Origin of the sequence: Pseudomonas sp. MWU349 (genome assembly GCF_017947325.1) — a bacterium.
GTDB classification, from domain to species: Bacteria; Pseudomonadota; Gammaproteobacteria; order Pseudomonadales; family Pseudomonadaceae; genus Aquipseudomonas; species Aquipseudomonas protegens.
On the sequence record NZ_JAFEVP010000001.1, the window covers coordinates 854,717 to 1,671,988 of the forward strand.

Annotated in this window: 680 protein-coding genes, 1 tRNA gene, 11 pseudogenes and 1 riboswitch (1 of these 693 running past the window's edge); of the genes and pseudogenes, 314 read left to right on the plus strand and 378 right to left on the minus strand. The window is 64.1% G+C overall.

All coding sequences use genetic code 11. The features are described 5' to 3' along the window. Positions 1–372 carry the 5' portion of a hypothetical protein gene (locus tag KCG88_RS03765; RefSeq protein ID WP_210711780.1) on the minus strand. It extends 2,073 nt beyond the left edge of the window, so the window shows 372 of its 2,445 coding nt (coding positions 1–372); its start codon is at positions 370–372; its stop codon lies beyond the left edge, outside the window. A 334-nt stretch (positions 373–706) separates the two neighbouring features. Between KCG88_RS03765 and KCG88_RS03770 the strand changes: the two genes are divergently transcribed. From KCG88_RS03770 to KCG88_RS03780, 3 genes are all read left to right on the plus strand, one after another. Then, the gene (locus KCG88_RS03770) at positions 707–964 is read left to right on the plus strand and encodes a transmembrane sensor/regulator PpyR (RefSeq protein ID WP_210711781.1); all 258 of its coding nucleotides are present in this window, start codon (positions 707–709) and stop codon (positions 962–964) included. Beyond that, positions 951–2,123, plus strand: coding sequence for an NnrS family protein (locus KCG88_RS03775; RefSeq protein ID WP_210711782.1), 1,173 nt, complete (start codon positions 951–953; stop codon positions 2,121–2,123). Before KCG88_RS03770 ends, KCG88_RS03775 begins: the two co-directional genes overlap by 14 nt. Positions 2,124–2,221: 98 nt before the next feature. After that, positions 2,222–3,190, plus strand: coding sequence for a sensor domain-containing diguanylate cyclase (locus KCG88_RS03780; RefSeq protein ID WP_047336975.1), 969 nt, complete (start codon positions 2,222–2,224; stop codon positions 3,188–3,190). A gap of 63 nt (positions 3,191–3,253) precedes the next feature. Here the strand turns inward: KCG88_RS03780 and KCG88_RS03785 are convergent, their stop codons facing one another. From KCG88_RS03785 to gloB, 9 genes are all read right to left on the minus strand, one after another. Beyond that, positions 3,254–4,129, minus strand: coding sequence for a hypothetical protein (locus KCG88_RS03785; protein WP_210711783.1), 876 nt, complete (start codon positions 4,127–4,129; stop codon positions 3,254–3,256). A 70-nt stretch (positions 4,130–4,199) separates the two neighbouring features. Continuing rightward, positions 4,200–4,994 carry an enoyl-ACP reductase FabI gene (gene fabI, locus KCG88_RS03790; RefSeq protein ID WP_015635823.1) on the minus strand — a complete coding sequence of 265 codons (795 nt, stop codon included), beginning with the start codon at positions 4,992–4,994 and terminating at the stop codon, positions 4,200–4,202. 22 nt (positions 4,995–5,016) lie between these two features. Then, positions 5,017–6,627 (minus strand): ABC transporter ATP-binding protein, encoded by a 1,611-nt coding sequence (locus KCG88_RS03795; RefSeq protein WP_210711784.1) that lies wholly within the window; start codon positions 6,625–6,627, stop codon positions 5,017–5,019. Between the two features lies 1 nt (position 6,628). Further along, a complete protein-coding gene (locus tag KCG88_RS03800) occupies positions 6,629–7,648 on the minus strand; it encodes an ABC transporter permease (RefSeq protein ID WP_210711785.1) in 1,020 nt (339 codons plus the stop codon). A 1-nt stretch (position 7,649) separates the two neighbouring features. Then, complete coding sequence (locus tag KCG88_RS03805; RefSeq protein WP_011061585.1) at positions 7,650–8,723, minus strand: microcin C ABC transporter permease YejB; 1,074 nt, start codon at positions 8,721–8,723, stop codon at positions 7,650–7,652. Positions 8,724–8,725: 2 nt separating this feature from the next. After that, positions 8,726–10,579 (minus strand): extracellular solute-binding protein, encoded by a 1,854-nt coding sequence (locus tag KCG88_RS03810; RefSeq protein ID WP_047287004.1) that lies wholly within the window; start codon positions 10,577–10,579, stop codon positions 8,726–8,728. Then, entirely contained in the window at positions 10,576–12,405 is a 1,830-nt protein-coding gene (locus KCG88_RS03815) for an extracellular solute-binding protein (RefSeq protein WP_047287001.1), read from the minus strand. The genes KCG88_RS03810 and KCG88_RS03815 overlap by 4 nt, the downstream gene beginning before the upstream one ends. 171 nt (positions 12,406–12,576) lie before the next feature. Then, positions 12,577–14,004, minus strand: a complete 1,428-nt coding sequence (locus KCG88_RS03820) for a LysM peptidoglycan-binding domain-containing protein (protein WP_047286999.1) — start codon at positions 14,002–14,004, stop codon at positions 12,577–12,579. Positions 14,005–14,103: 99 nt separating this feature from the next. Further along, positions 14,104–14,871 (minus strand): hydroxyacylglutathione hydrolase, encoded by a 768-nt coding sequence (gene gloB, locus KCG88_RS03825; RefSeq protein ID WP_210711786.1) that lies wholly within the window; start codon positions 14,869–14,871, stop codon positions 14,104–14,106. Between the two features lie 65 nt (positions 14,872–14,936). Here gloB and KCG88_RS03830 point away from each other — a divergent pair, with 65 nt between their 5' ends. Both KCG88_RS03830 and rnhA read left to right on the plus strand, forming a co-directional pair. Next, entirely contained in the window at positions 14,937–15,695 is a 759-nt protein-coding gene (locus KCG88_RS03830) for a methyltransferase domain-containing protein (protein ID WP_047286997.1), read from the plus strand. 109 nt (positions 15,696–15,804) lie between these two features. Then, positions 15,805–16,257, plus strand: a complete 453-nt coding sequence (gene rnhA / locus KCG88_RS03835) for a ribonuclease HI (RefSeq protein ID WP_011061579.1) — start codon at positions 15,805–15,807, stop codon at positions 16,255–16,257. 16 nt (positions 16,258–16,273) lie between these two features. Here the strand turns inward: rnhA and KCG88_RS03840 are convergent, their stop codons facing one another. Together KCG88_RS03840 and KCG88_RS03845 are read right to left on the minus strand one after the other, a co-directional pair. After that, positions 16,274–17,224 carry a glycerophosphodiester phosphodiesterase family protein gene (locus tag KCG88_RS03840; RefSeq protein ID WP_210711787.1) on the minus strand — a complete coding sequence of 317 codons (951 nt, stop codon included), beginning with the start codon at positions 17,222–17,224 and terminating at the stop codon, positions 16,274–16,276. A 148-nt stretch (positions 17,225–17,372) separates the two neighbouring features. After that, positions 17,373–17,696, minus strand: a complete 324-nt coding sequence (locus tag KCG88_RS03845; protein WP_210711788.1) for a DUF2388 domain-containing protein — start codon at positions 17,694–17,696, stop codon at positions 17,373–17,375. Between the two features lie 198 nt (positions 17,697–17,894). Here KCG88_RS03845 and dnaQ point away from each other — a divergent pair, with 198 nt between their 5' ends. From dnaQ to KCG88_RS03860, 3 genes are all read left to right on the plus strand, one after another. After that, positions 17,895–18,644: a DNA polymerase III subunit epsilon gene (dnaQ, locus tag KCG88_RS03850; protein ID WP_047286990.1), complete on the plus strand. Its 750-nt coding sequence runs from the start codon at positions 17,895–17,897 to the stop codon at positions 18,642–18,644. Between the two features lie 299 nt (positions 18,645–18,943). Next, complete coding sequence (locus KCG88_RS03855; protein ID WP_210711789.1) at positions 18,944–21,199, plus strand: arginine/lysine/ornithine decarboxylase; 2,256 nt, start codon at positions 18,944–18,946, stop codon at positions 21,197–21,199. Positions 21,200–21,213: 14 nt separating this feature from the next. Then, the gene (locus KCG88_RS03860; protein ID WP_015635812.1) at positions 21,214–21,801 is read left to right on the plus strand and encodes a GNAT family N-acetyltransferase; all 588 of its coding nucleotides are present in this window, start codon (positions 21,214–21,216) and stop codon (positions 21,799–21,801) included. On the opposite strand, the gene KCG88_RS03865 is transcribed toward KCG88_RS03860, so the two are convergent. Next, positions 21,798–22,691 carry a LysR family transcriptional regulator gene (locus KCG88_RS03865; protein ID WP_047286986.1) on the minus strand — a complete coding sequence of 298 codons (894 nt, stop codon included), beginning with the start codon at positions 22,689–22,691 and terminating at the stop codon, positions 21,798–21,800. The two genes, KCG88_RS03860 and KCG88_RS03865, sit on opposite strands and share 4 nt — an antisense overlap. Before the next feature lie 93 nt (positions 22,692–22,784). Further along, a complete protein-coding gene (locus KCG88_RS03870; RefSeq protein WP_047286984.1) occupies positions 22,785–23,021 on the minus strand; it encodes a hypothetical protein in 237 nt (78 codons plus the stop codon). Positions 23,022–23,249: 228 nt separating this feature from the next. Here KCG88_RS03870 and KCG88_RS03875 point away from each other — a divergent pair, with 228 nt between their 5' ends. Together KCG88_RS03875 and KCG88_RS03880 are read left to right on the plus strand one after the other, a co-directional pair. Beyond that, entirely contained in the window at positions 23,250–23,807 is a 558-nt protein-coding gene (locus KCG88_RS03875) for an NAD(P)H-dependent oxidoreductase (RefSeq protein WP_041118477.1), read from the plus strand. Between the two features lie 113 nt (positions 23,808–23,920). Further along, entirely contained in the window at positions 23,921–25,207 is a 1,287-nt protein-coding gene (locus tag KCG88_RS03880; protein ID WP_047336969.1) for an arsenic transporter, read from the plus strand. Between the two features lie 71 nt (positions 25,208–25,278). On the opposite strand, the gene KCG88_RS03885 is transcribed toward KCG88_RS03880, so the two are convergent. Continuing rightward, positions 25,279–26,232, minus strand: coding sequence for a DUF1853 family protein (locus KCG88_RS03885; protein ID WP_210711790.1), 954 nt, complete (start codon positions 26,230–26,232; stop codon positions 25,279–25,281). A gap of 162 nt (positions 26,233–26,394) precedes the next feature. Between KCG88_RS03885 and KCG88_RS03890 the strand changes: the two genes are divergently transcribed. Genes KCG88_RS03890 through pepN form a run of 6 tightly spaced genes read left to right on the plus strand, consistent with a single transcriptional unit; the run spans position 26,395 to position 32,892 of the window. After that, positions 26,395–27,285 (plus strand): NAD(+) kinase, encoded by an 891-nt coding sequence (locus KCG88_RS03890; protein ID WP_007920913.1) that lies wholly within the window; start codon positions 26,395–26,397, stop codon positions 27,283–27,285. After that, entirely contained in the window at positions 27,282–28,256 is a 975-nt protein-coding gene (locus KCG88_RS03895; RefSeq protein WP_169891843.1) for a metallophosphoesterase, read from the plus strand. The genes KCG88_RS03890 and KCG88_RS03895 overlap by 4 nt, the downstream gene beginning before the upstream one ends. Next, complete coding sequence (locus KCG88_RS03900) at positions 28,253–29,119, plus strand: rhomboid family intramembrane serine protease (protein WP_210711791.1); 867 nt, start codon at positions 28,253–28,255, stop codon at positions 29,117–29,119. The genes KCG88_RS03895 and KCG88_RS03900 overlap by 4 nt, the downstream gene beginning before the upstream one ends. 15 nt (positions 29,120–29,134) lie before the next feature. Further along, positions 29,135–29,395 (plus strand): DUF1315 family protein, encoded by a 261-nt coding sequence (locus KCG88_RS03905; protein ID WP_011061566.1) that lies wholly within the window; start codon positions 29,135–29,137, stop codon positions 29,393–29,395. Then, positions 29,392–30,222 carry a DUF2797 domain-containing protein gene (locus KCG88_RS03910; RefSeq protein ID WP_210711792.1) on the plus strand — a complete coding sequence of 277 codons (831 nt, stop codon included), beginning with the start codon at positions 29,392–29,394 and terminating at the stop codon, positions 30,220–30,222. Before KCG88_RS03905 ends, KCG88_RS03910 begins: the two co-directional genes overlap by 4 nt. 12 nt (positions 30,223–30,234) lie before the next feature. Next, entirely contained in the window at positions 30,235–32,892 is a 2,658-nt protein-coding gene (gene pepN, locus KCG88_RS03915) for an aminopeptidase N (protein WP_047336967.1), read from the plus strand. Between the two features lie 151 nt (positions 32,893–33,043). Here the strand turns inward: pepN and KCG88_RS03920 are convergent, their stop codons facing one another. Next, positions 33,044–34,705 carry a SulP family inorganic anion transporter gene (locus KCG88_RS03920; protein WP_210711793.1) on the minus strand — a complete coding sequence of 554 codons (1,662 nt, stop codon included), beginning with the start codon at positions 34,703–34,705 and terminating at the stop codon, positions 33,044–33,046. 345 nt (positions 34,706–35,050) lie between these two features. On the opposite strand from KCG88_RS03920, the gene KCG88_RS03925 reads away from it, so the two are divergent. The 8 genes from KCG88_RS03925 to KCG88_RS03955 all read left to right on the plus strand — a co-directional run bounded on the left by KCG88_RS03925 (position 35,051) and on the right by KCG88_RS03955 (position 41,439). Further along, positions 35,051–36,100, plus strand: a complete 1,050-nt coding sequence (locus KCG88_RS03925) for a YCF48-related protein (protein WP_210711794.1) — start codon at positions 35,051–35,053, stop codon at positions 36,098–36,100. 32 nt (positions 36,101–36,132) lie between these two features. Further along, complete coding sequence (locus tag KCG88_RS03930; protein WP_047286966.1) at positions 36,133–38,508, plus strand: RND family transporter; 2,376 nt, start codon at positions 36,133–36,135, stop codon at positions 38,506–38,508. A gap of 199 nt (positions 38,509–38,707) precedes the next feature. Next, positions 38,708–39,001, plus strand: a complete 294-nt coding sequence (locus KCG88_RS03935) for a DUF5629 family protein (protein WP_047336965.1) — start codon at positions 38,708–38,710, stop codon at positions 38,999–39,001. Beyond that, positions 38,988–40,166, plus strand: a complete 1,179-nt coding sequence (locus KCG88_RS03940; protein WP_210711795.1) for a lactonase family protein — start codon at positions 38,988–38,990, stop codon at positions 40,164–40,166. Before KCG88_RS03935 ends, KCG88_RS03940 begins: the two co-directional genes overlap by 14 nt. 155 nt (positions 40,167–40,321) lie before the next feature. Continuing rightward, positions 40,322–40,501: a hypothetical protein gene (locus tag KCG88_RS03945; protein WP_047286962.1), complete on the plus strand. Its 180-nt coding sequence runs from the start codon at positions 40,322–40,324 to the stop codon at positions 40,499–40,501. Between the two features lie 263 nt (positions 40,502–40,764). Then, positions 40,765–40,890: a hypothetical protein gene (locus KCG88_RS31085; protein WP_282598187.1), complete on the plus strand. Its 126-nt coding sequence runs from the start codon at positions 40,765–40,767 to the stop codon at positions 40,888–40,890. A gap of 112 nt (positions 40,891–41,002) precedes the next feature. Next, positions 41,003–41,182 (plus strand): hypothetical protein, encoded by a 180-nt coding sequence (locus KCG88_RS03950; protein WP_210711796.1) that lies wholly within the window; start codon positions 41,003–41,005, stop codon positions 41,180–41,182. After that, a complete protein-coding gene (locus KCG88_RS03955; protein WP_047286958.1) occupies positions 41,179–41,439 on the plus strand; it encodes a hypothetical protein in 261 nt (86 codons plus the stop codon). The genes KCG88_RS03950 and KCG88_RS03955 overlap by 4 nt, the downstream gene beginning before the upstream one ends. A 60-nt stretch (positions 41,440–41,499) precedes the next feature. Here KCG88_RS03955 and KCG88_RS03960 read toward each other — a convergent pair whose 3' ends face one another. Both KCG88_RS03960 and KCG88_RS03965 read right to left on the minus strand, forming a co-directional pair. Next, complete coding sequence (locus KCG88_RS03960) at positions 41,500–44,598, minus strand: efflux RND transporter permease subunit (RefSeq protein WP_210711797.1); 3,099 nt, start codon at positions 44,596–44,598, stop codon at positions 41,500–41,502. A gap of 9 nt (positions 44,599–44,607) precedes the next feature. Then, on the minus strand, positions 44,608–45,762 hold the full coding sequence (locus tag KCG88_RS03965; RefSeq protein ID WP_047286953.1) for an efflux RND transporter periplasmic adaptor subunit: 1,155 nt from the start codon (positions 45,760–45,762) through the stop codon (positions 44,608–44,610). Positions 45,763–45,964: 202 nt separating this feature from the next. Between KCG88_RS03965 and KCG88_RS03970 the strand changes: the two genes are divergently transcribed. The 5 genes from KCG88_RS03970 to nudC all read left to right on the plus strand — a co-directional run bounded on the left by KCG88_RS03970 (position 45,965) and on the right by nudC (position 50,779). Beyond that, on the plus strand, positions 45,965–46,666 hold the full coding sequence (locus KCG88_RS03970; RefSeq protein ID WP_011061552.1) for a response regulator transcription factor: 702 nt from the start codon (positions 45,965–45,967) through the stop codon (positions 46,664–46,666). Between the two features lie 4 nt (positions 46,667–46,670). Further along, positions 46,671–47,975 (plus strand): ATP-binding protein, encoded by a 1,305-nt coding sequence (locus KCG88_RS03975; RefSeq protein WP_210711798.1) that lies wholly within the window; start codon positions 46,671–46,673, stop codon positions 47,973–47,975. A 190-nt stretch (positions 47,976–48,165) separates the two neighbouring features. After that, positions 48,166–48,942 (plus strand): class I SAM-dependent methyltransferase, encoded by a 777-nt coding sequence (locus KCG88_RS03980; RefSeq protein WP_210711799.1) that lies wholly within the window; start codon positions 48,166–48,168, stop codon positions 48,940–48,942. Positions 48,943–49,129: 187 nt separating this feature from the next. Continuing rightward, positions 49,130–49,942, plus strand: a complete 813-nt coding sequence (locus tag KCG88_RS03985) for a crotonase/enoyl-CoA hydratase family protein (protein WP_015635797.1) — start codon at positions 49,130–49,132, stop codon at positions 49,940–49,942. Between the two features lie 6 nt (positions 49,943–49,948). Further along, positions 49,949–50,779 (plus strand): NAD(+) diphosphatase, encoded by an 831-nt coding sequence (nudC, locus tag KCG88_RS03990; protein ID WP_047336963.1) that lies wholly within the window; start codon positions 49,949–49,951, stop codon positions 50,777–50,779. Here the strand turns inward: nudC and KCG88_RS03995 are convergent. After that, positions 50,747–51,526 carry a TSUP family transporter gene (locus KCG88_RS03995; protein WP_210711800.1) on the minus strand — a complete coding sequence of 260 codons (780 nt, stop codon included), beginning with the start codon at positions 51,524–51,526 and terminating at the stop codon, positions 50,747–50,749. The genes nudC and KCG88_RS03995 overlap by 33 nt on opposite strands. A 500-nt stretch (positions 51,527–52,026) precedes the next feature. Beyond that, positions 52,027–53,262 (minus strand): acyl-CoA dehydrogenase family protein, encoded by a 1,236-nt coding sequence (locus KCG88_RS04000; RefSeq protein WP_210711801.1) that lies wholly within the window; start codon positions 53,260–53,262, stop codon positions 52,027–52,029. A 334-nt stretch (positions 53,263–53,596) separates the two neighbouring features. Between KCG88_RS04000 and sfnG the strand changes: the two genes are divergently transcribed. After that, positions 53,597–54,691 (plus strand): dimethylsulfone monooxygenase SfnG, encoded by a 1,095-nt coding sequence (gene sfnG / locus KCG88_RS04005; protein WP_210711802.1) that lies wholly within the window; start codon positions 53,597–53,599, stop codon positions 54,689–54,691. Between the two features lie 312 nt (positions 54,692–55,003). Here the strand turns inward: sfnG and KCG88_RS04010 are convergent, their stop codons facing one another. Together KCG88_RS04010 and KCG88_RS04015 are read right to left on the minus strand one after the other, a co-directional pair. Then, entirely contained in the window at positions 55,004–55,483 is a 480-nt protein-coding gene (locus tag KCG88_RS04010) for a nuclear transport factor 2 family protein (protein WP_011061545.1), read from the minus strand. A gap of 58 nt (positions 55,484–55,541) precedes the next feature. Then, on the minus strand, positions 55,542–56,105 hold the full coding sequence (locus KCG88_RS04015) for a TetR/AcrR family transcriptional regulator (protein ID WP_047336961.1): 564 nt from the start codon (positions 56,103–56,105) through the stop codon (positions 55,542–55,544). Between the two features lie 273 nt (positions 56,106–56,378). On the opposite strand from KCG88_RS04015, the gene pssA reads away from it, so the two are divergent. Next, a complete protein-coding gene (gene pssA, locus KCG88_RS04020; protein ID WP_047286931.1) occupies positions 56,379–57,722 on the plus strand; it encodes a CDP-diacylglycerol--serine O-phosphatidyltransferase in 1,344 nt (447 codons plus the stop codon). A gap of 106 nt (positions 57,723–57,828) precedes the next feature. Here the strand turns inward: pssA and KCG88_RS04025 are convergent, their stop codons facing one another. The 8 genes from KCG88_RS04025 to KCG88_RS04060 form a co-directional block, all read right to left on the minus strand. Continuing rightward, positions 57,829–59,034, minus strand: coding sequence for an MFS transporter (locus tag KCG88_RS04025; RefSeq protein WP_047286930.1), 1,206 nt, complete (start codon positions 59,032–59,034; stop codon positions 57,829–57,831). 511 nt (positions 59,035–59,545) lie between these two features. Continuing rightward, the gene (efeO, locus tag KCG88_RS04030) at positions 59,546–60,370 is read right to left on the minus strand and encodes an iron uptake system protein EfeO (RefSeq protein ID WP_210711803.1); all 825 of its coding nucleotides are present in this window, start codon (positions 60,368–60,370) and stop codon (positions 59,546–59,548) included. A 35-nt stretch (positions 60,371–60,405) separates the two neighbouring features. Further along, entirely contained in the window at positions 60,406–61,716 is a 1,311-nt protein-coding gene (gene efeB, locus KCG88_RS04035) for an iron uptake transporter deferrochelatase/peroxidase subunit (RefSeq protein WP_047286927.1), read from the minus strand. Positions 61,717–61,731: 15 nt separating this feature from the next. Beyond that, complete coding sequence (efeO, locus tag KCG88_RS04040; protein WP_047336959.1) at positions 61,732–62,931, minus strand: iron uptake system protein EfeO; 1,200 nt, start codon at positions 62,929–62,931, stop codon at positions 61,732–61,734. Between the two features lie 8 nt (positions 62,932–62,939). Further along, on the minus strand, positions 62,940–63,788 hold the full coding sequence (gene efeU, locus KCG88_RS04045; protein ID WP_047336958.1) for an iron uptake transporter permease EfeU: 849 nt from the start codon (positions 63,786–63,788) through the stop codon (positions 62,940–62,942). Positions 63,789–64,127: 339 nt separating this feature from the next. Then, positions 64,128–65,033: an AraC family transcriptional regulator gene (locus tag KCG88_RS04050; protein WP_047286921.1), complete on the minus strand. Its 906-nt coding sequence runs from the start codon at positions 65,031–65,033 to the stop codon at positions 64,128–64,130. A 349-nt stretch (positions 65,034–65,382) separates the two neighbouring features. After that, a complete protein-coding gene (locus KCG88_RS04055) occupies positions 65,383–66,681 on the minus strand; it encodes a glycosyltransferase (RefSeq protein WP_210711804.1) in 1,299 nt (432 codons plus the stop codon). An 83-nt stretch (positions 66,682–66,764) separates the two neighbouring features. Then, the gene (locus KCG88_RS04060) at positions 66,765–67,124 is read right to left on the minus strand and encodes a response regulator (RefSeq protein ID WP_011061535.1); all 360 of its coding nucleotides are present in this window, start codon (positions 67,122–67,124) and stop codon (positions 66,765–66,767) included. 255 nt (positions 67,125–67,379) lie between these two features. Here KCG88_RS04060 and KCG88_RS04065 point away from each other — a divergent pair, with 255 nt between their 5' ends. From KCG88_RS04065 to KCG88_RS04085, 5 genes are all read left to right on the plus strand, one after another. After that, positions 67,380–70,871: a response regulator gene (locus tag KCG88_RS04065; protein ID WP_210711805.1), complete on the plus strand. Its 3,492-nt coding sequence runs from the start codon at positions 67,380–67,382 to the stop codon at positions 70,869–70,871. Then, on the plus strand, positions 70,871–71,686 hold the full coding sequence (locus tag KCG88_RS04070; protein ID WP_047286914.1) for a protein-glutamate O-methyltransferase CheR: 816 nt from the start codon (positions 70,871–70,873) through the stop codon (positions 71,684–71,686). The genes KCG88_RS04065 and KCG88_RS04070 overlap by 1 nt, the downstream gene beginning before the upstream one ends. Beyond that, positions 71,683–72,291, plus strand: coding sequence for a chemotaxis protein CheB (locus tag KCG88_RS04075; protein WP_047286911.1), 609 nt, complete (start codon positions 71,683–71,685; stop codon positions 72,289–72,291). Before KCG88_RS04070 ends, KCG88_RS04075 begins: the two co-directional genes overlap by 4 nt. Further along, the gene (locus tag KCG88_RS04080) at positions 72,281–73,465 is read left to right on the plus strand and encodes a hybrid sensor histidine kinase/response regulator (protein ID WP_047286910.1); all 1,185 of its coding nucleotides are present in this window, start codon (positions 72,281–72,283) and stop codon (positions 73,463–73,465) included. Before KCG88_RS04075 ends, KCG88_RS04080 begins: the two co-directional genes overlap by 11 nt. A 127-nt stretch (positions 73,466–73,592) precedes the next feature. Next, on the plus strand, positions 73,593–73,970 hold the full coding sequence (locus KCG88_RS04085; protein WP_016964140.1) for a response regulator: 378 nt from the start codon (positions 73,593–73,595) through the stop codon (positions 73,968–73,970). 10 nt (positions 73,971–73,980) lie between these two features. Here the strand turns inward: KCG88_RS04085 and KCG88_RS04090 are convergent, their stop codons facing one another. From KCG88_RS04090 to KCG88_RS04125, 8 genes are all read right to left on the minus strand, one after another. Then, positions 73,981–75,651 (minus strand): response regulator, encoded by a 1,671-nt coding sequence (locus KCG88_RS04090; protein WP_047336956.1) that lies wholly within the window; start codon positions 75,649–75,651, stop codon positions 73,981–73,983. Next, complete coding sequence (locus KCG88_RS04095; RefSeq protein WP_047286908.1) at positions 75,648–77,150, minus strand: ATPase domain-containing protein; 1,503 nt, start codon at positions 77,148–77,150, stop codon at positions 75,648–75,650. Before KCG88_RS04095 ends, KCG88_RS04090 begins: the two co-directional genes overlap by 4 nt. Positions 77,151–77,349: 199 nt before the next feature. After that, positions 77,350–78,405, minus strand: a complete 1,056-nt coding sequence (locus KCG88_RS04100) for a tetratricopeptide repeat protein (protein WP_047286907.1) — start codon at positions 78,403–78,405, stop codon at positions 77,350–77,352. 74 nt (positions 78,406–78,479) lie between these two features. Next, positions 78,480–79,379, minus strand: a complete 900-nt coding sequence (locus tag KCG88_RS04105; protein ID WP_210711806.1) for a bestrophin family protein — start codon at positions 79,377–79,379, stop codon at positions 78,480–78,482. Between the two features lie 309 nt (positions 79,380–79,688). Then, complete coding sequence (locus KCG88_RS04110; RefSeq protein WP_041118422.1) at positions 79,689–81,110, minus strand: TolC family protein; 1,422 nt, start codon at positions 81,108–81,110, stop codon at positions 79,689–79,691. Next, positions 81,107–84,286, minus strand: a complete 3,180-nt coding sequence (locus KCG88_RS04115) for an efflux RND transporter permease subunit (protein WP_210711807.1) — start codon at positions 84,284–84,286, stop codon at positions 81,107–81,109. The genes KCG88_RS04110 and KCG88_RS04115 overlap by 4 nt, the downstream gene beginning before the upstream one ends. A 15-nt stretch (positions 84,287–84,301) precedes the next feature. After that, positions 84,302–85,549 (minus strand): multidrug efflux RND transporter periplasmic adaptor subunit MexE, encoded by a 1,248-nt coding sequence (gene mexE, locus KCG88_RS04120; RefSeq protein WP_047286901.1) that lies wholly within the window; start codon positions 85,547–85,549, stop codon positions 84,302–84,304. Between the two features lie 314 nt (positions 85,550–85,863). Continuing rightward, a complete protein-coding gene (locus KCG88_RS04125; protein WP_210711808.1) occupies positions 85,864–87,477 on the minus strand; it encodes a carbohydrate porin in 1,614 nt (537 codons plus the stop codon). Positions 87,478–87,684: 207 nt separating this feature from the next. On the opposite strand from KCG88_RS04125, the gene KCG88_RS04130 reads away from it, so the two are divergent. The 4 genes from KCG88_RS04130 (at position 87,685) to KCG88_RS04145 (ending at position 92,171) form a co-directional block, all read left to right on the plus strand. Next, on the plus strand, positions 87,685–88,974 hold the full coding sequence (locus tag KCG88_RS04130; protein ID WP_210711809.1) for an MFS transporter: 1,290 nt from the start codon (positions 87,685–87,687) through the stop codon (positions 88,972–88,974). A gap of 13 nt (positions 88,975–88,987) precedes the next feature. Beyond that, a complete protein-coding gene (locus KCG88_RS04135) occupies positions 88,988–90,463 on the plus strand; it encodes a glycoside hydrolase family 32 protein (protein WP_210711810.1) in 1,476 nt (491 codons plus the stop codon). Between the two features lie 102 nt (positions 90,464–90,565). Next, on the plus strand, positions 90,566–91,564 hold the full coding sequence (locus tag KCG88_RS04140) for a LacI family DNA-binding transcriptional regulator (protein WP_011061519.1): 999 nt from the start codon (positions 90,566–90,568) through the stop codon (positions 91,562–91,564). Between the two features lie 235 nt (positions 91,565–91,799). After that, on the plus strand, positions 91,800–92,171 hold the full coding sequence (locus KCG88_RS04145) for a DUF4156 domain-containing protein (protein ID WP_047336953.1): 372 nt from the start codon (positions 91,800–91,802) through the stop codon (positions 92,169–92,171). A 25-nt stretch (positions 92,172–92,196) separates the two neighbouring features. Here KCG88_RS04145 and KCG88_RS04150 read toward each other — a convergent pair. Next, positions 92,197–92,488 (minus strand): annotated as a pseudogene (locus KCG88_RS04150) (MerR family DNA-binding protein). Positions 92,489–92,512: 24 nt separating this feature from the next. On the opposite strand from KCG88_RS04150, the pseudogene KCG88_RS04155 reads away from it, so the two are divergent. Beyond that, positions 92,513–92,740 (plus strand): annotated as a pseudogene (locus tag KCG88_RS04155) (NAD-dependent dehydratase); the annotation flags it as partial. A 160-nt stretch (positions 92,741–92,900) separates the two neighbouring features. Here KCG88_RS04155 and KCG88_RS04160 read toward each other — a convergent pair. Further along, positions 92,901–93,815: a LysR family transcriptional regulator gene (locus KCG88_RS04160; RefSeq protein WP_011061517.1), complete on the minus strand. Its 915-nt coding sequence runs from the start codon at positions 93,813–93,815 to the stop codon at positions 92,901–92,903. A 269-nt stretch (positions 93,816–94,084) separates the two neighbouring features. Here KCG88_RS04160 and KCG88_RS04165 point away from each other — a divergent pair, with 269 nt between their 5' ends. Together KCG88_RS04165 and pgm are read left to right on the plus strand one after the other, a co-directional pair. After that, positions 94,085–95,107: a zinc-dependent alcohol dehydrogenase family protein gene (locus KCG88_RS04165; protein ID WP_047286890.1), complete on the plus strand. Its 1,023-nt coding sequence runs from the start codon at positions 94,085–94,087 to the stop codon at positions 95,105–95,107. Between the two features lie 211 nt (positions 95,108–95,318). Then, positions 95,319–96,965 carry a phosphoglucomutase (alpha-D-glucose-1,6-bisphosphate-dependent) gene (pgm, locus tag KCG88_RS04170; protein ID WP_047286888.1) on the plus strand — a complete coding sequence of 549 codons (1,647 nt, stop codon included), beginning with the start codon at positions 95,319–95,321 and terminating at the stop codon, positions 96,963–96,965. 74 nt (positions 96,966–97,039) lie between these two features. On the opposite strand, the gene KCG88_RS04175 is transcribed toward pgm, so the two are convergent. After that, positions 97,040–97,735 (minus strand): pirin family protein, encoded by a 696-nt coding sequence (locus tag KCG88_RS04175; protein WP_210711811.1) that lies wholly within the window; start codon positions 97,733–97,735, stop codon positions 97,040–97,042. 275 nt (positions 97,736–98,010) lie between these two features. Between KCG88_RS04175 and KCG88_RS04180 the strand changes: the two genes are divergently transcribed. Continuing rightward, positions 98,011–100,476 carry a UvrD-helicase domain-containing protein gene (locus tag KCG88_RS04180; RefSeq protein WP_210711812.1) on the plus strand — a complete coding sequence of 822 codons (2,466 nt, stop codon included), beginning with the start codon at positions 98,011–98,013 and terminating at the stop codon, positions 100,474–100,476. A 45-nt stretch (positions 100,477–100,521) separates the two neighbouring features. On the opposite strand, the gene KCG88_RS04185 is transcribed toward KCG88_RS04180, so the two are convergent. Continuing rightward, positions 100,522–100,791 (minus strand): DUF1652 domain-containing protein, encoded by a 270-nt coding sequence (locus tag KCG88_RS04185; RefSeq protein WP_011061512.1) that lies wholly within the window; start codon positions 100,789–100,791, stop codon positions 100,522–100,524. A gap of 277 nt (positions 100,792–101,068) precedes the next feature. Between KCG88_RS04185 and KCG88_RS04190 the strand changes: the two genes are divergently transcribed. Genes KCG88_RS04190 through KCG88_RS04205 form a run of 4 tightly spaced genes read left to right on the plus strand, consistent with a single transcriptional unit; the run spans position 101,069 to position 104,880 of the window. Continuing rightward, on the plus strand, positions 101,069–101,884 hold the full coding sequence (locus tag KCG88_RS04190; protein WP_047287480.1) for a helix-turn-helix domain-containing protein: 816 nt from the start codon (positions 101,069–101,071) through the stop codon (positions 101,882–101,884). Between the two features lie 51 nt (positions 101,885–101,935). Then, on the plus strand, positions 101,936–103,342 hold the full coding sequence (locus tag KCG88_RS04195; RefSeq protein ID WP_210711813.1) for an FAD-dependent oxidoreductase: 1,407 nt from the start codon (positions 101,936–101,938) through the stop codon (positions 103,340–103,342). A 57-nt stretch (positions 103,343–103,399) separates the two neighbouring features. After that, a complete protein-coding gene (locus KCG88_RS04200) occupies positions 103,400–103,741 on the plus strand; it encodes a cupin domain-containing protein (RefSeq protein WP_019095326.1) in 342 nt (113 codons plus the stop codon). Positions 103,742–103,788: 47 nt separating this feature from the next. Further along, entirely contained in the window at positions 103,789–104,880 is a 1,092-nt protein-coding gene (locus tag KCG88_RS04205; protein ID WP_047286881.1) for a polyamine ABC transporter substrate-binding protein, read from the plus strand. Positions 104,881–105,042: 162 nt separating this feature from the next. On the opposite strand, the gene KCG88_RS04210 is transcribed toward KCG88_RS04205, so the two are convergent. The 5 genes from KCG88_RS04210 to KCG88_RS04230 form a co-directional block, all read right to left on the minus strand. Next, complete coding sequence (locus KCG88_RS04210) at positions 105,043–105,804, minus strand: SDR family oxidoreductase (RefSeq protein ID WP_210711814.1); 762 nt, start codon at positions 105,802–105,804, stop codon at positions 105,043–105,045. Beyond that, the gene (locus KCG88_RS04215) at positions 105,801–107,183 is read right to left on the minus strand and encodes an aspartate aminotransferase family protein (RefSeq protein WP_047286876.1); all 1,383 of its coding nucleotides are present in this window, start codon (positions 107,181–107,183) and stop codon (positions 105,801–105,803) included. Before KCG88_RS04215 ends, KCG88_RS04210 begins: the two co-directional genes overlap by 4 nt. Before the next feature lie 47 nt (positions 107,184–107,230). Next, positions 107,231–108,046 carry a molybdenum cofactor biosynthesis F family protein gene (locus KCG88_RS04220; RefSeq protein WP_210711815.1) on the minus strand — a complete coding sequence of 272 codons (816 nt, stop codon included), beginning with the start codon at positions 108,044–108,046 and terminating at the stop codon, positions 107,231–107,233. A gap of 87 nt (positions 108,047–108,133) precedes the next feature. Next, positions 108,134–108,808, minus strand: a complete 675-nt coding sequence (locus KCG88_RS04225) for a helix-turn-helix transcriptional regulator (protein WP_210711816.1) — start codon at positions 108,806–108,808, stop codon at positions 108,134–108,136. A gap of 179 nt (positions 108,809–108,987) precedes the next feature. Beyond that, the gene (locus KCG88_RS04230) at positions 108,988–110,322 is read right to left on the minus strand and encodes an aspartate aminotransferase family protein (RefSeq protein ID WP_019095320.1); all 1,335 of its coding nucleotides are present in this window, start codon (positions 110,320–110,322) and stop codon (positions 108,988–108,990) included. A 282-nt stretch (positions 110,323–110,604) separates the two neighbouring features. Here KCG88_RS04230 and KCG88_RS04235 point away from each other — a divergent pair, with 282 nt between their 5' ends. The 4 genes from KCG88_RS04235 to feaR all read left to right on the plus strand — a co-directional run bounded on the left by KCG88_RS04235 (position 110,605) and on the right by feaR (position 115,499). Then, on the plus strand, positions 110,605–112,092 hold the full coding sequence (locus tag KCG88_RS04235) for an aldehyde dehydrogenase family protein (protein WP_210711817.1): 1,488 nt from the start codon (positions 110,605–110,607) through the stop codon (positions 112,090–112,092). Positions 112,093–112,331: 239 nt separating this feature from the next. Beyond that, positions 112,332–113,852 (plus strand): APC family permease, encoded by a 1,521-nt coding sequence (locus KCG88_RS04240; protein WP_047286870.1) that lies wholly within the window; start codon positions 112,332–112,334, stop codon positions 113,850–113,852. Then, positions 113,818–114,411, plus strand: a complete 594-nt coding sequence (locus KCG88_RS04245) for a DUF3156 family protein (RefSeq protein WP_210711818.1) — start codon at positions 113,818–113,820, stop codon at positions 114,409–114,411. The genes KCG88_RS04240 and KCG88_RS04245 overlap by 35 nt, the downstream gene beginning before the upstream one ends. Before the next feature lie 149 nt (positions 114,412–114,560). Beyond that, positions 114,561–115,499 carry a transcriptional regulator FeaR gene (gene feaR, locus KCG88_RS04250; RefSeq protein ID WP_047336944.1) on the plus strand — a complete coding sequence of 313 codons (939 nt, stop codon included), beginning with the start codon at positions 114,561–114,563 and terminating at the stop codon, positions 115,497–115,499. A 300-nt stretch (positions 115,500–115,799) separates the two neighbouring features. On the opposite strand, the gene KCG88_RS04255 is transcribed toward feaR, so the two are convergent. Then, positions 115,800–116,603: a LuxR family transcriptional regulator gene (locus KCG88_RS04255; protein ID WP_047286865.1), complete on the minus strand. Its 804-nt coding sequence runs from the start codon at positions 116,601–116,603 to the stop codon at positions 115,800–115,802. A gap of 204 nt (positions 116,604–116,807) precedes the next feature. Here KCG88_RS04255 and KCG88_RS04260 point away from each other — a divergent pair, with 204 nt between their 5' ends. The 12 genes from KCG88_RS04260 to KCG88_RS04315 all read left to right on the plus strand — a co-directional run bounded on the left by KCG88_RS04260 (position 116,808) and on the right by KCG88_RS04315 (position 136,797). After that, positions 116,808–118,172: an APC family permease gene (locus KCG88_RS04260; protein WP_011061496.1), complete on the plus strand. Its 1,365-nt coding sequence runs from the start codon at positions 116,808–116,810 to the stop codon at positions 118,170–118,172. A 9-nt stretch (positions 118,173–118,181) separates the two neighbouring features. After that, positions 118,182–119,282, plus strand: coding sequence for a P1 family peptidase (locus KCG88_RS04265; protein WP_210711819.1), 1,101 nt, complete (start codon positions 118,182–118,184; stop codon positions 119,280–119,282). A gap of 299 nt (positions 119,283–119,581) precedes the next feature. Then, a complete protein-coding gene (locus tag KCG88_RS04270; protein WP_047286861.1) occupies positions 119,582–121,030 on the plus strand; it encodes a serralysin family metalloprotease in 1,449 nt (482 codons plus the stop codon). A 93-nt stretch (positions 121,031–121,123) separates the two neighbouring features. After that, the gene (locus tag KCG88_RS04275) at positions 121,124–121,510 is read left to right on the plus strand and encodes an AprI/Inh family metalloprotease inhibitor (RefSeq protein ID WP_011061493.1); all 387 of its coding nucleotides are present in this window, start codon (positions 121,124–121,126) and stop codon (positions 121,508–121,510) included. 209 nt (positions 121,511–121,719) lie between these two features. Next, entirely contained in the window at positions 121,720–123,501 is a 1,782-nt protein-coding gene (locus KCG88_RS04280; RefSeq protein ID WP_047286856.1) for a type I secretion system permease/ATPase, read from the plus strand. Next, positions 123,498–124,832 carry an HlyD family type I secretion periplasmic adaptor subunit gene (locus tag KCG88_RS04285; RefSeq protein WP_015635758.1) on the plus strand — a complete coding sequence of 445 codons (1,335 nt, stop codon included), beginning with the start codon at positions 123,498–123,500 and terminating at the stop codon, positions 124,830–124,832. Before KCG88_RS04280 ends, KCG88_RS04285 begins: the two co-directional genes overlap by 4 nt. Positions 124,833–124,834: 2 nt before the next feature. Beyond that, positions 124,835–126,196 (plus strand): TolC family outer membrane protein, encoded by a 1,362-nt coding sequence (locus KCG88_RS04290; RefSeq protein WP_210711820.1) that lies wholly within the window; start codon positions 124,835–124,837, stop codon positions 126,194–126,196. 49 nt (positions 126,197–126,245) lie between these two features. Next, positions 126,246–127,931, plus strand: coding sequence for a polyurethanase (locus tag KCG88_RS04295; protein ID WP_210711821.1), 1,686 nt, complete (start codon positions 126,246–126,248; stop codon positions 127,929–127,931). A gap of 193 nt (positions 127,932–128,124) precedes the next feature. Next, positions 128,125–131,103, plus strand: coding sequence for an autotransporter serine protease (locus KCG88_RS04300; RefSeq protein ID WP_210711822.1), 2,979 nt, complete (start codon positions 128,125–128,127; stop codon positions 131,101–131,103). Between the two features lie 65 nt (positions 131,104–131,168). Beyond that, complete coding sequence (locus KCG88_RS04305) at positions 131,169–134,285, plus strand: autotransporter serine protease (protein WP_210711823.1); 3,117 nt, start codon at positions 131,169–131,171, stop codon at positions 134,283–134,285. A gap of 113 nt (positions 134,286–134,398) precedes the next feature. After that, a complete protein-coding gene (locus KCG88_RS04310; RefSeq protein WP_210711824.1) occupies positions 134,399–136,252 on the plus strand; it encodes a polyurethanase in 1,854 nt (617 codons plus the stop codon). A gap of 164 nt (positions 136,253–136,416) precedes the next feature. Next, positions 136,417–136,797: a hypothetical protein gene (locus KCG88_RS04315; RefSeq protein ID WP_210711825.1), complete on the plus strand. Its 381-nt coding sequence runs from the start codon at positions 136,417–136,419 to the stop codon at positions 136,795–136,797. Positions 136,798–136,813: 16 nt separating this feature from the next. Here the strand turns inward: KCG88_RS04315 and KCG88_RS04320 are convergent, their stop codons facing one another. Beyond that, positions 136,814–137,038, minus strand: coding sequence for a YgdI/YgdR family lipoprotein (locus KCG88_RS04320; RefSeq protein WP_011061484.1), 225 nt, complete (start codon positions 137,036–137,038; stop codon positions 136,814–136,816). 206 nt (positions 137,039–137,244) lie between these two features. Here KCG88_RS04320 and KCG88_RS04325 point away from each other — a divergent pair, with 206 nt between their 5' ends. Together KCG88_RS04325 and KCG88_RS04330 are read left to right on the plus strand one after the other, a co-directional pair. Beyond that, the gene (locus KCG88_RS04325) at positions 137,245–138,891 is read left to right on the plus strand and encodes a VRR-NUC domain-containing protein (RefSeq protein WP_210711826.1); all 1,647 of its coding nucleotides are present in this window, start codon (positions 137,245–137,247) and stop codon (positions 138,889–138,891) included. Continuing rightward, positions 138,888–141,164 carry an ATP-dependent DNA helicase gene (locus KCG88_RS04330; protein WP_210711827.1) on the plus strand — a complete coding sequence of 759 codons (2,277 nt, stop codon included), beginning with the start codon at positions 138,888–138,890 and terminating at the stop codon, positions 141,162–141,164. Before KCG88_RS04325 ends, KCG88_RS04330 begins: the two co-directional genes overlap by 4 nt. Before the next feature lie 22 nt (positions 141,165–141,186). Here KCG88_RS04330 and KCG88_RS04335 read toward each other — a convergent pair whose 3' ends face one another. From KCG88_RS04335 to KCG88_RS04360, 6 genes are all read right to left on the minus strand, one after another. Beyond that, complete coding sequence (locus KCG88_RS04335) at positions 141,187–141,594, minus strand: TIGR03067 domain-containing protein (protein ID WP_047286838.1); 408 nt, start codon at positions 141,592–141,594, stop codon at positions 141,187–141,189. A gap of 26 nt (positions 141,595–141,620) precedes the next feature. Continuing rightward, positions 141,621–142,268 (minus strand): response regulator, encoded by a 648-nt coding sequence (locus KCG88_RS04340; RefSeq protein ID WP_047286836.1) that lies wholly within the window; start codon positions 142,266–142,268, stop codon positions 141,621–141,623. A 76-nt stretch (positions 142,269–142,344) separates the two neighbouring features. Further along, positions 142,345–145,521, minus strand: coding sequence for a hybrid sensor histidine kinase/response regulator (locus KCG88_RS04345; RefSeq protein ID WP_210711828.1), 3,177 nt, complete (start codon positions 145,519–145,521; stop codon positions 142,345–142,347). 106 nt (positions 145,522–145,627) lie between these two features. Then, positions 145,628–146,818, minus strand: a complete 1,191-nt coding sequence (locus KCG88_RS04350) for an EAL domain-containing response regulator (protein ID WP_047286832.1) — start codon at positions 146,816–146,818, stop codon at positions 145,628–145,630. After that, complete coding sequence (locus tag KCG88_RS04355) at positions 146,805–149,642, minus strand: ATP-binding protein (protein WP_047336931.1); 2,838 nt, start codon at positions 149,640–149,642, stop codon at positions 146,805–146,807. Before KCG88_RS04355 ends, KCG88_RS04350 begins: the two co-directional genes overlap by 14 nt. 202 nt (positions 149,643–149,844) lie before the next feature. Then, positions 149,845–150,666, minus strand: a complete 822-nt coding sequence (locus tag KCG88_RS04360; protein ID WP_210711829.1) for an aldo/keto reductase — start codon at positions 150,664–150,666, stop codon at positions 149,845–149,847. Between the two features lie 221 nt (positions 150,667–150,887). Here KCG88_RS04360 and KCG88_RS04365 point away from each other — a divergent pair, with 221 nt between their 5' ends. From KCG88_RS04365 to KCG88_RS04385, 5 genes are read left to right on the plus strand one after another with little or no spacing between them, the layout of a single operon-like run. Continuing rightward, on the plus strand, positions 150,888–151,103 hold the full coding sequence (locus KCG88_RS04365) for a TOBE domain-containing protein (RefSeq protein WP_011061476.1): 216 nt from the start codon (positions 150,888–150,890) through the stop codon (positions 151,101–151,103). 41 nt (positions 151,104–151,144) lie between these two features. Continuing rightward, complete coding sequence (locus KCG88_RS04370) at positions 151,145–152,182, plus strand: isopenicillin N synthase family oxygenase (RefSeq protein WP_210711830.1); 1,038 nt, start codon at positions 151,145–151,147, stop codon at positions 152,180–152,182. 28 nt (positions 152,183–152,210) lie between these two features. Continuing rightward, positions 152,211–153,020, plus strand: coding sequence for a MetQ/NlpA family ABC transporter substrate-binding protein (locus KCG88_RS04375; RefSeq protein WP_210711831.1), 810 nt, complete (start codon positions 152,211–152,213; stop codon positions 153,018–153,020). Beyond that, positions 153,017–153,994, plus strand: a complete 978-nt coding sequence (locus tag KCG88_RS04380; RefSeq protein ID WP_210711832.1) for a methionine ABC transporter ATP-binding protein — start codon at positions 153,017–153,019, stop codon at positions 153,992–153,994. Before KCG88_RS04375 ends, KCG88_RS04380 begins: the two co-directional genes overlap by 4 nt. After that, positions 153,991–154,662, plus strand: a complete 672-nt coding sequence (locus KCG88_RS04385; RefSeq protein WP_015635740.1) for a methionine ABC transporter permease — start codon at positions 153,991–153,993, stop codon at positions 154,660–154,662. The genes KCG88_RS04380 and KCG88_RS04385 overlap by 4 nt, the downstream gene beginning before the upstream one ends. 18 nt (positions 154,663–154,680) lie before the next feature. Here KCG88_RS04385 and KCG88_RS04390 read toward each other — a convergent pair whose 3' ends face one another. Beyond that, entirely contained in the window at positions 154,681–155,592 is a 912-nt protein-coding gene (locus tag KCG88_RS04390) for an AraC family transcriptional regulator (RefSeq protein WP_210711833.1), read from the minus strand. 104 nt (positions 155,593–155,696) lie between these two features. Between KCG88_RS04390 and KCG88_RS04395 the strand changes: the two genes are divergently transcribed. Genes KCG88_RS04395 through KCG88_RS04415 form a run of 5 tightly spaced genes read left to right on the plus strand, consistent with a single transcriptional unit; the run spans position 155,697 to position 160,142 of the window. Next, positions 155,697–156,257 carry a carboxymuconolactone decarboxylase family protein gene (locus tag KCG88_RS04395; RefSeq protein WP_015635738.1) on the plus strand — a complete coding sequence of 187 codons (561 nt, stop codon included), beginning with the start codon at positions 155,697–155,699 and terminating at the stop codon, positions 156,255–156,257. A gap of 49 nt (positions 156,258–156,306) precedes the next feature. Beyond that, on the plus strand, positions 156,307–157,377 hold the full coding sequence (locus tag KCG88_RS04400; RefSeq protein ID WP_210711834.1) for an acyl-CoA dehydrogenase family protein: 1,071 nt from the start codon (positions 156,307–156,309) through the stop codon (positions 157,375–157,377). Then, the gene (locus KCG88_RS04405; protein WP_210711835.1) at positions 157,374–158,213 is read left to right on the plus strand and encodes an ABC transporter ATP-binding protein; all 840 of its coding nucleotides are present in this window, start codon (positions 157,374–157,376) and stop codon (positions 158,211–158,213) included. The genes KCG88_RS04400 and KCG88_RS04405 overlap by 4 nt, the downstream gene beginning before the upstream one ends. Continuing rightward, positions 158,179–159,378 (plus strand): ABC transporter substrate-binding protein, encoded by a 1,200-nt coding sequence (locus tag KCG88_RS04410; RefSeq protein WP_210711836.1) that lies wholly within the window; start codon positions 158,179–158,181, stop codon positions 159,376–159,378. The genes KCG88_RS04405 and KCG88_RS04410 overlap by 35 nt, the downstream gene beginning before the upstream one ends. Continuing rightward, positions 159,378–160,142: an ABC transporter permease gene (locus tag KCG88_RS04415; RefSeq protein WP_047286811.1), complete on the plus strand. Its 765-nt coding sequence runs from the start codon at positions 159,378–159,380 to the stop codon at positions 160,140–160,142. Before KCG88_RS04410 ends, KCG88_RS04415 begins: the two co-directional genes overlap by 1 nt. Positions 160,143–160,406: 264 nt before the next feature. Here the strand turns inward: KCG88_RS04415 and KCG88_RS04420 are convergent, their stop codons facing one another. The 11 genes from KCG88_RS04420 to KCG88_RS04470 all read right to left on the minus strand — a co-directional run bounded on the left by KCG88_RS04420 (position 160,407) and on the right by KCG88_RS04470 (position 177,595). Next, on the minus strand, positions 160,407–161,204 hold the full coding sequence (locus tag KCG88_RS04420; protein ID WP_047286809.1) for an ABC transporter ATP-binding protein: 798 nt from the start codon (positions 161,202–161,204) through the stop codon (positions 160,407–160,409). Between the two features lie 9 nt (positions 161,205–161,213). Beyond that, positions 161,214–161,975: an ABC transporter permease gene (locus KCG88_RS04425; RefSeq protein ID WP_015635737.1), complete on the minus strand. Its 762-nt coding sequence runs from the start codon at positions 161,973–161,975 to the stop codon at positions 161,214–161,216. Between the two features lie 10 nt (positions 161,976–161,985). Beyond that, positions 161,986–162,753: an ABC transporter permease gene (locus tag KCG88_RS04430; RefSeq protein WP_210711837.1), complete on the minus strand. Its 768-nt coding sequence runs from the start codon at positions 162,751–162,753 to the stop codon at positions 161,986–161,988. Between the two features lie 243 nt (positions 162,754–162,996). Next, positions 162,997–165,468, minus strand: coding sequence for a TonB-dependent receptor (locus KCG88_RS04435; RefSeq protein WP_210711838.1), 2,472 nt, complete (start codon positions 165,466–165,468; stop codon positions 162,997–162,999). A gap of 190 nt (positions 165,469–165,658) precedes the next feature. Continuing rightward, a complete protein-coding gene (locus tag KCG88_RS04440) occupies positions 165,659–167,929 on the minus strand; it encodes a TonB-dependent receptor (RefSeq protein ID WP_047337075.1) in 2,271 nt (756 codons plus the stop codon). 502 nt (positions 167,930–168,431) lie between these two features. After that, a complete protein-coding gene (locus KCG88_RS04445; RefSeq protein WP_011061460.1) occupies positions 168,432–169,490 on the minus strand; it encodes an ABC transporter substrate-binding protein in 1,059 nt (352 codons plus the stop codon). Between the two features lie 37 nt (positions 169,491–169,527). Further along, complete coding sequence (locus tag KCG88_RS04450) at positions 169,528–170,580, minus strand: ABC transporter substrate-binding protein (RefSeq protein WP_047336921.1); 1,053 nt, start codon at positions 170,578–170,580, stop codon at positions 169,528–169,530. Between the two features lie 19 nt (positions 170,581–170,599). Next, entirely contained in the window at positions 170,600–171,757 is a 1,158-nt protein-coding gene (locus tag KCG88_RS04455) for an LLM class flavin-dependent oxidoreductase (RefSeq protein ID WP_047336920.1), read from the minus strand. A gap of 416 nt (positions 171,758–172,173) precedes the next feature. Further along, positions 172,174–174,081, minus strand: a complete 1,908-nt coding sequence (locus KCG88_RS04460) for an ABC transporter ATP-binding protein (protein ID WP_210711839.1) — start codon at positions 174,079–174,081, stop codon at positions 172,174–172,176. Further along, positions 174,074–175,855, minus strand: coding sequence for an ABC transporter ATP-binding protein (locus KCG88_RS04465; RefSeq protein ID WP_210711840.1), 1,782 nt, complete (start codon positions 175,853–175,855; stop codon positions 174,074–174,076). Before KCG88_RS04465 ends, KCG88_RS04460 begins: the two co-directional genes overlap by 8 nt. A gap of 492 nt (positions 175,856–176,347) precedes the next feature. Then, complete coding sequence (locus KCG88_RS04470; RefSeq protein WP_210711841.1) at positions 176,348–177,595, minus strand: acyl-CoA dehydrogenase family protein; 1,248 nt, start codon at positions 177,593–177,595, stop codon at positions 176,348–176,350. A gap of 572 nt (positions 177,596–178,167) precedes the next feature. Here KCG88_RS04470 and KCG88_RS04475 point away from each other — a divergent pair. From KCG88_RS04475 to glsB, 9 genes are all read left to right on the plus strand, one after another. Beyond that, positions 178,168–179,223, plus strand: coding sequence for an ABC transporter substrate-binding protein (locus tag KCG88_RS04475; protein WP_019094953.1), 1,056 nt, complete (start codon positions 178,168–178,170; stop codon positions 179,221–179,223). Positions 179,224–179,238: 15 nt separating this feature from the next. Then, positions 179,239–179,967, plus strand: coding sequence for a class II aldolase/adducin family protein (locus KCG88_RS04480; protein WP_047286787.1), 729 nt, complete (start codon positions 179,239–179,241; stop codon positions 179,965–179,967). A 209-nt stretch (positions 179,968–180,176) separates the two neighbouring features. After that, the gene (locus KCG88_RS04485; protein ID WP_210711842.1) at positions 180,177–181,376 is read left to right on the plus strand and encodes an LLM class flavin-dependent oxidoreductase; all 1,200 of its coding nucleotides are present in this window, start codon (positions 180,177–180,179) and stop codon (positions 181,374–181,376) included. A 10-nt stretch (positions 181,377–181,386) separates the two neighbouring features. After that, positions 181,387–182,958 (plus strand): ABC transporter substrate-binding protein, encoded by a 1,572-nt coding sequence (locus KCG88_RS04490; RefSeq protein ID WP_210711843.1) that lies wholly within the window; start codon positions 181,387–181,389, stop codon positions 182,956–182,958. Continuing rightward, a complete protein-coding gene (locus tag KCG88_RS04495) occupies positions 182,951–184,012 on the plus strand; it encodes an ABC transporter permease (RefSeq protein WP_047336912.1) in 1,062 nt (353 codons plus the stop codon). The genes KCG88_RS04490 and KCG88_RS04495 overlap by 8 nt, the downstream gene beginning before the upstream one ends. A gap of 23 nt (positions 184,013–184,035) precedes the next feature. Further along, positions 184,036–184,881: an ABC transporter permease gene (locus KCG88_RS04500; RefSeq protein ID WP_210711844.1), complete on the plus strand. Its 846-nt coding sequence runs from the start codon at positions 184,036–184,038 to the stop codon at positions 184,879–184,881. Beyond that, a complete protein-coding gene (locus KCG88_RS04505; RefSeq protein WP_210711845.1) occupies positions 184,878–186,668 on the plus strand; it encodes an ABC transporter ATP-binding protein in 1,791 nt (596 codons plus the stop codon). Before KCG88_RS04500 ends, KCG88_RS04505 begins: the two co-directional genes overlap by 4 nt. 186 nt (positions 186,669–186,854) lie before the next feature. Next, on the plus strand, positions 186,855–187,313 hold the full coding sequence (locus KCG88_RS04510) for a transposase (RefSeq protein ID WP_210711846.1): 459 nt from the start codon (positions 186,855–186,857) through the stop codon (positions 187,311–187,313). 477 nt (positions 187,314–187,790) lie between these two features. Beyond that, positions 187,791–188,699 carry a glutaminase B gene (gene glsB / locus KCG88_RS04515; protein ID WP_047286771.1) on the plus strand — a complete coding sequence of 303 codons (909 nt, stop codon included), beginning with the start codon at positions 187,791–187,793 and terminating at the stop codon, positions 188,697–188,699. Here the strand turns inward: glsB and KCG88_RS04520 are convergent, their stop codons facing one another. Next, the gene (locus KCG88_RS04520) at positions 188,700–189,161 is read right to left on the minus strand and encodes an LEA type 2 family protein (RefSeq protein ID WP_011061445.1); all 462 of its coding nucleotides are present in this window, start codon (positions 189,159–189,161) and stop codon (positions 188,700–188,702) included. A gap of 122 nt (positions 189,162–189,283) precedes the next feature. After that, positions 189,284–190,723: a nucleobase:cation symporter-2 family protein gene (locus tag KCG88_RS04525; RefSeq protein WP_011061444.1), complete on the minus strand. Its 1,440-nt coding sequence runs from the start codon at positions 190,721–190,723 to the stop codon at positions 189,284–189,286. Between the two features lie 258 nt (positions 190,724–190,981). On the opposite strand from KCG88_RS04525, the pseudogene KCG88_RS04530 reads away from it, so the two are divergent. The 8 genes and pseudogenes from KCG88_RS04530 to chrA form a co-directional block, all read left to right on the plus strand. Then, positions 190,982–191,479 (plus strand): annotated as a pseudogene (locus KCG88_RS04530) (RNA polymerase sigma factor); the annotation flags it as partial. A gap of 7 nt (positions 191,480–191,486) precedes the next feature. Beyond that, positions 191,487–192,446, plus strand: coding sequence for a FecR domain-containing protein (locus tag KCG88_RS04535; protein WP_210711847.1), 960 nt, complete (start codon positions 191,487–191,489; stop codon positions 192,444–192,446). A 122-nt stretch (positions 192,447–192,568) separates the two neighbouring features. Then, the gene (locus KCG88_RS04540) at positions 192,569–195,046 is read left to right on the plus strand and encodes a TonB-dependent receptor (RefSeq protein WP_210712132.1); all 2,478 of its coding nucleotides are present in this window, start codon (positions 192,569–192,571) and stop codon (positions 195,044–195,046) included. A 249-nt stretch (positions 195,047–195,295) separates the two neighbouring features. Next, complete coding sequence (locus KCG88_RS04545; RefSeq protein ID WP_047287473.1) at positions 195,296–196,012, plus strand: YafY family protein; 717 nt, start codon at positions 195,296–195,298, stop codon at positions 196,010–196,012. A gap of 52 nt (positions 196,013–196,064) precedes the next feature. Beyond that, entirely contained in the window at positions 196,065–196,394 is a 330-nt protein-coding gene (locus KCG88_RS04550; RefSeq protein ID WP_047286763.1) for a ketosteroid isomerase, read from the plus strand. Between the two features lie 174 nt (positions 196,395–196,568). Next, positions 196,569–197,696: a cell division protein ZapE gene (gene zapE, locus KCG88_RS04555; RefSeq protein ID WP_047336889.1), complete on the plus strand. Its 1,128-nt coding sequence runs from the start codon at positions 196,569–196,571 to the stop codon at positions 197,694–197,696. Between the two features lie 158 nt (positions 197,697–197,854). After that, positions 197,855–198,346: a GNAT family N-acetyltransferase gene (locus tag KCG88_RS04560; protein WP_047286759.1), complete on the plus strand. Its 492-nt coding sequence runs from the start codon at positions 197,855–197,857 to the stop codon at positions 198,344–198,346. Further along, positions 198,346–199,533 carry a chromate efflux transporter gene (gene chrA, locus KCG88_RS04565; protein WP_210711848.1) on the plus strand — a complete coding sequence of 396 codons (1,188 nt, stop codon included), beginning with the start codon at positions 198,346–198,348 and terminating at the stop codon, positions 199,531–199,533. Before KCG88_RS04560 ends, chrA begins: the two co-directional genes overlap by 1 nt. Here the strand turns inward: chrA and KCG88_RS04570 are convergent. The 5 genes from KCG88_RS04570 to KCG88_RS30860 form a co-directional block, all read right to left on the minus strand. Continuing rightward, positions 199,530–200,954, minus strand: coding sequence for a heavy metal sensor histidine kinase (locus tag KCG88_RS04570; RefSeq protein WP_047336887.1), 1,425 nt, complete (start codon positions 200,952–200,954; stop codon positions 199,530–199,532). The genes chrA and KCG88_RS04570 overlap by 4 nt on opposite strands. Next, positions 200,951–201,625 carry a heavy metal response regulator transcription factor gene (locus tag KCG88_RS04575; RefSeq protein WP_047286753.1) on the minus strand — a complete coding sequence of 225 codons (675 nt, stop codon included), beginning with the start codon at positions 201,623–201,625 and terminating at the stop codon, positions 200,951–200,953. Before KCG88_RS04575 ends, KCG88_RS04570 begins: the two co-directional genes overlap by 4 nt. Before the next feature lie 319 nt (positions 201,626–201,944). After that, entirely contained in the window at positions 201,945–202,169 is a 225-nt protein-coding gene (locus KCG88_RS04580) for a hypothetical protein (RefSeq protein ID WP_047336886.1), read from the minus strand. Between the two features lie 290 nt (positions 202,170–202,459). Then, complete coding sequence (locus KCG88_RS04585) at positions 202,460–204,202, minus strand: phosphoethanolamine transferase CptA (RefSeq protein ID WP_210711849.1); 1,743 nt, start codon at positions 204,200–204,202, stop codon at positions 202,460–202,462. Between the two features lie 248 nt (positions 204,203–204,450). Beyond that, complete coding sequence (locus tag KCG88_RS30860) at positions 204,451–204,627, minus strand: DUF6026 family protein (RefSeq protein ID WP_199521971.1); 177 nt, start codon at positions 204,625–204,627, stop codon at positions 204,451–204,453. Between the two features lie 407 nt (positions 204,628–205,034). Between KCG88_RS30860 and gnd the strand changes: the two genes are divergently transcribed. From gnd to KCG88_RS04605, 3 genes are read left to right on the plus strand one after another with little or no spacing between them, the layout of a single operon-like run. Then, a complete protein-coding gene (gene gnd, locus KCG88_RS04595; protein WP_011061431.1) occupies positions 205,035–206,015 on the plus strand; it encodes a phosphogluconate dehydrogenase (NAD(+)-dependent, decarboxylating) in 981 nt (326 codons plus the stop codon). Next, complete coding sequence (gene zwf / locus KCG88_RS04600; RefSeq protein WP_047286745.1) at positions 206,012–207,529, plus strand: glucose-6-phosphate dehydrogenase; 1,518 nt, start codon at positions 206,012–206,014, stop codon at positions 207,527–207,529. Before gnd ends, zwf begins: the two co-directional genes overlap by 4 nt. After that, positions 207,511–208,347, plus strand: a complete 837-nt coding sequence (locus tag KCG88_RS04605) for a Cof-type HAD-IIB family hydrolase (protein ID WP_080966956.1) — start codon at positions 207,511–207,513, stop codon at positions 208,345–208,347. The genes zwf and KCG88_RS04605 overlap by 19 nt, the downstream gene beginning before the upstream one ends. Positions 208,348–208,437: 90 nt before the next feature. Here KCG88_RS04605 and nhaB read toward each other — a convergent pair whose 3' ends face one another. From nhaB to paaG, 12 genes and pseudogenes are all read right to left on the minus strand, one after another. After that, positions 208,438–209,940: a sodium/proton antiporter NhaB gene (nhaB, locus tag KCG88_RS04610; RefSeq protein ID WP_047286742.1), complete on the minus strand. Its 1,503-nt coding sequence runs from the start codon at positions 209,938–209,940 to the stop codon at positions 208,438–208,440. A gap of 397 nt (positions 209,941–210,337) precedes the next feature. Then, a complete protein-coding gene (gene paaZ, locus KCG88_RS04615; RefSeq protein ID WP_210711850.1) occupies positions 210,338–212,392 on the minus strand; it encodes a phenylacetic acid degradation bifunctional protein PaaZ in 2,055 nt (684 codons plus the stop codon). Positions 212,393–212,452: 60 nt separating this feature from the next. After that, positions 212,453–214,099: a cation acetate symporter gene (locus KCG88_RS04620; protein WP_210711851.1), complete on the minus strand. Its 1,647-nt coding sequence runs from the start codon at positions 214,097–214,099 to the stop codon at positions 212,453–212,455. Continuing rightward, positions 214,096–214,403: pseudogene (locus KCG88_RS04625) on the minus strand (DUF485 domain-containing protein). The gene KCG88_RS04620 and the pseudogene KCG88_RS04625 overlap by 4 nt, the downstream one beginning before the upstream one ends. Before the next feature lie 110 nt (positions 214,404–214,513). Continuing rightward, a complete protein-coding gene (paaE, locus tag KCG88_RS04630) occupies positions 214,514–215,590 on the minus strand; it encodes a 1,2-phenylacetyl-CoA epoxidase subunit PaaE (protein WP_210711852.1) in 1,077 nt (358 codons plus the stop codon). A gap of 29 nt (positions 215,591–215,619) precedes the next feature. Next, on the minus strand, positions 215,620–216,150 hold the full coding sequence (gene paaD / locus KCG88_RS04635) for a 1,2-phenylacetyl-CoA epoxidase subunit PaaD (RefSeq protein ID WP_210711853.1): 531 nt from the start codon (positions 216,148–216,150) through the stop codon (positions 215,620–215,622). After that, complete coding sequence (gene paaC, locus KCG88_RS04640) at positions 216,137–216,898, minus strand: 1,2-phenylacetyl-CoA epoxidase subunit PaaC (protein ID WP_210711854.1); 762 nt, start codon at positions 216,896–216,898, stop codon at positions 216,137–216,139. Before paaC ends, paaD begins: the two co-directional genes overlap by 14 nt. A gap of 8 nt (positions 216,899–216,906) precedes the next feature. Next, on the minus strand, positions 216,907–217,188 hold the full coding sequence (paaB, locus tag KCG88_RS04645; protein WP_011061421.1) for a 1,2-phenylacetyl-CoA epoxidase subunit PaaB: 282 nt from the start codon (positions 217,186–217,188) through the stop codon (positions 216,907–216,909). Positions 217,189–217,257: 69 nt separating this feature from the next. Continuing rightward, the gene (paaA, locus tag KCG88_RS04650) at positions 217,258–218,247 is read right to left on the minus strand and encodes a 1,2-phenylacetyl-CoA epoxidase subunit PaaA (RefSeq protein ID WP_210711855.1); all 990 of its coding nucleotides are present in this window, start codon (positions 218,245–218,247) and stop codon (positions 217,258–217,260) included. A 177-nt stretch (positions 218,248–218,424) separates the two neighbouring features. After that, positions 218,425–219,747 (minus strand): phenylacetate--CoA ligase PaaK, encoded by a 1,323-nt coding sequence (gene paaK, locus KCG88_RS04655; protein WP_210711856.1) that lies wholly within the window; start codon positions 219,745–219,747, stop codon positions 218,425–218,427. Between the two features lie 238 nt (positions 219,748–219,985). Then, a pseudogene (locus KCG88_RS04660) lies at positions 219,986–220,150 on the minus strand (phenylacetic acid degradation protein PaaD); the annotation flags it as partial. Between the two features lie 27 nt (positions 220,151–220,177). After that, positions 220,178–220,969, minus strand: a complete 792-nt coding sequence (gene paaG / locus KCG88_RS04665) for a 2-(1,2-epoxy-1,2-dihydrophenyl)acetyl-CoA isomerase PaaG (protein WP_210711857.1) — start codon at positions 220,967–220,969, stop codon at positions 220,178–220,180. A gap of 428 nt (positions 220,970–221,397) precedes the next feature. On the opposite strand from paaG, the gene paaY reads away from it, so the two are divergent. The 4 genes from paaY (at position 221,398) to KCG88_RS04685 (ending at position 226,755) form a co-directional block, all read left to right on the plus strand. Further along, entirely contained in the window at positions 221,398–221,991 is a 594-nt protein-coding gene (paaY, locus tag KCG88_RS04670) for a phenylacetic acid degradation protein PaaY (protein ID WP_210711858.1), read from the plus strand. A gap of 64 nt (positions 221,992–222,055) precedes the next feature. Then, complete coding sequence (paaX, locus tag KCG88_RS04675) at positions 222,056–222,979, plus strand: phenylacetic acid degradation operon negative regulatory protein PaaX (RefSeq protein ID WP_210711859.1); 924 nt, start codon at positions 222,056–222,058, stop codon at positions 222,977–222,979. A 286-nt stretch (positions 222,980–223,265) separates the two neighbouring features. After that, positions 223,266–224,276, plus strand: a complete 1,011-nt coding sequence (locus KCG88_RS04680; RefSeq protein WP_210711860.1) for an adenylate cyclase — start codon at positions 223,266–223,268, stop codon at positions 224,274–224,276. Between the two features lie 331 nt (positions 224,277–224,607). After that, entirely contained in the window at positions 224,608–226,755 is a 2,148-nt protein-coding gene (locus tag KCG88_RS04685) for a phospholipase C, phosphocholine-specific (RefSeq protein WP_210711861.1), read from the plus strand. 177 nt (positions 226,756–226,932) lie between these two features. Here KCG88_RS04685 and KCG88_RS04690 read toward each other — a convergent pair whose 3' ends face one another. Continuing rightward, positions 226,933–227,199 (minus strand): hypothetical protein, encoded by a 267-nt coding sequence (locus KCG88_RS04690; protein WP_015635695.1) that lies wholly within the window; start codon positions 227,197–227,199, stop codon positions 226,933–226,935. 353 nt (positions 227,200–227,552) lie between these two features. Between KCG88_RS04690 and KCG88_RS04695 the strand changes: the two genes are divergently transcribed. Further along, complete coding sequence (locus KCG88_RS04695) at positions 227,553–228,878, plus strand: sigma-54 dependent transcriptional regulator (RefSeq protein WP_047336882.1); 1,326 nt, start codon at positions 227,553–227,555, stop codon at positions 228,876–228,878. 69 nt (positions 228,879–228,947) lie between these two features. On the opposite strand, the gene KCG88_RS04700 is transcribed toward KCG88_RS04695, so the two are convergent. From KCG88_RS04700 to KCG88_RS04740, 9 genes are all read right to left on the minus strand, one after another. Further along, a complete protein-coding gene (locus KCG88_RS04700) occupies positions 228,948–230,243 on the minus strand; it encodes a hypothetical protein (protein WP_047286706.1) in 1,296 nt (431 codons plus the stop codon). A 47-nt stretch (positions 230,244–230,290) separates the two neighbouring features. Next, positions 230,291–231,031 carry a hypothetical protein gene (locus KCG88_RS04705; RefSeq protein WP_210711862.1) on the minus strand — a complete coding sequence of 247 codons (741 nt, stop codon included), beginning with the start codon at positions 231,029–231,031 and terminating at the stop codon, positions 230,291–230,293. Positions 231,032–231,077: 46 nt separating this feature from the next. Then, positions 231,078–231,758: a C39 family peptidase gene (locus KCG88_RS04710; RefSeq protein ID WP_047286702.1), complete on the minus strand. Its 681-nt coding sequence runs from the start codon at positions 231,756–231,758 to the stop codon at positions 231,078–231,080. 63 nt (positions 231,759–231,821) lie between these two features. Further along, the gene (locus KCG88_RS04715) at positions 231,822–232,805 is read right to left on the minus strand and encodes a hypothetical protein (RefSeq protein ID WP_047286699.1); all 984 of its coding nucleotides are present in this window, start codon (positions 232,803–232,805) and stop codon (positions 231,822–231,824) included. 63 nt (positions 232,806–232,868) lie between these two features. Next, on the minus strand, positions 232,869–233,447 hold the full coding sequence (locus KCG88_RS04720; RefSeq protein ID WP_047286697.1) for a hypothetical protein: 579 nt from the start codon (positions 233,445–233,447) through the stop codon (positions 232,869–232,871). 1 nt (position 233,448) lies between these two features. Beyond that, on the minus strand, positions 233,449–233,892 hold the full coding sequence (locus KCG88_RS04725) for a hypothetical protein (RefSeq protein ID WP_047286694.1): 444 nt from the start codon (positions 233,890–233,892) through the stop codon (positions 233,449–233,451). 328 nt (positions 233,893–234,220) lie between these two features. Continuing rightward, entirely contained in the window at positions 234,221–234,745 is a 525-nt protein-coding gene (locus KCG88_RS04730) for an AAA family ATPase (RefSeq protein WP_047336880.1), read from the minus strand. Next, positions 234,742–235,305, minus strand: a complete 564-nt coding sequence (gene pnuC, locus KCG88_RS04735) for a nicotinamide riboside transporter PnuC (RefSeq protein ID WP_047286689.1) — start codon at positions 235,303–235,305, stop codon at positions 234,742–234,744. The genes KCG88_RS04730 and pnuC overlap by 4 nt, the downstream gene beginning before the upstream one ends. Positions 235,306–235,394: 89 nt before the next feature. Then, entirely contained in the window at positions 235,395–237,029 is a 1,635-nt protein-coding gene (locus tag KCG88_RS04740) for a methyl-accepting chemotaxis protein (RefSeq protein WP_047286737.1), read from the minus strand. Positions 237,030–237,323: 294 nt separating this feature from the next. Here KCG88_RS04740 and KCG88_RS04745 point away from each other — a divergent pair, with 294 nt between their 5' ends. After that, positions 237,324–238,154, plus strand: a complete 831-nt coding sequence (locus KCG88_RS04745) for an undecaprenyl-diphosphate phosphatase (protein ID WP_047286735.1) — start codon at positions 237,324–237,326, stop codon at positions 238,152–238,154. Next, on the plus strand, positions 238,151–238,573 hold the full coding sequence (locus tag KCG88_RS04750; RefSeq protein WP_047286687.1) for a DUF1294 domain-containing protein: 423 nt from the start codon (positions 238,151–238,153) through the stop codon (positions 238,571–238,573). Before KCG88_RS04745 ends, KCG88_RS04750 begins: the two co-directional genes overlap by 4 nt. Here KCG88_RS04750 and KCG88_RS04755 read toward each other — a convergent pair. Beyond that, positions 238,570–238,914 carry an MmcQ/YjbR family DNA-binding protein gene (locus KCG88_RS04755; protein WP_199522610.1) on the minus strand — a complete coding sequence of 115 codons (345 nt, stop codon included), beginning with the start codon at positions 238,912–238,914 and terminating at the stop codon, positions 238,570–238,572. The genes KCG88_RS04750 and KCG88_RS04755 overlap by 4 nt on opposite strands. Before the next feature lie 11 nt (positions 238,915–238,925). Then, positions 238,926–239,834, minus strand: coding sequence for a LysR substrate-binding domain-containing protein (locus KCG88_RS04760; RefSeq protein ID WP_210711863.1), 909 nt, complete (start codon positions 239,832–239,834; stop codon positions 238,926–238,928). A gap of 134 nt (positions 239,835–239,968) precedes the next feature. On the opposite strand from KCG88_RS04760, the gene KCG88_RS04765 reads away from it, so the two are divergent. Both KCG88_RS04765 and KCG88_RS04770 read left to right on the plus strand, forming a co-directional pair. Continuing rightward, positions 239,969–240,580, plus strand: coding sequence for an FMN-dependent NADH-azoreductase (locus KCG88_RS04765; RefSeq protein WP_047286680.1), 612 nt, complete (start codon positions 239,969–239,971; stop codon positions 240,578–240,580). A 254-nt stretch (positions 240,581–240,834) separates the two neighbouring features. Next, entirely contained in the window at positions 240,835–241,872 is a 1,038-nt protein-coding gene (locus tag KCG88_RS04770) for a dienelactone hydrolase (RefSeq protein WP_047286678.1), read from the plus strand. A 1-nt stretch (position 241,873) separates the two neighbouring features. On the opposite strand, the gene KCG88_RS04775 is transcribed toward KCG88_RS04770, so the two are convergent. From KCG88_RS04775 to KCG88_RS04785, 3 genes are all read right to left on the minus strand, one after another. Continuing rightward, a complete protein-coding gene (locus KCG88_RS04775) occupies positions 241,874–243,061 on the minus strand; it encodes an MFS transporter (protein ID WP_047286676.1) in 1,188 nt (395 codons plus the stop codon). Between the two features lie 298 nt (positions 243,062–243,359). Then, positions 243,360–244,946 (minus strand): ABC-F family ATPase, encoded by a 1,587-nt coding sequence (locus tag KCG88_RS04780; protein WP_016965368.1) that lies wholly within the window; start codon positions 244,944–244,946, stop codon positions 243,360–243,362. 249 nt (positions 244,947–245,195) lie between these two features. Beyond that, entirely contained in the window at positions 245,196–245,930 is a 735-nt protein-coding gene (locus tag KCG88_RS04785) for an alpha/beta hydrolase (protein ID WP_210711864.1), read from the minus strand. 359 nt (positions 245,931–246,289) lie between these two features. Here KCG88_RS04785 and lpxO point away from each other — a divergent pair, with 359 nt between their 5' ends. From lpxO to KCG88_RS04800, 3 genes are all read left to right on the plus strand, one after another. Beyond that, positions 246,290–247,189, plus strand: a complete 900-nt coding sequence (gene lpxO, locus KCG88_RS04790; protein ID WP_047286670.1) for a lipid A hydroxylase LpxO — start codon at positions 246,290–246,292, stop codon at positions 247,187–247,189. 222 nt (positions 247,190–247,411) lie between these two features. Continuing rightward, positions 247,412–247,780: a hypothetical protein gene (locus tag KCG88_RS04795; protein WP_210711865.1), complete on the plus strand. Its 369-nt coding sequence runs from the start codon at positions 247,412–247,414 to the stop codon at positions 247,778–247,780. A gap of 77 nt (positions 247,781–247,857) precedes the next feature. Continuing rightward, positions 247,858–249,009: a PQQ-dependent sugar dehydrogenase gene (locus KCG88_RS04800; protein WP_047286666.1), complete on the plus strand. Its 1,152-nt coding sequence runs from the start codon at positions 247,858–247,860 to the stop codon at positions 249,007–249,009. Positions 249,010–249,194: 185 nt separating this feature from the next. On the opposite strand, the gene KCG88_RS04805 is transcribed toward KCG88_RS04800, so the two are convergent. Then, positions 249,195–250,301: a GNAT family N-acetyltransferase/peptidase C39 family protein gene (locus KCG88_RS04805; protein ID WP_210711866.1), complete on the minus strand. Its 1,107-nt coding sequence runs from the start codon at positions 250,299–250,301 to the stop codon at positions 249,195–249,197. Positions 250,302–250,394: 93 nt separating this feature from the next. Here KCG88_RS04805 and KCG88_RS04810 point away from each other — a divergent pair, with 93 nt between their 5' ends. Continuing rightward, positions 250,395–251,981 carry a RimK family protein gene (locus KCG88_RS04810; protein ID WP_047286661.1) on the plus strand — a complete coding sequence of 529 codons (1,587 nt, stop codon included), beginning with the start codon at positions 250,395–250,397 and terminating at the stop codon, positions 251,979–251,981. Between the two features lie 6 nt (positions 251,982–251,987). On the opposite strand, the gene map is transcribed toward KCG88_RS04810, so the two are convergent. Both map and KCG88_RS04820 read right to left on the minus strand, forming a co-directional pair. Next, positions 251,988–252,752 (minus strand): type I methionyl aminopeptidase, encoded by a 765-nt coding sequence (map, locus tag KCG88_RS04815; RefSeq protein WP_011061387.1) that lies wholly within the window; start codon positions 252,750–252,752, stop codon positions 251,988–251,990. Then, positions 252,749–252,949: a ParD-like family protein gene (locus tag KCG88_RS04820; protein WP_011061386.1), complete on the minus strand. Its 201-nt coding sequence runs from the start codon at positions 252,947–252,949 to the stop codon at positions 252,749–252,751. The genes map and KCG88_RS04820 overlap by 4 nt, the downstream gene beginning before the upstream one ends. A 294-nt stretch (positions 252,950–253,243) precedes the next feature. On the opposite strand from KCG88_RS04820, the gene ilvA reads away from it, so the two are divergent. Further along, positions 253,244–254,281: a threonine ammonia-lyase, biosynthetic gene (ilvA, locus tag KCG88_RS04825; RefSeq protein WP_080965438.1), complete on the plus strand. Its 1,038-nt coding sequence runs from the start codon at positions 253,244–253,246 to the stop codon at positions 254,279–254,281. Positions 254,282–254,575: 294 nt separating this feature from the next. Here ilvA and KCG88_RS04830 read toward each other — a convergent pair whose 3' ends face one another. Continuing rightward, positions 254,576–254,881, minus strand: coding sequence for an NIPSNAP family protein (locus tag KCG88_RS04830; protein WP_047286659.1), 306 nt, complete (start codon positions 254,879–254,881; stop codon positions 254,576–254,578). A 27-nt stretch (positions 254,882–254,908) separates the two neighbouring features. Beyond that, entirely contained in the window at positions 254,909–255,385 is a 477-nt protein-coding gene (gene eco / locus KCG88_RS04835) for a serine protease inhibitor ecotin (RefSeq protein ID WP_210711867.1), read from the minus strand. Positions 255,386–255,902: 517 nt separating this feature from the next. On the opposite strand from eco, the gene KCG88_RS04840 reads away from it, so the two are divergent. Continuing rightward, a complete protein-coding gene (locus KCG88_RS04840) occupies positions 255,903–256,166 on the plus strand; it encodes a DUF1652 domain-containing protein (RefSeq protein ID WP_011061382.1) in 264 nt (87 codons plus the stop codon). A gap of 124 nt (positions 256,167–256,290) precedes the next feature. Here the strand turns inward: KCG88_RS04840 and KCG88_RS04845 are convergent, their stop codons facing one another. The 17 genes from KCG88_RS04845 to KCG88_RS04925 form a co-directional block, all read right to left on the minus strand. Next, on the minus strand, positions 256,291–256,548 hold the full coding sequence (locus tag KCG88_RS04845) for a DUF2790 domain-containing protein (RefSeq protein ID WP_210711868.1): 258 nt from the start codon (positions 256,546–256,548) through the stop codon (positions 256,291–256,293). Positions 256,549–256,703: 155 nt separating this feature from the next. Next, on the minus strand, positions 256,704–257,483 hold the full coding sequence (locus KCG88_RS04850; RefSeq protein WP_041118275.1) for a ChbG/HpnK family deacetylase: 780 nt from the start codon (positions 257,481–257,483) through the stop codon (positions 256,704–256,706). Next, positions 257,480–258,604 (minus strand): GNAT family N-acetyltransferase, encoded by a 1,125-nt coding sequence (locus KCG88_RS31090; RefSeq protein WP_047286651.1) that lies wholly within the window; start codon positions 258,602–258,604, stop codon positions 257,480–257,482. The genes KCG88_RS04850 and KCG88_RS31090 overlap by 4 nt, the downstream gene beginning before the upstream one ends. After that, positions 258,601–259,305, minus strand: a complete 705-nt coding sequence (locus tag KCG88_RS04860; protein ID WP_210711869.1) for an N-acetyltransferase — start codon at positions 259,303–259,305, stop codon at positions 258,601–258,603. The genes KCG88_RS31090 and KCG88_RS04860 overlap by 4 nt, the downstream gene beginning before the upstream one ends. After that, positions 259,302–261,230 carry a hypothetical protein gene (locus KCG88_RS04865; RefSeq protein ID WP_210711870.1) on the minus strand — a complete coding sequence of 643 codons (1,929 nt, stop codon included), beginning with the start codon at positions 261,228–261,230 and terminating at the stop codon, positions 259,302–259,304. The genes KCG88_RS04860 and KCG88_RS04865 overlap by 4 nt, the downstream gene beginning before the upstream one ends. After that, the gene (locus KCG88_RS04870; RefSeq protein ID WP_210711871.1) at positions 261,227–262,537 is read right to left on the minus strand and encodes an oligosaccharide flippase family protein; all 1,311 of its coding nucleotides are present in this window, start codon (positions 262,535–262,537) and stop codon (positions 261,227–261,229) included. Before KCG88_RS04870 ends, KCG88_RS04865 begins: the two co-directional genes overlap by 4 nt. After that, complete coding sequence (locus KCG88_RS04875) at positions 262,534–263,532, minus strand: polysaccharide deacetylase family protein (RefSeq protein WP_210711872.1); 999 nt, start codon at positions 263,530–263,532, stop codon at positions 262,534–262,536. Before KCG88_RS04875 ends, KCG88_RS04870 begins: the two co-directional genes overlap by 4 nt. A gap of 1 nt (position 263,533) precedes the next feature. Then, a complete protein-coding gene (locus tag KCG88_RS04880) occupies positions 263,534–264,670 on the minus strand; it encodes a glycosyltransferase (RefSeq protein WP_047286639.1) in 1,137 nt (378 codons plus the stop codon). After that, on the minus strand, positions 264,663–265,628 hold the full coding sequence (locus KCG88_RS04885; protein ID WP_047286638.1) for a glycosyltransferase family A protein: 966 nt from the start codon (positions 265,626–265,628) through the stop codon (positions 264,663–264,665). Before KCG88_RS04885 ends, KCG88_RS04880 begins: the two co-directional genes overlap by 8 nt. A gap of 143 nt (positions 265,629–265,771) precedes the next feature. Further along, positions 265,772–267,142 carry an O-antigen ligase family protein gene (locus tag KCG88_RS04890; RefSeq protein ID WP_210711873.1) on the minus strand — a complete coding sequence of 457 codons (1,371 nt, stop codon included), beginning with the start codon at positions 267,140–267,142 and terminating at the stop codon, positions 265,772–265,774. Continuing rightward, on the minus strand, positions 267,139–268,239 hold the full coding sequence (locus KCG88_RS04895; protein WP_047336906.1) for a glycosyltransferase family 4 protein: 1,101 nt from the start codon (positions 268,237–268,239) through the stop codon (positions 267,139–267,141). Before KCG88_RS04895 ends, KCG88_RS04890 begins: the two co-directional genes overlap by 4 nt. Positions 268,240–268,250: 11 nt before the next feature. Next, positions 268,251–269,843, minus strand: coding sequence for a lipopolysaccharide biosynthesis protein (locus tag KCG88_RS04900; protein ID WP_210711874.1), 1,593 nt, complete (start codon positions 269,841–269,843; stop codon positions 268,251–268,253). A gap of 11 nt (positions 269,844–269,854) precedes the next feature. Beyond that, on the minus strand, positions 269,855–270,874 hold the full coding sequence (locus KCG88_RS04905; RefSeq protein ID WP_047336867.1) for a polysaccharide biosynthesis/export family protein: 1,020 nt from the start codon (positions 270,872–270,874) through the stop codon (positions 269,855–269,857). 22 nt (positions 270,875–270,896) lie between these two features. After that, a complete protein-coding gene (locus tag KCG88_RS04910) occupies positions 270,897–271,541 on the minus strand; it encodes a CpsD/CapB family tyrosine-protein kinase (protein WP_047286629.1) in 645 nt (214 codons plus the stop codon). Position 271,542: 1 nt separating this feature from the next. Next, positions 271,543–272,295, minus strand: coding sequence for a sugar transferase (locus KCG88_RS04915; protein WP_047286628.1), 753 nt, complete (start codon positions 272,293–272,295; stop codon positions 271,543–271,545). 57 nt (positions 272,296–272,352) lie between these two features. After that, positions 272,353–273,372, minus strand: a complete 1,020-nt coding sequence (locus KCG88_RS04920) for an NAD-dependent epimerase (protein WP_047286625.1) — start codon at positions 273,370–273,372, stop codon at positions 272,353–272,355. Next, on the minus strand, positions 273,369–274,721 hold the full coding sequence (locus tag KCG88_RS04925; RefSeq protein WP_047286728.1) for a UDP-glucose/GDP-mannose dehydrogenase family protein: 1,353 nt from the start codon (positions 274,719–274,721) through the stop codon (positions 273,369–273,371). Before KCG88_RS04925 ends, KCG88_RS04920 begins: the two co-directional genes overlap by 4 nt. 643 nt (positions 274,722–275,364) lie before the next feature. Between KCG88_RS04925 and KCG88_RS04930 the strand changes: the two genes are divergently transcribed. Continuing rightward, entirely contained in the window at positions 275,365–276,666 is a 1,302-nt protein-coding gene (locus KCG88_RS04930; protein WP_047286623.1) for an OprD family porin, read from the plus strand. A gap of 86 nt (positions 276,667–276,752) precedes the next feature. Here KCG88_RS04930 and KCG88_RS04935 read toward each other — a convergent pair whose 3' ends face one another. From KCG88_RS04935 to KCG88_RS04965, 7 genes are all read right to left on the minus strand, one after another. Next, a complete protein-coding gene (locus KCG88_RS04935) occupies positions 276,753–277,691 on the minus strand; it encodes a carbohydrate kinase (protein WP_047286621.1) in 939 nt (312 codons plus the stop codon). Between the two features lie 13 nt (positions 277,692–277,704). Beyond that, a complete protein-coding gene (gene xylB / locus KCG88_RS04940) occupies positions 277,705–279,201 on the minus strand; it encodes a xylulokinase (RefSeq protein ID WP_210711875.1) in 1,497 nt (498 codons plus the stop codon). Positions 279,202–279,364: 163 nt separating this feature from the next. Beyond that, positions 279,365–280,846, minus strand: a complete 1,482-nt coding sequence (locus KCG88_RS04945; RefSeq protein WP_210711876.1) for a mannitol dehydrogenase family protein — start codon at positions 280,844–280,846, stop codon at positions 279,365–279,367. Positions 280,847–280,862: 16 nt separating this feature from the next. Continuing rightward, positions 280,863–281,966, minus strand: a complete 1,104-nt coding sequence (ugpC, locus tag KCG88_RS04950; RefSeq protein ID WP_210711877.1) for a sn-glycerol-3-phosphate ABC transporter ATP-binding protein UgpC — start codon at positions 281,964–281,966, stop codon at positions 280,863–280,865. A gap of 23 nt (positions 281,967–281,989) precedes the next feature. Further along, entirely contained in the window at positions 281,990–282,820 is an 831-nt protein-coding gene (locus KCG88_RS04955) for a carbohydrate ABC transporter permease (RefSeq protein WP_011061359.1), read from the minus strand. A 10-nt stretch (positions 282,821–282,830) separates the two neighbouring features. Beyond that, positions 282,831–283,757, minus strand: coding sequence for a sugar ABC transporter permease (locus KCG88_RS04960; protein WP_210711878.1), 927 nt, complete (start codon positions 283,755–283,757; stop codon positions 282,831–282,833). A 156-nt stretch (positions 283,758–283,913) separates the two neighbouring features. After that, a complete protein-coding gene (locus KCG88_RS04965) occupies positions 283,914–285,185 on the minus strand; it encodes a sugar ABC transporter substrate-binding protein (RefSeq protein WP_241774739.1) in 1,272 nt (423 codons plus the stop codon). A 385-nt stretch (positions 285,186–285,570) separates the two neighbouring features. On the opposite strand from KCG88_RS04965, the gene KCG88_RS04970 reads away from it, so the two are divergent. The 6 genes from KCG88_RS04970 (at position 285,571) to KCG88_RS04995 (ending at position 292,623) form a co-directional block, all read left to right on the plus strand. Continuing rightward, a complete protein-coding gene (locus KCG88_RS04970; protein ID WP_047336905.1) occupies positions 285,571–286,593 on the plus strand; it encodes an AraC family transcriptional regulator in 1,023 nt (340 codons plus the stop codon). Between the two features lie 452 nt (positions 286,594–287,045). Continuing rightward, the gene (locus tag KCG88_RS04975; protein WP_047286608.1) at positions 287,046–288,710 is read left to right on the plus strand and encodes an AMP-binding protein; all 1,665 of its coding nucleotides are present in this window, start codon (positions 287,046–287,048) and stop codon (positions 288,708–288,710) included. A gap of 14 nt (positions 288,711–288,724) precedes the next feature. Further along, on the plus strand, positions 288,725–289,486 hold the full coding sequence (locus KCG88_RS04980) for an SDR family NAD(P)-dependent oxidoreductase (RefSeq protein ID WP_011061354.1): 762 nt from the start codon (positions 288,725–288,727) through the stop codon (positions 289,484–289,486). 12 nt (positions 289,487–289,498) lie between these two features. Then, positions 289,499–290,689 (plus strand): acetyl-CoA C-acyltransferase, encoded by a 1,191-nt coding sequence (locus KCG88_RS04985; RefSeq protein WP_210711879.1) that lies wholly within the window; start codon positions 289,499–289,501, stop codon positions 290,687–290,689. A 12-nt stretch (positions 290,690–290,701) separates the two neighbouring features. After that, complete coding sequence (locus KCG88_RS04990) at positions 290,702–291,829, plus strand: acyl-CoA dehydrogenase (RefSeq protein ID WP_011061352.1); 1,128 nt, start codon at positions 290,702–290,704, stop codon at positions 291,827–291,829. A 20-nt stretch (positions 291,830–291,849) separates the two neighbouring features. Next, positions 291,850–292,623, plus strand: a complete 774-nt coding sequence (locus KCG88_RS04995) for an enoyl-CoA hydratase (RefSeq protein WP_011061351.1) — start codon at positions 291,850–291,852, stop codon at positions 292,621–292,623. Positions 292,624–292,685: 62 nt separating this feature from the next. Here KCG88_RS04995 and KCG88_RS05000 read toward each other — a convergent pair whose 3' ends face one another. The 3 genes from KCG88_RS05000 to KCG88_RS05010 all read right to left on the minus strand — a co-directional run bounded on the left by KCG88_RS05000 (position 292,686) and on the right by KCG88_RS05010 (position 295,961). Continuing rightward, a complete protein-coding gene (locus KCG88_RS05000; RefSeq protein ID WP_210711880.1) occupies positions 292,686–293,450 on the minus strand; it encodes an SDR family oxidoreductase in 765 nt (254 codons plus the stop codon). Between the two features lie 248 nt (positions 293,451–293,698). Next, positions 293,699–294,850 carry an acyl-CoA dehydrogenase family protein gene (locus KCG88_RS05005; RefSeq protein WP_011061350.1) on the minus strand — a complete coding sequence of 384 codons (1,152 nt, stop codon included), beginning with the start codon at positions 294,848–294,850 and terminating at the stop codon, positions 293,699–293,701. A gap of 4 nt (positions 294,851–294,854) precedes the next feature. Then, a complete protein-coding gene (locus KCG88_RS05010; protein ID WP_210711881.1) occupies positions 294,855–295,961 on the minus strand; it encodes an enoyl-CoA hydratase/isomerase family protein in 1,107 nt (368 codons plus the stop codon). 460 nt (positions 295,962–296,421) lie between these two features. Here KCG88_RS05010 and KCG88_RS05015 point away from each other — a divergent pair, with 460 nt between their 5' ends. The 8 genes from KCG88_RS05015 (at position 296,422) to KCG88_RS05050 (ending at position 303,173) form a co-directional block, all read left to right on the plus strand. Next, the gene (locus KCG88_RS05015; RefSeq protein WP_210711882.1) at positions 296,422–297,201 is read left to right on the plus strand and encodes a transporter substrate-binding domain-containing protein; all 780 of its coding nucleotides are present in this window, start codon (positions 296,422–296,424) and stop codon (positions 297,199–297,201) included. Between the two features lie 72 nt (positions 297,202–297,273). After that, positions 297,274–297,999: an ABC transporter permease subunit gene (locus KCG88_RS05020; protein ID WP_011061347.1), complete on the plus strand. Its 726-nt coding sequence runs from the start codon at positions 297,274–297,276 to the stop codon at positions 297,997–297,999. Continuing rightward, positions 297,996–298,706: an ABC transporter permease gene (locus tag KCG88_RS05025; protein WP_210711883.1), complete on the plus strand. Its 711-nt coding sequence runs from the start codon at positions 297,996–297,998 to the stop codon at positions 298,704–298,706. The genes KCG88_RS05020 and KCG88_RS05025 overlap by 4 nt, the downstream gene beginning before the upstream one ends. Positions 298,707–298,770: 64 nt before the next feature. Next, positions 298,771–299,532 carry an ATP-binding cassette domain-containing protein gene (locus tag KCG88_RS05030; protein WP_047286597.1) on the plus strand — a complete coding sequence of 254 codons (762 nt, stop codon included), beginning with the start codon at positions 298,771–298,773 and terminating at the stop codon, positions 299,530–299,532. 12 nt (positions 299,533–299,544) lie between these two features. After that, entirely contained in the window at positions 299,545–300,024 is a 480-nt protein-coding gene (locus KCG88_RS05035) for an Lrp/AsnC family transcriptional regulator (protein WP_011061344.1), read from the plus strand. A gap of 256 nt (positions 300,025–300,280) precedes the next feature. Further along, entirely contained in the window at positions 300,281–301,219 is a 939-nt protein-coding gene (locus tag KCG88_RS05040) for an arginine deiminase-related protein (protein ID WP_210711884.1), read from the plus strand. Continuing rightward, the gene (gene astA, locus KCG88_RS05045) at positions 301,216–302,250 is read left to right on the plus strand and encodes an arginine N-succinyltransferase (RefSeq protein WP_047286593.1); all 1,035 of its coding nucleotides are present in this window, start codon (positions 301,216–301,218) and stop codon (positions 302,248–302,250) included. The genes KCG88_RS05040 and astA overlap by 4 nt, the downstream gene beginning before the upstream one ends. A 59-nt stretch (positions 302,251–302,309) precedes the next feature. After that, entirely contained in the window at positions 302,310–303,173 is an 864-nt protein-coding gene (locus KCG88_RS05050) for a LysR family transcriptional regulator (RefSeq protein ID WP_015635648.1), read from the plus strand. A gap of 57 nt (positions 303,174–303,230) precedes the next feature. Here the strand turns inward: KCG88_RS05050 and KCG88_RS05055 are convergent, their stop codons facing one another. From KCG88_RS05055 to arnB, 11 genes are all read right to left on the minus strand, one after another. Further along, on the minus strand, positions 303,231–303,935 hold the full coding sequence (locus tag KCG88_RS05055; RefSeq protein WP_047286591.1) for an HPP family protein: 705 nt from the start codon (positions 303,933–303,935) through the stop codon (positions 303,231–303,233). Positions 303,936–304,223: 288 nt separating this feature from the next. Beyond that, a complete protein-coding gene (locus KCG88_RS05060) occupies positions 304,224–304,739 on the minus strand; it encodes a GNAT family N-acetyltransferase (RefSeq protein WP_047286588.1) in 516 nt (171 codons plus the stop codon). Between the two features lie 41 nt (positions 304,740–304,780). After that, positions 304,781–306,406 carry a phospholipid carrier-dependent glycosyltransferase gene (locus KCG88_RS05065; protein ID WP_210711885.1) on the minus strand — a complete coding sequence of 542 codons (1,626 nt, stop codon included), beginning with the start codon at positions 306,404–306,406 and terminating at the stop codon, positions 304,781–304,783. Then, complete coding sequence (locus tag KCG88_RS05070; protein WP_210711886.1) at positions 306,407–307,771, minus strand: UDP-glucose/GDP-mannose dehydrogenase family protein; 1,365 nt, start codon at positions 307,769–307,771, stop codon at positions 306,407–306,409. Next, positions 307,768–308,181 carry a 4-amino-4-deoxy-L-arabinose-phosphoundecaprenol flippase subunit ArnF gene (gene arnF, locus KCG88_RS05075; RefSeq protein WP_047286582.1) on the minus strand — a complete coding sequence of 138 codons (414 nt, stop codon included), beginning with the start codon at positions 308,179–308,181 and terminating at the stop codon, positions 307,768–307,770. Before arnF ends, KCG88_RS05070 begins: the two co-directional genes overlap by 4 nt. Further along, complete coding sequence (arnE, locus tag KCG88_RS05080; protein WP_047286579.1) at positions 308,178–308,522, minus strand: 4-amino-4-deoxy-L-arabinose-phosphoundecaprenol flippase subunit ArnE; 345 nt, start codon at positions 308,520–308,522, stop codon at positions 308,178–308,180. Before arnE ends, arnF begins: the two co-directional genes overlap by 4 nt. Continuing rightward, the gene (gene arnT, locus KCG88_RS05085; protein WP_047286577.1) at positions 308,519–310,168 is read right to left on the minus strand and encodes a lipid IV(A) 4-amino-4-deoxy-L-arabinosyltransferase; all 1,650 of its coding nucleotides are present in this window, start codon (positions 310,166–310,168) and stop codon (positions 308,519–308,521) included. The genes arnE and arnT overlap by 4 nt, the downstream gene beginning before the upstream one ends. Next, positions 310,165–311,049, minus strand: coding sequence for a 4-deoxy-4-formamido-L-arabinose-phosphoundecaprenol deformylase (gene arnD / locus KCG88_RS05090; RefSeq protein WP_047286575.1), 885 nt, complete (start codon positions 311,047–311,049; stop codon positions 310,165–310,167). Before arnD ends, arnT begins: the two co-directional genes overlap by 4 nt. Further along, positions 311,049–313,055 carry a bifunctional UDP-4-amino-4-deoxy-L-arabinose formyltransferase/UDP-glucuronic acid oxidase ArnA gene (gene arnA / locus KCG88_RS05095; RefSeq protein WP_047286573.1) on the minus strand — a complete coding sequence of 669 codons (2,007 nt, stop codon included), beginning with the start codon at positions 313,053–313,055 and terminating at the stop codon, positions 311,049–311,051. The genes arnD and arnA overlap by 1 nt, the downstream gene beginning before the upstream one ends. Continuing rightward, positions 313,052–314,071 (minus strand): undecaprenyl-phosphate 4-deoxy-4-formamido-L-arabinose transferase, encoded by a 1,020-nt coding sequence (gene arnC, locus KCG88_RS05100; RefSeq protein WP_047286572.1) that lies wholly within the window; start codon positions 314,069–314,071, stop codon positions 313,052–313,054. The genes arnA and arnC overlap by 4 nt, the downstream gene beginning before the upstream one ends. 5 nt (positions 314,072–314,076) lie before the next feature. After that, positions 314,077–315,216, minus strand: coding sequence for a UDP-4-amino-4-deoxy-L-arabinose aminotransferase (gene arnB, locus KCG88_RS05105; RefSeq protein WP_047286570.1), 1,140 nt, complete (start codon positions 315,214–315,216; stop codon positions 314,077–314,079). A gap of 462 nt (positions 315,217–315,678) precedes the next feature. Between arnB and KCG88_RS05110 the strand changes: the two genes are divergently transcribed. Further along, on the plus strand, positions 315,679–316,620 hold the full coding sequence (locus KCG88_RS05110; protein ID WP_047286568.1) for a tyrosine-type recombinase/integrase: 942 nt from the start codon (positions 315,679–315,681) through the stop codon (positions 316,618–316,620). Positions 316,621–316,632: 12 nt separating this feature from the next. On the opposite strand, the gene KCG88_RS05115 is transcribed toward KCG88_RS05110, so the two are convergent. The 4 genes from KCG88_RS05115 to KCG88_RS05130 all read right to left on the minus strand — a co-directional run bounded on the left by KCG88_RS05115 (position 316,633) and on the right by KCG88_RS05130 (position 320,643). After that, positions 316,633–316,845 (minus strand): DUF4880 domain-containing protein, encoded by a 213-nt coding sequence (locus tag KCG88_RS05115; RefSeq protein ID WP_210711887.1) that lies wholly within the window; start codon positions 316,843–316,845, stop codon positions 316,633–316,635. A 108-nt stretch (positions 316,846–316,953) separates the two neighbouring features. Continuing rightward, positions 316,954–318,018, minus strand: coding sequence for an ABC transporter ATP-binding protein (locus KCG88_RS05120; RefSeq protein ID WP_047286562.1), 1,065 nt, complete (start codon positions 318,016–318,018; stop codon positions 316,954–316,956). Next, positions 318,015–319,625: an iron ABC transporter permease gene (locus KCG88_RS05125; protein WP_210711888.1), complete on the minus strand. Its 1,611-nt coding sequence runs from the start codon at positions 319,623–319,625 to the stop codon at positions 318,015–318,017. The genes KCG88_RS05120 and KCG88_RS05125 overlap by 4 nt, the downstream gene beginning before the upstream one ends. Positions 319,626–319,629: 4 nt before the next feature. Beyond that, positions 319,630–320,643 (minus strand): iron ABC transporter substrate-binding protein, encoded by a 1,014-nt coding sequence (locus KCG88_RS05130; protein WP_210711889.1) that lies wholly within the window; start codon positions 320,641–320,643, stop codon positions 319,630–319,632. Between the two features lie 302 nt (positions 320,644–320,945). On the opposite strand from KCG88_RS05130, the gene KCG88_RS05135 reads away from it, so the two are divergent. Together KCG88_RS05135 and KCG88_RS05140 are read left to right on the plus strand one after the other, a co-directional pair. Beyond that, positions 320,946–321,401, plus strand: coding sequence for a glucosaminidase domain-containing protein (locus tag KCG88_RS05135; protein WP_015635634.1), 456 nt, complete (start codon positions 320,946–320,948; stop codon positions 321,399–321,401). After that, positions 321,395–321,865: a hypothetical protein gene (locus KCG88_RS05140; protein ID WP_047286554.1), complete on the plus strand. Its 471-nt coding sequence runs from the start codon at positions 321,395–321,397 to the stop codon at positions 321,863–321,865. Before KCG88_RS05135 ends, KCG88_RS05140 begins: the two co-directional genes overlap by 7 nt. Before the next feature lie 19 nt (positions 321,866–321,884). Here KCG88_RS05140 and KCG88_RS05145 read toward each other — a convergent pair whose 3' ends face one another. The 6 genes from KCG88_RS05145 to KCG88_RS05165 form a co-directional block, all read right to left on the minus strand. After that, entirely contained in the window at positions 321,885–323,375 is a 1,491-nt protein-coding gene (locus KCG88_RS05145) for an aldehyde dehydrogenase family protein (protein ID WP_210711890.1), read from the minus strand. Positions 323,376–323,512: 137 nt separating this feature from the next. Further along, positions 323,513–324,019 carry a sn-glycerol-3-phosphate transporter gene (locus KCG88_RS05150; protein WP_210712133.1) on the minus strand — a complete coding sequence of 169 codons (507 nt, stop codon included), beginning with the start codon at positions 324,017–324,019 and terminating at the stop codon, positions 323,513–323,515. Positions 324,020–324,121: 102 nt separating this feature from the next. Continuing rightward, entirely contained in the window at positions 324,122–325,594 is a 1,473-nt protein-coding gene (locus KCG88_RS05155; protein ID WP_246882550.1) for an alpha/beta hydrolase, read from the minus strand. Further along, positions 325,594–325,716 carry a hypothetical protein gene (locus tag KCG88_RS31095; protein WP_277814376.1) on the minus strand — a complete coding sequence of 41 codons (123 nt, stop codon included), beginning with the start codon at positions 325,714–325,716 and terminating at the stop codon, positions 325,594–325,596. The genes KCG88_RS05155 and KCG88_RS31095 overlap by 1 nt, the downstream gene beginning before the upstream one ends. A gap of 118 nt (positions 325,717–325,834) precedes the next feature. Next, positions 325,835–329,107 (minus strand): carboxyl transferase domain-containing protein, encoded by a 3,273-nt coding sequence (locus KCG88_RS05160; RefSeq protein WP_210711892.1) that lies wholly within the window; start codon positions 329,105–329,107, stop codon positions 325,835–325,837. A gap of 31 nt (positions 329,108–329,138) precedes the next feature. After that, a complete protein-coding gene (locus KCG88_RS05165) occupies positions 329,139–330,830 on the minus strand; it encodes an AMP-binding protein (RefSeq protein ID WP_210711893.1) in 1,692 nt (563 codons plus the stop codon). A gap of 162 nt (positions 330,831–330,992) precedes the next feature. Here KCG88_RS05165 and KCG88_RS05170 point away from each other — a divergent pair, with 162 nt between their 5' ends. Together KCG88_RS05170 and KCG88_RS05175 are read left to right on the plus strand one after the other, a co-directional pair. Then, on the plus strand, positions 330,993–331,910 hold the full coding sequence (locus tag KCG88_RS05170; protein ID WP_011061315.1) for a LysR family transcriptional regulator: 918 nt from the start codon (positions 330,993–330,995) through the stop codon (positions 331,908–331,910). A 71-nt stretch (positions 331,911–331,981) separates the two neighbouring features. Beyond that, a complete protein-coding gene (locus KCG88_RS05175) occupies positions 331,982–332,605 on the plus strand; it encodes a class I SAM-dependent methyltransferase (protein ID WP_047336850.1) in 624 nt (207 codons plus the stop codon). Positions 332,606–332,646: 41 nt separating this feature from the next. On the opposite strand, the gene KCG88_RS05180 is transcribed toward KCG88_RS05175, so the two are convergent. The 5 genes from KCG88_RS05180 to KCG88_RS05200 all read right to left on the minus strand — a co-directional run bounded on the left by KCG88_RS05180 (position 332,647) and on the right by KCG88_RS05200 (position 335,971). Continuing rightward, positions 332,647–333,126 (minus strand): copper chaperone PCu(A)C, encoded by a 480-nt coding sequence (locus tag KCG88_RS05180; RefSeq protein WP_047286543.1) that lies wholly within the window; start codon positions 333,124–333,126, stop codon positions 332,647–332,649. Next, on the minus strand, positions 333,126–333,731 hold the full coding sequence (locus KCG88_RS05185) for an SCO family protein (RefSeq protein WP_011061312.1): 606 nt from the start codon (positions 333,729–333,731) through the stop codon (positions 333,126–333,128). Before KCG88_RS05185 ends, KCG88_RS05180 begins: the two co-directional genes overlap by 1 nt. A 135-nt stretch (positions 333,732–333,866) precedes the next feature. Beyond that, positions 333,867–334,283 (minus strand): NUDIX domain-containing protein, encoded by a 417-nt coding sequence (locus KCG88_RS05190; RefSeq protein WP_210711894.1) that lies wholly within the window; start codon positions 334,281–334,283, stop codon positions 333,867–333,869. Positions 334,284–334,441: 158 nt separating this feature from the next. After that, positions 334,442–335,077: a LysE family translocator gene (locus KCG88_RS05195; protein ID WP_210712134.1), complete on the minus strand. Its 636-nt coding sequence runs from the start codon at positions 335,075–335,077 to the stop codon at positions 334,442–334,444. A gap of 84 nt (positions 335,078–335,161) precedes the next feature. Continuing rightward, entirely contained in the window at positions 335,162–335,971 is an 810-nt protein-coding gene (locus KCG88_RS05200) for an AraC family transcriptional regulator (protein ID WP_210711895.1), read from the minus strand. 231 nt (positions 335,972–336,202) lie between these two features. On the opposite strand from KCG88_RS05200, the gene KCG88_RS05205 reads away from it, so the two are divergent. Then, positions 336,203–337,036 carry an enoyl-CoA hydratase-related protein gene (locus tag KCG88_RS05205; protein ID WP_047286538.1) on the plus strand — a complete coding sequence of 278 codons (834 nt, stop codon included), beginning with the start codon at positions 336,203–336,205 and terminating at the stop codon, positions 337,034–337,036. 48 nt (positions 337,037–337,084) lie between these two features. Here KCG88_RS05205 and KCG88_RS05210 read toward each other — a convergent pair whose 3' ends face one another. After that, complete coding sequence (locus KCG88_RS05210) at positions 337,085–337,684, minus strand: MliC family protein (RefSeq protein ID WP_210711896.1); 600 nt, start codon at positions 337,682–337,684, stop codon at positions 337,085–337,087. Between the two features lie 178 nt (positions 337,685–337,862). Between KCG88_RS05210 and KCG88_RS05215 the strand changes: the two genes are divergently transcribed. Next, positions 337,863–338,339, plus strand: coding sequence for a hypothetical protein (locus tag KCG88_RS05215; protein WP_210711897.1), 477 nt, complete (start codon positions 337,863–337,865; stop codon positions 338,337–338,339). A gap of 314 nt (positions 338,340–338,653) precedes the next feature. Here the strand turns inward: KCG88_RS05215 and KCG88_RS30875 are convergent. From KCG88_RS30875 to KCG88_RS05290, 16 genes and pseudogenes are all read right to left on the minus strand, one after another. After that, positions 338,654–338,790 (minus strand): annotated as a pseudogene (locus KCG88_RS30875) (DNA-binding protein); the annotation flags it as partial. 57 nt (positions 338,791–338,847) lie between these two features. Further along, positions 338,848–339,705 (minus strand): cache domain-containing protein, encoded by an 858-nt coding sequence (locus KCG88_RS05220; RefSeq protein WP_052959511.1) that lies wholly within the window; start codon positions 339,703–339,705, stop codon positions 338,848–338,850. Between the two features lie 60 nt (positions 339,706–339,765). Next, on the minus strand, positions 339,766–340,626 hold the full coding sequence (gene panC, locus KCG88_RS05225; protein WP_047336845.1) for a pantoate--beta-alanine ligase: 861 nt from the start codon (positions 340,624–340,626) through the stop codon (positions 339,766–339,768). 4 nt (positions 340,627–340,630) lie between these two features. Next, complete coding sequence (locus KCG88_RS05230; protein ID WP_047336844.1) at positions 340,631–341,182, minus strand: glutathione peroxidase; 552 nt, start codon at positions 341,180–341,182, stop codon at positions 340,631–340,633. Positions 341,183–341,206: 24 nt separating this feature from the next. Next, on the minus strand, positions 341,207–342,331 hold the full coding sequence (locus tag KCG88_RS05235) for an acyl-CoA dehydrogenase family protein (protein WP_047336843.1): 1,125 nt from the start codon (positions 342,329–342,331) through the stop codon (positions 341,207–341,209). A gap of 42 nt (positions 342,332–342,373) precedes the next feature. After that, positions 342,374–343,174: a crotonase/enoyl-CoA hydratase family protein gene (locus KCG88_RS05240; protein WP_047336842.1), complete on the minus strand. Its 801-nt coding sequence runs from the start codon at positions 343,172–343,174 to the stop codon at positions 342,374–342,376. Beyond that, entirely contained in the window at positions 343,171–344,244 is a 1,074-nt protein-coding gene (locus KCG88_RS05245) for an acyl-CoA dehydrogenase family protein (RefSeq protein ID WP_210711898.1), read from the minus strand. Before KCG88_RS05245 ends, KCG88_RS05240 begins: the two co-directional genes overlap by 4 nt. Beyond that, the gene (locus tag KCG88_RS05250; protein WP_047336840.1) at positions 344,244–345,392 is read right to left on the minus strand and encodes an acyl-CoA dehydrogenase family protein; all 1,149 of its coding nucleotides are present in this window, start codon (positions 345,390–345,392) and stop codon (positions 344,244–344,246) included. Before KCG88_RS05250 ends, KCG88_RS05245 begins: the two co-directional genes overlap by 1 nt. 111 nt (positions 345,393–345,503) lie before the next feature. Then, on the minus strand, positions 345,504–346,811 hold the full coding sequence (locus KCG88_RS05255) for an amidohydrolase family protein (protein ID WP_047336839.1): 1,308 nt from the start codon (positions 346,809–346,811) through the stop codon (positions 345,504–345,506). A gap of 113 nt (positions 346,812–346,924) precedes the next feature. After that, the gene (locus KCG88_RS05260; RefSeq protein WP_210711899.1) at positions 346,925–348,202 is read right to left on the minus strand and encodes a cytochrome P450; all 1,278 of its coding nucleotides are present in this window, start codon (positions 348,200–348,202) and stop codon (positions 346,925–346,927) included. Between the two features lie 139 nt (positions 348,203–348,341). Then, positions 348,342–348,845, minus strand: a complete 504-nt coding sequence (locus KCG88_RS05265) for a carboxymuconolactone decarboxylase family protein (protein WP_199522607.1) — start codon at positions 348,843–348,845, stop codon at positions 348,342–348,344. 1 nt (position 348,846) lies between these two features. Continuing rightward, the gene (locus KCG88_RS05270; protein WP_047336837.1) at positions 348,847–350,022 is read right to left on the minus strand and encodes a thiolase family protein; all 1,176 of its coding nucleotides are present in this window, start codon (positions 350,020–350,022) and stop codon (positions 348,847–348,849) included. Next, positions 350,019–350,921, minus strand: a complete 903-nt coding sequence (locus tag KCG88_RS05275) for a 3-hydroxyacyl-CoA dehydrogenase (protein ID WP_047336836.1) — start codon at positions 350,919–350,921, stop codon at positions 350,019–350,021. Before KCG88_RS05275 ends, KCG88_RS05270 begins: the two co-directional genes overlap by 4 nt. A 13-nt stretch (positions 350,922–350,934) precedes the next feature. Next, complete coding sequence (locus tag KCG88_RS05280) at positions 350,935–351,786, minus strand: fumarylacetoacetate hydrolase family protein (RefSeq protein WP_047336835.1); 852 nt, start codon at positions 351,784–351,786, stop codon at positions 350,935–350,937. Then, positions 351,786–352,850 carry an amidohydrolase family protein gene (locus tag KCG88_RS05285; protein WP_210711900.1) on the minus strand — a complete coding sequence of 355 codons (1,065 nt, stop codon included), beginning with the start codon at positions 352,848–352,850 and terminating at the stop codon, positions 351,786–351,788. The genes KCG88_RS05280 and KCG88_RS05285 overlap by 1 nt, the downstream gene beginning before the upstream one ends. 353 nt (positions 352,851–353,203) lie before the next feature. Next, a complete protein-coding gene (locus KCG88_RS05290) occupies positions 353,204–353,935 on the minus strand; it encodes a TetR/AcrR family transcriptional regulator (RefSeq protein ID WP_047336833.1) in 732 nt (243 codons plus the stop codon). 183 nt (positions 353,936–354,118) lie between these two features. On the opposite strand from KCG88_RS05290, the gene KCG88_RS05295 reads away from it, so the two are divergent. Beyond that, positions 354,119–355,750 (plus strand): ATP-dependent acyl-CoA ligase, encoded by a 1,632-nt coding sequence (locus tag KCG88_RS05295; RefSeq protein WP_047336832.1) that lies wholly within the window; start codon positions 354,119–354,121, stop codon positions 355,748–355,750. Positions 355,751–355,979: 229 nt separating this feature from the next. Here KCG88_RS05295 and KCG88_RS05300 read toward each other — a convergent pair whose 3' ends face one another. Beyond that, positions 355,980–356,780 carry an SDR family oxidoreductase gene (locus KCG88_RS05300; RefSeq protein ID WP_047336831.1) on the minus strand — a complete coding sequence of 267 codons (801 nt, stop codon included), beginning with the start codon at positions 356,778–356,780 and terminating at the stop codon, positions 355,980–355,982. A gap of 101 nt (positions 356,781–356,881) precedes the next feature. Between KCG88_RS05300 and KCG88_RS05305 the strand changes: the two genes are divergently transcribed. Further along, positions 356,882–357,622, plus strand: coding sequence for a DUF2889 domain-containing protein (locus KCG88_RS05305; protein ID WP_210711901.1), 741 nt, complete (start codon positions 356,882–356,884; stop codon positions 357,620–357,622). An 85-nt stretch (positions 357,623–357,707) separates the two neighbouring features. Here the strand turns inward: KCG88_RS05305 and KCG88_RS05310 are convergent, their stop codons facing one another. The 4 genes from KCG88_RS05310 to KCG88_RS05325 form a co-directional block, all read right to left on the minus strand. Then, positions 357,708–358,283, minus strand: coding sequence for an aromatic-ring-hydroxylating dioxygenase subunit beta (locus tag KCG88_RS05310; RefSeq protein ID WP_210711902.1), 576 nt, complete (start codon positions 358,281–358,283; stop codon positions 357,708–357,710). 87 nt (positions 358,284–358,370) lie between these two features. Further along, positions 358,371–359,774: a Rieske 2Fe-2S domain-containing protein gene (locus KCG88_RS05315; protein WP_047336828.1), complete on the minus strand. Its 1,404-nt coding sequence runs from the start codon at positions 359,772–359,774 to the stop codon at positions 358,371–358,373. 123 nt (positions 359,775–359,897) lie between these two features. Beyond that, positions 359,898–360,896 (minus strand): fumarylacetoacetate hydrolase family protein, encoded by a 999-nt coding sequence (locus KCG88_RS05320; RefSeq protein WP_210711903.1) that lies wholly within the window; start codon positions 360,894–360,896, stop codon positions 359,898–359,900. Next, complete coding sequence (locus KCG88_RS05325; RefSeq protein ID WP_210711904.1) at positions 360,893–361,594, minus strand: SDR family NAD(P)-dependent oxidoreductase; 702 nt, start codon at positions 361,592–361,594, stop codon at positions 360,893–360,895. Before KCG88_RS05325 ends, KCG88_RS05320 begins: the two co-directional genes overlap by 4 nt. Positions 361,595–361,733: 139 nt before the next feature. On the opposite strand from KCG88_RS05325, the gene KCG88_RS05330 reads away from it, so the two are divergent. Continuing rightward, a complete protein-coding gene (locus tag KCG88_RS05330; protein WP_047336825.1) occupies positions 361,734–362,132 on the plus strand; it encodes an OB-fold domain-containing protein in 399 nt (132 codons plus the stop codon). Next, positions 362,132–363,322 (plus strand): thiolase family protein, encoded by a 1,191-nt coding sequence (locus tag KCG88_RS05335; RefSeq protein ID WP_047336824.1) that lies wholly within the window; start codon positions 362,132–362,134, stop codon positions 363,320–363,322. Before KCG88_RS05330 ends, KCG88_RS05335 begins: the two co-directional genes overlap by 1 nt. A gap of 9 nt (positions 363,323–363,331) precedes the next feature. Here the strand turns inward: KCG88_RS05335 and KCG88_RS05340 are convergent, their stop codons facing one another. The 6 genes from KCG88_RS05340 to KCG88_RS05365 form a co-directional block, all read right to left on the minus strand. After that, positions 363,332–364,117 carry an IclR family transcriptional regulator gene (locus tag KCG88_RS05340; RefSeq protein ID WP_047336823.1) on the minus strand — a complete coding sequence of 262 codons (786 nt, stop codon included), beginning with the start codon at positions 364,115–364,117 and terminating at the stop codon, positions 363,332–363,334. 87 nt (positions 364,118–364,204) lie between these two features. Beyond that, positions 364,205–365,791: an MFS transporter gene (locus KCG88_RS05345; RefSeq protein ID WP_047336822.1), complete on the minus strand. Its 1,587-nt coding sequence runs from the start codon at positions 365,789–365,791 to the stop codon at positions 364,205–364,207. 27 nt (positions 365,792–365,818) lie between these two features. Further along, positions 365,819–366,703 (minus strand): fumarylacetoacetate hydrolase family protein, encoded by an 885-nt coding sequence (locus KCG88_RS05350; protein ID WP_047336821.1) that lies wholly within the window; start codon positions 366,701–366,703, stop codon positions 365,819–365,821. A gap of 1 nt (position 366,704) precedes the next feature. Further along, positions 366,705–367,655, minus strand: a complete 951-nt coding sequence (locus KCG88_RS05355; protein WP_210711905.1) for a VOC family protein — start codon at positions 367,653–367,655, stop codon at positions 366,705–366,707. Between the two features lie 76 nt (positions 367,656–367,731). After that, a complete protein-coding gene (locus KCG88_RS05360; protein ID WP_047336819.1) occupies positions 367,732–368,490 on the minus strand; it encodes an SDR family NAD(P)-dependent oxidoreductase in 759 nt (252 codons plus the stop codon). A gap of 51 nt (positions 368,491–368,541) precedes the next feature. Beyond that, entirely contained in the window at positions 368,542–368,778 is a 237-nt protein-coding gene (locus KCG88_RS05365; RefSeq protein WP_047336818.1) for a ferredoxin, read from the minus strand. 428 nt (positions 368,779–369,206) lie between these two features. Between KCG88_RS05365 and KCG88_RS05370 the strand changes: the two genes are divergently transcribed. The 4 genes from KCG88_RS05370 to KCG88_RS05385 all read left to right on the plus strand — a co-directional run bounded on the left by KCG88_RS05370 (position 369,207) and on the right by KCG88_RS05385 (position 372,992). Further along, entirely contained in the window at positions 369,207–370,469 is a 1,263-nt protein-coding gene (locus KCG88_RS05370) for an MFS transporter (protein ID WP_047336817.1), read from the plus strand. A gap of 28 nt (positions 370,470–370,497) precedes the next feature. Then, positions 370,498–370,818 (plus strand): 2Fe-2S iron-sulfur cluster-binding protein, encoded by a 321-nt coding sequence (locus KCG88_RS05375; RefSeq protein ID WP_047336816.1) that lies wholly within the window; start codon positions 370,498–370,500, stop codon positions 370,816–370,818. 20 nt (positions 370,819–370,838) lie between these two features. Further along, positions 370,839–372,074 (plus strand): FAD-dependent oxidoreductase, encoded by a 1,236-nt coding sequence (locus KCG88_RS05380; RefSeq protein ID WP_047336815.1) that lies wholly within the window; start codon positions 370,839–370,841, stop codon positions 372,072–372,074. Between the two features lie 84 nt (positions 372,075–372,158). Continuing rightward, positions 372,159–372,992 (plus strand): oxidoreductase, encoded by an 834-nt coding sequence (locus tag KCG88_RS05385; RefSeq protein ID WP_047336814.1) that lies wholly within the window; start codon positions 372,159–372,161, stop codon positions 372,990–372,992. Between the two features lie 47 nt (positions 372,993–373,039). Here KCG88_RS05385 and KCG88_RS05390 read toward each other — a convergent pair whose 3' ends face one another. The 5 genes from KCG88_RS05390 to KCG88_RS05410 form a co-directional block, all read right to left on the minus strand. Then, on the minus strand, positions 373,040–373,390 hold the full coding sequence (locus KCG88_RS05390) for a nuclear transport factor 2 family protein (RefSeq protein WP_210711906.1): 351 nt from the start codon (positions 373,388–373,390) through the stop codon (positions 373,040–373,042). A gap of 21 nt (positions 373,391–373,411) precedes the next feature. Next, positions 373,412–374,701, minus strand: a complete 1,290-nt coding sequence (locus KCG88_RS05395; RefSeq protein ID WP_047336812.1) for an MFS transporter — start codon at positions 374,699–374,701, stop codon at positions 373,412–373,414. Positions 374,702–374,746: 45 nt separating this feature from the next. After that, positions 374,747–375,535: an SDR family oxidoreductase gene (locus KCG88_RS05400; protein ID WP_210711907.1), complete on the minus strand. Its 789-nt coding sequence runs from the start codon at positions 375,533–375,535 to the stop codon at positions 374,747–374,749. A gap of 150 nt (positions 375,536–375,685) precedes the next feature. Next, on the minus strand, positions 375,686–376,717 hold the full coding sequence (locus KCG88_RS05405; protein ID WP_047336810.1) for a hypothetical protein: 1,032 nt from the start codon (positions 376,715–376,717) through the stop codon (positions 375,686–375,688). A gap of 51 nt (positions 376,718–376,768) precedes the next feature. Next, on the minus strand, positions 376,769–378,046 hold the full coding sequence (locus tag KCG88_RS05410; protein ID WP_199522606.1) for a cytochrome P450: 1,278 nt from the start codon (positions 378,044–378,046) through the stop codon (positions 376,769–376,771). Positions 378,047–378,220: 174 nt separating this feature from the next. Between KCG88_RS05410 and KCG88_RS05415 the strand changes: the two genes are divergently transcribed. Next, positions 378,221–378,886, plus strand: a complete 666-nt coding sequence (locus tag KCG88_RS05415; RefSeq protein ID WP_210711908.1) for a TetR/AcrR family transcriptional regulator — start codon at positions 378,221–378,223, stop codon at positions 378,884–378,886. Between the two features lie 124 nt (positions 378,887–379,010). Here KCG88_RS05415 and KCG88_RS05420 read toward each other — a convergent pair whose 3' ends face one another. The 8 genes from KCG88_RS05420 to KCG88_RS05455 all read right to left on the minus strand — a co-directional run bounded on the left by KCG88_RS05420 (position 379,011) and on the right by KCG88_RS05455 (position 390,233). After that, on the minus strand, positions 379,011–380,615 hold the full coding sequence (locus KCG88_RS05420) for an NAD(P)/FAD-dependent oxidoreductase (protein WP_047336808.1): 1,605 nt from the start codon (positions 380,613–380,615) through the stop codon (positions 379,011–379,013). 91 nt (positions 380,616–380,706) lie between these two features. Next, positions 380,707–381,528: an SDR family oxidoreductase gene (locus KCG88_RS05425; RefSeq protein WP_047336807.1), complete on the minus strand. Its 822-nt coding sequence runs from the start codon at positions 381,526–381,528 to the stop codon at positions 380,707–380,709. A gap of 30 nt (positions 381,529–381,558) precedes the next feature. Beyond that, positions 381,559–382,377: an enoyl-CoA hydratase/isomerase family protein gene (locus KCG88_RS05430; RefSeq protein WP_047336806.1), complete on the minus strand. Its 819-nt coding sequence runs from the start codon at positions 382,375–382,377 to the stop codon at positions 381,559–381,561. Then, positions 382,374–383,345: a lactoylglutathione lyase gene (locus KCG88_RS05435; RefSeq protein WP_210711909.1), complete on the minus strand. Its 972-nt coding sequence runs from the start codon at positions 383,343–383,345 to the stop codon at positions 382,374–382,376. Before KCG88_RS05435 ends, KCG88_RS05430 begins: the two co-directional genes overlap by 4 nt. 47 nt (positions 383,346–383,392) lie before the next feature. Further along, positions 383,393–385,924, minus strand: coding sequence for an MMPL family transporter (locus KCG88_RS05440; protein ID WP_210711910.1), 2,532 nt, complete (start codon positions 385,922–385,924; stop codon positions 383,393–383,395). Positions 385,925–385,959: 35 nt separating this feature from the next. Then, positions 385,960–387,090: a YCF48-related protein gene (locus KCG88_RS05445; protein ID WP_210711911.1), complete on the minus strand. Its 1,131-nt coding sequence runs from the start codon at positions 387,088–387,090 to the stop codon at positions 385,960–385,962. A gap of 95 nt (positions 387,091–387,185) precedes the next feature. Further along, positions 387,186–388,541 (minus strand): DUF1329 domain-containing protein, encoded by a 1,356-nt coding sequence (locus KCG88_RS05450; RefSeq protein ID WP_047336802.1) that lies wholly within the window; start codon positions 388,539–388,541, stop codon positions 387,186–387,188. 30 nt (positions 388,542–388,571) lie between these two features. Next, positions 388,572–390,233: a DUF1302 family protein gene (locus tag KCG88_RS05455; RefSeq protein ID WP_047336801.1), complete on the minus strand. Its 1,662-nt coding sequence runs from the start codon at positions 390,231–390,233 to the stop codon at positions 388,572–388,574. A 419-nt stretch (positions 390,234–390,652) separates the two neighbouring features. Between KCG88_RS05455 and KCG88_RS05460 the strand changes: the two genes are divergently transcribed. Together KCG88_RS05460 and KCG88_RS05465 are read left to right on the plus strand one after the other, a co-directional pair. Further along, positions 390,653–391,498 carry an SDR family oxidoreductase gene (locus KCG88_RS05460; RefSeq protein WP_047336800.1) on the plus strand — a complete coding sequence of 282 codons (846 nt, stop codon included), beginning with the start codon at positions 390,653–390,655 and terminating at the stop codon, positions 391,496–391,498. A gap of 83 nt (positions 391,499–391,581) precedes the next feature. Next, positions 391,582–392,466 carry a DMT family transporter gene (locus KCG88_RS05465; RefSeq protein ID WP_210711912.1) on the plus strand — a complete coding sequence of 295 codons (885 nt, stop codon included), beginning with the start codon at positions 391,582–391,584 and terminating at the stop codon, positions 392,464–392,466. Positions 392,467–392,873: 407 nt separating this feature from the next. On the opposite strand, the gene KCG88_RS05470 is transcribed toward KCG88_RS05465, so the two are convergent. Beyond that, positions 392,874–393,911, minus strand: coding sequence for an amidohydrolase family protein (locus KCG88_RS05470; protein WP_047336798.1), 1,038 nt, complete (start codon positions 393,909–393,911; stop codon positions 392,874–392,876). Between the two features lie 308 nt (positions 393,912–394,219). After that, entirely contained in the window at positions 394,220–395,131 is a 912-nt protein-coding gene (locus KCG88_RS05475) for a LysR family transcriptional regulator (protein WP_047336797.1), read from the minus strand. 154 nt (positions 395,132–395,285) lie between these two features. Here KCG88_RS05475 and KCG88_RS05480 point away from each other — a divergent pair, with 154 nt between their 5' ends. Continuing rightward, positions 395,286–396,191, plus strand: a complete 906-nt coding sequence (locus tag KCG88_RS05480) for an AraC family transcriptional regulator (protein ID WP_047336796.1) — start codon at positions 395,286–395,288, stop codon at positions 396,189–396,191. 38 nt (positions 396,192–396,229) lie between these two features. Here KCG88_RS05480 and KCG88_RS05485 read toward each other — a convergent pair whose 3' ends face one another. The 8 genes from KCG88_RS05485 to KCG88_RS05520 form a co-directional block, all read right to left on the minus strand. Beyond that, entirely contained in the window at positions 396,230–397,156 is a 927-nt protein-coding gene (locus KCG88_RS05485; RefSeq protein ID WP_047336795.1) for a zinc-binding dehydrogenase, read from the minus strand. A 95-nt stretch (positions 397,157–397,251) separates the two neighbouring features. Beyond that, a complete protein-coding gene (locus KCG88_RS05490) occupies positions 397,252–398,499 on the minus strand; it encodes an MFS transporter (RefSeq protein ID WP_210711913.1) in 1,248 nt (415 codons plus the stop codon). 10 nt (positions 398,500–398,509) lie between these two features. Beyond that, complete coding sequence (locus KCG88_RS05495; protein WP_047336793.1) at positions 398,510–399,328, minus strand: SDR family NAD(P)-dependent oxidoreductase; 819 nt, start codon at positions 399,326–399,328, stop codon at positions 398,510–398,512. A 56-nt stretch (positions 399,329–399,384) separates the two neighbouring features. Then, positions 399,385–400,749, minus strand: coding sequence for a phosphotransferase family protein (locus tag KCG88_RS05500; protein ID WP_210711914.1), 1,365 nt, complete (start codon positions 400,747–400,749; stop codon positions 399,385–399,387). Positions 400,750–400,786: 37 nt separating this feature from the next. After that, positions 400,787–401,236 carry a nuclear transport factor 2 family protein gene (locus KCG88_RS05505; RefSeq protein ID WP_210711915.1) on the minus strand — a complete coding sequence of 150 codons (450 nt, stop codon included), beginning with the start codon at positions 401,234–401,236 and terminating at the stop codon, positions 400,787–400,789. A 32-nt stretch (positions 401,237–401,268) separates the two neighbouring features. Next, complete coding sequence (locus KCG88_RS05510; protein WP_210711916.1) at positions 401,269–402,087, minus strand: SDR family NAD(P)-dependent oxidoreductase; 819 nt, start codon at positions 402,085–402,087, stop codon at positions 401,269–401,271. 64 nt (positions 402,088–402,151) lie between these two features. Beyond that, positions 402,152–403,504 carry a DUF1329 domain-containing protein gene (locus KCG88_RS05515; protein WP_210711917.1) on the minus strand — a complete coding sequence of 451 codons (1,353 nt, stop codon included), beginning with the start codon at positions 403,502–403,504 and terminating at the stop codon, positions 402,152–402,154. Between the two features lie 66 nt (positions 403,505–403,570). Then, on the minus strand, positions 403,571–405,241 hold the full coding sequence (locus tag KCG88_RS05520) for a DUF1302 family protein (RefSeq protein ID WP_210711918.1): 1,671 nt from the start codon (positions 405,239–405,241) through the stop codon (positions 403,571–403,573). 348 nt (positions 405,242–405,589) lie between these two features. On the opposite strand from KCG88_RS05520, the gene KCG88_RS05525 reads away from it, so the two are divergent. Then, entirely contained in the window at positions 405,590–409,153 is a 3,564-nt protein-coding gene (locus tag KCG88_RS05525) for an indolepyruvate ferredoxin oxidoreductase family protein (protein WP_210711919.1), read from the plus strand. Positions 409,154–409,217: 64 nt separating this feature from the next. Further along, positions 409,218–409,772 (plus strand): GTP cyclohydrolase I FolE, encoded by a 555-nt coding sequence (gene folE / locus KCG88_RS05530; RefSeq protein ID WP_047336787.1) that lies wholly within the window; start codon positions 409,218–409,220, stop codon positions 409,770–409,772. A 91-nt stretch (positions 409,773–409,863) separates the two neighbouring features. Here folE and KCG88_RS05535 read toward each other — a convergent pair whose 3' ends face one another. The 5 genes from KCG88_RS05535 to KCG88_RS05555 are packed head-to-tail and all read right to left on the minus strand — an operon-like array spanning position 409,864 to position 416,032. After that, positions 409,864–410,619: an SDR family NAD(P)-dependent oxidoreductase gene (locus KCG88_RS05535; protein ID WP_047336786.1), complete on the minus strand. Its 756-nt coding sequence runs from the start codon at positions 410,617–410,619 to the stop codon at positions 409,864–409,866. 15 nt (positions 410,620–410,634) lie between these two features. Further along, a complete protein-coding gene (locus KCG88_RS05540) occupies positions 410,635–411,690 on the minus strand; it encodes a phosphotransferase family protein (protein ID WP_047336785.1) in 1,056 nt (351 codons plus the stop codon). Beyond that, the gene (locus KCG88_RS05545) at positions 411,687–412,982 is read right to left on the minus strand and encodes an acyl-CoA dehydrogenase family protein (protein ID WP_047336784.1); all 1,296 of its coding nucleotides are present in this window, start codon (positions 412,980–412,982) and stop codon (positions 411,687–411,689) included. Before KCG88_RS05545 ends, KCG88_RS05540 begins: the two co-directional genes overlap by 4 nt. 24 nt (positions 412,983–413,006) lie before the next feature. Further along, positions 413,007–413,744, minus strand: coding sequence for an SDR family oxidoreductase (locus tag KCG88_RS05550; RefSeq protein ID WP_210711920.1), 738 nt, complete (start codon positions 413,742–413,744; stop codon positions 413,007–413,009). A 50-nt stretch (positions 413,745–413,794) separates the two neighbouring features. Next, positions 413,795–416,032 carry a CoA transferase gene (locus KCG88_RS05555; RefSeq protein ID WP_210711921.1) on the minus strand — a complete coding sequence of 746 codons (2,238 nt, stop codon included), beginning with the start codon at positions 416,030–416,032 and terminating at the stop codon, positions 413,795–413,797. Positions 416,033–416,227: 195 nt separating this feature from the next. Here KCG88_RS05555 and KCG88_RS05560 point away from each other — a divergent pair, with 195 nt between their 5' ends. After that, positions 416,228–416,623: a VOC family protein gene (locus tag KCG88_RS05560; protein WP_246882552.1), complete on the plus strand. Its 396-nt coding sequence runs from the start codon at positions 416,228–416,230 to the stop codon at positions 416,621–416,623. On the opposite strand, the gene KCG88_RS05565 is transcribed toward KCG88_RS05560, so the two are convergent. Genes KCG88_RS05565 through KCG88_RS05575 form a run of 3 tightly spaced genes read right to left on the minus strand, consistent with a single transcriptional unit; the run spans position 416,620 to position 419,401 of the window. Next, on the minus strand, positions 416,620–417,399 hold the full coding sequence (locus KCG88_RS05565; protein ID WP_047336780.1) for an SDR family oxidoreductase: 780 nt from the start codon (positions 417,397–417,399) through the stop codon (positions 416,620–416,622). The two genes, KCG88_RS05560 and KCG88_RS05565, sit on opposite strands and share 4 nt — an antisense overlap. 11 nt (positions 417,400–417,410) lie before the next feature. After that, positions 417,411–418,442: an aromatic ring-hydroxylating dioxygenase subunit alpha gene (locus KCG88_RS05570; protein ID WP_210711922.1), complete on the minus strand. Its 1,032-nt coding sequence runs from the start codon at positions 418,440–418,442 to the stop codon at positions 417,411–417,413. A gap of 17 nt (positions 418,443–418,459) precedes the next feature. Further along, positions 418,460–419,401: a Rieske 2Fe-2S domain-containing protein gene (locus KCG88_RS05575; RefSeq protein ID WP_210711923.1), complete on the minus strand. Its 942-nt coding sequence runs from the start codon at positions 419,399–419,401 to the stop codon at positions 418,460–418,462. A gap of 320 nt (positions 419,402–419,721) precedes the next feature. On the opposite strand from KCG88_RS05575, the gene KCG88_RS05580 reads away from it, so the two are divergent. The 3 genes from KCG88_RS05580 to KCG88_RS05590 are packed head-to-tail and all read left to right on the plus strand — an operon-like array spanning position 419,722 to position 422,894. Then, positions 419,722–420,201, plus strand: a complete 480-nt coding sequence (locus KCG88_RS05580; protein ID WP_047336777.1) for a MarR family transcriptional regulator — start codon at positions 419,722–419,724, stop codon at positions 420,199–420,201. Further along, positions 420,194–421,375, plus strand: a complete 1,182-nt coding sequence (locus KCG88_RS05585; protein WP_047336776.1) for an HlyD family secretion protein — start codon at positions 420,194–420,196, stop codon at positions 421,373–421,375. Before KCG88_RS05580 ends, KCG88_RS05585 begins: the two co-directional genes overlap by 8 nt. Continuing rightward, positions 421,368–422,894, plus strand: coding sequence for a DHA2 family efflux MFS transporter permease subunit (locus KCG88_RS05590; protein WP_210711924.1), 1,527 nt, complete (start codon positions 421,368–421,370; stop codon positions 422,892–422,894). Before KCG88_RS05585 ends, KCG88_RS05590 begins: the two co-directional genes overlap by 8 nt. Positions 422,895–422,897: 3 nt before the next feature. Here the strand turns inward: KCG88_RS05590 and KCG88_RS05595 are convergent, their stop codons facing one another. From KCG88_RS05595 to KCG88_RS05605, 3 genes are all read right to left on the minus strand, one after another. Next, positions 422,898–424,550 (minus strand): methyl-accepting chemotaxis protein, encoded by a 1,653-nt coding sequence (locus KCG88_RS05595; RefSeq protein WP_047336774.1) that lies wholly within the window; start codon positions 424,548–424,550, stop codon positions 422,898–422,900. An 813-nt stretch (positions 424,551–425,363) separates the two neighbouring features. Continuing rightward, on the minus strand, positions 425,364–426,509 hold the full coding sequence (locus KCG88_RS05600) for an AAA family ATPase (RefSeq protein ID WP_210711925.1): 1,146 nt from the start codon (positions 426,507–426,509) through the stop codon (positions 425,364–425,366). 14 nt (positions 426,510–426,523) lie between these two features. Continuing rightward, positions 426,524–427,384 carry an RNA ligase family protein gene (locus tag KCG88_RS05605; RefSeq protein ID WP_047286473.1) on the minus strand — a complete coding sequence of 287 codons (861 nt, stop codon included), beginning with the start codon at positions 427,382–427,384 and terminating at the stop codon, positions 426,524–426,526. 338 nt (positions 427,385–427,722) lie between these two features. Here KCG88_RS05605 and KCG88_RS05610 point away from each other — a divergent pair, with 338 nt between their 5' ends. Beyond that, the gene (locus KCG88_RS05610) at positions 427,723–428,382 is read left to right on the plus strand and encodes a hypothetical protein (protein WP_047336772.1); all 660 of its coding nucleotides are present in this window, start codon (positions 427,723–427,725) and stop codon (positions 428,380–428,382) included. Positions 428,383–428,454: 72 nt separating this feature from the next. On the opposite strand, the gene KCG88_RS05615 is transcribed toward KCG88_RS05610, so the two are convergent. Next, positions 428,455–430,146: a SulP family inorganic anion transporter gene (locus tag KCG88_RS05615; RefSeq protein WP_210711926.1), complete on the minus strand. Its 1,692-nt coding sequence runs from the start codon at positions 430,144–430,146 to the stop codon at positions 428,455–428,457. A gap of 450 nt (positions 430,147–430,596) precedes the next feature. On the opposite strand from KCG88_RS05615, the gene KCG88_RS30880 reads away from it, so the two are divergent. The 3 genes from KCG88_RS30880 to KCG88_RS30890 all read left to right on the plus strand — a co-directional run bounded on the left by KCG88_RS30880 (position 430,597) and on the right by KCG88_RS30890 (position 431,823). Beyond that, on the plus strand, positions 430,597–430,743 hold the full coding sequence (locus KCG88_RS30880) for a hypothetical protein (RefSeq protein WP_246882553.1): 147 nt from the start codon (positions 430,597–430,599) through the stop codon (positions 430,741–430,743). A 180-nt stretch (positions 430,744–430,923) separates the two neighbouring features. After that, complete coding sequence (locus tag KCG88_RS30885; protein WP_246882554.1) at positions 430,924–431,115, plus strand: hypothetical protein; 192 nt, start codon at positions 430,924–430,926, stop codon at positions 431,113–431,115. A 180-nt stretch (positions 431,116–431,295) separates the two neighbouring features. Continuing rightward, on the plus strand, positions 431,296–431,823 hold the full coding sequence (locus KCG88_RS30890) for a hypothetical protein (protein WP_348984523.1): 528 nt from the start codon (positions 431,296–431,298) through the stop codon (positions 431,821–431,823). Positions 431,824–431,854: 31 nt separating this feature from the next. Here KCG88_RS30890 and KCG88_RS05625 read toward each other — a convergent pair whose 3' ends face one another. From KCG88_RS05625 to KCG88_RS05695, 15 genes and pseudogenes are all read right to left on the minus strand, one after another. Further along, complete coding sequence (locus KCG88_RS05625) at positions 431,855–433,030, minus strand: hypothetical protein (protein WP_210711927.1); 1,176 nt, start codon at positions 433,028–433,030, stop codon at positions 431,855–431,857. Between the two features lie 132 nt (positions 433,031–433,162). Then, the gene (locus KCG88_RS05630) at positions 433,163–435,172 is read right to left on the minus strand and encodes a nucleoside-diphosphate sugar epimerase/dehydratase (protein ID WP_246882555.1); all 2,010 of its coding nucleotides are present in this window, start codon (positions 435,170–435,172) and stop codon (positions 433,163–433,165) included. 260 nt (positions 435,173–435,432) lie between these two features. After that, complete coding sequence (locus KCG88_RS05635; RefSeq protein WP_210711928.1) at positions 435,433–436,377, minus strand: NAD-dependent epimerase/dehydratase family protein; 945 nt, start codon at positions 436,375–436,377, stop codon at positions 435,433–435,435. Further along, the gene (locus tag KCG88_RS05640; protein ID WP_210711929.1) at positions 436,374–437,366 is read right to left on the minus strand and encodes a hypothetical protein; all 993 of its coding nucleotides are present in this window, start codon (positions 437,364–437,366) and stop codon (positions 436,374–436,376) included. The genes KCG88_RS05635 and KCG88_RS05640 overlap by 4 nt, the downstream gene beginning before the upstream one ends. Next, positions 437,363–437,929, minus strand: a complete 567-nt coding sequence (locus KCG88_RS05645) for a DapH/DapD/GlmU-related protein (protein ID WP_210711930.1) — start codon at positions 437,927–437,929, stop codon at positions 437,363–437,365. Before KCG88_RS05645 ends, KCG88_RS05640 begins: the two co-directional genes overlap by 4 nt. A gap of 10 nt (positions 437,930–437,939) precedes the next feature. Then, on the minus strand, positions 437,940–439,076 hold the full coding sequence (locus KCG88_RS05650) for an NAD-dependent epimerase/dehydratase family protein (RefSeq protein ID WP_210711931.1): 1,137 nt from the start codon (positions 439,074–439,076) through the stop codon (positions 437,940–437,942). A gap of 426 nt (positions 439,077–439,502) precedes the next feature. Next, complete coding sequence (locus tag KCG88_RS05655; RefSeq protein ID WP_210711932.1) at positions 439,503–440,462, minus strand: glycosyltransferase; 960 nt, start codon at positions 440,460–440,462, stop codon at positions 439,503–439,505. A gap of 47 nt (positions 440,463–440,509) precedes the next feature. Continuing rightward, the gene (locus KCG88_RS05660; protein ID WP_210711933.1) at positions 440,510–441,760 is read right to left on the minus strand and encodes an O-antigen translocase; all 1,251 of its coding nucleotides are present in this window, start codon (positions 441,758–441,760) and stop codon (positions 440,510–440,512) included. A 61-nt stretch (positions 441,761–441,821) separates the two neighbouring features. Further along, positions 441,822–442,922: a DegT/DnrJ/EryC1/StrS family aminotransferase gene (locus tag KCG88_RS05665; protein WP_210711934.1), complete on the minus strand. Its 1,101-nt coding sequence runs from the start codon at positions 442,920–442,922 to the stop codon at positions 441,822–441,824. Continuing rightward, entirely contained in the window at positions 442,919–443,854 is a 936-nt protein-coding gene (locus tag KCG88_RS05670; protein ID WP_210711935.1) for a GNAT family N-acetyltransferase, read from the minus strand. Before KCG88_RS05670 ends, KCG88_RS05665 begins: the two co-directional genes overlap by 4 nt. Continuing rightward, on the minus strand, positions 443,851–444,768 hold the full coding sequence (locus KCG88_RS05675) for a hypothetical protein (protein WP_210711936.1): 918 nt from the start codon (positions 444,766–444,768) through the stop codon (positions 443,851–443,853). Before KCG88_RS05675 ends, KCG88_RS05670 begins: the two co-directional genes overlap by 4 nt. An 8-nt stretch (positions 444,769–444,776) precedes the next feature. Continuing rightward, positions 444,777–445,451, minus strand: a complete 675-nt coding sequence (locus KCG88_RS05680) for an acetyltransferase (RefSeq protein ID WP_210711937.1) — start codon at positions 445,449–445,451, stop codon at positions 444,777–444,779. After that, a complete protein-coding gene (rfbC, locus tag KCG88_RS31185) occupies positions 445,438–446,421 on the minus strand; it encodes a dTDP-4-dehydrorhamnose 3,5-epimerase (RefSeq protein WP_210711938.1) in 984 nt (327 codons plus the stop codon). The genes KCG88_RS05680 and rfbC overlap by 14 nt, the downstream gene beginning before the upstream one ends. 241 nt (positions 446,422–446,662) lie before the next feature. Beyond that, positions 446,663–448,012: a Wzz/FepE/Etk N-terminal domain-containing protein gene (locus tag KCG88_RS05690; RefSeq protein ID WP_248766242.1), complete on the minus strand. Its 1,350-nt coding sequence runs from the start codon at positions 448,010–448,012 to the stop codon at positions 446,663–446,665. A gap of 807 nt (positions 448,013–448,819) precedes the next feature. Next, positions 448,820–449,635 (minus strand): annotated as a pseudogene (locus KCG88_RS05695) (ABC transporter transmembrane domain-containing protein); the annotation flags it as partial. Positions 449,636–449,943: 308 nt separating this feature from the next. Here KCG88_RS05695 and KCG88_RS05700 point away from each other — a divergent pair. After that, positions 449,944–450,711 (plus strand): transporter substrate-binding domain-containing protein, encoded by a 768-nt coding sequence (locus KCG88_RS05700; RefSeq protein ID WP_210711939.1) that lies wholly within the window; start codon positions 449,944–449,946, stop codon positions 450,709–450,711. A 112-nt stretch (positions 450,712–450,823) separates the two neighbouring features. Here KCG88_RS05700 and pelG read toward each other — a convergent pair whose 3' ends face one another. From pelG to KCG88_RS05740, 8 genes are all read right to left on the minus strand, one after another. Then, positions 450,824–452,194: an exopolysaccharide Pel transporter PelG gene (gene pelG / locus KCG88_RS05705; RefSeq protein WP_047286469.1), complete on the minus strand. Its 1,371-nt coding sequence runs from the start codon at positions 452,192–452,194 to the stop codon at positions 450,824–450,826. After that, positions 452,195–453,727, minus strand: coding sequence for a GT4 family glycosyltransferase PelF (gene pelF / locus KCG88_RS05710; RefSeq protein ID WP_210711940.1), 1,533 nt, complete (start codon positions 453,725–453,727; stop codon positions 452,195–452,197). It abuts the gene before it with no gap. After that, positions 453,724–454,713 carry a HEAT repeat domain-containing protein gene (locus KCG88_RS05715; RefSeq protein ID WP_047286467.1) on the minus strand — a complete coding sequence of 330 codons (990 nt, stop codon included), beginning with the start codon at positions 454,711–454,713 and terminating at the stop codon, positions 453,724–453,726. The genes pelF and KCG88_RS05715 overlap by 4 nt, the downstream gene beginning before the upstream one ends. Beyond that, on the minus strand, positions 454,691–456,061 hold the full coding sequence (locus KCG88_RS05720) for a PelD GGDEF domain-containing protein (protein ID WP_047286466.1): 1,371 nt from the start codon (positions 456,059–456,061) through the stop codon (positions 454,691–454,693). The genes KCG88_RS05715 and KCG88_RS05720 overlap by 23 nt, the downstream gene beginning before the upstream one ends. Positions 456,062–456,066: 5 nt before the next feature. Continuing rightward, a complete protein-coding gene (locus tag KCG88_RS05725; protein ID WP_011061262.1) occupies positions 456,067–456,588 on the minus strand; it encodes a transporter in 522 nt (173 codons plus the stop codon). 28 nt (positions 456,589–456,616) lie between these two features. Then, positions 456,617–460,213 (minus strand): tetratricopeptide repeat protein, encoded by a 3,597-nt coding sequence (locus tag KCG88_RS05730; protein WP_210711941.1) that lies wholly within the window; start codon positions 460,211–460,213, stop codon positions 456,617–456,619. Further along, positions 460,191–463,001 carry a bifunctional glycoside hydrolase 114/ polysaccharide deacetylase family protein gene (locus tag KCG88_RS05735; RefSeq protein ID WP_210711942.1) on the minus strand — a complete coding sequence of 937 codons (2,811 nt, stop codon included), beginning with the start codon at positions 462,999–463,001 and terminating at the stop codon, positions 460,191–460,193. Before KCG88_RS05735 ends, KCG88_RS05730 begins: the two co-directional genes overlap by 23 nt. An 80-nt stretch (positions 463,002–463,081) precedes the next feature. Beyond that, entirely contained in the window at positions 463,082–464,014 is a 933-nt protein-coding gene (locus KCG88_RS05740; protein ID WP_047286463.1) for an NAD-dependent epimerase/dehydratase family protein, read from the minus strand. Positions 464,015–464,376: 362 nt separating this feature from the next. Next, positions 464,377–464,582, plus strand: a riboswitch (cobalamin riboswitch). A 109-nt stretch (positions 464,583–464,691) separates the two neighbouring features. On the opposite strand from KCG88_RS05740, the gene KCG88_RS05745 reads away from it, so the two are divergent. Both KCG88_RS05745 and KCG88_RS05750 read left to right on the plus strand, forming a co-directional pair. Continuing rightward, entirely contained in the window at positions 464,692–466,842 is a 2,151-nt protein-coding gene (locus KCG88_RS05745) for a TonB-dependent siderophore receptor (protein WP_210711943.1), read from the plus strand. Between the two features lie 97 nt (positions 466,843–466,939). Beyond that, positions 466,940–467,239 carry a hypothetical protein gene (locus KCG88_RS05750; RefSeq protein WP_047286461.1) on the plus strand — a complete coding sequence of 100 codons (300 nt, stop codon included), beginning with the start codon at positions 466,940–466,942 and terminating at the stop codon, positions 467,237–467,239. Between the two features lie 9 nt (positions 467,240–467,248). Here the strand turns inward: KCG88_RS05750 and KCG88_RS05755 are convergent, their stop codons facing one another. Then, a complete protein-coding gene (locus tag KCG88_RS05755; protein ID WP_047286460.1) occupies positions 467,249–467,590 on the minus strand; it encodes a lipoprotein in 342 nt (113 codons plus the stop codon). Between the two features lie 218 nt (positions 467,591–467,808). On the opposite strand from KCG88_RS05755, the gene KCG88_RS05760 reads away from it, so the two are divergent. Together KCG88_RS05760 and KCG88_RS05765 are read left to right on the plus strand one after the other, a co-directional pair. Further along, positions 467,809–468,072 (plus strand): hypothetical protein, encoded by a 264-nt coding sequence (locus KCG88_RS05760; protein ID WP_019095540.1) that lies wholly within the window; start codon positions 467,809–467,811, stop codon positions 468,070–468,072. A gap of 128 nt (positions 468,073–468,200) precedes the next feature. Next, entirely contained in the window at positions 468,201–468,761 is a 561-nt protein-coding gene (locus KCG88_RS05765; protein WP_047336765.1) for a helix-turn-helix domain-containing protein, read from the plus strand. A 108-nt stretch (positions 468,762–468,869) separates the two neighbouring features. On the opposite strand, the gene KCG88_RS05770 is transcribed toward KCG88_RS05765, so the two are convergent. The 3 genes from KCG88_RS05770 to KCG88_RS05780 are packed head-to-tail and all read right to left on the minus strand — an operon-like array spanning position 468,870 to position 474,586. Continuing rightward, a complete protein-coding gene (locus KCG88_RS05770) occupies positions 468,870–470,276 on the minus strand; it encodes an efflux transporter outer membrane subunit (RefSeq protein WP_246882557.1) in 1,407 nt (468 codons plus the stop codon). A gap of 5 nt (positions 470,277–470,281) precedes the next feature. Further along, positions 470,282–473,413: an efflux RND transporter permease subunit gene (locus KCG88_RS05775; protein ID WP_210711945.1), complete on the minus strand. Its 3,132-nt coding sequence runs from the start codon at positions 473,411–473,413 to the stop codon at positions 470,282–470,284. A gap of 27 nt (positions 473,414–473,440) precedes the next feature. Continuing rightward, a complete protein-coding gene (locus KCG88_RS05780; protein WP_210711946.1) occupies positions 473,441–474,586 on the minus strand; it encodes a MexC family multidrug efflux RND transporter periplasmic adaptor subunit in 1,146 nt (381 codons plus the stop codon). 249 nt (positions 474,587–474,835) lie between these two features. Here KCG88_RS05780 and KCG88_RS05785 point away from each other — a divergent pair, with 249 nt between their 5' ends. Both KCG88_RS05785 and KCG88_RS05790 read left to right on the plus strand, forming a co-directional pair. Next, positions 474,836–475,216, plus strand: coding sequence for a RidA family protein (locus tag KCG88_RS05785; protein ID WP_015635583.1), 381 nt, complete (start codon positions 474,836–474,838; stop codon positions 475,214–475,216). Between the two features lie 123 nt (positions 475,217–475,339). Then, positions 475,340–477,340 carry a U32 family peptidase gene (locus tag KCG88_RS05790; protein WP_210711947.1) on the plus strand — a complete coding sequence of 667 codons (2,001 nt, stop codon included), beginning with the start codon at positions 475,340–475,342 and terminating at the stop codon, positions 477,338–477,340. Positions 477,341–477,455: 115 nt separating this feature from the next. Here KCG88_RS05790 and KCG88_RS05795 read toward each other — a convergent pair whose 3' ends face one another. Together KCG88_RS05795 and KCG88_RS05800 are read right to left on the minus strand one after the other, a co-directional pair. Next, on the minus strand, positions 477,456–477,992 hold the full coding sequence (locus KCG88_RS05795) for a hypothetical protein (protein WP_047286458.1): 537 nt from the start codon (positions 477,990–477,992) through the stop codon (positions 477,456–477,458). Between the two features lie 38 nt (positions 477,993–478,030). Further along, entirely contained in the window at positions 478,031–478,249 is a 219-nt protein-coding gene (locus KCG88_RS05800; RefSeq protein WP_047286457.1) for a PLDc N-terminal domain-containing protein, read from the minus strand. 246 nt (positions 478,250–478,495) lie between these two features. Here KCG88_RS05800 and KCG88_RS05805 point away from each other — a divergent pair, with 246 nt between their 5' ends. Next, a complete protein-coding gene (locus KCG88_RS05805) occupies positions 478,496–479,191 on the plus strand; it encodes a peptidoglycan DD-metalloendopeptidase family protein (RefSeq protein ID WP_199522603.1) in 696 nt (231 codons plus the stop codon). A 194-nt stretch (positions 479,192–479,385) separates the two neighbouring features. Here KCG88_RS05805 and KCG88_RS05810 read toward each other — a convergent pair whose 3' ends face one another. Together KCG88_RS05810 and KCG88_RS05815 are read right to left on the minus strand one after the other, a co-directional pair. Continuing rightward, positions 479,386–480,141: a response regulator transcription factor gene (locus tag KCG88_RS05810; protein WP_047286455.1), complete on the minus strand. Its 756-nt coding sequence runs from the start codon at positions 480,139–480,141 to the stop codon at positions 479,386–479,388. A gap of 222 nt (positions 480,142–480,363) precedes the next feature. Then, positions 480,364–480,747 (minus strand): DNA-binding response regulator, encoded by a 384-nt coding sequence (locus KCG88_RS05815; protein ID WP_348984524.1) that lies wholly within the window; start codon positions 480,745–480,747, stop codon positions 480,364–480,366. 477 nt (positions 480,748–481,224) lie between these two features. Between KCG88_RS05815 and KCG88_RS05820 the strand changes: the two genes are divergently transcribed. Continuing rightward, positions 481,225–481,851 (plus strand): response regulator transcription factor, encoded by a 627-nt coding sequence (locus tag KCG88_RS05820; protein WP_047286453.1) that lies wholly within the window; start codon positions 481,225–481,227, stop codon positions 481,849–481,851. A gap of 85 nt (positions 481,852–481,936) precedes the next feature. Further along, on the plus strand, positions 481,937–485,068 hold the full coding sequence (locus KCG88_RS05825) for a transporter substrate-binding domain-containing protein (RefSeq protein WP_348984525.1): 3,132 nt from the start codon (positions 481,937–481,939) through the stop codon (positions 485,066–485,068). Between the two features lie 18 nt (positions 485,069–485,086). Here KCG88_RS05825 and KCG88_RS05830 read toward each other — a convergent pair whose 3' ends face one another. Continuing rightward, positions 485,087–486,001, minus strand: coding sequence for a helix-turn-helix domain-containing protein (locus KCG88_RS05830; RefSeq protein WP_047286452.1), 915 nt, complete (start codon positions 485,999–486,001; stop codon positions 485,087–485,089). A gap of 163 nt (positions 486,002–486,164) precedes the next feature. Here KCG88_RS05830 and KCG88_RS05835 point away from each other — a divergent pair, with 163 nt between their 5' ends. From KCG88_RS05835 to KCG88_RS05845, 3 genes are read left to right on the plus strand one after another with little or no spacing between them, the layout of a single operon-like run. After that, positions 486,165–487,523 (plus strand): glutamine synthetase family protein, encoded by a 1,359-nt coding sequence (locus KCG88_RS05835; protein ID WP_011061241.1) that lies wholly within the window; start codon positions 486,165–486,167, stop codon positions 487,521–487,523. Positions 487,524–487,570: 47 nt separating this feature from the next. Continuing rightward, positions 487,571–488,659, plus strand: a complete 1,089-nt coding sequence (locus KCG88_RS05840) for a polyamine ABC transporter substrate-binding protein (protein WP_047286451.1) — start codon at positions 487,571–487,573, stop codon at positions 488,657–488,659. Further along, entirely contained in the window at positions 488,656–489,969 is a 1,314-nt protein-coding gene (locus KCG88_RS05845; RefSeq protein WP_210711950.1) for an FAD-binding oxidoreductase, read from the plus strand. Before KCG88_RS05840 ends, KCG88_RS05845 begins: the two co-directional genes overlap by 4 nt. Before the next feature lie 98 nt (positions 489,970–490,067). Here KCG88_RS05845 and KCG88_RS05850 read toward each other — a convergent pair whose 3' ends face one another. Then, entirely contained in the window at positions 490,068–491,015 is a 948-nt protein-coding gene (locus tag KCG88_RS05850; RefSeq protein ID WP_210711951.1) for an alpha/beta hydrolase, read from the minus strand. Between the two features lie 122 nt (positions 491,016–491,137). Then, positions 491,138–491,881: a TetR/AcrR family transcriptional regulator gene (locus tag KCG88_RS05855; protein ID WP_047336756.1), complete on the minus strand. Its 744-nt coding sequence runs from the start codon at positions 491,879–491,881 to the stop codon at positions 491,138–491,140. 355 nt (positions 491,882–492,236) lie between these two features. On the opposite strand from KCG88_RS05855, the gene KCG88_RS05860 reads away from it, so the two are divergent. Genes KCG88_RS05860 through KCG88_RS05875 form a run of 4 tightly spaced genes read left to right on the plus strand, consistent with a single transcriptional unit; the run spans position 492,237 to position 496,905 of the window. Beyond that, entirely contained in the window at positions 492,237–492,941 is a 705-nt protein-coding gene (locus KCG88_RS05860; RefSeq protein ID WP_210711952.1) for an ABC transporter ATP-binding protein, read from the plus strand. After that, on the plus strand, positions 492,938–494,137 hold the full coding sequence (locus tag KCG88_RS05865) for an ABC transporter permease (protein ID WP_047286447.1): 1,200 nt from the start codon (positions 492,938–492,940) through the stop codon (positions 494,135–494,137). Before KCG88_RS05860 ends, KCG88_RS05865 begins: the two co-directional genes overlap by 4 nt. Then, positions 494,130–495,620 carry a TolC family protein gene (locus tag KCG88_RS05870; RefSeq protein ID WP_047286446.1) on the plus strand — a complete coding sequence of 497 codons (1,491 nt, stop codon included), beginning with the start codon at positions 494,130–494,132 and terminating at the stop codon, positions 495,618–495,620. Before KCG88_RS05865 ends, KCG88_RS05870 begins: the two co-directional genes overlap by 8 nt. Further along, entirely contained in the window at positions 495,610–496,905 is a 1,296-nt protein-coding gene (locus tag KCG88_RS05875; RefSeq protein WP_210711953.1) for an HlyD family efflux transporter periplasmic adaptor subunit, read from the plus strand. The genes KCG88_RS05870 and KCG88_RS05875 overlap by 11 nt, the downstream gene beginning before the upstream one ends. A 74-nt stretch (positions 496,906–496,979) precedes the next feature. On the opposite strand, the gene KCG88_RS05880 is transcribed toward KCG88_RS05875, so the two are convergent. The 10 genes from KCG88_RS05880 to KCG88_RS05925 form a co-directional block, all read right to left on the minus strand. Next, on the minus strand, positions 496,980–498,683 hold the full coding sequence (locus tag KCG88_RS05880) for a long-chain-fatty-acid--CoA ligase (protein WP_015635569.1): 1,704 nt from the start codon (positions 498,681–498,683) through the stop codon (positions 496,980–496,982). 19 nt (positions 498,684–498,702) lie between these two features. Further along, a complete protein-coding gene (locus tag KCG88_RS05885) occupies positions 498,703–500,001 on the minus strand; it encodes an acetyl-CoA C-acetyltransferase (RefSeq protein ID WP_011061231.1) in 1,299 nt (432 codons plus the stop codon). Continuing rightward, a complete protein-coding gene (locus KCG88_RS05890; protein ID WP_210711954.1) occupies positions 500,001–500,891 on the minus strand; it encodes a MaoC/PaaZ C-terminal domain-containing protein in 891 nt (296 codons plus the stop codon). The genes KCG88_RS05885 and KCG88_RS05890 overlap by 1 nt, the downstream gene beginning before the upstream one ends. Positions 500,892–500,894: 3 nt before the next feature. Then, positions 500,895–502,247 carry a 3-oxoacyl-ACP reductase gene (locus KCG88_RS05895; protein WP_210711955.1) on the minus strand — a complete coding sequence of 451 codons (1,353 nt, stop codon included), beginning with the start codon at positions 502,245–502,247 and terminating at the stop codon, positions 500,895–500,897. A gap of 30 nt (positions 502,248–502,277) precedes the next feature. Further along, the gene (locus tag KCG88_RS05900; RefSeq protein WP_210711956.1) at positions 502,278–504,827 is read right to left on the minus strand and encodes an acyl-CoA dehydrogenase; all 2,550 of its coding nucleotides are present in this window, start codon (positions 504,825–504,827) and stop codon (positions 502,278–502,280) included. A 278-nt stretch (positions 504,828–505,105) separates the two neighbouring features. Continuing rightward, positions 505,106–506,554: an outer membrane protein transport protein gene (locus KCG88_RS05905; RefSeq protein WP_047286440.1), complete on the minus strand. Its 1,449-nt coding sequence runs from the start codon at positions 506,552–506,554 to the stop codon at positions 505,106–505,108. Between the two features lie 122 nt (positions 506,555–506,676). Beyond that, positions 506,677–507,183 (minus strand): alkane oxidation protein activator PraB, encoded by a 507-nt coding sequence (gene praB / locus KCG88_RS05910; RefSeq protein ID WP_047286439.1) that lies wholly within the window; start codon positions 507,181–507,183, stop codon positions 506,677–506,679. Positions 507,184–507,315: 132 nt separating this feature from the next. Then, positions 507,316–507,807, minus strand: coding sequence for an alkane oxidation protein activator PraA (gene praA, locus KCG88_RS05915; protein WP_210711957.1), 492 nt, complete (start codon positions 507,805–507,807; stop codon positions 507,316–507,318). Between the two features lie 141 nt (positions 507,808–507,948). Then, entirely contained in the window at positions 507,949–509,241 is a 1,293-nt protein-coding gene (locus KCG88_RS05920) for an alkane 1-monooxygenase (RefSeq protein ID WP_047286437.1), read from the minus strand. Positions 509,242–509,538: 297 nt separating this feature from the next. Beyond that, positions 509,539–510,534 carry an alpha/beta hydrolase gene (locus KCG88_RS05925; RefSeq protein ID WP_210711958.1) on the minus strand — a complete coding sequence of 332 codons (996 nt, stop codon included), beginning with the start codon at positions 510,532–510,534 and terminating at the stop codon, positions 509,539–509,541. Positions 510,535–510,802: 268 nt separating this feature from the next. On the opposite strand from KCG88_RS05925, the gene KCG88_RS05930 reads away from it, so the two are divergent. From KCG88_RS05930 to KCG88_RS05945, 4 genes are all read left to right on the plus strand, one after another. Then, a complete protein-coding gene (locus tag KCG88_RS05930; RefSeq protein ID WP_210711959.1) occupies positions 510,803–512,371 on the plus strand; it encodes an NAD(P)/FAD-dependent oxidoreductase in 1,569 nt (522 codons plus the stop codon). Next, entirely contained in the window at positions 512,358–513,257 is a 900-nt protein-coding gene (locus KCG88_RS05935) for an SDR family NAD(P)-dependent oxidoreductase (RefSeq protein WP_047336750.1), read from the plus strand. The genes KCG88_RS05930 and KCG88_RS05935 overlap by 14 nt, the downstream gene beginning before the upstream one ends. A 39-nt stretch (positions 513,258–513,296) precedes the next feature. Continuing rightward, complete coding sequence (locus KCG88_RS05940) at positions 513,297–514,136, plus strand: metal-dependent hydrolase (RefSeq protein ID WP_210711960.1); 840 nt, start codon at positions 513,297–513,299, stop codon at positions 514,134–514,136. A gap of 92 nt (positions 514,137–514,228) precedes the next feature. After that, positions 514,229–515,014 carry a type 1 glutamine amidotransferase domain-containing protein gene (locus tag KCG88_RS05945; protein WP_210711961.1) on the plus strand — a complete coding sequence of 262 codons (786 nt, stop codon included), beginning with the start codon at positions 514,229–514,231 and terminating at the stop codon, positions 515,012–515,014. Here KCG88_RS05945 and KCG88_RS05950 read toward each other — a convergent pair. The 4 genes from KCG88_RS05950 to KCG88_RS05965 form a co-directional block, all read right to left on the minus strand. Continuing rightward, entirely contained in the window at positions 514,990–516,192 is a 1,203-nt protein-coding gene (locus KCG88_RS05950) for an MFS transporter (protein WP_210711962.1), read from the minus strand. The genes KCG88_RS05945 and KCG88_RS05950 overlap by 25 nt on opposite strands. Before the next feature lie 249 nt (positions 516,193–516,441). Then, positions 516,442–517,302, minus strand: a complete 861-nt coding sequence (locus KCG88_RS05955) for an NAD(P)-dependent oxidoreductase (RefSeq protein ID WP_047286431.1) — start codon at positions 517,300–517,302, stop codon at positions 516,442–516,444. A gap of 149 nt (positions 517,303–517,451) precedes the next feature. Further along, positions 517,452–518,033 carry a TetR/AcrR family transcriptional regulator gene (locus KCG88_RS05960; protein ID WP_210711963.1) on the minus strand — a complete coding sequence of 194 codons (582 nt, stop codon included), beginning with the start codon at positions 518,031–518,033 and terminating at the stop codon, positions 517,452–517,454. Positions 518,034–518,145: 112 nt separating this feature from the next. Continuing rightward, complete coding sequence (locus KCG88_RS05965) at positions 518,146–519,222, minus strand: sigma-54 dependent transcriptional regulator (RefSeq protein ID WP_011061215.1); 1,077 nt, start codon at positions 519,220–519,222, stop codon at positions 518,146–518,148. Positions 519,223–519,776: 554 nt separating this feature from the next. Between KCG88_RS05965 and KCG88_RS05970 the strand changes: the two genes are divergently transcribed. From KCG88_RS05970 to KCG88_RS06000, 7 genes are all read left to right on the plus strand, one after another. Beyond that, complete coding sequence (locus KCG88_RS05970; RefSeq protein ID WP_210711964.1) at positions 519,777–520,850, plus strand: PhnD/SsuA/transferrin family substrate-binding protein; 1,074 nt, start codon at positions 519,777–519,779, stop codon at positions 520,848–520,850. Positions 520,851–520,872: 22 nt separating this feature from the next. Then, entirely contained in the window at positions 520,873–522,096 is a 1,224-nt protein-coding gene (locus KCG88_RS05975; RefSeq protein ID WP_210711965.1) for a lipase family protein, read from the plus strand. Positions 522,097–522,111: 15 nt separating this feature from the next. Beyond that, on the plus strand, positions 522,112–523,320 hold the full coding sequence (locus KCG88_RS05980; protein ID WP_011061211.1) for an LLM class flavin-dependent oxidoreductase: 1,209 nt from the start codon (positions 522,112–522,114) through the stop codon (positions 523,318–523,320). Positions 523,321–523,324: 4 nt separating this feature from the next. Then, positions 523,325–524,908, plus strand: coding sequence for an ABC transporter substrate-binding protein (locus KCG88_RS05985; protein ID WP_210711966.1), 1,584 nt, complete (start codon positions 523,325–523,327; stop codon positions 524,906–524,908). A 244-nt stretch (positions 524,909–525,152) separates the two neighbouring features. Next, positions 525,153–527,732 carry a TonB-dependent receptor plug domain-containing protein gene (locus KCG88_RS05990; protein ID WP_210711967.1) on the plus strand — a complete coding sequence of 860 codons (2,580 nt, stop codon included), beginning with the start codon at positions 525,153–525,155 and terminating at the stop codon, positions 527,730–527,732. Between the two features lie 36 nt (positions 527,733–527,768). Next, the gene (locus KCG88_RS05995; RefSeq protein WP_210711968.1) at positions 527,769–528,851 is read left to right on the plus strand and encodes an LLM class flavin-dependent oxidoreductase; all 1,083 of its coding nucleotides are present in this window, start codon (positions 527,769–527,771) and stop codon (positions 528,849–528,851) included. 613 nt (positions 528,852–529,464) lie between these two features. Continuing rightward, the gene (locus KCG88_RS06000) at positions 529,465–530,718 is read left to right on the plus strand and encodes a ferredoxin reductase family protein (RefSeq protein ID WP_210711969.1); all 1,254 of its coding nucleotides are present in this window, start codon (positions 529,465–529,467) and stop codon (positions 530,716–530,718) included. On the opposite strand, the gene KCG88_RS06005 is transcribed toward KCG88_RS06000, so the two are convergent. Then, entirely contained in the window at positions 530,719–532,257 is a 1,539-nt protein-coding gene (locus tag KCG88_RS06005; RefSeq protein WP_210711970.1) for an MFS transporter, read from the minus strand. Positions 532,258–532,385: 128 nt separating this feature from the next. Between KCG88_RS06005 and KCG88_RS06010 the strand changes: the two genes are divergently transcribed. The 4 genes from KCG88_RS06010 (at position 532,386) to KCG88_RS06025 (ending at position 537,791) form a co-directional block, all read left to right on the plus strand. Continuing rightward, positions 532,386–533,294, plus strand: coding sequence for a LysR substrate-binding domain-containing protein (locus tag KCG88_RS06010; protein WP_047286420.1), 909 nt, complete (start codon positions 532,386–532,388; stop codon positions 533,292–533,294). 292 nt (positions 533,295–533,586) lie between these two features. After that, entirely contained in the window at positions 533,587–535,068 is a 1,482-nt protein-coding gene (locus KCG88_RS06015; protein ID WP_210711971.1) for an APC family permease, read from the plus strand. 99 nt (positions 535,069–535,167) lie between these two features. Then, positions 535,168–536,364, plus strand: coding sequence for an iron-containing alcohol dehydrogenase (locus KCG88_RS06020; protein WP_047286418.1), 1,197 nt, complete (start codon positions 535,168–535,170; stop codon positions 536,362–536,364). After that, positions 536,361–537,791, plus strand: a complete 1,431-nt coding sequence (locus tag KCG88_RS06025; RefSeq protein ID WP_210711972.1) for an aldehyde dehydrogenase family protein — start codon at positions 536,361–536,363, stop codon at positions 537,789–537,791. The genes KCG88_RS06020 and KCG88_RS06025 overlap by 4 nt, the downstream gene beginning before the upstream one ends. A gap of 9 nt (positions 537,792–537,800) precedes the next feature. On the opposite strand, the gene KCG88_RS06030 is transcribed toward KCG88_RS06025, so the two are convergent. Then, a complete protein-coding gene (locus KCG88_RS06030; RefSeq protein ID WP_210711973.1) occupies positions 537,801–538,697 on the minus strand; it encodes a LysR family transcriptional regulator in 897 nt (298 codons plus the stop codon). 143 nt (positions 538,698–538,840) lie between these two features. On the opposite strand from KCG88_RS06030, the gene KCG88_RS06035 reads away from it, so the two are divergent. Continuing rightward, positions 538,841–539,392, plus strand: a complete 552-nt coding sequence (locus KCG88_RS06035) for a GNAT family N-acetyltransferase (RefSeq protein ID WP_047286415.1) — start codon at positions 538,841–538,843, stop codon at positions 539,390–539,392. On the opposite strand, the gene KCG88_RS06040 is transcribed toward KCG88_RS06035, so the two are convergent. Continuing rightward, entirely contained in the window at positions 539,385–540,305 is a 921-nt protein-coding gene (locus KCG88_RS06040; RefSeq protein WP_047286414.1) for a carbon-nitrogen hydrolase family protein, read from the minus strand. The genes KCG88_RS06035 and KCG88_RS06040 overlap by 8 nt on opposite strands. A gap of 84 nt (positions 540,306–540,389) precedes the next feature. Here KCG88_RS06040 and KCG88_RS06045 point away from each other — a divergent pair, with 84 nt between their 5' ends. After that, positions 540,390–541,325, plus strand: coding sequence for a LysR family transcriptional regulator (locus KCG88_RS06045; protein ID WP_047286413.1), 936 nt, complete (start codon positions 540,390–540,392; stop codon positions 541,323–541,325). Here KCG88_RS06045 and KCG88_RS06050 read toward each other — a convergent pair. Further along, positions 541,297–541,551 carry a hypothetical protein gene (locus tag KCG88_RS06050; RefSeq protein WP_011061196.1) on the minus strand — a complete coding sequence of 85 codons (255 nt, stop codon included), beginning with the start codon at positions 541,549–541,551 and terminating at the stop codon, positions 541,297–541,299. The genes KCG88_RS06045 and KCG88_RS06050 overlap by 29 nt on opposite strands. 197 nt (positions 541,552–541,748) lie before the next feature. On the opposite strand from KCG88_RS06050, the gene KCG88_RS06055 reads away from it, so the two are divergent. Further along, positions 541,749–542,069, plus strand: a complete 321-nt coding sequence (locus tag KCG88_RS06055; RefSeq protein WP_011061195.1) for a DUF883 family protein — start codon at positions 541,749–541,751, stop codon at positions 542,067–542,069. A 57-nt stretch (positions 542,070–542,126) separates the two neighbouring features. On the opposite strand, the gene KCG88_RS06060 is transcribed toward KCG88_RS06055, so the two are convergent. Further along, on the minus strand, positions 542,127–543,164 hold the full coding sequence (locus KCG88_RS06060) for an Ldh family oxidoreductase (RefSeq protein WP_047336733.1): 1,038 nt from the start codon (positions 543,162–543,164) through the stop codon (positions 542,127–542,129). A 201-nt stretch (positions 543,165–543,365) separates the two neighbouring features. Beyond that, positions 543,366–543,635 carry a PepSY domain-containing protein gene (locus KCG88_RS06065; RefSeq protein ID WP_011061193.1) on the minus strand — a complete coding sequence of 90 codons (270 nt, stop codon included), beginning with the start codon at positions 543,633–543,635 and terminating at the stop codon, positions 543,366–543,368. 151 nt (positions 543,636–543,786) lie between these two features. On the opposite strand from KCG88_RS06065, the gene KCG88_RS06070 reads away from it, so the two are divergent. Next, the gene (locus tag KCG88_RS06070; protein ID WP_047336732.1) at positions 543,787–544,800 is read left to right on the plus strand and encodes a FecR family protein; all 1,014 of its coding nucleotides are present in this window, start codon (positions 543,787–543,789) and stop codon (positions 544,798–544,800) included. A 52-nt stretch (positions 544,801–544,852) separates the two neighbouring features. On the opposite strand, the gene KCG88_RS06075 is transcribed toward KCG88_RS06070, so the two are convergent. Beyond that, complete coding sequence (locus KCG88_RS06075; protein ID WP_210711974.1) at positions 544,853–547,186, minus strand: acylase; 2,334 nt, start codon at positions 547,184–547,186, stop codon at positions 544,853–544,855. Positions 547,187–547,482: 296 nt separating this feature from the next. On the opposite strand from KCG88_RS06075, the gene KCG88_RS06080 reads away from it, so the two are divergent. After that, positions 547,483–547,863, plus strand: a complete 381-nt coding sequence (locus tag KCG88_RS06080) for a hypothetical protein (protein WP_011061190.1) — start codon at positions 547,483–547,485, stop codon at positions 547,861–547,863. A gap of 17 nt (positions 547,864–547,880) precedes the next feature. Here the strand turns inward: KCG88_RS06080 and KCG88_RS06085 are convergent, their stop codons facing one another. After that, complete coding sequence (locus KCG88_RS06085; protein ID WP_015635538.1) at positions 547,881–548,069, minus strand: hypothetical protein; 189 nt, start codon at positions 548,067–548,069, stop codon at positions 547,881–547,883. 171 nt (positions 548,070–548,240) lie between these two features. On the opposite strand from KCG88_RS06085, the gene KCG88_RS31100 reads away from it, so the two are divergent. Continuing rightward, the gene (locus KCG88_RS31100; RefSeq protein WP_263860833.1) at positions 548,241–548,369 is read left to right on the plus strand and encodes a hypothetical protein; all 129 of its coding nucleotides are present in this window, start codon (positions 548,241–548,243) and stop codon (positions 548,367–548,369) included. A gap of 93 nt (positions 548,370–548,462) precedes the next feature. Here the strand turns inward: KCG88_RS31100 and KCG88_RS06090 are convergent, their stop codons facing one another. After that, positions 548,463–549,377 carry a LysR family transcriptional regulator gene (locus KCG88_RS06090; RefSeq protein WP_047286408.1) on the minus strand — a complete coding sequence of 305 codons (915 nt, stop codon included), beginning with the start codon at positions 549,375–549,377 and terminating at the stop codon, positions 548,463–548,465. Between the two features lie 118 nt (positions 549,378–549,495). On the opposite strand from KCG88_RS06090, the gene KCG88_RS06095 reads away from it, so the two are divergent. Beyond that, complete coding sequence (locus tag KCG88_RS06095) at positions 549,496–550,491, plus strand: aldo/keto reductase (RefSeq protein ID WP_047336729.1); 996 nt, start codon at positions 549,496–549,498, stop codon at positions 550,489–550,491. 46 nt (positions 550,492–550,537) lie between these two features. Here KCG88_RS06095 and KCG88_RS06100 read toward each other — a convergent pair whose 3' ends face one another. Further along, a complete protein-coding gene (locus tag KCG88_RS06100; RefSeq protein ID WP_047286406.1) occupies positions 550,538–551,071 on the minus strand; it encodes a hypothetical protein in 534 nt (177 codons plus the stop codon). Between the two features lie 439 nt (positions 551,072–551,510). On the opposite strand from KCG88_RS06100, the gene KCG88_RS06105 reads away from it, so the two are divergent. The 21 genes from KCG88_RS06105 (at position 551,511) to KCG88_RS06205 (ending at position 577,182) form a co-directional block, all read left to right on the plus strand. Beyond that, positions 551,511–553,505 (plus strand): methyl-accepting chemotaxis protein, encoded by a 1,995-nt coding sequence (locus KCG88_RS06105; protein ID WP_019095246.1) that lies wholly within the window; start codon positions 551,511–551,513, stop codon positions 553,503–553,505. 79 nt (positions 553,506–553,584) lie between these two features. Then, a complete protein-coding gene (locus KCG88_RS06110) occupies positions 553,585–554,040 on the plus strand; it encodes an SRPBCC family protein (protein ID WP_047286404.1) in 456 nt (151 codons plus the stop codon). An 85-nt stretch (positions 554,041–554,125) separates the two neighbouring features. Then, positions 554,126–555,874 (plus strand): copper resistance system multicopper oxidase, encoded by a 1,749-nt coding sequence (locus KCG88_RS06115; protein ID WP_210711975.1) that lies wholly within the window; start codon positions 554,126–554,128, stop codon positions 555,872–555,874. Next, a complete protein-coding gene (locus tag KCG88_RS06120; RefSeq protein WP_210711976.1) occupies positions 555,864–556,862 on the plus strand; it encodes a copper resistance protein B in 999 nt (332 codons plus the stop codon). The genes KCG88_RS06115 and KCG88_RS06120 overlap by 11 nt, the downstream gene beginning before the upstream one ends. Positions 556,863–557,016: 154 nt before the next feature. Further along, positions 557,017–557,466, plus strand: a complete 450-nt coding sequence (locus KCG88_RS06125; protein WP_210711977.1) for a DUF411 domain-containing protein — start codon at positions 557,017–557,019, stop codon at positions 557,464–557,466. Beyond that, complete coding sequence (locus tag KCG88_RS06130; protein ID WP_047286400.1) at positions 557,463–557,900, plus strand: YqaA family protein; 438 nt, start codon at positions 557,463–557,465, stop codon at positions 557,898–557,900. Before KCG88_RS06125 ends, KCG88_RS06130 begins: the two co-directional genes overlap by 4 nt. 186 nt (positions 557,901–558,086) lie before the next feature. Beyond that, positions 558,087–559,097 carry an alpha/beta hydrolase gene (locus KCG88_RS06135; protein ID WP_047286399.1) on the plus strand — a complete coding sequence of 337 codons (1,011 nt, stop codon included), beginning with the start codon at positions 558,087–558,089 and terminating at the stop codon, positions 559,095–559,097. 15 nt (positions 559,098–559,112) lie between these two features. Continuing rightward, the gene (locus tag KCG88_RS06140) at positions 559,113–560,066 is read left to right on the plus strand and encodes a D-2-hydroxyacid dehydrogenase family protein (protein WP_047286398.1); all 954 of its coding nucleotides are present in this window, start codon (positions 559,113–559,115) and stop codon (positions 560,064–560,066) included. 533 nt (positions 560,067–560,599) lie between these two features. After that, on the plus strand, positions 560,600–562,168 hold the full coding sequence (gene glgA, locus KCG88_RS06145) for a glycogen synthase GlgA (RefSeq protein ID WP_047286397.1): 1,569 nt from the start codon (positions 560,600–560,602) through the stop codon (positions 562,166–562,168). 13 nt (positions 562,169–562,181) lie between these two features. Continuing rightward, on the plus strand, positions 562,182–563,978 hold the full coding sequence (gene treZ, locus KCG88_RS06150) for a malto-oligosyltrehalose trehalohydrolase (RefSeq protein WP_047336725.1): 1,797 nt from the start codon (positions 562,182–562,184) through the stop codon (positions 563,976–563,978). After that, a complete protein-coding gene (gene malQ, locus KCG88_RS06155; protein ID WP_210711978.1) occupies positions 563,975–566,056 on the plus strand; it encodes a 4-alpha-glucanotransferase in 2,082 nt (693 codons plus the stop codon). The genes treZ and malQ overlap by 4 nt, the downstream gene beginning before the upstream one ends. Then, entirely contained in the window at positions 566,053–568,833 is a 2,781-nt protein-coding gene (locus tag KCG88_RS06160) for a malto-oligosyltrehalose synthase (RefSeq protein WP_210711979.1), read from the plus strand. The genes malQ and KCG88_RS06160 overlap by 4 nt, the downstream gene beginning before the upstream one ends. A 21-nt stretch (positions 568,834–568,854) precedes the next feature. Next, positions 568,855–569,151 (plus strand): DUF2934 domain-containing protein, encoded by a 297-nt coding sequence (locus KCG88_RS06165; RefSeq protein WP_047286385.1) that lies wholly within the window; start codon positions 568,855–568,857, stop codon positions 569,149–569,151. A 114-nt stretch (positions 569,152–569,265) separates the two neighbouring features. Then, complete coding sequence (gene glgX / locus KCG88_RS06170) at positions 569,266–571,425, plus strand: glycogen debranching protein GlgX (protein WP_047286384.1); 2,160 nt, start codon at positions 569,266–569,268, stop codon at positions 571,423–571,425. A gap of 2 nt (positions 571,426–571,427) precedes the next feature. Further along, positions 571,428–572,444 carry an acyl-CoA dehydrogenase gene (locus KCG88_RS06175; RefSeq protein ID WP_047336722.1) on the plus strand — a complete coding sequence of 339 codons (1,017 nt, stop codon included), beginning with the start codon at positions 571,428–571,430 and terminating at the stop codon, positions 572,442–572,444. Continuing rightward, positions 572,441–573,199: a PIG-L family deacetylase gene (locus KCG88_RS06180; RefSeq protein ID WP_210711980.1), complete on the plus strand. Its 759-nt coding sequence runs from the start codon at positions 572,441–572,443 to the stop codon at positions 573,197–573,199. The genes KCG88_RS06175 and KCG88_RS06180 overlap by 4 nt, the downstream gene beginning before the upstream one ends. Continuing rightward, positions 573,196–573,795, plus strand: coding sequence for an SAM-dependent methyltransferase (locus tag KCG88_RS06185; protein WP_047286381.1), 600 nt, complete (start codon positions 573,196–573,198; stop codon positions 573,793–573,795). Before KCG88_RS06180 ends, KCG88_RS06185 begins: the two co-directional genes overlap by 4 nt. Then, a complete protein-coding gene (locus tag KCG88_RS06190; RefSeq protein ID WP_210711981.1) occupies positions 573,792–574,457 on the plus strand; it encodes a glycosyltransferase in 666 nt (221 codons plus the stop codon). The genes KCG88_RS06185 and KCG88_RS06190 overlap by 4 nt, the downstream gene beginning before the upstream one ends. Positions 574,458–574,738: 281 nt before the next feature. Beyond that, positions 574,739–575,497 carry a PIG-L family deacetylase gene (locus tag KCG88_RS06195; protein WP_047286379.1) on the plus strand — a complete coding sequence of 253 codons (759 nt, stop codon included), beginning with the start codon at positions 574,739–574,741 and terminating at the stop codon, positions 575,495–575,497. 83 nt (positions 575,498–575,580) lie between these two features. Then, a complete protein-coding gene (locus KCG88_RS06200; RefSeq protein WP_047336720.1) occupies positions 575,581–576,387 on the plus strand; it encodes an endonuclease/exonuclease/phosphatase family protein in 807 nt (268 codons plus the stop codon). A gap of 105 nt (positions 576,388–576,492) precedes the next feature. Continuing rightward, positions 576,493–577,182 carry an alpha/beta hydrolase gene (locus tag KCG88_RS06205; protein WP_015635519.1) on the plus strand — a complete coding sequence of 230 codons (690 nt, stop codon included), beginning with the start codon at positions 576,493–576,495 and terminating at the stop codon, positions 577,180–577,182. Between the two features lie 118 nt (positions 577,183–577,300). Here the strand turns inward: KCG88_RS06205 and glgB are convergent, their stop codons facing one another. From glgB to KCG88_RS06220, 3 genes are all read right to left on the minus strand, one after another. Next, positions 577,301–579,532 (minus strand): 1,4-alpha-glucan branching protein GlgB, encoded by a 2,232-nt coding sequence (gene glgB, locus KCG88_RS06210; RefSeq protein WP_047286376.1) that lies wholly within the window; start codon positions 579,530–579,532, stop codon positions 577,301–577,303. Continuing rightward, on the minus strand, positions 579,529–582,876 hold the full coding sequence (treS, locus tag KCG88_RS06215) for a maltose alpha-D-glucosyltransferase (RefSeq protein ID WP_210711982.1): 3,348 nt from the start codon (positions 582,874–582,876) through the stop codon (positions 579,529–579,531). Before treS ends, glgB begins: the two co-directional genes overlap by 4 nt. Before the next feature lie 120 nt (positions 582,877–582,996). Further along, positions 582,997–584,985, minus strand: coding sequence for an alpha-1,4-glucan--maltose-1-phosphate maltosyltransferase (locus KCG88_RS06220; RefSeq protein WP_047286374.1), 1,989 nt, complete (start codon positions 584,983–584,985; stop codon positions 582,997–582,999). A 201-nt stretch (positions 584,986–585,186) separates the two neighbouring features. Here KCG88_RS06220 and KCG88_RS06225 point away from each other — a divergent pair, with 201 nt between their 5' ends. Continuing rightward, entirely contained in the window at positions 585,187–585,351 is a 165-nt protein-coding gene (locus tag KCG88_RS06225; protein ID WP_199521964.1) for a hypothetical protein, read from the plus strand. Positions 585,352–585,408: 57 nt separating this feature from the next. Here KCG88_RS06225 and KCG88_RS06230 read toward each other — a convergent pair whose 3' ends face one another. Then, positions 585,409–585,912: an MgtC/SapB family protein gene (locus tag KCG88_RS06230; RefSeq protein WP_210711983.1), complete on the minus strand. Its 504-nt coding sequence runs from the start codon at positions 585,910–585,912 to the stop codon at positions 585,409–585,411. A 261-nt stretch (positions 585,913–586,173) separates the two neighbouring features. Between KCG88_RS06230 and KCG88_RS06235 the strand changes: the two genes are divergently transcribed. From KCG88_RS06235 to KCG88_RS06260, 6 genes are all read left to right on the plus strand, one after another. Continuing rightward, the gene (locus KCG88_RS06235) at positions 586,174–586,407 is read left to right on the plus strand and encodes a DUF3203 family protein (RefSeq protein WP_047286372.1); all 234 of its coding nucleotides are present in this window, start codon (positions 586,174–586,176) and stop codon (positions 586,405–586,407) included. Positions 586,408–586,615: 208 nt separating this feature from the next. Beyond that, a complete protein-coding gene (gene ccoG / locus KCG88_RS06240; RefSeq protein ID WP_210711984.1) occupies positions 586,616–588,031 on the plus strand; it encodes a cytochrome c oxidase accessory protein CcoG in 1,416 nt (471 codons plus the stop codon). A gap of 157 nt (positions 588,032–588,188) precedes the next feature. Beyond that, positions 588,189–589,598, plus strand: a complete 1,410-nt coding sequence (gene mapR / locus KCG88_RS06245) for a GntR family transcriptional regulator MpaR (RefSeq protein WP_011061157.1) — start codon at positions 588,189–588,191, stop codon at positions 589,596–589,598. Between the two features lie 465 nt (positions 589,599–590,063). Further along, positions 590,064–591,119, plus strand: a complete 1,056-nt coding sequence (locus KCG88_RS06250; RefSeq protein ID WP_210711985.1) for a hypothetical protein — start codon at positions 590,064–590,066, stop codon at positions 591,117–591,119. A gap of 14 nt (positions 591,120–591,133) precedes the next feature. Further along, positions 591,134–591,916 (plus strand): PoNe immunity protein domain-containing protein, encoded by a 783-nt coding sequence (locus KCG88_RS06255; protein WP_047286369.1) that lies wholly within the window; start codon positions 591,134–591,136, stop codon positions 591,914–591,916. A gap of 58 nt (positions 591,917–591,974) precedes the next feature. After that, positions 591,975–592,529 carry a hypothetical protein gene (locus tag KCG88_RS06260; RefSeq protein ID WP_210711986.1) on the plus strand — a complete coding sequence of 185 codons (555 nt, stop codon included), beginning with the start codon at positions 591,975–591,977 and terminating at the stop codon, positions 592,527–592,529. 226 nt (positions 592,530–592,755) lie between these two features. Here KCG88_RS06260 and KCG88_RS06265 read toward each other — a convergent pair whose 3' ends face one another. The 9 genes from KCG88_RS06265 to KCG88_RS06305 all read right to left on the minus strand — a co-directional run bounded on the left by KCG88_RS06265 (position 592,756) and on the right by KCG88_RS06305 (position 607,500). Next, positions 592,756–593,502, minus strand: coding sequence for an SDR family oxidoreductase (locus KCG88_RS06265; RefSeq protein WP_047286367.1), 747 nt, complete (start codon positions 593,500–593,502; stop codon positions 592,756–592,758). Between the two features lie 208 nt (positions 593,503–593,710). After that, the gene (locus tag KCG88_RS06270) at positions 593,711–595,786 is read right to left on the minus strand and encodes an EAL domain-containing protein (protein ID WP_047286366.1); all 2,076 of its coding nucleotides are present in this window, start codon (positions 595,784–595,786) and stop codon (positions 593,711–593,713) included. Positions 595,787–596,053: 267 nt separating this feature from the next. After that, complete coding sequence (locus KCG88_RS06275) at positions 596,054–597,547, minus strand: efflux transporter outer membrane subunit (protein ID WP_282598190.1); 1,494 nt, start codon at positions 597,545–597,547, stop codon at positions 596,054–596,056. Then, entirely contained in the window at positions 597,544–600,651 is a 3,108-nt protein-coding gene (locus KCG88_RS06280) for an efflux RND transporter permease subunit (protein ID WP_047336709.1), read from the minus strand. The genes KCG88_RS06275 and KCG88_RS06280 overlap by 4 nt, the downstream gene beginning before the upstream one ends. Before the next feature lie 37 nt (positions 600,652–600,688). Next, complete coding sequence (locus KCG88_RS06285; protein WP_210711987.1) at positions 600,689–603,787, minus strand: MdtB/MuxB family multidrug efflux RND transporter permease subunit; 3,099 nt, start codon at positions 603,785–603,787, stop codon at positions 600,689–600,691. Continuing rightward, a complete protein-coding gene (locus tag KCG88_RS06290) occupies positions 603,784–605,106 on the minus strand; it encodes an MdtA/MuxA family multidrug efflux RND transporter periplasmic adaptor subunit (RefSeq protein ID WP_047336707.1) in 1,323 nt (440 codons plus the stop codon). The genes KCG88_RS06285 and KCG88_RS06290 overlap by 4 nt, the downstream gene beginning before the upstream one ends. A gap of 177 nt (positions 605,107–605,283) precedes the next feature. Continuing rightward, complete coding sequence (tpx, locus tag KCG88_RS06295; RefSeq protein ID WP_016963124.1) at positions 605,284–605,784, minus strand: thiol peroxidase; 501 nt, start codon at positions 605,782–605,784, stop codon at positions 605,284–605,286. 545 nt (positions 605,785–606,329) lie between these two features. Then, the gene (locus KCG88_RS06300; RefSeq protein WP_210711988.1) at positions 606,330–607,013 is read right to left on the minus strand and encodes a type 1 glutamine amidotransferase domain-containing protein; all 684 of its coding nucleotides are present in this window, start codon (positions 607,011–607,013) and stop codon (positions 606,330–606,332) included. Between the two features lie 43 nt (positions 607,014–607,056). Further along, positions 607,057–607,500 carry a polyketide cyclase gene (locus tag KCG88_RS06305; protein ID WP_011061146.1) on the minus strand — a complete coding sequence of 148 codons (444 nt, stop codon included), beginning with the start codon at positions 607,498–607,500 and terminating at the stop codon, positions 607,057–607,059. 399 nt (positions 607,501–607,899) lie between these two features. On the opposite strand from KCG88_RS06305, the pseudogene KCG88_RS06310 reads away from it, so the two are divergent. From KCG88_RS06310 to KCG88_RS06395, 18 genes and pseudogenes are all read left to right on the plus strand, one after another. Continuing rightward, positions 607,900–608,690 (plus strand): annotated as a pseudogene (locus KCG88_RS06310) (hypothetical protein). Positions 608,691–608,699: 9 nt separating this feature from the next. Further along, positions 608,700–610,157 (plus strand): DUF1254 domain-containing protein, encoded by a 1,458-nt coding sequence (locus tag KCG88_RS06315; protein WP_210711989.1) that lies wholly within the window; start codon positions 608,700–608,702, stop codon positions 610,155–610,157. A 55-nt stretch (positions 610,158–610,212) separates the two neighbouring features. Then, complete coding sequence (locus tag KCG88_RS06320) at positions 610,213–610,647, plus strand: DUF1254 domain-containing protein (protein WP_282598194.1); 435 nt, start codon at positions 610,213–610,215, stop codon at positions 610,645–610,647. A 12-nt stretch (positions 610,648–610,659) separates the two neighbouring features. Next, entirely contained in the window at positions 610,660–611,613 is a 954-nt protein-coding gene (locus KCG88_RS06325; protein ID WP_210711990.1) for a transporter, read from the plus strand. 10 nt (positions 611,614–611,623) lie between these two features. Next, entirely contained in the window at positions 611,624–612,664 is a 1,041-nt protein-coding gene (locus KCG88_RS06330) for a hypothetical protein (RefSeq protein ID WP_210711991.1), read from the plus strand. A 12-nt stretch (positions 612,665–612,676) separates the two neighbouring features. Then, a complete protein-coding gene (locus KCG88_RS06335; protein WP_210711992.1) occupies positions 612,677–613,450 on the plus strand; it encodes a DUF2092 domain-containing protein in 774 nt (257 codons plus the stop codon). After that, positions 613,447–614,058: a hypothetical protein gene (locus KCG88_RS06340; protein ID WP_047286354.1), complete on the plus strand. Its 612-nt coding sequence runs from the start codon at positions 613,447–613,449 to the stop codon at positions 614,056–614,058. The genes KCG88_RS06335 and KCG88_RS06340 overlap by 4 nt, the downstream gene beginning before the upstream one ends. Positions 614,059–614,081: 23 nt before the next feature. Then, on the plus strand, positions 614,082–615,062 hold the full coding sequence (locus KCG88_RS06345; protein WP_210711993.1) for an AAA family ATPase: 981 nt from the start codon (positions 614,082–614,084) through the stop codon (positions 615,060–615,062). An 11-nt stretch (positions 615,063–615,073) separates the two neighbouring features. Then, positions 615,074–616,024, plus strand: coding sequence for a DUF58 domain-containing protein (locus KCG88_RS06350; protein WP_047336698.1), 951 nt, complete (start codon positions 615,074–615,076; stop codon positions 616,022–616,024). Continuing rightward, positions 616,021–616,599: a DUF4381 domain-containing protein gene (locus KCG88_RS06355; protein WP_210711994.1), complete on the plus strand. Its 579-nt coding sequence runs from the start codon at positions 616,021–616,023 to the stop codon at positions 616,597–616,599. The genes KCG88_RS06350 and KCG88_RS06355 overlap by 4 nt, the downstream gene beginning before the upstream one ends. Further along, complete coding sequence (locus tag KCG88_RS06360; RefSeq protein ID WP_210711995.1) at positions 616,586–617,584, plus strand: VWA domain-containing protein; 999 nt, start codon at positions 616,586–616,588, stop codon at positions 617,582–617,584. Before KCG88_RS06355 ends, KCG88_RS06360 begins: the two co-directional genes overlap by 14 nt. Before the next feature lies 1 nt (position 617,585). After that, positions 617,586–619,178, plus strand: coding sequence for a VWA domain-containing protein (locus KCG88_RS06365; protein ID WP_210711996.1), 1,593 nt, complete (start codon positions 617,586–617,588; stop codon positions 619,176–619,178). Further along, positions 619,175–620,503: a BatD family protein gene (locus KCG88_RS06370; RefSeq protein WP_210711997.1), complete on the plus strand. Its 1,329-nt coding sequence runs from the start codon at positions 619,175–619,177 to the stop codon at positions 620,501–620,503. The genes KCG88_RS06365 and KCG88_RS06370 overlap by 4 nt, the downstream gene beginning before the upstream one ends. Then, positions 620,500–621,516, plus strand: coding sequence for an HAD family hydrolase (locus KCG88_RS06375; RefSeq protein WP_047336693.1), 1,017 nt, complete (start codon positions 620,500–620,502; stop codon positions 621,514–621,516). The genes KCG88_RS06370 and KCG88_RS06375 overlap by 4 nt, the downstream gene beginning before the upstream one ends. Before the next feature lie 89 nt (positions 621,517–621,605). Beyond that, positions 621,606–623,192 carry an arylsulfatase gene (locus tag KCG88_RS06380; RefSeq protein ID WP_011061132.1) on the plus strand — a complete coding sequence of 529 codons (1,587 nt, stop codon included), beginning with the start codon at positions 621,606–621,608 and terminating at the stop codon, positions 623,190–623,192. A gap of 270 nt (positions 623,193–623,462) precedes the next feature. Continuing rightward, positions 623,463–625,970 (plus strand): fused MFS/spermidine synthase, encoded by a 2,508-nt coding sequence (locus KCG88_RS06385; protein ID WP_210711998.1) that lies wholly within the window; start codon positions 623,463–623,465, stop codon positions 625,968–625,970. 125 nt (positions 625,971–626,095) lie between these two features. Next, a complete protein-coding gene (locus KCG88_RS06390; RefSeq protein ID WP_210711999.1) occupies positions 626,096–627,733 on the plus strand; it encodes a J domain-containing protein in 1,638 nt (545 codons plus the stop codon). After that, positions 627,730–628,707, plus strand: a complete 978-nt coding sequence (locus KCG88_RS06395) for a DUF3829 domain-containing protein (RefSeq protein ID WP_047286351.1) — start codon at positions 627,730–627,732, stop codon at positions 628,705–628,707. Before KCG88_RS06390 ends, KCG88_RS06395 begins: the two co-directional genes overlap by 4 nt. Positions 628,708–628,758: 51 nt before the next feature. On the opposite strand, the gene KCG88_RS06400 is transcribed toward KCG88_RS06395, so the two are convergent. Beyond that, positions 628,759–629,430 carry a DUF3313 domain-containing protein gene (locus KCG88_RS06400; protein WP_047286350.1) on the minus strand — a complete coding sequence of 224 codons (672 nt, stop codon included), beginning with the start codon at positions 629,428–629,430 and terminating at the stop codon, positions 628,759–628,761. Positions 629,431–629,643: 213 nt separating this feature from the next. Here KCG88_RS06400 and KCG88_RS06405 point away from each other — a divergent pair, with 213 nt between their 5' ends. Beyond that, a complete protein-coding gene (locus KCG88_RS06405; RefSeq protein WP_210712000.1) occupies positions 629,644–632,001 on the plus strand; it encodes a tetratricopeptide repeat protein in 2,358 nt (785 codons plus the stop codon). A 140-nt stretch (positions 632,002–632,141) separates the two neighbouring features. On the opposite strand, the gene KCG88_RS06410 is transcribed toward KCG88_RS06405, so the two are convergent. Both KCG88_RS06410 and KCG88_RS06415 read right to left on the minus strand, forming a co-directional pair. Further along, positions 632,142–632,636, minus strand: coding sequence for a DUF934 domain-containing protein (locus tag KCG88_RS06410; protein WP_065363961.1), 495 nt, complete (start codon positions 632,634–632,636; stop codon positions 632,142–632,144). Next, on the minus strand, positions 632,633–634,306 hold the full coding sequence (locus tag KCG88_RS06415; RefSeq protein WP_047286347.1) for a nitrite/sulfite reductase: 1,674 nt from the start codon (positions 634,304–634,306) through the stop codon (positions 632,633–632,635). The genes KCG88_RS06410 and KCG88_RS06415 overlap by 4 nt, the downstream gene beginning before the upstream one ends. Before the next feature lie 267 nt (positions 634,307–634,573). Between KCG88_RS06415 and ccoN the strand changes: the two genes are divergently transcribed. Together ccoN and KCG88_RS06425 are read left to right on the plus strand one after the other, a co-directional pair. Next, positions 634,574–636,001 (plus strand): cytochrome-c oxidase, cbb3-type subunit I, encoded by a 1,428-nt coding sequence (ccoN, locus tag KCG88_RS06420; protein WP_011061125.1) that lies wholly within the window; start codon positions 634,574–634,576, stop codon positions 635,999–636,001. A gap of 62 nt (positions 636,002–636,063) precedes the next feature. Then, positions 636,064–636,282, plus strand: a complete 219-nt coding sequence (locus KCG88_RS06425; protein ID WP_210712002.1) for a cbb3-type cytochrome c oxidase subunit 3 — start codon at positions 636,064–636,066, stop codon at positions 636,280–636,282. A gap of 124 nt (positions 636,283–636,406) precedes the next feature. Here KCG88_RS06425 and KCG88_RS06430 read toward each other — a convergent pair whose 3' ends face one another. Together KCG88_RS06430 and KCG88_RS06435 are read right to left on the minus strand one after the other, a co-directional pair. Next, on the minus strand, positions 636,407–636,898 hold the full coding sequence (locus KCG88_RS06430) for a hypothetical protein (RefSeq protein WP_210712003.1): 492 nt from the start codon (positions 636,896–636,898) through the stop codon (positions 636,407–636,409). 183 nt (positions 636,899–637,081) lie between these two features. Beyond that, complete coding sequence (locus KCG88_RS06435) at positions 637,082–637,870, minus strand: helix-turn-helix transcriptional regulator (RefSeq protein WP_210712004.1); 789 nt, start codon at positions 637,868–637,870, stop codon at positions 637,082–637,084. 78 nt (positions 637,871–637,948) lie between these two features. Here KCG88_RS06435 and KCG88_RS06440 point away from each other — a divergent pair, with 78 nt between their 5' ends. Further along, positions 637,949–638,641, plus strand: coding sequence for an aspartate/glutamate racemase family protein (locus KCG88_RS06440; protein WP_210712005.1), 693 nt, complete (start codon positions 637,949–637,951; stop codon positions 638,639–638,641). 133 nt (positions 638,642–638,774) lie between these two features. Here the strand turns inward: KCG88_RS06440 and KCG88_RS06445 are convergent, their stop codons facing one another. The 15 genes from KCG88_RS06445 to KCG88_RS06515 all read right to left on the minus strand — a co-directional run bounded on the left by KCG88_RS06445 (position 638,775) and on the right by KCG88_RS06515 (position 655,730). Beyond that, positions 638,775–639,287 carry a GNAT family N-acetyltransferase gene (locus KCG88_RS06445; RefSeq protein WP_047286341.1) on the minus strand — a complete coding sequence of 171 codons (513 nt, stop codon included), beginning with the start codon at positions 639,285–639,287 and terminating at the stop codon, positions 638,775–638,777. 474 nt (positions 639,288–639,761) lie between these two features. After that, the gene (locus KCG88_RS06450) at positions 639,762–640,739 is read right to left on the minus strand and encodes a LysR family transcriptional regulator (RefSeq protein ID WP_210712006.1); all 978 of its coding nucleotides are present in this window, start codon (positions 640,737–640,739) and stop codon (positions 639,762–639,764) included. 181 nt (positions 640,740–640,920) lie between these two features. Then, a complete protein-coding gene (locus tag KCG88_RS06455) occupies positions 640,921–641,877 on the minus strand; it encodes a peptidylprolyl isomerase (protein ID WP_047286339.1) in 957 nt (318 codons plus the stop codon). Continuing rightward, positions 641,874–642,359, minus strand: coding sequence for a YbjN domain-containing protein (locus KCG88_RS06460; protein ID WP_210712008.1), 486 nt, complete (start codon positions 642,357–642,359; stop codon positions 641,874–641,876). The genes KCG88_RS06455 and KCG88_RS06460 overlap by 4 nt, the downstream gene beginning before the upstream one ends. Before the next feature lie 20 nt (positions 642,360–642,379). Then, a complete protein-coding gene (locus KCG88_RS06465; RefSeq protein ID WP_210712009.1) occupies positions 642,380–643,027 on the minus strand; it encodes a DNA repair protein in 648 nt (215 codons plus the stop codon). A gap of 17 nt (positions 643,028–643,044) precedes the next feature. Next, complete coding sequence (locus KCG88_RS06470; RefSeq protein ID WP_210712010.1) at positions 643,045–644,748, minus strand: putative porin; 1,704 nt, start codon at positions 644,746–644,748, stop codon at positions 643,045–643,047. A gap of 40 nt (positions 644,749–644,788) precedes the next feature. Then, positions 644,789–645,505: an energy transducer TonB gene (locus KCG88_RS06475; protein WP_047286335.1), complete on the minus strand. Its 717-nt coding sequence runs from the start codon at positions 645,503–645,505 to the stop codon at positions 644,789–644,791. A 3-nt stretch (positions 645,506–645,508) separates the two neighbouring features. Next, the gene (locus KCG88_RS06480) at positions 645,509–645,934 is read right to left on the minus strand and encodes a biopolymer transporter ExbD (RefSeq protein WP_047336681.1); all 426 of its coding nucleotides are present in this window, start codon (positions 645,932–645,934) and stop codon (positions 645,509–645,511) included. A gap of 11 nt (positions 645,935–645,945) precedes the next feature. Beyond that, positions 645,946–647,763 carry a MotA/TolQ/ExbB proton channel family protein gene (locus tag KCG88_RS06485; protein ID WP_210712012.1) on the minus strand — a complete coding sequence of 606 codons (1,818 nt, stop codon included), beginning with the start codon at positions 647,761–647,763 and terminating at the stop codon, positions 645,946–645,948. A 20-nt stretch (positions 647,764–647,783) separates the two neighbouring features. Beyond that, the gene (locus KCG88_RS06490) at positions 647,784–649,460 is read right to left on the minus strand and encodes a ShlB/FhaC/HecB family hemolysin secretion/activation protein (protein WP_182999901.1); all 1,677 of its coding nucleotides are present in this window, start codon (positions 649,458–649,460) and stop codon (positions 647,784–647,786) included. A 32-nt stretch (positions 649,461–649,492) separates the two neighbouring features. Continuing rightward, positions 649,493–650,095, minus strand: a complete 603-nt coding sequence (locus KCG88_RS06495; RefSeq protein ID WP_047286332.1) for a transposase — start codon at positions 650,093–650,095, stop codon at positions 649,493–649,495. Between the two features lie 528 nt (positions 650,096–650,623). Next, positions 650,624–651,736 carry a class II histone deacetylase gene (locus KCG88_RS06500; RefSeq protein ID WP_210712013.1) on the minus strand — a complete coding sequence of 371 codons (1,113 nt, stop codon included), beginning with the start codon at positions 651,734–651,736 and terminating at the stop codon, positions 650,624–650,626. Between the two features lie 66 nt (positions 651,737–651,802). Beyond that, positions 651,803–653,266, minus strand: a complete 1,464-nt coding sequence (locus KCG88_RS06505; protein ID WP_210712014.1) for a cytosine permease — start codon at positions 653,264–653,266, stop codon at positions 651,803–651,805. A gap of 153 nt (positions 653,267–653,419) precedes the next feature. Further along, entirely contained in the window at positions 653,420–655,207 is a 1,788-nt protein-coding gene (locus KCG88_RS06510) for a choline dehydrogenase (protein ID WP_210712016.1), read from the minus strand. A 163-nt stretch (positions 655,208–655,370) separates the two neighbouring features. Beyond that, complete coding sequence (locus KCG88_RS06515) at positions 655,371–655,730, minus strand: cupin domain-containing protein (protein WP_207239149.1); 360 nt, start codon at positions 655,728–655,730, stop codon at positions 655,371–655,373. A gap of 113 nt (positions 655,731–655,843) precedes the next feature. On the opposite strand from KCG88_RS06515, the gene KCG88_RS06520 reads away from it, so the two are divergent. After that, positions 655,844–656,830 carry a LysR family transcriptional regulator gene (locus KCG88_RS06520; RefSeq protein WP_210712017.1) on the plus strand — a complete coding sequence of 329 codons (987 nt, stop codon included), beginning with the start codon at positions 655,844–655,846 and terminating at the stop codon, positions 656,828–656,830. Positions 656,831–656,999: 169 nt separating this feature from the next. Here the strand turns inward: KCG88_RS06520 and KCG88_RS06525 are convergent, their stop codons facing one another. Beyond that, positions 657,000–657,596 (minus strand): hypothetical protein, encoded by a 597-nt coding sequence (locus KCG88_RS06525; RefSeq protein ID WP_210712019.1) that lies wholly within the window; start codon positions 657,594–657,596, stop codon positions 657,000–657,002. A 174-nt stretch (positions 657,597–657,770) separates the two neighbouring features. Continuing rightward, a complete protein-coding gene (locus tag KCG88_RS30905) occupies positions 657,771–657,938 on the minus strand; it encodes a hypothetical protein (protein ID WP_246882559.1) in 168 nt (55 codons plus the stop codon). Here KCG88_RS30905 and KCG88_RS06535 point away from each other — a divergent pair. Beyond that, positions 657,937–658,407: a hypothetical protein gene (locus KCG88_RS06535; protein ID WP_210712020.1), complete on the plus strand. Its 471-nt coding sequence runs from the start codon at positions 657,937–657,939 to the stop codon at positions 658,405–658,407. The genes KCG88_RS30905 and KCG88_RS06535 overlap by 2 nt on opposite strands. Continuing rightward, a complete protein-coding gene (locus tag KCG88_RS06540) occupies positions 658,404–658,835 on the plus strand; it encodes a hypothetical protein (RefSeq protein ID WP_047336675.1) in 432 nt (143 codons plus the stop codon). Before KCG88_RS06535 ends, KCG88_RS06540 begins: the two co-directional genes overlap by 4 nt. Positions 658,836–658,945: 110 nt before the next feature. Here KCG88_RS06540 and KCG88_RS06545 read toward each other — a convergent pair whose 3' ends face one another. Both KCG88_RS06545 and KCG88_RS06550 read right to left on the minus strand, forming a co-directional pair. Next, positions 658,946–660,130, minus strand: coding sequence for a contractile injection system protein, VgrG/Pvc8 family (locus KCG88_RS06545; RefSeq protein WP_210712021.1), 1,185 nt, complete (start codon positions 660,128–660,130; stop codon positions 658,946–658,948). Between the two features lie 164 nt (positions 660,131–660,294). Further along, complete coding sequence (locus tag KCG88_RS06550) at positions 660,295–661,398, minus strand: polyamine ABC transporter substrate-binding protein (RefSeq protein WP_047286325.1); 1,104 nt, start codon at positions 661,396–661,398, stop codon at positions 660,295–660,297. Between the two features lie 139 nt (positions 661,399–661,537). Here KCG88_RS06550 and KCG88_RS06555 point away from each other — a divergent pair, with 139 nt between their 5' ends. Together KCG88_RS06555 and KCG88_RS06560 are read left to right on the plus strand one after the other, a co-directional pair. Further along, positions 661,538–662,329, plus strand: coding sequence for a LuxR C-terminal-related transcriptional regulator (locus KCG88_RS06555; protein ID WP_210712023.1), 792 nt, complete (start codon positions 661,538–661,540; stop codon positions 662,327–662,329). Positions 662,330–662,452: 123 nt separating this feature from the next. Next, positions 662,453–663,235: a DUF4253 domain-containing protein gene (locus KCG88_RS06560; protein ID WP_246882560.1), complete on the plus strand. Its 783-nt coding sequence runs from the start codon at positions 662,453–662,455 to the stop codon at positions 663,233–663,235. A gap of 301 nt (positions 663,236–663,536) precedes the next feature. On the opposite strand, the gene KCG88_RS06565 is transcribed toward KCG88_RS06560, so the two are convergent. Then, positions 663,537–664,124 carry a TetR family transcriptional regulator gene (locus KCG88_RS06565; RefSeq protein WP_047336670.1) on the minus strand — a complete coding sequence of 196 codons (588 nt, stop codon included), beginning with the start codon at positions 664,122–664,124 and terminating at the stop codon, positions 663,537–663,539. Between the two features lie 149 nt (positions 664,125–664,273). Here KCG88_RS06565 and KCG88_RS06570 point away from each other — a divergent pair, with 149 nt between their 5' ends. The 5 genes from KCG88_RS06570 to KCG88_RS06590 all read left to right on the plus strand — a co-directional run bounded on the left by KCG88_RS06570 (position 664,274) and on the right by KCG88_RS06590 (position 670,745). Then, on the plus strand, positions 664,274–665,374 hold the full coding sequence (locus tag KCG88_RS06570; protein ID WP_210712025.1) for an alkene reductase: 1,101 nt from the start codon (positions 664,274–664,276) through the stop codon (positions 665,372–665,374). Between the two features lie 54 nt (positions 665,375–665,428). Then, entirely contained in the window at positions 665,429–666,217 is a 789-nt protein-coding gene (locus KCG88_RS06575) for an SDR family oxidoreductase (RefSeq protein WP_210712026.1), read from the plus strand. A 75-nt stretch (positions 666,218–666,292) separates the two neighbouring features. Continuing rightward, positions 666,293–667,162: an alpha/beta hydrolase gene (locus KCG88_RS06580; protein WP_210712027.1), complete on the plus strand. Its 870-nt coding sequence runs from the start codon at positions 666,293–666,295 to the stop codon at positions 667,160–667,162. A 69-nt stretch (positions 667,163–667,231) separates the two neighbouring features. Beyond that, positions 667,232–668,230 (plus strand): NADP-dependent oxidoreductase, encoded by a 999-nt coding sequence (locus KCG88_RS06585; protein WP_210712029.1) that lies wholly within the window; start codon positions 667,232–667,234, stop codon positions 668,228–668,230. 295 nt (positions 668,231–668,525) lie between these two features. Continuing rightward, a complete protein-coding gene (locus KCG88_RS06590; protein ID WP_210712031.1) occupies positions 668,526–670,745 on the plus strand; it encodes an OsmC domain/YcaO domain-containing protein in 2,220 nt (739 codons plus the stop codon). A 135-nt stretch (positions 670,746–670,880) separates the two neighbouring features. Here KCG88_RS06590 and KCG88_RS06595 read toward each other — a convergent pair whose 3' ends face one another. After that, positions 670,881–671,246, minus strand: a complete 366-nt coding sequence (locus tag KCG88_RS06595; RefSeq protein ID WP_047286318.1) for a hypothetical protein — start codon at positions 671,244–671,246, stop codon at positions 670,881–670,883. A gap of 184 nt (positions 671,247–671,430) precedes the next feature. Here KCG88_RS06595 and KCG88_RS06600 point away from each other — a divergent pair, with 184 nt between their 5' ends. The 3 genes from KCG88_RS06600 (at position 671,431) to KCG88_RS06610 (ending at position 674,658) form a co-directional block, all read left to right on the plus strand. Next, positions 671,431–672,279 carry a suppressor of fused domain protein gene (locus tag KCG88_RS06600; protein ID WP_210712033.1) on the plus strand — a complete coding sequence of 283 codons (849 nt, stop codon included), beginning with the start codon at positions 671,431–671,433 and terminating at the stop codon, positions 672,277–672,279. 20 nt (positions 672,280–672,299) lie between these two features. Continuing rightward, entirely contained in the window at positions 672,300–672,767 is a 468-nt protein-coding gene (locus KCG88_RS06605; protein WP_210712034.1) for a hypothetical protein, read from the plus strand. 178 nt (positions 672,768–672,945) lie between these two features. Further along, positions 672,946–674,658 carry an amidase gene (locus tag KCG88_RS06610; protein WP_210712035.1) on the plus strand — a complete coding sequence of 571 codons (1,713 nt, stop codon included), beginning with the start codon at positions 672,946–672,948 and terminating at the stop codon, positions 674,656–674,658. Between the two features lie 239 nt (positions 674,659–674,897). Here the strand turns inward: KCG88_RS06610 and KCG88_RS06615 are convergent, their stop codons facing one another. Further along, a complete protein-coding gene (locus KCG88_RS06615; RefSeq protein ID WP_047336651.1) occupies positions 674,898–675,428 on the minus strand; it encodes a hypothetical protein in 531 nt (176 codons plus the stop codon). Positions 675,429–675,721: 293 nt separating this feature from the next. Here KCG88_RS06615 and KCG88_RS06620 point away from each other — a divergent pair, with 293 nt between their 5' ends. Continuing rightward, positions 675,722–676,219 (plus strand): hypothetical protein, encoded by a 498-nt coding sequence (locus tag KCG88_RS06620; protein WP_015635449.1) that lies wholly within the window; start codon positions 675,722–675,724, stop codon positions 676,217–676,219. Between the two features lie 42 nt (positions 676,220–676,261). Here KCG88_RS06620 and KCG88_RS06625 read toward each other — a convergent pair whose 3' ends face one another. The 6 genes from KCG88_RS06625 to KCG88_RS06650 all read right to left on the minus strand — a co-directional run bounded on the left by KCG88_RS06625 (position 676,262) and on the right by KCG88_RS06650 (position 684,163). Continuing rightward, positions 676,262–678,388 carry a TonB-dependent receptor gene (locus tag KCG88_RS06625; protein WP_210712037.1) on the minus strand — a complete coding sequence of 709 codons (2,127 nt, stop codon included), beginning with the start codon at positions 678,386–678,388 and terminating at the stop codon, positions 676,262–676,264. Between the two features lie 147 nt (positions 678,389–678,535). Then, positions 678,536–678,748, minus strand: a complete 213-nt coding sequence (locus KCG88_RS06630; protein ID WP_210712038.1) for a DUF4287 domain-containing protein — start codon at positions 678,746–678,748, stop codon at positions 678,536–678,538. Beyond that, a complete protein-coding gene (locus tag KCG88_RS06635) occupies positions 678,745–679,248 on the minus strand; it encodes a hypothetical protein (protein WP_047286311.1) in 504 nt (167 codons plus the stop codon). Before KCG88_RS06635 ends, KCG88_RS06630 begins: the two co-directional genes overlap by 4 nt. A gap of 128 nt (positions 679,249–679,376) precedes the next feature. Further along, a complete protein-coding gene (locus KCG88_RS06640; protein ID WP_210712039.1) occupies positions 679,377–680,951 on the minus strand; it encodes an FGGY-family carbohydrate kinase in 1,575 nt (524 codons plus the stop codon). Positions 680,952–680,974: 23 nt separating this feature from the next. Next, positions 680,975–682,564 (minus strand): glycerol-3-phosphate dehydrogenase/oxidase, encoded by a 1,590-nt coding sequence (locus tag KCG88_RS06645; RefSeq protein ID WP_210712041.1) that lies wholly within the window; start codon positions 682,562–682,564, stop codon positions 680,975–680,977. Between the two features lie 3 nt (positions 682,565–682,567). Further along, a complete protein-coding gene (locus KCG88_RS06650) occupies positions 682,568–684,163 on the minus strand; it encodes an FAD-binding oxidoreductase (protein WP_210712042.1) in 1,596 nt (531 codons plus the stop codon). Between the two features lie 179 nt (positions 684,164–684,342). On the opposite strand from KCG88_RS06650, the gene KCG88_RS06655 reads away from it, so the two are divergent. Continuing rightward, the gene (locus KCG88_RS06655) at positions 684,343–685,047 is read left to right on the plus strand and encodes a hypothetical protein (RefSeq protein ID WP_210712044.1); all 705 of its coding nucleotides are present in this window, start codon (positions 684,343–684,345) and stop codon (positions 685,045–685,047) included. A 169-nt stretch (positions 685,048–685,216) separates the two neighbouring features. Further along, positions 685,217–685,291: transfer RNA gene (locus KCG88_RS06660), tRNA-Gln, on the plus strand. Between the two features lie 12 nt (positions 685,292–685,303). Here the strand turns inward: KCG88_RS06660 and KCG88_RS06665 are convergent. Further along, complete coding sequence (locus KCG88_RS06665) at positions 685,304–686,212, minus strand: LysR family transcriptional regulator (RefSeq protein WP_047336642.1); 909 nt, start codon at positions 686,210–686,212, stop codon at positions 685,304–685,306. Between the two features lie 124 nt (positions 686,213–686,336). Here KCG88_RS06665 and KCG88_RS06670 point away from each other — a divergent pair, with 124 nt between their 5' ends. Next, a complete protein-coding gene (locus KCG88_RS06670; RefSeq protein ID WP_210712045.1) occupies positions 686,337–687,542 on the plus strand; it encodes an MFS transporter in 1,206 nt (401 codons plus the stop codon). Further along, a complete protein-coding gene (locus KCG88_RS31105) occupies positions 687,539–687,667 on the plus strand; it encodes a hypothetical protein (protein WP_282598191.1) in 129 nt (42 codons plus the stop codon). The genes KCG88_RS06670 and KCG88_RS31105 overlap by 4 nt, the downstream gene beginning before the upstream one ends. Before the next feature lie 95 nt (positions 687,668–687,762). Here KCG88_RS31105 and KCG88_RS06675 read toward each other — a convergent pair whose 3' ends face one another. The 10 genes from KCG88_RS06675 to gspG form a co-directional block, all read right to left on the minus strand. Next, on the minus strand, positions 687,763–688,479 hold the full coding sequence (locus tag KCG88_RS06675; protein WP_210712046.1) for a class I SAM-dependent methyltransferase: 717 nt from the start codon (positions 688,477–688,479) through the stop codon (positions 687,763–687,765). A 167-nt stretch (positions 688,480–688,646) separates the two neighbouring features. Beyond that, a complete protein-coding gene (locus KCG88_RS06680; protein ID WP_210712047.1) occupies positions 688,647–701,204 on the minus strand; it encodes a filamentous haemagglutinin family protein in 12,558 nt (4,185 codons plus the stop codon). A 350-nt stretch (positions 701,205–701,554) separates the two neighbouring features. Next, positions 701,555–702,739 carry a substrate-binding domain-containing protein gene (locus KCG88_RS06685; protein WP_047286302.1) on the minus strand — a complete coding sequence of 395 codons (1,185 nt, stop codon included), beginning with the start codon at positions 702,737–702,739 and terminating at the stop codon, positions 701,555–701,557. Positions 702,740–703,286: 547 nt separating this feature from the next. After that, on the minus strand, positions 703,287–704,498 hold the full coding sequence (gene gspF / locus KCG88_RS06690) for a type II secretion system inner membrane protein GspF (protein WP_210712048.1): 1,212 nt from the start codon (positions 704,496–704,498) through the stop codon (positions 703,287–703,289). Next, positions 704,498–705,919 carry a type II secretion system ATPase GspE gene (gspE, locus tag KCG88_RS06695; protein ID WP_047286300.1) on the minus strand — a complete coding sequence of 474 codons (1,422 nt, stop codon included), beginning with the start codon at positions 705,917–705,919 and terminating at the stop codon, positions 704,498–704,500. Before gspE ends, gspF begins: the two co-directional genes overlap by 1 nt. Before the next feature lie 220 nt (positions 705,920–706,139). Further along, on the minus strand, positions 706,140–708,521 hold the full coding sequence (gspD, locus tag KCG88_RS06700; protein ID WP_210712049.1) for a type II secretion system secretin GspD: 2,382 nt from the start codon (positions 708,519–708,521) through the stop codon (positions 706,140–706,142). Continuing rightward, complete coding sequence (gspM, locus tag KCG88_RS06705) at positions 708,518–709,084, minus strand: type II secretion system protein GspM (protein WP_210712051.1); 567 nt, start codon at positions 709,082–709,084, stop codon at positions 708,518–708,520. The genes gspD and gspM overlap by 4 nt, the downstream gene beginning before the upstream one ends. Beyond that, positions 709,077–710,291: a type II secretion system protein GspL gene (gene gspL / locus KCG88_RS06710; RefSeq protein ID WP_210712052.1), complete on the minus strand. Its 1,215-nt coding sequence runs from the start codon at positions 710,289–710,291 to the stop codon at positions 709,077–709,079. The genes gspM and gspL overlap by 8 nt, the downstream gene beginning before the upstream one ends. Continuing rightward, positions 710,288–711,268 (minus strand): type II secretion system minor pseudopilin GspK, encoded by a 981-nt coding sequence (gene gspK / locus KCG88_RS06715; RefSeq protein WP_047336635.1) that lies wholly within the window; start codon positions 711,266–711,268, stop codon positions 710,288–710,290. Before gspK ends, gspL begins: the two co-directional genes overlap by 4 nt. Before the next feature lie 8 nt (positions 711,269–711,276). After that, positions 711,277–711,726 carry a type II secretion system major pseudopilin GspG gene (gspG, locus tag KCG88_RS06720; RefSeq protein WP_047286295.1) on the minus strand — a complete coding sequence of 150 codons (450 nt, stop codon included), beginning with the start codon at positions 711,724–711,726 and terminating at the stop codon, positions 711,277–711,279. A gap of 148 nt (positions 711,727–711,874) precedes the next feature. Between gspG and gspI the strand changes: the two genes are divergently transcribed. Next, positions 711,875–712,261 carry a type II secretion system minor pseudopilin GspI gene (gene gspI, locus KCG88_RS06725; RefSeq protein ID WP_047286294.1) on the plus strand — a complete coding sequence of 129 codons (387 nt, stop codon included), beginning with the start codon at positions 711,875–711,877 and terminating at the stop codon, positions 712,259–712,261. A 3-nt stretch (positions 712,262–712,264) separates the two neighbouring features. On the opposite strand, the gene KCG88_RS06730 is transcribed toward gspI, so the two are convergent. Further along, on the minus strand, positions 712,265–712,705 hold the full coding sequence (locus KCG88_RS06730) for a type II secretion system protein N (protein WP_246882562.1): 441 nt from the start codon (positions 712,703–712,705) through the stop codon (positions 712,265–712,267). A gap of 118 nt (positions 712,706–712,823) precedes the next feature. Between KCG88_RS06730 and gspH the strand changes: the two genes are divergently transcribed. Then, positions 712,824–713,285: a type II secretion system minor pseudopilin GspH gene (gspH, locus tag KCG88_RS06735; RefSeq protein WP_210712054.1), complete on the plus strand. Its 462-nt coding sequence runs from the start codon at positions 712,824–712,826 to the stop codon at positions 713,283–713,285. Then, entirely contained in the window at positions 713,282–713,893 is a 612-nt protein-coding gene (gene gspJ, locus KCG88_RS06740; RefSeq protein WP_210712056.1) for a type II secretion system minor pseudopilin GspJ, read from the plus strand. The genes gspH and gspJ overlap by 4 nt, the downstream gene beginning before the upstream one ends. Before the next feature lie 126 nt (positions 713,894–714,019). Here gspJ and KCG88_RS06745 read toward each other — a convergent pair whose 3' ends face one another. The 3 genes from KCG88_RS06745 to KCG88_RS06755 are packed head-to-tail and all read right to left on the minus strand — an operon-like array spanning position 714,020 to position 716,206. Then, positions 714,020–714,970, minus strand: a complete 951-nt coding sequence (locus KCG88_RS06745; protein WP_047286290.1) for a DUF4880 domain-containing protein — start codon at positions 714,968–714,970, stop codon at positions 714,020–714,022. A gap of 37 nt (positions 714,971–715,007) precedes the next feature. Next, positions 715,008–715,553, minus strand: coding sequence for an RNA polymerase sigma factor (locus KCG88_RS06750; protein WP_047286289.1), 546 nt, complete (start codon positions 715,551–715,553; stop codon positions 715,008–715,010). Next, on the minus strand, positions 715,550–716,206 hold the full coding sequence (locus KCG88_RS06755) for an STN domain-containing protein (RefSeq protein WP_047336893.1): 657 nt from the start codon (positions 716,204–716,206) through the stop codon (positions 715,550–715,552). The genes KCG88_RS06750 and KCG88_RS06755 overlap by 4 nt, the downstream gene beginning before the upstream one ends. Positions 716,207–716,450: 244 nt before the next feature. Between KCG88_RS06755 and KCG88_RS06760 the strand changes: the two genes are divergently transcribed. The 3 genes from KCG88_RS06760 (at position 716,451) to KCG88_RS06770 (ending at position 719,506) form a co-directional block, all read left to right on the plus strand. Beyond that, positions 716,451–716,765 carry a hypothetical protein gene (locus KCG88_RS06760; RefSeq protein ID WP_210712057.1) on the plus strand — a complete coding sequence of 105 codons (315 nt, stop codon included), beginning with the start codon at positions 716,451–716,453 and terminating at the stop codon, positions 716,763–716,765. A gap of 288 nt (positions 716,766–717,053) precedes the next feature. After that, on the plus strand, positions 717,054–718,418 hold the full coding sequence (locus KCG88_RS06765) for a hypothetical protein (protein ID WP_210712058.1): 1,365 nt from the start codon (positions 717,054–717,056) through the stop codon (positions 718,416–718,418). A 365-nt stretch (positions 718,419–718,783) separates the two neighbouring features. After that, positions 718,784–719,506 carry an META and DUF4377 domain-containing protein gene (locus tag KCG88_RS06770; RefSeq protein WP_246882563.1) on the plus strand — a complete coding sequence of 241 codons (723 nt, stop codon included), beginning with the start codon at positions 718,784–718,786 and terminating at the stop codon, positions 719,504–719,506. A 97-nt stretch (positions 719,507–719,603) separates the two neighbouring features. Here KCG88_RS06770 and KCG88_RS06775 read toward each other — a convergent pair whose 3' ends face one another. Then, positions 719,604–724,463 (minus strand): NAD-glutamate dehydrogenase, encoded by a 4,860-nt coding sequence (locus tag KCG88_RS06775; protein WP_047286287.1) that lies wholly within the window; start codon positions 724,461–724,463, stop codon positions 719,604–719,606. 547 nt (positions 724,464–725,010) lie between these two features. On the opposite strand from KCG88_RS06775, the gene KCG88_RS06780 reads away from it, so the two are divergent. The 15 genes and pseudogenes from KCG88_RS06780 to KCG88_RS30910 form a co-directional block, all read left to right on the plus strand. Beyond that, positions 725,011–725,367 carry a hypothetical protein gene (locus KCG88_RS06780; protein ID WP_019094865.1) on the plus strand — a complete coding sequence of 119 codons (357 nt, stop codon included), beginning with the start codon at positions 725,011–725,013 and terminating at the stop codon, positions 725,365–725,367. Positions 725,368–727,022: 1,655 nt separating this feature from the next. Beyond that, positions 727,023–727,982, plus strand: a complete 960-nt coding sequence (locus KCG88_RS06785; protein WP_003218556.1) for a MoxR family ATPase — start codon at positions 727,023–727,025, stop codon at positions 727,980–727,982. A 5-nt stretch (positions 727,983–727,987) separates the two neighbouring features. Continuing rightward, on the plus strand, positions 727,988–728,929 hold the full coding sequence (locus tag KCG88_RS06790; protein ID WP_011061032.1) for a DUF58 domain-containing protein: 942 nt from the start codon (positions 727,988–727,990) through the stop codon (positions 728,927–728,929). Further along, on the plus strand, positions 728,926–729,420 hold the full coding sequence (locus tag KCG88_RS06795; protein WP_047286286.1) for a DUF4381 domain-containing protein: 495 nt from the start codon (positions 728,926–728,928) through the stop codon (positions 729,418–729,420). Before KCG88_RS06790 ends, KCG88_RS06795 begins: the two co-directional genes overlap by 4 nt. Next, positions 729,413–730,489 carry a VWA domain-containing protein gene (locus KCG88_RS06800; protein ID WP_210712061.1) on the plus strand — a complete coding sequence of 359 codons (1,077 nt, stop codon included), beginning with the start codon at positions 729,413–729,415 and terminating at the stop codon, positions 730,487–730,489. Before KCG88_RS06795 ends, KCG88_RS06800 begins: the two co-directional genes overlap by 8 nt. Beyond that, positions 730,486–732,231 (plus strand): tetratricopeptide repeat protein, encoded by a 1,746-nt coding sequence (locus KCG88_RS06805; RefSeq protein ID WP_210712063.1) that lies wholly within the window; start codon positions 730,486–730,488, stop codon positions 732,229–732,231. The genes KCG88_RS06800 and KCG88_RS06805 overlap by 4 nt, the downstream gene beginning before the upstream one ends. Then, complete coding sequence (locus KCG88_RS06810; protein WP_210712065.1) at positions 732,228–733,862, plus strand: BatD family protein; 1,635 nt, start codon at positions 732,228–732,230, stop codon at positions 733,860–733,862. The genes KCG88_RS06805 and KCG88_RS06810 overlap by 4 nt, the downstream gene beginning before the upstream one ends. 261 nt (positions 733,863–734,123) lie before the next feature. After that, positions 734,124–735,869 carry a hydantoinase B/oxoprolinase family protein gene (locus tag KCG88_RS06815; protein WP_210712067.1) on the plus strand — a complete coding sequence of 582 codons (1,746 nt, stop codon included), beginning with the start codon at positions 734,124–734,126 and terminating at the stop codon, positions 735,867–735,869. 18 nt (positions 735,870–735,887) lie between these two features. Beyond that, positions 735,888–737,975, plus strand: coding sequence for a hydantoinase/oxoprolinase family protein (locus KCG88_RS06820; protein ID WP_210712068.1), 2,088 nt, complete (start codon positions 735,888–735,890; stop codon positions 737,973–737,975). A 91-nt stretch (positions 737,976–738,066) separates the two neighbouring features. Continuing rightward, positions 738,067–739,038 (plus strand): helix-turn-helix domain-containing protein, encoded by a 972-nt coding sequence (locus KCG88_RS06825; protein WP_047286280.1) that lies wholly within the window; start codon positions 738,067–738,069, stop codon positions 739,036–739,038. A 135-nt stretch (positions 739,039–739,173) separates the two neighbouring features. Then, positions 739,174–740,418: an exonuclease SbcCD subunit D C-terminal domain-containing protein gene (locus KCG88_RS06830; RefSeq protein WP_065363907.1), complete on the plus strand. Its 1,245-nt coding sequence runs from the start codon at positions 739,174–739,176 to the stop codon at positions 740,416–740,418. Further along, positions 740,415–744,059, plus strand: coding sequence for an AAA family ATPase (locus KCG88_RS06835; protein ID WP_210712070.1), 3,645 nt, complete (start codon positions 740,415–740,417; stop codon positions 744,057–744,059). The genes KCG88_RS06830 and KCG88_RS06835 overlap by 4 nt, the downstream gene beginning before the upstream one ends. After that, on the plus strand, positions 744,056–744,676 hold the full coding sequence (locus KCG88_RS06840) for a glutathione S-transferase (protein WP_210712071.1): 621 nt from the start codon (positions 744,056–744,058) through the stop codon (positions 744,674–744,676). The genes KCG88_RS06835 and KCG88_RS06840 overlap by 4 nt, the downstream gene beginning before the upstream one ends. A gap of 354 nt (positions 744,677–745,030) precedes the next feature. Next, complete coding sequence (locus tag KCG88_RS06845) at positions 745,031–746,989, plus strand: HAF repeat-containing protein (protein ID WP_246882564.1); 1,959 nt, start codon at positions 745,031–745,033, stop codon at positions 746,987–746,989. 80 nt (positions 746,990–747,069) lie between these two features. Next, a pseudogene (locus KCG88_RS30910) lies at positions 747,070–747,231 on the plus strand (glutathione S-transferase); the annotation flags it as partial. Between the two features lie 10 nt (positions 747,232–747,241). On the opposite strand, the gene KCG88_RS06850 reads toward KCG88_RS30910, so the two are convergent. Then, the gene (locus tag KCG88_RS06850) at positions 747,242–748,834 is read right to left on the minus strand and encodes a DUF2875 family protein (RefSeq protein WP_210712072.1); all 1,593 of its coding nucleotides are present in this window, start codon (positions 748,832–748,834) and stop codon (positions 747,242–747,244) included. Next, positions 748,834–751,002 carry a DUF3274 domain-containing protein gene (locus KCG88_RS06855; protein WP_210712073.1) on the minus strand — a complete coding sequence of 723 codons (2,169 nt, stop codon included), beginning with the start codon at positions 751,000–751,002 and terminating at the stop codon, positions 748,834–748,836. Before KCG88_RS06855 ends, KCG88_RS06850 begins: the two co-directional genes overlap by 1 nt. 577 nt (positions 751,003–751,579) lie before the next feature. Here KCG88_RS06855 and KCG88_RS06860 point away from each other — a divergent pair. The 10 genes from KCG88_RS06860 (at position 751,580) to KCG88_RS06905 (ending at position 761,294) form a co-directional block, all read left to right on the plus strand. Further along, positions 751,580–752,221: a DUF1345 domain-containing protein gene (locus KCG88_RS06860; protein WP_210712075.1), complete on the plus strand. Its 642-nt coding sequence runs from the start codon at positions 751,580–751,582 to the stop codon at positions 752,219–752,221. 80 nt (positions 752,222–752,301) lie between these two features. Next, on the plus strand, positions 752,302–753,141 hold the full coding sequence (locus tag KCG88_RS06865) for an AraC family transcriptional regulator (protein WP_015635414.1): 840 nt from the start codon (positions 752,302–752,304) through the stop codon (positions 753,139–753,141). A gap of 50 nt (positions 753,142–753,191) precedes the next feature. Beyond that, positions 753,192–753,803: a LysE family translocator gene (locus KCG88_RS06870; protein ID WP_047286267.1), complete on the plus strand. Its 612-nt coding sequence runs from the start codon at positions 753,192–753,194 to the stop codon at positions 753,801–753,803. A gap of 127 nt (positions 753,804–753,930) precedes the next feature. After that, a complete protein-coding gene (locus KCG88_RS06875; protein WP_210712076.1) occupies positions 753,931–754,872 on the plus strand; it encodes a choline ABC transporter substrate-binding protein in 942 nt (313 codons plus the stop codon). 88 nt (positions 754,873–754,960) lie between these two features. Further along, a complete protein-coding gene (locus KCG88_RS06880; RefSeq protein ID WP_210712078.1) occupies positions 754,961–755,893 on the plus strand; it encodes an alpha/beta hydrolase in 933 nt (310 codons plus the stop codon). A 142-nt stretch (positions 755,894–756,035) separates the two neighbouring features. Further along, positions 756,036–757,052 carry a LacI family DNA-binding transcriptional regulator gene (locus KCG88_RS06885; RefSeq protein ID WP_348984526.1) on the plus strand — a complete coding sequence of 339 codons (1,017 nt, stop codon included), beginning with the start codon at positions 756,036–756,038 and terminating at the stop codon, positions 757,050–757,052. 66 nt (positions 757,053–757,118) lie between these two features. Continuing rightward, positions 757,119–757,901, plus strand: a complete 783-nt coding sequence (locus tag KCG88_RS06890) for a TIM barrel protein (protein ID WP_210712080.1) — start codon at positions 757,119–757,121, stop codon at positions 757,899–757,901. Then, entirely contained in the window at positions 757,894–758,856 is a 963-nt protein-coding gene (locus KCG88_RS06895; protein WP_210712081.1) for a sugar kinase, read from the plus strand. Before KCG88_RS06890 ends, KCG88_RS06895 begins: the two co-directional genes overlap by 8 nt. Positions 758,857–758,993: 137 nt before the next feature. After that, positions 758,994–760,289 carry an MFS transporter gene (locus KCG88_RS06900; protein WP_047336605.1) on the plus strand — a complete coding sequence of 432 codons (1,296 nt, stop codon included), beginning with the start codon at positions 758,994–758,996 and terminating at the stop codon, positions 760,287–760,289. 18 nt (positions 760,290–760,307) lie between these two features. Further along, positions 760,308–761,294 carry a D-glycerate dehydrogenase gene (locus KCG88_RS06905; RefSeq protein ID WP_210712082.1) on the plus strand — a complete coding sequence of 329 codons (987 nt, stop codon included), beginning with the start codon at positions 760,308–760,310 and terminating at the stop codon, positions 761,292–761,294. Between the two features lie 598 nt (positions 761,295–761,892). On the opposite strand, the gene KCG88_RS06910 is transcribed toward KCG88_RS06905, so the two are convergent. The 13 genes from KCG88_RS06910 to KCG88_RS06970 all read right to left on the minus strand — a co-directional run bounded on the left by KCG88_RS06910 (position 761,893) and on the right by KCG88_RS06970 (position 778,820). After that, entirely contained in the window at positions 761,893–762,597 is a 705-nt protein-coding gene (locus KCG88_RS06910) for an NAD(P)H-dependent oxidoreductase (protein WP_047336603.1), read from the minus strand. A gap of 9 nt (positions 762,598–762,606) precedes the next feature. After that, positions 762,607–763,815 (minus strand): pyridoxal phosphate-dependent aminotransferase, encoded by a 1,209-nt coding sequence (locus KCG88_RS06915; RefSeq protein WP_210712084.1) that lies wholly within the window; start codon positions 763,813–763,815, stop codon positions 762,607–762,609. Between the two features lie 27 nt (positions 763,816–763,842). Beyond that, a complete protein-coding gene (locus KCG88_RS06920; protein ID WP_210712085.1) occupies positions 763,843–765,450 on the minus strand; it encodes a 5-guanidino-2-oxopentanoate decarboxylase in 1,608 nt (535 codons plus the stop codon). A 10-nt stretch (positions 765,451–765,460) separates the two neighbouring features. Next, positions 765,461–767,560 carry an acetate--CoA ligase family protein gene (locus KCG88_RS06925; RefSeq protein ID WP_210712086.1) on the minus strand — a complete coding sequence of 700 codons (2,100 nt, stop codon included), beginning with the start codon at positions 767,558–767,560 and terminating at the stop codon, positions 765,461–765,463. A 21-nt stretch (positions 767,561–767,581) separates the two neighbouring features. Further along, positions 767,582–768,742, minus strand: a complete 1,161-nt coding sequence (locus tag KCG88_RS06930; protein WP_011061007.1) for an acyl-CoA dehydrogenase family protein — start codon at positions 768,740–768,742, stop codon at positions 767,582–767,584. Positions 768,743–768,960: 218 nt separating this feature from the next. Then, complete coding sequence (locus KCG88_RS06935) at positions 768,961–769,752, minus strand: enoyl-CoA hydratase-related protein (protein ID WP_210712087.1); 792 nt, start codon at positions 769,750–769,752, stop codon at positions 768,961–768,963. A 785-nt stretch (positions 769,753–770,537) separates the two neighbouring features. Continuing rightward, the gene (locus KCG88_RS06940) at positions 770,538–771,941 is read right to left on the minus strand and encodes an amino acid permease (protein ID WP_047286255.1); all 1,404 of its coding nucleotides are present in this window, start codon (positions 771,939–771,941) and stop codon (positions 770,538–770,540) included. Positions 771,942–772,149: 208 nt separating this feature from the next. After that, positions 772,150–774,399 carry an ATP-binding protein gene (locus KCG88_RS06945; protein WP_210712088.1) on the minus strand — a complete coding sequence of 750 codons (2,250 nt, stop codon included), beginning with the start codon at positions 774,397–774,399 and terminating at the stop codon, positions 772,150–772,152. Next, positions 774,396–775,166: a transporter substrate-binding domain-containing protein gene (locus KCG88_RS06950; RefSeq protein ID WP_246882621.1), complete on the minus strand. Its 771-nt coding sequence runs from the start codon at positions 775,164–775,166 to the stop codon at positions 774,396–774,398. The genes KCG88_RS06945 and KCG88_RS06950 overlap by 4 nt, the downstream gene beginning before the upstream one ends. Positions 775,167–775,194: 28 nt before the next feature. After that, on the minus strand, positions 775,195–775,911 hold the full coding sequence (locus KCG88_RS06955; RefSeq protein ID WP_047286252.1) for a response regulator: 717 nt from the start codon (positions 775,909–775,911) through the stop codon (positions 775,195–775,197). Positions 775,912–775,988: 77 nt separating this feature from the next. After that, on the minus strand, positions 775,989–776,627 hold the full coding sequence (locus KCG88_RS06960) for a TetR family transcriptional regulator C-terminal domain-containing protein (RefSeq protein WP_210712090.1): 639 nt from the start codon (positions 776,625–776,627) through the stop codon (positions 775,989–775,991). 263 nt (positions 776,628–776,890) lie between these two features. Further along, entirely contained in the window at positions 776,891–777,685 is a 795-nt protein-coding gene (locus tag KCG88_RS06965; RefSeq protein WP_210712091.1) for a class II aldolase/adducin family protein, read from the minus strand. 73 nt (positions 777,686–777,758) lie between these two features. Next, on the minus strand, positions 777,759–778,820 hold the full coding sequence (locus KCG88_RS06970) for an ABC transporter substrate-binding protein (RefSeq protein ID WP_210712092.1): 1,062 nt from the start codon (positions 778,818–778,820) through the stop codon (positions 777,759–777,761). 214 nt (positions 778,821–779,034) lie between these two features. Between KCG88_RS06970 and KCG88_RS06975 the strand changes: the two genes are divergently transcribed. From KCG88_RS06975 to KCG88_RS06985, 3 genes and pseudogenes are all read left to right on the plus strand, one after another. Further along, positions 779,035–780,987, plus strand: coding sequence for an FAD-dependent oxidoreductase (locus KCG88_RS06975; RefSeq protein WP_210712093.1), 1,953 nt, complete (start codon positions 779,035–779,037; stop codon positions 780,985–780,987). 73 nt (positions 780,988–781,060) lie between these two features. After that, positions 781,061–781,687 carry a cupin domain-containing protein gene (locus KCG88_RS06980; protein ID WP_246882565.1) on the plus strand — a complete coding sequence of 209 codons (627 nt, stop codon included), beginning with the start codon at positions 781,061–781,063 and terminating at the stop codon, positions 781,685–781,687. 499 nt (positions 781,688–782,186) lie between these two features. After that, positions 782,187–782,438, plus strand: a pseudogene (locus tag KCG88_RS06985) (cupin domain-containing protein); the annotation flags it as partial. 50 nt (positions 782,439–782,488) lie between these two features. On the opposite strand, the gene KCG88_RS06990 reads toward KCG88_RS06985, so the two are convergent. After that, a complete protein-coding gene (locus tag KCG88_RS06990) occupies positions 782,489–782,770 on the minus strand; it encodes a hypothetical protein (protein WP_210712143.1) in 282 nt (93 codons plus the stop codon). 431 nt (positions 782,771–783,201) lie between these two features. On the opposite strand from KCG88_RS06990, the gene KCG88_RS06995 reads away from it, so the two are divergent. Both KCG88_RS06995 and KCG88_RS07000 read left to right on the plus strand, forming a co-directional pair. Then, complete coding sequence (locus KCG88_RS06995) at positions 783,202–784,914, plus strand: AAA family ATPase (RefSeq protein WP_210712094.1); 1,713 nt, start codon at positions 783,202–783,204, stop codon at positions 784,912–784,914. Next, positions 784,911–786,536, plus strand: a complete 1,626-nt coding sequence (locus KCG88_RS07000; RefSeq protein WP_210712095.1) for an ATP-dependent helicase — start codon at positions 784,911–784,913, stop codon at positions 786,534–786,536. Before KCG88_RS06995 ends, KCG88_RS07000 begins: the two co-directional genes overlap by 4 nt. 186 nt (positions 786,537–786,722) lie before the next feature. Here KCG88_RS07000 and KCG88_RS07005 read toward each other — a convergent pair whose 3' ends face one another. Next, positions 786,723–788,840 carry an ATP-binding protein gene (locus KCG88_RS07005; protein ID WP_348984527.1) on the minus strand — a complete coding sequence of 706 codons (2,118 nt, stop codon included), beginning with the start codon at positions 788,838–788,840 and terminating at the stop codon, positions 786,723–786,725. 332 nt (positions 788,841–789,172) lie between these two features. Continuing rightward, positions 789,173–789,466, minus strand: coding sequence for a DUF3077 domain-containing protein (locus KCG88_RS07010; RefSeq protein WP_210712096.1), 294 nt, complete (start codon positions 789,464–789,466; stop codon positions 789,173–789,175). A 291-nt stretch (positions 789,467–789,757) separates the two neighbouring features. Here KCG88_RS07010 and KCG88_RS07015 point away from each other — a divergent pair, with 291 nt between their 5' ends. Continuing rightward, positions 789,758–790,426, plus strand: coding sequence for a phytanoyl-CoA dioxygenase family protein (locus KCG88_RS07015; RefSeq protein WP_210712097.1), 669 nt, complete (start codon positions 789,758–789,760; stop codon positions 790,424–790,426). A 46-nt stretch (positions 790,427–790,472) separates the two neighbouring features. Here the strand turns inward: KCG88_RS07015 and KCG88_RS07020 are convergent, their stop codons facing one another. Together KCG88_RS07020 and KCG88_RS07025 are read right to left on the minus strand one after the other, a co-directional pair. Continuing rightward, positions 790,473–790,661, minus strand: coding sequence for a DUF6360 family protein (locus tag KCG88_RS07020; protein ID WP_246882566.1), 189 nt, complete (start codon positions 790,659–790,661; stop codon positions 790,473–790,475). Between the two features lie 2 nt (positions 790,662–790,663). After that, positions 790,664–790,927: a hypothetical protein gene (locus tag KCG88_RS07025; protein WP_210712099.1), complete on the minus strand. Its 264-nt coding sequence runs from the start codon at positions 790,925–790,927 to the stop codon at positions 790,664–790,666. A 437-nt stretch (positions 790,928–791,364) separates the two neighbouring features. Between KCG88_RS07025 and KCG88_RS30915 the strand changes: the two genes are divergently transcribed. Continuing rightward, positions 791,365–792,030 (plus strand): hypothetical protein, encoded by a 666-nt coding sequence (locus tag KCG88_RS30915; RefSeq protein WP_246882624.1) that lies wholly within the window; start codon positions 791,365–791,367, stop codon positions 792,028–792,030. 41 nt (positions 792,031–792,071) lie between these two features. On the opposite strand, the pseudogene tnpB reads toward KCG88_RS30915, so the two are convergent. Continuing rightward, positions 792,072–792,326 (minus strand): annotated as a pseudogene (gene tnpB, locus KCG88_RS30920) (IS66 family insertion sequence element accessory protein TnpB); the annotation flags it as partial. Positions 792,327–792,375: 49 nt separating this feature from the next. After that, positions 792,376–793,290, minus strand: coding sequence for an SGNH/GDSL hydrolase family protein (locus KCG88_RS07040; RefSeq protein ID WP_210712102.1), 915 nt, complete (start codon positions 793,288–793,290; stop codon positions 792,376–792,378). 234 nt (positions 793,291–793,524) lie between these two features. Between KCG88_RS07040 and KCG88_RS07045 the strand changes: the two genes are divergently transcribed. Then, positions 793,525–793,953, plus strand: a complete 429-nt coding sequence (locus tag KCG88_RS07045) for a hypothetical protein (protein WP_011060992.1) — start codon at positions 793,525–793,527, stop codon at positions 793,951–793,953. Between the two features lie 186 nt (positions 793,954–794,139). Here the strand turns inward: KCG88_RS07045 and KCG88_RS07050 are convergent, their stop codons facing one another. Beyond that, a complete protein-coding gene (locus KCG88_RS07050) occupies positions 794,140–794,523 on the minus strand; it encodes a hypothetical protein (RefSeq protein ID WP_210712103.1) in 384 nt (127 codons plus the stop codon). After that, entirely contained in the window at positions 794,495–795,439 is a 945-nt protein-coding gene (locus KCG88_RS07055; protein ID WP_047336585.1) for an AraC family transcriptional regulator, read from the minus strand. Before KCG88_RS07055 ends, KCG88_RS07050 begins: the two co-directional genes overlap by 29 nt. Positions 795,440–795,617: 178 nt before the next feature. Here KCG88_RS07055 and KCG88_RS07060 point away from each other — a divergent pair, with 178 nt between their 5' ends. From KCG88_RS07060 to KCG88_RS07070, 3 genes are all read left to right on the plus strand, one after another. After that, positions 795,618–796,046: a hypothetical protein gene (locus KCG88_RS07060; RefSeq protein ID WP_210712104.1), complete on the plus strand. Its 429-nt coding sequence runs from the start codon at positions 795,618–795,620 to the stop codon at positions 796,044–796,046. Positions 796,047–796,112: 66 nt separating this feature from the next. Further along, positions 796,113–796,733, plus strand: a complete 621-nt coding sequence (locus tag KCG88_RS07065) for a hypothetical protein (RefSeq protein ID WP_047286240.1) — start codon at positions 796,113–796,115, stop codon at positions 796,731–796,733. After that, the gene (locus KCG88_RS07070) at positions 796,711–797,379 is read left to right on the plus strand and encodes a hypothetical protein (protein ID WP_225368755.1); all 669 of its coding nucleotides are present in this window, start codon (positions 796,711–796,713) and stop codon (positions 797,377–797,379) included. Before KCG88_RS07065 ends, KCG88_RS07070 begins: the two co-directional genes overlap by 23 nt. A gap of 61 nt (positions 797,380–797,440) precedes the next feature. Here KCG88_RS07070 and katG read toward each other — a convergent pair whose 3' ends face one another. Next, entirely contained in the window at positions 797,441–799,621 is a 2,181-nt protein-coding gene (katG, locus tag KCG88_RS07075) for a catalase/peroxidase HPI (protein ID WP_210712105.1), read from the minus strand. A 250-nt stretch (positions 799,622–799,871) separates the two neighbouring features. On the opposite strand from katG, the gene KCG88_RS07080 reads away from it, so the two are divergent. Then, the gene (locus KCG88_RS07080; RefSeq protein WP_210712106.1) at positions 799,872–800,213 is read left to right on the plus strand and encodes a low molecular weight protein tyrosine phosphatase family protein; all 342 of its coding nucleotides are present in this window, start codon (positions 799,872–799,874) and stop codon (positions 800,211–800,213) included. A 226-nt stretch (positions 800,214–800,439) separates the two neighbouring features. Here KCG88_RS07080 and KCG88_RS07085 read toward each other — a convergent pair whose 3' ends face one another. After that, positions 800,440–801,627, minus strand: a complete 1,188-nt coding sequence (locus KCG88_RS07085) for a PrpF domain-containing protein (protein ID WP_210712107.1) — start codon at positions 801,625–801,627, stop codon at positions 800,440–800,442. A gap of 358 nt (positions 801,628–801,985) precedes the next feature. Here KCG88_RS07085 and KCG88_RS07090 point away from each other — a divergent pair, with 358 nt between their 5' ends. Then, the gene (locus KCG88_RS07090) at positions 801,986–802,573 is read left to right on the plus strand and encodes an AidA/PixA family protein (protein WP_210712108.1); all 588 of its coding nucleotides are present in this window, start codon (positions 801,986–801,988) and stop codon (positions 802,571–802,573) included. 238 nt (positions 802,574–802,811) lie between these two features. Then, complete coding sequence (locus KCG88_RS07095; RefSeq protein WP_047286235.1) at positions 802,812–803,432, plus strand: LysE family translocator; 621 nt, start codon at positions 802,812–802,814, stop codon at positions 803,430–803,432. Between the two features lie 87 nt (positions 803,433–803,519). Here the strand turns inward: KCG88_RS07095 and KCG88_RS07100 are convergent, their stop codons facing one another. After that, positions 803,520–804,143 carry a DUF2239 family protein gene (locus KCG88_RS07100; RefSeq protein ID WP_047286234.1) on the minus strand — a complete coding sequence of 208 codons (624 nt, stop codon included), beginning with the start codon at positions 804,141–804,143 and terminating at the stop codon, positions 803,520–803,522. 77 nt (positions 804,144–804,220) lie between these two features. After that, complete coding sequence (locus KCG88_RS07105) at positions 804,221–804,913, minus strand: RNA polymerase sigma factor (protein WP_246882622.1); 693 nt, start codon at positions 804,911–804,913, stop codon at positions 804,221–804,223. Between the two features lie 121 nt (positions 804,914–805,034). Here KCG88_RS07105 and KCG88_RS07110 point away from each other — a divergent pair, with 121 nt between their 5' ends. Beyond that, positions 805,035–805,436 carry a hypothetical protein gene (locus tag KCG88_RS07110; protein WP_047286233.1) on the plus strand — a complete coding sequence of 134 codons (402 nt, stop codon included), beginning with the start codon at positions 805,035–805,037 and terminating at the stop codon, positions 805,434–805,436. 95 nt (positions 805,437–805,531) lie between these two features. Continuing rightward, a complete protein-coding gene (locus KCG88_RS07115; protein WP_047286232.1) occupies positions 805,532–806,086 on the plus strand; it encodes a UPF0149 family protein in 555 nt (184 codons plus the stop codon). Between the two features lie 84 nt (positions 806,087–806,170). On the opposite strand, the gene KCG88_RS07120 is transcribed toward KCG88_RS07115, so the two are convergent. From KCG88_RS07120 to KCG88_RS07155, 8 genes are all read right to left on the minus strand, one after another. Continuing rightward, positions 806,171–806,758, minus strand: a complete 588-nt coding sequence (locus KCG88_RS07120) for a hypothetical protein (protein WP_210712109.1) — start codon at positions 806,756–806,758, stop codon at positions 806,171–806,173. A 16-nt stretch (positions 806,759–806,774) separates the two neighbouring features. Then, positions 806,775–807,383 carry a hypothetical protein gene (locus KCG88_RS07125; RefSeq protein WP_047336578.1) on the minus strand — a complete coding sequence of 203 codons (609 nt, stop codon included), beginning with the start codon at positions 807,381–807,383 and terminating at the stop codon, positions 806,775–806,777. 107 nt (positions 807,384–807,490) lie between these two features. Beyond that, positions 807,491–807,841 (minus strand): hypothetical protein, encoded by a 351-nt coding sequence (locus tag KCG88_RS07130; RefSeq protein ID WP_210712110.1) that lies wholly within the window; start codon positions 807,839–807,841, stop codon positions 807,491–807,493. A gap of 40 nt (positions 807,842–807,881) precedes the next feature. Further along, positions 807,882–808,175 (minus strand): hypothetical protein, encoded by a 294-nt coding sequence (locus KCG88_RS07135; RefSeq protein WP_047286228.1) that lies wholly within the window; start codon positions 808,173–808,175, stop codon positions 807,882–807,884. Between the two features lie 118 nt (positions 808,176–808,293). Further along, positions 808,294–808,770: a surface-adhesin E family protein gene (locus KCG88_RS07140; RefSeq protein WP_210712111.1), complete on the minus strand. Its 477-nt coding sequence runs from the start codon at positions 808,768–808,770 to the stop codon at positions 808,294–808,296. Beyond that, a complete protein-coding gene (locus KCG88_RS07145; RefSeq protein WP_047286226.1) occupies positions 808,767–809,414 on the minus strand; it encodes a hypothetical protein in 648 nt (215 codons plus the stop codon). The genes KCG88_RS07140 and KCG88_RS07145 overlap by 4 nt, the downstream gene beginning before the upstream one ends. Before the next feature lie 115 nt (positions 809,415–809,529). Next, entirely contained in the window at positions 809,530–810,315 is a 786-nt protein-coding gene (locus KCG88_RS07150; RefSeq protein ID WP_047286274.1) for a PhzF family phenazine biosynthesis protein, read from the minus strand. 5 nt (positions 810,316–810,320) lie between these two features. Further along, positions 810,321–811,016: a PAS domain-containing protein gene (locus KCG88_RS07155; RefSeq protein WP_210712112.1), complete on the minus strand. Its 696-nt coding sequence runs from the start codon at positions 811,014–811,016 to the stop codon at positions 810,321–810,323. Positions 811,017–811,199: 183 nt separating this feature from the next. On the opposite strand from KCG88_RS07155, the gene KCG88_RS07160 reads away from it, so the two are divergent. The 5 genes from KCG88_RS07160 to KCG88_RS07180 all read left to right on the plus strand — a co-directional run bounded on the left by KCG88_RS07160 (position 811,200) and on the right by KCG88_RS07180 (position 817,245). Further along, positions 811,200–811,892, plus strand: a complete 693-nt coding sequence (locus tag KCG88_RS07160; protein WP_210712113.1) for a response regulator transcription factor — start codon at positions 811,200–811,202, stop codon at positions 811,890–811,892. Then, on the plus strand, positions 811,892–813,229 hold the full coding sequence (locus KCG88_RS07165; protein WP_210712114.1) for a sensor histidine kinase: 1,338 nt from the start codon (positions 811,892–811,894) through the stop codon (positions 813,227–813,229). Before KCG88_RS07160 ends, KCG88_RS07165 begins: the two co-directional genes overlap by 1 nt. 104 nt (positions 813,230–813,333) lie before the next feature. After that, a complete protein-coding gene (locus tag KCG88_RS07170) occupies positions 813,334–815,574 on the plus strand; it encodes a TonB-dependent siderophore receptor (protein WP_210712115.1) in 2,241 nt (746 codons plus the stop codon). A 44-nt stretch (positions 815,575–815,618) separates the two neighbouring features. After that, the gene (locus KCG88_RS07175; protein WP_210712116.1) at positions 815,619–816,521 is read left to right on the plus strand and encodes an alpha/beta hydrolase; all 903 of its coding nucleotides are present in this window, start codon (positions 815,619–815,621) and stop codon (positions 816,519–816,521) included. 112 nt (positions 816,522–816,633) lie between these two features. Then, the gene (locus tag KCG88_RS07180; protein WP_047286220.1) at positions 816,634–817,245 is read left to right on the plus strand and encodes a DNA-3-methyladenine glycosylase; all 612 of its coding nucleotides are present in this window, start codon (positions 816,634–816,636) and stop codon (positions 817,243–817,245) included. Positions 817,246–817,272 lie beyond the last annotated feature (27 nt).

The following is an 817,272-nucleotide window of genomic DNA, read 5'->3' on the forward strand; positions in this document are numbered from 1 at the left end:
GATCGGTGTGGGGTTCGGCTGCACCAGCCCCAGGCGGCGCTCCAAGTGGCTGACCGCTGCCAGCCCGGCAAAGATGCTGGTGACGGCGGCGGCGATATCCCAGTAGGCCGGCAGGGCCCGGCCCAGGCTGAAGCCCAGGCCGAACGCGGCGCTGATCATCAGCCGCGCCAGGCCGCGGGCGGTTTTAGGCCAGCCCAGGCGCGCCGCCAGGGTCATCGCCGCTGCGCAGCCGAGCAACACCCCCAGGGCCGCCGGGGGCGGCAGCAGGGTGACGAAGAAGATCGGGATGAGCAGGGCGGCCAACTGCCAGAGCAACTCCAGCAACAGGCGTGACAGGCTCTTCTCGGATGCGGGGGAGGAAGCTTCGGGCATCGGCGACATCCTTGTATGGGAGCGAGCGGGCTGGTGGTGGGCGTCAACGATAACGCGGGTCCACAGCGAGTGCGCGGCGTTTTCCGATGCATCGCGAGCAAGCTCGCTCCTGCAGAGGGGGGATTGGCTCAAGAGGGGGCAATCTACCCTCGCCGGCGAAAAAAGCCAGTAGGAAAAATGCAGTCATATTGACTGCGTTTGAGGTCTTTATGACTTCTTCTTTATCTGGTCATAAAGACTCTTTAGGTGGCAGGGGCCGGTTTTACGGGCTCTGCGCGCTGGCATGAAACGTGAAGGGCCAGTCATGCCATTGTGTGCTAGAGGAGTTGTCGAAATGCGCCGTTACTTCGATTCGCCACTGCAGGTACTGCACCTGTCCAATGCGCTGCTGTGGTCGGGCAGCCTGCTGCTGGGCCTGGGGGTGTACGCCGCCTACGTCCATTCCGGCCATTTGCCTATCGCCACCCTGGTGCTGATGCACAGCCTGGTGATGATCGGGCCGACCCTGTTGAAGATCGGTTACGTCCTGCGCCTGCTGGCCCAGCGGCGCATGGCCCAGTGCCAGGGGAGGGCTGCCTGTGTCTTTGCCTGAAGCCTGGCACCGCTGGACCGGCCAGCCTCTCTGGAGCCTGGGGTTCCGTCCGTTCTTCCTCGCCGGCGCCGGCTTCGCCTGCCTTGCCCTGGTGCTGTGGGGGCTGTGGCTGCATGGTGCGCTGGCGGGCCTGCAACCGGTGGCCGGGATGCTGGCCTGGCACCGTCACGAAATGCTCTTCGGCTTTGCCGTGGCGATCGTTGCCGGCTTCCTGCTGACGGCGGTGGCCAACTGGACCGGCCGCCCGGGCCTGAGCCGTACGCCGTTGCTGTTGCTGTGGCTGCTGTGGCTGGCGGGGCGCCTGGCCTGGTGGCTGCCGCTGCCGGGCCCGCTGTTCGTTGTGGTGCAACTGGCGTTCATGCCGTTGCTGGCGGCGGTGATCGGGCGCGAGCTGGGGTGCGCCGGCAAGCGTGAGAACTACCCCATGGTCCTGGTACTGGGGCTGCTGGCGCTGTTTCAGGGGCTGACCCTGTGGGGCCTGTTGGAACACCAGGACAGCTGGCAGCGGCGCGGCGAACTGGGCGCCTTGTGGCTGGTGGCGACCCTGATGACGGTGATCGGCGGCCGGGTGATTCCCTTCTTCATCCAGCGCGGGCTGCAACTGGGCCCCCAGGCGCCGACATCGCCCTGGCCGACCCGGGTGTTGCTGGTGGGCAGCCTGCTGGCCGCGTTGTCCATGGCCCTGGGCGGCGGTGACGCTCCCCGCGGGTGGCTGGCGCCGCTGTTCGCCCTGCTGGCGGGGCTGCAAGGCTGGCGCTTGTGGCGCTGGCACCGGCCGGGGCTGTGGCGGGTGCCGCTGCTCTGGTCGCTGTACCTGGCCTACGGGTGGCTGGCCCTGGCAACCCTGGGCATGGCCCTCTGGCACCTGGGCTGGTCGATACCCCAGAGCCTGGTGACCCATGCCCTGGCGGTGGGTGGCCTGGGCGGGCTGGTGCTGGGCATGGTGGCGCGGGTCAGCCTCGGCCACAGTGGCCGGCCCCTGCAGGCTTCGCGAGCCATGGCCGGTGGCTTTGCGCTGCTGTTCCTGGCGGCCCTGTGCCGGGTCCTGCTGGTGCCGTTCAGCAGCCTGGGGCTGGGCCTTTCAGCGCTGCTGGCGGGCCTGGCGTTTGCCGTGTTCGTGGCTGGCTACGGGAGGATTCTGTTGACCCCCCGGTTGTGAGGGCCGCCTGCCCACTGGCTCCTGCCGCGCCGCTTTAGATGATAAGCCGTCGTTATTCTGGACTACGCTTGGAATCTTAGCCGCGAATGGAGTCAGCGATGTTGTATCCCAGCAAACCCAACAATGAGGCCTTGAGAATCCAGACCCTGCGGGAGCTGAATGTGCTCGATACCTCACCGGAGGAGCGTTTCGACCGCCTTACCCGGCTGGCCAAGCGTCTGTTCAACGTGCCCATTGCCCTGGTCAGCCTGGTGGATGCCGACCGGCAATGGTTCAAGTCCTGCGTAGGGCTCGACGTCAGCGAAACCTCGCGGGACATTTCCTTCTGCGGCCACGCGATCCTCGGCGACCAGATCCTCACCGTGCCCGACGCCGGCCTGGACGAACGCTTCCACGACAACCCGCTGGTGGTAGGGGCCCCGGGCATCCGCTTCTATGCCGGTTGCCCGCTGACGGTGACCAATGGCAGCAAGCTCGGCACTCTGTGCCTGATCGACATCAAGCCCCGCGACCTGGACGACGAGGACCGGGCATTGCTACGGGACCTGGCGCGCATGGCCGAGCAGGAACTGGCGGCGGTGCAGATGGCCAGCATGGACGAGCTGACCCTGCTGTCCAATCGCCGCGGCTTCGAGGCCCTGGCCCGGCATGCCCTGGGGGTATGCAAGCGCCTGGAAAAACCGGCGACCCTGCTGTTCTTCGACCTCAACGACTTCAAGCAGATCAATGACACCTACGGCCATGCCGAAGGCGACGGTGCCCTGAAGACCTTCGCCGACGTGCTGCGCATCGCCTTTCGCGAGAGCGACGTGATCGGCCGCCTGGGGGGCGATGAATTCGTGGCCCTGCTGACCGCTGCCGACCATGTCGAGACTTCGGCGATCATGGTGCGTCTGCGGGAGATTCTCGATGAGCGCAATGCCACCTTGAAGCGGGGTTATGACATCCGCTTCAGCGTCGGCCAGATCGAATACGACGCCGAACGCCATCCCGACATCGAGGCGTTGCTGGCGGACGCCGACAAGGCCATGTACCTGCACAAGCAGGCGAGCAAGCGGGCTCGCTGAGGGTTACTGCCGCCAAGCCCTGCCCGGTGACGCGGGGCAGGGAAGGGCGTCAGTGGCAGGGCGCTATTGGCCGCGCTCCATCAGCGGTGGGCTATAGCTTTCCTCGATGTCGACCCCGGCCGCCCTGGCCCGGCTTTCAACTTCTGAGCGACGTTGCAGCCGTTCTTTCAAATGCGCAGGGAACAGGGTTCTCCATTGGGCTCTTTGTGGCTCTGCAAAGTCGCGGGTCCAGAACGTGTCCAGGGACATCAGGTTCAGGCTAATCAAGTAGACAGCGTTTTGCAGGGGGGCGCTTTTCGAGTCGTAGCGCAGGGCTCGGACATGCGCAATGTAGTTGCCGTGATAGAGATACCAGTCATAGAACATGTTGTTGCCCAGCCACTGCTCAAGGCTCATCTCATGGTTGGCATCGAACAGCGGGTGGCTGAGTGGCTGGGTACCCAGGAGGCTTTCCTTCCAGTCCAGCTTGTGCAACTCGCCAGCGGCTATTCGGGGGTCGGAAGGGAAGTAGTATTTTTGCCATCCAGCGTTCTTCAACGTCCTGAGAAGGTTATAGACAAGCGCCTTGTTGGCCTTGTGAGTGCTGTTGTCCGGCAGCCCGCGAAGGTCGATGTTCAATTCCTGGATGGTGTTTGAGGTCTTGCCATCAACGGCAATCAGCAGCCCGGCCACCTGATCCAGTTCAAGCGTGCCCTCGGGCTGGGCCAGGCTCAGGTGAAGGAGTGCTCCCTGACGATCCGCCTCATACCAACATAGGTTGACCGCATCCAGGCAGTCGGCGGTAAAGCTCACCGGGCTCTTTTCCAGGAACTCGGCAACCGGTGTGCCCAAGGGGATGTGCAGGCGTGCGACGCTGCTCCGGGTTTTATTCGAGGCGGTATCTTGGGTGTTGTCGCAGCCGGCTAGAAAAAGCACGAGCAACAGATAGCACAGCTTCATGTTCGGCCTTTCCAATGAGCAGGAAGGGGCGGTGTGGCGAGGGCGCAAGCCCCCTCGCCACCGACGCAGATCACTCGTCGAGGTTGCCCATGGCGGTGGTGTTGAAACCGCCGTCCACGTACATGATCTCGCCGCTGATGCCCGAGGCCAGGTCCGAGCAGAGGAAGGCGCCGGCGTTGCCGACTTCTTCGATGGTGACGTTGCGCCGCAGCGGGGTTTGCGCCTCGTTGGCCGCCAGCATCTTGCGGAAGTTCTTGATCCCTGAGGCCGCCAGGGTGCGGATCGGCCCGGCGGAAACGGCGTTGACCCGAGTGCCTTCCGGGCCCAGGGAGCCGGCCAGGTAGCGCACGCCGGCTTCCAGGGAGGCCTTGGCCATGCCCATCACGTTGTAGTTGGGCATGGTGCGTTCGGCGCCCAGGTAGGACAGGGTCAGCAGGCTGCCGTTGCGGCCCTTCATCATTTCCCGACCGGCCTTGGCCAGGGCCACAAAGCTGTAGGCGCTGATGTCGTGGGCGATGCGAAAGCCCTCGCGGGTGGTGGCATCGGTGAAGTCGCCTTCGAGCTGGTCGCCAGGGGCGAAGCCCACGGAGTGGACGATGCAGTCCAGGCCGTCCCATTTCTTGCCCAGTGCGGTGAAGACCTGGGCGATCTGCTCGTCACTGGCCACATCGCAAGGGAAGCACAGCTCGGCGCTGGAGCCCCAGCCGGCGGCGAACTCCTCGACCCGACCCTTGAGTTTTTCATTCTGATAGGTGAAGGCCAGCTCGGCACCTTCACGGTGCATGGCGGCGGCAATGCCGGAGGCGATCGACAGCTTGCTGGCGACACCGACGATCAGGACACGCTTCCCAGCGAGAAAACCCATAGATTGCTACTCCTGTTGCAGGTTATTCGGCGCTTGCCGGAGCCAGGAAGGCGGCTTCCAGCAATTGCCGTGTGTAGGGATGTTGTGGGACGGCGAAGATACTGTGTGCGTCACCCTGTTCCACCACCTGGCCGTGCTTGATCACCATCAACTGGTGGCTCAGGGCCTTGACCACCGCCAGGTCATGGCTGATGAACAGGTAGGTCAGGTTGTACTTGCGTTGCAGGTTGCGCAGCAGCTCCACCACCTGGCGCTGCACCGTGCGGTCCAGGGCCGAGGTCGGCTCGTCCAGCAGGATCAGCCGCGGCTTGAGCACCAGGGCCCGGGCGATGGCGATGCGCTGGCGCTGCCCGCCGGAAAACTCATGGGGGTAGCGGTGCCGCGTGTCCGGGTCCAGGCCGACCTCCTTGAGGGCTGCGATGATGGCCTGTTCCTGCTCCTGTTCACTGCCTATCTTGTGGATGCGCAGGCCCTCGCCGACGATCTGGCTCACGCTCATGCGCGGGCTGAGGCTGCCGAAAGGGTCCTGGAACACCACCTGCATTTCCCGCCGCAGCGGCCGAACCTGCTGCTGGGTCAGGCTGTCCAGTTGCTGGCCCTCGAAGCGAATGCCGCCCTGGCTGGCAATCAGGCGCAGGATCGCCAGGCCCAGGGTCGACTTGCCCGAGCCGCTTTCACCAACGATGCCCAGGGTCTGGCCCTGGGGCAGGCTGAAGTGGATGCCGTCCACTGCCTTGACGTGATCCACGGTGCTGCGCAGCAGGCCTTTCTTGATCGGGAACCAGACCTTGAGGTTGTTAACCTCCAGCAGCGGCGGGCCAATCTCGTTGGCCGCCGGCAGGCCGCTGGGCTCTGCTGCCAGCAGTTCCCGGGTGTAGGGATGCTGCGGCGCGCGGAACAGATCTTCGCAGGATGACTGTTCGACGATGCAGCCCTTCTGCATGACACAGACCCGGTGGGCAATGCGCCGCACCAGGTTCAGGTCGTGGCTGATCAGCAGCAGGGCCATGCCCAGGCGCGCCTGCAGCTCCTTGAGCAGTTCGAGGATTTTCAACTGCACGGTGACGTCCAGGGCCGTGGTGGGCTCGTCGGCGATCAGCAGCTCCGGCTCGTTGGCCAGGGCCATGGCGATCATCACCCGTTGCCGCTGGCCGCCGGACAGTTCGTGGGGCAGGGCCTTGAGGCGCTTGTGCGGTTCGGGGATGCCCACCAGCTCCAGCAGCTCCAGGGTGCGCCGGGTGGCGACCTTGCCGGTCAGGCCCTTGTGGATGCCCAGCACTTCGTTGATCTGCTTTCCGATGGAGTGCAGCGGGTTCAGCGAGGTCATGGGCTCCTGGAAGATCATCGCGATGCGGTTGCCGCGGATATGGCGGATGGTCTTCTCTTTCAGGGTCAGCAGGTCGTGCCCGGCATACTGGATGGTGCCGCTGGGGTGGTGCGCCAGAGGGTAGGGCAGCAGCCGCAGGATGGAGTGGGCGGTGACCGATTTGCCCGAGCCGCTTTCGCCCACCAGGGCCAGGGTCTCGCCGCGCTTGATGTCGAAGCTGACGCCTTGCACCACCCGCTGGCGGTGCTCGCCGGTGACGAACTCCACCGCCAGGTCGCGGACTTCGATCAGGTTGTCCTGGGTCATGTCATTTCCTCGGGTCGAAGGCATCGCGGGCGGATTCGCCGATGAACACCAGCAGGCTGAGCATGATCGCCAGCACGGCGAAGGCGCTGATGCCCAGCCAGGGTGCCTGCAGGTTGGACTTGCCCTGGGCCACCAGCTCGCCGAGGGATGGCGCCCCCGGCGGCAGGCCGAAACCGAGGAAGTCCAGGGCGGTGAGGGTGCCGATGGCGCCGGTGAGGATAAAGGGCATGAAGGTCATGGTGGAGACCATGGCGTTGGGCAGGATATGGCGGAACATGATGGCGCCGTTCTGCATGCCCAGGGCCCGGGCCGCGCGCACGTATTCCAGGTTGCGCCCGCGCAGGAACTCGGCCCGCACCACGTCCACCAGGCTCATCCAGGAGAACAGCAGCATGATCCCCAGCAGCCACCAGAAGTTGGGCTGCACGAAGCTGGCGAGGATGATCAGCAGGTAGAGCACCGGCAGCCCGGACCAGATCTCCAGGAAGCGCTGGCCCACCAGGTCCACCCAGCCGCCGTAGAAGCCCTGCAGGGCGCCGGCGATGACGCCGATGATGGAACTGAGAATGGTCAGGGTCAGGGCGAACAGCACCGACACCCGGAACCCGTAGATGACCCGGGCCAGCACGTCGCGGCCCTGGTCGTCGGTGCCCAGCAGGTTGTCCGCCGAGGGCGGCGCCGGGGCCGGCACCCGCAGGTCGTAGTTGATGCTCTGGTAGCTGAAGGGGATCGGCGCCCAGAGTATCCAGGCATCCTTCTGCGCCAGCAGTTCGCGGATGTAGGGGCTCTTGTAGTTGGCTTCCAGGGGGAATTCGCCGCCGAAGGTGGTTTCCGGGTAGCGCTTGAGGGCCGGGAAGTACCAGCCACCCTCGTAGTGCACCACCAGCGGCTTGTCGTTGGCGATCAGCTCGGCGCCCAGGCTGAGGACGAACAGCACCAGGAACAGCCACAGCGACCACCAGCCGCGCTTGTTGGCCTTGAAGCGCTCGAAGCGCCGGCGATTGAGGGGGGACAGGTTCATCTCAATGCTCCCGGCTGTCGAAGTCGATACGAGGGTCGACCAGGGTGTAGGTCAGGTCGCCGATCAGTTTCACCACCAGCCCCAGCAGGGTGAAGATGAACAGGGTGCCGAACACCACCGGATAGTCGCGGTTGATCGCTGCCTCGAAGCTCATCAGGCCCAGGCCGTCGAGGGAGAAGATCACTTCCACCAGCAGGGAGCCGGTGAAGAAGATGCCGATGAAGGCCGAGGGGAAGCCGGCGATCACCAGCAGCATGGCGTTGCGGAACACATGGCCGTAGAGCACCCGACGCTGGGTCAGGCCCTTGGCCTTGGCGGTGACCACGTACTGCTTGTTGATCTCGTCGAGGAAGCTGTTCTTGGTCAGCAGGGTCATGGTGGCGAAGTGGCCGATCACCAGGGCGGTGACCGGCAGCGCCAGGTGCCAGAAGTAGTCGAGGATCTTGCCGCCCCAGCTCAACTGGTCGAAGTCGTTGGAGGTCAGGCCGCGCAGGGGGAACCAGTTGAAATAGCTGCCGCCTGCGAACACCACGATCAGCAGGATGGCGAACAGGAAGGCCGGGATCGCGTAGCCGACGATGATCGCCGAGCTGGTCCAGACATCGAAGTGGCTGCCGTGGCGGGTGGCCTTGGCGATCCCCAGGGGGATCGACACCAGGTACATGATCAGGGTGCTCCACAACCCGAGGGAGATGGACACCGGCATCTTTTCCTTGATCAGGTCCACCACCTTGGCGTCACGGAAGAAGCTGTTGCCGAAATCCAGGGTGGCGTAGTTCTTGATCATGATCCACAAGCGTTCCGGCGCCGACTTGTCGAAGCCGTACATGTGCTCGATTTCCTTGATCAGCGCCGGGTCCAGGCCCTGGGCGCCGCGGTAGCTGGAACCTGCCACCGAGACTTCGGCGCCGCCGCCGGCGATGCGGCTGGTGGCGCCGTCGAAGCCTTCGAGCTTGGCGATCATCTGCTCCACCGGGCCGCCGGGTGCGGCCTGGATGATCACGAAGTTGATCAGCAGGATGCCCAGCAGCGTGGGGATGATCAGCAGCAGGCGGCGAAAGATATAGGCCAGCATGGTCAGTACACCGCTTCGGCCGGGGCCGCCTGGTTGTCCGGGGTCGGTTCTACGGCCGGCTTGGCGCCGGGCTTGATCCACCAGGTGTTGACGCCGATGTCGTACTTGGGCGCGACCTCGGGGTGGCCGATGTGGTCCCAGTAGGCCACGCGCCAGGTCTTGATGTGCCAGTTGGGAATCACGTAGTAGCCCCATTGCAGGACCCGGTCCAGGGCCTTGGCGTGGGCCACCAGGCTGGCGCGGGAATCGGCGTTGATCAGGCTTTCCACCAGGCTGTCGATGGCCGGGTCCTTGAGGCCGATGTAGTTGCGGCTGCCGGGCTTGTCGGCGCTGGAGGACATCCAGAATTCGCGTTGCTCGTTACCCGGGGAGTTGGACTGGGGAAAGCTGCCGACGATCATGTCGAAGTCCCGCGAGCGCACCCGGGTGATGTACTGGGACACGTCGACCCGGCGGATCACCAGGTCGATGCCCAGGTCGGCCAGGTTGCGCTTGAACGGCAGCAGTACGCGCTCGAACTCGGTTTGGGCCAGCAGGAACTCGATCACCACCGGCTTGCCCTGGGCGTCGACCATCTTGTCGTCGACGATGCGCCAGCCGGCTTCCTGCAACAGCTGGTAGGCCTGGCGCTGCTGGGCGCGGATCATCCCGCTGCCGTCGCACACCGAAGGGGAGAAGGCCTGGTCGAATACCTGCGGGGGGATCTTGCCCCGCAGCGGTTCGAGAATCGCCAGCTCCTCGGGCCCCGGCAGGCCGGTGGCGGCCATTTCCGAGTTCTCGAAGTAGCTGCGGGTGCGGGTGTAGGCACCGTTGAACAGCTGTTTGTTGCTCCATTCGAAATCCAGCAGCAGGCTCAGCGCGTGACGCACTCGCACGTCCTGGAACATCGGCCGGCGGGTGTTGAAGACAAAACCCTGCATGCCGGTGGGGTTGCCGTTGGCGATCTGCTCCTTGATCAGGCGGCCCTGGGCCACGGCCGGAATGTTGTAGGCGTTGGCCCAGTTCTTCGCGCTCATTTCCAGCCAGTAGTCGAACTGGCCGGCCTTGAGCGCTTCCAGGGCCACGGTGTTGTCACGGTAGTAGTCGCTGGTGATCACGTCGAAATTGTAGAAGCCGCGGTTGACCGGCAGGTCCTTGGCCCAATAGTCCTTGACCCGCTCGTAGCGGATCGAGCGCCCGGCCTTGACCTCGGTGACCTTGTAAGGGCCACTGCCCAGGGGAATCTCCAGGTTGCTCTTGGCAAAGTCGCGGCTTTGCCACCAGTGCTTGGGCAGGATCGTCAGCTGGCCGAGGATCAGCGGCAGCTCGCGGTTGTTGGTGTGCTTGAACTTGAACAGCACCCGCTGCGGGTCTTCGGCGATCACCTGATCGACATCGGCGTAGTAGCCGCGGTAGAGCGGCGAGCCGGCGCTCACCAGGGTCTGGAAGCTGAACACCACGTCTTCGGCGTGGATCGGTTGGCCGTCGTTGAAACGCGCTTCGGGGCGCAGATAAAAGCGCACCCAGCTGTTGTCCGGGGCCTTCTCGATCTTGCTGGCCACCAGGCCGTACTCGGTGAACGGCTCATCCAGGCTCTGGGTCATCAGGGTGTCGTAGACCAGGCCGATGTTCAGCTCCGGCACGCCCTTGCTGATGAACGGGTTGAGGCTGTCGAAGCTGCCGAAGCCGGCCATGCGGAAGGTGCCGCCCTTGGGCGCGTCGGGGTTGACGAAGTCGAAGTGCTGGAAGTTCGCCGGGTATTTCGGCGCTTCGTTGTACAGGGTCACGGCGTGTTGCGGCGCAGCCTGGGCACAGCAGGCGATGGCGCTGAACAACAGGCCGCTGGTGCTCAGGAGCAGGGCACGCAGGGGCATCATTGGGCGTTCTCCATGGACTTCAGCCACCAGGCGCCAAGGCCCAGGGTATAGGGCGGCGTGGTGACGAAGGCGAACCGGTTACGGTAGGCCAGGCGGTGATAGTTGAGGTACCAGTTGGGAATCATGTAGTGCTGCCACAGCAGCACCCGGTCCAGGGCCCGGCCCGCGGCCAGTTGGTCGTCGCGGGTCTGGGCGGCCAGCAGCTGTTCCAGCAGGTGGTCGACCACCGGGTTGTTGATGCCTGCGTAGTTCTTGCTGCCCTTGACCGAGACCTGGCTGGAGTGGAAGTACTGCCATTGCTCCAGGCCCGGGCTCAGGGTCTGGTTGAGGGTCATGAGGATCATGTCGTAGTCGAACTGGTCCAGGCGCTGCTTGTATTGCGCCCGGTCCACGGTGCGCAGGCGGGCGTCGATGCCGATGCTCGCCAGGTTTTCCACGTAGGGCTGGAGAATCCGTTCCAGGTTGGGGTTGACCAGCATCAGTTCGAAGCGCAGCGGCTGCCCGGCACTGTTCTGCAGGCGCTGGCCATTGAGCTTCCAGCCCGCCTCGCCGAGCAGCCCCAGGGCCTTGCGCAGGGTATCCCGCGGGATGCCGCGGCCGTCGGTGCGCGGCAGGCTGAAGGCCTGGCTGAACAGGCTGGCGGGCAATTGCTCGCGGTAGGGCGAGAGCAGCAGCCATTCATGGCCCTGTGGCACGCCGGTGGCGGAGAACTCGCTGTTGGGGTAGTAGCTCAGGGCGCGCTGGTAGGCGCCGCTGAACAGGGTGCGGTTGGTCCACTCGAAGTCGAACATCATGCCCAGCGCCTCGCGCACCCGCACGTCGGCGAAAGTGGCGCGGCGGGTGTTCATGAACAGGCCCTGGGTCTGGGTCGGGATCTGATGCGCCACCTGGGCCTTGATCACCTCACCGCGGTTGACCGCCGGGAAGTCGTAGCCGTTGGCCCAGTTCTTGGCCTGGTGCTCGATATAGATGTCGAACTCGCCGGCCTTGAAGGCTTCGAAGGCTACGTCGCTGTCCCGGTAGAACTCCACTTCGACCCGGTCGAAGTTGTTGAAGCCGCGGTTGACTGGCAGGTCCTTGCCCCAGTAGTCCTTGACCCGTTCGAACACCAGCTGGCGCCCGGGCTGTACCTGGGTGATGCGATACGGCCCGCTGCCCAGGGGCGGGGTGAAGGTGGTGGCCTTGAAGTCGCGATCCTTCCAGTAATGCTGGGGCAGCACCGGCAGCTCGCCCAGGCGCAGGATCAGCAAGGGGTTGCCGGCACGCTTGAACACGAAGCGGATGCGCTGCGGGCCGAGGATATCCACCCGCTGCACTTCTTGCAGGTTGGTGCGGTATTGCGGGTGGCCTTCCTTGAGCAACAGGCGATAGGAGAACGCTACATCGTAGGCGGTGATCGGCTTGCCATCGTGAAAGCGCGCTTCGGGGCGCAGGTTGAACACCACCCAGCTGCGGTCCTCGGCGTATTCCACCGAGCGGGCGATCAGGCCGTAGCTGGACGTCGGCTCATCACCGGACGGCGCATACAGGCCGGTGCCCACCATCAAGGGTTCGTTGAGCTCGTTGACCCCGTATTGCAGGAAGTTCGGCGTGGCGACCGGGCTGGTGCCCTTGAAGGTGTAGGGGTTGAGGGTGTCGAAGGTGCCAAAGGCCATGACCCGCAAGGTGCCGCCTTTGGGCGCAGCAGGGTTGACCCAATCGAAGTGGGTGAACTTTGCCGGGTATTTGAGCGTGCCAAACTGCGCGTAACCGTGACTTTCGGTGATCGTCGCGCTTGCGGGAAAGCTCAAGGCCAGGCTGATGAAGAGCAGGAGCAGGGGACGCATCGAGACAGAGATCCGATCCAGGCGGCTTGGGCTTTGTGCTCCGTACAGTAACAGCTTGTATCAGCAGGAAAAAGCTCGCTGGCGCGCGCTTCGTGCAATTGAAATTTCCTGTAGGAGCCGGCTTGCCGGCAAAGGCTGTTCGCCGGCAAGCCGGCTCCTACAGGGGAGATTTCAGTGCGGCAGGTACACCGTCAGCATCTGGCCGGGCTTGAGGGCCTGGGCCGCGCGCGGGTTCCAGCGCTTGAGGTGCTGCATCTCGACATTGAAGCGCTTGGCCACCATGTACAGCGAGTCGCCCTGCTTGACCTTGTACTGAGTCGACTTCTTCTTGTTGCTGGCCAGGCTGGTTTTCTTGCTGGCCACCTTGCGGGTGTCCTGCATCACCAGAGTCTGGCCGACCTTGAGGTTCTTGCCGCTGAGCTTGTTCCAGCGCTGCAGGTCCTGGACGTCAACCTTGTTGGCCTTGGCAATGAGGGTCAGGTTGTCGCCATTCTTGACCCGGTAGATGCGCTTGGCCCGCAGCGAATCACGCCCTTCGTCGCGGTCGAAGACCGGTTTGAGGGAGCGCTTGCTGATCAGTTCTTCGGGTTTCATGGTGGACAGGCTGGTGGTCAGCAACTGTGCCTTGGAAGTCGGCACCAGCAGGTGCTGGGGCCCGTCGATGGTGGTGCGCTGTTTGAACGCCGGATTGAGCTGGAACAGCTCGTCCTCGTCGATGTTGGCCACCGCCGCGACCTTGGAGAGGTCCATGCGCTGGTTGATCTCCACCACCTGGAAGTAGGGTTCGTTGGCGATCGGGTTGAGGTTCACGCCGTAGGCCTGCGGGGCCAGTACCACCTGGGACAGGGCCAGCAGCTTGGGCACATAGGCCTGGGTCTCGGCCGGCAGTGGCAGGTTCCAGTAGTCGGTGGGCAGGCCGAGCTTGTCGTTGCGCTCGATGGCCCGGCTCACCGTGCCTTCACCGGCGTTGTAGGCGGCCAGTGCCAGCAGCCAGTCACCGTTGAACATGTCGTGCAGGCGAGTCAGGTAGTCCAGGGCCGCAGTGGTGGAGGCGGTGATGTCGCGGCGGCCATCGTAGAAGCGGGTCTGGCGCAGGTTGAAGTAGCGCCCGGTGGCCGGGACGAACTGCCACAACCCCACCGCATCGGCCCGGGAATAGGCCAGGGGGTTGTAGGCGCTTTCGATGACCGGCAGCAGGGCCAGTTCCAGCGGCATGTTGCGTTCTTCGAGACGCTCGACGATGTAGTGGATATAAAGGCTGCCGCGCTCGCCGGCATTTTCCAGGAAGGAAGGGTTGCTGGCGAACCACAGGCGCTGCTGTTCAATACGCGGGTTGACGCCCAGGCCTTCTTGCAACTGGAACCCTTGGCGCATGCGTTCCCAGACGTCCTGGGGGACTTGCGGGCTGGGCTGGTTGCTCAGCCAGATGGGTTTCTGCTTGATGCGGGCGTTGAAATTCTGTGTGTGTGTCGCGTCGCTCTGCGGGGCATGGCCGGTGCTTTGGCAGCCCGCAAGAGTCGCTGACACAGCTACCGCGATGGCCTGGGCCAAGCGCGTCAATGCGTCTGAACTGATGGAATAACGAATAGATGACGACATTGGCTGGAAGTAAGTTCCGGGCAAAAATGTCGGGCGATTCTAGAAAGCACCCGGGGTGCGGTCAACCATTCAGAATTTTTGTACCAATCGATAGCCTGCTTAGAACTTATCTTTCCAAGCCCTCAGAGCCGCAAAGACCGCACTCTGCGACTGGTTATCCTGGCCATCCCGTTCGTCCGCTTTTTGTTTAACGGATGTTTCACCGGTACGCAGGAACGGGTTGGTCAATTTCTCCAGGGCCAGGGTCGAGGGCAGGGTCATGCGCCCTTGCTCGCGCATCTGCGTGACCTTGGCCAGGCGTTCGGCGATGTCCGGGTTGGCCGGTTCCACCGCCTGGGCGAAGCGCAGGTTGCTCAGGGTGTATTCGTGGGTGCAGTAGATCAGGGTGTCGTCCGGCAGCGCGGCGAGGCGGCCGAGGGAGTGGTGCATCTGCTCCGGGGTGCCCTCGAACAGCCGGCCGCAACCGGCCGCGAACAGGGTATCGCCACAGAACAGCAGGCCATGGTGGTAGTAGGCGATATGCCCCAGGGTATGGCCGGGCACGGCGAACACCTCGAACTCCCAGCCGAGGATGCTGACCCGCTGGTTGTCTTCGAGGCCGACGTCGCGGGCCGGGATCTTTTCCCGGGCCGGGCCATAGACCGTGGCCGCGCTGTGCTGCTTGAGGCGTTCGACGCCACCGACGTGATCGTGGTGATGGTGGGTGATCAGGATGTCGCTGAGCACCCAGCCCGGGTGCTGCTCCAGCCAGGCCAGAACCGGCGCCGCATCCCCCGGATCGACGACTGCGCAGCGCTGGCTGCGATGATCTTGTAACAACCAGATGTAGTTGTCGGTGAAGGCGGGCAGGGCACTGATCTGTATCATCTTCGGATTCGCCAAGCGGAAAACAATGGCGCATCTTAGAGCTTCTTGGCGTGTTGGAGAATGCAATGACCGATAAAGCCTTCGCTCAGGCAGATCCCGACTGGCTGGCCCTGATCAGTGCGGCCCGGGAGTGGCTGTCCGGCCCCCTGGGGCAATTTCTGCTGGATGAAGAGCGGCGCATGCTCGAAGAGGAACTGGGGCGTTTCTTCGGCGGTTACCTGGTGCACTACGGGCCCTCGGCGCAAACCCCGCCGGCGGCGCCCCAGGTGCAGCGCAATGTGCGTCTGGGCGCCCCCTTGCCCGGGGTGGAGATCGTCTGCGAGGAGCAGGCCTGGCCCCTGAGCGAGCACGCCGCCGATGTGGTGGTGCTGCAGCACGGCCTGGATTTCTGCCTGTCGCCCCATGGCCTGCTGCGCGAGGCGGCCAGCAGCGTGCGCCCTGGGGGGCATCTGCTGATTGTCGGCATCAACCCCTGGAGTACCTGGGGCCTGCGCCATGTGTTCGCCCATGATGCGCTGCGCCTGGCCCGCTGCATCTCCCCGTCGCGGGTCGGCGACTGGCTCAACCTGCTGGGCTTCGCGCTGGAGAAACGCCGCTTCGGGTGCTATCGTCCGCCGCTTGCTTCAACGGCATGGCAGGCGCGGTTGGCCGGCTGGGAGCGCAGGGCCGGGCACTGGCAACTGTCCGGCGGCGGCTTCTATCTGTTGGTTGCACGCAAGATCGCCGTGGGCCTGCGCCCGGTGCGCCAGGTGCGGCGCGAGCCGATAGGCAAGCTGGTACCGCTGCCCATGGCCAAGGTCAACCGCCGCAACAGCGAGCCTTGATGAGCTGCTGAAACCCTCTTTTTATATACTCCCGGCCGGCGTTGCCCGGCCCTGGGCCCGGTCGATCGCGGTCGGCGAGCCAATGGCAATTTTCTGATGGAAGGCGTGGATGAGCGATAGCGTAGAAATCTTTACCGACGGTGCCTGCAAGGGCAATCCCGGCCCCGGTGGCTGGGGCGCGCTGCTGGTGTGCAAGGGCGTCGAAAAGGAGCTCTGGGGCGGCGAAGCCAACACCACCAACAATCGCATGGAGCTGATGGCGGCGATCCGCGGCCTGGAAGAGCTCAAGCGCCAGTGCGATGTGCAACTGGTCACCGACTCGCAGTATGTGATGAAGGGCATCAACGAGTGGATGGCCAACTGGAAGAAGCGCGGCTGGAAGACCGCCGCCAAGGAGCCGGTGAAGAATGCCGACCTGTGGCAGCAGCTCGATGAACAGGTCAACCGCCACAACGTCACCTGGAAATGGGTGCGCGGCCACACCGGCCATCACGGTAACGAGCGGGCCGACCAACTGGCCAACCGCGGCGTCGACGAGGTCCGCGGCTACAAGCAGCCCTGATGCCCTGAGCGGGCAATCAGCGACAAGGCAGCGGCCGTTCGAGCCGCTGCTTCATTTCCCCCATCGCACGGGGCGAATCCACCAGCACCGCATCCATCTTCAGGCAGGCGGCCGCCTGGTAGTCCTCGGCCGTGTTGATGCCGATCGCCAGCATCCGCACCTTGCCCCGTGACTGAAAGCAATCCACCGCAGCGGGCGTCCACAGCCGGGCATCGACCTGGGAGCGCGCCTCGCCCAGGGTAAAGGTCTCGACCAGTTGCACCGGGCGCCGGTACTCGAAAGCCACCCAACTGCCGGGTGCAGGTGGTGCTTTGCAGTGGTGGGCGAGGGCGACGCCGGCCAGCCGGTCCCGGGTACTGTCCCGGGATTCGAACAGCCGGGCCTGGGGGTAGGGCGCGAAAGCCTGCTGGTAGCCGGCATCGGTGGAGTAGATCAGCACCCGGTTCCAGGCGTGCAGCTGTTCCAGCAAACGGGCGACGGCCTGGGCCTGGGGGGCGGCCGGCAGGGCCTTCATGTCGAGAATCACCGGCACCGACTCGGGGATCGCCAGCAGCGCCTGACGCAACGACGGCAGGCTTACCGGCTGGGCACGATAGGGAAAGCTCACCTGGCCATCGGCTGCTGTCTGCTTGAAATTCCACCCGGCATTGAGTGCCTGCAACTGCGCCAGGGTGTGCTGGCTGACTGCGCCTGTGGCCTGGGTATTGGCGCTCAGGTCGGCCGGTCGGTACAGCACCGGTACGCCATCGCGGCTTAGTTGCACTGTCAGCCACAGCATGTCGACGTTATTGCGCAGGGCGTTGTCGATGGCCAGCAGGGTGTTCTCGGGAAAGTCCGCGGCGCCGCCGCGATGGGCAACCACCAGCGGCCGCTGCCGGCTGTCGCTGTCGGTGTGCGTAAGGGAAGAACAGCCACTGATGCAGGCCAAGGCCAACAGCAGTGGGAGCATCTGTCGAGTCTTGAGCATGGGAGGGCGGTTCCTGTGGGGTGAGTGCAACGCCGGGTACCAGCGCCCGGGCGCCTGGGTGAGGCCGCACGGTAACGCAATACCCGTGTTCATATAAAGAAACGGCCGGGGCGCGCGATGAATCAGCATGCGGATGCGCCTCGGGGGCTCAGAGCGCAAGCATGGCGCTGGCCAGCTGCAGGTCGGTACAGGGCGGGGCACCGAGCACCTGGCGAATGTGCGTCAGGGCGGCTTCCAATCGGGCGCCACGGATCTCGCCGGCGCTGGCCACGAAGGCCGCGGCATCGCTCTGGGCGGCGAGCACAAGTTTGTCGTCCTTGAATGAGCTGCTGGCTTTGGAGCTGCCTTCGGTTGAACTCAGGGTCAGGCTCATGCTGATGTCGGTGCTGATCACCAGGGCGCTGGCCTGGACGATGTCGGTGAACAGGCAGGCGCAGAGCGCGCAGGCCAGTCGGGTTTTGCTGGAGGTCATGGCAGGGCTCTGGGTCCGGCGGAAAATATCGTCGGGCACCCTAGCGCTTTGCGTTGCAACGAACTGCAGCAGCTTTGCTAAGGATTGTTAAAAACTGCGCAGGCTGCGGGCTGATGAATCCGCCATGGGTGTCCTGCCGCCAGAGCGTGCTAAAATCCCGCGCTTTGAAACACTTTCACCGTTGAGAACTGACCCCTGATGGCCAACAGATCTGTTGTACTCGATACCGAAACCACCGGCATGCCGGTGACCGACGGCCACCGGATCATTGAAATCGGTTGCGTCGAGTTGATCGGTCGGCGCCTGACCGGCCGGCACTTCCACGTTTACCTGCAACCGGATCGCGAGAGCGATGAGGGCGCCATCGGCGTCCACGGCATCACCAACGAGTTCCTGGTGGGCAAGCCGCGTTTCGCCGAAGTCGCCGACGAGTTCTTCGACTTCATCCAGGGCGCGCAGCTGATCATCCACAACGCGGCGTTCGACGTTGGCTTCATCAACAACGAATTCGCCTTGATGGGCCAGCACGAACGGGCCGACATCACCCAGCACTGCACCATCCTCGACACCCTGATGATGGCCCGCGAGCGGCACCCGGGGCAGCGCAACAGCCTCGACGCCCTGTGCAAACGCTACGGCGTCGACAACTCCGGCCGTGAACTGCACGGCGCCTTGCTCGACTCGGAGATCCTGGCCGACGTCTACCTGACCATGACCGGTGGCCAGACCAGCCTGTCCCTGGCGGGCAATGCCTCGGACGGCAACGGCTCTGGCGAGGGGGCCGGCCAGGCGTCGGAAATCCGCCGCTTGCCGGCCGATCGCCCGCGCGGGCGGATCATCCAGGCCAGCGAGGCCGAATTGGCCGAGCATCAGGCGCGCCTGGAAATCATCGCCAAGTCCGCCGGCGCCCCGGCCCTCTGGACCCAGTTGCTCGAAGCCCAGCAGTAAGCCTTTGTTGTGACCGCTGCCGCAGGCGGCGAACGGCGCCGTAGGAGGCGCCGCGATATTCAGGGCCGCAGGGGGCTGGCGGGAGATCGCCAGGCAAGGCCCTTCGGTCCTTTTCGCAGCGTCGCGGGCTCAGCAGCGGCTACAGGCGTGGTTGGGGCGTGGCCGGGAGGGGACCGGCAATTGTTCCAGAGCGACGTTTTGTTACACCCAGCCCATGCCTGGGGTGACACGAAGCGTGCGCAGCTTCTACCCTGAGTTGATTGGCGGGGCCTGCCCGCCGTTTCAGGACACTGAGCCCCATGTATAAAGACCTGCAGTTTCCGATCCTGATCGTGCATCGCGACATCAAGGCCGATACGGTCGCGGGGGACCGGGTCAGGGGGATCGCCCGGGAACTGGAAAAGGACGGGTTCAGCATCTTTTCCGCGGTGGACTATGCCGAAGGGCGGATGGTGGCTTCGACCCATCACGGCCTGGCCTGCATGTTGATCGCCGCCGAAGGGGCCGGGGAAAACAAGCACCTGTTGCAGAACATGGTGGAACTGATCCGCCTGGCGCGAGTACGTGCACCGCTGCTGCCGATCTTTGCCCTGGGCGAGCAGGTGACCCTGGAAAACGCCCCCGCCGACGCCATGAGCGAACTCAACCAGCTGCGGGGCATTCTCTACCTGTTCGAGGACACGGTGCCCTTCCTGGCCCGGCAAGTGGCCCGGGCTGCGCGGGGCTACCTGGATGGCTTGCTGCCACCGTTCTTCAAGGCCCTGGTACAGCACACCGCCGACTCCAACTATTCCTGGCACACCCCGGGGCACGGCGGTGGCGTGGCCTATCGCAAGAGCCCGGTGGGGCAGGCGTTTCACCAGTTCTTTGGCGAGAACACCTTGCGTTCGGACCTGTCGGTGTCGGTCCCGGAGCTGGGCTCGCTGCTGGATCACACCGGCCCGCTGGCGGAAGCCGAAGCCCGTGCCGCGCGCAACTTTGGCGCCGATCACACCTTTTTCGTGATTAATGGCACCTCCACCGCCAACAAGATCGTCTGGCATTCCATGGTCGGTCGCGATGACCTGGTGCTGGTGGACCGCAACTGCCACAAGTCAGTGCTGCACTCGATCATCATGACCGGGGCCATTCCCCTGTACCTGTGCCCGGAGCGCAACGAACTGGGGATCATCGGGCCGATTCCCCTGAGCGAGTTCAGCGCCGAGTCGATCCAGGCCAAGATCGATGCCAGCCCGCTGACCCGCGGTCGGCCGCCCAGGGTCAAGCTGGCGGTGGTCACCAACTCCACCTATGACGGCCTGTGCTACAACGCCGAGCTGATCAAGCAAAGCCTGGGCAACAGTGTCGAGGTGCTGCACTTCGACGAAGCCTGGTACGCCTATGCGGCCTTTCATGAGTTTTTCGCCGGGCGCTACGGCATGGGCACGTCCCGCAGCGCCGACAGCCCGCTGGTATTCACCACCCATTCCACCCACAAGCTGCTGGCGGCCTTCAGCCAGGCCTCGATGATTCACGTGCAGGATGGCGGCGCCCGGCAACTGGACCGCGACCGCTTCAACGAAGCCTTCATGATGCATATCTCCACCTCGCCGCAGTACAGCATCATCGCCTCGCTGGACGTGGCTTCGGCGATGATGGAAGGGCCGGCGGGGCGCTCGCTGCTGCAGGAAATGTTCGACGAGGCCCTGAGCTTTCGCCGGGCCCTGGCCAACCTGCGGCAGAACATCGCCGCCGATGACTGGTGGTTCTCGGTGTGGCAACCGGAGCGGGTCGAGGGCATCGACCAGGTGCGCACCGAAGACTGGCTGCTGGAACCTGAAGGCGAGTGGCACGGCTTTGCCGGGGTCACCGATGACTATGTGCTGCTGGACCCGATCAAGGTGACCCTGGTCATGCCCGGCCTGACCGCGGGCGGCGCCCTGAGCGAGCACGGGATCCCGGCGGCGGTGGTCAGCAAGTTTCTCTGGGAGCGCGGGCTGGTGGTGGAGAAGACCGGGCTCTATTCGTTCCTGGTGCTGTTCTCCATGGGCATCACCAAGGGCAAGTGGAGCACGCTGCTCACCGAGCTGCTGGAGTTCAAGCGCAACTACGACGCCAATGTCAGCCTGGCCAGTTGCCTGCCCAGCGTGGCCGGGCAGGACCCGCAGCGCTACCAGGGCATGGGCCTGCAGGACCTCTGCGACCAGTTGCACGCCTGCTACCGCAGCAACGCCACGGCCAAGCACCTCAAGCGCATGTACACGGTGCTGCCGGAGGTGGCCATCAAGCCTGCCGATGCCTATGACCATCTGGTGCGGGGCGAGGTCGAGGCGGTTTCCATCGATCAGTTGCAGGGGCGTATCGCTGCGGTGATGCTGGTGCCCTATCCGCCGGGCATTCCGCTGATCATGCCGGGCGAGCGTTTCACCGAGTCCACCCGTTCGATCATCGATTACCTGGCCTTCGCCCGGGCCTTTGACAGCAGCTTTCCGGGGTTTGTCGCCGATGTGCACGGGCTGCAGCATGACGATCTGGGCGACGGGCGCCAGTACACCGTCGATTGCATCAAGGCATGAGGAGTTTCCCGGCCATGCAGCCTGTTGTGAATCCCCGTTATCCGGGCCTGGCGGTGCGAGTCGCCGATGAGGGCTTTGCCGCTTATATCTGGGGCAGCGACTTCAGCTTCGAGGTCAGCGCCTATGCCGTGGCCGAACGCGAAGTGCCAGTGGCGGACTGGGCCCTGCGACGGATCGTGCCCTATCGCAAATGCTATGGCATCGACCCGGAAGAGTTCAGCAGCTACCGCAATGCCGCAGACAGCGAGATCTTCATGGCCTATCTGGACGACCAGCCGGTGGGCCATGTGGTGGTCAGCACCAACTGGAACGGTTACGCCCATATCGATGAGCTGGCGGTGCATGCGCCGGCGCGGCGCCACGGGGTAGCCAGGGCGCTGCTGGATGTGGCGCAGTTCTGGAGCCGCAGGAAAAAACTGCCGGGGATGATGCTGGAAACCCAGAACAACAACCTGGGGGCCTGCCGCCTCTACGAGCAATGCGGCTATGTGGTAGGGGGCGTGGACCACCTGCGTTACCGCGGTATCGACCCGCAGACCGCCGAAGTGGCGATCTTCTGGTACCGGCTGTTTGCCAATGAGCTGGAGGGGCCGGCGCTTTAACCTGCCAGCAGGGCCTCGGCCTGTTCCGTGAGCAGCTCCAGCAGGGCAGTGGTCAGGGGCGAGCTGTCGCTGCCTTGGCGCCGCAAGGCGTACAGCGTGACGCTGATGGGGGGCGACAGCGGGCATACATCGAGCCCGGCGCTGCGGGCGCCGACGGCAGTGAAGGGGTCGACGATGGCCAGCCCTTCGCCAGCTTCCACCAGGCTGCGCATCATCTGATAGGTTTGCACCCGGGTCTGGATCACCGGGCTGGGGCGCAGGTTCTGCAATTTGCTGGCGAGTATCACGCTTAGTGGGTCCTGGCCCTCCAGGCCGACCATGGCCTGGCCGGCCAGGTCCTGCAGGGCGACGTATTTCTGCTTGGGTTGCAGCCAGCCGTGGGGCGCCAGGAGGAACAGCTTGCCCTGGGCCAGGGCCTGGCTGTGGATGTCCGGGTGCTGCGGATCGTGCAGGCTCAGGCCCAGATCGCAGTCACGCAGCAGCAGGCTGTGGACCATGTCCCGGGTGCTCTGGCCGAGCAGGCTGCAAGGGGTGTCGGCGAAGCGCCGGCGCAGGGCGGCGATGCATTGGGGAAGCAGTTGCTGAACCAGCGGCGGGGTGCCGACGAGGCGCAGCGGCGGCGCCTGGTGGAACCTCAGGCTGTCGGCCAGACGCTGGACGGGCTCGAAAGCGTCATACACCCGGGTGATGGCGCCCTGCAGTTCCCGGGCTTCACGGGTGGCCTGCAAACGGCCGCGAACACTGGCAAACAGCATGAAGCCCAATTGGCTCTCGGCGTCGCGTAGCAGGGCCTCGACCTCGGCCACCGAAAGTTGCAGCAGTTCGGCGGCAGTGCCCAGGTGAGCGGTTTGCAGGAGCGCCTGAATCACTTCGATATGACGTAAACGCATGCTTGAAGTCCATCTCCAGCCGTCGAGGGGTCAAGCAACGAATCCTAACCCAAGTGTGGCGACACAACAGCTGGCGATGATGCTCGCGCAGAATCACTGAGCTACATAGGTCTCGGGCTCGCGCACGATGGTCACGTCCGATTGCACCAGCAGGAACTGGTTGTCATCGAGTTTCTTGACCCGGTCGCCGATCGCCAGGCGGTAAGTGGTCACGGGCTCCGATCCGGCCGCGCCGTCCTGCGGGGGCATGGATTCCTGGAATTCGTGCACTGAGTACACCCGTCCCTCGGCATCTCTTGCATGGAATTGTCCGACAAGTACTGCAGCCATTCTTTAGAGCCTCTGGAGATAAAACACGCAAATTCGGTGGTGTAGACCCGGTGTCCCCAGGGGAAGTTTTACCCCGGGGAAAAAATAATCCGCTACCGGCGCCAGCCTCGTTGCCACGGGCTGTCTGGCAACAGGCCATGGTTTGGGAATTATCGGGGTGGGGTAGCAGATATCACCTCGGGTCATCTATAACTAACACCTTCTTTACGCCAACGGTTGGAAACTCCCATGAGCAATGTCTACAAGGTCGCAGTACTGGTCGGTAGCCTGAGAAAGCAGTCCCTGAACCGCAAGGTCGCCCTGGCCCTGGCCGAGCTGGCGCCTGCCAGCCTCCAGCTGAACATCGTCGAGATCGGCGACCTGCCGCTCTACAACGAAGACATCGATGCCACGCCACCGGCGGCCTATACCCGTTTTCGCGAGCAGATCAGCGGCGCCGACGCGGTGCTGTTCGTTACCCCGGAATACAACCGCTCGGTACCGGCGGCGCTGAAAAACGCCATCGACGTTGGCTCGCGTCCCTACGGTAAAAGCGCCTGGAGCGGCAAGCCGGGGGCGGTGATCAGCGTATCCCCGGGGGCCATCGGCGGTTTTGGCGCCAACCACCACCTGCGCCAGTCCCTGGTGTTCCTCAACGTGCCCTGCATGCAGCAGCCGGAAGCCTACCTGGGCGGCGCCGGTTCGGCCTTCGACGAGGCCGGCAAACTGTCTGAAGCAACCCGGCCGTTCCTGCAGGGCTTCATCAACGCCTACGGACAGTGGGTCGAGCAGCAACGCAAGGCCTGATTCCCCACCATTGCCCGCTGTCGCAGGAGCCGGATTGCCGGCGAAGAGGCCCCGGAGTCCCGTGGGGTGCCTTCGCCGGCAAGCCGGCTCCTGCATACTCAAGACCCACTCTCATGTTGATTGCCGTATCGATTTTCCTGCTGACCATTACCTTGGTGATCTGGCAGCCCAGGGGCCTGGGCGTTGGCTGGAGCGCCGTGTTCGGCGCAACCCTGGCGTTGTTGTTCGGGGTGGTGCAATGGGCGGATATCCCGGTGGTCTGGCAGATCATCTGGAATGCCACCGGTACCTTTGTCGCGCTGATCATCATCAGCCTGCTGCTGGACGAGGCCGGGTTCTTTGCCTGGGCCGCGCTGCATGTGGCGCGCTGGGGGCGAGGGCGGGGCAGGCGGCTGTTTGCCTTCATGGTATTGCTGGGGGCGCTGGTCTCGGCGCTGTTCGCCAATGACGGCGCCGCGCTGATCCTGACCCCCATCGTCATTTCCATGCTCCTGGCCTTGCGCTTTTCACCGGCCACGACCCTGGCCTTCGTCATGGGCGCGGGGTTCATTGCCGACACCGCGAGCCTGCCGCTGGTGGTTTCGAACCTGGTGAACATCGTTTCCGCGGACTTTTTCAAGATTGGCTTCAACCGTTATGCGCTGGTGATGCTGCCGGTCAACCTGGTGAGCGTGGCCGCCACCTTGGCGGTGCTGCTGTGGTTCTTCCGCCGCGATATCCCGCTGGATTACGACCCCCGGCAACTGGCCGAGCCCGCCAGCGCCATCCATGACCGGGCGACCTTCATGGCCGGCTGGTGGGTGCTGCTGATCCTGCTGCTGGGCTGCTTTGCCCTGGAACCGCTGGGCATTCCCATCAGCGCGATTTCCGCGGTGTGCGCGGCGCTGCTGCTGGCGATTGCCGCCCGTGGGCACCGGATCTCCACGCGCAAGGTGCTCAGGGAAGCGCCCTGGCAGATCGTGATTTTTTCCCTGGGCATGTACCTGGTGGTGTACGGCCTGCGCAATGCCGGGCTCACGGCGTACCTGGCCGGCTGGCTGGATGCCTTTGCCGGCGGCGGGATCTGGGGCGCGGCCCTGGGCACCGGGTTGCTCACGGCGGGCTTGTCATCGCTGATGAACAATCTGCCGACGGTGCTGATCGGCGCCTTGTCCATCGATGCCAGCCAGGCCACGGGGGTGGTCAAGGAAGCGATGATCTACGCCAACGTCATCGGCAGTGACCTGGGGCCGAAGATCACCCCCATCGGCAGCCTGGCGACCCTGCTCTGGCTGCATGTACTGGAGCGCAAGGGCATTCACATTGGCTGGGGTTACTACTTCCGTGTCGGCATCGTGCTGACGCTGCCGGTGTTGCTGGCGACCTTGGCGGCGTTGGCGCTGCGCCTGTCTCTGATGTAGGCGCCGGCTTGCCGGCGAACGGGCCCTTGAGTCCTGTGATGCCCATAGGGGGGGGCTTCGCCGGCAAATTGTCAGGAGGGCTGGGGAGGAGCATGGGGCCAGAGATCGGCCACCAGGAACAGGCGTTCGGCTTCTTCCCAACCGCCTTCTGGGGTTTGCTCCAGGCGCACCAGCAACTGCGCCGGGGCCTGGGGGGCAAGTTCCGCCAGCCATTGCTGCAGTTGCGTGGCGGTCCAGGCCTGCTCGGCCGGGTAGTGGGCCGGCGCCAGCCAGGCGTGGCGGGGCAGGGGCTGCCAGCGCCCCGGGGCGCTCTGGGCGAAAAATGCCGGCCAGTCGCGCTGATGCAGCCAGCGCCCGCACAGGTGCTGCGGGTGGGCGCCCTGGGGCGGTTCGGCGCGACCCGGCCAGGGGTACAGCAGGTAGCCCCCCAGCCACAGGTGCGCGCTGAACTGGTGGATATCCAGTGCCGCCAGGGCTTCGCGGCTTTCATCCCGGGCGGAAATCGGCAGTTGGTGCCCATCCAGGTGCGCCAGCTTGCGGTCCAGGCGGTCATGGCAGCCAGGGCCCAGCCATTGGGCGCTGTCCTGGCCATTGCCGGCCTGGGGGCCCAGGTACAGCTTGATCGCCAGTTCCAGGTGATGCACGCCGTCACGGTCGCGCAGCAGCATGTCCAGTTCGCCCAGGGTGTGGCCGCCGCGGCGGATCGGCAGGTTGGCCGCCAGCAGCTCGACCCCGGGGGCGTGGCGGACGGCAAATTGCCAGAGGCGCTCGTAATACAGGCCCAGGCGCCGGGTCGGGCCCTCGGCCAGCCATTGGCGCAGGGCGCGGCTGTCCAGATCCTGGCAGCGCAGCCAGTGGGCCAGCAGTTGCGGCGCCTGGACCCAGTCGCTGCCGGCGAGCGGGTGGCGTTGTGGCCAGGGCGTGTGGCTGAGCATCGGCGGCGCGAGGATGACCCAGGCGAGGTCGCGGACTTCAGGTTGACGCAACTGGCGGGGAAGGCCGAGCAGATCAGGGAACAGGAGCATCTTGCGAGCATAGACGCAAACCCGGGCCGATCGCGATAAATGCGTGCCACTCGCAGTTGCCGCAGGGCTGGCTAAGCCCGTGTGGCTGAAAGGATTTTGTCTAACGCCGGGTTTCGCCCATAATCCTCCGTTTCGCCCGTACCCGAACCCCGCAGGAGCCCCATGGAGCAATTTCGCAATATCGGCATTATCGGTCGCCTGGGCAGTTCCCAGGTGCTGGACACAGTTCGCCGACTGAAAAAGTTTCTGCTGGCGCGGCACCTGCACGTGATCCTTGAGGACACTATCGCCGAAGTGCTGCCCGGCCACGGCCTGCAGACTTCCTCGCGCAAGTTGCTGGGCGAGGTCTGCGACATGGTCATCGTGGTCGGTGGCGACGGCAGCCTGCTGGGCGCCGCCCGGGCCCTGGCGCGGCACAACATCCCGGTGCTGGGGATCAACCGCGGCAGCCTGGGCTTTCTCACCGACATCCGCCCCGACGAGCTGGAGGTCAAGGTCGCCGAGGTGCTGGACGGCCACTACCTGGTCGAGAACCGCTTCCTGCTGCAGGCCGAGGTGCGCCGCCATGCCGAGGCCATCGGCCAGGGCGATGCGCTGAACGACGTGGTGCTGCACCCGGGCAAGTCGACGCGGATGATCGAGTTCGAGATCTACATCGACGGCCAGTTCGTCTGCAGCCAGAAGGCCGACGGCCTGATCGTCGCCACGCCCACCGGTTCCACGGCCTACGCCCTGTCCGCCGGCGGGCCGATCATGCATCCCAAGCTCGATGCCATTGTGATTGTGCCGATGTACCCCCATACCTTGTCGGGAAGACCGATCGTGGTCGATGGCAACAGCGAGCTGAAAATCGTCGTGTCCAAAGATATGCAGATCTATCCGCAAGTGTCCTGTGACGGGCAGAACCACTTCACCTGTGCCCCGGGCGACACCATCACGGTCAGCAAGAAGGCGCAGAAACTGCGCCTGATCCACCCGCTGGACCACAACTACTACGAGGTCTGCCGGACCAAACTCGGCTGGGGCAGCCGGCTGGGCGGTGGAGGCGACTGATGCTCGATCCCGCGCGTAGCTACGACCTGATCGGTGACGTGCACGGTTGCGCCCTGACCCTGGAGCACTTGCTGGATCGGCTCGGTTATCACAAGCAGGCCGGCGTCTGGCGGCATCCGTCGCGCATGGCGGTGTTCCTCGGCGATATCATCGACCGCGGCCCGCGTATCCGTGAGTCCCTGCACATCGTCCACGACATGGTCGAGGCCGGTCAGGCCCTGTGCATCATGGGCAACCACGAGTTCAATGCCCTGGGCTGGAGCACTCCGGCGGCCGAAGGCAGCGGCAAGCAGTTCGTGCGCGAGCACACCCCGCGCCATGCCCGGCTGATCCACGAGACCCTGACCCAGTTCGAACAGCACCCGGGTGACTGGCACGATTTTCTGCAGTGGTTCTATGAGTTGCCGCTGTTCGTCGACGCCGGGCGTTTTCGCGTGGTGCACGCCTGCTGGGATGCCGGCCTGATCGCGCCGCTGCGCCAGCAGTACCCCAACGGCTGCATCGACCGCGAGTTCCTGCAGTCCGCGGCCGTTCCCGACAGCTTTGCCTGTACCGCCTTCGACCGCCTGCTGCGGGGCACCGACATGCGCCTGCCCCATGGCTTGACGATGACCAGCGGCGACGGCCTGACCCGCGCCTTCTTCCGTACCAAGTTCTGGGAAGACGACCCGCAGACCTACGGCGACATCGTGTTCCAGCCCGATGCCTTGCCTGAGCCTGTGGCCCGCACGCCGTTGTCCCCGGCCGAGAAGAACAGCCTGCTGCGTTATGGCGCCGAGGAACCGATGCTGTTCGTCGGGCACTACTGGCGCAGCGGCAAGCCGGCGCCGATCCGTCCCAACCTGGCGTGCCTGGACTACAGCGCGGTGCTCTACGGCAAGCTCGCCGCGTATCGGCTGGACCAGGAAACCCGCCTGGATCCGAATAAATTTGTCTGGGTCGACGTTGAGCGGCCCGAGGTAGTGCGATGAGTGCGGTAGCGGTATTGCGCCTGCCCCTGGCGACAGACCTGAGCGGCTTCGTCAAGCTGCTGCAACGCATGCAGGTGCCTCACCGGGTCAGCGAGGAGGCGGGGGAACAGGTGCTCTGGGTGCCGGAATCCATCAGCGAGGACGTGCGTGGCCTGTACCAGCGCTTTCCCCAGGGCGACCCCGAGCAGCAACTGGACATTCCCCAGGCCATTGCCCCGGCGCGCCCCGGCTTCGTCCAGCAACTGCGCAGCAGCCCGGTCACTGCGTTGATCCTGCTCCTGAGCCTGGCGGTATGCGGTATTACCTTGCTCGGCGACAACCTGCAGACCCTGAGTTGGTTCACCTTCCTCGAGTTCCGCGTGGTTGGCGACTACATCCAGTTCAGCTCCCTGGCCGACAGCCTGGCGGCGGGGCAGTGGTGGCGCCTGGTGACGCCGATGCTGATCCACTTCGGCTTCCTGCATATCGCCATGAACGGCATGTGGTACTGGGAGCTGGGGCGGCGCATCGAAATGCGCCAGGGCGGCATCAACCTGCTGGGCCTGACCCTGCTGTTCAGCCTGGTGTCGAATTATGCGCAGTACTACTTCAGCGGGCCGACCCTGTTCGGTGGCCTGTCCGGGGTACTCTACGGCCTGCTCGGGCATTGCTGGATCTATCAATTGCTGGCCCCCAACCCCATCTACCGCCTGCCTCGGGGCGTGCTGGTGATGATGCTGGTGTGGCTGCTGCTGTGCCTGTCCGGGCTGGTCTCGATGATCGGTTTCGGTGAAATCGCCAACGCCGCCCACGTTGGCGGGTTGCTTACCGGATGCCTCACCGGTCTGTTGGGCGGCTTGTACAGCCGCCGACGGGCCCTTTAAACGCTGGAGTCTTGTATGTCGTCCTTTGTTGAAATGATCGAAAACATCACCCCCGAGATCTACCAGAGCCTGAAACTGGCGGTAGAGATCGGCAAATGGTCCGATGGCCGCAAGCTCACCGCCGAACAGCGTGAACTGTCCCTGCAGGCGATGATCGCCTGGGAAATGCAAAATCTGCCCGAGGATCAACGTACCGGCTACATGGGCCCGCAGGAATGCGCCTCGAAGTCGGCGCCGGTGCCGAACATCCTGTTCAAGTCGGATGCCATCCATTGATCGAGATTGGCCGCGGTTCCATCAGCAAAATGTCGGCGCGCCTTGACGGGCCGAACGTTGAATACGCTTTTCGCCTGGGCGACAGCGAGGTGCCGGTCAACCCCTTGATCGGCACCACGGTGCGCCTGGAATACCTGGGTGCGATCCATTGCAGCCATTGCGGGCGCAAGACCAAGACCAGCTTCAACCAGGGCTACTGCTACCCGTGCATGACCAAGCTGGCCCAGTGCGATATCTGCATCATGAGCCCGGAACGCTGCCACTACGACGCCGGTACTTGCCGCGATCCGTCATGGGGCGAGCAGTTCTGCATGACCGACCACGTGGTCTACCTGGCCAACTCGTCGGGGATCAAGGTCGGCATCACCCGCGCCACCCAACTGCCGACCCGCTGGCTTGACCAGGGCGCCAGCCAGGCGCTGCCGATCATGCGCGTGGCGACCCGCCAGCAATCGGGTTTCGTCGAAGACCTGTTCCGTTCCCAGGTGGCCGACAAGACCAACTGGCGCGCCTTGCTCAAGGGTGATGCCCAGGCGGTGGACCTGGTGGCGGTGCGCGAGCAGTTGTTCGAATCCTGCGCCGAGGGCCTGCTGGCCCTGCAACAGCGTTTCGGTTTGCAGGCGATCCAGCCGGTGACCGACATCGAACCCCTGGAAATCCGCTATCCGGTCGTGGAGTACCCGACCAAGATCGTCAGCTTCAACCTGGACAAGAATCCGATCGCCGAAGGCACGTTGCTGGGCATCAAGGGCCAGTACCTGATCTTCGACACCGGCGTGATCAACATTCGCAAATACACGGCGTACCAGCTCGCCGTGCATCAGTAGAAGGAATTCGCCATGCGCACCGACCAACCGAAGATGATCTACCTGAAGGACTATCAGGCCCCCGAGTACCTGATCGACGAGACCCACCTGACCTTCGAGTTGTTCGAGGACCACAGCCTGGTCCATGCGCAGCTGGTGATGCGTCGCAACCCGGCCCGGGGCGCCGGCCTGCCGCCCCTGGTGCTGGACGGCCAGCAGCTTGAGCTGCTGTCGGTGAGCCTGTCCGATCAGGCCCTGAGTGCCAGCGACTACCAGCTGGACGACAGCCACCTGACCCTGCACCCGACCAGCGCCAGTTTCACCCTGGACACCAGCGTGCGCATCCACCCGGAAAGCAACACCGCCCTGGAAGGCCTGTACAAGTCCAGCGGCATGTTCTGCACCCAGTGCGAGGCCGAGGGCTTTCGCAAGATCACCTATTACCTCGACCGCCCGGACGTGATGAGCAAGTTCACCACCACCGTGGTGGCCGAGCAGCACAGCTACCCGGTGCTGCTGTCCAACGGCAACCCGATCGCCAGCGGCCCGGGAGAAGACGGCCGGCACTGGGCGACCTGGGAAGACCCCTTCATGAAGCCCGCCTACCTGTTCGCCCTGGTGGCCGGTGACCTGTGGTGCGTGGAAGACAGTTTCCGCACCCAGAGCGGTCGCGACGTGGCGCTGCGCATCTATGTCGAGCCGGAAAACATCGACAAGTGCCAGCACGCGATGAACAGCCTCAAGAAGTCCATGCGCTGGGACGAAGAGACCTATGGCCGCGAGTACGACCTGGACATCTTCATGATCGTCGCGGTCAACGACTTCAACATGGGCGCCATGGAAAACAAGGGCCTGAACATCTTCAACTCCAGCGCCGTGCTGGCTCGTGCCGAAACCGCCACCGACGCCGCGCACCAGCGGGTCGAGGCCATCGTTGCCCACGAATACTTCCACAACTGGTCGGGCAACCGCGTGACCTGCCGCGACTGGTTCCAGCTGTCGCTCAAGGAAGGCTTCACGGTGTTCCGCGACGCCGGTTTTTCCGCGGACATGAACTCGGCCACGGTCAAGCGCATCCAGGACGTGGCGTACCTGCGCACCCACCAGTTCGCCGAAGACGCCGGCCCCATGGCCCACGCCGTGCGCCCGGAAAGCTTTATCGAGATCTCCAACTTCTACACCCTGACCGTGTACGAAAAGGGTTCGGAAGTTGTCGGCATGATCCACACCTTGCTCGGCGCCGAAGGCTTCCGTAAGGGCAGCGACCTGTACTTCGAGCGCCATGACGGCCAGGCCGTGACCTGCGACGACTTCGTCAAGGCCATGGAAGACGCCAACGGCGTCGACCTGACCCAGTTCAAGCGCTGGTACAGCCAGGCCGGTACGCCACGGCTGGCGGTCAGCGAGTCCTACGACGCTGCGGCGAAAACCTACAGCCTGACCTTCCGCCAGAGCTGCCCGCAAACCCCGGACAAGGTCGAAAAACTGCCGTTCGTGATTCCGGTGGCCCTGGGCCTGCTCGATAGCACCGGTGCCGACATGGCCTTGCGCCTGGCCGGTGAAGCCGCCGCCCAGGGCACGTCCCGCGTGTTGTCGGTGACCGAGGCCGAGCAGACCTTTACCTTCGTCGACATCGCCGAACATCCGCTGCCCTCGCTGCTGCGGGGTTTCTCGGCTCCGGTGAAGCTGGGCTTCCCCTACAACCGTGACCAGCTGATGTTCCTCATGCAGCACGACAGCGACGGTTTCAACCGTTGGGACGCCGGCCAGCAATTGTCGGTGCAGGTGTTGCAGGAACTGATCGCCCAGCACCAACAGGGCCGGGCGCTGGCGATGGACGAACGTCTGGTGGCAGCCCTGGGCACCGTGCTCGCCGACGACAGCCTGGATCAGGCCATGGTCGCCGAAATGCTGTCCCTGCCGGGCGAGGCCTACCTCACCGAGATCAGCGAAGTGGCGGATGTCGAGGCGATCCACGCGGCTCGCGAGTTTGCCCGTCAGCAACTGGCTGACCGCTTGTTCGACGCGCTGTGGAAGCGCTATCAGGCCAATCGGCAGGTGTCCAAGGCCACCGCCTATGTGGCCGAGTCCGAGCACTTCGCCCGTCGCGCCCTGCAGAACATCGCCCTGTCGTACCTGATGCTGACCCACAAGCCCGAGGTGTTGGCGGCGGCCATCGAACAGTTCGACAGCGCCGACAACATGACCGAGCGCCTGACCGCCCTGGCAGTGCTGGTCAACTCGCCGTTCGAGGCCGAGAAGGCCAAGGCCCTGGCCGTGTTTGCCGAGAACTTCAAGGACAACGCCCTGGTCATGGACCAGTGGTTCAGCGTGCAGGCCGGTAGCCCGTTGCCGGGCGGCCTGGAGCGGGTCAAGGCGCTCATGCAGCACCCGGCGTTCAACATCAAGAACCCGAACAAGGTGCGGGCGCTGGTGGGGGCGTTTGCCGGGCAGAACCTGATCAACTTCCACGCCGCCGATGGTTCCGGCTATCGCTTCCTGGCGGACCTGGTGATCCAGCTCAACGGCTTCAACCCGCAGATTGCCTCGCGGCAACTGGCGCCGCTGACCCGCTGGCGCAAATACGACAGTGCCCGCCAGGCACTGATGAAAGGCGAACTGGAGCGCATCCGCGCCTCCGGCGAGCTGTCCAGCGATGTGTTCGAGGTGGTGAGCAAAAGCCTCGCCTGAGGCATGTACCGCCCCCCGGCATCGCCTTCGCTGGCAAGCCAGCTCCTACGGACCCAAGCCACCGCATACCCCCCGTAGGAGCCGGCTTGCCGGCGAAGAGGCCCCCAAGCCTTGTACCGCCCTCGGCATCCCTTCGCTGGCAAGCCAGCTCCTACGCGAGCGGTGGTGGGGAGGCAGGGGGGATTGGGCTCTGTAGCGCCTCGCTCAAATCGCGGTGATAGTTCTGCGGGCCGATGGCGTGCAGGATGCCGACCCGCTCCAGCTTGCCGTGCACCTTGAGGTTGGCTTCGCACAACTTCACCACAATCGCGCGTTTGTGCAGTTGGCCTATCACCTCTTCCAGGGTCTGCAGCCCGGTAATGTCCATGAACGGCACATGCTTGAGGCGGATGATCAGCACCTGCGGGTCGCTGTGGGTCTGGGCCAGGGCCCGTTCGAAGGTCTCCGCGGCGCCAAAGAACAACGGCCCTTCGATGGTGTAGATCAGCACGCCCGGTGGCAGGTGCAGTTGGCCACTGCGGTGCAGTTCCTGCTGCAGATCCTGTTCCACCACTTGTTGCACTTCCACCGAGGAGGCCATGCGTCGCAGAAAATGCAGCATGGCCAGGACCACGCCGATGTTCACCGCGATCACCAGGTCGCTGAACACGGTCAGCACAAAGGTGCACAGCAGGATCGCCACATCGGCCCGGGGGGCTCGTTGCAGCATGCGCTTGAAGTGGTGCAGCTCGCTCATGTTGTAGGCCACCACGAACAGGATCGCCGCCAGGGCGCACAGCGGAATGTTCGCTGCCAGCGGCGCCAGGAACAGGATGATCAGCAGCAGCACCAGGGCATGGACGATACCCGCCAGCGGGCTGCTGCCGCCGTTGCGGATATTGGTGGCGGTACGGGCAATGGCGCCGGTGGCGGCGAAACCGCCGAACAGCGGGGTGACCAGGTTGGCGATGCCCTGGCCCATCAGTTCCTGGTTGGAGTCATGGCGGGTGCCAGCCATGCCATCGGCCACCATCGCCGACAGCAGCGATTCGATGGCCCCGAGCATGGCGATGGCGAAAGCCGGGCCGATCAGGTCCAGGATCCGCGGCAGGCTGACCTCTGGAAACTGCAACGCCGGCAAGCCCTGGGGAATGCCACCGAAGGCACTGCCAATGGTGGCTACGCCCTGGAACTGGAACAGCGACTGCAAGGCCGTGGCCAGGGTCATGGCCAGCAGGGGGGCCGGCAGGCGCTTGAGCTGGGGGATGCACGGCACCCATAGCAGCAGCGCCAGGCTCAGCAGGGCCAGCAGGGTGGTGCTCAGGTGCAGTTGGGGCAGGGCTTGCAGCAGGTGCCAGAGTTTCTGATGAAAGTGCTCGCCGCTGACCGCGGGCAGGCCGAAGAAATCCTTCCACTGGCTGACCCAGATGATTACCCCGATACCGGCGGTGAAGCCCAGGATCACCGGGTCCGGGATGAACTTGATCAGGGCGCCCAGGCGGCTGATGCCCAGCAGGAACAGGATCAGCCCGGCCATCAGGGTCGCCAGTTGCAGGCCATCCACTCCGTATTGGGCGGTGACCCCGGCAAGGATCACGATAAAGGCCCCGGTGGGCCCGGCGATCTGCACCCGGCTGCCGCCGAACAGCGACACCAGCAGGCCGCCGACGATGGCGGTGTAGATGCCCTGTTCGGGCTTGACCCCGGAGGCGATGGCGAAGGCCATGGCCAGGGGCAACGCCACCACTGCGACAATCACCCCGGACACCAGGTTGCGGCCCCAGTGCGCACGTCCCAGCAATCCGACTTTCCACGCCTCGCGTATGGCAATCATGGCTCTGTCCTGAAGTCTGCCCGGCTCATCATAGCCCCGGCCGGGGAGGGGTGGCCCCTGTCCTGGATCAGGCTTTGTCCCACTGTCGCGCAGACGCGGTTCAGGCCCATCCATCAGTCCTGCGAATGGGCGGCCATTTAGGGTTTCGGCAGGGGCTGATGGTTAACAAAAGATAACGTGGCGTCGATTGTCAGACCTTTCCAAAGCCCGATAGGATAGCCCGCAGCCGAAGGGGCTCTAGATTGCAGGTTTCAGGTCGATCGTCATGATCGCCCAGGCCTGCGCAGCCCCTCAAGGCGCCCTGAGAGGTTGAATGACCTGACAATAATAATGGGGGAATGGTCTATGAGTGAGCCTGTCATGGGTGTGGTTGTTGGCCGCCCGCCGGCGCTGCGCACGTTCGCACTGTTGGCTACAGCGCTCTCGCTGTTGGGTGTCGTGACGCTGTCGACACCGGTCCTGGCCGCTGCCACTGCAGCGGATTCTGTCTATTCCATCGAATCGCCCAAGGCGGCGAAAAGCCTGATGCTCGATGTGGTCCACGCCGGCAGGCGCCTGGTGGCGGTGGGCGATCGCGGGCACATTCTCTATTCCGACGACCAGGGCCAGACCTGGGTCCAGGCCAAGGTGCCGACCCGGCAATTGCTGACGGCGGTGTACTTCGTCGATGACAAGCACGGCTGGGCGGTGGGGCACGATGCCCAGGTCCTGGCCAGCAGCGACGGCGGTGCCACCTGGACCCGGCAGTTCCAGGACCTCAAGCGCGAGGCCCCCTTGCTCGATGTGTGGTTCAAGGACACCCAGACCGGCTACGCGGTGGGCGCCTACGGGGCCCTGCTGGAGACCACCGATGGTGGCCAGCATTGGGAGGACGTCAGTGACCGCCTCGACAACGAGGACCAGTTCCACCTCAACGCCATTGCCCAGGTCAAGGATGCCGGGCTGTTCATTGTCGGTGAACAGGGCAGCATGTTCCGCTCCGCCGATGACGGGCAGACCTGGGAACGTCTCGAAGGCCCCTATGAAGGCTCCTTGTTCGGCGTGATCGGCACCGGCCAGCCGGCCACTCTGCTGGTCTATGGCCTGCGCGGCAATCTCTACCGCTCCACGGATTTCGGCAACACCTGGGAACAGGTGCAGTTGAACGCCGCCCGTGGCGCCCTGGAGTTCGGCCTGTCGGGGGCGACCCTGCTGGACGATGGCTCGCTGGTGATCGTCGGCAACGGCGGCAGCGTGATCCGCAGCACCGACCACGGCCAGACCTTCAGCGTATTCAACCGTGCGGACCGCATCTCGCTGTCGGCGGTCACCGCTGCCGGCAACGGCGACCTGATCCTGGCCGGGCAGGGCGGTGTACGGGTTTCTGCAGCAACGGGCGCTGAACTCGGCCAATAAGCCGGGCACATAATAAGAAGGTGGGGAATTCCATGAGCAGTCATCACCAGGACAAGGCGAACTTTCTTGAGCGCCTGATTTTCAATAACCGCCCGGCAGTGATCTTCATCTGCTTGCTGGTCAGCGCTTTCCTGTTCTGGCAGGCGACCCTGATCCGGCCGTCCACCAGCTTCGAGAAGATGATCCCGCTCAAGCACCCGTTCATCGAGCGGATGATGGAGCACCGCAACGACCTGGCCAACCTGGGCAACACCGTGCGCATCTCGGTGGAGGCCCGCGACGGCGACATCTTCACCAAGGACTACATGGAAACCCTGCGGCAGATCAACGACGAGGTGTTCTACATCTCCGGCGTCGATCGCTCCGGGCTCAAGTCGCTGTGGAGCCCCAGCGTGCGCTGGACCGAAGTGACCGAAGAGGGCTTCGCCGGCGGCGAGGTGATTCCCCAGAGCTACAACGGTTCGGCCGACAGCCTCGAACAGCTGCGCAACAACGTGCTCAAGTCCGGCCAGGTCGGGCGCCTGGTGGCCAACGACTTCAAGTCCAGCATCGTCGATATCCCGCTGCTGGAGTCCTACCCGGACCCGCAGGACCAGGGCAAGCTGCTGGCCCTGGACTACCAGAAATTCTCCCACCAGCTGGAAGAGAAGATCCGCGACAAGTTCGAGGCGCAGAACCCCAATGTGAAGATCCACATCGTCGGCTTCGCCAAGAAGGTCGGCGACCTGATCGACGGCCTGATCATGGTGGTGATGTTCTTCGGCGTGGCCTTCATCATCACCCTGGTGCTGCTGTACTGGTTCACCTGGTGCATCCGCAGCACCATCGCGGTGTTGATCACCACCCTGGTGGCGGTGGTCTGGCAACTGGGCCTGATGCACGCCTTCGGCTTCGGCCTGGACCCGTATTCGATGCTGGTGCCGTTCCTGATCTTCGCCATCGGCATTTCCCACGGGGTGCAGAAAATCAACGGCATCGCCTTGCAGTCCAGTGATGCGGACAACGCCCTGACCGCGGCGCGGCGCACCTTCCGCCAACTGTTCCTGCCGGGGATGATTGCGATCCTCGCCGACGCCGTGGGCTTCATCACCTTGCTGATCATCGACATCGGGGTGATCCGCGAGCTGGCCATCGGTGCCTCCATCGGTGTGGCGGTGATCGTGTTCACCAACCTGATCCTGCTGCCGGTGGCGATTTCCTACGTCGGCATCAGCAAGCGCGCGGTGGAACGCAGCAAGAAGGACGCTTCCCGCGAGCATCCGTTCTGGCGCCTGCTGTCGAATTTTGCCAGCCCGAAGGTTGCGCCGATCTCGGTTGCCCTGGCCCTGGTGGCCTTTGCCGGCGGCCTCTGGTACAGCCAGAACCTGAAGATCGGCGACCTCGATCAGGGCGCCCCGGAGCTGCGTCCCGATTCGCGCTACAACAAGGACAACAACTTCATCATCAGCAACTACTCCACCAGTTCCGACGTGCTGGTGGTGATGGTCAAGACCGCAGCCGAAGGCTGCTCGCGCTATGAGGCCATGGCGCCGATCGACGAGTTGATGTGGAAGATGCAGAACACCGAGGGCGTGCAGTCGGCGATTTCCCTGGTGACCGTCTCCAAGCAGATGATCAAGGGCATGAACGAGGGCAACCTGAAGTGGGAAACCCTGTCGCGCAACCCTGACGTACTGAACAACTCCATTGCCCGGGCCGACGGCCTGTACAACAACAACTGCTCTCTGGCGCCGGTGCTGGTGTTCCTCAACGACCACAAGGCCGCGACCCTGGATCGCGCGGTGCATGCGGTGCAGGAGTTCGCCACGCAGCACAACAAGGACGGCCTGGAGTTCATTCTCGCGGCCGGCAACGCCGGGATCGAGGCCGCCACCAACGAGGTGATCAAGGAATCCGAGCTGACCATCCTGATCCTGGTCTACATCTGCGTGGCCGGCATGTGCATGATCACCTTCCGCTCCTGGGCGGCGACCCTGTGCATTGTCCTGCCACTGGTGCTGACGTCGGTGCTGGGCAACGCGCTGATGGCCTTCATGGGCATCGGGGTCAAGGTGGCGACCCTGCCGGTGGTGGCGCTGGGGGTGGGCATCGGCGTGGACTACGGCATCTATATCTACAGCCGCCTGGAGAGCTTCCTGCGGGCCGGCCTGCCGCTGCAGGAGGCCTACTACCAGACCCTGCGCTCCACCGGCAAGGCGGTGCTGTTCACCGGCCTGTGCCTGGCCATCGGCGTGTGCACCTGGATCTTCTCGGCCATCAAGTTCCAGGCCGACATGGGCCTGATGCTGACCTTCATGCTGCTGTGGAACATGTTCGGCGCCCTATGGCTGCTGCCGGCCCTGGCGCGGTTCCTGATCAAGCCGGAGAAGCTGGCGGGGCAGAAGGGCAATTCGCTGTTCGCCCACTGACCCTGGCGCCTTGCACACCAAGCCGCACCCCCGGGTGCGGCTTTTTCATGCCTGTTCTCCACGGGCATGGGGGGGCGCCTGAAGCACCTCGCATCTCCGGGTAGACTGCAGGGGCAATGGCCTGCGCGGCGCAATGCTGGCCCAACCCGCCAGCGCCAATCAGCTATCATTGCGCCTTTCCATCTGATGATTGATCGCTATGACCGCTGCTACCGACACCTTGCTCACCGCCCTTGAAGCCTGCGACATGCTGGAAATCGACGGCCTGCACGCTTTCGATTTCACCCTCGACGAGCAACGCCTGCTGATCGAGTGCATGGATGGCCGTGCGGCCAAGCGCTGGAGCTTCACCCTGGCCCAGGTCCAGGCCGCGACTTTCGACCAGGACCTGCAGAGCTGGACCCTGGCAGGCGACTCCGGTGAGCACCGCCTGGTGTGCATGAGCGCGTTCAGTGCCCGCGACGAAGAGGAAGGTGAACATGAAGATGCGTAATTTCTGGCCCCTGCTGATGGCCGGCAGTGTCGGTGCCATGGCGGTCCAGGCCGCGCCGGCCACCGAAACCCACGAACTGCTGGTGGGCTCCTATACCCAGGGCCAGAGCCAGGGTCTGTACCGCCTGCAATTCAATGAGCGCACCGGGCAGATCGACCCCAAGCCGCTGCAGGTGGTGAAGAGCTCCAACCCGTCCTGGCTGACCTTGTCCAAGGACCTCAAGTTCGTCTTCGCGGTGAACGAGAACAGCCCGGGGCAGGCCGACCCCATCGGTCGTGTCAGCAGCTACAGCCTGGCGCCGAAAACCCATCAACTGAGCCTGATCAACCAGGTGCAGAGCCAGGGTAACGAGCCCACCCATTCCAGCCTGAGTGCCGACGGCAACTACCTGTTCGTCAGCAACTATTCGGTGGATGTGGATCCGGGCGGCAGCCTGGCGGTGGTGCCGGTCAGCGATGACGGTCATCTGTCGCCGGTGGTGCAGCTCACCAGTCATCCGGCCAGCCGGGTCGACCCCGAGCGCCAGCAGTCGGCCCACGTGCATTCGTCGGTGCCGTCCCCGGACGGCAAGTACCTGTTCGCCAACGACCTGGGCGCGGACAAGATCTTCGTCTATCGCTATGACCCCAAGGCCAATGCGGAACACCCGCTGAGCCCGGCCGACCCGGCCTTCGTCCAATTGCCGCCGGGCAGCGGCCCGCGGCACCTGCTGTTCAGCGCCGATGGCAAGCATGCCTACCTGACCATGGAGATGAGCGCTCAACTGGCGGTGTTCGACTACCAGGACGGCAAGCTGACCCAGCGTCAGATGCTTGACCTGGCGGCCAACGGTTCCAAGGAGAAAAAGGCCGCCGCGGCCTTGCACGCCTCCAAGGACGGCCAGTACCTGTATGTCAGCAACCGGGGCACCGCCAACCAGTTGCTGGTGTTTGCCATCGACCCGGCCAATGGTCAGCTCAAGGAAATCCAGCGGCGTTCGGTGGAGGGGGATCACCCACGGGAGTTCAGCCTCGACCCGAGCAACCGCTATGTGCTGATCGGCAACCAGAAAAGCAACGAGATCGTGGTGATCGAGCGCGACGCCAAGACCGGTTTCCTGGGCAAGACCGTGCAGAAACTGCCGTTCGATTCCCCCAGCGATATCAAATTCCTGGTGCGTCAATAGGCCGCAGGCCCCGGCATCCGGGGCCTGACTCCTTCTATTAACGACGCTGATAATGGCTACTGCCGCAAAGAATTTTTTCCCGCCAACCCTCGGGAGTAAGTTTGCTTCACGGCCCACACGGGCAAGCAAGCCAACTGAATACGAGGGTTACCGCCATGAACTTCAATCTCTTCTCCGTGATCGCAGCCTCCGCCATTTCCGCCACCGTGGCACTGCCTGCCAGCGCCAGCGTGGAAATCAGCCAGAAGAAATCCAGCACCAACACCTACACCCAGAAGTACCTGCAACAAAGCGCCAACTTCTACGCCGCCCTGGATCACAAGGCCCAGCACTGAGCGTTGGCCGACTTCGATCTATTGCAGGAGCTGTCTTGCCAGCGAACAGGGCCCCGAGCCGTGCATCGTTCTCTGGACCGTCTTCGCTGGCAAGCCAGCTCCTACAGAATGGGGTCCCGGCAGTATCTACAGATGTCGTTTCTGAATGACTTGTTTGCGACCCATTCCAAACGCCAGGCAAATTTTGCTTGGTAGTGTCATATAGCCATGTGTTTAAATTTGACGCTGAATTATTGACTCTTTCCCGAGCAAGGATCGATAGCATGGTGATGCGTCTGACCGTGGTTCTGCTGTTGCTCTACTCCACCCCCATCCTGTCCTCTGCCCAGCCTGTCGAAGGCGAGCCGCAGACTTCCCGCGAGCGTCTGACCAGCCTGTTGCAGGACTGAGACGCGCGTTTCAAGCATCAAGAAAATTGATGATGGCTATGGATATAAACGTCTTTTTACTGGCGTTTGATTGATAGATCCTCTGGGCACGAAAACGCCTCAGGAGATCACCATGGCCCGTTCGATCCTCAGTTCCGCCAAGCACGGCGCCTACCTGGCGCTGGGGCTTTATCTGCTTCTGATGCTCTGGGCCAGCCTGGCTGCAGGCCTGCCGAGCGCTGCGGTGATTGATTCCGGCGCGGCAAGCGGCCAGGGCCCGGTACTCCATGCCGAAGCGGGGAGACGGTCATGAAAGGGCGCCGTCTGATGATCACCGCCTTCCTCGCATTCTTCACCAATGGCACCAGCCTGCTGGGGCTGGGCCAGGGGTCGGCCGGAGCATTGGCTCGGGCCATCGAATGCAATCACCAGATCGCCCATCACAGCCAGGCAGCCAAGGCTCCGGCGCTGCTGGCGGGCAATCCACCGGGTAAATCCGCTGCGGCCTTTCCCGGGCCTTTCGCCCTGGATTGCCCACAGGCACGGGCATGCCCGGCCATGGCGGCCTGAGACGGGAAGAGAGGGGCAAGAGAAGAAGGGGCCCCGGAACCGAGGCCCCATGCAGCGATGTCAGTCCTTGGACGAACCGCGTTTCACCAGTTTCATCACCACCACGAAGAACACCGGCACGAAGATCACTGCCAGGGTTGCGGTGATCATGCCGCCGATCACCCCGGTACCGATGGCCTGCTGGCTGGCGGAGCTGGCGCCGGTGGCGATGGCCAGGGGCACCACGCCAAGGATGAACGCCAGCGAGGTCATGACGATGGGGCGCAGGCGCAGGCGTGCAGCCTGCACCGTGGCATCGATCAGGTCATGGCCTTCGTCGTACAGGCTCTTGGCGAACTCGATGATCAGGATCGCGTTCTTCGCCGACAGGCCGATGATGGTGATCAGCCCGACCTTGAAGAATACGTCGTTGGGCATGCCGCGCAGGCTCACCGCCAGCACTGCGCCCAGTACTCCCAGGGGCACCACCAGCAGCACCGAGGTGGGAATCGACCAGCTCTCGTAGAGCGCCGCCAGGCACAGGAACACGATCAGCAGCGACAGGCCCAGCAGCATCGGCGCCTGGCTGCCGGACAGCCGTTCCTGGAGTGACAGGCCGGTCCATTCCAGGCCCAGCCCGGTGGGCAACTGCGCCACCAGCCGTTCGATTTCCTGCATGGCTTCACCGGTACTGTGGCCAGGGGCCGGCTCGCCGGAGACGGCAATGGCCGGGTAGCCGTTGTAGCGGGTCAGTTGCGCCGGGCCCAGGCTCCAACTGGCGCGGACGAAGGCCGACAGCGGCACCATCTTGCCGGCGCTGTTGCGCACGTTCAGGCGCAGCAGGTCTTCGACCTGGCTGCGCTGGTCGCCTTCGGCCTGGATCACCACCCGCTGCATCCGCCCCTGGTTGGGGAAGTCGTTGATGTAGGACGACCCCAGGGCGGTGGATAGCAGGCTGCCGATATCGGCAAAGGACACGCCCAGGGCGTTGGCCTGCTTGCGGTCGACCTCCAGTTGCACCTGCGGCGCTTCGGCCAGGGCACTTTCCCGGACGTTGGCCAGGATCGGGCTCTTTTCCGTGGCCTTGAGCAGCTCGTCCCGGGCCTGCATCAGGGCCGCGTGGCCGACGCCGCCACGGTCCTGCAGGCGGAACTCGAAGCCGCTGGAGGTGCCCAGGCCATCGATCGGCGGCGGCAGCACGGCGTACACCACGGCATCCTTGATCGCGCCGAGGGCGGCGTTGGCACGCTCTGCGATGGACATCGCCGAATCCTCGCTGCCCCGTTGCGACCAGTCCTTGAGCGTGGTGAAGGCCAGCGCGGCGTTCTGCCCGTTACCCGAGAAGCTGAAGCCGAGAATGATGGTGCTGTCGCCGACTCCCGGCTCGCTGGCGTTATGCGCTTCGATCTGCTCCACCACCTTGATCGTGCGGTTCTGGCTGGCGCCCGGCGGCAGCTGGATGTCGGTGATGGTGTAGCCCTGGTCCTCCACTGGCAGGAAGGAGGAGGGCAGGCGGCTGAACAGCAGCGCCATGATCGCCAGCAGCGCCAGGTAGATCAGCAGGTAGCGGCCGGTACGCTTGAGGGCATAGGTCACGCCGCCCTGATAGCTGTCGCTCAGGCGTTCGAAGCGCCGGTTGAACCAGCCGAAGAACCCCGTGCGTTCATGGTGTTCCCCCGCCGCGATGGGCTTGAGCAGGGTGGCGCACAGGGCCGGGGTCAGGGTCAGGGCGAGAAACGCCGAGAACAGGATCGAGGTGGCCATGGACAGCGAGAACTGCTGGTAGATCACCCCCACCGAGCCGGGCATGAAGGCCATGGGGATGAACACCGCCACCAGCACCAGGGTGATGCCGATGATGGCCCCGGTGATCTGCTGCATCGCCTTGCGCGTGGCTTCCTTGGGCGACAGGCCCTCGGTGGCCATGATCCGCTCGACGTTCTCCACCACCACGATGGCATCGTCCACCAGGATGCCGATGGCCAGCACCATGCCGAACATGGTCAGCACGTTGATGGAGAACCCCAGGGCCAGCATGGTGGCGAAGGTGCCCATCAGGGCCACGGGCACCACCAGGGTGGGGATCAGGGTGTAGCGGATGTTCTGCAGGAACAGGAACATCACCAGGAACACCAGCACCATGGCTTCGGCCAGGGTGTAGAGCACCTTGGTGATCGAGACCTTGACGAAGGGCGAGGTGTCGTAGGGAATCTTGTACTCCACGCCGGCCGGGAAATAGCGCGACAGCTCGTCCATCTTGGCGCGGATCAGGGTCGCGGTATTCAGCGCGTTGGCCCCGGGGGACAACTGCACGCCCACCGCGGTGGAGGGCTTGCCGTTCAGGCGGGTGCCGTACTGGTATTCCTGGCTGCCGACTTCCACCCGCGCCACATCGCCGATGCGTACCGTGGAGCCGTCGGGGTTGGCCCGCAGGACGATATCGGCAAACTCTTCAGGGCTGGAAAGCTGGCCCTTGACCAGGATGGTCGCGGTGATTTCCTGGCTGGCGGGGTTGGGCAGGTCGCCGATGCTGCCGGCCGGAACCTGGGCGTTCTGCGCCGCCACCGCGGCGTTGACGTCGTCCGGTGTCAGGTTGAAACCGATCAGCTTCTGCGGGTCGAGCCAGATCCGCATGGCTCGCTCGGCACCGTACAACTGGGCCTTGCCGACGCCATCGAGGCGGCGGATCTCGTTCATCACGTTGCGCGCCAGGTAGTCGGCGAGGGCGACATCGTTCAGGCGGCCGTCACTGGAGGTCAGGGTGATCAGCAAGAGGAAGCCGGCGGAGACTTTCTCCACCTGCAGGCCCTGCTGGGTCACCGCCTGGGGCAGGCGCGGTTCCACCGCCTTGAGGCGGTTCTGCACGTCCACCTGGGCCAGTTCCGGGTTGGTACCCGGCTGGAAGGTGGCGGTGATGGTGGCGCTGCCGAGGCTGCTCTGGGACGAGAAGTACAGCAGGTGGTCGGCACCGTTGAGCTCCTGCTCGATCAGGCTGACCACCGATTCGTCCAGGGTCTGCGCCGAGGCGCCCGGGTAGGCGGCGTAGATCTCGATCTGCGGCGGGGCCACGGTAGGGTATTGCGCCACCGGCAGTTGGGGGATCGCCAGGGCGCCAGCCAACAGGATGAAGAAGGCGACCACCCAGGCGAACACCGGGCGGTCAATAAAGAATTGCGGCATGTGTACTACCTACTGGCCTGGGGTCTGGACGTGCGCAAGGGGGTTGGCGTCGATGTCCACCGGCTCGCCGGGGCGGGCGTGTTGCAGGCCTTCGACAATCACCCGGTCACCGGGCTTGAGGCCTTCGGTGACGATCCAGCGATCGTTCTGCACTCCACCCAGTTGCACCGGGTGCTGCACCACGTGGTTTTGCGCATCCACCAGCAGCACCTGGGCGATGCCGGCGCTGTCGCGCTGGATGGCCCGCTGCGGCACGCTGATGCCTTGGCGGTTGACTGCCTGTTCCAGGCGCACGCGCACGAAACTGCCGGGCAGCAGGTCGAGGTCCGGGTTGGGGAACTCGCTGCGCAGGATGATCTGCCCGGTACTCGGGTCAACGCTGATATCGGCGAACAACAGCTTGCCCGGCAGCGGGTAGAGGCTGCCGTCGTCCTGGATCAGGGTTGCCTTGGCCTGGTCCTTGCCGACCTGCTGCAACTGGCCGGCGCGGAAGGCCCGGCGCAGGTCGTTGAGTTCACGGGTGGACTGGGTCAGGTCGGCGTGGATCGGGTCCAGTTGCTGGATCAGCGCCAGCGGCGTGGTCTCGTTCTGGCCCACCAGCGCGCCTTCGGTGACCAGGGCGCGGCCGACCCGGCCGGAAATCGGCGCGGTGACGGTGGCATAGCCGAGGTTGAGCTTGGCCCGCTGCACCGCGGCCTGGTTGGCGGCGACGTCGGCGCTGGCCTGGCGTGCCGCGGCCCGGGCATTGTCGTATTCCTGGCCGCTGATGGCCTGGTCGGCGACCAGCTTGGAATAGCGCTGCTCCTGCAACTGCGCCTGGAAGGCGTTGGCCTCGGCCTTGCGCAGGCTGGCCTGGGCGCTGTCCAGGTCAGCCTTGAACGGGGCCGGGTCGATGCGGAACAAGACCTCGCCCTGCTTGACGTCGGAGCCTTCGCGGAAGGTCTGTTGCAGTACCACCCCGGCCACCCGGGCGCGGACTTCGGCGATCCGTGGCGCGGCGATGCGCCCGCTCAGTTCGCTGGTAATGGACAGGGCCTGGCTCTGTACGGTTTCGATCCGTACCTTGGCCGGTGGCGGCGTCTGCTCGCCTTCGGTCTTGCCACACGCGCTCAGCGCCGCTGCCAGAACGACCAGGCAGAACGGCGCAACGAGTTTATTCGACATGCTGATACCCCAATAATGACCTCGGCATGCTAAGGGCATGGGTCAAGGCCCGCTGTGAAGCTGTGTAGGTGCTGTGTGAAAAAGTGTGAAGCCTGCGCACCGGCGCGCCCAGGGTTGTATATCCTTGGCCCCTTGCTGGTTTTGCCCGGTGCCTTATAAAGAACGCCGGTATTCTGTATTTCTTCAATAAAGATCGCTCTCCATGCCCAATATTCTTCTTGTCGAAGACGACACCGCGCTGTCCGAACTGATCGCCAGCTACCTGGAACGCAATGGCTATCAGGTCAGCGTGATCAGCCGGGGTGACCAGGTGCGGGAGCGGGCCAAGGCCAGCCCGCCGGACCTGGTGATCCTCGACCTGATGCTGCCGGGCCTGGATGGCCTGCAAGTCTGCCGCCTGTTGCGTGCCGACTCGGCGACCCTGCCGATCCTGATGCTGACCGCGCGGGATGATAGCCATGATCAGGTGCTGGGTCTGGAAATGGGCGCCGACGACTATGTGACAAAACCTTGCGAACCGCGAGTGCTACTGGCTAGGGTCCGTACCCTGTTGCGCCGCAGCAGCCTCAGCGAGCCGCAGAGCGCCAGCGACCAGATCCTCATGGGCAACCTGTGCATCGACCTGTCGGAGCGCACCGTGACCTGGCGCGAGCAGTTGGTGGAGCTGTCCAGCGGCGAGTACAACCTGCTGGTGGTGCTGGCCCGGCACGCCGGTGAAGTGCTGAGCCGCGACCAGATCCTGCAGCGTCTGCGGGGCATCGAGTTCAACGGCACCGATCGTTCGGTGGACGTGGCGATCTCCAAGCTGCGGCGCAAGTTCGACGACCACGCCGGTGAGGCGCGCAAGATCAAGACCGTGTGGGGCAAGGGTTACCTGTTCAGTCGTTCCGAGTGGGAATGCTGATTCCATGCTGCGCATCCTGGTCCGCCTGTACCTGATCACCATCATTGCCTTCAGCGCCGCGATCTACCTGATCCCGGACCTGGTGATCAAGGTTTTCCACGAGCGCTTCCTGGACTACAACCTGGACCAGTCCCGGGGCCTGCAGAGCCTGATCGTCAAGCAGTTCCGTGCCTTGCCGGCGCAGCAGTGGCCGACCCTGGTCAAGGAGATGGACGAGGAATTCCACCCGTTGCAGGTGGCCCTGGTGCGCATCGACGACCCGGATTTCAGCGATTACGAGCGTGAGCGCCTGCAACGCGGCGAGAAAGTGGTGCGCCTGGGCGATTGGGGCTGGCGCACCCTGGCGGTGTCGCCGCTGGATGAGCAACTGGCGGTGAAGCTGGTGGTACCGCCGGACCCGCTGGACGTCAACCTGCTGTACTGGAGCATCAATGTCCTGATCGTCGCCGTGCTGCTGGCCTGCCTGCTGCTCTGGGTGCGCCCGCACTGGCGTGACCTGGAGCGCCTCAAGCGCACCGCCGAACGCTTCGGCAAGGGGCACCTGGGCGAGCGCACCCAACTGCCCGCCAGTTCTAACATCGGCAGCCTGGCCAATGTCTTCGACACCATGGCCGGGGACATCGAAAAACTCCTGAACCAGCAGCGTGACCTGCTCAACGCGGTGTCCCACGAACTGCGCACGCCCCTGACCCGGCTGGATTTCGGCCTGGCCCTGGCGCTCTCCGACGATTTGCCGGCGGCCAGCCGCGAGCGCCTGCAAGGGCTGGTGGCGCACATTCGCGAACTGGATGAACTGGTACTGGAGCTGCTGTCCTACAGCCGCCTGCAGAACCCGGCGTGCCTGCCGGAGCAGATCGAGGTGTCCCTGGACGAGTTCATCGACAGCATCCTGGGCAGTGTCGACGATGAGCTGGAGTCGGACATCGTCATTGACGTCCTGCTGCACGGTGCCCTGGAACGTTTCGCTCTGGACCCGCGGCTGACCGCCCGGGCCTTGCAGAACCTGCTGCGCAATGCCACCCGCTATTGCGAGAAGCGCATCCAGGTGGGAGTGCTGGTCAGCGACGACGGCTGCGAGATCTGGGTCGACGACGACGGTATCGGCATTCCCGACGACGAACGCGAGCGGGTGTTCGAGCCGTTCTACCGCCTGGACCGCAGCCGCGACCGCGCTACCGGCGGCTTCGGCCTGGGCCTGGCCATCAGCCGCCGGGCCCTGGAAGCCCAGGACGGCACCCTGACCGTGGAAGCCTCGCCCCTGGGCGGCGCGCGTTTTCGCCTGAGCCTGCCGCCCCCGCCCAGGGCCTGAATCCGTAGGAGCCGGCTTGCCGGCGAAAGGGCCCCTGAGCCGAGCGCCCCTTCGGATAACGCCTTCGCTGGCAATCCCGCTCCTACAGCCTGCTCCTGCAACGGGGGTGCAACTGACAGGAGTTTCATGCTGTCTGTTGTCGGGCACGGTTTATCCTGTTCGTACTCACCCGCAATGAGGAGGTTCATCCATGAACGATCAGGCGATTCATCATGCTGCGGCCGACGGCTACCAACAGGCCGCCGATACCTATGTGCGGGGCCGGCCGGACTATCCGCCAGCTCTTGAGCCCTGGCTGCGCGAGACGCTGGGCCTGGGGCCGGGCAGGGTGGTGGTGGACCTGGGCGCGGGCACCGGCAAGTTCACCGGCCGCTTGCTGGCCACCGGGGCCCAGGTGATCGCGGTGGAGCCGGTCGAACCAATGCGCGCCAGGCTGGCGGCGGCCCAGCCCGAGGCCCAGGTACTGGAGGGCAGCGCCGAGGCACTGCCGCTCAAGGATGCCTCGGTGGATGTGCTGGTCTGTGCCCAGGCCTTTCACTGGTTTGCCCACCGCGCGGCACTTGAGGAAATCCATCGCGTGCTCAAGCCCGGCGGCAAGCTGGCCCTGGTGTGGAACCTGCGGGATGCCCGGGTGCCCTGGGTGGCGCGCCTGGACGCCATCGTCAATGCCTTGCAGGCCGATACCCCGCGCTATTACACCGGTGCCTGGCGCCAGGCCTTTCCCCACCCGGGTTTCGGGCCCCTGCAGGAACAGCATTTCACCCAGGGCCACAGTGGCACGCCGGAGGACGTGATCTTCAACCGCGTGCGCTCCACCAGCTTCATCGCCGCCTTGCCCCAGGCCGAGCGCGAGGCCGTGGACCGGCAGATCGCCGCCCTGATCGACAGCGAGCCGCAGCTGCGGGGCAAGGCCCAGGTCACCGTGCCTTACACGACCGCCGCCTTTTATTGCACCAGGCAAGACTGAGCTCATCGCCCCCATGTAGGCGCTGGCTTGCCAGCGAAGGCGTTATAAAGGGGCCTCTTCGCCGGCAAGCCGGCGCCTGCAGGGGCGGTGGCCAGTCCCGCTTTTGGCCGATGCGCTGCCTTACGGCCCGCCGCCGGCCCTTGCTATAGTTCGGCCCTCATTTTCTGCCCAGTAAAGGATCACTGCCATGTCCGAATACCAAGCCTTTCGCGTCGAACTCGCTGACAACATCGCCCATGTGCAGATCAACCGCCCGGAAAAGATCAACGCCATGAACGCCGCGTTCTGGAGCGAGATCGTCGAGATCTTCCGCTGGATCGACGACACCGACGCAGTGCGCGTGGTGGTGCTCAGCGGTGCCGGCAAGCATTTCTCTTCGGGCATCGACCTGATGATGCTGGCCGGGGTGGCCAACGAACTGGGCAAGGATGTGGGCCGCAACGCGCGCCTGCTGCGGCGCAAGATCTTCCAGCTGCAAGCCTCGTTCAACGCCGTGGACAACTGCCGCAAGCCGGTGCTGGCGGCGATCCAGGGCTATTGCCTGGGGGGCGCCATCGACCTGATCAGCGCCTGCGACATGCGTTACGCCGCGGACGATGCGCAATTCTCGATCAAGGAAATCGATATCGGCATGGCTGCGGATGTCGGCACACTGCAACGTTTGCCGCGTATCATCGGCGACGGCATTCTGCGCGAGCTGGCCTACACTGGGCGCACCTTCGGTGCCGAGGAAGCACGCAGCATTGGCCTGGTCAACCGCACCTACAGCGATGCCGCCAGCCTGCTGGACGGGGTCATGGGAATTGCCCGGGAGATCGCGGCCAAGTCGCCGATCGCGGTCAGCGGCACCAAGGAAATGCTCAGCTACATGCGTGACCACCGTATTGATGACGGCCTGGAATATGTCGCCACCTGGAACGCTGCCATGTTGCAATCCAACGACTTGCGCGTGGCCATCGCCGCCCACATGAGCAAACAGAAACCCGAATTTCTGGATTGATTGACGATGATTGAACGCTGGACCACCGCAGTACTCGACACCGACCTTCCCGGCGGCTGGGCCGTGGCCCGCGGCCCGGACGGCTTTCTCTACGACGACAACGGCGCGCTGTTCCCGCGGCACTGGCTCAAGGGCCAGGACCTGCCGCTGCTGGCCGAGCACGGCATCGGCCATCTCGATGGCGAGCCGGTGTACCTACTGGAACTGAGCGCCCGCGCCGAAGTGCCGGGCTGCGGCTGGAAAGGCCTGCGGGCCTTCATGCTGGAGGGCGATCACACCCTGTACAAGGTCCTGGGCTATGCCGCGCAGATCGGCACCTGGGCCCGGGAGCATCGCTACTGCGGCAGCTGCGGGCGGCCCATGGCCCAGGTGCCGGGGGAGCGGGCGATGTATTGCCAGCCTTGCGACCTGCGCAGCTACCCGCGCATTTCACCGAGCATGATCGTGCTGATCACCCGCGGTGACGAAATCCTCCTGGCTCGTTCGCCGCGCTTCGTCACCGGGGTCTACAGCACCCTGGCGGGCTTTGCCGAGCCGGGCGAGTCGGCGGAGGACTGCCTGATTCGCGAGGTGCGCGAAGAGGTGAGCATCGAAGTCAGGAACATCCAGTACGTGGGCAGCCAATGCTGGCCGTTCCCCCATTCGATGATGCTGGGCTTTCACGCTGAATACGCCGGCGGCGAGATCATCCCCCAGGAAGACGAGATCGAGGACGCCCAGTGGTTCAACGTCCATGCGCTGCCGCCGTTGCCGGCCTCGCGCTCGATTGCCCGCTACCTGATCGACCTCTATGTGGCGCGCCGCCTAGGCCACGCTGAACCAGTGCTGCCAGGCTAGGCGCACGGTCAGCCCGAGGACCACGGTGATGAACACCGGGCGAATGAACTTGGCACCACCGCTGATGGCGGTGCGTGCCCCGAAGAAGGCCCCGACCATCACCGACAGGCCCATGCACAGGCCGATGATCCAGTCCACCTGCCCGGAAAACACGAACACCGACAGCGCCGCAATGTTGCTGACGAAGTTCATGCTGCGGGCCACGCCGCTGGCCTTGACCAGGTCGATGGGGTAGAGCAGCAGGCTGCTCACGGTCCAGAACGCCCCGGTACCGGGCCCGGCCACGCCGTCATAGAAGCCCAGGCTGAAGCCCTGGCTCGATTGCCACTTCTTCTTGATCGGCGCGTCGCTGTCCAGTGGCGCCTTGGGCGTGCCGCCGAACAGCAGGTACAGGCCGCAGGCGAAGACGATCACCGGCAGCATCTTGTTCAACCATTCCGCTGGCAGGTAGTGAGCGACGATGGCCCCGGTCAGGGCGCCCACCAGGGTGCCGACAATGGCGTGGGTCCACTGCCTGGGGTGGAACAGCTTGCGCCGATAGAAGGTGAAGCTGGCGGTGGCCGAGCCGAAGGTCGAACTGAGTTTGTTGGTGCCCAGCACCAGGTGCGGCGGCAGGCCGGCGGTGAGCAAGGCCGGGGTGGTGAGCAGGCCGCCGCCGCCGGCAATGGCGTCGATGAAACCAGCGATGAAGGCCACGAGGGCGAGAATGGCGAGGGTGGTCAGGTCAACGCTGAGATCGAAGGGCATGGGGTCGGCTTATTTCGGCGAGAAGCGCAAAGGGGGCTGCGCGAAAGTCCGCCATATTACCTGCAACCCAGCCCGCCGCGCGACCGCCTCGACCTTGGTCGGATGCCTCTCCCTGAACCGAGCGCCCGCCTGGATAACGCCTTCGCTGGCAAGCCAGCTCCTACGGGGCGTTGCGCCGAGATCTCGCTGTAGGAGCCGGCTTGCCGGCGAAGAGGCCGCTGAGCCGAGCGCTCGCCTGGATAACGCCTTCGCTGGCAAGCCAGCTCCTACGGGGCGGTGCGCCGAGATATCGCTGTAGGAGCCGGCTTGCCGGCGAAGAGGCCCTTGAGCCGAGCGCCCGCCTGGATGCCGCCTTCGCTGGCAAGCCAGCTCCTACGGGGCGTTGTGCCGAGATATCGCTGCAGGAGCCGGCTTGCCGGCGAAGAGGCCGCTGAGCCGATCGCTCGCCTGGATGCCGCCTTCGCTGGCAAGCCAGCTCCTACGGGGGGCGGTGCCTGAAGTCAGCGCTGGGGGCCGTTGCCAATCTGCCAGACAAAGGGTGGCTCGCTACCGTTGATCTTCCAGTCGCCGACGATCCGCGCCTTGTAGATCACCGGGTTGTGCGAAGACACGGTGCGCGCATTGCGCCAGTGGCGGTCCAGGGCCTTGCCCTGGCGAATGTCCGAAGCCCCCAGGGCATTGAACAGCTCGCTGGTGGCGCGCTGGACCAGTTCGGTGACCACCACCTGGGCCGTGGCCGATTCGATTTCCGCCGCCACATTGGCTGCACGCTCCTGGGCCGGGTCCCCGGCAAAACGCGCCAGGTAGGCCTGTTGCGCCGGGGCTGCCGCACGCAGGGCGGCGGCTTCGGCGGCATACACCAGGGCCGCGATCTCGCCCACCACCTGCTGCACCTGGGCATCGGCGCTGGCCTGGGGCGCGTTGCCGTGGCTGTAGATGCGTTTGCGCACCCGCACTTCGTGGGCCACATCGCGCAGCGCCGCGCGGCCGATGCCGGCCAGGGTCGCCAGCAGCACCAGCTGGTAGAACGCGGTCTGGTATTTGAAGCGGGTTGCGAAGTCGATGATGTTCTCGGCGTCCACTTCAGCGTCCTGGAAACGCGAGGTGCCGCTGCCGGTGGTGCGCTGGCCGAAGCCGTCCCAATCGTCGCTCTGCTCGATGCCCGGCTGGCGGGTGCGCACCGCGGCAATCACGTCGCCGCCGGTGTCCGTGCGTTGGGCATAGACATCGATCCAGTCGGAGAAAATGCTCCCGGTGCTGTAGAACTTTTCGCCGTTGAGGCGCCATTTTTCCCCATCCGGAGAGACTTTGGTGATGACCTGGCCGATGTCCACGGCGCCGATTTCGGTCCAGGCGCAGCCCACGATATCGCCTGCGACAAAGCGTTTGAACCACAGGTCCCGGCCCGGCCCAAGCGTGGCATTGAGCCGATCCTCAACAAAGGCAAAGTGCCCGCGCAGGGCCTGGGGCACGTTGGCGTCGGCCTCGGCCAGCTCGATCAGCAGTTGGAACAACTGGGGCAGGGAAGCACCGCCACCGCCATATTCCAGCGGCACCCGTACCGCGCCGAATCCGGATTCCTTGAGCCACTGGATGGGCTCGTAAGGCAGTTTGCGTTGCTGTTCCCGTTCCACCGCGCCACTGGCGATGCGCTGGAAGATCGGGCGAAAGCCCGCGGCCAGGGTCTCGTAGTCGACCCCCACGGACAGCGGATTGATTACCTGGTGTTCAGTCATGGTGTAGCTCCTGGGTTCGGCAGAAAAAAGCGCTGCAGGGTCCAGACCGATTGCACACACCATGCCGAAGCCGCAAACGCCGGTTTGCCGGGGCAAGGGCTCCCGCAGAACGCCGGCAACTGTTGCTCCGCCAACAGTTCATCAACAAAACAGCCCGTTTCCAGGGTTGGCGGGCCCCGCGCCGCCGCAGGCAGCGAGCCTCAGCCATTGCCCGGAAGAGGGCGGGCTTGAGGCTCCACACGGCAGCTGGCGGCCTACGCGCCGAGGGCTTCCAGGCCCTGGCACGCTTGCTGCTCTGCTCAGAGGTACTTTCCCAAGTCCCGAGGACCGAACCATGAGTCAGCAAGCCGTGAAATTTGCCTACTGGGTACCCAACGTCAGCGGTGGGCTGGTGGTCAGCAAGATCGAGCAACGCACCCATTGGGGCATCGACTACAACCGCAAGCTGGCGCAGATCGCCGAGCAGGCCGGCTTCGAATACGCCCTGACCCAGATCCGCTTCACTGCCGGCTATGGCGCCGAGTACCAGCACGAGTCGGTGGCCTTCAGCCACGCACTGCTGGCGGCCACCGACAAACTCAAGGTGATTGCGGCGATCCTGCCCGGGCCCTGGCAGCCGGCCCTGGCGGCCAAGCAACTGGCGACCATCGACCAACTGACCAATGGCCGTATTGCGGTGAACATCGTCAGCGGCTGGTTCAAGGGCGAGTTCCAGGCCATTGGCGAGCATTGGCTGGAGCACGACGAGCGCTATCGCCGCTCCGAGGAATTCATCCGCTGCCTGCGCGGGGTCTGGAGTCAGGATGCCTTCACCTTCAGGGGCGATTTCTATCGCTTCGACCACTACAGCCTCAAGCCCAAGCCCCTGGGCCAGCCGGAGATCTTCCAGGGCGGTAGCTCGCGGGCTGCCCGGGACATGGCGGCCCGGGTTTCGGATTGGTACTTCACCAACGGCAACAGTGTCGAGGGGATCAAGGCCCAGGTTGACGATATCCACGCCAAGGCCGCGGCCAACCAGCACTCGGTGAAGATCGGGGTGAATGCCTTCGTGATCGCCCGGGACACCGAAGAAGAGGCGCAGGCGGTGTTGCAGCAAATCATCGATCAGGCCGACCCGGAGGCGGTGAATGCCTTCAGTGATGCCGCCCGGCAGGCCGGCAAGGCGTCCCCAGAAGGCGAGGGCAACTGGGCCAAGTCGAGTTTCGAGGACCTGGTGCAGTACAACGATGGCTTCAAGACCAACCTGATCGGCACGCCACAGCAGATTGCCCAGCGCATCGTGGAGTTGAAGGCGGTGGGTGTTGACCTGGTGCTGGCGGGTTTCCTGCATTTTCAGGAAGAGGTGGAGTATTTCGGCCAGCGCGTGCTGCCCCTGGTACGCGAGCTGGAGGCCCGGGCGCGGTCCAAGGAACAGGAAGCCGCCGCTTGAACTGCCTCTTGCCGGCGAATGGGCCTCGGAGCCTTGTGCCGGGCTAGAGGGCGCTTTCGCTGGCAAGCCAGCTCCTACAGGGGCGGAGGTGGTGTGTTTTTTCGTAGGAGCCGGCTTGCCGGCGAATGGGCCTCGGAGCCTTGTGCCGGGCTAGAGGACGCTTTCGCTGGCAAGCCAGCTCCTACAGGGGCGGAGGCGGTGTGTTTGTTCGTAGGAGCCGGCTTGCCGGCGAACGGGCCTCGGAGCCTTGTGCCGGGCTAGAGTACGCTTTCGCTGGCAAGCCAGCGCCTACAAGGGCGGAGGCGGTGGCGATTACAGGCCCAGCTCGCTCAGGCCCGGGTGATCGTCGGGCCGGCGGCCCAGGGGCCAGTGGAACTTGCGCTCCTGGGCCTTGATCGGCATGTCGTTGATGCAGGCAAAGCGCCGGGCCATCAAACCCTGTTCGTCAAACTCCCAGTTTTCGTTGCCGTAGGAACGGAACCAGTTGCCCGAGTCGTCGTGCCATTCGTAGGCGTAGCGCACGGCAATACGGTTGTCGGTAAAGGCCCACAGCTCCTTGATCAGGCGGTAATCCAGTTCCTTGGCCCATTTGCGGGTCAGGAACGCCTTGGCCTCTTCGCGGTTGTGGGCGAACTCGGCGCGGTTGCGCCATTGGGTATCCAGGGTATAGGCCAGGGATACCCGCTCCGGGTCCCGGGAATTCCAGCCATCTTCGGCCAGGCGGATCTTTTCAATCGCCGACTCGCGAGTGAAAGGGGGAAGGGGCGGGCGCACTTGAGCGTTAGACGACATGATCTGTCTCCAATGAAAGTTGCTGTTCAAACAAAGAAGTTGCTCTTGTTTAAAACAATCAGAGGTCCAATAACTTTCGCGCCATGCATTGCGCATTATCAGCAGCACTGTGATTGCCCATGACAAGGGCAACGGTAATGGCGCCATCGATCAGGATCAGCAGTTGCGCTGCCAGTTCCTCAGGATGTTGCACGCCATGTTCCTGGCAAAGCTCGGTCACGTAGTCCAGCAGGTTCTGCTTGTGCCGTTTTGCTACTTGGCGCACCGGGTCTTGCGGGTCACCGGTTTCGCCACTGGTGTTGATAAAGGCGCAGCCGCGAAAACCGGGGGTTGCGAACCAGTCCTTGAGCACGTCGAACAGCGCCAGCAGGCGCAGGGCCGGTGTCGCGGCCTGGTTCACCGCGCTGCAGAACCAGTGCATCCAGCGCTGATCACGACGCTCCAGGGCGGCCACCACCAACTCGTCCTTGTTGGTGAAATAGCGGTAGACGCTCTTGCGCGAGACGCCGGCGGTCTTCACCAGAAGATCCATGCCGGTGGCGGCAATGCCGTTCTGGTAGATCAGTTTCTCGGTGACATCGAGGATGATGTCTCGGGTTTCAGAGTGAGTGATTTCGTTCATGTGGCAAACAGTAGAACGATCGTTCTCCTTGGTCAATGACATTCTTGTTTTTTCTTCGAAACTGGCCATTGCCCTTGTAGGAGCTGGCTTGCCAGCGAAGGCGTCATCGCGCCTTGCGCAGGGCTTGGAGCCCCATTCGCCGCAAGCTGGCTCTTACGCCCGGGGTGCGGATGCTTTGCTGAGGGAGGGCGTTCTACATGCCAGGCAGGGGACTCCGGCCGGTCCATGGTGTAAGCTCTTGCGCTCTTTGGATTTGAGCCACTGCGAGCCCTAATGCCGTCGCTTTTCAAACGTTCCCTGCTGCCCAAGCTGCGCAGCTTCCCACTGGCCGCCGAGGCTTTCACCACGCTGACCGGCGCTGCGCAGTTTCGCCACACGCTGCTGGAGCAGATTGCCCAGGCCCGCCGACGCATCTATATCGTCGCGCTGTACCTGCAACAGGATGAAGCCGGCCAGGAAATCCTCGATGCCCTGCACGCCGCCAAGGCCGCCCGCCCGGAGCTGGAAGTGGTGGTCGTGGTGGACTGGCTGCGGGCCCAGCGCGGCCTGATCGGTGCCGGCAAGCAGCCCGGCAACTCGGCCTGGTACCAGCAGATGACCCGCACTCACGCCAGCGAAGTGCCGATCTACGGCGTGCCCGTACAGACCCGCGAGCTGTTCGGGGTGCTGCACCTCAAGGGGTTCGTCATCGACGACTGCGTGCTCTACAGCGGCGCCAGCCTGAACAACGTGTACCTGCACAAGTTCGACAAGTACCGCTTCGACCGTTATCACCTGCTGCACAACCAGGCCCTGGCCGACTCCATGCACCACCTGGTGCAGCATGGCCTGGTGGAGTCGCGGGCAGTGCACCGCCTGGACCTGCCGAACCTGCCGACCACCCGCAGCCTGCGCAACGACATCGGCGATCTGCGCAGCCGCCTCAAGCACGCCACCTACGACACCACTGCCGGCAGCCTGGACAAGAGCGGGCTGTCGGTCAGCCCGTTGCTCGGGGTGGGCAAGGGCAACCCGTTGAACCGGGTGATCTGCGAGCTGATTGCCGGTGCTCAGCGCCAGCTGACTATCTGCACCCCGTATTTCAACCTGCCGCTGCCGGTGACCCGGGAGATCAACCGGGCCCTGGAGCGCGGGGTGAAGATCGACATCATCGTCGGCGACAAGACCGCCAACGATTTCTATATCCCGCCCAGCGAGCCGTTCAAGGTGATCGCGGCGCTGCCTTATCTGTATGAGATCAGCCTGCGGCGTTTTGCCAAGCGGCATCAGAACGTGATCGACAACGGCCAGTTGAACCTGCACCTGTGGCGTGACGGCGACAACACCTATCACCTCAAGGGCATGTGGGTCGATGAGCGCTATACCTTGCTCACCGGCAACAACCTCAACCCACGGGCCTTCCGCCTGGACCTGGAAAACGCCCTGTTGCTGGACGACCCCAAGGGCGAGCTGCTGCAGGCGCGCAACGCCGAACAGGCCGAGATCTATCGCCACACCCGGCGCATCGAGCACTTTCAGTACCTGGACAGCCTGGTGGACTACCCCGAGGCCGTGGGCAAGTTCCTGCGCCGGGTCAGCCGCGTGCGCATCGAGCGCTTGCTCTACCGCATGCTTTAACCCGTAGCCGCTGCCGAGCCCGCGAGGCTGCGCAAAGGTCCACAGGACCTTCAGCAACCTCAAGAGCGGCGTCTAATTTGCAGCCTTTCGCAGCCTGCGGCCTTGGCTACAGGTCTTTGGGTTGCGGGGCGGGCCAGATGCCGATCAGCACCAACAGCACCGCCGCCAGCAGGTAGGGCAGGCGCGGTTCGATGGCGTAGATCAGGCTGCCGGCCATGGGCCCGATGACCACGCCCAGGCCCTGGGCGGCGCCGATGCTGCCGGCGGTCGCGCCCTGTTCCGAGGCCTCTACGGCATTCGCCGCCAGGGCCGAGAACGACGGAAACACCCCACCCATGCCTGCCGCCGATACAAAGAACGCCAGCCACAGGCCCCAGGCGCTGTCCACCAGCATGCTGCCGGCATAACCCAGCGCCGACAGCAGGGCGCCGTAGCGGATCATCCGCAGCGGCGGCCATTCCAGCTTGCGCACCACCAACTGCGCACAGATCAGCGCTACGCCGACCATGGCCAGAGCGACCCCCGCCGTCTGGGCGGCATCGCCGGGACTCATGTGCAGCCGGTCCAGGGCATAGAAGCTGACGGTGATCTGGGCCACCGACACACAGAGCATGGCGACAAAGGCCACCACCATGGGCCGGCGCAGTCGCGGGTCGCCCAGGCGTACCCGGGTCGGGGCCTGGGCCAGGTGCAGTTCCTGGCGAGGCAGTTGGTAGCGCAGCACCAGGAACGCCAGCAACGGCAGCACCGCCATGGCGTAGAACGGCAGGCTCAGGCTGTAGCGCGCCAGCAGCGCGGCCACCGCCGGGCCCAGCACCAGGCCCACGGCGTTGGCGGCGCCCAGGGTGGCCATGGCACGGGCGCGGTGCTGAGGTTCGACGTTATCGGCGATCAGGGCGAAGCCGCCCACCGGGATCGCCGCGTAGAAGGCGCCGATCAGGCCGCGGCCGAGCATCAGGCCGAGAAAGGCCATGGCGACGCTGGGCAGCGACTGCAGCGACAGGTCGATGAACAGGCACAGGGCCCAGTAGGCGAGGGTGAAGCCGGCGGTGCCCAGCAGCAGCACCCGGCGCCGGCCGAAGCGGTCGCTGGCCTGGCCCCAGGGGCGCGCCAGGAGCATCCAGATCACCCCGGAAACGGTCACCGCGGCCCCCGCATGCCAGGTTTCCAGGTGCAGGGCCCGAGAGATCGGGCCGATCAGCGAGACGAAGGCCATCATCGACATGGTGCAGGCCATGTAGGCGGCCATCAGAGGCACCAGTGAGAAGGGTCTGACAATCAGCGGCGCGCTGGCGGCTGTGGAGCGAGGCATGAAGGGTCTTCCATGAAGGTGGATGGGCCGTAAACGTTAACGGGATAACGTGTCACAGCCCAGGCTTATCTGCATTGGTGATGACGTTGCCGGCGAAGAGGGCCTTGAGACGGGCGTTGTACCCAGGGCCGCTTTCGCTGGCAAGCCAGCTCCTACGGGGGAGCGGGGTGCTGTTCTGCCTGTGTAGGAGCCGGCTTGCCGGCGAAGAGGGCCTTGAGACGGGTGTTGTGCTCAGGGCCGCTTTCGCTGGCAAGCCCGCTCCTACGGGGGAGCGGGGTGCTGTTCGACCTGTGTAGGAGCCGGCTTGCCGGCGAAGAGGGCCTTGAGGCGGGTGTTGTGCTCAGGGCCGCTTTCGCTGGCAAGCCAGCTCCTACGGGGGAGCGGGGTGCTGTTCGACCTGTGTAGGAGCCGGCTTGCCGGCGAAGAGGGCCTTGAGGCGGGTGTTGTACCCAGGGCCGCTTTCGCTGGCAAGCCCGCTCCTACGGGGAGGATGGCGTGTTGGGTTCCGGGCTCAGTTCAGGCCCAGTTTGCCACGCAGGGTGGAGAGGTCTTCGGCCAGGGTATTGACCGGGCCTACCAAAGCCTTGCGGTCGTTTTCCTTGACCTTGTCGTAGGTCATGAAGCCGCCGTCAGGGGTTTTATACTTGGCCAGGATCTTGTTCACCGTGGCGAAGTTCTTGTCCACCTTGGCGACAAAGGCTTTGTCCTGCTTTTCGATCTGCGGACGGAACAGGTCGACGATTTTCTTCGCCCCGTCGATGTTGCCCTGGAAGTCGTAGAGGTCGGTGTGGCTGTAGCGGTCTTCTTCACCGGAGATCTTGGTTGCGGCCACTTCTTCCAGCAGCGCGGCGGCGCCACCCACGACTTTTTCCGGCGGGAAGGTCAGGCCGGCGACGCGGGTCTGCAGGTCCTTGACGTCCTTGTTCAGGCCGTCGGCCAGCTCGCCCAGGCCTTCGGTGCTGTTTTGCGAGAACAGCGAGTATTCCAGGCGGTGGAAGCCGGTGAAGTCTTCGGCCTTGACGCCTTTCTCGTGGTCGTCGACCCGAGAGTCGATGGACGCGTCCAGGTCACTGAAGAGCTCGGCGATCGGCTCGATCGACTCGTAGTAGACCCGGGTCGGCGCGTAGAGCTTCTTGGCGGTATCCAGGTCGCCTTTTTTCACCGCATCGGTGAACTGCTGGGTGTGGCTGGCCAGTTCGTCTAGCTGCTCGGTGACGTAGATCTTGTAGTCGGAGATCGGCCCCACCAATTCCAGGGGCGCTGTTGCGGCAAACGCCGAAAGCGGCGCGTGGAGCAAGCCAAGGGTCAGCAACACAGCGAGAGGCGACTTTTTCATGGGACTTTTCCGTGGGGGTTGTTGTGTCATGGGTGTCAGGCACTGACTTTCGGTCGGGTGGCATCGAGCAGCGAACGCCCGATGAAATCCTCGTCGCCGGTGACTCCCGGCAAGGTGAAGAAGTAACCGCCACCGGTGGGCTTGAGGTACTCCTCCAGGGGTTCGCCGTTCAGACGGGTCTGTACGGCGATGAAGCCTTTCTCCAGGTCGGCCTGGTAGCAGATGAACAGCAGGCCCATGTCCAGCTGGCCGTTCTTGTTGACCCCGTTGGAGTAGTTGAACGGCCGGCGCAGGATCAGGTTCTGCTGGCTCTGGGCAGTGCGCGGGTTGGCCAGGCGGATGTGGGCGTCGAGCTTGGTGAGCTTGCCATGGGGGTCCCGGGCGTAGTCGGGCACCTGGCTTTCCTTCTGGCCGTCCATGGGCGCGCCACTGGCCTTGACCCGGCCGATGATGCTTTCTTGCTCCTGGAGCGGGGTGCGGTCCCAGCGTTCGACGAAGTTGCGGATGATCCGCACTGCCTGGTAGCTGCCATGGGCCGCCCAGGCAGGTTCGTCACTGCCGGGCTGGACCCAGACGATCTGCTGCATGGCCTTCTGGTCATTGGAGTCGGGGTTGGCCGAGCCATCGCGAAAGCCCAGGAAATTGCGCGCACTCTGCGCCGGCTCGCCGGGCTTGGCCGGGGCCTGGGGCGGTACGCTGCCTTCCTGTTTCCAGCGCACCATCAGCAGGTCGGGCAGGTTCTTCACGATGTCGCGCAGGGCGTGGATGTTGGTGTCGGCCGTGTTGGAGCAGAACTGCAGGCTCAGGTCGCCGTGACAGCAGGCCGGCTCCAGGGCATCGTTGGGGAAGCCCACCATGCGGATCAGGCGCTTGGGCTTGGCCGCCGCCAGGCCGAAGCGCTCGTCGAACAGCGATTCGCCCACCGAGACGGTGATGGTCAGGTTATCCGGGGTTACCACCGGGCCGAGGATGCCGGAATCCAGGGGCGGTAGCTTCGGGTCCACCTGGGCCACTGGGCCACCGCGCATCAGAAAGGCAATGCGTTGGTCGAGGGTGCGGAACAGCCGTTCCAGGTCGTCGCGATCGCTGGCCAGCACATCGAAGGACACCAGCATGCCCGCGGCCGGGCGCGGGGTGACGATGCCGCTCTGGTGCTGGCCGTGAAACTCGTGGCGGTCCTGGGTCTTGTCGCTGCTGGGGGCTTCGGTGACCTGGGCGGGCGCGGCGGCCATGGCCGGGCAACTCAGGCTGCTACCGGCCAGGGCCACGCCGGCGGCGCCCATGCCCAGCAGCACGCGCCGACGCTGGGCGGAGAAAGACGGATTGGATTGATCTGAATCGTTCATTGAAAACTCGTCTTGTTACAGGCCGGAAAGGCCAAGTGCGGGATCAATAGCGTCGAGGGCGTCGGCCAGGGCCTTGGCTTTGTCGGCGATGTCTTTGCGCTGCCGGGCGTCGACCTGGTCGTAGGCCACATAGCCGAAGCCGTCGCGCAGGTTGGCCAGGCGAGTGGCCAGGGCATCGGCGGCGCTGTCCACCTGGGGCAGCAATTGGGCCGCGGACTTGGCCAGCAGCGGCCGCAGCAGGTCGATGACCTTGCGCGTGGTTTCCAGGTTGGCGGCAAAGCCGTTGAGGTCGCTGTGGCTGTAGCGTTCCTCCTCACCGCTGCTGGCCCGCAGTTCGGCCAGGCTGCGCATGCTGCGCGCGACGATGTTCACCAGTTGCTCCGGGGGCAGGGTCTGGGCCAGCAACTGTTGCTTGAGGCTGGCCACGTCACTGGACAGGCGCTGAGCCACGGGAGCCAGGCCCGCCAGGTCATTTTTCTGGAACAGGCCGTATTCCAGGCGGTGGAAACCGCTGAAGCCCGGGTCCTGTTCGCGCTGTTCGAAGTAATCGGCGCGGGCGTTGATGGCGTTGTCCAGTTCGGCCAGGCGCTGGGCCGCCGGGGCCACACGCTGATAAGCAGCGCGGGCCGGCAGGTACAGGGCCTGGGCCTGTTTCAGGTCGCCGGCATCTATGGCCTGCTGCAAGGCGTTCGCCGCCTTGACCAGGGCGCTGCCCTGGGTGCTGAGGTAGACCCGGAACTCCGACAGGGGGCCGATAAAGGCCACCATCGACGGCCGCGCCTTGGCCTGGGCATCGGACTCTGCAGTCGGGGTCACGTGCAGGGTGCCGCGGGGGTTGCTCAACAGCCCGCAGGTGATGGCGTAGTCCCCTGGCTGCAGGTTGGCGTTGATCACCTGGCTCAGGCCCGGTGCGATGTTTTCCCGTTCCTCCACCACCAGCACCCCGTCGAGAATTTCCCATTCCACGGCGCGCTCCGAACGGTTGACGATACGGAAGCTGGCGCGCCCGGCCGGGACTGTCAGCACATTGGGCTCACAGCTCTTGGGGTGGATGGTGACGGTGATCTCGCCCAGGTGGGCCTGGCGCTTGCTGGCGGCCAGTTGCGAGGCGTAGTAGAACAGCCCGCCGGCGGCGATCATGACGATCACCGAGCCGGCAACCGCCCAGCGCAATGCGCGAGGAGGCGAAGCTTGGGGAGAGGCTTGCTGGGTCATGGGGAGCCTTACTGACTGGAAACGGAAGACGTTGAGCCGGGCGCCTTGGCTGGGGCACCGCCGGGCAGGAAGAACAGCATCAGGGTCACGGCCAGGTACAGCACATAGGCGCCGAGGGTGCTGATGGTGGGGGCGTCCTGGTAGCCGAACATGCCGGCCAGTACCGAACCCACCGGGCCATCCATGGGCAGGCTGGCGCTGAAGTCGAAGAGTACGGTCTGCAGGTGGTTCCAGACCCCGGCTTCATGCAGGGCCTGCACCGAATTGGCGAGGATGCCGGCGGCCACCACCAGGATGAACAGCCCGGTCCAGCGAAAGAACGCGCCAAGGTTCAGGCGCATGCTGCCGGTGTAGATCAGGAAGCCGACAATGATCGCCGCGATCAGGCCCAGCAGGGCGCCGATGGGCGCGCCCGGGCCTTCGCTCTGCTGGAACACCGCCAGCAGAAAGAACACGGTTTCCAGGCCTTCGCGGGCCACGGCAAAGAACACCATGGCGATCAGCGCCGTGACCTGATGCTTGGAGCCGGCCAGGGCGTGGTCCAGGGAGACATGCAGGGAATGCTTGATCGAACGCGCCACCTTGCGCATCCAGAACACCATGGAGCTGAGGATGCCCACGGCCACCAGCCCGACGATGCCTTCGAAGAGTTCCTGCTGCTTCTGCGGAAATTCGGCGCTCATCAGCTCCAGGCCGCCGCCCACCAGCAGGGCCAGGGCCGCGGCGAGGAATACCCCGATCCACACGGCGGGCATCCACTGGCCACGGCCAGTCTGTTTCAGGTAGCTGGCGATGATGCCAACGATAAGCGCGGCTTCAATCCCTTCGCGCAACATGATCAGAAATGGAACGAGCATTCAGCACCGGTGGGCAAATAGGCTAGGGGAGTAATTTGTAACATAATGATACTCATTGCCAAATGAAGATTATTAACAACGGCTGAACGGAAGCTGAACGGGTCTCGTTTACCTGCCTGGACCGGTTCGCTGGCAAGCCAGCTCCTACAGCTGGCGTGATGTTGGGGGGCTCTTGTAGGAGCCGGCTTGCCGGCGAAGAGGCCTTTGGGCCCTGCGCCGAGCGTGGGGGCGCCTTCGCTGGCAAGCCAGCTCCTACAGCTGGCGTGATATAGGCGGTGTTCTTGTAGGAGCCGGCTTGCCGGCGAAGAGGCCCTCGAGCCCTGCGCCGGGCGTGGGGGTTCAGCCGAGGTTCTGTTCGGTCAGGCGTTGCACCGCCAGGCGGCGGTAGTGGGAGGGGGTCATGCCCTTGAGCTGCTGGAAGCGTCGGTTGAAGTTGGAAATGTTGTTGAAGCCCGACTCGAAGCACACGTCGGTTACCGGTTTGTCGCCGTCGGCCAGCAGTTCACAGGACTTGCTGATGCGCAGCCGGTTGACGAACTCGACGAAGCAGCGCCCGGTGGCCTGCTTGAACACCCGGGAAAAGTAGCTGGGCTTCATGCCCAGGTAGTCGGCCACTTCCTCCAGGGGCAATTCCCGGGCGTAGTGGGCAAAGATGTAGTCCACCGCGCGGTTGGTGCGGTCGACGCTGTGTTCGTCCGCCAGTTGCACGCTGGTGGCGCCGGACAGCAACTGGTAGTCGTCGCAGGCCGCCAGCAGCTCCATGAGGATGAGGAAGTGGCCAAGGCGGGTGATGCCGTTGGAGTCGGCGATGCGCTGCATCAGCGGCAGGGCCTGGGCGATGGTGTGCGGGCAGCGGAACTCGATGCCGTACTGCGCCCGCTCCAGCAGCGGGCTGAGGTTCTTCAGCTCGGCGAACACCTGGCTGCCACTGTCGAACAGCTCATCGGTGAAGTTCACCAGCATGTCGCGCTTGGCCACCACTTCGTCCTCGGCCACTTGGCTGATCCAGTTGTGGGGCAGGTTGGGGCCGGTGAGAAACAGCGTCTGCGGGTAGAAATTGCCGATGTAGTCGCCGATGAACACCTTGCCGGAGCTGGCGACGATCAGGTGCAGCTCGTATTCCTTGTGGAAATGCCAGCGCACCAGAGGGCAGGGGAAACCGTGCTGGCGATAGATGATGGACAGGCCGTTGTGGTCATCCATCAACTCATAGGAAGGGTCGGTGATCTTGCCGGGTCGGCTCATGGCGCGGGCCTGTTCTTGTTGTAGGCCGGCTGATAATGCCTTGTGGCCGGCTCGCACACCAGCCAAGGCGTTCGCAGGGTTGGCGCCCTGTTCGCCGGCAAGCCGGCTCCTACAAGAACACCGCCTATATCACGCCAACTGTAGGAGCTGGCTTGCCAGCGAAGGGGCCTAACGTTCGGCGCAAATCCCAGGGCCTGTTCGCCGGCAAGCCGGCTCCTACAAGAGCACCGCCGATATCACGCCAACTGTAGGAGCTGGCTTGCCAGCGAAGGCGGCCTCAGGTTCGGTGCAAATCCCAGGGCCTGTTCCCCGGCCAGCGCAGCGCCGGTAGTGCGCCATGGAAGAAGGGTCAGGAGGCCAGGCGGTTTTTCGCTTCGATCCACTGCGCCATGTACTGGGTGCTCTTGTGGTGGTGGTGACGCAGCATGGCGCCGGTGAAGTTATCCCGGCGCAGTTGCTGCAGGTGCTGGCGGCAGTGTTGCAGACGCTGGATCAGCGCCGGGCCGTGGACTTGCTGGCGGTAACGCGCTTCGAGCAACTGCCGGCCATCCGCCTGGGCCTGCTCCCACAGCTGCCGGTCCTGATAGAGGCGCACCGCGGCCGCCGCCAGGGCACTGGCGGATTCAGCCACCGCCCCCGGCCATGGCAGGCCGTCCTGGGACATGGATTCGCTGCCCACCGGGGTGGTGACACTGGGCGTGCCGCAAAGCATGGCATCGAGCAGCTTGCCCTTGATCCCGGCGCCGAAACGCAGGGGCGCCAGGCAGATCCGCGCGGCACTCATCACCTGCAGGGCATCTTCGGCCCAGTTCATGATGTGAAAGCCCTGGGCCGGGTTGTGCAGCGCCGCGGCCTTGGGCGGGGTATAGGCGCCATACAGGTGCAATTGCGCGCCGGGCAATTGCTGGCGGATCAGCGGCCATACGCGGTTCTTCATCCAGAGCACCGCATCCCAGTTCGGCGCATGGCGAAAGTTGCCGATGCTCAGCAAGTGCGCCCGCTGCTCGAAGGGGACAAAGCCCTGCGGCAGTTGCTCGAGCATCAGCGGGCACCAATGCAGCAAGGCCGGCGGCAAGTGGAACTGCTGCACCAAAAGTTCGATTTCCACCTCGGAGATCATCAGGCTCAGGTCGCAGCGATAGATGGCGGCGATCTCGCGCTTGGCCAGGTCGGTGTCGGCCATGTGCTGGAATTCCTGCTCCGGCGCCTGGGCGAACAGCGGGCTGAAGTCGTCTTCCTCGGCGCCCTCCTTGAGAACATCCTTGAGGCGCTGGTGCCGGGCATGACGCAGGCATTGCAGGTCGGAGGTCTCCAGCACCCGCAGGGCATTCGGGCAATGCTGCTCCACCCTCCAGCCGAACTGTTCCTCCATCATGAACTGGTCGAACAGCACGATATCCGGTGCCAGCTCGGCGACGAAACGGTCAAAGCTGGCGTTGTTGAGTTCGATCGGGCATTCACGAATGCCCAGGGCCGTCAGGTCTTCCTTGTGCTCGCCCTCGTTGGCCGGGCTGCTGAAGGTCAGCTCCCAGCCCTGGTCGAGGAAGCTCTGGAGGATCTGCATCATGTGCCCGCCGGCGGCAGAGGAGCGGGGTTCGGGCCAGACGTAACCAATGATCAGGACTTTGGTCGCGGCGGTGGGACTCATGAGCGGGCATTCCTGGCAGGCGGGGGGCAAAAAAGGCTGCCATTAAACCACAGAGGGCCAGCGCCCGAGCAGGCTGCCTGGCCTCAGCCGAGAATGCTGCGCACCTTGTCGCGCAGCTGGTCGATGGAAAACGGCTTGCCGATGACCGACATGCCGGCCGGCACCTCGATGGATTCGGCGTAGCCACTGGCGAACAGCACGGGCAACTGCGGCCGCAGGGTGCGGGCGCGCTCCGCCAGCTCGCGGCCGTTCATCCCGGGCAGGCCGACATCGGTCATCAGCAGGTCGATGTGCTGCCCGGCGTCTTCCAGCAGGCTCAGGGCCGCTTCGCTACCATCGGCCTCCAGGACGCTGAACTCCAGTTCTTCAAGGACATCGACAATCAGCATGCGCACGATGGCATCGTCTTCGACGACTAGGATGGTGGAGGCGCTGGCGGGCATAGGGACACTCTCAAGAAATGAATTCGGCGGGGCAGTGCGGCAGGCAGCCCTGTGCATCAGTAAGTGCCGGCTTGCCACAAGTTCCCGAAGCTGTACAAAAAAATCCCCTTGTACAAGCGCGGCAAGAATAACCGCTTCCTTTGTCCCGCGGCAGGACAAATCGCAAGCGAGCGCTACCTTGGTTATAAAAAATAGCTGTCATGGCTGAATGTGGGGCAAACTTCGTTTTTTTTCACCAGCGCCAAGGTCCATCAAATGATTCGTCCGTCCTCGGTTGATGAACAGAGTTTCCGCAAGCTGCTGACCCGTAACATCAGCCTGCCGCTGGGTGTCGGTGTACTCAGCGCGGTTTTTTTCGTATCCCTGATCACCTACCTGCTCTCGGTTATCCAGTGGGTGCAGCACACTGATCGGGTGATCAACAACCTCAACGAGTCGGCGCGCCTGACCATTGATCTGGAAACCGGCATGCGCGGCTTCCTGATCACTGGCGACGAGCACTTTCTAGACCCTTACGAAGTGGCCAAGCCGCGCATCGTCAGCGAGCTGCGCAGCTTGCAGGAGCTGGTGGCGGACAACCCGCAGCAGGTGGACCGGCTCAAGCGCCTGGAAGCCCTGCAGGTGGAGTGGAACAACTTTGCCCAGGGCATGATCGACCTGCGCCGCCAGAGCGGTGATTACCGAGGGGCGGTGCAGGCCGGGCGTGGCAAGCGCCTGACCGACGAGATCCGCAAGGAATACGACGACGCGGTGGCCATGGAGCAGCAGTTGCGCCTTGAGCGCAACGAGAACGTCACCCGCACCACCATTTTCAGCGTGGTGCTGTACCTGCTGTTCGTGGTGGGCATCAGCGCGCTGCTGGCCTACATCGGCCGTCGTGACCTGCTGGCGTTGTCCAAAAGCTACAGCGACAACCTCGAAGCCCAGGAAAAAAGCGCCCGGCGCCTGGAACAGCAGGCCTGGCTGCGCAACGGCCAGACCGAACTGGCCGAGCAGATGCTCGGCCAACTGAGCCTGAACCTGCTGGGGCGCAACATCCTGCAATTCTGCGCCCAGTACCTGGGCACGCCGGTGGCGGCGCTCTATGTACGCGAGGAGCACGGTGGCCTCAGGCGCGTGGCGTCCTATGGCTTCTCCCGGGAACAGGAAGCCCAGGAACAGGCGCTGTACAGTGACGAAGGGCTGGTGGGGCAGGCCGCGCAGCACAAGCGCCTGATTCGCCTGGACGAGGTGCCTGCCGATTACTTCAAGGTCAGCTCCGGCCTGGGCGACGGCTCGCCGCGCAGCGTGCTGGTGGTGCCGACCCGTGACGACGACCGGATCAATGGGGTGATCGAGCTGGGCTTCCTGCGGGCCTTGAGCGAGCGCGATGTCGAGCTGCTGGAACTGATTGCCGGCAATATCGGCACCTCCATCGAGGCCGCGCGTTATCGCCAGCGCCTGCAGGAAGTGCTGGCCGAGACCCAACAGCTCAACGAAGAGCTGCAAGTGCAGCAAGAAGAGCTCAAGACCGCCAACGAGGAACTGGAAGAGCAGTCGCGGATCCTCAAGGAATCCCAGGTGCACCTGGAAACCCAGCAGGTGGAGCTGGAGCAGACCAACGAGCAACTGGCGGAGCAGGCCCAGATCCTGGCCGAGCAGCGCGACGCCATGGATCGCAAGAACAACGAGCTCAACGAGGCCCAGACCCAGCTGGAGGAGCGCGCCGAAGAGTTGCAGCGCTCCAGCAAGTACAAGTCCGAGTTCCTTGCCAACATGTCCCACGAGCTGCGCACGCCGCTCAACAGCTCGCTGATCCTGGCCAAGCTGCTGGCGGAAAACCCCCAGGAAAACCTCACCCCCGAGCAGGTCAAGTTCGCCGAGTCGATCTATTCCGCGGGCAATGACTTGCTGAACCTGATCAACGACATCCTCGACATTTCCAAGGTCGAAGCCGGCAAGCTCGAAGTGCGCCCCGAGAACGCCAGCGTGCCGCGCCTGGTGGACGGCCTGCGCAGCCTGTTCCAGCCGCTGACCCAGGACAAGGGCCTGGAGTTCAAGGTGGAGCTGCAGCCGGGGGCGCCGCAGATGCTGTTCACCGACCGCCAGCGGGTCGAACAGATTCTCAAGAACCTGTTGTCCAATGCGGTCAAGTTCACCGAGAAGGGCCAGGTCAGCCTCACGGTGTCTGCGCAGCCGGGGGCCGGTATCGCCTTTGCCGTGCAGGATTCGGGGATCGGCATTGCCCGGGACCAGCAGGAAAGCATCTTCGAGGCCTTCCGCCAGGCCGACGGCACCACCAACCGGCGTTACGGCGGCACCGGCCTGGGCCTGTCGATCTCCCGGGATCTGGCGACCCTGCTCGGCGGCTCCATCAGCGTCAGCAGCGAACCCGGCCGCGGCAGTATCTTCACCCTGGTGCTGCCAGAGCAGTATCAGGAGGCCGCCGAGCCGCTGGTGGCGCCGCCGGCCCCGGTGATGCCCGTGGCCATGCCTGAGCCCGACTTGCCGCAGCCGGTGGCCGAGGCCCAGGTGGCGGACATTGCGCGCTTCGCCGATGACCGCGACAAGGCGCCATTCAGCAGCCGTTGCATCCTGGTGGTGGAGGATGAGGCGAACTTTGCGCACATCCTCTTCGATCTGGCCCATGAGCTGGGGTACCACTGCCTGGTGGCCCACGGCGCCGACGAAGGTTACAGCCTGGCCGCCCAGTTCATCCCGGACGCCATCCTGCTGGACATGCGCCTGCCGGACCACTCCGGCCTGACCGTCTTGCAGCGCCTCAAGGAGAACCCCCAGACCCGGCACATCCCGGTGCACGTGATCTCGGTGGAAGACCGGGTGGAAGCGGCCATGCACATGGGTGCCGTGGGCTACGCGGTCAAGCCCACCACTCGCGAGGAGCTCAAGGATGTCTTTGCCCGCCTGGAAGCCAAGCTGACGCAGAAGGTCAAGCGCGTGCTGCTGGTGGAGGACGACGACCTGCAACGCGACAGCATTGCCCGACTGATCGGCGACGACGACATCGAGATCACCGCCGTGGGCCTGGCCCAGGATGCCCTGGACCTGCTGCGCGACAACGTCTACGACTGCATGGTCATCGACCTCAAGCTGCCGGACATGCTCGGCAATGACCTGCTCAAGCGCATGTCTACCGAAGACATCTGCTCCTTCCCGCCGGTGATCGTCTACACCGGGCGCAACCTGACCCGGGATGAAGAGGCCGAGCTGCGCAAGTATTCGCGCTCGATCATCATCAAGGGCGCGCGCTCGCCGGAGCGCCTGCTGGATGAAGTGACGCTTTTTCTGCACAAAGTCGAATCCCAGCTGTCCCATGAACGGCAGAAGATGCTCAAGACCGCCCGCAGCCGCGACAAGGTCTTCGAGGGGCGCAAGATCCTCCTGGTGGATGACGACGTGCGCAACATCTTTGCCCTGACCAGCGCCCTGGAACACAAGGGCGCGGTGGTGGTGATCGGCCGTAACGGCCATGAAGCCATTGCCAGGCTCAATGAGGTGGAGGATATCGACCTGGTGCTGATGGACGTGATGATGCCGGAGATGGACGGTTTTGAAGCCACGGTGCAGATCCGCAAGGACCCGCGCTGGCGCAAGCTGCCGATCATCGCGGTCACCGCCAAGGCCATGAAGGATGACCAGGAGCGCTGCCTGCAGGCAGGCTCCAACGACTACCTGGCCAAGCCCATTGACCTGGACCGGCTGTTTTCCCTTATCCGCGTGTGGCTACCCAAGATGGAAAGAATTTAGTGGAGCGTAATACCGAGATCGAACTGCGTTTGCTGATCGAAGCTATTTACCTCAAGTACAGCTACGACTTTCGCGACTACTCCGGCGCCTCGATCAAGCGCCGGGTCAACCACGCCTTGCGCCAATTCGAATGCAAGACCATTTCCGCGTTGCAGGAACGGGTACTGCACGACCCGGCCGCGTTCATGCAGTTGCTGCAGTTCCTGACCATTCCGGTGAGCGAGATGTTTCGCGACCCGTCGCACTTTCTGGCAATTCGCCAGGAAGTGGTGCCGCTGCTCAAGACCTATCCTTCGATCAAGATCTGGATCGCCGGCTGCAGCACCGGGGAGGAGGTCTATTCCATGGCCATCCTGCTGCGCGAAGAGGGGTTGCTGGAGCGCACCATCATCTATGCCACCGACATCAACCCCAGCTCCCTGGAGAAGGCCAAGCAAGGCATCTTCTCCCTGGAGAACGTGCGGGCCTACACCCACAACTACCAGCAGGCCGGGGGGCAGCGCTCCTTTGCCGACTACTACACCGCCGCCTACGACTACGCGATCTTCGACAAGAGCCTGCGCGAGAACGTGACTTTCGCCGATCACAGCCTGGCGACCGACAGCGTTTTCTCAGAAACTCAATTAATATCGTGCCGTAATGTATTGATTTACTTTAATAAAAAGTTGCAGGATCGTGCCTTCGGACTCTTTCATGAGTCCCTCTGCCATCGTGGTTTCCTGGTGCTGGGCAGCAAGGAAACCCTGGATTTCTCCGCCTATGGCAAACACTTCGAGCCCTTGGTCAAACAAGAACGGATCTATCGCAAGTCATGAGCCAGGAGATTGTCAGCCAGGGTTCCTGGCCGCAGATCGAGGCGATCGTGGTGGGGGCCTCCGCGGGTGGCGTCGAAGCCTTGCTGACGCTGTTTGGCGGTTTCGCCCAGGCGTTCCGCCTGCCGGTGATCGTGGTCCTGCACCTGCCCGATGAGCGTCGCAGCCAACTGGCCGAAGTCTTCGACCGGCGCCTGGCACTCAAGGTGAAGGAAGCCGACGACAAGGAGCAGATCGTGCCCGGCACCTTGTACTTCGCCGCGCCCGGCTATCACCTGTCGGTGGAGCAGGATCGCAGCCTGTCCCTGAGCCAGGAAGAACGCTTGCATCACTCGCGCCCGGCCATCGACTACCTGTTCGAGTCCGCCGCCGACGCCTATGGCCAGAACCTGGCCGCGGTGCTCCTGACCGGGGCCAACCAGGATGGCGCCCGCGGCCTGGCCGAGGTCAAGCGCCAGGGTGGCCTGACCATCGTCCAGGACCCCAGTGAGGCCCATGTCTCGACCATGCCGGCCGCTGCCCTGGCCCTGCACCAACCGGATTACATTCTCCCTTTGCGCGGCATCAGCCGTCTGCTTGCCGAGCTGGAAGGAACCCATGTTAAGTAATATTCAAGCCAAGCTGCTGATCGTCGACGATCTGCCGGAGAACCTGCTGGCCCTGGAGGCGCTGATCAAGCGCGAGGACCGCATGGTGTACAAGGCGCTGTCGGCCGACGAAGCCTTGTCGCTGCTGCTCCAGCATGAGTTCGCCATGGCTATCCTCGATGTGCAGATGCCGGGCATGAACGGCTTCGAGCTGGCCGAGCTGATGCGCGGCACCGAGAAGACCAAGAACATTCCCATCGTCTTTGTCAGCGCCGCCGGGCGCGAGCTCAACTACGCCTTCAAGGGCTACGAGAGTGGGGCGGTGGACTTTCTGCACAAGCCCCTGGACATCCACGCGGTGAAGAGCAAGGTCAACGTATTCGTCGACCTCTACCGCCAGAGCAAGGCCATGAAGCAGCAGGTCGAGGCCCTGGAGCAGAGCCGGCGCGAGCAGGAAGCGCTGCTCAAGAAGCTCCAGGCCACCCAGAACGAGCTGGAGCAGGCGGTGCGCATGCGCGATGACTTCATGTCTATCGTCGCCCACGAAGTGCGCACGCCGCTCAATGGCCTGATCCTGGAGACCCAGTTGCGCAAGATGCACCTGGCCCGGGAGAACGCCGCGGCCTTCAGCCTGGACAAGATGCACGCCATGGTCGACCGCGACGAGCGCCAGATCAAAAGCCTGATCCGCCTGATCGAGGACATGCTGGACATCTCGCGCATCCGTACCGGCAAGCTGTCGATCCGCCCATCGCGGTTCGATCTGGTGCAACTGGTGCGCGGGCTGGTGGAAAACTTCGCGCCTCAGGTGGAAGCAGCGCAGTCAACCCTGAGCCTGCAGGCCGAGCAGCCTCTGGAGGGCAACTGGGACGAATTCCGCATCGAGCAGGTGGTTTCCAACCTTTTGACCAATGCCTTGCGCTACGGCGCCAAGAGCCCGATCGAAGTGCGGGTCTATGCCCAGGACGGCGAGGCCCGGATCGAGGTGCGTGACCACGGCATCGGTATCAGCGAAGACAACCAGAAGCGCATTTTTCAGCAGTTCGAGCGGGTCAGCGCCAACCATGTGGCGGCGGGGCTGGGGCTTGGGCTGTTCATCTCCGAGCAGATCGTCACCGCCCACGGTGGCACCATCAGTGTCGAAAGCCGCATTGGCGAAGGCGCACTGTTTCGCGTGAGCCTGCCTCTGGCCTGACAGTAGGAGCCGGCTTGCCGGCGAATCGCGAAAAGCAAACCGGGAATCGCGAAAAGCGTAACGCGCACGCAACCTCTGCGTGACCCAATGGTCGTAACAGCAGCAATTGACCGAGCAAAGGTTTTCCATGAGTGAAGATGCACAAGACGTCGTACTGATTGTCGAAGATGAACCAGTGATCCTGATGCTTCTGGCCGACTACCTGTCGGGCCTGGGCTACCGGGTGTTGCAGGCCGAGAACGGCGAGCAGGCGTTCGAGATTCTCGCCAGCAAGCCGCACCTGGATGTGATGATCACCGATTACCGGCTGCCGGGCGGGATCACCGGGGTGATGATCGCCGAGCCCGCCGTGAAGCTGCGTCCGGATCTGAAGGTGATTTTCATCAGCGGCTACCCCAACGAAATCCTTGAGTGCGCCAGCCCCATCACCCGCAAGGCGCCGATCCTGGCCAAGCCCTTCGACCTCAGCAGCCTGCAGGAACAGATCCAGCAATTGCTGGCCTGAAGCCAGGCGATCAGTCGCTGATCATTTCCCGCACCTTGGCGGTCAGCAGATCGAAGGTGAACGGCTTGGTGATCAGTTGCATGCCGGGTTCGAGGAAGCCGCCGCGGGCCGCCGCATGCTCGGCGTAGCCGGTGATGAACAGGACTTTGAGTTCCGGGCGGATCTGCCGCCCGATTTCCGCCAACTGCCGGCCATTCATGCCCGGCAGCCCGACATCGCTGATCAGCAGGTCGATGCGCTGCGCCGAGTCGAGGATCGGCATGGCGCTGCGGGCATCGCCGGCTTCGACAAAGGCATAGCCCAGTTCGCTGAGTACCGCGCTGACCAGTACCCGCACCGCCGGGTCATCCTCGACGATCAGCACAGTTTCACCGTTCTGCGCATTGGGTGGTTGTTGCACCAGAGGGTGTTCGGCCTGCTCCAGATCGCCGACAAAGCGCGGCAGGTACAGGCTGACTTCGGTGCCCCGGCCCAGAGTGCTATTGAGGGTCACATGGCCGCGGGACTGCTTGCTGAAGCCGTAGATCATCGACAGCCCCAGCCCAGTGCCCTGGCCGATAGGCTTGGTGGTGAAGAACGGATCGAACACTCGGTTGATGATCGACTCGGGCATGCCGCAGCCGTTGTCGCTGACCCGCAGCAGCACGTAGTCCCCCGGATTGAGGTTGTCGTGGGCCTGGACGAAGTCCGGGGCCAGGCGCTGGTTGAGGGTTTCCACCAGCAGTCGGCCGCCGTTGGGCATGGCGTCCCGGGCATTGAGCGCCAGGTTGAGCAGGGCGCTTTCCAGCTGGTTGGGGTCGGCTTCGGCCACCCAGAGCTGCGGGTCCAGGCGCATATCCAGCTCGATGCTTTCGCTGAGGCTGCGTTGCAGCAGCTCGCCCATGGAGGTCACCAGGGCGTTCATCTCCACCGGCTTGGAGTCCAGCGACTGGCGCCGGGAAAAGGCCAGCAGGCGGTGGGTCAGGCCGGCGGCGCGGTTGGCCGAGGTCACCCCCAGGTCGATCAGGCTGTCCAGGTCCTCGGTACGGCCTCGGGCCAGGCGCCGACGCAGCAGCTCCAGGCTGCCGATGATGCCGGTGAGCATGTTGTTGAAGTCGTGGGCGATGCCGCCGGTGAGTTGGCCCACGGCTTCCATCTTTTGCGACTGGCGCAGGGCTTCCTCGTTATGCCGCAGTTGTGCGGTGCGTTCTTCCACCTGCTGTTCCAGGGTTTCCAGGGTGCGTTGCAGGCGCAGTTCGCTCTGGCTCAGGTCGATCAGCCGGTCGCGGGCATCGTACTGCCGGCGCCTGCCCCGCAGGGCGGCGCTGACCAGGCTGATCAGGGTCGCCGGGTGGAAGGGCCGTTCCAGAAAGCTGACGTTGCCCAGGGGCTCGCTGAGGCGCGATGCCGGGTTCTGTTCGGGGCCGCCGTGCTGGGTCAGCAGCACGATGGGCAGGTCCGACCATGCCGGTTGCTGCTCCAGATGGCGCAGCAGGGGTTCAAGGTCGACGCCGCGCAGGGCTTCGGCGGCAATGATCGCCAGCCCGGCGCCGTGTTCCAGCTGCTCGCACAGGGCGGGCAGGTGCGGGGTGATCAGGCAACTGAAGCCGGCCTCCTTGAGCATCATCTGCGCCAGTTGGCTGTCACGCCCGTGGGGCGTGAGCACCAGAGCCCGTTCGGAAAAGTCCAGGTCGGGGCTCATTGGCCCTCATCCCTGAGCAGCGGCTTGCTCTCGCCCAGGTAGGTGGGCACGCCCCGCAGCACGCCCTGGAAGGCTTCCAGGGGCTCGCCGATGGTCAGGCCGCGAGCGCTGATGCGGTATTCGCGAATGGTCGACTCATGGCTGCCGGTGCGCTTCTTGATGATGGAGATGGCACGGCGCACCTTGCCCAGGGCCTCGAAGTAACGCAGCAGGACCACAGTGTCGGCCAGGTAGGTGATGTCCACCGGGGCCTGCATGTCACCCACCAGCCCATGCTGGGCCACGGTCATGAAGGTGGCGGCGCCCTGGCGGTTGAGGTACAGCAGCAACTCGTGCATGTGCAGCACCAGGGCATTTTCCTCGGGCATCGCTGCCTGGTAGCCGTTGATGCTGTCGATCACCACGGTCTTGATCTGCTCCTGGTCGACGCAGCGTCGCACTCGGTGGGACAGCTCCCCCGGCGAGAGCTCGGCGGCGTCCACCTGTTCGATGATCAGGTTGCCGCTGGCCTGCAGCGCCTTGAGGTCGATGCCCATGTTGCGCATGCGCTCGAACAGCAGCCCCAGTTCCTCGTCGAAGATAAACAGCGCGGCTTTCTCTCCCCGGGCCACTGCGGCCGCGGCGAAGATCATCGAGATCAGCGACTTGCCGGTGCCGGCGGGGCCGAGGATCAGGGTGCTGGAGCCGGTCTCGATGCCGCCCCCCAGCAGCGCGTCCATCTCGGTGATGCCGCTGGTCAGGGTCAGGCGCTGGTAGTGATTGCGGTGTTCGGCGGCCACCAGGCGCGGAAACACCTGGACCCCATTGCCCATGATGGTGAAGTCATGGAAGCCGCCGCGGTACTTCTGGCCCCGGTATTTCACCACTCGGATGCGCCGGCGCTCGGCGCCGTAGTTGGGGGTCAGCTCTTCCAGGCGGATCACCCCGTGGGCCACGCTGTGCACGGTCTTGTCCAGGGATTCGGTGGTCAGGTCGTCCAGCAGCAGGACTGTGGCGTCATAGCGCACGAAGTAGTGCTTGATCGCCAGGATCTGCCGCCGGTAGCGCAGGGAGCTTTGCGCCAGCAGGCGGATTTCCGAAAGGCTGTCGAGCACCACCCGGGTCGGCTTGACCCGTTCCACCACTTCGAAGATCTGCCGCGTGGCTTCCCCCAGCTCCAGGTCCGAAGAATAGAGCAGGCTCTGCTGGTGCTCGGCGTTGAGCAGGCTTTCTGGCGGGATCAGCTCGAAGATGTGGATGTTCTCATCCAGTTGCCAGCCGTGGGATTGCGCGCCTTGGCGCAATTCGCGTTCGGTTTCCGAGAGGGTGATGTACAGGCAGCGCTCGCCGGCAGCGGCGCCGTCCCGCAGAAAATGCAAGGCCACGGTGGTCTTGCCGGTACCGGGTTGGCCTTCCAGCAGGAACACATGGCCACGTGACAACCCCCCGGAGAGGATATCGTCCAGGCCTTCGATGCCGGTGGCGGCTTTTTCGCTGAGCAACGCAGATGAGGTCGACAAACAATGCCCTCGCAAATAGGTCCAAGTGATCGGCGACGGCGTCGAGCACCTTGATATCGCTGATAAATCACTTGACCGCCTACCGCTGGCACGGTTCAACCTTTTGTCGCCGCGTCACCGCTGCTGAGCGCAGCAGGCACGGGGGTTCAAGGGGGCCAAAGGTTCGGGCAGGGGATTGCCAGGCAAGGCCCGGGGGCGGCTACAGGCCCTGCTGCAGGGCAGGGTCGTCGGGGTTCTGCTGTTCCAGCTGGGCCAGCAGGACCTGGACGTTCTGCAACTGGCCGCTTTCCTTCCAGTAGCTGATCAGCAGCACCCGCGCCTTGCGGTTGTAGGGCTGGCGCTGGACGATTTCCTCCAGTTGCTTCTGCGCCGCTTCCAGCTCCTGTTCGCTGTGCAGGGTGGTGGCCAGGTCGTAGCGGTAGGCGGCGTTGTTAGGCTCCAGTTCCACCGCCCGGGACAGGCCGAGCAGGGCGAACTCACCCTGGCCATGGTTCAGCAGCCAGAGCCCCAGGGCATGTTGCAGGTAGGCCGAATCCTGCTGTGCCTGCAACTGCTTGGCCAGCAACTGGCGGGCGGCATCGCTCTGGCCCTGCTTGTCCAGCACTTCGATCTGCAGCACCACTGCCTGCAGGTTGTCCGGGGCCAGGCGCAAGGCCTGTTCCAGGGTCTGCTGGGCCTTGATCAGGTCGGCATTGTGCAGGTACAGGCGAGCCAGCTGGTACTGGGCCTCGACGTTGTCGCCGCGGGTCTTGAGCACTTGGGTGTATTCGTCGATCACCTGCTGCAACGGGCCGAAGTACAGGCCCTGGTCGTCGGGGCTCAGGCCCAGCAGGGCGTCCACCGCGGCGAAGCGCACGCTCTGTTCGTGATCGTCCAGCAACGGCCCCAGCAGCAGGCTGCGCTGGCCGCTGGGCACCAGGCCGAGCACGCTCTTGATCGCCGCTTTGCGCACCTGGGCAGAAGGGTGATAGAGGTCGGCATCCGCCAGTTTCAGTGCCTGGGGGCTGGGGTAGTTGGCCAGCACGGCCAGCAGGCGGATGCGCTGCTGGTCGTCGAGGTCGGGCCGGCCCAACTGCTGGTAGAGCACCCGCGCCGCGCCAGGCTGGCCATTGCGGGCTTTTTCCAGTGCCGCGCTGTAGCCATGCTTGATGGCCTCGGGAACCTGCGGCGGGCTGCTGCGCAGAAAGCTCCAGGCCAGGGCCAGGACGACGACGGTAAGCAGGCTGATCAGCAGGTAGCGGCGGGGCTGGGACATGCAGGAATCCGGAAGCTGGCGACTTTTGGAAGGCGCAAGCTTCGGTCAGGAACCGGCTTGAGTCAAACCCGGGTTCAGGTCAGCACGTACTCCTGCGGCTCCAGCAGCGGCGGCAGCTCGGTTTGCCCCAGCGCCGCCAGGACTTCGCGCTCCAGGCCGCGCAATAGAGCGCTGCACGGCAGGTCGTTGTCGTCATAGCCGAAAGGGTCTTCGAGGTCGTCGCCGATCTCGTCCAGCCCCAGGAAGGTGTAGCTGACAATGGCGGTGAAGATCGGCGTCAGCCAGCCCAGGGGCTCGGCCATGGCGAACGGCAGGAGGATGCAGAACAGGTAGATGGTGCGGTGCAGCAGCAGGGTGTAGGGGAAGGGCAGCGGGGTGTTCTGGATCCGCTCGCAAGCGGCCTGCACCAGGCTCAGGCTGACCAGCCGGGTTTCCAGCTGGGTGTAGCGCCATTCGCTGATCAGCCCCTGCTGGGCCCACTGCGAGCAGCGCAGGCCGATGCGTTGCAACTGCGCGTCGGTGAGGTTCGGGTGGCCGGGGTCGAGGCTGGCCTGGGCCCAGGGGCACAGGGCGGCGGCCTCGTCTTCATGGCGCAGGCGGGCGATCAGGCTGTGGGCAAAGCCGCACAGGTCGCGCAGCATGCCCTCGCGCTCGGGGTGGCCGTCGATGATCAGGCTTTCACGGATCAGCGAACGCACCTCGATGATCAACTGCCCCAATTGCTTGCGGCCTTCCCACCAGCGGTCGTAGCAGGCGTTGTTGCGAAAGCTCATGAAAATCGACAGCGACAGCCCCAGCAGGGTGAAGGGCGTGGCGTTGACCTTGGAGAAATAGCTCGGTTGCAGGGTTTCCACCAGCACGATCACCGAGGCCAGCAGCGTGACCAGTACGCAGCGCAGGGCAATGCGCTTGGCAATCGAGCCCTTGAGGGCGAAGAGGATGCCGATCAGGTTCGGCTTGGGGCGGACAATCATGTGGGCAAGGGCCAGGGCGACTACGTGGCGAGGAAAGATTAGGAGCGCGCCGATAGGCTGTCCAATCGCAATGGCCGACTGCCTGATCGACGGCCTCTATCAATGGGCTTGGGGTGGGCGGTGTTCCGGCGGGCGACTTCGCTGGCAAGCCAGCTCCTACAGGGGCTATGGGGTGCACCTGCTTTTGTAGGAGCCGGCTTGCCGGCGAAGAGGCCCTTGAGCCAGGCAAAAAAAAGCCCCGCGACCGAATGATCCACGGGGCCAAACATTGGTTGGTTGCGGCCAACCAAAGGAGCTCGTTGCAAATCCTTACTTGCTGGCTACCGTCTCCGGTTGCCAGCCACCACCCAGGGCCTTGTAGATGGCGACGATGCCGCGGTACAGGTCGACTTCGGCCTGGGCCTGGGAGTCTTCGGCGGCCAGGCGTTCACGCTGGGCATCGAGCAGCACCAGGAAGTCCACGGTGCCTTCGCGGTAGCGGATCTCGGCCAGGTCCGCGGCGGCGCGGCTGGATTCGCTCTGGCGAATCAGGGAGATCAGCCGTTGCTGGCGCTTGCCGTAGTCGCTGAAGGCGTTTTCCGATTCCTCCAGGGCCAGCAGCACCTGCTGCTCGTAGCTGGCCAGGGCGCCGTCGGCATTGGCGTCGGCGCCGCGCAGGCGGGCCCGCACACTGCCCAGGTCGAAGGCCGCCCAGGTGATGCTCGGGCCCAGGGCCCAGGCATTGGCCGCCGAGGAGCCGATCTGCGAACCGCGCCCGGCAGTGAAGCCGAGGAAGCCGCTGAGGCTGACCCGTGGGAACAGGTCGGCCTTGGCCACGCCGATGCGCGCGGTGGCCGCTGCCAGCTTGCGTTCGGCGCTGAGAATGTCCGGCCGGCGTTGCAGCAGCTCGCCCGGGTCGCCAATCGGCAGGGCCTTGGCAATGGCCGGCAGCTGCGCCGGCGACAGGTCGACGCTGAGCTTGTCCGGGCGTTCGCCCAGCAGGGTGGCGATGCGGTTGCGCTGGCGGGTCTGCTCGGCCTGCAACTGCGGCACGCTGGCTTCCACCGAAGCCAGGCGGGCGTCGGCGCGGACCACATCGAGCTGGTCGCCGACCCCGGCGTCGCGCAGGCTTTCGGTGATCTTGCGCGAGGCCTGCTGGTTGTCCAGGTTGGCCAGGGCGATCTTTTCCCGCAGCTGTGCGCCGCGCAACTGGCCGTAGGCGTCCACCAGCTCGGCGATCATGGTCACCTGCAGTTGGTAGAGGTCGGCCTCGGCGGCCTGCTGGTCGGCGTCGGTGGCTTCCAGGTTGCGCTGGATGCGGCCGAACAGGTCCAGTTCCCAGGCCATGTCCAGGCCCAGGTCGTAGCGCTCGCTGTTGACTCGCTTGGTGGTCTGGCCGGGGATCTGCCCCTTGGCCAGGTCGCTGCTGGCGCGGCTGGTGATGGTGGGCATGGCGTCATTGCTGGCGTCATCGCGAATCGCCCGGGCGGCCCGCAGGCGGGCGAAGGCCACCCGCAGTTCACGGTTGCCCTGCAACGATTTGCTCACCAGTTGGTTGAGGGTCGGGTCATCGAACTGCTGCCACCAGATGCCTTCGAAGCGTGCGCGGTCGAAGTTCTTCTGGCCCGCGGCGCCATCGGTGGCGGCGCTGATGTGCGCCGCCTCGGTGGTGGGCGTCTGGTAGTCCGGACCGACGGCGCAGGCACTCAGGGCCAGCACCAGCAGGCTCGGCAGGAAGACTTTGGAACTCATTGTTGCGCCTCCAGTTGCAGAGCGCGGGCGGCTTTGCGCGCCTCGCTGCGCTCCACGTAGTTGCGGATCAGTACATAGAACACCGGAGTCAGCAGCAGGCCGAAGAAGGTCACCCCGAGCATCCCGGAGAACACCGCGACACCCATGGCATGACGCATTTCCGCACCGGCGCCGCTGGAGATCACCAGGGGCACCACGCCCATGATGAAGGCGAAGGAGGTCATCAGGATCGGCCGCAGACGCAGGCGGCAGGCTTCCAGCACCGCGGCCAGCGGGTCGAGGCCTTCCTCTTGCTTGTCCTTGGCGAACTCGACGATCAGGATCGCGTTCTTGCAGGCCAGGCCCACCAGAACGATCAGGCCGATCTGGGTGAAGATGTTGTTGTCGCCCCCGGAGACGATCACCCCGGTAATGGCCGACAGCAGGGTCATGGGCACGATCAGGATCACCGCCAGTGGCAGGCTCCAGCTCTCGTATTGCGCGGCCAGCACCAGGAAGGCCAGCAGTACGCAGAGCGGGAAGACGAACAGCGCGGTGTTACCGGCCAGGATCTGCTGGTAGGTCAGCTCGGTCCATTCGTAGGTCATGCCGTTGGGCAGTTCTTCCTTGAGCAGTTTCTCGATCGCCGCTTCCGCTTGCCCGGAGCTGTAGCCCGGGGCCGCTGCGCCGTTGATTTCCGCAGTGACGAAGCCGTTGTAGTGCATCACGCGGTCGGGGCCTGCGGTGTCGCTGACCTTGATGAAGGTGGCCAGGGGGATCATCTCGCCCTTGTTGTTGCGCACTTTCAGCTGGCCGATCTGCTCGGGCTCGAGACGGAACTGCTGCTCGGCCTGGACGTTGACCTGGTAGGTGCGGCCAAAGCGGTTGAAGTCGTTGGCATACAGCGAACCCAGGTAGATCTGCAGGGTGTCGAAGATGTCGGAGATCGCCACGCCGTGGGTCTTGGCCTTTTCCCGGTCGATGGCAGCATCCACCTGGGGCACGTTGACCTGGTAGCTGGTGAACAGCCCGGCCAGTTCCGGCACGCTGCGGCTCTTGGTGATGACGTTCTGCACTTCCTTGTACAGCTCGTCGTAGCCCAGGCCGCTGCGGTCCTCCACCTGCAGGCGGAAGCCACCGATGGTTCCCAGGCCCTGTACCGGCGGCGGTGGGAAGATCGCCATGTAGGCGTCCTGGATATCCGCGTACTTGCCGTTCAGGGCGCCGGCGATGGCACCGGCGGACATGCTCGGGTCCTTGCGTTCGCCGAACGGTTTGAGGGTGACGAAGACGATGCCGTTGTTCGGGCTGTTGGTGAAGCCGTTGATCGACAGGCCAGGGAAGGCCACCGCGCTTTCCACGCCGGGCTGCTTGAGGGCGATGTCGGACATGCGCTTGATCACGTCTTCGGTGCGGTCCAGGCTGGCGGCGTCCGGCAGTTGGGCGAAGGCCACCAGGTACTGCTTGTCCTGGGCCGGGACGAAACCGGTCGGGGTGTGGGCGAAGCCGAACCAGGTCAGCACCATCAGGCCTGCATAGAGGAACAGGGCGATGCCGCTGCCGCGGATGACCCGGCGCACGGTGCCGACGTAGCCATGGCTGGCGCGATCGAAGAAGCGGTTGAAGGGTTTGAACAGCCAGCCCCCCAGCAGCTTGTCGAGGATCTTCGAGAAACGGTCCTTGGGCGCATGGTGTTCCTTGAGCAATACCGCGGCCAGGGCCGGCGACAGGGTCAGGGAGTTGAAGGCCGAGATCACCGTGGAGATGGCAATGGTCAGGGCGAACTGCTTGTAGAACTGCCCGGTCAGGCCGCTGATGAAGGCTGCCGGTACGAACACCGCGCACAGCACCAGGGCGGTGGCGATGATCGGGCCGGTCACTTCACGCATGGCGCGCTTGGTGGCTTCCACCGGGTTCAGGCCCAGGCCGATGTTACGTTCGACGTTCTCCACCACCACGATGGCGTCGTCCACCACGATACCGATGGCCAGCACCAGGCCGAACAGCGACAGGGCGTTGAGGGAGAAACCGAACAGGTGCATGACCGCGAAGGTACCGATCAGCGACACCGGTACGGCCACCAGCGGGATGATCGAGGCGCGCCAGGTCTGCAGGAACAGGATCACCACCAGCACCACCAGCACCAGGGCTTCGAACAGGGTGTGCACCACTGCCTCGATGGAGCCGCGGACGAAGATGGTCGGGTCGTAGACGATGCTGAAGTCCATGCCTTGCGGGAAGCTCTGCTTGAGCTCGGCCATCTTGGCCCGCACTTCATTGGAGATCTCGATGGCGTTGGAACCCGGGCGCTGGAAGATCGGGATCGCCACCGCCGGCTGGTTGTTGAGCAGGGAACGCAGGGCGTACTGGCTCGACCCCAGCTCGATGCGGGCGATGTCCTTCAGGCGGGTGATCTCACCGTCCTCGCCGGAACGGATGATGATGTTCTCGAACTCTTCTTCGGTGACCAGGCGACCCTGGGTGTTGACCGACAGCTGGAAGCTGGTGGCGGTGGGCGCAGGTGGCGCGCCCAGGGCACCGGCGGCAACCTGGCGGTTCTGTTCACGGATGGCGGTGACGACGTCGGTGGCGGTCAGGTTGCGCGAGGCGGTCTTGTTCGGATCCAGCCACACCCGCAGCGAGTAGTCGCCCATGCCGAACAGCTGCACATCCCCCACGCCGCCCAGGCGAGCCAGCTCATCCTTGATGTTGAGCAGGGCGTAGTTGGACAGGTAGAGCATGTCGTAGCGTTTGTCCGGCGAGGTCAGGTGGACCACCATGGTCAGGTCCGGAGAGGCCTTGTCCACGGTGATGCCGATGCGCGTCACTTCTTCGGGCAGCTTGGGCTGGGTGCGGGTCACACGGTTCTGCACCTGCACCTGGGCGTTGTCCAGGTCGGTGCCCAGGGCGAAGGTGATGGTCAGGGTGATCTTGCCGTCAGCGGTGGATTGCGAGGACATGTAGAGCATGTTCTCGACCCCGGTGATCGCCTGTTCCAGGGGCGCGGCCACGGTTTCACCGATGACTTTCGGGTTGGCCCCCGGGAAGTTGGCGCGCACCACCACGGTGGGCGGCACCACTTCCGGGTATTCGCTGATGGGCAGCTGGAACAGCGAGATGGCGCCGGCGATCAGGATCAGCAGCGACAGCACCGCGGCGAAGATCGGCCTTGAAATGAAGAACTGGGAAAAATTCATCTTGAGAGTCGTCCCTTAACCGCGCGGTGTCGCAGCGGCGAGTTTCACAGCCGGAGCCGCCTTGGCAGGGGTGACCTGCTGCAGGTTGCTGGCTTCCAGTGCTTGGCGTTGTTGGGCCAGGGCGGCGAGGGTTTCCTTGCTGGCCATGGGGATCACTTCAGGCGTGACCGGTGCGCCGGGACGTGCCCGCTGCAAGCCCTTGACGATGATGGTGTCGTCCTTGCTCAGGCCGTTGCGCACGATGCGCAGGCCTTCGATCTTCGGCCCCAGTTCCACGGCGCGGTAGGCTGGCTTGTTGTCGGCGTCCATCACCAGCACGAACTTCTTGCCCAGGTCGGTGCCTACGGCTTCGTCGTTGATCAGCATCGCCGAGTAGGTGCCACTGCCCACCAGTTTCAGGCGCGCATAGAGGCCCGGGGTGTAGCTGCCGTCGCTGTTGTCGAACACTGCGCGGCCCCGGATGGTGCCGGTCTTGGGGTTGACCTGGTTGTCGACGAAGTTCATCTGCCCCAGGTGCGGGTGGCCTTCTTCATTGGACAGCCCCAGGTACACCGGGGTGGTCTGGCCGCGCTGGCCCTGGCGGGCGAGCTGGGTGTACTTGAGGTACACACGCTCGTCGGCGTCGAAGTAGGCGTAGACCTTGTCGGTGGACACCAGGCTGGTGAGCGGGGTGACATCGGCGGTCACCAGGTTGCCGGCGGTGATCTGCGCGCGGCTGACCCGGCCGCTGATGGGCGCCACCACCCGGGTGAAGCTCAGGTTGAGCTTGGCCACGTCCAGCTGGGCCTGGATCGCATCGACCCCGGCCCGGGCTTCCTGGGCGGCGCTGGTGCGGGTGTCGGCCAGCTCGGCGGAAATCGCGTTGCTGGTCAGCAGGCGCTGGCCGCGCTGGGCTTCGTTGGCACTGCGGGTCGCGGTGGCCCGAGCTTGTTGCAGCTGGGCTTCGAGGCGGCGCACTTCAGCCTGGAAAGGCCGTGGGTCGATCTGGAACAACAGGTCGCCTTTCTTTACCAGGGCGCCTTCGGTGAAGGCCACCTGATCGATCTGGCCCGAGACCCGAGGCCGGATCTCCACGGTTTCCGGGGCTTCCAGGCGCCCGGTGAATTCATCCCATTCGTTGACCGGCTGTTCCAGCACCTTGGCCACGCTGACTTTGGCAGCGGGCGGGGCGGAGGCGGTCTCAGGGGCTTTGCCGCACGCGCTCATCACCAGCACGGCGAGAACGGCGAGTGGAAAACGTAGGAGTTTGACTGACTGGTCCATGGTGCATCCGCCACTGTATTTGAGATGGGCGGATGATGCTCGGCAGGGTTGTATCTCACGAATCGAATGAAGCGAAGGTAACTATCATTCGGAATGATATAAGCCCCACGCAAGCCCTCTAGCATGCGCCTTTCGTTAGGCTGCTATCAATTCCCTGGCGTGCAATTAGTTATTGCGGCTGACGCAACATTGGCTGTGGCCGCAGGAGCCGGCTTGCCGGCGAAAGTGGCGTCAATGGGCGGCGGTTGTCCCAAGCAGCTCCTGGTAGCCAGGGCCAGATCACAGCGCCATCGGGTTGCCCGGCTGCTGGGCGTCTAGAACCAGGTTTCCATCTGTACCCCCAGTTGCCAGTCGCCGCCGGACTTGAAGCCTTTCTGGCCAAAGTCGTCCGTTGCACTGAAGTCATCCAGGTCTTTGGACCAGTTCATGTAGGTGGCGAACAGACGCAGCTCCGGGCGAATGAAGAAGTCACCGGTCTGGGCCTTGAAGGTCGGCGCCAGGGTGAGTTTCCAATAGTCGCCCTTGGCGGCCTGGCGGCCATCGTAGCCTCGTGCGTCGAGATCCATGGTCTGCCAGCTCAGTTCGTATTGCATTTCGAAATTGCTACTCAGTTCGTTGGCCAAGCGCACGTTGAGTGTCATGTAGCGATAGTCATCGCCGGCAACATAACGATCCTTGCTCTGTTCGGCGATCAGGGCCGGGGCGATGCGCCAGTCCTGATTGAGGCGCGTATGGCCATAGAACGCCAGGCGCAAGGTCCTGGCCTGGTCCAGCAAGTCGCCATCGGCGCCGATGTTGTTGACCTCCGCTCCCAGGCCTTGGCCATAAAGCAGCACCGCCTTGGCGTAGCCCTCATGGCCGAAGAAATCGGGCCGATGGTAGGCGAGCAGGCCATGGGTGCCCCCCGTGGCGGGGCTGAAGCCGGACTTGTTCAGTCGGCGCTTGCGGTCGGGTTCTGCACCGTTGCCGGGTTCCAGGTCGGCATCGTTCTGGCCTGATGAGATGCCATTGAGCATGACCTGCCAGCGGCCCTGGTCGAAGAATTGATTCAGGGTCGCGACATAGCTGCGGATATCCTTTTTTTCCTCGGTGCCGAAGTCTCCGTAGGAGCGGCTCATCAGCGAGGCATTGAGGCGCCAGTCCTGGGTCAGTTGCAGGTCGTAGATGCCACCGCCTGTGCCGGCCAGGAACACAATCCCTCTGTCTAGCCAATGCAGATCGTAATTATCCCGATCAAAGCGCTTGCCTGCCCATAGCGTGGCATTGCGCAGCAGGGGGCTGTCCTGGAAGGACGCCAGGTGACTCAGTTCGGTGTAGGCCTGGCGCACATTGAGCTGGCTTTGCGCCGCGGTCCAGTCATTGGGCGTCTCCAGGCCGTCGGCGAGCATCAGCAGGTACTTGGCGTGTGTGCCGTTGTCAGCCTGGCTTTCCTTGGCGAGCTTGGCCTCCATGTAGGTATCGACTTCATTGCCCAAACGGCCCACCGCGCCCCCCACCGAGCCGGCAGGGGTCACATAGGGGCCACCACGACCGGCGCCGGATCCGTTGCTCATGATCCCGGAGCGGGCATAGCCACCGAAGGTGAAGCCATCGCTCAGGCGTTCGCTCGCCCCGGCCGAAGAGGCGGTCGCCGGGGCAGCGCTTGCCAGGACCTGCTGATGGGCCTCTATCCGGGCTATGCGTTGGTCGAGGGTATTTTCTGTTGGAGAGGGCAGGCGGCCGACGATTTTCTGGTTGAGCAACTGGACTTCCCGGCGCAACCGAGCCGCATCGGCTTCGGCCGCTGAAGCACGAGCTTCGGCGGAGGAGGTCCGGGCTTCGAGCCTGGCCAGACGCTCCTCGATGCTTTGAGCTGGCGCGGCGAACAGTTGAGTGGAGAGCACGAACAGAGAAAAGCCAGCCCAAGGCCAGCACACCGCAGAACGCATAGATAACCCTCTTGTTTTTGTATTCGGGCACTGCAGACATCTTTCCAACGGTTCGCGGTCTCCCGTCGGACAGGGACCTTCTGCGGGTCATGCAGGGCGAGTTGAGTGCCTTTTTGCAGCGCACGCCACTTGACAGCGAAGCGTTTGGAGACGCGTAATGGGATGCGATGTTAACGTTAACCTAAATAAAAACAAGAGGGTCGTCACATGCAGTTTGCCGCCAAACGCGAGTACTGGCTTATCAGTGGTTTGTTGTTTTTCTTCTTCTTTTCGTGGTCATCCAGCTATTCATTGTTTTCTATCTGGCTGCATCGAGTCATTGGCTTGAATGGCACGGAAACCGGCTTCATTTTCGCCGCCAACGCCATTGCGGCGCTGCTGGTTCAGCCCTTCTACGGCGCCCTCCAAGACCGCCTCGGGCTGTCCAAAAAGCTCCTGGTGTGGATTGGCATCCTGCTGTGTGCCGCGGCCCCGTTTGCAACTTATGTCTACGCCGGCCTGTTGGCGCAGAACGTGGTGCTCGGCGCGTTGGTCGGTGCGGCGTTCCTGGCGCTGGCGATGCTGGCAGGCGTTGGGGTGATCGAGTCGTACACCGAGCGCTTGTCGCGGCATGCAGGATTCGAGTTTGGAACCACCCGAATGTGGGGGTCGTTGGGCTGGGCCAGCGCGACGGGCGTGGTCGGCGTGGTGTTCAACATCGATCCTGACATTGCGTTTTACATGAGCAGCCTCGCCGGCATCGTGTTTTTGCTGATCCTGTTCCGTCTGGACCTCGACCGGTTGGCCCAGCCGGCAGTGCAGGCGGGCACGGTTGTCCACCCCGTGCGCCTGAACGATCTCTGGAAGTTGCTGGCACTCCCGCGGTTCTGGGCTTTCAGCCTTTACCTGACGGGGGTATGCGGGATCTACATGATCTACGAGCAACAGTTTCCGGTGTATTTCTCCTCGTTTTTCCCGACCCCGGAGGAGGGGACCCGTGCCTATGGCTACCTGAACTCGTCTCAGGTACTGGTCGAGGCGGTCCTGATGCTGCTTGCACCCTGGGTGGTCAGCCGCACAGGCGCCAAATACGGGCTGATTCTGGCCGGCAGCATCATGTTCGTGCGCATCCTTGGGTCGGGGCTGGCAACGCAGGCCTGGGCCATCGCCGCCTGCAAGATGTTGCACGCCTTGGAAGTGCCCATCTTGCTGGTCTCGATATTCAAATACATTTCGCTCAACTTCGACTCTCGGCTGTCCGCCTCGATCTACTTGGTGGGGTTCCAGTTCGCCCAGCAACTGACCGCCATGTTGCTGTCACCGCTGGTGGGCTACGGCTACGACCATTTCGGTTTCTCCAGCGTCTACGTACTGATGGCAGGCCTGGTCGGCGCTTGCCTGCTGCTTTCATGGACCTTGTTGCGCAAGGACCCGGTGCGTGACGCCTCTCAAGTCGGGGCTGGCGATTCACGACAGCTTCCCGCCATCGCGCCATCCGCCCCTCGTTATGAACCCTAGACAGGAACCAGCCATGCACGCTGCACTGTTAGAGCAAGCGCATCGCGCTATTGAAAAAAAACTGCCTGGGCGGGGTGATGACTATCGCCTGGCCTATCATCTTGCGCCGCCGGTGGGGTGGATGAATGACCCGAACGGTCTGGTTTATTTTCGCGGCGAGTACCATGTGTTCTACCAACATCATCCCTATTCGGCTCAGTGGGGGCCGATGCACTGGGGCCATGCCAAGAGCCGTGACCTGGTGCACTGGGAGCACCTGCCCATCGCGCTGGCGCCGGGCGAGGCCTATGACCGCGACGGTTGCTTTTCAGGGTCTGCGGTGGTCATGGACGACGTGTTGTACCTGATTTACACCGGGCATACCTGGCTGGGTGCGCCCGGCGACGAGCGGAGCATTCGCCAGGTTCAGTGCCTGGCCAGCAGCACCGACGGGGTTGTGTTCAGCAAGCACGGGCCGGTGATCGATAGGGCGCCTGAACCGGGCATCATGCATTTTCGCGACCCCAAGGTATGGCGGCGAGGAGAGCAATGGTGGATGGCCCTGGGTGCGCGCCAAGGCGACGCCCCTCAGCTCCTGCTCTATCGCTCAGGCGACCTGCATCACTGGACGTACCTCAGGTGCGCACTGCAAGGGCAACGAGAGTCGGACGGCTATATGTGGGAGTGTCCTGACCTGTTCGAACTCGATGGCTGTGATGTGTTTCTCTATTCGCCTCAAGGCTTGAACCCCAGCGGTTATGACAACTGGAACAAGTTCCAGAACAGCTATCGGATGGGCCTGCTGGACGATCGCGGATACTTCAGCGAGTGCGGTGAGCTGCGTGAACTGGATCATGGTCACGATTTCTATGCGGCGCAGACCGTGCTGGCGCCAGACGGGCGACGCCTGTTGTGGGCTTGGATGGACATGTGGGACAGCCCGATGCCGAGTCAGGCGCAACACTGGTGCGGTGCGCTGTCGCTACCTCGTGAACTGAGCCGCAATGGCGAACGGCTACGCATGCGGCCGGCCCGCGAGTTGGCAGCGCTACGCCAGTCGCAACGGACACTGGCGATCGGCGTGGTCGAATCCGGCAATTGCATACTCGCTGAGCGAGGGGCGCTGCTGGAATTCGAACTGACCCTGGACCTGGCTGGTAGCACGGCTGAGCGTTTCGGGTTGGCGCTGCGTTGTAGTGAGGATCGGCAAGAGCGGACCCTGGTGTACTTCGATGCGATGGCGCGGCGTCTGGTGCTGGACAGGCAACACTCGGGAGCGGGGGTAAGCGGTGCGCGCAGCGTGCCGATAGCCAAGGGCCAAATGCAGATAGCCCTGCGGATTTTCCTTGATCGATCCTCCATTGAGGTGTTTGTCGATGACGGAGCCTATAGCTTGAGCAGTCGGATCTACCCTAGCCCCGACAGCCTGGCGGTCATGGCGTTTGCGGTCAATGGCAGCGGTGGTTTTGGCCAAGCGTCGGTCTGGCACTTGGCCGATCTGCACCTGTGACCCTGGTGATTGGCCGCGGTTGGCGCGGCGTCAGGCGGCGTGTTGTCATGCTTTTGCCAAGCATGACATGATGCCCGGCCATACAAGCATTGGCTCCTGCGAATGGCCTCAGTTAAAGATGTCGCGCGCCTGGCAGGGGTTTCCTTCATGACCGTGTCCAGGGCGCTTAACACTCCGGAAAAGGTCAATCAGGAAACCCTGGCGAAAGTTCTGCAAGCGGTTGAGACCCTGGGTTATGTTCCCAGCCTTTCTGCCCGAAAGATCCGCGGCGGTGCTTCCCGTGGCAAGACCATTGGCGTCTTCGCGCTGGATACCGCCACCACGCCCTTCGCTGTGGAAATGCTCCTGTCCATGGAGCGCACTGCCCGGGAGCACGGCTGGAATATCTTCATCCTCAACGTGTTCGAAGTGCCGCCGAGCCAGCAGACCATCGACCTGATGCTGTCCCACCAGCCTGACGGAATCATTTTTAGCGCCATGCAGTTGCGGACTGTCGAAATCCCCGCAGGGCTGCGCAGCCTGCCGTTGGTACTGAGCAATTGCGTGAGCCTGGAGCCCGGGGTGGCCTGCTATGTGCCTGACGATGCCGATGGCCAGTATCAGGCGGTGCGACATGCGCTCAAGCGTGGTTATCGGCGTCCGTTGTGCATCAACCTGCCACAAGCCAGCCTGGCTTGGCAGCCGCGCCAGCTTGGATTGTGTCGCGCACTCGCCGAGGCCGGAATATCCGTGGCCGATGTTCCTCAATACAGCCTGTCGCAGGATGACGCCTATCAGGAAACGCTCAGCGTGCTGGAGACGCAGTTGCGCGAGTCGCAAGAAGGTCCAGCGTTCGATCTCCTTATCTGTGGTAACGACCGTATTGCTTTGGTGGCCTACCAGTACTTGCTAAGCCGTGGGCTGCGTATTCCGAACCAGGTGGCGGTTTTGGGTTACGACAACATGATCGGTGTTGCAGAGCTGTTCTACCCGCCGCTCAGTACTGTGCAGTTGCCGTATTACGAAATGGGACGACGCTCTGTCCAATACATCATTGAGTGCAGGAACGAACCCGGGATTCAACGGGTTGAATGCCCCGTAGTTGAACGTGAGTCGTGTTAGCCAACCATGCAGGTAGATTGGCAAGTCGCTGGAAAGGCTTGACCAAGCTACAGGTCGGGGCGTCATGGCCAGGGCCTTGGTACGATGTCTGTGGTCCGGTTTTTACATTTTTAGACTGTAAATTTACTGATTAATACACCTGCAGTTTTACTAAAGCTTGATACTGCGCGCCCTATCGCCCTGAAAGCTCATCCCTTGAGGGCACCGCTCTAACCGTAAGAAAGGAATCAAGTAGATGTATCTCCCCCATACTCTCGCGGGCATTGGTCTGTGTGTGGCGTTGTCTGGCCTGATGGGTTGCGCGCCCACTTCCGTTGCCGGACCGGGCGCCAACAATGTGCGCATCACCCACAATGAGCCGGGGCGAGAGTGCCAGTTCCTGGGTGATGTCACGGGTAGTCAGGGCAACTTTTTATTGGGCAGTATCACGGGTAATGCCGAACTGGAGACCGGGGCGCGCAATGACCTTAAAAACAAAGCAGCGGCAATAGGGGGCAACAGGGTTTATCTCCTCACTCAGCGTGCAGGGCAAACCGGCTCGGATGGTCGACTGGAGCAAACCAACGTGACTCTTTCAGGCAATGTCTATCACTGTCCAGAGCGTTGAGTCGCCGCGGATTCTCTCTGACAGCTCAGTTGGAAGAGCTGTTCAGCTGCTGAAGCTCAAGTTGCCTGGCAGCACTGGCTTCGAGGGTTGCACGCTCTTGATCCAGATACCGATAAATACGCTGGAAGTTGGCGATTTTCTGTTTGATTTCTGCCATCTTCCTTTCAATGAGCTTGGCGCCGTCCGCACAATCGATCAGCTGGTTGCGCTGCGCATTCAGAATCTCGCCTATTTCCCCCAGTGAAAACCCCATGCTTTGCGCGCGCGGTGTAAACGCGGTAGTTGTTCGTTCGCCGCTGCAGTGTGATCAGGCCGATTTGCTCGTAGTAACGCAGCGTAGCATCTCGCTCCGATTGCTGAAGTGGCTGCTGAGCATTCCCCTCATGGCGCGGTTCATGAATACAAAAACCGAAGCCTTGGACTTTATCCAGACCACTGGATTTGATACCGCGGCCGTCGAGCAATTTGCCAAGAGGTATGGGCTAGCCAAACCGGATATCCGTCAGCCCCTGCGGCACACGGCAACGTTCGTCAACTCATATTGCATGGCCAAGGGCGAGGGCCGCTGACTTCTCCCTTGGGGGCATCCCTTTCAACCCGCCAGGGTTTGCCCCCCACTTATGCCCCCGAATACTTCGCAAGCCAGCGGCACCTGAGGGAAAGCCACGGACCGAATTAGTCGCTAAAGGACTCTTTTCGGAAGAATCTATGGATGCCTGTGGCACTTGATCAAAGACTGTCTGGGTCGCCGAAGAACATCTGAATTCTTGAACGCAACCAGCGCTCGCCCGGGTCGTTGTCCTGCGAACCGCGCCAGGCCATGTGCAGTTCGAAGCTGCGTACTGGCAGCGGCGGGTCTTCGGCGCGTACGCCGCCGGCGGCGGTGAGGGCGTCGGCGGTGTAGTCGGGCACGGTGGCAAGGATGTCGGTACCGGCCAGCAGGGTGCTCAGGCCGTTGAATTGCGGTACGGCGAGCACGACGTGGCGCTTGCGTCCGAGCTTCTCCAGCTCCTCATCGATGAACCCGCTCAGGTCCCCGGCGAACGACACCAGGGCGTGGGGGCGGGCGCAGAAGTCGTCCAGGGTCAGGGGGCCGGGCACGGTGTCGGCCCGCAGCAGTTTGGGCAGGCTGCGGCGCAGGACCTTGCGCTTGGCGTTGGCCGGCAGGTCGGCGGTGTAGCTGACGCCGATGGAGATTTCGCCGGAGGCCAGCAGCGCGGGCATCAGCAGGTAGTTGGCGCGGCGTACCACCAGCACGATGCCTGGGGCTTCGGCGCGCAGGCGTTTGAGCAGCATCGGCAGCAGGGCGAATTCCACATCGTCGGAAAGACCGATACGGAACACGGCGGTACTGGTGGCCGGGTCGAATTCGGCGGCGCGGCTGACGGCGGTGGAGATCGAATCCAGGGCCGGCGAGAGCAGGGCGAAGATTTCCACTGCCCGGGCCGAGGGCTCCATGCTGCGCCCGGTACGCACGAACAGCGGATCGTCGAACAGGTTGCGCAGGCGCGACAGGGCTGCACTGATGGCCGGCTGGCCGAGGAACAGCTTCTCGGCGGCGCGGGTCACACTGCGTTCGTGCATCAGTGTTTCGAATACGATCAACAGATTCAGGTCGACACGACGCAGGTCATTACGATTCATCTGGAGTCCTGGCAGAGTCAGCGAGCTTGACGGGAGCGGCCATATCGGAACAATGGCCGGCGTGAATCTTACGGGGAAAGGCTGGTACTCTGCATCGGCTAAATGTTGTTTGTTTGTAGTCGGGCAAGGTTCGAGCAGGCTGTACGCCCCGATATTCAAGGGCACGAAATCAATGCCAAGCATGTCGACTATTAATAGGCACTGATAGTCTTGCTTGCAAAGCCCGGATAAAGTTCGCGGCATTAGAGGTTAATTTGACGAGGTTTGCGATGTCCCGCACGATTCGTTTTCACAAGTTTGGACCGGCCGAGGTGCTCAAATGCGAAGAGCATGCGGCCTCGTTGCCTGCGCCAGGCGAAGTGCAGGTACGAGTCGAAGCCATCGGTATCAGCTGGTATGACGTGCTCTGGCGGCAGAACCTGGCGTCGTCCCATGCGCGCTTGCCTTCTGGCCTGGGGCACGAAATGGCCGGTGTGGTCACGGCCGTGGGCGAGGGCGTCGACGACCTGGCGGTAGGTGACAAGGTGGCGAGTTTTCCCGCCGAAAGCCCCAACGATTACCCGGTGTATGGCGAGCTGATCGTCCTGCCGCGTTCGGCCTTGACCCGTTATCCCGATGTTCTCAGCCCGATCGAGGCCGCTGTTCATTACACGCCGCTGCTGATCGCCTATTTCGCCTACGCCGACCTGGCGCGGGTCAAACCGGGGCAGTTTGCCCTGGTGACCGACGCTAGCCATTGCGCCGGGCCGTCCTTTGTCCAGCTGGGCAAGGCCCTGGGTGTGCGGGTGATTGCCGCCACCAAGACCGCTGAAGAACGTGAATACCTGCTGTCCCTGGGTGCCGAGAAGGTGATTGTCACCGAGGAACAGGACCTGCTGATGCAGATCAACAAGCTCACCGACAACCGCGGCGTCGACGTGGTGTTCGACGGTTTGGGCGGTCCGCAGATGTCCATGCTCGGCGACGTCCTGGCGCCCCGCGGCAGCCTGGTGCTCTATGGCCTGCAGGGCGGCAACCAGACGCCGTTCCCGGCCTGCGCGGCGTTCCAGAAGAACATCCAGTTCTTCGTCCATTGCATCGGCAACTTCACTGGCAAGCCGGAGTTGGGAATTGTCCAGGATCAGGTCGCGCTGCAGCGTGCGTTGCGCGACATCAACCAGCTCACGGCGGACCGGGTGCTGCTGCCCCTGAAGACCCGGGTATTCGCGTTCAACGAGTTTGTCGAGGCGCACCGCTACATGGATGAATGTCCGTGCCGCGAACGGGTCGCGCTTCAGGTCGAACCGGCCTGATTCCAACGCCAGGCAAAGCCTGGCGTTTTTTATTGCCTCGATTAGCCGGCCCTTGCGCCGGCTTTTTAGTTTTCCCCCTGGACGTCCTTTTACCGGCAAGCCGGTCGCTGCATAAAAGCGCCGGGGCGTTGGGATAGATTCCATCGCGTTGCGGTCAAACTGCCAGTAAACTGCGGCCCATTTCCGAACCATCCTTTTCCAGAGGTTTTGCATGACTCTCAGTCCTTTTGCGGGCAAACCGGCACCGGCTGAATTGTTGGTCGACATCCCGCGACTGGTTACGGCCTATTACACCGGTCAGCCTGATGCATCGGTGCCTACCCAGCGTGTGGCCTTCGGCACCTCCGGGCACCGTGGCAGCTCGTTCGATCTGAGTTTCAACGAATGGCATGTGCTGGCCATCAGCCAGGCCATTTGCCTGTACCGCGAATCCCAGGGCATCGACGGCCCGCTGTTTGTCGGCATCGACACCCATGCCCTGTCGACCCCGGCCGGGGCCAGCGCCCTGGAAGTGCTGGCGGCCAATGGCGTGACCGTGATGATTGCTGCCGGCGACGAGTACACCCCGACCCCAGCGGTGTCCCACGCCATCCTCTGCTACAACCGTGGGCGCACCTCGGGCCTGGCGGACGGCATTGTCATCACCCCGTCCCATAACCCGCCACAAAGCGGCGGCTACAAGTACAACCCCACCAACGGCGGCCCGGCCGACACCCACATCACCAAGTGGATCGAAGCCAAGGCCAATGAACTGCTGGCGGCCAAGCTGGCCGGGGTCAAGCGCATCAGTTACGAACAGGCGCTGAAGGCCGACACCACCCATCGCCACGATTACCTCAACACCTACGTCGCCGACCTGATCAACGTCATCGACCTGGACGCCATCCGCAACGCCAAGCTGCGCCTGGGCGTGGATCCGCTGGGCGGAGCAGGGGTGCGCTACTGGTCGGCGATCGCCGAGCACTACCGCCTGGACCTGGAGGTGGTGAACAAACAAGTGGACGCCACTTTCCGCTTCATGTCGGTGGATTGGGACGGGCAGATCCGCATGGACCCGTCCTCCAGCTACGCCATGCAGGGCCTGATCGGCCTCAAGGAACGCTTCGACGTGGCCTTCGCCTGCGACCCCGATCACGATCGCCACGGTATCGTCACCCCGAGCGGCGGCCTGCTGGCGCCGAACAACTACCTGGCGGTGTCCATCGACTACCTGTTCCAGAATCGCCCGCAATGGCGCGCTGATGCCGCGGTGGGCAAGACTGTGGTCAGCAGCGGCCTGATCGACCGGGTCGCTGCACGCCTGGGCCGCCGTCTGTATGAAGTGCCGGTGGGCTTCAAGTGGTTTGCCGATGGCCTGTTCGACGGCTCACTGGGCTTTGGCGGCGAAGAAAGCGCCGGTGCCTCTTTCCTGCGCCGCGACGGTGGCGTCTGGAGCACCGACAAGGACGGCCTGATCCCGTCCCTGTTGGCGGCGGAAATGACCGCGCGTACCGGCCGCGACCCGAGCCAGGCCTACCGCGCCCTGTGCGACGAGCTGGGTGAGCCGTTCTCGATCCGTGTCGATGCCAAGGCCAACCCGCAGCAGAAGGCCCTGCTCAGCAAGCTGTCGCCCCAGCAGGTAACTTCGACCCAACTGGCCGGCGAGCCGATCCAGCAGATCCTCAGCCATGCACCGGGCAACGACCAGGCCATTGGCGGCCTGAAAGTCATGACGGAGAACGGCTGGTTCGCCGCACGCCCGTCGGGTACTGAAGACATCTACAAGATCTACGCCGAAAGCTTTATCGGCGACGATCACCTCAAGCAACTGGTGCAGGAAGCGCAAACCCTGGTGGACGCCGCCATCAGCGGCAACTGACCGGCGCTCCGGGCCCGTCAGGCAAAAAAAAGGGGCGACCATCACGGTCGCCCCTTTTTATTGGCCGCTGTATTTCACGCCAGATCCACCAGCACGATCTCGCTGTCCTGCAACGCCGTCACCCGCAGCAGCGGCTCATTCTCAACCGCAACGCCGTCTCGAGCTTCGGCGCGCAAGCCGTTGATCTCGATCACCCCGGTCGCGGGCACCAGATAGGCTCGACGTCCGGCGTCAAGGTGATACTCGGCCGTTTCCCCGGCCTTCAGGTTGGCCGCCACCAGCCGCGCATCGGCGCGAATTCGCAGGCTTTCCTCATCGCCAGCCTTGCCACTGGCCAGGGTCACGAAACCTTCGCGCTGGCCCTTGGGAAAAGGCTTGGCCCCCCAGGAAGGTGCAGAGCCCGCCTGGTTGGGGATGATCCAGATCTGGAAGATCTTGGTTGGCGTGGCTTCCAGGTTGTACTCGCTGTGGGCGATCCCGGTGCCGGCGCTCATTACCTGCACATCACCGGCTTCGGTGCGGCCCTTGTTGCCCAGGTTGTCCTGGTGGCTGATGGCCCCTTCGCGAACGTAGGTGATGATTTCCATGTCCCGGTGCGGGTGCTGGGGGAAGCCGGTGCCAGGGGCGATCACGTCATCGTTCCAGACCCGCAGGTTGCCCCAGTGCATGCGCTTGGGGTCATGGTACTCGGCGAAGGAAAAATGGTGGTGGGCATCCAGCCAGCCGTGGTGCGCGCCGCCCAGGGAGCTGAAAGGTCTGAGTTCAAGCATGATCTTCTCCTCATTAAGGGCTCGTCATGGCACGTTGTACCCGGGCCAGAAAACGATAACCGTTGGTTGATGGCGAGCATCTTCCATCAGCTATAGATCGATAAAAAGCGCAAAAAATGCCGTAATCCAATCGTAAAATTAGATGATTATTTTGTCGCAAAGCTGGTGTTAAACCTTCGGTTCATCGCTTAAGTTAATGACCTGCAAGCAATTGGCTGGATACCGTGGAACAATCCGCCGAAGATTACTGCTCAGCCTCACACCCTGGAGTCCGCGTGTCGCAACACACCCCCGATCTGCCCCCCGAGCTTTTGCCCCTGGCCCAGATGCCCCTGTTCAAACGCCTCGCGGCGCGCTTCTTCGGCCATGGCCTGAACCGCCTGCGGGCCCAGCATCGGGCTTCCTGGCTGCATGGTCAGGCCGATGGCTTTCGCAGTGGCCACACTGCCGGCGTGGAGTACGGCTACCAGGAAGGCCGGCTTGAGGGTCTGGAGGAAGGCCGCCAGGTGCTGTTGATCCGCGACAGCCGCAACACCGAGCACCGTCCGCCCGGTGTGGATGACCGGCTGTTCGATGACTGGCGCCTGCCGTTGAGCGCCGAGCTGAAAAAGCGCTTCAAGGCCGATGTCGCCCGCCTGCTGCCCGCCGGGGCGCAACCCAGCGCCGCGCAGTGGAAGATGATTTTCAGCGACACACCCGCCACCGCGGTGATCGCCGGGGCCGGGGCCGGCAAGTCGACCTCGCTGGTGCTGCGCCTGCTGCTGTTGCATCACTATCTGGGCTTCGAGCTGGACGCCATGACCGTGGTGACCTTCACCCGGGAGTCGCGCAAGGACTTCATCACCAAGCTCACGCAAGTCTTTGCCCTGTGGGGGCGGCAACTGGGCGCCAGGGAAGCCCGGGAGCTGGTGCGGACCTTCCACTCGCGGATTCTGCCCATGGTCCGCAGCCTGCCGGGCTTCGAGCGCCTGCAGGCCTTCGAGAACCTCAGCGATCGCCTCCAGGGCGGCGAAGACGAGGTGGACAGCAACCCTTTCGACTTGCGCATCAATGATGCCCAGCGCAAGCACCTCAATGCCTGCTACCAGGCGTTGTATCGCAGTGACGAGCGCTTCCGCCTGGCCTTGCAGCCTTTGCTGCGCCACGCTCTGCAACTCAAGGAACTGGAGCGCGACCACCCGGATGTGCAAAAGCGCATGGCAGTGACGGAGCTGGCGGCCAAGCGCGATGAAGAACTGTGCGACACCGTGGAAGACCTGTGGTTGCGCGCCGGTGCCTGGCCGATCAAGGGGGTCGAGCCGCAGCGCCAGCGCTTCGAAATCAACGGATCGACCTTCTACAGCCACGGCTACTGCGCGGAACTGGAGGCGTGGGTGGTGCTGGGCTTCGATCCGCGCGAGAGCCCGCAGCTCAGCCGGCCAGGGGCCAAGTTGTCGGTACGCGCAGAGTGGGCTGTAAAGCGCACCCTGTTTCAAGCTTTCTGTCGTAAGCCATTGATATGGCTAGATAGTTACGAGTCATCGAAGCGTTCTGCCGGTGCCTTTTCAGCCCAGGTCAGTGCTGGCCCGGGCTTCGATTACAAGGTCAAGGGCGAGCTGGCATCGGCGCCGTTGCTCGATTGCTTTGTCGCTGCCGCCGGCTTTATCGAGAACCTGGGGCTGGAGGTGGGCGATGCCGTCGCGGGCATGAGTTTTGCCCAGGACGATCCGGACCGGTTTTTCTTCGAAGCCCTGAGCCTGTTCTGGCGAGCCCTGGAGGACCATCTGCTGGATCAGTCGCCGCCCATCATGAGCTACAACCGCATGTTCGCCCTGTTCAGCGAGCGCTCGCCGGAGAACTTCAAGCTGCTCAGCGATGCCTGCCTGCGCCCGATGTCGCACCTGATGATCGACGAGTTCCAGGATGTTTCGCCGCAGATCGTTTCCTGGATCAGGGCCAGCCTTGCGGCGATCCGCAGCCGAGGCGCCGCCTTGCACATCGGGCGCGCCGCCCAGCATTCCTCGCTGCTCTGTGTCGGTGACGACTGGCAGTCGATCTACGGCTGGCGGGGCAGCTCGCCCAAGTACTTCATCGAGTTCAACAAGGAGTTCCCGTCCCCGGGCACCACTCGGGTCATGCTCAGCGAGAACTACCGCAGCCATCAGCATGTAATCGATGCCGCGGAGCATATTGTCCGCGCGGCGCCGGCCATTGCCGGAAAGAAGGCCAAGGCCAGCGGTGATGCTACTGAGCTGTGGCCGGTGCAGGTGCTCGATCGTGATGACCAGGGCCTGGCCCAGCGTCTGGCTGAGCACTATGAGCAGGGTGATTCAATCTTGATGTTGTTTAGAAGAAGTAGCGATAAGTTACTGATTGAAAACACTATTTCTCAAATAGTTAATGTTGATTCTAGTTTGCCTCCAGGGTCGAGGCGCCTGAAACAACTGACCTATCACAGCGCCAAGGGCCTGCAGGCGGATGCGGTATTCCTGTTGGGCGACTGTCAGCACCTGAGCAGTTCGCCGTACAAGAACCAGGTCTATCGCCTGGCCGGGTTGGGCAAGGACGGCGATGCAGAGCCCTACGACAGCGCACAGAAGGACGAGATCCTGCGGCTAGCCTATGTGGGTATCACCCGGGCGGCCAAGCATTGCTACTGGTATGTGGACCGCCAGGAAGGCCCCTCGGGCAATGCGCCCAAGGCTTCGGACCGGGTGCCCCGGGACAAGCCGTACTTCCAGGACCTGCGCCAGGCAACATGAAAAAAGCCCGCTGGCGAGGCGGGCTTCGGGTGAGGCAGCGGGGCTTCAGGCCTTGAGTGCCAGGGACGGGGAAAAGGCCTCCAGCTCATCTTCCACCGCCTCGATTATTCGTTCGACATCCGCAGCGCTCATCACCGTGGCACAGGGAATGCCGGCGATGGCGATCATGGTTTCGCCGCTGGCGCGATCGAAGAGCCGGGCGATCATGCTGCCGGGCGCATCCATGCTGGCTTCGAAACCCATGGGATGGAAATGCCAGCGCATCAGCTGGCAGGCGTTTGGAAAGGTGACTTTACTGGCCCAGACTCTGTTCATCGGTGGCCCACCTTGATTCATTGAGCGCTTCCTTGTGCTCGCGGTAGGAACGACCGGATCGTCAATGACCCGATCGGTTGAGGTTTTAAAAATAGCATTGGCTTGTGACGGTTCGCAGTTTTTTTGCCCACCGTCCGGCGGTTCACTCATGGATTATTGATGCAAGTCATGTCATCTCCCTGGTCCCCCCCGGTGGCTGCCGTATCTGGCCGGCGGCCGGTCGTTGAAGCCCTTGGCGAAGTTCGGCAAGCTGCGCCTTTTCCTGTTCGAGAAACCTATGTCTGCCCCCGATGACGGGCCGCTGCACACCCAGGCCACCGGTGAAACCGTGATGCGCTACCACCTGTGCTGGAAGCACCGGGACCTGGATGGAGTAATGGCGCTGTACCACCCGGACATCCAGTACAACGACTTTTTCCAGAACCGCACCCTGGGCCTGGAGGAACTGCGCGAATACGTGCGGGCCAGCATGCCCCGGGCTCCCGACGAGGCCCTGGAACACAGCGACCGCATCCGCCTGGATGGCAACACCGCGTTTATCCAGTACCAGGTGACCCTGCGCGGCGGCCAGGGCCTGGTGTCATTTCGCTCCAGTGAAGCGATCACCGTGCGCGACGGGCTGATCTGGCGGGTCAACGAGTACGCCTCACTGGTCCGGGAGCCGGCTCCGAGCAAGTCCTCCGCCAGCCTGCGCCCGGCGGCCAGCCGGCTGGGGCTGTCGCCGCGCCAGTTGAGTTTCATGGCCGAGGACCTGCAGCAGTATTTCCAGCGCCAGCAGCCGTACCTGGACCCCGAGCTGGACCTGCAGCGGGTGTCCCGGGAATGCGGTTACAGCCGCAACCAGATTTCCTACCTGCTCAATCAGGTGCTGGGGCAGAGCTTCTACCGCTACGTCAACCAGGCGCGCCTGCAGCATCTGCTGGCAGCGCTGGACCAGGCCACGCCGCCACTGCGCATCGACGAGCTGGCGTTTGCCGCAGGGTTCAACTCGCTGTCGGCCTTCTACAGCTGTTTTCGCCAGCACACCGGCCAGTCGCCCAAGGCCTACGCCAAGCAAATTTCTTTGCGTGCACGCGCGCAAGACAGCCCTTAAGGCCAGGCACTAGGATCGCCGCATTCGAAATTCGGGTTGCGGAGTGCTTGCATGCCAGCGTGGCGCAGTATCAGTTTGTGGATGGACCAGCTCGACGAGCCGCTATTGCCGCGGCCGCAGCTCGCGCAGGACCTGGACCTGGACGTGGCGATCATCGGCGCCGGCTATACCGGGTTGTGGACCGCCTATTACCTCAAGCGCCAGGCGCCGCAGTTGAATATTGCGGTGATCGAAGCGCAAACCGCCGGTTTTGGTGCCTCGGGCCGCAATGGCGGCTGGCTGATGGGCAACCTGCTGGGAGAAGACCGGCTGCTGGCCGCTCTGTCGCCGCAGCAGCGTCGGGCCTCCTTCGACCTGTTGCACGGCATCCCTGATGAAGTGGCCAATGTCATCGAACGTGAGGGTATCGACTGCGATTACCGCAAGGGCGGGGTACTGTATTGCGCCGCCCGCTACCCGGAGCAGGAAACCAGCCTGCGCCACTATCTGGACAAGCTCTATGCCCAGGGCCTGAACCAGGACGACTACCGCTGGCTCAACCCCGAGCAGCTGGCCCAGCAGATGCGCCTGGCCAAGCCCTACGGCGGCATCTATGCGCCGCATTGCGCCACCATCCAGCCGGCCAAGCTGGTGCGCGGCCTGGCCCGGGCGGTTGAGCGCCTGGGGGTGACCCTCTATGAAAACAGCCCGGTGACCCATTGGCAGTCCGGCAGCCTGCAGACGGCCCAGGCTTCGGTGCGCAGCCGCTGGATAGTGCCGGCAGTGGAAGGCTATTCGGTCACCTTGCCGCCCCTGGGCCGCTACCAGTTGCCGGTGCAAAGCCTGCTGGTGGCCACTGAGCCGCTGGCGGAGTCCGTCTGGGAAGAAATCGGCCTGAGCCAGGGCCAGGCCTTCAGCGAAAGCAGCCGACAGGTGACTTATGGCCAGCGCTCCATGGACAACCGGCTGGTGTTCGGTGCCCGGGGCGGCTATCAGTTCGCCAGTAAGCTGCGCCATGACTTCGACCTGACCCGTGACGAAGTGGAACTGCGCCGCTACCTGTTCGGCGAGCTGTTCCCGCAACTCAAGAACGTGCGCATCAGCCATTCCTGGGGCGGCAACCTGGGCATGTCCCGGCACTTCAAGCCGCACATGCTCTGCGACAGGCGCAAGGGGATCGCCCTGTCCGGCGGCTACGGCGGCGAGGGTGTTGGCGCCAGTAACCTCGGTGGCCGGACCCTGGCGGACCTGATCCTGGAGCGCGACAGCCCTCTGGTACAGCAACCCTGGGTCATGCCCGAGCGCGGCCTTGAGGCCCTGCGGGCCTGGGAGCCGGAGCCGTGCCGCTGGCTGGGCTACAACGCGATCATTCGCAGCTTCGTCCACGAGGACCAGACCCTGGCCAACCCGGCCTCGGCTCCATGGCGGCGCAGGATGGCCAGCCGCATCGCCGGCTTCATGGAAGGTTTCATGCACTGAGCCGGTCTCTCTGTACCGAACGCTGTCCGTTCGGATTTTCCGTCGAAAGGTAGAACCATGAGCATCACCCAATTCAAGCAAACCGCCACCGCCACCCTGGCCGAATCGGCACCAGTGGCGGTGCCCCTGGGCACTCCGGTGGCCGTGACCTCGGTGACCGCCGTCGAACGCAACGACGGGGTCGAGACCGGCATCTGGGAATGCACCCCGGGGCGCTGGCGGCGGCAGATCGTCGCCCAGGAGTTCTGCCACTTCATCCAGGGCCGTTGCACCTTCACCCCGGACAATGGCGAAACCCTGCACATAGAAGCTGGCGATGCACTGATGTTGCCGGCCAACAGCACCGGGATCTGGGATATCCAGGAAACGGTGCGCAAGACCTACGTCTTGATTTTCTGATCCCTTGATTGCCTGCCAACAACAAAACCAGCCACAGGTATCGACTCATGATTCGCAAGACTTGCGCGTTGCTATTGCTCAGCCCGTTGTTCCTGGCCGCGTCCCTGGCCCAGGCCGATACGGTGAAGATCTACAACTGGTCGGACTACATCGCCCCGGACACCACCAAGGCCTTCCAGAAGGAAACCGGGATTGGTTTCACCTACGACGTCTATGACAGCAACGAGACCCTGGACGGCAAGTTGATGACCGGAAAATCCGGGTATGACGTGGTGTTTCCTTCCAACCACTTCATGGCCCGGCAGATTCAGGGCGGGGCACTGAAGAAGCTCGACAAGAGCCAGCTGCCCAACTGGAAGAACCTCAACCCGGTGCTGCTCAAGGCCCTGGAGGTCAATGACCCGGGTAACCAGCACGGCTTCCCCTACCTCTGGGGCAGCACTGGCATTGGCTACAACGTGGCCAAGATCAAGGAAGTGCTGGGCAACGATGCTCCACTGGATTCCTGGGACCTGATCTTCAAGCCCGAGTACATGCAGAAGCTGCAGAAGTGCGGGGTGGCGATCCTCGACAACGGCCCGGAACTGATCCCTACGGCCCTCAACTACCTGGGGCTGGCGCACCACAGCAAGAACCCGGCTGACTACAAGCAGGCCGAGGCGTTGCTGATGAAGGTCCGGCCTTATGTCAGCTACTTCCACTCGTCGAAGTACACCAGTGACCTGGCCAACGGCAATATCTGCGTGGCGGTGGGATTCTCCGGCGACATCCTGCAAGCGGAAAGCCGTGCCCGGGAGGCGAAGAACGGGGTGGAGATCGGCTACTCGATTCCCAAGGAAGGCTCGCCGATCTGGTTCGACATGGTGGCCATGCCAGTGGATGCCCCGGATGAGCAAGCCGGCTATGCCTTCATGAACTACCTGCTGCGCCCCGAAGTGATGGCCGGCGTGAGCAACTACGTTCACTACGCCAACGGTAACCTGCAGGCCGACAGCCTGATCGACCCGGCCATCAAGAACGACACCAAGGTCTATCCGAGCCCGGACATGATGAACAAGCTGTTTGCCCTGGAGGCCATGCCGCTGGACATCGACCGCATCCGCACCCGCCTGTGGAACAAGATCCGCAGCGGCAGCTGACCTGACCCCTTCGTAGGAGCCGGCTTGCCGACGAAGAGAGCCCCAAGCCTTGTGTTGCGCTCGGGGCCGCCTTCGCTGGCAGGCCAGATCCTACGCCCGTCGTTCTCCATGGAGGGCGCCAGCCGGTCCGCCTCTTAGGTGCCGGTGTGGGGGCGGCCATTTCTATAGCTGGGTGTTTTCCGGGAGCAGGGCGCCGCCATCCACCACCAGGGTCTGGCCGGTGATATAGCCCGCTTGCCGTGACGCCAGGAACAGCATGGCCCAGGCAATATCCTCGGCGCTGCCCAGGCGCTTCAGGGGAATGCTCGAAGCCAGGGTCGAAGCATCGCCGAGATTGTCCATGGCCTGGGTGGCAATCAGCCCGGGCTCCACGCCGTTGACCGTGATTGCATATTCCGCCAGCTCCAGCGCGGCAGCGCGGATAAAACCATTGACCCCGGCCTTGGAGGCCGCGTAGTGGGCGAGCCCGGGAATCGCCGTGCGCGGGCCGGTGACCGAGGAGGTGATGACGATCCTCGGCTGCTGGGACCGGCGCAACGCCGGCAAGGCGGCCCGGGTCAGCCAGAAGCAGCTTTTCAGGTTCACCGCCAGGGTGCTGTCCAGGGTTTCATCCTCCAGTTCGACCAGCTTCTGCATCGGAAAGATCGCGGCATTGTGCAGCAGCAGGTCGAGGCCGCCGAAGGCCTCCAGGGTTGCCGCCACTGCCTGTTCGGCGGCATTGCGGGTGCCCAGGTCCACAGGCAGCAGTTCGGCGGTGCCGCCGGCTTGGCGAATCAGCCGCAGGGTTTCATCGCCTGATGCTGCGCTGCGGGTCGCCAGCATGACCCTGGCCCCCTGGGCGGCGAACAGTTGGGCGATGGCCCGGCCGATGCCCTGGCCGGAACCGGTGACCAGGGCGATACGCCCGCGCAGATCCTGGTTCATGAGCCGGCTCCTGGCAGAACCTGGGCCAGGCACTGGTCCAGCAGGCGGTTGTGCAGGTCCACTTGCGCCTCGCTGGCGGTCGGGCACAGCAGCGCCATGTTGTGGAACGGCGTCAGCAACACCCCGCGATTGAGCAGGTACAGGTGCAGATAGGCTTCGATCAGCCCATGGCGGGCATGATGGGCCTCGCCGCCGTTGCGCGGAGGCTGCTGCATGAACAGGTATTCGACCCGGGCGCCGATGCGGGTCACGTGCCAGGGCAGGCGGTGCTTGTGGATGATGGCTTCGACCCCGGCCCGCAGGCGCTCGGCGAGATGGAACATATGGGCGTAGCTGGCCTCGTTCATCACTTCGCTGAAGGTGGCGCGCATGGCCGCCATCTGCAGAGCGTTGCCGGCCAGAGTGCCGCCGAAGCCGAAATGGTTGATCGCCTGGCCCGGCTGGAAATGCGGCAGCACCTGCCAGATCCGTTCGGCCATGGCCTGGCTGGCGCCCCAGACCGCCGTGGGAATGCCACCGGCGATGGATTTGCCGAGAACGAAGAAATCCGGCTGCAACCCGTGCTCGCCGCAATAGCCGCCGGGGCCGCAGGACAGGGTATGGGTCTCGTCGATGATCAGCGGCACCTCGTAGCGCCGGGTCAGCTCCCGCAGGCCATCATGAAAGCCCGGGGCTGGCGGCACCATGCCGACGTTGGTCATGAAGGGTTCGGTGAGGACCGCGGCCACGTCGCCATGGGCCAGGGCCGCTTCCAGGGCCGGCAGGTCGTTGAACTCCACCAGCCGCGTGGTGGCCTGGTGCTGCAGGCCGTTGGCGTGCACGCCGTCCCGGGGGATCATCTGGCCCTGGGCGTCGAACTCCACCTGGGACTCGTCGACGCTGCCGTGGTAGTTGCAGTTGAACACCAGGACCTTCTGCCGCCCGGTGATCATCCGGCACAGGCGCAGGACAAAACGGTTGGCGTCGGTGGCCGAGGTGGTGACCTGCCAGTAGGGCAGGCCAAAACGCCGGGTCAGTTCCTTGCCGACCCACAGGCTGTCGGCCGTGGGCAGCATCAGGGTCGAACCATGCAGCGCCTGTTCGGCGATGGCTGCGGCGACCGCCGGTTGGGCGTGGCCGAACATCGCTCCGGTGTCACCCAGGGCAAAGTCCACGTAGTGATGACCGTCGCAATCGGTGAGGGTCGCGCCCTGGGCGTCGGCCACCATGATCGGGTAGGAACCGGGCCATTGCTGCATCCAATGCAAGGGCGCGCCGTACAGCCAATGCTGGAGGTTTTCCTGGTAGAAAGCGCCGGAGCGCGGGTGTTTCTCGGCAAACAGTTGCAGTTCGGTCTGGTAGCAACGGGCGACACGTTGCAGATCGAGGCCCAGAGTCATGGCAGTGTCCTGTGAAGAAGAGGGGGGCTGGAACCAGGGGGCGGGTATCAGCGGTGCCGGGTACGGTTGAGCACCTCTGCCAGGGCTCCCACCGGAAAGTTGGCGGCGCTGCTGAAGTCGGCACCCTGGTAGCCGAAGATCTTGCCGTCGCTGCGACCGGCCTTGAGGTCGATCAGCACCAGGCCCAGGGTCGGGACGATCTTTTCTCGCCAGACGAACAGGTACAGCTGCTCGGCGATCTTGTAGTAGTGGCAGCGGTCGGTATCCGCCAGCCCCTGTTCGACGCCCCGCAGGCATTGCCAGCTGTAGAAGTTGGCATTCAGGTAGATGTGCTCGTAGGCCTCGCTGGCGCTGTAGATGTACTGGTTGCGCAGGCCCACCAGTTCATCGGTGGGTTCATGGCGTGGCGTGCTGGTGGTGACCGGCGTGTCGATGGCGCCGTGGAGAAACTGGGCCTTGACCGAGGTCAGCTCGCCACCGGCCAGGGCCCGGCTGAACAGGTCGACGCTGGATTCGGCCTGGCTGGGCATCTGCCCGATGACGGCGCTGAAGCATTGCTGCTCAAGGTCCAGGACCAGGCTCACCGAGTGGATCCGGCCCTGTTCGTGCTTGAGGAAGTCCACCAGGTAGATGCCGGGGCGCAGGCAGGTGGCGCGATAGGGCAACTCGGCGCTGGCCGTTTCCCCGACGTTGTTCCAGCGCAGGGTGTGGGCGGCGAAATGGTGTTCGATCTGCCAGTGGTTGTCGAAGTGCAGGGTCAGGTGGCGACCGGCCAGGTCGTCCACCGCCGGGAGGATGTGATTGTCTTCGGCAAAGCCATCGGCGAGGGCTCCGACGGTGATCCATTCAGGTTGCGGGTTCATGGCAAGGCTCTTGTCAGCAAGGAGAGCTGCATGTTCGGCCGCCAGCCCCGGGTTGCCCATCAACCTTATGGTTGAAGTGCCCGGGCTTTACAGGAACAGCGCCCTGACCAGCTCCGTACGGTTACTGGCGCCGACCTTGCGGAACAGGTTGATCAAGTGGGTCTTGACCGTGGGCAGGCCCAGGTCCAGGCGCCGGGCGATGGTCTTGTTGTCTGCGCCGTCGCGCAGCAGCCAGGCGATTTCCCGCTCCCGGGGTGTCAGGCCCGACAGGCGCTCATCGACCTGGGACCAGGGTGCCAGGGCGGCAATCTCCAGCAGGCCCTGCAAGGCATGCAGGGTGCCCAGTTCCTCCCCGCTGAAGTGCCCCAGCCCGGCGTCGCGCAGCAGCGACAGGCCGGCGACCGGCCGATCGCCATCGTGGGCCAGGATTTCCACCACATCCAGAACCCCGTGGCGTTGCAGGAACCCCTGGTAAACCTCGCGCTCGTGAGGGCCCTGGTGGGCCATGCCCATGTGCAGCGACAGCACCGGGCGCCCCGCCGCGACGCAGTGGCGAGGTTGCAGGGGGTCGTAGTGGCGAAAGTGCTGCAGGTAGGCCTGGTGCATCTGCTCCGGCATGCGGTACAGCGAAAAGTCCCGGGCCTGCAGTTGGGCATCGATGCGGTAGAAGGCGCAGAGGCTGGCGGGTACTACCCGGGTGAAAGCGGCGATGCAGCGGTGGCCCAGCTCATGAGGGCCGGGCAGGGAGGCGGGTGCGTTCATCGGATGGCTCCTGGCTGCACCTTGGGGCAGTGGCTCGGTGAAAGGGGCGCAAGGACGTGGATTGATCCTGTCCAGAACCCGGACTGCCACAGTCAATCCCTGCTGGCCGTGCCTGGCAAGCCTCCAGCGCCGCAGGCTGCGATCGTGATTGCCTCGATCGCAGCTTGCTGCCGGGAGGGTTAGCGGCGGGCCTTGCTCAAGCCTTCGGCCAGGGCGTCGACTATGGCATCGGCCTGTGCCTGCTGGATTACCAGGGGCGGCGAGAGAATGATCTTGGTGCCCACCGGGCGCACCATGACCCCGTTGTCCCGGGCGATCTGTGCCACCTGGTTGGCGTAGCCGCTCATGGGGTCGATGGGTTCGCGGGTGGTCTTGTCCGCCACCAGGTCCAGGGCCAGCATCAGGCCCTTGCCGCGCACTTCGCCGACGGTGTCGAAGCGCTCGACGAAGGGCTGCAGCTTGTCGAGCATGTAGTCGCCCATTTTCGCGGCGTTGGCCGGCAGGTCCTCCTTGACCACGATGTCCAGGCACGCCAGGGCGGCGGCGCAGGCTACCGGGTGCCCGGAGTAGGTGTAGCCATGCATGATGGCCCCGGTGAAGTTGGCGTTCTTCTCGAAGGCTTCCTCAATGCGCCGGTTGACCACCGTGGCGCCCAGGGGGATGTAGCCCGAGGTGATGCCCTTGGCCAGGCACATGATGTCGGGCTTGACGCCCCACAGGCGGCTGCCGAACATCGAGCCGCTGCGACCGAAACCGGTGACCACTTCGTCGGCGATCAGCAATACGCCGTACTTGTCGCAGACTTCGCGGATCAGCGGCCAGTAGTTGGCCGGTGGCACTATCACGCCGCCAGCGCCCTGGATCGGCTCGGCAATGAAGGCGGCGACGGTGTCCGGGCTCTGGAACTGGATTTCCCGCTCCAGCAGGTCGGCGCAGATCTTGCCCAGCTCTTCCGGGTCCTGGCTGTAGGGGTTGCGGTACAGCCAGGGGGTATCGATGTGGTAGCAGCCAGGGAGCAGCGGCTCGTAGTTGCGGCGGAACACCGTGTTGCCGTTGACCGAGGCGCCGCCGAAGTGGGTGCCGTGGTAGCCCTGTCGCAGGGAAATGAACTTGGTGCGGTCGGCCTGGCCTTCGAGCTTCCAGTACTGGCGGGCCAGCTTCAAAGCGCTTTCGATGGCGTCCGAGCCGCCGGAGCTGAAGGCCACCCGGCGCATGTCCTCGGGTTCCAGCAGGTTCATCACCACCCGCGACAGTTCTTCGGCCCGGGGATGGCTGACCCCGTCGAACAGCTGGAAGTATTCCAGTTCATCAAGTTGCGCGGTGATCGCCGCCTTCACTTCCTTGCGGTTGTGGCCGACGTTGACGTTCCACAACCCGGCAACGCCATCCACCAGCTGGTGGCCCTTGTCGTCATACACATAGCAGCCGTCGCCACGGACGATGCGGATCGGCTCGCGTTGCTTCATTTCGTTGGGGTGCAGCATGGGGTGCCAGAAACGGCTTGGTTCGCTCACGTTGAGTCTCCTGATAACGCACGGACAGCGTGGAGATATTAGTGCGTCATTTATGCGCCCCTGGCTTGCCTCTGTGTGCCAGGGCACTTGACCCAGGCTGCCAGTGGCGGGTTTGCGGGCCTGTTCGCTGGTAAATGGCGCGCACCTGCAGGGGCTGGCTTGCCAGTGAAGGCCTTCGGGGCTGGCAGCCAGGGCCAAGTTTCGCGGCAGCCAGGGTCAAGACGGCGTGCGCCTTTGCGCTCAAAGTCCATCTCGAACTAGGTCTACCTGCGAGGATTCAAGATGAGCGTTGCCATCGACCCACGTGTCGCTGCATTCATAGACAGTCAGCATGGCCTGCTGATCGACGGTCACAGCCAGCCGGCCCTCAGCGGAGCGCGGATGGCGGTGTACAACCCCGCCAGTGGCGAACAATTGGCCGAGGTCGCGGCAGCTGCCCAGGCCGATATCGACCTGGCGGTGAACGCCGCACGTCGGGCCTTCGAGGGGAGCTGGAAGGCGCAACGCCCCGCCGACCGCGAGCGCCTGCTGCTGAAGCTGGCGGATCTGCTGGAGGCCAATGGCGAGGAACTGGCGCAGCTGGAAACCCTCAACAACGGCCAGTCGATCCACCTGGCCCGGGCCCTGGAGGTGGGAGCGGCCGCGGAGTTCACCCGCTACATGGCCGGCTGGGCCACCAAGATCGAGGGCAAGAGCCTGGATGTCTCCATCGCCGCAGTGCCCGGGGCGCAGTACCGGGCCTACACCGTGCCGGAGCCGGTGGGCGTGGTGGGGGCCATAGTGCCGTGGAACTTCCCGCTGCTGATGGCCATCTGGAAAATCGTTCCGGCCCTGGCCTGTGGCTGCACCGTGGTGCTCAAGCCGGCGGACGAAACCCCGCTGACCGCGTTGCGCCTGGGCCAGTTGTGCCTGGAGGCGGGGATCGCCCCCGGGGTGGTCAACGTGGTCACCGGCAGTGGCGCCCAGGCCGGCGCGGCCCTGGCCGCCCATTCGGGAATCGACAAGCTGGCGTTCACCGGCTCGACCCAGGTGGGCAAGCTGATCGGCCATGCCGCGGTGGACAACATGACCCGTTTTTCCCTGGAGCTGGGCGGCAAATCGCCGGTGATCGTGCTCGATGACTGCGACCCGCAGGCCGCCGCCGCTGGCGCCGCGGGGGCGATCTTCTTCAACCAGGGGCAGGTGTGCACGGCGGGTTCGCGGCTGTACATCCAGCGCCGGATCTATAACGAGGTGCTGGAGCGCCTGGTCGCCATTGCCGGGTCCCTGAGCATCGGGCCGGGGCTGGACGAGCAGGCACAGATCAATCCGCTGATTTCCGCCAAGCAGCAGAAGCGCGTGCTGCAGATGGTCCAGCGCGGAGTCGAAGAGGGCGCCCGGCTGCTCTGTGGCGGTGTCGCCCATGGCGAGCGGGGCTTCTATGTGCGCCCGACGGTGGTGGCCGATGTGCACGCCGACCAGCAACTGGTGCGCGAGGAGATCTTCGGCCCGGTGGTGGTGGCCACGCCGTTCGACACCCTGGACGAAGTGGTGGGCCTGGCCAATGACAACCAGTACGGGCTGGGGGCGAGCATCTGGTCCAACGACCTGGGGCGGGTCATGCAGCTTATTCCGCAGATCAAGGCCGGCACTGTCTGGGTCAACACCCACAACATGCTGGACCCGTCGATGCCCTTCGGTGGCTACAAGCAGTCGGGTATCGGTCGCGAGATGGGCCATGCGGCCATCGAGGCCTACACCGAGAACAAGTCGGTGTGCATCGCTTATTGAGCCGAACGCCTTGGCCCCTGCGGGGGCAGGGCCGGCCGGTTTGCTGTAGAAGCCGGCTGGCCGATGAAGGGCCCCCTGGATTGGGCGGTGATCTTGCCGACGCCTTCGCTGGTGAGCCAGCGCCTACAGGGGGGAACATGAAGACAGCTGCGTCAGACAGCCAAGCACTCCGCCATCAGGCGTGCCCTTGAAATGCCTAGAACAACAATCATCAACCCATGCTTTCGAGGTTTATCACCATGTCGCTCAACGACAGACTCAGCCGCCACCTGGATCAAGGTGTAGTCGGCTTTCCCACGGCCCTGGCCAGTGCCGTGGGCTTGATCATGGCCAGCCCGGTAATCCTTACGGCCACCACGGGCTTTGGTATCGGCGGTGGCGCCTTTGCCATGGCGATGGTGATCGCCCTGGTGATGATGCTGGCGCAATCGACCACCTTCGCCGAAGCGGCCTGCCTGTTGCCCACCAACGGTTCGGTCTATGACTACCTGGCCTGTGGCCTGGGGCGTTTTTTCGCCATCACCGGGACCTTGTCCGCCTACCTGATCGTGCACGTGTTCGCCGGCACCGCGGAGACCATTCTCAGTGGCGTCATGGCCCTGGTTAACTTCGAGTCCCTCAACACCCTGCTGGAGCAGAGCGGCAGCGCCTGGCTGGTGGGGGTGGGGCTGGTGCTGTTCTTCGGCGCGCTGAACGCCGTGGGCATCACCGCCTTCAGCCGTGCCGAGGTGATTCTGACCTTCGGCATGTGGACCACCCTGATCATCTTTGGCGTGCTCGGGGTGCTCAAGGCACCAGCGGTGCAGCTCGATGGCTGGTTCGGCGCCTCGATGGTGGGTACCGACCTGCCGACCATCCTGTCCCTGGTGGGCATGGCCATGTTCATGTTCGTTGGCTGTGAGTTCGTCACGCCCCTGACGCCGGATGTGCGCAAGGCCGCCAGGACCATTCCCCGGGCCATGGCCCTGGGGCTGGTGGGGGTGGCGGTGTGCATGTTCATCTACGGCGCGGCGATGAAGCGCCAGGTGGAAAACATCGCCCTGAGCGAGGATGGCAGCGTGCACCTGCTGGATACGCCCATGGCCATTCCGCATTTTGCCGAGCAGATCATGGGGCCCTTTGGCCGTATCTGGCTGGGCATCGGCCTGCTGTTCGCTGGCGCCGCCACCATCAACACGCTGATGGCCGGCTTGCCGCGGATTCTTTACGGCATGGCCCTGGATGGGGCGTTGCCGAAGGTCTTCACGTACCTGCACCCGCGCTTCAAGACGCCGTTGCTGTGCATTGCCGTAGCCGTGCTGATTCCCTGCCTGCATGCCTGGTGGCTGGGGGGAAGCACCGACAGCATCATGCACCTGGTGCTGGCGGCGGTCTGTGCCTGGAGCACTGCCTATCTGCTGGTGACCCTGTCAGTGGTGATGCTGCGCATTCGCCGGCCGGACCTGCCCCGGGCCTACAAGTCGCCGTGGTTTCCGCTGCCGCAGATCCTGTCTTCGGTGGGCATCCTGCTGGGCATGTGGTTCATCACGCCGCCGGGCATGAATCCGCGGGACATCTATGTGCCTTTCGGCAGCATGCTGGGCCTGACCGCGATCTATGCGCTGGTCTGGACCCTGCTGGTGCAGAAGGTCAATCCGTTTCGCCCGGTGCCGGTGGAGGAGGTGCTGGAACAGGCGCTGTGCCTGAACCCGGATACCGCCCATAACCTACGGGAGAGCGCGCCTGATGAATCTTTCAAGCTGGCGGCAAAGCCTCTTTGATCTGTGGAACCGCGCGCCATCGGGTTATCGCCCGGGGCTGACCCTGGGGCAGTTGCGTCGGGATCTGGCGGGGCTCGATTTCACTCCACGGAGCCAGGTGCAGGGCGGTTTTCATTGCCCGCAAAACGGTTTGAGGTTCGAGGTGCAAGAGCGCGCCCAGGCGCAGTTCCTGATGCACATCGTGGTCTGTGAGTGGCGCCTGCCCGTGCCTTGCGACACGGCCCGGCAGGCGCGTATCCGTTTGCGTCACACTGGCGCGATCCGCCGCCAGGGTGTCGCCGCTCGGCTGCTCACGGGGGAGGAGGCTGAATGGGCGCCGCTGCTGCAGCGCCTGTGCAGTGACCAGCGCTTGCTGGAGCACCTGTTGCCCCTGGATTTCAAACACCTGGAGTTGCGACGCGATGCCCAGGGCTGGCAGGTGCACCTGGAGCATTTCGGCGCCAGCGAAGTAGTCAACCGCCTGCCCGGGTTCCGCCGCTATATCCGCTTGAGCGCTCAGCAGCGGGTGGCGCTACTGGGTAGCTTCACTGAGTTGTACAAGCTACTGCGAGATTTCTGAGGGACATAACCGTAAGCGCTGGCATACAGCCTGCTTAAGCCATAACAGACTATCCATGCTGTCAGGCGCCTTGCCTGGCAAATAGATAACATGTTAATGATATCGCCATAACAATAAAGGCGGTTGGAACCGGCTTCTGGAGGTGCACAGTGCTTGCTTCGCATAGTTTCAGTTCCTGGGTGGGCGCCCTGCAGGGCGTCTGCGGTCGATTCGATGCCCGTCCGGCGCGCAATCCCGCCTTGTTCATTGGTGAAGTGGGCCTGCAGGATTACGCCGGGCTGGAGGTGGCGCAGATCCGCACCAACGCCGGGCTGATCTCCCGCCAGAGCACCAAGGTCGATCATGAGGATGATCGCTATTGTTTTCTCATCATCCAGCGCAGCGGCCATGCGCGCTTGAGCCAGGGCGGCGAGAGTGTCGAGCTGGCCCCGGGGGACATGGCGCTGCTGGACTCCGCCGGAGCCTGCGAGATCGTGCCCCATGGCCTGATCGAGCATGCTTCGTTCCATCTGTGCCGGGAGGAGGTCTACCGCCACCTGCCGGCCCAGCAGCGCAAGTTCGGCAAGCTGTCGCAAAATTGCGCCAGCGGGCGCCTGATGCGTTTGCTGGTGGAGCAGATCTGCGCCGGCGAGTTGCAAGGTTGTGCGGCCCAGCAGGAAGGGCAGGCCTTGCAGGAAGCCCTGATTGCCTTGCTCGGTCCGACCTTGCGCCAGACCGTCAACAGCCTGGATGGCTTTGACGAGGGCCTGCATGGCGGATGCCTGCGTGATCAGGCGCGGCAGTTGATCAGCCAGTCCCTCAATGAACCGGGCCTGACTCCGGTATCACTGGCCGGCCAGCTGAATATCTCGGTGCGCCAGCTGTACCGGTTGTTCGAGGAGCAGGGGGATAGCGTTTGCCGCTTTATCCAGCGCTCGCGGCTCAAGCGCAGCGCCGCAGACCTGAGCAATCCGCACCTGCGCAACGAATCCATCACCGACATTGCCTTCAAATGGGGCTTCACCGATTCGGCGCATTTCAGCCGTACCTTCAAGAAGCATTTCGACCAATCGCCCCGGGACTTCCGCGCCCGGTCCCTGAACGCCTGACGGCATGGCCCTTGCAGCCGCCGTCGTTGCCGGCGGCCGCACCGCAAGGCATGCGTCGCTCTTGAGTGCGCCTTCGCCTGTAGGAGCCGGCTTGCCGGCGAAGGGGACCGCAAGGTATGCGTCGGCCCTGAATGCGCCTTCGCCTGTAGGAGCCGGCTTGCCGGCGAAGGGGACCGTAAGGCATGTGTCGCTCTTGAATGCGCCTTCGCTGGCAAGCCAGCTCCTACCGATAGCCGATAGCCGATAGCCGATAGCCGATAGCGGGTGACGGGCGGCAGATGGCCGCTGGCAAACCGGCAATCACGGATTTTCCAGATCGTGCCCCAGGGATTGGATAAACAGCGAGAACAGCTCCGGCTGGCTGGAGATATCCAGCTTGGCGTAGAGGTGGCGGCGGTGGACCTTGATGGTGTCCGGCGAGATCTTCAGCCGTTCGGCCATGGCCTTTGAGGAAAACCCCCGGAGGATCAGGCGGGCTATCTCCAGCTCCCGCTCCGAAAGTACGGCGCTGCCGAAATGGCTCAGGGCGTCGCGGATCTGGCTGGCCATTTCCTGGGGCGCAGGGCCTTGGGGGCGGGCCTGGCTGTGTTGCCAGTGCTGCTGCATCAGCGGCAGTACCCAGGCTGAAAAAGTGGTGAGCAGGCCGATCTCGTCGTGGCTGAACACGCGCTGGCTGCCCAGGGAAAGCGACAGGGTGCCAGCCTCGGGCAGTTGCAGAATCAACTGCACTTCGTCTTCCAGGACGTTGTCGTGGAAGTAGCTGAGAAAGTACTCGCTCTGGCGGAAATGGTCCGGGGCCACTTCTTCCAGGCGGTACAGGCCGCTGGCGTAGCCTTCGCGACAGGCCTGGAAGAACGGGTCCAACAGGTACAGGCCGTTGAGGTAGGTGAGCATGGACGCCGGCTTGCTGCTGGGCTCGGCGTCATATTCCTCCAGGGCCCGGGGCGGGCCGTCCAGCGGGTAGAAGATCGCCAGCGCGTTGTCGAACGGCGTAGCCTGGTGCAGCAGTAGGATCAGCTGTTTCCAGAAGCGTGGATTGCCGATCAATGTGAGGGTGCGGCCCAGGCCGGCATGCAGGCCCACTTCCCTGAACAGGTTACTCAAAGGCGTTGCTCCGTTGATCCGCTGAAATGTCGTGGCCCGGTTTCGTCGATTTAACCGCCGTCGTCAAGGGGAGTACTCCAATAGGGGAATTGGGTGATGGGCTGCATCTGCCTAGAGTAGCTCCCAGCAAGTGCGCCCCAGAACGCACCCGCCCGATGAATTTCGTTTCTGCCTCAGACCAACAATAAACACGAGGATAACGATATGAGCTCTCCCTCTGCGCCCGACGGTGCGCTGAAACCTACCTTGAGTGTGTTCGATGTGGTGGCTATTACCGTGTCCGGTGTGACCCCCGCCAGTTCAGTGTTCGTGATCGCCCCCTTCGCCATCCATCAGGCCGGTAGCGGGGTGTTCCTGGCCTTCGTCATGGCCGGGTTGCTGGCCCTGATGTTCGCCTTTTGCTACGCCGAGCTGGGCCGCGCCCACAACAGCGCCGGCGGCGAGTATGTATACGCCAAGCGAGTGTTCGGCGGCATGGCCGGCTATGCCACCTTCCTCACGGTGCTGGTGATGCTGCTGTTCATTCCGCCGGTGCTGGCCACTGGTGCCGCCACCTACCTGAACAATGCCCTGGGTACGAACTTCGATTCCCAGACCGTGGCCCTGGTGATCGTGGTCTGCAGTTACCTGCTGGGCATCCTCAATATCAAGCTCAATGCCTGGATCACCGGCACGTGCCTGCTGCTGGAAGTGGCGGCCTTGCTGGTGATCGTCTGGCTCGGCTTCGGCAATGCCTCGCAGCCGGTGAGCATTCTGCTGCAACCGCAGATCGTCGATCACGGCGCCTTGCAACTGGCGCCCTGGGCGCTGGTGATCGGCGCGGTGGGCATCGGCCTGTTTTCCTACAACGGCTACGGCCCGGCGGTGCTGCTGGCCGAAGACATGAAATGCAAGGGCCGCGGGGTGCACAAGGCGGTGCTGTGGTCCCTGGTGCTGGTGGTGATCATCGAACTGGTGCCGCTCACCGCGCTGTTGATCGGCGCGCCGTCCTTGAGCGCGATGCTCGCCAGCCCCGACCCCATCGGTTACCTGCTCACCAGCCATGGCAACGAGACCCTGGCCCGGGTGGTCAGCGGCGGGATTTTCCTTTCGGTGTTCAATGCCATTGTCGCCATCGTCATCCAGATCGGCCGGGTGGTGTTCAGCAGTGGCCGCGATGCGCTGTGGACGCCCACCATCAACCGCCTGTTCACCCGCATTCACCCGCGCTGGGATTCACCCTGGCTGGCAACCCTGTTCCTGGCCATTCCCTCGGCGGTGCTGAGCTTCAGCTCGAACCTGGCGGACCTGACGTCCTTCAGCGTGCTGCTGATCATGCTGGTGTACCTGATCGTCGCCCTCAGCGCGCTGATGAGCCGGGTACTGCTGCGCGACCGCGAGCATCCCTACCGCATGCCGCTGTGGCCGCTGCCGGCCTTGCTGGCGGTGCTCGGCGCAGGTTATCTGCTGGTCAATCTGTTCCTCGAAGCGTCCCTGCGGGACATCATGGTCATCATCGGGCTGCTGGCGCTGTCGGTGATCCTCTATGGCACCAACGGCCGGTACAGCCCGGCGTTTCAGAAACTGTAAGGAGTGGTTATGCGAGCACGTCAATTGGGCATCCGCCTGGGCCTGGGGACGCCAGGCCCGTTCAATGCGATCACCGATGTCCCCGGGGTGCGGGTCGGCCACAGCACCCTGAATACCAGCGTGGACGGCAAGCTGGTGCGCACTGGGGTTACCCTGGTCCAGCCCCGGGCCGGGCACGCCCGCCAGCAGCCGTGCTTTGCCGGTTGCCATGTGCTCAACGGCAATGGCGATGCCACGGGCCTGGAGTGGATTCGCGAGGCCGGCACCCTGACCACGCCGCTGGCGATCACCAACACCCACAGTGTGGGCGCGGTGCGCGATGCCTTGATCGCCCTGGAGCGCGAGGCGCTGCAAGACCCGGCGGTGTACTGGTGCATGCCGGTGGTGATGGAAACCTACGACGGCCTGTTGAATGACATCTGGGGCCAGCATGTGGGTGTGCAGCAGGTGCGCGAAGCCATGGCCTGCGCCGAGTCCGGGCCGGTGGCCGAGGGCGCGGTCGGCGGCGGCACCGGGATGATCTGCCATGAGTTCAAGGGCGGCATCGGTACGGCGTCGCGGCGGCTGACGGCCGAGCAGGGCGGCTACACCGTCGGGGCCCTGGTCCAGGCCAACCACGGCAAGCGCGAGGAACTGCGGGTCGATGGCTACCCAGTGGGGCGCCGGTTGGGGCATATCCCTTCGCCGTTTGCCGAGCGCGGGACCCCGGGCATGGGCTCGATCGTGGTGATACTGGCCACCGACGCGCCGCTGTTGCCGCACCAGTGCCAGCGCCTGGCCCAGCGCGCATCCATCGGTATCGCCCGCACCGGCGGCGGCACCGAGGATTCCAGCGGCGATATCTTCCTGGCCTTTGCCACGGGAAACCGGGACTTGCCGACGGCGGACTACGGGCGCAAGGGCCTGGGTTTCAGCACGCCGCTGGCGATGCTCAACAACGATCACATCTCGCCCTTGTTCAGCGCAGCCGCCGAAGCGGTGGAAGAAGCCATCATCAACGCTCTGCTGGCGGGGGTGCCCATGACCAGCGCCGACGGCGTGCAAGTGCCGGCCCTGACTGCGCAAGTGTTGCTGGAAACATTGGAACTAACTGGTTGGAACAGAAGTTAACGGACTAAGAAGTGCGACGCGGTCGACATAACTGTTTATATGGATATTTAATAATTAAATTGTAGATTGTCGGACAATGACTGCCGTTAATCAGTTGGAAAAGAATCTTTCGACTGTACAGTCATTGTTTGCTGGAGTTCGTTGGAACAGTGAGATTTGACGTCAAAAAAGTAGTGGACGCCTGATTTCAAATTGTGTCAGTTTTCTTGCGCCTGCTTAGGGCGAGTGATAGGACGATCTCGCCAGGGATTGTCGCTATCTGACAAAAACTGTTCCATTGATTACAAGGAAGTGTGTTTATGTCGAAAGTAACAGAGAACGCTATTGCATCTGCCGAACAACAACTGGTGCCTTTGGCCGCAGCAAGTTCGGCGTATAACCAGATCAATAGCTTCAGCCACCAATACGACCGTGGCGGCAATCTCACGGTCAATGGCAAACCCTCGTTCTCGGTCGATCAGGCCGCCACGCAACTGCTGCGCGACGGCGCTGCCTACAAGGACCTGAACGGTAATGGCAAGATCGATCTGACCTATACCTTCCTGACCTCGGCTTCCTCGAGCACCATGTACAAGCATGGCATCTCCGGGTTCAGCCAGTTCAGCGCCCAGCAGAAGGCCCAGGCAGTCCTGGCCATGCAGTCCTGGGCGGACGTGGCCAACGTCGTGTTTACCGAGAAAGCCTCGGGTGGCGACGCCCACATGACCTTCGGCAACTACAGCGGTGGCCAGGATGGCGCGGCGGCCTTTGCCTACCTGCCAGGTACCGGCGCCGGCTACGACGGCACCTCCTGGTACCTGATCAACAGCAGCTATACCCAGAACAAGAACCCCGACCTGAACAACTATGGCCGTCAGACCCTGACCCATGAGATCGGTCACACCCTGGGCCTGGCTCACCCTGGCGACTACAACGCCGGCGAAGGCAATCCCAGCTACAAGGACGCCAGCTACGGCCAGGACACCCGTGGCTACAGCGTCATGAGCTACTGGAGTGAAAGCAATACCAACCAGAACTTCAGTAAGGGCGGGGTCGAAGCCTATTCGTCCGGCCCGCTGATGGACGATATCGCGGCTATCCAGAAACTCTACGGTGCCAACTACAGCACCCGTGCCGGCGACACCACCTACGGCTTCAACTCCAACACCGGGCGTGATTTCTACAGCGCCAGCTCGTCTTCCGACAAGCTGGTGTTCTCGGTGTGGGACGGTGGCGGCAACGATACCCTGGACTTCTCCGGTTTCACCCAGAACCAGAAGATCAACCTCAATGAAGCCTCGTTCTCCGACGTTGGCGGCATGGTGGGTAACGTTTCCATCGCTCAGGGCGTGACCGTGGAGAACGCCATCGGCGGTTCGGGCAACGACCTGTTGATCGGCAACAACGCCGCCAACGTGCTCAAGGGTGGGGCCGGCAACGACATCATCTACGGCGCCGGCGGTGCAGATCAGCTGTGGGGCGGCTCGGGCTCGGACACCTTCGTGTTCGCCGCCAGCACCGACTCCAAGCCGGGTGCGGCCGACCAGATCATGGATTTTGTCAGCGGCCTGGACAAGATCGATCTGACCGGGATCACCAAGGGCGCCGGCCTGCACTTCGTCAACGCCTTCACCGGCGCGGCGGGTGACGCGATCCTCACCACCTCCGGGGGCGTGAGCACCTTGTCCGTGGACTTCTCCGGGCATGGCGTGGCGGACTTCCTGGTCAGCACCGTGGGCCAGGCAGCGGTCAGCGACATCGTCGCCTGAGTGAAATGAGCGCGGGGCCGCGCAGTCGAGCGGCTCTGCGTTCTTGCTTTGGGCCCTGGCCTGAGCGAGTCTACCGGGCGAACGGAGCACCCTATGACCCTGCATATTTCCTGTTGCCGGGCGGCCCGATGGCTGCTGGCGACACTGATGATCTTTTATGGAGCAATCACCATGGCAAGCAGCCTGCGCTTGGCGGACCCCTCGGAACTGGTTGGACACTGGCAGCTGCAACAGGCAGCCGCACCCGCTGAAGGTTGCACCCTGGACCTGCTGCACAACGCCGCCCTGGGCGACGGCGCCGACTGCCTGTCGAAATGGCTCGGGGAAGCCGCGGTGGGCTGGTTCCCGGAGCCCGATGGCATTGCCATTACCGGCCGCGAAGGTTCGAAAATCATTTTCTTCAGTCGCCAGAAAGAGGGCCTCTACGAAGCCCGCCTGAAGGCCGACGGTCTGATTGTGTTACAACGCGCCGCTAATTAAACGATGAGTGTGTTCGTCTAATAAACGACGGCCATTATATCGCCACTCTCTTGGCCGACAGGAACATGTTCGGGCTGCTGTTGGATACAGCTGTCCGAATTATTCGTGTCCGCAGGATTCAGCAACTAAGTAGTGCGGGTTGTTAGTTGTAGGCTACATTGGTTCCACGCTAGCGGGCGCGGATTAACAGCTCAGGGAAAATGTTAGAAATGGTGAAGAACAATCATCCTGCACCACTGTTCAAGGCACTGGGCGAATATAAGGGCATCCTCATCAGCGTCGGTTGTTTCACCGCGTTGATTAACGTGCTGATGCTGGTGCCTTCCATCTATATGTTGCAGGTCTACGACCGGGTACTGTCGTCGCAGAATGAAACCACCCTGGTGATGCTGTCGTTGATGGTGGTGGGCTTCTTCGTCTTTATCGGTCTTCTGGAAGTGCTGCGCAGCTTTATCGTGATCCGCATCGGCAGCCAGTTGGAGCGCCGCTTCAACCTGCGGGTCTACCAGGCTGCGTTCGAGCGCAACCTGTCCCGGGGCGAGGGCCATGCGGGGCAGTCCCTGGGGGATCTGACCCATATTCGCCAGTTTCTCACCGGGCCGGCGCTGTTCGCCTTCTTCGATGCACCCTGGTTCCCCATCTACCTGCTGGTGATCTATGCCTTCAACGTCTGGCTCGGAGTGTTCGCCACTGTGGGCGCGTTGTTGCTGATTGCCCTGGCGTGCCTCAACGAAGCGATGACCAGGAAGGATCTGGCCGAGGCCAGCGGTTTTTCGCAGCGTTCCACCCAGCTGGCCACCAGCCACCTGCACAACGCCGAAACCATCCAGGCCATGGGCATGCTCGGCGCCTTGCGCAAACGCTGGTTCGCCGTGCACTCGCGCTTTCTCGGCCTGCAGAACCAGGCCAGCGATACCGGCTCGGTGATCAGCTCCCTGAGCAAGACCTTGCGTCTGTGCCTGCAATCTCTGGTGCTGGGCCTGGGTGCCTTGCTGGTGATCAAGGGCGACATGACCGCGGGGATGATGATTGCCGGTTCGATCCTCATGGGCCGAGTGCTGAGCCCCATCGACCAGTTGATCGCGGTGTGGAAGCAATGGAGTTCGGCCAAGCTGGCCTACGGCCGCCTGGATGCGCTGCTGCGCGAGTTTCCGCCCAGCGATACGGCGATGTCCTTGCCGGCGCCCAAGGGCCAGGTGAGCTTCGAGCAGGTCAGCGCCGGCCCACCCGGACGGCGGATGGCGACCCTGCAACAGGTGAGCTTCAGCATCAATGCCGGCGAAGTGCTTGGCGTGCTGGGGGCCTCCGGTTCCGGCAAGTCGACCCTGGCCCGGGTACTGGTGGGCGTATGGCCGACCCTGGGCGGCACCGTGCGCCTGGACGGGGCCGATATCCATCGCTGGAACCGCGACGAGCTGGGGCCCTACATCGGCTATCTGCCCCAGGATATCGAACTGTTTACCGGCAGCATCGCCGAGAACATCGCACGCTTTCGCCAGGCCGACCCGGAGCAGGTGGTCCAGGCCGCGCAGATGGCCGGGGTGCATGAGCTGATCCTGCGCCTGCCCCAGGGCTACGACACCGTGCTCGGCGATGACGGCAGCGGCCTGTCCGGTGGCCAGAAGCAGCGGGTGGCCCTGGCCCGGGCGCTGTATGGCAGCCCGAGCCTGGTGGTGCTGGACGAACCCAATTCCAACCTCGATACCGTGGGCGAAAGTGCCCTGGCGGCGGCCATTGCCCAGCTCAAGGCCCGGGGCACCAGCGTGGTGCTGGTGACCCACCGTTCCTCGGTGCTGGCCCTGGCCGACAAGCTGCTGGTACTCAACGAAGGCCGCTTGCAGGCCTTCGGCCCGAGCCAGGAAGTGCTCAAGGCCCTGGCCGGCGGCCAGCAAGCCCAGGCCCAGGAGGCGCCCAAGCCCGTTGCAGCGGCACCCGGCGGCCTCAGCATGAGCCGGCAATACCAGGCTCCGACACGGAATTCAGGCGCATGAGCAAGGACAGCAACATGATGATCGAAGAGGGTTACGCGCCGGAACGGGTCGAGCGTGACGCGGGCTTTTTCGCCCGCATGGGCTGGATCCTGGCCCTGGTGGGGGCGGGCAGTTTCTTCGTCTGGGCGGCGCTGGCGCCCCTGGACCAGGGCATTCCGGTGCAAGGCACGGTGGTGGTGTCCGGCAAGCGCAAGGCGGTGCAGTCCATGAGCAGCGGGGTGGTCAGCCGGATCCTGGTGCGCGAGGGCGAAAGCGTGAAGCAGGGCCAGCCGCTGTTCCGCCTGGACCAGACCCAGGTGGCGGCGGACGTGCAATCGCTGCAAGCCCAGTACCGCATGGCCATGGCCAGCCTGGCGCGCTGGCGCAGCGAGCGCGACAACCTCAAGCAGGTGGATTTCCCCGCGCCCCTGAGCGACAGCGACGATCCGCGCCTGGCCCTGGTGCTGGAGGGCCAGCGCCAGTTGTTCAGCAGCCGGCGCGAGGCATTCTCCCGGGAGCAGGCGGGCATCCGTGCCAATATCGAAGGCGCCACCGCGCAACTGGCCGGCATGCGCCGGGCCCGCACCGACCTCGGTAGCCAGGCCGAATCCCTGCGCCAGCAACTGAGCAACCTGCAACCTTTGGCGGACAACGGCTACATCCCGCGCAACCGCCTGCTGGAATATCAGCGCCAACTGTCCCAGGTGCAGCAGGAACTGGCGCAGAACACCGGGGAAAGCGGGCGAGTGGAGCAGGGCATCCTCGAATCTCGGCTCAAGCTGCAACAGCACAGCGAGGAGTACCAGAAAGAGGTGCGCAGCCAGTTGGCCGAAGCCCAGCTCAAGACCCAGACCCTGGAGCAGCAACTGACCTCTGCCGGTTTCGACCTGCAGCACAGCGAGATCATCGCCACCGCCGACGGCATCGCGGTCAACCTCGGGGTGCACACCGAGGGCGCGGTAGTGCGCCAGGGCGAGACCCTGCTGGAAATCGTGCCCCAGGGCACTCACCTGGAGGTGGAAGGGCGGCTGCCGGTGAACCTGGTGGACAAGGTCGGCACCCACTTGCCGGTGGACATCCTGTTCACCGCCTTCAACCAGAGCCGCACGCCACGGGTGCCGGGCGAAGTCAGCCTGATTTCCGCCGACCAGATGCTCGACGAGAAAACCGGCATGCCCTACTACGTGCTGCGCAGCAGTGTCAGCGACCAGGCCATGGAGAAGCTCAACGGCCTGGTGATCAAGCCCGGCATGCCGGCGGAAATGTTCGTGCGCACTGGCGAGCGTTCCCTGCTCAATTACCTGTTCAAGCCACTGCTCGACCGGGCAGGTTCCGCACTGACTGAAGAATAAGGATGTCGCGTCGTATGAGTAAGCTTTCCATTCTCGCGGCGGCTCTGGCGCTGTTGGCCTGCCAGACGGCCCAGGCGGTGGGCCCGTTCCAGATCTACGAACAGGCCCTGCGCAACGACCCGGTGTTCCTCGGCGCCATCAAGGAACGCGACGCCGGCCTTGAAAACCGCGCCATCGGCCGCGCCGGGCTGCTGCCCAAGGTCGGCTACAGCTACAACAAGGGCCATAACAACTCCAAGGTCAGCTATCTGGATACGGTGCGCGGCACCCTTACCGAAAAACGCAACTACGACAGCTACGGTTCGTCCCTGACCCTGCAGCAGCCGCTGATCGACTACGAGGCCTACGCCAATTACCGCAAGGGCGTGGCCCAGGCGCTGTTTGCCGACGAGAACTTTCGCGGCAAGAGCCAGGAGTTGCTGGTGCGGGTGCTGAGCTACTACACCAAGGCGCTGTTCGCCCAGGACCAGATCGACATCGCCCTGGCCAAGAAAAAGGCCTTCGAGCAACAGTTCCAGCAGAACCGGCACATGTTCCAGCAGGGCGAGGGCACCCGCACCGACATCCTCGAAGCCGAGTCGCGCTACGAATTGGCCACCGCCGAAGAGATCGAAGCCCGGGACGAGCAGGACGCGGCCTTGCGCGAGCTGGCGGCCCTGACCGGCGAGCCGAACCTCGATGTGCGGGATCTGGACCCCTTGCAGGAGGACTTCCAGTCCTTCTCCCTGACCCCGGCCAACTACGACACCTGGCACGAGATGGCCCTGAGCAACAACCCGGTGCTGGCTTCCCAGCGCCAGCGGGTCGAGGTCGCGCGCTACGAGGTGGAACGCAACCGCGCCGGGCACCTGCCCAAGCTCAGCGCCTACGCCACCATGCGCCAGAACGAATCGGAAAGCGGCAACACCTACAACCAGCGCTACGACACCAACACCATCGGTATCGAAGTCAGCGTGCCGTTGTATGCCGGGGGCGGGGTCTCGGCCTCGACCCGCCAGGCCAGCCGCTCCATGGAACAGGCCGAGTACGAACTGGACGGCAAGACCCGGGAAACCCTGATTGAACTCCGCCGCCAATTCAGTGCCTGTCTATCGGGGGTGAGCAAGTTGCGGGCCTACCAGAAAGCCCTGACTTCGGCCGAGGCCCTGGTGGTCTCGACCAAGCAGAGCATCCTGGGGGGCGAACGGGTCAACCTCGATGCACTGAACGCCGAACAGCAGCTCTACACCACCCGCCGCGACCTGGCCCAGGCGCGCTATGACTACTTGATGGCCTGGACCAAGCTGCACTACTACGCAGGCGCTCTGCGGGAAGAGGATCTGGCCAGGGTCGACGAGGCTTTCGGCCAGCGCGCGCAGCCTTAGGAGGCCTTGCCGACCGCAGGCTCAGGGACAATAAAAAAGAGGAATGAGCATGAGTATCTTCGATTACAAGACCGCCCTTGGCGGTGACGGCAAGGCCCTCTACAGCGAGGCCATTACTCTGGCGCTGTACGCCTCCACACCCACCGGCGAGGCGCTGCCGGGCACCGCCTGGCGCCCCATCAGCGCCAGCCAGCTGGGCTACCAGGGCAACGTCAGCGCCCAGGGCACGATTTCCGGCGAGCAGGCGATTGTCAGCGACGCCCAGGTCGAGGTGCTGGGCAAATACGACGCGGCCGGGCAGTTGCTGTCCATCGGCATCAGCTTTCGCGGCACCGACAGCCTCAAGGACGGTATCAACGACTTGCAGGCGGCCTTCGTGTCGGGCTTTGCCGACAACTACAGCCGCCTGGCCTTTGACAACCTGCTGGGCAAGGTGGCGGCCTTTGCTGCGGCCCAGGGCTTGAGCGGCAGCGATGTGCTGGTCACCGGCCACAGCCTGGGCGGCCTTGGGGTCAACAGCCTGGCGGCCATGAGCAGCGATCACTGGGGCGGCTTCTACCAGGACGCCAGCTACGTGGCCTTCGCCTCGCCGACCCAGAGCGCCAACAGCTCGCAGGTGCTGAACATCGGCTATGAAAACGACCCGGTGTTCCGCGCCCTGGACGGCACTCATTTCAACGCCTCGTCCCTGGGCACCCACGACAAGCCCCAGGAATCGGCGACCAACAACATCGTCAGCTTCACCGATCACTATTCATCGTTCCTCGGCAAGCTGATTCCCCAGAGCATCCTCAATCCGCAGTCCTGGTCGGCCCACAGCGCGGTGGACTACGCCGGCGGCCTCAACCGCCTGATCAACTCGGATTTCTATGACCTGACCAGCCGCGACTCCACCGTGGTTATTTCCAACCTGTCCGAGGGCAAGCGCGATCAGGTCTGGGTCAAGGACCTCAACCTGTACGCGGAAAAACACACCGGCAGCACCTTCATCATCGGCACCCAGAGCAACGACCTGCTGCACGGCGGCAAGGGCAACGACTACCTGGATGGCGGGGCCGGCGATGATCGCTTCCGCGATGACGGCGGCTACAACATCATCCATGGCGGGCAGGGCCATAACGTGCTGGAACTGCAGCAGCCGCTGAAGAACTTTTCCATCGCCAATGACGGCGACGGCACCCTGTATATCCGTGATGCCTACGGCGGCATCAGCATGACCCGGGACGTCGGCGCCCTGGTCAGCCACGAGACCGGAAGCTGGTGGCAACTGTTCGGCAAGGACTTGAGCCACAGCGTCACCGCCGACGGCTTGCAGAATGGCAGCCAGTGGACCGCCTACAACCATTCCCTCAACGGCGATGCCTACGGCAATGCGCTGGTAGCCAGCGTCGATGGCGACTGGCTGTTCGGCCATGGCGGCGATGACCTGCTGAGCAGCGACAAGGCCAACGTGACCTTCGTCGGTGGCACTGGCAACGACGTCATGCACTCCAGCGGTGGCGGGGGCAATACCTTCCTGTTCAGCGGCAACTTCGGCTTCGACCTGATCCACGGCTACCAGAACACCGACAAGCTGGTGTTCATGGGCGTGCCCGGGGTAGACGCCCATTACGACTACAGCCAGCATTTGTCGCAGAACGGCAACGACACCCTGCTCAGTGTCGGCGAGTTCTCGGTGACCCTGGTGGGGGTCGGCATGGACAGCCTTTCGGGCTCGGGCCTGGTCTTCGCCTGACCCTCACCGATATCCAGCGCTAGAGGCCCCGCAGCACCCTGAAAAGGGCTGCGGCGGCGACAGCTTTGCCCGCAGCAGGCGCCCCTGGGCGTAGGGCGCGAACCCTCAAGGAGCCAGTCCCATGAAGTAAGCCGTGGTTGCTGATCGGTTACGGAAAGTCGATCCCAGAACAACAACAAGAGAAGTCATCAACATGGATGTGAATGTTCATCAGCTCAATGTGCTGGCGGCCGGGGTGTTCCTGGCGTTTGCCGCGAACCTGCCGGGTGGGGCCCAGGCGGCCTACCAGGAAACCGGTCGCCCCGGTGATGCCGCCAGCTGGCGCTCCGCCGAATACCTGCAGGACTGGGGCCTGGACCGGATGCAGGCGAACCAGGCCTACGCCGCCGGCCTTACCGGTAGCGGGGTCAGGATCGGTGCCCTGGATTCGGGCTTCGATGCGGCCCATGCCGAAGCCTCGTCCCTGCGCTTTCACCCGGTGATCGCCAGCGGCAGCTACCGGGACGGCAGCGGGTTCCAGGTGTCCGGGGTGCTCAACGCCAACAACGACACCCACGGCACTCACGTCACCGGCACCATGGGCGCCGCCCGCGACGGCAACGGCATGCACGGGGTGGCCTTCAATGCCCAGGTCTACGTCGGCAACACCAACGGCAACGACAGCATGCTCTTCGGCCCGGGCCCCGACCCGCGCTATTTCCAGGCGGTGTACGGTGCCCTGGCCGACGCTGGGGTGCGAGTCATCAACAACAGTTGGGGCAGCCAGCCCAAGGACGTCAGCTACCAGACCCTCCAGGGCCTGCACGCCGCCTATGCCCAGCACTTCGGCCAGGACACCTGGCTCGACGCGGCGGCGCAGGTCTCGCGCCAGGGGGTGATCAACGTCTTCAGCGCCGGCAACAGCGGCTATGCCAATGCCAGCGTGCGATCGGCACTGCCGTATTTTCAGCCGGAGCTGGAAGGGCACTGGCTGGCGGTCTCGGGCCTGGACAAGAACAACCAGCAGAAATACAACCAGTGCGGGATCGCCAAGTACTGGTGCCTGGCCACGCCCGGCGCGGCCATCACCAGCACTGTGCCCGGGGGCGGCTACGCCACTTACAACGGCACTTCGATGGCCGCGCCCCATGCCACCGGGGCCCTGGCCCTGGTGATGGAGCGCTACCCCTATCTGGACAACCAGCAGGCCCTGCAGGTGCTGCTGACCACCGCCCGCCAGCTCGATGGTTCGCTGACCCAGGCCCCTGGCAGCCTGGTGGGCTGGGGCGTGCCGGACCTGGGCCGGGCATTGCACGGGCCCGGGCAGTTGCTGGGGGAATTCAAGGTCAACCTGGAAACCGGGCAGGGCGATGTGTGGAGCAACGGCATCTCCGACCAGGCCCTGGCCCAGCGCCAGGTGGAGGATGCCGCCGAGCACCAGGCCTGGCAACAGACCCTCAAGGATCGTGGCTGGGAGCAGGGCCCGGGGGCCCAGGCCAGCCAGCAGGAACTGACCGACTACGCGGTCGGCATGGCCCGGGATGCGGCGGCTGCGCAGCGCCTGTACCAGGGCAGCCTGGTCAAGTCCGGGGCCGGCTGGCTGTTGCTTAGCGGTGACAGCAGCTATCGCGGGCCGACCACGGTCGATGGCGGGCTGCTGGTGGTCAACGGCAGCCTGGCATCCGCGGTCACGGTCAACAGTGGCGCGAGCCTGGGTGGCAGCGGGCAGGTCGCGGCGCTGACCGCGACCCGCGGCGCGCGCGTGGCCCCGGGCAACTCCATCGGCACCCTGAATGTGGCCGGCGATGTGAGTTTCCAGCCGGGTTCGACCTACGCCGTGGAGCTGTCGCCGACCGCCAGCGACCGGATCGTCGCCGGTGGCCGGGCGCATCTGGAGGGCGCCCAGCTCAGCCTGAGCCTGGAACACAACGCCAACCTGCTCAGCGCCGGGCAGGTCAGGGGGCTGGTCGGGCGCCAGTTCGACATCTTGCAGGCCGCGGGCGGTATCGATGGGCAGTTCGCCCTGGTGCAACCCAACTACCTGTTTCTCGGCGCCGTGGTCGATTACTCCGCCAGCGGCGTGCAACTGGGCCTGGTGCGCAGCGCCGCGACCTTTGCCAGCGTGGCCGCCAGCCCCAACCAGCGCGCAGTGGCCACGGCGGTGGAGCAGTTGGGTTCGGCCGACCCGGTCTACGAAAGCCTGCTGCTGTCGGCCTCGCCGGCTTCGGCTCAAGGGGCGTTGCAACAGTTGTCCGGGGAGATCTACCCGGCCCTGGAGCAGACCTTGCTCAATCAGGGCCGCGACCTGCGCCAGGCCTTTGGCCAGCGCTTGCAGCGCCCGGGGCCAAATGCCGGGGAGGGCGAGGCGAGTTTCTGGATCAAGGGCCTGGGTGGGCAGGCGCGCACTGACGGCGACTCGGGCCACAGCTCCTACCAGAGCAACGGCGGTGGGGTGTTGCTGGGGCTGGACCGCGACCCGGACGCGGACACGCGGGTCGGCCTGGCCGCCGGCTACAGCGACACCACGCTGCGCATGGGCGGCGCCAGCCACTCCAGCGCGCAGATCGACAGCTACCACCTGGGCGCCTATGCCGGGCGCGGCCTGGGCGACCTGCGCCTGAGCCTGGGGGCCAGCCACAGCTGGCATAGCGCCCAGGTGCGCCGCGACCTGCAATACGCCGAAGCCAGCGCCAAGCAGAAGGCCCGGATCGACGGCCGCAGCAGCCAGCTGTTCAGCGAGGCGGCGTATCGGCTGCAGTTCCCAGCCCTGACGTTGGAGCCCTTCGCCAACCTGGCCTACCTGCACCTGCAGCGTGACGCCTTCCACGAGAAGGGCGACGCCGCGGCCCTGCGCGCCGGGGAGGACAGCGCCGAGGCCCTGCTGGGCACTCTGGGGGCCCGGGGCCTGAAGCGGCTCAGCCTGAGCCGCGGCCAGCCCCTGGAGCTGTCCAGCAGCCTGGCCTGGCAGCACCGCCTGGGGCATGACACTTCCAGCCAGCACCTGGCGTTCGCCAGCGGCGGCCCGGGCTTTGCCGTGGACAGCGCAAGCGCGTCCCGGGATGCGGCGCTGCTGGGGCTTCAGGCGCGCCTTGGAGTCACCGCCCAGCTGGACCTGAGCCTGGATTACCAGGGCCAGCTGGGCAATGCCGAACAGTTCCACAGCGTGGGGCTGAACCTTGACTGGCGCTTCTGAAGCGCCGGTCGCCATACCCCGGCGCAGAGCGTCGTCGCGCCGGTCGATTGCCCATACAACTAAGGATGGTCGTAGTGAAGCAGTTTCAACCTGGACACCCGCAACTTCGCAATACCCGCTCTGGATGGCCTCGCTGCCGGCCGCTAACCTGGGCCTACAGCCCGCTGGCCAGCGCCCTGGCCGGTTGCCTGGCCCTGGCCACTGGTGCCCAGGCGGCGCCCTATGTGGAAGCCGGCAAGCTCGGTGACGCGGCCAGTTGGCGCAGTGCCGAATTCAAGGCCGACTGGGGCCTGGGGGCGATACATGCCGACAGTGCCTATGCCGCCGGCTACACCGGCCAGGGCATCAAGCTGGGGATCTTCGACCAGCCGGTGTATGCCCAGCACCCCGAATTCGCCGGCAGCGACAAGGTCATCACCCTGGTGACCAGCGGCATCCGCCAGTACACCGATCCCTACATTCCGGTGAAGGCTGGAGACGCCTTTCGTTATGACGGCACGCCCTCGGTAGGCTCGGACGGCAAGCTGGGCTCCCACGGCACTCACGTGGGCGGTATCGCCGCCGGCAGCCGCGATGGCGGCCCCATGCACGGAGTGGCCTTCGACGCCCAGATCATCAGCGCCGAGAACGGCGACCCCGGCCCCGAGGACGGCATCATCCTGGGCAACGATGGGGCGGTGTACAAGGCCGGCTGGGACGGCCTGGTGGCCAGTGGCGCGCGGATCATCAACAACAGCTGGGGCATCGGCATTACCGACGCATTTGCCAAGGGCGGGCGCGATCCGGCGTTCCCGCACTTCGGCCTGAGTGACGCCCAGGCCCAGTTCAGCCAGATCCGGCCCTTGCTCGGCACCTTGCAAGGCGGTGCCTATGACGGCGCCATCAATGCGGCCCGCAGTGGCGTGCTGACCATCTTCGCCGCGGGCAACGACTACAACCTGAACAACCCCGACGCCATCGCCGGGCTGGGCTATTTCGTCCCGGAAATCGCCCCGCAGTGGCTGACCGTGGCGGCCTTGCAGCAGAACCCGGATACCAGCAGCACCGAGCCTTACACCATCAGTACCTTTTCCTCACGCTGCGGCTACACCGCGAGCTTCTGTGTCTCGGCCCCGGGTACGCGGATCTACAGCGCGGTGATCGGCGGCACCAGCCTGGAAGACATGACGGTCGGTTACGCCAACAAGAATGGCACCTCGATGGCCGCGCCCCATGCCGCCGGTGCGGCGGCGCTGCTGATGGAGCGCTTTCCCTATATGGATGCGGCGCAGATCGCCGGGGTGCTGCGCACCACCGCCCGGGACATGGGTGCGCCGGGCATCGACGAGCTGTATGGCTGGGGCATGATCGACCTGCAAAAGGGCATTCGCGGCCCGGGCATGCTGGTCACCGAGCAGGACATCCCCCAGGAGCTGCGGATCGACGGCGCCTATGGCTCATCCCAATGGGTGGCCAACCTGCCGGGGGTCGGTGCGCTGCTGGACGCCGGCAAGCCCACGCAACGGCGCTGCACCCAGTTCAACTGCGGCTTCGACATCTGGAGCAACGACATCAGCGGCCATGGCGGCCTGACCAAGGAGGGCATCGGCACCCTGGTGCTCAGCGGCAACAACAGCTACGCCGGCCCGACCCTGGTCAACCAGGGCCGCTTGGCGGTCAACGGCAGCCTGACGTCGACGGTGACGGTGAACCAGGGTGCAACCCTGGGCGGCAATGGCCGGATCGGCGGGCTGACGGCCAACGCTGGGGCCACGGTGGCCCCGGGCAATTCCATCGGCACCCTGAACGTGGCCGGCGACGTGACCTTCCAGCCGGGCTCGACCTACGCCGTGGAGGTGTCGCCGACCGCCAGCGACCGGATCGTCAGCAGCGGCCAGGTGACCATTGCCGGGGCCAACCTGGCCATGGTCCTGGAGCCTTCAAGCAATGGTTTTGGCAGTGTGCTGGGGCGCCAGTTCGACATCCTCGACGCGGCGGGCGGAATTCAGGGCAGCTTCGGTGCGGTGCTGCCTAACTACCTGTTCCTTGCCGGCAGCCTGGACTACTCGGCCACCGGTGTGCAGTTGGCGGTGCAGCGCAGTGCGCGCTCGTTCGCCAGTGTCGGCCTGACCGACAACCAGGTGTCGGTGGCTGCTGCCGCCGAGCAACTGGGGGCCGGCAGCCCGCTGTTCGAAAGCCTGCTGCTGGCGCCGACCGCCGCCAGTGCCCAGCAGGCCTTCCAGCAATTGTCCGGGGAGATCCACCCGGCGGTGGCCAGTGTCCTGATCAACCAGAGCCGTCACCTGCGCGACACCATGGGCGAGCGCCTGCGCCAGGACGCCGGGGCTGTCGGCAACGGCACCCAGAGCCTTGATGACGGCGCCTGGTTCAAGGTCCTGGGCGCCTGGGGCAAGGCCGATGGCGGGCATTCCCAGGCCGGCTACAACACCTCTATCGGCGGCTTGCTGGCCGGGGTGGATGGTGAAGTGGGCGAGGGCCGGCGCCTGGGGCTGTTCGGTGGCTACAGCGACAGTTCCCTGAACATGGGCGACGGCACCCATTCCTCGGCCAAGGTCGACAGTTACCACCTGGGGGCCTATGTCGGCCAGCAGCTGGATGCCGTGCGCTTAAGTGCCGGCGGTTCCTATAGCTGGCACCGCATTGACGTCAAGCGCGAGTTGCAGTTTGCGGGGGAATCCGAGCGGCTCAAGACCAAGCGTGACGCCCAGAGCGCCCAGCTGTTCACCGAAGCCGCCTGGAGCCTGGACCTGCAACCCCTGGCGCTTGAACCCTTCGCTAACCTGGCCTACGTCAATGTGGCCAGCGACCGCTTCAAGGAAAAGGGCGGCGACGCGGCCTTGAGGGGCGCGGACGATCACCGCGAGGCCTGGCTCACGACCCTGGGCCTGCGCGCTGGCCAGCGCCTGCAACTGGGCTCGACCCGAAGCCTGGAGCTGTCGGCTACCCTGGGTTGGCAGCACCAGCTGAGCCCCACCGACGCCACGATGAACCTGGGGTTCGTCGAGGGCGGGCAGGGCTTCAAGGTGCAGAGCCTGTCCCTGGATCGCGACGCCGCGGTCATTGGCGCCCGGGCCGGCATGGCCGTGGGCCGTGGTACTCGGGTCAACCTGGATTACAACGGGTTGCTGGGTGCCCGGGACAAGAGTCACGGGGTCGGCTTGACCCTGGACTGGCAGTTCTGAAGGCCGGGTAGCCCGCAGTCCCCCGGCCCTTCACCGAGTTGCCCGAGTCCCGCCACGGGGCTTGGGCGGCATGCGTTTGCTTTGACAATTCCAACAACAGAAGAGGCAATACCATGGGTGTGTTTGACTACAAGAACTTCACTGCAAGTGACTCCAAGGCGCTGTTTTCCGATGCGCTGGCGATCACCCTGTACTCCTACCACAACATCGACAACGGCTTTGCCGAGGGCTACCAGCACAACGGCTTCGGCCTGGGCTTGCCGGCGACCCTGGTCACGGCGCTGATCGGCAGCGGCGATTCCCAGGGGGTAATCCCCGGTATTCCCTGGAACCCCGACTCCGAGAAGGCCGCGCTGGATGCCCTGCACCAGGCCGGCTGGTCCACCCTCAGCGCCCAGCAACTGGGCTACGACGGCAAGGTCGATGGCCGGGGAACCTTCTTTGGCGAGAAGGCCGGCTACGGCACGGCCCAGGTGGAAATCCTCGGCAAGTACGATGCCCAGGGCCACCTGGAGTCCATCGGCATTGCCTTTCGCGGCACCAGCGGACCACGGGAATCGGTGATCAGTGACACCATCGGTGATGTGATCAACGACCTGCTGGCGGCCCTGGGGCCCAAGGACTATGCGAAGAACTATGCCGGCGAGGCGTTCGGCAAGCTGCTGGGAGATGTGGCCGCTTTCGCCCAGGCCAATGGCCTGTCGGGCAAGGATGTGCTGGTCAGCGGCCACAGCCTGGGCGGGCTGGGGGTCAACAGCCTGGCGGACCTGAGCAGCGAACGCTGGTCGGGGTTCTACAAGGACTCCAACTACATCGCCTATGCCTCGCCGACCCAGAGCGCCAGCGACAAGGTGCTGAACATCGGCTACGAGAACGACCCGGTGTTCCGCGCCCTGGACGGCTCAACCTTCAACCTGTCGTCCCTCGGGGTGCATGACGCCCACCAGGGCTCGGCGACCAACAACATCGTCAACTTCAACGACCATTACGCCTCGACCCTGTGGAATGTGCTGCCGTTCTCGATCCTCAACATTCCCACCTGGCTCTCCCACCTGCCCACCGGCTACGGCGACGGCCTGACCCGGGTGCTGGAGTCGAAGTTCTACGACTTCACCAGCAAGGACTCCACCATCGTGGTAGCCAATCTGTCGGACCCGGCCCGGGCCAGCACCTGGGTCCAGGACCTCAACCGCAATGCCGAGACCCACAAGGGCAGCACCTTCATCATCGGCAGCGACGGCAACGACCTGATCCAGGGCGGCAGCGGCAACGACTACCTGGAAGGCCGCGCCGGCAACGATACGTTCCGCGACAGCGGCGGCTACAACATCATCCTCGGCGGCCAGGGCAGCAACACCCTGGACCTGCAGCAGTCGGTCAAGAACTACAGCTTTGCCAACGACGGCGCCGGGACCCTGTACCTGCGCGACGCCAATGGCGGTATCAGCATGACCCGCGACATTGGCGCGATCCAGAGCAAGGAGCCGGGCTTTCTCTGGGGCCTGTTCAAGGACGATGTGATCCACCAGGTCACCGACCAGGGCCTCAAGGCCGGCGGGCAGCTTAGCCAGTACGCCTCTTCGGTCAGGGGGGATGCGGGCGACAACGTGCTCAAGGCCCATGCCGGCGGCGACTGGCTGTTCGGTCTGGACGGCAACGACCACCTGATCGGCGGCCAGGGCAACGATGTGTTCGTTGGCGGTGCCGGCAACGACCTGATGGAGGGCGGAGGCGGCAACAATACCTTTCTGTTCACCGGGCATTTCGGCCAGGACCGCATCCTCGGCTATCAGGGGGGCGACAAGCTGGTGTTCATGGGGGTGAGCGGGGTGCTGCCGGACCAGGACTATCGGGCTCATGCCAGCAGTAGTGGGAACGACACGGTGCTGACCTTCGGCCAGGACTCGGTGACCCTGGTGGGGGTCAGCCTGGAGCACCTCAACGGTTCCGGCATCGTTCTCGCCTGATGCGGGCGCGGCGCGGGGCCTGCAATGGGCCTTGCGCCGTTCATTGGCGGGGTAAAGTGACCTGTCAGTCGATTTGCGACTCCAATTGCGGTAAAGCTGAAACGTGTCAGCTCGTTACTACAGGCAGGCATTCACGCTACGGCAATGACAGGAGAGTTTTGACGGTGAGTAACAGCAAGAGGTATGCGAGCGGCATGGTGCTGGCCCTGTGGGTGGCCATGGCATCTGCCGAGGAGTTGCCTCACAGCTCGATTTTGAAGCGTTATGGGGTGACCCCGGATCAGTTGCCGGTCGGCCAGCCGGCGCCTGAAGTGAAGGAGGCGCCGGCCCCGAGCCGCTTCCATGTGCAACCCGAACAACCCTGGGCCCAGGTGCGTCTGGGGGACGACAAGAGGCCGGATACCACCGGCAACATCAGCATCGACAACGCCGAGGCCCGGGAGCGCGAGCGTTGCCAGCAGGTGCGTAACGAATTGTCCAGGCGCGGCAAGCCCCTGGGAGTTTTCTGCGAGCCAGGGCAGGGGCCCTTTCCCTGGTCGCACTGACTTCAACCGCGGTGGATCATTTTTCCTGGCGGACGGTGGCCACATCGTCCGCCTTGACCCGGATGGTCTTGCCGGAAATGTCCTGGAATTCATAGAAACCGTCGGCGGTCTTGGTCTTGGGCTGGTCCCGGGTCAGGTATTGGGTGCCGTTCTGCAGGGTCACCACAGTGGGCGAGGCGCAACCGGCCAAGGCCATGGCGCCGCAAGCGGCCAGAAACAATCCCAGGTTCTTCACTTTCATACAGACCTCTCATCAATGATGCGCATGCGCATTGGCGCCGGACACTATAGCCATGGGCCCTTGGTGTAGTGAAGACGACGAAAGTTCGCCAGGGAATTGTAAAAAACTTCGCTGCGCCATTTATCCAATAGTGTTTGCCAGACCCGGTCGTCGGCTGTTATCTGTATGCATAACCAGTATCCGATCAGCCGTGGCGCTTGCGTTCAGTGAATTCCAATCCCCTTGAAAACCCCCTCTATTACCTGCACAACTTCCGCCAGGTATTGAACTGGCTGCAGCTGCGCTATGCCGATGTACTGAGCGTCGACGAGCAGCGCTTCATCCTTGATTTCGCGCAACTGGCCGAGCCTTCCCAGGCGTTGCTGGTGCGCATGGTGATGCGCAAGGGCCGGCACTTTCGCCTGAGCAAGCTCAGCTACCCGGAGATCGGCGACAGCGCCGTGGCCCTGGAGCCGTTGCTGGCGCTGGGCTGGGTCGATGAGCAGGCGCCGCTCTGCCTGGAGGAGCTGTTCGGCCTGCTGCAAAAGGCCGAGATCCTGCAGTGCTTCAACGGGCTTGCGGCCAAGGCCAGGAAAGACCAGTGGCTGGAAGAGCTAACCCAGCAGGGCCTGGCGCCCCAGGCATTCGCCCAGTGGTGCCCAGCGTTGCCCGACCGGCTCCTGAGCCTGACGCTGATGCCGCTGTGCGATCGCCTGCGCCTGATGTTCTTTGGCAACCTCTATCAGGACTGGTCGGAGTTCGTCCTCGCGGACCTGGGCATCTACAGCTACGAGAAGGTCGAGATCAGTGCCGATGCCCGTGGCCTGCGTAGCCGCGAAGACGTGGACGGCTTCCTCTATCTGCATGAGTGCCAGGAAGCGTTCGAGGCCGGCGCCGAATTGCCCGAGGTGCTGGCGCACATTGCCCGCTTCCAGACCCTCAACCCCTGGCTGGAAAAACGCCGGGCCAAGCTGCTGTTTCAGCTCGGCCAGCAGTGCGAGCGCCTGGCGCAGTGGGCGCTGGCCCGACAGATCTACCAGGAGTGCGCCTACCCGGGGGCACGCTCGCGATTGATCCGGGTGCTGGAGCGCAGCGCCGAATACCAGGCCGCCCTGGCACTGGCCGAACAGGCCGCCGCCGCGCCCGAGAGCGCCGCCGAGGCCCAGCATCTGCTACGGATCATGCCCCGGCTGCGGCGCAAGCTGGGCGGGCCGCCGGCGCCCCGGGCGGCCAGCCGCGAGGTGCAGCGCCTGGACCTGTGCCTGGCGCGTGACGCCGACGGCCTGGCGGTGGAACTGCATGTCCAGGCCCATCTGCACCAGCCCCAGGCGCCGGTGCACTACGTGGAGAACAGCCTGATCAATTCGCTGTTCGGCCTGCTGTGCTGGCCGGCGATCTTTGCCCCCTTGCCCGGTGCGTTTTTCCACCCGTTCCAGCGTGGGCCGGTGGACCTGTTCAGCGAAGACTTCCATCAGCGGCGCAGCGAACTGTTCCAGGCCTGCCTGGCAGAACTCGACGATGGCCGTTACCGGCAGAGCATCCGCCAGCGCTTCGTGGCCAAGTGGGGGTTGCAGTCGCCCTTCGTGTTCTGGGGCGCGCTGAGCGAGGAGTTGCTCGACCAGGCCCTTGACTGCCTGCCCGCCGAGCACCTGAAGCACTGGTTCCAGCGCCTGCTGCTGGACATCAAGGCCAACCGCGCCGGTATGCCGGATCTGATCCAGTTCTGGCCCGAGCAGAAGCGCTACCGAATGATCGAGGTCAAGGGCCCGGGGGACCGCCTGCAGGACAACCAGCTGCGCTGGCTGGATTTCTGCCAGGAACACCAGATGCCAGTGGCGGTGTGCTACGTGCAGTGGCAGGACCCCAGCGCGTGAGTTATCGCATCGCGGTGCGTGCCCTGTGCGAATTCAGCGCCAAGGCCGGCGACCTGGACCTGCGCTTCACCCCATCGCCCACGGCGCTGGAGGGCATTGCCGGGCACCGTACCGTGGCGTCGCGACGCAACCCCGGCTACCAGAGTGAAGTGGCCCTGGAGGGGCAATACGCCGAGCTGCTGGTCAAGGGCAGGGCGGACGGCTACGACCCGGCGCAGAACCTGCTGGAGGAGATCAAAACCTACCGTGGCGACCTTGAGCGCATGCCCGACAACCATCGGCAATTGCACTGGGCCCAGGCCAAGGTCTATGGCTGGCTGCTGTGCCAGAGCCTGCAACTGCCGAGCATCCGTGTCTCGCTGGTGTATTTCGATGTGCTCAGCGAAGGCGAAACCGCCCTGGTGCAAGAGCACAGCGCCGAGGAACTGGAAGAGTTCTTCAATCGCCAGTGCGCGCTGTTCCTGCACTGGGCGCAACAGCAAATGCACCATCGCGCGACCCGGGACCAGGCCACCCGGGACCTGCGCTTTCCCCACGCCGAGTTTCGTCGCGGCCAGCGCCCGCTTGCCGAGTCGGTGTACAAGGCGGTGAGCACCGGGCGCTGCCTGCTGGCCCAGGCCCCCACCGGCATCGGCAAGACCCTGGGCACGATCTTTCCCATGCTCAAGGCCATGGCCCCGCAACAGCTGGACACACTGCTGTTTCTGACCGCCAAGACCCCGGGCCGGCAACTGGCCCTGGATGCCGCCCGGGTGCTGTTCTCCGGGGTGCCGGGGTTGCCGTTGCGAGTGCTGGAGCTGGTGGCCCGGGACAAGGCCTGCGAACACCTGGACAAGGCCTGCCACGGTGAATCCTGCCCGCTGGCCAAGGGCTTTTACGACCGCCTGCCGGCGGCACGCCAAGCCGCCAGCCAAGTGCCATTGCTGGATCGTCAGGCGCTGCGCGAGGTGGCCCTGGAGCATCAGGTCTGCCCCTATTACCTGAGCCAGGAAATGGCTCGCTGGAGTGACCTGGTGGTGGCCGACTACAACTACTACTTTGACTTCAGCGCCTTGCTCTTCGGCCTGGCCCAGGCCAATCAATGGCAGGTGGCGGTGCTGGTGGACGAGGCTCACAACCTGGTGGAGCGCGGGCGCGGCATGTACAGCGCGAGCCTGGACCAGCAGCAATTGGCGAGCGTGCGCAGCAGCGCGCCCCAGGCCTTGAAGAGCCCGTTGCAGCGGCTCAATCGCGAGTGGAATGCCTTGCACAAGGAGCAGGTGGCCGAGTATCAGGCCTATGCCCAGCTGCCGGCCGCGCTGCTCAAGGCCCTGGCCCTGTGCGTGGCGGCCCTGGGGGACTATTTCAACGAACAGCCCGGGGGCCTGGACAGCGGTTTGCAGGGCCTGTATTTCGAACTGCTGCAGTTTGCCCGGGTGGCGGAGCTGTTCGATGAGCAGCAGTTCATCTTCGACATCAGCAAGCGCGCCCTGGGCGCCAAGCGCAGCCTGTCGCGCCTGAGCCTGCGCAATGTGGTGCCGGCGGCGTTGCTGGGGCCGCGGCTGGCGGCGGCCCGCAGCACGGTGCTGTTCTCTGCCACCCTCAATCCCCGAGGTTACTACGCTGACCTGCTGGGGCTGCCGGACAACACCGTGTGGCTGGAGGTGGAATCGCCGTTCGACGCCGGGCAGCTGGAGGTGCAGATTGTCAGCCGCATCTCCACCCGCTACGCCCACCGGCAGGCCTCCCTGGTGCCTATTGTCGAGTTGATGGCCCGGCAGTTTGCGGCGCGCCCGGGCAACTACCTGGCGTTCTTCAGCAGCTTCGACTACCTGCAACAGGTGGCCGGGTTACTGGCGCGCGAGCACCCGGACATTGCGCTCTGGTGCCAGTCCCGTGGCATGGACGAGGCTTCGCGCCAGGACTTTCTCCAGCAGTTTCGTCCAGAGGGGCAGGGTATCGGTTTCGCCGTACTCGGCGGGGCTTTCGGCGAGGGCATCGACCTGCCGGGGTCGAAACTCATCGGGGCCTTTGTCGCCACCCTCGGCCTGCCCCAGCTCAACCCGCTGAACGAGCAGATGAAGCAGCGCATGGCGGCGCTGTTCGGCTCCGGCTATGACTACACCTACCTGTACCCGGGCCTGCAGAAAGTGGTGCAGGCGGCAGGGCGGGTGATCCGTGGTCAGTCCGACCGTGGGGTGCTGATGCTGATCGATGATCGCTTTGCCGAACCCAGGGTCCGCCAGCTGCTGCCGAGCTGGTGGGCCCTGGACGCGCCGCCGGCCGGCGGCTAGGCCGGGCGCGGGTTGCGCCGGTTCAGGCCGGGCGGGCGCGGACAAAGCGGCGCAGGGTCTGGCCCGGGCCCGTGCGGAAATGGCTTGGCCGGGGTTGGCCGGCATCGGCGGCGATGAATACGAACTCATCGTCGCTCAGCTGGTAGCTGGCCGGCAGCGCCTGGCCGGCGTCCGCGCCCATGGAGTCGGTCCAGGTGATCGACTTGGGATGGGTGCTGCTGTCGAGGGTGAAGGTCCCGGCCAGCAGCAGTTCACCGGCCGGGGTCACCACGCGAAAACCCTGGCCTTCGATAAAGGTCAAGGCGCCGGGGGCGCTGTGTTCGTCCGGTGGGTTGAGCACGCCGCTGTCTTCCATTGCGATCTGTTCCCAGGCCCCTTGCAAGCGTTGCAGCTCCAGCAGGTTGGCGGCTTCGGGTGAGGGTAAATCCATTTTCATGCAGTTCCTTGGGTTGGAAATCAGTTGAATATATTGCGGCCAATGCAGTAGGTCAGGAGGTCCTGGTCGCTCTGCACCTCCAGTTTACGCATGGCGGAGACCTTCTGCGCGCTGATGGTCTTGGCGCTGCGGTTCTGGCTGCGGGCGATGTCGCTGACACTTTTGCCGGAAACGAACAGGCGCAGAATCTCGAACTCCTTGGGCGACAGGGTGGAAATTCGCTCGTCGATGGCGATATTGGATTCCAGCACCGAATTGGGGACCGGCTCCAGGCTGCGATACACGGCCTTCTGGGCGATGGCCTTGAGGGCGATCTGGATCTCTTCGTGCAACTGGCTCTTCTGGATCACGCCGACCACACCCAACTCCCGCAGGCGGGTGAGGATCAACTGATTGGAAATCATGGTCAGGATCAGGATCTGTACGTGCGGGAAGTTGCGCTTGAGGTATTCCACCAGCTTCAGGCCATCACCGTAGGGCGAGTCCCCGGGCATGTTGTAGTCGGTGATGACCACATCCACCTGGCAACTTTCCAGCTTCTGGATCAGGCCTTGGGAAGACAGGGTTTCGCCGACGATCTCGAATCGATGATCACGTTCCATCAGCTCACGCACACCGAGCAACACGATAGGGTGATCGTCAGCGATGACTACTTTCAGTTTTTCCATGGCAAATACACCCCTGTAATAGGCAATTTAGTAAAGGAGCTGGGGGGATCGTCGGTACATTAAGCGCAGCAGGCCATTATTCAAGGGGTAACAGGAGCCTGGACAAACGCTGCATCAGTTGCCTGACCTGGTCTTGCAAATCAGCGGTCAGAGCACCTTCCAGCAATCGGCACTCCAGTTCGGCGCACGCCTTGGCCAGTGGGGCTGCCTGCACCGCCCCCATGGCGCCGGCGATGCTGTGCAGGCGCGCGGCGGCGGTCTTGCTGGCGCCGCTTTCCAGCGCCTCGGCCAACTGCTGCATATCGTCGTGCATGGTACTGAGAAACAGCGGGCGCATTTTCTCGGTGACTTGAATGCGGTCGCCTTGCGCTGCGTCGGGGGGAGGCCGGGACAGTGCGGGCGGCGCAATGCCGGGTGGTGCGGTCGCGGTGCTGGTCGGGCACAGCTTCGACAGATGCCCCCGCAGGGTCTGCAGGTTCATGGGCTTGACTATCCAGGTGTTCATGCCGGCGGCGAGGCAACGGATGCCTTCCTCGCGCAATGCATTGGCGGTGACACCGATGATCGGCAGTTGCGGGTCGCGGCGACGCAGCTCTCGTGCCAGCTCGTAGCCGTTCAGGATTGGCATATTGACGTCGGTGATCACGATGTCGAAGCGCTGTGGCTGCCAGTGTTCCAGGGCCTGCTTGCCGTTGGATGACAGGGTCACCTGGCAGCCCAGGGCCTGCAGTTGCTCCTTGATGATCGCCTGGTTGATCGGGCTATGTTTGGCCACCAGTATGCGCAGGTCCAGTTGGCCCGCGTGGCCGGCTCTCCGCTGTATCTGTGCCTGACACAGGGGCAAGCCCTGGTGGGCCAGTACCGCGGCCTGGGCGATGGCGCGAATATCGTGGGCGTCGACCTGCCAGGAGGTGGCCTGTGGCAGGCGACCACTACGGCCCCCGGAGACCGCGCTGACGCACGGGCCAGGCCAGGACGCCAGGCCATCCCGGGGCAGCATGTCGATGAGCACGCCATTGTGCGGCTCGTCGTTCCAGCCAGTGGGGGCCGGATGGGCCGGGACTCCCAGGCGGCAGAGCCAGTCACAGGTGTTTTTCAGCAACTCCGGTACCGGAGCCCGGACATACACTGGTGCACCTTCGGGCCATGGCGGCAATGGCGGCAGCCCTCCTGGCAGGCATCCCAGCGTCAGCCGCAGCGAGAAGCTGCTGCCCAGCCCCGGCTCGCTGGTTACCTGCATCTGCCCACCCATCATCTGGCTCAGACGCTCGCAGATCGCCAGTCCGAGGCCGGCCCCGGCCTCGTTGGAAGCGTCGCGTACCTGGAAGAAGGGGACGAACAGTTGGGGTTGCTGCTGGGACGAAATGCCGATCCCGGTGTCGGTGACCTGCCATTCGATGCGGGCTTGCTGGTCGAGCAACTCCAGCACCCGGACCCGCAACACCACCCGGCCGCTGTCGGTGAACTTGATCGCATTGCTCAGCAGGTTGTTGAGAATCTGGCTGATTCGCGCGGCGTCCCCCAGCAGCAGGTCCGGCAGGTTGGGGTCGATGCAGGCATAGAACAGCAGACCGCGCCGCTGGGCAGAGGCGGCGTGAGCGTGCAAGACATCCTCCAGCATGTCCAGCGGGCAGAACTCCACCGGATCGATGCTCATCTGCCCGGCCTCGATCCTGGAGACGTCGAGCACGTCGCTGATCAGCTGGAACAGGGTGCTGGAGGAGCGCTGGATGGTCTGCAGGTAGTCGCTCTGGCGGCTATCCAGGCGGGTCAGGCCAAGCAGTTCCAGGGTGCCGAGCACGCCGTACAGCGGGGTGCGGATTTCATGGCTCATGGTGGCCAGGAACAGGGTCTTGGCGGCATTGGCGGCGTCCGCCGAACGCCTGGCCCGGTCTAGCGCCCGGGCATCTTCCACATGCCGGGTGACATCGTTGAAGACACACACCAGCACATCCCGGCCTTGGTAGCGGGTCGAGACGACCTCCGCCTGCAGGTAGCGCCCGTCGATGTCGAGGCTGGTTTCGCCGCCGTCGATCAAGCTGCGCTCCTGGGCCAGCCGAGACAGCAGTTGTGCCGTGCCGTGCCATTGCTCGGCCTGATGGTTCTGCAGGATCACCTGGAGGTTGTCGCGGCGTACCACGCACAACCCCGCGGGAACGGTGTCGATGACCACGCGGTTGAAGGCTTCGCTTTCATTGAGGTAGTGCTGTGCCCGTTGTGCCGGGCCCACGACCTTGTTGTGGTACCAGCGGCTGGCAGCCCAGCCGCAGGCAATGCTGCCCACTCCCAGGACGAGCAGGCCCAGCAGGGCCCACAGCGCGTAGTCGAGGTAGTTCCTGTAGCTGATGGCATAGAGCCCGGTCCACAACTGCGGAGTCTGGCTGGTCACCTTGACGATCATCCCCTGTAGGCTGAAGTTGAGGCCTTCATGCAGCACGTCGGCAGGCGCCGGGTAGCCGGTGAGTGTGGCGCCGGAAGGCTCTATGAGGGTGAAGTCGTCGTGGATCGACCAGTGCAGGGTGCGCTCGATGTGGTTGAGATCTTCCAGGCTCAGCAGCGACGCGACCACGCTCCAGTCGTTGCCTCCCTGGACATGCAGCGGTAACGCCGGCTCATGCAGGTTGATGTACGCCAGCAGGCTGGGTGGGGCCTCTTCCGAAGCAGGCGGCCTGTACTGTTGCCAATGGACTTGGTTATCGGCAAAGCCGTCGTTGCTCATTACCTGCCGGCGTAGCGCCCCAGTGTCGGGAGCGGCGGCTTGCCTGGGAGGGCTGATGTCGAGATGGCCGAAAGTGTTGAACACAAAGGTTCGCGGAGCGGCATGGTGCGAGCCTTGCCAGAAAGCGCTGTAGAAGCTCGACAGCTGTAGCCCCAACGCGAACACCCTGGGCAGTTCGTCAGCCGACTGCTGTTGGGGGTAGAAGCTCAGGCTGAAGGGCATCGTGAAGAACGATTGCTGGCCCGTGGCGGGTACGAAGGCCTGCAGGTTCCGGTGAGGAGGGGCGTCTACCCTCAGGGCCTCGATCGAATGGCGCGTGGCCAGGCGTTGGAGAAACAGTTCCTGCTCCTGGATGTTCTCCATCAGTTGGGCGAAGTGCAAGCGCACGTTGCTGTGCTGTTCGTCGAACAGGTGTTCGAGGGTCCAGTACAGGGTGGCGAACAGCAGCAGCGCCAGGCCCAGCAGCATCACACCCATGTTCAATCGGGGCGAGCGGTGAGCCAGGTTCTCCAGCAGGGTGCTGCTTTCTTTCATTACTGATTTCTCAAACACGTATAAGGGCCCTGCCGAGATTCCTATCTCCGGGGCAGGACGGTCAGCAATGAGTGACTGTTGCGCGGGCAGGTAATGGGTTCATCGGCTAATACACCGTGGCCGGCCCGTCTTGGGCCAGCAGCTGCTGAAACTGTTGCGAGGAGACCGCATGGGAAATCAGGAAGCCCTGCACCTGGGTACAGTCGATCTTGCGCAACAAGGCCAGTTCGTGGGCGCTTTCCACGCCTTCGGCGACGACCGTCAGGCCCAGTTGCCGGCCCAGGGCGATGATGCAGGTCAGGGCCTGGGCTATTTCTTCATTGTTGTGACAGCCCTGGACCAGCCCCCGGTCGATCTTCAATTCGGTGAAGGGGGTCGACACCAGGTTCATGTAGGAGCTGTAGCCCTTGCCGAAGTCATCCTGGGACAGGCCGAAGCCCTTGATGCGCAGGCGGCAGGCACCGGCGTAGAAGTTGCTGATGTGCTCAGGGGTCGAACATTCCATGAGCTCGAAGCAGATCCTGGCCGGCACACCGTTGTGCTGGATCACGAAGTCGTGCAGGCGGTCGGCCAGGTCGGGGCTGTTGAGCAGGTGGGTCGGCAGGTTGATGGACACCGGGATGTCATAGCCGTCTTCGCGCCACTTCACCTGGGCCTCCAGGGCCTGTTCCAGGATCAGCCATAGCAGTTCTTCTTCGAGGCGGGCCTCGGTGAGTGCGGGCAGAAAGTCGCAAGGCAGGAGCATGCCGTGTTGTGGGTGGAGCCAGCGCGCCAGGGCTTCGGCGGCGACGATGCGACCGTTGTTCAAGGCTTTCTTGGGCTGGAACCAGGCCTGGATCTGCCCGTTGCGCAGGGCTTCGCGCAAGGTCTCTGGGCTGCATTCGACCCCAATCTGTGGGGGGCTGCTGTCGTTGGCGAGCCCCGGCAGTTGAGCGGTGAGTGCACGCAATGCAGCCAGGTTCACGGGTTTGGAAATCAAGCCGATGACCTTCAGCCCCAGGTTGCGGGCCACCAGGCTGGCGCCCATCAGCATGCGCCGGGAGGACGCACTCATGATGGCCAGCGCCGGGCGCACACGATGGGTGGCCAGGCTCTGGATGAACTGCACACCATCCATGCCGGGCATCAGCAGATCTGTCAGTACCAGGTCGAAGTGCCGCTGCTTGAGGCGTTCCAGCGCTTCTCTGCCGCTGCTCGCTACCTCCAGCTGGTAGGGCCCCAGCTCGTTGAACAAGTGTTGCAGGTACATGTACTGAAACGGCTGATCTTCGACGATCAAAATGCTACAGGACTTCATGGGGGGCTCTTTCATAGGGCGCCAGATAGTTGAACAACGCTCTTAATGCAAAGGGCTTCACCAGGCAGTGGTTCATCCCGGCTGCAAGACAGAGCTCTTCTTCTCCGCGCATTGCATTGGCCGTTGCCCCGATGATGGGGATCGCACAGCCTTGACGCCGAAGCTCCTTGGCCAGTTCATAGCCGTTGAGTTTCGGCATGTTTACATCGGTCAGTACAACGTTGAAGCGACCGGCCTTCCAGATGCTGAGGGCTTCTTCACCGTTTGAGGCCAGCTCCACGCTGCACCCCAGTTCTTCCAGTTGGTCCTTGAGGATCAACTGGTTGATCACGTTGTCTTCGGCCACCAGGACATGCAGGCTGAGTTTTTTCAACTCGCGGTGGTCGCAGTGTTCCTCGCTCTGTGCCACCCAGACCCCCTGGGCCTGGCTGACGGCCTGGTGGATCGCCCGCAGGTTGTTGGTGTTGATCTGCCAACTGCCGCCGTGGATCCGCGGTTCGTTATGGCCATCGCCGCTGGCGAGCACCAGGGGGCCTTGCCAGTCGGGCTCCAGGCGCTGCTCCACGCTGCCGGGGTGCAGTTCGACCAGCACGTTGCCCCGGGCCCGGTCGGACGGGCTCGGCAGGCTGAACTGGGCCCGGGCCCCCCAGCGGCGTAGCCAGCCGGCCACCGATTCGGCCAGTTCACGCACCGGGGACACCACGTAGACCATCTCCGGCAGCAACGGGCTGATCAGCGGGGTATCGCCTTGCGCGGCCGAGGCCTCCAGCGGCAGAGTCAGGGTGAAGCTGCTGCCCAGGCCGAGCTCGCTGACCATGCGGATATTGCCGTTCATCAATTGGGTCAGGCGCTGGCAGATCGGCAGGCCCAGGCCGGTGCCGGCGATCACGTTGGTGTTGCCTTCGGTCTGGTAGAAGGGTTCGAAGATCAGTGTCTGGTCGTCCTGGGCAATGCCGCGGCCGGTATCGGAAACCTGCCAGAGGATGTTGCTGCGCTCGCCGTCGCGGCTTTCGGTCCGGACCCGCAGGACGATGCGCCCCGAATCGGTGAACTTGACCGCGTTGTTCAGCAGGTTGCTGAGAATCTGGCGGATCCGGGTGACATCGCCGAGCAGGATCTCCGGCAATTGCGGGTCGACACAGGCATAGAACTGCAGGCCCTTGGCCTGGGCGGCCGCGGCGTAGCCCTGGATGATCTCGTGCACCAGGTCCAGGGAGGAAAACTCGCTGAGCTCCAGGGCCAGTTGCCCGGCTTCGATCTTGGACACATCGAGCACGTCGCAGATCAACTGCAGCAGCGTGCCGGAAGAGCCTTCTATGGCTTTCAGGTAATCCTTCTGCTGGTTGTCCAGCTGGGTCCGCGACAGCAACTCCAGGGTGCCGAGCACGCCGTATAGCGGCGTACGGATTTCATGGCTCATGGTGGCCAGGAACAGGGTCTTGGCTTCATTGGCGGTATCGGCCAGGCGCTTGGCTTCTTCCAGTGCCGCCTCGATCTGCTTGCGTGCACTGATATCGCTGAAGGCGCAGAACAGCACGTCCTCACCGTTGTAGCGAGTGGGCGCGGAGCTGAGGTACAGATGGCGCCCGTCGGCGGTTTCAAAGTAGTCCGAGCTGTTGGGGCGGGCCGGGTCGAAGGCCTGCTCGATCCACCCGGAACACAGCTGGTCGCGTTCGCTGCCGTTGCCCAGCCATTGCTGGGACAGGGTGTTTTCCAGCACCACCCGGCCATCGCTGCGGCGCAGTACACAGAGTGCCACCGGGGCGATCTGGATCACGTCGCGGCTGAAGGCCTCGCTTTCGACCAGGGCCTGGATCCGGTGCAGGGCGGGGGCGATCAGGCGTACTTCGACCCAATGGGTCAGCAGGCCGATCAGTGTCATGCCGGTCAGGCAGATGAGCAGCGCCGCCAGCAACTGCGGCCAGAGGCTCTTGAGCAGGTTCTGCAGGTCGAAGGAGTACACCAGTTGCCAGTCGGTGTCCGCCAGCTGCTTGCGGATGACCAGATGGTCGGGCCACCAGCGGCCACCCAGAAAGCCGAAGAAACTGTCGCCCTGGACTTGCTGCACTTCGGCGCTCAACTGGGCGCTGGGCACGCTGCTGAAGATCAGCCCACCCTGGGAATTGAACATCATGAAGTCCCCGGCGCTCTGGTCGCTCAGGGCGGCGGAGACGTCTTTGCCATCCATCTCCAGGCCCAGCCAGCCGGAGTGGGCGAAGCGTTCGTCGAGGCGAGTGAAGATATACAGGTGGGCGCCCGCCGCGGAGTTGTCCATCAGCCACAGTTCTTCACCGGCAGGGATCTGGTCGGGCTTGAGCGTGGTCAGCTTGTCCAGCAGCCCGCTGGGCAAGTCGTTGGTGTGTGGCCGGGTGTTGAACAGGCGTTGCACCTGCAGATCGCCGGTGCCGGGAATGTAGAGCAGGTTCAGTTGCTTGATTTGCAGGTAATTGCGCATGCGCAGGGTCAGCCAGATCCCCCACTGGTTGCCTTGCGGCTCACCCAGCTGCAGGTACATCTGCTCTTCGGAAATGCCGCCGGCTCCTGGCGGGCCGATATGTTCCCCAGGGTTGTAGACCGCCGCCAGACTCAGGCTTTCCAACAGGGCCGAGCGGCTGGTGAAGAATGCCTGGGCCTCGGCAATGGCGCTGCCCATGTAGCTTTGCCGTTGTGAGAGTTCGTTGTGCAGGCTGGAGCGAAGAAAGTTGTAGACCGCGCCGAACAGGCCGACCAGAAAAATCAGCGCCACGACACGAAGCAGCCGACGGGCTGCTTCAGGACTGGAAAATAGGGGATTGATCTGATGCAGGTAGCTTTTTAATCTCATGCGCCAACTGTAATTGGGGGCATGCCAAGCAGGGATCAGACAATTCTTAAATCGCCCGGTACACAGCAGGTTTGTGGCACTTACCGTGTTCAGGCACTTCCTTATCCGTCGAACCTCGCCACTTTCCTCGCCTGTTCATTTTTTCAAAGGCCATCTTGCGGCGTTCGCGGTTTGAAAAACGCTCGTTGCGCCGGTGTTGTGCCTAGACCATCTCCAGGCGCTGCTTGCGCCGTGGCGGAGCAAACACCTGATCCAGGGCCTGCAGGTCCTCGGGGGGCAATTGCAATTGGCCGGCCTGGGCATTCTGACGGATGTGTGCCGGGCGCACGGCCTTGGGAATCACCAGCACGCCGTCCTGGCGCAGCAGCCAGGCCAGGGCCACCTGGGCCGCGGTGACCCCATGGCGCTGGGCGACCTGCAGCAGCACCGGCTCGGCCAGCAAGGCGCCACCCTGGCCGATCGGGCAGTAGGCCATGAGCGGCATCCGCCGTTGCTGGCAGGCGGGCAGCAGATCGAATTCGATGCCCCGGGACTCCAGGTTGTACAGCACCTGGTTGGTCGCGCAGGCCGTGGAGTCGAGTTCGTCCAGGTCGGCTACATCGAAGTTGGAGACTCCCCAGCGGCGGATCTTGCCGGCTTCGCGCAGGCGCTCCAGGGCCTCCACGGTTTCCGCCAACGGATACTGGCCGCGCCAGTGCAGCAGGTACAGGTCGATGAAGTCGCTGCCCAGGCGTTTCAGGCTGCGCTCGCAGGCCAGGGGCAAGCCTTTGCGACTGGCGTTGTGGGGGTAGACCTTGCTCACCAGGAACACCTGGTCGCGACGCCCGGCAATGGCTTGGCCGACCACTTCCTCGGCGCCGCCTTCACCGTACATTTCCGCGGTGTCGATCAGGGTCAGGCCCAGGTCGATGCCGGTGCGCAGGGCAGCGATCTCCTGGTCCCGCAGGTGGCGGTCCTCGCCCATCCGCCAGGTGCCCTGGCCAATCACCGGAACCTGCGTGTCCGCCAGCATCAACGTGCGCATGCTTACCTCCTGGTATCTGTCGAGAGTGTTCAGTGCAGGGCACAGGGAAGCAAAGCCCGCGGGCAGGGTCAAGGCTGCACAAGGGTAGCAGGCTGGATCTTTTATATTTCCAAAAGAAATAACTATCTAATTATTTATTCCTTTTAAGGCTTTTGCCAAAGGCGCATGTTTAGCCCAGCCGCTCAACTCCTGAGCCCGGCGCCAGCAAAGGACTTTTCAGCATGACCATTCAAGCGATCAACGTACGCAACCAGTTCAAGGGCGTGATCAAGGAGATCCACGAAGGCCAGGTGGTTTCGGAAATCGACGTGCAGACCGCCTCGGGCATTGTCACTTCGGTGATTACCACCCGCTCGGTGCGCGACCTGGAACTCAAGGTCGGCAGTGAAGTGATCGCCTTCGTCAAGTCCACCGAAGTCTCCATCGCCAAGCTCTGAGCCGCACCTGCGGACATTGTCCATTCACAGGGGAGTGAAGCATGCCGCACTCGCTGGATATCACCGCGCTGCCGGTCCTGGACCTGAGCCAATTGCAGGGCCACCCGCAGCAGCGTCGGAACTTTCTCGACGGCTTGCGCCAGGCGGCGCGGGACGTGGGTTTCTTCTACCTGACCGGGCACGGAGTCGACAGCGGCCTGTTGCGCCGGGTGCAGGACCAGGCACGGGCGTTCTTCGCCTTGCCCGAGGCCGACAAGGCGGCCGTGGGGATGATCCACTCGCCGCATTTTCGCGGCTATAACCAGGCGGCTTCGGAGATCACCCGAGGCCAGCCGGACCTGCGGGAGCAGTTCGACCTGGGGGCCGAGCGCCAGGCCTTGCCCCTGGATCCCCTCAGCCCGCCCTGGACCCGCTTGCAGGGCCCCAACCAATGGCCGGCGCAACTGCCGGCGTTCAAGCCCGTGCTGCTGGAGTGGCAGCAGGCAATGACTGGCATGTCCCTGCGCCTGTTGCGCGGCTTTGCCCAGGCATTGTCACTGCCGGAACAGGCTTTCGATGGGCTGTACGGCGAACGGCCCAACGAGCACATCAAGCTGATCCGCTACCCTGGCCGCGCGCCGGGGCAGAGCAACCAGGGCGTGGGGGCCCACAAGGATTCCGGGTTCCTCAGCTTTCTGCTGCAGGACCAGCAGGCCGGCCTGCAGGTGGAAGTGGAGGAGGGCCGCTGGATCGACGCGCCGCCCCGGGACAACACCCTGGTGGTGAACATCGGCGAGCTGCTGGAACTGGCCACCCACGGCTATCTGCGCGCCACCGTGCACCGGGTGCAGTCGCCGCCCGCGGATCGCCAGCGGCTGTCCATCGCGTTTTTCCTCGGTGCCCAACTCGATGCCCGGGTGCCGCTGTATCCCTTGCCCGAAGCCCTGCTGCGCGAAGCCCGGGGCCCGGCCAGCGATCCCGACAACCCGCTGTTTCGCGAAGTGGGCTGGAACTACCTCAAGGGCCGCCTGCGTTCGCACCCGGACGTGGCCCGGCGTTTCTACCCCGATGCCCTGGTGCCCAAGGCACCCAGTGCCTGACCTTCATCCGCTGCTCAAGGACACTGCCATGCTGAAGAACACCGTCTTGACCCTGGCGTTGCTGGCCAGCCTGGGGGCGGCCCTGCCGACCACTGCGGCGCAGCCGTTGCGGGTGGCCGCCGACCCGGTGCCCCATGCCGAGATCCTCGCCTATGTACAAAAACTCGACCCGCAATTGCAGCTCAAGATCATCGAGATTCCCAATGGCGTGAACTCCAACGAACTGCTGGCCCACGGCGATGTGGACGCCAACTACTTCCAGCACCTGCCGTACCTCAAGTCTCAGGAACAGGCCCTGGGCCAGCCCTTCGCCGTGGCTGCCAGCGTGCACATCGAGCCTTTGGGGATCTATTCCAAGCGTCACCAGCGCTTCGAGCAGTTACCCCTGGGCGCCAGCGTTGCGGTGCCCAACAATGTCACCAACCTCAGCCGCGCCCTGTACCTGCTGCAGAGCTACCAGCTGATCCGCCTCAAGCCCGGTTTCACCGACCCGGCTCGGGACCAGGCGACCCCCAGGGACATTGCCGATAACCCGAAACAGCTGAAGATCCTGGAGATCGAATCGCCGCAGATTCCCCGGGCCCTGGACGACGTGGACCTGGCGGTGATCAACGGCAACTACGCCCTGGAAGCCGGGCTGGTGCCGGCCAAGGATGCCCTGGGCCTGGAAAAGGCCGAGCACAATCCCTACGCCAACATCCTGGTGACCACCCCCAAGCTGCAGGATGACCCGCGCATCCGTCAGTTGGCCAAGGACCTCAACTCGCCGGAAGTAGCGGCGTTCATTACCCGCACCTACTCGGGTTCGGTGATTCCCGTCACGGACTGCCAGCCATGATCGAGGTCCAGCAGCTTTGCAAGGTCTACGGGGAAGGCCAGCCCGCAGCACTGGATCGGGTGTCGCTGACGGTTCCCGACAGGGCGGTGTACGGCATTCTCGGGCACAGCGGGGCCGGCAAGTCGACCCTGTTGCGCTGCCTGAACCTGCTGGAGCGGCCCAGCAGCGGGCGCATCCTGATGGACGGCCAGAACCTTGGCGCCTTGTCCGCCGCCCAGTTGCGCCGGCAGCGCCAGGGCATCGGCATGATCTTCCAGGGCTTCAACCTGCTGCATTCACGCACGGTTGAGGACAACGTCGCGGTGCCTCTGGAAATCGCCGGCCTGGCCAAGGGGCAGCGACGTGCCCGGGTCCTGGAACTGCTTGACCTGGTGGGCCTTGGCGACAAGGCCCAGGCCTTTCCTTCGCAACTGTCCGGTGGGCAGAAGCAGCGGGTGGGCATCGCCCGGGCCCTGGCCGCCGGGCCGCGCTACCTGCTGTCAGATGAGGCCACCAGCGCCCTGGACCCGGAAACCACGGCGTCGATCCTGCAATTGCTGGCACAGATCAACCGCGAGCTGGGGCTGACCATTGTGCTGATCACCCACGAGCTGCAAGTGGTCAAGGCCATTTGCAGCCACGCCGCGTCCCTGGCGGGTGGCCGGCTGATGGAGAGCGGGGCGGTGACCGATCTGCTGGGCAACCCGCAGTCGGCCCTGGGCCGGGCGCTGTTGCCGGGCTACAACCTGCCGTTCAACGGCAGCCAGCCCCAGGCCGAACTGACCTTTTTCGACAACCAGCGCGCGGCGCCGCTGCTGGAGCAACTGAGCCGCCAGCAGGCGCTGGAGCTCAAGGTCCTGGCCGGTGGTGTCGAAGCGGTAGGCGGCCGGCGGGTAGGGCGCCTGCGCATCGCCGCGGCCCCCGCCGACGCCGGCAAATTCCAACACCTGCTGACGGCCCTGGCCCAGCGAGGAATTCGGAGTGAACGCCTGTGAACCGCAGCCTCGATTGGCAGGAACTGGCGCAGCTGCTGCTGACCGCCACGGGTGAAACCCTGTACATGGTGCTGCTGGCCTCGCTGTTCACCCTGTTGATCGGCCTGCCCCTGGGGGTGCTGCTGTTCATCAGCCGCAAGGGCGGCCTGTACCCCATGCCCAGGCTCAACCGGCTGTTGGGCGGGCTGGTCAATCTGGGGCGCTCGCTGCCCTTCGTGGTGCTGCTGATTGCCCTGATCCCCCTGACCCGGCTGGTGGTGGGCACCACCTTGGGCAGCACTGCCGCCGTGGTGCCCATCACCATCGGCGCCTTTCCGTTTTTTGCGCGGATCGTCGAGAACGCCCTGGATGAGGTGGACCGCGGTCGGGTCGAGGCGATCCTGGCCATGGGCGGGCACATCGGCCACGTGATCTTCAAGGCCTTGCTGCCGGAAGCCTTGCCGGCCCTGCTGGCGGGGCTGACCCTGACCCTGGTGATGCTGATCGGTTTTTCCTCCATGGCCGGTGTCATCGGCGGTGGCGGCCTGGGGGATCTGGCGATCCGCTACGGCTATCAGCGGTTCAACAACCAGATCATGGTGGCCACGGTGCTGGTCCTGGTGCTGCTGGTACAGGGGGTACAGAGCTGCGGCGACCGCCTGGTGCGGGCCCTGGCCCATCGCCGCTGAGGACATTCGGGGCGCGTTTCAGCGCCCTTCGTGCTGCTTGCGATAGGCCCCGGGCTGCAGGCCCACGGCCTTGGTGAAGGCCCGGGTGAAGGCGGCGATCGACTGATAGCCCACGGCGGCGCCCACTTGCTCCACTGTCTGGTTGGCCTTGAGCAACTGGCAGGCGTGGCGCATGCGCAGGGCCAGCAGTACCTGCCCCGGGGATTGCCCGGCCAGTTCATTGAACCGCTTGAAGAACGCCGAGCGCGAAAGCCCGGTCAGGGCCGCCATGCTTTCCAGGGGCCAGGCTTCGCCGGGGCGCTGGATCAACTGCTCCAGCAGCGGCGCAAACCCCGGGTGGCGGGCCAGGGCCACCAGGCCGCCGAGGTCCTGGTTGGCGTTGACCTGTTGGCGCAGCACATACAAAAACAGCAGATGGCTCAGGCGTTCCAGCAGCGCCGAGGAGGGCGCCGGGGGGCGCTGGCATTCTTCGAGAATCAGCTGGAACAGCACCCGGGCGGCGCTCAGGGACGGATCGCCGGCCCGCAGGATGAGCCAGCCCGGCAGGCTGTCGATGATCAGCGAGGACAGCCCGGGCTTGAAGTGGAAAAAGCCGCAGACCAGCCCCACACCGTCCTGGGCCCCCGGCTCCAGGGGCACCATGGGCGTGCGCGGCAGTTCTTGCGCCGCTTCAGCCTGCTGGGCACTGGACAGCCGGTAGCCCAGGTCCTGCAGCAGGAATACCGCGTCCCCGGCATCCAGGCGCAGGGCCTGGGGCGCGCCGTCGATATGCAGCCAGCAATGGCCCTGGACGATCAGGTGGAAGCTGGCCCGGGCCAGGCCCTGGGTGCTGGCGTGCCAGCCTCCGCAGTAGCGTCCGACGTGAAACAGGCTGGCGTCGAGTTCCAGGCCTTCTAATAACCAATCAACCAGTGGGCTTGACGAAATCATCTAAGGGAAACACTCAGAAGCAAGTAATCGCTACTTTAGAATATGGATCGAAATTCTTATAACCAACAGACTTGACGCACACCTACACAGCAGGAGTCCACTCCATGTCCCGCGTCACTCTACACACCTTGCACACCGCTCCAGAAGCCGCTCGGCCCTTTCTTGAGAACGCGCTGAAGAACTCGGGCTTTATCCCCAATCTGCTGGGCATCCTGGCCAACGCCCCGGCGGCCCTGGAAACCTACGTCACGGTGTCCGCCCTCAACGGCAAGGCCGAGTTGAGCCTGGCGGAGCGTGAAGTGGTGCAATTGGTGGCCGCCACCACCCATGGCTGCGATTTCTGTGTCGCAGGTCATACCTCGGTGGCCCTGAACAAGGCCAAACTTGCGGACCCGGTGGTCAGCGCCCTGCGCGAGCAGAGCACCTTGCCCGAAGCCCGACTGGAAGCCCTGGCGGCATTTGCGCGGGAAGTGATCGCCACCCGGGGCAAGGTCAGCGACGCCGGCTATGCCCAGTTCAAGGCGGCAGGATACAGCGAAGGCAATGCCCTGGAAGTGATCCTGGGCATCAGCCTGGCCACCCTGTGCAACTTCGCCAACGTGTTCGCCGGCACTGAACTGAACCCCGAGCTGGCCAAGTATCGCTGGTCAGTGCAAGGTCAATGAGCCAGGGCGCCGGCGGTTGCGCGGCGCCCCCTTTCAAGGAGAAAACCACATGCTCGATGCGCAATTGAGTGAATGGCTGGATGCCCAGGCCCAGGCGCTCGACCAGGGCCAGTGCGACCCGCAGCAGGTCCTCGCCCGGCTGGCGGGCGCCGAGGTGCTGCGGGTCGGTATCGACGAGGCCCAAGGCGGCAGCGGCGGCGACCTGACCGATGCTCTGGAAGTCATGGCCGGCGTGGCCAGCCATTCCCTGGCGGCGGCCTTTGTCTGCTGGGGCCAGCGAGCCTTTATCGAATACCTGCTGCACAGCCCCAATGCCGGTTTGCGCCAGCGCCTGCTGCCCTCGTTGCTCAGCGGCGAGCTGGCCGGTGCCACCGGGCTGTCCAACGCCATGAAGTTTCTCTCGGGGATCGAGGCCTTGCAGGTCCGGGCCCGGGAACAGGAGCAGGGCTGGAGCCTCAACGGTCGTTTGCACTGGGTCACCAACCTGCGCAAGAGCGGGTTCGTGGTGGCGGCGGCCATCGAGCGCGAGGAGGGCGGCGCGCCGTTCATCCTGGCGATCCCGGATGCCTTGCCCGGGTTGCAGCGCTCCGATGACCTGCAACTGATGGCCCTGCAATCGAGCAACACCGCTGCCCTGGAACTGAACCAGGTGGCGGTGGCCCGTGACTGGCTGCTGCACGAGGATGCCCGGGTGTTCCTGCCGGCGGTGCGCCCGGCCTTTCTCGGCCTGCAATGCGCCCTGGCCATCGGCCTGGCGCGCCGGGCCCTGAGCGAGGTGGAAAAACACGTCGAGGGCGCCCGTTCGATCCTCCATGAGCCCTTGCTGGAACAACGCCAGCACCTGGAGCAGATCGTTGGCGAACTCAAGAGCGGCCTGCTCGACGGGCGCTTCCTTAGCCAGCCCGGGGCGCTGTTCCGGGTGCGCATCGCCCTGGCGGAAGCCACCGCCAACGCCGTGCAGCTGGAGCTGCAGGCCAGCGGCGGCAAGGCCTACCTCAGCGAGTTCGGCAGCGGCTTTGCCCGGCGTTGGCGCGAGTCGGCCTTCGTGCCCATCGTCACCCCGAGCCTGGTGCAACTGCGCGCCGAACTGCAGCGCCAGGCGCGGAATGCGGCAGCATGAGCGGCCTGTTGAACGCACAGGCGATCAGCCTCGGCTACCCCGCGGCGCAAGGCTGGCACACGGTGCTGGAGGATTTCGACCTGCACCTGCAGGCCGGCGAGGTGGTGTCCATTCTCGGCCCCAGCGGGGTCGGCAAGTCCAGCCTGCTGCGGGTTCTGGCCGGGCTGCAAAAGCCCCATGCCGGGCAGGTCAGCCTGTTGGGCGAGCCCCTTGACGGCCCCCATCCGCGGGTCGCGGTGGCCTTCCAGGACCCCAGCCTGCTGCCCTGGCTGAACCTGGAGCACAACGTCGCCTTCGGCCTGGATTTTGCCCGCCAGCCGCACCTGAGCCCGCAGCAGCGCAAGGAGCGCATCGACCAGGCGATTGCCGCAGTGGGCCTGGAACACGCTCGCCAGCGCTATCCGGCCCAACTGTCCGGCGGCATGGCCCAGCGCACCGCACTGGCCCGCTGCCTGGCGCGCCAGCCCCAGGTGCTGCTGCTCGATGAACCCTTCGGCGCGCTGGACGAGGTGACCCGCACCGACATGCAGCAACTGCTGCTCAAGGTGATCGGCCAGCACCGCACCGCGGCGCTGCTGATCACCCATGACATCGACGAAGCCCTGCTGCTGTCCGATCGGGTGCTGCTACTGGGTAACAGCCCGGCGCGCACCCTTGGCCAGTGGCACATCGACCTGCCGGCGCCGCGCGCCGAGCGGATCGAGGAACTGGGCGCACTGCGCATCGAGATTCTCAAGACCCTTCGGCGGGCGAGCCGCAACCCCCACACTTCCCCTTTGCCTGCACCGTCGGAGATTGACCATGTGCCTGGACGACTTCACTCATACCCGTCGTGACTTTCTCAAGCTCAGCGCGCTGCTGACGGCCGGTGGCGCCTTGCCGCTGCTCAACAGCTTGCAGGCCCGCGCCGCCCAGGAACCGGACGCGCCGGTGCGCATCGGCTACCTGCCGATCACCGACGCCACGCCCCTGCTGGTGGCCCACAACAACGGCCTGTTCGAGGCCGAGGGCATCCAGGCCGAGCGCCCGGTGCTGCTGCGCAGTTGGGCCCAGGTGATCGAGGCGTTCATTTCCGGGCAGGTCAACGTGATTCACCTGCTGTCGCCGATGACCGTCTGGGCCCGCTACGGCAGCCGGGTGCCGGCCAAGGTGGTGGCCTGGAACCACGTCGGCGGTTCCGGCCTGACCGTGGCCCCGGGCATTACCGAGGTCAAGCAACTGGCGGGGCAGTCGGTGGCGATCCCGTTCTGGTATTCGATCCATAACGTGGTGGTGCAGCAACTGTTTCGCGACAACGGCCTGGTGCCGGTGAGCGAGGCTGCCGGCAGTGCCCTGGGGGCCAACGAGGTCAACCTGGTGGTGCTGCCGCCTTCGGACATGCCGCCAGCCCTGGCCAGCAAGCGGATTGCCGGCTACATCGTCGCCGAGCCGTTCAATGCCCTGGCCGAGGAACTCAAGGTGGGCCGGGTGCAGCGCTTTACCGGGGATGTGTGGCGCAACCACGCCTGCTGCGTGGTGTTCATGCACGAGCATGACCTGAACAACCGTCCCGAATGGTCGCAGAAGGTGGTCAACGCCATCGTCAAGGCCCAGCTGTGGACCCGCGACCACCGCGCCGAGGCCGCGCAACTGCTGTCCAAGGACGGCGCCAACCGCTACACGCCCCATGCGCCCCAGGTGCTCAACCGGGTGCTGGCGCCGGCGGCGGCCGACCGCGAGGCCTACCTGGCCAGCGGCGCGATCCAGCACAGCCACTGGGACGAGCAGCGCATCGACTTCCAGCCGTATCCGTTCCCCAGCTACACCCAAGAGTTGGTCAAGCGCCTCAAGGACACCCTGATCGAGGGCGACAAGGGCTTTCTGGCCGGCCTCGACCCGGCACACACCGCCCAGGACCTGGTGGACGATCGCTTCGTGCGCAACGCCATCGCCTCGGTGGGCGGGCTTAAGGCCTTCGGCCTGGCGGACAGCTTCGAGCGCAGCGAGGAGTTCGGTCTTTGATGGGCAAGCAACCTTCTTCCCTGAGCCATTGGCTCCTGGGGCTGGCTGGGCTGCTGAGCCTGCTGCTGGCCTGGTGGCTGGGGGTGCACCTGCTGGGCAGCGGCGACGGCCTGGCGGCGCGTTTCTCCCCCGAGGCCACCTTCGCCAGCCTGCTGGAACTGCTGGGGCGTGGCGAGCTGTACGAGCATGTGCTGGTGAGCCTCAAGCGGATCCTGGTGGGTTTGCTCCTGGCCTTGCTGATCGGCGTGCCCCTGGGCCTGCTGGTGGGCAGCTACCGGCACCTGGAGGCAGCCACCACCCCGGCATTCCAGTTTCTGCGGATGATCTCGCCGCTGTCCTGGATGCCGGTGGTGGTGATGCTGATGGGGGTAGGGGACCAGCCGATCTACTTCCTCCTGGCGTTCGCCGCGCTGTGGCCGATCCTGCTCAACACCGCGGCCGGCGTGCGCCAACTGGACCCGCGCTGGCTGCAACTGAGCCGCAGCCTCAGCGCCACCCGCTGGGAGACCCTGCGCAAGGTGATCCTGCCCGGGGTGCTGGGGCATGTGCTGACCGGGGTACGGCTGTCCATCGGCATCTTGTGGATCGTCCTGGTGCCCTGCGAAATGCTCGGGGTCAGCGCCGGCCTGGGCTACTTCATCCTCGACACCCGGGACCGCCTGGCCTATTCGGAACTGATGGCCATGGTGCTGTTGATCGGCGTGTTGGGTTTTGCCCTCGACGCCCTGGCCCGTGGCCTGCATCGTCGCTGGTCCCACGCCTGAGCCCCGCCAGCGGGCCCGGCGCGACACCGGTGGCGCCCCCGTAGGAGCCGGCTTGCCGGCGAATGGGGCCTCAAGCCTTGCACCGCTCCAGCGGACGCCTTCGCTGGCAAGCCAGCTCCTACAGCCCAACGTAATTGCGACGCTACCTGCGTAGGAGCCGGCTTGCCGGCGAATGGGCCCTCAAGCCTTGCATCGCTCCAGCGGACGCCTTCGCTGGCAAGCCAGCTCCTACGGCCCCGGTGCAGCGCCGGGGTGCCTGGACGATCAATGCCCCACCAGTTCCTCCAGCAACTGCTCTTTGTAGCCTTGCAACACGGGTGAAGAGCGGTCCCGGGGATGGGGCAGGTCGACGCGGATCTCATGCTTGATCCGCCCCGGATGGGCCTCCATGACGATTACCCGGTCCCCCAGGTACAGCGCTTCTTCAATGTCATGGGTGACCATGATCACCGTGCAGCGCTGCTGCACCCAGATACGTTGCAGTTCGTGCTGCAGGCGCACCCGGGTCAGGGCATCCAGCGCCCCCAGGGGTTCGTCCAGCAACAGCACCTTGGGCTGGTTGATCAGCGCCCGGGCAATGGCGCCGCGCTGGGCCATGCCGCCGGAGAGCTGATGGGGGTAGGCCTGCTCGAAGCCTTGCAGGTTGACCAGGGCGATGTGCTCGGCCACCCGGCGCTGTTTCTCGGCTTCGGACAAGGGGTGGTTCTTCAGTGCCAGGGCGATGTTCTGGGCCAGGGTCATCCAGGGAAACAGCCGATGGTCCTGGAACACGATGCCCCGTTCCAGACTGGTGCCGGTCACCGGCTTGCCGTCCAGCAGCATCTGCCCCTGATAGTCACCCTCCAGGCCGACGATCAGCCGCAGCAGGGTGGATTTGCCGCAGCCGCTGGCACCGACAATGCTGACGAACTCTCCGGGCCGGACGTCCAGGTCGATGCCTTGCAGCACCGGCAGGGCCTGGCCCTGGATCCGGTAGCTCTTGTTCAGGCCGCGCAGCTGCAGGGCCCCGGTCTGGGCGTGGAGATGGGTGGGGAGCGGAGCGTGTTGGGCGATCGCATTCATGGGGAGGCCTTAACGGGTAGGGCGCCAGCGCAGCAGGCGGCGGCTCAGAAGGGTCAGCAGCAATGTCATCAGGTAGCCGCACAGGCCGATGCACAGCACGCAGAGCACTATGACCTCCATGCGTGAGCCGGCTTCGGCGTTCATCATCAGGTTGCCCAGGCCGGCCCCGGAGGACAGGAACAGCTCGCTGCCCACCGCCGTCACCCAGGCAAAGGCCAGGGCCTGCAGCAGGCCGGTGGCGATACTCGGCAGGGCCGCCGGCAGCAGGATGTGCCGCAGCCGCTGCGCCGGGTTTAGCACCAGCACCTGGCCGACCTCGCGGTAGCGCCGTTCCACCTGGCAAAAGCCCTGGTAGGTGTTGAGCACCATGGGGTAGAAGGCCGCCAGGCTGACGATCAGCATCTTGGAAAACTCACCGTTGCCGAACCACATGGCAATCAGCGGAATCCAGCCGAGCATCGGCACCTGGCGGATCGAATGAAACAGCGGGCCGATCAGGCGGTTGGCCAGGGTCGAGAGGGCCATCAGGGCTCCCAGCATGACCCCGGCCAGGGTGCCCAGCAGCAGGCCGCCGCTGGCCCGGCCCAGGCTGGCCAGCAGGTTGACCGGCAACTCGCCGTTGCCCAGCAGTTCCAGCAAGGCGCTGGCGATGGTGGAGAGCGGCACGAAGGCGTAGGCCCCGGCGGCGTCCTGGCGGGACAGGTATTCCCAGCCGCCGATCAGCAGCAGGGGCAGCAACAGACCGCGAAACTTGGCCAGTAAAGTGGTCATGCAAGGGCTCCTAGCGGGTTTGCCAGCGCAGCACGCGCTGTTCCAGGCGGCGGAAGGAGAAGTCCAGGGCAAAGCCGATCACGCCGGTGACCACTATCCCCACCATCACCACATCGATGCGCAGCATCTGCCGGGCCATCTCGATCATCTGCCCCAGGCCGCTGTCGGCGGCCAGCAGCTCGGTGGCCACCAGCACCACCCAGCAGCGGGTCAGGCCGATGCGCAGGCCGGTGATGATCGGTGGCGCCGCGGCGGGCAGGGCGATCTGGCGCACCAGGGTCGGCCAGCGCAGGCGGTAGACGTCGGCCACCTCGAAGTAACTGCGGGGAATGGCCTTGACCCCCTCGCTGGCGGCCAGGGCCACGGGGAAGAACGCAGTCTTGGCGACGATGACGATCTTGAAGGTTTCATCGATGCCCAACAGCAGCACGAACATCGGGATCAGGGCGATGCTGGGGATCTGCCGCAGGGTATGGAACAGCGGCGCGCAGTACGCCTCGACGGTCCTGGACAGGGCCATCAGCACCCCGAACACCAGGCCGCCAAGGGCCCCCAGGGCAAAGCCCAGGCCCAGGCGCGACAGGCTGTTGTGCAAATGTTCCTGCAACTCGCCGCTGGCCAGCAGGGTTTCGAAGGTGTGCAGCACCTGGGCCGGCGGTACCAGCAGGTTGCGCGGAAAGATTCCGGCCTGGGCCACCAGGGTCCAGAGCAGCAACAGGGCCAGGGGCGAGACCAGCCAGGTCAGGGAGGTGAGCGTGCAGCGCAAGGAATGAGCCATGGCGGTTCTTATATCGGCGAAGTACCCGATGCCTATCGCAAGACCTGTGCCATCGCGCCCTCGTAGGAGCTGGCTTGCCAGCGAAAGCGTCGGCCGGGGCGGTGCAAGGCTTGCGGGCCTGTTCGCCGGCAAGCCGGCTCCTGCGGGAGGAGCGGCGTATGGGTGGGTGCTGGCCTGCCAGCGAAACTGATGCCTGGGCAGCAGCCACTGCTGCCAGGGCAACACCCCGGCAGCAGTCCGACCTCAGAAGTCGTAGCTGAGGCTGGTGTAGTAGAACGCGCCCTGGGCCCCCTCGGGGCTGGTGATGGAGTATTTCGGCACGCCATACAACTGTGCCCCGGATGCCTTGTCCGGGTGGGTGTCGAACAGGTTGATGGCACCCACCGACAACTTCAGCGCCTTGTCGAAGTGGTAGCTGATGTCCAGGTCGGTCACCCATTGCGCGCTGAAGGTCTGGTCCAGGGTCGGGTTGCTGGCGTTGAGGCTCTTCCATTGCCCGTACCTGCGTTGTGCCAGGGTCAGGCCCCAGCTGTCGTACAGCCAGTTGGCGCTCAGGGTCAGCTTGTTCTTCGGGGTGCCGTCCTCGATCAGGCCCTGGGTGGTGCGGCCGACGATCTGCGAGCCGGCGATGTTGCCCACGTCCCGCAGGGCGGTGATCCTGGTGTTGTTCTGGCTGTAACCGCTGGACAGGTTCAGGCGCCCCCATTGCTGCAGGTCCAGCTGGTAGTTGCCGGTCAGTTCCACGCCATCGGTGCGGGTATCGGCGACGTTGGTGTAGAACGCCGCGCTCTGGATGTTGGCGTACGGGGTGCCGGCGAAGATCGGCGTGACCACCGAGGCCGGCAACTGGTCGGACAGGGTGATGCGGTTGTTGATGTTGATCCGGTACGCATCCAAGGTCACCGAGGCGTTGGCCAGCGGCCGCCAGACCAGGCCCAGGGAATAGTTGGTGGATTCTTCGGGTTTCAGCGCCTTGCCCCCCAGCAGCTTGGCTTCCGGGCTGTCGGCGCGCAGGGTGCGTTGCTGCACCTCGACGTAGTTGCCGCTGCCCGGCGGTTGCTCCACCACCTGCACGCTGAACGAGGACAGCCCGCTCTGCACCAGGGACGGCGCCCGGTAGCCGGTGCTGGCGGTGGCCCGCGCGGCGAGCTGCGGGGTGAAGTCGTAACGCAGCGACAGCTTGCCGTTGGTGGTGTCGCCAAAATCCGAGTAGTGCTCGGTGCGCACCGCCACCCCGGCCTGGAATTTCTCGGTGACCTGGCCTTCGACGTCGATGTAGGCGCCCCAGACCTTGCGCTCCAGCGAGGCGGCGTCGACCTGGGTGATGCCCGAGTAGTAGCCGGGAATGCGCCGCCCGGTAACCGGGTCCACGGTATTGAACAGCGGCCCGTTCTGCCAGCCCGCCGCTTCGCCGGCGCTCAGTTCGTAGTTTTCCTGGCGCCAGGCCAGGCCCGCCGACAGCGTCAGGGGCTTGAACAGCAGGTCGGTGGGGAAGTCCCGCACCCAGTCCAGGGTCAGGTTGGTCTGGTCGGCCTCGCGCTTGCCGGTGTAGATCTTCGCCGGGCTGGCCTGGCCCCAGCTGGGGTTGATGGCGTTGCGGTCGGCGGATTCGAGGCTGTTGTCGCCATGGTTCAGCGCCAGGTCGAACTTGCCCAGGCGTTCGTCCTCGTAGCGCAGGCCACCGGTCAGGGCATAGTCCTCCAGCGAGTAGCGGGTGATCGGCAGGCGGCCGTCGGGGTAGCGTTGCAGGGCGTCGCTGCCGTAGTTGTTGCGCAAGGTGGTGGGCGGGTCGAAGAAGCCTTCGGCGTCGGTGTTCTTGTGGGAGTAGGTGGCAAAACCGTAGGCAGTCAGCCCCTCGCCCAGGCCGAACTCGCTGTTGGCGGCGAAGTTGTACTGGTCCGAGACGTTGCCCGAGCCCCAGCGCCAGGTGCGGTAGCGGTTGTTCTGTTCCCGGGGGGTGTTGGTGCTGGTGGAGCCGGGGTAGAAGATCCGGTTGTCGGGGTTGGTGTCACTGGCCGGGTCCTGGCTGCCGGCGTCGAAGCTCAGGGTCAAAAAGCCGTCGTTGGGCAGGCTCAAGCCCTTCCAGCCACTGAGCTTGCGCTGCAGGCCGTCGCCCTTGTCGTAGCCGCCGAAACGGTAGCCGAGGTTGCCGCCGTCGTCCTTTTCCTTGAGCACGATATTGATCACCCCGGCGATGGCGTCGGAGCCGTACTGGGCGGCGGCGCCGTCGCGCAGGATCTCCACTCGCTCGATGGCGCTCAGGGGGATCAGGCTCAGGTCCACCGCGGCGGCGCCGCGGCCGTTGACCAGGCTCTGGCGGGTGACGTTGGCGCTGGTGTGGCGGCGCTTGCCATTGACCAGCACCAGCACCTGGTCCGACGCCAGGCCGCGCAAGGACGCACCCTGGGCGATGGAGCCGGCGAAGGCGCCCTGGGGCGACTGCGGGTAACTGAACGAAGGCGAGAGGGCGGTGAGGGCGCCGGACAGGTCGCTGGCCCCGGTCTGCTGCAACTGCTGGGCGGACAGCACGTCCACCGGCGCGGCGCTTTCCAGGGCCGTTACATCACTGCGTCGGGTGCCCAGCACCACCACCGTGTCCAGGTGATCGGCGCTCGCGCCGGGGGCATTGCTTGAGGTCTGGGCAGCGAACGCGGGCACGGCAAGGCTGCCGACGACCAGCGCCACGGCGCCGGCCAACGGATTGCGATGGAACATCTTTGGATTCCTTGTGAAATGAATGACCCCAACCGCCCCTGTAGGCGCTGGCTTGCCAGCGAAGGCGTCGACATGGACGGCGCAAGGCTTGCGGGCCTCCTCGCCGGCACGCCGGCTCCTACAGGGTGGGTGTGGTGTTGGGCGATACCGGCGGCCCGGAAATCAGGGTTCGGGTGGCCTGCCGCGGGCGTCAGAAGCGGCTGGTGACGCTCAGGCCCACGGTGCGCGGGTCGCCGTAGGTGATGACGTACTGCCCCAGGGTGCCGTTGGGCCGGCCATGGACCTGGTAGCGGCGGTCGGTGAGGTTGTTGACGAAGCCGGTGACGCTGAGCTTTTCATCCGGGCTGAACCAGGTCAGGCGGGTGTTGGCCAGGGTGTAGTGGGGCTGGCTCAGGGTCTTGTCGGCGCTGCTCTGGCGGTCGGCGAGGAAGTACTCCTTATCGCGGAAACTCACGTCGCCACCGGCCACCAGCTTGCCGCCGATCTCCAGGGGAATGGTGTAGTCGCCCCCCAGGGACACCACGTTGCGCGGCGAGCGCACGAAGCTGTTGCCGCTGTAGTCGCCGGTGATCGCACCGGTGTTGGGGTTGGTGTTCTTGAAGTCGGTGTATTGGGTATCCAGGAACGAGATCGCCGCCCGCAGGTGCAAGTAGTCGGTGGGCTGGCCTTCCAGCTCCAGCTCGGCGCCCTTGACCTTGCCCTTGGCGCCGTTGGTCAGGGCGGTGGTGAGCACGCCGTTGTTGACCGTCAGCAGGTTCACCTGGATGTCCGAGTAGTCGTAGTAGAAGACGTTGGCGTTGGCCGTCAGGCGGTGGTTGAACCATTCCGACTTGAGGCCGATCTCGTAGGCGTCCAGCTGTTCCGGGTCCACGGTGGTCAACTGCGCCAGGCTGGTGGACAGCCCGGTATTGAAGCCACCGGAGCGGAAACCGTGGGCATAGCGCAAGAACACCCGCACGTTGTCGTTGATCCGGTATTCCGGGGTCAGGTCGTAGGTCCAGGCTTCCCAGGTCTTGCTCTCATCGCGGCTGCCATTGCTGCCGGCGGCGCCCAGGGGGATCAGCGGGCCGTTGGCGGTGGCGCGGGTGAGCTGGGTCAGGTCCAGGTCGATGTCTTTCTTTTCCTGGGTCCAGCGCAGGCCTCCGGTCACGGTGAAGTTGTCGGTGAAGTCGTAGGTCAGGTTGCCGAACAGCGCGTAGCTGTCGGTGGTGTGCTGGTAGTTGAGGTCGCGAAAGTCGGTGGCGCCGCCGGTCTGGTTGGAGCCGGTGCCGTTGGGCGTGGGGCCCGGGGTGATGAGGCGCTTGGCCGAGCTGTCCAGGTCCTCGTGGAAGTAGTGCACCCCCGCCAGCCAGCGCAGGGTTTCCTGCTGCGGCGAGGCCAGGCGCAGTTCCTGGGAGTACTGGTTGTAGCGGTTGTCGCTGATGGCCGCGCCGTTGACCTCATAGGGGGTGTAGTCGGCGTCGCTGGTGGACTGCCCGCGAATGTAGTCGTAGGCGCTGATGGAAGTCAGGGTGTAGTCCCCCAGGTGCCAGTTCAGGGTCAGGGACGTACCGTCGTGATCGAGCTTGGCATCCTCGTTGACGTTGAGGGCGATGTTGCGTCCGTTGGGCCGCTGGTAGCCGACGTTGTAGTAGCGGCCCACCGGCAGCGAGCCGTTGCTGCCGTCGCCCTTGTATTCCCGGGCGTGGATCTTCAGCAGGGCGTCCAGGTCCGGGTTGAGCTTGGCCAGGAACTGCAGGCGCACGGCCTTCTTGTCGACGTCGCCGTAGGTATGGTCGTCGGTGAGGTTCTTCTGGAAGCCGTCGCGTTCTTCCGAATACAGCGACAGCCGCGCCGCCAGCCTGTCATCCACCAGGGCACCGCCGATGGCGCCATTGAGGATGCGTTCGCTCTTGCTGCCGATGCCCAGGGTGCCGTAGCCGTCGGTGTCGAAGGTCGGCTTCTTGGAAATCACGTTGACCGCACCGGCGGTGGTGTTCTTGCCGTACAGGGTGCCCTGGGGGCCGCGCAGGATCTCGATGCGTTCCAGGTCGAAGAGCGGCCCGCCGCCAGCGATGGGCGCATTGAGGTAGACGTCATCGGCATAGATGCCCACCGGATACACCGTGGCCGCCCCGGTGTCGCCCGTGCCCAGGCCGCGGATGTACCAGCGCGGGCGGCCGTCGCCGTCGGGGTTCTTGGCCGAGGCGTTGGGGATGAAGGTGGTGATGTCGCCCATGTTGCGCACCCCGTCGGTCACCAGGCTGGTGCCCTGTACGGCGGACACCGCCACCGGAACCTCTTGCAGGGTTTCCTCCCGGTGCTGGGCGGTGACGGTGACGGTCTTCAGGGCGGGTTCGCTGCTGTTCCTGGTGGTGTCGGTGTCTGTGGTTTCAGCGGCCAGCAGGTCCTGGCTGAATGTGCCCCCGGTGAGCGCCAGTGCCAGCCATAGACTCTTGGTGATCGGATTAAGCTTATGCATGTTGAACTCCCCCATTTAAAGTTTCGCTAAGAGGGCTAGAGCAGAGAACGTGCCAAGAGGCTTAGTGGGTTTATGGTTAAGCGTTAGTTTGATCAAAGCATTGAAAAACAAGGCTTAATTTAAATTCGTTTGAGTGTTTTAGAGAGGGGTTTGGCAGGCGTGAAAAGTTGCGGGCCAAAGGTTTAAAACATCCTGCGCAGGATTCAGCAGAAGTTGCTTGGCTGGTGCTGCTGGAGCAGCACCGATTGCCCGCTTGACTGTTGCTGCACCAGCACCGGCCCCCCAGCCCGTAGGAGCCGGCTTGCCGGCGAAGAGGCCCGTGAGGCATGCATCGCCTGGGCGGACGCCTTCGCTGGCAAGCCAGCTCCTACGCAGGGATGCGGTGTACCTGCTTATGTAGGAGCCGGCTTGCCGGCGAAGAGGCCCGTGAGGCATGCATCGCCTGGGCAGGCGCCTTCGCTGGCAAGCCAGCTCCTACGGGGTTCACCGTCAGTTCGTGGGGTTATACCGCCACGCGGGAGGTGGAGCCGATGACCGTCTCCAGCACACTGAAGTCGATCCACTCGCGCACGTCGAAACGCCGGGGAATGAACTGCCAGCGATGCAGGAAATCGGTGAAGTCCTGCAAGGCCTCGATGGATCGCGCATCCAGGGTGGTGCGCAGGCGTCGGTGGGCATCCTCGCCGTAGGCGGCCGCCACCCAGTACTCGCTGGTGTTCAGTTCCCGGGCCAGGAAGCGCCGGGTTTCCTCGGGGTTGGCCCAGGCCCACTGTTCGGTGCGCAATACGGTGTCGACGATCTTCACGCTGGCGTCGAAGTGCTCGCGCAGCAGGTGGGTGTCCACGGTCAGGGTGCGCGGGGTGCCGTTGTTGGAGCGGATCAGCGGGTCGGGGTGGGAACCGGTGTCCACCACCACCTGCAGGCCGAACTCGTTGGCCAGGTGCACGGCGTGGGCGCCCTTGAGGAAGATCGCGTCGATATCGCCCCGCAGCAGGCCGATCAGTTCGTTGTTGCGCCGGCTGAAGCGGGTCACCCCAAGGCTCACTTCGGAACCATACAGGTGCTGCTTCTGCTCGTCGCTGTAGGTGCCGCCATAGGGGTAGTCCACCAGTTCCACGTCGGCCACTTCCAGGCCTTCGAGCCGGAGGGCGTTCTCCAGGCCGCGCAGGGCCTGGGCCCGGGTGAAGTCGATCTGCACGTTGGCCCACTTGGGCAGGCCGAAGCGCCGGTTCTTCAGGTCGCGGATGCTCTTCACGCCGCTTTCGGCGGTGGTCAGGATCAACTGCACCTCGTCGCTCCAGGACAAGCCCAGGACCCGGGTCTGCACGCCGCTGGAGTAGGCCCAGATGGCCGGGATGTTGCCGCCGTGGCGCACCGAGTTCTGCAGGTGGTGGTCGTAGTGGGCCTCGCGCACTTCGCGTTCGCTGGATTCGCGCAGGGACTGGATATTGGTGCCGAACGGCAGGAAGGCCTCTGCCAGGCGTCCGGACTGTACCGCGATGCCGAGCCCGGTGGGCACCGGGCTGTGGGTGTACCAGAGGGTATCGAGTGATTTGCTCATAAGGGTCTTCAGTTCGAATCCATGAAACCTGGCGCGGTCAGCCGGCCAGAGCGGTAGGGGTGGCCAGCAGCGCATCCAGCGGCCGGCGGTCGATCCATTGGCGCACATCCACCTGCTGCGGGATGAAGCGCCAGCGCCGCAGGAAGGCGCTGAAATGCTGCAGCGCGTCGATAGCCTGTTCTTCCAGGCCGGTGCGCAGGCGCAGGTGCGCATCCTCGCCATAGGCGGCGCTGATCCAGTACTCGCTGCTGTTGGTTTCCCGGGCCAGGTAGCGGCGGGTGTCTTCCGGGTGGTGGTGGGCCCAGTCTTCGGCCCGCAGCACCGCGCCGAGAATCCCGGTGGCGACGTCCAAGTGCTGCTCCAGCAGATGACTGTCCACCGTCAGGGTGCGCGGGGTGCCGTTGTTGCAGCGGATCAGCGGGTCGGGGTGGGCACCGGTGTCGATCAGGGTACGCAGGCCGAACTCATGGGCATGGCGGGCGGCGCTGGCGCCCTTGAGGAAGATCGCGTCGACTTCGCCTCGCAGCAGGCCCTGCAGTTCCAGGTTGCGTCCGCTGCCGGGCTGGGCGCTGACCGGGGTGTCGGCCAGGGTCTGCACCTGGGGGTCACTGAAGGTGCCGCCGTAGCGGTAGTTCACCAGTTGCAGGTCGCCCACTTGCAGGCCGTCCAGGCCCAGGGCGTTTTCCAGGCCGCGCAGGGCCTGGGCGCGGGTGAAGTCGATCTGTGCGCCGGCCCAGTCCGGCAGGCCGAAGCGTCGGCCCTTGAGGTCCTTGATGCGCTGGATGCCGCTGTCGGCACGGGTCAGGATCAGTTGCACCTCATCGGCCCAGGACAGGCCGATCAGCCGGGTTTCCCGGCCCTGGGCCCGGGCCCAGAGGGCTGGGATGCTGCCGCCGTGGCGCACCGAGTTGCGCAGGCTGTGGTCGAAGTGCGACTCGCGCACGGCCTGGTCGCTGGACTCGCGCAGCGACTGCACCTGGGTGCCCAGGGCGCCGAGGCTGTCTTGCAGCCAGCCTTTCTGCACGGCAATGCCCAGGCCCGTGGGGACCGGGCAGCGGGTGTACCAGAGGGTATCCAGAGGATGGGACATGAGCGGGCTCCTTATAGGCTCAGGCGCTGGCCTGTAGCGGCGTCGCCTGGGCGACGGGGCGTTGCTGCACCAGGGGCAGGACTTCCTGGCCGATGCGCAGCGCTTCTTCCAGGTGCGGGTTGCCCGCCAGGATGAAGGTGGAGAAACCGGCATCGCGGTACTCCGCCAGGCGCTCGGCAACGTTCTGGTGGCTGCCCACCAGGCCCACGGTGGGCCCCGGCTTGGCCTTGGCGAAGCCGGCCCAGAGGTTGGGGCCCAGGATCAGGTCGTCGAAGCGGTCGACGTTCTGGTGATAGGCGGTCTGCCGTGCAGCGCCCACCGAATCCGAGCCGCTGGTGAAGTTCTTGGCGATCAGGCTGCCCTTGCCTTCGAGCTTGTCGAACTGGCGGCGCAGGTCGGCCCAGGCCTGCTCTTCGGTTTCCCGGGCGAACAGATCGACCCGCAGGCCGAAGCGCACCGTGCGCCCCTGTTTGTCCGCCAGCTCGCGAACTCGCTCGATGTGGGGCTTGAGCTGGTCGATGGGCTCGGCCCAGTTGAGGTAGACGTCGGCGTGCCGCGCCGCCACGTCCAGGGCCGCATCGGAGAAACCGGAAAAATACACCCCCGGCTTGCGCTCCTGCTGCAGGCCCGGGGGCAGGGCGCCGTTCTCCAGTTGGTAGATATCGCCGTCATAGGAGAAGCGTTCGTTCTGCCACAGGCCCTGGATGATGTCGAGGAACTCGCCGGTGCGCTGGTAACGCCGGTCGTGGTCCAGGTAATCGCCATTGGCTCGCTGGCTGGCCGGGTTGCCGCCGGTGATGATGTTCCAGTCCAGGCGGCCGTGGCTGAGGTTCTGCAGGATCGCCGCCTGTTGGGCGGCGTAGGCCGGCAGGGTCCAGGTGGCCTGGAAGGCGATCAGAAAGCGGATACGCCGGGTTTCCCGGGCCAGGGCCGCGGCCACCACCCAGGGCTCGGGGCCGGTAGGCAGCAGGGCGCCTTCGAAGCCCGCCAGCTCGGCGGCCTTGGCCACCTGGGCGATGTAGTCGATGTAGGTGAAACCGTCGGGCTGGCCGTTGGCCAGGCGCCCGGGGGCGATATGCCCGGCACGGGGGTGGGGGTTGCCGCGATTGTGCTTGTCGGTGCTCAACTGCGGGCCGTCGGTGCCCAGCGGCAGGCGCCAGAAAAATTCAGTGCTCATGGGTGCTCCTGATTCAGTAACCCGTTGCGCCGCGCGGGTGCGAAGACGCCTGTCAGGGGGTAATTGCAACGGCCATGCCATGGCCGTCGCAGCCCACCATGGCGGGGGTTCGGGGGCTTCAGCCGGCCTAGCACAGAGGCCTGGTGCTGCTGTAGCAGCACCCCGGCAGCAACCGCTGCTGAGGGCGCAACAGAGGTACCGCCACCCACTATCCTCGTACGCGGTGTTTGTGTAGGAGCCGGCTTGCCGGCGAACAGGCCCTTGAGCCTGGTGCTGTCCTTGCGGACGCCTTCGCTGGCAAGCCAGCTCCTACAGCTGGCGATATCGGCGGTGTTTGTGTAGGAGCCGGCTTGCCGGCGAAGAGGCCCTTGAGCCTGGTGCTGTCCTTGCGGACGCCTTCGCTGGCAAGCCAGCGCCTACAGCGGGCGCGATACCGGCGGTGTTGTTGCAGGAGCCGGCTTGCCGGCGAAAGGGGCGGCGGGGTCTGCGCCGCCGGGTTGGTCGGCGCTACGCAGATAGGCCTGGTACAACGCCGCATAGGCGCCGTTGTGCCGGATCAACTGCTGATGCGGTCCCTGTTCCACCAGTTGGCCGTGGCGGATCACCGCGATCCGGTCGGCGTCGCGGATGGTAGCCAGGCGGTGGGCGATGATGATCGCCGTGCGCCCCTGGCACAGCCGGCGCAGGGCGCGCTGGATGCGCCGCTCGGTGTGGATGTCCACCGCCGAGGTGGCCTCGTCCAGCACCAGCACCGCCGGGTTGGCCAGGTAGGCCCGTACCAGGCACACCAGTTGCCGCTGGCCATGGCTCAGGTGCCCACCCAGGGGGCCGACTTCGCTGTGGTACTGGTGGGGCAGGCGTTCCAGCACCTCGTCGGCCCCCAGCTCCCGGGCCGCGGCAATCAGCGTTGCATCATCGGCGCCGGGGGCTGCCAGGCGCAGGTTGTCGAGGATAGTGCCGCTGAACAGCACATTGTCCTGCAGCACCACGCCCACGGCCCGGCGCAGGTCGTGCTGGGCCAGGTGCCGGATGTCCACGCCGTCGAGCGTCACGGCACCGCCCTGAACGTCGTAGAAACGGGTCAGCAACTGCACCAGGGTACTTTTGCCATGGCCCGAGGGGCCGACAATCGCCAGCACTTCGCCGGCCTTGATCTGCAGGTCCAGGTTCTGGATCACCGCGTTTTTGCTCTTGGGGTCGTAGGCGAACCGCACCTGTTCGAAACCGACCTCGCCCCGGGCCCGCTGCATGCGCTGGGGCTGGGCCGGGTCGAGGACCTGGGGCCGGGTGTCCAGCAGCAGAAAGATCCGCTGCGCCGAGGCCGAGCCAGTGGCGTAGCGTTCGAACAGGTCAGAGAGCTCCTGCAACGGGCCCAGAAACAGAAACACGTAGAACAGGCTTTCCGCCATTTGGCCAACGCTGATCTGGTTATCGGCCAGCCCATAGCCGCCCACCAGCAGCAGCGCGGCCATGCCGGCGGTGCTGAGCAGCGCGGTGAATGGGGCGAACCAGCTAGAGCGCAGGCTGCCGCGGATCAGCGCCTGGTTGAAGTCATCCAGCAGGCCGCGATAGCGCTGCAGGTTGGGCTCCTGCTGCCCGCATTGCTGGAGCATGCGCGCGCCGCTGACGCTTTCCACCAGGTGCGCGGTGAAGCGGCTGCGGTTCTCCGCGACTCTGGCCCAGTTGCGCTGGGAGATGCGCTTGAAGCCCCAGGTCGCCAGCGCCAGCAGCGGCACCGTAGCCGCCAGGCTGAGGAAGAAGCGCGGGTCGATGCGCCATAGCATCAGCGCTGCCAGGCCGCAGCGCAGCAGGGCCCCCAGCAGCTCCGGCGGGCCCTGGATCAGCAGCGGTTCCAGGCTGTCGACGTCGCGGTCGGCGCGGGAAATGATGCGCCCGGCGCGGGTCTGGTCGAAGTAGCTGACGCTCAGGGCCTGGATATGGGCAAAGACCTTGACCCGCAGGTCGTTGAGCACCCGGATCGCCGCGCTGCCGGCGACGAACTGCGACAGCCCGGCCAGGACGAAGCGCCCCAGCCAGCTGGCCGCCAGCCCCAGGCCCAGCCACAGCACCAGGGACTCGTCCAGCAGCCAGTGACCCTGGTCCGGGACCAGCCCGCGGTCCAGCAGTTCGCGCACGAACCAGGGCCGCAGGAACACCGTGAACACCAGCAGCAACTCGATGCCGATCACCGTCAGGATCGGGCCGCGGATCGGCCGCAGCAGGGGCAGCAGGCGCGACAGCATGCTGCGGTCCAGGGCCTGGCGGGCAAGCATTTCCTCGATTTCGATATCGCTCAGGGCCTTGCCGGCGATTGGATTAGCCATGGTCGACTCCCAGCAGGTCGCGGTAGTGGGCGTTGGTCTTGAGCAGCTCGGCGTGGCGGCCACTGGCGCGGATTCGCCCGTCCTGCAGCAGCAACACCCGGTCCGCCAGGAGAATGGTCGAGAGCTTGCTGGAGATCACCAGCAAGGTGGTGGCCCGGCCCTGGTCCCGGCGCAACTGGCGGATGTTGTCCAGCACCTGGCGCTCGCTGATGGCGTCCAGGGCGCTGGTGGCGTCGTCGAGGCAGAGAATGTCCGGCTCCCCCAGCAGCGCCCGGGCCAGGCTCAGGCGCTGGCGCTGGCCACCGGAGAGGGTGACCCCGCGATCGCCGAGGCGGCTGTCCAGCCCTTGGGGCAAGCGTTCCAGTACGTCTTCGGCGGCTGCCAGGGCCAGGCCCTGGCGCAGTTGCCGGTGGCTGGCGTCGGGGGCCGTGAGGCGCAGGTTGGCCGCCAGGGTGTCGGAAAACAGGAAGCTTTCCTGGGGCACCACATGCACCCGGCGCCGCAACTGGTGCAGGTCCAGGTCGCGCACGTCCTGCCAGCCGCTGAGTTCCGAGCCCAGCAGCACCCGGCCGGCACCGGCCTCGGTAAGGCGCGGCAGGAGGCTGGCCAACAGGCTCTTGCCGGTGCCGGTGGCGCCCACCAGGGCCACCACTTCGCCGGGCTCAAGGCTCAGGGAGCAGTCATCGAGAATCTTCCGGCCACCGCCGGGGGCGCTGACGCTGACCCCCTCCAGGCGCAACCCCAGGGGCGCCTGGGGCAGCCGGGCGTTGCCACTGCGGATGTGCAGCGGCTCGTCCAGCAACTGCCAGATGCGCTCGGCACTGGAGCGGGCGTCGGCAAAGGTCTGCATCACCCGGCCGATGCCTTCGATGCGAAACACCAGGGTGGTGACGATCAGCAGGGCGCTGACCAGCTCGCCGATCCCCAACTGCCCGGCCGCCACCTGATGAGCGCCGTAGACCAGGATCCACACGTGGCTGAGGGCGACCACGGCCTGGGGCAGGGGGATACGCGAACTGGAATAGGCCAGGGCCCGGCGCGCGTGCTCGGCGAACAGTCCGACCTGAGCGGCAAAACCCTGGATGCGGCTGTGCTCCAGGGCGAAGGACTTGATTACCCGCACCCCGCCGATGCCCTCGCTGAGGTCCTGGTTGACCCGGTCGTAGGCGGCGCCCACAGCGCGGTCGAGGCTCACCAGGTGCTCGGTCTGGCGCACGAAGATCCACAGTCCGCAGGCGGTGAGCAGCAGTGGCACCACCGCCAGCCAGGGGCTGTACCAGGCCAGCAGGCCCACCGTGGCCAGCACCACCAGGGGTGTTTCCACCACCTGGCGCCAGAAGCTGATCAGGGCATCGCGGACCTTGTCCGCATCGCGGGTGGTGCGGGTGATCATTTCACCCATGCCGTGCTGCCAGTGGTAGCCCAGGTGCAGGCCCTGGACCTGCTGCAGGATGCGCTCGCGCAGGCGGGTCAGCAGTTCCTGGCTGAGCACCAGGGACAACACCGTGGCGGCGTACTGCAACAGGCCGCGGCCCAGGGCCACTGCCAGCAGCAGCCACAGCCAGTACCAGCCCAGGCTGGCATCCAGGCTGCCGTCGGCCAGGTGCTTTACCGCCTGCCCGCTGCTGACATCGTTGACCGCATGGCCGATCAGCCACTGCTGCCAGACCAGCCCGAGGTTGACGGCGACATAGAGTAGCGCCACCAGGGTGAAGCGCCAGGGCACTTCCCGGTAGATCGCCAGCGCGCGCAAAAGAGGGTGTTTTTCGATCATGCAGGGCTCGTTCAAAAAATCGGCCACCCCCGTAGGAGCAGGCTTGCCAGCGCCTAGGGTGTGCGTGATGCCGTGGTTGTGGGTAGGCGCCGGCTTGCCGGCGAAGAGGCCTGCCAGCCTTGTGCCGGTCTTTAGGGCGCCTTCGCTGGCAAGCCAGCTCCTACAGGGTTACGTGGTGCACCCGCTTGAGTAGGAGCCGGCTTGCCGGCGAAGAGGCCCGTAAGCCTTGTGCCGGTCTTTAGGGCGCCTTCGCTGGCAAGCCAGCTCCTACAGGGTTACGTGGTGCACCCGCTTGGGTAGGTGCCGGCTTGCCGGCGAAGAGGCCCGCCAGCCTTGTGTCGGTCTTTAGGGCGCCTTCGCTGGCAAGCCAGCTCCTACAGGGTTACGTGGTGCACCCGCTTGGGTAGGAGCCGGCTTGCCGGCGAAGAGGCCCGTAAGCCTTGTGCCGGGCTTGAAGGCGCTTTCGCTGGCAAGCCAGCGCCTACGGCGGCGTCAGGGCGCGGGGCGGGTCGCGCCCTGTTGCTCCTTGGCGTTGAGGATCGCGGTGTATTCGCCCGGGTCGACGCCGTTGAGGTAGTAGTTGCCCACGTGGTGCAGGCGCCAGCGGATCGGGTCGTGGGTGGTGTGTACCCGGGCATTGCGCCAGAAGCGGTCGAGGTTCCATTTGCTCAGGGAGGAACTGGCCCCCAACAGCGAGAAGATGTCGCTGGAGATCTTCAGCGAGGCGCTGTCGGAATGGGCCCGGGCGGTGGCCACGGACAGGATCAGCTGGTCCTGCAGTTCCTTGTTGTCCGGGTCCTGCTCGTGTTCGTCGAACACCCGTGCGGCATCGCGCAGCAAGGATTCGGCAGCACGCAGGGCCACGGCGTATTCACCGATCTGCTTGATGATGTGCGGCTCTTCGCTGGCGTGGTCGACGCCGCTTTCCACCCAGGGCCGGGCGTGCTGCTTGAGGTAGTCCACCGCGGCTCCCAGGGCTCCGGCGGCGATCCCGGTGTCGATGGCCGCATGGAGGATCTGCGGGAAGGTCAGGCCGGTGCGTTTCATCGGGCCCTTGCGCGGCGAGACAAAGTCTTCGTCCAGTTCGATGTTGTCGAACAGCACCGTGCCGCTGACCGAATTCTGCTGGCCGAAGGCATGCCAGTCGTCCACCAGGGTCAGGCCCGGGGCGTTGCGGTTGAGCAGCACCCCGGCGCCGCCTTCTTCGCTGGCGGCGGTCAGGGAAATCCATTCGGCCAGGTAGGAACCGGTGGAGTAGAACTTGCTGCCGTTAAGGATCAGCTTGCCGTCGGCGCGGCGCTCGATACGGGTCTCGAGGGCGAACTTGTTCTTGCCGCCGATCTCCGCCAGGGCATTGCCCAGGCGCTTGCCGGCCAGCACGTCGCTGACCACGCGGTCGCGCACGGCATCCGGGTAACCGTTGAAGATGCCCCGCAGCATCACGTTGTGGATCTGCAGCAACTGGCCGACACCGCCATCGGCCACCGAGATCAGGCGCACCGTTTCGACGAGGGTGGCCACCGAGGCCCCCAGGCCACCGAAGGCCTTGGGCACACCGATGGCGGTCAGGCCGCTGTCGGACAGCAACTGCGCCTGGCGCCGCGGCAACTGGCCGTTGGCCTGGCTGTCGGCGGCGATGGCGGCGATTTCCGTGGCGATTTCCCGGGCCACGGCGATGGCTTCGGCCTCGCTGCCCAGGACACGGACCGGAGTGACAGGAAGGGCTTGAACGCTACTCATGCTGGTACCTCTATCTGAAGAAATCTGCCCCCAGGGGCGTGTGTATCGACCTGATCCGTAGGAGCCGGCTTGCCGGCGAAAGGGCCCTTGAGCCTGGCGCCAGTCTTGGGAACGCCTTCGCTGGCAAGCCAGCTCCTACAGAGGCGTGTGTATCGACCTGATCCGTAGGAGCCGGCTTGCCGGCGAAGGGGCCCTTGAACCTTGCGCCGGTCTTGGCGACGCCTTCGCTGGCAAGCCAGCTCCTACGGAAAAGGGGTGGGTTTGAGGAGGCTTGAGCAAGTTCTGCGCCAGGGCCTTTTCAGTGTGCTGAAAATCCGTTGCAGGCCTTGTGCGACAAGGCTGGCGGGCGGGTGCGCAATGGGTGCTAAAACGCCTGCTGCTGCTCCAGCAGCAATGCTCGTCGGCCCGTTGCTCCGACAGCAGCAGTCGCTGCGCAATGCTGCTGGTCGGGCAGCAGTCGGCGAGGTGCCGGTTTCGCGGGCAGCGGCCCAGGCCCCGTAATCCGGGGCTTTGCCCGGTTGGCACGGGCGCTGCAATAGCCCTGGCAACAGCCATTGCACAGGAACTCGTTCATGACGCTTGCCGCCACATTGCCCACGTCCGCTGCCCAGCCTGAACTGGAGCAGATCTGGTTCACCCGCTGCCCGGTGCCCACGGCTTCCGGGATCGCCTACAAGCTGGGCTGGCTCAGCGAGGAGTTTGCCGCCGACGGCCTGCCGGTCGCGACCCTGCAGGAAGCCCGGCAACTGGGCCATCACCATTACGATCACCAGTTGCCCGGGCTGTTTCGCGAGGGCGGCAACGTGCCGGCCCTGGCCGCCCGCGCCGCCGGTTCCCCCAGCCGGCTGATCGGCCTGACCTGGATCGAGGAATGGCAAACCTTGCTGGTACGCCCGGATTCCGGCATCAGCCGCCCCGAACACCTCAAGGGCAAGCGCCTGGCGCTGCCGGCCTGGGGCGAGAACCGCCCGGGCAGCATCGCCCGGGCCATGAGCCTGCACGGCTACAAAGGCGCCCTGAGCCTGGCGGGCCTGGGTTTCGACGACGTGCAACTGGTGGAAGTGGCACTGCAGGACCAGGAGCGCGCCGCCTCGCCCCAGGAAGGGTTGCAGCGCCTGTGGTCGGGCCTGGACTACCTGGTGCGCGGCGAGGTGGATGCGGTCTATGTCAAGGGGGCTGCCGCCGCCGATGCCGCGCGGCGCCTGGGACTGGTGGTGGGCATCGACCTGGACCTGATCGCCGAGCCGCGCTACCGCATCAACAACGGCACGCCACGGCCGATCACCGTGCACCAGAGCCTCTTGGACAATCACTTCGACCTGGTGGTGCGCTTTCTCGCCCAGACCCTGCGCGCCGCCGACTGGGCGGCCCACAACCGGCCGGCCCTGAACGCCATCCTGGAAGAGGAAACCCGGGCCGGCAGTGCCGGGGTGAATGAGGCCTACCGCGGCGACTTCCACACCACCCTGGCGCCGGACCTGTCGCCGCAGCGCCTGGAGTTTCTCGATATCCAGAAAAACTTCCTCTATCGCCATGGCTTCCTGGAACGGGATTTCGCCATTGCCGACTGGGTCGACCCACGTCCCTTGCACGCCGCCCATGAACTGCTGGCCCAGCGCCGCGCCTGAACCCGGAGAATCGCCATGACCGTATTGATCAACGAACAACCCATTACCCAGGAACTGCAGGCCTTCATCGATCAGGTGCTGCTGGAGGCCGAACAGGCATTCACCGTGTTCCGCGAAACCCGGACCATTACCGCCAACGGCACCGTGGGCTTCATCGAGCGGGTACCGGGCCAGGAACTGCTGGTGTCGGTGAACTACGGCGGCCCGTGGAACTACCACAAGCCGTTGCAGGCCACGGTCACCGACTTTGCCGGCAAGGTGATCCTCGGCCAGGGCAAGGGCGGCCTGGGACGCTATACCAAGCTGTTCCAGCAGCATGCCGACATCACCACCGTGTCCCACGTGCACTCGCCGTACCTGGGCGCCTGGGCCCAGACCCACCGCACGCTGCCGTTCCACTACGTGCCGGTGCAGCGCTACCAGCTGGCCCGGGAGCTGCCGGTGTACATCGACCGGCGCCAGCCGGAGGTGGACTTCATCCTCGACAGCATTGCCCAGAACCCCTTCAACCTGGCGATTCTCGAAGCCAACGGCGGCTCCACGGTATGGGGCAAGCAGGGCCTGCGGGCCACGGCGCAATTCATCCTGTTGCTGGAGGAGGGCGCGCAACTGCAACTGCTGGCCGACGCCCTGGGTGGCTCCCGCCCTTATGGCCCAGGCGTACTGACCCAGCAATGGAAGATGAGCGGCCTGTACGAGCGCGCCACGGAACTGGGCCTGGTGCCCGCCATCGACCGCCGATGACCCCGCGCAATGGCGTGGCCCGCCCCCCTGCAGGCGCTGCGGGGTATGCCTGCCTGCTGTAGGAGCTGGCTTGCCAGCGAAGACGCCCGCAAGAGCGATGCAGGGCTTGAGGGCCTCTTCGCTGGCAAGCCGGCTCCTACGCGGTGGGGGTGGGCGGTGGGCGGGGCAGCGATGGCTGTACAGGCTTCAATCATTCAAGGAACAGCTACATGGCAGTCAAGATTCTCTGGTACCTCACCACCCCCGACGGCCCCTATCCCTGGGAGCCGGAAGGGCGCTGGAACACCGATTTCCAGCACCTCAAGCAACTGGCGGTGGCCAGTGATCGCCTGGGCTACTACGGTTCGCTGCTGGGTTCGAGCCCCAATGAAAGCCTGGCGGTCTCGGCGGCGCTGATCGATGCCACCCAGCGCTTGCGCTTTTTGGTGGCACAGCACCCGGGGGAGTTGTCGCCGGCGGTGCTGGCCAAATGGGCACTGACCTTCGATCAGTTCTCCAACGGCCGCCTGCTGTTCAACGTGGTCAACGGCAATGACGCCGGTCTGGCCACCCTGGGGGTGCACTATCCCCACGATGAGCGCTATGACTTCAGCCTGGAGTACTGGCGGGCGTTCCAGGGCTTCTATGCCGGGGACACCGACGGCTACGACGGCCGCTACGTCAAGCTGGCGCCGCGCTCGCCGGCCGCGGCCGGCCATCCCCTGGGCGGCTGGCACGCGCCAAGGCAACGCCCCGGCATCCCGCTGTGGGGCGCCGGTACCTCCGGCCCGGGAGTGGCCCATTCGGTGCAGTTGCTGGATGTGTACCTGAGCTTTGCCGACACGCCGCCGAAACTCGGCGAGAAATTCCGCAAGGTGGCCGCCGAGGCGGCGAAGATCGGCCGTGAGCTGAGCTTCGGTACGCGCCTGCAGATCATCGTCCGGGAAACCGAGGAGGAGGCCTGGGCCCACGCCGAGAAACTGCTGCAGCGCACCTCGCTGCAGACCGCCCGGGCCTCCATCGAACGCCAGTTGCCGCCGGGGGAAACCCTGGACAGCTTCCACAGCGACGACCCGCAGATCCAGCGCAATGTCGAGGCGATCCGCGCCGGGCACCTGCCCAAGGCCCGGGACCTGGAGATCTACCCCAATGTCTGGCTCGGCCCGAGCCTGTTCGGCTTCAACATTCTCGGGCCCGCCGCTGGCACTTACCTGGTGGGCAGCGCGCGGCAAGTGGCCGAGCGCATTCGTGAATACGAAGAGCAGGGCACCTCGGCCTTCATCCTTTCGGGCTTTCCGTTGATCGACGAAGCCCACCGGGTGGCCGACCTGCTGTTCCCGCTGCTGGACCTGGACCACGGTTTCGAAGTGCCGCGCCTGGGCGCCACGCTGGCGGCCCGGCAACCGGCCAAGGCCACCGAGCAGGCCTGAGGAGCGAGCCATGAGCGAGGCATTTTCCCGCCGGGTATTCCTCGGCCATTCCCTGGCCGCCGGTGGCGGCCTGTTGCTGGGCAGCAGCCTGCTCAGCGGCTGTGACAAGGGTGCGGCGCCCGGTGCCGCGCCGCTGCTGCCCGGCACCCCGGTGCGCGGCGGGCGCCTGCGGGTGGGGATCATCGATGGCGACCAGTCCGGCAATCTCGACGCCCACAAGCCGGTGGGCGGCGGGATCATTCGCGGCTGGGCGCTGTACAGCAAGTTCTGGGAATGGAACCCGGACGTCAGCACCCGGCTGGCCCTGGCGGAGTTCGCCGAGCCCAACGCCGACGCCAGCGTCTGGACCATCCGCATCAAGCCGGGGCTGGAGTTCCACCACGGCAAGAGCATCGGCGCCGACGACATGCTGTTTTCCATCCTGCGCCTGACCGACCCGCAACTGGCTTCGCCCTTTGCCGGGCTGGTGGGGGCCATCGATCGCCAGGCCCTGCGCAAGCTCGATCAGCGCACCATCGAAATCCGCTTCAAACAGGGCCAGAGCTTCTTTCCCCTGGACGAAACCCTGATCAGCTTCGGTGCCATAGTGCCCACCGATTACCACCCGCAGACCAACCCGGTGGGCGCCGGCCCCTACCGGCTCAAGCGCTTCATTCCCGGCCAGCGTTCGCTGTACAGCCGTTTCGAGAACTACTACAAACCCGGCCAGCCCTACGCCGACGAGCTGGAGATCATCGAGTTCAAGGACCAGGTGTCGCGGGCGGCGGCGCTGCGGGCCGGGCAGATCGACGTGGCCAGCGGCGTACAGGCCGAGCACAGCGCGCTGCTCAAGGCCGATCCGCGGCTGCGCTTCTACGCCTCGCCGAGTACTTCCTTCACCGGCTTCAACCTCAATCTGGCCAAGGCGCCGTTCCAGGATGTGCGGGTGCGCCAGGCGTTCCGCCTGCTGGCCGACCGCCAGGAGCTGGTGGACCGTGGGCTCAATGGTTTCGGCCGAGTCGCCAATGACCTGTATTCGCCCCATGACCCCACCTACAACCACGGCATTGCCCAGCGGCCCCATGACCTGGAACAGGCCCGTGCGCTGTTGCGTCAGGCCGGGCAGAGCGACCTGCGGGTCGAGCTGACCACCACCCCGGGCCCGGGGGTGAACGCGGCGCTGGTGTTCGCCCAGCAGGCGAAGAGGGCCGGGGTCGAGGTCAAGGTGACCCAGGTTGACGCTTCGGTGTTCAACGGCCCCCAGCGCGAACAGTGGCTGCTGTCGCCCGGGGCCACGCCGGCCCGGGGCTTTCTTGCCTCGGCGCTGCACAACGACGCCCCCCAGGCCATCTACAACCGCAGCAACTTTCACGACCCGCGATTCACCCAGCTGTACCAGCAGGCCCTGGCCCAGCCCGATCTGCAACTGCGCCGGCAATGGGTGCACGAAGCCCAGGCCATCCAGCACCAGCGCGGCGGGCTGCTGATCTGGGGCTTCAACGATGTGCTGGACGCCGCCTCGGTGCGGGTTGGCGGGCTGGTGCCGGAACAGACGACCTTCGCCTCCTGGCGCTTTGACGAAATGTGGTTGAACCATGCCTGACACCTGCCGCAACACGCCCCGCACCCCGGCCTGGCTGTCCTGGTTCGTCGGCCGCCTGGGCTACGGCCTGCTCACGGCCTGGGTCATCAGCCTGGTGGTGTTCATCGCCACCCAGGCGCTGCCCTCGGACCCGGCGCGGGTGATCCTTGGCCCCGACGCGCCCCTGGAAAGCATCCTCACCCTGCAACGGCAGCTGGGGCTGGACCGGCCCTTGCTGGAGCAGTACCTGCACTGGCTGGGCCAGACCCTGGAAGGCGATCTGGGGCGGTCCCTGGATTCCAGCGCGCCTGTGGCCGACGTCCTCTTCGCGCGGCTGGGCTACACCCTGGCGTTGCTGGCCGGGGTCGTCGCGCTGGTGGTGCCCGCGGCGCTGCTGCTGGGGGTGACCCTGGCCCTGCGTCGTGACAGCCGCCTGGACCGCTGGAGCCTTTCGTTGCTGATCTTCCTCAAGGCCACCCCGGGCTTTCTCCTGGCCATTGGCCTGGTGCTGCTGTTTTCCATGCCCCACATGGACCTGCTGCCGGCGGTGTCGATCCTCGACCCCCAGCTGGCACTGTGGCGCCAGCTGCAATTTCTGGTACTGCCGGTGCTGGCCTTGAGCCTGTCGGCCTTGCCCTACCTGACGCGCATGGTGCGCGCGGCAATGATCGAGGCCCTGGAATCGGACTACGTGATCGCCGCGCGGCTGCGGGGCATCCCTGAGTGGCGCATCGTCTGGCGCCATACCCTGGCCAATGCCCTGGTGCCGGCGGTGCAGGGGCTGGCCCTGACCCTGCGCACGCTGATCGGCGGGGCCCTGCTGGCGGAGGTGGTGTTCAGCTATCCGGGGATCGGCACCGCCCTCAACTCGGCGATCCAGATGCGCGATCTGCCGATGATCCAGGCCATCGTGCTGGTGATCACCCTGGGGGTGGTGCTGATCAACCTGTTGGCAGACCTGGCCACGGTGCTGCTGACCCCCAAGTTGCGTACGGCGCGGCGGGCCGGCCTGATCCGCCGCAACCGACGAGGCCTCCAGCCCTGGTGGCGCCGCTCGGCGCCCAAGGCTCCCTGAACCTGCGGCATGAGAACCTATCCATGAACGACTTACGCATTTCCCGCTGGCGCCTGTGGCTGGGCGAACCGCAAACCCGCAAGGGCGCATTCATCACCGTGCTGGTGGTACTGCTGGCGCTGTTCGGGCCCTGGCTGGCGCCCCATGGCAGCACCGACATGCTGGGCCCGGTGTACGGCGCGCCCGCTGCCGGCGCCTGGCTCGGCCATGACTTTCTTGGCCACGACGTGCTTTCGCGGTTGCTCAGCGGGGGCCTGTCGGTGTTGTGGATGTCCCTGGCGGCGGCCTCCATCGCCCTGCTGGTGGGCAGCGCCCTGGGGTTGCTGGCCGGCCTTTCGCGGCGCCGGCTGGACACGTTGATCAGTTGGCTGGCGGATGTGTCCCTGGCCTTTCCCGACCTGATCCTGGTGCTGCTGATCGTTTCGATGCTGGGCCGCGCGCCTTGGTTGATCGTTTTCACCGTGGCCATCGCCTTCACCCCCGGGGTGGTGCGCCTGGCCCGGGGCAGCGCGGTGGCGGTGGCGGGGCAGGAGTTCGTCGAGGCGGCGCAGATGATGGGCTATTCGCGCTGGCGGATCCTCTCTGGGGAAATCCTACCAAATATCCTCACGCCGCTGCTGGTGCACTTCGGCAACATGCTGACCTGGGGCGTGGGCATGCTGTCGGGGCTGAGCTTCCTCGGCTATGGGGTGGCGCCGCCGGCCGCTGACTGGGGGCTGATGATCAACGAGAACCAGGCCGGGCTGCTGGTCCAGCCCTGGGCCGTGCTGGCCCCGGCGCTGCTGATCGGGGTGTTCGCCTACGGCACCAACATCCTCGCCGAGGGCATCGGCCGCAGTCAGGCGCAGATCGGGGAGAAAGGCCCATGAACGCCGTGGTGGAAGTGACCCGACAGGCCCAGGTGCTGCAGGTTGAGGAGTTGCGGGTGGAGCTGGCGAGTGGCGTGGATGTGTTGTCCGGGGTCGGCTTCAGCCTGGCCGCGGGGGAAATCCTCGGCCTGGTGGGGGAGTCGGGCTCGGGCAAGACCACCCTGGCCACGGCCCTGCTGGCCCATGCCCGGCGGGGCGCGCGGATTGTCGAAGGGCGGGTCGAGGTGGCCGGGCAGTCGTTGCTGGAGCTCTCGGCGCAGGACCTGCGCCGGGCCCGGGGCGGTCTGATCGGCTATGTGGCCCAGGACCCGGCCACTGCCCTGAACCCGGCGCTGCGTATTGCCGACCTGCTGGAGGAAACCCTGGCGGTGCATCCATCGCACCTGGACCGCCACGGGCGGCAGCAGCGGATTCGCGACACCCTCAAGGATGTGGGCTTGCCAGCGGACCGCGAGTTCCTGCGGCGCTTTCCCCATCAGCTGTCCGGTGGCCAGCAGCAGCGGGTGATGCTGGCCCTGGCCTTTGTCCTGCGGCCCCGGCTGATCGTGCTCGATGAGCCCACCACGGCCCTGGATGTGACCACCCAGGCGCACATCCTCGGCACCTTGCGCCACCTGTGCAAAAGCCTGGGTGTGGCGGCGATCTATGTGTCCCACGACCTGGCGGTGATCAAGGACCTGGTGGACCGGGTGCTGGTCATGTACGCCGGGCGGATCGTCGAAAGCGCCTCCCGCGAGGCGCTGTTTCGCCAGCCGGCCCACCCCTATACCCGGGGCCTGCTGGCGGCGATTCCCGATGTCGGCCAGCGCCGGCCCCTGCTGGCGATACCTGGGCAGGCGCCGGCGCCAGGGCAGCGGCCGGCGGGGTGTGCCTTCGCGCCCCGATGCCCGCGCCAGCGTGCGCAATGCACAGCGGGCGAGCCGTTGCTGCAAGGGCTTGCAGATGATGTCCAGGTGGCCTGTATCGACCCTTATCGGCAGGCGTTGCCCACGCCGGCGCCCGTGGTGGCGGTGCAAGCGGCTGCGTGCGGCAACGAACGACGGCCGCTGCTGGAGGTCCAGGGCCTGAACCTGGCCTATGACCGCCAGGTGTTGTTCGACGTCAGCCTGCAAGTGGTGGCGGGGGAGTGCCTGGCGCTGGTGGGCGAGTCCGGCTCCGGCAAGACCAGCCTGGCCCGGGCCCTGGCCGGGCTTGGCGAGCACGCCGAAGGCCGGGTGCGGTATGCCGGCCAGCCTCTGAGCCTGTCGGCCCGACAGCGGAGCAAGGGCCTGCGGCACCAGATCCAGTACATTTTCCAGAACCCCTACCGGGCGCTGAACCCGCGGCACACCCTGTACCAGACCCTGAGCGCCCCCCTGGAGCACTTTTTCGGCATCCGGGGTGCCGAGGCCAGGGCGCGGGTCCATGCGGTGCTGCAACGGGTGTCGCTGTCGCCGGCCCTGGCGGACCACTATCCCCACAGCCTGTCCGGGGGCGAACGACAGCGGGTGGCGATTGCCCGGGCCCTGGTGTGCGAACCCAAGCTGCTGATCTGCGATGAAGTCACCTCGGCCCTGGACGTCTCGGTACAGGCCTCGATCCTCGCGCTCCTGCGCCAGTTGCAAGGCGAAGGCCTGACCCTGCTGTTCGTCACCCATGACCTGGGCGTGGTACGGGCCATTGCCGACCGGGTGCTGGTGCTCAAGCAGGGACGGGTGGTGGAGCAGGGCGCAGTGGACACCGTGCTGGACCGACCCGAGCACATCTACACCCGGACCTTGCTGGAGAATTCGCCACGGCTTGGGTGACATCTTCAGAAACCCTTGCACCGCCTTCGCTGGCAAGCCAGCTCCCACAAGGCCAGCGCTCACCCGTAGGAGCCGGCTTGCCGGCGAAAGGGCCCTCCCTGAAATACCCGGATCCACAATGCCCCGGCGCCCCCGTACCCACCGGTTAGCCTTGACTTGTGTATCCGTCACACGGAGGGCATCGCAATGCCCCAGCGCTTCCATGGCAACCGGCTGCGTACCGGGCGTTATTCTCAAACCGGCCAGGTCTACCTGCTCACTGCCGTGACCCACCGCCGCGCACCATTCTTTGGTGATTGGCGTATCGGCCGCCTGTTGGTGCGACAACTGCACCAGGCTCAGCTTGAAGGTCGTGCCAGTTCCCTGGCCTGGGTGGTGATGCCTGATCATTTTCACTGGCTGCTGGCGCTGGGGACGGGCTCGTTATCGGGCCTGATGCGCGGCATCAAATCCCGCAGCGCACGGGATATCAATGCCTGCCTGCAGCGAACCGGTCGCGTCTGGCAAAAGGGTTACCACGACCGCGCACTGCGCCGGGAAGAGAACCTGCGGGGAGTCTCCCGTTACATCGTCGCCAATCCGATTCGCGCCGGCCTGGTCACCCGCGTGCACGATTACCCCCTCTGGGACGCCATCTGGCTTTAGGCGCCGGCTTGCCGATGAAAGAGCCCGCAAGGCAAGTGGTGAATCTGCCGACGCCTTCGCTGGCAAGCCAGCTCCCACAAGGCCATCGCTCACTCGTAGGAGCCGGCTTGCCGGCGAAAGGGCCCGAAAGGCATGTGGCAAATCTGCCGACGCCTTCGCTGGCAAGCCAGCTCCTACAAGGCCAGCGCTCACCCGTAGGAGCCGGCTTGCCGGCGAAAGGGCCCGCAAGGCATGTAGCAAATCTGCCGACGCCTTCGCTGGCAAGCCAGCTCCTACAAGGCCAGCGCTCACCCGTAGGAGCCGGCTTGCCGGCGAAGGGGCCCGCAAGGCATGTGGTGAATCTGCCGACGCCTTCGCTGGCAAGCCAGTTCTTCTAGGGGGCTGGCTGTGGGGCATTTGCCGGTGGACTGTGCTGCGCCGGCCCTGGCGTGCGTCTAGCTGCCATAGCCCGCAGTCGTATTGGTAATGAGCCAGAACATGCAAGACCTGTTGAACCAGATTCTCGATGAAGTCCGCCCCCTGATCGGCCAAGGCCGGGTGGCCAATTACATTCCGGCCCTGGCGGATGTGCCGGCCAATCAGTTGGGCATTGCCGTGTATGGCAATGACGGCCAGGTGTTCAGCGCCGGTGACGCCGATACGCCGTTTTCGGTGCAGAGCATTTCCAAGGTCTTCAGCCTGGTGCAGGCCATTGGTCATTCCGGCGAGGCGATCTGGGAGCGCCTGGGCCACGAGCCCTCGGGGCAGCCGTTCAATTCCCTGGTGCAGCTGGAATTCGAGCGTGGCCGGCCGCGCAACCCCTTCATCAATGCCGGGGCGCTGGTGATCTGCGACATCAACCAGTCTCGCTTTGCCGCGCCGGCCTTGTCCATGCGCGACTTTGTCCGGCGCCTGTCGGGCAACCTGCAGGTGATGGTGGACGGTCGGGTGGCCGAGTCGGAGTACCAGCACCGTGCCCGCAACGCGGCCATGGCCTACCTGATGCAGTCCTTCGGCAACTTTCACAACGATGTGGAAGCGGTGCTGCGCAGTTACTTCAGCCACTGCGCCTTGCGCATGAGTTGCGTGGATCTGGCCCGGGCCTTCTGTTTCCTGGCCAACGACGGCTTCTGCAAGCACAGCGGGGAGCAGATTCTCACCCGGCGCCAGACCCAGCAGGTCAACTCGATCATGGCCACCAGCGGCCTGTACGACGAGGCTGGCAACTTCGCCTATCGGGTCGGCCTGCCGGGCAAGAGCGGGGTGGGCGGGGGAATTGTGGCGGTGGTGCCGGGGCAGTTCACGGTCTGCGTCTGGTCGCCGGAGCTCAACAGCGCCGGCAACTCGCTGGTGGGCATGGCGGCCCTGGAACTGCTCAGCCAGCGTATCGGCTGGTCGGTGTTCTAGTTACCAGGCGCCGGGGTTGCTCAGGCTGAGCTGCCCGCGATCGATGAAGCGCTGGGTGCCGAACAGCCCGCCGGCGAGCTTGCCGCGCAGCACGTAGGGCAGGTTGTCCAGGCTCTGGGTCTGGCTCAGGCCCAGGGTCTGGCGCAGCACCGAGAAGGCCGAGACGCTGACCGGGATCACCAGGATGTCTTCCGAGTAGCGGCCGATATGCCCTTGCTGGTCGCTGACCCCGGAGGCCAGGGGGCGGCCGTTGACTTCCAGGTCCAGGGCCACGCCGTTGTAGTCGATGGGGCTTTCGTTGGGGTTCTGCAGGCGCAGTTTCACCGCGAAACGCATTTCCAGATCCTGGCTCGGCAGTGGCTCGATGCCCACCACATTGATCGCCAGTGGATCGCGATTGGGCAACAGCGCACAGGCGCTCAGGCTGAGCAGTACCAGGGTCAAGGCGATCAATCTACGCATGGAATACCTGTCGGCAATGGAAATGAATGGCTGGCCGGCACCTTGTGCCTGGCAAACCCCCGGCCAGCCTTCCACGGCCGAGGGCCCATCACCAGCGCTCGCAGCATAGACGCCCGCGAGCCTCAGGAGTTCGCTTTGCCGCTCATGTCCGGATCCTGCATGACCTTGAGGGTCGCCGCTTCCGGATCGAACTCGTCTTCTTCCAGCTCAAGGAATTCCTCCGGCAGGAAGATGTTCAGGAAGATCGCGCAGAAGGCGCCCACGGTGATCGGCGACTCGAAAATGTTATGCAGCGCCTTGGGCAGCTCGCGCAGCACTTCCGGCACCGCCGCCACGCCCAGGCCCATGCCCAGGGAGATGGCCACGATCAGCACGTTGCGCCGGTGCAGCCCGGCCTCGGCGAGGATCTTGATCCCGGCCACGGCCACGGTGCCGAACATGATCAGGGTGGCGCCGCCCAGTACCGGCTTGGGCATCAGCTGCAGCACCGCGCCGATCACCGGGAACAGGCCCAGCAGCACCAGCAGTCCGGCAATGAAGTAGGCCACGTAGCGGCTGGCCACGCCGGTCAGCTGGATCACCCCGTTGTTCTGGGCAAAGGTGACCATCGGCAGGCTGTTGAACACCGCAGCCACCGCCGAGTTGAAACCGTCCGCCAGCAGCCCGGACTTGATGCGCTTGATGTACAGCGGGCCCTTGACCGGCTGCTGGGAAATCATCGAGTTGGCCGTCAGGTCGCCGGCTGCTTCCAGGGGGGAAATCAGGAAGATCACCGCCAGGGGAATGAAGGCGATCAGGTCGAAGGAGAAGCCGTACTTGAACGGCACCGGCACGCTCACCAGGGGCACCTCGGGCATGGCGGCCATGTCCACCCGGCCGAGCATCCAGGCCACCACGAAGCCCAGGGTCAGGCCGATGACGATCGAGCCCAGGCGCAGCATCGGGTGGTTGAAGCGGTTGAGCACCACGATGGTCAGCAGTACCAGCGCCGCCAGCCCCAGGTTGCTCGCCGCGCCCAGGTCACTGGCACCGTAGCCGCCGGCCATGTCGGTGACCGCCACCTTGATCAGCGACAGGCCCATCAGGGTGATGATGGTGCCGGTCACCACCGGGGTGATCAGCTTGCGCAACTTGCCGATGAACTGGCTGAGGAACATCTCGATAAAGGCTGCGACAAAGCAGATGCCGAAGATGGTGGAGAGGATTTCGTTGGTGTCGCCGCCCCGGCCCTTGACCATGAAGCCGGCACTGAGCAGCACGCTGATAAAGGAAAAGCTGGTGCCTTGCACGCACAGCAGGCCGGAACCGATGGGCCCCAGGCGCCGGGCCTGGACGAAGGTGCCCAGGCCGGAGACGAACAGCGCCATGCTGATCAGGTACGGCAGCTCGCTTTCCAGCCCCAGGACCCCGCCGAAGATCAGGGTCGGGCTGATGATGCCGACGAAACTGGCCAGCACATGCTGCAGGGCGGCGAAGATTGCCGCGCTGAAATGCGGACGGTCGTTGAGGCCGTAGATCAGGTCTGACTTGTAGCGGGGAGGGGAGCGGTCGGGTGCGGTCATGGGAAAAGGCCTGCCAGTGACGTGTGAAAACTACGGAGGCACACGTCGGAAAGTGGACGGGACTTGGGCCGCAACGCCATGTCATGGACAAGACGTGCGCACCCGGTCAGAAAAAAGGAGGCGCAGGATGCCAGAAAGGCGCCGCAGCCAGAAGGGCAAACAGGCGGAAAAAGCCAAGTTGGAAAGGATACGAAAGATACTGTTTCTCATTTGCCTTTATGGAATAATCCGCCTCCCCGATCTGCGGACCGCCCCCCGATGCTGCCGACCCCCAGCCTGCTGCGCAGCTTTCAAGAGCATTACGACGACCTGCTGAAGTTTCTCACCCGGCGCATGAGCGATCGCCAACGGGCGGCGGACGTGGCCCAGGAGACCTACCTCAAGTTGCTCAAGGTCGATCCGCAGACGGTAGAGGTGCACAACGATCGTGGTTTCATTTTCCGTGTGGCCGGCAACCTGGCCATCGACACCCTGCGCCGCGAGCAGCGCCTGGCGGCCAACCTCAGCGACGCCCAGGAGCACACTGAAGCGGTGGACCCGGCCCCGGCTCCGGAAGCCGTGCTGCTGGCCAAGGAGCGCCTGGCGGTGCTCGACGAGGCCCTGGCGCAACTCTCGGACAACGCCCGCCAGGCCTTGCTGCTCAATCGCCTGGAAGGCCTGACCCAGGCACAGATCGCATTGCGCCTGGGCGTTTCCGAAAGCATGGTGGCAAAATACATCGGCCAGGCCCTGCGCCATTGCCGCGACTGGCTGAAAGTCCACCATGAATGATTCCCTCTCGCCTGCCGCCGATGCCATGACCGACCCCCTCGAAAGCCTCGAAGACGCCGCCATCGACTGGCTGGTGCTGCTGCATTCCGGCAACGCCACGCCGGCCCAGCGCATGGCCTTCCAGCAATGGCGCCAGCGCAGCCCGGCCCATGCCGCAGCGGCCGCCGAGGCCCAGCAACTGTGGGGTGACCTGGGGCAGACCGAGAGCGCCCGGCAACACCAGGCGCCGCCCGCCGTGGTGCGCCGGCCACGGCGCTTCTGGCCGGCGCTGGCCGCTTCGCTGCTGCTGGCGCTGGGGGCTGGCCTGGGCTGGCAGCAGTGGCCGGCCTTGACCTCGGACTACCACACCGGGGTCGGCCAGCAACAGCGCATCACCCTGGCGGACGGCTCGCGGGTCACCCTAAACAGCGCCAGTGCGCTGTCGGTGGCCTACTCGGCGGATGAGCGCCGGGTGATCCTGCGCAGCGGCGAAGCGCTGTTCGAACCGCTGGCCGACTCGCGGCGGCCCTTCGTGGTCCAGGCCCAGGCCCAGCAACTGCAAAGCGCGGCCAGTGCCTTCAGCGTGCGCCGCGAAGGCCACCAACTGACGGTGGTGGTGCGCGAAGGGCAGGTGCAGTTCAGCGGTGACCACGCGCCAGTGCTGCTCCAGGCCGACCAGCGCCTGCAATACCAGCCCGGCCAGCCGCTGCTGGCCCAGCAGACCGTGGACGCCGCCAGCCTGACCGCCTGGCAGCGCGGCAAGCTGATCTTCAACGGCCGCCCACTGGGTGAGGTGATAGGTGAACTGGAACGCTACCAGCACGGGCGCATCCTGATTTCCGACGGTCAGTTGGCGGCCCTGGCCATCAGCGGTGTGTTCGACCTGCATGATCCGCAAGGCTCGCTCAAGGCCCTGCAACAGCGCTACCCGCTGCACGTCACCTACCTGCCATGGCTGGCGGTCCTGCACTGAGTCGAATTTTTTTTGCCTGGGCACTGCAAGTTCCCCTGGGGGAAATCGTCGTAGTGAGACTGAGAAGACAATCATTCTCATTGACGTCATTTCAACCGGCTGGGAAGGAACACGTGAAAGCAATGTTCAAGCTGTCGATACTGGGGCGCGTTCACCCCATCATGCGCCATACATTACTGGCCCAGGCCCTGTTCGCCGGGGCCTTGAGCCCGGTCCTGGCCCAGGCCCAGGAGGCTGCCACGGTCGGCCAGGCCGGCAGCGCCCAGGAACGCCGGGTTTCGTTGAACCTGCCGGCCCAGCCCCTGGACCAGGCGCTGACCCGCTTCGCCGATCAGGCCGACCTGCGCCTGCTGTACACCACCAGCGATGTCGAGGGCCTGCAATCCACCGCCCTCAACGGCGAGGTCACGGTGGCCCAGGCCCTGCAAAGCCTGCTGGCCGGCAGCGGCATGAGCTGGTCGTTCAGCGACGGGCACACGGTGATCCTGCGTCGGGCTGGCGTGCCGGCTGCCAGCCTCAACCTCAAGCCGACCCAGGTCACCGTGGCGTCACGCACCAGCGCCGCCATCAGCGAGATTCCCGGCACCGTGTGGGTGGTGGAGCAGAGCCAGCTGCGCGAGCAGTTGAGCACCGGGGTCAGCCTCAAGGAAGCCATCGGCAAACTGGTACCGGGCCTCGACCTGGCCCCGGAAGGGCGCACCAACTACGGCCAGAACATGCGCGGGCGCAACGTGCTGGTGATGATCGACGGGGTCAGCCAGAACAGCTCCCGAGGCCTGTCCCGGCAGTTCGACAGCATCTCGCCGTTCAACGTCGAGCGGGTCGAAGTGCTGTCGGGGGCCAGCGCCATCTACGGCGGCGGCGCCACCGGCGGCATCATCAATATCGTCACCAAGAAAGGCGAACCGGGCCCGGCGCGCTTCGAGACCCAGTTGGGGGCCAGCAGCGGCTTCAACAACAGTGACGACCTGACGACCCGCATCGCCCAGTCGGTGAGTGGCGGCAACGAGGCCATCAGCGGCCGGCTGGCGGTAGCGGGGGAGCAGAACCAGGCGTTCTATGACGGTGCCGGCAAGCAGATCTTCATCGACAACACCCAGACCGACCTGCAGTACAACCGTACCCTGGACCTGATGGGCAGCCTGGCCCTGCAGTTCAACGAAGAGCAGAGCCTGGACCTGCTGGCCCAGTACTACGACTCCGGCAACCATGGCAGCACCGGGATCTACTTCCCCAACCTCAGGTACAAGGCGCCGTCCAACCTGGAAGACGCCGAGCTGCGCGGCGGTTATTCCACCGACCTGGAACCGCGTACCAAGCGCCTGCTGCTCAACGCCAACTACCACCACAGCGACGTGCTGGGCCAGGATTTCTACCTGCAGGCCTCGTACCGCAAGGAAGACGACAACTTCTTCCCGTTCCCCTACTACAACAGCGGCAGCCCCGCAGGCTCCAAGGGTGTGTACTTCGCCGCGTCCCAGCAGAATTTCGAAGTCACCAGCCTCAAGGCGCTGTTCGCCAAGGAGTTCGAGGCGTTCAAGCTGACCTACGGCGTGGACCTGGACCGCGAGCGTTTCAATGCCCAGCAGAGCACCTTCGACCAGGGCATTTCCTCGGGCAGCGGCGGCCTCGACCTGGTGACCCAGAGCAAGGCGCCGCGCTATCCCAGCTACCGGGTCGACGGCTTGTCCGGCTATGCCCAGCTGGACTGGCACGCCACCGACAACCTGACGGTATCCGGCGGCTACCGGCGCCAGCAGATGGACGTGGACGTGGGCCAGTTCAAGAACGTGCCCGGCGGCAGCAACGACTATGCGGTCAACCTCTACAACCTGGGCACCATCTACGACTTCAAGAACGGCCACCAGCTGTGGGTCAACTATGGCGAGGGCTTCGATCTGCCGGACCCGGCCAAGTTCTACGGCAAGCCGGGCCTGAGCGTGGACGACAACCCCCTGGCCGGGATCAAGAGCCGCCAGGTGGAGACCGGCTGGCGCTTCTCCGATAGCGACTGGGATGCCCAGGCGGCGCTGTACTACATCTGGTCGGACAAGGTGATCACTACCGACCAGGCCACCCTGACCATCGACGTCAAGGACCAGAAAAGCCGCGACTACGGTTTTGAGAGCGCCCTGACCCGGCATTGGCAGAACGGCTGGGAGCTGGGCGGCACCCTGCACGCGGTGCGTTCCGAGGAGGAGGGCAAGAACGGCGGCTGGCAAAAGCGTGATGCGCGGTATGCCTCCCTGTCCAAGCTCACCGCCTTCGTCGGCTGGAAGGACGACAGCAGCAGCGTGCGCCTGCAGGGCAACCACGCCTTCACCCTCAAGGACGACGCGGTCAAGCAGATCGACGCCACCCACAGCGTGGATGCGCCCAACACCATCGACGGCTACACCACCTTCGACCTGCTGGGCAGCCACGATACCGAGTTCGGCACCTTCAGCGGCGGCATCCAGAACCTGCTGGACAAGCAGTACAGCACCGTCTGGGGCCAGCGCGCCAAGCTGTTCTACTCGCCGACCTACGGCCCGGACTACCTCTACGACTACCAGGGCCGGGGCCGCACCTACACCCTGACCTGGACCATGGCCTACTGACGCCCCAGGGGCTCTTGCGGCCCCTGTAGCCGCTGCCGAGCCCCAGCAAGGCTGCGCAAAGGCCCGCAGGGCCTTGCTTGGCACCCCCAGCCGAACCCTGCGACGCAGTGCCTTCGCCGCCTGCGCCAGCGGCTACAAGACCCCGGCAGAACCATGCCTGGCAATGTCCCGCCAACCCCCATCCTCCTGACAGAAACTGTCAGGAGGCTCTGGTAATCTGCGCCGGTGTTTTTTCCGGAGTGCACCTGCGTGTCGCGAGCCAGTCGTTTACTCACCCTGCTGCAGATGCTGCGGGGCAAAAGCCGTCCGGTGACCGCCGCGACCCTGGCCTCGGAGCTGGAGGTTTCCGAGCGCACCCTGTACCGCGATATCGCCGAGCTGACCGCCCTGGGCGCGCCGATCTACGGTGAGGCCGGGATAGGTTACGTGCTGCGCAGCGGGCTGTTCCTGCCGCCGTTGATGCTCAATGCCGACGAGACCGAGGCCGTGGTGCTGGGCCTGCGCTACGTCGATCAGCGCGGCGACGAGGAACTGAGCAAGGCCGCCGCCGATGCCATGGCCAAGATCGCTGCGGTGCTGGCCCCCGCGGCCCAGGACGCACTGCGCAATCCGACCCTGTTGCCCGGCCCGGCGGGCTACGGCTTCCCCGACAACCCGGTGTCGCTCAATGTGTTCCGCCAGGCGATCCGCCTCCAGGCCAAGCTGCTGATCGACTATGCCGACGCCAACCAGAACCCCAGCCAGCGCCGGGTCTGGCCCCTGGCCCTGGGCTTTCTCAACGAGGCCCGGGTGATCGTGGCCTGGTGTGAATTGCGCGAGGATTACCGCACCTTCCGCACCGACCGCATTGCCGCCGCCCAGGAGCAGGGCGAGCGGTATCCGGGGCGGCGCAGCGACTGGCTGCGAGCCTGGCGCAAACGCATGCATAGCGATGAGCAGGGCCGTTTCACTGCTGACAGGAAATGACACGCGAGGGCTTTAGCATGGGCCACTCATTCAACAGCAAGGAGCTTTTGTCATGTCGGCCACAGACCCTTCCCTGGCCCCGGCCATCGCCGCTTATGTCACGGCCATCAACAGCGGCGACCGCGCAGTGGTGGCGTCGATCTTCGCCGACCGCGCCCAGGTCTTCGATGAACGCGAGCACTGCGTGGGGCCCCAGCAGATCGCCCGCTGGATGGGCAAAGGCGCGTGCCGCCTGGAAATCCTCGGGGTCCAGCAGCGCACCGGCAAAGTGCTGCTCGACAGCCGGGTGTGCGGTGACTTCCCCGGCAGCCCCCTGGCCCTGCGCCATACCTTCCGCCTGGACGCCCAGGGGCGGATCGAGCGCCTGGATATTTCCCGCTGATGTAGCCGTTGGCGCAGGCTGCAAAAACCTGAGCGCGCTCAAGGATTGGCCGGAGGCCACCAGGCAAGGCTTGGCGTCCTTCTCCCAGCTTCGCGGGCTCGGCAGGGGCTACAGGTCGGCCTGGGGCGGCTCATGCTGGCATACTGCGGCTCTTTGCCAGGAGGTCCGAGCCCCATGCCATTCGATTCCCCCATGAGCGCCTACCAGCACGCCCTGGAGCAGCAGGGCTTTGTCGCCGACGCGGCGCAGGCGCGTGCGGTGCAGGCCTTGCAGCAATGCCATGAAGCCCTGCATCAAGGGCGCACGGCGGTGCCCGGGGTCTATCTGTGGGGGGCGGTTGGGCGGGGCAAGACCTGGCTGATGGACCAGTTCTACCAGAGCCTGCGGGTCCCGGCGCGGCGCCAGCACTTTCATCACTTCATGGGCTGGGTGCACCAGCGTTCGTTCCAACTGACCGGTATTGCCGACCCCTTGCAGGCCCTGGCTCGGGAACTGGCCGAGGAGGTGCGGGTGCTGTGTTTCGATGAGCTGTTCGTCAATGACATCGGTGACGCGATCATCCTCGGGCGCCTGTTCCAGGTGATGTTCGACCAGGGTGTGGTGCTGGTTTGCACCTCCAACCAGCCCCCGGAGCAGTTGTATGCCGATGGCTTCAACCGCGAGCGCTTCGTTCCGGCGATCAGCGCCATTCGCCAGCACATGCAGGTGGTGGCGGTGGACGGCGAGCAGGATCACCGCCTGCACCCGGGCGCTGCCGAGCAACGCTACTGGCTTGGCGCCGAGGGGCGGCCGAGCGCCCTGGGCCCGGTGTTCGAGCGCTTGAGTGCCGGGCAGCCGGCGAGCAGCGAGCCGCTGTTGCTCGGCTATCGCCCGTTGCAGGTGGTCAAGGCGTGCGAGACGGTGGTCTGGTGCAGCTTCGTCGAACTGTGCGAACAGCCGTTTTCCGCCATGGACTTCATGGCCCTGTGCGACCGCTTCCAGGCCATTCTCCTGAGCGATGTACCCAACCTCAGCGCTTGCCAGCGCCCCGCACGCATTGCCCGGGGCACCGAGGATGGCGCCGAGCGGGTGGTGGCCGGGGATCGTGAGTTGCCGCAACTGTCGGTCCATGACGACGCGGTGCGGCGTTTCATCGCCCTGGTGGACGAGTGCTACGACCGCAAGGTGCCGCTGTACCTGGAAGCCCGGGTGCCCATGGAGCAGCTGTACACCGAGGGCTACCTGGAGTTCGCTTTCCGCCGCACCCTCAGCCGCCTGCAGGAAATGCAGTTGCAGCGTTTTGCCGGTGGGCCCGCAGCCTGAAGGGAAACCCTTCCGGCTGCCGTGGATCCTGGCCGCTGCTTAGGATTTTTTCTGTAGTGCGCGGGCTAAAAATCTTCGTTTGGTCAAATCCCCCAGCCTACAATCGAGGCTGCCCGAGCCCTGAGCGCTCACTTTCAATACGTTGATCGAGGATGAACATGGACGTTGCCGATGTCGTGGTGTTGCAAGCCAGTTACAGCAACCCGGTGCATGCCGAAGCCATAGGCGTGTTGCTCAACCACTATGCCGAGGACCCCATGGGCGGCGGCCAGCCCCTGGACGCGGACCGGCTCCAGCAGTTGCCGGCGGAACTGGCCAAGCGGCCCCAGGCGTTCAGCGTGCTGGCCTTTGCCGGCGGGCAGCCGGTGGGCCTGGTGAACTGCTTCGAAGGCTTCTCCACCTTCGCCTGCCGGCCCCTGGTGAATGTCCATGACGTGGTGGTGCTGGACAGCTACCGCGGCCAGGGCCTGAGCAAGCGCCTGCTGCAGAAGGTCGAGGACATCGCCCGGCAACGGGGCTGCTGCAAGGTCACCCTGGAAGTGCTGGAGGGCAATGCCCAGGCCCAGGCCGCCTATCGCGCCTGCGGTTTCGCCAATGCCATGCTCGACCCGGCTCACGGGCGCATGCTGTTCTGGAGCAAAACCTTGTAATGCACGCCCCCCATTCCCCCGCGCCGGCCCCGGTAGAAACACCCTGGCGGATCTTCCTGGTGTTTTTGCGCCTGGGCTTGAGTTCGTTTGGCGGACCGCTGGCGCACCTGGGTTACTTTCGCCAGGAATTCGTCCAGCGCCGGCGCTGGCTGGGGGAGGCGGCCTATGCCGAGCTGGTTGCGCTGTGCCAGTTTCTCCCTGGACCTGCCAGCAGCCAGGTCGGCATCGCCCTGGGGTTGTCTCGCCGTGGCCTGCCCGGGGCCTTGTGTGCCTGGGCCGGCTTTACCTTGCCTTCGGCCCTGGCCCTGGCGCTGTTGGCCCTGGGGTTGGGCGGCGGGGTCCCGGCCGGGGCGCTCAAGGGCTTGCAATTGGTGGCGGTGGCGGTGGTGGCCCAGGCCCTGTGGGGCATGGCCCGCAGCCTGTGCCGGGGCGCGTTGCAAATCGTCATCGCAGTGCTGGCCGCGGTGCTGGTGCTGCGCTGGCCGGGCCTGGGCGGGCAGTTGCTGGTGATGCTGCTGGCGGCGTTGCTGGGCCGTTGGCTGATCAGGCCGGTGTTCCAGGTGCAGGTCCAGAGCCCGCCCTCTGGGTCGAGTCGCCGCCTGGGGGCGTGTTGCCTGGGGCTGGCGCTGTTGTTGCTGGTGCTGTTGCCAGGGTTGGCGCTGCTCTGGCCGGGGCGCCTGCTGAGCCTGTTCGATGGCTTCTACCGGGTCGGCGCTCTGGTATTCGGCGGTGGCCATGTGGTGCTGCCGCTGTTGCAGGCGCAGGTAGTGGAGCCCGGCTGGGTCAGCAGCTCGCTGTTCCTGGCCGGGTACGCCAGCGCCCAGGCGATGCCTGGCCCGCTGTTCAGCGTCGCGGCCTTTCTCGGCGCCGCCATCGATGGCTGGAGTGGGGCGGTGGTGTGCCTGCTGGCGATCTTTCTGCCGGGGATGTTGCTGGTGATCGGCGTGGTGCCCTTCTGGCAGCGGCTGCGCCACCGCCAGGGCATCCAGGCGGCCCTGGCCGGGGTCAATGCCGCGGTGGTGGGCCTGCTGGCGGCAGCGTTGTATCAACCCCTGTGGACCAGCAGCGTGACCGGCGCACCGGAACTGGTGGCGGTGTTGCTGGCGCTGCTGCTGTTGCGCAGCGGCCGGGTGCCGCCCTGGGCCCTGGTGCTGCTGGGGGCCGGGGCAGGGGGCTGGCTGCTCTAGAGGTCGTGCTGCGCCGGGTCGAGCCGGGGGAATACCAGGCGGAACTCGGTCAGGAGTTCCGGGATGCTGCTGACCTCGGTGCGCCCCTGGTGCAGGTTCATGATCGAGCGGACGATGGCCAGGCCCAGCCCGGTGCCGCCTTCGGCCCGGGTGCGGCTGCTGTCGACCCGATAGAAGCGCTCGAACAGATGGGGCAGGTGGCTGGCGGCGATGCCCGGGCCGGGGTTGCCCACGCTCAGGCTCACGGCCTCCATGGTCTGCTCCACCCGCAGGCTGATCTGCCCCCGCGGCGGGCTGTGGCGAATGGCGTTGGACAGCAGGTTGGAAATGGCCCGCTGGATCATCAGCCGGTCCCCCAGCACCCAGGCATCACCACTGGGCTGCAGTTGCAGCTGCTTCTCTTCGGCGCTCAGGGCGAACAGGTCGATGACCCGGCGCGCCTCTTCCCCCAGCGAGACCCGGGCGAACCGGGCCCGGGATGCCGGCTGGCTGACCTGGGCCAGGAACAGCATGTCGGCGACGATCCGCGTGACCCGCTCCAGCTCTTCGATACTGGCCTCCAGCACCGCCTTGTACTCCTCTGGCGGGCGTTCCCGGGACAGGGTCACCTGGGCCTTGCCCATCAGGTTGCTGATGGGCGAGCGCAACTCGTGGGCCAGGTCGTCGGAGAACTGCGACAGGCGCTGCACGCCGCCGTCCAGGCGTTGCAGCATGACATTGATGCCCTGGCCCAGCTCCGCCAGCTCCCGGGGCAGGCCCTGCAGCTTCAGGCGGTGGGTCAGGTCCTGGGTGGTCACCCGCGCCGCGACCCGGCTGAACTGCTGCAAAGGCAGCAGGCCCCGTTGCACCAGCCACCAGGCGCCGAAACCGATCAGTAGCAGCAACAGGGGCAGGGCGATCACCGTGGAGCGCAGGTAGGCGCTGAGCAGCGCCTGATCGTTGCTGCGGTCCAGGGTCAGTACCACCTGGACCTGTTCGCCATTGCGCAGGCTCATCTGCCGCAGGGCGCTGAGCAAGGGGTTGCCGCGGCTGTCGCGCCAGTCGAGGTAGCCATCGCCCCCGATATTGCTCAGGGTCTCGGGCAGGGATTCCTGGGCCATGCCGCCGACAATCAGCAGAGGGGCCGCCAGCGGATCGCTGCCGAGGATGGTCAATTGCAGGTTGTCGTGGCCCATCACCAGGTCCAGCAGGGAATGGGGGCGGGCCGCCAGGTCACTGCTCTGGAGGTCGCTGGTGAGGCTGTGCCGGATCTGCTCCAGCTTGCTGTCCAGGCCCTTGCGCGCCAGGTTGTCCAGCTCATGGTTCAAGGCCAGGTAGGCCAGGGTTGCCAGCAGCACCACCAGTGCCGCGCCCATCAGGGCGACGGTCAGCCCCAGGCGCATGGACAGGCTGCTGGCCGCGGCTGCGGCGCGCGCTGTCATGGGCGGACTTCCAGGACATAGCCGACACCGCGCAGGGTATGGATCAGCTTGACGTCACTGGCGTCGTCGATCTTGCCCCGCAAGCGGCTGATGGAGACTTCCACCACATTGGTGTCGCAGTCGAAATTCATGTCCCAGACCAGGGAAATGATCTGGGTGCGGGTCAGTACTTCTCCGCTGTGGCGCATCAATACATGCAGCAGGGTGAATTCCTTGGTCGTCAGGTCGATACGCCGACTGCCGCGATAAGCCCGATGACGGCGCGGGTCAAGTTGCAGGTCGGCAACTTGCAGAACTTCCGGCTGGACAATCACTTCACTACGACGCATCAGGGTACGAACCCGGGCCAGCAACTCGGGAAACTGAAAAGGTTTGACCAGATAATCATCGGCGCCCATATCCAGGCCCTTGACCTTGTCTTCCAGGCGCCCGCGGGCAGTCAACATCATGACCCGTGCCGGATAGTTTCCCTGCAGTTGTTCAAGAACTTGCCAACCATCTTTGCCGGGCAGGTTGATATCCAGGATTACCAACTCATAGGGTTGTTGTTGAATCAGGTGCAGGCCGTCCACACCATTGTTCGCCCGGTCCACCACATAGCCACTTTCACTCAGGCCCTGATGCAGGTAGTCGGCGGTCTTGGGTTCGTCCTCAATCACCAGAATGCGCATTGCAATATCCTCTTCAAAGCTATCGGGGGCTGTCGAGCGGGCGCAGGTTAAAGTCTGTAGTAGCTACAGGGTCAATAAAATAACCCAACCAATTCAACGGATTAACCAGGCTGCCCGACCAGTGGCCAGTGGCATGGCGCGGCGATACTAAATGAACCGGGGCACCGCGGGCGGCAGATGACCGGGTTGTCATCTGCCCGTCATCCGGGTGCAAGAGAAGAGGGGCAGCTCCTATGAAAAAGGCGCCCACAAGGGCGCCAAACATCCACTTCTGGCAAAGGAGCAGATTGCCAGGAATGGGTCTTGCTGGAACGGGGGATCAGGCGCCAGGCTGTTGTTGCTTGGCATCCGAGGCGGAATAGTTGGGCTCGGGTTTCTGCTTTTCGGCTTTTGCGGTGTTTTCGGTCTTATCGCCATGAAGTTGCTGCTGGCTAACGCGGAAGTTGTCATAGAAGCGCTGCATATTTTCCGAGCCACCTTCGGCAAAGGCCGCGCTGGAACCTACCAGAATCAGGCCGCTTAATACCAAAGTTGAAAGTTTCATGCTGTTTTTCCTGCTTAAGAATGTTCGGTACTCGTTACGTCCCTGCACAAGAAGTGATGAGGGAAAGTTTTACCGAAGTGTATTAAGCGAGGGTTAACGTCAGCCTCAAGTGCGGATTACAATTTTGACATCATGTGTCGTTGCCGGCGCTGGGCCGCGTTGGCCGGGAAGGGCACCGTCTTGAGCGCCACTTGCGGACGCTGCCTGGTGCAAAAAAAAGCCCCGGGAACCGGCCAGGGTTCTCGGGGCTGTTTGCCGGCAAGCCGGCTCCTGCGGGTGTGGCAGGGGGCTTACTTCTGTACCACCGCGGCGTCGACCGGGGCCTTGGGTTTCATCAGGCTGAAATCGATCAGGGGCTTGCTCTGGCGCGAGTAGGGGTCGCCGATCAGCAGCGGGCGTGGCTTGAAGCTGTCGCTCACCAGGCTGCGGCTGTGGTCCAGCTCATTGAAACTCAGGCCCGCCAGGTCCGCCCAGGTGTGAATCAGCTGGGAGCTCATGTAGGGGCGGCTGAGGTCCGAGGCAAAGTTCCAGTCATGGGTTTCCCGCCATTTCGGCGAGGCCCAGGCCATGAACGGAATGGTGTACATCGGCGCCGTCGGCCGGGCTTCGTTGCGCCCCAGGGTGTCATGGCCGGCGGAGTCGAAGACGTCCTCGCCGTGGTCCGAGAGGTACAGCAGGAAACCGTTGGGGTCGGTCTTGGCGTAGTTCTTGATCAGGTTCGAGACCACGAAGTCGTTGTACAGCACGGCGTTGTCGTAGCTGTTGTAGGTCGGCAGCTGGTCGTCGCGCACGCCGGCCGGTACGCCCTGGCGATCGTTGAACTTGTCGAAGCTGGGCGGGTAGCGGTACTGGTAGCTCATGTGGGTGCCCAGCAGGTGGACCACGATGAACTTGCGTGGTGCGCTGTCGGCCAGGGCCTTGGAAAACGGCTCCAGTACATCGCCGTCGTACTGGCGGGCGTTCTGGTTGCGGTTGTTGTTCAGGTACACCTGCTCGTCCGCCTGTTCGGAGAAGGTGGTGAGCATGGTGTTGCGCTTGGTCATGGTCTGCTGGTTGGTGATCCAGTAGGTCTTGTAGCCGGCCTGCTTCATTACGCTGACCAGGGACGGGGTCTTGAGGTACAGGTCGGGGTTTTCTTCGTCGGCGAAGGTCAGCACCTGTTGCAGCGCCTCGATGGTGTAGGGGCGCGGGGTGATGACGTTGTTGAAGATCGCCAGCTGGTCCTTGAGCTTGTCCAGCTCCGGGGTGGTCTGGCGCGGATAGCCGTACAGGCTCATGCGCTGGCGGTTGGTGGATTCGCCGATGACCAGCACCAACGTGGCCGGCTGGTTGGCCATGCTGTCCTTGAGGTTGGTCAGGGGCGGGATCTTGCTGACGCTGTCGAGCATGCCTTGCATGCCGTCCAACTGTTCGCGGTAACGGCGATAGGCAATCACCATCTGCCAAGGCACCGCAGGCTCGATGCGGGTTTCGAATTTTTCCAGGCCGGCGGCCAGGGTGTCAGCGCGGGAGATCTGCTTGACCAGCGGGTAGCCGACAATCGCCACGAGGATCGCTGCGGCGGCCACCAGGGCCTGGCCGCGAGGCAGGTAGACCGGGCGCAGGCGGGTCCAGAGGAAGAAGGCGAATGCGCTGTGGGCCAGGAACGCCAGGAGCATCCACCAGGCAAAGTACTGGGTCAGGTATTCAACGGCTTCCGAGGGGTTGGACTCGAACATGATGAAGATGACGCTTTGCGAGAACTCCTGCTGGTAGACGAAGAAGTAGCCCAGGCTGGCCATGGAGCAGGCCCAGAGCACTACGCCGATCACCGCGGCCATGACTTTGGTGCGCGCCGGGAACAGCAGCATCGGTGCCAGCCAGATGGCGCTCATGAAGAACGCCTGGCGGAAACCAGTGAAGCCGGAGGTGTCGGTCAGCTGGATCAGCAGCTGGGTGATGCCGGAGAAATACCAGAAGAACAGGAACAGCCAGAGCAGCCCCATCCAGTCAAAACCTTTCGCAGATGTACTACTGCGTTTGAACAATGCCATTGAGCGCTCCCCAGGGATCCAGATTCATTGCGCGCCAAGGGCGTCGCGAATGAGCGCCGTCTTGTAACAAGACGGCCACAATGGCCGGGAGTATCGACAGGCAAGTGTGAAAAGTTTGTCAGCTGAACGTCGCTATTTTGTGGTTTGCAACGGGGGCTGTAGCGGTGTGGCGAGGGGCGACGGAGGGGCGGCTTGGCCCGGGACTCAAGGGGCTGAACGCAGGTCGGGCCTGCGTTCAGTGGCGAGGCTCAGCTCGCGGAGGAGAGGTGTAGCGGCGCCGGTTGACCCTGGTTTTGCAACTGCAGGCGCAATTGTGCGAGTTCCTGTTGCAGTTGATCGCGTTCGTCTTTGAGTTGACGCAATTCGTCACGACGAATGCTGACGTACAGGGTTTGTGCTGGTCGTGCCGGTAGTACTGTGCCCATTGCTTCACCTCGCAAATGGCGTGTCTCAACTATGCTTCGCTGGCTGCATCCCTTGCGCAAAGCACTATCGGCGGCAATTTTATTTCTTTTTCGGGCGAAGGGAACTTTTTTATTTTTCGCGGTCACTGTGCCTTCGCGCAGACTTGCAGCGTTATCCACCCAGGGCCAGGGAAACTTCAGGGGCTGGCACGGGACTAATCTTCATCGTTCTGCTGCCCGTCAGGGGAATTGGCTGGGGCCGGTCGATGGGCAATAAGCGCCGTCAGGGGTAAAAACTCGGAATCTGCCTGAAGATTGCGCTGTCTTGGGGCTTCTTGCCTTGTATAGTTGCGCCCCTCGGGATTTTGACCCGGCCCACTGGGCTATAACTTTTTTGATCAGAATTTTTGCAGTAGGAGCATCAGCACATGCAACTGGGGATTATTGGACTGGGCCGCATGGGCGGCAACATTGCACGGCGCCTGATGCTCAATGGGCACGAGACCGTAGTCTTTGACCGCAACACCGACTTCGTCAGCACCCTGGCCGCTGAAGGCGCCAAGGGCGTCGCCGACCTGCCGGCCCTGGTGGCGGGCCTGGAAAAACCCCGTGCAGTCTGGGTCATGCTGCCTGCCGGCGCACCCACCGAAGACACCATCGACACCCTCAGCCAGTTGCTGGAGCCGGGCGATGTGATCATCGACGGTGGCAACACCTACTATAAAGACGACATCCGCCGCGCCCGCGACCTGGCGCAAAAGGGCCTGAAGTACATCGATGTCGGCACCTCCGGCGGCGTCTGGGGCCTGGAGCGTGGCTACTGCATGATGATCGGCGGCGACGCGGCCGAAGTGCTGCGCCTGGACCCTCTGTTCGCTGCCCTGGCGCCCGGCATGGGCACCATCCCACGGACCAAGGACCGGGTCGCCGATGACGACCGCGCCGAGCGCGGCTACATCCACGCTGGCCCGGCCGGTTCCGGGCACTTCGTCAAGATGATCCACAACGGCATCGAGTACGGCATGATGCAGGCCTTCGCCGAGGGCTTCGACATCCTCAAGACCAAGGCCTCGGAAAGCCTGCCGGAAGACCAGCGCTTTGACCTCAATGTCGCCGATATCGCCGAAGTCTGGCGCCGTGGCAGCGTGGTGTCCTCCTGGCTGCTGGACCTGACCGCCGATGCCCTGGCGGGCGATCCGAAGCTCGACGGCTTCTCCGGCTCGGTGGCCGACAGTGGCGAAGGGCGCTGGACCATCGAAGCGGCCATGGAGCAATCGGTGCCGGTGCCGGTACTGTCCAACTCGCTGTTCTCCCGCTACCGCTCCCGCGGCCAGGGCACCTACGGTGACAAGCTGCTGTCGGCCATGCGCTTCGGCTTTGGCGGCCATGTGGAGACCGGGAAAAAATGACCACCACGCGAAAGAAGTCCAAGGCCTTGCCGGCGCCGCCGACCACGCTGTTCCTGTTCGGCGCCCGCGGTGATCTGGTCAAGCGCCTGCTGATGCCGGCGCTTTACAACCTCAGCCGCGACGGTTTGCTGGATGAGGGGCTGCGGATTGTCGGCGTTGACCACAACGCGGTGAGCGACGCCGAGTTCGCCACCCTGCTGGAAGACTTCCTTCGCGATGAAGTGCTCAACAAGCAAGGCCAGGGGGCGGCGGTGGATGCCGCCGTCTGGGCCCGCCTGACCCGGGGCATCAGCTATGTCCAGGGGGATTTTCTCGACGATTCCACCTATGCCGAATTGGCGGCGCGGATTGCCGCCAGCGGCACCGGCAACGCGGTGTTCTACCTGGCCACCGCACCACGCTTCTTCAGTGAAGTGGTGCGCCGCCTGGGCAGCGCCGGGTTGCTGGAGGAGGGGCCCCAGGCTTTTCGCCGGGTGGTGATCGAAAAGCCCTTCGGCTCCGACCTGCAGACCGCCGAAGCCCTCAACGGCTGCCTGCTCAAGGTCATGAGCGAAAAACAGATCTATCGCATCGACCATTACCTGGGCAAGGAAACGGTCCAGAACATCCTGGTCAGCCGTTTTTCCAACAGCCTGTTCGAGGCATTCTGGAACAACCACTACATCGACCACGTGCAGATCACCGCGGCGGAAACCGTCGGCGTGGAAACCCGTGGCAGCTTTTATGAACACACCGGCGCCCTGCGGGACATGGTGCCCAACCACCTGTTCCAGTTGCTGGCGATGGTGGCCATGGAGCCGCCCGCGGCCTTTGGCGCCGATGCGGTACGTGGCGAAAAGGCCAAGGTGGTGGGGGCTATCCGCCCCTGGTCCGTGGAAGAGGCCCGGGCCAACTCGGTGCGCGGCCAGTACAGCGCCGGTGAAGTGGCCGGCAAGGCGCTGGCGGGCTACCGCGAGGAAGCCAACGTGGCGCCCGACAGCAGCACCGAAACCTACGTTGCGCTGAAGGTGATGATCGACAACTGGCGCTGGGTCGGGGTGCCGTTCTACCTGCGTACCGGCAAGCGCATGAGCGTGCGCGACACCGAGATCGTCATCTGCTTCAAGCCGGCGCCCTATGCACAGTTCCGCGATACCGAGGTCGAGCGCCTGTTGCCGACCTACCTGCGGATCCAGATCCAGCCCAACGAAGGCATGTGGTTCGACCTGCTGGCGAAAAAGCCCGGGCCGAGCCTGGACATGGCCAACATCGAACTGGGTTTTGCCTACCGCGACTTCTTCGAGATGCAGCCCTCCACTGGCTACGAGACCTTGATCTACGACTGCCTGATCGGCGACCAGACCCTGTTCCAGCGCGCCGACAACATCGAGAACGGCTGGCGCGCGGTGCAACCCTTCCTCGATGCCTGGCAGCAGGACGCCAGCTTGCAGAGCTACCCGGCGGGCGTGGATGGCCCGGCAGCCGGGGATGAACTACTGGCCCGGGATGGCCGCGTATGGCGCCCTCTGGGATGAGCGGCATGCCGGCGCGGCCTATCGAGTTCCTCCTCAGCGATATGGATGGCACCCTGTTGCGCCCCGACCACAGCCTCAGCCCCCGCACCCTGGAGGCGGTCCGTGCGCTGCGCGAGGCCGGGGTGGCCTTCAGCCTGGCCACTGGGCGGCCGCCGCGGGCCATGCGGCAGCAGATCGAGGCCCTGGGGGTCGACCTGCCCACTGCCGGCTTCAACGGCGGCAGCATCGTCAAGCCCGATGGCAGTTTTCTGGTTCGCCACCATGTTCCGGTGGAAGCGGCGGTCACCGCGTTGCTGCTGTTCGAACCCTGCCCACAGGTCGAGACCTGGGTGTTTGCCGACAACGAATGGCTGCTGCGCAACCTGGACGGTGCCCTGATGCCCCTGGAACGCCAGGCGCTGGGGTACGCCCCCAAGGTGGTGGATAGCTTCGAGGAATACCTGCCGCGCATCGACAAGATCGTCGCCGCCAGCAGCGATCACCGCTTGCTGGTGCAACTGGAGGCCCGCTTGCAGGCCGCCACTGCCGGGCAGGCCCAGGCGTCCCGTTCCCAACCCAGGTTCCTCGACCTCACTGCTTTGCAGGCGGACAAGGGGCAGGCCCTGGCGACCCTGGCCGAATACCTGGGGGTGCCGCTGGAGCGCACCGCGGCCCTGGGTGATGGCGGCAACGACCCGGCGATGTTCCAGCGTGCCGGCCTGTCGATTGCCATGGGCCAGGCGGAAGAACAGGTCAAGCGCCAGGCTGATGTGATCACCGGCAGCAACCTGGAAGACGGCGCCGCCGAAGCCATCGAGCGCTATATCCTCATGCGTTGAGGGCCGTGGCCCGGCAACGTGCCGGGCCACGGCCCCCAGTCCTGCATCCATTGCGCCCCAGCTGCAGTCCCGGGGCGCCCCAAACAGCGGTTACAACCAGTAGCTCACCGCATACCAGCCCAGCAGCCCCATCACCACGGTGTAGGGCAGGGCCATCCACACCATCCGTCCGTAGGACAGGCGCACCAGCGGCGCAATCGCCGAGGTCAGTAGGAACAGGAAGGCCGCCTGGCCATTGGGCGTGGCCACGCTTGGCAGGTTGGTGCCGGTATTGATGGCGATCGCCAGGGTTTCGAAGTGCTCGCGGCTCATTTGCCCGGAGATGAAGGCCTGTTTCACTTCGGTGATGTAGATGGTGGCCACGAACACGTTGTCGCTGATGGCCGAGAGCACGCCATTGGCAATGAACAGCATGCCCGGCTGCTGGTCCGCCGGCAGCGCCAGCACCCACTGGATCAGCGGGGTGAACAGTTGCTGCTGGTGAATCACCGCCACCACGGCAAAGAACACCACCAGCAGGGCGGTAAAGGGCATGGCGTCCTTGAACGCGTTGCCCAGGCGGTGTTCGTCGGTGATCCCGGTAAAGGCGGTGATCAGAACGATCACCAGCAGGCCGATCAGCCCGACCTCGGCCACATGCAGGGCCAGGGCGACGATCAGGATCAAGGCCGCCAGCCCCTGCACCAGCAGGGCCGCGCGCTGGCGCGAGGTACGCTGGGCATCGTCCTCGGCGGCGTAGTGGGCCAGCACTCGGCGCACGTTGTCCGGCAGCAGGGTGCCATAGCCGAACCAGCGCAACTTCTCCAGCAGCACGCAGGTCACCAGGCCTGCGGCCAGGACCGGCATCGAAACCGGTGCCACCTTGCTGAAGAAGTCGGCGAAGTGCCAGCCCATTTCATGGCCGATCAGCAGGTTCTGCGGTTCCCCCACCAGGGTGCATACGCCGCCCAGGGCGGTGCCCACGGCGCCATGCATCAGCAGGCTGCGCAGGAAGGCGCGGAACTGCTCCAGATCGTCATGATGCAGGGCAGGCAACTGTTGGTCGTCGGCGAAGGCGCTGTCCTGGCGCGGGTCATTGCCGGACGCCACCCGGTGATACACCGAATAGAAGCCTACCGCGGCGCTGATGATCACTGCGGTGACGGTCAGGGCGTCGAGAAAGGCCGAGAGGAACGCCGAGAGAAAGCAGAACAGCAGCCCCAGCAGCGCCTTGGAGCGCACCCCCAGCAGCAGCCGGGAGAACAGGTAGAGCAGCAACTCCTTCATGAAGTAGATGCCGGCCACCATAAACATCAGCAGCAGGATCACCGGGAAGTTGTGCACCAGCTCGTCATACAGCGCCTGGGGCGTGGTCATGCCCAGCACCAGCGCTTGCACCAGCAGCAAACCGCCGGGCATCAAGGGGTAGCACTTGAGGGCCATGGCCAGGGTGAAGATGAATTCGATCACCAGGCACCAGCCGGCGGCGGCCGGGCTGACAGCGAAGAACAGCAGAGGGTTGAGCACCAGGAACGCGACAATGCTTGCCTTGTACCAGCGGGGTGATTGGCCGAGAAAATTGTGGGCGAACGCCTGGGCCATTGAAGCGGACATTGGCGGCTCCTTGTAGTGAGAAGCGCGCAACTTGCCCCATGGCGGATTGAGAATCAAGAATTGATGAAATCTTTTGCGACAAACTTCGCCACAACCCCAGCGGCCGCCATTGCACAACCTCCCGTAGGAGCCGGCTTGCCGGCGAAGAGGCCCATGAGCCTTGCGCAGCCCTCAAGCACGCCTTCGCTGGCAAGCCAGCTCCTACGGGGGCTGGCGGCGCAAAGCTGTTGTAGGAGCCGGCTTGCCGGCGAAGAGGCCCATGAGCCTTGCGCAGCCCTCAAGCACGCCTTCGCTGGCAAGCCAGCTCCTACGGGGGGGGGGCTGGCGGCGCAAAGCTGTTGTAGGAGCCGGCTTGCCGGCGAAGGGGGCCTTGAGCCTTGCGCAGCCTTCAAGGGTTTCACTCAGTACGCTTGGCCACCAGGGTCAGGATGTCGTAACTGGCCACCACCTCGCCCAGCTGGTTGCTGACTTCCACATCCCAGGCCACCACTCCTTGCGGCGTGCCCTGGGGGCTTAGCTTGCCCTGGTCGATCTTGCGTTTGCAGGTCAGGCGCGCCTGCAGGGTGTCGCCAATGCCCACCGGGGTGATGAAGCGCAGGGTGTCCAGGCCGTAGTTGGCCAGCACCGGGCCGGGGCCCGGGGAAACGAACAGCCCGGCCGCCGCCGAGAGCACGAAATAGCCGTGGGCGATGCGCTTGCCGAACTGCGACTCCCTGGCGGCAATCTCGTCGAAGTGCATATAGAAATGGTCCCCCGACAGGCAACCGAAGTTCACCAGGTCGGCCTCGGTCACGGTACGCCGGTGGGTCAGCAGGGATTCGCCGATCCGCAGGTCCTGGAAGTGCCGGCGGAAGGGGTGGACCTCGGTTTCGACTACCTGGGCACCGCGCACGTACTCGCCGGTTACCGCCGCCAGCATGCTTGGCGAGCCCTGGATCGCCGCCCGTTGCAGGTAATGCTTGACCGCCCGCAGGCCCCCCAGCTCTTCGCCACCCCCGGCGCGGCCCGGGCCGCCATGCTTGAGCTGTGGCAGGGGCGAGCCGTGGCCGGTGGATTCGCCAGCACAGTGGCGGTCCAGCACCAGCAAGCGACCGTGCCAGGCCGCAGCCCGGGGAATGACCTGGGCGGCAATGGCCGGGCTCTTGGTGACCAGGCTGGCCACCAGGCTGCCCTTGCCGCGAGAGGCCAGCTCCAGTGCCTGGTCCAGGTCGTCATAAGCCATCAGGGTGCTGACCGGGCCAAAGGCTTCGATGTCGTGGGCGCCGCCCTCGGCCATGGGATCGCGCGCCAGTAACAGGGTCGGGGCGAAGAACGCGCCCTGGCTGACGTTTGCGCCTCGGGGCTCGAAGCCGTCCCGGGCACCGAACAGCAGGTCGCTGCTGTGCAGCAGGCTTTGCAGGCGCTCGGCCACATCGCGCTGCTGTTCATGGGAGGCCAGGGCGCCCATGCGCACACCTTCCACCGCCGGGTCGCCCGCCACCACCTTCGACAGGCGTTCGCGCAACCTGGTGGCCACCGCATCCAGTTGGTTGGCGGGGACGATGGCGCGGCGGATGGCGGTGCATTTCTGCCCGGCCTTGACCGTCATTTCCCGTGCCACTTCCTTGATGAACAGCTCGAATTCCTCGTCGTCCGGGCTTACGTCCGGGGCCAGGATCGCGCAGTTCAGCGAGTCGGCCTCGGCATTGAAGGGTACCGAATGACGGATCAGGTGCGGGTTGGCCCGCAGTCGTCCGGCGGTGCTGGCGGAGCCGGTGAAAGTCACCAGGTCCTGGCCTTGCAGGCGGTCCAGCAGGTCGCCGGTAGCGCCTATCACCAATTGCAGGCTGCCTTCGGGCAGCAGCCCTGATTCGTGCATCAGCCGCACTGCGGCCTCGGTCAGGTAGCTGGTGGCGCTGGCTGGCTTGACGATGCAGGGCATGCCGGCCAGGAAGCAGGGGGCGAATTTTTCCAGCATGCCCCAGATCGGAAAGTTGAAGGCGTTGATGTGCACCGCCACCCCACCCCGGGGCACCAGGATGTGGCTGCCGGCAAAGCTGCCGAGCTTGCTCAGAGATTGCGCCGGGCCTTCGTGCAACACGTTGCCCGACGGCAGTTCCCGGGCGCCGAGGCCGGCGTAGCTGAACAGGGTGCTGTTGCCGCCCTCGATATCGATCCAGCTGTCGGCCCGCGTCGCGCCGCTGTGATGGGACAGGGCATAGAGCTGCTCCTTGCGCTCGCTCAGATACAGCGCCAGGGCCTTGAGGCGCTGGGCCCGCTGCTGGAAATCCAGGGCCAGCAAGGTCTTGCCGCCCTGATGGCGACTAAAGGCCAGGGCCTCGGCGAAGTCCGGGGCCTCCTCGTGGGTGCGCGCCACTTCATGCCCATCGATGGCGCTGCGCAGTGACTGGGCCGGGTGCTGGCCAAACCAGCGGCCGGCTATGAAGCTTTGCAGGGTAGGAGCCTGTGGCATGGGGATTCCTCCAGAGGGTGAACCGGGTTCGAGCGCGGCTGCCCGCGCTCATGGATGGGGTCAGTGATGAGTGGCGCCGGATGCGCCAATGCCGGTCATGGAGCGGATGAACTGCGCCAGGTAGCGCCCGCGCTCCAGTTCGGCCCGGGGCGAGCGGTCGCTGACGGAGAAGGCCCAGGCACAGAAGAACGCCAGGCTCATGGAAAACAGCGCCGGGTTGGCATAGGGAAACAGCGCCTGGGGGTGATGCAGCACATTGACCCAGACCGCCGGGCTGAGCATCAGCAGCACAATCGCCGAGACCAGGCCAGCCAGGCTGCCGCCCACCGCGCCGCGAGTGGTGAGGCCTTTCCAGAACATGGAAAGAAACAGCACCGGGAAATTCACCGAAGCGGCGATGGCCAGCACCAGCCCCGAGAGAAAGGCAATGTTCTGCGATTCGAACAACAGCCCCAGCAGCACCGCCAGCACCCCGATGCACAGGGTGGCGATCCGCGAGACGCGCATTTCCTGCCGGGTGCTGGCCTGGCCCTTGCGCAGCACGCAGGCGTACAGGTCGTGGGAGACCGCCGAGGCGCCGGACAGCGCCAGCCCGGCCACCACCGCCAGGATGGTGGCGAAGGCCACGGCCGAGATGAAGCCCAGGAACAGGTTGCCGCCCACCGCCTGGGCCAGGTGCACGGCAATCATGTTGGCGCCGCCGATGATCGTGCCGCCGGCATCGCGGTACTGGGGCTCGGTACCGACCATGACGATGGCACCGAAGCCGACAATGATCAGCAGCAGGTAGAAGTAGCCGATGAAACCGGTGGCGTAGAACACGCTCTTGCGTGCTTCCCGGGCATCGCTGACGGTGAAGAAACGCATGAGGATGTGCGGCAGGCCGGCGGTGCCGAACATCATGCCCAGCCCCAGGGAAATGGCATCGATGGGGTTGGACAGCAACCCGCCCGGGGCCATGATCGCGCTGCCCTTGGCGTGCACCGCGCTGGCCTGGGCGAACAGCGCCTCGCTGCTGAAGCCGAAGTGCTTGAGCACCATGAAGGCCATGAAGCTGGTGCCCGAGAGCAGCATCAGCGCCTTGATGATCTGTACCCAGGTGGTGGCCAGCATGCCGCCGAAGGTCACGTAGCAGACCATCAGCAGGCCCACCAGCATCACCGCATAGAGGTAGCTGATGCCAAACAGCAGCTCGATCAGCTTGCCGGCGCCGACCATCTGCGCCACCAGGTACATCAGCGCCACGCTCAGGGTGCCGAAGGCCGAGGTCAGGCGTACCGGCGTCTGGGCCAGGCGATAGGACACCACGTCGGCGAAGGTGTACTTGCCCAGGTTGCGCAGGCGTTCAGCGATCAGGAACAGGATGATCGGCCAGCCGGCCAGCACCCCCAGGGCGTACAACAGACCGTCGTAGCCATTGAGGAACATCATTGCCGAGATGCCGAGGAAAGACGCCGCGGAAATCATGTCGCCGGCGATCGCCAGGCCATTCTGCAAGCCGCTCATGCCGCCACCGGCGGTATAGAAATCGCTGGCAGAGCGGGTGCGCCGGGCGGCCCAGCGGGTGATGCCGAGGGTCATCAGGACAAACACCAGGAACATGCCGATGGCGTTCCAGTTCAATGGCCGCACGGGCGTGTCGGCCGCCAGGGCCAGGTCGGTGGCCAGCAGGCCGGGCAGCAGCAATAGAGCGAGCAGGCGCTTCATGGTTGGCACTCGCGCTTGAGCTTGTCGTTCAGCGGGTCCAGCAGGCGGTTGCTGCGGTAGACGTAGAAGCCGGTGAGGGCAAAGGCCAGGCCGATCATTGCCACACCTACCGCATGCCGACGCTGGTGGCTCCGCCGGCCAACGAGCGCCCCAGCAGCCCGGGGTGGAAAGCCACCAGCAGTACGAAGCCGTAGTAGGCCAGGAGCATGATCAGGGTCAGCGACCAGTAGAGGCGCTGCTTGCGCCGCACCAGCTGGATGAAGTCCGGATGGCGGGTGATGTGGGCGATCTGTCGTGGGGTCATGGCGCGTTCTCTTGTTTTTGTTGTTGGTGGCACGTGAAGGCGCTGCGCGGCCTTTCGCAGCTTCGCTGGGGTGCGGCAGCGGCTACGGGCGGCTGCGGGGAGCGCCGGAGTCAGAGCTGGTCGAAGTCCAGTACCACCTTGTCGCTGAGCGGGAACGATTGGCAGGAGAGGACGTAGCCGGCCGCCACTTCGTAGTCTTCCAGGGCGTGGTTGCTGTCCATTTCCACTTCGCCTTCGATGACCTTGCATTTGCAGGTGGAGCAGACTCCGGCCTTGCATGAGTAGGGCAGTTCGGCGCCCTGGGCGTTGCCGGCATCGAGAATGCTCTGGCTGTTGCGCGGCAGGTCGAAGGCCAGGGCGCGGCCGTCGCTGATGACGGTGATCCGGCTGTGCCGGGCATCCAGGGCGTGGGCGGTTTCCCGGGCCTGGCGCTTGTGCCCGTCGCTGCCGGCGTGGAACAGCTCGAGGTGGATGCGCCCGGCCGGCATGCCGGCAGCCTTGAGGCTGTCGCGCACGGTTTCGGTCATGGCCTGGGGGCCGCAGATGAACGCGGCCTCCAGTTGCTGGACCTCGAGCCAGCGGGAAAACAGCTGCTGGCACTTGTACTGGTCGATGCGCCCGTTGTACAGGTCGATGTCCTGCCGTTCGCGGCTGAACACGAACATCAGGTTCAGCCGCTGCAGGTAGCGGTTCTTCAGGTCCTCAAGCTGTTCGCGAAACAGCGCCGAGTTGCTGGAGCGGTTGCCGTAGAGCAGGGTGACCCGGCTGTGGGGCTCGGTTTGCAGGGTGGTCTTGATGATCGACAGGATCGGCGTGATGCCGCTGCCGGCCGCCACCGCCAGGTAATGGCCGCGCCGCGCCGGGTCAAGCTCCACATGGAAACGCCCGGCCGGGGGCATCACGTCCAGGCTGTGGCCGGGATGCAATCGTTCATGGGCGAAGGCCGAGAAACGCCCGCCGGCCACGCGCTTGACCGCGATGCGCAGTTCACCATCGTTGACCCCGGTGCAGATCGAATAGGAGCGGCGCACTTCCTCGCCTTCAAGCTCGGCGCGCAGCACCAGGTGCTGGCCCTGGGTGAAGTGGAACTGCTGCTGCAGGTGCGGGGGTACCTCGAAGGCGATGGACACCGCGTCGCGGGTTTCATTGCGCAGGTCCTTGATGGTCAGGCGGTGGAACTGGCTCATGGTGGTTCTCCACTGCGGCGCCGGGCCGCTCAGATGCACTTGAAGTAGTCGAAGGGTTCCAGGCAATCACGGCAGCGATACAGGGCCTTGCAGGCGGTGGAGCCGAACTCGCTGAGGCGCTCGCTGTGGGCGCTGCCGCATTGCGGGCAGAGCACCTGGGGCGTTTCTCCCAGCAGGCTGCGCTTGCTGCTGCCCGAGGGCGGTGCAATGCCGTAGGCCTGCAGGCGCTGGCGCCCGCGCTCGGTGATCCAGTCGGTGGTCCAGGCCGGGGTCAGCTGGCGCAGCAGCCTGGGGGCCTTGAAGCCGGCGCGCTCCAGGGCCTGGCGGATGTCGCTTTCGATCACCTCGGTGGCCGGGCAGCCGGAGTAGGTCGGGGTGACCGCCACCTGCAGGTGCCCCTGGTGCCAGTCGAGGTGGCGCACGATGCCCAGGTCGAGCACGCTGACCACCGGCACTTCCGGGTCCATGACCCGGTCGAGAATGGCCCAGGCGGTGTCCAGGTCCCCGGGCAACGGGTCGCGAGCCCCCAGGTCGCTGCCGATCAGCTCACCAGACCGCATCGGGATAGGCTCGCGGCAGTGATTGCATCTGGGCCAGCAGCAGGCCCAGGTGTTCGGTATGCAGGCCTTTGCGCGCATCCAGGTAGAAGTGGCTGGGTGCTTCGGGCACAGGCAGCGTGGCCCGGGCGAACACCGCGGCGACCCTGTCCCGCCAGGCGGTGGCGACCTGAGCCGGGTCCGCCAGCAGCCCGGCCTGGTGCAACGCGAGCTCCGCAGGATCGGTGGCGATCAGTTCCTCGGTAAAGCGCCACAGCCGCGCCAGGGCCTGGAGCATGCGCCGGTGGCTTTCCTCGGTGCCGTCCCCCAGGCGCTCGACCCACTCGCTGGAGCGACGCAGGTGGTAGGTGACTTCCTTGAACGCCTTGGCGGCGACCCCGACGATGCGTGGATCGCTGGACAGGCACAGGCCACGGAGGGTTTCCAGGTGCCAGGCGTCGTAGAAGAACTGCTTGAGCATGGTCACCGCGAAGTCGCCATTGGGTTGTTCCACCAGCAGCAGGTTGCGGTAGGCGCGTTCGTCGCGGCGAAAGGCCAGATGGTCGGCATCCCGCCCGTCCGCCAGCAGTTCGGCGGCATAGTCCAGCCAGTTGCGGGCCTGGCCCACCAGGTCGAGACCGACGTTCATCAGGGCCAGTTCTTCTTCCAGGGCCGGAGCCCGGCCGCACCATTCGCACAGGCGCTGGCCCTGGACCAGGGCACTGTCGCCCAGGCGCAGCAGGTGGTTGAGCAGATCGTTTGCAGGGTTCATGGCCGGCCTCACATGTGTCCGACTTCGGGGGGCAACTGGTAGAAGCTGGCGTGGCGGTAGACCTTGTCGTCCGCCGGGTCGAACAGCGGCTCCTTTTCGTCCGGCGAGGAGGCGACGATCTGCGCCGACGGCACCACCCACAGGCTCACGCCTTCGCTGCGCCGGGTGTAGAGGTCGCGGGCGTTGGCCATGGCCATCGGGGCATCGGCGGCGTGCACGCTGCCGACATGCTTGTGGTTGAGGCCGTGCTTGCTGCGCACGAAAACCTCGTAAAGGGTCCATTCAGACATTGCAGTGACTCCACATCAGGGCTGGAGGGCCGTTACCCCTGGGGGCAATGGCCGGGGGTGAGCGGGCTCTCAGGCGGCGTCGCGGGCGGCCTTCCGGGCGGCGTGGGCCACGGCGGCAGCCCGCACCCAGGCGCCGTCCTCCATGGCCTGGCGGCGGGTGTCCAGGCGTTCCTGGTTGCACGGGCCGTTGCCCTTTAGCACTTCGTAGAACTCCTCCCACTGGATTTCGCCAAAGTCGTAGTGGCCGCGCTCGGCGTTCCACTTCAGCTCCGGGTCGGGGCAGGTGCAGCCCAGCAGCTCCAGTTGCGGGATGGTCTGGTCGATGAAGCGCTGGCGCAGTTCGTCGTTGCTCTGGCGCTTGATCTTCCAGGCCATGGACTGGGCACTGTTGGGGGAGTGTTCGTCGCTGGGGCCGAACATCATCAGGGCCGGCCACCAGAGACGGTTGATGGCGTCCTGGACCATGTCCCGCTGTGCCTGGTTGCCCTCACGCATCATGGTCAGGAGGATTTCGTAGCCCTGGCGCTGGTGGAAGCTCTCTTCCTTGCAGATGCGCACCATGGCCCGGGAGTAGGGGCCGTAGGAGGTGCGTTGCAGCACCACCTGATTGACGATGGCCGCGCCATCCACCAGCCAGCCCACGGCGCCCATGTCGGCCCAGTTCAGGGTCGGGTAATTGAAGATGCTCGAATACTTGGCCTTGCCGCTGTGCAGCCGGGCCACTTCTTCGTCGCGGTCGGCCCCCAGGGTTTCCATGGCGCTGTACAGGTACAGGCCGTGGCCGGCTTCGTCCTGGATCTTGGCCATCAGTTGCAGCTTGCGCTTGAAGGTCGGGGCACGGGTGACCCAGTTGCCTTCGGGCAGCATGCCGACGATTTCCGAATGGGCGTGCTGGGAGATCTGCCGGATCAGGGTCTGACGGTAGGCCTCGGGCATCCAGTTCTTGGCTTCGATCTTGATCTCGCCGTCGATCCTTTCCTGGAAGCTGCGTTCCTGTTCGGACATCTCGGCCAGTGGCGTGACGCGCTTGACCCCTGTTTCTACCAGCTGTGCGTACATGTGGCGTCTCCCGGTGTGAAGGTGTGGCTGGGCATGGGAATGTTTATATGTGATACGTAAATTAATATCAAACATAAAATAACGTGTCATGTTTGATTTTGGTATCGCATTGCGCCCCTGGGCCTTTGTCAAGGCAAAAAAAAGCCCCGCATCAGCGGGGCTTCCAGGAAGGATGGATTAGCGGTTGCGTTTGTCGATTACCCGGCAGGCCTTGCCTTCGGAGCGCTTGATGCTGAATGCCGGCTGCAAAACGATACGTGAGCTGATACCGATATGGGTCTTTATGTGGCGGCTGAGATCGCCGCAGAGGGCTCGCTGCTGCTCGTCCCCCAGTTGCTGGTGCTCAGGCTTGAGCTCGACGTGGATGTCAACGCTGTCGAGGTTGCCGTGGCGGTACAGGTGGATCTCGTAGCAGGGGGCCAGTTGCCCGACCTTCAGCACCTGCTCTTCGACCTGGGTGGGGAACACGTTGACCCCGCGGATGATCAGCATGTCGTCGCTGCGCCCGGTGATCTTGTCGATGCGCCGCATCGGCCGCGCCGTGCCCGGCAACAGCCGGGTCAGGTCGCGGGTGCGATAGCGGATCATCGGCAGCGCTTCCTTGGTCAAGGAGGTGAGCACCAGCTCGCCCAGTTCGCCATCGGCCAGTACCTGGCCGGTGATCGGGTCGATGATTTCCGGGTAGAAGTGATCCTCCCACAGGGTCGGGCCGTCGCGGGTCTGCGCGCATTCCATGGCCACCCCGGGGCCGATGATTTCCGACAGCCCGTAGATGTCCAGGGCAGTGATGCCCAGGCGCCGCTCGATGGCACTGCGCAGTTCGTCGGTCCAGGGTTCGGCACCGAAGATTCCCAGGCGCAGCGCCAGCTGGTGCGGGTCCAGGCCCTGGCGCTCGATCTCGTCGGCGATGTTGAGCATGTAGGAGGGGGTGACCATGATGATGTCCGGCTGGAAATCCTTGATCAGTTGCACCTGCTTCTCGGTCTGGCCGCCGGACATGGGGATCACCGTGCAGCCCAGGCGTTCGGCGCCGTAGTGCGCCCCCAGGCCGCCGGTGAACAGGCCGTAGCCATAGGAAATATGCACCTTGTCCCCGGGCCGCCCGCCAGCGGCGCGGATCGAGCGCGCCACCACCTGCGCCCAGGTGTCGATGTCGTTGCGGGTGTAGCCGACCACCGTGGGCTTGCCGGTGGTGCCGCTGGAGGCGTGCAGGCGTACCACCTGGTCCATGGGCACGGCGAACATGCCATAGGGGTAGTGGTCGCGCAGATCGGCCTTGGTCGTGAAGGGCAGGTGCGCCAGGTCTTCCAGGCGCTTGATGTCCTGGGGGTGCACCCCGAGCTGGTCGAAGCGCTGACGGTACAGCGGGACCCTGTCGTAGGCGTGGTTCAGGCTCCAGCGCAGGCGTTCCAGCTGGTGCTGGCGCAGGTGGTCGATGCTGGCGGTTTCCATCGGGTCCAGCAGCGCGTCGGGCACGGTTCCGGCAATCGGCATGTTCATGGTGTCACTCGAATTGTTGTTGTCTTGTAGCCCGCCGGCGGGCGGGTTCTGAGTGCATGCCCCGAGGCGCAGGCGAGCCCCGGGCGAATCTTTCTAATGTGCTTGCAGCCGCTCGCTGATCAGTGCGATGCCCGGGGCGACACGGCTGCACATGGTGCACAGCGCGTAGCGGCCTAGGCGCTGCCAACGAGGATACGGACGGCATCGATGATCAGTGGGTCATTCATGGGAGGGCTCCTGTGCCCGTACCGGGCCGCATGTCGGCCCGCACGCTCATGCCCAGGCGCGCCGTACCGGGCGCCACCGCCAACAGGCGCATGCCCAGGGCGTTGCTTGCCGGGTCACGTTCGAGCAGGGGCCGGGCGCAGCGCCGGGCCAGTTCCATGGCGTCATTTTCGGTCATGCAGGGGCCTCCTCGGAGTGACCGTGGTCAGCAGCCCTTGAACACGGGGCTGCGCTTTTCCATGAAGGCGCTGACGCCTTCGCGGTAGTCCTCGCTGCAACCGGCCAGGCGTTGCAGGTCGCGCTCCAGGTCCAGTTGCTCATCGAAGCTGTTGTGCAGGCTGGCATTGAGGCTGCGCTTGATCAGGCCCAGGCCGTAGGTGGGTTGGGTGGCCAGGTGCCGGGCCAGGCTCAGGGCCTGGTCCCGCAGTTGGGCATCATCCACGCACTGGTAGATCAGGCCCCACTGCTCGGCCTGTTCGGCACTCAGGCGGTTGCCGAGCATGGCCAGGGCCTTGGCCCGGGCCATGCCCACCAGGCGCGGCAGCAGCCAGGTACCGCCGGAATCGGGAACCAGCCCGAGCTTGCAGAAGGCCTGGATAAAGCTTGCCGAGCGTGCGGCCAGTACCAGATCGCAGGCCAGGGGCAGGTTGGCCCCGGCACCGGCGGCCACCCCGTTGACCGCGCAGACCACCGGTAGCGGCAGGTCCCGCAGGGCCCGCACCAAGGGGTTGTAGAAGGTTTCGATGGAGTCCCCCAGGTCCGGCGCGGCGCCGCCGGGCGCCACGGTGCGCTCGCCCAGATCCTGCCCGGCGCAGAAGCCCCGGCCTTCCCCCGTCAGCAGCAGGACCCGTACCTGCGGATCATTGCGCACCAGGTCCAGGGCTGCCTGTACCTCGCGGTGCATCGTCGGGTTGAAGCTGTTGAGCTGTTCAGGGCGGTTGAGGCTGAGAAGGGCCACGCCCTCGCTGATGGAGAACAGGATGGTGGTGAAGTTCATGGGCGGGGCGCTCTGTGCTGGGGGATCAGGCGAAAACCATCGACAGGCATGGAGGCTGCAAGGCGTTGAGGCATGGTGAATGTCCTCGGGGTGGCCGGTGGTCGGCTCGATTGTTGGGGCGGCTGGCTAGCCGGTTTTCGTCGAGTATATCGCCAATGTGATACATAAAAACAATAGCAACATGAATTTAATGTGTCTTGATTTTAGCTGCCGGTCCAGTTTTTTTGTTGCTCCGGGGGGACGATGAAAACCTCCAGGCTGCCTAAATCATTGATAAGTACGGGGATGGCAAGTCTTTATGGAGCGTCTGGGCTGGTTGGTTGCAGTAGCGCCTGTCTTGTGTCTGGCCAATAATCTGATACAAACTGCCATCCGCAGTTCATCGTATTTCCTGCTTTCAGATGACGTGTTCTTCAAGGAACCTCTCCATGACCTGTTACAGCCTCGATGGATTAACCCCAGTGGTCGACCCCAGCGCTTATGTGCACCCTTCAGCGGTACTGATTGGTGACGTGATGGTCGGCGCCCATTGTTACATCGGCCCCTTGGCCAGCTTGCGGGGCGACTTTGGGCGGATCGTCCTGGAGGAGGGGGCAAACCTGCAGGATACGTGTGTGATGCATGGTTTTCCCGACAGCGATACCGTGGTCGAGCGCAACGGCCATATAGGTCATGGCGCTGTCCTGCATGGCTGTCGAATTGGCGCCGACGCCCTGGTGGGCATGAATGCGGTGGTGATGGACAACGCGCATATCGCGCCCCGTTGCATCGTTTCCGCGGCAGCCTTCGTCAAGGCCGGCTTCGAGTGTGCACCACAGTCGCTGATCATGGGCACGCCGGCGCGAGTCAGCCGCCTGCTCAGTGACGCGGAGCTGGCCTGGAAGCAGGCAGGAACCCGCGAATACCAACAGCTGGCCAGGCGTTGCCTGGAGCAGATGCGGCCTTGCGAGCCGCTGCGGGAGGCAGAACCCGGGCGCCCGCGAATCGGCAACAGCGCGCTGCGCCCCAAGGCTCGTCCATGAACCTGGCCGGGCGCTATGGCTGCCTGAAACCCGCTATATTCCTTCCTTTTTTACCGGTACATCCATGTCGTCCCTAGCGCCACTGAACCACCTGATCAAACGTTTCCAGGAGCAGACCCCGATCCGCGCCAGTTCGCTGATCATCACCCTGTACGGCGATGCCATCGAGCCCCACGGCGGTACGGTGTGGCTGGGCAGCCTGATTCAGTTGCTGGAACCCATGGGGATCAACGAGCGCTTGATCCGCACCTCGATCTTCCGCCTGAGCAAAGAGGGTTGGCTGAGCGCCGAAAAGGTCGGCCGGCGCAGCTACTACAGCCTGACCCTGACCGGGCGCCGGCGCTTCGACAAGGCCTTCAAGCGCGTATACAGCGCCGGAGTGCCGGCCTGGGACGGCGCCTGGTGCCTGGTGATGCTCTCGCAATTGCCTGTCGAGCTGCGCAAGCAGGTGCGCGAAGAGCTGGAATGGCAGGGGTTCGGCGCCATGTCGCCGGTACTGCTGGCCTGCCCGCGCAGTGATCGGGCCGATATCAACGCCACCCTGGTGGAGCTTGGGGCCCAGGACGACACCATCGTCTTCGAGACCACGCCCCAGGATGTCCTGGGGTCCAGGGCCCTGCGCCTGCAAGTGCGGGAAAGCTGGAACATCGATGAACTGGCAGCCCACTACAGCGAATTCATCCAGCTGTTCCGCCCGCTCTGGCAGGCCCTGCGCGAGCAGGAGCAATTGCAGCCCCAGGAATGCTTCCTGGCCCGGCTGCTGCTGATTCATGAGTACCGCAAGCTGCTGCTGCGCGATCCGCAATTGCCCGATGAGCTGCTGCCCGGGGATTGGGAAGGCCGCGCGGCGCGCCAGCTGTGTCGCAACATCTATCGCCTGATCCAGGCCCGGGCCGAAGAATGGCTGGCCACTGCCCTGGAGAACGCCGATGGCCCGTTGCCGGATGTCGGCGAAAGCTACTATCGGCGTTTTGGCGGGCTGGTCTAGCCCGCTCATCCAAGAGGGGCCAGCTGTGATGCCCTGGGCCAGGGGATTGGCCCAGGGCGTTGCAGCCCGGGTTTATCGCGGCCCGGATGTTAAATAATCATTGACCTGCGAATTTGTCCTGATCTAGGGTCGCGAAGGTATTCATGTAACTAAGCGGAGAATGTTTCTGCGCTGTTGCAGTTGAATGACGTGCACTGCAAGTTTGAAGATATTTGCAATATAGGGAGCATGGCCAGGTACAGGTATTCGGTCCTGCAGGGAAAGCAGACAGATAAAGGAATTATCGATGAAGTGCATTCGCAACCTGGCTACAAAGTTTGGCCTGGCCATGATGTTGGTTATTTGGGGGCAGTTGGCTATTGCTTCGCAACTGGTTCCGGCATTTGGGCTGGCCAATGATCAATATGCCAAGTCGCCGGGGCCCTATACAGTCAGCACCAATGCTGTTCTGGGTGATTGCCGTGGGTTGTTGGGGGTGTTGGCGCGGATCATGCTGTTGGATAACAGTCTGCAATGCAATCAGTCCTTTCCTTACGGATTCTCCAATCCAATCTCCACCAGTGTCTATTACCCGTCCAATATCAAGCAATTGGACAAGTTGCCAGTGGTCAACTTCGTTGGCGGCATTCTCTCCAACCAGGGCCAGTACACAGATTTGCTGCGGCTGTGGGCGAGCTACGGTTTCATCGTGATTATCTCCTCGGACTTCATCAACACCGCACCCACCATGCATGTGCTCGGCGCCCTGGAACTGAGCAAGCTCAACCAGGACCCGACCTCGCCATTGTTCGGCAAGGTCGACCTAGCGCGCACCATTGTGGCGGGGCATTCGGCAGGAGGAGGCGCATCGATTCTATCGGCAAGCCTCTTGCCAGAGACCTTGAAGGGCATCGACCCGCAGTTGCGCTATATCGGCTCGCTGCCGATCGAACCCGGGCCGATCGGCCTTGGCTCCACGGTGAAGACGCCGACCCTGGTACTCACCGGCGCAGCGGACGTAGTGGTCCCGGCCTGGGCCTGGCCAAGGCTGTGGCAGGGCGGGCTGATCAAGACCGTGCCGGGCTGGAGCGCAACCGCCCATAACGCCACCCATTTCAGCCCGGTCAGAAGTGTCAGGGAAGACGAGTTTGCCGGTATTACCACGGCCTGGATCTTATATGTCGGCAAGAATGACCCAGCCGCCAAAGAATACTTCGTCGGTGAAAATTACAAACTGGCCCGAGATCCGCAGTTTATTCGCCTGCTATTCAATCCGCTGCGGGTCCAGCGCAATGAAGTAGCCGATAGCCTTCAATAGCACTGTGCTTTTTCCGATAAGGCGGATACAGGCCCGGGAGTATCCGAAGCCTGTTTTCGGGCTCACTCAATAGTGCATTTTTCCAGCGCGAAGTTAAGGTGTTGGCGAAATGTACCGGGCATTTCTTGAACTCGGGTGTTTTATTCATGAAATATTCTTCCGGCGTTAACTGGCAATGAGTTATTGCCGAACTGGAAAGTCAGGACGGCGCCGGGTCGTTGCACGCTTGATGAACTAAATGCAATGGCAATGTCACTGCATTGTTATTTGCGCGCCCTACCTTGGGGGCAGCGTTATATATCGCGCTGCAACCATAAGGACTCAATAACCCATGCCCAGTCTTACACGCAGGAAGCTCTTGCAAGCGGCCGCCATCGGTACTTTCTTCTCCTCATTGCCGGCATCCATCCGCCAGGCCCTGGCGATACCGGCGAACAACCGGACCGGAACCATCAAGGATGTCGAGCATGTGGTGATCCTGATGCAGGAAAACCGTTCGTTCGACCACTACTTCGGCACCTTTCGCGGGGTACGCGGCTTCAGTGACCGTTTCACCATCCCACAGACCGGTCAACGGGAGGTGTGGGAGCAACAGGGCAAGGGCCGGCTGGTGATGCCTTATCACCTGGACAGCAGCAAGGGCAACGCCCAGCGCGTCAGCGGCACCCCGCATTCCTGGGCGGACGCCCACTCGGCCTGGGGCGAGGGGCGTATCAGCGCCTGGCCGACCTACAAGACCAACACCTCCATGGGCTACTACAGCGAGCAGGAACTGCCTTTCCAGTTCGCCCTGGCCAACACCTTCACCCTGTGTGACGCCTACCACTGTTCGGTGCACGCCGGCACCAACCCCAACCGGCTGTTCCTCTGGACAGGCAGCAATGGCGCGAGCGCAGCCAAGGTAGCGGCGGTGGTCAACGAATGGGACGGCCCGGGGCCGGCGAATGTCGGCTACAACTGGAAGACCTACCCTGAGCGCCTGGAAGAGCAGGGCGTGAGCTGGAAGGTGTACCAGCACCTGCCGGACAACTTCGGCGACAACCCGCTGGCGGGGTTCCGGCAGTACCGGGCCGCCAGCGTGCAGGTGGGCAACCCGGCCCAGCCGCCGAAGGATTTCAATGCCTTCGTGCCCTACAGCGACGGGCTCAACGCCGTGGCACCGCTGTACAAGGGCAATGGCAACACCCTGCCGGCCAGCAGCGGCAGCAACCTGGAGACCATCATTGGCGGGTTTCGCAACGACGTGCAGGCCGGCAAGCTGCCCCAGGTCAGTTGGATTGTGGCGCCGGCAGCCTATTCCGAGCATCCCGGGCCTTCGAGCCCGGTGCAGGGCGGCTGGTTCACCCAGGAAATTCTCCTGGCCTTGACCAGCAACCCCGAGGTCTGGAGCAAGACGGTACTGCTGGTGACCTACGATGAAAACGACGGCTTCTTCGACCATATGCCGTCGCCCTCGGCGCCTTCGCGGCGCAAGGACGGCAGCTTTGCCGGCAAGTCCACCCTGGGTTTCGACAGCGAACTGTTCACCCACCCGGCCCCGGCCGGCTCGACCCAGCAACCCTTGCCCGATGGCGGCGTATATGGGCCGGGGCCGCGGGTGCCGATGCTGGTGCTGTCGCCCTGGAGCCGTGGTGGCTGGGTCAACTCGCAAGTGTTCGACCATACCTCGGTGCTGCAATTTCTCGAGAAACGCTTTGGCGTGCGAGAGCCGAACATCAGCGCCTGGCGGCGTGCAGTCTGCGGTGACCTGACCTCGGCGTTCAACTTCGCCGACCCCAACCATGAAACCCTTCCCGCGCTGCAGACCACTACCCGCCAGGCCGCCGACAGCCTGCGTCAGCGCCAGGAAAAACTGCTGCCGGTGCCGCTGCCCTCGGCCGGCCAGCAACTGGCGCCGCAGCAGCAGCGCCTGGCCCGGCCTTCCCGGGCCTTGCCCTATCGGCTGCATGTGGACAGCCAGGCCGACCCCAAGGCTCGCACCTTGTCCCTGAGCCTGCAGAACACCGGAGAGCAGGGTGCGGTTCTGCATGTCTACGATGGCCTGCACCTGAGCGAGATTCCCCGCCGCTATACCGTGGAAGCCGGCAAGGCCCTGCAGGACAGCTGGCCGGTGGTGGAGCGCTATCAGCTCTGGGTCCTGGGCCCCAACGGGTTTCACCGCAGTTTCCACGGCGATCTGAAAACCCTGCAGCCCGAACTGCTGGTAACCACTAGCAACAGCCAGTTGCAACTGACCCTGAGCAATCCGGGGGAGCATGGGGTGGTCATCAGCGTCGATCGTTGCCCCTATACCCAGCAGGGGCCATGGACCTTGGCGGTACCGGCCCGGGGCGAGGTGCGCCAGGTGTTCGCCTGCGAGGGCAGTGGCGGCTGGTATGACCTGACGCTGCGCAGCGACGGCGGCTGGCTGCGCCGGATCGCCGGGCGCCTGGAAACCGGAGCGCACAGCATCAGCGACCCCTTGATGGGGCGGGCATGAAGTCACTGGCAAAAACGAGGCGCTTTCGAAATGGAACCCAAAGCCGGGCTGGATAACGATAAGTGCAACTAATACCCGAGCGGTAGAAGTTGTGGGGGAGAGCAGAATAGATAGGGTGCTTAGTTGTTTGCTTTAAATAACGGATCACCCCTTCGGGTGATCCGTTAACAGCAACGCTTACTTGGGCATGGCCCAAGACTGCAAGGTATAACCGTCCTGGCTCAGTTCGGCGCGGGCCTGTTTGAGCAGGTCTTCCAGCTGGGCTGGATCGGAGTAGGCACTGCTGGGAATCTGGGTGTGGCCAATACGGGTACTGGTACGGTCGATGACGGTCAGGCTGAGTTCGCCATTACCGTCCTGTGGAGCCCAGGCCACGCATTGAAAAGGCTGGAATGCGCGGTCGGCGATCAAAAGTGCTTCGTTGATACGGAGCGGGGCGTTCATGGGGTCTTCTCTCTGTGTGCCCAATCAAATGATGTGCCGTCGGTTGGGCTTACCGTTCGGCTGGTCATTTGTACTGATGCACCGAGGTAGCACTCGGGTCACACTGAAAAACAAGTTTTTACAACTTTCGTGCACAGGTCATGTGGCCAGGCCCTTAGTTGCGGGGGACGGATAAAAAAACTGCGACAATCAGTCGCTCGTGAACAGCCTGGAATCCCACGTTAGTTCCTTTGGCAATCAGCCCTATAAGCAATTGATACATTCCACCGTCAAGTTCTTGCTAATGTTACAGCCAGGTTTTCCAAACCACTGTTTCTAATAACTTTTCCATTCCCTGGCGCCAAGGAACAGTCATGCTCGAAGCCCCTGTGCAGCGCCGTTTGCTGGTGGTCGATCCCTGTGACGATTGCCATCGCCTGTTACCTGGCTTGCGCAGCATTGGCTGGGATGTCGACAGCTGTGACCTGGAGTCCGCCCGCGAACGCTCCTGCGATGTCGGACTGCTGCGCCTGCAGCCTTTTCACCTGGAGCGCCCGGAGGCGGTCAAGGACCTGATCAGCCGCAGCGGCACCGAGTGGATCGCGGTATTGAGCCAGGAAGTACTGCGCCTGCAAAAGGTCGGGGATTTTGTCTGCGAATGGTTTTTCGACTTCCACACCCTGCCGTTCGACGTGTCACGGGTCCAGGTGACCCTCGGCCGAGCGTTCGGCATGGCGCGCCTGCGGGGCCAGGGCTCGATCCATGTGGACCAGCCCGAACATGAGTTGCTGGGCGATAGCCGGCCGATCCGCGACCTGCGCAAGCTGCTGGGTAAACTGGCGCCCACCGAGTCGCCCGTGCTGATCCGAGGCGAAAGCGGCACCGGCAAGGAGCTGGTGGCGCGTACCCTGCATCGTCAGTCCCAGCGCCACGACAAACCCTTTGTCGCCATCAACTGCGGGGCGATTCCCGAACACCTGATCCAGTCCGAACTGTTCGGGCACGAGAAGGGCGCCTTTACCGGCGCCCATCAACGCAAGGTTGGGCGCATCGAGGCGGCCCATGGCGGCACCTTGTTTCTTGACGAGATTGGCGACCTGCCGCTGGAGCTGCAGGCCAATCTGCTGCGCTTCCTGCAGGAAAAGCACATCGAACGGGTAGGGGGCAGCCAGCCGATTCCGGTGGATGTGCGGGTTCTGGCGGCCACCCACGTCGACCTGGAAGCGGCGATTACCAGCGGGCGCTTTCGAGAAGACCTCTATTACCGCCTGAATGTGTTGCAAGTGATCACCGCGCCGTTACGCGAGCGCCATGGTGACCTGGGCATGCTGGCCAGCCATTTTGCCCACTTCTATAGCCAGGAAACCGGGCGTCGGCCCCGCAGTTTCAGCGAGGATGCCCTGGTGGCCATGGGCAAGCATGATTGGCCGGGCAATGTCCGCGAACTGGCCAACCGGGTGCGGCGCGGCCTGGTGCTGGCCGAGGGGCGCCAGATCCAGGCCAGCGACTTGGGCCTGCTCAGCCAGCCGGCCCAGGACCTGCCCATGGGCACCCTTGAAGACTACAAGCACCGCGCCGAGCGCCAGGCCCTGCGCGACGTGTTGAACCGGCACAGCGACAACCTCAGCGTGGCGGCACGGGTCCTGGGGATCTCGCGCCCGACCTTCTACCGTTTGCTGCACAAGCACCAGATCCGCTAGGGCGGGTAAAAATGCCAAGGCCCGCTGCGATTGGGGAATCGCAGCGGGCCTTGGCGTTTTGCCGGGGGGTCAGAAGTAGTAGGGGAATTTCAGGCTGAAGGTGAAATCCGGTGCGTCCTGGGTCATGCCCAGGGACAGGTTGGGCACGATGGTCAGGTGGTCGGTGGCGGCGATGGTCATGCCGACGTTGAAATAGGCTGCGTTGGCATCGCTGGATGTCACCGATTGCCAGTCCTGACCGCTGTACTTGAGCTTGCTCTTGCGCTGAATCTGATCAGACACCGAGAAGGCCATACTCATCTTTTCGTTCAGGGCAAAGGCTACACCGGCGCCGACCTGGAAGCTGTCACCCAGTTGCACCTTGCCGGGGGTTTTCTCGCCGGCATTGGAGCTGATATCCCCGAACGATTCTTCCAGGTTGTGGGTGTAGGACAGGCTGCCGAACAACACTGCCGGGTCGAAAGTCTTGACCAGGGAGATGCCGGGGGTGATCGACCAGACGCCATTACCGGTTGGCAGGCTTTCAGGCACCACCAGGCTGCTGCTCTTGGGGGACTGGACGAACTTGATACCGAACGGGTCCTTGCCCGTGGGAGCCTTGACGCGCAGGCTGACCACCGCGTCAGGCAGGCTGTCCGATTCGTCCAGGAACTTGTAGGCGACTCCGAAGTTCACGTCACCCAGCGTAGGGTCACGAGTGACTGATTCTTCGACGGTTGCCTGGGCGCTGCCGCCATTGCCGCCCCCTGACTGATAAGTTGACTCGCGGTAGATCACTGGCGCGTTTATATCGAACTGCCAGCGGTTATTGAGGTTGTAGCGGGCCGTCAGGTCCAGGGTCCAGGTATCGGACTTGATCCGATCCAGGTTGATATTGCCCAGCAGGATCGAATCCAGGGCCAGGAACCCGTTGAGGGTCAGTTGGCGGGTGTCGTAGCGGGCGTAAGTGATGCCTGTTTCCACGCTGAACTTGCCGCCGCCAAAGAAGCCGCTGGCTTCGTCATAGAGGTTGGTCACACTTTGTGCCGGCGTCGAATCATCCTTGAGTGACTGGCCATAGCTCGCACCACCTGCAGCGCCCCCGGACGCTGCGCCGGCCCCTCTGCCGGCGACCTGCTGGTTGCCTTTCAAGTCGGCTGGCGACTTCGCCAGGCGCTTGGGCGGTGGTGCCACGGGCTGGTCCTCGACCTGGCGAACCCGTTGTTCCAGAACCGCGAGGGCCTTCTGCTGCACTTCGTAACGTTGCTTCAGTTCCAGAAGTTCCCGTTTCAAGGTCTCTACGTCCGCGTCGGGCGCCGCTTGCAGTGCCATCGGAAATAGAGTGCTCAAACAAACCACAGCGCGCAGTGAAACCGATCGATACATGAAATAAACCGTCCCTTGTGAACCCCAATGGTCGAAAGGAGCGTAGTTCAGAATTTCAAACTGCGTAGTCCATTAAGCGTCGTCAGGTTGCAGTCCAGCGCACCGCTGCTGGGACCGTTGTTCTTCAGTACTACGTTGAGCTGGGTCAGGTTGTTGACCAGGTTGCTGTTGCCCAGCAGTCGGGTGTTTTGCATGACATTGCCCTGGGCCACTTGCTGCAAGGTGTTGCCCTGATTGCCACTGGCCAGAATGGCCATCTGGATTCCACCGTTGACCGCCGATACCGCCACACTGCCTGCAGCATTGCTTCCGGTGATGGTCTGGCCACTGAGCAGGGCCTGGCCGGGGCTGTTGCTCAGGCTGGGTGCCTGGTTGGCTTCGCTGACATTGATACTGACGTTGTTATAGGCGCTGTTGCCGTCGCCGGCGGCCCGCACGACCTGGGTCACGCCCTGGCCGGTACCGAGCCCGGCACCGCCGATCACGTTGCCCGTACCTTGTGAAGGGGTACTGCCGTTGCCGGTCTGGCTGATGGTGGTGACATAGAACTGTGGCGTGACCGTGGACTGCTGAATCTGCAGGCTACTGGTGGCGCCAATCAGATCACCACTGGCATTACGCCAGGTACTGCTCATGACGATGCCGAAGCTGATGATCCGTCCTGGCATCACATAACGGCCCCGCATCTGTGATAATTCCTGGTCTTGAACTTCTATGGGTTTGAAACCAGCATGGGCTGGAAGCGCTGCTGCCAGGCAGGCGACAGCCAGCCAATATGGAGTCTTCATCTGCTGCTCCCGGAGCGTCCTGCTCCCCTTTATCGTGTGGAGGCTTCTAGAAGAAGTCGCTTTGGATGAAACCGAAATCCATCAGTTCCGCGTCTTTGACCGGGTAGAAGGTGTCGAGCTTGTTTTTCGCGGTCAGTGGGGCGGGTGGGTCAAGCAAGGCATTGGCCTTATCGTAGCCGGGGCCGATGATGGCGAAGACGATGCCATTCCACCCCTTGACGAAGTCCTCATGGGTGTAGCGCTTGTGGCCTAGCACCGGATCACCGATGTAGACCCAGTCTTTCTGGGCCCGCTGCATTACCACGAAGTGCTTGTAGCCGCGAATTTCCATCAGTACGACCACCGGAATGGTCACTGCCTCGAGCTTTTCCGGAGGAATCCGGTAGCCCCTGGCGCGCATGCCGATGCTTTCCGCGTAGCGTTTCATGTCGAGCATCGAGAAACCCTGGGTCTGGACCAGCTTCTGGTCCGAGTTCATCAACATGCCCTTGATGACCTGTTCCTCATCGACGTCCAGCCAGTAGGCCTGGCGCAGAATGGTCGCCAGGGCGGCGGCGCCGCAGCTGAAGTCGGTCTTTTGTTCGACGATGTCGCTGAATCTGCGCTCACGCACACTCTGCACTTTCTTGAAGATCAGGCCGCCACCGGGAAGCCCGGCGACTGCCATCTGTGCTGCGTGCACGGGGCCGCAAAGGCTCAGCAGTAGAAGGATGATCGCAGTACGCATGATCGTTACGCCTGGCAGGACTGTGGAAAAGCCCCGTTTCCGGGGCTTTCGTTACGATCGCGACTACATGCAGGCTTTGCAGCCGGCGGCGATGGACAGCGAGTTGCTTTGTTGGTTGCCCACGCCAGCCGAGACGTTGGCGCCGCCGTTGCCGGAGAAGCCGTTCATCGAGTTGGTCATGCTGGCGTTGTTGACCACTGGGTTTTTCCAGCCGTCTTTGGTCAGCACTTGCTGGGTCCAGTAGCCAGCCAGTTCGATAGTGCCTTGTTCCTTGATGGAGATTTTCTGATCGTCGTTGCCATTGCCATGGTTGTCGCCATAGCCATGGCCACCATGATCGTCGCCACCTTCGATTTTCCCGGTGCCGGTACCTTTGTAGGTGCCAGAGGCTACGAAGCCGCCCGAAAGGGTGGTGGTTTTGTAGGCTTGAACACCTTTGTTTTCGACCACCAGGTTGGTCGAAGTCTGGTTGGCCGAAGCCGCGGCAGTGGCTACGCGACCGCCGGATACGGCGATGGCCAGGTTGTTTTTCTGTTGGTTGAAGTCGCCGGAAGTGACGTTCATGCCGATGTTGCCGGAACCGTTGTTGCCGGAGTTGTTGAGCACGGCATTGTTTTGGGTCGAAGAGTTTTTCACGTAGTTGTTGTTGTTGACCTGAGTCGCGCTGGAGGCGGCTACTGCACTACCGAAGATGAAGTTTTCATCGGCGGTGGCCAGGGCGGCGGCGTTGTCTTGTTGGTTGCCGTCGCCGGCGGCGGCGTTGGCACCCATGTTGCCGTTGGAGCTGTTGAGGGAACCGTCAATCTTGGCGTTGTTGTTGGTGCCCTGGTTTTTCACCACGTTGGTGTTGCTGTTCTGTACATCCAGGACGGCAGCGCCTGCGCCGGCGGTGATTTGCAGCAGAGTGCTTAGGTCCGGGCCCTGATCGCCATGATCGTTGCCATGACCGCCGTTGTTACCATGATCGTTACCACCTGCCTGGGCAGCCATTGCCATGACGGCGGCCAGTGCGAAAACCAGTGGTTTGAGAGCCATTGTGGGTTTCATGGTGTTTCTCCGGTGCTTATTAGTTGGTTAAGTGTTGGTACTTTCTAATCGCACTACGACGGGTCAATCAGCGACCCGGATGCTCAGGGTGTTAGCCATTCGGTTCCCCACCCCGGCACTCTGGTTCACCTGAATCACTCCACGGCTGCCGGTGAAGGCCTGGTCGCTGGTAACGACCTGGCGGCTGCCTTGTTGAGCGTCGGATGCTCCCGAGCTTGGTAACAGCGCCACGTTCTGCTGCGACAGGGCGCTGTCGTCGATGCTTTGCGGGTTGGCACTGATGCTGATCCGCAGGGCATTGACCATCTGGTTGTTGGCCCCGGACGACTGGTTCACGCCCAGTGCGCCGCTGCCATTGCTGAACGAGTTGCCGCCGATGGTGCTGCTGGCGTTGACCGAGCGGTCGGCGGGCGTGGTGAGTTTCTGGGTCACGCTGGTACTGGCCTTGGCGTTGGTGCCGATGGCGATGGCCCGTACGTTGGTTTGCTGCTGTTGATCGCCTGCGGCCTGGTTGATGTTGAGGTTGCCGTTATAGCTGGAACCGGAATTGACCAAGGTCGCGGTGTCCTGGACCTGGCTGGCGTTATCAGCCATGGCCGACGTGCATGCGAGCAGGCCAAGAAAGAGCAATGAATGCTTCATCTCAATGGCCTCCGATGTTGTTCAAGGGCGCCATGCCGGAGCTGATGGAGCGGTTGATGGAGTTGGAGATCGACGCGCCCGAGCCGCCACCGTGACCGGTGGTCATGCCTGGCAGGCCATCGGGATTGGTCACGACGTTGAGGCCGGCGACGCCAGTGCCATTGGGCATCACTGCACCGCGGACCAGCGAACCGCTGTTGACCCCGGCGAAGTCGCTGTCGCTCATTTCGTTATCGAGCGTCCCGGTGACTAGAGCGGACGGATTGGCGTTGACCGTGGTGGGGTTAGGGTCGCGATTCAGGGCACGACCAATGGGCGTGGGGTGCACTTGGCGTTCAAGAACGATTTCGCCATTCCCCGCAGCCATCACCGGAAGGCTGCACACCGCGCTGACGGCACAGCCGATCAGCAGTAGGCGGGTGAAACTTTTATTCAGCGTCCCCACGGCGGTATTCCTTCTTCTCAGTGCTGGCCCTAGCCGGCGTTGCGAGGAAGAGAGCAGAAGCCGTGCCGCTTTTTGTTTCTTGAGAGAATTCAAAGGCTTGCGAGCGCTGTAGGGCGTCGGCTGTCGGGGCTGTTTCAGGGATGAGACACCTACCCCCGACGGCCATTGGCCATAACCGGGGCAACGCTCTGGAACAGGGGTTGCTGCGGGGGTGTATCAGGGGCTTAACAGTTTGCCCGGCCATGGGCGCCACCGCGGAAAATGGCGGCCTGATGGCCAGGCAGGTGTTTCAGGGATGGACACTTGTGGCCCTGCGGCGCTGCACCGATCAGGCTTGCAGCAGTTGCCGGACCTGCTCGAAGGCCTGTTGCCGGCGGGCTTGCCAGTCGCCGCCAATGATGCGGTACGGCTGGCGGTGTTGCTCCAGCCAGTGGCGGGTAGCCTCGAAGAACGCCAGCCGTTCTGCCAGTTGTGGCTGGCAGCGCTGGCCGTCGTCGCTCCAGGCCACATCTTCCGGCGACAGCAGCAGGTGCAGGTCGTAGTGGCGGGCCAGCAACTGCGGTTCCAGCCACGGCGGGCAGTCGCCGAACAGGGTCTGGCTCCAGAGTTGGTTGCTTAACAGGTGGGTATCGAGAATCAGCAGTCCAGGTTGCCGGGCGCGGGCCTGATCTTCCCAGGCGAGCTGGCCCCGGGCGATCTCGGGAATGTCCGCCAGGCAGGTGTCGCGTCCTTGCTGCTCGATGAAGTGGCGCACGTATTCGCCCACCTGGATGCCACCGAAGTGGGCTTGCAGCTCGCTCGCCAGCCAACTCTTGCCGCTGGACTCGGGGCCAGTCAGTACCAGGACCTTCACGACTGCAGGGCCGGGTCGGCGCGCCAGGCTCGCCAGCCCTGGACGGCCAGCAGGGTGAACAGGGCATACAGCGCCGCCGTCAGGTAGAGCTGCTTGTAGACGAACAGCCCGACGAAAATCACGTCCACGGCAATCCACAGCGGCCAGCACTGCACGCGCTTCTGCGCCATCCACCACTGCGCCACCAGGCTGAAGGCGGTCAAGGCGGCGTCCAGCCAGGGCTGCGCGGCGTCGGTCCAGTGGGCCATGGCAGCCCCCAGCAACAGGCTGCCCAGTGCGCCCAGGGCCAGCCCCTGTAGCAGGCCGCTGGACTGCAACTGACTGACCGGCCGCCCCTGATGCTGTTCGCCGCCCCGGGTCCACTGCCACCAGCCATAGAGCTGCAGTACCGCGTAGACCACCTGCAGGAGCATGTCCGAATAGAGCTTGACCTCGTAGAAGATCCAGCTGTACAGCAGCACCATGACCAGGCCGATGGGCCAGCACCAGGGGTTCTGTTTGACCGTCAGCCAGACGGCGATCACGCCGAGGGCGGCGGCAAACAGTTCAAGCCCGGACATGGCGGTTCCTTGGGGAAATGGAGGAGGGGGGCGATTGTACCCAGAGTCGGCCCCGGGCGTCAGTCCGGGGCCTTGGGTTCAGCGAGGGGTCAGACGCGGAACTGGCGCAACAGGCCGTTGAGCTGCTCCGACAGCTCCTTGAGGTGGCGGCTGGCGGCGCTGGAGTGCTGGGCCGCCAGGGCCGTGCCCTGAGACAGGCCGGCTGCCTGGCCGACATTGTGGTTGATGTCTTCCACCACGTGGGCCTGTTCCAGGGTGGCGCTGGCAATCGTGGCGTTCAGGCCGTTGAGGTTGCGCAGTGCCTGGCCGATGGCGTTGAGGCTGGCGCCAGCCAGCCCGGCCTGCTCGATGGTCAGTTGCGAGGCCCGGCTGCTATCGCCGATGACCTTGACCGCCGCTTCGGAATGGTTCTGCAGGCGCTCGATCATGCCCTGGATTTCCGCGGTGGACTGCTGGGTACGCTGGGCCAGCAGGCGCACCTCGTCGGCCACCACGGCAAAGCCGCGCCCTTGCTCCCCAGCCCGGGCCGCCTCGATGGCAGCGTTCAGGGCCAGCAGGTTGGTCTGTTCGGCAATCGAGCGGATCACCTCCAGCACCGTGCCGATCTGGGTGCTTTCCGCCGCCAGGGTGCGGATCACTTCCACCGCCTGGTCGATGGTCATAGAAAGCTGGTCGATCTGCTGCAAGCTGCCGTCGATGTTGACCTGGCCCTGCTGGGCCTGGGCCTCGGCCTCGCGCACCTCGGTGGCGGCATGCTCGGCGTTGCGGGCCACATCCTGGACTGCGCTGGTGACCTGGCTGATGGCAGCCGCCACCTGTTCCATCTGCTGGGACTGCTGCTGGCTGCGTTCCTGGGCGTCGTTGGCGTTGCTGCCCAGTTCGCTGGAGGACTGTTCCAGGGCTGCGGCGCTGGATTGCAACTGCATCACCACACCGCGCAACTTGGCGGTAAAGCCGTTGAAGTGCCGGGCCAGTTCGGTGACCTCGTCCTGGCCATGGGTGTCGAGGCTGCGGGTCAGGTCGCTTTCGCCGCTGGCGATATTGGCCATGGCGTGGACCGTCTCGCGCAGCGGGCTGACAATGCTGCGCACGATCAGCACCACCAGGGCGGCCATCAGCAGGGCAATCACCAGGCCGATGGAGGAGGCGCGCAGTACCTGGGCGTAGAACTCGTCCTGCAGGTCGTCGATGTAGACTCCGGAGCCGATGATCCAGCCCCAGGGCTGGAACAGCTGGATGTAGGAGGTCTTCTGTACCGGCTGCTCGGCGCCGGGCTTGGGCCAGCGGTAGTCCACCATGCCGCCGCCCTTGGCCTTGGCCAGGGTCACCATCTCGTTGAACACCTCGAAACCGTCCGGGTCCTTGACCGCGGCCAGGTTCTGCCCGTCGAGCTTGGGGTTGGCCGGGTGCATGATCATCACCGGCGTCAGGTCGTTGATCCAGAAGTAGTCATTCTGGTTGTAGCGCAGCCCGCGAATCACCTGCAGCGCCTGCTTCTGCGCCTGGTCGCGGGTCAGGCTGCCGGCGGCTTCCAGGCCCTGGTAGTAATTCAGCACGCCGGCGGCGGTCTGTACCACGTGCTGGGTCTTCTGCGCCTTGGCCAGGTACAGGTCCCCATGAATCTGCTTGAGCATCATCACGCCCAGGGTCACCAGGGTCAGCACCGCCACGATAAGGATCAGCCACAGACGCTGACTGATGGACATCTTGCGTAAGCTATTCATCATCCGGTCACTCCAGATTCTTGTTCTTGTCATAAAAGGCCCCGAGCATCCAAGCATGCTGGCCTTCCAACGCCAACCCTACGGAAGTCCAATAACATCGCGGCGTGTTTTGCGCCTGTCTGCTAGGATTTCGGCGCCTTGGCCGAAAACCTGAACCTTTCTGAACTTTTCACATAATTTTCATGGGCTTGTGTTGATCTTACGAGCGCCGATTTATCGGCTACGCTCGACGCAGCAAATGCTTTGACCAATTAAAAAGAGGCATGCCACGAGCATCGCTTCATGGGGGAATTGATGGATCTTTGGACCGCCGCACAGGCATTGATACTCGGGATTGTCGAAGGCCTGACCGAGTTTTTACCCATCAGCAGCACCGGGCACCAGATCATTGTGGCCGACTTGCTCGACTTTGGCGGCGAGCGGGCGATGGCCTTCAACATCATTATTCAGTTGGGAGCAATCCTTGCGGTTGTCTGGGAGTTTCGCCGCAAGATCCTCGATGTGGTGATCGGCCTGCCGACCCAGCCCAAGGCCCAGCGCTTCACGATCAACCTGTTGATCGCCTTCCTGCCGGCGGTGGTGCTGGGGGTGATCTTCGCCGACCTGATCCATGCCTACCTGTTCAACCCCATTACCGTGGCCACGGCCCTGGTGGTCGGCGGCCTCATCATGCTGTGGGCCGAGCGCCGGCAGCACCAGGTGCATGCCGAGACCGTGGATGACATCACCTGGAAGGACGCGCTCAAGGTCGGCTGCGCCCAGTGCCTGGCGATGATCCCGGGCACCTCGCGTTCGGGCTCCACCATCATCGGCGGCCTGCTGTTCGGCCTGTCACGCAAGACCGCCACCGAGTTTTCGTTCTTCCTGGCCATGCCCACCATGGTCGGCGCCGCGGTGTATTCCGGCTACAAATACCGCCATCTGTTCCAGCCCGATGACTTCCCGGTGTTCGCCATCGGCTTCGTCACCGCCTTTGTCTTCGCCATGATCGCGGTCAAGGGCCTGCTGAAGTTCATCGCCAGCCACAGCTACGCGGCCTTCGCCTGGTATCGCATTGCCTTCGGCCTGTTGATCCTGGCGACCTGGCAGTTCGGCTGGGTCGACTGGTCGGCGGCCAAGCCATGAGCACGGCCCGTCGCCCGGCGCCCTCGGCCAGTGCCGCGCGGCTCCAGCATCCCCGGGCCAAGCTGCTGGCGTTCCTAGTGCTGTGCGGGTTGCCGCTGTTCGGTTCGCTGTCGCTGTGGTGGAAGGGGATTTCGCTCATTCCCCTGATCGCCTATGGGGCGGTCAGCCTGCTGGCCTTCCTGGCCTACTGGCACGACAAGCGCCGGGCCCAGGGTCAGGGCCAGCGCACCCCGGAGAACGTCCTGCATGCCCTGGAACTGGCCGGTGGCTGGCCCGGGGCCTTGCTGGCCCAGCAGCTGTTGCGCCACAAGACCCGCAAGGTCTCCTACCAAATGGTGTTCTGGCTGATCGTGGCCTTGCACCAGGTGTTCTGGATCGACCGGCTGTTCCTGGAAAACAGCCTGCTGAGCCTGTTCTAGAGCAGCAAACCCACCTGAACCCGTTTGGGCAGCTTGCTCACCACCAACTGGTGAGAGCGCTGCAGCAGCGTCTCTAGCTCCGAGGCGCCAAGGGGATAGGGGGTGTTCATGATGATCCAGTGCGCCCGGGCCAGGTAGGGTGCCGGGGCAATGCCAGGGCGGTCGACATGACCGAGAAACAGCTCCTGGTCGACCTTGAAGGCCAGCGAGTCGCCACGCAAGTGCTGCACGGCGAACATCTTGTTGCCGGCAATCGAGAACACCCGCACACCGCCCCACTTGTAGTCTTCCCGCGCACCTGGCAGGCCCAGGCAGAACTGCGCCACTTGCTCTTGATTCAAGGTTCGGGCTTTCACAGCAGTCGTTCTCCGCAGCGTTCGAAGGATTCACTCAGGTGCTCGATCCAGGCGCGCACGGCCGGCATCACACCCCGGCGGTGAGGATACACGGCCTGCAGCCAGCCGCCGGGCAATGACCATTGCGGCAGCATCTGCACCAGTTGGCCGCTGGCCAGTTCCTGTTCGCAATACAGCATGGGCAGCACGGTGCAGCCCTGGCCAGCGAGGGCACAGGCACGGCGCACGATGAAGTCGTCGATGCCCAGGCGTGCCTCCAGGGCCAGGTCGCAGGCCTGGCCTTGCTGGTCCAGCAGGCGCAGGTGCACCAGGCGGTCGGCCTCCAGGGCGCCGAGAATCGGCACGCGCCGCAGGTCTTCCGGATGCTCCACCGGGTACTGCCGGAGGAAGTCTGGGGTCGCCACGATCGCCGTCTGGGCCCGGCGCAGGCGCCGGGTCACCAGCAGCGGGTCTTCGTCGCCCAGCTCACGCACCCGCAGGGCGACGTCCACACCCTCGTTGATCAGGTCGACACGGCGGTTGAGCAGGAGCATTTCCAGCTGCACCTGGGGGTACTTCTCCAGAAAGCTGCTGACCAGCGGGGTCAGCAGTTCGTGGGCCAGGCCCACCGGGCTCGACACCCGCAGGCGCCCCCGAGGTTCGCTGGCCATGCTGGCCACGGCTTCGTCAGCCATCTCCGCTTCCAGCAGCATGGCCTGGCAGTGCCGCAGGTAACGCTCGCCCACGGCGGTCAGGTTCAGTTGACGGGTGGTGCGTTGCAGCAGCCGGGCGTTGAGGCGTTCTTCAAGCTCGGCGATACGCCGCGAGAGCCGCGATTTGGGAATGCCCAGCAGGCGTCCGGCGGCGGCGAAGCCACCGGCTTCCACCACCTTGGCGAAGTAATAGAGGTCGTTGAGGTCTTGCATGATGGATTTTTCGCTCGATTGTTCTGCTAGTGGGACGAACTATCGCATTTATACCGGCTAATCAGCTATTGGTTTCATCTGTAGGATTGCCCACATCCGATCGCCCAGTGGCGGTCCTCACTTGGAGATCCCAGATGAAACTCTTGCATATCGATTCCAGCATTCTTGGTGACAACTCGGCCTCCCGTCAGCTCAGCCACAGTGTGGTCGAGGCCTGGAAAGCCGCTCATCCGGCCACCGAGGTGACCTACCGCGATCTGGCCAATGACGCCATCAGCCACTTCTCCGCCGCCACCCTGGTGGCTGCCGGCACCGCCGCCGAGTTGCGTGACGCCGCGCAGAAGCATGAGGCCCAGCTCAGCGCTCAGGCCCTGGCCGAATTCAAGGCCGCCGACACCGTGGTGGTTGCCGCGCCAATGTACAACTTCACCATCCCCACCCAGCTCAAGGCCTGGATCGACCGCATCGCGGTGGCTGGCGAGACCTTTCGCTACACCGAAGCCGGCCCGCAAGGCCTGTGCGGCGGCAAGAAAGTGATCGTGGTCTCCACTTCCGGCGGCCTGCACGTGGGCCAGGCCACTGGCGTGGCTCACGAGGACTATCTGAAAGTGCTGTTCGGCTTCTTCGGCATCACCGATATCGAATTTGTTCGCGCCCATGGCCTGGCCTATGGCGAGGAAGTGCGCAGCAAAGCCATGAGTGACGCCCAGGTGCAGATCAGCCAGCAACTCTTCGCTGCCGCGTAAGGCTTGTGTAAAGAGCCTTTGCAGCACGGCAAGGGCCACTAAACTCTGTATTCTGCTCACCGCATGAAGTGGGCAGGGTGCGGAGTTTTTTTATTGTGGTGTTCAGGGTTTCTGGCCCGGGTTATGCAGCACAGGGAGCAATGCTCCCGGCTTGTGCATCCCTGGTTACGGCGTGGTACAGCTGCAAGGCCTTGGCGGCAAGGGATGGCAGGGGAGAACGGCTTTCTCGATCCGGCGGCAAAGGTGGGCGTGCGATGAAACGTCTTTGTGCAATGTTACTGATCTGCCTGCTCAGCAGCCTGCTTTCGGTGCAGGCCGCCCCTGGGCCGCATCCGCACTGGAGCGTGGGCTTCCACGAGATGAGTTTTCTCGACCCCCTGGATCGGCAACCGATGCGCGCCATCGCCTTCTATCCGTCCACCGGTATCGAGCACGGCAGCCAGCTTGAGGGCTATCAGATCGCTGCTTCGCGGGATGCCAAGATCGCCATCGGCCGCTTCCCGATGCTGATGCTGTCCCACGGTAACACCGGCACCCCTCTGGCCCTGCATGACCTGGCCACCTCTCTGGCACGCAAGGGCTTTGTCGTGGTGGCGGTGATTCACCCCGGCGACAACTCCAAGGACCACAGCCGCCTGGGTACCCTGAGCAACCTGTACGGGCGGCCGATCCAGATTTCCGAAGCCATCACCGCAACCCTCGGCGACCCCATGCTGTCGCCCTTCGTCAATGCCGACCAGGTGGGAGTGATCGGCTATTCCGCCGGTGGCGAGACCGCGTTGATTCTCTCCGGCGCCACGCCGGACCTGGACCGCTTGCGGCGCTACTGCCAGGAGCGCCCCAATGACCGGGATGCCTGCAACACCCAGGGCGAACTGATCGTCGACCGCGACGACCTGCAACCGGTGGCCGACCCCCGGGTGCATGCCTTGATGCTGCTGGCCCCCCTGAGCCTCAAGTTCGGCCGCCAGACCCTGGCCGGGGTGCATGTGCCGGTGCTGCTCTACAGTGGTGATGGCGACCAGTTGGTGGCCCTGGACAAGAACGCCGCGGCCCTGGCGCGCAAACTGCCGGTTGCCCCGGACTTCAAGCTGCTGGCCGGCGCCGGGCATTTCGTGTTCATGGCGCCTTGCACCGCGCAGCAGATGGCCGCGATGCCGGCGCTGTGCACCGATGCCGATGGCGTCGACCGTGAAGACATCCACCGCAACCTGATTCTCGAAGCCGGCAACTTCTTCGCCCATACCCTGGGCCGGCCAAGCCGGGCCGGGATGCAGACCGCCGATCAATGACTCAGGCGCCGGCCCGGCGCTTGAGCATCAGCGTCAGGCCCAGGCCGGTCAGCGAGAGCAGGGCGGCGCAGAAGAAAATCCACGAATACCCCAGGTTCAACGCCACCGCGCCCATCAACGGCCCGGCGATGGCCAGTGCCAGGTCGAAAAACACCGCATAGGCACTCAAGCCTGCGCCACGGCTGCTGTTGGGCACTTGCTTGATGGCCTCCACTCCCAGGGCCGGGTACACCAGCGACAGGCCGAAGCCGGTCAACCCGGCCCCCACCAGGGCCCAGCCGGTGGAGGGCGCCAGCCACAACAGGGCCAGCCCCAGGGTCTCGACGCACATGCAGGCGATGGCCGAACGAAAGCCGCCGAAACGGCTGATGCAGGAGATGAACAGCAGGCGCGAGCAGATAAAGCACACGCCGAACACCGTCAGGCAATAGGCCGCGCCGGTCCAGCCGCGGCTGAGGTAGAACAAGGTGATGAAGGTGGTCAGGGTGCCGTAGCCGATGGAGGCCAGGCTCAGGCTGGCGCCAAAGGGTGCAATGCGCCCGAACACGGCCCAGAACGGCAGGCGCTCGCCGCGAATCACTGGCACCGAGGGTTTGTTGCGGATCAGCAGCAGCGCCAGGATCGCCAGGCTCGACAAGGCGATGCCCAGGCTGGCGAAACCGTATTGCTGGACCATCACCACCCCCAGCGGAGCACCAATGGCAATCGCGCCGTAGGAGGCAATGCCATTCCAGGAGATAGACCGCGCGGTGTGTTCCGCGCCGACCTGGCCCATGCACCAACTGATGGTGCCCACCCCGATCAGGCCCTGAGCCACCCCCAGCAGCAGGCGCCCGCCCAGCAGCACGGCAAGGCTCAGCAGCGGTATCTGTTCCAGCAGTACCGAGACCAGGGTCAGCAGCCCGCTGAGCAGAATCCCCAGCAAGCCATAGATGATCGAGCGCTTGGTGCCCACGGTGTCCGACATGCGCCCGGCCATGGGCCGGCTGAGCAGGGTGGCCAGGTATTGCGCACCAATGGTCAGCCCGGCGACCACCGCGCTGAAGCCCAGCTGTTCGTGGACATAACCTGGCAACACCGCGATCGGCAGGCCGATGCAAAGGAAGGCAATAAAGGTATAGAAGACGATGGAGACGATCTGCAGGGTGATCGCCATGGAGCTTTGAGCGGGCGTTTGTGGCTCGGGCATGAAGGCTCGTTCGCGGGCGGCGGTTAGAGACCTGCATCATCGCGTGCCGTGACCATAAAAGAAAGCAGGCTAACTATCTATTCCCCGCACCCGTTAGGCACAGGCAGGAGTGGCGCAAGTCTTGCTGGCCTCTTCGGCGGCGAGCCGGCTCCTACAAAGGCCTGCACCCGCGGTGAGATGCAAGGCTGACGGGCCTTTTCGTCGGCAAACCGGCACCTGCCAGTGGAGGGGGCATACGAAAAAGCCCCGTCACGCTGGACGGGGCTTTTCTATTGTCGCTTACCGCTGGCCGCTGTCTTTAGAACATCACGCCCTGGCTGCGCAGGTAGTCGTCGTAGGTGCCGCTGAAGTCGGTCACGCCGCTTGGGCTCAACTCGATGATGCGGGTGGCCAGGGACGATACGAACTCACGGTCGTGGCTGACGAAGATCAGGGTGCCCGGGTAGTTTTCCAGGGCCAGGTTCAGCGCCTCGATGGATTCCATGTCCAGGTGGTTGGTCGGTTCGTCCATTACCAGCACGTTGGGCTTTTGCAGGATCAGCTTGCCGAACAGCATGCGGCCTTGCTCCCCACCGGAAATCACCTTCACCGACTTGAGGATCTCGTCGTTGGAGAACAGCATGCGGCCCAGGGTGCCACGGATCATCTGCTCGCCCTGGGTCCACTGGCCCATCCAGTCGAACAGGCTGACGTCGTCTTCGAAGTCGTGGGCGTGGTCCTGGGCGTAGTAGCCGATTTCCGCGCTTTCAGTCCATTTCACCGAACCGGCGTCCGGGGTCAGCTCGCCCACCAGGGTGCGCAGCAGGGTGGTCTTGCCGATACCGTTGGGACCGATGATCGCTACGCGCTCGCCGGCTTCGACGGTGAAGCTGAAGTTCTGGAACAGGGTCTTGCCGTCGAAACCCTTGGACATGCGCTCCAGGGTCACCGCCTGGCGGTGCAGCTTCTTGGTCTGTTCGAAGCGGATGAACGGGCTGACGCGGCTCGACGGCTTGACTTCGGCCAGTTGGATCTTGTCGATCTGCTTGGCCCGGGAGGTGGCCTGCTTGGCTTTCGAGGCGTTGGCCGAGAAGCGGCTGACGAAGGTCTGCAGCTCGGCGATCTGGGCTTTCTTCTTGGCGTTGTCCGACAGCAGCTGCTCGCGGGACTGGGTCGCGGCGATCATGTACTCGTCGTAGTTGCCCGGGAACAGGCGCAGCTCGCCGTAGTCCAGGTCGGCCATGTGGGTGCAGACACTATTGAGGAAGTGCCGGTCGTGGGAAATGATGATCATGGTGCTGTTACGCGCCGTGAGGATGTTTTCCAGCCAGCGGATGGTGTTGATGTCCAGGTGGTTGGTCGGTTCGTCCAGCAGCAGCACTTCCGGGTCGGAGAACAGCGCCTGGGCCAGCAGAACTCGCAGTTTCCAGCCTGGCGCGACTTCGGTCATCGGGCCGAAATGCTGTTCCAGGGGAATGCCCAGGCCCAGCAGCAGCTCACCGGCGCGGGACTCGGCGGTGTAGCCGTCCATCTCGGCGAATTCGGTTTCCAGCTCGGCCACGGCCATGCCGTCTTCTTCGGTCATTTCCGGCAGCGAGTAGATGCGATCGCGCTCGGCCTTGACCTTCCACAGCTCCTCGTGGCCCATGATCACGGTGTCGATCACGGTGAATTCTTCGTAGGCGAACTGGTCCTGGCGCAGCTTGCCCAGGCGCACGTTCGGTTCCAGCATGACCTGGCCGCCGGACGGCTCGAGGTCGCCACCGAGGATTTTCATGAAGGTCGACTTGCCGCAACCGTTGGCGCCGATCAGGCCGTAGCGGTTGCCGCCGTTGAACTTGACCGAAACGTTCTCGAACAGCGGCTTGGCGCCGAACTGCATGGTGATGTTAGCTGTGGAGATCAATTACTTACCTACCAATGTTTTAGCGCCGACCTTAAATCCACAGGGCGCGATCTGGAGCCTTCCAGGTCGGACCGGTATGGGTGTGGAACTGAGCCAGCGGGCGTACGTCGAGCGCAACATTCCGGCCGAGGGGCCAGGTTGCTGAGCGAAGAGTGCGGGGTGCATGTTGAAATTTGCGCGCATTGTCGCATATGTAAACGAGCAGTTGTATGACACAGGGGCAGGGATTTTAGCGCGGGCGGCCGATGCTCAACCCCTGCCGGGCATGGCAGCCGGTTCCAGCAGGTCGTTCAGGAAGTGCTGCAATTGCGCCGCTGCCGCAGCCGGCGCGGCCTGGAGCAGGCAGTGGGGCGCCTCGATCTCCACCAGCCGGGCGTCGCTGCGCAGCTGCCGGACCAGGGCCGACGCCGATGGGGGCACCAAGCGATCCTGGCGGGCCCGCAGGTACAGCAGCGGTACTCGGGTGGCAGCCAGGGCTTGGCGCACATCCACGGCGATCACCGCCTGCAACCGGGCCTGCAGTACCTGCGGCGCCACCTGGGCGATCGCCGCCGCCAGTGCCTGACGCAGCGCCGGGGTGGAAAAGCCGCCCAGCAGCAGGGCATCCATGGGCCAGAACGGCAGGCGCTGCACCGGCAGAACCTTGAGCAGGGGCTGCAAAGGCGCAAGGCGCGGGCGCGGATTGCGTAAAAAGCTGCTGCACAGCACCAGGCCCATCAGCCCTTCGGGATTGCGGGCGGCCACGCTCACCGCCACCGGGCCGGAAAAGGACTCGCCCAACAGGATGAATCGCCGGTTCGTCGGCAGTTGCGCCATCACCCGCTCCACCAGGGCCGGATAGCCCAGGGGCTGATCGCCGGGATAATGCAAGACCTGTACCGGCCAATGCTGGCCCAGGGCCAGGAGCAGCGGCTCGAACAGGGTGCCGGTGCCATCCATGCCCGGCAGCAGTACCAGGGTTGGCGGGTCAGTGGGGTCGATCAAGTCGGGAATCCTTGCTGAAGAGGATAGGGCAGCGGCGCGCAGGATACATCGGCAAGGCCCGACAACACAGTCGCTTGCGGGTCGCTACCGGCACCGAGCGGCTTTTGTTGAGCTGAATCAACAGCCAGCGCAATACCCGCATCTTTCAACGAAAGGAGCGCAGCTTTTAACAAATATGAGTTAACCATTGGTTACAAACTGTGGCTAAAATGCCAGCCGACGGCCAGATGCCGAGGGTCGAACCGGCGACGAAAAACGTCGCCGGTTACGCTTTTTTCAACTCAGACGCTGCAATTTGTCTTTGGCCTTCCGGGCTTTCAGAGGCGCAGCATGTTCTCTTCTGACGTGTGACGATTTCCGTGAAACTCATCATTGCCGCTGTATACGTTTTATCCATTGCGTACGTACACCTGCGGGGGCGCGTGCGCCATAAACTGGGCCGCCAGCTCAGCGATCACTCGACCTTCCTGGCGCCCATCAACTGCTTCCTCTATCTGTTCTCCAAGTACCCCAACCGGCCGTACCTGGACCCGGCCGACTTCCCGGAAATGAACAAGCTGCAGGAACACTGGGAAGAGATCCGTGCCGAGGGCCAGAGCCTGCTGCAGGCCGGGGAGATCAAGCGCTCGGACCAGTACAACGATGTGGGTTTCAACTCCTTCTTCAAGACCGGCTGGAAGCGCTTCTACCTGAAGTGGTACGGCGACAGCCACCCTTCGGCGATGAAGCTGTGCCCACGTACCACCGAGCTGGTGCAGAGCATCGGCTCGATCAAGGCTGCGATGTTCGCCGAGCTGCCGCCAGGTTCGCGCCTGGTTCGTCACCGCGACCCTTATGCCGGTTCCTATCGCTACCACCTGGGTCTTTCCACACCGAACAATGAAGGCTGCTTTATCGAGGTCGACGGTGAGCGTTATCACTGGCGCGACGGCGAAGCGGTGATGTTCGACGAGACCTACATTCACTACGCGGAAAACACCACCGAGCAGAACCGCATCATTCTGTTCTGCGATGTCGAGCGCCCGATGAAGTATCGCTGGGCGGCGGCGTTCAACCGCTGGTTCAGCCGCACCGTGATGTCCGCCGCGGGCTCGCCCAATGACGCCGGGGACAAGACCGGTGGCCTGAACCGTGCCTTCAATAAGCTGTACAAGATCCGCCTGCGGGGCAAAGAACTGAAAAAGCGCAACCGCACGCGCTACTACCTGGAAAAGTGGGCGATCTTCGCGGCGCTGCTGTTGCTGTTCATCTACATCTGAGGTTGCACCCACGCGGTGTTGGAGCGGGCTGGCCTGCGAACACATCCTTGAGCCCGAGGCATGGCCAAAGGGCCCGTTCGCAGGCCAGCCAGCGCTTGCAGATGAAGGCGCCGTGGATACCGGGTGTTACATGTTCTGAAGGATTATTTAGTTAACAAAGCCGAACCCTGGGCGTAGCGTGGAATCGAATTCGATACCTTGTCGCTCCTCAGGAGGCTTGTCATGAACGGTCTGGCTCGCGGGTTTGCCGCACTCATCGCGCTGGTCTGGACCAGCGCCGCCGCCTGGGCTGGCGCCCCTGAAGCCCCTCCTTTCCATCAACCCCTCCTGCAACTGGCGCAGAACCTGCCCAACAGCGGCAACAACGACCCCTACAGCAACCCCATCCGTCGCGCCAACCCCAATAGCATGCAGGGCACCCAGCCCAGCAGCCCGCCCGTGCGCGGCCCCAGCACCGCTCCGACCGGACGCCCGCCAACCCTTGAGAACGGCGGCATCGGCAATGGCTACCCACGTGGCGGGGTGCAGCGACCCAACCCCGATCCCCGGGTGCAAAGCCCCCGCGACAGCGACCCCGGCAACCGGCGCTGAAGCACTGTCCTGCCACCCCGGCGGCAGGTGCGAAACCTGCCACCGAGGATTTTCTCGATCGACAAAAGGAAGCGAGCATGTTGCGTAAAACCCTTATCGCCACCTTGTGCTCCAGCGTCTTGCTGGGCAGTGCCGTGCCCGCCATGGCCGCCACACCCCAGGCTTTTCCCAGTGAGCAGGGCACGCTGAACCTGACTCCGGTGGCTGCCGGCCTGGACCATCCCTGGGCCCTGGCATTCCTGCCGGACCGCCAGGGCATTCTGGTGACCGAGCGCCCAGGCAACCTGCGGTTGGTCGGCGCGGACGGCAAGCTTTCGGCGCCCCTGAGCGGGGTACCCAAGGTCTGGGCCAAGGGGCAGGGCGGCTTGCTGGATGTGGCGCTGTCGCCGGACTTCAAGCAGGACCGCATGGTGTATCTGTCCTATGCCGAAGGTGGCGGCGAGGGCGGGACCGCCGGCACCGCCGTGGGCCGTGGCCGTTTGAGCGATGACCTGAGCGGGCTCAAGGATTTCCAGGTGATCTTCCGGCAGGAACCCAAGCTGTCCACGGGCAATCACTTCGGTTCGCGGCTGGTATTCGACCGCGACGGCTACCTGTTCGTGACCCTGGGGGAAAACAACGACCGGCCCACCGCCCAGGACCTGGACAAGCTCCAGGGCAAGATCGTGCGCCTGTACCCGGATGGCCGGGTGCCGGACGACAACCCTTTCGTCGGCCAGGCCGGAGTGCGCCCGGAGATCTGGAGCTACGGCCACCGCAACCCCCAGGGGGCGGCGCTCAATCCCTGGAGCGGCACCCTCTGGGAGAACGAACACGGGCCCAAGGGGGGCGACGAGATCAATATCATCGAGCGCGGCAAGAACTACGGCTGGCCTCTGGCGACCCACGGCATCAACTATTCCGGCCAGCCGATCCCTGAGGCCGTGGGCCAGGCAGCGCCTGGCACCGTGGCGCCGCACCATGTCTGGGAGAAGTCCCCCGGCATCAGCGGCATGGCCTTCTATGACAGCGACCGCTTCAAGCCCTGGCAGCACAACGTGTTCATTGGCGCCCTGGCCAGCCAGGAGCTGATCCGGCTGCAGTTCAACGGTGATCGGATCGAACACGAGGAACGCCTGCTAGGCGGGCTCAAGGCGCGTATTCGTGATGTGCGCCAGGGCCCGGACGGCTACCTCTACATCCTCACCGACGAGGACCAGGGCACGCTGTACAAAGTCGGCCTGCAATAGGCCTGGGCTCCCTTGCAGGTGCTGGCAGAGGCCGTACAAGGCTTGCGGGCCTTTTCGCCGGCAAGCCGGCTCCTACGGGGGGAGGCGGCGAGGCGTATCTGGCCGCTGTAGGAGCTGGCTTGCCAGCGAATGCGCTGGCAGGGGCCGCGCAAGGCTTGCGGGCCTTTTCGCCGGCAAGCCGGCTCCTACATGTGGGCGCGCGGGGGGAAGAGGATCACCGCGGCGCGCAGTTTGCTGCTGCCGAAACTGCACATCTTGGCGAACTCGCCGTGACTCACCGGCAGGTGCTGGCAGTCCATGGGCTGGCGGTGCTGGCTATGATCGACATCCGGGTCGTGGAGGTAGACGAAATCCTGGTCGCAGTCGGTGACTATCACCCAGTGCGGCGCCTTGGAGCGGGTCAGGCGATAGCTGCTGATCAGCACCAGGGGCTGGCCGCCTTCACGCAACAGGCCGGGCAGGTCCAGCGGCCCGCCGAGCACCTGCTGCACTTCGCTGGCATCCAGTTCCTTGCAGAACTCATCGTGGACCAGGCGCATGACGTCCTTTTTATGTTCGTCGCGCACGCCGTTGAGAAACAGCGGCCCGGCGCTGTTGACCTGCAAGCGCACGGCAAAACCGCGGCGCCAGGCCGCCAGTGCCAGGCCCTGGGGGCTGCAGCCACCATGGCCCGAGGTCATGAAAACGGTGGTGGCTTCACGCCAGATCTGCAGTTCCTCCCGACGCTCCAGGGGCCGTGAAGGTTGCAGAGCGCCCATGGCCATCAGCAGGCAGGCGGGACCGCAGGTGAAGTCGGTGGTCTGTTGGTAGTAGGGCACGCGGATGCTGCGGGTCTCGCGGTGCTGGAGGATGCGTTTTTCCAGGCGCAGGGCGTCGGCGTGGTCCTGGTAATAGTCGTGGATCAGGGCGAAACGCCGGTAGCCGTTGCGCTCGTACAAGGCGATGGCGGCAGGATTGTCGATGCGTACCTCCAGGCGCAGGTAGGCGCAGTCATGGGCCAGGGCACAGTCCTCCATGCGTTGCAGCAGGCGCTTGCCCAGGCCCAGGCCCCGGGCGCTTTCGGCGATGGCCAGGGAATACAGGCGCGCCAGGGAGGTGCCGCGATGAAACAGCACCAGGGCATACCCCAGCACCTGCGCCTGCTGTTCGGCCACCAGCAGTTGCCCATGGGCGCGGCTGATCATCCACTGGAAGCTGCGCGGGGTCAGCCGGTCGCTGGTGAAACATTGCTCTTCCAGCGCCACCAGCGCCGGCAAGTCCTCGAGGGTTGCAGTGCGAAAGACAAGATCCATATGACCGCCGTAAAAGTTGCGTAATGAAACGAGACTTCAAAAAAAGTTCGTGCTTAATAGAAAGGGTCAGGTTCTTCAGCGAGAGCGAACTTTATGTCAGCGGTACAAGGTCATTGGCGAGAAGTATCCGGGCAAAGTTTGCCGGCGACAATCACTTCTTCAACTAATATTGCCCGGCTGGATAAAACCTCAAGCCAGGTAATCATTATTGTCGAACGCAAGGAAGACTGGGCCTCGTACTTTCCCAGCGACGACATCCTCACGGCCCAGGAGTACCTCGAACACAGCCGCGAAAACGCGCCCGGCAAGCGCGTCCAGGTGATCAACCTGTGCCGCAGCTACAAGTACCTGGGGCATGGCTACTATTGCTCGCTACTGGCTGAAGCCCGTGGCCACCGGGTGATTCCCTCGGTACGCACCATCAGCGAACTGACCCGCAAGGCGCTTTACGGGTTGGCCCTGGACGATCTCGACAAGAGCCTGGAAAAGGCCCTGAGCAATCATCTTTACCGCGATACCGAAGGCTTTACCCTGACCCTCTACTTCGGTCGGACTCATATAGAGCCCTTGCAGGAATTGGCTCGGCAATTGTTTGAACTTTTCCCTTGTCCGATCCTGTTAGTTGATTTCAAGCGAACTAACAGTTGGCATATCGAAGGTGTCAAGTCTGGGGCGTTGCATAAGTTGCGCGAAGATCAGGAAGATCAGTTCGCCAACTCCCTGGACAGTTTCAGTCGCAAGGTCTGGCGGGTCCCGCGCTCCCGGCAAGTGGCCCGTTATGACTTGGCCATTCTCCATGATCCCCAGGAGCTGCTGCCGCCTTCCAACCCTCGGGCGCTGGAAAGTTTCATTCGCGTGGGCAAGGGCCTGGGCATCGATGTGGAACTGATCGAGAAGAAGGACTACTCGCGCCTGGCCGAATATGACGCGCTGCTGATCCGCGAGACCACCAGCGTCGACAACCACACCTACCGTTTTGCCAAGAAGGCCGAGAGCGAAGGGCTGGTGGTGATGGACGACCCGGCGTCGATCCTGCGCTGCACCAACAAGGTCTACCTCAGCGACCTGCTCAAGGGCCATCAACTGGGCATGCCCGCCACCGAGATCCTCTACAAGGAGCGACCGCAGGATTTCGAACGGGTCGGCGAGCGCCTGGGTTTTCCCCTGGTGTTGAAGATCCCCGACGGCTGTTTTTCCCGCGGAGTGATCAAGGTCGAGAGCCAGCAGGCCTTGATGGAAGCCACCGCCGAGCTGTTCGAGCACTCGGTACTGCTGCTGGCCCAGGAGTTCTTCTACACCGAGTACGACTGGCGTATCGGCGTGCTCAACCGCAAGCCGATCTTTGCCTGCCAGTACTTCATGTCCAAGGGCCATTGGCAGATCTACAACCACAAGGCCAAGGGCCAGGACATCAACGGCGAGTGCCGCACCCTGGCGATCCACGAAGCGCCCCGGGCGGTGGTGGACCTGGCGGTGAAGACCGCCAACCTGATCGGCGACGGCCTCTACGGCGTCGATCTCAAGCAGTCCGGCGACAAAGTGGTGGTGATCGAGGTCAACGACAACCCCAACCTCGACGCCGGCATCGAGGATGCCTACCTGCAGGACGATCTCTATGCCCTGGTGCTGGAGGAGTTTGTCCGCCGCCTGGAGCTCAAGCGGCGCGGCCAGGCCTGGTAGGGGCCTTCATTGCGGTTGCAGGGTCAGCACCTCGAAGCCGTCCCGGGTCACCGCTACCGTATGTTCCCACTGGGCCGAGAGGCCGTTGTCGCGGGTGACCACGGTCCAGCCATCCTTGAGCCCGCGAACCCGCGCGCTGCCCTGGTTGAGCATCGGCTCGATGGTGAAGACCATGCCCTCGCGCAACTCCAGGCCGGTACCGGGACGACCGAAATGGAGAATTTGCGGCTCTTCGTGCATCTGCCGGCCGATGCCATGGCCGCAGTATTCACGGACCACGCTGTAGCCCTTGGCTTCGGCATGGGCCTGGATGGCATGGCCGATATCGCCCAGCCGGGCGCCGGGGCGCACCACCTTGATCGCCGCCCACATGGCCTCGAAGGTGGTGTCCACCAGGCGCCGGGCCTTGGGCCCGACAGTGCCGATCAGGTACATCTTGCTGGAGTCGGCGATGTAGCCGTTCTTCTCCAGGGTGATGTCGATGTTGATGATGTCACCGTCCTTGAGCACGGCCTTGGGGTGGGGCATGCCGTGGCACACCACCTCGTTGATCGAGGTGTTGATGCAGTAGGGGTAGTTGTACTGGCCCTTGCTGGCCGGGCGCGCCTTGAGTTCATGGCGGATCAGGTGTTCCACCGCGGCGTCCAGCTCCAGGGTGGACAGGCCGGGGGCGACAAAACCGTCGAGATAGGTGAACACCTGGGCCAGCAGCCGGCCGGCTTCGCGCATCAGCGCCAGTTGTTCCGGGGTCTTGATCAGGGCCTGGGTCATGCGCGGCCTCTGAGCAGGTCGGGTTTGTTCAACAGCAGCTTGTTGATCAGGTCGTTGTAGGCCAGGTGAGGGTTGAGTTCGGCCAGCAGGCCGATCTTCATCCAGAACTCGGCCTGGGCGTTGATCGAGCGGTCCATGGCGGCGCTGGCCACGCGGATCTGCTCGTGCAGTTCATCGGAGATCTTGACGATGCCCATGGGGCCCTCCCTTGAGGAAATATATGAATCATATATGTTTCGTATATTTTGCTTCAAGCCACGGGGCTCAATGGCAGACGTCGCCGTTCAAGGGGGCCGGGAGAAAAGCGTTGACCGGACCCTGCCGGCGCGGGTAATTTCCAGCCCATGACTTTCCCTGCATATCGTTCCCAGCCAAGCATTATTACCGCCATTCCTTATTGGCGGGCTTGCTGACGACTGCACCCAACCCGCCCTGGAGGCGGGTTTTTTCTCTCTGTCTCCCGGGCTTCGTACACAGCCAGGAGATCCATCATGAGTCGCCCCAGCCGCAGCGCCACCCTCCAGCCCAGTGCCGACATGGCGTTGCTGGAACGCTATGTGAAGATGATTCTTGCGGCGCCGGTCTACGATCTGGCGATCCGTACACCGTTGCAGGCGGCGCCGGCGCTGTCCGAGCGGCTGGGCAATCAGATCCTGCTCAAGCGCGAAGACCTGCAACCGACCTTTTCCTTCAAGATCCGTGGCGCCTACAACCGCCTGGCGCACCTCACCCCGGAGCAGAAGCTGCGCGGGGTGGTCACCGCATCCGCCGGCAATCATGCCCAGGGCGTGGCGCTGGCGGCGCGGGAACTGGGGATCAAGGCAAGCATCGTGATGCCCGCCAGCACCCCGGAACTCAAGGTGCTGGGGGTGCGCAGCCGCGGCGCCGAGGCGATCCTGCACGGCCAGAGCTTTCCCTTCGCCCTGGAGCACGCCCTGGACCTGGCCCAACGCACCGGCAGCACCTTTGTTTCACCCTTTGATGATCCCCATGTGATTGCCGGGCAAGGCACCGTGGCCATGGAGATCCTGCGCCAGCAGCAGGGCGAACTGGACGCGATCTTCGTTCCGGTCGGCGGTGGCGGGCTGATCGCCGGGATCGCCGCCTATGTCAAATACCTGCGGCCGCAGATCCGCATCGTTGGTGTCGAGTCCGAACATTCCAACTGTCTGCAACAGGCCCTGGCGGCAGGGCAGCGGGTGGTGCTGCCTGAAGTGGGAACCTTTGCCGACGGCGTTGCGGTGGCGCAGATCGGTGAGCATGGTTTCCAGATCTGCCGGCATCACGTGGACCAAGTGATCAGCGTCAGCAACGACCAACTGTGTGCGGCGATCAAGGACATCTACGACGATACCCGCTCCATCACCGAGCCCTCGGGCGCCCTGGCGGTGGCGGGCATCAAGCAATACGTGGCGCAAAGCGGCGTCCGCGGCCAGACCCTGGTGGCGATCGACTCGGGGGCCAACATCAACTTTGACAGCCTGCGCCACGTCGCCGAACGCGCCGCCCTGAGCAACGCCGCCTTGTAGGAACAGACCTGCCAACGAAGGCGTCCTGCACAGCGATGCAAACCTTTCGGGCCTCTTCGCCGGCAAGCCGGCTCCTACGGGGGCGTGCACGGTGTACCTGCCTACTGTAGGAGCTGGCTTGCCGGCGAAGGCGCCCTGCGCGGCGATGCAAACCTTTCGGCCTCTTCGCCGGCAAGCCGGCTCCTACGGGGGGCCTGCGCGGTGTACCTGCCAGCTGTAGGAGCTGGCTTGCCAGCGAAGGCGCCCTGCGCGGCGATGCAAATCTTTCGGGCCTCTTCGCCGGCAAGCCGGTTCCTACGACAGCAGCGGGCGCATGAAGCTGCGTTCGTAGCTGAGGATGAAGCGCTTTTGCACCACCGACGCCACCAGGGCCACGCTTTCCGGGTCACTGAGGGCGCTCTGGCGGTAGGCTTCGTAGTCCGCCAGGGAAGGAAAGCTGAAGAGGCAGTAGGCGATGTTGCTGGCACCTTCGCAGGGCAGGAAATAGCCGTGGTGGGTGCCGCCCAGCCGCCTCACCACCGCGATCCAGGCCTTGGAGTAGGCTTCGAACTCGGCCAGTTGGTAGGGGTCGATCACGTATTTGACATGGCAGGTAATCAAGGGCGGTACTCCGGCTGGGGGGATGGCTTATTCCTGGCGGGCGTTTTCGATCTTGTCCGCAGCGCTCCACAGGCGGTAGCGCACTTCCACGTCCTTGGGCGCGTAGATCACGATCGGCAGCTTGCTGTTGTAGCGCAAGACGAAGCCGTCACCGATCACCGGGACGAAATCCTCGCGGGTCTTGCCGTCGGGGCAGGCCATGCGGGTGCTTATCGGGCCGCTGACCTGCTCCAGGCGGTAGTAGGGATAACCCCAGCCTTCGAGGTTCTTTTCTAGCAGCTTGCCGCCCAGGCGCTGCAGGTTGCAGTCCACGGTGAGGGTCTTGCCGGCGAGGATCTCGACCTTGTAGCGGTCTTCGTGCTGTTGCTTGGGCAGGTGGATGACCTGGCGGGTGAAGCCTTCTTCGGCCTTGGGGTAGGGCGCGGTGTCTTCGAGCTTGGCGGCAAAGGCTTGGGCGCAAAGAACCGAAATCAGGGTGACGCTGGCAAGGGGGAGCAGACGCATGAAGCCTCCTGGCTGATTGAAGGCGCGATACACCCGTTTGAGTGGGCGCCTTGGGGAAAGTCCGGCCCGGGCATTCTGACCGGCGCCCGAGTCGCAATGCAAACGCCCTGGGTGGCAGGGCATTTTGCAAGGCCAACGGTCTGCTTTCTTGCACTTTGCACGGCTGCCCGTGCGCCGCGTCGCCGTTTCGCGGGGCCCCGTGGCGCTGCCGGCCAGGCACGTTTCCTGCTGCCTTATCCGTCAGGCCCGCGATTGAGCAAAACCTTGAAACAATACCCGTTACACGCAAATGGAGGGATAGGCCGGCAACCGGTATGGGCTGCCAGCCAATCAAGCGTAAAACCCCGGTGCTCAGAGCGAAATCGAATTTAGCAGCCCCGGGAAAGCGGCATAGTCTGTAGCTTGGCTCCGTCTGCAAGGATCAGGACCGGGCCCGGATCATTACCGAACACGGACGTCACTGTTGTCAGGTTGTTTGCCTATTGATTGGCCGTCTCGAATAAAGGAGAGAGTCGCCATGTTTCTATCTGCCCTTGAACTGCGAAATATCATTGAAAGCAGCTTTCTGCCCAAGCGCTGTCAATGCACCCTAAGCCCCGACCTGTCGATGACCGTGAAGGTCTTCGGCGACCATCAAACCGACCGGGTCGACCTGGTGGTTACTGGCATCGATGCCTCGCAGCTCAACGGCTGCCGGGAAATCAACGAGCTGATTGCCGAATTGCGCTACGACCTGGCGCACAACCCTCGCCAGGTGGCCCCTCTGCGGCGTGCATTCTAGGCGCCTTCGGGAGTAGGGAATTCAACAGGGGGGCCGCCAGGCCGCCGCGAAACCCGGCTTGCCGATCGGCACCGGGCGTGATGAGGGGCCGCAGCGGGGCCCCGTGTGAGCGTGTTGCACAGCCTCAATTATCGGTGGTGCACGCATCCGACATTTTTCTGTAGGTGATTTCCTCGGGCTTGCCCTGGTTGTCGATGAACTTCATGTCGGCGGTGATCACTTTGCACTCCTGGGTCGCAGGTTCGGTCATGGAGATCACTTTGCTCACATGCAGTGGCATTCCATAGTGGTAGGGCACGGCGGTGGTGCTGTCTGCCTGGGCCAGGCCGCTGAGGGCACTCAACAGCAGGGCGGTGGCAGTCAAACCGATACGCAGGTTCATGGCAATTCTCCGATGCAGGCTACGTCAGTTCCGCGCCAATCAGGCGTTAGAACTTGCCGCGCAGCGCTTCAGATTGTTCCGAGCTTGCGCGGTCAGTGACACTTTTAGCCTGGCGGATTAATTGCCGATTAAATTGCATAGGGAGCTAATGTTTTTTACAGCTCGCTGTAGGCAATGCGTTGATACCCGGGCAATGCCTGTTGCAGCAGTTGCTCCAGAGACTGCTGGGCCGGCAGGTAATCGTCACCGAAATCACCCTCGGCCAGCTGGGTCGGGTGGGCCACCACTTCAATCACGCCGGGCGGGCGAAAACCTTCCAGCAGGTCCCTGGGGGTGCACACGCTCTGGGCCCCGGCCCCGCACAACCAGCGGATACGCAGGTTGAGCGCGCTCTTGAACAACCGCTTGAGGGGCCCGATGTTGCCCCCCACATTGCGCGCCAGGCGCACCGGCACCCCTTGCTGCGCGGCGAAGCGAGCGACGATGGCTGCCACCGGCCACAGGTTGTGCACGTGCTGGTGGGAGTCGATATGGCTGGGCCGCACGCCCTGATCGACACAGCGCTGCCACTGGGCCTGCAACTCCTCGCGCACCGCCTCGGCCGCCGCCGCCGGCAGGCGCAGGGCCGAGCGCCGCAGGTTCAGGTCGAACTGCCCCTGAGGGTCACAGAACAACGGCTGGTGGCGCATCGCCGGGCTCAGTGGCGCGCCGTAGGTGAGGTTGAAATGCAGGCCGATGCGCCCCAGCAAACCGTGCTGCTGGGTCAGTTCACAGGCGTCGTTGAACGCCGGCATGTTGGCCATGAGGGTCGCCGAGCTGATCACCCCGCGCTTGAAGGCGCGCAGGGTCAGTTGGTTGTAGTCCAGGTCGAGACCGAAGTCGTCGGCATTGACGATGACCCGATGGGCCCGGGCGGCAGTCAGGGGGCGATTCATGGGCGGGATCCTTGTACGGTGTTGGCCTGGCGCCGTTCGCGCCAGGCTTTCAGGCGCGGCTTAAGCCACTGCCAGATGCGTTCGGCGGTACCGGCCAGCAGCGCTCGTGGGCGCCAGGAATAGAAGCTCCAGCGCTGGTGTTCCACCAGGCCGCTCATGCGTTCATGCAACTGATGGCTGGAGCGGCTGAGGCTCACCCGCGAGGCGTCGACCCAGTGCCAGCCTTCGTCCAGCCCCCAGCGGATCCACTCATCCAGCAGCAGCCGGCCGCTGCCCAGGTTCTTGTATTGCGCCAGGAAGGCGATGTTGTAGTCGTACAGGCGGCCGCGCTCCAGCAGGCCGAGGCGATAGCTGATGCAACGGCCCTGGTGTTCGAGCATCACCACCCGCACACAACCTTCGGCGGCCAGGCCGCGCAGGGCGCTGGCCATCCATTGCCAGCGCAGCTCCCCGGAGAAGATGCCCAGCCCGTCGGCGCCTTTCCAGCTGGCCTGTTCCACCTCGCGGAGCATTTCCAGCACCCCGTCCATGCCGTCGGCCTGGGGCGCCATGCGGATCACCCGAGCGTCGATTTCCGCGCAGCGTTTCTTCGCCCGGCGCAGCTCGTAGCGCAAGGTGCCGGTGGCTTCCTCGCGGTCGCTGTCGACAATCAGGTGTTCCGGCGCCCGGCAGCTCAGGCCCTGTTCGCTGTACCAGCTGGCCCGGCGCCAGGGGGCCAGCAGGCCCTCGGCATCCACCAGTTCATGAAGTTGCAGCAGGTCATGGGGCAGTTGCCGGCGGATCTGCTCCAGCACCTCGGGCATGGCGCCTTGGGCCGGGTCCGCGACCAGCAGCGCCAGGCGATCGCTCAGCGGATGCCCCAGGTGGCGTACCACTTGCAGGCGCAGGCCGGCTCGGGTTTCGCGGCCCAGGGTCAGCGGCAGGCAGAGCACCAGGCGCTGGCCGTGCCAACCCAGGAGGATCTGCAAGCGCCGCTGATCCAGGGCCCGTTCCGCCCCCTGCAGCCAGCTCAAGCGATTGAACGGCGTGGCCTGCGGTACTTGCTGGCGCAGTTGCTCATAGGCCGCCACGGGAAAGTCCTGGGTGCAGAGGCTGGCGCACCATTGCCAACGCAGGCTCACGAACGTTCCTTGTCGATAGGGCCGGAACCGCTGGGCTGCTGTGCCAGGCGCCCGCGGCGCAGGTGGTGCAGGCGTGTCTGGTGGTAGGGCCGGCGGCGGTGGAAGTGCAGGCAGCGCAACAGGCAGTAGACATGCAGGGATTCGCCCACTTCCTGGAACCCCAGGCGCATGTGCATCTTCAGCGCCGGCTCGTTGCGCACGTTGACCAGGGCCCGGGTGGCCTTGAAGCCGCGCTCGCGGTATTCGTCCCAAAGCAGCTTCTGCGCCAGGATCACCACCCCCGAGCCGCGATACGGTACCGCGCACTCTCCGGCGAACTGATACAGGCAGCCCGGGGGGATGCGCATCCAGCAGCGGTACAACTGGTCGTCGTAGTAATCGCGCTCGCTGATCCACACCATCATCATCACGTTGCCGTCTTCATCCAGGTGCGCGCTGCCGCGGCTGCCTTTGTCCAGCAGGCCGCGAATGGCCGGCAGTTGCGCCTTGAAGTACTTGTCGAAGGCCGGCAGCAGCTCGCGGGTGATGGGCACCTGGGGCCAGCGGCCGGGGTTGATGGGGCAGGGCACCGGTAAGGCCAGGGAGCGTTCCAGGGTCAGCAGTTCCCAGTGGTAATAGAAGAAGCGTTCACGCAGCACCCGCAGGCTGCCACGCAGGCCCTTGCGGCGGATTCTGGCCAACAGGCCGGTCAAGCGACTCATAGGGTTTTCCAGGTCAAGGCAAACAGGGTTTCACCGGGCACCTGCAACTGGGCCCGGCCATTGCTGCACTGCACGGCGGCGGAGCGGCTGCGCCCGTCGGCGCCGAGCAGTTCCAGGCTCGGGCCGGCCTGGCAGATCTGCTCGGCGCCATCCAGGTCGATGGTTTGTGCGCGTGGGGTCTTGGTTACGCCCAGCAGGCTGTGGCGGGGGCCATCGCGCAGTGCCAGGGCATCCACCTCGAAGCCCGGGTTGTCCAGCGCCTGGACCTGCCCCAGCCAGTGCCGCTGGATGAATTGCTGGGCCACGGCCACCGGCTTCAGGCTGAAGCGCTGGGCGTCGTGCTGGGCCAGCATGCCCTTGGGGTACTCGGGCTCATCAGCGGCCTGGAACCAGTTGAGCATGTCCAGCAGGCCGTCCTGGGAGGCATTGGCCACCACCGACATCCACCACAGGGCGGCGTAGTGAGTGTCCTGCTGATAGGGGCTCAGGTCCGGGCCGCTGGAGATATTGGTCTGGCTCAGCAACAGCGCCTTGCGCGGCCGGCCCAGGTCATCCAGGCCCACCAGGTCGGCGGCGGCGCGCACGCTGTCGCGGTAGCGGCGGGTGGCCAGCAGGTCGCGGACCATCCACTCGTGCCAGGCCAGGGCGTCGATATCGGCGCCGTGGGCCTGCAGCAACTGGCGCGCCCAGTCGATGCCGCGGCGCTGCCCGGCACCGATGCGGAACGGCCCGTCCAACAGCCGCGAACTGACCGGCATGGCAATGCGCACGCCTGCGGCCCGGGCCTCGGGGTTGGCCTTGGCGCGCTCCAGCATGCGCTCGAAGTAGCTGGCGAACACGGCGTAGCTGGGGTAGTTGAGGTTGGGTTCGTCGGCAAACGCCAGGTAGTGCAGGCCCTGGTTGCCCAGGCGCACGCTGTCCGCCAGCCAGGCGTCGAGGCCGGCGAAGCTCTGGCTGTCGGCTGCCAGCACCGCGCGGCGCCCGGTGCCCGCCAGCAGGGTAATGTCGCGGTCGATCTTGAACGTTTCGCGGTACAGCCGGCGAAAGCCCAGCTCGCGCAGGGGTTCCTGCTGGATCACATCGACGAAGCTGTAGAAGTTGGCCGCCCGCGGCCCCAGGGCCCGCAGCAATTCAAAAGTCGACTGCGGCGGCTGGGCATAGGGCAGGGCGATCCCCAGGTGCGGGCTGGGGCCGCGCATCTGCGGCTTGAGGCTCAGCTCGACCCGGCCCGGTGTCCATTGCAGCGGGTGCAACTGGCGCAGGTCCTGGGCGAACAGGTTGGCGGTGCCGTCGAGCCAGAACGCCACCTTGCCCGAGCCGCCCAGGGACAGGCGCCAGACCTCGTCCTGCTGGGCCACCGGCAGTTGGATCTGGTCGAACTGACCGTACTGCGGGTGCTCCACCAGCTTCAGGCGCAGCAACTGGTGGTCACTCAGGCGCGTGGCCTGGAGCACGCTGACCCCACCGTAATACTTGCCCGAAAGTACCGCCTGCTCTCCGGCGGCCACGCGAAAATACAGCTCCACGCCACTGGGCACGTCGGCGCTGAAATGCACCTTGGCCGGTTCGAACTGGGCCAGGGTGGCGCTGTCGTGGCTGATCTTGAAGTTGCGAAAGCTGTAGCCCGGCACCTGCAGTCGGTAGTCGCCCTGGGCCGCGGGCAGTTGGACTTCCCGCTGGCCGTAGGGTTGGTCGGCGCGGATCTCCAGCTGTTGCAGCAACTGGCCGTCCGGGCGCAGCAGGTATAGCTGCTCCTGGTTGGCGTCGCTCTGCCAGGCCGGGCTCCAGCGCAGGTGCAGGGTGTCGCCGGCCTCGGCTTGCAGGTACAGGCTGCCGTCGCGGATATCGCCCCATTGCAGGGGCGCGGCGTTCAAGGCAGTGGCCGCCGAGATCAGCATCAGGGCGAGCAGGGAACAGGGTTTCATTGAAGCCTTTCCTTAGGGCGCAATAACTGGCGCACGTAGACGATGTCTGCAGGTAACAGGATCAGGGTGCGGTACCAGGCCACACCGCTGAGGTGGCAATACAGACCGAGCATGGCCAGGCTCACCGCGAGGTAGGCGATGGACGAGGCCAGGCCGGCGCCGACGATGCCCAGCGACGGGATCAGCAGCGCATTGAGCGCCAGGTTCAGCAGGGCGCCACCGGCCAGCAGCAGCGACAGCGTACCGGGGCGCTGCTTGCCCAAGAGGTCCAGGCGCAGAATGCTCGCGTAGCACAGGCCGAATAGCCCGGGCAGCAAGGCCAGCAGGGCACTGTAGGCCGGGGCGTAGGCGGCGCCGAACAGGGTGACAATCAGCCACTGGCCGATCAGCGCCATGCACAGGCAGGCACCGAGCATCACCGTGGCGGTCAGGCGCAGGGCCAGGGCGGTGAGTTGCTCGATGCCCGAACCCTGTTGCAGCAGGCGCTTCATCAGTGGCGTGGTCACTGCCTCGGGAATGATCAGCAGCAGCTCGGCGGCGGCGCTGGCCATGGCGTACCAGCCCAGGGCCGCGGGGTCTAGCAGGGCACCGATGAACAGGTAGTCCGAACGCAGCATCAATTGTTGCGACAGCACCCCGGGGTGGCTCTGGGCGCTGTAGCGCAACAGCTTGCCCTGTTCCCCGGCCTGCCAGCGCAGGCCCAGGTCGTGGAAGCGCCGTAGCCAGCACCAGCCAACCACCACCACCAGCAAGGTGCCCCCCAGCCAGCTGACCAGGGCCGCCGACAGCGGCTGGTCGCGCCAGATCCACCACAGGCCAACGAACAGCAACAGCGGCACCAGGGATTCCAGCAGGCGCAGGGCATTGAAGGCTTCGACCCGGCCATCGGCGTTGTGCAGGGTCAGCAGGCCGCTCTTGAGCACGGTGATGGGCACCGCCAGCAACAACAGCCAGGCCAGGTCCCCCAGTTGCAGGCTCAGTTCCCACTGGCTGCCCAGGGTGTTCATCAGTGCCAGCCCGGCCAGGGTCAGCAGGCTGGCCAGCAGGCAGCCGTACACCAGCACCTGGGTCAGTAGCAGGCCCATGGGCCGCTGGCGCGCGGCTTCATAGCCGACTGCGGTGTTCAGCCCGCCGCTGGTCAGGGCGGCAATCAGGTCAGGCAGGGTGCTGAGCAGGGCGAACAGGCCGCGGTCCGCCGGGCCCAGCAAGCGGGCCAGTAGCACGTTGCGCAGCAGCCGCAGGCCGATCATCGCCAGCCGCGTGCCCATGCTCAGGGCCAGGTGCCAGAGGTAGCCGCCGCGCTTCAAGCCCGGGCTCCCTGCAGCAGGCGCCAGGCCAGCAAGCCGGGGCGGGCGGCGCTGGCATGGCTGACGTCGATGCGTGGCAAGGCCAGGAGCGGGTTGCCACTGACTTCGATCAGCCCGGGGCGGGTGCCCAGGGCGTAGCGATAACCCAGCCCGGCGACGGCGGCGCGCACCTGGGCATTGTGGTCGCCATTGGGGTAGCAATAGACCCCCAGCGGCGCCTGGCAATGGTTCTGCAACGCCTGATGGGAGCGTTGCAGATCCGCTTTCAGCGCGGCCTCGTCAAGGCCGGTGAGAATGGCATGGCTGGCGCCGTGGGGCCCAAAGCGCACCAGCGCCGAACGCTCCAGGCGCCGCACCTGGGACCAGTCCAGGCTGTGGGGGCCGTGTTCGTTGGGGCAACTGTCGGCCAGGGCCTGGAGGGTGGGCCCGGGCAGGGTCTTCAAGCGTTGCAGGTAGCGCCCCAGGAGCCGGCTGCGGGCGTCGCTGTCACCCGGCTGCAGCAGCTCGGCCGCAGGTGCCAGTTGCAGCGCCTGCAACTGTTCCAGCAGCGGCCGGGCCGCGGCGCTGGTGGGCCGCAGCCAGAGGGTTTCGCCGATGCACTCCCACCAGAAGCCCTGGGCGCTGCCGATGAAGTCGGTGGAGAGGAAGATGCTCGCCGGCACCTCGTAGCGCTCCAGCAGCGGGTAGGCCACCTCGGCGTTGTCGCGCCAGCCGTCATCGAAGGTCAGGGCCAGGCGCGGCCGGTCACCGCCAGGGTATTGCAACAGGTGATTGAGCGGCACGCAGTCGAAATGCCGCCGCAGCCAGCGCAGCAGGTGTTCGAACTGGCGCTGGCCGACGCACAGTGGCGCCCGGTGTGGCCGGCGGGCGGCATGCTCGTCGGCCAGCACTCGGTGCAGCATCAGCACCACCCCGGCTTCGCTGAGGCGGGCGCGGCCGACGCTGTGCAAGTAGGCGCTGCCCAGCAGGCGCTTGAGGTTGTGTTTGAGGTTCATGTCAGCGGTTCTGTTGTGGGTTCCACAGGGCATAGCGCTGCCCGCGGAGAAATTGCCAGAGGCCCATGCTCATGCCGGCCATTGTCACCAGCACGAAACCGGCCAGGCGAAACACCTTGGGCAGGCGCCCGCGGCGGTCCAGCAGGCCCATGATCCCGGCGCCATAACCCAGCACCTGGGCCAGCAGGGCCAGGCTGTAGAAGGCGCCGGCATTCCATAGCAGCAGGCTGCTGACCAGCAGTGGCAGCAACAGCACCGGGGCCAGGCGGCGGATCAGCTTGTGGCTGATCAGGGCGATGGCGTAGGCGCCGTGGCGCAGTGGGTTCATCAGCTCGCGGCGCTGGGCCAGGCTCTGCAGGCCGCCGACGGTGACCCGCAGGCGCCGCCGGTACTGCTTGCCGGCTTCGTCCACGCCCTGGTCCAGCACCTGGGCCTCCTCGACATAGACGATCCGCTTGCCGGCCACCGGGGCGCAGGTGCTGATGAAGAAGTCATCGTTGACCTCGGCCGGAATCCGCTGGAACAGCTCGCGGCGCAGGGCCAGCAGCGCGCCGTCGGCGGAGACCATGCAGCCGGTGCGGTTTTCCGCCTGGCGCAACCAGGCCTCGTAGTGCCGGTACAGGCTGTCTCCCAGGCTCAGGTTGTGCCCGGGGTCGGGGATGATCATGTGCCCGCCGCAGGCCCCCACCTGCGGGTCGGACAAGGGCGCCAGCAGCTTGCCCAGGGTGTCGTGGGACCACTGGTTGTCGGCGTCGGTGAACACCAGGATATCGTTGCGCGCCAGTTCCACCGCGGCGTTCAGCGCCCCGGCCTTGCCCACCCGAGGCAGGTCCAGGACCACGACCCGTGAGTCGCGCACGCCCAGGGCCGTGGCCACGGTGTCGTCGCTGGAACCGTCGCTGGCGAGGATGACCTGCAGGTCGGTGGCCGGGTAGTCCTGCTGCAACAGGGTGCGCAGCTTGTGCTCGATGTGCGGGCCTTCGTTGTGCGCGGCGATGATCACGCTGACCGACAGCGGCGCGCCTTCCTGCACCGGCCGTGGCCTGACGAACAGGCTGAGCAGGGCCAGCAGCAGGGGGTAGCCGACCCAGGCATAGAAAGGCAGTAGCAGGCACAGCCAGAAAAGTGTTTTAGCCACGGTCAGGTCTCTCGGCAGAACGGTTGAACAGGGCCTGCACCAGGGCCAGGGCGCCCAGGTGCAGGCGCACCCAGTGCAGCAGCCAGAGTTGCAGGACGAACAGCGGGTCGCGTTGGCGCAGGCCCTGGCGCACGGCCAGGGCCAGGGGCGCCAGCGCCCCCAGCAGCAGGCACAGGCCCGCGGCGCCGGGCACGCCCGCGATCAGGCACAGCAGCGCCACGAGGCTGAGCAGGGCGCAGGCCAGGCACAACAGGGGAAAACGCAACAGGCGCAGGCTGAGGCCGCCGCCCTTGAGCAATTGCACGTGGCTGCCCTGGCGCCAGCGTTCCTTGCCGGCCCATTCGGCCCAGCTGGCCTCGTAGCCCCAATGCAGCACCTGGGGCTGGGGCAGGCTCAACTGGCGGGCGCCGGCAGCGTGCAGGCGCAGGCCGAAATCCTTGTCCTCGCCGGTGCGCAACTGCTCGTTGAAGCCGTCGACCCGCTCGAACCAGGCTCGCTGCAGGCACAGGTTGGGGGTGGGCATCCACCGCAGTAGCCGGGGTTGCGGGTCGCCGGCCAGGCTGCGGCGCTGCCAGGCCCGGGCGAACCAGGGGGCACTGGCGGGCGCCGCGCAGTCCAGGGCGAAGACCTCGGCACGCTGCTCGGCCTGGGCCTGCTGCCAGAGCTGCAGCCAATTGCCGGGCACTTCGATGTCGGCGTCGAGGAACGCCAGGCTATCGCCGGTGGCCACCGCCGCACCGCGGTTGCGCAGGGCGCCGATGCCGATGCCCGGGCATAGCAGCACCCGCGCGCCCAGCTCCCGAGCCCGTTGCGGCCCCTGATCGGTGGAGCCGTTGTCCACCACTATCAGTTCGCAGTCCAGGTTCGCCGCCCGGGCGGCGCGCAGCACGCTGTCCAGGGTGCGGGTGATGTGACGCGCCTCGTTGTACATGGGCACGATCACGCTGATCCTTTGCATCTTTGCCTCCCTTGGCCAGATTGCGTTGTTGTCGTGGGCGCCGGGTGAGGGCGCGGTGTTGCTGTTCTGTCGGCGCTGCTCCTGGGGCCGGAAGGCCCTTCGGGCCTCGTCGCAGCCTGCGGCAGCGGCTAAACGCGGTGTTGTCAGGCCGGGGCCGGGCGCGGCACGGGAGCGTCTTCGGCCTGCCGGCGCAGGACACTGGACAGGGCCAGGAAGATCCACAGGTACTTGTGGTTCGGCGCGCTGAGAAACAGCAGGAACACCGCCATGGCCAACAGGCTCAGGCCCAGGTGGGTGGCGATGTCGGCCTGTTCGCGCTGGCCCCGGGCAAGAAAGCCCTGGCGCGCCCGTTCGAAGTTGCGCAGGCCCATCAGCATCAGCGCTACGAAGCTCAGGCCGCCGGGAATGCCCAGTTCACTGAACAGCTCCAGGTAGGTGTTGTGGGCCCGGCGGAACAGGTCCGGCTCGTTCATGTTTTCCGAGAAGCTGCTGGCAAAGCCGGTCTGTGCGTAGTGGATCGGGAAGGTCCCCAGGCCCGAGCCCAGCAACGGGTTCTGGCGGATCATCTGGCCGCCCACCACCAGGTAGGAGGTGCGCCGGCCCAGGGAGGTGTCCGCCGAGTGCGCGCCGGACTTGAGCAGGCTCAGGGACTGGATCCGCGCCACGTATTCCGCCGGCAGCACGGCAATGCCCAGGGGAATGACGATGGCCACGGCGAACATGGCAAATCCCAGGTGCTTGGGCCGCACGCCCTTGAGCCGGTCGCGGTAGTGCCAGACGCCGATGGCAATGGTGAACAGCACCACCAGCAGGCCCGAGCGCGAGTCGGTCTTGGTCATCCCGGCCATCAGGGTCAGGCTTATGCCGACCCAGAACAGCCGCACCGGCCAATGGGGCGAACGCAGGGCGAGGAAGATCGCCGGCGGCACCGCCATGGCGATCAGCAGGGCGAAGTAGTTGGCGTCCTGCAACAGGCCGATGGCCCGGCCGCCCACCTGGTACTTGGCCGATACCAGGGCGATCACGCAGGTGATGGCCACGCTCACCGCCAGCAGGCGGCAGAGCATCAGCAGGTTGACTTCCCGGGCAATCAGCAGGGTGACGAAGAACAGCACCAGGCCCACTGCCAGCTCCCGCAGGCTGTCCAGGGACACCAGCAGGTTCTCGCTGTACAGCATGCTCAGCAGCAGGCACAGCAGGAAGGGGCCCAGGGCCCGCCACAGGTTGCTGCGCAGGCGAGTGTCGGGGATCTGCCGCAGCAACAGCTTGAACAGCATGATCAGGATCAGCGAGGCGCCCAGCAGCTTGGCCCCGGAGAACGCGCTGTCCTTGAACAGGCCTTCGAAGGGCACCAGGGCGCAGATCCCCAGCAGGCCCCAGCCCGGGCGCCGGTACAGCAGCGCCAGGCCGAACAGCCCGACCACCACCAGCGGCGCAAGAAATGGCCAGGGGCTGGCCAGCAGCAACAGCGCGGCCAGGCCCAGCAGCAAACCCAGGAACGGAGCGGCGATCATACTCGGGAGCTCTCTCTGGCAACGCGGTACAGCTCATCCCAGCGGCGAGCCAGGGTGGGCAGGTGATAGTGCTTGCGCTGGGTGACCTGGGCGGCCTTGGCCAGCTCCCCGGCCAGTACCGGGTCGTCCAGCAACTGGCCGATGCAACGGCCCAGCCCGGCGCTGTCCAGGGGCTTGGCCAGCAGGCCGTTGTGCCGGTGCTGCAGCACATCGGGAATCCCGCCCACGGCAAAGGCCACCACCGGGGTGCCGGCCTGCATGGCTTCGAGCAGGATCATCGGCGTGCCTTCGGTGCGTGAACTCAGTACCAGCACATTCAAGCGCTTGAGCCAGGGCTGCATGTCGTTCTGATAGCCCGGCAGCAGGATGCGCGTAGTCAGACCGGCTTCGTTGATGCGCTGGCGCAAGGCCTGGTTCTGCTCACCGTCGCCCAGCAGCACGGCCTTGAGCGCAGGGCGCTGCTGGCACAGGCCGATCAGCGCATCGAGGAACAGGTCCGGGCCTTTTTCCGCGCTCAGGCGCCCGACGAAGCCCACCAAGGGTTCCATCTCGTTGCGGTGTACTTCGGGCTCGCGCAGCGGCGGCCCGTCCAGGCTCGCCGGCAGCTCCAGGGCCGGTTCCGGCAGGCCGTTGGGGATCACCCGCAGCTTGCTTTCATCGACCCCCGCCTCCAGGTGCAACAGGGCAATGCTCTGGGCCACGCAGGCCACCCGGCGCACCCGGCGGCTGCGACACAGGCGCAGGCTGAGCCAGGTATAGAACTTCTGTTTCAGGCTGCGCGGAGTAAAGCCGTGCTGGGTCATGACCAGGGGCAGGCGCAGGCGCCGCGCACAGACCCAGGCAAACACCTGGGCCTTGAAGTTGTGGGCGTTGAGCAGCCCCGGTTGTTGGCGCAGGTGCGCCAGCAGTTCCTGCAGGCAATGGCAGTTGTGGCTCGCCACGCCGGCCTCGGCGAAACGCTGCAGCAGCGCGTCGGGGGCATTGATGAATACCACCCGATGCTGCCCCGGCGTGCCCAGGCAATGATCCAGCAACATGCGCTCGGCACCGTAGAAACCGCCGCTGTGGATCAGGTGCACGATAGGCTGCGCGGCCATGCTCAGGTCGCTCACTGTTTGGCCCAATGCCAGGCCCAGCGCCAGGTCCAGCGCGGGTACGGGTTGACCTGGGGCTGCTCGACCGCATTGAGCACCAGCAGCACCGGCAGGCCGAGGTGATCACTGACCTGGGCCGGGTGCTTGAAGCGATGGTCGAAGAACTCGTAGACATAGCCCAGGGCAATGGCCAGCAGCAGGCCGGTGAGCAGGCCCAGGGGAATGATCAGCATCGGCTTGGGGAACGCCGCTTCGCTGGGTTCGTAAGGCTGGCTCAGGACCCGCGCATTGGACAGCTCGCCACTGATCAGGCGCTCGCCACGGCTCTCTTCGTAGCGCTGGGTGTAGGTGAAGAAGGCTTTGTGCAAGGCATCGATTTCAGTGTCCAGCTGGCGCAGTTTGCTCAGGACCTCTTGCAGGTCGCGCACCCGCGCCTTGTAGTCGTTGATCCGCGCGGTCTTCTGGGCGATTACCGACTGGGTGATCTGCAAGTCGCTGCTGCGCTCGCGCACACGGTTTTCCACCACCTTGAGGAACTGCGCCCGGGCCCGCACGATCTGCTCTCGCTGCTGCTGCATGGGCACGCTGTCGGCGCGGTAGGTGTCGGCGGTGGTGCCGTACTGGCTCACCAGGTTGGTCAGCTGTTCGCCCAGTTGCTTGATCTCGCGGTCTTCGTAGGCAACGTTGTCCACGGTGTTGGCGAAGGCGAAGGGGAAGGTGTAGTCGGTGAGGCCGGCCTTGCGCGCGGCAGCCAGGTTCTTCTGCAGATAATCCAGGCGGCGCTGGTTCTCCAGGGCCTGGTCGCGGTAGCCGTTGAGCGATTGCTCTTCGGTGTTGATGGCGTTCAGGCGGAAGGTGATCTCTTCCTTGGGGTCGGAGGCATGGGCCGCTTCCAGCAGGGCCTGGCGCTTGCCTTCCAGGTCATCCAGGCGCGACTGGTACTGGGCCTTCTTCTGTTCGTAGAAGGCTTCGGGCAGTTCGTTGGATTGCAGGTCCTGGCGGTTCTTCAGGTAGTTGGCCAGCAGGCGCTCGACAAAGCGCGTGCCTTCGGCGGCGTTGGGGCTGGCGTAGACGATGGAGATCACGTTGGAGCCGGGCAGGGTGCCGATCTTCAGGTCCTTGACCGCCTGGTCGGTGAAGGCATCCAGGCTGGTGTCGCGCACCGGGTCCACGGCCAGGCCGAAGAAATCGCGCAGCGGGTTGATCACATGGTTGCGCAGGGGGTCGATCAGGCCATTGCGGATCGGCTTGATGATCAGCCGGGTCAACAGGCCCTCGTTGCCGCCAAACTGGCCTTCGCGGCGCAACTGGTCGATGGTGTCGCGGATCAGCGTGGGTGAACGCAGGATATTGCTCTCGGTCTCCATGTCCGCCAGCGACGGCGGGATGAACTTGTCGGAGTCCGGGGCGAGCACGGTGTTGGCGTCGGTCTGCGAGAGTTTCTTGGACTGCACGATGACTTCGGCAGTGATCTCGAAGCTCTGCTTGAGCACCAGGGGCAGCAGCAGGGCGATCACCGCGAAACCCAGGAACACCCGTTTGATCAGGCGCCGATTGACAAAGAACACGAGCAGGAACTCGTGCAGGTAGTTTTCGATCTTGGTCATCAAGAGGGAACTCAGTTGTTGTTCGTTTCTTTGTTGTCGACGCGGTAGCCGAAGCTGAACCCGACACCCTGGAACATGATCACGTCCGCCAGCTGCTTGCTCAGGGCGCCGGCCTTGGCCAGGCGGGTCTTGGGCACGTAGAGCATGTCGTCGGGCTGCAGGTAGGCGAATTGCAGGGCCTTGCCGTCCAGCGCCGCGTCGGCGTCGTAGACCCGGGCTTCGACCTGGTTGCCCTTGCGCCGCATGATCACCACCGAATCCAGGCGTGCAGTGGGGCCGGCGCCCTTGGCCAGGGTCAGGGCCTCAAGCACCGAAATCGGCCGGCGGATCGGGTAGGCCCCGGGCTGGCCGACTTCGCCCATGACGAACACTTCGTTGGCGGCGGTGGTCTTGAGCAGCACATCGACGCTCACCGAGCCCACTTCCTTGGCATAGCGCTGGTTGATCAGGGTCTGCAGCTCGCTGAGGCTCTTGCCCTGCAACGACAGGCTGCCCAGCAGCGGGAAGCTGGCGCGGCCGTCGGAGCCCACGACGATCTCGCGGCTAAGCCCGGTGGCCGGGTTGGTCAGGCTGGTACGCAGGTTGTCCAGCTGGGCCATGGCGTGGGAGATCGAAAAGTTGATCTGCGGCTTCTTCAGCACCTTGGCGTACTGGGTTTCCAGGGCCTGGCGCGCTTGTTCGGCGGTGAGCCCGGCAACCTGGATGTTGCCCACGTAGGGCATGTCGATACTGCCGTCGGGCAGCACCAGCTTGCTGCCGCCCAGTTCCGGAGCGGTGAGGAAGGTCACATCCACCTGGTCGCCAGGCTGCACGAGGTAGCGCTGCTGGCTGGTGGTGCCGATATGGAAGATCACATCCAGCACGTCCTGGGGCCGCAGTACCTGCTCGATGGGCACCACCTCGGTGAGCTGGGCCTGGTCGGCCGGGGCGCTGAGGATCTGCACCGGCATCTGCTGCGGCTCGCGATTGACGCAGCCGCCCAGGGCCAGCAGCAGTGACAGGCTCAGCAGGGAAAGTCTTGGCTTGTTCATGGTTACACGGTCCTTGTGCCGGTCAGAGACGGTCATAAACCCACTTGGGCATGTAGTACTTGCGGGCGTTGAACACGCTGCCGATCAACTTGGCCTCGGCCTGGATCAAGCGCTGCGCCGCGGCCTGGGCCACTTCCCAGCGGGTTTCCTCGCTGCGCACCACCAGCACCACGCCGTCCACCTGGGTGGCCAGGGTGAGGATGTCGCCGCTGCTGTAGACCGGGTCGCCGTCGATGATCACGAAGCGATAGTCCGCGGCCAGGACCTGCAACAGTTCCTGCAGCAGTTCCGGGGTCAGGCGCTCGGCGTATTGCTGGCGGCGACCCAGGGGCAGGAAGTCGAAGCCCAGTTCTTCGCTGCTTTGGATGCACTGCGCCAGCAGCGGCGGGGTATCGGCCAGGGCCAGATCGAGAAAGCCCTGGCGTTCGCCCAGGTCCAGGCGCCGGGTCAGGCTGTTGTCCGAAAGGCTGGTGTCCACCAGCAGTACCCGGCCACGGCTGGTACGCGCCAGCTCGCTGGCCATGCTCAGGCTGCTGCTGGTGATACCGCTGTTGCGGTTGGCCGCGGTCAGCAGGATGACCCGCAGCTCCTGGTCGAGTACGGTCACCGCCAGGTTGCTTTCGCTGGGGTTCTGGATCTTCAGACTGGCAAAGGTTGCTGCCGCCATTTCAACTTGCTCCATGGCCATTGAGGACCTTGAAAGGGGTTTTGATCAGGATCTTCAGGTCGAGCCAGGGGCTCTGCTGGAAGATGTAGGTCATGTCGAGGGTCACGCGGCCGTCGAAATCCACGTCGCTGCGCCCGGACACCTGCCACAGGCCGGTGATCCCCGGGTAGATGCTCAGGCGGCCAAGGTGGTGTTCCTTGTAGGTCTGGGCATGGAACGAGGTGGGGCGCGGGCCGACGATGCGCATCTGGCCGAGCACCACGTTGATCAGGTTGGGCAGTTCGTCGAGGCTGGTACGGCGCAGGAAGCCGCCGATTCCGGTGATCCGCGGGTCGCGGTCGATCTTGAAATCCACCGAGTCGGCGCCGTGCTTGTTCAGGTGGCGCACCGAATCCTTCAGGGCCTCGGCGTTGACCACCATGGTGCGGAATTTGTACATGCCGAAGCGCCGGCCGCGAAAACCGGTGCGCAACTGCACGAAGAACACCGGGCCGGGGCTGGTGAGCTTGATCAGCAGGGCCACGGCCAGCAGCACCGGCGACAGCAGCACCAGCAGCACCGCGGCCAAAAGCGCCGAGGTCAGGCGCTTGCTGCGCGACAGGGTCCAGGGCCGCCCGCCGTCGCGGCCGGTGATCCAGCCGTGCTGTTGCAGGTCGATGGCGGCCTGGACCTTGCGTCGGAACGGATCGTTGCGCCGGTCGATGTGCAGCGGGGCGGGCACCTCGGTTGCGGGCGATGAGAGAGATCTATCCATATCCACCGGGAATACTTCCATTGCAGGGGTTGGGTAAAAACGTTCGGCTGTCGCGGCTCAGGACGCCGCGCCCGGGTAGTAGCTCAGGTACCACTGGACGAACTCGCGCAGACCTTCCTCCAGGGGCACCTGGGGGCCGAAACCGGTGAGGTTTTCCAGGGCGCTGACATCCGCGCAGGTGTTGAGCACATCGCCGGGCTGCAGCGGCAGGTATTGCACCTGGGCCTTGTGGCCGAGGAGCTTTTCCAGGGTCGCCACGTAGTCCTTGAGCTCCACCGGGCGCTGGCCGCCGATGTTGAACAGGCGCCAGGGCGCCATGCTGGTGGACGGGTCCGGCTGTTCCCGGTCCCACAGCGGATCGCGCACCGGCGGCTTGCCCAGCAGGCGCACCAGGGATTCGACAATGTCGTCGATATAGGTGAAGTCGCGCTGGTGCATGCCGTAGTTGAACAGCTTCAGCGGCCGGCCCTGGCTGATGGCGTCGGCGAACAGGATCGGCGACATGTCGGGCCGGCCCCAGGGGCCGTACACCGTGAAGAAGCGCAGGCCGGTGGCGGGCACGCCGAACAGGTGGCTGTAGCTGTGGGCCATCAGTTCGTTGGCTTTCTTGCTGGCCGCATACAGCGACAGCGGGTGGTCGACGTTGTCACTGACCTTGTACGGGGTCTGCTGGTTGGCCCCGTACACCGAACTGGACGAGGCGTAGATCAGGTGCTGCACCGGGTAGCGCCGGCACATCTCCAGCAGGTTGAGGAAACCGCTGAGGTTGCTGTCCAGGTAGGCCTTGGGGTTTTCCAGGGAATAGCGCACCCCGGCCTGGGCGGCGAGGTTGATCACCACCTGGGGCCGCACTTCGGCGAACAGACGCTCCAGGCCCTCGCTGTCGGCCAGGTCCAGGCGCTGCAGGGGAAAGTGCCCTACCTGGCGTTCCACCCAGCGCACTCGGTCGCGCTTGAGCTGGGGGTCGTAGTAGTCGTTGAAATTATCCAGCCCGGTGACCTGGTGCCCATCCTTGAGCAAACGCAGTGCGGTATGGGCGCCGATGAATCCGGCGGCCCCGGTGATCAGGATATTCATGCGCGCAGCGCCTCCGGTACACGGTAGGGCAGGCCGATGCTCAGGTAATGCAAGCCGGCATCCGCTGCCTGTTGCGGGTTGTAGAGGTTACGGCCGTCGACCACCAGGCGTTCCCTGAGGGTCTCGCGCAGCAGTGTGAAGTCCACCACGCGAAAGGCCTTCCATTCGGTGCAGATCACCAGCGCGTCGGCGCCTTGCAGGGTGTCGTCGCGGGTGGCGCACAGCTGCAGGTCATCGCGGTAGCCGTACAGGCGCCGGCATTCGGTCATGGCTTCCGGGTCGTAGGCCTGGACCTTGGCCCCGGCCTCCCACAGTGCCTGCATCAGGTAGCGGCTGGTGGCTTCGCGCATGTCGTCGGTGTTGGGCTTGAAGGCCAGGCCCCAGAGCGCGATGACCTTGCCCTGCAGGTTGTCCCCCAGGTGCGCCTTGAGCTTGCGAAACAGCACATGGCGCTGCTGCTCATTGACGTCGCGCACGGTCTTGAGCATGTGCGGCTCCAGCCCGTGGCTTTCTGCGGTGTGGATCAGCGCCCGCAGGTCCTTGGGAAAGCACGAGCCGCCGAAGCCGGCGCCGGGGTAGATGAAGTGGTAGCCGATGCGCGGGTCGGCACCGATGCCCTTGCGCACCGCATTGATGTCCACCCCCAGGCGTTCCGCCAGGTTGGCCATCTCGTTCATGAAGCTGATGCGGGTGGCGAGCATCGCGTTGGCCGCGTACTTGACCAGCTCGGCGCTGCGGTTGTCCATGAACATCAGGCGGTCATGGTTGTGGTTGAAGGGCGCGTAGAGCTCGCTCAACTGCTGGCGGGGCAGGTCGTCGGCGCAACCGACGATGATCCGGTCCGGGCGCATGCAGTCGGCTACGGCCGAGCCCTCCTTGAGGAACTCCGGGTTGGAGACCACGTGCACCCGCAGTTCGGATTTGCCCAGGTCCGCCAATTGTTCGGCAACCGTCTCGATCACCAGATCGGCGGTGCCCACCGGCACCGTGGATTTGATCACCAGGGTCTTGTCGCTGAACATCAGGCAGGCAATGTTGCGCGCCACCGCCAGGACATGGTCGAGGTCGGCGGAGCCGTCTTCGTTGGAGGGGGTGCCGACCGCGATGAAAATCACCTTGCCGTGGCCCACTGCATCGCTGGCCTGGGTGGTGAAGTGCAGTCGGCCGGCCTTTTGATTCTCTTCGATCAGGGTCGCCAGACCCGGCTCGTGAATCGGCGGAATAGAACGTTGCAGCTGGGCGATCTTGTGGCTGTCGATATCGACACAGACCACGTTATGCCCGACATCGGCCAGGGCAACGGCTTGCACCAGGCCAACATAGCCAGTACCAAAAACGCTGACTTCCAAGGGAACGACCTCGTCCATGATGAGTGTAGGGGTGAGGGTGGTCCTCACCTTCTGAAAAAGCGTATGGCACATTGCCGCTATCACGCTCTTTTTTTGACACTACCATAACGACAAGACGTTTAATTGACGTTTTCCCGTGTTACATAAATGACAGTCGCGTTTTATTTATTTTCCGATACATTAAATATCGTTTTAAAACAGATACTTAATGCTGTTGATGATGGTCATCATGGAAAGCGTCAAATAGTTGTTTTTTGTTAATAAATGACTGAAAAAACCGACGAACGGTAGTGTGGTGAGACGAAAAGCTAATGCCTTTTTGCCATTACCTGCTACGGCCACGAGGGTTCCGAAGGCGAAACTGAGCAGTCGGACGGTTTTTTTGACGCTTTGCTGCAGCTTGAAAACTGTTGAAATTGATCGGTTTTTTCAAAATTATGGCTGGCGAGGCGGGATGGGTAGCGCCGGTTACGACCAGGCGGGCGTCAGACTAAAGTCGGGTTGGGAGGGTAGGGGCTATCTGCCATCATTGCCGGTCTTCATTGATTCAATCAATTCAGCTGGCGATCACAGATTCGCTGGATGAATTTCACCTGGGTCTTTTCTTTACCTCGCGTCACTGATTTGCTGCTGGAGCCTGTTCATGCGTCCCCCTTTCCCTTTACTCAATCCGTGCCCGTTGCTGGGCCTCGGCGCTGCCGTGCTGTGCGTGGGTTTTGCCCCCCTGGCCAATGCGGCGGGTTTTTTCGAAGACAGCAGCGCCAAGCTGGAATCGCGCACGATCTACTTCAACCGGGACTTTCGCGACGGCCACACCAGCACTGACCAGGGCGCGTCCAAGCGTGAAGAATCGGCCCAGGGCTTTATTCTCAACCTGCAATCGGGCTACACCGAGGGCACCGTGGGGTTCGGCCTGGACGCCCTGGGCATGCTGGGGATCAAGCTCGATTCCAGCCCCGACCGCAGCAACAGCGGCCTGCTGCCCTCCAGCGGTCACGACCCGCGGGGCTCGGCGGACCAGTACGCCAAGCTGGGGTTGACCGCCAAGGTCCGGGTCTCGCAGACAGTATTCAAGTACGGCGCCCAGTTGCCGGACCTGCCACTGCTCAAGTACAACGACGGGCGCCTGCTGCCCACCATGTTCAACGGCGCGGTGCTGACTTCCCGGGAGGTCAAGGACCTGACCCTGACCGCGGCCCGCTTGAACCGCTACACCGCGCGGGACTCCAGCGATGCCCAGGACATCCGCGTGCACTGCAAGAACAAGCGCTACGCCTGCAACACCACGGCGGATCACTTCGACACCTATGGGGTGGACTACAAGTTCAACGACCGCCTGACCGGCCAGTACCACTACGCCGAGCTGGAAGACATCTACCGTCAGCATTTTGTCGGCCTGCTGGCCAACCAGCCCCTGGGGCCCGGCGTGCTCAAAGGCGACCTGCGCTTGCTCAAGAGTGCCGACACCGGCGCCGAGCGCGCCGGCGGTATCGACAACCGCGCCCTGAGCACCATGCTCGGCTACAGCGTGGCTGGGCACGTGTTCAGTGCCGGCTGGCAGCGCATGTACGGCGACAACTCCATGCCTTACCTGGATGGCAGCAACCCGTACCTGGTGAACTACGTGCAGGTCAACGACTTCGCCGCGATCCAGGAGCGTTCCTGGCAACTGCGCTATGACTACGACTTCAAGGCCATTGGCCTCAATGGCTTGAGCTTCCTGACCCGCTACGTCAGCGGCGACCACATCAAGGTCCCGGGCAGCCTGCGCGAAGGCCGCGAATGGGAGCGCGACAGCGAGCTCAAGTACGTGGTGCAGAGCGGCACCTTCAAGGACGTGAGCCTGCGCCTGCGCAACGCCACCTACCGCAGCAACTACCAGAAGATCGCCCGCGACATGGACGAAACCCGCCTGATCGTCAGCTACAACTTCTCGCTGCTCTGACCGACGACCCTCGTAGAAGCTGGCCAGCGAAGGCGGTACCCGCAATTGCGCAAGGCTTGCGGGGCTCTTCGCCGGCAAGCCGGCGGCTACGGGAGTTGATGGCGGTACGGCAGGTCCGGGCCGGTGCGGGTGCAGGTCTGGGCCGCGGCGTTGACGGCGAAACGCAGCAGGGCGTCGGTCTGTTCGCGATCGAGCTGTTCAAGGCCCTGGGGGGAATCCAGGCCCTGTTCGGTCAGCCAGGTGATCAGCGCGGCCTGGAAGGTATCTCCGGCACCTACGGTGTCGGCAACCTCCACCCGGGGTGCGTCCACCGACCAGCTGCCATGCCCACGGCTGAACACCGTCGCGCCCTGGCTGCCACGGGTCAGGAACACCAGCCGGGCATTGCCTTGCAGCCAACCCTGGATCAGCGTTTCGGGCGCCTGCCCGGGGTACAGCTGGGCCAGGTCTTCGTCGCTGACCTTGATCAGGTCGGCATGGCCGGCCAGTTCGGCGATGCGCTGGCGCCACAGCTGGATATCCGGCTGCGGGTTGAGCCGTACGTTGGGGTCCAGGCTGATCAGCCGCTGCCCGCGCTCACGGCGCACCAGGGCCAGCAAGGTATCGGCAATCGGCTGCACCACCAAGGCAAACGAGCCGATATGCAGCCCGCGCACCTGTGCGTCGAGCTGCGGCAGGTGCTCTTCTTGCAACTGGCGATCGGCACAGCCCTCGCCGCGGAAGCTGTAGTGGGGCGAGCCATCGGCGCCCACGGCCACCATGGCCAGAGTGGTCGGGGCGTCGAATTCCCGCAGGTAGCGGGTGTCCACGCCTTCGTTTTCCAGCACCCGCCGCAGGCGCTGGCCCAGGTAGTCCCGGGACAGCCCGGCCAGCAGGGCGACATCGACGCCCAGGCGGCGCAGGCCCACTGCCACGTTGAACGGCGAGCCCCCGGCGATCGCCTGGAACGTCACTTTACTGGCCGGGGCCCCGGCCTCATCTGCGCTGAAAAAGTCGAACAGCGCTTCGCCACACACCAGATACATAGTCATTCGCTCTTCAAAGGCTTGCCAGCTGCTGTCGATAGCGCTGGTACACCGGTTCGTAGGCCGCCACGTGTTCGGCCCGGGGCTGGGTTTCGCTGCCCGGGTCGAGGCGCACGCAGCGCTCGCAGAGTTGTTGCAGGTCCAGGTCCGGATCGTCCTGCCGGCCATGGCACCAGGCTGCCTGGATCGCCGCGCCCAAGGCGGCGGCTTCGGCCTCCCGGGGGCAGATCACCGGGGCGTGCATGATATCGGCGACCATCTGCCGCCACAGCAGACTTTTCGCACCGCCGCCGATCAGCCGGATGCTCTGGCTGTGCAGGCCGGCTGCGCGCAACAGGTCCAGGCCGTAACGCAAACCGAAGGTGGTGCCTTCCACCACCGCGCGGCACAGGTTGGCCGGGGTCAGGTTGTCCAGGGTCATGCCGTGCAGGCTGCCCTGGGCCTGGGGCAGGACGGGCACTCGCTCGCCGTTGAAGAACGGCAGCAGGCACAGCCCCTCGGCCCCGATGGGGGCCTGCTCCAGCCGCTGGTTGAAAGCGGCCAGGTCCAGGCCCAGCAGTTCGCGCACCAGGGTGGTGGCGTTGGTCAGGTTCATGGTGCAGATCAGCGGCAGCCAGCCACCGCTGGACGAACAGAAGGTGGCCACTGAAGGCTCGGGGCTGATCAGCGGGCGCTCGGCGTAGGCATACACGGTGCCGGAAGAGCCCAGGCTCATGGTGATGATTCCGGGCTGGATATTGCCGGTGCCGATGGCCCCCAGCATGTTGTCGCCACCGCCGCTGGCCACCCAGGCATCCGCGCTGATCCCCAGTTGCCGGGCGACCGGCCCAAGGATCCGGCCCACAGGCTGGTGCGCTTCGAGCAACGGCGGCAAGGCCCGCTCCAGGCGCCCGCTGGGGTCGATATGAGCCAGCAGGGCGCGGTCCCAGTCGCGCCTGCGCACATCGAAATAGCCACTGCCCGAGGCATCGCCGTACTCGCTGCAGCAGCGCCCGGTCAGCCAGAAATTGAGGTAGTCGTGGGGCAGCAGGATATGCGCAATGCGCTGGAACAGTTCCGGGTGCTGCTCCCGGGTCCAGAGCAGCTTCGACACCGTGTAGCCCGGGGCAATGGCCAGCCCCAGGCGCTCCAGGGAGCCCTGGGTGCCCCCCAGCCAGTCCAGCAGGCGCTGGTTTTCAGCGCTGCTTTGGGTATCGCACCACAGCTTGGCCGGGCGCAGCACCTGACCCTGGTCATCCAGCAGCACCAGACCGTGCTGCTGAGCGCCAACCCCGACACCGAGCACCTGTCGGCCATCCACCCCGGCCGCCTGCAAGGCCTGCCGGGTGGCGCTGGTGCAGGCTTGCAGCCACTGCGCGGGGTCCTGTTCGCGGCAGCCATTGGCGCCGCTGATCAGGCTGTGGGGCGCAGCGCCCCGGCCCAGGACGGTGCCGCTCAGGCTGTCGAGGATCAGCGCCTTGGTGCCCTGGGTGCCGCAATCGAGGCCGAGAAAAAGCGCGGTTTGAGTCATCGTCGCTCCTGGTGTGGTTGATTACTGTCGAGCTGTAGCCGCTGCCGAGCCTGAGGCGAGGCTGCGCGAAGGCCAGCAGGGCCTTGCCTGGTGATCTCCAGCCGAACCGCCGCATCTCCTTCGACGCAGCGCCGCCCAGGCCGTTCGCGGCCTGCGGCAGCGGCTACACAGGCCTGGCCAACAACCGCTCCAGCGTCTTGCTCACGCCATGTTCGCGCAAGCTGTTGAAGCAGCGCTCGAAGGCCTCGACAAATGCACTGGAGTGGGGAATCGCCGAGCCGAAGATTTCTTCCACCGCCAGCAAACGCTGGGTCAGCAAGGTATCGTCGGCCACCAGGGCCTGGCAGAACTCGGCCCGTGGGTCGGGAACCCGGTAGCTCAGGCCATTCTCGTCCACGCCCTTGAGGTACAGGGCCCAGGCCGCCACCACCAGGGCGGCACGCTCGGTATCACGGCCATCGGCGATCAACCGGTTGATGGTAGGCACGGTGAACTTGGGAAACTTCGACGAACCGTCGCTGCACACCCGCTCCAGCTGGTCGGCGATCGCCTGGTTGGAGAAGCGCTGGACCAGGGTGTCCTTGTAGGCCGTCAGGTCAATGCCCGGTACCGGCGCCAGTTGCGGGGTGACGTCCAGGTCCATGTAGGCGCGCATGTAGGCGACGAACAGCGGGTCGTTCATGGTTTCGTGGACGAAGCGGTAGCCCTTGAGAAAGCCCAGGTAGGTCAGGGCCAGGTGGCTGCCGTTGAGCAGCTTGATCTTCATCTCCTCATAGGGCGTGACGTCGTCGGTGAACTGCACGCCGACCTGTTCCCAGGCCGGCCGGCCGTTGCAGAACTTGTCTTCCAGGACCCATTGCACAAAGGGCTCGCAGACGACCGGCCAGGCATCGTCGATGCCGTGCTCATCGTGCAGTTGCAGGCGGTGGGCGGTGCTGGTCATGGGGGTGATGCGGTCGACCATGGCGTTGGGAAAGCTCACGTGGCGCTCGATCCAGTCATGCAGGTCGGCGTCGCGGCGGGCGGCGAAGGCCAGCAGCGCCTTGCGGGTCACCGCGCCGTTGTGGGGCAGGTTGTCACAAGACATCAGGGTAAAGGCCGGGACCCCCGCCGCCCGGCGCCGGGCCAGGGCCGCGCAGAGAAAGCCGAATACCGTGCGCGGCTGTTGCGGATGGGCCAGGTCGTGCTGGATCTGCGGCAGGTGCAGCATGAACTCGCCCGTGCTGTCGTCGATGCAGTAGCCGCCCTCGGTGATGGTCAGGGAGACGATGCGGATCTCCGGGCTGGCCAGCTTGTCGATCAGTGCCTGGGCGTTGTCCTCGGCCAGCAGCATCTGGCTGATGGCGCCGATCACCCGCACCTCGTGGCCGTCGCCATCGCCCAGCTCGTACAGGGTGTAGAGGTAGTCCTGGCCGGCCAGATCGTCCCGCGCGCGGCGGTCTTCGGAGCGCAGGCCGACCCCGCAGATGCTCCAGTCCAGGCCCTGGCCCAGGTTCATCAGGGCATCGGTGTAATAGGCCTGGTGGGCCCGGTGAAAGCCTCCGACGCCAATGTGCGCGATGCCCTGGCGGGTGGCAGTGACGGTGTAGGCGGGTACCCGCACCTGGGGCGGCAGTTGGCTGAGGTTCAAGCGTTTGAGTTTCATGCAGGGTTCTCTGGGGTCAGGCGGCGGCGCGCAGGGGGCGGGACACGGCGACCCCCTGGGCATCGAATAGATGGCAGTGCTGGGGGGCCAGGTGCAGGTGCAGCTGTTCGCCGTAGCGGCTCGCCAGGTCACCGCGGATACGCAAGGTCAGGGCTTCACCGCAACGGCTGCGAACATGGCAGAAGGTGTCGCTGCCCAGGCGCTCGGCCACGTCGCTGGTGACTGCCAGGCTGCCCGGGCCGGGCTCGCCCAGCTCCAGATGCTCGGGGCGGATGCCCAGGGTCACCTCGCTGCCCGGGCTCAGTTGCGCACCGCTCTGCTCCAGGCGCAGGCGTGCCCCGGCATCCAGCTGGACCTCGCAGCCCTGGCCGTCGACGTGGCTGATGCGGCCCTTGAGAAAGCCCATCTTCGGCGTGCCGAGAAAGCCTGCGACAAACAGGTTGGCCGGACGATGGTAGAGCTCCAGGGGCGAGCCCACCTGTTCCACCCGGCCACCATTGAGCACCACCACCTTGTCTGCCAGGGTCATGGCTTCTACCTGGTCGTGGGTCACGTAGATCATGGTGGCCTGCAGTTCCTTGTGCAGGCGCGCCAGCTCCAGGCGCATCTGCACCCTCAGGGCGGCATCGAGGTTGGACAGCGGTTCGTCGAACAGGAAGATTTTCGGGTTGCGCACAATGGCCCGGCCAATGGCCACGCGCTGGCGCTGGCCGCCGGACAGCTGCTTGGGCTTGCGTTCGAGCATCGGCCCCAGTTCCAGGATGCGCGCCGCCTCGTCGACCTTCTGCTGCACCAGGGCCTTGTCGACCCCCGCCAGGTCCAGGGCGAAGGACATGTTCTTGCGCACGCTCATGTGCGGGTACAAGGCGTAGGTCTGGAACACCATGGCCAGGTCGCGCTTGGCCGGGCTGACTTCGGTGATGTCGCGACCGTCCAGCTCGATGCTGCCGCCGCTGACTTCCTCCAGCCCGGCGATCAGCCGCAGCAGGGTGGACTTGCCGCAGCCCGAGGGGCCGACGAAGACCACGAACTCCTTGTCGTTCACCTCAAGGTCGATGCCCTTGATGATGTCGAAGCCTTCGAAGCCTTTTTGCAGGTTGTTGATTTTCAGGTGAGCCATGGGATGTCTCCGCAATTTCAGAGTTACTTCACCGCGCCAAAGGACAGGCCGCGCACCAATTGCTTCTGGCTGATCCAGCCGAAGATCAGGATCGGCGCGCAGGCCAGGGTCGAGACCGCCGAGAGCTTGGCCCAGAACAGCCCTTCGGGGCTGGAGTAGGAGGCGATCAGCGCGGTCAGCGGGGCGGCGTTGGAAGAGGTCAGGTTCAGTGACCAGAAGGCCTCGTTCCAGCACAGGATCAGCGACAGCAGTGCAGTGGAGGCCAGGCCACCCTTGGCGATGGGCATCAGCACCCGCAGCATTTCCTGGGCCAGTGTGGCGCCGTCCAGGCGGGCGGCTTCGAGGATGTCCCGGGGGATGTCCTTGAAGTAGGTGTAAACCATCCACACCACGATCGGCAGGTTGATCAGGGTGTAGATCACGATCAGCGCGATGCGCGTATCCAGCAGGCCGAAACTCTTGGCCAGCAGGTAGATGGGCATCAGCACGCCCACCGGCGGCAGCATCTTGGTGGAGAGCATCCACAGCAGGGTGCGCTTGGTGTTGCGGGTTTCAAAGAAGGCCATGGAGTAGGCCGCCGGCACCGCGATCAGCAGGCACAGGGCGGTCGCGCTGAAGGAAATCACTACCGAGTTCCAGGCGAAGGCCAGGTAGTTGCTGCGCTCGTTGATGTGCAGGTAGTTCTCGAGCGTTGGCGTGAAGATGAATTGCGGCGGCGTGGCAAAGGCGTCGATCTCGCTCTTGAAGCTGGTCAGCACCATCCAGAAGATCGGGAAGAAGATCAGGATCGCGATGGCCCAGGCCAGGGTGCCCAGTAGCAGGCTTTGCAGGCGTCGGGATTGTTGCAGGGTCATGGCGGCCACCTCAGCTCTGGTCAGTCAGGTTCTTGCCGATCATCCGCACCAGGATGATCGCGGCGATGTTGGCGATGACCACGGCGATCAGCCCACCGGCCGACGCCATGCCGACGTCGAACTGCACCAGGGCCTGGTTGTAGATCAGGTACGCCAGGTTGGTGGAGGCATAGCCCGGGCCGCCGTTGGTGGTGGTGAAGATCTCGGCGAACACCGACAGCAGGAAGATGGTCTCGATCATCACCACCACGGCAATCGGCCGAGCCAGGTGCGGCAGGGTCAGGTGCCAGAAGATGGCGACGGGCCCGGCACCGTCGAGGCGCGCGGCTTCTTTCTGTTCCTGGTCCAGGGACTGCATGGCGGTCATCAGGATCAGGATGGCGAACGGCAGCCACTGCCAGGAGACGATGATGATGATCGACAGCAGCGGGTAGTGCGCCAGCCAGTCCACCGGCTGGGCGCCGAACAGTTTCCACAGCGCGGCGAGGAGCCCCGACACCGGGTGGAAGATCAGGTTTTTCCAGATCAGCGCACCCACCGTGGGCATGATGAAGAACGGCGAGATCAGCAGCACCCGGACGATGCCCCGGCCGAGGAACTCGCTGGCCTCCAGCAGGGCGCTGATCAGTACCCCGAACACCACGCTGATCAGCAATACGCTGCCCACCAGCAACAGGGTGTTGGTGGCCCCGGGCACGAAGCCCGAATCACTGAGGAAGTAGCTGAAGTTCTCCAGGCCGACGAACTGGTTCTCGCCGGGGTACAGCAGGTTGTAGCGGATCAGTGAAAAGTACAGGGTCATGCCCAGGGGCACGATCATCCACAGCAGCAACAGCGCCACCGAGGGGCTGACCAGGAACCAGCCGGGGTTGGCCAGGCGGCTTTCGCGAGGCGCCGCCTGCGGTTGCACATGCAGCTTGGCAGTCGAGGTATTCATAAGGTTCACAACCAGTTGGGTACAGGGGGCGCGACACGGCGCTGGCACGGCCGGGCTGCCTGTAGGAGCTGGCTTGCCAGCGAAGGCGTCCTTGGATACTGCGCAAGACGCAAGGGCCTCTTCGCCGGCACGCCGGCTCCTACAGGGAGTGCCGGGTTATTTCGGGTAGCCGGCGCGCTTCATTTCCCGTTCGGTGCTCTGCTGCGCGGCCGCCAGGGCCTGGTCCACCGTGGTCTGGCCGATCAGGGCGGCGGAAAACAGCTTGCCGACCTGGGTGCCAATGGCCTGGAACTCGGGGATGGTGACCAGTTGGATGCCGACGTAGGGCACGGGCTTTAGGGTGGGTTTGCTCGGGTCGGCGGCCTTCAGCGATTCCAGGGTGACCCTGGCGAACGGCGCGGCCTGCATGTAGGCGTCGCTGTAGGTGGAGGCGCGGGTGCCCGGCGGCACATTGGCGATGCCATCCTTCTCGGCCACCAACGCGGCGTACTGCTTGGAAGTGGCCCAGGTGGCGAAGGTCCTGGCGGCGTCCTTGGCCTTGGAACTGGCGGGGATCGCCAGGGACCATGAGTACAGCCAGGCGCTGCCCTTGTCGGTGACCTGGTGCGGCGCGTAGGTGAAGCCCACATGGTCGGCGACCTTGCTCTGGCTCTTGTCGGTGACGAAAGAGCCGGCCACGCTGGCGTCGACCCAGATCGCGCACTTGCCGCTGTTGAACAGCGCCAGGTTCTCGTTGAAACCGTTGCTCGAAGCCCCGGGCGGGCCGGACTTCTTCATGTTGTCGACATAGAAGGTCAGGGCGTTCTTCCACTGCGGCCCGGTGAACTCCGGCTGCCACTTCTCATCGAACCAGCGCGCCCCGTAGCTGTTGGCCAGGGTGCCGATCAGCGCCATGTTTTCGCCCCAGCCGGCCTTGCCCCGCAGGCACAGGCCGTATTGCTCCTGGTCGGGCTTGTTGAGCTTGGCGGCGAATTCGCCGATCTGCTCCCAGGTCGGCCGCTCGGGCATGCTCAGGCCGGCCTCCTTGAACAGGTCGGTGCGGTAGTAGGTCATGGAGCTTTCGGCGTAGAACGGCAGGGCATAGAGAGTGCCCTTGACCGACAGGCCTTCGCGCACCGAAGGGAAGACATCGTCCAGCTCATAGCTGGCCGGCAGGTCCTGCATCGGTTGCAGCCAGCCCTTGGCGCCCCAGAGTGCGGCTTCGTACATGCCGATGGTGAGCACGTCGAATTGGCCGCCCTGGGTGGCGATGTCGGTGGTCAGGCGCTGGCGCAGCACGTTCTCTTCCAGCACCACCCAGTTCAGCTTGATGTCCGGGTGCTCGGCCTCGAAGGTCTGGGACAGGCGCTGCATGCGGATCATGTCGCTGTTGTTGACGGTGGCGATGGTCAGGGTCTGGGCGCCAAGGGTGACGCTGCTGAGGGTCATGCAGGTGGTGAGGAGCAGGGCTTTGCTGCAGGGTTTCATCGTTCACTCCTGTCCTGCGCCGGCGAGGGCTGCAGAAGGGCGGTTATTGTTGTTATGTCTTCCTCTGCCGAGGAAGAAGGTGGGCTGATTACAGCCCTCAAACGCAGTGCTGACAAATCATCCCTGACACTTGAATTGATACTTTTTTGCACTGGCCCGCCAAAGGGGCCTTGGCTTGGGCAGACGCTCTGCGGGACTCGCTGGCGCTTGGGCCTGTTCGCGGCCTTGCAGATGCGTATTGGTTTTGCCCGGCAGGAGGGGTTGCCACTTAGCCCAAAGCCCACTGGCTTTTTCCCGGTCACTGCCTAAGATGGCCGTCCCAGGACTGAGTAAACCGTTGGCCGCGATGTCGGAAAAAGACACCATCTCCATGCAACTGGTGCGCGAGGCGCTGCTGCAAAGCTGCGCTCCGGGCGCCGCCACCGATGAAGTGCTGCACAAGGTCGGGATCGACCCGGCGGGCCTGCAGCAGGGCACGGCGCGGGTGCCGGCCAGTGCCTATGCACGGCTCTGGCGTCTGCTGGCGCGGCGCCTGGACGATGAGTTCTTCGGCATGGACCCGCGCCGCCTGAAGTCCGGCAGCCTGGCCTTCCTCTGCCGCTCGGCCATGGCCCAGCCGACCCTGGCCAGTGGGCTGAACTCGGTGCTGGGCTTTCTGACGTTGATGTTCGAGCGCATGCCGGCGCAACTGGTGCACCAGCAGAGCCTGGCGGAAATCGTCCTGCTGGAGGATGAACACGAGCCGCGGCGGGCCTTTACCTACTTCACCTACTGGATGATTGTCCACGGCGTGGCCTGCTGGCTGGCGGGCCGGCGCATTCCGATCCTGGCCATCGAGCTGCGCTGCCCGCAGCCGGATTTCTGTGACGACTACCGGGTGATGTTCTCCGACAACCTGCGTTTCGAGCGGCCGCGCACCCGGATGATCATCGCCGCCGACTGCCTGGACCTGCCGATCAAGCGCAGCGAGGAAGAACTCAAGCGCTTCCTGGCCCATGCCCCCGCCAACATCCTGGTCAAGTACCGCGACCCCGAGAGCCTGGCCAGCCGCATCAAGCAGCAGTTGCGGCAACTGCCCGGGGAGCAGTGGCCCGAGAGCGAAAGCCTGGCCCAGAGCCTGTGCATGTCCGCCTCGACCTTGCGCCGGCGCCTGGCCGAAGAGGGCCAGAGCTACCAGGCGCTCAAGGACAGCGTGCGCAAGGAGCTGGCGATTGTCTGGCTGGCCGAGCCGCAGATCAGCTTTGCCGAGATTGCCGGGCGCCTGGGGTTTGCCGACACCAGCTCGTTCTACAAGGCCTTTCGCAAATGGTCCGGTTCCAACCCCGGGCATTACCGCAGCCTGATCCTCAACGACCCGCACCTCTCGTAGGAGCCGGCTTGCCGGCGAAAGGGCCCGCAAGGCTTGCACCGTCCGGGCCGACGCCTTCGCTGGCAAGCCAGCTCCTACACAGGCGGTAACCCCATCCCCCCGTAGGAGCCGGCTTGCCGGCGAAGAGGCCCGCAAGCCTTGTACCGCCCGGGCCGACGCCTTCGCTGGCAAGCCAGCTCCTACACAGACGGTAACCCCCATCCCCCGTAGGAGCCGGCTTGCCGGCGAAGAGGCCCGCAAGTCTTGCACCGCCCGGGCCGACGCCTTCGCTGGCAAGCCAGCGCCTACGGCAATTTCAGGTGCCGCCGCCAACCGGGGCGGGGCGTGCTCTTGGCCAAACCGGTCACGCAACTTGATAGCTTTGACCATTGTTCCGCGAGGGCTCTGGCGCCAGTATTTCCCTGATTTTCATGAGGTTCCCATCCTAATAAGAACAGTGAGGGATTCTGGCAATGCGCAACTACCTGTCTGCTATCAAGGAATTCGATTATCAGCACACCATGGCGTCGGCCCTGGCGGGCTCGCTCTCAGCCCTCAATGCCTGCGTCGAGTGCTGTGACCGGCATGCCTTGCCCGGGCGCATCGCGCTGTTCTGGGAAGGCCGGGACGGCAGCAGCGCCAGCTACACCTTCACTGAACTGCAGGACAAGGCCGGGCGCCTGGCCAACTTCTTCCTGGCCCAGGGGGTCGGCAAGGGCGACAAGGTCGCCGGGCTGCTGCCACGCAATGTTGAACTCTTGATCACGGTGCTGGCCACCTGGCGCATTGGTGCGGTGTACCAGCCGCTGTTCACCGCCTTCGGCCCCAAGGCCATCGAGCACCGCCTCAACAGCTCCAAGGCCAAGCTGGTGGTCAGCGACGCGGTGAACCGGCCCAAGCTGGCGGAAGTCGCCGAGTGCCCGACCATCGTCACGGTCGCAGGCGCCAAGGGCCAGGGCATCGTGCGTGGCGATTTCAGCTTCTGGGCCGAACTGGAGCAGTACCCGGCCCAGTGCGAGCCCGTGCTGCTGACCGGCGAAGACCCATTCCTGCTGATGTTCACCTCGGGCACCACCGGCCCCTCGAAAGCCCTGGAAGTACCGCTCAAAGCGATTGTGGCGTTCCAGGCCTACACCCGCGACGCCGTGGACCTGCGCCCGGAAGACGCCTTCTGGAACGTCGCCGACCCGGGCTGGGCCTACGGCATCTACTTCGGCGTCACCGGCCCCTTGGGCCTGGGCCACCCGATCACCTTCTACGATGGCCCCTTCACCCTGGAAAGCACCTGCCGGGTGATCAACAAGTACGGCATCACCAACCTCACCGGTTCGCCCACTGCCTATCGCCTGCTGATCGCTGGCGGCGACCAGTTCGCCCGTTCGGTCAAGGGGCGCCTGCGTATCGTCAGCAGCGCCGGCGAGCCGCTCAACCCCGAAGTCATCCGCTGGTTCGCCGAACAACTGGGCGTGGTGATCCACGACCACTACGGCCAGACCGAGCTGGGCATGGTGCTGTGCAACCATCACGGCCTGGAGCACCCGGTGCATGTCGGCGCCGCCGGTTTCGCCTCACCGGGCCACCGTATCGTGGTGCTGGATGAGCACTACCAGGAACTGGGCGTCGGCCAGCCGGGGATTCTGGCCATCGACCGCAGCCAGTCGCCCATGTGCTGGTTCGCCGGGTACGCCGGGGTGCCGACCAAGGCCTTTGTCGGCAACTACTACTTAAGCGGCGACACCGTGGAGCTGAACCAGGACGGCAGCATCAGCTTCGTGGGCCGCAGCGACGATGTGATCACCACCTCCGGCTACCGGGTCGGCCCGTTCGACGTGGAAAGCGCACTGATCGAACACCCGGCCGTGGTGGAAGCGGCGGTGGTCGGCAAACCCGATCCGGAGCGCACCGAGCTGGTCAAGGCCTTCGTGGTGCTCAGCGAGCAGTACCGCGCCACCGATGAGCTGGCAGAAGAGTTGCGCCAGCACGTGCGCAAGCGCCTGGCGGCCCATTCCTACCCCCGTGAAATTGAATTTGTCAGCGAATTGCCGAAGACCCCAAGCGGCAAATTGCAGCGCTTTATCTTGCGCAACCAGGAAATCGCCAAGGCTCAAGAGGCCGCGGCGTCAACAGCTACCGCATGAACAGGATTTGAATGATGGACATTGCAAACCAGGTGTTTCTCGTCAGTGGCGGCGCTTCCGGCCTGGGAGCCGCCAGCGCCGAAATGCTGGTCGCCGCCGGCGCCAGGGTGATGCTGGTGGACCTCAATGCCGAGGCCGTGGCGGCCAAGGCCCAGCAGCTGGGCTGCCAGAGCGTGGTGGCCGACATCAGCCAGGAAGCCGCGGCCGAAGCGGCGGTGCAGGCCACGGTCAAGGCCTTTGGCGGGCTCAACGGCCTGGTCAACTGCGCCGGCATCGTGCGTGGCGAGAAAATCCTCGGCAAGAACGGCCCCCACGCCCTGGCCAGCTTCAGCCAGGTGATCAACGTCAACCTGATCGGCAGCTTCAACCTGCTACGCCTGGCAGCAGCAGCCATTGCCGAAAGCCCGGCCAATGCCGATGGCGAACGCGGGGTGATCATCAACACGGCGTCCATCGCCGCCTTCGACGGGCAGATCGGCCAGGCGGCCTACGCCGCCTCCAAGGGCGCCATCGCCAGCCTGACCCTACCGGTGGCCCGGGAGCTGGCACGCTTCGGCATCCGGGTGATGACCATCGCCCCGGGTATTTTCGAAACCCCGATGATGGCCGGCATGAGCGACGAAGTGCGGGCTGGCCTGGCCGCCGGCGTGCCATTCCCGCCACGCCTGGGCAAGCCCGCCGAGTACGCCGCGCTGGTGCGGCATATCATTGAAAACAGCATGCTCAACGGCGAGGTGATCCGTCTCGACGGCGCCTTGCGCATGGCCGCCAAGTAAGGAGGATTCATCATGTCCATTGCCCAAGATCCGATTGTCATCGTCAGCGCCGTCCGTACCCCCATGGGCGGTTTCCAGGGGGACCTCAAAGGCCTCAGCGCGCCGCAACTGGGGAGCGAAGCCATTCGCGCCGCAGTCCAGCGCGCCGGCATTGCACCGCAGGCGGTCGAAGAAGTGCTGTTCGGCTGCGTGCTGTCCGCCGGCCTCGGCCAGGCCCCGGCCCGTCAGGCCGCCCTGGGCGCCGGCCTGGACAAGGGCACCCGCTGCACCACCCTGAACAAGATGTGCGGTTCCGGCATGGAGGCCACCATCCTGGCCCACGACATGCTGCTGGCCGGCAGTGCCGAGGTGGTGATCGCCGGTGGCATGGAAAGCATGTCCAACGCCCCGTACCTGCTGGACCGCGCTCGCAGCGGCTACCGCATGGGCCACGGCAAGGTGCTGGACCACATGTTCCTCGACGGCCTGGAAGACGCCTACGACAAGGGCCGCCTGATGGGCACCTTCGCCGAGGATTGCGCCGAGGCCAACGGCTTTACCCGCCAGGCCCAGGACGATTTCGCCGTGGCTTCCCTGACACGTGCCCAGCAGGCGATCAAGGACGGCCTGTTCAAGGACGAGATCGTTCCCCTGCAGGTGATGGTGGGCAAGGAGTCGAAGCTGATCAGCGACGACGAGCAGCCGCCCAAGGCCAAGCTGGACAAGATCCCCACCTTGAAACCGGCGTTCCGCGACGGTGGCACCGTGACTGCGGCCAACTCCAGCTCGATCTCCGACGGCGCCGCGGCCCTGGTGCTGATGCGCCGCTCCGAAGCTGACAAGCGCGGCCTCAAGCCCTTGGCAGTGATCCACGGTCACGCGGCCTTCGCCGATACCCCCGGGCTGTTCCCGGTGGCCCCGGTGGGTGCCATCGAGCGGCTGATGAAGAAGACCGGCTGGTCGTTGAACGAGGTCGACCTGTTCGAGATCAACGAAGCCTTCGCCGTGGTCAGCCTGGTGACCATGAGCAAGCTGGAAATCCCCCACGCCAAGGTCAACGTGAACGGTGGCGCTTGCGCCCTGGGCCACCCGATCGGCGCTTCGGGTGCGCGGATCCTGGTGACCCTGCTGTCGGCCCTGCGCCAGAAAGGCCTCAAGCGTGGCGTGGCCGCGATCTGCATCGGCGGTGGTGAAGCCACGGCCATGGCTGTTGAATGCCTGTAACGAGGAATCCCGATGTTGCCCAATGACGAACAACTGCAGATCAGCGACGCGGCCCGGCAATTCGCCCAGGAGCGCCTCAAGCCTTTCGCCGCCGACTGGGACCGCGAGCACCGCTTTCCCAAGGAAGCCATTGCCGAGATGGCCGAGCTGGGCTTCTTCGGCATGCTGGTGCCCGAGCAGTGGGGCGGGTGCGACACCGGCTACCTGGCCTATGTCATGGCCCTGGAGGAAGTCGCCGCCGGTGATGGCGCCTGTTCCACCATCATGAGCGTGCACAACTCGGTGGGCTGCGTGCCGATCCTCAAATTCGGCAACGATGACCAGAAGGAGCGCTTCCTCAAGCCCCTGGCCAGTGGCGCCATGCTCGGCGCCTTCGCCCTGACCGAACCCCAGGCCGGCTCCGATGCCAGCAGCCTGAAGACCCGGGCCCGCCGCGACGGCGACCACTATGTGCTCAACGGCTGCAAGCAGTTCATCACCTCCGGGCAGAACGCCGGGGTGGTGATCGTGTTCGCGGTCACCGACCCGGCGGCCGGCAAGCGCGGCATCAGCGCCTTTATCGTGCCCACCGACTCGCCGGGCTATAAGGTCGCGCGCATCGAGGACAAGCTCGGCCAGCACGCCTCCGACACCTGCCAGATCCTCTTCGAGGATGTGAAGGTGCCGCTGGCCAACCGCCTGGGCGAGGAGGGCGAGGGCTACAAGATCGCCCTGGCCAACCTGGAGGGCGGGCGCGTGGGCATTGCCTCGCAATCGGTGGGCATGGCCCGTGCCGCGTTCGAAGCGGCGCGCGATTACGCCCGTGAGCGCGAAACCTTCGGCAAGCCGATCATCGAGCACCAGGCCGTGGCCTTCCGCCTGGCGGACATGGCCACCCAGATCGCCGTGGCGCGGCAGATGGTGCACTACGCCGCGGCCCTGCGTGACAGCGGCAAGCCGGCGCTGGTGGAGGCCTCGATGGCCAAGCTGTTCGCCTCGGAAATGGCCGAGAAGGTCTGTTCCGCGGCCTTGCAAACCCTGGGTGGCTATGGCTATTTGAGCGACTTCCCGGTGGAGCGGATCTACCGCGATGTGCGCATCTGCCAGATCTACGAAGGCACCAGCGACATTCAGCGCATGGTCATTTCGCGCAACCTCTGACTTTTAGCAGGAGCTGATTCATGAGCTACGAAACCATTTTGTTGGACATCAAGGGCCGGGTCGGCCTGATCACCCTCAACCGTCCCCAGGCGCTGAACGCCCTCAATGCACAGATCGTCGGCGAGGTGAACCAGGCCCTGGATCGCCTGGAAGCCGACCCGCAGATCGGCTGCATCGTCATCACCGGTTCCAAGAAGGCCTTCGCCGCCGGCGCCGACATCAAGGAAATGGCCGAGCTGAGCTACCCGCAGATCTACCTCGACGACCTGTTCAGCGACAGCGACCGCGTGGCCAACCGGCGCAAGCCGATCATCGCCGCGGTCAACGGCTTCGCCCTGGGCGGCGGTTGCGAACTGGCGCTGATGTGCGACTTCATCCTGGCTGGCGACAACGCCAAGTTCGGCCAGCCGGAAATCAACCTCGGCGTGCTGCCGGGCATGGGCGGCACCCAGCGCCTGACCCGCGCGGTAGGCAAGGCCAAGGCCATGGAAATGTGCCTGACCGGGCGTTTTATCGACGCCGTTGAAGCCGAGCGTTGCGGCATTGTCGCGCGCATCGTGCCGGCCGATGAACTGGTGGAAGAAGCGCTGAAGGTGGCCGCTGTGATCGCCGGCAAATCGATCCCGGTGAGCATGATGATCAAGGAAAGCGTGAACCGCGCCTTCGAAGTCAGCCTGTCCGAGGGCGTGCGCTTCGAGCGCCGGGTATTCCACGCCGCCTTCGCCACCCAGGACCAGAAAGAAGGCATGGCCGCCTTCATCGCCAAGCGTGATCCGCAGTTCAAGGATCAGTAACCACACCGCTCCTGGCAGGACGCGGTGTTCAGCCAGCGTCCCTGCACCTTCAACCGCGGCGCTTAGCTGCGGTTGATGGACACTCCCCCCTCAACCAGCATCGCCGTCCCGCTGACGAAACTGGCGGCGTCCGACGCGAGGAACAGCGCCGCGCGGGCAATTTCCTCGGGACGGGCGAGGCGCTTGAGGGCATGCAGGTTTTCGACAAAGGCGCGTTTCTCGGGGGTGTCGGTGGCTGCGCGGCCCATTGGCGTGTCGGTGCCTCCAGGCAGTAGCGCGTTGGCGCGAATGCCATGGGGGCCTTCTTCAGCCGCGATCACCTGGGTCAAGCCGATCAGCGCGGCCTTGCTCGCGGCATATGCCGCCATACCGGGAAAACCGACGTGGTGCCCGACAAAGCTGGAAGTGAAAATGATCGACCCTGCGCCTCGACTGCGCAGAGCAGGCAACTGGTACTTGGCCCCGAGAAAGGCACTGGTCAAGTTGCAGTCGAGCACGGCCTGCCACTGGTCCAGGGTCAGCTCGGAGACTGACCGGGTTTCACCGGTCATTCCGGCGTTGTTGAAGGCGATATCCAAGCCACCGAAACGCTCCAACGCCAGCGCCACAAGACGCTCGGCCAGTGCCTCGCTGCGAATGTCACCGGCAACCCCGAGGGCCTCGCCACCGGTTTGCTGGATCTGTGCGACCAACGCATCCAGTGCGTCGCCCTGGCGGCCGGTCACTATCAGGCGCGCGCCCTCTTGGGCGAACAGCCGGGCGGCAGCCTGGCCGATTCCCGAGGTGGCTCCCGTCACAATCGCGACTTTGTCTTGCAGTTGTTTCATGATTGACCTCCTTTGCATGAGCGTTGAGCCAACCATAGGCCGCTCGGGACGGCGCGGAACTCCGGATCTTGCGTTGAATATGTTTTCGAACGCACCGTGGCCAACGGCCGCCTACCCACCTGCTTGACAGCACACAACCGAGTTTGTGGGGCCTCTTGCACCACAGATCGCGCTTAGTGAGGAGGGCGGCAATGCGAGCAAAAAAAATCGCAGCCGGGGCTGCGATTTTTGGTTTGCGGCGCTGTTGCCTACAGCTGGTAATGCTTGAGTTCGCGAGCAATCAGCAGGCGCTGGATCTCGCTGGAGCCTTCGTAGATCTGGGTAATTCGCGCATCGCGGTAGTAGCGTTCCACCGGGTAGTCTTCCAGGTAGCCGTAGCCGCCATGGATCTGCATGGCCGAGGAGCAGACCTTCTCGGCCATTTCCGAGGCGAACAGCTTGGCCTGGGAAGCCTCCGACAGGCACGGCTGGCCGGCGCTGCGCAGGCGCGCGGCGTGGAGGATCAGCAGGCGGGCGGCGTTCAGGCGGGTGTGCATGTCGGCCAGCAGGTTGGCGATGCTCTGGTGTTCGATGATCGGCTTGTCGAACTGCACCCGTTCCCGGGCGTAGGCCAGGGCTGCTTCAAAGGCGGCGCGGGCAATGCCCAGGGCCTGGGCGGCGATGCCGATGCGCCCACCTTCGAGGTTGGACAGCGCGATGGCCAGGCCCTTGCCCCGTTCACCCAGCAGGTTGGCCTCGGGGATGGTGCATTGGTTGAGGGTCACGGCGCAGGTGTCGGAGGCGCGGATGCCCATCTTGTGTTCGGTGCGGTCGACGATGAAGCCCGGGGTGTCGGTGGGCACCAGGAACGCCGACAGGCCTTTCTTGCCCAGTTCCGGGTCGGTCACTGCAAATACGATGGCCAGTTGCGCGCGCTTGCCGTTGCTGACGAACTGCTTGGCGCCGTTGATTACCCACTGGCCGTCGCGCAGTTCGGCGCGGGTGCGCAGGTTGTGCGCCTCGGAGCCGGCCTGGGGTTCGGTCAGGCAGAAGCAGCCGATGGCTTCGCCGGCGGCCAGGCGTGGTAGCCATTGCTGCTTTTGTTCCTGGCTGCCGTAATTGAGGATCGGCCCGCAGCCCACCGAGTTGTGGATGCTCATCAGGGCCCCGGTGGCGCCGTCGCCGGCAGCGATTTCTTCCACTGCCAGGGCATAGGCCACATAGTCCAGGTAGCTGCCGCCCCATTCCTCGGGAACCACCATGCCCAGCAGGCCCAGTTCGCCCATCTTGCGCACCAGGCCATCGTCGATCCAGCCGGCCTTTTCCCAGGCCTGGGCATGGGGGGCGATCTCGCCTCGGGCGAAGTCCCGGGCCATGTCGCGGATCATCACTTGCTCTTCGGTCAGTTCAATGTCGTGCATGAGTTCAGCTCCCGCTGCCGTCAAAACCGCTGAAGAAGCTCGCCACCCGATCGGCGTCGAGGGCCGCCAGGGTGGGCGGATTCCAGTGCGGAGTCTTGTCTTTGTCGATGATCAGGGCGCGTACGCCTTCCATCAGGTCGCCCCGCTCGAACCACTGTCGGTCCAGGTGCAGTTCCAGGGCGAAGCATTGTTCCAGTTTCAACTGGCGGCCGCGGCGCAGCATGTCCAGGGTCACGGCCATGGCCAGGGGAGAGCGGGTTTCCAGCAGGTCGGCGGTGGCCTTGGCCCATTCGTGGCTGTCGGCCACCGTGACGCTGCGCAGTTGCTCGACGATGCTGGGTACGTCCGCCAGGGCGAAGAAGTGATCGATGGCCGGGCGCAGGACTTCCAGCGGCGCATCGGGCAGGCTCTGCACCGCCAGCTTGGCCAGCAGGCCTTGCAGGTCCTTGAGGGGCGAGTCGCTCCAGTGCAGGCGGTCCAGGCGCTGGTTCAGCAGGTCCAGCTTGCTGCTGTCCAGGTGCCAGTCGGCCAGGCCGCAGTACAGGGCATCGGCGGCGCGGATCTGCACGCCGCTGACTCCGAGATAGATCCCCAGCTCGCCGGGTATGCGCGAGAGGAAATAACTGCCGCCAACATCCGGGAAGTAACCGATGGCCACCTCCGGCATCGCCAGGCGGCTGCGCTCGGTGACTACCCGCAGGTCGGCGCCTTGCACCAGGCCCATGCCGCCACCCAGGACAAAACCGTCCATCAGCGCCAGCACCGGCTTGCGGTAGTGGTGGATGGTCAAGTCAAGGGCATATTCCTCGACGAAGAAGTCTTGGTGCAGGCTGTCGCCGCTGTGGTAGCTGTCGTACAGCGAGCGGATATCGCCGCCGGCGCAGAAAGCCTTGTCGCCCGCGCCACGCAGGACGACGGCGTGGATCAACGGATCCTGGGCCCAGTGGTCCAGGTGCTGCTGCAAGGTGCGGACCATCGACAGGGTGATGGCGTTGAGGCCGGCGGGGCGGTTTAGGGTCAGGTAGCCGATGTGGTTGCGCACCTCGACCAACACTTCGTCCGGGGTGGCGTCGCAGGCCTGGCTCGCCTGGGATGAAACCTGAGCAGTCATCACTAACTCCCTGCTTTTATTGTTTTTTATATGAGGCTCGCGCGCGAGCATCGGCGGATCGTAGCAGTGCAAATTTGCCAATTACAACCCGGAAAGCTGCAGGTCGACTGTGCATTTTTGCATGACAAAAAAACGCGCGCCGGCCTTGCGCAACCGCTCTGGACCAAGGCGTAGAGCCTTGGCGACAGAATCGGCTGTGAAATAGCCGTGATCAGCCGATCCCGGCTGTTTCAGGCGCCCCTTACGACACCTGGGCCACTTCGGCAGTTGGCATTCTGGCGCTCCGTTGCAGCGTAGACCGCGGCAACCAGGAACGGGTTCGGCTCTGCGCGCCAAACCCGGCCAATAACAACAAGAACCCGACTGCGGCGACCCCGCATCCACTCTCTGCCCCTGTCACAAGTGGGGCCTGGCATTGCCGCCGGGCCCCTATAAATCCAAATAATCCGGGACTCTGACGATGACTAAACACTGGCTGGCTGTGCCGTTACTGGCAATTGCGTGCGTTTCCATGGGCGCCAGCGCCAAGGAATGGAAAGAACTGCGCTTTGGCGTCAACCCGAGCTATCCACCCTTTGAATCCACCACGGCAGACGGCGGTGTGCAGGGCTTCGGTGTCGACCTGGGCAACGCCATCTGCGCCGAGCTCAAGCTCAAGTGCGTGTGGGTCAGCAACGACTTCGACGGCCTGATTCCGGCACTCAAGGCCGGCAAGTTCGACGCCATCGAGTCCTCCATGACCGTTACCGATGCGCGGCGCAAGCAGATCGACTTCAGCGACCGGCTGTACGCCGGCCCCACGGCCATCGTCACGCGCAAGGGCTCGGGCCTCGAACCCACCGGCGAATCGCTAAAGGGCAAGACCCTGGGCTACATGCAGGGCACCGTCCAGGAAACCTACGCCAGGGCCAAGCTGGGCCCGGCGGGGGTCAAGCTGCGGGCCTACCAGAACCAGGACCAGGTCTATGCCGACCTGGTCTATGGCCGGCTGGACGCCTCGATCCAGGACAAGCTGCAAGCGCAGATGAGTTTCCTCGCATCGCCCCAGGGCGCCGACTTCGAGAACAGCGTCGGCATCAGCGACCCTCTGGTGCCGTCGGAGATCGCCATTGGCCTGCGCAAGGACCAGGACGAGCTCAAGGCCATGCTCAACGGCGCCATCCAGGCCCTGCATGAGAAGGGCATCTACGCCCAGATCCAGCGCAAGTACTTCGGCGACCTCGACCTCTACAACAACTGATCGCCCACGGCGGGCCCCGGGACTGTTACCCAGTGTCCCGGGCCCGGCCGTGGCCCGAGCAAGGTGATTGGCGTGAATACCTTTCTGACTCTGTTGGGCCTGGACCTCGAGGTCCTGCAAGGCTATGGGCCGCTGTTGCTGCACGGCGCCTGGATGACCCTGAAACTCTCCGCCCTGGCGCTGCTGGTGAGCATGCTCCTGGGGTTGCTGGGGGCGGCGGCCAAGCTTTCGCCGCTGCGCCTGCTGCAGATCCCGGCGACCTGCTACACCACCTTGATCCGCGGCGTACCGGACCTGGTGCTGATGCTGCTGATTTTCTACAGCCTGCAGGGCTGGCTCACGGCCCTGACCGAACTGCTGGACTGGCCCTATATGGAGATCGACCCCTTCGTGGCCGGGATCGTGACCCTGGGCTTCATCTACGGCGCCTATTTCACCGAGACCTTTCGCGGGGCAATCCTCAGCGTGCCCCGGGGCCAGCAGGAAGCCGCGGCGGCCTTCGGCCTGAGCCGCATGCAGCGCTTTCGCCACGTGGTGTTCCCGCAGATGATGCGCTTCGCCTTGCCGAGCCTGGGCAATAACTGGCTGGTGCTGCTCAAGGCTACGGCGCTGGTGTCGATCATCGGTCTCACCGACCTGGTCAAGGTGGCCCAGGAAGCCGGCAAGAGCACCTTCAACATGCTGGATTTCCTGCTCCTGGCGGCGGCCCTGTACCTGCTGATCACCAGCGCCTCGAACCAGTTGCTGCGACGCCTGGAACGGCACTACAACCAGGGCGTGCGAGGGCTGTCGCGATGATCGAACTGATCCAGCAATACTGGCGGCCGTTTCTGTTCACCGACGGCGAGACCCTTACCGGGCTGGCCATGACCCTGTGGCTGCTGGTGGCCAGCCTGGCCATGGGTTTTGTCCTGTCGCTGCCCCTGGCCATTCTGCGCACCTCGCACTGGGCGCTGCTGCGCTGGCCGGTGCAGCTGTTCACCTATGTGTTTCGCGGCACGCCTTTGTACATCCAGTTGCTGATCTGCTACAGCGGCCTGTACGGCATCGCCGCGATACGCCAGCAGCCGTTGCTCGAAGTCTTTTTCCGCGATGCCATGAACTGCACCTTGCTGGCTTTCACCCTGAACACCTGCGCCTATACCGTGGAGATCTTCGCCGGGGCCATCCGCAGCATTCCCTATGGCGAGATCGAGGCAGCCCACGCCTATGGCCTGAGCGGCTGGCGCCTGTACTGGCGGCTGATCCTGCCTTCGGCCCTGCGCCGGGCGCTGCCGTACTACAGCAACGAGGTGATCCTCATGCTGCACGCCACCTCGGTAGCCTTCACCGCCACCATCCCGGACATCCTCAAGGTGGCCCGGGACGCCAATGCCGCCACCTTCATGACCTTCCAGGCCTTCGGCATCGCCGGCCTGTTGTACCTGGGGCTGTCCTTCGGCCTGGTGGCGGCCTTCCGCCTGGCGGAGCGGCGCTGGCTGAGCTTCCTCGGCCCGGCTCACTGACGCTCCTTTCCTCTTTTTTCTATCCAGAACCTTGCTGCCAGCGGCGGGGTTCCAGGAGTCTGCGATGTACAAATTGACGGTTGAAAATCTCTACAAGCGTTTTGGTGACAACGAGGTGCTCAAGGGCGTCTCGTTGAAGGCCCGGGCCGGAGACGTGGTGAGCATGATCGGCGCCAGTGGCTCGGGCAAGAGCACCATGCTGCGCTGCATCAACTTCCTGGAGCGGGCCGATGCCGGGGCCATTGCCCTGGATGGCGAGGCGATTGTCACCCGCGAGGCCCCAGGCGGCATGCAGGTGGCCAGCCCGGCCCAGTTGCAACGCCTGCGCACGCGCCTGGCCATGGTGTTCCAGCACTTCAACCTGTGGAGCCACCTCAGCGTGCTGGAGAACATCATGCTGGCGCCGTGCCGGGTGCTCGGCATTGGCCGCAAGGAGGCCGAAGCCAGTGCCCGGGCCTACCTGGACAAGGTGGGCTTGGCGCAACGGGTGGCCGAGCAGTACCCGGCGTTCCTGTCCGGTGGCCAGCAACAGCGGGTGGCGATCGCCCGGGCCCTGGCGGTGGAGCCGCAGATCCTGCTGTTCGACGAGCCGACCTCGGCGCTGGACCCGGAACTGGTGGGGGAGGTGCTGAAGGTGATCCAGGCCCTGGCCGAAGAAGGGCGGACCATGCTCATGGTCACCCATGAAATGGGCTTTGCCCGACAAGTGTCGAGCCAGGTGTTGTTCTTGCATCAAGGGCGGGTCGAGGAGCAGGGTAGCCCGGCGATTCTCGACCAGCCGCAGAGTGAACGTTTGCAGCAGTTTCTATCCGGCCGTTTGAAGTGAGGGAAGACATCCATGGCGGACATCCGCGACCTGTCGATCGTGCTTGACCGAATCGACCAGGCGATCATCGAGGTTCTGCGCCACGAAGGGCGCATCACCTACCAGAAACTCTCCGAGCGCGTGCACCTGACCCCCAGGCCGTGCCTGGAACGGGTGCGCAAGCTGGAGCAGCTCGGGGTCATCCGTGGCTACGGGGCCATCCTCGATGAAAAGAAACTCACCCCGGGGCTGTCGCTGCTGGTGCTGGTGGCCTTGTCCAACCAGAGCGGGCGGGCGGCGCAGAAGGCCTTCGAGGCCAAGGTCCGCGCCTGCCCCCAGGTGCTGGAATGCCGGCTGATCAGCGGCGCCTTCGACTACAGCCTGCGCATGCGCTGCCGGGACATGGAGCACTACCGGGTGCTGACCGAAGTCTGGTTCGACGACCCGGATCTGCACATCGACAAACTGGTCAGCCACCCTGAACTGGCGATGGTCAAGACCGGCATGGAATAACCCCCGTTGCGCCCCCACCCTAGGAGCCGGCTTGCCGGCGAACAGGCCCGCAAGCCTTGCACCGCTCGCAAGATCGCCTTCGCTGGCAAGCCAGCTCCTGCTGGCCGCATGTCGATGTTTTCAGGGGGCGCGAAATCGGCTGGGGCAACCCGTGCTTTCAGCCATTTCCTGCCGTGCAGGCCCGCCGTTCAGCCGGGTTTTGTCCCGACAAAAAAACACAATGGGCCCCTCTGAAACCTCATTGATTGCGTGCCCCATGCAGACTACCCATAGCGTTTTGATGATTCGCCCCACGTGTTTTTCGTTCAACCAGGACACTGCCGGCAACAACCATTTCCAGCGCCCGCCCGGTGCTGCCGAAGATGTACAGGCCAAGGCCCTGCAGGAGTTCGATAGCTACGTCGCGACGCTGCGCGAGCATGGGGTCCGGGTGCTGGTCCACGAAGACAGTGCGGCGCCCCACACCCCGGATTCGATCTTTCCCAACAACTGCTGGAGCAGTCACCCCGACGGCACCCTGGTGCTGTACCCGATGCAGGGCCGCAACCGCCGCCTGGAGCGCTACAAGGGGGTACTGGCGCACCTGCACGAGCAGTACCAGGTGAGCCGCACCCTGGATCTCACGTCCCTGGAGCAGGAGGAACTGTTCCTCGAAGGCACCGGCAGCATGGTCCTGGATCGCCAGCAACGCATCTGCTACGCCGGCTACTCGACCCGCACCCACGCCCGGGCCCTGGATCAACTGGTGGCGCACCTGGGTTATGAGCTGTGCGCCTTCCATGCCCGGGACCGCCAGGGTGAGCCGATCTATCACACCAACGTGATGATGAGTGTCGGCAGCCAACTGGCGGTGGCCTGCCTGCTGGCCCTGGACGATGCACAGGAGCGCGCGACGCTGCGCCAGCGCCTGGAAAGCAGCGGCAAACAGTTGCTGCCCTTGACCTGGGCCCAGCTGGAATCCTTCGCCGGCAATATGCTGGAAGTGCACAACAGTGCCGGTGAGCCGCTGCTGGTGATGTCCCGCAGTGCCTGGCGCTCCCTGGATGCCGAACAGCGCCGGCTGATCGAGCGCCATGTGCAGCCGGTGCCGGTGAACATCGACACCATTGAGCGCATCGGCGGCGGCAGCGCCCGCTGCATGCTGGCGGAAATCTACCTGCCCGAACGTCAACCTCAACTGGAGCTCTCGCGATGATCGTCCGTCCCGCCACCCTGGCCGATTTGCCGGCGCTGCTGGCCCTGGCCCACAGTGCCGGTGCCGGCCTGACCACCTTGCCCGCCGACGCCGGGCGCCTGCGTTCACGCCTGCAATGGGCTGAGCAGACCTTCGCCGGCCAGGCCTCGCGGGCCGACGCCGACTACCTGTTCGTGCTGCAAAGCGCGCAGGGCGAGGTGGTCGGCATCTGTGCCCTGGCCGGCGCCGTGGGCCTGCGCGAGCCCTGGTACAACTACCGGGTCGGGCTGTTTGTCGCGGCCTCGAAAAACCTGGGGATCAACCAGCAACTGCCGACCCTGTTCCTGGGCAACGACATGACCGGCCATTCGGAACTGTGCTCGCTGTTCCTGCATGCCGACCACCGCCAGGGGCTCAACGGGCGCCTACTGTCCAAGGCGCGCTTCCTGTTCCTGGCCGAATTCCGCGAGCTTTTCGGCGACAAGGTGATCGCCGAGATGCGTGGCTATTCCGACGAGCAGGGCGTGTCGCCGTTCTGGGAAGGCCTGGGCCGGCACTTTTTCAAGATGGATTTCGCCGACGCCGACTACCTCACCGGCCTTGGCAACAAGACCTTCATCGCCGAGCTGATGCCCAAGTTTCCCTTGCCCACCTGCCTGTTGCCGGAGGCGGCACGGGCAGTGATCGGCCGGGTGCACCCCAATACCGAACCGGCCCTGGGCATGCTCAAGGCCGAGGGTTTTGCCTTCAAGGACTACATCGACATCTTCGACGGCGGGCCCCTGATCGAATGCGCCACCGGCGACATCCGCGCGGTGCGCGACAGCCAGGTGCTGCAACTGAGCATCGGCACCCCGGGGGAACAGGCCCAGCCCTACCTGGTTCACAACCGTCAGTTCGCCGACTGCCGGATCAGCGTGGCGGCGGCGCGGGTCGCCGCCGGCACCCTGATTGTCAGCCATGACAGCGCCCGGGCCCTGGGGTTGCCGGCCGGGGCCTCGGTGCGGGCGGTGAGCCTGGCGGTGCCGGCGCGGCAAATGTCCGCAGCCTAGAAGCGTCATGGCACGAGCGCCGCTACAATGGCGCTCGAATTTTCTGCCGGCGAGGCATCATGGACATCGATCTGGCCCGCACCTTCCTGGAAATCGTTCGCAGCGGCAGCCTGATCGCTGCTGCCGAGCGCCTGCACCTGACCCAGACCGCCATCAGCGCCAGGGTGCAGAACCTGGAAGGCCAGCTCAACTGCAAGCTGCTGGTGCGCAACCGCGCCGGCGCCCGGCCCACCGCCGACGGCGAGGCCTTCATCAGCTATGCCAACCAGCTGGTGCAGACCTGGGAGGCAGCCCAGCGCGACCTGCCGTTGCTGGCCGGCTACCGCAATGTGCTGCACATCGGCGGCGAGCTGAGCCTGTGCAACCCGCTGATGCTCAACTGGGTGCGGCGCCTGCGCCAGGCGTTGCCCAACCATGCCGTGCGCACCCAGATCGGCGAAGGCGCCAGCTTGCAGCGGCAACTGGAGCTGGGCGTGCTGGACGCCGCGCTGGTGTTCCAGCCGCTGTACTCGCCGGGCTTGCAGGTGGAGCAGTTGTTGGAGGAAAAGCTGATCCAGGTGCGCTTGGCGGGGCGCCCCGAGCCCTATGTGTACATCGATTGGGGCGAGGACTTTCGCCGCCAGCACGACGCCGCGCTACCTGCGCAGGCCAAGGCGGCAGTGGGCTTCAACCTCGGCCCGCTGGCCCTGCAGTTCATCCTCGATGCCGGCGGCAGCGGCTATTTCCGCACACGGGTGGTGCAGAGCTACCTGGACAGCGGTGTGCTGGAGCGGGTGGAAAAGGCCCCGGAGTTCAACTTCCCCACCTACCTGCTGTATGCCCGCGAGCGCGATACCCCAGAGCTGCAACAGGCGTTCGCGGTACTGCGGGAGGTGATCGAAAGCGACACCGACTGGTCCCAGCGCTGGTCGCCGATGGTCTGAACCCTGGGAACCTGGTAGGCGCCGGCTGGCCGGCAAACCGGCGCCTATCAGTGGCTGTCAGCGGCGCGAGGCGAGCACCTGGCCGATGCTGCGGCGCCGGGCGTGGGCTTCGCTGGCATGAATCAGCTGTTCGAGGTCTTCGGGGGTGACGTCGAAGAACTCCTCCATCTCCGCCAGGGCCAGTTTCAGGTCCTGGGCCGTGATCGCCAGGCTGTCGCTGGCAGCGGTGGCCGGCAGGAGTGCTGGAGCTTCGCTGGGGCCCTTGGGGTAACGGGTGCGCGTCAGGTTGTTGTAGGCCAGGGCGCTGAGCAGCAGGCTGGCGGCGGCCAGCATCACCGGCCCCAGTTCGCGCCAGTCCAGGGCTACGCTGGCCGGGTCCGCCAGTACCAGGGTCAGGGCCAGGGCGCCGGCCGGCGGGTGCAGGCAGCGCAACCAGCACATCAGTACCAGGGCCATGCCCGCCGCCAGGCAGGCGCTACCCAAGGTACGGCCCAGTACATGGGCCACCGCCAAGGCCATGACGGCGGCACAGAGGTACCCGCCCAGAATCGACCAGGGCTGGGCCAGGGCGCCTGAAGACACGGCGAACAACAGCACAGCCGAAGCGCCCAGCGGGCCGATCAGGTGCAGGGCCACCGGCATGCCGAAGACCTGGGCGCAGAGCCAGACACTGAACAGGGTGCCCAGGGCCATGCCGAGGGCGGCGCGGCTCCATTCCAGGGGGCGGGTATTGATGGCGGCGGGTTTCCAGCGGGCGAACATCGGTAAACGCTTTCCAATCCAGAACGACAGGCAAAAAGAAGGGCTTGCCTGGATGACCAGAAAGCCCTTGAACGTTCCAACATTTGGGGGAGGAACCGGCACAGTGTGCCGAGGAATCTTGCGCCTGACAAATTCATAATACTGCTGCTTCAGTGCATTTATTTTGCATTGAAGTACGACGGCCCTGTAGGCGCCGGCTTGCCGGCGAAGAGGCCCTTGAGTGCGGTGCAGCCCTGGCGGACGCCTTCGCTGGCAAGCCAGCGAAGACAGCCCATTGCTCACCGGTTTCTACAGCGCCAGGCGCATGGCGCAGCGACGCGACGCGGGCAGGCCGTACCGGGCTTCATCGGCCAGCACCTGGCACAGCCGTGGGCCCAGTTGCGCCTGTTCGAGGGTGACAAAGCCCTGGCGCTGGTAGAAGGGTTCGTTCCAGGGCAGTTCGCGGAAGGTGCTCAGGGTCAGGGCTTCAAGCTGCTGTTCCTGGGCGTATTGCCGCGCCGCCTGCAGCAGGCGCTTGCCGATGCCCTGGCCCTGGTGGCCGCGGGCGACGGAAATCTCCCACACATGCAGTTCCCGGTCGCAGGCTTCGGCGTTGAGAAAGGCGCAGGGGGTGTCATCCGCCGTCACCGCCACCCAGACCGGGTGGTGCTGGATATTGGCGCGGTGGCTCGGTGCGTCGGCCACTGCGGCGTCTGCCAGCCAGGCCAGTTGCGCATCAGAGCGAAACAGCGCGGCAGCGGAGGTTTCAATGGCGGGAAGAAAGTCGGCGTCGCTCACCCGCGCCCGACGGATCTCAATAGTCATGGGCGCGAGTGTAGGCAGCGGGCTGTGGCCGTGCAACGCTTTCAGGGTTGCGCGGCAGGTGTCTGGGGCAGGTGCAGGAGAACAAAGTCGTTCTTGTCAAAGCGCCCGCTCAACACCGGCTTCAGGCCGGCCAGCGGCGTATTCTGCAAGCTGGCCAGGTCACTCTGATCGAGGATGACCCAGGCCGGGCCGGGTACCTGAGCCAGGGCGTCTGGGCTTTCGGTGAACTGCGGTTGCAGATCCCGGTCCAGGTTGACCATGAACTTGATCGCCTTGGCATCCTTGCCCATGCGGTGCAGGACCACCGGTGCCGGATCGGCCTCGATCAGTTGCATGGCGCTGTGGCTGAAGGTGCGCGTGTCATAGAGACGGTGCTCCACCGGTTCGAAGACTCCGATGTAGCAGGCCCAGACTGCCAGCACTGCGCTGTAGGCCAGGCCCACGGCGCGCCACTGGCGCTTGAACAGCAGCCCGAGGGACAACAGCTGCAACAGGCCGAGCACCAGCAGCATCGGCGTCAACGAGTCGAGTTGCTCGGGGAATTTGCGCCGCAGCACCAGCAAGCCGATGATCAGCAACCCCGGCAGCAGCAGCCACAGGCCCTGGATCGCCCCGCGCAGCCAGGCCAGCAACCGTCCGCGACCGGCCTGGAACGGATAGGCGGCAATGATCGCCGCCATGGGCAGCATCGGCAGCAGATAGCGGGCCTTTTTAGCCTGGGGAATCGACAGGCCGATCATTACGATCAGCCCGGCCGCGGTGCACAGGCGCAACAGTTTCAGGCCCGGGCCCTGTTCCGTGGCGCGGGTCAGCAGCACGGCCAGCCACGCCAGGATCGCCAGGGGGTAGGCCAGGGCGTAGTTGCCCAGGGAACTGGTGAAGTAATAGAAGACATCGCTGGAGCCTTCGCTGCCGTCCATGCGCCCCATGAACTGCATGCGGATCACATCGTCGACGAAGGCCTGGCCACCGCTGAGCTTGGCCAGCCACAGCAGCAGGCCGACGCAGGCCACCAGCAGCGCCAGGGCGCTGAAACCGACGCTGAACAGCCGCCGCCACTGGCCATTGAGCAGGTAGTAGCTGCACAGCATGCCAGTGGGGATCACCAGGCCGATGGGCCCGCGAATGGCAAAGCCCAGCACCAGCAGGAGGAAGATCCAGCCCAGGCGCCGGCGGGCACCGAAATGGTCATGGGCGTAGCCCAGGTAGAACACGGCCAGGGACACCGCAGCCAGCATCTGGTCCAGGGACACGGCGCGGGTTTCACTGATAAAGGTGTTGCTGAGTAACAGCAGGGCAACGCTGAGCAGGGCCCAGGTGCGCGAATAGGGCGCCAACAGGCGATAGATCAGGCTCACGATCAACGCCGAGGCGATGGCCGTGGGCAGCCAGGCGCTAAGGCTGGTGACTTGCCCCCCGGGCAGGGAGAACAGCCAGACCAGCAGGGTAGAGGCGCTGGAGTAGTCGGCGTAGGGCTGGCCGTAGGTGGTGGGGAAGAATCCCGGCCCGTGGCGCAGCATTTCCTTGGCAAACAGCACGAAACGCGAATCGAAGCCGATCGCCGACTGATGGTCGGCGCCGGCGCAGAACAGCAGCAGGGCCAGCAACCCCAGCCCCAACGATTGCCAAAGAAGTGTGTTCGAAGGGGAGCTGGAGTGCGGGTTCATTCAGGCCTCGTCGGACCACTGCTGGTGAGGGATCGGCAGGCTGCGCGATTCACCGCGGCCAATCGGGAAGTAGGTGAAGCCGTTGCGCGCCAGGCGCTCGGCGTCATACAGGTTGCGGCCGTCGAAGATCACCGGAGCCTGCAGGCGTTGCTGGATCAGGTCGAAATCCGGCGCCTTGAACTGCTGCCACTCGGTGCAGATGATCAGGGCGTCGGCCCCCACCAGTACCGATTCCGGGGTGCCCATGAGCATCAGGCGCGGCTCGTCCGGGTACAGGCGCTGGGTTTCCTGCATGGCTTCGGGGTCGAAGGCCCGCACCTGGGCACCAGCGGCGAACAGCGCATCGAGCAGTACCCGGCTCGGGGCGTCGCGCATGTCGTCGGTGTTGGGCTTGAACGCCAGGCCCCACAAGGCAAAGGTCTTGCCTTTGAGGTCGCCCTTGTAGAACGCCTTGATGCGTTCGAACAGCTTGTGCTTCTGCCGCTCGTTGATGGCTTCCACCGCTTGCAAAAGGTCGCTGGAGCAATGGGCTTCCTGGGCGCTGTGAATCAGCGCGCGCATGTCCTTGGGGAAGCACGAACCGCCGTAGCCGCAACCCGGATAGATGAAGTGGTAGCCGATGCGGGTGTCGGCGCCGATCCCCAGGCGCACCGATTCGATGTCGGCGCCCAGGTGCTCGGCCAGCTCGGCGATCTGGTTGATGAAGCTGATCTTGGTCGCCAGCATGCAGTTGGCGGCGTACTTGGTCAGCTCGGCGCTGCGCAGATCCATGAACATGATGCGGTCATGGTTGCGGTTGAACGGTGCATACAGGTCGCGCATCACGTCGCGCACTTCTTCGCGCTCGCAACCGATGATGATCCGGTCCGGCCGGCGGCAGTCGGTGACCGCCGAGCCTTCCTTGAGGAATTCCGGGTTGGAGACGATATCGAATTGCAGCGGGCGGCCATCCAGGACCTTCTCGATGTGGGCTTTCAAGGTGTCGCCTGTACCCACCGGCACGGTGGATTTTTCCACCAGGATCACCGGCTGTTCACGGTGGCGGGCCACCGCGTCGCCCACTGACAGCACGTAGCGCAGGTCCGCCGAGCCGTCTTCGCTGGACGGCGTGCCCACGGCGATGAACAGCACCTGGCCGTGTTGCACCGCGAGTTTTTCATCGTGGGTGAAGTGCAGGCGCTTGGCTTCGAGGTTTTCCTTGACCAGGCTGGCCAGCCCCGGCTCGAAGATGCTCACGTGTCCTTGTTGCAGCTGCTTGACCTTTTGCTCGTCGATGTCCATGCAGATGACATCGTGGCCGACTTCAGCCAACACGGCAGCCTGTACGAGGCCGACGTAACCACTTCCAAATACACTGATTTTCATGGGGTATTCCTGGGACTTGTCGCGGGTGCAGATCGAGAGTTGATGGTGATGACCCCGAGGATGACCAAGGCCACCCCGAGGGTTTTGGAAAGCGTGAACGGTTCGTTGAACAGCGGCAGGCTGGCGGCCAGCAGGTAGACCAGGGCGTAGCTGATGCTGAGCAGCGAATAGGCCCGGCCCAGGGGCAGGTCGCGCAGCGCCAGGAGCCAGCAGAGCATCGACAGCGCGTAGGCGCCAATGGCCGCGATCACCAGTGCCAGGGCGGCCAGATCGATGGCGCCGGCGCTCAGGGCCGACAGCCACTGATCCGGGGCGGGCAGGCGGGTCATGCTCCAGCGCATGCCCAGCTGGGCGCCGCTGACCAGGGCCACGCTGCCCAGGGCGAAGGCAAAACCCTTGGCCCGGCTCATGCGTGGCGACTCAACAGCAGCACGCCGCCGATCACCAGGGCCACGCCGAACCAGTGGCGCCGGTCGATGTGCTCACGGAACACGAAGTGGGCAATCAGGGTAATGAACACGAAATTCAGGCTGAGCATGGGGTAGGCCACGCCCACCTCCATGCGTTGCAGCACCAAGAGCCACACCAGCAGGCCCAGGCCCAGGCTGAACAGGGCCAGCCACAGCCAGCCCGAACGCAGTTTCTGCAGGGCACTGGAAGGCTGGTCGCGCCAGCTTTCCACGGCGAACTTCTGCGCCACCTGGCCCAGGCAGGTCAGCCCGCAGGCCAGCAACAAAAGCAGCAGGCTCATGGCTGGCTCTGGGGAATGATGAAGATCACGATGTTGCCTTGCTCGTAGCGCTTGGCATCCTTGGGCAGCAGCTCGACTTCATGCTCCTCGTCGCTGCTCTTGACCCGCATCACCACGCCGATCGAGCCCTGCTTGCGAGCCTGCTCGATCCACGGCTGGACCTGATTGAGGTCGACCTTGCGCGCGGCAGTGTCTTCGTAGCCCAGGCCGTATTTCACTTCGCCTTCGGTGTTGTACAGGGTCACGTCGGGGCGACCCAGGCGCCAGGCCAGGGCGGAAGCAGCCCCCAGGTCGTTGCTCAGCAGGGCCTTGGCCTGGCCCAGCTCGGCCACGTGATCGATGATGAACTGGTCGGGGATCTTGTTGTAGACCACCGAGTTGGGCAGCGCCGCCGGGGCCAGGGCCACCAGCAGGAAGCTGCCCAGGGCCGGCGCCGCCCACAGGGTCAGGGGGCGCATGGCTTGCAGCAGGTTGCTGAGGATCCAGCCCAGTAGCAACACATACACCAGCACCAGGTGCTGCGGCTCGTCCACATACACCGGTTTTTTCATCTGGAAGTACACCAGGGCCAGCAGCCCCAGCAGGCCGGCCAACAGGTTGAGCACACCGTTGAACGCCAGCAGTCGGGTCTTGCCGGCGGCCAGGCGGTCCACCAGGGTGTGGCCCATCAACAGCGCCAGGGGCAACAGGCACGGCAGGATATAGGCCGGCAGCTTGCCCTTGCTCAGGCTGAAGAAGGCCAGGGGCAGCACCAGCCACAGCAGCAGGAAGCCGCTGCTGTTCTGGCGCCGCTGTTGCCAGGCCTGCTTCAGGCCCGCCGGCAGCAGCAGCACCCAGGGCACGCTGAACCCCACCAGCAACGGCAGGTAGTACCACCAGGGCGAGGCGTGCTGGGCATCATCACCGGCAAAGCGGCGGATGTGCTCGTGCCAGAAGAAAAAGCGCCAGTAGTCCGGTTCCTGGGCATGCACCATCAGGGCCCAGGGCAGGCTGATGAGAATGGCCACCAGCACACCGATGCCGCCATAGATCAGCAGCGAGCGCAGGCGCTTCTGCCAGATGGCGTAGGGCAGGGCCACCAGCACCGGCAGCAGCCAGGCCAGAAAGCCCTTGGTCATGAAGCCCATGCCGCAGGCCAGGCCCAGCACCACCCAGGCCAGCACCTGGCCGCGGGTTGTCCGGCAGTCGAAGGTGAACCACAGCGCCACCAGGCTCAGGTTGACCCAGAAGGTGAATTGCGGATCGAGGTTGGCGTAGCCGGCCTGCAGCGCGACCACGGTAAAGCTCATGTAGAGCAGGGCGCTGGCCAGGCTCTTGCGTGGATCGTTCCACAGGCGCCGGGCCAGCAGGTAGGCCAGGACCACGCTCAGGCCGGTGCTCAGGGCCGAGGCCACGCGCACGCCGAACAGGTTGTCGCCAAACAGCGCCTGGCCGATGGCGATCATCCAGTAGCCCGCCACCGGTTTTTCGAAATAGCGAATGCCCATGAAGTGCGGCGACGCCCATTTGCCGCTCAGGAGCATTTCCTGGCTGATCTGCGCGTAGCGGGTTTCATCGGGGATCCACAGGCCGTGGGTGGCCAGGGGCAGCAGGTAGAACAGGCCGAACGCGATCAGCAGCAGCGGCAGAGCCCAACGTCTGGTCATGCGCCTTGCACTCCCAGCCAGCCTTCACGGCCTTCCAGCGCACCGCGCACCACCTTGCCCGCGGGCAGGCTGGCCAGATCCGCCGGGAGCATGTCGCCCAGGGGTTGGAAGTGGATGTCGCGCTGCCTGGCGCTGGCCAGCAACTGGCGGAAATCGTTGGCCATGAGAATCCCTTCTACTTCTGCATGCACGGTATAGACGTTGAGTTTGTCCGGGCTGAACCGGTCGAGGATGTAACTGTTGAAATCCTTGGCGGCCACCACCGGCCCGACCACTTCGTCGAAGGTCGGCAGGTCCACCGGAATCTGTGGAGCGCCCAGGCTGCCGTCCGCCAGTCGTGGCTGGAACAGGCTCTGGCCGCGGCAGTCGCTGTTGTAGCGAAAGCCGAATTGCTGTTTGGCTTCGATGACCCGCTCATCGGCGCGCCAACCGGCGGACGCCGAGCAGCTCACCGCTTGCCCGAGAATATCGTTGAGGCTGTCGACGCCACGGCGGATCTGCTCGATCAGCTGTGCCTGGCTCCAGCGCCCGGTGTTGGCCTGCCAGCCGTGGTGATCCCAGGCGTGCAGGCCGACTTCATGACCGGCGGCCAGGGTCTGGCGCATCAAGTGCCCCAGGTCCCGGCCAATGGGTTTACCCGGCCAGGCAGTGCCGGCCAGGAGGATGTCCCAGCCATACAGGCCCGCGGCATTGGACCGCAGCATTTTCCAGAGGAACTGCGGACGGATCAGGCGCCACAGGTGGCGCCCCATGTTGTCCGGCCCGACACTGAAGAAAAACGTGGCCTTGACCCCGGCTTCCTCCAGCGATTCGAGCAGCCGTGGCACCCCCTCCCGGGTGCCGCGGTAGGTATCGACATCAATGCGCAGACCTGCCTGCATCAGCGTGCTTCTTGCTTGGCGCGGTCAGCGATTTCCAGCATCGCTTCACGCAGGAAGAAGTCCAGGGTATTGCCGATGGTTTCGCTCATCTCCACGGTCGGCTCCCAGTTCAGCAGGCGCTTGGCGTTTTCGATGCTTGGCTTGCGGTGTTCCACGTCCTGGTAGCCAGCACCGTAGAACGCCTTGCTCTCCACATCACGGAAACCGGCGAACGGCGGGAAGTTGCCGCGCAGCGGGTGAGCTTCGAACTGACGCAGCAGCTCTTCGCCCAGCTGACGGATGCTGGCTTCGTTGTCCGGGTTGCCGATGTTGATGATCTGGCCGTTGCAGCAGTCGTTTTCGTTGTCGACGATGCGTGCCAGGGCTTCGATGCCGTCGGCGATGTCAGTGAAGCAGCGCTTCTGCTCGCCACCGTCGAACAGGCGGATCGGGGTGCCTTCCACCAGGTTGAGGATCAGCTGGGTGATGGCCCGGGAGCTGCCGATGCGTGCCGAGTCCAGGCGGTCCAGGCGCGGGCCCATCCAGTTGAACGGACGGAACAGGGTGAAGTTCAGGCCCTTGGCGCCGTAGGCCCAGATCACCCGGTCCAGCAGCTGCTTGGAGACCGAGTAGATCCAGCGCTGCTTGTTGATCGGGCCGACGATCAGGTTGGAGGTGTCTTCGTCGAAGTTCTTGTCCTGGCACATGCCATAGACTTCCGAAGTCGACGGGAAGATCACGCGCTTGTTGTACTTGACGCAGTAGCGAACCAGCTTGAGGTTCTCTTCGAAGTCCAGCTCGAACACGCGCAGCGGGTTGCGGGTGTATTCGATCGGGGTGGCGATGGCCACCAGAGGCAGGACCACGTCGCACTTCTTGATGTGATATTCGATCCACTCGGAGTGGATGCTGATATCGCCTTCGACGAAGTGGAAGTTCGGGTGGCTGCGCAGGCGCTCGATGGCGTCGGAGCCGATGTCCAGGCCGTAGACGTCGTACTTGTCGTCACGCAGCAGGCGCTCGGACAGGTGGTTACCGATAAAGCCGTTGACGCCCAGGATCAGTACGCGGGTGCGACGTGGCTTGCGCCCCGACTCTGCGCCGCGCAGCAGGGAACCGTCCACCAGGCCCAGTTCGTTGGCCAGTTGCGGGCCACCCAGGAACAGGCCGTTGGCATTGCGCTGGCCGGAGGTAATCACCAGGGAGTCCTGGCCACAGGCGATGCGCAGTGGGTCGACGCTGATGACCCGGCCCGGGGCCTGGCCTTCGTTGCCCTTGGCGACTTCGGCGCTCCAGACGATCAGCTTGTGCTCGCCCACGGCGCAGAAGGCGCCCGGGTAGGGTTGAGTCACGGCGCGAACCAGGTTGAACAGCTCTTCGGCCGGGCGCTGCCAGTCGATCTTGCCGTCCGCCGCGGTGCGACGACCGAAGTAGCTGGCCTTGGACTCGTCCTGGGCGGTTTCGGTGATCTTGCCCTGGGCCAGTGCCGGCAGGGTGTCGCGCAGCAGGCTGGCGGCGGCGTCACGCAGTTTGTGGTGCAGGGTCAGGGCGGTGTCGCTGCGCTCGATGGCCACGCGTTCCTGGGCAATGATGGCGCCGGCATCGGCACGCTTGACCATGCGGTGCAGGGTCACGCCGGTTTCGGTTTCGCCCTTGACCAGCACCCAGTTGGCCGGTGCGCGGCCACGGTAGTGCGGCAGCAGCGAGCCGTGCAGGTTGAACGCACCCTTGCTGGCAGTGGCCAGCAGCGGCTCGCTCAGCAGGTTGCGGTAATAGAAGGAAAACAGGTAGTCGGGGTTGAGCTTGGCGATGCGCTCGATCCACAGCGGGTGGTTGGCATCTTCCGGGGCGTGCACGGCAATGCCTTTGCGGGCGCAAAGCTGGGCCACGGAGCCGTAGAAGGTGTTTTCCTTGGGATCGTCGGCGTGGGTGAACACGGCGGCGATCTCGTAACCTGCGTTGAGCAGGGCTTCGATGCCAGCACAGCCAATATCGTGGTAGGCGAAGACAACAGCTTTATTGCTCATGGCGAAACCTGATCTGTATGAGTGGAAGTTAAACCGTCGACAGTCACAACCGGGGCCGGGGCCGCGGGCTGGCTGCGCAAGACTTTTTCGATGAAGAAGCGCGGGCGGGCCCGCACGTCGCTGTACATGCGTCCCAGGTATTCACCCAGAAGCCCCATGCCGATGAACTGGCCGCCGGTGAACACGAACAGCACCGCGAACAGCACGAAGGTGCCGTCGCCGGCCCAGGTGGCGCCGAAGATCAGCCGCAGCACGATCAGCATCAGGGCAAACAGCGCGCCGAGGCCGGCCATGCCGAACCCGATGATGCTCAACAGCCGCAGGGGCGTGGTGGTCATGCAGGTGATCAAGTCGAACATCAGGTTGATCAAGCGCATCGGACTGTACTTGGAGTCACCGTGCTCGCGCTCGGCGTGCTCCACCAGCACCTCGGTGGTGTGCCGGGCAAAGCTGTTGGCCAGGATCGGGATAAAGGTGCTGCGCTCGGTGCAGGCCAGCATCGCGTCGATGATGGTCCGGCGGTAGGCCCGCAGCATGCAGCCGTAGTCGCTCATGGCGACCCCGGTGGAACGCTGCACGGCCAGGTTGATCAGCTTCGACGGCCAGCGGCGGAACGCCGAGTCCTGGCGGTTGTTGCGCACGGTGCCGACCACGTCGTAGCCCAGCTCGGCCTGGGCCACCAGGCGCGGGATTTCCTCCGGCGGGTTCTGCAGGTCGGCGTCGAGGGTGATCACCACGTCGCCACGGCACTGCTCGAAGCCGGCCATGATTGCTGCGTGCTGGCCGTAGTTGCGGTTGAGGATCACCGCCACCACCGGGCTGCCTTCGCGCTCGGCGGCAGCCTGCAGGATGTTCGCCGACTCGTCGCGGCTGCCGTCGTCCACGAGGACGATTTCAAACTCGTGCTTGAGCTGGCGGCAGGCCGCTTCGGTGCGCCGCAACAGCTCGGGGAGGCTCTGTTCTTCGTTGTAGACCGGAATCACGATCGACACGAACTGAATCGGATAAGGTTTCAAAGGCTTCAGTCCAAAAGGTTTGCGATGGCACCGGTCACCCGCTCGACATCGTCAAGGGTCATGTCCGGAAACAGTGGGATCGAGCATAGCCGCGCCGAATTCCATTCGGTATGGGGCAGGTGCACTTCAGGGAAGCGCTGTCGGTAATAGGTATGCAGGTGGGTCGCAATGAAGTGGATACCGGTACCGATGTTCTGTTCCTGCAGGCCTTTCATGAAGGCTTCGCGGTCCAGGCCGCAACGCTCGGCATCGATGCGCAGGATGAACAGGTGCCAGGCATGCTGCTGCGGGTACTGGGGCAGGAGCAGGGGCTGTACCGGCAAGCCTTCAAGGCGCTGCAGGTAGGCCTTGGCCAGCACTTCGCGCTTGGCGTTGATTTCGTCCAGGCGTTGCAGTTGCACCAGGGCAATGGCCGCGTTCATGTCCGCCAGGTTGTACTTGAAGCCGGGCTCGATGACCTGGGCCTGTGGCTTGCGGCCATGGGTCAGGCGATCGTAGGCGTCCACTCCCAGGCCGTGGAACTTGAGCATGCGCACGCGGTTGGCCAGGGCTTCGTCATCGCTGACGAACATCGCGCCTTCGGCGCAGGTCATGTTCTTGATCGCGTGGAAGGAAAAGATCGCCGTGCCCCGGGCACCGATGGCGCGGCCGCGGTAGGTGGTACCGGCGGCGTGGGCGGCGTCTTCGATCACTGCAATACCGTGCTTGTCGGCCAGGGCGTAGAGCGGGTCGAGGTCGAAGGCTGCGCCGGCGTAGTGGACCGGGATGATTGCCTTGGTGCGCGGGGTGATGGCGGCTTCGATGGTGGCGGCGTCGCTCATCAGGGTGTCGGGGTCGACATCGACGAACACCGGGGTGGCGCCCAGCAGGCAGATCATGTTGGCGGTGGAGACCCAGGTCTGCGACGGGGTGATCACTTCATCCCCGGGGCCGATGCCCAGGGCCAGCAGGGTGATGTGCATGGCGCCGGTGGCGGAGGACAGTGCCACGGCGTGGCGGGCGCCGACACGTTCGGCGAACTGCTGTTCCAGTTCCTGGTTTTTCGGGCCGGTGGTGATCCAGCCGGAGCGCAGAACCTGCTCCACTGCAGCAATCTCTTCTTCGCCAATACTCGGGCGCGAGAAAGGAAGGAAAGCCTGGTTCATGGTTACCTCGGGTTTACACAATGCGAGTTGCTGGAATACGGGTTGCTGCGGGTGAACGGACCGTTCATGGAAAGCGGGGAGGTCTTGCAGTCATCAAGGCGCATCCAATTATTGAGCCAACAGGGCATTCCATGCAGCGGATCAGTAAAGACCAGGTTTGTGAAAAGTAAAGGTGGATCAAGGTGTTATCTTTGCAACCTGAGAAAAAACTGCACTCGGACGGTTGGCTGTCGGGGGCTGAGATTAAGCGGAAAAATGTGAAACGAATATGAAAAATAAGGAAAAAGTCCGTTTTTCTGCAAGCCAGACAGCTAGTGTTCAGTTTATTTCCAAAGTTTTCGTAGTACGCCGCCGTGGCGACTTTTGTAACCAGTTTCCAAGGCGACTTGAAGGGGCCACCGGAAATATTTTTTTCGCCTCGCTGCGGTGCTACCCGGTGCAACCTTGCTCAGAGGAGAACCTATGAACCTGCCTGGTCCCGGCTGCTCCGTTAGCCCGGGCGCACCAAACCCGCTGAATCTATACCTCAAGCGCCTGGCCCCCTCCAGCCAGTCGACCCTGCGCTATGTGCTGCAGGATGCCGCCGACCGCCTGGGCTACGCCGAACGAAACCTCGAAGAAATCCCCTGGCACCTGCTGCAACCCGAGCATGTCACGGCCCTGGTGGCCACCTTGCGCGAAGACGGGTATGCGCCCAACACTTCATCGCTGTACGTCAACGCCCTGCGCGGAGTGATGAACGAGGCGTGGCGCGCCAGCCTGATCAGCCAGGACCACCTGCTTAAGATGCGTTCGGTCAAGGCCATCAGCGGCACGCGCCTGGCTCGCGGGCGCAACCTCAAGCGTGGCCTGATCCACGAACTGATGGCCGTGTGCGCTGGCGACCCGCGCCCCCAGGGCGTGCGCGATGCGGCGCTGATTGCGCTGCTCTATGGCTCGGGCATGCGCAAGTCCGAGTCGGTCAACCTGGACCTGGCCCAGGTGGATTTCAGCGAGCGCAGCCTGCAGGTGCTGGCCAAGGGCAATCGTCAGTTGATCAAGTACGCCCCCACCTGGGCTTTCGACAAGCTGCAGGCCTGGCTGGAGCTTCGCCGCCGGCATCTGCCCGCGGGCCTGGTAGACGACCCGTTCCTGTTCAACCGCATCCGCCGGGGCGGGCACATCACTCGCGAGCGCATCACCAAGCACGCCATCTACTACATTGCCCGGCAACGCGGGGCCGAGGTTGGCGTGCGGATCATGCCCCACGACTTCCGGCGCTCGTTCATCACCCGGGTGATCGAGGAGCACGACCTGTCGCTGGCACAGAAACTGGCTCACCACAGCAACATCCAGACCACCGCCAGCTATGACCTGCGTGATGACAACGAACGGCGCCGGGCCATCGACCGCTTCGATCTGTAGGCCGCGGCAGGCTCAGAGCAAGGGCAGGGTGGGCGACAACTGCCCGGTAAGGTCCCAGACTTCCAGCATCTTCGCGTACTCGAAGGCATGGCTCGGGTCGCTCTGCAGCCAGTCCTCGAAAGCCCGGCGCTCGGCCAGGCTGCAATCGGCCTCGCGCAGGCGCATGCACCAGTGCGCGGCCTGCATCATCAGGTAATCCTCTGCTTGGCTGGCAGAATCAGTCATGGTTCATTCCTTGTTCAAGGTGGAGCCGATAGCCACCGCGTACAGCGGCGTGGCTAAAGTATCGGAGCGATTGCCGCGCATGACCATGACCAAGGGCAGCACCTTCGCTCAAACGCCGGGGTCCGCCCCCAGCACATGGGCGTGCCCCAGGGTGCGGATGCGCACCCGGCTGCCGGCCGGTAGCGCATGCAGGCCGGAACTGCGAACCGGCACCAGCTGTTCATGCCCCCCGGCACCGGCCACACCGATGCTCAGGGTGCAGGTATTGCCGGCAAAGTCGCAGTCCCTGACCACTCCCGGGCAACTGCCTGTGCCATCGCCGTCGTCCGCCAGCACCTGCAGTTGCTCGGGGCGCAGCATGATCCGCGCCGGGCCCTTGAGCGAACGATCGCGGATCGGCACCTGCCCCAGGTCACATTGGGCCAGCCCCTGGTCCAGCTGCGCCGGCAGCAGCACGGCTTCGCCGAGAAACAGCGCAGTCTGGGCGTCCCGCGGGTGCTGGTACAGCTCCAGCGGCGCACCGGCCTGCACCAGCCGGCCCTGGCGCATCACCGCCAACTGGTCGGCAAAGGACAAGGCCTCGGCCTGGTCATGGGTGACCAGAATGGTGGTCACCCCGGCCTCAGCCAGAAGCCGCGCCACGGCCTTGCGCATCGAGGCCCGCAGACCGGTATCGAGGGCGGAAAAGGGCTCGTCCAGAAGCATCAGCCGCGGGCGCTGCGCCAGGGCCCGGGCCAGGGCAACCCGTTGTTGCTGGCCGCCGGAAAGCTCGTGGGGCCAACGGCTGGCCAGGCTGCTGTCCAGAGCCACCATGTCCAGCAACTCGGCAATGCGCTGCTGCCTCTGCGGGCTCTTGCCCGTCAGGCCGAAGCCGATATTGGCCGCCACGTTGAGGTGCGGAAACAGCGCGCCATCCTGGGGTACATAGCCGATCAGCCGCTGATGGGCCGGTACCGCGCCCTGAGCGTCCACCAGCACCTGGCCATTGAGGCTGATGCGCCCGCGATCGGGAAACTCGAAGCCGGCGATCATCCGCAGCAAGGTGGTCTTGCCCGAGCCGGAAGGGCCGACAATGGCCGTGCGGCTGCCAGTGGGCACGCTGAGGCTGATGTCCTGCACCGCCGGTGCGCCGCCGAAGGATTTGTGCACTGCGTGGAGTTCGAGAGCGTTCATCGGCCCGCCGTACGTCTGGATTGGTGATAGAGAAGGCCGGTCAACGGCAGGGACAACAGGATCATGATCAGGGCATAGGGCGCCGCGGCGGCGTAGTCGATCTCGCTGGTCCTGGCCCAGAAGCCGGTGGCCAGGGTGCGAGTGCCGTTGGGCGCCAGCAGCAGGGTCGCGGTCAGTTCATTGCTGATGGCCAGGAACACCAGAGCCGCGCCGGCTGCCGCTCCCGGTGCCGCCAAGCGCAGGGTGACGTGCCACAGTGCCTGGAGCGGCGAGCGGCCCAGGCTGCGGGCGATGTTTTCCAGCTCCACCGGCGCCTGGGCAATACCCGCCCGCAGGCTGACCAGGGCCCGGGGCAGGAACATCAGTAAGTAGGCCAGGAGCACGGTGAAACTGGTCTGGTAGATGGGGCGGGCGTACCTCACGGTGACCGTCACCAGGGCCAGGGCCACCACGATGCCGGGCAGGGAACTGGTGATGTAGTTGCAGCTTTCCAGTAGCCGCAGCAGGCGCCCCGGGGCACGGATCGACAGCCAGGCCACGGGGATCGCCGCGCAGGTGGTCAACAGCGCCCCCAGGCTGGCCAGCATCAGGGTCTGGCGCAGGCTGGGCAGCAGCTCCGGCACCTGCCACACCTCAAGCCCGCCGGCCAGCAGCCAGTTGCCCAGGGTCAGCAGGGGCACGCCCAGGGCCAGAGCACTGGTCAGCGCCGCCAGCAACAGCCCGGCGGCCCGTGCCACACCGCGCAAGGCCTGGATGCGTTGGGCCCGAGGGCTGCCCGAGCCGACTCGGGCATAGCGCGCCTGGCCGCGGCTGGCGGACTCCACCCCCAGCAGCACCAGGCAGCACAGCACCAGGATGCCCGCCAGCATGTTCGCCGCCGGGCCGTTGTAGGTGGATTGGAACTGGTCGTAGATGGCGGTTGTGAAGGTGTCGAAGCGGATCATTGCATATAGGCCGTACTCGGCCAGCAAATGCAGGCCCACCAGCAAGGCACCGCCGCCCACGGCCAGGCGCAACTGTGGCAGCACTACCCGCAGGAACAGGGCCCAGGGCTTGAGCCCCAGGGCTTCGGCCACATCTTCCAGGGCCGGATCCAGCCGGCGCAGGGTGGCCGCCGCCGGCAGGTAGACGAAGGGGAAATAGGCAATCACTGACACCAGCACCGCCGCCGGCAAACCGTGCAGCGCGGGCGCCAGGCTGACCCAGGCATAGCTGTGGACGAACGCCGGCACGGCCAGGGGCGCCACGGCCAGCAGCGACCAGATACGCCGCCCGGGCAGGTCGCTGCGCTCGGTCAACCAGGCCAGCGCAACCCCCAGCAGCACGCACAGAGGCAGGGTCAGCACCAGCAGCAACAGGGTATTGCCCAGCAGCTCCGCGACCCGCGGGCGCAGCACCAGCTCGGCGATGGTCGCCCAGCCGGTCTGGATCGAGATGCCGACGACAAACCCCAGGGGCAGCAGCGCCCACAGCGATACCAGCAGCGCCGCGCCCAATAACCAGGGAGCGGCCCGCCGTCCCGGGCCATGGCGGCGATAGCCAGAGTGGGTTGCCGCAGCGACCCGGGTCGTGTCCCCGGCGGGCAAGCGTGACAGGTCGTCGGCCATGGGATTACAGGAGACCGGCCTGGGTCATCAGGTCCACGGCTTTCTTGCTGTTGAGCCTGGCGGCGTCGACTTTGGGCGCATCGAGCTCGGCCAGGGGCACCAGCTTGGGATTGGACTGCGCGCCCAGGCCGACCGCGTATTCGAACGACTTGCCGGTGCCGAGTACTGCCTGGCCCTTGGCGCTGGTGATCCACTTGAGGAACGCCTGGGCCTGCTCCTGGTGCTTGCTGGAAGCCAGCACCGCACCGCCGGAAAGGCTGACAAACGCCCCTGGATCCTGATGCTTGAAGTAGTGCAGGGCGGTGTTCTTGCTGTTTTCCCCCGTTTTGGCCTGGTCGACGAAGCTGTAGTAGTGGTAGATCACGCCACTGTCCACCTGGCCGGCGTTGACCGCCTTGAGCACCGCGCTGTTGCCCCGGTAGAGGCTGGCATTGCTCTTGATCCCTTTGAGCCATTCCAGGGTGGTGGCTTCGCCCTTGAGTTCCAGTACCGCGCTGACAATGGCCTGGAAATCGGCACCGGCAGGGGATGCGGCCCAGCGGCCTTTCCAGGCTGGGTTCGCCAGGTCCAGCAGGGACTTGGGCAGGTCGGCCTGCTGCAGCTTGGCCGGGTTGTAGACGAACACCGTGGAGCGCGCGGCGATGCCCACCCAGTTGCCGTGGGTTGGACGATAGGCATCGGCCACTTGCTCCAGGGTGGTCGGAGCCACTTTGGCGAACAGCCCGGCGTTGTCCACCAGGGCCATGGCCGGCGAGTTCTCGGTGAGGAACACGTCCGCTGGCGAAGCCTGGCCTTCCTGCACGAGCTGGTTGCCCATTTCGCTGTCATCACCGTTACGCAGAGTGACCTTGATCCCGGTGTCGCGGGTGAAGCCCTCGACCCAGGCCTTGGTCAGGCCTTCATGCTGGGCGTTGTACACCAGCAGGCCGTCGGCATCGGCCGCATCGGCATGGCCGGCGGTCAGCAAGGCACCGACCAGCAGGCCGGCTTTCAAACGTGAGGGGAAACGTGGGGTCATGGAGAAGGCAGCTCCTGCGGTGGTTTTGGGTTGCATCAGGCCGAAAGGGTCGGGCTGCCGGGCAGTCCGAACAATAGGAATCATTTGCAAATGAAAACTGCGCGCAATGTAGAGTGGCAAACAAGAAAAAATCGTCAAATTTATGGTGAATTCCCGTGATGCCCGAAGGTTCTCGCGCTAGCCGGTCAAAGCACCGGCCTTAAGGCTGTGACGGACTCGACAGCCTGGGCTCCGCGTTGCTTTATAATCACGCGGCGAAAACCGCATTCAATGGAATTGACCGGCCAACCGAGGGAACAAACGTGAGCGCCAGACTCTGCAACAACATCAGTGCCGTGACCTTTGTCAGCAAGTACAAGGCGGTGTGCCAGCCGATTGCCGACCAGCTGGACCTGCCCGTGGAAAACCTGCTGGGCCTGGCCGCCCAGGAAAGCCAGTACGGCACCGGGCGCATTGCCCGGGAACTGAACAACTACTTTTCCATGCACGCACCGGCCCCCCTGCAGATCGGCGCCGAGGCGCCCCTGGGCAACGCCAGCATCAAGGTGGCCAAGTTCGACTCCTTCCAGAAGTCCGCCCAGTCCTTTGCTTCGAGCTTTGGCACGGCGGTACGTGGCCAGCGTGACCCCATGGCATTCGCCCAGGCGCTGGTGCGCAGCGGCTACAACACCGGAAACGCCAAGACCGGCGGCCGGGATGGTTTCGCCCGCTACCTGGCGGACATCATCATTGCGGTCAGAGGGCGCATGGCGTGCTGAAATTCAAGAACCCTTCCTGGGTGCTTGGCCTGTCCCTGGCCTGCACCACACTGGTGGCCTGCGCCACCGATAACCTGCAGCCGGCCCAGATCAAGGCCAGCGGCCTGACCCGCGAACAGGCGGAGCAGGTCTTGCGGGTGGCCCTCAAGCACCAGGACTATCAGTTGCAGCGCCCCGGGGTGTTCATCGACGGCGACCTGCAGGACGAAAACGGCAAGCCACCCCATCCCGGGTACTACGACTTCAGCCTCGGCTACAACGACCCCAAGGCCGGGGCCACCGAGTACTGGGGCTTGTTCTCGGTCAGCCTGAACACGGGCGACACCTGGGAAATCAACAGCTGCAAGCGCCTTGATGGCGCCGAGCTGCGAGCCTTGCAGCGGCGGGTGATGGCCCGCACCGGCAAGAGCCTGGCGGATGAGAAAAGCCAGCGCGAGGGCCTGGGCTGCGAAGACCCGCAATAAGCCCCCAACCTCTGGCTCATCACTCGGGCAGCCCTGCGGCGAAGGTTTGCACCGGCGCCTGCTGCGTGGCCGGACCCGCTGCTGCACCGAGCAACAGGCGCTTGGGCCGCCGGAAGGCGTCCAGGGCGCTGGGAGACAGGTCGCCGGCCAATTGCGACAGGGTCCATTGGTGCTCGCTGTCGGGGTGGTTCGGCACGGGCGGAGGGTTGATCCGTACCCGGGCGCTCAGCAAGCGTTGGGCCAGCTGGACCGCGAGCACCGGATCTTTGCTGAACAGGGTCACTTCAAAGCTTGCCGGGCAATCGTTGGCCAGTTGCGCGGCTGCGCCAAGGTCACTCACCCGACGGATGACCGCCACCGGGCCCAGGCACTCTTCCTGGGTGATGACCATGTCGTCGTCGATCTCGGCGAGGATCAGCGGCGGTTGCAGGCTGCCGGGCTGGGGGTTTTCGAGTGCCTGTTCTCCGACCAGCAGTGCGGCGCCCTTGGCCAGGGCGTCACGCACCAGCCGCCGGACTTTGTGCCGTGCGGCCTGGCTGATCAGCGGCCGCACAGCGCTGCTGGAGTCGTGGCCTGGGTGGCGGGTGTGCTCGATGAAGTGCCGGACGAACTGGTCATGGACCTGCGTCTCGACGAAAAAATGCTGGATCGACAGGCAACTCTGGCCACCGCGGCTGAAGGCGGCGCGAGCTCCGTAGGCGGCGGCAAGCGCGACATCGGCATCCTGGGCAATGATCATCGCGCCGCGGCCAGTGCTCTCGATCGCACAGGGCTTGAGCAGTTCGGCGCAGGTCACCGCCACCGCGCTGGCAGCGCCCACACTGCCGGTGAAGGCCACCGCATGGGTGCCGCTGGACTGCAGCAGCCATTGTGCGGTGGCGGCGTCCCCGGGAATGCACGAAACCAGCCCCGCCGGCAGGCCAGCGAAGTGCTGCATGAAGGCCAGGGTGGACAGGCTGGCGTTCTGCGCCGGCTTGACCAGGCAACTGTTGCCCGCCGCCAGGGCCGCGGCCAACGTCCGCCCCAGCAGGGCAATGCCCAGGGTGAACGGCAGGATATGCACGCTGACGCCATAGGGCTCGTACCGTAACCGGCACTGCGCTGCACCGCTCGGGCCGGGGGCCGGTGCAGCGCTGTCGGCCAATGCCCCGTAATAGCGGAACACGGCTGCGCAGTGATCCAGCTCGGCCCGGGCCTCGGCCACGCAAAGCGCCAGTTCCCGAGTCATCTGCCGGATGATCTGCCGGTTCAGTTCGCTGTCGGCGGCCATGCTGTCCGCCAGTTGCAATAACAGCGCCTGACGCTGATCCGTATCCAGCAGGCGCCACAGGGTGTGGGCGACGTTGGCCGCCGCCACTGCGGTGTGCACATCGTCCTTGGTACAACTGGGGTTGAGCCCGATGGGCTCGCGGGTGTCCGGGTTGAACACCTGGTGCGGGGCATCGCCGGAAGCCGGCAGGTACAGCGGATTGATATAGAACTGCGGGTTCCAGGGTTGAAAACCGTGCATTGGAAGATCCCTTCCCAAGTGTGCCGGGACTGGCAACGATGGCAACGCCGGGCCACCGCGGCGCGGTGGTCATTCAGCGGGGAGTCTAGGAAGGGGAGTACAGAGGCGTCTTGTACGATTGTGCGCAGGCCGGGTACTCAGAGACGGTAGCCGACGTTGACCATCACCGCCGCGGCACCCAGCACCACCAGCTCTGCGCCCACCGGGCCGTAATGGGTGCCGATGGCCGGGATCAGCACCGGCGCCACGCCGAAGTGGTTCAGCGGAATCTTGTCCTTGTAGTCGCCCTTGTAGCCCTGGATCAGGCCGCCACTGAGCTTGGCGTAAACCGGCCAGTCGGCATTTTCCCAGGCCTTGCCCACATAGGCGTAGTAGGAACGCTGGGAGAAGGAGTTGCGAAAGGTGCTCACGCCCCACAGTTCACCGTCGGCGTAGTTGCGCTCCAGGCCGATCAGGTTCTGGTGGTTGTTGTGGTCGGGGTCGTTGCTCCAGTGGTTGGTGTACACGCTGGTCTGTACGTACCAGAAGTCCTGTTGCGGGTCGGCCTGGGCACTGGTGGCACCCAGCAACAGCAGGGCAGCAGCGATGGTGTTCAGTGTGCGGTGCCTGGGTGTTGGCAAGCGCAGGGCCGGAGAATGAAGCATGGAGATCATGGTCTTTCCCTGCCATGGCGGCAGTTGCGCCCCCTCGGAAATCAAGGAGGGTAGAGGGCGGCGAAACTACCACTCAGGCATTCACAGGATCAATCAAGGAACTGTTGCTTTATCTATCAGCGCCTCGATGCGTTGGATCAGGTAGGGGTAGAACGGGTTCGCGCTCAGGCGCATCAGCTCGTCCATGGGCACCACCAGCACACCCCGTTCGCCACGGGCGGCAATGGTGCCCAGGTGCACGCCAAAATCCTCATCGGGGCTGGGGTGGGTGCCGTACAGGCCGTCATCGACGGGGAAGGGCAATGCCACATGGGACAGGGAAAACACCCCCGGCGGGTAGGCCAGGCCAAGGGGCCGCCGGCTGCTGTCCGGGCTCAGGGCCGGGGTGCTCACTTCTTCCAGTGTCGCGCTGCCCGTGCCTTCGTTGCTGAGGATGCGGGTGGTGTAGTTGCGTGGCGCGGGCGGTAGCAGGCTGGCCAGGGAGGTGACGCTGGCCGGGTCCAGCAGCCCTTCGAAATCACGCTCGCGGTTGAGGTCGAAGATCACCAGTTCACTGCCGTTGGCCGGCAGTTGCCGGTACAGCCCACTGACCAGGGCCGGGGTGCTGACGGTGGCGTCGGTCAACGACTGGAAGCTGAGGATAGGTGGCAACCGGGCCAGGCGTGGATCGCCCACCAGGGCCAGCAGCTGCTTTTGCAGGGTGTCGGTCAGCAGCCAGGACTGGCGCGCGGCATTGGCTGGAAACGAGTTGTACTTGAACGGGTTGTATTCGGGCCGCAGGTTGAGCCACGCCGCCTTGCTGAAGGCCGGGAACACCGCGGGCAAGGCGGCCAGCCCGGCAAAACGGGCGGACGAGGCGACGCCGATCATCGGGGAAATCAGTACCAGGCGCTGGGCCTGGGGCAACTGCGGGTCGCTCAAGGCATCCAGGGTGTACTTGACCGCCAGTGCGGCGCCGTTGGAGTAGCCGACCAGGTGCAGCGGAGCCGGCGCCGGCACTTCGGCCCGGGCAGTACGCAGGGCCAGGCGCGTGGCGGCCAGCCAGTCCTGCCACTGGGCGTCGGTCAGCCCCGCCGGCACCGTGCCATGGCCGGGCAGGCGCAAGCCGATGGCCAGGTAACCGTGCTCGACGTAGCGCTGGGCGACATGCCGCAGGCTGTAGGGCGAATCGGTCAGGCCGTGCAGCAGTACCACCACGCCCCGGGGCGTCCCCGCCGGGCGCAGCAGGTAGGAACGGTTCCAGTTCGTGGCAAAGCGTGGCGGGTAGGCGCGGCTGTCCTGGCGGTAGCGGTTGAAGGGCGGTACCTGCCCGGGGTCCAGGCGCTCGCTGACCTGCTGCCGGACCTCGGTGAATACCCGGTCCTCGGCCTGCAGCCAGGCGCCCCAGTCGGCGTGGTCCAACTGCTCCACGCTCAGTTCATGGGGCACCTGCAGGTGCCAGGGCTGCAGCGCCGGGCCGCGCTCGCTGTCGTAAGCCCGCCAGGCCAACAGGGTCAGGGTGGCGACGCCGAGGATCAGCGCGCCCTGTTTGAGCAGGCGGGACAGGACTGGCAGGGGCACGGGCATCAACTCACTGGAGTGGCAGGGATGCGATAGACGCAGCGTCGATCGCCGGTAATCAGGTGTTCCACGCGCTGCACCTGGCCCAGCTCGCTGTCCGCCAGCCTCTGCAGACGCCTCTGGGCCATTAACCCATGCACAGATGGGGGGCGCTGGTAACCGCGCAAGCATAACAGGCTCGGGCGCAAGGGCTGACGGTGGACCGGGCGCAGCTGATCGAGGAACACCTGCGATGGAGGGGCAGGGCTACCAGGTATCGACAAAACCCTGGGCGCGCTCGGCCCAGGGCACCGGGCGCGGTGCGGCCTGCAGGCCACGCAGCAGCCACGCTCGGCTTTCCAGGGGGTCGATCACCGCGTCGATCTCCAGGTAGCTGGCCATGTTCAGCGCCTTGCCCCGGGCGTAGGCCTTGGCCACCAGTTTGTCGAACAGCGCCTGTTGCGACTGTGGGTCGGGCTGGGCCGCCAGTTCCTTGGAGAAGCCCAGGCGCACCGCACCTTCCAGGCTCATGGCGCCGAATTCGGCGCTGGGCCAGGCGACGGTGAACAACGGGCTGTGAAAACTGCCCGCCGCCATGGCCTGCGCGCCCAGGCCGTAGCCCTTGCGCAGCACCAGGGTGAAGAACGGCACCGTGAGGCTGGCGGCACTGACAAACATCCGTGACACATGGCGCACCGTAGCCTGCTGCTCCGACTCCGGCCCCACCATGAACCCCGGGGTGTCGCACAGGGACACCAGCGGCAGGCCGAAGGCTTCGCACAGGCGCATGAAACGTGCGGCCTTGTCCCCGGCCGCGGCGTCGATGGCCCCACCCAGCACTGCCGGGTTGTTGGCCAGCAGGCCGAAGGCCCGGCCTTCGATGCGGATCAGTGCGGTGATCAGCCCCGGGGCGAATTGCCGGCGCAACTCCAGCACGCTGTCGCGGTCGGCCAGGGTCTCGATGACCCGGCGGATGTCGTAGGCCCGCAGGCGGTTTTCCGGAATCAAATGTCGCAGCTCACGCTGGTCGGCGCAGTGCCAGTCCTTGAGCGGCCCCTGGAAATAGCTCAGGTACTGCTTGGCCACCTGTACGGCCTCGGCTTCGTCGGCCACCAGCACGTCGATCACTCCGTTGGGGCCTTGTACCGACACCGGGCCTACCTGTTCCGGGGTGAAGCTGCCCAGGCCGCCGCCTTCGATCATCGCCGGGCCGGCCATGCCGATGCTGGCGTTGTGGGTGGCGATGATCAGATTGCAGCAGCCGAGCAGGGCGGCATTGCCGGCAAAGCAGCGCCCCGAGGCGATGCCCACCGTGGGCACCCAGCCGGACAGCCGGGCCATGGCGGCGAAGGTATGGCAATCCAGGCCGGCGACCCCGACAAAGTCGCTGTCGCCGGGTCGGCCACCGCCGCCTTCGGCAAACAGCACCACCGGCAGCCGCCACTCCTGGGCCAGGCTCAGCAGGCGGTCGGTCTTCTTGTGGTTCATCACCCCCTGGGTGCCGGCGAACACCGTGTAGTCGTAGGCCAGGGCCAGGCAACGGGCGTCCTGGCCGTCGAACAGCCCGGCATTCACCGTACCTATACCTCCCACCAGCCCATCCGCCGGGCTCAGGGCCTGCAATTCCTCGGCGCTGCGCCGACGCCTTTGGGCGGCCAGGGCCATGGCGCCGTATTCCATGAAACTGCCCGGGTCCAGCAGGTGTTCGAGGTTCTCCCGGGCGGTGCGCTGGCCGTTGCGGCGACGCTTGGCCACCGCCTCCGGGCGCTGGGCATCTTCGAGCAAGGCATGGCGTTCGCGGACCTCGGCCAGGTCGGCGCGAATCCGCTCCAGGTCCAGTTGCTCTTCGCTGTGCTGGCCCTGGTCGGCAAACTCCGCCGGCTCCAGAAACAGCAGGGGCTGGCCTTCGCCCAGTGCCCCGCCAACCTGGACGGCCAGGGCCCGGACGATACCGCTGCACTGCGCCTTGACCTCGAACTCCATCTTCATCGCTTCCAGCACCGCAACCCGCTGGCCAATCCGCAACTCATCCCCCACGGCCACTTCCAGGCTGACCAGCACCCCGGTGCTCGGGGCGTTCAGCGCCGCCGTGTCCGGGGGCGCCTGGACATCGCTGCGAGTGCTCTGCGCAGGGGCAGCCTGCCGGGCAAAGAACATCGGCCGATGTTGCCCGGCGCAATCTTGCAGCAACTGGGCCCAATGGGCTTCGACGAACCTGGTGTCCACCTGATAGTCCACCACCGCCGGATGGCGCAACAGGTTCAACAGCAGCCCCAGGTTGCTCGGCACGCCCTCCAGGCGAAACTCGCAAAGCCCACGATAGGCCCGGCCCAGGGCCGCGGAAAAATCCGCACCCTGGGCGATCAGCTTGGCCAGCAGTGAGTCATAGCCGGGGTTCACTGGGTAACCGGCATAGCCGTAGCCGTCGACCCGCAGCCCGGGCCCGCTGGGGGCTTCATAGGCGCTGAGGGTGCCGGCCACCGGCCCCGTGCCGCCATCGGCCAGGGGTTGTTCCAGGTTGATCCGCGCCTGCACGGCAAAGCCTTGGGGCTCTGGTGGCCGGCTCAGGCCCAGGCTGGCCAGGGAGGCGCCCGTGGCAAGGCGCAGTTGGGTGTGCAGCAGATCGACGCCGGTGATGGCCTCGGTCACCGTGTGCTCCACCTGGATCCTTGGGTTGGCCTCCATGAAATAGAAGCGCCCCGGGTGTTCCTGGTCGAGAAGGAATTCGAAGGTACCGATGCCCTGGTAACGCACTCGCGCGGCCAGGGCCAGGGCGGCGTCGATCAACTGCTGGCGCAACTGCGGGGCAAGGTCCGGGCTGGGGGCGATTTCCACCAGCTTCTGGTGCCGGCGCTGCAGGCTGCAATCGCGCTCCCACAGGTGGCTGACCGCGCCGCTGCCGTCTCCCAACACCTGGATCTCGATGTGCCGCGCCCGCTGCAGCAGTTGTTCGACATACAGCGCGCCATTGCCGAAGGCCGCCTGGGCTTCGGACTGGCAACGAATGAACGCTTGCTGCAGTTGCCCGGCCTCGGTGACCGCGCGCATGCCCCGGCCACCGCCGCCGGCCAGGGCCTTGAGCATCACTGCGCCATGGCGTTCGAGGAAGGCTGCGGCCTGTTCCAGGCTGGCTGCTCGGTTGATGCCCTCCAGCAAGGGCACCCCGCAATCTTCGGCCAGGGCACGGGCCGCGGCCTTGTCGCCAAACAGCTGCAGCACCTCGGGGCCGGGGCCGATCAGGTTCAGCCCGGCTTCCAGGCAGCCCCGGGCAAAGTCGGGGTCCTCCGCGAGAAAGCCGTAGCCCGGGTGAATAGCCTGGCAGCCCTGTTCCAGGGCCAGGGCGATCAGTTGCTGGCGGTCGAGGTAGGCCGCCACCCCGCGGCCCTTGAGGGGCAGGGCCAGATCGGCCTTGCGCGTGTGCAGGCTGGCGGCGTCGTCCTCGGCGAATACCGCGACGCTGCGAATTCCCAGGTCGGCGCAGGCCCGGGCAATACGGATGGCGATCTCGCCGCGATTGGCAATCAACAGACTCTGGAACATGGCAATTCTCGCAATGCTGAAAAGGAGGGGGTCAGAGCTGTTGTTCCAGCTCGTTTTTCTTGACCTTGCCGGTGGCGGTCATGGGCAGGCTGGCCACCAGGCGGATCTGCGGCACCTTGTAGGCGGCCATCACCTCCTGGCACCAGGCCGCCAGGGCCTGCGGGTCCTGGGGCGCATCGGGCTTGAGCACAACGAAGGCCACCGGCTGCTGGCCCCGATGTTCATCGGCGCGGCCGATCACTGCGCTGGCCAGCACCTGCGGGTGCTGGCCGAACAGCGCCTCCAGCTCGCTGGGAAACACGCTCATGCCATTGACCTTGAGCATTTCCTTGCGCCGGCCCAGGTAGCGGATAAACCCCTGTTCGGTGATCTGCCCCAGGTCGCCGGTGTGCAGCCAGCCGTCGCGCAGGGCCGCCGCGGATTCCTCCGGGCGCTGCCAGTAACCCTGCAGCAGGGAAGGGCTGCGCACGCACAACTCGCCCTCGGAGCCCAGGGGCAACAGGGCGCCGCTGTCGAAGTCGCAGACCTTGAACTCGGTGCCTGGCACCGGCAGGCCGACGAAGGTTGGCGCGCTTTTGAGGTCGAAGTCGTCGGTCTGCAGCCCGGCGGTGAAGGTGTCGCAGGTGTGGGTTTCGGTCATGCCGTAGCTGAACTCGAACAGGGTGCAGCCGGTTTGCGCGAGCCAGCGCTGGCGATAGTCCGGGGTGAGCTTCTTGACGAAGGAGATGCAGCCGGTGGCCTTCAGGGAGCTCAGGTCGTAGTCGGCGACGCTTGGGTGCTCCAGCACTTCGGCGGCGCTGTCCACCAGCATCCCGCAATGGCTGACCCGGTAGTGCGCCACCGCGGCCATGAAACCCAGGACGTCCCAGCGCGCCAGCAGCACCAGGCGGCAGCCGGCGTAGATGGGAAACAGCAGGCCGGCGTTTTCCCCGGCGATCCAGAACTCGGGAAGGAAATTGAGCAGCACGCTGTCCTGCCTGAGGCCCAAGGCCACCGGCACGAAGCTGGCGCAGGTGTAGAGCATGTCGCCGTGGCTATGGATGCAGCCCTTGGGCATGCCGGTGGTGCCACCGGTGTAGTTCAGCGCGGCCATATCGCCCAGGGCAGGACGGTGGGCCGGGGTAGCGGCGCGACAGGCCTCCAGGGCGGGGAAAAAGTCGATCACCCCCGGGGCCAGGCGCTTGGGCGAGCGCAGCAGGTCCGGCAGGGGAATGCTCGGGGTGGCCGGGCACAACTCGCTGAGGCTGGTGGCCAGGATCGCGCTCAACTCGCAGGCGTCGCTGACCGCCTGCACCACATCCAGCAGTTGGTCGAAGCACAGGATCACCCGGGCGCCGCTGTCCTTGAGCTGATACTCCAGCTCCAGGGTGCGCGCCAGGGGGCTGACCGGCGCGTACACGGCGCCGCACTTGAGAATGCCCCAGAAGCCGATATGCAATTGCGGGCAGTTGGGCAGGTACACCGCCACCCGGTCCCCGGGGCCGATTCCCAGCTCGCCGAGCAAGGCGGCGCACCGGTCGGACAGCCGGTCCAGTTCGGCAAAGCTCAACGGATAGCCATAGAAGTCCAGGGCCACGGCACTGGCTTGCGACTGCGCCCAGGCCCGCAGGTATTCGGTGAGGGGCTGCTGGCCCAGGGGGTACTGCGGGGTACGCGGCGCGCCTTCGGGCCAGGCGGCCTGCTGCAGGGCGTGAAGGTGCTGCTGATAGGCCGCAAGGTCCATGGTGCCTCCTGAATTGTTGTTATCGGCGTGGCCATCTTAGGCAGCGCCTGGGGCACCACAGAACCGACGGTTATTCATCGAGATTCATGAATGCGCTACATGGTTCTGCCGGCGCCGGCCCGCTGCTAGCCTGCTGCGGGTAGAGACTGCGAGGGCACAACCATGAACTCACCGCATGAATGGTCGGGGCTGAGCCGCCTGGACCTGAACCTGTTCCGGGTCTTCGAGGTGGTGTACCAGGAGCGCAACCTGACCCGCGCCGCCTCGGTGCTGCACCTGAGCCAGTCGGCCATCAGTCACGCCCTGGCGCGCCTGCGCGCCCAGCTGGACGACCCGCTGTTCGTCCGCGAAGGCTATGGCGTGGCCCCCACGCCGCTGGCCAAGCAACTGGCCCCGGGGATCCAGGATGCCCTCAGCGGTCTGCGCCGCAGCCTCAACCCGGCCCAGGCCTTCGACCCGTTGCGGGACCGCCGTCGTTTCACCCTGAACATGCCGGAGCAACTGGAGCCGGTGATCCTGCCCTTGATCCTGGCGCACCTGAACCGTGTTGCCCCGCACCTGGAAGTGCGCAGCACCAGCGTGCACTGGGCCGACCTGAAGCTGGAGATGATTGCCGGGCGCATTGACCTGGCCATCGAACTGTCGCGGCTCACCGACCCGCAACTGCAACAGCAACTGCTGCTGCAGGATTCCTTCTGCGTGATGGCCGGCCCCGGCTTCAGCGGCGAACTGACGGTGGAACGCTACCTGGCGGCCGAGCATGTGGCGGTAACCTCCAGGCGCCGGGGCATCTGCGTCGAAGACCTGGCCCTGGGGCACCTGGGGGTGGTACGGCGCATCCGCCAGCACTGCCAGCACTTTCTCACCGCCGCGCAACTGGTGGCCCAGGGCGATGGCCTGCTGACCCTGACCCGCAACAATGCGCAGTTGATCAACGCCGGGCTGGGCAACCGGATTCTCGACATGCCCCTGACCCTGCCCGAGGTCTGCCTCAACCTGTACTGGAGCAAGCAAGTGCAGAACGAGTCGGCCAACCGCTGGCTGCGCGGGCAGTTGCTGGAGCTGGCAGGGCGCAGTTGAACGGTTTGACGCCCGGCCCAAGCGCCGTTGTGCTGTAATTTGCGGCCACACACGCACAAGGAAACCTGTGGATGCACGAGTCCGCCCGGCATATCGTCGATCTGTACCAGCGTCATGCTCGCGCCTGGGACCAGCGTCGCAGGGCCAACCCCGAGGCCTTCGAGGGAGAGCAGGTATGGCTGGAGCGCTTTCGCCGGGTCATGGGGCAGGGTGGCCAGGTGCTGGACCTGGGGTGCGGAGGTGGCGAGCCGATGGCGCGCTACCTGATCGAACACCAATGCGCAGTCACCGGCGTCGACAGCTCTGCCACCTTGCTGGACCAGTGCCGCCAGCGCTTTGCCGGGCAGCAATGGATCCACGCTGACATGCGCAGCCTGGCCCTGGACCAGGATTTTGCCGGCATCCTCGCCTGGAACAGCCTGTTCCACCTCTGCCCGGACGATCAGCGCGCCATGTTCGCCGTTTTCGAACGCCACGCCGGCCCGGGCTGCGCCCTGATGTTCACCAGCGGCCCTGAGGCAGGAGAAGCCATCGGCGAATTCGAGGGCCAAGACCTGTACCACGCCAGCCTCTCCCCGGGGGAATACTGCACCTTGCTCGACACCCATGGTTTTGAGGTGGTGCAGCACATCAGCGAAGACCCGGACTGCTGCGGGTTCACCGTTTGGCTGGCGCGGGCGATTGACTGGGGATGAAAAAAAACCGGCCCAAGGGCCGGTTTTTCTTCAGGGTGCTGTCAGTGCTTCATCATGCTGTGGTCCGGCGCATTCAGCGCTCGGGCTTGGGCTTGGACCTCGATGATTTCCTTCTCGCCCTTGGCGTTTTCCACGGTCAGGGTCAGGGGCACTTTGTCGCCGGCCTTGATCTGGCCGGTGAGCTCCATGAGCATCACGTGATAGCCGTGGGTGTCCAGGCTGACCTTCTGCCCGGCCGGCAGGGCCACGGCGTCCACTTGCTGCATGCTCATCACGTCGTTGTGCATGCTCGACTGGTGGATCTGCACGTTCTTGGCCACTGGCGATTGCACCTCAACCAGCTTGCTGTCGCTGCTGGCGGTGAGGTCCATGAAGGCGCCGCTGGCGTGCTGGCCGGCTACGGTGGCGCGAACCCAGGCGTTCTCCACTTGGGTCGCGGCGCTGGCGGTGCCACCCAGGCCCAGCAGGGAAACCAGCAGCAGGGCAGCTTTGAGACGGGATGGGCGCTGTAGGGAATGCATTAACAAACCTCCATGACGGTGAGCAGGTCTTCCGCGCACTCTTGGGCGGTAAGGGACTGGGAAAGCCCCAGGCGCAAGGTGCCCCGGGAGTCGAAAACAAAACTGGTGGCGGTGTGGGACAGGGTGTAGGTCGAGCCGCTGGGGATCTTTTCGTAGAACACGCCGAATTCCTTGGCGGTGGCAGCGGTCTGCTCCAGGGTGCCGTACAGCGCCTCGAAGCTGGGGTCGAAGGACTTGACGTAGGCGTCCAGCACTTCTGGGGTGTCGCGCTCCGGGTCCAGGGTGATGAACACCACTTGCAGGCGATCGCCATCGCGGCCCATCAGCTTCTTGGCCTGGGCCGCGCGGGCCAGGGTGGTGGGGCACACGGCCGGGCATTGGGTGAAGCCGAAGAAAATCATCGGCATCAGACCGCGGTAGCTGGACAGCGACTTGGTTTCGCCCTGGGAATCGGTGAGTTTGAAGGTGCGGCCAAGAATCTGATTACTCAGGTCCTTGCCGTATTTGAAGGACAGTCGGGGACTGTTGTCGCAACCGGCAAGCAGGCCCAGGCCGAGCACTCCGGCGCTGGTGAGCAGGGTGCGGCGAGTCAGCAGAACACTCATGAAATAACGCCCTTTGAACAGCCAGACAGGCAAAAACCCGCGCATGGTAACAAACAGACGAAAGCGGCGGCGGGCTAATTAGACCAATGCCTGCGGCCATCGGTCGCAGGTCGGGAAGGGCCGGGGCGTGGCTGCTCAGCTTTCCAGGGCGGCCATCTGCACCAGGGCGCGCACCGCGCTGCGGGTGGCCTGGGTCAGGGGTTGGGGCAGGCGGTCGAGCTCGAACCAGGCCACATCGCTGTGCTTGTGAGGCTCGCAATTGCGCGCCGGCATCGTCGGGGCCGAGGCCAGGTACACCGGTGATACCCAGTGCTCCTGGCGCTGCGGGTCGATCTGGTCGACCACGCACAACAGGCTTACGCCTTGCAGGGTCAGCCCCAGTTCTTCGTGGATTTCCCGGCGCATGGCCTGTTCCACCGGTTCCAGCCAGTCGACCTTGCCTCCGGGCAGGCCCCAGCAACCGGCTTCCGGGTCGCGCAGACGTTTGACCAGCAGCAGCTGGCCGTCCCGGACAATCGCGACACCGCACCCCAGGCGTGGCTGTTGTTGCATGGCAGGTCCTCCTTGCAGTGTTTCGGCGGGGCAGATACCGGGCAATGCCCGGCAGGCCCGTTCACCGTTGCGACAATATCGGCAGCGGCGCTTTCGGCAGATTATTGCTTTGTTGTTTATTTGTAATGACAGTTGGAAGTCACTGCCCGGGGCGTGGCTCAGTGACGCCACACCGTGGCGCCGATCACCAGCAGCGCCAGCAGGATCAGCACCACCCCGGTGCCCCGTTCCAGCCAGGGCAGGGCCCGGGCAAAGCGCTCGCGCACCCGGCGGTTGCCGATGGCCAGGGCCACCAGCACGTCCCACAACAGCACGGCGCTGAACATCCACAAGCCATAGACCAGCTTCCAGCCGGCACTGGTCTGGGCCCCCACCAGGGACGCCAGGCTGACATAGAACAGGGCGTTCTTGGGGTTGAGGATGCCGGAGAGAAAGCCCATGCCCAGGCCACGCCACCAGGTAGCCCGGCCCAGCGGCCGGGCTTCGCCGTTGCCGTCCACCGCGGCCAGTGAACTGGCGCCGGCGTGGCGGATAAACAGCCAGCCCATATAAAGCAGGTAGCCGCACCCGGCCAACTGGATCGCTAGGAACAGCGGGCTACCTGCCCGAAACACCGAGACCCCGGCAAACGCCAGGACGATAAAGGCACCATTGGACAGGGCGATGCCCAGGCAGGCACCAGTGGCTGATCGCCACCCCGCGGCCATGGACATGCGTGCCACCAGGAAGAAATCCGGGCCGGGGGAGAGCAGGGCTAGAAAGTGCGCGGCGGCGACCAGCAGGAACTGTTGAATCATGGGTTGAGCCTTCCAGTGACTTGAAAGCCTGGAAGTCTGCAGCGTCGAGAAAGCCGGGGTATTGAAGAAAATTGCGCGGTCTCAGGCCTTGTACAGGCCCGGGGTTACGCCGACATGAGCCTTGAACACTCGCTGAAAATGCGCCTGATCGGCAAAGCCCAGGCGCTGGGCCAGGGCAGCCGACGCTTCCCCGGCCTGCAGCGAAGCGCGGGCCTGGATGATCCGCTGGTTCAGCTGGTAGGCATGGGGCGTCATCCCGGTGGCCGCGCGAAAGGCACGGATCAACTGGTAGCGGCTGATTCCCGCCAGTTCCGCCAAGTACTCCAGAGGCCCGGTCTGCTGCGGATCACGTTGGAGCAAATCCATGACCCGGCGCACGCCTGCGCTGGCCCGGGCCGGATCGGCCGCCAGGGCAATCACCGGTTGCTCCCGGGTGGCCAAGGCGCCGATGAACTCGATCAGCGCGGCCTCCTTGTCCTGCCAGCCGGCGCAGGAAAACAACAACTGGTTGAGCCGGCAAAAAGCCTGATAGAGGCCACTGTCGTGGCTCAGCACGACCTGGGGCAGGAGCGCCGGCCCATGCTGCTGCGCTTCTTCGCGCACAGCGTCCACCCAGCGCGGGTCCAAGTGCAGCATCTGGTAACTCCAGGCGCTGTCGGGCAGGGGATTGCAGGCATGGGCGCAATCGGCCGGGACAAACACCACGCTGCCAGCCTGGATCCGGGTCGGGCCCTGGGCGCCACCGCTGAACACACTGACGCCCCGGTCCACGGCACCGATGGACACCGTCGGATGGCTGTGGGCCTTGTAGTTGGCGCGGCTGTCACAGGCCCTGCGGCTTTCGACGTAGGGCAGGTTCGGGTCGCGCCAGAATTGGGCGGTGGAGGACATGCTGTGATTCCGAAGCAGGAGAACACCGCTGGGGCGGCAGGGGGGAACAGCCTAACAGGCCTCCTGTCAGTCAAGCCACAGCGGTGAAGGCCGCCCCGTAAGAGGCTCGGCTGAGGAGAGGAAAGGTTGGATGGTTGTGAACACGCCAATCGGTATGGCTCCACTTTCGGTACTTCCTATACTGGACTTCGAAAGGGCTTCATCGAAGGACATCCATAAACAGGAGCGTTTATGACATTCAGCGAAATAGCCTACGAGCAGTCCGGGCCCGTGGTGATCATCCGTTTCAATCGTCCCGAGCAGCGCAACTGCATCGGCCCCGTCACCCACCGCGAGCTGATCGAGGCCTGGACGCGCTTTCGCGAGGATGACAACGCCCTGGTGGCAATCATCACCGGTACCGGCGACCGAGCCTTCTGCGCCGGCGGCGATCTCAAGGCGGCCGCGCAACTGGTGCCCAGCAGCGCCGAGGAAATGGCAGCCCACGACCGTGGCGAACGCCCGGGCATCATCGGCCCCAGTCGCTGGACCGAGATCTACAAGCCGATCATTGCCGCGGTCAACGGCGTGGCCTATGCCGGTGGCCTGGAGTGGGCCTGTTTTGCCGATATCCGCATCGCTGAAGAACACGCCTCGTTCGGCGTTACCTGCCGGCGCTGGAACATCGGCCTGGCGGATGGCGGCACCCAGCGCCTGCCACGGATCATCGGCATGGGCCGGGCCATGGAACTGATTCTCACGGGCAAGGTGATCGACGCCCAGGAGGCCTACCGCATCGGCCTGGTCAACGAAATAGTACCCAGTGGGCGCTCCCTGAAACGGGCACTGGAGCTGGCCCATGTCCTGGCCGGCCTGCCGCAACCGGCAATGCGTTCGGACAAGGAAGCGGCCGTGCGCGGCTATGGCTTGCCATTGGCGGAGGGCTTGAAGATCGAAGCGCAATGCTTCAATCGCTCGATCCATCAACCGGAAACCCAGGAAGGGTTGCGCCGGTTCATCGAACGCGATCATCCGGATAGAACCAGCCAGCAGTCGCCCGGGACGCCGGGTATTGTCAGGAACTAACCCCCAGGACTTGGCGGCCTGCACCCAATGCGGCGCAGACGCCAGGGCTCAACCTGCTTTCTTGCAGATCATCTCTTTAGCCCCATGGCCCCAAGTGACAGCGGCCTTACCCTGGTGCTCCCAAAAGCTCTCGTTCTGCCCTAGGTAACGTGAGCCGCTGGCAGAGCTGGCCTCCAGCATCAGCGATTGCCGGCCTTTATATAAGGCAGTGAGGGAGGGCGGTTCGGTCTGGAAGAAGGTGACACTGATACGGCCATTGCTCGCGCAATCGAACATGACCGCAGCGGAGGAGGTGACCAGCCCATAACCCGTCTGCAGTTCGACGATGCGCCGACGATAGCTATCAGCCACGCAGGCTTGCTGATCATCGGTCTTCCAGCACTCGTCGCGGCCCTTGATCCAGCCACGCTGTTCGGCCTTGAGCACATTGCCGCGCTTGCCGGCATTCTTCAGGGCGTCGCGATAAATAGTGGCCAACTTGCGGTCCAGTGCCGCGAGACCAGGGTTCTGGCAGATCAGTGCGGTTATCGACCCGGTCATCTTCTCACTGCAGTTGAATGAAGGACCTTGTTCGGCCGTTGCCAGAGAAGTGGCCAGCAGGGCCGATAAAGCGACACTGCTCACCATTGTTCGAAGGGGAAAGATCATGAGTAACTCCTGACTATCCAATATAACTAAACTAAATATTCATTTAGTTTAGTTATACCTCATTGTTATTAAAATCAAGGTAAAGAGGGTGGTTTCACAGCTAATTTGAGCCCCGATCTAGGCGGTCTGCGTGCCGAAACCGGCTATGATCGACAGGCAAATCTCAAGGAAGCTGTTTATGCAAAACCGCCACTACCCGAAACACCCTCCATCTGTTGGGTCGATCATACTGACGTCGTATGGTGCCTTTGCTCATGAAAATGAGATCCCTAAATCTCGTGCTGCTGATGCTGTACGTATGGGCAAGGAGATTGCCGGTGGGTTTGATACCGATAGCGACCATTTGAAAGCTTTGATGCTGATTCTTTCTGACATCCCGGTCGATCCTTTACTCAAAGCCTCCGCTGCACAAAAGGGTTCAGTGTTGGGTCTTGCTGCGCTGGGTTACCTGTTGTCGCGTCATTCCCTAGGCGAAAAGGTTCGTCAGGCACTGAATCTTGGTGGTGGAGTTTTTTTGGCCAAGCTAACTGGAGAGCCAGAGGCTCCGTCTGTCGAGGTTGAGGTATTCAGCACATGGCAGGAATACCAGGATTATCTAGAACCCATTTTGAAGAGCGGTAATTTTGAAGCTCAAAAGGGTTCTTCATTTTCGTGACTGTTCTTAAGCCCAATCTAACCACCCTCGGCTCCCGCATCTACATACGAAGATTCGCATAATGTATATTATGTTAAATAGCATAAAGCCGGACAACGAGCCCCTCATGGGCTTCCTGCACACCGTTTACTTGGAAACCGTAACGCCGCCCACTGTGATTTTCTGCCAGTTCCCGCCTTAGCCCTCCATCTGTAGCTTGCAGATTGTACTTGCACCACCCAATGGTTTCTCATGATCGTCAAGGGCGTACATCAGCTATCAGGCCGCGTAAACCTACCGAATAAGCGCTGTCGCTCGGTTAGGCGCGTCCCACGTTGATCGAGCAGCCGCAAACCCGCGCCGGATTCCCGCGACCTAAATCCAGACGTACGCGTGCCACTGTAGGCCGCTCACCACGCGGCAGCACCGCATCCGCCGGCAAACACGTCGTTTCCGGTACGGCTACCACCATGCCCTGCCCTCCGCCATATAAGCCAAGATCGTTCCTTAGTGTGAGCGCCGGCTCGATTTACTTGATGGCATAGCAGCCCACGGCCACCACGTAACCGTTCACCCGCTGCAGGAAGGTGCGTTTGTATTCGTTCTGCCCGGTGATTGGGTTGCGCCACAGGTACGCAATCTCGGCTGTCTCATGGGTGCTCATCTGCTTGAGGATGTCTTCACCAATCGGCTTGCCGTCGGTTGAGCGCAATGATTTGAAATCGGTGCCGACCAGTCGGGGTGAAAACCCGTGAGCGACGAACCGCCGGGTTTTCAGGTCCACGACAAACGCGTACAGGTCATCCTGGGTGAGTCGTTTATCGTGTTGATTAATGAGGCCGAGGGTGGTTTTCGCATCGCTGGCAAGCTGTTCCGAAATCTGCCGTAGCAGCGCCTGCGCCTGTTCAGGGCTGGACCGCGGCATGTAGTAACCCACGGCAATCACCCTGTCTTTCACGCGCTGGTAGAACACGCGCTTGCGCTCGACCTTGGCGTGTTGCCAATTCCACCAGCGGTATTCGGCGCTATGCACGACGCCATCCTCTGGCTGCGAAATGGCTTGCTGGAATACCGCTTTGAGGTCGTCATCGAGGACGCTGACCACCGGCTTGCCGACCAGCGAAACCGAAGGTCCGCCGCTGGCGAGCATCACCCCGGTGGTATCGACCACGTAGATGTACAGCTCGCCATCGACATAGGCGCCCTGCCGACTGAACTCGGCCAGGGCGGCGTCGCCCTTGGCGTTGTACTCGGCGACCGCCTTCGTCAGTAACCCATTGGCGCGCTGGGTGTCAGTACTGTACGCATCCGCGGGCGTTGGCTGGGCCACGGTGACAAAGGAAACAAGGCACAGGCACAGAACGGCGAAAGCTCGATGAAGGCTCATTATTGTTATTCCTCTGGTGATCTTTCCAATGCTGCGATGGCAACGCGGATGGTCCGTGTCTCAGTCACTCGGGCGTAAGTCCACCGTCAGGTTGTCAATGAGCCGCGTGTTACCGATGCGCGCCGCCACCAGGATCACAAAATGGGCATCGGCATTGGTCACAGGATGCAGATCCTCGGCATTGCGGACCTCAAAATATTCCAGCTGAAAACCGGCGTTGCTTATATGGTGATGACACTCAATCAACTGACGCTCGACCACCCGTTTCTCGAGCCGGATAGACGCGGCCATCTTCTTCAGACAGGCGTAAAGGATCGGCGCAGCCGTACGCTCCCGGTCCCCCAGATAGCCATTGCGTGACGACAACGCCAACCCATCGGCGGCCCGGACCGTGGGGGCCGCGACGATATCGATCGCCATATTGAGATCCCTGACCATCGAGCGAATGACGGCCAGTTGCTGGTAGTCCTTCTCCCCGAAGACTGCCATGTCCGGCTGCACCATGTTCAGCAGCTTGAGGACGACCGTGGCCATGCCATCGAAGTGACCAGGGCGTACCGCACCGCAAAGCCCTTCGGATACGCCTGGCACGCTGACCAGAGTCTGGCTATGCAAACCGTTCGGATAGACCTGCTCGACCGTCGGTGCGAACAGCACATCACAGCCGGCGTCGACTAGCTTCTCGCGATCGGCATCCGGCGTTCGCGGATAGCTGGCCAGGTCTTCATTCACGCCGAACTGCAGCGGATTGACGAAGAGGCTCGCAACGACAAAATCAGCGTGCTGCCGTGCGCAATGAATCAAGGTGATGTGGCCGTCATGCAAGTTGCCCATGGTCGGCACCAGCGCGATTTTCTTTCCTTCACCCCGGGCACGGGCCACGAGCGCACGCAGCGCGCCAACCGTATCGACTGTCAGCACCGCATCACGCCTTTTTGGCCAATAGCGCGTCGATGGCCTCGATCAGCCGCGGGTCATCCGCCGCTATGTCAGGCGCGAAACGGGCGACGACCTTGCCGTGGCGATCGATCAGGAACTTTTCGAAATTCCACAACACATCTTTTTTGTTGTCCGACGCAATGCCATAACCCTTGAGACGCTCGCGGAACGGGCCTTCACCGGTGGTCTCGGGCTGCGCGGCGGTCAGCTCGGCGTAGAGCGGATGCTGATCTGCACCGACCACCGAGATTTTCGAGAACAGCGGAAAGTGCACGTCATAGTTCGTGGAGCAGAATTCGACGATCTCGGCATCGCTGCCCGGCTCCTGCTCCTTGAAATTGTTAGCGGGGAAACCCAGCACTTCCAGGCCTTGGGATTTTCTGCTCTGGTAAAGATTTTCCAGCCCTTCGTATTGCGGGGTCAGGCCGCATTTTGACGCGACGTTGACCACCAGTAGGACTTTGCCGCGATAGTCGCCAAGGCTGCTGATGTTGCCATCGATCTGCTTAAGCGAAATGTCGTAAAGGGAGTGACTCATCTGTTTGCCTCATGCAGGTGTGCTTCAAAGGGTACGGCCGATGATTTCTTTCATGATTTCCGAGGTGCCGCCGTAGATGCGAGCCACGCGGGCATCGACCCAAGCGCGGCTGATCTTGTATTCGCTCATGAAGCCGTAGCCGCCATGCAGTTGCAAGAATTCGTCGAGCAGCTTGCCTTGCATCTCCGAGCCCAGCAGTTTAGCCATCGCCGCGATTTCTGGCGTCAACTCGCCGCGCATCACTTTGGCCAGGCAGTCGTCGACAAAGACCCGCAGCATGGTGGCCTGTGCCTTGGCTTCCGCCAGTTTGAAACGGGTGTTCTGGAAGTCGAGCACCGGTTTGCCGAAGACTTTGCGCTCACGGGTGTAGCCGATGGTTTCTTCCAGCAGCGTGTCGATCGATTGGGCGGCACGAATCGCGATGATCAGGCGCTCCCAGGCCAGTTGATGAGTCAGGTACTTGAAGCCCATGCCCTCCTCGCCCAACCGGTTACCGACCGGCACCCGCACCTCATCAAAAAACAGTTCGGCGGTGTCCTGGCCTTTCAGGCCGATCTTCTCCAGCAGGCGCCCCTTGGCGAAGCCGGCGCGATCCTCTTCGACGCAGATCAGGGTCAGCTCCTTGGCCGCCGGGTCGATCTTGGTGGCGGTCACCACCAGGCCGGCATTTCCGCCGTTGGTGATGAAGGTCTTTTGACCATTGACGATGTAGTCATCGCCGTCACGCCGCGCCGATGTCCGCATGGAACGCAGGTCGCTGCCGATTCCCGGCTCGCTCATTGCGATCACACCAATCAATTCGCCACTGACCATGCGCGGCAGCCATTGCTGCTTCTGCGCTTGGCTGCCGTAGGCGACGATGTAAGGGGTAACGATTTCCGAGTGGGTGGTGAACCCTACGGCGGTGGCATTGGCCCGCGCCAGTTCTTCGATCATGACCGCAGAATGGCCGAAATCACCGCCTGGACCGCCATATTCCTCCGGCACCGTGGAGCACAACAAACCGTTCTCACCGGCCTTGAGCCAGACCTCCTTGGGCACGATGCCGTTTTTTTCCCACTCATGCAGATAGGGCACGATTTCGCGGTCAACGAAACGGCGGGCCTGATCACGGAACATGTTGTGGTCTTCTCGAAATACGCCACGCATTGGGGTTACTCCAGATCGATTCTTGTTATAGGCGATGAGTCATCAGCGATCCTGGTAATCGGGATCGCGCTTGTCGACAAACGCCGCCACCGCTTCTTGATGGTCTTCGGTGTGATGCGCCAGCGCCTGATAAGCCGCCGACAGTTCCAGCAGCGAATCGAGGCGCATATGTTGGCCTTCGCGCAGCAGGCGTTTGCACAGGCGCAAGGCGTGACCCGGATTGCTGGCGATCCGCCGTGCCAATGCCTGCGCTTGCGACTGCAAGGTTTCGTGGGTGCACACTTGCTCCACCAGCCCCCATTCCAGCGCTTTGGTCGCATCGATCGCGTCACCGGTAAACGCCATCAGGCTGGCTTTCGGGATGCCGATGATTCGCGGCAACAGCCAGGCACCGCCGTCACCCGGAACAATGCCCAGGCGCACGAAACTCTCGGCGAAGATGGCCTTGGGCGCTGCCAGCCGGATATCGCACATGCACGCCAGATCGAGCCCCGCGCCAATCGCCGGGCCGTTGACCGCGGCGATCACCGGGATGTCCAGCTCGTAAATCGCCAGGGGAATACGCTGGATGCCGTCACGGTAGGTGTTGCGCAGCTCGTAGGGCGAGCCGGCGAAGATGCCGCCGCGCTCGTGCATGTCCTTGACGTTGCCGCCGGCACAGAACGCGCTGCCATTGCCGGTGAGCACCATGACCCGCGCCGACTTGTCGCGGCGTAGTTCGGCACACAGATCGACGAATTCCTGAATCTGCTCTGGCGTGGTCAGGGCATTGCGAGTATCGGGGTGGTTCATTCGCACGGTGACGATGCCGCCCTCGCGCTCAATCTGAAGAAACGGGCTCATACCGGATTGCTCACAGGACGGGTCAAGGGTTGTTGGCCATGCTGGGTCAGCAACGGCCAGTAGCCTTCGCTGCCGCCCTGGCAGATCTGCGCACCGAGGCGCTGGCTCCAGAGGCTGGCGGAACCGAATTCGCTGCGCCACGCCCACAAGCGGCGGCTGAGCAGATGCAGCGGGTATTCCTCGGTGAAGCCGATGGCGCCATGCACCGAGTGGGCAATGCCGGCACCCACGCTGGCGGCTTCGCCGGTGCTGATTTTTGCCGCGGCGATGGTCAGCGCAGCGAGGCCGGAACCGGATTCGGCGAAGGCGGCCTCGGCAGCTATGCCGGCCGCGGCGGCCTGTTCAGCGAACACCGCCAGTTGCTGTTGAATGGCCTGGAACGAGCCGATGGCCTTGCCGAACTGTTTGCGTTCACCGGCATAGCTGGCCGTCATGTCCAGCAGCGCATGCAGCGCTCCGGCGGTTTGCGCCGAACGCAGCATCGCCCCGCCCAGTTCCAGGGCATGGACGTCGAGCCCGCTGGGCAGCGGCGCGTGCGCCAGTACCTGGGCACTGGTGAAACCCAGGTCATCGCGGGGTTCGCCCGCCACACTCAGGCTCAGGGTGAGTTCGCTGGCGGCGTTGCGCTGCAGTAACACCACACTCGCACCACCGCTGGCGTCGCGCGCGATGGCAACCACCGCCTCGACATTACGCCCCCAGGGCACGGCAAAAGCGGTGCCATACACGTGCTCTTCTTCGAGCACCAGGTCGGAATGGGCAGCGATGCTCAGACTCCCCGCGCGCCCCTCCAGGCCGGCCTGGCTGAGCAACCAGTTGCCCAGCAGCGCCTCACCCAGGGGGGCCGGGACGGAAAAGCGCCCGGCGGCACGCACCAGCACATACATATCGGCCCAGCTCGCTTCAGCACCGCCCAGCGCTTCGGAAACGCCCGCCAGGGTGAAGCCGGATTCGTCGATCGCCGCCCATAACTCGGCCGGCCACTCGCCGCCTTCGCAGCCCATCACATAGGCCGGCGTCGCCAGATCGGTAAACAGGCGTTCAATCGTTGTTTCGAATATCTCGCGCATTATCGCAACCCCAGGCCGCGGGCAATGATGCCGCGCAGAATTTCGCGGGTGCCCCCGCGCAGTGAGAACGAAGGCGCCATTTGCGTCAGGTAGGCCAGCACGCGAGCATGTTCGCTGCCGCCCTCCTGCCGTGGCTCGGTTTCCAGCAACAGTTGGGCAACTTCGGGAAGTTCCTGCTCGAAGGCATTGCCGAGGTCTTTCACGCAGGACGCCGCCCAGGCCGGGTGCTCACCCGCCGCCAACTGTGCGGTGACCGACAACGACATATTGCGCAACGTCAGCAGCTTGGCCGACAGCCGCCCGATCTCCCGGGCCTGCAACGCATTGGGTGCCTCGCCCACCGCGTCGATCAGGGTTTTCAGCAACGCCATGCAGCTGAGGAACCGTTCAGGGCCGCTGCGTTCAAACGCCAGCTCGGCGGTCACCTGATCCCAGCCCTTGCCTTCCGTGCCGATCAAGGCGTCGGCGGGCAACCGCACATTGTCAAAAAACACCTCGTTGAAATGCTCGCCACCCGCCAGGTCGCGAATAGGTCGTATGGTGATACCGGGCAGGCTCAGGTCGACGATGAACTGCGACATTCCCTCATGCCGCGCCGCCTGTTTTTCACCGGTCCGCACCAGCGCAATCATGTACTGCGAATAGTGCGCGTTGGTGGTCCAGACCTTCTGGCCGTTCACCACCCAGCTGTCGCCCTCACGTACCGCCGTGCTTTTGATCGACGCCAGGTCCGAGCCGGAATTCGGTTCGCTCATGCCGATGCAAAAGTAACTTTCACCGCGACAGATGGCCGGCAGGTAATGCTGCTTTTGTTGTTCGGTGCCAAAGCGATTGATCAGCGGACCGCTTTGCCGGTCGGCGATCCAATGGGCCGACACCGGTGCACCGGCCGCCAGCAATTCTTCGATGATCACGTAGCGAGCAAAAGGTCCCGCCTCCGCGCCGCCATAGGCTTTGGGCAAGGCCATGCCGACCCAGCCCCGGGCACCCAGTTTTTTGCTGAATTTGGCGTCGAACCCCATCCAGGACTGGGCACACAACGTGGGCGGATAGTCGGCCAACGTCTCGCTTATGAATGCCCGCACGTCCGCGCGAAGCGCCTCCGCCTCGGGGGGGATATTGCTGTAGGTAAACTGACTGATGGCCATATGCGCTCTCTAACGCTGAACACAGGCGCAATCGCTTCGAACGAAGCGACCACAGAAACGGCAACCGTTCCACAGTCGCCGTTGGCCGGCGACTGCAGGAACAACGGCAACTTACAACGCGGTTTGCGCGTCAGCCTGGGCGAACATCGCATTGATGTCGCCGGAGGTCACCGGCTTGTTGTCGTGGCGACCATGGTCGGCACCGCCCAAGCCCAGGGCAGGCTCGATGCTGACGTGCTTGGCCTGGGCCCGCAGCGCACCGACCGTACAGTTCTCCCGGCCGTGGATAGAGAACGGATCGAAGGAGAACTCACGCATTGCGTTCAAGTGAGTGACCTTGTCGATCATCTCTTTAGGCAAATGCTGCAACCCTTCCCAAGCGGTTTCTGGCGAGTGCGGCCAGGTGCAGTCGGAGTGCGGGTAATCGCTTTCCCAGGTAACCATCTCGGCGTTCAGGGAGTCGAGGTTCTTCAGGCCGAAGTTGTCTTCGATGAAGCAGGTGATGAAGTGTTTGTTGAAGATGTCGCTCGGCATCTTTCCGTCGAAGTTGGAGTTGGTCCATGCGTTGTGGTGCCGGTGGGTGAAGTCAGCGCGCTCCAGCAGGTATGGAATCCAGCCGATACCGCCCTCGGAAAGGGCCATACGCAAATCCGGGAATTTCTTCCACATTGGCGCCCAGATCCAGTCGGCGGCGGAGTTGGCGATGGAGATCGGCATGGAGGTAATCCAGGCGTCAATCGGCGACATGTCCGACGCGTGGTTGGCTTTGACGCCGGTACCGATGTGGCAGCAAATCACCACCTTATTATCGCTGCAGGCCTTCCACAGTGGATCCCAGTAATCGCTATGGATCGACGGGTAGCCGTGAATGGCCGGGTTATCCGACAGCGACAGCGCGTGCACGCCCTGTTTGGCCAGGCGCTCGACCTCGGCAGCAGCGGCTTTCATGTCCCACCACGGCACGATCATCAACGGAATGAAGCGGCCCGGTGCCGCGTTGCACCAGTCGTGCAAATGCCAGTCGTTGTAGGCCTGGATGGCCGCCATCGACACGTCGCGATCAGCATGGACCTGGAAACGTTGCCCGGCAAAGCCCGGGAAGGTTGGGAAGCACAATGAACCGAGCACGCCATTGGCGTTCATGTCGTCGACGCGGTCCTTGATGTTCCAGGTGCCACGGCGCATTTGCTCGTAGCCCAGCGGCTCCATGCCGTATTCCTCTTTTGGCCGACCGACCACCGAGTTCAGGCCCATGTAACCCGTGGCCTGTTCCTCGAATACCCACACATCGCGGTCGCCTTTCTTCACCACATGAGGCTCACGTCCCTTGAAACGCGCAGGCATGTGACGTGCGAAAGCATTCGGCGGCTCGATCGCGTGGTCATCGACACTGACGAGAATCAGATCTTCAACTTTCATTGTTTTCCCCTTCGCATTCGGGCTTGTTGTTGTGCCTGAATCATAGTGCACATCTTTATTTAATTAAACACATTTTTTGAATGTGTTCATATTTATTCTAGTGCAGATGTGCTTCAGTCCCACAGCACATGGAGATAGTGCGGCCCGCGCAACTGCGCACCGACGATCTGCGGACCCGGCTTGGCCGGATCGAGGCGGATGTTGGGCATCAGGTCGAGGATCGCATTCAAGGCGCAGCTGATCTCGGTTTTGGCCACGAACTGGCCGATACACATGTGCGGGCCGAAGCCGAAGCCAAAGGAAGGTTTCGGCTTGCGGTCAATGTCGAAGGTGTCGGCGTTCTCGAAGGCATCTTCATCACGGTTGGCGGAAGTCACGATGCACTGCACCATCGCTCCTTTAGGGATGGGCACCCCGCGGATCTCCAGGTCCTTGGCAGCCTGACGCACCTTGAAGGTGGCCACCGGTTCAAAGCGCACGGCTTCGTCGATAGCCTTGTTCACCAGGCTGCGATCGTTGCGCACCCTCTCCAATACATCCGGATTCTGCAGCAGCAGCGACATCAAGGTGCCGAAAGTGCGGGTTGTGGTTTCGCTGGCCGCCGGCAGCAACGAACGAACGAACGTAGCGATCTCATGATCGTCCAGGGACCGGCCCTGGTATTCGGCATTGATCAGCCGGCTGATCAGGTCATCACCTGTCGCACCCTCGGAGCGACGCTCAGCCACTACCACTTTCACCGCATCGTACAAAGCCTGTGCAGCCTGCATGGCAGCGCCACGGGCAGCCGCAGCTTTTTCTGGATCGACTTGTGGGCCGGCCAGAATTGCCAGCGCCCAGGCCGCGTATTGCTCGATCTGCTCGGGACGGTCCTCGGGAAAGCCGATCAACGAGTAGATCACCCGAATCGGGAAATACAGGGCGAAGTCCATCAGGTCGGCGCCTTTGGCCGGCACCATCGGCTTGAGGTATTCCTCGCGAATCACCCGGTCGATCTTGGTCTCTTTCCAGCGATTCACCGTGTCCGGCATGAACACCGGCTGCAGCAGGTTACGGATGTTCTTGTGGGCATCGCCGTCCATTGCGGTGAGGATCAAGCCATCGAAGAAAGCCCCCAGCCCCTCGGCGATAAAGCCGCTGGTAAAGGTGCCGGCGTCACGCATAACGGCCATGACATCGTCGTATTTGAACAAGGTGAAGGTCGGTCGACTGGCATCCAGCCCGGCGATCGTCGGTACACCCAGGCGGGCCATGAAGTTTTCTTGCAGCACGGGGGAATTGGCGCGCATATCGCGGTAAGTCGCGTGCAAATCGATATCGCTGTTACCGCGATAATTGCTGGCGACGTCGCTAAAAGCTTTCGTCAGGTCGTTCTGCGCCGATGTGGACATGATCGTCTCCGCTATTTTTGTCATTGTTTTTGTCGGTCTGGCTGCTCAGAGCCGTGTCTTCAAGCTGATAATAGGCCTGAGCAGAACGGTATTGGACACTTATTAATAATTCGATCAACTATTTGTACTGCGAGACGTGTCAGTAGGCCTGTTGCACCAGGGTCATACGGCCACCCGCCAGCATCAGCGCGCAATACAACCCGAGCTCCGCCACCTGGGCGGCAGAAAAGAAATCCGCGAGTCGCGAAAAATGACCGTCGTCGATCGCCAGGTAATCGCTGGCGAACAACTCGGCATAGCGCAGCGCGACACGCTCGGCCGGGGTGAAGTGGTCGCTGTCCGTGGCCATGCAGGCAATATCCTGCTCAGTCACGCTGTCTGACTTGCGCGCCAATTGGCAGGCCTGGCAGGTGGTGATGCTGGCAATCTTCAGCCGCACCAGCTCGCGCAAACGTTCATCAAGCAGACTGTTGCTATGCAGGCTCTCCATCAGACCCAACCAGGCCAGCGCCACGTCGGGCCGATGCGCCCAGACCTGCACCGGCGTGGTGGAACTGAGCATGCGGCTGCGCCGGCCACGCTCCACCGCGTCTTGCAACGCGGCCGGCATGGCCTCAAGGGGGATCAGCGGCAGGCGCGCCATCTCAATCGAGCCGCTCGATGATGGTTGCCGTGCCCATGCCACCGGCGCAGCAAATGGCTTGCAGACCAAAACGCCCACCGCGGCGCTCGAGCTCGTTCAACAGCGTCGTCATCAATCGAGCACCGCTGGCGCCCAAGGGGTGACCGAGGGCAATGGCACCGCCGTTGACGTTCAACTTGTCATGCGCTACGCCCGTTTCGTGCATCCAGGCCAGCGGCACGGAGGCGAACGCTTCGTTGACTTCGAACAGGTCGATGTCATTGAGGCTCAGCCCAGCCTTGTCCAATACCTTTTGGGTAGAGGCAATGGGGCCGGTTAGCATCAAGGTCGGGTCGGAGCCGACAGTGGTGAACGCCACCACCCGAGCGCGCGCCCTCAAGCCCAGTTTTTTTGCGGTGTCGGCACTCATCAACAGCAATGCCGCTGCGCCGTCGGAAATCTGCGACGAGTTACCTGCAGTGATGCGCCCGGTGTCCGGGCGAAAGCTGGTTTTAAGCGTCGACAGTTTTTCCCGTGACGTATCCCGGCGAATGGTTTCATCCCGGCGCAACACCGCCACGGGCTCCGTCAGCCCCGGCTCACGCAGCTCTTGCACCGCCACTGGCACTGTTTCATTATCGAAATAGCCGGCATCGGACGCCGCGGCGGCGCGCTGATGGCTGGCGAACGCGAAATCATCCAGTTGATCGCGACTCAACGCCCACTTGTCGGCAATACGCTCGGCCGCCTCACCCTGACTGGTCAGTTCATAACGTTGCGCGGCCATCCATCCAAACGCCTCGCCGTGGAGGTCGCGGTTGCTGCCCATGGGCACGCGGCTCATGTTTTCCGCGCCACCCGCGACCACGATATCGGCGGCTCCCGCGGCAATCGCGCCGACAGCCAAATGCACCGCCACTTCGCCCGAACCGCATTTACGGTCAATGGTCAGCCCCGGCACGACTACCGGCCAGCCCGCACCGAGCAAGGCGGTGCGGGCGATGTTGGCAGACTGCTCGCCAATCTGCGTGACGTTGCCGAAGATCACGTCATCAACCAATGCGGGTGGGATATCGACCCGCTCCAGTAAGCGGCTGATCACCAGCGAGCCGAGGTGATCGGCACGCACGCCAGCCAGACTGCCGCGGAACTTGCCAACAGGTGTACGCACCGCATCCACAATGACGATGTCTTTCATAGCGCACTCGCCTTGAGCCCGGAACCCGGCACCTGTTTACCCTCTTCATAGCGATAAACCCCGTGCCCTGACTTGCGCCCGAGCCGACCGGCAGCGACCATTTTGATGATCAGCGGGCAAGGCCGGAATTTTTCACCGAGGGTCTGGTGCAGATAACGCAGCACCGACAACCGCGTGTCCCAGCCGGTCAGGTCACCCAGCTCCAGCGGGCCCATTGGATGGTTGAAACCCAGGCGCAAAGCGGTGTCGATGTCCTCGGCGCTCGCGGTGCCTTCCTGAAGCATCCACATTGCCTCATTGCCCAACAGTGCCGACATGCGACTGGTGGTTAACCCTGGCGACTCGTTGACGACGATCGAAGTCTTGCCGATCTTCTCGCACAGGTTGCGCGTACGGACGACCACCTCATCGCTGGTGGCCAAACCGCGTACCAGTTCCACCAGCTTCATTTTGTGCACGGGGTTGAAGAAGTGCATGCCGATCACACGATCCGCACATTCCACCGACGCGGCAATCTCGGTCACACTGAGCGCCGAAGTATTGGTGGCGATAATGGCATTCGCCGCCAGCAGCGGGGCCGCCTGGCCGATCACCGCCTTCTTTACCGCCAGTTGCTCGGAGACCGTTTCCACCAGCCAGTTGGCACCATTGGCCGCTTCACTCAAATCACTGCAGGTTTGCAGATTGGCCAAGGATTGCTGTGCTTTTTCTTCGCTGACTTTGCCCAGGCGCACACCATCGGTAAGGATCTTTTCGATGCTTGCCCTGGCGTTCGTCAACGACACGACATTGGTATCGACCAACAACGTATTGAAACCGGAGCTGGCGAACGCATGCGCAATACCTGTGCCCATCAGCCCCGCACCGACGACGACTACTTTTTCTTGATTGGCGTTCATGTTTGGCTCTCGATTAGGCGCGGTTCTTTTTACTGACCACATTGCGCAACGTGCCAATGCCTTCGACGCTGGCTTCGACCACATCACCCTCCTTGAGGAACAGACCGGTCCCCATTCCCACTCCTGCCGGCGAACCGGTGAACAGCACGTCGCCCGCGGCAAAGCTCGAACGCTGTTGCACGAAGTGGATCAGTTGCCCTACGTCCCAAGTCATTTCGCCGGTCGAGCCGTCCTGGCGCACTTCGCCGTTCACTTTCAAGGTCAGGCGCAGCTGCGGCGAACCTTCCGGGAACTCGTCCTTGGTGACGATCCAGGGGCCGAGGCCGGTGGTCCGGTCCTGGCTTTTGGCCGCGAACAAGTCCATGCCGATTCCGGCCGGGCCACTGCGTTGCAGGTCGCGCGCACTGACGTCATTGCCGACGGTGTAACCGAGCACGCAGGCCAACGGGTTTTCCAGGTCGATCTCGGCAGTGCCAATGACCGCCACCAGTTCCACTTCGTGATCGAGTTCTTCGGTCAACGGCGGAAACCGGATTGGGTCATTGGCGCCGATCAGGGCGCCGTATGCCTTGAGAAAAGCCACCGGCTGGGCCGGCGCTTTCAAGCCGAATTCCACCAGGTGCTTGGCGTAATTGGCCCCCGCCACGACCACTCGGCTCACCGGTTCAATCGGCGGCAGCAGGCGCACTTTGGACAGTGGCAGCGATGGTCCGGCGAAACGCACCGAGCTGATACCGCGTCCGGCTGCCACTGCGGGCGCCCAGTCGTTGAAATCACCAAAAATGGGCGTCACTTGGTCCTGAGCTTCATCGACCACAGCCCAGAAAATGCCCGTAGCAAAATACTCACAACGCGCCAGTTTCATCAGCCACCTACCTTGCCCAACTTGGCCGGATCGATGTGCAGCAAACGGCAGGCGTTTTCATAGCGAATCTTGCGCAGGTCGGCATCGGACAACTTGAGGCCATGAGTCAGGTCGTGGCGTACGGCGTCGCTGCCACCGAAGTTGCTGCCGTAAAGCACGTGATCGGCGCCGATAATGTCGACCAGGGCCTGGCGCATTGGCACTTCATGCAGCTCGACGTCGAAGTAGAAGTTCTTCATGTACTCGAGCAGCGGCTTCTTGTTGTATTTGACGTCGAGGTTTTCGTTGGTCTTGGCCAGACGACCCAGTTGGTACGGCACATAGCCGCCACCGTGGGTGATGTACACCTTCAGGTCAGGGAAACGGTCGAGCACACCACCGCAGATCAGGTTCCAGAAGCAACGGCTTTCGTCGTACTGCATGCCCACGATCGCCGTGGTTTCGTAACGATCGTCGTTGGCGTTCTTGCCCCAGGTCACCGACTGGTTGTAGCCGTGAATGAACATCGGCAGATCGAGGTCGCAAAGGGTTTTCCACACCACGTCGAGTTCCGGCGAATCGAATTCCAGACCGCCGAAGTTGGCGCCACCGGCCACCAGGCCCTTTGCGCCCAGCTCGGTGCAGGCATGACGTAGTTCAGCCGCCGCCGCTTCTGGCGCATTCAAAGGAGCGTGAGCCCAGAACATCAGACGATCCGGAGCCGCGGAGCAGTACTCGGCCAGCGTGTTGTTGACGGTGCGGGCGAACGGAACGGCGAACTCGGCTTCAGTCCAGTACATGTAGCAGTGGGAGGGAACGGACACCACCTGCAGGTTCTGCCCTGCTGCATCCATACCGGCCAGGCGCACTGTTGGGTCAGCCCAGCGAGCAAAATACTCCTCAAGCTTGGGGCCGTTGCCGGAGCGCACGGCGGCCTTACGCTCTGGCGACCCGAGGCCCAGAATCCAGTCACCTACGCGCAGCTTGATATCGCCGTCGGCGTGTTGCTCGAAAAACGGCCCCCAGTGAGGGTGCTGGTTGTAATAGCCCGGATGGGGGGCATGGGCGTGGAGATCGATCAGCATGTCCAGGTACCTCGAAGTTGACACTTTTTTGTTGGTTTTTTTTGCGCGGTGCCTTCACGTGGCCAGAATCTGGGTTGCCGCGAAAAGGAGAAGCCGTAGGGCTCACTGCTAGGACCAAAGCTTAAATTTAAATTGAGCATAAATCAAAATACTGTTCAATTTATTTTAAATCGAGGTGAAGAGGCCCACAGCAGAGCCTTCGCCGCTGTTCGAAAAATGTTGATCAAGCGCTGGAAAGGAGATTTTTAGCTAAGAAATTGCACACGAAAGCCGAGAGAAATCCGGCACTCGGAAACGCAAAGCCCCCAATAAACGGGGGCTCTGGCTCTTGCGAAGGGGGTAACGCTCGGGGATTAACGGCGGGTGCGGGAGGTGGGCCCCATGATCAATGCGCCCAGCAGTTTTTTTACGCGCACCGGGAACAGGCGACGCCCGGCCGCTTCAGGCACCAAGATTTCACTCAACACGTAACGAATGATCATTTCGCAGATCAGTTCACGGTCGAGACGTACACCTAGGCGCTCCTCCCAATCGTCGAAGACAATGCCCAGGCCGTCCTGAAATCGCACAATCGAATCGTGGAAAATCCGCCGAAAGAAACCCAGCGCATAGTCAGGGGCGACCACCAGCAAACGCCGCGCCCTACTCTGTTCAAGGTAGTTATCGAGGTAGGCGAACAATGCATTGAGGCGCGCTTCCGGATCGGTGATATGCCCCAGTTCCTGAGACAGCGAGCTGTGGAAACTTTCGCGCTTATGCCGGGAAAACGTGTCCAGCAGGTCTTCTTGTGACGCGAAATAGCGATAAAAGGTGCCACGCGAAACACCGGCTACCTGGCATACGTCGAGGATCGATATACGGTCTGCGCCGGACATCAGCACCACTTCTTCCGTAGCCTTGAGGATATTGGCGATGGTTTCTTCCGAACGCCGGTTCGGCTTGACCTTGGTCCCTGCCGCGGCATTGGCGGCGGTACGTCGCTCCAGCGGTTTTACCGGGGCCATCCCCGCTTCAGACGGTACTTTTTTTGGGGTTTTAGAGGCCGGCGTAGGCACTTCTGCTTTCTGGGATACGGCTTTGGGCATGGATTGAAGGGCTCATAAGGAATAACGATGAGGCGACATTAGCACAGGATCTGTGCATAAATAACACTATATGTTCAACTTATAGCTAAAGACATTTGATCGGTTTGTATTTAGAATCCAATTCTCTCTTCAAAATAAAATCAGGCAACCTTCCAGCGGCGGGCGCCTAAAAGGAGAAAATTGATGGGCAGTAGCGGAAATCCAGAAACCTGGGCAGTAGGGGAACGAGACACTGTCATCGAAGCGCTAGATCGTGCGGTAACAAGGCATCCAGACAAAATATTGCTGGATTTCAGCGGTGAGTTATACACATATGCTCAGGTTGACTCACTCTCGACCAAGATGGCCAACGCACTTGCTACCCTGGGGGTAAAAGCCGGCGATACCGTGCTGACGATGCTCGATAACAACATCGATGCGGTCACCACCTGGCTGGCCATCAACAAGCTCTGCGCCGTCAGTGTGCCGATCAACACCGCGCTCAAGGGCGAGTTCCTGCGCCATCAGATCGCCGATACCGGCACCTCGGTGGTGATTTGCGAAGCGGCCTATCTGCCACGAATCACGCCGCTCGCTGAACAGCTCTACGACGTTCACCACATCCTTTACCGTGGCGCGGTCGAGGCGACACCTGACTGCCGCATTCGCATCGCGCCGCTGGATGAGTGGCGTGGACACGACACAACGCCACGCGCTCAAAAACCGCAGCCTTCGGACCTTGCTTGTCTCATTTACACCTCCGGCACCACAGGCCCTTCCAAGGGTTGCATGATCAGCTACAACTTCATGTGCAACCTGGCGCGCCTGCAACTGCGCGCCGGTCCGGCCAATTCCGACGATGTGACGATCACACCGCTGCCGCTGTTCCACATGAACGCGCTGTGTGTGTCGATCATCGCCAGCATTCTGGTAGGCGCGCGCGCGGCCATTCTCCCGCGTTTCTCGGTCTCGAATTTCTGGCAGGAAGTCGAGCGTTCGGGCGCGACCATCGCCTCGATCCTCGGCGGCATGGGGGGGCTGCTCGCCCAGGCGCCGGATAACGAGGCGATGCTGCGCTGCGTCGGGCAGATCCATACCGCTCGCGGCAACCCCTATACCGAAGAAACCAAAAAAATCTGGCGCGAACGTTTCGGTACGAAGTTGGTAGGGGGCAATGGCTATGGCTTGACCGAAGCCTGCGTGATCACTTCGCTGGCGGCCGGTGAGTACGCGGCACCTGGCTCTTCCGGGAAACGCATTGCGGACTTTGACGTACGCATTGTCGATGACCTCGATCAGGAAGTTCCGCCCAACAGCGCCGGCGAAATCGTCGTACGCCCGTTACGCCCGGACATCATGTTCCAGGGCTACTGGCGCCGCCCGGAAGACACTCAGAAGCTGATGCGCAACATGTGGTTTCATACCGGCGACATCGGCAAGTTCGATGACGATGGCTTCTTCTACTTCGTCGATCGCAAGAAGGACTACCTGCGCCGCCGGGGCGAAAATATCTCCAGTTTTGAGATGGAAGCCGCGTTTGCAGTGCACCCGGCATTGGCCGAGGTGGCGGTGCATGCCGTGCCGTCGGACAAAGGCGAGGATGATGTAAAAGTGACCGCGGTGTTGCATGAAGGCGTAACGCTGGAACCGGAGGCGTTGTTCCATTGGGCTACCGATTCGGTGCCTTACTACGCCCTGCCGCGCTACATCGAATTTCGCAGTAGCCTGCCAAAAAATCCGCAGGGTCGGGTGTTGAAGTATCTGCTGCGTGATGAAGGGAAAACCCCTACCACCTGGGATCTGGAAACCACATCGATCGTGGTATCCAAGAAGTAGTTGTTTCAATGACCTCGGCCATCTAGCGCTGAAAGCCCGCGTAATGCGGGCTTTCCCGTTTCAGGCTTTGGTGAATGTTTTCAGGAGCGGCGGCGTGGCCGCCATCGCATCGCCAGCAAGCTGGCTTCTACAGGTTCGAGGTGCTCACGAAATCCCTCGATACTCTGTAGGCGTTGGCTTGCCAGGGATGCTCCGCCAGCAAGCGTACACCTGCGTTCAACCGACGAAATCAATATTCGCGAACAGAGATGCCTTTGGGACGGGAGTTGTACCCAGGCAAATGCAGGCCGCCGTCAACATGGATGGTTTCGCCGGTGATGAAGCGTGACATTTCGGACGCGAGAAAGACCACCACCGGGCCTATGTCGGCCTCCGGCTCGCCACACCGGCCCAACGGGCGCATGGACGCGGACATTTCGGCAAAGCCGGGGTTCTCGGCGGCGAGTTTGTGGAACGTTGCGCCCATCGCCGTGGGCGCAATGGCATTGGTACGGATGTTGAACCGCCCCCATTCGGAAGCCGCACTGCGGGTCAGCCCGACAATCGCGGACTTCGCCGTGTTGTAGTCGCCATGCAGCCAGGCACCGATCTCGATATCGATCGAGTAGAAGTTGATGATCTTGCCGCCGCCCCGCGCTTTCATATGCGGCAGCGCGGCTTTCATCGCCCACCAGGCAGCCCATACGGTAGAGCCGAGGGTTTGCTCCAGCATGGCGTCGGTTTTTTCCTCCAGAAGCACGTTGGGGGTTGGAGCAAAGGCGTTGTTGACCAAAATGTCCAAGCCACCAAACTGATCGACCGCCAACTGCACGGCCGCTTCGATGTCGGTCTTGCTGCACACGTCGGTCTTGATGAATACCGCGTTGGCGCCCAGCGCTTTCAGCTCGGCAACGACGGCCTCACCACTGGCGACATCTAGTTCGGCGACCACCACGGCTGCTCCTTCTTTGGCGAAGTTCAACGCAATACCACGGCCGATGCCGCCACCTGCCCCGGTAATCAACGCAACCTGTTCGTTTAGCAGTGCCATAGCCACTCCGCTTATTGTTTTTTAGTGAACATTATTTATTATAGTGTTCAAATATATATGATTTCGTGAGTCTGAACAGCACTGGGACAAGGATATTAAGAATGACTGTGTTTCGTCGTCGCGTAGACATCGTGGCTCATCACGCCAATGGCTCTGATGAAGTGCGCGGCGCTCTGGAAGACGATTTTCACCACTTCCGGGTATGGGTCCGCCACCACGCGGGTGAAGTCATCGCGGTTGGTGGCGAAGCGCTGCGCTTCCCCTATTCCTTGTGCCCACAGGCCTGTGATCGATTACAGCAGCTGCTGGGCATGAAGCTGGACCGGATCGCCCATTCCGTCACCCGGCAGACCGACGCCAGTCATCAGTGCACGCACCTGCTCGACCTAGCGGGTCTCGCCATTGCCGCGGCAGCACGTGGCACGCGCCAACGCCGCTATGAAGTCAACATAGGTCAGCGCATCAACAACCGCACGCGGGCCATTCTGATTCGTGATGGCAATCAAGACCTGACCTGGGAGGTCAACGGCACCCTGATCGAAGGTCCATCGCCCTATTCCGGCATTAACCTTCGCGAAGGCATGGCACGCTGGGCGCTGAATGCGCTCAGCGAAGAAGCCGCCGAAGCCGCTCTGCTACTGCGCCGCTGTACGCTGATTTCGCTGGGACGGGCCTACAATCTTGACGAGCAAATTCACGCCGTGAGCAGCGCGCTTTGCTACAGCCAACAACCGGAACGCGCCGAAGAGGCACTGCGAATGAAGGGCTCTACCTTGGACTTCAGCCACGAACCGTTCAAGTTATGCGCTCAGGACCAGCAGTGGCTCAGGCACGAGCTATAGCCACACCGCTCGTGCATCAGGAGCGGCGTGGCCACACCTCTTGAAACGCGGCGGTCCGTCGCGAAGACCCGACCGCCGAACCCGACTAGAGGAAAACCGCCAGGTTGGGCGTTCCGAGCACCGCCTGATCGAGAATGACCTCACGCCGTGCCAGCTTGAACCCGGCCTCGCCGAGCCGCAGCACATCACGGCGTTCGCCACTGATGATGTCAACGTGGTGGTCTTTGAATCGGCTGCGAGTCAGCAGCAAATAGCTGGTCACTACAAACTCGTCGCTCTTGTCGGTTTCTTCGACAAACACGTTGGTCACCAGGCGCCTGGTACGCGAGGGCGGATCTTCGGCCCAGGCGCTTTTGCCGGACAGGCGCAAAATACGGCCCATGATCGAGCGGTAATCATCGTGGTAATGCTGCACGCTGCGCACGATGGTGGTTTTCAGCTCCGCTGCCAGGCGAGTCTGGCGCAGCGGCACGGCGTACACCAGGTCGGTGTCCAGGCGTTCAGCCCACTCCTGCAGACGAATTTGATCAAGCAGCGTGGCTTCCTCATACAGGAAAGTCACCACATCGTTATAGATTGTCGAGCCCACCGGCACCCGCTTGGTACCGACTGGGGAACCCGGCTGGATGTCCTCCACGCCGCGTTGTTGAACCTGAGCCATGAGTCACTCCTCAACTATTATTCTTGTAGTGCTGTTGCCAGCGATAGCGGCCCGCGAGGCCGCTATCGAATCAGGGTCAAAGGACGCTTACTGTTCTTCGTCCGACGCCGTCATCAGCTCGTGCCAGTACAACCACCAGTGCCACTGGGTATCGTCTTTGGTAAAGCCTTCATTGACGATGCCCGGGCCAGGCCAGCCCTCGGGGGCGCCGGTTTCAAAGACCGCTTGGTATTTCATCGTGCTCTTGCGCCCCATCGCGCCCTTGGCGGCCAGGGTCATGTGCGGCCAGGTGTCGGAGTCGTCCTGTTCGACCATGCCCGACGTGCCGAACAGTTGGATAGTCTGTTTGAGCATTTTGTCGCGCAGTTCCGGGGAGGCGTCTTTCTCGGCAAATACCCAGTTGACGAACTCAAGCTTGTCCGGCCCCAGTGGCACGTAGGCGTGCAACGTCATAGAGCCGACCACGGTGCCATCAGGCTGCGGAATGTAGACAAAACCGAAGAGAATGTTCGGGAACATACCACCCACTTGCGGCGGCATGCTGGTCAGGACCTGCAATTGATCGTCGCTCAGGTTGCGTGCCAGTTGCTCGACCATATCGGCGGTCATGCCGGCAGGTGGCAATGCCTGGAGCTTTTGCTCCACAGACAACTCCGCCGGGTCGAGGCCGGTCAGGCGCTTGATCTTGCGCGCCAGATCGATGCAGCGCAGCGCGTGGCCGTGGGGCGAGCTGATTTCAACACCGATCATTTCCGGGCTGAGGTCGGCGGTTTCGCCCTCGCCTTTCTTGGCGTAGTTGCCGACTTCGCCCAGCCAGCGGTGCAAGGTCAGGGTGTGGAAGCCGTCTGCGGCGGATTGCTCGCCAGCGGTTTTCCAGTTGGCGTTGACAATAAAGCGCTGCGGCGGACCGAGCACTTCCATGCCTTTGTCGGAGCGGCAGAACAGCATGTCGTAATACCACTTGGCATCGCCGAGGAACTCGTCGAACGACGGTCCATCAATGTTCCAGGTGGCAAAAATCAGGCCGCCATACAGCGTGACTCGGGCTTTTTTCAACCCGAGTTCTTCTTTGGGCAGCATTTTGCCGTGCATGCACTCGCGCTCGACCGGCGAGCCAATGAAATCGCCATTCGGCCGGAAGGCCCAGCCGTGATAGATGCATTTGTGAATTTGCGTGTTACCGCAATCAGCGGTGCTGATGCGCATCCCACGGTGCGGGCACACGTTGAGGGTCACGAACACCTCGCCCTGCTTGCCCCGCGCAACGATGACCGAGTCGGATCCCAGGTCACGGACCATGAAGTCTCCGGAGTTGGGGATCTCCGACTCGTGCCCGAGGAGTACCCAGATCTTTCCGAAGATTTTTTCCATCTCCAGTTCGTAGATTTCGCGGTCAGACAACACGCGCATCTGTACTTCACGGCTAGAGGGGTAAATGAGGTCAGAGACCTTGGTTCCATCAGACAATACGGGGCTTGTTCTTGTTAGCATGATTGCCTCCTGATCAGAGCGTCACGACAGTGGTCGCAACGAAATATAAGACACTTTCTCTATTTGTGTATATAGAATTCACTTCCCACATGTAAGTGAATTCTTCCGCCCTTCACGTAAACGTCAGACCTGGTCTGGCGCCTTGCCCACTTGAGTCCGCAGCACGCCGATGCCGTCGATCTCCAGTTCAACCACGTCGCCAGGCTTCAGGTAACGCAGTTGCTCAAGGCCACAACCGTTGCCGACCGTACCGGAACCAAGAAACTCACCGGGGTACAGGGTTTCCGAGCGGGACACGTGGGCGATCACATCTTCGAAGCTCCAACGCATATCGCGGGTATTGCCGCGGCCCCACTCTTCGCCATTGACCCGGGCAACCATATTCAGGTCGTAGGGATCACCCAGTTCATCAGCGGTCACCAGGCACGGGCCCATGATGTTGGCGGTATCGAAATCCTTGCTCTTGGCTGGGCCGAGCATGCCGGGCATCTCCAGCGCCTGGGCGTCGCGGGCACTCATGTCGTTGAAGATGGTGTAACCGACAATATGCCCACGCGCATTTTCACGGCTGATGTCCTTGCCGCGCTTGCCGATGTAGCAGCCGAACTCCAGCTCGAAATCCATCGCCCTGCTGAAGCTCGGCCACTGGAATTCATCGTCGATACCAATCACCGCGAAACGGTTGCCTTTGTAGTAGATAGGCTGCTTGTTGAAGGTTTCGATAACCCGGTCGTCAGCCCGCGTGTTCATGGCTTTGAGCGTGGCTTCCGGGTCTTCGGTCCGCATCGCACGGGCACGACGGGCCGCCGCGAACGCCTGGCGCAGATGCAATTCGAAGCAGGAACAGTCACGCATCTGCGGCGGGGGTTGCATCGGTGCGCGCAGCTTCACGCTGGCACGCTCCAGTACCGCGGCCGCGGGCGCCCTGGCCACCAGCGACCGGGCCAGTTCCAGTGCCGGCTCTCCCGCCTCCACCAGCGCAAGAATGCTGCCCAGGGCGACGCTTTCACGGCTTTCCAGCAAGCGGTAGGCACGTTGCAGATCGAGCACCTGCTGATCCTGGTTAAGCAGTGCGCCCGCGCGATCAACCCCCTCGGCGTCGGTATAGGTCACCAGTCTCATACGCGGGCACTCACTGGCAGCAACGCCCCGGTGACCGCTGCAGCTTCATCGGACAACAGAAACGCCACCACCGCCGCCAGTGCTTGCGGTGTCACCCAGCGGCTACTGTCGGCATCCGGCATATCGGCACGATTGGCGGGGGTGTCGATGATGCTTGGCAGCACGGCGTTAACGGTCACGCTACGGTCTTTCAGCTCCTCGGCCAGGGCTTCGGTCAGCCGCGCGACGCCCGCCTTGGAAGCGGCGTAAGCGCCCATGCCCGTCGCCGCCTTGACCGAGGCCAGCGCGCCGATATTGACGATGCGCCCCGCGCTGGAGGCCAGCAGGTACGTCAGCGCCGATTGGGAACTGACCACCGCAGTACGCACGTTCATCTGATAGAGCCGATCCCAGGTTTCCAGGCGACCGCCCTCGACCGTCTCCCAGGCGAAACCGCCCGCCACGTTGACCAGGCCGTCAATACCGCCCCATTGGGCTGCGATCTGTTCGAACGCCCTACTGGCCGACTCGGTCGAGGTCAGGTCCACACCGCCCAGGCACAGCAGATTCTCCGTATCCAGCAAGGCGACAGGCGCCTCGCTACGATCCAGCAAGGCAACCCGGACGCCACGCGCCAAAAGGTATTTGCCAAGTGTGCTGCCGAGGGCACCAAACCCGCCGGTGACGACTACCCTCTTGTCCAATAATGACTGGGACATCGTGAAATCCTCTTGTTGTTGTTTTGCAGCGCGAACAGTCAATTCGTGCCTTCGCCGGTACGAATATATGACACTTTTAGAAAATATGTACAAATGATACTGTATGACTTCAAGTCAAATACTCACCTGCGGACCGCTGATGCCTAGAAAACTGCCTGCACTCAACGCCGACAACCGCGCCTTCTGGCAAGGCGGTCAACAGGGCGAACTGCTCATTCATCGCTGTGCGGCCTGCAGCCGCTATTTCCACCCGCCTGCCCCGCTTTGCCCGCATTGCGCAAGCTTCGAGGTGGCGCCGCAAGCGGTGTCCGGCAAAGGCAATGTGCTCAGTTACACCATCAACTACCAGGCATGGGCGCCCGACCTGGAAGTGCCCTATGTGGTGGCGATCATCGAGCTAGTGGAACAGGCCGGCCTGCAGTTCGTGAGCAACGTGGTGGGCATGCCGGTCACTGACGTACACATCGATATGCCGGTTCGGGTCAGCTTCCTCAATGTCGAGGATGTCTGGTTGCCTCTGTTCGAGAAGGATCAATGATGTTCGATCATCGTTATGAAAAAGACGTGGCCATCACCGGCATCGGCCAATCGGAAGTTGGACGGCCGTCGAACAAGTCGGCCATGCGCCTGACCCTGGATGCCTGCCTGGAAGCCATCGCCGACGCAGGCCTGCAACGCAGCGACATCGACGGCGTGGCTTGCTGGCCGGGCGATAACAACAATGGCGACCCGTTTTCACCGGTCGGGCCCAGCGCGCTGAAGAGTGCCCTTGGGCTCAACGTCAATTGGTTCGGTGGCGGTTACGAAGGCCCCGGCCCGCTCACCGGGTTGATCAACGGTGCGATGGCGATTGCGGCGGGCCTGTGCAAACACGTGCTGGTGTTTCGCACCATCACCGAAGCGTCGGCACGTATGGTCAACAAGCAGGCCGGCGCGCTGACCAATAAAACCCAGGGGCGCGACAGCAGCTACGCCTGGCAGTGGTTCACCCCGTTCAACGTGCAATCAGGCATTAACCTGATGGCCTTGTATGCCCAGCGCCATTTTCATGAATACGGCACCCGACCGGAGCAGCTGGCGCAAATAGCCCTGACCTGCCGCCAGAACGCCATACGCAACCCCAAGGCGCTGTATCGCACACCGATGAGCATGGACGATTACATGGCGTCGCGGATGATTTCCTCACCGCTGCGCATGTTCGACTGCGACGTGCATTGTGATGCCTGCACCGCGATCATCCTGTCGCGCCGTGATATTGCCCAAGACCAGCCGAACCAACCGATCCGTATCGAGGCCATGGGCGCGGCGCTGAACCAGCCGTGGTCGTGGGACCAGATCTCCTTGACGAAAATGGCCGCTTTCGACGTTGGCGAAATGATGTGGGCACGCACTGACTACACGCCGCAGGATGTCGAGTCCGCGCAGTTGTATGACGGTTTTTCGATATTGACCATGATCTGGCTGGAAGCCCTGGGCCTGTGCCCTATCGGTGGAAGTGGTGCCTTTGTCGAGGGCGGCACGCGCATCGCACTGGACGGCAGCTTGCCCATCAACACCAACGGCGGGCAACTGTCCGGCGGGCGAACCCATGGCCTCGGTTATGTCCATGAAGCCTGCCTGCAACTATGGGGGCGCGCCGAAGGTCGGCAGACCCGCGAGCACCGGGTCAGTACGGTGGCAGCCGGTGGCGGCCCGCTGGGGGGCAGCCTACTGCTGGTGCGCGAGTAACGGCGTGCCTCAGTAAAGTACGCCGGCCACTTCGTTACAGAACTCGATCAGCGCCTTGCCCAGCTCGGCAAGGCCTTCTTCATCGCGCTGACCGCGGAACATCACGGCCGAGACGGTGAAATCGATGCTGTTGGTGGGCGAGTAGACCGGTGCCGCAATGGCCAGAATTCCCCCCGAGAAATGCCCGTCGTCCATGGCCCAGCCACGCTTGGCGGCTTGTCTGACCTCTTCACGATAGACCTCCAGCGAGAGTGGCTGGGCCCAGCGAATGGTCGCGAAACTGCTCTGTATTTCCGGGTCGTCGAGGTCGATCTGGGTGGCGAACAACCGACCGCTGGCGCCCATCAGAATGGGCAGGCGCTGACCTTCGGCCATGTCGATCCGCACGTCGGTCGGGCTGGCAGCCGAGCTGACGATGACAATGCGGTCAGGGCTCATTTTGCGCCACAGGGTGATGGTCACTCGCTGCCGCGCCGCTAGGTTCTGCAACAGCGGTTTGGCCATCTGTACGCGGTGACCCTGGGTCACCAACTGTTCAACCAGACGCGCCAGGCCCAGGCCCACGGAGTAACGCTTGGACATGGCGCTGAAGTCGACCACTTCCTCTTGCACCAGCGTGCGCAGGATGTTGAAGCAGGTGCTGGGGTTGATTTTCAATTGCCGGGCGATGTCCACCGAACGCTCCGGTGTGCCAACCTGACTGAGGTAACGCAGGATCCGTATGGCGTTGGAAACAGGCTTGACGATGGTTGCGCCGGCCGCTTTGGTGCTGTCGTTGACGTCAGTGATATCCATACCCGATCCAGTAACCTTAAAGTGCGGCCATTCTAGCCTGAGAATGATTGGCGACATAAAAGTTTTATCTGGGAATTAATCGAACCTTCACTCGGGTTGTTTGACCAATGGCTGGTAGATCAGGCGACGGGTTTGCAGGTCTTCGCGGCGAAAACGCTCGATAAGACGCTCCTGAGCATGGTCTGCCTGGGTCACGCGCATCTGCTGACGTAAATAATCGAGCCAGGACTCGACGATAAAACGCTCGCTGTAGAGCTGCGGGTCCGCCATATCGCGGTACAGGCGCCAATTCTGCGCACCATTGCGCCGGCGTGCCTTGCCTACTGCGTACACGGCGGTCAGAAATTCATCCCGTTCCGGCGCCGCTACCTGATAGACGATTTCCACCGACACCGGTCCATCGGAGTGAGACACCGAACTGGTCAGTTGCAGTTTGTCGGTCAGCTGGACTTCAGCGAAATCGCCCTCTTGACCCAGTTCCACACGGCCATTGCGTGTCAGCGCGATGCCGGCCAGCAACAAAAACGCCGACAGTAAGAGGCTTTGACTCAACCCCAGATACTGCGCCAGTGCCCCCCAAATCGCACCCCCAACCGCCATCGAGCCCATCAGGATCAAGACATAGACCGAAGCGACCCGTGCCCGCACCCAGTTCGCCGCATAGGTTTGCACCACCGTGGAGATGGTCGCGTTGACCGCCATCCAGCCAAAACCGGCGAGCAGCATCATGGCGCAGACCGCATAGCGATTGTGCGACAGCGCGGCGGTAAACGTCGCCAGCGCAAAAGCGACGGCGCCTCTGATCAGCAGATAACGCAAGCTCAGTAGGCGATACAGACGCGGCAAATTGAGCGCTGCGAGCACCGCGCCGGCGCCAAGAAATGCCATGAGCAAGCCGTAGCCTCCGGCGTCCATGCCCAGTTCCTGCTTGGCCACCAGTGGCATCAATGCCCACAAGGCGCTGGCGCTGCTGGTGAAAATCAGCACTTGCTTCATCGCACTGAACAGCACCGCCGAATGGCGGATGTAGCGCAGGCCACTGCGCATGCCGCCCGTCAGCGTCTCCGGTGGCAGACCCACCGCTGGCGGGTTGGGCTTGATACGGAAGAGGAAGAGCAACACCGCGAACATGCACAGCGCGATGACCAGAAACACCGAGGGGGTGTTCCAGTAGGCAATCAAGGCACCGGCCAGCGCCGGGCCCAACGCACGGGTGGCGTTGACCGCAATCCCGTTCAACGACACCGCCGCCGGCACCTGGTCACGGGACAGCACACCGACCATGGTCACCATCCAAGCCGACATCCCCAGCGCGCTGCCGGTGCCCAGCACAAAGGTAAACGTCAGCAGTCCCCACATGTCCAGGTGCGCGCTGTACGCCAACAGGCAAAGGACCAGAGCGGCGAACAGCATCATGCACTGCGTCACGATCAGCCAGCTGCGGCGGTCTACCCGATCGGCAATCGCCCCACCCGGAAAGGCGAACAGGAAGACCGGCAAGGTCACGGCGGTTTGCACCAGCGAGACCATCGCGGCAGAGGTCGTCAGTGTGGTCATGATCCAGGCTGCCGCAACCGTCTGCATCCAGATCGCCATATTGACCAACGCGCCGGCGAGCCATAGGCCGCGGAACGCTTTGTTGCGAAACGGCGCCCACGCCGAACCCTCGCTCATCATCACTCCTCAGCGTTAATTCAGCGGTTATTTGAGCAGCGGCTGGCCGAGTCGCCCCAGCGCACGCGCAGGGCTGAGCCGGCGTGGGGGAGCAATGGTGTTGCGCAGCCGGCCGATGCCTTCGATTTCTGCTTCGACCCGATCGCCCGGTCGCAAAAAGCGGCCACTTTCCAGCCCCACGCCGTGGGTTGAGCCGGTGAACACCAGGTCACCCGGGCGCAGGCTGATGCGTGCATCCAGGTAATTGAGCAACTCGTCCAGACTGAAAATCATCTGCCGGGTGTTGTCCTGCTGGCGCAATTCATAGTTGACGCTCAGGCGCATATTCAGGGCCGGCTGCCCGGTGATGCCGAGTTCGTGCGCCGTCACAATGCATGGGCCCACGGGGGTCGTGCGGTCCATGGCTTTCTGAGTCAACAGGTCCAGGCGCCCAATCTGCTTGCCGGCATCCCGTGCGCTGATGTCATTGCCCACGGTGTAGCCCAGTAGGCAGGCGCTGGCGTATGGTTCATCCAGCAAGGGCCGGCCTACCACGGCGACCAGTTCAACCTCGTAGTCGAGCTGGGTGGTCAGTGGCGAATACTCGATGTCGTCATCGGCCCCGACCAACGCGGATTCAGGTTTCATATAGGCCAACGGGTGCGCCGGCGCCTCGCTACCCAAACGCTTGAGGTGACTGAGGTAATTGAGGCCCACCCCAAACACCCGGGCACCCGGTTCCAGTGGCGCGAGCAAGCGCGCTGCCGACAACGGCAACCATTCGCCCGCAAGGTCCAGGGCATCCGGCGCCAGCTTCGCACCTGAGCCGGCCCACGTCGCGAACGGCGCATTGATCCGTCGCAGGCGTTCGGTCTGCGCATCCAGCAACGCCCAGAACGCTCGCCCGGCCACCTCGACCCGCGCCAGGCGCATGTCAGCGCTTGGCCAGGTAGATCGGCAGGTACTCGGCGTCGAGCACTTCTTCCGGCGTCTTGACGCTCGCACCGAGAATCGGGCCGACCATCTCGTGGCCCCACAGGCTGAGTTTTTCTGGATTCAGCTCGTAGGGGTCGCCTTGCCATGGCTCGATTTCAGCAATGGTCTCGAAGGCAAACCCGGACGGATTGAAATGGTAGAACGACAGGTGCGGGTCCTGGGCGTGCTGGCCAAGGGTCATCATCATCGGCAATTCACGCTGGCGCACGATGTCGTAGGTTTCGCCCACGTCGCGCACATTGCGCACGAACAGCCCGACGTGCTGCACGCCCATGCGTCCCGGACCGTGTCCATAGGCAATGTCGTGGCTGGTGTGGTGGTTTAACTTGGAGCGGAAGAAACCGGTGCGTCCTTTGCCTGCACCGGCGCCATACCAGCTGAAGCCCATGACGTTGAGCAGGAAGTCTTCCAGCTCAAGCGTGTAGTCCGGGGTGATCAGTACCACGTGGCCCGCTCCCCGTTCGTCCGCGAGGAAACCGCTGTGCGGACGCCCCGGCTGGAACGAGCGTGGCAGCCATTTTTGTCCGTAAAAAAGCTCGTGTTGATAACCCACAGGGTCGCGGAAGCGTACCAGTTCGCGCACACCACGCTTTTCACACAGCTCGGCGTCGCCACGGGTGTACTCGACGTTGGCCGCCGCCAGCTTCCTGATACCGTCCTCGAACGCCATGCGCCCCACCGCTTCCCAGCCGATGTAGACAATCCGGTCAACCTTGCCCGGGTGGAATGCGAAGCGATGGCGGCGATCGTCGATCTTGAAGTACAGCGAATCCGGGTCGCTCTCAGGGTTCTTTACGATGCCAAACCCCATCACCTGCGGACCATATTCACGCCATGCTTCGAGATGGGGGGTTTCGAAGCCCATGTAACCGATACCGATGATGTCCACGTTATTCACCTTGTTATTGTTCGAGATGAAACGGTGCCATAGCACCTGACTTGCCGGCCGCCCAGGCGCCGCTGTGCTAGATCGCCAGTAACCCGCCGTCGATGACGAAGTCTGAACCGGTGATAAAGGTGGCCTCGTCCGAGGCGACAAATACCGCCATCGCCACCACTTCCTCCGGTTCGCCGGGCCGGTCCATCAAAACGCCGTCGAGCAGCATGGCGCGCATTTTCGGGTCTTCCAGAAATGGTCGGGTGCCCGGCGTCGCCACAAATCCAGGGCTCAGGCTGACCGCACGAATGCCGAACGGCGCGCCTTCCACCGCCAACTGGCGAGTGAAGGAAACCACTGCGCCTTTGGCCGCCGAATGCGCGGAAATACCGGCGACTTTCGAACCGCCCCAGGCCGCGGTGGATGAGACGTTGATGATCACCCCGCGCTGCTCGGCCAAATGATTCCAGGCGTACTTGGTGGTATAGAACAACAGGTCGATTTCGTTGCGCATGGTGTACTGCCAATCTTCGATCGACATCTCGCTGACCAGCCCGAAGCGCGCGGCGGACGCATTATTGTAGAGAATGTCGATGCGCCCCAGCTCGGTGACGGCGGCTTCGATCCAGGCCTTGGCCTGTTCATGGTCACCGAGGTCCACAGGGGCTGAGCCGTACAGGGTAAACCCCTCGGCTCGCATCAGGGCGGACGTCTCTTCATGGCCTTCGGCATTGAAATCACAGCCGACCACAATCGCCCCTTCGCGGGCAAAACGCAGTGCTGCCGCCCTGCCCTGGCCACCGCCGGTGCCGGTAATCAGCGCGACCTTGTCTTGTAAACGTCCCATTGGCACATCCTCACCTCAGTGATTATCACGTTGCGGCTGATGCTCGCGCTGTCAAACGGCTTCGTCTTCCGGGGTAAGGGGCTCGAGCCAGATGGCCTCGGCCGGACAGGCGGTCGCCCCTTCACGGGCCTCCTCTTCCAGTTCCGGCGGGATGCGGGCGTCGTCGATGTACACCAGGCCATCGGCATCGAGCTTGTACACGCTGGGGCAGATCGCGGCACACAAGCCGTAGCCACAGCAGCGACTACGGTCTGCCACCGCTTTGAATTGCGCTTTTTCTGAACTCATTTTTTTCTCCTTATCAGGTTCAGCTTCGGCAAATTATGAACAGTTATTTATTTTATGTGCAATTAATTTTTAGCGCGGATATGCTGGGAGTCAGTACCGAACGTCGCGTCAGGTAAAGAACCCTCGTGGGAGCGCGCCTGCTCGCTAAGAGATCAGCACGTACAACCTCAACGTCGCCAGCCAGGCCGCTTTCGCGGACAGGTCGGCTCCCACGATGTTGGTCAGCGTCTGTTTCAGATTGATTCAAAGGTGCGCTGGACGCAGGAAATTCGTTTGTCTATGAGTCAGATAGCGGCGCTGGACAAAGCGAAAATGCTAATTTTATTCTGAATAAAAGATCGGATTCTGTTCAAAGAATCTGTCGGCGGTGGTCTCCCTCCACCTGTAGCAGTGCTTGGCTCAACAAAACCTATAAGGAAGCCAACCCCATGCAACCGTCTAAAAATAAAGCGGCAATCGATCTGAGTGAATTCCGGCAGAGCTGGAAAATCCTCATCCTGTCTGTGGCCGGTGTCGCCATCAGCATCAACGCCGCCCTGCTCTATGGCTTCGGCACTTTGGTCATACCGCTCAGCGATGCCTTTGGCTGGAGCAAAAGCGAACTGCAGGCCTGCATCACCTTCCTGTTTGGTGGCGCCGTGGTGTCACTGCAGCTGGTGGGCTGGTTCAACCTGCGCTACGGCATGAAACGTGTCACGGTGATTTCCCTGCTGTTGCTGTCGCTCGGCTATCTGGCGACCACCCAGTTGACCCATTCGATCTGGTCGATGTACCTCGCCTTTGCGTTGTTGCCCATCGTTGGCATGGGCGCGCTGGCGGTGACCTGGACGCAACTGATCAGCCTCTGGTTCGATCGCAATCGTGGCTTGGCGCTAGCCATCGGCCTGTCCGGAACCGGCGTCACCGCCGCCACTATCCCGCGGCTGATGGCGTGGGGCATCGAAACCTGGGACTGGCGCGCGGCCTTCGTGATTCTTGCGCTGCTCAATCTTCTGGTGCTGCTGCCGCTGATTTTGTTGTGGTTCAAGCTGCCCGTCGCGGCAGGTGCGCGTGACGACGGCAGTGCCCTGGAGCAATTGCCCGGCATGGGCTTTCGAGAGGGCATGGGCTCGCTGAAGTTCTGGACCTGCAACCTGGCGCTCAGCCTGGTGATTTCGTCGATTGTCGGCATGGTCACGAGCACCGTACCGATGCTGCAAGCACGGGGCCTGTCCGCGGCAGAGGCTGCCACCATTTTCAGTGGTTTCGGTATCTCGCTGATCTTCGGGCGCATGTTGATCGGTTACCTGCTCGATCGCCTGTGGCCACCGGCCGTTTCCGCACTGAGCCTGGTATTGCCGGCCGTCGGCTGTTTCATCTACCTGAGCCCTACCACCGAATTTGCGCCGCTGATGCTGGCGGCGGTGTTGGTCGGTTTTGGCGCCGGGGCTGAATTCGATATTGCTGCATTCCTGATCGCCCGCTACTTCGGCTTGCGTGAGTACGGTCGCCTGTTCGGTGTCCATCAAGGCTTGAATACCGTGGCTTCGGCGCTGGCGCCGCTGCTTTTCGCCTACATGCTGGCCCGCACCGGTTCGTACATTGCAATGCTGGTGTACAGCGCCGCCTCCTGCCTGATCGGCCCTCTGTTGTTACTGACCCTGGGGCGCGTGCCGCGATTCAATGCGCAAACCCTTCCCAGCCAATCCTGAGCCCCCCTGACAAGAAACGGAGCAGAACATGCCCACATTGACGTTTATTGAACACAACGGCACGGCCCATCAGGTCAAAGGCGATATCGGCCAATCGGTGATGCAGGCCGCGACCTTCGCCTCGGTGCCTGGTATTCCGGCCGATTGCGGCGGCGCGTGCAGCTGCGCGACCTGCCACGCCTATGTCGATGAAGCCTGGCTGAGCAAGGTGCAGGCGCCGGAGGGCATGGAAAACGACATGCTCGAGTACGCCTTCGAACGCCGTGACAACAGCCGCTTGAGCTGTCAGTTAATCATCAGCCCGGAAATGGACGGCATGGTCCTGCACCTGCCGTCGTCGCAATTCTGAATGCGCTTGAAGGAGTTCCCATGACCCTCGCCTCAGTCGTTATCGTCGGTGCTGGCCAGGCCGGTTTTCAGGTCGCTGCCTCCCTGCGTCAGGAAGGTTATGACGGCAGCATCACCCTGATCGGCGATGAACCAGGCCTGCCCTACCAGCGCCCTCCGTTGTCCAAGGCTTATCTGCTCGGCAAGATCCAGGAAACCAATCTGCTTTTCCGCCCTGCTGAGTTCTATGTCACCCAGCGCATTGAACTGCTGCATGACCAGGTGACGGCCATCGACCGCTTGAACCGTCGCGTGGTCCTGGCCTCGGGCGGTGACATCAGTTACGACCACCTCGTGCTAGCCACCGGTGCGCATAACCGACCGCTGCCGGTGCCCGGTGCCGACTTGCCACAAGTGTTCGGCATCAAGACCAAGGCGGATGCCGATGCATTGGCTCCATTGGCTAAAGAAGCGCGCAACGTCGTGGTGATCGGTGCCGGGTTCATTGGCCTGGAATTCGCGGCAGTGGCCGCGGCACTGGGCGCCAACGTACACGTCCTGGAACTGGGCGAGCGCCCCATGGCCCGGGCCGTGTCGCGGGAAATGTCCGAGTTGTTCCGTCAGGCCCATGAAGCCTGGGGCGTGCATTTTGATTTCCGCCAGGGTTTGAGCCGCATAGATGGCGACAATGGCAAGGTGTGCGCGGTGCAGACCGCTGATGGACGGGTGTTGCCCGCCGACCTGGTGGTGTTTGGTATCGGAGTGATCGCCAATGCGCAATTGGCGACCGAAGCCGGCCTGGACATCGAGAACGGCATCAAGGTCGACGCCAGCCTGCTTACCTGCGACCCAAGGATTTCCGCCCTGGGTGACGTCGCCAGTTTCCCCTGCCTGCAAAACGACGAACAACACACTCGTCTCGAGTCGGTGCAGAACGCCGTCGACCAGGCCCGAGCAGTGGCCGCGCGGTTGATGGGCAAACCGGCGCCTTACAGCGCTCTGCCCTGGTTCTGGACCGATCAAGGGGATTTGAAGTTGCAGATTGCCGGGCTCTCCCATGGCTATGACAGCACCGTCGTCCTCGGCTCTGTCACAGACAAACAAGCCTCGGTGCTGTGTTTCCGCAATGACCGGCTGGTGGCCGTGGAGTCGTGCAATCGCATGGGCGACCACATGGCCGCACGTAAGATTCTCTCCCGCGCGCCGAAGCTAACGGCCATTGAAGCTGCTGCTGACGGTTTTGACCTGAAAGCCTGGGAAGCGGCCAATCGCGACTGAGCGTCGGACGGGCCTGTAAGCCTGCAGCCGCGCCCGCCTCACGGCTGACGCGGCATTTTTTTGCACCATCACTGGAGCGATGCAATGAACAAAGTCTGGTTTATTACCGGCGCAGCCCGTGGCCTCGGCGCCGCGATTGCCAAAGCTGCGTTGGCCGACGGCGATCGCGTGGTAGTCAGCGGTCGGCAACTCGAACCGCTGGAAAAAGTCTTCGCCAACTACGCCGATCGGGTGTTGCCAGTGGTGCTGGATGTCACTCAAGAAGCCCAGGCGCTCGCCGCCGTAGAAACCGCCGTCGCACGCTTTGGCCAGATCGACGTGCTGGTCAATAACGCCGGTTACGGGCAACTGGCTCCCTTCGAAGACAATGTCAGCAGCGACGCCGACAAACAGTTCGCCACCAACGTCTTCGGTGTATTCAACGTCTGCCGCGCCGTATTGCCGGTGATGCGCCAGCAACGCAGCGGTCAGGTGTTCAACGTATCATCGATGGGCGGCGTGGTCGGGATGGGCGGTGCAGCGCTTTACTGCGCGTCGAAATTTGCCGTGGAAGGTTTTTCCGAATCCCTGGCCCTGGAAGTGGCGCAGTTCGGCATCAAGGTCACGCTGGTGGAGCCTGGGGTTTTCCGTACCGACTTTCTCGACCCCAGCTCTGCGGTCTTCGGTACACGCGGGCTGGAGGATTACGCTGCGTTCACCGCCAAGGTCAAAGGTGCCTCGGCCGCCTACAACCACCAGCAAACCGGCAACCCGGCGAAACTCGGCGAAGCGCTGGTGCACCTGGCCAACAGCGAACATCCGCCGTTGCGCTACCTGGCCGGCTCCGATGCCTACCAACAGGTCAGTGACAAGCTCAACAAAATGCTCGCCGAAATGGAGTTGTGGCGAGCGCTGTCCTATTCCACCGATGGCCTCTAACCGCCGATGCGCACAGAGCGTGCTGTGCGCATCGGGGTACTCGACGGTTACTGATTGATGAAGTAACGCACGAACAATTTCCCTTCTTCGAAGCGATACAACTCGATCGTTTCGATCCCCCCTTCCTGTTCACGAAAGGCATTCAGGTGATGGCATGCCGCTTCATTGCCATTAACGATGCACTGCCGCACCTCCACGCGGATTTTCGGCTGCTGTTGCGCCCACATGCCTTCCAGCACTTGCCAGGCGTCATGCTGGGGCTTGCCAACGTATTCGATACTCAAGCCGTTGGCCGAGACGCTGCGGTATTGGGCGAAAAAGCCTGCCTTGTCGCCCCGGTTCCAGCAGTCGACCTGGCCGTGGAGGAAATGCTCGATCGCTTGTTTGTCCATGCTCATATCAGGTGGGTCCTCAGAAAGTCAGGCAGGTTGCTGCAGGTTTCGCTGACGTGCGAGAAAAGCCGGCTCCATCTTCAACCACAACAGAATGGTCGGGCCGATGATGGCGCAGCAGAAACAGCACACCAGCACTGCGCAATAGCTGCCGTAGACCTCGTAGAGATGACCGAACAGCATCGGCACCAGCCCGGAAACGATGGTGATCAGGCACAGGTGCAGACCGAAGATCCGCGCGTAGTCTTTCAGGCCGAAGTAGCGTGCCATCAGGAACGCCGCCAGATCGAATTCCGCCCCGGCACTGGCGCCGATGCACAGGGTTGCCAGCACCAGCAAAGGCGTGTTTTGCGCCCCGCCAAAGAAGAAAATCACGCAGCCCAATGCAGGTAAAGCCAGACTCGCGGCCGCCACCACCGACGGTGAATAACGGTCCAGCAGATACCCCACCAGCAACCGCCCGCCGATGATGGAAATCCCGAAGGTACTGAAAATCTGGCTGGCCTGCAGGGCGCTCAAGCCCTTGCTTTGCAGCATTGGCACCATGTTGGTGACCATGCCGACGGTCAACGACACCGATAGAATCAGCGCGATGTTGAAGCCCCAATACATGCCCGAGCGCAACGCTTGCTTGAAGGACATGCCGGTCAGTGGTGGCAGCGCCTTCTGTACCGTTGCATCAGGGCTGACGGGCTGCGTCGGCATACGCAACCACATCAACGACAACGGCAGCGTGAACAGCAAAGGCATCGCTCCCAACGCGATGAACCCGGCCTGCCAGCCATAGGCGGCAATCAGCCGTGACAACAGCGGCGGCAGAATCATCGCCATCAGCCCGGTGCCGCACAGAATCACGGCCAGCGCAAAACCACGATTGCGCTCGAACCAGAGGTTAACCAGTTGCGTCCAGGTGATCGCAATGGTGCCGGCACAGACAATCGGCATCGTGAAAAACGCCAGGTACAACCAACCAATCGACCCCTGGATGCGGGTAATCGCGAAGTAGCCGATGATCTGCAACACGATCGAAACAATCGCCACTCGCCGTAAGCCGTAGCGACGGTAGAGCGGGCCGACCAGTTGCGTGGAGATCGCCACACCCGCGAACAGGAAGGTGATCGATGCCTGCAAGTCGCCACGGGTCCAGCCGAAGGCCTGTTCCAGGGGAATGACCAGGGTGCCAAAGGCATACAACAGCGCGGCGGTAATGCTGGTGCAAATGCCGAATAGGCCTAGCAGGACCACGCGCCAGCCGCGCTTGAACTCAGAGAATTCGCTGCCAGCGTGGGCCGTGTTGTTGCGTGTCTCGATTGTCATGAACTCACTCCCGGCACGGACCGCTCTCGCGGACGCGTGACATGATTAATGGCCCTTGAGGATTTCTTCGACTTTGGGCAGCGCGATCATGGTGGCGCCGCCGTCCACCAGCAGCGAGGTGCCAGTGATGTACGACGCCTCGTTGGAGGTCAGGAACAGAACCGCGTTGGCGATGTCGGCAGACTCGCCCAAACGCCCGACCGGGAAGTGAGCGGCGAGTTTATGCGGCAGTTCGTTGCCAAGGGTTTCGAGCATATGGTCGGTGCCAATGAGTCCGGGCTCAACGACGTTGACCAGAATGTTCATGGCGCCAAACTCCACCGCCAGACCGCGAGCGAACGCGTTCATGAAGGCTTTGCTGGAACCGTAGGCAATCAGGCGCGAGGTGTATTTGCGGTTGGCTTCGCCGGAGGAGATAAAAATCAGCCGGCCTTTATCGATCGCTTTGGACAGGTAAGGCGCACTGTCCTTGGCCAGCCAGAACAACGACTGAATATTGCTGCGAACGATGTGATCGAAGGTGTCATCGGCCATTTCGGCAATCAGCCCGCGGCTGGTGTCGGCGGCGCAATGCACCACGATATCGAGGCCGCCGAAATGCTCTACGCCACCTTGTACCATTGACTTGATCGCCTCGCGATCGGCGATGTCGCCACCGACCAGGAAGGCTTCACCGCCGAGTGCCTTGATCTGCCCGATGGTTTCTTCGCCGTAGCGGGCAGTGCGCGCAGACACCACAACCTTGGCGCCCTCGCGGGCATAGGCCAGGGCAATGGCGCGGCCCATGCCTCGGCCGGCGCCGGTGACCATCACGACTTTGTCGCGGAATTTCATCGCAATTCCTCATTGTTATTATTCGCTGGGACTTTGCAGGAGCGAGCTTGCTCGCGATAAAGCTCCGAGCACCGAGGGGTGTCAGGCCTGGAGCGTTATCGTTCACGTCCATGGCGTGCGAACTCGCTCCTACAGTTGGAATGGTTGGGTTTACAGATCCTTGCCCAGCACGTTACGGGCCGAGCCGTTACGCCGGTCCGACTCGCCCCAGCCCAGCCAGTGCGACGGCTCGCGGGTATCACCCACCCGACGCCAGCGCCCTTCCTGCTGTGCGGTGATCGGGAAACCACCGACGAAGTCGATCATCTCGCCTTTCTCGTCGGGCAGGAATTCCCACTCTTCCTTGCCTTCCAGCACGATTTTCGCGGATTTCAGGAAATAGCTGCCGTCCTTGTGCTCGGTCTGCCCTTCGATATCGGTGGTGACCCGCACCTCACCTTTCTCATTGTTGAAAATGGCGTAGCCCAGATGGTCGTGCCCGACCATGAAGGAACCGGTGTCCCAGGTGCCGTCTTTGTACACCGTGACGAACGACCACCAGATCACATGCTTGTTGTTGTTCACCACTAGGTCTTTCTGGAAGTGGATGGCGCCGCCTTCAGCCATGTAGAACTGATCCAGGGCCATGGCGCCTTTGACCGGACGCCCCTCGCAGACACCGGCGATGTCCCACAACTGCGACACGTAGAAGGTGCCCCATTCCACCCCCGGCAAGTACCACTGCAGCCCAGGACCGAGCAGGCGGCCTTCGAGGTGGAACAGGCCTTCTTCCTTCCAAGTCAGGCGTTCGCTGCTGGCGGTGATCTCCCAGCCGTTGCCGGGTTCACCCGGTTGGCTGGCCCAGCGTGCTACATCGCCTTCCAGGCTGTGTACCGGCAGCGGCGTCAGTGCCTGCCGGGCCATTTTTTCGTGGTCCATGCGCAGGTGCACGTTGTCGACGTGGTTGTTCAGGTAGAAGAACTTGGTCGGATTCGGCGTGCCGTTGGGTGCCATCAACGAGCGCACGAAGGAATAGATGTTGCCCTGCTCATCACGCACCGAGCCAAACGGTGAACTCTTGCTCAGGTGCAGACCGAAGAAGCCGCGCTCGGCGGACATCGACGCGCCCGTGACCTTGTGCGGCCCGACCAGTTGTTGAAAACCGAAATCACCGCGTTCTGGAATAGTTTTGAACGTTTTCATAATGCCCTCTGTTGTTTTTGTAAGGCCTGGAAACGGGGGGGAAAGCCTGGCTCAGTCCCAAATCACCGGCAGCGTGGAGACACCACGCAATTGCGCGCCGGCAATCTGCGGTGCAGTTTGAGTGGGGTCGAGACGCAAGTTGGGGAGCAGATCAAGGATCGCGTTGACCGCACAGCTGATCTCGACCTTGGCCACGAACTGGCCGATGCACATGTGCGGACCGAAGCCGAAACCAAAGGACGGTTTTGGCTTGCGATCAATGTCGAATACGTCTGGGTTTTCGAAAGCTTCTTCGTCGCGATTGGCCGATACCACCATGCATTGCACGAACGACCCCTTGGGGATGTTGACACCGTGGAACTCCACATCCCTGGCGGTTTCGCGCACCTTGAAGGTGGCCACCGGTTCAAAGCGCGTGGTTTCGTCCATCAGCTTGCCGATCAGGGAGCGGTCGGCCTTGACCCGTTCGAGCAATCCCGGCGTGGTGAGCAACAAGGTCATCACCGAGCCGAACATGCGCGTAGTGGTTTCGCCAGCGGCGGGCAGCAGTGAGCGGGTGAAGGTGATCACCTCGTGGTCATCCAGCGTGCGTCCCTCGTATTCCGCCCGAAGCAACCGCCCTACCACATCATCGCCCTGGCTGCCTTCGGCGCGACGTTGCACCACCACTTCGGCCAGTGCGTCGTACAGGCCTTTGACGGCGATGCCGGCCTGGCGTCGTGCCTCGACCATCTTGCTGGGATCGATCTGGTTGCCACCGACAATCGCCAGGGCCCAGGCTGCATATTGCTTGTACTTGGAAGGTTCATCCGAGGGGAACCCCATCAAGGCGTACATGATGCGAATCGGCAATTCGAGACCGAACTTCATCAGGTCGGCTTTCTTCGCTGGCAGCATCGGCTGGATGTATTCCTCGCGGATCACCTGATCAATCTGCGGGCGCCACTTGTTCACGGTTTCCGGCATGAACGCCGGTTGCAGCAAGGCACGCACCTTGCGGTGCTCGTCACCGTCCATGGCCAGAATGATCAGCCCGTCGAAAAACGCGCCCAGGCCCTCGGCAATGAAGCCGCTGGTGTACGTCGCGCCGTCGCGCAGTACCGTCATCACGTCCTGGTATTTGAACAGGGCGAAAGTCGGGCGAGTGCCCTGCTGGGTGCCGGCGTTGGTCGGCACACCGAACTGGGTGATGAAGTCGCCTTCATAGATGGGCGACTTCAACCGTTGCTCGCGGCACACCGCGTGAATATCCAGATCGGTGCCGCGGTACATTTGCGACACGGCGGAATAAGCGGTGGCCAGGTCCAGTGCCGCGCTATCGTTACTCATCAGGATCTCCTGTCTTGTTTTTATTGTTCTCGCACACCAAGATTGCCCGGCTGCCAATCCATGGTATGCGCTTGTGTCTGCACCGGTAGTCCGCTTCGTTTGACTCAGGGTCAAACGATGGCGCTCAGGTATAGACTGCAAGGTGTGACCCCTCTCAGGCAGAAGGAGTACGAGGTGGCGGTAAAGGCAGGGGAAGGTGGCGAACAGAGCAAGCGCAATACGATGAACCGCCTGCTCGCTGCCGCGCGCGTAGAGTTCGCCAAAAAAGGCCTGGCCGGTGCGCGTGTGGAAGAAATCGCCCGGGATGCCGGGGTGACCAAACAGCTGGTCTATCACTACTACAGTTCCAAGGAAGGCCTGTTTGTCGCGGTATTGGATGAGTCTTCGGACAACATCATGTCCGAGCTGGTCAACCTCAATGTCGAGTCGCTACCGCCGCCGGTAGCGATGCGTGCCGTGCTCAATCATTTCTTTGACCAATACCGTCTTGACCCTTTCCTCGGCAGCCTGGCACTGGAAGGCATTCGCTACCACGACACCCATGAAACACCGCGTAATCATTTTCTGGAAATGGCGCCGAAGCTGATCGCCAAGCTCGACGCGATTCTTCTGCGTGGGGCTGCCAGTGGTGATTTCCGTGCGGGCATCAATCCGCGTTTGTTGCTGGCGAGTGCATCGCTGGTGACCACGGGTTGGTTCACCAATCGTTATTCGATGTCCGCGCTGGCGGGGCTGGACACGGACTCCACGGAAGGTATGGCCACCTGGCGCCAGTATTCGGCTGATTTTGTGCTGGCGAGTATTTCGTTGGGTGCAGAAAAAAACGCCGACAGCGTGTGATCGCTGTCGGCGTTTCTATAAAGCTCATGCGCTGATGCCTGTAGGAGCCAGCTTGCTGGCGATGCGGTCGCGCGCCCGTGCGCTGTCCGTTCGGACGTCATTGCCAGCCAGCCGGCTCCTATAATCAGTTACCTTTTTTTCGCAGGTACTTACTGACTCGCCTGGCCGCCAACCGCCCTGCCATGCCGTTGACCCCGCCCCCCGGATGAATGCCGGCACTGCCCAGATACAATCCCGCCACGGGCAATGTATCCCCTCCCAAACCGTAAGCAGGTCGCAGGGTGCTCGAACGCATCGACGTGGTGTCGATGTGCACCACGCAACCATTCACCGTGTTCAAGCGCGCGGTAAAGTCGGGCGCCGCCTCGATGTGCCGGCCAATCACCTGGCCCTCGATCCCTTCAATATAGTCATGTAACTGCCGTTGCACCTGGTCAGCCACCTGCTCGCGCAATGCATCCCAGCCTTCGTTGGGATTGACCGGCATCACCGGTGGGTAGATGTACAAAATGTCCTGCCCGGCGGGCGCTTGCGAAGGATCGGCGGCGCTCGGTACGGCCACGGTGATGTACGGCAATTTCGGCACCTCGCCACGGGCGCAGGCGGAGAAGTTTTCCAGCACGGCCTCTTCGGTGCCGATCAGCATCACAGTTTTGCGCAGATCCACAGCATCCCCGCGAATAGCCGCAAAACGCGGAACGGAAATCTGTCCGCACAACGCAACGTCGATCTTCAGGGGCCCCGAACCCTTGCCATTGGCCGGAGCCATGGCAATTCGGGTGAGCAGGTGCTTGGGGATCTGCCCCGGTGTGACCATGTCCAGCGCCGGCTTGGGGTGGCAACCGGCGATAACCGCGCGGGCGGTGAACTGGCGGCCATCAGCCAGTTTCACGCCTTTGATCTGACCGTCCCTGGCCACGATTTCACAGACGCTGGCGGACACCAGCACCTGGCCGCCCAACTCTTCCAATCGAGCTTGCAGGGCATTGCTCAACTGCTGCATGCCGCCCAACACCCGCCCCACACCAAAGCGGTGGAGGAAACCGAGCAACGCGTAATAGATACCGCCGCCATCGGCGCTGATATCCCCTGCCAGTCCGGTGAGCGCGCACATCGCGGAAATGGTTACCGGGTGCTCGAAACGCTCGCGCGCCGCCTGCAGCGCGGAGCCTGTCATCAGCGCCATCAGTTCCGGTTTCAAAGCTTTGTGTTTGACCGCGGTCACCAGCATCTTCAGTTTTACGCCCAGGTTCGCTTTCGCCGGGTCGACACGCATCATTGGCAATGCGATGTCGAGGAACATGTCGATGACCTTCATGAACTCAAGGAATGCCTCGGCGTCCTTGCTGCTGAAGCGGCGGATCTCGGCAGCGGTTTTCTCGCGATCACGCCAGAAAACCAGAGATTGGCCATCGGGGTGCAGGTACACGTACCCCGGCGCCAGCTCGATCGATTTGAAACCGTGACGATCAAGCCCCAACTCGGCAGGCACATGGGAGTGCACGCGCATCGACATCATGTCCAGGGCGCAAGGGTGGACCAGGTGCTCCGGCGCCTCGGGAATCAGATAGCCCGACGAGGCCATGCCGCCGACCTTGTCCAGCGCTTCCAGCACCAGCACTTTCTTGCCTTCCAGGCCCAGGTAACAGCCGGCCGACAGGCCGTTGGTGCCACCGCCGACAATGATCACGTCGAAATCGGTCCTACTCGAATTCTGGTTCGGGTTCATGAAATGCTTCCAAGTCGAAGTTCAACCACGGCGACAAGCGGCGGCTGTGGTGGCGAAGATCAGCGGCGCAGCGCGAACGGTGCGCCAGACGTTACATGCCGGTGCGACCCATCTGTGCGAACAACGCGCGCATCGCGACCAGGGAGGGTGTGTGGCTGCTGAAGCCACCGTCGGCCACCAGGGTGGTGCCGGTGACAAAGGAGGATTCGTCGCTGGCCAGGAACGCCACCACATCGGCGATCTGCCGCGGCGTGCCCAGTTCGGCGGTGCAGTGGTTGTCGCGCAGAATGTCGAGCAACGGTATAGGCATGGCGTGCTCCGAAGGCGCGAGTCCTATCTGCACGGCGTTGCCGCGAATGCCTTGTTTGCCGTACTGCGAGGCCACCATGCGCGGCAGCATCATCAGCCCGGCTTTGGAGGTGGCGTAACCGGTCAGGGACATATCACCCTGCATGCCCAGGCCCGAGGTGGCGAAGATAATCGAACCCTTGCCGTTTTCCAGCATGGCCGGAATCACATGCTTGGTGCACAGCACCGCACCACGCAGGTTGACGGCAATCGCGCGATCCCAGGCCTGCATGTCGAGGTTGACGAAATCACGGTCCAGCTGACGTTGCTCGGCATTCAGAATCGCGGCGTTGTTGTGCAGGATGTCGATGCGGCCAAAATGCTCTTTTACTTGCACGACCATCGCCCGCACAGCGTCTTCGGAGGAGACGTCGGTGGCGATCGCCAGGGCCTGGTGCCCGTCGGCCAGCAGCGATTGGGTGACAGCGGTGGCGCCCTCGAAATTGATGTCGACCACCGCAATACTCGCCCCGTGCGACGCCAGTACCCGTGCGCACTCAGCGCCCAGGCCGCCACCGGAGCCGGTAATAATAGCCACGCGCCCTGCCAGTTTTCCTGTGCTCATGTCCTGTTCCTTATTGTTTTGTTTGGCGCTTCACTCGCCGGTAAACCGCGGTTCGCGGCGCTCGCTGAAGGCCTGGGCCGCTTCGCGGGCGTCCTTGGTCGGCGCCAGCAAGGCAAACAGGTCGAGCTCCAGGTCCAGACCGCGTTTGAGGTCCATCTCCAGTGCCGCCCGGGCAGCTTGTTTGACGTAGGCCGACGCGGTGGGCGGCTTGCTGGCGATGCGCTGGGCAAAAGCCCGGACTTCGTCGAGCAGGCTGGCGTTGTCACTGGCCAAGCGGCTGACCAGGCCAATGCGCTGCGCGTGCTCGGCGCCGACGCGGTCGCCGGTAAGCAACATGTCCAGCGCCTGCCCCGGTGCCACCACCCGGCAAAGTCGTTGCGTACCGCCGCCACCGGGAATCAGCCCCAGGCCGGTTTCCGGCAGGGCGAATACGGCGTCGGGCGCGGCGAAACGAATATCGCAGGCCAGCACCAGCTCCAGTCCACCGCCCATGCAGTAGCCATGAATGGCGGCGATCACCGGTTTGGAGACGCTATCCAGCGCTTCGATCCAGCGCACTTTTTCCATGCGCTGACGCACTTGCAGGCTCGACTCCGGTCCGCGACGTTCCTTGATATCGGCACCGGCACAGAACCCCCGTTCGCCTTCCCCGCGAATCACGATCACACGGATCTCAGGGTCTTGCTGCAACAGCGCCAGCGCCTGGGGTACGCCCTGACGAATGTCGTCGTTGATGGCATTGATCTGTCGGGGCCGGGTCAATACCACCCAGCCCACCGCGGCATCGCGCTCCAGGCGCACCGCCTCATTGATCAGCTCCGATGGTTGCAGGTTTGGCGCGGTGCTCATGCAGGGCACTCCTCGAACTCGAAGACCTGGCCATTGAGTTCCTGAGGGTCGATCTTGATCAGGGCATGGCCGCCCACGGCTTCCGAGGATTCGATCCACTGGAATCGGATGCCACGGGCACGCAGGTCTTCCGCCTTCGCGGCCAGGTCGTTGACGCCGATGCGGATGTAGTACGGGCCCGGGCCCCAGTTATTGATGTAGTGACCGGCCTCGGTGTTCCAGTAGGTGGCCTCGAGTACGTCGAGGGTGGCGCTGTTGGGCACGGTAAAGCCCATGCGCGCCCGGCGGTAGCCTTCGCTACGGATGGCCTCCACCGGACCGCTTGGTTCCCAGTCGAGGTTGGTCGAGACCTTACGCAGGGTCTCGTCGAGATCGCGGACCAGGAAGCCACGGGCGGTGACGCGCACCATGTCGCCGGGCTTGAGATCTCGCGGTTGCACCGGCGGCAACTGGTAGGTTTCCGGTGGCATCTGCAACGGCTCGGTCGGCATGATTTCAATGCACAAACCGCCATCCACGGTCGGCTGGTAATACGGTTGCTCCGGCGTCGCCCCGAGCCACAGACGGTCGAACGGCATTTCCGGGGTGCGCTGCGCCATGCGAAACGGCAAGCGACGGCGCATCAGTTTGTCCACCAGCGCATCGAACTTGTCGCCGTGCAGCGCCAGCACGATGGAGTGGGTCAGCATCGGCCGATGATGGCCCTGGAAATCTTTCAGGCTTTCCAGGAAGTCATGGAACAACGGGTCGCCAGGGTTCGGCCGATCCAGGTGCCACTGCGGTTCGATACGCGTCGGCGACACCGCCAGGGATTTGTGTACCCGCAGAAAATGCGCAATGTACGGGTGATTATCGAACGCCTGGCGCCAGCGTTCGTGCTTGTAGATCCCCAGTTTGTCCACCAGCATTTCCGTCATGCCGTCCGGGTCCGGAACCATCATGTCGGCACTCATCAATAATTCGAACATCTTTATCTCCTTGCAATTGCCGGCCGGGGCTTGTGCCCGGCCATTAGTCAGCGGGCACGCCGGGGTAAGGCGAGCTCATTCAATGAGTGTGTCGGTGCGCTGACCGCCGGTTTGCGCGGCTCCTGCTGCGCGCGGGCATCCTCGAGGTCGAGGGTCACGCCGCCCTTGGAGTTGCCCTTGGGGTTGAGCAGGTAATGCGACAGGGCCGGGATCAGCACCAGCGCACCGAGCATGTTCCACAGGAACATGAAGGTCAGCAGGATGCCCATGTCCGCCTGGAACTTGATCGGCGACCAGGCCCAGGTAATCACCCCAGCAGCCATGGTCAGGCCAACAAGGGCGACCACCCGGCCGGTGAAGTCCAGCGAGCGGCGATACGCAACCGCGAGGCTGCCACCGCGCTCCTGCACCGCCAATTGCACACTGAGCAGGTACAACGCGTAGTCCACGCCGACCCCGACACCGACGGCGATGACCGGCAGCGTTGCGACCTTGAGACCGATCCCGAGCCAGACCATCAGTGCCTTGCAGATGATTGTGGTCATCAGCAGCGGGATCAGCGCCACCAGGGTGGCGCGCCAGCTGCGGAAGGTCAGCAGGCAGAGCAAAGCCGTGGCGCCATACACCGCCAGGTACATGGTGATGATGCCCTTCTCCACCTCAATGTTGGTGGCGGCCTCGATGCCGGCGTTGCCCGCCGCGAGCAGGAATTCCACGGGTTGCTCAGCGCCGGCAGCGGTACTGTTTTCCTTGGCGAAGTCTTCCGAGACTTTCAAGACCCGGCCCAAGGTGTCGGCCTTGTGATCGGCCAGATAGGCGATCATCGGCGTCACCGAGCATTGCTGGTTGGTGATCCCAGGAGCGGAAATCATCGCCGCATCCACGGCCGAGTTGGTGATCGCCTGGTCGCGGCTGATGCTCAGCCATTTCGGGCTACCCTCGGCCATGCCGGAGCTGACCATCCGCACGGTTTCGGCCAGCGACTGGGTGGTCTGTACACCCGGCGTCTGGCGCAGGCGCCAGGCCAGTTTGTCCATGCTTTGCAGTGACTGGTACAAGCGGCAGCTGTCTTCGTTGGTCTTCATGATGACCACGAACTGGTCACTGGACAGGCCGTAGTGACTGGTGATGAAGGCGTTGTCGCGGTTATAGCGCGAATCCGCCCGCAGCTCTGGCGCGCCGGGGTCCAGATCACCGACTTTAAGGTGCATCATCACCAGGCTGCCGAGCAGTGTCACCAACAGCGATACGCCAATCACCGCCGTGGCCATCGGCCGTTCGGTGAAGCGGTCCAGGCCGCTCCAGAGACGCCCGAGAACACCGCGATTTTCCGCCCCGGCCTGATCCTTGGCGATGGCGATACGCGCAGCTTTTTCGCTGACACCGAGGTACGACAAGGCCACCGGAATCAGCAGCAGCTTGGTGAAAATCAACACGGCGACACCAATGCTGGTGGTCAGGGCCAGGTCGCGGATCACCGGGATATCAATGATCACCAGCACGGCGAAACCGACGATGTTGGTCAGCAGCGCGGTCAGGCCGGTGAGGAACAAGCGGCGGAAGGTATAGCGCGCAGCGATGTATTTATGGGTGCCACGGCCGATGTCCTGGAGGATGCCGTTCATCTTCTGCGTGCCGTGGGAAATCCCGATGGCAAAAATCAGGAACGGCACCAGGATGGAGTACGGATCGAGTTCGTAGCCGAGGATCTGCATCAACCCCAGCAGCCACACCACCCCCGCCACCGCCACGCTCACCAGCAACAAGGTACTGCGCAGGCAGCGGGTATAGAAATAGACGAACAGCCCGGCGATCAGCACCGAGGCACCGAAGAACAGCATCACCGAATACAGGCCGTCGATCAGGTCGCCGACCAGTTTGCTGAAACCGACAATGTGAATGCCGACCTTGTCACTTTCGAGCGAACGGATCTGCGCTTCCAGCTGCTTGGAAAAGTCGCCGTAGTCCAGGGGCTTGCCGGTCTGCGGGTTGGTGTCGAGCAGCGGCGCGACAATCATGCTCGACTGGCCGTCGTTGGCCACCAGGTTGCCGATGATGCCGGCGCGCATGATATTACGGCGCAACGCCGTGATCGATTTTTCGCTGCCGTCGTAATTCGCTGGCATCACCGCACCGCCGTCGATGCCCTCCTCCGTCACCTCCTTCCAGCGAACGATGGGCATCCACAGCGACTTCATCCAAGAACGGTCGATACCGGGTATCAGATAGAGGGTGTCATTGACCTTCTGCAACGCCAGCAGGTAGTCGGCGTCGTAGATGTCACCGGTCTTGTTCTCCACCACCACGCGAATGCTGTTGCCCAGTCCCGGCAACTGGTTCTTATAGGCCAGGTAGTTCTTGATGTACGGGCTGGAGCTGGGAATCATTTTTTCGAAGCTGGCGTTGACCTGTAACTGCGTAGCAAAGAAGCCCAGCACCACGGTGGCGAGCAAGCAGGCAACGACGACCACCATGCGATGACGGAAAATTACCCGTTCAAACCAGCCACCGGAGTTCTTGTCAAAGTCCTCCAGGTTGGCAATCACTGGCATCCCGCTGTTGAATTTTTGCTCGACCATTTTTTCTTTCTCGTAGGGGAATCGTGCCGTCGGCGTCAGTTGGCCTGGGCGATATCGATGACCTTGGCGCCGCTGAATCGCGTCACAACCAGGCTGCCTGCCTGTTGCGTGGCGGTGGCTGAATACACCTCGCCCACGCGGGCATCCGCCAGCGCTTTGACTTGCAGGCTTTGCCGGTCAACGCTGACCAGTTGCCCGCCTTGGCTGACGACGATCAGGGTATTGCCCTGCTCGACGATGCCGACCAGGCTGCTGTTGAGGTGGGTGTCCACCGGTTGCCATTGCTGGCCGCCATCACGGCTGGCAAACAGATTGCCGCGCAAGCCGTAGGCCAGCAGCAGATCATCGAAGGCGCGGACGCCGAAGTAGGTGCCGGTGTAGGGCGTATCGATTTTCACGAAGCGTTGTTGCTCGCTGTCTAGGCGCAACAACAGGCCCTGCTCACCGCTGATATAGAAAGTGCCTGCGTGCTCGGCCAGGCCATATAGGTGCATGCGTCGCTCGTTGTCACTGCGCTCGACCCATGGCTCCCAGTTCTGGCCGTTGTCGGTACTGTGCAACAACAGGCCAAAGGCGCCCACGGCAAAACCGTTGCCGAGTTCATCGAACATCACATCCAGCAAGGGCGCGGCCAATACGCCCGGTGTCGCCGAACTGCTGGCCGCCATCGCGACTTCCTTGAGCATCAGGGCGGCGGACTCGTCCCCCTTGTCGGCACGCGGAGCGTAATAAGTATTGAGCAACGTCAGCAGGCGACGCCCATCGAGTTGCAGCTGCCAGCTGTTACCGCCATCGCTGGTGTGCAAGACCACGGCATCGTGGCCGACGGCCCAGCCATTGAGTTCATCGCGAAAACGCACTTGCACCAGATCGCTGGACACTGGGCAATCAACCTGTTGCCAGGTGCGTCCCGCGTCGGTGGAGCGCTGGATCAGTCCATGCAGTCCGACACTGACCAGCGCACCACCGGTCCTGGCGACTGACAGCAACGGTGCCGGCAAGCGTTCGTCCACCCGTTGCGCCGGAACGTCCAGCGAATCGGTGGAGGCCGCGGCGGCGGACCAGGCAGGCGCCGTCAGCATCGAACTCATGCCAACGGTTACCGCGACAGCCAACAGCAGCCGCAACGTGGAGAAAAGAAAAGAAGCTGGGCAAGGGCTAGTCATTATTTTTATTCCTTAACCGTCCCGCAGAACAAAACCCACCTGTTCCGCCCGTCTGGCTTGATGCGCAAACCGGCGGGCAGGACAGGCGGCACACCTCAGCGCTGGGTGACTCGAGCCACGATGGCTTCCGGGTTCATGTCCCGTTCGGTCAGCGGTTTGTCGACGAACTTGTAACCACCCTTCAGCGCATCGTTGAGCAACGCGTACATGCCTTTGTTGAAGTCATACACGACGTTTTTCACGTTGTACGGAATGTTCTTGTCGTAGAGCTGTACGCCGCTGAGGAAGATCGAGCGATACAGCGCGCCGCTCTTGTCCCAGGCGTCATACAGGCCCACGCCAAAGGTGTCTTCATCCAGGTAGTAAGTGCGCTTGCTGTAGACGTGACGCATGCCCGGCTTGAGCGTGGCTTCCACGACCCACACCCGATGCAGCTCCCAACGCTCGTTCGCCGGGTTGGCGTGGTGCGGCATGAACTGGTCTTCCTGCTTCGTACCGAAGTAGAACTTGTAGGCGTTGTAAGGGATGTACATCTCTTTACGGCCGACCAGCTTGTAGTCGAAACGGTCCTGGCTGCCGGAGAACATTTGCAGTTCGTCGAACAGCGTCACACCGCCCTGGCTAGCCACCGGGGTATCGAAGGCGAACTCCGGTGCCAGTTTTACCCGACGCTGGCCTGGGGAATAGCTGAACGAACGACGGGCCTTGGCCAGGGGATCGAGGAAGTCAGTGAGCACCACCACTTCACCGGAACGACGCGCCGGATAATCGTTGCGCGAGAACACCCGGGCGTACATCAGCGGGTCACGATCCTGCTGCGTTACCTGGTAGTACGGGGTTTCCTCGAAAGTCGCCTGTTCGGCGGTCTTGGTGATCGAGCCGTTGGCATCGACAACCCAACTGTTGGAAGACGACGTGGTCGAGTAGCCGGTGCCAATCTTGTAGCGCACCTGCTGGTTCCACATCACTTCGTTGCCATTCTTCGGGATCGGGAACGGCAGGCCGCCACGGCAGGCCGGATCGACCGCGAGTCCGTCTTTCTGGATCTGGCAGCTGGTGGCATTGCGCACGGTCGCGTCAAGTACGGCCTGCGGGTAGGCGGTCGTGCGGTGGCTCGGATAAATGTCGATGTAATAGGTCGGGTACTTCTTGATCAGGGTCTTCTGCCCTTCACTCAGTTTGTCCGCGTACTGGTCGACGTTTTTGGCATCGATGCGAAACAGTGGCTTTTCATCCTTGAACGGATCGACCCAGAACCCGCTGTCCGGTACGAAGCCGGCCGGCGCCTTGGTCAGGCCGCCGTCATAAGGCGGAATAGTGCCCTCAGCGTTACCCGCCTTGATCGCGCCGAACGGAGTAAGCGTTTTACCCAGTTCTGAAGCGTCACCGGCTGCCAAGGTGTAGGTGGCCATGCTCATCAAGGCAATGGATAGGGCAAGTTGTCGTTTCATGAACACATTCTCCGATTCTTGTTGTATTTGTCAGAAGGAGGTCTTGAAGGTAAAGGCCAGCCATCCGCGGTCGGTACCACCCACTGGACCGTTACCGGCCACGGTGCCATTCGCCAGATTCTTGGGTTGTGCCTTGGTGTCGGCGTATCGCAGCCCGAACTCATAGAGTTGAGCGTAGGTAGCTTTCAGCCCGATCGAGTAGGACAGCGCGCCTTCGTTCCCGCCACCCGCGGTGGGTGCGTTGCCATGCAGGCCGTAGTTAACGGTCAGCGGAACATCCAGGTCCCAGGACGGAAAGATCGAAATGTACTGTGGTGTGTAGTTGACGGCAACGGCGTAATAGTTCTTCGACGAGCAGCCATCGGACTCGCTGCCGGAATTAGGAATGCCCGGTGTTCTGCCATTGGTGCAGGCCGCGTTGCCGACGCCTTTGTACAGTTCTTCATGTTCCGTCACACGTTGCAAATGGCTGTAGGCGAATTCACCGACCAGCGTGGCGTTATCCGAAATGAAGTTACGCGGTACGCCGTACACGGCATTGGCGATGAAGTGGATCGTGTCACCACGAGGACCTTCATCGTCCACGGCGCTGACACCGGTAGCGTTCAACGCGCCGCCCATGCGATACGACAACTCGGTACCCACCGCCACGGTATTGAAAACCCGGGCGAAACTGACGCCCGCGAGCTTCACGCCCCGAGGGTAGACCACCCGGTAGGAACCCAACGCCGCTTTTACCTGCGGTGCCAGCCAAGGTTGGTAGTCATCGAACTGGCGGTAGTAGGCGCCGAAGGTCGACTCGATCTCTTCAACGTTGAGCTTGCCCATCACGCCCCAGTTCTTTCCGTCACGGCCGAAACGCGAATCCTGGCGCTGCAGGGTGGCGCCGTTGGCGGCCAGCGGCAACTGGTCGGGACCTTCGAACAATGGGTCGGCGCCGCCGAAATAGGTGCCACCAAACGGGATGCGGGTTGGCTCCCACTCATAGAAGTACTGCGCAGCAAGCGAGAGTTGGTCGGTCACTTGCGCCTTGGCCGACACTTGCCCGACCGGCAGGAACACTTCCTTGGTTTCGATACCCGGGCTGGTCGAGGCTTTTACGCCATCGCTTGGCGCCTGGGAGTAAGACACGGCGTGCGCGCCGAAGAGCAGGCCTTCACCCCAGTAGTTGGTGTGGCGACCGACTTTCACATTGACCGGCGTGTCACCGATGTTGAAGTTGCGCCAGACGAACGCATCGAGAATCTCGCCCGAGGGCCCGTTCATGTACCGATCGACTTCGTTGCTGTACTTGTTGTTGTGATAGCTGGTGGCGTAACCCGGGATGTTACTGCTCACCGTGTCGTCGTGATACGCCTGGTCAAACCAGGCAGCAGCACTGAGCCGTGCCCCCCAGTCATTCAGGTAGGAAAAATCGAATTCACTGAACAGATCAAGACGATTTGTAACAATGTCGCCTTTATCGAACTTGCCGTCCGACTCGTCGTAGTTCGGCGTGTTCATGATGCGGTGGTCTTGGCTGTCGGTCCGTATACCCAGGTTGTAACGGACCGTATTGTCCCAACGCACGCGGTAGTCTGGGTTCGACATGTCGAACGAGGCCGCCATCAAACCCTGTGCACTGCCAACCATCAAAAGCGTCAGAGCACCTTGAGTCAGCACCCGCCGACCCTGCTTGGTCTTCTGTTTCATACACACTACCTTTTATTTTTATTGTTCAGTCGTTATGTGCGTTCAAGCCGTCATTGCAACGATCTGCAAACCCTACAGGATCGTTGCAAGTCTCGCCTGGACAGTCCGCTCAAGAGGCCTGGCACGCTCCAGGACCACTTTTTCCTCCTCAGCTGAAAGCCACCGTAACGGATCAGAATCGAAAATTCCACATTAAGATTTTAATTCTCCATACAGAATTATCAATTCATTTCCCTGGAAGGCAGTTTCGCGCGGGGCGATGCCAGGCTCAATACTGCACACAAAATACATAAACGTTTAAATAATCTTTGACGGTTTGCACCTTTGGGCTTTCAATAACCCCGACACTCCCAGCGAATACGGGGTGTCCGGCAGAAAAAACGGCAGTTGAACCGAAAGAAAAAACGACAGGAGCCAGCATGAACATTGATTTGGGTGGCAAGCGCGTGATCATCACGGGCGCGTCCCGAGGCATCGGCCTGGCCATTGCCCGGGCTTTCGCGGCGGAAGGAGCACGGGTGGCGATTTGCGCCCGTAGCGAGTCAGCGGTCCGCGAAGCCGGTGAACAGCTCTCGCAGCACGCCCAGGCCGTCATTGCCCGGGCGGTCGACGTCACCGACAGTGACGGCGTCAAGGCGTTCGTCGCCGAAGTTGCACACGCCTGGGGCGGTGTCGATGTGCTGGTGAATAATGCCGGTCAGGGCCGTGGCGGCAATCTCGACACCCTGACACCCGAGGTCATCCTCGAACACGCCAATATCCTGCAGATGGGGCATTTTCGTTTCGTCCAGGCCGTGGTGCCGTTCATGCGTGAACAACGCTGGGGACGGATCATCGAAATCAACGCCCTGGCGGGAGCGATTCCAACGCCCGACGGCATTCCTTCGGTGATCAACCGCGCATCGTGCATCGCCCTTTCCCGCTCGTTGGGCATGTCGTTGCCCAAGGACAACATCCTGGTCAACAGCCTCAACATGGGCTGGATCGATACCGGGCAGTGGGACCGGCACTACAAGGAAATGGGCCCAGGCGTCACACGTGAGGAGTTCGATGCCATGGTGATGAAAGTCGTTCCGCTCGGGCGTTATGGCAAGCCGGAAGACGTGGCGGGCATGGCGTTGTTCCTGGCCAGCGAATACGCCAGTTTCATCAGCGCGGCGTCGATCGACATTGCTGGCGGGATGGGCGGACAGATTGCTTATTTCCCGACCCTCAAGCGGGATTTTGCCACAGCCATCGCGGCACGAAATACAGCCGGCGAGTAACGCGAGCGAGCCCCTCACTGACAGTCGCGAAAGCGGAGTCAGTTCCGGTGCGTACTGCATATCCTCTAGGCTGGCGGATTCTGATGAATGTGCTCTTACCCGTCCTCGCGACACTGATCTGGGCAGCCAGTACGGTGGTCAATCGCCTGTCCGTGGGGGTGATCGACCCCGCAGCGATTTCGTTTTATCGGTGGTTGACCGCATTGCTGGTGTTGTCCCCGGTGCTGTTGCCCAGGGTTTGGCGATTGCGTCGGCAAATTCGGCCTGACCTGCCCAAGCTCGGATTACTCGGTCTACTTGGCATGTCGTTGTACCAGTCGCTGGCCTACTTCGCGGCGCACACCGTCAGCGCCACTTCCATGGGCCTGATTCTGGCTACCATGCCCCTACTGACCGTAATTCTGGCCTTTCCGCTGCTCAATACACGCCCGACCGTGCCCTTGCTGTTCGGTGCACTGCTTTCGTTTGCCGGGCTGATCTGGTTGCTGGCCGCTGGCGACCTGCCTTCACTGTGGCAACATGGCGTGGGTCGCGGTGAGCTGATGATGTTGCTGGCCTCTCTGTCGTATGCGCTGTATTGCGTGCTGGTGAAGCGGTGGCAGATTCCGCTGCCTACCTGGGAAAGCCTTTATGTCCAGATTATCTGCGGCACCCTGTTGCTGGTACCACCCTTTGTGCTGGCGCCATCGATCGCCCTGACCGCCAGGAATATCCCGCTGGTGCTGTTCGCGGGTCTCTTCGCCTCGGCGTTGGCCCCCGGTTTATGGATGCGCGGCCTGCAAACGCTGGGCCCGGAGAAAACCGCAGTGCTGATGAATCTGGTGCCGTTGTTCACCGCGGTTCTGGCAATTGTGTTACTCGGGGAGACCTTGCACCTGTACCACGTGGTTGGCGGCGGACTGATCTTGCTGGGAATTGGATTGGCGCAGTGGAAGTCCGTGCGGGTAATGGCTCGGGTCGCAACCTGAACGACACGTGAGGATCCGATTCAATCCACCATCAGGTGCTGATAGGCGGACGTCAACGACCGGGTGCCCTGCCCCAGGATCGGCGTACGGCGTGGTTTACGCCTGTGAGTGAGCAAGCGCAGGGAGTCGAAATCTTCGGCGTATGACCGAGCCGGCCGGCGGCTAGGCCGCGATCTTCCATCACCACCACGCCCCGACCACCGCCCTCTCCATCCCAATCGGTGAAATAGAGGCGCGGCAGCGCCGCGCCAAATCATAAAATCGCGCTTCCAGCTCGCAGAACCAGCACCTCGACGCCCAAATAACGCGGCTGCAATAGCTGAGTTAGCCAGGCTGCTGTGTCTCGCTCGGGGGCCGTGGCAACCTGCGGCTGCGCTGCGGGTAGGGACGCCCCAGCGGACTGTCCGTCAAGGCGTCGGCACCCGACCAGCGTTGGCAGGTATCTTCAGCTTGAGCAGTTCGATCGCGTTGCCGCTGCGAATCCGCTCACGGTCTTCAGCGGACAAGCCGATCCCTTCGGTCAGATCGCCATGGTCGTAGGCACCACCAAAATTGGTGCCATACAACAGCCGTTCCGCGCCGACCACCTCGGCAACACCGCGACGCAAGCCAGGCGCATGAACGTCAAGGTCGAAATAAAAGTTCTGCAGGTAGTCCATTAGCGGTCGCTGGTTGCGCGAGTCCGGCGCCATGGCCCGGTTCAGTTCGCTCAGGCGTCCCAACTGGAATACCGCCATGCCACCGGCGTGGGTGATATAGGTTTTCAACGTCGGGAAAACATCCAGTGCGCCACCGCAGATCAGGTACCAGAAGAATAGCGTTTCATCGACGCAGTCACCGACGATGGAGGTGGTTTCGAACTTGTCGTCTGTGTGTTTTTCGCCCCAGTAAATTGACTGGTTGAAGCCATGCACCATGATCGGCACATCCAGCTGGGTGAGTTTTTCCCAGACGGGAAACAAGCGTTCGTCGTGAGCCTCCAGACCATTGAAGTTGGCCCCGCCGACGCACACACCTTTGGCGCCCAACTGAGACACCGCGCGTTCAATTTCCTTCGCAGCGTTTTGCGGGTCCGCAAGGTTGGCGTGGCACCAGAAATCGAAGTGGTCGGGATCAGCCCGGCAAAACGCCGACAACTCGTCGTTGCAAATGCGCGCGTATTCGTTGGCGAAATCACCTGCCCAATACATAAAACAATGGGACGGAGTGGACATCACCAATTTGTCGACACCCCGTTCGGCCATCAACCTGCGACGGCTGGCGTGGGTCATGCGCGCGAGGATATTGGCCTGCGCTTCAGCATCCGTCGCAGCTTTCGCCGGTTGTTTGGTACCGAGGGAAAAATGCCCCACGGTCAGCCCCTGCACTTTCATGAACGGCCCCCAAAACTCGTGGCGATTTAGCATGCCCTCAGTCAACAAATGAGCGTGGACATCAATCAGCATGGCGTTCTCCTTGTTTTAATCAGCCAGCAAATCAAACGCCCCATTGAGAAGACGCTCGATAAATTAGGAAAAATGTACCGCCTCAAATATAAACACATATCAACTATATGTTCATATTATTATTGACGAATATTGGCTTTCAAGGCTGAAGTGCCTGATAGATCGCCATCGCAAGCTCGCCGGTTGCCAAAAAGTTCTGGGTTGCAAGAGGAATAGCGAGGATGTCGAACGCTGTAGAGCGGGCTGGCGAGTGCGACAATGAAACAACGGCACCTGCTGCCGGAGAACACCTCGCGCCGGTGATCGGATCAGGAGGCACAGGCCATGATCAGAAACTGGCGAAAGGCCTGGCTGGGTGCTGACAAGCGGTTATCCGGCAGCCACATCAGGCCCAGTTCCATTGGCGGAATCACGTCGACCAGAGGGCGGACCTCGATCTTCTTGCCTTCCAGTGACCAGGCGCGATAGAGCATGTCCGAGAGAATGGTCACGCCGAAGCCATGCCCCACCAACCCGCGCAACGCCTCCATGGAGGAGGTGCGAAAAGCGACTTTCGGCGCCAGCCCGCGGGATTCCCAGTAGCGTCGGGTCGAGGTTTCGCCCTCATCGACCGTGGCGAGGATATAGGCATGCTCGGCGACGTCTTCAAGATTGATCGAAGTGGCCGACATCAAAGGGTGCTGGCTGGCCAGCCAGAGCTGGCGGCGCGAGCGTATCAGCACCTGGTGAGCGAACCCGCCAAGGTCCGGCGTGTTGGAGACAATCGCCAGGCCCAGGTCGAGGTCACCATTGCTGAGGGCGGCTTCAATGCTCTGGCGGTCCATGTCGATCAGGTCGATCTCGACCTGCGGGTAACTGCGTTTGAAGCGCGCCAGCAATGCCGGCAAAAAATAGCCCAGCACCGTGTAAGAGGCGCCGACACGCACGTGGCCTTGCATGGCGTGGCCGAGAAACAGCGGCTCACTAAGAGCATCTTGCAAGGTGTCGAGTATGTGTCGCGCGTGCTGGGCGAACTTGTTGCCTTCCGCGGTCAGCGTCACGCCATGGGGCAAGCGGTCGAACAGGCTGACCCCCATGGACTGCTCCAGATGCAATACCGCGGCCGTGATTGCCGACTGCGAAACATGCGCCTTGAGTGCCGCCTGGGAAAACTGGCCGGCGTCGGCGGCAGCCACGAAATAGCGCAGTTGGCGCATGGAAATGTCTTTGCCTTTTGTCATCTGTTTTTCTGATACCTGCCGCCTGAATATATGAAACAGCTCGGTCCACGCGCTGGTTACACTCGGGTCCGGGTAGCTGCCCTGACGCATCGTCCTTCGAATTTCAGCTCCAACAATAAAAATGGCTGAAGTTATATCGGTTGAAGGTTGAACAATGAACGCGATCCACTACAGCGAATACGACTGCGAAGCCTCGGGTAACTTTCTGACGGAAGCTTCACTGGCCAAACAAGGCTTCGAGATCCGGGTTGAACATGCGCAATGGTCCAATACGGGCACTGCGCTGATCGAAACCGGCGACAGTTGCCTGCTTCGCCTGATGCTCCCTGCCAGTGCTCAGATCAAGCCGAACTGCGGCAGTTTTTCCAGCCACGGCGTGCAGCAGTTCCGGCCTCTGGGCAAGCTGCTGTTCATTCCCCATGGCACCGAATTCCACCTGCGCCACGATGCCGGCGAGCAAAAGGCCTTGGTGTGTCTGTTCGACCCCACTTCCCTCGGCGTCTTGGGCAGCTACCGCTGGAACTGGCAGGACAACGTTAGTGAAGCGATGCTCAACCTGCAAAGCGGTTATCTGCACGCCTCGTTGCAACGTTTGGCCGAAGAAGTGGCCAATCCCGGCTTTGCCAGTGAATTGCAGACTGAATGCCTGCTCACCAGCATTGCCCTGGACCTGCGCCGTGAATTTATCGACGCTCCCGCTGACACGAGCGAATCCCCTCACTGCGCGGAAAAACTCAGCCCTCGGCAACTCAACCTGCTGCGCGAATTGCTCGACGGCGCCAGCGACGAAGGCCGCTCGTTGCGCCACCTCGCCCAGGCCTGCGAGCTGCCGTTGCGAACACTGTCCACGCGCTGCAAAAACACCACCGGAATGACCCTGCGCCAGTACGCTGCGCAAAGTCGCCTGCAAAAAGCCGTGGCACTGCTGGCTGACTCACGGTTGCTGATCAAGCAGGTGGCCTATCAGGCCGGCTTCAACAACGCCGCGGCGTTCAGTGCCGCATTCCGTAAAGAAACCGGGGTCACCCCCGAAGAGTTTCGACAGCAACGCCAGCGCTGACAGGTGCTCGGTCCAGGGCACCCAATGCGCTACAGGTTTCAGCGACGAATCGTGGCGGTGATTTTCGCGTGTGGCCCGTCGACCTGCGCAGCCCAGGCTTCAGCCGCCTGGTCGAGGGTGAAATCCAGGTAATCCACCTGAATCTGCTGCTCTTTGGCGATCTTCAGCAGACGCAGCCAGATCTGTTCACGGTCGGCCGGTGGACGCTGGCCAGTGCCGATGCACGACAGGTTGCGGAACAGCAGATCGGCGATATCCAGGTTGAGCTGGCGGCCGGCACCGGTGCCAATGGTCATGATCCGCGCGCCCCAGTTGGTGGCTTTCAGCGAGGTCAACATGGGCTGACCGCACACTAGGTCGAGCACCACATCAAATCCACCATCAGCCGCATCTTTCAGCGCCGCGACATCATCGCTGCCGCCCAGGGTCACCACCTCATCAGCGAGGCCTCGCGACTTCAGACGGCCCAGTGCCTCACCGGATCGCGCCGCACCCACCACCTTACCGGCGCCCAAGCCGCGCGCCAGTTGCAGGGCGATCTGGCCGAGGGTGCCGGTGGCGCCCAAAATCAGCACCTTTTCACCTTTCTGAATCCCTGCTTTCTCCAGCGGCACGATGGCGCCCGTTGCAGCGATACCCATGCTGATAGCGGTTTTATCGTCGATGTCGTCCGGCACGTTCCACACTTCGGCTTGTGGCACAAGGGTGCGCTCGGCCCAGGCACCGAACGGCAACACCGAGCGCTCGCCGAAATACACCCGACGGCCATCTGGTGCACGACCTACGCCTTCGCCGCGAATGACACACGGGTATTCAACGCCGAGACGGTAGGCACCAAGTACATCCCAGCCCCCCAGGCCAGCGGTATCGACATCGATCAGCACCGCGCCGTCTTGCGGTTGAGGGTCACGAAACTCGCCGACGACCGGTGGCGCATTGCGCTCGGAAATAATGGCTGCACGCATGGCATTCTCCTTGTCTATTTTATTGTCAGGCTGCACTTGCGGTAATAATTGAACATTATTTAGTTATCTGTCTATGTTTACTTAAGGCGATCTGCCTAACCCACCGCCAAAGGCTCCGTCCGAAATCGCGGATATCCGCCCAGCGTCAGTAGGAGCAAGGGTCCGACGACAAAGCAGATAAAACTGAACAGCAGCATCGCCGAGTAACCACCGGTGAGTTTGAACAACCCCGCGAACAGCAACGGTGAGGTCGCGGCGCCGGCCGTGATCAAGCCCAGGTGCGCGCCAAACAAACGGCCGTAATCGCGCATGCCGAAGTAGCGGGCGATCAAAAAGGCCGCAATATCAAACTCGGCGCCCGCTCCCACACCCACCAGCAAAGTGGCGAGGGTATAAAGGACAATGCTGGAGTCGCCGTAGGCAAAAATGCCGCAGGCAAACGCTGGCATCAGTAGCGCCAGCGAGGCGACACCGGGCGCCCACAACCGGTCGATCAGGTAACCCACCAGCAACCGCCCAAGGATCAGCGACACCCCGAAGCTGGCGAAAACCTGGCTGGCCTGCAGGGCACTCAGACCACGGTCCTGCAGCAAGGGCACGATGTTGGTGACCATGCCCACCACGCACGACACCACCAGCGTCATCGACAGATTGCATACCCAGAAGCGCCACGAACGCAGCGCCTCGCGCAGCAGCAGTCCGCCGGTTCGTACGCTGGCGGCCGGGAGTGTCGCCGTGTGATGACTGGCATCGGCACTCGGCAATAACCAGCGCAATGCCAAGGGCAACGCCAGCAGCACCGGCAACACCCCCAACGCCAGAAAGCCTGCCTGCCAGTTCCAGCGGCTGATCGCCCAGGCGGTGATCAGCGGCAGCATGATCGCCGCCAGCCCGGAGCCGCTGAGGATGATCGCCAGCGCCAGGCCGCGGTTTTCCTCGAACCACAAGTTGACCAGGTGCGACCAGGTCACCTGTAACGTCCCCAACCCGGCCAGCGGCACCAGGAAAAATCCCAGGTAAAGGGTCCAGATCGAGCCATTGATGCAGCTCAGAGTGAAGACGCTCAGGGACAGCGCCAACAGCGACAGCAACGTGACCCGGCGCAAGCCATAGCGCAAGTTGAGCCAACCAGCCAGTTGCGACGCGACGATGGTGCCCAGCGACAGCGCGGTGATTGCCGCCTGCAACTCCGCCCTGCCCCAGCCCATGGCCTGTTCCAGGGGTATCACCATGGAGCTGAAGCTGTACAGCAACAGTGAACTGGAACTGGTAGCGACGCCAACCAGCGCCAGAATCAGCACCCGCCAACCGTGTTTGAACTCTGCGTTATCAAAGCCTTTCATGGTAGTGACCTCAGTCATTGCCGATAAACACAGCCGCTTCCGCGCTCTTGCCCAGAACAAGGGTGCGCCGTGCCGAACCGGGTGAATGGCCCGAAGTTAGGGTGTCTTCGGGGTGAATCAGCGTCGGGCCATTGCCCAGCTCCTCAAGGGCCAGCAGCGCCAGGTCCTCGGCCTTGGGCAAGGTCATGCTCAGTGCGTCGGGAATGTTCAGCTTGACCATGGCCTCGCGCATGGTCGGTGTGTCGACAGTGCCGATGAGCAGGTTGAGCACATCCACGCCGCGGTCCTTCCACTCAGCCCATAACGATTCGCCTAGGTTCAGCGCAAAGCCTTTGGTTGCGGTGTACATCGCCAGTTTGCGAATACCCCCCAATGCGGCCTGGGACCCCACCAGCAGCAATCCGCCCTGGCCGCGCTCGAGCATCGCGGCACCAAAGGCGTGGCTGCATTGCATGACAGTCAGGCAATTGAGGCGCATCAAAGCGCCCCAATCCTTGGCTGAGGTATCGAGAAAGCGCGTGATATAAGGATCACCACCGGCGTTGTAGATAAACAGGCCGACTTGCCGCTCACCCACCGCTGCCTGCAACCGCTCGCAGGCAGCGGCATGAGAAAGGTCCTGGATCACCACCAGCACCTCAACGGCATAACGATCCTCCAGCTCGTTTTTCAACTGCGCCAGGGCATCGCCACGCCGCGCCACCAGTACGCAGTTGAGCCCGCGCTCGGCCAATGAACGGGCAAACGCCGAGCCCACGCCATGGGAAGCGCCGGCGATCACGGCCCAAGGGCCATATCGATGCAAGAAGGCATTATCAGGAACAGACATAAACACTCCGAGAACAGGGGCCCGGCCAGGCGCCGGGCGCAGAAGGCTTCACCGGGTCAGACGACTGGCGGCAGGTCGATGTGGCTGGCGGAGGCGCCGATGGCAGTATCGCCATAGACCAGAACGCGACGCTCGATGTGCGCCATGAACAGGCGCAGCAAAGGTTCGTCGTACTCGGGACCAGCGCTTTTGACGAACGCTTCCAACGCAACATCGATTTCGTCGTAGTCGCTAAACGTGCGCTCCAGCAGGACCTGCACCTCCTGTTGCTCCAACTCGCGCAAGTACCGCTCCATGGCATCACCACGGCCTAGATACTCGATCAGTTTGCTCACGGCGCGCAGTTTGGTTTGCTGAAAATCGCTGCCCACTTCCACTTGCGCCAAGGCATCGGCGAGCATGCTCAGCAACTGCGCATTCGGGCCGCTGCTGACAATGTCCAGTGATGGCGTTTGCAGAGGCACACCCATGGCTTCAGCCAGCGCATGCACCACCACTCGGCGCAAGGCGATATCAAACTCGGTGTAAGTGTCATGTGGGTCACCCGGTTGTGGCGTGGCCACCGATGCCGAAAATTGCATCGTACTGACGGTGGCAAACAGTGCGGTGTGGTAACGCACGACATCGGGGTCCGCCGGTTCGCCGGTCACTTGCTGATAGTAGCGATACAGGTCCGCAAAACGGTCTCCGAGCGGCTCGTAGTTGTCGCGCATGCGCGCCGACGCCAGGTCGGCCAGCGGATCGCCAATCATGGCGAACTCGAAATCGTAGAGGCCATGTACCTGGCCGTTCTCGAACAGGAACTGGCCCGAGTCGTACTGCACGAAAGCAGGTCGGGTACGGTGCCGGGGCACATTGCGGCGCAACCAGCCGAGGGCGAATTCGGCCAGTGGCTGAGGTCTGGTTTTATTGCGTGCATACAGCGGGTAGTAAGCTTCCAGCCCTGCGAGGGTAATGTCTTCGGCACTGGTCGGCAGTTGAATGCCCTGGTCAATGAACGGTTGCAACGGCAGTTGGTGCATGCGCGCCATGGCGTCGACCCACTGGCGTGCGACGGCATGGCGCTCACTATCAGAGCTCGCCGTGCTGACGTCACGAGTCCCCGGCACCCGCTCCATCACGATGGCTTGCGGGTCTTCACAGAAACCGTAGATACGCGGCACCGGCACGCCTTGCTGACCGAGCAAGGTGAGAATATCCGCCTCCCGGCGCAGGTCCGGGAAGGGGCTGACATCCCCGCCGCGCTCGCCGCGGATATGCAGCTGCAGGGTTTCGTCCTCGCGTTGCAGTTCAACATCCCAGGCCGGGCGCCAGCGCAGCAGGCGTTGCATCGCGGTGATTTTCCCGCCCAGCAGCCCTTCGACAAAGGTACGCAGCTTTTCTTCGACCGGATCACGGGTCGCATTCAGGGTGGTTGGCATTCGGGTCTTCCTCAGGCGCTGGTGTCCAGCGCCGCTATCAATGGGCGCTGGTCACACCAGCGTTGGGCCCGCCGACCTGCTCCAGCGGCACGCCCTTTTTCTTCGCCAGGTCGGCGGTGTCCAGGTACTCGCGCCAGGCACAGATGAGCCCGTCGTCGTCCAGCTCATACACCGCCACCATCGAGTGCGGCATGGGCACGCCGTTGCTGACGCAGTAATCGTCACGTTCGGTCATCACCACGCGGTCGGAGGAAACGATGTGCCGCGTGGTGCACAGGTTGTGCGTGACATAACTCATCTGCCGCTCGATCTCGCGGCGTAGCGCGTCGCGTCCGCGGATCACCGGCCCACCCGGCACCCACAATTGCCAGACGGCGTCTTCGGCGAAAGTCGCCATGATGCGTTCGATATCCGGGCGGCTGCCGTCGCTGCCATCGCCCCAGGCGGCGAGCATGTCGAGGATGAAGCGTTCCTGTTCGAGTGCCATAAAGAGGCTCCAGTGCAGTGAAGGAATCGGGATCAGGCCGATGCGTTGGGCAACAGGAAATTGCGCACCACCGGCACCATCGGCGTGCCGCAACTCATGCCGCCGTCCACACGCATCAGCGTGCCGTTGACGTAGGCGGCATCGTCGCTGGCGAGGAAGGCCGCCATGGCGGCGATGTCTTGCGGCTCACCCAGTTGCGGTACGTTTTGCAGGTCGAGAAAGGCCGCCTTCATGGCTTCGTTGGCCCAGCTTTCCATGGCCGGCGTGCGGATCACGCCCGGCAAGATGCCGTTGCAACGAATGCCGCGCTTGCCAAACGTGGCGGCGATGCTTTGCACATACCAGTTGAGCGCGGCCTTGGAGGCGCCATAGCTGAACTGGGAGATCTCGCCGGCAATCGAGCTGGTGGACGAGGTGAACAGGATCGAGCCGCTGCCTTGGGCGAGCATGTGCGGCAAGGCGTATTTGCATGCCAGCACACCGCCGAGCACGTTGACCCGCATGCAGTTGTGGAACAGCTCGGTGTTGAAGTGGATGAAGTCGATATCGCGGGTGGTGGCCGGGTTTCGGTACACCGCATTGTTGAACAGCACGTCGATACGGCCGAAGACCTGGAGGGTCTGCTCGATCATCAGGCGCAAGGCGTCTTCATCGCCGACGTCCACTTGCAAGGCCAGCGCGTTACCGCCAATTTCAGCCGCCACGGCCTGCGCCGATTCGCCGAACAGATCGGTGACCACCACCCTGGCGCCCTCAGCGGCAAACCGCAGGGCCGAGGCACGGCCGATGCCGCTGCCCGCGCCGGTGATCACACAGACTTTGCCGTCTAAACGTTTCAGGATTTCGCTCATAAAGGGGTCTCGGGACAGATAAAAAAATCGGCGCCCCTGGCGAGCGCCGAAAAGGAGCGTGAGGTCAGCGGGTCTGGCCACCGGCGATGGTCTGCGGGTTGGCTTCGCGCTCGGCGACCGGTTCCTGGCGGTAACGCGTCGGGCCGTTGCCAAACATGCCGTACTGGTCACGCGTGAAGTCGTACAGCGAGTAGGAGTCCTGCTGCGGATTGTTCGGAATGCCGTAGGCCTCGATGTTGTATTGCGAGCCGGTGCGGAACAGCGCGCCGCTGTCGTCCCAGGCGTCGTACACCGCGGCGCCGAAGGTGTCTTCGTCGATGTAGTAACGGCGTTTTTTCTGCGCATGACGAACGCCGTCCTTGCGAGTCGCTTCGACCACCCACACGCGGTGCAGCTCCCAGCGCTCACAGGCGGGGTTGATGTGTTTGGGCATGAGTTTCTTGTCCATGTCGCAACCCCATTTCAGCGTGTAGTTGCTGTAGGGGATGAACATTTCCTTCTTGCCCACCAGCTTCCAGTCGAAGCGATCCATCTTCCCGGAGAACAGGAAGATTTCGTCGTAGAACGCCACCCCGCCGAACGCCGAGTTGGGGGTGTCGTAGTTGAATTCCGGAGCCTTGCGCACGCGCCGTTGGCCGGTGCTGTAGCTCCAGGCGTAGCGCGAGTCGGCGACCGGATCGAGGTAATCCCAATAGCCGGAGGCCTGCCCCGCCGTACGGGCCGGCGCGACGATGCGCGACCAGATCCGCTGGGCAATTTTCGGATCACGCCCGGGTACATCCAGTTGATAGAAGGGTTTTTCGCCGGTGGACCGGTTGGTGTTGGTCAGCGTCGCGTGACCTTCGTTGACCACATAGGCACTGTGATTCCAGTCCCAACCATTCACGCCCTGATAGTTGAGGATGTAGTTCCACATCACTTCCCTACCATCGCGTGGCAGCGCAAATGGCAGGCCGCCACGGCAGCCTTCGCTGATCGACAGGCCGTCGTTCTCGGTTTTGCAGTCCTTGCGGCTGGCGTTGCGCTGCGTGGCAGCGAGAAAATTCGCCGGAAAAGTCGCCGTCCGGTGGGTCGGGTAGACCTCGAGGTAATAGGTGTCGGGGTTCTGCTTGAGCAGTTGCAGTTGTCCGGCCGCCAGTTGGTCAGCGTACTGGTCGGCGTTGGCCGCGGTAATGCGCAAGCGTGGTTTTTCATCGGCAAACGGATTGGGCCAATAGCCGTCGCCGGGGACCAGACCGGCCGGGACTTTCAAGCCACCGTCGTACGGCGGGATGGTGCCCGCCGCGTTGCCCGCCACGATCGCGCCAAACGCCGTGAGTTTGCCGCCGAGGTCGGCCGTGGTGAAGCTTTCATCGGCCGCAGCCGATCCCGCCATAGCGAGGGCCAGCAGGCCCATCGCGTATGAATTAACTGTCATGACGTTCTCCAATCAGAGGATGAGTGCCGAGTCCGGCGCTCACTGCAGTGCAATTCAGGGGGGTGTTCAGAACGCGGTGCTGAGGGTCAGGGAGACCCAGTTGCGGTCGGTCAGGCCGACGTCACCGGTACCGCCGACGACGGTTTTGCCGACACCTGCGACATCCGCGTATTTGCGCTCGCTGCCGTAGCCGATGTAGGACAGGGTCACGTCATAGCGCTCGTCGTAGGTGCCCTTGATCCCGGCCTTCCAGGTGTATTTGCCTTCGCTGCCGCCGCCCGTTGCAGCGTTGCCGCTGACGCCGTAATCCACGCTCATGGGCGCGGAAATGTTCCAGCCGGGGAACACGCCCAGCCATTGCGGTGCAAAGCTGACGGCGAGGCCGACGTAGTTTTTTGTGGCGCAGCCGTAGTGTTTGTCCTGCCCGGCCGGGCAGCCGCTGTAGCCCTCGCCCTTGTACAGCTCCTCATGCTTGGTCACTCGTTCGACATGACTGAAGGCCATTTCGGTGATCAGGCTGCCGGTGTCGAAATAATCAGTACGCGGCAACAGCCACAGACCGTTGACCACCATGTGCCAGGTGTCACCGCGGGCGCCCTGGTTGTCGCTGGTGCTGATGTTGCTGGAGACCAGCGAGGTGTTCTGCCGATACGACAGGTCGACGCCGAGGGAGCCGCCGCCCAGCACCGGGCCGGCGGAATAGCCCAGGCCGTAGAGCTTGACGTTCTCGGCGTACACATAACGGGCAAAGGTCGGCGCCACTTGCAGGCCCCACGGGTTGTAATCATCGAACTCGCGATAGAACGCGCTGACCTCCGAGTGCAGGAAGTCAAAGCTGTAGGTGCCCATCACGCCCCAATTGCCCCGGTCCTTGGGTTTGACCGGGTCGATCAACGGCCGCGAGACACCGCTGAACAACGGCAGGCGATCCGGCCCTTCCAGCGCGACGTCGGCTGAGGCCAGATAGGTGCCGCCTTCAGGTGCGCGTGTGGTGTCCCATTCGAAGAAGTATTGCGCTGCCAGCGATAACTTGTCGGTGACCTGCGCCTGGGTGGAAATCTGTGTCAACGGCAGGAAGATTTCACGGGTCTCGGTTCCCGGATTGCTCACCGCCTTGCGCCCATCCAGCGGCGCTTGCGAGTAAGACACCGCGTGCCCGGCAATCAGCAGACCGTTGCCCCAATACACCGTATGCCGACCGGCCCGCACGCTGACTGGAACGTCACCGAGGTCGAAGCGCGTAAACGCGAAGGCGTCCAGTAATTCGCCGCTGGGCCCGCGGTGGTAACGCTTGGTGAAACTGGAGTATTTGCCATTGGTGTAGCTCGGCGTGCTGCTACCGGGAAACGCGCCGGGGTAATAGACATTGCCAGGACTGGTTTCAACATCGGTGTCTGCATAGGCCTGGTCGTACCAGCCCGCGCCGCTGATACGGAAGCCGTTGTACTGCTTGTAGGCCACCTCCATCTCGCTCATCAGGTCAACCCGGTTGGTGACCACATCACCTTTATCGAACTTGGCGTCGGACTCGTCGTAACTGGCGTTATTGGCCAAGGCGGAATCGCGCCCTTCAGCCCGTATGCCGAGGTTGTAGCGCACGGTGTTGTCCCATCGTGCGGTCAGGTCCGGATTGCCGGTATCAAACTCGACGGCCTGACTCTGGCCGACGATGAAGGCACAGCCGGTCACGCTGAACCAGGCAGCCAGGCTTAACGGCTTTCGTTTTGCGTCGATCATCAACACTCCCCTTACATTCTTGTTGTTATTGGCAGCCGAGGCGTTGGGCCGTCTGGAACGGCGCCGATGAGCGCACCTCTCAGGGCCTTCGGTGTGATTTGAAGTAGACGGGAGGGGGTGGTTGGCGCACAACGATTCGGCGCATTGCTGAAATGCATTTTGCTATTGGTCAAATGCGCGAGCAGCGCAGACAGGGATCGACAGACGATCGAAGCGTATTTGAATAACCAATACCGACCCGTCGTTTTTGTGATTTTACGATGGCTGACCCGCTCCCTAGACTCCGGCCAATAACCAGCAACGCCGTGCTCCTGGCGTCGCCATGACAATAAAGCCTGGAGGATGAACATGAGTGCGCCCCCGTCCCTGGAAGACAAGTACGTGCAGCACAGCGGAAAAGTTTTGCTCACCGGGATTCAGGCGCTGGTGCGCCTGCCGTTGATGCAACGCCAACGCGACCTGGCCAACGGTTTGAATACCGCCGGCTTTATTTCCGGCTACCGCGGCTCGCCGCTGGGCGGTTTCGACCAGGCGTTGTGGAAGGCCCGCGACTACCTCAAGGAGCACCACACGGTGTTCCATCCAGGCATGAACGAAGACCTCGCCGCGACCTCGATCTGGGGCACGCAACAGGTCAATATCTTCGAAGGCGCGACCTACGATGGCGTGTTCGGCATGTGGTACGGCAAGGGCCCGGGCGTCGACCGCTGTGGCGATGTGTTCCGCCACGCCAACGCCGCCGGCACCTCGCAATTCGGCGGTGTGCTGGCGATTGCCGGCGATGACCATGGCGCGCGCTCGTCCTCGCTGCCACACCAGACCGAGCACATTTTCAAAGCGGTCATGATGCCGGTGCTGGCGCCGTCGGGTGTGCAGGAGTACCTCGACTACGGCATGCACGGCTGGGCCATGTCGCGCTATTCGGGTTGCTGGGTCGCCCTCAAGGCGGTCGCCGATACCGTGGAAAGCGCCGCCGTTGTCGACATTGATATTCATCGCGTGCAGCCAATCATTCCCGACATCCCGCTGCCCCCGGGCGGCCTGAACATCCGCTGGCCCGATCCACCGCTGGCTCAGGAACAGCGCCTGCTCGAACACAAGCTGTATGCCGCCCTCGCTTACGCCCGCGCCAACCGTCTCGACCGTGTAGTGATGGATTCGCCGAAAGCGCGCATCGGTATCATCACCTCCGGCAAATCCTATCTCGACGTTTGCCAGGCGCTGAAAATCCTCGGCATCGACGACACCCTCGCCCGGCAGATTGGCCTGCGGGTGTACAAGGTTGGCATGGTCTGGCCGCTGGAAGCGGAAGGCGTGCGCCAGTTCGCCGAGGGCCTGGAAGAAATCGTGGTGGTCGAAGAAAAACGCCACATGATCGAATACCAGTTGAAGGAAGAACTCTACAACTGGCGCGAAGACGTACGCCCACGCATTGTCGGCAAGTTTGACGACAAGGGTGAATGGAGCCTGCCGCACACCGGTTGGTTGCTGCCAGCCATCAACGACCTGACCCCGGCGATGATCGCCCGTGCGCTGGCCAAACGCATTTTGCGCTTGCATCAGAACGGCCCGCTGCAAGTGCGCCTGGCCGTGCTGGACGCGCAACTGGCCAGCAAAGGCCAGTTCACCAACCTGATGGAGCGCGTGCCCCACTACTGTTCCGGATGCCCGCACAACACCTCGACAAAAGTCCCCCAGGGCAGCCGTGCGCTGGCCGGCATCGGCTGCCATTACATGGCCGCGTGGATCTACCCCCAGACGCAGACCTTCAGCCAGATGGGCGGCGAAGGAGTGGCCTGGATTGGTCAGGCACCGTTTACCACCACCCAGCATGTGTTCGCCAACCTCGGCGACGGGACTTATTTCCACTCCGGCATTCTGGCGATTCGGGCGGCCATCGCGGCCAAGGTGCAAATCACTTACAAGATTCTTTACAACGACGCGGTGGCCATGACCGGCGGCCAACCCGTCGACGGCAGCCTCAGCGTTGCGCAGATCAGCCGCCAGCTCACTGCCGAAGGCGTGCAGCGGGTGGTGGTAGTCAGCGACGATGTCGAGAAATACCAGCACATCCATGACCTGGCCGATGGCGTGCCGGTGCTGCGACGCGACAAGATGGACGATGTGCAGGAACAGTTACGCGAATTCAAGGGTGTCTCGGCCATCATCTATGACCAGACCTGCGCCGCTGAAAAACGTCGCCGTCGCAAACGTGGCGCATTCCCCGATCCGGCGCGGCGGGTGGTAATCAACGAAGCGGTGTGCGAAGGCTGTGGCGATTGCAGCAGCAAATCCAATTGCATGTCGGTGGTGGCGGTAGACACCGAGTACGGCCGCAAGCGCCAGATCGACCAATCTTCCTGCAACAAGGACTTCACCTGCCTCAACGGTTTCTGCCCGAGTTTTGTCACGGTCGAAGGCGGTTCGTTGCGCAAACCGAAAGCACTGGCGGCGAAAGCGGATGAAGTTTGGGAGTTGCCCACACCTGCGACCGTAGCGCTCGATGAGCCCTATAGCATTCTGGTGACCGGCGTCGGTGGCACCGGCGTGGTGACCATCGGCGCCTTGTTGGGGATGGCGGCGTTTATCGAGGGCAAAGGCACGCTCAACCTCGACATGGCCGGCATGGCGCAAAAAGGTGGCGCTGTGTGGTCGCACATCCGCATTGCCGCGCACCAGCATCAACTGTTCGCACCGCGTATCGCCGAAGGTGAAGCGGCCCTGCTGCTGGGCTGTGACCTGGTGGTCAGTGCCAACACCGAAACCCTGTCCAAGCTGCGCCAGGGCGTGACCCATGCGCTGGTCAACAGCGAGGAAAGTATCACCAGCGCCTTTGTGCGCACCTTCGCCCAACAGGCGCAGAGCGGTGATTTGCGTAAGCACCCGGACCCGACCTTCCAGACCCAAAGCATGTCCGCCCAAATCGCTGAAGCGGTCGGCCATGCCCAGGCTGACTTTGTCGACGCGAGCAGAATTGCCACGGCGTTGATGGGCGATTCGATTGCCACCAACACCTTCATGCTCGGCTATGCCTACCAGAAAGGCTGGTTGCCGGTGGGCGAAGCGGCATTGCTGCAGGCCATCGAATTAAATGGCACGGCGGTGCCGTTCAACCTCTCGGCGTTTGCCTGGGGCCGGCGCAGTGCCAATGACCTGTCACGCGTCTTGCGCAAGCTGGAAGCCGGCAACGTGCAGAACGCTGACCGGGTGTTGTCGCAGGATCTGGAAGAAACCTTGGAGCGGCGCATGGCGTTCCTCACCGCCTACCAGAACAAGGTGTTTGCCCAAGGTTACCGGCGACGGGTCGAGCAGTTCATGAAGGCGGAAACCGCGTTGGTCGGTCGTCCCGGAAAATTGTCCGAGAGCGTTGCCCGCTATTACTTCAAGGTGCTGGCGATCAAGGATGAATACGAAGTGGCACGTCTGTTCACCGACGGCCAGTTCCTCGAAAAAATCCAGGCCAGCTTCGAGGGCGACTACCGCCTGCGCTTCCACCTGGCGCCGCCCTTGTTGAACGATAACGGCAGCGGTCGTGAGCCGAAAAAACGCAGCTTCGGCCCGTGGATGCTGCAAGGCTTCAAGCTGCTGGCACGGTTCAAAGTCCTGCGCAACACCTGGCTCGATCCGTTCGGCCGCACCCACGAGCGCAAGATTGAACGCAACTGGCTGGCCAGCTACGAACGGGTGCTCGACGAAGTGCTGACCGGTTTGACCGCCGACAAGCTGAGTCTGGCTCAGCAACTGGTGGAATTGCCGGACAGCGTCCGCGGTTATGGCCCGGTCAAGGAGCGCTTCCTCGTACACGCCGAACAGCGCCAGGCACAATTGCTGGAGCAATGGCGCAACGGCTCGGGCGGGCAGTTTCACGATGCCAGCCGGGGCAGCGGAAAAATCGCTGTCACGCAACTGTAAATCCCAACGCCCGGGCCGCACGCGATGCGGCCTGGGATGCTGGCTAAAACAATAAGGTCAACCGATGAATGAAGCACTGAGCAGAAACTACGAGGAGATTCTCCGCGGCGTGGGTGAAGATCCGCGCCGTGAAGGCTTGCTGGACACTCCAAAGCGCGCGGCGAAAGCCATGCAGTATTTGTGTCATGGCTATCAGCAAAGCCTTGAACAGGTCGTCAACGGCGCGCTGTTCGAGTCGGACAACGATGAGATGGTGATCGTCCGTGACATCGAACTGTATTCCCTGTGCGAACATCATCTGTTGCCATTCATTGGCAAGGCCCATGTCGCCTACATCCCCACCGGCAAAGTACTGGGGCTGTCGAAGGTGGCGCGCATTGTCGATATGTACGCCCGTCGCTTGCAGATTCAGGAAAACCTGACCCGGCAGATTGCCGACGCGATTGCCCGGGTAACCGATGCCGCCGGCGTGGCGGTGGTGATCGAGGCCAAACACATGTGCATGATGATGCGCGGCGTGGAAAAGCAGAACTCGGTGATGAGCACATCGGTGATGCTCGGTGCATTCCGCGAGTCGTACAACACGCGCCAGGAATTCCTGCGGTTGATCCGAGGGTGAACGTCGAACATCCAGGTTGACGGTCGGACCGCCTTCGCGAGCAGGCTCGCTCCCATAGGGGGTTGCTTCGCGGCTAAGGCCGCCCTGCGACTCAACTGAGCATCAGCATTCCGCCATCAATCATCAGCGTCTGCCCGGTGACGAACCGCGAACCATCGCCAGCCAGGAATACCAGCATTGGCGCCAGGTCGCGGGCCGGGTCGCCCAGTCGTCCGCCAATCGGCACCTGCCCGGCCATGAACCCATCATGCTGCTGCAATTGTTCGGCGCTCATGCTCGCGCGGGTGGCCTCGTACATCGGCGTCCACATTGCCGGGGCAATGGCGTTGACTGTGATACCCAGCGGGCCCCACTCGCGCGCAACGGTGCGGGTCCACGCCAGCACCGCGCCCTTGCTGGCAGCGTAATGGGCTTTGCCGGGCTGGCCGATCACTCCCGCCGCAGAGGCGAAGTTGATGATTCGCCCGCCGCTGCTCTTCAGCCGTTCGTAGGCCGCCCGGTTGGTCAGGAATGTGCCACGGGTGTTCACCGCAAAGACCTGTTCCCACTCGTCCAGTGTGATGCAATCGGCGCGGGCATTCGGCGCGATGCCTGCCGCGTGGACCAACACATCCAGACCGTCGAGCTGCTCGTCGGCACAGGCGAAGGCAGCGTCTACCGAGTGGCGGTCAGCGATGTCGCAGATTCGCGTGTGCGCCCAACCACCGCCCTCGCCCGTTATCGAGGGTGCATCCGCCAGGTCGAGACTGACGACATGCGCGCCCTCCTCCACAAAGGCCTTGACCACTGCGGCGCCGATACCCCGGGCGCCTCCCGTGACGATGATTCGTTTACCGACCAGTTGCATGGCGTGTTCCTCTGTTTATCCGGTTGCTGGATCGATGCGCTGCAATGCCGTAGCGAACAGGCGCAAGGCTGAGGCATGGTGTTTTTTACCCGTGATCATCGAGGCCTTGCCCGCACAGGCACGGGCATAACTGACTTCGAGAAAGATGCCGAGCTTGAAGCCGGCCAGCACCAGGTACCAGGTGAAATCGGCCAGCGAGCGTGAGCTGCCGGCGCGGTAATGGGCGACCAGTTCATCGCTGCTGCAAAAGCCTTCCCACGGGTGCACTTCGATGGTGCCGGCGCCATGACCGTCGGCATCGGGCCAGGTGACCACCAGCCAGGCCAGGTCGAGCAACGGATCACCAATGGTCGCCAGTTCCCAATCCACCACGGCGGCCAACTCCCCGCTGTCGTGCCGGAACATTACGTTGGACAGGTGAAAATCGCCATGCTGAATACCCGCACGGAACTGCTGCGGGCAATGTTCGCTCAGCCACCGGGACAACCGCGCAAGCCCCGGCAAGCCACTGGCGCCAGGCCAACCGGGGTAGCCTTTGACAGAGTCCAGCTGCGCCAGCCAGCGTGAGACCTGACGCTGATGGAAACCGTCCGGACGACCAAAATCTGCCAGCCCTGCGACCTGATAATCGATGTCGCCGAGGTGCAGCAAGGCATCCACCATCGCCAGGCCCATGCGCCGGCGCAGCGCCGGCCGATCGGCGTGGGGAGGTGGCAATCCCGCAGCGTTATTGGGATTGAAGCCGTATACCGGCTCCATCAAATAGAAACTGACGCCCAGGACGGACGGGTCAGTGCAGTCGGCGATCAAACCGGCATGGGGCACCGGCGATCCGGCCAGCGCCTTGAGCAGGCGCGCTTCGCGGGCGATGGTTTTACTGCCGACTTCGCGCAGTTCCCTGGAGGGTCGGCGCAGCACGAACTCGCGCGCGCCGCGCCGGAAGCGCAGCAACAGATTTTGCGTGCCTCCGGTCAAGGGTTGAGCTGCCTCGATAGGGCTGTGTTCCAGGCCCTGCTCGTCCATCCACTCCGCCAAGCGCTCGAGATCGACCAGATCCTGCCAGCCGTTCATGCGTCGTGCACGCCCAGGCTGGCCAGCGCGTCGGCGTATTTTTCCCGGGCACGGGCCGCGGCGGTGGGCCGGTGATAATCCGGAAACAACCGGTCGCAGGGCTGATAGTCGCGCAACAGCTGTTTGGCGACAGTGACTTTGTGCACCTCGGTTGGCCCGTCGGCCAGTCCCATCTGGAAGGAACGGACGATGTAGCCGGTAAACGGCATTTCTTCGCTGACCCCCAGTGAACCATGCACATGCAGGGCGCGCGCGGCGATGTCATGCAGCACCTTGGGCATTGCCGCCTTTACCGCGGCAATGTCCTTGCGTACCCGTTTGTAGTCCTGGTACTGATCGATGCGCCATGCCGTGCGCATGACCAGCAAACGAAACTGTTCGAGCTCGATCCATGAGTCGGCAATTTTTTCCTGGACCATCTGTTTGTCTGCCAGGCGACCGCCTTGGGTGCTGCGCGACAGCGACCGCTCACATAGTGCATCAAGGGCTTTCTGCGCCTGGCCGATCACACGCATCGCGTGGTGCACGCGGCCGCCACCCAGCCGTACCTGGGCCACGACAAAGGCCTGGCCGGGCGCGCCGAGCATGTCACTTGCTGGCACTCGCACCTTGTCGAACGACAGGTAAGCGTGGGTGGCGGCCGGGTCATCGGCGATGCCAACGTTGCGGATAATGCTCACCCCTGGTGCATCGGCGGCGACGATGAACATCGACATGCCCTCGTACACTGACACGCTTTTATCGGTGACCGCCATCACGATATAGAACGCGGCGTAGCGGGCATTGGAGGCGAACCATTTTTCACCGCTCAGCAGCCAGTCATCGCCGTCGCGTACCGCTTCAGCGGTGAACACCGCAGGATCGGCGCCGCCCTGCGGTTCGGTCATGGCGAAACAGGACACGATATCGCCATCGAGCAACGGTTGCAGGTACCGCTGCTTCTGCGCCGAAGTGCCGTAATGCGCGAGGATCTCCCCGTTGCCGGAGTCCGGTGCCTGGCAGCCGAACACAATCGGGCCAAACAGCGAGCGGCCGAGAATTTCATTGATCAAGGCCAGGCGCACCTGGCCATAGCCGGCCCCGCCCAGCTCAGGGCCCAAATGGCAGGCCCACAACTTGCGCGCCTTGACCTGGGCTTGCAGCGGTTTGACCAACTGCTCGAACAGCGGATCGTGGATATTCCACGGACTGCCCAACACATGGTCGAGAGGTTCGACTTCTTCACGCACGAACTGATCGATCCAGTCCAGTTCCACTTGAATCTCGGGGTCGGTCTGAAAGTCCCAGGCCATGATGTTTCTCCTAGCAGATGTCGATCAGGCCAGCAGCATGCCGCCGTCGACCAACAGGGTTTGGCCGAGCACATAACTGGCCAACGGCGAAGCAAGAAACACGGCCACGTTGGCCATGTCCTGAGGCGTGCCCAGGCGCCCTTGCGGAATGGCGCGCAGCGCACCTTCGAGGCGTTTTGGGTTGCTGGTCGTGACGCGTGTCAGTTTGGTTTCCACCAATCCAGGGGCAATCCCGTTGACCCGTATACCGTCACGGGCCCAGGCTTCCGCCAGGGTGCGAGTCAACCCGAACGCGCCGGTTTTCGAAGCGTTGTAGGCTGGGTTGCCGCGGGTCGAATGGAACGCGGCGGCCGAGCTGACGGTGATCATCGCCCCTTTTGCCTGCCGCAGCAGCGGATGAAATTTCTGCGCACACACCATCAGGCTGGTGAGGTTGACGTCGAGCACGTGCTTGAACCCCTCAGTGAAAAATTCCTGGCGGTCGTAGAGCACCGTACCTTGCGCCTGCACCAGCACATCCAGATGAGTGAAAGGCACAATGACGGCCTCGATCATTGCCGGGTCGGCGACATCGACCTGGGCGTAATGCAGCCCCTCAAGGTTGGAATCGGCTGAGTCGTGATAGGCCGCCGCCGAAGCGCGCGTGCCCCAGACATGCACCTCGGCGCCGCGCAGGCGAAAGCTCTGCGCGATGCCGTTGCCGATGCCGCTTGAACCGCCGATCACCAGCACGGTTTTGCCGCTGAAATCCAACTCGTACATGGGTATTCCTTGTGCTTGTCAATAAAGGATGCCGAGCAATGAGTACGTGCTTACAGCGCCACCAGCCCCGCCGAGGCCAGGCGCTGAAGCTCGTCGTCGGAAACGCCGAGGGTCTCCAACATCTGCCGCGTATGTTGGCCAAGGGCGGGTGGCGGACGCTGCAGCGACAGCGGCAAGTTGCCGAAGTCCCAGAACGCACCTATCTGTTGCAGATCGCCGTACACCGCATGGGCATAGTGGGCGTGCAGGCCGGCGGCAGCGTGTTCCGGGCTGTCGAGAAAAGTATCCATTTGCGCTTCCAGCACCGCCTGCGCAGGCACTTGCGCGGCAGCCAATGCATCGAGCGCCGCTTGCCGGGTACGATCTGTAAACCACGCTTGCGCCTGATCACCCGTCAGCATCTCGAAACGCCGTACCTCATCAGGCTGCAAGGCCGCCACCACCAGCCAGGCATCGCGGCAGCGGTACAGGCGATGCGCATCGCTCAGGCCGGTCTGTTGCGCATCCATGTGCTCGATGGGCGTCAGGCTGCCGTCTTCCAGCACCACCGCTTCACTCATCGACAGCAACGTGGCGCCCAACAGTGACGAGTTGACCATTTGCCCCATGCCGCTGCGATTACGTTCATACAACCCCAACAGCAAGGCGTAGAGCGACGACAGGCCAGCAAAAAAATCGCCGACGCCAAAGCGCAGCCACATTGGCGCTTGCCCTTCACCGCCCTGCTCGACTTCCCAGCCGCAGGACGCCTGCATCAGCTGGTCGAAGCCGGGCCAATCGGCACGCGGACCGCTCGGCCCATAGGCGCTGACGTGGCAATACACCAGCTGCGGGTTAAGCGTCTTGAGGTGTTCGTAGTCGACCTTGAGCTTGCGCGCCGCCGGGAGTCGCATGTTGTGGTGCACCACATCGGCCCACCGGGCCAACGCCTCGACGACGGGCTCGGTTTGCGAATCGCCCAGTTGCAGCGCGACGCCCAGCTTGCCACGCTGTGTACCGCTGAAGATCCGCTCCAGACGGCGCATCGCATCGCCCTTCGGCGCTTCGACCTTGACGACTTCAGCCCCCAGATCTGCCAACAACATGCAGGCAAACGGTCCGGCCAGATAAGCGCCCAGGTCCAGTACCTTCAGGCCGTGCAGCGGCGGCAGGGCCCCCAAGGTTGAACGGATCATCTGTGCATGAATCGGTGCATCCGCGCCCGACAACCCAACGTTCGCTTCGCCGGCCCGTGGTGCACCGGCGCCTACTCGCGCAGGTGGCTGCACCTGCCAGGCCGGGCCCGGTTGCAGGGTCTTGCCCAAGGTCACGTCGTCGACTTCAACCACATAGCCGTTCAGGCGCGCCTGCTCGTCAAAGTAGATATCGCCAAAGGCGCCGGCAATTTGTGCGGCGACATCGTGCTGCCAGAAATGCTCGACCCAGTCCTGCGCCGGTCGCGTGGCGATAATTGCCTTGTTGGCACCGAAATTAGGTGCCACATGGCTGGGTGGCCACAACGCGTTCAAGCGCGCTACTTCGGCTTCACCCAACTCACCGAGGGCCGCCGCCATCCACGGCGAGGCGTCCGGAGAGTAATGCACATGCAGCCAGCGGCCATCGGCGCATTGGTGCAACGGAATCGGGATATGTTTATCTAGGCCTTTGGCAAAGGCCGGTGTCGGCGTTTGCGCGCGGTTCCAATGCATGGTCATGGGCACCAGGGCTGCCTGGGCCAGGCTGGTGTGAGCAATGCCGCCGCAGCCATCACGGTCGCGCGCCAGCAACCGCGCCATCACCCCGACCACACATAACCAGCAGGCCAGCCAACTGGCGTAAGGCATACGCACGAATACCGGGCCGGGGCGATGTGCCGGTTGTTCGTCCAGCAAGCCCAGGCGCGCCAGGATCAGTGTTTCCCGAGAGAGGGCATTGGCCAGCGCATGCCGTTGCGGCCAGCCGCTGATGCCCGTGATCACCAGTCGAGGGAAGTCTGCACAGAGCTGTGCGTCGGCCAGCCCAAAAGCCTGTGCCATCGCAGGCGTAAAGTCGTGCAGCAGCACATCGGCATTGGCCAGCAGTAACTGCAACTGCTGACGGTCGTTCGCCTTTTCCAGGTCCAGGGTGACACTGCGCTTGCCACGATTAAGCACGGCAAACAGCGCCTGTTTATCTCGCGAGGGGTTATCGACTGGTTCCACCATCAGCACGTCCGCGCCGGCTTCACACAGTTGCAGACCGGCGGCGGAACCGGCGATACCGGAACACAAGCTGATGACGTGAATGCCTTCGAGGATTGCCTGGCTCATGCAGCACCTTTGGGTGTCTTGTTCTGCGTTTAGCGTTCTGCAGCGAAGCTGCACAACGCATCCATGGCGTTACCCTAAGTCATTACCAAACAATTCCATAGGGAGATTATCATTCCGAATATAGAATTATATAAAACATGAACACTAACCAAAAATTAGTTCATATAAGCCAAGGGTGACGCGATGATTCTGCGCATGGACCACTTCACCATCGTCTCCGACCAGCTGCAGGCGACCCGGGATTTCTATGTGGACGTCCTGGGTCTGGTCGAGGGGCCGCGCCCGCCCTTTTCGGTTCCCGGATTCTGGCTTTACGCTCAGGATCGACCCGTTCTGCATGTGGTGGGCGTGACACGGATGCCGCAACCCTGCCGTGGTGTCCTCGACCATATGGCCTTTCGTGCCCAGGGTTTGCAGAGAATGTGGGCGCACCTCGAGAAGCATCGCGTCGGCTTCAAGGTGATCCGCGCGCCCGGAGCCGAACGCACCTGGCAGCTGTTCATGCAGGACCCCAACGGGGTGGACGTGGAACTGGATTTCGACGCCAGCGAGGAGCCGCCCGCCAACTGGAAAGAGCGTCGGGGCAGCTAAATCAGCCCGGCGTAACTGCCGCCGTCGATCTGTAGATTTTGCCCGGTGATGTATCCGGCATGGGCCGAACAGAGAAACGCGCACGCGGCCGCCAGTTCGCTCGGCTGGCCAAAGCGTCGCGCCGCTATCGGCTTGAGCATTTCCAGCTGGGCCTGTTCGGCGCTGAGTTGGCGATGCCGGGCCAACTGCTCGGTCATGAAGCGCAAGCGATCAGTTTCAATTCGCTCCGGTAGCAGGTTGTTGATGGTCACGTTGTCCCGCGCCACCTCGATCGACAGGGCTTTGCAAAAAGCCGTCAGCCCTGCCCGCGCCGCCGTGGACAGTCCCAGGGGCAAGCGTGGCGACTTGACCATCGCCGAGGTGATATTGACGATGCGCCCGAAACCCCGTTCGCGCATACCGCCGACCACCGCCTGGATCAGCAGAATGGCGGAGAGCATGTTGGCTTCAATGGCCGCCAGCCAGGCCGCGTGATCCCAGTCTTCAAGCCGACCCGGCGCGGGGCCGCCGTTGTTGGTCACCAGAATGTCCACCATCGGGCACGCCGCCAGCAACGTCGCCCGCCCGGCCGGGTTGGACAGATCGGCCACCACCGTACGCGGCAACCGACCTGTGCTGTCGAGAATCTCCTGGGCGGTCTGCGCCAGGGTCTCGGCATCCCGGCCATTGATCAGCACCTCACAACCCTCCTGCGCCAACGCCAGCGCACAGGCTTTGCCCATCCCCCGAGAGGAGGCGCAGACCACCGCGGTGCGTCCGCCAATGCCCAGATCCATTGCAGCACTCCTCAGTCGTTCATGCCCAACAACGCACTAATGTCGCGACCGGGCTCAGCATCGCTGCCGTAGGCGAACTGGCCGTTGCGCTGGCGCTCAACCAGTTGCTCCATCTGGTAGCGGTAACGCGTGCCCGGCGTATCGAAACGCGAATGCAGGTCGCGACGTTCATCGGCCTCGAAATAGCGCTGGTTCTGCGGGCGCACCACCGAGTTGTCCTGGGGCTGGATGATGTAGTTGATGCGCGGCATCACATAACGAAACGGCGACGGCGCCGCGGTGGTATTGAACGTGACGTCACAGCGCGATCGGTGCTTGCCCACCGGCAGGAACGGTTGCAGGTTCGGCACGTCATAGCCGGGACGAAAGCGTGGATAGGAAATGCACACATTGCTGCGCAAATGAATGTGCAACACCGCACGAAAATCCTGGTACCGGGCACGCACGCCGCCCACCCATCGCATGATCGGCGCCACTGACTTCTGCGCCACGGTACGGGTGCGGGTGACCGTCTCCGAGGTCCATTCCACTTCCACCACATCCGACTCGGAAATGCCGTCGCCGATGGTGTTGGCATGAAGGAAATCGGCATGAGTCAGGTCAATCAAATTTTCCACCGAGAGCGCCGAGGTTGCATCGAACCGAACGGTGCGCTGGGTGTAGCCAGGAAGGCTGCCGTCTTGCGGCAGGAATGGGATATGCGGCAGCAACAACGGGTCGGCGGCCTCCGGGTTACCGTACCAGACCCAGATGTAACCGTAACGCTCGACCAGCGGATAGAACCCGCTGCCGCCGGTAAATGCGCTCAGCGCCAGTGCCGGGTCACGGGGGCGATCACGATGAAATTCAGCGGCAATCGCCTGCCCGTTTTCCAGCCACAGGTAGTAGGGCTGTGAATGGATGATGCGGCGGATTGGCCGCGTGCTCAGGTCACGGCTGTGGGACACCGGAAACCAGGTGTCACGCAGGTCATAGTTGATCGGTGTCCAGTCCGCCCGCGGTTTGCGCGCAAGGCTGTCACTTGAGGAAGGCACGGCATGCATGGTGGATTCTCCTGGACTCAGACGACGGGGCTGGCGGGTATCAAGTACGGTTGACGCAGGGCGCGCAGGTCGCGGGACGGCGCGTGCAAAAGCGCCGCGATAGCGACGCCATCGATCAGGCTCTTCACATGGAACGGCGCTTGTTTGCAGGCACGGGCGAAGCGCCAGCGCACCGGTGCTTTGGCCGGCACGTGCGCATGCACATAACCACGCCAGCACAGGCTGGTGGTGCCGCGGCGATTGGCACCGGTGGCGATCATCAGGGTAATGAGCGGCGTCTCCTCCTCGCTGAGCAGATCTACCCTGACACTGCCGCCATTCAGGGGGACGGCGGTGCGCACGATCAAGGGGTAATCCACGACGAACTGCGAAGGCAGAAACTGCGTACTCCATACCGCGCCGCGCTCGAGCACCAGGCGCCCGCGCTCGTTACGCAGATCGCCCAGGAAGAAATCGGTGAGGCGCACATGGCTGAAGCCGAGCAGGCACTCAGGGCCGTCAAGCATGGCTGCGAGGTACTGGTCGTGACTCATGTTAACGATGGTGGACCCGGTGAATTCGCGCCCGCACGGCAGGTAATCGTCGCTGGGCAGCTCCTTGGACGGTGCACCCTCGCCCAACCATACGTGAACGAATCCATTGGCTTCGCGCACCGCAAAGGCCCGTGCGGCGTAGCGCGACGGTACGCGTTCGTCAGCGTGCAGGTTGGGGATTTTTGTGCAACCACCGCTGGCGCCGTCGAAGGTCCAGCCGTGGTAACCGCATTGCAAGCCGGATTCCACGACGCGCCCCAGCGCCAACGGCACACGTCGATGGGGGCAACGGTCTTCGAGCGCGAACGCTTGGCCAGCCGCATTGCGGAACAGCACCAGTTCTTCGCCATCGTAGGCCACGGCCAACGGTGATTGGTCATTCACGGCTTCGGAAAGCGCCATGCCCCACCAGCCAGGAGTCGTCATCGGCTCGCCTCATTTTTGTTGTTTTTCGGGCAGCTGCAGGTATCGCGATTAGCGCAACGTTAGACGGTCAACGCCAAGAGGGCAACATTTAAATGAACATATATCAATTTAATGATCATATTTTAAACAAAAAAGGCCTCATGAAAGAGCCTTTAGTTGAGATATGAATGAGCATCGTCCGTTCTTATTATGATTTTTCGCGAAAAAACATTAGTGAACATTTTTCTGATTAATGATCAGTAAATTGCAAAAATGGCTAGCGAAAAATTCATAAGCCTCATTACTATGAGCTTGCTCAGTTCATTTCAGGCGCTCTGACGATGACTCGATCCACCCTCGCCTTTGTCCTTCATGACGTAGCCCGCTTGATGCGTAAACGCCTCGAACAGCGGGCTCGCGCAGTCGGCCTCACGCGCTCGCAATGGCAAGTGCTTGCCAAGCTGTCCGTGCATGAGGGCATTCATCAGAAAGGCCTAGCCGACCTGCTGGAAATAGAGTCGGTCACGTTGGTGCGCCTGCTGGACAAATTGCAGGAGCGCGGTTTGATCGAGCGGCGCAACCATCCCACCGACCGCCGTTTTACATTGCTGTTCCTCACCCCCACTGCCCACCCGCTACTGCAATTCATGCGCACCATAGGTGAACAGATCCGGGTGGAAACCATGACGGACTTCTCCGCTCAGCAGCACGATCAGCTGCTGAAGTACCTCGAACGGATGCGTGAACATTTATTGACGGCCTGCAGCCAGCCGGTGGATCAACCCATCGGTTGCGCGGCGCCTGAGGTGAAACATGGCTGAGTCCACCTTGCAGCGTCCGGCGGTGCATGCCGAAGCCCGGCCGATCGATCCACCGGAAAAACCTCAAACGCAGATGCCCGAGGCGCCAGTTCCTGACAGTTCCGTGCAGGGACCGCCTGACGCGGCACGGCAACGCTGGCGCAGCGGATTGTTTTTTCTGGCGCCGCTCGCCGTCGTGGCGAGTGCCGTCTGGTACGTATTGGGTGGCCAGGTGGTCAGCACCGACAACGCTTACATTCAGGCTGAACGGGTCGGTGTCTCCACTGATGTGGCTGGGATCGTGGCGGCCATCGAGGTGACTGACAACCAGGTCGTTCGCAAGGGCCAGGTGTTGTTTCGCCTGAAAGCCGAACCCTTCGAGATCGCCTTGGCCAGCGCCACCGCGCAACTGGAAAACGCACGCAACCAGATCCTCTACCTCAAGGCCAGCTACAACCAGTCGCTGGCCGAGATTGCCCAGGCGGAGGCCCGGTTGCCGTACTTCCAGATCCATCTCCAACGCCTGCAAAAGCTAGTCAGCGTGGCTGCCGTATCAAAAACCCTTTACGACGACGCCCGCCAGGACCTCGACAACACCCGCCAACAGGTGTCAGTCGCGAAAGCCCAGGCCGCCGCGGCATTGGCCCAACTGGGTGGGCGGCTGGACAGGCCTCTGGAGCAGCACCCGTCCTACCTGCTTGCGAAAGCGGCGCTCAATGAAGCCGAACGCAACCTGCGTAACACCGTGGTGACCGCGCCGTTCGATGGCGTGGTGACCAATGTTGACGCACTGCAAGTGGGCGCTTACCTGCAACCGCCGCAGCCGGGCTTCAGCCTGGTGTCCAGCGAACGCCTGTGGGTGGCCGCCTCACCGAAAGAAACCGAGCTGACCCACGCTCATTCTGGCCAGGGCGTCTCCATCGAGGTCGATACCTATCCCGGGGTCATCTGGCACGGCACCGTGGAAAGCATCAGCCCGGCCTCCAGCTCGAGCTTTTCGCTGCTGCCGGCGCAGAACACCACGGGCAACTGGGTCAAGGTCGTGCAACGTATTCCGTTGCGGATCCGTATCGACGATGCGGCCGGCAAACCGGCGCTGCGCCATGGCATGAGCGCCGTGGTAGAGATCGATACCGGAACCGCCCGCGGCCTGCCGAAACCGTTGAGCAACCTGTTCGCCCGCCATCATGAGTGAAGCATCCGGGCCGCTGCCACCCTCTCCGTTGCGTACGCTGATTACGCTTTGCGTGGTGCTGGCCGTGGTCATGCAAGCGCTGGATACCACCATCGCCAACGTCGCTCTGCCCTATATGCAAGGCAGCGTATCGGCCAGCGCCGATCAGATTAACTGGGTGCTGACCTCGTACATCGTCGCCACGGCGATCATGACGCCGCCCTCGGCATTCCTGGCCCGACGCTTCGGTCGCAAGCGCGTGTTGCTGTGGTCGATCTTTGGTTTTGTACTGGCGTCGGTGCTCTGCGGTATTGCCCGCTCCCTGGAAGAAATCATTCTGTTCCGCCTGCTGCAAGGGCTGGCAGGCGCAGCCCTGGTCCCGTTGTCGCAAGGCATTCTGCTGGATATCTACCCGCTGAAAGACCGTGGCTCAGCCGTGGCCCTGTTCGGCGTCTCGGTGATGGTCGGTCCGGTGCTGGGGCCGATGCTCGGCGGCTGGCTGACGGACCACCTCAGCTGGCGCTGGGTATTCTTCATCAACTTGCCGATCGGGTTGCTCGCCTTTATCGGCATGACCCGCTTCATTCGCGAAACTCCGGCCGATCGCAACGTGCGCCTTGATTGGCTGGGCTTTGGCTCGCTCAGCGTCGCCATCATGGCGATTCAATTGTTCCTCGACCGCGGGGAGCAACTGGGCTGGTTCGACTCCGGGGAAATCATCATCGAGGCCCTGGTCGCCGCTGTCGCTTCGTACATTTTCCTCGTCCACACCTTCACCCACGACAAGCCCTTTATCAGCCTTAAACTGTTCAAGGACCGCAACTACTCGGTAGCGGTCGTATTCATCTTCATCATTGGCATTACCTATCTGGCGTCGCTGGCGCTGATGACGCCTTACTTGCAAACCCTGATGGGCTACCCGGTGCTCACCGCGGGCCTGGTCATGGGCCCGCGCGGCCTGGGAACGATGCTGAGCATGTTCCTCGCCGGCAAGATCATGGGCAAAGTCGACATTCGCTGGATTTTGTTTTGTGGCCTGGCGCTGTCCGCGTGGTCGATGTACATGATGACCGGCTGGACGCCGGCGGTATCGATCGACACCATCATCTACGTGGGCTTCATCCAGGGCGCTAGCCTCGGCCTGCTGTTCGTCCCGCTGACCACCATCGCCTTCACCACCCTGCCCCCGCATCTACGCGGCGACGCCACGGGCCTGTACAACCTGTCACGCAACGTCGGCTCCAGCGTCGGCATCTCGATCGTGACGGTACTGCTGGCACAAAACACCCAGATCAACCATGCGGAAATCGGTGCCTATGTGACACCGTTCAACCGCCTATTCGATGCCTGGCCGGTGAGCGCCCAGCTCAACCCATCAAGCGCCAGCGGTCGTGCGGCGCTGGATGGCATGATCACCCTGCAGGCCAGCTGGATTGCCTACCTGGATGACTTCAAGCTGCTGATGCTGCTGTCCATCGGGATCATGCCGCTATTGCTGATATTCCGCACGCCGAAGAGCCAGGCAAGCCTCCCCGCTTAACGATCAGGTCTCGAAGCGAAACCGTCCCACTGCCAGACTCAGCTCGTCGGACAGTTCACGCAGCGAGACCACGGCTCTTGATACCTGATGGGTGATCGCATCACCTTCGCCCGCCATGCGTGAGATGTGTTCGACGTTTTCCACGATGCCGCGCCCGCCTTCGCTCTGCACGCTTACCGCGTCGGCGATCCGGTCCACCCCGCGCGTGGAGTCGCCGACCAGTTCCGTCGCCTGCTGCAGAGTGCTTTCCAGTTCACTGAGCAGTCGGCCGCTGTCGTCCAGAGCGACCGTGCCGGCGCGCAATGCTTCGTCGACCACCTCGGACTGGCTCTCCAGCTTCATCGTCAACTGATTGATCGAATTGGCGGCCAGCGCCGAGCGCTGCGCCAGGTTGCGCACCTCGTCAGCCACCACGCTGAAACCGCGTCCGCTCTCGCCGGCACGGGCCGCCTCGATCGCCGCGTTGAGCGCCAGCATGCTGGTCTGCGAGGAGAGGTCCTTGACCTGACCGATGCTGGCAGTGATTGCCGTGGTGCTTTCGACGAAGTCGCCCACCGAACCGCGGATGGCCGAGAAGGCAAGGCGCACGCTGTCGATTTTCTCGAGCAGCCGCGACAACGCCAGGTGCCCGTCTTCGGCCCCCCGCAAACTGGCCTCGGCACAGCTGCGCAGGCTTTCCGCATGGCTGGAGATCGTGGCAATCCCGTCGCTCATCTGCTCGATGGTCATCGACACCGCACCCACCGCTCCGGCTTGCGCCGTGGAACTTTCGGCCACCCGTGCAGAGGTGCCGACCAGTTCCTCTGCCGAGGCGCCGACCGATGCCGCAACGGCGGCGACCCGGCGCATGGCCTGCTGGAAGCTGTCAATGAGTTGGTTGAACGCCTGCGCCGTGTGCGCCACCTCGTCTCGCCCCATCACCCGCACCCGTCGGGTCAGGTCACCATCGCGCATCGCGATCGACGCCTGCTCAATTTCACGGATGGGCCGAATGATCTGCGCGCGCAACAACAGACTGGCGAGGACGGCCAGTGCACTGGCAATCAGCAACACCGTGACCAGCATCCGTGACACCTGCCGTTGCATGGCGCCCGCCTCGGCGAACGCAGCGGACGTCAGTTCCGCCTGAAGGCCCAGCAGGCGATTGAATTGCCCTTGCAACCCGTTGTTGTCGGCGCGCACCCGCCCGAGCAGAGAGGCGGCCTGGACTTGGTCGCTCAAGGCCGTGCGCTTGAATTCTTCCAGGCCTTCACCCACCACCGCGGCCTGATCCTGCACCGCGCGATAGAGCTCCTTTTCTTCCTCACCCAGACGTGTTTCGCGGGCCACCTTGTCGAGCCCGGCCCGCATGTCGTCGACGCTGGCCTGCATGTCCTCAAGGTACGACTCCAGTTCTTCGGCGGACGCCTGTCCGCTAGATTCAAGAATGCGTGAGCCGGTGGCATAGGCACCGACCATCGCGGCCTGGGAAGCAGACGACGTCTCCAGTACCTGGCGATATTGCTGGAAACGCAACTGGTCGATTTCTTCGATGACCGCCTGCTGCCTGGCCAGCCCGAAATAGGCCATACCTGAGACAACCAGCAGAGCGAGCACAAATAACGCCGGCAGCATCAGGAGCTTGGCGCCAATTGAGAAGCATTTGAGCAGTGACATGTAGGTTTCCATTCTTGTTTTTATAGGACGTGTCTGAGCGAGCAAGGAACCTGCTGCATTCTTTATACAGTATTTGATTCTTATATTAGAATATCAAGGTTTCTCCGGTCAGTCAGCACAGGCCACCTGGCCTTTGCTGAAATAGCCCTGCGTCCATTTGCCCTCTACAAGCCGCTCCCATCCCATCCCATCCCATCCCATCCCATCCCATCCCATGAGTCAGATGAGCTTTCCGATTTCGAGTGCGCCGGTAAGCGCAAGCAAAGACCAGCCATTCCAATGCCTGCTCCAGCGGTGTGAAGCCAACCTTTTGCTTGTTGGGTCAGGTAGATACGTAGAACCTGAACCAGCATGATGTGGCCCAGATGCTAAGCAACAATCGAATGGCCCAGAGACGGATTTGTGAGTTCATGTGCGATCCGTTGCAGGGCCCAGTTCAATACGCACGCCTGATCCGAGCCGCTCTGATGACCGCGACAGGTGGCAATCCGTTAAAAAGAAGCTGGGCCTCATCACCAAAGTCAAAACGCCCCCCATTCAGGAAAAATGTGCCAGCGGTGGCGCAACGTGCGATGCCGTGGCTGGCCTGCTGGTAAACCGTATCCGAATGGATCGCGGGCAACGGTCAGCTTGCCGATCCGACATTCAAGCCCGCGCAGCAAGCTGCCGACCCTGATCAAGCAGAACGCCTGTGGGCTCTATCAGCGCAACTGGCAGGGGGCGATGCCGTTTAACGCAAGTCAGGTCAAGCCTGCGCCACAGAGGGCCGGTGGCTGCACGTCCCTCCTCGCCTGGCGACTCGATAAAAGCCACTCACCCCGTCACCGCCTGATAAACAACCCGATGCGCCTCGGTGGGCAGTGGCACTTCCCACTTGAACAGCATGCGGCGGATATCATCGTTGCGCAGCGAGGTGTCGCGTTGCTGGTTGCGCCGCATGATCTCGCCCTCGGGGCGTTCCAGGTAGAGAATCTCCACTTGCGCGCCGTAGCCGTAGAGCAAGTCCAGGGTGCGGTTGCGCATCTGCGCCGACAGGTGCGTCGAGTTCCACACAAAGGGTTTGTGCTCTCGCAGCAAGGCCTTGGCCCGGTCGATGGCGTAATGCGCAGCGGCGCCTTCATTCTGTCCATGGCGCAGGCCCAGGGCCTGGCGGGCGTCGTCGAACGACACCACCGGCAGCTCCGGGTGATGCTGTGCGGTCCAGGTGTCCTTGCCGCTGGCCGGCAGGCCCGAGAGCATCACCACCGACGAACCCTGCGGCGCGTGCAACGGGTAGTCGGGATGTACCCGGGCGCCACGCAGGTACTGAATGCGTGTGTAGTCGTCGGCAAAGGCCCGCGGCCCGTACAGGCAGCCCTCCTCCTGCGCCAGTTCGCGCCACAGTTCGATGGCGTCCAGTACATCGGCCTTGCCGGCGTAGTTGCGGCCCTGCATATCGGCCTCGGCGACGGCGCAGAGCATCCACAGAGGCAGTTCCCAGGACAGTTTGTGCAACAGGAACTCGGGGCTGCGGCCGCTGCGATCACCCTGCAGGGCGAAAAACGGCACTTGGTGCACGGCGATGATGCGGCAGATCTGCTCGCGCAGCTCGAACGGCACACCGGCGCGCCACAACAGCAGCCGCGCATCCACCGCCCCCCGGCGTGAATGACCGGGCTGGCCGATACGCCCGGTATCCTTGTCGATCACCGTGGTGTCGGGCTTGGCGATGTCGTGCAACAGGGCCGCGAAGAACAGCACGAAGCGCTGCTCGGCGCTGGCCTGCTGGTAGGCGGGTTGGGCCAGTAATGCCTCGACCACCAGGCAGGTATGAATCCATACATCGCCCTCGGCGTGGTAGATCGGGTCCTGCGGTGTGTCGGCCAGGCGCGCCAGGGCCGGAATGGCCGACAGGCAGGCGGCGGTGTCCAGATCGCGCCCCGGCTCGGGGACCAGTTGGCGCAGTTGTTGAATATCCATTTCGGGATGCTCCTTCAGTAGCCGTGGCGTGGGCCCTGCCAGTCCATGGACAGGCGCGGGGCATAGAGGTCGACGCCGGCGGCCAGTTGATTGGGGATGAAGGGTTGGCTGGCATGGTGCTGGTCGGCATCGAGGATGGCCTGGACGAAGTCCTGGCGTACCCACTTGAGCCGGCCGAGGGTCTGCTGCTCGTCCTCGAGCTTCAGGTACAGGCCCTCCATGCGGCTGGAGCGGTCGCACTGGCGCCAGGCACGGGCCAGGTCGAGGCCTTCGCGGTGCACCACCTGCTCGAACACCTCGCGCCAGTGCGCGGTCTTGGCCAGCGAATCGCTCACCAGCGCCAGCAGATCGGCATGCCGGCGCGGTGCCGGGCCTTCGTACAGCACAGGCACCGACAGCACCGGCCCACCTTCTAGCAGGCGCCGGCGCGCCGCGGTGGAGAGGAACAGCCCTGTGGCGCGGTCCCACACATCGAACTCGCAGAAGTAATGTGGCAAGTGGTCGTAGAACACCGAGTGCTTCTTGTGCAGCCACTCGCCATACAGCACGAAGCGATCTTCCAGGCGCTCCAGCAACCAGTGCTCGTGAGCCACGGCCCACTGCTTGAACAGATTGAACTGGCGCTCGCGCCCACCGCCGGTGAGGTAGTGACCGCGAGATTGCAGGAGCAACTCGCCGCCTGCGCCAAAGCTGATGCCCGCGTTGGCACCATCGAGTTTTTCTTCCACCACCAGCCACTGTCCGGCCAGATCGCCATAGCGCACCTGGCCAGTGTCAGTGTCGCCATCTTGCAGGCGCGAGCCTTGCAGGTGCGGCGTACGGGGGTATTTGAGCAGTTCCAGGTTGTGCGCGGTGGCACGAATATCCGTGTGCATGGGTTTGTCCTCGAAAACAGAGAAAAACCAACGACAGGATCAGGCAGGCATGGCAGTGAAGCGCCGCCGCGCATAGGCACGGGCAGCCATCAGGCAGGATGGACCGTCGTCGGTATCAGGCGTGTTGGCTGGCGTAGGGCACTGGCTTCACCACTTGGAGAAAAGGTTGCAGAGGCTTTAGGGCGCGCATTCAACAGCAGATAGCGGCATCAGGTCAAGCCCCGAAAGGACAAAACCCCAGCGCCCCTGCTTGCGCGAAACACCCGAGCTTTTGTCATGAAAAAAATCGCCTGGGGCTCATAGGGTGCAGCCAGTCATAACCCGATAAGGAATCGATCATGAAACGTTCAAGCGTGCTGATGGCTGCAGTCATTGGCCTGGCACTAGCCCCTTTGGCCCAGGCCTCGTCCATGGCTGACAGCGAAGAAAAAGCCCAGTTGCGCAAACTCTTCTGCGAGTCGAAGGGCGGCGCCGATATCACTGCGCTGGGTGAGTTGAAGAAGTCCGACGACGTCGGCGCCGTGGTGGTGTGCAAGCTCCCGCCCTCGCCCACCACCGTGGTGCAAAACCAGGCGGCATCGAGCCTGGCCGCGCTGCCATTGACGCCTGTCACGGCAACGCTTGCGCCACCGTCGGGGGTCTACAAGCTCGCCCCGGGAGCCAGCAGCGTCAACACTTCATGCTCGGCCAACCTGGCCATCGCCAAATGGGCGGGCTTTCCCAACACCAGCAACGGCAACGCCACCTTGAACTGTCGCGGATACAATGCCGGCGCAGCAGGCGGTACGCTGGGTTGCAAGATCGAATGGACCGGGCCGACCCAGGTCGCCATCGGGGTCACCCCTTACGGCGGCCAGGTCGCGGTGAACTTCAATTGCCAGGCCCTGTACTTCGGTTCCGTCGGCACGGTGATGGATTTCAGCTACGCCGACCCGACGTATCCGCGCATCCGCTATGGCTCGGTCCAGGCCACCAGCAGCATGACCATCACCCAGTGATGCCGTGCCAGCCTGGCTGAGCCTAGATCAAGCGCCGGCAGGGTCGCTCCCTGCCGGCCACCCTCCTCTGCATCATTGCTTGCCGCGCATGCTGTTGCGCCATATGCGGTAGGTCCTGATCCCCGAACGCACTGAACTGAACAGCAGCTGGCCGTCCATTTCCCGGGTCATACCCGAGCGTTTCAGCATCGCCAGGAAAGTACCGCGGGCACGGGCGATAGCGAAGTAGATGCCCTGGGCGGCCAGGGTCTCGCGGATTTCCCGCAGCACCGCGATGCCGCTGACATCGATATCGGTCACCGCCTCGGCATCGAACAGCACCACCTCGGGTTCACTCTCGCGCTGCACGGTGTCCAGCAGGCGCATCTTGAAGTAGTCGGCGTTGAAGAACAGGATCGCGTCGTCGAAGCGATACACCACCAGGCCGGGCACAGTGCGGGCTTGCGGGTACTGGCGGATGTCCACCTGGCCCTCGATGCCCGGCATCCAGCCCAGCACCGCGTCGGTGGGTTGGTAGATGCTGTACAGCAGACGCAGGATGGCCAGGGTCACGGCGAAGATGATGCCCGGCAGCACGCCCAGCCCCAGCACACTGACGGTGGTCAGCAGGCACAGCCAGAACTCGAAGCGGCTGAGTCGGTAGATTTGCTTCAGGGACTTGACGTCGAGCAAGCCCCAGCCCGCCATCAACAGCACCGCGCCCAGGGCCGGCTGCGGAATCCACGCCATGGGCGCGGTGAAAAACAGCAGAATCAGCGCAATCGCCAGGGCGGCGATGATGCCCACCAACTGGCTCTTGCCTCCGGCCATGTCATTGACCGCGGTGCGCGAATCTGCGCCGCTGATGGCAAAGCCCTGGGAGGCACCGGCCGCCAGGTTGCTCAGGCCCAGGGCGATGAATTCATGGTTGGCGTTGATCGCGTAGCCATGGCGTGCGGCGAAACTGCGGGCCGTGAGCATGGCGCTGCAGAAACTCACAGTGGCGATGCCCAGCGCGTCGCGCAGCAGGCTCTTGCTTTCCTCCAGGGTGGTCTTGGGCCAGGACAACTCCGGCATCCCGGCCGGCACATGGCCGAGGATCGCCACCCCGAGGCGGTCGAAGCCCAATAGCCCGGCCAGCAAGGTAAACAGCGCCACCGTCAGCAGCGCCGCAGGTACGCGCGGGTAGCGTCGTGGCAGCCAGATCAAAAGCCCCAGGCTGGCCAGGCCGACGGCCAGGGTCAGGCCATGGATCTCCCCCAGGCGCTGGAGAAAGTCCGCCAGCCCCAGAATGAAACCGTCGCCTTCGATCTTGAAACCCACCACCTTGCCCATTTGCCCGGCGATCAGGCTCAGACCGATCCCGTTGAGGTAACCGATGAGGATCGGCCGCGAGAAGAAGCTGGCGATAAAACCTGCCCGGGCGATCCCGGCGGCAATCAGCATCAGGCCCACCAGCACGGTGACGATCATCGACAACTCGACGGTACGTTGCAGGTCGCCCATGGCCAAAGGCGCCACAGCCCCGCCGAGCATGGCGCAAGTGGCGGCATCGGGGCCGACCATCAGTTGCCGCGAGCTGCCGATCAAGGCATAGACGATCATCGGCAGTACACAGGCGTAAAGCCCGTACTGCGGTGGCAGGCCGACAATCTGCGCATAGGCGATGGCGATCGGGATCTGGATAGCCGCCACGGACAAGCCGGCCCGCAGGTCGGCGCGCAACCATTCGCGGCGGTAGTGCAGCAAGTTGGACAGGCCAGATAGACAGCGAGATAACGACATGCCGGGTCCTTTCGAAATAATCCGTTTTATTCTTTGCCTACGCCCGGGCAGCCTTCTTTCCTGGCCAGGCGATACGGGGCGCAATTCAAGCGGATCGGCCAACTGAGCGCCATGAGCTGGGGCAGCTTATACGTCGATCGAAGGGGTTATGTACTTTCGCAAGTAATTTCCCCCCTGAGTAGGCTCCGCTTTTATTGCCGATCACTGATACCGGGATGCTAGCCCAAGCCTCCGCTGTGCAGGCGCAGAGTGAACTGACCGGGCGACTGTATCAGGCCTTCTATGAGCGCTTTGACCTCGACAGTTTTGGCCACCCGGCCGCAACCCTGATTACCCAAGAACATGCCTATGGCCAACTCAAGGCATCCCTGAATGAAGCCAGCGTACTGATGGATAGCGCGAGCAGTTACTCAAGTCCTCCTGCTGGAGTCGGCGTAGGCTGGGGCCCAGGTGCAGCACGCCGAACAGGCGGCGTTACAGACGCTGACCGTGCAACAGCACAACGCTCGTGAAACCATCCACCATTGGCGTGACAAACTCGCTCCCCTAGCCGCCCAGGACCTGGCGCAGCGGCTGGAAACCGCGCCGCTGCGCTGACAAACGTCCTGGTGGCGGCTGCGTGACGAAATGCAACAGCGCTACGACTTCAGCCAGCACACCAACCGCCCCAACTACCGCGGCGCGCTCGAAAACCTAGCCGACGAACACCGTGCGACCGCTGGACTGCAAGCTGAGCAGCAACGCCTGCTACGGCGCTACGGCGACTAGGACGATGCCATGGAAGACTGCGAACAGATTGCAATCAACCTAGATGCCTACAGCCTGCGGAGCCAAGCCCCGCGCAATCTGACGGCGACCCTTCTGGCCTGGCACTACCGTAGCCGCCATGAAGCGTTGATCAGTTTCTCCAACGCTGCGTTCTACGAAGGACGGCTGATTACCATCCCCGACTCGTATCGAGCGCCCTGACCCGGCCCATGCGGCACTACATCGCCAACCTGGCACATGATTTGCCGCAACGCGAAACCGGGCTGAGCCTGGGCATCGTAGCCTTCTCCGAAGCCCAGCAAGGTGTCATCGAGCAGACCCTGGAAGACTTGGCCGTCGGCGACGCGACGTTTGCAACGCGCCTTGACCACGAGTACGTGCGTGAAGACGCCGGGCAGTTCAATGGCCTGTTCGTCAAAAGCCTGGAGAACCTCCTGGGTAACGACGGCGCCGCGCTTTCAGGGAATTCTTGCCAACCTCAACCCGAGCGCCAAGCAATCCTTTGTCGTCAGCCTGCGCGTGGCCCTCGCCGCCGCGCTGCGCAAGCGCGGACATACGGTGCAAAAATACGTCGGACGCTCGCAGTTCCGCTGCGACCTAGCAATCAGTGATGCTAACGGCGAACAGTTCAGCCTCGGCGTGCTGCTGGACGGTGACGCGGCTGCCACTGCCAGCATGCGTGAGCTTTACATCTTCCGCCTAACCATGCTGCGCAGTTTCGACTGGAAAGTCATCGACGTACTCGACCATGACTGCCTGCTGGCCCCGGAAGACGTGCTGAACTGCATCGAAGAACTGCCACGGGGTGAAGATGCGCCGGTGTTGCCAGGACCTGAGCAGCCAGAACCAGTTAAAGCGCAAACCGTTGAGGTCGAAGCGCCGCCAAGCAGCGAGGCCCTGCCGCTGTAGCCTGCAGACGGAATGTCAGCCCAAGCATATTTCAGAATGCTTCGTGGGAGCCGGACACCGAGTATTCATGTCGTGGCTTGAGACTCAGCATGAGCACACTCAGGGACACGATGGAAACTACAAAATAAGGATTCGTCAAACCATTAGCCGTCACCAAAAGGATTGTCGCCAGCGGCACGCAGGTCACGCCGATGGCCAATAGCATCAGTAGCAGAGGAATCAGTACGAGAATCCCGTAGACTACTACAGAGTAGGTAAAAGAGTTGAACCAGATCCCCGCGGCGATGCTTGGGTCGGCTAAATCCTTCAATGCCTCGTAGCTTGGTAGGAAGAGGTTTTCACTTTCTATGAACACCCGAGTGAACGGTTCCACCACGCGAATGGACAAACTGCCGCCGCCCTCCAGGGTCTCCATGACCCGGTCGGGTAGGATCGGAACCGTCCCAGACAGAATCAATATGGCGAAAACTAGTCCGATCGGCAGAAAAACTACCAAGCTGCGCGGGCTGAGAAAACGTATCAGCGACAGCGCGATAAAAATGAAACCCAGGGAGGACGTTGATAGCACGATCGCTGCACTGAACAGACTCCAGAGCCAGTAGCGCTTGCAGGCCGCCGCATAGATGACTGCAGGCGCAACGAAAGTCGCAAAGTAACTTGGCTCCTTGAACAAACCGCCGCTGCGGAAGCCCTGGGTAGCGATATCCAATCCCAGTACCGAGTTGGGCTGGATATCCAGCGGCGTATGGATATAGGTGAAAACCACTCCGAATAAGTGATAAGCCAAAACTTGAACGATCAGCAGGACCGAGAAAATTATCGAGAGCCTCAAATATCCGCTGATCAGGGGGGCGGAGAAGTCAGGCTGTCGGCAGAGCGCCAAGAAAATGAAAAAAGACGACATGTACAATGCCATCCTGGCCAAGATGAAAATGCCATCCGGATAGTGATTCATATAGAAGAATATAGAGACGCAGGACTGGACAATTATCGAAAACAGACCGAGCAAGCAGAAAATATCGATCTTGCGCAGTGACAAGACACCAATGAGCAAGCAGAAGAAAACCATCAGGTCGCCGATGGAGAATTTTCCAATCCCGTTCAGGTTGGCTAGAATTGGAGCCAGCAGGAAACAGAGGCAGAATAGCTTGCCTAAAAAACCGCTTCTGACGACGGGGCGTTGCAGTCCTGAATCAGCCACACGCATTAAAACTCCTTGGTGCCTCTCGTTTTGAGGATATGTAAAAAACGCACTGACTGAGCCTCGCAGGTGCTAGCCGTCTGCTGCGTCAACGAGGCATCCAGCACCGACGGTGGATTATCCTAGCGCTCCGCCTGATCAGGGATTGAGTCGGCGTTGTTGATAGATCCAGTCGACAATTTCACAATCCGGCGAATAGCCGCTCACGGTCTCTCGCAATAGCTGCCGTACCCGTGGATAGTCGTCGTTCTCAACTGCCGTGAGCAACTCATTGATCCGCCCTTTCAACTCGCCCCAATCGAGATAGTCTTCGTTGGCGCTCATGATCATCGGGTGTGGCGTAGCGACGACATTTTTACCGATCAGCAATTCTTCATAGAGCTTCTCTCCGGGACGCAGCCCCGTGAACTCGACGGAAATATCGCCCCGGGGATTTTTATCAGAACGTACACTCAAACCGGACAGGTGGATCATCTTTTCCGCCAGTTCGACAATACGTACTGGCTCGCCCATGTCCAGCACGAACACATCACCGCCCTGCCCCATGGATCCTGCCTGGATCACCAACTGGGCGGCTTCCGGGATGGTCATGAAATAACGGGTGATCTTGGGATGGGTTACGGTCAGCGGACCTCCCGCCTTGATCTGCTTGTGGAACAGGGGGATTACCGAACCGGAAGAACCCAGCACGTTGCCAAAACGAACCATAGTGAAACGGGTCTTGTTTACCTGAGAGACGTTGCCGTTTTCTCCAAATAGCGACGGCGCTACTTCCTTGCTCAGCGCCTGCAAGACCATCTCCGCCAGACGCTTGGTACTACCCATTACATTGGTTGGGCGTACTGCCTTGTCGGTGGAGATCAGCACGAAGTTCGCCACCCCAGCACGCAATGCGGTCTGGGCAGTGTTCAGAGTACCGATGACGTTATTGAGTACGCCTTCGGCGATGTTGTGCTCGACCATCGGCACATGCTTGTAAGCAGCAGCGTGGTATACCGTATCGACCCGCCAAGCTTGCATGATGTCCTGCAGTAGTGCTGCGTTGCGGACCGATCCAAGAATTGGTAAAACCCTCACTGCCAGCGACTCGCGAGTCTCCCGTTGCTCAAGCTCGCTGAGAATGCTGTAGAGGTTGAACTCGCTGTGCTCGAACAGCAGTAACGTGGTGGGCTGCAGGCCAAGGATCTGCCGGCACAGTTCCGAACCGATAGAACCACCTGCGCCGGTCACCAGCACCGACTTACCCTTAATGCAGTGCTCCAGCAAGTTCTCCTGGACAGGCACTGAATCGCGTCCGAGCAGGTCAGCGATATCTACTTCCTGGATGTCATCGACTCTTACCAGGCCGCTGGCTAGGTCCATGAAGCTCGGCACACTGCGCACGTGCAGGGGATAACTTTCGAGGTGACCAAGAATTTCGCGACGCCGCACGCGGCTTGCTGAAGGCACGGCGAGAAGGATCTCCTGAATTCCTGAAACTTCGATCAACTTCTGGATATCTTCAGGACAGTAGACTGGCAAACCGGAGATCACGTGATTTGCGATGCTAGGATCATCGTCTATAAATGCCACCGGGCGCATCACCCGCCCCATACGTAGCGCAGCGACCAGTTGGTTGCCAGCGGCACCCGCGCCGTAGATAGCAACCTTGGTCAGACCATCGTCTCGGTTGGAAAAGGGCACATGTTGCACGGCTGCAAACCAGTCCCCTAGGAAGTACTGACGCATAACCAAGCGCAAACCACCTATCATGATCAGGCTGAGCCACCAGTAGTTGAAGATGATCGAGCGTGGCACCACAACCTGATGGTTGCTATACCAGTAGACAGCCAGCGTCAGGATCAGTGACGACATGCTGACAGCCTTGATGATGGCAACTAAGGCATCGTTGCCAAAGTAACGCATTACAGCACGGTACATGCCAAACCGAATGAACAGGGGAATCGCGATGACCGGACCGGCGAAGAACAGCCAGCCGTGCATAACCATGGGGTTGATCATCTCGTCGATACCCAGACGCACGACGAATGCCAACCACAGCGCCAACCAGACCAGAACGATATCAGCGGCCACTTGGATCAATCGCTTGTACCTGCGAGGCAAACCAAGCAATTTGGTCCTGAATTTATCCATAAATCCTTCAGACATCGTAAATATTTCCAATCTCATACTATTTTGCTGGAGTTTGCACCGTCACGACGAATGACAACACCAACCAGCCTTGCGTCCGGCATTTTTCCTGCTTGCCGGCATTAGTTCGAACGGTGAGGGCGATCGACGGAAGATTAGGCAGCAATCAGACTGATCCCCCATCTACTTCAGAACAAGCGACCATCCATTCCTGTGGCAACAGCCACATTGGGTTGATTGCCGTCACTGCCAGATTAACCGCTAATACGGAAGATCAATTAGCGTTGCATCGCAAGATAGTTGCGACCGGCAGCGATCAAAGCATCCCGCGCCGTTATCCTTGGCACCCATCCAAGATCGCGGGCTTTGTCAGTGGAGATGACCAGGGAACAGCACAGTTGGGTATGCAGGGAGGCCTTGCCCAAGGCGGTCAACCCCATACGCAGGACGAACGCTGGGACCGGCAAATTGATGCAGCGGCGCGACATGCCTTGGGCAAGGTACTCGACTATTTCCCGGGTCGACAAGGACTGCGCATCAGCGACTAAATATAGCTGGTTGGCGGCGTGAGGATGGGTGGTGCTGAGGAGGATGAAATCGAGAAGGTTTTCCAAGGCGAGCATGGTGCGCCGGTTGTGCACTAGGGAAAATGGCAATGGTGCACCGCTGGAAACCAGTTTCAGCAAGCGGCGGAAATTCCCGGGCGCATGAGCCGTGTAGACCAACGGAGGACGAATGATCACCAGCTCGGTCGGTCCTCCAGCCATCAGCGTGCGTAGCCCCTGCTCGGCTTCCAGCTTGGATTGCGCGTAGTCGGCATGCGGAGCAGCCGGACTGGATTCGGAAAAAGCTTGAGTCCCGCTATGGGAGCCGTTCACCCCGATGGAACTCATGAACACGAAGCGGCGTACTCCCGCTTCCTGGGCCAGAGACGCGAGACGAAGTGTCGCGTCACGGTTGACCGCGCGAAACTCGGCCAACGGGTCCGCCGCAGTATCAACGATCAGATGGGCCCGCCCTGCCAGATGGACAACGCATTCGACGCCTTCGAGCGCCTTCTGCAGAGCCACCTCATTATCCAGAGCAGTCGGGATCACCGTCACCCCTGCAACATCGGACTTGCCCGAGCGGACCAGCCCGAGTACTTCATCTCCGCGGGCCACTAGGACTTGGCACAAGGCCCGTCCGATAAATCCATTTGCTCCCGTTACCAGAATCCTCATCCCAGTTCTTTCTCCAATAATTCATCCAGCCAGCCTTCGAGCCGATAGCGCTGATAGATGGAAGGGTCTACGTCAATGTAGGGTTTTTGAAGAAACTCCTCCGGGATCAACGGGTTATCCCGATCAATCACACAGATATTACTCGCCAAAAAAAAGTCGTAGGACTCCACGCTAGCATTGGTAGTGATCAGTTTCTTGCGCGCTCCGAGGGTTTCCAACGTCCGCATGGTCAAACCGGTTTGGCGTGGGTGCTCGATATCGAGCACTGCGGCCGAACCGAAAAAGACCCTCTGCACATCAGCTTTGGTCAGTGGGTCGAACCTGAAATCGCTCTGCTTTGCCGGACGGAATCCTGGATTGATGACCTTGTACAGCCAGTAAACCCACTTGGCTTGGAGAAATAGATACCAATGTGCCCGCACGCTGCTACCCAGTTGTCGGGCAACCTTGGAGGCCACGGCATAACGGTCGGTATGGGCCGTGCCAATAAAACTGACATCCCACTGCACCTGGGTATTGGCGCCGATTTCAAAACCCTTGGAGAAAAACAACGGACGAAAATGGATTTGGTGATTGGTCGCATCGTCGCGGTCAAAGGTAAAGGCATGATCGAAATAGCGCAAGTTGGCCACTACATCCTTGCGATTGCCGAAGGAATCCCACATGTAGAGGAAGAACTTCGCCCGCTTGAAGTGGCTGCGCCACTGCTCCAGTGTCTGTGCAGACAGCGTCTGGCCGTTGATTACGAAGACATAGTCGTAGTCGGCACTGGTATCGGTATTTTTCTGGTAATAGCGCTCTGCGGCAGCCATTACCCAACGACGCCGCCAGAGTGTAACCGCCTTGAGAAACGCCGAAGTAAATGGACGATCGAGTAGAAAGTCCACCTTTGCACCGTGCCGCTCTATTTCGCCGCGTATTTCCTGCTCGTACCCAAAAAACTGGGGAGCAACCAGTAGCACTTTCTTATTCGCCAGTGAATACTTCAAACTGCATCATTCCGCGTCTTAACAATCTTCGCCGGAATACCACCGACCACCGAATGGTCAGGTATCGACATCAATAGTACTGCGTTGGCCGCTACGGTGACGTCGTCGCCCAGCTGAATTCCGCCCAGTACCTTGGCCCCGGCGCCTAACATCACCCCATCACCCAGCACCGGACGGTGGTGCTCGTCGTAGGTAAAATCCAGATCACGGGCACCGACCGTTACCCCCTGGTAGATGATGGCGTTGCTACCGATGCGGTAGGCGCCGATCACGGTACCTTGGGTATGCGGGAAAAACAGACCCGGACCAATGGGACACGCCGAGGCGATTTCAATCCCGAAGAACATGAAGTTCAGCAGCGAAAAAATCTTCGCCAAGGGCGACAGGCGCATTCTTTGACAGGTGTAGGCTAACCGGCACAAGAGTACCGGCACAAAGCGTGGCGACAACATGCCCAAGCATAGTCTCGGTAGCGATACGTCTACACGTCCACCGAGCAATTCCCGATGACGCCTGGCATCCATGGTCAGTAAACGAAACAGCCCAATTTCATCCGTCTTCATGAGGAAGCCTTCAGTTCATCAGTTTCCGGTCCCGCAATTCCTGGTTAGCCCTTTCCAACTGGTCCTCCGGCAAGGGTTGGCTGCTGACCCACTGCGCAAATCGCCGCAAACCCTGGGCCAGAGAAACCTTCGGTTTGACGCCCAGAAGCTCCTCCAGGCGCGAAATATCGGCAAAGTTGTGCCGGATATCCCCAATGCGGAACTGACCGGTAACCGTTAAGTTTGGTGTCTTGCCGAAAGCGCGTGATAGTTCTTCGGCAACGTTGCGAACTGATGTAGCAATGCCACTGCCCACGTTGATGGAGGTATTAGGCGCATTTTCTACAGCCACCGCCGCCAGCAGAGCGTCGGTGACGTCTTCGACATGGATGAAGTCGCGGCTTTCTTCACCATCTTCAAAAAGTGGCAGTTCGCTATTACGGCGAATTTTAGTGGAGAAGATCGAGAGAATGCCGGTGTAAGGGTTGTTCAGCGACTGACGCTCGCCATAAACGTTCTGCAGTCGCAACATGGCATAGCCAATACCCATCGACTGGCAGCCAATACGTACCAGGTCTTCCTGAGCATACTTTGTCGCGGCATAGATGGAGGCTGGAGATACCAAGTCGGTCTCATGGGTGGCAACCATTTGCAGCGCTGCACCGGTGTCCGGGCAGACCGGCTCCCATTGCTGCTTTTGCAGTTGTTCGCCAGTACGCGCCGATGGATAGATACGGACTCCTGTCTGCGGATGCACATAGGCACCTTCGCCGTAGATGGAGCGACTGGACGACAGCACTACGCGCTTGACCTGATGGGCCTCCATCTTGCCGAGCACATCGAACATCAGAGCAGTCCCCTGACTGTTCACTTCATTGTAGCGAGCGACTTGGTACATTGATTGCCCAGTACCTGTTTCCGCGGCCAGGTGAACAACCGCGTCGACAACTTGCAAAGCCTCTTCCCAGTCGCTGCGGCGGGTGACATCACCTCGCAGGAATTCGATTCCTTCACCGCTGAGCCAGTCCAGATCACGGGGAATCACTCCGTGAATCTGTGGAGACAGGGAGTCCAGCACACGCACTTGATAGCCAGACGCTATTAACTTTGGAATCAGATGGGAACCAATGAAGCCAGCGCCGCCGGTCACAAGTACTTTTTTTGACATTTTCCTCTCCTAGAAGTCGGCGTGCATGCGTTGTCGGTGCTTCAACCGGAGCAACGCGCTTAAAGTTATGGGCCGTGGTTAAAATCGGCATAACCAAATGGGCGAAATCTACCACAAACAGTATTAAAAGTTAAGAATCATATGATTCGCCCCCCACTCCTCAAGAGGGCTAGATAGCAATATGAACAGCAATGATCATATTAACCAACTGATTCGGTGAAGCTTAAGCATCCAGTAGTCGAAGATCTTTGAATACTGACCGCAATAAGATACGCCCCCCTACAATGAGCTATAGTCGAAAAACATGAACACTTGAATCATTGAAGGCTTCTTGACTTCACGTCAAAGTTGATAGAGATGAAAGCGATGACGTATCATTTCGCCAGCAATATGCCAAAATTTTACAGAGCGAACAGAATACCATTCTTAGCCCGCAACACGCTTTAAGAAATACTTCAGTCGCGTCGAAACCCAACCCAGCAACAAACGCCCGCCCGGCACATGGCAATTCACACATGCCGCCATATACAGTGCATAGTACTTCACACTTCTTTGATAGCCCAACACCTCGCCGGCCAGTTTCAATGCAAGGGCCGGATCTTCATTCAGTTGCCGGAAGGCTTCGCCTGCAACATAACGCGCTTTGGCCTGAGCAATTAGTGGCGATAACTCGCGGCGCTCGGGGAATTTCTGCTGGAATAGATCGAGGGCCTTCAGGGACTCGGTGAGCAACTGATAGGTCAGGCGGCTCGCACCACCGGCATGCTTGCGATAACGAGCCAATACCTTGTCAAGTTTGCGCAGACGCCCCTGCATGGAAATTTCCAGAAAGAACAGCCAGTCGCTAACTGTCTTCAAGCGTTCGTCATAGCCACCTTGGGGCAACGCTGTACGCCGTAGCATGATCGAGCACCCCCCTGGAATGCCGCCCTTCAACAGCAGATCCTGACAGCTGTAAACATCTTCTCGCGGGTGCTGATTGGTTACGAAAAAAGTCTTTCCTGTATCAGAATCGAAGATTTCAACCGGGTGATAGCACAGAACGCACTCAGGATCGCTCTCCATCAGCGCTACCTGGCTGGACAGCTTACCGGGCAGCATCAGGTCGTCGCCAGCGAATAGCGAAACATAGTCGCCGGTACATTGATTAAGGGCTATATTACAGTTTCGAGTCACCCCAACGTTCTGTTCGTTGAATATGGCCCTGATCTTTTGCGGAAAGCGCTCGGCATATTCGCGAATGATGGCTTGAGTTTTGTCCTTCGAGGCATCATCAGACACAACGATCTGGATATCGGCATGATCCTGCTGAAGAATCGAGTCCAGCGCGGCGGCAATGTACAGCTCCGCGTTGTATGTTGGCATCATTACGCTAACCACAGCCATACTAGAACTTCTCCCTTTGGCAGCCGCATCACTACGGCGACGCCTTATTACATTTTAGTTATGTAGCGCGAAGCAACTATTACGGAAAAAACAAAATAGATCAGATAATTGACGATGAATGCATACATAGAACCAATAAGTCCGAACTGCTGGGTAAGCAACACCACCAAGATAAAATAGGTGAGACCAAAAACCACTTCCGAAATAAAGAATATTCGTGTCATAGCTTTCGCCAGCATGACATAGGACAACAAAAAGGCCGCCACTTTGACAACGTCACCAATCAATTGCGGCGCATAGAGGTATAACGCCCCGTGGAAATCGTTAGAAAACAGGATATTGGTCACTAGTTCACGACACCAATAAATTATCAACGCAGAGAGCGCGACCAGTGGCATAAGGACAAGGAAACCCTTGCGGATTTCATCCTTGAACTCCTGGCGTTCAGTCAGCGCCGATAGCTTCGGCAGATAATAGACACTGATTGCCATAGTGATGAACAGCAAATAGGCTTCGGACACCTTGGACACCGCCTGCCAGTACCCCACCTCCTCCCATGAAAACTCCCCCGCGAGGTAGTTACGTACCGCGATCTGGACGATTGGCGCCATCAGCGCTGAGGTCAGCGTCATCAGGGAAAAACGGGCAAGGCGGGAAAAGCTCTGGCGATCAGAGTTCCAGACAATGTTCGACCAACTGAAGTAACCGGCGCATTTGTAGGCTGAAAAACTGATAAGCAGCAGCGCGGCCTGACCTATAACAAATGCTAGTAGTACGCCATCAAGCTTGTAGTAGTAGCCCAGCACTGACGGCAGCACCACCCCCAAAGCGGAGCCGGAGACGTGAATCAGCGCTAGGCGCTTGACATCCATCATGCCGTTGACGGTAGCAATGACCAGGTTGTGCATGGCGACGAACATCTGCGCTATCGCCAGAACCACAATCAGCCACTGAAACTCCTGGCTTTCCAACAGCAAGTCGGCGATGGTGCGGCTGAACAGCAACACCAAAACACACATACTCAGGGATGCGATGAGGGTGAAGCTGAACGCCGAGCTGAGTAGAATCCGGACCTTTTCGTTATCCCCCTTGTATTCCGCAAGATATTTGACGACGCCAGGTCCAACTCCGCCGCCGGCGAATACCACGAGCAACGCGGTTAGGCTCATAAACTGCCCGAGCTGGGCAACACCCTGTGGCCCTGAAAGCACGGCCACCAGCTTCATTACGATAAAGCCCGACAGCAGCCGGGCCGCCGTGGCGATCGCCGTGAGAATACTTGTCTTGAATATATTCAATGGACTGTGGACCAAAACCAAAAAAGGTCGGGCGTTCCCCCTCCCGACCAGTGACGTGATGTCAGGAGAATGCGTTGATCGCACGCACCACTGTGGCGATTTCGTCGTCGCTCATTATAGGACTGATCGGCAGACTCAGCACTTCACGATGGATGGTCTCGGTAGTCGGCAGGGAAAGCGAGCCATAAGCAGCATAGGCTTGCTGCTTGTGCGGAGGGATCGGATAGTGGATCAGGGTCTGCACACCTTGCTCGGTAAGAAACGTCTGCAACTCGTCACGGCGCTCGCAACGAACCACAAACAGATGCCAGACATGTGCGTACTCATCCACCACAGCCGGCAACTGTATCAAGGCGTTGTTGATGCCAGCGCGATAAGCATCGGCCACTTGGCGCCGAGCGGCGATTTCACTATCCAAGTGTGCCAGTTTGACTTTTAGCATGGCGGCCTGGATTTCATCCAGGCGGCTATTCACGCCCTGATATTGATTTTCGTACTTCTTGTAGCTGCCATAGTTGCCCAGACCGCGGACCACCTTCGCCAGTTCAGCGTCGTTGGTCACTAAGGCGCCTGCGTCACCCAGCGCGCCGAGGTTTTTCCCCGGGTAGAAGCTGAAACCAGTAGCGTGCCCCCATGACCCCGCCTTGCGGCCATCGATGCTGGCACCGTGGGATTGTGCAGCGTCTTCCAGGACTAGCAGATCGCGCTCGTGCGCCAGATCCATTATGCCCGGCATATCCGCCAATTGGCCATACAGGTGCACCGCTATAATGGCTTTCGTCTTCTCGGTCAGCGCGGCGTGCACACCGGTGGCTGACAGGTTGAAGGTAGCCGGATCCGGCTCGACGAACACCGGTACCAGGCGGTTCTCGGTAATGGCCAGCACACTGGCTATGTAGGTATTGGCGGGTACTATGACCTCATCTCCCTCACGCAGGCGGCCCATTTCCTTCCAGGCGCGCAGGGTTAGGGTCAAGGCGTCTAGTCCATTGGCTACGCCAACACAATTACTGGCACCACAGTAATCGGCAAACTCACGCTCGAACGAGGCGAGCTCCTGGCCTCCGATATACCAGCCGGAATCAATGACCCGGGCACAGGCTTCTTGCAGTTCGCTAGCGTAGGCCGCGTTGAGTTTTTTCAGATCGAGGAAGCTAATCACTTTATGCTGATCTCGTAAAAGTCCAGAACCATTCCACGCGCGCCAAAGCTCTCCTTCTGGTTGATCAAACCGGAGTTCAATGTCTTGCCTGCATCTTCTGTGGAAATACCAAAACTGAAGTACTTGGCACCGCTGCCTTCGCTTTCGCGAATGCAAGTCTCGATCAGGGCGTCCAGGGCCCCCATGTCCTTGCCCTCATCGTTAGTTGCAAGATACTGGGTATGGGTCACCTGCCCGAAGTGGAATAGCGCCGCCCCTGCCACCAGCCGACCTTCGTGCCAGGTGGTCTTGAGCTCAATATTCTTCGGGAATCGCGACTGTAACAAACGCAATTCATCCGCTGTGTGCACTGGTTTTGCGCCGTGGCGCTCCAGGGCTTCACCTAGCAGAGTGATGAATGCATCCCAATCGTTTGACACCGTCGCGTCAAGGCCCAGCTTGGCAGCTCTTGCAATCAGCCATTTGCGCCCCTTGGACAGTTTGGGTCGGCTATCAAGGTGGATCACGCTAGACAAATCACGACGCACCAAGCGGGCACCGAAGTGAGTCAGGGCGTACAGATCTTCCTGCGCGCCCTGATTGGCGAAGGCATAAGGAATGGTTTTGTAAAGAATGCGTTTGCAACCGGAATTACGAGCATGAGTGACCAGTGCTTCGAATACTTGAAGCACGGTGTTAGCCCGCACCTTGGCGTTGAATACAAGGCCGCCGAACGTCAAGCCGCCATGACTGACCAATTCGCCACCGCGCTGCGACGCCGGGAGAACGGCAACCAGCTTGTCCTCCTCGTAGAACATCAGCGACGCATCTTTGAATCGGTCGGCGTGGTACTCCATGAAGTTTCGTTTGAAGAAGAACAGAGGGGTGCGAGCAGCTTCAACCCACTCATCCCATTCCTGCCGAGCTTCAGGTTGATAGACAACGCATTTCATTCTGCCAGCAACTCCGCCACACCAAAGCCTTCACTACCCATGTTGTTTCCGTTGTAGAAACAGAAGGTGCGCGAACCTGCGGTTACCAGGCGCGGATAGCACAGGTGGCGATTATCGAAGCCAGACTCGGAAAGTGCCAGACCAAAAGTCTCATCCTTTCGCTCCCAATGTACGCCGTCAACCGAGTAGGCAACGCCCGGGAAGTAGTCGTCACCACTGGTTCCTCCCTTAGTGTAGAACATCATGTAACCAGTAGCAGTCTTATATACTGAAGGCCGGCCTATGCGGTACTCGTCGCCCTGGACATCCACGCATCGCGTGCCTCGCGGAGCAAAAGCACGACCATCGGGAGATTCGGAATACCAGATGTTGTACTTCGGATAGGGTGTGCCATTGATCATCTGCCAATCATCACCAACGGCATACCAGATCTTCCACACACCGTTCTCATATAAAGCAGTGTGCACTGCACGAATGGTATTGCCTTCGATGGAGCGATCCAGGACCGGAGCCTCGCTGACGCGCTGGAACGTTTCCCCTCCATCGCGGCTTTCAGCCAACCCCGTAAACGCCAGGAACTTGGCACGTTTAACCAGTTGGAAACCCACGTAATACATACGCAGGAGCTCGCCATCACGAACCACATCACCCATGATCACGCCATTATCATCGAAACAGCCGTCCCGACCGCGATCCAGCACCGGCTTGTCGGATACTTTGATGACCCGCGTGGGGTCCTGGCTGTCTACGTCGACATAACCGATTCGGCTGATGCCATCATCATCGCGGAAACCCGCATAGATGCGAATGATCCGTTCGTTCAGCAGAAAGGGGGTCGGAGTCAAGGCTGAGTTTCTGCGCCAAGCTACACTCCCATCCTGAGAGAACACCAACCCTAGCTTTTTCCAGTTCATGAGGCTTCCTAAAACTTGACCTTGAGTGCACTTTTCTTGGGTAGCTCCTGAGCCGGGGCGCCATAGTAAATGCGCTCCGGCTCCTGCAAGTGCTTGTTTACGAGCGAACCAGAAGCCACCACGCAATCACGTGCGATATTGATCCGGTCGTTAATTGTCGCGTTGACGCCAATGAACGAAGAGCTACCGATCCGGCAATAACCGGAAACGACTACGTGGGAAGACAAAAAACAGTTGTCTTCGATCACCGAACGATGACCGATGTGGTTGCCACTCCACAGAATCACGTTGTTACCAATCTCGACGAAAGGCTGGACGGTGTTGTGCTCAAAGATAAAGCAGTTATCGCCAATTTTTGCATTGCGCCAGACGAAGGCGCGAGAGCTGATATAGGTTGCGCAGGTATACCCAAGCTCCTTCACTGCCAGATACAGACGGGTACGCAGTCGGTTCAGGCCAGAAGCGGGAATTGCCACGAAGGCTTCATGTGTTTCGGCAGGAAAGTGCTGCTGCAAGTCCTCGAATGCTACGATCGGCAGATCATACAGGGATTCCTCCTGCAGATAGTCACGCTCGACAGCAAAGCCAACAACTTCGTAGGAGGAGTCGTAGGTGAAGTACTCGTACGCGATCATTGCGAGCTCGCCAGCTCCAACAATAACTAGTTTATTATTTTTTTCCATTGGCAACCTCCTTCACAAAATCCTCGTAATTACGGATGTAGTCCGATTCATCGTAGTGCCCACTAGCGAGTACCATCAGCACGCAGTCTTCACTAAAGTCGTGCATTTCTCGCCAGATAAGATTGCGAATAAGGACACCCTTGTTCGGCTCGTCTAGCCAGACATCCTGGCGACTGTGGCCGTCGTCCAAGGTCATCCGACATTTGCCGGAGACACAAATGGCCAGTTGCTGCAGATCGCGATGGGCATGAAAACCGCGACTGACGTCAGCCCGAGTACCGAAAATGTAATACACGCGCCTGATAATAAAAGGCACGTTATCAGCGCATTCAAGCGAAATCAGGCTACCGCGCTCATCACCGATCACCCGGAATTGCTGAAGCAAAACATCAGAGTGTGAAGCTGGCACATCCACACCGTCGAAATCCTTGAATGCAGGAGCCTGACGGTCCTTCTCACTAACATTCAGCTCATCAATACCAGGCCATTGGATGGCCAGGTCAGGGTCATCCCATGCGAGGCTACCCTCACTCTGCTTGCTGTAAATGTCAGTGGTCTTGTAAAGGAAGTGGGTATCGTCTTCGAGGGCAATGAAACCATGAGCAAAACCTTCGGGAATCCACATCATCTTGCGATTTTTTGCAGTCAGTTTCTCTCCGACCCACAGTCCATAGGTGGGCGAATCTTTGCGGATATCCACGGCAACGTCCCAGGCAGCCCCATTTATTACACGAACAAGCTTGCCTTGCGCACGTGGTGCGAACTGGAAGTGTAAACCTCGTAGTACACCTTTCTTCGAGCTGGAATGATTGTCCTGAATGAACGGGCGAGGATGCGGAAGCCCCAAGGCTCTCAGGTGTGCATGAAATGCAGGTTCGTTGAAGGTCTCCATAAACCAGCCGCGATCATCGTCAAATACATCAGGCTCGATAACAACGACATCAGGAATCCTTGTCTGGGTAAGTTTCAAAAACAATAGCTCCATTCAATATGCGAAGCATATTTTACCGGCCCGTAGCCTAGCCCCATGAAAGCATTCAGGAGGATCGTGCGAGACCACGAGACGACACCATCGTAGGTCGGCGGCGCCCCCTCATCGACCGTTAAAAGGCCCGACTACGGCGCAAAATGCAGAATTATAGAATGAGCCGCCACTCCACTGATACCATTAAAACGTGGTGAGACGACAAGACAAGCGCTCTGGTACCTATTCAGTCATGCACCAGCGTCTTGGTAGGAGTCACATGCAGCGCCGAGACAGGGTTGTCCAACGTAGCAGGACTGACGACGACCGTTTTTCTACTGCAAATGAGATATCGCAACAAGGCAATAGAAATACCAAGAATCAGTCCTAACACTCCGCCCAGCACAATCAGGAGGGATTTATTAGGTTTGATTGGCGATACCGGCTTTACGGCATAGCGGTCGATATCCACTAGCTGTAACGCTTGACTATCGAAAGTCAATGTTGAGAGACGCAAACGCTCGCTACGCTGCCCTTCGACATTGGCTAGGAACAGATCCTCATTGGAGCGCTTCTTGAGCATTTCAACTTCACGGTTATCTTGCAGCATTTGTAACTCGTGGAAAATTTGCGCCACACGCCCCTCTGTAAACTCGTCCGATTTACGCTGAAGCAGCGCCCTACGCTCAGCTTCCAACGCTTCGACCCCCATAAAGTAAAGCGGAATCTGCTGATAATTTACCTCGGTACGAATCACGTTCGTCGGATTCTTGTATGCAGTATCCCCCAAGGCGGAAGGTGCTGTGGGCTTGATAATGCCAAGCGAGCGAGCAATGTTGATCGATTCAGTGAGTTGAGTAATTCGGTAATTGCGGGCAGTTTTCAATTGCTGACGTAAAGCACTAAGCTCGTCCTGAAGTTGCGCACGGCGGATGGCGTCAGTTTCCTGAAGACGAGCAATTCGAGCGCGCTTATCAATGTCATAGGCCGCACGCGCAGCGTCCAGAGCCTTGTCGATTTCACCAATGCGGTTCTTAAGAACCACATCAAAGTCGCCCGCGATACGCTGCCGCTCGGCACGCACGACAAAATCCACGAAGCTGTTGAGCACTTGAGCTCCATCCAAATCACGAGAATAATTAAGCTCCAGTGATATCGATGGAGGTAAGCTAACAGCCTTCGTTCCATCATCAACTTTCACTCGCAGGAAATCACGATTGAAGTCTTCGAAGTTTTGCTCAAAGCTGTTTCCTGTTCTTTCCAAGCCTTTGAAAAGGTCAATATTTTCGCGATAGAACGCCAGCCTAACCTCATATGACTCCATTGCTCCGGCAATTTTGAAAAGTGCCGACTCAGGCGAAATGGAATAAATCCCTGAGTGGTTGAGCGAATCGAGGTGTTTGATGGAAACAGGCCGCAATACACTGGTTACCCGGTACTCCGGGGTCGCAAGAAATGCATAAATGCCGGCACACAGAGCCATGCTACCGGCCAGCTGAAGAATCAGAAGCTTTTGCTTCCAGACTGAACCTATCAAGGCATAGAGGTCGATTTCAGCTGGTGCTGAAGAGGACGGAAAATGATTGATGCTGCTCACTATCAGGCCTACCTTGGAATTTTATACGTATCCGTGTCGACCTCTTCCGCTTTCTAAGGTCTAGCGAAGCCAACAGCTTTTTACTTTAATAAAAACAGCTCGCATTCTGCCAGCATCACGAACCTTTGCAAGAAAAAAGCCACTTTCTCGTCACCTTTTCCGATCAAAAAAATAAGTCACCTAACAAGGCCCGTCAAGGCTAACGGCAAACGTTTGCGATCTGAATCGCCATGGTTTTTTTAGACGCCTCGTAAGCTCGTTGCGTAAAGTTTTCGAACTCAAGACTGTCCCCGACACCGTAAGCGTTGTCATGATAATTGCCTCGGCGACTCGAACCTCTGAGAGAGAAAACCTTCAAGACACGCCAGCCTCACCATCCGTAGACCACAACTCTCCGCCCTCTCGCAGGTCGTCATGGACTTTGCCATAGCTATAAACACCAGCACTCTAATCTCCTGATGCGCTCTTGATCAAATCGGGCGATCGCTCTTAGAAGTTAGGTGCCCCCCCTAATCAAATACGCTAGACCGCCGGCCTCTTTTTCCCAAGCCCCTCGTCACGCCGGCAGAGCATGTTCCCAAGCCATATATCCTCCTAGCGATCGACGACGATCCGTAATTCTTGATCGTGCTGTCCAAGACCCTGACCAGAGAATATTAGGTGCTACTGGCCAAGAACAGCGATCGTGGCCTGACGCAGGCTCGTAATGCCAGGCCGGACCTGATCATCCTCGATATCCTAATGCCCGAGATGGAATGCTTCCAGGTGCTCATCGAGCTCAAGAGTCAACGGGCAACCGAATCCGGAGTCGATGACCCGGTTAGCGCCCCAACAAGTCACCGCCACTGCCTTGACTTTCTGCAACAGCATCACGTTCTGACTGATGGCGCTGCCCAGGGTCTGGCGACAAACTCGGCCTCGACCATATGTGCCGCCTTCGACTCCCAGAGACGCTGTATGCGCGGTTCCACCGCCAGGCTGGCGCAAGAGCTTGACCCCAAGGCCGATGTCGATGCGATTGGCGGTGTGCGCCGCCAGGTATTCGTGCAAGCCCTTGAACAGCACCTCGAACAGGCCCACCACCACCAGGGTCATCACCAGCACGTCGAGGGTCGACAGCGCCCGGTGCACCATGACCTTGTCCATCACCGCCTGGAAGAACAACGGCGTCGCCAGGGCCAGCGCCTGCAGCAACAGCGAGCACAGCAGCACTTCGCCGAGTATCCGCCGATGGCGCAGCAGCTCCGGTACAAACCAGGACAGATCGAAGCGCAAACCGCGCTTGCACAGGCGAATCACCTCCCCGCTCCACTGCTCGGCCAACTGCAGGCGATCGAGCATGTCCGGGGTCGGCATTGAAGGTCGCTGCACCAGCGCCTGGGTGTCCGAGAGCCGCGCCAGCAACATGAATTCGCCGCTCTGATTGCGCCAGGCAAGGGGCAGCATCTTCGGGGTCAGTCGGGTCAGCGCCAGGCGTTCAAGGTGCAGATCGACACCGGCGTTGCGTGCGTAGTCCCTGACCGCCTGGCGCAGGTCCCGCGAAGGATTAGGGTCCAGGGATTGCGGGCCGCGGCTTGCGGTAAAGGCTGTCCCGCAAATGCCCCGCATGTTCATACGGCGCATGCAGAGAACCCTGGCCCCAGGCTGGAGAGGGAGGCGAGAGTGGCGAGGCTACTGATATTGCGCTGCCCAAGGCTGTTCAACGTGAGTATCAGCGCGTACCAGTAGCTGCCCTCACCGGTTGCACCAGCCGTGAACCGCGAGAGCAATCTCAGCGGTCAAAATAATCCATCAAACCCAACCGTCTCTGCACATAACCCTCTAATCTTGGCGGCATGTTTTGCAGGTCGTTACGGGTCGGTCTCTGCACGTGTCGAATACGCAGCGTTAATCCGAGAGCATGAAATGCCACTGTCTGTTGAGTTACTGCCATGACTCAAGTGAGTCAATCGTTGCGCCAGTGGGGGGTGCTGATCCTGACGCCGCTGCTCACTCTGATGGCCTGGGTGCCTTCGGTGTCTGGCGCAGAGTCCCTTCGCTTCGACCTGTACATTGCCGAGGCGCCGCCTTTATCGATGCTGGAGCAGACCGGCCTGCATGGCATCGTCGGTGATGCGACGTCGGCAGCGGCGACCCGGGCCGGTTATACGCTGCATTTTATCGAAGTGCCCTGGGCACGAGCCCAGCAAAGCGTGCGCAAAGGCGTCGACAAGCTGATCATTCCGCTGTCGCGCACGCCGGAAAGAGAAGCCGATTACACCTGGATCGCGCCCATCATGACCATGGACAGAGCCTTCTTCAGCCTGCACACGCGCGTCGAAACCCTACAGCAGGCACGGGAAACCTTCGCTCGGATCGCCGTTGGCCGAGGCAGTGCCCAAGAGCAGAAGCTTCGGGCTGAAGGCTTTGGCGACAACCAGATCTATCCGTTTGAAATTGGCGAGAACCCGGCGCAACTGCTGCTGATGGGACGGGTCGACGCCTGGTTCAACGGCATTCCCGAAACCCATAGCATCTGGCGCAAGGTGTCGACTCAGCCGTTGCAGGTCAGTCCGGTCTTTATGAGCACCGATCTGTACCTGGCCTGCTCCAGAAACTGCAATGCGACACTGGTGCGCAAGCTGCGCGCGGCGGTCGAGGGGCTGCGCAAGGACGGCACGCTGGAGAGAATGCGAAAATCCTACCTCGACGCTCCCTGACCGGCCCCTGTGCTGCGCAGAGCCCGGGGCGCGTTGGCATAGCCGGCGTCCCGATCCGGCAAGCCTCTGCAAAGCACCGCCGCGGGTCCGAGCACGCGCTTGCCGATGCTCCTCAACGCGACAGCATGAAGGTTTCGTACTCCAAGTCATCCAGCGCCGTGGACAGCCGCGTCAGCCCCAGCAGCACGCAGATCAGCAGCGACAGGGTAAAGCCATAGCCGAAGAAGCTCGGCCCCAGGTGCAGGCTGAGCAAGGTCAGGGCGGCATTGAGGGCCACGAACAGCAGGCACAGCTCCAGCACGATGGCGCGTTTGTCGAGGTAGAAGAACACGTTGAGAATCGCCATGAACACCACCTGGATGCTCACCCCGATCAGGTCGATGTAGAACAGCGGCAGGTAGTAGCTGGACATCCCCAGCCACTCCAGCAGGCGCGGGCCGAAGAGGAACAGCAGGACCACCGTCAGCCCCTGGACCTTGCAGATTTCCAGCAGGCCCTGGCGGATCGAGAAAGTCATCTCGGCCTTCAGCGAACCGATGTGCTGCAAGGTCTCGCCATCGCGTACGGCACGGAACAGGCGGTCGTACCATTCGGCGAAATCGGTTTCGATGCGCACCAGGAACACCGCCATCCCGGGAATGATCGCCAGGTAAGCGAGGAAGATCGGCAAGTCGTAGAGAATCGACGCGCGCATCGGCCCAATCACCTGGCTCGAAGTTTCCGGGTTGAACCAGAAGATGAACTTGTCGATCCAGATCCCCAGGTTGTAGCAAAGCCCGGTCAGCAGCAGGCTGACAAACACCTGGCGGCGGTCAAGAAAGTCGAAGGCCACCAGCTTCTCGGCCCGGTACTCGCGCAGGATGTCGTACAGGAACAGGAACAGCAGCGTGCTGTGCCCCAGCAGCAGCGCCAGCAACAGCCCTTCCATGCCCATGTAGCGCAGGTAGAAGGCGCTGCCGACCATCAAGCCATACCCCACCAGCATCACCAGGAGGATGCGGTTATAGGCCTTCATCCCCGAGAGAAAGATGATCACCAGCCACAGGTTGCACAGCACCACGAAGTTGGCCAGGGTCAGCAGGCGGTAGATCAGCGGCTGGTCGAACAGGGTCACCAGCAGCAGGATGCCCAGCGCCCCGGAGCCCAGGGTCACCAGCAAGAGGACGCCCACCAGGTTCGGCAGGATCTGCTCGTACTTGCGCTCGAACAGGCGGTCGGACACGAAGCGGGTGAAAAACAGCTGCAGGCCGCCGGTCAGGATCAGCGACGTGGCCATCAGGTAGGTGACGGTGATCAGGAACTGGCGGATCAGGACCTCCGGCACCACCAGCCCGAGGCTGATCACCCCCACCAGCATCACGCTGAGGATCGACAGCACCCAGGGCCCGGAACTGATCAGGCCGGCATAGACATAGGCGTGCAGGGTCGCCGTGTAGGAGTCGCGGGAGAGAATCTTGCGCAGTTCGAAACCGATGCCGGCCATTTACACAGCCTCCTTGTGTAGGGTGCCGATGGCCGTGTGATAGAGCGTGCGATAGCGGTCGAGCATCAGGCGCTCGCTGTAGTAGCGATGCACCCGCAACAGGCCCGCCGCCTGGGCCGATTGCCAGCGTTCGGGGCTGCGCAGCAGGTCGATGATCGCCTGGGAGGTGGCCTGCGGGTCGGCGATCGCCACCACTTCCCCGGCCCGCCCCAGGTCCCGATCAGCCGCCTCGCCGCCCTCGATCAGCTCGCGGCAGGAGCCCACGTCACTGCTGACCACCGGCGTGCCGGCGGCCCAGGCTTCGAGAATCACCAGGGGCTGGGCCTCGCTGATGGAGGTCAGCACCATCAGCCCCAGTTGCGGCAGGATGTCCTGGATTTTCTGGAAGCCCAGGAACAGCACCTTCTGCTCCAGCCCCAGGCTCGCCACCAGGCTGCGGCACTCGGCGACGTACTCCGGGTCCTCCTCTTCCGGCCCGACGATCCAGCCTTCGACCTCGGGCATCACGCTGACCACCCCGCGCATGGCCCGCAGGAAGGTCTTGACGTCCTTGATCGGCACCACCCGGCCGATCAGCCCGACCACCGGCGCAATGCCTTCGGCCCGGGCCTCCAGGGCCTGGGTCCAGAGCTGCAGGTCGATGCCGTTGGGAATCACCTGGGTGCGCTCGGGGGGCGCGCCGTCCTTGATCTGGCGTTGGCGGTTGCCGTCGTACAGGGCAATGATCTGGTCGGCGCTTTCATAGACCAGATGCCCGATTCGTTCGAAAAAGCGCACCCAGAGCATGCGGATATAGCCGGAGCCCGAATCCATGCTGTCGTTGAGCGCCTGGTTGCTGCTTTCGGCGATCCAGCTGGCCTGGGCCAGGTCGATCTTGCGCTCCTTGGTGTAGATCCCGTGCTCGCTGAGCAGGAACTGGCAGCCCCACAACTGCTTGAGAATGCAGCCCACCAGCCCGGCGTAGCCGGTGGAAATCGAGTGCAGCACCCGGGCCCGCGGCATGTGCCGGGCGGCATTGGCCAGCATCAGCAAGGGCGACTGCATGGTGCGCAGGGTCCAGAAGTAGTTGACGAAGGACGGATCGGCGCAATGCTGCTCGTAGCCTTCGGTCAGTGCTTCCCAGCTGGGCCGGCTGTAGAGCACGTCGTCCAGGGTGATGCGCCCCTGGGCCAGGGACGCCAGCACTTCGATGCCCAGCTCGGCGGCGGGCTTCTGCGGGTTGTGCAGGTAGCGGTACAGGTTGCTCAGTTCCTCCAGGGACGCGCGATGGGCCTCGCGCTTGTGCCTGGGGTTGCGCCAGGCCTCTTCCAGGTACACCTCTTCGATATGCACGACGTTGGCCGGAATCTCATAGCGGCGCTGCCCATAAGCCTCGCGCTGGCCGCCAATGAACAGCACCGAAAACTTCAGCTGCGGCAGGCCGAGGATCATCTGGTGGATCCAGCCGGACACGCCACCACGCACATAGGGCCAGGTGCCCTCGAGCAGCAGGCAGACATCGGCGATGGGGGTTGAGTCGGGGGTTTTCTTCATGTCCAGGTCCTTACCAGCCCGGCAAAGGGCGGACGTTGCTGCATTTGTTCCGGCAGGCTTCGCAGCAGCCCGGGAATCTCGGCATAGCGGCCGGTTTCAAAGGCGATTTCGGCGCGAAATGGCAGGACCTTGGCCGGGTCCATGCCCGCCTCCTCGGCCTGGTGCATGTGCAGGCGCGCCTTGCCGACGTCACCGCGTTCAAGGGCGATGCGTCCGGCCAGCAACAGCAGCTCGCCGCCCTCCCCCAGCTTCAGCGCCTGTTCGGCATGCTCGCCGGCCTGGCCCAGCACGTGCTGCTGCACACTGCCCTGGGCCAGGCCCAGGTAGGCCAGTTCCCAGTACCAGCGGGCCAGCGTCGCGTGCAAGGCTCCGGCCTTCTGCGGCGCCGCGCCGGGCAGTTGTTCCAGGGAGGACTGGATCCGCTGGTTGATGTCGGTTTCCTGCTTGTCGAGCATCGAATACGCCAACAGCCGCACATCGTCGCTCGGGTCGCCCAGGGCCAGCTTGAGGATCGGCACCGCTTCCTTGCCCGGCATCCGCCGGGTGGCGAGCAAGGCCGCCAGGCGCTGGTCGGGGTCCGGCGCATGACGCAAGACATCCTGCAGCCCGCTGTCGCCGAAGGTAGGCGAATGCAGTTGCGTCTGAGCGCGAAACGGCAGGTCGGGAATACCCACCGCCTGCCACGTCTGCGCCTCGCGCTTGCGCGGCAGGTACAGCGCCGGAAAGATCGCGGCAATCACCCCGACGGCCCCGATCAGCGGCACAAAGAACGCCAGGCTGAAGATGAACAGCGGGCTCCATGGCAACGGCCGGCGATAACGCGCCGGCAGCAGCAGCCAGACCGCCGCGGTCAGCAGGCCACAGGCGATGCCATGGGTCGTTGCATACAGCAGCGCGATCTGCAGGTCGGGCATCTGCGCCGTCAGGCTGGCCCAACTGCCGATCTCGAAAAACAGCGCTCCGCTAAACAGCCACTTGCTGATCATTCAGGCCACACTCGTTGTACAGGAAGTTACGCAGCCCATCGCGTTGCCGGGCCGACTCCAGGTCGTAGGGCAGCACCTTGACCCCCAGGCCGGCCAGTTCCACGCTCATGCCGAAGTGCTCGTGGACCAGCTTGCCCAGGCGTGCCAGGTAGCCCTGGGCGCCCTCGGCGCTGGTCAGCGGCAACAGCACCAGCAACAGTTCGTGCCCGCGTGCATTGGCCAGGCTCAGATGCAGGTCCAGGCCTCGCTGGCTGCGTTCGAACAGCCGCGCCAGTTCATCATTGGGCTGGGTCAGCTCGAAGGCATAGAGGCAACCGGACAGGCCGTGGCGCTCGACATCCACCAGTGAACGCTTGAGTTGGCGGGTGAAGTGCTGGGCATCGGCGCTCTGCAGTTGCAGTACCTGCGGGTCCGGGTGCAACAGGTCGGCGATATGCCCGGCCAGCAGGGCCATCAGGCTGAGGGTGCGCTCCTGGAAGGCAAAGAACGGCATCTGCCGCACTGCCAGAATCGCCAGCACCTGGCCCTGGGTGTCCACCAGCGGAACACAGGCCTGCAAGGACGACACCGAGGCCTGGGCGCCGCTATCCAGCAGTTCCTCACGCACACTCACCAGTTCCTGGCGCTCCAGGCACATACGCACCAGCAGGTCCTGGCTGTCCAGGGGCCCCATGGTGCCGATCGAGGCCAAGAGGCTCAGCTGTGGCGCCGCACTGGCGCCCTGCTCCACCCGGTACAGCCCGGCCACCCGCAGCGAGCCATATTGGCCGAGCAGGGTCAGTACCGGCTCGGCCAGCAGGCTCAGCGAATCGCCGCCATTGGGCGCCGCGCGCAGCCGATCACGCAGGCCCAGCAGGGAACTGCGCAAGCTCTGGTCGCTGCCCGCCAGGCGCTGCTCCAGGCGGTCGTGGGAGACCCGCAGAATCTGGTGCGCCCGGGTGAAATCATCAAGCCGGTACTGGCGGTACTCGTTGGCCATCTGCAAACGCAGCAAACGCCGCTCCCAGAGGTCGCGCACCTCGCCCACCAGCATGCCGCAGACCAGTACGCCGACGATGTAGGACGGCGCGACCTGGGCGTAGCTCGCCAGCCCCGAATGACGCAGGGCAAAGAACGCCGCTACCAGCAGGCTGGCACTGATCAGGCCGCGGACAAACCCGTAGCGTACCCCCAGCAGCAGCGGCGCCAGCACCGACCAGGGAAACTCACCCTGCACCTGCAAGGGGTCCTCGGGGGTCAGCCACAGGCCGACGCCGATGACCAAGGCGGTCACCAGAAAGGTTTCCAGCCAGGACGCCGGACCGCTGGCGCGGGGCGCCAGCGCATAGTCCATGTGTGGAGAGTTCATGGCAGTCACTCGATCCGAAGGCCACCGACAAGCTTGTCGAGCACCTTCTGGGCGGCCCCGGCCAGGCTTTCCCGGGACCAGCCGGCGCGGGCCCCGCTATTGCTCCACAGCACCTTGCCGGTACCGGCCTCGACCACCCGCAGGCTGATGCCCACCGCCGGTTCGCCATCCAGGCCGTTCTTGTACTGCCACTCCTCGACGCTGCCGGACACCACATAGTCGAGCTTCTGCTCCCGGGCCCAGTCCATGGCCCCGGCCAGGCGCTCGTTGTCGTCGAGCAGGGCCTGTTCGCCCTGCCCCGCCGTACCGGTGTAGACCTGGGGTTGCAGGCCGCGGCTGCTCAGCACGCTGAGCAGAATCTGCTCACTGCGCTCGCCGGCCTGGGGTGTCTGGGAATAGTTGACCAGCGGCAGCACGCCCCAGCGCGCACTCTTGGACAACTCGGGGCTGCTTTGCCCGGTGAAGCTGCTGCACCCGGCCATCAGCAAGGCGACCATTGCCAGACTCACGCAACGAATGGATTGCATAAGGTTTACTCCTCTTTGAATTCCATGATCAGCGTCCGAAACGCACGCTGTAGCTGACACCTGCAGTGCCCCCGGACTTGCCTGCCCCGCCTTGTGGCGCGGACTGGTAGCCAAGGGTCACTGCCAATTCGTCATCCCCTATCACCTCGGTGCCGACACCGGTACTGATGGCGTAGTTGATGGTGTTGTCGGTCCACTGCCAGCCGGTGCTGACATCCACCAGCCAGGTGTACTGCCCCCGCGTGCGGTTCAGCGCCCCCGGGAAACCGCGCCGCCAGGCACTGCCGAAGAACAGCTGGCCGTAGCGCTTCTGCAGCAGGGTCTGGCTGGTGATCTGCTCGGGGTTGTCGAGATCGGCCCCGGCCAGATCGATGCCTCCGCCCAGGGTATTGGCCAGGTCGGGCAGCGAACGGTTGTTCAGGCTGTTCTGCTGGTAGTCGATACCGCTGCGCAATTCCCAGTTCGGCCCTTCGAACTGCAAGGTGTGGTCGAACTCGATCTTCAACGCCTGGCCGCTGCCCAGGTCATCGCCGCCGCGGGTCGAGAACCAGCGCTGGGCCAGGTTCCAGGACAACTGGTCACGGGCCGAATAGCGATGCCGGCCGCCCACCCAGACATCATCCTGCTGGCCGAAGGTGCGCATGTATCCGCTGTCCTCGTTCTTGCGGTGCCAGTCGGCACCGACGTCCAGCTCGTTGCCGCTGTCCAGTTGCCAGGTGCGGCTGGCACCCAGGCCGTTGCGGTCATCGTCCTTGCGCAGGCTACTGTCGAAGATCAGCTTGTAGTTGCCGTTCTCCAACTGGCGCTGCAAGGTCAGTTCAGTGTTGGTCTCATTGCCCAGGCGCGACTCATCCAGCACATCGCCGCTGTAGCGGCCCTGCTCCAGGACCAGCTTGGCGTACCAGTTGTCGTCCAGATAGCGCGCGGCGGTCAGGCGCGGGCCGTTGAACACCAGGCCGCCGTAGTCCTGGCGCTCCCAGGCGATTTGCATACCCTGGGGCGTGCGCTCGGTCATCTCGATGGCCTGGCGGCGCAGTTGCTCGCGCAGCGCCGCCGGTTGCTCGTCACCCAGTGCCGAAAGGCCCACCGCCAGCGCTTCGCCGCTGTGGCCCAGGCTGTTCAGGGCCTCGACCTGCTGCGCCGGATCCAGGTCGCCGCTGGCCACCAGGCGCTCCAGGGCCTGGCGGTTGCTGCCGCGCAGGGCTTCCTGGATCTGCTCGTAGCGGCTGACCTTCAGGCCGCGGCTGCGGGCCCAGGCCAACCACTCATCCTTTTGCGCCGACTGATTGAGGTCATCCAGGCGCGCGAGGAACTGATCGAACCACAGCTGCAGCATCGGCTTGGAGCCGTCCTGCCACTGCATGGCCTTGTTCTGCGCCTTGCGTGACGAATAGCTGCTGGCCAGCAGGCGCAGCCAGGTGGCATAGCCCTGGGGCGTGGCGCGGATCTGCTCCGGGCTGACCTGGCGATCGAGCCGCAGGCGCAAGCGCTGGGCCGAATCGACATAACCGGCGCCCTCCAGGGCATCGGCATAGGCGGCCTGGACCATCCAGTCCCGGGGGTTGGCCTGCAAGTACAGGCGATACCAGGCCAGGGCCTCGGTATTGCGCCCGAGCAACTGGCTGGCGGCGGCGAACGGCAGCCACAGGCTGCTGTCACTGCGGGCCAGGGAGCGCCATTGCTGCAACAGCGGCTTGATCTCGCCCGTGCGGCCCAGGTCGACATACAGCCACAGCAGCCGCTCACGGAAGGTGTTGTCGTCCGGGAAGCGGCTCAAGCCCTGTTGATACAGGCGCAGCGCCAGATCGGTCTGGCCCTGCTGCACCGCCAACGCGGCGCGGGCGGCCAGCACCTGGGACTGGTCGCTGGCACCCGGGTACTGCTCGGCTTCCTTGAGCAAATCGACCACCAGAGGCCAGTCCTGGAGTTCCTGGGCCAGTTGCAGGGCGGCCACCAGGCGCTGCGGGCTGTGGCCCTGGCGCCAGCTGTCGACGGTCAACTGCAGGGCCTTGTGCGGATCGCGGGTGCGATACAGGGCAATCAGCTCGCTTTCGTCGCCCGTATTGAGCGAGCCCTTGATCGCCAGCATCTTCTCCAGCGCCAGCTGCAGCTCGTCGTCCAGTTCCAGGTCCCAGGCCAGGGCGGCGCGGGACTGCCAGTAGTTGAAGTCCTTGATCTTGTTGCCATCCACCGCGGTGATGACTTTCCAGGCCCCCTGGCTATCGAACAGCTTGAGGTGGTTGTTGGCCCAGTCCACACGCTCGGTGCTGGTCAGCGGATAGCGCTTGGCGAACTGGCTCCAGACCACCAGCCGCTGCGGGTACTGCTCGGTGTTTTCCAGGTTCTGCAACAGGCGCACCCAGGCCAGACGCTGTTTCGGGTATTTGGCGACATAGCGGCGCAGCCACTTTTCGGCCTCCTCGGGCGTCCCCCTGGACTCTTGCGCGTAGACCAGGGCATCGAGCTCGACGTTGGTCAGCGCGCGGCTGTCCATGATCCCCGCCAGCAGCGGGATGCCCCGGTCGAAGTCGTAGGTCTGCATCGCCAGGCGCCAGGTGTGCTCGAACTGCGCCGGGTCCTTGCTTAACGTGCTCAGGCTGATCCAGTAGCCCAGGGCGGCGGCCGAGTCGCCCTGCCATTCGGCGAGATGGGCCATCTGCTCCAGCAATTGCGGGTCATCCGGCCGCTGTTCGAGCAGTTGCAGGCCCACCGCATGGGCGCCGGCCAAGTCACCGAAGGCCAGGCGCTGCTTGAATTCCTTGGCGAGGATTTCCGGGCTGTCGGGCTGCACCTTGCGCCAGGCACTGAAGAACTGTTCCGCCAGGTCCACGCGGTTGTGCGCCACGGCTACATCCACGCCGCGGTCCAGCAGCGCCGGTTCGAATGCCACGTCCGGCTGTGCGGCCAGCTCTCGGGCCAGCAGCTCCACCGCCTGATCGCCGCGATCGGCCGCCACCAAGGTGGTGAAGGCCTGTTGCAGGAACTGCCGACGCGCCTCGGGGGCCTGGCTGGCATCGAGCAACTGCATATAGAGATCGGCCGCGCGCCCCGGCTGTTCGCTAGCCTGATACCACTTGGCGGCTTCAGGCAGCCACTGCTCGCGCCGAGTCGGGTCGCGCCGCGCCAGCTCGGCATAGGCGTCCGCCGCCAGCCCCGGGGCCTGGGCACTCAGGGCCAAAGTGGCTAGGCGCTCCAGTTGCGGCGACGGCAGCGGCTTGTAGTCAAAGGCCTTGAAACGTTCGGCCAGGGCCTGCAGGGCCGCGCTGTCGGTGCTGGTGTTCAGCGCCAGGGCATCGAGCTGCAAACGGTAGTAGGCCTTGAGTGCCGGATCGGGCCGCTGCCACTGGGCCAGGTGTTTTTCCGCCTTGGGGTAATCCCCCAGTTGAATCAGCAGGTCGAGCAGCTGGGTGCGCAGCTCATTGTTTTCCGGGTGTGCGGCCAGCAGCACCTCGGCGTAGCTGGCTGACACTTCGTCCGGCTGCCCGCCCTTGGGGCGGAACGCCTCTTCATTGCGAAAGGTCGCCCACAGCAATACGCCGACGGCGATCACCACCAGTAGCAGGGCCCAGGGATTGAGCAGCCGCGCGCCGGGCGCCTTGGCCTTAATTGCAGAGGAGTTGGGCATCACTCACCTGCTTGGCGGGAAGTTGGAAATGCCACAGGCCCTGTTCGGACTTGCCGGCGTAGCGTTGGCCCTGGAATTCGACCCGACAGGCGCTGGCCGAACGCACCGAGAATTCCAGGTTGAACTGGCCGGCAAAGGAGAAGCTCACCTGCCGGTCATTGACATAGCGCCAGTCGCGCAGGGGAATATTGGCCAGCTCCAGTGCCGGGCGCGGATCGCGCTCGGGGCGCAGGGCCAACAGCGCATGATCGCTGCTCAAGGCGACATAGCGCCCCTGGGGCAAGTCGCGCACCCCGGCCACCCCCACCGAGCGGCCGAGGTCCGGCCAACCCAGCGCCGGGTCCAGGCGCAAGGTGCGCAGGCCGTCCATGCCCCGTACCTGCCAGTCGCCATTGGCGGTCCGCGCCAGGCTTGCCTGGTACAGGCCGTGGACCCGGTCCAGGTAGTCGCTCATCCACAACGACAGCGGCTGCTGTCCACGCATGAACTGGTAGATGTCGGTCATGGCCTTGATCGACGCCTGCTTGGTGCCCGAATAGAAGTGGTAGTACAGGTGGATGCCGCGAAGGCGCCGAGGGCTGTCGGTCAGCTCGAAGGTATCGATCACATCGCGAAAGCCGTAGTACGGGCCTTTCCAGAGGTTGGTGTACATGTTCTCGTTGATCACCGGGGCGTAGTACTGCAAGCCGCCCGAGGTCGGCCGCAACAACGGGTACAGGCCGGTGAGCGACGAGTTGGCCTTGGTCAGGATGGTCTGCCCGCCATTGACGTTTTTCAGGCCGGCGTCGTAGGCCATCTTGATGGTCTCGGCGCTGGGCAGCGCATCCCCCGGCCAGAAGATCAGCTTCACCGGTTTCTGCGCGGTGGTCAGGCGGCTGTTGATGTAGTCCCGCGAGCCGAAGATCTCGCGCTTGTAGTCCAGGGTCTTGTAGCCCGGAATATTCAGGCGCAGGCCGTATTCGGCGTGGAAATCCTCGTCCTTCTTGGCCTTCTCCGGCTGCATGTAGAACGGATGGCTGTAGGTGTGGGTGGCCACTTCGACCTTGGGATCGGCAAAGATCTCCCGGGCGATGGGCTCCAGCTCCGGAGCCAGGAACGGCGACATGCCCTTGGGCCCGACTTCGCCTTCGATAATCGAGACCGAGGTCAGGAACGGGTTGGGACGAATGTAGTCGTCCAGCACCTGGCGCCCGGAATACGGGGTGCCGCGTACTTCGGCATGGGACGGGAAACCGTCACCGTCGATATGCACCGTGGCGATCCGCCGACCGTTCTCGGTGGTGGTGTCCGGGCGTGGCTGGGACGCCAGGCGCAGGGCCTTCTGGATAAAGGCGAACGGGTCGAGAATCCAGCGGCTGCGCTCCACATTGGCCTCCACCACATAGGGGGCCAGGGCCATGCCGCCCCAGGCGGCGGTGGCCACCGGAACGTACTTGGCGCCCTTGTCATCGCCCAGCACCAGTGCCGGTTTAGGCCCGTCGGGCAGCAGGCCCACGCGGGTCAGTTCGCGACTGCGCGCCACCACCGGTGCCTCGAAGGCACCGATCAGGCTCTTGTCCTGGCTCAGCACATGCAGGGCATCGCGGGCCCCCGGCGCCGCCAGGTTCAGCCCCAGGCGCTTGAGCAGCGCCCGGTCCTCGATCGGCAGGCCGGCCATGATCGCCAGGGGCACCTGTTCATCCAGGCGCTGGCCGACCCAGCTATAGAAGGCACGGCTGTCCTCGGGCGGGCCACTGGTCATCCACAGCACCACCCCGGCGTAAAGGCCAGCGAAGCTGTAGGCAGGCAGGCTGTCGTCCACCGGGAAGTAGTCCACCCGGTAACCCAGGTATTCCAGCAGGCCACCGAGCATGCGGTGCCCGGCGTGATCGTAGAGTTCCCCTTCGCGCGGGTCATAGAGCATGGCGATGCGCCGCGGCTGGACTTCCACGGTGCTCATGCTCAGGGCGTTGAGGTCCGGGGTGGTGACCACCGGGATAAAGCCTTCCTGGCTCAATTGCCGGACCAGCTTGCGCGCCTCTTCCCGACGGTTGGCCGGCAAGTAATCGATGGCCACCAGCGGGATGTTGCGTGCACGCAGCGGCTTGAGTTCGCCTTCAAGCCAGGTGCGGTCGGCTTCGGAAACCGGGCGGTAACGCTTGGCCGAGGCATCCCAGCCGGCATGGATGGATTCCACCGCCACGGCCGAGGCGACGCCATCGAGCTCGCCCAATACCTCGAACCCCCGGTTGAAGAACAGCTTGAGGTTGGGCAGGCGGCTGTGCAGTTCCCGCAGGAACGAGGCCAGGGCCTTGCGTTGCGGTTCGCGATCGGCCTCGGGGAGCAACTGGAAACTGTCCAGGGTGTCCAGGAACAGGCCGGCGTAGCCCTGGTCCTGCAGCGCCTTGGCACGCTTGAACAGGTGTTCGCGCCAGGCCGGGGTGGCGATGTCCATCACCTGGCTGTCCCAGGCCTTGTTGCGCACGGGGCTGGCGCCCTGGGCCAGGGCCTGCTTGTCCAGGGCAGCGCGGTTGCCGTCGAACTCCCCTACCGACAGGTAGGCGAACGGCTGGCTGCCGAGCTTGCGCAAGGTGGCGACATCGGCGCTGGCCATATGGCCGGGCTCGACCACTGCCCATTCGAACTGCGCCAGCTCTTGCAAGGGTGGCTGCTCGGCGTACCAGAACCCGACGCTGGCGGGCGCCGCGGGCGCGGCCTGCACCAGGGTGTTGGTGGCACACAAGGCCAATGCGGTAAACAGGCGTCGAACCACTTTGCAGACATGCCCCCTGCGAAACTCGATATCCATAACTCACTCTTCAGTAGATCAATCTGCACAACATCAGGCTCTAGGGCAGCCACCATGGCGGGCGCCCCGAAGGCAACGAACTAAAGGCTGCGGTACAGCTGTTCCAGGCCCTCGGCCAGGCTGCTGGGCGTGCCCAGGTCGAAGCGCTCGCGCAAGCGGCGGTTGTCGGCCTTGGAATGGCGGATATCCCCGGAACGGGTCGCGCCGTGGGTCACCTGCAGCGGCTTGCCGCTGATCTGCTGCAGGGCGCCAATCAGGTCGTTGAGGGTGGTCACCCCGCCAAGCCCGACATTGGTGGCTTCGGCTGCCGGCGCGGGGCATTCCAGGCCCTGCACCAGGATCTTCACCAGGTCCGCGACATAGACGAAGTCGCGGGTCTGCCCGCCATCGCCGAACAGGGTGATGGGCCGCCCGGCCTTGGCCCGCTCGCTGAAAATGCTGATCACCCCGGAGTACGGCGACGAAGGGTCCTGGCGCGGGCCGTAGATATTGAAAAAGCGCAGGATCACCGGTTCCAGCCCATGCTGGCGACGGTAGAAGTCCAGGTAGTACTCGCTGGCGAGCTTGTCCGCCGCGTAGGGCGTGAGGGGCGATTTGGGGGTGTCTTCGGCAATCGGCGTGCCCTCGCCGTTGTTGCCATAGACCGCCGCACTGGAGGCGAACACCACGCGGCGGATACCGGCCGCGTTCATCGCCTCGCACAGGCGCAGGGTGGCGATGAAGTTGCTCTGGTGGGTGGCCACCGGGTCTTCGACCGAGGCCTGGACCGATGCCACTGCGGCCAGATGCACCACGGCATCGCAGCCCTGGACGGCATCCGCCAGCAGTGCCGCGTCGGCGGCATCCCCCTGCAGCAGTTCCAGGCCAGCATCGCCCATGGGCAGATTGCTGCGCTTGCCCGTGGAAAGGTCGTCCAGAACCCGCACCGCATACCCCTTGGCCAGCAGTGCATCCACGAGGTGAGAACCGATAAAACCAGCGCCCCCAGTAACCAGTATCCGTTCGGCAGACATAGATCATTCCAAAGAGAAATATCGCAGCTACGCCGTCTGAAGCTAGCACAGCCAACGGGCCAGCCATGGCTACTTGCCACCCTGACCGTCATGTTTTTGATGGCAGCTCTGCTCCATAGGCTGTTTCGCCTTTTTTCGGAGCAGAGTTCAGCACTTTGGCGTCAAAAAAACTCAAGATAATCAATCGCTCAGCGCCGACATACTGGGTCACAAAATCGGTATCGTCAATAATGTGTCGATATTTGTTGATTATTTAAGCTCCAGGAAAAACAGGTCAATATATTGACTTGCCTGGCATAAAAGCGCCGAAAGCGCCGCCGTAGCTGGCCACATGCCATTGACGCAAGGCCCCGGCAGTGCTCATATGCGCGCCAGTTTCAGGTGTCCCATGCCGCCGTGCATGGGGTTAAACGGGAAGCCGGTGCGTCATTTCGATGATCAGTCCGGCGCTGCCCCCGCAACGGTAAGCGAGCGAAGCATTCGACAGACCACTGTGCCAAGGCATGGGAAGGTGAATGCCTCATGACCCTCGCAAGCCCGGAGACCGGCCTGCAACTTCGTTTGACAACCCCGCGGTGGGCGGGCGCAGTCCGGTTTGCGTGGGCGCGGCTGCCCGCGATTCCCTATGCGTTGTTCCCTCCGGGATTCATTCATTCCTTACAAGTAGTAGGAATCGCATGTCCCGCACCTCCTTGCTGCAACACCTGGCGAACCCCTCGCTGTGCTTCACCCTCCTGCCTTGCATGGCCTACCCGACCCTGGCCCTGGCTGAACAGAAAACCTCACTGGTCTTGCCCGAGGCCCAAGTGAGCGGAGTCTCCAGCGCCTCGCAAACCTCTCTGGACACGCCCCTGCCCGCCGGCTCGCGGCTGAACCTCACGGCCCTGGAGACTCCGGCCAGCACCAGCAGCCTGGGCAGCGACGCCATCAGCACCCGCAACAACCTCACGGTGCAGGATGCCGTCACCCGCTCCCCCGGCATCACCAGTATCGCCACCCCGGGCAACGGCAATACCGCACTGTCGGCCCGCGGTTTTACCGGGCACTCCTCGGTGATGACCCTGTTCGACGGCGCGCGCCTGTACACCGGCGCCGGCAGCCAGACCTTCCCGGTGGACCCGTGGATGGTCGAGCGCATCGACGTGATCCGCGGCCCGGCCTCGGTGCTGTACGGGGAAGGCGCCACTGGCGCGGTGGTCAACGTGATTGCCAAGAAACCCTTCGAGGGCGAGGTCCACAACCACCTGCGCCTGGGCTATGGCTCCCAGGATCGCCAGCAACTGGGCCTGGACAGCGGAGGTTCACTGACCGACACCCTGAGTTACCGCCTGACCCTGAACCAGCAGCAGAGCAATGGCTGGGTCGACCAGGGCCAGTCACGCAGCCTGGCACTCAGCGCGGCGCTACGCTGGCAAGCCACCGAGGACCTCGGCTTCACCCTGGCCCATGAACGCGGTGAAAGCGAACCCGCCAGCTATTTCGGCACGCCGCTGATTGCCGGCCAATACCGTGACAGCCTGCGGGACAAGAACTACAACCTGCGCAACGCCGTGCAGCGCTACAACGACGAATGGACCCGGTTCAACACCGACTGGACCCTGAGCGACAACCTCAGCGCCAGCAACCAGCTCTACTACATCAAGAGCCGTCGCCACTGGCGCAACGCCGAAGCCTACAACTGGGTCAGCTCCCGGGATCAGTTGCTGCGCGGCGACTACCTGGAGATCAAGCACGATCAGGAGCAGATCGGCGATCGCCAGAGCTTCACTTTCAACCACTCGCTGTTCGGCCTGGACAGCAGGACCGTGGTCGGCCTGGAGTACAACAAGATCCGCTTCGGCGTGGCCAACAACTCGCCCTACAAGGATATCGGTGGTGACTATGTCGACCCGTGGAACCCGGCACCGGGCTACTTCCAGAGCCGCTCGCCCTTCTCGCCCCAGACCGACAGCAGCACCCGCACCTTCGCCCTGTTTGCAGAAAACCGCCTGCAACTGTCGGAGCGCTGGTCGCTGGTAACCGGCATCCGCCGCGACCAGAACCATATCGATCGCAGCGATCTGCGCGCCGGCACCCGCACCGATCGCAGCCTCACAGGCGGCAACTGGCGCGCCGGCCTGGTGTTCGCGGTCACCGATCAACTGTCGCTGTACGGCCAGTACTCCACCAGTGAAGACGGGGTCAGCAACCTGATCAGCCTCAACCCGAGCCAGTTGCAGATGGACCTGACCGAAGCCAAGCAGACCGAGTTCGGGCTCAAGCAGCAGTTCTGGAACGGCCGTGGCGAATGGACCCTGGCGGCCTACCACATCGTCAAGAAAAAGCTCTTGACCACCGACCCGGTGACCCGCCTGGCGCAGCAGGTCGGCCAGCAATCCGCCGACGGCCTGGAAACTTCGCTGGAGCTGACCCTGGATCACGGTTGGCAAGTCTCGGCCAATGCCTCGGTGGTGCGCGCCGAGTACGATGACTTCGATGAGGTGGTCTCTGGCAAAGCGGTGTCCCGGGCCGGCAATCGCCCCACCAACGTGCCGCGACGCACCGCCAACCTGTGGCTGAACAAGGCCCTGGCCCCGAGCCTGGAAGCCGGCATGGGCCTGCGCTACGTCGATGCGCGTTATGCCAACACCGCCAATAGCGTCGATGTACCCGGCTACACGGTGCTGGATGCCAACCTCGGCTGGCAGGCCCTGCCCGATGTGCGCCTGGGCCTGCAGGTGAACAACCTGCTGGACCGGCGTTATGCCGCGGCGCAACAGAACAGCGGCCAGCAATGGCTGATGGGTGAACCGCGCGCGTTGTTCGTCACCGCCGACTACAGCTTCTGATTGAAGGGGCAAGGCCCTGGGCTTTATCGGCACTTGCACCCGCGCAGCCGATGGATATCCTGAGCGCCTTTGTCCCTGCACTGCCCGCGAGCGCCCCATGCCCTGCCTGAATGCCCGAGATGTCTGCCAGCGCCTGCGCGATGCCGCCCTTGGCGTTTACCCTCTACGGCCGGGCGCCGACCAACCCGGCGCTGGCCTGGTGCAGGTGGATATCGAGGGCTGGCAGTTGCTGCTGGATTTCGATGGCCAGCATCTGCATCACTGCCAGCGCTGTCGTAGCGCCGAAGGCGACGCCTGGCAGCTCGATACGCGGCAACGCTTCGGCACCGATCCGGTGAGCCTGCTCAGTACCTGGGAGCTGGCGCAGATCGAGAAGTTACTCAAAGAAGTGGATTAACGCGGCTGGCTACAGGCATTCCTGGGCTGCGCGCTCGAAGCTCGACGGGGTGAAGCTGGAGGCCAGCAAGTGCCGCTCGTAGAGGAACACCTTGCCGCCATTGGGCGCCTTGTAGGCTTCCAGTACGTTGTCTGCCGCCACCTTGCTGGCAACGACGATGCGAAAACCGCGCTGGGTCTGGGAAACCGTCGGGCTCTGAGCGTTGCCTTGCAGCTTGGGCACCACGCACTCGGCATATTCGGCCGGAGTTTTCCGGGTCTGCATGACCAGGGTCGGGTCGTTGGGCGCGGTGGCGCAACCGGCCAGCAGCAAGGTGGCCAGGGTCATGGCGGGAGCAAATAGAGGGCGCATCGGTCAGTCCTGAAAATGTACAGCCTGGTTCGGTGCGCAACGGTTCAGCGTCACGGGCGCTGCCGTTGCGGTCATGGTTTTGGGTCGGGGGCGATTGTCCATGGTTGGCGCCCAAAGCAGAACTTGCGTTGCTTGATTGTCACTATTACTTGAACCGATAGTTGCCCCCCGGGCAGACTGCCCGGCAGCCCGACTACAACTAAAAAAAGGAATTCCCCATGCGCACCTTTGACTTGATACGCGACGCCGTCCTCCCGGAATTCCGTGAGCGGGTGGCGGACTACCTGGTGGAGTACGAACAGGTGCTGGGTGATAGCAGCGCCGACCCGCAAAGCCTGCGCATCGCCGCCTATCAATTGCGTGGCTACCTGCGTGGCCTGAACACCACCCGGGTTCTGGGCATGGCCGACTGGGAAGAGCTGGACCGGCGGGTACTGGCGACATGGCTAGGGGATCCGGCCCAAGTCCTTGGGGAGGATTGAAACTTTTTAGCCTCAGATGAGCTAGAATCGCACCATTTGAAACCTTTTTTTGTAAAACCGGTCATGCTCATTGAAGCCTTCGGCTGCTTCGACACCATGCCCGGCCCACACTGATCCGAGGCCCACTGATGTCCCTGACTGCCCAAGAGGAACGACTTATCAAGGCGCTGGCCCTGGCCATCGTCGACCGCCCGCGGGCAACACTCAAGGAACTGGCCGAGGCCGCTGGCGTCAGCAAGGCCACGCTGCATCGCTTCTGCGGCACACGGGACAAGCTGCTGCAGATGATGGAAGACCATGCCGAAACGGTGCTCAATCGCATCGTCGAGGCCATCGAGCCGGAGCAGGACGAACCTGTCGCGACCCTGCGCGGCCTGATCAGCGAGCACCTGGCACACCGCGAAATGCTGGTGTTCCTGCTATTCCAGTACCGCCCCGACATGCTCGGCTGCGAAGACGAACGCTGGGAGCCCTACACCCGGGCACTGGACACCTTCTTTCTGCGGGGCCAGCAACTGGGGACCTTCCGTATCGACATCACTGCCGCGGTGTTCACCGAGCTGTTCCTGACCATGATCTTCGGCATCGTCGATGCCGAACGCCGGGGCCGCGCCGCCAGCGCCAACTCGGCCAAGGTGCTGGAGCAGATGTTCCTCCACGGCGCCGCCGCCCCGGCCCTGGCGCTATAGCGCCCCGTTCCCCGGCCCTCTGGCCGGATAAAAAAAGCCCCGTGACCCAGAGGACCACGGAGCCAAGTACCGGCCGGATGCGCCAGCCGGTAGTGCCCTGCCCCCGGGTTACCGCTGCGCCGCAGCCGGCCAGCCGCCACCCAGGGAGCGGAACAGGTCCACCAGGGCAATCTGCCGCTGGGTACTGACCTCGATAAGCGCCGACTGATCGACAAAGTTGCTGCGCTGGGCATCGAGGTAGCGCAGGTGGCTGTCGACACCCCCTTCGTAACGTGCCCTGGCCAGTTTCAGCGACTCACGGCTGGTGGCCGCCAGGGCGCGGCGCGCAGTCTCTTCCCGGCGCAGGGTGTCGGTCGCGGCCAGGGCATCGGCCACCTCGCGAAAGGCGGTCTGGATGCGCCCTTCGTACTCCGCCACCGCGGCGTCCTTGCGTGCCTCGGCCAGGCTCAGGCCGGCGCTGTTGCGCCCGCCATCGAACAAGGGCACGGACAGGGTCGGCACGAAGCTCCAGGAGCGCGAGCCGCCGTCGAACAGGCCCGACATCTGCGCGCTGGAAGTGCCCAGGCTGCCAGTCAGGCTGATGCGCGGGAAAAACGCCGCCCGTGCCGCGCCGATATCGGCGTTGCGCGCACGCAGCCGGTGTTCGGCGGCGAGAATGTCCGGACGGCGCTCGATCAGGGTCGAAGGGCTGCCGGCGGCGATGTCCTGGACCAGCAGCGGGCGCTCGGGTGCCGGCGGCCCTATGGTCTTCACCGCCTCCGGGGTGCCGAGCAACAGCACCAGGGCGTTGAACGCCTGCTGCTGATTGCGCAGGGTGTTTTCCTGATCCGCGCGGGACTGCTCCACCAGCCCCAGGGCTTCCTGATAGTCCAGGGCCGTGGCGCTGCCTACCTGGCGGCGCTGGCTGATCAGCGCCAGGGACTGCTCGCGGCTGGCCAGGGTTTGCCGGGTGAGGGCCAGGCGTCGCTGGGCGCCGTCATGCAGCAGATAGGCCTGGCTGACTTCGGCAATCAGAGCGATGCGCGCCGCCCGCGCCGCCTCCTCGGTCGCCAGATATTGCTGCAGCGCAGCGTCGCTCAGGCTCTTGACCCGGCCAAACAGGTCCAGCTCGTACTCTGGCAGCGCCAGGCCCACCTGGTAGCTGCTGGCAACCTGCGAACGGCCACTGTTGGACTGGTCCGCCGGCAGCCGCTGGCGATTGCCCGAGGCGGCGGCGTTCAAGCCCAGCACGCGGTCAGCGCGCTGGATACGGTACAGCGCCCGGGCCTGCTCGATGTCCAGCAGGGTCTGGCGCAACGAGCGGTTGTTGTCCAGGGCACTGGTGATCAGGCGCCGCAGCTGCGGGTCAAGCACAAAACCCTGCCAGTCCAGCTCACTCGCTTGCGGGCCGGGCTGGGCCGAAAGGCCGCCGAAGCTGTTGGCCACCGGCGCCGCGGGACGCTCATAGGTAGGTGCCAGGGAGCAGCCCCCCAGCGCCAGGACCAGCAGCGCCAGTGAAAGTCTACGAATAGGCATGGGCATCACTCCTGGGCCTGGGCAAGGTGTCGGGCGGTGGCCAGCCGCTTGCGCAGCAACGACAGCACCCAGATAAAGCAGATAGGTACGAACACCACGCCGAGCAAGGTGGCGCTGAGCATGCCGCCGATCACCCCGGTGCCGATCGCACGCTGGCTGGCGGCGCCGGCGCCGGTGGCCAGGGCCAGGGGCACCACGCCGAGAATGAAGGCCATGGACGTCATGACGATCGGGCGAAAGCGCAGGCGCGCGGCCTCAAGCGCGGCGTCCTTCAGGCTGTGGCCCCTCTCCAGCAGCTCCTTGGCGAATTCGACGATAAGGATCGCGTTCTTCGCGGCCAAGCCGATGATGGTGATCAGCCCGACCTTGAAATACACATCGTTGGGCATGCCGACAGACATCACTGCCAGCACCGCGCCAAGGGCACCGATCGGCACGATCAGCATCACCGTCAGTGGGATCGACCAGCTCTCGTACAGCGCTACCAGCAGCAGGAACACCACCAGAATGGCCAGGGCAAACAGCTGCGACGCCTGGCCGCTGGAGACCTTCTCCTGATAGGACAGGCCGGTCCATGCGTAACCGATGCCCGCGGGCAGCTCGGCCGCCAGGCGCTCCATCTCCGCCATGGCCTGGCCGGTACTGAACCCCGGTGCGGCGTCGCCGGAGATCCGTATCGACGGATAGCCGTTGTAGCGCACGATCTGTACCGGGCCTTCCTCCCAGCGCAGGCTGACGAACGCACTGAGCGGCACCTGCTCGCCGCGGCTGTTGGCGACAAACAGCTTGAGCACGCTCTCGGGCGTCATCCGCTGGCCCTGCTCGGCCTGCACGACCACGCGCTGCTGGCGCCCGGCGTTGGAGAAGTCATTGATCACCGCCGACCCGAAGGCCGTGGACAAGGCGTTGTTGATCGACTCGAAGGCTACCCCCAGGGCACGGGCCTGTTCCCGATCGATGTCGACCCGCAACTGCGGCGCTTCGGCCAGGCCTTCCATCATCGCGTAGAGGATCTTCGGGTTGCTGTTGGCCTGTTGCAGCAGGTGATCACGGGCCTCGAGCAATGCCTGGCGCCCCAGCCCGCCACGGTCCTGCAGGCGCAGGGCGAAACCACCGGAGTTGCCCAGGCCGTCGATGGGCGGAGGCATCACCGCGGTGACGGTACCATCGCCATAACCGGCAAACGCCTGGTTCACCGCCGCGGCCTCGGCGGCCGCCGATTGGTCCTTGCCCCGCAGCGACCAGTCCTTGAAGGTAGGAAAGGCCAGAGCGGCGTTCTCGCCCATGCCGGAAAAGCTGAAGCCGGTGACCATGAAGGTCGCGGCGCCCGCCTCCCGGGAGATCAGGAAGCGTTCCAGGTCCTGGGCGGTGCTGGCGGTGCGCGTGCGGCTGGCCCCGGGCGGCAGTTGCACATCCACCATGGTGTAACCCTGGTCTTCCACCGGCACGAAAGACTCCGGAAGCCGCAGGTAGAAGAAGCCCAGCAGGACGATCATGCCCAGGTACACCAGCATATAGCGGCCCGCCTCGCTCACCAGCCGCGAGTTCATCTGCGAGTAGCCCTGGGTCAGGCGGGCGAAGCCTCTGTTGAAGGCACCGAAGAAACCGCGCTTCTCATGATGGCCCTGGGCAACTGGCTTGAGCAGGGTTGCGCACAGGGCCGGGGTGAAGGTCAGGGCCAGGAAGCCCGAGAACAGAATCGACACCGCCAGGGACAGGGAGAACTGCTGGTAGATCACGCCCACCGAACCGGACATGAAGGCCAGTGGCATGAACACCGCCGACAGCACCAGGGTGATGCCGACAATGGCCCCGGATACCTGGCCCATGGCCTTGACCGTGGCCGCCGCCGGCGACAGGCCTTCTTCAGCCATGATCCGCTCGACGTTCTCCACCACCACGATGGCATCGTCCACCAGGATGCCGATGGCCAGCACCATGCCGAACATGGTCATCATGTTCACCGAGAAGCCCAGCAGGTACATCACCGCCAGGGTTCCGGCCAGGCACACCGGCACCACGATCGTGGGGATCAGGGTGTAGCGCACGTTCTGCAGGAACAGGAACATCACCAGGAACACCAGCACCATGGCTTCCACCAGGGTGTAGATCACTTTCTCGATGGCCACTTCGACAAAGCGCGAGGTGTCATAGGGCACCGAGTACTCCACGCCCTCGGGGAAGTAGGCGGATAGCTCCGCCAGCCGCTGCTTAACCGCCGCGGCGGTCTGGATGGCGTTGGCCCCTGGCGACAACTGGATGGCACCGGCCACCGCCGGCTTGCCGTCCAGGCGCGAGGAGAAGTTGTAGCTTTCGCTGCCGACTTCCAGGCGCGCCACATCCGCCAGCTTGACCATGGAGCCGTCCTGATTGGCCCGCAAGACAATCCGCCCGAACTCCTGCGGATCGTCCAGGGTGCCCTTGACCGCCAGGGTCGCGGTCAGCTCCTGCTCGGAACTGCCGGGAGAGGCGCCGAAACTGCCGGCCGGCACCTGCACGTTCTGCCCGCGGATGGCGTTGCTCACGTCATCGATGGACAGGCCGTAGCCCACCAGCTTCTGCGGGTCGATCCAGACCCGCATCGCCGCTTCCGAGGAGAAGAACTGCAGCTTGCCTACACCGGGCACCCGGCGCAGTTCGTTGTTGATGTTGCGCGCGGCGTAGTCCCCCAGGAGCGTGGTGTCCGGGTTCTGCGCACCGTCCTTGTAGCTCAGGGCATAGATCAGCAGGAAGCCGGCGCTGGTCTGCTCCACCTCGATCCCCTGGGTGGTCACGGCCTGGGGCATGCGCGCCTCGGCTTTCTTCAGGCGGTTCTGCACATCCACCTGGGCCAGTTGCGGATCGGTGCCCGGCTCGAACGTGACCAGCACTTCGGCGATGCCGTTGGAGTTGTTGGTCGACTCGAAGTACAACAGGTTCTTGGCGCCGTTGAGCGACTCCTCGATCACGCTGGTGACCGAGTCCACCAGAACCTTCGCCGAAGCGCCGGGATAGGTGGCGGTCACCGTGATCTGCGGTGGCGCCACGTTGGGGTACTGGGCCACTGGCAGGGCTGGAATCACCAGCAGGCCGGCCAGGGTAATGAACAGCGCCATCACCCAGGAGAAGTTCGGGCGCTTGATAAAAAACAGAGACATTGCTAATCCTCGCGGCGCATTCAGGCCTTAATGACCCTTGGCCTGTTGCTCTTGCGCCGGCTGTGGCGCGACCTTGGTACCGGGCTGCAAACCCGCCAGGCCACCGACTATGACCTGCTCGCCAGCCTGCAGCCCCTCGCTGACCTGCCAGCGCGAACCCTGCATGGTCCCGGTGCGCACGCTGCGCGATTGCGCCCGCCCGTCCGCACCGACCACCAATACCCTGGCGTTGCCATCACTGGTGCGCTGCACGGCCCGCTGCGGTACCAGGATGGCCCGCTGGTCCGTACCCTGCGGGGCCCGGACACGCACATACATGCCCGGCAACAGCATGCCGTCGGCGTTATCGAACTTGCCGCGCAAGGCCACCTGGCCGGTGCCGCGATCCACGGCCACATCGGTGAACATCAGCGTTCCCTGGCGTTCGTAGGACGTGCCTTCGACACGAATCGACAGTGCCTGGTCATCCGTCGTCGCCAGGCTGCCGTCCTTGAGCGACTCGCGCAGGCGCAGGGCGTCGGCCGCCGACTGGTTGAAGTCGACATAGATGGGATCAAGCTGCTGGATCCGCGCCATCAGGGTGGCGTCGCCCTGCCCTACCAGCGCCCCTTCGGTGACCAGCGCCCGGCCGACCCGGCCGGATATCGGTGCGGTGACGGTGGCATAACCCAGGTTCAGGCGGGCCGTTTCCACGTCGGCCTGGGCTGTGCGCGTCGCTGCCTGCGCGCTGCGCAGATCGGCGTTGGCACTGTCGTAGTCCTGCTGGCTGACCGCTTCGATCTTCACCAGCGGCCCATAGCGATCGACCCGCGCCTGAGCCTCGAACACCACCGAGCGAGCCCGGGCCAGCTCGCCCTCGGCCCGCGCCAGCGCAGCCTTGAGCGGCGCCGGATCGATCTGGAACAGCAGGTCGCCGGCCTTCACATCGGCGCCTTCTTCGAAGCGCTGGTGCAGGACGATCCCTGCTACCCGGGCACGCACCTCTGCCACCCGCATGGGTTCGACCCGGCCCGGCAACTCCGATGCCAGGGCCAGGGGTTCGGCAACCACGGCCATGACCTGGACCGGATGCGGCGCCTCGGCCACCTGTTGCTCGTCCGCGGGGCCACACCCGGCCAGCAGCATGGCTGCCGCCAATGAACCGGCCATTTTTACTGCACGCAAATTGCCCATGAATCACCCGAGCCTGATGGAAAACGCTGCGGACGATACTTTTAAAGAGCAAATGAGTCAATTTAGTCTCATATGAAATTGTTTCGACCTATTGAAATCGTCCGCCGCGAGAGCCTGCCGAGCTTTCCCCGGCCTGGTGATAGGCAGGCTTGCGCAGGATTGTTAACCTCGGCGCACCGCGGCGGCGGCACCTACGGGGCAAGAGCCCAATGACCGCCGCCTGTTCCACTCCTCCTGCAAGAGAGCCCCATGGCCAACCAAGACCTGAGCTTCACCCCCGACCCGGACGCCGATTCCATTTCCTCCGACGTGGTCGGTTTCAACGGCATCCTGGTCTCCACCCAGATCCCCACCCGCGCCGATGGCAGCCTGGAACTGGGGGACATCACCCTGCAGAGCGAATGCACGCTGCAGGCGTTGAAAGTGGCCCTGGAGCGCGCCGGCAGTTCCATGGACCGGGTCATGCACCTGACCATCTACCTCACCGACATGGCCGATCGTGCGGCCTTCAATGCCGTCTACCAGCGTTTCTTCGCCAAGCCCTGGCCGGTACGTGCCGCGGTTGGCGTGGCCGCCCTGGCGGTGGAAGGCATGCGCGTGGAAGTCACGGCAATGGCCGCAAAAGCCTGAGGCAGCGCTTGAATCGGCGGCCACGCGCACGGCGTGGCCGCCACCTGGCAGCACACGGGTGCCGGGCAAGCGTTTCGCCGCTACAATGCGCGCCTTGACCCTGATAAGCCTGACTAAAAAAACATGTCCTTGCCCAAACATCACCTGGAACTGCTCAGCCCTGCCCGCGATGTGGCCATCGCCCGCGAAGCCATCCTGCATGGCGCCGATGCGGTGTACATCGGCGGCCCGAGCTTCGGCGCCCGCCACAACGCCAGCAACGAGGTGGGCGAGATCGCCCAGTTGGTGGAGTTCGCCCGCCGCTATCACGCCCGGGTGTTCACCACCCTCAACACCATCCTCCACGACAACGAGCTGGAGCCGGCGCGCAAGCTGATCCACCAGCTGTATGACGCCGGGGTCGATGCGCTGATCGTCCAGGACCTGGGGGTGATGGAGCTGGATATCCCGCCCATCGAGCTGCACGCCAGCACCCAGACCGACATCCGCACCCTGGAGCGAGCGAAGTTCCTCGACCAGGCCGGTTTCTCCCAGCTGGTCCTGGCCCGCGAGCTGAACCTCAAGGAAATCAGTGCCATCGCCGCCGAAACTGATGCCGCCATCGAGTTCTTCATTCACGGCGCGTTGTGCGTGGCCTTCTCCGGCCAATGCAACATTTCCCACGCCCAGACCGGCCGCAGCGCCAACCGTGGCGACTGCTCCCAGGCCTGCCGCCTGCCCTACACCCTCAAGGACGAGCACGGCGGCGTGATCGCCTATGAAAAGCACCTGCTGTCGATGAAGGACAACAACCAGAGCGCCAACATCCGCGCCCTGGTGGAAGCCGGCGTGCGCTCGTTCAAGATCGAGGGGCGCTACAAGGACATGGCCTATGTGAAGAACATCACGGCCTACTACCGCCAGCGCCTGGACGCGGTTCTGGAAGATCGCCCCGACCTGGCCCGCGCCTCCAGCGGCCGTACCGCGCATTTCTTCGTGCCCGACCCGGACAAGACGTTCCACCGCGGCAGCACCGACTACTTTGTCAGCGAGCGCAAGATCGACATCGGCGCCTTCGACTCGCCGACCTTCACCGGGCTGCCGGTAGGCACCGTGGAAAAGGTCGGCAAGCGCGACCTGCAGGTGGTGACCTTCGAGCCGTTGTCCAATGGCGATGGCCTGAACCTGTTGGTCAAGCGTGAGGTGGTGGGTTTCCGCGCCAACATCGCCGAGGCCCGTGGCGAGTTCGAAGAAGATGGCGAGAAACGCTATCGCTATCGGGTCGAGCCCAACGAGATGCCTGAAGCCCTGAGCCGTCTGCGGCCCAACCATCCGCTGAGCCGCAACCTCGACCACAACTGGCAGCAAGCCTTGACCCGCACCTCAGCCGAGCGACGCATCGGCCTGTCCTGGCTGGCCCGCCTGAGCGAAGCACGCCTGGAACTGACCGCCACCAGCGAGGAAGGCATCAGCGCCAGCGTCGCCCTGGATGGCCCGTTCGGTGTGGCCAACAAGCCGGAACAGGCCCTGGGGCAACTGCAGGATCTGCTGGGCCAGTTGGGCACCACCCATTACCACGCCACCAGCATCAAGCTGGACGCGCCCCAGGCCTACTTCGTCCCCAACTCCCAGCTCAAGGCCCTGCGCCGGGAAGTCATCGAAGCCCTGGACGCCGCGCGCATCGCTGCCCACCCACGGGGCTCGCGCAAGGCCGAAAGCAGCCCGCCGCCGGTCTACCCGGAGTCGCACCTGTCCTTCCTGGCCAACGTCTACAACCAGAAGGCCCGGGATTTCTACCACCGTCACGGCGTGCAACTGATCGACGCGGCCTTCGAGGCCCATGAAGAGCACGGCGACGTGCCGGTGATGATCACCAAGCACTGCCTGCGTTTCTCCTTCAACCTGTGCCCCAAGCAGGCCAAGGGCGTGACCGGCGTGCGCACCAAGGTGGCACCGATGCAACTGGTACACGGCGACGAAGTGCTGACCCTGAAATTCGACTGCAAGCCGTGCGAAATGCATGTAGTGGGCAAGATCAAGGGGCATATCCTCGACCTGCCACTGCCGGGCAGCGCCGCCGAGGCCGTGGTCGGTCATATCAGCCCCGAAGACCTGCTCAAGACCATTCCCCGCGCTGCGCACTGAGTGACCGGCGAGCGTGGCACCCAGGTGCCGCGTTCGCGTGCGCGGCACACCGGCCAGCTGGCGCCCATAGGCCGGTAGCGTTGTGTCCCGCAGCGCAGGCAGCGAGCCTGCGCCCTCAGGAGCCCGGATTGGTCACCTGGATATACACCGCCCAAATCCCCAGCAGCAGCCAGAACGCCGCGAACAACCAGGGCGAACGCATGGAAAACAGCAACGACTTGCGATAGCCCTTGTGGCTCGACTCGCTTTCGCAGAACAGCGGCGACTCGTCATAGGCCAGGCCCATCACCGGTTCGCTGTGCAGCAGGTGACTCTGCTTGAAATGCCAGTGATCGATGATCTCGTAGGCGGCCCTGATGCCGGGCCAGGCATTCAGAGAGCTGAGGATCCCCAGTAGCGCCAGAAAAGGCGGCACCGACAGGGTAAACAGCTTGCCCCATTCCGGATTGAGGTTGGCCATGCACGAGGCGAAGGCAATCACCAGGAATGCCTGGGCCGTCAGGTAGGCATCGGTGCGGTTGGCCAGGATGCTGGTTTCGTATTGGATCTCCCGGCGGTAGAAGTCCAGCCGTTCCTTGGGCGAGCCGAACATCTTGGCGTTGTGCTCGGTGATCTCGGCTTCGTCCACATGGGATGTAAGAATTCTTGGCATGTCGTGATCAGCCCGTCAGCGGGTTTGCTCCCCCGTTTTCAGCTTCTGTTGCGCTCGGCCGGCGCGTCCCGGTTCAGGGCCTTGGGGCCGATCACCAGCCATAGCAACAGCCCCAGCAGTGGCACGAAGATGATCACCACGATCCACAGCCCCTTGTTTTCTGCCCGCGCGCCGCTGCGCAGCAGGCTTGTGATGGCCCAGATCTCGGCCAGCAGCACGATCACGGCCAGTACCATCAACAGGTATTGCACTTGCATAAGATTCCTCCCGGTCTGTACTGCCTTAGTGCGGTGCAGGCGACGAGGGTTCACAAAGATTGCCGTGGGTGTGCATGGCGCCAGAAAGATCGGCGTCCTGTGACATCTGGATTGAATTTAACCGCTGTGGCAGCGGTCTATAGCGCGCCTCTTCATCGGCAAACAGGTATAGTTGCCGGCTTTATCGGCCTGGCTAACGCCGAAGTTTCGGGCCCCTTGGCCCCGTCAAGACATAGTGGATGTCGCGTGTTCGCAAGATTGCTTTTCATCGCATTGCTCCTGACCCTGTCAGCCTGCAGCTCCAACCCTTCCAACTCCGGCCCCCTCAAGGCCGGCGAGTACCGGGTCCAGCGCGGCGACACGCTGTATTCCATTGCCAGCCGCAACGGCACCAACTGGAAGGAAGTGGCGCGGCTCAACGGCCTCAAGGCGCCCTATACCGTGGAGGTCGGCCAGGTGCTGCGGGTGGGTGGCGCGGCCAGGACTACCCGGGTGGTTAGCAGCAAGTCGCGAACCACCGCCAGCAAGGGCCGAACAGCGCCCCCTGCCCCGGCCCCCATGCCCAAGGTCACCCTCAAGGGCTGGAGCTGGCCGTTGCGCGGGGTGCTGATCGGGCGTTTCTCCCCCACTGGCAAGCTCAACCAGGGCATCCGCATCGCCACCACCCAGGGCCAGCCGATCCACGCCACCCTGGGCGGCAAGGTGGCGTTCGCCGGCTACATGCGCGGTTACGGCAACCTGATGATTCTCCAGCACGGCCCCTCCTACACCAGCACCTACGCCTACAACAGCCGGCTGCTGGTCAAGGAAGGGCAGATGGTGATCAAGGGCCAGAAGATCGCCGAAGCCGGTTCCCAGGACACCGACCGCGCCCAGCTTTACTTCGAAATCCGCGCCAATGGCGTGCCGGTGGATCCGCTGCGCTTGCTGCCGCCGGGCTGAGTCGGTGCCGGGCTCCACGGCGCTCCTGCCCTCGATGTTCTCGAAAACCGCGGCCGTGCTCAATGCTAGGGTTTGGAGCAGGATGGTGAGCGCAACCTTGATCTCAAGGTCGTTGCCGGCTTGGGCCTGGCCAGCAGCCTAATGGCTCAAGGCAGGGAAACGAGCGTCAAGCTTCGCACCTGTCGCAGCCACACTCAGACGGTGCTGCGGGTGGGCGGCAGCGGCGAGTCGCTAGGCTCATCATGACGGGCGTCTTCCGACGGCTCGCGCGAAGCAATATGCAGGTCCAGCTTGCGCTGCACCTTGAACAATTCGGCGTCGGTGCGGATCCCCAGTTTTCTGAACGCGGCCTGCTTCTGCCCGCTGATGGTCTTGATGCTGCGGGAAAACTTGCTGGCGATCTGGGAGATCCGCAGGCCATCGAGAAAGCAGCGCAAGACTTCGTTTTCCTTGGGGGACAGGGTCTCAAGGCTGGTCAATGGCGGGCTGCCCGGCTCGGCGGCGGGGCCGATTGGCGGGTGCTGCAGGGCGAAAGCCAGCAACGGCGACAGATAGAGCCGCTTGCTGGCAACCGTGCGAATGGCCGGAATCAGGTCGTCCAGGGACTGTGATTTGCCGAGAAAGCCATTGGCCCCGATATCGATGATCTGCTTGACGAAGAACGGCGTCTCGGTGGCCGAGGACACCAGGATCAGCAAATGCGGGTATTTGTTACGCAACAGGCGGATCAGGCGCAGGCCATCCAGGTCGCACTCCTGCAACTGGTAATCGAGCACCAGCAAGTCCAATTCGGTATCACGCAGAGCCGATATCAGCTCACCACTGCTGGCGTACAGCCCCACCAGCTGGAAATCCCCCACACTCTGCAGCTGTAGCTGCATGGCCATGCGAATCAATGCATGATCGTCCAGCACTGCAATGCGCAAGGGCTTGTTGACAGCAAGTGACATAGCGCCTCCAGAACGTTCGATGGTGGTCTTCAGAACTGGATATTCCATCCTCTCAAGCCTCTAGTCCGAGTGGTCCTTGTCCACCGACTGTCACGGCCTTGCGACAGTCTTTCAGGTCACCAGTGCCGGGTACTCTAGAGCGCCGGCCGCCTCGCCATAACAAGAAACGTCTTGAAGTTTGCCAAAGAAAATCTTGAATCGAGGGCTGCGCGATCTATTCGGCTAGGGGTCGTAGCGTGGCTTTTCCATGTTCACCAGGCCATTGCTGGCCATGGCATAGTGCTCACCGCGCGCCAGGCTACGCAGCGCATCGACGTAGTCCGGCAAAGGCTGCGTCTTGGACATCACCCCATGCGCGCCCATGGCCTGTAGCTGCGCGGCGATTGCGGGATCGGGACTGTTCAGGAGCACGAGTACTTTCAGATCGGGGTAGCGGGTGCTCAAGCTCCGCACCAGGTGACACGGCTCGCGATCCATCAGATGGCCGATCATCAACACGTCCAGCTGCTCTTGCTCCAGTGCCTCCAGCATGTCGGCGAAATTGAAGAACTCGATCAGGCACAGAACCGACTGCCTGGACAGATGCGTATACAGGCCGTGACGCACAATATTATGTTGCTCCAGTACCCCTACCCTTAACTTCAACATCGCTTGGTTCGACCTCAGGAAAATAGTGGGCCGTCACACCGCTGGCGCAGTGCACTAGAATGCTGCCCGCCACTCAGGCTCGCCCTGTGCCAGCCTGAATGACAGCGCAAGATAGGCCCTGCGTTGTGGATGGGCTTTAGGAATAGTCTTGAATTGCATTGACCTGATCGAGATCGCTGCCAAGCGTCCGTCAACTCGAAGGAATGGATTCGAAAACAGGAATTTTCTTGGCAGTACTCGGGTTGCTTCCTGCTAGCCTGCCAGTGACATTCTGATGACCCTGAGGGGCTTATTCGGCATCATTTTCTTATTTGAGCTCTCCGCAAATCCGCCCTAGGTCAGAGAAAAATCTCAACCAGCCTCAGATTCCACCAAGGCGCTGACCGTTGTTGGCTCATTTAATTACCTAGATATTTTGATTCTGGATAACCTGGCATGAGTAAAAGTGTACTGATCGTCGATGATCACCCGGTAGTCTGTGAGGCGATTCGCAAAACCCTGGAGACTCAGGGCTACACCATTGTTGGCGAAACTGCCGACGGTATCAGCGCTCTGAACATGATCCTGTCGCTGAAGCCGGACATCGTGATCCTGGACGTCAGCCTGGAAAAAATGGACGGCCTCACGGTGCTCAAGCGCATCGCCCAGGCGAACCTGGATGTGCGGGTGCTGGTGTTCACCGCCCAGTCCGTCGACACCTATGCCATGCGCTGCCTGCAGGCCGGAGCCAGTGGATTCGTGAGCAAGAACGAGCCCTTGACCAAACTGCTCAAGGCAGTGGACACCATCGTCGAGGGCTATGTGTTCTTCCCAAAGAAGTCGATGCCGTTCAGCGATGGCGGCCGCGGCAAACACAGCAGCGACGTCCTGGCGGCGCTGACCAATCGCGAACTGGAAGTCCTCAAGCTGCTCGCTGAGGGCCTTACCAATCTTGAGATCGCCGAGAAACTGCACCTGAGCAACAAGACCGTCAGCGGCCACAAGATCAATATCTTGAGCAAGCTTGGGGTCACTTCGGTGGTGGATCTGGTGAACATCGCCAGGCAAAACGAACTGGTCTGAGTAACCTGATGTGAGGTTACTGCCGCGTCCGCTGTTTTTCGTATTGCTATTGTGGTTGGCCCTGCCGGTATTCGCGCAGGACAGGGTGAAGATCCGTGCCCGCCAGCCGCTGGACTTTCTCGACATTCGCCCCAGCATCAATGAGCAGACCTGGCTGCGTAACAAAGAGGCGCTGTTGGTCGGCATCGTCAGTGGCGACCTGCCCCCCTACCGGGAAATCAATCAGCGCCATGAACTCGAAGGCATAGGGGCCGACTACCTGGGCGCCTTGCAGCGCGAGCTGGCCATCCCCGTGGAAGTGCGCACCTACCCCAATACCGATGCCGCCTACCAGGCCTTGCGCAGTGGTGAGGTCGACCTGGTGGACAACGCCACCCAGGTGGAAGCCGAGGATTACCAGGTCCGGCTGAGCCCGAGCTATGCGGTCACCGAACTGGCCCTGTACGCCGAGAGCGGTGACCTGCGGGACTACCGCGCGAACATCTCCAGGACACGGATCGCCGCCACTAAAGGCATGGCCCTGGAGCTCTACCTGCGAACCGGTGGACGGGGCTTGATCCAGCTGTACGATTCCCCCCGCGCTGCAATGGGTTCGGTACTCGATGGCGATGCAGACATCTACCTGGGGGACTCGCTGTCTACCGGCTATCTGTCCAGCCAATTGTTCAGTGACCAGTTGGTGATCAGCCACAGCGCGCGCCTGCCGGAAATCCAGGTCGGGTTTGCCGTGGCCCGTGACAACACCCACCTGCAACAGCTGCTCGAGCGAGCCTTGGGCGGCATCAAGCGCTGCCAGGTAATATCGGCGCTGCAGATGTGGGGCGGTACCGGCAACTGCAATTCCAACAGCTTTCGCGAACGCCTGGACGCCGATCAGCGCCTCTGGCTGGAGCATGCACCGCCAGTGCGACTGGTGATCAGCGACGACCTGGCGCCCTATGCGTTTTTCAACAGCCGTGGGCTGTTCAACGGCATCGCCTCGGACCTTCTGGACCTCATCCGGCGCAAGAGCGGGCTGCGCTTCGAGGTCTCCCGGGTCGGCTCGCTCAAGCAGGTCGACACGCGCCTGCGCGAAGGCCGGGCGGACCTCAGCGTACTGGCCCGCGCCAACCCCAGGCGTTCGTCCTACCTGTACACCCGGCCCATCGTCACTACGCCCTATGTGATTGTGCGCAAGACCGACGCCCCGCCCCTGGCGCCGCTCAATCGCGACTCCATCGGCTCCGTGGCGCTTGCCTCCGGCTACCTGCAGAGCGAGGACCTGCGCGAGCGCTATCCCCGGCTATGGGTCCAGCAGACGTCCACCGTCGCCGAGGCCCTCAACCGGGTGCGCCAAGGCAAGGCGGACTTCACCCTGGCACCGGCCAACCTGGCCAACTACTACCTGTCCTTCAGGCTCCAGAACAGCCTGAAGATTCACGGCATGATGCAAGGCCAGGAAGCCCGGATCGCCTTCGCCGCACCGCAAAGCCAGCAACAGCTGATCGCCATCATCGACCAGGCCATGGCCGAGATCAGCCCTCAGGAGTACCTGCAGATCCTGGGTCGCTGGCGCGCCAGCGGCAGCACCGACGACAGCTACTGGAAAGGTGTGACGGCCTTCACCTGGAAAATCCTGGGCAGCCTGGGCCTGATGCTGGTGCTGGCAGCCTGGTGGATTCTGAGCCAGCGACGACGGATCATTCGCAAGCGTCTGGACCTGCTGCAGCGCCAGTTGATCCTCGACCAGTTGCGCGATGCCAAAGAAGCCGCCGAGCATGCCAGCCGCAGCAAGACGGTGTTTCTGACCACCATGAGCCATGAGATCCGCACCCCCCTGAGCGCCATCGTCGGCATGCTGGAGCTGGTGCTGACCCGTGACGACGACCGCGAGCTCAATACCCGCTCCGTGCATATCGCCTACGAGTCGGCGCAGAACCTGCTGGCGCTGATCGGCCATATCCTGGATATCTCGCGGATCGAATCCGGGCGCCTGACCCTGCGCCCGGAAGCCGCCAGCCTCAAGGACCTGATCGAATCGGTGGCCAATGTCTTCGATGGCCTGGCCCGCCAGAAACACCTGGACATCCACCTGCAGTTCGATGCCTGGGCCACCGCGCAAGTGTGGATCGATGGCCTGAAGTTCAAGCAGATCATCTCCAACCTGCTGAGTAACGCGATCAAGTTCACCGAACAGGGCCAGATCCATATCCGTTGCCTGGGCCAGGTGAAAGATGAACACTTTCTCAACTTCCATGTCGAAGTGCTCGACACCGGCCCCGGCATTCCGGCTTTGCAGATCCAGAAGATCTTCACCCCGTTCTTCGAGGTCGACAGCGTGGTCAGCAACCCCAACGCCGGGTCGGGGCTGGGCCTGTCCATCAGTCATTCCCTGACCCAGTTGATGAATGGCAGCCTGCAGGCCCAGAGCGAACTTGGCGTAGGTACCCGCATGACCTTCAATGCCTGTTTTCAGCGCGTTGCCGACGAGCGCAGCAGCGCCACCGACAACGCGGAACAAACGGTGCTCAACAGCACCGACCAGCCCCTGTGCGTGTTGATCGTCGAGGACCACCTGCCCAGCCAGTACCTGCTCAACCAGCAGATCAACTATCTGGGACACGAGGCCCTGATCGCCTACAACGGCCTGGAAGGCCTGGCCATGTGGCAGGAGCATGACGTGGATATCATCATCACCGACTGCAACATGCCGCAGATGAGCGGCCATGAGATGAGCCAGGCGATCCGGCGCATGGAGGGCCAGATGGGGGTGCGCCCCTGCACCATCATCGGCCTGACCGCCAGCGCCCAGCTGGAGGAACTGGAACGCTGCCTGGCTTCGGGCATGGACAATGCCCTGGCCAAGCCGATCAGCCTTGCCGGGCTGAACCGCCTGATCCCCAAGCTGAGCCTGACACCTCCCCAGGCGCAGAACACGGTGCCATCGTTGAACGGCGACATCCACGCCGCTCTGGCCGAGCACGTGATCAACAGCAACAACGAGGAGCTGCAAGCCTTGGGCAAGGCCCTGGCCAGTGGCAATCGCCAGGCCCTGAAAGCCATCGCCCACAAGCTCAAGGGCACGGCCTACCTGCTCAATGCCCAAGGTCTGCTGGAGCTGTGCGTCAGCCTGGAAGAACTGGTGGCCGAGGCGGCTCAGGAGCAGCAATTGTCCACCGCGGTGGCCCGCCTGGATCAGGCCCTGCGCGACCTCAACCAGTCATTGCAAGGGTACTGAGGGCTTGCTCGCAAGGCCCTAGCGACGCGCCACGGCACTGCGCTTCAAGGTCTGGCTCGGCAGCTCCTTGAACAGCGCCCGGTAACTGCTGGAAAACCGCCCCAGGTGCCAGAACGACCAGTGCATCGCCACCTCGGCCACCGTGGTCTCAGTTGGCCCGCGGCTGAGCAGTTCGCGATGCGCACTGTTGAGCCGGCGCAGGCGCAGCCAGTGGCTGGGGGCCATCCCGGTAAAAGCCTTGAACGCACTCTGCAACTGGCGCAGGGACACCCCGGCGACCTGGGACAGCTCCAGCAGGTTGAGGGTTTCCTCGGGTACGTCGGCGGCCCACTGCGCTACCCGTTGCATGATCCCCCGCTCCTCGCTGCGCCGTTGCAGGCCGCCGCGGTCCAGGCGCACGCAGGCGTTGTCGAGGATATACAGGCAGTCCTCCAGGAGCTGCTGGGTCAGGGCTTCGCGGCTGGGCGGGTCGAGGGTCTGGGACAGGCGGGTCAGGGTCGAACTCAGCCAGCGGCAGAACAAGGCGTTCTGCTGGCTGTTGAGGGGGGCCATGAACAGTCCGTCCAGACGCTCCACACCCAGGCCATGGCCGCGGACGAACTCCGGGCCGAACACCACCGCCACTTCCTGGTAGTTCTCCGGGGTGATCCAGATATTGCGGCTCTCGCCATTGAGCACGTACAGCGCGTTGTCGCTGCGGTCGAAACAGAATGCCAGGGCACCTTGGGGGGCACTGAAATTCTGCTCGACCCGGGTATTCATGCATTCCTCGTAGATCTCCACGCCCTGCAGGTCCAGGTAGCGCACCAGGCCGTTGAAATGGCCAGGGGACATCTGCTGGTAATGCTGGACCCAACCCGGAGTGGCACGGATCTGATCGGCGACATCGAAGGTGTTGAACGCTTGGACCTGAAGCGGATTGGACGCTGTCATTGGGGGACCTTGCGCACTCTTTTGGTGCGCTTTGGTGCTGCTTAAAGTGGATAGATGGAACAACAAGGCTCGCCCAAGATAGTCGCCAATGCGCCGCAGGGGAAGCCTTGCCGGGATACTCCCGCTCACCTCGGAGCAGATAAAACCAATCATCGAGGTCTTTATGAACGCCCCTTTCGATCAGCTTTCCTCCTGGCTGAAAGATCACAAGATTACCGAAGTAGAGTGCGTGGTCAGCGACCTGACCGGCATTGCCCGCGGCAAGATCGCACCCACCAACAAGTTCCTGCATGAGCGAGGCATGCGCCTGCCGGAAAGTGTCCTGCTGCAAACGGTAACCGGGGATTTTGTCGACGACGACCTGTACTACGAACTGCTGGACCCGGCCGATATCGACATGGTCTGCCGCCCCGACTCGTCATCGATCTACCTGGTGCCCTGGGCCATCGAACCCACCGCCATCGTCATCCACGACACCTTCGACAAATTCGGCAACCCCATCGAACTGTCGCCGCGCAACGTGTTGAAGAAAGTGCTGCAGCTGTACACCGACAAGGGCTGGAAGCCGATCGTCGCCCCGGAAATGGAGTTCTACCTGACCCAGCGCTGCGAAGACCCGGACCTGCCGCTCAAGGCTCCCCTGGGCCGCTCCGGCCGAGCGGAAAGCGGTCGCCAGTCGTTCTCCATCGATGCCGCCAACGAATTCGACCCGCTGTTCGAAGATGTCTACGACTGGTGCGAAGCCCAGGGCCTGGACCTGGACACGCTGATCCACGAAGACGGCCCGGCGCAGATGGAAATCAACTTCCGCCACGGCGACGCCCTGGACCTGGCGGACCAGATCACCGTGTTCAAGCGCACCCTGCGCGAGGCGGCGCTCAAGCACAACGTCACCGCCACCTTCATGGCCAAGCCGGTGGCCGACGAGCCCGGCAGCGCCATGCACCTGCACCAGAGCGTGGTGGACATCGACACCGGCAAGCCGATCTTCGTCGATGCCAACGGTGAGAAAAGCAAGCTGTTCCTGCACCACATCGGCGGCCTGCAGAAGTACATCCCCAAATTGCTGCCGATGTTCGCCCCCAACGTCAACTCGTTCCGCCGCTTCCTGCCGGACACCTCGGCCCCGGTGAACGTCGAATGGGGCGAGGAAAACCGCACCGTGGGCCTGCGGGTTCCGACCGCAAGCCCCGACGCCATGCGCGTGGAAAACCGCCTGCCCGGCGCCGACGCCAACCCCTACCTGGCCATTGCCGCCAGCCTGCTTTGCGGCTACCTGGGCATGGTCGAGGGCATCGAGCCCAGCGCTGCGGTGGAAGGCCGGGCCTACGAACGGCGCAACCTGCGCCTGCCGATCACCATCGAGGACGCCCTGGCGCACATGGAGGACTGCCCGACCATCGAGCAGTACCTGGGGCGCAAGTTCGTGCGCGGCTACGTGGCGGTCAAGCGTGCCGAACACGAGAACTTCAAGCGCGTGATCAGTTCCTGGGAGCGTGAGTTCCTGCTGCTCAGCGTCTGACAACCCGCATTCTGCAATCAACAAAAACAACCCGAAGAGGTGTCGATATGCGTCTTTTGAAAGCAGTGGTCCCGGTAGCATTGGCGGTCTTGTGCAGCACCGCCGTCCAGGCACAACCCAGTGTCAGCGTGTACAACTGGACCGACTACATCGGCCAGACCACCCTCGCCGATTTCCAGGGCAAGACCGGGGTCAAGGTGATCTACGACGTCTTCGACTCCAACGAAACCCTGGAGGGCAAACTGCTGGCCGGGCGTACCGGCTACGACGTGGTGGTGCCCTCCAACCACTTCCTGGCGCGCCAGGTCAAAGCCGGCGCGTTCCTCAAGCTCGACCGCTCGCAGTTGCCCAACTGGAAGAACCTGGACCCCAAGCTGCTGGCCCTGCTGGAGCAGAACGACCCCGGCAACCAGTACTCGGTGCCCTACCTGTGGGGCACCAACGGCATCGGCTACAACGTCGACAAGGTCAAGCAGGTACTGGGCATCGACCACATCGACTCCTGGGCGGTGCTGCTGGAGCCTGAGAACCTCAAGAAGCTGCAACAGTGCGGGGTGTCGATGATGGACTCGCCGGATGAAGTGTTCCCGGCGGTGCTCAACTACCTGGGCCTGGACCCGCGCAGCGAGAACCCCGAGGACTACAAGAAGGCCGAGGCCAAGCTGCTGACCCTGCGCCCCTACATCACCTACTTCCACTCCTCCAAGTACGTTTCGGACCTGGCCAATGGTGATATCTGCATCGCCTTCGGCTACTCCGGCGACGTGTTCCAGGCCGCCAACCGGGCCAAGGAAGCCAAGAACGGGGTGAACATCGCCTATTCGATTCCCAAGGAAGGCAGCAACCTGTGGTTCGACCTGCTGGCGATTCCCGCCGATGCCGGCAACGTCAAGGAAGCCCACGCCTTCATCAACTACCTGCTGGACCCGCAAGTGATCGCCAAGGTCAGCGCCTATGTCGGCTACGCCAACCCCAACCCGGCTTCCCAGCAGTACATGGAGGCCGACCTGGTGAACAACCCCGAGGTCTATCCACCTCAGGCCGTGCTCGACAAGCTGTACATCTCCACCACCCAGTCGCCGGCCATCATGCGCTTGATGACCCGCTCCTGGAGCAAAGTGAAGTCCAACAAATGATTCAGCCAAACCTTTCGGGCAGCGCCAACGGGCATGCCCGCTCCTACTACGCCGCCTCGGCTGGCAGCCTGCCCGGCTACCCGTCGCTGGAGGGCCAACCGAGCGCCGACGTCTGCGTGATCGGCGGCGGTTTCACCGGGGTCAACACCGCCATCGAGCTGGCCCGGCGTGGGCTCTCGGTGATCCTCCTGGAAGCCCGGCGCATCGGCTGGGGCGCCAGCGGGCGCAACGGCGGCCAACTGATCCGCGGCATTGGCCACGAGGTCACAGGCTTTGCCCGCTACGTCGGCCAGGAAGGGGTGAAATACCTTGAGCAGGCCGGCATCGACTCGGTAGAGGTAGTACGCCAGCGCATCAGCGAACATGGCATCGACTGCGACCTGCGCTGGGGCTTTTGTGAGCTGGCCAACACCCCGGCCCAGTTCGCCGCCTTCCAGGCCGAGCAGGACAGCCTGGCCAGGCTGGGCTACCGCCACCCTACGCGGCTGGTGGCGCCCCAGGACATGCAGCAGGTGGTGGCCTCCTCGGTGTATGCCGGGGGGCTGGTGGACATGGGCTCGGGGCACTTGCATCCGCTCAAGCTGGTGCTGGGCGAAGCGCGGCTGGCAGCGTCCCTGGGGGTAAGGATCTTCGAGCAGAGCCCGGTGCTGGAACTGACCCACGGCGAGAGTGTGAAGGTGCGCTGCGCGACCGGCACTGTCACCGCCGGGCACCTGGTGCTGGCCTGCAATGCCCACCTGGAAGACCTGGAGCCGCGGCTCAGTGGCAAGGTACTGCCGGCGGGCAGCTACATCATCACCACCGAGCCGCTGGCCGAGGCCCGAGCCGGGCAACTGATCCCGGACAACCTGGCGCTGTGCGACCAGAAAGTCGGCCTGGACTACTACCGCCTGACCGCGGACCGGCGCTTGCTGTTCGGCGGTGCCTGCCACTATTCGGGGCGTGATCCGGCGGATATTGCCGGCTACATGCGACCCAAGATGCTCAAGGTCTTCCCGCAGTTGCAGGATGTGGCGATCGACTTCCAGTGGGGCGGCAAGATCGGCATCACCGCCAATCGCTTCCCCCAGGTCGGGCGCCTGTCGCAGTACCCCAATGTGTACTACGCCCAGGGCTATTCCGGGCATGGCCTGAACGTCACTCACTGGACTGCCCGGCTACTGGCCGAGGCCATCCATGCCGGCCACAGTCGCGGCCTGGACGTGTTCAGCGGCGTGCCGCACATGACCTTCCCCGGCGGCCCGGCCCTGCGGGCGCCACTACTGGCCCTGGGCATGCTCTGGCACCGGATGCGGGAAATGCTCGGTTGATCGGCCCCCTTCGCTGGCAGCACCCGGCCTCGTAGCCGCCGGCTTGCCGGCGAACACCTTGTCGCTGGCACGCCAGCTCCTGCGGGGCGGCGGGCTCCCTAGGTGAACCGGCGCTGCAGGAAATCCAGCAACAGGGCATTGACCTGCTGAGGCCGTTCGTTCTGGATCCAGTGCCCGCAGTCCGCCAGCAGGTGCTGCTCAAGGTCCGCCACCTTGCCCGGCATGCGCTTGAGGGTATGGGCTTCCAGTACACCAACCGGGTCCTGGTCACCCAGCAGGAACAAGGTCGGTTGCAGGATCCGGGCATCGGCCAGGAACTCGGTGCGCTTCCAGGTCCGCTCGAAATTGCGGTACCAGTTCAGGGCACCACGAAAGCCGCGCCCGGCAAAGGTCTGGCGATAGGCCTGGAAATCCTCCTCGCTGCACCACTGCGGCAACCCTGCGGGCACCGTCACCCCGTCGAACAACCGGGCATCGGCCGGCTTGGGTTGCAGCAATGCACCGACATTGCCCATGAACAGGCGCAGGCTGGCGTCTATATCGGCGTCCAGTTCCGCCTCGGCCACTCCCGGCTGCTGGAAGTAGAGGATGTAGTTGAAATGCTCGCCGTGCACCTGGCGCATGATCTCGCTGGCCGGGCGTTTCGGCCGCCCGGCAAAGGGCACCGACAGGGTCACCAGGGCCGCCACCCGCTGCGGTTCCAGCAGCGCCAGGTGCCAGGCCACGGGGGCGCCCCAGTCGTGGCCGACGATGCACACCCGCTGCTGGCCGAAGGCGTGCATGGCCTGCTGGATATCGGCGCACAGGGTCAGCAGGTCGTAGGCCTGCACCGCCTCGGGAGCCGAGCTGCGGCCATAGCCACGCATTTCCGGGACGAACACCCGGAACCCCGCTGCCACCAGGGCCGGCACTTGATGGCGCCAGGAATGCCAGCACTCGGGAAAACCGTGCAGCAGCCATACCGGCTGCCCCTGTTCCGGGCCGCTGACCCGCACACTGAGCTCGATGCCGTTGACGGCCAGAACATGCTGTTGGGAGGAACTCATGGCCAATGCTCCAAGGCAGATGCAAGGAGCAGAACCTAGCAGATGTGGGCACCTGCCCCGAGAATCATTGACGCTCCGAATGATCCTGCTGCGCTGTCGGGGCCGGGCGGCTCAGCCGGGAATCAGCCGGCCAGGGAATGGGATTGCTGACGGATCAGGCGCTGGGTATCGAGGACTTTCTCCAGGGCCTGCTCGGAATCGGGGTCCTGCATGGGGGCGCGAATCGCTGCCGACACCAGGCTGATGAGCTTGGCCATGACTTCAGCATCGGTGGCCGGGCGTCCCAGGCTCATGGCCTGCATCAGCAGGCGCAGCTCGGTGCCGGCCATGACGCCGGAAATTGCCTTGAGGGCAAATTGCAGGCGCACCCCCAGCTCGTTGCGCGGCAGGTCCGGCAAAGCCAGGGCAAAGGCCTTGAAGAAGCGCTCGAACACCGGCTGGTAATGCTCCTTGAGGTATTCCTGGATAAAGGGCGAAGTGTCGCTGTAGACCCGGCCAAGGAAGCGGATGAACGAGCGCCCTTCCAAGCCGCCACTCTCATCGCTGCGCTCAAGGCCCATGGCCGGGGCGAACAGCACCCCCAGCAGGGTTTCGCAGTCCAGCGGGCCCTCGGCCTGTTCCTCGCACTTGGCCAGCAGTTCCAGGCGCTGATCATTGAGTGGCCCCAGGCGCTGCATCAACAGGGCCTTCATCAGCGAATCCTTGTCGCCGAAGTGGTAGTTCACCGCCGCCAGGTTGACCTTGGCCCGCTCGGTGATCTGGCGCAGCAGCACCGCGTCGTAGCCGTACTTGATAAATAACGCCTCGGTCGCTTCCAGCAGTCGGGTCTTGGTGACATTGGGGGCACTGAGTTTCTTGGCGACCATGGAGGACTAACCTTTGCTGGGATGAAAAACTGACCGTTCGAACAGTGTTTTAAAAAAAAATTTGATTTTTTATACCTGCGAGAAGCCCTAAAAGCAAGCGCCCGGGGGACCGTCACGGCGAACACCGGCCTTTTTGTGACCCACGGGTTTCTGCCTGAAAGAACCTGGAAAAAGCCCTCAATTACCCGGTTCAGACGGCTGGCGTGGCAGGATGAACGCAGTTACTATTCAAACAATGTTTTTAAAATAATAAATAAAACCAGAGCTTGGCCCTGCCCCTGGACACCCCTGTTGCGTGATCCCTGCGCCCGGTGTTTGTCCAAGCAGCCAGTCGAGCCAGCCGGCGCGGTAAGCGATGACAGAGACGATAATCGAGCAAGGTTTTATCTCCCTGCAGGGCATAGGCAAGAGCTATCGGCTGGCGGAGCAACCGCTCCATATTCTCAAGAACGTCTCCCTTTGCATCGACGCCGGTGAAAGCTGCGCCATCCTGGGTGCCTCCGGTTCCGGCAAAAGCACCCTGCTGAACATTCTCGGCCTGCTGGATCTGCCCGACAGCGGCGACTACCACTTTGCCGGCCACGATATCTTCCGCGCCAGCCCCGACCAGTTGGCGGCGATCCGCAACCAGCAGATCGGCTTCGTGTTCCAGAGCTTCAACCTGCTGCCGCGTCTCAGCGCCCTGGACAACGTCGCCCTGCCCCTGAGCTACCGCGGCGTTGCCCGGCGAGACTCCCTGGAGCGAGCCATGCACATGCTCGACCAGGTAGGCCTCGGGCAACGCGCCGACCACCGCCCGGCGGACCTTTCCGGCGGCCAGCGCCAACGGGTGGCGATCGCCCGGGCACTGGTGGGCGAACCCTCGGTGATCCTTGCCGACGAACCCACCGGCAACCTCGACAGCCACACCGCCCAGGACATCATGGACCTGCTGCTGGCGCTGAACCGCGAGCGCGGGGTGACCCTGATCATCGTCACCCACGACCCCAATATCGCCCAGCGCCTGGAACGCCAGATCCGTGTCACCAATGGCGTGGTGCAGGAGGTCTGCCCGGCATGAGCCTCAAGGTCGAGCAAAGCGCCAGCCAGTTGCTGCACGAAGCCTTCGTCAGCCTGCGCACCCTGGGCAAGCGTTCGATCCTGGCCCTGCTGGGCATCGTCATCGGCAGCTCCTCGGTGGTGGCGCTGATCAACATTGGCCACAACGCCGCCGAGGACGCCGCGGCGATCTTCCAGAACATGGGCACCGACACCCTGGTGGCCCGCTTTCCCGCCAGCGCCGACAGCCGCACGCCGCTGCCCGCGGCCCTGGACACCCGGGCGCTGAGCCAGGCGGTGCCTAGCCTGATCAACATTGCCCCGACGGTGCTGCTCAGCGCCACGCTGATCCGCAATGGCCGCTCCGCCAACGCCAGCGTGGTGGGCGCGACCGCCGAGCTGGCGCCGGCCATGCGCCTGCAGTTGCGTGAGGGGCGCTTTGTCTCGGACTTCGATCAGAACGAAATCTATGCGGTGGTCGGCCATCAGGTGGCTCAGACCCTGGGCACCGCCGGGGCCCCGCTGCAACTGGGGGACCGGGTGCGGATCAACGACTACCTGTTCCTGGTCATCGGTATTCTGCAGAACCAGCCCAGCGCGGTGCTGGTGCCGATCCAGGCCAATGACTCGGTGTTCCTGCCCCAGGGCAGCATGCGACGGATTTTCCCTTCGCCACAGATCGACAACGTGGTGACCCGGGTCGCCGGTGGCCAGAACATGGAGCAGGTCGCCGCGGCCATGACCCAGGCCTTGAAAAAGATCCTGCGCGGACGTGAGGTGGAAGTGCAGGTGCCGCAGCAGATCATCGATGGCATGACCCGGCAAAGCCGCACCTTTGGCTACCTGCTGATGGCCCTGGGCGGCATTTCCCTCGTGGGGGGTGGCGTGGGGGTGATGAACGTAATGCTGATGAATGTCTCGGAGCGCCGCCGCGAGATCGGCATCCGCATGGCCCTGGGCGCCCGGCAAAAGGACATCCGCAACCTGTTCCTGCTGGAGGCGGTCAGCCTGACTGCAGTCGGCGCCCTGTCGGGGGCGATACTGGGGGTCGCCTCGGCCTTTATCTACGCCCGGATGTCCGGCTGGCACTTCTCCCTCGCGGGAGCGGCACTGCCGCTGGGGATCGGGAGCACCCTGCTGGTGGGCCTGTTTTTCGGCCTGTACCCGGCCATTTCGGCATCCAGACTGCAACCGGTGGAGGCGTTGCGCGATGAATGACTGGCGCCTGCGAACACTCGCCTGCCTGTGCCTTTTGTACTTGCCGGCGCTCAGCGCCGATGAGCGGGTGGATCGCCCTTCCGCTCCCACCATGCGCAGCGACTACTCGCGCAGCGCCCTGCTCAGCCAGCAGGTCACCGACCTGACCCTGGGGGACGCGGTCTACCTGGGCTTGCGCAACAACCGCAGCATCCGCAGTTCGTACCTGCAGCGGGTGGCGCAGAAGTTCGACCTGCGGGTGGCCGAGGATGTGTTCAACCCCAAGCTGCTGATCACCGGCAACTACCGCACCACCCGGGGCAGCAACGACACCACGCAGAACCTCAACATGGCCCCGGCCACCAGCCTGTTGAGCGAGTACGGCACACGCCTGAGCATGGCCTGGATCCAGGACCTGAACAAAGCCGATCGGGCCGGCCGCCAGCGCAGCGACGGCCTGGACCTGGCGATCATCCAGCCATTGCTGCGCGGCGCCGGCTGGGACGTGACCACCGCGCCGTTGCGCCTGGCGCGCATCACCGAACAAAGCAACCGCCTCAACCTCAAGGCCGGGGTCGCCCAGACCATCACCGCGATCATTACCACCTACCGCGAACTGCTGCGTTCCCAGGAACAGCTGACCATCGCCCAGGAAGCCCTCAAGCGCGCCAATGCCCTGCTGGAAGTCAACCGCGCGCTGATCAGCGCCGGGCGCATGGCCGAGTTCGAGATCGTGCAGACCGAAGCCGACATCGCCAGCCAGGAGCTGGGGGTGGAGGAAGCGCGCAACCAGGTGGACGTCAACCGCCTGTCGCTGCTGCGTCTGCTGGCCCTGGACATGTCCAGCCGGATCCACGCCAGCGAGGCCCTGCAGGCGGCCAAGATCAGCATCGACCAGCGCGAGGCCCTGCGCCTTGCGCAGATCCAGCAGCCCGAATACCTGGCTACCCTGCTGGGCAGCCAGCAGGCCGACCTGAACCTGGTGATCGCCAAGGACCAGTCGCGCTGGGACGTATCCCTGGTGGCCGGGGCCAACCAGACCCGCAGCCGCTATGACAATGACACCAGCAACGGTTCGGACCGGCGCTGGGACAGCTACGCCGGGGTCCAGGTGCAGATTCCCATCGGCGACCTGAGTACCCGCCAGGCCGAGGTCCACGCCCGGGTCAATGTGGAGAACCAGGAAATCCTCCTGGCCGATGCCCGCCAGGTGCTGGAGCGTGACGTCAACAACGTGGTGCGCGACCTGGGCACCCGCTGGCGCCAGTACGAGATTGCCCAGCGCGCCAGCGAACTGTCCAAGCGCAAGCTGGACATCGAACGGGAAAAGCTCAGTGCCGGCCGTTCCAGCAACTTCCAGGTGCTGAGTTTCGAGGGTGACCTGCGCAACGCCGAGAATGCCCGGCTCAATGCGTTGATCGCCTACCTGAACGCCCAGACGCAACTGGACCTGACCCTGGGCATGACTTTGGAGAGCTGGGACATTGCGCTCAATGACTTCTGACAAGCCGCAGGCGGGCAAGCGCCGTCGCCATACCCTGCAAGCGCTGGCCCTGGCCGTCGCCCTCGCCGTAGGCGCCGCTGCCCTGGTCACCCTCCAGTCCCCCGCCAGCACTGCGGCCACCGAGGCCCGCTGGGTCAGCGTGCAATGCACGGTGCTGACTCACCAGATCGGCCTGGTGGGCAAGATCGAACCGCAAAAGACCGTGATCCTCACCGCCCCGTTCGAAGGCAATGTGCAGGCCAGCCTGGTGGAACAGGGCCAGCGCGTAGAGGCCGGCCAGGTCCTTTTGCAGATGGACCCGGGGCTGGTGGAGATCCAGTCGCGCGAAGCCCTTTCCACCTTGCTCAAGGCCCGCCGCACCGTCCAGGAGCTGCAGGACTGGAACAACGGCGCCGTGGTCACCCGGGCCCGCCGTACCCTGCGCAACTCGCAGATGTCCCTGGCCAATACCGAACGCAAGCTGCGGGAAAGCCAGAACCTGTTCCAGCGCGGAATCATCCCGCGCAACGAACTCAACGACCAGGAGCAACAGGCCCAGATGCAACGCCTGGACCTGGCCGCCGCCGAGAGTGAGTTGCAGCAGGCGTTGAACCAGGGCACGGGGGAATACCGGCAGATTGCCGAAATGGAGTTGACCAACGCCACGGTCAAGTACGACGCCCTGCGCAAGCTGCTGGAGCACAAGAACGTGGTCGCCCCCTTTGCCGGTATCGTGGTGCCGCCACCCAATGGCGGGGCCGGCCCGAGCACCGCCGGTGCCGCCAACGGTCCGGTGCAGACCGGCTCACGCCTGAGCCCGGGGCAAGTGCTGTTCGGCCTGGCCAACATCGAACAACTGAAGATCGTCAGCAAGGTGTCGGAGCTGGACATCAACCAACTGCACCAGGGGCAGCGCGTGGAAATTCTCGGTGACGGTTTTGATGGCGAACGCCTGGAAGGCGTGGTGGATATCGTCAGCAGCCTGGCCCTGCCCAACGAAACCGCCGGTGCCGGAGCGCAGTTCCCGGTGACCCTGTCGGTGCCCAAGCTGAGCCGCGAACAACTGCAACGGGTGCGCCTGGGCATGAGCGCGCGGCTGACCATCGTCACCTACCGCAACGACCAGGCCATCGTGCTGCCGCCCGCGGCGATCCAGCGCGACGCCGACGGCATGAGCGTGGAATACCGGGCAACGGCCGATCAACCAGGCCAGCGGGTGCCGGTGACCGTGGGCCAATCGACCCCGGAGGGCGTGGAAGTGTTCGGCCTGCAACCGGGCCAGGTGCGCCTGCCCAACGCCTTGTAGGGGCTGGCTGGCCAGCGAAGGCACCCTCGGGAACGGCGCAAGGGTCTCTTCGCCGGCAAGCCGGCTTCTGCGAGTCAGCGCAGGGCGCGGCGCAGGACTTTGCCCACGGTGGTCTTGGGCAGCTCTTGGGTACGGAACTCTACATAGCGCGGCACTTTGTAGCCGGTGAGGTATTCCCGGCAGTGGGCCAGCAACTGGTCCTGGGTCAGCGCCGGGTCCTTGCGCACGACGAAGATCTTCACTTTCTCGCCGGTCACATCATCCTCGACGCCAATCGCCGCCACTTCCGCCACCCCGGGGTGCAGGGCCACCACATCCTCGATTTCGTTGGGGTACACGTTGAAACCGGAGACCAGGATCATGTCCTTCTTGCGGTCCACCAGGCGGATGAAGCCCTGCTCGTTCATCACCCCGACATCCCCGGTGGACAGCCAGCCATGGCGGTCCAGAACCTTGGCGGTTTCCTCCGGGCGCTGCCAGTAGCCCTTCATCACCTGCGGCCCGCGTACTTGCAGCTCGCCCTCCTCCCCCAGCTCGGCCAGTTGGCCGTCCTCGCGCACGAAGCGCACCCAGGTCGACGGCAGCGGTACGCCGATGGTCCCGGTGAAATCGCCTTCGCGCATGCGCGCAATGTCGATCGGGCTGATGCTCACCACCGGCGAGCACTCGGTCAGGCCGTAGCCTTCGATGATCGGCACCCCGGTGACTTCCTTCCAGCGCCGGGCCACCGAGGTGTGGGTGGCCATGCCGCCCGCAATCGCCAGCTTCAGATCGGAGAAATCCCGGCCGCGAAACTCTTCGTTTTCCAGCAGGCCGTTGAACAGGGTGTTGACCCCGACGATGCCGCTGAACTTTTCCTTGCGCAGGATCATCTGCACCCGCTTCACATCACGCGGGTTGGCGATCAGGATGTTGCGCCCGCCCAGGCACATGAACATCAGGCAGTTCACCGTCAGCGACAGCACGTGGTACAGCGGCAACAGGGTGACGTTGGTTTCCTGCTGGTTCTCGTCCAGCTGGTCACCGACCCAGGCCTTGGCCTGCATCAGGTTGGCGAGGATGTTGCGGTGCGTGAGCATGGCGCCCTTGGCATCGCCGGTGGTGCCGCCGGTGTATTGCAGGAAGGCGATGTCGTCCTGCTTGAGTTCCACCGGGCGGTGCTCCAGCACGCTGGCCAGCTTCATCATCGCCGGAAAGCGGATGGCCCCGGGCAGGTTGAATTTCGGCACCTGCTTTTGCACATGGCGCAAGGCGAAGTTCAGGGCTGCGCCCTTGAAGGTGCCCAGCAGGTCACCGATGGCGGCCACCACGATGTTCTTCAATTGGCTGCCCGGCATCGCCTGTTCCAGGGTGTGGGCGAAGTTCTCGAAGATCACCACGGTCTCGGCGCCGCTGTCCTTGAGCAGGTGCCGCAGTTCGTGAGCCGTGTACAGCGGGTTGACGTTGACCACCACGGCCCCCACCAGCAGGGTGCCGAACAGGCAGATCGGGTACTGCAGGCAGTTGGGCATCATCAACGCCACCCGGTCGCCCTTCTTCACCCCCTTGGACTGCAACCAGGCGGCGAAAGCGAACACCCGCTTCTCCCACAGGTCGTAGCCCATCTCGGTGCCGATGCTCACATAGGCCACCCGCTGGCGGTACTTGTCCACGTGTTCGAGAAACACTTCCCGCAGCGACGGGTAACGGTCGATCTCGGCTTCGATATCGCTGGGCACCCCCGGCAGGTAAGCGTTCAGCCAGATACGCTCGACGGGTTGCAGGCTCACGACACTCATTGGCAGTCTCCTTGTTATTTTATTTTTCGACGATGGCGGTTACGCCCAGCCCGCCTGCTGCACAGATGGAAATCAGCCCGCGGCCGCCGCCGCGCTCATGGATCGCCTTGGCCAGGGTCGCCAGTTGCCGCCCACCGGTGGCGGCGAACGGATGCCCGCAGCCCAGGGAGCCGCCGTTGACGTTGAGCTTGCTGCGCTCGATGCTGCCCAGCGGTCCGTCTAGGCCGAGCTTGTCCCGGCAGTAATCAGCGTCCTCCCAGGCCTTGAGGGTGCACAGCACCTGGGCGGCAAAGGCTTCGTGGATCTCGTAGAAGTCGAAATCCTCCAGGCTCAGGCCCTCCCGGGCGAGCATGCGCGGCACGGCATAGGCCGGGGCCATCAACAGCCCCTCACTGCCGTCGACAAAGTTCACCGCGGCGGTTTCCCCGGTACGCAGGTAGGCCAGCACCGGCAGGTTGTTGGCCGCCGCCCAGTCTTCGCTGGCCAGCAGCACCACCGAGGCGCCATCGGTGAGCGGGGTCGAATTGCCGGCGGTCAGGGTGCCGTTGTGGCGGTCGTAGGCCGGGCCCAGGCCAGCGAGTTTCTCCAGGCTGGCATCGGCCCGCAGGTTGTTATCGCGTTTCAGGCCGCGGTACGGGGTGATCAGGTCATCGAAGAAGCCGCGCTGGTAGGCCGCATTCAACTGGTGGTGGCTGGTGAGGGCCAGTTCATCCTGGGCCAGGCGCTTGATCTGCCAGCGCTTGGCCATTTCTTCGCAGTGCTCGCCCATGGACAGCCCGGTGCGCGGCTCGCCGTTGCGTGGCAGCAACGGCTTGAAGAACATCCCCGGGCGCACCTTGAGCAGGCTGCGCAGCTTGTTGCCGGTGCCCTTGGCGCGGTTGGCCTGGAGCAAGGTGCGGCGCAGGCCTTCGTTAATGCCGATGGGCGCGTCGGAGGTGGTGTCGGCGCCCCCGGCAATGCCCACTTCGATCTGCCCCAGGGCGATCTTGTTGGCCACCAGCAGCGCCGCCTCAAGCCCCGTGCCGCAGGCCTGCTGCAGGTCATAGGCCGGGGTCTGCGGCGACAGGGTGGTGGACAAGAGACTTTCCCGGGCCAGGTTGAAATCCCGCGAATGCTTGATCACCGCCCCCGCGGCGAACTCCCCCAGGCGCTGGCCGGACAGGCCGTAGCGATCCACCAGGCCCTGCAACGCCGCCACCAGCAGGTCCTGGTTGCTGTCATTGGCATATACCGTGTTGGAACGGGCGAACGGAATCCGGTTACCGCCCAGGATCGCCACCCGGCGTACCGGCGCCGGATTGAAACTGTACTCAGCCATCAACGAGCTCCCCAGATAAATAGACCGCGCATATGGGGCTTGTCCCCCGCGTTGTTGCGCACTTCGAACTCATGGCGCGGGCCGTCCGGCAGGCGATTCCACAGGGTCACCGCCGCCGGCAGGAAGATCGGCAGCTTGAACTCGCAATCCAGCTGGGCTGCCGCCAGTGGATGGGGCGGTTGCTGGGCCGCCAGGGCCCGGCCCAGGGTCCACATGCCGTGGGCAATGGGCCGGCGGAAGCCGAACAGCCGGGCGCCCAGCCAAGAGGTATGGATCGGGTTGAAGTCGCCGCTGACCTGGGCGAAACGCCGCCCCAGGTCGCCCCCCAGGCTCCAGCGCTGAGTGCGCACCAAGGCCTGCTCATCCCATTGCAACAATCCCTCCCAGGGCTCGCCGATGGGCCCGGCTACACCGCGGCGCAGGTACAGGCTGTCGCTTTCCCAGACCAGGCTGCCGCCACTGTGGGCCCGGCTGGCAATCGACAGCGCCTGGCCCTTGGGATGGGCCAGCCAGCGCTCGGCGAACACCTCCAGGCGCAAGGCCTGGCCCTCCTCCAGCCGTTGGTACTGGCGGATGCCGTTGGCCAGGTGGACCATGCCGCTGGCCGGATAGGGAAACGTCGGGCGGGTCAGCAGCAACAGGTGCAGCGGGAACGCCAGGGTGTGGGGAAACGCCAGCGGGACGCCGTGTTCCCGGCGAAAGCCGCAGGCCTGGGCGTAACGGGCTATTTCATCGGCCTTGAGCTCTACCGCCGGGCGCACCAGGCGCTCCGTCGGCAGTTGGGGCGCGGCATCCGGCTTGGGCTTGCGCAAGCTGCGGATGCCGTCGTAAAGCAGCTGCCCCCGGGAGGGCGGCGGTTCGATGATGCGAATCGCGGTATCAGCATTCATGGCTCAGGCCCCCAGCAGGCTTTGCCCGCAGACACGGACCACCTGTCCATTGATGCCGCCGGACGCCGGGTGCGCCAGCCAGGCGATGGTTTGCGCCACGTCCTCGGCCTGCCCGCCCTGGTTCATGGAGTTCATGCGCCGCCCGGCCTCGCGGATCAGCAGCGGGATCTTCGCGGTCATCTGGGTTTCGATAAAGCCCGGGGCCACGCCATTGACGGTGATCTGCTGGCGCGCCGCCAAAGGCGCGAGGTTCTGCACCAGGCCGATGACCCCGGCCTTGGACGTGGCGTAGTTGCTCTGCCCGAGGTTGCCGGCGATCCCGGAGATCGACGAGACGCAGACGATGCGCCCGCCCGGATTCAGGCCCTGGCCTTCCAGCAGTGCCTGGCTGAGCAGCAGCGGCGCTTCCAGGTTGACCGCCATGACCTTGCGCCACGCCGCCTCGGTCATCTTCGCCAGGGTCTTGTCCTGGGTGATGCCGGCGTTGTGCACCACGATATCGAAGGCGCCGTGCTCGCCGACGAACTCCAGCAAGCGTTGCCCGGCGTTGGCCGCGGTGATGTCCAGGGCCAGGGCGCTGCCCTTGATCCCGGCAGCCGCCTGCTGCAGCTCGGCCTCGCTCTGGGGGATGTCCAGGCACACCACCTGGGCGCCCTCCCGGGCCAGGACCTTGGCAATGGCCAGGCCGATGCCGCGGCAGGCCCCGGTGACCAGTGCCCGGCGCCCGCCCAGGGGCTGTTGCCAATCGATGTGCCGGGGCACTTCCACCGGCTCGCCGATGCGCACCACCTGCCCCGATACATAGGCCGAGCGGCGCGACAGGAAGAACCGCAGGCTGCTGTCCAGCTCAGCTTCGGCGCCGGGCTCGACGTACAGCAACTGCACCGTGATGGCCCGGCGCAGCTCCTTGCCCAGGGAACGCACGAAGCCTTCCAGGGCCCGTTGCGCCACCGCCTGGGCCAGTTCCTTGCAGTGCTCCGGCGGCGTACCCAGCACCAGCACCCGGCCGTGGGCAGTCAAGCGCCGCACATTGGCGTGGAAGAAGCGGTACAGCTCGTCCAGCTGGGCGATGTTGGCCACCCCACTGGCATCGAACACCAGGCCCTGGACCTTCACCGTGGAAGGTGCGGTGATGCTTGCGGCCTGGGCCGCCACGGTATCGGTGGCGGCGAAGATCCGTTGCAGCTCGCCCAGCAGGCGCCCCTCGGGCGCTGCGGCGAGAACCACCGGGTTGAGCAGGTTGCCACCCTGCCCCTCGCGGTGCCGTTGCAGCGGCACCGGTTGCGGCAGGCCGGTGCGCTGGGCCAGCCAGCGGCCCCAGCCGGAATTGACAAACGAAAGATAACCGTCAGACATAAAGAGATCCCGATCCAATCCTGTAGAGGGTCAATAGGCCGAATCGCTGGCGGCCACCGCGTCTTCGCTGCTGGCCGCGCGTTTGCGCGAGGCCGGCTTGGCGCTTTGCTCGAAGTGCGCCTGACGCTGTTGCAGGGCTTCGAGCAGACCGAAGTCCTGGGGGAAGTCGTCGACCTGGATCGCGTGGTCGCCGTATTCCACATAGCGCCCCAGCAGCTCGTCCTCGTCCGGGCTGATCAGTTGCAGCTCCAGGGCCTTGACCCGCCAGATCACGAAGGCCTCGCGGGAGATCGGCAACGGCGCCAGGGTGCCTTGCTTGATCGCCGGCTTGAGCCGCGCTTCGATCAGGTCCACCTGTGGCTGCAGGCGGAACGCCAGTTCGCCATAGGCCAGCTTGTCGATGTCCGGCTGCGGGATGTAGGAATCGGCCAGCAGGCGGTCGCGGGTCGGGCCCGGGGTCTGCACCAGTTCGGCAACTTGCGCCAGCAGGCGATCCGATGGCTTGCGCTGGGGAATGCCCAGGGGAAAGCTCAGGCCGCGGATGATCCGCGCGGCAGCCTTGGACGGATAGTTGTCCAGCACTTCGGCCAGGGCTTCATGGGCCCGCAGCAGGCAGTCCTGGGCGGCCCAGTGCACCAGCGGCAGGTCGGCCTGCGGCCGGCCATCGTCCTCGAAGCGCTTCAGTACGCAGGACAGGATGTACAGCTGGGACAGAATGTCCCCCAGGCGCCCGGTGATGCTTTCCTTGCGCTTGAGGGCACCGCCCAGCACGCCCATGGAAATGTCCGAGGCCAGGGCCAGCACCACCGACAGGCGCTGGATCTGCCGGTAATAGGCGGCCAAGGCTTTGTCGGTGTTGCCCGGGGCCTTGATCAGGCGCCCGCCGGTAACCGCGTGCACGGCAGCGCGCACGGTGTTGGCGAAGACGAAGCTGATGTGGCCGAACATCGCGCTGTCGAACGCTTCCAGGCCCTTGCGTCCGGTATCGCGGGCCGCTTCCATCTCGCGAAAGACATAGGGATGGCAACGGATTAGCCCCTGGCCGTAGATGATCAGGCAGCGGGTCATGATGTTCGCGCCTTCCACGGTGATGGCAATCGGGCTTTGCTGGTAGGCCCGGGCCAGGAAGTTGTTGGGCCCCATGCAGATGCCCTTGCCGGCAACAATGTCCATGCCGTCATTGACCATGGCCCGGGCGCGCTCGGTGACGTGGTACTTGGCGATGGCCGAGATCACCGAGGGCTTCTCGCCGGCATCCAGGGACGCCACCGAGACCTTGCGCACCGCGTCGCAGGCATACAGGTGCCCGGCCATGCGGGCCAGGGGCGCCTGCACCCCTTCGAACTTGCCGATGGGCAGGCCGAACTGCTTGCGCATCGCCGCGTAGGCCGTGGTGCCGCGCACCGCCACCTTGCCCAGGCCGACGTTGGCCGAGGGCAGGGAAATGGCGCGCCCGGCGGCCAGGCATTCCATCAGCATGCGCCAGCCGTTGCCCACCTGGTCACGGCCGCCGATCACCCATTCCAGAGGGATGAACACATCCTTGCCGGTGGTCGGGCCATTCTGGAATACCGCGTTCAGCGGCCAGTGGCGACGCCCGGTATTGACCCCGGGATGAGTGGTGGGAATCAGCGCGCAGGTGATCCCCAGGCTGCCCTTGGTACCCAGCAGGCCGTCCGGGTCCTCGGCGCGAAACGCCAGGCCCAGCACCGTGGCGATCGGGCCCAGGGTGATGTAGCGCTTGTCCCAGGTAACCCGGAAGCCCAGCACTTCCTCGCCCTCGAACTGGCCTTTGCAGACCACGCCGGTATCGGGAATGGCCCCGGCGTCGGAACCGGCATAGGGGCTGGTCAGGGCGAAGCAGGGAATGTCTTCGCCCCGGGCTAGGCGCGGCAGGTAGTGCTGGCGCTGGGCCTCGGTACCGTAGTGCAGCAGCAGTTCGGCCGGGCCCAGGGAGTTGGGCACCATCACCGAGATTGCCGCCGCCGAGCAGCGGGTGGAGAGCTTCATCACCACTTGGGAATGGGCATAGTGGGAGAAGCCTTTGCCGCCGTACTGCTTGGGAATGATCATCCCCAGGAAGCCGGCGTCCTTGGTGTATTGCCAGGCCTTGGGCGACAGGTCCTGCCAGACCTGGGTGGTTTCCCAGTCGTTGGCCATGTCGCACAGGGTTTCCACTTCGTTGTCCATGAACGCCTGCTCTTCGGCGCTCAGGCTGGCCGGCGCGGCGCCTGTCAGGCGCGACCAGTCGGGCTTGCCGCTGAACAGCTCGGCGTCCCACCAGACCGTGCCGGATTCGATGGCCGCGCGCTCGGTGTCGGACATGGCCGGCATGATCTTGCGGAACATGACCAGGGCACGACGGGTGAGCAAGGCCCGACGCAGCGGCTTGACGCTCAGCAGCGCAGCCGGCAGCACCACCAGCAGCGCCGCGAGGGTGATGCCCAGCGAGCCCACCAGGCTCAACCAGTGCCCTGCCCCCAGCCAGACCAGAGCCGAGCCCAGCCACCAGGAGGCCGGGGCCTGCCGATAGGCCAGTGCGAACGCAGCGGCGAGTCCCACCAATAACCAGACAATCATGGAATACCTCTCTTGTTCTCTGCAGACGACCACTTGGAGCCTGGGCGTTGTGCCGGCCCCTCGAAGATCACCCTACAAAGGAAACAGGCGCGTTTCAAATTTTATTTTTAAATATTGTTTTGAGTGATTTCAGCAACGCACAACGGCCGAACGATGTCAGCCAGGGCTTGGGGAAATGGCAGGCCAAGACGGGTCCTGAGGTGACCCGTCCCGCCGACGGCAGTCGCACAATCCCTTTGCACTGCCGTTATCTCGAGGCGTGGGTAAAGCCTTTACCCTCAGAAGTGATAGGTTGCGGAGAGACTCACCACCTCGCCCTTGGCGTCGACCTTGCCATCCAGGCGCGAGGCACCGAGACGATCCACGTTCTGGGTCTTGATCTTGGCTTCCTTGACGAATTGCCGGGAATAGGCGCCGTCGATGGTCAGGCCGGGGATCGCCCTGATGTCATAGCCAAAGCCCAGGGAAGTGAACCAGCGATCGTTGTCGGGAATCCGCGGGTCACGTGTGCTGTTGCGGGTTGGTGTCTGGTCGTACGCCACACCGGCCCGCAGGGTCAGCTGGTCGGTGAAACGGTAGTCGCCCCCCAGGGAATACATCATGGTGTCTTTGTACTTGTACGGGATGGAGACCAGGGTATTGCCATCGGACTTCAGGGTCAGGTCCTTGAACGACGACCATTGGGTCCACAGCATGCTGGCGCCCAGGGTGAAGCGGTCATCGAACACATGCACCCAGTCCAGCCCGGCGGAGGCTGGAATGTCCAGCTGAGCACTGGCGTTGGCGCCGTCCGGGTACAGCTTCAGGCCGGGATACGCCAGCTCTACCAGGCTTTCACCATTGGGCCCGGCCGGTTGGGTCATGTACTGGCGGCCTACCGCGTCGGCACGGATGTTGTACTTGCCATCCATCTTGTTCTTGATCTTGGCGTGATAATTCAGGCCCAGGGTGTCGCGGTCGGTGGGTTTCCAGACCACGCCGGTGAACCAGCCTACCGAGGTATTGTCCACCTTGACCCGCATCAGGTTGGAGCCGACGCCGGATGGCAACGGGATCCCGCCCAGGCCGGGAGATACCGCCGCGGCACCGGTCAGGTTGAGGTTCTGGCTGACGAAGCCCTTGCTGTGCTGGACGATGACCCCGGCCCCCAGGGAGAAGTCATCATTGACCTTGAACGACAGCGAGCCGGTCAGGCCCACGGTCTCGATCTTGGTATCCACCGAAAAGTCGCGGATCTTGGAATTGTCGTTGTCCCAGGTGCTGCGCATGCCCATGGGCACGACCTGGCTCAGGCCGAAGGCAAACTGATCGTTGATCGGTATCACCATGAAGCCGGTCGGCAGCCAGGCAGTGAAGCCGCCCTGCCCGCCATTGCCCTCCAGGGGCACCGGACCGCTGGTGGGGACGCCGGACGCATCCACCGGCAAGGTGGTGGCCGGATTCCCTTGATAATCGTAGGCATCGCCTTTGTATTTCATCTTGATGCGGGCGTAGTCGACCGTCATCTGTGCCACGTTCTGATCGATAAACGCCATGGCCGCCGGGTTGTTGTAAGCCGCGCTGGGGTCATTCTTGAACAACGAACCACCACCGAAGGCCCGGCCCCATCCGGGAGCGCCGTAGGTAGGCGTGGTGAAGCCGCCTGCCTGAACAGTGCCGATCGCACCAAAGCCCCCCAACAGGGCGAGTGCCACCGCGATCTGCAACTGTTGTTTCTTATTATTCATGCCCCACTCCTTATTATTATCGATAGCAACCGACACTACAGGGCCCTGCCGATCTGCAGATCACCGCCTCTTGCGAGGCGGTGTCCTTCAGCGGGTGATCAGCCCTTGGTTCCAGATAACGCTTAAATCACGCTGACCTGTGGCGACGGCTTGGCGTTCAGCACATCCACGGAGCAGCCACCGCTCAGGGTCTGAGGCGTGCTCAGGCTTAGCGAGTGAGTCACGTTGCTCCAGGCCACATTGATGGTGGTCGGACCGCAGTTGGTGGCAGGGATGAAGGAAATGGTGTAACCCACGTTGGTCACGGTACCGGCGGTGGTGCTGGAGGCACTCAGGGTCCATGGCAAGCCAGTGATCTTCGGCAGGTTGCACAGCGCGTTGCTGCCGCTGACGGTGGCGCCGGTGATGCTGGCCACGCCGCCGGCGATGTTGCCGCTGAAGTTGATGTTGCAGGTCACGGGCTGGTTGAACGAGGACGGCGAGCGCACGGTGATGGTGCCGCCTGGGGTAGTGAACGGACCATCCGGGTTCGCACCATCAATGACGATGGATGCAGCGCTGGCCATGGAAGCAGCTCCCAAGCAGGCAACGATGGCGGTGGCGGACACGAGAGTTTTGATGCCTTTCATTGTTGTTTTTCCTCACATGTATGGCGATTCATTTCGCCGGGGTAATGGCCTTGAGCGAGACGACACGGAGAACAGCGACCGAGCTTCCCTTTCCAGCCAAATCTTCAATTCGATAAAGGTGTGACGTGCGCGTCAGGGTGCAACCCGGAACGTGGGTGGCATCTGGATCGATACGGTCTTGATGGTGCAGCCACCGTCGAGGCTGACCTGGGCCGCTTCGAGTTTTCCGGTGCTGTTGTTCCAACTGCCTTCGGCGGTGGACGGCCCGCAGTCGCCGCCCACCAGGGGCGCGTGCACGGTGACCTGGATACCCGACATGGCGCCGCTGGTTTCATTCTTGGCGATCAGCTTCCAGGGCAGGTGCGTGGCTTCCACCTGGCCACACTTGAGGCCGCCGCTGAAGTCGACTTTCTCGACGCTGGCGAAGCTGCCGTCGGGGCTGACCTTGCCGCTGACCTGGATGGTGCAGTCGGCATTGATGATGCTCTTGGCAAAGCTGATGGGGCCCTTGGCGGTGAACTCGGTATTGGCCGGTTCAATGCGCGCGGCTTCGGCGGCGTCCATCAGGGAGATCCCCACCAGGACCACGAACAACTGGGCAGTGAATAGCGGTGAAATAGACATCCGTGACTTCCTTACAGTTGCTTATTGTTGTTGTCGGTCAACTTGTTTAAGGACTGCCTACTGCGTTGCTCACCCCTCAAGCGGGCACATCACAGGCGAACACGACCGGTTCACCAGCACTTGAAGGGGTGAGCGGTACAACTAAAGAGCGGTGTCTGAATCGGTGTGGCTGAAGCCGTAGCGCTTGAGCAACTCGTCGCGCTTGGCCGGGTGCATGTTGGCCAGGCGAACATCACCCGAGTAGTGCGCCAGCACCCGGTGATCCATCAGGCGCCGCCAGAGAGCCGGCACATAGGCCCAGACGATCATGGTGGCGTAGCCATAGGGCAGCTGTGGCGACTCGTCGAAGTGGCGCAAGGCCTGATACGCACGGGTCGGGTTGGCGTGGTGGTCGGAGTGGCGCTGCAACTGGAACAGGAAGATGTTGGTGACGATCCGGTTGCTGTTCCAGGAGTGGCGCGGCGAGCAGCGTTCGTAGCGGCCGTTGGGCTGTTTCTGACGCAGTAGACCGTAGTGCTCGACGTAGTTGACCACCTCCAGCAGAGAGAAGCCGTAGATCCCCTGGATCACCAGGAAGGGAATCACCGCCGCCCCCAACCAGGCGATCAGCACGCCCCACAGCACCACGCTGTACAGCCAGGCGCTGAGCACGCCGTTCTTCCAGTGCAGGGTCGGCAGGCCGAGTTTTTCCAGGCGCTGGCTTTCCAGATGCCAGGCCGAACTCAGGCTGAACCACACGGTGCGCGGCAGGAAACTCCAGAAGGATTCGCCCAGGCGCGAACTGGCCGGGTCCTCCGGGGTGGCCACCCGCACATGGTGGCCGCGGTTGTGCTCGACGAAGAAGTGCCCGTAGAAGGTTGAAGCCAGGGCCAGTTTGGCCAGGAACTTGGCCATCCCGCGGTTCTTGTGCCCCAGCTCATGAGCGATGTTGATGGCAATGCCGGTGGCCGCGCCGGTGGACATCGCCATGCCCAGGTAAGTGAACCAGCCGATACTGCCGTGCAGTTGCGCACGCTCGGTGAGGAAGGCGGCGAAGCTCGCCAGGCTGCCTTGCAGGTGCAGTTGTTCACTCAGTTGCAGCAGGCCGCCGGCGATGAGCCAGTCCACCCCACTGACGGCCATCCAGGCGGTTACCACCAAAGACAGCACCGAGAGCACGGCACAGCTGTAGACGATAAAGCGGTAGTAGGGTTGTTTTTCCAGATCGGGAACGGCGGATTCAGGCGGGTTGCTGGCATCTTCCCCCATCAGGCCGTCAATCAGCGGGATCAGGCCGAAGATCACCAGCACCCCGCTCCACCAGAACACTTGCACCCCGGTGGTAAGGGCAAAGATCCCCGACAGCAGAGGGGTGATCATGGGCAAGGTGCCCAGCCACCACAGGTGACGCTTGCTATCGGTCCAGACGCCGGGTGCCGCCACGGAAACAGTCATGGCAGCCTCCGCAGGATGGCAGTCGAAACAGGTGCTATAAAGGACAGCGCGGCTGCGCTGTACAGAGCGTGAAGGGATGAAAAAACAAAAGCGTGAAATGGCGTTATTTTCATTATTTTTAATCGCTCAATTGCACTTTCAAAAAAAACATTCAAAACATTTTTTTAAAAAAAATAGCTCGGGTTCGTTAGCTCGTCAACTATTTTTTCGGCTTGTTTCGAATGTCGCCCGTGAAGCATTTACAGCTGCTGTCGACGCCGCGGCAGGGGCGCTCGAAACCGCCCCCCCACCACGCCCTCAACTTGCTCTTGAAGCCGCGAACGGCGGGTGCAGGATGGTTGCGCTGCGCTGTGGCGCAGCCTGGGAAGCGACGTGCTGGACCATGGCCACCACCCGCTCGACTGCGCTGATGGGCAACATGTGGCCCCGGCCCTGGACGATCTCCAGGGACAGCCCCGGCACCTTGCCGACCATTGACTCACCGTGCCGGCGGTAACTGAGCACCGAGTCCGCCGAGCCATAGATCAGCCCTACCGGCAGCTTCAGGCTGGGGTAATGCTTGACCATGCCCGGTAGCGAACGGTTGACCACGGCGATTTCGCTGGAGGCGTTGTAGAAGCTGTCCGAACGCATCCCCAGCAACCCGCCGCCACGCTCGGCGAAATCCTCGGGCACCGGGTCCGGGGCGAACACCGACTTGACCAGGCCACGGCGCCCGAGCATGGCCATGGGCGCCGCCAGGGTCAGGGACATCCAGCGCCGCAGGAAGGCCGGGCGCACTGCCAGGGACAGGAACACCAGCGGCAACATGCGCTGCGGATGGGTCAAGGGGGCCACCAGGATCAGCCCGGACACCGATTGCCGATGGTCCAGGGCCAGGGACAGCGCCACCGCACCGCCCAGGGAATGCCCCAGCACCAGAGGCTGGCCCAGGTCCAGGGTACGAATGAACCTGGCCACCAGGCTGGCCTGGGCCGGCAGGTCTGCCGCGGCGCCCCGGGTCCGGGTGGAATAGCCCGAACCGGGACGATCGATGGTGATCACCCGGAAGCGTTCGCGCAGTTGCGGGGCCAGGGAGTGGGTCAGGTTGCGCCCGCAGCCGGTCAGGCCATGGATCATCAATAGCACCGGCCCCCTGCCCTCATCGGTGTAGTGAATGCGCTCGCCACCGACCTCCAGAAAGCGTCCGTTGATCGGCACCTGGCTTTCAATCCGGCGGTTGATACGAAAACTCACCACCCAAAGCACCGCACTGACTGCCAGGAATACCGCCGCCGCTACCAGCCACTCCATAACCCGTCCCCTCAGCTTCCCTGCGCCGTTCGCCCGTGATCGGAATGACCTGGCGGTGTGGCGTGTCGCCCTGGCCTGGTGCCGCCTGTGACGCCTCATCCATGGCCTGGATGAGCCCCGCAAAATCCACAGGCGACCAGCGCAGGTGACATTTTCAGGTGATTTATTTAAATTAATTTTTAAAACATTATTTTAAATTGTGCAATCCTGAGTTTTCACCCACTGACGAAAGTCACCCAGCAGCGTCATTACAATCGAGGTACACACCATGAATGCGTACTCGCCACCCAACGACCCCGAGGTCGTTGACATCGCCATCATCGGCGCCGGCTTCGCCGGGCTGTGCATGGCGATCAAGCTCAAGCAAGCGGGGATGGAGGATTTCTTCGTCGCCGAACAGGCCGCGTCCCTGGGGGGCACCTGGCGCGACAATCACTACCCCGGCTGCGCCTGCGACGTGCAATCCCACGTTTATTCCTTCTCTTTTGCGCCCAACCCGAACTGGACCCGGCAGTTCGCGCCCCAGCCGGAAATCCGCGAATACCTGGAAAACTGCGCCCGGGATTTCGCCCTGGCGCCCTACCTGCACTTCAACATGGGCCTGCAACAGGCGCTCTTCGATGAAACCCGGGAGCGCTGGCACCTGCGTTTCAGCAATGGCCGGGAAGTCAGTGCACGGGTACTGATCTCCGGCATGGGTGGCCTGTCGCGCCCGGCGATCCCGAACATCCCCGGGCTCGACACCTTCACTGGCAAGCGGTTTCACTCCCAGCAGTGGGATCACCGCTACGCCCTGCAAGGCAAGCGGGTGGCGGTGATCGGCACCGGCGCCAGCGCCATTCAGTTCGTGCCGAAAATCACCCCGCGGGTGGCTCAGCTCAAGCTGTTCCAGCGCACCCCGCCGTGGATCATGCCCAAGCCCGACCGCGAGCTCAGCGCGGTGGAACGCTGGGCCTTCAAGCACCTGCCCTTCACCCAGCGGCTGGTGCGCTCGGCGCTGTACTGGGCCCTGGAAAGCCGGGTGATCGCCTTCGCCCGCCGACCAAGACTGATGAAAGTGGTGCAGCGCGTGGCCCTGCGCCATCTGCGCAAACAGGTGCCCGACCCAGTGCTGCGCCAGCGCCTGACCCCGGACTACACCATCGGCTGCAAGCGCATCCTGATCTCCAACGACTACTACCCGGCCCTGACCCGGGGCAACGTGCGGCTGATCACTGATGACATCCAGCGCATCGACGGCGACGCCGTGATCACCGCCGACGGCAGCCGCCACCCCGTGGACTGCATCATCTTCGGCACCGGTTTCCAGGCCACCGACCCGATCCCCCGGGGCCTGCTGTTCGGCCGCCACGGCCAGGACCTGATGGACAGCTGGGCCCAGGGCGCCCACGCCTACCTGGGCACCTGCCTGCCGGGCTTTCCGAACTTCTTCATGATCGTCGGCCCCAACACCGGCCTGGGGCACAACTCGATGATCCTGATGATCGAGGCCCAGGTGGACTACATCCTCAAGGCCCTGGGCCAGATGCAGCGCGAACGTATCGCCAGCATCGAAGTCCGGCCCCAGGTCGAAAGCCAGTACAACCAGCGCCTGCAGCAACGCCTGGCCGGGGCCATCTGGTCCACCGGCGGCTGCCGCAGTTGGTACCTGGACCCGCGCAGCGGGCAGAACACCACCCTCTGGCCGGGCTCCACCTGGAGCTTCAAGAAGACCCTGCAGCACTTCGAACTGCAGGACTACCAGGCCAGCCACCTGCCCCACGCCCAGCCCGCCGCCGCACCGGCCGCCGCGCGCCCCCTGCACCTTGAAGAGGCCGCTCTCAATGAAAAACTTTAACGGTAAAGTCGCCGCCATCACCGGCGCCGCCTCCGGCATGGGCCGCGCCCTGGCCGTCGCCCTGGCCCGTGAGGGCTGTCACCTGGCCCTGGCCGACAAGAACCCCCAGGGCCTGGCACAGACCGTGACCCAGGCCCGGGCCGCGACCCTGTTGCCGCTGCGCATCAGCAGCCAGGAACTGGACGTCGGCGACCGCGAAGCGATGTTCGCCTGGGCCGCCGCCAGCGCCGCCGAACACGGCCAGATCAACCTGATCTTCAACAACGCCGGGGTGGCACTGTCGAGCACCGTGGAAGGTTCGAGCCTGGCGGACCTGGAGTGGATAGTGGACGTCAACTTCTGGGGCGTGGTCCACGGCACCCAGGCCTTCCTGCCCTACCTCAGGCAATCCGGCGACGGTCACATCATCAACACCTCCAGCGTCTTCGGGCTGTTCTCCCAGCCCGGCATGAGCGGTTACAACGCCACCAAGTTCGCCGTGCGCGGCTTTACCGAATCCCTGCGCCAGGAGCTCGACCTGCAAGGCCACGGGGTTTCCGCCACCTGCGTGCATCCGGGGGGCATCCGCACGGATATCGCCCGTACCAGCCGCATCAGCGACAACGTCAAGGGTTTCCTGATCGACAACGAACAGCAGGCCCGGGACGACTTCGAAAAACTCTTCATCACCTCCGCCGAAACCGCCGCCAAGGTGATCCTGCTGGGGGTGCGCAAGAACAAGCGCCGGGTGCTGATCGGCCGCGACGCGCACTTGCTCGACCTGTTCATCCGCTTGCTGCCCAGCGCCTACCAGGCCCTGGTGGTATGGGCCAGCCGGCGCATGGCGCCCAAGCCGGGCAAGACGCGGCCGGCGGTCTACGAGCCCCAGGACGAACGCGGCCTATAGCGCCGCCCACCCTTTTTCATGTCTAGAGGAGCGACAGCCATGCTGCCCATCCGCCGCGACATCAAGGTCGAACTGCCTGCCGAACGCGCCTGCGACTGGCACGAGCAAGGCAGCCACGTGACCCACTTCTTCAATGCGTTGTCCTTGCTGTTTCCTTCCGGCGAGCTGTTCTTCATGGACAGCGTGCGCCACTACCGCGAACAGATTCACGACCCCGAACTCAAGCGCCAGATCCAGGGTTTCATCGGCCAGGAAGCCATGCACAGCCGCGAGCACCTGCGCTACAACGACCTGCTGCAGGACGCCGGGCTGCCGGCCCATCTGCTGGACCGGCGGTTGCGCTTCTTCCTCGATTTCCAGAAGAAACACTTCCCGCCGGCCTTCAACCTGGCGATCACCGTAGCCCTGGAACACTACACGGCAATCCTCGCCGACCTGCTGCTGCGCGACCCCAGCCGCTTCGGCAATTCGGTGGCGGGCTACCGGCAGATGTGGCTGTGGCACGCCCTCGAGGAAACCGAGCACAAGGCCGTGTCCTACGACGTCTGGAACAGCGTGATCAAGCCCGGGCCCAAGCGTTACCTGATCCGCACCGCGAGCATGCTGTTCACCACCCTGAGCTTCTGGCTGGTGGTGTTCGACTTCCATGTGCGCATGTTGATCGCCGACCGCCGTCGCGGCGGCCACTGGCGCGGGCTGTGGCAGGTGGTCAAGTACCTCTACGGCCCCAAGGGGGTGTTCCCGCGGATCGCCCTGCCCTGGCTGCAGTTCTTCAAGCCGGGCTTTCACCCCTGGGACCACGACAACCGCGAACAACTGCAACGCATCGACGGCCTGGTGCAGGACATCGAACGCACCCGCGCCGCCGCGGCCAAGTGACAAATGCCGGCACGGCGCAACAGCGGCGTGCCGGCATCCCCTGGCGGGGCTGCTAACCTGCAACGCACCCTTAGGTGCTGCGAGCCCGCGCGATGATCCTGATTCTGCTGCCCCACGCCGACTACGACCCCAGCGAAAGCAGCCTGCCCTGGCAGGCTGCCCGGGACGCCGGTTTTGCCGCGCAGTTCGCCACCCCCCTGGGGATGCCGGCCTACGCCGATTCGCGCCTGGTGAGCCTGGGGTTCGGCCCGCTCAACCCGTTGTTGATGACCCCGGCGGCCGACCTGGCGCGCTACCACGCCATGACCCGCGACCCTGCGTTTTGCAGCCCTCTGCCTTATGCCGGGGTCGACCCGGCAGCCTACGAGGGCTTGCTGATTCCCGGCGGCCACGCCCGGGGCATGCGCAGCCTGTTGGAATCCGAGGAGGTTCGGCGAATCATCCTGGCCTTCTTCCAGGCCGACAAACCCGTAGCCGCGGTGTGCCACGGCCCCCTGGCCCTGGCACGCTGCATCGATCCGGCCAGCGGGCGCTCGGTGCTCCATGGGCGCAAGGTCACCGCCCTGCTGGCCGGGCCCATGGAACTGGCGGCCTGGCTGGTCACCGCGCCCTGGCTGGGGCGCTATTACCGCACCTACGACCACAGCGTCGAGCAAGAGATCAAGGCGGCCCTGGCCAGCCCGGCGGATTTTCTGCCCGGGCCCTGGCTGCCCCGCCGGGATTCGGCACAGCACCCCGAGCGCGGCTTTGTGGTCCGCGACCGCAATCTGCTGACCGCGCGCTGGCCCGGGGACTGCCACCGCTTCGCCAATGAATGGGTGACCTTGCTGCAACAGGCTCGCCACGCCCAACCTCAGGCGCAGCAGGCAGAGCGCTGACCCGGCTTGAAGGCATGGCTGCGCGCGCCCCAGACCAGCATCAGGCCCACCAGCGCCAGGGCGGCCATGGCCCAGGGAAAAGACGCCGCGCCATAGCGTTGCAAGAGCAGGCCGCCGACCATACCCCCGCAGGCAATGCCCAGGTTGAAGATGGTCACCAGCATCGATTGCGCGACATCCGCACCTTCCCCGGCCACATCCGCGACGGCGGTCTGGAGCAAGGTCGGGGCGCCGCCGAAGGTCAGGCCCCAGGCGCCAATGCCGAGCCAGGCCAGCCAGGGCTGGCTGGCAGCGATCCCCAGCAGCAGGCACGCCAGGGCGAAACCGGCGAGGCTGCACAGGGTCAGCCCCCGCAGCCAGCGGTCGACCCCGAGCCCGGTGAGCCAGATCCCCACCAGGGAGGCCAGGCCGAACACCAGCAGCGCCCGGTCGAGAGAGGCCGCCAGGCCCAGGGACGCTAGGAACGGCGCGATATAGGTGTAGAGAATGTTGTGGGCCAGGATCCACACGAAGATCACCAGCAGCGCCTGGGGCAGGCCCCGGGTGAGAAAGATCCGCGCGATCGGCTGGCGCTGGTGGGCCGGCTGGCCGGGGTAGTCCGGCACTGCCAGGCGCACCCAGAACCACAGCAGCAGAGCCAGTAGCGACAGCCCCCAGAAGATCTGCGGCCAATCCATGCGGGTGCCCAGCCAGGCCCCAAGGGGTACGCCCAGGCACAGGGCAATCGGCTGGCCAACGCCCACCACCGCCAGGGCCCGGCCCTGCAACTCGGGCACCACCAGACGCCGGGCATAGCCGGCCAGCAGGCCCCAGACCAGCCCCGCCGCCATGCCCGCGGCAAAGCGCGCGACCAGGGTCAGCAGATAGTGGGTCGACAACGCGGTCAGGCTGTTGAACAGCAACAGGCCACCGATGGCCAGCAACAGCAAGGGCCTACGGCGCCAACTGCGAGTGGCGGCGATCAGCGGAATCGCCGCCACCACCGAGCCCAGGGCATACAGGCTGATCAACTGCCCGGCCATGGCCTCGCTGATGCCCAGGCCCTGGCTGATCTGCGGCAACAGCCCGGCGGGCAGTGTCTCAGTGACGATGGCGATGAAACCGGCCAGGGTAAAGGCCAGCAGGCGCCAGACCGGCAGCCTGCTGGCGGCGGTCGGCAAAGGTACGCAAATGCTCATGAAAGAATGCTCACACAAGAAAACCAGAGATCACCGCAGGAACCGGCTTGCCGGCGAATGGGCCCTCGGACCCTGCGCCCGACTCACGGGCGCCTTCGCTGGCAAGCCAGCTCCTACAGCAGGCAGATACACCGCGCAGGCTCCCGTAGGAGCCGGCTTGCCGGCGAAGAGGCCCTCGGAACCCCGCGCCCGACTCACGAACGCCTTCGCTGGCGAGCCAGCGCCTGCATCAGCGCGAGAAGAAACCGCTCAGCCGAGGTAGGAGGCCGCCATGTCCTTGTCGCCATGGCCCTGCTCCAGGGCGCGCTGGAAACGCTGGATTCCGGCCTCGGCCAGATCCAGCCGGACCCCGGCTCTGGCGGCCGCCGCCACCATCAATTCGGCGTCTTTCAGGGCGTTGGCCAGGGTAAAGCTCGGGCTGTAGTCGCCACTGAGCATGGCCCGGGTCTTGGCCTGGAAATAGCCGCTGTCCAGGGGCCCGCCGCTGACCAGTTCCACCACCAGCGCCGGGTCCAGCCCCAGACCCTTGGCCAGGGCCAGGCTTTCCGCGGCGCCGTGGGTCAGGGCCAGCACCCAGCTGTTGAGGGCCAGCTTCAGGCGGCTGCCGGCTCCCGGCTGTTCGGCAACCCAGAGCACACGCTTGGCGATGGCCTCCAGCAGCGGCTGCAACGCCGGCCGATGAGCCTCGGGGCCCGCGCCCAATACCACCAACTGGCCCTGCTCCGCCGGCTGGCGCGTGCCCAGCACCGGGGCATCGTAGAAGACCAGCCCATCATCCCGGGCAACCCCTTGCAGTTCGTCGTTGGCCTCGATCCCCACGGTGGCCATCTGCAACCAGAGCGCCCCAGGCTCGAAACCCTCACGCGCCTGCTGCATCGCTTGCAGCACCGCGGCCCCGTCCTTGCCCAGGGTGATGATCACCTGCGCCCCGCGTACCGCCTCGGCGGGCTCGGCAAACACCTGGATGTCGTCCGCGATCAGCGCCTGGGCCCGTTGCAACGTGCGGTTCCAGGCCCGTACCGCAAAGCCCTTGCGCCGCAGATTGCGCGCCACCGCGGCGCCCATGATGCCGATGCCTAATACCGCGATGGATCCTGGTTGCTTGGCCATCTGTGTTTCTCCCGTGTTGAATCAATTATGGAATGATCATTCCAATAAAAGGCAAAAAAAAGCCCAGCCCTGTAGGAGCTGGCATGCCAGCGAAGACGCCCTAGAACCTGATACAGATTGTGAGGGTCCCTTCGCCGGCACGCCGGCTGCTACAGGCTGGCCAGGACCACCTCGACCACATCCAGCAGGCGCTGGCGCCGATGCTCCGCCAGGCTGCCCTTGGCCAGCACCCGCAAGCCCTGCACGGTGCACACCACAAAGCTGGCCAGGGCCCGGGGATTTTTCTGCGGGTCGATCTCCCCCTGCGCCTGGCCGCGACGCAGCACCTGCTCCAGGGCCGCCTCGATACGCTGGAAATTCTGCGCCACGAGCTGAGCCACCGCCGCGTCCTGCCCGGCCATTTCCAGGGAGGCATTGGCCGCCAGGCAGCCCAGGCGCCGGGTATCTTCCAACTCGTTGTCGACGATGCGCATCAGCAATCGCCGGACCAGTTCCCTGACGGGCGCATCGGCACCCAGCAGCTCGATATTGGCGCTGGTCATCTGCTGGTAGCGCTTGAGGGCGCAGGTGTACAGGCCGTGCTTGCTGTCGAAGGCGTTGTACAGGCTGCTGCGGCTCAGGCCGGTACCTTCCACCAGGTCCTGAATGGACGTGGCGGCGTAACCGCGCTGCCAGAACACCTGCATGGCCGCATCGGCAATCTGCTCGGGGTCGAACTCCTTGGGACGCACGGCTATTACCTTTCTGGAATGATCGTTCCAAAGACTAAAGATCAAGCCGGCAAGCGTCAACCGCCCCGGGCAAAAAAAGCCCCGGGCTGGTTCTCGGGTCCAGGAAGCGGACCTAGGAAGCGGAAGTCGCCAGGGGCTTGTTCAACTCACCGATCTTTTCCAGGCGGGCGCGCACGATGTTGCGGCTGATGTTGAGCAAGCGCCCGGTCTGCAACTGGTTGCCATGGCAGTAGCGATAGGCCTCGCGAAAAATCGTTTCCTCGATGTGCTCGTACAGGTCGGGAATGTTCTGCTCGAACAGCGCCTGCAAGGCCCGGCCCAGGTCTGCCGGCGCCTGAGGCCCCGGGACGGCCAGGGGCGCCTGTTCCTGGCGGATGCCGGAGGAGCGCATGTCCACCAGGTGCAGATCCCCCGGTGCCACCCGCTGCTGGCGGCACACCAGCAAGGCGTGGTGGATGGCATTTTCCAGTTCGCGAATGTTGCCCGGCCAGCTGTGCTCCAGCAGCTTGCGCTCGGCCTCTTCGGTCAGCGAGGCACGGTTGTAGCCCAGGCGCTGGCAGTGTTCCTCAAGGAAGAACTCGGCCAGGGGCAGGATGTCCCCCGGGCGCTCGCGCAGCGGCGGCAGGCGGATGGTGGCCACGTGCAGGCGGTAGAACAGGTCCTCACGAAAATGCCCGGCCACCACCGCATCGGCGAGGTTGACGTTGGTGGCCGCCACCAGCCGCACATTGATCGGGATCGGCGTGCGCGAGCCCAGGCGCACCACCTCTCGCTCCTGCAGCACCCGCAGCAGCTTGACCTGCATGTTCAGCGGCAAGTCGCCGATTTCGTCGAGAAACAGCGTGCCGCCGTTGGCTGCTTCGAACCAGCCGGCCTTGTGGGTGGTGGCGCCGGTAAAGGCGCCTTTTTCATGGCCGAAGAGTTCGCTTTCCACCAGGGTTTCGGCAAAGGCTCCGCAGTTCACCGCGACAAAGGGCTCGCGCCCGCGGCGGCTCAGGTGATGGATGTGGCGCGCCACCAGTTCCTTGCCGGTGCCGGTCTCGCCAATGATCAGGGTATTGGCCTCACTGGGGGCCAGGCGCTCGATGCGACTGAGCAATTCCTGGGAGCGCGGGTCCTTGAACACCAGAACGGTGGCCCGTACCGACTTGGTCAATTCACGGGCGTTTGGATGAGTGATCAGCGACATGGTGCATTCCTGGCAGTAAAAGCGCGGGCTCAATAGTGCACGAAGATATTTAGACTAAATAATTATTAATTAATATTTAGATATTCCATTTACGAATATATCTGAGCGGTGCTCCCCGCCTGCTGCTGGAGCAGCAATCGGCCAGCACCTGCCTGTTCGCAGATCAGCAGCGGCGGCTTTGGCCGGGGTCCTTCGACCGGCCTGAAACCCTTGCCGGGCAAGGCCTGCAGCGTTTTGTAGCGGCCCTGGCATGCAATCTGCTCTATCCCCTCCGACACCGATACCCACCACCGCCCCTCGTAGGAGCTGGCTTGCCAGCGAAGGCGTCCGCAAGGGCGAGGCAAGGCTCAAGGGCCTCTTCGCCGGCAAGCCGGCTCCTACAGGAGAACACCGCGATATCTGTTGTAGGAGCTGGCCTGCCAGCGAAGGCGTCCGCAAGGGCGAGGCAAGGCTCAAGGGCCTCTTCGCCGGCAAGCCGGCTCCTACAGGAGAACACCGCGATATCCGGCGCAGGGCTGGCGGGGCTGAGGGCTTATTTTTTGAGGGAGAGTGCAATGCAAGGTTTATGGCGCAATACCCTGGCCGTTATGGCCGGGCTGCTGATCAGTGTCACGGCCCTGGCCAACCCGGCCCCCGAGTCGGTGAAGATTGCCATCGTCGCCTTCACCCAGGGCGGCAAGCCGGTGTTCGGCGGCATCGCCGGGCGGGTGATCGAGGATGGCTGGCTGGAACAGCAACTGAGCCAGCGCGGCATCAAGCTGCAGTGGATCGCCCTGCCCCACGCCGGCGCCGGGCCGCAAATCAACGAAGGCTTCAGCAACAACAGCATCGACTTCGCCGTGCGTGGCGACCTGCCGTCGGTGATCGCCGGCGCCGGCGGCGTGCCCGGCAAGCTGATCGTGCCCGGCGGCAGCGGCAACAATATCTACCTGGTGGTGCCCACCCAGTCCACGGCCAAAAGCATCGAGGACCTCAAGGGCCAGCGCCTGGCCCTGCATCGCGGCCGGCCCTGGGAGTTCGCCTTCAGCAACTTCCTGGCCAGCAAGGGCCTGAAGCTCGACGACTTCAAGATCGCCAACCTCAACCCCCAGGTCGGTGCGGCGGCGGTGTCCGCCGGCAAGGTCGACGCCGCGGTGCTGCTCAGCGAGGCCTATGCCCTGGAAGACAAGAGCGTGGGCCGGATCATCTGGTCCACCAAGCAAGGGGCCAATGACTGGCGCCTGGTCTCCGACCTCTGGGGCACCGACAGTTTCATCGAGCAATACCCGGAAGTTACCCAACTGCTGGCCACCGCCTGGGTCAAGGCCGCCTGGTGGATTTCCCAGGAACAGAACCAGGACGCCTACTACCAGCTGTCCTCCCGCGCCGGCACCGCCGAGAGCGTGCTGCGCCGCGACGACCAGGGCGACCCGGTGGCCTGGAAGGAGCGCTGGGCGCCCAAGAGCGACCAGCAGCTCAAGGCCCACTATCAGGCACTGAGCGACTACGCCCTGGCCAACCAGCTGATCCGCACGCCCTACGACATCACCCCGGCCCTGGCCACCGGCTTCACCAACCAGGCGCTGATCGATCTGCACCTGAGTGATTACTGGCCCGCCCTGCGCGGCCAGGTCGCCACCCAACCCTGAACCCCGAGCACGAGTCTTCTTGATGAAACTGTCCGCAAAATTCACCTTTGGCCTGAGCCTCCTGGCGCTCTCCCTGTCGGCCCTGGCCGGCCCGACCTACGCGCCCAAGCCCGACCCGTTGCAGGGCGACGGCCGGGTCTCGGCCTTCTATACCTGGCAGGACGCGATCCCCCCGACCCCGGGCAAGCTGCTGCGCAGCGAACCCCTGGAAGCCACCCTGAGCCTGCCCAACGCCGCCAGCGCGCAACGGATTCTCTACAGCTCCACCGACGGCATCGACGGCAAGACCCCGGTGGTGGTCTCCGGCACCTTGTTCCTGCCCAAGGGCAAGGCCCCGGCCGGCGGCTGGCCGGTCGCCTCCTGGGGCCATGGCACGGTGGGCGTGGCGGATGTCTGCGCGCCGTCCTGGCAGGGCCGCTCCTACCGTGACGTGCAGTACCTGAGCCGCTGGCTGGACGAAGGCTTTGCCATTGTCGCCACCGACTATCAGGGCCTGGGCGTGCCCGGCGGCCATCCGCTGCTGAACAACCGCATGGCCGCCTACGGCATTCTCGACGCTGCCAGAGCCGTGGTCGCCGGGGTGCCCGGGCTGGCCAACAAGGTACTGATCGTCGGCCAGTCCCAGGGCGGCGCCGGCGCCTTCGCCTCGGCCGCCTACGCCTCCACCTACGCACCGGACCTGGGGGTCAAGGGCAGCATCGGCACCGGGGTGATCTACACCATCGGCGCGAAGAATGTCGGCGAGCAGGACCCGAACAAGGTCGATGCCTCCCTGGCCTACGGTTTCTACACCTTGCTGGCCGCCCAGCAGTACGACCCCAGCATCAACCCCAGGGACTTCTATACCGACAAGGCCCTGCCGCTGTTCGAGCAGGCCCGTACCAGTTGCCTGGCGTCCCTGGTCAGCGACGTGGTGGGGGTCGGCCTGACCCCGGCCAACGCCAAGAAGGACTATCAGGGCAGCCAACTGGCGGCCTGGCAGAAACAGGTGTCCTACCCGACCCTGAAAACCGCCCAGCCGGTGTTCATCGGCACCGGCGCCGAGGACAAGACCCCGGCCGCCACCACCCAGGTGGCCCTGATGCAGGACGCCTGCAAGGCCGGCTCGGTGATCGAGGGCCACTTGTACAAGGGCCTGGGCCACAGTGAAACGGTCAATGCCTCCCTCAAGGACTCGGTGCCGTTCGCCCACAAGGTGATCAACGGCCAAGCCATTACCCCCGTCTGCAACCCCAGCGTGCAATAGCCAGGAAGCCCAGCCATGAGCATCGAATTCTTCACCCGCCTGCCCCTGCACGGCGAAACCCAGTTCCTCCCCGGCGACCCGCGCAACCGCGGCGACTGGCACCGGGGCGGGCCCAGCACCGGCGCCGTCTCAGGCTTCAGCGTCGGCGACCACTTCACCTACATCGACTACCTGGGGCAGATCGCCCGGGCCGCGGAAATCAACGGCTTCGGCGGCGCGCTGATGGTCAACGCGCCCTCCGGCGAAGAGCCCTGGACCGTGTGCTCGCTGCTGGCCCGGGAAACCCGCACCCTGAAGTTCGTCACCGCCTTCCAGCCCTATCACTACACGCCCTGGGTGGCGGTGCAGCAGGCCGCCACCTACCAGCGCGCCACCGGCAACCGCCTGGTGTGGAACATCATCAACGGCGGCTCGGATGCCATTCAACGCCAGGTCGGCGACTTCAGCGACCACGATGAGCGCTATGCCCGCGCCACCGAGTTCATGGACGTGGTCAAGGGCTACTGGCACAACGAGAACTTTCACTACCAGGGCCAGTTCTACCGCGCCGAAGGCGGCGGCCTGCGCGGCCCCTTGAAGAAGGCCGAGCTGCCGCTGATCTGCACCGCGGGATCGTCCATCGCCGCCCGGGAATTCGCCGCCAAACATGCCGACTTCTACCTGATGCGCGCCGAGCACCCGGACGAGATTGCCGCGTTGATCGCCGATATTCGTGAGCGCGCCTTGCAGTACGGCCGCAGCGATATCCGCTTCGGCCTGTCGATCGACGTCATCACCCGGGAAACCGAGGAACTGGCGCGCACCGAGGCCAAGCGCTTCTTCGACGAGGGCATCGCCAAGGGCGCGGTCAAGGCCGTGGCCGCCCATGCCGGGCTGCGCACCGCGCGCAAGCTCAGCTACGAGAACGGCTTTGCGCAGAAGAACGAGACCCAGGGCTTCGAGGATTTCTTCATTCACCCCAATGTCTGGACCGGCTTCGGCTACATCGGCATACCGCCGGGCTGCGCCCTGGTGGGCAGCTACGAAAACGTGGTGGCGCGGATCCGCGAGTACCACGCCATCGGTATCGACCTGTTCTTCCTCGCCGGCTACCCGCACCTGGAGGAAGCCTACCGCCTGGGCGAGCACATCCTGCCGCACTTTCGTGGCGAGCGCGCAGCCCTGAGCCGTCAACCGCAAGCGCCGCTGGAGCTGCGCAGCGCCAACGGCCCGGCAGGAGCCTGACGCCATGAGCCAGGACTACTCGGGCTTGAGCCGCCGTCGTTTTCTCGGCCACAGCGCGCTGTTCGGCGGCGGCCTGCTGCTGGGCAGCAGCCTGCTGGCCGGCTGCGACGCAGACAATTCCAACACCCCGGGCACGGTCGCCAGCGACCAGCCGCGCTACGGCGGGCGCCTGCGCCTGGGGATTCTCGACGGCAACCAGAGCGGCAACCTGGACGCCCACAAACCCATTGGCAGCGGTATCGTCCGAGGCTTCGCGCTGTACAGCAAACTCTGGGAATGGGACGAGCAGATGCAACCTCGCCTGGCCCTGGCGGAGTTCGCCGAACCCAACGCCGATGCCAGCAGCTGGACCCTGCGCCTGCGCCAGGGCCTTGAGTTCCACCATGGCAAGAGCATCGATGCCGATGACCTGATCTTCTCCATCCGCCGCCTCACCGACCCGCAACTGGCCTCGCCCTACGCGGCGCTGCTGCACTGGGTCGATCGCGACAACCTGCAAAAGCTCGATGAGCGCACTGTGCGCCTGAGCTTTCGCGAGGGCCGCAGCTACATGCCCCTGGCGGAAACCTGGGTCAACTTCGGAGGCATCGTCCCGGTGGACTATCACCCGGTGACCAACCCGGTGGGTGCCGGCCCCTACAAGCTGAAAAGCTTCACCCCCGGCCAGCGCTCGCTGTTCACCCGCTTCGACAACTACTACAAGGATGGCCAGCCCTACGCCGACGAGCTGGAGATCATTGATTTCAAGGACCAGGTGGCGCGCCTGGCGGCCCTGCGGTCCGGGCAGATCGACATGGCCAACGTGATGCCCACCGAACAGTTGCAAGTCCTGCAGCGCGACCCGCGGGTGCGGCTGCTGAAATCGGTGACCGGCAACTGGCTGTCCTTCGACATGAACCTGGACAAGCCGCCGTTCAACGACCCAAGGGTGCGCCAGGCCTTCCGTCTGCTGGCGGATCGCGAGGAGCTGGTGCGCCGCGCCCTGAACGGCCAGGGCCGGGTGGCCAACGACCTCTATGCCCCCAGCGACCCGACCTTCAACCACAGCCTGGGGCCCCGCCCCCACGACCCGCAGCGTGCGGCGCAACTGCTCAAGGAGGCCGGCCAGGAAAATCTCGAACTGGAACTGGTGACCACCCCGGGGCCGGCCCTGACCTCGGCCCTGGTGCTGGCCGAACAGGCCAAGCGCATCGGCGTAACCCTCAAGGTCCGCCAGGTGGACCTGGCGACCTTCCAGGGCCCGCAACGCAACGACTGGACCCTGAGCACCGGCGGCAGCATCGGCGCGCCGTTCCTGGCCAGCGCGATCCACACCGACGCGCCCTTTGCCGTGTCCAACAAGACCCACTTCAACGACCCGCAGTTCAGCGAGGTGTTTCTCGCCGCCATGGCCCAACCCGACCTGCAACGACGCACGGCCCTGGTGCACCAGGCCCAGCAGATCCAGTACGAACGGGGCGGCATGCTGATCTGGGGCTACGCCGATCTGCTGGACAGTGTCTCCACCCGCGTGGGCGGCGCCCGGGAAGAACAGTCGCTGTTCAGCACCTGGCGTTTCGAACGGTTGTGGCTCAACAACAGCGCCTGACCCACCGTCCGCCCGTAGGAGCTGGCTTGCCAGCGAAAGCGCCCACAAGAGCACCGCCAACCTCCAGGCCCTCTTCGCCGGCAAGCCGGCGCCTACCAGGAACCACCGCAACCGCGACACAACCCGTAGGAGCTGGCTTGCCAGCGAAGGCGCCCGCAAGAGCACCGCGAGCCTCCAGGCCCTCTTCGCCGGCAAGCCGGCTCCTACAGAACATTCATGCGATTCAATATGAGGCTCATGTGCCATGCCCTCCAACGCCTTCGCTCGCCCCGCATTCGGCCCGGCCCTGGCCGTAGTGATGTGTTCTTCCCTGGCGCCGCCGCTCTTCGCCGCCGATACCCAGTTGCAAACCGTCACCGTCCAGGCCAGCAGCCAGGCCGATGACGATGCCCTGCCCACCCGGCCACCGACCTCGGTGTATGGCGGCACCGAAACCAAGGTCCTGGACACCCCGCGCTCGGTCACCCAGATCAACGCCGAACAACTGGCCAACGACCCGATCCGCAGCGCCGACGACCTGGTCAAGTACGCCCCGGGGATCACCCGCGGTGGCGGGCAGAACGCCGGTATCGCCCCGCAGTTCCGCGCCCAGGGCTCGGAAGTGTTCCAGGACGGCCAACGCGCCTATGGCGTGCGCCATCCGGCCAACTTCAACGCCTACGAGGGCGCGGACATCGTCGCCGGGCCCTCTTCGGTGACCTACGGTTCGGTGTCCGGCAGCGGCGGCTACGTCAACTACCTGAGCAAGAAACCCGATTTCAGCGGGTTCAAGACCCGTCTGAGCGGCGAGCTCGGTACCTGGGTGCCGGACGGCCAGTCCCGCGACTCGCGCAAATTCAGCCTCGACAACACCGGCCCCCTGAGCGACCAGCTGGCCTACCGGGTTAGCATCACCCAGCAGCGCCAGCAGGACTACTACGACAACGTCGACAACAATTTCGATGCCTTCTACGGGGCCCTGGCCTGGCGCAACGACAACCTGCGGGTGGACTGGAACGCCAGCTACGACAACTACTACGACTACAACATCACCCACGGCTGGAACCGCGCCACCCAGCAACTGGTGGACAGCGGCAAGTACTACGCTGGCCGGGCCACGCCGATCATCCAGAACGGCAATACCCTGTGGTCGCCGGTGCTGGCCTCCGGTGCCGCCAATGCCCCGACCCTGGGCTGGGTGCAGCGCCAGCGCAACGCCCAGGGCCAGTACAGCGTGGTGGATGGCAGCTTCCAGGCGGCCTCGCCCAACACCCAGGCCAGCCCCGGCACCCTGCGCGGCTGGGTCTACGACCCGAGCCTGGCAGGCAACGGCTTGACCTCCCTGTCGCCCCAGGCCGGCCAGCGCGGCGAAGACCAGAGCAGTTCACGGCGTTTCACCACCCAACTGCGCATCGAGGGCGACCTGTCACCCAGTGTGACCCTGGCCAACAGCACCTTCTACCAGCGCTCCCGGGACCTCACCGACGCGGTCGGGGCGTTCCAGGTGCAATCCCGGGACAACCTGCTGGACAACCGCTTCGAACTGCGCTCGGGCAATGAAACCCGGATCGGCGGCCTGACCCTGCGGGACGACAGCAACAGCGGGCTGATCTACCGCCGCGAGTTCAACCAGTCGATCGCCGCCAACAATAGTTTCGGCTCCACCATCAACGCCTACGACCTGACCCTGGACCCGTCGGGCAAGAACCCCGGCGACCTGCTGGGGCTCACCGGCAGCAACCCGGCCGGCGGCAACGGCGCCTGGATCGGCCAACCCGGGGTGCCGCAATACTCCAACTACTACGGCTGGCTCAACCTGGCGGCCATGTTCCCGGCCGGCCACGGGCTGTACGCCGAATCCCTGGCGCCCTACACCGCCGAAAGCACCTGGACCACCAAGACCCTGTTCAGCCAGCACAACCTGCGCCTGGGCGAGCGGGTGGGCCTGAACATCGGCGCCAGCCGCAGCTGGATCGACGCCCGGATCGACAACCCCTTCGTCCTCGCAGGCGACAGCGACCGGCGCGACAGCCACAACTACCGGCTGTTCGCGTTCCAGGTCAGCCCCTACGTCAAACCCACCGAGAACAGCACCCTGTACTACACCTTCGACCGCTCCCTGGCGGTCAACACCGGGTTCTTCTCCAACGGCCTGGGCTGGGGCAGCGGCAGTGGCGCCAACCAACTCAATCCCCTGGCGTTCCAGAGCCTGAGCGTGCTGCATGAACTGGGGCTGAAGGTCGAAGCCATCCCCGACCAGCTGTTCATGACCCTGGCCACCTTCAAGCAGGCCCGGGACCAGTCCCCGGACAGCAACAACAACATCGCCCGGCTGATCATCAAGGGCACCGAGGCGACCCTGCGCTACCAGCCAGACCCGCACCTGCGCAGCGGCCTCAACCTGTCCCGGCTCAGCGCCTACAACGAATTCACCTCCCAGGCCGGCTTCGCCTCCGCCGGGTTCATCCCCGACAACGGCACCGTGTTCGGCGACAACAACAGCCTCAACCAGCGGCCCTCCGGGCGCTTCGACGCGGTACAGATCCCCGAGTACACCGCCAGCGGCTACCTCGACTACCGCTTCGACTCGGGCTTTGGCGCCGAGCTCTCCGGCTGGTGGACCAGCAGTTGGTACCTGAACCTGAGCAAGACGGTGAAGATCCCCGACGAATACAACCTCGACCTGGCCCTGTACTACCGCCAGCCCCAGTGGAGCACCACCCTGCGGGTGCTCAACCTGACCAACGAACTGAACTTCGTCAGCGGCCTGGCCGGCTCCACCAACACCTTCCTGCAACCCATGCCCGGACGCACCGTGCTGGCCCAGGTGGACTACCGCTTCTAGGCACTTTCCTTCTTCTGCGACCTCAGGACACTCCCCATGAGCATTGAATTCGTCGGCATGATCTTTCCCCGCCAATGGTCCGAAACCCGCGGCGTGCGCAGCCCGGACTTCGACCTGGCATTCATCCGCGAGCACGCGCGCGCCCACGAACAGGCGGGCTTTGACCGGGTGCTGATCGCCAGCGGCCCGGGCAGCGCCGACAGCCTGCAGATTGCCGCCTACGCCGCGGCCCACACCGAGCGCCTGGGCTTCATGATTGCCCACCGCCCGGCCCTCAGCGCCCCCACCGTGGCGGCCCGCGCCTTCGCCACCCTGGACCACACCACTGGCGGTGGGCGCATCCGCCTGCATGCCATTACCGGCATCACCGCCGAGCCCCAGGAAGGCGACACCCTGCTGGACAAGACCGAGCGCTATCGACGCACCGACGAGTACCTGGAGATCGTGCGCCGCACCTGGACCGCCGAAGAACCCTTCGACTTCGAAGGCCGCTACTTCAACCTCAAGGGCGCGTTTTCCCCGGTCAAGCCGCTTGAGCAGCCGCACATCCCCATCTCTTTTGGCGGCTCCTCGGACATCGCCTACCAGATCGCGGTCAAGCACGCCGACCTCTACGCCCTGTGGGGCGAGCCCCTGGAGGGGGTGGCCGAACAGATCGGCAAACTCAAGGCCGCGGCCAGCGCCGCGGGGGTGGCCGCGCCCCGGGTCAGCCTCTCGGTGCGGCTGATCCTGGGGGCCACCGAGGAATTGGCCTGGCAGCGGGCCGAACAGATCCTGGCGCAGATCCGCGCCAACCCACAGTTCGCCGCCGGCAGCCCCTGGCAGAAGCGTCTCAAGGGCACCGGCTCCGAACGCCTGCTGGCGGCCGCAGCCCGCGGCGACCGCCATGACCGCGCCCTGTGGATGCCCACCGCCAGCGCCGTGGGCGCCTATGGCGACACCACGGCCCTGGTGGGCACGCCGGACACCGTGGCCCAGGCCCTGCTGGACTACGTCGACCTGGGCGTGACCACCTTCCTCAACCGTGGCTACGACCCTTATTACGACACCATCGACTATGGGCGCTGGATCATCCCCACCGTCCGCGAAGCCGCCGCCCGCCGCACGCAACACCTGTAGGAGCTGGCTTGCCAGCGAAGGCGTTTGCAAGGCTGGCGCCCGGCTCAGGGGCCCTTTCGCCGGCAAGCCGGCTCCTACAAGTGCGTTGACCTTTCCCACAGCCCTGTAGGAGCTGGCTTGCCAGCGAAGGTGTTTGCGAGGCTGGCGCCCGGCTCCGGGGCCCTTTCGCCGGCAAGCCGGCTCCTACAAGTGCGTTGACCTTTCCCACAGCCCTGTAGGAGCTGGCTTGCCAGCGAAGGCGGTTAAGAGGCTGACGCCCGGCTCAGGGACCCTTTCGCCGGCAAGCCGGCTCCTACAAGTGTGTTGACCTTTCCCGCAGCCCTGTAGGAGCTGGCTTGCCAGCGAAGGCGCCCGCAAGAGCACTGCCCAGTTCTGGGGTTCTTCGCTGCCTGCCAGCGCCTTCGGGAGCAGTGGCCGGGGGAATCGGAATGCGAGTGATAGTCGATCATTTTCAACACTTTATCGGCGCCAGGCCGATGACCCAGATCACCACGAATGCTTGCCAAAGCGTTAACATTCCAACCAGCCTTTGGCTTTAAACCTGTCATATCCACTTTATGCATCGCGCCCTTTGCTGCGCCATGACGGCATTTCCTTATCGGAGTCATGCACTTTGAAAACCTGGCACACACTTGTCGGCATCCTGCTGATCACCACGGCCACCCTGCTGCTGGAGATCCCTTCCGCCACCTGGCTGACCTCGGCCACCCTGAGCATGATCCTGGGCACCACAGCCCTGGCCTACATGGCAATGTCCTGCCTGCTGGCCAGCCGCTGGGGCTGGGTCGAACGGCTGTTCGGCGGCCTGGACCGGGTCTACGAGGCGCACAAGTGGCTGGGCATCTGGGCCCTGGCATTCGCCAGCTACCACCTGGTGTTCAAGGCCAACCTGGATGAATGGAACAGCGTACCGATCCTCGAACTGTCCAAATACTGGACGCGCCTGGTCCGCCAGCTGAGCTACGTGGCCCTGGGCCTGATCGTGCTGCTGGCACTGAACCGCAACATTCCCTACAGCCAGTGGCGCTGGTGGCACAAGCTCTCCGGCCCGCTGTTCCTGATCGTCATCCTGCACTGGCTGAGCTTCAAATCGCCCATCACCCTGGATTCGCCCTCGGGTATCTGGCTGGCTCTGCTCTGCGTCCTCGGCGTGCTTGGGGCCCTGTACAAGCTGCTGCTCTACCCCCTGGTGGCCAAGGCCGGCGAATACCAGGTGACGGCGGTCCGGGTGGAGAAGAACTCCCTGCACCTGGAGCTGATTCCCCAGGGCCGGGGCTTTCCTTTCAAGGCCGGGCAGTTCGCCTTCCTCTCGATGCAGGAAAAAGGCCTGCGCGAACCCCATCCGTTCACCATCGCCAGCGCCCAGGCCCATGACGGGCGCATCGAATTCGTGATCCGCGCCCTGGGGGACTACACCCAACGCCTGCGCCGCCAGGTCAAGGTCGGCATGCGTGCGGACATCTATGCGCCCTATGGGCGTTTCAAGCGGCCGCAGGCGGCTGCCCGGGAAATCTGGATCGGCGGTGGCGTGGGCATCTCGCCATTTATTTCCTGGCTGCAGGATGAAGCTGCCGGGCAATTCGACAAGGCCACCCTGGTGTACTGCTACAACCCGTCCCGGGCCTTCCCCAGTGTCGACACCCTGCAGGGCATGGCCCAGGCCCGTGGAGTGAACTTCGTGGCCAACTGCGGCGGCACCGAGCCCCTGGCCCAGACCCTCAAGCGCACCGCGGCCGAAACCGATCCGCAGCAGATCCAGGTCAGCTTCTGCGGGCCCAAGGGCTTGCTGGGCCAGGTCCGGGAACTGATGAACGAGTGTCGGATTCCCCAAGGCAACCTGCACTACGAATTCTTCGAGTTCCGTTGATCAAACCGCTGGCGACCCTGGCTGGCGCGGCTCGCGCAGCGTCACCCAGACCACCAACGCCGCCAGCAGGGTTATCAGCGTCAGCCCCTGCAACAGCTGGCTGAAGGCCTGCCCGTACAGGGCCAGCACCCCCTCCCGGCCCAGCGCCGGCAACGCCGCCAGAGTACCGGTCAGGTCACCCCCGGCCAGTTGCCGGGCCGCCCCCATCAACGCCTCGGCGGGCAGCGCCTGATCCGCCAGGGCGTGCTGCAACAGCCCCGCCAGCAGCGCCACCACCAGGGCCAGGGCAATGCCCTCGCCGGCCACCCGGGTGGTGCTGAAGATGCCGCTGGCCATGCCCGCGCGCTCCTTGGGCACCACGCTCACCGACAAACCGTCCATCAGCCCCCAGGGCAGCCCGCTGCCGAGGCCGATCAGCAGCAACGGCCAGATCCGATCGGCCGGCGCCTGGCCCGCAGCGATCCGGCTCAACCACAACAGCCCGGCGGCAGCCAGCAACAGGCCCAGGCTCGACAGGTTGCCGGCGCTGCACCAGCGGCTGAGCCAGCCCGCGGTGAACGGCACCACCAGCATCGGCGCCGACAGCGCAAGCATCAGCAGCCCGGCATCGATGGCGCTGTAGCCTTCGACGCCGATAAAGCGGATGGGCAACAGGATCAGCAGCACCACGTAGCAGTAGCAGGTGGCGATGGGCAGCACCTGCACCCCGACAAAACGCGGATAGCGAAACAGCGACAGATCCAGCATCGGCCGCGCTGCACGCCGCTCGACGACGATGAACAGCCACAGCGCCAACAGCGCTCCCGCCAGCAACAGCAGAACCCAAGGGCTGCTCCAGCCGTTTTGCGGGGCCTGCAGGATGCCCCAGGTCAGCAGCACCAGGGCCAGGGTGAAACTCAGGGTGCCGGGCCAGTCCACGCCCTGGGCGTCGGGGTCGCGGGACTCTTGCATGCGCGGCACGCCAAAAGCCAGGGACAAGCCGCCGATCAGCGCCCCGGAGACAAAGATCCCACGCCAGCCGGCCTGTTCCACCAGGACCCCGGCGAGGATCGGGCCAAACGCCAGGCCGACACCAAAGGTGGTGCCCAGCAGGCTGAAGGCGCGGGTTCGCGCCGGGCCGTCGAAGGCCTGGGCCAGGGCCGCCGAACCACCGGCCAGGGCCGCGGCGCCGGCCAGCCCCTGGACCCCGCGCAAGAGGTTCAGCCACAACAGCGAAGGCACGAACACCAGGGCCAGGGAGCTCAGGCCGAACAGCGCCACGCCGAGGCTGAACAGGCGCTTGCGACCAAATTCGTCGGCCAGGGTGCCGGCGGCCATCAGCACGCTGCCAAAAGTCAGCATGAAGGCATTGGTGGTCCAGCTCAGGGCCAGCGGGCTGCCCCCCAGTTCATGGCCGATGGCCGGGGTCGCCACCGCTACCCCGACAAAGGTCAGGGGCAGCATCAGAGCCGCCAGGCACACCGCGGCCAGCACGCCATGGGCGGACTGCCGGCGACTCTGGGCGGCCTGCTCCAGGGGTAATTCAAGTTCGGGATTCACACGGACCTCTCATGCCCTGGCAACCAGGGGTGGGCTAAGAAAAATCCATGGTAGGTATGCCGCAATCGCTGAAAAACAGGGCATTCTTCCGCTCTTTACGGATAAAAACGCTGCAATCGAGGTGAACGATGGACAACCTAAACGGCTTGCAGGTGTTTGTCAGCGTGGTCCAGAGCGGCAGCCTGGTGGGCGCCGGCGAGCGCCTGGGGCTGTCTGCCTCGGCGGTGGGCAAGGCCCTGGCGCGCCTGGAGCAGCGCCTTGGCGTGCGCCTGCTGAACCGCAGCACCCGGCGCATCAGCCTGACCGATGAAGGCACGCTGTTCTATGAGCGCGGTCAGCGCATCGTCGCCGAAGTCCAGGAGGCCGAGGCCGAACTGGCGCGGATCAGCGACAAGCCCCGGGGCCGGCTGCGGGTCAGCCTGCCGGCCATCGGCTATCGAATGCTGCTGCCTATCCTCCCGGAGTTTTCTGCGCGCTACCCGGATATCGAGCTGGACCTGGACTTCAACGACCGGCTGATCGACGTGATTGCCGAAGGCGTGGACGCGGTGATCCGCAGTGGCGAACTGCCGGACTCGCAACTCAAGTCCAGGAACCTGGGGCCCTTCGGCTTCGTGCTGGTCGGCGCCCCCGGCTACTTCGCCCGGCGCGGCACCCCGCGCGTACCCCGGGACCTGGAGCAGCATGCCTGCCTGCGCTACAAGTTCCCCGGCGGCAGCTTGCTGCAGCAATGGAACCTGCGCCTGCCCGACGGAGCCCCGCCGCTGGTGCTGGGCAGTGCCCTGACCAGCAACAACCTGGAATCGCTGATCCACGCCGCCACCCAGGGCCTGGGCATCGCCTACGTGCCCGAGTTCGTGGTCTGCGGCGCCCTGGCCGATGGCAGCCTGGTCGCGGTGCTGGACGACTACCAGCAAGAGCGCGGCAAGTTCTCCATCCTCTGGCCCAGCAGCCGTCACCTGCTGCCCAAGCTGCGAGTGTTCGTCGACTTTCTCGGTGAACGGCTGGTGCTGGGCAAGCATCACGCGTCCCGCTGATCTCCCCTCGATGCCTGGCGCTGGCCAGGCCATCACCGGCCCCTGCAAAACATCAGTAAATCCTGATGCCAGCTTACCAATCCATGTATTCATCTTGATGTTTGCCCGCCGTAAGCTCGTCCTGGCCTGCTGCTGCAGGCCAGGCAATGTCGGTACGCCAAAAACAACAGCTAAAGGCCATCCCAATAACAATCTGATCTGCCGACTCCAGGAACCGCTATGTCAACTACCCCATCACGCCGCCCTTGCGTCGGCCTGCATCGTGGCGCCCGCCCCTTGAACGAGGTGCGCCATGACTGACTTCCAGCGCGATCCGGGCACCGATGAACACTTGCTGCACCACCAGGGCTATCGCCAGGAGCTGCACCGCGGCCTGTCCCTGTGGTCGTCGTTCTCCGTGGGCTTTGCCACGGTCTCGCCAGTGGTGGGGATCTATTCGGTGATGGCCCTGGGCGCCATGAGCACCGGGCCGTCCTGGGTCTGGATCGTGCCCCTGTGCCTGGCCCTGCAGATGCTGGTGGCGCTGGTCTATGCCGAACTCGCCTCGCAGTACCCCCTGGCCGGCGGTTGCTATCAATGGGTCAAGCGCCTGGCTGGAGACCGCTGGGCCTGGTTCACCGGCTTCATGTACCTGGCCTCGGCCCTGGCTTCCCTGACCACCGTGGCTTACCTGGGCGGGTTCTGGCTGTGGCTGTTCATCACCGGCACCCCGCCCTCGGCCAATGCCCAGGTGGTCAGCGGCGCCGTGCTGCTAGTGTTGGGGCTGGGGGTCAATCTGCTGGGGATCAACCCGCTGAAGTACTTCGTCAACGCCGGGATCATCGCCGAAGCCATCGCCTCCATCGGCATCGGCGTGCTGTTGCTGCTGTTCTTTCGCAACCACTCCTGGTCGCTGCTGCTGGAAGGTCTGGGCAACAGCGTCAGCGGCGATGGCTCCTACCTGAGTGGCTTTGTCACCGCCATGGCAGTGGGCGGCTGGGCCTTCCTGGGCTTCGACGCCTGCTCCCAGGTGTCCGAGGAAACCGCCGATGCCCGTACCTCCACGCCCCGGGCCATCCTGCGCTCGATGCTGCTGGTGGGGCTGACGGTGATGCTCACCGCCTTTGCCGTGACCCTGTCGTTTACCGACACCGCGGGCCTGGTGGCCGGCCAGGTGGTGGACCCGGTCACCCCGGCGGTGGTGGATGCCTTTGGCGCCTGGGCCGAACGGCCTTTCGTCGGCGTGGTGCTGGTGGCTTTCATTGCCTGCGTGGTCTCGGTGCAGACCTATATCGGCCGCGCGGTATTCGGCATGGCCCGGGACTCGATCCTGCCCGCTTCGGCGTTCCTGCGCCGGGTGGATGGGCGCAAGGTGCCCTTCGCCGCCATGCTCCTTTGCACCCTGTTCGCCAGCTTCGGCCTGGCCCTGGGCCTGAATGCCACGGCCGTGGGCACCCTGATCGCCTTCGGCAGCGGGGGCTTTTTCATGGTGTTCCTGATCGTGATCGGTTGTGCCCTGGTCCACCGCCTGCGTGGCCGCTGGCGGCCCGACGCCGGGGTGTTCAACCTCGGCCGCTGGGGCCTGCCGGTGAACCTCGCGGCCTTTGTCTGGCTGCTGTTCGAGAGCGTCAACGTGGCCTGGCCGCGGGAATCCCTGGCGCCGCCCGGAGCACCCTGGTTCCAGGTCTGGGCGGTGGTGCTGGTGTTCTCGACCCTGGCCGTGCTGGGCCTGATCTACATGGTCCTGGCCAAGCCCTATCTGCGCCGCGACAACAGCGCGTCCGACCGCGGCTGAATCCTCATGCGCTGTCGGCGACAGCGCATTCCCTCCCCGCTACTGGCCTGGCGCCTGCTGCGCCGGCCGCTTCACGCCTGATGTTTCTGGAGACCATCGATGCCCCCGTCCATCCACTACTGGAATTACCCCACCGAGATCTTCTGCGGCGCCCAGGCCCTGCACGGCCTGGCCCAGCGCTGCGCACTGCTGGGCATGGCCAGGCCCTTGCTGGTCACCGACCCGGGCATGCTCGAACTGGAACCCTTTGGCCTGTTGACCGCACACCTGGAGCAGAGCCGCCAGGGCTTTGCGGTATTTGCCGAACTGGCCAGCAACCCGAGCCTGGACGACGTGCAGCGCGGCGTCCAAGCCTTCAGGGCCGGCGGCCACGACTCGCTGATCGCCCTGGGCGGCGGCAGCGCCATGGACGCCGCCAAGGGCATCGCCCTGGCCGCCGTGGACCCGCAAGGGCTGCAGCGTTTCGAGTGGTCCCGGGTGATCGAGCACTACCCGAGCCTCAGTGACTTTCCGCGCCTGGGCCTGCCACCCCTGATCGCCCTGCCCACCACTGCCGGCACCGGTTCCGAACTGGGCCGCGAAGCGGTACTGACCGACAGCCAGCAGCAGGTCAAGCGGGTCATCAGCCATCCCGAGCTGCTGCCCGCCTGCGTGATCCTCGACCCGCTGCTGACCCGCGGCCTGCCGCCCGCGCTGACCGCCGCCACCGGCATGGATGCCCTGACCCACCATATCGAGGCGTTCTGCTCGCCGTTGTACCACCCGATGTCCAGTGCGATTGCCGTGGAAGGCATGCGCCTGGTGCAGCAGCACCTGCGCCGGGCAGTGAGCCACGGCCAGGACCTGGACGCCCGGGAAGGCATGCTGGTGGCCTCGGCAATGGCCGCGGTGGCCTTTCAGAAGGGCCTGGGTGGCGTCCACGCCCTGGCCCACCCGCTGGGCGCCCGCTATCACCGTCACCATGGCCTGCTCAATGCCATCCTCCTGCCCTATGTGCTGGTGGCCAACCAGCCGGTGATTGCCGAGGAGATCGGGCGCCTGGCCCGTTACCTGGACTTGCCCCGAGGTGATTTCCAGGGGTTCCTGGACTGGATCCTGGCCCTGCGCGCCGAGCTGGGCATCCCCCACTGCCTGTCGGATATCGGCCTGGACAGCCATGAAGCCGAATGGGTCGGGGCCCAGGCCCTGGCGGATATCTCGTCCTCCGACACCAATGCCCGACCGCTGAGCGCCGCCGACTACAGCCAGATCTTCCGCAACGCCGTGCACGGCGTCCTGCCAGGAGCCCGCCCATGAAACCGGCCCTGTTTATCGATGGCCACTGGGTCAATGGCGACGGCGCGCTGATGCCGGTGTACGACCCGTCCCTGGGCCAAATCATGGCCCAGGTGCCGGGCGCCAGTGCCCACCAGGTGAACCTGGCGGTGCAGGCCGCGCGCCGGGCCCTGCCCGAGTGGCGCAGCCTCAGCGGCGCCCGGCGTGCCGAGTACCTGCATGGCTTCGCCCGGCACCTGCAGCAACGCCGTGAAGGGCTGATCGCCCTGCAGATGCGCAATAACGGCAAGCCGCGGCACGAAGCCGAACTGGACCTGGACGATGCCATCGCCACCTTCGACTACTACGCCGGCCTCGCTGCCCAGCTGGACGCCCGCCAGGACCAACCGGTGCCCTTGCAGGCTCCGGGCTTCAGTGCCCACTGCAGGTTCGAGGCCCTGGGCGTGGTGGGGCTGATCGTGCCCTGGAACTTTCCCTTGGTCACCAGCGCCTGGAAGCTGGCCCCAGCCCTGGCCGCGGGCTGCACGTTGGTGCTCAAGCCTTCGGAAGTGACGCCCCTGATCGAGCAGGTCTACGGCGAAATCGCCGACGCCCTGGGCTTGCCGGCGGGCGTGTTGAACCTGGTGGCCGGCGCCGGAGAAACCGGCGCAGCCCTGAGCCAGCATCCGGGGCTGGACAAGCTGTCGTTCACCGGCAGCAATGCCACCGGTCAGCGAGTGATGGCCAGCTCCGCCGCCTTCTGCCGGCCACTGACCCTGGAGCTGGGGGGCAAGTCGCCGATTCTGGTGTTCGCCGACGCCAACCTGGACCAGGCGGTGCACTGGATCATCGGCGGCTTTTGCTGGAACGCCGGGCAGATGTGCTCGGCCACCTCACGCCTGCTGGTCCACGAGTCGATTGCCGATGCTTTGCTGCAGCGGTTGCGCAGTGCCCTGCTGGCCCTGCGGGTCGGCAACCCCCTGGAGCAGGAAGTGGACATGGGCCCCCTGAGTTGCCAGGCCCAGTGGCGCACGGTGTGCACCTACCTGGAACAGGCCAGGAACGAGGGCCTGGAATGCCTGGTGGGCGGCCATGCCCTGCCCGGGCCGGGCTGGTTCGTGGCGCCCACGGTGTACAGCGACGTGCCCACCAGCAGCAGGTTGTGGCAAGAGGAGATTTTCGGCCCGGTGCTGTGCATGCGCCGTTTCAGTGACGAACCACAGGCCCTGGCCCTGGCCAACGACAGCGCATTCGGCCTGGTGGCCACTGTGATCAGCGCCGATCTGCAGCGCGCCGAACGGGTCGCCGCCGCCCTGGACGTGGGCCACGTGTGGATCAATTCACTGCAGGCGGTGTTCGTTGAAACCTCCTGGGGCGGCACCAAGGGCAGCGGCATCGGGCGGGAACTGGGCCCCTGGGGGCTGGCTGCCTATCAGTCGATCAAGCACCTGACGCGCTGCCTGGGCTGAAGCACGGGATCAGCCGCCGTGCTCTGCCAGCAGATCGGCGATAAAGGCCTTCAGCGCTTCGCCACGGGCATGCCCGGCGTGGGTGATCATGCTGTGCTGCACCTCGTAGCGCAGCGTTTCGGGGTGCAGCACGCGCATCTGCCCGCCCGCGACCCAGGGCTGGGCATAGTGGCTGGGCAGGTAGCCCAGGTGGGTGCCCGCCAGTACCCCATGGACCACCGCCTCCATGTGGTAGGCGGTGGCCGAGGCGCGCAGGGGCGTTACCGGCAGCACCTGGTTGGCAGGCAGGAAACCGTGCTTGATCCAGTCACAGGCCTTGATCTGCGCAAGCTCGGGCTCCAGGACAGGGAACAGCGGGTGCGAGGCGCCGCAGAACAGGGCGACTTCCTCGGCGTACAGCGGCTGATAGTCGAGGGTCGGCAGGCTGCGGCTGAAATAGGAAATGGCCAGGTCCAACTGGCCGTCGATCACCGCCCGTTCAAGCTCGGTGGGCGAGTTGATGAACACATGCAGGTGCAGGTCGTGCTCGCGGCGATAGAAGCGCGCAATGGCCGCGTCGATGCGGGCCGCGGGCAAGGTGGCGATGTTGTCCGCCAGCCCCAGGTACAAATCCCCCACCAGGCGCCCGGACAATTCCTGGGCCTCGCTCTTGAATGCCTCCACCGCGCCGAACAGCGCCTGGGCCGCCGCCAGGATCCGCTGGCCCTTCTCGGTCAGGCGAAAGCCGCCCTTGCCGCGCTCGCACAGCCGATAGCCGAGGCGTTTTTCCAGGCTGGAGATGTGCATGCTGATATTGGACTGGCTCATGTTCAGTTCGGCCTGGGCCGCGGTGAAACCGCCGCACTTGACCACTACGGAGAAAATCCGCAGCAGGCGCAGGTCCATGTCGGTGACGTTTCTAAGCACAGGGGTTTCCAGGAGTCGCGGGGCTGAACCAGGGGGCTATTCAACGGCAGCGCCCGGGCCGCGTCAAATCCATCGCGGCTTGCGTGACCGATGACATTGCAGGGACTATGCAACACCTTCCTGCCACCTTGGATCGCTTGCCAATGGACTCCCACCCCACGCCCGCCCTGAGCACCGAACGCTTGCTGCTGCGCCCCCTGGAACTGGCGGACGCCGACGCCATCCAGCAGCTATTCCCCCAGTGGGAGGTGGTGCGCTACCTCAACGCCCTGGTGCCCTGGCCCTACCCGGCCGACGGCGCCCTGAGCTTCCTGCGGGACATGGCGCTGCCGGCGATGGCCCGGGGCACGGAATGGCACTGGACGCTGCGCCTGCGCAGCGACCCCGGGCAGATGATCGGCAGCATCAGCCTGATGGACGAAACCGACAACAACCGCGGCTTCTGGCTGGCCCCGCCGTGGCAGGGCCAGGGCTACATGAGCGAGGCCTGCAAGGTGGTGGACCACTATTGGTTCGAAGTACTGCAACGGCCCTTGATGCGGGTGCCTAAGGCCGCGCCGAACCAGGGCTCGCGGCGGATTTCCGAACGCGCGGGCATGCGCCTGATCCGCTCCGAGGACGGTGAGTTCGTCAGTGGGCGATTCCCCGTGGACATCTGGGAAATCACCCGCGAGCAATGGCGCCAGCTCAGGTAAAGCGCACCCCGGGACGGGGGCGCTGGTCCACCGTCAGTTCGAACACATCCGGGCGGGCGTAGTGGCCGACCACGTCGTAGTCATAGCGCGCCCGCACCAGGTCGGCGGTATCGATCTGCGCGCTGATCAGACCGGCTCGGCCCACCAGGGGGCCGGCCAGTACGTCCCCCATGGGCCCGACGATCACGCTGCCGCCGGCAATCAACGGCCGTTGGGCCGGCCAGTTGGCAATCTCCAGCCCCAGCTCTTCGGGCGAGGCCTGAACCTGACAGGCGCTGACCACGAAGCAGCGCCCCTCGTGAGCGATATGGCGCATGCTCACCTGCCACATTTCCCGCTCGTCCACCGTAGGCGCACACCAGACTTCGATGCCCTGGGCGTACATCGCGGTACGCAGCAGCGGCATCATGTTTTCCCAGCAGATCACCGCGCCCAGCCGGCCGACCTGGGTGTCCAGCACTGGCAGGGTCGAGCCGTCGCCCTTGCCCCAGATCAAGCGTTCGGTACCAGTGGGCATCAGTTTGCGGTGCTTGCCCGAAAGCCCCTGCTGCGGGTCGAAATACAGCGCCGTGCAGTACAGGGTGCTGCCACTGCGCTCGATGACACCCAGCACCAGGTTGGCTCCGGTACGGGCGGACAGCGCGGCCAGGGCGTCGGTTTCCACCCCGGGCACTTCGATGGCATTGGCGAAGTAGCGGGCAAAGGCCTCGCGGCCCTCCGGCAGGCGATAGCCCAGCTGGGTGCCGAAGCCTTCGCCCTTGGGGTAGCCCCCCAGCAGCGCTTCGGGCATCACCACCAACTGCGCGCCGGCTTCGATGATGGCGGCCTCGTACGAGAGGATCTGTTCCAGGGTGGCGGCCTTGCCTTCAGGCAAGGCCCCGATCTGCAGGGCAGCGACAACGGACTTGGGCATGGGATGACTCCTTGAGCAATCAGGTGTTGCCCATTCTGCTGCGGCCCCTGATCATCGATAAACCCCACTCCAGTGCTTAATGATATGAACCAGATGAATATCGCCAGTGTCGACCTCAACCTGCTCAAGGCTTTCGAGGCGCTGCATGACGAGTCCAGCGCCAGCCGCGCCGCCCTGCGCCTGGGGGTGACCCAGTCAGCCATGAGCGCTGCCCTGCGCCGGCTGCGCGAGCTGTATGGCGACCCGCTGTTCGTGCGTACCGGGCGCGGGCTGGCACCGACCCTCAAGGCCAATCAGTTGAAGCCCGTGGTCAGCGAAGCCTTGAACAAATGCCGCCAGAGCCTGGCCATGGTCGCCCCCGACACCGCCGACTATCAGGGCCGCTCGGTAACGCTGGGGCTGTCGGATGATTTCGAGATTGCCTATGGCCGGCAGATGATCGAGGCCGTGGCCCGGCGGGCGCCGAAACTGCGGCTGATCTTTCGCCAGAGCCACAGCCAGATCGTCGCCGAGGCGCTGTTGCAGCGCAGCGTCGACCTGGCCATCAGTGCCGGCGGCTTTGCCGAACGCCTGCTCAGCCGCCAGGTGCTGGGGGAAGGCCATTACCTGTGCCTGGCAGACCCGGCCAGCCTGGCCCCCGGGCAACAGCAGATCAGTCTTGAGGAGTTTGTCGCACGGGAACACCTGCTGGTGTCGTCCCAGGGGTTTATCGGGATTACCGATGAGGGCCTGGCCAACCTGGGGCTGAGCCGCCAGGTGTGCGCCTCGACCACGCACTTTGCCGCCTTGCCCTTTCTGCTCAAGGGCAGCCAGGCGGTGGCGACCATTCCGGCCCATGCCGCCCGGCGCATCGCCGAGTTCACCGGGTTGCAGTTGCTGCCCTGCCCCCTGGCCCTGCCGCGCTACCCGATCGAGCTGGGCTGGCGCACCAGCCCGCAGACCGACCCGCTGCTGGTGAAGGTACGCGAGGCGATTGTCGAGAGTTTTGCCCTTACTTATTCGCCGCCATCAGGCGATTGACTTCACTGCGCACCATGTTCGAGTACTCCGGCGGCGACATGCCGTCGAGCTCGGCGCGGACCCATTCGGCCCACTTGCCCTTGCGCTTGCCACGCTCGCCGAACAGCCGCGCGGCCTCGCCCTTGGCCTTGCCCAGGTTGCTCTGCCACAGGTCGAACAGACGGGACTTCTCGTCCTCGATGGCGGCGCGCTCGGCCAGGGTCTTGTTAGCCAGATTGAAACTCATGGGAAATTCCTGCTGCGTAAAATAGGCGCCATCTTACACTGTAGGGGCTACGGGTTTTACCCCGGGGTCGCCAACGGGGCGTAAAACAACTGCAACTTTTGCCCCCGCGCCGGACTCCATTGCTTGCTACCCATTCACCTGTAGCCGCTGGCGGATGCGTTGTGCACCAGCGGCGATATTTCCAAGGAAAAAACTTCATGGCTCGTAAATCTGCCGCGCAAGCGGAAAACGATCAAATCAAGGACCAGGCCTTCAGCGAACTGCAGGCGCTGATCGAAGAATCGGAAAAGCTGCTCAAGGGCAGCGCCAGCCTGGTGGGCGAAGAAGGTGAGAGCCTGCGCCAGCAAGTCAGCCTCAAGCTCAAGCAGGCGCTGGATTCGGTCAGCAATGTGCGCGAGCGCAGCAAGCCGGTGGTGGATGCCACCGAGCAGTACATCGGTGGCCACCCGTGGCAGACCGTGGCCATCTCCGCCGGTTTCGGCCTGGTGGTAGGCCTGTTGCTGGGTCGTCGTTCCTAAACGCCCGCGCAACGTTGAGGCCAGGTACGCCAAGGCGGCCTGGCCTTTTTCATGCCTTCAGTCCTGGGCCAGCGCCCGCAATTGCTGCAGCTGCTCGGCGGGAATGGCGATACCCGCCTGCTGCGAACGCTCGCGCTGCTGATGCCGGCGATCCCCCGGCAGGCGCTTGAGCCCCACCGCGTGCATCTGCCGCACCAGCTCCTGGCTGCGCTCGGCAAAACTCTGCCCGGCGGCCTTGCTCGGGTCGATGACGATCAGCAACTGGCCGGTCCAGGGTGTCTTGGCCCCCGGGTGGCCGGACCAGTCGAATTCAAAGGAGAAGTTGCCCCCGGTCAGGGCTGCGGCCAGCAGCTCCACCATCATCGACAGAGCCGACCCCTTGTGCCCGCCAAAGGGCAGCAAGGCGCCACCTTCAAGAATCGCCTTGGGGTCCTGGGTCGGCTGGCCCAGGCTGTCGACGCCGATGCCCGGCGGCAGGCGCTCGCCCTTGCGCGCGGCGATCTGCACGTCGCCATGGGCAATGGCGCTGGTGGCCAGGTCGAAGACGATCGGCTGGCCCTGGGCCTGGGGGGCGGCGAAGGCGATCGGGTTGGTGCCGAACAACGGCCTGTCGGCGCCATGGGGCACGACGCAGGTCATGCTGTTGACCACGCTCAAGGCCACCAGCCCTTCCTCGGCGAAGGGCTCGACATCCGGCCAGAGTGCGGCGAAGTGGTGCGAATTGCGGATAGCCAGCACCGCGATACCGGCGTTGCGGGCCTTGCTCACCAGCAGCTCGCGGGCGGCAGCCAGGGCCGGCTGGGCAAAACCGTTGCCGGCGTCGACCCGGACAAAGGCCGCCGCCACATCCTCCACCACCGGCACGGCCTGGCCGTCGACCCAACCACTGGCCAGGGTCGAGACATAACCGGGAATGCGGAACACGCCATGGCTGTGGGCTCCGTCGCGCTCGGCACCGGCACAGTTCTCGGCCAGGCAGCGGGCCACTTCGGCGCGGCAGCCGTGGCGCAGGAAAATCGTTTCCAGCAACTGCACCAGGGCCGGTAAAGAAAGGTATTGGGGCGGTGTTTCAACAACCACGGACGATGCAGACATCTGAAGCTCCAGAGTAATTATTGGAGGGGGCGACAGCGTGTGAACCTGGCGATTAAACAACGCCGCACTCCAACCCTGTCAACCACTGCCGGCGGCTTGCAGGGAAGGTGCCAGGATGGCCGGAACAACCATCCCCCTGGAGCAATAAAAAGCCCCCTGTGCACTGCCGTGGCAAGGCGCAGGGGGCTGTATCAGCCTGGTTCAGTCCTTCTGGTCGCGCAGCACATTGCCCGAGGCGCCGTCGATGCGAAATTCATAGACGCTGCCATCGGACTTGCGCCCTTCGCCTTCCCAATAGCCGTCGTTGTCCGCTTCGATCTTGTAGATCTCCACGTAGCCGGCCTTGGTCTTTGCGGTTTCAATGGCTTTTTCAATGGTGATCCAACCGGCCCCCGGACGGTCGGCCAGGGCCGCTCCGGCACCCAGCAGGCTGGCGGTGGCAAGCAATGCGGCAAGTGTCTTCTTCAACATGGTCCTTCTCCTTGTGTATTCACTTTCGATACAGAGCCTGGTTTTAGGGCGTGCCAGATGAAAATAAGTTCACTTTGATACTCATTAGCCATGACGGTTGTTCTCCAAGACTTGCCGCGGAGGGTAGAATGCGGGAAATCAGGAAGAGTCAATGAGCGAACAGATCCTCTCAGAAGCCGAATACGACGCCATCACCCAAGCGGCAGCCCAGTGGTGCATGCGCCTGCATGAACCCGACTGCAGCGACGCGGAGCGTCTGGCCTTTCAGCAATGGCATGATGCCGACCCCCTGCACGCCTTCGAATACGAGGCAATGCGGGAAATATGGGAAGTGGCCGATCAACTGCCCCCCTCCACCCTCACTGCCGCACCAGCCCCCACACCGGTCAAGCGCGTTCCCCGGCGCACCTGGCAGCAATATGGCGTGGCGGCGGCCATCGCCCTGTGCGCCCTGCCCCTGGCCGCCTACAGCGGCTGGGAACTGGGTTGGGTGCCGTCTTCCTACCAGCGATTCGAGGCCGGCGACAGCCTGCGCAGCGTGACCCTGGCCGATGGCAGCCAGGTGCAACTGAACCTGGGCAGCACCCTGATCTACAGCAACTACAAGGACCAGCGCCGGGTCACCCTGAAAAAAGGCGAAGCCTTCTTCAAGGTCAGTCACGACGCCAGCCACCCGTTCGTGGTCAAGGCCGCCAATGGCCAGGTCAAGGTCACCGGCACCCAGTTCAATGTGTGGATGTACGAGGACCAGGTGCGCGTCACCCTGCTCCAGGGCTCGGTCCTGGTGAGCAGCAACACCGCCCTGCACGGCGAAGGTTTCCGCCTGGAGCCGGGCATGCAGGCCAGCTACAAGGCCGGCGACTACCAGCCGCAGATCAGCCAGACCTACAGCAACGACAGCTCCCTGGCCTGGCGCGAAGGCAAGCTGGTGCTGGACAACCTGGCCCTCACCGACGCCCTGCCACTGATCAACCGCTACCTGGACACTCCGGTGCAGGTCGCCGACGCCAATACCGGCAAGATCCGCGTCGGCGGCATCTACAACACCCGGGAAATCAAGAGCCTGCTGACCTCGCTGCCCAAGGTGCTGCCGGTCTACCTGACGCGCAATCGCGACGGCAATCCGGTGATCAACTCACTGCCCCAGTCCCCGCCAAAAAGCTGAAGGCCGCCCCGTTGCCGGGGCGGCCTCCTTCTCCAATGCTCACGCTCAACCGTTACGGGTGCGCCAGTACCGCCTCCTTGCGCGGTTCTTCGATCACCTGCAATTGATACTGGCCATCGGCACGGATCTGCGCGTCGGTAAAGGGCAGCACGCTCCACTGGTTGCGGGCGAAAGCAGCGGTCTGGTCGCGAAAATGCGCTGAGGCCGGGTCACTGGACAGGGAGAACGCCAGCAACCCCAGGGCGCGCGGCCCCTGCTCGTCGAAGCTGACCACGTTCAGGTAGCTGGTGCCGCTGACCACCTCGCGCTTGCCGTCGGCCGCCGGCACGCTCTGGATGGCGTTGTACACCCCCAGGCTTTCAGGGCCGCCGGGCACCGGGGTCGGCTGGCCGCCCTGGCTGACCTGCTGGATATCGCCCCAACGGACGTCACTGCCCAGCCCGGCCTCGGCGACCTGCTGCGCCGAAGCCAGCATCGACTCGCGCAGTGCCCGGGCCACCGCTGGCCGGCCAATGGCCAGGCCCCGTGGGGTGTGCAGGGGATCTTTCGGGTCAAAGGCCACGCGCCACAGGCTGGGGTCCTGCAACAGCGGCTGCATGATGCCCTGGAAGTGCACGAAGCCCAGGCCGGCCTGCAGCCCCGCGCTGCGGTCCCAGGCGTTCAGGCTGGCGCACACCGGCCCCAGGCGCTGGGCATCGGCCCCCAGGTCCTGCTCACAGAACTGCAGCAGATCGGGCATCACCTGGCCGGCCAGGTACACCTGATCGTCCGTGACCAGGTGCTGCAGGTCGCTGACCTGGGCCTTGTGCATCCGGCTCAGGCGATCCAGAGCAAAGCGCGCGCGCATCTTCAGCGGCACGTCCTGCTCGCTGATCACCGGCGAAAAGCCTTGCAGCGGCGCCGCCGGGTTGACCATCCAGGCCGAATCGTTGGAATGCTGCAGGTAGTCGTTGCGCGCCAGTTGCGGCAACTGGCTGGCGGCGAAGATCCCCGGTTGCGCCGCTGCCGGGTCGATATCCCAGGCACAGGCACTGCGCGAGCCATCCAGAACGATGACCCGGGTGCCGATCCGCGGATCACTGCACTGCGCCAGCTTGGCCTGGGTGACGTTGGGCACCACCGACTGGTTCATGTACAGCGCCCGGCCCTGGTCATCCACCGCCAGGGTGTTGACCCAGGGAATGCCCTGCAACTGGTGAACGCTGTCTTGCAGAGCGGCCACGCTGCTGGCCTGGTTCATCGCGTACCACTGGGCCAGCACCCGGCTGTTGTCCAGGTTGGCGTCGCGCAGGCTGTAGGCATATTGATGATCCCAGTCCAGTTCCCCCGGCCACTGCACGATCGGGCCGAAGACCGAGCTGTAGAGCGTGCGCGTGCGCGGCTGCAATTGGCCATCCGGGCCCTTGCTCTGCACGGTCAGGGTCTGGCGCTGCAGGGGCAGCGAACGGCCATCCAGCAGGTAGCGGGTCGGGTCCTTGGGGTCCAGTTGCAAGCGGTACAGGGTGAAGTGCTTGGAGGCGTCCACGGTGTGGGTCCAGGCCAGGTGCTGGTTGAAGCCGATATTGATCAGCGGCAGGCCGGGCAAGGCCGCGCCCATCACATCCAGTTGCCCGGCAATGGTCAGGTGCATCTGGTAGAAGCGCATGCCGCCGACCCAGGGGAAATGCGGGTTGGCCAGCAGCAGCCCACGGCCGTTGAACGAACGCTCGCTACCGATGGCCACCGCGTTGCTGCCACGGTCCAGGGCGAAACGCTGCTGGCGCGCCGCCGCCAGTTGCCAGTGCTCGGCCGGCAGCCCGGCCTGGGCCGTGGCTCCAGGTGGCGAGGCCCCGGCCAGGGCCTCGGCGAACTGCCCGGCACCGCCTTCCACCAGCAGGCGTCGAGTCAGTTTCACCAGGTCCGAGGTGGCCAGCGGCCGCACCCAGTCACCCCGGCATTGCTCGGGCAGGCCCTGGGCCTGGCGTTCGGCCAACTGGCGGTTGTAGCCCTCGACGTAACCCTGCATGCGCTCGCGCATCGCCAGGGGCTGGGCCTGCCAGAAGGCCGCCACGGCCTGGGGGGTGTTGAGCCAACTGAAGAACAGGTCGCTGCTGAGGTTGTCGCGCTGTTCCAGGGTCTGGCCCTCGGCGCCGAAGTACTGCGAGCGCTGGGCGTTGACCGTCAGCACCTCATTGGCCATCAGGCACAGGTTGTCCTGGGCGTAGGCATAGCCGATGCCGTAGCCCAGGCCGCGCTCGTCGTCGGCACGGATGTGCGGCACGCCAAAACTGGTGCGGCGAATCTCGGCGCGGGTCTGCTCGGGCTGCGCCAGGGCATGGGCGCCACCGCTCAAGCTTAGAAACAGGGCTGCAAGGCAAAAACTCGGTAACTGCCTGGAAATGATCACGCCGACTCCTGATGCAAAAATACAGAACCAGGACTGGTGTGCAGGAGCGGTTGGCAACGCCGCCAGTCTGGGAATCCAGCCGCGCACGGATCACCCGACGCCTGCCTGCCCATAAAGACGAACTGCTTGAAAAAAATTTAACCCGCAAAGGCCAAACGCCCCGCCATCACATGTCAGCGACTTGATACCGACAAATTTTCTACATTCGGGACTTCATGATTTGCCGTGCTCGTTCGTCTAGTGACTAGAGCATCCATCATTCTTTTCCTGATCAGGCTCTGATAAGGAGTTTTTGCATGTACAACCCGCAACTGCCAATGGACGGCAACACCGTGAACAGCACGCCTTCCCTGAATGCCGGCGCCGGTGTCTTCGGCAAGAACGCCGAGCGCAACAGCAACGAACGAATCAAGCACCTGCTCAAAAGCTTCGGCCTGCGTACCAGCCTGATTCGCCTGAAAGTCATCGATGCCCTGCTCACCGCGGCCCAGAGCGACCGCTCCCTGGGGGTGCGCGGCATCCACAGCCAACTGCTTGAACTGGATATTCCCCTGTCTTTTCTCAGTGTGCGGGAGGTGCTCAAGCGGCTGTGCAGCGAGGGGGTACTGACCCTCAATGCAGACAAGAGCTACAGCCTGCACCAGCAGGCCGCAGCGGTGCTCGACGGTCTCTCCTGAGGCCGTCGAGCCCGGGTTCAGGGCTTGACCTTGCGGCGCATCACGCCGTTGATCACCACCACGACCACCGCCACGCCAATGGCGATGTACTGGAACAGTTTCTCGCTGATGATGCCGTTGTTCTGCAGGTAGGAAAGGCCAAGCATGATTCCCAGTACCACCAGGGAAATCAGAATCGAGTAGATCAAGCGTTGTTTCTGAGTCATTGCCGGGTCCTGAAGCTGAAATTGTATCTGCTTTGTATCAAGGTCGATGCCAAGCACATACCCGGATTCGGGGATGGGCCGGGCAAATCGGGGTCACATGGTACAGGCGCGAAGGAGTTTTTTCTTCCTTGTCGTCCTGCCGTGTTCCCCGAGCCCTTTGAGGATTGATCCATGTTTCGTCGAATCACACTGCTGATTCCCCTGCTGGCCATGCTGACCCTGTCGGGCTGCATCATCATGCCCCGTGACGGCGGGCACCACCGCTACTACGACGGCGGCCCGGGCTACTATCACCGCTGATTCAACCGGCCAGTCCATCGGCCCATGACCCGCCCGATCTCGCCACCAACGCCCGCCTTGTCGCGGGCGTTTTGCTGTCTGGCGCCCGGCCATTCAGGGGCAAGAGATGGGATTGCCCGGGCGGGCAAACAGCTCCACCAGCCAATCGATGAATACCCGCAGGCGGGTCGACAAGTGCCGCTGGGGCGGGTACAGCGCGGTCAGCGGCAACGCAGGCAGCGGGTAGTCCTCCAGCACCCGCTGCAGGGTCGCATCCTGCAACTGCCGGGCAACGTGGTAGTACGGGGTCTGGATCAGCCCGTAGCCGGCTTCGCAGGCCGCCAGGTAGCCATCGGCGCTGTTCACCGCCACCCGCTTGGGCAACTGCACCGGCCGCAACTGGCCGGCGAAGAAGAACTCCAGGCCATAACGCTTGCCGCTGACATTGGAGAAATACTCCACCATCTGATGCCCTTGCAGCTCTTGCGGAGTACGGGGAATTCCCCGCTGGCGCAGGTACCCGGGGCTGGCACAGGTGACTTGCTGCAACTGCGCCAACGGCCGCGCCACCAGGCTCTCGTCCAGGGCCGGCCCGGCCCGTAGCGCACAGTCCACGCCCTCGCGGATCAGGTCCACCGGGCGGTCATTGAGGCCGATCTCCAGTTCGATCTGCGGATAGCGCGCGGAAAACTCCGGCAGCGCCGGTATCACCAGCAACCGGCCGATGCCCACCGGCATATCGACACGCAACAGGCCGCGGGGGGTGTGCCGGGCCAGGGAGAACGCCGCCTCGGTTTCCTCCAGGTCCGCCAGCAAGCGTACGCAACGCTGGTAATAGGCGGCTCCGTCCAGGGTCGGGCTGACCTGGCGGGTGGTGCGGTGCAACAGCTGCACCCCCAGATGGGCCTCCAGTTGCTTGATCAGAATGGTCACCGAAGCCGGCGGCATCTGCAGACTGTCGGCAGCCTTGGCAAAGCCGCCCAGCTCGACGATGCGGGTAAAGACGCGCATGGCGTTGAAACGATCCATGGAGCAAACCTGACGATTATTTAGAATTTAATAATAGTGATAGCACTTTTAGCCTGTTTATCGGCTTTTTGTCGAGTAGCACACTGCAGGCTCTTTCCCCTTACCGGAGCATTCATCGATGCGCACTCGACAACTGGGCCAGGACGGCCCGCAGGTTTCCGCCATTGGCCTGGGCTGCATGGGCATGAGCGATTTCTACACCACCGGCAACGATCCCCAGGAGGCCGTCGCCACCTTGCACCGGGCCCTGGAGCTGGGCGTCAACCTGCTCGATACCGCCGACATCTACGGCCCCCACAGCAACGAAGAACTGATCGGCCGGGCCATTCGCGGCAAGCGCGAACAGGTGTTCCTGGCCAGCAAGTTCGGCATTGTCCGCGACCCGGCCAACCCGGCGGCCCGCGGGGTCGACGGCCGGCCGGAATACGTTCGCGCCGCCATCGACGGCAGCCTGCGGCGCCTGGGGGTGGACACCCTGGACCTGTACTACCAGCACCGGGTCGACCCGGACGTGGCCATCGAGGAAACCGTCGGCGCCATGGCCGAGCTGGTCCAGGCCGGCAAGGTGCGCTACCTGGGCCTGAGCGAAGCCTCGGCGGCGACCCTGGAGCGGGCGCACAAGGTGCACCCGATCAGCGCCCTGCAAAGTGAATATTCGCTATGGAGCCGGGATCAGGAAGACAACGGCTGCCTCGCCGCCTGCCAGCGCCTGGGCATCGCCTTCGTGCCCTACAGCCCGCTGGGCCGTGGGTTTCTCACCGGCGCCCTGAAAAGCCCGGAAGACTTCGCCGCCGACGACTACCGGCGTTTCAACCCGCGTTTCCAGGGCGAGAACTTCCAGCACAACCTGCGCCTGGTGCAACAGGTGCAGCAGTTGGCGGCGGACAAGGGAGTGAGCAGCGGGCAACTGGCCCTGGCTTGGGTGCTGGCCCAGGGCGACTACCTGATTCCGATTCCCGGAACCAAGCAACGACGGTATCTGGAGGAGAACGTGGCGGCACTGGAGGTGAGGCTGAGCGCCGAGGAACTGGCGTCACTGGAGCAGATTTTCAGCCCGCAGACCACCGCCGGAACCCGGTATGCCGAAGAAGTCATGGGCTTGCTGGGGCGTTGAAAGCAGAGCTGTGGCGCGCACCGGCAAGCCGTGCGCGCCATGGGAATCAGGCCTTGGTGGAGACGTTCTTGTCGGTCACCGTGGTGCCGTTGCCCTTGCCATAGTTCTGCAGACCCTGAAGTACATAGATGGCTTTCTTGTACTCGGGGATCAGGTAGTTGGCGTACTTGTTGCCCTTGAGGTTGTTGTTCTGGATGTCATCGAGCTTCATGGCGAAATACTCGAGGGCATTGAACGGCTGATCGGGGTTCTTCGGAATCCCGAAACGGTCGAACTGATCACCCGCATTGATCAGGTTCAGCGCCGTGACATCGGAAATCAGGCCATTGTTCTTGAGAAAGGTGCTCATGCCGCCCAGGGACTTGGCGGTGACGTTGGTCGGATCGAAACCCTTGATCTGCTTGTGCAGCTTCAACTGATCCATCTTGCGGATGTCGAGCACAGTAGGGTTCTGGCCTACCAGGCTGAGCATCTGCCGTACCTTGGCGCTTTGGGAAACCGGTTTGGACGAGCTGCCACCGTTTTCCTGCACCAGCAGACCAGCTTTACTGGTCCAGCCGCCGACGTATCCGATTGCCATGCTGTAACTCCTGTAGTCCGGCCTTCCAATCACCTTTTTCAGCGCCATGAAACTTCTGACAAGGCATCTAAATAAGGATGTAAGCCGTGTTGAAACATCTGAATGGGCGCAAGTATCAACGCCGTGGCAAGCACCAACAACGCTTTATTTCCTGAATTTACAATTTTTGTACAAACTCGACACAATTGCCGCAAAGCCCCTGTTTAAAAGGCTTGGCAAGTTTCACTGGCCATCAAGGTGTCATCTTTTCATGCCTGGCCTTGCCCTTGACCGGGCGCCTTTGCCCTGCCCCACCATCCCTGGACGCATTTTTTCCAGGGCATGCCTTTTTTTGGACGATCGTACTAAAGAGCGGGAAAACCGCGCCGACATCCTGTGGATGCCCTGACAAGGCATCCCATTCCCGAATAATAAAAATCGCTCGGTAAGGACAGGTCCCATGCCCGCTTTGCGCACGATTCAAGCCCGCTACACGCTGTTTCTGGTCCTGTTCATTGTCTTGATGCTGATACTCACAGTGGTGGGCATCAGCCAACTGGTAGCACCCAAGCTGCGTCACACCGAAGAACAGGTAGCCCTGAACCGCATCGCCGAAGTGGCGCAGCGCATCCAGGGCGAACTGAACAAGGTCCAGGCCCAGCAACGCAGCATCACCCAGACCATTCCCCTGCTCGACAGCGACAGCATCGACAAGGTCCTGCCGGGCCTGGTGGACCAGTACGGTGAACAGAAAGTCTTCGGCGGCGGCATCTGGCCCCTGCCCGGCCAGCGCACCCCAGGGCGCAACAAGCACAGCACCTTCTGGCACCGTGATGCCTCCGGCAAGCTGGTGGTCAACACCTTCTGGAACAGCGACCCGGCCCCCAACTACTACGAGCAGCCCTGGTACCTGGGCGGCATGCAGACCGCCCCCGGCCAGTGCGCCTGGGCCGCGGCCTACAAGGACGATGCCAGTGCCGAGCCGCGCACCAACTGCGCCATGGCCATCCGCCGCGACGGCCAGCCCTGGGGCGTGGCCACCATCGACGTGACCCTGGGATTCTTCAACGACCTGGTGGCGCGCCAGGAGCAGGCACTCAAGGCCGAGATGCTGATCGTCGAAGCCGACGGCAAGATCATCAGCAACAGCTCGCGGATCAACGGCCCGATCGTGCTCAAGAACATCCGCGACCTGAGCCCCGGCTCCCCCTTCGCCGCCCAGGTCCAGGCCGCCCTGCAGCAGCGTGACCAGGGGGCAAGGCGCGTCGAGTTCGACAACGCCGGGGTGCCCAGCACCTTCTTCATGCGCGCCATCGAAGGCACGCCCTGGTTTCTCGCCAGTGCCCTGCCGACCCAGCTGATCACCGCCCAACGCGACGACGTGCTGAGCACCCTGAGCCTGTTGCAGATCCCCATGGTGATCCTGCTGGTGTTGCTGCAGGTCTATGCGATCCGCCAGCTGGTGCAGCGTATGAAGATCCTCAAGGGCAATATCGACGCCCTGGCCACCGGCGACGCCGACCTGACCCGGCGCATCGTGATCCGCGCCGAGGACGAACTGGGGGCCATCGGCCACTCGGTGAACCGCTTTATCCAGTACCTGCAGCAGATGATCGGCGAGGTCACCCAGGCCACCGAGGCCATGGCCGGGAGCCTGGGGCAGTTGCAGCAGAGCTCGGCCCACAGCCAGCAGATCCTGTTGCGCCATGCCTCGGAAACCGATCAGACGGTGACCGCCATTACCGAAATGAGCAGCACCGCCGACAGCGTTGCCGCCAACGCTGCCCAGACCGCAGACTTCACCCGCCGCGCCAACGAACACGCAGAACGTTCCCGGGTGGTGGTGGGCGAAGCTTCCGGCAGCGTCATCGCATTGATCGACGAAGTCGCCGATGCCACCCACAAGGTCGAGGCCATGCAAGCCGACGCCCAGCGCATCACCGAGGTCCTCGGGGTGATCGGCGCCATCGCCGGGCAGACCAACCTGCTGGCCCTGAACGCCGCGATCGAGGCCGCCCGGGCCGGGGAACAGGGCCGCGGCTTCGCCGTGGTCGCCGATGAAGTGCGGGCCCTGGCCGCGCGGACCCAGGACAGCACCTCGCAGATCAACGAAATGCTCGCGCGCTTGACCCAGGGCGTGAGTTCCTCGGTCAGCGCCATGGAAAACACCCAGGCCAGTTGCCAGTCAGCGGCGGATGCCACGGCGCGGGTCAACAGCGGGCTCGACGAAATGGCCGACTCGGTGAGCCAGATCAACAGCCTGAGCACCCAGATCGCTACCGCCGCCGAACAGCAGAGCGCTGTGACCGAGGAAATCAACCGCAGCATGGTGAGCATCCGACACATGGTCGAGGAGCTGGTGGACAGCGCCCGGGCCGGGGAAAGCAACACCCAGAGCCTGTTGCAGGCCAATGCCCAGGTCAGCCACCTGATGAGCCGCTTCAAAGTCCGCTGAACGGTCTGCCCCCGCCCCTGGCAGCCCGCCGGGGCGGGGCTATATTTCAGGCTCCGGTCACAAGGACGTGAGGTGCCTCATGGGACAGCGCCAGACACATCTGTTGCATGAACAGATCAGCCACGAACTGTTTATCCAGGCCAGTATCGACACCGTCTACTACTACGTGACGCAGCCGGACCGCTGGCCGGAGTGGCACCCTTCCAGCCTGCGTGCCGACACCGGCCTGTGCGGTTCATTGCCTGCCGGCCACCGCTTCAGTGAGACCATGGACTTGCTGGGGGTGCAACTGCCCATCAGCTACCGGGTGCTGGTGGCGGTGTTTCCCAAGGAGTTCAAGACCCTGTTCAGTTCCGCAGCGCTGGACGGTTCGCTCCACTACCAGTTGAGCAAGCAGGGCCACGGCACACTGTTCCGGCGCACCCTGGAATACGCCACCGACCTGCAGCTCAGTGGCCTGCGAGCGCGCATGGAGCAGCTTTCGAGCCAGGCCCTGGCCAACCTCAAGCAGCGCCTGGAACAGCCCGACGACTGACAAATCTGTAATGCCCACCTCAGTTTCCTGACAGCCAGCGCCGATTAGAGTCCGCTCCAATCCGCTGACTGACTGGAAGCCTCCGATGCCGCGCCCCTCTTCGTTCCACAGCCCCTCCCGCCGCACCTTCGTCAAGGCCCTGGCTGCCGGTGGCGTGCTAGCCGGCTTCGGCCTGTGGCGCAACCCGGTCTGGGCCATCAGCAGCCCGGGCCAGCCCGAGGTCCTGGCCGGCAGCGACTTCGACCTGTGCATCCAGCAGTTGCCGGTGAACTTCAGCGGCCGGCCACGCAAGGCCATGGCCATCAACGGCAGCCTGCCCGGGCCCTTGCTGCGCTGGCGCGAAGGCGACCGGGTGACTGTGCGGGTGCGCAACCGCCTGGACCAGCCCAGTTCCATCCACTGGCACGGGATCATCCTGCCGGCCGACATGGACGGCGTGCCCGGCCTGAGCTTCGAAGGCATTGAGCCCGGCGGGCTCTACCGCTACAGCTTCCCGGTCAAGCAGCACGGCACCTACTGGTACCACAGCCATTCCGGGCTGCAGGAACAACTGGGGGTGTATGGCCCGCTGGTGATCGACGCCCGGGAACCGGAACCCTTCAGCTACGACCGTGACTACGTGGTGCTGCTCTCGGACTGGAGCGACGAGGAGCCGGGGCAGATCCTGCGCACCCTGAAGAAACAGTCCGACTACTACAACCAGCACAAGCGCACCCTGGGCGACTTTATCGAGGACGTCGGCCGCGACGGCTGGGCGGCCACGCTGGCCGAACGCAGCATGTGGGCGCAGATGAACATGACCCCCACCGACCTCGCCGATGTCAGCGGCGCCACCTATACCTTCCTGCTCAACGGCCAGGCCCCGGGCCAGCCATGGTGCGGGCTGTTCCGCCCCGGCGAACGCCTGCGCCTGCGAGTGATCAATGCCTCGGCCATGAGCTATTTCGACCTGCGCATCCCCGGGGTGCAGATGACCGTGGTCGCCGCCGACGGCCAGCACGTGATGCCCGTGACCGTGGATGAGCTGCGCATTGCCGTGGCCGAAACCTTCGACGTGCTGGTGCAACCCGGTGCCGGAGCCCACGCCTTGTTCGCCCAGGCCATGGACCGCAGCGGCTATGCCCTGGGCACCCTGGCCAGCGCCCCCGGGCTCGTGGCCGAGGCACCGGCCATGGACCCGCGACCGCTACTGGGCATGACGGACATGGCCATGGGTGCCATGGATCACGGGGCCATGCCGGGCATGGACCATGGCGCCATGGCCGCCATGGATCACGGCGCGATGAATACCGCGATCAGCCACCCGACCTCGGAAACCAACAACCCCCTGGTGGACATGCAGGCGGTGAACCCCATGCCGCGCCTGGACGATCCGGGCATCGGCCTGCGTGACAACGGCCGCCGGGTGCTGCGCTACGCCGACCTGAAAAGCACCTTCGCCGACCCCGACGGTCGCGAACCGAGCCGGACCCTGATCCTGCACCTGACCGGGCACATGGAAAAGTTCGCCTGGTCCTTCGACGGCATCCCCTTTGCCGAAGCCGAACCCCTGCGCCTGCGGTATGGCGAGCGGCTGCGCATCGAACTGGTGAACGACAGCATGATGGCCCACCCCATCCACCTGCACGGGCTGTGGAGCGACCTGGAGGACGAACACGGCCGCTTCCAGGTGCGCAAGCACACCATCGACATGCCGCCGGGCACCCGCCGCAGCTACCGGGTCACCGCCGATGCCCTGGGGCGCTGGGCCTATCACTGCCACCTGCTGTACCACATGGAAAGCGGCATGTTCCGCGAAGTCCGGGTCGAGGAGGAACGCCACCATGAAGCTTGATTATCTCCGCTTCACCCGGCAGCCCGGCGTTGGCCTGGCCCTGCTCCTGTTGGCCTGGCCCTGGGCACCGGCACAGGGCGAATCGATGCCGGGCATGGACCATTCCAGCGTGCCCGGGACCGCCATGGGCGCCATAGACCACTCGCAGATGCCCGGCATGCAGGCGCCGACACAGGGCCAATCGACGCCCGGCGTGGCCCCCTCCACCATGCCCGGCCACGCCATGGGTGCCATGGACCACTCGCAGATGCCCGGCATGCAGGCGCCAACCCCCACACAAAGCCGCACACCGATCCCGGTGCTGACCGATGCCGATCGGGCGGCGGTCTACCAGGGCCCCAGCGGCCACATCCACGGTCCGTCGCTGAACACTTTCCTGCTGGTGGACCAGTTGGAATGGCAGGACGCCGACCCGGGCGGCAGCGTCGCCTGGGAGGTCGAGGGCTGGGTCGGTGGCGACCGCGACCGGCTCTGGCTGCGCAGTGAAGGCGAACGCACCCGGGGCGTCACCGAGCACGCCGAGCTGCAAGCCCTGTGGGGCCATGCCCTTGGCCCCTGGTGGGACCTGGTGGGCGGCCTGCGCCAGGACTTCAAGCCCGGCACGCCGCAGACCTGGGCCGCCCTGGGGCTGCAAGGCATGGCCCTGTACAACTTTGAAAGCCAGGTCACCGCCTACCTCGGCGAGGACGGCCAGGCCGCCCTGCGCCTCAAGGGTGACTACGACTTGCTGCTGACCCAACGCCTGATCCTCCAGCCCTCCGCCGAGGTCAACCTCTATAGCCGCAATGACCGGCAACGGGGCCTGGGCGCAGGCCTGGCGGACAGCGAGATCGGCCTGCGCCTGCGCTACGAGATCCGCCGCGAGTTCGCTCCTTATATAGGGGTGACCTGGAACCGCAGCTACGGCCGCAGCGCCGACTACGCCCGGGACGAGGGCGAGCTGGACAACGACCCGCGCCTGGTCCTGGGCCTGCGCCTATGGTTCTGAAGGCCACGACCGCTGGCCGGCCTTGGTATCACCTTGAAACAAAAGCCGGCAGCGGACAGCGAAAAAAACCGCAAAATGCACCACCCCGAGCGTGCAACCGCGGGTGGCCGGCCATGCCACCCTTCCTTATTGATCAGCGACAAAGAGACTTTCGATGAACACCTCACTGCGTCTGGCGGCCCTGTCCGCCCTGCTGATCGGCTCCCTGGCCCAGGCTGGAGAACTGATTCCCATCGACGTGCACCGCGACGCCAACTGCGGTTGCTGCAAAAAGTGGATCGAGCACCTGCAGGACAACGGCTTTGCCGTGACCGACCACGTGGAAAGCAACATGAGCGCGGTCAAGCAGCGGCTCGGCGTCGCCCCACGCCTGGGCTCCTGCCATACCGCGGTGATCGACGGCAAGTTCGTCGAGGGCCACGTGCCGGCCGAACAGGTGCAGGCCCTGCGCAAGCGCGATGACCTGCTGGGCATCGCCGCCCCGGGCATGCCCATGGGCTCCCCCGGGATGGAAATGGACGGCATGGGCGCCGACGCCTTCCAGGTCATCGGCCTGACCCGCGAGGGCAAGGACGTGGTCGTCGCGGACTACCCGGCCCGTTGATCTTCGGCGCCTACTTCGGCCTGTTCCTGGCGGCGTTCGGCGCCGCCACCCTGCTGCCCCTGCAATCGGAGGCGCTGCTGGTGGGGTTGCTGCACAACAGCCAACTGGCCGTGCTGGGGCTGTGGCTGGTGGCGACCCTGGGCAATGTCCTGGGCTCGCTGGTCAACTGGTGGCTGGGCCAGCGCCTGGAACACTACAAGGAGCGCCGCTGGTTTCCGGTCAGCCCCCGTCACCTGGAGCGAGCCCGGGTGCCTTACCAACGCTATGGTCACTGGACGCTGCTGCTGAGCTGGATGCCGCTGATCGGCGATCCGCTGACCCTGGTGGCCGGCGTCATGGGCGAACCCCTCAAGCGCTTCCTGCTGCTGGTCACCCTGGCCAAGGGCGCGCGCTACGCCGTGCTGGCGTGGCTGACCCTGGGCTGGATCGGCTGAGCGCCCGCAGCTCCCCATCACCACACCACCGCGCAGGAGCTGGCTTGCCGGCGAAAGCGCCCGCTCCGGCACCACCTGCCCCAGGGCCTCCCTTGCCGGCAAACCGGCACCTACCATTTGCCTGTGGCTTAACGTCGCCCTAATCCGGCCGTTACAGCATCGCCTGCAACCTTGCGGAGTGTCTTTATGCCCCTTGCTACCCCTGGCTGGCTCAGTGCCTTGCTGCTGCCCCTGGCCCTGCCTGCCCTCGCCGCCCAGGCGCCGGTCTACGGTCCCGAACTGCAGGGCTTCGACTACCCCTATCCCTTGCACCATTTCAGCTTTGTGTCCCAGGGCCAGGCACTGCAGATGGGCTATATGGATGTACCGCCCCAGAGCCCGGCCAATGGGCGCAGTCTGGTACTGATGCACGGCAAGAACTTCTGCGGCGCCACCTGGGAGGGCTCGATCAAGGCCCTGAGCGCCGCCGGCTACCGGGTGATAGTCCCGGACCAGATCGGCTTCTGTACCTCCAGCAAGCCCGAACACTACCAGTACAGCTTCCAGCAACTGGCGCAGAACACCCATCAACTGCTGGCAAAGCTTGGCGTCACCCAGGTCAGCCTGCTGGGCCATTCCACCGGCGGCATGCTGGCCACCCGCTACGCCCTGCAATACCCCGATCAGGTCCGGCAACTGGCCCTGGTCAACCCCATCGGCCTGGAAGACTGGAAAGCCCTGGGCGTGCCCTGGCGCAGCGTCGACCAGTGGTACCAGCGCGAGCTGAAGCAGACCGCCGAGGGTATCCGCCGCTACGAGCAGCAGACCTATTACGCCGGCCGCTGGAAGGCCGAGTACCAGCGCTGGGTGGACATGCTCGCCGGCCTCAACCAGGGCCCCGGCAAGCGCCTGGTGGCGTGGAACTCGGCGCTGATCTACGACATGATCTTCAGCCAGCCGGTGTACTACGAATTCCAGGACCTGAAGATGCCGACCCTGCTGCTGATCGGCACCGCCGACACCACGGCCATCGGCAGCGATATCGCGCCGCCCGAGGTCAAGGCGCGCATCGGCCACTACCAGGAGCTGGGCAGGCAGGTGGCGCAGCGCATCCCCCATTCGACCCTGGTGCAGTTCCCGGGGCTGGGCCACGCACCGCAAATGGAACAACCCGAGCCTTTCCACCAGGCCCTGCTGGGCTGGTTGAAGCAACCCTGAGCCAGGAGCCCGAACATGGCACTAGAGATTGCGGTAATCGATGATTGGCAGGACGTAGCGCGCGAGGTAGTGGACTGGTCGGTGCTCGATAGCATCGGCCGGGTCAGCTTCCTTCACGACTACCCGGCAGACCCCGCCACCCTGGCCCGGCGCCTGCAACCGTTCCAGGTGATCTGCGTGATGCGCGAGCGCACCCGGTTCGATGAAACCCTGCTGCGCAGCCTGCCCCAGCTCAAGCTGCTGCTCACCGGCGGCCTGCGCAACGCCGCCATCGACCTCAAGGCGGCCAGCGCCCTGGGGATCCAGGTGTGCGGCACCGACAGCTACAAGCACGCCGCGCCGGAGCTGACCTGGGCCCTGCTCATGGCCCTGAGCCGCAACCTGCTGAGCGAAGCCTGCGCGCTGCGCGCAGGCGGTTGGCAACAAGGCCTGGGGGGCGATCTGCACGGCAAGACCCTGGGCATTCTCGGCCTGGGCAACATCGGCCAACGGGTGGCGCAATTCGGCCAGGTGTTCGGCATGCGGGTGATTGCCTGGAGCGAGAACCTCACCGCTGAACGCGCGGCCGCGGCCGGCGTGACGCCTGTCGACAAGCAGCAACTGTTCGAACAGGCCGATGTGCTCTCGGTGCACCTGGTGCTCAGCGAGCGCAGCCGTGGCCTGGTGGACGCCCAGGCCCTGGCGTGGATGAAGCCCGGGGCGCTGCTGGTCAATACCGCCCGCGGGCCGATTGTCGATGAAGCCGCGCTGATTGCCGCCCTGGAACAGGGCCGGCTGGCGGGGGCCGCGCTGGATGTGTTCGACCAGGAACCCTTGCCTGCCGACCACCCCTTGCGGCGCTTGCCCAATGTTCTGGCCACGCCCCATGTCGGCTATGTCAGCCGGCAGAATTACCAGCAGTTCTTCGGCCAGATGATCGAAGACCTGCAAGCCTGGCACGCTGGCCAGCCGATCCGCCTGCTCAACTGAAAGCCCCCGTGGCGATCGCCAGGCAAGATCCTGCGCAGCTTTTCCCCGCCTCGCAGCAACGCTGGGCACAGGAGCCCGCCAGTGTCCGATCTTTGGGCGGCGCCGCACCACAACGGCACCGGCCCACGGCTGCCCCTCCCCATTTTCGCCCCCGGGCCGCAACGGCCCTGCTCCCGGGCAGTGCATGGCCGACCTTTCGTCGGGACGCATTCGCTGCCCACCCTGCCAACCCCTGGAAACGCCCACCTCCCCCGGCACCGCTCTAGGTTCTGTCCTAGACTGAATTTCGCACTGTGACCGGGCAGTCACATTCACCGAGAAAAAGTCGAAACTTTTCGCTTCGGCCCAAGGTCAGGTTAAAGGTAGGGTCGCTGCCACTGGTGCATTCCTTGCAACGGCTCCTCCACCCTTTCTGCTTCCACGCTCGCGCAGCGCAGGCTGATCGACGTGTGGCGCGTTTGCGTCCGGCCACAGGAATTGGCCACGCGCGGCGCTTGAGACACCAGAACAGATCAATAAAACGGGAGAGACACATGATCAGCGCCGTATTGGACACTCAGGGAGATCACCCTCAACAGCAGGCCGGCGAACGCGCCGCCCCCTCGATTCCGGTCCCTGGGAACAAGACGGTGCTGCCGCTGGCGCGGCCCAATCCCAACCGCAAGCGAGTGCTGTTCGTCACCTCGGAAATCGCCGACCTGGTGAAGACCGGTGGCCTGGGCGATGTTTCCGCTGCCCTGCCCAGGGCCATGGCCCACCTGCACGATGTGCGGGTACTGATCCCCGGCTACCCCCAGGTGCTGCATAGCGAGAACCCGATCCACATCATCGGTGAGCTGGGTGGCCACGCCGCACTGCCGGCCTGCAAGATCGGGCGCATGGACATGCCCGACGGCCTGGTGATCTACGTGCTGATCTGCCCGGAACTCTACGAGCGCGAAGGCACGCCCTACGGCGCCAACAACGGCCGCGACTGGCCGGACAACCACATTCGTTTCGCCCGCCTGGGGCTGGCCGCGGCGGATATCGCCGCCAACCTGGCGCAGATCCACTGGTGCCCCGACCTGGTGCACGCCCATGACTGGCCCGCCGGGCTGGCGCCGGCCTACATGCACTGGCGCGGGCAGCGCACGCCGACCCTGTTCACCATTCATAACCTGGCCTACCAGGGCGTGGTCAGCCTGGCCTCGTGCCCGGAACTGGGCATCCCCGAGCATGCCCTGCAACAGGAAGGCATGGAGTTCTACGGCAAGCTCTCGTTCCTCAAGGCCGGCATGGCCTACGCCAGCCACATCACCACGGTCAGTGCCACCTACGCCCAGGAGATCACCACCCCGGCCTTCGGCTGTGGGCTTGACGGCTTTCTCGCCAGCAAGACCCAACAGGGCCTGCTCAGCGGCATCCCCAACGGCATCGATGAAAGCTGGGACGCGGCCACCGACACCCACCTGATGCACCCTTTCAGCATCGGCGACTGGGACGGCAAGGCGGCCAACGCCGCCCATGTACGGCAGATGTTCGGCCTCGACGCCAGCAACGGCCCGTTGTTCGCCGTGGTCTCGCGGCTGGTCTACCAGAAAGGCCTGGACCTGACCGAAGCGGTGGCCGAGTTCATCGTGCAGTCAGGCGGTCAGATTGCGATCATCGGCCGCGGCGAGCCGGAGGAAGAACAGTCCATGCGTGCCCTCGCCCAGCGCTTCCCCGGCCGCATCGGGGTGCACATCGGCTTCAACGAGACCGACGCCCGGCGCATGTTCGCCGGCAGCGATTTCCTGCTGATGCCCTCGCGCTACGAGCCCTGCGGCCTGAGCCAGATGTACGCCCAGCGCTTCGGCTCGTTGCCGGTGGCGCGCAACACCGGCGGCCTGGCGGACACCATCGAGAACGGCGTCACCGGTTTCCTCTTCGACGAATCCACCGTGGCCAGCTACCAGGAGGCCCTGACCCGGGCCTTCAAGGTGTTCGCCTACCCGGCGCTGCTCAATGCCATGCGCTGCCGGGCCATGGCCGCGCCCTTCAACTGGTGCAAGGCGGTGGAACCCTACGCCGAACTCTACGAGCAACTGGTGGCCAAGGCCCTGGGACAGGCCGCCCGACAGTAAGAGGCTAGGACCCATGACCTCAAGCACGCTGCACACCTGGACTCATGGCGCGCGGCTGCTGGATGCCGAGCACACCCGGTTCGCCCTGTGGGCGCCGGATGCGCGCTGCGTCAGCGTCGAACTGGCGGACGGCCAGTCGTTGCCCATGCAGCCCCAGCCCGAAGGCTGGTTCATGACCCAGGCGCGCTGCCCCGCGGGCAGCGCCTACCGTTTCAATATCGACCAGCGGATCCAGGTCCCCGACCCGGCGTCCCGGGCCCAGCTCGGTGACGTCCACGGGCCAAGCCTGGTGGTGGACCCCGAGCGCTATCAATGGCAGCACCCGCAGTGGCGCGGCCGGCCCTGGCACGAGGCGGTGATCTACGAACTCCACGTGGGGGTCATGGGCGGCTATCAGGCGGTACAGCACGCCCTGCCGGCCCTGGTGGAACTGGGGGTGACCGCCATCGAGCTGATGCCCCTGGCGGAGTTTCCCGGCGAACGCAACTGGGGCTATGACGGCGTCCTGCCCTACGCCCCGGAAGCCTCCTATGGTTCGCCCGACGAGCTGCGCGCGCTGATCGATACCGCCCATGGCCTGGGCCTGGCCGTGATCCTCGATGTGGTCTACAACCACTTCGGCCCCGACGGCAACTACCTGCAGGAGTACGCCCAGGGCTTCTTTCGCCAGGACCTGCACACTCCCTGGGGCGCTGCCATCGACTTTCGCCGCCCGCAGGTCAGCGAGTTCTTCATCGACAACGCCCTGATGTGGCTGCTGGAGTACCGTTTCGACGGCCTGCGCCTGGACGCGGTGCACGCCATCGACGATCCGGATTTCCTGCGGCAACTGGCGCAGCGGGTCCGCCAGGCAGTGCCACCCGATCGCCATGTGTGGCTCAACCTGGAGAACGAGTTCAATCAGGCCAGCCTGCTGCAACAAGGCTTCGACGCACAGTGGAACGACGACGGCCACAACGCCCTGCATGTGCTGCTGACCGGCGAAACCGACGCCTACTACGCCGACTTCGCCGAGCAGCCCACTGAGCAACTGGCCCGCTGCCTGAGCCAGGGTTTCGCCTTTCAGGGCCATGCCAACCGACATGGCGAGGCCCGCGGCGAACCCAGCGGCCACCTGCCTCCCAGCGCTTTTGTGCTGTTTCTGCAAAACCATGACCAGATCGGCAACCGCGCCTTTGGCGAGCGCCTCAACCAACTGGCGCCGACCCAGGCCCTGCACGCGGCCACGGTGCTGTTGCTGCTGTCGCCGATGATTCCGCTGCTGTTCATGGGCGACGAAGTGGCCGCCCAGGAGCCGTTTCTGTTCTTCACCAGCCACCAGGGCCAGCTGGCCGAAGCGGTGCGCGAGGGCCGGCGTAACGAATTCGCCGCCTTCAGTGCCTTTGCCGACGCCGAGCAGCGCCAGCGCATTCCCGACCCCAACGCCGCCTCGACCTTCCAGGCCTCGCGCCCACGGGCCCAGTCCCGGCAGGCCGAGGCCACCCGCGCGCTGTACCGCAGCCTGTTGCAGATCCGCCACCGCGAGCTGGTTCCGCGCCTGCCCGGCGCCCGGGCCCTGGGCTGCCAGGTACTGGCCGAAGGCGCCCTGAGTGCGCGCTGGCGCCTGGGGGACGGCAGCCTGTTGCGCATCGACCTCAACCTCAGCCCGCACCAGGTCGAACTGGCCGCCGAGGCTGCGCCGCAACTGTGCTTCGAATACCCGCTGCACACCCTCAAGCACTGGTGCCAGGGCCAGCTGCCTGCCTACAGCGTGCTGGTGCTGCTGGCCCCCACCGCTTCCCCGACCGACCCAGATGGAGAATGCCTATGAGCGATGCGCAACTGGAACTGCTTGCCAGCCGCGCCGGCCTGGCAGTGGACTGGATCGATGCCAACGGCCGTGCCCAGAAGGTCGAGGACCGAGTCCTGCGGGCTGTCCTGGCCGGCCTGGGGCATCCGGCCGAAGACCCGCAGCAGGTCGAACAGAGCCTGCTGCAATTGCAAGAGGTGCAACAGAGCCGACACCTGCCACCGCTGTTGACCGCCGACCACGGCCAGAGCCTGGACCTGGCGCGCTACTTCCCCCCGCACACGGCCTGTGTCCTGCGGCTGGAGGACGGCAGCCCGCTGCACCTGGACCTGGATGCCGAGAGCCGGCTGCCGGGCTCGATTCCGGTGGGTTACCACGCCGTGAGCATCGACGACGAACACTTTGTCCTGGCGGTGGCCCCCGAACGCTGCTTCAGCGTAGCCGACGCCGTGCACCAGCCCACCCCGCGGGCCTGGGGCCTGAGCGTGCAGTTGTACGCCTTGCGCCACCCCGGCGATGGCGGCTTCGGTGATACCCAGGCCTTGGAGGAACTGGCGCGCCAGGCTGCCGAACGCGGCGCCGATGCCCTGGCCATCAGCCCGCTGCATGCCATGTTCAGCAGCGATCCGCTGCGCTACAGCCCCTATTCACCTTCCAGCCGGCTGTTCCTCAACAGCCTGTATGCCGCCCCTGGCGCGATCCTCGGCGACCGCGCCTGGCGCACCGCCATCGAAGCCTGCGGCCTGGGCGAGCAACTGCAGGACCTGGAACAGTTGCCGCTGATCGACTGGCCCCTGGCGGCCCAGGCCAAGTTGCGGGCGCTGCGGGCGCTGTACGAAGGCTTCTGCCAGGGCGAGCACCCGCTGCACGAGGACTTCGCCAGCTACCGCCGGGCGGCCGGCGAAGCCCTGGAAAACCACTGCCGCTTCGAAGCCATCCAGGCCCAGCGCGCTGCCCGTGGCGAGGACCTGGACTGGCGTCACTGGCCGCCGCAATGGCGTGATCCGGCCAGCCCGGCCCTGGCTCATTTCGCCGAGGAACAGGCCCACGAAATCGGCTTCCATGCCTTTTGCCAGTGGCTGATCGCCCGCAGCCTGGAGCGAGCGCAAAGCGCGGCCCGCAGCAGCGGCATGGGCATCGGCCTGATCGCCGACCTGGCGGTGGGCGCCGACGGCGGCGGCAGCCAGGCCTGGAGCCGCCAGGAGCAGTTACTGGCCAACCTGACGGTGGGCGCGCCACCGGACATCCTCAACCGCCAGGGCCAGAGCTGGGGCATATCGGCCTTTTCCCCGGAAGGCCTGCAACGCCATGGTTTCCGCGCTTTCATCGAAATGCTGCGGGCCAACTTCGCCCATGCGGGGGGCCTGCGCATCGACCATGTGATGGGCCTGCAACGGCTGTGGGTGATTCCCCTGGGCGCGCCCCCCAGCGATGGCGCCTACCTCTATTACCCGGTGGACGACCTGCTGCGCCTGCTGACCCTGGAATCCCATCGCCACCAGGCCATCGTGCTGGGCGAAGACCTGGGCACAGTGCCCGACGGGCTGCGGGAAAAACTCGCCGCCCGGGCCATGCTCGGCATGCGTGTGCTGTTGTTCGAACAGGACCACGGCTGCCACTTCAAACCCATCCTTGACTGGCCGGACAATGCCCTGGCCACCACCAGCACCCATGACCTGCCGACCCTCAACGGCTGGTGGCATGGCCGCGACATCGACTGGAACCAGCGCCTGGGCCTGGTGGACGAAGCCGGGGCCCGGCACTGGCGCGAACATCGCCAGCACGAACGCAACGGCCTGCGCCACGCCCTGGCCCAGGACCCGCAGAACTTTCGCGAAGAAAGCCACGAGGCCGACCAGGTGGTGGACGCCAGCGTGCGTTTCCTCGGCCACACCCGGGCGCCCCTGGTGCTGCTGCCCCTGGAAGACGCCCTGGGCATCGACGAACAGGCCAACCTGCCCGGCACCCTCGACAGCCACCCCAACTGGCGCCGGCGCCTGGCCACTGCCAGCCGGTGCCTGCTGGACGACAGCGACGCGGCGCGGCGCCTGGAACTGCTGGCCTGCGCCCGACAGCAGGCCCTGGAGCGTGACCGATGAGCCCGCCAACCACGCCCATGCCACGGGCCACCCTGCGCCTGCAATTTCACCGGGGCTTCACCCTGGATCATGCGCTGCCCCTGGTGCCCTACTTCGCCGGCCTGGGCCTCAGCCACCTCTACGCCTCGCCACTGCTCTGCGCGCGGGCCGGGTCCATGCACGGCTACGACGTGGTGGACCCCACCCGGGTCAACCCCGAGCTGGGGGGCGAGGCGGCCCTGGTACGGCTGGTGGATGCCCTGCGCCAGCACGGCATGGGCCTGATCCTGGATATCGTCTCCAACCACATGGCGGTGGGCGGCAATGACAACCCCTGGTGGCTGGACCTGCTGCAATGGGGGCGCCTGAGCCCTTACGGTGAGTTCTTCGATATCCAGTGGCATTCCCCCGACCCGCTGATGGAAGGCCAGCTCTTGCTGCCCTTCCTCGGCAGCGACTATGGGCAGGCCTTGCAGGAAGGCAGCCTGCAACTGCAGCTGGACGACGACCGCTGCGGTTTCCATGTTCGCCACTATGAACACTGTTTCCCCATCTGCCCCGCCGACTTCGGGGAGCTGCTGCGCCTGGCCGGCCCGCCGGACGCCGCCCAGGCCCTCAAACCCCTGGCCGACAGCTTTGCCGCCCTGCGTTTCAGCGGCGACGCCCACGCCCAGGCACAACCGCTGCAGCAGGCCCTGGGCCAGCTGTTACAGCAACCGGCGCTGCACCAGGCCGTCACCGCCCACCTGCAAGGCTACGACTCACGCCACGACGAAGGTTTCCAGCGCCTGCACCGTCTGCTGGAGCAGCAGAGCTATCGCCTGGCCAGCTGGCGCACCGCCGCCGACGACATCAACTGGCGACGCTTCTTCGACGTCAACGAACTGGGCGGGCTGCGGGTCGAGCGCCCGGCGGTGTTCGAAGCCACCCACGGCAAGATCTTCGAGCTGATCCAGCGTGGCCTGGTGGATGGCCTGCGCATCGACCATATCGATGGCCTGGCCGACCCGCGCAGCTATTGCCGCAAGCTGCGGCGCCGGATCGACCGCCTGCGCCCGGGCCAGCACCTGCCGATCTACGTCGAGAAGATCCTCGGCGCCGGGGAAACCCTGCACCGCGACTGGGGCGTGGATGGCAGCACCGGCTATGAGTTCATGAACCAGCTGTCGCTGCTGCAGCAGGCCCCTGCAGGCCAGCCGGTGCTGGCCCAACTGTGGAGCCGGCACAGCCAGCGCCCCGCGGCGTTCGCCGAAGAGGCACTGCTGGCCCGTCAGCAGATTCTCAACGGCTCCCTGGCCAGCGATTTTGAAAGCGTGGCCCAGGCCTTGCTGCAGGTGGCGCGCCTGGACCTGATGAGCCGCGACCTGACCCTGGGGGCCATCCGCCGCGCCTTGCAGGAACTGATCGTGCACTTCCCGGTGTACCGCACCTATATCAGCGCCTGTGGCCGCGGGCAGCAGGACCAGCAGTTATTCCAGCAGGCCCTGGATGGCGCGCGCCAGAGCCTGGGCGAGGCCGACAGGCCGGTGCTCGATTGCCTGGAGCGCTGGCTCGGCGGCCAAAGCTGGCGCCAGCAGCCTCCGGGCCGTGGGCGCAAGCTGCTGCGCCACGCCTGTGTGCGTTTCCAGCAACTGACTTCGCCCGCCGCGGCCAAGGCCGTGGAAGACACCGCCTTCTACCGCTCGGCGGTGCTGCTGGCACGCAACGATGTGGGCTTTAACAGCGAACAGTTCAGTGCGCCGATCGCCGCCTTCCACACGGCCTGCCAGCAACGCCTGGCCAGCTTCCCCGACAACCTGCTGACCAGCGCCACCCACGACCACAAACGAGGCGAGGACAGCCGCGCGCGCCTGGCGGTACTCAGCGAACGGGCCCCCTGGTATGCCGCCCAGGTAGAGCACTGGCGCACTCTGGCCGCGCCCTTGCGCCAGCAGGCGGATGCGCCTTCGGCGGGGGACGAATTGATCCTTTACCAGACCCTGCTGGGCAGTTGGCCCCTGGAACTGGGGGCCGAGGATCAGGCGGCCCTGCAAGGCTATGAAGAGCGGATCTGGCAATGGCAGCTCAAGGCCCTGCGCGAGGCCAAGCTGCAAAGCAGCTGGGCGGCGCCCAACGCAGAGTACGAAGAGGCCGTGCAGGCCTTTGTCCAGGCCCTGCTGCTGGCGCCCCAGGGCCTGGCATTACGCCAGTCGATTGCCGCGGCGGCCCGGGCCATTGCCCCGGCGGGCGCCCTCAACAGCCTGGCGCAAACCTTGCTGCGCATGACCGTGCCCGGGGTCCCCGACCTGTACCAGGGCAACGAGTTCTGGGATTTGAGCCTGGTGGACCCGGATAACCGCCGGCCAGTGGATTACCCGGCCCGGCAGGCGGCCCTGGAGCGCGGCGGCGAACCACGCCAGTGGCTGGCCCAGTGGCACGACGGACGCATCAAGCAGGCCCTGATCGCCCGTACCCTGAACCTGCGCAGCCAGTACCCGGAGCTGTTTCGTCGGGGCCGCTACCAGCCGCTGCAGGTGCTTGGCCAGCATGCCGGGCGGGTCCTGGCGTTCATGCGCGAGCACGGCGAACAACGGGCGGTGGTGATAGTGCCGGTGCAGGTCGCCAGCCTGCTGGGGGATCGCGCAACGCCCTTGATCGATGCGCCGATATGGGGCGATACCCGGGTGCAGCTACCGTTCGACGCCTCGGAGCAAAAGCTGAATGGACTTTTTTCCACGGTGGCAGTCACACCCCACAGAGAGCTGATGCTTAGCGCCGCACTGCAAGACTTTGCGCTCAACCTTTTGATTCAACCTTGAATTCAGTCCAGGAGCATTGCGATGAGTACCGACGACAAACGCATTCGTGAATTCGCTTATCAGATATGGGAGTCGGAAGGTAAGCCAGAGGGCCAGGAAGCCCGACACTGGGACATGGCCCGCAAGCTCGCCGAGGCCGAAGCCCTGGCTCCAACGCCACCCAAGGCCGGCAAGGCCAAGCCTGCGACCGCCAAGCCCGCCGCCAAGAGCCCGGCCAAGCCCAAGGCCAAGTCGGCCGCCGCCGTGGTAGTCCCCCCGGGAGAAAAAACCGCCGCGGCAAAGAAACCCCGAGCACCGCGCAAACCGCCGGCTAACTGAAACCCGCCAGCCGTCTCGTCCTTGTCAACCCGTGGCGCGCCCCGCGCGCCATAAGGGTCGCGTTCGCCCTGAAGAAAGGGCCCGGCCTCTCACCGTCTCACTGCAGGAGCAACCATGAGCAGATCCAAACAGCCCACCGCCACTTCCGAAAGCGAACCCTCGCGCATTCGTGAAGGCCTGCCCTTCCCCCTCGGCGCCACCTGGGACGGCCTGGGGGTCAACTTCGCGCTGTTCTCGGCCAATGCCACCAAGGTCGAGCTCTGTGTGTTCGATGATGCCGGTGAAGTGGAACTCGAACGCATCGAACTACCGGAATACACCGACGAAATCTTCCACGGCTACCTGCCCGACGCTCACCCCGGGCTGATTTACGGCTACCGCGTGCACGGCCCTTACGACCCGGCCAACGGTCACCGTTTCAACCCCAACAAACTGCTGATCGACCCCTATGCCAAGCAGCTGGTGGGCGAACTGAAATGGTCCGAGGCGCTGTTCGGCTACACCATCGGCCACCCAGACGCCGACCTCAGTTTCGACGAGCGCGACAGCGCGCCCTTCGTGCCCAAGTGCAAGGTCATCGACCCGGCTCACACCTGGGGCAACGACCAGCGGGTCAGCGTGCCCTGGGACAAGACCATCATCTACGAGACCCATGTGCGCGGCTTCACCATGCGCCACCCTTCGGTGCCCGAGAACCTGCGGGGCAGCTTCGCCGGGCTGATGGTGGACGACGTGCTGGAGCACATCCGCAAGCTCGGGGTGTCGTCGGTGGAGCTGCTGCCGATCCACGCCTTCGTCAACGACCAGCACCTGCTGCACAAGGGCATGACCAACTACTGGGGCTACAACAGCATCGCCTTCTTCGCCCCCGACCCGCGCTACCTGGCCAGCGGCAAGATCGCCGAATTCAAGGAAATGGTCGCCCACCTGCACGAAGCCGGGCTGGAGGTGATCCTGGACGTGGTCTACAACCACACCGCCGAAGGCAACGAGCAAGGCCCGACCCTGTCCATGCGCGGCATCGACAACGCTTCCTACTACCGCCTGATGCCCGACGACAAGCGCTTCTACATCAACGATTCGGGCACCGGCAACACCCTGGACCTGAGCCACCCCTGCGTGTTGCAGATGGTCACCGACTCGCTGCGCTACTGGGCCACGGAAATGCACGTGGACGGCTTCCGCTTCGACCTGGCGACCATTCTGGGGCGTTACCACGACGGTTTCGACGAGCGCCACAGCTTCCTTGTGGCCTGCCGCCAGGACCCGGTGCTGCGCCAGGTGAAGATGATCGCCGAGCCCTGGGATTGCGGCCCCGGCGGCTACCAGGTGGGCAAGTTCCCGCCGGGATGGATGGAATGGAACGATCGCTTTCGCGACACCGTGCGCGCCTTCTGGAAGGGCGATGACGGCCAGCTGGCGGACTTTGCCGGGCGCATGACCGCCTCCGGCGAGATGTTCAACCAGCGCGGCCGCCGGCCCTACGCCTCGGTCAACTTCGTCACCGCCCACGACGGCTTCACCCTGCACGACCTGGTGTCCTACAACGACAAGCACAACGAAGCCAACGACGAGAACAACCAGGACGGCAGCAACAACAACCTGTCCTGGAACCACGGCGTCGAAGGCCCCAGCGACGACCCCGAGATCAACGCCCTGCGCCTGCGCCAGATGCGCAACTTCTTCGCCACCCTGCTGCTGGCCCAGGGCACGCCGATGGTGGTGGCCGGCGACGAATTCGCCCGCACCCAGCACGGCAACAACAACGCCTACTGCCAGGACAGCGAGATCGGCTGGGTCAACTGGGAGCTGGATAACGACGGCAAATCCCTGCTCAAGTTCGTCAAGCGCCTGATCAAGCTGCGCCTGAGCTACCCGATCCTGCGGCGCGGGCGCTTCCTGGTGGGCAGCTACAACGAGGACATCGGGGTCAAGGACGTCACCTGGCTGGCCCCCGACGGCAGCGAGATGACCACCGAGCACTGGCAGGACCCCCATGGTCGCTGCCTGGGCATGCTGCTGGACGGCCGCGCCCAGGAAACCGGGATCCGTCGCCCCGGGGCCGACGCCACCCTGCTGCTGGTGGTCAACGCCCACCACGACATCGTCAACTTCCGCTTGCCACAGGTGCCCGCCGGGGAGTTCTGGACCTGCATGCTCGACACCAACCAGCCGGCGGTGCGCGGCCAGGAACGCTTTGCCTTCGGCCACGAGTATTCGGTGACCGGGCGCTCCCTGCTGCTGTTCGAACTGCAACATGAGGAAGAAGACTGAACATGGACCTGCAAGGCTTCCTGCATCACTCCGCCGACCTGGGGCACGCCGACACCCGCGCCCTGGGCCTGTGCCTGGAAGCCCTGGTGGGCGCCGGGCTCGACCGCCTGCCGCTGCCCGCCGGGGGTGCCACCCTGCAACGCTGGCAGGCCCTGGCCAGGGTCGCCGGCCATGACCTGGGCCTGTGCAAGCTCTACGAGGGGCACACCGACGCCCTGGCGATCATGGCGGAACTGGGCTGCGCCGTGCCTCCCGGCACCACCTGGGGCACCTGGGCCGCGGAGCCGCCCCAGGCCCGGGTGCACGCCGTTGCCGATGGCCCGCACTGCCGGCTCAGCGGCACCAAGGCCTGGTGCTCGGGGGCCGAGGTGCTCAGCCATGCCCTGCTCACCGCCTGGGACGCCGCCGGCCACCAACGCCTGGTGGCGGTGGCCCTGGACCAGCCCGGGGTGCAGGTCGAGTGCGGCAGCTGGCAAGCGGTGGGCATGGCCAATACCGGCAGCCAGCGGGTTAACTTCCACGAGGCGCATGGCCACTGGGTCGGCGGGCCGGATGACTACCTGCAGCGCCCGGGCTTCTGGCAAGGCGCCATCGGCATCGCCGCCTGCTGGCTGGGGGCCGCCCAGGCCATCGCCCGCCCGCTGCGCGAACACTGCGCCAAACGCGACGAACCCCATGCCCTGGCCCACCTGGGGGCAGTGGACAGCGCGCTGCATCAGGCCGCCTGCGTGCTGCGCCACAGTGCCCGGCAGCTGGATCAGGCGCCCGAGGCCAACTGCCAGTTGCTGGCCCGGCGCGCCCGGGCGGTGACCGAAGCCAGCGTCGACAGCGTGCTGCACCACGTCGGCCGGGCGCTGGGCGCCGGCCCCTACTGCCTGGACCGGCACTTCGCCCGGCTGCTGGCGGACCTGCCGGTGTTCATCCGCCAGAGCCATGCCGAGCGTGACTTGGCCCTTCTCGGGCAACAGCTGGCCAATGCCCCCCACGCGGCAGCGGAGCCGGGAGGTTGGCAGCTGTGAAAGCCAATCCGATTGTCGGTCGCGGCACCTCGCTGCGGGCCTGGCAGGCCTCCTCGCAACTGCAGGCCATGCCCGCGGTGGACATTCAAACCCTGGTCCCGCAAGGAGCACGGGCGGTGATTGTGGCCCCGCACCCGGACGATGAAATCCTCGGCTGTGGCGGCCTCCTGCAATTGCTGGCGGCGCAGGGGCGTGAGCTGCTGCTGATTTCGGTCACCGATGGGTGCGCCAGCCATCCCGGCTCCCGGCGCTGGCCGGTGCAGCGCCTGAGCCAGGTGCGGCCCCAGGAGTCCGCCGAAGGCTTGCGCCGCCTGGGCCTGCCGCTGCAGCGCATCACCTGGCTGCGCGCCGGCTTCGAGGACAGCCGCGTCGCCCGGGACGAAGCCGCCCTGACGCAGTTCATCCAGGGTTGCCTGCGCGCCGGTGACGTGCTGTTCAGCACCTGGTGCGAGGACGGCCATTGCGACCACGAAGCCGTGGGCCGGGCCAGCGCCCTGGCCGCCCGGGCCGTGGGTACGAGCCTCAAGGAACTGCCGATCTGGACCTGGCACTGGGCCGATCCCGAGGGCCGGCAGTTGCCTTGGGAACGTGCCCGCAAGGTGCTGCTCAGCCCCGCTCAGGTGGCCCGCAAGCGCCATGCCATCCACGCCTTTGCCAGCCAACTGGAGGGCGACCCGCAGATCGGCCTGGCGCCCGTGCTGGCACCGCACATCATCGAGCGTCTGCTGCAACCTTTTGAGGTGGTGTTCCTATGAGTGTCGACACTCGCTATTTCGAAGGGCTGTTCGCCCGGGACCAGGACCCCTGGGCCTTTCGCCAGCGCTGGTATGAACAGCGCAAACGTGCGATCACCCTGGCCAGCCTGCCGCGCCGCCACTACCGGAGCATTTTCGAACCCGGCTGTGCCAACGGCGAACTGAGCGCCGAACTGGCCAGCCGCTGCGACAGCCTGCTGGCCTGCGACACCGCGCGCAATGCGGTGGACCTGGCCCGGCAGCGCTTACGCTCCTTCCCCCACGCCCGGGTGGAACACGGCCGCCTGCCCCGGGACTGGCCCAACGGCCCCTTCGATCTGATCGTCATCAGCGAAATCGGCTACTACCTGGACGCCGCCGACCTGGCGCAACTCGTGGCCAGGGCCCTGGGCTCCCTGGCCGCGGATGGCCAGCTACTGGCCTGCCACTGGCGTCCGCCCATTGCCGAGTGCCCCCTGGACGCCGGACAGGTGCACGAACTGCTGCATCGCCATTTGCAACTGCCACGCTTGCTGGAACACCAGGAAGCGGACTTTCTACTCGACCTCTGGGGCCGCGAAGCGGATTCGGTCGCGACCCTGGAGGGCCTACGATGATCGGAGTGGTGATACCCGCCCATAACGAGGAGCAACTGCTGGCCGATTGCCTGCGCTGTGCCCTGAAAGCCGCCAGCCACCCCCTGCTCAATGAAGACGTGGCGATCCTGGTGGTACTCGACAGTTGCTCCGACGGTTCTTTGGACATCGCCCGCCAGTTCGCCGTGCAACACCTGCAATTGCAGGTGCGCAATGTCGGACGGGCACGGGCCGCGGGCGCGCAGTTGCTGCTGCAGGCCGGCGCCCGCTGGCTGTCCTGTACCGATGCCGACAGCCGCGTACCCGAAGACTGGCTGGTGGCCCAGTTGGCCCTGGGCGCCGACGCCGTCTGCGGCACCGTCACCGTCGACCGCTGGAGCGAAGGTTTCGAACCGCAGGCGCAGATCCGCTATCACGATGCCTATCAGGACGGCGATGGCCACCGGCACATCCATGGCGCCAACCTCGGCATCAGCGCCGCAGCCTATGTCCGCGCCGGTGGTTTCGAGGCGCTGACCTGTCACGAGGATGTGCAGTTGGTGCGGCAGCTGCAGCGCTGTGGCGCCAGCATCGCCTGGAGCCGGCATCCGCAAGTGATTACCAGCGGGCGCCTGGATTCGCGGGCCAAAGGTGGGTTCGGCGATTACCTCAGGGGCCTGAACGAACCTTGCACAGGGCTGTGAAGTACAGCATGGCATTGGTCGGTGCGCCTCTGCGGGGCGACAATTGCCGTCTACCCTGTGACGGGCTTGGTAATCCGCAAATAAGCTTGGGCTGGCACTGCGTGCAAGGCTCCAGGCTGTGTATGATTACCTGCGAATCACGGTGTGCCAAAGGTATGGGCACCGGTACTTCACGCTGAGGCAAGTGCCAAGGAATCAGCGTACGTGCAAACCCAGGGTCGCGACTCAACGGAGGCTCAACCGCCATTGCCGTGGCCCGGAAAACAGGGATGTGACACCCCATGAAAGCCATACCCGCAATCGACAGCAACTGGCCCAGCCAGATCTGGAACAGTGCCCGCAGCCTGGCCGAGGTGCCGGCCATCAATCTGGCCAACCTGGTTCCGGCCGGCTCCCGGGCAGTGATAGTCGCCCCTCACCCCGGTGACGAAGTGGTCGCCAGCGGCGGCCTGCTGCAAGTGCTGGCCCACCACGGGCACCCCCTGCAACTGATTTCCATCAGCGACGGCAGCGCCAGCCATCCCGGATCGGAGCTGTGGCCCAAGCGCCGCCTGAGCGTGTTCCGCCCCCAGGAAAGCGCCGAAGCCCTGCGTCGCCTGGGACTGCCCCTGCACAGCCTGAAGTGGATCCGCGGCGGCTTTGCCGACAGCGCCTTGAGCGAACGGGAACACCAACTGGTGCCCTTCATCTGCCGCTACCTGCGCGACACCGACGTGGTGTTCAGCACCTGGCGCGCCGACGGCAACCTCGACCACGAAGCCGTGGGCCGGGCCACGGCCGAGGCCGCGAGCCTGGTGGGTGCGCGTTTTCATGAGATTCCGATCTGGGCCTGGCACTGGGCGGCTCGCGAGGAGCATCACATACCCTGGCAACGTGCGCGCAAGCTGCGCCTGGACACCTGGACCGTGGCCCGCAAGCGCCACGCCGCCCACGCCTATGCCAGCCAGTTGCAGGGCGAACCGGAGATCGGCCTGGAGCCGTCGTTGTCGCCGGTACTGCTGGAGCGCCTGCGCCTGCCCTACGAGATCATCCTGATGTAGGCCTGTGCGGGTAGAAAATAAGCTGAACGCACGCACCGCTCGCCAGTCCCATCTGTAACCGCCACTGATTCCAAGGAGCCCGCGTGAGCAGCGATTCCACCCGCCAGCCCAACCCCGAGGCGGTCCAGCGGTTACGTGTTCTGACCGTCAACACCCACAAGGGCTTCACCGCCCTGAACCGCCGCTTCATTCTTCCGGAACTGCGCGAGGCCGTGCGCAGTACCCAGGCCGACCTGGTGTTTCTCCAGGAAGTACTGGGCGAGCACGAGCGCCATGCCTCGCGCCTGGACAACTGGCCTCAGCAGTCGCAGTACGAGTTTCTCGCCGACAGCATGTGGAGCGACTACGCCTACGGGCGCAACGCGGTATACCCCGATGGCCATCACGGCAACGCCCTGTTGTCGAAGTTTCCGATCCGCCAGTACCGCAACCTCGATGTGTCGATCACCGGCCCCGAGCGCCGGGGGCTGCTGCACTGCGTGCTGGATGTGCCCGGCCACGCCGAGGTCCATGCCATCTGCGTGCACCTGAGCCTGCTGGAAAGCCATCGCCAGTTGCAGCTGGCGCTGCTGGGCCAGTTGCTCGAATCCCTGCCCGAGGAGGCGCCGGTGATCATCGCCGGCGACTTCAATGACTGGCAGATGCACGGCAACGCTACCCTGGGCCGGCGCAACGACCTGCACGAAGCCTTCGAACGCCATCATGGCCGCCCGGCCAAGACCTACCCGGCCCGCTGGCCACTGCTGCGCCTGGATCGGGTCTACCTGCGCAACGCCCACAGCCACCGCCCGCAGATCCTCGGGCACAAGCCCTGGACCCATCTCTCCGATCACCTGCCGCTGGCGGTGGAAGTGCACCTGCCGCCTGGGGCCGCACATCAGAATTCATGAATAAATAGCCGTATTCGCGCCAGAGTCGACCATGCTTTCCCCCGAACCCGAGCCTGGGGGCGCCCGCCTTCGGGCCAACCTTGAGCCTATAGAAGGAATCAAGCGATGAGCGAGCAACCCACGATTGTCCTGGTCCACGGTTTCTGGGGCGGTGCCGCCCACTGGAACCGGGTCATCGTCGAACTGCTGAACCGCGGTTACGAGAAGATCCGCGCCGTGGAACTGCCCCTGACCTCCCTTGCCGAAGACGTTGAACGGACCCGCAAACTGGTGGCCCAGCAAGCGGGGCCGGTGCTGCTGGTGGGCCATTCCTACGGTGGCGCGGTGATCACCCAGGCCGGGCATGCGCCGAACGTCGCGGGCCTGGTGTACATCGCCGCCTTCGCCCCGGACCAGGGTGAAAGCCCCGGTGGCCTGACCCAGGAGTTCCCGCCTGAAGCCGCCGCCAATCTGGCGCCCGACAGCGACGGCTACCTCTGGGTGCGTCCGGAGCGCTTCCAGCAGAGCTTCTGCCAGGACCTCAGCCCCCAGGAAGGGCTGGTCATGGGCCTGACCCAGAAGGCACCGCTGGCAAGCACCTTCGGGGACGCCCTGGGGGCCCCGGCATGGCGCGACAAACCTTCCTGGTACCAGGTGTCCCGTGCCGACCGCATGATCGCCCCGGCGAACCAGGAGCGCATGGCCGCCCGGCTCAACGCCCGCAAGGTCATCCACCTGGACGCCAGCCACGCCTCCCTGGCCTCCCAGCCCGGGCCCGTAGCCGCGCTGATCGCCGAGGCCGCCGACTCCCTGTAACGGGTTGACGGGGCGATCTTCAGACGAGCCTTTGCCTTCCCCGCAAACCCTGCGCTCCAGCGCCGGAGCGCCGCCCAGAGCGTTCGCAGCCTTCGGCAGCGGCTACAGGACGCCTGGGTCAACTGTCAGGGCGCAGGATCAGCACCGCCAGCGGTGGCAGGTTGAGTACCAGGGACAGCGCCTGGCCATGGCTGCTCTGCTCTTCGCTGAAGGCCTCGCCACCGTTGCCGTAGTTGGAGCCGGCATACAGTTGCGAATCGCTGTTGAGCAATTCGCTCCAGCGCCCCGCTACCGGTACACCGACGCGGTAGCCCTGGCGGGGCACCGGGGTGAAATTGGCCACCACCAGCAGCGGTTCGCCGCTCTTGCTCCAGCGCAACCAGGCATAGACGCTGTTGATCGCATCGTCGCCAATCAGCCATTGGAACCCCTGGGGCACGTCGTCCTGATCGTGCAGCGCCGGGTATTGGCGATACAGGCGGTTGAGGTCCCCCACCAGTTGCTGCACCCCGCGGTGCTCGGGGTACTGCAACAGGTACCAGTCCAGTTGCTGATCGTGGTTCCACTCGCGCCATTGGCCGAACTCGCACCCCATGAACAGCAGCTTCTTGCCCGGATGGGCCCACATGAAGCTCAGGTAGGCCCGCAGGTTGGCGAACTTCTGCCAGCGATCGCCAGGCATCTTGTCGATCAGCGAGTGCTTGCCGTGCACCACTTCGTCGTGGGAGATCGGCAGGATGAAACGCTCGGACCAGGCGTACACCAGGCCAAAGCTCAGTTCGTTGTGATGGTGGGCGCGGTACACCGGGTCTTGCTGGATGTAATGCAGGGAATCATGCATCCAGCCCATGTTCCATTTATAGGCAAAGCCCAGGCCGCCCTGGTCGGTGCGCTGGCTGACCCCGGGCCAGGCGGTGGACTCCTCGGCGATCACCAGGGCGCCCGGGGCCTCCAGGGCCACGACGTCGTTGAGGTGACGCAGAAAATCGATGGCTTCGAGGTTTTCCCGGCCGCCGTGGCGGTTCGGCACCCATTCCCCGGCCTTGCGCGAATAGTCGCGGTAAAGCATCGAGGCCACGGCATCCACCCGCAGGCCGTCGACATGGAAATGCTTGAGCCAGTGCAGCGCCGAAGCCAGCATGAAACCGTGCACTTCGGTACGCCCCAGGTTGTAGATCAGGGTGTCCCAGTCCTGGTGGAAGCCCTCCAGGGGGTTGCCGTACTCATACAGTGCAGTGCCGTCGAACTGCGCCAGGCCGTGGGTATCGGTGGGAAAGTGCGCCGGCACCCAATCGAGAATCACCCCGATGCCTGCCTGGTGGCAGGCGTCGACGAAGGCTGCGAAATCCTGCGGGCTGCCGTAGCGGGCGCTGGGGGCGAACTGCGACAGCGGCTGGTAGCCCCAGGAGCCGCCAAACGGGTGCTCCATGATCGGCATCAGTTCGACATGGGTAAACCCCAGGTCCTTGACGTAGGGAATCAGCCGTTCGGCCAGTTCGGCCCAGCTGTACTGGCGGGCCACTTCTCCAAGGTCGTCCACTTCGCACTGCCAGGAACCGGCATGCAGCTCATAGATCGACAGCGGCGCGTCCACCCGCTGGCGCTCGCCACGGGCCAGCATCCACTCCTGGTCCTGCCAGTCGATGGCCAGGGGCGGCGCGACCCTGGAGGCGGTATCCGGCGGCAACTGGGTGGCCAGGGCCATGGGGTCGGCCTTGAGCGGCAGGATGCCCTGGGGCCCGAGGATCTCGTATTTGTAGGCTTCGCCCGCCTGCAGGCGCGGGATGAACAGCTCCCAGACCCCGGAGGGATGGCGCAGGCGCATCGGATGCCGGCGCCCGTCCCAGATATTGAAGTCGCCCACCACCGAGACCCGCCGGGCATTGGGTGCCCAGACCGCAAAACGCACGCCGTCGATGCCGTCCACGGTGGTCAGTTGCGCCCCCAGGCAGGAACTGAGGTCGCGGTGATTGCCCTCGGCAAACAGGTACAGGTCCATCTCCCCCAGCAGGGGGCCGAAGCTGTAGGGGTCTTCACTGACCTGTTCGCCCCCGGCCCATTGAATGCGCAAGAGATAGGGCCGGGCCTCGGGGAAGTGCCCGACAAACAGCCCCGGCACCTCACCGGCTTGCAGGCTGCCCAGCACCTGCTGCTGGTCGCGGTCCAGCACCTGCACACTCAGCGCCCCGGGCAGGAAAGCGCGGATGAATTGCCCGCCGGCGCCATCGCCGTGGGGCCCGAGAATCGCGAATGGATCGCGGTGTTCGGCCCGTACCAGGGCGTCGATAGCCTTGGCCGAAGGAAGCAATGCCGGTTGCTGCTTTCCCTGTTCCTTGTTCGAGAAACTCATGACTGCTCTCCACCACTCTCAATATCGGAAAAGGGTTTCAGTTCACGCAACAGCCCCACCAGGCCGTGCAACGGCACAGGCAACCAGGCGGGACGGTTCTCCGCTTCATAGGCCAGCTCGTAGGCGGCCTTCTCCAGGCTGAACAGTGCCAGGGCGGCATCCGCCGCCGCCGGGTCCTGCCAGCCATGGGCAAGATTAGCCGTCGCCAGCCGATACGCCTTGACAAAGGCTTGGCGCGCCTCGGCCAGGTAGCGCGTGACCACTTTGCGCCGCCCCGCCGCCGCACCTTGCGCGCCGTCCACCGCCGGTGCCTCCAGGGCCATGGCCGCCGCGTAGTCGAAGGAACGCAGGACTCCACTGACATCCTTGTAGGGGCTGTGCTTGCCGCGGCGCTCGGCCAAGGGCCGGGCCGGCTCGCCCTCGAAGTCAATCAGGTAGGCATCGCCCTTGATCACCAGTACCTGCCCCAGGTGCAGGTCGCCGTGGACACGAATCCGCACGCCCCCCACCAACTGTTTGGCCAGTTGCTGGATGTGACCCAGGATCAGCGCCTTATGCTGCAACAATTTGCCGAGCAATTTCTGCTCCCCTGCCGCCAGCTCCGCCTGGTGCTGTTGAAGCAGATGCAACCCGCGCTCCAGTTGCTCGGCAACCTGGTGGTTCCAGGCCTGGGCATCCTTGGCAGTGGCGTGCTCGGGAGCGAAATCCGGATTGTCGCTGGGGGCCGCCAGCAGCAGGTGCATTTCCCCCAGGCGCTGGCCCAGCAGGCCGGCGAAATCCTGGAGCTCGCCCAGGGCGTTGTAGTGCTGCTCCTGCTCGGACATGGCCTCGGCCAGCTCGTCGCGGATCGCCCGCTCGAGGTTGTTCTGGGTCCACTCCCAGGCATCGCCCTGATTGTTCAGGTAGCCCTGGGCGATCATCAGCAGATGGTCTTCGCCCTGGGCATCGCGGCGCAGCACCGAACCCAGCAGCGGCGAGATGTGGGCAAAGCCGGCAGCGGTGAGGAAGGCGCTCATTTCCAGCTCTGGGTGAATGCCCCCCGCCACCTTGCGGATCAGCTTGAGCACCAGGCTGCCGCCCACCACCACCGAGCTGTTGGATTGCTCTGCCGACAGGTAGCGCACCTCGGCGTCGGCCCCCAGGCCCAGCGCCGCCAGCTGCGCGGTGCCCTCGAAACGGATCTGGCCCTGCTCGCTGTCCAGGCAGGTCGCGCCCTGCAGCGCCTGCAGCACGTTACGCACGAAACTGTCGAGGGCGAAGGCGTCGGTGATCAGCCCCACCTGGCGCCCGCGGCGCACTCGGGCCATGGCCAGTTGCTGGGGCAAGGCGCTGTTGATCTGCTCTTCGGCCAACAGGCCGAACGGCAACTGGTAACGCTCGCTGCGCCCGGCGCTGGTGACTTCGATCTCGCTGAGCAGCACCGGGTGCTGCGGGTCGCCAAAGCGCACGCCGTAGGCGATCCGCGCCTGGTCGATGGCGCTGTCCTTGCCGCCGAACCAGCGCCGCTTGGGCAACCAGTTGGGCAGTACTTCGTGCTCCAGGGTGGTGCGCGATGGCGCTTCAAGCAATTCTTCGAGGCGTTTCTTCAGCACCAGGGTGGTGAAATCCGGCAGGCTCTGGGCCGGTTCCACGTGCCAGCTGGGCATCTGGTTTTCCGCCGCCAGGACGAACCAGTAGAAACCGTAGGGCGCCAGGGTCAGGAGGAAATTCAGCTGGCCGATGGGTGGAAAGGCGTTCCCGCCGAGCATCTCCACCGGCACCATGCCCGCGAACGCCGAGAGGTCCAGCTCCGCGGCCTGGGCGCTGCGCGAGACGTTGGCCACGCACAGGATGATCTCCTGCTTGCCGTCAGGCCCGGTGTATTCCCGGGTATAGGCCAGGATCCGCCGGTTGCTCGGCGACAGCATCTTCAGGCTGCCGCGGCCAAAGGCCTTGGACTGCTTGCGCACCGCCAGCATGCGCCGGGTCCAGTTGAGCAGCGAATGGGGGTCGCCAGACTGGGTCTCGACATTGACTGACGGGTAGCCGTACAGCGAATCCATGATCGGCGGCAGCACCAGGCTGGCCGGGTCGGCCCGGGAGAAACCGCCGTTGCGGTCGATGGACCATTGCATCGGCGTACGCACGCCATCCCGGTCCCCCAGGTAGATGTTGTCGCCCATGCCGATTTCGTCGCCGTAGTACAGGGTCGGGGTACCGGGCATCGACAGCAGCAGGCTGTTGAGCAGCTCGATGCGCCGCCGGTCACGCTCCATCAGCGGCGCCAGGCGCCGGCGGATCCCCAGGTTGATGCGCGCCCGGCGGTCGGCGGCGTAGTAGTTCCACAGATAGTCGCGCTCACGGTCGGTGACCATTTCCAGGGTCAGTTCATCGTGGTTGCGCAGGAAGATCGCCCACTGGCAGTTGGCCGGGATCTCCGGGGTCTGGCGCAGGATGTCGGTGATGGGGAAGCGGTCCTCCTGGGCCAGGGCCATGTACATGCGCGGCATCAGCGGAAAGTGGAAGGCCATGTGGCACTCGTCACCGTCGCTGCCTGTGACATCGCCAAAGTACAGCTGGGTGTCTTCCGGCCATTGGTTGGCCTCGGCCAGGAGCATGCGGTCCGGATAGTTGGCGTCGATTTCGGCGCGGATCTGCTTGAGCACCTGGTGGGTCTCCGGCAGGTTCTCGTTGTTGGTGCCATCGCGCTCGATCAGGTAGGGAATGGCGTCCAGGCGCAGGCCGTCGATGCCCATGTCGAGCCAGTAGCGCATCACCGAGAGCACGGCCTTCATCACCTGGGGGTTGTCGAAGTTGAGGTCCGGCTGGTGGGAGTAGAAGCGGTGCCAGAAGTATTGGCCGGCCACCGGGTCCCAGGTCCAGTTGGACTTCTCGGTGTCGAGAAAGATGATCCGCGTGCCGTCGTATTTCTGGTCGTCGTCGGACCACACGTAGAAATTGCGCGCCGCCGAGCCCGGCTTGGCCTTGCGTGCCCGCTGGAACCAGGGGTGCTGGTCGGAGGTGTGGTTGATCACCAGCTCGGTGATCACCCGCAGTTCGCGCTTGTGGGCCTCGGCGATAAAGCGCCGGGCATCGGCCAGGGTGCCGTAGTCGGGGCTGACCCCGCGGTACTCGGCGATGTCGTAGCCGTCGTCACGCCGCGGCGAGGGGTAGAACGGCAACAGCCAGATGGTGTTGACCCCCAGGTCCTTGATGTAGTCGAGCTTGGCGATCAGCCCCGGAAAATCGCCGATTCCATCGTTGTTGGAATCGAAGTAGGACTTCACATGCACCTGGTAGATCACCGCGTCCTTGTACCAGAGCGGGTCCTTGATAAAGGTCGTGGGGCGAGGTTTCTTGGCCATGTCGGACTCCTGAAAAAATTGAATTCGCAGCTGCCACAAACCACGCCCCACCGTGGGAGCTGGCTTGCCAGCGAAGGTGCCGGCCGGGCCTGCACAAGGCGCGCGGGCCCAAGCCGGCTCCTATGGGGCGGTGATGCGCCAGATGCCGAAGGGCTGCGCCGGTTCGATGCGCATGAACTGAGTCTTGCCGTACCAGGTCCAGCGGTGGCCGTTCATCAGGTCCTCGCCCTGGGTCTGGGCGTCATCGGCCAGGCCCATTTCCCACAGCGGCAATTCGAAATGCGCCTCCTGGGGGTTGAACGGGTCGAGGCTGACCGCCACCAGCACGAAGTTGTCGCCACTGCGCTTGCCGAAATACAGGATGTGGTCATTCCAGGCGTTGTACAGCTTGAGCCCCAGGTGGCTGTGCAGCGCCGGGTTCTGCCGGCGGATGCGGTTGAGCTGGGCGATCTCGGCAATGATGTTGCCCGGCGCCGAGAAGTCCCGGGGGCGGATCTGGTATTTCTCCGAATCCAGGTACTCCTCCTTGCCCGGCACCGGGGCCGATTCGCACAGCTCGAACCCGGAGTACATGCCCCACAACCCGGAACCCATGGTGGCCAGCACCGCGCGGATCAGAAACCCCGGGCGCCCCGAGTCATGCAGGAACGGCGGGTTGATGTCCGGGGTGTTGACGAAGAAGTTGGGGCGGAAGCAGTCGCGCCACGGCGGCTGGTTGAGTTCGGCCAGGTAGCTGGACAACTCGCTCTTGGTATTGCGCCAGGTGAAGTAGGTGTAGCTCTGGGTGTAACCGACCTTGCCCAGGCGTGCCATCATCGCCGGGGTGGTGAAGGCCTCGGCGAGGAAGATCACCTCCGGGTGCTGGCGGCGCACGTCGCCGATCAGCCATTGCCAGAACGGTAGCGGCTTGGTGTGGGGGTTATCCACGCGAAAGGTCTTGACCCCCTCCTCGACCCAGCCGATGACGATGTCCCGCAGTTCCAGCCACAGGCTGGGAATGGCCTCGGCGGCATAGAAGTCGACATTGACGATGTCTTGGTACTTCTTCGGCGGGTTCTCGGCGTATTTGATGGTGCCGTCCGGGCGCCAGTTGAACCAGCCCGGGTGCTGCTTGAGCCAGGGGTGGTCCTGGGAGCACTGGATGGCGAAGTCCAGGGCGATCTCCAGGCCGTGGTCGGCGGCTGCCGCCAGCAGCCGGCGGAAGTCCTCCCGGCTGCCCAGTTGCGGGTGAATGGCCTCGTGCCCGCCCTCCTCGCTGCCAATTGCATAGGGGCTGCCGGGATCGTCCGGGCCTGCGGTCAGCGAGTTGTTGGGCCCCTTGCGGTGGCTGCGGCCGATGGGGTGGATCGGCGGGAAATACAGCACGTCAAAGCCCATGTCGTGAATCATCGGCAGCCGCGAATGAACGTCGTTGAACGTGCCGTGGCGGGCCGGATCGTCGGTGATCGAGCGGGGAAACAGCTCGTACCAACTGGCGAACTGGGCCTGTAGCCGCTCCACATCCAGCGGGTACTCGGGGCTCAGGCTCAGGTAGGGCCGGTGATCGGCCTCGGCCATCAGGCGCGCGCTGGACTCACTGAGAAACAGCGCCACCTGCTCGGCCTCCAGCAACCCGGACAGCTCGCGCTGCAACGCCAGCAACTGCTCGCGCAGCGGCCCTTCGCTGCGCTCGGCGGCCTGTTGCACATGGCTGCGGCCCTCCTGCAGTTCCAGGCTGACCGCTACCCCGGCCAGGTGCTTTTTCTCCAGCTCGTAGCAGAAGCTGGCGAACTGATCGATCCAGGCTTCGATGCAGAAGCGGTAGCGCCCCACTTCGGGCACCGTGAAACGCCCCAGCCAACCGTCGTTGCCCTGGTCTTCCAGGGCCTGGCTGGCCCAGCTGTCCTGTTGCTCGTTGTGCCAGCGCACCCGCACCGCCAGTTTGTCGTGGCCGTCGGCGAACACCTTGCACGTCACTTCGACCTCCTGGCCGGCCACCGCCTTGACCGCGAACTGCCCACCGTCGAGTACCGGGCGGACACTCTCAATGGCAATGCGCGGCAGCAGCAGGGCCTGGGACAACGGCAGGTGCGCCTGGTATTGCTGTTCGGTCGGTTTTTCTACAGTCATCGAGCATCACCCCTTTTTCACGTCTTCGACGCTCTGGTGGCGGGGCCGCGGCCCCGGTGAATCAATGCACTTAGGTTCCGAGCCAAAGCCTGCGGCGAAAGTTCAGCGCGATTGGTCGGCCAAGCGGCGGGAATCAAATCCGCGCCGCTGCGGTCCACCAGAAGAGCCCGTGCATCTGCAAGCACAAAGGAGGCCAGCGCGATGACTATCCCGATCCCGGCAGAAACCCCCGATCCCAACATCGACCAACCGACCCTGCCCCCCAGCGAGCCTGAGCCGATCCCCGAGCAGGAACCGCCGGAAAGCACCCCGCCACCCAAGGGCGACCCGCCCAGTACGATGCCGCCGGTGGTGGTCAGCGCCTGAGCCCGGGCACCTGCCCAGCCAGCAAGCATAGACAGCGGCGTGAGTCGGCCCGGAGTCTCAGCCGTCCTGGCGCTTTTCCAGGCGCCGGACAATCAGCGGCATCAGGCTGAAGACCATCAGCGCCAGCAAGGTACTGAGCACCGCCGTGGCCTCGCGGCCCATGCCGGCGGCCACGCCGATGGCGGCGGTCATCCACAGCCCGGCGGCGGTGGTCAGGCCCTTGACGTGCTGGCCCTGGTCTTCTTCATGGCCCTTGAGGATGGTCCCGGCGCCGAGAAAACCGATCCCGGCGATGACCCCCTGGAGCACCCGGCTCATGGCATCGGCCTGGGCCCCGGACAGGCTCGGCACCAGCACGAACAGGGCCGCGCCCATGGCCACCAGCATGTGGGTGCGAACCCCGGCGGCCTTGCCCTGATGCTCGCGTTCGAAGCCCAGAATGCCCCCCAGCAGGGCCGCCACCAGCAGGCGCAGGGTGATCTGGGTCAGTTGCCGGGCATCGCCGATATCGGCGAATTCGTCTTGCAGGGTCAGCCAGACTTCTTGCCACCAGGTGTTCATGCGAGCGCTCCTCGTCCCACTGCGGGTTCCTGTGCGATGGACCGCGCTCGCCAGCAAAAGGTGCCGCCAGCACCAGCACCGCAGGAACCGGCCTGGCGGCGAAGAGGCCCCCTAGCCGGCTGCCAACCCCACGGACACCTTCGTTACACAAGCCTGTGCCCCGCCCGCCAGCGCCTGCCCTGCCACCGTTGATCGCCGTCGTCGAACCCTGGCCAGCCCCTGCGCCCTAACCTGTACAGCCATTGCCTTGAGGTAACCGCCATGAGCCTGCGCATCGAAAACCAGACCTGCTATTTCGACACCGATACCCTGCACCAGCACCTCCCGGCCAGCGCCGTGACCATCATCACCGACAGCGCCAAGTCGATGTCGGCGGTGGACCTGGGGGGCGAGCGGGTCTACATCACCGAAGCAGAAGCCGACGCATTGACCGTAGCAGGCGCCACCGACGGTCGGCGCCATCTAAAAGCCAGTGAAGGTGATTCGGTGATTTGACTGACCTGGATCAGGGCCCACCCCGCGGCCCTGTGCCAGCACGGCCTGCAGCCTTCCCTGGTGGTACCTGAGGGGGTACGGCAAGTTGTCGCAGGGGCGCTGCAAAGAGCCATCTGATCCGGTTTTTTATCAAATACCTGAGTCTGTTATGCAAACAGATCCGTGGTCATAGTTGCCCGGCCTGATGGAGGCTGATGAGCGAACGACCATGAGCGAAAGAATCCCCGTCCGATTAGTAGAAACCTTCGAACCTTCACAACCTAAACAGATGAAGTCGAAGACCACCGACAAACACGTTTACACCCGCAGCTTCACCGGTTTGTTCCGTACCCTGCGCATGACCGGCGCGGGTTTTCTGTTCCTGCTGTTCTTCGGCACGGTCTGGTTGAACTGGGGCGGCCGCCAGGCGGTGCTCTGGGACCTGGCCGAGAGCAAGTTCCACATTTTTGGCGCGACCTTCTGGCCCCAGGACTTCATCCTCCTCTCGGCGCTGCTGATCATCTGCGCCTTCGGCCTGTTCGCCATCACCGTGTTCGCCGGCCGCGTCTGGTGCGGCTACACCTGCCCGCAAAGCTCGTGGACCTGGCTGTTCATGTGGTGCGAAAAGGTCACCGAAGGCGAGCGCAACCAGCGGATCAAGCTGCAGGCCGCGCCCTGGAGCCTGAACAAGCTGGCCCGCCGGGCCATGAAGCACACCTTGTGGCTGGCCATCAGCCTGCTCACCGGCCTGACCTTCGTCGGCTACTTCACCCCCATCCGCCCCCTGGCCCAGGAGCTGCTGACCCTGCAGATCGGCGGCCTGAGCCTGTTCTGGGTGCTGTTCTTCGCCGCGGCCACCTACATCAATGCCGGTTGGCTGCGCGAGGCGGTGTGCATGCACATGTGCCCTTATGCGCGCTTCCAGAGCGTGATGTTCGACAAGGACACCCTGACCATTTCCTATAACCCGGTGCGCGGCGAAAGCCGTGGCCCGCGCAAGCGTGATGTGAAGCCTGCCGATGTCGGCCTGGGCGACTGCATCGACTGCCAGCTGTGCGTACAGGTCTGCCCTACCGGCATCGACATCCGCGACGGCCTGCAGATGGAGTGCATCGGCTGCGCTGCCTGCATCGACGCCTGCGACTCGATCATGGACAAGATGGGCTACGCCCGCGGCCTGATCGCCTACACCTCGGAACACGAGCTGCAAGGCGGCAAGACCCACCTGCTGCGTCCGCGCCTGGTGGGCTACAGCCTGGTGCTGCTGGTGATGATCGGCGCCCTGGCCCTGGCCCTGGTGCAGCGGCCCATGGTGTCCCTGGACGTGAGCAAGGACCGCGGCCTGTTCCGCGAGAACGCCCTGGGCCAGATCGAGAACATCTACAGCCTGAAGATCATCAACAAGACCCAGGAACGCCAGCAGTACCACCTGGCCCTGGTGGATGGCGAAGGCTTCGAGCTGCAGGGCAAGACCGAACTGAGCCTGGCCCCCGGTGAAATCATCGACCTGCCAGTGTCCGTGGCGATGACCCAGCACAAGGCGCAGAGCAGCTCCCAGGCCATCAGCTTCAAGGTCAGCGACAGCGATGACCCGGGCGTCTACGCCGTGGCCAAGAGTCGTTTTGTCGCGCCGATGAACCGCTGAGCCTCTAGAATGCCCTGGCGAGGGAGCCGGCTCCCCCCGGGGCCGGCCCCGGAGCCAATGAACCGGACACCCGCCGCCAGCCCGCTGGCGGCGCTTGCCACTCCCTCGCCACCGCAGATATGTCGACCCGATGACCAGACTGGATCCTCAACCGCAGATGAAACGCTACGAAAAATTCGCCGATGACATCGCCGAACTGATCCGCTCCGGGGTCCTGGGGCCGGGCCAGCGTGTGCCTTCGGTGCGCTACGCCAGCCAGACCTACGGGGTCAGCCCGTCGACGGTGTTCCAGGCCTATTACCTGCTGGAGCGTCGCGGCCTGATCCGCGCCCGCCCGCGCTCCGGCTACTTCGTCAATGCCCACGCGCCCAGCCCCTTCTCGGAGCCGGTGATCAGCAGCGAAGTCAACGAATCCACCGAAGTCGATGTCAGCGAACTGGTGTTCTCGGTGCTCGATTCGATCAAGGACCCGAGCACCGTGCCCTTCGGCTCGGCGTTCCCCAGCCCCACCCTGTTCCCCCTGCAGCGCCTGTCGCGCTCCCTGGCCAGCGCCAGCCGCGAAATGGACCCGCGCGTGGTGGTCACCGACATGTCCCCGGGCAATCCTCAGCTGCGCCGGCAGATCGCCCTGCGCTACATGGTGGCCGGGCTGATGCTGCCCATGGAGGAGTTACTGATCACCAACGGCGCGCTGGAGGCGCTGAACCTGTGCCTGCAAGCGGTGACCGAGCCGGGCGACCTGGTGGCCATCGAGGCTCCGGCCTTCTACGCCAGCCTGCAAGTGCTGGAGCGGCTCAAGCTCAAGGCGGTGGAAATCCCCGTGCACCCACGCGACGGCATCGACCTCGGGGTGCTGGCCCAGACCCTGGAGCGGCACCCGATCAAGGCCTGCTGGTGCATGACCAACTTCCAGAACCCCATGGGCGCGAGCATGCCCGAGGCGAAGAAACAGGAGCTGGTGGAGCTGCTGCGCCAGCACCAGGTGCCGCTGATCGAAGACGACGTCTACGCCGAGCTGTACTACGGCCAGCAGGCACCGAAACCGGCCAAGGCCTTCGACACCGAGGGCCTGGTGATGCACTGCGGCTCCTTCGCCAAGAGCCTGGCCCCGGGCTACCGCATCGGCTGGGTCGCGGCCGGGCGTTATGCGCAGAAGATCGAACGGCTCAAACTCATGACCTCGCTGTGTGCCTCGATGCCGGCCCAGGCGGCGATTGCCGACTACCTGCAGCACGGCGGCTACGACCGCCACCTGCGCAAGCTGCGCTATGCCCTGGAAGAACAGCAGAGCGCCATGCTGGCGGCGATCGCCCGCTACTTCCCGGCCCAGACCCGGGTCAGCCAACCGGCGGGCGGCTACTTCCTGTGGCTGGAACTGCCACCGCAGATGGACTCGTTGAAACTGTTCCAGATGGCCCTGGCCCAAGGCATCAGTATTGCCCCGGGGCCGATCTTTTCCCCAACCCAGCGCTTTCGCAACTGCATCCGCCTGAACTATGGCAGCCCCTGGAACGAAGCCGCGGAAAAGGCCATGGAAACCCTGGGGCGGATCATCCGCTCCTTCTGACCCCAACCGCCCCACCAGCCCCCATGTGTAGGAGCCGGCTTGCCGGCGAAGAGGCCCGCAAGACCTGCATCGCCTGGGCTGACGCCTTCGCTGGCAAGCCAGCTCCTACGGTGTACCAGCCACCGCTTCTCGCTGTAGGAGCCGGCTTGCCGGCGAAGAGGCCCGCAAGACCTGCAGCGCTTGGGCTGACACCTTCGCTGGCAAGCCAGCTCCTACACGGGGGGAGCGCTACACACCGATCCTTCTTCAGGCCGGCCGCAAGGTGACTCGCCGTAAGGTCGAAACCGCCAGCCGCCCCACCCGCAGCAACGGATATCCCCCCCTCACCCCCCCACACAAAACCAAACGCCCCATCACCACAACAATGCACACCTCCCAACATAAAAAAACCGCCAAGGCACCTTGCTCCACCCCCTCAACTCATTCAGCATCCGCGCTCCAATTTTCCAGGGAAAGGAACACGTCATGGTCGAAGACCTGTATTACGACGACTACCCAGAGGCCAAGGCCGAACTGATCAAGGCCATCGAACGCGGCCGCCTGCCACTGCTGACCCAGGAACTCAACGCCTACGACTGCATCCAGGCGATCTTCGAGCTGGACGCCATTAACAACCCCAAGGACGAGGAAGACGCCTTCTTCGACCTGGCCCTGGCCCTGATCGGCTGGATTCCCGGCCCCGGGCAAGGCCTGAAGATCCTCCTGCGCCTGATCAATCGCGCCCCCCAGCGCCACGCCGAAAAGCTCTTCGACCTGATCCGCCACACCCTGCTGGCCTGCCGCCTGAAGACCAGCCCCGAACAGCTGCTGGAAAAGTGCCTGGACCCATTGCGCCTGGCCGAAGAACTGCCCGAGATCATCCGCGGCGTGAGCGCCTCCAGCACCTTCAACGGCCTCACGTCCCAGCAGCAGCGCCTGGTGCTGCACAACCTCAACGAAGCCTGCGAACACACCGAGTTCCTCATGGTGACGGTGCAAGAGCGCATCGCCCCGTGGATCGCCGAACAGCGCAACAACTCGGCCGCCGCCCACAGCCGCGGCCCGGCCCTGGCGCCCAAGCCGCAGTCCTCCCTGGAAGCCGGCACGCCAACCATCAACCGCGCTGCGCAGCCTGAAACCCGCGATGCCGCGCGCATCACCCGGGACGCCAACCAGGGCCTGGAACACCTCACCGGTGAGGGCCACTGGCTGGAACTGAACCTGCACTACCCGAACCTGGAACCGGTGTCCGGCGCCGCTTACCGAGCGGTGTTCAGTGACGGCTCGCAAGCCGAGGGCAGCCTCGACCAGGAAGGTTTTGCCCGCCTGGAAGGCATCCCCGAAGGCCCGGTGCAGGTCTACTACGGCGAAGACCCGCGCCCCTACCTGCGCCGGCCAATCGTTGCCCTGCCCGCGGATGCACAGCAGTTGGAAGAAGAGCTGGAGCAGCTCGACCTGGAGCCCGCCGAAGTCGACCTGGCGACCCTGCTGCTGGAAACCTCGCAGCGCCAGGCGCCCTTCACCCTGATTCCCGTCTACTGAGCCAAGGCACCGACATGAACCGCAGACAAGTGTTTCTCAGCCACAAGCAGTACCACGACTTCCTCGAAAGCCTGGCCGGCGAAGAGGCCCATTGGCAGACCCATTCGATGATGGCCGACAGCCCCGAGCAGGAAGCCTCCCTCAAGGCCTCCAATGTGCGCAGCGCGCGCCTGCACCACCTGATCCTGGGCTACACCGGCGGTGCACCCATGGAGCAACTGGCCCGGGAGCTGGATGGGGTGATCGAAGGCTACGAGGACTACCAGCACAAGATGGGGGTTTATGAAGAACGGCCGGATATCGCGCCGCTGAACATCCAAGACTACCCCGACGAGTACGAGGAATATGTCCAGGTCATCAGCCTGTGCATCCTGCTGCAACGCAGCGACCTGCTACCGCGCCTGGTGCTGCTGCAGGACCGTGCCGGCTTTAGCGGCCAGGACACCCTGATCGAGGACCTGCTCAAGGCCTACCTGCCGGATCGTGAAGACGTTGATCAGTGGTTCCACGACGTCTCCACGCCCCTGATCCGGGCCATCTACACCGAAGATCCGGATGAACCCCGGGAACTGCTGGTGGAGTACTGCGACCAGTGGTATGAAGCGTTCGAACAGGCCCCATGGCACGACAGCCACCTGGACGGCGACGAGGGTTCCTACTTCGGCTACTGGGCCTTTGAAGCAGCGGCAGTGGCGTACCTCTACGGCCTGGACGACAGCGCGGTCAAGCACATGGTCTTCCCCCGGGAGATGCTCGAATACGCCCGGCGCTTTACCCCGCCGCCAATGCCCCAATAGCTGGCGCAGCACTGATAGCCCCCGTTTACCGCCTCTTCTTAAAGGTTATGCATTGCCCATGAAATCCTGGATCAAGACCCTGCTGATCACCCTGCTCGCGGCCGCCCTGTGCCTGCTGTTCTCCCGCGTTGTGCTGCCCCCGCTGATGGTGCATCTGATACCGCCGAGCTGGGAAGGCGTCCCGTGGTTCGGGGTCAATCTGCTGCTGGCGGGTTTCCTGGCCGGGCTGGTGGTGGCGCCCCTGCTGCGGACCCGGCGTTATTACCCAGTGCCGCTGCTGCTTCTGCTGTCCGTCCTGGTGGTGGTCGGCAATTGGGCGCAGAACCGCTGTAACGACGCCCAGTTGCAGGCCATCGAACAGCTGGAAAGGCGCAGCGCGAGCCATTCGAACCTGGGGATCTCCAACGAGGAACCCGCACCTTCGGCGCCCGTGGACGTGAGCGCCATACCGGGCGTCTGGGCCCATGAGCAAGGCGATGGATATGGCTACAGCTGCAACCGCCCGGGGGAAACCCTGGGGTTCCTGATGCCACAGTTGATGAGCTTTGGCATCAGCGTGCTGGGGCTGTTGCTGGCCCTGCTGATCGGCCCCGGCCGCCGCCGCGCCCGCTGAGGAAACCGTAGGAGCTGGCTTGCCAGCGAAGGCGTCCGCAAGCGCGGCGCAAGACTCAAGGGCCCCTTCGCCGGCAAGCCGGCTCCTACGGATTAGGCCACAAGAACGGAGGGAAACCGCAGGAGCTGGCTCGCCAGCGAAGGCGTCCGCAAGCGCGGCGCAAGGCTTGAGGGCCCCTTCGCCGGCAAGCCGGCTCCTACGGGTTAGGCCGCAGACTTGCGGGGGCTCAGCGCCCGCCGCCCAGGTCGACGAAGGTGCCGGTGGCATAGGAAGCCTTGTCCGACAGCAGCCAGACAATCGCCTCGGCCACTTCATCAGGACGCCCGCCGCGGCCCATGGGGATTGCCGACTCCAGCTTGCTGACCCGGTCGGCATCGCCGCTCAGGGCATGAAAGTCGGTGTAGATATAGCCCGGGCGCACCGCGTTGACGCGGATGCCCTCGCCCGCCACTTCCTTGGACAGGCCGATGGTGAAGGTGTCCAGGGCGCCTTTGGAGGCGGCGTAGTCGACGTATTCCCCCGGCGAACCCAGGCGCGCCGCCACCGAGGAGACGTTGACGATGCTGCCGCCCTGCCCGCCATGGCGCGGCGACATGCGCAGCACGGCGTGCTTGGCGCAGAGGATCGGCCCCATGACATTGGTCTTCATGATCTTCTGGATGCGAAATTCGGACATTTCATCCAGCCGCGACTTGTGGCCCACGGTCCCGGCGTTGTTGACCAGGGCCGTGACCCGCCCCAGTTCGCTGTCGACCCGGTGGAACAGGCCGATCACTTCATCCTCGATGCTGACGTCGGCACGCACCGCGATGGCCTGCACACCCAGGGCCCGAACCTGCTCCAGCACCTGCAGGGCGGACTGTTCGTCGGCCTGGTAGTTGATGCACACCTTGAATCCCTGCTGCGCGGCCAACACTGCCGTGGCGGCGCCTATACCCCGTCCGCCACCGGTGATGACGATGACTTTATCCATGCTGCCGACTCCCTCACTGAACATTTCAACGCGAGCCATTAAACACCGCGCGGGCAGCGATGAAAACTGCGCACATGTGCCCCTTCTGGCCAATAGGAATGCACGACAGCACCGCGTGCCGACGGTGCAAGCCGGCTGGGGGCCCGACAGCGGCAATATCCCTGCGAACTGCCGCCCGATCGCGACCGCTACCGGCCAGGCGCCAGGCTCAGGCTTTTTCTTCGCCCCGGTGGATGCCCTGCATGAAACCTTCAGGCGGCAGAGGATGGCCAAGGAAATAGCCTTGCAGGGAATCACAGCCCAGCTGGGTGAGGAAGGTCTGCTGCACTCCGGTTTCCACGCCCTCGGCGACGATCCGCAGGCCCAGGGCCTGGCCCAGGGCGACAATGGCCGAGACGATGGCGGCGTCGTCGCTGTCGTGCTCCAGGTCGCGGACGAAGCCGCGGTCGATCTTCAGTTCGTTGGCCGGCAGGCGCTTGAGGTACATCAGGCTGGAATAGCCGGTGCCGAAATCGTCGATGGACAGGTCCACCCCCATGTCCGCCAGCTGTTGCAGGACCAGCATGCTGACATCGGCGTCGTTCATCGCCGTGGTTTCGGTGATTTCCAGGGTCAGGTTGTTGGCCGGCAGGTGGTAGCGCTCCAGGGCATTGGCCACGCTCTTGACCAGCCCGGTATGGCAGAACTGCAGGGCCGAGAGGTTTACCGCGATGCGCCAGTCGGTGTAGCCCTGGACGTACCACTCGCGCATCTGCCGGCAGGCCTCGTTGAGCACCCACTCGCCGATGGCAATGATCAGCCCGGTCTTCTCCGCCAGTTCGATGAACTTGTCCGGCAGCAACAGGCCATGCTGGGGATGCTCCCAGCGCAGCAGCGCCTCGGCCCCCACCGGCAGGCCATTGGCGGCGTCGAACTTGGGCTGGTAATGCAGGCGAAACTGATGATGCTCCAGGGCATTGCGCAAATCCTGCAGCAATTGCAACTGGCGCCGGGCGTTGCTGTTCATCGAGGCATCGAAAAAACTGTAGCCATTCTTGCCGGTGCCCTTGGCGTGGTACATCGCTGCATCGGCGTTCATCAGCAGTTCCTGTGCACTCAGGCCATTGCCGGGGTACACCGCAATGCCGATGCTGGCGGAAATCTGCAGGTCATGCTCGGCCACCCGGAACGAGCGCGATACCAGCCCCACCTGGCGTGCCGCCAGGCGCAGGGCATCGTCCGGCTCGGCCAGTTGCACCAGCAGCACGAACTCATCGCCACCGATCCGCGCCAGGGTGTCTTCGCTGCGTAAATCCTCGCGCAGGCGCTGGGCCACTTCGCGCAGCAACTGGTCGCCCATGTGGTGGCCAAAGGCGTCGTTGACCGGCTTGAAACCGTCCAGATCGATGAACATCAGCGCAAAACAGCCACCATGGGCAGTGACCCGGTGCATCGCCTGGTCAATGCGGTCGGCCAGCAGAATGCGGTTCGGCAGCCCGGTCAGGGTGTCGTGCAGCGCCAGTTGGGTCAGTTCCTTGTTGGCTTCGGTCAACGATTGCGCCAGCACCGCGGTGCGGGCTTCCAGCCGCGCATCCAGCACCGAGGTCAGCAAGGCGATGATCAGCACCGCCAGGGTGGTGATCAGCACCAGGTTGTCCAGGCCCTTGCCGCTCAGACCGTTGCCCAGGGCGCCGCAGAAACTGCCATCGGCGAAACGCGCCGCGGCCATGCCGGTGTAATGCATGCCGACGATGGCAAAGCCCATGACAATCGCCGCGCCGGTTCGGGCCAGGCGCACGTAAGGGGTGTTCTGACGCAGGCGAAAGGCAATCCACAGCGCCGCCAGCGACGCGCCGAAGGCAATCAGCAGCGAGGCGCCGAACAGGCTCGGGTCGTAGTCGATGCCAGGCTGCATGCGCATGGCCGCCATGCCGGTGTAGTGCATGCCACTGATGCCCGAGCCCATGATCAGCGCGCCGAACAGCAACTGCCACATCGGCAGCCGCGGCTGGCTCACCAGCCACAGGGCAAAGCCGCAGGACAGGATCGAGATCAGCAGCGACAAGGCAGTGAGCTGGATGTCGTAGCCCAGGTCGATGGGCAGGCTGAAGGCCAGCATGCCGATGAAGTGCATGGACCACACACCGACGCCCATGGCCAGGGCTCCGCCCATCATCCATAGATAAGCGGCACGGCCGGTGGTGGTGGCAATGCGCCCGGTCAGGTCGAGGGCGGTATAGGAAGCGAGGATCGCCACGAAGATGGAGATCAGGACCAGTGCGGAGGAGTAGCTACCGATGAGCATGAGACGTCTCTTGGCCGTTGTGCCGACATCCCTGCGCGGCGGGCAAAACCGCAGATTGTACTGATTGCGCGGAAGAACGCATCTACAAAGTTAGCAAAAAGCCATTAGTCGGACAGAACGCCGTTTTCGGCTGCCTCATACCCCTACAAGCCCTGTGGGCATGGGCTTTGCGGGAAGTCCCGGGGCGTTGCAAATCACGCCAGATACACCCCGCTTGCGGCCTTCGAGCAGGCCTTGCAGCCAGCCTGCTGCAAGGCGTTCACGGGCCTATTTCTGCTCGCTGGCCTGCAGCTGCCCATCCCAGCCACCGCCCATGGCGGCGATCAACTGCACGCTGGCGATCAGGCGGCTCTGCAACAGGCTGAGCACGCTGCGCTCGTTGCTCAGGGCAGTGGTCTGGCTGGTGACCACATCCAGGTAGGCGATCAGCCCGGCCTTGTACTGGTTCTCGGTCAGGCGCAGGGCCTCGCGGGCCGAATCCAGGGCCTGCTGGCGCACCCCCGCCTCGTCCTCCAAGACCTTGAGCTGGACCATGTAGTTCTCCACCTCGCGGAAACCGTCGAGCACGGTCTGCCGGTACTTGGCCACGGTCTGGTCGTACACCGCCTCGGTGCGGTCCACTTCCGCCGAACGCTGGCCGCCGTCGAACAGGGTCATGGCCAGTTTCGGCCCTACCGACCAGAAGCGGTTCGGCAGGCTGATCCAGTCGGCGTAGGTGCTGCTGCTGTAGCCGCCGGCCAGGCTCAGGGTCAGGTCCGGGTAATAGGCGGCCTTGGCCACGCCGATCTTGGCGTTGGCGGCAATCACCGAACGCTCAGCCGAGGCGATGTCCGGGCGCCGCTCCAGCAGTTGCGAGGGCACGCTCAATGGCACTTGGGGCAGCACGGGGATGGTCTTGCTCTCGGCCAGGTTGAACTCGGCCGGGGGCACGCCGATCAGCACGGCAATGGCGTTCTCGAACTGCGCCCGCTGCCAGATCAGGTCGATCAGGTCGGCCTGGGTGCTTTTGAGCTGGGTCTGGGCCTGGGCCACCGCGTCCTTGCCGGAGACCCCGGCCTGGTACTGGTTCTGGGTCATGGTCAGGGAGCGCTGATAAGCCGCCACCGTGGCCTCCAGTAGGCGCTTCTGCTCATCGATCACCCGCAGTTGCAGGTAGTTCTGCGCCAGCTCGGACTGCTGGCTCAGGCGCATGGCCGCCAGGTCGGCGAAGCTGGCCTCGGCGCTGGCCTCGTTGGCCTCCAGGTCACGGCGCAGCTTGCCCCACACGTCCGCTTCCCAGCTCACCCCCAACTGGGTGTTGTAGGTGTCGCGGATACCACTGCTGGAGCTGCTCAGGGCCGAACTGCTGCTGCCGGTGCCCTGGCTGGCGCGGGTCTTGCCGGCGCTCAGGTCGACACTGGGAAAGAACGCCCCCCGGGAGCTGCGCACCAGGGCCCGGGCCTGACGGAACTGCGCCTCGGCCTGGGCCACGCTCTGGTTGGAACTGTTGAGCTTGTCGATCAGGCCATTGAGCTGGGCATCGCCGTACAGCTCCCACCAGGCGCCACGGGCCAGGGCGTCGCTGGGGTTGGCCTGGCGCCAGCCTTCGGCTTCCTTGTACTGCACCGGCTCGGCCACCTGCGGGCGCTGGTAGTCGGGACCGATGGCGCAGGCGCTGAGCAGCAGCACGCACAGGCCCAGGCTCAAGGCCCGCGAGCCCCGGGCCATGGCCAGGCGCTGGGCGGACAGCAAGGTTACGGGACGGGACGAATGGTCGGTCATAGCGGCGTTTCCAGAGCAGCATCGGTACGGACCCCACGCCAGTGGTTGAACTTGTGGCGCAGGCGATCGAGATAGAGGTAGACCACCGGGGTGGTGTAGAGGGTCAGGACCTGGCTGAAGACCAGGCCGCCAATGATGGTCAGGCCCAGGGGCTGGCGCATTTCCGAGCCTTCGGCACCGCCCAGCAGCAACGGCAAGGCGCCGAGGATCGCCGCCAGGGTGGTCATGAGGATCGGCCGCAGGCGTTGCAGGCAGGCGCTGCGGATCGACTGCAACGGGTCCAGGCCCTGGTGACGCTCCAGTTGCAGCGCCAGGTCGATCATCAGGATCGCGTTCTTCTTCACCACGCCAATCAGCAGGAACAGCCCCAACAGCGAGATCAGGCTGAACTCACCGCCCAGCACGTAGATCGAGAGCAAGGCGCCAACCCCGGCCGAGGGCAAGGTGGAGAGGATGGTCAGCGGGTGAATGTAGCTTTCATAGAGCACCCCGAGCACCAGGTAGACCGCCAGCAGCGCGCCGAGGATCATGAACGGCTGGCTCTTCTGGGTGGCGGCGAAGGCATCGGCGGTGCCGGCCATCTTGACGATCACGTCTTCGGGCATGCCCAGCTTGGCGATCGCCCGTTCGATGGCGGCAGTGCCCTGCTCCACCGTCACGCCCTCGGCCATGTCGAAGGAAATGCTTTCCGAGGCGAATTGCCCTTCATGGCTGACCCGGTCGTCTTCCAGGCTGTTTTCATAGTGGGCGATGGCCGACAGCGGAATCCGCGCGCCGGCGCTGGTGATCACCTGCACCTGGTTCAGGGTGATGGGGTCCTGGGCGTACTTGGGATTGACCTCCATCACCACCTGGTACTGGTTGAGGCTGTCGTAGATGGTGGAGATCTGCCGCTGGCTGTAGGCGTTGTTGAGCACCGCGGTGACCATGTCCATGTCCACCCCCAGGCGCTTGGCCTGGTCGCGGTCCACCACCAGGGTCACCTGCTGGGCGCCACGGCCTTCCCGGGCGTCGATGGCGGTGATCTCGGGCAAGGCGCGCAGCGCCGTCACCACTTTCGGGTACCACTGGCGCAACTCGCCCAGGTCGCCGCTTTGCAGGATGTAGGAATACTGCGAGGTGGTCTGCTCGCGACCGCCGCCGAACTGCAAGTCCTGGTCGGCCATCAGCATCAGTTGCGCACCGGGCACCTTGGGCATTTCCTTGCGCAGGCGCTCGATGACCTTCTGCGCCGAAATATCGCGTTCCTTGATCGGCTTCAGGCGCACCAGCATGAAGGCGTTGTTGGTGCCGTTGTTGCCACCGATGAAGCCGGCCACGCTCTCCACTGCCGCATCCTTGAGCACGGCGCGGCGGAAGATTTCCATCTTCGGCTGCATCACGCTGAAGGACAGACCGTCGTCGCCGCGGACAAAACCGATCAACTGGCCGGTGTCCTGCTGGGGCATGAAGGTCTTGGGCACCACCACGTACAGGGCCACGTTGACGCCAATGGTCAGCAGCAGGCTGAGCAGGGTCAGGCGCCTGTGGCGCAGCACCCAGTCCAGGCTGGTGGCGTACTTGCCCATCATCCAGTCGTTGCTGCGCCGGCTCCAGCGCTGCAGGCGGTTCTCCTGGCCCGGGGTGTGGGGCTTGAGCCAGCGCGCGCAAAGCATCGGGGTCAGGGTGAGGGACACCACCAGCGACACCACGATGGCCGCCGCCAGGGTGATGGAGAACTCGCGGAACAGGCTCTCGATGATCCCCCCCATGAACAGGATCGACAGGAACACCGCCACCAGCGACACGTTCATCGACAGCAGGGTGAAGCCCACCTCCTTGGCCCCCAGGTACGCCGCCTTCATTGGCGCAATGCCTTCGTCGATGTGCCGGGAAATGTTCTCCAGCACCACGATGGCATCGTCCACCACCAGCCCAGTGGCAAGGATCAGCGCCATCAGCGACAGGTTGTTCAGGGAAAAACCGTAGAGATACATGATGGCAAAAGTGCCCACCAGGGATACCGGTACCGCCAGGGTCGGGATCAGCGAGGCGCGGAAGTTGCCCAGGAACAGGTACACCACCAGGATCACCAGGGCCACGGCGATCAGCAGGGTCATCTCGGCCTCGTGCAGGGTGGCCTTGATCACCGGCGAGCGGTCCATGGCCAGGTTGAGCTTGACGCTGGCCGGCAGCACCGCCTGCAACGCCGGCAACTGGGCCTTGATCTCGTTCACCGTCTCGATGATGTTGGCCCCGGCCTGGCGGTTGATCACCAGCAGCACCGCCGCGTCATCGTTGAAGAAACCGCTGTTGTAGCGGTCTTCCACGCCATCGCTGACCTTGGCCACGTCCTTCAGGCGCAGGGCCGCGCCGTTGTTGTAGTGGATGATCAGCGGCTCGTAGTCACGGGCCTTTTCCAACTGGTCGTTGGCCTGGATCTGCCACAGCCGCTGGTCATCCTCCACCGAGCCCTTGGGCCGGCGCTGGTTGGCGTTGGCGATGGCATTGCGCACGTCGTCCAGGGCCACGCCGTACTGGTTGAGCAGTTGCGGCTCCAGTTCGATGCGCACCGCTGGCAAGGAGCTGCCGCCGACCTGCACTTCGCCCACGCCCTGCACCTGGGACAGGCTCTGGGACAGGATGGTCGAGGCCAGGTCGTAGAGCTGGCCCTTCTCCAGCACATCGGAGGTCAGCGACAGGACCATGATCGGCGCCTGGGACGGGTTGACCTTCTTGTAGGTAGGCATGCTGCGCATGCCGCTGGGCAGCAGGTTGCGCGAGGCGTTGATGGCCGCCTGCACCTCCCGCGCCGCGCCGTTGATGTCGCGGTCCAGGTCGAACTGCAGGATCACCCGGGTCGAGCCCTGGCTGGAACGGCTGCTCATGGTGTTGACCCCGGCGATGGCGCCGAACGAGCGCTCCAGGGGCGTGGCCACGGTGGAGGCCATGACCTCGGGGCTGGCCCCGGGCAGGCTGGCCTGGACCACGATCACCGGGAAGTCCATCTGCGGCAGCGGCGCCACCGGCAGCAGGCCGAAGCTGACGCCGCCCAGCAGCATGATCGCCAGCGACAACAGCATGGTCGCCACCGGGCGCTTGATGAAGGGGCCGGAGAGGTTCATGCCGACACGCTCCAGGCTTGAGGCAGGCTGCGGCCCTTCATGCCTCCACCTCTTGGGCGTCTTCACGCTTGCCGAAGCGCCGGCCCAGGCGGTCGAAGTACAGGTAGATCACGGGCGTGGTGAACAGGGTCAGTACCTGGCTCACCAGCAGGCCGCCGACCATCACCAGGCCCAGGGGCTGGCGCAGCTCGGCGCCGGAACCGGTGGCCAGCATCAGTGGCACGGCGCCGAACAGCGCCGCCAGGGTGGTCATCAGGATCGGCCGGAAACGCAGGAGCGCCGCCTGGTAGATGGCCTGTTCCGGGGCCATGCCCTGGTGGCGTTCGGCGTCGAGGGCGAAGTCGATCATCATGATCGCGTTCTTCTTGACGATGCCGATCAGCAGGATGATGCCGATGATGGCGATCATGCCCAGGTCGTTGCCGCTGAGGATCAGCGCCAGCAAGGCCCCCACCGCCGCCGAGGGCAAGGTGGAGAGGATGGTGATCGGGTGAATGTAGCTCTCATAGAGCACGCCGAGCACGATGTACATGGTCACCACCGCCGCCAGGATCAGCAGCAAGGTGCTCGACAGCGAGGCCTGGAAGGCTTCCGCCGCGCCCTGGAAGCGGGTCTGCACGCCCACCGGCATGCCGATTTCCTGCTGCACCTGCTCGATCACGTCCACCGCCTTGCCCAGGGCCACGCCCGGAGCCAGGTTGAAGGACATCATTACCGCCGGGAATTGGCCGATATGGGCGATGGCCAGTTGCGCCTGGCGCTCCTCGACATGGGCCAGGCTCGACAGCCGCACTTGGCCGCCGTCGGTGGTCTTGACGTGGATCTGCTCCAGGGCCTGGGGCCCGATGCGCTCGCCGGCCTGGGCCTGGAGCACCACCCGGTACTGGCTGGCCTGGGTGTAGATGGTGGAGATCTGGCGCTGGCCAAAGGCGTCGTACAGGGCGTCGGTGATGTTGGACACCGAAACCCCGACCCGGGATGCGGCGTCACGGTCGATCACCAGGAACACCTGCAGGCCCTTGTCCTGCAGGTCGCTGGCCACGTCGGTGAGCTCCGGGCGCTGGGCCAGGGCCTGCACCAGGCGATTGCTCCACAGGCTCAGCAGCTCGGCATCCGGCGACGACAGGCTGAACTGGTACTGGGTGCGGCTGACCCGGTCTTCGATGGTCAGGTCCTGTACCGGTTGCATGAACAGGCGGATGCCCAGCAGCTTGTCCACCTCGGGCTGGATCCGCGCGATCACCTGGGCTGCGCTCAGGTCGCGCTCGCTGTGGGGCTTGAGGTTGATCAGCAGGCGGCCGCTGTTGAGGGTGGCGTTGTCGCCGTCCACCCCGATGTAGGAGGACAGGCTTTGCACGGCCGGATCCTGCAGGATGATCTTGGCCAGGTCCTGCTGGCGCTGGCTCATGGCGGCGAAGGACACCGACTGCGGCGCCTCGGAAATGCCCTGGATGACCCCGGTGTCCTGCACCGGGAAGAAACCCTTGGGCACCACCATATAAAGGAACACGGTCAGGCCCAGGGTGCCGATGGCCACCATCAGGGTCAGGAACTGGTGCTTGAGCACCCACTGCAACTTGCGCCCGTAGCTTTCGATCAGCCAGTCGATCCAGGCCCCGCTGGCGCGGTAGAAGCGCCCCTGCTCTTCAGGCTTGGGTTCACGCTTGAGCAGGCGCGCGCACATCATCGGGGTCAGGGTCAGGGACACCACCAGGGAGATCAGGATCGCCACCGCCAGGGTGATGGCGAACTCGCGGAACAGCCGCCCCACCACATCCGCCATGAACAGCAGCGGGATCAGCACCGCGATCAGCGACAGGGTCAGGGAGATCAGGGTGAAGCCGATCTGCCTGGCGCCCTTGAGTGCGGCCTGCATCGGGCTGTCGCCCTCCTCGATGAAGCGCGCGATGTTCTCCAGCATGACGATGGCATCGTCCACCACAAAGCCGGTGGCGATGGTCAAGGCCATCAGGGTCAGGTTGTTCACCGAGAAACCGGCCAGGTACATCACACCGAAGGTGCCGATCAGCGACAGCGGCACGGCAATCGAAGGAATGAGGGTGGCACTGGCCCGGCGCAGGAACAGGAAGGTCACCATCACCACCAGCGCGATGGCGATCAGCAACTCGTGCTGCACATCCTTGACCGAGGCACGGATGGTCTGGGTACGGTCGGTGAGCACGGTGACGTCCAGGCCCGCCGGCAGGTTGTCGGTGATGCTCGGCAGCAGTGCCTTGATCCGGTCCACCACCTCGATCACGTTGGCCCCGGGCTGGCGCTGGATGTTCAGCAGCACCGCCTGGTTTTCGTTGGCCCAGGCCGCCAGGCGCTCGTTCTCGGCGCCGTCGACGATCTCGGCCACATCCTTCAGGCGCAGTGGCGCGCCATTTTTATAGGCCAGGATCAGCTCGGCGTAGTCCTTGGGCGAGGTCAGCTGGTCGTTGGCGTCGAGCATCGAGACCCGGGTCGGGCCGTCGAAGTTGCCCTTGGGCTGGTTGACGTTGGAGGCGCCGATCAGGGTGCGCACATCCGCCAGGTTCAGGCCGTTGGCCGCCAGGGCCTCGGGGTTGACCTTGATCCGCACCGCCTGGCGCTGGCCGCCGGCAATGCTGACCATGCCCACGCCGCTGATCTGGGCGATCTTCTGCGCCATGCGCGTATCCACCAGGTCATTGAGCTTGGGCAGCAGCATGGTCTTGGAGGTAATGGCCAGGGTCAGCACCGGGGTGTCCGCCGGGTTGACCTTGTTGTACACCGGCGGCGCCGGCAGGTCCTTGGGCAACAGGTTGGTGGCGGCGTTGATCGCTGCCTGCACCTGCTGCTCGGCCACGTCCATATTGATATCGAGGCTAAAGCGCAGGGTCAGTACCGAGGCCCCGCCGGAACTGGTGGAGGCCATCTGGGTCAGGCCGGGCATCTGCCCGAACTGGCGTTCCAGGGGCGCGGTAACCGCGCTGGTCATCACGTCCGGGCTGGCCCCGGGGTACAGGGTCATGACCCGGATGGTCGGATAGTCCACCTGGGGCAAGGCCGACACCGGCAGCAGGCGATAGGCGATCAGGCCGGCCAGGACAATGGCCAGCATGCTCAGGGTGGTGGCTACCGGACGGAGGATGAACAGCCGCGAGAAATTCATGCGCCGACCTTTTGCGCCTTGCCATCAACCGGCTTGCCGTCTGCGGCCGGAGCCCCGGCGGGCTGGCCCTGCAGGTGTTCGGTGGGGGTGGTGGGCACCTCGATGCTGTCGTTGACCACTTCCACCTCGCTGCCGTCCTTGAGGCGGTCGGTGCCTTCCATCACCACCCGGTCGCCGGCCTTGAGGCCGTCCTGGATCACCGTCGAGTCGCCGTTGCTGGCACCCACTTTGAGCTGGCGGATCTTCACCTTGTTGTCGCCATCCAGGGCGTAGACGAAGGTGCCATTAGTGCCGAACTGGATCGCCGCCGAGGGCGCCAGCACCACGTTCTTCAGGGTATCGGCCAGCAGCCGCACATTGACGAACTGGTTGGGGAACAGGCCCTGGTCGCGGTTATCGAAGCGCGCCTTGAACTTCAGGGTGCCGGTGGTGGTGTCGATCTGGTTGTCCAAGCTCTGCAGCACGCCTGTTGCCTGCAGCTTCACATCGCCCCGGTCCCAGGCTTCCACCGCCAGCTTGGCGCCACTGTGGTAGCGGGCGAGTACGGTTTCCAGGCTGTTTTCCGGCAGGGTGAAGGCCACGCTGATGGGCTGGGTCTGGGTGATGATCACCAGCGCGGTGGTGTCGTTGGCCGCCACCAGGTTGCCCACGTCCAGCTGGCGCAGGCCCAGGCGGCCGGCGATCGGCGCGCGGATGTTGGTGAATTCCAGGTTGAGCTTGGCGTCGTTGACCGCCGCCTGGTTGGTCTTGACCGTCCCCTGGTACTGCCCCACCAGCGCCGCGGCGGTGTCCAGGGTCTGTTTGGCGATGCTGTCCTGGGCATACAACCCGCGGTAACGCTCAAGGTCGACCTGGGCGTTCTTCAACTGGGCCTGGTTCTGCAGCAAGGTGCCTTCGGCCTGGAGCAAGGCATTCTGGTACGGACGCGGATCGATCTGCGCCAGCAGGTCGCCAGCCTTGACCATCTGCCCTTCCTCGAAGTTGACCTTGACCAGTTCCCCCGCCACCCGGCTGCGCACATTGATGGTGTTCAACGCGGTCACCGTGCCCAGGGCCTTGTAGTACACCGCGAAATCGCCCTGGGTCACTGGCGCCACGCGCACCGGGATCGGCCCGCTGGCACCGCCGAAGCCGGGGCGCAAGCTGCCGCTACGCCCGGTATGCCCAGCCACGGGTTTCTGTTGCGCGCCTTCCTTGTGGGCACTGCCGGCCGGCCAGAATTTCCAGCACAGGCCGGCCACCAGCAGCAGGACAAACAGGCCGAACAGCCAGCGACGGGAGTTGCGGGAAGCAGAGGATTGCATGGAGTGATCAACCATTGGGCGCGTGGGAGGCTTCTTTGAGAAGGCTGAAAGATAAGCACTAGAGCGGTTTTAGCAAAGCGCCTTTACCGGCAATTTACCTTTGACTGACGTTTCAAGGAGCGGCGCTAAGCCACTGAAGCACAAATAAAAACGGCCTGGACAGAGCCAGGCCGTTAATAATTGTAAAACCTGTTACTTGAGCACGGCCAGGGCCGCGTCGTAGTTCGGCTCTTCGGCGATTTCCTTGACCAGCTCGCTGTGCAGCACGGTGTCGTTTTCATCCAGCACCACCACGGCGCGGGCGGTCAGGCCGGCCAGCGGGCCGTCGGCGATGGCCACGCCGTAGTTTTCGATGAACTCGCGGCCGCGCAGGGTCGACAGGTTCTGTACGTTTTCCAGGCCTTCGGCACCGCAGAAGCGCGCCTGGGCGAATGGCAGGTCGGCAGAGATGCACAGCACCACGGTGTTGGCCAGCTCGTTGGCCTGGGCGTTGAACTTGCGCACCGAGGTGGCGCAGGTCGGGGTGTCGACGCTTGGGAAAATGTTCAGCACCTTGCGCTTGCCGGCGAGGCTGCTCAGGGAAACATCGGCCAGGCCTGCGCCCACCAGGGTGAACGCAGGGGCTTTGGAACCGACTTGCGGCAGTTGGCCATTAACCTGCACCGGGTTGCCTTTGAGAGTGACTTGAGCCATGAACGGAGTCCTTATTGAACAGTGATGATGGAACAGCAATGAGAAATTCCTGAGAGGCCGAAGTTAAGCATGAAACGGCCCAGGCACCTATGCCCTACGGGCAAATTGTCCAACAACCCGCCCCGACACCGGCATTACCGGTTGTAGGAGCTGGCTTGCCAGCGAAAGCGATTTCAAGCCTTGCGCACGCCTTGACGGCCTCTTCGCCGGCAAGCCGGCTCCTACAGGGGTGAATTTGGGTGTTTCGGTGTAGGAGCTGGCTTGCCAGCGAAAGCGATTTCGGGCCTTGCGCATGCCTTGACGGCCCCTTCGCCGGTAAGCCGGCTCCTACAGGGGTGAATTTGAGTGTTTCGGTGTAGGAGCTGGCTTGCCAGCGAAAGCGATTTCAAGCCTTGCGCACGCCTTGACGGCCCCTTCGCCGGCAAGCCGGTTCCTACAGGGGTGAATTTGGGTGTTTCGGTGTAGGAGCTGGCTTGCCAGCGAAAGCGATTTCGAGCCTTGCGCACGCCTTAACGGCCTTTTCGCCGGCAAGCCGGCTCCTACGGTTATTTGTTGAGGTGCGCCAGGAGCAGATCGGCCACCGGGCCGCCGGACGCCGGGTTCTGCCCGGTGATCACGCGCTGATCCTCCACCGTGAACGGCGCCCAGGGTGCAGCGGCCTTCTGGTAAAGGGCGCCGCGCTTGACCAGCTCGGTTTCCGTCAGATACGGCACGTACTGGTCCAGTTCGGCGAGTTTCTCCTCTTCATTGGAGAAACCGGTGACCTGCTTGCCGGCGATCAGCAGACTACCGTCGCCCAGCTTGATGTTGAGCAAGCCCACCGCGCCATGGCATACCGAACTGACATAGCCCCCCTGCTCATAGATCTCCCGGCTCAGGGCCTGCAGTTCCGGGTTATCGGGAAAATCCCAGACCACGCCGTGGCCACCGGCGTAATAGACCGCCACATAGTCCCCGGCCCTGACCTGGGAAGGCTTGAGGGTCGCTCCCAGGCGGCTCATGAAGGCGCTGTCCTGGTACCACTGCCAATCGGTGTCGTCGGCCATGGCCAGGCTGTGGGGGTCGATGGGCACGTAGCCACCCTTGGGGCTGACGTAATCCACCTCGAAGCCCGCGGCTTCGACCCTTTTCACGAAATGCACCGCCTCACCCAGCCACAGGCCAGTGGCGCGGGCCAGGTTGGGGTATTTGGCCACGCTGGTTAGGACCACCAGTATCTTCTTGCTCATGGGCATGCTCCTTGGCATTGGGAAACAGGGCAAGGCACGGCAATCAACTGAGCAACCGCAGCATGTTGCGGTGCCGGGCATCGAAAATCCGTGCCATGTAGGCGTTGACCATCAACCACTCCAAAGGTGCACCACCGATAGCCCTGTAGGTCACCCGGTCGGTGTACAGGGTGCCCCCTTCGGCGGCCTCGACCCGGTGCTCATGGCGAAAGGCCCGCAGCGGCCCCTTGAGCATCTCGTCGACAAAATGCCGGTCGCCGACCTCACGTATAACCACCGTCCATTTCGCCGGTATGACACCGAACATCCAGTGCAGGAAGCTGAACTGGCGCCCGACACTGATGCGCAAGTCATTGATATCAAGGCCACCCAAGGGCGTGACACGCTCGGGGAAGATCTTTGGAAAGTTGGCGCCTTCGAGGCAGAAATCCAGCACCTGCTGCGGGCTGTATCCGGCCAGGAAAGTCGTGCGTTCGACCACGGGCATTCTGCTTGATCCTTGCTGATTTTATTGAGAAGGGAACTGCACAAACCTACAAACAACTTCATAAAAAACAAATAACACATTGTTTTTTAATGATTTTTTTATAACTTGATAACCAATCACTATAACCACACAAATCACATTGAAATCATCACAAAGCACTTTAGGTGAGATTCGTTGGCACCCACCTTCAAAGGACCGCTCGCCACGCATTGCCTGTCCACAGCCCGGCAGTGATCCTGTGCACAAAAACCAACGAATTAATCCTTTCGACTGGCTAAGCGAAGGTTAGCTGCTAGCGTCATCAGACAATTCCTACGGGTATTAGAGAGAAACACTATCAGTTGACCCACGGCTCAAGAAGTGCCGCTCGGTGATCGTTCGCAAAAGGATTGAACCTGCATGTCCAGAGCATTTTTTGCGCCCGCCGTCTGGGCCGTAGTCGCCCTGACCTCATCGCTGCCGGCCCTGGCCGACAATGCCGAAACCGCCAACAAAAGCAACAACCCGCTGAACCTTGCTCCCGGCCTCAACCTGCAGGATTACTACACCCCGCGCCTGTACGACAGCAATGCCCACACCAACGACACCCTGCTGCGGGGCACCCTGCCCATCGCCCCCTCGGATTTCATCGGCGTCCCCCAGCTGCTGCGTGCCACCCTGCCGGTCAGTACCCCCCCGATCCGCACCACGGCTACAGCACCGGCATCGGCGACCTCAACCTGTTCGATATCTTCCTGCTCAAGACCGACGGCGTGCAATTGGGTATCGGCCCGCAGATTACCGCGCCCACCGCCGAACAGGACGAACTGGGCACCGGCAAATGGCAGGCCGGGCTGGCCGCGGTGGCCATCGATGCCTCGCCCCGGGGCCTGCTGGGGGCCCTGGTGCAGTACCAGAGTTCATTCGCCGGCGACCATGACCGCGCCCATGTCGAAAGCGCCACCCTGCAGCCCTTCATCATCCACAACCTGCCCCGGGGCTGGTACCTGCGCTCCACCGGCACCTGGACCTTCGACCTGAAGAACAACACCCACTACATCCCCATCGGCCTGGGGGTGGGCAAGGCCTGGAAAGCCGGTGACAACATTCTCAACGCCTTCGTCGAGCCGCAGTGGACCGTGGAGCGCAAAGGCGACGGCATGCCCCAGTTCACGCTGTTCGCCGGGCTCAATGTCACTTTTGGAAAATAAGGACGCGCCATGCAGCCACTACTGCGCACTGCCGGTTTCAGCCTGTTGCTCCTGGCCGCCAGTTGCGGGGTCGGCGCCCAGCCCGAGCCGCTGAACAGCCGCCTGGCGGCGATCAAGATGGATGGCGAACTGCCGGCTCGTGCCGCCATTGCCGGGCTGTTTGCCGAACTGGACTTCCAACAGGCCACGCAAAGCTACCTGTGGGCCCTGCCGCTGGTGTCCTACGCCCAGTGGCAGGCGGAATTTCGCGACAAGCTGCACGCCGACAATGGCGACCTGATGGTGCTGGAAAGCTACGAAGACAAGCTTGGGGTGATCACCGCCAACGCCATCACGCCCTACATCCTGGGTTTTGTCGACCTCAACCAGACCGGGCCGATGGTCGTCGAGCTGCCCCCCGGCCCCACCGCTGGCGGGGTCGGCGACTTCTGGCAACGGGCGATCACCGACATGGGCCAGACCGGCCCCGACCAGGGCAAGGGCGGCAAGTACCTGGTGCTGCCGCCAGGCCATCCGGAACCATCCGACGCCGACCAGTACTACCTGGCCAAGTCGCAGACCATGAACGTGCTGGTGGGCTTTCGCGTGCTCGACCCGGACCCGGCCAAGGGCAAGGCGCTGGTGCAGCAATTCAAGATGTACCCCTATGCCCAACGCGCGGCGCCGCCGGTGACCCGCCTGCGATCCCCCGGTGGCAGGCCCTGGTCCGGCACCCAGCCGCGGGGCATGGCCTACTGGCAGCGCCTGCACCAGATCATCCAGCAGGAGCCGGTCAACGAACGCGACCGCTTCTACATGGCCATGCTCGCCAGCCTTGGCATCGAGAAGGACAAGCCCTTCAACCCCAACGAACACCAGCGCCAGGCCCTGGAACAGGGCGCGCGCATGGGTGAGCTGATCGCCCAGGCCAACACCTTCGCCAAACGCTTCGCCGATGCCCAGTACTGGCCGGACCGGCAATGGGACAAGGTGCTGAACATCGCCGACCCGTCCCAGCGCGTGGCCTATTACGACCAGTTGTGGGAACGCAGCGCCTGGTTCTACGAAGCGGTCACCAACACCAAGGGCATGGTGTCCGAGACCCCGGGCCTGGGCCAGACCTACCTCGGCGCCTACACCGACCACAACGGCCAGTGGCTGGACGGCGGCAAGCACTATCGCCTGCACCTGGGCAGCAAGCCGCCGGCCAGGCAGTTCTGGTCGCTGACCGTCTACGACAGCGCCAGTCGCTGCCTGATCGACAATCCGCAGCGCAAGGCCGATCTGTCCTCGCGCCAGGACCTGAAGAAAAACCCCGACGGCTCCCTGGACCTGTATTTCGGCCCCAGCGCCCCCAAGGGCCTGGAAAGCAACTGGGTGCAGACCCTGCCGGGCAAGCACTGGTTCAGCTACTTCCGGCTCTATGCCCCCACCGAGGCCTACTTCGACAAACGCTGGAAACTCGATGACATCACCCTGGTGCAGTAACGCCTGCCCCCCTGACTTTGGCGCAAGGATTCGAACGATGATCATCAAGGCGGTGATGCCCAGCTTGCTAGGGGTCTTGACGCTGGCCCTCAGCGGCCCGTCCCAGGGCGCCTTCAGCGCAACTGCGGAGCAGGCCCGGGGTATCGCCAAGCTGGCCTACCTCTACGGCTTTCCGGTGGTGGAGATGTACAAGACCCTCTACACCCAGGCCGTGGATCAGGAGGGGCCCAACTTCAAGGCCCCCTTCAACCGCATCGGCGGTACCGCCCAGGTCTTCAGCCCCACGGACACGGCCTTCGTCACCCCCCACTCGGACACCCCCTACTCCTTCGCCTGGCTCGACCTGCGGGCCGAACCCCAGGTACTGAGCCTGCCGGCCCCCGACGGCTCCTTCTACGGGGTGCTGCGGATCTACCTGCCCAAACCCGACGTCAGCAACGGCCAGTGGAAAATGCCGCTGCTGACGCCGGTCGCCCCTGAACAACAATAAGCGGAGCCCGTCATGCCCAGCCCTTCGCCCCTGCGTTCATCCCTGGCCCTTTGCCTGCTGGCCGCCAGCCCCTTGCTGCATGCCGCCGAAGGCGGGGTCGGCCGGCCCATCACCGGCCAGCAGATCTACTCCAATGCCGGGATCATCCCCCCGGAACCAGGCTGGGTGATGTCCCTGACCAGCATCTACTACGACGGCGAGCTCAAGGGCAGCGGCCAGGTGCCGATCATCGGCGATCTCAGCTCGGGGCTGAAAATGAAGGTGTCCTACACCATGGCCAACTTCACCCGGGTCTGGGACACCGGCAAGGGCCGCTGGAACTACGCCTCGGCCATCGGCGTGCCGGTGCAGTACACCGACATCCAGGCCAGCCTCACCGGCCCCCGCGGGCGCACGGTGGGCACCCAGGACAGCGGCACCCAGTTCGCCGACCTGCTGCTCACGCCGATCGCCGCCGGCTACCACATCAACGAGCGTGACCATATCGCCCTGTCGCTGCCGATCTACGTGCCCACCGGGGCCTACAACGACAACCGCCTGGCCAACTCCGGGCAGAACAACTACACCTTCATGCCGACCCTCGCCTTCACCCACCTGGACGGCAAGGGCGGCGAATTCAGCCTGATGGGCGCCCTGGAGTTCTACACCCGCAACGACGCCGCCGACTACCGCAACGGCGACATCCTGCGCCTCGACGGCTTGTGGACCCACGGCTTCGGCAGCGGCTGGAACGCCGGGCTGGTGGTCGGTTACATCCAGCAGATCAGCGACGACCAGGGCCCCACCGCAGACAAACTCAACGGCTATCGCGGGCGCTCCGTGGGCGCCGGGCCGACCCTGGGCTGGAGCGGCAAGTTCGCCGACGCCCAGGCCAACATCAGCGCGCGCTGGATCCCCGAGTTCGACACCAAGAACCGCCCCGAGGGCAACGGCGTCAGCGTCAACCTGACCCTGGCCTTTTTCTAGGAGATCGCCAATGCGCATCGCTTGCCAGTTGGCCCTGTGCTCCTCCCTGCTGGGCAGCCTCGCCGCCCTTGCCGACGACCTGCCGGCCCTCGGCGAGAACGGCAAGCGCCCGGCGGCCAAGGGCGACCCCGAGACCTGTCGGCAGTTGCAGGAAAACTTCGATATCGACCTCAAGCAAGTGGTCAAGGCCGGCTGCGAACCCTCCACCGAGCAGATCGCCAAACTGATGGACAACCCGGTGGGCAACCTGGTGCTGCTGTTCAACCAGTTCGACTACACCGCGCTCAAGGGCCCCCATAGCAACGGCACGCGCTACCTGGGCAAATACAGCTTCATGCCCACCTTCCCGATCTCCCTGGGGGAAGACTGGAACCTGATCAACCGCCTGCCTATCAGCTATGTCAGCGCCCCGGTCAACCGCAAGGCCGGCAAACTGGTGGGCCTGAGCCCCTATGAAGTGCTGAGCGACCGGGACTTCCCGGCGCTGATCGAAGACCCCTTCCAGCGCACCAGCGGCTTTGGCGACCTGGCCTATGTGGGGGTGTTCTCGCCCAAGGAGCCGCTGCGCTTTGCCGGCGGCGGCAAGCTGGTCTGGGGCGTGGGGCCGACGGCGATGTTTCCCACCGCCGAGCAGGACGTGCTGGGCACCGGCAAGTACTCCCTGGGCCCGGCCTTCGTCGCCGCCTACCTGGGCCCGGACTGGACCCTGGGGGTGTTTCCCCAGCACTGGTGGTCGGTGGCCGGCGACGGACGGCGCAAGGACGTCAGCCTGAGCAACATCCAGTACTTCATCCAGCGCGCCCTGCCGGGGCCGGCCCAATGGCGGATCGGCATGACCCCCAATGTCACCGTCAACTGGAAGGCCGACGGCGGCAACAAGGTGACCTTCCCCATCGGCCTGGGTGCCGGGCGCATTTTCAACGTCGGCAAGTTGCCGGTGAGGATCTCCGGCGAAGTGCAGTACTCGGCGATCCACCCCGATGACCAGATCGGCAGCCGCTGGAATTTTCGCCTGTCCTTTATCCCGGTCATTCCCACTTTCATGTTCTGAACGGAGCCCGCCATGTCCGACCGTGCCCGATTCTCTGCTGTGCTGGCCGCCCTGCTCGGCCTGCTCTGGGCCGGTGCCCCGCTGCACGCCGCCGATGAGCTGGAACCTCGTGCCCTCGGCGCCCTGCAGCAGATGGGCAGCTACCTGCGCAGCCTGCGCCAGTTCGCGATCCAGGCCGACAGCGTCACCGACCAGTTGCTGGAAAGCGGCCAGGCCGTGGAATTTCGCCACCACACCGAACTGCTGGCCCAACGGCCCGACAAGCTGCGGGTCAGTGTCGAAAGCCAGGGCGCGGGGCGCAGCCTGTACTACGACGGCGAAGCCTTCACCCTCTACGACAGCCGCGGCCACTACTATGCCCGGGCCCCGGCGCCCGCCAGCATCGACGCTCTGGTACAGCGCCTGAGCGACAGCTACGGCATCGAACTGCCCCTGGCGGACCTGTTCCGCTGGGACGCCGACACCGCGCAGAAGGTCGGCCTGACGTCGGCGCTGTACATCGCCAGCGAGACCCTGGGCGACCAGCGCTGCGCCCACTACGCCTTCCGCCAGAGCGACATCGATTGGCAACTCTGGCTGCGCGAAGGGCCCCAGCCCTTGCCCTGCCGCCTGGTCATCAGCCGCCGCGACAGCCCCGAGCAAGCGCGCCACAGCGTCGACTACCGCTGGCAACTCAAGCCGGCGCCAAGTGCCGCCAGCTTCGCCTTCAAGCCCCCGGCCGGCGCCATGCAAGTGCCATTGCGGCGCCTGGAGCGCAGCGGGGCACAAGGGGAGGTACAGCCATGAAGCGCAATCACTGGTTGCTGTGCAGCGTCCTGACCCTTGGCCTGCTGCAACTGTCGGCGGCCCAGGCCTGGCAATTGCGCGGCGGTGGTAACGGCGGCGCCCGCACCTTCGTCGTGCCCCACGGTGGGGGCGGCCCGGCGCCGAGGCCCATGCCCCAGCCCCGGCCGATGCCGCACCCCATGCCCCATCCGCCACAGCCGGGACCGCACCCCGAGCCCCATCCCTATCCGCAGCCCCATCCCTACCCCGGGCCCGGGCCCGGGCCAGGACCAGGACCAGGGCCCGGCCCGCATCCCTATCCCGGCCCGGGCCCTGAGCCACACCCCAATCCAGGGCCAGGGCCCCAGCCTTATCCGGGGCCGCCCGGGCCACCGCCACCACCGCCCGATCACGGTGATGACTGGTACCACCCCTGGGCCGCAGCGGCGGTGGTCGGCGCCACCACCGCCGCGGCATTCGCCATCGGCACCCAGGTCGACAGCGTGCCGCCGGACTGCGTTTCGGTGGTGGCCAGCGGCGTGGCCTACCAACACTGCGGCAACACCTGGTACCAGCCGCAATACATCGGCGGCAGCCTGCGCTACGTGGTCGTGGCGGCCCCCTGGTAATGGCTATGCACAAGGAACCTTGCATGAGCGCACGTAACGATATACAGGCCCTGCAAGCCAGCATCAGCGAAGCGGTGCTGGGCCAGGAAGCGGTGATCCGGCAGATCGTCATCGGCCTGCTGGGCAACGGCCACCTGCTGCTGGAAAGCCTGCCCGGGCTGGCCAAGACCCGCACGGTCAAGGCCCTGGCCCGGCACCTGGAGGCCAGCATGCGGCGCATCCAGTTCACCCCTGACCTGTTGCCCTCGGACATCACCGGCGCCGAAGTGCTGCACCAGGAACAGGGACTGAACCAGATCCGCTTCCAGCCCGGGCCGCTGTTCGGCAACCTGATCCTGGCGGACGAGATCAACCGCGCTCCGGCCAAGGTCCAGGCAGCGCTGCTGGAAGCCATGGAGGAACGGCAGATCACCGTGGCCGGCACCAGCCATGCCCTGCCCGAGCTGTTCATCGTCCTGGCGACCCAGAACCCCATCGAGCAGGAAGGCACCTACCCCCTGCCGGAAGCGCAGATGGACCGCTTCCTGATGAAGGTGCTGCTGGACTACCCCCAGCCCGAGGACGAAAGCCAGGTGCTGCGCCTGCTGCGCGCCGAGGAACAGGCCCTGGGCAGCGCCACGCCCGGGGTGCCGGGCTTTGCCTTGTCCCAGCAGGTGATCTTCGATGCCCGCCGCGAAGTCGGGGCGGTGGCCGTGGCCCCGGCCATCGACCGCTACCTGATCGACCTGGTCAACGCCACCCGCCACCCCGCCGACTATCACCCGGACCTGGGGCGCTGGATCGCCATCGGCGCCAGCCCCCGGGGCGGCATCGGCCTGGACCGCTGCGCCCGCGCCGATGCCTGGCTGCAGGGCGAGGATTTCGTCAGCCCGGACAACGTGCGCAGGGTGCTGCACCCGGTGCTGCGCCACCGCCTGCAACTGAGCTACGACGCGGTGGCCGACGGCGTCGGCGCCGACCAGGTGCTGGACCTGCTGCTCGACAGCGTGGCCATCCCGGCCTGAGGAGAACCGCCATGGCAAGGCCACTGCACGAAGCCGACGGGCAGGTCTATGTCGCCCTGAGCCAGCTGATGGCCCTGGAGTTCCAGGCCCGTTCCCTGAGCTTTGTCGCACGCCAGCCACAGGCCAGCATCCTCGCCGGCAACCACGCCTCACGCCTGCGCGGGCGTGGCCTGAACTTCGACGAACTGCGCCGCTACCAGCCCGGCGACGACCTGCGTCACCTGGACTGGCGCGCCACCTTGCGCACCGGCAAGGCGGTGGTGCGGACCTTCACCGAAGAGCGCGACCGCCCGGCGCTGATCCTGGTGGACCAGCGCATGTCGATGTTCTTCGGCTCGCGGCGGGCCTTCAAGTCGGCCCTGGCCGCAGAACTGGCGGCGCTGGCGGCGTGGATGGTGTTCCAGGCCGGTGACCGGGTCGGCGGCCTGGTGTTCAACGACCAGGGCATCGACAGCCTCGCCCCGCTGCGCAGCCGCAAGCGCGTGGAAGCCCTGTGCAGCCGGATCGTCCAGCACAACCAGCAACTGCACGCCGGCAACCCCGACCATGAGGGCGACGCGCAGTTGGACCGGGTGCTGCAGCGATGCCTGAACCTCGCCGCCCACGACCACCTGGTCTGTATCGTCAGCGACTTCGCCGGCACCAGCCCGCGCACCTTGCAGTACCTGCGCCAACTGGCCCGGCACAACGACGTGATCGCCCTGCAGGTCTACGATCCCCTGGCCCTGGAACTGCCACACAACGGCCGGCTGCTGGTGACCCAAGGCCAACTGCAAGTGGAACTGGCGGTGGAGCAGCGCCAGGTGCACCGGCCCCTGGGGGACTTCCTCAGCGGCCGGCTCAAGGACGTGGCCAGCCTGCTGCGCCGCAGCCAGGTGCCGCTGATGATGTTCAGCACGGCCCAGGAGGCCCCGGGGCAACTGCGCAGCGAGCTGGGCAGGCTGGGAGCGCCGCGGCGATGAACCCGACCCTCCCCAGCATCGACCAGTTGCAGGAAATGCCCCTGCCACCACCGCCCGCCTACCTGCCGCAGACCTGGGGCTGGGCCGTGCTGCTGGCCCTGCTGTTGCTCGGCGCCCTGGCCTGGGGCGCCCGGCGCTACTGGCGCTGGCGCCGGGATGCCTATCGGCGCGAAGCGCTGGCGCAACTGGCCCGGCTGCAAGCCAGCGATGAGCGCATCCATGCCCTGCGCGCCTTGCCCGAACTGCTCAAGCGCGTGGCCCTGTCCATGCCCCCCGCCTCCCACGCATCCCGTGGACGCCGGCCTGCCGGGGAAGCCCTTGCCACCGCCAGCGGCGCTTTCGCGGGCAAGCCAGCGCCTGCAGGCCCGCGGGGGGTGGCGGGGCTGCGAGGGGCGGATTGGCAGGCCTTTCTGCAACAGCATTGCCCGCTACCGCTGCCCGAGGATTTCAGCCAGCAACTGGCCCTGCTGGCCTACGCCCCCCAGGCGCAATTGCAGGCCCTGTCGCCCGCCCAGCAACAACAGCTGTTCGAGCAGTGCCGCACCTGGGTGGAGCAGCATCATGTGGCAGCTTGACTCTCCCTGGCTGTTGCTCCTGCTGCCGCTGCCCTGGTTCGGCTATCGCTGGCTGCCCGCCTACCGCGAGGCCCGCAGCGCGGTCCGGGTGCCGTTCTTCGCCGCCATGAGCCGCGCGGTCGGCCAGGCGCCGCAACCGTCCGGCAGCCGCCGCAACCGCGGGCAGTTGCTGCTCAACCTGCTGGTCTGGGCCCTGCTGGTGCTGGCAGTGGCACGGCCGGTGTGGGTCGAGCCTCCCCTCGAACAGCAGCGGCCGGTGCGCGACCTGATGCTCGCCATCGACCTCTCGCAATCGATGCAGACCCAGGACTTCAACGACGCCAACGGCCAGCGGATCGACCGTCTGAGCGCCGTGAAAGAAGTGGTCCAGGGCTTTATCCAGCGGCGCAAGGACGATCGCCTGGGGCTGATCGTGTTCGGCAGCGGCGCCTTTGCCCAGGCGCCCCTGACCCTGGACCACGCCAGCCTGAGCCTGCTGCTCGAAGACAGCGGGATCGGCATGGCCGGGCCCAACACCGCGATTGGCGACGCCATCGGCCTGGCGCTCAAGCTGCTGGAACAGGCCAATGAGCCAGAAAAAGTGCTCATCCTGCTCACCGACGGCAACGACACCAGCAGTGCCATCACCCCACAACACGCCGCCGCCATGGCCGCAGCCAGAGGCGTAGTGATCCATACCATCGGCATCGGGGACCCCAGCGCCGAAGGTGAAGCCAAAGTCGACCTGTCGGCCCTGGAGCAGATCGCCCGGACCACCGGTGGCCGCTACTTCCGCGCCGAGGACCGCAGCGCCCTGGACCAGGTCTACGCCACCCTCGACCGCCTCACCCCCCATCAAGTGCAGACCCTGCGCCACCAGCCCAAGCGCGATTTGTTCCATTGGCCCCTGGGCGCGGCACTGGGCCTGCTGGCTTTGTATCACCTGCTGGCCTGGCTGGCGCCGCGCCTGCGCCCGAGCCGGGTTCGCCCGCCGCAGGAGGCCTGAAATGCAGATCAACCTCAGCGACCTGCACCTGCTGCGCCCCCTGTGGCTGCTGCTGATCATTCCCGGGGCCTTGCTGCCCTGGCTCTGGCGGCGCCGGCATGACCTGCAGGCCCGCCTGCGGGGCACCATTGCCCCACACCTGCTGACACACCTGCTGGTCACCCCGCAGGACTCCCAGCGCCTGCGGCCGGTGCATCTGCTCAGCGCGCTGCTGGTGCTGGGCGCCCTGGCCGCTGCCGGCCCCACCTGGGAACAGGACCGCCCGGATTTCCTGCACAACCGCGCACCGCTGATCATCGCCCTTGACCTGTCCCCCTCGATGAACGCCAGCGACCTGCCGCCCAGCCGCCTGGAGGCCGCCAAGCACAAGCTGCAGCAACTGGTGCAGCAACGCCGTGGCGCCCGCACCGGGCTGATCGCCTACGCCGGCAGCGCCCACCTGGTACTGCCGGCCAGCGACGACCCGGCCTTGCTCGACAGCTTCATCCAGGCCCTGGGCAGCGATCTGATCCAGCGCCCGGGCAAGGATGTGCTGGGGGTGATCCGGCAAGCCCAGCGCCTGCTCCAGGCCGAGCACAGCCCCGGCAGCCTGCTGCTGATCAGCGACGGCGCCGACACCTCGCAATTGGCGGCGATCAAACAGCAACTGGCCGGCAGCCCCTTGCAGGTACTGATCCTCGCAGCCGGCAGCAGCGACGGCGGGATCATCCGCGACGCCAACGGCCAGCCGCTCACCGACAGTGACGGCCGCCCGCAACTGGGGCGTTTCGACAGCGCCGCGCTCAAGCAACTGGCCGCCGCCAGCGACGCGCCCCTGGGCAGCCTGACCCTGAATGACGACGACCTGGACTGGGTGCAGTTGCATGCCCAGCAGCATTTCACCGCGGCCAGCGCACCCGACCGGCAACTGCAATGGAAAGACGCCGGCTACTGGCTGTGCTGGCCACTGCTGCTGTTGGCGTTCTGCTGCGTGCGCCGCGGCTGGAGCCTGAACTGGTTGGGTGCCCTGCTGCTGGGCCTGGGCTTGAGCCTGCAAGCGCCAACGACCCGGGCCAATACCTTGGCCGACACCTTCTTCAGTGCCGACCAGCAAGGCCGCTGGGCCTTCGAACACGGCCACTACCCGGCCGCCGCCGCGCTGTTCACCGACCCCTACTGGAAAGGCATCGCGGCTTATAAGGCGGCGGACTTCGACCTGGCTCTGGCCAGCTTCGCCCGGCTGGACAGCGCCGCCGCGTATTTCTACCTGGGCAATATCCATGTGCGGCGCTTCAAGTTCGACGAGGCCATCGCCGCCTATCAGCAAGCCCTGAAGTTGCAGCCCCGGTTTGCCGAGGCCCGCGCCAACCTGGCCCTGGCCCAGGCGCTGAAAAAAGACACCGAGAGCGCGCAGCAGAACGCCCCCGAGGTCAAGCCCGATGCCATCAGGTTCGACAAGCCCGCAGGCAAGGGCCAGAGCAAGAAGGTCGAGACCCAACAGGCCGCCAGCGACGAGCTTTGGCTGCAGAACCTCAGCACCTCCCCGGCGGCGTTCCTGCGGCAGAAGTTCAGCCTGCAAGACCACGCCAACACCACGCCGCAGGTGACGCCATGAACCCTGTAGCCTTAAGAGGTCTGTGGGCAGTGGCGCTTGGGCTGATGCTCTGGGGCTGGCAGGCGCTGGCGGCAGAGCCGCAGTTGCGGGTGCAGGCCCAGTTGCAGCCCGATACCTCGGTGATGGTCGGGCAAACCCTGCAGTTGCAGGTCGATGTGCTGACCAATACCTGGTTCACCCAGGCCGCGACCCTGCCGGAGCTGCAACTGCCCGGGGCCCTGGTGCTGGCCCCCGACGGCGAAGCCGAGCACTTGAACCAGACCCTCGACGGGCAGCCGTTCTTCGGCATGCGCTACCGCTACCGGATCACCCCGCAACAGGCCCGCTCGTTCCAGATCCCGCCCCTGGTGGTGCGCGCCACCCCGGCCCAGGCCAGCGCCGAACAGTCGGCGCAGACCCCGCCCCTGGCCTTCAGCGCCAGCCAGCCGCCGGGCTTCGCCCCGGGGGAAACAGTGCTGGTGGCCGATGATCTGCGCCTGACCCAGACCCTGCGCTTGTCCACGACGCCAGCGGCGGTGGGCGACACCCTGGTCCGCGAACTGACCCTGCAGGCCGATGGCCCGCCGGGGTTGTCCCTGCCGCCGCCGCAAACGGCCGCCGTGGCCGGCCTGAAGGCCTACCCGGTGACCCCGCGCATCAGCAACCTGGATGACGGTCGCGGGCATATCAGCGGTGGCCAGCGCATCGATCGCCTGAGTTACAGGATCCAGCGCCCCGGGCACTACCAACTGCCGGCGCTGCGGATCAAATGGTGGAACAGCCAGGCGCATCGGGCCCAGGTCAGCGAGTTACCGGCCTTGAGTTTCGAGGCCACGGCCGCCAGCCGCTATCAGCCGGTGTTTTCCATCCGCGACGATCTTCTGGCCCTGGGCCGGCACCCCCCCTGGCGCATTGCCCAGTACCTGGTCGGCCTGGCCCTGCTGCTGGCGCTGGGCGTTGTGGCGCTGTACCTGGGCCGCCCCTGGTGGCAACGCGGGCAGCAGGCCTGGCAACACTGGCGGGCCGCCCGCCAGGCCGCCTGGGAGCGCTCCGCCGCCTGGGCCTGGGAACAGGTGCCGGGCCAGCTCAAGCAGCAGCCACCGCAACTGGGTGCCCTGTACCTGTGGTGCCGGCGCAGCAGCGGCCGCCTCGATCTGGCCAGCCTGGGCCCGCGCCTGCGCGCCCTGCTGCAGGCCTGCTATGGCCCGACGCCCCACGCCGGTGCGGCGCTGGAGCAACTGCGCCAGGCATTGCCGGCGCTGCACGCCGAAGGTACGCCCCAAGCCCCTCCTCAAGGCCACGGCCTGCGCCCCCTCAACCCCCGTCACGAGAAGGATTTCCCATGACACTTCCCGCCCCCTGGCGTGTGCCCCTCCTGCTGCTGTTGCTGGCCGCCCCGCTGCTGGCCCTGGCCAACAGCGACCCCTTGCCCTCATGGAAGGACGGCCCGAGCAAGCAGGGCATTCTCACCTTCGTCCAGGCGGTAACCACCCAGGGCGGCCCGGACTATGTGAAACCCGCTGAGCGCATTGCCGTGTTCGACAACGACGGCACCCTGTGGAGCGAGCAGCCGGCCTATTTCGAGGTGCTGTTCGCCTTCGACGAAATCAAGCGCCTGGCGCCCCAGCACCCCGAGTGGAAGACCCGCCAGCCGTTCCAGGCCGTGCTCGAAGGTGATCACCAGGCCCTGGCCGCCAGCGGCATGCACGGCCTGCTGCAGATCATCGGCGCCACCCATACCGGCATCAGCAGCGAGGCCTTTATCGACAATGCACGGCGCTGGCTGGCCGAGGCCCGCCACCCGAAGACCGGGCGGCCGTTCAACCAGATGATCTACCAGCCCATGCTGGAGATGCTCGACTACCTGCGCAGCCAGGATTTCAAGACCTACATCGTCTCCGGCGGCGACACCGCCTTTATGCGCGCCTTCGCCGAAAGCGCCTACGGCATCCCGCCGGAACAGGTGATCGGCAGCAACTTCGTCACCCAGTGGCAGTTCCAGGACGGCCAGCCGTCGATCCTGCGCACCGCCAAGCTGGCCCACAACGACGACGGCCCGGGCAAGCCGGAAAGCATCGACGGGATCATCGGCCGGCGCCCGCTGCTGGCCTTCGGCAACTCCGACGGCGACCTGCAGATGCTGCAGTGGACCGCCGCCGGCAGTGGCAAGCGGTTCATGGCCCTGGTGCACCACACCGACGCAGCCCGCGAGTGGGCCTACGACCGCAAGTCCCCGGTCGGGCGCCTGGACCAGGCCCTGGACCAAGCACAGCAGCACGGCTGGACGCTGGTGGACATGGCCGCCGAATGGCGGCGGATCTACCCCTTCGAGCCCCTGGCACCCGAGCAAGCGCAATGACCACAGGAGAAGCAACAACAGACGTAAGGCAGGACAGCACTCAACGTGGCTCGCCCCAGGCGAGCGAACCCGAAAAAGGAGCAAGCCAGATGACTCGCATACGCAAGTGGCTACCCAAGGCCGCCCTGGTGGCGACCGCGGTGATGGCGTTCTCGGCAACAGCCGGGGCGGCAGAGAAACCCAATATCCTGGTGATCTTCGGCGACGATATCGGCCAGACCAATATCAGTGCCTACTCCATGGGTGTGGTCGGCTACAAGACGCCGAACATCGACCGCATCGCCAAGGAAGGCATGCTGTTCACCGACTACTACGCGGAGAACAGCTGCACTGCCGGGCGCTCTTCCTTTATCACCGGGCAGACGCCGCTGCGCACCGGGCTGTCCAAGGTGGGCATCCCCGGGGCCCCGGTGGGCCTGCAAAAACGCGACATCACCATCGCCCAGGCGCTCAAGTCCCAGGGCTACGCCACGGGCCAGTTCGGCAAGAACCACCTGGGCGACCGGGATGAGTACCTGCCCACCGCCCACGGTTTCGACGAGTTCTTCGGCAACCTCTACCACCTCAACGCCGAAGAGGAACCCGAGCGCCCCTACTGGCCCAAGGACGACCCGGACTTCGTCAAGGCCAACTCGCCACGCGGGGTGATCCACAGTTTTGCCGACGGCAAGATCGAGGACACCGGCGCCCTGACCAAGAAACGCATGGAGACCATCGACGACGAAACCACCGCCGCCGCCCAGGCCTTCATCGAGAAGCAGGCCAAGGCCGACAAGCCGTTCTTCGTCTGGATGAACACCACGCGCATGCACGTATTCACCCATGTGCGCGAGTCCATGGCGGGCCAGAGCGGCATGCCCGGAAACGAATACGCCGACGGCATGGTCGAGCACGACAACGATGTGGGCAAACTGCTCAAGACCCTCGACGACCTGAAAATCGCCGACAACACCATCGTCGTCTACACCACCGACAACGGGCCCAACCAGTTCTCCTGGCCGGATGCGGCGACCACGCCGTTCCGTAACGAGAAGAACTCCAACTGGGAAGGCGCCTACCGGGTGCCGGCGATGGTTCGCTGGCCGGGCAAGGTCAAGGCCGGGGAAGTCTCCAACGAGATGTTCTCTGGGCTCGACTGGTTCCCCACCCTGCTGGCGGCGGCCGGCGACAGCGGGGTCAAGGACAAGCTGCTCAAGGGCTGGGCCCCCACCACCGGTGGCGCCAGCTTCAAGGTGCACCTGGACGGCTTCAACCAGTTGCCCTACCTGACCGGCCAGCAGCCCAAGGGAGAGCGCCACGAGTTCTACTACTTCAACGATGACGGGGTGCTGGTGTCGATGCGCTTCGACAACTGGAAAGTGGTGTTCTGCGAGCAGCGCCAGCCCGGCGGGTTCAGGGTCTGGAGCGAGCCGTTCGTATGCCTGCGGGTGCCGAAGATCCTCAACTTGCGGATGGACCCCTACGAGCGGGCGGACGTGGTGTCCGACCAGTTCTATGACTGGAACACCAAGAACGTCTACCTGGCCGGGGTGGCGGTGACCAAGTCGGCGAAATTCCTCGAGACCTTCATCGAGTACCCACCGAGCCAGAAACCGGCGAGCTTCAGCATCGACCAGATACGCGCCGCGGTGGATGCCAAGATCGCCGAGAAAATGAAGGCTCAACCGGCCCAATGACCCGACGCCGCCCGGCCCTCCGGGCGGCCTCTCCCCCCACACAGCAGGCATCGGCTTGCCGACGAAGAGGCCCGCGAGCCCTGCGTCATTCTCGCCAACGCCTTCGCTGGCAAGCCAGCTCCTACGGGCGGGTACGCATATTCCCTGTAGGAGTCGGCTTGCCGACGAAGACGTCCGCCAGTCTTGTACTACGCTTGAGTCCGCATTCGCCGGGACTCCGGCACCTGCCCATCCGTAGGGCATTTCGTTTTCTGCATAAGGCCATGGAACATGAGTTCTCCCCTCTCGCGGCCACACCTTGCCAGCCACAGCCTCGATACCCGCGCGCAGTGGTTTCCGGCACTGCTGTTATTTGTCTCCGGCGCTGCGGCGCTGATCTTCCAGGTGCTGTGGATCAAGCAACTGTCCCTGGTGGTGGGGGTCGAGGTCTATGCCATCACCACTGGTATCAGCGCCTTCTTCGCCGGGCTGGCCCTGGGCGGCTGGCTGTTCGGCCGCCTGGCCGACCGGGTGGCCAATCCCTGGCGCCTGTACGCACTGCTGGAGTTGCTGGTGGCGCTGACGGCCGTGGGCGCGACCCTGGCCCTGGCCGGCGCCGCCGCGCCCTTCGCTGAACTGGCCCTGCACCTGGGCGTGCTGGCCTGGGGCCTGCCACTGCTGCTGGTGGGCGCCCCGGCGGTGCTGATGGGCGGCACCCTGCCGGTGCTGGTGCGAGCCCTGGCGGCCGACCCGGGGCAACTGGGCCGCGCCGGTGGCAGGCTGTACGCAGCCAACACCGCCGGGGCAATTGCCGGCACCCTGCTCAGCGCCTTTGTGCTGATTGCCACCCTCGGCGTGCGCGGCAGCGCCCTGGCCGCCGCGCTGCTGAACCTGCTGGCGGCCCTCGGTGCCCTGGCCCTGCAACAACAGCAGGCCCTGCCCGCCAGCGCACCGGCAAAACTGGCCAGCAACCCGCGGCCGGCACGCCTGGCCCTGCTGCTGTACAGCCTCGCCGGCGGCGTGGCCCTGGGCTACGAGGTGGTCTGGTCGCAGTCCATCGTGCCGTTCATGAGCACCCGCACCTATGCCTTTGCCGTAGTGCTGGCTACCTACCTGGGCGGGCTGTTCCTGGGCAGCAGCCTGATGGCCCCGCGGGCCGACCGGGTGCGGGACCCCTGGGGCCTGTTCGGCCTGCTGATTGCCGGTGCCGGGCTACTGGCCCTGCTGGAAATGGCGCTGCTGGGGCGCTGGCTGATCCTCGCCCAGACCCAGGTCGAAGCCCTCATCCTCAGCCTGGGGGGCAGCCCGCTGCTGGGCATGAGTGGGCGCTTTGCCGTGGCCGCGCTGTGCATCGTGTTCGTGCCCACCCTGCTGCTGGGGGCGGCCTTCCCTCTGGCCCTGCGCCTGTGCTGTGACGGCCGCGCAGTGGGCCGGGACGTTGGCGCCGTGCTGGCCTGCAACACCCTGGGCGGGATCATTGGCGTGGCCCTGTGCGGCTTCGTGCTGATCCCCTGGCTGGGGCTGGTGCGCACCCTGGGGCTGCTGGCGCTGATCGCAGCGCTGGTGGGCCTGCTTGCCGTGCGCCAGGGCCCCGGGGTGAACAAGGGCCGGCGCCAGGGGGTGATTGCCCTGGGGCTGCTGTCCCTGGCCGTGGCCCTGCTGACCCCGCCCCAGCGCCTGGCGCAACTCCTGCCCGGGGCCCGCCACGCCGAACTGAGTTTCTACCAGGAAGGCCGCGGCGCCACGGTGGCGGTGGTGACCCAGGGCCAGCCCGAGCGGCGCTTCCATCGCCTGTATATCCAGGGCGTGTCGAACACCGGCGATGCCATGCCGTCACTGCGCTACATGCGCATCCAGGCCCTGCTGCCGCTGCTGATCCACAACGGCGAACCGCGCTCGGCGCTGGTGATCGGCTTCGGCACCGGGATCACCGCCGGGGCCCTGCTGCGCTACCCGGGGCTGGAACAGCGGGTGGTGGCGGAATTGCTGCCGGCGGTGCTGGAAGCCGCGCCGCTGTTCCAGGGCAACTTCAATGCCGCCAGCGACCCGGGCATACAGATCCGCCTGCAGGACGGGCGCCAGGAACTGCTGCGCAGCCCGCAGAACTACGACCTGATCACCCTGGAACCGCCGCCGCCCTCCGCTGCCGGGGTGGTCAACCTGTACTCCCGGGACTTCTACCAACTGGCCGCACGGCGCCTCAACACCCAGGGCCTGGTGGCCCAGTGGCTGCCCCTGCCGACCCAGAACACCGAAGACTCCCGCGCCCTGGTGCAGAGTTTCCTCGAGGTCTTCCCCTACGCCACCCTGTGGACCAGCGAGTTCCACGAGATGCTGCTGGTGGGCTCCCTGGACCCCATCGAGCTGGACGCGAGCAGGATCGAGCGGCGCTTTGCCCAGGACGGCGTGCGCAGCGCCCTGGGGGAAGTCGGGGTCAATTCCGCCCAGGCGCTGCTGGCCACCTGGGTCAGCGACCGCGATGGCCTGCAGCACTTTGCCGGCGATGCCCCGGCGGTCACCGATGACCGACCGCGCATCGAGTACGCCCCCTGGGTGCGGCCACGGGAAATCAACCGGGTTCTGCCGGAGCTGCTGAACCTGCGTCATCCACCGGTGCTGGTGAATGTCAGCCCCGAGTTTCGCCAGCGGATGAACCAGGAAAGCCGCAACCTGATGCAGTTCTACCGCGCCAGCCTGCACGCCTATGATGGCGACCGCGAAGCCTGGGCCCGGGAGATCCGCGAACTGCTCCAGGTGGATGCCGGCAACCCCTACTACCGCTGGTTCGTCGGCCAGTGAGCTGAAGCGCCCATCCCGGGCCGTTGCATGCGGCCTGGGACTTTTTTTCAGGAAACCGGTAGGGTGCGCAGTTTCAGCGCGCCGCTGCCCGGGCGCGGCGGTCTTTCATGGAGTCGTACCGCCCAATGAGTTGCTGGACCCTGCTCGGCCTGCCGGCCACCGCCGATACCCGCACCATCAAACGCCACTACGCCAGGCTGCTCAAGCAGACCCGCCCGGATGAAGACCCGGTGGCGTTCCAGCGCCTGCGCGAAGCCTATGAATCGGCGCTGGAGCAAGCCCGGTGGTTGGGCATGCAGGCGCAGGATCCACATTTGGACGAAGACCCGATGCCGCTGGCCGGGCAGGCGCCGCAGGGCCCAGAGCCGCTGTCGCCGGCGCAGCGAGTCGCCCCCTTGCTGGAGGGCATCCGCATCGAGCAACTGGACCTGCGCTATCAGCAGGCGATCCAGAGCGACTGCCTGCTGGAGTTCGAGCTGGGCCTGTTGCGCCACTGCGTGGAGCGCCCGGACCAGTCGCAACAGCTGCTGGCCTGGGCCTTTGCCACGTTCCACTGGCTCAGCGCCTGGCAGCGCCTGGAACTGCCGGAGTACCTGATCGATGCATTGCTGGAACAGTGCCAGGAAAAGCTCTTGCAGCCCCTGCAGGACGCCCTGGCCCAGCGCGACGACCAGGCTCTGCTCCAGGCCTGTGCGCAACGCCAGCAGCAGCCCTGGCTGAACAGCCTGGACCAGGGCCAGTGGTTCAACCTGCAACTGGTGGAGCTGCTGCTCAACAGCCCCTACTGGTCCAGCCCGGGGTTCGCCGCGGTGTGTGCCGGCCAGGGCTGGCACAACGGTGAGGACAACGCCTGTCCGGCGCTGGAATGGGAGCGTCTCAAAGCCCGTGACGAAGCACCGGTATTCATTGCCCGCCAGCAGGCCCTGGCCATCCAGACGCCGGCCAGCCCGCAACAACGCGCCGCCTACCTGCTGCTGGCGCCCATCAGCTTCACCCGCCGGCGCAACTTCGCCCGGCGCCTGCGCCCCGATGACTGGGCCTGCTGCCGCCAACTGAGCTCGCGGCTGCACGCCAATCACCCCGAGGTATCGGCCGGCATGCCCGGCGGCACGCCGTTCTTCTGGCGCGACTGGGAGTTCGCCTTCAACGCCTGGCCCATGTACCTGGGCATTGTCCTCGCCTGCCTGGCGGGGGCCGTGGCCCGCTATGCGCCGCAAGCCGGCAGCCTGGGGGAAATCATTGGCGTGACGCTGTTCTGGAGCACCTGTTTTGCCGGCGCCGGGGCCCTGCTGGGGTGGCTCTGGCAGCCTCTGGCTCACCGCCTCTGGGTACGCGACCAGGCACTCGGCGCACGCCTGCCGCTCTGGCTCAACCCGGACCGCGAGGTACTGGTCCTGCGCGACCTGCTGCCGGCCCTGCTGATCAGCGGTGCCCTGGGATATTTCTGCGGCCCGGTCAGCGCCGCTACTTACCTGGCCGTGCTGCTGGGGGTGGCGAGCCTGCGGCGCCGCGAACTCAAGGCCCAGGCTTCCTGGGAAAAACCCGCTCCCTGGCGCCGGCGGCTGTTGATCGGCCTGGGCTGCATGGCGCTGGTGGCAGGCCTGGGTGGCCTTCAGCTGTTCACCAGCCAGCGCACGCTCAACCCCAACCAGGGCCTGCAGCAATGGAGCGAACGCCTGTGCGCGCGCCTGCCCGCCAATGCCGAGGGCTGCGCGGCCCCGGCCACCGCCCGCCAGTGGTACGGCCAGGAGGGGCAGCCATGAACCCCAATTGGTTGCTGCCCATCGGCCTGGTTCTGGGGCTGACGCTGGTCGGCCTGGCCGGGGCCAGCAAGCCCCTGGGGCGCCTCGACCTGTGGCTGGACCACCAGGACAGCCCGAGCACCGCCCAGGCCAATGCCCTGGCACCGATCGTCAATTGCATGAACCAGGTGGATGTGCCCTGGCGCCTGGCCCACCAGGCCTTCATGGCCGAGGGTGCGCCTCGGGCCAAGGCGCCCGAAGCCTACGACCTGTATGCCTACAGCCACCAGGACATCGACACGCTGTACCGCCTCGACTGCCCCGGCAGAATCACCGATAAATTGCAGGTCCTGGCCCCGGACAGCCCTTTGCTCCCCGCCACCGAGCGCTACCTGCAAGTGCTCGGGCCCTTCGCGGCCCTGACCAAGGATTCCTTCATGCGCAAAATGGGCATCGGGCGGCCCCTGACCGAGGCGCAACTGGATGAGTTTGCTCGCCAACTGGCGCAACAGAGCGAGGCTTACCTGGAAGCTTCCAATGCCGTGCGCCAGCTGCTCCCGGCCCTGGATATCGAACCGCGCAGCCAGCAGTTGCTACGCCTGGAGCAACGCCTGGGGCGCAATGCCCACTGGGCGCTGCTGGAGTACATGATCCAGGCCCGCAGCACCGTGGAATTTGTCGAGGCAGGCGTACGCCAGCAAAGCCTGACCCCGGACCAGCTGGCGCAGGTCACCCGGCAGTTGCGCCAGACCTGGGACGCTCGGCAGCAGTACCTGAAAACAGGCCAGCCGGACAAGAACACCGAGCAGGTGCTGTACCTCTGGCAACTGATCGCCCAACCCGGCGACCAATACCTCAAGGCCCTGGACACCCTGCACCGCGACTGGCAGCAACATGCCGAGCCGCAACGCCTGAGCGACGACTACCACGCAGTGACCCAGGGTTACGACCAGATGCTCTACCACTACAACAAACTGGCGCGCAGCCAATACTGAGATGGAATGACGGCCGCGGCACTTTCAAGCGCCGCGGCCATCAACGGTCGGTCACTTGTTCTTCAGTTGCAGGTAGGACTGGTGCATGTCATAGGCCCAGCCGTCGATCACGTTCTTCACGTCACTGGCCTGCATCACCTGGGTGTCGTTTGCCAACGGTTTGCCGGTGCCCTTGCGCACCACTTCGGCAATCACCGCGTGGGTGCTGCCGTCGAGGAACGCCGCCTCGGTGGCCAGGGTGGTTTCCTGGTCGCGGATGCCACTGGCGGTGCTCACCGCCGCCGCCACCAGGGCCACGGGGATGATTTCATAGGGTTTCAGGCCTTCGGTCTTGCTGGTGACTGCAGTAATCGCTGCGCGCACCACGATCACCCCTGGGCCCGGACCGGTGGCCAGTGGCAGGGATTTGCTCACCTCGCGCTGCAGCGCCTGGTCGTAATAGCGGGTGATGGCGGTCAGGGTGCTCTGGGGGATCTTCACCGTTGGCTGCGGCTGCGGGTAGAACTGGGTCGGTTCGATGTACACGCTGCTGTAGTTGCTCAGCTTGAGCTTGGGATCGATCCAGCGCATCACCTCTACCCCGGACGGTGACTTGGCTTCCTTGAGCTGGCTGTAGTCGCTGAGAAACCCGGAGTACTCGTCAGGCTGGGGCACTTTGCTGGAACAGCCCACCATCCCGAGGGTGGCAAGGCACAGCGCGCTGAGGGTCAGAGCAAGCTTCATGTGTAACTCCTGTAGGTGCAGCAGCCAGGGACTGGCTAGGGGGAAATTAAGGTATAGCCAAAAGCCGGCGCTTTGCCCCGCCGGCGCGGGTTGTTTGACACGGCTTGCGGGCTGATTCACAACCCGGATTTGACAGACCGGAACCTGCCGTCAAAGCTCCATCGAGCCTGAGAGTGCCGATCAAGGCTCCGCATTCTGGATACGGACGTCGCAATGCCCAAGCCGAAGAAGAATAACCCACTCTCCACCCTACCTGCTTCAGTTGCACCTTCGCCCTACCGCTACCTGTTCCCCTTCGGCGCCCTCCTGTTGCTGCTGGTGCTCGGCGGGCTCGGCGGGTTCCTGCTGGCCGAACCACCACGGCTGGTGGCGCCGCAGGTAGCTGCGGCCCCGCCCCCCACTCAGCCCAAGGCGACGCCAGCGCTGCCGGTCGCCCAGTACGTCGATGAACAGGCTTGCCAGGGCTGCCACCAGGCCCAGGCCAGGGACTGGCAAGGCTCGCACCATCAACTGGCGATGCAGGAGGCCAACCCGCAGACGGTGTTGGGCAATTTCAATGAACAGCACTTCAAGGCCGAAGGCGAAAGCACCCGCCTGTTTCGCCGCGGGACCGAGTTCTGGGTCAACACCCCCGGTGCCGACGGCAGGCCCGCGAACTTCAAGGTGGCCTATACCTTCGGCATCGAACCCTTGCAGCAATACCTGATCGAAGTCGGCCAGGGGCGCCTGCAAGCCCTGGGCGTGGCCTGGGATACCCGCAAGCAGCAGTGGTTCCACCTGTATCCGGGCCAGGGCGTTAACTTCAAGAACCCGCTGCACTGGAGCAAGCCCAGCCAGAACGCCAACTTCATGTGTGTGGAATGCCACACCACCGGCTACCAGCGTAATTTCAGCGCCAGCCAGGAGCGCTTCGACAGCCGCTGGAACAGCCTCGGTGTCGGCTGCCAGGCCTGTCACGGCCCAGCCTCCAACCATCTGCAGGCCACGGCCAGCAAGGCCACCCTGGCCAACGCCGGCTTCGCCGTGGACCTCAAGGCCGCAAGCGCCACCCAAGAGATCGAGACCTGCGCCCGCTGCCACGCCCGGCGCGCGCCCCTGGGCGACGGCTACCACGTCGGCCAGCGCTTGATGGATGACTACCTGCCCAGCGCCCTGACCCGGGAGCTGTACGCCCTGGACGGCAAGATCAAGGACGAGGTGTTCGAGTACGGCTCCTTCGCCCAGAGCAAGATGTTCGACAAGGGGGTGCGCTGCAGCAATTGCCACAACCCCCACAGCACCCAGCTCAAGGCCCCGGGCAACGCCGTATGCCTGCAATGCCACAACCCCGCCGGCAAGAGCACGGCAGCCGGCATCGACGGACGCGGGTTGCAGGCCAAGGATTACGATGCCCCCGAGCATCACCGGCACACCCCGGGCCAGCCCGGTGCGCAATGCGTGGACTGCCATATGCCGGGCAAGGTCTACATGGGCAATGACTACCGCCATGACCACAGCTTCAGCCTGCCCAACCCGCTACGGGCGCAGAAGCTTGGCACGGCCGATGCCTGCCTGAACTGCCACCAGGGGCAACAGGCCGGCGAACGCATCAGCCGGCAGTTCCAGCTATGGACGGCCAACAGCCCGCCCCAGCCACCGCGCTACGACGACAGCCTGTGGCTGATCCGCGGCGGCCGGCCCGGGGCAGCCCAGGCGTTGCAGGAACAACTGCAGCGCGGCGACCTGCCACCGATCCAGCGTGCCACCCTGCTGGCCGAACTGGCCAACTATCCCAGCGCCCAGGCACTGCAACTGGCCACCCAGGCCCTCGGGCATGTGGAGCCCCAGGTGCGCGAAAGCGCGGTGCGAGCCACCAGCGCCCTGGTGCCGCCGGCCGAACGTGGCCCGCTGCTGGTGCCCCTGCTGCAAGACCCGGTCAAGGCCGTGCGGATCACCGCGGCTCGCGACCTGCTGGGCGCCGCGCGCGATGGCCTGGGCCCGGCTCAAGGGGCCTGGGACAAAGCCCTTGGCGAATATGAAGCGGTGCAGTTGAGCCTCGTGGAGCGGGCCGAGGCCAACCTCAACCTGGCCATGCTCTACCAGGCCAGCGGGCGCAGCACCGAGGTCGAACCCTACTTGCGCGCAGCCTTGCGCCGTGACAGCGACTTCTTCCCGGCCCTGGTGACCCTGGGGCAGTGGCTGGAAGCCAATGGCCGCAGCCAGGAGGCGCAGCAACTGCTGGCCCAGGCCCTGCAACAGCACCCGGGGTCGGCGCTGCTGCAGCACACCCAGGGCCTGAGCCTGATTCGTGGGGGCGACACTGCACGGGCCATGGCCGCCTTGAAAAAGGCCGCCGAGCTGGAGCCGCACAATGCTCAGTACACCTATGTGCTGGCAGTGGCCCTGCACGACAGTGGCCAGCAGGACGCTGCCAACCGTCAGTTGCAAGCCCTGCTGCAGCGCCAGCCGACCCAGCGCAATGCGCGCCTGAGCCTGATCCAGTACTACCTGGAGAGCGGCCAGGAACCCAAGGCCCAGGCACTGATGCAGCAATGGAAACAGCTCAACCCCGGGGACCCGGCGTTGCAATAGGCGGAGTGGCAAGGAGGGCTCGGTTACCCGAGCCCTCACTAAAACCAATCAAATAGGATTAACTATCAATTTTAATTAATTGATTTTAAACGTTTATTTATTCTAGAAATTACATTAACCAGAACAGCCTGGCGTCATCCTCAGCGCCGACGGAACAGCGGCCGCGGCTCGATCACCGAGCGGCCATACAGCACGCTCATCCCCGCCAACCCTTTGAGTGCGTCCAGCGCGCACTTGTCTTCGCGCACGGCAAAGCTGTCGAAACCGCATTGGCGCATATGGCTCAACTGGTCGCGCAGCACATCGCCAATCGCTCGCAGTTCGCCCATCCACCCCAGGCGGGTACGCAGCAGGTAGGCCTGGCTGTACCCCCGGCCATCGCGAAAGCTGGGGAAGTCCACGGCGATCAGCGGGATCAGCTTGAGCCAGGGCTTGAGGCTTTCCACCTCGTCGTCCGGACCGATCCATACGCCGTCCCGGGTCGGGTGATGCTCGATGCGGCGCATCAGCCACAGGGCCAGGGGCAGAATCAGCGGCCCATCCGGCAATGCGTCGTCGACCCCGCGCACCAGGCTCCAGGCATCGTCTTCCACCCGTTGGGCTTCGCCTTCGTGCAAACGCAGCAGGTTGTTCATGCCAGCGCCTCCACGGCCTTGGGGTAGACCCGCTCCTTGAACGGCTCCAGGCCGATGCGCTGCAGCGTCTCGACGAAGGGTTCGTCGCTTTCCCGGTAGCGTACGAAGGTGGCGATGATGCGTTCGATCACCTCGGGGATTTCCTCGGCGCTGAAGGACGGGCCGATCACCTTGCCCAGGGCACTGTCACGGCCCTTGGCCCCGCCCAGGGTGACCTGGAACCACTCGCTGCCGTTCTTGTCGACGCCGAGGATGCCGATATTGCCGATGTGGTGGTGACCGCAGGCGTTCATGCAGCCGGAAATGTTCAGGCTGATGTCCCCGAGGTCGTGGAGGTAGTCCAGGTCGTCGAAGCGCTGCTGGATGGCCAGGGTAATGGGGATCGAACGGGCGTTGGCCAAGGCGCAGAAGTCACCGCCCGGGCAGGCGATGATATCGGTCAGCAACCCGGCGTTGGCGGTACCAAGCCCGTGTTCGCAGGCCCGCTGCCAAAGCTCGAACAGGCGCGACTTGGGCACATCCGGCAGGACGATGTTCTGTTCGTGGGCAATGCGGATCTCGCCAAAGCCGTAGTCCTCGGACCAGTCGGCCACCGCCTCCATCTGCTGGCCGGTGACGTCACCGGGTGGCGAGGCCGGGCCCGGCTTGGTCGACAGCACCACGCAGGTGTAGCCCGGCACCTTGTGCGGGTGCACGTTGCGCGCCACCCAGCGGGCGAAGGCCGGGGACTCGGCCAGGTGGCTGCCGTACTCCAGGTCGGTTTCCGCCAGGCGCTCGTAGATCGGCGGCACAAAGGCACTGGCCACCCGCTGATATTCGTCCTCGGTGAGTTGCGCCGGGCCGTCCCTGAGGTGCTGCCACTCCTCCTCCACTTCCCTGGCGAAGGCCTCGATGCCCAGGGCCTTGACCAGGATCTTGATCCGCGCCTTGTACTTGTTGTCGCGCCGCCCGTAGCGGTTGTAGACCCGCAGCACCGCCTCGACATAGGACAGCAGGTGCTGCCAGGGCAGCCCGTCGCGGATCTGCAGGCCGAGAATCGGCGTGCGCCCCAGGCCGCCACCGACTATCACCCGCAGCAGCATCTGGCCACTGCGGTCGCGGTACAGGTACAGACCGATGTCATGCATCATGATCGCCGCGCGGTCCTGCCTGGCCGAGCAGATGGCGATCTTGAACTTGCGCGGCAGGAACAGGAATTCCGGGTTGATGGTGGACCACTGGCGCAGGATCTCCGCCAGGGGGCGCGGGTCCAGGTATTCATCGCCGGCCACCCCGGCAAAGGCTTCGGTGGTGATGTTGCGCACACAGTTGCCGGAAGTCTGGATGGCGTGCATCTCCACTTCGGCCAGGCGCTGCAGGATGTCCGGCACCTGGGCCAGCTCGATCCAGTTGAACTGCAGGTTCTGCCGGGTGGTGAAATGGCCATAGCCGCGGTCGTAGTCCCGGGCGATGCTGGCCAGGGTGCGCATCTGCCGGGCGCTGAGGGTGCCGTAGGGAATCGCCACCCGCAGCATGTAGGCGTGCTTCTGCATATACAGGCCGTTCTGCAGGCGCAGGGGCAGAAACTCCTCCTCGCTCAGTTGGCCGCCCATGAAGCGCTCGACCTGGTCGCGAAACTGCGCCACCCGCTCAAGCACCAGGGCCCGGTCATAGTCGTCGTACTGGTACATGTCCCTACCTCATCGAAGCTGATCGTGCTCTAAACGGCGCGTGTTGTGAGGGGGCGACTATGCGCGTACGGCGCAGAGCGTTACAGATTCAGGTAAAAACTAAAAAACCATATCAGCCAAGGCTGCACCACCGTAGGCATGAGGAAAATCTGATCCGTATTAATGCGGTTTTTCTGAGCCTGTTTTGTTTCCCCGCTGATTCCTACAGTGCACCCCGTGCCAGACCGGGTGGCCTGGCAAGACTTTGCAACCGTGGAAGCATTGACCATGAACTCAGCAACAATCGGACAGGCCTACAACTACAAGGTGGTTCGCCAATTCGTCGTCGCAACAGTGGTATGGGGCGTGATCGGCATGGCCATGGGGGTGTGGATTGCCTCGCAACTGGTATGGCCGGAGATGAACCTCGACCTGCCCTGGAGCACCTTTGGCCGGCTGCGGCCACTGCACACCAGCCTTGTGATCTTCGGTTTCGCCGGCAGCGCCCAGTTCGCTGCCAGCTACTACGCGGTACAGCGCACCTGCCAGGTGCGGCTGTACTCCGACACTCTGGCTGCCTTCACCTTCTGGGGCTGGCAGTCGGTGATCGTGATCATGCTGATCACCCTGCCCCTGGGCTACACCACCACCAAGGAATACGCCGAGATCGAATTCGCCGGCGCGGTGTGGATGGCGGTGGTCTGGGTCGCCTACGCGATTGTCTTCTTCACCACCGTGGTGCGGCGCAAGAGCCAGCACATCTACGTCGGCAACTGGTTCTTCGGCGCCTTTATCCTGGTGATCGCCATGCTCCACGTGGTCAACCACCTGTCGATCCCGGTGGACTGGTTCAAGTCCTACCCGGTGTATTCCGGGGCCACCGACGCCATGGTCCAGTGGTGGTACGGGCACAACGCCGTAGGCTTTTTCCTGACCACGGGCTTTCTCGGGATGATGTACTACTTCGTGCCCAAGCAAGTCGGGCGCCCGGTGTACTCTTATCGCCTGTCCATCGTGCACTTCTGGGCCTTGATCACCTTGTACATCTGGGCCGGCCCGCACCACTTGCATTACACCGCGCTGCCGGACTGGGCCCAGTCCCTGGGCATGGCCATGTCGCTGATCCTCCTGGCCCCGAGCTGGGGCGGCATGATCAACGGCATGATGACCCTCTCCGGGGCCTGGCATAAGCTGCGCACCGACCCGATCCTGCGCTTCCTGGTGCTGTCCCTGGCGTTCTACGGCATGTCCACCTTCGAGGGCCCGATGATGGCGATCAAGACCGTCAACGCCCTGTCCCACTACACCGACTGGACCATCGGCCACGTACACGCCGGTGCCCTGGGCTGGGTGGCGATGATCACCTTCGGGGCCATCTACCACATGGTGCCCAAGGTCTTTGGCCGCGAGCAGATGTACAGCGTACCGTTGATCAACCTGCACTTCTGGCTCGCCACCATCGGCACCGTGCTGTACATCGCCTCGATGTGGGTCAATGGCATCACCCAGGGCCTGATGTGGCGCGCGGTGAACGAAGACGGCACCCTCACCTACTCCTTCGTCGAGGCCCTGGTGGCCAGCCACCCGGGGTTCGTGGTGCGTTTCGCCGGCGGCGTGTTCTTCCTCAGCGGCATGCTGCTGATGGCCTACAACACCTGGCGCACCGTGCGCGTTGCCGATGAGCGCCTGGCGCTGAGCGACGCCCGGATCGCCTGACCCACCAGCCCCACGCCGGTCCCCGTGACCGGCGTGTTGCGTTTCAGGGAGCCTGAAAACCCATGGACATACTGTTCAACCTGCTGGGGGTGGCGTTTCTCTACCTCTGCATCGAGTACTACCTGCGTCACCAGAGTGCCAAGAGCCTGGACGATGCCAGCCTGATCCCCTTCGCCGACGACCCTGATGTCGCCCGCCGGGTGGAACTGGCCACGGGCAAGAAGGTCAACGCCGTGGCCCCGGAAGAGCCCAAGCCGGGTTGGATCAACCTGGACATGTAACCCACCTTCTCCTGCAGGCTACCCCCGGTAGGAGCCGGCTTGCCGGCGAAGAAACCCGCACGCTTTGCACCACTTCAACCAGCCGACTCTGGCCAGCCAGCGCCGGCCCCGGAGCCATGCCGGGTCAGGCGCGTTCACGGGGGATCAGGCTCTGCAACTGAGCGGCGAGGAAATTGCCGTCAAAGGCAAAGACGTCAGGGTCCTTCAAGCCGTTGGTCTTGCGCCATTGCCAGCCGCCCGAAGCCTCGCCGACCAGGGAGACGCTGCCCAGCCGCGCCGCAGTCAGGCCGATCACTGCCAGGGAAATCTGCCCTTGGGGGCCCATCACATCCGGCACGAACTCCACCGGTTTGCCGGCGATGTGGATGGTCAGCTTCTCGCTCTTGAAGGTCGAGGCCTCCAGCGGCACCGCCGGGCTGAAGGCCACATAGGGCTCGCGCTGCAACGCCAGCAGGTCCGGCAGCAATACCGGCGCCAGCCAGTCTTCGATCTGCCCGAACAATTGATGAATGTGACGCGCCCAGACCACCGACTGGCTGTCGAACAGCTGCTTCTTGTGGGCTTCACTGGCCGCGTAGTGGCGCAGCATCTCGCCCAGTTGCTGGATATCGTCCATTGCGCTGTGTCCCTGGCTTCGCCCCTTGAGAACAGCAGGTCGCCGGCCCTGAGCATGGCAGATGCCGGTGTCGGGCGTTGAGTTGTTTGCCCGCCGCCTCGCCGAGCCCTGTAGCTGCGCCCACCGATAATGACCCTGCGGGCCGCTGGCGGCGATCACCGGCAAGGCGTTACCAGGCAAAATCTACAGCGCGGTATGCGCCGCTCGGCGCTGAAACTGCAGCCGGTACTGACGCGGCGTCAGGCCGGTGGCCTGGCGCAAGGCGCTGCCCAGGTGGGACTGATGGGCAAAACCACAGTCCAGGGCAATCGCCGCCAGAGGCAGGTCCGTGTGTTCCAGCAGCCGCCGGGCCGCTTGCAGACGCACTTCGGTGATCCAGGCATGGGGCGTGATGCCTACAGCACGACGAAAGTCGCGCAGCAGGCGCAACTCGTTGTGGCCGTAGGTCAGGGCCAGCTGCGCCAGTGACAGGGGCCGGGCGTATTCATCGGCCATCTGTTGCAGCACCTGCCCCAGCTCCGGGGCCGGGGCTGGCGCTGCCCGACCGGGCTGGGCCAGCCCCAGAAACGCCAGCGCGCATTGCTCCAGAGCCAGCTCATCGGCCTCGGGCGCCAGCAGCAGGCGCCTGGCTTCGCGCCCCAGGGCCAGGGCGCGGGCATGCCCCGGGCTCTGCATCCGGCGCTGGCCAGGAACCAGCGGCGTCGCGCCCTGCCAGCGCAACAGCAGGTATTCGCCGCCCATGGCGGATTCGGAAAACACTTCAATGCCTGCGGGCGTCAGGGCCAGGGTGCCGGGCCAGGTATCGAAATCCTCGCGGCGGTCGGAGTCGATGGCATGTACCCCGCGCTGACGCTCCAGGGTCACCCCCAAGGTCTGCCACTGGGCCGGATCGCGGGCGCTGTAGGCCGCGGCCGGCAGCAGTTGCAGCAGCAGGCGGCCGTCCAGCAGGCGATGTTCGAGCACCTGGGGCATGTGAAATTTCCTGATAGATCGCCACCCGTGGCGGCGTGAAACTGAGCCTTACCCAACCGCACCACAGAGGAGTTGCCCATGCGCACCATCGGCCTGATCGGCGGCATGAGCTGGGAGTCCAGCGCCGAATACTATCGCCTGATCAATCAGCAGGTTCGCGATCGACTGGGGCCGCTGCGTTCAGCGCGGCTGTTAATGTACAGCGTCGACTTCGGGCCTGTCGAACAGGCCCAGCATGCCGGGCGCTGGGACGACGCGGCGGCGATCCTGGTGGAGGCAGCCCGGCGCCTGGAAGCCGGCGGCGCCGAATGCGTGGTGCTCTGCACCAACACCATGCACAAGGTCGCCGGGCAGATAGAGGCCGCCATTGGAGTGCCCTTTTTGCATATTGCCGACCCCGTGGTGCAGGCCGCCCAGGCAGCCGGCACCCTGAGCGTGGGGTTGCTGGGCACGGCCTTCACCATGGAGCAGGCGTTCCTCAAGGGCCGCCTGGAAGACCGGGGCCTGAAGGTACTGGTGCCCGATGCAGCGCAGCGCCAGGCGGTGCACCGCATCATCTATGAGGAACTGTGCGTGGGCATTGTCAGCCAGAGCTCGCGGCGGCTGTACCAGCACGTGATCGACGGGCTGCAGGCCCGTGGTGCCGAGGCGATCATCCTCGGCTGCACGGAAATCGGCCTGCTGCTCAAGCCCGAGCACAGCGCCCTGCCCCTGTTGGACACCACCGAACTGCATGCCCGGGCGGCGGTGGATTTCGCTTTGCTGGAGTGAACGTCAGAGCCCGCAGGGCCTTGCTGGGCGACCACCTGTCGAACCTCGGGCGGCCTCAAGAACCCGGCATCTGCTGCGGAGCCGGTCGTCCGAACGCGGCCCGAGCCTGCGGCAGCGGCGACACGAACCGGCCTCAACGACGCAACCGCGCCATGCTCAGCACATCGACATAACCGCCATCGCGCACGGCGTAATCGCGCAACTGGCCTTCGGTTTCGAAGCCGAATTTGCGGTACAGGCCGATGGCGGCCTGGTTGTCGGCATACACCGTCAACTCCACCCGGCGCAGGTTCATCCAGTTGTCGGCCACCTCCAGCACCGCCGCCAGCAGGCGGCTGCCGATGCCCTCGCGTTGCCAGGCCGGGGACACGCCCATGCCGATGCCGGCGCAATGGGCCCGGCGCACCCGCGCCACCTGCAGCAGGCTGCAACTGCCGATCACCGCGCCCTGGTGCAGGGCAACCAGGGCCACCAGCCCCTCGTTTTCCTGCCCCTGCCCGACGCGCTTGCGCCACAACTCGCGGGACTGGTAAGGCAGTTGCAGGGTCTGGGCCGCCACACTGGGTTCGCTGTACAGCGCCGTCAGGCCGTCGATATGGGTTTCGTTGCACCGCTCGATGACGATGGCGGGATGGGCGTTGGGCATGGCGAGGTCATCCTTGAAGCCGAAGTGTCCACCGAGTGTAAGGGCATGCACCTCTGGATGACGAGGGCAATGGAGCGCGTTGGCCGGCAAGCGGCGGTCACCCAGGCCCCTCCGTAGGCGCTGGCTTGCCAGCGAAGGCGTTTCCGGAGCCGGCGCAGGGCTTGCGGGCCCTTTCGCCGGCAAGCCGGCTCCTACATGGAATAGCGGTGGATGCCCCTGGTAGGCGCTGGCTTGCCAGCGAAGGCGTTTCCGGAGCCGGCGCAGGGCTTGCGGGCCCCTTCGCCGGCAAGCCGGCTCCTACACGGAATAGCGGTGGATGCCCCTGGTAGGCGTTGGCTTGCCAGCGAAGGCGTTTCCGGATCCGGCGCAGGGCTTGCGGGCCCCTTCGCCGGCAAGCCGGCTCCTACACGGAATAGCGGTGGATGCCCGCTCGTGGGCGCTGGGGTGAATATCTGCAAGAGCGGGCAGGTCCGTTCAGACAAACCAGTCCTGGCGTTCGCTGAAGGTACTGAGGATCAGTTCCACCAGTTGCTGTACCGGCTCTTCATGCTCCACCTGGGCATTGACCGCCAGCCAGGCGCGGCGTTGCATGCTTTCCTCGAACAGGCCCGGCAAGGCGGTGAGGCCACGGTCGAAGCGGCTCATGTACTGCGCCAGCAGGCCAATGCAGGCGCTGCAGCGGATCATCTCCAGCATCAGTTCATAGGAATGCACCTGCACCACCCCGGCCAGGCGCTGCTCCACCAGGCTGTTCCAGGGCCGGAACGGCTCGATATGACGGTCGTGCTGCCACTGCACCAGCATGTAGTCCGCCAGGTCGTCCAGGCTGTCGGGGCGGGCCGCGACCCGGGAGTAGCGCTTGGCGATGTGCGGCAGGTAGTCGATGCGCGCCAGGGGCATGGGTTCGCGGGTGGCGAAGCTGGGGCCCGGCAGGGGTGAATCCTCGGCCGCCAGCCACAGCACCAGGTCGGCGCTCAGGGCCTGCAGGGACAGGTCGCTGTCGATGGAGATGATTTCCAGCCGGGCGCTGGCATTGCGCCGCAGCAAGGCGATCAGGTCACGGCCAAGGATGTCGTGGAGGATGGTTTGCGCCACGGCCACGCGGATCAGGGGTTGCTCGATCACCGGCAGCCGCCGCTGGTGGGCCAGGGCTATCAGCTGGGCCTGCAGTTGCAGGCCTTCGCGGCTCAGGCTCAAGGCATTGCCCTGGTAGCAGAACAGCGAACGGCGCAGGTGCTCCTCCAACTGCGCCAGTTGCTTGCGCAGCAGCGTGGCCTTGATGTTCAGGCTGCGGGCCGCCTGCATGAAGCAGCCGCAACGGGCGCTGACCAGAAAGTACTGGGCCACCGCAGGTTCGATGCCGGCGGCCAGGGCCAGCCAGGCTTCCCGGGGTTCCTGGGGCGCGGTGTATGGCGCAAAGCCCTGCAGTGGAGCGGGTTCGAGAAAGGACATCGGTGACTCCCTGTCTTGTTGAATGTTGCTTCCTTGGCGGGCGGACGGCGGTGATCGTGAGATCGCCTTCGCTGGCAAGCCAGCTCCTACAGTTGCCGGTGCTGCGTGTTGCTTCGTAGGAGCCGGCTTGCCGGCGAAGGGGCCCGCAACCCTTGCGCCGCCTTCGCTGGCACGCCTGCACCTACAGTTTGTCCTCCAGGACCTGGTTCAACACCGCGCCATCGATGCTCAGGGTCGCGGTGTTGAGCATGCCTTCCAGGTAGGCCTTGGCGATCTGCTCCTGGCGCTGGGCGCGCAGGGCCTGGGTCAGGCGATCACGCAGTTCGTCCAGGCTGGCGGTCCGTGCCGGCTGCTGTTCGGTGAGCTTGAGCACGTGGAAACCCGCCGCGCTCTGCACCACCTCGGACACCCCGCCCACCTTGAGCCGGGCCACCGCGCTACGCACCTCCGGCAGCAGTTGCGCCAAGGGCTGCAGGCCGGAGTCGCCACCGCGCTGGGCGCTGTCCCGGTCCTGGGAGTACTGCGCCGCCAAGGCGGCAAACTCCCCCGGTGCGGCCTGGGCCTTGCGGCTCAGTTCCTGCGCCTGGCGGCGTACCTGCTCGGCCGCCTGGGGCTCGGCGACCCCGAGGAAGATCTGGCTGACCCGGTACAACGGCGGCGTCATCCACGCCGACTTGCCGCTGTCATAGGCCTGCTGCAACTCCGCCGGGCTGGGGTAGTCCGCCGGCACCTGGCTGACCGACTGTAGATAGTCGCGAAACACGATCTGTTCGGTGGCGGCGCGGGTCTGCTGCTCCACCTCCGGGCGCTGGCGCCAGCCCTGGGCATCGGCCTGCTCCAGCACGGCCTTTTGCGCCAGCCGTGAACGAATCCAGGCTTCCAGCGCCGGGCGATTGCCGCGCAATTGCCCCCGGGACTCCTCGGGCAGGCTGGCAAACAGGCTCTTGAGTTCCTCGGCCGCCACCTGCTGATTGCCCAGGCGCGCCACGGCGGGCGTAGACGCCACTTGTTGTTGCAGCAGGGTCGGGGCCGGCTGCTGCGCCGCCACCGGGTCGTTGCCCGGGCGCAGGGCCAGGCCCAGCGCCAGGCCGAGCAAGGTCAGTGCCCCGGCACCGACCACCAGGGTGGGCTTTTTCACAGGGTGGCCACCTCTTCCCGGGGTTGGCTTTGCGTCGCCTGGGGCACTTCGGCCCGGGCCTGCAACTGGGCCGCCTGCTGGCTGTATTCGCGCAGGTAGACGATAAACTCCTGCAGCAACCGATCCCACAGCTCCAGCTGGCTGCGCAGGTGGCTCTCGCCGACGCCGGCCACCACCACGTCCATCTCCATCACCAGGAATTCGCCCTGCAGCGACAGCCGGGCAAAGCGCCGTGAGGCGTTCCACAGTTGCGCCAGCCCCGCCGGCAGTTCGCCCTGCACCCGCAGCGCGCAGCTGTAGGTGAAGTCCACGTAGTGCCCGGCTTCGCTGCCCGGGTTGCCCAAGCGCACGGCGTAGCCGATGCCCTGGCTGGCGCTGAGCAGTTGCACGATGCCGTTCTGTTCGGTCTGGTTGACCCGGTAGCCGGCGCCTTGCAGCAGGTCGGTGAGGCTGTCGGTGGTGACGCTGTTAATCAAGGTCATGGTCATCTCTTCCCTGGTGATCAGTGGGTGCTCGCCGCCCGGGGGGCGTCGAACTGGGTCTGGTAAAGCTCGTCGCCAAAGCCCTGGGCCAGTTCCTCGAACTTGACCCGGGCGCTGCCGGCGAAGGGCTGGCGGATTTTCACCACCTCGGCCACGTCGATGTTTTCGTAGGCCGTCAGGATCTGTTTGGCGATGCCGTACATCTGCTGATTCTTGACCGCACATTGCTGCACTTGTGTGTCACGCTCGCTCAATTGCGCCTGCAATCTGGCCCGTTCGGCTTCCTTGCCCCGTGCCAGCACCAGCAGGTCTTCATAGGCCTTCTTGAACTTGCCCAGTTGCTCGTTGCTGGCGGCCGCCTGGGCCTGGGCCTGGTTGTGCAGGTTCTGCTGCTGGCCGGCCAACTGCTCTGCCACACCGCGGGTCTTGGCCAGCTCGGCGGTCAGTTGCTTGACCTGGGCCTGGGCCTCCCTGGCCGCGTTCTCGGCGGCAACCCGCGCCGCCGCGGCCTGGGCCTGTTCGCTTTGCAGGGCCTGCAGCTGCTGGGTGGTACTGCGCAACTGGGTGCGCAGGCGCTCCTCCATGCCTTCGCCACTGGCGCCGACACTGGCCAGCACGCCCCAGACCAGTAACAGGCTCGCCGCCCATGCCCTTGCTCGGCTGTTCATAACCTTCCTCCCTGCACTTAGAAGCGCGTGTTGAGTTCAAGCTGCATCACGTCCACCTCGTAGCGCGGCCCGTAGACTTCCGAGGCGCTCATGTAGCGGGCCGTGGCGTAGATGTTCTTGTCGATGCCGTAGTTGCCGCCCAGGAAGTAGCCCTTGGCGTTGGTGCCCCCCAGGTGGAACGAGGAGTCGTTGAAACCGTCGGGCAAGGCGTCGGGCTGGATGTACTTGTAGCCGGCCAACAGGTTCCAGTCCCCGGCCTTCTTCATCTCCAGGGCGTTGCCCAGGGTGAACTGCACCATCAGCGCATTGCCGCCGCTTTCGAACTGGCCCTGGCTGTTGATGTTGTTGACGATCTCGCCTTCGCTGCGCTTGAGCATCTCGCCCTTGTCGTAGGCCAGGTTGCGGATGTAGTTGGTCTGGCTGCGCAGGCGCAGGTCGTCCGGCAATTCGGTGTCCCAGGCCAGGTTCAGATCGAGCACGTCGAACTTGGAGGCCAGCCCCACGAACTGCGGCTGCGGGGTCAGGCCCGGCGTGGCCGGGTTGGGGGTGATGTTGCGCAGCAGGAACACGCTGTTGCCCTTCTGCATGAAGGCCACCCGCGAGCCATCGGTGTCGCAGCCCGGGGCCCCGGCCCAGGGTGCGCAGGGGCTTGAGCGCTGGCCCTCGATGTCGTCGAAGCGGTAGTAGGCCAGGGCGCCCTTGAGGCTGTTGCTGCGGTTGATCTTCCAGTTGGCGCCGACCTGCCCGCCGAACAGCCACTTGGTGTCGCTCTCGTTCTTGTCGAAGCCGTTGCTGGTGGCGGTGTCGTTGGTGTACTCCACCGGGAAGGCGCCGAGGGTGCCGAACAGGCCCCAGTCGCTGCTCAGCTTGTGGTTGAAGATAGCCGCCACGCCGTCGAAGTTGAGGTCGTTGGAATACAGCATGTCGGTGGAATAGAACGGGTTGGCGATCCGCCCGCCGGTCAGGGTCAGGTCCTGGGTGGCTTTCCAGGTCAGGTAGCCCTGGTCGAGCCAGATGTCCTTCTTGCCAAAGCCGCCGCCCAGGGTCTGGGTGGTGGACACCGGGTTGTTGTCCGAGCCGGTGCCGATGCGGATGCCCGCGGTCCATTCCGGCGAGATCACCGCCTTCATCCCCAGGCGTGCCCGCAGGCGGAACAGGTTGTCACGGTCCTCGCGGGTGTTGAGCAGCGGCGGCAGCTTGCTGTTGGTGTCCTTGTTGACGTCGTAGGGGCCACTGTCGTTGAGCTTGGCGTAGTCGACGATCTCGTTGCTGTTGTTGTCGGCGAAGAACCGCGACTCGTCGCGCAGGCGGATGTCGCCGTCGAAGCTGATGCGCGAGATCCAGTCCGGGAAGGTGTTGGGCTGGGCCCAGTTTTCCTGCTTGGCGGTGGCCATGACCTCGGCCTTGACCTGATCGCGGATCTGGTCGCGGACGATGGCCGGCACGTATTGCACCCGCACGTCACCGGGCGCCGCAGCCGGGCCGGTGGCCGCCACGGCGGTGGCGGCGGTGGCGGCGCGGGCCTGCTGGGCTTCTTTCTCGGCCTGGGCGATCAGCCCGTCGGCCTGCTCCTGCTTCAATACCCCCTGCTGCACCAACAGACGGATCAGGTTGATCGTGGCGTTCTCCGAGGGCGCGGCCGCGGCGGCCGTGGCCTGGCCGGCCAGGGTCAGGGCGACCATGCCGAGCGCCAGGGTCAATCGATTCACGGTGGAAATCATCTGCACACAACTCCTGTAGAAACTGCAAATAGGGGTTTGCTCATTCCGGTCGCCGGCCCTTGAGGGACAGGCGTACCGGCAAAGTCAGGGAAGCCGGCATGCGCTCTTTCAGGCGCGGCGTGGCCCGCAGCGCCGCCAGCACCTGCTGGTCGGTCTCGGGGTTGCCGCTGGAGCCGGCCAATTCGGCGCGGGTCACCTGCCCGTCGGCGCCCAGCCACAGGTCCACCTGCAAGGCATAGGCTTTCTTGCGCAGCTCCGGGTCTTCGCGCAGCACGCGCTGGAAGGTCGCCGCCAGGTACTGCTTGTAGGTCCCGGTGCCCAGCCCGCCGCCACCGGCACCGGCCATGCCGCCGCCCTTGCCGGCGCCGACGTTGAAGCCGTCGTTGCCGGCCTGGGCGTCGCCATCGATCTGCATCGGGTTGGCCAGATCGTCCGCTGGCGATGGCGGCGCCTCTTCCTCCGGCTTGACCTCCTCGGGGGTCGGCGTGGGCTCGGGTTCCGGCACCTTCTCCTCCACCGGCTCGGGCTCCTTGGGCTTCTCGGGAGGCGGCGGAGGGGGCGGTGGCGGGGGCGGCAGCGGGATGATGGTCGGCACCTTCGGCGCTTCACGGCGCACCCCGGCCATGTCATTGGCCCACTGCCACAGCAGCCAGGCCGCCACGGCCCCCAGCAGCAGCCCCGCGCCCCACTTGAGCAGGCGCACGGCTCGCGGCTTGTGCTGCACCGGCGGCAGCTGGATCGGTTGTTGTGCGGTCATGGCTCAGCCCTGGCTCGGTTTGCCGGTGACCAGGCCGACCTGGGACAACTCCAGGCGGCGCAGCAGGTCGAGGACTTCAATGACCTTCTGGTACTGCACCGTGGCATCGCCGCGGACAATGATCGGGAAGTCCGGGCTCTGCGCCTTCTCGATGCGCAGGCGCTCTTCCAGCTCGCCCAGGGTGACTGGATAGGCATCGAGGAACACCTGGCCGCCATCGTTCACCGAAATGGCCTTGGTCTTGGCCTCCGAGAGCGACACCGAGGCGCTGGCCTTGGGCAAGTGGATCTGGATGCCCGAAACCTGGGCGGTGGCGGTGAGGATGAACATCACCAGCACCACCATCAGCACGTCCACCAGGGGCGTGATGTTGATGCTGTCGACAGCGGCGTCGTCTTCGTCGTCATGGGAGGCGTTCACGGAAGCCATGGCAGTTCTCCTCAGGCCGGAACCGACGCGTTGCTGTGACTGACCCGCCAGTGGGCGTTCTCGCTGTTCTGGCTCTCGCCATGCAGCTCCGCCAGCCGGGTGATGAACTCGTCGACGAACACCCGCATGTCGGCGCCGACTTCCTTGTTGCGGGTGATCAAGCGGTTGTAGCCAAACAGCGCCGGAATCGCGACGAACAGGCCCATGGCGGTGGCCAGCAAGGCCGCGGCCATGCCCGGTGCAATGGCGTTGATGTTGACGTCACCGGCCATGGCGGTACCGAGGAACACCACCATGATCCCCAGCACCGTGCCCAACAGGCCGATGTAGGGGCCGCCGGCGATGGCGTTGGACAGGGTCGAGAGCTTGGAACTCAGTTGCTGGTTTTCCCGGGTGCGCACCCCGTCCATCGAGCAGCGGATGGCTTCGATGGTGGCCGCCGACACCGAGGAGGTATCGGCGCCCTGCTCGCGGCGGGTGCGGATCTCTTTCACCGCCACCAGGTACAGGCGCCACAGCGAGGAGTGCTCCAGCCGGCTGGCCAGTACCTGATCGTCGGCGAACATCTCCAGGCGGGTGCCGACCTTGGCGAACTGCTCGCGAAACAGCCCGTTGGCAGCGCTGACCCGGCTGACCATGCGGTTCTTGCGCAGCATGATCACCCAGGACTGGATCATCATCCCCACCAGCACCAGGATGATCACCCAGGCATCCACCGGCACCGCCTTGAGCAGGAAACCCAGGCTGCCGAAACCAAAACCCGACTGTTCTTCATCGACGCCATAGGCCACCAGCTTCGACTCCGCGCCCTGGGCGCTGGCATCGGCCAGGATCAGCGCCGCCGGACGCGCCACCTTGGACAGGCGCAGCTCGTCCAGGGCCCCGGTGAAGGGCTGGAAGTGACTGGCCTCGGCCCCGGCGGCGGGCGGCAGGTCGGCACCGATCGCCAGCACCGAATTGAAGGTGGGAATGGCCTGGGCCAGGCTCGCGGTTTCGCGGCCATTGACATACAGCGCCAGTCGGCTGCCCTCGCCGCTCAGGGCCAGGTGCTGCCACTGCCCCGGGTTCAGCGGCTGGGTGGAAGCGGCGCGCTGGCCGTCCACTTCGACGAAGGGCATGCCCTGGTTGATACCGATCAGCAGGCTGCCGGCACCTTCGCGGCGGGCCAGCAGCAGTTGTTCACCGCTGGCCTGGTCCAGGCGCACCCAGGCGCTGAAGGTGAAGGCGCCGCCGGCGTTGTGCTGCAGCGACGGGCTGGCCGGCAGCAACAGCGGCTGGCCGCTGAACTGCAGGGCCCGGCCGATCACCCCGTCAACCGCCGCGCCGATGGCATTCTGCGCGGTGTTGCCGTAGGCGGTGGTGTCTTTGGCCGGCGTGCCGTTGCTGCCGTCGAAGTGGTAGATCGCGGTGTAGCTGGGGTCGAAGGTCAGTTGGCCATTGGCCGTGCTCGGGGCCTTCGGGTTGCCGTAGTACATCCAGATGTCCTGGCGCTGGCCGCCCTCGACCTTGGGCACATCGACCCAGATCAGCGCCATGCCCATCAGCGGATCGAAGCTTTCGATCTGGTGGTTGAGCACGGTCTTGTCATCGGCGGCGACAAAGCGCAGGTCGGCGCCGTCTTCCTTGACCCCGTCGAAGGTGAAGTTGCCGGTGTGCAGGCGCACCAGCAGCGCAGTGCGGCCCAGGGCCTCGTTGATGGCCGCGCCTTGCGGGGTGGTGTCCACGCTGATCTGCTTGCGGTAATGCCAGTCGTCCTGCCACCAGGCATGGGCCGTGGCCGGGAGCACGAAGCCCAGGCAGATCAACAGGCTCAGGAATAAGCGTTGCATGTGAAGGGTCTCCGTAAAAGTCAGAACGTCGCTTGCACGCTGAAGTGCAGGCGCGGGTCGTATTTCTGCGTGTTGGGGCCGTCCTTGAGCGGGTAGCCCCAGTCCAGGCTGCCGGACAGCCACTTGCTCAAACTGGCGCGGGTGCCCAGGCCGACACTGGCCAGGCTGTATTCGTCCTCCTGCTCGGGCAGCGGGTCGTGCAGCGACAGGTGCGCGCCTTCGGCAAAGGCGTAGAAGCGCCACTCCTGCACGTAGCTGCCGAGGAACTTGGCCAAAGACGGCGTGCGCAGCTCCTGGGAAAACAGGTAGCCCTCGTCCCCGGTGCGCTCGGCGGCCAGGTAGCCGCGCACCGAGGTGGCGCCGCCGGCGGAATACTGCTCGTTGGACACCAGCGGCCCCGAGGCCAGCTGGAACGCCGCCTTGGACGCCGACTGCCAATCGTTGGCGAAGGTGTAGGTGAAATTCAGGTCGCCCTTGAGCACCGAGAAGCTGGCGCTGGCCTCGTCGCGCTTGTAGTGAAACTCCTCGGCATCGCTGCCGTAGCCGAAGAAGCGCCGGGTGCCGACGATCAGGTTCAGGCCCAGGCCCAGCTGGGCTTTCTCGCTGTAGCGATAGCCGTTGTAGCCAAAGGTCATGGGGGCGTACTTCAGCGGAATCTGGTCGCTGCTGCGGCCAAAGCGCATCTCTTCGTCGAAGTCCTTGAAGTCCACACCCACCGACAGCGAGTTGGCCCAGTTGCCCGCGGCGGGCAAGGTGTAGATCGCCGACACCCCGTAGGAATGGCCCTTGCCCAGCACATTGCTGCCGCCGATGGTGGCGATGTTGCTATCGGACTGGTAGCCGGAGAACTGCAAGGCCCAGCGATCACTCAGCGGTGCGGTGTAGGAGCCGGACCAGACCTTGGCGTTGTCGGTGTCCTGGGGCGCGGTGAAATAGGTCAGGGAAATGCTGTGGCCCAGCTGCCAGAGGTTGTCGTAGCCGACGTTGACCACCGTGCGAAGCTTCTCGGTGTCGGCGCTGTAGTCGTTGTTCAGGCCGACACTGGCGTGCCAGGGGTTCTGGTCTTCCACTTGCAGGTCCACATCCATGGTCCCCGGGCGCTGGCCTTCGCGCACCAGCGGCATGACCTGGCGCCCGGCGCCGCGGTTGAGCCCGGCCAGCTGGCTTTGCACCGTGGCAAAGTCCGGTACCTCGCCTTCTTTCAGCGCCGGCACCTGATCGCGGATCTCCACCGGCGAATAATGCTTGGCCCCCACCACCCGCACCCGGCCGACCTTGGTTTCACTGACCTGCAGGTAGACGATACCGTCCTCGACCTTCTGCTCCGGCAGCTCGACGAACACCGACTGGTAGCCGCGCTCCTGATAGACCTTCTGCAGCGCATCCCGGGCGCCTTCGATATCGGCCAGGGCCTTCTGCGGGCCGAGGAAGGGATACACCGCCTCCTCGATGGCCCGGGCATCGAGCACCGTATTGCCGCGCACGAAGTACTCATTGACGTCCACCAACCGCGCCGCCGCCGAGGCTTCGACCGGGGCCGGCTCGCCCTCCTCGGCCTGCACCGCCGGCACCAGCGCCGCTAGCGCCAACCAACCGCACAACGGCCACCAGCGCCCGCCACTGCCCGGTCGCCCTGATTTGCCCAGATGCTCCACACCGCCCCCTAGAAGTCTGAAAATTGGCGCGCACGCGCGCATTGCCGTCGCCGTCTGCACAGCGTTTGGCCGATTCAATTGCTGGTGATCGAGGTGTTTTCGTGGCGAGCCAGCCAGGTGTGCAACAGCGCGAAGTTCAACGAGAACTCAGGCATTTGCAGCAAGGCACCGCAGAACACTTCACCGATGATTTTCTGGATCAACTGCACCGCCCGCGGGTTGTTCAACAGCGTGGCGATATCGCGACTGAGGACACCGAAGCTCCAGACCTTCTGATTCAGGTCCAGGCCGACGAACCAGCGAAACAGCAGGTTGTAGCTGAGCTGCTCATAGAGTTGCTGCTCGCTGGGCACCGAATACAGCAGCTGCAACAACAGAATGTGCATCACCGTGCGCGGCGCAATCAGCATCCCCGGCTCGGCGTTGAGGCCCTGGAGCAGGTCGCGGTGCTGATCCAGCAACTCATCGATCTGCGGGCGCAGCAGCACCAGCGAATGCCCCGGCGGGATATAGCTGGCCACCTCCTTCAAGGCGCCCTGCCAATCATCCTGGGAGACGATCCAGACCCACGGCGCGCCGTAGCGATAGACCGACACCGGCTTCTTGCGCGCGGCCTCGACAATCTTCGACAGCCGTTGATCCAGCTCCTGCATGCCCACTTTCGAGTAGCGTTCCATAGTCCCCATAGCCTCACTCCCGGCGTCCCGCCTCGGCTTAAAAAAGTGGCCTGGCGGCCCCCTCAAGCGCGTTACATACCCAAGACGCGCGTGGCCATGTGCTACCGAACTTTTGTCATAAAAGCTTCATTCACGAGAACAACGCGCGAACGTTGTAGGAGCCGGCTTGCCGGCGAAAATCGCCGCCAGGGCAGCGCTGGGCTGTCGTTATTCCGCGCACCACCAGACCGCCCTCTTCGCCGGCTTGCCGGCTCCTACGGGAGGGAATTGTTGTACTGGGGAAGGCTTGAAAATGCGCCGCCCGGACGGGCGCTCTGTTTCACAAGCAAGACCGCACCATTGGGCGTGCTACATGCCAAGGGGGCCGCACCTTTGCTGCGTGACAGTTGCTACCTGTTGCGTGTGATGGGCTGGCGGCTGCAAGCCCGACGCGTGGACGCTCCGCGCTGCCGGGCGGCGCGGAGCATTTCATATGGGGTCGCAGATATGTGCTTTGCGGACTACGGTCTTTTAAAATTGAAATTTGCGCTAGCTTGCGCTCTTGGTCCCATCTGGCACGCCCATGATTAGTTGCTCACACTCTCGTATCACGGCGTCATGGTGGGGCAATAAATGTTGCTCCGGAAGATTCGCAACTGTTTTGATCCAGGGGTCTTCGACTGCCGTGCTCCGCTTGGCAAGTGTTTCGACTACAGCTAGCCCGCAGAATGGCCCCATAAGCGGGTCATAGCCGCCTTCATGCACGGCAGCGACTCGTGAATTGCATACCTCTTCGGCCAGATTCATCACCACGGTCGTTAATTCCCTATATGCCGCGGAGTGAAGAAGCTGGCGGCCGAACGGATCCATTGCTGCCGAGTCGAATCCGCTTGCGATCACGATGAGATCCGGTCGAAAACGGCGTACTGCAGGCACTACGACACGCTCAAAGGCCCCCAAGTACGCCTCTCGCCCCGAACCCGCAGGAAGGGGAATATTGAGGTTGGCGCCCAGTCCTGGTCCGCTTCCGGTGTCTTGTACCTTTCCACGCCCGATGGGATAAAGATCGTCCTGATGCAGAGAGATCGTCAGCACCGACGGGTCGTCGTAAAAAAGAGTCTCGGTCCCGTTACCGTGATGAACATCCCAGTCGATGACTGCCACTCGTGCCACGGCTCCCGTTTGCTGAAGATGCCGAATCCCGATCGCGGTGTTGTGGAAAATGCAGTAACCCATTCCCTGACTGGCAATCGCATGATGTCCAGGTGGTCGTATTAGCGCGTAGGCATTGGTCACGTTGCCCGATACAACTGCATCGAACATCGAGATGACAGCTCCTGCTGCGAGCCTGGCAATTTCCGCAGAGCCAGGCCCAACAGGAGTCTCACCATCGCCTGCATCGCTCCAAGCAGGGCTGGTCGGATTCAGGATCCGATCCACATACTCCTGTGTATGTACCCGCAGCAGGTCGGCCTTCGAGGCCGGGCCAAAAGGTATCGAAACTAGGTGCTGTTCAAGGCCGCTGCGCTTGACGAGACTTGCGAAGCGTCGTTTGGTATCGCCCTTTTCGGGATGATCGATGGGTTCCTGCCACGGTAGGCTCCAAGCCCGCGTGTCATGGGTCAGAAATCTTTCGTCCCAAATCCAGCCTGTTTTTGTCATGGTTAAACTCCACATTTTCGTGTCTTTGAGGGATTAGTTCCTTACCAGAACTAACGCCTGCTCTCGTCATAGTTCGCCGGTTATTCCTTCCTGTTCCACCAGCAGCCGCTCGTAGTTCAAATTAAGAGTCCGCGATGTAAGCAAATAGAGGAGACTAGCGACCAACAGCCCCACAAACATTGATATATCGATATCACCCATCCTGTGTGCGACCCATCCAGTGAAAGGGTCGGTGACAAAAAATGGCACCATCGTCATGAGTGCTCCGATATAAGCGACGTTTCCCTGCCATCCCCACCGACCGTAAATACCTGCCGGATTGAAAAGTTCGTGGATCGAGTAACACCCCTTGCGAACGATGTAAAAGTCCACCAGGTTTATCGCAGTCCACGGTGTGAAGAGATATGCCAAAAATACCAATACGTTTCCGTAGAACACATTGAACTGATCCTCTCCAACCATTGCCGCTACAACTCCCACGGACAGCGTCATCGCGACGATTGTGATGCCCCTCAAAAACAGCGATGGCCGTACCCGACGAAAGCAGTCCACGATCGAAATCAGTGTCAGGCTACCGCCGTAAGCGTTGAGTGCCATCACCACCAAAAGCCCCACAAACAGCAGCGCGACAGCAATTCGACCACCTCCTGCCACCAGGGCGTCACCGCCTTGAGCGATGGCTATGATGATTGAGGCGCCAGGGGCCGCAGCGGCGAGCAAGGAGCCAAGACCGATCACCCACAAGGCTGATATCGCTGATGGCAGATAGGTCCACAGGAATGATGATCGCGTGGAGATGCTGGGAGGAAGGTAACGGGAGTAGTCAGATACGTAGGGGGCCCATCCAAGTTGAAAACCCGCCACAATCACGAAAGTTGTCGCAAACGCATGCCATTCAATGGGGCCCGGAGTGAACGCGCCCGAAGGGATTCCAGCCCGCGCCACCGCAGCAAAGGTGAGTATCACGATCGTCAAGGCAAGCGGTGCGACCAGAAATCGATTCACCCGATGAATCCACCGGTAGCCGTACAGTGCCAAAGTGCCGGCGATCAATACTGCAATTGGGAACCCCCAGGAAGTTGGAACTCCCAGGAGAAAATGCAGACTCGATCCAGCAAGAATCGCGTCGGCGACGTTGTAGTTGAAGTAGTTAACAAAGGCGAAAACCCAGACTGTGATCGCAGCCCCTAGAAACCCGAACTGCGCTCTTGACTGTACTAACTGAGGTAAGCCCAGATGAGGCCCTTGCGAAGAATGCAGAGCCATGAAGAGGGTTCCGAACAACGATCCGAGCACGGTCGCAACCAGAATCCAAAACAGTGAACCGCCAAGCGCCAGGGTTGTAACACCGGTAGCCATGGCAGTCAGGTTGATATTTGCAACTAACCAGACCGCGCCCAGATGTCGCACCGTGCCATGACGCTCCGCCACCGGCACGAAATCTACCGAGCGTCGCTCCGCACCATCGAGCCGGCCCTGCTGACTTGCAGATATCGCAGTGGCTGTTTTCCCGTTAGATGTCGTTCTCATTTTCTTATTTTCCTAATTGAGATTTATCGGGACTGCAGTATCAACGCTTCATTTATCGAGTTTTTGGGGCACCCTCCAACTTCCGGTCAGCCGGCTCCACTTCTGCTCATCCAAGGGACGCTGCAGTGATTCGTTGTCAGCAGACGCAGTGACTCAGACCGCTACAGACGGCAGCTGTCGGCCCTTGGTGCTTTCCAATAACGCGGCGGCTAGTTGCATTCGATCACTGGAATAGTCTCGGGAGATGTTGGGGCTGCGTTGCCTGGTGGCCCATTGCGGATCCGCCAGCAGCTCGGCACCCAACGCTTCCGGTAGATGTCGGCCTCGGATCAAATCGGACAGACGCTCGGCCAACATCAGAGTGGGTGCCTGCAAATCTCCAGCTGTGGCAGCGGGCATTAACGAGGCGTCCACAACCCGGAGAGCTTCGACGCCACGCACTCGACCATCGGGCAAGGTCACCGCAGTCCCGTCGCTGCCCATGCGACAGGTTCCACAGGGATGGTAGGCACTTTCGAGTTTCTGCTTGAGAAATGCATCTATGGCAGCATCCTCATGAACTGACGCACCCGGCGCCAGTTCTCGCCCCCGATAAGGAGCGAAAGCTGGTTGGGAAAAGATCTCTCGGGTCAGACGAACGCAGGCCCTGAACTCCGTCCAATCATCGGCATGTGTCATGTAGTTGAAGCGCACCCGCGGCAGGCTTTCCAGACGGGCGTCATGCAGCCTGACCCAGCCGCGGCTCTTTGAACGCTTGGTACCGACGTGCACCTGAAAGCCATGCCCGGGGGCGAGTGTCTGCCCGTCATAGGAGATGGCTAGCGGCAAGAAGTGAAACTGGATGTCGGGATAGACAATACCGGCTCGGCTACGAATATGTCCGCCGCTCTCGAAGTGATTGGTCGCACCGAGCCCGCGCCGAGTGGCGAGCCATTCGATACCGATCTTCGCCTTGCCCAACAGGCTTTGAGTGGGAAACAGACTGACCGGCTGGGTGCACTCCATCTGCAGGTAGAGTTCCATATGATCCATCAGGTTTTCGCCCACTTCTGGCGAGTCGTAAATCACCGGGATCCCCTGCTGCACAAGCTCCCTCGCAGGCCCCACGCCCGAGCGCTTGAGGATCACCGGAGACATGATGGCTCCAGCTGACAGGATGACCTCTCGCGTTGCCCTGGCTTGGGCAAGCCTGCCCGCTACCGAGAACAGCACACCTGTCGCCCGTCGACCATCGAACATTACCCGATCGACGAGGCCGCCCTTGATTACACGGACGTTGCCCCGGCCTATGGCTGGCCGCAGGTAGGCCCGGGCAGCGCTCATGCGACGCCCGTTGAACACGTTCATTTCCATCGGCCCGAAACCTTCGTGCTGCCGACTGTTCATGTTGTCGCTTAAAGCGTATCCAGCCTCATTACCGGCTTTGACGAAGGCCCGATAGAGTGGGTTGGTTTCCGATCCGCGCTTGATATGCATCGGACCGTCAGTCCCGCGCAGAGGACCTCCGCCTTCGACGTTCTCAAGACGCTGAAAGTAAGGGAGCACGTTCGACCAGCGCCAGCCATCAGCACCTAGCGCCTCCCATAACTCATAGTCCATGGGATTGCCGCGAACCCAGCACATCCCGTTGATTGATGAGGAACCGCCCAGTCCCTTACCGCGGGGTAAATTCACCTGCCGCCCTCCCAAGCCAGGCTCGGGCTCAGTCTTCATTCCCCAATTGAAGCGTTTAGTATTCATCGGAATCGACAACGCGGCCGGCATAGAGACGATGACCGAGGCGTCGCTACCACCCGCTTCAATCACCAATATTCGCAAGTCAGGGTTTTCACCAAGGCGATAGGCCAATACGCAACCGGCTGCGCCGGCGCCCACGATGATGTAGTCATAACACCCCTCGTCATGCAGGCTGAGTGACGATGTTTGTTCAATAGTAGACATGATGCTGATTCCCACAGACGTAAGACTGGAGGCAGATCCTTTCGCCTCGCCAATATTTGCGCCAGGTTCAGAGGCCGTTTGATTCGAGGAGCGAGTTCTGGGGCTGGGCTTTGTCATGGTGATAGGACGAAACCAACTCACGCCCAATTCGGACCTGAGCTGACTAGCCAACAATCACATAGAACTTCCGCATCGGAACTGGCTGACGCCAGACCCCACGGAACCCTTTGGGCACCAGAAAGGAGTCACCAGGGGTATAGGTTTCGCAGAAACCGTCAGCCTCAAGAGTGACCTCGCCTTCCAGCACCACCATGAACTCATCAACCGGATAGTGCTCGTAACGCTCGGTGTAAGGCTCGCAGCGCCAAATACCTGACTTCACCGGGGGTTCGCTACGGGAGAAGTAAGCATGGTCCAAGCCCATTGGCCGGCCTTCGATCAGCTCGGCATGTTCAAGAGCCACGTTCGGCGATTGCTGCCAGCCAGTTGGACCAGTCGAAGAGAAACGAATTGGTAGGAGCATTTTTGACACCTCGAAATTGCGTGCGGGGATTGACGCCCAAGCTAAAGTCAGGCTCCTATGCGGACAAGTGACAAGATTTAAGCCTGAGTCACTTTCAGTTACGGAGCGCCTTCTTGAGAAAACACCAGTCGCTTACAGCGCTTCGCGCCTTTGAGGCCGTTGCTAGGCTCAATAGCATCTCGTCCGCTGCGCAGGAGCTGCATGTAACGCGTCCAGCAGTGTCTAAACAGGTTGCACAGTTGGAGAGCGACATGGGCTGCGCGCTGCTCCAGCGTACGGGAAATGTGATTTGCCTTACTTCGTCGGGCCGCGAGTTGTTTGCGGCCTTGCAGCAAGCATTCGAGTTGATCCAACTGACCACCGATACGATCAGCCGACGGGCACAGCAGGGAGAGCATCTACGGGTGCTGGTATGCCGGGACTTCGCGTCAAGCTGGCTGGCGGGTCAAGTTGGGAAGTTCCTGGTTGCCAATCCTGGGATCTCCGTAGAAATCACTGCCGAAAACAACTTCAGCTTTCGCCTCGATGAGGACTTCGACTTCCGGATTTTCTACGGCGTGCACGGAGCTAGGGCTAGTGGAAGGCTAGAAGAAACTGAACTGTGCCGGTGGATAGATGTTCTTGTCTGCACCCGTTCCTTTGCGGAAAGCTATCTAGGTGAAGGTCACAAGCCTTGCGAAGCGCCTTACCTAATCGATGCCAATTATGATGTCTGGGACGAGTGGTGCACCCTAACCGGGCTGGACCCTGGTGGTCCGCGTCGCCATCAGACAGTGTTCAACGAAACCACGCTTTGCCTATCAGTCGCCGCATCAGGGGGCGGTCTGACAATCGGCGACAGCTTCCTTGCACTGCCCGCCATCCAAACGGGTGAGTTGGTCGTCCCTTACCCACTGGGTCTGGTCAGCGCACAGAACTACAGTCTGTACAAACCCAAGACAAGACCGAGCTCATCGGCTAGCCAAAAATTTGAGATTTGGTTACGCAACTCGATAGAGGCCTACCAAGTGACAGTGCGGCAAGCGCTTGCGGAAAAAGGCATTCGAGTGGTGGAGCGCACCGATGCTATCGCCCAAAACTCGGATGTCAGTGGAGCGTGAAGGAACAATTACAAAACGCCCCCCTAACTGCAATTTCGCTTCTGCTCATATCGGTAAGCGGACCAGAGAAACTCCCTTTGATATTGCCTCGTCTATCCAGAAACCTATCAACCGGCATGGGTCGAGCAGTGCTCCTCGGAGCTGCCGAGCTGCCTTTTCAGCGATCGCCCTACCCCAACTGCAAAAAGAACCGACCAATCCCCGCGCCTATCCGCTCTGAAAAATCCTCATCCAGAAACAGATACCCCATGCCATCCGAAAGCACGCCTTTTTGCTCAGGCAGCGCTCTATCCAGATCGCCCCCATAAATGGATACCCTTCTGCGCCCTGCCTCTGCTGAAACAGGCGCCTGCAGCCAAGCGTCCACGCCATCCAGCTTCGAGGCCAGGTTCTCGTCATCGTCCACCTCGCAGTTCACCTCCAGCCGTACCGCCCCGCGATCTGAAATCGGCTGAGCCGCCTCATTCCGCTCGGAACCGGCTCGAACATAGCCCATGACAACCGCTTGTGAACGACCGTCAATGGCGCGCAGCTTTCGATAGTGAGCCACTTCACCCGGCTGGTAAGGCACAAAAACCGAAACCCAATAATTCCTGTCGATCAAGGCCTCTGAAAACCAACGTCCAGGAAAGGCCATCAGGTGTGTCAGCGGCACTCCATCAGGCGAACAGGGCCAAGCCAGCTCTGTGGGCAGGCAGGCCCCGCCACCGACATAGGCATCCTCTTTTGCAGGCGATTCACCGGTAAATATCAGCTCGTCAAACATCCGTTTCTTTCCACTCAGTCGCAGCTTGCCGCATTCGTTAACAGCCTCTGGCCAATACTGGGGTCAAGAGTTCACGCCACGCACCGCACGTCCACAATCCACCATCAGTTCCTCCAGAAAGGGGCGCCACTGCGCCTCGCCCACCGCCAACACCCGCTTGTACTCATCCTGCCCCTACCATTCCCAGGCAGTGGTGGAAAACCCCATGTTTTCGGCTCCGAAATGTGTCCGGGCGAATATACCGACATCAACGTACTGGCGCGCATCCAGCGCACTCGCCGCTTGTATCGCGCCGCAATCTCTGAAATCTTCAGCCCCCTTGCCCACGATGCCAATGCCCATGAACCCGCACCTCGCCCATCTTGTTTCCGACTACCAAGCCAGCATCCGCACGGCTGTCGAACTGATGCAACAATCGGCCATTCCCCTCCCTGCCAGCAACGCCGCTTGGGTGGGAACCGATATCCCGGATCAAGGAGAACTGGCTGGCGGTATTCGCTACTTCAAGCACGGCTATGGCTGCGCCGTTCACCTGCCAACGGCAACGGTGAGCTTTGACTTTGGCGAGCAGGGCGAAATCGACGGTGTAACCCTATCGAGGCTGGCCGGTTTTGCCGAGAACAGGCTCGTGGAATACGGTTTTGCGGATGAGGATGAACTAAAGCAGTGCTTCGACCATGAAGTGGCAGCAGGCTCGCTGGTGTATTCGGGCTATATCCTTTACTACGTCGCCACCGTTAAACCCCAAGCGCGCACGCTCGAAAATAGCGACAGTCCTTCACCCCCCGAGTACCCCGGAAGCCCATCATGAAGTTCACCTCAGCCGGCCAAATCATCGACCCACAAACCGTCGGCTATCGCAGCCTGGGCTTCGGCGAGGCACTGACGCTCCCGGTAACGCCCTATGAACTGCGCATCCACCACGGCGATCTGCCGCAACGCTTTCTTGACTGTGCGGACACCTTTGCCGCCGAATGCAAAACCGACGATATCGACCAGGGTTTTGTCGACATCCCGGAACTTGCAGAGCTGGGCTACCCAAGTTTCAGGACGCTGTTGAAGGACCATCCCGATCTGGCGGCGCGCCTGGTCCAGGACTACCTGTATTTCGAGTTGCTGTTTTCGCTGTTCCCGCATTCCAGCCGCCTTGAAGTCGTGATCAACAGCATCACCCGCGTCTGCTCGAAAGATGGCGTCATCCTGCTGACGGGCCAGACCTACGCGGCCAGACACTCATGAAAAAGCCCTGGCGTCAGGGCCGAGGCCTGGGATCAGGCCAATGATGGCAACCGACGATTCATCCGGGCCTTCTCCCTGGCGGCTTGATGCGCGCTCAGGGCAATGGAGTATCAGCCGCAACACAAGCAACCGCTGATCAGCGGTTGATCTAGGTCGTTTTCAAGAAATGCGACTTTGACCTCCACACCGGGCCGCAGCGGCGTCACTTCACAGTGCCAATTGGCAGTACCGGCCAGCCAGCAACTGCTCTTGTCGTCGAACCGACCTTCGCGGTCCCAGGGAAACTTGACCTTGACCCTTTCGGAGCGCTGATCACGCGAGTTCGCCTGGTCTTCCAGGGCGATGACCAGCGCCGTCTGGTTGCCTCGCGCCAGAGGCTTCTCATGAGCCAAAGGCGGGCGATAGCAAAGGTCCAACGCAAGCGCGGTGAAACGGTTGCGATAACCCTGGCGCAGTTGATCCTGGCTGTCAGTGTGGACATGGGCGACGCTCTCACCCGAAACCTGTGGTTGCTTGCCCTCATGAATGACCTGAGTCAGTAGCCAGAGGTCGCTGCCCTGGCCCGAGGTTTCCAGGACATGACCACTGAGCAGCCCGCTCTGCGTACCTTGCCCTTCAACCTGGCGCGACTTCCTGGCGCCCAGGCTTGTCGGCGTGCCGTGACCGACCGGTAACAGGGTGGCGAGCCCATCGTGCCCGGGGGCAAAAGCCGTGGTCAGCCCGATTGCAGGGAATACCGCCTGCTGATCGCCAAAGACCAGCACGTGGCCTTGAGCGCTGTGCTGGAAGTGAAAGTGAATCCCCTCCTCCTCGCACAGGCGCTGAATAAAATGCAGATCGGTTTCATCGTACTGGGTGCAGCAGTCACGCTCGGGGTAACTCGCCCCGAGCTCGAAGCGGTAGGCATCCCCCAGAATCCCATGCTCCTCCAGGACCAGGGCGACGATAGCGGGCACCGAGAACTGCTGATAGATCCTCTTGTTGATACGGTGACGCAAGTAGGACAGGTGCGGCACCAGGGCCAGGTTGTAGTGCGTCAAGCCTTGAGCGTCTGGGCCTCGCGCAATGTGATAGATGCGCCCATGAATGCCATTGCCCCACGTGTCGAATGCCAGAAAAGCCGGCACATCGAAGAAGCATTGCAGATCCAGATCCGGCCGCTCGCTCACACACTCCACCTTGAAGAAGTAAGGCTTGCTGATCGCCTCTTCTCCGGTGAACGCGCGCACCTTGAAGTCGTGCGCAAAACCGTCGATTGTCAGGCTGAACCGGGGTGCATTGGCTGGGCTGAACATCCACTGTTCTCTTATTGCATAACCTGTTGAATGGGCACGGTCGTGCCGCGCCTTGCGCAACAGTTAATCTTGCACAAGGCGCGTACATGTCTCCGAGTGTTTGAACAATGCGCTCACACACAATAAAGATGTGCATGAAGCAGCAAGCGAAGAGTCAACTCAGGTCAGATACTGCTCTTCACCTTGGTCCAGACCCGAGTACGGATTCTTTCCAGTTTCAAAGGCAGCGGCTCAAGTGGAACCAATGTGGCGATGGTTTGCTTGTCTGGATAAATCCAGGGGTTATCGCGCAACTTCTGCTCGACAAACTCGGTGGCATCTTTATTGCCATTAGGATACAGCGTGTGATTCGAGGTCTTGGCAATCACTTCCGGGCGCAACATATAGTTGATGAAGGCCAGCCCTTCCTTGGGGTGAGGGGCATCTTTCAACAGCACCAGGTTTTCCGACCAGACCAGCGCACCTTCACGAGGAAGGCTGTAGTTGATCCTGCGCCCGGTATTGGCGCTTTCATTGGCAGCCTGCGCAGCCAGGGCGCCATTGGCCCAGCCCACAACCACACAGATGTTGCCCCCCGCCAAGTCGGTGTCGATTCTGGAGGAGTCGAAATAAAGGATATAGGGGCGAATTTTCAACAGCAGCGCTTGAGCCTTCTGGTAATCCTCCGGGTTCTTGCTATTGCTGGGCAGCCCGAGGTAATTCAAGGCAATCGAGATGATCTCGCTGGGAGAGTCGAGCATGGCCACACCACAAGACTGCAGCTTGCTGATGTTCTCTTCCTTGAAGATCAGGTCCCAACTGTTGACCGGGGCATTGTCGCCCAGGGCCGCCTTGACTTTATCAACGTCATAACCAATGCCGGTGGTGCCCCATAAGTAGGGCACGGCGTAGCGATTGCCAGGGTCATTGACCGCCAGTTGCGCCAGGATGGCGGGATCGACATGGGACAGGTTACTTAGTTGAGCTGGATCAAGTGGCTGCAGGACTCCAGCCTGGATCAGGCTGGGCAGTACATTGGAGGTCGCCACCACCACGTCATACCCCGTGCGCCCGGCCATGACCTTGCTCTGCATGATATCGGCGCTGTCGAAGGCATCCATGTGGATACGGGTGCCGGTGGCCTGTTCGAACTCCTTTGGAGTCTCTGGTGCGAGCAGCCCGAACCAGTTGTAGAGGTACATGGCAGGCTCTGCGGCACCCGCCGTTGTGCTTATTCCGGCAGAGAGAAACACAGCCGAAAAAATGGTTCGCAAACGTGACTTTCTCATGCAACATCCTTGTCCAGACGACGTGCCCTCATGGCTGTCGTAAACCCTTGCCAGCGAATATACCGGGCATCAGCCAATAGTAAATACCTACGATTACTTAGCTCCGACCGACCATTCCCTAACCCTAAAGGGGTAGAAAATGCCACTCGATCTTCATAGCCTGGCCTGGCACCGTTCGATTGGAAAACTGATTCTGCAGTTGAACCGCCCAGAGTTCTGGAGCTCACTTATCCGCACGCTCAATGAATATGTGCAAATTGATAACTGGGTGGTTTTGATCTTCAGCAATCAACAAGTGCAAGTTGTCAGCCTGCCCGAGGTGGCAGATGCAGAGGAAGTGGATGCGTTCATTCACCTCTATGTAAAAGGCCTGTATTTGCTGGCCCCCTTCTATATCGCCAACCGGGAAAACCCGCAGAGCGGCTTCTTTCATCTACTGGATATAGCGCCGGAGTACTTTGTTGAAACCGAGTACTACCACAAGTACTTCGCACAATATATTTGCGTAGATGAAGTGCAATACAACATCCAGCTCGATGCTGACAGAACACTGTGCATTTCCATTGGCAGCAACGCCCATTTCAGCCAGGAACACATCACCATGCTGGACATCATCAAGCCATGGGTCACGGCACTCATGCATCAGCGCATGTGCTTCGAAGTCGATGTGGAGAAAAGCCTCAGCGAACCGCCGCAATGGCCAGAGACGATCACCCAGTTTGGAACCCAGATCACCACGCGGGAAAGTGATGTGCTCAGGCTGCTGCTCAGTGGCTTTTCCAACAAGGAAATCGCAGGAAAGCTCTCCCTCTCCACAGAGACGATCAAGGTGCACCGCCGCAACATCTACGCCAAGTTGAACATCAAGTCACAGTCCGAACTCTTTGCACGCTTCTTCATGCCCAGGCAGGATGTGCTCTCTTTAAGCTAGGCCTCGGGCTTGAAATGAACCCACAGGCCCGGCACGAACAGCAAGAGCACCGGCAGGCTCACGTACGTTCGACCGAGCGTTGCTCATTCGCCTGAACACCCACATGGAGCCGGTAGCCCTTCGATGGATATCCAATTTCGCGGTAACGCAATGCCTGGCAACCCCGCCGCTGGCACCTGCGATGAATACAGCCTGAGCGCCATTTCCAGCCTGGATGAGCTGATCGACGCCTACCGCAAGATCGCGGGCGACCACCCGGGTTTCCAGCCCCTTCTCTCGCTGGATGATCTGCCCCAGGCCCGCTACACCTCCGGGCATGCCCGCAACAACCTGGGGCTGGACGATGCCTCGGAGCAGGAGATCGCCCAGCTACCTGCAGAGTGTTTCGAACAGGGTGAATACCTGGGCTACCCCACCACCAAGGCCGAGTTCGCGATCTGCTTGCGCAACTTCACTGAGCGGGTGGCGAGCAGCTCGTTCGAAGACGCTTGCGCCCACGGCCTGACCCTTGATGAGCCAGCCCTGCGCGAATGGGTGGACTATCAGCAAAACCCGGTATCACTGCTCGACCAACCCCTCTCGGCACTCCTGGTGCCCGTCGAGCAGTCCTACCAGGCGCTCGCCGCTTTTCCCAACGGCTACTTCAGTTGCGACCTGGGCCCCGCGCAAAACTTTGCGGTGGCCCGCCATTTTGCCCAGGCCCATGGCTATGAGTTGATGGGGGTGGGCGCGTCTTACCTCGGCTTCCTGCGGGCAGCGCCTGCCGACCTTTGCGTCGCCAGCGCGGTGGCGAGGGATTTTTGTGCGCTCTACAACACCCCCGAGGAGGACCGACAAGCCGTGGTTTCAACAGTTGTCGAGGCTGTTCGCGGTCGCACCCATTTGTGGCTGCGTTACGTGGAATGACGCTCGGAGAAAAGACGATTGAGGTTGGCTGGGCAAGGATCTAGGCATGTCAGACATGTGCGGTATATGCGGTCGAAAACTGGGCCTCAAAGACGATCCGCTTTCGGTCGATTGTGGCGGTGACTGCTGGGGTTGCATTGGCCTTATTGAGGCTGATCTTGGAAAGGCCGAATCGTCAGTCAAGGTGAAGGAAGAATTTGACACTGGTGTGCGCCCAGGCAGATCCGAGACACGTTTCAAATCATAATTGACGCCGACGCGCGTTCAACGACCGCAAGCGCACGCCCCTGGCATGCCCCCTTTATGCCGGCTTGCCTTTATCAACCGGCAACGACGCAAACATCTCAGCGCGGCACACCTCAAGAATCTCATCTGCCAGCGCTGAATCATCCGGGCAGGCACGCGACAACAGGATCGCACCGACCGCACGCGACAGCAGGTCGATCATTTTCTTTCTGCCCTCGCCCGCCAGCGCGTCAGGCCCGGTCGGGTATTTGTCACCCAGGGTTTGCAGGGTGTGCTCGATCCCTTCGGCAAACGTCGCTTTCACCTCATCCGATTGACGCGCCGCGTCGCCACACAACGCGGCCATGGTGCAACCGCTGCCACGTCCGTCGCGATGTTCCCTGGTTACATAGACGTCGATGAAACCAGGCACATCCAGCGCTTGCGCGCCTGCCAGCGACTTGCCAAGGCTGCAGGCCGACGCTTCGGCCATGAGGTCGGCCTTGGAGCCGAAATGCTTGTAGAAGCCGCCGTGGGTGAAACCGGCCGCCGCCATGAGATCCGACACTCCGACCCCATCGAAACCCCGCTCACGGAACAGTTCAGAGGCCGTTTCAACGATGTGCTCTCGATTGGCCTGCGCCTGGGCCTTGCTCACTCTCACGTGCAATACCTCATGTTCATTGGGAAATCAGGGGCTCAATCATACATAGATGTCGACCATAATCAAAACCGTTGACAGTTTAGATTTCGATCATCATCCTAATTGCACACACCACCGATCTCCACTCACGGGCACGGAAGAGACACCAGATGACCGATCAGAATCTGTTCACCCCGTACACCCTTGGCGCCCTTGCGCTGTCGAACCGCATTGTCCTCGCGCCACTGACCCGCAACCGCGCAGGCGCAGGCTTTGTTCCCAGCGAATTCGCCGCCACCTACTACAGCCAACGCGCTGGCGCAGGCTTGCTGATCAGCGAAGCCACGCAGATTTCCCAGCAGGGCCAGGGCTATCAGGACACCCCCGGGATCTACACCCAGGCGCAGATTGATGGCTGGCGCGAGGTGACCGATGCGGTCCACGCCAAGGGCGCAAAGATCTTTGTGCAACTGTGGCATGTCGGCCGCGTATCCCATGTTGATCTGCAAGAGAATGGCGCCGCACCCGTGGCCCCTTCCGCGCTGCGCGCGGCTACTAAGGTGTTCGTCAACAACCGCTTTGAAGACGTCTCCGAACCCCGCGCGCTGGACATCAACGAGCTACCGGGGATCGTCGCCGATTTCCGCCAGGCCGCGGCAAACGCAATCGCCGCCGGGTTCGATGGCGTGGAAATTCACGGCGCGAATGGCTACCTGCTGGATCAGTTCCTCAAGGACAGCGCCAACGTGCGCACCGATGCCTACGGCGGCTCGATTGAAAATCGTGCACGTCTGTTGCTCGAAGTCACCACAGCGGTCATCAATGAAATCGGCGCGGATCGCACCGGGGTGCGCTTGTCGCCGGTGTCGCCGGCCAACGGTGTCTCCAGCAGCGATCCGCAGGCGCAATTCAATTACGTCGTCGATCAACTCGACGCCCTCGGCGTCGTTTACCTGCACATGGTCGAAGGCGCGACCGGCGGCCCGCGCGACGTGGCGCCATTCGATTTCGCCGCCCTGCGCCAGCGTTTCAAAAGCACCTACATCGCCAACAACGGCTATGACCTGGACCTGGCGACCTCGCGGCTCGCCAAAGACCAGGCCGATCTGATCGCGTTCGGTCGTCCGTTCATTGGCAACCCGGATCTGGTGGAGCGCCTCAAGACCGGCGCCGCCTTGTCCGCATTCAATCCCGCCACCCTCTACGGCGGCGGCGCGGCAGGCTACATCGACTACCCGACGCTGGTTCAAACGAGCGCCAGCGCAAGCTGATCGAACAGAAACCGAGCTGTCCGTCTTCACCCATTCACTAAGAGAGATAAGCCCATGAGCCCACGCCCTACCGTTCTCATCACTGGCGCCTCCACTGGCATCGGCGCCACCTATGCCGAGCGCTTCGCGCAACGCGGCCACGATCTGCTCCTGGTCGCCCGCGACCAGGCACGCCTGGATGCACTTGCAGGCCGACTGCGCAGCGAACACGGGGTCGCCGTCGAGGTGATGAAAGCGGATTTGACCCAACTCAGCGATCTGACCTGTCTTGAAGCCCGCCTGCGCGACGACGCCCATATCGGCATCCTGGTCAACAACGCCGGTGCCGCCCTGTCTGGCAGCTTCATCGAGCAAAGCACCGACAGCGTTGCGCAACTGGTCGCCCTCAACACCACCGCGCTGGTGCGCCTGGCCAGTGCCATTGCCCCGCGCCTGGCCAAGGCCGGCAACGGCGCGATCATCAACATCGGTTCGGTGGTGGGCCTGGCGCCGGAGTTCGGCATGACGGTGTATGGCGCGACCAAGGCCTTTGTGCTGTTCCTGTCCCAAGGCCTGAGCCTGGAACTGTCGCCCCGGGGCGTATACGTGCAGGCCGTGCTGCCGGCCGCCACCCGCACGGAAATCTGGGACCGCTCCGGCGTCGACATCAACACCCTGGACGACATCATGGAAGTGGGCGATCTGGTAGACGCCGCATTGGTCGGTTTCGATCGGCGCGAACCGGTGACCATCCCACCGCTGCAACAGGCCGAACGCTGGGAAGACCTGCAGGGCGCACGCCAGGGCCTGCTGGGGCACATCCGTCAATCCGAGGTTGCACAGCGTTACCAGGCCCAACAATGATCTTCAGGTAGCGAGCATTCGCGGCGGATTCACGGCAGGCACTGCGAAGAATCCGCTCCGCTGTTCGGAGTAGCAATGAATCCAACCCAGACATCTCTCGCCCCGGCTGTGCAGACATCGTTCGTCAACGCGGCGAACCAGTCGATCATGGTCAGGGGCATTCCCTTCGCCTATCGCGATACTGGTCCCGCAGGCGGCGTGCCCCTGGTGCTGTTCAACCATTGGGGCGCTGTGCTGGACCACTTCGACCCGGCCATCATCGATGGACTGGCACAGACCCGGCGAGTCATCACCACCGACTATCGCGGCATCGGCGGCTCGGGTGGAAGCGCCCCGCTAACGGTCGGCGAGATGGCAGAAGACGCCATTGCACTGATCCAGGCCCTGGGGTTCAAGAGCGTCGATTTACTGGGCTTCTCACTCGGTGGCTTCGTCGCTCAGGACATCGCCCTCAAGGCTCCCCAATGGGTGCGCCGCGTGATTCTCACCGGCACCGGTCCGGCCGGCGGCAGCGGTATCGACAAGGTCGGCTCGGTGACCTGGCCCTTGATGCTCAAAGGTTTGCTGACCTTGCGCGATCCCAAGGTCTACCTGTTCTTCACCTCGACGCCCCATGGTCGTCGAGCCGCCTCGGAGTATCTGCAACGCCTGAAAGCTCGCCGCAAGCATCGCGACAAGGGCCCGACGCCCGGCGCTTTCCTGCGGCAATTGCAAGCCATCACTGCCTGGGGCAGACAGGCGCCGCAGAACCTGGGGCGCTTGCGGGCGCCGACGCTGATCGTCAATGGCGACAACGACATCATGGTGCCCAGCGTCAACTCCCATGCCCTGGCCGGGCGGATCCCCAACGCACAGCTGGTGATGTATGAGGATGCCGGGCACGGCGGCATCTTCCAGTACCACGCGGACTTCGTGGCCAAGGCCCGGGCGTTCCTTGACCACTGAGCCCACCATGACCGCCACGCCACTCAAGCACCGCCCACCCTTACTGCAACCGACACGAGCCGCACACCGATGAAGGCATTTTCAATTGATCGCTATGGCAAGAACAGCGGGCGCATTCGCGAAATGCCCGCCCCCGAGGTAGGTGCCCACGATGTCTTGATCGAGGTCCACGCCAGTGGCGTCAACGCCCTGGACTCGAAGATCCGCAACGGCGAATTCAAGCTGATCCTGCCCTATGCATTGCCGCTGATACTGGGCAATGACCTGGCGGGGGTCGTGGTTGAAGTTGGCCCCCAAGTACAACGCTTCAAGCCGGGAGACGAAGTCTACGCGCGCCCGCCTGAAACACGGATCGGGACATTCGCCCAATGGATCGCCGTGAACGAACAGGCAGTCGCCCTGAAACCGGCCAACACCAGCATGATCGAGGCCGCATCGGTCCCCTTGGTCGCACTCACCGCCTGGCAAGTGCTGGTGGACACCGCCCAGGTGAAAAAGGGCCAGAAAGTGCTGATCCACGCCGGCGCCGGCGGTGTCGGCACCCTTGCCATCCAGCTGGCCAAGCACCTTGGCGCCTTCGTCGCGACCACCACCAGCACGGCGAATGTCGAGTGGGTCAAGGCCCTGGGCGCCGATCAGGTGATCGACTACAAGCAGCAGAACTTCGAAAGCGTCCTGCATGGCTACGACCTGGTGTTGAACAGCCTGGGCAGCGACGTACTGGAAAAGTCCCTCAAGGTCCTCAAGCCCGGCGGCCAGCTGATTTCCATCTCCGGGCCACCCACGCTGCAATTCGCCCAGGAGCAGGGGCTGGCCTGGCCGTTGCAGCAGGTCATGCGCTTCTTGAGCTGGGGTATCCGGCGCAAGGCGCGCCAGCTGGACGTCAGCTACGCCTTTGTGTTCATGCGGGCCGATGGCGCCCAACTGCAACAGATCACCGCGCTGATCGAGGCGGGCATCATCAAGCCGGTGCTTGACCGCAGCTTTGCCTTTGCAGACACGGCAGAAGCACTGCAGTACGTCGAACAGGGACGGGCCAAGGGCAAGGTGGTGGTCAGGATCAAATGAGGACTCCATCTATCGATGACTCAACCGAGCGGGCCGAGCCTGGGCACCTTCTATCGCCTTGCCAGTCATCGCCAGAACAAAATCCGGCGACGTCAGCGCCGGAGCGCGACAGGCAGGCACGGCAACCGGACGTTGTGCCTGTTGAACCGCAAGTGATCGTTTGGCGCAGCCTGATGCTTGAGCCGTAAGGCAAAACGGGTTGAGTTCGTCCGTTTGCGTCCAAAAACCGCCCCACTGGCGCGCAAAAACCCGGATAATGCCCGCCATTTTTTGCTTTGTGATGCCGGTGCCCCCCATGGAAATCAAGGTCAACTTTCTCGACAACCTTCGACTTGAAGCCAAGTTCGATGACTTCACGGTGGTGGCCGACCAACCGATTCGCTACAAGGGCGATGGTTCGGCGCCGGGTCCGTTCGATTATTTCCTGGCTTCTTCGGCGCTGTGCGCGGCGTACTTCGTGAAGCTGTATTGCCAGACCCGCAACATCCCCACCGACAATATCCGCCTGTCGCAGAACAACATTGTCGATCCGGAAAACCGCTACAACCAGATCTTCAAGATCCAGGTCGAACTGCCGGCGGACATCAGCGACAAGGACCGCCAGGGCATCCTGCGCTCCATCGACCGCTGCACGGTGAAGAAGGTGGTGCAGACCGGCCCCGAGTTCATCATCGAGGAAGTGGAAAACCTCGACGCCGATGCCCAGGCGCTGTTGATGCCGCAATCGGGCTCCAGCGAAGGCACCTACATTGCCGGCAAGGACCTGCCCCTGGAGCAGACCATCGCCAATATGTCCGGGATTCTCGCGGGCCTGGGGATGAAGATCGAGATCGCTTCGTGGCGCAATATCGTGCCTAACGTCTGGTCGCTGCATATCCGTGATGCGCAGTCGCCGATGTGCTTCACCAACGGCAAGGGCGCCACCAAGGAAAGCGCCCTGGCCTCGGCCCTGGGCGAGTTCATCGAGCGCCTGAACTGCAACTTCTTCTACAACGATCAGTTCTGGGGCGAAGAGATCGCCAACGCCGAGTTCGTGCATTACCCGGACGAGCGCTGGTTCCAGCCGGGGCGCAAGGATGAGCTGCCCAAGGAGATCCTCGACGAACACTGCCTGGCCATCTACAACCCGGATGGCGAGCTGCGCGGCTCCCATCTGTACGACACCAACTCGGGCAATATCGAGCGCGGCATCTGCTGCCTGCCCTATATGCGCCAGTCCGATGGCGAGGTGGTGTACTTCCCTTCCAACCTGGTCGAGAACCTGTTCCTCAGCAACGGCATGAGCGCCGGCAACACCCTGGCCGAAGCCCAAGTGCAGTGCCTGTCGGAGATCTTCGAGCGCGCGGTCAAGCGCCAGATTCTCGAAGGCGAGATGGCCCTGCCGGATGTGCCTCAGGAAGTGCTGGCCAAGTACCCGAGCATTCTGGCCGGCATCCAGGGCCTGGAAGAACAAGGCTTTCCGGTGCTGGTCAAGGATGCGTCCCTGGGCGGTGAGTTCCCGGTGATGTGCGTAACCCTGATGAACCCGCGCACCGGCGGCGTGTTCGCCTCGTTCGGCGCCCACCCAAGCTTCGAGGTGGCGCTGGAGCGCAGCCTCACCGAACTGCTCCAGGGCCGCAGTTTCGAAGGCTTGAACGACCTGCCGCAGCCGACCTTCGAAAGCCAGGCGCTGATGGAGCCGAACAACTTCGTCGAGCACTTCATCGACTCCAGCGGCGTGGTGTCGTGGCGCTTCTTCAGCGCCAAGGCGGACTTCGAGTTCGTCGAGTGGGACTTCACCAGCCAGAGCGGCTTCAGCGAAAGGGAAAAAGCCAGCGCCGAAGAAGCCGCGACCCTGTTCGGCATCCTCGAAAGCCTGGGCAAGGAAGTCTACATGGCGGTGTACCAGCACCTGGGCGCCACCGCCTGCCGCATCCTGGTGCCGGACTACTCGGAAATCTACCCAGTGGACGACCTGATCTGGGACAACACCAACAAGGCGCTGTTCTTCCGTGAAGACATCCTCAACCTCCACAGCCTGGATGAAGACGGCCTGCGCTCGCTGGTGGAGCGCCTGGAAGAAAGCGAACTGGACGACTACACCGACATCACCACCCTGATCGGCATCGAGTTCGACGACAACACCGCCTGGGGCCAGTTGACCATCCTGGAGCTCAAGCTGCTGATCCACGTGGCCCTGGGGCAGTTCGACCCGGCCAAGGAACTGGTGGAGATGTTCCTGCAATACAACGACAACACCGTCGAGCGCGGGCTGTTCTACCAGGCCCTGAACGCGGTGCTGGAAGTGGAGCTGGACGACGAGCTGGAGCTGGGCGACTACGAGGCCAACTTGCGGCGCATGTTCGGCAACGAACGGATGGACGCGGTGATCGGCTCGGTGCAAGGCAGCGTGCGCTTCTACGGCCTGACCCCGACCAACCTGCAGCTCGAAGGCCTGGACCGTCACCTGCGGCTGATCGACAGCTACAAGAAGCTGCACGCAGCGCGAGCCAAGTGGAGCGCCGCCAACCGCTGACACCGCGCCCCGTACCTGCCTGTACCCGTAGGAGCGAGCTTGCTCGCGAAGCCCTGAAGAACGCCGCGTTCCCCCAGTGAACGCGGCGTTTTCGTTGGCGACCATCGCGAGCAAGCTCGCTCCTACAGTGACTCGTCAGGCCTTGCGCACGCCGGCTGGCCAGGGCTTGCGGTCTTCTCGGTCGGGCGGGCCGTACAGCTCCTGCTCCCAGTCCTCGAACGCCGGCTGTGCCTGGTAGCCCGGATCGCAATACTGGCGGATGTACTGCGCCGCCCGGTGCTCGGCGTACTTGGCATTCACCGGTACGCCCTGCTCGTCCAGCTCCAGCACATTGGCAAAAATGGCATAGGCCATCTCCAGCATGCTCGGCTCCTCGCCAAGGTCACTGCGGTAGTCGATACCTTCGAGCAGCGGGTAGCCAAGGGTGCCGTTGGCGACCCAGAAACTGAAGGTTCTCAGTGCCCCGGAAAACTCCGGACTTAGCTTCTTCGGGTAAGACATGCTGATCACTTTCCTTGATAGCGGACCGGGGCGGATTCTCGGGCAGCCACACCGGCAAGGCAAGGCTTCGTCCAACTTGCATCCGTCGGTTTCCATGGGCACGGCAAACCCGTCACAATGTGCCCCCTCTCTCTGCCTGTGCTGTGCGCCTTGTGCAACGCACTTGCCCCGCAAGGATCGCCCGATGAATTTCCTGGAAAAACTGCTCAGCCTCTTCAAAAAGCCGGCGCCACAAAAGGCCGAGCCCACCCTGCCCGCCGGCGAGCCGGCCGCCGCAGAGGAGCCCTACGCCCAGTACCAGCCAACCCAAGCAGAGCTGGCCGGCATTGCCCTGATGGAGGCCGGTGCCGCCTGCCTCGATCGCCACTGGCAAGCGGTCGGCCACTGTGAGCAGGACGTCCTGGGCTTCGCCATCAGCCCCAGTTTCATGGGCGGCTCGCACTGGCCCTCCACGCGCCAGGCCTATCGCATCGTGCGTCGCAACAACGGCATCATTCTCGCCACCGAGGGCCTGTCCGACCCGTTCGATGGGGTCACTGGTGATGATCTGGGCAATGGTTTCGAGATGGAACTGTTCGTCGAAACCCCGGACATCCCACCCCATGCCCAGGGCGCGGTGGGTGATGTCTACCCGTTCGCCGATAGCTGGGCTTTCGAACTGCTGCGCTGCGTGGCCAACACCACGGCCGATGCCGGTGGCCTCACTGCCCGCCTGCAGCGCTACGGGGTGCTGTCCCTGGAACTGCCCGGCGTCAGCCAGTCCCGCGCCATGAGCGAGCAACTGCCAGCGCATTTCATCAGCGCCGACGACTGCGCCGGGGTACTGGTGGGCGGCCCGGCCCCGGACTTCCCGACACGCCTGGAAGACATGCCGCTGTCCCCCGTGACCCTGGTGCCGGTGGTGCTGATCACCGCCGCGGAGCTGGAGTACGTGCGCAGCGGCGGGGCCCAGGCCCGGGAAGACCTGGCCATGCGCTTGAGCGCCGCCGGCCATGCTCATGTCAGCCAGTTGCAGCGCGCCAGCCTGATCTGAACCAAGGAGCCTTGCCGTCCATGTCAGAAGCCGATGCCTACTTTCCTTTCTACCTGTTCGCTGCCCGGTTCCCGGACCAGGCAGAGGCCGAACGGTTTGCCTTCGAACAGTGGGAGCCCGCCCCCGGGGCCGACGCCAGCGACGCCGAGTTCAGCGCCTGGGAAGCACGCAACCCCAGCTGGCGCCTCAAACAGGAGCTGGGTTACTACATGGACTCGGATTTCGTCGAACTGATCAACAGTGAAGACGGCCCGCACTACCTGGAATCGCTGATCCGCAGCGACGCCGAAAAACAGCAGCTGCGCACGCGCATCGACTCCGGCTACAGCCATTTCATCATCGTTGGCTGCGAGTCGATTTACGGTGACCACAAATCGATCTCCGGCGGCGCCAATCAACGCCAGCCCGCAAGCACGGCAACCCTGGACTACCTCGGCGAGTTCAACGTGGAGCCCGCAGGCCCTGGCGCAGCTGGCCTGAAGCAATAATCCATCAAGCCGATTCCTCTGCCCCGCACTAGATGCTAAAAAGGCCCCCAGCGTTCCCATGCCACCCTTGTCGTGCCAGCCGTACCACGAGAACCACCATGCACAGCCAATACCCCAACACACGCGCCCCGTTGCGCCCTCTGCACCTCATCACCCACCAGCCAACAGCGGTAGCAGCATGATCGAAGTCACCGAAGTCTCCATTGCCCACCTGCGCGCCGCCCTGGAATCCGGGCAGACCACCTCGGTGGAACTGGTCCAGGCCTATCTGGAGCGGATCGAGGCCTATGACGGCCCGAACACCGCCACCGCCCTCAACGCCGTGGTGGTGCGCAACCCCGAGGCGCTGAACGAGGCGCGGGCCGCCGATGAGCGCCGCGCCAAGGGCCAGACCCTGGGCCCGCTGGACGGCATTCCCTACACCGCCAAGGACAGCTACCTGGTCAAGGGCCTGACGGCGGCTTCCGGCAGCCCGGCCTTCGCCGATCTGGTGGCCTACCGCGACGCCTTCACCATCGAGCGCCTGCGGGCTGCCGGGGCCATCTGCCTGGGCAAGACCAACATGCCGCCCATGGCCAACGGCGGCATGCAGCGCGGCGTGTATGGCCGCGCCGAAAGCCCCTATAACGCCGCTTACCTGACCGCGCCCTTCGCCTCGGGCTCGTCCAATGGTGCCGGCACCGCCACCGCCGCCAGCTTCGCCGCCTTCGGCCTGGCCGAGGAAACCTGGTCCAGCGGCCGTGGCCCGGCTTCCAACAACGGGCTGTGCGCCTACACCCCGTCGCGCGGGGTGATCTCGGTACGCGGCAACTGGCCGCTGACCCCGACCATGGACGTGGTGGTGCCTTTTGCCCGGACCATGGCCGACCTGCTGGAAGTGCTGGACGTGGTGGTGGCCGAAGACCCGGACACCCGCGGCGACCTGTGGCGCCTGCAGCCCTGGGTGCCGATCCCCAGCGTCGCTTCGGTGCGCCCGGCCTCCTACCCGCAACTGGCGGCCGGCGCCGCGGCGCTCAAGGGCAAGCGCCTTGGCGTGCCGCGCATGTACATCAATGCCGACCCTGAGGCCGGCACCAGCGAGAAACCGGGCATCGGCGGCCCCACCGGCCAGCGCATCCATACCCGGCCCTCGGTGATCAGCCTCTGGGAACAGGCGCGCCAGGCCCTGGAGGCCGTCGGCGCGCAAGTGCTGGAAGTGGACTTCCCCCTGGTGTCCAACTGCGAGGGCGACCGCCCCGGCGCGCCGACCGTGTACAACCGCGGCCTGGTCAGCAAGGAGTTCCTCCACGACGAGCTGTGGGAGCTCTCGGGCTGGGCCTTCGACGACTTCCTGCGGGCCAACGACGACCCCAAGCTCAACCGCCTGGCCGATGTCGACGGGCCGCAGATCTTCCCCCACGACCCCGGCACCCTGCCCAACCGCGAAGACGACCTGGCCGCCGGCATGGACCAGTACGTGAACATGGCCAAGCGCGGGCTCAAGACCTGGGACCAGATCGACACCCTGGCCGACGGCCTGCGCGGCCTGGAACAGACCCGGCGCATCGACCTGGAAGACTGGATGGACCGCCTGGGGCTGGACGCCGTGCTGTTCCCCACCGTGGCCGACGTTGGCCCGGCCGATGCCGATATCAATCCCGAGTCGGCAGACATCGCCTGGAGCAATGGCGTGTGGGTGGCCAACGGCAACCTCGCCATCCGCCACCTGGGGGTGCCCACCGTTACCGTGCCCATGGGGGTGATGGCGGATATCGGCATGCCGGTGGGGCTGACCTTCGCCGGGCGCGCCTATGACGATTCGAGCCTGCTGCGCCTGGCTTCGGCCTTCGAGTCCACCGGCAACAAGCGCCTGATTCCACCGCGCACGCCGGCCTTGCACAGCGGCCAGTGACAAACCGGGACCGGGGCCGCAACGGCCCCGATTCACGCCGCGGGTAATCCACTTGCCATTTGACTTGCCTGCACCAGGCCAAGACAACCACCTGAATCTCAACGGCCACCTGGAGTCTATGGAACAGCTCTTCCAGCGCTGCATCGGCCAGCCGATTCAAGCCTGATCCGGGCGTTTCAAACGCCCTTCATGCAGGCTCCGGCCCAGGGTCTGCAAACCCTGGTCTTAACCTCACTCCCTCACTGCTCATCCTCTGGCCGCAATGGCGAGTGCTGCCAATCGAAGTGGGTGAGCAACTGCCGGCACAGGTCGTCCAGCTGCGGGTGGTAGTGGTGGGTATGGGGCACGGGCAACTGCGGCTCGCCATGGCCGAAGCCCAGTGCGCGCAGGGCCGTGGCGTAGTCTTCCAGCGGCCCGTAGCCATAGATCAGGTTGTGCCGGTCCCAGACCACGGTGGCCTGTTGCTCGGGCGAGTGGACCCACAGGTCGAAACGGCTGTCGCCACAGAGCAGTGGCTTGAAGTCGTAGATGAAGTCCTGAACGTCTTCACGCGACAGCTGCGGGCTCCAGTAGCGTCCGGCTTGCGATTCGTCCCGGGGCGTGTGCAGCACGAACAGCAGCACCAGCGGTTCGGCCAGGCAGCCCAGCAGGCTGAGCAGGACCTGCGGGTCCGAGCCTGGAACGCCGGCCACCACGCGCTGCCCCTCGCCAACGGGGGCCACCACGAATACCGGCGGATAACTGTGCTCGACCCACTGGTTGTCTATCATGTGCCCAAGTCTGTACATAGCCAGCCTGATCCTCCTGATCAATTCCTGGGTTTAGCCAAAACGGCCGCGCATTATGCCGTACCCTGCAGGGCCGCTCACGGCCTGATTGACCCAACAGCGCGCGGCAACACAGCCCATCAAGGACATCCCCTGCGTGCTTCATGCCCTGATCCGCAATGGACACACCGGCCCGCATGCCGGCATGAACAACGGCTCACCACGGGCCTTGCCGCTTCGCACAGCGGCTGACGTACAATCCCCAGCCTTCAGGCACAGCCATCACCAGGACGACAATGACCACACACCGCATTAGCCTTGCCAACGGCTGGACTGCCGAATTCACCGAGCAGGGCGAGTTCCGCATGGGCGCCGTGGGCTGGAACCTGCAGTTGCGCGGCCCCGAGCAACAGGCCATCCGCTATTTCGAAAGCCAGATCGTGCTGGTCAACGATGAGGATGGGGTACAGGCACGAAAAGCCATCAGCCTCTCCGAGGATGGGGTCTACGGCTACCTGGGCAGCGACATGAGCCATGGCTGGGTGATCGACTTCTCCCGCTGCATGATCGCGCCCCATCGGGTGACGATTTCCCACTACCACTACGCCTATGACGAATACATCTCGCTGCTGGAACAGCCGGCGTACAAGCGGGTGCGGGAGTACATCAGTGTCAGCGGTCGGACTTACTACCTGACCTTCCCCCTGACCCGGGACGAGGATTTCCCCAAGGTCTGGGAGGAGTACCTGGTGATACGCCGGCGGCAGCTGGACGAGTTGTATTTTCGCAATTGAGCCCGGACCCGCAACGATCGTGCGGATTCACGATCTAGCGCTTCAGCGCAGGCTCCAGGACACACCCAGGTACACCCCCAGCCCCTCCCCCGGTGTTGAACGCGCCGCGTCCAGCCCCTTGTCGTCATAGCCCGGGGTCACGGTGGCGGCGTAGCGCTTGTCGGTCAGGTTGCGCACATCGACCCAGGTCTGCCAGTCGTTCTTCGGCGCGTTGTAGCCCAGGGTGGCGCCGAACAGCGCATAGGGATCGGCGTAGTAGCTGTTGGCGTAATCCACCGCCACCTTGGACACCAGCTGGGTATTGACCGCGGCGAAGAAGCCCAGGGGCCAGTCGTAGCGCAACTCGCCCTGGTAGTAGTGCATGGGCAGGCCCGGCAGGCGGTTGTCGGCGAAACGCTGATCGTCGCGGTAGTGGAAATCACTGAAGGTATAGGCCTGGCGCAGGCTCAGGCGGCCGACGCCCGGGCGCGACCACAGCTCGCTCTGCAGGCTGGCTTCCACGCCCTGGTGCACGGTGGGGCTGGCGTTGAGTTCGTAGGGCATGGTGGCGTTGGCGTCCGGCCATACCGAGAGCAGCTCATGACGCACCTGGGCGTAGTACCAGGCCAGGCTCCACTGGCCCAGGCTGCTGTCGCCACGCCCACCCAGTTCCAGGGTGGTAGCGGTCTGATTGCGCAGCTTGACCGGGTCGCGCTGGGCGCCGTAGGCGACGCCGCTGGTTTTCGGAAAACGCAGGTTCGAGCTATAGATCAGCGACCAGGGGTGTGGCGCTTCCACCGAGCGGCTGAGGTTGGCGAACAGTTGCAGATCCGGGTTCAGCTGGTAGCGCAGGCCCAGGCGCGGCGCGTAGTCCCAATCGCCAAGGCTGGTCTTGCCGCCGCCCTCGGGGTAAGTCACCGCGCTTTCGCGGCGGGTGTAGATGGCCGCCAGCCCGGTGGTCAGCCACAGGTCGTCGGCGATCTCCAGGTCATTGCCAACGTGCAGGACGGTGTCCGAGCCCTGGTAAGTGAAGTTGCGGATCCGCGTGCCCGGCGCGTAGGTCTTGGTATTGCCGCCAGGAATGCGCACGAACTCGCTGGCACCGTCATTGGGCAGGTGCTTGGTCACCCGCAGGCCCAGGGTGCTGCGGCTTTCCAGGCCCCAGAGGCTGTCGCGGCGCTTGTAGTCCAGGGTGCCGCTGACGTCGCTGTAGGCCACCTTCAGGCGGTTGGGGCCTTCGCGCAGGTCCATGGGGTAGTCGTGGTACACCAGCCCGGCCTGGATACTCGAATCGTCGTCCAGGTAATAGGTGGTCTTGTTGCCGACAAAGGTACTGCCCGGCTGCTTGCGCCGGTCGTCGCGGCTGACGTAGGCCGGGTTGGCCGCCCGTGGGTCGTGTTCGATGGAGCGCTTGGTCACGCGCCCGGCCAGATCGTTGTCGGTCTCGCGGTAGCGCAGGTAGAAGCGGGTTTCCAGGTTCGGGTTGAAGCGGTAGCCGAAGTTGCCGATCAGCCCCTTGCTCTGGCTGCGGGTGTGATCCTGGTAGCCGTCGGCATTGGAGTCGGTCAATGACACGTAATAATCGAAATCCCCCAGCACTTGCCCGGAACTGACCTGACGCTGCTGATAACCGTGGCTGCCGGTGGCGTAGCGCACCTGCAACAGCGGTGCGTCATAGCCGGTATGGCTGACGTAGTCGATGGCCCCGCCCAGGGCCAGGGCGCCACGGTCGAAACCATTGGCGCCGCGCAGCACCTCTACGTGGTCGACCCACAGGGGCTCCAGCAACTCATAGGGGGTGCCGCCAGGGCCGGTCAGGGGCAGACCGTCGAGCATGGTGTACAGCCCCGAGGCATGAGCCCCCGGAGCGCGGTTGATGCCCGAACCACGGATCGAGATCTTTACCCCTTCGTTCCCTGCGGACTGGGCGTAGACCCCGGGCTGATAAGCCAGCACATCCTGGTTGCTGGCGACCCGGCCTTGCAGCGGGCGGCGCATGTCCACCACATTGGTGCCGCCGGGCACCTGGGCCAGCCGCGCCGCGGCCTCCTGCGCCGGCTGCCCCTCACCGCCCTGTTCCTGCCCCAGGACCTGCGCCGGAGCCAGCTCCACGGCACGGGTTTCGGCAAATGCCGGGCAGGCCAGGGCCAGGCCCAGGAGGACCGTGGGCAAGGATTTTGGGGAAGACATCGAGAAAACTCCGACCGGCAGAAAGAGGGCAATGCAAGGTGCGACGTAGGAAAGAACGAAGAGAACACAGGGGAATTTGGCTTTTTTCGCCAGGAAAGCGGATGTCGGCAGTCAGGCTTTCACTGGCGTAGAAAGGCGCGCGCGGGGCTAGCGGCCCTGGGTGCCCGCCAGGAAGTGCGCCACCAGGGCATTGGCGTGGCCATGGCCCATACTGTGTTCGGCCTTGAGGCTGGCCACCAGCTCCATATGCTTTTTGCCGCCGACCGTTGCCAGCAGCTCCAACCAGTGCACGATGGGCTGGCCGTAGTGCTTTTCAATGGAGGGGAAGTACGACACCGGCCCTTCGCTCTGTTCACTCATGGCTGGTTCTCTGTCTTCTGGCTGCCCTTGACGTTGTCGATCAGGTCCACCACGTAGTTCTGGTTGAATCCCGCGACAAAGGACCAGAACAACAGCTTGGCGTAGGCGGCATAGCCACCGGCGTGCTGGCAGAAAATCACATAGAAGCTGTTCTCGCTGTAGTGGCAGGTTTTATCGGCGACGATCTTCGGAAACAGCTCCCCTTGCACCACCCCGGAAATGAACAGGATATACAGCAGCCCGGCGAGGATGCCGCCGATGAACGACGGCAGCACCAGGCTGAACCAGGAACTGCTCAGGCCGATGATCTGCTCTTCGCTGAGGCTGGAAAGCTGGCGGTGAAAACCGACATAGCCGCCGATGTTGCCGGCAATGAACACCACCGAGGGAATGGTGTAGCCGTCGGCCATGGTCACCGACACCAGGGATGCCGCCAATAGCAGCACAAAGATGAGGAACAGTCGCTTCCACAGGATGTTCAGCGCTTCCTGGCGGTTCATGCTCGTCTCACAGGCGTGGGGGTCGAAGGGGCCCTGCCCCTTGATCACAATAGATCAGCCCTGGCGCCCGGAAAGACTTTTTACCCGCAGAGGTTTGCCCCCCTGCCGGCCGCTGGCCGGCGCTTTCGCTAAGCCGGGTAACCTGTAATCTCGCGAATGCTCTGGTACAGCGGCTTGAGCTGGCGGTACATGCGCAGGTAGACCTCGCTGTACAGCCGCTGGTACATCTGCTGCGCCTGGGGCTGGGGCTCGAACACTGCGCCAACCCGGGTCATGGCGCTGATGGCCGTGGCGAAGTCAGGGTACAGCCCCAGGCCCACTGCACAGGCGATCACCGCGCCCAGCCCCGAGGCTTCATAGACATGGGGCCGCTCCACCGGCAGGCCGAAGATGTCCGCCGTCAGTTGCATGGCCGCGTCGCTCTGGGAGCCGCCGCCGGCCACCCGCAGGCGGCTGATCTTCAGCCTGGAGCGCTTTTCGATGCGCTCCAGGCCCTGGCGCAGGGCATAGGCCAGGCCTTCGAGAATGGCCCGGTAGATGTGCGCCCGGGTGTGCACGTCGCCAAAGCCGATCATCGCCCCCTTGGCTTCCATGCCCGGCTCGCGGATGCCCGGCGACCAGTAGGGTTGCAGGGTCAGGCCCATGGACCCGGGCGGCACCGCCTGAACCAGGGCGTCGAACAGCTGCTCCGGCTCCAGGCCCTGCTCCGCCGCCTGCTGCACTTCGCGCAGGCCGAACTGCTGCTTGAACCAGCTGACCATCCAGTAGCCGCGAAAGATCATCACCTCGCAGTTGTAGTGGTCCGGCACCGCCGCCGGGTACGGCGGTATCAAAGGCACCACCTCCAGGTAGCGCGAACGGGTGGTGGTGATGGTGGCCGTGGTGCCGTAGGACAGGCAGGCGGTGGTGGAGTCCTGGACGCCCGAGCCCAGCACTTCGCAGGCCTTGTCGGCACCCGCGGCAATCAACGGCAGGCCTTCGGGTATGCCGGTATGGCGGCTGGCCTCGGCGCTGATCCGGCCCAGGGTTTCCCCGGGTTTGAGCAGGGTCGGCAACTGCTCCTGGCGCACCGCCAGGGCCTGCCACTTCCAGTCACTGGGGGCGGCCCAGCGCAGGCGCTTGTAGTCGAACGGCAGGTAGGCCACGCAGCAGCCCACCGAGTCGACGAAATTGCCGGTCAGACGATGGGTGAGAAAGCCCGAGAGCAACAGGAACTTCTCGGTGGCGGCCCACACCTCGGGCTGTTCCTGAGCCACCCAGTTGGCCTCGGCCTGGGCGCGAAAATAATCCACGGTGGCCTCGGCGCCGATCAACTTGAACAACCAGCCCCAGGGCCCCTTGATCTTGCCTTCGACCTCGGCCTGGCGCTGGTCGAGCCAGAGGATCGCCGGGCGCAGCGCGCGGCCCTGGGCATCGACGTTGATCAGCGTGCCGCGCTGGGTGGTCAGGGACACGCCGCGGATCTGCGAACGGTCGATGCCGGTCTGCTGCCAGAGCAGTTGGCAGGCTTCGCCGAGCTTGGCCCAGTAGTAGTCCGGGTGCTGTTCGGCCCAGCCGGGCCGGCTGGAAAAATAGGCTTCAAGCTCCACCTTGCCCTTGCCCAGCAGGTTGCCCTTGAGGTCGAACAGCAGCGCACGAACGCTCTGGGTGCCGTTGTCGATGGCCAGCAGGTAGTCCTGCTTTTTGTTGTTGTGGTTATCCATGGGGCTCTCTTGGTTGAGCATCGTTAGGCGAGTGGCGGCAGGCTGTGATGGCGTTGCCACAGGGCCCGGTAGCGCTGTTCCTCGGCCTGCCAACGCTCGTCGTCCCAGCCCAGTTGCGGCTGGCACAAGCGGCGGATGGCCGGCAGATAATGGGCGGCGCCCTCGGCCAGCAGCAGGCCGATGCGGGTGCGGCGCAGCAGCAGGTCGTCCAGGTGCAGGACCATTTCCGCCTCGGCGGCAAACGCCAGCTCGGCCCACAGGGTGTCGCTGGCGCCGACGCAATCGCCGCCCAGGGTCGCCACCCACTGCGCCAGCCGCGGCAGATGGCGGCCGTGGCGGCCAGCCAGGCGCCGCACCTGGGCGCCGCTCAGACCGGGGATCTCCAGGGGCGCCACAGGTGTGAAGACCGGGGCGCCGTCGTCCACCACTTCACGCCCGAGCATCGCCCCGCAGGCCTGCAGCACTTCGATGGCCTGGGGCCGGAAGGTGGTGAGCTTGCCGCCGGCCAGGGTCACGCAGCCGGGTTCCTGCCACAGCACATGCTCGCGGGTTTCATTGGAAGGCTTGCCCTGCTGGCCGTCGCTGCTGGCCACCACCGGGCGCACCCCGGCCCAGGTCGACAGCACGTCGCCGGCAGTGATCAGGGCCTTCGGAAACTGCTGGGCACAGGCGGCCAGCAGGTACTCAAGCTCTTCCTGGCTGATGCTGGCGCTCTGGTCCAGGTCATCGCGGTGATCCAGGTCGGTGGTGCCGACCACGGTGGCGCCCTCCCAGGGGAAGACGAACACCGGCCGGCCATCCTCGGCATGCATGAAGCTGAAGGCCTGGGCCACCGGCAAGCGCCAGCCCGGCAGCAGCAGATGGCTGCCGCGCAAGGGCCGCAGCTGGCGCACGCGGTCCGCCGGGCGCAGGCGCTCGGCCCAGGCGCCGGTAGCGACCGCCAGGGCCGCGCAGCGCACCTGCTGCGGCGGCCCACCTTCACTGTCCTCGATCTGCACCCCGCAGACCCGCCCATTCTCGCGCAAAAGGCGGGTGACCCGAACGCCGTTGAACACTTGGGCGCCATCGGCCCGGGCCTCGGCCAGCACCCGCATCACCAGCCGCGCATCGTCGGTCAGGGCGTCGAGAAAACTGGTCCCCCCCAACAGCCCCGGCTCCTTGACCCCGGGGGCCAGGAAAGCCAGCTGCCGGGCATCGTGAAAACGATGGTTGCGCCGCCCGGCCAAGGCGTCATATACGCTCAGCAGGCCGCCGAACACCCGGGGCCCGGGAAACTTGCCGCGGTAATGGGGCATCAGGAAGCTCATGGGCTCCACCAGCCCCGGGGCCTCCTGCAACAGCCGCTGGCGCTCGTGCACCGAATCCCGGGTCAGGCGCCACTGGCCCTTGGCGATATAGCGCAAGCCGCCATGGACCATCTTCGAGGAGCGGCTGGAGGTGCCCCAGGCAAAGTCTCGCTGCTCCAGCAGCAGGCAGCGCCAGCCACGCCGCGCCGCTTCGCGCAGGATGCCGGCGCCGCTGATGCCGCCGCCGATCACGATCAGGTCCCAGGCTTGCGCCCCCAGCCCCGGCAGCGCCTCTTGGCGCCACTGGGCATTCCAGTCCTGGCTCATGGTTCACGGCTCCAAAAGGGTGCCGGGGTTGAGGCGCCCGGCCGGGTCGAAGTGGCGGCTCAGGGCCTGCAGCGCATCGATGGCCAGCGGGCCCTTCTCCCGCAGCAGGTACGGCGCATGGTCCTTGCCCACGCCGTGCTGGTGGCTGATGGTGCCGCAGTGGTTGACGATGGTCTGGCTGGCAGCGTGCTTGAGCGCCTGCCAGCGGGCCAGGGTCGCCGGGTACTGGGCATCCGGGCGGAACACGTAGGTGGTGTAGATGCTCGATCCTTCGCCATAGACATGGGACAAGTGGGTGAATACATGCACCTGCTCGCCCTCGGCGGCCAGGCCGTCACGCAGGCTCTGCTCGATGCGTTGCAGCAGGCGGTCGACATTGCTCCAGTCAGTGGCGGTCTCCAGGGTGTCCACCAGGTAGCCGGCGTTCCACAGGCTTTCGCGCAGGTAGGGAAAGCGAAAGCGGTTCTGCGCCCATTTCTTGCCCAGCAGGGTGCCGGTGAACACCCCGCCGAAAGCCTTCAGGTGCTGGCGCGCCTGGCGCAGGGACAGGGCATTCTGCTGGCGGTTGCCGGTCACGCCGAAGGTCAGCAGGCACTTGCCCGCCCCGGCGCCGCGCAGGGCCAGGTACTTTTCCAGCCAGGCGATCTGCGTCGGGTGGCCGGCCAGGGCCAGTTGGGTTTCGGTCTCCAGGGCATTGGACAGGCGCAGCATCGACAGCGGCACCCGGGCCTGGGCCAGGGCGCGCACTGCCTGCAGGGCCTGCTGCCAGTCGGGCAGGAACACCCCGTAGAAACGTTCGTCATCGGGCAGGCGGCTGACCCGCACCTTGACCTCGGAAATGATCCCGAAGCGCCCTTCGCTGCCCAGCACCACCTCGCGCAGGTCCGGCCCGGCGGCGGACGCCGGAAAGGTGGCGATGGGCATCGGCCCGGCAAAGGTTTCCAGGGTGCCGCCGGCGAACAGCTGCTCGATGCGCCCGTAGCGCAACGACTGCTGGCCGCTGGAACGGCTGGCCACCCAGCCGCCCAGGGTCGACAGCTCCCAGGACTGGGGAAAATGCCCCAGGGTGTAGCCCCGGGCCCGCAGCTGGCTTTCCACCTGAGGGCCACTGGCCCCGGGACCGAAGGTCGCCAGCAGGCTGTCTTCGTCCAGGTCCAGCAGGCGGCTCATGCGTGCCAGGGACACCGTCAGCACCGGCCGCTCGGACCAGCCGGGGTTGATGTGCCCGGCCACCGAAGTGCCCCCGCCGTAGGCAATCAGGCACAGGTCGCGGTCCTCGGCCAGGGCCAGCAACTGGCGGATCTGCTCGGCGGTTTCCGGGAACGCCACGGCGTCCGGGTAGGCCCCCAGCTCGCCCTCGCGCAGCGCCAGCCAGTCCGCCAGGCTCTGGCCGCGGGCGTGCAGCAGCCGGTCCTCGGCGCTGATGCTGTACAACTCATGGGCTTGCAGGCGCGACGCCGGCACCCGGGCCAGGGCCTGCTCCAGGGTCGCTTCCGGCAACCTGCGCCCCGGCCCCAGGCGCTCGGCGAGAAACCCCGCGCCCTGGGCCGGCAATTCGACCACCGTGGATGCATCCCCCCAGCCGTTCCAGCGTCGCATGCGTGTGTGTCCTTCTGCTGTTCTTATAGGTCTTGTCCAAGGCTCCCTATACTAGTGCGCGGCTGAACGCTGTCACGGTCGCATCGCGCCAGAGGATGTAGCCGATTGAGTCAGAGACAGGTGACATCCGGCGCCAGTTACCGAACAATCCTCGCCCTCCCCATCACAGGCTCGTGTCCATGCCGGCAACCCTGAAAACCTGCGCCCCGCTGTTCTGGTCCACCGACCTGGGCATCGACTACGGCGCGCCAACCTTGCAACTGCGCGACCTGTTGCCCGTGGTGGGAGAGCAAAGCTCGGCCTTCTTCCAGCGCCAGGACGGCATCGTGCTCGGTGAAACCCTGCAACTGATCTGGTGCCCGCCGCTGGCGGACCTCAATGGCTGGAACGAGCAGCCTTCGGAAATCGCCCTGAGCCACCTGCTGCACGTGCGGATCATCGGCCCGGCAGCCGAGCCACCCGCGCCACGGCATGCCGACCACCATGGCAAGCTCAGATACCGCTTCCAGGTGCTGTCCTGCCACCCGCTGCCGGCGGCCCTGCGCACCCAACCGCTCGCACCGAACGCCTGGCACCTGCCGCTGATCAGTAGCGAACAAGGCAGTTGCCTGACCTGGGATGACATTCACGAGTGCGAGCGCGCCGAGGTCCAGGGGCTGATCTACCTGTGCGCCTACGGCCGCCACGAAAGCTATATGGAAATGTTCATCGAAGAGGTGGGCGGGCAACTGTTCGGGCTGCTTTCGGTGCACCTGGGCCCGGGGGGCGACGACTATGATTTTGGCCGGCGCCTCCTGGAAGGCGCGGAGTTGCGGGCCATCCGCCGCGCACTGGACATGGCCCGGCCACTGAAGGATTCACAGCCCGGCTACCTGGTCCCTTGAACCCCGGGATGGATAAAAGTGCCCTGAAAAAGACTAAGCAGCTGTTTTCAAACTCATTTTTTTGCATGGGGGGCTTCCCAGCCGGCACATAAGTTGATAAATTTGCGCCCGTTCTTGCAGCGGACCTCCCCGGTCCGGCAGTCAAAGCAAGTAACGTCGCAACAGCTACAGGGGCGTCGCCAAGCGGTAAGGCAGCAGGTTTTGATCCTGCCATGCGTTGGTTCGAATCCAGCCGCCCCTGCCATTTTCTTTCTGTCTATCCCATCAAGTGTTCGGCCAACAGCTCCAGCAAGGCGCTGACCTTGGGCAATGCCTGACGATTCTTCATCCATAACAGATGGATGGCCTGCCCCTGGGTTGCCGACTGCGGCAATACCTGCACCAGGCTACCCTCCTCCAACTGGCGCTTGACCAGCCACGACGGTAATTGGGCGATCCCGTAGCCCGCCATCACCGCCATCAACAACCCCTGGCCATCCCCTACCACGCAAGCAGCCGGCATCACCCGACGCTCGATCTCCCCTGAGCGGTTGCCGGGAAAGCTCCACGGGTTGACCCGTCCATCCACCCAGCCGTAGGCGATGCAGCGGTGCCGCAGCAGATCGGCATCGGTCAAGGGCGTGCCCTGATGCTGCAGGTACGCCGGCGAGGCACAGAACAGATGCCGCTCATGGCCCAGCTGACGATGCCCCAACGCGGCGGGCCACTGCGCGGGCCCGCCAAGCCGCACGGCAATGTCGACACCGGCCTCAAGGGGATCGACAAAAGCATCGGCAAAGGTCACGTGGGGTTGCAGCAAGGGGTGTTCCCGGGCAAAGCGCAAGATCAACTCCAACACCTGGGTGCGGCCAAAGGCTCCCGGCAGATCGATGCGCACCTTGCCCCGCAGCTCGGTGTTTTCCGCCTGCAACGCCCACTCGACCTCTTGCAGGTCGGCCAGTACCCCGCTGCAGGTGCGATAGAAGGCCTGCCCCGCATCGGTCAGCGCCAGGCTGCGGGTGGTGCGCTGGAACAGCCGCGCCTGCAGGCGCCCTTCCAGCCGGGCGATGGCCTTGCTGACGGCGGAAGGCGTAAGGTTGAGCCGTTCGGCGGCGGCCTTGAAGCTGCCGCAGTCGGCCACGCAGACAAATACATCGATCCCCTTCAAGCGTTCGGAAGAAAACATCGGCGCCTCTTATTCATGAATCTGATTCCATTCACCGGGTAAAAAACATCATAAAACAGAACCAGATTCCCCAGTAAGCTGGCTGCCATTCTCAAAAACGCCGTTACAGACCGATGAGGCACGGATGCTGCGCACCCTGAAAAGCTACCCGAAAGCAATCAACCTGCTGCTGGCCGGCACCCTGGTGCTGACCCTGGCCCGGGCAATCACCCTGCCCTACCTGGTGATCTACCTGAGCAGTGCTTTCGGCCTGCAAGTGAGCGACATCGGCCTGGTGATCGGCAGCAGCATGATCCTCGGCTCACTGCTGAGCCTCTACGGTGGTTTCCTGGTGGACCGCACGCCCAGCTACCGGCTGATCCTGGCCTGCTGCGCGCTGTTCACCCTGGGTTTCATCGGCGCCTTCAGTGCCCGCCAGCTGTGGCTGTTCTACCTGTGCCTGGTGCTGGTCAACCTGGCCTATGCAGTGATCGACATCGCGATCAAGGCCGGCTTTGCCCAGCGCCTGTCGGTGGAACAGCGCAGCGAAGCCTTCTCGATCAAATACACCCTGACCAATATCGGCTACGCCGTGGGCCCGTTCCTCGGCGCCGGGCTGGCGCGCCTGGACATCAGCCTGCCGTTCCTGATCTCCGCCGCCCTGGGCGCCGGGTTCCTGGCGATCCATATGCGCTGGGGCGACAGACAGCTGAGCGCCGCCGGCCCGACGCCAGCGCCGCTATCCTTCGCGGCCCTGGGCAAACAGCTGCTACGGGATTACCGCCTGGTGTGCTTCACCCTGGGCGGCCTGCTCAGCGCCGTGGTCTTTGGCCAGTTCTCGGCGTACCTGTCGCAGTACCTGGTGGTCACCACCTCGGCGGAGGCCACCTACCGCATCATCAGCACCCTGGTGGCGACCAATGCGCTGCTGGTGATCGCCCTGCAATACGCCATCGGCCGCAGGATTACCCAGCGTCACCTGAGCCGCTGGCTGGCGCTGGGGCTGGGCCTGTTCCTGCTGGGGGTCAGCGGCTTCGGCCTGGCCACCAGCCTGGCGCTGTGGGTGCTGTCGATGGTGGTGTTCACCCTGGGGGAAATCATCGTGTTTCCCGCCGAGTACATGTTCATCGACCTGATCGCCCCCGAACACCTGCGAGGCCTGTATTACGGCGCGCAGAACCTCTCCAACCTCGGCGGCGCCCTGGGCCCGATGCTCTGCGGCATGCTCCTGGCCAGCCACCCGGCGCACTGGATCTTCTACATGCTGGCGGCGTTCATCATCGCCGGCGGGCTGTTCTACTGGCTGGGCGCGGCCAACCTGGAACAGGCCAGAAGCAGGACCGGCGCGTGATCATTGATGCCCCGGCGCTCGGCAATCCGCGCCAGGGCTGCCCGGCAGGGAGGCGAAACCGCCAATGGCGGCACCTTGCTCATGTACAGCAGATGCTCAAAGGCGATACCAGCCTCGCGGGCTGATCCGGCATGCGGCGACACTCCACAGGTGATGACCTTGTGGAGCTTGCCGGCCTGAAGGCGTGCCAGGCTCCGGGCTACGCTGTTCGAGCGGCCCCTCAGCGACTCTTGCGGCTCAACCAGGCGCCCCAGAACAGGCTGCTGAAGAAACGTGTTCCCTCGCTGAAGCCGCCCTCTTCGAGCAACCGTTGCACCGCCGCCTCGGAATGGGGCGGGTCGGCGCCCTGAAGGATTTTCCCCAGCTTGGCCTGCACCTCATCCGCAGACGCGCCCTGCTGGCGCCAGCGTTGCCCCCAGGCCGCCAGCAGCAGGGGCTGGCTGGCGTAGGCGTAATGATTGCCGGCGACGATCAGCGGCGCGTCGGGCTTGAGGCGCCGAGCGATGGCCCGCAGCAATTGCCGCTTGGCTTCATCACCGGGCAGATGGTGCAGCACGCCAATCAGCGTGGCCCCATCGAAAGGTTCGTCCGCCGGCAGTTCGTCCACCGTGGCCAGACGCACTTCGGTCCTCTCCAGCAAACCCCGCGCCTGCAACTGCTGGCGCGCTGTCTCCAGCATCGGTTCCGAGGGGTCTACAGCGGTAAAGCGCCAGCCCGGTTCCAGGGAAGCCATGGCGATAATCTCCTGGGCCGTGCCACCGGCCCCCACGGCCAGGATGTGGGCCGCACGCCCCTCACCCAGGCTGGCCGCCAACATGCAGGCGGCAAGGTCATGGCAGGCGTCGTAACCCGCCAGGGCGATACGGCTCTGGCGGGCGTATTCGTCGGCCCGCGAGCGGTCGAATTTTTCAGCCGGGTTTACCGAGGATGAGGTCATGGCAGGGCTCCATTCAAAGGATCGGGACAGGCTAGGCCATGAGGTCTGATAATTAAAATTCATTGTTTTTATTCATTGCATTCCCGCCTGGAATAGAACCTCCCCGGCGCCCAAAAAAAGGGGGGCGATCGATGATCGCCCCCCAAGCCTTGCTACCACGAGAGAACCTACAGCGTCAGTTGCCCGCGCTCCTCGTCGGTCAAGCGCGCCCGCGCCTGGTCGCTCAAGGGTCCGGCGCCCAGCACCTGCACCGGGCTATCGGGGTTGTAGCCCGGGGCGCGGCTGGCGTCTTCACGGGGGCGTTGCACCGGTTCGCTACCAAAGCCCAGCACTTCCACGGTGACGATGGACGCCCGGCCCTGCTTGGCCGCCGCCTGCTGGTTGCGGGCCGCATCTTCCGCGGCCTGGGACGCGGCGGAGCCGGCGGCGCTGGCCGAGGTCATGGCGCCGGTGTTGACCGCCGCTGCGACCGGCACCCCGCTGGACTTGCCCTGGGTCTGGATGTTCGCCGCGTTGACCACCCGCAGCGCGGCGATGTTGACGTTGCCCGAGACCCGGATCCCTGCCTCGCCGGCATCGATGGTGCCCAGGGGCGCGATCAGGTCGATGTCGCCCGCTGCTACTTCAGGTATCGGGTTGAGGGTGGCGATCCCCGCCCCGGTGCTGGGCACCGACGGCGACAGGCTGACGTTGCCCCAGTTGTCGTAGACCCGCTTGGGCGGTGTATAGACCACGGTGGTCTTGGAACCGCGGCCGGCGTTGATGTCGCCCGCCGCCGACCAGCCCATGATCGAGCCGCCGAAGGTGGTCATGATCCGGCTCTGGCCCAGCAGGATGCTGCCCAGGGAGTACAGCTGGATGTCCCCCGCGCCCTGGGTGATGACCCCGGCCGAGGCCGGTGGTGCCGTGCCCTCGATGCCGAAGGTCTGGTTGCCGCCGGGGGTCAGCATCTGGATGTTGCCGCCAAAGTCGGTGTGCACCCCGGCACCACCGAACAGGGTGATATCGCCCTGGTAGGTGATCGGGTTGCCCGCCACGTCGGTGCTCGGGAACAGCCCGGCAATCGCTGCACGGCCACGGGCATAGCTGCCCTGGCGCATGCCGCCTTCCTCGGTGTACTCGCGGCCGGCGGCCTTGAGCTCGGCAAAATACACATTCCGGGCAAACACCCGCTGTTGTTCCGCAGGCAGGGCCGCGTAATAGGCCCGGGCCTGGGCGCTGTCGCCGACAAAGCCGAAGCGCTCGGCCAGCCAGTCCAGCAGTTCGCCCTCGTAGGTCTTGGCCACCCGGGCGCCCGACAGGCTTTCGCCCGGCTGGGCGAGGTTGGCCGGGTCCAGGTAAGCCTCGACGAAGCGCCGGTAGTCCGGGCCGTTGGGGCCGAACCCGGCCTGCATCACGAGGCTCGCCCCGGGCCGGCGGTCCCCCGGCGCCACGGCACCGATGCTGGTGACGCTGACCTTGTCCTCCATGAGGATGTTGCGCCCCGCGGTCAGTTCCAGGGTGCCGGGGCCGGCGACGTTGAAGTTGCTGTAGAGGATGTCGCGCCCGGCGCTGACGACGGAAATGTCGCTGGGGTTGTCGTGGATGAACAAGTTGCCAGTGAAGGTGTAACTGCCCAGGATGACATCGTCATACCTGGCCCCCCCCAGGGGGATCCCGCTGCTGACGATATCGCGCCCGGCCATCATCCATACCGGCCCGCCCCCCTCATAACGAGTCTGACCGAAGCGTGGATCCACATAACTGGTGAATACCTGGCTACGGCCACTGCTGACCGCCAACAGGTCGCCCTTGAGCGCATAGAAACGCGCCGGGCCGCTATCGCGTCGCCAGCCGCCGGTGGCCGTAGGCGAACCGAAAGCGAACAGCGGATAGCTGTCCTCGCTGGCAAGGTTCGCATCCGCGGACAGGTTGCTCATCCCTGGGATCAGTACCCTGTTCAGATCCCTCGCCGCATAGGCCGGGTTGAAGGGCGTCGCCAGGGTAGCAGGCGCGGCGAAAGACTGGTTGATGGACAGGTTCCCGCCATAGATCGAGTCCCCCGCCAACAACTGCAATTGGCTGTTGTTGGAAGGCGCCAGCACCAGGGTCGAGCGCTTGTTGTTCAGCGTGCCGACCCCTTTAGCGTTGCCGTAGTACAGGCTGCCGCTGGCGGCCGTCACCCGCAGGATCGACGGATAAACGACGGCCAGATCGGTTTCCGCCGCCGTCATCATCGGCGTGGCATTGCCCCCGGCGGAATACAGGTCGATGGCCGTGCGCTCGGTCCACAGGGAGAACCAGGTTTTCCCGGAACCCTGGATCCCATCGAGGGCATAACCGTTCATCAACGAGGTACGCCCCGGATCGATCACGCTTTGCAGTACCAGGTCACCGCGGGTCGACAGATTGAAAGTGGCATCGCCCGGTACCAGGGTGATCCCCCCTGCTGCCAGGGCCGTGGTAGCCCGCACAGGATCGAAGGCCCGGGTTTCTCCCACGCTGTGGTCATCCGGACGGCTGCCATAGTGCAGGTCCAGGCTACCCACCGAAGCGCCGAGCACCTGGGCATTACCGCGCAAGTTCAGCAGCACACCGTCAATCTGGCTTTGCTTGGTGAGGCTGCTGCCTGGGTTCAGGCCTCCCCCCACCTGCAAGCTCAGGTCTCCACCACCGGTCAATTGCAGCCCGCCATCGGCGGTGACCCTGCCAGTACTGCCTACCGCCAGCACCAGCCCCTGGGTGCGTGGATTAGCCGATCGTTCCACCAGGCTGCCGGCCATCGGCTTCAGCACGCCGGCATCGCCGCCCACCCGCACATCGAGGTTGCCGCCGCCCAGGGTACCGAAACCGGTAAAGCCCACGAGCTGGTCGGCGGCGGTGGTGGCGGTGTAGCTGCCGAAATTGATCCACCAGGCCGTCGGCAAGGATTGCCCTCCCCCCTGGCGCCACAACCAGTTGCCGACCTGGGTCGAGTCATGGCCACTGTCCTGGGGGTTGGGCCGGTTCTGAGACTGCGCCGCGGTATCCACGATGTTGCCGGTCAGGTTGCCGCCAACCCGCAGGCTCAGGTTGCCCCCTCCATCGGGATACCAGGCGCGGTACAGGCTTTCGCTACCGCCATCGACGAACTTCTCGAAGTAGCTGTTCACGTCGTTGAGCACCGTGGTGCCCCGCCCTGGAGCCTTGGCCTGGTTGTAAGGAGAACCTGGCGCGGTGGCCAGTGAGGAAGTACCAGCGGTGTAGACCCCATACAGCGAGTCCATGCTCAGGTTGCCGGCACTGAGCAGTTCCAGGTCGCCAGTACCGGTGCGGATCACGCTGAAGCGGGTACTGCCCGGCACCGGGGCATACTCCTTGTTGCTCAAGGAGATGCAATAGGCCGGGGACGCGGCACAAAAGTCACCGATGCTGCCCAGGCCCAGGTCGTCGAGGACCTTCTGGTCGATCGGGTCGCCCTCCTTGACCACGACGCCCAGGTCCGCCAAGTCGTGCACGACCAGTTCGCTCCAGCCGTAGTTGACCCCGATGGCGCAGTAGACAGGGCTGGCACCGCAGAAGTCGTCGATCGACCCCATGCCCAGCTCGTCAAGGAGCTTCTGGTCCACTGGATCGCCAAGCTTGACCACGATCCCCATGGCCTCCAGGTCGTTGACCGCATCCTGGGTCCAGGTCTGTACACCCTTGGCAGGCAACTCCTTGGCGAACATGCCGTAGTGACTGTCGGCCAGATGCAGGTCGCCTTTACTTGGATTGGCTTGCAGGATGCGGCTGTCGGCGGCGCTGGTGTCGGCCCCGGCCACCAGGCGCAGGGACCAGGATTGCGAGCCTTCGGCAAGCATCGGGGCAATGGCCCAGAGCTTGCCCTGGCGCCCGACGTCTTCGGGCCGCAACTGCACCGAGTCGACGCCGCTCGGCAGCTTGACGTTGGTGCCGGCCGGGATCAGCCCGCCCTTGGGCAGGGCCTTGCTGCCGTCGAGCATGACGAGGTTGTTGTTCACATTGGCCAGGTGTACTTGCGGCAGCGGCACACCCTTGGGCCAGGTCATGGACCGCAGCTGGGTGCCTTGGGTCAACAGCGTCCCGGCCTCCAGGCGGGTGCCGGCGACCAGGGTCTGGGGCTCGCCGAGCAGGGTGCCAGCGGCGAACAGCAGGTTGCCCGAGGCATCGCGAATCGCCGCCGCCAGTACCGTACCCGCCGGCAGTACCAGGGTCTGGTCCAGGGTCGCCGTGACCGGCAGGCGCGTGCCCGCGGCCACGGTCAGCCCCTTGATCGGCAGGTCGTAGTTGAGGGTGCTGCCCGCCGGGAAGGCGGTGCCGTCGGCCAGGGTCACGCCGTTGCCCGGCACGATGATCGTGCCACCGGTGAAGTCCACGCCCGGCAGCAGCACCCAGCCCTTGTCATCCACGGTGGCAGGTGGCGGCGCGAAGCCGTCGTTGATGCTGCCATAGACATTCAGGTCGCCCCCGGCGCGCAGGGTCAGGCTGCCGACCTCGCCGGAACCGTAGACCGAGGTCTTCTGGCTGTGAGGGTTGAGGCTGGCATAGCGATAACCCGACAGATCCAGGTCGCCCTGCACCACCAGATCACCGTCTGCGCCCTTGCTGACGATCTCGACCCCGGGCCGCAGATGGAAGGCGTCGGCATAGCTGGCGTTGTTCAGGCCGGCCAGCTTGTTCTGCAGCAGGTCGCTGTTTTGCAGGGCCGCGTTGATAAAGGCCGTGCTCTGGGCATGCTTGGCATCCAGGTAGGCCTGGGTGATCTCCTGGTAAGGGCGGCCGTTGGCGGTGGCGTCGGTTTTTTCCGGAGCATCGTCGTAGCGGAGCATGCCGTTGACCGCAATCGAGCGCGCGCCCTGGATATCCAGCGGGCCGCGGGCATCGATGTCGATGTCGTTGCTGCTCTGGTCCGCCTGGACGAGGCGCGGCGCGTTCAGCTCCAGGGTGCCGCGGCTGCGGCCGTCGTTCTGCCCCGCAGCGCTGCCCACTGCCACGTCGGTGCCGTGGCGCAGGTCGATACGCGCACCGTCGGCCAGGGTCAGGCGGCCCTGGCCCGAGCTGAGCACCACGCTGGCGCGGTTCGGTGAGTCGATGATCTTGCCGTAACTGTCCACCCGCAGCTTGCTGGCGTGGGCATCGAGCACCGCGCTGCCGTCCAGGGTCAGGCCCTTGCCGGCCGCCAGGTTGATACTGCCGACCCGCTCGCCGCTGGCGTCCACTCGCCCGGTAACCCGCAGGCTGCCGTTGTCCACCGAGACGTTGACGGTGCTGGCCCTGACCCCGTCGCCGATGGTCAGGTCGCCCTGCTTGAGCTGGAAGCTGCGTGCGCCAAAGACCTGGCCCTGGTTCAGGCGCTGGTTGAGGGCGGCGAACTGCTCGTCCAGGGTGCCGCTGCTGCCCAGGTGCTGGGCCTGGATTTCCACCGTGGCGCCGAGGAACGGCACCAGGGTGCCGCCGGCATCGTAGTAGCCGCTGCTGCCACCGAGGATCTTGCCCGCCAGGTCTACCCGGCCGGCCGCACTGTCCAGCGCCACCGCCCGCAGCTTGCCGGCCTGGTTATGGGTGGCCGAAAGGTCGATGGTCGAGCCCGTGGCCTGCAGCACATTGCCGGTAGCGCTCTGCAGCAGCACTTCGCCGCCGGCGCCGTATTTGCTCAGGTCATTGAAGGCAATGGTGCGGCCAGCCACATCGATCAGCGCCGCATCGGTCAGGCTGACATCACCCCGGGCCCCCAGGGTCACCTTGCCGCTAGGCAGCACCACGGCGCTGGCCAGGCGGATGCTGTCGCCCTGCAGCGACAGTTCCGCGCCCTGGCCATTGGCCTCGCCACGGGGGCCGGCCGAGGCGCCGATATCCAGGGCGCCGCCAGCGGTGATGCGGTTCACCGAGCCGGCCTCGCCGGTCATCAGTGGGGTGAGGATATTCAGGTTGCCGCCGCTGTAGGCAAAACCGGTGAGCGGATCGAAGGCGCCCTGGCTCTGGTAGACCGACAGGCTGCCCTTGTGGTTGGCGGTAATGCGCTGGCTGGCATTGAGGTCGACGTTGGCAAAACCCAGGGCCAGGCGGTCGAAACTCTTGGTGGTGCTGGGCTGGGCAAAGGCCCCGTAGCCGAACTCGATGCGTTCGGCATTGATTTGCAGGCGGCCACTGCCGGTTCCGGCGCCACCGGCCACCACCGCGCCTGCCGGCGCCTCGGAACCCTGCCAGATCAGGTTGGCGGTGTGGATGCTGGCCACATCATTGGCGCCCCCGGCACCGTAGATCGCCGGGGTGGAGAGCATCAGGTTGCTCAGCAGCGACTTGCCGGTCGCCGGGTCGTAGGTGTCCAGGCTGGTGCTGCCGTAGAAGTTGAAGCCGTCCCGGGCCGAAAGCTGCAAGGTCTCCAGGGCCGGAGCGCCGAACTGGGTATCGCCGCGCAGCAGGCGGTCGAGCAGTTGCTGGGTCAGGGTCATGCCGCTGGGCAGGCGATTGCCCGCCGCCGCTGCCGCCAGCGCCTCCGGGCTGCCGACGTTGATGTTGTTCAGGCCCAGGTTCAGGTGGCGGGTGCCGTAGCGCACCTGGTCACCCAGCTCGAAGGCATTGTCGGTCAAGGCAACGATGCTGCCATCGGAATACAGTGCGGTCTGCCCGCTGCACGGCGCGCTGGCGCACACCCCGAGCCGGATGCCGCCGCTGGTCTGTCCGCCGGCCTGGGCCTTGCTGATCACGTTGAGCAGGCCGTTGGAGACCGCCAGCATATTGGCCACCTGGTAGGTGAAACCGTCACGGGCGTCATAGCTGGCCTTACCCCGGCCCAGGGTATTGATCGAGGCGCCCTGCTCCAGGACGATCTCGCCGGTGTTGCTCACCAGGAACACTTCCGGCGCGGCCAGGGTGGCCCCCTCGCGCAAGGTAATCGAACCCTTGGGCGTGTTCACGCCTTCGGCCACGGTGATGTAGTTGCCGCCCTGGCCGTACTTGACCAGCGTCAGGCCGCCCAGCATCAGGCGCGCTGCGCCCATGGCATTGAGGCTGTCGGCATCCAGGGTAACGCCGTTGAAACCCTGGGTGGCCGACTTGCCGGCCGCCACCACTTCGATGTTGCCACTGCCCATGTTCAACACCGCGACGGTGCCGCCATAGCCCCCCGCAGCGGCATCGAAGCGGCCAATGCCCTTGAACGAGAAGGCCTCCGCACCGGCCCCTGGCTCCAGGGCCAGCTTCAGGGTCTTGGCGTCCACCGGCAGCATCGGCCGTGGCACCCCGAGCTTGGCGGCATCGGCCAGGGCGAACTGGGCATAGCCGGTTTCGTTGTACTGGGAATAGCGGCGCAGGGTGTCGGCCGAGGTCAGGATCAACTGGCTGGCGACGCTGTTGCTGATCCCGGTATGGGCGATCGACAGGCGCCCGGCGGTGGACCAGGAGCCATTGCGCAACGGCTGGGTCGCGCCTTCGGAGCCGAGCCCGGCCAGGCCGTTGATCTCGACGCGAAAGGCCCCCGGCATCAGCGCATAGGTGGACGGCATCAGGGTATAGGTGCCCGCCGCCAGCCCCGGCACTCCGGCGCCGATGGTGATCTGCTGGCCGATCAGCGGGTCCACCGCGCCACCCTCCGGCGCCACCGGCGCATAGCCCGGCTGCACCCCGGGCACTATGGCGTAGATCGGGTTGCTGCCCAGGCCCGGGAGAATGAAGCTGCCGTTGGCGCCGATCTGCACCAGCGGGCTGTAGCGCGCATCGGTGGAGCCGCCGCGCCCGGAAATGAACCCGGCGCCCAGCAGTTCGCCGCCGCCGGACAGGTCCACGGTGGCATCGGATTGCACCTGCACCGACTTGCCGCCCAGGATCACCCCGACGCTCAGGTCGCTGTTCTCATTCACCAGGGCGCCCTGGCCGAGAAAGCTCACGGTCTTGCCGTTGTACTTGTAGACCTGGCCATCGACGGTGCCGCCGTAAGGCAGTACCAGGCCCTTGCCGCTGACCGAAGTCAGGCTGCCGGGCAGCAGTTCGACCTTGCTCGCGCCCAGGTTGCCGATCTCGATCAGCCCCAGGGGCGCACGGACCACCCCGCCCTGCTGGATGTTGGCCGCGCCCAGCTGCAAGCGGCCGAAGGCCGAGTACGGCACAGGCGCCTCGCCATGGCCGGTGCGGCCGATGGTCAGGGTGCGCGAGGGGTCGAAGTTGATGCGGGTGCCGGAGATGTCGTTGAGGTAGCCGGCAATCACCCGGGCCCCAACCTCGGTGCCCGGGTACAACTGCGCGGCCCGCAGGGTCATGTCGCCCTGAGTCAACAACTGGGTGCTGATGCCCTTGGCGATCACATCGGCCCCGGCCCCGGCGAGAAAGCGCAGGTCGCCCTGGCTGGTCAGTTGCACATGGTCGAAGCCCCGGCGCTCGACGCTCAGCAGGCTGTTGTCGGCCTGGCGCAATGTGCCCTTGCTGCCGAACACCACGTTGCCACGCACATCGATCAGGTTGCCGCTGGCATTGAACTGCGCCTGGGTGGCCCGTTGCGACGGCGTGCCGGTGGAGACCGGACGCACGTACTGGTCCTTGGCTTCCAGCGGCGCGAGGATGCCCGCCAGCAGCAGGTAGGGTGCCGACAGGTTGACCCGGCTATTGGCCGCGGCGTTTTCGCTGAGGTCCAGGGCGCCGCTGTACAGGCGCAGGCTCTGGCCCATGTTCAGCGACACATCGCCATCGAAGCTCAACAGGCCGTTGCTCAGCAGTGCCAGGTTGTCGAAGCCGCCGGCGGTGACTTGATCCACCCCGAGGCGGCCATGGCCATACTCCAGGCCGGCGGCCGCGGCGTCTGCGCTCGCGGGCAGCGCGCTGCCCTGGTGGGTCTGGCTGAGCAGCAGTTCCCGGGCCTTGAGCACCCGGTCACTGACCGCGTTCTTGATGTAGTACGGGCTTTCCAGGGCCAGCGACAAGGTGCCCCCTGCAGCGCCAGCGCCTCCGGCCCGGGCGACGAAGCTGCCGTCCAGGTACAGGCCGTTGTTGGAGGCGAAGCTGATGCTGCCACCGTTGCTGGCCACCTGCACCCGGCCCTGGCCGGGAATGTCCAGGGCCGCCTGGGCGCCGGAAGCGTCGAGACGCGCACCCTCGCGCACCACCACAAACAGGTCGCTGGCCTTGGCGATACCGGTGGCCAGGTCGATCTCGCCGCCGATGGCGATCTTGCCGCCATTGCGCACCTGGCCGTAACGGCGGCCACGGCTGTCAATGGCGCTCTGCGCCCGCGCCGCCACATCAATCACCGCCTGCTCGCCAACCCAGATCGAGCGTCCGTGACCGGCGGCATTGACGGCCTCGGAACTGGCCACCGTCAGGCCGCCCAGACTGACGCTGCCGCCCCAGGCATTGAGCGTGCCGTTCAGGGTCAACTGGCCGACGCTGCGCAGGTTGATGGCCTGCCCCGGATCGACACTGATCACCGCGCCCTGCCCCACGTTCAGCGCCGTGGTGGCCAACTGGGCGGCCGTGGAGTACTGGTTGCCGGCGCTCAGGGTCAGGCCGGCGCCGCGGCGCTGGGTCAGCACGCCCCTGGTTGCATCCTGCTGGTACAGCTGCGGCAACCAGCGCTCCAGCACCGTGGCCGGGTCGCTGCCAGTGGCACTGTTGCTGGCCTGGGCCCCGAAGCGGTAGACCGGCATGTTGACCTCGACCTGGGCCCCCTCGGCCACGGTCAGGCCTTCGTTGCCGGTGACGTCGTAGGCCCCGAAGCCCTTGTTGAAGAAATCCCCGGCCAGTTGCAGGGTGCCGGCCTCGGGGGCCGGATCACGGGCGCCAATCAGCACCTTGTGCGCCTGCAGGGCCAGGGTGCCGCCACCGTTGACCCCATACCCGCGCAGTTCGCCATCGAGGTCGAGCTTGCCGTCGGCGGCCAGGGTCACGTCGCCGCCCTTGCCACCGCTGGTCTTGCCGTCATAGGCGATGCTGGCGCCGGAACTGGCATCCACCAGGGTGCCGTGGGCCAGGTTGAGGTCGCCGCTGCTGCGCAGCGACACCTTGCCCCCGTTGATAAAGGCCACGCCGCTGCTGTCCGAGGGGTCCAGGGCCAGGTTGTTCCAGCGCCCGCTGACATCCAGCTTGACCCCGTTGGCCACATCGACCCGGGCCTGGGCGCCGCCGGTGGGCGCGAGGATCACATCGCCGACCGCGAAGTTGCGGTTCACGTCCACCTGGTTCAGCACGTTGCCGGCGTTGATGCTGCCGCCGTGGGCGGTGAGGTTGGCGTTGATCTTGACCTCTGGCCCGAACAGGGTGATGTCGCCGCCATCGGCCACCTTCAGCGCGCCGTTGACCTGGACCTGCTGCCTGGCGCCGACCTTGATCGCCCCCAGCTGGAAGCCGTTGAGCTGGTCGCTGTCCAGCACCAGCTGGCCTTGGCGGTTGGCCGGCAGGGCGGTGGCGAGGTCCAGGCCGTCGGCGATCTTCTGCTGGTTGGCCTCGATCAGCACGTTATCCACGCCGGGGCTCAGGGCGTAGCGCAGGGTGCCGCTGGCCTTGTTGTAGATCGGCGTGTAGTTGCCAATGATCAGTTGCGCGCGCTGGGCCGCGGCCTTGTGCGATTGCTGGTAGCCGTCGAGGTTGATATTCGGCGCCTGGGTCTGGCGGTCGCCCTTGAACACTTCGCTCACCAGTTGGCCTTCGAGCACGGCGTTGCTGGTGCCGATCACCAGCTTGCCGGCGTCGCGACCCACGCTGTAGCCGGCCTCGTAGCGGCGCTGCTGGGCGATCAGCGGGTTGTAGTAGTAATCGGTGCGGCCCCAGCGCGGGCTGCTGTCCACATAGCCCTTGTAGATGCCGGTGTAGAGCAGGTCCCCCGGCGCCCTGGAGAGCTCGTACAGGCGCCCGTCGGCGCCCTTGAGCCAGGTCTGCTGGATGTAGCCGCCCTGCACATCGACGGTGCCGCCGGAGAGGTTCAACTGGGCGCCGGACTGGGTCACCACGTCCTTGCCGGTGAAGGTCAGGGTACCGCCCTGGGCCATCCACTCGCCGATGTTGTGGCCCTGGGTGCCGAGGTAGCCGCCCACTTCCAGCAGGCCGCCGGCGGTGTACCAGCGATCGGTGGCGTAGCCGTTGGTGCCCGCCGGGACGAACACCAGCTCGCGCAGGTCGACCCAGACGTCGTTGTTGATCAACTGGCCGCTGTCGCGGTTGCCCGCCGAGTCGCGCTGCTCGTTGCCCTGGACGTTGATCTTGATGGTGTTGGACTCCATCGCCACCTTGACCCCGACCGCGCCGGCCACATCGATCACCGCGCCATCGCGCACCAGGCTGCGCTGCCCGGCGCTGACCGCCACCTGGCCGCCGGTGGCCAGGGTGATGGAGCCGTCCTGGAAGTCCACGGTGCCACCGCTGACGATCTCCACCCGGGACTGGTCAGTGCGGTCGGCCACGCTGCTGAGGTTGTTGAACTGGCCGGTGATCAAGTTGCTCGGGGTGCCGTCGAGGTTGATCAGGCCGCTGTTGCGCTGGCTGTCCAGCGCGGTGCTGCCACTGCTGTCCAGCAGGATTGCGGTGGTGCTGCCCTGCCCCAGGGTCACGCTGCCAGTGCTGTCGCTGGCGGAGTTGAGCAAATGGATGGTGCCGCGGGTGTCCACCGAAGTGCTGGCCAGGGCCACGCCGTTCTGCGCCACTTGGTGCCCGGTGAGGGTGATATCGCCCGTGGAGGCCATGATCAGGCCGCTGTTGCTGACCTTGCCGGCGCTGCTGCCGGGCTTCAGCGAAGTGGCAACTTCATTGCCCCGGGTGGTCGAGTGCTGGTTGCCGCTGGTGCCGACCCCGCGGCGGATGTAGAAGCTGTCGCCGGCCGCCAGGGTGGTCTGGCCCTTGGCGGTGACGATGGTGCCGGCGTTCTCCACTTCCGAGCCCAGCAGCAAGGCATAGCCACCGGATTCGGTGGAAGTGGCCGCCGGGTGGGTCTGGATCAGCGCGCCACGCTGCACCTGGACCTTGCCCAGGGCATCGCTGAAGGTCGGCTGGGTGCCGTTGGCGTCCACATAGAGCCCGCGCTGGGTGAACTGCTCGTCGCTGATGGTGGCCGCGGCCGCCACCAGGTTGCGCACATTGACCTGGCTGGTGCCGCTGAAGATCACCCCGTTGCGGTTCATGATCATCACCGTACCGGCGCCCTTGATCTGGCCCTGGATCTCGCTGGGCCGACCGTTGGGGTCGTTGACCTTGTTCAACAGCGCCCAGTTGGACTGCTGCTGGAAATCGACGGTGGTGTTGCGCCCGACGTTGAAGGTCTCCCAGTTGAGAATGGCCTTGTCGGCGGTCTGCTCGATGGTCACCGTGGTCTTGCCGCCGGACTGGCTCTGCACCGGCCCTTTGGCATTGAGCCAGCCCTGGGTCAGGCTGTTGTCGACTTTCAGCCCGCCTTCGCCGAGGCCATCGGGAATGGTGCTCACCGTGCCGAACGCGGCCTGGCGTGCGGCAGCCTGGGCCGCTTGCTGGGCGGCGATGGCGGCGACGCTGGAATTGAGGTTGCTCAGGGAGCGCTGCAACTGCTGGTTGGCGCGAGTCTGCTGGGACAGCGGCGGGATCCCCGGTACCTGGCCGTTGGTACGCGCGGCGGTGGCGGCCTGGGACGCTCCCTTGTCGGCGAACCAGCCGGAACTGAAGGCCGTGGCGCCATGGGCACTGCCCGCCACCATCAGCAGGGCGATGGCCTGGGCCAGGGGCTTGAGCCGCAGGATCGGCAGCTCGCCATCAGGGCGCAGCGCGGGGGATTTGACCGGTGGTTTGCAGCGAACCATTACTACTCATCCTTTGTTATGACGCCCACGGGAGCGCGACGCTTGTAGGGCCCAGGGCGCGCGTCACTGCTTTAGGGGATAGGCCGTTGGCGCGAGGCGCGACCGAACGGATGTCACGGAAAATTCATCTTCGGGGTGCAGGGTGTTGCGCCTGCATGCCACGGCGGCAGGCAGGGGCAAGCGGCGCTGGCCGGCTAGAAAGGTCGGCCAATGGCGTTGCAGATCTGGCATGACTCCTGTCGTATCAGGACGGGGGAGCACTCGTGCCGGACCGCTGTGCCGAGCATGAAAAAATCAGCAACGGTCGAAACCGTTGCTGATCCGGGTGGTTCAGGTATCGGACGCGAGAGTTACAGCGGACGGCCGATGGCGTTGCAGACGCTGGCGTTACCGATGCTCAGGCCGCTGGAAGCAGTGACGAAGGAGTCACGTACAGCGGTTTTCCAGGCATCTGGCAGCGGCACGAAGCGGTTGTTCTTGATCGCTGTGTCGTTGTTGGACAGAGCGCCGGCACCGTAGTGACGGCTGAAGAACGCCCGTACTTGCGAAGTCTGGGTAGCGTCGGCGTAGCACTGGCTGAAGATCAGGTTGGTGAAGCCCAGGATCGGATAGCCGCTGGTTGGGTACAGGCGCAGGCTCTTGTCGGTCGGGTTGGCGTCGATGTTGGCCTGGGAAGTGAAGACAGGAACCCACAGGTTCTGGTCGGCACGAACGCTGACATCAGGCACGGTAACCGCGGCGATAGCCGAGGAAACGTTGGCAGGCGCCGGGGAAACGCCAGCCACCTTGGCCACCTTGGTAGCGTCGTCCAGGCCGGCCAGGGTCGGCGCGGCGTAGTCCGGGCTCATGTAGGTGATGCGACCGTCGCCAGCGTTCAGCGCATCCATGACGCCTTGACTGGTAACAGCGGCAACAGCACCGGCAGGCAGGCCGCCCGAGTAGCTGGAAGCGAAGTTGGTGGTCACGGCGAAGGTGCCGGTCTCGGCGCACTTGGCGTTCAGGAAGCGGGTGAACAGCTCGGTGGTGCCGCTGCTTTCATTGCGGTAAACCACGGTGATGGCGCCGGTACGGCCCGAACCTGCGATCTGGCTCCAGTCGGAAACACGGCCCGAGAACACGCCGCACAGGTCGTTGACGCTCAGGTCAACGGCAGCAGTGCCAGCCTTGTTGAATGGAACGGCAACCGAAGTGGCCACCGAAGGTACCTGGATCAGTTTGCCCCAGGCTGCTTGGTGACCAGTGGCGTAGCTGCTCAATTCAGCGGCGGTGAGCTTGGAGTCGCTACCAGCCCAGTGCACGTTCTTGCCAGTGGTGCCGGCCACGAACTTGGTGTAGTCGTTGTTCAGGAAGGCAGCCTTGCCGTTGCCGCTGCCTACGCCGATGTAGGGAGCGAAGCCGGCGGTCAGTACGCCAGCGGTCTGGTACAGCGGTTGTGGCAGGGTTGCGCCACCGCCGTTGATATCAGCCATTGCGGCCTGTGCCGAGCACAGGGCAGCCAGGGTCAGGGATGCCGCGAGAACGTTGCGCTTAAACATGAAGAATCTCCTTTCGTCGTGTTCGTACGTTGGGTGAATTGCTCTTGCATGACGCCATGGCACTCGGGCCAGAAGCCTTGATCCAGACGGCTTGATGGGTGAGGCCATGGGAAGAGAAGTTCGCAGTTTCCGGTGACAGATAAAGGAAAAAACCTCGGGAGAAAGCGCCTGTTTTTGCAAAAGATTCTCGGGTGTTTGCCGGGGTTTTTCCGGCCTTTCCCGGGAAGGTGACAGCCAGGTTGCCAAGGTGGACAACCGCATCGCGCTGCAAGGGCCGATGGCCCTGGCCACCGAGTCTGAACATGACAGAACGAGGAACCCGAGGTTGGCCCGTTGCCCGGTCGGGAGTGAGGCACGCGGCGCGACATTTTATGGCTGCCCTGCCCTGTGCTTCGGACCACCGCTTCGCTCTCGTAGGAGCCGGCTTGCCGGCGAAGAGGCCCACCAGCCCTGCATCGCCGCTGCCGACGCCTTCGCTGGCAAGCCAGCTCCTACGGACCGAGCCAGACCGGGCCGGACGGGGTCAGGTCGGGTCGGGTTGTGCGGTTCAGGTGACCAGCTGGTTGATCTCGATGATCGGCAGCAGTACCGCCATCACGATCACCAGCACCACACCGCCCATCACCACGATCATCAAGGGTTCGAGCAAGGCGGTCATGCCCATGGCCCGACGCTCGATATCCCGCGACAGGATCTGCGCGGCCCGTTCCAGCATCGGCGGCAAGGCGCCGGTCTTCTCGCCGCTGGCGATCAGGTGGATCAGCACCGGCGGAAAGACTTTTTCCACCCGCAGCGCCGCCGCCAGGTTGGCGCCTTCGCGCACCTTGGCCGTGGCCTCGCTCACGCTCTGGCTCAAGCGGTCGTTGGACAGGGTCTGGCGCGCCGCTTCCAGGGCCCGCAACAAAGGCACCCCGGCGCTGCCGAGGATCGCCAGGGTCGAGGCAAAACGCGCGGTGTTCAGCCCCAGGACAAAGCGCCCGATCAGCGGCAGGCGCAGGATCCGGCTGTGCCAGTTCAAGCGCGCCCGGGGGTTGCGCAGGTACACCCGCCAGCCCCAGAACCCGGCGACCATGGCGGCAAAGCACAGGCCGCCCCAGGCACGGATGAAATCACTGGCATTGAGCATGGCCAGGGTCAGCCCCGGCAGGTCCTGGCGCGCCTGGGAGAAGGCACTGACCACCTGAGGCACCACATAGCTGAGCAGGAAGATCACGATGCCGATGGACACCAGCCCCACCACCCCGGGGTAGATAAAGGCGGTGAGGATCTTGCCCCGCAGGCCGTTGCGCTCTTCGATGTAGTCCGCCAGCCGTTCCATGACCTGGGCCAGGTCGCCGGACTCTTCGCCGGCGGCGATCAGCGCCCGGTAGATCTCCGGAAAATCCCTGGGCCGCGCCGCCAGGGCCTCGGCCAGGCGCATGCCGCTGCGCACATCCGCGCGCACCGCGCTCAGGGTCTGGGCGATGTGCTTGCGCTCGGCCTGCTCCACCGTGGCGCTCAGCGCCGCCTCCAGCGGCAGGCTGGCCCCCAGCAGGCTGGCCAGCTGGCGGGTGGCCCAGGCCAGGTCGTTGTCCGAGAGCCTGGGGCGCAGCAGCCCCCCTGCTCCGCCCTCGCCGCCGTTGCCATCGAGCTGCACCAGCAAGGCGGTCAGGCCGCGGCTGCGCAGGCTGGCGAAGGCCGCGCCCTGGCTGTCGGCTTCCAGGTGCCCGGATTCGATCTTGCCGAGGGCGTCGGCGGCTTCATAGCGATAGCGATTCATCAGGCGTCCCGTGTCACACGCAGGATTTCTTCCGGCGCGGTGGCGCCGCTGCGCACCCAGCGTTCACCGTCCTCGCGCATGCTGAACATCCCCGCCCGGCGCGCGGCGGCACGCAGGGCCTGCTCCTCGGCGCCCTGGTGGATCAGGCTGCGCACATCGTCATCGATGCAGAACAGCTCATGGATCCCGGTTCGCCCGCTGTAGCCGATGTGGTTGCAGGCCGGGCAGCCCACCGGGCGCCAGGTGCCCGGGTTGGCCGGGTCCTGCTCCTTGCACTGGTTGCACAGGCGCCGCACCAGGCGCTGGGCCAGCACCCCGAGCATCGACGAGGCCAGGAGAAACGGCTCCACCCCCATGTCGATCAGGCGGTTGACCGCCGATACCGCGTCGTTGGTGTGCAGGGTCGCCAACACCAGGTGCCCGGTGAGCGAGGCCTGGACCGCGATCTGCGCGGTCTCCAGGTCGCGGATCTCGCCGATCATGATGATGTCCGGGTCCTGGCGCAGGATCGCCCGCAGGGCCAGGGCGAAGGTCATGTCGATCTTGGCGTTGACCTGGATCTGGCTGATGCCCGGCAGGTCGTATTCCACCGGGTCCTCGACGGTGAGGATATTGCTGGTGCTGGCATCCAGCCGGGCCAGGGCCGCGTAGAGGCTGGTGGTCTTGCCGCTGCCGGTGGGCCCGGTGACCAGGACGATGCCGTGGGGCTGGCGGATCAGGGTATCCAGGCGCGCCAGCAGGTCCGGGTCCATGCCCAGGGTTTCCAGTTGCAGGCGCCCGGCCTGCTTGTCCAGCAGGCGCATCACCACCCGCTCGCCATGCCCGGTGGGCACTGTGGACACACGGATATCGATGGGCCGCCCGGCCACCCGCAGGGCGATGCGTCCGTCCTGGGGCAGGCGTTTTTCGGCGATGTCCAGCTGGGCCATGATCTTGATCCGCGACACCAGCGCGCCGTGCAGCGCCTTGCGTGGCGACACCACGTCGCGCAGGGTGCCGTCGACCCGGTAGCGCACCACCGAATGGGTCTCGAAGGGTTCGATATGGATATCGCTGGCCTCGTCCCGCGCGGCCTGGGTGAGCAAGGCGTTGATCATGCGGATTACCGGGGCGCCGTCCTGGGTGTCCAGCAGGTCGGTGATTTCCGGCATGTCCTGCATCAAGCGGTCCAGGTCCACCTCGTTCTCCGCCGCCCCGACCACCGCTGCGGCACTGCCGGTGTCGGCGTAGGCGGTGGCCAGCAGGCCGTCGAGTTCCTCGTCGCGAATCCGCTCCAGGCGCGCCGGGCCGAACTGGCGGCGGGCTTCGCTGATGGACCAGCCAGGCGTCGAGGGGCACACCAGCAGTACCGCGCCCTGCTCGGTGTGGCGCAGGAGGATGCGCTGGGACTTGGCCCAGGCGTAGGGCAACTGGGTGGTCATGGCTGTGGCTCCTTGTGGGGTGCGGCGCCATTGCGCGGGCGGCCACGGTGAAACCCGCAATGCTCGCCGGCCTGGAAATGAATGGGGGCATCCCCCATCAGGGGCGGGCTTGCCAGCGCAGGCGCCAGCAAGACCAGCGCCCAATCCACGGGCCTCTTCGCCGGCAAACCGGCGCCTACGAAGGGTTTGGCAGCCCGGATTTGGGGCCCCTTTACCCCGTTCATTGCACCGGCACCGCGCGAATCGGCGCCCGCGGCGTCTGCGGTACACCCTGCAGGGACACCGGCACTGCCCCGGGGATCGCCTTGCTCGCCGCCGGCAGTTGCGGCGCCTGGATATCCGGCATCACCCAACTGCGCTCCGGCTGCAACTGGCCCTGTACCCGGCGCATGAAGTCATAGCGATTGAGGGTAATGCTGCGCCCCGCGCCACTGTCGCGAATGATGTAGGGCCGCAGGAACACCATCAGGTTGGTCTTGGTCACGCTGCGCTTGTCGTTGCGAAACAGCACCCCGAGCCCGGGGATGTTCGACAGCCACGGCACTGCGTCGTTGCTCTGGCTGTAACCGTCCTGCAGCAAGCCGCCGAGCACCATGATCTGCCCGTCATCCAGCAGGATGCTGGTGTCGATCGCCCGCTTGTTGGTCACGGTGCCGGCGTCCACCGAAGCCCGCTGGTCGACGCTGCTGACCTCCTGGTAGATGTCCAGCTTCACCGTGCCGCCTTCGGAGATCTGCGGCCGCACATTGAGCTTCAGGCCCACCTCTTCACGCTGCACGGTCTGGAACGGATTGTTGCTGGTGCCGCCACCGCCGGTCACATAGCTGCCGGTGACAAAGGGAATGGTCTGGCCGACGAAGATGCTCGCCGCCTCGTTGTCCAGGGTCAACAGGTTGGGCGTCGACAACACGTTGGTGCCGCCCTTGCTCTTCAGGGCCCGGGCCAGGACCTTGAGGTCCAGCACCTTGCCGATCCCCGGGATGTCCACCGTGCCGTTGACCACGCCGACGTTCAGGCCCTTGGGCAACACGTCGATGCTGGTCTTGCTCGCCGGCATGCCCACCAGCCCGCTGCCGCCGAGGTTGACCCCGCCAAAGCCGCCATGCCCGCCGAGATTGCCGGCCTGCCACTGCACGCCGAACTCGCTGGCATCGTCTTCGCTGACTTCGACGATCAGGCTCTCGATCACCACCTGGGCGCGACGCTGGTCGAGCTGGTCGATGACCTCCCGCAGGTTGCGGTACAGCGGCTCCGGCGCCGAGATCAGCAAGGTGTTGGTGGTGGCATCGGCCTGGATGGTCACGCCACCGGCACTGAAGGCGGTGTTCTGGTCATTCTGCTGGCCCGTGCCCCTCTGGCCGGCGCTGCTGCCCTGGCCGTAGGCACCACTGCCGCTGCTGCTGTTGTTCAGGTTGCCACTGGCGGTGGGCGTGCCGCTGCTGTTCTGGCTCGCACCCTGGGCGCCCTGGCTGTTGCCGCCCATGCCGCTGAGCATGGCCCGGGCGCCGTCGCTGCCGGCGCTGTCGCTTTCCCCGGTGAGCAGCCCGCGCAGGGCCTGGGCCAGCTTGCCGGCCTGGGCGTTGCGCAGGTACACCACGTGCAGGTTGCTGGGGTTGCTCTGGGCGTTGTCCAGTTTGTAGATCAGGTTGCGCGCCAGTTCGGTGCGCTCCGGGCTGCCGGCACGGATGATGATGGAGTTGGAACGCGGGTCGCCGATCACGCTGATCTTCTGGGTCTGGTCGGCGCCCTGGGTTTCCAGCAGTTCGGCGACCATGGTGGCGATGTCCACGGCGATGCCGTTCTGCACCGCCACCACATCGGTGTCGATGGCGCTCGGGGTGTCGATGCCGTTGATGATCTGCGCCACCCGCTGCAGGTTCTCGGCGTAGTCGGTGACCACGATGGTGTTGTTGCCCGGGTAGGCATTGATCGGGTTGTTCGGCGAGACGATGGGCCGCAGCACCGGAATCAGGTTCACCGCATTTTCATATTGCAGGCGGAAGGTGCGGGTCAGCATGCCGTTGCCCGCCGGCTTGTCGGCGCTGTAGATCGGCCCGCCCAGCAGCTTGGCGTCGGCTTCGGGCACCACCTGGGCCACCCCGCCCACGTCCACCACCGAGAAACCCTGCATGCGCAGGGCCGCCAGCAGCATGTCGTAGGCCTGGTGCGCCGGCACCTGGCCTTCGCTGACCAGGGTCAGGTTGCCCTTGACCCGTGGGTCCACCAGGAACTGCTGGCCGGTGGAACGGGACAGCGCGCGGACCACCGCCTGGATATCGGCGTCGACGAAGTTCAGTTGCACCGGCTGATCCCCCAGTGGATTGCGCGGCACGCTGGTGCTGCGCGACGTGCCCTGGGCGCGGCTGCTGGTGACCGGGTGCAGGACTTTCGGCCGCTGGGCCTGTTGCGTCTGCAAACGCTCGCGGTCCGCCAGCAGGTCGCCGCTGCGCCGGGTATCGGCCAGGGGCTGGCCCAGCTCGCTGTCCACCAGCAAGGGCGGCGGCGTGGTGGAGGTGGTGTTGCTGCAAGCCCCCAGCGCCAGCAGCAGAAAAGGTGCGGCCTTGCGACACTGGCGCACGTAGTTGGAACCTGACCACTTCATGAAGCTTCCTTAGCGCCCTGCGCCTGATCCATGCGAACGGTCCCGGACAGTGTGCCTGCCGAGTCTTGGGCGGCGGCCGCGTCTGCGCGTTGCAGACGAGCCTCCACCACCTGCAGTGAAAACTGCCGGGGAGCCCCCAGCAGCCAGCCGACCACGGCATCCGCCGGGGCCTGCTCAAAGGTCAACCGCCAGCTCTCGGGGCCGGCTTGATCCGCGTGTTGCAACTGGTAGCGGCCCTGGAGCCCGGCCGCATCCAGGGCCTGGCGCAGGGCCTGTTCCAGGCTTTCGCCCGGGGCATTGCGAGGGCCCGCCGCAACCTCGTGCAGCAGCACTTCCAGGGCCTCGGCCTGGGAGCGCAGCTTGGGTGTCTCGGCTTGCCAGTAGTCGATCTTCTTCAGCGGCGGCTGGATCAGCAGCACCCACAGCAACAGCCCCAGCCCCCCCAGGGCAGTGGCCCCCAGCAAGCGTTTTTCCCGCAGGGCCAGGCCGTTCCAGTGGCCCAGGGCCTGGGCCCGCAGGCGCGACCAGCGCGCCCGATACGACGCCAGCAAGGCCTTATTCATTGTCTTCTCCCGTTGCCTCGCCAGTGCGCTCTTCGGCTGGCGCCTGCCCCGGGGCCAGGCTCCAGCCGTTGCCCTGGGCCTGGACGCTGTAGCCGGCCTGGATCAGGGCCCCCTGCCAGGTGCTGTCGGCGGTTTTCGGGGTGTCTGGCAACAATTGGAGCTGCAAGCGCTGCCCGGAAAAGTCCAGGCTTTGCACGCTGCCCACTATGAACGGCATGGCCAGCCCCGCCTGGGCCAGCAGGTGGGCGAAGCCCTGGCTCGGGTCCGCCGCAGCGCCGCTCTGGCGCGCCGCCAGCTGCTGGCGAGCCTGTTGCAGCGGGTTGAGCACCACCGGCAATTCGGGGAATACCTGCTTGACCCGCTGGCTCATCTGCGCCTTGAGCCGCTGCCCCTGCTCTGCCTCGCGGGCGGCGTACAGGTTCAGGCCCAACACCCAGACCACCACCGCCAGGGCGCAGCAGCCCAGGGCCCGGCCCCAGCCCTGGGGGGCGCGGGTGCCGGCCAGCGCGCCGCTGTGCAGGCCCCAGGAAGGCGGCGTGCCGCTCCAGCGCAATTGCGCCGGCAGAGGTTGTGGCGCTGGCAATGGTTGCCCCGGCAGCGCTGGCACTTCGCCGATCCAGCACAGCTCACTGGCGCTGGCGCGCAACTGCTCCAGGGTCTCGGCCACCAGGGGCTGGACGCTGCCCTGGGTGGTGCTCTGGCGCACCAGCAACTGTTCGTCCAGCAGGCACAGGTTGACCTGCCCCGGGGGCGGCGCCGGCAAGGCGTAGGGCGCCGGGTACAGGCCGGCGAGCTTCAACCCGGCCTGCTCCAGTAGCCGCCCCAGGGCCTGCAGGCGTTCCCGGGGCAGCCAGCTCAGCGCCACCTGGCCCTCTGCATCCCGGGGGCCGTGGGCCACATGCATCTGTTCACTGGGGCCGAGGATCAGCGCCTGGGCGGCGCAGGCCACCGCGGCCTTGATCCGCGCAGCGGGCAATTGCGGCAATGGGATCTGGGTCAGCAGGCTGTCCAGTGGGTGCAGGAAACATTCCACTGCGGGCGGCTTGTCACCCTTGCCCGGCAACCCCAGCTGGCCCAGGGCACAGCAACCGGTATCCGTGACCCGCCCACCACGATCGAGCCTTGCAAAATCCACCCGGCACTGCTGCGGCTGCTCGGCGTCGAGCAGCAAGTCCAGGGGCGGCAGGCCGATGCGCAGGCGGCTCATGCGCCCACCCGCGACCAGATCACCTGGGGCATGCGGTCCTCGGGACGGTGCAGCAACGCTTGCAGGCTGACCCGGCGCTGATCACGGCGGGCCTGGCCCTGAAGCAGGAACCACTCGCTGGTGATGCCGACCTTGATCTGGTCCACCTGCAACTGCGGCAGGCGCAGGCGATTGACGAAATCGCCACGGTTGATGAACCAGTGCCCGGCGTCACGCTCGGCCACCAGGGCCCGGGCCCGGGACAGATCCAGGCCCGGCACCGCCGCCGCCAGTACCTCGGCGCGGGCGGTGTTGCCGTTGATCCAGGTGTTGCCCGGCAGGATGCTCACGTACGGCTCCAGGCGCGCCAGCAGTTCCGGGGTCACGCCCTCAAGGCCGAGCAAGTCGTCCAGGCTGCGCAGCATCGGCTGCCTGGGCGCCAGGGTCTGAGCCGCAGCGCCTGCCGAGGTCTGGCGACCGCTGTTGAAACTGCCATGGCTGCTGGTGGCGGCTGGCGCCTGCAGGCGCTGGGGGTAGGAAGCGATCACCCGCTGGCTGATGCGCCGGCCCAGGGCGCCATCGATGCCGATCAGTTGGCACAGCTGCTGGAAGCTCTGCAGTTGCCCCGCATCCACCTGCTGGTTGAACACCAGGTTGCGCAGGTTGAACTTACCCTGCAGGTCTTGCAGGTGGCCCTGGAACCCGGCGTTGAATCCACCCAGGGCCTGGTCGCCGATGGGCTGCGCCCAGGCCTGGTCGAGGCGTGTCAACACATCACGCTGGCGCGCGTCCCAAAGCAGTTGCCGGCTGTACTCCAGGCTGCCCTGAAGCACCCCGGCAGCGACGATCCGCGCCTGTTCGGCTTCCACCGCGCGGGTGAAAGAGGTTTGTCGGGTGAGCATGCCCCCGGCGATCACCGCCACCACCGCGGCGATCAGCAAGGCGCTGATGATGGCCATGCCACGCTGCTTCGCCGCACTGGGCGAATGGGCTTTCACGACCGGCCCTATAGTTGCCAGGAGCCGATATCGGCATTCACGCCGTCGCCGTCGGGCTGGCCATCGGCGCCGAGGGAAAACACATCCACTTCGCCGTTGGCACCGGGGTTGAGGTAGTGATACGGGCGGCCCCAGGGGTCATTGGGCAGACGTTCCAGGTAGGAGCGCCAGTTGCTGTCCTTGGCATTGGCCGGGCGCTCCACCAGCACCTTCAGGCCCTGGTTCATGCTCGGGTAGCTGCCGTGGTCCAGGCGATAGAGCTTGAGGGCCTGCATGAGCCCGGCGATGTCCTGCTTGGCCGCCGTGGCCCGTGCCTGGTCCGGGCGATCCAGGACCTTGGGCACCACCATGGCGGCCAGGATCCCGAGGATCACCACCACCACCATGATCTCGATCAGGGTGAAGCCACGCTGGCCGCGCAGGCCTCGGGGCGGGGATGTTACAGGCGCGATATCCATCTCGACATTCCTTGGCGTAAGTTCGATTCGTCGCGCAGTGTTGCAAGAAGATATGTCAGTGGTATTGAAAAACCTCGGGAGTTTCGGTCGCCATTCGGTCAAGGCCGCAGGCTAGTCTGCGAGGCTGTTTCCCGGTCTCGAGCGGCCCATGCAAGCCCTGCGCAAACAAGCTGGTTTCACCCTGATCGAAGTGCTGGTGGCCTTGGCCATCATTGCCGTGGCGATGGCTGCGGCGGTGCGCGTGGCGGGCCTGATGACCCAGAGTAATGGCCTGCTGCGGGACAAGTCCCTGGCCCTGCTGGCGGCCCAGAGCCGGGTCGCCGAAGTGCGCCTGGAAGGCCGCCTGAACAGCGGCGTGAAAAACCTCGACTGCGACCAGGGCCGGCTCAAGCTGCGCTGCGAAACCCGCATCGCCCCGGGCAATGCGCCGGGGCTGGTGCGGGTGCAGGTGCAAGTCAGCGACCGCAGCCGCGAGGCGCCGCCGCTTGCGCGCCTGGAGACCCTGGTCAGCCGGCCGCAGGTACAACGCCAGTGAGGCTTAGCGGGTCAACCGCGGCAGGTCCGGCGAGTCCGGCAGCTTGCTGACCTTGATCCGCGACTGCTCGGCGCCGCGCTCGATCAGCACGCCGTCGGCCTCGATCGCAGCCAGGCGCACCCCCTGGGTCAGGGTTTCCCCGGCCAGGAAGCTGCGCGGCGGGCCGTCGTTCAGGTGCAGGATCGCCACCGCGCCCCGGGCCCCGGCCATGACCCCGGACACCTTGATCTGCACCTGGGCCGGCTGGTTGGCAAACCACTGCAGGGCCGGGTTGTCGGAACGCGCGGCCAGCACCTGGGGCGCCACCGCCGGGGTCTGGGATTCGGCCGGGGTCAGCAGCAGCGACGACCAGGTGGCGACCCCGCCCAGGGCCGCCAGCAAGGCCGCGTACTGCAGCAGTCGAGGGGCATCAAGGCGCGGGGCGAATGACATGGCACGTAGCATCGGGGGGACCTCCTGTTTGTCCGTGCCCCCAGCCTACCGCTCAATTCTCACGGTTTTATTTCACCGGACGATCATCTGCGTCTGGCAGGCTGGTCCGAGGGCCAAGGAGTGCAATCCGATGCAGGCAGGCAAGCAACAAGGCTTCACCCTGATCGAGCTGATGGTGGTGCTGGTGATCATCGGCATTGCCAGCGCGGCCGTGGGCCTGAGCATCAAGCCCGACCCGCTGCAACTGCTGCGCAAGGACGCCGAGCGCCTGGCGCAACTGCTGCAAGTGGCCCAGGCCGAAGCCCGCGCCGATGGTCGGCCGATCACCTGGCGAGCCACGGCCAAGGGCTTTGCCTTCAGCCGCCAGAGCGAATCCGGAGGCGGCATCGATGACTTGCGCGGCGACCCCCAACTGCGCCCCCGGGCCTGGGAAACCCCAGCGCTGCAAGTGCGCATCGAACCCAGGCAGCGCCTGGTATTGAACGCCGAATGGATCAACCCGCCGCTGCGCCTGGTGTTGTCCGACGGCCAGCACAGCCTGAGCCTGGAACGCAGCGCCGCCGGCCAGCTGCGGGTGGTGACCCAGCCATGAAGCGTCGGCAGCAGGGGTTCACCCTGATCGAAGTGATGGTGGCGATCATGCTGATGGCGGTGGTCAGCCTGATTGCCTGGCGCGGCCTGGACAGCGTCACCCGGGCCGACAGCCATCTCAAGGCCAGCACCGAACAGACCGAAGAACTGCTGCGCACCCTCAACCAGCTGGAACGTGACGTGGCCCTGCGTGCTGGCACCCAGTTGCGCGAGCCGGCCCTGGGCGACAGCGAAGAAGCCGAGCCCGACAGCCCGGCCCCGCTGAGCGTGCGCAGCTCCGACAGCAAGGGCTTTCGCCTGGAGGTGATACGCAGCGCCGCCACCCCGGGGGAAGGCCTGCAACGGGTGCGCTGGTGGCTCAAGGGCGACACCCTGTACCGCGCCGTGGCCGAGCCCCGCGACCGCTACCCTTTGCCGGCGCCGCGCGACGGCGTGGCGGTGCTGAACCGGGTCAGCGACCTGCAAGTACGGGTCTGGGATGTCGACAAAGGCTGGCGCCAGCTCAGCGGCAACCGCCAGGACAGCCCCCAGGGCCTGGAGATCCGCCTGGTGCGCCAGACGCCCCAGGGCGAAGAGCGCTACCGGCAAGTGCTGGGGCCGTTGCAATAACCCTCCCCCGTAGGAGCCGGCTTGCCGGCGAACCGCGCAGCGGCCAGGCCCTGAGCATTCGGCAAATAGCGCCGGCCCCTTCGCTGGCAAGCCAGCTCCTACAGGGGGCTGTTGGTGTTTCGCGGATCAGCTCAGGAGCACCACGCCGCCGGGCAGTTCGGTGCACTTGGCGCCGTAGGCGTCGCGGATCAGCAAGGCCACGCCGGCCAGCTGGTTGAGGTTGAAACGCGCCTGGACCTTGCGCTTGCCCAGTTCGGCATTGAGCAACACCAGCATCCCCGGGCGGTAGCGGTTGATCTCGCTGATCACCGTGTTGAGGCTGGCGTTGTCGAACACCAGGACCTGCTCGCGCCAGGCGATCACGCTGTGGATGTCCACCACCTGGGGCTCGCCGATGCTGTGCGGGTCGTAGGTCAGCTGGCGACCGCTGTCCAGGCCAATGCTGCGCCCGGCCACGTCCACTTGCAGGCGGCCCTCGATGCAGGTGACGCACACCTGGTGGTCGGTGTTGCGCAGGTTGAAGCGCGCCTGGCGCGCGCTGAGCCAGCCCTCGCCGGCCTGGACCTTGAGCGGCTGCAAACGCTGGCTGAAGACTTCCACTTCGCCTTCCAGCAGTTCGATGCCCTGCTCGCCCGCGCCCAGGTCACGCCGGCTGATGCGGGTCTGGGTGTTGAGCTCCAGGCTCACGCCCTCGGCCAGGTCCACCCGGCGTTGTTCGCCGACTTCGGTGGCAAAGTCGGCGGTCAATCCGGCAAAGCCGCCCGGCACCGTGAGCCGCACCATGAACAGCGCCGCCGAGGCCGCCAGCGCGCCGCCAAGAAAGGCCCGGCGGCCAAAATGCCGCGGCCGCGCTTGCTGTTCCAGCAGCGCCGCGGCCGGTTGCAGGCAATGCCACAGGGCCTTGGTCTGCTCGAAGGCGGCCGCGTGCTGCGGGCTTTGCCCGCACCATTGGCGCAGCGCCCGGGCATCGGCGGCGGTGGCCCGCCCCGACGTCAGAAGAACCAGCCAGTCCCGGGCTTCGTTCAGCAACTGCTGGTCCGCCGAGGCCTGGGGTGTGGAGATGCTAAAAATGTTCAAGCGCGCAGGTACTCACGGATTGATCAGGGCTCTTTGTCTAGGACGGTTTTCCGGCCCCGGGACCGAACCGCTGAATGACTTTTCTTTCCAGGCGCAGGGCGCAATGGCCGAGGGCGGCCTTGAGTTCCTTCTCCACCATCCGTGTGGAAATGCCGAAGCGCTGGGAAATTTCCAGGTGCGGCGCCTCTTCCAGGCGCGCGGCAATGAAGATCTTGCGGCGCCGCGCCGGAAGTTCGTAGAGGGCCTTAAGCAGGGTCTGGATTTCCTTCTGGCCACCCACCACCCGCGAGGGGTCCTGGGCTTCGTCGGCGATCTGCAACAGCTCCTCGACCTCATCGCCGGTGAGCAGGCGGGCATCGGACTGGCGCCGGTCGGCGGCGATGTTCAGCGCCATGCGGTACAGGTAGGCATTGGGTTGCGCCAGGTTCGGCGGCTCTTCCATGCGGTCGACCCGCAGGTAGGTTTCGTGCAGGACGTCGTTGGCCAGGTCCTCGGACCCCAGGCGCCTGCGCAAGCGCACCCGAAAATCCTCGTAGGACGTCAGGAACAGCCTGACCATCGTACTGTGTCCGGTATTTTTCATACCCCGGAAGCTCCTTCCCATTCCTTGCAGTCCATGCGTTTCCCTGTCGTGTCCGGTATCAAGAGTAAGGTCAGCGGCTGGCGCAACGAGCTCGGTGCCTGACGCTCGACCCGGGTCTGGGCCAGGCGCTGCACCAGCGCCTCATCCCGTTGCAGGTCGCCGGTGGAACTCACCAGGCGGCTGTGTTGCACCACGCCGTCGCCGCCGATCCACAGTTGCAGCAAGGCGCGAAAGCTTCCCGGCCGAGTCAGCGCCGAGCCGCACAGGCTGCGTTCCACCGCCCGTTGCAGGGCGCTGGCGTAGCTGCTGTTGAGCCGCGCCGCACGACTGCCCGCAGCACCGGGCTGCACGGCCGGCTGTGTGGCCTGCGGCACCTGCAGGGTGAACGCATCGCTGCGGGCATAACGGGCCATCAGGCCACTGCCGGCCAACAACCGGCTCAGGCCTTCCCGGGCGCTGTAGTGGCCGTTGATCCCCACCGAACGCCGGCCCCGGGTCAGCTCCCGGTCCACCAGCACCGCCATCCCGGTGGCGCGGCTGAACAGCTCCAAAGCATCCGCCAGGTTCTGCGCCGGTATCTCCAGTGCCAGCAGGGCCTGTGAATCCACCCGCGGCGGCCCTCCGGCGGGCCCCTGGGCCCTGCCCGCCGGCATCCACAGCAGCAGCCCGAGCGCCACCACACAGGTCGCCAAGCCCCCGTGCAATGAAGTCCATCGCCCGACCTGCGCTCTGCGTCGCTGCACTGCGGTCCAATCCCTGAAAAGCGTCATCCTGAGGCCAGTTTATGAATCTGGTGTTACGGCCACGGCAAAAAAACCATCACTTTTTCAGCCCGGGCTTTGCACTACACTCGGCCAGCATCGAAGCCCGATTCCCCGGGCCAGCCAGGAGGCCAGGATGAAACGATTAAGCCGATACGCCGCAGCCCTGTGGCTGCTCAGCGCCCTGCCCTGGACGCTGCATGCCGAAGAAGCCAGCGAGGGTTGCGTGGAGGTCAGCGTCGGCGGCTACAAGGCCCCCGACTACAACTGCCTGAGCAAACAGATGGGCAACAATCCTGACGCGGTGAAGGCAGCCCAGGCCAACCAGCAGGCCCTGGAAGACCCGGTGAACAAGCGCCCACCGAATCAGGTCGGGCTCTCGACGCCGGCGGCCACCGGCGTGCGCATGGGCAACACCTTCGGCACCTCGGTCAAGCCGCAGCGGCCCTGAACGGCGCCGCAAGCGGCCAATTGCCAGGCCGCTAGCCGCCTCCGGGCCCGTTCCAGGGCCCGTCTGGACCGCGGCGCAAGCACCAGGCGGCGGTCGCCCCGTGGCCAATCGCGTACTGCGCCGCCCCTCCCCTTGATACGCCCCTGCCCGTATACCGGGCGTTAACCTTGATCGCGCTAGATTGCCGCGCCTTGAAACCCGGAGCCGACAATGGCCCCGAACACAGCGCGTGGATGGCGTTCGGCTGCCGGGCGCCCTATGATTAGCGTTTTTTTGCATGTTGGAAGCATGGAAAGCTATAAAAAATTGATCCTGCAACGACCCTGCCTGAGCATTTTCCTGATTGCCCTCACGCTGTTCATGGGGCTGCAGTACAAACCGGCAGTCCTCAACTACACCACGCGCTTCGTCGACTTTGCCGACTACATGCTGCAGCACGGCATGACTCTGTTCCCCATCGCCGACGATCTGCAGCCCTACCCCGACTACACCATTGTCAACACGGTGCTGGTCTATCTGGCGTCGCTGCCCTTCGGCCAGCTGTCCGTGCTGTCGATGGGCCTGCCCTTCTGCATCGCCGCGTCGCTGATGCTGGTGTTCATCTACAAGCTGGGAGCCCTGCATGAGCGCAAATGGGGCGTCTGCGGCGTGCTCTTTGCACTGTTCACCTGGGCCTTTCTGGACAGCGTCAACTCCCTGGCCCTGGACATCTACCCGGCCCTGGTCACCGCGTGCTGCTTCTACCTGGCCTACTCCGCCGATCTCAAGCAGCAGCGCGGACGCCTGGCGCTGGTGTTCCTCGGCCTGATCCTGGGCTTTGCCCTGCGCGGCCCGATCGGCATGATCGGCCCGGCGCTGGTGGTCGGCACCTACTACCTGCTGAGCCGGCAGTGGCGCACCCTGGTCGGGTTCTCGCTGGTGAGCGGCCTGCTGTTCGCCGCCGGGGTCGCCCTGCTGGCCTGGGCCGCCCACGTGCAGGGCGGCGACGCCTTCATGCAGCAAGTGCTGGAGATGCAGGGCCTGGGCCGGATCGCCAGCGATCACTCGCCGCGCTACTACTTCTACTTCAGCGCGGGGCTGATCACCTACAGCTTCACGGCGTTCTACGCCCTGTGCGTGATGGCCAGGAGCGGCCGCCAGTGGCTCGGTGCCCCGCCGCGGTCGGCGCCGCGCCTGCTGCTGCACCTGGGCGCCTGGTTCGTGGTGCTGATTGTGTTCTTCACCATTCCCAACTCGAAGAAGGCGCGCTACGTGCTGTCCATCACCCCGGCCATTTCCCTGCTGGCGGCCTATATCTTCATCGACCCCGACGGCCTGTTCAGCGCCACCCGCAGACGCCTGCTGCGCCTGTGCCTGAACCTGCCGGCCATCGGCGCGATCCTGGCGCTGCTGGTGCTGGGCTACAACAGCTTTGCCGCCCAGCCCTTGCAGCCCAACTTCGCCGGGGTGTTTGCAAGCTTCGCCCTGCTCAGCGGCGTGCGCCATTGGATCACCCGGCAATACGCCGGACACCGGCATTACGAGGTCATCGTCCTGGCATTCGGCGTAGCGGCCTTCCTGTTGCTGGACGGGTTCTTCTTCAATGCCATCACCTATCACCTGGAACTGGCCAACGAGCCCGACCCCAAATTCCTGCCTTACTGGTTCTGGTAAGGCCGGCACCCACACCTGCCCCTCAGCGCCCGGCCGGAAGCAGGCAACGGCGCTCGCCGCCAGCGTGCAAGATTTGGTAACACTCCCGGTCCCCCCCGGCGATGAAACCGAACTGGCACAGTGCTGTCACATCGCAATCGGTAACGGCGGCGGTCGCCCTGCGGCGGCTTGCGGCCCATGCAGCACAGGCCCGAAGACCTCACCGCCACAGGTTACCGGCCTGGGCCTGCCCCCATGCGGCAGGCCATACTCCATCAAGGCTGAAAGAGCGAACCATGAAGCAAAACATCCTCCTCGTATCCGTCTGTGCCGCCCTGCTCCAGGCCTGCACCCCGGCTTCCACCACCCCTGAAGGATCTTCCTCCATGCCCGCCAGCACTGCCTCCGTCAGCGCCCAGCCTGCGCTGTCCGCCTACTACTGGCAGCTGGTGGCGGCCCGCGATGCGGCGGGCAAGCCCGTCGCCGCCCTGGACAAGGGCATCGAGCGCCAGCTGCGCCTGACCTTCGTCGGGCAGAACCTGAGCATCAGCGGCGGCTGCAACCGCCAGTTCGGCGGCTTCCAGCATGAAAATGGCGTGCTCAAGGTACAACCACTGGCCGCCACCCTGATGGCCTGCGAGCCGAACCTGATGGCCCTGGACGCCCAAATCGCCAACCTGCTCAAGGGCGACCTGCGCACCACCTTCGGCGGCGACCAGTCGACCCCGACCCTGCAACTGGCCACCCAGGACGGCACCCTGCTCACGTTCGAAGGCCAGCCCACCCCGCAAACCCGCTACGGCAGCCAGGGCCAGACCCGCTTCCTGGAAGTGGCGGCCAAGACCGTCAAGTGCAGCCACCCGCTGATCCCCAACTTCCAGTGCCTGCAAGTGCGTGAGCGCCGCTACGACGACGCCGGCCTGCAACTGCCGACCCAGGACACCTGGCACCCGCTGTACCAGTCCATCGAGGGCTACGAGCACCAGGACGGCGTGCGCAATGTGCTGCGGGTCAAGCAGTACGAGTGGAAGAATGCACCCGCCGATGCACCGGCCAGCGTCTATGTGCTGGACATGGTGGTCGAGCAGGACGCCTCGGCGGCCCACTGAGCCAAGCCACCCGCCTGCCGGCACAAACCGGCAGGCAATAAAAAAGCCCCGTATCTTGCGATACGGGGCTTTTTTGGTTCTGGGCGGGGTCAGGCCGTTACAGCACCGACTGACCGCTCATGGCCAGGTCCAGCAATTCGCGGTTGGCCACCGCATACATGGCGTAGTCGGTGCCGCTGGCGGCACGGATTTCCACCATCATGGCGCGCCAGCGATCGGCCATGCTCGCGTTCTGCTCCAGCCACAGAGCCACGCGGGCCTCCATGTCGTCCGGCGCATCGGCCATCTGCAAGACCTTGATGGTGATCGCCCGCTGCTGCCAGTCCACGTCATCGCGGAAGGCTTCGCGCGCCGCCGCCTGCCAGTTGTTGGCCACCGGCAGATCGCTGATCTGCTGCAGGTACCACGGCAGGTCGAGGGCACTGCCGACGGCGAAGTAGGCCTTGGCCACTTCCGCCGCATCGTGGCCGGTCACATCAGCGGCCTCGATGATCGGCAGCAGGGTGTACAGGTGGGTAGTGCCTGCAACCATGCGCGCCAGCAACTCCGGCACACCGGCTTCGACATAGGCGGTGTAACGGGCTTGCCAGCCCTCGCGGGTCGGGCCTTCGAGCAGCTCGTCGAGCTTCAGGCCCAGCGCCGCCAGGTGCGGACCGAAGTGCGCAACGTCGCGCGCCGCATCCTGCTCGTTGCGCCGGCTGCGCAGGAACCAGCGGGTGGCACGACGGCCCAGGCGCATCAGCTCGTCCATCAACGCCAGTTGCACTTCAGCCGAAACCTGGTGGTCCAGGGCTTCGATCTGACGGAACCAGTGCGGGAGGTGGAAGATGTCCCGCACGATCACATAGGCACCGGCGACGTTCGCCGGGCTCATGCCGGTGGACTCCTTCAGGCGCTGCACGAAGGTGATGCCCATGTGGTTGACCAGGTCGTTGGCGATCTGGGTGCTGACGATCTCGCGCTTGAGACGATGGCGACGCATGGCCTCGGAGAACTTGGCCACCAGGCTTGGCGGGAACGCGGTCTCCATGTCACGGGTCAGGTAGTCGTCATCCGGTACCAGGGACTTGAGCAGGGCTTCCTTGAGGTCGATCTTGCTGTAGGAAATCAGCACCGACAGTTCCGGACGGGTCAGGCCCTTGCCGGTGGCGGCGCGCTCGGTGAGCTGCTCCTCGGTCGGCAGGTACTCGATGGCGCGGTCCAGCTTGCCACGGCCTTCCAGGTCGTTCATCAGGCGCTTGTACTCGGCGGCACGCTCGTAGGCACGGCGCGCGGCCAGGGACAAAGCCTGGGTCTGCTTGTAGTTGTTGCCCAACACCAGGCCACCGACTTCGTCGGTCATGCTGGCCAGCAGTTGGTTGCGCTGCTTGTCGGTCATGTCACCGGCCTGCACCACTTCGTTGAGCAGGATCTTGATGTTCACTTCGTGGTCGGAGCAGTCCACGCCACCGGCGTTGTCGATGAAGTCGGTGTTGGAACCGCCGCCATTGAGGCCGAACTCCACGCGACCCAGCTGGGTCATGCCCAGGTTGCCGCCCTCGCCCACCACCTTGCAGCGCAGCTCGTTGCCGTTGACCCGCAGGGCGTCGTTGGCCTTGTCGCCGACATCGGCGTGGCTCTCGGTGCTGGCCTTGACGTAGGTGCCGATACCGCCGTTCCACAACAGGTCCACCGGCGCCTTGAGCAAGGCGTTGAGCAGCTCGGTCGGGGTCAGCTTGTCGGCCTGGATGTCGAAGCGCTCTTTCATCTGCGGCGAGATGGCGATGCTCTTGGCGCTGCGCGAGAAGATGCCGCCGCCTTCGGACATGATGCTGGTGTCGTAGTCACTCCAGGCCGAACGCGGCAATTCGAACAGGCGCTTGCGCTCGACGAAGCTGGTGGCCGGATCCGGGTTCGGGTCGATGAAGATGTGCAGGTGGTTGAACGCGGCCACCAGTTGCAGCTTGTCGGACATCAGCAAGCCGTTGCCGAACACGTCGCCGGCCATGTCGCCGACACCGACCACGGTGATGCTGTCTTCCTGCACATTGATGCCGCGCTCGCGGAAGTGGCGCTGCACGCCGACCCACGCGCCCTTGGCGGTGATGCCCATTTTCTTGTGGTCGTAGCCGGCCGAACCGCCGGAGGCGAAGGCGTCGCCCAGCCAGAAGCCGTAGTCGATGGCAATGCCGTTGGCGATGTCGGAGAAGGTCGCGGTGCCCTTGTCCGCCGCCACCACCAGGTAGGGGTCATCGCCGTCGTGGCGCACCACGTTGGCCGGAGGCACCAGGGCGCCGTCCTTCAGGTTGTCGGTGATGTCCAGCAGGCCGGAGATGAAGATGCGGTAGCAGGCGATGCCCTCGGCCGCGATCTCGTCCCGGCTGCCGCCCAGTGGCAGGCGACGGGGCAGGAAGCCGCCCTTGGCGCCCACCGGCACGATCACCGAGTTCTTCACTTGCTGGGCCTTGACCAGGCCCAGGACTTCGGTGCGGAAGTCTTCTTCACGGTCGGACCAGCGCAGGCCGCCGCGGGCAACGTTGCCGAAGCGCAGGTGCACGCCTTCGACACGCGGCGAGTAGACGAAGATTTCGAACTTGGGCACCGGCTTGGGCAGCTCGGGGATCAGGTGCGGGTTGAACTTGAAGCTGAAGTAGGACTTGTTCTGGCCGTTGGCGTCGGTCTGGTAGAAGTTGGTGCGCAGGGTGGCCTTGATCAGGTCCAGGTAGCGCCGCAGGATGCGGTCTTCGTTGAGCACCTGGACGTCGTCCAGGGCGGTGAGGATCGCCTGCTCCAGACGCTGCTGCTTGTCTTCCAGGTCGTCGCTGGTGAGCTTGCGCGCCAGGTAGAAGCGGGTCTTGAACAACCGGGTCAACTCGCGGGCGATGTCGGTGTGGTTGTTCAGGGTGCTGGCGATATAGCCCAGGTCGAAGCCCAGGCGGATCTGCTTCAGGTAGCGGGCGTAGGCACGCAGCAGCGCCACGTCGCGCCATGGCAGGCCGGCGGTCAGCACCAGGCGGTTGAAGGCATCGTTCTCGGCATCGCCGCGTACGATATGGACGAAGGCGTCCTGCAGCGTGTCGTTGAGCTGCTGGATATCCAGGTCCAGGCCTTCGGCGGCGGTGAAGGCGAAGTCGTGGATCCAGAACTCACGGCCATTGTTGTGACGCAGGCGGTACGGGAATTCGCCCAGCACGCGCAGGCCGAGGTTTTCCAGGATCGGCAGCACGTCGGACAGGGCCAGCGGGGTGTCGGCGTGGTACAGCTTGCAATGCAGCTCGCGCTGGCCGGAGACCTGGCCCAGGGGCTGGTAGAAGCTCATCACCAGCGGGTTGGCTTCGGTGAGGCTCAGCAGGTGCTGCATGTCCACCACCGCCGAATGGGCAGCGAAGCGCTCGCGGTAGCCGGCCGGGAAGCCTTTGGGGAAGTCCGCCAGCACGTTGGTGCCGTGGGCTTCGCCGAAGCTTTCCACCACCAGGCTGGCGTAGTCGTCCTGCCAGCTGCGGCAGGCCTGCACCACTTCCTTTTCCAGCAGCAGCGGGTCGATGTCGATGCGCTGTTTGGGGTCCACCCGCAAAATCAGTTGTACGCGGGCCAGTACCGACTCGGAGAAGAAGGTCCAGAACTCGCAATCAGTGGCTTGCAGGCGATCCATCAGCACTTGCTGGATCTTCTGCCGCACTTCGGTGGAATAGATGTCGCGCGGCACGTAGGCCAGGCAGTAGCAGAAGCGGCCGTAGGGGTCCTTGCGCAGGAACACGCGGATCTTGTTGCGTTCCTGGATCTGCACGATGGACATCACGGTGCTGAACAGCTCGTCCACCGGGGTCTGGAACAGATCGTCGCGAGGCAGTACCTCCAGGACCTGGGCCAGTTCCTTGCCCAGGTGCGCCTTGGCCTGGAAGCCCGAGCGCTGCTCGATGGCTTCGACCTTGCGGCGGATGTAAGGGATCACCCGCACGCTCTCGCCGTACACCGACGAGGTGTACAGGCCCATGAAGCGGCATTCCTTGATGACCTTGCCGTCGGCATCGATCTGGCGGATCGAGACGAAATCCGGGTAGGCCGGACGGTGCACGCGGCTCGGGTGTGCGGCCTTGGCGAAGGACAGCGGCGTCGGTTCGCGCAGGTAGTTGACGGCGTAGTCTTCGATGCGCAGGTCATCGCTGGTCAGGCCGGCGCGCAGCAGCTTGGCCAGGCCGAGGAAGGAGTTCGGGTCATATTCGATATGCCCGCCATCCTGGTCGACGCCGACCACGAATTCTTCATAACCGAGGAAGGTGAAGTGGTTGCCCACCAGCCATTCGAGGAAGCTCTTGATCTCGGTCTTTTCTTCGGCAGCGATGGGGAACTGGCTGTTGTCGATGCTCTGGATCAGCTCCTGGACCTTGGCCTTCATCGGCTCGAAGTCGGCCACGGCGACCCGAACTTCGCCCAGTACCTGCTCCAGCTCCTTGCCCAGCACGCTGAGTTCGGCGGTGTTGGCGCAACGGTCGATCTCCAGGTACATCAGCGACTCTTGCTGGATGCCTTCGCCCTGGGTGCCCTTGGGCAGGATTTCCAGCAGCTCGCCCTTGCTGCCACGGCGTACGCTGAGCACGGTGGTCTGCAGGGTGTGGATGCTGTAGCCGCGACGGTTGAGCTCGGTGCGTACCGAGTCCACCAAAAACGGCAGGTCGTGGTGCAGGACTTCCACCGCGGTGTGGGTCGACTGCCAGCCATGGCGTTCGTAATCGGGGTTGTAGACGCGGACCTGCGGTTGCCCGTGGTCGAAGCGCTCAAGCAGGCGCCAGGCAGAAAGGGTGCAGCCCGCCAGGTCGGACATGCGACGCTGGGTGAGTTCGTCCAGGGAAATGATGCCGAAGAATTGTTCAGCGAACAGCGCCACTTGTGGCAGTGCCTGTTCACTGATGTGCTGGGCCAGTGCCGCTTGCAGTTGGTGCTGGAAGTCGGCTTTGCTGGCTGCGGTGAAGAACGCCATCTGTGGTACTCCGCTTGGGCTTGTTATTGATGGAAGCGTCGCGTGCAAACCCCTCGCGGGGCGGTGCTGCATCCTGCTCCTGGTCTCGGGCAGAGGTAGCAGGATGACAGGTGGGTGAAGCTGGACGAGACGCACAGGTCACATTCACCTTCCGGGGATGGGCATCTGCAAAAACGACTGACGCTTGCCGGGAAACCGAGCGCAATGCCTTTACAGGTGACCATCACAAATCAGACGCAACCTATTGCACTAAGAACAAATTGTCCGCTGCGCAGCTTAACGAGTGCGATGTGACAGCTGCTTGCGATGCTGCGACATATTCGGTCAACGGCACGCAGCAGAACGCTCACGCTTTGAGCAACACTAGCAGCCGCGGTGAAAAAACCGGGTTTTTTCCCCGGATTCACGGTACTTGCGTACCAAAAGTGACTGCCGCAGCGATTGTGTTCACGACCTGTTCTCTGACAGACAAGCCAGCAGAAATTCCATCGGACTGGCAGAATTGTTTCCTTTCTGCCCGCCCGGCCACTCTCTCAGGAATGCCCCCATGCACATGACCACCGCCCACCTGATCGCCAACCCCTGCGACGACGAAGAAGACAACATGGCCATGCTCTGCTGCCACAGCACCCAGGGCGAGATGTTCCTGATGAGCCGCTACCCGGACGAAGACGAACTGGAGATCACCCTCGACGGCGAGCCCTCGACCCTCGATGGCGTCAAGGTGACCCTGAGCCCCACCACTCTGCTGATCGAAATCGCCGCGGCCGACGCCGACGCCCTGAACGGCGCCGACCACCTGGAGATCCGCCACAGCACCGCCGCCTCGGACCTGGCCGAAGTGGAGGAAACCCTGCAGAACATCCTCAAGGGCACCGGCACCTACATCAGCCAGCTGTCCTGAGCGACAGCGCCCTTCCCGGTAGGAGCTGGCTTGCCAGCGAAGGCGTCTTCGACCCCGGCGCAAACCCTGCCGGCCCCTTCGCCGGCAAGCCGGCTCCTACCAGACCCCCAGCACCGCGCCCAACCGTAGGAGCTGGCTTGCCAGCGAAGGCGTCTTCGGCCCCGCCGCAAACCCTGCCGGCCCCTTCGCCGGCAAGCCGGCTCCTACCAGAACCGCAACACCGCGCCCAACCGTAGGAGCTGGCTTGCCAGCGAAAGCGTCTTCGGCCTCGGCGCAAACCCTGCCGGCCCCTTCGCCGGCAAGCCGGCTCCTACCAGAACCGCAACCCCGCGCCCAACCGTAGGAGCTGGCTTGCCAGCGAAGGCGTCTTCGGCCCCGGCGCAAACCTTGCCGGCCCCTTCGCCGGCAAGCCGGCTCCTACCAGCCCCCCAGCACCGCGCCCAACCGTAGGAGCTGGCTTGCCAGCGAAAGCGTCTTCGGCCCCGCCGCAAACCTTGCCGGCCCCTTCGCCGGCAAGCCGGCTCCTACCAGAACCGCAACACCGCGCCCAACCGTAGGAGCTGGCTTGCCAGCGAAGGCGTCTTCGACCCCGGCGCAAACCCTGCCGGCCTCTTCGCCGGCAAGCCGGCTCCTACCAGAACCGCAACACCGCGCCCAACCGTAGGAGCTGGCTTGCCAGCGAAGGCGTCTTCGGCCCCGCCGCAAACCTTGCCGGCCTCTTCGCCGGCAAGCCGGCTCCTACCAGAACCCCAGCACCGCGCCCAACCGTAGGAGCTGGCTTGCCAGCGAAGGCGTCTTCGACCCCGGCGCAAACCCTGCCGGCCCCTTCGCCGGCAAGCCGGCTCCTACCAGCCCCCCAGCACCGCGCCCAACCGTAGGAGCTGGCTTGCCAGCGAAGGCGTCTTCGGCCCCGCCGCAAACCTTGCCGGCCCCTTCGCCGGCAAGCCGGCTCCTACCAGACCCCCAGCACCGCGCCCAACCGTAGGAGCTGGCTTGCCAGCGAAGGCGTCTTCGGCCCCGCCGCAAACCTTGCCGGCCCCTTCGCCGGCAAGCCGGCTCCTACCAGAACCGCAACACCGCGCCCAACCGTAGGAGCTGGCTTGCCAGCGAAGGCGACTTCGGCCCCGGCGCAAACCTTGCCGGCCCCTTCGCCGGCAAGCCGGCTCCTACCAGAACCCCAGCACCGCGCCCAACCGTAGGAGCTGGCTTGCCAGCGAAGGCCTCTTCGACCCCGGCGCAAACCCTGCCGGCCCCTTCGCCGGCAAGCCGGCTCCTACCAGAACCCCAGCACCGCGCCCAACCGTAGGAGCTGGCTTGCCAGCGAAGGCGTCTTCGGCCCCGGCGCAAACCTTGCCGGCCCCTTCGCCGGCAAGCCGGCTCCTACCAGAACCGCAACACCGCGCCCCACCGTAGGAGCTGGCTTGCCAGCGAAGGCGTCTTCGACCCCGGCGCAAACCCTGCCGGCCCCTTCGCCGGCAAGCCGGCTCCTACAGGGGGCACCGAGCAAGGGCGCAAAAAACACGGATTTTTTCGACTAATTCGCCAAATCAGGTTTTCCCCGTTAGTCGCCGACCCCCGCTATGGATTAAAGTATCGCCCCCAGCCCCGACGTTCCCTCAACGCCCGGGGCGCACCCTCTCCAGGAACAGTCACCGATGGAACATCGTGAAGCGCTTTTGGCGCTGCGAACCTTTCTTTCAACGCAGATTCTCGGCCAGGAAAAACTCATCGAGCGCTTGCTCATCGCCCTGCTCGCCGACGGCCACATGCTGGTCGAGGGCGCTCCGGGGCTGGCCAAGACCAAGGCCATCAAGGAGTTGGCCGAAGGCATTGAAGCGCAATTCCATCGGATCCAGTTCACCCCCGACCTGCTGCCCGCCGACATCACCGGCACCGAGATCTATCGCCCGGAAACCGGCAGCTTCGTGTTCCAGCAAGGCCCGATCTTCCACAACCTGGTGCTGGCCGACGAGATCAACCGCGCCCCGGCCAAGGTCCAGTCGGCCCTGCTCGAAGCCATGGCCGAGCGCCAGGTCAGCGTCGGGCGCAGCACCTATGAACTGTCGCCGCTGTTCCTGGTGATGGCGACCCAGAACCCCATCGAGCAGGAAGGCACCTACCCGCTGCCCGAAGCCCAGCTCGACCGCTTCCTGATGCACGTCAAGATCGGTTTCCCGGATGCCGCCGTCGAGCGGCGGATCCTCCAGCAGGCCCGGGGCGAAGCGCTGAACGGCGAGACCAAGCCCGAGCGCCGGGTCAGCCAGCAGGCGATCTTTGCCGCGCGCAAGGAAATCCTCGGCCTGTACATGGCCGACGCGGTGGAGGAATACCTGGTGCAGCTGGTGATGGCCACCCGCACCCCGGCCAAGTTCGACCCGGAGATGGCCGAGTGGATCGCCTACGGCGCCAGCCCTCGTGGTTCCATCGCCCTGGACCGCTGCGCCCGGGCCCACGCCTGGCTGGCCGGGCGCGACTTCGTCAGCCCCGAAGACATCCAGGCCGTGCTGTTCGACGTACTGCGCCACCGCATCATCCTGTCCTTCGAGGCTGAAGCGGCCGGCATCGACCAGGACCGTGTGGTACAGCGCATCCTCGACGTCGTTGCCGTCGCCTGAAGCCCATGACCCAGCCCGTTGCCGAACCCGGCATTCGCATCACCCTCGGCGAGCTGATCGAGATGCGCCATCGTGTGCGCGAGGTGCAGCTGTTCTCCACCCCCAGCCAGCGCAGCCCGCTGATCGGCCTGCACCACTCCAAGCTGCGCGGGCGCGGCGTGGACTTCGACCAGGTGCGGGTCTACCAGGCCGGCGACGATGTACGCACCATCGACTGGCGGGTTACCGCGCGCACCCAGGAACCGCACACCAAGCTGTTCCACGAAGAGCGCGAGCGGCCGATCTTCATCATGGTGGAACAGAGCCGCCAACTGTTCTTCGGCTCCGGGCTGATGTTCAAGTCGGTGCTCGCCGCCCAGGCCGCGAGCCTGATCGGCTGGGCCGCCCTGGGCCATAACGACCGGGTCGGCGGGCTGGTCTACGGCGACGACGAGCACTACGAGATCAAGCCGCGGCGCAGCAAGCAGAGCCTGTTGCAGCTGCTCAACCGCCTGGTGCGGGTCAACCAGTCGCTGCACAGCGAAGCCCGGCCCCAGCGCGACGCCCTGGGCACCGCGCTGCTGCGCGGGCGCGAAGTCCTGCGCCCCGGCAGCCTGGTGATCGTGATCTGCGACGAACGCGCCCTGAGCGACGCCGCCGAGCAGCAACTGAGCCTGCTGTCGCGCCATTGCGACCTGCTGTTGATGCCCCTTTCCGACCCGCTGGACCACGCCCTGCCCGCCGCCGGCCTGCTGCGCTTTGCCGAGCGCGGCGCCCAGCTGGAACTGGACACCCTGAACTACGACCTGCGCCAGGCCTACCGCGCCATGAGCGAAGCGCGCATCGCCCGCTGGGAACGCCTGGCGCAAAAGCTGCGGGTGCTGCTGATGCCCCTGAGCACCCAGAGCGAGATGGTCGAGCAGCTGCGCGAGTACCTCAACCCGCAGCGGCCCGGAGCCGGCCGATGAGCAGCCTGGAACAACTGCAACCGCTGCTGCCCCCGCCGGCGGTCAGCCTGTGGCCACCGGCCCCGGGCTGGTGGCTGCTGGCGATCCTGCTGCCGCTGCTGGGCCTGGCCCTCTGGCGCTGGCGCCACCTGTGGCCGCGCAAGGCCGTGCGCGCCCGCAGCGAGCAGCCCCTGGACCCGGTGCGCCTGGCCGCCCTGGCAGAACTGGCGCTGCTGCCCAAGCCCTATGACGGCGCCCCCGCCGGCGCCTGGCTGCAGGCCTTGAATGCCCTGCTCAAGCGCCTGTGCCGCAACCATTACCCCTACAGCCAGAGCCACACCCTGAACGGGCGCAAATGGCTGGCGTTCCTCGACAACCGTTGCCCGGCCGCCGGCCTGACCCGCTGGATGGTGCTGGTGGAAGGCGCCTACAAGCCCGAGTGCAAGCTCGACGACAAAGCCATCGCCGGCCTGACCCAGGCGGTGGACACCTGGATTCGCAAGCATGTTTGAGTTCGCCTGGCCCTGGGTCTTCGTCCTGCTGCCGCTGCCCTGGCTGCTGCGCCTGGTGCTGCCGGTGGCCGACAGCGGCGAGCCGGCGCTGAAAGTCAGTTTTCTCAGTGACCTGGAAGGCCTGTCCAAGCGCCGGGCCCGCGCCCACCTGCCGGCCTGGCGCCAGCAGGTGCGTTTCATCCTGCTCTGGCTCCTGCTGCTGTTGGCCGCCGCGCGTCCGCAATGGCTGGGCGACCCCTTGCCGGTGGCCGCCAGCGGCCGCGACCTGCTGGTGGCGGTGGACGTTTCCGGCTCCATGGATTTCCCCGACATGCAATGGCAGGACGAGGACGTCAGCCGCCTGAGCCTGGTCAAGCACCTGCTGGGGGACTTTCTCGAACACCGCGAAGGCGACCGGGTGGGCCTGATCCTGTTCGGCAGCAAGGCCTACCTGCAGGCGCCCCTGACCTTCGACCGGCACACGGTGCGGGTCTGGCTGGATGAAGCCAAGATCGGCATTGCCGGCAAGAACACCGCCATCGGCGATGCCATCGGCCTGGCCCTCAAGCGCCTGCGCCAGCGCCCGGCCCAGAGCCGGGTGCTGATCCTGGTCACCGACGGCGCCAACAACGGCGGCGAGATCGCCCCCATCACCGCCGCCCGGCTGGCCGCCGAGGAAGGGGTGAAGATCTACCCCATCGGCATTGGCGCCGACCCGGAACAGAGCGCCACCCTCGGCGTGCTGGGCATCAACCCGAGCCTGGACCTGGACGAACCGGCCCTCAAGGAGCTGGCGCAAGTCACCGGCGGGCGCTACTTCCGCGCCCGGGACGGCCAGGAGCTGCAAGCGATCAAGCAAACCCTCGACCAACTGGAACCGGTGGCCCAGCAACCGACCCAGGCACGCCCGGCCCAGGCCCTGTACCACTGGCCCCTGGCCGCGGCGCTGCTGCTCAGCGTACTGCTGGTGCTGCGCGAGCGCTGGCCGCAGAACCCGCTGCAACGCTTCTTCACCCAGTCGAACTTCCTGCTGCCAGCCCATGACTGGCGCCAGCGGCTCAAGCGCCTGCGCTTGCGGAGGCGCCGATGATCAGCCTCTGGCCCCACTGGTTCCGCCCCGGCTGGTTGCTGGTACTGCCCCTGCTGGCGCTGCTGCTGTGGAAGCTCTGGCACCGGCAGAAACGCGCCGGGCGCTGGCAGATGATCCTGCCCCCGGCCTTTCACGCCGCCCTGCTCAGCGGCGGCAATGGCCGCGAAAGCAAGCTGCCCTGGGTGGCCCTGGGCCTGGCCTGGCTGCTGGCGGTGCTGGCCCTGCTGGGCCCCAGCTGGCAGCGGGTGGAACAGACCAGCCAGAAACCCGCCGACCCGCTGGTGGTGCTGCTGGAGCTGACCCCGCAGATGCTCGCCAACGACGTGCCGCCCGATCGCCTGGAGCAGGCCCGGCACAAGCTGCTGGACCTGTTGCAGCTGCGCAGCGACGCGCAGACCGCCATCGTGGTCTACGCCGGCAGCGCCCACACCCTGGTACCGCTGTCCGATGACCTGGCCACCAGCCGCAACCTGCTGGACGCCCTCAAGCCGTCGATCATGCCCCAGGCCGGCCAGCGCGCCGACCTGGCCCTGCTCAAGGCCCTCAAGCTGCTGGACCAGGGGGCCCTGGGCCAGGGCCGGGTGCTGCTGATGGCCTCCTCCCTCAACGAAGAGGAACGCCAGGGCATCCGCCAGGCGCTCAAGGGCGACGCCCCGCAGTTGCTGATGCTCGGCTTCGGCAGCCGCGACGGCGCCCCGGTGGCCCTGGAAGACGGCAGCTACCTCAAGGACGACCAGGGCGCGATCCTGGTATCGCGCCTGGACAGCCCGGACCTCAAGCACTTCATCGGCGACGTGGGCGGGCGCTACCGCCAGGCGCGCCTGGACGACAGCGACCTGCGCGGCCTGGGCCTGCTGGGCGGCCCGCAAGGCCTGCGCAGCGACGGCCAGACCCTGCGCCTGGATACCTGGGCCGACCAGGGCTACTGGCTGCTGCTGCCGCTGTTGCTGCTGGCCGCCTGCGCCGGGCGCCGGGGCTGGCTGTTCTGCCTGCCCCTGCTGCTGTTCGCCGTGCCGCAACCGAGCTACGCCTTCGACTTCAATGACCTGTGGCTACGCCCCGACCAGCAGGGCCAGCGGCTTCTGCAACAGCAGCGCCCGGCGGAGGCCGCGCGGCATTTCCAGGACCCGCAATGGCAAGGCGTGGCCTTGTACGAAGCCGGCAACTACACTGCCGCCGCCGAGCGTTTCGCCGAGGGCAACGACGCCCGCGCCCACTACAATCGCGGTAATGCCCTGGCCCGCAGCGGCGAGCTGGAAGCCGCCATCGACGCCTACGAGCAGGCCCTGGAACGCCAGCCGGACCTGCAACCGGCGTTGCAGAACAAGGCCCTGGTGGAGAGCCTGCTGCAACAGCAACAGGCCCAGGCGCAAACACCGCCGCCGGCGAAGAAACCGGACACCCCCGAAGGCGACGACAGCCGCCCGGGCCCCAGCGGCGAGGCCACCCAGCCACCGCCGGGCAGCAATGGCCCGCAGGACCCGGCGCAGACGCCGGCCAACGAAGGCGACACGCCGCCGCCGGATCCACAGGCCGCCGGCCACAGTGACGTGCCCGGCAGTGAGCTGGACGACCAGCACACCACCACCCCGCTGCGCCCGGTGGAGGACAGCCTGGACGCTGAACACCAGCAGGCGCTGGAACAATGGCTGCGCAAGATCCCCGACGACCCGGGTGAATTGCTCAGGCGCAAATTCTGGTACGAACAGCAACAACATCAGGATCAGGGAAAAACTCGATGACCCGCTGCACCGCCCTACTGCTTGCCCTCGCGTTCTGCACTGGCCAGTCCCAGGCTGCCGGCCTGCTCGCCAGCCTGGACCGCAGCCAGGTCAATTCCGGGGAAACCGTCGAGCTGACCCTGGAGTCCACCGATGTCACCCAGTTCGGCAAGCCGGACCTGGCGCCCCTGGAGGCCCAGTTCGAGGTGCGCGGCACGCGCCAGGTCAACCAGCTCAACGGCCTGGGGGACAACCACGCCAGTACCCGCTGGATCGTCACCCTGCTGCCGCGCCACACCGGCACCCTGGAAATCGCCCCGCTGCAACTGGGCAGCCTGCAGAGCCAGCCCCTGAGCCTGCAGGTCAACACCAGCCCGGTCCAGGACCAGAACGCCCGCCTGGAACCGGTGTTCATCGAAGCCGAGCTCGACCAGCCCAGCGTCTATGTCCAAGCCCAGGCCCTGCTGACCCTGCACATCTACCACTCGGTGCCGCTGTTCGACGACAGCAGCCTGAGCCCGCTGCTGCTGAACGACACCCGGGTGGAACAGCTGGGCGAGCCGCGCACCTACGAAAAGCTCATCAATGGCGTGCGCCACGGGGTGATCGAGATGCGCTACGCGCTCTACCCCCAGCGCAGCGGGCCGTTGCAGATTCCCGCGCTGACCTTCAGCGCCACCCTGGCCAACCCGGACCCGGGCCAGGAAACCAGCTCGCAGACGCCCCGGGCCGGCAAGCTGATCCACATCAGTTCCAGTGAGCTGAGCCTGCAGGTCAAGGCCAAGCCTGCCACCTACCCCGCCGACGCGCCCTGGCTGCCGGCCCGCAGCCTGAGCCTGAGCGAAAGCTGGAACCCGGAGCCCGATCATCCCCAGGTCGGCGACTCCCTGACCCGCAGCCTGACCCTGCGCGCCGAAGGCCTGTCCAGCGCCCAGTTGCCGCCGCTGCCCCTGGCCGACGTCAATGGCCTGCGCAGCTACCCGGACCAGCCACAGTTGAGCAACCAGCACGTTGAACAGGGCCTTTTGGGCATTCGCGAAGACCGCCAGGCGCTGGTGCCCACCCGCCCCGGCAACGTCGAACTGCCTGCCATTGAAGTGACCTGGTGGAACACCGACCAAGACCGGCTGGAAAGCAGCAGCCTGCCGGCGCGGACCCTGCAGGTGGCGAACAACCCGAGCCTGGTGGTGGACACCCCGGCAGGCAACGCCCCGGCCGGGCCCGACAGCGGCAACCTGTGGCTGTGGCAACTGAGCACCCTGCTGCTGGCTTGCACCACCCTGCTGGGCTTCGGTCTGTGGTGGCGCGCCCGCTGGCAGCCGGCGGTGCTGCGCGCCACCCAGACCGGCCCCAGCCCGCGCTCGCTGCTGGACGACCTCAAGCGTGCCTGCCAGGCCAACGACCCCCAGGCCACCCGCCAGGCCCTGGACGCCTGGGCCCGGCAGCAGCCCGAAACCCTGGCCGAAATGGCCGCGCGCTTCGTGCCGCTGTCCGACGCCCTGGACGGCCTCAACGGCGCGCTCTACAGCGAGACCGGCCAGTACTGGCAGGGCGAGGAACTGTGGCGAGCGATACGCGCCATCCCGATCGACGAACGGGTCCAGGACCCGGTGGCGGACACCACCAGCCTGCCGCCGCTGTATCCCAAGTAACCGGCGCTCCGCGCAGCCCCCCCGTAGGAGCCGGCTTGCCGGCGAAAAGCCCCGTAAGTCATGCCGCGCCCGGGCGGGCCCCTTCGCTGGCAAGCCAGCGCCTACAGCGCGCCCACATTCAGCAGTGGCGACAGTGCACCAGAACGCAAAAAGCCCTGCACCTGGCGACAAGCCAGGTGCGCCTGGCTGCGCGTAGCTTAAGGCCGTGGGCGCAACAGCCGTCGCGCCCCACCCCGAGAACAACAAGAACTCAGGTGAGCCATGAGCACAGTAGATCCGATCACCCTCGCCGTGGTGCGAGGGGCGCTGGAAACCGCCCAGCGTGAAATGACCCTGACCCTGGAGAAAACCGGCCGCTCCAGCGTCTTCAACCTGGCCCACGACTACTCCAATGCCTTGTTCGACCACCTCCCGGAAATGGTCCTCCAGGGCCAGGACATCCCGATCCACCTCGGCTCGCTGATCCCGGCGATGAAATGCGTGGCCGGGTTCTTCGGCGACGACATCCATGAAGGGGACGTGATCTACCACAATGACCCGGCCTACCAGGGCAGCCATATTCTGGACTGCTGCATGTACAAACCGGTGTTCTACCGGGGCGAGCTGGTGTTCTGGGCGGTGTGCAAGGGCCACCTCACCGACATCGGCGGCCCGGTGCCCGCCGGCTACAACCCGGACGCCAGGGAAATCTATGCCGAGGGCCTGCGGATTCCGCCGGTCAAGCTCTGGGCCCGGGGCCAGCGCCGCGAGGATGTGATCAACCTGCTGCTAACCAACATGCGCGCCCGGGTCTACCAGGAAGGCGACCTGAATGCCCAGTACGGCGCCTGCAGCGTCGGCGAGCGGCACCTGCTGCAACTCCTGGAGCGCTACGGCGTGGAACAGGTGCGCGCCTGCATCGGCGAGCTCAAGGACATGGCCGACCGGCACATGCGCGCCCTGCTGCGCGAGGTGCCGGATGGCCTCTACCACGGCAGCGCGGTGCTGGAGGATTCGGGCCACGGCCTGGGCCAGCTGACCATCACCGCCCAGGTGCAGATCAGCGGCGATCAGGCCCGGGTGCGCATCGACAGCCCGCCCCAGGTGCCCTACTTCATCAACTCCTACGCCGGCAACTCGGTGTCCGGGGTGTACCTGGGGCTGATGATGTTCGCCCAGGTGCCGCCGCCCTATAACGAGGGCCTGTACCGCTGCATCAGCGTCGACCTGGGGGAGCCCGGAACCCTGTGCAACGCCAGCGAACCCGCGCCCCACGTCAACAGCACCACCACCCCCATGGAAACCCTCGCCGACGCGGTGCGCCAGGCCCTGGAGCAGGCCGCGCCGGAACGGGTCACCGCGTCCTGGGGCCATGCCAGCGGGATCAACATCGCCGGCCACGACCCGCGTAACGACAACGCCGAATACGTGACCATGGTCCTGGCCTCGATCATCTCCGGGGCCGGGGCCAACCAGGCCATGGACGGCTGGCCGGCCTGCGGCCCGCTGTGCTGCTTCGGCGCGCTGATGTCCGGCGACATCGAACTGCTGGAATACGCCTACCCGATCCTCATCCACCGCTACAGCCTGATCACCGACAGCGGCGGCGCCGGGCAGTTTCGCGGCGGCTCGGGCACCTGCATCGAGATCGAACCCTTGCAGCACCCGATGACCGTGGTGGGTTTCGGCGAAGGCCGGCAACTGCCCACCGCCGGCGCCGCGGGGGCGCGCAACGGCCTGCTGGCGCCCAAGCTCGGGCGCCTGACCCATCGCCGCACCGACGGCCAGGAACACACCTACCAGCACAATGCCCAGTTGACCGCGCAACCGGGCGAGCGGGTGATCAACCTCAACCCCGGCGGTGGCGGCTATGGCGACCCCTTCCTGCGGCCCCTGGAACGAGTGGCCGAAGACCTGCGCAATGGCCTGATTTCCCTGGAAGGCGCGCGCCTGGACTACGGCGTGGTGTTCGACGCCGAGCAGCGCCTGGACCACGACGCCACCCGCGCCCTGCGCGCCCGCCCCTGAACCCACGGAGCATCCCCCATGAGCAAACACTATCGCCTGGGCATCGACGCCGGCGGCACCTTCACCGATTTCATCCTCGCCGACCAGCTCGGCAACGTGCAGCTGTTCAAGGCCCCCTCGACCCCGCAGGACGGCACCCTGGCCATCCGCAACGGCCTGGCGCAGATGGCCGACGCCCTGGGGCGCAGCCCGGCGCAGATCATTGGCGACTGCGACCTGTGCATCAACGGCACCACCGTGGCCCTCAACGCCCTGATCGAGAAGACCGGGGCCAAGGTCGGCCTGCTGTGTACCGATGGCCACGAAGACAGCCTGGAAATCCGCCTGGGGCACAAGGAAGACGGCCACCGCTACGACGCCAGCTACCCCCAGGCCCACATGCTGGTGCCGCGCCACCTGCGCCGGCCAATCGGCGGGCGCATGCGCAGCGACGGCCAGGAGCACGCGCCCCTGGACGAAACAGCGATCCTGCGGGCCATCGAGTACTTTCGCGAGCAGCAGGTGCAGGCGGTGGCCATCTCCTTTGTCTGGTCGGTGCGCAACCCGGCCCACGAGCAGCGCGCCGCACAGCTGGTGCGCGCGGCCCTGCCCGGGGTCTTCGTCTGCACCGGCAATGAAGTGTTCCCGCAGATCCGTGAATACACCCGCACCTCCAGCACCGTGGTCAACGCCTACCTGAGCCCGGTGATGCAACGCTACGTGGCGCGCATCGACAGCCTGTTCGAAGAACTGGGGGCGCAGCAGCCGACCCGCTACTTCCAGTCCAACGGCGGCCTGGCCCCCGGCGCGATCATGAGTACCCGGGCGGTCAATGCGATCAATTCCGGCCCGGCCTCGGCGCCCCAGGCCGGGCTGTGCGTGGCCCGGCCATTCGGCATCGACAACGTGATCACCGTGGACATGGGCGGCACCTCCTTCGACATCACCCTGAGCCAGGGCGGGCGCACCAACTTCAGCAAGGACAGCGACTTTCTGCGCTACCGCATCGGCGTGCCGATGATCCAGGTGGAAACCCTCGGCGCCGGTGGCGGCTCCATCGCCCACCTGGACCCCTTCGGCATGCTCCAGGTCGGCCCGCGCAGCGCCGGGGCCAACCCCGGGCCGGTGTGCTATGGCAAGGGCGGCAGCGAGCCGACGGTGACCGACGCCAACCTGGCGCTGGGCTACCTGGCGGACGGCGCCTTGCTCGGCGGCAGCATCCGCCTGTCACGCCAGGCGGCGCTGCAGGCCATCGCCAGCCGGATCGCCGAGCCCCTGGGCATCAGCATCGAGCGCGCGGCGCTGGGCATCATCACCCTGGTCAACCTGAACATGGTCAGCGGCATCCGCCGGGTATCGGTGGAGCGCGGCTACGATCCCCGCCAGTTCGCCCTGATCGGCGCCGGCGGCGCGGCGGGCATGCACGTGATCCGCCTGGCCGAGGAAATCGGCAGCCAGGTGGTGCTGATTCCCAAGGTGGCCTCGGGGCTGTGCGCCTTCGGGCAGATCCTCTCGGACATCCGCTACGACCAACTGACCACCCTGCCCATGCGCCTGGACGACCAGCACGTGGACCTAGCGCTGCTCAACCGGACCCTGGCCCGGCTGCGCGAACAGGGCCTGGAGAACCTGCGCCAGGACGGCTTCAGCAACGGCAACCGGGTCGATACCCAATACCACCTGGAAATCCGCTACCTGGGGCAGATCCACGAATGCAGCGTCGAGCTGGCCAGCAACGAGCTGGACCCGGCCGGCCTCAGCGCCCTGCGCGAGGCCTTCCACAGCCGGCACAAGGCGCTGTTCTCCTACAGCGAGCCCCAGAGCCCGATCGAGCTGGTGAACCTTGAATGCTCGGTGATCGCCAGGCTGCAGCACCCACCGATGCCCGAGTTGCCGATCCCCGAGCAGCAGGTGCCGGCCACGCCCCGGGAACAGCGCTCGATGCTGTTCGACGAAGCCGGCGGCTGGCAACCGACGCCGGTCTACCAGGGCGAGCGGCTGCAGGCCGGGCAGACCCTCACCGGCCCCTGCGTGATCGAGGAAGCCACCACCAACATCGTGGTGCCGCCGGGCTGGCAGGCGACGCTCGCGCCCTCGGCCTGCTACCGGCTGACGCCTGCCGATTGACCGACCCGCGCTTTTGCCCAAAGATCACCGGCACCGTGGCTGACCACCCGGTGCTGTCCTGACTAAAAAACACAAGAAAGCAGGAGTGATGATGGTTCAGCAGCTTTCCACCCGTTACTGGCCCGAGCACCAATGCCAGCCCCGCTGGGCCGAAGCCATTGGCAACGCCTACTTTCCCCTGTCCCTCGAATTCAGCAGCGACCGCCCCTTCCAGGGCAACCTGCGGATCTGGGAAACCCCCAGCAGTGCCCTGGCCCTGTCGCGCCTGCGTTCCAGCCGCCTGGGCTATTCCCGGAGCAAGGCCCAGGTCAGCAACGACGCCCAGGCCTGTTACCTGGTGACCATTCCCCGGCGCCACGAGGTGCTGTTCGAACAGGACGGCCGCGAGCTGCATTGCCGCCCCGGCAGCTTCATCTTCGAACGGGGCGATGCGCCCTACCGCTTCCGCTACGCCAGCGACAACGACCTGTGGGTGTTCAAGCTGCCGGAGCAGGCCCTGCACGGCCAGTTGCGCGGCGCCGAGCGCTACACCCGTTTCTGTTTCGATGCCCGGCGCGGCCTGGGGCGGATCTTCGCCGACCAGTTGGCCATGTGCGCCGCGCGCTTCGACGAATGTGCCCCGGCGGCGCGGCATATGCTGCTGGAACAGGCCCTGGCGACCCTGCTGCTGACCCTGCGCCAGGACGAACGGGTGCTCAGCAGTGAAAGCTCCAGCCTGGCCGCCCTGCACCTGCAACGCATCGAACGCTACGTGGAGCAGCACCTGGGCTCGGCGGAGCTCAACCCCAGGCAGATCGCCAGCGCCTGCGGCATTTCCCTGCGCTACCTGCACAAGCTCTTTGCCGACAGCCCCTTCAGCCTGGGCGAGTGGATTCGTCAGCAGCGCCTTGGCGCCGTGCACCGCCAACTGCGCGACGCCCACTGCCGCCTGTCGATCGGCGAGCTGGCCGCGCGCTGGGGGTTTGCCGACCAGGCCCAGTTCGCCCGGCACTTTCGCCAGCGGTTCGGCTGCACCGCCAGCGAAGTGCGCGCCGGCCAGGGCTCCGCCGTACCGCGTCACTGAACGCCGGCCCCACTTGGCCGCGCCGGGGCATTTGCCACGGCGCCGGGCATGAACACGCATTTGCCAGTAAACTCTCTGCCCTTTCGCCGCGGTCACCCTTATGTGCGGCCAAGCCTTTTGCATGCGGAGCCTGCCTTGCGTCTGTTTCACACCTCCGACTGGCACCTGGGCCAGAACCTCCACGGCCAGGAACGCGATTTCGAACACGCCTGTTTCCTGGAGTGGCTGCTGCGCCAGCTCAAGCACGAACAGCCCGATGTGCTGCTGATCGCCGGCGATATCTTCGACACCGTCAACCCGCCGGTCAGCGCCCAGGAGCGGCTCTACGACTTCATCGTCAGCGCCCACGAGCAGCAACCGGCCTTGACCGTCGTGATGATCGCCGGCAACCACGACTCCGGCTCGCGCATCGAGCTGCCGGCGCCCTTGATGCGCCGCCTGCGCACCCACGCCCTGGGCCGGGTGCTGTGGCTGGACGACGGCCAGCTGGACGCCGAGCGCCTGCTGCTGCCGCTGCCCGACGCCAGCGGCCAGGTCGCCGGCTGGTGCCTGGCCCTGCCGTTCCTGCGGCCGGCGGAAGTCACCGGCCGCCAGCTGGGCGACGACTACCTCAAGGGCATTGCCCAGGTTCATGAATGGCTGATCGCCGCGGCCAACGCCAAGCGCCAGCCGGGCCAGGCCCTGGTCGCCGTCAGCCATGCGCACATGGCCGGCGGCTCGGTCTCGGAAGATTCCGAACGTAGCCTGATCATCGGCAACGCCGAGGCCCTGCCCGCCAGCCTGTTCGGCCCGGACATCAGCTACGTGGCCCTGGGCCACCTGCACAAGCCGCAGAAGGTCAACGGCGAGGAGCGCATCCGCTACAGCGGCTCGCCGATCCCGCTGTCGTTCTCCGAGATCGGCTACCAGCACCAGATCCTCGACGTGCGCCTGGACGGCGAGACCCTGGTCAGCGTCGAGCCGCGGCTGATTCCCCGCGCGGTGAACCTGCAACGCCTGGGCCCGGCGCCCCTGGGGGAACTCCTGACCCAGCTCGGCGAGCTGCCGGACATCGACCTGTTGGCCGAAGAGCAGCGCCAGCCCTGGCTGGAAGTGCGGGTGCGCCTGGACGAGCCCCAGCCGGACCTGCGCCAGCAAGTGGAAAGCGCCTTGCAAGGCAAGGCCGTGCGCCTGGTGCGGATCGCCGCCGAATACGCCGGCAAGGGCGCAGGCGACGGTGAAGAGGCCAGTGCCGAGCTGATCGAGCTGGACCAGCTGACCCCCGAAGAACTGTTCCGCCGCGCCTGGCGCGATGCGTACGCCAACGAGGTGGACGAAGCCACCCTCAAGGATTTCGCCCTGCTGTTGCAGGACGTCCAGCAAGAAGGTGAACAGCCATGAAGATCCTGGCCATCCGCCTGAAGAACCTGGCCTCCCTGGCCGGCCCCTTCGAGATCGACTTCACCGCCGAGCCCCTGGCCAGCGCCGGGCTGTTCGCCATTACCGGGCCCACCGGCGCCGGCAAGAGCACCCTGCTGGACGCCCTGTGCCTGGCGCTGTTCGGCGCGGTGCCGCGGCTGAACAATATCGGCCGCGAGACCAAGGTCCCCGAGGTCGACAGCGAGATCCTCACCAGCGACCCGCGCACCCTGCTGCGCCGCGGCACCGGCAGCGGCTATGCCGAGGTGGATTTTGTCGGCATCGACGGCCGTCGCTACCGCGCCCGCTGGGAAACCAACCGCGCCCGCGACAAGGCCACCGGCAAGCTGCAAGGCAGCCGACAGAACCTCACTGACCTGGACAGCGAACAGCTGCTGAGCAACCAGAGCAAGAGCGAATACAAGCAACTGATCGAGGCCCGCCTGGGGCTCAACTTCGAACAGTTCACCCGGGCGGTGATGCTGGCCCAGAGCGAGTTCAGCGCCTTTCTCAAGGCCGACGACAAGGAACGCAGCGAGCTGCTGGAAAAGCTCACCAACACTGCGGTCTACAGCCAGTTGGGGCGCCGCGCCTACAGCAAGAGCAAGGAAGCCGAAGACGCCCACAAGGAGCTCAAGGCCCAGGCCAGCGGCATCAGCCCGCTGGAGCCCGAGGCCCGGGCCGAGCTTGAACAACAGTTGAGCCAGGCCCAGCAACAGCTCAAGGAGCAACAGGCCCAGCTCAAGCAGTTGGAAGCCCAGCACGTCTGGCTCAAGGAACTGCGCCAGTGGCAGGAAGCCCGGCAGAGCGCCGCCGAACAACTGCAAGCGGCCGAACAGGACGCCCAGGCCCTGGCCCCGGAGCGCCTGCGCCTGCAACGCCTGGAGCAACTGGCGCCGCAGCGGCACCAGTTCCTGCGCCAGGCAGAGCTGGGCGCCAGCCTGCTGCCGTTGCGCCAGCAGATCCAGCAGCAGGTCGAACAGCAAAGCGCCCTGCAACAACAGCAGGAACGCCTGCAACAGCAACTGCAGGACGCCGGCACGGCCCTGTCCCAGGCCCAGGAACAGCACAGCACCAGCGCCCCGTTGCTGCGCGAAGCCTTCGCCGAACAGGCCAACCTGGAGCGCCTGGGGCAGGGCCTGGCCCAGGCCGAGGCTCAACGCAGCCGCGCCGAGCAGGCCAGCACCGAGGGCCAGCAAGGCATCCAGCAACTGCTGGAAAAACAGCGCCTGGTGGGCGAGCGCCTGGAGCGGATCGCCGGGCAACTGGCCCACAGCGCCGCCCTCGCCCCGTTGAGCGACGCCTGGAACGCCTACCGCGAACGCCTGCAACAGCTGATGCTGATCGGCAATCGCCTGCACCAGGGCCAGGCCGAGCTGCCGGCCCTGGAACAGCGCGCCAGCAGCGCCGCCCAGCAACTGAGCGAGCAACGCACGCAGCTCGAACTGCTCTACAGCGAAGCCGGGGCCGAGCCCCAGGCGGTGGCCGAGCAGATCCAGTTGCTCGGCACCCTGCTCCAGGACAACCGCAAGCAGCAGCGCGCCGTCGAAGAGCTGGCCCGGCTCTGGGCCCAGCAGCGCGAACTGGACCAGCGCGGCCAGGCCCTGCAGGACAGGCAGCAGGCGGTGGCCGCCCAGCGCGAGGAGCTGAACAAGGTCGGCCTGCAGGCCAAGGCCGAGCTGGTGGTGGCCGAGCAGACCCTGAGCGTCACCCAGGCCCTGCTGGAGCGCCAGCGGCTGGCCCGCAGCGCCAGTGTCGAGGAACTGCGCGCCCAATTGCAGAGCGACCAGCCGTGCCCGGTGTGCGGCAGCGTCGAGCACCCCTACCACCAGCCTGAAGCCTTGCTGCAGAGCCTCGGGCGCCACGACGAGAACGAGGAAGCCAGCGCCCGCAAGACGGTGGACAGCCTCAAGGAACAGCTCAACGAACTGCGGGCCCAGGTCCAGGGGCTGATCGCCCAGCAGAAGGAGTTCCTCCAGCAGCAGGAACAACTGGCGACCCAGCAGCAGGCCCTGGCCCCAAGCCTGCAAGCCCACCCCTTGAGCGCCAGCCTCCTGGACCAGGACCCACCCAAGCGCGACGCCTGGCTGCAACAGCAACTCGACCAGCTGCAGCAGAGCATCACCCAGGACGAAAACCGCCAGGGCGCCCTGCTGACCCTGCAAAAGGATGCCGCGCGCCTGCAAAACCAGTTGCAGGCGGCAATCGATGCCAGCCAGCAGGCCGCCCAGCACCTGGACAAGCAACAGCAGCAACTGAGCGCCGACCGCCAGCGCCTGGACGAGGAACTGGCCAGCTTCAGCCACCTGCTGCCGGCAGAGGTCCTCGACAACCTGCGCCGCGACCCGGCCAACACCTTCATGCAGCTCGACCAGCAGGTACTGCAACGCATCGAGCAACTGCGCGAGCAGCAGGAAGAGGCCGAAGAACAGCAACAGCGCCAGTTGACCCTGGAAAAGGAACAGGACCGCCAGCTGACCCGTCAGCAACAACTGGCCGAGGCCCAACAGCTGTTCGACACCCTGCACCAGCAGCAACAGGCCTGCCAGCACAGGCTCGCCGAACTGCTGGGCCAGCAGCCCAGCGCCGAGCACTGGCAGCAGCACCTGGAGCAAGCCGTGGACCAGGCCCGCAGCGCCCAGGCCCTGGCCCAGCAACAGCAGCAGGCACTGCACCAGCAAGCGATCGAGTTGGGCGCCGAGCTCAAGGCCCGGGAAGAACGCCTGCAAGCCCTGGAAAGCGAACAACAGCAACTGGCCGCCAGTATCGAGCAGTGGCGCGCCGGGCACCCGGAACTGGATGACGCCGGCCTGCAACAGTTGCTGGAGCTGGACGAAGAACAGGTGCAGCAACTGCGCCAGCGCCTGCAAGACAACGACAAGGCCATCGAGCAGGCCAAGGTGCTGCTGCAGGAACGCCAGCAGCGCCTGGAACAGCATCAGGCCCAGCACAACGGCAACCTGGAGACCGAACAACTGGCCCAGGCCCTGGAACAGCTGCAGCAACAGGCCCAGGCCAGCGAACAACAGGTGGCGGACCTGCGTGCACGGCAAAGCGAGGACCAGCGCCGCCAGGCCGCCAACCAGGCCCTCAACCAGCGCCTTGAACAAGCCTACGCCCAGTGGCAGCGCTGGGCCCGGCTCAGCGCCCTGATCGGCTCGGCCGAAGGCGACAAGTTCCGCAAGATCGCCCAGGCCTACAACCTCGACCTGCTGGTGCACCACGCCAATGCCCAACTGCGCCAACTGGTGCGCCGCTACCGCCTCAAGCGCGGTGGCAGCATGCTCGGCCTGCTGGTGCTGGACACCGAAATGGGCGACGAACTGCGCTCGGTGCACTCGCTGTCCGGCGGCGAAACCTTCCTGGTGTCCCTGGCCCTGGCCCTGGGGCTGGCCTCCATGGCCTCCAGCACCCTGAAGATCGAATCGCTGTTCATCGACGAAGGCTTCGGCAGCCTCGACCCCGAGTCCCTGCAACTGGCCATGGACGCCCTCGACGGCCTGCAGGCCCAGGGCCGCAAGGTGGCGGTGATCTCCCACGTACAGGAAATGCACGAACGGATTCCGGTACAGATCAAGGTCAGCCGCCAGGGCAATGGCCTGAGCACCCTGGAGGTGAAATGAGCACGCTGCAAACGCCGGGGGCGACCCTCTACTCCTTCCGCCGCTGCCCCTACGCCATGCGTGCGCGGCTGGCCCTGCGCTATGCCGGGGTGCCAATGCGGATTGTCGAAGTCAGTCTCAAGGCCAAGCCGGCCGAGATGCTCGCGCTGTCGGCCAAGGGCACGGTGCCGGTGCTGGCACTGGAGGATCGGGTGATCGATGAAAGCCTGGAGATCATGCACTGGGCCCTGGCCCAGCATGACCCCGAGGATTGGCGGCTCACGGCAGCCCCGACGGCCCAGGCGCAGATGGCGGCGCTGATTGCCGAGAATGACCAGGTGTTCAAGGTGCACCTCAATCGCTACAAGTACGCCGAGCGCTACCCCGAGGCGCCCATGGAGCACTACCGGGCCCAGGGCGAAGCGTTTCTGGCGCGCCTGGATAGCCTGTTGCAGCAGCGCCGCTATCTGCTGGCGGACCATGCGAGCCTGGCGGACATGGCGCTGCTGCCGTTTGTTCGCCAGTTTGCCCATGTGGACCGGGAGTGGTTTGCGCAGACGCCTTATCGCTCCTTGCAGGAGTGGTTGCAGGAGCGGCTCGAATCAGAATTGTTCCTTGCAATCATGGCCAAACAATAACTTTCACAAGATGCGCATATCGGCAGCGTCAAGTAGATTGAGCTGCCGAAACAACGGGCTTTCAGAATTTTCCTAAAGACTTCATCCGCAACTAATAACTAAACTAATTCGACACATCAAGTTCATATCCAACACAGCAATTAGTTAAGCACCCGTTATTACCCGCCTGTAAGCAAGACAACTTCGGCTCACGCCATCGCGCCCCGCCCGGCCCCAAATCCCAAGCCGACCGGGCATCACGCCCTCATCGCTGCGTATACCAAGCCTTTACCTCGGCAGTAGCCTGCTCGCCCATAAAAAACTTCCATTACTCAGGCCGCTGTAATCATTTCCTTTATCGCCAGGTTCATTACATTGAAATCACCTTTTGCAACAGCCGCACTAACACTGATCTATGGACTGTTTTATTCAGCACAGTCCTGTGCCGACACTACTATCGACCTGAGTTCTTTGGGCGCTGATGGATCGGTAGCCTATGGCGTATCGGCTGACGGCCATTTCATCGTCGGCACTGCGTTCGCGAACGGCAATCAATTTGCGTTCAAGTACAGCGATGCGACCGGCATGGTCAATCTGGGCACACTGGGTGGCGTTCAATCCTATGCCAAGGCCGCCTCCGCTGATGGCAAGGTGGTCGTGGGGTTCGCCGGCGTCTCCAGTAACAACGCCCACGCCTTCAAGCACACCGACGCCACCGGCATGATCGACCTGGGCACCTTGGGAGGACTTACCTCCCAGGCCACGGGCGTGTCCGCTGACGGCTCCGTCGTCGTAGGCGATTCGACTACAACCAATGGCGACTATCGTGCGTTCAAGCACACCGATGCGATGGGCATGATCGATCTGGGCACCCTGGATGCGGGCAACGACGGCTACTCCCATGCCACCGCCGTGTCCGCGGACGGCAGCATCGTCGTGGGAGACGCGACTATCGATGCCAGCACAGGCCTGCAACACGCTTTCAAGCACACCGAGGCGAGCGGCATGATCGATCTGGGCACCCTGGGAGGCCAGACCTCACAGGCGTCCGGCATCTCCGCCGACGGCCGCGTTATCGTGGGAATGGCCCAGACAGCCACAGGCGGCACTCAAGCGTTCAAACACACTGACACCGCCGGCATGGTCGGCCTGGACTCCTGGGGTGGCGATTCCTTCGCTTATGGCACTTCCGCAGACGGTAGCGTCGTCGTGGGTACAGCCGCGACCGCCGCTGGCGATCCCCATGCATTCCGGCACACCGATGCCAGCGGCATGGTCGACCTGGGCACCCTGGGCGGTGAAATGTCAGCGGCGACCGGCGTCTCCGCTGACGGCAATGTTGTCGTGGGCGTCAGCCTTACGGGTGAAGGTGCCACCCACGCCGCGCTATGGAAAATCACCGAAACAGGTTCCCACCTTGTCGACCTGGACAACACCCGCACCGCCATGGCCAGGAACGCCAATCGGGCCTGGGGGATGCTCGATTTACGCAGCGAACAACTGGCTCGATTGATGAGCCAGGAATGCCAGATCGACAGTGGCTCGTTCTGTATCGGTGTGGGCCCAAGCTACAGCCGCGACAGCGTGGCCAGGCAGACCCGCATGAGCCTGACCCTCGGGGTTCGTCCCACCGAGCATCTGCGCCTTGGCGTCACCCTGGATCAGGACCTCGATCGGCAATTGCCGGACAACTACGCCAAGGCAGGGTCGGCAGCACCGGCGGTCGCCCTCTTCGCCGCCGTTGACGAAACAGGTCACGGGCTGGGTTGGCAGGGCCGTGTGGCCGCAGCCTATGTGTCTTCCAAGGTCGACATCACACGCGAACAACTGGCTTACACCGAGGCCGGCCAAGGGCGTTCGAGCCTGCGCGGCAAGTCCTTGAGCATCGAAGGCGCCTACGGTGTGATGCTCAATGCAATGACCCTGACGCCGTATCTGGGCCTCAGCCAGACTCAAGTCAGCCGCCAGGGCTATCGTGAAAACAACGGCGCGGTGTTGGCGGCCAGCTACGCGAAAATGGGCCGCACGACCACCAGCCTGAACCTCGGTGTGCGGGGCGCCAAAAAGCTCACCCGGCAGTTGGAACTCAGTGCCAACCTGGAGCTGACCCAGGACCTGCGCAACAAGCGCGATGCCTTTCAAGCCCAAATGGAGTACCTGGGGCGCTACACCTACCAGGCCGGAAAACAGCACAACGCTCGCCTGGGGGCGGGCACGGGATTGAACTATGCCCTGAACGAACACAGCGCCGTGCATACGGGCGTGTTCTGGGCACAGCAGCCAGGTGGCAATGATGTGACCGGCATTCAGACAGCCTTTACTTACCAGTTCTGATAGCAGCCTGCCCCGGCGTCCTGAGTTCGAGGCCGGCCGGGGATGCGGGTGCACGTTCGCCATTCCGTGATTGGGGCAGGCCCGGGAGCCAGGCGCAGATCGCGGCGCTGATTGCCGAGAATGACCAGGTGTCCAAAGCGCACCTCAATCGCTACAAGTACGCCGAGTGCTATCCCACAGCGCTCATGGCGCATTACCGGAGCCAGGGCAAGGCATTTCTCGCTCGGTTGGATGGCCTGCTGGGGCCGAAGCTTACAAATCATCCATCCAGTCGCCCTTGGGTTTCAGGCTGGCCAGGAACTCTTCGATTGCGTAATCGTCATTCTCGAACTTCGCCAAAGAAGGGGCTACCGGTTTGCTTGCGGGCGCGGGTTGCGTAGTGTCTGTGCTGGCAGTTTGCGGCATCAGATTGACGCCGAACCTGTTGTCGAGCGGCTTCTTTCCGGGTGTCGGTGAAGTGATGGTGATGATCGTTGCCTGATCCTTACGGCGCAAAGGCATGACCACACTGGTATCGGCATTCTGGTAGCTGGCCATGGTCGCCAGCGCGATACCCACGAACGGCGAGGCTGCGCCGGTATCGCCCAAACGCTGGGTCAGGTCGTAACCCTCGCGGGAATCGAGCAGATCCAGGGAACTGCGGGCAGCCGTCAGCGCAGGAAGCAACTCGGCCAGTGGCGTGCTGTTCAGGCCGCCGTCATAGAACACCCGGGCTGGTGCGGGCGTAACGGCATCAGTGGCTTTTTTCCAACCAGCAGCCAGTTGTGTGGTCAAGGCCTCACGTTTGAGACGCTCGCCGTTGTCCGGGCGTTGCAGGGAAACACTGACCGGACGGTGGACCCTGGCCAGCACCGGCAAGGCGTCCCACTGTTCAAAGGCGCGTTCGGTCCAGGGTTGCGGGATGAACTCTGAAGGTTGGAATTCAACAGTGGGTTTACGCCAGCCCCAACCGGTGAATTCGGGATCGATCTTGTTCTTGTTGACCTTGGTGAAAGGGGCGTAATAGCGCAGCCATTCGACACGTTCGGGGCGGCCGACGACCAGGGCGACCATGGCGTCGGTTAACTTGTCTGGCTGGCGTGGGCCCGCGACAGCCCCAAGCGATTTTAAGGAAATGTCCTTGCTTGATAGAGCACCAGCCATATTGATGCCTTCAACGCTATAAACCAGAACAGCAGGAAGATCAGGGTTGTGCTCGAAGAGTCGGAACAGGTTTTCTACCAATGCTTCAGGAGTGTCGTTGCAGACAATTCCATCCTGAACATTCCGGATGCGATGCCAATGTAAGCCCGAGTCTGTCCGGTAACTATTCACCATACTGGTGAGCATTACTTGGGTTCTTTCAGGCCTGAACCGCAGGTTCGGTGTTTGAGGACTCCAACCACGGACAACCGTAATAGTGGGAATTGGCCACTTTTCTAAAAAATTGCGTAATCCCAGTTCCAATGCATCGGCTTTGCGTTTTGTATAAGCCATATTTTTATCATCGGCAGTCACCGGGTATTTCTTCGGGTCCATGGGCAGGATACTGCCGACATGCAAAGCCTCCGGCTCTCTCGCATTCTGCTCTTGCAAAGTTTTCCAGATATCTCCCTGGCGAAAAACATCCAGACTCACGCCAATGCTGAGCACATCCAGGGTTTCAAGGCGAGGCGACATGGTTGGGGCGCGGTAACGAGTATTGGTGGGCATTGAAGCCGCCTCCTCAACAGGGATATTGGCAGTAACGGCCGTAGAAGGGCTGGCAAAACAGCGAACTGTTATCAATGAGATTTCGTCCGCTTCAGACTGATGACTGACCACCAGCAAGCTGGCAATCAATAAACACTGGAATAGGCTGCGCATCAGGCTTTACCCCCAAAGCAGATGGGTTTGCCAAGTTTTTCTTCGCCCCATGTCTGGGCCCCTACTAAAGAGGGCATAGTGTCCCCGCCCAAACCAGGTAGCGTCCCTGTAGTTCGATATTCAATCGTGGCATCGATTAATGTTCGGTTAGTGGCTTGCTCTTCTAGATAAAACGTTTCAACCGCTTCATCTGGTTGATCAGGAGCCTGATCATCTTGACCGGTTATGACCTCATCAGTCCGCTTCCAATCCAACCGCCAATCCGCCACCCGACACAAATACGCATAGAACGTCACATCATCCACGCTCTCCCCTGCTCCAATCGCCACGTCATAGGCCAGGACCCGTCGACTGTGCTCCGGGTTATTTGGAATCCCCGAGTGAAACGACTGCGGCTCTTGATACGCCTCCCTTTGCAGGCGCAACCGAGCCTCGTAGGGCGTCTCTCCGCGCGTCACCAGGACCAGGCCATCACCCATGGCCCGTGCCGCAAACACGTGAGCGTGCTGGGACACCTCGTAGATCTCGTCGCGGGCCTTTTTAACGCTCGCGGCATCACGGCCATGCTTGAAGGCAATGGCCTCCTCCATCGTCTCCTGACGTGCGTATTGCGTGTCCTTCGGGCGCCAGGCCGACTTGATACGCAGCGACTTGTCATTGCTCAGGCCAATAGCGGCATCGATGGGGTCCAGTGTGTCCATTATCTGGTACACGCCACTGTCCGAGTCCTCACCAGGCGCAGTCATGACGCCATCAGTGGCGAAATCGGTTTCTGCCGGTATGGGCAATTGTGGAGCCGTCAACATCACCCCTGCCCCCGGTTTGAGATTGGCCCTTGCACTGCGGTCCAGAAGCCCTAAACCGGTGTCCTCCCAGGTCGCCTCCCCCTCAAGCAGCAGTGGGTAGATGTAGGGGGGAACCTGTTTGCCGATGGCTTCCTTTTCGTTGTTGCGCTTGCGCAAGGTGAAGATCCGCTGATGAAAACTCAGCGGCAGTTGCGTTCGCGCCGGCAGGCCATCCACGGTGTCGCCGACGCCCTGCCAACCGATACCCTGGACGTTGCCCAGGCCCACGGTCTGGTCCTGAGGAGTGAAGTAAAGGTAGCTGCAGCCACGATTGTCACGTTCATTGAATGAGACGCGCTGACCATCGATTGTGGTGTGCGACGCAGGACCGCCGCTCCAGCCCGGCCCGCCAATGGCGCCATACCCCTGGCAGTTTTTCAGCGCGACGCTGGACAGCGCAGGAGCCGGGTTCGGTCTCTGGGCAATGAACTGGAGAATGCCCTTGAGGGTGGCAATACGCGCCGGAGTGGTTTGTTGTTCGAGCCACTTCTGGGTCTTTTCAGTATTGGGCTGGAACAGGCTGTAGGGCGAGTTGAGCATGATGAAGCCATCAGCCGGTCGCTCGTCCTGATCCTTGAGAAAGGCATGGGCCAACAACCCGAGCAAGGTGCCCTGGCTGTGGCCCACCACATTCACTGTGTCGTTCGGGTAGCGCTTGCGGATGATCTTGATCAGCATCGCCAGGCGCATCGCCGCCAGCACCATGTAGCGCCGCCCCGCGGCAGCAAACAGCGGGTGGGTTCGCGTACCGCCGATCAAGTTGAGCGGGACGATGCCGAATGGATAACCGTTGAAGCCTTTGCCCCACATGTCCGGAAGGTTGGTGGTGGCATTGGCGAATTGTCCGCCTTCCTTGGTGCCCGCCTTGTCCAGGCGGTTTCTGTTGCGATCCATCCACTCGCCGTGGGGCGCATCCTTGATGATGTGCTGCTCTTCCTCGCGAAAGCCCCAATAAAACGGAATGACCACGCTGCGGCTGTCGGCGCCGTGGGCCGAGACGCCGAATTTGCGCCGGTAATACACCGCGTCGGGGTTGCTGGCCTTGCCATCATCGTCCTCGGGCAAGCTGTAGCTGGCCGGGCGCAGCCAGCCGGGATTGCTCACGCCATTGGGCAGGGTCGGCGACATGTCCAGGCGTTCATTGAGCCCCTGGCACAGGCCGCGCTCGATGCGCTCGTAGCAACCGGCAAGGTCGTTGACGCCGTGCACAACGATGGTCACGCAGGGCTTGGGGGGCGGCGCGATCAGGTGGACGTCGCCACCGCCCGGCAGGGTGATCGCTTCACCGGTGCAAATGGTCCTCATCCGAACGGCGTCATTCATTGTGCATTTGCTCCTTGATGGTCTGAAAGACAGTCGTTCACGTCGTCCAGCCGGGTCACGTCCAATCCTTTCAGGGACGAGGCTTGCGCAGCAGGGCTGAATGGTTTGGCCTGACGACACGGGTGCCAGGCCTGACCTTCTACTGATGCCGCGCAAAAAAATCGGCGCCAGACCATAACAAAAGAGCCAGCGAATAAATCTAGGAACTGTCTCAAAAGCGTTCTGACCGCAGCGCGGCCCCGTGTCACAGGTACCGCCCGAGGCAAAAACTGGGCCCAGCGCAAGGGGCTGGCTGGGGTTTACTCAGACGAAGCGCACCGACCAGGGTGGGTCCAGCACCTGCACCAGCCGGCCAGCGGCAATTTCCTCCTGGGCATCCCGTTCTCCTAGCGGCCCGTGGCGCAATTCATCGCGGAACTGGCGGCGCCGCTGGCTGGATCAAAGACTCGCAGGCGTCTTTCTGGCCATGCATACCCTGAAAAACAGAGCGGATATGTACTCCACCCACCCCCCGGTAAAATCCCCACACCCTCTCATGCTAAGGTTCCACCCCCATTTCCTGAAGTTGCAAACCACCATGTCCGTCGTCATCCGCACCCACCCCCGCTTGACCATCGGCGTCCTGATCGGCTGCGCCATTGGTCTGCTCGCTCCTGCCCATACCCTGACCAGCAAGATCCTGATCGGCTGGAACGCCGCCGTCTGGACCTACCTGGCGCTGATGTTCTGGCTCACCGTTCGGGCCCGGGCCGATGAGGTCAGGCGCATCGCCGAAGCCGAGGATGAGAACGCCGGCCTGGTGCTGTTGATCGTCTGTGTGGCGGCCATCGCCAGCCTGGTGGCGATCACCCTGGAGCTGGTGGGCAGCAAGGACCTGGACAGCGCCCAGCGCCTGGTCCACTACGGCTTCACCGGGCTGACGGTGATCGGCTCGTGGCTGCTGGTGGGGGTGATCTTCAGCCTGCACTACGCGCGCCTGTACTACACCTGGGACGGCAAGGAACCGGCGCTGCGCTTCGCCGAAGGCCCGACCAACCCGGACTACTGGGACTTCCTGTATTTCTCCTTCACCATTGGCGTCGCGGTGCAAACCTCGGACGTCGGCGTGGCCACCCGCGAGCTGCGCAAGATCGTCCTCGCCCAGTCGCTGATCGGCTTTCTGTTCAACACCGCGATCCTCGGTTTCTCGATCAATATCGCCGCTGGGCTGTTCAGTTGAGGCTGCACAAAACTTCTAGACCCCAGCCCTGGCACCGGCGTTAACTGCCAGGGTTGCCGCCACGCCCCACGGACCGCCCCATGACCACGCCCAACTGGATCGACCTGGCCCAGGATGCCGACACCGGCATCGAGACCCTGCGGGCCCATTTCACCGGCCACGCCTATGACCCGCACTGGCACGACAGCTACCTGGTGGGCGTCACCGAGCAAGGGGTGCAGCAGTTCAACTGCCGCCGGGCCCGGCACCAGAGCACGCCGGGCAAGGTGTTCCTGCTGGAACCGGGGGAAATCCACGACGGCGAAGCCCCCACCGAGGGCGGCTTTACCTACCGCATGCTGTACCTCGACCCGCAGTGGCTGGAGCGCGAACTGGGGGCGCTGTTCGCCGAGGCACCGGCCAATGCCCAACTGGCATTCGGCAGCACCCTGGCCAGCGATCCGCGCCTGGCCCGGGCCACCAGCGCGGCCTTTCACAGCCTGCACCATGGCGAGTTGCGCATCGTCCGCCAGAGCGCCCTGGACCAGTTGCTGGAACAACTGACCGGGCACTTGCACTGGCGCCGGCGCTACGCCCAGGACCCGCGCCTGCCGCTGGTGGCGCAACGGGCCCGGGACTACCTGCATGCACACCTGGCCCAGGACCTGAGCCTGGAAGCCCTGAGCCAGGCCTGCGGGGTCGACCGCTTTCGCCTCAGCCGCGCCTTCAAGGCTGCCTTCGGCCTGCCACCCCATGCCTACCTGGTGCAACTGCGCCTGAGCCGGGCACGCCGCCTGCTGGCCGGCGGCGCGGCGCCGGCCGAGGTCGCCACGGCCCTGGGCTTTGCCGACCAGAGCCACCTGGGGCGCTGGTTCATGCGTGCCTACGGGCTGAGCCCGGCGCTGTATCGCAAGCGCTGCACAAAGCTTCCAGACGCCTGAAAGCACCTGGGCCAGGATCAACTGCCGATCACTTCCCGGAGTTGCCTGCCATGCCCCTGTCTCTCTCGACCCTGCTGCCCTTTGTGCTGTTTGCCTTCGTCGCGTCCATCACCCCGGGGCCGACCAATATCCTGGTGCTGAACAACAGCGCCCGCCATGGCCTGCGGGCGGCGCCGCCGATCATCCTCGGCGCGGCGCTGGCCGCGGCCGGGATCGTGCTGCTGGTGGGCGCCGGCCTGGGCGACTGGCTCGCCGGCAGGCCCAAGGTGCAGCAGGCCATGCAGTGGCTGGGGCTGCTGTGGCTCAGCTACCTGGCCTGGCAGATCTGGCAGGCCCCGGCCAGCGCCCTGGATGCCAGTACCGGGCAACCGCGCCGCCTGGGGCTGGCCGGCGCCGCCGCGTTGCAGCTGGTGAACCCCAAGACCTGGATGATGGCCCTGGCGGTGGTCAGCGTGTTCGCCGGTACCGAGGCCGACCGACAGTGGCGGGCGCTGTGGCTGTCCCTGGTGTTTTTCCTGATCGCCCTGCCGTGCCTGGGCGCCTGGGCACTGCTGGGGGCCGGTTCGGCGCGCTGGCTGCGCTCGCCCCAGGCGCTGCAGGCATTCAATCGGGGCATGGCCCTGCTGTTGCTGGCATCCACCTGGATGAGCCTGTGGGCCTGAGGTCGCCACAGTGCAACGGGCGGTCGCTCCAGTGCCTTTGGCTCGGCACCGGGGCGCTGTAGGGTGGCCCACACGGCGCAACAAGACGCCGCCCCGAACAAAAACCACTGCCCCACGAGAGCCTCCGATGAAAACACCGTTCAAGCGTTGTTTCCTGGCCTGTTGCGCCAGCGCCCTGCTGAGTGCCCCGACCTGGGCCGCCGAGCCCGCCGCCTGCAAGACCGTGCGCATGGGCGTGGTCAACTGGACCGACGTGATTGCCACCAGCGCCATGGCCGACGTGCTGCTCGCCGGCCTGGGCTACGACAGCAAGCAGACCAGCGCGGTGCAGCAGATCATCTTCGCCGGCATTCGCGACCGGCGCCTGGACATCTTCCTTGGCTACTGGAAACCGGCCATGGACCAGAACATCGCGCCCTTCCTGGCCGCCGGCCAGGTCAGGGTCATGGCCCAACCCAGCCTGGCCGATGCCCAGGCGACCCTGGCGGTGCCGGACTACGTGGCGCAAGCGGGCCTGAAGACCTTCGCCGACATCGCCCGCTTCAAGGAGCAACTGGGGGGCAAGATCTATGGCATCGAACCCGGCAGCGGCGCCAATACCACGATCAAGACCATGATCGACACCGACCATTTCGGCCTCAAGGGCTTCAAGCTGATCGAGTCCGGCGAGGCCGGGATGCTGGCGGCGGTGCAGCGGGCGATCAACCGCAAGGAGTTCGTGGTGTTCGTCGGCTGGACCCCGCACCCGATGAACATCAACCTGGCCATCACCTACCTCACCGGCAGCGAGGACGTGTACGGGCCCAACGAAGGCGCGGCCACGGTGTCCACGGTGACCGCCCCGGACTATGCCGAGCGCTGCCCCAACGTCGATCGGCTGCTGAAGAACCTGAACTTCACCGCAGCCCAGGAAAGCCAGCTGATGGTGCCCATCATGCAGCGCCAGTCGCCCCAGGAGGTGGCCCGGCAATGGTTGCGCGAGCATCCTGAGGACCTGCAGCGCTGGCTGGCGGGGGTGACCACCTTCGACGGCCGCGATGGCGTGGCAGCGGTCAAGGCGAGCCTGTAACCACCCTCTGCAGGAGCCGGCTTGCCGGCGAAGGCGGTCTCACGGGCCTCTTCGCCGGCAAGCCGGCTACCACACTCCAGGACTGTCCATGAACCATTACCCGCTTTCTGCCGAGCTGGCGGCCTTTGTCCAGCGAACCCTGAGCTACACCAGCGCCGACAGCAGCTTCCAGGGCCTGCGCGACAGCTACGAGCGCATGTGCCGGGCCTTCACCCCGCCTCGCCCGGCCGGGCTGGCGGTACAGGAGCTGCAACTGGCCGGGGTGCCGCTGCGCCTGTATCACCCCGAGCGCCCCGCTGCGCCTTCGGGCTGGCCCTGGCTGTTGTACCTGCATGGCGGCGGCTGGGTGCTGGGGGGCCTGGACTCCCACGAGTTCATCACCGCCCGCTTGGCCAGCGAGCTGGGAATACTGGTGATCGCCGTGGACTACCGGCTGGCCCCCGAGCACCCGTTCCCCGCCGCCTTCGACGATTGCCTGGGGGTCTGGCGGGCCCTGGAGCAAGGGCTGCTGCCCCTGCCACTGGACCCGCAGCGCCGGGTGCTGATGGGCGACAGCGCCGGCGGCAACCTGACGGCGGCGTTGTGCCTGGCCCTGCGCGATGCCGGCGAACCCGGGCCGGCGGCCCAGGTGCTGGTCTACCCCGGCCTGGGTGGTGGCGCCAACCTGCCCTCGCGCAGCGAGTGCGCCGACGCGCCCTTGCTCAGCAGCAGCGACCTGGACTGCTTCCAGGCCCTGTACCTGCCCGGCCCGCAGCACCGCTCGGCCTATGCCCGGCCGCTGCTGGCGCAACAGTTCGCCGGCCTGCCCGCGGCCTTTATCGCCCTGGCACAGTTCGACCCGCTGCGCGATGACGGCGAGCGTTATCACCAACACTTGCTCGCGGCCGGAGGGCAAAGCCAGCTGTACCCGGGCCTGGGGCTGGTGCACGGCTGCCTGCGCGCCAGGGGCCTGGCCCCTGAAGTGGACGCCCTTTACAGCGCCCTGCTGGCCTACCTGGAACAGCACCTGGGCCGCCCCTGAACGCGACCGTTGGTCAGCCACCGACCTGCCCTGGGGCTATTTCCTGCCTCTGCACTATTGACGGCCGAAGCGCTTTTGCGGTTTCCTGAAACCGGTTTCAGCGCAACTGGAACCCATAACTCCAAAAACAAGGTCGTCGCCCGTGAATCAGTTTTCTGCCGCCCAGCGCAGCCGCGTCACCATGCTCGATGTCGCCCGCCGCGCCGGGGTCTCCAAGGCCAGCGTGTCGCGCTTTATCGGCGAGGACCGGGCCCTGCTCTCCGATGCCATTGCCCTGCGCATCGATCAAGCCATCAGCGAACTGGGCTACCGCCCGAACCAGATGGCCCGCGGCCTCAAGCGCGGGCGCACACGCCTGATCGGCATGCTGGTGGCCGATATCCGCAACCCCTATTCGATTGCCGTGATGCATGGCGTGGAAACCGCCTGCCGCCAGCACGGCTACAGCCTGGTGGTGTGCAACACCGACCGCGACGACGAACAGGAAGCCCGGCACCTGGCCAACCTGCGGGCCTACAACATCGAAGGCCTGATCGTGAACACCCTGGGCCACCACCTGGAACAGTTGCAGCAATTGCAGGAAGAGATGCCCATGGTCCTGGTGGACCGCAAGCTCTCGCAGTTGCAGGCCGACCTGGTGGGCCTGGACAACCCGGCGGCGGTGCGCAGCGCCCTCGACCACCTGCAACAGCAGGGTTATCGCGACCTGCTGCTGGTCAGCGAACCCCATGACGGAACCAGCTCGCGGCTGGAGCGCAGCGCCAGTTTCCAGGCCGAGATCGAGCGCCGTCCGGCCTTGCGCGGCCAACTGCTGGAAACCGGCAGCCACCTGACCAGCCAGTTGCAAACCTTTCTTGCCGCCCCCGGCCCAGGGCCCAAGGCACTGTTCTGCGCCAACGGCGTGGCGACCCTGGCCGCCACCCGCGCCCTGCGTGAGCTGGAGTGCCCGCTGTTCGAAGGCGTGGGCCTGATCGCCCTCGACGACCTGGACTGGTACCCCCTGGTGGGCAATGGCATCACGGCCCTGGCCCAGCCCACCCAAGCCATAGGCACCAGTGCCTTCGAATGCCTGCTCAAGCGCCTGCGGGGCGACGATGCCCCGGCGCGGGTGGTGGATTTTCCGGCGCAGCTGATCGTGCGCGGCTCCACTCGGTTGTAACAGTGGGGGCAAAGCCCACCACTTTTTTCTCGAACAAAAATGAAACCGGTTTCAGAGGTCAGGAACATGCAGCAATCCCCCGTCTCCATCAGTTTGTCCAGCTACGGCGCAGACCTTGTGCGCGCACAGGGTCAGGCGCATTTCATTCCCCTGGTGGCCGCCGCCGGCGCGTCCTGCATCGAATGGCGCGAAGAACTGCTGACCCATGAGCAGCCCGCCGAGCTGGCCCGCAGCGCGGCGGAGCACGGCCTGGAAAGCGTGTTTTCCTCGCCCCTGGAGTTGTGGCAGGCCGAGCGCAGCGAGCCCAACCCGCAATTGAGCGCCACCCTGCAACGGGCCCGGGAGTTCGGCGCCAAGCGGCTCAAGGTGTCCCTCGGGCACTTTCGCGAACACCACGACCTGCGCAGCCTGGCCAGCCTGCTGTTTCGCCAGCCCCTGGCCCTGCTGGTGGAAAACGACCAGACCGCCCACGGCGGGCGCATCGAGCCGTTCCAGCGTTTTTTCACTGCGGTAGAGGCGCTGAACCTGCCGCTGCGCATGACCTTCGACATCGGCAACTGGCAATGGCAGGAGCAATCGGCGCTCAACGCCGCGCGCCTGCTGGGCCGGCACGTGGCCTACGTGCACTGCAAGGCGGTGCGCCTGCGGGTCGACGGCAAGCGAGTGGCCATACCGCCCGGCGCCCCGGAGCTGCATCAATGGGAACAACTGCTGCGGCACATGACTCAAGGTATTACCCGGGCCGTGGAATACCCCTTGCAAGGCACCGACCTGCTGCAAGTGACCACCGAGCAGGTCAGCCTGCTGGCCCACCTTGGCCAATCGCGCCTGGAGCATGCAGATGCCTGATATCGATATCCTCTCGTTCGGCGAAACCATGGCGATGTTCGTTGCCGAACACGGCGGCGACCTGGCCCAGGTCCAGCACTTCCACAAGCGCATCGCCGGGGCCGACAGCAACGTGGCCATCGGCCTGGCACGCCTGGGCTTCAAGGTGGCCTGGCTGAGCCGGGTAGGCAACGACTCCCTGGGGCGCTTCGTACTCGACACCTTGCGCGCCGAAGGCCTGGACTGCCGTTTCGTGCGCTGCGACCCGATCCATCCCACCGGCTTTCAGCTCAAGTCCCGGGAAGACGACGGCGACGACCCGCGGGTCGAGTATTTCCGCCGCGGTTCGGCGGCCAGCCACCTGGCCATCGGCGACCTCGACCCGGCCCTGCTGCGGGCCCGGCACTTGCACGCCACCGGCATTCCCCCGGCGCTCTCGGACTCGGCCCGGGAGCTGTCCGGCCACCTGATGCACACCCAGCGCAGCGCCGGGCACAGCGTGTCGTTCGACCCCAACCTGCGCCCCGCCCTGTGGCCCAGCGAGGCGCTGATGATCCGCGAGATCAACCGCCTGGCGGCGCTGGCCCATTGGGTACTGCCGGGGCTCGCCGAAGGCCGCCTGCTCACCGGCCGCGACGACCCGGCGGACATCGCCGCCTTCTACCTGGACCAGGGCGCCGAAGCCGTGGTGATCAAGCTCGGCGCCCACGGCGCCTACTACCGCACCCAGCTGGATGCCGGTTTCGTCAACGGCGTGCCGGTGGCCCAGGTGGTGGACACCGTAGGCGCCGGCGACGGCTTTGCCGTGGGCCTGATCAGCGCCCTGCTGGAAAGCCGCGGCATTCTCGAAGCGGTGCAGCGGGCCAACTGGATCGGCAGCCGCGCGGTGCAGAGCCGTGGCGACATGGAAGGCCTGCCCTTGCGCCACGAACTACCGGAGCACACACCCAGCCTGGATACCGCCAGCGCCCTGTAGAAGCTGGCTGGCCAGCGAAGACGCCCGCCCGGCGACACACGCCCCAAGGGCCCCTTCGCCGGCCAGCCGGCTCCTGCAGTAACCGAACACCACGAACCACCTGCTGCGACAAAAACAACAAGCTCAGGAGAACTTTCATGGACACGCTCAAACTCGCCACCCGCCGCTGGTGGTACATCATGCCCATCGTCTTCATCACCTACAGCCTGGCCTACCTGGACCGCGCCAACTACGGTTTCGCCGCGGCCTCGGGCATGGCCGACGACCTGCAGATCACCCCCGGCCTGTCCTCGCTGCTGGGGGCGCTGTTCTTCCTCGGCTATTTCTTCTTCCAGGTGCCCGGGGCGATCTACGCGCAAAAGCGCAGCGTGAAGAAGCTGATCTTTGTCAGCCTGATCCTCTGGGGCGGCCTGGCCACCCTCACCGGGATCGTCGCCAACGCCTACATGCTGATCGGCATCCGCTTCCTGCTGGGGGTGGTAGAGGCCGCGGTGATGCCGGCGATGCTGGTGTACCTGTGCCACTGGTTCACCCGCGCCGAACGCTCCCGGGCCAACACCTTCCTGATCCTCGGCAACCCGGTGACCATGCTCTGGATGTCGGTGGTCTCCGGCTACCTGGTGCAGCACTTCAGCTGGCGCTGGATGTTCATCATCGAAGGCCTGCCGGCGGTGATCTGGGCCTTTATCTGGTGGCGCCTGGCCGATGACCGGCCCAGCCAGGCGCAGTGGCTGAGCCAGGACGAAAAACGCGACCTGGAAAGCGCCCTGGCCGCCGAACAGCAAGGGATCAAGGCGGTGAAGAACTACGCCGAGGCGTTCCGCTCGCCCAGGGTGATCATCCTCGCCTTGCAGTTCTTCTGTTGGAGCATCGGGGTCTACGGCTTTGTCCTGTGGCTGCCGTCGATCCTCAAGCACGGCGCGCAGATGGACATGGTGGAAGCCGGCTGGCTCTCGGCCCTGCCTTACCTGGCGGCGGTGATCGCCATGCTGGCGGTGTCCTGGGGCTCGGACCGCACCCAGAAGCGCAAGCGCTTCGTCTGGCCGCCGCTGCTGGTGGCGGCCATCGCTTTCTACGGCTCCTACCTGCTGGGGGCCGAGCACTTCTGGTGGTCCTACAGCCTGCTGGTGATCGCTGGCGCCTGCATGTACGCGCCCTACGGGCCGTTTTTCGCCATCGTCCCGGAAATCCTTCCGGCCAACGTCGCCGGTGGCGCCATGGCCCTGATCAACAGCATGGGCGCCCTGGGCTCTTTCGGCGGCTCCTACCTGGTGGGCTACCTGAACAGCGCCACCGGCTCCCCCGGCGCCTCCTACCTGCTGATGAGCGGTGCGCTGCTGCTCTCGGTACTGCTGACCCTGCTGCTCAAACCCGGTGCCAACCAGCCGCAGGCCAAGGCCCTGCCCCTGCGCCGGCGCCTGGCTCACCCTTGAAACGGTCTAGAGAACCCCATGAAAAAACACCTGGTGCTGTACAAGAAACTCTCCCCAACGCTGATGGCCCGCCTGCAGGAGCAGGCGCAGGTGACCCTGATCGAAACCCTCGACGCGCCGGGGCTGAACGCCCTGCGCCAGGCGCTGCCGAGCGCCGACGGGCTGCTGGGCGCCAGCCTGCGCCTGGACGCCGAACTGCTGGACCTGGCGCCCCGGTTGCGGGCGGTGGCCAGCGTTTCGGTGGGGGTCGACAACTATGACATCGACTACCTGACCCGGCGCCGCATCCTGCTCAGCAACACCCCCGACGTGCTCACCGAAACCACCGCCGACACCGGCTTCGCGCTGATCCTGGCGACCGCCCGGCGGGTGGTGGAGCTGGCCAACCTGGTGCGCGCCGGGCAATGGCAGCGCAACATCGGGCCGGCGCACTTTGGCACGGATGTCCACGGCAAGACCCTGGGCATCATCGGCATGGGGCGCATCGGCGAAGCCCTGGCCCAACGCGGGCATTTCGGCTTCGGCATGCCAGTGATCTACCACAGTACCCGGCCCAAGCCCGCGGTGGAGCAACGCTTCAATGCCCAGTACCGGAGCCTGGAGCAACTGCTTGAGGAAGCCGACTTCATCTGCCTGACCCTGCCCCTGACCGAACGCACCAAGGGCCTGATCGGCGCCCGGGAGTTCGCCCTGATGCGCCCCGAAAGCATCTTCATCAATATTTCCCGGGGCAAGGTGGTGGATGAAGCGGCGCTGATCGAAGCCCTGCAACAACGGCGGATTCGCGGCGCCGGGCTGGACGTCTTCGAACGCGAGCCGCTGGACCACACCTCGCCGCTGCTGCAACTGCCCAACGTCGTGGCCACCCCGCACATCGGCTCGGCCACCCACGAAACCCGCGAAGCCATGGCCCGCTGCGCAGTGGACAACCTGCTGGCGGCCCTGGCCGGCCAGCGCCCGCCGAACCTGGTCAACCCCGCGGCGTGGACCGGCCCGCATCCCTAGCGGCCAGCCCGCGCAGCGCCCCCGAAGAACGCCCTATCGCCGCGGACGCTCATGTAGGAGCTGGCGTGCCAGCGAAGGCGTCCACAAGAGCAGCACAAGGCTCAAGGGCCTGTTCGCCGGCAAGTCGGCGGCGTATCGCCGCGGACGCTCGTGTAGGAGCTGGCTTGCCAGCGAAGGCGGCCACAAGCGCAGCGCAAGGCTCAAGGGCCTGTTCGCCGGCAAGCCGGCTCCTACCGAGGAAGACGTATCGCCGCGGACGCTCGTGTAGGAGCTGGCTTGCCAGCGAAGGCGGCCGCAAGAGCAGCACAAGGCTCAAGGGCCTGTTCGCCGGCAAGCCGGCTCCTACGGAGGAAGACGTATCGCCGCGGACGCTCGTGTAGGAGCTGGCTTGCCAGCGAAGGCGGCCGCAAGAGCAGCACAAGGCTCAAGGGTCTGTTCGCCGGCAAGCCGGCTCCTACGGAGGAAGACGTATCGCCGCGGACGCTCGTGTAGGAGCTGGCTTGCCAGCGAAGGCGGCCGCAAGAGCAGCACAAGGCTCAAGGGCCTGTTCGCCGGCAAGCCGGCTCCTACGGAGGAAGGCGTATCGGCGGTGGGGATTTCAGACCGGCAAGGGGTACAGGGCTTCGTCGAACTGGTCCAGGCGCGGGAAGACCAGGGGCTGGTCGTGCGCCAGGTGCTGCAGGCGCTGGCGGTAGCTGTGCAGGAAGGCTTGGCGAGCCTCCTGGCTGATGTAGGGCACGTGCCAGGCCACGAAGGGTTCCAGCACGTCATAGCCGACATAGGCCAAAGTGCCGCGCAGCAGCGGGCGCAGCATGTCCTGCAGCGGGCCGTGAATCGCGCCTTCGCCGAACATGTGCTCGCGCCCGCCCAGGGTCAGGGTCACCAGGGCTTTCTTGCCCGCCAGCCCGCCCTGGTCATAGAAACGCTTGCCGCCATAACACACCCCCGACACCAGCACCCGGTCGATCCAGCCCTTGAGCATGGCCGGCACCGAGAACCAGAACACCGGGAAGTTGAGGATCAACAGGTCGGCCCACAGCAGCTTGTCCAGCTCGGCCTGGATATCCGCGGCAATGCTCTGGTTCTTCACCCCCAGGCGCTGTTCCAGGGCATACACCAGGTAATCCGGGTTGTCCCGGGAGGCAAAATCCGCGGCGCTAGCCACCGGGTTCCAGTTCATCGCGTACAGGTCGCTGACCTGTACCTGGTGCCCCTGGGCCTCCAGGGTGCTGCGGGCCTGGTCACGCAAGGCGGCGGTGAAGGACTGCGGTTCGGGGTGGGCGTGGACGATCAACACATTCATGAAGCTTCCTCAGACAGGTTGCACAGTAACAGGGGCATCGCGTTCGGCCAGGCACTGCCGGGCGCACAAGGCGATGCGCCGGCAGGCTTCGCGCAGGTCATCCGCTTGCAGCACCAGCCCCAGGCGGATATGCCCGGCGGCGCTGGGGCCGAAGGCTTCGCCAGCCAGCACCGAGACGCCCTGCTCATCCAGCAGGCGCTCGCTGAAGGCCTGGGCGCTGAGCCCGGTGGCGCGGATATCGACCATGACGAACATGCCGCCATCGGGTTTCAACGGCCGGGCACCGGGGCAATCGGCCAGGCAGTCGCACACCAGGTCCCGGCGCTGGCGATAGGCCTGGGCCATGTCCCGCAGTTGCGGCAAGGCCTGTTCCAGGGCCACCACGGCGGCGTCCTGGATGAATTCAGGTGAGCCGTAGAGCATGCACAGGGCGAGGTTTTCCAGGTGCGCGGCCAGGGCCGTCGGCGCCACCACCCAGCCCAGGCGCCAGCCGGTCATGGCATGGGACTTGGACAGGCTATTGAGGGTCGCGGTGCGCTCGGCCATGCCCGGCAGGCTGGCCGGGCTGACATGCTCGCCTTCGTACAGCAGCTCGCTGTAGACCTCGTCGCAGATCAGCCACAGGTCATGTTCGATGCACAGCGCCGCCAGGGCCTCCCAGGTGGCCCGGGGAATGCTCGCGCCAGTGGGGTTGTGCGGGCTGTTGAGCACCAGGGCCCGGGTCTTGCCGGTGATGCGCGCGGCCACCGCCTCGGGCTGCACCCGAAAGCCGTCCTCGGCCCGCACCGGCAGCGGCACCACCCGGGCGTTGCAGGCGCCGAATACCGCTTCATAGGTGACGTACATCGGCTCGGCCACTATCACCTCGTCCCCCGGGTCCAGCAGGCACTGGGCCACGCTGTACAGGGCGCATTGGGCACCGGCCAGCACCACCACGTGGTCGGCATCCACCACTTGCCCGCTGCGCTGCTGATGACGCCGGGCAATGGCCTCGCGCAAGGCCCGCTTGCCGCGCACATCGGCGTAATGGGTGTGGCCGGCCTGCAGGCTGTCGATGGCCGCCTGGACGATGGGTTGCGGAGTGTCGAAATCCGGGTCGCCCACCGACAGCAACCAGACCTCTTCGCCGCGTTCGCGCTTGGCCAGGGCCCGGTAATGAATGTCCCAGGCGGCGGCGCCGTCTCCGGCAATACGTTGGGTCAGTCGAGAAAAACGCATGCACAAGCTCCAGGCAAAAAGGGATGTTCAGCGCGCGCAGGCGTGCTTGAGTTCGATCAGGGTCACGCCGTTGCGGGCAAAGCCCTCGCGCAGTGCCTGTTGCAACTCATCGAGGCTGGCGGGCTGGCTGACACTGCAACCAAAGGCCCGGGCCAGGGCGGCAAAATCCGGATTGCGCGGCAACACGCCAATGGGCTCGATGTTCAGATCCAGCATGTCGTCGCGGATCTGCCCCAGGGCGTCGTTGTTCCACAGCAGCACCACCAGCGGGCTGCGCAGTTCCTCCACCGCCGTGGCCAACTCCTGCAGCGTGTAGAGAAAACCGCCATCGCCCACCAGCACCAGCCCGGGACGCTCGGGGGCACCGAGCTTGGCGCCGATGCCCGCCGGCAAGCCGTAGCCCAGGGTGCCGTAGCCGGTGGGGTGCAGCCAACTGCGGGTGGCCCGGGTCGGGTACAGGTAGTTGCCGCTGTAGGCCAGTTGGGTCATGTCGCTGGCGATAAAGCCGTGCTCCGGCAGCTCGGCGGCAATGCGTTGCAGGATCGAGCGGTGAATCTGCTGCAAGGGCCCCTGCCCGTTCTGCACCGCCTGGCGCAGATCGGCCACCGCATGAATCGCCGCCCCCGCTTCGGCCGGTGTGGGTGGCAAGGCCTGGAGCAAGGCGTCCAGGGTGGCGCGGGCATCGCCGTGCAAGGCCACCGCACACGGGTAGAAGTCATTGAACTTGCGCGGGTCGATATCCAGGCGCAGCAGCTCGCCGTTCAGCGGCAGGCGCTCGCGCCAGTAGTCGGTGTCGGCCATCTCGGTGCCCACCGCCAGCACCACGTCGGCCTGACTGATCAACTGCCAGCCGGGCTCCACGCACAAGGTCGCCCCGGCGTTCAGTGGCGCCTCGTCCGGCAGCAGGCCCTTGCCGGCGACGCTGCTGAAGAACACCGCCCCCAGGCGCGTGCTCAAGGCGCGCAATTGTTCAGCGGCGTGCAACGCGCCGCCGCCGGCAATGATCATCGGCCGCTTGGCCTTGCGCAGTATGTCCGCCGCCTGCCGGATATCCGCCGCCGCGGCCGGGCCGCGAGCCGGGCGCCGCCGCACTTCGCCGGTCCAGTCCCGGGCCACCTTGGCCGCCAGCACATCCAGGGGCACGCTGATATGCACCGGGCGCGGGCGCTCGCTGTCGAACACGGCAAAGGCCCGGGTGATCAGCTCGGGCAAGTCTTCCGGGCTCAAGGCCAGGGCCGAGAACGCGGTGATCGGCGCGGTAATCGCCCGCTGATCCTGGGTTTCGTGCAGCGAGCCCCATCCCTTGCCCAGGCTGGCGCTGTGGTTGACGCTGGAAATCACCAGCAGCGGGATCGAGTCGGCATAGGCCTGGCCAATCGGCGTGGCGACGTTGGTCACCCCCGGGCCGCTGATAACGAAGCACACCCCGGGCTTGCCGCTGACCCGGGCGTAACCGTCGGCCATGAAGCCCGCGCCCTGCTCGTGGCGGGTCAGCACATGGCGGATGCCGCTGCCGGGCAGGCCGCGATACAGCTCCAGGGTGTGCACCCCGGGAATGCCGAACACCGTGTCGACGCCGTAGCCGGCCAGCAGGCGCACCAGGGCCTGGCCACCGGTCAAGGTCTGATCGTGCATGTCTCTCTCCTCAAGCCTGGCCAAGGCGAATCAACGCATCGACCGCGACGGTGCCCTGGGCACCGACCAACAATGGGTTCACATCCAGTTCCAGCAGTTGCCCGGCATGTTCGCAGGCGTAGTCCGCCACCGCGCCGATGGCCGCCACCAGGGCCTCAAGATCGGCCTCGGGGCGCCCGCGAAAGCCTTGCAGCAAGGTAGCGCTGCGCAGGCTGAGCAGGGCCTGGCGGATCGCCCCTTCGGTGGTGGGCAGCAGCAGGCTGCGGCTGTCCTTGAGCAGTTCCACCAGCACCCCGCCGGCGCCGATCACCAGGGCCAGGCCGAAGTCGTTCTCGCGCTTGATACCGACAATCAGTTCCGCCAGGGGCGCCGCGGCCATGGGCTCCAGCAGGATCTGCTCAAAGGCCAGCCCCGGCGCATGCTCGGCAATCCGCGTGCGCATCAGCCGCAATGCGGCGCTCAGGGCTTCAGGGTCCTTGAGATTGAGGGCCACCGCCCCGGCCTCGGTCTTGTGCGGCAGCTCGGCGCTCACCGCCTTGAGCACCAACGGGTAGCCAATGCCCGCCGCCGCGCTCAGGGCCTGCCCGGGGGTGGTCAACACACCATCGGGGGTGCAAAGGCCGAAGGCGCGCAAGGCCTGCTTGGACTGCCACTCGTCCAGCAGCACAGCGCTACCGTCCAGAGCCTGCGGGCACAGCGGCACCAGGGCCGACTCCCCCAGGGCCAGCAACGCCGGGCGCCGCTGTTGATAGGCGACGATCCGGCCCCAAGCGGCAAGGCCATCCTCCACCCCTTGCAAGGCGGGAATGCCATGGCCGTGCAAACGCTCGCGGGCACTGGCCGGCAGCAGCTCGGGAAAGGCCGAAGTGACAAAACCGCGCTTGCCGTGGCGCTGCAACGCGGCGCAGAACAGCTCCAGCAGCAGGTCGCATTCCTTGCGCTCGCCGGTGAACTCGGCCGGGTAATCCAGCACCAGCATGGCGCTGTCGGCCTCGGTCCGCAGGGCCGTGTCGAGCATGGCTTGCAGGGCCTGGGCATCACCCCAGATGGCGGTGGTGAAATCCAGCGGGTTCACCAGGTTGGCGTAGCCCGGCAGCACCCCGGCCAGCTCGGCGCATTGCCCGGCATCCAGCTTGGGCAACTGCAGGCCGTTGCGCTCGGCGTAGTCGGCGATCAGCCCGGCGTCGCCCCCGGAACAGGCCAGGGCCATCAACTGCGGGCCAGCCGGCAACTGCCCGCAGGAGGCGGCTTTCAAGGTTTCGACAAAACTCACCGGGCCGCTGACCCGGATTACGCCCAGGCGCTGGAACAGCGCGTCGTACAGCGCGTCCGATCCCGACAGCGAACTGGTGTGACTCAAGGCCAGCTCGGCGCCGATCTGCGACACCCCGGTCTTCAGGGCGATGATGGGTATGCCCTTCTCCAGGGCCTTGTGCGCCGCCCGGGCAAAACCCGGCACGTTCTTCAGGCCTTCCAGGTGCAGGCCGATGGCGGTCACCCGCGGCTCGTCCAGCAGCACGTCCATCAATTCGGCAATGCCCAGTTGCGCCTGATTGCCCACCGAGGCCATGTAGGCCACCGGCAGCGAGCGATCGCTCATGGACAGGTTGTAGGCAAAGTTGCCGCTCTGGGTCAGCACCGCCACACCGCGTTCCACGGGTTGACCGCCATGGGCCACCGGCCACAGCGCTGCGCTGTGCAGGTAGTCCAGCAAGCCGTAGCAGTTGGGACCCAGCAGCGCCATGTCGCCCGCGGCCTGGAGCAGTTGCTGTTGCAGGGCCTGGCCCTGGGCGCCGGTTTCGGCAAAGCCCGAGGCGTAGCAGATAGCCCCGCCGGCGCCCTTGGCCGCCAGCGCCGCGACGCAGGTCAGGGTCAGCTCGCGGTTGGTGGCGACGAACACCGCATCCGGGCCGCAAGGCAGTTGTTCGATGCTGGGCACACAGGGCACGCCATCGAGCTCGGCATGCTGCGGGTTGACCAGCCACATGGGCCCGGCAAACCCACCTTCGGCGCAGCGCTTGAGGGCCCGGGCCATGCTGCGCCCACCGACGAAAGCCAAGTGCCTTGGGGCCAGCAGGCGCTTGAGATTGTCACGCAAAGTCTGGGACATGACGGCAATTCTCCAGGGCGCTCAGCGCATCAGCGGCCGCAGCAGTTCACGGGAAATGATGTGGCGCTGGATCTCCGAGGTGCCCTCCCAGATCCGCTCGATCCGCGCGTTGCGCCAGATGCGCTCCACCGGGCCTTCGTCCATCAGGCCCATGCCGCCGTAGATCTGCACCGCCTCGTCGGCCACCCGGCCCAGCACTTCACTGGCGAACAGCTTGGCCATGCCGGCCTCGCCATCGGTCATGCTGCCCTGGTCCATCTTCCAGGCGGTGTGCAGGGTCAACAGCTCGGCGGCGCGGATCTGCGTGGCCATGTCCGCCAGCTTGAACGACACCCCCTGGTAGCTGCCGATGGCCTGGCCGAACTGCTTGCGGTCCGCGGCCCATTGCAGGGAGGCATCCAGGGCGCGCTGGGCCTGCCCGACGCAGTTGGCGGCGACCATCACCCGCCCGGCGGTGAGCCAGGCGTTGGCCACTTCCCAACCCTTGCCCACCTCCCCCAGCACCTTGGAAGCCGGTACCCGGCAGTCGTCGAAGAACATCTCGAAGGTGTGGTAGCCGCGGTTGCTCACGCACTTGGGGCCCCGGCGGATGGTCAGGCCCGGGGTGTCGCGGTCCACCAGGAACGAGGTCACCGCGTTGCGCTGGCGGCCGTTGTGCTCATAGGTGCCGGTAACGGCGAAGACAATGGCGAAATCCGCATGCCCGGCGTGGCTGATGAAATGCTTGCTGCCGTTGAGCACGAAGTCGCCGCCATCGCGCACGGCGCGGGTCTTGATCGCATTGGCGTCGGAGCCAGCGCCGGGTTCGGTCAGGGCGAAGCAGTCGACCTTGCGCCCCTGCACGCAGGGCAGCAGGTAGTCGCCGATCTGCGAGCCGGTGCAGGCCATGAGGATTTTCGACGGCCGGGCAACGAACACATGCAGGGCCCAGGAACACTTGGCCAGCTCGCGCTCAATCAGCGCCTGGGACAGGTAGTCCAGGCCGCCGCCCCCCACTTCTTCCGGCATGTTGAAGGCATAGAAGCCGGCGGCGATGGCCTTGCTGCGGATCTCCCCGGCGAGGTCGGCGCTGACCTCATCGGCGCGGTCCACCGCCTCTTCGTGGGGCAGCAACTCCTTGCTGACAAAACTGCGAACCGCGTCCACCAACATTTCTTGTTCTTGGCTGAGTTGGAAATTCATGGCGCTACCTGTGAGTGATTGACGGTGCAAAAAAACGAGTGACCTGGCAGGACGTTCTGGCGAAAAACACCTTCTCGTAGGAGCCAGCTTGCTGGCGAACAGGCCCTTGAATCAGGCGCTGTTCTTGCGGGCGCCTTCGCCGGCAAGCCGGCTCCTACAAAATGGGCGCATGGCCCAGGGGCCCTTTCGCCGGCAAACCGAGCGCCGCCCGGCCGCCCCTACAGCCCTTGGAAACGTGGCGGGCGTTTTTCGCTGACGGCACGCAGGGCTTCGGCGCCGTCGGCGCTACGCCCGCACAGCAGGCCAGCGGCCAGTTCGGCGGCCAGTTGCTGCGCCAGGCTGCGGTCGGCGCCCTGGCGTATCAGCTTCTTGGTCTGGGCAAAGGCGAAGGTCGGGCCCGTGGCCAGGCGCGCCGCCAGCTCGCTGACGCTGCCGATCAGTTGCTCGTCGGCGCACACCTCGCCGACCAAACCGGCGGCCAGGGCGCGTTCGGCGCTCCACAACTCATCGAGAAACAGCAGGCGCTTGGCCTGTTCGCTGCCGATCAAGCGCGGCAGGTGCCAACTGGCCCCGGCGTCCGGCGAGTAGGCCATGCTGGTGTAGCCGGCCTTGAAGCGCGCCGACTGCCCGGCCACCCGCAGGTCGCAGCACAGCGCCAGGTCCATGCCACCGCCCACCGCCGTGCCGTTGATGGCGGCGATGGTGGGTTTGTCCAGGCTGTGCAAGCAGGTCATCAAGGCGTGGGCGGTTTCGGTCCAGCCGTAGCTTTCCAGGGCGCCCCGGGCCTCGGCTTCGGCCCATTCCGCCAGATCGGCCCCGGCGCAGAAACTGCGGCCGCTGCCGGTCAGCACCAGCACCCGTACCGCCGGGTCACTGTTGCAGTGCTCCAGCAAGGCATGCAGTTGCTTGAGGGTGGGGATGTCCAGGGCGTTGCGTTGCTCCGGGCGATTGAGGGTGATCCAGGCTACGCCGGCTTCGATCCGGCTGAGCAGCGACGATGAAGGGGTCATGTGCGTCCTCGAATTATTGTGGTTGGCGTGAGGGAGGTGACGTGAGGGTCATACTAAACGAGTGTTCAACAAGGCGGCAATTGGTTGATTGAGGCCAGTCCTCATTCTGATAAACACACATAACTTATTGTTTTAAATGGATATTAATCAGAATCAATCGTTGTTTAGGGCGCCGCTGTTACAACTTCGAACAACCGCCTACAACCTCCCGCGCGGCCTCTGTAGCCGCTGCCGAGGCTGCGGAGGCGTCCGCCCAGGCAATACAAGGCTCAACGGCCTCTTCGCCGGCAAGCCGGCTTCTACGGGGTGAGACTGTGGGATGTGCCTGCCTGCTGTAGGAGCTGGCTTGCCAGCGAAGGCGTCCGCCCAGGCGATGCAAGGCTTGCGGGCCTCTTCGCCGGCAAGCCGGCTCCTACGGGGTGAGGCTGTGGGATGTGCCTGCAGGCTGTAGGAGCTGGCTTGCCAGCGAAGGCGTCCGCCCAGGCAATGCAAGGCTCAACGGCCTCTTCGCCGGCAAGCCGGCTCCTACGGGGTGAGTCTGTGGGATGTGCCTGCCTGCTGTAGGAGCTGGCTTGCCAGCGAAGGCTTCCGCCCAGGCGATGCAAGGCTTGCGGGCCTCTTCGCCGGCAAGCCGGCTCCTACGGGGTGAGGCCGTGGGATGTGCCTGCCGGCTGTAGGAGCTGGCTTGCCAGCGAAGGCGTCCGCCCAGGCGATGCAAGGCTTTAAGGGCCTCTTCGCCGGCAAGCCGGCTCCTACGGGAGCCTGCGCGGTGTGCCTGCCGGCTCCTACAGGGCGGCTGCAGGTTGCAATTGGCGTTTGCGCTGCATCAGGTAGTAGGCGCCGTAGCACAGGGCGATAAAGCCCGAGCCCCAGTACAGCGACGGACGCTGGGTTTCATCCAGGGCCAGGAACACGAACAGCGAACTGCACAGGACGATGCACAGCAGCGGCACCAGGGGGAACCAGGGCGCGCGGTACTTGAGCTGCTCCAGTTGCCCGCCTTCGCGCAGGAACTGGCGGCGGAAGCGGTACTGGGCCAGGGCAATGACGATCCAGGTCACGGTGCCGGCCATGCCGCTCACCGCCATCAGCACCATGAACAGGGTGTCGGCGGCGATGAAGCTGGTCATCAGCGAGATCAGGGCAAAACACAGGGTGATGAACAGGGCGCGCAGGGGGACGCCTTGTTTGCTCAGGGGCGACAGGACCTTGGGCGCCATGCCGGATTTAGACATGGCCCAGAGGATGCGCGTGGAGGCATACAGCCCGGAGTTGCCCACCGAGAGGATCGCCGTGAGGATCACGAAGTTCATCAGGTCGGCGGCGTAGGGAATGCCCACCATGTCGAACACCTGGACGAAGGGGCTTTCCACCAGCCCGGCTTGCTGCCAGGGAATGATCGCGGCCAGCACCATCACCGCCAGGACGTAGAAGATCAGCACGCGGAACACCACGTTGCGCACGGCACGCGGAATGCTTTTTTCCGGCTGGTCGGTTTCACCGGCGGCCACGCCCATGATCTCGCAGCCCTGGAAGGCGTAGACCACGGTCATCATCACCGCGAACACCGCCGGCAGGCCGTTGGGGAACAGGGAGTCGCCCTTGAGGTTGTCGAACATCGGCGCCGGGGCGCCGCTGGGCAGGTCGATGACGCCGAAGATCACCAGCGCGCCCACCACGATAAAGCTCAGGATCGCCAGCACCTTGACCCCGGCGAACCAGTATTCGGCCTCGCCAAAGGCCCGGGTGGCCAGGGCGTTGATGCCGAACAGCAAGGCCACGAACAGCGCCGACCAGTACCAGATCGGCACCCCGGGGAACCAGCGCTGCATCAGCATGCCGGCGGCGGTGAATTCCAGGCCCACGGTGGTGGCCCAGCTCATCCAGTAGACCCAGCCGATCATGAAGCCGGTGGCCGGGCCGATGTACTTGGTGGCGTGGGCCTGGAACGAGCCGGACACCGGCATCTGCACCGACAGCTCGCCCAGGCAGACCATTACCAGGTACATCAGGAAGCCGGCCACCAGGTAGGAGAGGATCGCCCCCCAGGGCCCGCCCTGGTTGATGGTGACCCCGGAGCCCATGAACAGCCCGGTGCCAATCACACCGCCCAGGGACAGCATGAAAATGTGCCGGCTCTTCAGCGAGCGCGTCAGTTGGATGCCTTTGCGTTCAGTACTGGTCGTCATGGTGCACCTCAGCAGTCGGTGAGGCGCAGGGCGCGGGGTGATGGGACGGGGCGCGGGGTACAAGCAGCTTGCAGGCCGTTCATTATTATTATCTCCAATAAGCTTCGAAGGCCGCGGCGGGCGCGGCTTGGGCGATTATTGGAAAGTCATGTAAGTTCGGGTTGAAGCAAAAGATCGAAGATGTAAAAAGTCGTAAGGATTTTGTACGTCAGGCCGCCAGCAACTGCTCCAGCAAGCGCCGCGACTGCTGCCAGCAGGGCTCCAGGCGCAGCGCCAGAGCGGCCAGCGCCGGATGGTCGACCTGCTGCGCCGCGGTTTCCACTTCCCGCAGGACCCCGGCCAGGGCGCAGAAGCCCAACGAGTCGGTACTGCCGGCCAGGCGATGGGCCAGATGCAGGACCTGCATGCAGTCCCCGGCGGCCAGGGCTTCGGCCAGCAGCGGTTGCTGCTGGTCCAGGGCCTGGGCCAGGACCTTGAGCAGGTCCTGCACCTTCTGCTGCCCGAGCAAGGTGCCATGGGTGTCCAGCAGCCCCTGGTCCACCAGCCCATGCGGGCGCGCAGGCGGCGTACCGCCCTGCCCGGCCAGTACCTGACGCAGGCTGTCGAGTTGCAACGGCTTGCCGAGAATGCCTTGCATGCCGGCCTCCAGGTAGCCGCTGACCAGGGCCGGCTGGACACTGGCGGTCAGGGCGAAGATCCGCGCCTCACGGTTGGGCCCGGGGTGGCGGCGGATTTGCCGGCACAGCTCGACCCCGCTGATGCCGGGCAGGTGCACATCCAGCAGCAACAGGTCGAAGGCTTGCTGCCCGCACAGGGCCAGGGCCGTCTCGCCGTCTTGCGCCAGCCACACCCGATGGCCGTCGCGCTCCAGCAGGCCGCTGGCCACCTGGCGATTGAGGGCCACGTCCTCCACCACCAGAATGTTCAGGCCCTGCGCCGGCCCTTCGACCTGTGCCGGCAAGGGTTCCTGGCCGATCGCCAGGGGCAGCTCGAACCAGAAGCAACTGCCCTGCCCCAGCTCGCTGTCCACCCCCAGGCGGCCGCCCAGTTGCTCGATCAGGTGCTTGCAGATCGCCAGGCCCAGGCCGGTGCCGCCGTAGCGCCGGGTCACCTCGTCGCTGGCCTGGACGAACCGTTCGAAGATCTTCTCGCGCATCGAGGCGGCAATGCCGATGCCGTTGTCGCGCACGCTGAAACGCAGGCGCTGGCTATCCGCGGCGTTGTCCAGCACCTGCACCTCGACCTGCACCCAGCCGCCCTCGGTAAAGCGAATGGCGTTGGCCAGCAGGTTGCTCAGCACCTGGCGCAGGTACTGTTCGGCGCCCTGTTGCCACGGCGCCAGTTGCGGGTCCAGCCGCCATTCCAGGCGGTTGCCATTGGCCCGGGCCCGGGGCTCCAGGAGGGTGGTGACCTCCTCCAGCAATTGGCGCAGGGAGAAATTCCGGACGTCGGGGCGGCTGTGGCCTTCTTCCAGGCGGGCGAAGGACAGCACTTCGTTGAGAATGCCGAGCAAGCCTTCGCCGGCCTTGTGCAGGGCCTGCAAGCGCTGGCGATCCTGGCTGCCCAGGGGCGCCGAACGCAGCAGTTCGGCCATGCCGAGGATGCCATTCAAGGGGGTGCGCAGTTCATGGCTCATGGTCGCCAGAAAGCGCGACTTGGCGAGGTTCGCGGCTTCGGCCTCGTCCTTGGCGTGCATCAGGCTGGCGGTGCGGCGCTGGACCATTTTCTGCAATTCATCGCGCTTGTCCTGCAGGGCCAGGCGGTCGGCTTCGCGGCGCTGCACATCATCGAGCACCGCCCGGCGCATGTCGTCCAGGGCCCGGGCCACGGTGTCGATCTCGTCGCCGCCGGGGCGCTGGCGCTTGTCCAGATGCAAGGGCTCGTGCAGCTCGCCGGCCGCCACGCGCCGGGCGAAATCGGCCATCACTTGCAGGTGCCGGGTCACCAGGCGGTAGAACAGCCCGGACAAGGCCACCGCCAACCCGCAGAGAAACACGCTCATCCACAACAGGCTGGCCAGCCCGGTGGCGTACAAGCGCCGGTACACCGCCCCCAGGTCGGTGCTGACCTGCAACTCGCCGAGCTGGCGCAGCGGCCCGGACGGCGGCTGGTAGCTCAGGGGGAAACGCTCGACCCGCAGCGGCCCGATCAGCTCGGCGCTGCCCTGCTGCAAGTCGAAGTCGTTGCTGATCAGGTGCACCCGGGCCACATCGGAAAAGTCCACCAGCCCCTGCAACTGCACGGTCAGCTGCTCCTGGTTGAGGTCCCACAGGTTGCGTTCCAGGCTGCCCAGGTAACCGGCGCGGATCAGCTCCATGCGGCTGTCGATGTCGCGCATTTCCCGGCGGTATTCGAAGTACAGCTGCACGCTGCTGGCGAGCACGGTGAAGCACAGGCTGAACAGCAGGATAAACAGCAACAGGCGGCGCAACAGGCCGCTGGGCCGCAGCGCAATCATGGCCGGCCCTCCACCTGGGCCTTGAGCATGGCGCGGTAGTCGTCCTGGCTCTGCGCCAGCCAGCGCTGGATCGCCCCGCTGTCCACCTGGCGCTGCAACTGGGCGTCGATCTCGGCCATGCGCGCCGCCAGGGGCGAATGGCGCGACACCGCCAGGCGCAGGTAGTCGACGCTCACCGCCTGGGGCAAGGCGATGATGTCCTGGGCCCCCGGCAATTGCTCGATGAACAGCTGCCCGGTGCGGCGTTCATAGGGGATGAAATCGATGCGCTGGCGGATCAGCTTGCCGAAATTCTGTTGGCTGCTGGAGACCCATTCGATATTGCCGTGCTGCACCACTTCGCGGTCGAAATCCTGGCCGTAGCTCTCGCCGAACAGCAGGCCGCCGCGGTAGGCGGTCAGGTCCTGCAAGTGGGTAAAACTCGGCAGGTTGCGGCGGTTGACGAACAGCGCCACCTCCTCACGCAGCACCGGCACCCGGGAAAACAACAGGTCCTGCTGGCGCTGGCCGGTGCTGTAGGCCAGCACCACATCCACCCGGCCGGCCGCGGCGTCCAGCAGGCAGCGCTTCCAGTTGCCCAGCACCACCACCTGCACCTGATAGCCCAGGTCCCCCAGCACCTGGCGCACCACCGTCGGTGCCAGGCCGCGCACCTGGCTGCCGTCGCTCCAGGAAATCGGCGGGTACACCGGGTAGTCGCAATAACGCAGCACGGGCTGGGGCTCGGCCCAGGTCGCGCCGGCCAGCGGGATCAGGCACAGGCCCAGGTACAGCACCAGCGCGCGACGCAGCAATTCAGGCCGCCACGCTGGCGGTGAACAGGTAACCGGCGCCGTGGATGGTGATGATCAGCTCCGGCTCGGCCGGATCGTCGTGCAGCTTGCGCCGCAGGCGGCCCACCAGCACGTCGATGGAACGGTCGCTGGGCACCCATTCGCGGTTGCGGATCTGGTCCATCAACTGGTCGCGGCTCAGGGTGTGGCCGCTGTTGCGCAGGAACACGCTGAGCAATTGGTATTCGCCGTGGGTCAGCAGGGTTTCAGCACCCCGCGGGTCGATCAGCCGGCGGCGGTCGGTGTCCAGGGCCCAGTCGGCGAACTGCTTGACCGGGCTCGGGCTGTTGGCCGGGGCCTGGGGCGGGCGGGCCTGGCGCACCCGACGGATCAGGTTCTTGGCCCGGGACACCAGCTCGCGGGGGTTGAGGGGTTTGATCACGTAGTCGTCGGCACCGCATTCCAGGCCGACGATGCGGTCGATGTCGTCGTTGCGCCCGGTGATCAGGATGATCCCCACCTCCGAGCGCACCCGCAGTTCCCGGGTCAGGGTCAGGCCGTCCTTGCCCGGCAGGCGGATATCCAGCATCAGCAGGTCCACCGTGTGCTGGCCGAGAAAGCTCTCCGCCTGCTCCGCGGTGGCGGCGCAATGCACGTCGTAGCCTTCCTGAGAGAGATAAGCCTGAAGCAGCTCGCGAATCAGCGGATCGTCGTCGACGATCAATACCCGAGGAGTCATCGCCTGTTTCCTGATTATTTTTATTGGAGATCAAGCCTTGCGCACGCTAACCATTACTGAACAACCGATCAATAGCCCTATGTCGGCCTGACGAAACCGCGCCCGCCGCTGGCCAGCAGGCCCTCGACCCAGGCTTCGCAGATCTGCACGCCCTGCTGCGGGCTGAAGGTCCCCGGGTTGAGCCCGGACTCCAGCCACAGGCCGTCGAGCAAGGCGCTGAGGCTGATGGCCGCCAGATCGGCGTCGAAGCCTTTCCAGCCCTGAATGCCGGCCAACTGGCCCAGCAGGCCGGCCAGCTCGTTGCGGTATTCACCATAGGAGTGTTCGTGGGCCAGGTTGATCGCCTCGGCGGTCTTCACCGCGCCCCAGAAGGCCAGCCAGGCATCCAGCAGCCGTGGGTCCAGCAGTTCGGCGCAGAACGAGGCGCGAAAGAACGCCGACAGCCGCTGCCGGGGGTCGGGCTCGGCCTGCTCCATGGCCTCGCGCAGCAGGCTCATGACCCGCCCGGTGATCGCGCGATAGGCCTCGGCCACCAGCTCGTCCTTGCCGGAATAGTGATGGCTGATCAGCCCCACCGAAACCCCGGCCTCGGCGGAGATCTTGCGGATCGACGCGCCCTGGAAACCGTGGAGCTTGAGGCAGGTCAGCGTCGCCTCGATCAGCTCGGCCTTGCGCAGGTCGGGTTCCAGGCGGGAAAAGCGCGCTTCCTGGCTCATGGGGCGGGTTCCTTGGGCAGTGGCGGGAAGTTGAAACTGAACGACTGTACAACAGGCCTTCCGTGGCTATCCAGCGTTTGTGTGGCCGCGCCAAGCCGCACCAAGTCCTGTAACCGCTGCCGTAGGCTGCGAACGGGCTGGGCGGCATTCCGTCGCAGGGACGCCACGATCTTCAAGGCGACACAGGTTCGGCTGCAGATCGTCAAGCAAGGCCCTGCGGGCCTTTTCGCAGCTTCGCCAGGGCTCAGCAGCGGCTACAGGGGTCAGGCGCGGTAGTCGGGGGCGATGCGCTCCAGCAGGCGCAGCAACGCTGCCCAGGCCAGTTGCATGGCGTCCGGGTCGTTGAGTTCGCCTTCCTGCAAAGGCCGGCCCGGGTCGTTGAACTGGCGTTCGGTGTGGGCACAGACCGCGTCCGGCGGTAGCACGATCTCCCCCGCCGCCTGGGCCGCCAGTTGGATCTCGCAGGCTTTCTCCAGGTAGTACATGCGCAAAAACGCCTGGCTCACGGTTTCGCCCACGGTGAGCAGGCCATGGTTGCGCAGCATCAGCACGCTCTTGTCCCCCAGGTCGGCCACCAGCCGTTGCTGCTCGCTCAGGTCCAGGGCCACGCCTTCGTAGTCGTGGTAGGCCACGCGGCCATAGAACTCCATGGAGATCTGGTTCACCGGCAGCAAGCCGCACTTGAGCGCCGCCACCGCGCAACCGGCCTTGGTGTGGGTGTGCAGCACGCACTGGGCGTCTTCCCGGGCGCCGTGAATCGCGCTGTGAATCACAAAACCCGCCGGGTTCACCGGGTACGGCGACGGCTCCACCGCCTCGCCATTGAGGTCGATCTTCACTAGGTTGGAGGCGGTGATTTCCTCGAACATCAGGCCGTAGGGGTTGATCAGGAAGTGATGCTCGGGCCCGGGCAGGCGCACCGAGATATGGGTGAAGATCAGGTCGGTCATGCGAAAGTGCGCGATCAGGCGGTAGCAGGCCGCCAATTCTTCCCGCAGGCGCTGTTCAGTGACGCTGCGCTCGGTCAGGGCGTAGGGGCTGGGAGCGATGTTGTTCATTATTGGAGTCCTCCAGGCTGTTGGGCTGGCAAACAATAGGGCCGGACATCCGTAGACGTCCAGCCCGTTGAGACTACTTGCTGGCCCAGGCGTTGAAGCGCTCTTCCAGCTCTTCGCCATGATCGACCCAGAACCCGACGTCCATCGCCAGTGCCCCCTTGAGGTTCTGTTCCGAGGTCGGCACCCACTGCGCCAGCGCCGGGTCGAGCTTGGCTGCGGCCAGGGTGTTGGTGGGGCCATAGGGGATCTGCTTGACGTAGTTGACCTGGGCTTCAGGGGTGTTGGCAAACGCGATGAAGCGCTTGGCCTGATCCACGTGTTTCGAGCCCTTGATGATCGCCCAGTAGTCCATGCCGTACAGGCTGCCGGGCCACACCACCGCCAGCGGCGCGCCGGCCTGGGCGGCCACGGCGATGCGGCCGCTGTAGGTCGAGGTCATCACCACATCACCGGCGGCCAGCCACTGCCCCGGCTGGGCCCCGGCCTCCCACCACTGGATGTAGGGCTTGAGTTCGCTGAGCTTGGCAAAGGCCCGGTCCACCCCCTCGGGCGTGGCCAGGACCTTGTACACGTCCTCGACCTTGACCCCGTCGGCCATCAGGGCGAATTCCAGGTTGTACACCGCGCGCTTGCGCAGGCCGCGCTTGCCGGGGAACTGCTTGACGTCCCAGAAATCCGCCCAGGACGCCGGGGCCTTGGCCAGCTTGTTGCGGTCGTAGGCAATGGCCACGCTCCACACCAGCACCGCCGAGCCGCAGGGCTGGGCGGCATCGGGAATCAACTGCTCGGCACGGCCCAGAGTCTTCCAGTCCAGGGGTTCGTACATGCCTTCGTCGCAACCGCGCATCAGGTCCGGGCCTTCGATCTGCACCACGTCCCAGTCGACGTTGCCGGTGTCGACCATGACCTTGATGCGGGCCATTTCGCCGTTGTATTCGCTCTGGATCAGCTTGCTGCCATCGGCCTTGCTGAAGGGTTGGAACAACGCCACATCCTGGGCTTTTTGTCCGGCTCCGCCGTACGCCACGACCACCATGTCGGGGGCTGCCTGGGCAGTGCCCTGGCCCAGGGTCAGACCCAGGGCCAGGCTCAGGGCCAGGAAAGAACAACCGTGCTTGCGGGTGAGCGCTTTCATCTGTGAATCCTCTTCGCGGTGCCACACCGGCAGGCGCCGGCACGGCCCTTTTTTATTGTTGTGAGGTTGGCCCCGGGAGCGGGCGCAGATCGAAGCTACTGCAAGCCTTAGTAAAAAAACAAGTTGATTTTTTACTGTCGGTAAATTTTGATAGGCCAACAATAACAACGCCAAGGCTACGCCCCCTGCCCTTGGCCCGCCTGGAGCCACCGCAATGACCAGCGCCTTCCCGCACCTGTTCCAACCTTTGCAGATCCGTGGCAAACGCCTGAAGAACCGCATCATGTCCAGCGGCCACGACACCTCGATGCCCACCGACAACCTGGTCAACGAACAGCTGATTGCCTACCACCGCGCCCGGGCCGAAGGCGGCGTGGGCCTGATCGTGCTGCAGGTGGCTGGGGTCCACGACAGTGCGCGCTACACCAGCCACGTGCTGATGGCCACCGACGACGCCTGCATCGACGGCTACCGGCGCCTGGCCGAAACCTGCCACGCCCACGGCACCGTGGTGCTGTCGCAGATCTTCCACCCGGGGCGGGAAATCATGGAGTCCGCCGACGGCCTGCTGGCGGTGGCCTACTCCCCTTCGGCGGTGCCCAACGAACGCTTCCGGGTCATGCCCCGGGCCCTGGACCAGGACATGATCGACGAGATCATCCAGGGCTACGCCGACGCCGCCCGGCGCCTGCATCAGGCCGGGCTGGACGGCGTGGAACTGGTGGCCAGCCACGGCTACCTGCCGGCGCAGTTCATCAACCCGCGGGTCAACCGCCGCACCGACGGCTACAACGGCGAACTGGAACAACGCCTGCGCTTTATCCGGGAAATCCTCGGCGCCATGCGCGCCAGCACCGATGCCGAGTTCATCATCGGCCTGCGCATTTCCGCCGATGAACGCGACCCCGAAGGCCTCACCGAAGACGAATCCCTGGCCGCCGTGCAATTGCTGCAAGGGCAACTGGACTACGTGCACATAGTCGCCGGCACCTCGGCCTCCCTCGGCGGCGCCGTGCACATAGTCCCGCCCATGGCGGTGGAAGCGGCCTATCTGGCCCGGGAAGCCGGCACCTTCAAGGCCAAGCTGTCGATCCCGCTGTTCGTCACCGGGCGCATCAACCAGCCCCAGGAAGCCGAGGCGATCATCGCCAAGGGCCAGGCCGACGTCTGCGGCATGACCCGCGCGCTGATCTGCGACCCGCAAATGCCCAACAAAAGCGACAGCGGCCGAGCCGAGGACGTGCGCGCCTGCATCGCCTGCAACCAAGCGTGCATCGGCCACTTCCACAAGGGCCTGCCGATCTCCTGCATCCAGCACCCGGAAACCGGCCGCGAACTGCTCTACGGCCAGCCCAAGCCCAGCGCCCGCGGCAAACGCATTATGGTGGTGGGCGGCGGCCCGGCCGGGATGAAAGCCGCTGCGGTGGCCGCCCAACGCGGCCACCGCGTGACCCTCTACGAAGCCAGCGCGCAACTGGGCGGCCAGATCCAACTGGCGCAACTGCTGCCCCGGCGCAGCGAATTCGGCGGCGCCAGCACCAACCTGCAACGGGAAATGCAACTGGCTGGCGTCGAAGTGGTGCGCAACACCCGGGTCGACCGCGCCCTGATCGAGCGGGAAAACCCCGACCACGTGATCATCGCCACCGGCGCCCAGCCCTACTGGCCGAACTTCGAACGCGGCGGCGACCTGCAAGTGGTGGACGCCTGGCAAGTACTGCGCGACGAAGTGCAACTGGGCCGCAGCGTCGTGGTGGCCGACTGGCGCTGCGACTGGATCGGCCCCGGCATCGCCGAGCGCCTGGTGCGCGCCGGGCACCAAGTGCAACTGGCGGTCAACGGCACCCACTGCGGCGAAAGCCTGCCGCTGTACGTGCGCGACCAGATGGCCGGCGAACTGCACAAACTGGCGATCCCGATCATCCCCTACGCCCGCCTCTACGGCTGCGACGACAGCACCGTGTACCTGCAACACACCGCCAGCGGCGAACCCATGCTGCTGGAAAACGTCGACAGCCTGGTGCTGTGCCAAGGCCACCAATCCGTGGACGACCTCGGCCAACAACTCAAAGGCCTGGTGCCCTTCCAACGCATCGGCGACTGCCTGGCACCGCGCACAGTGGAAGAAGCCATCCATGAAGGCTTGAAAGTCGCCTGGGCGCTTTGAGGCTGCTTTATACTCCAGGGCTTTTGCAGGACGGGCGCCCGGACGCGCCCGCCTTCCAGGCCTGGAGCCCGCCATGAACCAAAGCAGCAAGACGCCGCCCGTGAGCACCGCGCCCGAGCCCGGCAGCGACAACCAGGCCCCTGGCGGCCCGCAGTTCCTTGGCACCCGCATCCGTGGCCTGCGCAAACGCCGCGGCCTGACCCTGAGCGAACTGGCCCAGCAGAGCGAACTCACCGCCGGCTACATCAGCCAACTGGAACGCAACCTCGCCTACCCCTCCATCCCCGCCCTATTCAACATCGCCCGCAGCCTGGGCGTGACCATTCAGTGGTTCTTCGCCAGCGAAACCCAGACCGCACCCGAAGACCAAGGCTATGTCGTGCGCAAGAAACAGCGGCTGCAGGTGAATTATGAGAACGGGATTATCGATCAACTGCTGACCCCACAGCCGACCCGGCAGCTGGAGTTTTTGCACTCACGCTTTCCGCCGGGGACCTACAGCAAGGAGAGTTACAGCCATGAGGGCGAGGAAGCCGGGTATGTGCTGTCGGGGAGCTTTGAGCTGTGGGTGGGGGAACGGTATTTTCAGTTGAGTGAGGGGGATAGCTTTAGTTTCTCCAGCCAGGAACCGCATAAGTATGGGAACCCTGGGGAGGAGGATGCGGTGGTGTTGTGGGTCATAACGCCGCCGACGTTTTGAAGGTTGGGGGACAAGCTACTTTCGACCTCGCAGACTGGAGGTCTGTCTCTACTAGAGACTAGGATCGAGTAGTCAATATCTGATGAATAAGGTCGAAATTGATCTACCAAGGCACTGCTTGAATCGAGGTGCCACCGAACGACAGCCGTCTACCACAAGACGACGTTTGACGAGGATACATAGCGACTATGGAAGGCACTGCGCTCTGGCTTTTTGATGCTCCACCGAATGTTGCCTGCCTCACTGTGCGGTCAATTCTTGATGGTCATAAACCTATTCTTGCTGTTGTCCGAGACTTCGAAGACGGAGCATGGTCATTTCTAACAGGCGAAGACATCGAGATGGCTGACGCTCTTCTCGTATCCTTAAAGTCTATAGTCGAACTTGACCCCAGTATCATTGACTTGGCTGACCTTCAACCTGGCTGGACTGCAGTTCGCAGCCACCGCGATATGCCATGGCAGAGAGCAATCAAATAGCCTGCTGCGAATATCGTTAGCCGCTCCGCCAGTTGGCGTTTCTGCACTCGCGTTTTCTGCTGGGGACGTACAGCAAGGAGAGTTATAGCCATGAGGGCGAGGAAGCCGGGTATGTGCTGTCGGGGCGTTTTGGGCTGTGGGTGGGGGAACGGTATTTTCAGTTGAGTGAGGGGGATAGCTTTAGCTTTTCCAGCCAGGAACCGCATAAGTATGGGAATCTTGGGGAGGAGGATGCGGTGGTGTTGTGGGTGATTACGCCGCCGACGTTTTGAGGGAGCGACTGAGCGGAAGCGCAATGCACCGCTCTTTCGTTTACTGAAAACTAGCTGTCACGGACTGGGAAGTAGAACTGCTGCCGCAACCACTCGCTGAACTGGGCCTCGGTCAGCGGAGCGCGTTGCTCGCCCATTTCATTCCAGGCGCGGTTAATCATCTGTTCCCAGTCTCGGGCGACGTCCATTAGTGGCGCTGCTGCTCCCCAGAAGTGTCCGGTCTCCAATGTTGCCCTTGCTCGACCGTTCAACTCAGCGAGGGTGGTGGTGCCCTCCAGATAGCGCAGCCCAGCTTCTAGCAATTTTCTGAACTCGATGATTTCAACGGTCATGTCTGGTCCCTTAAACAGAGCGTTTGGATAAGCAGCCTTTGGATTGATGCAGAGAATATCTGCTTTTCTGTTGTCACTTCAGCCGTGGTTAACATATTTGTATGCAATACCAGCGTCTGCTTACGACCAGAAGCAGCCAGTAACTAGAGACCCAGCGAAACTAATAGGCCATTTTTCTGCAGATCTGAGCGACCTGATATCGAGTCAGCACAGCACTCCTGCTGAAACCTACAATCCATTATTCGTCTGTGAACGTCTAGAGATTTACCGAAACTTTGCTTCACTGCACAAGCCCTTATAGAAATTACATGGTTTTTTATGCCATTCTCTAAAGCGCTTTAGCGCACCTAGGACGTCAATAGAAACAGCGCCTAAGGGAAGCCCGACTTGTCTGACATTCGAACCTAAGCGGCATTGAAAGGAGTCAACGTATGGAAATTGAAAAGGTCATCATTAAAGGTTTTCGAAACTACTCTGATGCCACGGTTAACTTCCAGAGCAAAACTTTAGTGATAGGCGGCAACGACTCTGGAAAAACCAACCTCATATACTCGCTCAGGCTGTTACTAGACAAATCTCTTTCAGAGAGCGACTTGGAACCCTCCGAATCAGACTTTCATGTCTCTAAAGCAGGAGTTCAACACGACGATCTCTCAATTGAAATTCACTTCAAGGATGTGGTAGAGGATGCTGTCCTTTCCGTCCTTAAAGGAAACGTATCAAGCGATGGAAAATCAACATTACGATACGAAGCAAACAGAAAAAAACTAGATTACACAATTAAGCTCGGCGTGAACTCGAAAAGCCTCAATACAATTAACAGCAGATTTTATCTAAAGTACCTAAACCTTAAGTATGTAAAATCTAGCAGAGACTTAGAAAAATTTGTCAACATTGAAAAAAAACACCTTCTGAAGATATCGCAAGAGCTCAGATCTGAAAGCGAAATTAAATCAGACCAAACACAGCTCGAAATCATCGGAAAAAATCTAGACACGATAAACGGGCTAATTGGAAAACTCCACTATGTAACCAATGCCACGAACGCGGTGAATGAAGAGCTTTTAAAACTTTCACACGATCTGACCAATTACTCCGTACACTTAGATTCAGGCGCAATTCAAACTCAACAGTTTATTGATAATTTAAAGCTAGGCGCTAGCACGGCTGGATCTAAAATATCTTTAGGAGGAGATGGGAGGAATAATCAAATTCTGATGGCTTTATGGAAAGCAAAAAGCCAGCGAGAATATGACCCTGAAAGCGAGGTTGTTTTTTACTGTATTGAGGAGCCAGAAGCGCATCTGCATCCGCATCAACAAAGAAAATTGGCGGACTATTTAATCAAGGATCTCCCCGGGCAAACCATCATTACAAGTCACTCCCCGCAAATTACTGCCAGGTATTTACCAAGCGCTATTGCACACATAAAAAGCTCGCCAGTTGGTAGCTACGCAGCTAGTGGTGGATGCTCAGATTGTATTAGTGAGGAATGGGATAACCTGGGATATAGAATGAGCATTCTGCCAGCAGAGGCTTTTTTCTCAAAGTGCGTACTGCTCGTTGAAGGCCCCTCAGAGTTACTATTCTATAATGAACTGGCAAAACAAATTAAAATAGATCTTGACTACTACAATATTTCAATACTGAACGTAGAGGGCATTCAGTTCAAGGTTTATACAAAAATATTGGATGCCATGGAAATTCCTTGGGCGATACGCACGGACAATGACATATCTCAAATTACTGTTCAACAAGTTGAGCTTAGGCAGCTTGCCGGTATAAATAGGTGTTTATCTCTAGCAGGCAATCCAAAACTCGATCACAGGCCTATTGGGACTAATCAAAAAACTATTTGTGACGACGGCACTTGGGCAGCGGTTAATAAAATCACCAACGCACACGGCATATTTCTCGCAAAAGTTGATTTGGAGACTGATCTCTGCGAAGAATTTCCAATCCAGCTGTTGGCGTACACCGAGACGTCTGATTTTCCTACCGCAATAGCTTTCCTTCAAAAGAAAAAAGCAATCCGCATGAGGGAGTTTCTCAGCTTATACTCATCAGCCCTCGTTTCTGCCTCGACAGGGCTGCTAGCACAACCACTACATTATTGCGTTGCAAAAGTGAGTAATGAAGCATGATTACCTACACAGAAGAACAGAGAGAAGCAATAAAACCTCAAGGCTCACTTGTTATTACAGCATGTCCTGGAAGTGGGAAAACCGCGGTCATTGCACAAAAAATTCGGAATGAGTTGCAAAACTTAAAATCCTATCAAGGAGTTTCTGCAATAACATTCACTCGCAAAGCCAGTAGAGAGTTAGAGGAGCGGTGCCGAAAAGATAACTCAGATACCAAGGCAAGCTTCTTTGGGACAATTGATTCATTCTGCCTTTCCGAAATTCTCTATCCTTTTCTAAATCAGGTTTTAGGGGGTAGCACTGAAAGCATGAACCCTAAATACGAATCGGATTTGACAGATGCGGAAAGGCTTTTAACTACCTCTCTGAAAGACATTGATGAAGTCGACACTACAAGCTTAACCGTCATAAAAAAACTTTATCTAAACGGAACTGTCTTCTTCCCCACCATTCCGGCACTCGCGCTCTATGTACATCAAAATTGCACGGCCTGTAAAAATTATATAAAAGCCAAATACACTAGTATCTACATTGACGAATACCAAGATTCCTCTAAAGCTCAACATATGCTTTTCTTAAGCATTGTAAACTCAGGCATAACTGGTGTGGCTGTGGGAGATTTGCAGCAGTCTATATATGGGTGGAGAAGGTGTAGTCCCGAGTTCCTTAAACAGCTTATGATATATCCGGGATTTACGCACCGAACGGTGTCTTACAATCACCGCTGCCACCCATCAATAGCGAACTACTCAAATAGACTTTTCAATCCGCAATTTGAGCTAGTTCCGACAGACTCTCTGCAAGTATGGCAATGTAAGCTTATAGGGACACAGCGCGATGCGGCCATATCGCTTAACAGATTAATCCCTGCCATACTAGAAAAATCTAATACATTCAAGCCATCAGATGTCGCGGTACTTGTTAGGAATAACCGTACCTTAGGCTACTTGAGAGAGCATGTTTCCATTCCTTGCAGAATATTTTCTGACGACGCTATCGACTTACTTCAGAGTAAGACAGGATTTCTTTGGTCAGCATTACTGAAGTATAAATTCGACCCAGCTATAACACCTGATTTGGTATTAGAGGCGCTCCCTGATCATTCAGAATTATCTAAAACAAAATTAATCTCCGCTCGCAAGGTAATTAGAAAAGCCAGAAACATAGATTCGTTGCTTCTTGAGGAATATTTACAAGGAGCATCGAAGCTATTTCTTGGCATTGAACCCAAAGACCATGAACTTTCTGCATTAAAAAAAGTAATAAATGACTCGGACGCGCTTAGGCAGTACACCCCTATTACTTCGGATGAAATCCAGTGCATGACGCTTCATAAGTCGAAAGGATTGGAATTCGAGATCGTAATTCATCTTGATCTTTCAGAGTGGATTTTTCCATTCCAGGAGGTTGGCGCGAGTTTTGCTGACAAGATTTACCCTGATTGGGAGCAGGATCTGAATCTTCACTTTGTCGGTGTCACCCGAGCCAAATCGATCTGTTTACTCGTTCATACCACTATGCGATTAAATGGAGCAGGAGAAACAAAAAATGGCGCCCCCTCAGCCTTTTTGAGGTTGCCAGGTGTTCAAGGTCTTTTCAAAACATTTACCTACCCCCAATAACAAATCATCGTTTTTACCCCGACTTACTTTCATTACTTCCATTTCAAGCAAAAAGTTATTTTTCTTAATATGCTGATATACTTACTAAAAACACGCAATGGTTGTAAAAATTCACAATATTCTCCGCATTAGAGCTTTGCTCGTTTGAGGCTACTGAATCGCCCAACTTTATGACATCCGTCTTTACTATCCTCGTTTGACATTCGTTGATTTTTTTCGTGCCCGGGTGCTTTTAAGGCCAAGATAATTGGTCTCATAGGTTGTGAGCAGATTCCACATTTGTCGATCTACGACATCGTGCTTTTCAGGACTTCTAAGTTTTTGAAGAAGTCTACTAATAAACTTGGCCGGCAGCTTTACAATTAAACACTGATGAGAGCCATGCATCTCTTTGACCCAATCCAAATCCTTTCCTGAGGTAAGGTTTTCGCTTTCATCCCTATTTATAATAAAACCCAATTTCCCATATGAACCAGTCAAGTATGACTGCAATTGGCGATACTCATCCGCGCCAAGCTCTTGATAGTTTTTTGCATCAAAAACAACGTTCCTGCTTTTATAGTCAAGTAAAACCCTACTCCAAAAATCTGATTTCCCACGATTAGTTCCAATTATATCCCTGCGTTGAACCGCAGCGCCATTTGGATGTAGTTGCAATCCAACAAGATGAGCCGCGAAGATTACTTTTAATGCTTCAAGACTCCACAATTCAAAATCACGCTCCCCCTCTCTCCCCAAGGGAATATTGTCGAGCTGCGAAACAATCTGACCAATTTTTGTATTTCTTATTTTTGGATTTAGTGAATCAACCTTAATATCATACTCATCATTTATTTCCTCAGCCTCATCTGGTGCCAATGCGTTTCGACTGAGATTTAAACCAAGCCAGTAACAGGGATGCACAAGAATCCTATCAATGTTCTCGAACCCCTTATCCGGAGTTCGGCCATCATGGCAAAACGAGTAAGAGGAAAGATTTTGATCGTGCAACCCTATAAAACCGATACTATAAAGCGACTGTAATAGTCCGGTAGAACCTAGCAAACGAGCTTCTGCCAAAGAAGCTTGCTCGTCTCCATCCTCTAATGATTCGACTGCATGATCGATTTTCGCCAAGGCCGCCATTACAGACAACTCAGGCTCCGCATTTTTGAATGCACTTGTAACTACCTGAATAGGGGGGAATATTTTTTGGTATTCCTTCCATAAGTCTTCAAGTCTGGCTACGGAGATAGACTTTGCAGCGTGCTCCAAATCTTCAAGTACCGCCGTATCTCGCCCATGCCTAAATGAGCAAAAAAAAGATTCGTTCAACAGAGAAAGTAAGTCTCTTGGGCGGTACAGTGTGAACTGCAGGCATCTTTTGAATCCATCCCGCCCCTGCAAATCTCCTGCAGTGCAACGATCCCAAACCCGCTGATCCTTTTCAACGTCAAGCTTAAAGCTTAGTTTCATTCTCGTTGCCGCCAGCTGCAAAAGAAGGGCCCAATCCCAATGTAGCCGAATTACTTGCCCTTCTAAGTTTCGCGAGTAGTCAGGATCTTCCTTTGCAAGAGCCCTAAATACATTATCCCGTAAAAAAATTATAGGCCTAATCAGTTGAGACCTCTGATTTAGCTCCACGGCAGCGTAAGCTAACCCGGCAATAATACCGATACCAATCGCATCTGGCTCATAACCCTCATCAAGTCTGTCCATCAATATTACTACTCGTCGATCAGCCTTATGCAGGATCTTCAACACAAGATCCTCGACAATACCAAGATCCAGATTAAATGGAAGATCTCCTATTGCCTCCTCGGGCGATTCAACCGATAAAAACTCTTTCGCCATTCTCCTGCACTTTGTTAAAAAAGGAGCCTGTGAGTCATTCCATCGATCCACATGCGCTTTTAATTTTTGTTCTTTAACGACAAGATCAGCAAGCTTATAGTGCCTAGAGATATTGCTTGCGATCTCCATCGACATCGCATAGCGCCAGAGCATTTTAGTAGCCGCTCTGGAAAGAACAAACGAGTTAGAAAAAGGGCGCAATAGCGACCGAAACCCTATGATTTCAGTATCATCTGGAGAGAAGGTAAGTGTTATCACTTTCTTATCTTTAACCCAGTGTTTTTTTAAGTTTATGAAAAGCGCGCTTTTCCCCGTCCCTCGACGACCTACAACTACAGTTCGATCATCAGATTCTACTAATGCTCGAAAATCAGGAGTTTCAATGAAGGCATTCGACAGCATCTTGTCGTCATTTTCTGCCGTTGTATCACCTAGCGGATTTGTACGCACAACTGTGGTTGCTGCTGTCACTTGATCCACTCCTTGGCATATTTTTATCTATAACATTGACGGTCAGCAGCGGCGGATGATGTCGAGAGCTCAATTCATTACACCCTCAAAAAATCCAGCACCGCTCGATGTTTCGATTTCTGGCAGAGTTACATACTCAATCTACACAATAGACCTATGACATTTCTCCGTACAGGCCCTACAGGTTGGCGAATCTTCGAAGTAAAAATATTGATTCTCTTGAGCTCCTCTGGGGCAAGTGCTGCTCACGGTAGCTGTCTGCGTCTTTAATAGAGACCCCACTTATCAAGCAGTGATACGCGGCGTCTCTATCTATTTCGCACGATGTCGCCCTAACTCAGAGCCCCTTCCTCAGCCCCTCTTCCACCCACCCCCAACCCCAGATCATCAATCACCGCCTTCCCCATCTCCGCCAAAAAGTACGCAGCCCACGCATACCGCTCCCCCTGCTCTTCCATAGCCGCATCCAGCGCAAGTTTTTTAGCGTAGTACAACAACGTCGAAGCCTGCTCCAACGCTTGCTGCAAAGGCACATCCGCATTGACGCGAAACAACGTTAGTTCAGGATCGGCACATTGGCCAAAGGTGACAGAACCTTGGGTTTTGATGGAGTTTGAATGGCTCATCGTGCACCTCCCGCCAAGGTCTGGCAGCAGAGGTTTTTGAGCGGAGGAAGGCGAAAGGAACGGCAGCAAACTTCACACAGATTACCGGCAGACATGATTGAAACTCCCTGATCAACAATGTGCCTGCATCTGATCGGGTTCTCAGGCCCGGTCGCTGATATTTGCAGCGACCGCAGCAGACTAGGCGGTCTGCTCAGGGTCCGGCAACCGCTAAACCGTAGCCGGTTATGTCGCTTGGATTAGCGAGCCGTTATGCTCTCCCCCACCCCGGATAAGGACATCTGCCCCCTCATGATTGACCGCGAACAACTCCATCAAAACGGTTACCAATTGCTGCGTCAGGCGGTGCCCGCCGGCTGGCTGGATGAGCTGCGGGCCGCTTTCGAGGCGGGGGTGATTGCGCCTGAACAATGGCCGGTGCCTCGGGGCCACGATTGGCGTCATGCGCTGGTGGATCTGGATGCACGGGTGCAGGCGGTGTGTCGCTTGCCGGCGCTGTTGGCGGTGGCCGGGGAGTTGATCGGGGAAGGCTTTTTTCTGGCGCAGGTGGAGGGCCGCGAGCCGTTGGCAGGGGGCGGTCATCAGGTATTGCACCGGGATCTGTCGGAGCAGCGCCTCGGTGACCGGGTCACGGCGCTGGTCTATCTCGATGACTATGGGCCGGCCAATGGCGCGACGCGCATCGTGCCCGGCAGTCATCGCCCCGGGGAGCGGTTGGCGCCCTTTGATTTCAGTGATGAATCCCGTGTGGTGCAGTTGGCAGGGAATGCGGGGGACGTGCTGCTGTTCGATGCCGATCTGGTGCATGGGGCCAGTCTGAACGCCAGTGGTGCGCGTCGTCGCAGCTTGCTGGTCAGTTATTGCGCCCTGGGGCTGTATGAGTCCCATCTGCAGACGCTGGGCCTGCGTGCTATCCGCATGGACACCAGCGAGCGCTTCGAGCCGGCGGACTTTGTCTGAGTGGGCTCGGGCGCGAGGGGTGCGTCAGCCGCTGCGTGGCGCTCATTCAGTCGGCCAGGCGGCTGGCCAAACGTTGCAGTGCCTGGGCCAGTTCCAGGGCCTGTTCCGCCGTCAGTTCCACCGGGTCGTTGTGCGGGCTGATGGCCTTGAGATGAATGGCACTGCCCTGCTCTATCCATAGGCGCACGGCGCCTTCGCTGTTCTCGAAATAATCCGTTGTGCGGTCAATCGGCATGTTCATTCACCTTGTGCGTGGGCGGTGGCCAGTTCCAGCAGGCGGGTGAAGTCGGCGATGGCAAAATACAGGTCATCGCGGGTGTCGCCGTCCCAGTCTTCGACGGCTTCCCTGTCGGCCTTGAGTGAGGCGATGCGGGTTTTGATCTCGGCGATTTCCGCCGCGCCGCACTGGGTGGCGATGGCCTCCCAGCGTTCCTGGGGAATGTTTTGCTGGACCGACAGCCCGGCTTGGGCTTGGGCGATCAGTGCGGTGAGTTGGCTCATGGGGTATTCGTCCTGAAAATGCAGCCTTTGAATCGGGGCGCGATCGCGGGCTGGAATGTGCAGAGGCGCGGCTTGTGCGTCAGGCGCTTTGAGGCGGGTCACTTTATCGGTAAGCGTCTGGGCAACACACCTTCCTGACACCGACGCCAAAGGCGATGGTGTACACCTCAATCTAAGTGGGCACCCTCTCTAGCCTTTTAAGCGGGTCTTTCCATGCAGCAAGAATGCCGTTCCTATTCCAAATCCTTCAAGGCCCAGGTTGTCCAAGAATGCGCCCAGCCCGGCGCTTCGATTGCCAGCGTCGCGCAGAAGCACAGTATGCGTCTGGCCGTCCCATCCTGATGGCATTTTCAAGGCATGAACAACCTTCAGAGAGCTGTGGGACACCTCAATTGGCTCTGTAGAATATGGTGCATTGGGTGGAGGGAATTTTTAACATGCTTTTACTTTTGAGTCTTCGTGACGTTATCGAAGCCCTTGCGACCTGTGATAGCAATAACGATGTCTGCAGCCGCTATTCATGGGTCTATGTCAAGGACGGAGCACCGCTGATCGAAGCTCGCTTTTACCTTTCTTCGCCCGAGGAAGAATCGAATAGCGTACCCGGCGAGAACGGTGAGCAAATGCCGGCCTTTGCCGTAGCACACGGCCTTTCGTATTGCCTTGAAGCTGCCGACTTTGTAGATGTACTGAGCGTACAGAAGCGTCAGCAGCCGCTCTCACAACTTGAGGACTATGCCGCTGCGCTTGAACACTACGTCGAGCGAGACGCCTTTCTAGATCGGGGTGAGTTCCACAGTGGTCGGTGCGTGGATCAACAGCCGTTGCCAGGCATTTCACGCGACTTTTTTCCCGAATACGATCTTCAGCTGGATACGTGTCCGGCTGATCGCATCCGAGATGCTGCGCGCGTCATCGCTCAATTGCTGCACATAAGTGTGGCTGATGCTCTCGCGCGTTGCAGGAGGCTGCCGGTGATTCTAGGGGAACGCACCGACTCACAGGGGCGCGTGCGGATTGAGACACAATTCATCGCTCTTTCGTTGCCGCTGCAAATAACGACACACTGGCCGCTTGCCTGGCTTCCCGGAGTTGATCCGTAAGAAGTCGATGAACGCGCACCGCCACTGCCCATGCGTTGCCAGGGTAAACCCAACACCAAGACTTGAAGTTGCTCGGTATTCAACTCGAGTTCAGGGCCTTGGCGAATGCCTGGCCAGTGGAACCTGCCTTGGTTCAATCGGCGAGCAGCCGGCCAGATGCCAAACCCATCATGCACCAGCACTTTCATGCGATTGGTGCGGCGGTTAGCAAACAGATAAGCACAGTGCGGTTGCGCCGCACCGAACACGGCAACCACCCGGGCCAGCGCAGTTTCAGTTCCGGCGCGCATGTCCATGGGCTCGATAGCCGGGCAATGCTGACCGGCTATGGACGGATAGAAAACCTCAACGGCTCGCTTTCAGCGTTTCAAGCATCGCCTCGGCGGCCAGGCTGTGGACTTTGCGGGTCGGGTGCCATTCATCCCAGTAGTAATGGGCATCCGGATCCGCACACACGGGTTTGACGTCCGGGTAGGTGGCTTGGCACGGGGTATCCAGATCCTTCAGGCCCGCCACCTCGGGTGCCGCGCGAAGCGTGTTGCTGAAGGCCAAGTGGTCGAAGTAGCCAATGCTCACGTGATGGGAGTTAGCCAGTGTTGTCAGCACGGCGGGCAGTTTTTGTTCGAGTATCTGCTGGTAGTGCGTTGCGTTCTTGACTTGATTGCCCTGCACCACAGCCGGCACATGGCTCAAATCCGTGGTCCCCACCACCATCAGGTGCTTCGCCCCTGCGGCGATCAGCGTCTCGGTGCTCTTCTGTATATTCGCCACGCTGTTCTGGCCAAGCACGTCGATCGTTTCTGGGTGCGAGAAGTCGGCCCATTCAAAAAAGTCGTTGGCTGAGATGAACATGAAATACAGCGCATCCGGATCCGCCTTGTGTGTTTTAGCGGCTTTCAGGTGATCGGCAATTTGCCCGAAAACCCCGGTGTCGCGAGAGGGCTGCATCCAGGCGTAGTAGTTGCCGTTGCCGCTTTTGGCGCCGCCAATGGCGTAGTCGGTCAAGGGGATTTTCAAGGCCTGCGCCAAGTGCTCGACCGCGGTGGGACCATTGCTCCAGCGTCCCTGCCAATACAGCGAACCGGGCAGCTCCTGTGCATCTTTGACCTGCTGCGCGGCCATGGTTCGGGTGAAGGTTTCACCCGCGCCATTGTCAGAGTAGCTGTCACCGAACGCATAGAGATGATCGTAGCCAGGGCCGCCAAAGGCGGTTGCGGCAGTCATGGTCAATAGAGCGGCCAAGCAAGCGCGTCGAATCATTGAAAGTCTCCCGGGTGGTGGTCCTAGACTACCGGTGGCGACGTTTTGCCTCGCCACGCTTGCGACCTGTATTTAGCCGAGGGCGCAAAGAGTGTGCTGTTTGCGACAGGTCGGTGGCGAATGAGTCCAGCGTGTGCGCCGGTTTTTTTATCCCGCCTGTTGCCTTGGGTGCTTGGCAGCGCCGCACGGGTCGGCTTCAATAACCGCCCCTTTTCATGTTCAGGAGCTAGAAGGATGCAGCTTTATTACCGTTGGGCGGCCGCGTGGGTCATGGCGTGGGTACTGGGAACCGGGCTGGCCCAGGCCGAGGAACGGCCACAGGTGGCGGACAAGATCCTGGCCTATACCGGGCCGCACGGGGTGAAGGTCTGGACCCTGCGCATCGGTGAGCGCAGCGCCAATCAGGCGCTGGTGCAGGTGGAAGACGCCGACCACGACTGGAACATGCGTATTCAGAAAATGAACGTGGAGCAAACCGATCGCGACACCCGTTACTTCACTCAGGTGGACGGGCAGAAGTTCGTGGTGCTGCTGCTTCAGGAAGGCTATGGCGAGTTGCATCTGCCGGGTGAGGCCAAGCCGCTGAAGGTGGGTTATGACAGCAACCTGTCCAGCTATGGCGATGCCCAGGCGTTTCTCAATGAGTACCTCAAGGCGAAGTAAAGCGTCGGGCGGCCGTGACCGCTCTGCAACAACGCCTCCCTAGGGAGGCGTTGTCGTTTTTCCCCGTGTGCATCCCTCTCGACGCAGATCAAACCGGTCCAGGTTCATGACGCTGAGGGCCCGGCCCCTTTCTTATGAACTCTGGATGATCAGGGCCCCGGCCATCAGGTCTTCGCCATCAATGCCTTACTTCAATAGCAGGTAGCAGACTCCACCGACCAAAATGCCCTTGTGCTCTTGAGCGGCGCTGTTCAGCCGGGAGTTGTTGATCTGCAGCACATAGTTCAAGCCTGGGCGTGTCTCTTGACCCTGAATCCAGGCGGGTATTCCGGCGATCTTGGCCAGGCCGTTTTCGTCGCTGTCCTGCCCCGGGTTTTCAACCACTTCGATTCGCCGCGCCGGGGTGATGGGCTGTCCGTAACCATCCACCTGTCGCGCCGCGGGTCTGTAGGCCAGCACCTTGCCGCCCTCTTGCATGGCTTGATCGATGTAGGTATCGCTGACGATCGAGTAAGGCGCAAGGAGCTGGGGTGCGCCTGCGCTAGCCTTCCGCGCCAGGCGGATGGCCAAAGTGGGCCTTGTAGGCGTGGTTGAAATTGGCCGGGTTGGCGTAGCCCAGGCGGTAGGCGATCTGCGCCACGTGCCATTTGCGCTGGCGCAACAGGGTGCGTGCCAGCTCCATGCGTTGGCGCCGCACATACTGCAGCATCGACTGGCCGAATACCTGGGCAAAGGCGCGGCGCAGGGTGGTCTCCCCTACCCCCAGTTGCTGGGCCAACGCCTGGCTGCCGGGCGGGTCCAGCAGGTGGGCGTCGAGCTGGCGACGGGCTTCGTGAGCCAGGTCCAGTTGCCCCCGCACCGTGGGCGCCGCAGGGCGCTGGCCCTGGAGGTGCACCGCCAGTTCCACCAGCACCGCCAGGCTCAGGCTTTCCTGGTGCAGGCGTTGCAGGGCGCCCTGGTACGGCGCTTGGTAGAGCCGCTCCAGCAAGCTGCCCAGCGCCCGGCAGCGTTGAAACTGGCGAAAGCGGATGCCGTCGTCCAGCAGGCCGAGCAAGGGCTGCAGCGTCGGGTCTTCCTCGGCCAGTTCCCGCAGATAGCTACCGGCGATACGCAGGCCGGCCATGCGCGCGTGGCTGCCGGCGGGCATCTGGTCCAGCGCTTCCATGGTTTCGCTCAGGCCCAGGGCCTGGGGCGCGCCGGGGGTGTAGTGGTGGAGCTGGCCGTCGATCCGGTGCTGCCATTGCCCGGCCAGCACCTGGACGATGCACAGGCTGTCGGGCAATACCTTGTGGATGCGCAGCGGATCGGGGAATTGCAGGTTGCAGTCGAAGTACTGCAAGTGCGGGCGCACGGTGCGGGCGCGGTAGTGGCCGACGGCGCTGCCCATCACCCGCCGGGCACTGGGGTCGAACACCCCGGCGCGGGCCAGGCCAACCGGCCGGTCGAAGCAGAATTGTGTATCGAGGTAGGGGTTCCAGCATTCCATCGGCAAAGCGGGTCCATGGGGGTGGTTGCTACGGCGGCCAATGGTAACTCACTCACACTTTGCGCAGCGGTGGTTGTGAGCGTCGGAATTTTTCTTGTGAATGACGGCCAAAGCGCTTGGCAGGGCAGCAGGTGCCGACTTCAATGAACGGCTTTTTCAGATGTCAGGAGTGTGAACAATGCAGCTTTATTGCAGATGGGCGGCCGTGTGGGCCATGGCGCTGGCCTTGGGAACCGGCCTGGCCCAAGCCGATGAACGGCCCCCGGTGGCGGATAAGCTGGCGGCCTATGTCGGCCAGCAGGGGGTGAAGGTCTGGACCTTGCGCATCGGTGAGCGCAGTGAGCATCAGGCCCTGGTGCAGGTGGAGGACGTGGATCACGACTGGAACCTGCGCATCCAGAAAGTGGCCGTGGAAAAGACCGCAAAGGATACCCGCTACGCCACGACCGTCGACGGGCAGAAATTCGTGGTGCTGGTGCTCCAGGAGGGTTGGGGCGAGCTGTACCTGCCGGGTGAAGCCGCGCCGGTGCGGGTGCGCTATGACGAGAACCTGTCGAGCCAGGGCGATGCCCAGGCGTTCCTTACCGACTATCTCAAGGCCCGGTAAGCCCTGGGGGAGCGCCGGCACCCAGACGCTCGACCGCTTTGTTTTCTGTGAATCAAGGACTTGTTTATGACTTCATCGCTGCAACCCGATGCATCCCGCGACGCTCAGCGCGAACAGGTGATCGCCCAGCTCCAACAGGTGATCCAGCGTGTGCCCGAGCAGAGCGAATTCACCAACACGCGCCGCTATCAATTGCTGGGCCCGCTGTTCACGCTGATTTCGCTGGGCATGCTGGCCTGGGGTATCCAGCAGGGCAAGACCGGCATGTTGCTCTGCGGGCTGTTTCTGTCCGCGTTGTTCGCCCTGGTGACCTGGCAGCATCGCCACGCCGGCCAGCATGCCTTCATGCGGTTGACCCGGCGCCAGCTGTTCGTGGATTCCCTGAGTGCACCGGTCAACCTGACGGACGTGGTGGATGTCCATGTCAAGGATGAGGGGCTGCTGACCCTGCAGCAGCTGACCCTGCGCCCGGGCAGCGCGCTGCCGACCCACAGGCCCGTGCGCCAGTTGTTCGGCAACCAGGCCATGGCGCTCAAGAGCCCCGAACCTCACATTCGCATTCATTCCGCCGGGTTGATGAGCGGGGGGCGCAAACTGGCCATCGATGACATCGCCGCGCTGTTGGACGCCTACTGCCAGGCGGCCAATGCACAGCAACAGCTGGATGAGTTGCAAGGCCGTGGATAACGCCGAAAAAGAAGCCTTGTTGCTGCAACTGCAGGCCGATGCCGACGGCCCCCGGCGCCGCTGCGAGATTCGTGAGCGCTCCCTTGGGCAAGCGGTCATGCTGGCCCTGCTCTCGCTGCTGCTGGTGCTGTTGGGCGGCTGGCTGGCCAGCCTGCCTTCGGCCTGGCAGTTGCGCTCTGCCCAGCTGTGGTTCTGGCTGCCCGGGGCGCTGATGCTGGGCGCCGGGCTTGTGGGCCTGGCGGCGGCCGAAGCCCTGCGCCGGCGGCATGGCCAGCAGGTGCTGGCGCTGACCCCCGACACCCTGCAGTTCGCCAATGCGCCCGACCCCACTCCCTGGGTGTGTTTCGATGGTTTCGAACTGGAGCAGCGCTACCTGAGCCTGGGGCTGGTGTTCTCGGTGATCGCCGGTAGCCGTGCGCCGGCCCTGGCGCCAGCCTGCTTCAAGTCCCTGGCCGCGCCCCATGCCTGGCCAGTGGCCGCGGGCATGCGCGTGCGGTTGTGGCTGTTCAACCCGATGCTCGATGGCCAGCGCCTGGATTTCCAAGCCCTGACCGACCTGCTCTACGCCTACCTGAATGCGGCCCAGGCCCGCAGCACCCTGGGCCAACTGTTCCCGGAGGTGCAACGGGTGGGGGCAACGCAGTAGCCGGGCCAGTAAAAACGCCTCCCTAGGGAGGCGTTGTCGTATTACCCGGTTTGCTCCCCTTTTAGCGCAGATCGAACCGGTCCAGGTTCATCACCTTGTCCCAGGCCGCCACAAAGTCCTTCACGAACTGCTCACCCGCATCCGCCGCTGCATACACCTCGGCCAGGGCCCGCAGTTGCGAGTTTGAACCCAGCAGCAGGTCGACCCGAGTACCGCTCCATTTGTATTGCCCCGTGGCGCGGTCGCTGCCTTCGTACAGGTCGCGGGCCTCGGACTGGGGTTTCCATTGGGTGCCCATGTCCAGCAGGTTGACGAAGAAGTCATTGCTCAAGGTGCCCGGGCGCGCGGTGAATACGCCGTGGGGCGATTGCCCGACATTGGCCCCCAGCACCCGCAGGCCGCCCAGCAGCACGGTCAGTTGCGGGGCGGTCAGGGTCAGCAGTTGCGCTCTGTCCACCAGCAGGGCTTCGGCGGTGACGCCGCTGATCGGCTTGAGGTAGTTGCGAAAGCCATCGGCCACCGGTTCCAGCACGGCGAAGGATTCGACGTCGGTCTGTTCCTGGCTGGCATCCATGCGCCCCGGGGCGAAGGGCACGCTGATGCTGTAGCCGGCATTTTTCGCCGCCAGTTCCACCGCCGCGCAACCGCCGAGGACGATCAGGTCGGCCAGGGACACGCGCTTGCCACCCGTCTGCGAGCTGTTGAAGGCGCTCTGTACCCCTTCCAGGGCACGCAGCACCTGGGCCAGTTGTGCCGGTTGGTTGACCTCCCAATCCTTTTGCGGGGCCAGGCGAATCCGTGCGCCGTTGGCGCCGCCGCGCTTGTCCGAGCCGCGGAAGGTCGAGGCCGAGGCCCAGGCGGTGGACACCAATTGCGCAACCGACAGGCCGGAATTGAGGATCTGGCCCTTGAGCTGCTGGATGTCCTGGGCGTCGATCAGCGGGTGGTTCACTGCGGGAATCGGGTCTTGCCAGATCAGTTCCTCGGCCGGCACTTCCGGGCCCAGGTAGCGGGCGCGCGGGCCCATGTCACGGTGGGTGAGTTTGAACCAGGCCCGGGAGAAGGCTTCGGCCAGTTGCTCGGGGTGCTCATGGAAGCGCCGGGAGATCGCCTCGTAGGCCGGGTCGAAGCGCAACGACAGGTCGGTGGTGAGCATCGACGGCGTGCGGCGTTTGTTCGGGTCGTGGGGGTCGGGCACGCTGTCGGCCCCGGCGCCGGCTTTGGGCCGCCATTGGTGGGCGCCTGCGGGGCTGGTGGTCAGTTCCCATTCGAAGCCGAACAGGTGGTCGAAGAAGTCATTGCTCCAGCGGGTCGGGGTGGTGGTCCAGATCACTTCCAGGCCGCTGGTGATGGCGTCGCCACCGACGCCCGTGCCGAAGCTGCTTTTCCAGCCCAGGCCCTGCTCTTCCAGGCCGGCGGCTTCCGGTTCCGGGCCGACGTGGCTCGCCGGGCCGGCGCCGTGGGTCTTGCCGAAGGTGTGGCCACCGGCGATCAGGGCCACGGTTTCTTCATCGTTCATGGCCATGCGGGCGAAGGTTTCGCGGATGTCCCGGGCCGCCGCCAGCGGGTCGGGGTTGCCGTTGGGGCCTTCCGGGTTGACGTAGATCAGGCCCATCTGCACCGCCCCCAGGGGGTTCTCCAGCTCGCGGTCGCCGCTGTAGCGCTGGTCGCCGAGCCAGGTGGTTTCGCTGCCCCAGTAGACGTTGTCTTCCGGCTCCCAGACGTCCTGGCGGCCACCGGCAAAGCCGAAGGTTTTAAAACCCATGGATTCCAGGGCGACGTTGCCGGTGAGGATGATCAGGTCGGCCCAGGAGATCTTGCGCCCGTACTTCTGCTTGATCGGCCAGATCAGCCGCCGCGCCTTGTCCAGGCTGACGTTGTCCGGCCAACTGTTGAGCGGGGCGAAGCGCTGCTGCCCGCCCCCGGCGCCGCCACGGCCATCGGCGATGCGGTAGGTGCCGGCGCTGTGCCAGGCCATGCGGATGAACAGCGGGCCGTAGTGGCCGAAGTCCGCCGGCCACCAGGGTTGGGAATCGGTCATCAGCGCCAGCAGGTCGCGCTTCACCGCGGCCAGGTCCAGGGTCTTGAATTCGGCGGCGTAGTCGAAGTCCTCGGCCATGGGGTCGGACAGGTGCGAGTGCTGGTGGAGGATCTTCAGGTTCAGTTGGCCGGGCCACCAGTCACGGTTGCTGGTGCCTTGGCCGGCGGTGTGTTTGAACGGACACTTGGATTCGTTGGACATGGGACTCTCCTTCGGTCATCCCTACCCGGCTGCTCGATATGGGCCCGAGGCTGGACGTGCGTATGAAAAGCGTAGTGAACGGCAAGCGAAGGTAAAAATAGCTTCGCTTGATGACCCTGGCAGGAAAAATCCATGACCATTGCAGGTTTTTACCCAGGGAACGCTGGCAGGCCCCTGGGCGGACCATAGACTCGACAGTGCTTTGAAAACGGCCGAGACTCTGCGTTTTTTTGCCAAGGAGTTCGGCGCCATGCTCAATGTCTTGTTTGTCTGCAGCCAGAACAAGCTGCGCAGCCCCACCGCCGAGCAGGTGTTTGCCGACTGGCCGGGGATCGAGACCGCTTCGGCGGGCCTCAACCACGACGCCCAGGTGCCCCTGGGCCCGGAGCTGGTGCACTGGGCCGGGCTGATTGTGGTGATGGAAACCCGCCACCGGGAAAAACTGCGCAAGCGCTTCAAGGCGCAGTTGAATAACCAGCAGATTGTCTGCCTGAACATTCCCGATGATTACGACTTCATGGACCCGGAACTGATCCAGTTGTTGCGGCAGAAGGTGCCGCCGTTTCTTCCCGATGGCGGCGAGGGTCGCTGATAGGGCTTTGCTGTTCAGGCCCCCGCCCGCGCGACGGGTGGAGCGGCGCAAGAGCCTCATCGGTTTGTGAGATCGCTGGCGAGCCTGCGGCTCGTTCGCAGCCTTCGGCAGCGGCTACACGAAGCGGATGCAGGCGCTAGCCCCCCCTGTAGCCGCTGCCGCAGGCTGCGCAAGGCACCGAAGGGGCCTCGGCGGTTGCGGGAGCGCCGGGAGCCCGCGGCAGCAGCTACAAGGCGCCAAGGGCGGCAATCAGTTCCGCCGAAGCGTTGTACAGCGGCGTACTGCCCTGCAACAGGATCTGCGCGCTGCGCCGGTAGGCGGCGCCGTCGATCAGCAGCTCCCCCGCCACTTGCCGGGCATCGATCAGGGTCTCCAGCACCCCGGCGGGGTTTTCAATCGCCAGGGGGTACTCACCCTTTGCTTCACCTATCACTGGCGCCCGCGCCAGCAGGGCATGAGCCACGGTGCCTTCGGCCAGGCAGGCCGCCGCCAGGCAGCAACCGCCGGACACCGCCAGGGACGGGTGGGCGTTCTGCGGGGTGAAGTAGCGGGTGGCGATATCGCCGCCTTCTCGCGCCGGGCTGACGATGCAGATCTTCGGGATGGTTTCGCTGCGCCGCAGTTCGTCGGCGCTCAACAGGCTGCCGTCGCGCTTGCGCAGGCCCATGCGCAACCCGCCCAGCACCATCAGCTCCAGCAGGCGCGCCTTGAACTGCGGGTCGGCGTCCAGCTGGGCCGGGCTTTCCGCGCCGGTCTTGCCCAGGTCCGCCGCGCGGACAATGACCATGGGCACCGCCACGTCGATGCAGGTGGCGGCGATGCCGTCCAGCAGGTCCACCCGTTTGCCGGTGGGGAACAGCGCGCCGGTCTTGGCCCCCACCGGCTTGTCGAGAAACAGGTCGACCCCGGGAAACACGCCGTTGACCCCGGGAATCCGCGTGTCACTCAGTAGCCGGCCATTGGCGAACCCCAGGCGTGCATACATCGTGGTCTGGGTGTTGCTGTTGTAGATCTCGATCTGCCCGCCACCCTCCCCCGGCTCCAGCCAGCCGCGCTGCAGGGCATACAGCGGCAATGCCGCGGACATGTTGCCGCAGTTGACGCTCCAGTCGATGGCGCTCTTGCCCGCCGCCAGCTGCGCCAGGGTGCTGATCATCCGCGTCTCGCCGGGGCGGCGTTCGACGATGAACACCTTGTTGCTGGTGGGCACGCCGCGCCCCAGGCCGGTGATCTGGCTGTTGCCCGGCCACTCGCCGTGCAGCGGCACCCCCATCAGGTGGCGCAGCAGTTCTTCCACCAGGGCTTCGTCTCGGGGCAGCGCCTCGCGGGCCAGGATCAGCCCGGTGGAGGTGCCGCCACGGGCGTGGCACACGGGGAACTCAGGGATGGCAGCAGGCTTGCAAAGATCGGACATGGCGGGCGCCTCCAGGGTGGGCGAATGGAGCAGCCCCTTGTCGCGCGGGCAACGGGCGGCGGCGCAGCATCATAAACCGTCGCGGCCGATCCCGGGGCGCAGGCCTGGCCGAAGACGCCAAAGCGGGCGCCTGGCACTGGCCGGCACCGCTCGTCTTGCGCTCGCCCTTTTTGGAGCGGGCCATTTGACTAACGGTCTTGAGGATCTAGATTCCACTCGCGACTTCATGGAAGTGCATCACGCCCGATGCCCGAGAGACCGGGACCCGAGTATCGATGCTCAGTGGCCGCGCCCGGAAACTCGATTGCCAGTTTGCCTGGGCACTCCAGGTATCTAATGCGACAGCAGGGAGCTGGACATGAACGACAACATCATCGACATCATGGTCACCATTGATGTGGACACCATCCTCAACAGCCAGGGCAAAAAATTCGACAGCGGCCAAGTGTTCACCCTCGAAAAAAGCAACCCGAAGCAGCCAAGCCACCTCTATAACTTCAGCACCGGCGGGGTAAGGCTCTCCAGTCAAGCGATCTACATGGTCGCCAGACGCAACAACACCCAAGTCGGCGAAGGCTCGGATGAACTGTCGATCAACCTCAAGGAGGGTGACCTGGTCCACTGGCGCAGCACCAGCCTGTCCGAGGGGCTGTACCATGCGGTGCTGCTGTATCAGTACACCCAGACGTCCCCGGTAGTGACGCCACAGAACCCCGATTACGTGCAAGGCGTCACACCGGTGGTCCTGAACCACACGCCCATGCCGATCATCAATCAAAATGATCCATCCGCGCAGCCAATCGCGCAGAGCGTCAAGAATTTCTATTGGGAAGGCCGCGCCGTGCGGCAAGGCAGCATCACTTATACCTGGGCGTTCATGATTGTCGACAGTGATAACCAGGTGGTGGGTTACTGCGACTGGGACCCCTACATCAACATCGACTGATTGCCCTTTTCCTCTCCCTGTACCCACAGGGAGAGGAACTTGCCGCGGCCCTGCCCCATCAGCATCGCTGCCTCCCGCCCCGTTCAACCTTGGCCAACCGCGCAACCGCCGCGAGCCGCCCCCTTGCCTGCTGCCCGACGTGGCCCTTATGTTATCGACCCCGCCTCGACAACATCCCGGCCAGCCCCGAGATCCCCGATGGCGTGGGCCCGTTCCCCTGTGCTTTCCCGGAGACTCTATGGATCTCACCACCCTGAGCCTGTTCATCCCCGCCTGTTTCGCCCTGAACATGGCCCCCGGGCCGAACAACCTGCTGTCCGTGAGCAACGCCACGCGCTATGGCTATCGCCAATCCTGCCTGGCGGGAAGCGGCCGGTTGCTGGCCTTCGCCGCCATGATCGCCCTGGCCGCCGCCGGCCTGGCGGTCGTCCTGCAGACCTCGGAACTGTTGTTCCATGCCATCAAGATCCTGGGTGCGGGGTATCTGCTGTACCTGGCCTGGCAACTGTGGCGTGCCCAGCCCGGCAATGAAATGGCCGGCGAACCGGCCCGCGTCGGCCTGTGGGCCCTGGCCCGCCAGGAGTTCCTGGTGGCGGCGGGCAACCCCAAGGCGATCCTGATCTTCACCGCCTTCCTGCCGCAATTCGTCGATCCGGCGCAGCCGATGGGCCCGCAGTTCCTGATCCTGGGCACACTGTTTTTGGGGCTGGAGTGGATCGCCATCTGCGCCTACGCCTACATGGGCCTGCACATGCGCCGCTGGTTCGCCGAACCCCGGGGCAAGCGCCTGTTCAATCGCGGCTGCGCGGTGCTGTTGTCGGGGGCGGCGTCGGTGCTGCTGATGGCGCGGCGCAGCTAGCCTGGCCACGCCCCGCTGTGGGCTGAACCGCACAACCCGGCCGGTCGCTCAAGCAGCACCTTGGGTTGATGATGCATCGCTCGCCTGTCAAAGCGCGCCGGCAAGGCGCAGAGCGTAATCGCGGATACCCTCGGGCCAGTGCTCGATGCACTGTTGCAGGCGCGCATGGTCCGCGGCGAACAGCGCCCGGGTGGCTTCCTCATAACCGGGAAGATCGCCGCCCATGGCCAGCATGAACTGGTAGGCCGCCTCTTGCGCGGCCCGCTGGCGCTGGGGTTCGGCGCCATTGCGCCGGGCCTCGTCCACCAGCCGGCGCAGCACCGCCGAGGCGCCACCGGGCTGCTCGGCCAGCCAGTCCCACTGGCGCGGCAACAGGGTCACTTCCCGGGCGATGACCCCCAGCTTGGGCCGCCCCCGCCCCCGGGGCGCGGCCTCCTCGCCTTCGATCGATGCGGCGGCAGGCTGACGCGGGCGATAGCGTCCGTTGCCGGGCGGCGGCGTGGCGGCCAGGCGCTGGCGCACTTCATCCGGGGTGCCCCGCAGGTCGAGGTCGATGACCCGACCGCTGGCATCATCGAACACCAGCAGCGGTTGTGGCTCTGCACCTTCACTGGCGCGCTTGACCGCCAGCGCCACCTCCAGCAGCGGGCCGGTCGCCAGCACGCGCTGGGCCTGGAAGGCGGTAACGGGTTGGGCAAGAAAGTCGGACATGGCTAAGGCCTCAAGACAATGAGCGCAAATATTACCCGGATATTAATCAAGCCTTCAATATCACCCGGGTAATATTTTCATGCCGGCCTGGATGGGCACGGTCCCGGGTTGGCGCAAGGATCGCAAGCGGCCACCTGGTGGCGCTCAAGGGCGGCAAATACCTGCAAGCGGGCACGATGCAGCAGCACGCGGACATGACTCACAGAAATGCCCAACTGGCCCCCGATGGCCTCAAGCGAGTGGCCCTGGCGCTCGCGTAACAACAGGACCCGGCGTTGCAGAAGCGGCAAGTGGCTCAACGCCTGATCCAGGCACCGACACAGTTGCTCCTGGCACAACAAGGCCTCGGGACTGTCTTCATGCCAGTCCTGCGGCGACGCCAGCCAGCCACCGCTCTCGGCAAAGCGCCGGGCATCCAGGTGGCCCATCAGGTCTGGCCGGTCACCGCGGCGCGCCTCGCGATGGTTCTGCACGTACCGACACTTGGCCGCGTTGGCGGTGATGGTCAGGATCCAGGTCTTGAGGCTGGAACGGCACTGGAAGCCGCCCAGGTGGCGCACAACCGCCAGCCAGGCGTCCTGGACCACATCGTCGGCGTGCCGCTGCCCGACAATCGCCAGGGCCACCGAGCGCATGGCGCCCTGATGCTGCATGACCAGTTCGCGATAGGCCCACTGCTCGCCCGCCAACAGACGCGGCAATAGCTGTGAATCGTCACTGACGGCGGCCAGCGACCGTTGCTGCAAAGATTCCATGTCGAGGATCTCCATGCTCATTCGCTCGCCCCTTTACCGCCGGGGCAACAATCCTACGAACAAGCCTAGGAAACGGATGCGTCCTGGTGCACATTTTTCTCTGTCAGCCGCGTCCGGCTCGCTATGATGGTTGCCCATGAACCCCAGCCAGCCCATTCGCCAACCCTGTCCGCCCGGCGCTTGCATCTGCGAGCGCGAGCAGTTGCTGGACACCCCGGGAGCCGACCTGCGCATCCTCAATCTCACGCGCCAGGAGGAAAAGCGCCTGCTCGAACGCCTGGAAAACCTCAAGGACCTGGCGGACCTGGAACACATGCAGCGGCGGATGTACGAACAACTGGGCATCCGCGTCCAGATCAACCCCAGTGACAACGTGGTCCGCAGCATGCGCGGCATCGCCATTTCCCTGGACGAGTTGCCCGGCCTGTGCCGCAAGACCCGGCAATCGATCCCGGCCGCCATTCGCCGGGCCATGGAGCAGCGCCCGGAGATCGCCTACCGCCTGCTGGACTCCCAGGACCTGTTGCGCGGCACCTGAGGGCCGCGCACTCAAGCGCCACCCGTACCGTTCAAGGCTTGCAGCCCGGGGCCTGAACCCGGAAACTTGCCGCTGCTTTTTCCAGGACTTCTCTCATGCAAAACACCCCATTGAACGCCGCCGACTTCGAAACCCTCGAAGACACCCTGCTCAAGTACGGCGACGACCACTCGGTACTCAACCCCTGCGAGCTGGACGGCTATTTCACCGCGCTGGTGTCGGGCCCGGCCCAGGTGGACATCGCCGAATGGTTCCCGGCGATCTGGGGCGGCGAGAACCCCAACTGGGAAACCCCGCAAGAGTGCCGGCAGTTCATCGACCTGTGCGCGCGCCACATCAACACCCTGGCCGAACAATTGACCCAGGCCCCGCAAGCGTTCAAGGCGCGCTTCGAACAGACCGAGCACCAGGGCCAGGACCTGCTGCTGGCCGAAGAGTGGTGCTTCGGCTACCTGCGCGGGGTCGCCGTGGGCAACTGGCCGGAGATGCCGGCGCCGCAGGTCCGGGCGCTGCAGTTGATCATCGACTGCGCCGAACAGGACAACTTCGAACTGCCGGCCGACCTGGATCTGGAGCAGCATCGCCAGCAAGTGGCGGCCATCGAACCGGCCGCCCGCGCGCTGCATGCCTACTGGGCGGCGCAGCGCTGAAGTAAACCGCATCCAAAAAAAACGCCGCGGGCTCCGATCAGGGCCCGCGGCGTTTTTGTCTGCGCCCTGCCAGCAGCGCGAGGCTTACAGCAATTTGCGCTGCACCGCTTCATCCAGGGTGCTGCGGGCCAGTTGCTGGACCACGTCGCGGGTATCCGCCTGGAAAGGAACGGCAACGATCAGCAGCAGTTGCATCCAGGTGCGCACCGACTCGCTCTTGCGAATCCGCCCCAGCTCCTTGCCATCCTTGTCCTTGAACACGGTTTCCAGGGTGAAGGTGTTCTTCGCCGTGGACGGGATGATGAAGAAGGTGACGCCGGTGATGATGGCCGAGGCCATGCTGAACTGTTCGTTGTTGTACAGGATGGCTTCGGCGTACAGGTCCGATTCCACCTTGTCGGTGCTGACCCGGGCAAAGCGCCCGGACTGGCGATAGGTATCGGCCACCACCGCTTCCCAGGCGGCCGCCGGGGCGCCGGCGGCGGCATTGGCCGGGCCGCCGTTGACCTGGTACATGACGGTGGTGCGAACAAAGGCGCTGGGCTTTTGCTCGGCAGTCTGTGCCGCCGGCGGCCAGGTGCCGGCAGCGGTCAATTCGTGTTGCGAATAGGACACGCAGCCGCTCAGCAGTACCGCGGCGAGCAGCAGCGCGTGCTTGATGGAACCGAACATGTGACGCTCCTTGATCCTAGTGCGCCAACCGGGCGGTGGCGTTGTCGAGCAATTTGCCAACCAGCTCGTTGAGTTGCTTGGCGCCCTGGGTCGGGGCCCAGTATTCGCGCCCGTAGAGACCGACATTGCGCTCGAACTTGAGCTGCTCCTTGGCACTGGCCAGTTCCTGGCCGTTGCGGTCGACGATCGACAGCTCGCCGGCCAGGTCGAAGCTATCGACGTAGATCGGACCGTTGACCCAGATCCACACGGTCAGGGTCAGCAAGGCCCCGGGCAGGTAGCCCGGATGGGGCGCGCGGTGGCCCTTGAGGGAGGTCATGTTGAATTTCAGCACCACGTCGTCCTCGCCCAGGCGGGTGGGGAATTCGCTGAGCTGGTGGAAGTAGCCGGCACTCTTGACGTAGGGGGGCAACTGGGCGGTGAGCGAACGGCTGATGGCGGTGCGGGTGGCTTCGTCGATACCGGGAGCGGTGACCTGTACATCGGCAATTTGCGCCGTGCGCGGGCTGCTGATGGGCGCGGGATGCAACGGCGCGCCCAGCGGGCCGGTAACGTTGTAGGAGACACAGCCGGTCAGCGCCAGGGTGGCGATAAGGGCGGCGGCCCTGAGTAGGGTTTTGAACACGAAATATCCTTATTGAGGGACGGACAGCACCAACGTCTCGACCCCAGGGCCCAGAACTTTAGGAAAACCTCGCATTCAGTTGGGCGCTACAGGCCCGCTTCCGGGCCTTATTGATAATCCTCTTCATAGGCCTGGAGCAGATTGAGCAAGTGCTCCTGGGGCATCGCGCAGTCCTGCAACGGTTCGGGCGCAACGCCTTTCCACTCCTCATCGGGATCGCTTTCGACAATCAGCAGCGGCACCCGGGCGTTGTTGCAGAAGGCGAGGATGTCGCGCAGTTCCTGCTCGCGCTCTACATGGTCGTTGTGAAACAGCTTGGCGCTGTAAAAGAAACCCTCGGCGCCACGGCGCAGATAGCCCTGGGCAACGCTCAGGGACAGGCCCAGGCGTTGATGGAGAAACTTGACCAGCGCCAGGTCAGTGCTGGGAGTCGCGGCGGCGATGCTTATTCTGGACATGGCGGGTTCCTTGATAAATCGGCGGGCAGCCCTCGCCCTGCTACTCGGGGCGCCACAGTTCAAGCCCCTCCACATGGCGTTCGATGTCGTCCATGTCGTCCTCCCCCAGGGTGCGGTCGAAGGGCTCACTGAGAATCCTGCGCACCTGGGCCAGGCGCTGGGTGACCTGCTGGTTATCGATGAAATCGGTGGTGGCGCGCTGGTAGTCGGCCACGGGTTTATCCCTGTAGTAGGCGCCCATCTTGTGCAGCGAGATCAAGACGAATTCCAGCTCCGCCAGGGCCTGCAGCGCCTGCTCGCCAGTGAGGGTGATGGTGCGGTTGCTTTCCAGCATCGAAACTTCCTTGGTGCTCAACAGTTGGACAGAACGCCGCCTGGGCGGCGTGCGGCGCGCGCTTCAATCAGGCAGGCCCCCGCCCATGCTGAACATGGCCTGGCCGGGCTGACAGCGCTCACTGACTCGGTGCCGGAGCCAGCTTGAGCCGGGTCGGATCGACCGCGCAGGCCAGGTTGCGCAGCTCGCCCAGCAATGACTGGCGGGGAAAGGCGGCCCATTGCGCCAGATCTTCCTTGCGCATGACCTCCACGCCCTGGGCGAAGGGCTCGGAGAAGTACACCCGGCCGAACTGCGCCGACTCATCCTTCTCGCAGTTGATCACCCGGGTCGCGCGGGAGCTGTAGATCGGCGGCTTGCCACCGCCCAGATCGGCAGGCTTGGCGTAGTTGTTGACCAGATAGAACTGCCGCAGGTTCGGGTTGTTCTGGTAGAGGGCCAGCGAGTTGGCGGCAAAGTAGGTGGCCAGTTCCGGGCTTTCCAGCACCTTGAACATGCCGTCCGGACGCTGCGGCGCCAGGGCCTGCTTTGGGGTACCCGAATGCGCGCAACCGACGAGCAGCAGCGCCGCGCCCAGGCTCAGCAGCTTGTTCATCGGCCCGCTCCCAGGGCCAGGTCCGGCCGTTCCTGGTCGAGCAAGGCCTGATCGATAGTGCCCTGCAGCGAGCAGAGCAAGCGGGTCTTGCCGTCTTCTTCGCTGAGCATGAGGATCTTTTCCGCGGAGCCCGGCGCCGGGGCGATGCCCGACGCCGCGGCCGGATTGTCCTGCCAGGGCGCCGTGGCGTTGAGTTTGATCTGGGGCCGGGAAATGAAGTATTCACCGGCCTCCTGCCAGCCGGCCTGGGGCAGCGCGGCCATGACGGCGGCGCGGCTGGCGTCGACTTCGAAGCCCCAGAAATGGAAGCTGCCCTGCTCGCCCAGGTCGAACTGGCGGTCGTAGTAGCCGGTCAGGCGCAGGCCGTGATCGGTCAGCGGGCGGGAGAACGCCTGGGATGCGGAGTAGTTGTTCAGGCGGTCGGCCACCGGCACCCAGGCGATGCCCTGGCGCTGATTCTCGGCCAGCTTCACCACCTGCCCGAGTTCGCCGCGCTGCTGATACAGGGCCTTGAAAAAAACCGGCTGGCAGTCCAGCAGGCTCTCGCTGAGGCTGGCCGCCTGGGCAGCGCCGGCACTCAAGCCCAGGAGCAAGGCCAGCAGCGGTGAGGTGGAAAGGCGGGGCAAGGTGCGCGTCCGTTGCATGGTCTGGAGCATCCTGAGCAGGCGAAAAAAACGCGACTCTACTCCCGCCCGCACCACCGAGACAAATCCGCCTGCAGGCACCCAGCCTGCATGGCAGAGCGGCGCCGCGGCCGGTTCAGAGGAAAATACGGCCCTTGAGGTACAAGGCGCCGTAGCCGCTGATGATCACCCGCCCGTTGTCCAGCACCTGGCACTGCAACTGGCCCTTGCGCGCCCCGCCCTGCTGCGCCCGCAGCTGGCGCTTGCCCAGGCGCGCGGCCCAGTAAGGCGCCAGGGAGGTATGGGCAGAACCGGTAACCGGGTCTTCATTGACCCCGACCCGCGGGCCGAACCAGCGCGAGACGAAATCGAACTCCCGGGACGGCGCCGTCACCGCGATGCCGCGCACATCGAAGGCGGCCAGTGCGGCGAAATCGGGCTGGAGCGCCTCCACCAGGCGTTCGTCGTCCACCACCAGCAGGTAATCGTCGGTGCGGTACAGGGCCTCGGCCGCCGGCAAGCCCAGGGCTTGCAGCAGGGCCGGAGCAATCGCCACGGCCTCGGGTTGCTTGGCGGGAAAATCCATGGACAGCAGGCCGCCCTCGCGGCTGACCCGCAACTCGCCGCTGCGGGTGGCAAAGCGCAGCACGTCGCGGCGCTCGCCCAACTGCTCGAACAGCACCCAGGCCGCCGCCAGGGTGGCGTGCCCACACAGGTCGACTTCCACCGTGGGGGTGAACCAGCGCAGTTCGAAGCCCTCGCCCCGGGGCACGAAATAGGCGGTTTCCGAGAGGTTGTTCTCCAGGGCGATGCGTTGCAGGAGCTCATCGGGCAACCAGGCCTCCAGCGGGCACACCGCCGCCGGGTTGCCACCGAAGACTTGAGAAGTAAAGGCATCCACTTGATAGATATCGAGCTGCATCGCGGTCATTCCTCGGCGCCTTGGGCGCGAATCTGTTCCAGGTAGTTGTAGATGGTGTAGCGGGTCACCCCCAGGGCCGCGGCGGCCTTTTCGATCCCGCCCTTGACGATGAACACCCCGCGCTCCTGCATCTGGCGCACGGCGTCGAGCTTGTGTTGCTTGCTCATGCGCGCCCCGTTTGCCGGGCAGGCGCCCTGGATGATCTGCGCCAGCAACTGTTCCATGTCGGGGGCTTCGTCGCGGCGTGGCGCGGGCGCGCTGCCCAGGCCCAGCAATTGCCCGAGGCAAGCGTGGGCGGCGGCGATGCCGCTCAGGTCGCTGTTGCTGCACAGGCTGGCGAAGGGTTGCCCGCCGCGGTCGCGAAAGATCACCGTGGAACTGCGCAGTTGGCGGCCGTCGGGGGCCAGGGTCGGGTAGTTCTCCAGCACCAGCGGGGTCGTCGCGGAGCGGTCCTGCAGGGCGCGCAGCACCGCGGCAAAACCCAGGTCCTGGCGCGGCCCGCCGAGCACCGGGTCACCCACCTGGCGCCCGGTGACATGGCCGTTGGCGATGGCGACGATCGATGACTCCGGGCGGTCCAGGTCATGCAGGACGATTTCCACATGCTGGCCCACCACGCTGGCAAGCATCTGCAAGGTGCTGCTGAGCACTTGCAAGACCAACTGGCGCTCGGCAAGAAGGGCATCGGAAGGCAGGTTCATGGGCGGTTACCAAGGAAAGCGGTCAGAAAAAATATCAACACAACGTTGAATATTCAACTTTTAGTTGATTGACGCCGCAATCCCACCCAGCGGTCTTGGCAATTGCATCACCAGGGCCATTGCTGCAATATTTGCAAATGTAAAACGTTCTCATTAAATATCCCCATTCAAGTGCTCTGCCCCATGACCCCCAACCTGCTCCTCGTGGAAGACGACGCCCGACTGCGCGACGACCTGAACCTGCATTTCCGCCAGCGCGGCTTTACCGTCACCACCTGCACCGACGGCCGCCAGGGGCTGGCCGCGGTGCGCGCCGGCCACTTCGACCTGGTGCTGCTGGACATCATGCTGCCGGGCCTGGACGGCCTGGCCCTGCTGGAAACCCTGCGCCAGGAACAGGGCACGCCAGTGATGCTGATGTCGGCCCTGGGCGCCGAGCAGGACCGCATCACCGGTTTTACCCGAGGCGCCGACGACTACCTGCCCAAGCCCTTCAGCCTGGCCGAACTGGATGCCCGCGCCGACGCCCTGCTGCGGCGCATGGCCCGGGTGCAACAACATCAGGCCACGCGCCAGGACCCGATCCTTAGCTTCGACGAACAGGCCCAGGACGTGCTGCACCAGGGCCGCGCAGCGGGCCTGACCGGTTCCGAATACCGGTTGCTTTTGACCCTGCGCGAGCACCTCGGGGAGACCCTGAGCAAACCCTTTCTCTATCAACACGTGCTGCACCGCATCTATACGCGCCTGGATCGCGGCCTGGATGTGCACGTGTGCAACCTGCGGCGCAAACTCGCCGACCTTGGGGTGCAGCACCTGCAGATCCAGGCGGTGCGCGGCGCCGGCTACCTCCTGGTGGAAGCGGAACGCCACTGATGCGCCGTCACCCCCTGCTGTGGAAACTGGCGCTGTTGCAGATCGGCTTCTGCCTGCTGCTGACCTGGATCATCTGGACCTGGGGCCTGTCGGCCGAGCGCAGCACCTATTTTCTCGACCCCGCCGACCGCCAGTACCTGGCCCGCTACGCCCAGCAGGCCGAGCACGCCTGGCGCCAGGGCGGCGTGGCCGCGGTCGATGAGTTCCAGCGACAACTGGCAACCCGGGAAGACACCTGGGTCGCGGTGATCGGCGATCGCCTGCAGAGCCTGGGCAGCACGCCGCTGACCGCCGAGGAAGCCAGCCACCTGACCTTCATGCGCAAGCTCGACTGGCCCATGAGCCGGCGCCTGCAAGACCAACTGCCCTACGTCAGCATCGAATTCCCTGAGCACCCGGAGCAAGGCCGGCTGGTGCTGCAACTGCCCGAGCGCCTGCTGCCCAGTGGCCTGACGCCCTGGACCCACGTGCTCAGCCATGGCGTGGTGCCAACCCTGCTGGCCGCCCTGCTCGGCCTGTTGCTCTACCGCCACCTGGTGCTGCCGTTGAACCGCCTGCGCGACCGCGCCGATGCCTTGCGCGCCGATGACCTGGAGAGCCAGGGCCTGGGCACGCCCCTGGTGAACCGCCACGACGAACTGGGAGAACTGGCCCTGGCCTTCGAGCACATGGCCGAGCGCCTGCGCCAGAGCCTGGCCCAGCAGCGCCTGCTGCTGCGCACGCTGTCCCACGAGCTGCGCACGCCCCTGGCGCGGTTGCGCATCGCCCATGACAGCCGGTTGCCGCCGGAGCAGTTGCGCCAGCGCCTGGACCGGGAAATCGCCGACATGCAGCGCCTGCTGGAAGACACCCTGGATCTGGCCTGGCTCGACACCGAGCGCCCGCAACTGCCGACCGAAGCGGTGCAGGTGCTGTCGATCTGGGAGGCCCTGCGCCAGGACGCCTGCTTCGAAAGCGGCTGGGACGCCGAGCGCCTGCCCTGCCTGCTGGACGCCGATTGCCGGGTCCAGGTGCACCTGGACAGCATCGCCCAGGCCCTGGAGAACCTGCTGCGCAATGCCATTCGCTACTCCCCCGCCGGCGGCCGGGTGAGCCTGCGCGGCTGGCGCGAAGGCGCCTATTGGCACCTGTGCCTGGAAGACCAGGGCCCAGGGGTCGCCGAACAGGACCTGCAACGCATCTTCCAGCCCTACCAGCGCCTGGACTCGGCCCAGGGCGACGGCTTCGGCCTGGGCCTGGCCATTGCCCGGCGCGCGGTAGAGCTGCACCAGGGGCGGATCTGGGCCAGCAACGGCCACCCCGGGCTGTGCATGCACCTGCTGCTGCCCGCCGCCTAGGCCCTCGGCCTGGAAGTGTTTAGAAAGTTAATGCGCTTTACTCGCAAATAGCAGTCATTATCATTCGTGATCTTCTGTTTCTGCCTCTGTCCCGGAGATCACCGATGTCCATGCGCTCAATGCGTCCTTTCGCCCCTTTCCTGCTGTCCGGCTGCTACCTGCTCAGCCAGGCCGTGCAGGCTGCCAATGAAGGCTCGATCCAGCCGGTCCTGGAGCTGGAACCCCAGAGCGTCATCGCCACCGCCAAAGAAGAAACCAAGCAGGCACCGGGGGTCTCGGTGATCACCGCCGAGGACATCCAGAAGCGCCCGCCGGCCAACGACCTGTCGCAGATCATCCGCACCATGCCCGGGGTCAACCTCACCGGTAACTCCACCAGCGGCCAGCGCGGCAACAACCGGCAGATCGACATCCGCGGCATGGGCCCGGAAAACACCCTGATCCTGGTGGACGGCAAGCCGGTGGGCAGCCGCAACTCGGTACGCTACGGCTGGCGCGGCGAGCGTGACAGCCGCGGCGACACCAACTGGGTGCCGGCCGACCAGGTCGAACGCATCGAAGTGATCCGCGGCCCGGCGGCGGCCCGCTACGGCAACGGCGCCGCGGGCGGGGTGATCAACATCATCACCAAGCAGGCCGGCATCCAGACCCACGGCAACGCGACGATCTACAGCTCGTTCCCGACCCACAAGGACGAAGGCGCCACCCAGCGCGCAAGCTTCGGCCTCAACGGCCCACTGACCGACAGCTTGAGCTACCGGGTCTACGGCAACGTGGCCAAGACCGATGCCGACGACGCCGACATCAACGCCGGCCATGAATCCCTGCGCACCGGCAACCAGGTCGGCACCCTGCCCGCTGGCCGCGAAGGGGTACGCAACAAGGACCTCAACGGCCTCTTGAGCTGGCACCTGACCCCGGACCAGAGCCTGGACTTCGAAGCCGGCTTCAGCCGCCAGGGCAACATCTACACCGGCGATACCCAGAACACCAACAGCAACAGCACGGTGAAAAACCTGCTGGGCCACGAGACCAACCGCAGCTACCGCCAGACCTATTCGGTGACCCATCGTGGCGAATGGGACTTCGGCAGTTCCATGGCCTACCTGCAATACGAAAAGACCCGCAACACGCGGATCAACGAAGGCCTGGCCGGCGGCACCGAAGGCATCTTCAGCAACAGCGAGTTCTACACCGCGGTGCTGCGCGACCTGACCGCCCATGGCGAGGTCAACCTGCCCCTGCGCGCCGGCTTCGAGCAGACCCTGACCCTGGGCAGCGAATGGTCCCAGCAAAAGCTCGACGACCCCAGCGCCAACACCCAGAGCACCAGTGAAGGCGGCGCCGTGGGCGGCCTGAGCTCAAGCAACCGCAGCACCCAGTCCAGCGCGCAGATCTTCTCGCTGTTCGCCGAAGACAACATCGAACTGCAGCCGGGCACCATGCTCACCCCCGGCCTGCGTTTGGATCACCACAGCATCGTCGGCGACAACTGGAGCCCATCGCTCAACCTGTCCCACGCCCTAAGCGACACCCTGACCCTCAAGGCCGGCATCGCCCGGGCCTACAAGGCGCCGAACCTGTACCAGCTCAACGCCGACTACCTGCTCTACAGCCGCGGCCAGGGCTGCTACGGCCAGAGCACCAGCTGCTACCTGCAGGGCAACGACAAGCTCAAGGCGGAAACCAGCGTCAACAAGGAACTGGGCCTGGAATACAAGGCCGACGGCTGGGTGGCCGGCCTGACCTACTTCCGCAACGACTACAAGAACAAGGTGGAATCCGGCCTGGCGCCGGTGAGCCGTGCCAGCGGCGGCAGCGGCGCTTACCGCAACGCGGCGATCTACCAGTGGGAAAACGTGCCCAAGGCCCTGGTGGAAGGCCTGGAAGGCACCCTGACCATTCCGTTGGCCAGCCAGCTGACCTGGAACAACAACTTCACCTACATGCTGCAATCGAAGAACAAGGAAACCGGCGACTACCTCTCGGTGACCCCGCGCTACACCCTCAACTCGATGCTCGACTGGCAGGCCACCCAGGACCTGTCGCTGCAGGCGACCGTGGCCTGGTACGGCCAGCAGACGCCGAAGAAATACGACTACCACGGCGACCGCGTCACCGGCAGCGCCACCCAGCAACTGGCGCCGTACGCCATTGCCGGGGTCAGCGGCACCTACGCCCTGACCCGCCACCTGAGCCTGACCGCCGGGGTCGACAACCTGTTCGACAAACGCCTGTTCCGTGAAGGCAATGCCCAGGGCGTGAACAACATCGCCGGGGCCGGCGCCGCCACCTACAACGAACCCGGGCGCACCCTGTACACCAGCCTGAGCGCTTCGTTCTGAGCCATTACCAAGAGCCATCACCAAGAGCCTGCCGAGAACGCCTGATGAGAACTTTTTTCCTGCCCCTGGCCCTGGCCTGGGGCCTTGCGGGAGCGGCCCTGGCCGCCCCCGCCCCGGACCAGCCCATGGACCGCAGCCTGCTGCAACGCCAGGACCTGCCCTACCGCTTCACTAGCCTGCAACTGGATTCCGCCGACGGCCAGCGGCACTACCAACTGTGGATCGGCAAGCCGTTGCAGGCGCCGCCGCCACAGGGCTACCCGGTGCTGTGGATGCTCGATGGCAACGCCGCCATCGGCGCCCTCGACCCCGAGCAGCTCAAGCGCCTGGACCAGGGCCAGGCGCCGCTGCTGGTGGCAGTGGGTTACCAGACCCCGCTGCGTATCGAGCGCAACGCCCGCACCTATGACTACACCCCGCAGCAACCGGGCCAGGCGCAGCAGCAAGACCCGCTGACCGGGCAACCCAGCGGCGGCGCGCAAGCCTTCCTGCAACTGCTGCGCGAACGCATGCGCCCGGCCGTGGCGGCCCAGGCACCGATAGATACCGCGCAACAGGCCCTGTGGGGCCACTCCTATGGCGGCCTGCTGGTGCTGCAGGCGCTGTTCAGCCAGCCCCAGGCGTTTCGCCACTACGCCGCCGCGAGCCCTTCGCTGTGGTGGGGCGACGGCCTGATCCTGCCCCAGGCCCAGGGCCTGGCCGAGCGCCTGCAGGGCCATCATGCGCAATTGCTGCTGATGCGTGGCGGCGCCGAGCCGGGCAACCCGCGCCAGCCAGCAGGGCCCGAGGCCGACCAGCGCGCCCGACAGTTGCAGGCGCAACTGGCCCAGGTGCCGGGGTTGGCCCTGGACTACCACAGTTTTGAAACACTCAGCCATGGCCAAACCCTGGCGGCCTCGTTGCACTACGTGCTGGAGCGGCTCTACCTGCCGGCGGCCAAGGACTGAAAGCCCCGCGCCCGGGTGCAAGGCCCGGGCGCCGAGTTCCAGCGCAAGAGACGGGGTGCAAGCCTTGGGGCGGCGGGCTAATCTGCCGCTCGCCCCCTGTTCCGGATCGCCTATGCCCACCTGCCCCGCCACTCGTTTTCTTGCCGCACTGGATGCCGACTGGGCCGCGCTGATCGCCGCCGTCGGCCCCTGCCTGCACCAGCCCCGCCCGGAGCGCGAGCCTTATCAGGCGCTGGTGCGCGCGGTGGCCTACCAGCAACTGCATGCCCGCGCCGGCGACGCGATACTCGGCCGCCTGCGCGCCTTGTTCCCCGGGCAGGACTTCCCCACGCCCCGGCAACTGGCCGATGCCAGCCTGGAGCGCTTGCGCGGCTGCGGTTTTTCCGCGCGCAAGGTGGCGACCCTGCAGGGCATCGCCCAGGCCACCCTGGACGGCCGCATACCTGATGCTGAGGGCGCCCGCGGCCTGGACGATGAACCGTTGATAGAGCGCCTGACCCAGTTGCCTGGCATTGGCCGCTGGACCGTGGAGATGCTGCTGATCTACAGCCTTGAGCGCGAGGACATATTGCCCGTGGACGACTTTGGCGTGCGCGAAGGCTACCGCCGCCTCAAGGGCCTGGAACAATCGCCTAGCCCCCGCCAGCTGCGCCAGATCGGCCAGGCCTGGAGCCCCTGGCGCACCACCGCCGCCTGGTACCTGTGGCGCGTGCCGACGGCCTGAACACCGCGCACTTCGCCCGGTGCGGCC

Coding starts and splice junctions, on each gene's coding strand:
- KCG88_RS03770 (WP_210711781.1), top strand. CDS start 707: ATGCGCCGTTACTTCGATTCGCCACTGCAGGTACTGCACCTGTCCAAT.
- KCG88_RS03780 (WP_047336975.1), top strand. CDS start 2,222: ATGTTGTATCCCAGCAAACCCAACAATGAGGCCTTGAGAATCCAGACC.
- KCG88_RS03785 (WP_210711783.1), bottom strand. CDS start 4,129: ATGAAGCTGTGCTATCTGTTGCTCGTGCTTTTTCTAGCCGGCTGCGAC.
- fabI (WP_015635823.1), bottom strand. CDS start 4,994: ATGGGTTTTCTCGCTGGGAAGCGTGTCCTGATCGTCGGTGTCGCCAGC.
- KCG88_RS03795 (WP_210711784.1), bottom strand. CDS start 6,627: ATGACCCAGGACAACCTGATCGAAGTCCGCGACCTGGCGGTGGAGTTC.
- KCG88_RS03800 (WP_210711785.1), bottom strand. CDS start 7,648: ATGAACCTGTCCCCCCTCAATCGCCGGCGCTTCGAGCGCTTCAAGGCC.
- KCG88_RS03805 (WP_011061585.1), bottom strand. CDS start 8,723: ATGCTGGCCTATATCTTTCGCCGCCTGCTGCTGATCATCCCCACGCTG.
- KCG88_RS03810 (WP_047287004.1), bottom strand. CDS start 10,579: ATGATGCCCCTGCGTGCCCTGCTCCTGAGCACCAGCGGCCTGTTGTTC.
- KCG88_RS03815 (WP_047287001.1), bottom strand. CDS start 12,405: ATGCGTCCCCTGCTCCTGCTCTTCATCAGCCTGGCCTTGAGCTTTCCC.
- KCG88_RS03820 (WP_047286999.1), bottom strand. CDS start 14,004: ATGTCGTCATCTATTCGTTATTCCATCAGTTCAGACGCATTGACGCGC.
- gloB (WP_210711786.1), bottom strand. CDS start 14,871: ATGATACAGATCAGTGCCCTGCCCGCCTTCACCGACAACTACATCTGG.
- KCG88_RS03830 (WP_047286997.1), top strand. CDS start 14,937: ATGACCGATAAAGCCTTCGCTCAGGCAGATCCCGACTGGCTGGCCCTG.
- rnhA (WP_011061579.1), top strand. CDS start 15,805: ATGAGCGATAGCGTAGAAATCTTTACCGACGGTGCCTGCAAGGGCAAT.
- KCG88_RS03840 (WP_210711787.1), bottom strand. CDS start 17,224: ATGCTCAAGACTCGACAGATGCTCCCACTGCTGTTGGCCTTGGCCTGC.
- KCG88_RS03845 (WP_210711788.1), bottom strand. CDS start 17,696: ATGACCTCCAGCAAAACCCGACTGGCCTGCGCGCTCTGCGCCTGCCTG.
- dnaQ (WP_047286990.1), top strand. CDS start 17,895: ATGGCCAACAGATCTGTTGTACTCGATACCGAAACCACCGGCATGCCG.
- KCG88_RS03855 (WP_210711789.1), top strand. CDS start 18,944: ATGTATAAAGACCTGCAGTTTCCGATCCTGATCGTGCATCGCGACATC.
- KCG88_RS03860 (WP_015635812.1), top strand. CDS start 21,214: ATGCAGCCTGTTGTGAATCCCCGTTATCCGGGCCTGGCGGTGCGAGTC.
- KCG88_RS03865 (WP_047286986.1), bottom strand. CDS start 22,691: ATGCGTTTACGTCATATCGAAGTGATTCAGGCGCTCCTGCAAACCGCT.
- KCG88_RS03870 (WP_047286984.1), bottom strand. CDS start 23,021: ATGGCTGCAGTACTTGTCGGACAATTCCATGCAAGAGATGCCGAGGGA.
- KCG88_RS03875 (WP_041118477.1), top strand. CDS start 23,250: ATGAGCAATGTCTACAAGGTCGCAGTACTGGTCGGTAGCCTGAGAAAG.
- KCG88_RS03880 (WP_047336969.1), top strand. CDS start 23,921: ATGTTGATTGCCGTATCGATTTTCCTGCTGACCATTACCTTGGTGATC.
- KCG88_RS03885 (WP_210711790.1), bottom strand. CDS start 26,232: ATGCTCCTGTTCCCTGATCTGCTCGGCCTTCCCCGCCAGTTGCGTCAA.
- KCG88_RS03890 (WP_007920913.1), top strand. CDS start 26,395: ATGGAGCAATTTCGCAATATCGGCATTATCGGTCGCCTGGGCAGTTCC.
- KCG88_RS03900 (WP_210711791.1), top strand. CDS start 28,253: ATGAGTGCGGTAGCGGTATTGCGCCTGCCCCTGGCGACAGACCTGAGC.
- KCG88_RS03905 (WP_011061566.1), top strand. CDS start 29,135: ATGTCGTCCTTTGTTGAAATGATCGAAAACATCACCCCCGAGATCTAC.
- pepN (WP_047336967.1), top strand. CDS start 30,235: ATGCGCACCGACCAACCGAAGATGATCTACCTGAAGGACTATCAGGCC.
- KCG88_RS03920 (WP_210711793.1), bottom strand. CDS start 34,705: ATGATTGCCATACGCGAGGCGTGGAAAGTCGGATTGCTGGGACGTGCG.
- KCG88_RS03925 (WP_210711794.1), top strand. CDS start 35,051: ATGAGTGAGCCTGTCATGGGTGTGGTTGTTGGCCGCCCGCCGGCGCTG.
- KCG88_RS03930 (WP_047286966.1), top strand. CDS start 36,133: ATGAGCAGTCATCACCAGGACAAGGCGAACTTTCTTGAGCGCCTGATT.
- KCG88_RS03935 (WP_047336965.1), top strand. CDS start 38,708: ATGACCGCTGCTACCGACACCTTGCTCACCGCCCTTGAAGCCTGCGAC.
- KCG88_RS03940 (WP_210711795.1), top strand. CDS start 38,988: ATGAAGATGCGTAATTTCTGGCCCCTGCTGATGGCCGGCAGTGTCGGT.
- KCG88_RS03945 (WP_047286962.1), top strand. CDS start 40,322: ATGAACTTCAATCTCTTCTCCGTGATCGCAGCCTCCGCCATTTCCGCC.
- KCG88_RS31085 (WP_282598187.1), top strand. CDS start 40,765: ATGGTGATGCGTCTGACCGTGGTTCTGCTGTTGCTCTACTCCACCCCC.
- KCG88_RS03950 (WP_210711796.1), top strand. CDS start 41,003: ATGGCCCGTTCGATCCTCAGTTCCGCCAAGCACGGCGCCTACCTGGCG.
- KCG88_RS03955 (WP_047286958.1), top strand. CDS start 41,179: ATGAAAGGGCGCCGTCTGATGATCACCGCCTTCCTCGCATTCTTCACC.
- KCG88_RS03960 (WP_210711797.1), bottom strand. CDS start 44,598: ATGCCGCAATTCTTTATTGACCGCCCGGTGTTCGCCTGGGTGGTCGCC.
- KCG88_RS03965 (WP_047286953.1), bottom strand. CDS start 45,762: ATGTCGAATAAACTCGTTGCGCCGTTCTGCCTGGTCGTTCTGGCAGCG.
- KCG88_RS03970 (WP_011061552.1), top strand. CDS start 45,965: ATGCCCAATATTCTTCTTGTCGAAGACGACACCGCGCTGTCCGAACTG.
- KCG88_RS03975 (WP_210711798.1), top strand. CDS start 46,671: ATGCTGCGCATCCTGGTCCGCCTGTACCTGATCACCATCATTGCCTTC.
- KCG88_RS03980 (WP_210711799.1), top strand. CDS start 48,166: ATGAACGATCAGGCGATTCATCATGCTGCGGCCGACGGCTACCAACAG.
- KCG88_RS03985 (WP_015635797.1), top strand. CDS start 49,130: ATGTCCGAATACCAAGCCTTTCGCGTCGAACTCGCTGACAACATCGCC.
- nudC (WP_047336963.1), top strand. CDS start 49,949: ATGATTGAACGCTGGACCACCGCAGTACTCGACACCGACCTTCCCGGC.
- KCG88_RS03995 (WP_210711800.1), bottom strand. CDS start 51,526: ATGCCCTTCGATCTCAGCGTTGACCTGACCACCCTCGCCATTCTCGCC.
- KCG88_RS04000 (WP_210711801.1), bottom strand. CDS start 53,262: ATGACTGAACACCAGGTAATCAATCCGCTGTCCGTGGGGGTCGACTAC.
- sfnG (WP_210711802.1), top strand. CDS start 53,597: ATGAGTCAGCAAGCCGTGAAATTTGCCTACTGGGTACCCAACGTCAGC.
- KCG88_RS04010 (WP_011061545.1), bottom strand. CDS start 55,483: ATGTCGTCTAACGCTCAAGTGCGCCCGCCCCTTCCCCCTTTCACTCGC.
- KCG88_RS04015 (WP_047336961.1), bottom strand. CDS start 56,105: ATGAACGAAATCACTCACTCTGAAACCCGAGACATCATCCTCGATGTC.
- pssA (WP_047286931.1), top strand. CDS start 56,379: ATGCCGTCGCTTTTCAAACGTTCCCTGCTGCCCAAGCTGCGCAGCTTC.
- KCG88_RS04025 (WP_047286930.1), bottom strand. CDS start 59,034: ATGCCTCGCTCCACAGCCGCCAGCGCGCCGCTGATTGTCAGACCCTTC.
- efeO (WP_210711803.1), bottom strand. CDS start 60,370: ATGAAAAAGTCGCCTCTCGCTGTGTTGCTGACCCTTGGCTTGCTCCAC.
- efeB (WP_047286927.1), bottom strand. CDS start 61,716: ATGAACGATTCAGATCAATCCAATCCGTCTTTCTCCGCCCAGCGTCGG.
- efeO (WP_047336959.1), bottom strand. CDS start 62,931: ATGACCCAGCAAGCCTCTCCCCAAGCTTCGCCTCCTCGCGCATTGCGC.
- efeU (WP_047336958.1), bottom strand. CDS start 63,788: ATGCTCGTTCCATTTCTGATCATGTTGCGCGAAGGGATTGAAGCCGCG.
- KCG88_RS04050 (WP_047286921.1), bottom strand. CDS start 65,033: ATGAGCCGACCCGGCAAGATCACCGACCCTTCCTATGAGTTGATGGAT.
- KCG88_RS04055 (WP_210711804.1), bottom strand. CDS start 66,681: ATGAGTCCCACCGCCGCGACCAAAGTCCTGATCATTGGTTACGTCTGG.
- KCG88_RS04060 (WP_011061535.1), bottom strand. CDS start 67,124: ATGCCCGCCAGCGCCTCCACCATCCTAGTCGTCGAAGACGATGCCATC.
- KCG88_RS04065 (WP_210711805.1), top strand. CDS start 67,380: ATGATTCGTCCGTCCTCGGTTGATGAACAGAGTTTCCGCAAGCTGCTG.
- KCG88_RS04075 (WP_047286911.1), top strand. CDS start 71,683: ATGAGCCAGGAGATTGTCAGCCAGGGTTCCTGGCCGCAGATCGAGGCG.
- KCG88_RS04080 (WP_047286910.1), top strand. CDS start 72,281: ATGTTAAGTAATATTCAAGCCAAGCTGCTGATCGTCGACGATCTGCCG.
- KCG88_RS04085 (WP_016964140.1), top strand. CDS start 73,593: ATGAGTGAAGATGCACAAGACGTCGTACTGATTGTCGAAGATGAACCA.
- KCG88_RS04090 (WP_047336956.1), bottom strand. CDS start 75,651: ATGAGCCCCGACCTGGACTTTTCCGAACGGGCTCTGGTGCTCACGCCC.
- KCG88_RS04100 (WP_047286907.1), bottom strand. CDS start 78,405: ATGTCCCAGCCCCGCCGCTACCTGCTGATCAGCCTGCTTACCGTCGTC.
- KCG88_RS04105 (WP_210711806.1), bottom strand. CDS start 79,379: ATGATTGTCCGCCCCAAGCCGAACCTGATCGGCATCCTCTTCGCCCTC.
- KCG88_RS04110 (WP_041118422.1), bottom strand. CDS start 81,110: ATGAGTTCCAAAGTCTTCCTGCCGAGCCTGCTGGTGCTGGCCCTGAGT.
- KCG88_RS04115 (WP_210711807.1), bottom strand. CDS start 84,286: ATGAATTTTTCCCAGTTCTTCATTTCAAGGCCGATCTTCGCCGCGGTG.
- mexE (WP_047286901.1), bottom strand. CDS start 85,549: ATGGACCAGTCAGTCAAACTCCTACGTTTTCCACTCGCCGTTCTCGCC.
- KCG88_RS04125 (WP_210711808.1), bottom strand. CDS start 87,477: ATGCGTTCTGCGGTGTGCTGGCCTTGGGCTGGCTTTTCTCTGTTCGTG.
- KCG88_RS04130 (WP_210711809.1), top strand. CDS start 87,685: ATGCAGTTTGCCGCCAAACGCGAGTACTGGCTTATCAGTGGTTTGTTG.
- KCG88_RS04135 (WP_210711810.1), top strand. CDS start 88,988: ATGCACGCTGCACTGTTAGAGCAAGCGCATCGCGCTATTGAAAAAAAA.
- KCG88_RS04140 (WP_011061519.1), top strand. CDS start 90,566: ATGGCCTCAGTTAAAGATGTCGCGCGCCTGGCAGGGGTTTCCTTCATG.
- KCG88_RS04145 (WP_047336953.1), top strand. CDS start 91,800: ATGTATCTCCCCCATACTCTCGCGGGCATTGGTCTGTGTGTGGCGTTG.
- KCG88_RS04160 (WP_011061517.1), bottom strand. CDS start 93,815: ATGAATCGTAATGACCTGCGTCGTGTCGACCTGAATCTGTTGATCGTA.
- KCG88_RS04165 (WP_047286890.1), top strand. CDS start 94,085: ATGTCCCGCACGATTCGTTTTCACAAGTTTGGACCGGCCGAGGTGCTC.
- pgm (WP_047286888.1), top strand. CDS start 95,319: ATGACTCTCAGTCCTTTTGCGGGCAAACCGGCACCGGCTGAATTGTTG.
- KCG88_RS04175 (WP_210711811.1), bottom strand. CDS start 97,735: ATGCTTGAACTCAGACCTTTCAGCTCCCTGGGCGGCGCGCACCACGGC.
- KCG88_RS04185 (WP_011061512.1), bottom strand. CDS start 100,791: ATGAACAGAGTCTGGGCCAGTAAAGTCACCTTTCCAAACGCCTGCCAG.
- KCG88_RS04190 (WP_047287480.1), top strand. CDS start 101,069: ATGTCTGCCCCCGATGACGGGCCGCTGCACACCCAGGCCACCGGTGAA.
- KCG88_RS04195 (WP_210711813.1), top strand. CDS start 101,936: ATGCCAGCGTGGCGCAGTATCAGTTTGTGGATGGACCAGCTCGACGAG.
- KCG88_RS04200 (WP_019095326.1), top strand. CDS start 103,400: ATGAGCATCACCCAATTCAAGCAAACCGCCACCGCCACCCTGGCCGAA.
- KCG88_RS04205 (WP_047286881.1), top strand. CDS start 103,789: ATGATTCGCAAGACTTGCGCGTTGCTATTGCTCAGCCCGTTGTTCCTG.
- KCG88_RS04210 (WP_210711814.1), bottom strand. CDS start 105,804: ATGAACCAGGATCTGCGCGGGCGTATCGCCCTGGTCACCGGTTCCGGC.
- KCG88_RS04215 (WP_047286876.1), bottom strand. CDS start 107,183: ATGACTCTGGGCCTCGATCTGCAACGTGTCGCCCGTTGCTACCAGACC.
- KCG88_RS04220 (WP_210711815.1), bottom strand. CDS start 108,046: ATGAACCCGCAACCTGAATGGATCACCGTCGGAGCCCTCGCCGATGGC.
- KCG88_RS04225 (WP_210711816.1), bottom strand. CDS start 108,808: ATGAACGCACCCGCCTCCCTGCCCGGCCCTCATGAGCTGGGCCACCGC.
- KCG88_RS04235 (WP_210711817.1), top strand. CDS start 110,605: ATGAGCGTTGCCATCGACCCACGTGTCGCTGCATTCATAGACAGTCAG.
- KCG88_RS04240 (WP_047286870.1), top strand. CDS start 112,332: ATGTCGCTCAACGACAGACTCAGCCGCCACCTGGATCAAGGTGTAGTC.
- KCG88_RS04245 (WP_210711818.1), top strand. CDS start 113,818: ATGAATCTTTCAAGCTGGCGGCAAAGCCTCTTTGATCTGTGGAACCGC.
- KCG88_RS04260 (WP_011061496.1), top strand. CDS start 116,808: ATGAGCTCTCCCTCTGCGCCCGACGGTGCGCTGAAACCTACCTTGAGT.
- KCG88_RS04265 (WP_210711819.1), top strand. CDS start 118,182: ATGCGAGCACGTCAATTGGGCATCCGCCTGGGCCTGGGGACGCCAGGC.
- KCG88_RS04270 (WP_047286861.1), top strand. CDS start 119,582: ATGTCGAAAGTAACAGAGAACGCTATTGCATCTGCCGAACAACAACTG.
- KCG88_RS04275 (WP_011061493.1), top strand. CDS start 121,124: ATGACCCTGCATATTTCCTGTTGCCGGGCGGCCCGATGGCTGCTGGCG.
- KCG88_RS04280 (WP_047286856.1), top strand. CDS start 121,720: ATGGTGAAGAACAATCATCCTGCACCACTGTTCAAGGCACTGGGCGAA.
- KCG88_RS04285 (WP_015635758.1), top strand. CDS start 123,498: ATGAGCAAGGACAGCAACATGATGATCGAAGAGGGTTACGCGCCGGAA.
- KCG88_RS04290 (WP_210711820.1), top strand. CDS start 124,835: ATGTCGCGTCGTATGAGTAAGCTTTCCATTCTCGCGGCGGCTCTGGCG.
- KCG88_RS04295 (WP_210711821.1), top strand. CDS start 126,246: ATGAGTATCTTCGATTACAAGACCGCCCTTGGCGGTGACGGCAAGGCC.
- KCG88_RS04300 (WP_210711822.1), top strand. CDS start 128,125: ATGGATGTGAATGTTCATCAGCTCAATGTGCTGGCGGCCGGGGTGTTC.
- KCG88_RS04305 (WP_210711823.1), top strand. CDS start 131,169: ATGGTCGTAGTGAAGCAGTTTCAACCTGGACACCCGCAACTTCGCAAT.
- KCG88_RS04310 (WP_210711824.1), top strand. CDS start 134,399: ATGGGTGTGTTTGACTACAAGAACTTCACTGCAAGTGACTCCAAGGCG.
- KCG88_RS04320 (WP_011061484.1), bottom strand. CDS start 137,038: ATGAAAGTGAAGAACCTGGGATTGTTTCTGGCCGCTTGCGGCGCCATG.
- KCG88_RS04335 (WP_047286838.1), bottom strand. CDS start 141,594: ATGGATTTACCCTCACCCGAAGCCGCCAACCTGCTGGAGCTGCAACGC.
- KCG88_RS04340 (WP_047286836.1), bottom strand. CDS start 142,268: ATGGAAAAACTGAAAGTAGTCATCGCTGACGATCACCCTATCGTGTTG.
- KCG88_RS04345 (WP_210711828.1), bottom strand. CDS start 145,521: ATGAAAGAAAGCAGCACCCTGCTGGAGAACCTGGCTCACCGCTCGCCC.
- KCG88_RS04350 (WP_047286832.1), bottom strand. CDS start 146,818: ATGAAGTCCTGTAGCATTTTGATCGTCGAAGATCAGCCGTTTCAGTAC.
- KCG88_RS04355 (WP_047336931.1), bottom strand. CDS start 149,642: ATGAGATTAAAAAGCTACCTGCATCAGATCAATCCCCTATTTTCCAGT.
- KCG88_RS04360 (WP_210711829.1), bottom strand. CDS start 150,666: ATGCGCACGTTGATGCTGGCGGACACGCAGGTTCCGGTGATTGGCCAG.
- KCG88_RS04365 (WP_011061476.1), top strand. CDS start 150,888: ATGACCATTCAAGCGATCAACGTACGCAACCAGTTCAAGGGCGTGATC.
- KCG88_RS04370 (WP_210711830.1), top strand. CDS start 151,145: ATGCCGCACTCGCTGGATATCACCGCGCTGCCGGTCCTGGACCTGAGC.
- KCG88_RS04375 (WP_210711831.1), top strand. CDS start 152,211: ATGCTGAAGAACACCGTCTTGACCCTGGCGTTGCTGGCCAGCCTGGGG.
- KCG88_RS04380 (WP_210711832.1), top strand. CDS start 153,017: ATGATCGAGGTCCAGCAGCTTTGCAAGGTCTACGGGGAAGGCCAGCCC.
- KCG88_RS04390 (WP_210711833.1), bottom strand. CDS start 155,592: ATGATTTCGTCAAGCCCACTGGTTGATTGGTTATTAGAAGGCCTGGAA.
- KCG88_RS04395 (WP_015635738.1), top strand. CDS start 155,697: ATGTCCCGCGTCACTCTACACACCTTGCACACCGCTCCAGAAGCCGCT.
- KCG88_RS04400 (WP_210711834.1), top strand. CDS start 156,307: ATGCTCGATGCGCAATTGAGTGAATGGCTGGATGCCCAGGCCCAGGCG.
- KCG88_RS04405 (WP_210711835.1), top strand. CDS start 157,374: ATGAGCGGCCTGTTGAACGCACAGGCGATCAGCCTCGGCTACCCCGCG.
- KCG88_RS04410 (WP_210711836.1), top strand. CDS start 158,179: ATGTGCCTGGACGACTTCACTCATACCCGTCGTGACTTTCTCAAGCTC.
- KCG88_RS04415 (WP_047286811.1), top strand. CDS start 159,378: ATGGGCAAGCAACCTTCTTCCCTGAGCCATTGGCTCCTGGGGCTGGCT.
- KCG88_RS04420 (WP_047286809.1), bottom strand. CDS start 161,204: ATGAATGCGATCGCCCAACACGCTCCGCTCCCCACCCATCTCCACGCC.
- KCG88_RS04425 (WP_015635737.1), bottom strand. CDS start 161,975: ATGACCACTTTACTGGCCAAGTTTCGCGGTCTGTTGCTGCCCCTGCTG.
- KCG88_RS04430 (WP_210711837.1), bottom strand. CDS start 162,753: ATGGCTCATTCCTTGCGCTGCACGCTCACCTCCCTGACCTGGCTGGTC.
- KCG88_RS04435 (WP_210711838.1), bottom strand. CDS start 165,468: ATGTTCCATCGCAATCCGTTGGCCGGCGCCGTGGCGCTGGTCGTCGGC.
- KCG88_RS04440 (WP_047337075.1), bottom strand. CDS start 167,929: ATGCATAAGCTTAATCCGATCACCAAGAGTCTATGGCTGGCACTGGCG.
- KCG88_RS04445 (WP_011061460.1), bottom strand. CDS start 169,490: ATGAGCAAATCACTCGATACCCTCTGGTACACCCACAGCCCGGTGCCC.
- KCG88_RS04450 (WP_047336921.1), bottom strand. CDS start 170,580: ATGTCCCATCCTCTGGATACCCTCTGGTACACCCGCTGCCCGGTCCCC.
- KCG88_RS04455 (WP_047336920.1), bottom strand. CDS start 171,757: ATGAGCACTGAATTTTTCTGGCGCCTGCCGCTGGGCACCGACGGCCCG.
- KCG88_RS04460 (WP_210711839.1), bottom strand. CDS start 174,081: ATGGCTAATCCAATCGCCGGCAAGGCCCTGAGCGATATCGAAATCGAG.
- KCG88_RS04465 (WP_210711840.1), bottom strand. CDS start 175,855: ATGATCGAAAAACACCCTCTTTTGCGCGCGCTGGCGATCTACCGGGAA.
- KCG88_RS04470 (WP_210711841.1), bottom strand. CDS start 177,595: ATGAGTAGCGTTCAAGCCCTTCCTGTCACTCCGGTCCGTGTCCTGGGC.
- KCG88_RS04475 (WP_019094953.1), top strand. CDS start 178,168: ATGACGCTTGCCGCCACATTGCCCACGTCCGCTGCCCAGCCTGAACTG.
- KCG88_RS04480 (WP_047286787.1), top strand. CDS start 179,239: ATGACCGTATTGATCAACGAACAACCCATTACCCAGGAACTGCAGGCC.
- KCG88_RS04485 (WP_210711842.1), top strand. CDS start 180,177: ATGGCAGTCAAGATTCTCTGGTACCTCACCACCCCCGACGGCCCCTAT.
- KCG88_RS04490 (WP_210711843.1), top strand. CDS start 181,387: ATGAGCGAGGCATTTTCCCGCCGGGTATTCCTCGGCCATTCCCTGGCC.
- KCG88_RS04495 (WP_047336912.1), top strand. CDS start 182,951: ATGCCTGACACCTGCCGCAACACGCCCCGCACCCCGGCCTGGCTGTCC.
- KCG88_RS04500 (WP_210711844.1), top strand. CDS start 184,036: ATGAACGACTTACGCATTTCCCGCTGGCGCCTGTGGCTGGGCGAACCG.
- KCG88_RS04505 (WP_210711845.1), top strand. CDS start 184,878: ATGAACGCCGTGGTGGAAGTGACCCGACAGGCCCAGGTGCTGCAGGTT.
- KCG88_RS04510 (WP_210711846.1), top strand. CDS start 186,855: ATGCCCCAGCGCTTCCATGGCAACCGGCTGCGTACCGGGCGTTATTCT.
- glsB (WP_047286771.1), top strand. CDS start 187,791: ATGCAAGACCTGTTGAACCAGATTCTCGATGAAGTCCGCCCCCTGATC.
- KCG88_RS04520 (WP_011061445.1), bottom strand. CDS start 189,161: ATGCGTAGATTGATCGCCTTGACCCTGGTACTGCTCAGCCTGAGCGCC.
- KCG88_RS04525 (WP_011061444.1), bottom strand. CDS start 190,723: ATGACCGCACCCGACCGCTCCCCTCCCCGCTACAAGTCAGACCTGATC.
- KCG88_RS04535 (WP_210711847.1), top strand. CDS start 191,487: ATGAATGATTCCCTCTCGCCTGCCGCCGATGCCATGACCGACCCCCTC.
- KCG88_RS04540 (WP_210712132.1), top strand. CDS start 192,569: ATGTTCAAGCTGTCGATACTGGGGCGCGTTCACCCCATCATGCGCCAT.
- KCG88_RS04550 (WP_047286763.1), top strand. CDS start 196,065: ATGTCGGCCACAGACCCTTCCCTGGCCCCGGCCATCGCCGCTTATGTC.
- zapE (WP_047336889.1), top strand. CDS start 196,569: ATGCCATTCGATTCCCCCATGAGCGCCTACCAGCACGCCCTGGAGCAG.
- KCG88_RS04560 (WP_047286759.1), top strand. CDS start 197,855: ATGGACGTTGCCGATGTCGTGGTGTTGCAAGCCAGTTACAGCAACCCG.
- chrA (WP_210711848.1), top strand. CDS start 198,346: ATGCACGCCCCCCATTCCCCCGCGCCGGCCCCGGTAGAAACACCCTGG.
- KCG88_RS04570 (WP_047336887.1), bottom strand. CDS start 200,954: ATGACAGCGCGCGCCGCAGCCGCGGCCAGCAGCCTGTCCATGCGCCTG.
- KCG88_RS04575 (WP_047286753.1), bottom strand. CDS start 201,625: ATGCGCATTCTGGTGATTGAGGACGAACCCAAGACCGCCGACTACCTG.
- KCG88_RS04580 (WP_047336886.1), bottom strand. CDS start 202,169: ATGAAACTTTCAACTTTGGTATTAAGCGGCCTGATTCTGGTAGGTTCC.
- KCG88_RS04585 (WP_210711849.1), bottom strand. CDS start 204,202: ATGGCATTGTTCAAACGCAGTAGTACATCTGCGAAAGGTTTTGACTGG.
- KCG88_RS30860 (WP_199521971.1), bottom strand. CDS start 204,627: ATGGGCACAGTACTACCGGCACGACCAGCACAAACCCTGTACGTCAGC.
- gnd (WP_011061431.1), top strand. CDS start 205,035: ATGCAACTGGGGATTATTGGACTGGGCCGCATGGGCGGCAACATTGCA.
- zwf (WP_047286745.1), top strand. CDS start 206,012: ATGACCACCACGCGAAAGAAGTCCAAGGCCTTGCCGGCGCCGCCGACC.
- KCG88_RS04605 (WP_080966956.1), top strand. CDS start 207,511: ATGGCGCCCTCTGGGATGAGCGGCATGCCGGCGCGGCCTATCGAGTTC.
- nhaB (WP_047286742.1), bottom strand. CDS start 209,940: ATGTCCGCTTCAATGGCCCAGGCGTTCGCCCACAATTTTCTCGGCCAA.
- paaZ (WP_210711850.1), bottom strand. CDS start 212,392: ATGCCACAGGCTCCTACCCTGCAAAGCTTCATAGCCGGCCGCTGGTTT.
- KCG88_RS04620 (WP_210711851.1), bottom strand. CDS start 214,099: ATGAAGCGCCTGCTCGCTCTATTGCTGCTGCCCGGCCTGCTGGCCACC.
- paaE (WP_210711852.1), bottom strand. CDS start 215,590: ATGAGCCAGTTCCACCGCCTGACCATCAAGGACCTGCGCAATGAAACC.
- paaD (WP_210711853.1), bottom strand. CDS start 216,150: ATGCGGTCTGGTGAGCTGATCGGCAGCGACCTGGGGGCTCGCGACCCG.
- paaC (WP_210711854.1), bottom strand. CDS start 216,898: ATGAACCCTGCAAACGATCTGCTCAACCACCTGCTGCGCCTGGGCGAC.
- paaB (WP_011061421.1), bottom strand. CDS start 217,188: ATGTCTGAATGGACCCTTTACGAGGTTTTCGTGCGCAGCAAGCACGGC.
- paaA (WP_210711855.1), bottom strand. CDS start 218,247: ATGTACGCACAGCTGGTAGAAACAGGGGTCAAGCGCGTCACGCCACTG.
- paaK (WP_210711856.1), bottom strand. CDS start 219,747: ATGAACATGCCGATTGCCGGAACCGTGCCCGACGCGCTGCTGGACCCG.
- paaG (WP_210711857.1), bottom strand. CDS start 220,969: ATGAACTTCACCACCATCCTGTTCTCCATCAGCGAGGGCGTGGCCCTT.
- paaY (WP_210711858.1), top strand. CDS start 221,398: ATGACCTGTTACAGCCTCGATGGATTAACCCCAGTGGTCGACCCCAGC.
- paaX (WP_210711859.1), top strand. CDS start 222,056: ATGTCGTCCCTAGCGCCACTGAACCACCTGATCAAACGTTTCCAGGAG.
- KCG88_RS04680 (WP_210711860.1), top strand. CDS start 223,266: ATGAAGTGCATTCGCAACCTGGCTACAAAGTTTGGCCTGGCCATGATG.
- KCG88_RS04685 (WP_210711861.1), top strand. CDS start 224,608: ATGCCCAGTCTTACACGCAGGAAGCTCTTGCAAGCGGCCGCCATCGGT.
- KCG88_RS04690 (WP_015635695.1), bottom strand. CDS start 227,199: ATGAACGCCCCGCTCCGTATCAACGAAGCACTTTTGATCGCCGACCGC.
- KCG88_RS04695 (WP_047336882.1), top strand. CDS start 227,553: ATGCTCGAAGCCCCTGTGCAGCGCCGTTTGCTGGTGGTCGATCCCTGT.
- KCG88_RS04700 (WP_047286706.1), bottom strand. CDS start 230,243: ATGTATCGATCGGTTTCACTGCGCGCTGTGGTTTGTTTGAGCACTCTA.
- KCG88_RS04705 (WP_210711862.1), bottom strand. CDS start 231,031: ATGAAGACTCCATATTGGCTGGCTGTCGCCTGCCTGGCAGCAGCGCTT.
- KCG88_RS04710 (WP_047286702.1), bottom strand. CDS start 231,758: ATGCGTACTGCGATCATCCTTCTACTGCTGAGCCTTTGCGGCCCCGTG.
- KCG88_RS04715 (WP_047286699.1), bottom strand. CDS start 232,805: ATGAAACCCACAATGGCTCTCAAACCACTGGTTTTCGCACTGGCCGCC.
- KCG88_RS04720 (WP_047286697.1), bottom strand. CDS start 233,447: ATGAAGCATTCATTGCTCTTTCTTGGCCTGCTCGCATGCACGTCGGCC.
- pnuC (WP_047286689.1), bottom strand. CDS start 235,305: ATGTCCGGGCTTGAACTGTTTGCCGCCGCCCTCGGCGTGATCGCCGTC.
- KCG88_RS04740 (WP_047286737.1), bottom strand. CDS start 237,029: ATGAATAGCTTACGCAAGATGTCCATCAGTCAGCGTCTGTGGCTGATC.
- KCG88_RS04745 (WP_047286735.1), top strand. CDS start 237,324: ATGGATCTTTGGACCGCCGCACAGGCATTGATACTCGGGATTGTCGAA.
- KCG88_RS04750 (WP_047286687.1), top strand. CDS start 238,151: ATGAGCACGGCCCGTCGCCCGGCGCCCTCGGCCAGTGCCGCGCGGCTC.
- KCG88_RS04760 (WP_210711863.1), bottom strand. CDS start 239,834: ATGCAAGACCTCAACGACCTCTATTACTTCGCCAAGGTGGTGGAAGCC.
- KCG88_RS04765 (WP_047286680.1), top strand. CDS start 239,969: ATGAAACTCTTGCATATCGATTCCAGCATTCTTGGTGACAACTCGGCC.
- KCG88_RS04770 (WP_047286678.1), top strand. CDS start 240,835: ATGAAACGTCTTTGTGCAATGTTACTGATCTGCCTGCTCAGCAGCCTG.
- KCG88_RS04775 (WP_047286676.1), bottom strand. CDS start 243,061: ATGCCCGAGCCACAAACGCCCGCTCAAAGCTCCATGGCGATCACCCTG.
- KCG88_RS04795 (WP_210711865.1), top strand. CDS start 247,412: ATGAACGGTCTGGCTCGCGGGTTTGCCGCACTCATCGCGCTGGTCTGG.
- KCG88_RS04800 (WP_047286666.1), top strand. CDS start 247,858: ATGTTGCGTAAAACCCTTATCGCCACCTTGTGCTCCAGCGTCTTGCTG.
- KCG88_RS04805 (WP_210711866.1), bottom strand. CDS start 250,301: ATGGATCTTGTCTTTCGCACTGCAACCCTCGAGGACTTGCCGGCGCTG.
- KCG88_RS04810 (WP_047286661.1), top strand. CDS start 250,395: ATGTCAGCGGTACAAGGTCATTGGCGAGAAGTATCCGGGCAAAGTTTG.
- map (WP_011061387.1), bottom strand. CDS start 252,752: ATGACCCAGGCCCTGATCAAGACCCCGGAACAACTGGCGCTGATGCGC.
- KCG88_RS04820 (WP_011061386.1), bottom strand. CDS start 252,949: ATGGGCATCGTCAAGATCTCCGATGAACTGCACGAGCAGATCCGCGTG.
- ilvA (WP_080965438.1), top strand. CDS start 253,244: ATGAGTCGCCCCAGCCGCAGCGCCACCCTCCAGCCCAGTGCCGACATG.
- eco (WP_210711867.1), bottom strand. CDS start 255,385: ATGCGTCTGCTCCCCCTTGCCAGCGTCACCCTGATTTCGGTTCTTTGC.
- KCG88_RS04840 (WP_011061382.1), top strand. CDS start 255,903: ATGTTTCTATCTGCCCTTGAACTGCGAAATATCATTGAAAGCAGCTTT.
- KCG88_RS04845 (WP_210711868.1), bottom strand. CDS start 256,548: ATGAACCTGCGTATCGGTTTGACTGCCACCGCCCTGCTGTTGAGTGCC.
- KCG88_RS04850 (WP_041118275.1), bottom strand. CDS start 257,483: ATGAATCGCCCCCTGACTGCCGCCCGGGCCCATCGGGTCATCGTCAAT.
- KCG88_RS04860 (WP_210711869.1), bottom strand. CDS start 259,305: ATGAGTCGCTTGACCGGCCTGTTGGCCAGAATCCGCCGCAAGGGCCTG.
- KCG88_RS04865 (WP_210711870.1), bottom strand. CDS start 261,230: ATGAAACCCTGTTCCCTGCTCGCCCTGATGCTGATCTCGGCGGCCACT.
- KCG88_RS04875 (WP_210711872.1), bottom strand. CDS start 263,532: ATGAACCTCAAACACAACCTCAAGCGCCTGCTGGGCAGCGCCTACTTG.
- KCG88_RS04885 (WP_047286638.1), bottom strand. CDS start 265,628: ATGCAAAGGATCAGCGTGATCGTGCCCATGTACAACGAGGCGCGTCAC.
- KCG88_RS04890 (WP_210711873.1), bottom strand. CDS start 267,142: ATGATCGCCGCTCCGTTCCTGGGTTTGCTGCTGGGCCTGGCCGCGCTG.
- KCG88_RS04895 (WP_047336906.1), bottom strand. CDS start 268,239: ATGGCCGCGCAGCCTATCGTGCACCTGATCCACAGCGGCGGTTTCTAC.
- KCG88_RS04900 (WP_210711874.1), bottom strand. CDS start 269,843: ATGACCAAGATCGAAAACTACCTGCACGAGTTCCTGCTCGTGTTCTTT.
- KCG88_RS04905 (WP_047336867.1), bottom strand. CDS start 270,874: ATGAACAAGCCAAGACTTTCCCTGCTGAGCCTGTCACTGCTGCTGGCC.
- KCG88_RS04910 (WP_047286629.1), bottom strand. CDS start 271,541: ATGGCGGCAGCAACCTTTGCCAGTCTGAAGATCCAGAACCCCAGCGAA.
- KCG88_RS04915 (WP_047286628.1), bottom strand. CDS start 272,295: ATGGATAGATCTCTCTCATCGCCCGCAACCGAGGTGCCCGCCCCGCTG.
- KCG88_RS04920 (WP_047286625.1), bottom strand. CDS start 273,372: ATGAATATCCTGATCACCGGGGCCGCCGGATTCATCGGCGCCCATACC.
- KCG88_RS04930 (WP_047286623.1), top strand. CDS start 275,365: ATGCGTCCCCCTTTCCCTTTACTCAATCCGTGCCCGTTGCTGGGCCTC.
- KCG88_RS04935 (WP_047286621.1), bottom strand. CDS start 277,691: ATGTATCTGGTGTGTGGCGAAGCGCTGTTCGACTTTTTCAGCGCAGAT.
- xylB (WP_210711875.1), bottom strand. CDS start 279,201: ATGACTCAAACCGCGCTTTTTCTCGGCCTCGATTGCGGCACCCAGGGC.
- KCG88_RS04945 (WP_210711876.1), bottom strand. CDS start 280,846: ATGAAACTCAAACGCTTGAACCTCAGCCAACTGCCGCCCCAGGTGCGG.
- ugpC (WP_210711877.1), bottom strand. CDS start 281,966: ATGGCTCACCTGAAAATCAACAACCTGCAAAAAGGCTTCGAAGGCTTC.
- KCG88_RS04955 (WP_011061359.1), bottom strand. CDS start 282,820: ATGACCCTGCAACAATCCCGACGCCTGCAAAGCCTGCTACTGGGCACC.
- KCG88_RS04960 (WP_210711878.1), bottom strand. CDS start 283,757: ATGAATACCTCGACTGCCAAGCTGCATGTGCAACCGCAGGCGGCGCCT.
- KCG88_RS04965 (WP_241774739.1), bottom strand. CDS start 285,185: ATGACCCTCAGCAGCGTCACCCTTGGCGCCCAGACCCTGACCATCGCC.
- KCG88_RS04970 (WP_047336905.1), top strand. CDS start 285,571: ATGTCGGAAAAAGACACCATCTCCATGCAACTGGTGCGCGAGGCGCTG.
- KCG88_RS04975 (WP_047286608.1), top strand. CDS start 287,046: ATGCGCAACTACCTGTCTGCTATCAAGGAATTCGATTATCAGCACACC.
- KCG88_RS04980 (WP_011061354.1), top strand. CDS start 288,725: ATGGACATTGCAAACCAGGTGTTTCTCGTCAGTGGCGGCGCTTCCGGC.
- KCG88_RS04985 (WP_210711879.1), top strand. CDS start 289,499: ATGTCCATTGCCCAAGATCCGATTGTCATCGTCAGCGCCGTCCGTACC.
- KCG88_RS04990 (WP_011061352.1), top strand. CDS start 290,702: ATGTTGCCCAATGACGAACAACTGCAGATCAGCGACGCGGCCCGGCAA.
- KCG88_RS04995 (WP_011061351.1), top strand. CDS start 291,850: ATGAGCTACGAAACCATTTTGTTGGACATCAAGGGCCGGGTCGGCCTG.
- KCG88_RS05000 (WP_210711880.1), bottom strand. CDS start 293,450: ATGAAACAACTGCAAGACAAAGTCGCGATTGTGACGGGAGCCACCTCG.
- KCG88_RS05005 (WP_011061350.1), bottom strand. CDS start 294,850: ATGCACGACATTGAACTGACCGAAGAGCAAGTGATGATCCGCGACATG.
- KCG88_RS05010 (WP_210711881.1), bottom strand. CDS start 295,961: ATGACTGCTCAGGTTTCATCCCAGGCGAGCCAGGCCTGCGACGCCACC.
- KCG88_RS05015 (WP_210711882.1), top strand. CDS start 296,422: ATGACTAAACACTGGCTGGCTGTGCCGTTACTGGCAATTGCGTGCGTT.
- KCG88_RS05025 (WP_210711883.1), top strand. CDS start 297,996: ATGATCGAACTGATCCAGCAATACTGGCGGCCGTTTCTGTTCACCGAC.
- KCG88_RS05030 (WP_047286597.1), top strand. CDS start 298,771: ATGTACAAATTGACGGTTGAAAATCTCTACAAGCGTTTTGGTGACAAC.
- KCG88_RS05035 (WP_011061344.1), top strand. CDS start 299,545: ATGGCGGACATCCGCGACCTGTCGATCGTGCTTGACCGAATCGACCAG.
- KCG88_RS05040 (WP_210711884.1), top strand. CDS start 300,281: ATGCAGACTACCCATAGCGTTTTGATGATTCGCCCCACGTGTTTTTCG.
- astA (WP_047286593.1), top strand. CDS start 301,216: ATGATCGTCCGTCCCGCCACCCTGGCCGATTTGCCGGCGCTGCTGGCC.
- KCG88_RS05050 (WP_015635648.1), top strand. CDS start 302,310: ATGGACATCGATCTGGCCCGCACCTTCCTGGAAATCGTTCGCAGCGGC.
- KCG88_RS05055 (WP_047286591.1), bottom strand. CDS start 303,935: ATGTTCGCCCGCTGGAAACCCGCCGCCATCAATACCCGCCCCCTGGAA.
- KCG88_RS05060 (WP_047286588.1), bottom strand. CDS start 304,739: ATGACTATTGAGATCCGTCGGGCGCGGGTGAGCGACGCCGACTTTCTT.
- KCG88_RS05065 (WP_210711885.1), bottom strand. CDS start 306,406: ATGAACCCGCACTCCAGCTCCCCTTCGAACACACTTCTTTGGCAATCG.
- KCG88_RS05070 (WP_210711886.1), bottom strand. CDS start 307,771: ATGAAAATCAGTGTATTTGGAAGTGGTTACGTCGGCCTCGTACAGGCT.
- arnF (WP_047286582.1), bottom strand. CDS start 308,181: ATGAGCCGGGCCAAGGGTTTTGCCTTCGCCCTGGGCAGCGTGGCCCTG.
- arnE (WP_047286579.1), bottom strand. CDS start 308,522: ATGAGCCTGCTGCTTTTGTTGCTGGCCTGCGGGCTGACCTGCCTGGGC.
- arnT (WP_047286577.1), bottom strand. CDS start 310,168: ATGACCAGACGTTGGGCTCTGCCGCTGCTGCTGATCGCGTTCGGCCTG.
- arnD (WP_047286575.1), bottom strand. CDS start 311,049: ATGCAGGCAGGTCTGCGCATTGATGTCGATACCTACCGCGGCACCCGG.
- arnA (WP_047286573.1), bottom strand. CDS start 313,055: ATGAGCAATAAAGCTGTTGTCTTCGCCTACCACGATATTGGCTGTGCT.
- arnB (WP_047286570.1), bottom strand. CDS start 315,216: ATGAACCAGGCTTTCCTTCCTTTCTCGCGCCCGAGTATTGGCGAAGAA.
- KCG88_RS05110 (WP_047286568.1), top strand. CDS start 315,679: ATGAACCTGCCTGGTCCCGGCTGCTCCGTTAGCCCGGGCGCACCAAAC.
- KCG88_RS05115 (WP_210711887.1), bottom strand. CDS start 316,845: ATGACTGATTCTGCCAGCCAAGCAGAGGATTACCTGATGATGCAGGCC.
- KCG88_RS05120 (WP_047286562.1), bottom strand. CDS start 318,018: ATGAACGCTCTCGAACTCCACGCAGTGCACAAATCCTTCGGCGGCGCA.
- KCG88_RS05125 (WP_210711888.1), bottom strand. CDS start 319,625: ATGGCCGACGACCTGTCACGCTTGCCCGCCGGGGACACGACCCGGGTC.
- KCG88_RS05130 (WP_210711889.1), bottom strand. CDS start 320,643: ATGACCCCACGTTTCCCCTCACGTTTGAAAGCCGGCCTGCTGGTCGGT.
- KCG88_RS05145 (WP_210711890.1), bottom strand. CDS start 323,375: ATGCACGGTTTTCAACCCTGGAACCCGCAGTTCTATATCAATCCGCTG.
- KCG88_RS05150 (WP_210712133.1), bottom strand. CDS start 324,019: ATGCTTCATTCTCCGGCCCTGCGCTTGCCAACACCCAGGCACCGCACA.
- KCG88_RS05155 (WP_246882550.1), bottom strand. CDS start 325,594: ATGCCCGTGCCCCTGCCAGTCCTGTCCCGCCTGCTCAAACAGGGCGCG.
- KCG88_RS31095 (WP_277814376.1), bottom strand. CDS start 325,716: ATGGCCCAGAGGCGTCTGCAGAGGCTGGCGGACAGCGAGCTGGGCCAG.
- KCG88_RS05160 (WP_210711892.1), bottom strand. CDS start 329,107: ATGTTCCAGAGTCTGTTGATTGCCAATCGCGGCGAGATCGCCATCCGT.
- KCG88_RS05165 (WP_210711893.1), bottom strand. CDS start 330,830: ATGGACCTTGCGGCCTATCAGCAGCACCTTCACGCCCTGCAGCAGGCC.
- KCG88_RS05170 (WP_011061315.1), top strand. CDS start 330,993: ATGAACTCACCGCATGAATGGTCGGGGCTGAGCCGCCTGGACCTGAAC.
- KCG88_RS05175 (WP_047336850.1), top strand. CDS start 331,982: ATGCACGAGTCCGCCCGGCATATCGTCGATCTGTACCAGCGTCATGCT.
- KCG88_RS05180 (WP_047286543.1), bottom strand. CDS start 333,126: ATGCATTCCCTACAGCGCCCATCCCGTCTCAAAGCTGCCCTGCTGCTG.
- KCG88_RS05185 (WP_011061312.1), bottom strand. CDS start 333,731: ATGAGTGTTCTGCTGACTCGCCGCACCCTGCTCACCAGCGCCGGAGTG.
- KCG88_RS05190 (WP_210711894.1), bottom strand. CDS start 334,283: ATGCAACAACAGCCACGCCTGGGGTGCGGTGTCGCGATTGTCCGGGAC.
- KCG88_RS05200 (WP_210711895.1), bottom strand. CDS start 335,971: ATGTCCTCCACCGCCCAATTCTGGCGCGACCCGAACCTGCCCTACGTC.
- KCG88_RS05205 (WP_047286538.1), top strand. CDS start 336,203: ATGACATTCAGCGAAATAGCCTACGAGCAGTCCGGGCCCGTGGTGATC.
- KCG88_RS05210 (WP_210711896.1), bottom strand. CDS start 337,684: ATGATCTTTCCCCTTCGAACAATGGTGAGCAGTGTCGCTTTATCGGCC.
- KCG88_RS05215 (WP_210711897.1), top strand. CDS start 337,863: ATGCAAAACCGCCACTACCCGAAACACCCTCCATCTGTTGGGTCGATC.
- KCG88_RS05220 (WP_052959511.1), bottom strand. CDS start 339,705: ATGAGCCTTCATCGAGCTTTCGCCGTTCTGTGCCTGTGCCTTGTTTCC.
- KCG88_RS05230 (WP_047336844.1), bottom strand. CDS start 341,182: ATGAGTCACTCCCTTTACGACATTTCGCTTAAGCAGATCGATGGCAAC.
- KCG88_RS05235 (WP_047336843.1), bottom strand. CDS start 342,331: ATGCGTGGCGTATTTCGAGAAGACCACAACATGTTCCGTGATCAGGCC.
- KCG88_RS05240 (WP_047336842.1), bottom strand. CDS start 343,174: ATGAGCCCGTTTCTTCAGATTGAGCGCGAGGGCGGCATCGTCACCGTG.
- KCG88_RS05245 (WP_210711898.1), bottom strand. CDS start 344,244: ATGCGCGAGATATTCGAAACAACGATTGAACGCCTGTTTACCGATCTG.
- KCG88_RS05250 (WP_047336840.1), bottom strand. CDS start 345,392: ATGGCCATCAGTCAGTTTACCTACAGCAATATCCCCCCCGAGGCGGAG.
- KCG88_RS05255 (WP_047336839.1), bottom strand. CDS start 346,811: ATGAAAGTTGAAGATCTGATTCTCGTCAGTGTCGATGACCACGCGATC.
- KCG88_RS05260 (WP_210711899.1), bottom strand. CDS start 348,202: ATGTCCACATCGGCGCAGAACGACCTGACGAAAGCTTTTAGCGACGTC.
- KCG88_RS05265 (WP_199522607.1), bottom strand. CDS start 348,845: ATGGCGCGCCTGCCGCTGATCCCCCTTGAGGCCATGCCGGCCGCGTTG.
- KCG88_RS05270 (WP_047336837.1), bottom strand. CDS start 350,022: ATGAAAGACATCGTCATTGTGGATGCGGTGCGTACACCTGTTGGCAAG.
- KCG88_RS05275 (WP_047336836.1), bottom strand. CDS start 350,921: ATGAACGCCAATCAAGAAAAAGTAGTCGTCGTCGGTGCGGGGCTGATG.
- KCG88_RS05280 (WP_047336835.1), bottom strand. CDS start 351,786: ATGAAACTGGCGCGTTGTGAGTATTTTGCTACGGGCATTTTCTGGGCT.
- KCG88_RS05285 (WP_210711900.1), bottom strand. CDS start 352,850: ATGCTGATCGATCTCCACGCCCATGCCCCCCATCCGGGCTATTACAAC.
- KCG88_RS05290 (WP_047336833.1), bottom strand. CDS start 353,935: ATGCCCAAAGCCGTATCCCAGAAAGCAGAAGTGCCTACGCCGGCCTCT.
- KCG88_RS05295 (WP_047336832.1), top strand. CDS start 354,119: ATGGGCAGTAGCGGAAATCCAGAAACCTGGGCAGTAGGGGAACGAGAC.
- KCG88_RS05300 (WP_047336831.1), bottom strand. CDS start 356,780: ATGGCACTGCTAAACGAACAGGTTGCGTTGATTACCGGGGCAGGTGGC.
- KCG88_RS05305 (WP_210711901.1), top strand. CDS start 356,882: ATGACTGTGTTTCGTCGTCGCGTAGACATCGTGGCTCATCACGCCAAT.
- KCG88_RS05310 (WP_210711902.1), bottom strand. CDS start 358,283: ATGGCTCAGGTTCAACAACGCGGCGTGGAGGACATCCAGCCGGGTTCC.
- KCG88_RS05315 (WP_047336828.1), bottom strand. CDS start 359,774: ATGCTAACAAGAACAAGCCCCGTATTGTCTGATGGAACCAAGGTCTCT.
- KCG88_RS05320 (WP_210711903.1), bottom strand. CDS start 360,896: ATGAGACTGGTGACCTATACCGACGCCGAGGGGGTTGATCGCGCGGGC.
- KCG88_RS05325 (WP_210711904.1), bottom strand. CDS start 361,594: ATGTCCCAGTCATTATTGGACAAGAGGGTAGTCGTCACCGGCGGGTTT.
- KCG88_RS05330 (WP_047336825.1), top strand. CDS start 361,734: ATGCCTAGAAAACTGCCTGCACTCAACGCCGACAACCGCGCCTTCTGG.
- KCG88_RS05335 (WP_047336824.1), top strand. CDS start 362,132: ATGTTCGATCATCGTTATGAAAAAGACGTGGCCATCACCGGCATCGGC.
- KCG88_RS05340 (WP_047336823.1), bottom strand. CDS start 364,117: ATGGATATCACTGACGTCAACGACAGCACCAAAGCGGCCGGCGCAACC.
- KCG88_RS05345 (WP_047336822.1), bottom strand. CDS start 365,791: ATGAGCGAGGGTTCGGCGTGGGCGCCGTTTCGCAACAAAGCGTTCCGC.
- KCG88_RS05350 (WP_047336821.1), bottom strand. CDS start 366,703: ATGCGCCTGGCGCGGGTCGAGGTGGCCGGGCGAGCGTTCTGGGCGTTG.
- KCG88_RS05360 (WP_047336819.1), bottom strand. CDS start 368,490: ATGGGACGTTTACAAGACAAGGTCGCGCTGATTACCGGCACCGGCGGT.
- KCG88_RS05365 (WP_047336818.1), bottom strand. CDS start 368,778: ATGAGTTCAGAAAAAGCGCAATTCAAAGCGGTGGCAGACCGTAGTCGC.
- KCG88_RS05370 (WP_047336817.1), top strand. CDS start 369,207: ATGCAACCGTCTAAAAATAAAGCGGCAATCGATCTGAGTGAATTCCGG.
- KCG88_RS05375 (WP_047336816.1), top strand. CDS start 370,498: ATGCCCACATTGACGTTTATTGAACACAACGGCACGGCCCATCAGGTC.
- KCG88_RS05380 (WP_047336815.1), top strand. CDS start 370,839: ATGACCCTCGCCTCAGTCGTTATCGTCGGTGCTGGCCAGGCCGGTTTT.
- KCG88_RS05385 (WP_047336814.1), top strand. CDS start 372,159: ATGAACAAAGTCTGGTTTATTACCGGCGCAGCCCGTGGCCTCGGCGCC.
- KCG88_RS05390 (WP_210711906.1), bottom strand. CDS start 373,390: ATGAGCATGGACAAACAAGCGATCGAGCATTTCCTCCACGGCCAGGTC.
- KCG88_RS05395 (WP_047336812.1), bottom strand. CDS start 374,701: ATGACAATCGAGACACGCAACAACACGGCCCACGCTGGCAGCGAATTC.
- KCG88_RS05400 (WP_210711907.1), bottom strand. CDS start 375,535: ATGAAATTCCGCGACAAAGTCGTGATGGTCACCGGCGCCGGCCGAGGC.
- KCG88_RS05405 (WP_047336810.1), bottom strand. CDS start 376,717: ATGAAAACGTTCAAAACTATTCCAGAACGCGGTGATTTCGGTTTTCAA.
- KCG88_RS05410 (WP_199522606.1), bottom strand. CDS start 378,046: ATGAGTAACGATAGCGCGGCACTGGACCTGGCCACCGCTTATTCCGCC.
- KCG88_RS05420 (WP_047336808.1), bottom strand. CDS start 380,615: ATGAACCCGAACCAGAATTCGAGTAGGACCGATTTCGACGTGATCATT.
- KCG88_RS05425 (WP_047336807.1), bottom strand. CDS start 381,528: ATGAGCACAGGAAAACTGGCAGGGCGCGTGGCTATTATTACCGGCTCC.
- KCG88_RS05430 (WP_047336806.1), bottom strand. CDS start 382,377: ATGAGCACCGCGCCAAACCTGCAACCATCGGAGCTGATCAATGAGGCG.
- KCG88_RS05435 (WP_210711909.1), bottom strand. CDS start 383,345: ATGTTCGAATTATTGATGAGTGCCGACATGATGGTTCCGGACCCGGAC.
- KCG88_RS05440 (WP_210711910.1), bottom strand. CDS start 385,924: ATGGTCGAGCAAAAATTCAACAGCGGGATGCCAGTGATTGCCAACCTG.
- KCG88_RS05445 (WP_210711911.1), bottom strand. CDS start 387,090: ATGACTAGCCCTTGCCCAGCTTCTTTTCTTTTCTCCACGTTGCGGCTG.
- KCG88_RS05450 (WP_047336802.1), bottom strand. CDS start 388,541: ATGAAACGACAACTTGCCCTATCCATTGCCTTGATGAGCATGGCCACC.
- KCG88_RS05455 (WP_047336801.1), bottom strand. CDS start 390,233: ATGAAACAGAAGACCAAGCAGGGTCGGCGGGTGCTGACTCAAGGTGCT.
- KCG88_RS05460 (WP_047336800.1), top strand. CDS start 390,653: ATGAACATTGATTTGGGTGGCAAGCGCGTGATCATCACGGGCGCGTCC.
- KCG88_RS05465 (WP_210711912.1), top strand. CDS start 391,582: ATGAATGTGCTCTTACCCGTCCTCGCGACACTGATCTGGGCAGCCAGT.
- KCG88_RS05470 (WP_047336798.1), bottom strand. CDS start 393,911: ATGCTGATTGATGTCCACGCTCATTTGTTGACTGAGGGCATGCTAAAT.
- KCG88_RS05475 (WP_047336797.1), bottom strand. CDS start 395,131: ATGACAAAAGGCAAAGACATTTCCATGCGCCAACTGCGCTATTTCGTG.
- KCG88_RS05480 (WP_047336796.1), top strand. CDS start 395,286: ATGAACGCGATCCACTACAGCGAATACGACTGCGAAGCCTCGGGTAAC.
- KCG88_RS05485 (WP_047336795.1), bottom strand. CDS start 397,156: ATGCGTGCAGCCATTATTTCCGAGCGCAATGCGCCACCGGTCGTCGGC.
- KCG88_RS05490 (WP_210711913.1), bottom strand. CDS start 398,499: ATGAAAGGCTTTGATAACGCAGAGTTCAAACACGGTTGGCGGGTGCTG.
- KCG88_RS05495 (WP_047336793.1), bottom strand. CDS start 399,328: ATGTCTGTTCCTGATAATGCCTTCTTGCATCGATATGGCCCTTGGGCC.
- KCG88_RS05500 (WP_210711914.1), bottom strand. CDS start 400,749: ATGCCAACCACCCTGAATGCGACCCGTGATCCGGTCGAAGAAAAGCTG.
- KCG88_RS05505 (WP_210711915.1), bottom strand. CDS start 401,236: ATGGCACTCGAACAGGAACGCTTCATCCTCGACATGCTCGCCGCCTGG.
- KCG88_RS05510 (WP_210711916.1), bottom strand. CDS start 402,087: ATGAGCGAAATCCTGAAACGTTTAGACGGCAAAGTCTGTGTGATCACC.
- KCG88_RS05515 (WP_210711917.1), bottom strand. CDS start 403,504: ATGACAGTTAATTCATACGCGATGGGCCTGCTGGCCCTCGCTATGGCG.
- KCG88_RS05520 (WP_210711918.1), bottom strand. CDS start 405,241: ATGATCGACGCAAAACGAAAGCCGTTAAGCCTGGCTGCCTGGTTCAGC.
- KCG88_RS05525 (WP_210711919.1), top strand. CDS start 405,590: ATGAGTGCGCCCCCGTCCCTGGAAGACAAGTACGTGCAGCACAGCGGA.
- folE (WP_047336787.1), top strand. CDS start 409,218: ATGAATGAAGCACTGAGCAGAAACTACGAGGAGATTCTCCGCGGCGTG.
- KCG88_RS05535 (WP_047336786.1), bottom strand. CDS start 410,619: ATGCAACTGGTCGGTAAACGAATCATCGTCACGGGAGGCGCCCGGGGT.
- KCG88_RS05540 (WP_047336785.1), bottom strand. CDS start 411,690: ATGAACGGCTGGCAGGATCTGGTCGATCTCGAGCGCTTGGCGGAGTGG.
- KCG88_RS05545 (WP_047336784.1), bottom strand. CDS start 412,982: ATGGCCTGGGACTTTCAGACCGACCCCGAGATTCAAGTGGAACTGGAC.
- KCG88_RS05550 (WP_210711920.1), bottom strand. CDS start 413,744: ATGTACGAGTTGGATTTCAGCGGCAAAACCGTGCTGGTGATCGGCGGT.
- KCG88_RS05555 (WP_210711921.1), bottom strand. CDS start 416,032: ATGAGCCAGGCAATCCTCGAAGGCATTCACGTCATCAGCTTGTGTTCC.
- KCG88_RS05560 (WP_246882552.1), top strand. CDS start 416,228: ATGGACCACTTCACCATCGTCTCCGACCAGCTGCAGGCGACCCGGGAT.
- KCG88_RS05565 (WP_047336780.1), bottom strand. CDS start 417,399: ATGGATCTGGGCATTGGCGGACGCACCGCGGTGGTCTGCGCCTCCTCT.
- KCG88_RS05570 (WP_210711922.1), bottom strand. CDS start 418,442: ATGCATGCCGTGCCTTCCTCAAGTGACAGCCTTGCGCGCAAACCGCGG.
- KCG88_RS05575 (WP_210711923.1), bottom strand. CDS start 419,401: ATGACGACTCCTGGCTGGTGGGGCATGGCGCTTTCCGAAGCCGTGAAT.
- KCG88_RS05580 (WP_047336777.1), top strand. CDS start 419,722: ATGACTCGATCCACCCTCGCCTTTGTCCTTCATGACGTAGCCCGCTTG.
- KCG88_RS05585 (WP_047336776.1), top strand. CDS start 420,194: ATGGCTGAGTCCACCTTGCAGCGTCCGGCGGTGCATGCCGAAGCCCGG.
- KCG88_RS05590 (WP_210711924.1), top strand. CDS start 421,368: ATGAGTGAAGCATCCGGGCCGCTGCCACCCTCTCCGTTGCGTACGCTG.
- KCG88_RS05595 (WP_047336774.1), bottom strand. CDS start 424,550: ATGTCACTGCTCAAATGCTTCTCAATTGGCGCCAAGCTCCTGATGCTG.
- KCG88_RS05600 (WP_210711925.1), bottom strand. CDS start 426,509: ATGGATATTCAACAACTGCGCCAACTGGTCCCCGAGCCGGGGCGCGAT.
- KCG88_RS05605 (WP_047286473.1), bottom strand. CDS start 427,384: ATGCACACGGATATTCGTGCCACCGCGCACAACCTGGAACTGCTCAAA.
- KCG88_RS05610 (WP_047336772.1), top strand. CDS start 427,723: ATGAAACGTTCAAGCGTGCTGATGGCTGCAGTCATTGGCCTGGCACTA.
- KCG88_RS05615 (WP_210711926.1), bottom strand. CDS start 430,146: ATGTCGTTATCTCGCTGTCTATCTGGCCTGTCCAACTTGCTGCACTAC.
- KCG88_RS30885 (WP_246882554.1), top strand. CDS start 430,924: ATGGAAGACTGCGAACAGATTGCAATCAACCTAGATGCCTACAGCCTG.
- KCG88_RS05625 (WP_210711927.1), bottom strand. CDS start 433,030: ATGCGTGTGGCTGATTCAGGACTGCAACGCCCCGTCGTCAGAAGCGGT.
- KCG88_RS05630 (WP_246882555.1), bottom strand. CDS start 435,172: ATGTCTGAAGGATTTATGGATAAATTCAGGACCAAATTGCTTGGTTTG.
- KCG88_RS05635 (WP_210711928.1), bottom strand. CDS start 436,377: ATGAGGATTCTGGTAACGGGAGCAAATGGATTTATCGGACGGGCCTTG.
- KCG88_RS05645 (WP_210711930.1), bottom strand. CDS start 437,929: ATGAAGACGGATGAAATTGGGCTGTTTCGTTTACTGACCATGGATGCC.
- KCG88_RS05650 (WP_210711931.1), bottom strand. CDS start 439,076: ATGTCAAAAAAAGTACTTGTGACCGGCGGCGCTGGCTTCATTGGTTCC.
- KCG88_RS05655 (WP_210711932.1), bottom strand. CDS start 440,462: ATGGCTGTGGTTAGCGTAATGATGCCAACATACAACGCGGAGCTGTAC.
- KCG88_RS05670 (WP_210711935.1), bottom strand. CDS start 443,854: ATGAAATGCGTTGTCTATCAACCTGAAGCTCGGCAGGAATGGGATGAG.
- KCG88_RS05675 (WP_210711936.1), bottom strand. CDS start 444,768: ATGAACTGGAAAAAGCTAGGGTTGGTGTTCTCTCAGGATGGGAGTGTA.
- KCG88_RS05680 (WP_210711937.1), bottom strand. CDS start 445,451: ATGGAAAAAAATAATAAACTAGTTATTGTTGGAGCTGGCGAGCTCGCA.
- KCG88_RS05700 (WP_210711939.1), top strand. CDS start 449,944: ATGACTCAAGTGAGTCAATCGTTGCGCCAGTGGGGGGTGCTGATCCTG.
- pelG (WP_047286469.1), bottom strand. CDS start 452,194: ATGGCCGGCATCGGTTTCGAACTGCGCAAGATTCTCTCCCGCGACTCC.
- pelF (WP_210711940.1), bottom strand. CDS start 453,727: ATGAAGAAAACCCCCGACTCAACCCCCATCGCCGATGTCTGCCTGCTG.
- KCG88_RS05715 (WP_047286467.1), bottom strand. CDS start 454,713: ATGATCAGCAAGTGGCTGTTTAGCGGAGCGCTGTTTTTCGAGATCGGC.
- KCG88_RS05720 (WP_047286466.1), bottom strand. CDS start 456,061: ATGAACTCTCCACACATGGACTATGCGCTGGCGCCCCGCGCCAGCGGT.
- KCG88_RS05725 (WP_011061262.1), bottom strand. CDS start 456,588: ATGCAATCCATTCGTTGCGTGAGTCTGGCAATGGTCGCCTTGCTGATG.
- KCG88_RS05730 (WP_210711941.1), bottom strand. CDS start 460,213: ATGCCCAACTCCTCTGCAATTAAGGCCAAGGCGCCCGGCGCGCGGCTG.
- KCG88_RS05735 (WP_210711942.1), bottom strand. CDS start 463,001: ATGGATATCGAGTTTCGCAGGGGGCATGTCTGCAAAGTGGTTCGACGC.
- KCG88_RS05740 (WP_047286463.1), bottom strand. CDS start 464,014: ATGTCTGCCGAACGGATACTGGTTACTGGGGGCGCTGGTTTTATCGGT.
- KCG88_RS05745 (WP_210711943.1), top strand. CDS start 464,692: ATGTCCCGCACCTCCTTGCTGCAACACCTGGCGAACCCCTCGCTGTGC.
- KCG88_RS05750 (WP_047286461.1), top strand. CDS start 466,940: ATGCCCTGCCTGAATGCCCGAGATGTCTGCCAGCGCCTGCGCGATGCC.
- KCG88_RS05755 (WP_047286460.1), bottom strand. CDS start 467,590: ATGCGCCCTCTATTTGCTCCCGCCATGACCCTGGCCACCTTGCTGCTG.
- KCG88_RS05760 (WP_019095540.1), top strand. CDS start 467,809: ATGCGCACCTTTGACTTGATACGCGACGCCGTCCTCCCGGAATTCCGT.
- KCG88_RS05765 (WP_047336765.1), top strand. CDS start 468,201: ATGTCCCTGACTGCCCAAGAGGAACGACTTATCAAGGCGCTGGCCCTG.
- KCG88_RS05770 (WP_246882557.1), bottom strand. CDS start 470,276: ATGCCTATTCGTAGACTTTCACTGGCGCTGCTGGTCCTGGCGCTGGGG.
- KCG88_RS05775 (WP_210711945.1), bottom strand. CDS start 473,413: ATGTCTCTGTTTTTTATCAAGCGCCCGAACTTCTCCTGGGTGATGGCG.
- KCG88_RS05780 (WP_210711946.1), bottom strand. CDS start 474,586: ATGGGCAATTTGCGTGCAGTAAAAATGGCCGGTTCATTGGCGGCAGCC.
- KCG88_RS05785 (WP_015635583.1), top strand. CDS start 474,836: ATGGCCAACCAAGACCTGAGCTTCACCCCCGACCCGGACGCCGATTCC.
- KCG88_RS05790 (WP_210711947.1), top strand. CDS start 475,340: ATGTCCTTGCCCAAACATCACCTGGAACTGCTCAGCCCTGCCCGCGAT.
- KCG88_RS05795 (WP_047286458.1), bottom strand. CDS start 477,992: ATGCCAAGAATTCTTACATCCCATGTGGACGAAGCCGAGATCACCGAG.
- KCG88_RS05800 (WP_047286457.1), bottom strand. CDS start 478,249: ATGCAAGTGCAATACCTGTTGATGGTACTGGCCGTGATCGTGCTGCTG.
- KCG88_RS05810 (WP_047286455.1), bottom strand. CDS start 480,141: ATGTCACTTGCTGTCAACAAGCCCTTGCGCATTGCAGTGCTGGACGAT.
- KCG88_RS05820 (WP_047286453.1), top strand. CDS start 481,225: ATGAGTAAAAGTGTACTGATCGTCGATGATCACCCGGTAGTCTGTGAG.
- KCG88_RS05830 (WP_047286452.1), bottom strand. CDS start 486,001: ATGACAGCGTCCAATCCGCTTCAGGTCCAAGCGTTCAACACCTTCGAT.
- KCG88_RS05835 (WP_011061241.1), top strand. CDS start 486,165: ATGAACGCCCCTTTCGATCAGCTTTCCTCCTGGCTGAAAGATCACAAG.
- KCG88_RS05840 (WP_047286451.1), top strand. CDS start 487,571: ATGCGTCTTTTGAAAGCAGTGGTCCCGGTAGCATTGGCGGTCTTGTGC.
- KCG88_RS05845 (WP_210711950.1), top strand. CDS start 488,656: ATGATTCAGCCAAACCTTTCGGGCAGCGCCAACGGGCATGCCCGCTCC.
- KCG88_RS05850 (WP_210711951.1), bottom strand. CDS start 491,015: ATGAGTTCCTCCCAACAGCATGTTCTGGCCGTCAACGGCATCGAGCTC.
- KCG88_RS05855 (WP_047336756.1), bottom strand. CDS start 491,881: ATGGTCGCCAAGAAACTCAGTGCCCCCAATGTCACCAAGACCCGACTG.
- KCG88_RS05860 (WP_210711952.1), top strand. CDS start 492,237: ATGACAGAGACGATAATCGAGCAAGGTTTTATCTCCCTGCAGGGCATA.
- KCG88_RS05865 (WP_047286447.1), top strand. CDS start 492,938: ATGAGCCTCAAGGTCGAGCAAAGCGCCAGCCAGTTGCTGCACGAAGCC.
- KCG88_RS05870 (WP_047286446.1), top strand. CDS start 494,130: ATGAATGACTGGCGCCTGCGAACACTCGCCTGCCTGTGCCTTTTGTAC.
- KCG88_RS05875 (WP_210711953.1), top strand. CDS start 495,610: ATGACTTCTGACAAGCCGCAGGCGGGCAAGCGCCGTCGCCATACCCTG.
- KCG88_RS05880 (WP_015635569.1), bottom strand. CDS start 498,683: ATGAGTGTCGTGAGCCTGCAACCCGTCGAGCGTATCTGGCTGAACGCT.
- KCG88_RS05885 (WP_011061231.1), bottom strand. CDS start 500,001: ATGGCTGAGTACAGTTTCAATCCGGCGCCGGTACGCCGGGTGGCGATC.
- KCG88_RS05890 (WP_210711954.1), bottom strand. CDS start 500,891: ATGAATGCTGATACCGCGATTCGCATCATCGAACCGCCGCCCTCCCGG.
- KCG88_RS05895 (WP_210711955.1), bottom strand. CDS start 502,247: ATGTCTGACGGTTATCTTTCGTTTGTCAATTCCGGCTGGGGCCGCTGG.
- KCG88_RS05900 (WP_210711956.1), bottom strand. CDS start 504,827: ATGATTGTCTGGTTATTGGTGGGACTCGCCGCTGCGTTCGCACTGGCC.
- KCG88_RS05905 (WP_047286440.1), bottom strand. CDS start 506,554: ATGAATAATAAGAAACAACAGTTGCAGATCGCGGTGGCACTCGCCCTG.
- praB (WP_047286439.1), bottom strand. CDS start 507,183: ATGAAAGGCATCAAAACTCTCGTGTCCGCCACCGCCATCGTTGCCTGC.
- praA (WP_210711957.1), bottom strand. CDS start 507,807: ATGTCTATTTCACCGCTATTCACTGCCCAGTTGTTCGTGGTCCTGGTG.
- KCG88_RS05920 (WP_047286437.1), bottom strand. CDS start 509,241: ATGACTGTTTCCGTGGCGGCACCCGGCGTCTGGACCGATAGCAAGCGT.
- KCG88_RS05925 (WP_210711958.1), bottom strand. CDS start 510,534: ATGGAGTGGCTGGTAGCGGCGGCGGTATTCCTGGCAGTCAGTGCGGTG.
- KCG88_RS05930 (WP_210711959.1), top strand. CDS start 510,803: ATGAATGCGTACTCGCCACCCAACGACCCCGAGGTCGTTGACATCGCC.
- KCG88_RS05935 (WP_047336750.1), top strand. CDS start 512,358: ATGAAAAACTTTAACGGTAAAGTCGCCGCCATCACCGGCGCCGCCTCC.
- KCG88_RS05940 (WP_210711960.1), top strand. CDS start 513,297: ATGCTGCCCATCCGCCGCGACATCAAGGTCGAACTGCCTGCCGAACGC.
- KCG88_RS05945 (WP_210711961.1), top strand. CDS start 514,229: ATGATCCTGATTCTGCTGCCCCACGCCGACTACGACCCCAGCGAAAGC.
- KCG88_RS05950 (WP_210711962.1), bottom strand. CDS start 516,192: ATGAGCATTTGCGTACCTTTGCCGACCGCCGCCAGCAGGCTGCCGGTC.
- KCG88_RS05955 (WP_047286431.1), bottom strand. CDS start 517,302: ATGGCCAAGCAACCAGGATCCATCGCGGTATTAGGCATCGGCATCATG.
- KCG88_RS05965 (WP_011061215.1), bottom strand. CDS start 519,222: ATGTCGCTGATCACTCATCCAAACGCCCGTGAATTGACCAAGTCGGTA.
- KCG88_RS05970 (WP_210711964.1), top strand. CDS start 519,777: ATGCAAGGTTTATGGCGCAATACCCTGGCCGTTATGGCCGGGCTGCTG.
- KCG88_RS05975 (WP_210711965.1), top strand. CDS start 520,873: ATGAAACTGTCCGCAAAATTCACCTTTGGCCTGAGCCTCCTGGCGCTC.
- KCG88_RS05980 (WP_011061211.1), top strand. CDS start 522,112: ATGAGCATCGAATTCTTCACCCGCCTGCCCCTGCACGGCGAAACCCAG.
- KCG88_RS05985 (WP_210711966.1), top strand. CDS start 523,325: ATGAGCCAGGACTACTCGGGCTTGAGCCGCCGTCGTTTTCTCGGCCAC.
- KCG88_RS05990 (WP_210711967.1), top strand. CDS start 525,153: ATGCCCTCCAACGCCTTCGCTCGCCCCGCATTCGGCCCGGCCCTGGCC.
- KCG88_RS05995 (WP_210711968.1), top strand. CDS start 527,769: ATGAGCATTGAATTCGTCGGCATGATCTTTCCCCGCCAATGGTCCGAA.
- KCG88_RS06010 (WP_047286420.1), top strand. CDS start 532,386: ATGGACAACCTAAACGGCTTGCAGGTGTTTGTCAGCGTGGTCCAGAGC.
- KCG88_RS06015 (WP_210711971.1), top strand. CDS start 533,587: ATGACTGACTTCCAGCGCGATCCGGGCACCGATGAACACTTGCTGCAC.
- KCG88_RS06020 (WP_047286418.1), top strand. CDS start 535,168: ATGCCCCCGTCCATCCACTACTGGAATTACCCCACCGAGATCTTCTGC.
- KCG88_RS06025 (WP_210711972.1), top strand. CDS start 536,361: ATGAAACCGGCCCTGTTTATCGATGGCCACTGGGTCAATGGCGACGGC.
- KCG88_RS06035 (WP_047286415.1), top strand. CDS start 538,841: ATGGACTCCCACCCCACGCCCGCCCTGAGCACCGAACGCTTGCTGCTG.
- KCG88_RS06040 (WP_047286414.1), bottom strand. CDS start 540,305: ATGCCCAAGTCCGTTGTCGCTGCCCTGCAGATCGGGGCCTTGCCTGAA.
- KCG88_RS06045 (WP_047286413.1), top strand. CDS start 540,390: ATGAACCAGATGAATATCGCCAGTGTCGACCTCAACCTGCTCAAGGCT.
- KCG88_RS06050 (WP_011061196.1), bottom strand. CDS start 541,551: ATGAGTTTCAATCTGGCTAACAAGACCCTGGCCGAGCGCGCCGCCATC.
- KCG88_RS06055 (WP_011061195.1), top strand. CDS start 541,749: ATGGCTCGTAAATCTGCCGCGCAAGCGGAAAACGATCAAATCAAGGAC.
- KCG88_RS06060 (WP_047336733.1), bottom strand. CDS start 543,164: ATGTCTGCATCGTCCGTGGTTGTTGAAACACCGCCCCAATACCTTTCT.
- KCG88_RS06065 (WP_011061193.1), bottom strand. CDS start 543,635: ATGTTGAAGAAGACACTTGCCGCATTGCTTGCCACCGCCAGCCTGCTG.
- KCG88_RS06070 (WP_047336732.1), top strand. CDS start 543,787: ATGAGCGAACAGATCCTCTCAGAAGCCGAATACGACGCCATCACCCAA.
- KCG88_RS06080 (WP_011061190.1), top strand. CDS start 547,483: ATGTACAACCCGCAACTGCCAATGGACGGCAACACCGTGAACAGCACG.
- KCG88_RS06085 (WP_015635538.1), bottom strand. CDS start 548,069: ATGACTCAGAAACAACGCTTGATCTACTCGATTCTGATTTCCCTGGTG.
- KCG88_RS31100 (WP_263860833.1), top strand. CDS start 548,241: ATGTTTCGTCGAATCACACTGCTGATTCCCCTGCTGGCCATGCTGACC.
- KCG88_RS06090 (WP_047286408.1), bottom strand. CDS start 549,377: ATGGATCGTTTCAACGCCATGCGCGTCTTTACCCGCATCGTCGAGCTG.
- KCG88_RS06095 (WP_047336729.1), top strand. CDS start 549,496: ATGCGCACTCGACAACTGGGCCAGGACGGCCCGCAGGTTTCCGCCATT.
- KCG88_RS06100 (WP_047286406.1), bottom strand. CDS start 551,071: ATGGCAATCGGATACGTCGGCGGCTGGACCAGTAAAGCTGGTCTGCTG.
- KCG88_RS06105 (WP_019095246.1), top strand. CDS start 551,511: ATGCCCGCTTTGCGCACGATTCAAGCCCGCTACACGCTGTTTCTGGTC.
- KCG88_RS06110 (WP_047286404.1), top strand. CDS start 553,585: ATGGGACAGCGCCAGACACATCTGTTGCATGAACAGATCAGCCACGAA.
- KCG88_RS06115 (WP_210711975.1), top strand. CDS start 554,126: ATGCCGCGCCCCTCTTCGTTCCACAGCCCCTCCCGCCGCACCTTCGTC.
- KCG88_RS06120 (WP_210711976.1), top strand. CDS start 555,864: ATGAAGCTTGATTATCTCCGCTTCACCCGGCAGCCCGGCGTTGGCCTG.
- KCG88_RS06125 (WP_210711977.1), top strand. CDS start 557,017: ATGAACACCTCACTGCGTCTGGCGGCCCTGTCCGCCCTGCTGATCGGC.
- KCG88_RS06135 (WP_047286399.1), top strand. CDS start 558,087: ATGCCCCTTGCTACCCCTGGCTGGCTCAGTGCCTTGCTGCTGCCCCTG.
- KCG88_RS06140 (WP_047286398.1), top strand. CDS start 559,113: ATGGCACTAGAGATTGCGGTAATCGATGATTGGCAGGACGTAGCGCGC.
- glgA (WP_047286397.1), top strand. CDS start 560,600: ATGATCAGCGCCGTATTGGACACTCAGGGAGATCACCCTCAACAGCAG.
- treZ (WP_047336725.1), top strand. CDS start 562,182: ATGACCTCAAGCACGCTGCACACCTGGACTCATGGCGCGCGGCTGCTG.
- malQ (WP_210711978.1), top strand. CDS start 563,975: ATGAGCGATGCGCAACTGGAACTGCTTGCCAGCCGCGCCGGCCTGGCA.
- KCG88_RS06160 (WP_210711979.1), top strand. CDS start 566,053: ATGAGCCCGCCAACCACGCCCATGCCACGGGCCACCCTGCGCCTGCAA.
- KCG88_RS06165 (WP_047286385.1), top strand. CDS start 568,855: ATGAGTACCGACGACAAACGCATTCGTGAATTCGCTTATCAGATATGG.
- glgX (WP_047286384.1), top strand. CDS start 569,266: ATGAGCAGATCCAAACAGCCCACCGCCACTTCCGAAAGCGAACCCTCG.
- KCG88_RS06175 (WP_047336722.1), top strand. CDS start 571,428: ATGGACCTGCAAGGCTTCCTGCATCACTCCGCCGACCTGGGGCACGCC.
- KCG88_RS06185 (WP_047286381.1), top strand. CDS start 573,196: ATGAGTGTCGACACTCGCTATTTCGAAGGGCTGTTCGCCCGGGACCAG.
- KCG88_RS06190 (WP_210711981.1), top strand. CDS start 573,792: ATGATCGGAGTGGTGATACCCGCCCATAACGAGGAGCAACTGCTGGCC.
- KCG88_RS06195 (WP_047286379.1), top strand. CDS start 574,739: ATGAAAGCCATACCCGCAATCGACAGCAACTGGCCCAGCCAGATCTGG.
- KCG88_RS06205 (WP_015635519.1), top strand. CDS start 576,493: ATGAGCGAGCAACCCACGATTGTCCTGGTCCACGGTTTCTGGGGCGGT.
- glgB (WP_047286376.1), bottom strand. CDS start 579,532: ATGAGTTTCTCGAACAAGGAACAGGGAAAGCAGCAACCGGCATTGCTT.
- treS (WP_210711982.1), bottom strand. CDS start 582,876: ATGGCCAAGAAACCTCGCCCCACGACCTTTATCAAGGACCCGCTCTGG.
- KCG88_RS06220 (WP_047286374.1), bottom strand. CDS start 584,985: ATGACTGTAGAAAAACCGACCGAACAGCAATACCAGGCGCACCTGCCG.
- KCG88_RS06225 (WP_199521964.1), top strand. CDS start 585,187: ATGACTATCCCGATCCCGGCAGAAACCCCCGATCCCAACATCGACCAA.
- KCG88_RS06230 (WP_210711983.1), bottom strand. CDS start 585,912: ATGAACACCTGGTGGCAAGAAGTCTGGCTGACCCTGCAAGACGAATTC.
- KCG88_RS06235 (WP_047286372.1), top strand. CDS start 586,174: ATGAGCCTGCGCATCGAAAACCAGACCTGCTATTTCGACACCGATACC.
- ccoG (WP_210711984.1), top strand. CDS start 586,616: ATGAGCGAAAGAATCCCCGTCCGATTAGTAGAAACCTTCGAACCTTCA.
- mapR (WP_011061157.1), top strand. CDS start 588,189: ATGAAACGCTACGAAAAATTCGCCGATGACATCGCCGAACTGATCCGC.
- KCG88_RS06250 (WP_210711985.1), top strand. CDS start 590,064: ATGGTCGAAGACCTGTATTACGACGACTACCCAGAGGCCAAGGCCGAA.
- KCG88_RS06255 (WP_047286369.1), top strand. CDS start 591,134: ATGAACCGCAGACAAGTGTTTCTCAGCCACAAGCAGTACCACGACTTC.
- KCG88_RS06260 (WP_210711986.1), top strand. CDS start 591,975: ATGAAATCCTGGATCAAGACCCTGCTGATCACCCTGCTCGCGGCCGCC.
- KCG88_RS06265 (WP_047286367.1), bottom strand. CDS start 593,502: ATGGATAAAGTCATCGTCATCACCGGTGGCGGACGGGGTATAGGCGCC.
- KCG88_RS06270 (WP_047286366.1), bottom strand. CDS start 595,786: ATGCTCATCGGTAGCTACTCCTCCGCACTGGTCCTGATCTCCATCTTC.
- KCG88_RS06275 (WP_282598190.1), bottom strand. CDS start 597,547: ATGACCGACCATTCGTCCCGTCCCGTAACCTTGCTGTCCGCCCAGCGC.
- KCG88_RS06280 (WP_047336709.1), bottom strand. CDS start 600,651: ATGAACCTCTCCGGCCCCTTCATCAAGCGCCCGGTGGCGACCATGCTG.
- KCG88_RS06285 (WP_210711987.1), bottom strand. CDS start 603,787: ATGAATTTCTCGCGGCTGTTCATCCTCCGTCCGGTAGCCACCACCCTG.
- KCG88_RS06290 (WP_047336707.1), bottom strand. CDS start 605,106: ATGGTTGATCACTCCATGCAATCCTCTGCTTCCCGCAACTCCCGTCGC.
- tpx (WP_016963124.1), bottom strand. CDS start 605,784: ATGGCTCAAGTCACTCTCAAAGGCAACCCGGTGCAGGTTAATGGCCAA.
- KCG88_RS06300 (WP_210711988.1), bottom strand. CDS start 607,013: ATGAGCAAGAAGATACTGGTGGTCCTAACCAGCGTGGCCAAATACCCC.
- KCG88_RS06305 (WP_011061146.1), bottom strand. CDS start 607,500: ATGCCCGTGGTCGAACGCACGACTTTCCTGGCCGGATACAGCCCGCAG.
- KCG88_RS06315 (WP_210711989.1), top strand. CDS start 608,700: ATGCAGCCACTACTGCGCACTGCCGGTTTCAGCCTGTTGCTCCTGGCC.
- KCG88_RS06320 (WP_282598194.1), top strand. CDS start 610,213: ATGCCCAGCTTGCTAGGGGTCTTGACGCTGGCCCTCAGCGGCCCGTCC.
- KCG88_RS06325 (WP_210711990.1), top strand. CDS start 610,660: ATGCCCAGCCCTTCGCCCCTGCGTTCATCCCTGGCCCTTTGCCTGCTG.
- KCG88_RS06330 (WP_210711991.1), top strand. CDS start 611,624: ATGCGCATCGCTTGCCAGTTGGCCCTGTGCTCCTCCCTGCTGGGCAGC.
- KCG88_RS06335 (WP_210711992.1), top strand. CDS start 612,677: ATGTCCGACCGTGCCCGATTCTCTGCTGTGCTGGCCGCCCTGCTCGGC.
- KCG88_RS06340 (WP_047286354.1), top strand. CDS start 613,447: ATGAAGCGCAATCACTGGTTGCTGTGCAGCGTCCTGACCCTTGGCCTG.
- KCG88_RS06345 (WP_210711993.1), top strand. CDS start 614,082: ATGAGCGCACGTAACGATATACAGGCCCTGCAAGCCAGCATCAGCGAA.
- KCG88_RS06350 (WP_047336698.1), top strand. CDS start 615,074: ATGGCAAGGCCACTGCACGAAGCCGACGGGCAGGTCTATGTCGCCCTG.
- KCG88_RS06355 (WP_210711994.1), top strand. CDS start 616,021: ATGAACCCGACCCTCCCCAGCATCGACCAGTTGCAGGAAATGCCCCTG.
- KCG88_RS06360 (WP_210711995.1), top strand. CDS start 616,586: ATGTGGCAGCTTGACTCTCCCTGGCTGTTGCTCCTGCTGCCGCTGCCC.
- KCG88_RS06365 (WP_210711996.1), top strand. CDS start 617,586: ATGCAGATCAACCTCAGCGACCTGCACCTGCTGCGCCCCCTGTGGCTG.
- KCG88_RS06370 (WP_210711997.1), top strand. CDS start 619,175: ATGAACCCTGTAGCCTTAAGAGGTCTGTGGGCAGTGGCGCTTGGGCTG.
- KCG88_RS06375 (WP_047336693.1), top strand. CDS start 620,500: ATGACACTTCCCGCCCCCTGGCGTGTGCCCCTCCTGCTGCTGTTGCTG.
- KCG88_RS06380 (WP_011061132.1), top strand. CDS start 621,606: ATGACTCGCATACGCAAGTGGCTACCCAAGGCCGCCCTGGTGGCGACC.
- KCG88_RS06385 (WP_210711998.1), top strand. CDS start 623,463: ATGAGTTCTCCCCTCTCGCGGCCACACCTTGCCAGCCACAGCCTCGAT.
- KCG88_RS06390 (WP_210711999.1), top strand. CDS start 626,096: ATGAGTTGCTGGACCCTGCTCGGCCTGCCGGCCACCGCCGATACCCGC.
- KCG88_RS06395 (WP_047286351.1), top strand. CDS start 627,730: ATGAACCCCAATTGGTTGCTGCCCATCGGCCTGGTTCTGGGGCTGACG.
- KCG88_RS06400 (WP_047286350.1), bottom strand. CDS start 629,430: ATGAAGCTTGCTCTGACCCTCAGCGCGCTGTGCCTTGCCACCCTCGGG.
- KCG88_RS06405 (WP_210712000.1), top strand. CDS start 629,644: ATGCCCAAGCCGAAGAAGAATAACCCACTCTCCACCCTACCTGCTTCA.
- KCG88_RS06410 (WP_065363961.1), bottom strand. CDS start 632,636: ATGAACAACCTGCTGCGTTTGCACGAAGGCGAAGCCCAACGGGTGGAA.
- KCG88_RS06415 (WP_047286347.1), bottom strand. CDS start 634,306: ATGTACCAGTACGACGACTATGACCGGGCCCTGGTGCTTGAGCGGGTG.
- ccoN (WP_011061125.1), top strand. CDS start 634,574: ATGAACTCAGCAACAATCGGACAGGCCTACAACTACAAGGTGGTTCGC.
- KCG88_RS06425 (WP_210712002.1), top strand. CDS start 636,064: ATGGACATACTGTTCAACCTGCTGGGGGTGGCGTTTCTCTACCTCTGC.
- KCG88_RS06430 (WP_210712003.1), bottom strand. CDS start 636,898: ATGGACGATATCCAGCAACTGGGCGAGATGCTGCGCCACTACGCGGCC.
- KCG88_RS06435 (WP_210712004.1), bottom strand. CDS start 637,870: ATGCCCCAGGTGCTCGAACATCGCCTGCTGGACGGCCGCCTGCTGCTG.
- KCG88_RS06440 (WP_210712005.1), top strand. CDS start 637,949: ATGCGCACCATCGGCCTGATCGGCGGCATGAGCTGGGAGTCCAGCGCC.
- KCG88_RS06445 (WP_047286341.1), bottom strand. CDS start 639,287: ATGCCCAACGCCCATCCCGCCATCGTCATCGAGCGGTGCAACGAAACC.
- KCG88_RS06450 (WP_210712006.1), bottom strand. CDS start 640,739: ATGTCCTTTCTCGAACCCGCTCCACTGCAGGGCTTTGCGCCATACACC.
- KCG88_RS06460 (WP_210712008.1), bottom strand. CDS start 642,359: ATGACCTTGATTAACAGCGTCACCACCGACAGCCTCACCGACCTGCTG.
- KCG88_RS06465 (WP_210712009.1), bottom strand. CDS start 643,027: ATGAACAGCCGAGCAAGGGCATGGGCGGCGAGCCTGTTACTGGTCTGG.
- KCG88_RS06470 (WP_210712010.1), bottom strand. CDS start 644,748: ATGATTTCCACCGTGAATCGATTGACCCTGGCGCTCGGCATGGTCGCC.
- KCG88_RS06475 (WP_047286335.1), bottom strand. CDS start 645,505: ATGACCGCACAACAACCGATCCAGCTGCCGCCGGTGCAGCACAAGCCG.
- KCG88_RS06480 (WP_047336681.1), bottom strand. CDS start 645,934: ATGGCTTCCGTGAACGCCTCCCATGACGACGAAGACGACGCCGCTGTC.
- KCG88_RS06485 (WP_210712012.1), bottom strand. CDS start 647,763: ATGCAACGCTTATTCCTGAGCCTGTTGATCTGCCTGGGCTTCGTGCTC.
- KCG88_RS06490 (WP_182999901.1), bottom strand. CDS start 649,460: ATGCGCGCGTGCGCGCCAATTTTCAGACTTCTAGGGGGCGGTGTGGAG.
- KCG88_RS06495 (WP_047286332.1), bottom strand. CDS start 650,095: ATGGAACGCTACTCGAAAGTGGGCATGCAGGAGCTGGATCAACGGCTG.
- KCG88_RS06500 (WP_210712013.1), bottom strand. CDS start 651,736: ATGACAAAAACAGGCTGGATTTGGGACGAAAGATTTCTGACCCATGAC.
- KCG88_RS06505 (WP_210712014.1), bottom strand. CDS start 653,266: ATGAGAACGACATCTAACGGGAAAACAGCCACTGCGATATCTGCAAGT.
- KCG88_RS06510 (WP_210712016.1), bottom strand. CDS start 655,207: ATGTCTACTATTGAACAAACATCGTCACTCAGCCTGCATGACGAGGGG.
- KCG88_RS06515 (WP_207239149.1), bottom strand. CDS start 655,730: ATGCTCCTACCAATTCGTTTCTCTTCGACTGGTCCAACTGGCTGGCAG.
- KCG88_RS06525 (WP_210712019.1), bottom strand. CDS start 657,596: ATGTTTGACGAGCTGATATTTACCGGTGAATCGCCTGCAAAAGAGGAT.
- KCG88_RS06535 (WP_210712020.1), top strand. CDS start 657,937: ATGAACCCGCACCTCGCCCATCTTGTTTCCGACTACCAAGCCAGCATC.
- KCG88_RS30905 (WP_246882559.1), bottom strand. CDS start 657,938: ATGGGCATTGGCATCGTGGGCAAGGGGGCTGAAGATTTCAGAGATTGC.
- KCG88_RS06540 (WP_047336675.1), top strand. CDS start 658,404: ATGAAGTTCACCTCAGCCGGCCAAATCATCGACCCACAAACCGTCGGC.
- KCG88_RS06545 (WP_210712021.1), bottom strand. CDS start 660,130: ATGTTCAGCCCAGCCAATGCACCCCGGTTCAGCCTGACAATCGACGGT.
- KCG88_RS06550 (WP_047286325.1), bottom strand. CDS start 661,398: ATGAGAAAGTCACGTTTGCGAACCATTTTTTCGGCTGTGTTTCTCTCT.
- KCG88_RS06555 (WP_210712023.1), top strand. CDS start 661,538: ATGCCACTCGATCTTCATAGCCTGGCCTGGCACCGTTCGATTGGAAAA.
- KCG88_RS06560 (WP_246882560.1), top strand. CDS start 662,453: ATGGATATCCAATTTCGCGGTAACGCAATGCCTGGCAACCCCGCCGCT.
- KCG88_RS06570 (WP_210712025.1), top strand. CDS start 664,274: ATGACCGATCAGAATCTGTTCACCCCGTACACCCTTGGCGCCCTTGCG.
- KCG88_RS06575 (WP_210712026.1), top strand. CDS start 665,429: ATGAGCCCACGCCCTACCGTTCTCATCACTGGCGCCTCCACTGGCATC.
- KCG88_RS06580 (WP_210712027.1), top strand. CDS start 666,293: ATGAATCCAACCCAGACATCTCTCGCCCCGGCTGTGCAGACATCGTTC.
- KCG88_RS06585 (WP_210712029.1), top strand. CDS start 667,232: ATGAAGGCATTTTCAATTGATCGCTATGGCAAGAACAGCGGGCGCATT.
- KCG88_RS06590 (WP_210712031.1), top strand. CDS start 668,526: ATGGAAATCAAGGTCAACTTTCTCGACAACCTTCGACTTGAAGCCAAG.
- KCG88_RS06595 (WP_047286318.1), bottom strand. CDS start 671,246: ATGTCTTACCCGAAGAAGCTAAGTCCGGAGTTTTCCGGGGCACTGAGA.
- KCG88_RS06600 (WP_210712033.1), top strand. CDS start 671,431: ATGAATTTCCTGGAAAAACTGCTCAGCCTCTTCAAAAAGCCGGCGCCA.
- KCG88_RS06605 (WP_210712034.1), top strand. CDS start 672,300: ATGTCAGAAGCCGATGCCTACTTTCCTTTCTACCTGTTCGCTGCCCGG.
- KCG88_RS06610 (WP_210712035.1), top strand. CDS start 672,946: ATGATCGAAGTCACCGAAGTCTCCATTGCCCACCTGCGCGCCGCCCTG.
- KCG88_RS06615 (WP_047336651.1), bottom strand. CDS start 675,428: ATGATAGACAACCAGTGGGTCGAGCACAGTTATCCGCCGGTATTCGTG.
- KCG88_RS06620 (WP_015635449.1), top strand. CDS start 675,722: ATGACCACACACCGCATTAGCCTTGCCAACGGCTGGACTGCCGAATTC.
- KCG88_RS06625 (WP_210712037.1), bottom strand. CDS start 678,388: ATGTCTTCCCCAAAATCCTTGCCCACGGTCCTCCTGGGCCTGGCCCTG.
- KCG88_RS06630 (WP_210712038.1), bottom strand. CDS start 678,748: ATGAGTGAACAGAGCGAAGGGCCGGTGTCGTACTTCCCCTCCATTGAA.
- KCG88_RS06635 (WP_047286311.1), bottom strand. CDS start 679,248: ATGAACCGCCAGGAAGCGCTGAACATCCTGTGGAAGCGACTGTTCCTC.
- KCG88_RS06640 (WP_210712039.1), bottom strand. CDS start 680,951: ATGGATAACCACAACAACAAAAAGCAGGACTACCTGCTGGCCATCGAC.
- KCG88_RS06645 (WP_210712041.1), bottom strand. CDS start 682,564: ATGAGCCAGGACTGGAATGCCCAGTGGCGCCAAGAGGCGCTGCCGGGG.
- KCG88_RS06650 (WP_210712042.1), bottom strand. CDS start 684,163: ATGCGACGCTGGAACGGCTGGGGGGATGCATCCACGGTGGTCGAATTG.
- KCG88_RS06655 (WP_210712044.1), top strand. CDS start 684,343: ATGCCGGCAACCCTGAAAACCTGCGCCCCGCTGTTCTGGTCCACCGAC.
- KCG88_RS06665 (WP_047336642.1), bottom strand. CDS start 686,212: ATGTTTTCTTCCGAACGCTTGAAGGGGATCGATGTATTTGTCTGCGTG.
- KCG88_RS06670 (WP_210712045.1), top strand. CDS start 686,337: ATGCTGCGCACCCTGAAAAGCTACCCGAAAGCAATCAACCTGCTGCTG.
- KCG88_RS06675 (WP_210712046.1), bottom strand. CDS start 688,479: ATGACCTCATCCTCGGTAAACCCGGCTGAAAAATTCGACCGCTCGCGG.
- KCG88_RS06680 (WP_210712047.1), bottom strand. CDS start 701,204: ATGGTTCGCTGCAAACCACCGGTCAAATCCCCCGCGCTGCGCCCTGAT.
- KCG88_RS06685 (WP_047286302.1), bottom strand. CDS start 702,739: ATGTTTAAGCGCAACGTTCTCGCGGCATCCCTGACCCTGGCTGCCCTG.
- gspF (WP_210712048.1), bottom strand. CDS start 704,498: ATGAATCGCTATCGCTATGAAGCCGCCGACGCCCTCGGCAAGATCGAA.
- gspE (WP_047286300.1), bottom strand. CDS start 705,919: ATGACCACCCAGTTGCCCTACGCCTGGGCCAAGTCCCAGCGCATCCTC.
- gspD (WP_210712049.1), bottom strand. CDS start 708,521: ATGAAGTGGTCAGGTTCCAACTACGTGCGCCAGTGTCGCAAGGCCGCA.
- gspM (WP_210712051.1), bottom strand. CDS start 709,084: ATGAATAAGGCCTTGCTGGCGTCGTATCGGGCGCGCTGGTCGCGCCTG.
- gspL (WP_210712052.1), bottom strand. CDS start 710,291: ATGAGCCGCCTGCGCATCGGCCTGCCGCCCCTGGACTTGCTGCTCGAC.
- gspG (WP_047286295.1), bottom strand. CDS start 711,726: ATGGATATCGCGCCTGTAACATCCCCGCCCCGAGGCCTGCGCGGCCAG.
- gspI (WP_047286294.1), top strand. CDS start 711,875: ATGCAAGCCCTGCGCAAACAAGCTGGTTTCACCCTGATCGAAGTGCTG.
- KCG88_RS06730 (WP_246882562.1), bottom strand. CDS start 712,705: ATGCTACGTGCCATGTCATTCGCCCCGCGCCTTGATGCCCCTCGACTG.
- gspH (WP_210712054.1), top strand. CDS start 712,824: ATGCAGGCAGGCAAGCAACAAGGCTTCACCCTGATCGAGCTGATGGTG.
- gspJ (WP_210712056.1), top strand. CDS start 713,282: ATGAAGCGTCGGCAGCAGGGGTTCACCCTGATCGAAGTGATGGTGGCG.
- KCG88_RS06750 (WP_047286289.1), bottom strand. CDS start 715,553: ATGAAAAATACCGGACACAGTACGATGGTCAGGCTGTTCCTGACGTCC.
- KCG88_RS06755 (WP_047336893.1), bottom strand. CDS start 716,206: ATGCCGGCGGGCAGGGCCCAGGGGCCCGCCGGAGGGCCGCCGCGGGTG.
- KCG88_RS06760 (WP_210712057.1), top strand. CDS start 716,451: ATGAAACGATTAAGCCGATACGCCGCAGCCCTGTGGCTGCTCAGCGCC.
- KCG88_RS06765 (WP_210712058.1), top strand. CDS start 717,054: ATGGAAAGCTATAAAAAATTGATCCTGCAACGACCCTGCCTGAGCATT.
- KCG88_RS06770 (WP_246882563.1), top strand. CDS start 718,784: ATGCCCGCCAGCACTGCCTCCGTCAGCGCCCAGCCTGCGCTGTCCGCC.
- KCG88_RS06775 (WP_047286287.1), bottom strand. CDS start 724,463: ATGGCGTTCTTCACCGCAGCCAGCAAAGCCGACTTCCAGCACCAACTG.
- KCG88_RS06780 (WP_019094865.1), top strand. CDS start 725,011: ATGCACATGACCACCGCCCACCTGATCGCCAACCCCTGCGACGACGAA.
- KCG88_RS06785 (WP_003218556.1), top strand. CDS start 727,023: ATGGAACATCGTGAAGCGCTTTTGGCGCTGCGAACCTTTCTTTCAACG.
- KCG88_RS06790 (WP_011061032.1), top strand. CDS start 727,988: ATGACCCAGCCCGTTGCCGAACCCGGCATTCGCATCACCCTCGGCGAG.
- KCG88_RS06795 (WP_047286286.1), top strand. CDS start 728,926: ATGAGCAGCCTGGAACAACTGCAACCGCTGCTGCCCCCGCCGGCGGTC.
- KCG88_RS06800 (WP_210712061.1), top strand. CDS start 729,413: ATGTTTGAGTTCGCCTGGCCCTGGGTCTTCGTCCTGCTGCCGCTGCCC.
- KCG88_RS06805 (WP_210712063.1), top strand. CDS start 730,486: ATGATCAGCCTCTGGCCCCACTGGTTCCGCCCCGGCTGGTTGCTGGTA.
- KCG88_RS06810 (WP_210712065.1), top strand. CDS start 732,228: ATGACCCGCTGCACCGCCCTACTGCTTGCCCTCGCGTTCTGCACTGGC.
- KCG88_RS06815 (WP_210712067.1), top strand. CDS start 734,124: ATGAGCACAGTAGATCCGATCACCCTCGCCGTGGTGCGAGGGGCGCTG.
- KCG88_RS06820 (WP_210712068.1), top strand. CDS start 735,888: ATGAGCAAACACTATCGCCTGGGCATCGACGCCGGCGGCACCTTCACC.
- KCG88_RS06825 (WP_047286280.1), top strand. CDS start 738,067: ATGGTTCAGCAGCTTTCCACCCGTTACTGGCCCGAGCACCAATGCCAG.
- KCG88_RS06835 (WP_210712070.1), top strand. CDS start 740,415: ATGAAGATCCTGGCCATCCGCCTGAAGAACCTGGCCTCCCTGGCCGGC.
- KCG88_RS06840 (WP_210712071.1), top strand. CDS start 744,056: ATGAGCACGCTGCAAACGCCGGGGGCGACCCTCTACTCCTTCCGCCGC.
- KCG88_RS06850 (WP_210712072.1), bottom strand. CDS start 748,834: ATGCGCAGCCTATTCCAGTGTTTATTGATTGCCAGCTTGCTGGTGGTC.
- KCG88_RS06855 (WP_210712073.1), bottom strand. CDS start 751,002: ATGAATGACGCCGTTCGGATGAGGACCATTTGCACCGGTGAAGCGATC.
- KCG88_RS06860 (WP_210712075.1), top strand. CDS start 751,580: ATGTCCGTCGTCATCCGCACCCACCCCCGCTTGACCATCGGCGTCCTG.
- KCG88_RS06865 (WP_015635414.1), top strand. CDS start 752,302: ATGACCACGCCCAACTGGATCGACCTGGCCCAGGATGCCGACACCGGC.
- KCG88_RS06870 (WP_047286267.1), top strand. CDS start 753,192: ATGCCCCTGTCTCTCTCGACCCTGCTGCCCTTTGTGCTGTTTGCCTTC.
- KCG88_RS06875 (WP_210712076.1), top strand. CDS start 753,931: ATGAAAACACCGTTCAAGCGTTGTTTCCTGGCCTGTTGCGCCAGCGCC.
- KCG88_RS06880 (WP_210712078.1), top strand. CDS start 754,961: ATGAACCATTACCCGCTTTCTGCCGAGCTGGCGGCCTTTGTCCAGCGA.
- KCG88_RS06890 (WP_210712080.1), top strand. CDS start 757,119: ATGCAGCAATCCCCCGTCTCCATCAGTTTGTCCAGCTACGGCGCAGAC.
- KCG88_RS06895 (WP_210712081.1), top strand. CDS start 757,894: ATGCCTGATATCGATATCCTCTCGTTCGGCGAAACCATGGCGATGTTC.
- KCG88_RS06900 (WP_047336605.1), top strand. CDS start 758,994: ATGGACACGCTCAAACTCGCCACCCGCCGCTGGTGGTACATCATGCCC.
- KCG88_RS06905 (WP_210712082.1), top strand. CDS start 760,308: ATGAAAAAACACCTGGTGCTGTACAAGAAACTCTCCCCAACGCTGATG.
- KCG88_RS06910 (WP_047336603.1), bottom strand. CDS start 762,597: ATGAATGTGTTGATCGTCCACGCCCACCCCGAACCGCAGTCCTTCACC.
- KCG88_RS06915 (WP_210712084.1), bottom strand. CDS start 763,815: ATGCGTTTTTCTCGACTGACCCAACGTATTGCCGGAGACGGCGCCGCC.
- KCG88_RS06920 (WP_210712085.1), bottom strand. CDS start 765,450: ATGCACGATCAGACCTTGACCGGTGGCCAGGCCCTGGTGCGCCTGCTG.
- KCG88_RS06925 (WP_210712086.1), bottom strand. CDS start 767,560: ATGTCCCAGACTTTGCGTGACAATCTCAAGCGCCTGCTGGCCCCAAGG.
- KCG88_RS06930 (WP_011061007.1), bottom strand. CDS start 768,742: ATGAATTTCCAACTCAGCCAAGAACAAGAAATGTTGGTGGACGCGGTT.
- KCG88_RS06935 (WP_210712087.1), bottom strand. CDS start 769,752: ATGACCCCTTCATCGTCGCTGCTCAGCCGGATCGAAGCCGGCGTAGCC.
- KCG88_RS06940 (WP_047286255.1), bottom strand. CDS start 771,941: ATGACGACCAGTACTGAACGCAAAGGCATCCAACTGACGCGCTCGCTG.
- KCG88_RS06945 (WP_210712088.1), bottom strand. CDS start 774,399: ATGATTGCGCTGCGGCCCAGCGGCCTGTTGCGCCGCCTGTTGCTGTTT.
- KCG88_RS06955 (WP_047286252.1), bottom strand. CDS start 775,911: ATGACTCCTCGGGTATTGATCGTCGACGACGATCCGCTGATTCGCGAG.
- KCG88_RS06960 (WP_210712090.1), bottom strand. CDS start 776,627: ATGAGCCAGGAAGCGCGCTTTTCCCGCCTGGAACCCGACCTGCGCAAG.
- KCG88_RS06965 (WP_210712091.1), bottom strand. CDS start 777,685: ATGAACAACATCGCTCCCAGCCCCTACGCCCTGACCGAGCGCAGCGTC.
- KCG88_RS06970 (WP_210712092.1), bottom strand. CDS start 778,820: ATGAAAGCGCTCACCCGCAAGCACGGTTGTTCTTTCCTGGCCCTGAGC.
- KCG88_RS06975 (WP_210712093.1), top strand. CDS start 779,035: ATGACCAGCGCCTTCCCGCACCTGTTCCAACCTTTGCAGATCCGTGGC.
- KCG88_RS06980 (WP_246882565.1), top strand. CDS start 781,061: ATGAACCAAAGCAGCAAGACGCCGCCCGTGAGCACCGCGCCCGAGCCC.
- KCG88_RS06990 (WP_210712143.1), bottom strand. CDS start 782,770: ATGACCGTTGAAATCATCGAGTTCAGAAAATTGCTAGAAGCTGGGCTG.
- KCG88_RS06995 (WP_210712094.1), top strand. CDS start 783,202: ATGGAAATTGAAAAGGTCATCATTAAAGGTTTTCGAAACTACTCTGAT.
- KCG88_RS07000 (WP_210712095.1), top strand. CDS start 784,911: ATGATTACCTACACAGAAGAACAGAGAGAAGCAATAAAACCTCAAGGC.
- KCG88_RS07010 (WP_210712096.1), bottom strand. CDS start 789,466: ATGAGCCATTCAAACTCCATCAAAACCCAAGGTTCTGTCACCTTTGGC.
- KCG88_RS07015 (WP_210712097.1), top strand. CDS start 789,758: ATGATTGACCGCGAACAACTCCATCAAAACGGTTACCAATTGCTGCGT.
- KCG88_RS07020 (WP_246882566.1), bottom strand. CDS start 790,661: ATGCCGATTGACCGCACAACGGATTATTTCGAGAACAGCGAAGGCGCC.
- KCG88_RS07025 (WP_210712099.1), bottom strand. CDS start 790,927: ATGAGCCAACTCACCGCACTGATCGCCCAAGCCCAAGCCGGGCTGTCG.
- KCG88_RS30915 (WP_246882624.1), top strand. CDS start 791,365: ATGCTTTTACTTTTGAGTCTTCGTGACGTTATCGAAGCCCTTGCGACC.
- KCG88_RS07040 (WP_210712102.1), bottom strand. CDS start 793,290: ATGATTCGACGCGCTTGCTTGGCCGCTCTATTGACCATGACTGCCGCA.
- KCG88_RS07045 (WP_011060992.1), top strand. CDS start 793,525: ATGCAGCTTTATTACCGTTGGGCGGCCGCGTGGGTCATGGCGTGGGTA.
- KCG88_RS07055 (WP_047336585.1), bottom strand. CDS start 795,439: ATGGAATGCTGGAACCCCTACCTCGATACACAATTCTGCTTCGACCGG.
- KCG88_RS07060 (WP_210712104.1), top strand. CDS start 795,618: ATGCAGCTTTATTGCAGATGGGCGGCCGTGTGGGCCATGGCGCTGGCC.
- KCG88_RS07065 (WP_047286240.1), top strand. CDS start 796,113: ATGACTTCATCGCTGCAACCCGATGCATCCCGCGACGCTCAGCGCGAA.
- KCG88_RS07070 (WP_225368755.1), top strand. CDS start 796,711: ATGAGTTGCAAGGCCGTGGATAACGCCGAAAAAGAAGCCTTGTTGCTG.
- katG (WP_210712105.1), bottom strand. CDS start 799,621: ATGTCCAACGAATCCAAGTGTCCGTTCAAACACACCGCCGGCCAAGGC.
- KCG88_RS07080 (WP_210712106.1), top strand. CDS start 799,872: ATGCTCAATGTCTTGTTTGTCTGCAGCCAGAACAAGCTGCGCAGCCCC.
- KCG88_RS07085 (WP_210712107.1), bottom strand. CDS start 801,627: ATGTCCGATCTTTGCAAGCCTGCTGCCATCCCTGAGTTCCCCGTGTGC.
- KCG88_RS07090 (WP_210712108.1), top strand. CDS start 801,986: ATGAACGACAACATCATCGACATCATGGTCACCATTGATGTGGACACC.
- KCG88_RS07095 (WP_047286235.1), top strand. CDS start 802,812: ATGGATCTCACCACCCTGAGCCTGTTCATCCCCGCCTGTTTCGCCCTG.
- KCG88_RS07100 (WP_047286234.1), bottom strand. CDS start 804,143: ATGTCCGACTTTCTTGCCCAACCCGTTACCGCCTTCCAGGCCCAGCGC.
- KCG88_RS07105 (WP_246882622.1), bottom strand. CDS start 804,913: ATGGAGATCCTCGACATGGAATCTTTGCAGCAACGGTCGCTGGCCGCC.
- KCG88_RS07110 (WP_047286233.1), top strand. CDS start 805,035: ATGAACCCCAGCCAGCCCATTCGCCAACCCTGTCCGCCCGGCGCTTGC.
- KCG88_RS07115 (WP_047286232.1), top strand. CDS start 805,532: ATGCAAAACACCCCATTGAACGCCGCCGACTTCGAAACCCTCGAAGAC.
- KCG88_RS07120 (WP_210712109.1), bottom strand. CDS start 806,758: ATGTTCGGTTCCATCAAGCACGCGCTGCTGCTCGCCGCGGTACTGCTG.
- KCG88_RS07130 (WP_210712110.1), bottom strand. CDS start 807,841: ATGTCCAGAATAAGCATCGCCGCCGCGACTCCCAGCACTGACCTGGCG.
- KCG88_RS07135 (WP_047286228.1), bottom strand. CDS start 808,175: ATGCTGGAAAGCAACCGCACCATCACCCTCACTGGCGAGCAGGCGCTG.
- KCG88_RS07140 (WP_210712111.1), bottom strand. CDS start 808,770: ATGAACAAGCTGCTGAGCCTGGGCGCGGCGCTGCTGCTCGTCGGTTGC.
- KCG88_RS07145 (WP_047286226.1), bottom strand. CDS start 809,414: ATGCAACGGACGCGCACCTTGCCCCGCCTTTCCACCTCACCGCTGCTG.
- KCG88_RS07150 (WP_047286274.1), bottom strand. CDS start 810,315: ATGCAGCTCGATATCTATCAAGTGGATGCCTTTACTTCTCAAGTCTTC.
- KCG88_RS07155 (WP_210712112.1), bottom strand. CDS start 811,016: ATGAACCTGCCTTCCGATGCCCTTCTTGCCGAGCGCCAGTTGGTCTTG.
- KCG88_RS07160 (WP_210712113.1), top strand. CDS start 811,200: ATGACCCCCAACCTGCTCCTCGTGGAAGACGACGCCCGACTGCGCGAC.
- KCG88_RS07165 (WP_210712114.1), top strand. CDS start 811,892: ATGCGCCGTCACCCCCTGCTGTGGAAACTGGCGCTGTTGCAGATCGGC.
- KCG88_RS07170 (WP_210712115.1), top strand. CDS start 813,334: ATGTCCATGCGCTCAATGCGTCCTTTCGCCCCTTTCCTGCTGTCCGGC.
- KCG88_RS07175 (WP_210712116.1), top strand. CDS start 815,619: ATGAGAACTTTTTTCCTGCCCCTGGCCCTGGCCTGGGGCCTTGCGGGA.
- KCG88_RS07180 (WP_047286220.1), top strand. CDS start 816,634: ATGCCCACCTGCCCCGCCACTCGTTTTCTTGCCGCACTGGATGCCGAC.